General features: G+C 30.4%; 603 protein-coding genes, 9 tRNA genes, 7 pseudogenes, 2 riboswitches and 2 other annotated features. Of the genes and pseudogenes, 460 read left to right on the top strand and 159 right to left on the bottom strand.

Features of this window, described 5'->3' with window-relative positions:
* Positions 1–731 precede the first annotated feature (731 nt).
* The 7 genes from gyrA to dnaA all read right to left on the bottom strand — a co-directional run bounded on the left by gyrA (position 732) and on the right by dnaA (position 9,734).
* Positions 732–3,242, bottom strand: coding sequence for a DNA gyrase subunit A (gene gyrA, locus CUEA01_RS03850; RefSeq protein ID WP_234118463.1), 2,511 nt, complete (start codon positions 3,240–3,242; stop codon positions 732–734).
* 98 nt (positions 3,243–3,340) lie between these two features.
* On the bottom strand, positions 3,341–5,254 hold the full coding sequence (gene gyrB, locus CUEA01_RS03845; protein ID WP_234118461.1) for a DNA topoisomerase (ATP-hydrolyzing) subunit B: 1,914 nt from the start codon (positions 5,252–5,254) through the stop codon (positions 3,341–3,343).
* Between the two features lie 25 nt (positions 5,255–5,279).
* On the bottom strand, positions 5,280–5,543 hold the full coding sequence (gene remB / locus CUEA01_RS03840) for an extracellular matrix regulator RemB (RefSeq protein ID WP_234118459.1): 264 nt from the start codon (positions 5,541–5,543) through the stop codon (positions 5,280–5,282).
* Positions 5,544–5,555: 12 nt separating this feature from the next.
* Positions 5,556–6,656 (bottom strand): DNA replication/repair protein RecF, encoded by a 1,101-nt coding sequence (recF, locus tag CUEA01_RS03835; protein WP_234118457.1) that lies wholly within the window; start codon positions 6,654–6,656, stop codon positions 5,556–5,558.
* 46 nt (positions 6,657–6,702) lie between these two features.
* Positions 6,703–6,909 (bottom strand): S4 domain-containing protein YaaA, encoded by a 207-nt coding sequence (yaaA, locus tag CUEA01_RS03830; protein WP_234118449.1) that lies wholly within the window; start codon positions 6,907–6,909, stop codon positions 6,703–6,705.
* Between the two features lie 53 nt (positions 6,910–6,962).
* A complete protein-coding gene (gene dnaN / locus CUEA01_RS03825; RefSeq protein WP_234118447.1) occupies positions 6,963–8,063 on the bottom strand; it encodes a DNA polymerase III subunit beta in 1,101 nt (366 codons plus the stop codon).
* 315 nt (positions 8,064–8,378) lie between these two features.
* Positions 8,379–9,734: a chromosomal replication initiator protein DnaA gene (gene dnaA, locus CUEA01_RS03820; protein ID WP_234118433.1), complete on the bottom strand. Its 1,356-nt coding sequence runs from the start codon at positions 9,732–9,734 to the stop codon at positions 8,379–8,381.
* Positions 9,735–10,280: 546 nt separating this feature from the next.
* On the opposite strand from dnaA, the gene rpmH reads away from it, so the two are divergent.
* The 12 genes from rpmH to CUEA01_RS03760 all read left to right on the top strand — a co-directional run bounded on the left by rpmH (position 10,281) and on the right by CUEA01_RS03760 (position 19,880).
* Positions 10,281–10,415, top strand: coding sequence for a 50S ribosomal protein L34 (gene rpmH / locus CUEA01_RS03815; RefSeq protein WP_234118424.1), 135 nt, complete (start codon positions 10,281–10,283; stop codon positions 10,413–10,415).
* A 50-nt stretch (positions 10,416–10,465) separates the two neighbouring features.
* The gene (gene rnpA, locus CUEA01_RS03810) at positions 10,466–10,825 is read left to right on the top strand and encodes a ribonuclease P protein component (RefSeq protein WP_234118422.1); all 360 of its coding nucleotides are present in this window, start codon (positions 10,466–10,468) and stop codon (positions 10,823–10,825) included.
* Entirely contained in the window at positions 10,803–11,051 is a 249-nt protein-coding gene (yidD, locus tag CUEA01_RS03805) for a membrane protein insertion efficiency factor YidD (RefSeq protein WP_234118420.1), read from the top strand. The genes rnpA and yidD overlap by 23 nt, the downstream gene beginning before the upstream one ends.
* 22 nt (positions 11,052–11,073) lie before the next feature.
* A complete protein-coding gene (gene yidC, locus CUEA01_RS03800; RefSeq protein WP_234118418.1) occupies positions 11,074–11,835 on the top strand; it encodes a membrane protein insertase YidC in 762 nt (253 codons plus the stop codon).
* Positions 11,836–11,871: 36 nt separating this feature from the next.
* A complete protein-coding gene (gene jag, locus CUEA01_RS03795; RefSeq protein ID WP_234118413.1) occupies positions 11,872–12,498 on the top strand; it encodes an RNA-binding cell elongation regulator Jag/EloR in 627 nt (208 codons plus the stop codon).
* 98 nt (positions 12,499–12,596) lie between these two features.
* Positions 12,597–13,976, top strand: coding sequence for a tRNA uridine-5-carboxymethylaminomethyl(34) synthesis GTPase MnmE (mnmE, locus tag CUEA01_RS03790; RefSeq protein ID WP_234122117.1), 1,380 nt, complete (start codon positions 12,597–12,599; stop codon positions 13,974–13,976).
* A gap of 8 nt (positions 13,977–13,984) precedes the next feature.
* Positions 13,985–15,862 (top strand): tRNA uridine-5-carboxymethylaminomethyl(34) synthesis enzyme MnmG, encoded by a 1,878-nt coding sequence (mnmG, locus tag CUEA01_RS03785; RefSeq protein WP_234118412.1) that lies wholly within the window; start codon positions 13,985–13,987, stop codon positions 15,860–15,862.
* 30 nt (positions 15,863–15,892) lie between these two features.
* A complete protein-coding gene (rsmG, locus tag CUEA01_RS03780; protein WP_234118411.1) occupies positions 15,893–16,612 on the top strand; it encodes a 16S rRNA (guanine(527)-N(7))-methyltransferase RsmG in 720 nt (239 codons plus the stop codon).
* Positions 16,613–16,650: 38 nt separating this feature from the next.
* Complete coding sequence (gene noc / locus CUEA01_RS03775; protein WP_234122116.1) at positions 16,651–17,436, top strand: nucleoid occlusion protein; 786 nt, start codon at positions 16,651–16,653, stop codon at positions 17,434–17,436.
* Between the two features lie 256 nt (positions 17,437–17,692).
* Positions 17,693–18,475, top strand: a complete 783-nt coding sequence (locus CUEA01_RS03770; RefSeq protein ID WP_234118405.1) for a ParA family protein — start codon at positions 17,693–17,695, stop codon at positions 18,473–18,475.
* Positions 18,468–19,328 (top strand): ParB/RepB/Spo0J family partition protein, encoded by an 861-nt coding sequence (locus tag CUEA01_RS03765; RefSeq protein ID WP_234118403.1) that lies wholly within the window; start codon positions 18,468–18,470, stop codon positions 19,326–19,328. Before CUEA01_RS03770 ends, CUEA01_RS03765 begins: the two co-directional genes overlap by 8 nt.
* 54 nt (positions 19,329–19,382) lie before the next feature.
* Entirely contained in the window at positions 19,383–19,880 is a 498-nt protein-coding gene (locus CUEA01_RS03760) for a DUF4446 family protein (protein WP_234122115.1), read from the top strand.
* Positions 19,881–20,180: 300 nt separating this feature from the next.
* Here the strand turns inward: CUEA01_RS03760 and yyaC are convergent, their stop codons facing one another.
* Positions 20,181–20,783: a spore protease YyaC gene (yyaC, locus tag CUEA01_RS03755; RefSeq protein ID WP_234118400.1), complete on the bottom strand. Its 603-nt coding sequence runs from the start codon at positions 20,781–20,783 to the stop codon at positions 20,181–20,183.
* A gap of 417 nt (positions 20,784–21,200) precedes the next feature.
* Here yyaC and CUEA01_RS03750 point away from each other — a divergent pair, with 417 nt between their 5' ends.
* From CUEA01_RS03750 to CUEA01_RS03690, 13 genes and pseudogenes are all read left to right on the top strand, one after another.
* Positions 21,201–22,082: a mechanosensitive ion channel family protein gene (locus CUEA01_RS03750; RefSeq protein WP_407929241.1), complete on the top strand. Its 882-nt coding sequence runs from the start codon at positions 21,201–21,203 to the stop codon at positions 22,080–22,082.
* A 1-nt stretch (position 22,083) separates the two neighbouring features.
* Complete coding sequence (locus tag CUEA01_RS03745) at positions 22,084–22,284, top strand: DUF951 domain-containing protein (RefSeq protein ID WP_234118390.1); 201 nt, start codon at positions 22,084–22,086, stop codon at positions 22,282–22,284.
* A gap of 102 nt (positions 22,285–22,386) precedes the next feature.
* The gene (gene rpsF / locus CUEA01_RS03740; RefSeq protein ID WP_234118388.1) at positions 22,387–22,674 is read left to right on the top strand and encodes a 30S ribosomal protein S6; all 288 of its coding nucleotides are present in this window, start codon (positions 22,387–22,389) and stop codon (positions 22,672–22,674) included.
* A 21-nt stretch (positions 22,675–22,695) separates the two neighbouring features.
* Positions 22,696–23,026 (top strand): annotated as a pseudogene (locus CUEA01_RS03735) (single-stranded DNA-binding protein); the annotation flags it as partial.
* Positions 23,027–23,164: 138 nt separating this feature from the next.
* Positions 23,165–23,446, top strand: coding sequence for a 30S ribosomal protein S18 (gene rpsR / locus CUEA01_RS03730; RefSeq protein WP_234118383.1), 282 nt, complete (start codon positions 23,165–23,167; stop codon positions 23,444–23,446).
* 219 nt (positions 23,447–23,665) lie between these two features.
* The gene (locus CUEA01_RS03725; protein ID WP_234118374.1) at positions 23,666–24,520 is read left to right on the top strand and encodes a hypothetical protein; all 855 of its coding nucleotides are present in this window, start codon (positions 23,666–23,668) and stop codon (positions 24,518–24,520) included.
* Positions 24,521–24,830: 310 nt separating this feature from the next.
* Positions 24,831–25,124, top strand: coding sequence for a MazG-like family protein (locus CUEA01_RS03720; protein WP_235699860.1), 294 nt, complete (start codon positions 24,831–24,833; stop codon positions 25,122–25,124).
* A gap of 17 nt (positions 25,125–25,141) precedes the next feature.
* Positions 25,142–26,143 carry a YybS family protein gene (locus CUEA01_RS03715; RefSeq protein WP_234118369.1) on the top strand — a complete coding sequence of 334 codons (1,002 nt, stop codon included), beginning with the start codon at positions 25,142–25,144 and terminating at the stop codon, positions 26,141–26,143.
* A 1-nt stretch (position 26,144) separates the two neighbouring features.
* Positions 26,145–28,130, top strand: a complete 1,986-nt coding sequence (locus CUEA01_RS03710) for a DHH family phosphoesterase (protein ID WP_234118367.1) — start codon at positions 26,145–26,147, stop codon at positions 28,128–28,130.
* A 1-nt stretch (position 28,131) separates the two neighbouring features.
* A complete protein-coding gene (rplI, locus tag CUEA01_RS03705) occupies positions 28,132–28,575 on the top strand; it encodes a 50S ribosomal protein L9 (protein ID WP_234118357.1) in 444 nt (147 codons plus the stop codon).
* A 16-nt stretch (positions 28,576–28,591) separates the two neighbouring features.
* Positions 28,592–30,496: a Lon family ATP-dependent protease gene (gene lonC, locus CUEA01_RS03700; RefSeq protein WP_234118348.1), complete on the top strand. Its 1,905-nt coding sequence runs from the start codon at positions 28,592–28,594 to the stop codon at positions 30,494–30,496.
* 12 nt (positions 30,497–30,508) lie between these two features.
* Positions 30,509–31,837: a replicative DNA helicase gene (locus CUEA01_RS03695; RefSeq protein WP_234118346.1), complete on the top strand. Its 1,329-nt coding sequence runs from the start codon at positions 30,509–30,511 to the stop codon at positions 31,835–31,837.
* 268 nt (positions 31,838–32,105) lie between these two features.
* The gene (locus CUEA01_RS03690; protein ID WP_234118343.1) at positions 32,106–35,135 is read left to right on the top strand and encodes a glycoside hydrolase family 2 TIM barrel-domain containing protein; all 3,030 of its coding nucleotides are present in this window, start codon (positions 32,106–32,108) and stop codon (positions 35,133–35,135) included.
* Between the two features lie 344 nt (positions 35,136–35,479).
* On the opposite strand, the gene hsp18 (CUEA01_RS03685) is transcribed toward CUEA01_RS03690, so the two are convergent.
* Positions 35,480–35,926, bottom strand: coding sequence for a heat shock protein Hsp18 (gene hsp18 / locus CUEA01_RS03685; RefSeq protein WP_234118341.1), 447 nt, complete (start codon positions 35,924–35,926; stop codon positions 35,480–35,482).
* Positions 35,927–36,138: 212 nt separating this feature from the next.
* Between hsp18 (CUEA01_RS03685) and CUEA01_RS03680 the strand changes: the two genes are divergently transcribed.
* From CUEA01_RS03680 to CUEA01_RS25095, 12 genes are all read left to right on the top strand, one after another.
* Positions 36,139–36,214: transfer RNA gene (locus CUEA01_RS03680), tRNA-Thr, on the top strand.
* Between the two features lie 297 nt (positions 36,215–36,511).
* Positions 36,512–59,422: a non-ribosomal peptide synthetase gene (locus CUEA01_RS03675; RefSeq protein WP_234118338.1), complete on the top strand. Its 22,911-nt coding sequence runs from the start codon at positions 36,512–36,514 to the stop codon at positions 59,420–59,422.
* A gap of 112 nt (positions 59,423–59,534) precedes the next feature.
* Complete coding sequence (locus CUEA01_RS03670) at positions 59,535–70,385, top strand: non-ribosomal peptide synthetase (protein ID WP_234118328.1); 10,851 nt, start codon at positions 59,535–59,537, stop codon at positions 70,383–70,385.
* A 515-nt stretch (positions 70,386–70,900) separates the two neighbouring features.
* On the top strand, positions 70,901–71,878 hold the full coding sequence (locus tag CUEA01_RS03665; protein ID WP_234118326.1) for a mannose/fructose/sorbose PTS transporter subunit IIA: 978 nt from the start codon (positions 70,901–70,903) through the stop codon (positions 71,876–71,878).
* A gap of 34 nt (positions 71,879–71,912) precedes the next feature.
* Complete coding sequence (locus tag CUEA01_RS03660; RefSeq protein WP_234118323.1) at positions 71,913–72,719, top strand: PTS mannose/fructose/sorbose transporter subunit IIC; 807 nt, start codon at positions 71,913–71,915, stop codon at positions 72,717–72,719.
* Between the two features lie 19 nt (positions 72,720–72,738).
* Complete coding sequence (locus tag CUEA01_RS03655; RefSeq protein ID WP_234118320.1) at positions 72,739–73,650, top strand: PTS system mannose/fructose/sorbose family transporter subunit IID; 912 nt, start codon at positions 72,739–72,741, stop codon at positions 73,648–73,650.
* Between the two features lie 154 nt (positions 73,651–73,804).
* Positions 73,805–74,179: a DUF956 family protein gene (locus CUEA01_RS03650; RefSeq protein ID WP_234122114.1), complete on the top strand. Its 375-nt coding sequence runs from the start codon at positions 73,805–73,807 to the stop codon at positions 74,177–74,179.
* A gap of 157 nt (positions 74,180–74,336) precedes the next feature.
* Complete coding sequence (locus CUEA01_RS03645; protein WP_234118317.1) at positions 74,337–75,266, top strand: DMT family transporter; 930 nt, start codon at positions 74,337–74,339, stop codon at positions 75,264–75,266.
* A gap of 245 nt (positions 75,267–75,511) precedes the next feature.
* The gene (locus CUEA01_RS03640; RefSeq protein WP_234118315.1) at positions 75,512–75,859 is read left to right on the top strand and encodes a CidA/LrgA family protein; all 348 of its coding nucleotides are present in this window, start codon (positions 75,512–75,514) and stop codon (positions 75,857–75,859) included.
* Positions 75,859–76,560, top strand: coding sequence for an LrgB family protein (locus CUEA01_RS03635; RefSeq protein WP_234118313.1), 702 nt, complete (start codon positions 75,859–75,861; stop codon positions 76,558–76,560). Before CUEA01_RS03640 ends, CUEA01_RS03635 begins: the two co-directional genes overlap by 1 nt.
* Before the next feature lie 335 nt (positions 76,561–76,895).
* The gene (locus tag CUEA01_RS03630; RefSeq protein ID WP_234118311.1) at positions 76,896–77,639 is read left to right on the top strand and encodes a LytR/AlgR family response regulator transcription factor; all 744 of its coding nucleotides are present in this window, start codon (positions 76,896–76,898) and stop codon (positions 77,637–77,639) included.
* 5 nt (positions 77,640–77,644) lie between these two features.
* Complete coding sequence (locus CUEA01_RS25095; RefSeq protein ID WP_234118302.1) at positions 77,645–78,934, top strand: sensor histidine kinase; 1,290 nt, start codon at positions 77,645–77,647, stop codon at positions 78,932–78,934.
* Between the two features lie 7 nt (positions 78,935–78,941).
* Here the strand turns inward: CUEA01_RS25095 and CUEA01_RS03620 are convergent, their stop codons facing one another.
* The 4 genes from CUEA01_RS03620 to CUEA01_RS03605 form a co-directional block, all read right to left on the bottom strand.
* A complete protein-coding gene (locus tag CUEA01_RS03620) occupies positions 78,942–79,145 on the bottom strand; it encodes a hypothetical protein (protein ID WP_234118300.1) in 204 nt (67 codons plus the stop codon).
* 78 nt (positions 79,146–79,223) lie between these two features.
* Positions 79,224–79,421, bottom strand: a complete 198-nt coding sequence (locus CUEA01_RS03615) for a hypothetical protein (protein ID WP_234118298.1) — start codon at positions 79,419–79,421, stop codon at positions 79,224–79,226.
* Between the two features lie 109 nt (positions 79,422–79,530).
* Positions 79,531–80,226 carry a hypothetical protein gene (locus CUEA01_RS03610; protein ID WP_234118296.1) on the bottom strand — a complete coding sequence of 232 codons (696 nt, stop codon included), beginning with the start codon at positions 80,224–80,226 and terminating at the stop codon, positions 79,531–79,533.
* A gap of 788 nt (positions 80,227–81,014) precedes the next feature.
* Positions 81,015–81,227 (bottom strand): hypothetical protein, encoded by a 213-nt coding sequence (locus tag CUEA01_RS03605; protein WP_234118293.1) that lies wholly within the window; start codon positions 81,225–81,227, stop codon positions 81,015–81,017.
* Positions 81,228–81,517: 290 nt separating this feature from the next.
* On the opposite strand from CUEA01_RS03605, the gene CUEA01_RS03600 reads away from it, so the two are divergent.
* A complete protein-coding gene (locus tag CUEA01_RS03600; RefSeq protein ID WP_234118286.1) occupies positions 81,518–81,961 on the top strand; it encodes a DUF6773 family protein in 444 nt (147 codons plus the stop codon).
* Between the two features lie 420 nt (positions 81,962–82,381).
* Here the strand turns inward: CUEA01_RS03600 and CUEA01_RS03595 are convergent, their stop codons facing one another.
* Genes CUEA01_RS03595 through CUEA01_RS03585 form a run of 3 tightly spaced genes read right to left on the bottom strand, consistent with a single transcriptional unit; the run spans position 82,382 to position 83,418 of the window.
* Positions 82,382–82,651 carry a hypothetical protein gene (locus tag CUEA01_RS03595; RefSeq protein WP_234118284.1) on the bottom strand — a complete coding sequence of 90 codons (270 nt, stop codon included), beginning with the start codon at positions 82,649–82,651 and terminating at the stop codon, positions 82,382–82,384.
* A gap of 11 nt (positions 82,652–82,662) precedes the next feature.
* Positions 82,663–82,962: a hypothetical protein gene (locus CUEA01_RS03590; protein ID WP_234118282.1), complete on the bottom strand. Its 300-nt coding sequence runs from the start codon at positions 82,960–82,962 to the stop codon at positions 82,663–82,665.
* A gap of 42 nt (positions 82,963–83,004) precedes the next feature.
* On the bottom strand, positions 83,005–83,418 hold the full coding sequence (locus tag CUEA01_RS03585) for a hypothetical protein (protein ID WP_234118280.1): 414 nt from the start codon (positions 83,416–83,418) through the stop codon (positions 83,005–83,007).
* A gap of 208 nt (positions 83,419–83,626) precedes the next feature.
* Here CUEA01_RS03585 and CUEA01_RS03580 point away from each other — a divergent pair, with 208 nt between their 5' ends.
* The 4 genes from CUEA01_RS03580 to CUEA01_RS03565 all read left to right on the top strand — a co-directional run bounded on the left by CUEA01_RS03580 (position 83,627) and on the right by CUEA01_RS03565 (position 85,720).
* Positions 83,627–84,040 carry a ferritin family protein gene (locus CUEA01_RS03580; RefSeq protein ID WP_234118278.1) on the top strand — a complete coding sequence of 138 codons (414 nt, stop codon included), beginning with the start codon at positions 83,627–83,629 and terminating at the stop codon, positions 84,038–84,040.
* A 298-nt stretch (positions 84,041–84,338) separates the two neighbouring features.
* On the top strand, positions 84,339–84,563 hold the full coding sequence (locus CUEA01_RS03575) for a hypothetical protein (protein ID WP_234118276.1): 225 nt from the start codon (positions 84,339–84,341) through the stop codon (positions 84,561–84,563).
* Between the two features lie 18 nt (positions 84,564–84,581).
* Complete coding sequence (locus tag CUEA01_RS03570) at positions 84,582–84,719, top strand: hypothetical protein (RefSeq protein WP_234118274.1); 138 nt, start codon at positions 84,582–84,584, stop codon at positions 84,717–84,719.
* An 89-nt stretch (positions 84,720–84,808) separates the two neighbouring features.
* Positions 84,809–85,720 (top strand): amidohydrolase family protein, encoded by a 912-nt coding sequence (locus tag CUEA01_RS03565; RefSeq protein WP_234118272.1) that lies wholly within the window; start codon positions 84,809–84,811, stop codon positions 85,718–85,720.
* A 96-nt stretch (positions 85,721–85,816) separates the two neighbouring features.
* On the opposite strand, the gene CUEA01_RS03560 is transcribed toward CUEA01_RS03565, so the two are convergent.
* Complete coding sequence (locus CUEA01_RS03560) at positions 85,817–87,409, bottom strand: AAA-like domain-containing protein (protein WP_234118270.1); 1,593 nt, start codon at positions 87,407–87,409, stop codon at positions 85,817–85,819.
* Between the two features lie 129 nt (positions 87,410–87,538).
* Here CUEA01_RS03560 and CUEA01_RS03555 point away from each other — a divergent pair, with 129 nt between their 5' ends.
* The 10 genes from CUEA01_RS03555 to CUEA01_RS03510 all read left to right on the top strand — a co-directional run bounded on the left by CUEA01_RS03555 (position 87,539) and on the right by CUEA01_RS03510 (position 100,894).
* Positions 87,539–88,471 (top strand): ABC transporter ATP-binding protein, encoded by a 933-nt coding sequence (locus CUEA01_RS03555; RefSeq protein ID WP_234118268.1) that lies wholly within the window; start codon positions 87,539–87,541, stop codon positions 88,469–88,471.
* 15 nt (positions 88,472–88,486) lie between these two features.
* Entirely contained in the window at positions 88,487–89,533 is a 1,047-nt protein-coding gene (locus tag CUEA01_RS03550) for an ABC transporter permease (protein WP_234118262.1), read from the top strand.
* Positions 89,530–90,621, top strand: a complete 1,092-nt coding sequence (locus CUEA01_RS03545; protein ID WP_234118260.1) for an ABC transporter permease — start codon at positions 89,530–89,532, stop codon at positions 90,619–90,621. The genes CUEA01_RS03550 and CUEA01_RS03545 overlap by 4 nt, the downstream gene beginning before the upstream one ends.
* Before the next feature lie 13 nt (positions 90,622–90,634).
* Positions 90,635–91,795: a sensor histidine kinase gene (locus CUEA01_RS03540; RefSeq protein ID WP_234118258.1), complete on the top strand. Its 1,161-nt coding sequence runs from the start codon at positions 90,635–90,637 to the stop codon at positions 91,793–91,795.
* Positions 91,776–92,411 carry a response regulator gene (locus CUEA01_RS03535; protein WP_234118256.1) on the top strand — a complete coding sequence of 212 codons (636 nt, stop codon included), beginning with the start codon at positions 91,776–91,778 and terminating at the stop codon, positions 92,409–92,411. The genes CUEA01_RS03540 and CUEA01_RS03535 overlap by 20 nt, the downstream gene beginning before the upstream one ends.
* A gap of 200 nt (positions 92,412–92,611) precedes the next feature.
* Positions 92,612–94,402 (top strand): sensor domain-containing diguanylate cyclase, encoded by a 1,791-nt coding sequence (locus CUEA01_RS03530; RefSeq protein WP_234118254.1) that lies wholly within the window; start codon positions 92,612–92,614, stop codon positions 94,400–94,402.
* Between the two features lie 426 nt (positions 94,403–94,828).
* Positions 94,829–95,761: an ABC transporter ATP-binding protein gene (locus CUEA01_RS03525; RefSeq protein WP_234118246.1), complete on the top strand. Its 933-nt coding sequence runs from the start codon at positions 94,829–94,831 to the stop codon at positions 95,759–95,761.
* A gap of 12 nt (positions 95,762–95,773) precedes the next feature.
* Positions 95,774–96,907, top strand: a complete 1,134-nt coding sequence (locus CUEA01_RS03520; RefSeq protein WP_234118244.1) for an ABC transporter permease — start codon at positions 95,774–95,776, stop codon at positions 96,905–96,907.
* The gene (locus CUEA01_RS03515; protein WP_234118242.1) at positions 96,904–98,025 is read left to right on the top strand and encodes an ABC transporter permease; all 1,122 of its coding nucleotides are present in this window, start codon (positions 96,904–96,906) and stop codon (positions 98,023–98,025) included. The genes CUEA01_RS03520 and CUEA01_RS03515 overlap by 4 nt, the downstream gene beginning before the upstream one ends.
* A gap of 1,183 nt (positions 98,026–99,208) precedes the next feature.
* Positions 99,209–100,894 (top strand): acetolactate synthase large subunit, encoded by a 1,686-nt coding sequence (locus CUEA01_RS03510; RefSeq protein WP_407929219.1) that lies wholly within the window; start codon positions 99,209–99,211, stop codon positions 100,892–100,894.
* A gap of 510 nt (positions 100,895–101,404) precedes the next feature.
* Here the strand turns inward: CUEA01_RS03510 and CUEA01_RS03505 are convergent.
* From CUEA01_RS03505 to CUEA01_RS03500, 4 genes are all read right to left on the bottom strand, one after another.
* Positions 101,405–102,610 (bottom strand): radical SAM/SPASM domain-containing protein, encoded by a 1,206-nt coding sequence (locus CUEA01_RS03505; protein ID WP_234118240.1) that lies wholly within the window; start codon positions 102,608–102,610, stop codon positions 101,405–101,407.
* A gap of 121 nt (positions 102,611–102,731) precedes the next feature.
* Positions 102,732–102,866, bottom strand: coding sequence for a hypothetical protein (locus CUEA01_RS24855; protein WP_268906140.1), 135 nt, complete (start codon positions 102,864–102,866; stop codon positions 102,732–102,734).
* Positions 102,867–102,907: 41 nt separating this feature from the next.
* Complete coding sequence (locus tag CUEA01_RS24850) at positions 102,908–103,030, bottom strand: hypothetical protein (protein ID WP_268906139.1); 123 nt, start codon at positions 103,028–103,030, stop codon at positions 102,908–102,910.
* Positions 103,031–103,835: 805 nt separating this feature from the next.
* On the bottom strand, positions 103,836–104,288 hold the full coding sequence (locus tag CUEA01_RS03500) for a PilZ domain-containing protein (protein ID WP_234118238.1): 453 nt from the start codon (positions 104,286–104,288) through the stop codon (positions 103,836–103,838).
* A 624-nt stretch (positions 104,289–104,912) separates the two neighbouring features.
* On the opposite strand from CUEA01_RS03500, the gene ureA reads away from it, so the two are divergent.
* From ureA to CUEA01_RS03410, 18 genes are all read left to right on the top strand, one after another.
* On the top strand, positions 104,913–105,215 hold the full coding sequence (gene ureA / locus CUEA01_RS03495; RefSeq protein ID WP_234122112.1) for an urease subunit gamma: 303 nt from the start codon (positions 104,913–104,915) through the stop codon (positions 105,213–105,215).
* A gap of 15 nt (positions 105,216–105,230) precedes the next feature.
* Positions 105,231–105,602 carry an urease subunit beta gene (gene ureB, locus CUEA01_RS03490; RefSeq protein WP_234118232.1) on the top strand — a complete coding sequence of 124 codons (372 nt, stop codon included), beginning with the start codon at positions 105,231–105,233 and terminating at the stop codon, positions 105,600–105,602.
* Positions 105,603–107,321: an urease subunit alpha gene (gene ureC, locus CUEA01_RS03485; protein ID WP_234118219.1), complete on the top strand. Its 1,719-nt coding sequence runs from the start codon at positions 105,603–105,605 to the stop codon at positions 107,319–107,321.
* A 231-nt stretch (positions 107,322–107,552) separates the two neighbouring features.
* A complete protein-coding gene (ureE, locus tag CUEA01_RS03480; protein WP_234118217.1) occupies positions 107,553–108,017 on the top strand; it encodes an urease accessory protein UreE in 465 nt (154 codons plus the stop codon).
* Positions 108,010–108,696, top strand: a complete 687-nt coding sequence (locus tag CUEA01_RS03475; RefSeq protein ID WP_234118214.1) for an urease accessory protein UreF — start codon at positions 108,010–108,012, stop codon at positions 108,694–108,696. Before ureE ends, CUEA01_RS03475 begins: the two co-directional genes overlap by 8 nt.
* A 219-nt stretch (positions 108,697–108,915) precedes the next feature.
* A complete protein-coding gene (gene ureG, locus CUEA01_RS03470; protein ID WP_234118212.1) occupies positions 108,916–109,524 on the top strand; it encodes an urease accessory protein UreG in 609 nt (202 codons plus the stop codon).
* Positions 109,524–110,330: an urease accessory protein UreD gene (locus CUEA01_RS03465; protein ID WP_234118201.1), complete on the top strand. Its 807-nt coding sequence runs from the start codon at positions 109,524–109,526 to the stop codon at positions 110,328–110,330. Before ureG ends, CUEA01_RS03465 begins: the two co-directional genes overlap by 1 nt.
* A gap of 172 nt (positions 110,331–110,502) precedes the next feature.
* Positions 110,503–110,925 (top strand): CBS domain-containing protein, encoded by a 423-nt coding sequence (locus tag CUEA01_RS03460; protein ID WP_234118193.1) that lies wholly within the window; start codon positions 110,503–110,505, stop codon positions 110,923–110,925.
* An 867-nt stretch (positions 110,926–111,792) separates the two neighbouring features.
* A complete protein-coding gene (glmS, locus tag CUEA01_RS03455) occupies positions 111,793–113,619 on the top strand; it encodes a glutamine--fructose-6-phosphate transaminase (isomerizing) (RefSeq protein ID WP_234118191.1) in 1,827 nt (608 codons plus the stop codon).
* Between the two features lie 156 nt (positions 113,620–113,775).
* On the top strand, positions 113,776–114,777 hold the full coding sequence (locus tag CUEA01_RS03450) for a virulence RhuM family protein (protein WP_234118189.1): 1,002 nt from the start codon (positions 113,776–113,778) through the stop codon (positions 114,775–114,777).
* A 106-nt stretch (positions 114,778–114,883) separates the two neighbouring features.
* Entirely contained in the window at positions 114,884–115,942 is a 1,059-nt protein-coding gene (locus tag CUEA01_RS03445) for a Tn7-like element transposition protein TnsE (protein WP_234118187.1), read from the top strand.
* Positions 115,943–116,226: 284 nt separating this feature from the next.
* Positions 116,227–117,393: an AAA family ATPase gene (locus CUEA01_RS03440; RefSeq protein ID WP_234118179.1), complete on the top strand. Its 1,167-nt coding sequence runs from the start codon at positions 116,227–116,229 to the stop codon at positions 117,391–117,393.
* A complete protein-coding gene (locus CUEA01_RS03435) occupies positions 117,386–119,773 on the top strand; it encodes a S8 family peptidase (RefSeq protein ID WP_234118177.1) in 2,388 nt (795 codons plus the stop codon). Before CUEA01_RS03440 ends, CUEA01_RS03435 begins: the two co-directional genes overlap by 8 nt.
* 754 nt (positions 119,774–120,527) lie before the next feature.
* A complete protein-coding gene (locus CUEA01_RS03430; protein WP_234118175.1) occupies positions 120,528–122,861 on the top strand; it encodes an HsdM family class I SAM-dependent methyltransferase in 2,334 nt (777 codons plus the stop codon).
* The gene (locus CUEA01_RS03425; RefSeq protein ID WP_234118173.1) at positions 122,862–124,007 is read left to right on the top strand and encodes a restriction endonuclease subunit S; all 1,146 of its coding nucleotides are present in this window, start codon (positions 122,862–122,864) and stop codon (positions 124,005–124,007) included.
* Positions 124,008–124,147: 140 nt separating this feature from the next.
* On the top strand, positions 124,148–124,414 hold the full coding sequence (locus tag CUEA01_RS03420) for a hypothetical protein (protein ID WP_234118171.1): 267 nt from the start codon (positions 124,148–124,150) through the stop codon (positions 124,412–124,414).
* A 333-nt stretch (positions 124,415–124,747) separates the two neighbouring features.
* The gene (locus CUEA01_RS03415) at positions 124,748–125,377 is read left to right on the top strand and encodes a TetR/AcrR family transcriptional regulator (protein WP_234118169.1); all 630 of its coding nucleotides are present in this window, start codon (positions 124,748–124,750) and stop codon (positions 125,375–125,377) included.
* On the top strand, positions 125,364–126,203 hold the full coding sequence (locus CUEA01_RS03410) for an alpha/beta fold hydrolase (protein ID WP_234118167.1): 840 nt from the start codon (positions 125,364–125,366) through the stop codon (positions 126,201–126,203). The genes CUEA01_RS03415 and CUEA01_RS03410 overlap by 14 nt, the downstream gene beginning before the upstream one ends.
* A gap of 22 nt (positions 126,204–126,225) precedes the next feature.
* On the opposite strand, the gene CUEA01_RS03405 is transcribed toward CUEA01_RS03410, so the two are convergent.
* The 3 genes from CUEA01_RS03405 to CUEA01_RS03395 form a co-directional block, all read right to left on the bottom strand.
* The gene (locus CUEA01_RS03405) at positions 126,226–126,606 is read right to left on the bottom strand and encodes a RidA family protein (protein WP_234118165.1); all 381 of its coding nucleotides are present in this window, start codon (positions 126,604–126,606) and stop codon (positions 126,226–126,228) included.
* A 24-nt stretch (positions 126,607–126,630) separates the two neighbouring features.
* Positions 126,631–127,842, bottom strand: a complete 1,212-nt coding sequence (ilvA, locus tag CUEA01_RS03400) for a threonine ammonia-lyase (RefSeq protein ID WP_234118163.1) — start codon at positions 127,840–127,842, stop codon at positions 126,631–126,633.
* A 403-nt stretch (positions 127,843–128,245) separates the two neighbouring features.
* On the bottom strand, positions 128,246–130,615 hold the full coding sequence (locus CUEA01_RS03395; protein WP_234118161.1) for an ABC transporter ATP-binding protein/permease: 2,370 nt from the start codon (positions 130,613–130,615) through the stop codon (positions 128,246–128,248).
* Positions 130,616–130,796: 181 nt separating this feature from the next.
* On the opposite strand from CUEA01_RS03395, the gene CUEA01_RS03390 reads away from it, so the two are divergent.
* The 5 genes from CUEA01_RS03390 (at position 130,797) to CUEA01_RS03370 (ending at position 135,467) form a co-directional block, all read left to right on the top strand.
* The gene (locus CUEA01_RS03390; protein ID WP_234118151.1) at positions 130,797–131,468 is read left to right on the top strand and encodes a response regulator transcription factor; all 672 of its coding nucleotides are present in this window, start codon (positions 130,797–130,799) and stop codon (positions 131,466–131,468) included.
* Positions 131,465–132,529, top strand: coding sequence for a HAMP domain-containing sensor histidine kinase (locus CUEA01_RS03385; RefSeq protein ID WP_234118149.1), 1,065 nt, complete (start codon positions 131,465–131,467; stop codon positions 132,527–132,529). Before CUEA01_RS03390 ends, CUEA01_RS03385 begins: the two co-directional genes overlap by 4 nt.
* On the top strand, positions 132,526–133,137 hold the full coding sequence (locus tag CUEA01_RS03380) for a CDP-alcohol phosphatidyltransferase family protein (RefSeq protein WP_234118147.1): 612 nt from the start codon (positions 132,526–132,528) through the stop codon (positions 133,135–133,137). Before CUEA01_RS03385 ends, CUEA01_RS03380 begins: the two co-directional genes overlap by 4 nt.
* A gap of 233 nt (positions 133,138–133,370) precedes the next feature.
* Positions 133,371–134,096: a hypothetical protein gene (locus CUEA01_RS03375; RefSeq protein ID WP_234118145.1), complete on the top strand. Its 726-nt coding sequence runs from the start codon at positions 133,371–133,373 to the stop codon at positions 134,094–134,096.
* Between the two features lie 204 nt (positions 134,097–134,300).
* The gene (locus CUEA01_RS03370; protein ID WP_234118143.1) at positions 134,301–135,467 is read left to right on the top strand and encodes an endo-1,4-beta-xylanase; all 1,167 of its coding nucleotides are present in this window, start codon (positions 134,301–134,303) and stop codon (positions 135,465–135,467) included.
* Between the two features lie 513 nt (positions 135,468–135,980).
* On the opposite strand, the gene CUEA01_RS03365 is transcribed toward CUEA01_RS03370, so the two are convergent.
* Together CUEA01_RS03365 and CUEA01_RS03360 are read right to left on the bottom strand one after the other, a co-directional pair.
* Positions 135,981–137,396 carry a glycoside hydrolase family 1 protein gene (locus tag CUEA01_RS03365; protein ID WP_234118134.1) on the bottom strand — a complete coding sequence of 472 codons (1,416 nt, stop codon included), beginning with the start codon at positions 137,394–137,396 and terminating at the stop codon, positions 135,981–135,983.
* Between the two features lie 94 nt (positions 137,397–137,490).
* Entirely contained in the window at positions 137,491–138,834 is a 1,344-nt protein-coding gene (locus CUEA01_RS03360) for an aminotransferase-like domain-containing protein (RefSeq protein WP_234118132.1), read from the bottom strand.
* 213 nt (positions 138,835–139,047) lie between these two features.
* On the opposite strand from CUEA01_RS03360, the gene CUEA01_RS03355 reads away from it, so the two are divergent.
* The 14 genes from CUEA01_RS03355 (at position 139,048) to CUEA01_RS03290 (ending at position 156,208) form a co-directional block, all read left to right on the top strand.
* Positions 139,048–139,566 carry an AAA family ATPase gene (locus CUEA01_RS03355; protein WP_234118123.1) on the top strand — a complete coding sequence of 173 codons (519 nt, stop codon included), beginning with the start codon at positions 139,048–139,050 and terminating at the stop codon, positions 139,564–139,566.
* Between the two features lie 194 nt (positions 139,567–139,760).
* Positions 139,761–140,645 carry a glycerophosphodiester phosphodiesterase gene (locus CUEA01_RS03350; protein ID WP_234118121.1) on the top strand — a complete coding sequence of 295 codons (885 nt, stop codon included), beginning with the start codon at positions 139,761–139,763 and terminating at the stop codon, positions 140,643–140,645.
* Between the two features lie 403 nt (positions 140,646–141,048).
* A complete protein-coding gene (locus tag CUEA01_RS03345; RefSeq protein WP_234118119.1) occupies positions 141,049–142,794 on the top strand; it encodes a sensor histidine kinase in 1,746 nt (581 codons plus the stop codon).
* The gene (locus CUEA01_RS03340; RefSeq protein ID WP_234118111.1) at positions 142,775–144,361 is read left to right on the top strand and encodes a response regulator transcription factor; all 1,587 of its coding nucleotides are present in this window, start codon (positions 142,775–142,777) and stop codon (positions 144,359–144,361) included. The genes CUEA01_RS03345 and CUEA01_RS03340 overlap by 20 nt, the downstream gene beginning before the upstream one ends.
* A gap of 360 nt (positions 144,362–144,721) precedes the next feature.
* Positions 144,722–146,239: an ABC transporter substrate-binding protein gene (locus CUEA01_RS03335; protein ID WP_234118102.1), complete on the top strand. Its 1,518-nt coding sequence runs from the start codon at positions 144,722–144,724 to the stop codon at positions 146,237–146,239.
* A gap of 69 nt (positions 146,240–146,308) precedes the next feature.
* Positions 146,309–147,244 carry an ABC transporter permease gene (locus CUEA01_RS03330; protein ID WP_234118094.1) on the top strand — a complete coding sequence of 312 codons (936 nt, stop codon included), beginning with the start codon at positions 146,309–146,311 and terminating at the stop codon, positions 147,242–147,244.
* 14 nt (positions 147,245–147,258) lie between these two features.
* Complete coding sequence (locus CUEA01_RS03325; protein WP_234118086.1) at positions 147,259–148,155, top strand: carbohydrate ABC transporter permease; 897 nt, start codon at positions 147,259–147,261, stop codon at positions 148,153–148,155.
* Between the two features lie 30 nt (positions 148,156–148,185).
* Positions 148,186–148,992, top strand: a complete 807-nt coding sequence (locus CUEA01_RS03320; protein ID WP_234118082.1) for a Nif3-like dinuclear metal center hexameric protein — start codon at positions 148,186–148,188, stop codon at positions 148,990–148,992.
* 27 nt (positions 148,993–149,019) lie between these two features.
* Positions 149,020–149,958 carry an alpha/beta hydrolase gene (locus CUEA01_RS03315; RefSeq protein ID WP_234118080.1) on the top strand — a complete coding sequence of 313 codons (939 nt, stop codon included), beginning with the start codon at positions 149,020–149,022 and terminating at the stop codon, positions 149,956–149,958.
* Between the two features lie 11 nt (positions 149,959–149,969).
* The gene (locus CUEA01_RS03310; RefSeq protein WP_234118078.1) at positions 149,970–150,761 is read left to right on the top strand and encodes an alpha/beta hydrolase; all 792 of its coding nucleotides are present in this window, start codon (positions 149,970–149,972) and stop codon (positions 150,759–150,761) included.
* 12 nt (positions 150,762–150,773) lie between these two features.
* Positions 150,774–151,604 carry a polysaccharide deacetylase family protein gene (locus CUEA01_RS03305; protein ID WP_234118077.1) on the top strand — a complete coding sequence of 277 codons (831 nt, stop codon included), beginning with the start codon at positions 150,774–150,776 and terminating at the stop codon, positions 151,602–151,604.
* A gap of 17 nt (positions 151,605–151,621) precedes the next feature.
* On the top strand, positions 151,622–152,578 hold the full coding sequence (locus CUEA01_RS03300; RefSeq protein WP_234118075.1) for a carbohydrate kinase family protein: 957 nt from the start codon (positions 151,622–151,624) through the stop codon (positions 152,576–152,578).
* 17 nt (positions 152,579–152,595) lie between these two features.
* The gene (gene gtfA, locus CUEA01_RS03295; RefSeq protein WP_234118073.1) at positions 152,596–154,065 is read left to right on the top strand and encodes a sucrose phosphorylase; all 1,470 of its coding nucleotides are present in this window, start codon (positions 152,596–152,598) and stop codon (positions 154,063–154,065) included.
* 412 nt (positions 154,066–154,477) lie between these two features.
* Positions 154,478–156,208, top strand: coding sequence for a methyl-accepting chemotaxis protein (locus tag CUEA01_RS03290; protein WP_234118071.1), 1,731 nt, complete (start codon positions 154,478–154,480; stop codon positions 156,206–156,208).
* A gap of 133 nt (positions 156,209–156,341) precedes the next feature.
* Here CUEA01_RS03290 and CUEA01_RS03285 read toward each other — a convergent pair whose 3' ends face one another.
* The gene (locus tag CUEA01_RS03285) at positions 156,342–156,614 is read right to left on the bottom strand and encodes a hypothetical protein (protein ID WP_234118069.1); all 273 of its coding nucleotides are present in this window, start codon (positions 156,612–156,614) and stop codon (positions 156,342–156,344) included.
* Between the two features lie 207 nt (positions 156,615–156,821).
* On the opposite strand from CUEA01_RS03285, the gene CUEA01_RS03280 reads away from it, so the two are divergent.
* Both CUEA01_RS03280 and CUEA01_RS03275 read left to right on the top strand, forming a co-directional pair.
* Positions 156,822–157,268, top strand: a complete 447-nt coding sequence (locus CUEA01_RS03280; RefSeq protein WP_234118061.1) for a MarR family winged helix-turn-helix transcriptional regulator — start codon at positions 156,822–156,824, stop codon at positions 157,266–157,268.
* A gap of 47 nt (positions 157,269–157,315) precedes the next feature.
* Positions 157,316–158,773 (top strand): MFS transporter, encoded by a 1,458-nt coding sequence (locus CUEA01_RS03275; protein ID WP_234118053.1) that lies wholly within the window; start codon positions 157,316–157,318, stop codon positions 158,771–158,773.
* 65 nt (positions 158,774–158,838) lie between these two features.
* Here CUEA01_RS03275 and CUEA01_RS03270 read toward each other — a convergent pair whose 3' ends face one another.
* Positions 158,839–159,144: a TIGR04104 family putative zinc finger protein gene (locus CUEA01_RS03270; protein ID WP_234118051.1), complete on the bottom strand. Its 306-nt coding sequence runs from the start codon at positions 159,142–159,144 to the stop codon at positions 158,839–158,841.
* Between the two features lie 136 nt (positions 159,145–159,280).
* On the opposite strand from CUEA01_RS03270, the gene CUEA01_RS03265 reads away from it, so the two are divergent.
* The 15 genes from CUEA01_RS03265 (at position 159,281) to CUEA01_RS03195 (ending at position 176,733) form a co-directional block, all read left to right on the top strand.
* Positions 159,281–159,853 (top strand): hypothetical protein, encoded by a 573-nt coding sequence (locus CUEA01_RS03265; protein WP_234118042.1) that lies wholly within the window; start codon positions 159,281–159,283, stop codon positions 159,851–159,853.
* A gap of 43 nt (positions 159,854–159,896) precedes the next feature.
* Positions 159,897–160,955 (top strand): C39 family peptidase, encoded by a 1,059-nt coding sequence (locus tag CUEA01_RS03260; protein ID WP_234118034.1) that lies wholly within the window; start codon positions 159,897–159,899, stop codon positions 160,953–160,955.
* Positions 160,956–160,981: 26 nt separating this feature from the next.
* Positions 160,982–161,890 (top strand): hypothetical protein, encoded by a 909-nt coding sequence (locus CUEA01_RS03255; RefSeq protein ID WP_234118032.1) that lies wholly within the window; start codon positions 160,982–160,984, stop codon positions 161,888–161,890.
* Positions 161,891–162,410: 520 nt separating this feature from the next.
* Positions 162,411–163,655: a S41 family peptidase gene (locus CUEA01_RS03250; RefSeq protein ID WP_234118023.1), complete on the top strand. Its 1,245-nt coding sequence runs from the start codon at positions 162,411–162,413 to the stop codon at positions 163,653–163,655.
* Between the two features lie 210 nt (positions 163,656–163,865).
* Positions 163,866–164,444 carry a TetR/AcrR family transcriptional regulator gene (locus CUEA01_RS03245; RefSeq protein ID WP_234118020.1) on the top strand — a complete coding sequence of 193 codons (579 nt, stop codon included), beginning with the start codon at positions 163,866–163,868 and terminating at the stop codon, positions 164,442–164,444.
* A gap of 22 nt (positions 164,445–164,466) precedes the next feature.
* The gene (locus tag CUEA01_RS03240; protein WP_234118018.1) at positions 164,467–164,823 is read left to right on the top strand and encodes a response regulator; all 357 of its coding nucleotides are present in this window, start codon (positions 164,467–164,469) and stop codon (positions 164,821–164,823) included.
* Positions 164,824–164,876: 53 nt separating this feature from the next.
* Positions 164,877–166,955, top strand: coding sequence for a chemotaxis protein CheA (locus CUEA01_RS03235; RefSeq protein ID WP_234118016.1), 2,079 nt, complete (start codon positions 164,877–164,879; stop codon positions 166,953–166,955).
* A gap of 56 nt (positions 166,956–167,011) precedes the next feature.
* Positions 167,012–167,506: a chemotaxis protein CheW gene (locus CUEA01_RS03230; RefSeq protein ID WP_234118014.1), complete on the top strand. Its 495-nt coding sequence runs from the start codon at positions 167,012–167,014 to the stop codon at positions 167,504–167,506.
* 39 nt (positions 167,507–167,545) lie between these two features.
* Positions 167,546–169,240, top strand: a complete 1,695-nt coding sequence (locus CUEA01_RS03225) for a methyl-accepting chemotaxis protein (RefSeq protein WP_234117998.1) — start codon at positions 167,546–167,548, stop codon at positions 169,238–169,240.
* Between the two features lie 227 nt (positions 169,241–169,467).
* Positions 169,468–170,283 carry a CheR family methyltransferase gene (locus CUEA01_RS03220; RefSeq protein WP_234117996.1) on the top strand — a complete coding sequence of 272 codons (816 nt, stop codon included), beginning with the start codon at positions 169,468–169,470 and terminating at the stop codon, positions 170,281–170,283.
* 5 nt (positions 170,284–170,288) lie between these two features.
* On the top strand, positions 170,289–171,314 hold the full coding sequence (locus tag CUEA01_RS03215) for a protein-glutamate methylesterase/protein-glutamine glutaminase (protein WP_234117994.1): 1,026 nt from the start codon (positions 170,289–170,291) through the stop codon (positions 171,312–171,314).
* Between the two features lie 13 nt (positions 171,315–171,327).
* Positions 171,328–174,039, top strand: coding sequence for a PAS domain-containing hybrid sensor histidine kinase/response regulator (locus tag CUEA01_RS03210; RefSeq protein ID WP_234117991.1), 2,712 nt, complete (start codon positions 171,328–171,330; stop codon positions 174,037–174,039).
* A 2-nt stretch (positions 174,040–174,041) separates the two neighbouring features.
* Positions 174,042–174,437: a response regulator gene (locus CUEA01_RS03205; protein ID WP_234117988.1), complete on the top strand. Its 396-nt coding sequence runs from the start codon at positions 174,042–174,044 to the stop codon at positions 174,435–174,437.
* A 483-nt stretch (positions 174,438–174,920) separates the two neighbouring features.
* Complete coding sequence (locus tag CUEA01_RS03200; RefSeq protein ID WP_234117986.1) at positions 174,921–176,093, top strand: sensor histidine kinase; 1,173 nt, start codon at positions 174,921–174,923, stop codon at positions 176,091–176,093.
* 4 nt (positions 176,094–176,097) lie between these two features.
* Positions 176,098–176,733: a response regulator gene (locus CUEA01_RS03195; RefSeq protein WP_234117984.1), complete on the top strand. Its 636-nt coding sequence runs from the start codon at positions 176,098–176,100 to the stop codon at positions 176,731–176,733.
* Positions 176,734–177,356: 623 nt separating this feature from the next.
* Here the strand turns inward: CUEA01_RS03195 and CUEA01_RS03190 are convergent.
* The gene (locus CUEA01_RS03190; protein WP_234117982.1) at positions 177,357–178,703 is read right to left on the bottom strand and encodes an MATE family efflux transporter; all 1,347 of its coding nucleotides are present in this window, start codon (positions 178,701–178,703) and stop codon (positions 177,357–177,359) included.
* 123 nt (positions 178,704–178,826) lie between these two features.
* Between CUEA01_RS03190 and CUEA01_RS03185 the strand changes: the two genes are divergently transcribed.
* The 7 genes from CUEA01_RS03185 (at position 178,827) to CUEA01_RS03155 (ending at position 185,719) form a co-directional block, all read left to right on the top strand.
* Entirely contained in the window at positions 178,827–180,185 is a 1,359-nt protein-coding gene (locus tag CUEA01_RS03185; protein WP_234117980.1) for an aminotransferase-like domain-containing protein, read from the top strand.
* Positions 180,186–180,280: 95 nt separating this feature from the next.
* Positions 180,281–181,399, top strand: coding sequence for an ABC transporter permease (locus CUEA01_RS03180; RefSeq protein WP_234117978.1), 1,119 nt, complete (start codon positions 180,281–180,283; stop codon positions 181,397–181,399).
* A gap of 1 nt (position 181,400) precedes the next feature.
* Entirely contained in the window at positions 181,401–182,084 is a 684-nt protein-coding gene (locus CUEA01_RS03175; RefSeq protein WP_234117976.1) for an ABC transporter ATP-binding protein, read from the top strand.
* Positions 182,081–183,208: an ABC transporter permease gene (locus tag CUEA01_RS03170; protein WP_234117974.1), complete on the top strand. Its 1,128-nt coding sequence runs from the start codon at positions 182,081–182,083 to the stop codon at positions 183,206–183,208. The genes CUEA01_RS03175 and CUEA01_RS03170 overlap by 4 nt, the downstream gene beginning before the upstream one ends.
* 73 nt (positions 183,209–183,281) lie before the next feature.
* A complete protein-coding gene (locus CUEA01_RS03165; protein ID WP_234117972.1) occupies positions 183,282–184,283 on the top strand; it encodes a DUF4352 domain-containing protein in 1,002 nt (333 codons plus the stop codon).
* Positions 184,284–184,472: 189 nt separating this feature from the next.
* Complete coding sequence (locus CUEA01_RS03160; protein ID WP_234117970.1) at positions 184,473–184,766, top strand: transposase; 294 nt, start codon at positions 184,473–184,475, stop codon at positions 184,764–184,766.
* Positions 184,763–185,719, top strand: a complete 957-nt coding sequence (locus CUEA01_RS03155; RefSeq protein WP_234117968.1) for an IS3 family transposase — start codon at positions 184,763–184,765, stop codon at positions 185,717–185,719. The genes CUEA01_RS03160 and CUEA01_RS03155 overlap by 4 nt, the downstream gene beginning before the upstream one ends.
* A gap of 271 nt (positions 185,720–185,990) precedes the next feature.
* On the opposite strand, the gene CUEA01_RS03150 is transcribed toward CUEA01_RS03155, so the two are convergent.
* Positions 185,991–186,815: a class I SAM-dependent methyltransferase gene (locus CUEA01_RS03150; protein WP_234117965.1), complete on the bottom strand. Its 825-nt coding sequence runs from the start codon at positions 186,813–186,815 to the stop codon at positions 185,991–185,993.
* Positions 186,816–187,076: 261 nt separating this feature from the next.
* Here CUEA01_RS03150 and CUEA01_RS03145 point away from each other — a divergent pair, with 261 nt between their 5' ends.
* Entirely contained in the window at positions 187,077–188,483 is a 1,407-nt protein-coding gene (locus CUEA01_RS03145; protein WP_235699809.1) for an amino acid permease, read from the top strand.
* Between the two features lie 15 nt (positions 188,484–188,498).
* Here the strand turns inward: CUEA01_RS03145 and CUEA01_RS03140 are convergent, their stop codons facing one another.
* Complete coding sequence (locus CUEA01_RS03140) at positions 188,499–188,912, bottom strand: DUF3842 family protein (protein WP_234117960.1); 414 nt, start codon at positions 188,910–188,912, stop codon at positions 188,499–188,501.
* Between the two features lie 652 nt (positions 188,913–189,564).
* On the opposite strand from CUEA01_RS03140, the gene cbiM reads away from it, so the two are divergent.
* The 3 genes from cbiM to CUEA01_RS03125 all read left to right on the top strand — a co-directional run bounded on the left by cbiM (position 189,565) and on the right by CUEA01_RS03125 (position 192,346).
* Complete coding sequence (gene cbiM / locus CUEA01_RS03135) at positions 189,565–190,551, top strand: cobalt transporter CbiM (protein ID WP_234117958.1); 987 nt, start codon at positions 189,565–189,567, stop codon at positions 190,549–190,551.
* Positions 190,552–190,818: 267 nt separating this feature from the next.
* Positions 190,819–191,613 (top strand): energy-coupling factor transporter transmembrane component T family protein, encoded by a 795-nt coding sequence (locus tag CUEA01_RS03130; RefSeq protein ID WP_234117956.1) that lies wholly within the window; start codon positions 190,819–190,821, stop codon positions 191,611–191,613.
* 4 nt (positions 191,614–191,617) lie between these two features.
* Positions 191,618–192,346, top strand: coding sequence for an energy-coupling factor ABC transporter ATP-binding protein (locus CUEA01_RS03125; protein ID WP_234117954.1), 729 nt, complete (start codon positions 191,618–191,620; stop codon positions 192,344–192,346).
* 257 nt (positions 192,347–192,603) lie between these two features.
* On the opposite strand, the gene CUEA01_RS03120 is transcribed toward CUEA01_RS03125, so the two are convergent.
* Positions 192,604–193,296 (bottom strand): MgtC/SapB family protein, encoded by a 693-nt coding sequence (locus CUEA01_RS03120; protein WP_234117952.1) that lies wholly within the window; start codon positions 193,294–193,296, stop codon positions 192,604–192,606.
* Positions 193,297–193,861: 565 nt separating this feature from the next.
* Between CUEA01_RS03120 and CUEA01_RS03115 the strand changes: the two genes are divergently transcribed.
* The 7 genes from CUEA01_RS03115 (at position 193,862) to CUEA01_RS03085 (ending at position 203,181) form a co-directional block, all read left to right on the top strand.
* Positions 193,862–195,061: a response regulator transcription factor gene (locus tag CUEA01_RS03115; RefSeq protein ID WP_234117949.1), complete on the top strand. Its 1,200-nt coding sequence runs from the start codon at positions 193,862–193,864 to the stop codon at positions 195,059–195,061.
* 6 nt (positions 195,062–195,067) lie between these two features.
* A complete protein-coding gene (locus CUEA01_RS03110; protein ID WP_234117947.1) occupies positions 195,068–196,021 on the top strand; it encodes a substrate-binding domain-containing protein in 954 nt (317 codons plus the stop codon).
* 414 nt (positions 196,022–196,435) lie between these two features.
* Positions 196,436–197,419: an ABC transporter substrate-binding protein gene (locus tag CUEA01_RS03105; RefSeq protein ID WP_234117945.1), complete on the top strand. Its 984-nt coding sequence runs from the start codon at positions 196,436–196,438 to the stop codon at positions 197,417–197,419.
* Between the two features lie 233 nt (positions 197,420–197,652).
* The gene (locus CUEA01_RS03100; protein ID WP_234117943.1) at positions 197,653–199,170 is read left to right on the top strand and encodes a sugar ABC transporter ATP-binding protein; all 1,518 of its coding nucleotides are present in this window, start codon (positions 197,653–197,655) and stop codon (positions 199,168–199,170) included.
* A gap of 1 nt (position 199,171) precedes the next feature.
* Positions 199,172–200,215: an ABC transporter permease gene (locus CUEA01_RS03095; protein ID WP_234117933.1), complete on the top strand. Its 1,044-nt coding sequence runs from the start codon at positions 199,172–199,174 to the stop codon at positions 200,213–200,215.
* Positions 200,212–201,213 (top strand): galactofuranose ABC transporter, permease protein YjfF, encoded by a 1,002-nt coding sequence (yjfF, locus tag CUEA01_RS03090; protein ID WP_234117932.1) that lies wholly within the window; start codon positions 200,212–200,214, stop codon positions 201,211–201,213. The genes CUEA01_RS03095 and yjfF overlap by 4 nt, the downstream gene beginning before the upstream one ends.
* A 195-nt stretch (positions 201,214–201,408) precedes the next feature.
* Positions 201,409–203,181 carry a sensor histidine kinase gene (locus CUEA01_RS03085; RefSeq protein WP_329603963.1) on the top strand — a complete coding sequence of 591 codons (1,773 nt, stop codon included), beginning with the start codon at positions 201,409–201,411 and terminating at the stop codon, positions 203,179–203,181.
* 635 nt (positions 203,182–203,816) lie between these two features.
* On the opposite strand, the gene CUEA01_RS03080 is transcribed toward CUEA01_RS03085, so the two are convergent.
* From CUEA01_RS03080 to CUEA01_RS03070, 3 genes are all read right to left on the bottom strand, one after another.
* Positions 203,817–205,271 carry an NADP-dependent glyceraldehyde-3-phosphate dehydrogenase gene (locus CUEA01_RS03080; protein WP_234117930.1) on the bottom strand — a complete coding sequence of 485 codons (1,455 nt, stop codon included), beginning with the start codon at positions 205,269–205,271 and terminating at the stop codon, positions 203,817–203,819.
* 658 nt (positions 205,272–205,929) lie between these two features.
* Complete coding sequence (hsp18, locus tag CUEA01_RS03075) at positions 205,930–206,376, bottom strand: heat shock protein Hsp18 (RefSeq protein WP_234117928.1); 447 nt, start codon at positions 206,374–206,376, stop codon at positions 205,930–205,932.
* A 269-nt stretch (positions 206,377–206,645) separates the two neighbouring features.
* Positions 206,646–206,948 carry a hypothetical protein gene (locus CUEA01_RS03070; protein ID WP_234117926.1) on the bottom strand — a complete coding sequence of 101 codons (303 nt, stop codon included), beginning with the start codon at positions 206,946–206,948 and terminating at the stop codon, positions 206,646–206,648.
* A gap of 742 nt (positions 206,949–207,690) precedes the next feature.
* Here CUEA01_RS03070 and CUEA01_RS03065 point away from each other — a divergent pair.
* Both CUEA01_RS03065 and CUEA01_RS03060 read left to right on the top strand, forming a co-directional pair.
* A complete protein-coding gene (locus tag CUEA01_RS03065; RefSeq protein ID WP_234117924.1) occupies positions 207,691–208,005 on the top strand; it encodes a hypothetical protein in 315 nt (104 codons plus the stop codon).
* 246 nt (positions 208,006–208,251) lie between these two features.
* A complete protein-coding gene (locus CUEA01_RS03060; protein ID WP_234117922.1) occupies positions 208,252–208,935 on the top strand; it encodes an HD domain-containing protein in 684 nt (227 codons plus the stop codon).
* Positions 208,936–209,012: 77 nt separating this feature from the next.
* Here the strand turns inward: CUEA01_RS03060 and CUEA01_RS03055 are convergent.
* Positions 209,013–209,120, bottom strand: a pseudogene (locus CUEA01_RS03055) (Cof-type HAD-IIB family hydrolase); the annotation flags it as partial.
* Positions 209,121–209,157: 37 nt separating this feature from the next.
* A complete protein-coding gene (locus CUEA01_RS03050; protein ID WP_234117919.1) occupies positions 209,158–209,961 on the bottom strand; it encodes an SDR family NAD(P)-dependent oxidoreductase in 804 nt (267 codons plus the stop codon).
* Between the two features lie 86 nt (positions 209,962–210,047).
* Here CUEA01_RS03050 and CUEA01_RS03045 point away from each other — a divergent pair, with 86 nt between their 5' ends.
* Positions 210,048–210,422 (top strand): MerR family transcriptional regulator, encoded by a 375-nt coding sequence (locus tag CUEA01_RS03045; RefSeq protein ID WP_234117910.1) that lies wholly within the window; start codon positions 210,048–210,050, stop codon positions 210,420–210,422.
* Positions 210,423–210,694: 272 nt separating this feature from the next.
* On the opposite strand, the gene CUEA01_RS03040 is transcribed toward CUEA01_RS03045, so the two are convergent.
* Entirely contained in the window at positions 210,695–210,856 is a 162-nt protein-coding gene (locus tag CUEA01_RS03040) for a hypothetical protein (RefSeq protein WP_234122171.1), read from the bottom strand.
* Positions 210,857–211,040: 184 nt separating this feature from the next.
* On the opposite strand from CUEA01_RS03040, the gene CUEA01_RS03035 reads away from it, so the two are divergent.
* Complete coding sequence (locus CUEA01_RS03035) at positions 211,041–211,721, top strand: HD domain-containing protein (protein WP_234117895.1); 681 nt, start codon at positions 211,041–211,043, stop codon at positions 211,719–211,721.
* 337 nt (positions 211,722–212,058) lie between these two features.
* Here the strand turns inward: CUEA01_RS03035 and CUEA01_RS03030 are convergent, their stop codons facing one another.
* Positions 212,059–212,922, bottom strand: coding sequence for a Cof-type HAD-IIB family hydrolase (locus CUEA01_RS03030; RefSeq protein ID WP_234117893.1), 864 nt, complete (start codon positions 212,920–212,922; stop codon positions 212,059–212,061).
* 146 nt (positions 212,923–213,068) lie between these two features.
* Complete coding sequence (locus CUEA01_RS03025) at positions 213,069–213,527, bottom strand: MarR family winged helix-turn-helix transcriptional regulator (RefSeq protein WP_234117891.1); 459 nt, start codon at positions 213,525–213,527, stop codon at positions 213,069–213,071.
* Positions 213,528–213,689: 162 nt separating this feature from the next.
* Here CUEA01_RS03025 and CUEA01_RS03020 point away from each other — a divergent pair, with 162 nt between their 5' ends.
* The 5 genes from CUEA01_RS03020 to CUEA01_RS03000 all read left to right on the top strand — a co-directional run bounded on the left by CUEA01_RS03020 (position 213,690) and on the right by CUEA01_RS03000 (position 218,694).
* Complete coding sequence (locus CUEA01_RS03020; RefSeq protein WP_234117889.1) at positions 213,690–213,956, top strand: metal-sensing transcriptional repressor; 267 nt, start codon at positions 213,690–213,692, stop codon at positions 213,954–213,956.
* Positions 213,957–213,970: 14 nt separating this feature from the next.
* On the top strand, positions 213,971–216,418 hold the full coding sequence (locus CUEA01_RS03015) for a heavy metal translocating P-type ATPase (protein ID WP_234117869.1): 2,448 nt from the start codon (positions 213,971–213,973) through the stop codon (positions 216,416–216,418).
* 95 nt (positions 216,419–216,513) lie between these two features.
* Positions 216,514–216,771 (top strand): heavy-metal-associated domain-containing protein, encoded by a 258-nt coding sequence (locus CUEA01_RS03010; RefSeq protein WP_234117867.1) that lies wholly within the window; start codon positions 216,514–216,516, stop codon positions 216,769–216,771.
* Between the two features lie 175 nt (positions 216,772–216,946).
* Positions 216,947–217,750, top strand: coding sequence for an MBL fold metallo-hydrolase (locus tag CUEA01_RS03005; protein ID WP_234117865.1), 804 nt, complete (start codon positions 216,947–216,949; stop codon positions 217,748–217,750).
* Between the two features lie 35 nt (positions 217,751–217,785).
* Complete coding sequence (locus CUEA01_RS03000; RefSeq protein ID WP_234117863.1) at positions 217,786–218,694, top strand: DUF4163 domain-containing protein; 909 nt, start codon at positions 217,786–217,788, stop codon at positions 218,692–218,694.
* A gap of 67 nt (positions 218,695–218,761) precedes the next feature.
* Here the strand turns inward: CUEA01_RS03000 and CUEA01_RS02995 are convergent, their stop codons facing one another.
* The gene (locus tag CUEA01_RS02995; RefSeq protein WP_234117861.1) at positions 218,762–219,826 is read right to left on the bottom strand and encodes a D-glucuronyl C5-epimerase family protein; all 1,065 of its coding nucleotides are present in this window, start codon (positions 219,824–219,826) and stop codon (positions 218,762–218,764) included.
* Positions 219,827–220,186: 360 nt separating this feature from the next.
* Between CUEA01_RS02995 and CUEA01_RS02990 the strand changes: the two genes are divergently transcribed.
* Positions 220,187–220,546, top strand: a complete 360-nt coding sequence (locus CUEA01_RS02990; protein ID WP_234117859.1) for a VOC family protein — start codon at positions 220,187–220,189, stop codon at positions 220,544–220,546.
* A gap of 116 nt (positions 220,547–220,662) precedes the next feature.
* Here CUEA01_RS02990 and CUEA01_RS02985 read toward each other — a convergent pair whose 3' ends face one another.
* Genes CUEA01_RS02985 through CUEA01_RS02970 form a run of 4 tightly spaced genes read right to left on the bottom strand, consistent with a single transcriptional unit; the run spans position 220,663 to position 224,038 of the window.
* Positions 220,663–221,910 (bottom strand): ABC transporter permease, encoded by a 1,248-nt coding sequence (locus tag CUEA01_RS02985; protein WP_234117857.1) that lies wholly within the window; start codon positions 221,908–221,910, stop codon positions 220,663–220,665.
* Entirely contained in the window at positions 221,891–222,778 is an 888-nt protein-coding gene (locus CUEA01_RS02980; RefSeq protein WP_234117842.1) for an ABC transporter ATP-binding protein, read from the bottom strand. The genes CUEA01_RS02985 and CUEA01_RS02980 overlap by 20 nt, the downstream gene beginning before the upstream one ends.
* Positions 222,775–223,515 (bottom strand): hypothetical protein, encoded by a 741-nt coding sequence (locus CUEA01_RS02975; protein WP_234117835.1) that lies wholly within the window; start codon positions 223,513–223,515, stop codon positions 222,775–222,777. The genes CUEA01_RS02980 and CUEA01_RS02975 overlap by 4 nt, the downstream gene beginning before the upstream one ends.
* Positions 223,496–224,038 (bottom strand): RNA polymerase sigma factor, encoded by a 543-nt coding sequence (locus CUEA01_RS02970; protein ID WP_234117833.1) that lies wholly within the window; start codon positions 224,036–224,038, stop codon positions 223,496–223,498. Before CUEA01_RS02970 ends, CUEA01_RS02975 begins: the two co-directional genes overlap by 20 nt.
* 247 nt (positions 224,039–224,285) lie before the next feature.
* Between CUEA01_RS02970 and CUEA01_RS02965 the strand changes: the two genes are divergently transcribed.
* The 3 genes from CUEA01_RS02965 to CUEA01_RS02955 all read left to right on the top strand — a co-directional run bounded on the left by CUEA01_RS02965 (position 224,286) and on the right by CUEA01_RS02955 (position 225,854).
* Complete coding sequence (locus CUEA01_RS02965) at positions 224,286–224,747, top strand: NUDIX hydrolase (protein WP_234117831.1); 462 nt, start codon at positions 224,286–224,288, stop codon at positions 224,745–224,747.
* Positions 224,748–224,814: 67 nt separating this feature from the next.
* Positions 224,815–225,186 (top strand): MmcQ/YjbR family DNA-binding protein, encoded by a 372-nt coding sequence (locus tag CUEA01_RS02960; protein WP_234117829.1) that lies wholly within the window; start codon positions 224,815–224,817, stop codon positions 225,184–225,186.
* 92 nt (positions 225,187–225,278) lie between these two features.
* The gene (locus tag CUEA01_RS02955) at positions 225,279–225,854 is read left to right on the top strand and encodes a GNAT family N-acetyltransferase (RefSeq protein WP_234117827.1); all 576 of its coding nucleotides are present in this window, start codon (positions 225,279–225,281) and stop codon (positions 225,852–225,854) included.
* Positions 225,855–226,054: 200 nt separating this feature from the next.
* On the opposite strand, the gene CUEA01_RS02950 is transcribed toward CUEA01_RS02955, so the two are convergent.
* Together CUEA01_RS02950 and CUEA01_RS02945 are read right to left on the bottom strand one after the other, a co-directional pair.
* Entirely contained in the window at positions 226,055–226,312 is a 258-nt protein-coding gene (locus tag CUEA01_RS02950; protein ID WP_234117825.1) for a hypothetical protein, read from the bottom strand.
* Entirely contained in the window at positions 226,309–226,503 is a 195-nt protein-coding gene (locus tag CUEA01_RS02945; protein ID WP_234117823.1) for a hypothetical protein, read from the bottom strand. The genes CUEA01_RS02950 and CUEA01_RS02945 overlap by 4 nt, the downstream gene beginning before the upstream one ends.
* Positions 226,504–226,882: 379 nt before the next feature.
* Between CUEA01_RS02945 and CUEA01_RS02940 the strand changes: the two genes are divergently transcribed.
* The 3 genes from CUEA01_RS02940 (at position 226,883) to CUEA01_RS02930 (ending at position 228,725) form a co-directional block, all read left to right on the top strand.
* Positions 226,883–227,026, top strand: a complete 144-nt coding sequence (locus CUEA01_RS02940; protein WP_234117821.1) for a hypothetical protein — start codon at positions 226,883–226,885, stop codon at positions 227,024–227,026.
* Positions 227,027–227,098: 72 nt separating this feature from the next.
* Positions 227,099–227,275, top strand: coding sequence for a hypothetical protein (locus tag CUEA01_RS02935; RefSeq protein WP_234117819.1), 177 nt, complete (start codon positions 227,099–227,101; stop codon positions 227,273–227,275).
* 217 nt (positions 227,276–227,492) lie between these two features.
* Positions 227,493–228,725, top strand: coding sequence for a hypothetical protein (locus tag CUEA01_RS02930; RefSeq protein ID WP_234117817.1), 1,233 nt, complete (start codon positions 227,493–227,495; stop codon positions 228,723–228,725).
* A 55-nt stretch (positions 228,726–228,780) separates the two neighbouring features.
* Here the strand turns inward: CUEA01_RS02930 and CUEA01_RS02925 are convergent, their stop codons facing one another.
* Together CUEA01_RS02925 and CUEA01_RS02920 are read right to left on the bottom strand one after the other, a co-directional pair.
* Positions 228,781–229,146: a MazG nucleotide pyrophosphohydrolase domain-containing protein gene (locus CUEA01_RS02925; protein ID WP_234117815.1), complete on the bottom strand. Its 366-nt coding sequence runs from the start codon at positions 229,144–229,146 to the stop codon at positions 228,781–228,783.
* Positions 229,147–229,521: 375 nt separating this feature from the next.
* Positions 229,522–229,701 (bottom strand): transcriptional regulator, encoded by a 180-nt coding sequence (locus CUEA01_RS02920; protein ID WP_234117813.1) that lies wholly within the window; start codon positions 229,699–229,701, stop codon positions 229,522–229,524.
* Between the two features lie 569 nt (positions 229,702–230,270).
* On the opposite strand from CUEA01_RS02920, the gene CUEA01_RS02915 reads away from it, so the two are divergent.
* The 3 genes from CUEA01_RS02915 (at position 230,271) to CUEA01_RS02905 (ending at position 232,952) form a co-directional block, all read left to right on the top strand.
* Positions 230,271–230,618 carry an MmcQ/YjbR family DNA-binding protein gene (locus CUEA01_RS02915; protein ID WP_234117810.1) on the top strand — a complete coding sequence of 116 codons (348 nt, stop codon included), beginning with the start codon at positions 230,271–230,273 and terminating at the stop codon, positions 230,616–230,618.
* Between the two features lie 115 nt (positions 230,619–230,733).
* Complete coding sequence (locus tag CUEA01_RS02910; protein WP_234117808.1) at positions 230,734–232,020, top strand: ATP-binding protein; 1,287 nt, start codon at positions 230,734–230,736, stop codon at positions 232,018–232,020.
* Positions 231,996–232,952: an AAA family ATPase gene (locus CUEA01_RS02905; RefSeq protein ID WP_234117806.1), complete on the top strand. Its 957-nt coding sequence runs from the start codon at positions 231,996–231,998 to the stop codon at positions 232,950–232,952. The genes CUEA01_RS02910 and CUEA01_RS02905 overlap by 25 nt, the downstream gene beginning before the upstream one ends.
* A 46-nt stretch (positions 232,953–232,998) precedes the next feature.
* On the opposite strand, the gene CUEA01_RS02900 is transcribed toward CUEA01_RS02905, so the two are convergent.
* Positions 232,999–233,286, bottom strand: a complete 288-nt coding sequence (locus CUEA01_RS02900; protein WP_234117804.1) for a ribosomal protein L7/L12 — start codon at positions 233,284–233,286, stop codon at positions 232,999–233,001.
* 47 nt (positions 233,287–233,333) lie between these two features.
* Positions 233,334–234,617: a hypothetical protein gene (locus tag CUEA01_RS02895; RefSeq protein ID WP_234117801.1), complete on the bottom strand. Its 1,284-nt coding sequence runs from the start codon at positions 234,615–234,617 to the stop codon at positions 233,334–233,336.
* 347 nt (positions 234,618–234,964) lie between these two features.
* Between CUEA01_RS02895 and CUEA01_RS02890 the strand changes: the two genes are divergently transcribed.
* The 5 genes from CUEA01_RS02890 (at position 234,965) to CUEA01_RS02870 (ending at position 239,012) form a co-directional block, all read left to right on the top strand.
* On the top strand, positions 234,965–235,696 hold the full coding sequence (locus tag CUEA01_RS02890; RefSeq protein WP_234117799.1) for a GntR family transcriptional regulator: 732 nt from the start codon (positions 234,965–234,967) through the stop codon (positions 235,694–235,696).
* Between the two features lie 38 nt (positions 235,697–235,734).
* Positions 235,735–236,610: an N-acetylmuramic acid 6-phosphate etherase gene (gene murQ / locus CUEA01_RS02885; protein WP_234117788.1), complete on the top strand. Its 876-nt coding sequence runs from the start codon at positions 235,735–235,737 to the stop codon at positions 236,608–236,610.
* Positions 236,611–236,626: 16 nt separating this feature from the next.
* Positions 236,627–237,766, top strand: a complete 1,140-nt coding sequence (nagA, locus tag CUEA01_RS02880) for an N-acetylglucosamine-6-phosphate deacetylase (RefSeq protein ID WP_234117787.1) — start codon at positions 236,627–236,629, stop codon at positions 237,764–237,766.
* A gap of 16 nt (positions 237,767–237,782) precedes the next feature.
* A complete protein-coding gene (gene nagB, locus CUEA01_RS02875; RefSeq protein WP_234117783.1) occupies positions 237,783–238,517 on the top strand; it encodes a glucosamine-6-phosphate deaminase in 735 nt (244 codons plus the stop codon).
* A 99-nt stretch (positions 238,518–238,616) separates the two neighbouring features.
* On the top strand, positions 238,617–239,012 hold the full coding sequence (locus tag CUEA01_RS02870; RefSeq protein WP_234117781.1) for a hypothetical protein: 396 nt from the start codon (positions 238,617–238,619) through the stop codon (positions 239,010–239,012).
* 238 nt (positions 239,013–239,250) lie between these two features.
* Here CUEA01_RS02870 and CUEA01_RS02865 read toward each other — a convergent pair whose 3' ends face one another.
* Complete coding sequence (locus tag CUEA01_RS02865; protein ID WP_234122110.1) at positions 239,251–239,361, bottom strand: MerR family DNA-binding transcriptional regulator; 111 nt, start codon at positions 239,359–239,361, stop codon at positions 239,251–239,253.
* Positions 239,362–239,463: 102 nt separating this feature from the next.
* On the opposite strand from CUEA01_RS02865, the gene CUEA01_RS02860 reads away from it, so the two are divergent.
* The 10 genes from CUEA01_RS02860 to CUEA01_RS02815 all read left to right on the top strand — a co-directional run bounded on the left by CUEA01_RS02860 (position 239,464) and on the right by CUEA01_RS02815 (position 251,547).
* Positions 239,464–239,772, top strand: coding sequence for a hypothetical protein (locus CUEA01_RS02860; protein WP_234117779.1), 309 nt, complete (start codon positions 239,464–239,466; stop codon positions 239,770–239,772).
* A 184-nt stretch (positions 239,773–239,956) separates the two neighbouring features.
* Positions 239,957–240,526 (top strand): flavodoxin family protein, encoded by a 570-nt coding sequence (locus CUEA01_RS02855; RefSeq protein WP_234117777.1) that lies wholly within the window; start codon positions 239,957–239,959, stop codon positions 240,524–240,526.
* 166 nt (positions 240,527–240,692) lie between these two features.
* Positions 240,693–241,562 carry a MurR/RpiR family transcriptional regulator gene (locus CUEA01_RS02850; protein ID WP_234117775.1) on the top strand — a complete coding sequence of 290 codons (870 nt, stop codon included), beginning with the start codon at positions 240,693–240,695 and terminating at the stop codon, positions 241,560–241,562.
* A 4-nt stretch (positions 241,563–241,566) separates the two neighbouring features.
* A complete protein-coding gene (locus CUEA01_RS02845) occupies positions 241,567–242,895 on the top strand; it encodes an amidohydrolase family protein (RefSeq protein WP_234117767.1) in 1,329 nt (442 codons plus the stop codon).
* A 340-nt stretch (positions 242,896–243,235) separates the two neighbouring features.
* A complete protein-coding gene (locus CUEA01_RS02840) occupies positions 243,236–244,483 on the top strand; it encodes a Zn-dependent hydrolase (RefSeq protein ID WP_234117765.1) in 1,248 nt (415 codons plus the stop codon).
* A gap of 15 nt (positions 244,484–244,498) precedes the next feature.
* Positions 244,499–246,508, top strand: coding sequence for a urocanate hydratase (locus CUEA01_RS02835; protein ID WP_234117763.1), 2,010 nt, complete (start codon positions 244,499–244,501; stop codon positions 246,506–246,508).
* A 1-nt stretch (position 246,509) separates the two neighbouring features.
* Positions 246,510–247,766 carry an imidazolonepropionase gene (gene hutI / locus CUEA01_RS02830; RefSeq protein WP_234117761.1) on the top strand — a complete coding sequence of 419 codons (1,257 nt, stop codon included), beginning with the start codon at positions 246,510–246,512 and terminating at the stop codon, positions 247,764–247,766.
* 596 nt (positions 247,767–248,362) lie between these two features.
* Positions 248,363–249,595, top strand: a complete 1,233-nt coding sequence (locus CUEA01_RS02825; protein WP_234117759.1) for a glycosyltransferase family 39 protein — start codon at positions 248,363–248,365, stop codon at positions 249,593–249,595.
* Between the two features lie 64 nt (positions 249,596–249,659).
* Positions 249,660–250,355 carry a response regulator transcription factor gene (locus CUEA01_RS02820; RefSeq protein ID WP_234117757.1) on the top strand — a complete coding sequence of 232 codons (696 nt, stop codon included), beginning with the start codon at positions 249,660–249,662 and terminating at the stop codon, positions 250,353–250,355.
* Complete coding sequence (locus CUEA01_RS02815) at positions 250,345–251,547, top strand: sensor histidine kinase (protein ID WP_234117755.1); 1,203 nt, start codon at positions 250,345–250,347, stop codon at positions 251,545–251,547. Before CUEA01_RS02820 ends, CUEA01_RS02815 begins: the two co-directional genes overlap by 11 nt.
* A gap of 93 nt (positions 251,548–251,640) precedes the next feature.
* On the opposite strand, the gene CUEA01_RS02810 is transcribed toward CUEA01_RS02815, so the two are convergent.
* Complete coding sequence (locus CUEA01_RS02810; RefSeq protein ID WP_234117753.1) at positions 251,641–252,180, bottom strand: DUF4865 family protein; 540 nt, start codon at positions 252,178–252,180, stop codon at positions 251,641–251,643.
* A gap of 250 nt (positions 252,181–252,430) precedes the next feature.
* Between CUEA01_RS02810 and CUEA01_RS02805 the strand changes: the two genes are divergently transcribed.
* From CUEA01_RS02805 to CUEA01_RS02790, 4 genes are all read left to right on the top strand, one after another.
* Positions 252,431–253,276: a LysR family transcriptional regulator gene (locus tag CUEA01_RS02805; RefSeq protein ID WP_234117745.1), complete on the top strand. Its 846-nt coding sequence runs from the start codon at positions 252,431–252,433 to the stop codon at positions 253,274–253,276.
* A gap of 170 nt (positions 253,277–253,446) precedes the next feature.
* Entirely contained in the window at positions 253,447–253,860 is a 414-nt protein-coding gene (locus CUEA01_RS02800; RefSeq protein ID WP_234117743.1) for an SRPBCC family protein, read from the top strand.
* Between the two features lies 1 nt (position 253,861).
* Positions 253,862–254,308 (top strand): MarR family winged helix-turn-helix transcriptional regulator, encoded by a 447-nt coding sequence (locus tag CUEA01_RS02795; RefSeq protein ID WP_234117741.1) that lies wholly within the window; start codon positions 253,862–253,864, stop codon positions 254,306–254,308.
* 155 nt (positions 254,309–254,463) lie between these two features.
* Positions 254,464–254,922, top strand: a complete 459-nt coding sequence (locus CUEA01_RS02790) for a GNAT family N-acetyltransferase (RefSeq protein ID WP_234117732.1) — start codon at positions 254,464–254,466, stop codon at positions 254,920–254,922.
* Between the two features lie 198 nt (positions 254,923–255,120).
* On the opposite strand, the gene CUEA01_RS25090 is transcribed toward CUEA01_RS02790, so the two are convergent.
* The 6 genes from CUEA01_RS25090 to CUEA01_RS02760 all read right to left on the bottom strand — a co-directional run bounded on the left by CUEA01_RS25090 (position 255,121) and on the right by CUEA01_RS02760 (position 259,813).
* Positions 255,121–255,738, bottom strand: a complete 618-nt coding sequence (locus CUEA01_RS25090) for a DUF4362 domain-containing protein (protein ID WP_234117730.1) — start codon at positions 255,736–255,738, stop codon at positions 255,121–255,123.
* Positions 255,739–255,828: 90 nt separating this feature from the next.
* Complete coding sequence (locus tag CUEA01_RS02780; protein ID WP_234117722.1) at positions 255,829–256,458, bottom strand: class I SAM-dependent methyltransferase; 630 nt, start codon at positions 256,456–256,458, stop codon at positions 255,829–255,831.
* A 54-nt stretch (positions 256,459–256,512) separates the two neighbouring features.
* Entirely contained in the window at positions 256,513–257,448 is a 936-nt protein-coding gene (locus CUEA01_RS02775; RefSeq protein ID WP_234117720.1) for a bifunctional helix-turn-helix transcriptional regulator/GNAT family N-acetyltransferase, read from the bottom strand.
* Between the two features lie 100 nt (positions 257,449–257,548).
* Complete coding sequence (locus tag CUEA01_RS02770) at positions 257,549–257,758, bottom strand: hypothetical protein (protein WP_234117718.1); 210 nt, start codon at positions 257,756–257,758, stop codon at positions 257,549–257,551.
* A 25-nt stretch (positions 257,759–257,783) separates the two neighbouring features.
* Complete coding sequence (locus CUEA01_RS02765) at positions 257,784–259,034, bottom strand: aminotransferase class III-fold pyridoxal phosphate-dependent enzyme (protein WP_234117716.1); 1,251 nt, start codon at positions 259,032–259,034, stop codon at positions 257,784–257,786.
* An 11-nt stretch (positions 259,035–259,045) separates the two neighbouring features.
* Positions 259,046–259,813 carry a hypothetical protein gene (locus CUEA01_RS02760; protein ID WP_234117715.1) on the bottom strand — a complete coding sequence of 256 codons (768 nt, stop codon included), beginning with the start codon at positions 259,811–259,813 and terminating at the stop codon, positions 259,046–259,048.
* Between the two features lie 257 nt (positions 259,814–260,070).
* On the opposite strand from CUEA01_RS02760, the gene CUEA01_RS02755 reads away from it, so the two are divergent.
* The 3 genes from CUEA01_RS02755 to CUEA01_RS02745 all read left to right on the top strand — a co-directional run bounded on the left by CUEA01_RS02755 (position 260,071) and on the right by CUEA01_RS02745 (position 263,050).
* Complete coding sequence (locus CUEA01_RS02755) at positions 260,071–260,925, top strand: helix-turn-helix domain-containing protein (RefSeq protein WP_234117713.1); 855 nt, start codon at positions 260,071–260,073, stop codon at positions 260,923–260,925.
* A gap of 30 nt (positions 260,926–260,955) precedes the next feature.
* Positions 260,956–261,717: an SDR family NAD(P)-dependent oxidoreductase gene (locus CUEA01_RS02750; RefSeq protein ID WP_234117711.1), complete on the top strand. Its 762-nt coding sequence runs from the start codon at positions 260,956–260,958 to the stop codon at positions 261,715–261,717.
* A gap of 91 nt (positions 261,718–261,808) precedes the next feature.
* A complete protein-coding gene (locus CUEA01_RS02745; RefSeq protein WP_234117701.1) occupies positions 261,809–263,050 on the top strand; it encodes an MFS transporter in 1,242 nt (413 codons plus the stop codon).
* Positions 263,051–263,459: 409 nt separating this feature from the next.
* Here CUEA01_RS02745 and CUEA01_RS02740 read toward each other — a convergent pair whose 3' ends face one another.
* Positions 263,460–264,332 (bottom strand): helix-turn-helix domain-containing protein, encoded by an 873-nt coding sequence (locus tag CUEA01_RS02740; RefSeq protein WP_234117699.1) that lies wholly within the window; start codon positions 264,330–264,332, stop codon positions 263,460–263,462.
* A gap of 542 nt (positions 264,333–264,874) precedes the next feature.
* On the opposite strand from CUEA01_RS02740, the gene CUEA01_RS02735 reads away from it, so the two are divergent.
* The 3 genes from CUEA01_RS02735 to CUEA01_RS02725 all read left to right on the top strand — a co-directional run bounded on the left by CUEA01_RS02735 (position 264,875) and on the right by CUEA01_RS02725 (position 268,780).
* A complete protein-coding gene (locus CUEA01_RS02735; RefSeq protein ID WP_234122109.1) occupies positions 264,875–266,281 on the top strand; it encodes an amino acid permease in 1,407 nt (468 codons plus the stop codon).
* A 42-nt stretch (positions 266,282–266,323) separates the two neighbouring features.
* A complete protein-coding gene (locus CUEA01_RS02730; RefSeq protein WP_234117691.1) occupies positions 266,324–266,914 on the top strand; it encodes a HutD/Ves family protein in 591 nt (196 codons plus the stop codon).
* Positions 266,915–267,166: 252 nt separating this feature from the next.
* On the top strand, positions 267,167–268,780 hold the full coding sequence (locus CUEA01_RS02725) for a glycosyl hydrolase family 28 protein (RefSeq protein WP_234117681.1): 1,614 nt from the start codon (positions 267,167–267,169) through the stop codon (positions 268,778–268,780).
* Positions 268,781–269,344: 564 nt separating this feature from the next.
* On the opposite strand, the gene CUEA01_RS02720 is transcribed toward CUEA01_RS02725, so the two are convergent.
* The 5 genes from CUEA01_RS02720 to pdxR form a co-directional block, all read right to left on the bottom strand.
* Entirely contained in the window at positions 269,345–270,229 is an 885-nt protein-coding gene (locus tag CUEA01_RS02720; RefSeq protein ID WP_234117679.1) for a cysteine peptidase family C39 domain-containing protein, read from the bottom strand.
* A gap of 254 nt (positions 270,230–270,483) precedes the next feature.
* Positions 270,484–277,503 (bottom strand): SpaA isopeptide-forming pilin-related protein, encoded by a 7,020-nt coding sequence (locus tag CUEA01_RS02715; RefSeq protein WP_234117677.1) that lies wholly within the window; start codon positions 277,501–277,503, stop codon positions 270,484–270,486.
* A 46-nt stretch (positions 277,504–277,549) separates the two neighbouring features.
* Positions 277,550–277,632, bottom strand: a riboswitch (cyclic di-GMP riboswitch).
* 60 nt (positions 277,633–277,692) lie between these two features.
* Positions 277,693–278,811 (bottom strand): response regulator, encoded by a 1,119-nt coding sequence (locus tag CUEA01_RS02710; RefSeq protein WP_234117660.1) that lies wholly within the window; start codon positions 278,809–278,811, stop codon positions 277,693–277,695.
* A 411-nt stretch (positions 278,812–279,222) separates the two neighbouring features.
* Positions 279,223–280,449, bottom strand: coding sequence for a pyridoxal phosphate-dependent aminotransferase (locus tag CUEA01_RS02705; RefSeq protein WP_234117644.1), 1,227 nt, complete (start codon positions 280,447–280,449; stop codon positions 279,223–279,225).
* Position 280,450: 1 nt separating this feature from the next.
* Entirely contained in the window at positions 280,451–281,905 is a 1,455-nt protein-coding gene (gene pdxR, locus CUEA01_RS02700; RefSeq protein WP_234117636.1) for a MocR-like pyridoxine biosynthesis transcription factor PdxR, read from the bottom strand.
* Between the two features lie 357 nt (positions 281,906–282,262).
* Between pdxR and CUEA01_RS24665 the strand changes: the two genes are divergently transcribed.
* Positions 282,263–283,297, top strand: coding sequence for an HD-GYP domain-containing protein (locus tag CUEA01_RS24665; protein ID WP_234117634.1), 1,035 nt, complete (start codon positions 282,263–282,265; stop codon positions 283,295–283,297).
* Between the two features lie 328 nt (positions 283,298–283,625).
* On the opposite strand, the gene CUEA01_RS02690 is transcribed toward CUEA01_RS24665, so the two are convergent.
* Entirely contained in the window at positions 283,626–283,880 is a 255-nt protein-coding gene (locus CUEA01_RS02690; RefSeq protein ID WP_234117632.1) for an AbrB/MazE/SpoVT family DNA-binding domain-containing protein, read from the bottom strand.
* A 216-nt stretch (positions 283,881–284,096) separates the two neighbouring features.
* On the opposite strand from CUEA01_RS02690, the gene CUEA01_RS02685 reads away from it, so the two are divergent.
* The 14 genes from CUEA01_RS02685 (at position 284,097) to CUEA01_RS02620 (ending at position 296,394) form a co-directional block, all read left to right on the top strand.
* The gene (locus CUEA01_RS02685; RefSeq protein ID WP_234117625.1) at positions 284,097–285,302 is read left to right on the top strand and encodes a cytochrome c biogenesis protein/redoxin; all 1,206 of its coding nucleotides are present in this window, start codon (positions 284,097–284,099) and stop codon (positions 285,300–285,302) included.
* A gap of 18 nt (positions 285,303–285,320) precedes the next feature.
* Positions 285,321–285,773, top strand: coding sequence for a winged helix-turn-helix transcriptional regulator (locus tag CUEA01_RS02680; protein WP_234117616.1), 453 nt, complete (start codon positions 285,321–285,323; stop codon positions 285,771–285,773).
* On the top strand, positions 285,760–286,110 hold the full coding sequence (locus CUEA01_RS02675) for a DsrE family protein (protein WP_234117607.1): 351 nt from the start codon (positions 285,760–285,762) through the stop codon (positions 286,108–286,110). Before CUEA01_RS02680 ends, CUEA01_RS02675 begins: the two co-directional genes overlap by 14 nt.
* A gap of 616 nt (positions 286,111–286,726) precedes the next feature.
* The gene (locus tag CUEA01_RS02670) at positions 286,727–288,520 is read left to right on the top strand and encodes an ABC transporter ATP-binding protein (RefSeq protein ID WP_234117598.1); all 1,794 of its coding nucleotides are present in this window, start codon (positions 286,727–286,729) and stop codon (positions 288,518–288,520) included.
* A 22-nt stretch (positions 288,521–288,542) separates the two neighbouring features.
* Entirely contained in the window at positions 288,543–290,372 is a 1,830-nt protein-coding gene (locus CUEA01_RS02665) for an ABC transporter ATP-binding protein (RefSeq protein WP_234117596.1), read from the top strand.
* Positions 290,373–290,580: 208 nt separating this feature from the next.
* Positions 290,581–290,841, top strand: a complete 261-nt coding sequence (locus tag CUEA01_RS02660) for a hypothetical protein (protein ID WP_234117594.1) — start codon at positions 290,581–290,583, stop codon at positions 290,839–290,841.
* A gap of 188 nt (positions 290,842–291,029) precedes the next feature.
* On the top strand, positions 291,030–291,629 hold the full coding sequence (locus CUEA01_RS02655; RefSeq protein ID WP_234117592.1) for a GNAT family N-acetyltransferase: 600 nt from the start codon (positions 291,030–291,032) through the stop codon (positions 291,627–291,629).
* Between the two features lie 7 nt (positions 291,630–291,636).
* Positions 291,637–292,410, top strand: coding sequence for a GNAT family N-acetyltransferase (locus CUEA01_RS02650; RefSeq protein ID WP_234117590.1), 774 nt, complete (start codon positions 291,637–291,639; stop codon positions 292,408–292,410).
* Between the two features lie 9 nt (positions 292,411–292,419).
* Entirely contained in the window at positions 292,420–292,902 is a 483-nt protein-coding gene (locus CUEA01_RS02645) for an ASCH domain-containing protein (protein WP_234117588.1), read from the top strand.
* Positions 292,903–293,238: 336 nt separating this feature from the next.
* A complete protein-coding gene (locus CUEA01_RS02640) occupies positions 293,239–294,213 on the top strand; it encodes a GNAT family N-acetyltransferase (protein ID WP_234117586.1) in 975 nt (324 codons plus the stop codon).
* An 11-nt stretch (positions 294,214–294,224) separates the two neighbouring features.
* Positions 294,225–294,455, top strand: a complete 231-nt coding sequence (locus CUEA01_RS02635) for a hypothetical protein (protein WP_234117583.1) — start codon at positions 294,225–294,227, stop codon at positions 294,453–294,455.
* Positions 294,456–294,831: 376 nt separating this feature from the next.
* Positions 294,832–295,227 carry a nucleotidyltransferase domain-containing protein gene (locus CUEA01_RS02630; protein WP_234117581.1) on the top strand — a complete coding sequence of 132 codons (396 nt, stop codon included), beginning with the start codon at positions 294,832–294,834 and terminating at the stop codon, positions 295,225–295,227.
* A 135-nt stretch (positions 295,228–295,362) separates the two neighbouring features.
* Positions 295,363–295,935 (top strand): DJ-1/PfpI family protein, encoded by a 573-nt coding sequence (locus CUEA01_RS02625; RefSeq protein WP_234117578.1) that lies wholly within the window; start codon positions 295,363–295,365, stop codon positions 295,933–295,935.
* Between the two features lie 6 nt (positions 295,936–295,941).
* On the top strand, positions 295,942–296,394 hold the full coding sequence (locus tag CUEA01_RS02620; protein ID WP_234117577.1) for a dUTP diphosphatase: 453 nt from the start codon (positions 295,942–295,944) through the stop codon (positions 296,392–296,394).
* A 268-nt stretch (positions 296,395–296,662) separates the two neighbouring features.
* On the opposite strand, the gene CUEA01_RS02615 is transcribed toward CUEA01_RS02620, so the two are convergent.
* Together CUEA01_RS02615 and CUEA01_RS02610 are read right to left on the bottom strand one after the other, a co-directional pair.
* Entirely contained in the window at positions 296,663–297,172 is a 510-nt protein-coding gene (locus CUEA01_RS02615; RefSeq protein ID WP_234117576.1) for a chromate transporter, read from the bottom strand.
* The gene (locus tag CUEA01_RS02610; protein ID WP_234117575.1) at positions 297,169–297,783 is read right to left on the bottom strand and encodes a chromate transporter; all 615 of its coding nucleotides are present in this window, start codon (positions 297,781–297,783) and stop codon (positions 297,169–297,171) included. The genes CUEA01_RS02615 and CUEA01_RS02610 overlap by 4 nt, the downstream gene beginning before the upstream one ends.
* 269 nt (positions 297,784–298,052) lie before the next feature.
* On the opposite strand from CUEA01_RS02610, the gene CUEA01_RS02605 reads away from it, so the two are divergent.
* The 27 genes from CUEA01_RS02605 (at position 298,053) to CUEA01_RS02495 (ending at position 325,284) form a co-directional block, all read left to right on the top strand.
* The gene (locus CUEA01_RS02605; RefSeq protein WP_329603962.1) at positions 298,053–298,925 is read left to right on the top strand and encodes a LysR family transcriptional regulator; all 873 of its coding nucleotides are present in this window, start codon (positions 298,053–298,055) and stop codon (positions 298,923–298,925) included.
* A gap of 218 nt (positions 298,926–299,143) precedes the next feature.
* Complete coding sequence (locus CUEA01_RS02600; protein WP_234117573.1) at positions 299,144–301,234, top strand: methyl-accepting chemotaxis protein; 2,091 nt, start codon at positions 299,144–299,146, stop codon at positions 301,232–301,234.
* Between the two features lie 492 nt (positions 301,235–301,726).
* On the top strand, positions 301,727–302,398 hold the full coding sequence (locus tag CUEA01_RS02595; RefSeq protein WP_234117572.1) for a glycerophosphodiester phosphodiesterase: 672 nt from the start codon (positions 301,727–301,729) through the stop codon (positions 302,396–302,398).
* The gene (locus CUEA01_RS02590; protein ID WP_234117571.1) at positions 302,395–303,195 is read left to right on the top strand and encodes an ABC transporter permease; all 801 of its coding nucleotides are present in this window, start codon (positions 302,395–302,397) and stop codon (positions 303,193–303,195) included. The genes CUEA01_RS02595 and CUEA01_RS02590 overlap by 4 nt, the downstream gene beginning before the upstream one ends.
* A gap of 13 nt (positions 303,196–303,208) precedes the next feature.
* Positions 303,209–304,180 carry an ABC transporter ATP-binding protein gene (locus tag CUEA01_RS02585; RefSeq protein WP_234117570.1) on the top strand — a complete coding sequence of 324 codons (972 nt, stop codon included), beginning with the start codon at positions 303,209–303,211 and terminating at the stop codon, positions 304,178–304,180.
* Between the two features lie 148 nt (positions 304,181–304,328).
* Positions 304,329–305,486 carry an extracellular solute-binding protein gene (locus CUEA01_RS02580; RefSeq protein WP_234117569.1) on the top strand — a complete coding sequence of 386 codons (1,158 nt, stop codon included), beginning with the start codon at positions 304,329–304,331 and terminating at the stop codon, positions 305,484–305,486.
* A gap of 415 nt (positions 305,487–305,901) precedes the next feature.
* Positions 305,902–306,747 (top strand): ABC transporter permease, encoded by an 846-nt coding sequence (locus CUEA01_RS02575; protein ID WP_234117568.1) that lies wholly within the window; start codon positions 305,902–305,904, stop codon positions 306,745–306,747.
* Positions 306,748–306,784: 37 nt separating this feature from the next.
* Positions 306,785–307,222, top strand: a complete 438-nt coding sequence (locus CUEA01_RS02570) for a hypothetical protein (RefSeq protein ID WP_234117567.1) — start codon at positions 306,785–306,787, stop codon at positions 307,220–307,222.
* Positions 307,223–307,237: 15 nt separating this feature from the next.
* Positions 307,238–308,212, top strand: coding sequence for a CehA/McbA family metallohydrolase (locus CUEA01_RS02565; RefSeq protein WP_234117566.1), 975 nt, complete (start codon positions 307,238–307,240; stop codon positions 308,210–308,212).
* 1 nt (position 308,213) lies between these two features.
* Positions 308,214–308,918 carry a GntR family transcriptional regulator gene (locus tag CUEA01_RS02560; RefSeq protein WP_234117565.1) on the top strand — a complete coding sequence of 235 codons (705 nt, stop codon included), beginning with the start codon at positions 308,214–308,216 and terminating at the stop codon, positions 308,916–308,918.
* Positions 308,919–308,981: 63 nt separating this feature from the next.
* A riboswitch (Lysine riboswitch) is annotated at positions 308,982–309,158 on the top strand.
* Between the two features lie 105 nt (positions 309,159–309,263).
* Positions 309,264–310,124: a 4-hydroxy-tetrahydrodipicolinate synthase gene (gene dapA / locus CUEA01_RS02555; protein WP_234117564.1), complete on the top strand. Its 861-nt coding sequence runs from the start codon at positions 309,264–309,266 to the stop codon at positions 310,122–310,124.
* A gap of 153 nt (positions 310,125–310,277) precedes the next feature.
* The gene (locus CUEA01_RS02550; RefSeq protein WP_234117563.1) at positions 310,278–311,024 is read left to right on the top strand and encodes a hypothetical protein; all 747 of its coding nucleotides are present in this window, start codon (positions 310,278–310,280) and stop codon (positions 311,022–311,024) included.
* A gap of 87 nt (positions 311,025–311,111) precedes the next feature.
* Positions 311,112–311,768 (top strand): response regulator transcription factor, encoded by a 657-nt coding sequence (locus tag CUEA01_RS02545; protein ID WP_234117562.1) that lies wholly within the window; start codon positions 311,112–311,114, stop codon positions 311,766–311,768.
* Positions 311,769–313,199, top strand: coding sequence for a sensor histidine kinase (locus tag CUEA01_RS02540; RefSeq protein ID WP_234117561.1), 1,431 nt, complete (start codon positions 311,769–311,771; stop codon positions 313,197–313,199). It begins immediately after the preceding gene.
* A gap of 83 nt (positions 313,200–313,282) precedes the next feature.
* Positions 313,283–313,891 carry an NUDIX hydrolase gene (locus tag CUEA01_RS02535; RefSeq protein ID WP_234117560.1) on the top strand — a complete coding sequence of 203 codons (609 nt, stop codon included), beginning with the start codon at positions 313,283–313,285 and terminating at the stop codon, positions 313,889–313,891.
* Positions 313,892–314,268: 377 nt separating this feature from the next.
* On the top strand, positions 314,269–314,526 hold the full coding sequence (locus CUEA01_RS02530) for an acyl carrier protein (protein ID WP_234117559.1): 258 nt from the start codon (positions 314,269–314,271) through the stop codon (positions 314,524–314,526).
* Positions 314,527–314,543: 17 nt separating this feature from the next.
* Positions 314,544–316,883, top strand: a complete 2,340-nt coding sequence (locus CUEA01_RS02525; protein ID WP_234117558.1) for a beta-ketoacyl-[acyl-carrier-protein] synthase family protein — start codon at positions 314,544–314,546, stop codon at positions 316,881–316,883.
* Between the two features lie 47 nt (positions 316,884–316,930).
* Positions 316,931–318,019 (top strand): hypothetical protein, encoded by a 1,089-nt coding sequence (locus tag CUEA01_RS02520; protein ID WP_234117557.1) that lies wholly within the window; start codon positions 316,931–316,933, stop codon positions 318,017–318,019.
* Between the two features lie 79 nt (positions 318,020–318,098).
* Entirely contained in the window at positions 318,099–318,233 is a 135-nt protein-coding gene (locus CUEA01_RS24845) for a hypothetical protein (protein ID WP_268906138.1), read from the top strand.
* 84 nt (positions 318,234–318,317) lie between these two features.
* Positions 318,318–318,452 (top strand): hypothetical protein, encoded by a 135-nt coding sequence (locus CUEA01_RS24840; RefSeq protein ID WP_268906137.1) that lies wholly within the window; start codon positions 318,318–318,320, stop codon positions 318,450–318,452.
* Positions 318,453–318,501: 49 nt separating this feature from the next.
* Positions 318,502–318,636, top strand: a complete 135-nt coding sequence (locus CUEA01_RS24835; protein ID WP_268906136.1) for a hypothetical protein — start codon at positions 318,502–318,504, stop codon at positions 318,634–318,636.
* Positions 318,637–318,776: 140 nt separating this feature from the next.
* Entirely contained in the window at positions 318,777–318,911 is a 135-nt protein-coding gene (locus CUEA01_RS24830) for a hypothetical protein (RefSeq protein WP_268906135.1), read from the top strand.
* A gap of 102 nt (positions 318,912–319,013) precedes the next feature.
* Entirely contained in the window at positions 319,014–320,420 is a 1,407-nt protein-coding gene (locus tag CUEA01_RS02515; protein ID WP_234117556.1) for a radical SAM/SPASM domain-containing protein, read from the top strand.
* Entirely contained in the window at positions 320,420–321,616 is a 1,197-nt protein-coding gene (locus tag CUEA01_RS02510; RefSeq protein ID WP_234117555.1) for a zinc metalloprotease, read from the top strand. Before CUEA01_RS02515 ends, CUEA01_RS02510 begins: the two co-directional genes overlap by 1 nt.
* 11 nt (positions 321,617–321,627) lie before the next feature.
* Positions 321,628–324,144: an ABC transporter permease gene (locus CUEA01_RS02505; RefSeq protein WP_234117554.1), complete on the top strand. Its 2,517-nt coding sequence runs from the start codon at positions 321,628–321,630 to the stop codon at positions 324,142–324,144.
* 10 nt (positions 324,145–324,154) lie between these two features.
* Positions 324,155–324,826, top strand: coding sequence for an ABC transporter ATP-binding protein (locus CUEA01_RS02500; RefSeq protein WP_234117553.1), 672 nt, complete (start codon positions 324,155–324,157; stop codon positions 324,824–324,826).
* A gap of 53 nt (positions 324,827–324,879) precedes the next feature.
* Complete coding sequence (locus CUEA01_RS02495; RefSeq protein ID WP_234117552.1) at positions 324,880–325,284, top strand: acetyl-CoA carboxylase biotin carboxyl carrier protein; 405 nt, start codon at positions 324,880–324,882, stop codon at positions 325,282–325,284.
* Positions 325,285–325,383: 99 nt separating this feature from the next.
* Here CUEA01_RS02495 and CUEA01_RS02490 read toward each other — a convergent pair whose 3' ends face one another.
* Positions 325,384–326,142 (bottom strand): carbohydrate-binding protein, encoded by a 759-nt coding sequence (locus CUEA01_RS02490; RefSeq protein ID WP_234117551.1) that lies wholly within the window; start codon positions 326,140–326,142, stop codon positions 325,384–325,386.
* A 416-nt stretch (positions 326,143–326,558) separates the two neighbouring features.
* Between CUEA01_RS02490 and CUEA01_RS02485 the strand changes: the two genes are divergently transcribed.
* Complete coding sequence (locus CUEA01_RS02485; protein ID WP_234117550.1) at positions 326,559–326,957, top strand: sigma-70 family RNA polymerase sigma factor; 399 nt, start codon at positions 326,559–326,561, stop codon at positions 326,955–326,957.
* A complete protein-coding gene (locus CUEA01_RS02480) occupies positions 326,923–327,363 on the top strand; it encodes a hypothetical protein (RefSeq protein ID WP_234117549.1) in 441 nt (146 codons plus the stop codon). Before CUEA01_RS02485 ends, CUEA01_RS02480 begins: the two co-directional genes overlap by 35 nt.
* 63 nt (positions 327,364–327,426) lie before the next feature.
* Here the strand turns inward: CUEA01_RS02480 and CUEA01_RS02475 are convergent, their stop codons facing one another.
* Positions 327,427–329,544: an SPFH domain-containing protein gene (locus tag CUEA01_RS02475; RefSeq protein WP_234117548.1), complete on the bottom strand. Its 2,118-nt coding sequence runs from the start codon at positions 329,542–329,544 to the stop codon at positions 327,427–327,429.
* 223 nt (positions 329,545–329,767) lie between these two features.
* Positions 329,768–330,898, bottom strand: coding sequence for a right-handed parallel beta-helix repeat-containing protein (locus CUEA01_RS02470; protein ID WP_234117547.1), 1,131 nt, complete (start codon positions 330,896–330,898; stop codon positions 329,768–329,770).
* A 604-nt stretch (positions 330,899–331,502) separates the two neighbouring features.
* Between CUEA01_RS02470 and CUEA01_RS02465 the strand changes: the two genes are divergently transcribed.
* The 5 genes from CUEA01_RS02465 to CUEA01_RS02445 all read left to right on the top strand — a co-directional run bounded on the left by CUEA01_RS02465 (position 331,503) and on the right by CUEA01_RS02445 (position 339,889).
* Positions 331,503–332,441, top strand: a complete 939-nt coding sequence (locus CUEA01_RS02465) for an ABC transporter ATP-binding protein (protein ID WP_234117546.1) — start codon at positions 331,503–331,505, stop codon at positions 332,439–332,441.
* Positions 332,442–332,525: 84 nt separating this feature from the next.
* Positions 332,526–333,266, top strand: coding sequence for an ABC transporter permease (locus CUEA01_RS02460; RefSeq protein WP_234117545.1), 741 nt, complete (start codon positions 332,526–332,528; stop codon positions 333,264–333,266).
* Positions 333,266–334,255 (top strand): ABC transporter permease, encoded by a 990-nt coding sequence (locus CUEA01_RS02455; RefSeq protein WP_234117544.1) that lies wholly within the window; start codon positions 333,266–333,268, stop codon positions 334,253–334,255. The genes CUEA01_RS02460 and CUEA01_RS02455 overlap by 1 nt, the downstream gene beginning before the upstream one ends.
* Positions 334,256–334,675: 420 nt before the next feature.
* Complete coding sequence (locus CUEA01_RS02450) at positions 334,676–337,261, top strand: LuxR C-terminal-related transcriptional regulator (protein WP_234117543.1); 2,586 nt, start codon at positions 334,676–334,678, stop codon at positions 337,259–337,261.
* A gap of 33 nt (positions 337,262–337,294) precedes the next feature.
* Positions 337,295–339,889, top strand: a complete 2,595-nt coding sequence (locus tag CUEA01_RS02445; protein WP_234117542.1) for a LuxR C-terminal-related transcriptional regulator — start codon at positions 337,295–337,297, stop codon at positions 339,887–339,889.
* 9 nt (positions 339,890–339,898) lie between these two features.
* On the opposite strand, the gene CUEA01_RS02440 is transcribed toward CUEA01_RS02445, so the two are convergent.
* Positions 339,899–341,203: an acyl-CoA thioesterase/bile acid-CoA:amino acid N-acyltransferase family protein gene (locus tag CUEA01_RS02440; RefSeq protein ID WP_234117541.1), complete on the bottom strand. Its 1,305-nt coding sequence runs from the start codon at positions 341,201–341,203 to the stop codon at positions 339,899–339,901.
* Positions 341,204–341,414: 211 nt separating this feature from the next.
* Between CUEA01_RS02440 and CUEA01_RS02435 the strand changes: the two genes are divergently transcribed.
* From CUEA01_RS02435 to CUEA01_RS02410, 6 genes are all read left to right on the top strand, one after another.
* Positions 341,415–342,026: a TetR/AcrR family transcriptional regulator gene (locus tag CUEA01_RS02435; RefSeq protein ID WP_234117540.1), complete on the top strand. Its 612-nt coding sequence runs from the start codon at positions 341,415–341,417 to the stop codon at positions 342,024–342,026.
* Between the two features lie 77 nt (positions 342,027–342,103).
* Entirely contained in the window at positions 342,104–342,976 is an 873-nt protein-coding gene (locus tag CUEA01_RS02430; RefSeq protein ID WP_234117539.1) for a DUF4351 domain-containing protein, read from the top strand.
* Between the two features lie 441 nt (positions 342,977–343,417).
* Positions 343,418–343,765 (top strand): hypothetical protein, encoded by a 348-nt coding sequence (locus tag CUEA01_RS02425; protein WP_234117538.1) that lies wholly within the window; start codon positions 343,418–343,420, stop codon positions 343,763–343,765.
* 87 nt (positions 343,766–343,852) lie between these two features.
* The gene (locus tag CUEA01_RS02420) at positions 343,853–344,608 is read left to right on the top strand and encodes an exonuclease/endonuclease/phosphatase family protein (RefSeq protein ID WP_234117537.1); all 756 of its coding nucleotides are present in this window, start codon (positions 343,853–343,855) and stop codon (positions 344,606–344,608) included.
* A gap of 293 nt (positions 344,609–344,901) precedes the next feature.
* Positions 344,902–345,219 carry a topoisomerase DNA-binding C4 zinc finger domain-containing protein gene (locus tag CUEA01_RS02415; RefSeq protein ID WP_234117536.1) on the top strand — a complete coding sequence of 106 codons (318 nt, stop codon included), beginning with the start codon at positions 344,902–344,904 and terminating at the stop codon, positions 345,217–345,219.
* A gap of 294 nt (positions 345,220–345,513) precedes the next feature.
* Complete coding sequence (locus tag CUEA01_RS02410; protein ID WP_234117535.1) at positions 345,514–345,774, top strand: hypothetical protein; 261 nt, start codon at positions 345,514–345,516, stop codon at positions 345,772–345,774.
* A gap of 149 nt (positions 345,775–345,923) precedes the next feature.
* On the opposite strand, the gene CUEA01_RS02405 is transcribed toward CUEA01_RS02410, so the two are convergent.
* Both CUEA01_RS02405 and CUEA01_RS02400 read right to left on the bottom strand, forming a co-directional pair.
* Positions 345,924–346,361: a MarR family winged helix-turn-helix transcriptional regulator gene (locus CUEA01_RS02405; protein WP_234117534.1), complete on the bottom strand. Its 438-nt coding sequence runs from the start codon at positions 346,359–346,361 to the stop codon at positions 345,924–345,926.
* A gap of 15 nt (positions 346,362–346,376) precedes the next feature.
* On the bottom strand, positions 346,377–347,582 hold the full coding sequence (locus tag CUEA01_RS02400; protein ID WP_234117533.1) for an MFS transporter: 1,206 nt from the start codon (positions 347,580–347,582) through the stop codon (positions 346,377–346,379).
* 581 nt (positions 347,583–348,163) lie between these two features.
* On the opposite strand from CUEA01_RS02400, the gene CUEA01_RS02395 reads away from it, so the two are divergent.
* From CUEA01_RS02395 to CUEA01_RS02375, 5 genes and pseudogenes are all read left to right on the top strand, one after another.
* Positions 348,164–349,372 (top strand): MFS transporter, encoded by a 1,209-nt coding sequence (locus tag CUEA01_RS02395; protein ID WP_234117532.1) that lies wholly within the window; start codon positions 348,164–348,166, stop codon positions 349,370–349,372.
* Between the two features lie 216 nt (positions 349,373–349,588).
* Positions 349,589–351,916 carry an ABC transporter permease gene (locus tag CUEA01_RS02390; protein WP_234117531.1) on the top strand — a complete coding sequence of 776 codons (2,328 nt, stop codon included), beginning with the start codon at positions 349,589–349,591 and terminating at the stop codon, positions 351,914–351,916.
* A 12-nt stretch (positions 351,917–351,928) separates the two neighbouring features.
* Positions 351,929–352,687, top strand: a pseudogene (locus CUEA01_RS02385) (ABC transporter ATP-binding protein).
* 38 nt (positions 352,688–352,725) lie between these two features.
* A complete protein-coding gene (locus CUEA01_RS02380; RefSeq protein WP_234117530.1) occupies positions 352,726–353,418 on the top strand; it encodes a response regulator transcription factor in 693 nt (230 codons plus the stop codon).
* Positions 353,408–354,799: a HAMP domain-containing sensor histidine kinase gene (locus tag CUEA01_RS02375; RefSeq protein WP_234117529.1), complete on the top strand. Its 1,392-nt coding sequence runs from the start codon at positions 353,408–353,410 to the stop codon at positions 354,797–354,799. The genes CUEA01_RS02380 and CUEA01_RS02375 overlap by 11 nt, the downstream gene beginning before the upstream one ends.
* A gap of 45 nt (positions 354,800–354,844) precedes the next feature.
* On the opposite strand, the gene CUEA01_RS02370 is transcribed toward CUEA01_RS02375, so the two are convergent.
* Positions 354,845–356,173: a helix-turn-helix domain-containing protein gene (locus CUEA01_RS02370; RefSeq protein ID WP_234117528.1), complete on the bottom strand. Its 1,329-nt coding sequence runs from the start codon at positions 356,171–356,173 to the stop codon at positions 354,845–354,847.
* A 192-nt stretch (positions 356,174–356,365) separates the two neighbouring features.
* On the opposite strand from CUEA01_RS02370, the gene CUEA01_RS02365 reads away from it, so the two are divergent.
* From CUEA01_RS02365 to CUEA01_RS02325, 9 genes are all read left to right on the top strand, one after another.
* Entirely contained in the window at positions 356,366–356,527 is a 162-nt protein-coding gene (locus CUEA01_RS02365) for a hypothetical protein (protein ID WP_234117527.1), read from the top strand.
* An 85-nt stretch (positions 356,528–356,612) separates the two neighbouring features.
* The gene (locus tag CUEA01_RS02360; RefSeq protein ID WP_234117526.1) at positions 356,613–357,884 is read left to right on the top strand and encodes a M16 family metallopeptidase; all 1,272 of its coding nucleotides are present in this window, start codon (positions 356,613–356,615) and stop codon (positions 357,882–357,884) included.
* A 17-nt stretch (positions 357,885–357,901) separates the two neighbouring features.
* Entirely contained in the window at positions 357,902–358,471 is a 570-nt protein-coding gene (locus CUEA01_RS02355) for a hypothetical protein (RefSeq protein ID WP_234117525.1), read from the top strand.
* Between the two features lie 70 nt (positions 358,472–358,541).
* Positions 358,542–358,700 carry a hypothetical protein gene (locus tag CUEA01_RS02350; RefSeq protein WP_234117524.1) on the top strand — a complete coding sequence of 53 codons (159 nt, stop codon included), beginning with the start codon at positions 358,542–358,544 and terminating at the stop codon, positions 358,698–358,700.
* A gap of 56 nt (positions 358,701–358,756) precedes the next feature.
* Positions 358,757–358,921: a hypothetical protein gene (locus CUEA01_RS02345; RefSeq protein WP_234117523.1), complete on the top strand. Its 165-nt coding sequence runs from the start codon at positions 358,757–358,759 to the stop codon at positions 358,919–358,921.
* Positions 358,922–359,008: 87 nt separating this feature from the next.
* Positions 359,009–360,286 carry a radical SAM/SPASM domain-containing protein gene (locus tag CUEA01_RS02340; RefSeq protein WP_234117522.1) on the top strand — a complete coding sequence of 426 codons (1,278 nt, stop codon included), beginning with the start codon at positions 359,009–359,011 and terminating at the stop codon, positions 360,284–360,286.
* Entirely contained in the window at positions 360,283–361,560 is a 1,278-nt protein-coding gene (locus CUEA01_RS02335; RefSeq protein ID WP_234117521.1) for an MFS transporter, read from the top strand. Before CUEA01_RS02340 ends, CUEA01_RS02335 begins: the two co-directional genes overlap by 4 nt.
* Positions 361,561–361,605: 45 nt before the next feature.
* Positions 361,606–361,743 carry a hypothetical protein gene (locus CUEA01_RS02330; protein WP_234117520.1) on the top strand — a complete coding sequence of 46 codons (138 nt, stop codon included), beginning with the start codon at positions 361,606–361,608 and terminating at the stop codon, positions 361,741–361,743.
* Positions 361,744–361,807: 64 nt separating this feature from the next.
* Positions 361,808–363,523 (top strand): B12-binding domain-containing radical SAM protein, encoded by a 1,716-nt coding sequence (locus CUEA01_RS02325; protein WP_234117519.1) that lies wholly within the window; start codon positions 361,808–361,810, stop codon positions 363,521–363,523.
* 125 nt (positions 363,524–363,648) lie between these two features.
* Here CUEA01_RS02325 and CUEA01_RS02320 read toward each other — a convergent pair whose 3' ends face one another.
* Complete coding sequence (locus CUEA01_RS02320; RefSeq protein WP_234117518.1) at positions 363,649–364,446, bottom strand: ABC transporter substrate-binding protein; 798 nt, start codon at positions 364,444–364,446, stop codon at positions 363,649–363,651.
* Positions 364,447–364,783: 337 nt separating this feature from the next.
* Here CUEA01_RS02320 and CUEA01_RS02315 point away from each other — a divergent pair, with 337 nt between their 5' ends.
* A complete protein-coding gene (locus tag CUEA01_RS02315; RefSeq protein ID WP_234117517.1) occupies positions 364,784–364,972 on the top strand; it encodes a ferredoxin in 189 nt (62 codons plus the stop codon).
* Between the two features lie 161 nt (positions 364,973–365,133).
* Here CUEA01_RS02315 and CUEA01_RS02310 read toward each other — a convergent pair whose 3' ends face one another.
* Entirely contained in the window at positions 365,134–366,327 is a 1,194-nt protein-coding gene (locus CUEA01_RS02310) for a PucR family transcriptional regulator (protein WP_234117516.1), read from the bottom strand.
* Between the two features lie 265 nt (positions 366,328–366,592).
* On the opposite strand from CUEA01_RS02310, the gene kal reads away from it, so the two are divergent.
* The 9 genes from kal (at position 366,593) to CUEA01_RS02265 (ending at position 376,351) form a co-directional block, all read left to right on the top strand.
* On the top strand, positions 366,593–366,976 hold the full coding sequence (gene kal / locus CUEA01_RS02305) for a 3-aminobutyryl-CoA ammonia lyase (RefSeq protein ID WP_234117515.1): 384 nt from the start codon (positions 366,593–366,595) through the stop codon (positions 366,974–366,976).
* A gap of 12 nt (positions 366,977–366,988) precedes the next feature.
* Positions 366,989–367,819, top strand: coding sequence for a 3-keto-5-aminohexanoate cleavage enzyme (gene kce / locus CUEA01_RS02300; RefSeq protein WP_234117514.1), 831 nt, complete (start codon positions 366,989–366,991; stop codon positions 367,817–367,819).
* Positions 367,819–368,856, top strand: a complete 1,038-nt coding sequence (kdd, locus tag CUEA01_RS02295) for an L-erythro-3,5-diaminohexanoate dehydrogenase (protein ID WP_234122108.1) — start codon at positions 367,819–367,821, stop codon at positions 368,854–368,856. Before kce ends, kdd begins: the two co-directional genes overlap by 1 nt.
* Positions 368,857–369,065: 209 nt before the next feature.
* Positions 369,066–370,334, top strand: a complete 1,269-nt coding sequence (gene kamA, locus CUEA01_RS02290) for a lysine 2,3-aminomutase (protein WP_234117513.1) — start codon at positions 369,066–369,068, stop codon at positions 370,332–370,334.
* The gene (gene kamB, locus CUEA01_RS02285; RefSeq protein ID WP_234117512.1) at positions 370,327–371,370 is read left to right on the top strand and encodes a lysine 5,6-aminomutase reactivase subunit KamB; all 1,044 of its coding nucleotides are present in this window, start codon (positions 370,327–370,329) and stop codon (positions 371,368–371,370) included. Before kamA ends, kamB begins: the two co-directional genes overlap by 8 nt.
* The gene (kamC, locus tag CUEA01_RS02280) at positions 371,367–372,806 is read left to right on the top strand and encodes a lysine 5,6-aminomutase reactivase ATPase KamC (protein ID WP_234117511.1); all 1,440 of its coding nucleotides are present in this window, start codon (positions 371,367–371,369) and stop codon (positions 372,804–372,806) included. The genes kamB and kamC overlap by 4 nt, the downstream gene beginning before the upstream one ends.
* Positions 372,796–374,346, top strand: a complete 1,551-nt coding sequence (gene kamD, locus CUEA01_RS02275) for a lysine 5,6-aminomutase subunit alpha (RefSeq protein ID WP_234117510.1) — start codon at positions 372,796–372,798, stop codon at positions 374,344–374,346. Before kamC ends, kamD begins: the two co-directional genes overlap by 11 nt.
* A 2-nt stretch (positions 374,347–374,348) precedes the next feature.
* Positions 374,349–375,137: a lysine 5,6-aminomutase subunit beta gene (gene kamE / locus CUEA01_RS02270; protein WP_234117509.1), complete on the top strand. Its 789-nt coding sequence runs from the start codon at positions 374,349–374,351 to the stop codon at positions 375,135–375,137.
* A 331-nt stretch (positions 375,138–375,468) separates the two neighbouring features.
* Positions 375,469–375,710 (top strand) — a binding site (T-box leader).
* A gap of 125 nt (positions 375,711–375,835) precedes the next feature.
* The gene (locus CUEA01_RS02265; RefSeq protein WP_234117508.1) at positions 375,836–376,351 is read left to right on the top strand and encodes a tryptophan transporter; all 516 of its coding nucleotides are present in this window, start codon (positions 375,836–375,838) and stop codon (positions 376,349–376,351) included.
* Between the two features lie 237 nt (positions 376,352–376,588).
* Here CUEA01_RS02265 and CUEA01_RS02260 read toward each other — a convergent pair whose 3' ends face one another.
* The 10 genes from CUEA01_RS02260 to CUEA01_RS02215 form a co-directional block, all read right to left on the bottom strand.
* On the bottom strand, positions 376,589–378,151 hold the full coding sequence (locus CUEA01_RS02260) for an AAA family ATPase (RefSeq protein ID WP_234117507.1): 1,563 nt from the start codon (positions 378,149–378,151) through the stop codon (positions 376,589–376,591).
* Positions 378,152–378,389: 238 nt separating this feature from the next.
* Entirely contained in the window at positions 378,390–379,097 is a 708-nt protein-coding gene (locus CUEA01_RS02255; protein ID WP_234117506.1) for a GNAT family N-acetyltransferase, read from the bottom strand.
* Between the two features lie 35 nt (positions 379,098–379,132).
* The gene (locus CUEA01_RS02250) at positions 379,133–380,482 is read right to left on the bottom strand and encodes a lanthionine synthetase C family protein (RefSeq protein WP_234117505.1); all 1,350 of its coding nucleotides are present in this window, start codon (positions 380,480–380,482) and stop codon (positions 379,133–379,135) included.
* A gap of 11 nt (positions 380,483–380,493) precedes the next feature.
* Positions 380,494–382,323 carry an ABC transporter ATP-binding protein gene (locus CUEA01_RS02245; RefSeq protein WP_234117504.1) on the bottom strand — a complete coding sequence of 610 codons (1,830 nt, stop codon included), beginning with the start codon at positions 382,321–382,323 and terminating at the stop codon, positions 380,494–380,496.
* 2 nt (positions 382,324–382,325) lie between these two features.
* Positions 382,326–385,523, bottom strand: a complete 3,198-nt coding sequence (locus tag CUEA01_RS02240; RefSeq protein WP_234117503.1) for a lantibiotic dehydratase — start codon at positions 385,521–385,523, stop codon at positions 382,326–382,328.
* Positions 385,524–385,694: 171 nt separating this feature from the next.
* A complete protein-coding gene (locus CUEA01_RS02235; protein WP_234117502.1) occupies positions 385,695–385,871 on the bottom strand; it encodes a gallidermin/nisin family lantibiotic in 177 nt (58 codons plus the stop codon).
* A gap of 232 nt (positions 385,872–386,103) precedes the next feature.
* Positions 386,104–386,880, bottom strand: coding sequence for a hypothetical protein (locus CUEA01_RS02230; RefSeq protein WP_234117501.1), 777 nt, complete (start codon positions 386,878–386,880; stop codon positions 386,104–386,106).
* An 11-nt stretch (positions 386,881–386,891) separates the two neighbouring features.
* Positions 386,892–387,719 carry an ABC transporter permease gene (locus tag CUEA01_RS02225; RefSeq protein WP_234117500.1) on the bottom strand — a complete coding sequence of 276 codons (828 nt, stop codon included), beginning with the start codon at positions 387,717–387,719 and terminating at the stop codon, positions 386,892–386,894.
* A gap of 20 nt (positions 387,720–387,739) precedes the next feature.
* Positions 387,740–388,477 carry an ABC transporter ATP-binding protein gene (locus CUEA01_RS02220; protein WP_234122107.1) on the bottom strand — a complete coding sequence of 246 codons (738 nt, stop codon included), beginning with the start codon at positions 388,475–388,477 and terminating at the stop codon, positions 387,740–387,742.
* A 428-nt stretch (positions 388,478–388,905) separates the two neighbouring features.
* The gene (locus CUEA01_RS02215) at positions 388,906–389,268 is read right to left on the bottom strand and encodes a CD3324 family protein (protein ID WP_329603960.1); all 363 of its coding nucleotides are present in this window, start codon (positions 389,266–389,268) and stop codon (positions 388,906–388,908) included.
* A gap of 160 nt (positions 389,269–389,428) precedes the next feature.
* Between CUEA01_RS02215 and CUEA01_RS02210 the strand changes: the two genes are divergently transcribed.
* The 6 genes from CUEA01_RS02210 (at position 389,429) to abc-f (ending at position 397,696) form a co-directional block, all read left to right on the top strand.
* Positions 389,429–391,210, top strand: coding sequence for an aminopeptidase P family protein (locus tag CUEA01_RS02210; protein ID WP_234117498.1), 1,782 nt, complete (start codon positions 389,429–389,431; stop codon positions 391,208–391,210).
* Between the two features lie 189 nt (positions 391,211–391,399).
* Positions 391,400–392,668, top strand: a complete 1,269-nt coding sequence (locus CUEA01_RS02205) for a hypothetical protein (RefSeq protein ID WP_234117497.1) — start codon at positions 391,400–391,402, stop codon at positions 392,666–392,668.
* Positions 392,665–393,543, top strand: a complete 879-nt coding sequence (locus CUEA01_RS02200) for an SPL family radical SAM protein (protein WP_234117496.1) — start codon at positions 392,665–392,667, stop codon at positions 393,541–393,543. Before CUEA01_RS02205 ends, CUEA01_RS02200 begins: the two co-directional genes overlap by 4 nt.
* A gap of 260 nt (positions 393,544–393,803) precedes the next feature.
* Positions 393,804–394,187 carry a MerR family transcriptional regulator gene (locus tag CUEA01_RS02195; protein ID WP_234117495.1) on the top strand — a complete coding sequence of 128 codons (384 nt, stop codon included), beginning with the start codon at positions 393,804–393,806 and terminating at the stop codon, positions 394,185–394,187.
* The gene (locus CUEA01_RS02190; RefSeq protein WP_234117494.1) at positions 394,171–394,971 is read left to right on the top strand and encodes a carboxymuconolactone decarboxylase family protein; all 801 of its coding nucleotides are present in this window, start codon (positions 394,171–394,173) and stop codon (positions 394,969–394,971) included. The genes CUEA01_RS02195 and CUEA01_RS02190 overlap by 17 nt, the downstream gene beginning before the upstream one ends.
* A 796-nt stretch (positions 394,972–395,767) precedes the next feature.
* Complete coding sequence (abc-f, locus tag CUEA01_RS02185) at positions 395,768–397,696, top strand: ribosomal protection-like ABC-F family protein (RefSeq protein ID WP_234117493.1); 1,929 nt, start codon at positions 395,768–395,770, stop codon at positions 397,694–397,696.
* Positions 397,697–397,776: 80 nt separating this feature from the next.
* Here abc-f and CUEA01_RS02180 read toward each other — a convergent pair whose 3' ends face one another.
* The gene (locus tag CUEA01_RS02180; protein WP_234117492.1) at positions 397,777–398,172 is read right to left on the bottom strand and encodes a pyridoxamine 5'-phosphate oxidase family protein; all 396 of its coding nucleotides are present in this window, start codon (positions 398,170–398,172) and stop codon (positions 397,777–397,779) included.
* A 128-nt stretch (positions 398,173–398,300) separates the two neighbouring features.
* Between CUEA01_RS02180 and CUEA01_RS02175 the strand changes: the two genes are divergently transcribed.
* From CUEA01_RS02175 to CUEA01_RS02160, 4 genes are all read left to right on the top strand, one after another.
* Positions 398,301–398,648, top strand: coding sequence for a winged helix-turn-helix transcriptional regulator (locus tag CUEA01_RS02175; protein ID WP_234117491.1), 348 nt, complete (start codon positions 398,301–398,303; stop codon positions 398,646–398,648).
* Between the two features lie 184 nt (positions 398,649–398,832).
* Positions 398,833–399,228, top strand: a complete 396-nt coding sequence (locus CUEA01_RS02170; RefSeq protein ID WP_234117490.1) for a helix-turn-helix domain-containing protein — start codon at positions 398,833–398,835, stop codon at positions 399,226–399,228.
* 86 nt (positions 399,229–399,314) lie between these two features.
* Complete coding sequence (locus tag CUEA01_RS02165; protein WP_234117489.1) at positions 399,315–400,508, top strand: MFS transporter; 1,194 nt, start codon at positions 399,315–399,317, stop codon at positions 400,506–400,508.
* A gap of 105 nt (positions 400,509–400,613) precedes the next feature.
* Positions 400,614–401,168, top strand: coding sequence for an NUDIX hydrolase (locus tag CUEA01_RS02160; protein ID WP_234117488.1), 555 nt, complete (start codon positions 400,614–400,616; stop codon positions 401,166–401,168).
* A 126-nt stretch (positions 401,169–401,294) separates the two neighbouring features.
* Here CUEA01_RS02160 and CUEA01_RS02155 read toward each other — a convergent pair whose 3' ends face one another.
* The 5 genes from CUEA01_RS02155 to queD form a co-directional block, all read right to left on the bottom strand.
* Positions 401,295–401,873 (bottom strand): chloramphenicol phosphotransferase CPT family protein, encoded by a 579-nt coding sequence (locus CUEA01_RS02155; RefSeq protein WP_234117487.1) that lies wholly within the window; start codon positions 401,871–401,873, stop codon positions 401,295–401,297.
* Positions 401,874–402,511: 638 nt separating this feature from the next.
* Entirely contained in the window at positions 402,512–403,195 is a 684-nt protein-coding gene (gene queC, locus CUEA01_RS02150) for a 7-cyano-7-deazaguanine synthase QueC (protein WP_234117486.1), read from the bottom strand.
* A 308-nt stretch (positions 403,196–403,503) separates the two neighbouring features.
* Positions 403,504–404,091 carry a GTP cyclohydrolase I FolE gene (gene folE, locus CUEA01_RS02145; protein ID WP_234117485.1) on the bottom strand — a complete coding sequence of 196 codons (588 nt, stop codon included), beginning with the start codon at positions 404,089–404,091 and terminating at the stop codon, positions 403,504–403,506.
* Positions 404,092–404,096: 5 nt separating this feature from the next.
* The gene (queE, locus tag CUEA01_RS02140; RefSeq protein ID WP_234117484.1) at positions 404,097–404,762 is read right to left on the bottom strand and encodes a putative 7-carboxy-7-deazaguanine synthase QueE; all 666 of its coding nucleotides are present in this window, start codon (positions 404,760–404,762) and stop codon (positions 404,097–404,099) included.
* 4 nt (positions 404,763–404,766) lie between these two features.
* Positions 404,767–405,189 carry a 6-carboxytetrahydropterin synthase QueD gene (gene queD, locus CUEA01_RS02135; RefSeq protein ID WP_234117483.1) on the bottom strand — a complete coding sequence of 141 codons (423 nt, stop codon included), beginning with the start codon at positions 405,187–405,189 and terminating at the stop codon, positions 404,767–404,769.
* A 493-nt stretch (positions 405,190–405,682) separates the two neighbouring features.
* On the opposite strand from queD, the gene CUEA01_RS02130 reads away from it, so the two are divergent.
* Both CUEA01_RS02130 and CUEA01_RS02125 read left to right on the top strand, forming a co-directional pair.
* Complete coding sequence (locus tag CUEA01_RS02130) at positions 405,683–406,633, top strand: MraY family glycosyltransferase (protein WP_234117482.1); 951 nt, start codon at positions 405,683–405,685, stop codon at positions 406,631–406,633.
* A 24-nt stretch (positions 406,634–406,657) separates the two neighbouring features.
* Entirely contained in the window at positions 406,658–407,584 is a 927-nt protein-coding gene (locus CUEA01_RS02125; RefSeq protein ID WP_234117481.1) for a ribonuclease Z, read from the top strand.
* A gap of 112 nt (positions 407,585–407,696) precedes the next feature.
* Here the strand turns inward: CUEA01_RS02125 and CUEA01_RS02120 are convergent, their stop codons facing one another.
* Complete coding sequence (locus CUEA01_RS02120; RefSeq protein WP_234117480.1) at positions 407,697–407,942, bottom strand: AbrB/MazE/SpoVT family DNA-binding domain-containing protein; 246 nt, start codon at positions 407,940–407,942, stop codon at positions 407,697–407,699.
* Positions 407,943–408,747: 805 nt separating this feature from the next.
* Between CUEA01_RS02120 and CUEA01_RS02115 the strand changes: the two genes are divergently transcribed.
* Both CUEA01_RS02115 and CUEA01_RS02110 read left to right on the top strand, forming a co-directional pair.
* Positions 408,748–409,293 (top strand): NADH peroxidase, encoded by a 546-nt coding sequence (locus tag CUEA01_RS02115; RefSeq protein WP_234117479.1) that lies wholly within the window; start codon positions 408,748–408,750, stop codon positions 409,291–409,293.
* A gap of 515 nt (positions 409,294–409,808) precedes the next feature.
* Positions 409,809–411,704, top strand: coding sequence for an N-acetylmuramoyl-L-alanine amidase (locus tag CUEA01_RS02110; protein WP_234117478.1), 1,896 nt, complete (start codon positions 409,809–409,811; stop codon positions 411,702–411,704).
* A gap of 269 nt (positions 411,705–411,973) precedes the next feature.
* Here CUEA01_RS02110 and pgsA read toward each other — a convergent pair whose 3' ends face one another.
* On the bottom strand, positions 411,974–412,486 hold the full coding sequence (gene pgsA / locus CUEA01_RS02105; RefSeq protein WP_234117477.1) for a CDP-diacylglycerol--glycerol-3-phosphate 3-phosphatidyltransferase: 513 nt from the start codon (positions 412,484–412,486) through the stop codon (positions 411,974–411,976).
* A 184-nt stretch (positions 412,487–412,670) separates the two neighbouring features.
* Here pgsA and CUEA01_RS02100 point away from each other — a divergent pair, with 184 nt between their 5' ends.
* From CUEA01_RS02100 to CUEA01_RS02075, 6 genes are all read left to right on the top strand, one after another.
* Positions 412,671–414,044, top strand: a complete 1,374-nt coding sequence (locus tag CUEA01_RS02100; protein WP_234117476.1) for an NAD(P)/FAD-dependent oxidoreductase — start codon at positions 412,671–412,673, stop codon at positions 414,042–414,044.
* A gap of 124 nt (positions 414,045–414,168) precedes the next feature.
* A complete protein-coding gene (locus tag CUEA01_RS02095) occupies positions 414,169–415,365 on the top strand; it encodes a glycosyltransferase family 4 protein (protein ID WP_234117475.1) in 1,197 nt (398 codons plus the stop codon).
* 119 nt (positions 415,366–415,484) lie between these two features.
* The gene (locus CUEA01_RS02090; RefSeq protein ID WP_234117474.1) at positions 415,485–416,771 is read left to right on the top strand and encodes an adenylosuccinate synthase; all 1,287 of its coding nucleotides are present in this window, start codon (positions 415,485–415,487) and stop codon (positions 416,769–416,771) included.
* A gap of 171 nt (positions 416,772–416,942) precedes the next feature.
* Positions 416,943–417,128 carry a DUF1858 domain-containing protein gene (locus tag CUEA01_RS02085; RefSeq protein ID WP_234117473.1) on the top strand — a complete coding sequence of 62 codons (186 nt, stop codon included), beginning with the start codon at positions 416,943–416,945 and terminating at the stop codon, positions 417,126–417,128.
* A 157-nt stretch (positions 417,129–417,285) separates the two neighbouring features.
* Complete coding sequence (locus CUEA01_RS02080; protein WP_234117472.1) at positions 417,286–418,032, top strand: acyl-[acyl-carrier-protein] thioesterase; 747 nt, start codon at positions 417,286–417,288, stop codon at positions 418,030–418,032.
* 545 nt (positions 418,033–418,577) lie between these two features.
* On the top strand, positions 418,578–419,189 hold the full coding sequence (locus CUEA01_RS02075) for a sugar O-acetyltransferase (protein ID WP_234117471.1): 612 nt from the start codon (positions 418,578–418,580) through the stop codon (positions 419,187–419,189).
* Between the two features lie 284 nt (positions 419,190–419,473).
* Here CUEA01_RS02075 and CUEA01_RS02070 read toward each other — a convergent pair whose 3' ends face one another.
* The 3 genes from CUEA01_RS02070 to CUEA01_RS02060 form a co-directional block, all read right to left on the bottom strand.
* A complete protein-coding gene (locus tag CUEA01_RS02070) occupies positions 419,474–420,709 on the bottom strand; it encodes a BaiN/RdsA family NAD(P)/FAD-dependent oxidoreductase (protein ID WP_234117470.1) in 1,236 nt (411 codons plus the stop codon).
* Between the two features lie 453 nt (positions 420,710–421,162).
* On the bottom strand, positions 421,163–423,352 hold the full coding sequence (locus CUEA01_RS02065; RefSeq protein ID WP_234117469.1) for a YhgE/Pip domain-containing protein: 2,190 nt from the start codon (positions 423,350–423,352) through the stop codon (positions 421,163–421,165).
* Positions 423,353–423,524: 172 nt separating this feature from the next.
* A complete protein-coding gene (locus tag CUEA01_RS02060) occupies positions 423,525–425,852 on the bottom strand; it encodes a putative bifunctional diguanylate cyclase/phosphodiesterase (RefSeq protein WP_234117468.1) in 2,328 nt (775 codons plus the stop codon).
* 351 nt (positions 425,853–426,203) lie between these two features.
* Between CUEA01_RS02060 and CUEA01_RS02055 the strand changes: the two genes are divergently transcribed.
* The 8 genes from CUEA01_RS02055 (at position 426,204) to CUEA01_RS02020 (ending at position 426,880) form a co-directional block, all read left to right on the top strand.
* Positions 426,204–426,278, top strand: a tRNA-Glu gene (locus CUEA01_RS02055).
* A 12-nt stretch (positions 426,279–426,290) separates the two neighbouring features.
* Positions 426,291–426,366, top strand: a tRNA-Val gene (locus CUEA01_RS02050).
* 6 nt (positions 426,367–426,372) lie between these two features.
* Positions 426,373–426,449, top strand: a tRNA-Asp gene (locus tag CUEA01_RS02045).
* Positions 426,450–426,463: 14 nt separating this feature from the next.
* Positions 426,464–426,539: transfer RNA gene (locus CUEA01_RS02040), tRNA-Thr, on the top strand.
* A gap of 5 nt (positions 426,540–426,544) precedes the next feature.
* Positions 426,545–426,619, top strand: a tRNA-Glu gene (locus CUEA01_RS02035).
* A gap of 11 nt (positions 426,620–426,630) precedes the next feature.
* Positions 426,631–426,706: transfer RNA gene (locus CUEA01_RS02030), tRNA-Val, on the top strand.
* A 7-nt stretch (positions 426,707–426,713) separates the two neighbouring features.
* A tRNA-Asp gene (locus CUEA01_RS02025) sits at positions 426,714–426,790 on the top strand.
* A 14-nt stretch (positions 426,791–426,804) separates the two neighbouring features.
* Positions 426,805–426,880 (top strand) — tRNA-Thr (locus CUEA01_RS02020).
* Between the two features lie 493 nt (positions 426,881–427,373).
* On the opposite strand, the gene CUEA01_RS02015 is transcribed toward CUEA01_RS02020, so the two are convergent.
* The gene (locus CUEA01_RS02015; RefSeq protein ID WP_234117467.1) at positions 427,374–428,360 is read right to left on the bottom strand and encodes an ATP-binding protein; all 987 of its coding nucleotides are present in this window, start codon (positions 428,358–428,360) and stop codon (positions 427,374–427,376) included.
* On the bottom strand, positions 428,353–429,330 hold the full coding sequence (locus tag CUEA01_RS02010) for a DnaD domain protein (protein WP_234122106.1): 978 nt from the start codon (positions 429,328–429,330) through the stop codon (positions 428,353–428,355). Before CUEA01_RS02010 ends, CUEA01_RS02015 begins: the two co-directional genes overlap by 8 nt.
* A gap of 223 nt (positions 429,331–429,553) precedes the next feature.
* Here CUEA01_RS02010 and CUEA01_RS02005 point away from each other — a divergent pair, with 223 nt between their 5' ends.
* From CUEA01_RS02005 to CUEA01_RS01995, 3 genes are all read left to right on the top strand, one after another.
* On the top strand, positions 429,554–431,578 hold the full coding sequence (locus tag CUEA01_RS02005; RefSeq protein WP_456237146.1) for a methyl-accepting chemotaxis protein: 2,025 nt from the start codon (positions 429,554–429,556) through the stop codon (positions 431,576–431,578).
* Between the two features lie 387 nt (positions 431,579–431,965).
* On the top strand, positions 431,966–433,201 hold the full coding sequence (locus CUEA01_RS02000; protein ID WP_234117466.1) for a competence/damage-inducible protein A: 1,236 nt from the start codon (positions 431,966–431,968) through the stop codon (positions 433,199–433,201).
* Positions 433,202–433,246: 45 nt separating this feature from the next.
* A complete protein-coding gene (locus CUEA01_RS01995) occupies positions 433,247–435,073 on the top strand; it encodes an APC family permease (RefSeq protein ID WP_234117465.1) in 1,827 nt (608 codons plus the stop codon).
* A 401-nt stretch (positions 435,074–435,474) separates the two neighbouring features.
* On the opposite strand, the gene CUEA01_RS01990 is transcribed toward CUEA01_RS01995, so the two are convergent.
* Both CUEA01_RS01990 and CUEA01_RS01985 read right to left on the bottom strand, forming a co-directional pair.
* Entirely contained in the window at positions 435,475–436,782 is a 1,308-nt protein-coding gene (locus CUEA01_RS01990) for a DUF4179 domain-containing protein (protein WP_234117464.1), read from the bottom strand.
* A complete protein-coding gene (locus CUEA01_RS01985; protein WP_234117463.1) occupies positions 436,783–437,346 on the bottom strand; it encodes a sigma-70 family RNA polymerase sigma factor in 564 nt (187 codons plus the stop codon).
* A gap of 337 nt (positions 437,347–437,683) precedes the next feature.
* On the opposite strand from CUEA01_RS01985, the gene CUEA01_RS01980 reads away from it, so the two are divergent.
* The 27 genes from CUEA01_RS01980 to CUEA01_RS01850 all read left to right on the top strand — a co-directional run bounded on the left by CUEA01_RS01980 (position 437,684) and on the right by CUEA01_RS01850 (position 465,579).
* Positions 437,684–439,102, top strand: coding sequence for an ethanolamine ammonia-lyase reactivating factor EutA (locus CUEA01_RS01980; protein ID WP_234117462.1), 1,419 nt, complete (start codon positions 437,684–437,686; stop codon positions 439,100–439,102).
* 95 nt (positions 439,103–439,197) lie between these two features.
* Entirely contained in the window at positions 439,198–440,517 is a 1,320-nt protein-coding gene (eat, locus tag CUEA01_RS01975; RefSeq protein ID WP_234117461.1) for an ethanolamine permease, read from the top strand.
* 770 nt (positions 440,518–441,287) lie between these two features.
* The gene (locus tag CUEA01_RS01970) at positions 441,288–442,646 is read left to right on the top strand and encodes an ethanolamine ammonia-lyase subunit EutB (protein WP_234117460.1); all 1,359 of its coding nucleotides are present in this window, start codon (positions 441,288–441,290) and stop codon (positions 442,644–442,646) included.
* A 248-nt stretch (positions 442,647–442,894) separates the two neighbouring features.
* Positions 442,895–443,617, top strand: a complete 723-nt coding sequence (eutC, locus tag CUEA01_RS01965) for an ethanolamine ammonia-lyase subunit EutC (RefSeq protein WP_234122104.1) — start codon at positions 442,895–442,897, stop codon at positions 443,615–443,617.
* A 383-nt stretch (positions 443,618–444,000) separates the two neighbouring features.
* Positions 444,001–444,210: a DUF1648 domain-containing protein gene (locus tag CUEA01_RS01960; protein WP_234117459.1), complete on the top strand. Its 210-nt coding sequence runs from the start codon at positions 444,001–444,003 to the stop codon at positions 444,208–444,210.
* A gap of 216 nt (positions 444,211–444,426) precedes the next feature.
* Positions 444,427–444,792 (top strand): GntR family transcriptional regulator, encoded by a 366-nt coding sequence (locus CUEA01_RS01955; RefSeq protein ID WP_234117458.1) that lies wholly within the window; start codon positions 444,427–444,429, stop codon positions 444,790–444,792.
* Between the two features lie 160 nt (positions 444,793–444,952).
* Positions 444,953–445,633 (top strand): ABC transporter ATP-binding protein, encoded by a 681-nt coding sequence (locus CUEA01_RS01950; RefSeq protein ID WP_234117457.1) that lies wholly within the window; start codon positions 444,953–444,955, stop codon positions 445,631–445,633.
* Entirely contained in the window at positions 445,623–446,945 is a 1,323-nt protein-coding gene (locus tag CUEA01_RS01945; RefSeq protein ID WP_234117456.1) for an ABC transporter permease, read from the top strand. Before CUEA01_RS01950 ends, CUEA01_RS01945 begins: the two co-directional genes overlap by 11 nt.
* 14 nt (positions 446,946–446,959) lie before the next feature.
* Positions 446,960–448,270, top strand: coding sequence for an ABC transporter permease (locus tag CUEA01_RS01940; RefSeq protein ID WP_234117455.1), 1,311 nt, complete (start codon positions 446,960–446,962; stop codon positions 448,268–448,270).
* A gap of 592 nt (positions 448,271–448,862) precedes the next feature.
* Positions 448,863–449,345, top strand: coding sequence for a hypothetical protein (locus tag CUEA01_RS01935; RefSeq protein WP_234117454.1), 483 nt, complete (start codon positions 448,863–448,865; stop codon positions 449,343–449,345).
* A 199-nt stretch (positions 449,346–449,544) separates the two neighbouring features.
* The gene (locus CUEA01_RS01930; RefSeq protein ID WP_234117453.1) at positions 449,545–450,573 is read left to right on the top strand and encodes a 3-deoxy-7-phosphoheptulonate synthase; all 1,029 of its coding nucleotides are present in this window, start codon (positions 449,545–449,547) and stop codon (positions 450,571–450,573) included.
* Between the two features lie 219 nt (positions 450,574–450,792).
* Positions 450,793–451,398 (top strand): HAD family hydrolase, encoded by a 606-nt coding sequence (locus CUEA01_RS01925; RefSeq protein ID WP_234117452.1) that lies wholly within the window; start codon positions 450,793–450,795, stop codon positions 451,396–451,398.
* A gap of 321 nt (positions 451,399–451,719) precedes the next feature.
* A complete protein-coding gene (locus CUEA01_RS01920) occupies positions 451,720–452,793 on the top strand; it encodes an NAD(P)H-dependent flavin oxidoreductase (RefSeq protein WP_234117451.1) in 1,074 nt (357 codons plus the stop codon).
* 106 nt (positions 452,794–452,899) lie between these two features.
* Positions 452,900–453,364 carry a MarR family winged helix-turn-helix transcriptional regulator gene (locus tag CUEA01_RS01915; protein WP_234117450.1) on the top strand — a complete coding sequence of 155 codons (465 nt, stop codon included), beginning with the start codon at positions 452,900–452,902 and terminating at the stop codon, positions 453,362–453,364.
* A gap of 4 nt (positions 453,365–453,368) precedes the next feature.
* The gene (locus CUEA01_RS01910) at positions 453,369–454,343 is read left to right on the top strand and encodes a beta-ketoacyl-ACP synthase III (protein ID WP_234122103.1); all 975 of its coding nucleotides are present in this window, start codon (positions 453,369–453,371) and stop codon (positions 454,341–454,343) included.
* A 31-nt stretch (positions 454,344–454,374) separates the two neighbouring features.
* Complete coding sequence (acpP, locus tag CUEA01_RS01905) at positions 454,375–454,605, top strand: acyl carrier protein (protein WP_234117449.1); 231 nt, start codon at positions 454,375–454,377, stop codon at positions 454,603–454,605.
* A 113-nt stretch (positions 454,606–454,718) separates the two neighbouring features.
* Entirely contained in the window at positions 454,719–455,651 is a 933-nt protein-coding gene (gene fabK / locus CUEA01_RS01900; RefSeq protein WP_234117448.1) for an enoyl-[acyl-carrier-protein] reductase FabK, read from the top strand.
* Positions 455,652–455,665: 14 nt separating this feature from the next.
* Positions 455,666–456,589, top strand: coding sequence for an ACP S-malonyltransferase (gene fabD / locus CUEA01_RS01895; protein ID WP_234117447.1), 924 nt, complete (start codon positions 455,666–455,668; stop codon positions 456,587–456,589).
* An 18-nt stretch (positions 456,590–456,607) separates the two neighbouring features.
* Positions 456,608–457,348 (top strand): 3-oxoacyl-[acyl-carrier-protein] reductase, encoded by a 741-nt coding sequence (gene fabG / locus CUEA01_RS01890; RefSeq protein ID WP_329603984.1) that lies wholly within the window; start codon positions 456,608–456,610, stop codon positions 457,346–457,348.
* Positions 457,349–457,499: 151 nt separating this feature from the next.
* Positions 457,500–458,738 carry a beta-ketoacyl-ACP synthase II gene (fabF, locus tag CUEA01_RS01885; RefSeq protein ID WP_234117445.1) on the top strand — a complete coding sequence of 413 codons (1,239 nt, stop codon included), beginning with the start codon at positions 457,500–457,502 and terminating at the stop codon, positions 458,736–458,738.
* 21 nt (positions 458,739–458,759) lie between these two features.
* A complete protein-coding gene (gene accB, locus CUEA01_RS01880) occupies positions 458,760–459,224 on the top strand; it encodes an acetyl-CoA carboxylase biotin carboxyl carrier protein (protein ID WP_234117444.1) in 465 nt (154 codons plus the stop codon).
* A gap of 20 nt (positions 459,225–459,244) precedes the next feature.
* The gene (fabZ, locus tag CUEA01_RS01875) at positions 459,245–459,670 is read left to right on the top strand and encodes a 3-hydroxyacyl-ACP dehydratase FabZ (RefSeq protein ID WP_234117443.1); all 426 of its coding nucleotides are present in this window, start codon (positions 459,245–459,247) and stop codon (positions 459,668–459,670) included.
* A gap of 11 nt (positions 459,671–459,681) precedes the next feature.
* Positions 459,682–461,025, top strand: a complete 1,344-nt coding sequence (locus tag CUEA01_RS01870) for an acetyl-CoA carboxylase biotin carboxylase subunit (RefSeq protein ID WP_234117442.1) — start codon at positions 459,682–459,684, stop codon at positions 461,023–461,025.
* A 61-nt stretch (positions 461,026–461,086) separates the two neighbouring features.
* Positions 461,087–461,953: an acetyl-CoA carboxylase, carboxyltransferase subunit beta gene (gene accD / locus CUEA01_RS01865; protein ID WP_234117441.1), complete on the top strand. Its 867-nt coding sequence runs from the start codon at positions 461,087–461,089 to the stop codon at positions 461,951–461,953.
* Positions 461,954–461,957: 4 nt separating this feature from the next.
* On the top strand, positions 461,958–462,770 hold the full coding sequence (locus tag CUEA01_RS01860; RefSeq protein ID WP_234117440.1) for an acetyl-CoA carboxylase carboxyltransferase subunit alpha: 813 nt from the start codon (positions 461,958–461,960) through the stop codon (positions 462,768–462,770).
* Positions 462,771–463,060: 290 nt separating this feature from the next.
* Entirely contained in the window at positions 463,061–463,315 is a 255-nt protein-coding gene (locus CUEA01_RS01855) for an HPr family phosphocarrier protein (protein WP_234117439.1), read from the top strand.
* Between the two features lie 125 nt (positions 463,316–463,440).
* Positions 463,441–465,579, top strand: coding sequence for a DNA topoisomerase III (locus CUEA01_RS01850; RefSeq protein ID WP_234117438.1), 2,139 nt, complete (start codon positions 463,441–463,443; stop codon positions 465,577–465,579).
* 261 nt (positions 465,580–465,840) lie between these two features.
* Here the strand turns inward: CUEA01_RS01850 and CUEA01_RS01845 are convergent, their stop codons facing one another.
* Positions 465,841–467,190 carry a 2-hydroxycarboxylate transporter family protein gene (locus tag CUEA01_RS01845; RefSeq protein WP_234117437.1) on the bottom strand — a complete coding sequence of 450 codons (1,350 nt, stop codon included), beginning with the start codon at positions 467,188–467,190 and terminating at the stop codon, positions 465,841–465,843.
* 388 nt (positions 467,191–467,578) lie between these two features.
* Between CUEA01_RS01845 and citG the strand changes: the two genes are divergently transcribed.
* Positions 467,579–468,442: a triphosphoribosyl-dephospho-CoA synthase CitG gene (citG, locus tag CUEA01_RS01840; RefSeq protein ID WP_234117436.1), complete on the top strand. Its 864-nt coding sequence runs from the start codon at positions 467,579–467,581 to the stop codon at positions 468,440–468,442.
* Positions 468,443–469,223: 781 nt separating this feature from the next.
* On the opposite strand, the gene CUEA01_RS01835 is transcribed toward citG, so the two are convergent.
* Positions 469,224–470,201 (bottom strand): sugar-binding transcriptional regulator, encoded by a 978-nt coding sequence (locus tag CUEA01_RS01835; protein WP_234117435.1) that lies wholly within the window; start codon positions 470,199–470,201, stop codon positions 469,224–469,226.
* Positions 470,202–470,647: 446 nt separating this feature from the next.
* Between CUEA01_RS01835 and CUEA01_RS01830 the strand changes: the two genes are divergently transcribed.
* The 31 genes from CUEA01_RS01830 (at position 470,648) to CUEA01_RS01680 (ending at position 503,720) form a co-directional block, all read left to right on the top strand.
* The gene (locus CUEA01_RS01830; RefSeq protein ID WP_234117434.1) at positions 470,648–471,829 is read left to right on the top strand and encodes an NAD(P)-dependent malic enzyme; all 1,182 of its coding nucleotides are present in this window, start codon (positions 470,648–470,650) and stop codon (positions 471,827–471,829) included.
* Between the two features lie 2 nt (positions 471,830–471,831).
* A complete protein-coding gene (gene citC / locus CUEA01_RS01825) occupies positions 471,832–472,896 on the top strand; it encodes a [citrate (pro-3S)-lyase] ligase (protein ID WP_234117433.1) in 1,065 nt (354 codons plus the stop codon).
* Positions 472,887–473,183 carry a citrate lyase acyl carrier protein gene (gene citD, locus CUEA01_RS01820; RefSeq protein WP_234117432.1) on the top strand — a complete coding sequence of 99 codons (297 nt, stop codon included), beginning with the start codon at positions 472,887–472,889 and terminating at the stop codon, positions 473,181–473,183. Before citC ends, citD begins: the two co-directional genes overlap by 10 nt.
* Entirely contained in the window at positions 473,183–474,085 is a 903-nt protein-coding gene (gene citE / locus CUEA01_RS01815; protein WP_234117431.1) for a citrate (pro-3S)-lyase subunit beta, read from the top strand. The genes citD and citE overlap by 1 nt, the downstream gene beginning before the upstream one ends.
* Positions 474,072–475,613 carry a citrate lyase subunit alpha gene (gene citF, locus CUEA01_RS01810; RefSeq protein WP_234122102.1) on the top strand — a complete coding sequence of 514 codons (1,542 nt, stop codon included), beginning with the start codon at positions 474,072–474,074 and terminating at the stop codon, positions 475,611–475,613. The genes citE and citF overlap by 14 nt, the downstream gene beginning before the upstream one ends.
* An 11-nt stretch (positions 475,614–475,624) precedes the next feature.
* Positions 475,625–476,140, top strand: a complete 516-nt coding sequence (gene citX / locus CUEA01_RS01805) for a citrate lyase holo-[acyl-carrier protein] synthase (RefSeq protein ID WP_234117430.1) — start codon at positions 475,625–475,627, stop codon at positions 476,138–476,140.
* Between the two features lie 48 nt (positions 476,141–476,188).
* On the top strand, positions 476,189–477,781 hold the full coding sequence (gene pckA, locus CUEA01_RS01800; RefSeq protein WP_234117429.1) for a phosphoenolpyruvate carboxykinase (ATP): 1,593 nt from the start codon (positions 476,189–476,191) through the stop codon (positions 477,779–477,781).
* 278 nt (positions 477,782–478,059) lie between these two features.
* A complete protein-coding gene (locus tag CUEA01_RS01795) occupies positions 478,060–478,902 on the top strand; it encodes an ABC transporter ATP-binding protein (protein ID WP_234117428.1) in 843 nt (280 codons plus the stop codon).
* Complete coding sequence (locus tag CUEA01_RS01790; protein ID WP_234117427.1) at positions 478,895–479,617, top strand: hypothetical protein; 723 nt, start codon at positions 478,895–478,897, stop codon at positions 479,615–479,617. The genes CUEA01_RS01795 and CUEA01_RS01790 overlap by 8 nt, the downstream gene beginning before the upstream one ends.
* A 312-nt stretch (positions 479,618–479,929) precedes the next feature.
* Positions 479,930–480,940 carry a phosphodiester glycosidase family protein gene (locus CUEA01_RS01785; protein ID WP_234117426.1) on the top strand — a complete coding sequence of 337 codons (1,011 nt, stop codon included), beginning with the start codon at positions 479,930–479,932 and terminating at the stop codon, positions 480,938–480,940.
* Positions 480,941–480,954: 14 nt separating this feature from the next.
* Positions 480,955–482,058, top strand: coding sequence for a hypothetical protein (locus CUEA01_RS01780; RefSeq protein WP_234117425.1), 1,104 nt, complete (start codon positions 480,955–480,957; stop codon positions 482,056–482,058).
* A gap of 37 nt (positions 482,059–482,095) precedes the next feature.
* Positions 482,096–482,309: a binding site (T-box leader), on the top strand.
* Between the two features lie 195 nt (positions 482,310–482,504).
* Positions 482,505–483,785, top strand: a complete 1,281-nt coding sequence (gene aspS / locus CUEA01_RS01775) for an aspartate--tRNA(Asn) ligase (RefSeq protein WP_234117424.1) — start codon at positions 482,505–482,507, stop codon at positions 483,783–483,785.
* A gap of 121 nt (positions 483,786–483,906) precedes the next feature.
* Positions 483,907–485,643, top strand: a complete 1,737-nt coding sequence (locus CUEA01_RS01770) for a MutS-related protein (RefSeq protein WP_234117423.1) — start codon at positions 483,907–483,909, stop codon at positions 485,641–485,643.
* Positions 485,644–485,715: 72 nt separating this feature from the next.
* Positions 485,716–486,333, top strand: a complete 618-nt coding sequence (locus CUEA01_RS01765; protein ID WP_234117422.1) for an HD domain-containing protein — start codon at positions 485,716–485,718, stop codon at positions 486,331–486,333.
* 6 nt (positions 486,334–486,339) lie between these two features.
* Entirely contained in the window at positions 486,340–488,862 is a 2,523-nt protein-coding gene (locus tag CUEA01_RS01760; protein ID WP_234117421.1) for an ABC transporter permease, read from the top strand.
* 618 nt (positions 488,863–489,480) lie between these two features.
* The gene (locus CUEA01_RS01755; RefSeq protein WP_234117420.1) at positions 489,481–490,554 is read left to right on the top strand and encodes a methyltransferase domain-containing protein; all 1,074 of its coding nucleotides are present in this window, start codon (positions 489,481–489,483) and stop codon (positions 490,552–490,554) included.
* A 566-nt stretch (positions 490,555–491,120) separates the two neighbouring features.
* Positions 491,121–491,942, top strand: coding sequence for a methyl-accepting chemotaxis protein (locus tag CUEA01_RS01750; RefSeq protein ID WP_234117419.1), 822 nt, complete (start codon positions 491,121–491,123; stop codon positions 491,940–491,942).
* Positions 491,943–492,230: 288 nt separating this feature from the next.
* The gene (locus CUEA01_RS01745; protein ID WP_234117418.1) at positions 492,231–492,419 is read left to right on the top strand and encodes a hypothetical protein; all 189 of its coding nucleotides are present in this window, start codon (positions 492,231–492,233) and stop codon (positions 492,417–492,419) included.
* A 366-nt stretch (positions 492,420–492,785) separates the two neighbouring features.
* A complete protein-coding gene (locus CUEA01_RS01740) occupies positions 492,786–493,736 on the top strand; it encodes a GNAT family N-acetyltransferase (protein ID WP_234117417.1) in 951 nt (316 codons plus the stop codon).
* Positions 493,737–494,405: 669 nt separating this feature from the next.
* Positions 494,406–494,966 carry a hypothetical protein gene (locus CUEA01_RS01735; protein ID WP_234117416.1) on the top strand — a complete coding sequence of 187 codons (561 nt, stop codon included), beginning with the start codon at positions 494,406–494,408 and terminating at the stop codon, positions 494,964–494,966.
* Positions 494,967–494,994: 28 nt separating this feature from the next.
* Positions 494,995–495,663, top strand: a complete 669-nt coding sequence (locus CUEA01_RS01730) for an HAD family hydrolase (RefSeq protein ID WP_234117415.1) — start codon at positions 494,995–494,997, stop codon at positions 495,661–495,663.
* 51 nt (positions 495,664–495,714) lie between these two features.
* Positions 495,715–496,140: a bis(5'-nucleosyl)-tetraphosphatase gene (locus tag CUEA01_RS01725; RefSeq protein WP_234117414.1), complete on the top strand. Its 426-nt coding sequence runs from the start codon at positions 495,715–495,717 to the stop codon at positions 496,138–496,140.
* 79 nt (positions 496,141–496,219) lie between these two features.
* Positions 496,220–497,173, top strand: coding sequence for a GNAT family N-acetyltransferase (locus tag CUEA01_RS01720; protein WP_234117413.1), 954 nt, complete (start codon positions 496,220–496,222; stop codon positions 497,171–497,173).
* 290 nt (positions 497,174–497,463) lie between these two features.
* Entirely contained in the window at positions 497,464–498,765 is a 1,302-nt protein-coding gene (locus CUEA01_RS01715; protein ID WP_234117412.1) for a helix-turn-helix transcriptional regulator, read from the top strand.
* A gap of 13 nt (positions 498,766–498,778) precedes the next feature.
* Entirely contained in the window at positions 498,779–498,958 is a 180-nt protein-coding gene (locus CUEA01_RS01710; RefSeq protein ID WP_234117411.1) for a hypothetical protein, read from the top strand.
* Positions 498,959–499,063: 105 nt separating this feature from the next.
* Positions 499,064–499,381: a hypothetical protein gene (locus CUEA01_RS01705; RefSeq protein ID WP_234117410.1), complete on the top strand. Its 318-nt coding sequence runs from the start codon at positions 499,064–499,066 to the stop codon at positions 499,379–499,381.
* Positions 499,382–499,537: 156 nt separating this feature from the next.
* On the top strand, positions 499,538–500,023 hold the full coding sequence (locus tag CUEA01_RS01700; RefSeq protein ID WP_234117409.1) for a GNAT family N-acetyltransferase: 486 nt from the start codon (positions 499,538–499,540) through the stop codon (positions 500,021–500,023).
* Between the two features lie 188 nt (positions 500,024–500,211).
* The gene (locus CUEA01_RS01695; protein WP_329603983.1) at positions 500,212–500,382 is read left to right on the top strand and encodes a lecithin retinol acyltransferase family protein; all 171 of its coding nucleotides are present in this window, start codon (positions 500,212–500,214) and stop codon (positions 500,380–500,382) included.
* Between the two features lie 99 nt (positions 500,383–500,481).
* The gene (locus CUEA01_RS01690; protein WP_234117408.1) at positions 500,482–501,042 is read left to right on the top strand and encodes a histidine phosphatase family protein; all 561 of its coding nucleotides are present in this window, start codon (positions 500,482–500,484) and stop codon (positions 501,040–501,042) included.
* A 328-nt stretch (positions 501,043–501,370) separates the two neighbouring features.
* Positions 501,371–501,781: a peptide deformylase gene (locus CUEA01_RS01685; protein WP_234117407.1), complete on the top strand. Its 411-nt coding sequence runs from the start codon at positions 501,371–501,373 to the stop codon at positions 501,779–501,781.
* Positions 501,782–502,262: 481 nt separating this feature from the next.
* A complete protein-coding gene (locus tag CUEA01_RS01680) occupies positions 502,263–503,720 on the top strand; it encodes an IS1182 family transposase (RefSeq protein WP_234122100.1) in 1,458 nt (485 codons plus the stop codon).
* Between the two features lie 359 nt (positions 503,721–504,079).
* Here CUEA01_RS01680 and CUEA01_RS01675 read toward each other — a convergent pair whose 3' ends face one another.
* Positions 504,080–505,429: a hypothetical protein gene (locus CUEA01_RS01675; RefSeq protein WP_234117406.1), complete on the bottom strand. Its 1,350-nt coding sequence runs from the start codon at positions 505,427–505,429 to the stop codon at positions 504,080–504,082.
* Between the two features lie 183 nt (positions 505,430–505,612).
* Between CUEA01_RS01675 and CUEA01_RS01670 the strand changes: the two genes are divergently transcribed.
* Positions 505,613–507,094: a hypothetical protein gene (locus CUEA01_RS01670; protein WP_234117405.1), complete on the top strand. Its 1,482-nt coding sequence runs from the start codon at positions 505,613–505,615 to the stop codon at positions 507,092–507,094.
* Between the two features lie 139 nt (positions 507,095–507,233).
* On the opposite strand, the gene CUEA01_RS01665 is transcribed toward CUEA01_RS01670, so the two are convergent.
* Positions 507,234–507,563: a winged helix-turn-helix transcriptional regulator gene (locus CUEA01_RS01665; protein ID WP_234117404.1), complete on the bottom strand. Its 330-nt coding sequence runs from the start codon at positions 507,561–507,563 to the stop codon at positions 507,234–507,236.
* Positions 507,564–507,698: 135 nt separating this feature from the next.
* Between CUEA01_RS01665 and CUEA01_RS01660 the strand changes: the two genes are divergently transcribed.
* Positions 507,699–508,211 (top strand): flavin reductase, encoded by a 513-nt coding sequence (locus CUEA01_RS01660; RefSeq protein WP_234117403.1) that lies wholly within the window; start codon positions 507,699–507,701, stop codon positions 508,209–508,211.
* Positions 508,212–508,344: 133 nt separating this feature from the next.
* Here CUEA01_RS01660 and CUEA01_RS01655 read toward each other — a convergent pair whose 3' ends face one another.
* On the bottom strand, positions 508,345–508,788 hold the full coding sequence (locus CUEA01_RS01655) for a tautomerase family protein (RefSeq protein WP_234117402.1): 444 nt from the start codon (positions 508,786–508,788) through the stop codon (positions 508,345–508,347).
* Between the two features lie 62 nt (positions 508,789–508,850).
* On the opposite strand from CUEA01_RS01655, the gene CUEA01_RS01650 reads away from it, so the two are divergent.
* Both CUEA01_RS01650 and CUEA01_RS01645 read left to right on the top strand, forming a co-directional pair.
* Positions 508,851–509,729 (top strand): LysR family transcriptional regulator, encoded by an 879-nt coding sequence (locus CUEA01_RS01650; RefSeq protein WP_234117401.1) that lies wholly within the window; start codon positions 508,851–508,853, stop codon positions 509,727–509,729.
* Positions 509,730–509,775: 46 nt separating this feature from the next.
* Positions 509,776–510,084, top strand: coding sequence for an MGMT family protein (locus CUEA01_RS01645; protein ID WP_234117400.1), 309 nt, complete (start codon positions 509,776–509,778; stop codon positions 510,082–510,084).
* 619 nt (positions 510,085–510,703) lie between these two features.
* Here CUEA01_RS01645 and CUEA01_RS01640 read toward each other — a convergent pair.
* A complete protein-coding gene (locus CUEA01_RS01640; RefSeq protein WP_234117399.1) occupies positions 510,704–511,378 on the bottom strand; it encodes a haloacid dehalogenase type II in 675 nt (224 codons plus the stop codon).
* Positions 511,379–511,502: 124 nt separating this feature from the next.
* On the opposite strand from CUEA01_RS01640, the gene CUEA01_RS01635 reads away from it, so the two are divergent.
* From CUEA01_RS01635 to mscL, 5 genes are all read left to right on the top strand, one after another.
* Positions 511,503–512,186, top strand: coding sequence for an ArsR/SmtB family transcription factor (locus CUEA01_RS01635; protein WP_234117398.1), 684 nt, complete (start codon positions 511,503–511,505; stop codon positions 512,184–512,186).
* Between the two features lie 735 nt (positions 512,187–512,921).
* Positions 512,922–514,694 (top strand): radical SAM/SPASM domain-containing protein, encoded by a 1,773-nt coding sequence (locus CUEA01_RS01630; RefSeq protein WP_234117397.1) that lies wholly within the window; start codon positions 512,922–512,924, stop codon positions 514,692–514,694.
* A gap of 36 nt (positions 514,695–514,730) precedes the next feature.
* Positions 514,731–516,356, top strand: coding sequence for an ABC transporter ATP-binding protein (locus tag CUEA01_RS01625; protein WP_234117396.1), 1,626 nt, complete (start codon positions 514,731–514,733; stop codon positions 516,354–516,356).
* Positions 516,343–517,995 (top strand): ATP-binding cassette domain-containing protein, encoded by a 1,653-nt coding sequence (locus CUEA01_RS01620; RefSeq protein WP_234117395.1) that lies wholly within the window; start codon positions 516,343–516,345, stop codon positions 517,993–517,995. Before CUEA01_RS01625 ends, CUEA01_RS01620 begins: the two co-directional genes overlap by 14 nt.
* Before the next feature lie 191 nt (positions 517,996–518,186).
* Entirely contained in the window at positions 518,187–518,585 is a 399-nt protein-coding gene (gene mscL / locus CUEA01_RS01615) for a large-conductance mechanosensitive channel protein MscL (RefSeq protein ID WP_234117394.1), read from the top strand.
* A 68-nt stretch (positions 518,586–518,653) separates the two neighbouring features.
* Here mscL and CUEA01_RS01610 read toward each other — a convergent pair whose 3' ends face one another.
* On the bottom strand, positions 518,654–519,271 hold the full coding sequence (locus tag CUEA01_RS01610; RefSeq protein WP_234117393.1) for a HutD family protein: 618 nt from the start codon (positions 519,269–519,271) through the stop codon (positions 518,654–518,656).
* A 403-nt stretch (positions 519,272–519,674) separates the two neighbouring features.
* Positions 519,675–520,325 (bottom strand): flavodoxin family protein, encoded by a 651-nt coding sequence (locus CUEA01_RS01605; RefSeq protein WP_234117392.1) that lies wholly within the window; start codon positions 520,323–520,325, stop codon positions 519,675–519,677.
* A gap of 106 nt (positions 520,326–520,431) precedes the next feature.
* Between CUEA01_RS01605 and CUEA01_RS01600 the strand changes: the two are divergent.
* Together CUEA01_RS01600 and CUEA01_RS01595 are read left to right on the top strand one after the other, a co-directional pair.
* Positions 520,432–520,623 (top strand): annotated as a pseudogene (locus CUEA01_RS01600) (winged helix-turn-helix transcriptional regulator); the annotation flags it as partial.
* A gap of 204 nt (positions 520,624–520,827) precedes the next feature.
* On the top strand, positions 520,828–521,853 hold the full coding sequence (locus tag CUEA01_RS01595) for a HoxN/HupN/NixA family nickel/cobalt transporter (RefSeq protein ID WP_234117391.1): 1,026 nt from the start codon (positions 520,828–520,830) through the stop codon (positions 521,851–521,853).
* 93 nt (positions 521,854–521,946) lie between these two features.
* On the opposite strand, the gene CUEA01_RS01590 is transcribed toward CUEA01_RS01595, so the two are convergent.
* Complete coding sequence (locus tag CUEA01_RS01590; RefSeq protein ID WP_234117390.1) at positions 521,947–522,354, bottom strand: MBL fold metallo-hydrolase; 408 nt, start codon at positions 522,352–522,354, stop codon at positions 521,947–521,949.
* 140 nt (positions 522,355–522,494) lie between these two features.
* Between CUEA01_RS01590 and CUEA01_RS01585 the strand changes: the two genes are divergently transcribed.
* Positions 522,495–524,273: a M3 family oligoendopeptidase gene (locus CUEA01_RS01585; protein ID WP_234117389.1), complete on the top strand. Its 1,779-nt coding sequence runs from the start codon at positions 522,495–522,497 to the stop codon at positions 524,271–524,273.
* Between the two features lie 27 nt (positions 524,274–524,300).
* On the top strand, positions 524,301–524,552 hold the full coding sequence (locus CUEA01_RS01580) for a kinase to dihydroxyacetone kinase (RefSeq protein ID WP_234117388.1): 252 nt from the start codon (positions 524,301–524,303) through the stop codon (positions 524,550–524,552).
* 743 nt (positions 524,553–525,295) lie between these two features.
* Here the strand turns inward: CUEA01_RS01580 and CUEA01_RS01575 are convergent.
* Positions 525,296–525,559 carry a DUF2178 domain-containing protein gene (locus CUEA01_RS01575; protein ID WP_234117387.1) on the bottom strand — a complete coding sequence of 88 codons (264 nt, stop codon included), beginning with the start codon at positions 525,557–525,559 and terminating at the stop codon, positions 525,296–525,298.
* Positions 525,560–525,951: 392 nt separating this feature from the next.
* Positions 525,952–526,320, bottom strand: coding sequence for a hypothetical protein (locus CUEA01_RS01570; RefSeq protein ID WP_234117386.1), 369 nt, complete (start codon positions 526,318–526,320; stop codon positions 525,952–525,954).
* 907 nt (positions 526,321–527,227) lie between these two features.
* Between CUEA01_RS01570 and CUEA01_RS01565 the strand changes: the two genes are divergently transcribed.
* From CUEA01_RS01565 to CUEA01_RS01555, 3 genes are read left to right on the top strand one after another with little or no spacing between them, the layout of a single operon-like run.
* Positions 527,228–529,732: an ABC transporter permease gene (locus tag CUEA01_RS01565; protein ID WP_234117385.1), complete on the top strand. Its 2,505-nt coding sequence runs from the start codon at positions 527,228–527,230 to the stop codon at positions 529,730–529,732.
* 18 nt (positions 529,733–529,750) lie between these two features.
* Complete coding sequence (locus CUEA01_RS01560; protein ID WP_234117384.1) at positions 529,751–530,464, top strand: ABC transporter ATP-binding protein; 714 nt, start codon at positions 529,751–529,753, stop codon at positions 530,462–530,464.
* Complete coding sequence (locus CUEA01_RS01555; RefSeq protein ID WP_234117383.1) at positions 530,464–531,264, top strand: efflux RND transporter periplasmic adaptor subunit; 801 nt, start codon at positions 530,464–530,466, stop codon at positions 531,262–531,264. Before CUEA01_RS01560 ends, CUEA01_RS01555 begins: the two co-directional genes overlap by 1 nt.
* 310 nt (positions 531,265–531,574) lie before the next feature.
* Here the strand turns inward: CUEA01_RS01555 and CUEA01_RS01550 are convergent, their stop codons facing one another.
* Complete coding sequence (locus CUEA01_RS01550; RefSeq protein WP_234117382.1) at positions 531,575–532,948, bottom strand: sugar porter family MFS transporter; 1,374 nt, start codon at positions 532,946–532,948, stop codon at positions 531,575–531,577.
* A gap of 401 nt (positions 532,949–533,349) precedes the next feature.
* Here CUEA01_RS01550 and CUEA01_RS01545 point away from each other — a divergent pair, with 401 nt between their 5' ends.
* The gene (locus CUEA01_RS01545; protein WP_234117381.1) at positions 533,350–533,532 is read left to right on the top strand and encodes a (2Fe-2S)-binding protein; all 183 of its coding nucleotides are present in this window, start codon (positions 533,350–533,352) and stop codon (positions 533,530–533,532) included.
* Positions 533,533–534,176: 644 nt separating this feature from the next.
* Here the strand turns inward: CUEA01_RS01545 and CUEA01_RS01540 are convergent.
* Together CUEA01_RS01540 and CUEA01_RS01535 are read right to left on the bottom strand one after the other, a co-directional pair.
* Entirely contained in the window at positions 534,177–535,427 is a 1,251-nt protein-coding gene (locus CUEA01_RS01540; RefSeq protein ID WP_234117380.1) for a siderophore synthetase, read from the bottom strand.
* Positions 535,428–535,429: 2 nt separating this feature from the next.
* Positions 535,430–536,251, bottom strand: coding sequence for an aminoglycoside phosphotransferase family protein (locus CUEA01_RS01535; RefSeq protein WP_234117379.1), 822 nt, complete (start codon positions 536,249–536,251; stop codon positions 535,430–535,432).
* A gap of 156 nt (positions 536,252–536,407) precedes the next feature.
* On the opposite strand from CUEA01_RS01535, the gene CUEA01_RS01530 reads away from it, so the two are divergent.
* The 3 genes from CUEA01_RS01530 (at position 536,408) to CUEA01_RS01520 (ending at position 540,113) form a co-directional block, all read left to right on the top strand.
* Complete coding sequence (locus CUEA01_RS01530) at positions 536,408–537,694, top strand: helix-turn-helix domain-containing protein (RefSeq protein ID WP_234117378.1); 1,287 nt, start codon at positions 536,408–536,410, stop codon at positions 537,692–537,694.
* A gap of 118 nt (positions 537,695–537,812) precedes the next feature.
* Positions 537,813–539,195, top strand: coding sequence for an MATE family efflux transporter (locus CUEA01_RS01525; protein ID WP_234117377.1), 1,383 nt, complete (start codon positions 537,813–537,815; stop codon positions 539,193–539,195).
* A gap of 249 nt (positions 539,196–539,444) precedes the next feature.
* A complete protein-coding gene (locus CUEA01_RS01520; protein WP_234117376.1) occupies positions 539,445–540,113 on the top strand; it encodes a TetR/AcrR family transcriptional regulator in 669 nt (222 codons plus the stop codon).
* Positions 540,114–540,200: 87 nt separating this feature from the next.
* Here the strand turns inward: CUEA01_RS01520 and mntA are convergent, their stop codons facing one another.
* Positions 540,201–540,581: a type VII toxin-antitoxin system MntA family adenylyltransferase antitoxin gene (gene mntA / locus CUEA01_RS01515; RefSeq protein ID WP_234117375.1), complete on the bottom strand. Its 381-nt coding sequence runs from the start codon at positions 540,579–540,581 to the stop codon at positions 540,201–540,203.
* 358 nt (positions 540,582–540,939) lie between these two features.
* Between mntA and CUEA01_RS01510 the strand changes: the two genes are divergently transcribed.
* Positions 540,940–541,902 carry an L-lactate dehydrogenase gene (locus CUEA01_RS01510; RefSeq protein WP_234117374.1) on the top strand — a complete coding sequence of 321 codons (963 nt, stop codon included), beginning with the start codon at positions 540,940–540,942 and terminating at the stop codon, positions 541,900–541,902.
* A gap of 517 nt (positions 541,903–542,419) precedes the next feature.
* Positions 542,420–542,992 carry a cupin domain-containing protein gene (locus tag CUEA01_RS01505; protein WP_407929211.1) on the top strand — a complete coding sequence of 191 codons (573 nt, stop codon included), beginning with the start codon at positions 542,420–542,422 and terminating at the stop codon, positions 542,990–542,992.
* Between the two features lie 79 nt (positions 542,993–543,071).
* On the opposite strand, the gene CUEA01_RS01500 is transcribed toward CUEA01_RS01505, so the two are convergent.
* Together CUEA01_RS01500 and CUEA01_RS01495 are read right to left on the bottom strand one after the other, a co-directional pair.
* Positions 543,072–543,563, bottom strand: a complete 492-nt coding sequence (locus CUEA01_RS01500) for a methyltransferase family protein (RefSeq protein ID WP_234117373.1) — start codon at positions 543,561–543,563, stop codon at positions 543,072–543,074.
* Between the two features lie 15 nt (positions 543,564–543,578).
* A complete protein-coding gene (locus tag CUEA01_RS01495) occupies positions 543,579–543,959 on the bottom strand; it encodes a class I SAM-dependent methyltransferase (protein WP_234117372.1) in 381 nt (126 codons plus the stop codon).
* A 196-nt stretch (positions 543,960–544,155) separates the two neighbouring features.
* On the opposite strand from CUEA01_RS01495, the gene CUEA01_RS01490 reads away from it, so the two are divergent.
* The 7 genes from CUEA01_RS01490 to CUEA01_RS01460 all read left to right on the top strand — a co-directional run bounded on the left by CUEA01_RS01490 (position 544,156) and on the right by CUEA01_RS01460 (position 549,992).
* A complete protein-coding gene (locus CUEA01_RS01490) occupies positions 544,156–544,515 on the top strand; it encodes a GntR family transcriptional regulator (protein ID WP_234117371.1) in 360 nt (119 codons plus the stop codon).
* Positions 544,516–544,526: 11 nt separating this feature from the next.
* The gene (locus CUEA01_RS01485) at positions 544,527–545,393 is read left to right on the top strand and encodes an ABC transporter ATP-binding protein (RefSeq protein WP_234117370.1); all 867 of its coding nucleotides are present in this window, start codon (positions 544,527–544,529) and stop codon (positions 545,391–545,393) included.
* A 23-nt stretch (positions 545,394–545,416) separates the two neighbouring features.
* Complete coding sequence (locus CUEA01_RS01480; RefSeq protein WP_234117369.1) at positions 545,417–546,124, top strand: hypothetical protein; 708 nt, start codon at positions 545,417–545,419, stop codon at positions 546,122–546,124.
* Between the two features lie 15 nt (positions 546,125–546,139).
* Complete coding sequence (locus CUEA01_RS01475; RefSeq protein ID WP_234117368.1) at positions 546,140–546,805, top strand: hypothetical protein; 666 nt, start codon at positions 546,140–546,142, stop codon at positions 546,803–546,805.
* A 29-nt stretch (positions 546,806–546,834) separates the two neighbouring features.
* Positions 546,835–547,770: a CPBP family intramembrane glutamic endopeptidase gene (locus CUEA01_RS01470; RefSeq protein WP_234117367.1), complete on the top strand. Its 936-nt coding sequence runs from the start codon at positions 546,835–546,837 to the stop codon at positions 547,768–547,770.
* Positions 547,771–548,082: 312 nt separating this feature from the next.
* On the top strand, positions 548,083–548,805 hold the full coding sequence (locus CUEA01_RS01465; protein ID WP_234117366.1) for an ABC transporter ATP-binding protein: 723 nt from the start codon (positions 548,083–548,085) through the stop codon (positions 548,803–548,805).
* 5 nt (positions 548,806–548,810) lie between these two features.
* Positions 548,811–549,992, top strand: a complete 1,182-nt coding sequence (locus CUEA01_RS01460) for an ABC transporter permease (RefSeq protein ID WP_234117365.1) — start codon at positions 548,811–548,813, stop codon at positions 549,990–549,992.
* A 180-nt stretch (positions 549,993–550,172) separates the two neighbouring features.
* On the opposite strand, the gene CUEA01_RS01455 is transcribed toward CUEA01_RS01460, so the two are convergent.
* Positions 550,173–551,360, bottom strand: a complete 1,188-nt coding sequence (locus CUEA01_RS01455) for a S8 family serine peptidase (RefSeq protein WP_234122098.1) — start codon at positions 551,358–551,360, stop codon at positions 550,173–550,175.
* Between the two features lie 137 nt (positions 551,361–551,497).
* Here CUEA01_RS01455 and CUEA01_RS01450 point away from each other — a divergent pair, with 137 nt between their 5' ends.
* On the top strand, positions 551,498–551,689 hold the full coding sequence (locus CUEA01_RS01450) for an FmdB family zinc ribbon protein (protein WP_234117364.1): 192 nt from the start codon (positions 551,498–551,500) through the stop codon (positions 551,687–551,689).
* A 454-nt stretch (positions 551,690–552,143) separates the two neighbouring features.
* On the opposite strand, the gene CUEA01_RS01445 is transcribed toward CUEA01_RS01450, so the two are convergent.
* From CUEA01_RS01445 to CUEA01_RS01435, 3 genes are all read right to left on the bottom strand, one after another.
* On the bottom strand, positions 552,144–552,575 hold the full coding sequence (locus CUEA01_RS01445; protein ID WP_234117363.1) for a DMT family transporter: 432 nt from the start codon (positions 552,573–552,575) through the stop codon (positions 552,144–552,146).
* A 103-nt stretch (positions 552,576–552,678) separates the two neighbouring features.
* Positions 552,679–553,164, bottom strand: coding sequence for a dUTP diphosphatase (locus CUEA01_RS01440; RefSeq protein ID WP_234117362.1), 486 nt, complete (start codon positions 553,162–553,164; stop codon positions 552,679–552,681).
* Between the two features lie 364 nt (positions 553,165–553,528).
* Positions 553,529–554,083 (bottom strand): 2'-5' RNA ligase, encoded by a 555-nt coding sequence (locus CUEA01_RS01435; protein WP_234117361.1) that lies wholly within the window; start codon positions 554,081–554,083, stop codon positions 553,529–553,531.
* Positions 554,084–554,319: 236 nt separating this feature from the next.
* On the opposite strand from CUEA01_RS01435, the gene CUEA01_RS01430 reads away from it, so the two are divergent.
* The 5 genes from CUEA01_RS01430 (at position 554,320) to rlmH (ending at position 558,005) form a co-directional block, all read left to right on the top strand.
* A complete protein-coding gene (locus CUEA01_RS01430; RefSeq protein ID WP_234117360.1) occupies positions 554,320–554,478 on the top strand; it encodes a DUF1540 domain-containing protein in 159 nt (52 codons plus the stop codon).
* A 217-nt stretch (positions 554,479–554,695) separates the two neighbouring features.
* Positions 554,696–555,952, top strand: coding sequence for a UDP-N-acetylglucosamine 1-carboxyvinyltransferase (locus CUEA01_RS01425; protein WP_234117359.1), 1,257 nt, complete (start codon positions 554,696–554,698; stop codon positions 555,950–555,952).
* Positions 555,953–555,982: 30 nt separating this feature from the next.
* On the top strand, positions 555,983–556,768 hold the full coding sequence (locus CUEA01_RS01420; protein WP_234117358.1) for an MBL fold metallo-hydrolase: 786 nt from the start codon (positions 555,983–555,985) through the stop codon (positions 556,766–556,768).
* A 144-nt stretch (positions 556,769–556,912) separates the two neighbouring features.
* A complete protein-coding gene (locus tag CUEA01_RS01415; protein WP_234117357.1) occupies positions 556,913–557,413 on the top strand; it encodes an SEC-C metal-binding domain-containing protein in 501 nt (166 codons plus the stop codon).
* Positions 557,414–557,525: 112 nt separating this feature from the next.
* Positions 557,526–558,005 carry a 23S rRNA (pseudouridine(1915)-N(3))-methyltransferase RlmH gene (rlmH, locus tag CUEA01_RS01410; protein WP_234117356.1) on the top strand — a complete coding sequence of 160 codons (480 nt, stop codon included), beginning with the start codon at positions 557,526–557,528 and terminating at the stop codon, positions 558,003–558,005.
* A gap of 186 nt (positions 558,006–558,191) precedes the next feature.
* Here rlmH and CUEA01_RS01405 read toward each other — a convergent pair whose 3' ends face one another.
* On the bottom strand, positions 558,192–558,836 hold the full coding sequence (locus tag CUEA01_RS01405) for an MBL fold metallo-hydrolase (RefSeq protein WP_234117355.1): 645 nt from the start codon (positions 558,834–558,836) through the stop codon (positions 558,192–558,194).
* A 134-nt stretch (positions 558,837–558,970) separates the two neighbouring features.
* Positions 558,971–559,801 carry an AraC family transcriptional regulator gene (locus CUEA01_RS01400; RefSeq protein ID WP_234117354.1) on the bottom strand — a complete coding sequence of 277 codons (831 nt, stop codon included), beginning with the start codon at positions 559,799–559,801 and terminating at the stop codon, positions 558,971–558,973.
* A 160-nt stretch (positions 559,802–559,961) separates the two neighbouring features.
* Here CUEA01_RS01400 and CUEA01_RS01395 point away from each other — a divergent pair, with 160 nt between their 5' ends.
* Entirely contained in the window at positions 559,962–560,972 is a 1,011-nt protein-coding gene (locus tag CUEA01_RS01395; RefSeq protein WP_234117353.1) for an MBL fold metallo-hydrolase, read from the top strand.
* Between the two features lie 168 nt (positions 560,973–561,140).
* Here the strand turns inward: CUEA01_RS01395 and CUEA01_RS01390 are convergent, their stop codons facing one another.
* Together CUEA01_RS01390 and CUEA01_RS01385 are read right to left on the bottom strand one after the other, a co-directional pair.
* Entirely contained in the window at positions 561,141–561,887 is a 747-nt protein-coding gene (locus CUEA01_RS01390) for a DeoR/GlpR family DNA-binding transcription regulator (protein WP_234117352.1), read from the bottom strand.
* Positions 561,888–562,012: 125 nt separating this feature from the next.
* Positions 562,013–562,921, bottom strand: a complete 909-nt coding sequence (locus CUEA01_RS01385; RefSeq protein ID WP_234117351.1) for a glycyl-radical enzyme activating protein — start codon at positions 562,919–562,921, stop codon at positions 562,013–562,015.
* A gap of 207 nt (positions 562,922–563,128) precedes the next feature.
* Between CUEA01_RS01385 and CUEA01_RS01380 the strand changes: the two genes are divergently transcribed.
* From CUEA01_RS01380 to CUEA01_RS01360, 5 genes are all read left to right on the top strand, one after another.
* The gene (locus CUEA01_RS01380) at positions 563,129–565,534 is read left to right on the top strand and encodes a glycyl radical protein (RefSeq protein ID WP_234117350.1); all 2,406 of its coding nucleotides are present in this window, start codon (positions 563,129–563,131) and stop codon (positions 565,532–565,534) included.
* A gap of 21 nt (positions 565,535–565,555) precedes the next feature.
* On the top strand, positions 565,556–566,236 hold the full coding sequence (locus tag CUEA01_RS01375) for a transaldolase family protein (protein WP_234117349.1): 681 nt from the start codon (positions 565,556–565,558) through the stop codon (positions 566,234–566,236).
* Between the two features lie 159 nt (positions 566,237–566,395).
* Complete coding sequence (locus tag CUEA01_RS01370) at positions 566,396–566,656, top strand: hypothetical protein (RefSeq protein ID WP_234117348.1); 261 nt, start codon at positions 566,396–566,398, stop codon at positions 566,654–566,656.
* A gap of 363 nt (positions 566,657–567,019) precedes the next feature.
* A complete protein-coding gene (locus CUEA01_RS01365) occupies positions 567,020–567,304 on the top strand; it encodes an ArsR/SmtB family transcription factor (RefSeq protein WP_268906134.1) in 285 nt (94 codons plus the stop codon).
* Positions 567,305–567,327: 23 nt separating this feature from the next.
* Positions 567,328–568,074 carry an EFR1 family ferrodoxin gene (locus CUEA01_RS01360; protein WP_234117346.1) on the top strand — a complete coding sequence of 249 codons (747 nt, stop codon included), beginning with the start codon at positions 567,328–567,330 and terminating at the stop codon, positions 568,072–568,074.
* 210 nt (positions 568,075–568,284) lie between these two features.
* On the opposite strand, the gene CUEA01_RS01355 is transcribed toward CUEA01_RS01360, so the two are convergent.
* Both CUEA01_RS01355 and CUEA01_RS01350 read right to left on the bottom strand, forming a co-directional pair.
* A complete protein-coding gene (locus CUEA01_RS01355; protein WP_234117345.1) occupies positions 568,285–569,079 on the bottom strand; it encodes a nitroreductase family protein in 795 nt (264 codons plus the stop codon).
* A gap of 103 nt (positions 569,080–569,182) precedes the next feature.
* Positions 569,183–570,424 carry an MFS transporter gene (locus CUEA01_RS01350; protein ID WP_234117344.1) on the bottom strand — a complete coding sequence of 414 codons (1,242 nt, stop codon included), beginning with the start codon at positions 570,422–570,424 and terminating at the stop codon, positions 569,183–569,185.
* Between the two features lie 171 nt (positions 570,425–570,595).
* Here CUEA01_RS01350 and CUEA01_RS01345 point away from each other — a divergent pair, with 171 nt between their 5' ends.
* Complete coding sequence (locus CUEA01_RS01345; RefSeq protein ID WP_234117343.1) at positions 570,596–571,414, top strand: helix-turn-helix domain-containing protein; 819 nt, start codon at positions 570,596–570,598, stop codon at positions 571,412–571,414.
* 514 nt (positions 571,415–571,928) lie between these two features.
* Here CUEA01_RS01345 and CUEA01_RS01340 read toward each other — a convergent pair.
* Together CUEA01_RS01340 and CUEA01_RS01335 are read right to left on the bottom strand one after the other, a co-directional pair.
* Positions 571,929–572,237, bottom strand: coding sequence for a DUF6506 family protein (locus CUEA01_RS01340; protein WP_234117342.1), 309 nt, complete (start codon positions 572,235–572,237; stop codon positions 571,929–571,931).
* 109 nt (positions 572,238–572,346) lie between these two features.
* Complete coding sequence (locus CUEA01_RS01335; RefSeq protein ID WP_234117341.1) at positions 572,347–573,108, bottom strand: AraC family transcriptional regulator; 762 nt, start codon at positions 573,106–573,108, stop codon at positions 572,347–572,349.
* Between the two features lie 222 nt (positions 573,109–573,330).
* Here CUEA01_RS01335 and CUEA01_RS01330 point away from each other — a divergent pair, with 222 nt between their 5' ends.
* A complete protein-coding gene (locus CUEA01_RS01330; RefSeq protein ID WP_329603982.1) occupies positions 573,331–573,645 on the top strand; it encodes a DUF4180 domain-containing protein in 315 nt (104 codons plus the stop codon).
* Positions 573,646–573,713: 68 nt separating this feature from the next.
* On the opposite strand, the gene CUEA01_RS01325 is transcribed toward CUEA01_RS01330, so the two are convergent.
* Positions 573,714–574,448 (bottom strand): sugar phosphate isomerase/epimerase family protein, encoded by a 735-nt coding sequence (locus CUEA01_RS01325; protein ID WP_234117339.1) that lies wholly within the window; start codon positions 574,446–574,448, stop codon positions 573,714–573,716.
* A 249-nt stretch (positions 574,449–574,697) separates the two neighbouring features.
* Between CUEA01_RS01325 and CUEA01_RS01320 the strand changes: the two genes are divergently transcribed.
* The 10 genes and pseudogenes from CUEA01_RS01320 (at position 574,698) to CUEA01_RS01280 (ending at position 581,927) form a co-directional block, all read left to right on the top strand.
* A complete protein-coding gene (locus CUEA01_RS01320; RefSeq protein ID WP_234117338.1) occupies positions 574,698–575,420 on the top strand; it encodes a flavodoxin family protein in 723 nt (240 codons plus the stop codon).
* A gap of 18 nt (positions 575,421–575,438) precedes the next feature.
* On the top strand, positions 575,439–575,561 hold the full coding sequence (locus CUEA01_RS24825) for a hypothetical protein (protein WP_268906133.1): 123 nt from the start codon (positions 575,439–575,441) through the stop codon (positions 575,559–575,561).
* Complete coding sequence (locus CUEA01_RS01315) at positions 575,524–575,820, top strand: YbhB/YbcL family Raf kinase inhibitor-like protein (protein ID WP_234117337.1); 297 nt, start codon at positions 575,524–575,526, stop codon at positions 575,818–575,820. The genes CUEA01_RS24825 and CUEA01_RS01315 overlap by 38 nt, the downstream gene beginning before the upstream one ends.
* Before the next feature lie 185 nt (positions 575,821–576,005).
* A complete protein-coding gene (locus CUEA01_RS01310; RefSeq protein WP_234117336.1) occupies positions 576,006–576,737 on the top strand; it encodes an MBL fold metallo-hydrolase in 732 nt (243 codons plus the stop codon).
* Positions 576,738–577,355 (top strand): TetR/AcrR family transcriptional regulator, encoded by a 618-nt coding sequence (locus CUEA01_RS01305; protein ID WP_234117335.1) that lies wholly within the window; start codon positions 576,738–576,740, stop codon positions 577,353–577,355.
* 231 nt (positions 577,356–577,586) lie between these two features.
* Positions 577,587–579,215 (top strand): IS1182 family transposase, encoded by a 1,629-nt coding sequence (locus CUEA01_RS01300; protein ID WP_234117334.1) that lies wholly within the window; start codon positions 577,587–577,589, stop codon positions 579,213–579,215.
* A gap of 182 nt (positions 579,216–579,397) precedes the next feature.
* A pseudogene (locus tag CUEA01_RS01295) lies at positions 579,398–579,553 on the top strand (Fic family protein); the annotation flags it as partial.
* 105 nt (positions 579,554–579,658) lie between these two features.
* On the top strand, positions 579,659–580,531 hold the full coding sequence (locus CUEA01_RS01290; protein ID WP_234117333.1) for an AraC family transcriptional regulator: 873 nt from the start codon (positions 579,659–579,661) through the stop codon (positions 580,529–580,531).
* 16 nt (positions 580,532–580,547) lie between these two features.
* On the top strand, positions 580,548–581,375 hold the full coding sequence (locus tag CUEA01_RS01285; protein ID WP_234117332.1) for a GNAT family N-acetyltransferase: 828 nt from the start codon (positions 580,548–580,550) through the stop codon (positions 581,373–581,375).
* Positions 581,376–581,645: 270 nt separating this feature from the next.
* A complete protein-coding gene (locus CUEA01_RS01280; RefSeq protein ID WP_234117331.1) occupies positions 581,646–581,927 on the top strand; it encodes a bacteriocin immunity protein in 282 nt (93 codons plus the stop codon).
* Positions 581,928–582,061: 134 nt separating this feature from the next.
* Here CUEA01_RS01280 and CUEA01_RS01275 read toward each other — a convergent pair whose 3' ends face one another.
* From CUEA01_RS01275 to CUEA01_RS01265, 3 genes are all read right to left on the bottom strand, one after another.
* On the bottom strand, positions 582,062–582,514 hold the full coding sequence (locus tag CUEA01_RS01275) for an NUDIX hydrolase (RefSeq protein WP_234117330.1): 453 nt from the start codon (positions 582,512–582,514) through the stop codon (positions 582,062–582,064).
* Between the two features lie 15 nt (positions 582,515–582,529).
* Positions 582,530–583,195: a hypothetical protein gene (locus CUEA01_RS01270; RefSeq protein WP_234122097.1), complete on the bottom strand. Its 666-nt coding sequence runs from the start codon at positions 583,193–583,195 to the stop codon at positions 582,530–582,532.
* A gap of 115 nt (positions 583,196–583,310) precedes the next feature.
* Positions 583,311–583,703, bottom strand: coding sequence for a pentapeptide repeat-containing protein (locus tag CUEA01_RS01265; protein ID WP_234117329.1), 393 nt, complete (start codon positions 583,701–583,703; stop codon positions 583,311–583,313).
* 203 nt (positions 583,704–583,906) lie between these two features.
* Between CUEA01_RS01265 and CUEA01_RS01260 the strand changes: the two genes are divergently transcribed.
* The 13 genes from CUEA01_RS01260 to CUEA01_RS01200 all read left to right on the top strand — a co-directional run bounded on the left by CUEA01_RS01260 (position 583,907) and on the right by CUEA01_RS01200 (position 604,994).
* The gene (locus tag CUEA01_RS01260) at positions 583,907–584,818 is read left to right on the top strand and encodes an AEC family transporter (RefSeq protein WP_234117328.1); all 912 of its coding nucleotides are present in this window, start codon (positions 583,907–583,909) and stop codon (positions 584,816–584,818) included.
* A 168-nt stretch (positions 584,819–584,986) separates the two neighbouring features.
* Positions 584,987–585,607 (top strand): TetR/AcrR family transcriptional regulator, encoded by a 621-nt coding sequence (locus CUEA01_RS01255; RefSeq protein ID WP_234117327.1) that lies wholly within the window; start codon positions 584,987–584,989, stop codon positions 585,605–585,607.
* Positions 585,608–585,672: 65 nt separating this feature from the next.
* Positions 585,673–586,305 (top strand): DUF998 domain-containing protein, encoded by a 633-nt coding sequence (locus CUEA01_RS01250; protein ID WP_234117326.1) that lies wholly within the window; start codon positions 585,673–585,675, stop codon positions 586,303–586,305.
* Between the two features lie 15 nt (positions 586,306–586,320).
* Positions 586,321–588,204, top strand: a complete 1,884-nt coding sequence (locus CUEA01_RS01245; protein ID WP_234117325.1) for a tetratricopeptide repeat protein — start codon at positions 586,321–586,323, stop codon at positions 588,202–588,204.
* Positions 588,205–588,603: 399 nt separating this feature from the next.
* Complete coding sequence (locus CUEA01_RS01240; RefSeq protein WP_234117324.1) at positions 588,604–589,878, top strand: aminotransferase class I/II-fold pyridoxal phosphate-dependent enzyme; 1,275 nt, start codon at positions 588,604–588,606, stop codon at positions 589,876–589,878.
* 390 nt (positions 589,879–590,268) lie between these two features.
* Positions 590,269–594,612 (top strand): DNA polymerase III subunit alpha, encoded by a 4,344-nt coding sequence (gene polC / locus CUEA01_RS01235; RefSeq protein WP_234117323.1) that lies wholly within the window; start codon positions 590,269–590,271, stop codon positions 594,610–594,612.
* Between the two features lie 387 nt (positions 594,613–594,999).
* Positions 595,000–595,755: a class I SAM-dependent methyltransferase gene (locus CUEA01_RS01230; RefSeq protein ID WP_234117322.1), complete on the top strand. Its 756-nt coding sequence runs from the start codon at positions 595,000–595,002 to the stop codon at positions 595,753–595,755.
* Positions 595,756–595,855: 100 nt separating this feature from the next.
* Positions 595,856–596,278 (top strand): MarR family winged helix-turn-helix transcriptional regulator, encoded by a 423-nt coding sequence (locus CUEA01_RS01225; RefSeq protein ID WP_234117321.1) that lies wholly within the window; start codon positions 595,856–595,858, stop codon positions 596,276–596,278.
* A gap of 435 nt (positions 596,279–596,713) precedes the next feature.
* Positions 596,714–597,385: an alpha/beta hydrolase gene (locus tag CUEA01_RS01220; RefSeq protein WP_234117320.1), complete on the top strand. Its 672-nt coding sequence runs from the start codon at positions 596,714–596,716 to the stop codon at positions 597,383–597,385.
* A gap of 99 nt (positions 597,386–597,484) precedes the next feature.
* On the top strand, positions 597,485–599,044 hold the full coding sequence (locus tag CUEA01_RS01215; RefSeq protein ID WP_234117319.1) for an AAA family ATPase: 1,560 nt from the start codon (positions 597,485–597,487) through the stop codon (positions 599,042–599,044).
* 448 nt (positions 599,045–599,492) lie between these two features.
* The gene (locus CUEA01_RS01210; protein WP_234117318.1) at positions 599,493–601,718 is read left to right on the top strand and encodes a heavy metal translocating P-type ATPase; all 2,226 of its coding nucleotides are present in this window, start codon (positions 599,493–599,495) and stop codon (positions 601,716–601,718) included.
* A gap of 861 nt (positions 601,719–602,579) precedes the next feature.
* Positions 602,580–603,332, top strand: a complete 753-nt coding sequence (locus CUEA01_RS01205) for a GNAT family N-acetyltransferase (RefSeq protein ID WP_234117317.1) — start codon at positions 602,580–602,582, stop codon at positions 603,330–603,332.
* 309 nt (positions 603,333–603,641) lie between these two features.
* Complete coding sequence (locus CUEA01_RS01200) at positions 603,642–604,994, top strand: MATE family efflux transporter (RefSeq protein ID WP_234117316.1); 1,353 nt, start codon at positions 603,642–603,644, stop codon at positions 604,992–604,994.
* 549 nt (positions 604,995–605,543) lie between these two features.
* On the opposite strand, the gene CUEA01_RS01195 is transcribed toward CUEA01_RS01200, so the two are convergent.
* Positions 605,544–606,272, bottom strand: coding sequence for a YoaK family protein (locus tag CUEA01_RS01195; protein ID WP_234117315.1), 729 nt, complete (start codon positions 606,270–606,272; stop codon positions 605,544–605,546).
* Between the two features lie 428 nt (positions 606,273–606,700).
* On the opposite strand from CUEA01_RS01195, the gene CUEA01_RS01190 reads away from it, so the two are divergent.
* From CUEA01_RS01190 to CUEA01_RS01085, 24 genes and pseudogenes are all read left to right on the top strand, one after another.
* Complete coding sequence (locus CUEA01_RS01190) at positions 606,701–607,588, top strand: LysR family transcriptional regulator (protein ID WP_234117314.1); 888 nt, start codon at positions 606,701–606,703, stop codon at positions 607,586–607,588.
* A gap of 91 nt (positions 607,589–607,679) precedes the next feature.
* Positions 607,680–608,591: a helix-turn-helix domain-containing protein gene (locus CUEA01_RS01185; protein WP_234117313.1), complete on the top strand. Its 912-nt coding sequence runs from the start codon at positions 607,680–607,682 to the stop codon at positions 608,589–608,591.
* Positions 608,592–608,669: 78 nt separating this feature from the next.
* Positions 608,670–609,212 carry a DUF6143 family protein gene (locus CUEA01_RS01180; RefSeq protein ID WP_234117312.1) on the top strand — a complete coding sequence of 181 codons (543 nt, stop codon included), beginning with the start codon at positions 608,670–608,672 and terminating at the stop codon, positions 609,210–609,212.
* Positions 609,213–609,597: 385 nt separating this feature from the next.
* The gene (locus CUEA01_RS25085) at positions 609,598–610,578 is read left to right on the top strand and encodes an effector binding domain-containing protein (protein WP_234117311.1); all 981 of its coding nucleotides are present in this window, start codon (positions 609,598–609,600) and stop codon (positions 610,576–610,578) included.
* A gap of 329 nt (positions 610,579–610,907) precedes the next feature.
* Positions 610,908–611,384 carry a glutathione peroxidase gene (locus CUEA01_RS01170; protein ID WP_234117310.1) on the top strand — a complete coding sequence of 159 codons (477 nt, stop codon included), beginning with the start codon at positions 610,908–610,910 and terminating at the stop codon, positions 611,382–611,384.
* Positions 611,385–611,871: 487 nt separating this feature from the next.
* Positions 611,872–612,198 (top strand): hypothetical protein, encoded by a 327-nt coding sequence (locus CUEA01_RS01165; RefSeq protein ID WP_234117309.1) that lies wholly within the window; start codon positions 611,872–611,874, stop codon positions 612,196–612,198.
* Entirely contained in the window at positions 612,188–612,379 is a 192-nt protein-coding gene (locus CUEA01_RS01160) for a hypothetical protein (RefSeq protein WP_234117308.1), read from the top strand. Before CUEA01_RS01165 ends, CUEA01_RS01160 begins: the two co-directional genes overlap by 11 nt.
* On the top strand, positions 612,376–612,573 hold the full coding sequence (locus tag CUEA01_RS01155; RefSeq protein WP_234117307.1) for a hypothetical protein: 198 nt from the start codon (positions 612,376–612,378) through the stop codon (positions 612,571–612,573). Before CUEA01_RS01160 ends, CUEA01_RS01155 begins: the two co-directional genes overlap by 4 nt.
* Positions 612,574–612,627: 54 nt before the next feature.
* Positions 612,628–613,281 (top strand): CatB-related O-acetyltransferase, encoded by a 654-nt coding sequence (locus tag CUEA01_RS01150; protein WP_234117306.1) that lies wholly within the window; start codon positions 612,628–612,630, stop codon positions 613,279–613,281.
* 34 nt (positions 613,282–613,315) lie between these two features.
* Entirely contained in the window at positions 613,316–613,420 is a 105-nt protein-coding gene (locus CUEA01_RS25080; protein WP_329603938.1) for a hypothetical protein, read from the top strand.
* A gap of 79 nt (positions 613,421–613,499) precedes the next feature.
* A complete protein-coding gene (locus CUEA01_RS01145; protein WP_234117305.1) occupies positions 613,500–614,315 on the top strand; it encodes a hypothetical protein in 816 nt (271 codons plus the stop codon).
* 142 nt (positions 614,316–614,457) lie between these two features.
* Entirely contained in the window at positions 614,458–615,159 is a 702-nt protein-coding gene (locus tag CUEA01_RS01140; RefSeq protein ID WP_234117304.1) for a LytR/AlgR family response regulator transcription factor, read from the top strand.
* Positions 615,160–615,173: 14 nt separating this feature from the next.
* Positions 615,174–616,481, top strand: coding sequence for a sensor histidine kinase (locus CUEA01_RS01135; RefSeq protein ID WP_234117303.1), 1,308 nt, complete (start codon positions 615,174–615,176; stop codon positions 616,479–616,481).
* Between the two features lie 10 nt (positions 616,482–616,491).
* Positions 616,492–617,283, top strand: coding sequence for a YhfC family glutamic-type intramembrane protease (locus CUEA01_RS01130; protein ID WP_234117302.1), 792 nt, complete (start codon positions 616,492–616,494; stop codon positions 617,281–617,283).
* A gap of 49 nt (positions 617,284–617,332) precedes the next feature.
* Positions 617,333–617,722, top strand: coding sequence for a DUF3887 domain-containing protein (locus tag CUEA01_RS01125; protein WP_234117301.1), 390 nt, complete (start codon positions 617,333–617,335; stop codon positions 617,720–617,722).
* A 22-nt stretch (positions 617,723–617,744) separates the two neighbouring features.
* The gene (locus tag CUEA01_RS01120; protein WP_234117300.1) at positions 617,745–618,074 is read left to right on the top strand and encodes an SdpI family protein; all 330 of its coding nucleotides are present in this window, start codon (positions 617,745–617,747) and stop codon (positions 618,072–618,074) included.
* Between the two features lie 469 nt (positions 618,075–618,543).
* Positions 618,544–619,134 carry a DJ-1/PfpI family protein gene (locus CUEA01_RS01115; RefSeq protein ID WP_234117299.1) on the top strand — a complete coding sequence of 197 codons (591 nt, stop codon included), beginning with the start codon at positions 618,544–618,546 and terminating at the stop codon, positions 619,132–619,134.
* A gap of 389 nt (positions 619,135–619,523) precedes the next feature.
* Positions 619,524–619,814 carry a CD3324 family protein gene (locus CUEA01_RS01110; RefSeq protein WP_234117298.1) on the top strand — a complete coding sequence of 97 codons (291 nt, stop codon included), beginning with the start codon at positions 619,524–619,526 and terminating at the stop codon, positions 619,812–619,814.
* A 198-nt stretch (positions 619,815–620,012) separates the two neighbouring features.
* Positions 620,013–620,135, top strand: coding sequence for a hypothetical protein (locus CUEA01_RS24815; RefSeq protein WP_268906132.1), 123 nt, complete (start codon positions 620,013–620,015; stop codon positions 620,133–620,135).
* A 205-nt stretch (positions 620,136–620,340) separates the two neighbouring features.
* Entirely contained in the window at positions 620,341–621,651 is a 1,311-nt protein-coding gene (locus CUEA01_RS01105) for a radical SAM protein (RefSeq protein ID WP_234117297.1), read from the top strand.
* Positions 621,652–621,704: 53 nt separating this feature from the next.
* Positions 621,705–622,790 (top strand): radical SAM/SPASM domain-containing protein, encoded by a 1,086-nt coding sequence (locus CUEA01_RS01100; protein ID WP_234117296.1) that lies wholly within the window; start codon positions 621,705–621,707, stop codon positions 622,788–622,790.
* Between the two features lie 142 nt (positions 622,791–622,932).
* Positions 622,933–623,262, top strand: a pseudogene (locus tag CUEA01_RS01095) (DUF5680 domain-containing protein); the annotation flags it as partial.
* A gap of 158 nt (positions 623,263–623,420) precedes the next feature.
* Entirely contained in the window at positions 623,421–624,287 is an 867-nt protein-coding gene (locus CUEA01_RS01090; RefSeq protein ID WP_234117294.1) for a methionyl aminopeptidase, read from the top strand.
* 117 nt (positions 624,288–624,404) lie between these two features.
* Positions 624,405–626,123, top strand: a complete 1,719-nt coding sequence (locus tag CUEA01_RS01085; protein WP_234117293.1) for a sensor domain-containing diguanylate cyclase — start codon at positions 624,405–624,407, stop codon at positions 626,121–626,123.
* 37 nt (positions 626,124–626,160) lie between these two features.
* Here CUEA01_RS01085 and CUEA01_RS01080 read toward each other — a convergent pair whose 3' ends face one another.
* Positions 626,161–627,528 carry a DHA2 family efflux MFS transporter permease subunit gene (locus tag CUEA01_RS01080; RefSeq protein WP_268906167.1) on the bottom strand — a complete coding sequence of 456 codons (1,368 nt, stop codon included), beginning with the start codon at positions 627,526–627,528 and terminating at the stop codon, positions 626,161–626,163.
* Positions 627,529–627,694: 166 nt separating this feature from the next.
* A complete protein-coding gene (locus CUEA01_RS01075; protein ID WP_234117291.1) occupies positions 627,695–628,279 on the bottom strand; it encodes a TetR/AcrR family transcriptional regulator in 585 nt (194 codons plus the stop codon).
* A 229-nt stretch (positions 628,280–628,508) separates the two neighbouring features.
* Here CUEA01_RS01075 and CUEA01_RS01070 point away from each other — a divergent pair, with 229 nt between their 5' ends.
* The 4 genes from CUEA01_RS01070 to CUEA01_RS01055 all read left to right on the top strand — a co-directional run bounded on the left by CUEA01_RS01070 (position 628,509) and on the right by CUEA01_RS01055 (position 632,014).
* Entirely contained in the window at positions 628,509–628,988 is a 480-nt protein-coding gene (locus CUEA01_RS01070) for a PTS sugar transporter subunit IIA (protein ID WP_234117290.1), read from the top strand.
* Between the two features lie 372 nt (positions 628,989–629,360).
* Positions 629,361–630,647, top strand: coding sequence for a histidine--tRNA ligase (hisS, locus tag CUEA01_RS01065; RefSeq protein ID WP_234117289.1), 1,287 nt, complete (start codon positions 629,361–629,363; stop codon positions 630,645–630,647).
* Positions 630,648–630,754: 107 nt separating this feature from the next.
* Entirely contained in the window at positions 630,755–631,270 is a 516-nt protein-coding gene (locus CUEA01_RS01060; protein ID WP_234117288.1) for a GNAT family N-acetyltransferase, read from the top strand.
* Between the two features lie 141 nt (positions 631,271–631,411).
* On the top strand, positions 631,412–632,014 hold the full coding sequence (locus tag CUEA01_RS01055) for a chorismate mutase (RefSeq protein WP_234117287.1): 603 nt from the start codon (positions 631,412–631,414) through the stop codon (positions 632,012–632,014).
* A 296-nt stretch (positions 632,015–632,310) separates the two neighbouring features.
* Here CUEA01_RS01055 and CUEA01_RS01050 read toward each other — a convergent pair whose 3' ends face one another.
* Complete coding sequence (locus CUEA01_RS01050) at positions 632,311–632,667, bottom strand: winged helix-turn-helix transcriptional regulator (RefSeq protein ID WP_407929202.1); 357 nt, start codon at positions 632,665–632,667, stop codon at positions 632,311–632,313.
* A 117-nt stretch (positions 632,668–632,784) separates the two neighbouring features.
* Between CUEA01_RS01050 and CUEA01_RS01045 the strand changes: the two genes are divergently transcribed.
* Positions 632,785–633,180 carry a pyridoxamine 5'-phosphate oxidase family protein gene (locus tag CUEA01_RS01045; RefSeq protein WP_234117286.1) on the top strand — a complete coding sequence of 132 codons (396 nt, stop codon included), beginning with the start codon at positions 632,785–632,787 and terminating at the stop codon, positions 633,178–633,180.
* Positions 633,181–633,637: 457 nt separating this feature from the next.
* Positions 633,638–633,883: a hypothetical protein gene (locus CUEA01_RS01040; RefSeq protein WP_234117285.1), complete on the top strand. Its 246-nt coding sequence runs from the start codon at positions 633,638–633,640 to the stop codon at positions 633,881–633,883.
* 292 nt (positions 633,884–634,175) lie between these two features.
* Here CUEA01_RS01040 and CUEA01_RS01035 read toward each other — a convergent pair whose 3' ends face one another.
* Positions 634,176–636,176: a methyl-accepting chemotaxis protein gene (locus CUEA01_RS01035; protein ID WP_234117284.1), complete on the bottom strand. Its 2,001-nt coding sequence runs from the start codon at positions 636,174–636,176 to the stop codon at positions 634,176–634,178.
* 746 nt (positions 636,177–636,922) lie between these two features.
* Here CUEA01_RS01035 and CUEA01_RS01030 point away from each other — a divergent pair.
* Together CUEA01_RS01030 and CUEA01_RS01025 are read left to right on the top strand one after the other, a co-directional pair.
* Positions 636,923–638,872, top strand: coding sequence for an endonuclease MutS2 (locus CUEA01_RS01030; protein ID WP_234117283.1), 1,950 nt, complete (start codon positions 636,923–636,925; stop codon positions 638,870–638,872).
* Positions 638,872–640,101 carry a GNAT family N-acetyltransferase gene (locus tag CUEA01_RS01025; RefSeq protein WP_234117282.1) on the top strand — a complete coding sequence of 410 codons (1,230 nt, stop codon included), beginning with the start codon at positions 638,872–638,874 and terminating at the stop codon, positions 640,099–640,101. Before CUEA01_RS01030 ends, CUEA01_RS01025 begins: the two co-directional genes overlap by 1 nt.
* A gap of 62 nt (positions 640,102–640,163) precedes the next feature.
* On the opposite strand, the gene CUEA01_RS24810 is transcribed toward CUEA01_RS01025, so the two are convergent.
* On the bottom strand, positions 640,164–640,292 hold the full coding sequence (locus tag CUEA01_RS24810) for a hypothetical protein (RefSeq protein WP_268906131.1): 129 nt from the start codon (positions 640,290–640,292) through the stop codon (positions 640,164–640,166).
* A 68-nt stretch (positions 640,293–640,360) separates the two neighbouring features.
* A complete protein-coding gene (locus CUEA01_RS01020; RefSeq protein WP_234117281.1) occupies positions 640,361–642,337 on the bottom strand; it encodes a tetratricopeptide repeat protein in 1,977 nt (658 codons plus the stop codon).
* 162 nt (positions 642,338–642,499) lie between these two features.
* Between CUEA01_RS01020 and CUEA01_RS01015 the strand changes: the two genes are divergently transcribed.
* The 6 genes from CUEA01_RS01015 (at position 642,500) to CUEA01_RS00990 (ending at position 646,661) form a co-directional block, all read left to right on the top strand.
* Entirely contained in the window at positions 642,500–643,357 is an 858-nt protein-coding gene (locus tag CUEA01_RS01015; RefSeq protein ID WP_234117280.1) for a DUF4438 domain-containing protein, read from the top strand.
* A 242-nt stretch (positions 643,358–643,599) separates the two neighbouring features.
* On the top strand, positions 643,600–643,827 hold the full coding sequence (locus CUEA01_RS01010; protein WP_234117279.1) for a ribbon-helix-helix domain-containing protein: 228 nt from the start codon (positions 643,600–643,602) through the stop codon (positions 643,825–643,827).
* A gap of 429 nt (positions 643,828–644,256) precedes the next feature.
* Entirely contained in the window at positions 644,257–644,658 is a 402-nt protein-coding gene (locus CUEA01_RS01005) for a hypothetical protein (RefSeq protein ID WP_234117278.1), read from the top strand.
* 95 nt (positions 644,659–644,753) lie between these two features.
* The gene (locus CUEA01_RS01000) at positions 644,754–645,449 is read left to right on the top strand and encodes an aspartate/glutamate racemase family protein (RefSeq protein ID WP_234117277.1); all 696 of its coding nucleotides are present in this window, start codon (positions 644,754–644,756) and stop codon (positions 645,447–645,449) included.
* A gap of 178 nt (positions 645,450–645,627) precedes the next feature.
* Entirely contained in the window at positions 645,628–646,092 is a 465-nt protein-coding gene (locus CUEA01_RS00995) for a DUF5643 domain-containing protein (protein ID WP_234117276.1), read from the top strand.
* Positions 646,089–646,661, top strand: coding sequence for a hypothetical protein (locus CUEA01_RS00990; RefSeq protein WP_234117275.1), 573 nt, complete (start codon positions 646,089–646,091; stop codon positions 646,659–646,661). The genes CUEA01_RS00995 and CUEA01_RS00990 overlap by 4 nt, the downstream gene beginning before the upstream one ends.
* A 290-nt stretch (positions 646,662–646,951) precedes the next feature.
* Here CUEA01_RS00990 and CUEA01_RS00985 read toward each other — a convergent pair whose 3' ends face one another.
* The 4 genes from CUEA01_RS00985 to CUEA01_RS00970 form a co-directional block, all read right to left on the bottom strand.
* Positions 646,952–647,131: a hypothetical protein gene (locus tag CUEA01_RS00985; protein WP_234117274.1), complete on the bottom strand. Its 180-nt coding sequence runs from the start codon at positions 647,129–647,131 to the stop codon at positions 646,952–646,954.
* 13 nt (positions 647,132–647,144) lie between these two features.
* The gene (locus CUEA01_RS00980; RefSeq protein ID WP_234117273.1) at positions 647,145–648,296 is read right to left on the bottom strand and encodes an ABC transporter permease; all 1,152 of its coding nucleotides are present in this window, start codon (positions 648,294–648,296) and stop codon (positions 647,145–647,147) included.
* A gap of 83 nt (positions 648,297–648,379) precedes the next feature.
* A complete protein-coding gene (locus CUEA01_RS00975; RefSeq protein ID WP_234117272.1) occupies positions 648,380–649,636 on the bottom strand; it encodes an ABC transporter permease in 1,257 nt (418 codons plus the stop codon).
* A gap of 15 nt (positions 649,637–649,651) precedes the next feature.
* Complete coding sequence (locus tag CUEA01_RS00970; protein WP_234117271.1) at positions 649,652–650,584, bottom strand: ABC transporter ATP-binding protein; 933 nt, start codon at positions 650,582–650,584, stop codon at positions 649,652–649,654.
* 276 nt (positions 650,585–650,860) lie between these two features.
* Between CUEA01_RS00970 and CUEA01_RS00965 the strand changes: the two genes are divergently transcribed.
* From CUEA01_RS00965 to CUEA01_RS00955, 3 genes are read left to right on the top strand one after another with little or no spacing between them, the layout of a single operon-like run.
* A complete protein-coding gene (locus CUEA01_RS00965; protein WP_234117270.1) occupies positions 650,861–652,024 on the top strand; it encodes a sensor histidine kinase in 1,164 nt (387 codons plus the stop codon).
* Complete coding sequence (locus CUEA01_RS00960) at positions 652,021–652,677, top strand: response regulator (protein WP_234117269.1); 657 nt, start codon at positions 652,021–652,023, stop codon at positions 652,675–652,677. The genes CUEA01_RS00965 and CUEA01_RS00960 overlap by 4 nt, the downstream gene beginning before the upstream one ends.
* A 12-nt stretch (positions 652,678–652,689) precedes the next feature.
* Positions 652,690–653,007 carry a DUF3795 domain-containing protein gene (locus CUEA01_RS00955; protein ID WP_234117268.1) on the top strand — a complete coding sequence of 106 codons (318 nt, stop codon included), beginning with the start codon at positions 652,690–652,692 and terminating at the stop codon, positions 653,005–653,007.
* 17 nt (positions 653,008–653,024) lie between these two features.
* Here the strand turns inward: CUEA01_RS00955 and CUEA01_RS00950 are convergent, their stop codons facing one another.
* The gene (locus CUEA01_RS00950; RefSeq protein ID WP_234117267.1) at positions 653,025–654,374 is read right to left on the bottom strand and encodes a hemolysin family protein; all 1,350 of its coding nucleotides are present in this window, start codon (positions 654,372–654,374) and stop codon (positions 653,025–653,027) included.
* Positions 654,375–654,574: 200 nt separating this feature from the next.
* Here CUEA01_RS00950 and CUEA01_RS00945 point away from each other — a divergent pair, with 200 nt between their 5' ends.
* The 3 genes from CUEA01_RS00945 (at position 654,575) to CUEA01_RS00935 (ending at position 656,590) form a co-directional block, all read left to right on the top strand.
* On the top strand, positions 654,575–654,916 hold the full coding sequence (locus CUEA01_RS00945; RefSeq protein WP_234117266.1) for a winged helix-turn-helix transcriptional regulator: 342 nt from the start codon (positions 654,575–654,577) through the stop codon (positions 654,914–654,916).
* Positions 654,910–655,626 carry an MBL fold metallo-hydrolase gene (locus tag CUEA01_RS00940; RefSeq protein ID WP_234117265.1) on the top strand — a complete coding sequence of 239 codons (717 nt, stop codon included), beginning with the start codon at positions 654,910–654,912 and terminating at the stop codon, positions 655,624–655,626. The genes CUEA01_RS00945 and CUEA01_RS00940 overlap by 7 nt, the downstream gene beginning before the upstream one ends.
* 148 nt (positions 655,627–655,774) lie before the next feature.
* Entirely contained in the window at positions 655,775–656,590 is an 816-nt protein-coding gene (locus tag CUEA01_RS00935) for an undecaprenyl-diphosphate phosphatase (protein ID WP_234117264.1), read from the top strand.
* Positions 656,591–656,906: 316 nt separating this feature from the next.
* Here CUEA01_RS00935 and CUEA01_RS00930 read toward each other — a convergent pair whose 3' ends face one another.
* From CUEA01_RS00930 to CUEA01_RS00920, 3 genes are all read right to left on the bottom strand, one after another.
* Entirely contained in the window at positions 656,907–657,902 is a 996-nt protein-coding gene (locus tag CUEA01_RS00930) for a sodium:calcium antiporter (protein ID WP_234117263.1), read from the bottom strand.
* 218 nt (positions 657,903–658,120) lie between these two features.
* Complete coding sequence (locus tag CUEA01_RS00925; RefSeq protein WP_234117262.1) at positions 658,121–659,635, bottom strand: sensor histidine kinase; 1,515 nt, start codon at positions 659,633–659,635, stop codon at positions 658,121–658,123.
* A 5-nt stretch (positions 659,636–659,640) separates the two neighbouring features.
* Entirely contained in the window at positions 659,641–660,342 is a 702-nt protein-coding gene (locus tag CUEA01_RS00920; protein ID WP_234122095.1) for a response regulator transcription factor, read from the bottom strand.
* Positions 660,343–660,881: 539 nt separating this feature from the next.
* Here CUEA01_RS00920 and CUEA01_RS00915 point away from each other — a divergent pair.
* The 5 genes from CUEA01_RS00915 to CUEA01_RS00895 all read left to right on the top strand — a co-directional run bounded on the left by CUEA01_RS00915 (position 660,882) and on the right by CUEA01_RS00895 (position 668,325).
* A complete protein-coding gene (locus CUEA01_RS00915) occupies positions 660,882–661,853 on the top strand; it encodes a glycosyltransferase family 2 protein (protein ID WP_234117261.1) in 972 nt (323 codons plus the stop codon).
* Positions 661,822–662,265: a GtrA family protein gene (locus CUEA01_RS00910; RefSeq protein WP_234117260.1), complete on the top strand. Its 444-nt coding sequence runs from the start codon at positions 661,822–661,824 to the stop codon at positions 662,263–662,265. Before CUEA01_RS00915 ends, CUEA01_RS00910 begins: the two co-directional genes overlap by 32 nt.
* Before the next feature lie 22 nt (positions 662,266–662,287).
* A complete protein-coding gene (locus CUEA01_RS00905; protein ID WP_234117259.1) occupies positions 662,288–663,952 on the top strand; it encodes a hypothetical protein in 1,665 nt (554 codons plus the stop codon).
* Entirely contained in the window at positions 663,945–666,134 is a 2,190-nt protein-coding gene (locus tag CUEA01_RS00900; RefSeq protein ID WP_456237145.1) for a glycosyltransferase family 39 protein, read from the top strand. Before CUEA01_RS00905 ends, CUEA01_RS00900 begins: the two co-directional genes overlap by 8 nt.
* 853 nt (positions 666,135–666,987) lie before the next feature.
* Positions 666,988–668,325 carry an enhanced serine sensitivity protein SseB gene (locus CUEA01_RS00895; RefSeq protein ID WP_234117258.1) on the top strand — a complete coding sequence of 446 codons (1,338 nt, stop codon included), beginning with the start codon at positions 666,988–666,990 and terminating at the stop codon, positions 668,323–668,325.
* A 355-nt stretch (positions 668,326–668,680) separates the two neighbouring features.
* Here CUEA01_RS00895 and add read toward each other — a convergent pair.
* Both add and CUEA01_RS00885 read right to left on the bottom strand, forming a co-directional pair.
* Positions 668,681–669,685 (bottom strand): annotated as a pseudogene (gene add, locus CUEA01_RS00890) (adenosine deaminase); the annotation flags it as partial.
* Between the two features lie 63 nt (positions 669,686–669,748).
* Positions 669,749–670,735 (bottom strand): asparaginase, encoded by a 987-nt coding sequence (locus CUEA01_RS00885; RefSeq protein WP_234117257.1) that lies wholly within the window; start codon positions 670,733–670,735, stop codon positions 669,749–669,751.
* A 676-nt stretch (positions 670,736–671,411) separates the two neighbouring features.
* Here CUEA01_RS00885 and CUEA01_RS00880 point away from each other — a divergent pair.
* The 3 genes from CUEA01_RS00880 (at position 671,412) to CUEA01_RS00870 (ending at position 674,615) form a co-directional block, all read left to right on the top strand.
* Positions 671,412–672,275: a CsxC family protein gene (locus tag CUEA01_RS00880; RefSeq protein ID WP_234117256.1), complete on the top strand. Its 864-nt coding sequence runs from the start codon at positions 671,412–671,414 to the stop codon at positions 672,273–672,275.
* A gap of 90 nt (positions 672,276–672,365) precedes the next feature.
* Positions 672,366–673,163, top strand: a complete 798-nt coding sequence (locus CUEA01_RS00875; protein ID WP_234117255.1) for a DUF7852 domain-containing protein — start codon at positions 672,366–672,368, stop codon at positions 673,161–673,163.
* A 51-nt stretch (positions 673,164–673,214) separates the two neighbouring features.
* Complete coding sequence (locus CUEA01_RS00870; RefSeq protein ID WP_234117254.1) at positions 673,215–674,615, top strand: MATE family efflux transporter; 1,401 nt, start codon at positions 673,215–673,217, stop codon at positions 674,613–674,615.
* A 554-nt stretch (positions 674,616–675,169) separates the two neighbouring features.
* Here CUEA01_RS00870 and CUEA01_RS00865 read toward each other — a convergent pair.
* From CUEA01_RS00865 to CUEA01_RS00840, 6 genes are all read right to left on the bottom strand, one after another.
* Positions 675,170–676,330, bottom strand: a complete 1,161-nt coding sequence (locus CUEA01_RS00865) for a Ger(x)C family spore germination protein (RefSeq protein WP_234117253.1) — start codon at positions 676,328–676,330, stop codon at positions 675,170–675,172.
* Positions 676,327–677,439 carry a GerAB/ArcD/ProY family transporter gene (locus CUEA01_RS00860; protein ID WP_234117252.1) on the bottom strand — a complete coding sequence of 371 codons (1,113 nt, stop codon included), beginning with the start codon at positions 677,437–677,439 and terminating at the stop codon, positions 676,327–676,329. The genes CUEA01_RS00865 and CUEA01_RS00860 overlap by 4 nt, the downstream gene beginning before the upstream one ends.
* A gap of 66 nt (positions 677,440–677,505) precedes the next feature.
* Positions 677,506–677,805 (bottom strand): Ger(x)C family spore germination protein, encoded by a 300-nt coding sequence (locus CUEA01_RS00855; RefSeq protein WP_234117251.1) that lies wholly within the window; start codon positions 677,803–677,805, stop codon positions 677,506–677,508.
* Positions 677,802–678,908: a GerAB/ArcD/ProY family transporter gene (locus tag CUEA01_RS00850; RefSeq protein WP_234117250.1), complete on the bottom strand. Its 1,107-nt coding sequence runs from the start codon at positions 678,906–678,908 to the stop codon at positions 677,802–677,804. Before CUEA01_RS00850 ends, CUEA01_RS00855 begins: the two co-directional genes overlap by 4 nt.
* 19 nt (positions 678,909–678,927) lie before the next feature.
* A complete protein-coding gene (locus CUEA01_RS00845; RefSeq protein ID WP_234117249.1) occupies positions 678,928–680,079 on the bottom strand; it encodes a Ger(x)C family spore germination protein in 1,152 nt (383 codons plus the stop codon).
* A 2-nt stretch (positions 680,080–680,081) separates the two neighbouring features.
* Positions 680,082–681,686 (bottom strand): spore germination protein, encoded by a 1,605-nt coding sequence (locus tag CUEA01_RS00840; protein ID WP_234117248.1) that lies wholly within the window; start codon positions 681,684–681,686, stop codon positions 680,082–680,084.
* A 159-nt stretch (positions 681,687–681,845) separates the two neighbouring features.
* Here CUEA01_RS00840 and CUEA01_RS00835 point away from each other — a divergent pair, with 159 nt between their 5' ends.
* The 4 genes from CUEA01_RS00835 (at position 681,846) to CUEA01_RS00820 (ending at position 687,341) form a co-directional block, all read left to right on the top strand.
* Complete coding sequence (locus tag CUEA01_RS00835) at positions 681,846–683,321, top strand: spore germination protein (protein WP_234117247.1); 1,476 nt, start codon at positions 681,846–681,848, stop codon at positions 683,319–683,321.
* Entirely contained in the window at positions 683,314–684,444 is a 1,131-nt protein-coding gene (locus tag CUEA01_RS00830; RefSeq protein WP_234117246.1) for a GerAB/ArcD/ProY family transporter, read from the top strand. The genes CUEA01_RS00835 and CUEA01_RS00830 overlap by 8 nt, the downstream gene beginning before the upstream one ends.
* Positions 684,428–685,543, top strand: a complete 1,116-nt coding sequence (locus tag CUEA01_RS00825; protein WP_234117245.1) for a Ger(x)C family spore germination protein — start codon at positions 684,428–684,430, stop codon at positions 685,541–685,543. The genes CUEA01_RS00830 and CUEA01_RS00825 overlap by 17 nt, the downstream gene beginning before the upstream one ends.
* A 634-nt stretch (positions 685,544–686,177) precedes the next feature.
* A complete protein-coding gene (locus CUEA01_RS00820; RefSeq protein ID WP_234117244.1) occupies positions 686,178–687,341 on the top strand; it encodes an iron-containing alcohol dehydrogenase in 1,164 nt (387 codons plus the stop codon).
* A gap of 236 nt (positions 687,342–687,577) precedes the next feature.
* On the opposite strand, the gene CUEA01_RS00815 is transcribed toward CUEA01_RS00820, so the two are convergent.
* Positions 687,578–688,321, bottom strand: a complete 744-nt coding sequence (locus CUEA01_RS00815; RefSeq protein WP_234117243.1) for a M15 family metallopeptidase — start codon at positions 688,319–688,321, stop codon at positions 687,578–687,580.
* A gap of 325 nt (positions 688,322–688,646) precedes the next feature.
* Between CUEA01_RS00815 and CUEA01_RS00810 the strand changes: the two genes are divergently transcribed.
* Entirely contained in the window at positions 688,647–689,426 is a 780-nt protein-coding gene (locus tag CUEA01_RS00810; protein ID WP_234117242.1) for a GNAT family N-acetyltransferase, read from the top strand.
* Positions 689,427–689,487: the final 61 nt, after the last annotated feature.

Here is a 689,487-nt window from a genome sequence, read left to right as displayed (position 1 = left end):
ATAAATTCTATTCAAAAGAATTGCTGGTTTACTTAATTCTATCTCTGTTTAATTTTCAAAGTTCAATGTGCTGTCATCTGACAGCTTTTATATCTTATCACTTTCATTTCATCTTGTCAACTACTTTTTTTAATTTGTTTTAAAATTTCGTTTTTCAAGATTTGATTGTGATTTGTTGTCGCTCACTTGCGACGTTTAATATAATAACATATTTATTATTCTATAATATTACGTTAATTACATTCTAAATAAATTAAATCATTTTTACTTATTATTTTATCATATTACTATGTTTTTCTCATATAGATACTCTAGGCATAGTTTACATGCTTCAACTTATTAATCTCTAATATATACAACCTTAAACATGGAAATTGTAAATACCAAATGCATCCCTATGCTAATATTTTCAATTCACAATTCACAGTTCACAATGCTCAATGAAGGTTGATTTGCCTTCCTTTTGTCAGGTAAATCTTAAATTTAAATGTTATAAGCTTCGCTTAGCACCATTTATGGTGCTATTGCGAAAGCAATAAAAAAATTAAATTTAAGATTTTCCGTAGCTTTGCTACAGAAAATCATCCTTCATTGTGAATTGTGCATCGTGAACTGTGAATTTAAAAACTTTGCTGCCAAGATAAACTTAGTATTTCTAATTTTCAAGCGGTTTATACATAAAAAAAATGCAAGTAAAAACTATACGCCTTTACTTGCATTTCTTTTTTATCTTATTCTTCTGTATTGTTTTGATCTACATTATCTTCTTCTACTTCTGGTATACTAATTTCTTCTGAAATTTCTTCTATAGTTTCTTGTGTATCATCTGCATTAATTTTAGCCATAGCTAGAACTTTCTCATCTTCAGAGTTTCTCATAAGAGTAACTCCCATGGCATTTCTACCTGTAACAGATATATCAGATACATTTATTCTTATTGCTATGTCCTTATTGTTAATAAGCATAATTTCATCGGTTTCTTTAACCATCCTAGCACCAACAAGCGGTCCTGTCTTTTCAGTTACCTTGTAAGTTATAAGACCTTTTCCACCTCTATGTTGGCACTTGTATTCTGATATAGGTGTCTTTTTACCAAAACCATTTTCACTTACAACTAATACAGTTTGTGTTTCATCAACTACTTCCATTCCAACAACAAAATCATCATTATTTAGAGATATACCTTTTACTCCAAATGCACTTCTTCCAAGTGGCCTTGCATCTCCCTCATCGAATCTTATTGCAATTCCATTTCTTGTTGCAATTATGATATGATTACTTCCATCAGTTCTTCTAACAGAAACTAATTCATCATCTTCGTTAAGGTTTATAGCAATTAAACCACTTTTTCTTATATTTCCATATAAATTTAAGGCTGTTTTCTTTATTATTCCGTTCTTTGTGCACATTACTAGGAACTTATCTTCCTCAAATTCCTTTAACGCAATAACTGCCTGTATTTTTTCTCCAGGATTAAGCTCAAGTAAGTTTATTAAGTTAGTTCCCTTTGCAGTTCTTCCTGACTCTGGAATCTCATATCCCTTAATTCTATAAACTCTTCCTTGATTGCTAAAGAATAAAATATGATTATGGGTAGATGTTACAAATATCTGCTCAGCAAAGTCATCTTCCTTCGTTGACATTGCTTGAATACCCTTTCCACCTCTTCTTTGAGCTGTATAAGTATCAGCATTTATTCTCTTTATATATCCTGCATGAGTAAGGGTTATAACAACATCCTTTTCTTCTATAAGATCCTCATAATCTATTTCATTTTCTGCCTTTTCTATACTTGTTCTTCTTTCATCACCGTACTTTGTTTTTATATCTATAAGTTCTTCTTTTATTATATTTAAAACTTTAGCATCATCTGCTAAAATTGCTTGCAATCTTTCAATAGTAGCCATTATTTCACTGTATTCTTGATCTATTTTTTCTCTTTCTAAACCTGTTAATCTTTGAAGTCTCATATCAAGAATAGCTTGAGCTTGCTTATCAGATAGACCAAATCTGCTCATAAGACCATCTTTAGCTTCTTGACCAGTTTTAGATGATCTTATTAATTTTATAACCTCATCTATATGATCAAGTGCAATTATTAATCCTTCTAAAATATGAGCTCTAGCTAAAGCTTTATCAAGGTCAAATTTAGTTCTTCTTCTTATGACTTCTTTTTGGAAATCTATATAATATTCAAGAATTTGCTTTAAGTTAAGTGTTTGTGGCTTATTATCAACCAAAGCTAACATATTTACTCCACATGTATCTTGAAGTCTTGTATGTTTATATAGTTGATTTAAAACGATATTAGCATTTGCATCTCTTTTAATTTCAATTACAATTCTCATACCATCTCTATCAGATTCATCTCTAAGATCACTTATTCCTGTTATCCTTTTATCCTTAACAAGATCTGCAATATTTTCGATTAATCTTGCCTTGTTTACTTGGTATGGTATCTCATTTACTATAATTCTTTGTTTTCCATTTTTGTCTTCTTCAATTTCAGATTTAGCTCTTACAGTAATTTTTCCTCTACCAGTTTCATAAGCTTCTCTTATTCCTGACTTTCCAATAATTGTACCACCTGTTGGAAAATCCGGTCCTTTTATTTTAGTTATTAAATCTAAAATATTAACATCTGGTTTATCAATGAGCTCAACAATTCCATCAATAACTTCACCTAAATTATGTGGTGGTATATTTGTTGCCATACCTACTGCTATACCAACAGAACCACTTACAAGAAGGTTAGGGAATCTAGATGGGAGTACTGAAGGCTCTTGTTCCTCACCATCAAAGTTAGGTACAAAATCAACAGTATTTTTATGAATATCTCTTACCATTTCTAGTGCAATTTTTTGAAGCCTTGCTTCAGTATATCTCATTGCAGCCGCAGAATCTCCATCAACAGATCCAAAGTTTCCATGACCATCTACAAGAGTATATCTAAGGTTAAAATTTTGCGCCATTCTTACTAAGGCATCATAAACAGATGAATCTCCATGTGGATGGTACTTACCTAAAACATCTCCTACAATTCTTGCGCACTTTCTATATCCTTTATCAGGTGTTATCCCTAAGTCATACATGGAATATAAAATTCTTCTATGTACCGGCTTTAGTCCATCCCTTACATCAGGAAGAGCACGACTAGCAATAACACTCATTGCATAATCTATATAGCAACTTTTCATTTCTTTACTTATCTCTACGGGTAAAACCTTGCCTTCGTTTTGCATTCTTACACCTCTTTTTAATGTATCAAATTAATAAAATCTTAGTGGGCATTGGTTCATCTAAAATTTCGATGACTTCTAATAAATTCACTTTAAAAAAATTAAATATCCCAGTTTTCAACTTTTGAAGCATTTTCTTGTATAAACTGCCTTCTTGGTGCTACTTTATCTCCCATGAGAATTGTAAATACTTCATCAGCTTCCATTGCATCTTCAACATTTACTTTTCTTAAAATTCTCTTTTCTGGATTCATTGTTGTATCCCATAATTGCTCAGCATCCATTTCTCCAAGACCTTTGTATCTTTGAATGTTTGTATTTGTATCTTTTCCTCCAACAGTATTCAAGACTTCTTGAAGTTCATCATCATCATACGCATAGTATTCTTTTTTGCCTTTAGCAACTTTATATAGAGGAGGTTGTGCTATATATACATGACCTTCTTCAACTAACTTTTTCATGTATCTATAGAAGAACGTTAAAATAAGTGTTCTAATATGAGCACCATCTACATCGGCATCGGTCATTATTATAATTCTATGATATCTAAGTTTAGATGTATCAAAATCCTTACCTATTCCGCCACCAAATGCAGTTATCATAGCTTTTATTTCCTCTGAACTAAGTATTTTATCAATTCTTTGTTTTTCAACATTCATGATTTTACCCTTCAATGGAAGTATTGCTTGGAAGTTTCTATTTCTGCCTTGCTTTGCAGAACCACCGGCAGAGTCCCCCTCTACTAAGTACACTTCACATTCTTCTGGATTTCTAGAAGCACAATCTGCTAATTTTCCTGGAAGTGATGTACTTTCAAGTACTGACTTTCTTCTCGTAAGTTCCCTTGCTTTTTTAGCGGCATCTCTTGCTCTTGCTGCTACCATTGATTTATCTATTATAAGCTTACCTACTTGTGGATTTTCTTCAAGGAAAGTACTTACTTTTTCAGATACTATACTGTCAACAATTCCACGAACCTCACTATTTCCAAGTTTGGTTTTAGTTTGACCTTCAAATTGAGGATCAGTAAGTTTTACAGATATTACAGCTGTAAGTCCCTCTCTAACATCGTCTCCTGATAAGTTTTTGTCACTGTCCTTTATAAATCCAAATTTTTTTGCATAATCATTAAACACCCTTGTGAGTGCTGACTTAAATCCTGCTAAATGTGTTCCGCCTTCAATAGTATCTATATTGTTTGCAAACGCAAATATATTTTCTGTGTATCCATCATTATATTGAAGTGCGACTTCAACTGAACATTCATCATCCTTTCTACCTTCTACGTAGATAGGTTCAGGAAATATAGGTTCCTTATTTCTATTCAAATAAGTTACAAATGATTTTATTCCACCTTCATAATGCAAGGTCTCGGACTTATCCGTTCTTTCATCTGTTATATTTATTTTTATGCCTTTATTTAAAAATGCTAATTCCCTAAGTCTTTGAACTAATGTATCGTAATCATATACTGTATCCTCGAATATTTCAGGATCTGGCTTAAAATAAGTTTTTGTTCCATGCTCATCGCTATCCCCTATCTTTTCAAAAGGTGATGCAACTTTTCCTCTGTGATAAGTTTGTTTCCATATGTGTCCTTCAGATTTAACCTCAACTTCACATACCTCCGAGAGTGCGTTAACAACAGATGCTCCAACACCATGAAGTCCTCCAGATACTTTATATGCTCCGCCACCAAATTTTCCACCTGCATGAAGTACTGTCATTATTACTTCAACTGTAGGTTTATTCATTTTATGGTGAATACCAACTGGCATACCTCTTCCATCGTCCCATACAGTTATTGAATTATCTTTATGTATCATAACATTTATATTTTTACAGAAACCAGCTAATGCCTCATCAATACTGTTATCAACAATTTCATATACTAGATGATGTAATCCTCTGCTACTAGTACTACCTATATACATACCAGGTCTTTTTCTAACAGCTTCAAGGCCCTCAAGTACCTGTATTTGACTTTCATCATATACTTCATTATTCTTGGACATGTATTTCCTCCTAGATTATAAATTTTTATGGCTCTAAATAAACTGTTTGCGATCTTTTACTTAGAGTTGATGATGAGATTGGAGATAAAAATATTTTACTTTTCTTATCTACCTCAGCAATAACAAATGATTTTGGTGGTTCCTTTGTTATCCTTTGCACAAATCCATCCTCTTCCGCCATTCTTAAAAATTGACTTGTATCCGCACTATACATAGTCGTTTCAATATCGAAAATACCTATTATATCTTTTATAGGCACAACCACATTCTCCCCCAAATGCAAAAACATAAAAAGGCCTCCTTAAAACTCATTAGACTCGATTATACTACCATTTGATATCTTAAAAATCTTGAAATCTTTATTTATATAACTTTTTATATCTTCTATACCAGTACATGTAATTAACGTTTGTATTCCATTTAGAGAATTTAATATATACTTTTGCCTATTAATGTCTAACTCTGATAGAACATCATCAAGTAAAAGTACTGGCGAATCCCCAGTAAGGCTTTTTATTATTTCCATTGATGCAAACTTTATAGTTAAAATAGCTGTCCTTTGCTGTCCTTGAGATCCAAAGCTTCTTGTATCAATTTTATTTATCTTTATACTAAAATCATCTCTATGCGGACCAATAGAAGTATTTCCCTTTTCGCTATCTTTTTGCCTATTTTTCACTAGCCTATTATATAATTCTTCTGAAACATTTTGAATATTTTCCACACTGGTAATGTACTCAAATTCTATTTCTTCTTTTTTATCAGTTATATCAAAATGAATTATTTTTCCCTTTGAATTTAACTCTTTTAAATAACTTTCTCTTTGTTTTATTATGTATGCTCCTAGATTACTCAATTGCCTATCATACACATCGATAATACCACTTTCAAATAATTTTTTATTTTTAAGTGAAATATTTCTTTGATCTAAAACCTTGTGATATTGAACAAGCTGATAATAATACTTAGGATTTAATCTCGATAGTTCTATATCTAAAAAACGTCTTCTATAGCTAGGTGAATCTTTAACTATTTTTAAATCCTCTGGTGCAAACATAACAACATTAAAAATTCCAAAAAGCTCCGAGACTTTTTTTAATTTTATAGAATTAACATTTACACCTTTTTTTCCGCTCTTGAAAATTTTTATTTCTATTTTTTTATCGATACGTTCCTTGCATACATAAAGACTAATATATGAATCTTCCTTATCCCATTTTATAAGTTCTTTATCTTTACTAGTTCGATGAGATTTTGCAAGACTGCAGTAATAAATGCTTTCAAGAATATTCGTCTTTCCCTGAGCATTATTCCCAGTTAAAATATTAACCTTGCTATTAAACTCAACATTCAGCATATCATAATTTCTAAAATTAACCAACTTCAAGTTTTTTATATACATAATAACACCTATATTATATCATAAAGTATTAAATTTAGGTTTACCGCTATATAATTTTATATATCTCGCCTTCAAACTCAACGGTGTCTCCCTTATATAGCTTTTTGCCTCTTCTAGTTTCTATTTCATCATTAACCTTTACGTTTCCTTCTAAAATATAAATTTTAGCTTCCGAGCCAAGTGTAGCTGCACCACACCATTTTAGAAAAGAATCCAATTTTATAAACTCACTATTTATACTTATTTCTTTCATAGCAAATAACACAATCATTACTTAATTGTGCATTCCTCCTAATTATTTAAATTTTAGCTGTTTGCTAATCTTACTGGCAATACTAAATAAATGCTATTGTTGTTTTCTTTATTTTTCAATATACATGGACTTATGCTACTTGAAAAATCCATTACAATTTCTTCTCCATCCATTATTTTAAGTACATCAATTAAATATTTTGAGTTAAATGCAATTTGTATTGGCTGTCCTTGCAAAATTATATTTATTTCTTCTCTTACGTTTCCCAATTGAGAATTAGATGTTATAAGCATTATATCATCTTCAATGTTCAATTTTATAAGATTTGTATTTCCGTCCTTAGCTACCAAGGATGCTCTTTCTATTGCTTCTAGTAATTCTTCTTTTTTAGTTACGACTTTTAAATTAAATTCTTCTGGAATTATAGAACTATATTTTATAAATTCACCTTCAAGTAACCTTGATATTATTTTAGTAAAACCTAAATTAAATAAAATATGATTAGGTGTAAAGGTAATGTTAACATCTCCTTCATCTTCTAATATCTTTACTACTTCATTTAGTGTTTTTCCAGGTATTACTGCACTAATAGTTTCTTCATTATCCACAAGTTCACTTCTCATAGCTAATCTGTATCCATCTATTGCGACTAAGTTAAGCTTTTTTTCTTTGGCTTCAAATAAAACTCCTGTAAGTATTGGTCTTGTTTCATCTTGAGCTATAGCAAATATTGTTCCCTTTATCATATTTTTTAATTTTTTTTGATCTATAACAAAAATCTTATCCTCATTTATTTCAGGTAAACTCGGAAAGTCTTCAGAATCAAGGTGAACTAATGTAAATTTACTTTTGTTGCATGTTATTTCTATACAATTATTATCAACAGTTTTAATTTCTACTATGGAGTTAGGTAGTTTTCTTATAATTTCTCCAAATAATTTTGCATCAACTACTACTTTACCGCTTTCTTCTATATTAACATTAACCTTTGTTTCTATACTTAAATCTATATCTGATCCGATTAATGTTAACATATCCTTTTCAGCATTTAAAAGAATTCCTTGTAATATAGGCATTGTCGATTTTCCTGTAACAGCTTTTTGTGCTATTGATATAGCTTCTTGTAATTTGTTTTTTTCACATGTAAATTTCATTTTATAACCTCCTTTATTAACAAACACAAAATATATATAAATAGATTAGATAATATTTTAATATAATAGTAATAGTAGTAGGGGCTGTGGATTTGTTGATAACTTATGAAGCTGTTGAAAATAAAGAATTTCAGTAAAAAAATAACTGTGGATAAGTTATTAATAAGTACTCAACGTTATCAACATAATTAACACGCAAAGTAAAATATAAAAATATCCACAAGTTATTCATAATAAATAATAAACAACTGTTATTAAAGTGGTTTCCTTAAAAGTACATTTAAATTAAACAGCAATAATAAGCCAGCTTTAATTTTATTTTTGAGAAAATCTTTTTGTTATTTCATTTATTGTATATTTTAATTCATCATCTTGTTTTAAGGCTCCTGAAATTTTTTCATATGCGTGGATAACTGTGGTGTGATCTCTTCCACCAAATTCTTCGCCTATTCGAGGTAAAGACATATCTGTTAATTTTCTGCATAGATACATTGCAATTTGCCTTGGATAAGTTATATTTCTAGTACGTCTTGCAGATTTAAAATCATCTATTTTTATATTAAAATAACTTGCAACTACGTCTTGAATTAGGTTTATTGTTATTTGTTTATTTTGTTTGTTTGAAATTATATCTTTTAAGGCTTCAGATGCTAGATCAATACTTATTTCTTTATTTGTTAAAGACGAGAATGCTACTATTCTTATAAGTGCACCTTCCAGTTCTCGTATATTTGATTTTATATTAGTAGCTATGTACACCATTACTTCATTTGGAATATCTAAATTTTCTACATCAGCCTTCTTTTTAAGTATAGCTATTCTTGTTTCAAAATCTGGTGGTTGTATATCGGCAATTAAACCCCATTCAAATCTGGAACGTAACCTATCTTCAAGAGTAGGGATTTCTTTAGGTGGTCTATCACTGGAGAGAATTATTTGTTTATTGTTTTCATGAAGCTCATTAAAAGTATGAAAAAATTCTTCTTGAGTACGTTCTTTACCAGCAATAAATTGTACATCATCGATTAAAAGAACATCTACATTTCTATATTTTGTCCTAAATTCCACATTTTTATCATCTTTTATTGAATTTACTAGTTCATTTGTAAATTTTTCTGATGAAACATAAACTACTTTGGCTTTTGGATTATTTTCAAGTATATAGTGTCCAATAGCATGCATTAAGTGAGTTTTTCCAAGTCCCACGCCTCCATATATGAATAAAGGATTGTATGCTTTTGCTGGAGATTCTGCAACTGCAAGACAAGCAGCATGGGCAAAGCGGTTACTGTTGCCTATGACAAATGAATCAAATTTGTATTTTGGATTCAACATATTTGAAGTATCGTCGCCATTATTTAAATTATTTTGATTGTTAACTTCATTAATGTTATGTTGTTCTTCTAATTCAATAGTTTCTTCTGACAGAATAGAAAATGTTAACTCATATTTTTTAGTAGTAATGATTTTTAATGAATTAATTATGAGATCTTTATATCTATTTTCAAGAATTTCTTTAGTAAATTGATTAGGTACACCAAAGCGTATACTATCTTTATTTATAGATATAGGAGTAATACTTTTTATCCATGTGTTGAAGCTAACTTCTGTCAATTCTCCTTTTATTATATTTAGAGCTTTTTCCCATAATGTTTTCAGTTGGGTCTCCATAGTATATCCTCCAGTCTAATTTTTTTAAACTTTTTTTTAATGATTTTTTTTAATAACTTGTTATCAACAAAGATATAAACAAAAATATATTACAGTAAAAGTTGTTGACAATAATAATATAAAATATTCACATGTGCATAATTTTGTTAAGATTATTTTTTATAATAAAGATATAAACAAAGTCAAAAAAAAACTTATCAACATAAAAAACATTGAATAAAATAGCTTATTATGTACAAAAATATTAATGTCTATGTAAAAAATAAGAAAAAAAAACAAGTTATCAACAGAGTTATACACAGTCTGTGCATAACTTTAAATTTTAAAAGTTATTAACAACTCATTCATAATAATAACAGAACGAGATAAGCTATTCAAGAAGTTATCCACAAAAAAATTTATTATGTGTGAAAAATTATTAACAAAATCCTTTTTCTTGACATTGAATAGAGGTGAATATATAATTATAAGGTAAAACTCTAATATCAGAATATTGTATTTCTATATAATAGGTTAGAATTATACTTTCAAAGGGGGTGTAGTAAAATGTTTATGACATATCAACCTAAAAAGAAACAAAGAAAAAGAGAACATGGTTTCAGAAAGAGAATGAGTACTTTATCTGGAAGAAAAGTTCTTAAGAGCAGAAGAAATAAAGGAAGAAAAAGATTGACAGCATAAAGGGCCGCTTTTGTGGCCTTTTTCTGCAATTTAAGGAGCTATTAATTTTAATGAAGAAAAATGGAATAAAGAAAAATGCTGAATTCAGAAAAGTTTATAGAAGAGGAAAATCTTTTTCAAATAGATTATTGGTATTATATTTGTATAGAAATAATTTAAATAAAGAAATAAGTAGAATTGGAATATCTGTTAGTAAAAAAGTAGGAAAAAGTGTAATTAGAAGTAGAGTTAAAAGATTAATCAGTGAAAGCTACCGTTTAAATAATCATAAGTTTAAAATTGGTTATGATTTTGTTATTATAGCAAGAACTGCTTGTAATAATAGAGAATATAAAGAAGTTGACAGCTCACTTCTGGATTTATTTAATAAGGCAGGCTTAATTATTAATGATGAAAAAAATTCTAATTAATCTTATAAAAGCTTATAGAAAAATTTCAAATTCTCCAATAGCTAGAGGTATGTTTTCCTTTTTATATGTTAGAGGAAATCATGTTTGTAAGTATTATCCTACATGTTCACAGTATGCTATTGACGCTATAGAAAAATATGGGGCTATAAGAGGCATTATTATGGCTTTATGGAGAATACTAAGATGTAATCCTTTTTCTAAGGGAGGATATGACCCCGTTAAATAAACATTAGGAGGTTTTCGTTTTAATGAAAATAGAATTTTTGAACAAAATTTTTGTTCAATTTTTTAATAGTATAAACAATGGTGTTTTTAGCGTTATTCCAAACAAGAATTATTCATATGGAATAGCAATCATAATAGTTACAATATTAATAAAGATAGTATTAATTCCGCTTAATGTTAAAGCAATAAAATCCAATGTTGGTATGACTAAAATGCAGCCACTTGTTAAAGAATTGCAAAAAAAATACAAAAATGATCCTCAAAAGTTACAACAAGAAACTATGAAGTTATATAAAGAAAATAATGTAAGTATGTTCGGTGGATGCCTTCCAATGCTTATTCAATGGCCTGTACTTGCAGCCTTATATTATGTATTTTTCACTTTGCATTTAGAGAATGTAAGTTTTTTATGGATTAAAAATTTAAATGGGCATGCAAGTTTTAATGATATATCAACTGTTATTTTACCTATCCTTTCAGCAGCTACTACATATCTTTCAGGTATAGTTTTAATGCCTAAGAACGCTGATCCGGCTCAGGTTAAGCAGACCACTACAATGAATATAGGAATGTCAATTTTCTTATTATTTATGAGTTGGAATCTTAGTGCAGCATTAGTTTTATATTGGGTTGTAAGTAACTTATTCCAGATGATTCAAACAAAGACTATTATGGTTTTAGTTGAATCAAAGGAACAAAAAAATAACATTATAACTGAAAATGCTGTAGATAAAGTAATAAAGAGTGATGAAGTAGTAAACAAAAAATCTAGAAGAAAAAAATAATATAGTATAATTATTTTATGGGGGGTATGTTAAAGTATGAAAAGCATTGAATCTACAGGAAAAAATGTAGATGAAGCTATTAATAATGCCTTAAATAATTTAAATACAACTAAGGAAAAGGTTAATATAGAAATTATAGACGAGGGAAGCAAAGGCATATTAAGTATAATTGGAAAAAGGGAAGCTAAAGTTAAAGTTACTTTAAAGAAGGATTATATTTCAGAGGCTAGAGACTTTTTGAAAAGTATATTTACTAATATGGGTTTAATAGTTGAAATAAGGATTAAGGAAGTAAATAATTGTTTAAATATAAATTTATCAGGTGCTAATATGGGAATATTAATAGGATATAGAGGCGAAACTTTAGATTCTATTCAATATCTTGTCGGCTTAGCTATAAATAAAGGAAATGATGGTCAATATAAAAGAGTTCTAATTGATACCGAAAATTATAGGGGTAGAAGAGAGGAAACTCTAAGGAGATTGGCAAACAGGATTGCACATAAGGTTAAAATTGATAGGAAATCAGTAGCATTAGAACCTATGAATCCTTATGAAAGAAGAATAATTCATTCTGAATTACAAAATGATGAAAAGATTACGACTTATAGTCAAGGTGACGAACCTTATAGAAGAGTTATAGTTGATTTAAAAAAGTCCTAAAATCGTGAAAAAGAAAGCCTTTTTAGGCTTTCTTTTTAATTAAGTGACTGGTTTTTATTTTATGGAGTTTTTAAATATGGAAGGAGGTAATAATGTTGTTGAAAGAGTTTGATACCATAGCAGCTATATCTACAGCACTTGGAAATAGTGGAATTTCTATAATAAGAGTATCTGGAGATAAAGCATTAAAATTAGTAGATAAAATATTTGTAGGTAAAGACAAAAAAGGTATAATGGATATGAAAACTTATACTATGAGATATGGAACCATAGTAGGATTAAGTGATAGAAAAGCAATTGATGAAGTAATTGTAAGTTATATGAAAGGACCAAAAAGTTTTACGGCAGAAGATGTAGTTGAAATAAATTGTCATGGTGGAATATATCCAACAAAGGCTGTTTTAGAGGAAGTACTAAAAGCTGGTGCGAGAATTGCAGAACCAGGTGAGTTTTCAAAAAGAGCATTTTTAAATGGCAGAATAGATTTAACTCAAGCTGAAGCAGTAATGGATATTATAAATTCAAAAACTGAATTAAGCATGAAATCCGCAGTTGAGCAGTCAAAAGGAAGAATTTCTAGGGAAATAATGAGACTTAGAGATAAACTGTTGGAGATGATAGCACATATAGAGGCAACTGTAGATTATCCAGAAGATGATTTAGAAGAGGCTACTAGTGATAAAGTTTGTAATGATATAGAAAGTATGCTTAAAGAAATTAAAGGCTTATTAGAAACAGCTGATGAAGGTAAAATTTTGCGAGAAGGATTAAATACAGTTATCATAGGTAAGCCGAATGTTGGAAAATCATCACTATTAAATACATTATTAAGTGAAAATAGAGCAATAGTTACTGATATACCAGGAACTACAAGAGATATAATTGAAGAATATATAAATATATCTGGTATACCAATAAAGATAATTGATACAGCAGGAATAAGGGAAACTGAAGATGTTGTTGAAAAAATGGGTGTTATGCGTTCAAAAGAAAAAATAAATGAGGCCGATTTAATTATTTTTATGATAGATTCAAGTCACGAACTTGAAAATGAGGATATCGAAATAATTAATGAAATTAAAAACAAAAAAGCTATTTTATTATTAAATAAATGCGATTTAAATAGTAAAATAGATGAAGAGCAATTAAAAAAGCTGGAATTAGATAATATAATAAAATTTTCAACAAAAACCGGAATGGGATTAGATAAACTTAAAGAATCAATTAAGGAATTATTCTTTAAAGGAGAAATAAACCCTAATGAATTTATAATTACTAATTCTAGACATAAGGAAGCTTTAATTAAAGCTAAAAATTCATGTGTTTCTGCGGAAAATGCATTAAGAAATACATCAGCTATAGATTTAGCGTCTATTGATTTAAGAGATGCATGGATGAGTCTTGGAGAAATTACTGGAGAAACGTTAAAAGAAGATTTAATAGATAAGATATTTGAAAACTTTTGTTTAGGAAAATAGGTGAGAATATGATAAAATATTTTTCAGATAATTATGATGTTGTAGTAATAGGAGCAGGTCATGCTGGATGTGAAGCTGGGCTTGCTGCAGCAAGGATGGGATGTAAAACTCTTATTTGCACAATGAATTTAGAAAGCGTTGCAAAGATGCCATGCAATCCTAATGTAGGGGGAACTGCTAAGGGGCATTTAGTAAAAGAAATAGATGCTCTTGGTGGCGAAATGGGAGTAAATATAGATAAGACATTTATTCAGTCAAGAATGCTAAATTTATCAAAGGGACCTGCAGTTCATTCATTAAGAGCACAAGCTGATAAAACAAGATATTCTGAAGTCATGAGAAAAGTAATTGAAAGACAGGATAATTTATACCTAAGACAAATAGAAGTAGTTGAAATAGATATAGAAGACGGAAAAGTAAAAGGTGTGCTTACTAAAAATGGTGCATATTTTGAAGCTAAAACAGTAGTGCTTGCAACAGGAACATATTTGAAAGCAAGAATAATTATTGGTGAAGTAAATTATAGTGGTGGACCAGATGGATTATTTCCTGCTAATGAATTGAGCGAATCGTTAATAAAATATGGTATAAAACTTAGAAGATTTAAAACTGGTACTCCAGCAAGAATAAATAAAAGAAGTGTTGATTTCTCAAAAATGATTGAGCAACCTGGAGATAAAAAGATAGTTCCATTTTCATTTATGAATGATAAACTTGAAAAAAACCAAATATCATGTTATTTAACATATACAAATAATGAAACACATGATGTTATTAGAGCTAATATTGGTAGATCACCTCTTTATAATGGAACTATAAAAAGTGTTGGACCTAGATATTGCCCATCTATAGAAGACAAAGTAATGAGATTTCCAGATAAAACTCAGCACCAAATTTTTATAGAACCAGAAGGTGAAGATACAAGTGAGCTTTATGTTGGAGGTATGTCAAGTTCTCTTCCAGAAGAAATACAGTTAAAAATGTTAAAAACAGTACCAGGACTTGAAAACGTGGAAATTCTTAAAACTGCATATGCAATTGAATATGATTCAGTTGATCCAACTCAATTAAAACTTTCATTGGAGTTTAAGGAGATTAGTGGCTTATTTGGTGCTGGACAATTTAATGGAAGTTCAGGATATGAGGAAGCAGCATCTCAAGGAATTATGGCAGGTATTAATGCGGCATTAAAGGTTAAAAATGAAGAACCATTAATTTTAAGTAGAGCTGATGCATATATTGGTGTACTTATAGATGATTTAGTTACTAAGGGAACAAATGAGCCATACAGAATGATGACATCTAGAGCTGAATATAGGTTGATTTTAAGACAAGATAATGCAGACCTTAGACTTACGGAGATAGGACATAAAATAGGACTTGTTAATGAAGAGAGATATAGCAAGTTTATTTCTAGAAAGAATAACATATTAAATGAAATAGAAAGATTAAAAAATGTTCAAATTACAAATAAAAAGGAAGTTAATGATTTTCTTGAAGATTTAGGATCCACAACTTTAAAAAAACCTATTACTTTATATGAATTGATTAAAAGACCAGAAATTGATTATAATATAGTAGGGAGTTTAGACAATGGAAGGTTAGAGCTTTCGGATGATGTAATAGAAGAAGTAAATATAATGGTTAAATATGAAGGATATATAGAAAAACAGCTTGAACAAATAGAGCAATTTAAAAAATTTGAAAAGAGAATTATACCTGAGGATATAGATTATAGTAAAATTAAAAATTTAAGAACAGAGGCTATACAAAAGTTAACTAAAGCTAGACCAGTTAACTTGGGGCAGGCATCAAGGATATCCGGTGTTTCACCATCTGATATATCGGTTCTTATGATATATATGGAACAGTATTCAAGAAAATAATTATTTATCTCTAAAAAGTGGAGGAAAAACATGCAGTATTTTGATATGATAGAAAAAGAATGTGAGAGTATTGGTTTACAGCTAGAAGAGAATAAGTATGATAAATTTATTAAGTACAAGGACTTAATGAAAGAATGGAACAATAAATTAAACCTTACTGCTATTACAGAAGATAGGGAAATAGTTATTAAACATTTTATTGACTCAATAAAAGTATTCAATTTCGAACCTTTAAAAAAAGATATTAAAGTAATTGATGTTGGGACTGGTGCAGGGCTTCCGGGAATTCCAATAAAAATAATGAATGATAATAGTGAGGTCGTTCTTTTTGATTCACTTCAAAAAAGAATTAATTTTTTAAATGAAGTTATAAAGGAACTTCATCTAGAAAATATAAAAGCAGTTCATGGTAGGGCAGAGGACTTTGGAAGTGATTTAAGCTATAGAGAAACTTTTGATGTTGCTGTATCTAGGGCTGTTGCTAATATGTCCGTTTTAAGCGAATTTTGTCTACCTTTTGTAAAGGTAAATGGATATTTTGTTGCACTAAAAGGACCTTCTGTTGACGACGAATTAAAAGAGGCAAAAAAAGCAATAGGAATGTTAGGTGGAAAACTTGAAAAAGTTATAAAAGTGAAATTTGAAGATGATAATTTAAATCATAATTTAGTAATAGTAAAAAAGGTAAAAAAAACACCTAAGCAATATCCAAGGCGTGCTGGTGTTGTATCAAAGAAACCAATAAGATAAACATGAAATAATAATTAGTATTAAAGGGATGGATTTTTATTATGAATGATATTTCATATATTTCAACTGACAATATATATTCAAATGCATATCAACCTAGGAAATATTTTAATGAAGAGGCTTTAAAAGAATTAGCACAATCAATAAAAACATATGGTATAATTCAGCCTATATCAGTTAGAAAAGTTTCGGAAGAAAAATATGAACTTGTTGCTGGTGAGAGAAGGCTTAAGGCTGCAAAAATTGCTGGATTAAAAGAAGTTCCTGCAATAGTTGTACATATTAGTGATAATGAATCTGCTGCAATTGCGTTATTGGAAAATTTACAAAGAGAAGATTTAAATTATATAGAAGAAGCAGAAGCATATTATAATTTGATAAAGGAACATGGATATACTCAAGAACAGCTTGCAGAAAATGTAGGGAAAAAGCAATCAACAATTGCAAACAAGTTAAGATTACTAAAGTTGAGCGATGATGTAAGAAAAACTCTATTAAAAAATAAGTTAACAGAGAGACATGCTAGGGCTATGCTAAAGTTGCCAGATGAAAAAAGTCAAATTAGTGTAATTAAGACTGTTATAAATAAAAATTTAAACGTAAAAAAGACAGAAGAACTTATACAGAATAAATTAGAAAAAGCTAATAATGATAAAAACAATATAGGCAAGGATGGTAAAAAGAGAATAAAGGGTATTTTTAGTCCTAAAATATATGTTAATACAATAAAACAAGTGTTTGATAAATACGGCATTGATGCTAAATATAGATCGAAAGAACTTGATGATACTATTGAAGTAACAGTAGTAATTGCTAAAAAATAATATGTTTTTTAAAAGTTAAAATGTTTCACGTGAAACATTTTAACTTTTTTATATTATCCAAAAAACTATTAAAAAGTGTAATTGGCATAAAAAAGTAGTGATGTTAAAAAATATTCATAAAAATCGAAGAATAATATATTTATAAAATACTAATATAATATTATAATATAAGTAGATAAACAATCCGAAATATGTAAAGCATAATTCATTGTGAATTAAAAAAAATTAGTCAAATACGGATATGGCGGTGATTAGTATGAAGGTAATAAGTATTTTCAACCAAAAGGGTGGTGTAGGTAAGACAACAACGAATATAAACTTATGTACATATTTAGCAATTAAGGGGTACAAGGTTCTAACTATAGATATTGATCCCCAAGGAAACACTACAAGTGGATTGGGAATCGATAAGAATATCCTAAAAAGCTCAATGTATGATGTATTAACAAATGATGAAAGCATAGAAAATGTGGTACAAGAGTGTCAACTTATAAAAAATTTATATATAGCACCGTCAACAATAGAACTTGCTGGTGCCGAAGTTGAATTAATAAAAATTGAAAATAGAGAAGTAATATTAAAAAACAAAATCAATAACATAAAAGAAAAGTATGATTTTATATTTATTGATTGTCCACCATCACTTGGTTTGATAACTGTTAATGCGTTAGTTGCATCTGCAAGTGTTTTAATCCCAATTCAAACAGAATTTTATGCACTTGAGGGAGTTGGACAACTTGTAAATACAATACAACTTGTTAAAAAATCTTTAAATCGAAAGCTAGAAATTGAGGGTGTAGTACTTACAATGTATGATAATAGAATGAAACTTTCAAATGAAGTTGCCGAAGAAGTTAAAAAGTATTTTAAGGACAATTTATATAACGCAACAATACCAAGAAATATTAGATTAGCAGAATCGCCTAGCTATGGATTACCAATAGCACTTTATGATAATAAATGCAAGGGTGCAGAGTGCTATTCTAGCTTAACAGATGAATTCTTAATTAGGCAAAAAAGGAGTGTAACTAGTGAATAAAAAAGGTGGATTAGGAAGAGGGTTAAGTGCATTAATTCAAGATAACAATATAGACGAAGAGGAAAGAAAAGACTCAGTAGAAAAAATAGCATTAAATTTAATTAAGCCTAATAAGAAGCAACCACGTGAATATTTTGATGAAAAGAAGATTGCTCAATTAGCTGAATCAATAAGGGAACACGGAGTTATACAACCGCTAATTTTAAAAAAGGAAAATGACGTGTATGTAATTGTAGCTGGAGAAAGAAGATGGAGAGCTGCAAAAAGCATAGGATTGACTGAAGTACCAGCGGTTATTATAGATGCCACAGAAAAGGACTTATTGGAGATATCTTTGATTGAGAATATCCAAAGGGAAGATTTAAATCCTATAGAAGAAGCTAAAGCATATAGAAGACTTTTGGATGATTTTAATCTTACACAGGAACAATTAAGTAAAAGGATTGGTAAATCTAGAGTTGTAATTACAAATTGCATGAGATTATTAAACTTAGATGAAAGAGTACAAGAATATTTAATTGATGGAGTTATATCTGAAGGTCATGGAAGAGTATTACTTTCTGTACAAGACAAAAATTCTCAATATAAATTATCACAAACGATAATAGATGAAGACTTGAGTGTAAGAGATACGGAAAAGTTAATTAAGAGCCTTTCAAAGCAAAAGTCTATCACTAATGTAGATGAAACTAAGGAAAATAATAACCAATACGTAAATGAAATAAAGGATAGGCTAGAAAATTACTTTGGTACTAAAGTTGCATTGAAAACTGGTAAGAATAAAGGTAAAATAGAAATTGAATATTATTCTAATGAAGATTTACAGAGAATAATTGATATATTAAAGCTTTAAATAAATGTTTCACGTGAAACATTTATTTAAAAAATGGAAAGGACGAATAAGAACATGCAAGATTTTTTACAAATATTCAACAGTATAAGTACATATGTAATTATGGCTTTAGTAGTTATAGTAATTATATTATTTATACTTGTAATTTCAAATATGCACTCACTTAGCAAGGTAGAAGCAAGATATAGAAAACTTATGCGTGGCGTTGAAAATGAAAATTTAGAAAAACTAATAATGAGTTATTTGGATAAGATAGATGAGGCAAGGGAAGAATCAAAAGAAGTTAAGAAAATATATAATGATATTGATGAAAGGGTAAGTAAGTGTATTCAAAATGTTTCTATAGTTAGATATAAAGCATTCGATGATGTTGGAAGTGATTTGAGCTTTTCAGTAGCACTTTTGGATGATAATTATGATGGTGTTATTATAACTAGCATATATGGAAGAAATGAAAGCCTTACTTATGCGAAACCAATAAATAAAGGTTTATCAAGATATGATTTATCTGATGAGGAAAATCAGGTTTTGAAAGAAGCAACTCAAAAATAAATAAGGCACCTTAAATAAAATAACAAGTCCAACTTTAGGATATTTTTGCGTAATACTTCGTCACTATAACACGCTAAGACAAACAGTATTAACGAGTTACAGTTTCTTGTATTACACAAGACTATCTCTCAACTTGGACTTATTAATTTTTTTAAGCTACCTAAGAGCAGATAATAGAATGAAGATTAATTTTCTGATAGAGCAGAAAATTTTATACCTCAAGGTTAATGACACAAGAGTACAAGCTTCAGACTATTTTCTGCTCTTAATTTTTATTCTATTGTAAATTAAGTTACTATATCAACCTTCAAATAAATCTTCTAAGGTTGCATTTTTAGATAAGGTTAAATTGTTACTCCCAATGGTTTTTATAATTGAATGGTATAAGCCGCTTGAAATTATATCAGCAAGATGCATAACGGTGCATAATCGAGTGTTTTGAAGAACCATAAATTCTAGAGCACCAGATACATTAACTATTCCAGTTATACTTAAATCACCAACTGGAGGTAAATCTTTATTCATAGCCGAACCAGGGAAAATAGGTTTGCTTTCAATTATGACATTTCCTACATTTTGCACGTTTCCTAAAGAAGCATCAATGGCTATTATATAAGGATTTGAATATGTGGATTTAATTTTTTTCATAGTTTTGCATATGTTTTTAGCATGAATTGGGTTTTCAAGATTACCAAGAATATTAATTTTATTTCTTAAAAAAAATTTTAGTTTATCGCCTACCAATGGTCCAAGACTATCTCCAGTGGAACGATCAGTTCCTATACATAAAATAATTAAATCTCTATTTTGCTTCATTACTTCCAGTATTTCACTGCTTAAGCAATCTCGTATCTTAAATATAGAATTTTTATCCTCACAATCAAATATTGTTTTACTTAACATATAAACCACTCCCTAGTATAAGTTTTAACAAAAAAATGGCTTTTTATACTTAAATAGTTATTGCAATATAAAAGAAAAACATATTATAATCTTTACATGTGGGAAAACAATTTATGGAGCAGATGACAGATGACAGAGTACAGTGAAGGATGATTTACCTTTCGCTTTGCTTAGGTAAATCTTAAACTTAATGCTGTCAGCTTCGCTGAGCACCATACATGGCATAATTGCGTAGCAATAAAAAAATAAGTTTTAAGATTTTCTGCAGCAAAGCGGAGGAAAATCATCCTTCATTGTGAATTGTGCATCGTGAACTGTGAATTGAAAAATATTGCTTTCAGGATAAACTTGGCATTTGCAATTTCAATGTATCAAGTTGCACATCTATATATGTAAGTAAGGAGGAGTGTTGTGAATATATTTAATATTATATATAGTTTTAAATTTGATTTTGAAACTGGAGTTTTAAAAATAGGAAATGCAAGTCTTAATATATATAATGGTATTTTTATATTTATTAAAATTATATCAATTATTATAGTAATGTATGTTGCTGTAAGAATTATAGATAAGTTTATAGATAAAACTATAAAAAAACAAGAACAATTTAGATTTTCATTAGACAAGAAAAGGTCTAAAACTATAGGTGCAATTTTAAAAAGTGTTTCAAAATACTCAATTTATTTTTTTGGAATTATAGGTATACTTACTCAGTTTTTTGGAGATAAATTTTTAAGTACCATTAGTGTTGGTGTAGCAAGTATAGGCGGTGTTGCAATTGGATTTGGAGGACAGAACCTAGTAAAGGATGTAATAAACGGATTTTTTATATTGCTTGAAGACCAATATTCTGTTGGAGATTATATTACAGTAGACAAAGATTCGGGTATAGTTGAAAGTATTGAACTTAGAATAACAAAATTAAGAGATTTTAATGGTGATTTACACATAATTCCTAATAGCAAGATAACTAATGTTACTAACCATTCAAAGGGCCCAAAATCAATAACTGTAGATGTAAGTATAGCATATGAGGAAAGTATAGATAAAGCTATAGGTGTAATTAATAGCACTTGTGATAAATTTTCAGATAAAAATGAGGATGTAGTTGAGAAACCCAAGGTTGTAGGAGTAACTGAATTAACTGCAAGTGGTGTAACTATAAGAGTGAAGGGTACTGTTAAGAATATGAAGCAGTTTGATAATGAAACAAGGCTTAGAAAGTTAATAAAAGAAGGATTAGATAAGGCAAAAATAGAAATACCTTATAACAAGGTTCAATTTATAAGGAGTGAGTAAAATGAATAAAGAATTTGATTTAGGTGATATTGTAGAAATGAAGAAAGCGCATCCCTGTGGAACTAATAAGTGGGAAATTATTAGAACAGGTGCTGATATAAAAATAAAATGTATAAACTGTGGAAGAATAATTATGATTCCAAGGACAAAATTTGAAAAAGGGCTAAAAAATATATTAGAAAAAAAAGAAAAAAATATTTGATTTTATTCTGAAAATTAGGTATAATTATTAGATGTGAGTCCCTGCTGTGTTGTTTTATTATTGTAGACACAGCCGTTAGACCATAGGGAGGAGGTGAATAGAATGAACAAGTATGAAACTTTATTTATACTTAACCCATCATTAGATGAAGAGAACATTAATGCTAATGTAGAAAAATTCAAAGATGTAATTCAAAATGGTGGCGGTGAAATCGAAAACGTAGATTTATGGGGCAAGAGAAAGCTTGCTTATGAAATAAAGAAATTAAACGAAGGTTTTTACGTTTTAATAAATTTCAAAGCTGATGCACAATTACCAAAGGAATTAGACAGAGTGTTCAGAATAAGTGATAACATTATAAGACACTTGATAGTTAGCTTAGAAAAATAATCTTAAAAGGTGTGTAATATTATGAACAAGGTTGTTTTAATAGGTAGGTTAACAAAAGATCCTGAATTAAAGTTTACTCCTGGTAATGGAACAGCTGTTACATCACTAACTTTGGCAGTAGATAGAAGATTCAAGAGAGACGGACAACAAGAAGCTGATTTTATTCCTGTAGTTGTATGGGGTAAACAAGCAGAATCCACTGCTAATTACATGAGCAAAGGTAAGCTTATGGGAGTGAGCGGAAGAATACAAACTAGAACTTATGATGCCAAAGATGGTACCAAGAGATATGTGACGGAAATAGTTGCAGAAGAAGTTCAATTCCTTGAATGGGGAAGTTCTGCAAATTCAAATGCAACAAATTCGTCATCTCAATTTAATGAAATGGGTAGCAGTGCTCCTCAATTTCCTGATGAGAATATAACACCAATAGATGATGGAGATATCCCATTTTAATTGTAAATCTTAATGTAAAGGAGGAAAGAAAATAATGGGTAGAGATAACGGAAATAGAGATAGAGATAGAGATAGAGATGGTAAAAGACCAGGTGGAAAGAACAGAAGAATGAAGAAAAAAATATGCTCTTTCTGCATGGAAAAATCTGAATCTATAGACTATAAAGATATAAACAAGTTAAGAAAGTATGTTACTGAGCGTGGAAAGATTCTTCCTAGAAGAATTTCTGGAAACTGCGCAAAACATCAAAGAGAATTAACTGTTGCTATTAAAAGAGCAAGAAACATAGCTTTATTGCCTTTTACAACTGAGTAGTACGATAGTGTAAATTAAGCTGTCCTAAATGAATGTTTAGGGCAGCTTAATTTGTTTATAAAGCTAATCTTGGAAAGGTTGCTAATATAGTAGTGTTGATTTATAAGGTGACAATGTGCTAAAATAAAAAGAAGTGGTCAAAAGATAAATAAGGTGTCTTAGAAAAATAATAATTATTTTTTATAGATATCTAATATTAAATTTTAGGTGGGATATTCAATGAAAAAGATTTTTTCATTTATTATAGTAGTTTCTTTGAGTATTTCTGCAGTAGGGTGCAGTAGCATTTCTAGTAGCAGTAAATCAAGCAAGAGCGTAAATCAAGGTAGCAAGCTAGCAACTCAAGATGCAGAGATAACAAATGTTATAAAAGATAAAGTAAAGGCAATGAATGATAGGAAACTTGCTGATTATATGGAATTATTTGATTCAAAATCAGCAATATATAATGAAGTAAAGAGTGATAAAGCATTATATTTTGATAAATATCAAGTTAAGAGTAGTATTTTAAATTCAACAGTTTTAAATAAATCAGCAAATAAGGCACAAATTCAAGTTGAAGAAAATGACGAGAAGGTAAAAGGACCAGGATTTTTAACTAATAAAACACTTTATATTGATTATTTAAATAAGATTGATGGTAAATGGAAAATAACAAATGAAGTTGTATCAAAAACAGAATATCAAGATCCAATTTATGATGTTCTATATAAAAATATTAAAGCAGCAAATGATAAAAAAATAGATGATTATATGGATACATTTGATCCAACTGATGATGATTTTTATAGTAATGTAAAAAATTCTATGCTAGATACATTTAATAAATATAGTGTAGAATATACTTTAGAATCAGCGGATATAAATCAAAGCAAAAAGTCAGGCAATGATACTCAAGTTAATTTTACTGAAACTTATATGGATACTAAAGATTCAGGTTATACTAATACTAGAGTTACTGGAGTATATCATTTTAGAGTTGTAAATGGTGATTGGAAAATATATAAAGTAGACACAAAGAAAAGTATAAAGATAGATCAAAACGGAAATGAAATTAAATCTAAATCTAAATAAAGGATCCCTCTTACAATAATTTGTGAGAGGGATATTTTAGGCATCTTAAAGAAAATAACAAGTCTAACTTCCGGATATTTTGCGTAATACTTCGTCACCATAGCACGCTAAGATAACCAGTATTAACGTGGTACAGTTCCTTGAATTACATAAAGATATCTCTCAATTTGGGCTTATTATTTTTTAATATGCCTTATTGAATTACCTTCAATCTCATAAAAAATATATAGGTTGCATTAATATTTAAAAATAACTAAAATATATAGTGTGACTTGGGGGTGTGAAAGTGAGAAAAGAAGAATTTAAAATTATGTCAGATATAAAAATAATAGAAAGTTTAAAGGCAGATTTATTATGCGTTATAGCAGATTTATTTAAAATTTTAACAAGAGGTGCCAATGCTGCTCAAAATGCAATTTTAGATTGTATTTCTGGGGCAATAATAATATTATATATATTAGGCAATAGATTAGGATATTCGCACATAGAAATTGATGAAAATATGAAAAAAAAATTGAAATTGGGTATAATTGAAGAAGACACCATAGAAAAGGATGGTAGGGATTTAACAAAATTATATAATCATTTAAAAGAAAGAAATTAACATGCGTTGGAGGAAAAATGCAAAATAAAAATTTTGATGCAAAGTCACTAGTACAAATGTCACTTATGGTGGCCATGTCTATAGTGTTAATAGTTATAAATGCTAATTTACCACTTTTTAATTCTGTAATTAATTTTATTTTACCTATACCTATGGCATATATTTATATAAAGTACGATTTAAAAAAAATGATATTTGCAAATGTAGCAGTTTTAGTACTTAGCTGTATGTTTGTAACTCCGATTGTAGCCGTTTCATTTTCTATAATGATATTTATATCAAGTTTTGTACTTGGATTTTGTTTTCGAAGGAAAATTAGTTCATTTAAAATAATATTATTCATGGCTGTGGGTTTTATAATAATTACTATTTTGCAATTTATAATAACAGTTAATATTGTAGGTGGAAGTAATTTTTCAACATATATTAATGAGATGGTTAAAATGTTTCAAAGCTCACTTGAAGAAGCTAAAAAAATTTATATAAATAATGGTGTTAGTAAGAGCCAAGTTGATGCAATTGTTGCACCATTAGAAGGCATATTTACTGAAAAAACATTATTAACGCTTATTCCAGCATTACTTATATTATCAGCACTTATAAATGCGTATATAACAGAGATAATAACGGTAGGTGTTTTAAAAAGATTAAGAATAGAAGTACCTAAAACAATTAAATTTTCTGAACTTCACATGCATAATTTAGTATTGGCCTTTGGAATAATTGTTGTGTGTATTGGAGCACTTCTAGATAAAGTAGGAATTGCAATAGGGGTATACATATATACTACAGCATATATGGTTGGCCAGATTTTACTATTAATATGTGGAATTTCTTTAGTAGTATATTACTTAAAGCATAAATCAAAAATGAAAAATGGAGCTATAGTTTTAATTATAATTTTAACTTTACTTATTTCAGTGATTATGTATATGTATGTATTTTTAGGTTTGATGGATACATTTGCTGACTTTAGGAAAATTGAGCAAAATAGGATTAATAAAAAAACAGGTGAATAGTATGGATAGTAAATATAAGGACTTTTATACTAGTAACAAGACATATATGGTTATAACTGCTGTGCTTATAGCTGCTATGATTATGTATGGGCATTATGTGGTTGGATTTATAGCGATGGTTATATTCTTTATACTTCTTGCTTATAACATAAAAAATTCTAGGCTGAAAAAGGATGAATGGATGAAGTTCGTAGAGAGCTTTTCATCAAACCTTGATAGTGCTACAAGAAGTACTCTTGTGAATTTGCCGTTCCCATTAATTATTGTTAGCCAAACTGGTGATATTTTATGGTATAATCAAAGTATTTCAGATATTGTTGGTGAAAACATACTAGGAAATGATATATCTGCAATTATAGGTGATAATATATTAATGGGGTTATTAAAGGGTGAAATTAGAAACTATGAATATATAGAGGTAAATAACAGATATTATGATATACATAGTAGTCTAATAAATACTTATGAAAATAAGAATGAAGAAATAATGCTATTGTACTTTTATGATGTAACTGATAAATATAATTTGGAACAAGAAATTGCAAATTTAGAATGGTCAGTATTTTTAGTAGAAGTTGATAACTTAGATGAAGTAGTAAAAAGTACACCTGAAGATAAAAAACCGCTTCTTATAGCTGAAGTTGAAAGAAGAATTAATAGTTACGCTCAAAACTTAAATGCAATGTTTAGAAAGTATGCTACAGGAAAGTATGTTTTGGTTGTTCAAAATAAAAAGTTAAACAGCGAAATTGAAAAAAAATTTGAGATACTTGATCAAATAAGAGAAATAGATACAGACAATAAATTAACGGTTACATTAAGTATTGGTATTGGCGGCGGTGGGAAAAATCCTATAGATAATTATAATCAAGCAGTTGTAGCAAAGGAATTAGCCCTCGGCAGAGGCGGCGATCAAGTTGTCATTAAGAATAAAGAAAAACTGCTATTCTACGGAGGAAAGACAAAAGAAGTAGAAAAAAGGACTAAGGTACGTGCAAGGGTTATAGGTCAGTCGCTTGTAGAATTAGTACGTGAGAGCAGCAATATTTTTATAATGGGGCATGTAAATCCTGATATAGACTGTATAGGAGCAGGAATAGGCTTATACAGCGTTCTAAATGATATAAACGATAATTGTCACATTGTACTTGATTCTGCAAATAACAGCGTAACTTACATCGTTAACAAAATAAAAAGTTCATATGAAAAATATAAAAATGCGTTTATAGAAAGTAAAGAATGCCTTCAATTTATAAATGAAAATACTTTGCTAATACTAGATGATGTAAATAGCAGAAGTTATGTATTAAGTGAAGAAGTTCTCGATAAGGTAAAAAGAGTTGTTATTATAGATCATCATAGGCGTTCGGTAAATTACATCGAAAACACTATATTAAGTTATGTTGAACCATATGCATCATCAACTTCGGAACTTGTAACTGAAATGATTCAATATATGGATGAAGATTATAATATTAAGCCCCTTGAGGCAGAGGCACTTTTGGCGGGAATTTGTGTAGATACTAAAAATTTTTATTTTAAAACAGGTGTTAGAACTTTTGAGGCAGCAGCTTTCTTGAGGAAAAATGGTGCAGATACTATAGATGTTAAAAAGCTATTTTCAAGTGACTTAGAAAGTTATATAAAAAAATCACAAATAATAGAATCTGCCAAAATAATTTATGATAAAGTTGCAATTGCTATATGTCCAAAGGATATTGAGGATAATATAGTAGCCGCTCAAGCAGCAGATGAATTATTAAATATAAGTGGAATTCAGGCATCTTTTGTGCTTGTTAAAATCAAAGATAATGTTTTAATAAGTGGAAGATCTTTTGGAGATATAAATGTGCAAATTATATTGGAGAGGCTTGGAGGTGGAGGCCATATTACTATGGCAGGAGCAAAGGTTGAAGGAGCTTCCGTTGATGAAGTGCTTGCACATTTAAATGAAGCAATAGATAAATATTTAAAGGAAGGTGAATAATATGAAAGTAATATTATTAAAAGATATAAAGGGAACAGGAAAAAAAGGCGATGTAATTGAAGCATCAGATGGATTTGCTAGAAACTTTTTACTTCCTAAGAATTTAGCAGAGGAAGCAAATGCATCTAATGTACACACACTTAATTTAAAGAAGGAAGCAGAAAGAAGAAAGAAAATTGAAGAAACAGAGCAGGCTCAAAGGCTAGCTGATGAACTTAAGGGAAAAGTTATAAAAATATCAGCTAAAGCAGGTAATAATGGTAGATTATTTGGAGCAATAACTAGTAAGGATATAGCTGTTCAGATAAAAAATCAGCTTAAAGTAGAGGTTGATAAAAAGAAGGTAGTTACAGACACTATAAGACAGCTTGGAGATTATGATATAGAGCTTAAATTATATCCTGAAATTTCTACAAAGATAAAAGTCTCAATTTCAGATATTTAATGGAAGGAGTTAACAAGTGAAATTACAAAACGATTTAGATGGAATTAAGGAAGATGATGTTAAGTCTATCCCATTAGAAGTTCAAATTGATGTGATATATGACACTATAAAAAATATCATTGATGAAAATACAATTAAAGCGAGAATTGTTAAATATAAATTGAATAAGCATATACACAGCAAGGATATAAAGAAAAAAATATATGCTTTAAATAAAATAATAAGTGATAACAAGGGAATACAGCTTGTACCAGATACAGATGAAGAAGTCTATTCAGCTCTAGAAAACACCACTAAGTGGGTAGTTGAAAGTGTAGCTAAGAGATATGTTCAAAATGGAATAGAAGGTCAAGTAGAAAAAGCGTTAATGGAAAGACAAGATAAATATCTTGATGAAGTTAGGCTTGGTATTATAAGAAAGAAAAAGGGTCCTGAAAATAAAAAAACTTTAAAGAAGTATGATGATATAAAGAAGCTTGAAGATGTTAAGTTATCAAAAAGTATTCAAAGCTTATTGAGGCCACAGGCTTTTTCAGAGATAATAGGACAAGAGAGAGCAATAAAGTCACTTTTATCTAAACTTGCATCACCATATCCACAGCACATTATTCTTTATGGACCTCCTGGAGTTGGTAAAACAACGGCAGCAAGAATTGCGCTAGAGGAGGCAAAGAAACTTAAATTTACGCCCTTCAATGAAGGAGCAAAATTTGTTGAAGTTGATGGTGCAACACTTAGATGGGATCCAAGAGAAATAACAAACCCTCTTTTAGGTTCAGTTCATGATCCTATATATCAGGGAAGTAAAAGAGATTTAGCTGAAACAGGTATTCCAGAACCTAAGCTTGGTCTTGTTACAGAAGCTCATGGAGGAATTTTATTTATAGATGAAATTGGTGAGCTTGATGTAATGCTTCAAAATAAGCTTTTAAAAGTTCTTGAAGATAAAAAAGTTGAATTTTCATCTTCTTATTATGATCCAGATGATGAAAATGTACCTAAATATATAAAATACTTATTTGAAAAGGGAGCACCAGCAGATTTTGTTTTAATAGGAGCTACTACAAGAGAACCTTCTGAAATTAATCCTGCTTTAAGATCAAGATGCACTGAGGTTTATTTTGAACCACTTTCAACTGCTGATATACAAAATATAGTAATAGAAGCAGCTAAAAAGTTAAAGGTAACTCTTGAAAAAGGTGTACCAGAAGTAATAAGCAAATATACTATACAAGGAAGAAGAGCAATAAATATACTTGCGGATGCTTATGGCTATGTGCTTTACACTAAAGAACTTATGCCAACTGATAAAGTTGAAATTAAGTTGGAAGATGTGGAAACAATAATAGGTATAAGCAGATTGACTCCTTTTGAAGAACAAAATTTAGATGGAAGCTATGAAGTTGGTCACGTTTATGGGCTTGGAGTAAGTGGTTTTCTTGGTTCTACAATAGAAATAGAAGCGGCTGTATTCCCTGCAAAGGAAAAGGGAAAGGGAACCGTTAGGTTTAATGAAACAGCTGGGAGCATGGCTAAGGACTCTGTATTTAATGCTGCATCAGTTATAAGAAAGATAACTGATAAAGATGTAAAAGATTATGATATACATGTAAATGTAATTGGTGGAGGAAAGATAGATGGTCCTTCTGCTGGTTCTGCAATAACAATATGTGTAATAAGTGCACTTTTAAATAAACCTGTAAGACAGGACGTTGCTATGACTGGTGAAATTTCTCTTAGAGGTAAGGTTAAACCGGTTGGTGGTGTGTTTGAAAAAATATATGGTGCAAGAAGAAAAGGAATTAAGTTGGTTACAGTTCCTAAGGATAACGCTAAAGATGTGCCAAATGGACTTACAGATATAGAAGTGAAGAGTGTAGAAACAATAGAGGAACTTATGGATATAGTCATTAAAAAATAGGAGAGATGAAAAATGGAAGCACCTCTTAGAATTATGCCTCAAAATATAGAAGCAGAGCAATCTGTTTTAGGTTCCATGATAATCGATAAAAATTCTATAGCACAGGCTGGTGAAACTTTAAGGGGAGAGGATTTCTATAGAGAAAATCATAGGATAATATTTGATGCTGTACTTAAATTATTTCAACAAGATATTCCTGTAGATTTAATAACTTTACTTGAAAACCTTAAATCTACAGAAAAGCTTGAAGCAGCTGGTGGAATAACGTATATAACTGAACTTAGGGATTCTGTTGCATCTACAGCAAACTTACAATCCTATATTAACATTGTAAAAGATAAATCTATGCTTCGTAAGCTTATTAGATCTTCTAGTGAAATAATAGAGGAAAGTTATAATAAGCAGGATGATGTTCCAAGTGTACTTGATAGTGCTGAAAAGAAAATATTTGATATAGCTCAAAACAGGGTTACAAGTGATTTTGAGGCAATGAGCACGGTACTTGAAAGAGGTTTTGCTGAGATAGAAAGGCTTTATAACAATAAAGGAGAAATAACTGGAGTACCTTCTGGTTTTCCAGAACTTGATGCAAAAACTTCGGGTTTTCAAAAGGGTGATATGGTACTTATAGCTGCCAGACCTTCTATGGGAAAAACTACTTTTGCATTAAATATAGGTGAATATGCTGCACTTAGAGCTGGGAAAAGTGTAGTTATATTCTCCCTGGAAATGTCTAAGGAACAGCTTGCATATAAGCTTTTATGTTCCGAAGCAAATGTAGATATGTTAAAGCTTAGAACTGGTAACCTTGAAGATCAGGATTGGGATAATATAGCTAAAGCATCAGGTCCTCTTGCGGGAGCTAAAATTTATATTGATGATACTGCTGGTATAAGCGTAATGGAAATGAGATCTAAGTGCAGGAGAATGAAGATAGAATATGGAATAGATTTAATAATTATAGACTATCTTCAGCTCATGACAGGAAGCGGTGAAAGTAGACAGCAGGAGGTTGCCGAAATATCTAGATCACTAAAAGCTATTGCAAAGGAAATGCAGTGTCCAGTTATTGCACTTTCTCAGCTTTCTCGTGCACCTGAGCAGAGAAACGATCACAGACCTATGCTCTCAGACCTTAGAGAATCTGGATCTATAGAGCAGGATGCCGATCTTGTTATGTTTCTTTATAGAGATGAATATTATAATAAGGAAACTGAGCAGAAAAACATAGCTGAATGTATTATAGCTAAGCAAAGAAACGGTCCTACTGGAACTGTTAATCTTGCATGGATTGGTCAATATAGTAAATTTGGAAGACTTGATATTATTCATCAGGAGTAACATCAAGCTGTGCAAAACTTTTATGATTAAAAAGTAACTGTGGATAAAGCAAAAATAACTTTATCCACAGTTACTTTTTTATTTTTTTGTCCACAAAATCACAGAAAAAAATAATCCACTGTGGATAAGTAATAAATTTTTTGTGATTTTGTGGACAAAAAATCTCACTAATTTGTTAATAAGTTTTCTGTAATATTGAATTAATAGTAAAAAGGGGTTATAATGGAAAAGGTTTTCATAATAATATAATTTGGTAGGAGGGGGAACTATGAAATCTAATACACCAAGTATAGATTGGCTTTCTGACACATCAGTTTTTGCAGTAAATAGGGTGAAAGCTCATTCAGATCACAAATACTATTTAGATGAAAGTGAAATAAAATCTGGAGAAATGATATTAAGGCAGAGCTTGAATGGAAATTGGAAGTTTAGCTTTGCAATAAATCCAAAATCTAGGGTTAAAGATTTTTATAAAACAGAAATTGATTGTTATTGCTGGAAGGACATAAATGTACCAGGACATATCCAGCTTCAAGGTTATGATAAACCTCAATATATAAACACTATGTATCCTTGGGATGGACATAGTTTTCTTAGACCGCCTAAAATATCTGAAGAATATAATCCAGTAGGCAGCTATGTAAAATATTTTTGTGTTAATGATAATTTAAGAGATAAGCCCGTTTACATTTCTTTTCAAGGAGTGGAAAACGCTTTCTATGTTTGGCTAAATGGCAAATTTGTGGGATATAGCGAAGATAGTTTTACACCAGCAGAATTTGATTTAACGCCATATATCGAAGCTGGCGAAAATAAATTGGCAGTAGAAGTATATAAAAGATCCACAGGAGCCTGGCTTGAAGATCAAGATTTTTGGCGATTTTCTGGAATATTTAGAGATGTGTATTTATACTCAATTCCAAAGACACATATTGAAGATATATTTGTAAAGACAGAGTTAGATAAAGAATACAAAGATGCAGTGTTAAATTTGGATTTAAATATAAATGGAGAAATTAATGGAATTATAGATTTGGAATTAAGGGATAAAGCTGAAAGAATAGTAGGAAAATCTACTAATAATAGGATAAGTGATAGTATGTCTTTAAAACTAGATATAAAAGATGTAGAGCTTTGGAGCGCTGAAAGACCATATCTTTATACTATTTTTGTTACTATTAGAGATGAAAAAAATGATGTAGTTGAAATAGTTCCAGAGAGAGTTGGCTTTAGAAAGTTTGAAATGATTAATAAGGTTATGCACTTAAATGGAAAGAGGATAGTTTTTAAAGGTATAAACCGTCATGAGTTTGATTGCCAGAGAGGCAGAGCTATAACTAAAGAGGATATGCTTTGGGATATAAAATTTTTAAAGCAAAACAATATAAATGCGGTAAGAACCTGTCATTATCCTAATCAAAGTTATTGGTACGAGCTTTGTGATGAATATGGTATATATCTTATAGATGAAACTAACTTAGAAACCCACGGTTCATGGCAGAAGATGGGTAGTGTAAAGCCAGAGTGGGTTATTCCCGGAAATAAAAAAGAATGGTTAGATATAGTTTTAGATAGGGCAGTTTCTATGGTAGAAAGAGATAAAAATCATCCTTCTATATTAATATGGTCTTGTGGAAATGAATCCTATGGCGGAGAAGTTATATATAAAATGTCAGAGTATTTTAGAGAAAAAGATTCTTCAAGATTGGTACATTATGAGGGGATTTTTCATGATAGAAGTTTTAATGAAACTAGTGATGTAGAAAGCAGAATGTATGCTAAGGTTTATGAAATTGAAGAATATTTAAATAGCAATCCAAAGAAGCCATATATAAGCTGTGAGTATATGCATGCAATGGGGAATTCATGTGGTGCAATGCATAAATACGCAGAACTTGAGGATAAGTACGAGCTTTATCAAGGCGGATTTATTTGGGATTATATAGATCAGTTTATAGTTAAAAAAGATAGATTTGGAAGAGAGTTTTTTGCTTATGGAGGGGATTTTGACGATAGAGCAACCGATTATAATTTTTGTGGAAATGGAATAGTTTATGCTGATAGAACTGTTTCTCCTAAAGCACAGGAAGTAAAGAAAGTTTATCAAAATGTAAAATTAATATCAAATAAAAACGGTGTTAATATAAAAAATCAAAATTTATTTATAGATACTTCAGAATATATATTAGAATATTCATTGGATTTTAATGGTAATGAAATTTATAAGGATTTTCTAGAAATTGTAGTTAGAGCAGGAGAGGAAAAATACGTTGAATTTAAGCTGCCAGAAGTAGATAAATCAGGGGAATATGCTGTCAATGCAAGCTTTAAACTTAAAAATGATACACTTTGGGCGAAAGCTGGACATGTAGTGGCTTTTGATCAATATGTTTATTCTATAAAGGGTGAAAAGGTTAACAAGGAACAGTATAAGCTTATAGTTGTTCATGGAGATGTAAATATAGGAGTTAAGAATAAAGAATTTAGTGCTTTATTTTCAAGACAAGAGGGCGGATTAGTTTCTCTTAGATATGATGGAAAAGAGATGATAACTCGAGCACCAATGCCCATATATTGGAGGGCTATGACAGATAACGATAAGGGAAATGGCTGTGGTTTTAGGTGCGGTCAGTGGCTTCAGGCAAGCATGTTTCAGAAATGCAGCAATGTAGAAGTAATTGAAAAAGAAAATTATATAGATATTGAATACACATATACAGTACCGACTATTCCCGAGACTCAGGTTAAGGTTGTTTATTCTGTCTATGAAAATGCAGAAATTAAGGTAAGCTGTGATTATAAGGGAACAACGGGGCTTCCGGAGCTTCCTATCTTTGGATGGGCTATGAAGCTTTCAGCAGATTACGATAGCTTTAAGTGGTATGGAATGGGACCAGATGAAAATTATGTTGACAGATGTCACGGGGCTAAACTTGGCATTTATGAAAAAGCCGTAGTAGAAAATGTGTCCAAGTACATTGTGCCACAAGAGAGTGGAAATCATATCGGAGTTAGATGGGCTAAAATAAAAAATAAAGATGGCTTTGGTATTGAATTTGCATGCATAGATAGTCCTTTTGAACTAGGATTATCTCCGTACACAGCTTTTGAACTTCAAAATGCGCTTCATCACTTTGAACTTCCAGAAATAAATTATACTGTAGTAACTATTGCAGGAAGGCAGATGGGTGTAGGTGGTGACGATAGCTGGGGAGCACCAGTACATGAGGAATATCGAATAGATTCAGCTAAGGATATTCACTTTGAATTTATTATTAGAAAATGCAGTGAATCTTAAGAACATTAATTAATCAAAAATTTTATTATGCCTATGGAATTTTGGTTTAGTGCAAGAAAATATTTTTTTAACTGTTATAATCATTGACTTAAATTAGAAAACAATTATATATTGTTAAATAAAGATGTAGTTGGATTAATCAAAGAACCTTTGGTAGGTGTAGAGAAAAAATGATGTTAGGGAATAGTGGCGAAAAAATTTCTAAAATAAAATTGTATAAAATTTGCCGCTTAGTTTTATTAATTTTATTTAGGATTTTGAACTACTATTCACTAACATCATTTTTCTACACCTACCAAAGGTTCTTTGATTTTGCACTACACTTTAATTTGCAATGTTTAAATTTAATGAATATCTATTCTTTTTCTTGGATTGTTGTCCTGTTCAGTTTTAGGTAATTTAATTTTTAAAACACCATTTTTAAAGGAAGCATCAATGGAATCATCTTTAACATTATCAATATAAAAACTTCTTTTAAATTCACCATAATTTCTTTCACGTGTAACATAACCAGAACTATTGTCTTCTACTACATTATCGCGTTTTGCAGATACAGTTAAATAATTGTTGTTATAATCAATAGATATGTCGTCTCTTTTAATACCTGGTAAGTCAGCTTCTAGTAAGTACTCATCATCCTTTTCCTTTACGTCTACTCTAAAATTATTGCTTTTAGCCATTCCTGGTAAAAGTGGAGCATCAGTAAAGAATCTATCAAACAGAGCATTAAAGTAGTTGTTATTACCTTGAATGTGATTGCTATTTCCTCTATTAGGAATCATTTCAAACATAGTAAGACCTCCTTTAGTATAGATATACTACTTCAAAAATCTAAATTGCTAATTCCAAATTGTTTAACTATATTTTTAATCCTAACTATATTTTTTACGATTAGAGTAAAAATATATATGTAGATTGGAGGGAGTTACAATAAATAAGCGCATATTTGAAAATAGTTGTATAAAATAGATTATTGTAGTAAAATTAAAATATAATTTAATATGCTCCTGTAGCGCAGTTGGTAGCGCAGCTGATTCGTAATCAGTTGGCCGTAGGTTCAAATCCTATCTGGAGCACCAGTGTAAATTTAGTAATGCCAAGGCTTTTAGAGCCTTGGTATTTTTTATATTATTTTTAATATGATTAATTTTGAATAAGTATATGTAAAAATATTTACACTATTTTATTTCAAATAAATTCAATAAAATCAAGTAACTTTACTATATAGACATTATATACTATAATAGTAAACATGTAATAACTAATTAAAAAATAGAATAATAGGTCAAAATTAGGAGAAAGTGAAAACGTTTAGGAGCTGTTTTGTCATAATCAAATTATTATCGTGTAAATTAGACAATGGGGGTATGCAAAAAATGTTAAAAGAGCAATTATACAATCAAGAAGTGGAAAAGTATCCTTTAACATCATATCAAAAGGATGTATGGACTGAACAATGTTTATATAAAAATAAGCCAATATACAATATTGGTGGTTATGTTGATATTAAGGGTAACATTAATTATTTAAGTTTCCAAAAGGCTGTACAAAAACTCATTGGAGATAATGATAGTTTAAGAATTAGAATAGAGGAACATGATGGTAATCCAATTCAGAGAGTATTGAAAAAGGTAGAATATAAGGTTCCATATTATGATTTTTCATCAAAAGAGTATTCTGAAAAGTTTTCATTAGAATGGATGCAAGAAGAATTTTTAAAACCATTTGATTTCAATAGTAATGATAATTTATTTGAAATTGTACTTATTAAAGTAGATGAAAATAGATATTTTTATTTTTCTAGGGTACATCACATAATATCAGATGGATGGGGACACTCAATTATAGTTAGAGAATTAGTTAGTAATTACAATGAAATAGATAATTCTAAAAATGAGATAGAAAAACATTCTTACTTGGAATTTATAAGAGATAATAAATCATATAGAGAATCGGATAAGTATTTGAAGGATAGAGAATTTTGGAAAGATAAATTTGAATGCATTCCTGAAAATATATTTGTTAGAAATATTAAAAATAATAAACTGGTATTTAGTAATAGAGAAAGTGTAACAATAAAGAGAAATACATATAATCAAATAATGCAATACTGCACCAAGGAAAAATGTTCTGTATTTCATTTTTTCCTTGGTGTATTAGGTACATATTTTTCAAGAGTTTCTAATTCAAAAGAGGTAGTAATTGGAGTTCCTATATTAAATAGAACAAAAGCTAGTCATAAGCAAATAGTAGGTCATTTTGCCAATGTTATACCTTTAAAGATAGAAGTATCAAAGGAAAAGAGTTTTTTAGAATTAATGAATGAAATAAAGATGGAGTTAAAGGCATGCTATAGACACCAAAAGCTCTCCTTTGGAGAAATTTATACAAGTATTTCTAAAGATAGAGATCAGAAATTGTTTGATATAACCTTATCTTATGAAAATCATAATTATGCAGCAGCTTTTAATGGAACAAAAACAGATATAAAAACATTAAGTCATAGGCATGAAAGAAATGCTTTAGCTGTGTTTATTCGAGAATTTGATGAGGATAAGGATGTTGAAATTAATTTTGATTATGCCATTGATGCATTTGAAAAATTCATACCAATAGAAAATGTTGTTACTAATATAAAACATTTAGTTGAAAATATTATAAAAGATAGTGACAAAAATATTAATGATATAGATGTAGTTACAGACAGAGAAAAGCACAGATTATTAGTAGAGTTTAATGATACAAAGGCAGATTATCCAAGGAATAAAACGATAAATGAATTATTTGAGAAGCATGCAGAAAAGACACCGGATGATATTGCAGTTGTATATGAAGATAAAAAGATGAGCTATAAAGAGCTAAATGAAAGGGCGAACTCTTTAGCAAGGGCTTTAAGAGAAAAGGGAGTAGGTAAAGATGTCATCGTAGGAATGCTTGTAGAGAGATCTGTCAACATGATAGTAGGAATAATGGGTATTTTGAAGGCAGGAGGAGCATATATGCCAATAGACCCAGAATATCCAGAGGACAGAATAGAATATACCCTTGAAAATAGTAAAGCAACAATAGTGTTAACTCAAGATAAATTTAAAGATAAAATAAAAAATAAAAAAATAAAAATATGTGACATAAATAATGAAGAGTTTTATAAGTACAGCAATACTAATCTAGGTAAAACCGCAGATTCAAATAGCTTAGCATATATAATATACACATCAGGAACAACGGGAAAACCTAAGGGTGTTATGATAGAGCATAACAATGTAGTTAGACTTATGTTTAATGATAAAATGCCATTTAATTTTAGTAACAAAGATATATGGACAATGTTCCATTCATACTGCTTTGATTTTTCAGTATGGGAAATGTATGGAGCTTTACTTTACGGTGGAAGACTAATAGTAGTGCCTAAGATAGTAGCTAAAGACCCTGAGAAATATTTAGAGCTACTGAAAAAAGAAAAGGTAACAGTATTAAATCAAACACCATCAGCATTTTATAATTTAATGAACATAGAAGCAAACAGTGACGAGAGAAAGTTAAATTTAAGATATATTGTATTTGGAGGAGAAGCTTTAAATCCTCAAAAGTTAAGTAAATGGAAACAAAAATATGAAGAAACAAAGATTATCAATATGTACGGAATAACGGAGACAACAGTTCACGTAACCTTTAAAGAAATAACAAGTGAAGATATGGAAAAGGGAGTAAGCAATATAGGAAAGCCGATTCCAACGCTAACTACATATGTAATGAATGAAGATTTAAAAATTCAGCCAATAGGCATTGCAGGGGAGTTATGTGTTGGAGGAGAGGGTGTAGCGAGAGGATATTTAAATAACGAAAAGCTAACGGAAGAAAGATTTGTGAAGAATCCATACAACCCAAAAGAGAAAATATATAGATCAGGAGATTTAGTTAGAGTATTGCCTGATGGTAATATGGAATATCTAGGGAGAATAGATCATCAGGTTAAAATAAGAGGCTTTAGGATAGAGCTTGGAGAAATCGAAAATAGATTATTAAAAATAGAAGGAATAAAGGAAACAGTAGTTTTAGCAAAAGGGGAAGTAGGAAGTAAGTACTTATGTGCGTACTATGTAGGAGAAAAAGAATACACCGTAGGTGAATTAAGAGAAGAACTAAAAAAATCTCTACCAGATTATATGGTACCAGCATACTTTATAAAACTAGAAAGCATGCCATTAACACCAAATGGTAAAGTGGATAGAAGAGTACTACCAGAGCCACAGGGAAAAATCAACACAGGATCAGAGTACGAAGCACCAAGAAATGAGTTAGAAGAGAAGTTAGTAGAGATATGGCAGGACGTATTAGGCGTAACTAATATAGGAATAAATGATAACTTCTTTGAATTGGGAGGACATTCTTTAAGTGCAACAACTTTAATAGGCAGAATTTATAAAAAATTGAATGTAGAAATACCAATAAGAGAAATATTTACAAAAGGGAATATTAAAGGATTAAGTGAGTATATAGAAGCTATTAGTAAAAAAGAATATGAAGAAATAGAAAGAGTAAATGAAAAACAGTATTATGAAGCTTCATCAGCCCAAAAGAGAACATATATGCTTCAAGAGATTGATAAGGACAATACTGTATACAATATGCCTGGAGCTTTAGAGATAGAGGGTATGTTTGAAATAGATAGGATGCAGGAAGCCTTTATAAAGTTAATAAATAGGCATGAGACATTAAGGACAAGCTTTTGCCCTAAAGATGGCAAGATAGTGCAAAGAATTAATAAAGCTAATGAAATACAATTTGAAATAGAGAAAATAGAAATAAAAAATGAAGAAGAAGTTAAAGAAAAGTTTGAAGAATTTATAAGACCGTTTGATTTAGAAAAAGCACCATTATTAAGGGTAGGAATTATAAAATTAGAAAAAGAAAGACATATTATGTTTTTTGATATGCACCATATAGTATCAGACGGAGTCTCAATAGCTATACTAACAAGGGAAATTAGCGGCTTATATGCAGAAAAGGATTTAGGAGAATTAAAGATACAATATAAGGATTATTCTGCATGGCAGTTAAAGAAGAATGAAAGTGAAGAATTAAAAAAACAGGGGCAATATTGGTTAAAGGAATTTAGTGACGAAGTACCAGTATTAAGCTTACCTACAGATTATAAAAGACCAAAAGTTAAAGACTTCAAGGGTAGAAGTATAAATTTTGTTTTATATAAGGAAACAACTGAAAAGTTAAGAAAGATAGCTAAAGAAACTGGAAGCACTATGTACATGGTACTATTAGCAAATATAAATATACTATTATCAAAATATAGCGGACAAGAAGATATAGTAGTTGGAAGTCCAATAGCTGGTAGAAATCACGCAGACCTAGAAAACTTAATAGGTATGTTCGTAAATACTTTGGCAATAAGAAGTATTGTAAATAATGATTTAAGCTTTAGTGATTATTTAAAAATAGTAAGAAATAAGGCTTTAAAAGCATACGAAAATCAAGATTATCAATTTGAAGAAATTGTAGACAAAATAGATATAGATAGAGATTTGGGAAGAAATCCATTATTTGATGTTATGTTTATTTTGGAGAATATGGAAGAATACAAAATAGAAATAGAAAATAGTATTTTCAAGCCATATAAATTAACTGGAAGCATAGAAAAATTTGATATTACAATTGATGCAAGAGAAGTCAAAGAGGAAATTCGTTTTAATTTGAGTTATGCAACTAGCTTGTATAAATATGAAACTATCAAAAGAATGATAAGTCATTTTTTAAATATAGTAAAAGAAACGACAAGCAATGAAAAAATTAAGATTAAGGATATAGAAATACTAAGCGAAGAAGAACGCAGTATACTAGAAAAGTTCAATGATACGGAAGGAGAATATCCAGAAGGTAAGGTAGTAAGTGAACTCTTTGAAATGCAGGTGGAAAAGACTCCAGACAACATTGCAGTAGTATATGAAAATCAAAGTCTAACTTACAAAGAGCTAAATGAAAGAGCTAATTCATTAGGAAGAACCTTAAGGAAAAAAGGCGTAGGCGCGGAAGCTGTAGTAGGGATAATGGTGAAGCGTTCCTTAGAAATGATAGTAGGAATAATGGGTATTTTAAAGGCAGGGGGAGCATATATGCCAATAGACCCAGAATATCCAGATGACAGAATAGAATATATGCTAGAAAACAGTGAAACAAAGCTAGTATTAGTACAAAACAAGTTTAAAGACAGAATAAATAAAAATAACATAGAAGTATGCAGTTTAAATGATGAAGAAATATACAAAGAAAGTAATGCTAACTTAGGAAAAACTTCTAGTGCAAATAATTTAGCATATGTAATATATACATCAGGAACCACAGGAAAACCTAAGGGAGTTATGATAGAGCATAAAGGTATAGTAAATAGAATTAATTGGATGCAGAAAAAATATAACATAAGCAGCAAAGATGTAATATTACAAAAGACAACATATACATTTGATGTATCAGTATGGGAAATATTGTGGTGGTCATTTGTTGGAGCTCAGGTTAGGATGCTAGTGCCAGGAGGAGAAAAAGATCCAAGAGAAATAACAAAGAGTATAAAAGAAGGAAAGGTTACAGTTCTTCACTTTGTTCCATCAATGCTGAATGTTTTTATGGACTATGTAATATCAGAAGATAAAGTGGAAGATATAGAAAGCCTAGAGAAGGTATTTACGAGTGGAGAAGCGTTAAAAGTAGAACAAGCCAACATATTTAATGAAGAAATAGGAAGAGTAAATAACACAAGGCTAATAAATTTATACGGACCAACAGAAGCTTCAGTAGATGTAACCTACTACGAATGTATGGAAAAAGAAGAAATGATACCAATAGGAAAACCTATTGATAATACAAAAATATATATAGTTGATAAGAATAATAAAATGCTCCCAATAGGAGTAGCAGGAGAGTTGTGTATAAGTGGCTGCGGAGTAGCTAGAGGATACTTAAATAACGAAAAGTTAACTAATAAAAAATTTGCACAGAATCCATATGAGCCGGGAGAAAAAATGTATAGGACAGGAGATTTAGCAAGGTGGCTTCCAGATGGGAACATAGAGTATTTAGGAAGAATAGACCATCAAGTTAAGATACGTGGTTTTAGAATAGAGCTTGGAGAAATAGAGAGTAATATATTAAAACTAGAAGGAATAAAAGAAACAATAGTTTTAGCAAGAGACGGGGCAGTAAATAAATATCTATGTGCATATTATGTTGGAGAAAAAGAGTACAGTGTAGGAGAGTTTAGGGAAGAATTAAAAAAATCTATGCCAGACTACATGGTGCCAGCATACTTTATAAAACTAGAAAGTATGCCATTAACATTAAACGGAAAAATAAATAGAAAGGCACTACCAGAGCCACAAGGTAAAATTGATACAGGAGCAAAATATGAGGCTCCAAGAAATGAAATAGAAAAAAAACTTGTACAAATATGGGAAAGGGTATTGGGTATACATAATATAGGAATAAACGATGACTTTTTCAGTTTAGGTGGAGATTCCATAAAATCAATACAGGTAATATCAAGAGCTAAAGCAGAAGGATATTATTTTGAGGTTAAGGATGTATTCAACAATTCAAATATAAAAGCTTTAAGTAAGTGCGTAAAGAAAAATGCTGTAACAATAAGCCAAGATGAAGTGGTTGGAGAAGTAGGATTAACGCCTATACAAAAATGGTTCTTTGAAATGAATTTTGAAGAAGAACATCATTGGAATCAATCAGTAATGCTGTTTAGTAAAGATGGGTTTGAAAAAGAAGCATTAGAAAAAGCATTTGAAGCTATAGTTATTCACCACGATGCATTGAGAATGGTTTATAAGAACGAAAATGGTGAAGTACATCAAATTAATAGAGGGACAAGTGAAAAGTTATACGACTTAAATGTATATGAGGGTTTAAATGAAGAAGAAATAACGGAAAAGTGTAACCAAATTCAAGATAGTATTAATTTAGAGGAGGGACCTCTTGTTAAATTAGGCTTATTTAAAACCCATAAAGGAGATCATTTACTAATAGCAATACACCATTTAGTTATAGATGGAGTTTCATGGAGAATATTATTTGAAGATTTATCAAAGGCATATGAAATGGCTAAAAATGGAGAAGATATACTACTTCAAGAGAAAACTACATCCTTTAAAGAGTGGGCAAATGAACAGAGTAAACAGGCTGCAAGTTGCAATATGAAAAAACAGCTAGAGTACTGGAGCTATATAGATAAGTGTGACGTAAGGAAACTTCCAAAGGACAAAGAGGTAGTTGTAGCTAGGATTAAAGATTTAAGAAGTGTAGGATTTAACCTTACAAAAGATGAAACGGAGAAATTATTAAAACATGTAAATAAGGCATATAACACAGAAATAGAGGATTTGCTATTAACAGCTTTGGCATTAACAATAAGTAAATGGACAGCAAGTGAAAATATATTAGTCAACTTGGAATCTCATGGTAGAGAAGAGATTGTAAAAAATGTGGATATAACAAGAACAATAGGATGGTTTACTTCGCAATATCCAATAGTTTTAAGCAGTAGTAATGAAGAATTAGGAATGATGATAAAGAATACAAAAGATTCTTTAAGAAGGATACCTAATAAAGGAATTGAATATGGCATAATTAAATATCTTTCTAATAACCCAATTAATGATAAGTTGAAACCAGAAATATGCTTTAACTATTTGGGACAATTTGATGAAGATATAAATAATAATATTTTTAAGGTATCATCGTTAAGTAGCGGAAATTCAATTGGTTTAAATAATAAAAGCTTATATTTATTAGACTTTTCAGCAATACTTATAGATAAAAATATGAATTTAAACTTAAGGTATAACGCTGAGGAGTATAATGATGAAACAATTAAAGCATTAATTAATGATTATAAAGATAATCTTACGAAAATTATTAAACATTGCATGGGTAAGGATAAACCGGAAAAAACAGCAGCAGATATAACAAAAGAAAATATAAGCTTGCAGGAGTTGAGTCCATATTTAAAAGATATAGACAACATCAAAAATATATATCCTTTGACACCAATGCAAGAAGGAATGCTATATCATACACTTGCTGACGATAAGCCGGAACTATATAATGAACAATTAGCAATAAAAATAAAGGGACACTTAGATATAGAGTTATTAAAGCAGAGTTTCAATAGGTTAGTACAAAGGCATGATGTATTAAGAACCACTTTTGACTACGAAAATTTTAATAAGAATATGCAAATTGTATTTAGAGAGAGAACAAGTTATGTTGAGTATAAGGATGTAAGCAAAGAAAAATTTGATAAAGAGCTTTATATTAAAAACATAATGAGCGAGAATAGAAAAAAGGGTTTTAACTTAAGTAAAGATGCGCTTATAAAATTAATAATAGTTAAAATTGAAAGAAACACATATAGCTTAATACTTAACAATCATCATATTATAATGGATGGTTGGTGTTTAAATATAATAATGATGGAATTATTTAAGGTATATAATGAGTTAAAATACGGCTATAAAGCAGCTCTCAAAGATGTAGTGCCATATTCAGAGTATATAGAATGGCTTAATAATAGAGATGAGAAAGCAGCAAAAGAATATTGGAAAAACTATCTTTTAGATTATAATGAAGCAACACTATTACCATTTAAAAATAATAAAGTTAAAGGTGAATATAAGGATAATCAAGTTGATTTTATAATAGAAGAAGATCTAACGAAAAAGCTTCAAACAATAGCTAGAAATAATAAGGTTACAATTAATACAATATTGCAGAGTATATGGTCGCTATTGCTTCAAAAATATAATAACAGCAGTGATTCTGTATTTGGATATGTAGTATCGGGGAGAAATCCTGAAGTTAAAGGTATAGAAAATATGCTTGGTCTATTTATAAATACTGTGCCTTTAAGAGTTAAAACAAAGGAAGATATGAATTTTAAGGAACTGTTAGCTAATGTAAACAAATCATTTATAGAGAGTAGCAAATACGACTTCTATCCTTTAGCAGATATACAAGCGCTAAGTGAAATCGGCGAAAAATTGATAAACAATATAATGATATTTGAAAATTATCCGGTTGATAGTGAAGGTATAAATAATGAAATTTTAACTAAGAATGATTTACAAATAATTGGTTTCAAATCGGAAGAACAAACTAATTATAATTTTAACGTGATAGTATCTTATCAAGATAATATTTCAATAAAATTTAATTTTAATGAATCGTTATATTCAGAGAATAATGTAATAAAAATCAAAGAGCATTTTGAAAATTTAGTAAAACAAATTATAGAAAATGAAGAAGTGCTAGTTAAAGATATAGAAATAATAAATGAAGAAGAAAAGCACAGATTATTAGTAGAGCTTAATGATACAAAGGCAGATTATCCAAGGAATAAAACGATAAATGAATTATTTGAGAAGCATGCAGAAAAGACACCGGATGATATTGCAGTTGTATATGAAAATAAAAAGATGAGCTATAAAGAGCTAAATGAAAGGGCGAACTCTTTAGCAAGGGCCTTAAGAGAAAAGGGAGTAGGTAAAGATGTCATCGTAGGAATGCTTGTAGAGAAATCTCTCAACATGATAGTAGGAATAATGGGTATTTTGAAGGCAGGAGGAGCATATATGCCAATAGACCCAGACTATCCAGAGGACAGAATAGAATATACCCTTGAAAATAGTAAAGCAACAATAGTGTTAACTCAAGATAAATTTAAAGATAAAATAAAAAATAAAAATATAAAAATATGTGACATAAATAATGAAGAGTTTTATAAGTACAGCAGTACTAATCTAGGTAAAACCGCAGATTCAAATAGCTTAGCATATATAATATACACATCAGGAACAACGGGAAAACCTAAAGGTGTTATGATAGAGCATAACAATGTGGTTAGACTTATGTTTAATGATAAAATGCCATTTAATTTTAGTAACAAAGATATATGGACAATGTTCCATTCATACTGCTTTGATTTTTCAGTATGGGAGATGTATGGAGCTTTACTTTACGGTGGAAGACTAATAGTAGTGCCTAAGATAGTAGCTAAAGACCCTGAGAAATATTTAGAGCTACTGAAAAAAGAAAATGTAACAGTATTAAATCAAACACCATCAGCATTTTATAATTTAATGAACATAGAAGCAAATAGTGACGAGAGAAAGTTAAATTTAAGATATATTGTATTTGGAGGAGAAGCTTTAAATCCTCAAAAGCTAAGTAAATGGAAACAAAAATATGAAGAAACAAAAATTATCAATATGTACGGAATAACGGAGACAACAGTTCACGTAACCTTTAAAGAAATAACAAGTGAAGATATAGAAAAGGGAGTAAGCAATATAGGAAAGCCGATTCCAACGCTAACTACATATGTAATGAATGAAGATTTAAAAATTCAGCCAATAGGCATTGCAGGAGAGTTATGTGTTGGAGGAGATGGTGTAGCGAGAGGATATTTAAATAACGAAAAGCTAACAGCAGAAAGATTTGTGAAGAATCCATATAACCTAAAAGAGAAAATATATAGATCAGGAGATTTAGTTAGAGTATTGCCTGATGGGAATATGGAATATATAGGGAGAATAGATCATCAGGTTAAAATAAGAGGTTTTAGGATAGAGCTTGGAGAAATCGAAAATAGATTATTAAAAATAGAAGGAATAAAGGAAACAGTAGTTTTAGCAAAAGGGGAAGTAGGAAGTAAGTACTTATGTGCGTACTATGTAGGAGAAAAAGAATACACCGTAGGTGAATTAAGAGAAGAACTAAAAAAATCTCTACCAGATTATATGGTACCAGCATACTTTATAAAACTAGAAAGCATGCCATTAACACCAAATGGTAAAGTGGATAGAAGAGTACTACCAGAGCCACAGGGAAAAATCAACACAGGAGCAGAGTACGAGGCACCAAGAAATGAGTTAGAAGAGAAGCTAGTAGAGATATGGCAGAACGTATTAGGGGTAACTAATATAGGAATAAATGATAACTTCTTTGAATTGGGCGGACATTCTTTAAGTGCAACAACTTTAACAGGGAGGATTTTCAAGGTATTAAATGTAGAAGTGCCGCTAAAGGAAATCTTCAGTAACGGAAACATAAAGGGACTCAGCGAATATATAGAAACTATTAGCAGCAAGCAATATGAAGCAATAGAAAAAGTAGAAGAAAAGGAATACTATGAAGCATCATCAGCACAAAAGAGAATGTATATGCTTCAGGAGATTGATAAGGACAGTACAGCATACAATATGCCAAGAGCTTTAGAGATATTAGGTGAAATTGAAATAGAAAAAATAAGGAATGTTTTTATAAACCTAATAGAAAGACATGAAACATTAAGGACAAGCTTTTATACTAAAGCTGATAAGATAGTGCAAAGAATTAATAAAACTAATGAAATACAATTTGAAATAGAGAAAATAGAAATAAAAAATGAAGAAGAAGTTAAAGAAAAATTCGAAGAATTTATAAGACCATTTGACTTAAAAAAAGCACCATTATTAAGGGTGGGGATTATAAAATTAGAAAAAGAAAGACATATTATGTTCTTTGACATGCATCATATAGCATCAGACGGAGTTTCAATGTCCATATTAACAAGAGAATTTAGCAAGTTATATAGCGGAAAAGGCTTAGGAGAATTAAAAGTACAATATAAGGATTATTCTGCATGGCAGTTAAAGAAGAGAGAAAGTGAAGAATTTAAAAAACAGGAACAATATTGGTTAAAAGAATTTAGTGATGAAGTACCAGTACTAAGCTTACCTACAGATTATAAAAGACCGAGGGTAAAAGACTTTAGGGGCAGAAGTATAAATTTTGTTTTAGATAAGGAAACAACTGAAAAGTTAAGAAAGATAGCTAAAGAAACTGGAAGCACTATGTACATGGTACTATTAGCAAATATAAATATACTATTATCAAAATATAGTGGACAGAAAGATATAGTAGTTGGAAGTCCAATAGCTGGTAGAAATCACGGAGACCTAGAAAACTTAATAGGTATGTTCGTAAATACTTTAGCAATAAGAAGTAAGTTAAAGGATGAGTTGAGTTTTAGAGATTATTTAAAAACTGTAAGAAACAAAGCAATAAAGGCATATGAAAATCAAGATTATCAGTTTGAAGAAATTGTGGACAAAATAGATATAGATAGGGATTTAGGAAGAAATCCATTATTTGATGTTATGTTTGTACTTCAGAATATGGAAGAGGCCAAGGTAGAAATAAATGACTTAAGCTTTAGGACGTATGATACAAATGACAATGTAGAAAAGTTTGATATAACAATAACAGCAGAGGAAAAAGAAGAAGAGGTCTACTTTAATTTAAGTTATGCAACTAGCCTTTATAAACATGAAACCATTGAAAGAATGAAAAAGCATCTATTAAACATAATAGAAGAAATAGGACAGAATGCGGAAACTAAGATTAAAGACATAGAATTAATAGATGAAGAAGAAAAGCATAAATTACTTATAGAATTTAATGACACAAAGGCAGCTTATCCAATAGAGAAAACAATAAATGAATTATTTGAAGAAGGAGTAGAGAAGACTCCAGACAACATTGCAGTGGTATATGAAAACCAGAGTCTAACTTATAAAGAGCTTAATGAAAGAGCTAATTCTTTGGCAAGAGTATTAAAGAAAAAAGGTATAGGAGCAGAAAGCATAGTAGGAATAATGGTGCAGCGTTCCTTTGAAATGATAGTGGGAATAATGGGTATTTTAAAGGCAGGGGGAGCATATATGCCAATAGACCCAGAATATCCAGATGACAGAATAGAATATATGCTAGAAAATAGTGAAACAAAGCTAGTATTAGTACAAAACAAGTTTAAAGACAGAATAAATAAAAATAACGTAGAAGTATGCAGGTTAAATTATGAAGAATTATACAAAGAAAGTAATGCTAACCTAGGTAAAACTGCTGGTGCGGAAAATTTAGCATATGTAATATATACATCAGGAACAACTGGAAAGCCTAAGGGGGTTATGATAAATCACAGCAGTGTAATAAATACATTAATGTTCTTGCAGAAAAATTATCCTATGGATAAAGAAGGCGCATACTTACAAAAAACAAATTATGTATTCGATGTTTCTGCAAGTGAGATATTTGGCTGGTTTATAGGTGGAGGGAAATTAATAGTACTTAATAATGGATATGAAAAAGATGCTAAATATATATTAAAATCCATAATAGATAACTCTATAAGTCATATTAATTTTACTTCAAGTATGTTTAATTTGTTTTTAAACGAACTGGATAATAATACAGGAAATATAGAAAGCCTAAAATATATTTTAACAGCTGGAGAAGCATTAAGAATTGAAAATACTAAAGTTTTTGAAGATTTAATTAAGAGTACAAGGATAGAAAATCTATATGGTCCAACAGAAGCTACTGTATATTCAACTAAATATTCATTGAAGGATATATCTGATAATATACCTATAGGAAAACCTATTGATAACGCCAAAATGTATATAGTTGATAAAAATGCTAAGTTAGTCCCAATGGGAGTAGTAGGAGAACTATGTATAGGTGGAGATGGACTTGCAAGGGGATATCTAAACAATAAAGAATTGACAGAAGAAAAGTTTGCGGCAAATCCGTATGACCAAGGGCAAAAGATGTATAGGACAGGGGATTTAGCAAGATGGCTTTCAGATGGGAATATAGAGTATTTAGGAAGAATAGACCATCAGGTTAAAATACGTGGTTTCAGAATAGAACTTGGTGAAATAGAAAGTAATTTATTAAAAATAGAAGGAATAAAAGAGGTTGTAGTTTTAGCAAGAGAAAAAGCAGGAAACAATTATCTATGTGCATATTACATAGGTGAAAAAGAATATAGTGTAGGAGAATTAAGAGAAGAACTTAAGAAATCCATACCAGACTATATGCTCCCATCATATTTTATAAAACTAGAAAGTATGCCGTTAACACCAAACGGAAAAGTAGACAGAGAGGCATTGCCAGAGCCACAGGGGAAAATTAATACAGGAGCAAAATATGAAGCACCAAGAAATGAAGTAGAAAAACAATTAGTAGAAATATGGCAGGATGTATTAGATATCGATGAAATAGGAATAAATGATGATTTCTTTAGTTTAGGTGGAGATTCTATAAAATCAATACAAGTAATATCAAGGGCTAAAGCAAAGGGATATTACTTTGAAGTTAAGGATATATTCAGCAATTCAAATATAAAGGTGTTAAGTAAGTTAGTTAAGAAGAATGCTTTAACAATAAGCCAAGATGAAGTAGTTGGAGAAGTAGAATTAACACCGATACAAAAACGATTCTTTGAAAGGAATTTTGAGGAAAAGCAGCATTGGAATCAAGCAGTAATGCTATTTAGTAAAGATGGATTTGAAAAAGAAATATTAGAAAAGGTATTTAAAGCCATAATAATTCACCACGATGCCTTAAGAATGGTGTATAAAAATGAAAATGGTGAAATACATCAAATTAATAGAGGGACAAGTGAAAAGTTATACGATTTAAATGTATATGAAGGTTTAAATGAAGAAGAAATAACAGAAAAGTGTAACCAAATTCAAGATAGTATTAATTTAGAGGAAGGGCCTCTTGTTAAATTAGGTTTATTTAAAACCCATAAAGGAGATCATTTACTAATAGCAATACACCATTTAGTTATAGACGGAGTTTCATGGAGAATATTGTTTGAAGATTTATCAAAGGCATATGAAATGGCTAAAAACGGAGAAGATATAATACTTCAAGATAAAACAACATCCTTTAAAGAGTGGGCAGTAGAGCAGAAGAAATATGCTGACAGCTACAGTATAAGAAAACAATTAGAATATTGGAATGGCATAGATAAATGTGACATAAAGAAACTTCCTAAAGATAAAGAAGCAGCTGTAACCAAAATGGCATATTTAAGAAGTATAGGATTTAAGCTTACACAGCAGCAAACAGAAAGTTTATTAAAGAATGTAAACAAGGCTTATAATACAGAAATTAATGACATACTTTTAACAGCTCTAGGATTAACAATAAGTAAATGGACAGGAAGTGAAAATACTCTAGTTAATTTGGAGGGACATGGTAGAGAAGAAATTATAAAAAATGTGGATATAACAAGAACAGTGGGTTGGTTTACTTCGCAGTATCCAGTAGTATTGAATAGTAATAACGATGATTTAGGAACTACAATAAAGAATATAAAGGATTCTTTAAGAAGAGTACCTAGTAAGGGAATTGGCTATGGCATAATCAAATATCTTTCTAAGGATAAGATGGAATTTAGGTTAAAACCAGAAATAAGCTTTAATTATCTTGGACAGTTTGATGAAGATATAAATAATGATATCTTTAATATGTCGCCTTTAAGCAGTGGAAATTCAATAGGTTTGAATAATAAGGGATTATACTCATTAGATTTTTCAGGAATACTCATAGATAAAAAGTTAAATATAGATATAAGGTACAGTGATAAGGAATATAAAGATGAAACAATAAAGAAATTAATTCAGGAATATAGAAATAACCTTATAACAATTATTGAGCATTGTATGAATAAGGATAAATCAGAAAAAACAGCAGCAGATGTAACAAAGGAAAATATAACTTTACAGCAATTAAAACCGTATTTAAAAGATATAGATAATATCAAAAATATATACCTATTAACGCCAATGCAAGAAGGAATGTTATATCATGCTCTAGCTGATAATAAGTCAGAAGCTTATAATGAAGAATTAGTAATAAAGATAAAAGGACAATTAGATATTAGTTTATTAAATGAAAGTTTTAATAGATTGTTAGAGAGACATGATATTTTAAGGACTGTTTTTGATTATGAAAACTTTAATAGGGATATGCAAATTGTATTTTATAAAAGAAAAGCAGATATCAGATATTTAGATATAAGTGGTAAAGAATTTAATAAGAAAGACTATATCAGTAGAACAGTAGGCAATGATAAAGAAAGAGGTTTTGATTTAAACAAAGATGTTCTTATAAAATTGACAATAATTAAAACAGAAGAGGAGGTATATAATCTAATACTTAATAATCATCATATTATAATGGATGGCTGGTGCCTTAATATAATAATGCTTGAATTATTTAAGATATATAACGAATTAAAGTTTGGATATAAAGCAAAATTAGAAGAAGCAGTACCATACTCAGAGTATATAGAATGGCTTAATAATAAAGATAGGGAAGCAGCGAAAGATTATTGGACAAATTATTTAGCAGATTATGATGAAGCGGCAATAGTACCATTTGAAAATAAAGAAAATAGTAAAGAATATAAAAAGAGTGAAGTTGCTTTTGAAATAAAAAGATATATGACAAAGAAACTAGAAGTAATAGCTAGAGAAAATAAAGTTACAATTAATACAATAATGCAAAGTGTATGGGCACTACTGCTCCAAAAATATAACAATAGTAATGATTCTGTATTTGGATATGTTGTATCAGGAAGAAATCCAGAGGTTAAAGGTATAGAAAGTATGCTAGGACTATTTATAAATACTGTGCCTTTAAGAGTTAAAACAGAAAATAATATGACCTTTAAGGAGCTTTTAACTAATATAAATAAGTCATTTGCAGAAAGCAGCCAATGGGATTTTTATCCTCTAGCAGATATACAAGGGTTAAGTGACGTCAAAGAGAAGCTAGTAAATAATATAATGGTATTTGAAAATTATCCAGTTGATAGCGATGGCATCAATAATGAAATATTAGCTAAAAATGATTTGAAAATAGTCGATGTTGAGGCACAAGAACAGACTAATTACAATTTTAATTTATTAGTGATATATCAGGATACTATTTCAATTAAATTTAATTTTAATGAGGCAGTATATTCAAAGGATAATGTATTAAAAATTAAAGATCATTTTGAAAATTTAGTAAGTCAGATTATAAAAGACGAAGAAATTAAGATTAAGGATATAGAAATATTAAGCGAAGAAGAACGCAGTATACTAGAAAAGTTCAATGATACGGAAGGAGAATATCCAGAAGGTAAGGTAGTAAGTGAACTCTTTGAAATGCAGGTGGAAAAGACTCCAGACAACATTGCAGTAGTATATGAAAATCAAAGTCTAACTTACAAAGAGCTAAATGAAAGAGCTAATTCATTAGGAAGAACCTTAAGGAAAAAAGGCGTAGGCGCGGAAGCTGTAGTAGGGATAATGGTGAAGCGTTCCTTAGAAATGATAGTAGGAATAATGGGTATTTTAAAGGCAGGGGGAGCATATATGCCAATAGACCCAGAATATCCAGATGACAGAATAGAATATATGCTAGAAAACAGTGAAACAAAGCTAGTATTAGTACAAAACAAGTTTAAAGACAGAATAAATAAAAATAACATAGAAGTATGCAGTTTAAATGATGAAGAAATATACAAAGAAAGTAATGCTAACTTAGGAAAAACTTCTAGTGCAAATAATTTAGCATATGTAATATATACATCAGGAACCACAGGAAAACCTAAGGGAGTTATGATAGAGCATAAAGGTATAGTAAATAGAATTAATTGGATGCAGAAAAAATATAACATAAGCAGCAAAGATGTAATATTACAAAAGACAACATATACATTTGATGTATCAGTATGGGAAATATTGTGGTGGTCATTTGTTGGAGCTCAGGTTAGGATGCTAGTACCAGGAGGAGAAAAAGATCCAAGAGAAATAACAAAGAGTATAAAAGAAGGAAAGGTTACAGTTCTTCACTTTGTTCCATCAATGCTGAATGTTTTTATGGACTATGTAATATCAGAAGATAAAGTGAAAGATATAGAAAGCCTAGAGAAGGTATTTACAAGTGGAGAAGCGTTAAAAGTAGAACAAGCCAACATATTTAACGAAGAAATAGGAAGAGTAAATAACACAAGGCTAATAAATTTATACGGACCAACAGAAGCTTCAGTAGATGTAACCTACTACGAATGCAGGGAAAAAGAAGAAATGATACCAATAGGAAAACCTATTGATAATACAAAAATATATATAGTTGATAAGAATAATAAAATGCTCCCAATAGGAGTAGCAGGAGAGTTATGTATAAGTGGCTGCGGAGTAGCTAGAGGATACTTAAATAACGAAAAGTTAACTAATGAAAAATTTGCACAGAATCCATATGAGCCAGGAGAAAAAATGTATAGAACAGGAGATTTAGCAAGGTGGCTTCCAGATGGGAACATAGAGTATCTAGGAAGAATAGACCATCAAGTTAAGATACGTGGTTTTAGAATAGAGCTTGGAGAAATAGAGAGTAATATATTAAAACTAGAAGGAATAAAAGAAACAATAGTTTTAGCAAGTGACGGGGCAGTAAATAAATATCTATGTGCATATTATGTTGGAGAAAAAGAGTACAGTGTAGGAGAGTTTAGGGAAGAATTAAAAAAATCTATGCCAGACTACATGGTGCCAGCATACTTTATAAAACTAGAAAGTATGCCATTAACATTAAACGGAAAAATAAATAGAAAAGCACTACCAGAGCCACAAGGTAAAATTGATACAGGAGCAGAATATGAGGCCCCAAGAAATGAGATAGAACAAAAACTTGTACAAATATGGGAAGACGTATTAGGAGTACAAGATATAGGAATAAATGATGACTTCTTTGAATTAGGAGGACATTCCCTAAAGGCAACAACACTAATAGGAAGAATTTACAAAGTATTGAATGTAGAAGTACCACTAAAGGAGATATTTAGTAAGGGAAATATAAAAGTTCTTAGTGAATATATAGATTCTGTTAGTAGAAAAGAATATGAGGCAATAGAAAAAGTAGAAGAAAAGGAATACTATGAAGCATCAGCAGCACAAAAAAGGATGTATATGCTCCAAGAGCTTGATCAGAACAGTACAGCATATAATATGCCTGGAACTTTAGAGATATTAGGTGATTTTGATATAAAAAGAATGCAGGAAGCGTTTATAAAATTAATAGAAAGACATGAAACATTAAGGACAAGCTTTTACTCTAAAGGTGATAAGATAGTACAAAAAATTAATAAAATTGATGAAACGAATTTTGAAATTGAGCAAATAGAAGTAAAAAGTGAAGAAGAAGTAGAGAAAAAGTTCCAAAAGTTCATAAGGCCTTTTGAATTAGATAAGGTACCGCTATTAAGGGCAGGAATTATAAAATTAGAAGAAAAAAGGCATGTTATGTTCTTTGATATGCATCATATAGTATCGGATGGAGTTTCAATGTCCATACTAACAAGAGAATTTAGCGATTTATATGCAGGAAAGGATTTAGGAGAATTAAAGGTACAGTATAAGGATTATTCTGCATGGCAGTTAAAGAAAAGAGAAAGTGAGGACTTTAAAAAGCAGGAAGAATATTGGTTGGGAGAATTTAGTGGAGAGATACCAGTATTGAATTTACCTGCGGATTATAAAAGACCAAAGGTTAAAGAATTTAACGGCAGCAGCATAAATTTTGTGTTGGATAAAGAAACCACTGAAAGATTAAGAGAGATAGCCAAAGAAACGGGAAGTACTATGTACATGGTGCTAATGGCCAATATAAATATACTATTATCAAAATACAGTGGACAGGAAGACATAATAATTGGAAGTCCAATAGCTGGAAGAAACCATGTGGATTTAGAAAATGTAATAGGTATGTTTGTAAATACGTTAGCAATAAGAATTAGTGTAAATGCAGAAGCAAGCTTTAAGCAATACTTAAAAACAGTAAAAAGTAAAGCGTTAAAGGCTTTTGAAAATCAAGATTATCAGTTTGAAGAATTAGTGGACAAAATAGATGTAGATAGGGATTTAAGTAGAAATCCATTGTTTGATATCGTATTTGTACTTCAAAATATGGAAGAAGCTAAAATAAAAATAAAAGATTTAACCTTTAAGCCTTATGATATAAATGACGATATAGAAAAATTTGATATGACAATGATGGCAGTTGAGGGAAAAGAGGAAATCTATTTTAGGCTAAGTTATGCAACTAGTATATACAAGGAAGAGACTATTGAAAGAATGATTAATCATTTCTTAAATATAGTAAAAGTAACGGTAAGGAATATAGAGGTTAAGCTTAAAGATATAGAAATAGTGAGTGAAGAAGAAAAACGTAAATTATTAGTAGAATTTAATGATACCAGTGTAGAATATTCAAAAGACAAAACAATAACTGAGTTATTTGAAGAGCAGGTAGAAAGGACTCCAAAGAATACAGCAGTTGTATTTAAAGATGAAAAATTAACTTATAAAGAGTTAAATGAAAAAGCAAATTCTTTAGCAAGAGTTATAGCACAAAAAGGTATATGTCAAGATGATACAGTAGGAATAATGGTACAAAATTCTATTGATATGATAGTAGGAATAATTGCAATCTTGAAAGCAGGAGGAGCATATCTGCCAATAGATCCAGAATACCCAGAAGATAGAATAGAATATATGCTGGAAAATAGCAAAACAAATATAGTATTAACAAAGGGTAAACTTAAAGAGAAAATAACTGGGCATAAAAGAGAAATATATGATTTAGATAATGAAGAGTTATATAAGGAAAGTAAGTCCAACTTAGGTAAAACCTCTAAAGCAAATAATTTAGCATATGTAATATATACATCAGGGACAACTGGAAAGCCTAAGGGAGTTATGATGGAACATAAAGGACTTGTAAATTTATCCTTGTGGCACAATAGATATTACGAAGTTACTGAAGAAGATAGAGTTACAAAATATGCAGGAGTAGGATTTGATGCATCAGTATGGGAGATATTCCCGTACATTATAGCTGGAGCAGCAATACATGTAATATATGATTCAATAAGGCTAAATATAGAACTTTTAAATGACTATTATGAAAAGAATAAAATAACCATAAGCTTTTTACCTACACAAATTTTTGAACAATTTATACAGCAAAAAAACCACTCACTTAGAAAATTGTTAACGGGAGCAGATAGACTTAAAGTATATAAGGAACAGACATATGATTTAATAAATAACTATGGACCTACAGAAAATGCAGTAGTTACAACAAGTTTTAGAATAGATAAAGAATATAGAAATATACCAATAGGAAGACCAATAGATAACGTAAGAATATATATAGTTGATGAAAATAATAAATTATTGCCTATAGGGGTAGCAGGAGAATTATGTGTAAGTGGAGATGGACTAGCAAGGGGATATATAAATAATGAAGAATTGACCAAAGAAAAATTTGCAGCGAATCCATATGAATCAGGACAAAGAATGTACAGAACAGGAGATTTGGCAAGATGGCTTCCTAATGGCAATATAGAATACTTAGGAAGAATAGACCATCAAGTTAAAATAAGAGGCTTTAGAATAGAGCTTGGAGAAATAGAAAATAATTTATTGAAACTAGAGCAGATAAAAGAGGCAGTAGTTTTAGCAAGAGAAAAGGAAGAAAACAAATACCTATGTGCGTACTATGTAGGTGAAAAAGAATACAATATAAGTGAGGTAAGAGAGGAACTTAAAAAATCCTTACCAGACTATATGATTCCAGCATACTTTATAAAATTAGAGAGCATGCCGTTAACACCAAATGGAAAAGTGGACAGAAAGGCATTACCAGAGCCAGATGGAAAAATTAATACTGGAGTAAAATATGAAGCTCCAAGAAACGAATTGGAAAAACAATTGGTGGAAATATGGGAAGATGTATTAGGTGTGTGCGATATAGGTATAAATGATAACTTCTTTGAAATAGGAGGACATTCCTTAAAAGCAACAACACTAATAGGAAGAATTTATAAGAATTTAAATATAGAAGTACCGCTAAAAGAAATATTCACAAGGGGAAGCATAAAGGGATTAAGTGAATATATAGAAGCTAGTAACAAAAAAGAATATGAAGCAATAGAAAGGGTAGAAGAACAAGAATGCTATGAAGCTTCATCGGCTCAAAAGAGAATGTATATGCTTCAAGAACTTGATAAGGATAGCACTGCATATAATGTGCCTGGAAGTTTGGAAGTATTGGGTAAATTTGAAATAGAAAGAATGCAGGAAACATTTATAAAGTTAATAGAAAGACATGAAACATTAAGGACAAGCTTCTATACTGTGGATAATAAGATAGTACAAATGGTAAATAAGGCCAGTGAAATACAATTTGAAATAGAAAAAATAGAGGTAAGCACTGAAGAAGAAATACAAGAAAAAATAAAGGAATTTATAAGACCATTTGACTTAGGTACTGCACCATTATTACGAGCAGCAGTTATAAAGTTAGAAGAAGAAAGATATATTATGCTTTTTGATATGCATCACATAGTATCAGATGGAGTTTCAATGTCCATATTAACAGAAGAAATTAGTCAGTTATATAGCGGAAAAGACTTAGGAGAATTAAAAGTACAATATAAGGATTATTCTGCATGGCAGTTAAATAAAAAGGCAAGCGAGGAGTATAAAAGGCAGGAGGAATATTGGTTGCAAGAGTTTAGCCGAGAAATACCAGTATTGAAGCTGCCTACAGACTATGCAAGGCCAAAGACTAAGGATTTTAAAGGTGACAGTATAAGCTTTGTTTTAGATAAAGAAACAACTGAAAGCTTAAGAAATATAGCCAAAAAAACTGAAACTACTATGTACATGGTGTTATTAGCAAATATAAATATATTATTATCAAAATACAGTGAGCAGGAAGATATAGTGGTTGGAAGCCCAATAGCAGGAAGAAACCATGTGGATTTAGAAAACTTAATAGGTGTATTTGTAAACACATTAGCAATAAGAAGCCATGTAAATAGTGAACTAAGTTTTAAGGAATATTTAAAGACAGTAAAGAACAAAGCATTAAAAGCATATGAAAATCAAGATTATCAATTTGAAGAGCTGGCATCTAAAGTAGAGAAATATAAAAATTTAAGCAGAAACCCATTATTTGATGTTATGTTTGTTCTAGAAAATGTGGGAGAAGCTAAGATGGAAGTAGAAGGTTTAACCTTTAAGCCATACATCCTAAGTAATAAGATGGAAAAGCTTGATATTACAATAGCTGCGTCTGAAGGAACAGAAGAAATTAAATTTAATTTTAGTTATGCAACTAGCCTATATAAACGTGAGACTATGGAAGATATGATTAAGTGCTTTAAACATATCATTAAAGCATCAAGTAGTGATTTTGATATAGCTATAAAAGATATAAGTGTAATGACTAATAATGAAGCCTACGATTTTCTATCAAAAACAAAGAGTAGTAATTTTAACAAAGATGACTTTGATTTTGATTTTGAAGATTAGTAAGGAGTAATATGCCAGATGGTAATGTAATTAGATTGAAAAATTAAATCACATTACTATCTGGAATTAATAAATGCGGATTAGTACTAAGAAATTAGGGGGTGTAGTACAAATGATTAGAGAAGAAGAGTCAGATATTAATTTAATTAATTCATCTAAAGAATATTGGAATAAGATTGCACATGGGGAATATGAAAGAATAAATTTTAGTAAGAGAGTTTCAGAATATGTACCGAGTAAAAATGAAATCAATTTAGACATAGATGGTGAAGTATTTAATAAAATAGTTAAAACATCTCGAAATAATGATCTAATTATTTATGTAATTATGTTGGCTACATTTAAAATCACTATAGCTAAGTACTTTCAAAATAATAAATTTTTAATTGGAATTCCCCAATATATTGGATCAGAAGATATGGAAAGTAATAATGAATTTATAATATTAGATAATAATATTATTGAAGATAATACATTCAAACAAGCATTAGTTCATCAGAAAAATCAAACTTTTGAAGCATATAAACATCAATTTTATCCAGTCAAAAAGATATATAAAATCAATGATATATATGACAGTGTTAATGCGTATTGTTGTATGAAGAACATTCATAATAAAAAGCAGATAGAAGATATTTTGGCGTTAGATAATAATGATTTTACTTTAAATATAGAAAAATATAATAATTCCATAAAGCTTATATTTAATTATTGTAACGAATTATTAATGGACGAAGTTAATGGAGTTAAAAATGCGTTTATTAATATATTAAGCTCAGTAAGTCTTAATATGAATTCAGTTATTAAAGATATACAAATAGTAAGTGAAGAAGAAAAATATAAATTGTTACAAGAATTCAATAATACAAGCACAGAATATCCAAGGAATGAGACAATAATTGAATTATTTGAGAAGCAGGTAGAAAAAACTCCAGATAATATTGCGGTTGTTTTTGAGGATAAAAAGTTAACTTACAAAGAGCTTAATGAGAGAGCTAATTCTCTAGCTAGAAATTTAAGAAAAAAGGGAGTAGGAGCAGATGCCATAGTGGCAATAATGGCAGAACGTTCTCTTGAAATGATAGTGGGAATGTTAGGTGTATTAAAAGCAGGAGGAGCATATCTGCCAATAGATCCAGAATACCCAGAAGACAGAATAAAATATATGTTTGAGAATAGTAAAACTAAGATATTATTAACACAAGATAAGTTTAAGAAAAAGTTAAGTAATGAAGACATAGATACATGTGATTTGAATAGTGAAGAGTTGTACAAAGAAGATACAGCTAATTTAAGTAAAACTACAAAAGGAAATAATTTAGTATATATAATATATACATCTGGAACTACAGGAAACCCCAAGGGTGTAATGGTAACGCATGGTGGATTAGTGAATTATGTATATTGGGCTAGAAAAGTATATGTTAAAGAGGAAAAAACAGATTTCCCGCTATATTCTTCAGTATCCTTTGATTTAACAGTAACATCAATATATACGCCACTTATTTCAGGAAATGCGGTAGTAATATATGAAGGAGAAAGTAAAGTTTCACTTATAAAAAAGGTAGTGGAAGAAAACAAAGTCGACATTATAAAATTAACACCTACACATTTGAAGTTAATAGAGAACATGGATTTATCAAAAACAAGAGTGAAAAAACTTATATTAGGTGGAGAAGATTTAAAGGAGAAGTTAGCGAGAAGTATATATAATGCATTTGATGGAAATGTGAAGATATATAATGAGTATGGTCCAACAGAAACAACAGTAGGCTGCATGATACATGAATATAAGGCTGAAAAGAATGCTAAAAGTTCAGTTTCAATAGGAGTGCCTTCGGACAACGTGAAGATATATGTTTTAGGAAAAAATTTAGAGATTATGCCAATAGGAGCATGTGGTGAATTATGTATAAGTGGAGAAGGGCTAGCGAGGGGATATTTAAATAATGAAAAAATGACGCAAGAAAGATTTGTGAAGAATCCATATGCTCCTGGTGAAAAGATGTATAGAACAGGTGATTTAGCAAGATGGATGATAGATGGAACCATAGAATATTTAGGAAGAATAGATCATCAAGTTAAGATACGTGGTTTCAGAATAGAAATAGGAGAAATAGAAAACACCTTATTAAAGATAGAGGGAATAACGGAAGCAACGGTTTTGGCAGGAGAAAAAGAGGGAAATGAATACATATGTGCATATTATGTAGGGCAAAAAGAATACAGCGTAAGAAGGTTTAGAGAAGAACTAAAAAAATCCTTACCAGATTACATGATACCAGCATATTTTATAAAGCTACAGAATATGCCTCTAACAATAAACGGGAAAGTAAACAGAAAGGCACTACCTAAGCCAGAGGACAAAATCAACACAGGAGCAGAGTACGAGGCACCAAGAAATGAGTTAGAAGAGAAGCTAGTAGAGATATGGCAGAACGTATTAGGGGTAACTAATATAGGAATAAATGATAACTTCTTTGAATTGGGCGGACATTCTTTAAGTGCAACAACTTTAACAGGGAGGATTTTCAAGGTATTAAATGTAGAAGTGCCGCTAAAGGAAATCTTCAGTAACGGAAACATAAAGGGACTCAGCGAATATATAGAAACTATTAGCAGCAAGCAATATGAAGCAATAGAAAAAGTAGAAGAAAAGGAATACTATGAAGCATCATCAGCACAAAAGAGAATGTATATGCTTCAGGAGATTGATAAGGACAGTACAGCATACAATATGCCAAGAGCTTTAGAGATATTAGGTGAAATTGAAATAGAAAAAATAAGGAATGTTTTTATAAACCTAATAGAAAGACATGAAACATTAAGGACAAGCTTTTATACTAAAGCTGATAAGATAGTGCAAAGAATTAATAAAACTAATGAAATACAATTTGAAATAGAGAAAATAGAAATAAAAAATGAAGAAGAAGTTAAAGAAAAGTTTGAAGAATTTATAAGACCATTTGACTTAAAAAAGGCACCATTATTAAGGGTAGGGATTATAAAATTAGAAAAAGAAAGACATATTATGTTCTTTGACATGCATCATATAGCATCAGACGGAGTTTCAATGTCCATATTAACAAGAGAATTTAGCAAGTTATATAGCGGAAAAGACTTAGGAGAATTAAAAGTACAATATAAGGATTATTCTGCATGGCAGTTAAAGAAGAGAGAAAGTGAAGAATTTAAAAAACAGGAACAATATTGGTTAAAAGAATTTAGTGACGAAGTACCAGTACTAAGCTTACCTACAGATTATAAAAGACCGAGGGTAAAAGACTTTAGGGGCAGAAGTATAAATTTTGTTTTAGATAAGGAAACAACTGAAAAGTTAAGAAAGATAGCTAAAGAAACTGGAAGTACTATGTACATGGTACTATTAGCAAATATAAATATACTATTATCAAAATATAGTGGACAGGAAGATATAGTAGTTGGAAGTCCAATAGCTGGTAGAAATCACGGAGATCTAGAAAACTTAATAGGTATGTTCGTAAATACTTTGGCAATAAGAAGTAAGTTAAAGGATGAGTTGAGTTTTAGAGATTATTTAAAAACTGTAAGAAACAAAGCAATAAAGGCATATGAAAATCAAGATTATCAGTTTGAAGAAATTGTGGACAAAATAGATATAGATAGGGATTTAGGAAGAAATCCATTATTTGATGTTATGTTTGTACTTCAGAATATGGAAGAGGCCAAGGTAGAAATAAATGACTTAAGCTTTAGGACATATAATACAAATGACAATGTAGAAAAGTTTGATATAACAATAACAGCAGAGGAAAGAGAAGAAGAAATCTACTTTAATTTGAGTTATGCAACTAGCCTTTATAAACATGAAACCATTGAAAGAATGAAAAAGCATCTATTAAATATAATAGAAGAAATAGGACAGAATGCGGAAACTAAGATTAAAGACATAGAATTAATAGATGAAGAAGAAAAGCATAAATTACTTATAGAATTTAATGACACAAAGGCAGTTTATCCAAGAGAGAAAACAATAAATGAATTATTTGAAGAAGGAGTAGAGAAGACTCCATATAATATTGCTGTTGTATGCGAAGATAAAAAAATAACTTATAAAGAGCTTAATGAAAGAGCTAATTCTTTAGCAAGAGTATTAAAGAAAAAAGGTATAGGAGCAGAAAGTATAGTAGGGATAATGGTGCAGCGTTCCTTTGAAATGATAGTTGGAATAATGGGTATTTTGAAGGCAGGAGGAGCATATATGCCAATAGACCCAGGATATCCAGAGGATAGAATAGAATACATGCTGGAGAATAGTAAAACAGAAATAGTATTAACTCAAAATAAGTTTAAAGAAAAAATAAAGAATGAGGAAATAAACGTATGTGATTTGAAAGATGAAGAGTTGTATAAAGAGGATTGTGCTAACTTAGGTAAAACTGCTAGTGCGGAAAATTTGGCATATGTAATATACACATCAGGAACAACTGGAAAGCCTAAGGGAGTTATGATAAATCACAGCAGTGTAATAAATACATTAATGTTTTTGCAGAAAAATTATCCTATGGATAAAGAAGGAGCATACTTACAAAAAACAAATTATGTATTTGATGTTTCTGTAAGTGAGATATTTGGCTGGTTTGTAGGTGGAGGAAAATTAATTGTACTTAATAATGGATATGAAAAAGATGCTAAATATATATTAAAATCCATAATAGATAACTCTATAAGTCATATTAATTTTACTTCAAGTATGTTTAATTTGTTTTTAAATGAACTGGATAATAATATAAGAAATATAAAAAGCCTAAAATATATTTTAACAGCTGGAGAAGCATTAAGAATTGAAAATACTAAAGTTTTTAAAGATTTAATTAAGAGTACAAGGATAGAAAATCTATATGGTCCAACAGAAGCTACTATATATTCAACTAAATATTCATTGAAAGATATATTTGATAATATACCAATAGGAAAACCTATTGATAATACAAAAATATATATAGTTGATAAGAATGATAAAATGCTCCCAATAGGAGTAGCAGGAGAGTTGTGTATAAGTGGCTGCGGAGTAGCTAGAGGATACTTAAATAACGAAAAGTTAACTAATGAAAAATTTGCAGAGAATCCATATGAGTCGGGAGAAAAAATGTATAGAACAGGAGATCTAGCAAGATGGCTTCCAGATGGGAACATAGAGTATTTAGGAAGAATAGACCATCAAGTTAAGATACGAGGTTTCAGAATAGAACTTGGGGAAATAGAAAGTAATTTATTAAAAATAGAAGGAATAAAAGAGGTAGTAGTTTTAGCAAGAGAAAAAGCAGGAAACAAGTATCTATGTGCATATTACATAGGTGAAAAAGAATATAGTGTAGGAGAATTAAGGGAAGAACTTAAGCAATCCATACCAGACTATATGCTCCCATCATATTTTATAAAACTAGAAGGTATGCCGTTAACACCAAATGGAAAAGTAGATAGAGAGGCATTGCCAGAGCCACGTGGGAAAATTAATACAGGAGCAGAATATGAGGCTCCACGAAATGAAATAGAACAAAAGCTTGTACAAATATGGGAAAAAGTATTGGGCATAGATAATATAGGAATAAACGATGACTTTTTCAGTTTAGGTGGAGATTCCATAAAATCAATACAGGTAATATCAAGAGCTAAAGCAGAAGGATATTATTTTGAGGTTAAGGATGTATTCAACAATTCAAATATAAAAGCTTTAAGTAAGTGCGTAAAGAAAAATGCTGTAACAATAAGCCAAGATGAAGTGGTTGGAGAAGTAGGATTAACGCCTATACAAAAATGGTTCTTTGAAATGAATTTTGAAGAAGAACATCATTGGAATCAATCAGTAATGCTGTTTAGTAAAGATGGGTTTGAAAAAGAAGCATTAGAAAAAGCATTTGAAGCTATAGTTATTCACCACGATGCATTGAGAATGGTTTATAAGAACGAAAATGGTGAAGTACATCAAATTAATAGAGGGACAAGTGAAAAGTTATACGACTTAAATGTATATGAGGGTTTAAATGAAGAAGAAATAACAGAAAAGTGTAACCAAATTCAAGATAGTATTAATTTAGAGGAGGGACCTCTTGTTAAATTAGGCTTATTTAAAACACATAAAGGAGATCATTTACTAATAGCAATACACCATTTAGTTATAGATGGAGTTTCATGGAGAATATTATTTGAAGATTTATCGAAGGCATATGAAATGGCTAAAAACGGAGAGGACATAATACTTCAAGAGAAAACTACATCCTTTAAAGAGTGGGCAAGTGAACAGAGTAAACAGGCTGCAAGTTACAATATGAGAAAACAGCTAGAATACTGGAGATATATAGATAAGTGTGACGTAAGGAAACTTCCAAAGGACAAAGAGATAGCTGTAGCTAGGATTAAAGATTTAAGAAGTGTAGAATTTAACCTTACAAAAGATGAAACGGAGAAATTATTAAAACATGTAAATAAGGCATATAACACAGAAATAGAGGATTTGCTATTAACAGCTTTGGCATTAACAATAAGTAAATGGACAGGCGAGGAAAATATATTAGTCAACTTGGAATCTCATGGTAGAGAAGAGATTGTAAAAAATGTGGATATAACGAGAACAGTAGGCTGGTTTACTTCGCAGTATCCAGTAGTTTTAAGCAGTAGTAATGAAGAATTAGGAATGATGATAAAGAATACAAAAGATTCTTTAAGAAGAGTACCTAATAAGGGAATTGGCTATGGCATAATCAAATATCTTTCTAAGGATAAGATGGAATTTAGGTTAAAACCAGAAATAAGCTTTAATTATCTTGGACAGTTTGATGAAGATATAAATAATGACATCTTTAATATGTCGCCTTTAAGCAGTGGAAATTCAATAGGTTTAAATAATAAGAGATTATACTCATTAGATTTTTCAGGAATACTCATAGATAAAAAGTTAAATATAGGTATAAGGTACAATGATGAGGAATATAAAGATGAAACAATAAAGAAATTAATTCAGGAATATAGAAATAACCTTATAGCAATTATTGAGCATTGTATGAATAAGGATAAATCAGAAAAAACAGCAGCAGATGTAACAAAGGAAAATATAACCTTACAACAATTAAAACCGTATTTAAAAGATATAGATAATATCAAAAATATATACTCATTAACACCAATGCAAGAAGGAATGTTATACCATACGTTATATGATAATAAATCAGAAGCTTATAATGAAGAATTAGTAATAAAGGTAAAAGGACAATTAGATATAGAATTATTGAAACAAAGTTTTAATAGGTTAGTAGAGAGGCATGATATTTTAAGAACTGCTTTTGATTATGAAAACTTTAATAGGAATATGCAAATTGTATTTTATAAAAGAAAAGCAGATGTCAGATATGTAGATATAAGTGATGAGGAATTTGATAAAGAAGACTATATAGATAAAGCAGTAAAGAATGATAAAAAGAAAGGCTTTGATTTAAACAAAGATGTCCTTATAAAATTGACAATAATTAAAACAGAAGAGGATGTATATAATCTAATACTTAATAATCATCATATTATAATGGATGGCTGGTGTCTCAATATAATAATGCTTGAATTATTTAAGATATATAATGAACTCAAGTATGGATACAAAGCAAATTTAAAAGAAGTAGTACCGTATTCCGAGTATATAGAGTGGCTTAATAATAAGGATAGAGATGCAGCAAAGGAATATTGGAGAAAATACCTTCTAGATTATAATGAGGTAACAGCAGTACCGTTTGAAAATAAAGAGAGCAGTAAGGAATATAAAAAAGAAGAAATTAACCTTAATATAGGAAAAGATATAACGAGAAAGCTTGAAGCAATAGCTAGAAATAGTAAGGTTACAATTAATACAATAATACAAAGCCTATGGTCAGTACTGCTTAATAAGTATAATAACAGCAGCGATTCTGTATTTGGATATGTTGTATCAGGAAGAAATCCAGAGGTTAAGGGTATAGAAAATATGTTGGGATTATTTATAAATACTGTACCTTTAAGAGTTAAAGCAGAAGGAAATATGACGTTTAAGGAATTACTGACTACTGTTAATAAGTCTTTCTTAGAAAGTAGCGAGTATGATTTTTATCCTTTAGCAGAGATACAAGGGTTAAGTGAAGTTAAAGAAAAGTTAGTAAACAACATAATGATATTTGAAAACTATCCAGTTGACAGCGATGGTATTAATAATGAAGTATTGACTAAGAATAATCTAAAAATAATTGGCGGTAAATCACAAGAGCAAACAAACTACAACTTTAACTTAACTGTCATATATCAGGATACTATTTTAATAAAGTTTAAATTTAATGAATTAATGTATTCAAAGGATAATGTACTAAAAATTAAAAATCATTTTGAAAGCTTAATAAATCAAGTTATAGATAATGAAGAAGTACTAATTAAAGATATAGAAGTAGTAAGGAAAGAAGAAAAGCATAAGTTACTTATGGAGTTTAATGACACAAAAGTAGATTATCCAAGAGAGAAAACAATAAATGAATTATTTGAGGAAAACGTGAAGAAGGCTCCAGATAATATTGCTGTTGTATATGAAGATAAAAAGTTAACTTATAAAGAGCTTAATGAAAGAGCTAATTCATTAGGAATAACCTTAATGAAAAAAGGCGTAGGAGCGGATACTGTAGTAGGAATAATGGTGCAGCGTTCTCTTGAAATGATAGTGGGTATAATGGGCATTTTAAAAGCAGGGGGAGCATATATGCCAATAGACCCAGAATATCCAGAGAATAGAATAGAATATATGATAGAGAATAGTAAAGCTGAAATAGTATTAACTCAAAGTAAGTTTAGGGAAAAAATAAAGAATGAAAAAGTAGACGTATGTGACTTGGAAGATGAAGAGTTCTATAAAGAAGATCGTGCTAACCTAGGTAAGACTGCCAGTTCAAAAAATTTAGCCTATGTAATATATACATCAGGAACAACGGGGAAGCCTAAGGGTGTTATGATAGAACATTCAAATGTAACTAATTTAGTACATGGATTAAATGAAAGTATATACAGTAAATATAATGATAATTTAAAAATAGCTTTAGTAGCTCCATATGTTTTTGATGCATCAGTTAAACAAATCTTTTGTTCTTTATTATTAGGAAATACATTATATGTAGTTTCAGAAGCTGCTAGAAAAGAAGGCGACAAGTTAGTTGAGTTCTACTTAAATAATAAAATAGAGATAACAGATGGAACACCAATGCATTTAGCAATGATGGCTAATTCAGAGCTTCTAACAAATAGAAACTTAAAGCTTAAAAATTTGATAATTGGTGGAGATAAACTTACACGAAAAGTAATAGAAAAGCTATATAAGAAAGTTAATAATAAGGAGCTTATCATTAGTAACGTATATGGACCGACGGAATGCTGTGTTGATGCTGCATGTAATAATATAACTATAAATAATTTGAAAGATTATTTAAATATGCCAATAGGAAAACCAATAGATAATGTAAGCATATATATAGTTGATAAGAACAATAAATTGATGCCAATAGGTGCAGCAGGAGAACTATGTATAAGTGGATATGGACTCTCAAGGGGATATTTAAACAATAAAGAATTAACCGAAGAGAAATTTGTAATAAATCCATATGAACCAGGGCAAAGGATGTATAAAACAGGAGATCTAGCAAGATGGCTGCCAGATGGAACCATAGAATGTCTAGGAAGAATAGATTATCAAGTTAAGATAAGAGGTTTTAGAATAGAAACAGGAGAAATAGAAAATACATTACTAAAAATAGAGGGGATAAAAGAAACTGTAGTAGATGCAAAAGGAAAAGAAGAAAGTAAGCACCTATGTGCGTATTATGTTGGTGACAAAGAATACAGAGTAGGTGAATTAAGGGAAGAACTTAAAAAGTCTTTACCAGACTATATGCTTCCGTCATACTTCATAAAAATAGATAAAATTCCATTAACGATAAACGGAAAGGTAGACAGAAAGGCATTATCAGAGCCACAAGGAAAAATTAATACAGGGGCAGAGTATGAAGCAGCAAGAAATGAAATGGAAGAGAAGTTAGTTAAGATATGGGAAGATGTACTGGAAATAAGGAATGTAGGAATAAATGATAACTTCTTTGAACTAGGTGGAAATTCTATTAAATTAGTTGATTTGTTGGTAAAAATGAAAAAACAATTAGTCCTAAATCTTACAATGGATCAGTTATTTACAAACCCAACTATAAAAGATATTTGTAATTTATTATATTCTGGTTTAGGTGAAGGCGGAAAATTAGTTACAAGGCTAAGTTATAGTGGAGATAAAAATATATTTGCATTTCCACCGGCTATAGGATATGGGTATTCCTATTTAAATTTAGTAAATAGAATAGATAATTATTCAATTTATGCATTTAGTTTTATTAATAATTCTAATATTATCGATGAGTATGTAAAAAGCATACTAGATACTCAAAATGAAGGACCGTTTATATTATTAGGATATTCTGGTGGAGGTAATTTAGCTTTTGAAGTCGCTAAAGTACTAGAAAAGAAGGGTTATGAAGTTTCTGATATTATAATGTTAGATTCGGCGGTAAAAAAATCAGTAAAAGACAATTTAACGTACCCTTCAAAGCATGAGGTTATTAGTATTATGAAAAACTTTTTTAATATAGACAATTTCCATGAATTTGAGGAAAATATAGCGGAAAGGGCTATGGTAAATCATAAAAAATATATACAGTACAATAATAAAAATATAACAAAAGAAAAAGTAAAAGCTAATATCCATGTTATATCAAGCGCTAGTACTAGAGAAGTAAGAGAACACTATGAATATTTATTAAATTGGGAGAACCATACAATGGGTAAGTTCGTTATATATGATGGGTATGGTCTTCATTTAGATATGTTATCAGGAGAACATTGCGATAAAAATGCAGATATATTAAAAAATATATTAGCTGAATAAAAAATTGGGTACTATAGATGAAAAATAGTACCCAATTTTAACAAAGGATACAGCAAAATAGCAGAGCGTAAATGCCGCGTTCATAGGGCTTAGTGATAATGCAGTGTATTTTTTTAGTTGCAAAATAAACTTAAAAAAGTTTAAAAAAGTTCAAAAAAATTTAAAAAAGTTTAAAAAATATGTTGCATAATAAAAAAAAATATGTTATCATGAAAACGTAATCAAGAGAGGGGCTGTTAATTAAAGTTCCTAGGTAGATTACAATAAATTAATAGAATAATAATATCTAGCGTGTTACTGATTCGATCAGGCATGAGCATAGGTAAATAAAATAATTTAATATTTGTTTGTTATATCACATGTTTTGTACATCTTATAAGGTATTATCACGATTTTTTATGATTCAATTTAATGTACAAACATAGTGACGAAATCCGAGCATATGTTATTGAGTTTTATTTTCCAATGTTCATGCCTTTTGTTTTTGTAACGAATAAATAATAGGAGGTATAAAGATGGTAGGAATTATTCTTGCTAGTCACGGGGAATTTGCTAAAGGTATTTTGCAATCTGGTAATATGATTTTCGGAGAACAAGAAAACGTAAAAGCTGTTACATTAATGCCCAGTGAAGGTCCTAATGATATTAAAGCAAAAATGGAAGAAGCAGTTTCATCATTTGATAACCAAGATCAGGTTTTAATCTTAGTTGATCTTTGGGGTGGTACACCATTTAACCAAGCTAATGGTCTATTTGAAGAGCATAAGGATAAATGGGCAATCGTAGCTGGTTTGAATCTACCAATGCTGCTTGAAGCTTATGGTGCACGTTTTTCAATGGAATCTGCACATGAAATTGCAGCTAATATTTTAAAGTCAGCCAAAGAAGGAGTTAAGGTTAAACCAGAAGAATTAGAACCAGCAGATACTGGTAAAGCTTCTAGCGCTTCTGTAGCACAATCTAACGCAGGTGCACCTGGATCATTTGAATACGTTTTAGCACGTATAGATTCACGTTTACTTCATGGACAAGTAGCAACTGCTTGGTCAAAGGCTATGACTCCTACACGAATTATTGTAGTGTCAGATGGAGTAGCTAAAGATGAGCTTCGTAAGAATTTAATTCAGCAAGCTGCGCCTCCAGGTGTTAAAGCTCATGTTGTTCCAATTGATCACATGATTAAACTTGCAAAGGATGACAAGCATTTTGGTGGAGAACGTGCATTACTTCTTTTTGAAACTCCACAAGATGTACTTAGAGCAGTAGAAGGTGGTGTGCCTTTGAAGACAATCAATGTTGGTTCTATGGCTCACTCGGCAGGTAAAGTTCAACCAAACAAAGTGCTTGCTTTTAATCAAGACGATATTGATACTTTCAATAAGCTTAAGAAAGCTGGACTTGATTTTGATGTTCGTAAGGTTCCAGGTGATTCAAAAGGAAATATGAACGAAATTTTAAAGAGGGCACAAGAGGAATTAAACAAATTAAAATAATCTAAATATTGTAAGAAATGGAGGATTAATAATCATGAATTTAAATATTATTCAAATGATATTAGTCATTTTCGTAGCATTTTTAGCTGGTATGGAAGGTGTTTTGGATGAATTCGAATTCCATCAACCAGTAGTTGCATGTACGTTAATTGGCTTAGTTACAGGTAATTTAGTACCATGCCTAATCCTAGGTGGTATGCTTCAAATGATTGCTTTAGGATGGGCAAATATCGGTGCTGCCGTAGCACCCGATGCAGCGTTAGCATCTGTTGCATCCGCAATCATTTTAGTTCTTGGTGGACAAGGTAAAGCAGGGGTTTCTTCAGCTATAGCTATTGCAGTTCCACTAGCAGTTGCAGGACTATTATTAGCAATTATTACTCGTACAATCGCTACAGGTATTATACATTTGATGGATGCTGCTGCTGAAGAAGGAAATATGGCAAAAATTGAGATGTGGCATGTCATTGCTATTATTATGCAGGGCTTACGTATTGCAATCCCAGCAGCTTTGATTTTAGCAATTGGTGCTACACATATCCGTTCATTACTTTTAGCTATGCCTACTTGGTTAACAGATGGTTTAGCAATAGGTGGTGGAATGGTTGTAGCTGTTGGTTATGCAATGGTAATAAACATGATGGCTACAAAAGAAGTATGGCCATTCTTCGCAATTGGTTTTGTATTAGCAACTGTTTCACAAATTACACTTATTGGATTAGGTGCAATCGGCGTATGCTTAGCTATTATTTACTTATCGCTTAGTAAACAAGGCGGCTCAGGTAAGGGTGGCGGCTCAAATACCGGCGATCCATTAGGCGATATTATTGATAATTACTAGGAAAGGAGAGAAAACGAAAATGGAAAAAGAATTGAAATTAACAAAAAAAGATCGTATGTCTGTTTGTTGGCGTTCAACATTCATCCAAGGTTCTTGGAACTATGAAAGAACACAAAGTGGTGGTTGGGCTTTCGCATTAATCCCAGCAATTAAAAAATTATATAAGACTAAGGAAGATCGTGTAGCTGCATTGAAACGTCACTTAGAGTTCTTTAACACTCATCCATATCTAGCTTCGCCAATCATTGGTGTAACATTAGCGCTAGAAGAAGAGCGTGCAAACGGAGCACCAATTGATGATGTAACTATTCAAGGTGTTAAAGTTGGTATGATGGGACCTTTAGCAGGTATCGGAGACCCAGTTTTCTGGTTTACTGTTAGACCAATTTTAGGTGCATTAGCTGCTTCTCTTGCTATGACTGGTAATATCCTTGGACCAATTATATATTTCATTGTTTGGAATGCAATTCGTGTGGCATTTATGTGGTATACACAAGAATTTGGATACAAAGCAGGTTCTCACATTACTGATGATTTAACAGGTGGATTACTACAAGATATTACAAAAGGAGCATCTATCCTTGGTATGTTCATTTTGGGATCATTAGTTAACAGATGGGTATCTGTTAAATTTACACCTATAGTATCATCTGTTCCGTATGCTAAGGGTGCCTACATTGATTGGAGTAAACTTCCTGCTGGAACGAACGGTATTAAACAAGCATTGTTACAACAAGCAGGTGGTATGTCATTAACAGATCATAAAGTTACAACACTTCAAGGTAACTTAGATTCATTAATTCCTGGACTTGCAGGATTAGTAATAACATTTATTTGTATGTGGTTACTTAAGAAGAAGGTATCACCAATTGTTATAATCCTTGGATTATTCGCAATAGGTATCGTATTCCACTTAATCGGCATAATGTAATATTTTTAACTTAGCCTAGGCTTTTTAGTCTAGGCTTTTGTTAAAATATGAGTTATTGGCAATCAATTTTAAACACTTGATAGAAGCATATAAAAAATATATAATAAAAATAAATGTGTTTAGGCATCTTAAAACTAGAAAAGGGGTATATTTTATGGTTCAATCACTCAATACAAAAGTAGATTTAGTAATAGATGCGACGGTTTTCACAGGTTTTTCGGAGTATGGCAAAATAATGATCGGAGACAAAGGCTTTGAATTCTATAATTCTCGTGATTCTCGAAAATTCATTCAAATTCCTTGGGAAGAGGTTGACTATGTAATTGCGTCTGTATTGCTTAAGGGGAAGTGGATTCCACGATATGCCATCCGAACTAAGAAAAATGGTACTTATACTTTTTCTTCTAAAGAACCAAAGAAAGTACTTCGCGCTGTTCGAGAATATGTTGATCCAAGTCATATGGTTTCTTCGTTAAGTTTTTTTGATGTGGTGAAGCAATCATTAAAATCAATATTTAAGAAGAAGTGATAAACTTATCATGTATATAAATTAGGTAAAAGGTGAAAAGAAAACTTGTAAGTTTCATTCTTACAGGTTTTTTATTTTTTATAATGGTGCTATACTAAAATATATATACATAGTGAAAGGTGGCGAATTTTAGCAAGAACTTATTTATTAGTATTTCTTGTTAAGAAAGATAGTGACAAATAAAAAAATAGCATATTTATACTTAATAATAACTTTTTGTGCCTGGGGCAGTTTATATGTAGTAAGTAAATTTGTACTTGGTAAGGTGCCTACATTTACAGTTTCATTTTTAAGATATTTAATTTCAGGCTGCATTCTATTACTTGTACTTAGAACAAAAAAATTAAAAAAGATAGAAAAACAGGATTATAAGTATATCTTTTTAATAGGATTTGTTGGATATTTCATGTCAATGACTATACAGTTCATGGGGACAAAATTATCTAATGCTTCTCTTTCTTCCTTAGTTAATTCCTTAAATCCAATTACTATAATGATTTTTGCCGCAATTATTTTAAAAGAAAAGCTAACGCTAAAGAAAGTATTTTGTATTGTTTTAGCGATTATTGGTGTGTACATTATTATTGGTGGTGTAAGTGGAAATGGACAAGTCGTATGGGGAATTTTGATGTCAGTAACATCTGTAATCACATGGTCTTTTGTTTCTGTTATGATTAAAAGAGTTACTCAAAAGTATGATGTTTTACAGATTACAACATATGGAATAGTAATAGCGGCAATATGTACGTTACCATGTTCTGGCTATGAACTAGCAACAACGGCTAATGTTCAATTTGATTGGAAGGTTATTCTTGCATTGCTTTATATGGGACTTGTTTGTACTGCTATAGCCCATGTGCTTTGGAATAAAAGCCTATCCATAATAGAAGCGGGAACTTGCTCATTATTTTATCCGTTGCAGCCCATGGTTTCAGTTTTACTTGGTGTAATATTTTTAGGAGAGGCTATTACTGCAAAATTTATTTTAGGTGCAGTATTGATTATAGGTGGTGTAGTCTTTAGTCTTGTTGGAAATAAAAGTAACAATGAAGAAGCGGTTCAATGTAAAGTGAAAAAAGAGGCATAGCGAAAATTTGGAGAGCAAGTATGTCTTTAGTTCTTAATGTGTAACTTTTAAAAAAGTTAAATAATAAATAATTTTTTGTAAAAAATATTTGAATACGATGTCATATGCAATACGCCTAAAATGCATAAGAAATAAGGAAAGAATACAAGCTAATATTATAATGAAATTTAATTAAAATTGAGTTAAAATATAAATTATGGATTGACGTGTCGAAAATAATAATTTTATACAAAGGGGCGTAAGCAATGAAATACATAAGACAACTTGCAATCATTCTTTTATTTTGTTTTTTAGGTCAAGTTATAAGTACCTTATTTAAACTTCCAATACCAGGAAATGTTCTTGGAATGCTGCTAATGGTAATAGCATTATGTTTGGGGATTATCAAATTGGAGGCTGTGGAGGAAGTTAGCAATTCTTTGCTGGAGTATTTACCTTTTTTCTTTGTTCCAGCTGGGGTAGGACTTATTACAAGTTTTAAATTAATAAAGGATACTTGGATATTATTGATTATTGTTGTAGTTATTACTACAATTATAACAATGGCTATCACAGGCTTAACGGTTCAAGCAATAAAGGGGAGGAAAAAATAATGAAGGATATAATATCTTCACCAATGTTCTCAATAATGATATCTTTAATAGCTTTTGAAGTAGCATGTATTATTAAAAGAAAGACTAGACTGGAAGTTCTCAATCCTCTTTTGATAAGTATAATATTTCTTATAATATTTTTAAAGGTATTTAATATTAGTGTTTCTGATTATAATAATGGAGGTCAATTTATATCTTTTCTTTTGTCACCAGCGACAGTTGTTTTAGCCGTTCCACTTTATAAGAAAATAAAATTACTTAAAGCAAATGCCGTTCCAATTTTAGCAGGAATAACAGTTGGAACCTTGTGTGGTATAACAAGTGTTGTACTTTTATGTAAGCTATTTAGAATACCAAAGCGAATAAATTTATCAATGATGCCAAAATCAATTACTACACCTATAGGTATGGCAGTTTCTAAGCAAATAGGTGGTATAACTGCTATAACTGTTGCTGCCATAATAATAACAGGTGTTTTTGGAGCTATAATTGGACCAACAGTATTTAAGATATTTAAAATAAATGATAAAGTAGCAAGGGGAGTTGCACTAGGAAATTCCTGCCATGCTATTGGAACTACAAAAGCAATTGAGCTAGGAGAAGTTGAAGGGGCTATGAGCAGCCTTACAATAGGCGTAAATGGTCTTATAACTGTAATATTGGCACCTATACTAGCGAAAATATTTCAAAGCATTTTTTAGTTTTTAAATTATATAAAAAGCAAGTAATAAAGTGGAATATGTTAAAAAGTAATACTTTTCATATTCCACCTTATTACTTGCTTTTATTTTATTGATAGGCTGTGTTTTCAATAAGGGTGAAAATGAATACTTATTTAAAACATAGTCTATGAATAATATGGATAAAAGTAAATTTATTAAAATGAGTTATAATAATAATCTGATATAAATGCAGTTAAACTAATAGATTTTCTTAAGTTGAAAAGTAAAAAAATATATATTAAAATATATGTAGGGGAATGTAATATTTTATACAATAAGTAATAAAAAAGAATAAACATGGGGGAGTTCAGCTTATGATTAATATATTGGTGGTTGAAGATGAAGAAATTCAGCGAAAAAATTTTATAAAAATGATAAAAGAGATTGATAAAAATATAAGTGCCTATGAAGCAGAGGATGAAGAAGCCGCATTGCAAATAGCCAAGGATTGCAATATAGACTTTTTTTATTTTGATATTTCACTGAAGGCTTCTTCGGGTTTAGATTTAGCGTTAAAGATAAGAAAAATTCATAAATATGAATTAAGTTGGATTATATTTATAACTACATACGAACAGCACGCTTTATATGCTTTTAAAAAGATTCACTGCTATGATTATATTTTAAAACCATATAATAAAGAAGATGTTAAGAATATGACAAAATGTATTATATCTCATATTGGCAGTAAAAATAATTCTTATGGTGAGAAAAGTGAAAAATATGTTTTATTTGAAAAAAACAAAATTAAAATAAAGGTATTTTTAAAGGATATTTATTTTATCGAGGTTGTGCTTAGAAACACAATAGTGCATACTGTACAAGGAAAGTATGAATTGGATAGGATGTCACTTAAGAATGTTTTGAGTTTGGTTAAAAATGATTTTATAATTCAATCGCATAGGTCGTACATAATAAATACTAAGTACATAAGACAAATTGAAAAAATAGCACCTACCTCATGGAGGGTTTCTTTTTATAATTATCATGAACCTGCTTTTATAGGAGCACAATATAAGGATAATGTAGATGAAATATTAAGAAGCAGGCAGGTATAGGAGCTGTGAATGATATTTTGTGGTTTATTAGTACAAGCATTGAAAATACGGCATTTATGCTTTTGTATAAAAAAATAAGTAATAAAAATGAAGATAAAAAAATAATAAGAGATTTAATTTTTGTTTTATTAACTGTAATTGAAGCTAGTACTTATAACATATTAAATGTATATTTCAATACTTTAGTGGATGACTTTGTTAAGACTTTGCTTTTCTTTATATTTGCAATAATTTTTATTAGATTAATTTATAAAGATTCTATTATAAATGCATTTGTATATTATGTTTTAAGTGAAACTACATTACTTTTTATTGAGCTAGCAACACATATACTTATGAATTTATCAAAATTAATAATGAACTTTACTAATATGTATGTATTTAACTTAATGGGAGCTTTAGCAACTGTAATTTTAGTATGTGGGTTTTGTAAGTTATTTCCTATGGACATTTTTAGCAGGTACAAAGGTATATTAAATCAAGTAAAATTTATTTTTGTTAACTTAATTATATATTCTGTTGTAGTTAAGTTTTTACTTGTATATAAGCCTAAGTTGATTAATAAACATTATTTTATTATTATTTTTGCTTCAATTTTATATTCAATTATAAATGTTATGTCTATAATTTATAACTGTAGAATAATAGATCAAAAAGCTAAACTTGAAACTTATGATAAATACATACCAATTACTATTCAGCTTATGGAAGATGTTAAAAGGCGCCAGCATGATTTTAAAAACCACATTAACACTATTTATGGCATTGCACAAACTTGTGATAAGGAAAGTTTAAAGGATGAACTGGAAAACTATATGATTTCTTTAAATAATTCTTTTAAAAGCATGGATGAAATTATAAGAATAGATAATGGGGTTGTGGCCGCTATTATATATTTAAAAAGTTCTTTTGCAAAACAAAATAAAATAAAATTTATATATAATATCGAAGGTAGTCTTAAGGGCTTTCCATTAGAAAATTACGAAATATCAGAAGTCTTAAATAATCTAATAGATAATGCTTTAGAAGCAGTAGCTAATGAAGAGAAGCAATATAGAAAGGTAGAATTAAATATAGGCTGTGAAGAGGGAATTTATTTTATACAAACGAAAAATGCAGGTTTAAAAGTTAATTCAAATGAAATAAATAAAATATTTAATAGGGGCTTTTCTACGAAAGAAACTTGTGACCATGGTTATGGATTATATAATGTAAAAAATATAATTGAAAAGTATAGTGGCTATTTTGAAGTATCAATGGAAGATGAATATTTGATAATAAAGTTGTTCATATAATATATAGTTAAAGTTTGTTAGGACTTATGCTAACATAAATATGAATTTCAAACAAATCAATTTCAGTTAAGTTATTTGCATCATGTAGCTTATTTTTACTTGTATGTGGTATGTACATGTAAATGTCTATTCCATTGCTACATAGACACAAAAGCAGCCATATCATGGAAATGGCATCCATCATGTGGCTGCTTAATATTTTAATTATCATAAAAAAGTGAGATTTGTTCCATTACTACATAGACCACTAAAATGTATTTTTTTCATTATTAAATGCTCATCCTAATTCTTAGGTGTTTTTTTTAGATTTTTTATATTTAACTGTCGACCGTATGCTATTAAATATAAATATTAAAAATAATAATGCTTGACAAGTCAGCATTAAAGCATCTTTTCTATGAATGTAATTTAATATAAAGTATATAAGCATTATAATTGCACAAATATAGTTAATTATTACCTCAAATATATTATTGATTTTAATCATAATTAACCTCCTTTAACTTGAATTTAATATTAAAAAAAGCAGCTTGAAGCTGAGCTGTTTTTCTGCAACTCAACTTCAAAATCAAAATAATCATAAGCAAAATTTTACATTAAAATTCCAGATAATATGTATCTGTGTCAGAATCAATATATCCAGTATAATCTGAATTTCTGTAATAATAGCTATAGTCTGTTATTGATTCATCACCTTCATTATAATATTGATCAATTTCAATATATTCATTAGGTAAAGCTGGAGAAACAAGAGCCATTCCTACTCCAATTATCCCCATAGCAACTCCAAATGGTCCGCCCATAAGTGACATTAATCCTATTGCTGCAGAAGACTCGTCTTCATAATATGATAATTGGGTATAAAACGTTGTTACATATTGCAAATCGTCAGGTGTAATTTCTTTATTTTGTTTTGATTTAACTGCTTTAACAACAAGATTTCCATTCAAATATACGTTATCATTATTATCTTTTGTTAATACATTTATGGTTCCATTTTCATATATTGTTGATTTGTTTTCGTTTTCATCATATACAATCTTAACTAACTTACCTGTTTTGCTATCAGTATATGTAATAGTATCATTACTGATAACTAGATTTTTAACAAGTGATTTAAGTTTTTTGTTTTGGTTAATACCTGTAATTATACGATTTTTAAGAGTATTTTTTTGATTTACAACAGACTGAGTTGACTGAGGTGTCAATTCAGCAGCCTTAACATTCATTATAGGTGCCATTAATGATGCTGAAAGTGAAGATGCTAAAATAATAGATAAAATTTTTTTCATAAATATCTCTCCTTTTAATCATTTAATTTTAGAATATTATAAATATATTTATAATAAACATCTTAGTGCACTAAGATATTATTAACTAAAGTTTTTAGGGTTTATTGCAACATAATCAATTCCACGCATATCTTTTGCATCCTGTATGGTATATTTATAGTGTAAATGCAAAAAATTAGTATGTAAATATATTTGGCACCAAACCGCAAAAAAGCAACATTAAAAACTTTTCATGTCATTTTGTCTAATTCTCATACCAAACATATTTTATTTTCGAAAATAATCACATATCATAAAAAAATAGGCATCATTATACTATAAATAATTGTTACAAAAAGCCTATTAGGTCAATGCAAAAAAAGGTATTCTATGGGTTTTACTTATTAGATAAATGTTGAGGAGTATCAAAACAAGCTTGATGAAGCACAAAAGGTAAGTGATGAATAAAAAAAGACAAATGGGATTATTCAAAATTAGATTGATGAAGCTGATGCAAATGTAAGCATCAGTGCAGATTCAAGGGTAAACCAAAACAATGGATCAAGCTATTATACTGATGAGGCAGTAGTAGCAAATAGTCCATTAAGCAATTAAATGTTATGAGTAAGGTTTCCCAAACAATAACTAGTCCAAGCAACTTAATGGATATAATTATTTTCATTACGTTTTTTTCTTGCTCCAATTGAATTACCTATATTGTAACCACAAAGGAGCACACCTAGTGAATTTATTCATAAGCAACAATCCTTTTTTGTAATATAAAAGTTCTTTTTATATAAAATTTAAAATTATTTGTTAGCATAATAATCCATAAAAGAAAATATCATAAAAGGCATAAGAAGTGCAGACAAACAAGCATGTGCCCCTTTACCTGAAGATAATAATAAGCTTAAAATAAATATTGCTATAAAAAAAATATAATATATACTTGCAATTATCATATTCATTTTTTCTCCGGATCTAAATCCAGGTACATAATTAAAAAAATGTTTAAAATTCATGATATCTCCCCAATTCTCATTCCTTTAATTTTATTTAAATTTTACTTTTTCATAAAATACCCCATTAATTTTAAATTATTTATAGCTAATTATATTACATATAATTTGGAGAATAAATATATTTGACACCAAAATATTAAAAATTAGCATAAAAAAAGTTTTATGATATTTTTTACATTTTTAATCACGTTTTTTCTTGCTTTAATGCGAAATTTGTATCATTATAAAGATAAACTTTGTAAAGCGTTAGGAAAAGCATTAAATGACTTATTTCGGGAGGATGGTATTAAATGAAAATCTTTAAAGGCAAATTTAATGATGAAAGAGTAAACTATGAAATATATAAAGCTAGTTTTATAGCATTGATTTTAATAAACAGTGCTTTACTGATTGATTTTGTTATAAAATCATTAATTTTAAATAGACCTTTAAATGAATGGTTAGATGTTTTGATTATATTTATTATAGGGTCAATATGTTTAACTATATGCCTAATAAAAAGTGGAGTTTTAAAAACTATGTTGAGTGAAAGTAAATCCAATGTAAGGGGAAAAAGGGTATTTGTAAGTTTAATAAGTGCAATTTTTGTATCTGTAATGATTAATTTAACTGATGGTTACAATTTTTATTCTAAAAAGGGTTTATTGAATTTTTGTTTTGACTTTGTTGCATTTTTTATAATCATGTATATTCCATTTGGAGCAATGAGAAGATTATTTCATCCAGAAAAATAGTAACTATAATTTAAAGTGGAAAATAAGATTTAGAAATTAAATTATGAGTAAGTTTTCTTATTCTTTGAAGAATTAAGGTCTATAACACATAGAGTGATTGGAATAACTGAAAGTAATAAAGCTTTTAATATGATATGACAGTATCCCGTAATGATAAACTTGTCAATGAGTAGATTCCCAAATGAACATAGTATAATGCACATTATTAATGCAATGATTTGCCTCTTGATATTTTTAACAAAATATTTTTTTAGGTTTAATTTTGAAGTAATAAAATATAAGATATAACATGAAACAATATATGATAATAAAAAAATTATTAAATTAAATAAAAACATATAAAATCCCCCATGTTGTTGTCTTAAGAATTTTTTAAATACAGAATATATCTTACAATTGCATATAAATTAAATGGCAATACTATTTTTCGCTTTTTAATATTACAAAATAAATACAATAAAAAAGCCAAATAATATATATAGGAATTATAATTAGCATTGATAATGCTTGCTTTATTATATAGGAAATATTAATAAATGCCCCTAAAAATACAATACTTCCTCCTAAAATTAATAGAAATATTTTAAAATAGTTTTTTTTATTAAATTTTTTAAGTTTAAATGTTACATCAATAACTATGAATAATCCTATAAATGTCATTAGTAAATCTCTAAAATTATTTGAATTCATAATTTACTCCTTTAAAGTTTTTTTCCAATTTGATAATCACATAACCTATTAATAATTCCAACAAAAACACATAGGTACATTACAATATTAATTTCTAAAAAATTTAGTAGTAATAAAATCCCTAAGCAAATATAAAATATGCCAAAGAGCATATAAAGACATCTCTGAACGGTTATATATAAATCTTTTTTTTCAATAATTTTATTTTTTGTAGTTATTTTAAGAATTTTTTTAGAATTTAGGAAAATTCCTAAGATTACAGGAATAAAACCTATTACTATTAATGCTATGCTTAAGATTAACTTAATCATGGGCTTGCCTCCAGACTAACTTAAATGTAATAGTATTTTTTTTTACTTAACATCGTGCTTCTCTTTTAAAGTACTTTTTAAATATTTTATAGCCTCAGCATTTGATATTTGAGATAATTTAATTTTATATTTTGTTTTTCCAGAGGAGATATTTATTACTTTATTATCTATGGTTACAAAATCAATTTCATTTAAATTAAAAGAGCATGTCCCTAAAACGTAATTTATAAAAACGTTATTGCCATTCAATTTAACATATAAATTTTTATATTTAAAGACATTTAATAAACATTTTATAAGAAAGAATAGAAACAATATGATGAATAATGTTATAGGAGGAAATATAGTTTTGTTTTTATAGAGTTGAAAAATGTATAGTAAAATTAAAAAGGCTAAATCAAATATAAAAATTCCTATAATGAGCAATAAAGCTTTTTTCTTATATAAGACATTCATATGTAGCACTCCATTCTTAAATTTTAACCAATATTGTAAAACTTTGATTAATAATAGCATATGGGGAGAATTAAGTAAATAATTTTGGCATGAAAATCTAAAAAATAATAAAGCTATTGACATAGACATCGGATAGAGGTATTATTAAAGCATAATCAATTGTACACAATTTAATTTTGATAAATTAATTATAAAGGGGATAATAAATATGGAAAAAGTAAATTTTATAGGCCAAACTAAAGGAACAGAAATAGAAGAACTTATAGGAAGAGGCTTTAAAGGGGAATCTGGTGCTGTAGGTATATATTATGGACTTGCACTTGTTTGCAGAGAAAAGGGACTTTACGATATAGCAGAAGGATTAGAGAAAATTGCAAAAGATGAAGCAAGACATGCTGGAATGTATGCAGCATTAAATGGAATGGTAGTAGATGATGTAATAGCTCAATTGAATAGATTTTTTAATGTTGAAGCAAATGAACTTAAAAGTGTAACTGCATTAGCTGAAAAGGCTGGTGAACTTGGACTAAAGGAAGCAAAAGAAATGATAGCAGCATCTTATTTTGATGAAGAAAATCACGTAAAAATATTAAAGGAATTGTTTGAAAAGCACAGTAAATAATGTGTAATGCAAAACAAAATAATGAGTAGGAGCTCTGCATAAAATGATGTGATTAATAGCATCATTTTTTTATGCAGAGCTCCTACTTATAGATAAGGAATTTGAAAAGTTAAAATTGATTTTACCAGGTTCATCATGTTAAATTGTAATTTGTAAGGATAAACTTGGATTTGTAATTTCAATGTTCTAAGTTGTCTATCTATAAATATATTCCATTTAAGAAATTAAAGGTGTATTATATAGAAAAGTATTTTACATAGAAATAAGGATTTTTAAATTAAGTGGGGAGATTTAATAAATGAAAATATGTAAGAACAAATTTAATTTAAAAAAAGGAAAATTATATATAAGTTTAATTGAAGCAGCATTTGTAGCTGCAATGATTAATATATCTGATGGCAATAAATTTTATTCTGAAAAAGGAATATTAAAATTTTGCTTTGATTTTGTTGCTTTTTTTATTATTATGTATTTTTTATTTGGAGGATTAAAAAGGTTAATTAATGAGATAAATAAGAATTGAAAATAGGGAGTGATTTTTATGAGCTTTTTTAAAGGAGAGAAACTTTATAGAGTTGAAGTTATAAAAGAATATCCCATAATGAATATTATGCAGTGTGCATCTAGTAATGGATTTGTTTATGCCGGCAATGCAGGAAAATGCACTGATTTCATATAATAAGTTGAAATAGTATTGTAATAAATTATAATTAAAAGTTTGTAGCTAACATAGTTTCACAATATATATTTTTAGAAAGGAAGATGGACGTGAAAATTATTGATGGACATGTACATTTAGTAGAGAAAATTGCAGGATTTTGCAGAAGAGGCGAACTCAGAGCAATTGGAGATGGAAAAGCAAGATGGGCAAATGGAGATATAATGAAGCTTATTCCAAGGGGATATGGAGATAAAGATTTTACTGGTGAAGCACTCATAAGACTTATGGATGATAATGATATTGAAAAAGCAGTGTTAATGCAGGGAAGTTTATATGGTTTTCAAAATGAATATACATATGAAATGTGCTCCAAATATCCTAATAGATTTGTAGGAGCATGCACAATAGATCCATTTGCAGAAAATTATAATGAGGTATTAGATAGATTTATTAATAAGTTGGGATTTAAGATTTTAAAGCTTGAAGTTAGTTCTGGTGGCGGACTGATGGGATATCACTATAAATTTTTTTTAGACGGTGAAGAAATGAAAAATATTTGGCATAAGGTTTCAGAAAATGATATGGTCATGGTGCTTGATATAGGTGATTTTACAATGGAAAGCTACCAACCTGAAGCAATAAGAAACATGGCACTTAAATATCCAAATTTAAAAATAGTAGTTTGCCATTTGACTGCACCAAGAGTTGGTATGGAAGATAGGCTAAAGAAAACTTTGGAGCTTTTAAAACTGCCTAATATTTGGTTTGATTTAGCTGCATTGCCAAGTATTAATGCACCAGATAAATATCCATACCCAAACGCACTAAATGCAATTAAAATAGCAAAAAATATTGTAGGAACGGACAAGCTAATTTGGGGAACTGATGCACCTATGACAGCAGCATTAGATGAATATAGTAATCTTGTTAGTTATTTAAAAGATGCAAAACTATTTAATGAAAGGGAGTTGGAAGATATATTTTATAATAATGCTTTAAGGGTATATTTTAACTATTAATCAATGCACAATGAAGGAGGATTTACCTTTCCTTACGTTAGGTAAATCTTAAACTTATATGTTGTCAGCTTCGCTGAACGACAATAGTGTTTTCTCCTAGCAATAAACTTCAATAATATTCTTTTCACTATTTTCTACAGTAACCGTAATTTCCTCGACGCTTCCATTTTTAAATTTTTGCTTTCTTAAATCAAATATTAAAAGATAACCTTTGTCCAGTCCATATTGATTAAGGTAATTTGCAAGCTGCAAGATACCTCGTTTGTGATAATCTTCACCACGCCAAATTTTAAGTTCTAATGTGTTCATTTTGCCCTCATAGGTTATAACGATATCGAATCTTTTTTCCTCGCCACCCTGAACTTCTTTAAATGCAAAACCAGTACCATTTATTATTGGACTTAAAAAAGCTAAAAATATTAACCGGCCATCATCCTCCATAAAAGAGTTCCTTTTCTCGGAATATTCATGTTTCATAAACGCTTGAAATTTTATAAGAACCTTTTTTATATCTAGGCTTCCATCTTCTTTAATAAAGTTTTCTTTATAATTATATGTTGACATTAATGAGGCTTTATCTTTTCTTAAAACTTTCATCATCATATGATTATATATAAGCTGTTCATAAATTCTATTATTTACTCGGCAGCTTCCATTTTCCTCTTTTAAAATTCCATACATAGTGCCTAAACTTACTATAGCGTCAGTTTTTACATAGCTTATGTTTTCATTTTCTAAAACTATTCTTTTTATAAAAGCATATAGTTCTGAATTGTTTTCTAAATTTTTAATTAGGCTTTCAAAATTTGTATTGTTTTCTTTTAATAATTCTTTTACAGCTTCAACTATAAATTCTTCCTTCCATTCAAGTTCATTTTCATTCATAATCTTTTCATCAATTATTTTACAAAGCTTACTTACTAGGAAAGGGTAACCAGAAGTATAGAAATAAAGTTTATCTGAAAAAAATTTTTTATTTAAGCTTACCTTTTTATCTTTAATATAACTTTCAAGCATAGTAGCTATTTCACCACTTGAAAAACTCATATCAATATCAAAATCAGAGGCGATATTCCAGGGACTATTGAATTTGCGGTCATCATCGGGTCTGAGTTTTAATTTCAAACTTTTAACATCATGAACTCCTGCTAAAATTACACTATGGAAAGTAAAGTCTTCACCTTCATTTCTAAGTAAATATTTGTTCCTAAGCATTCCTAAAAAATCTAAAAACAGTTGATTATTACTACTCTTATCAACTTCATCAATCATAAGGACAAGCTGCTTTGAGGCTTTTTTGCATAATTTAGTTATGAATTTTGATAACTGGTTCATAGAGGTTATGCTACTTAACTCAGTGTTTACAAAAGCACTTAAAGTTTTTTCATTTAGTTCAAGATTATCTGCAATCATTTGTAAAAAGGTGTTTATAAAAGAAATTGCATTTTCATAAGAAGTGTAATCAATTCCTTCAAAGCTTATTTTTATTGGAAGATAATCAGCGGAATTTTTTAACCTCTTATTTAATAAAAATAGTGTTGTAGTTTTTCCGTACTGTCTTGGTCTATTTATAATAAAATATTTTTCTTTTTCAATAAGTTTAAAAATTTTATCCAGTTTATTTGAGGTATCAACCATATAGTGTTTTTCTGGTATGCAGGTTCCTGTGATATTAAATTCCCTATTCAAAATTTTCACCTCCAGATACTTTATATATTATATTTTATCATACAAAAGTTTTTTTAAACACAAGGCTTTAATATGCCTTATATTAATTTTGAGTGTTATTTGGTAAAATAGGATGTAAGGGGTGGTATTGTGTTATTAGAGATAAAAAATCTAGTAAAGCGTTATGATGAATTTTTGGCAGTTGATAATGTCAGTTTTAATATAAAAGAAGGAGAAATACTTGGCTTACTAGGACCAAATGGAGCAGGAAAAACTACTATTATAAATTGTATAATTGGTCTTAATAAGATAGATTCAGGCAGTATTAAAGTATTTGGAAAGAATTTAAAGACTAATGAACTTAGTATAAAGAAATATATTGGAATAGTTACTCAAAATATAACGGTCTATAATGATTTAAATGCATATGATAATGTAATGTATTTTGGCGGTATATATGGACTTAGAGGAAAAAAGCTTAAAGAATATGTAGAGGAAGCATTAAATTTTTGCGGGCTTTGGGAAGATAGAAAAAAGTCGCCAGAAGCTTTTTCAGGTGGAATGCTTAGAAGGCTTAACATTGCGTGCGGAATTGTGCATAAGCCTAAACTTATTATTATGGATGAACCAACAGCTGGAATAGATCCTAAGTCTAGAAGTCATATTTTGGAGGGGATTGAAAAACTAAATAAAGAAGGTGTTTCAGTAATATATACTTCTCATTACATGGAGGAAGTTGAAAGGTTATGTAAAAATATAATAATAATTGACCAAGGGAGAATAATTGCAAAAGGAACTAAGGACGAGCTAAAAAGCATGATATCAACAGAGGAAAAGGTAAGAATAAAAACAGAAAGCTTAAATTACACAATAATTGACAAAATAAAACAAGTGTATGGTGTAAAAGAATGCAATATAAATGAAGATTATATAGATATAGTTTCGGCAAAAGGTAGTAAAAACTTAGGGAAGATAATAGATATGCTTGTAAACCAAGGAATTGAAATTATGGATATATTAATAGACAAGCCTAATATCGAGACTGTATTTCTAACGCTTACAGGAAGATCACTTGGAAATTAAGGGGAGGTATAAAGCGTGCGAATATTACATATAGCCTATTATACTTTTAAAAGAAAGTTTAAAGACTGCGTTCCACCGTTGATACTGCTTCCTTTAATTTTAATACCAATTTTGGGAAATTCATTAAAGATGCTTTATGAACCAAGTAGAAGCTTTACGGATACTGTAGCAGTATATTCCAGCGATTTTAAAGAATATCAGTCAGTAAGTGATTTTCTAAAGAAGAATGAAAAGTCTAATAAGCACATAAAGGTTACTTGGGTAAAACAAAAAGAAAAAGCTTTGTCAGCTTTAAAGGATGGAAAGTATTATGGCGTTTTTGATGTTAAGGGTAAGAAATTGTACGTTGATGAGGAAGACGTCAAAGATACATCCTTAATTCAATTATTTATTAGTTCATATAATTTCTCGGGAAATAAAGTTATTATAGATAGAGGTGTAAAAAATATAAATTCTAATTCCAATAATAGAAAACCTTCAGCAATGGATTATTACGCTGTTACAATGCTTGTAATGATCATGTGGTATGGGGGAGAGTATGGAATAGATATTATAAGTGATGACAAGGACATTATAAATAGAACAGTAAGCCTTCCTATGGAAAAAGAAAAAATTGTTATTGGAAAGATGCTTGGAATAGTTGTAATGATGTTTTTGGTATCGATTGTTATAATTGTATTTTCTAAATTTGTTTATAAAGCGTATTGGGGGAATAACTATATTTTATTGACACTTGTAATGCTTTTATTCTCATTTTTAACTGTAAACGCAGGAATGGCTATTTGTTTAATAACTAAAGATAGAGGGACTGCAGGATATATTACAGAAACATTAATAGTAGTTTTCACATTTTTAAGTGGAGGATATCTAACGACAAGAATGTTTAGCGCGGATCTTGAAAGATTGAGCATTTTATCACCTAGCTATGCAGAACAAAATATAATATTTAAAATTATTTATGGATATGGAGAAAACTTAAAAATATTTTATGTAGAAATTATAGCTTTAGCCTTATTAATGTTTTGCATTACAATGCTTTTAGCAAGGAGGCGGGTTAAATGACAGTATTTTTGTTTAATATGAAAAGAATATTAAATAGAAAAAGGGCAATTTTAACTATGTTTATTGTACCTGTTATAATCTCAATTTTAGTAGTTAAAGTAAATTTTAATGAGCCCAGGCTAAAGGTTGCAATTTTGGATAAGGATAATACACATTTTACTGATATTTTTATAAATAATTTAAATAATAGCTATAAAACTGAAAAATTGGATGAGGATAAAATTAGTGGGGGAATTGCAAGTGGCGAAATAGATTATGGCATTATTATTGATAAGGGATTTACCAAAAAAGTAATTGACAATGAAATGCCAAATATAAAGGTTATCTATGATAATAAAAACGATTTTTACGAAGCGATAAATAGTAATATATCAGTATTTATGAATAAAGCTAATGAGATAGCGTTAAAATCAAATGAAAATTATGGTGCGTTTTATAGTAAATTAGATAAGCTTATAGCAGAAAATAAATTTAAAACTTTAGTAGTAGAATCAAGTGATAGAAAGAATATAGTGATATCACTTAATTTTCTTGTAATGCTGATGCTTTATAATGCTCTCAATATGACAAATAGAGTTATGAATGATAAAAAGGAAAAAATTAGAACTTTTGCAGCACCAATAACCATAAGAAGTTACATGCTTCAGATTATATTTACATTATTTTTATTAGAATTATCACAAGTGGCTGTGGTTTTTATAGCATTAACTATTGAATACAAATTAGTCATGATGAAATATATTTTTAAATTACTTTTACTGTATAGTACTTTTTCAATTACAGCAGTTTCATTTGCAGTTCTTTTAAATTACATGAATGAAACTTATGTTAAAAAGGATGTTGTCCCAAGTATATTAGTTATTCCTCTTTCTATGCTTGGAGGATGCTTTTGGAATATAAAATTGATGCCAAGAGCGCTTCAGTTTATTTCACAGTTTATTCCTCTAACCTGGATTACAAATGGAACTTATGAGGCTTTAGAAGGAACGAATTATACGTATTTAGTAACAGACATTGGTATATTAGTATTGTTTTCTATAGTGTTTTTGCTGCTTGGTGTGTTTACTAAAAAGGATATAGTAAGTTAATGAAGGAGATATTATGGATAAGGTATTTTCTTATATTATAAAGATAGCATTTTTTATATATGTTGTAGTGCTTCTTGGGATTAGTAAAATACAAAATTATAATGTTGTAGTGCTTCCTGGGATTAGTAAAATACAAAATTATAATGTTGTAGCTTTAATTTTGATTATTGCGGGAATTTGCACTTTAAAAGAGAGATTTTATACATCTAAATATATGAGCATATTGGAATTTATAATTGTTTCAGCAGCCGCAGTAGTAAATGTAAAATTCATGTTCTTATATGCCATAGTTTTATTTGATTTTATATATGATGAAGCATATCTTGGAATTATTTTAATTTTTGCGGGTACTGTATATTTTTGTGATTTTAAAGATCTTAATATAGTTATGTATTATATAATACTAGGGATATTAGCATATGTATCTAGAAAGATAAAGCTTAAAGAAGAAAATTATAAAAAGCTTCTTGATAGTGAAAGACGACTTAGATATGAACTTGAAGGTGCCAAGGTGAGACTTTTAAACTCTGCCAAAGAAACTGCACATATAGCTGAAGTTAATGAGAGAAATAGGATTGCGAGAAATATCCATGACAATATAGGTCATAGTATTGCTGGAATATACATGCAGCTTCAAGTTGTAGATAAACTTTATGACAAGGATGAAGATAAGGCTAAAGAAGTGCTAAAAAGAAGTATAGAAGGACTAGCAAATTCTTTAAATGTACTTAGGGATACTGTACATAATATAAAACCAAAAGAAGAACTTGGAATACAATATATAGTGAATATAATTGATGAATTTAAATTTTGCGAGGTTGAATTTAATTATAGTGGAAATCTTAATTTGCTGTTGCCAGAGCATATGGAGCTTATAGCAGTAAATATAAAGGAAGCTTTAACAAATTCCTCAAAGTATTCAAATGCAACAAAAATAGATATAGATATAGATATAACTGATAATTACACAAGAGTATATATTAAAGACAATGGTGTTGGTGTTAGTGCTAGTACCGGAAAGTTTAAGGAAGGTCTCGGTATAAGCGGGATGAGAGAAAGAGTAAGAAATTTTGGAGGAAATTTAAGTGTAAGCAGTGAAGATGGATTCATAGTAGTTTTCATAATTCCACATGATATTAGAGGGGGTAAGATTTTTGAGAATACTAATAGTTGATGATGATGCACTTATAAGAGAAAGCTTAAGTATATTACTAGGACTTGATGATGAAATAGAAGTTGTAGGAACGGCTTCAAATGGGCAAGATGCCTTTGATAAGTGTACAGAGTTTAAGCCGGACATAGTGCTTATGGATGTAAGAATGCCTATTATGGATGGCGTTTTAGGTACAAAACTTATAAAAGAAAGCTTTAAGGATATAAAAGTAGTTATATTAACAACCTTTAAGGATGATGAGTATATAAAAGAGGCAATCAAAAATGGTGCAGAAGGATATATACTTAAAAATCAATCTTCAGATAGTATTGTGGACAGCCTTAAGGCAGTTATAAAAGGAAATATGGTTTTTGAAAAAAATGTTGCAGAGACTATATCCTCTTTAATTAAAGAAGATAGTAAAAAGGATGTAAATGTAGATAAATATAAATTAACAGGGAGAGAAATGGACGTGCTAAAGCTTATAGGCGAAGGTCTTTCAAATAAAGAAATAGCAGCAGAAATTCATTTGGGAGAGGGAACTATAAGGAATTATGTTACTAGCTTGCTTGAAAAATTGGAGCTTAGAGATAGAACTCAGCTTGCTATATTTTATTTAAAAAACTTAAGTAACTGAAGATAAACCACTTGAATTTTAAAAATTAAATTTATGAATAAATAATTTTAATGTCGAAAAAAAACATAATTTGGTTTTTAAATTTCATCTTAAAATGATATAATAGGCTATAAATTAAATTAATTTTAATTTATAGCCTATTATACTGTAAAATAAAGCTATTTTTGTTAAAATACATGCTACAATTTTGGGGTGAACTAATGATAAAAAGAATGAAAGATAGTTCCATAAATATAATTAATATTGCTATGATTTTTATTGTAGTAATAACAATATTTATAATGGGTGTATTAAGAATAGTTGTAGAATATAAGTTATTTGATAGTCAAATACAAGGTATTAGAAATCAATATATAAGCAATGAGAAAAAAACAATAAAAAGACAGGTAAATAATGCAGTTGAGTATATAAAACATACGGAGCAAGAATCAGAACAACGGCTAAGGGATGATATAAAAGAAAGAACTTATGAAGAGTACGACCTTGCTATGAGTATATATAATAACAACAAAAATACAAAAAGCAGCAGTGAAATAAAAAAAATGATAACAGATGCGTTAAGGAATGTAAGATATAACAATGGGAGAGGCTATTACTTTATTTCTTCATTAAATGGAGAGGCTGTGTTGTATAGTACTAAGCCTGAGTTGGAAGGAAAAAGTATTTTAAACTTGCAAGATGCAAGCGGAAATTTTTCAGTAAAAAATGAAATAGCTTTAGTTAATAAACAAAATGAGGGTTTTATAACAGGCAATTGGGAAAATCCAGAATATAAGGATGGTAAACTATACCCGAAAATTACATTTGTTAAAAAGTTTGAACCCTACAACTGGTATATGGGTACAGGTGAATATACGGAAGATGTAAAAAAGAATATACAAGAGGAATGTTTGAATATAATAAGTCAAATTAAATTTGGTTCAAATAGTCAGAATTATATTTTTGTTGATACTTATGATGGAATTGAAATTTGTAATGGTGTTTATAAGGATTATGTTGGCAAAAATGTTTGGAATATTAAAGATAAAAAAGGTACAAAGATAGTGCAGGAAATAATAAAGATTGCAAAGGAAAAGGATAATGAAGGCTTTTTAACATATATTTGGAGCAATCCTAAGAGTAGTTCAACGTTTACCAAGGTATCATTTGTAGAAGGTGTTCCAGAATGGGGATGGGTAGTAGGTGCAGGTTTCAGTATTGATCAAATAGATAATGTTATGAAAGCGGATGAAATTGAAACAAAAAAGGCAGCAAAGAGGGAGCTGGCTAATGTTTCCATGGCAGTAGTTTTTGCAGCGTTAATAGTCTTTTTCATAACAAAGTATATTACTGATGCCATAAAAAGTAACTTCTGTCTTTTTAAAAAATTTTTAGATGAGGCATCGGAAGGTTATCCTAAGCTTGATATAGAAAGGTTAAATTATAAGGAATTCAAAAGTTTAGCTGTAATAGCAAATAAAATGATTGAAGAGAGATATAGATTTGAAGAAAAATTGAAAATAAAAACCAAACAGCTGCATGTATTATCAGTTACAGATGGTTTAACGCAAATGTATAATCATAAGTATATTTGTGACAACTTGGAAATAAGAGTACAGAAGAATAAGGGAAATTTTTGCATTGCTATGATTGATGTGGATTATTTCAAAAAAATCAATGATACGTACGGCCATCAATGTGGAGATGAGGTTTTAGAAAAAGTTGCAAGTGTAATAAAATCTAATATAACATCAAATGATATGGCTGGGCGTTATGGTGGAGAAGAATTTTTAATAATATTTTTGAACAAGGATATTGAAGAAGCTTCCAATATAGTTGAAACTATGAGAAAAGAATTATTTAGCACTACAATTAGTAAAAGGGAAGTTAAAGTTACAATTAGTGTCGGGATAGTTAGGCATAATTATGAAAATGCAGAAGAGCTTATACAAAAGGCAGATGAAAAACTATATAAGGCAAAGAAAAATGGACGAAATCGGGTAGAAAAATAATGCAAAGTAAGAGCATTCTGGAACATTAAATAATATCAATAAATCTAAGAGGAATATTCTGAAAATCCTAAGATCTTTCAATAACTCACTAAGGTTCAGACAAATTGAAAGTTCTAAGGATTTTCAGAATATTCCTCTAAGATTTATAAGATATTATTTAAATTGTTCCAAAACGCTCTTACTTTGCATTTACAGTGGTTTAAGGAAAAAATTCCTCCGTGCCTACGGAATTTTAAAATTTATTGGTAAAACATTTTGACTAATATACTGTGATAAACTTACTTCATATTAATTTCGTGACAAATGTCATATAACAAAGTGTTAAATCTCACTATTCCATAGGACGTAAAATTAGTATTATGGAAACATAGAAATAAACCACTTGTTTAAATGGAGAGTGTAAATAATATATTGGAGGAAAAATATATGTTATTAGAAATTAAGAATCTTAAAAAGAAATATAAGGATTTTACAGCGGTAGATAATTTAAACTTAAGTATAGAAGAAGGAGAAATATACGGACTGTTAGGACCAAATGGTGCAGGAAAATCTACAACCATAAATGCAATAACGGGTTTAACTAAAGTGGATGGCGGTCAAATAACTATATTTGGTAAGGATTTTAAAACTAATGAAATAGAAATAAAGAAAAATATAGGAGTTGTTCCACAGGACATTGCAGTTTTTGAAGATCTTTCAGCTTATGAAAATGTTGAATTTTTCGGAAAGTTAAGTGGACTTAGAGGAGCACTTCTTAAGGAAAGAATTAAAGAAGCACTTGATTTTACAGAACTTTGGGATAGAAGAAAAGATAAGCCAGGACAGTATTCAGGGGGAATGCAAAGAAGGCTTAATATTGCATGTGCTATAGTTCATCATCCAAAGCTTATAATAATGGATGAACCAACTGTTGGAATAGATCCTCAGTCAAGGAATCATATACTTGAATCAGTTAAAAAACTTAATGAAATGGGATCAACTATAATATATACTTCGCACTATATGGAAGAAATAGAGACGCTTTGCAACAAGATAACAATAGTGGATCATGGAAAAGAAATAGCAACTGGTACAAAGGACGAATTAAAAGAGTTAATTTCACATGAAGAAAAAGTGCAAATTGAAGTATCACATGTTAATAATGAATTGCTAAAGGCTATTAAAGAAGTAAAAGGTGTTAAAAAATATGAGGTTACAGATAATATGCTGGAAGTTATTTCAGAAAAGAACAGTGAAAATATAAGTGCAATCACAGCTAGAATAGCAGAATTCAAAAGTAAGATAGTGTCAATAAATGTTGAGAAACCTACACTTGAAGGTGTGTTTTTAACCTTAACTGGAAGAAAGCTTAGAGATTAAGGAGGAAAAATAATGAATGCAATTTATATAGCTTTAAATGTAATCAAAATAAATCTTAGAGATAAAAAAACTCTTTTATCCATGGTACTTTTCCCAATGATCTTAATAATCATCTTGGGAAGTGCACTTAAAAGCGCATTTTCAGTTGAAGATTTAGGCAAGACTACAGTGTATTATTTAAACAGTGACAATAAGCAGGCGTCTAAAAGCTTTGATGAGTTTTTAAAAAATAAACAAATAAAAAATATATTAGATGTTAAAAGTGTAAAGACCTATAGTGAAGGCAAAAAGCTTGTAAGTGATGGCAAGGCAACTGCAATGATATATATTGATGATAACTACACAGAGAATTATCAAAACGATAAAAAAAGCAAAATTCAAGTTTATGAAAATCAAAAAAGTGCTGTAAGAAATGGAATTGTAAAGAGTGTAATAGATAGTTATAATGACGCTGCTAACACCATTATGACCACAGCAAAGCTAACTAAGGGAAGAACAAATTATGTAGAAAGCGATAATGTAAAAGAAAATTATATAAGTGTAGATGGAAAAAGTCCAAGAGCTATAGATTATTATTCTGTTACTATGCTTATACTCATATTAATGTATGGAGCTAATTATGGGGCAGCAGAAATTCAAAATTTATACTATGATCATATTGGAAAAAGGATTAAAAGCACAGGTACAAGAACCTTCGAGCATTTAGTTGGAGTTGTTTTTGGAGTTATCTTTACATTGTTAATTCAGTCATTGGTTCTCGTAGTATTCACCAAATATGCATATGGTGCGAACTGGGGAGATAATCCACTTATCATAGTAGGTGTAATGGCGGCAATGTCCATATTCTCAACTTCTATGGGAATTTTATTTATGTCCTTTACAGGTGATGATAAAAAAGCTAGTGGACTTATAGGTGTCATAACTCCTATACTTACAGTTATATCTGGTGGATATTTCAAAATACCTGGACTTTCAGATGGTGTGCTTGCAAAATGTATTCCAAATGGAATGGCACAATCTGCTTTATTCAATTCAGTTTATGGAGGTTCAATCTCATCTGCTTGGCAATCAGTAGGAATAATTATTATAATGGCAGCTGTGATGCTCAGTGTATCTTCATTAATTGCAAGGAGGAGATTAGCATGACGATATTTTTTAATAATATAAAAAGAATATTTAGGAAAAAGTCTAATTTAATAGTTATGTTTGTTTTGCCTATAGCTCTTATTGCAGTTATAGGAAGCGTTTATAGTAGTTCATCAAATGCTGGCATTACCATAGGCTTAGTTGATAATGATAATTCAAAGCTAACTTCAATTATAAAAGATAAATTTAAAGCTGATAAAGATGAAATTAAAGTTATTTCTAAAAATGAAATTAAAGATGATATTATAAATAAAAAAATTGATACAGCAGTAGTTATTCCAAAAGATTTTGCAAAGAATGTAATGAATAATTCCGGGGATACAAATATTCAAATGTATGGAATAAGTGGAGTGACAAATGATTCTTCTGTAAAATACTATATTAATAGTTTTGTAAATGCTGCAAAAAATATAGGAAAAGCAATTGACGGTGATAGTGATAAATTTTATGCTGGAATTAAAGAATATCAAAAAGGTAATTTTTCATCACAACTTAAGTATACAAATGGTCAAGAGAATGAGGAAAAAATATCGTCTAGTTTAGTTGGCTTTTTAATAATGGGAGTTGTGTATTTAAGTACAATGGTAACTACACTTATCCTTCAAGATAAAAAATTTGGTGTTTATAAAAGAATGTTTGCTTCCGGAGTAAAGTCTTTTAATTATATGGGTGAGTGTATATTAAGTTTTATTGTAGTAGCCTTTATACAAATAATAGCAATATTATTAATAATGAAATATGCATTAAATATTTATTTAGGACCATCAATCTTTAATCTGTTTATTGTCCTGGCTATATTTGCAATTTGCACAGTTGCATTGGGCGTTGCAATTTGTAACAGATCAAAAAATTTAAAACAGTCAAGTGCATTAATAATGCTTGTAACAACTCCTATGTTAATGCTTGGAGGATGTTATTGGCCTAGAGAAATCACTCCAGATATAATTCAGAAAATAGGAGATTTTGTACCAACAACCTGGGCATTAGAAGCTTCAAGTAAAATTATAAGTGGAAGCTCAATTATGGAGGTTGGTAAGGAAATTGGTATTATAGTTGTGTTTATTATTGTATTTTCATTGATAGCAATGACTAAGAAAGTAGATTCGGCAAATAGTTAAAGTAAAGATAAACCACTTGAAACATTGAAATTGCTTTTACCAAGTGCATTCTGTTAAATTACAATTTGTCGAGGAGAAACCAAAGTACAAAGTACAATGAAGGACGATTTTTCTCCGTTAGCACTACGAAAAATCTGAAAACTTATTTTTTTATTGCTGCGCAATCGCGCCATACATGATATTCAGCGAAGCTGATACCATTTAAGTTTAAGATTTACCTGAGTAAAACGAAAGGTAAATCATCATTCACTGTACTCCGTACTCTGTCATCTGTACTCTGCTCTAAAAATTGTAATTTAACAGGATGAATTTCGTATTATCAATTTCAATCTTACAGATTGTATATCCATATAGATAAACCAGTTCAACTATTTAAATTTATTTGTACCATAATGCCCAGAATACGGCATTTTGGTACAAATAAATTTAAAGTTTCAATGTGGTTTATTTTTATTTATATATATAAAAAGGTATACACATATGGTATGACGTTAAATTTTAAATACTTGCAGAAAAGTAGAGTTTAAATCTTAATATTAAGGTTAAATTCTACTTTGTTATTTTTTTGTTGCAAGATTTGATTAAAACAATTCAAAAAAATTATTATGTGAAACTTTTCATTTTACAAAAATGCATATATAATCAGTAAAAACGAATATATATACTAAAATTTTGAAAGAAAATAAAGCGTATTATATTAGTGAAATGACTGATTTTATTTGATTTATTTAATATTTTGATTGAAATTTATTCATTTCTATATTGTAATTTATTGCATAAGATACTATTATAAATTTAGAGGAAAAGTTTAATGAGGATGTCGTACTAATAATTGATTAATACGTAAATTTTAAACATTGCGAACCAAAAGACAGAGTACGGAGTACAGAGTACAAAGTACAGTGAAGGATGATTTTCTGTAGCAAAGCTACAGAAAATCTTAAAACTTAGTTTTTTTGATTGCTTACGCAATTGCGGAATTAATGTTGTTCGGCGGAGCTGAACAACATATAAGTTTAAGATTTACCTGACGTAAGGAAAGGTAAATCAACATTAACTGTACTCTGTACTCTGTCATCTGTACTCTGTACTCTGAATAAAGGTTCGCAATAATTTTAAATTGCAGTTTAATAATTTTTTAGTGAGGTAGCCATGTAAATAGTATTTATAGGAGGAGAACTAAATGAAAAATGACATGACAGTTAAGGCTAACAATAACACTGAAGATGAAAATTCTAAAGTTATGACTACAGCAGAGCTTGTGGTTAAGTGCCTTGAAAATGAAGATGTAAAGTACATATTTGGAATACCAGGAGAGGAGAACTTGGCTCTAATAAATGCACTAAAGGAATCTTCAATTAAGTTTATAACTACACGTCATGAGCAGGGAGCTGCATTTATGGCTGATGTATATGGAAGACTTACGGGGAAACCTGGAGTGTGTTTATCTACATTAGGACCAGGAGCAACAAACTTAATGACAGGTGTTGCAGATGCAAATCTCGATGGAGCACCACTAGTTGCAATAACTGGACAAGTAGGAACTGACAGAATGCATATAGAATCACATCAAAATTTAGATTTGGTTGCCATGTTTGCTCCAGTTACAAAATGGAATAAACAAATTGTAAGACCAGATACAGCAGCCGAAATTGTTAGAAAGGCATTTAAAACGGCAGTAACAGAAAAGCCTGGAGCATGCCATATAGATTTGCCTCAAAATATTGCAAGCATGCAAGCAGACGCTAAGCCTTTAAGACATGTACCGTGTGAAAAGAGCTTTGCATCATATAGCAGTATAGAAAGAGCATCAGTTGCTATATCAAGGGCAAAAAATCCTTTAATACTTGCAGGAAATGGAGCAATACGTTCTAAAGCAAGCAGAGCAGTACTTGAAATGGCAGAAAGATTAAATATTCCAGTGGCAAATACTTTTATGGGAAAAGGAATAATACCATATACAAATCCATTATCAATATGGAGTATAGGACTAGCTCAAAAGGATTATGTTAACCGTATATTTGAAAAAACTGATTTAGTAATAACTATAGGTTATGATATTATAGAATACTCGCCTAAAAAGTGGAATTCAAAAGGTGATATAAAGATAATTCACATAAGTGAAGAAAAATCTGAAATTAATAGATGCTATATTCCAGAAGTTGAGGTTGTTGGAGATATTTCAGATTCAGTATATGAAATAATAAGACGTTCATCTAGGCAAGAAGCGCCAAAGCAAGTGCTTAAAATTAGAGAGGACATGCAAAAAGATTACGAGGAGCATGCTAATGATGATGCTTTCCCAATGAAACCTCAAAAGATTTTATTTGATTTGAGAAAAGTAATGGGTGCAGATGATATTGTTATATCGGATGTTGGAGCACACAAGATGTGGATAGCAAGACACTATCATTGCTTAAAGCCTAATACCTGCATAATATCAAATGGATTTGCATCTATGGGTATAGCAATACCAGGAGCATTGGCAGCAAAGCTTATAAATCCAGATAAAAAGGTTATTGCGGTTACTGGAGATGGTGGTTTTATGATGAACAGCCAAGAGCTTGAAACTGCAAGAAGAGTTGGAACTCCGTTTGTAACTTTAATATTTAATGATAGTAATTATGGACTTATAAAATGGAAGCAAGAAGAAAGATATGGAGAAAGTGCATGTGTAAGCTTTACTAACCCAGACTTTAAGATGATGGCAGAGAGCATGGGACTTAAAGGTTACAGAATCACTAAAGCTGAAGAATTACTTCCAACTTTAGAAGATGCGTTTAAACAGAAGGTACCAAGTGTAATTGATTGTGCTGTTGATTATAGTGAAAACTTGAAGTTAACTCATAAACTTGAGGGACTTAAGTAGTATTAAGACAAGGGACTGTTGAATAAAAATTAGTTTATACACAAATCTTAAACATTACGAACCAAAAGACAGAGTACGGAGTACAGAGTACAAAGTACAGTGAATGATGATTTTCTTTCGCCTTGCTACAGAAAATCTTATAACTTATTTTTTGATTGCTTACGCAATTTTAATATTTCTTGTTTTATCTTAAAATTCCGTAGGCACGGAGGAATTTTTTCCTTAAACCACTGTAATTGCGAAGTAAGAGCGTTTTGGAACGATTTAAATAACAGCTTATAAATCTTAGAGGAATATTCTCAAAAGACTTAGAACTTTCAATTTGTCTGAACGATAGTGAGTTATTGAAAGTTCTTAGGATTTTGAGAATATTCCTCTTAGATTTATTGCTGCTATTTAATGTTCCAGAATGCTCTTACTTCGCAATAATTTTAAGATACGTATTAAATGACCTTAGTACAATAGTGCGTTCTAATGTTTTAGATTGCTTATCTATATGCTATTAAGTATTTATTCCTTAAAATATTTTTTTAAAACTGATTTCCAATAATTTTCTATATTTGTTTTACTAAATATGCACATAGGACTAGCACACTTAATTACTGAATGGTGTAAATTGTAAGATATTGCAGGGCAGCCACCGCCACATAAGTATTTGTATTCACAAGAAGGACAATTTTCAATATTATCGACTGAACGATTCATGAAGGTGCTCGTTATTTTTGAGTTTTCCAAATCTTTTAGCCAATCGTGATTAAAAATATTAGTTACTTTTAGTTCTGGTTTTATAAGAGCTTGGCAAGGGTATATATCTCCATTAAAATCAATAGCTATTTCATTATAGCACGCACCACAAACAGAGCCATTTAAGGAACAATCAGTTTCACAAGTTTCTACGTTATCAATATTTGGTATCAAATCAAGTTCAGAAGAATTATTAGGTACAAATACAGAAGAGATAAAATTAAATCCATTTGATATAGCAAAGTCTTTAACTTCTTTCCAGCTTTCCTCATCATTACGTGTTATTACTGAACGCAGAGTAATCTTAGATCTTTGAGCATTACTTATTTTAAGCAAAGTTTCTTTTAATTTTAGTACATTAAGTCCAGTCCTCATGTTTTTAGTCTGATCAAAGGTATCTATACTAATAATAGCTTTATCAATTAAATCTAATACACTTTGTTTTTCTGAAAGAAGAGTCCCATTTGTTAATAGTCCTAAATTAAAATTTAAATCCTTGAATATTTTGCAAATTTCAAGAATATCTTTTCTTAATAATGCTTCACCACCTGTAAGTATAATATTTTCAACTCCAATATTTTTTAAAGTGTTAGCCATGGAAAGTATGTCATTTAGGCTAAGCTTGTCTGGCTGATTTAAATTTTGATGATTGTAGCAGTAACTGCAAGATAGGTTACAACGCTGAGTTATGTGTAAGTATACTGAAGTTAATTTTATAACTTTTTTCCTTTTAGCTAATTTATTTGAATAAGCTAATTTATCATATTCTAATTTATCATCAATTAAGACACCGTTTTTTAAGAGTAGTTGTTTTTCTTCATCTGTTAAGCTTTTATTTAAATTAATAATATCGTTATTTTTTAAAAAATTGTATACTGAATTATTAATTACACAAGCTTTATTTAATTTATAATTATATGACAGTATTTTATTAGTAGATTCTATAAATGTAAGTTCACGAGATATTTCCAAATTAAACACTTCCTTTATAACTGATATGTATTACAAAATAAGGTACTACATGCTTATAAAAGCATGCAATACCTTATTGATGGTTTTAAGTAACTTTATTAAAAGCCTAGTATTAAGATAATTAATGATTTTTTTGAAATGGTCCTGCACCAGGACGATTACGTGCACATTTACATGAAGTTGAAAGTTCTTCGGCATTCATTTGTTCTAATAATTCTGTAGGAAGTTCTTGTACTTGATTTTTAGAAGTATTCATAACTTATCCCTCTTTCCTTTAATTATTATAGGGTAAATTTTTTACCATGGTCCCTCACCAACGCTGAAACGCTTGCATATACATGGGCTTATAAGTTCTTCAGCGTTCATTTGTTCTAATAATTCTGTAGGAAGTTCTTGTACTTGATTTTCAGAAGTATTCATAACTTATCCCTCCTTTCTTTTAATTATCATAAATTTTTATAATTAACGGCTTTATATTTTCTATAAAATAATAAGTCATTAATAGACTGTTTTAATATTTTAAAATATAGCAATTTACTTTATAACATATAAAGGTAAAATAACTATATAATTATATATTCTTTATATTTTTGTAAAATCCTCCTTATTAATAATAAATTTTATAAAAAATAAATAATATAATAAAAATATGGGACTAATATTAATAAAAGTGTATTTTTCAATAACAATCAATTTAAGTTGGGTACAGAGTAATAAATTAGTTTAAGATTAAAAATAGACTAACATAATAAAGAAAGCTATGTTTTAAATAAGTGTGAAAATCAATACTTATTTAAAACATAGCCAAAAAAATTAAATTATTTAATAATATCTATTGACTTTTATCAAAATAATGTTAAAATCAAAATATAATATTAAATTGATAAAAATACAGAAATGATTTTATTAATTTGATAACAATATTCAAAAATATAAATAAATATGCAATAATGGGCTATCTAAAAAAAAAATGCTAATGCTAATGATTTATAAACTCTTATTTTAACTCTTAAAAAATTTTATTCATGTTTCTTTAACTACCTAAACCCCTAACTAGGTGCAATCAATGTTAAACTTAATATGTTTATGGATTATAAGTATTATGGTGCATAAATAGATTTAGTTGAACTGATTTCACTAGGAATGGATAGCCCTTATTTTTTATGAATTATAGTTTATATTTTAGATAAATATGCAACCGAGATTGATAGGATATAATGTCCTATCAATTTTTATTTGATTTTATAGGACATTTTTGGGGTTCACAAAATTCACAACCATGATCAGAAATGTTTCGTTTAATAACTAATGCCAAATCATTTAATGCTTTGAAGTAGTTTGAGGTATAATCTTCCATAATTATAAAAGCTGCGCCATAAAAGATTTCGCCAGTATCATTTTCAATATTACGAACTATGGTACCATCAAAAGAGTAGTTTGTATGTAGGAACTTCATTTTAAACTCATAAAGTACATTATTTCCTATTGGTAGTTTTAATTTAGAACGAAATTTTACTCCACCAATACCAATATCGAGAATGCAAATATTACTTGGTTTTGTTTTAACTGATTTGCCGTTTACACTTATAATTGATATTTCCGCACAGAGTGGGGTGCGAAGGTATACCCTAAAAAAATTTCTTTTATTTACATATTCGTTGTTTTCATTTGTTGGCATTAAGTTAACTCCTCTCTATACTTAAATTTTGCATGGAGCTTCCTTTAGTAGATTCTTTTAAAGCATAATCTATTTATTAATATATGATATTATAGCCAAATGAATATTAAGACTATGTAAATTATTGTTAAAATAAAGTAAAATATACTAATTTATTTATTATATAAATATTAATTGTGTTATGTGAAATGGTTGTACAAGGTAAGTCTATTGACTTTTAATAAAATAATGATAAAATTAAATTGAAATGTTACATTAATAAAAAACAGTGGTTGATTTTAATAAAATGTATAAATATTCGATACATTTTTGCGCTATTTTTAATTTTGGATTTGAAGTTAAGATGGTTTTATAGATAGAAGGTCTGAAACTTAAAATTTAATTGTATCAAAATGTTATGCATTAAAGCACTTTTGTAAAATTGAATTTTATTAGTTGAAGAGTTTTATTTATATGCTAGCTTAACTTTTATTTATATTCATAAAGGGTTACCGTACCGAAACTTAAATTATACATGTTTCAAAATACTATGTTCTAAGAATTATGAGGCATGTATAACTTAATAGTTGAGTCGGTAACTCTACAACTTGAATAAATATGTAAAAGAAAGGAATGTTTTTATATATGCATCTAACACCTAAGGAAATGGAAAAATTAATGCTTCATTACGCCGGTGAACTTGCTAAACAAAGAAAGGAAAGAGGTCTTAAGTTAAATTATCCAGAGGCCATAGCACTTATAAGCTCAGAGTTAATGGAAGCAGCGAGAGATGGCAAAAGTGTAAGTGAACTTATGCAATATGGCACTAAAATTTTAACAGAAGAAGAGGTTATGGAAGGTGTAGCTAGTATGGTTACAGAAGTTCAGATAGAAGCAACCTTTAAGGATGGTACTAAACTTGTAACAGTACATAATCCAATCAGATAGGAGGTTTAATAGTATATGATACCTGGTGAAATTATAATAAAAAATAAAGAGATAGTTTGTAACGAAGGAAAAAGAACTGAAAAGATTACAGTTTCAAATACAGGAGATAGACCAATTCAAGTTGGTTCGCATTTTCACTTTTTTGAAGTTAATAAGGCACTTGAATTCGATAGAAAAGCTGCTTTTGGAATGAGACTGGATATAGCCTCTGGAACGGCAGTAAGATTTGAACCGGGAGAAGAAAAGGATGTTACGCTTGTCGAAGTAAGTGGAAATAAGGAAATACATGGTTTTAGCGGACTTACTGAAGGTTGTATAAGTGATGAAAAGGTAAGGGAAAAAAGCTTTAAAAGTGCTAAAGAATTAGACTTTAAGGGGGCGGAATAAATGAGTTTTAAGATTTCGGGCCACGATTATGTAAATATGTATGGACCAACTACAGGAGATAAGGTAAGACTTGCAGATACAGATCTTATAGTTGAAGTTGAAAAGGATTATACTGTATACGGAGAAGAGTGTAAGTTTGGCGGCGGAAAAACTTTAAGAGATGGTATGGGACAGTCAGCAGTTGCAGCAAGAAATCAAGGTGTTCTCGATTTAGTGATAACAAATGCACTTATAATAGATTACTGGGGAATTGTAAAGGCTGATATAGGAATAAAGGACGGAAAAATTGTTTCTATAGGTAAGGCAGGAAACCCTTCTATAATGGATGGAGTAACTCCTAATATGATAGTTGGAGCAGCAACAGAGGCTTTAGCCGGAGAGGGACTTATAGTTACAGCTGGAGGAATAGATTCACATATACATTTTATATCTCCACAGCAAATAGAGACTGCTTTATATAGTGGAATAACAACAATGATAGGAGGGGGAACTGGACCTGCGGATGGAACCAATGCGACAACATGTACAACAGGATCATGGTACATTGAAAAAATGCTTGAAGCAGCAGAAGCTTTTCCTATGAACTTAGGATTTTTAGGAAAGGGAAATTGTTCATCAGAAAAAGCACTTGAGGAACAAATAGAAGCTGGGGCTATGGGACTTAAGCTTCATGAAGATTGGGGAAGTACACCAAAGGCAATAGATACATGTCTTACTGTAGCTGATAAATATGATGTTCAAGTTGCAATACATACAGATACGCTTAACGAAGGTGGGTTTGTAGAAGATACTATGAATGCAATAAAGGGAAGGACTATTCATACTTACCATACAGAAGGTGCTGGTGGAGGTCATGCCCCTGATATAATGAAGGCAGCAGCTTTCCCAAATGTGTTGCCATCTTCAACTAATCCAACAAGACCATATACTGTGAATACTATAGATGAGCATTTAGATATGCTTATGGTATGTCATCACTTAGACAGTAAAGTTCCAGAAGACGTGGCTTTTGCAGATTCAAGAATTAGACCAGAAACAATAGCTGCAGAAGACATTCTTCACGATATGGGGGTTTTTAGTATGCTTAGTTCAGATTCTCAAGCTATGGGAAGAGTTGGAGAGGTTATAATAAGAACTTGGCAGACTGCTGATAAGATGAAGAAGCAAAGGGGTGCTTTAAAAGAAGAAACAGGAGATAATGATAATTTTAGAGTTAGAAGATACATTGCAAAATACACTATAAACCCAGCTATAACTCATGGAATATCAAAATACGTTGGATCAATTGAAGCAGGAAAGTTTGCAGATTTAGTTTTATGGAAACCAGCAATGTTTGGGGTTAAGCCAGAGATGGTAATAAAAGGCGGCTTTATAACTGCAGCAAAAATGGGTGATCCTAATGCGTCGATTCCAACACCACAACCTGTATTTTATAGAAATATGTTCGGTGCTTTTGGAAAGGCAAAGGGAAAGACATCCATAACTTTTGTTTCAAAGGAATCAATTAAAAATGGTAACATAAAAAAATTACATCTTGATAAGCTTGTATATCCTGTACAGGATTGCAGAAATATAGGTAAAAAAGATATGATATTAAATGACAAATGCCCTAAAATAGATGTTGACCCAGAAACTTATGAAGTAAAAGTGGATGGGGAAAGAATAACCTGTAAGCCAATTGAAGAAGTAGCTTTAGGACAGAGATACTTTTTATTTTAAGATATTAAATCAGAGTACAAAGTACAGAGTACAGAGTACAGTGAAGGATGATTTATCTTCCTTGCGTCAGATAAATCTTTAAATATATAGCTTCAGCTCCGCTGAAGAAAATATGGAATAGGTTTGGGCGATAGCCCATTAAATTTTTAAATTTTCGGCTTTAGCGGAAAATTAACCATCACTGTACTTTGTACTCTGTAATCTGTACTCTGCCTAAGAGGGGTTGAAGTTTTGATAATAGAAAAAATACTTGGCAATTTGCACGATATAGATGTAAAAGGTAGAAAGCTCGATACTATTGATATTGAGTGGTATGAAGTAAATAAGAAAATACTAAAAAAGGATAGTTCGCTTGGAAAGGAAATAGGAATAAGGCTTTCTGAGCATAGAAAAATAAATGATGGAGATATATTATATATGGATGACAGTGAAATTATAGCTGTAAATATTCCTGAAAGTGAAGTTATATTAATTGAGCCTAAGAGTATGGTTGATATGGGAACCATGTGTTATGAAATAGGAAATCAACATGTACCATTATTTTTAACAGAAGGTAGTATAATGATTCCATATGAAAAACCGCTAATGGAGCTTTTAGACAAAAAAGGCTTTAATCCTAAAAAGGAAATGAGAAAGCTTGTTAATGGAGTTGAGTGTCACAAGCATTCTCATCATCACCAGCATGAACATGAATAATACTTTTTTTACGCTGCTTCAAGTAGCTGATTCGATATTTCCAATAGGAGCATACACTCAATCAAATGGTCTTGAAACCTATGTTCAAAATGGAATAGTTAAAGATAAGGAAACAGCTAAGGAGTATCTTCATAATATGCTTTCATATGGAATAAAGTATACTGATGTTCTTGCACTTAAGCTGGCTTATGAATATACGCTGGAAAAGGATATTAATAAGCTAGTAGAACTTGATGAAATGCTTTATGCACTTAAGGCACCGCGGGAAATTAAAGAAGGAAGCGCCAAAATGTGTGCAAGGTTTTTAAGAATTTCAGAAACCTTCGATAAAAAAGATATGCTTTTAAAATATGCTGAACTTATAAAAGAAGGTAAGTGTAGAGGTCAACACAGTATTGTATTTGGTGTTTTTTGCGCTGAATATGGAATTGATAAAATGGAAAGTATAAGTGCATATTTGTATAATTCTGCATCTTGCATAGTGAATAATTGTGCAAAGCTTATTCCACTTGGACAAATGGAAGGACAGCTTATACTCTTTGAGTGTAGTGAATTATTAAAAAATATAGCCGAGGAAATAAATGAGTTAGATATAGATGATCTTGGAAGATGTACTATTGGTTTTGATATAAAGGCAATGCAGCATGAAAACTTATATTCGAGACTGTACATGTCATGATAGGAGACAGAGTACAAAGTACAAAGTACAGAGTACAGAGAAGGTGGGTTTCTCTTCCTTGCGTCGGAGAAACCTTTAAATTTATAATTTCAGCTTCGCTGAAGAAATATTGCAGGTTTGGGCGGAGCACATTAAGTTTTTAAATTTTCTGTGGAAACAGAAAATTAACCTTCATTGTGAATTGTGCATTGTGAACTGTGAATTGATTAAGGAGGAAACATGAGTTACGTTAGAATTGGAATAGCAGGGCCTGTTGGTTCAGGTAAAACTGCGTTAATTGAAAAACTTACAAGAGAAATGAGTAAGGATTACAGCATAGGTGTTGTAACTAATGATATATATACAAAGGAGGATGCAGAGTTTTTAACTAAAAATAGTGTACTTCCTGCTGAAAGAATAATAGGTGTAGAAACAGGTGGGTGCCCACATACAGCTATAAGAGAGGATGCATCAATGAATCTTGAGGCAGTAGATGAACTTGTAAAAAAATTTACTGACATAGAGATTGTATTTATAGAAAGTGGTGGAGACAATCTTTCAGCAACCTTCAGTCCAGAACTTGCAGATGCAACTATATATGTAATAGATGTTTCAGAGGGTGATAAGATTCCAAGAAAAGGTGGCCCTGGAGTTACGCGTTCAGATTTACTTGTAATTAATAAAATTGACCTTGCACCATATGTTGGAGCGAGTCTTGAAGTTATGGAAAGGGATTCTAAGAAAATGAGAGGAAATAAACCTTTTATATTTACAAATTTAAATGAAAAAAAAGGGCTTCAGGAAGTTATAAATTGGATTAAGAAAAATGTTTTATTAGAGGATTTATGATGAATTATTATAGCAAAGAAAGTGTACTTAAACTTGAAACAAAAGTAAAAAATGAAAAGACGGTAGTTAGTGATAGTTATTTTACACCTCCTTTTAAGCTTTTAAAACCTTTTTATGGTGAAAATAACATTATGAGATTATGTCTTGTAAATGTATCACCTGGTGTTCTTGAAGGTGATGACTATAGTATAACTGTAAATATGGGAAAGGGGTCTAACTTAGAACTTTATTCCCAAGCTTACAGCAAAATTTTTAAAATGAATACAGGGTTTGCAGCTCAAAAAGTAAATATTACTATGGAGGAAAACTGTACTTTAGCATATATGTTAAAGCCAACTATGCCTTATGAGCATTCCGATTTTAGAGGTGAAACAGATATAAGGCTGTCTAAAAATTGTAATCTCATATTTAGAGAAATAATTTCTTGTGGACGATACAAGAGAAATGAAGTTTTTAGTTTTAAAAGTTTTAAATCAAGGACAAAAATATTTTTTGATAGTAAGTTAATTTTTATGGACAATACTGTTTTAAAGCCAAATGAACAGAAGTTAAATAGTATGGGGCTTTATGGACAATTTACTCATCAGGCGAATATGATAATAGTGAATAAAAATATAAATGAAAAATTTAAAACGTCACTTGAGGAAGTGCTTTCTGAATATGCTGATATAGACTTTGGTGTAAGTATTAGCTTTAAATTTGGTATAATAGTGAGAATACTTGGAAATGGCTCGGAAAAATTAACAGATATTACAGATAAATTGTACTATAAAGCATTTGACAGCTTACAGCAGCACAATGTATAATTATACTTGTGTATACGTTTAAATGACTAAAAATTCACTGTGTATGTATACTGTTTCAATTAGTATATCTTTAGTTAACATAAAATTAAATTATAGTTTATTTTATTGAAAAAAAAGGTTGGTATAATATTAAAGTAAGGGTTAGTATTTATTATGAAAAGAGGTTAAGTGTATGAATATTGCATTTTTTTTAACTCCCAAAAGTGAAGTGATTTGTGAAAAGGTAACAGCAACAATGAGACAAGCACTTGAAAGAATGGAGTATCATGGATATTCAGCAATTCCTATACTTGATGAAAAGGGAGTTTATATTGGAACATTGACAGAGGGTGACCTTCTATGGAAGATGAAGAATACACCTGAACTTGATTTTAAGGATACAAATAAAGTATCCATAGGCGATATTCCAAGACATAGAGAAAATAAACCTGTTCATATTGATTCAGATATAGAGGATTTAGTTACTATTGCGATGAACCAAAATTTTGTCCCTGTAGTAGATGATAATAATGTATTTATAGGAATAATTAAAAGAAGTGATATAATAAATTACATGTATAAAAAATTGTTTCAAAAAGTGAAATTACAAGCATAAGGGCGTGTGTAAGGGCTGTTGTGATAAAAAATTATTTTATATACAAATTTTAAATATTGCCAATTAAAACAATTCACAATTCACGATGCACAATTCACAATGAATGATGATTTTCTTCCGCTTTGCTACAGAAAATCTTAAATTTAATTTTTTTTATTGCTTTCGCAATAGCACCATTTATGGTGCTAAGCGAAGCTTGTAACATTTAAATTTAAGATTTGACTGACGAAAGGAAGTCAAATCAACCTTCATTGTGCATTGTGAACTGTGAATTGTGAATTGATTTAGTTAGTTAGCAATAATTTTAAGTTATGTATTAAAATATTTTTTAGTGCAACAGCCTTGTTTTATACATTTATTAAAAAATTGTGTACATTACTGTAATTATTTTTTTTAAAGTTGACTATTTGATTAATAATGCAATATAATAGTACGGTAATAGCAATATAAAAAAATTGTTATCAAAATAATGAGCATGTAAATATAATGAATTATAGGAGTAAATGCTCATAGGTCTTAGGAGGTGAGGGAGAAAAGAAGAAGGTTATTTGTATTATATGAATTAAAGCGCCAGAACTTAGGCTTAAATGATAAGTTGGCTTAAGTTGACGAGGATGGGGAGAATCGAATTCTTCGGCGGGTGCCCCACGGTAATCGCACTACCGTTAGCGATTGATAAAACTGGAAAGTGATTTCTAGCACAATATCAATCTGGTGTTAAAACCTTAGGCAGTTTCAAAAAATAATAAGTGGAGTTAGTGTCTAATTTTTTAATAGTAGTTTATTATTTTTTTTTAACGCCTTAAAAAAATCAGGGTATAACTACCTTTATTTAGTGTACCCAAAATATGAAAGGAAGAATTTAATATGTGCGGAATAGTAGGATTTTCAGGAAAGAGAGAGGCAACACCTCTACTTGTTGAAGGATTAAAGAAATTAGAGTATAGAGGATACGACTCAGCAGGAGTAGCTGTCCTTGATAATGGAAAAATAGATTTAACAAAAGTTAAAGGTAGACTTGCAAACCTTGAGGAAGAGTTAAAAAAGACTCAAAGTAAAGGTCAAGTAGGAATTGGACACACAAGATGGGCAACTCATGGTGAACCATCAATTGTAAATGCTCATCCACATTTAAATGAAAAGAAAACAATAGCTGTTGTTCACAACGGTATAATCGAAAACTATATGGAGCTTAGAAAATGGCTTGGTGAAAAGGGATATAAATTTGTATCAGAAACAGATACAGAAGTAGTTCCACATTTAGTAGACTACTACTATGAAGGAAACCTTTTAGAAGCTGTAATGAAGGCTGCAAAGAGATTAAGAGGAAGTTATGCTCTTGGTGTAATTTGCACAGAAGAACCAGACAAGGTTGTTGCAGTAAGAAAAGATAGCCCACTTATAGTTGGATTAAAAGAAGACGGAAACTTTGTCGCTTCAGATATACCAGCAGTATTAAGTGAAACAAGAGAAGTTTATCTTTTAGAAGATAATGAATTTGTTGTTTTAACTGCTGATGGAGTTGAAATAATATCAGAAGATGGCAAGAAAATAGAGAAGGAAATATATCATGTAACTTGGAATGCAGATGCTGCTGAAAAGAATGGATATGACCACTTTATGTTAAAAGAAATCTTCGAACAACCAAAGGTTACAAAGGATACAATGACTTCAAGAATAATGCTTGGAGAAGATATAAAGCTTGATAAAATAAATTTAACTAAAGAACAAATTGAAAATATACAAAAAGTTTATATAGTTGCATGCGGAACAGCTTATCATGCCGGACTTGTTGGAAAATATGCTATAGAAAAGCTTGCAAGAATACCAGTAGAGGTTGATATAGCATCAGAATTTAGATATAGAAATCCAATAATAAATGATAAGACACTTGTAATTATAGTTAGCCAATCTGGAGAAACAGCAGATACACTAGCTGCATTAAGACTTGCAAAAAGCCGCGGAGCAAGAGTAATTGCAGTAACTAACGTAGTTGGAAGTACTATTTCAAGAGAGGCTCATGATATATTATATACTTGGGCAGGGCCTGAAATTGCCGTTGCTTCGACAAAAGCATATACAACTCAGCTTATAGCAATGTATATAATAGCTCTTCATTTTGCAAAGAATATGGGGACTCTATCAGCTGAAGAAATAGAAGCTTTAAAGAAAGATTTACTTGCAATTCCAGAAAAAGAAACAGAAGTATTAGAGAAAAAAGAAGAAATGGAAGCATTGGCTAAGAAAATCTACAAGGAAGATGACATGTTCTATTTAGGAAGAGGTTTTGATCAAGCAGTTGCTATGGAAGGATCACTTAAGCTTAAAGAAATATCATATATCCATTCAGAAGCATATGCAGCTGGAGAGTTAAAACATGGTCCAATAGCTCTTATAGAAAAAGGAACAGTTGTAATAGCCCTTGCAACTCAAGAAGAATTATTTGAGAAGATGGTAAGTAATATAAAAGAAGTTAAGACAAGGGGTGCGCGTGTTATATCATTTGCTTTTGAAGGCAATACTGATATAGAAAACACATCAGATGAGGTTGTATATCTTCCAAAGGTAAATCCTCTATTTGCACCATTAGTATCAATATTACCACTTCAACTTTTATCATATTATATTTCAATAGCAAAAGGCTGTGACGTTGATAAGCCAAGAAATTTAGCTAAGTCAGTTACAGTAGAATAGGAAATAGAATAGTAAAAAATTATAATATTAAGCTGCACTTTATTTAATTTAAGGTGCAGTTTTATTTATTATTATGCCACATAAATAATATTTTATGATGAAGTTTATATTTACAAGTTTAAAATAAAATCTAAGTAGTTTATGAGGTGATAAGTAATGGAAAATAATACAGATATACTAATATATCAGACAGAAGATGGAACTACAAAAGTAGATGTTAGGCTAGAGAATGAAACAGTCTGGATGACTCAAAAAGCAATAGCAGAATTATATCAAAAAGGTATAAATACTATAAATGAGCATATTAAAAATATTTATATGGAAGGAGAACTTGATGAGAGTTCAACTATTCGGAAAAACCGAATAGTTCAAAATGAAGGAAATAGAACAATTCAGCGTGAAGTGTCTTTTTATAATCTAGAAATGATAATAGCAATAGGCTATAGAGTTCGTTCACATAGGGGTACACAATTTAGACGTTGGGCAACAGAAAGACTTAATGAATATCTAGTAAAAGGTTTCACAATAAACGATGAACGATTAAAAGAAATGAAGAACTTAGGGCAAGATTATTTTGATGAATTATTAGAACGTATTAGAGATATACGAGCTTCAGAAAAGAGATTTTACAAGAAAATTACTGATATATATGCTTTATCGGTAGATTATGATCCTAAGACTGAGATGGCAAAGGAGTTTTTTGCTACTGTACAAAATAAATTACATTTTGCAATACATGGACATACAGCAGCAGAGCTTATTGCAGAAAGAGCTGATTCAAGTAAAGATAATATGGGACTTACAACTTGGAAAGGTGCTAAAGTTAGGAAGGTTGACGTAAAGATAGCAAAAAATTATTTGACTGAAAAAGAAATAAAATCTTTAAATAGGATTGTTACTATGTATTTAGATTATGCTGAAGACCAGGCAGAAAGAAGAAAACCTATGTATATGAAAGACTGGGAAGAAAAACTAAATGCTTTTTTAGAATTCAATGATAGAGATATACTAAATAATGCAGGTAAGGTATCAAAAAAAGTTGCAGAGCAATTGGCACTTGATGAATATGAAAAGTTTAATCAAAAAAGATTAAGTAATAATGAGGAAGATGATTTTGATATTTTTATAAAAGAAAACAATCTTAAAGGGAAAAGATAAAATAAAGAACTTAAACGCAAATGTACATTTAATTTATTATAAATAATTAGAAAAGAATCAAGCTTCATTTCAAACAAATACGTGTATCCTTAATATTTTTGAGGATATGCGTATTTTATTATATGTAAGGTGTAAAGTTTCTTATGAATATGAGCAAAAGCTTTTAAAGTCCGATAAGATAAATCACTTAGCATGGCTATTAACAAATACTAATGCCTTAAAGATGTTCAATAAGATAGGGCAAAATATGTGGCAGCTTAGAGAACTAAAATTTGATTTTTTATTGGAGAATTTTAATATAAAAGCAAGGGTAGAAAAGAAGCCTAATTATACTAAGATATTAGAAATACTAGCTTTGAAGAAAAAGAAAATTAATGTTGAGGAAATAAACATATATCATCCAAGCTTGGAGGAAACTCAGGGTAGCAATCAAGCAAAGATAAGAAAATATGTTAACAAGAATTCTAATCCAAATAGAGAAATAACCTCAGAGGGCGATGGAGCGACGAAGTCTTCTGAGGAAATTGAAACCTCGTTGATAGAGCATGAATATGAAAGGTTGCCGCAGATAAATAAAAAGAAAAAGGGGCTTAGAATAACAAGAAAAGCTGAGGATGAAAATACTAAAAAATATGTTTTAGAAGATGATAGTTTAAGAACAACGGCAGATGTTGGTGGAGAAGAATTAGTAAGAGGGTTAGAGTTCACAAGTATAGATAAGGTTGAGGAGAAGGGTGAATTAGCAGAGTTTGTTGAGGTGCTGAAGCTTTTAGAAAAAAGAGATAATATAAAAAAAGTTAATATAATTATTGGTAAGCTACCAGAGGGTAAAAGAGGTAAAAAGTTTGCTAGGCTTAGTGATGGAGTTACTAGAAGAAAATATGCTATTGGACAAGTTACTATGATGGATGGAGGAGAGTGTAGTTTGATTGATGTTGAGAGAGAAAATAGGGCTTTGTCGATGTTGATATTGAAGGCGGATGGTAAGGTTAATTGGAATAATATATATAGTAAATTATTGATTGGATTAGTTGATGTAAGTGGGAAGTGGAGTAATGAAATTATTAAAAGTATTGAGATGAAGGAGATAATGGTGTATAGAAAAAAACATATAAATAAAAGTATTGATGGAATAGAAAAACAACTTTATAAAAGTTTAATATAAGGGCTTTAAATAAGAATGCATTGTTTTAATATATGTATTGACTTTAATTGTTATTGAAAAAAGAAAAAATATTGTGCATACTAATATAGAATAAGTTGCAGTTATATATAATTGATATGCAAATTTATTAATGAACTGTAAAATGATAAAAATTTTTAATGGATAAAACAGATACACATAATGGACAAAAAATGATTCTTTGGATAAAAAGAACATAACTATGGATAAAAATATTGAATTTTGGATACATAAGTGTTAAAATTCAATATGAAAGGATGAAAAACATGAAGTACTTTTCTGAAATAACAAAGATTATAGAAAATGGAATTAAGGGTGATACTGAGAAGGTTTATAATTATTCGGTAATGTTATCCAAAAAGCTTGAAAAGGATAATGATAAATTAAGGTATGATAGATTACAAAAAATACTTTTAAAATATAATTCTCAAAGCAATGAAAATGATTCTATAAAAAAAATAGAATCAAGCAATATGAAGCAAATACCGTTTGATCAAGAATCAAAATTGGAAATTGCAGATTTTATGTTACCTTCTCAAATAGATGATAAGAATATTTTTTTATCAGATATTCAGGAGAAACAAGTTAATGATTTTATATTAGGTTATGAAAATATTGATAAACTTGCGATTCATAATATTGAGATTTCATATTCTATGTTACTATATGGTCCACCAGGATGTGGGAAAACAGAAACGGCTCTAAAAATAGCTAAAAGATTACAATTACCAATAGTTATAGCAAGATTAGATACTCTTATTTCATCATATTTAGGTAGTACTTCTAAAAATATAAGGTTATTGTTCAAATATATAGAAAATACTCCAAGTATTTTATTTTTAGATGAATTTGATGCTATTGCAAAGCAAAGGGATGATATTCATGAACTTGGAGAACTAAAAAGAGTAGTAAATTCACTACTACAAAATATTGATAGTTTAAATAGTAACAATATAATAATAGCGGCTACTAATCATGAAAAATTATTAGATGAAGCTATTTGGAGAAGATTTAGTACACGAATAAATATAAAAAAACCTAATGAAGAATTAATATATAAATATTTAATGCATAAATTTGAAGAGTTTCATATAAATTTGGATATAAAACTGATTGAATTTTTATCAGTGTTATTTGAAGGTGAATCATTTGCTGATATTGATAATATAATTAAGGCAGTAATAAGAAATAGCATTATTAATAGTATCAAAATCCAATTGTCAGATTTTGTGAATGAATATTTCAATTATACAAATTTCGTATCTAAACTAACTGGAGAATTAGATAAAGATAGAGAAATTAAAGTAAGACTTTTATTAAGCAAAAAAACAGATATAAGCGATAGACTGTTAGGTCAAATTTTAAAATGTCATCATAATACAATAAAAAAATATAGAAATAAGATAGAAAAGGAGAATGAATTAAATGAGTAATGAAAATTATTTTGCCAAAAAGGTTCTTTTCCGTTCTAAGGATAAAATGAGTGGTAGGGTACCATCACAAATTCCAGGACCATCGAGATGGAGATTAACCGAAAAAAAGGCTATAGTTAGACACTTAAATTTATTACTAAAAAGCGCAGTGGATTTACTTAATAATGAAATTTCGGTTAAATCAAAAATCATTACTAACAGTAAAAACTTTCCAATACCAATGACGATTAAAATGCATGATAAAATGATTGCAAAGTCACATAGGCCAGTAACAATTTTGAGTGAAATTGACAGTAATATAATTTCCGTCCAGGAACTTGGAAAGTTAGTTGCAGGAATTAGTGAGTATGGTTTAGAATCATTAATAGAGATAATAGAAGAAGTAATACCATTAGTTCCAAACAACATAGATGAGTGGACATATTACAAAACGGGACGAGATGGACAACTTCATTTAGCAATTAAATCAAAGTTTGAACGAGAATATAACTTAATTCATGAGCTTACATCCATAAAAAACTTTTATGCCTATTCAGATGAAGATATATTAAAATCTGTTGGAGAAAGACAACTTAGTATAGCTAAAAATGATGGGAAAATAAAAGTAAGATTTTTTAATTACGATGATTCTGATATTGATAATAAGATAATGGCTAGTTTTATTAAAAAATTTAGTGAAGCAGGTATTAAGAGAAGTACCATATCTAAATTAAATTTATCTGGTCATTTAAATACATATCTAATTCCATATAATGCAAATACTCCTTTGCAAGAAATTGCCCATTTCCCAGGTGTTGAGCAAATTTCGGTATTAAATAGGTTAACAAGTACATCAAATAAAAATTTTAATGTTCAATCTGGGGTGGATATAATTGAGCCTAAAGATAATGTTAAATACCCCAAAATAGCATTGGTTGATTCTGGAATATCAAAAGACAACAAGTATTTAGAAAAATGGGTAACGGAGAGAGTTGAATTTGTAGATAGCGATGATCAGGATAATTATCATGGGGATTTTATTGGAGGATCATTAGTGTATGGTGGAATACTAAATCCAAATTTACAGAAATGTATAGAAAGTGGTGTAAAAGTTTTAGATGTAGTAGTGATTCCTAATGAAAAAAAATCTATACTAAGAGAAGATGAGTTGATAAATAGTTTAATTGATGCACTTGAAGATTACTCAGACAAATATAAGATTTGGAATTTGTCTTTAAATGTTGATGAACCTATATGCGGTATAATATCAGATTTTACTGCAGCAATAGATGAATTACAAAGTATGTATGATGTTATTTTTGTGATTTCATCAGGAAATTATAGTGATATGAGATCAGAGTGGCCTATTCAGGATATTTTTGAAGATGAATCAGATAGAATCACTTCACCAGCGGATTCAGTACGAGGTATAACAGTAGGAGCTGTAGCAATTGATTCAAATGAATTTACACTAGTTGATAAAAATGTAGTTACACCATATTCAAGAAAAGGACCTGGAATTGGATTAACAATAAAACCAGATGTAGTACATTATAGTGGTAATCCAGATGAATTTCCAATAAGATCAATAGATAAGAATGGTAATATGATAAAAGAATACGGTACAAGCTTTTCTACACCATTTGTATCTGCAATATTAGCAGAATATTTCAACGATTATCCTAATAATTTAAGCAACTGTCTTGCCAAAGCATTGTTAATTCATGGTGCTAGAAATCCAATAAATAACAAAACAATAAATTCTATTAGAGATCATTATTATTATGGATTTGGTATACCAACTAAATTAGATGATTTTCTATACGGTAATGAAAATGAAATTACGTTAATATTTGAAGGTAATGTTAATGCTTCAGAAGGAGCAAACTGGATTAAGGTAACTGACTTTCCTTATCCTGATTCATTGTGTAGTGGTAATAAAATTAGGGGTGAAGTATTAGTTACTTTAGCCTATGATCCGCATCTTAACCCTAATTTAGGTAGTGAGTATTGCAGAAGCAATTTAGATTTAAGATTGAGATCTGAGATAGAAGGAACATATCAGACTATATCTAAAGCAAGTAGTACAAAAGATACTTTAGCAGAAGAAAAGTGGGAAAAAACACGTATGACTAAAGAATTAAAGTGGTCGCCTATAAAGCAAGTTAAATTTAGTAGTCCCCAAGGAAGAATGGGAAGTAAAAATATTGACTTGGAGATATTTCCTACTTGGAGAAATTTAAGTGAAAAGCAAAAAATTAATTTTGCTATTGTAGTTACCATAAAAGACCCTAAAGGAGAAGCACCAGTATATAATGAAGTTAGTAAGTTATTGTTATCTTCCTTTCAGTGTGAGGATATTGTATTAAATAATGTACCTAATAGGATTATTAATAGATGATGAAAGAAAAAATTAAGTATCAATTAAATTAGATAAATGAGCAGAATAATTTATGAAATAGAAAACCGGTGTTTTTTATTTCATTTTCTGTGTAGAATAGAAAAACATAATGAAAATCGTAAAATATTTATATTTTATGATTTTAGTACATGCATCAAAAAGAATAGTAAAATGTTTCTATTTTTTTTAGAAGATTAATATTTTTGAAAAAGTTAATTTAAAATTAAAAATATAGTAATAGAATATATAAAGCTAGGCATTTTAATTAAATTAGAAACGCTTAGTCTTTTTATTTAAGGAAATACTAATGGCTAAAAGAATATTAAGATGGTTAAAAAAATTGTCTTATGAAGCAGAAGGAAGATATATAAAGAATATTTATATTTCATTAGGGTTCAAGGTGTGCTTTAAAATGTAGAATAATAAGAATAAAAGGAATTTTAAAATAATAATAGATGATTATGTAAAGAAAGTTGTGGTATCATGTATATGAGAATATATTACGATTTAGCACTTATTCTAAGAAATGATTTGATCATTTAATTTATGTTGCAAACAAATATTAGGGATTGTTTATTAATAGTAGATATTTTTTATAAACAATAAATTTACTATTGGTGAAAAATGACATTAAAAAGTATTAATTTTACATATTACATAATAATAAAAAGTAGTTGATTTAGATTAGCGCTCAAAATTAATAATAAACCATATATTAAATGATATAAAAACTATAATTTCAGGGAGATTAAATATGGAAAGTAAAAACGAAACACGGTTTGAAGAGTTGTTAAAACAAAAAGAATATCCAGATTTGGATGTATTAAAAAATGATTTGATAGTCTTTAAAAAGGGTACATATAGGGATCTTAGTGACGATTATGCAAATTATCTTACAAATTCTTTTTCAACTGCAAGTAAATGCTTTGATAGTAGGAAAGATAGTTTGACTGGAGGAATGGGTACACCTGATTATGTAATTAGAAAACTTAATAGTGATATTATCTTAGTTGTCGAATGTAAAGATAAGATTTCAGATCATAGCAAAAAGGATAAAGATATTGAAGATTATAAAAATGGGTATGATGATAAGGATGTTAATAAATTTGCAATTGATGGAGCATTACATTATGCATCTTTTATAAAAGATGATTACAATGTAATTGTAATCGCTACTTCTGGCAGAACAAAGAAAAATTTTAAGTTGACCTCATTTTTATGGCCACAAGGTAAGGAAATTGAAGATATTAAAGTTATAGAGAATGGAGGTTATACAAATTCATTTTCAACTTTTGATGAATATAAAGAAAGAGTAGATTATATTCTTGGGAGGAATAACAAAGACAACGAGTCAGTTATTAAAGAACTCAAAAAGTATGCTAAGGCATGTAATGATTTTTTAAGAGCAAATGAAATTACGGCTGTTGACAGAGCAGGATTTATTTCTATAATTGTCTTATCGTTAACGAATAAGGAGTCAATGCTATTTAAGTATTGTAAGTTATCGTATAAGTTTAACAAGAATGATAAACCAATAAATGGTGAGGATAGTATAGGAGCAAATGCCATAATTGACATCGAAAAATCATTGGATACTTTAATGGATGAATTGCATGATAATATACCTTTAGCTAAAAGAAAAACAATAAAAGAATTTTTTAATAGAATTTTTCCAAATTCATTAATTGGAAGAAATCAAGAAAATATAGTAAAGTATTTTCCAGAAGGCTTTGGGCAAAACATGGTATCTACATGTGTTTTATCGGTATATAAAAATATTATTTTAATAGATGAAGTGTATTCAAATAATGTAGATATTATGGGGATTTTTTATACTGAATTTTTGAAGTACTCAAAAGGTGATGCAAGGGATAAAGGTATTGTTTTAACACCTCACCACATTACTGAGTTATTTTGTGATATTGCTGAACATTTTTTAGGACATCCTCTTAATCCAAACAAAGATAAGATTTTAGATATTTGTACAGGAACAGGTGGATTTTTAATTGCTGGACTTAATAGAATGAAGAAAAATATTGATAATGGTTTAATAACTGATAAGGTTTTAACTAAAGATGAATTAAAGAAAAAAGCTAGAGAACAATGTTTATATGGTATTGAAAAAGAAGCAAGTATGTTCACTTTGGCTTACGCAAATATGAAATTTCATGGCGATGGAAAATCAAATTTATATTCATGTTCTTCATTAACAAAAGATAATGAAGAAATTGCAGTTATTGATGGAAAAACCACGTATACCTTATCTTTATCAGAAGCGATGAAACAAATAAAACCTATAGTTGGAATGATTAATCCTCCATATTCTATAAAAGAGGGAACTACAACTAAAAGTAAAAAGAAGCAAAATAATGGGGAAGATTCTGAAAATGAACAAGAAGATGCAAGTGGAAAAAAAGAACTTGATTTTGTATATTCTATGTTGAGTTACTTAGATGATGATGGTATTGGAATTGCTATTATTCCATTTAAATGTGCGCATTCCAAAGGTTGTAAAGAAGCAAGAAAAAAAATCACAGATGAGCATACTTTATTAGCTGTTATGTCTATGCCTACAAACTTATTTAAGGATTCTGATGTTCAGTATCCTACATGTATTATGGTTTTTAGAGCAGGGACAAAGCATAAAAATGCAAAAAATAATGAAGTTTTTTTTGCAAGATGGATTGATGATGGATTTAAGGTTGTGCCACATAACGGAAGAATTGATATTAATAGAAATTGGTCTGGAAAAGTATATAGTGATAATGAAATAAAAAGAATCAAAGATAATATTAATAATGATGTATTAATTTCAGAGAAAGAAAAACCGTATAGGATTGCTAACATTGGAAAAGGCATTCATCAAATTTGGATTGAACAATTGGAAGGTAAACAATATCCAGATGATACAAAATATTTAATAAAGAAAAACTTTGATGTTACAGGTGAGTGGTGTACAGAAGCATATATAGAAACGGATTATACAAATTTATTGAAAGATTCGGATATATTTGTACAACAATTAAAAAAGTTTGCTTTATTTCAATATCAGCAGGATCAAAAAGTAAACGGAAAGTTTGGTGACTAAATGGGAAAATCAATAAAAACAGTGCCAATCACCGAAATATTTGAAGTTATAAATGGAAAAGATCTAGTTTTTTCAAGGCAGGAGAAAGATGTTAATGGTATAAATTTTGTTTCAAGAACAAATAAAAATAATGGTATAAATAATGAGAAAATAAAAAGAATTGAAGGGAATGCCCCACATCCACCTAATACTATTTCTGTAGCATTAAGCGGTAGTAGTATACTTGAGGCTTTTTTACAAAAAAATGAATATTATACATCGTTTCATATGAGAGTTTTAAAACCAAAAATATTAATGAGTGATGAAACTATGTTATTTTATTGTATGTGTATAAAAAAAAATAAGTTTAAATATGGATTTGGTAGGCAGGCTAATTCTACACTTGAAGATATGAAGATTCCATCATTAGACATGATTCCTGACTATGTAAAGAAAAGTAAGATTCCGAAACCTGAAACTGTAATTGCAGATATACCAGACTATTTTATCAGTGAAGAGTTTGAACAAACTTGTTGGTATTTAGATAATATTAATGCTAAAGAATTTGAATCAAATTATGGAGGAATCTATGAATTTCAAAAGGAGAAACTAAACATTAATTTAGATAATTGGAAGGAATATCGTATTGATGATTTATTTGAAATTTATACAGGTGATGATCTAACAATGTCTGCTTTAGAACAAGGTGAATATAATGTAGTAAGTCATAGTAAAAGTAATAATGGAGTTTGTATAACAACAAAGGAAATTAAAAGAAGAAATTTGTTTTCGTGTGAAAGAACTCTAAGTTTAGCAGATAGAGGAAATTTTTTCGCAACAATTCAACCATCAGATTTTTATATTGCAACAAGAGTAAAAGCACTTAAAGCATTATTTGATGATTGTGATAAGTTTGTTTTGGAGTTTATTGCAGTAATTATAAATATGGAAGCGTTTAGGTTTGGTTATGGAAGAAATTGTTGTGATAAATTAAATTTTATGAAAATTAAGTTGCCAACAATAAAAGAGAAAGGAGATTTTAAGAAAAGAATTATTCAAATAGATAAAAAGGAAAAAGAAGTTTTTGTATTAGATACGAAATTTATGAGAAAGTATGTCAAAGCGTTACCTTTTACTAAGCATTTAATTGAAGAAGATAATAGATGAGGTATATGGAAATAATTCATTTATTTAAAATTAAAAAAATAAAGCTTCTCAGATGAAAAAGGTATTACTATTTTCAGCAAATTTTATATTTTTTTATATATACATGAACAACTATTAAAAGTATGGAGAGTGATGTAAATATGAATAAAGAATTAGAATTATTTTTAAAATCTAAAGCTAAAGAGACGCCTTATGGTGGATATACTTTTATATTAGAAGGTATAAATTTTAGCGTTATTGAAATGCCATTAGGATTAAGTTTGCAATATTATTATATTGGTATAAGAGAAACTGTAGAACCTAAGGAAATAATGTTAGACAAGAATGTATCATTACAAGATTTTAGTAAAAAAACAATTGAAATAGTTGAAGGAATTAAAAATGCTCAAACTTTATTCCAAAAATAAAATACAAATAAAATGGTAGCAGCAATCTTTTACTCAAACTTTATTACAAAATCAACTTCAATTCTCAACGAATTTAAGCCACTTCAACGCCATATTTTGTTCAAACTTTATTTCAAACCAACATGAGAAGAATATGGAGTAAATATTAATAGCATAAAAGAGACTATTGCATCAACAAAAATTTGAATAATGCAGTAGTCTTTTTATAGTAATATCAATACTTTCATTTTCATATCCGTATAAATCTTCATCTTATATGGCCTTGTAAATTCTGGTCAATTAACTACAATATAAATTATAGTTGACCAAATTGGTCAGAATGGAGGCAAAATAATGTATGATAGTTTTTATGCCATAGATAAAGAAAAACAAATAAGAATCATAAATGCAGCTATGAAAGTATTTTCTCAAAGTGTATATAAAAAAGCTTCGACAGCAGATATAGCGGCTGCTTCTGGTATATCAAAAGGGGCTTTGTTTTATTATTTTAAGAATAAAAAAGATTTATATTACTATTTGTATCAGTACAGCTGTAAAAAAATATACGAAAAGATAGATGAACTAGAAGCACTTAAAGAAAATGATTTTTTTGAGCGGAATGCCAAAATAGTAGAGGCAAGAGTAAGAACAATGATGGAGTGTCCACACATTTTTGATTTTTCTCTCAGAGTGTATTATGAAACAGATATTGCAGTTTCAGAGCAAATAAAAGAAATTAATAAAAAAATCTTAAAGGATGCTTATGTCAAAATAAATGAAAACCTTGATATAACCAAATTTAAAAATAAAGAAGATATCAATAGAGCGATTAAAATGTTAGTTTGGGTTGGTGAAGGCTTTATAAAGGAAAGAATGGCAGAAGGTAACATGGAACTTAAGGAAATTCAAGAGGAAATTTATGATTATATGAGAATATTGAAAAATGGGTTTTATAAAGGGGATGTTTTAAATGGAGAAGATTAAATTAACCTATAAAGCTTATGGAATAACAGTTTATCATAAAAAGGGAGATACAAATGAAAAAATAGTATTTGTCCATGGTGGAGCACTAGATAATGCAATGATGTCCTGGAAAGAAGTAATAGAATTAATGGGGAATAAGTATGATATTTACGCTGTAGATATGCTTGGTTTTGGTGGAAGTGATAAACCAGATATTCAGTATTCTATTCCTATGTATGTGGAGTTTTTATACGATGTGCTAAGGCAGTTAGATATAGACAAGACTAATTTGGTTGGACTATCTATGGGAGGAGGAATTAGTATAGCATTTTCTTTAAAATATCCTCAGATTGTAGATAAGCTTACCATAATAGGATCATTAGGTTTGTATTCCAGAATGCCATTTCATAGGTTTAATAGATGGTTTGTAAATTCAAGACTTAATGCTAAATCATATGAATGGATTGGAAAGAGTAAAGCTATGGTAAAATGGACAATAAGTTCTTCTTTGTTTGGAGATAAAAATAAAATTTCTGATAAGTTAGTTGATGATTTATATAAGCTTGTTCACGAACCTGATTGTAATAAAGCCTGGGAGTCTTTCCAATGTTACGAGCTAGGTAAGGGAGGAATGACTACAGATTTGGCAGTGCATTTAAGAGAACTATCGATGCCAGTTTTAATAGTTAATGGTGAAAAAGATTCTGGAGTTCCTGTAAAATATGCAATAGCAGCAAGCAAGGTTATTAAAAATAGTAAGTTGCATGTGATGAAAGGATGTAAGCATTGGGCTCAAAAGGAGAGGCCAGAAGAATTTGTTCAAGCATTGAAGGATTTTCTGCATTGAGAAAATCCTTCAATGTTGCAATCTACTCTGCTAATGCGATTACTTCTATTTCAACTAAAGCATCTTTAGGAAGTTTTACTTCTACGCATGATCTTGCAGGCATATCCTTATCAAAGTATTTTGCATAAACTTCATTAACAGCAGCAAAATCACTCATGTTTTTTACAAATACAGTTGTTTTAACAACCTTGTCAAGGGAAGTTCCCGCTGCTTCAAGAATAGCTTTTACATTTTCTAGTGATCTTTCAGTTGCTTTTTTTACATCTCCACCAACAAGTTCTCCATTTGATGGCTCTAATGGGATTTGCCCTGATGCAAATACGAAATTTCCAGCCTTAACAGCTTGTGAATATGGTCCTACTGCTCCTGGAGCATTTTTTGTGCTTATTATTTTCTTTTCCATAAAATTAGCCTCCAATATATTAATTTATATTAATTTTACCACATAACCTTTTTCTTCTAAATCCTTTAGTATGCTTTCGCCGTGTTCTTTAGATTGAACTGTGATTTCAAAGGATACATTGGCATACTCAAGTCCTTTTTCATTCCAGTTACTATTTTGCCTTATTGTAACGACGTTTCCTCCAATGTTTCCTATGTTAGATACTAAAGCGCCCAAGGCTCCTGTTTTATCTTGCAGTTCTACTTCAAATCTTATTGTTCTTTTTTGTAAAACTAATTCTCTTTCTATTATTTTAGCTGTAGTTGCTATATCTACATTTCCGCCGCTAACTAAAAGGACAACTTTTTTGCCTTCCACGTCTTTAATTTTTTGTGATAATAAAGCGGCTAGGGGTGCTGCACCTGAACCTTCTGTTACAAGTTTGCTTATTTCTAGCAGTTGAAACATGGCATGGGCTATTTCATCTTCACTTATTGTAACTATTTCATCTACATATTCTTCGATATATTTGAAGCATTTATCTCCTATTGTGCTAACAGATATACCGTCAGCTAAGGATTTTGCACATGGAACAGTAGTGATTTTTCCGTTTTTCATAGAAGTTTTAGCAGAAGGCACTATTTCTGGTTCAACACCTATTATTCTTATGGAAGGTTTTATTGATTTTGCTGCCACAGCAATGCCAGATATTAAACCGCCTCCACCAATTGGAACTACTATAACGGCAGTATCAGGTAAATCCTCTAATATTTCAAGAGCTATTGTCCCTTGACCTGCCATTACATCTATATCGTTAAAAGGTTCTAAAAAGGTTGCTCCAGTTTCTTTTTGTATTTCTACGGCTTTACAATGACATTCATCATATACTTGACCAGCTTGAATGACTTCCGCTCCATAGCCTCTTGTTGCATTTACCTTTGACTGAGGTGCAGTTAATGGCATAACTATAGTTGATTTAACATTAAAAGCAGTTGCAGCATAGGCAACTCCTTGAGCGTGATTTCCTGCAGAAGAAGCTATAACGCCCTTTTGTTTTTCTTCTTCACTTAAATTAACTAATTTGTTATACGCTCCCCTTAATTTAAAAGCGCCAGTTTTCTGTTTGTTTTCACATTTTAAGTATACAGTGCAATTGCATTTTTTTGAGAAAGTGCTTGTGTAAAACATAGGTGTTTTTCTTACTGCTTTTTTAATATTTTCTTGAGCCTTTTTGATTTTTTCTAGGTCTAATTCCATAATATATTTCCTCACTTAGCAAAAATAATTTGTTTATATTAAAATGTTTTCTTTTTAAAATTAAAATTGAAAGCTAAAAATTATTGCTAATTTGACAATTGCAAAAAATATTGCGAATTGTACGCTAAATACGCACATGCGTACGCGTACTATTTTAAGTAGACCTTTAAAATAGCCATACATAACATTTAACATTTGAAAAATTTAACTATATTTTATCATATTTGTACGTGTACTACAATCAAATTATGCAAAAAATAATATTTTTTTATAGTTAAACTTTATCAATTTATAAAATTCGGTCTTTTAAATATAATTATGTATTAATAATTATTATAAAATGAAAATGTCCATAGAGTAATTAGTAAACTCCATGGACATTATAAAAAATGTAAATTTTCTATTATTCAGAGCGTAAAGCTTCAACAGGATCTTTCTTTGCTGCCATTTTTGCAGGAATAGCCCCTCCAAGAACGGTTAGTATTAAGCTAATTAATATCAATATAATCGCATGAACAGGATTAAGCTGTGCGACGTTTGACAAATTTGTTACGTTATATAGCACGCTGTTTATAGGAAAAGTGAGTAAAAATGCAATTGTTATCCCAAGAACACCTGAACATAGACCTATAATAAAGGTTTCGGCATTGAAAACTCGGGTGATGTCTTTCTTTCTAGCTCCCATAGCACGGAGGACGCCTATCTCTCTTGTACGCTCCAATACAGAAATGTACGTTATTATAGCAACCATTATTAGAGAAACTACAAGTGAAATTGCGGCAAAAGCTATTAGTACAAGTGTAATTGAATTCATTATGCCTTTGGATAAACTTGTAACCGTTGCTGACATGTCAGTATATTTAATTTTGTCTGTTTCTTTTAAGCCTTTGTTCCAGTTGTCAAGGTACTTAGTAATTTTTTCTTTTGAGTCAAAGTTTGCAGGATACAAGGAAACAGAGGTTGGAATAGATGTTGCTCCAAGAGTTTTTAAAACATCATCTTTTGTCTGTGTACTTTTAGCATTCATGTTAGAGTTCATTGCACCTGAGTTCATTTGATTTGTTGCTGAAAATGTTTGAGTTTCACTAGGGAAAACTTGGCCTGTAAGTACATTATAGTTTACAGCCTGCTGGGTTTTAACAATTTCAGATTTTGCAGCATTATCAATAAAGAATTGTGAAAGTTCGTCTGAATAAGCAATTCCTGAAGATAAAGAAGACATATTAGAATCTTTCTTTATTCTAATAATACCGCTTATTTTTAAAGTTATTGCATTTGAATTATTATATAGGCTACTTAAATCAGAAGGATCACCATTAGGTATAAAAATATTTCCGGATTTTTTGTAGTAATCGTCATTTAATATTAACTTATATTCTTTGCCAACAATATTGCTAAAATCAATACTTTTTTTAGTATAGTCTAGACCTAGGGCCTCTAAAGTGGCATTAGAGACATTATTGTTTTTATCTACAACAAGAACTATTTGATTTTTATCTGATGGAAAGTTACCAGAAAGTAGATCATAATACTGTTTTAAATAAGCAGAAGAACCATCACCCTGCTTGGTTGGATATGATGAGAAATTGGTATTTTGCAGATTTACAGTAGTAGCTTTACCATCTTGTTTTTTTAGTATATTCATATTAATACTTCTAGAATAGGAAATTCCGTCAAGTAAGGTTTTATCCATTTTTGAGATATAATCCATATACTTTTGTGTTAAAATATTTGTATGTGTAGCTGAATTTTTGCTTGGGTTATATGGATATATCTCTTTATTTTTAGGAAATTCAGACGATGTATCCTTGCTTGAAGATGACGTGCCTTGTATCTTGGACATATCAGTAGTCGTTTGATCAACGGTTATTGGAAAGTTCGAAAGTGTACCTTTTTCATAAGAATCAATTTGTTTATTGAATCCATTTGAAAGTGATAGTATAAGAGCAATTCCAATAATACCAATACTAGAAGCAAAAGCAGTAAGTCCAGTTCTCCACTTTTTAGTCATTATGTTTTTACCAGATAGTTTTAATGCAGTGAAAAAACTCATGCTTGTTTTCTTAAGCTTGTAATCATAATTAACATCCTTTTCTTTAACAGGATTATTATCATTTATAACATGTCCATCTTGAAAATGAATAATACGGCTTGCATATTTTTCGGCAAGTTCTGGATTATGTGTTACCATTATAACTAGTTTATCATTAGAAATTTCTTTAATTAACTCCATAATCTGTTCGCTTGTATGTGTATCTAAAGCACCAGTAGGTTCATCAGCAAGAATTATGTCTGGATCATTTGCAAGGGCTCTAGCTATAGCAACTCTTTGCATTTGACCGCCTGAAAGTTGGTTTGGTTTTTTATTTACATGGTTTTCAAGACCTACTTTTTTTAGTGCATCTAAAGCTTTTTTTCTTCTCTCAGCTGAAGAAATACCACTTAAGGTCATGCCCATTTCTACATTATCAAGAATTCCTAAATGTCCAATGAGGTTATAACTTTGAAAAATAAATCCTACGCTATTGTTGCGGTATGCATCCCAGTCTCTATCTTTAAATTGCTTTGTTGAAGCTCCATTTATCACTAAATCACCGCTGTCATACTTATCAAGCCCTCCAATAACATTCAAAAGAGTTGTCTTTCCAGAGCCACTTGGGCCAAGAATAGCTGTAAATTCGCTGTTTCTAAATTGTAAATTTACTTTATCTAGAGCTACTTGCGTGAAATCACCAGTTGTATAACTTTTGGTTACTTCTTTTAACTGTAACATTTGTTTTTCTCCTTTCTGACTTTTGTTATGATGAGTCTAGCTTAAACTTCAAAGATAAACTCAAGCTTAAGTGAACATGAACTGAAGATGAAATAAAAAAATTTTTAAATTTCATCCTCAGTTTAACTTTTAATAGTATAATAAAATAAACTTTTATATTTTGTGCAAAGGAGGCACATTAATGTTTAATATTTTAGTTGTAGAAGACGACGTAAAGCTGCGTAAGTTATTTAGCACTGTTCTTGTTAAGAATGGTTATAATGCATACCAGGCAGGAGACGGTGTTGAAGCATGGAATGTTATTGAAGCAAATCACATAGATTTAATTATTTCAGACATTATGATGCCTAATATGGATGGTTATGAATTTACTAAGTCTGTTAGAGATGTAAATAGTGAAATTCCAATTTTGATGATTACAGCTAAGGAAGATTTTTTTGCGAAAGAGCGAGGATTTCTTCTTGGAACTGACGATTATATGGTTAAGCCTATTGATGTCAATGAAATGATACTTAGGGTTGGTGCACTATTACGTCGTGTTAAGACTGTTCATGATAGAAAACAAACTATTGGAGAAACAACCCTTGAATATGATTGTCTTAGGGTTTCAAGGAAGGGCGAGGAAGTTGTGCTGTCACAGAAAGAATTTTATCTTTTATACATATTAGTATCCTTTCCTAATAAAATATTTACAAGGCAGCAGCTTATGGATGAGATATGGGGAGTTAACAGTGAATCTGATTCACAGACAATTGATGTACATATTAATAGACTTAGAAGACATATTAAAGATAATCCGGATTTTGAAATTGTAACTGTAAGGGGGCTTGGGTATAAGGTGATTAGAAAATGAAAAGAAGATCGAGACTTAGTTTATTTCCAAGACTCATAATAAGTGTTTTTTTCATTATACTTATATCACTTTTTGTAACAATTTCAATAGCATTTGGTATATTTAAACTTGGTCATTTACCATTTATTTTAGGCAAGAGGCTAGTACCTTTTATTGGACTTCTTATTTTGAGTATAACAATTTCAGCATTTTTTACGTTAATTGTAGGAAATAGAATATTCATGCCAATTGAAGCTTTAATTCAAGCCACGAAAAAGGTAGCTAAGGGAGATCTAAGTGTTAATCTTGATGAAAATTACGGAGAAAATACTGTAAGGGATATGAATATTCATTTTAATAAAATGGTACGTGAATTACGAGGAATTGAAACCTTTAAAAACGATTTTATAGTTAATGTTTCTCATGAATTCAAAACGCCAATAGCTGCAATTGAAGGATATGCAACTTTGCTACAGGATAAAGATTTATCTGAAGCGGAACATGATGAGTATACAAAAATGATAATTGAAAGTTCTAGGCAATTGTCTATATTAAGCAGTAATATACTTAAGCTATCAAAGCTTGAAAATCAAGAAATTGTTACTGAGCCAACGATTTATAAGTTAGATGAACAGATACGACAAGCTTTATTATTATTGGAAGTAAATTGGAGTAAAAAGAATCTAGAATTGGACATTGACCTTCCTACGATAAACTTTTTGGGGAATGAGGAACTTCTTATTCAAGTATGGGTTAATTTATTAAGTAATGCAATCAAATTCACTCCTGAAGATGGCTCAATTCATATAATATTGAGACAGCTTGGTATATGGGCAATTGTAGAAATTTCGGATACAGGTATAGGTATGACAGAAAACACCCAAAAGCATATTTTTGATAAATTTTATCAAGAAGATAAAAATCGTAATGTTGACGGCAATGGACTAGGACTTACACTTGTGAAAAGAATTATAGATTTATGCGGTGGGGAAATTGAAGTAAAAAGCCAGTATGGCAAGGGATCAACCTTCATAGTTAAGTTGAAAAATAATTATATAAAAGAAAAAGGTGGCATAAAATGAATTTAAGAAATAAGATGAATTTTATTAGAATTCTACTAATTCCAGTATTTTTGATATTTATTATAATACGTAAGATTCCATTTGGAAGAAGCATAGCTGCATTTATTTTTATAATTACTGCAATAATAGGTGAGTTAAGTAAACATGTGGTACAGGGTAAAAATGAAATAAGTAACCTCAGTGAAATTATAAGTTATCTCGCAGATAAACTTTTAATAGCGGCAGCACTTATTGCCTTAGTTGAATTACACTTCATACCTTCTTGGATTGCAATTACAATAGTGGCAATGGAGTTTGCAGTAACAGGACTAACGAGTATAGTTGTTACGGAAGGTAGTGTAATTGCTACAAGTCCATTGGATAAAATTAAAAACATATTTCAGATAATTTCTATAATATTTGCTTTGCTAAGTATGAATTTTGAAAAAAATTATGAGTTTAGAAAGCTAATAGAGAAAATAGGATTTTTTCATGCCCATGCAGAAGGTATCGAAAGATTTTTAGGCTACGGTACATATGTTGCCTTAGGTATAGCAGTCATTATAACTATAATTTCGTGTATAAATTATTTTGTAAGTAATAAAGGCTTATTTATGAATGATAAGTAAATTTTTAAAAAGCAAAAGCTGGGACTAGCCATATAAAGAGTTCCAGTTTTTTTATTGGCTATGGTTTAAATAAGTGTAGATTTTTACACTTATTTAAACTATAGCATTTTTTCTAGATGATTTGGATTAGTAATTAAATAAGATGTATTAGCGTAGAATAGAGTTATATGGAAGATTTCCAAGGTAATTATCTGTTTTATAATAAATAATTTTATCATAGGAGTGATTTATATATGATTTATGAGGAAAAATGGGGATATGATAAATCGCCTATTTTAATAGTAGGGGATTCACCAACGGAAACCGTTGATAATGTTGAAAAAGCTATAGATCCTAATCACTATATATATAACAGTATTATCGTGCCTATAAAATATTATACCAATGAGTATTTAATTAAAAATTATAAATGTAAGCTTCCTTATGATTTTAATAATCGTACAGATATTTTTAAGTTTATAAATGCTGTTGATAATGGTGGCAAAAAGAAAGGGCTAGATACAAAAGAATCATATGATTTAAGAAAGCTAGATAAGCTAAAAGATGAAATAGTTGATAAAGATAAAAAACAATTTAGATACAAAGTAGTAATTTGTATGGGTGACTTTGCCTATTTTGCAGTTAAAGCAGTACTAGGGAAGTTTCATGAAGGAGAGAAAAGAGAATATCCTCAAAATGAAGATGCATTATATAGTATTAAGGAGTTAGGTGAGATTTTTTATAAAAATAGTGCTATAAAAAAATGTAACAAGGATATTTATATATTGCCAGTGCTTCATAATATATCAAATAGATGTGATGATGTTTTGAAGATATACAACTTCATTCCTGAAGAGGTTAGAAAAAATAAAAAATATACCAATTATTTTAACTTTATTGGAGAGAGGTTAGGGGAAGTTTTAATTGCAGTAACTGATAAGGAAGAAAAGTATGCTGATTATTTAGCTCCGATAATGTAAACAAATTTATTTAAAATTATTAAGAGGTAAGAGTATTTTGGAATATTAAGTGTTATTAATTGATGACTCCAAAATACTCTTATTTTATACGTTATTACACAAAATTACAATTAAACTTTATTACATCTATATATTTACAAAATATATAAAATGTTATAGAATGTAAATATGTAAATTTACAAATATACTTAGGAGGTATTAATAATGAAAAAAATATTTAAGCGTTTACTTACGGTTGCGTTATCTACAACTATTGCTATTTCGTTAGTTGGAATTTCAAAGGTTTATGCAGCCACTAATGATCAAACTTTATTAAATACGTATGGAAGTAAGTTTGGAAAGGATGGTACTTGTATAAACCTTTCACAATTACAAAACCAAGCTACTTTAAATGTTGTTAAACAAAGATATAACAGTATCACACTTGAAAACGAAATGAAACCAGATGCATTACTTGGGTTTTCGCCTAACTTAATTAGTGTTTCAGCAGCAAAGGCATTAGGATATTATATTCCAAGCAATTATACAGAAGCTACAGTGCCAAGAATCAACTTTAATACTATTGATCAAGTATTGCAAATTTGTTATAACAATGGATTAAGTTTGCGCGGACACACTTTAGTATGGCATTCACAAACTCCAGATTGGTTATTTAGGACAGGCTATAATGCTAATGGAAGCTATGTAACTCCAGCTGTTATGGATGCACGTATGCAATTTTATATAAAGACAGTTATTAATCATGTTTATTCAAGCAAATATGGAAGTGTAGTTTATGCATGGGATGTTGTAAATGAATATTTTCATTCACCAGCTACCTCAGGTTGGAATAAGATTTATGGAAGTGTTACAGATTACCCTCAATTTGTAAAGAATGCTTTCCGTTATGCTTATGAAGCAATAAGCAGTTTTGGTCTACAAAATAAAGTAAGTCTTTTCTATAATGATTATAATGAGTATATGGAAGCTTCTGATATCGTAAAAATGATTAACTTTATTAATAATTCTGGTGTTAAATATTGCAGTGGTATTGGTTGCCAATCACACCTTAGTTCAACATTTCCAAGTGCTGATTATTACAAAGCAGCTTTACAGACCTTTATGAATGCAGGTTTACAAATTCAGATTACAGAGCTAGATGCTGGTTCTGACAATGACACTGATCAAGCTGCATATTTATATAATATTATGAGTTCAATCTGTCAGCTTAAAAAAGCTGGAGCAAATATTACAGGTATAACATGGTGGGGGCTTTCTGATGATGTATCCTGGAGGCATTCAGATCATCCATTACTTTTTTCAAGCTTATATTCTCCAAAGGCCTCTTACTATAGAACATTAGATGCCTATACAAATGTATTTGGAAGATAGTAACGGTGTGCTTTGAATGTGGATACCGCACCAATAGTATTTAATACGTAATTCGCAATGCACAGGGTTTTAAATGTAAAAATTTTAGTGCCTACGGAATTTTGGGGTAGTATAGAAACAATATTTATTACTTGAATAATTAAAATTATTGTATTAAGTTGTTATAAAATGATTATATATTGGAAAGCAAAGATGTAATGGATTAATCAAAGAACCTTTGGTAGGCGTAGGAAAAAAATGATGTTAGGGAATAGTGGTGAAAAAATTTCTAAATAAAATTGTATAAAACTTAGTGGGAAATTTTCTAAAGCTTTAGAGCTTTAGATTGTCTGAGCGTCTTTTTTGCGAGTTATCGAAAGATCTTAAGCTTTAAAAAATTTGCCTCTTAGTTTTATTAATTTTATTTAGGATTTTGAGCCGCTGTTCACTAACATCATTTTTCTACACCTGCCAAAGGTTCTTTGATTTTGCACTACACTTTGCTTCACAATATTTAAGGATTATATACACCTTTTATTCTGCTAAATCTTCACCATTGCTTGAAATAACTTTCTTGTACCAATAGAAACTCTTCTTTTTAATACGACGTAAATCTTTTAAATCAGATTCATCTCTATTTACATAAATAAAGCCATAACGTTTTTTGCAGCCTTCATGAGTACTTACAAGGTCAATTGCAGACCATGGACAATATCCGAAAAGTTTTACTCCATCTGTAATTCCAAGCTGAGCTTGTTCTACATGCTTACGAAGATAATCTATACGGTAATCGTCATTAATTGTGTCATTTTCTTCAACTGTATCATAAGCACCAAGACCATTTTCTGTAACTATTAATGGTAGGTTATATCTTTCATTTATTTCACGTAAAGTATTTCTAAAGCCAATAGGATCTATTTCCCAACCAAATTGGGTTTTTTCTAGATTTGTGTTTGCAGCTCCTTCAAATACGCCTGCTTCTTTAAAGGCACGCTGCTGGTCTGCTTTAGACTTATCATTTGCACCAGTTTCGTTGTTTGCGGCAACTGTCATTGTTGAATAATAATTAAAAGCTATAAAATCTGGGTTTGTACCTTTTAATATATCCATATCTCCAGCTTCAATGATTGGTGCACAACCTCTTTTCTCCATGTAACTCCAGGCAACACTATTATATCTTCCAAATACAGCAGCATCTAAGTACAACCAATTTCTTATTGATGAAAAGTTTGAAGCTGCAAGTATATCTTCTGGTTTTGAAGTTGCTGGATAAATAGAAGAAATATTAGGTGCAGGACCTATTTTGCAATTAGGACACATAGCATGGCATAATTTCATTGCCTTTGCCTGTGCAAGTAACATATGGTGATTTTGCTGATATAATTTTTTAGCTGGGTCTTGACCGTCTTCACCAACTGTTCCTAGTACTGCTCCAAATAAAATCATCATGTTTTGCTCATTAATTGTAAGCCAGTATTTAACTCTGTCACCAAAGCTTTCAAATAGTACTTTTGAGTAGTTTTCAAAGGCATCAATAGTTTCTCTATTTGACCAGCCACCTTTTTTTTCAAGCTCGTATGGTAAATCAAAATGATACATTGTAACAATTGGTTCTATATTATAGGATAATAATTCGTTGATTAAATTATTATAGAAGTCTATTCCCTTTTGATTAATTTCACCTGTTCCATTTGGCAATATTCTTGTCCAAGCTATAGAAAATCTAAAAGCCTTGAAACCCATTTCTGCAAATAGTTTAACATCTTCTTTATAATGATGATAGAAGTCACTAGTAACGTTAAAGTCAGAAGTACCTTCAGGATGCTTTGCTACATCTTGAACGGATAAGCCTTTTCCATCTTCATTATAAGCACCCTCAACTTGGTATGCAGAAGTAGAAGCCCCCCATAAGAAATCCTTTGGAAATGGTTTTAACTTTTCATGATACATTGCAATCACTCCTAAATATATTAATTTAATTTTATTATATAATTACAAAATAGGAGTTTCAATTTAGAAAAATTTGAACTGTAGCAATACAGTTTTATCTATAATTCTTTAGTTCTGAAAATAATATTTTAAACCCTAAGTTTATGGCATTTTTGTCTGTACATGCAATGCTTAGGCGTATGCCATTTCTATTGGCATTATCATTGATGAAGAAGTTTTTGCCGGAAGATACAAGAACCTTACGCTTTCTTAAATTAATTGCAAGCTTATCTGCATTTATGGTGTTTGGTAGAGATATATAAGAATATACTCCTGATTTCCCTCCCATATAAGATAAGTTATAATCCTTTAATTTAGATAGGTTTTTTCTAAGGCATTTTTGTTTTTCTGATAAATCTTTAGCTATAGAAGTAGTATGCTTTTTTAATATATTACTTCGTAAATAAATTTCAAGCGTTGCCTGGGAAATAAGGGAAGCAGAAAAATATGAGTTAAAAAAGGATACACGTATTTGGTCTTTAAATATGTCTAAAAGTTCTGTAGGAATAACAGTAATTCCAATTCTCATCCAGGGTAGTATCTTCGAAAAACTTTTTAAATATATAATATGTTTGTAATCACCATAGGAATAAATAGGATCAAATTTACTATCGAAGGATATGTCGCCAAAATAATCATCTTCAACGATATACACATCATATTTAGCAGCAAGCTTTGCTATTGTAAGTCTTTGAGTCTTGTTGTAAGAGGTTCCTAAAGGGTTATGATTTCTAGGAATAGTATAGAAAAATTTAATTTTCTCAGTTTTAAAAATGTGTTCAAGTTCATTTAAATCAATGCCGTTTTCGTTTCTTTCAATACCAATTGTTTTTACGTTATAAAGTTTTAAAAATTCAACATAGAACCTATAACAAGGTTGCTCGATCAATATGGTATCCTTGCAATTGGGAAAGTTCATATACGTTAAAATGCTTAAAGCTTGTTGTATGCCGAGATTCACAAAAATGTTATCTAAATGTGTGAAAACTTGAAAACTAGAAAGATATTTCGGCAAAATTTCTTTTAAAGACTTAACACCAGAGTAAGTATTACTTAAAGAATTATTTTTATATATGTCAACGGCCCTATCAAGACAGTGCTTTAAATCAGGAGTATTCATATTACCTATAATTGGATTCCCAGAGGAGAAGTTAATATATTCATTATTAGTTTCAGTATTTTTTATAGAATTTTCTACAAGGTAATAACCGCTTTGAGGAATTGAATATATTAAGTGACTATTTTTTAAATGTTCATATGCACGAGCAGCTGTGTTTGTAGAACAATTATATTTTTTACTAAGTTCCCTTACCGAGGGAAGTTTTTTGCCTGGTTTATATAGTCTTGTTTCTATATCACTTTTAATAGCTTCGATTATTTGAGTATAGGCATAATTCATAGTAGAACACCCCTTGGATTTGTACTTTGAATAATCTTTAATTATTCTGCTTTAATAATATCACATCCATGATATAATTTACTATAAACCATATATGGATAAACCATTTCAACTACCAAAATCAATTTGCACCATAATGCTCAGAAGATATCATTTTGGTACAAATTAATTTTGAAGTTTCAAGCGGTTTATATCTAGAACGGGGTTGATATTATGAAAACTGTATTTTTAATTGTTGGAGAATCTGGATGTGGGAAAACAACTATATGTAATATTCTTCAGAAAAAGTATGAATATAAATTAGCAAAATCATCTACAACTAGAGCACAAAGGTATGAGGGTGAAAGTAGCTATAATTTTGTAACTCTAGAGGAATATCATAAGGCATGTGATGAAGGTAGAGCTCTTGCACCAACTATTTTTGATAATAATTATTATTTTATTACGAGAGATATGCTTTACAATAGTGACTTATATGTTGTAGATAAAGCAGGGGTAGAGTATTTAAAAAATAAGATTAAAGATATAAAATTTACTGCAATATACATTTCTGTGGATGAAGCCACTCGCAGACAACGCATGCTTGAACGTGGTGATAGTTTAGTCAAAATTGAAAATAGGATAAATAATGATAGGGAAGCCTTTAAGGGGGTTAAATATGACTATATTGTTGAAAACATTCATTTAGAGCAGTGCATTGCTGAGGTTTTAAAGATTATGGAGAGTATCTAAAAGGGCTAATCTATAAATAGTTTGTTACCATAATGTAACCCAAATGTAACTCAAACTTATATTTTGATAGTGATCTTCACGATATAATATTTATTATTAAAGGTAATAATTATAATATGCAATTGTTGAAGATATATTAATTATTAGTTAAGGTTGTTTTAACTGAATTACTTTATGGAGAGGGCGATGGTAACATGATAAGTAAAAATATAAAAAAATATAAAATGCTATTTACAATTATTGCAGTTTTCATATGTGTTACATTTGCCTATATTGTAAATCAAGCTGTAACAGCTGAGGCAAAACAAGCTAATGCTAATGAAAATAATAATTCTAAATATTTAGAAGATAATATTATGCTAAAGAGGATAAAGGTTATAGCACATAGAGCCGTGTATTTTAATGAACCTGAAAATTCTATTCATGCACTTGAGGATTCAATAAATCAAAAAGTAGATTATGCAGAAATTGATGTCCAAGAGACTAAAGATGGAATGGTAGTTCTAATGCATGATAAAAATCTAAGAAGGCTAACAGGAGTAAATGATACAGTTGATGATTTAAGTTTTAATCAAATTGAGAAATTAAATATAGCTATGCATAGTCCATCTAAACACAGCGTAGAAAGAATACCAACTTTAGATAAAGTAATAAAAAAGTCAAAGGGTAAGCTTAAGTTAATTATAGAAATTAAGCCTTATGGTAACACTGATGATTTAACTAAAAAAGTTGTTGGTATTATAGAAAAAAATAATTTTGTAAATCAATGTATGGTTCATTCTATGAGTTATAAAATTTTATTAAATGTTAAGAGTTTAAACCCACATATTAAAACGGGATATATAGTTTGTAGGCCAGTTAGGAATTTAGCAGCCTTGAACGTGGATTTTTATAGTGTGGAACAGAAGTTTATAACAAAAAGAATGATATTGCAAATTCATAAAGCAAATAAAAAAATATATGCATGGACAATTGATAAATCAAATGGAATGGACAATATGATAAAGCTAAATGTAGATGGTATTATAACGGATAAGCCTAGCATACTAAAGGAAATAAAAAAAGGTGAATATATATAATGGGTGGTAACACTAAAATTATTTAATTGGTAAATTTAAAAAGATGCGAACTAAATCAATTCACAATTCACGATGCACAATTCACAATGAAGGATGATTTTCCTACACTTTGTTACAGAAAATCTTATAACTTATTTTTTTATTGTTTACGCAATCGCAGCATTAATGGTGTTCAGCGAAGCTGACAGCATTTAAGTTTAAGATTTCCCTGACGCAAGGAAAGGTAAATCATCCTTCATTGTGCATTGTGAACTGTGCATTGAGAATTGATTTAGTTGACAGCTTTGTGTAAACGTTATAAAATCAACTTACGTATCTTAAAAAAAATGGCTATGGTTTAAATAAGTGTGAAAATCAACACTTATTTAAACCATAGCCCCAAAAATATGGATGGTTGAAACTTATGAAAAAATATATAAATGATTATAGACGTTCCTTGGTATTTAAAGTTACTTTAGCAGCAACTATTGTAATGTCAATATTATTTGCAACCTTAATTGTTAGTAATGTTTATTCATTTTATGTTGTTAAAACGAATGCTATGAATTCAGCTGAAAGTGAACTTAGAATATATGTGAACGATATGAATAATTGTTTTAATAGTACATTAAATGATTTGAATGAGATTGCATCAAATGTTGATGATATATTGGAAATTAACAGTGATAATGAATCCTTAAGATATTTTTCACAAAAAGAATTACAAGATATTTTGACGGAAAGGATGAGTAATAATAAATACGCAGATGCCTTTATAGTTTATAATATTCAAGATAAAATTATATTATCAAGTTACAATTCAGATCTAAGCTTTTATGATAAGTCAGGCTTAGATAATGTTGTTGAGAAGGATTTATATGATAAAACATATAATTTAATGGATTTATGGACACCAATAAAGATTAATAATAAAGAGGTTTTTTTTAAGGCCTATAATTTTTCTGGTAATATTATAGTTGCATTTATTAATTCAAGTACTTTAATGAATTTGGTTAGAAATTCGAATCCGAATATACAACAGCAAATAGTTTTGTGTGATAAAAAAGGAAATTTTATAAAAAAGTCAGAAAATACAAATTTTTCAAAAATGTCTTATCCTTTGCCAAAGCATAAACATAGCATTAGTAATGATGGAAGGCAGTATATTATAAATTCGTTGAATATAGGAACAAGTAATGCTGACTTATTTTCAATTATAGAAGAAAAAAATATAATTCTTGGACTTAATTATGTTCAATTGATTATTGCCGTTTTAGGAGTTATTTCGTTATTGTTATTATCATATGTAGTTTATTATTTAAATAAACAAATCATAAAGCCTATAGAAGCTTTGATTGTTGGAACCAAAGAGGTTGAACAGGGTAATTTAGACTATAGTGTTAAAAATCAGGGAAGTTTGCTAGAATTTCAAACTTTAAACAAGTCTTTCAATTTAATGATTAAAGAGATTAAAACTTTAAAAATAAAAGAATATGAAAAGCAAATTGAGCTGCAGAAGGCTGAATTAAAATACCTGCATATGCAGATTAGACCGCACTTTTTTTTGAATGCATTAACTACTATACATAGTTTAACCTATAAAAATAAAGATGAGGAAATAAGAAAATTTATAGATGCTTTATCAAGTCATCTTAGATACATGTTTAAAGGTGAAACAATAATAGTACCTATAAGGGAGGAAATAGAATATGTAAAAAGCTATTTCTATATGCAAGAAATTAAATTTCCTAACAGTGTTTTTTATGTTATTGATGTAGATGCTTCTATTGAGGAAGAAAAGATACCACAATTTCTTATTCATACTTTTGTAGAAAATTCTTTTAAGCATGCAATGACGCTTGAGGAAACGCTTTCTATTTTTGTTAACATAAAGAGATGTACATTTGATGGAAAAGCTGCTATAAAAATAATTATAGAAGATAGTGGAGAGGGTTTTCCAAATGAAATTTTAAGTGAGGTAAATGAAAACTATAATATGGATGCTTCGGATGGATATAAAATTGGAATTTCTAATATAAAAAGAACCTTACGTATATTTTATGGAAAGGATAATCTTTTAAAGATTTCTAATGAAGAAGGAATTGGGGGAAGAGTGGAAATTATAATCCCTATAAATGGAGGTGATATAATTGAAGGCAATAATAGTTGATGATGATTTGTTAACTGTAGAGGTAATTCGTGATTCTATTAATTGGAAGGTACTAGGTATTGATGAAGTTGACACAGCGTATAATATAACTGGTGCCAAGAAGCTATTTGAAAAAAATGTTCCTGATATTGTTGTTTGTGATATAGAAATGCCTAAGGGTTCAGGAATTGATCTTTTAAAATGGATAAGAAAAAATCAGTATAAGAGTGAGTTTATTTTTTTAACATGCCATGAAAGCTTTGAATTTGCATCAACTGCATTGGAATATAACGCCATAGGCTATATAACTAAGCCTTTTAATATTGATAAAACTGAAATGGCTATTGATAAAGCAGTTGAAAAGATTAAGAAGGAAAGGCACCTTAATGAATACAGTGAATATGGTGAGTATTGGTTAAATAATAAAAAGATAATGCTTCAAAACTTTTGGAGGGAACTTTTATTTTTTGGGATTTCAAATGATTTTAATTCAATAAAAGAGGAAATAGAAATTAGAAATCTTAAATTAGATATAAGTGAGCAATATTATTTAGTATTAATTAGTGTGATAAAATCAGAAAATAAAGGAATATTAATAAATAATCAAACTTTTGAATATGCACTTAAAAAGCTTTCGGCGGAAACCATAATATGTGAACTAGATTTTGATAATATTATATACTATGTTAATGATAGAACTCATAATGTTTTGATAATTTTGCCTAGTAGCAAGTTTAATAAGGAAATAAAAGCTGGGTGTCTTAATTTTATAGACAGTTGCGATATGTATTTAAAGTGCAGAGCTGCTTGTTATATAAGTGACGGGGTTGAAATGAGTTCATTAGCTGATAGACGTGTAAATTTAGAAGAGATGGATCAAAATAATATTGTGTTTAGAAACAAGGTGTTTTTGTACGGTGATAAGGATGTTTTTAATACCAAAGGACAATATTCTATTGATATAAGTGTTGTAAGTGAGTTATTAGAAAATAGAGAAAAGATTAAGATTGTTAATTATATGAAAGAGGAGCTTGAACTTTTAAGGGCAAGAAAAAATCTAGATGCATCAGCAATGTACTCTATGCATCAAGATTTTATGCAGGTTATATATGCGTTCTTATATAAAAATGAAATACAGGCACATAATTTATTTTCTGATAAAGTGTCACAAAAACTTAGTATTAATGCTAATAATTCTATATTTGATATGTTAAAGTGGATTCATTTTATTACAACAAAAACTATTGATTATTTGGATGAAGTTAAAAAGTCATACACAATTATAGATAAAGCAAAAAACTACATACATGAAAATTATAGAGAAGATATTACAAGAAAAGACGTTGCTGCAAGTGTTTTTTTAACCCCAGATTATTTGGCTAAAATGTTTAAGACAAAAACAGGTGTTGCTGTTAAGGATTACATTAATAGTTACCGTATTGAGAAAGCAAAAGATTTGCTTAGAAATAGTGACATTAGTATTAGTATGGCAGCTTCTGAAGTTGGATTTGATAATTTCTCATATTTTTCAACTGTTTTTAAAAAAATAACTGGTGTAAGCCCAGTTTCATTTCGAAAGGAAAACTAAGGTTAGTAGATTTTTCGTAGTGCTAACGGAGAAAAATCATCCTTGTATTACTGTTGGAGCGAAGTAACAATACTGAAGGAACGATTTAAAAAAATTCTAATAAATCTTGGTTCAAAAATTATAAAATACTTAGATATTTCAATTTGTTTGAGCAATAGCGAGTTATTGAAATATCTTAGGATTTTATAATTTTTGAATCTTAGATTTATAGAATTTTTTTAACGCGACGAAGAATTGTTGCTTCGCTCCATTTGTACTTAAAATTAAAAGTTTAGTGCGTATTTTTGAAAGCGTTTACTTAAGGAAATGATTATAATTTAGGTATAGTAAAAAAACAAATGCAAATAGGGGGAAGATAATATGATTAAGAGGTCAAAGAAACTTTTAGGGATTTTTCTTGCAACGGTACTTAGTGTAACAACATTAACTGCTTGTGGTAGTACTTCTGAAAGTTCTAATTCAAGTAATAAAAGTAATGCAGATGAGATTGTATATTCATATGTAACTTTTAATAAGCTTCCAGATCAAAGTCAACTAAAAACTGTAGAGGATGCTATTGATAAAATTACAGTACCTAAAATTAATGTTAAAGTAAAATTAAAACCGTTATCTGTTTCAAACTATAGTCAGCAGATATCTTTAGCAATACAAAGTGGAGAACAATTAGATTTATTCCATACACTTGGAGATTTAAATCAATATATTTCTAAAAATGAAGTTGCTCCATTAGATGATTTGATTAATAAGTATGGAAAAGAAACTAAGGATATTGTGGGAAGTTCTTTTTTAAAGACAACTCAATCAAATGGAAAAACATATGCCATTCCATCATATAAAGGTGTGGCAATTGCTCCAAACTTAGTATATAGAACAGATATAATGAAAGCTTTGGGTGTTGATCCAAGTAGCATTAAAAGTATAGATGATTTAAATGCACTTTTTGCAAAGGTAAAAGAGAAATATCCTAATATGATTCCAGTTGCACCTACAAACCAAGGATATTCAGGTGTTTTGGCTACATTAACTGGTGTAGATTATCTTACTGATGATTTATTTAAGCCAACAGCTGTTTTAGTTGGTGATAATACTAAAGTACAAGATTATTATGAAACTGATGCATTTAAAGAAAAGGTTAAAGTAGCTAGAGATTGGTACAATAAGGGGTATATTTCCAAAGATGCAGCAACTACTACTACATTAGCTACGGAGCTTATATCAGCCGATAAATGTTTCTCTTATATCGCAAGTTATGCAGGAAAAGAAGGCGGTGCTCAAATTTCAGCACTTACAGGAAAACAAATTGGAATGATAAGATTAGGAGAGCCTTACTTGTCAACTACAAGTGTTAACGCTGTTAGCTGGGCAATTCCTGCAACAAGTAAAAAACAAGAAGCAGCTATGAAGTTTTTAAATTTAACTTATTCTAATAAAGATGTAGTAAATTTACTTGTTTATGGTGTACAAGGACAGGATTATGTAAAAACAGATAGTGATCATGTAAAATATCCAAATGGAAAAGATCCTAATTCAGTTCCATATACTGCTCAACTTAGCTGTGGAATTATAGGAAATCAATTTAACCAATATTCAGTACAAGGTCAAAGTACAAATGATTTGAAACTTATGGAAAATGAAAATAAAAACTCAGCTATGTCTAAGGCATTTGGTTTTACTTTTGATAGTTCAAATGTAAAAACAGAATATTCTGCGGTTATGAATGTAATTAATCAATATTTACCAGGATTAAATTGTGGTAGTTTAGATCCAAATACTGAACTTCCAAACTTCATTAAGAAATTAAAAGAAGCAGGAATGGACACAATTGTTCAAGAAAAGCAAAAACAACTTAATGAATGGCTTTCTAAAAATAAAAAATAGTAATTATGAATGAAGTAAAAAGTTTGTAAAAGCTTTTTACTTCATTCATAAAAAGAAAGGAAAATGGATATGGAAGGACAAGTTAAGATAAAAAAGAAGAAGAAAAGTTTTAAAAGTTCATTGCCGTTATTCATGCTTACAGTTCCAGGATTACTTTATTTACTTGTCAATAACTATATTCCAATGGCAGGAGTGGTTATTGCTTTTAAAAATCAAGACTTATCAAAAGGAATCTTTGGTGGAAGCTGGGTTGGATTTAAGAATTTTGCTTTCTTATTTAAAACTAAAGATGCATGGATTATGACAAGAAATACGATCTTATATAACCTAGTATTTATTGTTCTAGGTACAGTATGCGCTATAATAGTTGCAATATTAATGACTGAATTAACTAAAAAGGCATTGGGGAAATTTTATCAGAACGCTTTAATTTTACCTAGTGTTATTTCAATGGTAGTTGTATCATATATCGGATTTGCATTTTTAAATTCAGACACAGGACTTATAAATAAAACAATTTTAAGTGCTTTCGGTTCTAAAGGAGTTTCTTGGTACTCAGAACCAAAATATTGGCCAGTAATTTTAGTAATAGTTTATTTATGGAAAAATGTTGGCTATGCATCAATTGTTTATATGGCAAGTATCGCTGGTATGGACAAGAGCATTTATGAAGCAGCCAAGATTGATGGAGCAGGAAAGCTTAGTCAGATAAAGAATATTACACTTCCTTTATTAAAACCTACAATAATTATTATGACACTTATGGCTGTAGGAAGAATTATGAATTCAGATTTCGGACTATTTTATCAAGTACCAATGAATTCCGGAGCGCTTTATAGCACTACACAGACAATAGATACTTATGTATACCGTGCTATGATGCAATTAAATGATACAGGTATGGCAGCAGCCTCTGGATTATATCAATCCATTATAGGATTAGTTTTAGTAATGTTTGCTAATGGTGTTGTAAGAAAATCAGATAAATCAAATTCATTATTTTAGGGAGGAGATATAAAATGAATGATATAAAAAGTCGTGGAGAAAAGTCATTTAGTACTTTTGCAGAAGTAGCTATAATTATACTTGTTATAATAAGTTTAGCTCCACTTGTTTTAATTACTATGGCATCTTTTACAAAAGAAAGTGCTTTGGTGAAGTATGGCTATAGTTTCTTCCCTAAAGTATTTAGTTTAGATGCATATACGTACCTTATGAAGGAAGTTGGAACTATTGTAAAAGCTTATGGTATATCATTATTTGTTACAGTATTTGGAACAGGAATAAGTATTATCATAACTTCTATGCTAGCATATCCACTATCAAGAATAGATTTTAAATATGGAAAAGTAATTTCTTTTATTGTTATTTTTACTATGTTATTCAGTGGAGGTATAGCACCATCCTACATAATGTGGACAAGAGTATTTCATGTAAAAGACACCATATTTGCACTGATACTTCCAAACTATTTAATGAGTGCATTTAATGTTTTTTTAATGAGGAATTATTATAGCAATAACATTCCAACCTCACTTATAGAATCTGCGCAAATAGATGGGGCTGGGGAACTTAAAATATTTTTTAAGATAATATTACCTTTATCAATACCGGCTATAGCGACAATTGGAATATTTACAGGTTTGGCATATTGGAATGATTGGATTAATGCTTTATATTACATTACAAACCCAAATCTTTATAGTATACAGAATTTACTTGTTACAACTATGAATAATATTCAATTCTTGCAGTCTGGAAGTGCCAGTGCAGTAGGAAATGTAGCAGTCCAATTCCCAAGTAACGGAATAAGAATGGCACTTGCTGTAATAGGCGTATTACCTATAGTTGTAATTTTCCCATTTATGCAAAAATACTTTATAAAAGGCGTTGTTGTAGGGGCAGTTAAAGGCTAATATGAATGCAGAGTAGAGGAGGTTATATTAATGAAGGTAAAAGAAATTGTTGATGAGATTTTAAACAAATTTGGAGGAGTTAAGTTTGAAAAAACTTGCGATGAGCTTGTAAGTGGTAGTTATGATACAGAAGTCACAGGAGTAGTAACTACATTTATGGCTACTGTAGATGTGATTAGGCAGGCAATTGATAAAGGTGCTAATTTCATTATTACTCATGAGCCAACTTATTATACTGGAATTGATAATATAGAATGGGTAAAGGATGATCCAGTATATATAGAAAAGAAAAAGCTTCTTTGCGAGCACGGTATTGCTATTTGGCGTTTTCATGATCATATGCATGCAGCACCCTTTGATTTGATTTATGCTGGTTTATTAAAGGAAATTGGATGGGAAAAGTATTTGATTAAAGGGTTAAAATTTCCACATTGCTATGAGATACCAGAAATGAGTTTAAAAGAGTTATCAGAGTTTTTTAAAGAAAAATTAGATATGAAGGTAATTCAAATAGTTGGTTCTCCTAATACAAAATGCAAAAGAGTTGGAATACTTGTTGGAGGCGGAAGCTTAGGCTTAGGTGTAGAAGAAATGCCAATGAAATTAATGAAGGAACAAAATTTAGATGTTGTGGTATGTGGTGATATTACAGAATGGACCTTATGCCCATATATAAGAGATGCAGCAGCACTTGGAATGAATAAGGCAATGCTTGTTTTAGGTCATGAGCGTAGTGAAGAGGCTGGTATGAAGTATATGGCAGAGTGGTTACCTCCAATGCTTAATGATATTCCTGTACATTTTATAGATGCAAAAGAACCTTTTGATTATTTATAAGCTTAATTTATAACTGGAGGGAGATTTATGTCATACGAAGAAAAGGTTTTACCAGAGCTACTGCCGATGCTTAAAAGCAACATAAGCTTTGATTTAAATAAGGATTTAGAAATGATAAGGAACCTCGCACTGCCGCCCATGGAAAAATCTCCAGAGGTACTAGCAACTACACGTATGATTGATGGTCCAGAATCAGAATTGCTAGTTAAAGTTTATGAACCTAAGTGTAGGCAGAAGATAAAATTACCTGTAGTATTTTGGATTCATGGTGGCGGATATGTAATGGGTCATCCAGATGGAGATGATAGTTTATGTGAGTGCTTTGTTACAGAGGTCAATTGTGTGGTAGTTTCAATTGACTATAGATTGGCACCAGAACATAAGTATCCAGCTGCAATAGAAGATTGTTATGCTGGACTTAAGTGGACATTTAATAATGCTGAGGAATTAAAAATAGATACTTCAAAAATTGCAATTGCAGGTGCTAGTGCTGGGGGTGGACTCACAGCGGCACTTGCCTTGATGGCTCGTGATAGAGGTGAAATAGAAGTTGCATTTCAGGCACCTTTGTATCCAATGTTGGATGATCGAAATGTAACACCTTCAAGCTATGAAATAAACGAAAAAAATTTGCCTAAGGCATGGAATAGGGAAGCTAATGAGATAGCATGGAAAATGTATTTAGGAAGCATTTCTTCAGATGAGGTTTCTTATTATGCTGCACCAGCTAGAGCTAAGGATTTATCTCTGCTTCCACCTGCATATATATTTATAGGACAACTTGATCCTTTTAGAGATGAGACTATAGAGTATGTTGCACGTTTAGCTGAGGCTGGTGTCCCAGTTGAATTTCACTTATACCCGGGATGTTTTCACGGTTTTGATTCAATTTTTAATAATGCAGAAGTTAGTAAGCGAGCTAGGAGTGGATTTATAAATGCACTGTCGCAAGCATTAAATAGGTAGGAGGAGAGAATATGGCTTTTTTACAAGTGAATTTTTATTCAAAGTGTTTAAAAAGATTAGTTAACTTTAATGCTGTTTTACCAATAGATACTATTGAGATACCTGGAACAATGGAGGCAGCACCAAAGGGACCTATGAGAGCTATGTATCTTTTGCACGGCTACTCTGGTGCTCAGCATGACTGGATTTGTGGAAGTAAAATTCAGGAGCTATCATTAAAGCATAATATAGCTGTATTTATGCCATCAGGAGACAATAGTTTTTACTTAGATGATACTGATATGGGGGCATTATATGGAGAGTTTATAGGACGTGAATTTGTAGAAGTTACAAGAAAGATGTTTAATTTATCAGATAAAAGAGAAGATACCTTCATAGGTGGATTATCTATGGGTGGATATGGGGCAATTAGAAATGGATTAAAATATGCAGATACCTTTGGACGTATTATTGCATTGTCTTCTGCTCTTATAACTTATAATATTGCGGGAATTCCAGAGGATTATAAAGATCCAGTTGCAGATTATAAATATTATACTAGAGTTTTTGGAGATTTAAATAAACTTATTGGAAGTGATAAAGATCCAGAAGCAATTGCTCATAGTTTAAAGGAAAGTGGTGCCGATATTCCCCAAATATATATGGCATGTGGAACAGAAGATTTCTTGTTAAACGAAAACAGAAAGTTTCATAGTTTCTTAACCTCAGAAAACATAGAACATACTTATGAGGAAGGTCCTGGTATTCATGATTGGACATTTTGGAATGAATATATTGAGAAAGCAATTGAATGGACAATTTAGGAGCTGATAGTTGTGATTAAAATAAATAAAATTTTTCCAAAAGGCAGAAGAAAAGTATTTACCTTAAGTTATGATGATGGAATTACTCAAGATAGAAGGCTTGTTGAACTTTTTAATAAATATAATTTAAAAGCAACTTTTAATCTAAATTCAGGGTTGCAAAATGAAGCAGGTAGCTTTATCTTAAATGATTTACTTATAAAAAGAATGAATAAAGATGAAATACGTAACTTATATAAGGGACATGAAATTGCTATCCATGGCTTAACTCATCTTTCACTTACAGATATTCCAAAAGAGCTTGTGTTTGAGGAGATTCTTCAGGATAAAAAGAATCATGAAGCTTTATTTAACTATCCAGTAAGGGGAATGGCATATCCTTATGGCACATATAATAAAGAAGTTTTAGAAGTAATGAAGTGTGTAGGAGTTGAATATTCAAGAACCGTTAATAATCATGAAAATTTTTGGCTACCATCAAAGCCTTTAGAATGGGATCCAACATGTCATCACAGCAATCCTAATTTAATGAAAATTGCAAAAAGATTTATTGATGGTGACTTTTTTGGATTAGGACTTTTTTATCTATGGGGCCACAGCTATGAATTTGATTTAGATAATAATTGGAAGGTAATAGAGGAACTTTGTGAGTATATAAGCGGGAAAGATGATATTTGGTATGCTACAAATATTGAAATTATAGATTATCTTGAAGCTTGGGATAGATTAAAATTTTCTTCGAATTTTACATTTGCTTATAATCCTTCTGCGATTTCGCTGTGGGTAGAGCTTAATGAAATGCCAATTGAAATAAAACCCGGAGAAATTAAAAATTTTGAGTGAAAGGGATTGGGGATATAATGATTAAATTTGATGATAGTATAAGGTTTAAGGATAAAGAAAATGACATTGTAACTATAGGTGAATTGCTTATAGATATGATCTCAGCTGACTATGGAGATGATTTTCAAGGTAACGCATATAATAAATTTTTTGGGGGTTCACCTGCCAATATTGCTATGAACGTAAAAAAGTTAGGTATAAATTCAAGTATAGCTTCTGCTGTTGGTAAAGATGGCTTGGGTCAATTTCTATTGAACTACTTAAAGAATTATGATATGGATACAAGCTATATACAGCAAGTAGATTATTCTACAAGTATGGTATTGCTTAATAAAAGTAAGGGCAGCCCAATCCCAATATTTTATAGAGCTGCAGATTATCATTTGACTTATAATTCAAAGCTTAAAGAAACTTTAGACAAATCAAAGATAGTCCATTTTTCTTGTTGGCCTATATCTAAACATCCAGTACGTGAGACAATAGAAAAGGTTATTGAAGAAGCAATAAAAAATGAAATGTTAATATGTTTTGATCCTAATTATCATCATATGATATGGGAGAATGGTGAAGAAGGAGTAGAATATGTTAAGTATATAATTAGTAAAGTGGACATAGTTAAGCCTTCAGAAGATGATGCAGAAAGATTATTTGGAAAGGATACCCATGAAAATCAAATACAGAAGTTTTTAAAGCTTGGAGCGAAGCTTGTGGTAATGACGTTAGGTAAAGATGGGGCCATAGCATCTAATGGAATAGAAACTATTAAATTTAAAACTATGGCATCAGAGGTTGTGGATACTACAGGAGCAGGAGATGCATTTTGGTCTGGATTTTATGCAGCTATTGTTAAAGGTTATACTATAAGGGAGGCATTAAGTTTTGGTTTTGCAGTTAGTGCTTACAAGTTGAAATATACAGGAGCTGTAGTAGATTTGCCTAAACTTGAAGAAATTAAAGCAATATATAATTTATAAAAGGGAGGAGTCATTATATGTCAGTAAAAAATAAAGTACAGCTTATTACATATGCTGATTCTTTAGGTGGAGATTTAAAAACTCTTAATAATGTCCTAATAAAGTATTTTTCTGATATTTGCAGCGGAGGAGTTCATATTTTACCACCATTTCCGTCATCTGGTGATAGAGGATTTGCACCAATTACTTATCTTGAGATAGAGCCTAAATTTGGTACATGGAAGGATATAAGTTCTATAGGTAAGAACTTTGATGTATTAGTGGATTTAATGGTTAATCATATTTCCAAACAATCAGAATACTTTCAGGATTTTTTAAAGAAGGGTAGAAAATCTAAATATGCTGATTTCTTTATTACATTAGATAAGTTGTGGGAAAATGGCGAGCCTGTTAAAGAGGATGTAGAAAAGATATTTCTTAGAAGGGAACATCCATACTCTACTTTTAAAATAGAGGAAAATGGTGAAGAAGAAAAAGTATGGACAACTTTTGGAAAGACAGATCCATCAGAGCAGATAGATTTAGATATAAGCTCCGAAAAGGTTAAAAAGCTACTTGAAGCGTTCTTTGTTAATTTTAGCAAGCATGGTATTAAAATAGTAAGATTAGATGCTGTAGGATATGTTATAAAAAAGCTTGGAACGAGCTGCTTTTTTGTAGAACCAGAGGTATACGAGTTTTTAGATTGGATTATGGAACTAGCAAATTCTTTAGGAATTGAATTACTCCCTGAGGTTCATTCACAGTATGAAACGCAATATAAGCTTGCAGAGCATGGTTTTTGGATTTATGATTTTATTTTGCCATATACTGTTCTTGATACATTAATAAATAAGTCAAGTGGTAGACTTTGTGAGTATTTAAAAAATCGCCCTAAAAATCAATTTACAACTCTTGATTGTCATGATGGTATTCCAGTAAAACCTGATATGGATGACCTTATTGATAGTGAAGCTGCAAGAAAAGTAGTTGATGTATGTGTAGAGAGGGGGGCAACTTTAAGTCGTATTTTAACAGAGGAATATAAGGATAAGGATGGTTTTGATGTTCATCAAATTCAATGTTCCTATTATTCTGCTTTAAATTGTGATAATGATGCGTATTTGGCTGCAAGAGCTATTCAATTTTTTACACCTGGAATACCTCAAGTATACTACGTTGGTTTACTAGCAGGAGAAAATGATATAGAGCGTGCAAAAATTACTGGTGAAAGGCGAGAAATTAATCGTCACAACTTTAGTGTTTTAGAAATAGAGCAAGCTCTTCAAAGAGAAGTAGTTCAAAGGCTATTAAAGCTTATCAGATTTAGAAATGAATATGATGCATTTAATGGAGATTTTAAGGTTATAGATTCCAAGGATGATGAGATTAACCTTGTATGGACTAAGGGCGAAAAGCGATGTGAATTATTTGTAGATTTAAAAACAAATAAATCTATAATAAACTACATTAATGATAGTGGTAATGATATTCAATATATAGTTTGATAAAAAATTACTAGGTGAATGTTAATTTGCAGTATGGTCTAAAACTTTTTATAGATGTACAACTTGAAACATTGAAATTACAAGTACCAAGTTTATCCTGATAAATTGTAATTTAACAGGATGAATTTGATATTATTAATTTCAATCTTGCAGAGTGTTTAGCTATAAAAAGTTTTAGACCATACTGCATTTTTATGCAGCTTTTAAGTTACATTCTAAAAGAAGGAATAGGTACCATAGAAAAAGGCAGTGATAACAATAGAACTTAGTATAATGTTATGATATAATTTGTTTACATATACAAAGTCCATAGACGAAAATTTTAGAATATAACTATATTTTCTAAAATTAAAGTATAATTTTCACTACTACTGGAAAGGTTTACAATTATATCAAACAGGGGGAGAAATTTATGAGTTTAAGAAAGATGAAATTATCTACAAGATTAGTATTGGGTTTTTCTTTAATTATCCTTTTAGCAGTTGCAATAGGTGTTCTAGCCATATTTAAACTAAATCAAATTAATGGTACTGTTAGAGATTTGACGCTTAAGGATAGCGAAAAATTAAATTTAACTTATAGCATGAAGGAAAGCTTAAATGAAATGGCTATATCGGTGAGAAACATATGCATATCAAATGATGAAGCTTATATGAAATCTGAAAAAAGTCAATATGATAGTGCAAAAAAACAGTATACTGCTAGTAAAAATCAATTAAAAAAATTAGTTTACACTCCAACAGGTATTAAATTAAGTAAGGAAATAGAACAGAAGGATGATCCTTTGATTGATGCATTTGATGAATCAATAAAAGAAGGAATGAGGACTGATGTATCTAATGAGGAACTAAATAAAATAGTTTCGAGTTTAAAAAAGCCTCAAGACAATCTTTTTTCAATAATAAATCAAATGATAAAAGCTCAAGAAGATCTTACACATACAAAGGGAATGGCATCTAGGGAAGTAACAGCAAATACAACAAATTTAATTATAATTATGATTATAATAAGTATCATAGCTGGTATTTTAACTACGTTTTTTATAAGGAAAAGTATCATTGGACAAATAAAGGAAGTTGTTAAAGGAGCGGCAAAATTAGCACAGGGAGACTTAAGCTTTGAAATGAAAGTTACTTCTGAAGATGAGATAGGTAAAACAACAAATGCCTTAAATATGGCTATTGAGAATCTTGACAGCAGTATGGTCTTAGTAAAAAGAGAAAGTGAAGAAATAATAAAAAGCGTAAGAAATGTAGATAAAATATTCCATATAGTAAGTGGAGAAATTCAGCAAGTATCAGCTTCTACGGAAGAAATATCAGCTGGGATGGAGCAATCTTCTGCAGCTGTTCAGGAAATTACATCAATGACAGCTACAGTAAAAGAGGAAGTAAACGTTAGTGCAGAAAATGCAAAAGATGGTCTAGACATAGCTTTAGGAATAGAAAATAAAGCACAAGCTATTAATGAAGAATCCTTAGTATCAAAGCAAAATGCAGAAAATATATACAAGGAGACTAAAGTAAACCTGGAAGAATCATTAGAAGAAGTTAAAGTTGTAAACAAGATATCTGAAATGGCAGCCAGCATAAGTGAGATTTCAGAGCAAACAAATTTATTAGCATTAAATGCCGCAATAGAGGCAGCTAGAGCTGGTGAGCATGGAAAAGGCTTTGCAGTTGTAGCAGAAGAGGTTAGAAAACTTGCAGAGCAATCATCTGATGCTGTTTTAGAAATTCAAGGTGAGGTTCAAACCGTACTTGGTGCTGTTGAAAAGTTATCTAATTCATCTAGGGATATACTAGTATTTATAGAAAAGGAAGTTCTTAAAGATTATGCTAACTTGACCACAATCAGTGAAGAATATAGAAGAGATGGAGTTAGAGTAAAAGATATAATACAAAAGTTTGCTGATGTTTCTGAAGGAATTTCTGCTTCTGTTGATCAAATATCAAGAAGCATGGAGGAGGTTGCAATTTCAGTATCTGAAGTTGCTAAGTCATCTGCTGATATTGCTGGAAGTATTAATGAGGTTAATGACAAGAATGATTCAATAATGGAAGAATCTAAAAACAATCTTGTTGGAGCGGAAAAACTTGTAAAATTAATAGAACAATTTAATCTAAAGCAAAGGACAGAGTAGAGAGTACAGAGTACAGTGAAGTGGGATTTTCTTTCTGCAACTGTACTCTGTCATCTGTACTCTGAATTAATTGGTTCGCAATAATTTTAAGTTACGTATTAAATAATCTTAGTATGACAGCCCCTCATTCTGATTAATATCCTATTTTGTTTACAATCCTATTAAGAGCTTTGCAACTATTTTCATCATTTGGGTTCATAGATATATAATGTAATAGTATGCTTATTTCTTTTTCTTGCTGAGTAAAAGCTATTAATCTATTTTTAGAATTAGGAGTACGATGCATTGTAATTGATAAATATAGTTTAGATAGTACATTTGTTAAATTTTCATTGTTTTTGCTACAGAAATTGTAAGATAATAAAATAAAAATAAAAAATATTAATAATATTAAACATTTTCGCATATATAAACCATCCCATAATTTAATTTTTAATTTTAAAAATATAATAACATATATTATCAGGTTATGAAAATGCTACTTAAGGGCATTGTATTATAATTTATACTTTTACTACAAAGACACTTTATATCACAATATAGTTGACTAATCAACGGTATTGTGATATTTTAGTGTAGGATGAGTTTATTTGGATAAAGAAGGTAGTTAAATATGATCGATAAAGTAGCAAATCTAACTAAATTAACAGCAAACATATACAGGTGTACTCAGTGTTATTTAGATAAAAAGTTTGAAAAATTTGAGCTTACGATAGGTACATATCCATATTTACTTGTATTAAATAGGCTTGAAGGAATTAGTCAAAATGATATAAGTAAAGAACTTGATGTAGATAAGGCAGCATCAGCAAGAGCTATTAAAAAGTTAATTGAGCTTGGATATGTAATAAAAGAAGAAAATAAAGAGGATATTAGAGCATATAAACTATATATTACAGATAAAGCAAAAGCTATATTACCAGAAATTCTCGAGACAATTCATGGATGGATTGATATTTTAGTTGAGGGGAATAATGAAGAAAGGATAGAAACATCTATGAACTTTTTAGAAGATGTTTTACAAAATGCAAAAAAACATAAACCAGGATGCTATAGATAACGTCTATTTTTTAAGTAGTTTATTTTTAGAAAGGATGAAAAAGGTTGATGAGTAAAGCGGAAAATGAAATTTATAAAAAAAGATGGATTATATTATTTACAGTGTTATCAGCTACATTTATGTCAACTTTAGATGGAAGTATTGTAAATGTTGCACTTCCGGATATGTCAGCGAAGCTTCATGTTACTATGGCAAGTGTAGAATGGGTTGTTACGAGCTTTCTGATAACTGTTGCAGCAACTATTTTAATATTTGGAAGACTTGGAGATATAAAAGGTAAAACGAAAATATTTAAGTTTGGAGTTGTGCTTTTTACCATTGGATCACTTTTTTGTGGATTTACAAATTCACTTTTAGTACTTGTAATAGCAAGAGTTATACAAGCAATAGGTGCAGCTGCTACAATGGCAACTAATCAAGGTATTATAACAGAAGTATTTCCAGCAAACGAAAGGGGAAGAGCGCTTGGTGTTTTAGGAACCTTTGTTGCACTAGGTGCAATGGCAGGACCACCCCTTGGAGGAATGATTGTATCAGCAGCAAGCTGGAAGTATATATTTTTAATAAACGTGCCTATAGGAATAATTGTATTTGTACTTACAATAAAGATATTCCCTAAATCTAGCAAAGTAATTGATGAAAAGCTTGATGGAAAGGGTGCTGCATTATTTACATTATCGATTGTCTTATTATTTGGAGCTGTAGTAGAAGGTCAGACAGTGGGATATAGTAATTCGTATATAATTGCTGCACTTATTGTTTCGGTTATAGCATTTATAGCTTTTATACTGGTTGAAAAGAAGACTGATGAACCTTTGCTTTATTTAAAAATATTTTCAAACAGTTTATTTTCTATAAGTATAATATGTGCATTTACGTCATTTACTGCAATTAGTGCATCAAATATAATATTACCATTTTATTTTCAGGATACATTAAAGTTTTCTGCGGCTGTAACTGGATTTTTAATGATGGTATCGCCAATTGTATTATCGATAGTAGCACCGTTTAGTGGTTATATGTCGGATAAAATAGGCTCAGAAGTATTGACGCTTATAGGACTTTCACTTACAAGTGTTGGACTATTTTTAATAAGTAGCTTAACTGAGAAATCTTCGGTAGCTATGCTGCTTATGTATATAGTAATTATGACTATAGGAAATGGAATGTTTCAATCGCCAAACAATTCCTTAGTAATGTCTACAGTTTCTAAGGACAAACTTGGAATTGCAGGAAGCGTAAATGCCCTTGTGAGAAATTTAGGCTTCGTAGTAGGTACATCTTTTGCAACACTTATTTTATATAATAGAATGAGCCACAAGGTAGGATATAGAGTAATTGATTATATAAAAGGAAGAGACGATGTTTTTATTTATGGAATGAAAGCTGTATATATTTGTGCTGGAGTTTTATGCTTGATAGGAGCTGTAATAACAGCAATAAGGTTTTATAATAGTAAAAAAAACTCTAAAACTGAAGCGGGACAAAAAAAGAAAATCATATAAATTATTGCGAAGTAAATAAGTCACATTATGGATAATAATACCATAGTGTGGCTTGTTTTTAGTTTCTATTCATCCAATTTTTCATATTTCATAGTAAATGGAAGAAGTGAATTAAATATCAATATTAAAAATAGGAATAAGTAAAGAGAAATGGGACGACGGTTAGTATTAAACATTACATATGATGATGTTATAGTTAGGGGAATAATAAAACTAAATAAACAACCTATAATGTATGATTTATGTGTTAATTTAAAATTAATATTACATTTTTTGCATTGAATACTATGCGACTTGCTAAATACAACACTTCCTATAATTTGATACCATTTAAATTTATTATTACAATTACTGCATTTTACAATAGACATAATACAATCACTCCTATATAGACTTATATTAATTTATTTATACCATAAAATCCCCATTAAAGTCAAAAAAATGTATAAAAAAAATTTTACTTTTTGGTAATAAGATGGTATTATTTATAAAAAAGGAGTGATTTCATTGAAATGTATAAAAAGTAAATTAATTGTAGTTGTGACCACCATTTTTATGTTAGATATTATATTATGCAATAATATCTTTGCAAAAGGTATCCCAATTGGGCATAGGCCAAGCTTTGTAGGGGCAAACGGTTGTGTTGTTCAATATAAACCTTTAGATAAAGCAAATGCAGGGGTTTTAATAATATATTCCCAAGATTATTATATGTCTCCTCAAGCAGCACATAATTTTGCTGATGATTTAACACCTTCAAGAACAGAATCTCTTTTGGAGTTTATTGCTAGCTTAATAACAATACCTATAACTAGTGGTGTTTCAATAGGTACAGCTCTCGGAGCATATTTTTATTTGGATTCTGATGGAGAAACATCTCTTTCAAACAAAATAAAAAATCAAATTCAAAAAAGTTATGATGATGGTAATAATGGATATATTAGAATTACTGTACAATATTATCATAATAATGCAAGTAGTGTTAGTGGCATGACAACTTATGATACTTCTGATTGGAATGGTACAGATATATATTATCTAAATGGTTTTAATGTTCAAAAGATATATCGCTTAGATTAGAAAATCTTTGATTAAATAAAAACTTACAAGGAGAATTTACATTATGAAAAAAAAATTAAATATCGTTTTCATTATTTTATTTAGTTTTATTTTTTTATTACCCAATGCATTTAAAGTAAATGCACAAACTGTCTATAAATCATATGAAAATATTAATGACATAAATACTATAGCTAAGAACTTTGCAATTAGTACAATTAAATGGACCGATGTAAAAGTTTATAATATTAAAAGTTTGTATAATTTTAACAATAAGTTAATTGCATATAGTGTAGATATTAGAAACAATAAAAATGGTTTAATTGGATACGAGATTATAAGTACAAGCCCTAAAGATGATTTAATACTAGAATTTTCAAAAAATAAAAAATCACCTTATAGCACAATCGGAAATAAATTCAATTGTATATATGATGGATTTTTAAACTACTATTATCAAAATAAAACCTCATTAAAAACCTTTTATAATATAACAACAAAACGTAAGTTGAATAAAAACCAACTAAATTCATTAAGGGACAAAGAATATATATCATCTAAGACTAATAAAACATTAAAAAAAAATAACACAGTATCTTCAGCTATTAACAAAACACAAAAAATTTTAGATGATGTACCTGATGAACTATGGTATAAAGGATGTACGCCTACAGCTATTGCAATGATATTAGAATATGATTATTATAATTATACTCCTGTATATCAAGAACTAGTGGAACAATTGGCAACCGCAATGGGAACAGATGCTAATGGGATAACTTATACTAATAAGGTAGTTCCGGGAATTAAAAGTGTAATGAAAAATTTAGGAGTAGACGTTTTTGTACAGCAGGATGGAATGGGAAAAGATCAATCAACATATGATAAATATGTAAATGAAATAAATAATAATCACCCAGTTTTAGTTACCTTAGTTAACAGTAAAGAAACTTCTTATGGATATCCCCAAGGATTTGATAATCATTGCTGTGCCGGAATTGGCTACCAATACAGTGATACTGAAAAATTTATTATAGTTCATGATGATGCTGAGGATGGAGATGTTTATTGTGATTTTAATAATTCAGCACTAGGTACTAATTGTTGGATATATATACACTAATTTAAAGTTTGGAAAGGATGCTAAAAATGAAATTAAAGAATTTAATGTTATCACTTTGTATTTCTACTACTATACTTGTCTTAGGCTCATCAAACGTTTTTGCTAAAAACATCTTAAACAAAACTAATCATGTTTCTATAAATGAATATGATATGTATAAAAAAATCGACACACAAAATAATGTTACTCCTACTCAAACCAATTCTATGGTAAAAAAGTATATTCAATCAGCTGAAAACTTAGGAAAAAAAGATTATGAAGAATTAAAGAATTTAGGATATTCAGATTCAAAAATTAATCTTTTAAAAAAAGCTTCTAATTCAAATTTAAATGAAGCTGAATTAAAATCAATTGGGAGCGAACTTTCCTTCTATGCAACACTTGATACTTTCGATTATGATAAATCGTTTAATCTTAATCCATTACAACCTCAAGGTCAAGGACCTCAAAGTCCGGTTTTTAAAACAGCTATTGAGTTAAATTACGACTGGAGTTGGTCACAGATTCCTATTGTAACAAATACAGATGGTATAGCGTTTAATTGGTATACCACTTGTAATGATAAATTACAATTATATAATACTACAGATTCTGTTGATTACTATGATAAGCCAGGTATTGATGGATTCAAATCCGCATACCCTTGCTCAGATGCAGCAAAAAACAATTTAAATTCGGCTCAAAATGGATTATATATAACTTTTCCAATGTATAATAAAGCTAAAAATTTGTATGCTTTAAGTGGAAGTTCTTACAATATTCTTGTAAACCCTAGTGCAAAAATAAGTGATTTTTACACTAATGGTGTTTATGCACAATCAACTAGCGCATCAACCCCTGAATTTGTAGTTAACTCCAATAGTATACAAGTTAATTCGGCCGCCAACTTAATGCCTCTTAATTACCATTTCACACCTAATGATGCGTGGTATTAAGAAATAAATTTAACAAAAAGCTTTTAGTTATATATTAGTTAATTTTACGGAATATTTATTTTGTGCAACTTATTAAAAAGAGGGATATAAGTCTTATGCATAAGGCTTATGTCCTTTAATTAAGCGTAAAAAAGTATATTTGAAAAAGTGTTATGGAAAGAGTATAACCAATAATACATAAAGAAAAGATAAAAATTAAAAAATTATCCATTATATAGGAAAATATTAAAATTATAAACTTATTGTTTTAGACTTAATGCAGTTCTTTTTATATAGATGTCGTATTAAGATTATTTAATGTGTAACTTATAATTAGTAGAAAAGTGATGAATATACATGGTGTTCAACGAAGTTGACAACATTTGAGTTTAAGATTTACTTGAGCAGTGCGAAAGGTAAATCATCCATTACTCTGCGCTCTACTCTTTACTCTATCTTTTGGTTTGTTTTGCACTATTGTGGAAAATAGTTTAGTGATTGCTTATAATGTAAATAACAATAAATTACTGGGGGTTACATTATGAATTTACTAAAGATTTTTGATGAAATAGTTAACATAATGCAGAATGATTATTCTGGTTGTGTTGTAAAGAAGGACTGGAGCAATCCAGAGGTGTATAGGGAAAAATTAACTGAACTAGAGCATAAAAATATGCTTACACGAGAAAAATTCAAGGAGATAGTAGATGACTATTTATTAGATTATAAGGATCATCATGTTGGACTTTTGGATAAAAATAGTAAGGCTAATAATTTTAGTTTGGGGTTTGATGTAAGGAGATTTGGAAATAAGCTATATGTAAAAGAGGTATGGGAAGAAGATACAGGATTAAAAATAGGTGATGCCATAATAGAAATAGATGGACAACCAGTTGATAAGGTAGCAGAAAAAAACCAGAAGGCTTTATTTAATCAAAGTAATGAAAGACAATTGTGGAAGAATGTTTTAGCTAAGTTTCATAGCTGTTTAGTAGAAGCTGAAAATGGAGAGAAATTTGAAATTAAATTAAAAAAATACAAATCACACAACGAAAAGTCAAAGTATACATGTGAATTAATTAACCAAAATACTGCGTTAATGGTACTTAATGATTTCATGGATCCAAAGCAAATGGAAGAACTAATGGATAAAAGTGAAGAATTACTTACAAATACTAAGAATTTAATTATAGATATAAGAAATAATGGTGGTGGATATGATTCGTTGTTTTATCCATTACTTGAATACATATTCCCCTGTAATTTCATATTAAAGGAAGATTTTGATATGTATTTTTTGCATACAGAGAGAAATTATAAAAATAGGATGAGAATGCTTAGTGAATATTTAAAAGATAATAATGGTGATGAAATGATTGAGAATTTTGTCGAAGCCTTAGACAAAAATAGGGGAAAGGGATTTATTTTGGATGATCAAGGCAGTAAAGAGTATATGATTAAAGGCAGAAAAGGGCCGGATAAGGTAATCGTAATGATTGATAGATACTGCGGCAGTTCTGGCGATAGCTTTGCTTCTATATGCAAGAAATCTCCCAAGATAACACTTGTAGGAAGAGCAACTTATGGCGTGATAGATTATTCAAATGTAGCAGAAGAAATATTTGAAGATGGACTTTCATTAATATATCCGACGAGCATAATGGATTCTGTCAACTTTGGAAAGGGAATTGATAATATAGGAGTGCAGCCTGATGTTTATATACCGTGGACACCAGAACATATGCAAAGAGATGTAGATTTGGAAAAATCTAAAGATTTATTATAAATATAGCTAAATTTTTAATGTGAGCTGGTAATAATTACATTTACTGGCTCTTTTTTTTGTTTAAAGTTTTAATGATATGTATAGCAAAATTAAACAAAAGTCGCAAAAAAACAACTTAAATGGACAAAACATATAAAGTATTGACAAAATAATTTTGGCTTTATATAATTTGGATAAGGGTTAAACAACTGTTTAATTTGGAGGGAGTATATGGAAATTACTTCGGAGCAAAAACGAGAAAATATTATACATAAAACAATACAGGCTATAGATGAATGCGGAATAGATAATGTTTCAACAAGAGAAATAGCTAAAAGAGCAGGTATTTCTGTAGGAACCATATTTCACTATTTTTCAAAGAAAGAAGATTTGATAATATCTGTTCTCAATCGTTTTTCAATGTATGATAAAGATATTTTTAATACTGTAAGACTAAAGAATATGGATTTTAAACAATCAATGGAGTTTTTTATACAATCGTATTGTATATACTACGAAAATTACCCTGAAATAGTATCAATATATCAAGCATATTACGTTAAATGGAAAGAGATAAGAATAAAGAATAAAATAAGTAGTATTCATTTCGATCGTATTAAATTTATAAAAGAAATTATTGAGAAGGCAAAGGAAGAAAGGGTGATAGGGGAGGTTAATGATACCGATTTAATTGTAGATATGGTTGATTTCATTTTTAAAGGGATATGCCTAAAATGGCGTATGTGCAATTATAGTTTTTCTTTGAGACAGAGACTAGAAGAGACAATTAATATTTTATTAAAAATTTAATTTTGAGTGGAGGATGGTTAATATGTCAAAAGTACTTATTATTGATGATGCTGCATTTATTCGTGTATCACTTAAGACTATGCTTGAAAAAAACAATTTTGAGGTTGTAGGTGAAGCTGAGAATGGTGAAATTGGAGTAATGAAGTATAAACAGCTTAAACCGGATATTGTTACTATGGATGTTACAATGCCAGGGATGGATGGAATTGAAGCTTTAAAGGCAATTAAGGCGTATGATCCTAATGCTAAAATAGTTATGGTAACAGCTATGGGACAGGAAGCTATGGTTAAAAAAGCAGTAATAGGTGGTGCAAAATCATTTATTGTAAAACCATTCAATGAAAAAAAGTTAGTTGAAACTTTAAATAAGGTATTATAGAGAAGTTTAATTATAGGAAATTATTGCGTAATAATTTAATGGGTGGTGGGATAATGTCAGAAGAAACGTCTAATGAACCTATGTTAGATATGTATATTTTTGAAACATCACAATTTATAAATCAACTTGAAACAATAATATTAGATAATGAGGAAGCAAATAGCTACTCTGAAGAAATTATAAATGAAATTTTCAGAATTATGCATACAATTAAAGGATCTTCCGCGATGATGCTGTTTAATGATATTTCGACACTTGCGCATTCAATGGAAGATATATTTTATTTTTTTAGAGAACAAAAACCGCAGGGAATTGATTATTCATCTTTATCAGATTTATTACTAAATAGTATAGATTTCATAAAGGTAGAATTGCAGAAGATAAAAAATGGTGATGAAGTTGATGGTAAAAGTAGTGAACTTATAAATGAAAATAAAGAATTTTTAAAGTTACTTAAAGAATGTAATGGTGAAATTACTGATAAGGAAGTAGTAGAAGGTGGTTTTAAGCAACAGTATTATATAGAAGCAAATAAAGAGGTAACTTATTCAGGGTCAAATTCATATAAAGCAGTGGTATTTTTTGAAGATGACTGTGAAATGGAGAACATAAGAGCATATACAGTTGTAAGCAATATTAATGAGTTTACTCAAGAAGTATATTATTTACCATCAGATATTATCGAAAATGATGATACAGCAAAAGTGATACGTGAAGAAGGTTTTAAAGTATTCTTAAAAACGGATAAAACCTATGAAGAAGTTGAGAAGGTCTTAAATCAAACGGTGCTTTTAAAAAAGTTTGATTTGACATCACTTGAGGATGATGAAGAATTTAAAAAGTTTGCTAAGCCTAATGAAAAAATCATTGAAAAGAGCACTATTAAAAAGCCAGAGGTAGTTACACAAAAAGTTGAAAAGGAAAGTCATACGCCTGCAGCTGTTCAAGAAATAATAAGTGTAAATGTAAAAAAGTTAGATAAACTTTTGAATCTTGTAGGAGAAATGGTTATAGCTGAAGCTATGGTTGTGCAAAATCCCGATTTAAATGGTTTACAATTAGATAATTTTCAAAAATCAGCAAGGCAGCTTCACAAGATAACAAGCGAAATGCAAGATATAGTTATGGAAATAAGAATGGTTCCATTAGCTACAACTTTTCATAAGATGAATCGTATTGTAAGAGATATGAAAAAAAGTTTGAATAAAGAAGTTAAATTAAAGTTAATTGGTGAAAATACAGAAGTAGATAAAAATATAATTGAGCATATTGGTGACCCTTTAATGCATTTAGTACGTAATTGTATTGATCATGGAATAGAATCAAAGGAACAAAGAGAAAAAGCAGGAAAAAGTACAGAAGGAACAGTTACTATTGAAGCTAAGAATTCTGGAAGCTATGTTATTGTAACAATTAGTGATGATGGAGCTGGTTTAAATAAAGATAAATTATTAGAAAAAGCTCAGGAAAATGGTATTCTAACAAAGCCTAAGGAAGAGATGACGGATAGAGAAATTTATAATCTTATATTTTTGCCTGGATTTTCAACTAAAGAGAAAGTAACAGAGTTTAGTGGTAGGGGTGTTGGAATGGATGTTGTTTCACAAAACCTATCAGAAATAGGTGGACAAGTCTATGTTGATAGTAACGAAGGCAAAGGTTCCACATTTACATTAAAAATACCACTTACTTTAGCAATTATAGATGGAATGAATGTAAGAGTAGGCAATTCATATTACACTATACCAATAGCTAATATTAAACAATCATTAAGACCAAGAGAAAGTGACATCATAAAAGATATAGAGGGCAATGAAATGATTATGATGCGTGGTGAGTGTCACACTATTATTCGTATTCATGAGATGTATGATATTAAAACCGAGGTAAAGAAGTTAAGTGAAGGCATACTTATAATGGTAAATCAGGATGGTAAGACCGCATGTATATTTGCAGATGAACTTGTAGGGCAACAACAAGTGGTTATAAAAGCTTTACCTGAATATATAAGAAAATTCAAAAAAGTGTCCGGTTTATCGGGGTGTACCTTGCTTGGTGATGGAAATATAAGTTTAATAATTGATGTTGGTGGACTTATAAGTTTTGCAAGTGCAGTTTGTATGGATAGGTAATGAATTTACCGCAGATGCTCTACTTTTAGATATAAAAAGATAAAGGGGTTGTGAATATGTCTGAAGTTTCTGAAGATATATTATTGTATAAAGAAGAGGATACTCAAAAAGATAAGTTTTTAACTTTTGAGTTAGGTAGTGAAGTTTATGGAATAGAAATAAAATATGTTATAGAGATAATAGTTATACAAGCAATAAGCGAAGTGCCAGAACTTCCACCATATATAAAGGGCATAATAAACCTTAGAGGTAGAATTATACCTGTTATGGATGTTAGAACACGATTTAAAAAAGAAAAAGTACCTTACAATGATAGAACTTGCATAATTATTGTAGAAATTGAGGATATATTTATGGGGCTTATTGTGGATGTTGTATCTGAAGTGCTTAATATACCTGATTCTCAAATTATAGCACCGCCAGAAATAACAAGGCGCAGCAATAAGTATATAAAGGCTATTGGAAAGGTAAATGACAGCGTGAAGTTAATTTTAGATTGTAATAAACTCTTAGAAAATGATGAAATCGAAAGTTTAAAAAACGCAAACTAGGATAAATATGGTATAAGGCCAATAATGAGGAGGACCTTTATGAGTGTTTTTAATAAATTTAAAATAAGGACAAGACTAATGCTTAGCTTTATAGTTGTTACACTAATATCTTTTGTAATTGGTATTTTGGGATATATATATATTAACAAAATAAATAACGCTAATACACTTATGTATGAAAAGAATGTGGTGGCACTAGATGAATTAGTTACTGTAACACAAGATTATGGAACTATACGTTCAGCTTTAAAGGATGTTGTTTTGTCAAATACACAAGCAGATATTGAGCAATATGAGACTAAAGTTAATACTTATAGCAATAATTTTGATAAAACTTTAGAAGAATTTAGGAGTCGTCTTGTAACAGAAAGTGGCAAAGAAGCTACAGATGAATTTCAAAAAAATAAAAATAATTATGTAGCAATTGCAAAAAAAGTTATTCAGTTGAGCAAAGAAAATAAAAAACAAGAAGCTATTAATATGTTACATTCTGATCTTAAAACGGCTCAAAATGATACGGAGGCATCACTTCAAAAGCTATCTAATGTGAAAGTTAGTAATGCTAAGGTTATATCTGACAATAACGATAAAAGTGCAGATGTAAGTGGAAAAATAACATTAGGTTTTGCAATACTTGGAGCTTTAATTGCAATTATTCTTGGGATATGCATTTCTAAATCTATAAACTCACCATTAAAAAAGCTTATAGAGGATGCAAATAAAATTGCAGATGGTGATTTAGATGTAAATGTTGAGGTGGCATCCAAAGATGAAATTGCAGAGCTTGCAATTGCGTTTCAGAAAATGTCTGATAATTTAAATGATGTATTAGGTAATATAAATACTTCTTCTAAGCAGGTTGCTATAGGTTCAAAGCAAGTATCAGATTCTAGTATGGTACTTTCTCAAGGGGCGGCTGAACAAGCTAGCTCAATTGAAGAGTTAACGGCATCGATTGAAGAAATATCAGCTCAAACTAGTCTTAATGCAGAACATGCAAATGAAGCAGATAGATTGTCAATAAAGGTTAAAGAAAATGCTGAAATTGGCGACACACAGATGAAAGAAATGCTTGTTAGCATGGAAGAAATAAATGCAGCTTCCTCAAGTATATATAAAATTATTAAAGTTATAGATGATATTGCTTTTCAAACCAATATACTTGCTTTAAATGCTGCTGTTGAAGCTGCAAGAGCTGGACAGCACGGTAAGGGTTTTGCAGTAGTCGCAGAAGAGGTTAGAAATTTGGCAGCTAGATCTTCAAGGGCAGCAGAAGAAACGACAGAAATGATAGAAGGTTCTATTAAAAAGGTTGAAAGTGGTACTAAGATTGCAAATGATACTGCTAAAGCTTTAGATGATATTGTTAATGGTGTTGGAAAAGTAACAGAACTTATTAAGCAAATATCACAGGCATCTTCAGAACAATCTTCAGCACTTCAACAAATAAATCAAGGGATAATGCAGGTTTCACAAGTTGTACAAGAAAATTCCGCAACAGCGGAGGAAAGTGCATCAGCTAGTGAAGAACTTGCAGGACAAGCACGACTTTTACAGGAGGAAGTTTCAAAATTTAAGTTAAATAAGCAAGGAAATACGAAGGCTTATAACAAGGAAAATGAAAAAATGAATCCTGAGGTTTTAAATATGCTTAAAAATATGAATAAAAGTAGTAACACAACTTCAAATTTTGAAAGTATAGACTTAAGTGATAAGGAATTTGGAAAATACTAAAAAACAGAGTACAAAGTACAGAGTACAGAGTACAATGAATGGTGATTTACCTTCCTCTCGTCAGGTAAATCTTAAAACTTAGATATTGTCATCTACTCTCTGCGCCATAAATGGCACAATTGCGTAAGTAATAAAAAATAAGTTATAAGATTTTCTGTAGTGAAACGGAAGAAAATCATCCTTCACTGTACTTTGTACTCTGTACTCTAAAAAAGGGTGGTTGAGATATGATGAGGATAACTGAAGGTGAATTTAGAAAATTAACTAAGTTTATTGAAGATAATTTTGGGATACACGTTAAGCAAGAAAAGAAAAATATATTAATAAGTAAATTAGAAAACACATTATATGAAAACGGATGCAGTAATTTCACAGAATATTATGAACAAATCAGTAGAGATAAAAGTGGAGACAAGGTAATAGAGTTCGTTAATAAAATCACTACTAATCATACATTTTTTATGAGAGAACCTGAGCATTTTTATTACTTTAGGGATATGGTTCTTCCGTATTTAAAAGGAAAAATAAAGGATAGGGATTTACGTGTATGGTGTGCAGCTTGTTCCTCTGGAGAAGAGGCATATACTTTGGCAATGATAATAGACGAATTTTTTGGTGATGAAAAAAGTTTGTGGGATAAAAAAATACTTGCTACAGATTTATCAACTAAAGTTTTGAATATTGCAAAGGCTGGAATATATAGTGAGGAAGGCATAAATGCATTACCAAGTCTATGGAAAATGAATTACTTAAAGAAAATTGATGAAAAAAATTATACTTTTACGGATAAAATTAAAAATGAAGTGATATATAGGAGGTTAAATCTCGTAGACTCTAGTTTTCCATTTAAAAAGAAATTCCATGTTATATTTTGCAGAAATGTGATGATTTATTTTGATAACAAAACGAAAGTGGATTTAATAAAAAAATTTTATGATTTAACAGAACCAGGAGGATACCTTTTTATAGGACATTCGGAGTCAATTAATAGAGAAGATACTCAGTATAAATATATTAGGCCATCTGTCTATAGAAAGGAATAGATATTATGAATAATAAAAAGATAAGAGTTTTGATTGTTGATGATAGTCTATTATCTAGGGAAATAATATCAATGGGAATTTCGTCTGCACCAAATATAGAGGTTGTTGCTAAGGCAGAAGATGCGTATGATGCTGCAGATAAAATTGTAAAATTTAAACCAGATATAATGACTTGTGATGTAGAAATGCCAAAAATGAATGGAATTGAGTTTATAAAAAGGCTGCTTCCGCAGTATTCAATTCCAATAATAGTAGTAAGTTCAGTAAGTGAAGTTGTATTTGATGCTATGGAGGCTGGGGCAGTTGATTTTGTAACAAAGCCAGATACAGAATCACCTAATAGTGTGGAAAGATTTATTAATGAGTTAATCAGAAAAATTAATATTGCAGCTAATGCAAATGTTATAAGTAAGCAAAAAGCAAAACAAAGTGTTATGGAAGGTAATAGGAAATTTAATACTGATGGTATCATTGCAATTGGGGCATCTACTGGTGGTACTGAGGCCATAGATAAAGTTTTAAGAGCATTGCCACAGAATATCCCTGGAATAGTAATTACGCAGCATATTCCACCACTATTTTCAACGATGTTTGCCAATAGACTTAATACTCAAACTAAGTTTAGAGTTAAGGAAGCAGAATCTGGCGACATAATAGAGTCTGGAACAGTCTTGATAGCACCTGGAAATAAGCATATGATTATTAAAAAAAGAGAAGACAAATATGTAGCACATGTATATGACGGAGACAAGGTTAATGGTCATTGCCCTTCTGTAGATATTTTGTTTCAGTCAGTTGCAAAGGAGGCTAATAATAAAGCTGTAGGTATTATACTTACAGGGATGGGGTATGATGGAGCGAAGGGTCTGCTTGCAATGAGGAGAAAAGGGGCTAGAACTATAGGTCAAGATGAAGAATCTTCTGTGGTATACGGTATGCCAAAGGTAGCATATGAAATTGGTGCAGTTGAAAGGCAAGCACCACTTATGAATATTCCACTGCTGTTATTATCTATGCTTAAGGCATATTAAGGAGTGTGATTGCATGGAAGAAGAAAATAAAAATATTAATAATACTAGTTTTATTAAGGAAACTTTATCAAGTATCGGTGATGGTGTAATTATCACTGATATAAATGGAAATATTAAATTTTCAAATCCAGCATCGGAAAAATTAACAGAATGGAGCTCAAAGGAGTTAGTGGGTAAAAATTTTAATAATGTATTTAAGTTTACAAATGAACATACAGATGAAATTGCTAAGAGCCCAATTAATTTAGCACTTGAAATAAAAAATTCTGTTGGACTACAAAAGAATACAATTTTAATAACCAAGAGTGGAGAAAAAAAGTATTTATCGGCAAATACTTCGCCTGTTAGAGATGAAAATGGTAATATAGATGGTGTCGTGATAGTTTTTAGGGATATATCCAGAATAATGAAATTAGAAAAGGAAATGGAAGACGAAAGGAATAATTTAAAACTTATATTTTATTCTACTTTTGTAGGTATGGTTTTACTTGATCCAGGCAAAAAAATAACAATGATTAATGATGCTGCTTTAGCTTTATTTCGAGTAGGAAGAGAAAAAGTTATAAATCAAAAAATCGGAAAAGCTTTTTGTTGTAAGGGAATATTAGGTGACAGTGAAGAATGCGGTTTTGGATACAATTGCAGTATGTGTAAGTTAAATAACGCAATTGATCTTGCACTTAATGGCAAACAAACTTTAAATAGTGAATGCAGAAAGATATTTATTTTTAACAATAGAGAAGTTGAAATGTACCTTAGCATAAGTGTAACGAATATTATGATTAATGGTTTAAATCATGTTGTTATGTCAATTGTTGATGTAACTGCAAGAAAGAAAAATGAAATGTTCTTAGAAAAGCTTAAGGACTTTTATGAAAGAATATTTGAACACTTGCCAACAATTGTTTGTAAGACAGATGCTAATGGCAATATTATGTATGTAAATAGAGCATGGGAGGAATTTATAGGTAAGTCAAAAGAAGAATGCATAGGACTTAGTTTTATAAATTTTTTACATAAAGATGATGAGTATAAAGTGAGTAAGCTTAATTTGGGCAATGAAGAAAACAGTTCTGGTTTAGAGTTTGAAGTTCGTTGTTTGCATGAGGGTAGGGAATATCACTGGATGCAGGTTGAATATAAGCCATTTTATGATATAGAAGGTAACTTTGATGGATACATAATAGCAAGTATTGATATAAATGAAAGAAAAAAGGCCAAAGAGGCAGCGGAAAATGCAAATAAGGCTAAGAGTGAGTTTTTAGCAAATATGAGTCATGAAATAAGGACACCACTAAATGGAATCATTGGTATGATAGATTTAACACTACTTACAAAATTAAGTAGTGAACAAGAGGACAATCTAAAAACAGCTAAAATTTGTGCTGACTCCTTATTAAATGTTATAAATGATGTTTTAGATTTCTCAAAGATAGAGGCAGGAAAGCTTATAATTGAAAATATTACATTTAGTATAAAAAAATTAATGGAGGACACTACAAAGGCGCACAAGCTCCAAGCTAAAAACAAGGGCCTTAATTTTATATGTGAATGTTCTAATGAAATACCAGAATACATTATTGGTGATCCTATGAGATTACGACAAGTTCTTAATAACTTAATTAACAATGCAATCAAGTTTACTGAAAATGGTAAAGTAGAAATAAAAGTTGATCTACTTAAATTGAAAAATAAAAATATAAAGTTAAAGTTTTCTGTTTCAGATACTGGGATAGGAATAAGTTCAGGGGATAGAGACAAGCTATTTAAAAGTTTTAGTCAAGTAGATGGCTCTATTACAAGGAAATTTGGAGGAAGTGGGCTAGGATTAGCCTTGTGCAAGAAATTAGTTAACAAAATGAATGGAGAAATATATGTTGAAAGTGCAGTAGAAAGTGGAAGTGTATTTTATTTTATAATTGAATTTGAAATTGGTGATAAGCCTATTGAAAATAATAATCGAGAATATAAAATAGTAAAAACTGAAGAAGTAGTAAGCATACTTATTGCTGAGGATGATAATGTAAATAGAACAGTGCTTTCACGTATAATTAAAGAAAAAGGTTATTTTGTTGATACGGCTAGAGATGGTTTGGAAGCATTAGAGTTATTTAACAAAAATCAATATGATTTAATTCTTATGGATATTCAAATGCCATTAATTGATGGAGTTGAGGCTACTAAAAGAATAAGGAGGCTTGAAGGAAAAGGAACGCATATCCCAATTGTTGCTATAACCGCATTTGCACTTCGTGGAGACAGGGAGCGATTTATTTCAATGGGCATGGATGATTATATTGCCAAGCCAGTTAAAATTGAAAATTTGTTAGATACCATAGAAAGAAATTTATCTAAAAGTAAGAATAGTAATATGTTTAATGAAAAGGCTGTGGTTACTGAAAATGGTGATATTGTTTTTACACATAAGAGGCGAAGATTGTCAGATAAAGAGTTAGAGAATATTTTAGAAAAGATATCTGAAAAAATAAAAAAGCTTACTAAGGTAATAGAAAGCAATGACTTGGAGCAAGTAGAATTAATTGCGCATGATATAAAGGGGATTTTTAATGAAATTGATGCTATTGAAATGAAGGATAGAGCCTTTAAAATAGAATTAGCTGCAAGACGGGAAAATTTAAAAGAAGCAACCGTATATGTCATGAAAGCGGCCTATGAATTTGAGGTTTATAAAAAATTGTTAAATTTAGAGTTAAGGAAGGGATGAAAATGTTGAAAATTTTAATTGCTGAAGATGATTTTGCGAGTCGTAAATTTTTAAGTAAGTTTCTTTCAACCTATGGAGAATGTGACTTAGTTGTGGATGGGCTTGAAGCTATAGACGCGTATATGCTTGCTATGAGAGAAAAGAAACCATATGATTTAATTTGTTTAGATATAATGATGCCTAAGATTGATGGAGTTAAGGTATTGAAGGTTATTCGTGATTTAGAAACTCAAAACGGAGTAATTCCAGAAAGTCGAGCAAAGATAATAATGGTTACAGCATTAGGGGAAACGGATTTGGTTAAGAGTGCTTTTGAGTTTGGCTGTGAAGCTTATGCTTCTAAACCGATAGATACGGAAAAGTTTATTGAAGTAATGAAGAAGTTAGAGATTATTTAAATATTGCGAATGAAGGTGTAGTGCAAAATCAAATAACATGGGACAGGTACATTAAAAATAATGTGGTCTACGAGTATCTCGAAATCTTAAATAAAATTAATAAAACTAAGTGGCAAATTTTTTGAAAACTTAAGAACTTACAATAACTCGCTGAGAAGCTGCTCAGACAATTGAAAGTTCTAAAGTTTTCAAAAAATTCCCCACTAAGTTTTATACAATTTTATTTAAAATATTTCTTCGACACTCGTATACCACATCATTTTTTTAATGCACCTGTCCCATGTTATTTTGATAGCTTGACTACATCCTTATTTCTGTGAAATGTTTAAATAAATTGATTAGTTAATATACTAATTAGCACTTTTTAGCATATTCGCAATAAAAATTTTTTTAGTGCTACAGTTCTATTAATTTTATGATATTATGAGTTTGATACAAATTAATTTTCGTAGTTGAAATGGTTTATGTATAGAGGGGTAGCTTATGAATGCTAAAATAGAAAATTATTTAATTATAATTGCATATGTTATATTGACGATTGCTCTTTTTACTTGTGCTGTTGAAAATATTGAGAGCCCGTGGATAGTCATTTTTATAAGCCTTGGGATAATTGCAATATTTACTTTAAGACAAATTGTAATAGCAAAAAATATGTATAATAAAATTTACTATGTATATATATGTGTACAGGTAGTTTTGATTTTTATATTAAGTTTAGTAAGCAGTGGTACCTGGTTTATACTTTTTTATTTTGTAATAATATATGATTTTATCTTTGAAAAAGAAGGCTTTAGCTTTATATTCTTTGCAATTTTATGTTATTGTTTAAGCTTGGTAGGTAGCTATTGTAATGTTAATGAAAGTGAAGTATTAAATTTTTATAGTTTAGCATTTTATAATTTAGTTTTATTTTCATTTACTACTACAATTGTGTATTTACTAAAGTACATATGTAGGACAAATGATAAGCTTCAAATCGCTAAAAATCAGCTTAGTATAAAAAATATAGAATTAAGGCAATATATTGAGAATATGAGACAAGCTTATGAAAAAAATGAAGATTATTTAGTTCTTAATGAAAGAAATAAGTTTGCAAGAGAGATTCATGATACGGTTGGACACACACTTACTACAGCACTTGTTGAAATGGAAGCAAGTAAGGTGCTTATGGAGAAAAGTGAACAGGAGGCGGAGATAAAATTAGATTCTGCCTTGGAACAAGTGAGAAGGGGACTTAAGGAAGTTAGAACTTCTGTTAGGGCGCTAGGTGAGGCTAAAATAGATTATTACAATGAAGTCATTGAATTAATAAAAAATTCTATTCTTCATGCAGATGTTGCAATACGTTACGATATAGATGATTTTAGCAATGAAAATGAAATAACTAAAAGATGTATTTTTAGGGCTCTTCAGGAAGGGATAACAAATGGCATAAGGCATGGAGCTGCAACAGCTTTTTTATTTAAGCTTAAATATGATAAAAACTTTTTAAGGTTTTCTCTTGAGAATAATGGAAAAGGTATGACACAAATTCAAAAAGGTTTTGGACTTAAGGCAATGGAAGAAAGAGTTAGAGAAGCAAATGGAGTGTTAAATATTATTACAGATATTGATGAGGGCTTTAATATATATATAAATTTTAAGTTAAGGGGATAAGGGTATGATTAAGGTTATTGTAGTTGATGATCAAAGTTTAATGTGTGATGGACTTGAAGTTATTATAAATTCATTTTCAGGTATTGAAGTACTAGCCTGCGCTGAAAATGGAGAAGAGGCATTGAAATTAGTAGAAAAGCTTAAGCCAGATCTTGTGATTATGGATATAAGGATGCCTGTTATGGATGGAGTTACTGCATCAAAAATAATTAAAGACAAATATCCAGAAGTAAAAATCCTCCTTTTAACTACCTTTGATGATGAGGATTATATAATAAATGCAATGAGTTACGGTGTATCTGGTTATATATTTAAAGATATTGAAAAGGAAAAGTTAAATAAGGCAATAGTTGATTGTGTAAACGGAACTTTTATTATGCCAAGCAAAGTTGCGGAGGTTCTTGCTAGGAAGGCAGTAAGTGGAAGTAGTCATGCTAAAAAGGAAAATAGTCTTCCTCTTACTGAAAGAGAAATGGAAATTGCCCTCATGATAGCCGATGGCTTTACAAATAGGCAGATAGCTTCTGCGTTATACATAAGTGATGGCACAGTAAAAAATTATGTTAGCAATATATACAGTAAACTTGGAATAAAGGATAGAACCAAGCTTGCCATATATATTAAAAGTGTTGTGAAATAAGTGTATTGCAGGATATTAAATAAAATTAATAAATCTAAGGCAAAAAACTTTAAAAGCCTAAGAAGTTTCAATAACTCGCTGAAAGCATGCTCAGACAATTGAAACATATAAGGTTTTTAAAGTTTTTTACCTAAGATTTATAAAATTTTATTTAAATCATCCTACAACACACTTATTTCGCAATGCACATGGCTTTAAAGGTAAAAATTCCTCCGTGCCTACGGAATTTTAGGCTAGTGCAGAAGTTTAAATTTTTTACTAGAGAATATGTTAAAAGAGGATAATTGGTATATTAACTAATCAAATTATTTAAACATTGCACAGAAATAAAGATGTAGTAAAATTATCAAAATAACATGGTACAGGTACATTAAAAAAATGATGTGGTATACGAGTGTCGAGGAAATATTTAAATAAAATTGTATAAAACTTAGTGGGAAATTTTTTGAAAACTTTAGAACTTTCAATTGTTTGAGCATCCTTTCAGCGAGTTATTGAAAGTTCTTAAGTTTTCGGGAAATTTGCTACTTAGTTTTATTAATTTTATTTAAGATTTCGAGATACTCGTAGACCACATCATTTTTAATGTACCTGTACCATGTTATTTGATTTTGCACTACACTTTAATTCGCAATGTTTATAGTTTTCCACTTGCCTTTAACAAATCTTATAGACACAAGTGTTAGCATGAAGAAGGTGAAAATTAACAAGTCTATCCAAACCCAGTATAGCTTTAGACTTAATATTACACACAATATATATGGCAGTGCAATATAAAATATAAATGGAACAGTCATAAAAATAATCATCATAAAAACAGTATCTCCAGTAGACTTTAAGATGTTGCTTATTATAATTTGAGTAGTATCAAATATAAGCCATATAGATGTTATTTTTATAAGAGGAATAGTATAGGTTAGTATTTCTTTACTGTTACCACTATTAAAAATTGAAATTAATGTATCAGGGAAAATATTAAACAATAGAATCAGAAATACATTGAATAAAAAGCCTAAGATAAGTCCGTTCTTTAGAATTTTTTGTACATTGTGAATTCTTCCTGCGCCAATTTCATTTCCAACTATAATACTTATCGCAATTCCAATTCCTTGAACAGGTAATACTGAGATGCTTTCTATGGTGAAGGCTATATTTGCGCAGGATAAATTAAGTTCTCCTGTTTTTCCGATTATAAGAAGTAAGAGTGTAAAATAGCCTGTGCCAACAAAAGTTTGTATTCCCGAGGGAAGTCCAAAATGTAAAAGTTTCAAGATTAAAGTTTTATCTAGCTTAAGGTTTGAGAAGAGCTTATATTTATATTTTAGAGCTTTTTCATTTATTAAGACCAAGTATATAAGCACACCAATAAAACAGCTTAAAAGTGTTGATAAACCTGAACCTAATATACCACCAAGTTTAGGACAGCCAAATTTGCCAAAGATAAAAACATAATCAAGAACTATATTAATTATGTTAGAGGTAACACCAACAAATAGGGGGACTTTAGTATTATTTATTCCTTTAAAAAAGTTGGATAAACCAGTAGATAAGATCTGAAAGCAACTTGAAAATATAATTAAATAGAAGAACTGTTTTTCATACTTTAAAAGTAATCCATGATGTCCCATTAGTTCAAAGATACTTGAAGCAGCAGGTGAGATTATTATTAATATTAGGGAAAATACAATACTTAGGTATATAGAGTTCCACAAGGTTTTGGCACAATTATCATAATTTTCGGCACCATAATATTGTGCAACAAGAGCAGCACCAAAACCAACAATCCCTATAAATATGCTTGAAATAGTTGTAGCTAAGTTACTTGCTGGTACAACTGCAGCAAATTCAGCAAGACTAGATTTTGAAACAAAAGCCCTATCGATAAAAGTCATTATATTAAGTGAAAACATTGATAATATTATTGGGTAAGTAGTTTTTACAATATTTTTTAGTGAAATTTTATTTTGCAAGTTAATACACCTCCGAAAATTATATACATTGAAAAATGAGTACAGTTATAGTATATTTTGTATAAATAAAGTACACAATTAGCATAATGCAAAAGTGTATCGGTACAGAATGGTGGGTTTCAAATGAGATATATTGATATAGTGGAGTATATTAAAAACCAAGTTTCTTTAGGAAATATAAAAACTGGTGAAAAGATGCCCTCAATAAGGGATTTATGCGAAAAATTTAAGTGCACAAAATCAACAGCAGTTAGGGCTTACTATGAATTGAAAAATCAAAATATAGTTTATGCCGTACCTAATAGTGGGTACTATTTATTAGATAAGCTTCAGGAAGAAGTTAAAAATGACACCATAATAGATTTTGCAGGGACAGCTCTTGAAATTAGTTCATTACCTTATGGTGAATTTCAAACTTTTATAAGTAAAGCTATTGATAAATATAAAGATAAGCTTTTTTATTACACAAACCCGCAAGGGTTACAATCTTTAATTAAAGTTATGCAAAAGCAATTACAAAATAATCAAGTGTTTTCAGAATGCGAAAATATATTTATCACGACAGGTTCACAGCAAACGCTAAATATATTAAGTAGGATGCCATTCCCAAATGGTAAAAACAATGTAGTAATTGAACAGCCAACTTATGATGGCATGATGAAGTGTTTAGAACAAAATAATGTAACTACAATTGGGGTAAATAGAAATTTTAATGGATTAGATTTTGAAAGGTTAGAAAATATTTTTAGAAATAATAATGTAAAGTTTTTTTATACGGTATCTAGGTTTAGTAACCCCTTAGGACTTAGTTATACTAAGGAAGAAAAGAAGAAATTAGTTTCACTTGCAGAGAAATATGATGTTTATATTGTTGAAGATGATTATCTTGGAGATATTGAAAGTGATATAAAATCAGATCCGATATTTTCTTTCGATACAAGTTCTAAGGTAGTATACGTAAAAACTTTCTCTAAGGTAATGTTACCAGGCTTAAGAGTAGCAGTTACGGTATTACCAAGTATTTTATGTAATACTTTTTTAGCTTATAAAACTTGGATGGACATAAATACACCAGTGCTTTCACAAGGTGCACTTGAATTATATATTGAAAGCGGGATGTTTAACATACATGTAAAAAAGATAAGAGATATGTATTTAAGCAGAATGAATTATTTAAAAGATATTGTAGGAAATAATAATTCTTCAGCAGTGAAATGGCATATTCCAAGTAATGGTGGATTTTATGCTGGTTTAGAAATTTTAAATGAAAATAAGAGCAGAGCAGTGGTAAATAATTTATTAAAGAAAAATATATTAGTATCTAATTTTGAAAGATTTTACTTAAATGAGTTCTTAGAAAGCAAACTGCTTAGAGTCAGTGTTGCTAATGCTGATTATAAAAAGCTTGAAATTGGTGTTGACGAGCTTATAGGTGAGATAGAGAAGGTTAGTATTTTCAATGAATATGTTTTTAGGGGGTAGCTTAAATATTACCGCAGTCATATATGATTTATGACTGCGGCTACTTTTTTATATGCTATATTTTTAGTATTATTTATCCATAGGGGGTGATAATTATGAGAAAGCCTTTAAGTTATTTTATGTACTGCAAAAGTCATAAAAAGAGTTCAATAGCAATAATAATTTCAATTGGACTTGCAATCCTTCTTATTGGGGCTATTCAACTTTATACAATCAATATGAATGATTCCGAAATTAGGAGTGATGCAAAATATAAGTATGCAACACTGGTATACAAAAATAAGGATATTTTAGATAAAAATATTACAACTAAAATAGAAAATGATGATACAGTTGAAAAAGTAATAAAGGTAAATAATTTTCAATATATGATTAGGACTGTATTTGGTACGGATATGGATTATGAGGGGTTTTATGCTGATGAAAGAGATGTTAAATATATTATAAATAAAATGGGCATTAAATTTGATAAAGGAAATTATGTGAAAAATGATGATAATAAAATTTTAATCAATGAAAATACAGCAAGATTTAAGCAGGTAGGTATAGGAGATTTTGTTGGAGGCGATGTGAGAAAGGATGATTATTTTAAGGGAAAGTATAAAATAAAAGGAATATTAAGTGGGGATAATGTTGTGTCCTTTATAGCAGTTGGCCCTAAGGAACTGGAACAAAACTACATGTATTTAGTGTTTCCTAGAAAGGGAAAATTGCAAGAAATGAATAAGTTTATACGCTCTATTTCAAAAAATGGTATTAAAAATTATAGTTATGATGATGCACAAGAGAGCAGTAAGGAAAACTTAAAAAATTTCAATGCAATATTCAATTTAGTGATAATCATAATTATTATAGTTATGTCAACGGTTTTAGGAAATTATTCGTATATAAATTACATGAAAAGAAGATCAGAAGTAGGTATTTTAAAAGCTATGGGTTATACAAAAGCCAAAATTATAATGAGAATGATTAAAGAAATAGGAATTTCATCTTTTTTGGGTTTTGGCTTTGGATATTTGGTATTATTTATTTTTGCAAAAACTTATAATGTATTTTATTTATACCCTAGAGGAATATCTTTATTTCACATTACATGGGACTTATTTCCCAAGTTTTTGTCTATACCTCTTTTTATAACTATTTTTTCTGTTATACCTGTTTCAAGGCTATTAGAAAAAATTGAGCCAATATCAATAATAGAAAGGTTGGGATAACATGCTTTTAGAGATGAAGGATGTAAATTTGATTTATGATGTTGGGCATGATGAGGAGACATATGCACTTAAAAATATAAATCTTAATATAAAAGAAAATTGCTTTTATGGTATACTCGGACCTTCTGGAAGTGGAAAAAGCTCCCTTCTATATACTTTAAGTGGACTTAGAAAGGTAAGCTCGGGGGAAGTGCGCTATAAAGGAAAGTCATATAAGGATATAAAAAACAGAGAGATGTCTTTAATAAGAAATAAAGAGTTTGGTTTTATTTTTCAAAGACATTTTTTAATGGATTATCTTACAGCCCTTGAAAACGTGCTTGTACCATTAAATTCAAATAAAAAAGAAGATATAGATAAGGCGAAAGATTTGTTAGTGAGACTTGGACTTGAAAAGGAGATTAATAAAAGGCCAGCTAAAATGTCAGGTGGACAAAGACAAAGAGTTGCTGTTGCAAGAGCGCTTATAAATGATCCTAAAGTAATTTTTGCAGATGAAATAACAGCATCTTTAGATCATAAAAATGCCTTTGCGGTAATGAAGGTATTAGAAGAGTTTAAGGGGAAAGCTGCAATTTTAGTAGTAACTCATGATGAATCCATATTATCTGGAGCTGAAGAAATAATAAAGGTATGGGATGGAACTATAGAGGATACCGAAGAAAGGGTGGTGAATACGCTATGAGTGTAAAATCCTTAAGCGTATTCTTATATTTAAAGTGCAATTTAAAAAAGTTCATTCCACAAATTCTTGTAGTATCGCTAGGTGTTTTTTTAATGTATTTTATATGTATAATTGGAGGCGGAATTGAAAGCCAAATGCAGGATAATGTTTTAAAGCCATATGAAAAATTATCATATATAACGATAAATCCTGCTAAAGAAAATGAGCAAAGCTATATTGATAAACTTAAAACTAATAAAGACATAGATAGAATTATTTATTCTAAAAGGGCAATGAACATAACAGCAGATGTCCTTATAGCAGCATGTGGTTCACCAGCTTTTTTCACAAGCGAAAGGGATACAGAGTATCTTATGAAAAAAATGAACTTTAAGCTAGCCAGTGGAAGAATCCCGCGTGAGGATAATGAAATTTTAATAAGTAATAACTATGCTAAAAGTAAAAAGCTTAAATTAGGCAGTTACTTAGGAGAAAAAGTAGACAAGAACCTTACGGAAAGTTACAAAGTTGTAGGCATATATAATGGCAAAAACATTATTGCCTTTGGTCATATTAAAAGTTATGAGAGTGTAATGAAGGATGTAAATTCAATAATAATTATACCTAAGGAAGGAAGAATGAGCAGAGTTAATGATTATATTAATTCACATAAAGACAAGCAAATAACATTAGTAGATTATACAATGATGAACTATGATATAGGTGGTTTTTTCCCTATGTTTACTGTATTTGCTGTCGTAATTCTTATTATTACGACTTTTGTTTTAACTTTTACCATAGGAAATATGAATTATATCCATTTCTTTGATAGAGTTGGCGAATTTTCTATACTTGATGCGCTTGGATATACTAAGTTAGATATATTTTTTAAGTTGTTTAAGGAGATGTGTATAGTAATAGTAGTTGGGTTTGTTTTCGGGATTGCTTTGAGCATTATAGGGGGAAACATGTTTAACGGTATATATTGTATTCCTAAAGGAGTTCCTGTAGAGGTTTATAATAAGTGGTATGTTATATTAAGCATTATTGTACCTATTGCAGTTGGAGGATTTTCTTCTATACCTACAATTAGATTTCTTAAAAATATGAATACTGTGGATGTTCTAGAAGGAAGAAACTTTTAATAAAACTATTTCATAATTTGCAAATAAAAGGAGTAAGGTGATATACTTTAAAAGAAATAAAGGGGGACACATGATGAAATTATTTTTAAAAAAATCTATAGGTTTAATTACTTCTTTTTGTTTGCTTATTTCTATAACTGCATGCGGAGCTCAAAAGCCTGATGAAGCTGTGAAAGGTTTTTTTAATGCATTAAGCAAAAACGATATTAAGACTGCAGCTACATTTTTGAAGGGCAGTAATAAAAAGCTTACATATAGTAATGAAAATCAAAAGAAGATTGTTGACAAGCTTTTACCTAAAATACAATATAAGATTATATCTTCCACTGTTTCAGGAGATACGGCAAAAGTTAAAGTTAATATTACAGCACCAGACTTAGTAAAAATAACAAGTAAAATGGCAACTGATTTACTTCCCACTATTATGGCAACAGCTATGAGTGGAAATGTAGACGAAAAGAAAGAAGAACAATTAATAGATGATTATTATATTAAGAGTATTTCAGCAAAAAATGTAACTATGACATCAAATGAGGTTAATTTAAATCTAGTAAAAGATGCAAATAAAAAAACATGGCTAATTAAATCAAATGATGATTTAATAAACGCAATAACCGGTAATTTATCAAAAGCGATTAATACTCTTTCACAAGAAACTTCTGGCAGTTCTCAAAAAGAAAAAACTGATCCTAAATTATATCAGATAGGACAACAAGCCACATATGGAAGAGCATCAATAACAGTAGAAAAGGTTACAAAATCTAATGGAAATGATATTGAAAAACCTAAAGATGGAATGGAATATGTAATAGTTTCTATCAAAGAAAAAAATAGTGGCACTGACAAGAATATTAGTTATGGACAAGAGGACTTTAAAATGCAAAACAGTAAAGGACAGATTAGTGACGCCACAATTGTTAGCGTTGATAAGGATACCGAATTACAGGATGGCGAACTTGTTCCAGGCGGTGAAGTTAGTGGCAGCTTAGTTTTTGAAGAGCCCAAAAATGATACTGGATTAGTGTTTATGTTTGTTGACGATAATACAGCATTGCTAAAGTTTCAAATAAAATAATATTTATATATAGTGAAGCAGTTTAACTATTGAAATTGCACATATCAAATGGATTATGTAAATTACAATTTTTAGAGCAGAGTACAAAGTACAAAGTACAGAGTACAATGCTCATAGGCCCCCTCATAAAGCTGGAATAATTCACTCAGATAATTTAGAATTAATTTAGAGCTTTAAGAGGAGGTCTTTATGAATTTTACAAGAAAATATACAGAAGAAGAAAGATTGAACATGGTAGAAGAGGCTCTCCAATATGGTAGCAATTCGTTGGTGGCAGCTAAATATAATATTAATCCTGGACTACTTTCTAGGTGGAAGTCTTGCTATCGCAAGTATGGGCAAACATTAATGCAAAAAAAGCCTAAAAAACTTGATGGTCCAATACCTGATTACAAAAAGCAATGTGCATTGCTTACGAAAGAAAAAAGGGAACTAGAACTAGAAATTGCTGTATTAAAAGATATGTTAAAAAAAAAGATTTGAATCTTTTTGATCCATTTATCTTTGCAAATGACTGGATTTCTACAGGAGCTCCAACTTTAATGTTGCTTAATATTATTGGATTAAAATCATCAACATATTATCGTTGGCGAAGCCTGATAGACCAACCATTCAAACCAATTAAAAGGAATGACGGAGTCATACCTGGATTTAGTTATATCAATAACGAACTTTGTAAAAAAGTCTATGACATTCATATTCAAAAATACATTAAGGACATTCTGAATGATCAATATGGAAAGTTTTATGGATATAAGAAAGTCACAGCAGTATTAAGGGAAACATATAATCTAAAAATAAACAAAAAGAAAGTGTATAGACTGATGGCTCTAATGGGTGTTTTAAGGGCACAAAGAAAGCATATACAACATTATAAGCGTATATGTAAAAACCATGAAATTAAAACTTCAAATACTTTGTGGGAAATGGATACGAAGTACATTTATATAGCCGAGACACGACAAGTAGCCTACTTGGCATCTATAATAGACATCTTTGACAGAAGTATTATTTCATGTGTATTATCTTTATCACCTAACTCAGAAAGTGCTAAAGAAGCAGTGTTAAAAGCCTTATATTCGCGCAAAATCAAAGGAAAATCAGAAAGCTTAATAATCCGCACTGACAACGGATCTCAATTTATTGCACATGATTTTGAAAAACTGTGCATTAGTGAAAAAATAACACATGAGCGAATACCAGCTAAAAGTCCTAATTACAACGCTCACATAGAATCATATCATAGATATCTTCAAGATGAGTGTCTTGCAGGAAAACTATTTAAAAACTTTAAAGAGGCTGAGGAAACCATTATGAACTATGTTAATGGGTATAATACTAAACGCATACATTCAGCAATAGGTTATAAAACACCTGATGGTTTTTACAATCTAAAAAATTCTAATTTTAAAGAGAATTTAGTTGTAAGATTATAATATTGATATGGTACTGAAAATCAGTACCATATCAAAAAAATGAAATTCTAAGAATTAGCGAGTATTTGAATAAATTATTCCCATTCTGGGGGGCCAATCCGAATGAAGGATGATTTTTCTACGCCAGCGTAGAAAAATCTAAAAACTTATTTTTTTATTGCTTACGCAATCGAGCCATGTATGGTGCTCGGCGAAGCTGACAACATTTAAGTTTAAGATTTACCTGAGGGAAGCGAAAGGTAAATCAACCTTCACTGTACTTTGTACTCTGTCATCTGTACTCTGCTTGAGTTTTTGCTGCTACTAGTGTAAATGTTTTTGGAATTCCCTTATCAAAGCTTTCACACGATAAATTAGGTTCCTCATCTAAACTTTTTATTATAAGTCCGCTTTCTGCGGCAGCTGTAACTATCTCACCAAGATTCCATTTCCTAAGCAAAACCTTTGGAGCTTCACCTGAGTTTAAATATTTTGAATAAGCAGCATCTTTTTCTTCTAAGGTTGTGTCAAAATAGTCACCCGTTACTTTATGCTTTCTTACCTTTGCAGTTGATCCTCTTGAAGATATAAGCTTTGTGGAAACAGGGTGGAAATCTCTTAAAACAAATGCTCCATTTGGTGCTAAGAGACTGTAAACTAAACTCATAAAAGGCTTTAAATCTAAGAAATAATGGAGTATTCCCATTTCTGCAAAAACTATATCAAAAGAATTGCTTAATTTATATTGATTTAATTCAAGCACATCACTTAGTATAAATTCTATTTCCACATTAGCTTCTTTTGCTAAATCTAAAGCATACTGCCTATTCCCTTCAGAAAAGTCAACTACAGTTGCATCAGCTCCAAGCAGGGCAAGTGCTACAGCTCTATTTCCGTTAGAGCCCATGAGATTCATTATCTTTTTGCCTTTCACATCTCCAAATTTACTGTAAAGTACAGATAAAATTTTTGATGGGTCCTTTTTAATTTTGGCTGCGGCTTCCTTTGGAGTTCCAAATCGTTCAATCCAGGCGTTGTAAGTTTCTTTATTCCAGGCTTCTTCATTTATATCAATGCATATTTTATTATTATCATCTTTTTTACATTTTTCTTGCAATAGAATAACCTCCAAAATAGCTAAATTAAATATAAAGTAATTATTTATATTATATAATTATGCAAAATTAAAAGCTAGAAATAATTTTGAATGGCTTATAATTATATGTTGTTAAAATGGCAAAATTTTTATGTGCTTAAATATGCATAATGTTGCATTATTAAAAAATAATGATATAATTAATTACAAATACTAAAAAAAGTAAACATTTTGTCAAAAAAATACTCAATACTTTAATAAATTTATAATGGGGTGAAAGGTATGAAAAATGTTTTTAAAACTAAATCTATTAGTGATTTAGTTAAAGAAACAAAGGGAGATAAATCTTTAAGTAAGGTTTTGGGAACTTTTGAACTTACTATGCTTGGAGTTGGAGCAATAGTAGGTGCAGGAATATTTGTTATAACAGGCGTTGCGGCTGCTAATTTTTCCGGGCCTGCACTTATATTATCATTTATAGTATCTGGTCTTGCATGTGCATTTGCTGCCCTTTGTTATGCTGAATTTTCTTCAATTGTGCCAGTGGCAGGAAGTGCGTATACATATGGGTATGCCGCACTTGGAGAGATATGGGCATGGATTATAGGTTGGGATTTAGTTTTGGAGTATACAGTGTCAATTGGTACTGTAGCTATTGGTTGGTCAGGCTATGCAGATAATATTTTAAAGGGTATAGGGATTAGTTTACCTACTAGTCTTTTAGCATCACCATTTGAAGGTGGGGTTGTTAATTTGCCTGCAGTTATTATAGTTTTAGCAATAGGTATGCTTTTAATTGGAGGAGTAAGTCAAAGTGCAAAGCTAAATAATATAGTTGTTGCTATAAAACTTACGGTTATTGTTTTGTTTATAATTTTAGCAGTTGGACATGTAAAAACATCAAATTGGCATCCATTTATGCCTTATGGTTGGAATGGAGTATTTCAGGGAGCTGCATATGTGTTTTTTGCATATATAGGTTTTGATGCTGTTTCTACAGCGGCTGAGGAAGTTAAAGATGCAAAAAAGGACCTTCCAAGGGGAATAATTTTTTCATTACTTATATGTACAGTTATATATATTATAGTATCCTTGATTTTAACAGGTGTTGTACCATACTACAAGTACAAGGGTGTTTCTGCACCAGTAGCTTATGCACTTCAACAAATAGGAATTAATTGGGGTTCAGCACTAGTTTCTGTAGGGGCATTGTTTGGATTAACATCAGTTTTACTTGTTATGATGTTTGGGCAGACAAGAATATTTTTTGCAATGTCAAGGGATGGTCTTTTACCAAAGTTTTTGGGTCAAGTTAATGAAAAAACTAAGACACCAATTAAGAGTACAGTAATAGTTTCTGTAGCGGCTGCTATTATATCAGGATTTTTACCTATTGGAATAGTTTCAGAACTTACTAATATAGGAACTCTTGCTGCATTTATTATAGTTTCCATAGGTGTAATAGTTTTAAGGAAAAATAGACCAGATATAGAGAGACCATTTAAATGTCCACTTGTTCCTATCATTCCCATTGCAGCAGTTGTATTTTGCGGATATTTAATATTTAAACTTAATATAGAAACACAACTTAGATTTATAATTTGGTTTTTAATAGGAATGGTTGTCTATTTTGGATATGGTGTGAGACATAGCACTATGAAGGATAAGGAAGAAGAAAGAGCATCTTAGATTGAAGAAATAGTACTAGATATTTTTTTTAATATCTAGTACTATTTCTTCAATCATATCTTTTATTTTAAGGTTTCTTGTACCAGGTATATAAATTCCATGCATTTGAAGTGGTAATATGTATTTGGCACAGTTCATATTAAAGATTGCTTTAGAAATTGAGGGAGTTACTTCTCCGTTTATACCTCCACTACATATAATTCCGATAGGACCTATTAAACAATCAATTTTATTTGCCTTAAAAAAAGCGCATATTGGTTTTTCACCACTTATGGAGTGAGTTGCGCCTGCTTTAAGCATATTAGAAGCGGCAAGTGAGTTTATTCCAAGAGCAGTTATATCTATATTATCAGGTATCTCTTTAATAAGCTCTTTTATTATTGTTTGACCAAGACCGGCACCTTGAGCATCTATTACAGCTATTTTCATTATACCCCCCCTTAGTTAAATGTAGTTTTTAAACATTGCGAAGCAACTCAAGTGAAAGTTTTTAACGATGCTTTGCACTTTAAAAGGTTAACTTTTTCACTATGTGAAAAGTGAAGGGTTTGACATAGCTGCGCTTGTCAAAGGTGAAGGGTTTTACCTTCGGTAAAAAGTAAATGTTGATTTTCCTCCGCTTTGCTATGGAAAATCTTTAATTTAAATTTATAATTTTTCCGTAGCAAGGCGGAGGAAAAATAACCTTAACTTTCGGCATTAGCCGAAAAGTTCACCTTTAACGTGCGTAGCATCGTTAAACCCTTCACTTTTCATGTAAGTGAAAAAGTTAGTCTTTTAATGAGCAGGGCGAAGTTAAAACCCTTCACTTGATTTGGTTCGCAATAATTTTAAATTAAGTATTAAATAATTATCAGTACGGTGAATCCTTCTTATATTAAATTATAATATAAAAATTCTTAAATTGGAATTTACAAGGTTTCTATTGTGCGGTAATATATAATATATGTGCCACGATGGCATATAAAATACACTATATAGAATATAATATATTATTGATTAAAAATAAACCACGAAGGTTGATTTCTAAAAAAGTTATCAATTTTTGTGGTTTTATATTTTGGGGGAGGAAGATAATTTAATGCATATTCCGGATAATTATTTAAGCCCAGCAACTTGTGCCGTAATGGGAGCTGTTATGGTTCCAATATGGGCAAGATCAATAAAAAAGGTGAGGGAAGAGGTGTCTTCTAAACGAATGCCTTTAATGGGTGTTGGAGCATCACTGTCATTTTTGACTATGATGTTTAATGTGCCGCTTCCTGGCGGAACTACAGGTCATGCTGTAGGAGGAACTTTAATAGCTATACTTTTAGGTCCTGAGGCAGCAACAATTTCTATTACTATTGCTCTTTTAGTTCAAGCCCTGTTGTTTGGCGATGGAGGAATTTTAGCTTTTGGGGCAAATTGTTTTAATATGGCATTTGTTATTCCATTTGTGGGATACAATATTTATAAATTTTTGAAGCAGATGATTAAGGGTGATAAGGGAGAGTACCTTTCTTCAATAATAGGATCATATTTAGGTATAAATGTTGCAGCATTTTGTGCAGCAGTGGAGTTTGGTGTACAGCCACTTTTATTTAAGGATGCAGCAGGTATGCCATTATACTGTCCATATCCGTTGCACGTTACAATACCAGCAATGCTTATTCCACATCTTGCAGTGGCAGGGGTATTAGAGGCAATTATAACAGCAGGGGTACTTGCTTTTGTTAGAAAGGTATCACCAGATATTATTTATGAAAGTTCAAAGAAAACTAAAAAGCCAATTTATATTCTTATAGCTATTTTAATTTGTCTCACTCCTTTAGGTCTTATAGCATCAGGAACAGCTTGGGGAGAATGGGGAGCAAATGAAATAAAAACAGTGACTGCAAATGGAAAAGCCCTTGGATATGTACCTAAGGGTATGACAAATGGATTTCATTATAAAGCCTTAATGAGAGATTATTCGGTTTCTGGACTTCCAGAAGTAGCGGGATATATTTTATCTGCAGTTGCAGGAGTAGCAATTTTTCTGATAATATTTAGATTGATAGCAAGCGGGAAAAAAGAAAATATTTAGAGTACAAAGTACAAATTATAGAGTACAGAGTACAGAGTACAGAGTACAGAGTACAGAGTACAGAGTACAGTTAAGGATGATTTACCTTCCTTTCGTCAGGTAAATCTTAAACTTAAATGTTGTCAGCTTCACTGAACAACATAATATAGCGGTTGCGCAAGCAATCAAAAAATAAGTTATAAGATTTTCTGTAGCAAAGCGGAGGAAAATCCCCATTAACTGTACTCTGTACTCTGTCATCTGTACTCTGGTTTAGGGGTGTTTTACTTGCCAGAGTGGATGCTAAAAAAGGATAATTATTTACCTCCAAAGGATAAAGATGGTTTTATACAAAAAAATATAATATCAATATTAGAGATTATTTCTAGAATTAAAATGGATAAAAATAATAGAATAAATAAATTCAATATAAATGCTGTTACTAAGCTTATCGCAATATTTGTTATGATTGTTTTTGTGGCATTAACCAAGAAATTCACTTTTGTCATAATTTCAAATGTAGTTTTGCTTGTTTTGATAAATTTACTTTCTACAGACAATCTTAAATATGTTTTAAAGACGGTTTTAGGAATTGGAATTTTTACAACTATTATATTATTGCCGTCGCTTTTATTTGGTTATGGAAATAATATTTTAATGATACTTTTAAAAGTTGTATTTTCAGCAGCTATGGCTAATATATTAGCGTGTACAACTAAGTGGCAAGAGCTTGTAAGAGCAGTTAAAGCATTTCATATTCCAGATATGTTTATCTTTGTTTTGGATATTACAATAAAGTACATAGTTATTTTAAGCGATTTAAGTTTAAATATGGTTTATGCGCTTAAAATTAAATCTGTTGGTAGAAATAAAAGCAAAAACACAGCTTTAACAGGTATTTTGGGGACTATGTTTATAAAGTCTAAGGAATTTTCAGAAGACATGTATTCAGCTATGGAGTGCAGAGGCTTTGATGGAAGTTATAATATATGTGAAAAGTTTAAATTTCGCTTGATGGATTATATGTGTCTTTTTTTTGTTATAATATTTATACTAATATATTTTTACTTTGATAGGTTGTGATTTTGTGATAGATATTAAAAATGTTACATATTTTTATGATAAAGACATAGCTGCACTTGAAAATATAAATTTATATATAAAAGAAGGAGAAGCTGTTGCTTTAATAGGTGTAAATGGAAGTGGAAAGTCTACAATAATGAAGCTTATAAATGGTTTGATTTTTCCACAAAAAGGACACTACTTTTTTCAAGGCGATGAGATAACAGAAAAGAAGCTTAAAAATCAAAGCTTTGCAAAGAGCTTTCATAAAAAAATAGGCTTTGTATTTCAAAATTCTGATGTTCAGCTTTTTTGTTCTAATGTTTATGATGAAGTTGCTTTTGGACCAAGGCAAATGGGCATGTTGGAAAGTGATGTAGAAAAAAGGGTAATGGATACCTTAAAATTTCTAAATATAGAAGATTTAAAAGACAGACCACCATATCATTTAAGTGGTGGTGAAAAGAAAAAAGTTGCCATTGCAGCAGTTACGGCTTTAAATCCCGAAGTTTATGTATTTGATGAACCAATGAATGGGCTTGATCCCAAAACAAAGAGATTTATTAGAGAGTTTATGCTTAATTTAAATAAGGCAGGAAAAACAATTTTGTGCTCAACACATGACTTTGAATATGTACAGGGAGTATTTCAAAGGGCTGTAGTATTTTCAGATAATCATACTATTATAAGAGATGGAGACTACGAAGAGATACTTAAGGACAAAGAATTTTTGCAAGAGAATAACATTATATAAAATTATTGCGAACCAACTAAATCAATTCACAATTCACAGTTCACAATGCACAATGAAGGATGATTTGCCTTCCTTTCGTCAGGTAAATCTTAAATTTAAATATTATAAGTTTCGCTTAGCACCATAAATGGTGCTATTGCGAAAGCAATAAAAAAATTAAGTTTAAGATTTTCTGTAGCAAAGCGGAAGAAAATCATCCTTCATTGTGAATTGTGAATTGATTTAATTCGCAATCTTTATTAATTATGATTGTCCAATCACAATTCAAGATACTTTATATTTGGATTGTTCTGTATTAGGGTTAGTAATTTAGTAATTTCATATGAATCTGGAACCTTTAGAATAAATTCAAGTTCCAAGGTTTGAGATTCATTTGCAGTATGAATTTTCCCCTTTTTTGCTTTAAAGTTTAATATCTCTATATTTGCTTTTTTAAAGGATTGTTCTAAAAATTCCATGACTTCAGGCTCATTTGATATCTTTAAGGTTAATTCCTCCGTTCTAGGAGTAGAAAGCCATGAAAAGTCTCTGTGGAGTATAGTTTGAGCTATTACAATTACAACGGATGAAAATAATCCTATAAGATAGAGTCCAGAACCAATAGCAATACCAACACCAGCAGTTGCCCAAACTCCAGCGGCAGTAGTGAGACCTTTTACTGATTGCCTTCTCATAAATATCATTCCAGCACCAAGAAAACCAACTCCACTTACTACTTGGGCTGCAATACGTGAAGGATCTAAAGAAATATTGTTTGTACCTATTTGATCTTGAAAGCCATATTTAGATACAATCATCATAAGAGCAGCACTTAGACATACTATAAAGTGAGTCCTTATACCAGCCTCTTTCATCCTATTTTTCCTTTCATAGCCTATAAGTCCTCCGCAAAGACCAGCAAGAAGTATTCTTATTAAATACTCAAATTGATTAGAATAAATAAATGACATTAAATCACCTCATATATATAATACCAAATATTATAAATTTATTTCAAATATAGATGCACAAATTGGAAAATTGAAATTGCAAGTACCAAGTTTATCCTTACAAATTACAATTTTTGAAGCAGAGTACACAGTACAAAGTACAGAGTACAAAGAATGATGATTTGCCTTTCGATTCTCTCAGGTAAATCTTAAACTTAAATGTCCTCAGCTTCGCTGAGCGCCATAAATGGCGCGATTGCGCAGCAATAGGAAAATAAGTTTTTAGATTTTTCGTAGTGCTAACGGAGAAAAATCGTCCTTCATTGTACTTTGTACTCTGTACTTTGTACTTTGGCTTCTCATCGATAAATTGTAATTTGACAGGATGAACTTGGTAAAAGCAATTTTAACTTTTCAAATTGCTTATCCATAATGAAGCCAACAAAACTTAATGTTGAAAAAATGTAAAAAAATGAATATAATATAAAGTGAAAATAAGGTTTAATAGTAAAAAAATGTATTTATAGAGTGATGTTGATTTTTCAAGTAATATATCTATATTAATTTGTATGTGAGGTAAATTGAAATGCATAAACTTTTAATTGCCGATGATGAAGCAATAATAAGAAAAGGATTAAAAAGTGTGCTTGATTGGGGAAGCTTGGATATAGAAGTGGTTGGAGAAGCTGAGGACGGAGAAATAGCTTTAACTTTAATAGAAAAATTACGGCCAGATATAGTATTGCTTGATATATGTATGCCATTTTTAAACGGGTTAGAGCTTGTAAAAAAGATAAAGGATATAGATGAAAATTTTATCATCATAATAATAACCGGGTTTGATGAATTTGAGTATATGCATGAAGCATTAAAGCTTAAAGTTTTTGATTACCTTTTGAAACCTATTAATAAAAAAAATTTAATGGATATAATTTTAAAAGCGTTGCAGGAACTCACTAAGGATAAGGAAAAGAAGAGTTATATTACATGGGCAAACAGGCAACTTACTGAAAATATTGATTCAATTAGGGAAAATTTTTTTAATAATCTTGTTAATGCAAATAGTAATGAGACAAATATTAAAAAAGAGATGAATTTTTTAAGGATAAATTTATCTAGCAATATAGGAATTGTAATAATAAAGGTTATTGAAAAACTTAATTCGGAGGTTATTTCAAAAAAGTGGGATATAACTCTTTTAAGTTTTGCTATAAAGAATATGGTATATGAGCTTCTTCAAAATTTACAACCAGTGTTTGCATTTACGGATACTGAAAATAATGTAGTGGCAATTGTTAATTTATCTAATAAGAATGAATGGGTTAAGGTAGGAACACTAATTGAAGAAAAGGTTTTCAAATATCTTCATTATACTGTTGTGACAGAACAAAGAAGTATAACGGATGGGGTCATTAAAATTAAGAGGGTATATGATTATATGATTAAAGAAATAAATAAAAAGACAGAATTTAAACCTGTAGTTCTTTTAGCCATAAAATTTATTAATAATAACTACTATAAAAACGAATTAAGCTTGGAAATGGTAGCAAAAAATTTTTGTTTGAGTTCTTCTTATCTAAGTAAGTTGATTAAAACTGGAACAGGACTTTCTTTTATTGATTATGTGACAAGCATAAGAATAAAAAAGGCTATAAGCATAATGGACGACCCTACAGTTAAAATTTATGAGGTGGCGGAGCTTGTTGGATATAGTAATCAGCATTATTTTTGCAAGGCATTTAAAAAGGTTACAGGTCTTTCCCCAACGGAATATAGGAGTGGGTGATTTGAGATGTTGAATAAATTTTATAATAAAAAATATATACTTATACTACTTGTGATTATAGCATTTATTGTTGCAGCAGTGTTTTCAGTAGTTAATGCGAGAAAAAAATCTGAAGGTGTTAAATTTGTTATAGGAATGTCTCAAGCAAATTTAACCGAGCCTTGGAGAATAGCTATGGATAAGGAAATAGAAGGTGAAGCAAAGAAATATAAAGATTTAAAAGTAATATATAAAGATGGTGGTGGCAGTGCAGAAAAACAAAAAGGTGATATAAATGAGCTTTTAAATAGTGGTGTTGATTTATTAATAGTATCTATAAATGATTCTAAGGAGCTACAAGCTGTAGTTAGTAAGGCATATAAAGAAATTCCAGTTATTGTTCTTGATAGGGCTATTGAAGGATGTAACTATACATTATACATAGGACCTGATAATAAACTTATAGGAAAAAAAGCTGGTGAGGTTGTAGCTAAATTAGTAGGTAATAAAAAGGCAAATGTAATAGAAGTTCAAGGGGTTTTAGATTCAGCACCTTCCCTGGAAAGAAGCCAAGGCTTTAGAGCGGTTATAAAAACTCATCCCAATATTAAAATTGAAGATACGGTTATAGGGGAATGGCAGAGAGATGAAGTTGAAGATGATATGAAAGTTTTGCTTAAGGATAATAAGGACGTTGACGTTATTTTTGCACAAAATGATTATATGGCTTTGGGAGCTTATAAGGCTGTGCAAAGTGACCAATTAGATAATGTAAAAATAGTAGGCGTTGATGGCTTAAGTGGTGAAAATGGAGGCTTAGACTTAGTATCCAAGGGTACACTTCAAGCTACCTTTACATGTTCAACGGGTGGGAAGGAAGCAGTAATATATGCTATGAAGATTTTGAATAAAAGTGGATATGTACCTAAAAAGGTGATATTAAAAAGTGAGGAAATTACAAAAGGCAATGTATATAGATGAAATTATAAACACCAAATGTATCCTTATGCTAATATTTTCAATTCACAATTCACAGTTCACAATGCACAATGAAGGTTGATTTGCCTTCCTTTCGTCAGGTAAATCTTAAATTTAAATGTTATAAGCTTCGCTTAGCACCATTTATGGCGCTATTGCGAAAGCAATAAAAAAATTAAATTTAAGATTTTCTGTAGCTTTGCTACAGAAAATCATCCTTCATTGTGAATTGTGCATTGAAAAATATTGCCCTTAGGATAAACTTGGAATTCGCAATTTTAATATTCCAAGTTGTACATCTATATTTAAGCGAAAAGTATAAATAAGTGCGGGATATTGCAAATACAAAAAATGGAAAGCGGCTATAATAGATAATGTAAACGTTACAAATAAAATTTTAAATTAGGGGGAATTTCAATGAAAGCAAAAAAAATTATCGCATTTTTTGCCGCTTCACTCATGGTAACTTCACTATTTACAGGATGTCAAGGTGCAAGTACTGGAGCCTCTTCTGGTGGAGGGAAAAAAATAGTTCTTGGATTTGCTCAAGTAGGTGCAGAAAGTGGTTGGAGAACTGCTGAAACAAATTCTATAAAGGACATACCTAATAAGAATTCAGACATTCAATTAAAATTTTCTGATGGTCAGCAAAAACAGGAAAACCAGATAAAAGCTATAAGATCTTTTATAGCACAAAAAGTGGATGTAATAGCTTTAGATCCTGTGGTAGAAACTGGATGGGATACTGTTTTAAAAGAAGCTCAAGATGCAAAAATACCAGTAATAATTGTTGATAGAAGTGTAGATGCACCTAAGTCACTTTATACTGCATTTTTAGGATCAGATATGGAGGAAGAAGGAAAGAAAGCAGCAAAGATAGTTATAGATCATTTTGGAAAAGACAAAAAATGCAATATAGCAGAACTTCAAGGTACTGTTGGTTCTAGTGCGATGGTAGGTCGTCAAAAAGGATTTAATGAAAGCATTAAAGATTATCCTAATATTAAGATTATAAAATCAGAATCCGGAGATTTTACAAGAGCTAAAGGAAAAGAAGTTATGGAAGCTTTCTTAAAATCTGATGGAAATAAAATAAATTGTTTATGGTCTCATAATGATGATATGGGTGTTGGAGCTATTCAGGCAATAGAAGAGTATGGTAAAAAGCCAGGAAAAGATATTTTCATAGTATCTGTTGATGGTATTAAAGATATGTTTGGAATGATGAAGGATGGAAAGACAAATGGTATAGTTGAATGTAATCCTCTTCTTGGACCTCAGCTTGCTGAAACTGCTAGGAATATAGTAAAAGGTAAACATGTAGATAAGTTTGTAAAATCAAAGGAAAGCGTATACTTACCTGATCAAGCAGCAAAAGAATATCCAAATAGAAAATACTAAATCAGAGTACAAAGTACAGTGAAGGAGGATTTACCTTTCCTTGCGTCAGGTAAATCTTAGAACTTAATGGTGTCAGCTTCGCTGAGCATTATAAATGCCGCGATTGCGTAAGCAATAAAAAAAATAAGTTATAAGATTTTATGTAGCGAAGCGGAAGAAAATCATCATTTACTGTACTCTGTCATCTGTACTCCGTACTCTGAATTAAAGTTTTGAGGGGAGGATTAAGTTTTATGGACGACAGTGAAGTTTTGAGAATGAAGGGAATTTGCAAGTCATTTCCTGGAGTTAGAGCTCTATCTTCCGTAGATTTTAGTTTAAAAAAAGGCGAAGTACATTCGCTGATGGGGGAAAATGGAGCTGGGAAGTCAACACTTATAAAGGTTCTTACGGGAGTTTATAAAATAGATCAAGGAGATATAGAACTAAATGGGAGCAAAATTGAAATAAACTCAACAGAAGATGCACAAAAAAATGGTATAAGTACAGTTTATCAAGAGGTTAATTTGTGCACTAATTTAAGCGTTGCAGAAAATATTTATATAGGAAGAGAACCGAGAAAAAAGTTTGGAATTGATTGGAACACAATGAATAGCAATGCCGAGAAGCTTTTGCTTGAAAGATTAAATCTTAAACTTGATGTGAAAAAGTTGTTGTCATCATATTCTGTTGCAATCCAACAGATGGTTGCCATTGCACGTGCGGTGGATATTTCCAAGGGAATATTAATACTTGACGAGCCAACTTCAAGTCTTGATGCTGAAGAGGTAAAGCAGCTTTTTAATGTAATGAGAAAGTTAAAGGCTGAGGGAATGTCTATTATATTTGTAACTCACTTTCTTGATCAAGTTTATGAAATTTCAGATAGAATTACTGTACTTAGAAATGGAAGTTTGGTTGGAACCTATGAGGCTTCAAAATTAACACGTATTGATTTGGTTTCTAAAATGATAGGTAAGGATATTAAAGAGTTAGAGAAACTTAATGATATATCAAAAAAGTTAAATAGAAAGTTTGAGAGTAACAATTTGGTGTCCAGCAATGAATTTGGAAAAAAGGGAACAATAGAGCCATTTAATGTTGAAATTAAAAAGGGAGAAATACTTGGACTTGCAGGACTGCTTGGTTCAGGTAGAAGTGAACTGGTTAGACTTTTATTTGGAATAGATAAAGCGGATCATGGGTATGTAACAATAGGAGGAAAGAAATATTCATATATATATCCTAAAAAAGCCATAGAAGAGGGATTTGGATTTTGCCCAGAGGACAGGAAGGTAGAAGGTGTCATTGGCGATTTAACTATACGTGAAAATATAATAGTAGCACTTCAAGCAAGTAGGGGAATATTTAAATATATGTCTATGAAAAAGCAGCAGGAGATTGCTAAAAAATATATAGATATGCTGGCAATTAAAACTCCAAGTATGGAGCAAAGAATAAAAAATCTAAGTGGAGGTAACCAACAAAAAGTAATTTTAGCTAGATGGCTTGCTACAGAACCACAAATTTTAATTTTAGATGAGCCAACAAGAGGAATAGATATAGGATCAAAAAGTGAAATTCAAAACATTATTTTAAAGCTGGCTGAGGGAGGAATGACAATCATATTTATATCTTCAGAACTTCAAGAGATGATAAGGTGCTGCGATAGAATACTTGTCTTAAGGGATAGAAAAATTATTGGTGAATTAAAGGATGACGATTTAGAAGAGAGCAGAATAATGGAGACTATTGCAGAGGGAGGTAAGTAAGGTGGAAGAGAACGAGCAGAAGAGTATTCTAAAAAAGTTCTATAAGTCAGCTGTTTTTTGGCCATTAGTATGTTTGGTTTTACTCCTTATATTTAATCTTATAATAAATCCTGGATTTTTAAATATAAAAATTAAAAATGGTCATTTGTTTGGTGATCTTGTTGATATATTAAATCATTCCGTACCTTTAATGCTCATATCTTTAGGTATGACAATAGTTATTGCAACACAAGGAATAGATATTTCCGTTGGTTCAATAATAGCAATTAGTGCATGTATTTCTGCAAGTGTACTTTTAAGTACCTCAAGTGTACCTTTAGCTATTATAGCAGGAATTGTTGTTGGAATAATATGCGGTATGTGGAATGGAATGTTGGTATCCTTTATAGGAGTACAGCCAATGGTAGGTACTTTAATTTTGTATATTGTAGGAAGAGGCATTGCACAGCTTATAACTGGAGGACAAATACTTACCTTCACTAATAAGTCCTATATATTTATAGGAACTGGATATATCGTAGTTCCATTTGCAGTATATATAGCCATTGCTTGTGTATTTTTAATTTATTATCTTATGAGAAAAACTGCATTAGGTCTATTTGTAGAGTCCATAGGTGTAAACAATACTGCTAGCAGATATTCTGGTATTAATTCAAGAAGAATCATTTTTTCGTTATATGTTATATGCGGTATGCTTGCAGGAATCGCTGGAATAATAATATGTTCAAATATTAAGAGTGCTGATGCAAATAATGCAGGTTTATGGATGGAGCTTGATGCAATTTTAGCTACAGTAATAGGTGGAACGTCAATGAATGGTGGAAGGTTTTACCTTGGAGGAACGGTAGTAGGTGCTTTATTTATTCAAACTTTAACGACTACGGTTTATAGTATGGGAGTAGCACCAGAGGTTATTCTTGTGGTTAAGGCACTTGTTGTAATTGTAGTATGTCTTTTGCAGTCACCTGATTTTAGAAAGATGTTCATTAAAAAGTCAAAAACCACAAATAATGATTATAAAGTTAAGAAGGTGGCGAAAGTATGAGCGAGGGGTCAATTAAGAAAAAGAAGTTTAAATTAAATACAGCTTATATATCAATTTATGCTACAGTTGGTTTGTTTTTGGTTTTGTTTATTTGTGGTTCTGTACTATACTCTGGATTTTTCTCAGTACAGGTATTTTCTAATTTATTTATAGATAATGCTTATCTTATAGTAATAGCCATAGGAGAAACCTTTACAATCCTTACAGCAGGAATAGATTTGTCTGTAGGTGCAATGATTGCCTTTGTGAGCATGATTACAGCGGATTTGTTACACAAGGGAGTCAATCCTTTTATAGTAATAGTATTTGTTTTAATAGTAGGAGTTGTTTTTGGAACAGTGCAAGGTGTTTTGATACAAAAGTTTAAGCTTCATCCGTGGATAGTAACTTTGGCAGGAATGTTTTTTGCAAGAGGAGCAAGCTATTTAATAAGTATTAACACTATAACTATAGATAATTATACTTTTTCAAGTATTTCAAGGTTTAGAATTCCAATTGCCCCAGGTGCTTTTATTTCAATAAATGTAGTTGTAAGTTTACTTGTAGTTGCTGCAGCTATATATATTCTTAAATACACTAGGTTTGGAAGAACAATATATGCCATTGGAGGCAGTGAAAGTTCTGCTATGCTAATGGGACTTCCAGTTGAAAAGACAAAGATACTTGTATATACATTTTCAGGATTTTGTTCCGCGTTAGGTGGACTTTTATTCACTATATATACTCTATCCGGATATGGGCTTCACTGTAATGGTACTGAAATGGATGCAATAGCTGCGTGTGTTATAGGGGGCATTTTACTTACTGGAGGGTTTGGATATGCTATAGGACCACTTTTTGGAGTGCTAACTACAGGAATAATCCAAAGTTTAATAATGTTTAATGGAACACTTAATTCATGGTGGACAAAAATAGCTGTAGGAATGCTTTTGTTTATATTTATTGTATTGCAGAGATTTATAGTAATTAGGAATGAAAAGAAATTTGTGAAGCAATAATGTTGCAGAACATTAAATAAATATCATAAATCTAAGAAGCTAATTGTTAAAAGGCTAAGAAGTTTCAATAACTCGCTGGACGCTCAGACAATTTAAACTTCTAAGCCTTTTAACAATTACCTCCTAAGATTTATTGATATTTATTTAAATAGTACTGCAACATTATTGCTTCACATAAACGGGGGTTAAGGGAAGGTGGATGCATTGGATACTATTAAGAAATTATTTTTAAACGGTAAAATAGGAAATAAGCTTGCGGTATATTTTTTAATGGTAATACTAATACCTACCGTTACTATAACGACCCTTGGAAATTTAATGTATAAGAAATCAATGAGTAGTGAGCAAAATGCAAATACAAGGCAGATGATACAGCAGATAAGTAATAATGTTGATTTTTACATAAAGGGTAATGAGAATATAATGACATATTTATCAGATGACCCTAGAATATTGAAATTTATAGGTTTGGAAACTACCAATGAAGCTGTTGAAGATGAGGCAAGTAGAACTATATTAAAGTTTTCAAGCTTGCATCCAGAGATAGAAGGTATAATGGTTGTATCTAGCAAGGATACTTACGTTAGTGATATAATGTACAGAATATCAAGAGATCCGCTAACAAACGAGGAATGGTACATAAAGGCAGCAAGAAATCCTGAGACGCTGCAAATATTTAATAGGCCCATCGGAAGAAATATTAACAATGTTTTTCAATATCCCGAAGATGATGTAGTATCTATATCTAAAGCCATAATAGACAAGGAAACTAATAAGTGTATTGGTGTAATACTAGCAGATATAAAAGTTAATGTCATAAAGGGCGTTATTGAAAATGCAAAGCCTGGACAAAATGGATTTGTATATATTGTGGACAATAATGGTAAGATAATATATTCCCCTGTAAATAAAGTGGTTTATAGAATAGAGGATAATTGGATAGAAGACTTAAAGGATAAAATTTTAATTAAAAATATAAAAGGAAATGAATATGAAATTATGAGTGTAAATTCATCATATACGAAATGGAGAACAGTAGGAGTTTTTCCTATAGAAGGGGTACAAAGGATAATTAAAAATATAAAATATGCCTCCTTTGCTATTGCAGTAATTACACTTATAACGGCTGAACTGCTTGCTATATTTTTTACAAAGTCTATAGTAAATCCAATAACTGAATTAAAGGGACTCATGAAAAAAACGGAACAAGGAGAATTTGATATATATTTTACTCAAAAGTATGATGATGAAGTGGGCGAGCTTGGAAGAGCATTTAACCATATGGTAAAAGAAATTAAAAAGTTAATAGGGCTTGTTCAAATACAAGAAAAGAAAAAAAGAAAGGCAGAAATAGAGATATTGCATGCTCAAATAAAACCTCATTTTTTATATAATACGCTTGATACAATACAATGGATGGCGCAGGAACATAACGCATCAGATGTTGTATTTATGGTTAATAATTTAAGTAACATCTTAAGAATTGGCTTAAATAGCGGTGCTGAAATTATTAAGGTTAAACAAGAAATAGAGCATGTAAAAAGCTATCTTGCAATTCAAAAAATTAGATATGAAGATAAACTTAATTATGAGATAGATATACCGGAAGAAATAATGAATTTAAAAGTATTAAAAATAACATTGCAGCCATTGGTGGAAAATGCCATATATCACGGTATAAAAGAAAAAAGGGGAAAGGGCAGGATTCATATTAAAGGGCAAATTAAAGATAATAAATTGAACTTTATAGTTGAAGATAATGGAGTAGGAATCAGAGAGGATAAGTTAAAAGAAATAAATGCCATGATTCAAAATACTAACAACGTAGATAAGGACTTTTTAGGATATGGGATATTTAATGTTAATGCAAGGATAAAATTAACCTATGGTAATGAATATGGAGTTGAATATTCTAGTGAATATGGAATTGGAACAGTAGTAAATGTATGGTATCCAATAGTAGAATGATAAATTCAGAGTACGGTTAAATATTGTGAAGCAAAGTGTAGTGCAAAATCAAATAACATGGGACAGGTACATTAAAAATAATGTGGTCTACGAGTATCTCAAAATCTTAAATAAAATTAATAAAACTAAGTGGCAAATTTTTCGAAAACTTAAGAACTTTCAATAACTCGCTGAGGGGAAGCTCAAACAATTGAAAGTTCTAAAGTTTTCAAAAAATTCCCCACTAAGTTTTATACAATTTTATTTAAAATATTTTTTCGACACTCGTATACCACATCATTTTTTTAATGCACCTGTCCCATGTTATTTTGATAATTTCACTGCATCTTTATTTCCGTACAATGTTTAAATAAGTTGATCAGTTAATGTACCAATTAGATCCTTTTAATATACTATTTGTTAAAATATCTCAAAATTCCGTAGGCACGGAGGAATTTTTACCTTAAACCACTGTAATTGCGAAGTAAGAGCGTTTTGGAACGATTTAAATAGCATCTTATAAATCTTAGAGGAAAATTCTTAAAAGACTTAGAACTTTCAATCTGTTTGAACGTTAGTGAGTTATTGAAAGTTCTTAGGATTTTGAGAATTTTCCTCTTAGATTTATTAATGCTATTTAATGTTCCAGAATGCTCTTACTTCGCAAGATTTAATACGACTGCTTTAAGTCTTGTCATGGCTTCGATGCTGTAACGTATTCCCTGACTGCCTATACCAGAAGATTTTACACCTTGGAATGGGAAATGATCTGGTCCTCTTTCAGGTTTGTTGTTAATTTGAACAGTTCCAACTTCAAGCTTTCCAGCAATGTAAAAAGCATCATCCATATTTTTAGTGAAAATTGAAGCTTGAAGTCCATATTCGGATTCATTAGATATTTTAATTGCTTCGTCAATATTTTTTACACGTATTATAGGAAGTACAGGACCAAAAGGTTCCTCCCAAGCAAGTCTCATATCTGTTGTAACATGGTCAAATAATGTAGGATAAACTAAGTTTTTTTCGCGCTTATTTCCTGCAATTAATTTTGCACCTTTATTTATTGCATCATCAATTAATTCTTGAACATAATCAGCTGACTTGTTATTTATAAGTGGAGTTATTTTTCCTCCATCTTCTGGTTTGCCAACTTTCAATTTATTAACTTTTTCTGCAATAAGATTTGTTAGTTTATCTGCTACTTCATCTAAAACAAGTACTCTTTTTACGGCAGTGCATCTTTGACCAGAATAGCCATATGCTCCTGAAACTATATTACTAGCGGCTTCTTCAAGATCAGCATCAGGAAGAACAATTGCAGCATCTTTTCCTCCAAGCTCCATAAGCATAGGAACCATTTCGGAGATTTTTGCTATATGTTTTCCTACTTCTGTACTTCCTGTAAAGTTTATGAAGTTAACAAGCTTATGAGTTACTAAATAATCACCTATTTCAGAGCCTTTTCCTGTTACCGTATTTAAAACTCCAGCAGGAAGTCCAGCGGCATTGAAAATTTCAGCTAAATGGAGTGCACTAATCGCACCATTAGTAGGAGGTTTTAATACAACACTATTACCACCAATTAAGGCAGGAGCAATTTTTGAAGCGGATAAATTAACTGGATAATTAAATGGTGATATGGCAAGAACAACACCTAAAGGAACTCTAGTTACTAAAGATACCTTGTTTTTCTTGAAGCCAGGAAAATTATCAGAACCTATAGTTTCACCTTCAAGATGCATTCCTTCATCAGCTGTAAATCTTATAAAATCAGCAGTTCTTATAACTTCTGATAAGGATGAATCCAAATCCTTTGATATTTCAGCTGATAAGATTTTTGAAAGTTCATCTGCATTTTCTTCTAGTAAATCAGCTGCTTTGTGAAGTATTTTAGCACGTTCATTTACAGGAGTTTCAGCCCAAGTTTTTTGAGCAATATTAGCATTTTTAAAAACTTCATCTACTTCTTCCTTAGAAAGAGCTTGAAGTTTACCTATAAGAGTATCATTAGAAGGAGAATAAATTTCTATTACATTTTTATTTTTTGCATCAATCCATTTACCGTTAAATAAGTTCTTATATATTTTATCCTTAGATATATTTTCAAACATAAATTACATCACCTCTATAAATAATAATTATTTCCTAATACGTATTATTGTATAATTACATATTACTACTATTAAAAAAAATTGCAAGAGTATTTTTTAATAATAAGAGCGATAAGTAAAAAATAAAAATGATAAAGTACAATTTGTCGAGGAGAAGCCAAAGTACAGAGTACAAAGTACAAAGTACAATGAAGGAGGATTTTTCTCCACTATCGCTGCGAAAAAATCTGAAAACTTATTTTCTTTATTGCTGCGCAATCGCGCCATTGATGGCGCTCAGCGAAGCTGACACCATTTAAGTTTAAGATTTACCTGAGTAAAACGAAAGGTAAATCATCCTTCATTGTACTCTGTACTTTGTACTTTGTACTCTGCTCTAAAAATTGTAATTTGCCAGAATAAACTTGATATTTGCAATTTCAAGTTTCAAGGTGGTTTATCTATAAGATAGTTTATGCTATTATAAAAAAATAAATACAGCACTTTGATGTTATAGGGGGAATCAAAGTGCTGTATTTAAAATGTTTATGAATTTATATGGGCTAAAGCCCAAACCCCTAGGCTAAGTTTAGTAATGGGAATATATTTTTGCTTGGTTCATTTGAAATTAGTAGTAAAGAGTTCATGAACTTAGATGGGCTAAAGCCCAAGCCCCTTGTTAGTGTATATCTATTTTTCTTCTATCTTCTTTGCCTTTTTGTTTTTTGGGGAGAGTTATTCTTAATACTCCATCTGTAAATGAAGCATCAACTTTATTTTCATCAACATTATCTACATAAAAGCTTCTTTTGAATTCGCCATAGTTTCTTTCACGTCTTACGTAGTTTTCTTGTTTATCTTCTAATACATCTTCTTTTTTTGCGGATATAGTTAAGTAATTATTTTCATAATCAAGAGAAATATTATCTTTTTTCATTCCTGGAAGATCAGCCTCAACTAAATATTGGTTGTCATCTTCTTTAACGTCTACTTTAAAACTGTTGTTATTGAATATTGTTGGTGCAAAGAAATCGTCTGAGAAAAAGTTATTAAAGAAATCTTCGAAATAATCACCTCTTTTTGATACACTATTGTTATTTCTTTTAAAAGGAACCATTCCAAACATGTTAACAACCTCCTAATAATTTGATTTATATTTAAATTTAGTATTTATTTTATTATGGATAAAGTACTTTGTCTTTGTTAAGTGCTTTATCTTTACTACACTTAAATAATAAATCGAAAGTCAAAGAAAGTCAAAGTTTAAAATAGAAACTGAAAATTTGATTTGGATAGAAAAGATAAGCTTTATGAATGTAAATTTATTTTTTAAGTAAATTTGGCTAATTTTCATAAAAAATTAGCCAAATTATGTATTATAAAATTGTATGGTATTTAAAAACGCATATTAAATAAAGTTCCAAAATTCAACCAACCATTTGACCTTGAAAGCTTATCCATTTTTTCTAATACTTCACCTGCACTATTTCCAACAGTGATTTTTTCGATAAAAACTGCCTGGTAAACGCCACCAACTACATGTTTTAAAACAACTTGGGGGATTTGACCTTTGCTCAATTGATTTTGTCCATTCAATATAATTCTATCAATAATTTGGTTTTTAGGCTCATACTTTTCTTTAAACTCGTTTAATAAAAGTTCTGCTTGCTCTTCTATCTTTATCTTTTCTTTTTTCATTAAATATAATCACCTTACCTTCCTTAAAATCATATTTTAAAGTATTCTTGTTATGTAATATGGGTTACTAAAGATAGACAACCTAAAATATTGAAATTGTAAATACCGAATGTATCCTTATGCTAATATTTTCAATTCACAATTCACAGTTCACAATGCACAATGAAGGATACACATACTAGGGGTTTGGGCTTTAGCCCATGTAAATTCATGAACCTATGCATATTAATTTCAAATTTAGCAAACAAAAATGTATGCGTATTATCAAGCCTTGCCTAGGGGTTTTGGCGTAAAGCCCATGTAGGCTATTTAACTTAGTATACGTACTTTCAATAGTAGTGAAATAAAACTTTGTATATTAATAAACTTTCGTGAGAAAAATCTTAAATTATAAGCTCCGCCTAGTACCATAAATGGTGCTATTGCGTAAGCAATAAAAAAATAAGTTTTAAGATTTTCTGCAGCAAAGCGGAGGAAAATCCTCCTTCATTGTGAATTGTGCATCGTGAACTGTGAATTGAAAAATATTGCTGTCAGGATAAACTTGGAATTTGAGATTTTAATGTTCTAAATTGTATATATATGTTTATTGGGGTATAGTTTTTTAATAATGGTTATTATAACATAATTTTAAAAATATGACACTTGTTTCACTTAAAATAGTGACGAAAGTAACTTGAATATGTACATATAAAATTGCTACAGTATAATAAAAATACTGGATTAGGGGTGTGATGTATATATGTCTGTAAATTCATCGACTGGTTTTGCCACTGTTATTAAGCAAAATAAATATATGAAATTATTTAGTGATCTAGGTGCGATTGATGCGGAACATGCAATTTCTATGAACAACCGTGGAATTATGGGACATCATGTATTTGACAGGATGGTTAATAGAGGGGTTTTTATTGAATGTGAACGTGGAAAATTTTATATGGATGTTAATGCGGCTATAAGATTTAGAGAGCTAAGGCACAAAAGAGCTATAATTGCAGCAGTAGTTGGTTTAGCAATTATATTTGTTATGGTGGGATTTGGACATATGCAAATATAATATTAATCAGCATAATCATGATTAAAGAAAGGAGCGAAGTAACAATGCTTCGCTCCCGCGGTAGTTCAAGAAAAAAATCCTCCGTGCCTACGGAATTTTAGGCATGAAGATTTTTATAACAGTGAAGTTAATAAGAAATGAGGTAAAAAATGGTATAATAATTATTGATTTTAAGTTTTATATGATATATAATAAAGTATATTGCGAACAAATGTTCGAAAATAAATATAAAAAGAAGTGTTACATATGGAAAAAGGAATGTATTTAAAAATTGAAAAGCATATGCTTACTTACATGATGAATGATGGTGCACATGATTGTCAGCATATTTATCGTGTATTGTATTATGCTTTGGATATAGCCAAGGATTACAAGGTTGATATGGACGTGTTAATTGCTGCATGCCTTTTACATGATATTGGTCGAGAAACTCAGTTTAAGAATCAAAAGTGTAGCCATGCTGTTGTTGGGGCTGATATGGCATATAAGTATTTATGTGAAGAGGGATGGAGTGAGGGTAAAGCAAATCATGTTAAAGAATGTATATTCACCCATACATATAGAAGTGACAATTTGCCTAAGACAATAGAAGCCAAAATTTTATTTGATGCAGATAAATTAGATGTTACGGGAGCTGTGGGTATAGCTAGAACTATGGCTTACGGAGGAATTGTTTCAGAACCCTTGTATTCTGTCGATGATAATGGAAATGTTCTTGATGGGAATGGTGATGAACAGCCATCATTTTTCAAAGGATATAATTGGGAGTTAAAGAATATATATGATAAGTTTTTTACTAGCCGTGCAAAGGAAATTGCAGAAAAACGTAGAAAAATTAGCATTGATTTTTACGAAAGCATGTACAAAGAAGCTAGCTCGGTTCATAAAATAGGTTTGGATGTATTAGACAATTTATTTATAACGGAATAGATCATATCTTAATTTTATTAATTTAGTTAAAAGACAATTAAAGCTGATTTGTATGTTGCAAAAAATCAGCTTGATTGTTACTTTTGCTTGTCTAAAACTTTATAAATTGCTTTCGCTACACCTAAGTTATCATTAGTGTTAGTAATACATTTTGCAACTCCCTTTATTTTTGGAATGACATTCCCATGGCAACAGATTATGCGAATTCAGCAACTAGTTTTGTTATAGTTCTTTAATGCTGATTTTTTGGTTGTGGCCAGAGTTTCCCGCATAAGGAAATAGCGGCGAGCTAAGTTTAAATTCAAAAGTTTCTCTGTCTACAAAGCCTACGCTTTCATTACTATCATATAATTTAAGTAAAAAATCAGCCATTTGTTCACTTGTATGATAAGTGCCAAAAGTTTTATTATAATCATATTGAGAAGTATTATTAGCGACTTTTCCAAACTCTGTTTTTGTGGCAGCAGGTGCTAAAACTTTTGCTTGCAGTTTAGCATTACATTCTTTTAGTTCTTGTGCTAAGCCTTCAGTAAAAGTGCTTACAAAGAATTTAGTCGCACAATAAGTGATTGCATTTGGAACAATAGTATAACCGCCTGCGGAAGAAATATTAATGAGCTGTGTGTCAGAAATATCTTTGTAATCATGGACATAAAGGGAAGATAAAATCGCTAAAGCTTCTATATTGAGGTGAAGCATGGTTTCAATTTTATTTAAATCTTGATTTGCAACACTATCATAATTACCAAAGCCTGCATTGTTAATCCAAGTTTCAATTGTGTAGTTTCTTAAATCCTCATAGAGCTTATAGACGTTTTGTGTAATAGATAAATCTGTTGATTTTATTATTATGTCAAGAGTGGGATACTCTTTGAAAATTTCCTCTTTTAATTTTTCTAAATTACTTTTGCGGCGGGCAACAACAATTAAATTTTTACCTCGTTTAGCAAAAGCCTTTGCTGTTTCATATCCAATACCAGAACTGGCACCTGTAATAACTATATAAGTTTTATCATTATTTTTCATTTGAAATGCCTCCTTAAATTTAATATACTTATACTGTACAATTTAGAGTAAACTCTAAGTCAAGCATTTATTAAGGAGAAATTTATATGAATTATTCAATTGGAGAATTTTCAAAAGTTACGGGTATAAGTGCTTTTACACTTCGTTATTATGAAAAAGAGGAATTAATTATTCCAAGTCGCAGGGAAAATGGCAGACGATTCTATACTGATGTAGATATAAAATGGGTGGAATTTATAAAAAGGTTAAAGGATACAGGAATGCCTATTAAGGAAATTAAGAAATATGCAAAACTAAGAGCCATTGGGAAAACTACTATGAACGAACGAATGGACATGCTAACAAACCATAGAGTTATACTTAAAGGAGAAATTGAAAAGTTGCAAGAACACTTAATAAAATTAGATGAAAAAATTGATTTTTATAAAAATGAAATCACTAAAGAAGAAGACGGGAAATGATGCAAATTAGGTATAGAAATTATTGATTTTAAATTCATGGCAAGTTTTTAGTACAACAACAAGGATGATTCTCAGAAACTAACATTTAAAGAGAAATTTTATCGGCTACACTACAAAAATTTAAAATTAGATGTTTATTTTTATGAAAAATTTGATATAATATAAATAAGAAATGCTTAGTGGTGGAACACTAAGCATTACCTAGAACGTTTATTTTGTTTTAGGGCTATCGGATAAGAATTTAATTTAATATTTAATTCAAGAGAAAAGCACTAATCATTGGTGGATGGGTGCTTTTTTTCTTTGCTGTTTATTTCTATGTGAACTCCAAGAAATTTTATTTCTATAATTAAATTAGAAACAAATAGATTATGTTTTAAAACAAGTCTAACAATGTAAATAACAGCTATACTTTTTATAATCAATTCTAGCATATCCAATACCACCCCCTAGCTACAGTGAAATAAATTCACCAATAGCCCAAGGAAGATAAAACGAGCAAAACCACCGCAGCCATCCTTCTGCGGATAACAAATTTATACTTAAATATTGTAGCATAATTATGAATGAGGATATATATGAATTTAATGGAAAAATAATTGAAAAGAAGTGTTGTATGTGGAAAAGGAAATGTATTTAAAAATTGAAAAGCATATGCTTACTTGCATGAAGGATGGTGCGCATGATTGTCAGCATATTTATCGTGTCTTGTATTCTGCTTTGGATATAGCTTCGGATTACAAGGTTGATATGGATGTGCTAATTGCTGCCTGCCTTCTACACGATATTGGTCGAGAAGCACAGTTTAAGAATCAAAAGTGTGATCATGCTGTTGTTGGAGCTGATATGGCATATAAGTATTTATGTAAAGAGGCATGGAGTGAAAGCAAAGCAAATCATGTGAAAGAATGTATATTCACTCATAGGTACAGAAGTGACAATTTGCCTAAGACAATAGAGGCGAAAATTTTATTTGATGCAGATAAATTAGATGTTACGGGAGCTGTGGGTATAGCTAGAACTATGGCTTACAAAGGAATTGTTTCAGAACCATTTTATTCTGTCGATGATAATGGAAATGTTCTTGATGGAAATGGTGATGAACCGCCGTCATTTTTTAAAGAATATAATTGGAAGTTAAAGAATGTATATGATAAGTTTTTCACTAGCCATGCAAAGGAAATTGCAGAGAAGCGTAGAAAAACTAGCATTGATTTTTATGAAAGCATGTACAAAGAGGTTAACTCAGTTCATAAAACGGGTTTGCATGTATTAGACAATTTATTTGTAACTAAATAAAGTATATTTTAATTTAAAGGACAACTAAGAGGTTGTGCAGTAAGATTATTTAATATGTAACTTAAAATTATTGCGAACAAAGATAATCAATTCACAGTTCACAATGCACAATGAAGGAGGATTTGTCTTCCTTTCGTCAGGCAAATCTTAAATTTAAATATTATAAGCTTCGCTTAGCACCATAAATGGTGCTATTGCGAAAGCAATAGAAAAAAATTAAATTTAAGATTTTCTGTAGCTTTGCTACAGAAAATCATCCTTCATTGTGAATTGATTTAATTCGTAATATTTAAGATTTGTATATAAAATAACTTTATTCTACAGTCCCTAATTGCTATTATTGTTTTTCTAAAACCTTGTAAATTGCTTTTGCTACACCAAGATTATCGTTAGTATCAGTAATGTATTTTGCAATTTTCTTTATTTCTGGAATGGCATTTCCCATGGCAACGGATTCTGTGAATTCTGTGAACATGGAGTAGTCATTAAAACTATCTCCTAAAACTAAAACTTCATCTCTTTTAAGTCCCATTTTTTCAGATACTTTTGCAAGAATGATTCCTTTTTGTGCAGTAATATGTGTTATTTCCATATTATCTTTAAAGGAAGATGAAACAGCAATTCCATTTAGTTCACCTATAATCTTTTTTAGCTTATTTATAAGTTCAATATTTTTATGAAAAGCTACAAATTTTCTTATTTCTATTCCGCTATTTAAAAATTCTTTTAAGTCTTTAATATAATTAAGTTGTGTGAAAAATGGCTGAGTTTTAGCGAATTCTAAGGCCTCGTCCTCTGTAAACTCTGGATTAAAAGATAAAGTTCTATATAGCATTTCTTTTAAGGCTTCTTCTCTAGTGTCTGTAGTGTATATGCCTTTGCTTGTAAAAATTCTTGCAGATACCTTTTCTTTTTGAAGTATCTTTATGATTTCAGTTGCGGTTTCTAATTCTATATTAATTTCTTCTAAAATATTTCCGCTCTCATCCCTGTATTCTGCTCCATTCATAAGTATGCATTGACAGTTTAAATCATTTCCTAATAAATGGTCTTTAACGGAGTCATATTCTCTTCCAGTAGTGATTGCAAATGTAATTCCTGTTTTTTCAGCAGCTTTTATAGCTTCAACTGTAGCCTTATCAATAGCATGTTTTGCATTTAATAGAGTGCCATCCATATCTGATGCAATAAGTTTTATCAAAGTGAATCATCCCCCTTTAGTAATTAAGTTCAATTTATATTTTAAGCTATTTATAATCAAATAGATAGAGTTTGGCTTTTTCATATGCATTAAACAAGTTAATTATAGGTTAAGATTTTTATTTAAGCATGGTTTTATTACATGTGTTAAAGTTTGAAATCTTGTAAAAGCTTTAAAAGTTCCTTGTTTGTTTCAATTAGAGTTTTAACGTCTTCCTTAGGCAGTTTTTCTAATGCAAAAGCCATAGCTTTGTAGGAAAAGGCATTTTCAGAAGATTTTTTTGACAATTCTTTACCCTTTGCAGTTGAAGTTAAATGAATTTCTCTTCGATTTTCTTTAATAATATTTCTGCTAATAAGTTCTAAGTTGACCAAGTTATCAATATTAATGCTAACTGTGCTTTTGGGGAGCTTTAGAGTATCCGTTATTTCTTTAAGTGTAATTTCAGGTTTTGCACTGATTAGATTTAAAATTCCCATTTGCATTAACGTAAGTCCCAAGCTTTCAGCATTTTGCGATGTTAATTTTGTTAAGATTCTACTAATAGAAATAAAAGATTGAACAATTTCGCCTGCTTGTTTTGTATTAGAAAATTCATATTCCATAATTTATATCTCCTCAATACAGTTCAATTATGAACAGTTCTTATATGAACTATATTAAATTATTTATAAGTTAAAGTCAATACAGATAATCATTATCTATTGACTTTTAAAATAATAAGTGCTATTTTAAAAATATAGACACCATACGGGAGGGGGGTAACAATGAATAAAGAAAAAGAAGAAGCCGTAAGAGCATTAAAAACATCGAAAGGTCAAATAGAGGGCATAATAAGAATGTTAGAAGAAGGAAGATATTGTATCGATGTTTCAAATCAAATAGTTGCAGCTGGATCTTTATTAAAAAAGGCAAATATGCTTATATTAAAGCAGCATCTTAATCACTGTGTTAAGGAGGCGTTTTTGCACAATAATGGTGAGGAAAAGGTTGATGAGATAATAGCATTACTTTCTAAGATTAGCGACAAATGAAAAGGTGGTGAAGCATGGTGAACAAGACTTTTGATATACAGGGTATGACCTGTGCCGCATGTGCAAGAGCTGTTGAAAGGGCATCAAAAAAGTTAGATGGAGTCGAGGAGGCAAATGTAAATTTAGCTACAGAGAAACTTAACATAAATTTTGATGAAGCAAAGGTAAGTGTTAATGATATTCAAAATGCTATAGAAAAGGCAGGATATAAGGCACTTACGGAGTCTACAAAAAAGGTACTTAATATAAAAGGTATGACCTGCGCAGCTTGTTCAAGAACAGTAGAAAGGGTTACGGGAAAGTTAGATGGAGTATATGAAGCAAACGTAAATTTAGCTACAGAAAAATTAAATGTAAGTTTTGATGCAGCAAAGGTAAGTGTTTTAGATATAGAAAAGGCAATAGAAAAAGCAGGATATAAGGCTTCTACGGAAATGGTTTCTACTGATGAAGATAAAAAGGAAAAAGAAAAAGGTATAAACTCTCTTTGGAGAAGATTTACTATATCAGCTGTATTTGCGGTGCCACTTTTAGTTATAGCCATGGGGCCTATGATACTTCAGGCGCTAGGTATTATGCTTCCAAAAGCAATTGATCCAATGGAACATGAAAAAGCATATGCAATTATAGAACTTATATTAGTTTTGCCAATAATATATGAGGGAAGAAAATTCTTTCAGGTTGGGTTTAAAACTTTAATTAAAAGAAGTCCAAATATGGATTCACTTGTTGCAATTGGTTCATCGGCAGCATTTTTATACAGTGTGTTTGGGGTATATCAAATGTTTTCTAAAAATACTTCAGCACAGCTTTATTTTGAATCTGCAGGTGTCATACTTACGCTTATAACTTTAGGAAAATATATGGAGGCAGTTTCAAAGGGCAAAACCTCAGAGGCTATAAAAAAGTTAATGGGGCTTGCACCTAAAACGGCTAAAATTATACGTGAGGATAAGGAAATTGAAATTCCCATAGATGAGGTTAAGGTTGGAGATATTATAGTAGTTAGGCCTGGAGAAAAAATGCCTGTTGATGGTAAAGTTGTAGAAGGTAATACATCAGTAGATGAATCAATGCTTACAGGAGAGAGCATTCCTGTAGAAAAGAATATAGGGAGCAGCATTATAGGCGCTAGCATAAATAAAAATGGTTCAATCAAATATGAAGCTACCAAGGTTGGCAGGGATACTGCTTTAGCACAGATAATAAAACTTGTTGAAGATGCTCAAGGTTCAAAAGCTCCAATAGCAAAGCTTGCAGATATAATATCTGGTTACTTTGTTCCAGTAGTAATTACTTTAGCTGTTATTTCTTCAGCTGCGTGGTATTTATCAGGTAAAGATATTACATTTACACTTAATATATTTATATCCGTACTTGTAATAGCCTGCCCATGTGCACTTGGACTCGCTACGCCAACAGCAATTATGGTTGGAACGGGAAAGGGCGCTGAATATGGAGTACTTATAAAGAATGGAACTGCTCTTGAAAATACACATAAAGTTGAAACTGTAGTTTTTGATAAGACAGGTACTATAACAGAAGGAAAGCCTAAGGTTACAGATATTGTTGCTGCTGGAGGTACTCATGATAATTATTTACTTCAAATAGCCGCATCGGCTGAAAAAAGCTCAGAACATCCACTTGGAGAGGCAATAGTTAAAGAAGCAGAAGAAAAAAATATTGAGTTTTTGCAGGTCACAAACTTTAAGGCTGTGCCAGGTATGGGTATTGAGGTTAATATGGCTGGTAAAAAAGTTTTACTTGGAAATAAAAAGTTGATGAATGAAAGAAACATATTTTTAGCTAGTTTAGACGAAGTTTCAGATAAACTTGCAAGAGAAGGTAAAACGCCAATGTATGTTGCCGAGGATGATAAAATTTTAGGTATAGTAGTTGTTGCAGATACGGTTAAGCCTAGTAGTAAAAAGGCTGTAGAAAGACTGCATAAAATGGGAATAGAAGTGGCAATGATAACAGGTGATAATAAAAGAACAGCTGAGGCAATAGCAAAGCAGGTTGGCATAGATAGAGTACTTGCAGAGGTTTTACCAGAGGATAAAGCAAGTGAGGTTAAAAAGATTCAAGCTGAAGGCAGAAGAGTTGCTATGGTTGGAGATGGAATAAACGATGCACCAGCACTGGCTGAGGCAGATATAGGAATGGCAATAGGTTCAGGAACTGATGTTGCAATTGAATCTGCAGATATAGTTCTAATGAGAAGTGATTTAATTGACGTTGCCACAGCTATTGATCTTAGCAAAAAGACCATAAAGAATATAAAAGAAAATTTGTTTTGGGCATTTGGATATAATACACTTGGAATACCAGTAGCTATGGGAGTTTTGTATTTATTTCACGGTCCGCTTTTAAATCCAATGATAGCAGCACTTGCTATGAGTTTTAGCTCAGTATCTGTTCTTACAAACGCCCTTAGACTTAAAGGGTTTAAACCTTATTAAGTTGGTTCCCAATAATTTAAAATTATGCATTAAATAATTATTAGTATATAACCATTAAATATATCTAAAATAAAAATTACAGGAGGAATTTAAAGATGGGAAAGAAAATATCAATAGAAGGAATGAGTTGTCAGCATTGCGTAATGCATGCTAAGGAGGCACTAGAAAGTATAGGTGCAGCAGATGTAAAGGTAGATTTAAAAAAGAAATCTGCATTCATAAGTAATGAGATAGAAGATGAAAAAATAAAAGCTGCAATCGATGATGCTGGTTATGAAGTTACAAAAATAGAGGAAGCATCAGAAGAAGGCGGTTTAAAGCTTAAGGGCCTTTTTAAGAAAATAAAGGGATAAAAGTAGGTAAGGCTTTAGAACATAGAAGAAATTATTTAAGTATAGTTTCTTCTATGTTTTTTTGTTGGCTATAATTTAAGCAACTTTATTAGAAATGCATATAAATTTGACACGATAATCGGTATTTTGTAACATGTAATTATACACATGATTTTATATGAGGGAGGGCAAAATTATGTTAGAAGGTAAAAGTTTGAGCAATCTTCCTGAGGAATTATTTGATAATACACCATTAAAGCCTACAAAAGTTTTTGATGATTTATATTGTATTGGTAGCAGAAGTGTTGTAGCATGGGTATTAGACACAACAGAAGGAATTATATTAATTGATTCTATGTGGGATAATCATGATGCACAATTAATTATTGATGGAATGAAAAGGTTAGGTTTAGATCCCAAAAGGATTAAGTATATAATTGTAACACATGGTCATGGCGATCATTATGGTGGTGCTCAATTTATTAAAGATAAATATAAAGCTAAAATTGCTATGAGTGAAACGGATTATAATTTTATGAATACAATGAATAGTGGTGCAAATGGACCGCGTTCGCCAAAATGTAGTGTTGATATTATGATTAGCGATGGTCAAAAACTGCAGCTAGGAGATAAAGAAGTAATTATTGTGGAAACACCTGGTCATACGCCAGGATGCGTATCCTTGATTTTTCCTGTAAATGATGGTGATAAAACATATAATGTGGCGCAGTGGGGTGGATCTGGTGCCCCAGTGGACTTAGATGGAAAAATGGCATATCAAAAGTCTATTGAGCACTTTGCTAAATATGCTAAAGAAAAGCATGTAAGTGTGGAAATTACAGCGCATTTATTTTCCGAAAATGGATATGCTAATTTGGAAACTGTTTCGAAAATGGAAAATGGTGAAGCTAATCCTTTTGTTATAGGTGAATTGGGAATTGAGAACTATTTTAATGATTTACGCAAATATATACAAAATATAATTAAAGAGCAGAAATGATTGAAGTCATATTATTTGGAGGAGATTAGAGTTTTATGAATAAAAAAATTATAGCTATTTCTTTATTATCTTTAAGCTTTTTTATGGCAGGATGCACAAGTAATAAGGATGTTAAATCTACTTCCGCCAATGTTAGTATTCAAGGTAATAAGACACCTCAAGCGCAACAATCAAATACTGACAATACAACAAAAAATGTAACTACTAATGATACTAGCAGTCAAGAAAAAGTTACCAATAATCAAAACGCAGAAACTGCACAACAATCAAATAAGCCAGTGGCAACTTATGGGGTAGTTTCAAATGTATATAAGAAGCAAAATATAATAATAAATTATCCAGAGATTATAAATTTAGGCGACAATAATAAGCAAAGTACAATAAATCAACTAATTAAAAATGACGTATTGTCATATGTAAATAATAATATTACTCAAGATGCAGCCTTGGAATTAAAATACAGTATAAAATTGCAAACTTCAGATTTGTTAAGTATTAACTATTATGGTGTGGCAATGGGGAAAGGAGCTGCTCATCCTAATAATATATTTTATACTACAAATATTAATATAAAAAATGGAACAAAAATTAGATTATCTGATGTTGTTAAAATAGATCAAAATCTTATAAACGCCTTTAAAAAAGGTCAATATATTGATTTGGAAGCTAAATATACAAAGGCTGAAGAAGCAGAAATTGTTAAATATGTTAATAGTGTCAGTAACAATGATTTGATTAAATATTTCAGTGGAGCTGATAGTGCAGATATTGAAAATATAAATCAATGGAGTACCTTTAGCTATTTAACAAAGGATTCTATTGTTATTAGTGTAATTGTTCCACATGCACTGGGTGATCATGCAGAGTTTAGTATAGAGTATGAGAACATACAAAGTAATATAAGTGATAAAGATAGTGTTTTGAAGACTTTAATAAATAATTAATTAGAGTTTCATTGCAAGGAATTAAAAACATAGAAAGAATTATATGAAAATAATTCTTTCTATGTTTTTAATTTATATATGAAATCCATTTTTTTTCATATTCCTTAAGTTCAGCATCTCCAGTTACCTTACTTAATGCATTTAGTAATTGTATATGAACGGCATGATAATTGGAAGCACTTTTAGGAGGTAGTTTATATGTAATGTAGCTTAAATCATATAGACTAAAACCACCTATATCATAATATGGGAGTATGATTTTTAGTGTTTTTATACCTTTTTCAAAATAGGTTTGTGCTACTTCCTTTGATTTATCAGGGCTATTTACTTGAGTCCAATCATATAATCCCAATAAAGTAAACATAAATCCATTGAGAGTATAAGAGGATGGTTTACTAATGTATTCTTCAAAAATGATATTATTTCTAAGAGATGGAGCTAAGGGTTTTAAGTCATTAAGAGTGTCCATGCATCCACCCTGTGAAATTGGTTTTATTAAAAAATCTAAAGCTTTGCTTCCAGCTTCTATGTATTTATCATTTTTTGTTAGATAATAAGCCCTTGACAAGACACTTAGAGCTTGGCCTTGAGCCATTCCACAAACCCAACCTGGCTTATAGGGTTTTTCTTGTAAGTAGTATTTCCAAGTAAAATTATATCTAAGTGAACCATCGGGACTTTGCATCTTAACTAATTTATCGGCGAGGGATATAAATTTTTGCTTTAAACTCTCATTTTTAGTATTCAGCCATTTATCATGGATATTTAATGCATATTGATCAAATGTAACAGGGTCAAAATAAAGTTTATTTCCAACCTTAAGCTTAGGAATGCCATCATTATCTATTCCGATTAGTGGATAATCTTTATAATTTATTGTTGAACCATAGTGAAAATAGCTTCCAAATGGATTGTAATCAACCATTCTATCCTTATAATTAATCCCAAGCTTTTTATAAGCTTTTTTAAACTCGAGAACAAGTTCTTTATTGCTTTTTTGCGAGTCATTAGATGTAATTTTATTCATATAGTTTAACTTTTTATTTCTGGATGACAAAAGACAACTAAAAGTAACAATAATTCCAATAACCAAAGTTACTTTTAGTATAATTGGTAATTTTTTATTGAGCATTTTATAATAATAACCTCCTAAAAACAAATCTTGTTTTAGTATACCACTTCCTTTAGGTAAAATCTACAAAATAGGTAATTGGGTTCAATTAATGGTTAAGTATATATATAAATTCATTATCCTTACATTTCTCCATGATTATATTAAACACATATAGTATTTTACACTTATATATAAAGTGTAAAGGTGAGTTATTTGTTTAATTATTGTAAGCAAAAATGATATAATTAAAGATAAACCGCTTGAAACTTCAAAATTAATTTGTATCAAAACGCCATCTTCTAGGCATTATGATGCAAATTGATTTTGGTAGTTGAAATGGTTTATCTATATATAAAATGTAGAATGGAGTGTGATTTTATGGAAAAGTTAAAGAAACCAGTATTTACCCTTGCACATGTCGGCATAAATACAGAAAATGAATCAAAGGCTAAGGAAGTAGCAGCACTATTATGTAGTATATTTGATTTTGATAATAAGGAAACTGAAATTTCCGTATTTGCTGGTAATGGCGTTGAAGTAATGAAATACAAAGGCTTTGGAACATTGGGACACATTGGCTTTGGCACAGATAATATAGAAGAGGCAATAAAATATTTGGAAGCAAAGGGCATAAAATTTAATTATGAGTCGGCAAAATATAATGAAGATAAGAAAATGAAACTTATTTATTTGGAACAAGAAATTGGTGGTTTTGCAATTCATATAGTAGCAAATTAATATATTGCTATAAAAACATAGTACAGCATATTTTTGTAGACAGGCATGGGAAAATTTTAATCTTAGTGAAGTAGCAGCTAAAGGTGCTGCTGCTTCACAATTTTTTATAGAAAATATTATGCTACTTGATGTTTTTTAAATGATCTATAAGTAAAAGGCAATAATATAATTGCAAGTACAACATATAAAATAGGAAGTAGCTTAAAGGGAGTTATGACTTTACCTGCAATATCATAAAGTGTATATGAAGTTATTAATGGCCATCCGAGTAGCAGTTGATGTGGGAATAAGTTTAAAAGTTTATCAAACAAACCTCCTTTAAACATCTGTTTTCCCAATGTTGAAGGTATAAAAATAAATAAAATTAAAAAAACAATAGTTGAAAAGGATGATTTCACTTTAGATGAAAGAAACATAGCTAAAGCGCTTATAAATAAACAGCCTAGGTAACCAAGCAGTAATACCATACAAAAGGCTTGAAGGTTTGTTATATGATAAAAACTTTTCCACCCTTCCATAGATGCCTGAATAGGACAATTCCAGCCATCAAATCCAAATATCATAAAAATAAAGCCATATACTAAAGCTGAAGTAATTAAGTAGACCAGAGAGGTAGATAAAAATCCAGCAATAAGTTTATATATAATTCCTTTTTTCTTTCCATGTTCAGTGGAGAGCAAAATTGAATCACTACCTGTTTGATATTCTATGGAAAATACTGGCGCTATTAAAATGCATATTACAAAAGCTAAAGCGAAATTTATTGATATACTTTCTTCAAATAACTTACGAAAGCCGTCAGCATAGGAATATTTAAGTGGTGTAGTTAAAGTTTTGGCGGAAGTTAATAAATATTCTTTTTCATTTTTCGTGAGGTTATCTCCATCCTTACCAGATAAGGAATTTTTTAATTGGCTAATTCGGTTTAAATAAAATGTATTTGCGACCTTAGGGTTTAATTTATCAATAAGATTATAATCATAAAAATTAGGTTTCTCATAAGAATAATTAATTAAATCACGGATATCTTCAAAACCCTGTTTTCTAGAATATTGCATATTTGAAAGCTTAATATCATCTTCTTTCATATGAGAATATTTACTGTCCGAATTTATGCGTTCATTTTCTTCTAATACGTTTCTAACCTTTCCAATTGTTAAATATCCATTCCATTTCATTTTTGCGATTTTTACTAACTTTATTGCTTTTATTCCTTTAATGTTGTTTCCATTTTTATCGGTATAGAATATACTTGACATAGAAAAGAACAACATTAATCCTAGACAAGCAGCTAATAGTATTAAACTAATTATTGAACTTTTTTTATAAAATATTTTTTTTAGTTCATATTTCAAAATCTGCAAATTCGTTCACCTCTCCAAAATAATATATAAACAAGTCTTCTAGCGAAGGACTAACATTAATAGCTGAAGCTAATGGCTTTTCTTCAGAAATAATTCTAAGTTCAATTTTGCCATTACAGTTTTTTTCATTGCTTAATATATAGGTAGAACGTAATTCATCCGCTTTTTTTAAATCTATGAGGCAAGTCCAAACTTTATTATTTATTTGGCATAGTAATTTTTCTATATCACCTTGTGCAATAATATTTCCTTCTTTCATAATTAAAATCTCTTTTGCTATGGACTCTAGATCTGACACAATATGTGTGGATAGTAGGACAATTCGTTCTTCAGCTATATGACTTATAAGGCTGCGAAATCTTATTCTTTCCTTAGGGTCTAAGCCTGCTGTAGGCTCATCTAATATTAATACTTTTGGATCATTTAAAACTGCTTGAGCAATTCCAAGCCTTCTCTTCATTCCACCTGAAAAAGTTTTGATTTTCTTTTTTCTGACCTTTGTTAATGAAACAACTTCTAATAATTCATTTACACGTTTTTTTGCAATTAATGGTCTTAAACCTTTTAATGCAGCTATATATAATAGATAATCCTCAGCTGAAAACTCTGGGTAATATCCAAATTCCTGCGGCAAATAGCCGATAATTCTTCTGTATCTTTCATTCATTTTTTGTATATCTTCATCATCATACTTTATAGTTCCATTGTTAGGGATAATTAATGAACATAGCATTCGCATAAGTGTTGTCTTTCCTGCACCATTAGCGCCTAAGAGTCCATATACTCCTTTTTCTAAGGTAAAGCTTATATGATTAACAGCTGTATTTTTTTTGAAATTTTTACATAAATCTTTTACTTCTAGTTTCATCTGCACACCTCTAAATAATTTCTGCTGGATTTCACAATTTTTCTTCCCGTAAAAACAAGATACACGAAAGAAAGAATCAAAAGTAGATACCAAGTTTTCATTTCAAGTAATTCATATACATGATAGTCTCTTACAAGTAGATACCAAAAAAATGCCCCAATTAAACAGCTACTTACTGCTACAAGTTCCGAGCGTATTTTTGTACTACACAACACGAAAAAGCATATGCAGCAGTTAAAATTAAACGGTACAAAGAAATAGATTATTGCTGCGTAAGCTGAAAACCCATTTGAATGTATAATTATTCCAGTTAATAGGGTTGCTATTATTAAGTCAAACATTCCTGCTAGTATTAATCTTGATAGATATACTTTTGGCAAATCGTAATAAGTAGTACTTTCCACTTCGCAGGCATTAGCGGAGATATTTTTCCACAGTTCAGGTATTGAAAATATAATTAGTAGTGGTGCAAAAACTGCACAATATATCATTTTGTTTTCACCTATTCCACTGTTTAGGTTCATGAAGCCCAAACTAAAAGCTGATACAAAAAAAACAATAAGTTGTGTAAGCCAATATCTTTTGCTTAAGAATAACATTTGCTGAAATAGAAATTCAAAGCTGCTCATTGGTTTTAAAAGCATTTGTTTTTGATATTCCTTTTTAGCGGCATTAATTGTTTGTAGCATTCTTTCTTCATCATAAGCTGGAATTTTTTTATTCAAATGAGTATTCATAAAAATCCTCCTTATTCATTCTGCTTTTAAGCATCTTTTTACTTTCTGAAAGACGATATTTTACGAGAGAAATGCTGATGCCTAGTATTTCAGCAATTTCCCTAAGCTTAAGTTCTTGAAAATAGTGCAAGATGACTACTTCTTTGAATTCATTTGGAAGCTTGGATATTTCTTGTTCAATTGATAGCTTAAGATTAATTTCCTTTTGAACTTCCTTTGCAGCTATTGTTGATTCTTTTGCTTCCAAGGCTGGTATTTCTTTATGTTTTTTATATTCATTTTTGCACAGGTTTCCCGCAATTACATAAAGATAATTCCTTGCTTTACTTTTATGAATATAGTTGCTAAAATTCCTAAAGAAATTAGTAAAGGTTTCTTGCGTTATATCTTCAGCCTGCCATTTATCGGATAATTTATAATAACAATAGCTATATATATCTTTGTAATATCGTTTTACGAAATCATCAACAGCAGCCTCATCGCCCTGCTTCATTCTCCGTATTAGAAAATAGTCCTTGTCCACTAATTTTCCTCCTTATGCATAAGTTGAAAAGTACTTTCCATTATGTATAACAATCTATTGAAACAAAAAGTCAGTATAATTTATAATTTTATTTTTGTATTTCTTAAGTATATTATATAAAAATATATTACGTATAAACTATTTACTTGAAAATTTGCATATAGTTTGTTGACATGAGAACTAATGTTCAGTAATATGTAGCTATTAAGGTAAGTTATATAAATAAGTTAGATAGGGAGGAAGCTAGATGGGGATTGACAGACATTTTACCGTTTCCACATATATAGTAAATGGAGATAAGGTTCTGTTGCATTTGCACAAAAAATATAAAATCATTCTTCCAATTGGTGGACATATTGAGTCTAATGAATTACCAGAAGATGCTTGCATTCGAGAGGCTAAAGAAGAGGCTGGACTTGATATAAAGTTATATAATTTCCAATCAGAAAGTAAACTTAAAAATTCAAATGATTTGACTTGTGAAAAAATTTTAATAAATCCAGTGCATACACTTCTATGTGAAGTAAATTCAGAACATTATCATATTGATCTCGTTTTCTTTGCTGTATCAGAATCTTCAGAGGTAAAGCCAGATGAGGGAGAATCTGAAGAAATTAAATGGTACTCTAAAGAGGAATTAGAAGAGCTAAAAAATGTTCCGCAAAATGTTAAGATTATGGCAAATGAAGCATTAGAAATATTTAAATAAGAGTACAAGGTACAAAGAGCATTGAAGGTTGATTTTTCTATGTACTCTGACTAAAGGAGAAATTTGTATGAATTTACAAGATATAAAGAGTTACTGCAAAACTAAAAAAGGTGTTACAGAAACCTTTCCTTTTGATGATATGACTCTTGTTATGAAGGTTGGCTCTAAGATGTTTTTAATTACAGATATAACTAGTTCTGTTTTAAAAGTAAGCTTAAAATGTGATCCATTTATGTCTATAGATTTAAGAAGAGATTATAAAGCCGTTGAAGCTGGATATCATTTAAATAAAAAGCACTGGAATACTGTAACTGTAGGGGAAGATCTTGATGATGAGAAAGTTAAATTTTTAATAGATATTTCTTATGATCTTGTATTTAAAGGACTTACGAGGAAGGAAAAGGAAGCTATTACGTTAAATTTAAAGAATGTGAAGTAACTAGAAACAGTGACAAATGACAAGTTTAGGATGATTTTCTTCCGTAACTTGTCACTTTATATTATTATGGTTTTAAAAGGAGGAAGCTTATAATGAAAAATAATGGAACAGCATTGCTAGAGACAGACAGATTAAGATTACGTAGATTTACTACTACTGATATAGAGCAAAGTTTTATTAACTGGGCATCTGATTCTAATTCTTCTAAATATATTGCTTATTATCCACATAAAAACAAAAGTGATACAGAAAACATGATTAATCAGTGGATACAATCATATGAAAACAAATGCACATATATATGGGCTATAGAAGTGAAAGAAACTGGAGAGGTAATTGGTAATATCTCCGCAAGTGTTCCGTTTGCGGCTTTAGAAATATGTGAAATTGCTTATATGCTTGGTTCTTCTTGGTGGCATAAGGGCTATGCTTTAGAGGCTTTGAAAAAAGTATTAGATTACTTATTTTCTCATGAGGATTTTTATATGGTTGAGGCTAAATATAATATTACAAATAAGGCATCTGGAAAGTTGTTACATAAAGTAGGGATGAAACAGGATGGAATTTTAAGGCATAGGAGAATAGACAAAGAGTCTGGTGAAAGAAATGATTTAGCTATTTGCTCACTATTAAAAAGCGAATATGCAAACGAATCTAAATTATCCTAATATTTTATAACTTTAAAGTCATATACTTTAAAATTATTATGTTTTTTGCAAAAGAAAAACCATGCCTGTTTATCAGAAATAGCTATAACAGAATCTTCAACTAATCTACAATTATTATTTATTTTGCTGGGTTGCTGCTATACTCATCATTGTCTTAAGTAATTCATTAGATGTTTTAATTTTAACTTTAAAACTTTTATCTATAAGCTTTTTTGATCTGTAAAAGATTTAATTTTTCTTCTAACAAAAGATTTAGCAAACCCATTAAAGTCTCTTAAATATGGAAGATTATTTTTTTCAAGTAACTCTTCTATAGTATCCATGTCAACAGATTTACATCTTTTAATAACATTCAATGCTGATACAGCTGAATAATGTGTAGTTCCAGCTAAAAACTCTCTACTGTCTACTACTTTATCGTCTATAACTTTTTCTATTAAGAAACAATAAATTTTCATATAAAAATCAGATAAAAATCAGATAATTGTCCATATATTAATAGTTCTCCATTACTATATGCTTCTGCATATAATAACATAGTTTTATATCTGCTAATACTATAGCATCTATAGGTGAATTCTCCATTAACGTCAACTTCTCCGATGATTCTTTTTTTAAATTCAGTAAATTCTTTATTATTGATTATCATAATTAATAATCCCCTTTCCTTTTGTAGATATAACTAATAATATCTTAAAAAGTTTTTTCGTATTGTTTTTCATTGCACTACCGTGGGATCGAAGCATTGTTACTTCGCAATATTTTTTTATTACGTAAATGCCATGATGAACTTTATTGAGGCCTTATGTACAAACTTTAAATATACAAGATATAGTAGTGCAGACATGATTTTAAAGATGGTGAAATAGTTTATTGTGTTCCCTTGTAGTATTATATGTGATGAATAATGTACCAAGTAATATAATAAATGACTTGAATTTTAATGGAAAAAAGTCTATACTAAAATTAACGAACTTACTAGGTAGCTCTAGTAGGAATGTAAAATAAAACGTAAAGGAGATTTTGTTATGCAACTAGTTAACTTAAACAAATTATATCCCCAAAAATATGGTGTATTAGATTCATCACTACTTAAGGATAAATATAAATTTATAATTGTTTTTTGTACAATTATAAATACTGCAATTAATATATATAGTTTATTTAAGTAAAAATCAGCACTAAATAAAAAAACAAGATGTTTAATTATAATTCGTCTTGTTTTTTATTACGTAAATGCCATGATGAATTTTATTGAGATCTTATGTACAAACTTTAAATATACAAGATATAGTAGTGCAGTTGCAAGCCATGATTTTAAAGATGGTGAAATAAGTTTATTATGTTCCTTTGTAGTATTATATGTGATGAATAATGTACCAAGTAATATAATAAAAAAGAACCTAGATTTACATCTATAGTCCTTTATGATTTTTCTATGGAAGATTTTCTAATACTACATAATCTTCCATAGAAATTACAGCACTCTATGGCTTTATATAGATGCTGTAATTTAAAAATTTTAAATAGCATAAAAAATCCCTTGCATTTTAATGGAAATAGGTCTATACTAAAATTAACAAACTTACTAGGTGGCTCTAGTAGGAATGTAAAATAAAACGTAAAGGAGATTTTGTTATGCAACTAGTTAACTTAAACAAATTATATCCCAAAAAATATGGTGTATTAGATCCATCACTACTTAAAAGTGATGAAACAGTGATTTATGATTCAGATACACTCGTAGAGACTATGGAATACGCTGGTCCCATCAATACTATTATACATCATGCATCGGGATTATCAAGTTATATGAAGCAAGAACTTGTAGGGATACGCTTTGGCTATTGCAGCCTTGGTGGTCAGTGGAATAATGCTAATTTTTATGGCCCGAATACACGCTCTCTTTCTGGAGTAGATCGTATTTGTTATGTACGAGGCATCAATCCTGATAAAGAGGATAAGATGAAGGTTATGGAATACTATGGTAGTAGGGGAAGCAAGTTCTCAGCATATTACCTTATATTATTAAAGAAGATACGTCAAAGCAGTAAATTTAAAGTTGATAAGGATGGATCTTTCATCGTAGATAAAAGTAACGTAGTAGCATTTGTAGATGTAGTGAATAACCTTATGGATGATATTCTTAATTCAAGGTTGGTAATGCTTAAAGTTCCAAACCAGTATGATAAGATAAAGATAGAAGGAAGTTATTATTACTATAATGTAGTAATTTGGGATTATGCAGATCAGAACAGACCACTTGAAAAAGAACTTGAAGAGTCTATGGATTTGAAGCATAATCTTGAAATGGTAGTAAAATATATTATGACCAGAGATAGCATAAATGTAGATGGAGTGGAGATTAATGTAAGAGCCATAGGAGAGAATAATTTAAGACTACAGGGAATAAGTATGAAAGATAAAATTGTTGAGTTGTCAGAATATATTAAAGAGCTTTCGGAGGAAACAGGAAAATTTGAAGACTTAATGGACAGTCCTGTAAGTGATATCTATGAAGGACTTACAGAAAAAATATTGGATAATATTTTAACACAATGTGATGGTATAAAAGAGAATATTGATATCTTGGAGTCATATGCAGAAGCAAAAATATCAACTGCTATAGATAGGATTGAAGATATAATTAATAGTGAAGAGTTAAGAGATCTAGCAGAATTTAATTATCAAAGTTATGCAGAAAGAATTTTTAGAAAAATTGAGGAAGAACACGGATTCGATGAAGATAAATCCGATGATAGAATGGATTCTGCAAGTAGTTCAGCAACATATAAGGGCGAAGAACTTTATTATAGCGCAGAGAAACTGTTGCAGGAATTAAAGGATAAACTTAATGAAATTTGTATGTAGATGAATATAAAAAAGAAGCAGTCTAAAATAATAGATTGCTTCTTTGGCTAAATTTTTAATTTGGCATTTTCTTGTATTGCTTTTCGTAGTCTCTTTTCATATTATACTCAAATTTTTTAATATAGGCTTTTGAAAATTCTTCTGGAGAAACTTTAAAGCGATTAAGGGTGTCCATATAATACATCATAACATCACAGAGTTCTTCAACGAAATGATCTCTTACAGCGGGATTGTCCATAATTTCAGCCTCGCCTTTTTTCTTTATTATGGCTATGACTTCGCCTATTTCTTCAATCATGTATAAAATAAAGTTTTTGCCTCTTTCAGGTTCCATAGGGGCCCATTCATCCTTATGTTTTTCCCATAAGTCCATTGATAAATTTAGCATTTCACTTATATTTAAGTTGTTATTTTGAGCCATTAGGTACACTTCCTTTCAACTGTTTGTTTGATCCATAAATGTAAATTATTAAATTAATAATATCATTATATAGAGTAGAGAGTAAAGAGAAGAGAGGTTTTTATAGAGATAAACCGGTTGAAACTTCAAAATTAATTTGTATCAAAATGCCGTCTCCTGGGCATTTTGATGCAAATTGATTTTGCTAGTTGAAACGGTATATCTATAGTAGCATGTGAAAAAAGGTCAATAAATCTTGCATGCTAATTATTAAAAGCCTTAGATGTTTCAATCTGTCTGAGCGTCTTTTCAGCGAGTTATTGAAACTTCTTAGGCTTTTAATAATTAGCATTTTAGATTTAAGACCTTTATTTAATGAACTGCAATAGTATTTTCCTACAAACTTGGTTCCCATTTGCAGCGAACAGGTGATACAATAGCATTTTCTTTCTTTAATTCTTTAAAGGCATTATCAACCTCTTTACGATCTAAACCAGATAGTTTTTGAACTTCACCAGCACTTAATGGTTTGCCTGCTTCCTTCATTGTTTCTAATACCTTTTCTTTAACACTCATTTTATTATCTCCCTCCATAATTAATCATTTTCTTATCTTGATTATAGTTCATTATTACAATTTAATCAATAATTATTTTCTTATAATATTAATTATTGGTTAATTAGCGATCTTAATATGTCTATTATTTTTTATTGCACAAGCATCTATATTTTGTTGACAGGGGAACTAATGCTAAGTAATATGTAGCTATTAGGACAATTTTACGATAGATATATAACTTGGAACATTAATATTGCAAATACCAAGTTTATCCTGACAAATTACAATTTAACACAGAGTACGGAGTACAGAGTACAGAGTACAACGAAGGATGATTTTTCTCCGTTAACACTACGAAAAATCTGAAAACTTATTTTTTATTGTTGCGCAATTGATGGCGCTCAGCGAAGCTGACACCATTTAAGTTTAAGATTTACCTAAGCAAAGCGAAAGGTAAATCATCATTCACTGTACTCTGTACTCCGTCATCTGTACTCTGCTTTTCAAATTTTAATTTAACATGATGAATTTAGTATTAGCAGTTTTAACTTTTTATATTACGTATCTATAGACAGGGAGGACTTTGTATGAATTTAGAAGATATAAAGAAATATTGTAAGACTAAAAAAGGAGTCGCGGAAACCTTTCCTTTTGATGATACAACTCTTGTTATGAAGGTTGGTTCTAAGATGTTTTTGATTACAGATATAACTAGTTCTGTTTTAAAAGTAAGCTTAAAATGTGATCCATTTATGTCTATAGATTTAAGAAGAGATTATAAAGCGGTTGAAGCAGGATATCATTTGAATAAAAAGCATTGGAATACTGTAACTGTAGGGGAAGACATTGATGATGAAAAAATTAAGCTTTTAATAGATATTTCTTATGATCTTGTATTTAAGGGGCTTACTAAGAAGGAAAAAGCAGAAATCTAGATAAACTAACAATAGTGAATGCTGACATTTTTGTTAGCTATAAATATTGATAAGTAATTACAATCGTAGTATAATACTGTTTAAATCTGTAAATAATATGTGGAGGTGTAAGGTTGTGGCTTTTGTATATGGACCGCCTGTAAGGGGCGAGGATTTTGTAAATAGAACAAAAGATATATTTAAACTTATATCAGAAATCGAAACGAGAACATATAATGTAGGAGATAAACCACATATTGAAGTAAGTGCACCAAGGAGAATTGGAAAGAGCAGTCTTTTATTAAAGGTTCAAGCGGAACTTAAGGATAAGGGATATACGCCAATTTATGTACAGCTTTTAGATATAGCAACAGTAGATGAATTTTTTATGAGACTTAGAAATGAAATATTAGAACATCTGCCACTTACATCAAATACCAGAGAAAAACTAAGCGGTATGTTTAGGAACATAGGATTTAATCCAACAAAGATGAAGGGTTCAGTTGATGATAAGGGGAAAATTACTGTAGATATTCAAGATGTATTTAATTTATGTAAAGGTAGCTGGAAGGAATGCGGAACAAATGTATTTAAGCTTCTTAGAAAATATAGAGAATTAAAATTTGTTTTATTTCTTGATGAAATGGGATTTGTAAGAAAATTAAAAGATACTAATGATGTAAGGCTTGAATTCCTTAATTTTTTAAATGTAGAGCTGAGCAATCCAAATACACCTGTTTTTGTACTATGTGGTTCTCAAAATTTTTTCTTGATTTTGAGAAATATTAAATCTGAAGTATTCCAATTATGGAGGCGGAATTTTATGAGAATGCCCATAAAAGGATTCGATAAAGAGGCAACTAAAAATAAACTTTTAATACCAAACTTTAAAAGAGAAACAATATATGAAAATGAATTTTTTACAGATGAAATATTAGATGGATTAGCTGAAATTATTTATTTTATATCGAAAGGTTATCCAAGTATAATTCAAATACTAGGTGGGGATTTGACCTTTGAACTAAAATACTATATATTCTATGGTAATCCAATAAATATGGAAGTTCTAGAGCAAAAATTTATGGATATATTTAAAGAAAACATACTTCAAGATAAACAGTCCATATGCAGGGAGTTATTATCTGAAGAGGCACTTGGAGATGACTTTGAAAAGTATAAATCACTAATATTTAAATTATATAATAACGAAACTTTAAATATAGAATCAATAGAAAGTGAATTGCCAAAGGAAGAGCTTGATGAAGCACTTAGGGATTTGGAAGAACAGCAGTATATAGAGCTTAATGGCAGCAATTATTCTTTAACCTATCCTTTTTTAAAGTATTTTATATGGCATCCTAGAAAAGATGCACAAAGTGTAAAGGAGCTTGCGGTTCAATGGAAACAAATATTTCACTTATAAGTAGTTCACATAGTAAAGAATTAAAGCTAGTTGAAGCTCTACTTGAAGATTTTAAAAATGGACATAAAACATCTTTAGCAATTGTTGGGCAAAAGGGTATTGGGAAGACAGCATTATTAAAGCTTATCTGCAATAAATTTGGAGATGAGTTCTCTTTTATTAATATTAAAGCTAATAGCATAGCAAATTCATATCATTTTTTTAAGAATATAGCAAAGGAACTTGACTATTATCCTCTTGAAACAAAGGAATGGAAGGCTTATTCCGATAGTCTCTTTGCTTATATGGAAATGTCCAATAAAAAATATGTTTTAGCCATAGATGATTGTCATTACTTAGCATCAAGTAAGAGTGAAGTATTGTCTTACATAAGAAATAAATATCAAGAATTGGACAACCTATTTATAATATTAACTCTTGATGAGGAGCATAAAAGAAAGTTATTTGCATATGATAAGGCATTTTTTGGACAACTAAAGATAATAGAATTAAGAGAATTGTCTTATGAAGAAACAGAAAAAGTGGTAAAAGCTTTGGTGACTAATGTAAATAAGGAAACTATAGATACTATATATTACTATAGCGAGGGAAATCCGCGTTTTATAGAAATGTTAAGTTTATTAGCTTTAGGAAATAAAAGCAGGGATAATTTATTGCATGCCTTTAAAAAGTATTTTGAAACTGCATTTAATAATGAATTAAGCCCGCAAGTTAGGTCAATACTGACGGTTATGGTTCAAAATGAAAATGTAAATGTAGCTGAAATAACTAAATTGCTTTATTCAGATTCTGGGGTTATTTCTACTCAGTTAAAGCGATTAAATGCTAAGGGTCTTATAATAAAGGATGAGAAAACAAATAGATATAGGGTAAGAAACTATTTTAGATTATTACTGGATAATAAAACATATTTTAAGGAAAGCCACTTTTAACTTTCCTTAAAATACTGATTAAGTTGCATAAGTAAATTCATTTATTCTATTTTTGTGTACTCAATTGGTCAATATATTCTTTCGCTTCCTTTAAACCAAGCCCAGTAAGCGTTCTATATTTTTTTATCGCTTTAATCTTATTGCCTTCTGAAATAAGAGTTATCAACTCATCTTTTACATCTTTTGTTACAACGTCAGGTATACCAACTTGTTTAGCAATCTTATCTAAAGTTGATTTCATACGCATAATATCATTTCTCAATTGACTGATAATGCTCAATAAAATTATTAGTGTAAATATCTCTATCATTATCCACATGGCATTATTATCCATATATTATTATTCCTCCTAATGCTTAACAATTTATAGTTTTACTATTTTTATTCTGAGCTTAAAGCATACATAATAATTTTGCTCGTCTCAACTCCATTATAACTTTCCTTTATATTTGAATATTTTCTCCTTAATCTTTTATATAAGGTTGTCATATACCTTGGTGTGTAAGGAAAATAAGCTTGTATTTCTTTAAAGTATTTTTTACTGTAAAGATGCTTATTTTTTGCAATGGCAAAAAGTATTAGCTGTAAACAATTTTTTCTTATAAGTTCTTTAAGCAAGTCGATATTATGGCAAGTAAATGGAGGGGCATTGTCTAAAAGGTTAAAAGTAAAATTAATAAGTGCATTAGTTATATGATCCAAAGGCCACTTTGTCGCTAATTGAGATATAATTGTCATATGTCCATTTTTTAAATCTTCCATTGCATCTTGAAGGTCATCACATATTTGAAGCAATATTCCATAGCCAAAGAAAAACTTAGCTTCTTCTTCTGTTAAGTTGCCATTTACAATATAAGCATCTGCAAGTACAGAACTTCCGCCCTTTTCTATGCTAATTCCTAATATGTCACATTCATATGGACCTGTTAATTTTTCCTGCTGCAATAAGCTTTTTATTTGTGCGTTTTGTATGCAAAGCAAACTCTCAAAAACTTCAGTATACTTAGAACGGTCAAACTCACTTTCTATTCTATCAATTAAATCAAAAAGATGTTCTTCGTATTCTGAAGTTGGCTTGATTTTTTCTCCAACTAATCTTTTTTCAAAAGTAGCACTTATTTTTAATTTCTCTTCTTTTGATATATCTTCAGAATCTAAAAAATTATCTGTATAGGGGTATAGCATACTATAGCTAAATATGGATGGAGTAAGCTTAGGTGATTTCCCAAGAAGCATTTGCATTATATTCATAATCCAAAGATTTCGCATTGCTTGACCTATATCTTCAATTTTCATATTTGAGTCAAAAGCTTGTGCCTCATTAACGAAATCCTCAGTATTTTTAAGCAAGTCTTTACTAAATAAAATACCCTTATCTTCTATAGTTATTAAATCTGAATTAGCTATAAAATCATTAATTAAAGAGTCTATATTGTTTTTCCATGTTTTTTGATTCTGCCCTCCAGAAGGAAAGTTTTTTATTGATTCCACGAAGCTATCTATAAATTTATTTGTGCATTTCTCCTGCTTTTTTTTATACAAGTAGGTCGTATTATTTTTAAGGTTGGGGAAATTTTTACTGGTATTCCACCATGTTTCGGTAAATAAACTACTGAAAGTAGATACTTGATTAAAAACCTTTAATTTATTCAGTATTTGTTGCATAGTAAATCTCCCTAATTATAAATTATATATATAATAGTAACAAAAATTGGAGATTAAGGGAAGGGGGAATTTAAACCAGAGTACAAAGTACAAAGAAGGATGATGTACCTTTCCTTACGTCAGGTAAATCTTTAACTTAAATGTTGTTAGCTTCGCTGACAACATTAATGATACGATTGCGTAAGCAATTAAAAATAAGTTTTAGGATTTTCTGTAGCAAAGCGGAAGAAAATCATCATTCATTGTACTCTGTACTCTGTCATCTGTACTCTGATTTAAATTGGTATATACAACATATCAATATAATGATATAATAATATTACATGATAAGGTTAGGAGGTAATGGCTTGAGAAAAATATCAAAGTTAGATCCAATTCCACTTCATTATCAGCTTAAAACAATACTTCTAGAAATGATTGAAAATGAAGAGCTTAAGCCTGGTGACATGATACCAGCAGAAAGAGAATTATGTGATATTCAGGGCGTAAGTAGAATGACTATAAATAAGGCGATAATGTCTCTTGTAAATGAGGGAGTATTATATAGGGAACAAGGTAAGGGGACATTTGTTGCGAAACCTAAGGAAAAGCAGGAAATATATAAACTTAAAAGTTTTACAGAAGAAATGAGAGAAAAAGGATTAGCCACGGAAACTAAAATTATATCCTTTGAAATAAAAGAAGCTACTAAAAAAAATAGAAACATACTTAAGATTCCAAAAGAATTTAATAAAGTTATAGAAATACGAAGGCTCAGAATGACGGAGAAGGATCCAGTAGCCATTGAAACTGTATGGATTCCAGAACATTTATTTAAGGGAATGACAGAGGAGATGATTGATGGAAAATCACTTTATTCTATATTTGAGCAGAAATTTAATTATAAGCCTAAAAGGGCAAAGCAGACTATTGAACCCGTAGCTTTGAGTGAATTTGAGTCAAAACTTTTAGATCAAAAGGAAAATGCATTAGCCCTTATGTTTAAAAGAATTACATATGTAGAAAATGATATACCTATTGAATATACAAATACAATTAACAGAAGTGATAAATACGAATATGAAATACTCTTAACTTAAAAGATAGGCAAATAACAATAAAGTATTGAGGTGAGTGCATGGAGGAAAGAAATGTAAATACCATTAATTTAGATAATTTAAGTACATTTGAAGTATTAAAAAAAATAAATGAAGAAGACAAAAAAGTTGCTGTTGCTGTTGATAAAGAACTTCCTAGTATAGAAAAAGCTGTTGATATAATTGTGGAAAGTTTTAAAAATGGAGGAAGGCTATTTTATGTAGGAAGCGGAAGCAGTGGAAAGATTGGTGTCGTGGATGCATCAGAATGTCCACCTACTTTTGGTGTTGATGATTCAATGGTTCAAGGAATTATATCTGGTGGAAATAATGCTTTGAGTGGATGGCTTGAAGAAACAGAAGATGATGGAGATTTGGCATTAAAAGACCTCAAAGAAAAAGGTGTAAATAGAAAAGATGTTGTTGTTGGAATTACTGCAAGCGGGAATACGCCTTATGTAAATAGTGCTGTAGAATATTCAAATAAAATTGGATGTAAAACAATTGGTGTTGTTTGTTCAAAGGGAAAGCTAAATGAAAAATGCGATATAACTATTTGTGTCAATGTTGGGCCAGAAGTAATAATGGGTTCCACAAGAATGAAAGCTGGTACGGCACAAAAGATGGTCCTTAATATGCTTTCAACAACTTCAATGATTAAGATTGGAAATACATATTCAAATTTAATGGTAAATGTAAGGCCAATTAATAAAAAGTTGAAAGATAGAGTGAGACAAATAGTTAAGCTTGCTACAAATGCTGATGATTTAGTTGTAAGTAAGGTAGTAGAAGAGTGTAATTATGATGCTAAGGCAGCTATTGTTGAAATAATCATGGGAGATGGATCTAAAAAGGCTCAAGAACTTTTAGAAGAATTTGATGGAAATGTTTCAAAGGCTATAGATAGTCTAAAATAATTAAGAAGGTGTAAAAATGAAGGCTATAATTAACGGTAAAATAATAACAAAGGATGAAATATTAGAGAATAAGGTGCTATTATTTGATAAAAAAATCAATAAAATAGTAGAAAATATAAATTTCAATAAAGATAATCTAGAAATTATAGATGCCAAGAGAAGTTATGTTTCACCGGGTTTTATAGATGTACATATACATGGTTCAAACGGAAAGGATGTTATGGATGGGGAAATAGAATCTCTTGAAATTATGAGCAAGTTTGTTTCCAGCAAAGGCGTCACTGCATTTTTGCCAACTACTATGACAATGAGCAAGGAAAGAATATACAAGGCACTTGATACTATAAAAGAAGCCTCAGATAGAAAGCTTTCAGGAGCATCGATTATAGGAGCACATTTAGAAGGTCCATTTATAAATGAAAAATATAAGGGTGCACAAAAAAGTGATTATATATTAAAGCCAAATTATGATTTCATTAAAAAGTATAAGGATATTATAAAATTAATAACAATGGCACCAGAGGAAGATGAAAACTTTAATTTTATAAAAGAAGTAAAGAAAAATTCGGATATAGTGTTATCTATAGGTCATTCTGATGCAACTTACGAACAGGCTATGGAAGCAATTAAATTAGGAGCAAATCATATAACCCATACCTTTAACGTTATGTCACCTTTGAATCATAGGAAACCTGGAGTTGTTGGTGCTGCATTTGACAGTGATGCATTTTGTGAAATTATAGCTGATACAATTCACACACATCCTAGTATTTTTAGTATACTTTTAAAAATTAAAGGTAAGGAAAAAGTAGTCCTTATAACAGACTGCATGAGAGCAGGTGGACTTAAGGATGGGGTTTCGGAACTTGGAGGTCAAAAGGTTTTTGTAAAGGATAATTCAGCAAGGCTTGAAAGCGGAGCACTTGCAGGAAGTATACTTACACTGAATAAGGCTATTAAAAATGTATATGAAAATACAGATTTAACTATTAATGAGGCTGTTAATTTGGCAACAATAAATCCAGCAAAAAGTATAAATATTTATGATAAAAAGGGAAGCCTTGAAGAAGGCAAGGATGCAGATATAACAATATTTAATGATAAATTTGAAGTTATTCAAACCATTGTTGGAGGAGAAACAGTATATGAAAATTAATTTGGGGGTGATTTAATTGAGAATAATACGAGTAAATGATTATGATGAAATGAGCAAAAAGGCAGCAAGTATGGTTGCAAGTCAGATGATATTAAAAAGTGATAGTGTGTTAGGACTTGCTACTGGAGATACTCCAATTGGTATGTATAAAGAACTTGTAAAATTATATAATAATAAGGAAATAGATTTTTCTGATGTAAAGAGCTTTAATTTAGATGAATATTATGGTCTTTCTGATGATAATACTCAAAGTTATCATTATTATATGATGAACAATTTATTTAATAAGGTTAACATAAAGCGTGAAAATATAAATATACTTAGTGGAATTGCAAAAGATATTGAAAAAGAATGCTTAAGCTATGATGAGAAAATTAAAAATGCTGGGGGAATTGATATTCAAATTCTTGGAATAGGTGTAAATGGACATATTGGATTTAATGAGCCAAGTGTAAATTTTGAAGCGGGAACACATCTTGTAAATTTAGATAAAAAAACTATAGAGTCAAATTCAAGATTCTTTGAATCAATGGAGGAAGTGCCTAAATCAGCTTTAAGCATGGGAATAAAGACAATAATGCAGTCAAAAGTTATAGTACTTCTTGCAAATGGAGAAGCTAAGGCTGAGGCAATTTATAAAAGTATTAATGGCAAAATTTGTCCAGAGGTTCCAGCTTCAATTTTGCAGCTTCATAATAATGTCAATGTCATAGTTGATGAGGCAGCTGCAAAACTACTCAAAAATTATTAATTTTATTTAATGCTTCTGAATGTTGTTACTTAGCTTTATATTATGTATAATTTCGAGTAAGAGATAAATAATATTTAGGCATCTTAAAGAGGAGATAAAATGGATAATGAAGTTGTGTTTATAGAAGTGTTTGGAGTAAATAGAGAAAGAGAATGCGTACATGACAACGGAGGCTCTTGCAGTGGCGGATGCAGTGGGTGCAGTAGTTCAGCTTCTTGCAGTGGACATTCTACGTGCGAGGGAAATAAAAACATGTTTTTAATGTATAAGGAACTTGTAGATTATATTAAAAACACAGATGTAGCAAAGCAGGTTGAAATGGAGTTTGTAGATACAGATAAAATTGATATAGATAAATACGATTATTTACAGGAAGCCTTTAAAAAGAAATTTATGTTGCCTATAGTTGCTATAAATGAGACTGTAAGATTTTATGGTGGAATATCGAATAAGCTTGTTTACAAAGAAGTTGAAAAAGAATTAGCTATGTTTTAAAAGAAAGTTTATATGAGCTTATGACATTAATGGACTCTAAGAATTGCTCGTTTATAATTTGCTACCCATTTAGATGCATCGTCCTGATGCCTAAATGGCTTTGACCGTCCTGGTCAAAATTACGCAAATTATAAACGAGCAATCCTAAGAGTCCATAAAAGTGAGCGTATCACATCAACATTCTTTTAAAAATAGCTAAACATACTAAAGGAAGCTATGGTTTAAATAAGTGTGAAAATCAACACTTATTTAAACCATAGCCATTTTTATCACGTGAAATATTTTTTATTAATTTTTGTTTTTCATAAAAGCGGAGAGTGTATTCACTTAAACCAGTTAGTTTGGAAATTTCTTTAATATTAGGCTGTGTTAGATATTATTGTTATTATGGTACACAAAAATATCTATCTATGTTACAATAGCCATAATTATACATTTTGGAGTGATTAAGGTGAAAAATAAAGGTTATCCTATCTTTGGTATTTTATTAAGTTTAATATCATTAATACTACTATTTATTGGGGCAATATCAAGTATTACATTACTTATAATTAGTTTGGTTGGCTTATTAATAGGAATTTATACTTTAATGTGTTGGAGTACAGTTAGTTACAAATGGATATGTGATGAATGTGGAGAAGTTTTTGAAATCACCTTAAAACAAAATATTTTTGGTGTTAATAGTGGCTTAAACTATAAAAGTTTGTATTGTCCTAAATGTCACAAAAAAACTATGTGCAAAGGAATTCAAAAACAATAGATTTTACAACCATTTATTAAAGAATAGTTTTAATACTATTTTAAAATATAGCCAAAGATTAGAATACATATAAAATGGCTTGCAATAATCAGACAAGCCATCTTATATATTCATGGCAAGCTGTATTCGAGATACAAGCGTTAATATACGTTGTAATTAATAATTTTATGTGAGGTGAGTTTATATGAAGGTTATAGGAATAAGTGGAAGTGCTCGTAAAGATGGAAATACAGCAATATTGATAGAAACTGTATTTAAGGAACTAAAAAATCAAGGTATAGAAACAGAGTTAATACAACTATTTGATAAGGAAATTAAAAATTGTAAGGGATGCTTTGCTTGTAAGGGCAATAGAAAATGTATAATTGAAGATGATGCTTTTAACGCAATATTTAATAAGATAGTTGATGCTGATGGAATTATTCTTGGTTCACCAGTTTATTCGGCTGATATATCATCAAAAATGAAAGCTTTTATTGAGCGTGCAGGTGTTATTGTTGCAACGAATTCTGGTATGCTTAAGTATAAAGTTGGTGCTTCTGTTGCTGCGGTTCGCCGAGGTGGTGGTATGACAGCCATAGATACATTAAATCACTTTTTATTAAATAAAGAGGTACTTGTAGTAGGTTCTACTTATTGGAATATGGTTTACGGAAAAAATATTGGAGATGCGTTAAAGGATGATGAGGGAATTAGTAACATGAAAAATTTAGGACAGAATATGGCATATATAATTAAGAAACTTCAGCACTAAAATCTTATATTTTTAATAGTGTTTTATTTAACGTATAATAATATTGATAAATTAATAAATCGTATTGACATTTATTAAATAAAATCATATATTTAAATAAAGCTATTCATAAGAAATAAGTTGTGAATAATATCATCATTCATTATGCGGGGAAGGAAGTTTAAGCATGGAGTTCAAATCCAATATTAAAGAATTTGATAAATTAAAACAAGAGATGTTTGTAATATCACAGGGGTCAGCGGCATACGAAAAACTTGCTTATTATATTGAAAAAAATTATAAACATATTATTTTTATGACAGCATCAGAAGTAGCAGGGGAAGCGGAAGTAAGTCAAGGTAGCGTTTCAAGGTTTTGTAGTGCACTTGGATATAGAGGTTACAATGATTTTTTACATAATTTACAGCAGTTTATTAGAGAGGAAATAACAGCGCCTCAAAGACTTCAATATACAGCTCATAATAATAATTTAGCAAGTGTAATTAATATGGAACACAATAACTTAGATGAGCTTGAGGAAATTTTAAGTCAGGAAGCATATCAAAAGCTTGTACAAAAAATTATAGCAGCAGAGGAATTAGTGATTTTATCATCTAGAATGTCAGCAACAATACTTCCATATACAAGCTATATTTTAAATAAAATAAGAAATAATGTGGTTCAAGTTACACCAGATAGTCCACTATGGAATACGCTAGAGCTTAGAAATCCAGAAAAAACTTTAATACTTACAATAGTATTTCCAAGGTACCCTAATGATTTAATAAAAAAATTGGAGATACTAAAAAGAGAAGGCTTTTCAATTGCAGGTATAACAGATAGCATTATATCGCCTGTTACTAGTTTAGCAGAGCCAGTCATAAGTATTCCAATAACAACATCCTCAATATTTGATATTTATAGTACGCCAATGCTATTTATAAATCTGCTATTAAGAGATGTAGCAAATGGAATTGAAGGACTTGATAAAAGAATAAATAAGCTAGAAGAAATAGAAAAAGAAAATAATATATATTATAAAAATGCAAGGAGCTAATAAAATGAAAAAAATATATAAACCAGCTATTGTTTACTATGAAGGCAAATTTCAAAAGGGTAAAGGTGTTGTAGAAGAAAATGGAGCAATATTAGAGGTTGATTCTTTTGAAACACTTTCAGCAAAATACAAGGATGCAGAAATTGTAGATTGGGCAGAAAATATAATGGTTCCGGGTACAACAAATATACATAATCATTCTTTTCAAAGTTTACTTAGAGGAATTGCCGCAGATAAGCCATTTTTAGAGTGGAGAGATAAATCACTTTATGCGTTTTCACCTAAATTATCGGCAGAGGATATATATACTGGGGCAGTATTTGCCTTTGGAGAAATGCTTAAATATGGAGTTACAGCAGTAAGTGATTTCTTTTATGTCCATAATGACGGACTTGAAAGCGATGAAGCAGTTATTAAAGCAGCAAAGGATGTTGGAATTCGTTTAGTACTTGCTAGAACAATGTATGATTGGGATGGAGCACCAAAAGGATATGTTGAAACTATAGATGAAGCTGTAAAAAATGTAAGAAGCTTAGCTGTGAAATATCAAGGAAATGACATGGTTAAAATTGTTCCAGCACCACACAGCTTACATGCAGCATCAATAGATATGGTTAAAGCAGGTCATAAATTAGCTAAGGAGCTTGGTACAAATTATCACATACATGTAGCAGAAGAACCTTTTGAAGTTGAGCAGGTGCAAAAGGAATTTGGCTTAAGACCAGTTGAGCTTTTAAATAAAATAGGGGTTCTTGATGATAGCATGGTTGCAATTCATTGTGTATGGCTTAATGACAATGAAATAAAGCTAATGGGAGCTGCAAAAGCTAAACTTGCTTATTGCCCTTCAAGTAATATGTTCTTAGCAGATGGAGTAACTAATATTCCAGCAATGATGAAGGCTGGTGTTGAAATAGGTTTTGGATCAGATGGAGCTTGTAGTAATAACAGAATAAGCGTATTTGAAGAGATGAGAATGTGTGCGCTACTTCAAAAGGTTACAAGGCTTGACTCTCTATGCGTTAACTATGAAGATGTTTTTGCAATGGGAACAGAAATTGGAGGAAAAATACTTCAGCTTCCTGTAGGAAAAATTGAAAAAGGCTATAAAGCAGACTTTGTTGGAATCAATAAAAATGATATGTCTATGCAGCCAATATTTAATTCTGGTGAGCAAATTATGCCTAACATAGTTTATGCAATGCAGCCATGTGCAATTGACCATGTTGTGGTTGACGGAAAAGAAAGAGTTAGAAATGGAGAAATCTTAACTGTACCAGAAAGCAAAATTGTGAAAAACGTTCAAAAACTTATGAATAAACTTGAAAAATAGAAGCAGGGTGAAGGTTGAAGTGCGATAGTTTGGTAGTTAAGCATGAGTATTTAAGAGTACAAAGTACAGAGTACAGAGTACAGTGAAGGATGATTTATCTTTCCTTGCGTCAGATAAATCTTTGAAAATATATAGTTCAGCTTCGCTGAAGAAGACTTAGTAAGAAATTTTTACTATCTTAAGATTAGTGAGTCTAGAAGATTATTTTTAAAAGTAAGGGACATTTATAATAGGTTTGGGCGATAGCCAATTAGTTTAAGAATTTTTTGCGAGAGCAAAAAATTGACCTTCATTGTACTCTGTACTCTGTACTCCGTACTCTGCTTAAAGGGGTGTCAAAATGGATAATATGCAGCCTAACATAGGCAGACTGAAAAATGATATTGAAAAAATATCTACGTTTATAGATAGAAGCAAGCTTGGACATACTAGAAGAGGTTTTACAAAAGAGTATAAAGAAGCAAGAGTGTGGCTAAGAGGAAAAATGGAAGAGACAGGACTTGAAACTTCTATAGATGCGGCGGCTAATATTATAGGTAAGCTTAAGGGAAGTGACAAGAATTTAAAGCCAATAATAATTGGTTCGCATACAGATACTGTTGAAAATGGCGGTATGTATGATGGAACTATAGGAGTTTTAGGTGGCATAGAAGTTGTTAGAACTTTAAAAGAAAAGGGAATAACTCTTAGGCATCCTTTAGAAATAGTTGATTTTACTTCTGAGGAGCCAAGCGAATTTGGCTTATCAACCATAGGAAGTAAAGGAATGATAGGAGAACTGTCTGAAGAAATGCTTCAAAGGAAGGATAGTCTTGGAAGAGTGCTTTCTGATGCAATAGATGATTTGGGTGGAAATTGTAGTGAGCTTAAGAAACGAGCTAGAAAAAAGGGTGATGCGGCTTTATATCTTGAACTGCACAATGAATTAGGACCTGTTTTAGATAATAAAAAAATTCCACTAGGAGTTGTCACAGGTATTGTTGGGATTCATAGATATAAGGTTTTAGTTGAAGGTGAGTCTAATCATGCAGGAACAACACCAATGAATATGAGATATGATGCGTTAGCTTTTACAAGTGAACTTATATTAAAGCTTCAAGGCTTGTGCAGGGGAAAAAATAGTGATGATGTAGTTGGAACCGTAGGTAAGCTAAGTGTAGAGCCTAATGCATCAAATGTAATTCCTGGGAAATGTGAATTTGAGTTTGAAATAAGGGCACTTCAAAATGAAGTTATAGATGAGCTTGCAAACAAATTTATTCAAGAAGCTGAAGAATTATCAAGAAAAAGAAATATAAAGATTAAATTTGATAATATATCAAAATCAAGTTCTGTAATTATAGATGAAAATATTAAAAAAGTCCTAAAAGAAAACTGTGACAAAGTAGCAAAGACTGTGCACTTACCAAGTGGAGCCGGTCATGATGCTAATCATATATATGAAATTGCACCAGTGGGAATGATTTTTGTTCCAAGTAAAGATGGAAGAAGTCATTGTCCAGAAGAATATACTTCATATGAAGAAATAGAATTAGGGGTGGAAGCTCTTATAAACTCGTTGTTAGCTTTTGATAAAAATTTAGATTAATTGGAGGTAGAAGGAATGAATTATAATGAAAAAGCAAAAATATCAATGGACATAAAATTAGATGACGAATTACCTGAAATGCCTAAGTTTGTAGAGGGAATTAGAAGAGCACCAGACAGAGGTTATACATTAAATGAAGCTCAAACAGAAATTGCATTAAAAAATGCACTTAGATATATTAACCCAAAATACCATGAAAAATTGATACCAGAATTCTTAGAAGAACTAAAAACAAGAGGAAGAATTTATGGTTATAGATTTAGACCAGAAGGAAGAATTTACGGAAAACCAATAGATGAATACAAAGGTAACTGCATTGAAGGTAAGGCTTTTCAGGTTATGATAGAAAACAACCTTGATTTTGAAGTTGCTTTATATCCATACGAATTAGTTACTTACGGTGAGACAGGAAGCGTATGCCAAAACTGGATGCAGTACAGACTTATAAAAAAATACCTTGAAGTTATGGAAAAGGATCAAACTTTAGTAGTTGAATCAGGTCATCCATTAGGCTTATTTAGAACAAGAGAAAATGCGCCTAGAGTTATAATAACTAATGCACTTATGGTTGGAATGTTTGATAACTTAGACGATTGGGAAGTTGCAGAACAAATGGGAGTTGCAAACTATGGACAAATGACAGCTGGTGGCTGGATGTATATAGGACCTCAAGGAATTGTTCATGGAACTTACAATACACTTTTAAATGCAGGAAGAATGAAGCTTGGAATTCCAAACGATGGAGATTTAAGAGGACACATATTCATAACTTCTGGACTTGGAGGAATGAGTGGTGCTCAGCCAAAAGCTGTTGAAATAGCAAATGGAGTTGGAATAATTGCAGAAGTAGATGAATCAAGAATAAAAACAAGACTAGATCAAGGTTGGGTAGGAATGCAATCATCTGATTTAGATGAAATATTTAAAGTTGCACATGAACATGTAGAAAATAAGACAGCAATATCAATTGCATACCACGGAAACATAGTTGATTTACTTGAATATGTAGTTAAAAATGATATAAAGGTGGAATTAATGTCTGACCAGACTTCTTGTCATGCTGTTTACGATGGTGGATACTGTCCACAAGGTCTTACTTTTGAAGAGAGAACAGAACTTTTAAGTAAGGACAGGGAAAAATTCAAGGAACTTGTAGATAAGAGCTTAAGACATCATTATGAACTTATAAAAGCTTGCACAGAAAAAGGCACTTATTTCTTCGATTATGGTAATTCCTTCTTAAAAGCAGTATATGATGCAGGGGTAAAGGAAATATCTAAAAATGGAGTAGATGATAAAGACGGATTTGTACTTCCATCTTATGTAGAGGACATCATGGGACCACAGTTATTTGACTATGGGTACGGACCATTTAGATGGGTATGCTTAAGCGGAACAGATGAAGACTTAATAAAAACAGATCATGCGGCAATGGAATGCATAGATCCAAATAGAAGATATCAAGATAGAGATAACTATAACTGGATTAGGGACGCTGAGGAAAACAAATTGGTAGTTGGAACTAAGGCTAGAATACTTTATCAGGATGCTGAAGGAAGAAAGGATATAGCTCTTAAATTCAACGAAATGGTTAGAAATGGCGAAGTAGGACCAGTTATGATAGGAAGAGATCACCACGATGTAAGTGGAACTGATTCACCATTTAGAGAAACTGCAAACATAAAAGATGGAAGTAACGTAATGGCTGACATGGCAATCCAATGTTACGCAGGAAATGCAGCAAGAGGAATGAGCCTAGTTGCGCTTCACAACGGTGGTGGAGTTGGTATAGGAAAATCTATAAACGGTGGCTTTGGTCTTGTGCTTGATGGAAGCGAAAGAATAGATGAAATAATAAAGAGCGCAATCCTTTGGGATGTTATGGGCGGAGTTGCAAGAAGAAGCTGGGCTAGAAATGAACATTCTATAGAAACAGCTATTGAATTCAACGAAAGATACAAAGGTGAAAACCAAGTAACTATACCATATGTAGTTGATGAAACACTTATAAAAGGAATCAAATAATATGAGAAATATATTGATTTTAAATTCTAGTCAAATAGCAACGCCTATCGGGAAAAGTGCTAAATGCGGGGAAGAAATGAACGGCATTAGAGTTATTGAAAATGGTGCAGTTGTTATAAAAAATGGAATAATTGAAGAGGTAGACACAACAGAAAATATTTTAAAAAAGTACAATTTAGATGAATTTGAAGTCATTAATGCTCATAATAAATGTATTCTTCCTGGTTTTGTAGACTCCCATACACATTTTATTTTTGGGGGCTACAGGCCAGAAGAATTCTTTATGAGATTAAATGGCGCAAGTTACATGGATATAATGAGAGCAAAGGGTGGCATTCAAAATACAGTAAATGCAACTAGAAGCAGCTCTTTTGAAGAATTGTATGAGCTAGGTTTTGATAGGCTTAATTCAATGCTTGAGTTTGGAATAACAACTGTAGAAGGAAAAAGTGGATATGGCTTGGATTTAGCTACAGAAATAAGACAGCTGGAAGTAATGAAAAAGCTGAATGAAGACCATAAAGTTGATGTAGTAAGTACTTTCTTAGGTGCACATGCTGTCCCTTTGGAGTATGAAGGAAAAAATGAAGAATATATAGATTTCATAATAGACAAGGTTTTGCCAGTAGTTAAGGAAAAAGAACTTGCTGACTTCTGTGATGTATTTTGCGAAGATGATGTAATATCAATAGAATTGTCAGATAGGCTTTTAAGCACGGCAAAGGAAATGGGTTTTAAAGCAAAAATTCATGCTGATGAAATTGTAAGCCTTGGTGGTGCTGAGCTTGCAGGAAAACTTAAGGCAGTATCAGCTGATCATTTACTATGTGCTTCTGAAGAAGGTATAAAAAGCCTTGCAGAAAATAAAGTTGTGGCAACGCTTCTGCCATCAACGGCTTTTTGCTTAAACAAACCTTATGCTAACGCTAGAAAGATGATTGATAGTGGTTGTAGTGTGGCCTTAGCCAGTGATTTTAACCCAGGCAGCTGTTTTACAAATTCCATACCATTAATGTTTGCCTTAGCTTGCATACACATGCGTATGACAGCAGAAGAAGCAATAACCGCCTTTACTTTAAATGGTGCAGCAGCCCTTGGAAGAGCAGATAAAATAGGAACCCTTGAAAAAGGAAAAGCAGCAGATTTAGTAATACTTAAATATCCAACTTATAAATATCTTGTTTATAACACAGGGGTAAATATAGTGGATAGTGTTATAAAAAATGGAGAAGTTGTTAAAAATAACACAATATATTAATTAGATGATTAGAATTATACATTATGGGGTGATTATCAACACCCTATTTTTATTTTTTGCATTTTTAATTATTTTATTCTTTAGAGAAGTTAGCTTCTTGTACACCATAACTTCATAAAATGCTACCTGATTTTTTATTTTAATAATATATACTTTATATATTACATATCTTAGCTCTCTATTCTTCATTAAATCTTCATAATTTTAATAAATGTTTCTTTAATATTAATTTTTATAATAATTAGCATAGATGATAACTAGTTATTTATTTTCTAAGTAAGACTTAAATATTAAAAAATAGATTTCATTTATAAATTCTTTAGTTGCATAAATGGAATAAAGGAGGAAATATGAATCATATTAAAAACAGATTTGTAAATTTTATGAACATACCTTTGAAAATTCTTTTTTTGTTAATCATATTAGGAAGCATAGGTATATCATTTTTATGTTTTATAAATTTATCATTCAAAAATACCATATACTCAATAATAAGTAGTCTAATTATATTTTTAATTTGTTTATTAATAGGATATTTTATTTATAAGCTTTTGAAAAAAGGGTATTCTTATAAAGTGATTTTATTAATAATTTTATTGTTATCATTCGCATTAAGACTATTATATATTTTATTAATAGATGCTGAGCCTTTTTCAGATTTTCAAATAATTTATAATTGCGGTCAAAAATTTGCATTAGGAGATTATTCTGTTTTTAAGGGTACAAGCTACATAGGTAGATTTAGTCACTTAACAATATTAACAATATATTTCGGCATGATAATCAAAGTATTTCCAAATCCTATATTGGTAATTAAATTAATAAATATAATTTTATCTACGATAAATGTGTATATTATTTATTGGATAAGTATAGAATTATACGAAGATAAAAAGAGAGCAATTATGATTTCTTTTATAGCATGTACATTTCCACCGTTTATATTTTATAATTCTGTGCTTTGTTCAGAAAATTTAGCTATGACATTTTTTATAGGAAGCATTTACTTATTTCTTTTAGTAATAAAAGGCAAAAAAGGATTGCGATGGATTATTGCTTCAGGATTGTTATTAAGTATAGGCAATCTTTTTAGAATGGTAGGTATTGTTATATTAATAGCATATATTTTTTATTTAATAATTTGTCATGAAAATAAAAAATGTATTAAGATGAGTATATTATTAATTGTTTCGTTTTTAAGTCCATGGATTACTGTTAACAGCATATTGTTAAAGTTAAATATAACAGAATATCCACTTTGGCATGGAAGAGAACCTGCTATAACATCTGTTTTAAAAGGTACAAATATTCAATCGCTAGGTATGTGGAATAAGGAAGATAGTCAAATATCAGAAAAGTATAAGTTTAATTATGATAAGGTTCAATCAGTTTGTGAGTTAATTATAAAGAAAAGGCTAATAAGCACACCATTATATAAATTAATAGGATTTTATATAATTAAATTTATAGCACAATGGTCAAGTGGTGACTTTTCAGGAGCATATTGGTCTACTGGAAATTTAAGCATATTAAATTCAAGATTTAATTTGAGTACGGTATTATTTTTTTATTCTCAACTAGTATACCTTATTTTAATGATATATGTATATATACAATTATTTAATATAAAACAATATTTAGATAATAAGTTAATAAGTTTACTGTATATAATTTTTTGTGGTTTTGGTTTATTTTATTTAATTATTGAGCAGCAACCAAGATATGGGTATATAATATCATGGGTATTTGTATTATTAGGAAATTATTATCCAGATATGAAAATGTTAATTCCTAATATTGGAGTATGCAAACAAAAGTCAAAAAAATAACATTGCGTAATGAGATGTAATATAATAGTTATAGTTATTAATAATAGAGAAGGTGCTATAGTTTATGAAAAAAAATGCAGTGTTAGTAGTTGATGATGAAAAGGATATACAGGAGTTGATTGGAATTTATTTGACAAATGAAGGATTGAATGTTGTTACAGCCTGTGATGGCATTGATGCCCTAGAAAAACTTAAAAATAATGATATTGATTTAATAATTTTAGATATAATGATGCCTAAACTTGATGGAATAAGGACATGCCTAAAAATTAGAGAGGAAAAAAAGCTTCCTATTATTATGCTTTCTGCTAAGAATGAAGATTGCGATAAAATATTGGGGTTAAATGTTGGAGCTGATGATTATGTTACTAAGCCGTTTAATCCATTAGAACTTACTGCAAGAGTAAAATCTCAACTTAGGAGATGTTTTAATTTTAATGAAGCAAAGAAAGAAAATGAGGATGAGATAATTATTGATGGACTTACTATAAATAGAGCTTCAAGAGAAATTTTTGTTGAAGGTAACTTTGTAAGGCTTACTCCATTAGAATTCTCTATATTAGAAGTCTTAGCGCTTAATAGAGGTAGAGTTATGAGTACAGAACAGATTTATAGTAATGTATGGAAGGAAAGCTTTAATAATGCAGATAATACTGTAGCTGTGCACATAAGAAATATAAGGGAAAAAATTGAGATTAATCCCAAGGAACCTAAATACATAAAAGTGGTATGGGGAGTGGGATATAAAATTGAAAAATAGAATTAATAAATTATTATTTGGAAGTGTAACAAGGGAACTACTATTTGTTATGTTATTTTTTATTTCTATATCGGCATTTTCAGATGTAGTACATGATATTATGCTATATGGTATACATTGGTTTATATCAAGTGTAATACGTAGTTTTATATCGGGTATAATACCAGGCATAGCAATAGTATTAGTAGTCTATTTAAAATTTAAAAATAAGATTAAGGAGCTATTATTAGGAACTAGAATAAGAGAACTGTTATCATTCTTTTTTTTATTTCTTATTTCTTTGAGAGTATTGAGCAATATCATAACTATTCTAATATTGATTTATTTATTAGTTAGAAGAAAAGCCGAATATATTAAAAGTATATGCCATGGTATAAAAATAATTTCTGAAGGAAATTTAGATTTTAAAATTAAAGTAAGTGGACATGATGAATTAGCGATTTTAGCAGAAGAAATAAATAATATGTCACTTAAGCTGAAGAACAAAATTCAAGAAGAAAAAAATGCTGAAAGACTAAAAAGTGAACTTATAACAAATGTGTCTCATGACTTAAGAACACCACTCACTTCATTAATTGGGTATATCCAGCTTGCGGTAAATGATAATATGAGTACTGAAGAAAAAGACAAATATGCAAAGGTGTCCCTGGAAAAATCACAAAAGTTAAAAATATTAATAGATGATTTGTTTGAGTATTCCAAGCTTGAGAGTGGAGGTGTTAAGCTTGAAAAAGTAAAAGTTGATATAATAGAAATAATGGAACAAAGTATTGGGGAACTTTCAATTCAGGCAAGTGAAAAAGGCGTAAGATTTAATAAAAATTTTAAAAATGGCAAATTAGAATTATTAATAGATCCTAGTAAAATAGCAAGAGTTTTTACAAACATTATAGAAAATGCTGTTAAATACAGTGTTGAAGGAAGTAATATAAATATAAATTTATATGAAACTGGCAAAAATATAATTATTAATTTTGAAAATGTAGTTGATAGTGTTTTAGAAGAAAATCTAGAAAAAGTATTTAATAGATTTTATAGAACAGATGAATCAAGAAACTCAGAAACTGCTGGATCAGGATTGGGCCTAGCCATAGCAAAAAATATAGTTGAATTGCATGGAGGAAGAATATGGGCTCAAAGCGAAAACAATAGGTTCATAATTAATGTAGAATTAATGATGCCAATCGTCTGAACAACTGGAATTATAAACTATGGTGGCAAGTATATTCTACACCATAGTTTGAACTGCTTTATCTCTATTTGAAGCAAAATTATTTATATTTTTTTAGAGAGATACATGAAGTATACTATAAATTATTGCTTTTTCTAATTTTACTTTGCTTAGTTCATTTACAAAATAAAATACGTGATATTTCCATTTATCAGGATTATAAATAATTAAATATTCTTTACTTTCCATATTAATGATATCTTTTTCTATCTTATCTTTTAAATTTTTGAGGCTTTCTTGAGGCTCTATTTCCTTTATTATTTCAAATGCATATTTACTATCTTTAATTTTATCTGTTGTTTTATCAATTAAAGGTATTCCTATACTTACTTTTTGCCAACCAAAAGAAGTTATTATATTATCATAAAATCCATCAAATAAAAAATTATTTAATCCATTACTGTCTTTCCAAATGTATAAAGGACAATAACTATTCTGTAAATTTTTATTTACTCCTTTTTCTGTTATAAGGTACATTTTAAATTTCAAATCTTGAAATCCATCTGTTTTATATCCATTATTATCTACCCTTCTTCTTATTATTTTCATATCATAATCCATTGGTAATACGATTTTATATTGCATTGCTATCATTGACTTACGACCTCCTTTTGACTATAAGTGTTTTACAATTACAGTTTAAATCCTTATATAAAAATTGTATAATACTTATAAATAATACTTAATATCATTATTAGTGATAAAGATAAACCACTGTGAAACTTAAAATTTATTTGTACCAAAATGCCGTCTTCTGGGCATTATGGTGCACATGAATTTTAATAGTTGAAATGGTTTATTTATATATAAATAAAAATTAGTATTGATGAAAGGCGTTTATACTATGGAAATTAATGATTTAAGAATATTTCAAACAGTTGCTTATGAGAAGTCTATATCTAAAGCGGCTTTAAAGCTTGGTTATGCACAATCTAATATAACTATGAGAATTAAGTTTCTTGAAAATAATTTGAATACTACTTTATTTATAAGAAGCAATAAGGGATCTACAATTACACCTAATGGTGAAAAGTTACTTGAATATGCAGATAAAATTCTTGAACTTATAGATAGAGTTAATGAAGAGTTTCTTGTGTCTAATAGCACTTCTTCTATTAAAATTGGAGCAACTCAAACTATATCTGCCTCTATTTTACCCAAAGTATTTTCCTTATTTCATGAACGAAATCCGGGAGTATCTATGATATTGAAAACACAAGAGCATAAAGTTCTTCTTGATATGATTATAAAGGGTGAATTGGATGGTGCTTTCGTAGCTAGTGAGATTGTATCTGCTAAAGTTAAAAAACTCTTTACTTTCAAAGAAGAAGTTGCACTAACATCCTCCGTAGAAATTAACAATCTTAATGAGTTATCTAGTCCAATAATAGTAAATTCAGATCATGAATGTCCTTATCGTAAACTCTTACAAAAGTGGCTAATTCGCAATAGTTTTAAGGTTAATACAATTGAATTTGATTCATTGGAAGCTATTCTTAAGGGAATTACAGAAGGTTTAGGAGTGTCCCTTTTGCCTAAGAGTATTTTGCAAGAAAACAGCAGGTTATTTATATATGATTTAAAAGACGAATTTAATGAATTAGAAATTAAGTTTATAGTTAATAAAGCGTTACGTATGAATCCTTTAGTTAAAAATTTTGTTAATATAGCAAAGGAGTATATTAAATAAATAACAAGTAAAACTATATCTTGATTTGCACTTATTATTTTCTTATATGCCTTAATTAACTTTCATACCTCCTTGACAAAAAATAAAATCTATATTATAAATATGCTTATAATAAGTACATTTATAATATAAACATTTACTATAATTATTTATGTAAAGGAGAATGAAAAATGAAATTACAGTTTAAAGTAAAGGTGGATGCACCTAAAGAAGTTATTTGGTCATATTATGCTGATCCTACGAAGAGAAAAGTTTGGGAGGAGGATTTAGAAAGTATCAAATTTAATGGAGAGGTGGAAACAGGAACTACTGGAACAATGAAATTAAAAGGTATGCCAGAGATGGATTTTACACTAATTAATATTGTTAATAACGCTGCCTATTGGGATAGAACGGATGTGCCTGGAATGGGGAGCCTAATATTTGGACATGATATTTTACAAGAAGGTGGGGAAACATTTATTCAACATTCTGTAACACTAGATAAAGAAAATCCTTCAGAGGAAGATTTGAATTTCCTTAGTGGTGTATTTTCTGATGTTCCAAGTTCAGTTATGAAAATTAAAAAGGAGGTTGAGATATAAATTGGAATTTCCATCAGATCGCTTTAAAGATGATGCAGAATCATCCACTGGTCTTCTTTTTATACGTGTATATAATAAGTGGCACTCAATTATTAATCAAGAACTTCGTAAATTAGGAATTACGCACCCTCAATTTGTTGTGCTTACTACATTAAATTTTCTTAGCCAATCCAATGAGAATATAACACAGGTAAGTATAGCTAAGATGGCAGATATGGATGTTATGTCAGTATCACAAATTATTAAAGGGTTAGAAAAAAAAGAATTTATAAAGCGAGCTGTCAATCCTGAAGATAGCAGGGCAAATTCTGTTATACTTTTATCGAAGGGGCAAGAAATAGTAAGACTTTCCCTTCCTATTATTGAAAAAATTGATGAAGATTTTTTTGGTGTTCTAAAAGAAAATGAGGCCACTTTGCGTAAATATCTTAAAATTATTACGAATTAAGTGTATTGCAGGATATTAATTTGGGCTTTGTTAATGAATAGTGTTGAAAATAAGATACATCCTAATTGTTAATGACACCCATATAATGTATAATTAGGCTTGTTTACAATGGCAATTTATTGTGAATTAGCTATATATTTGGGGGGAGGTAAAAGATGGCTGAAGTTATTGTACATGAAATGAAATACTATGGTGGAGAAGTTAATTCGGATATAGATGTGGTTAATTATTGCGATGATTATTACAATGATTATCGAAGCATTTGTTGCGATTGTTTTCGTGAATTGAGTATAGCAACAAGCCAAGACCCACATGCATTTTACACACGTGAGGAAATGATAAAAAAGAAATACAATGTTTTTATCATATTTATTGGAGAGGAAATGATAGGCTCTGTTGAAATATATGATAATATAATAGACCATTTGTTTGTAAATAAAAAATATCAGAATAAGGGATATGGAAAGAGACTTTTATCTTTTGCTATTAGTTGTTTGCAAGAGAAAGGAATCAATGATATTACTTTATATGTTGCAGATTTAAATAAAGAAGCTATAAATCTATATATAAACAATGGATTTAAACGTACCAATACAATAATAGATAATTGGTAAGAATGAGAGTAATTTGTATTAGATTTACCTAACAATATTCATTTTTAACGAACTAAAGGCAATCTTAATTGGTTGCCTTTGTAATTTCAACATTGTTGTTAAACATAGCCCAAATTTTATTTAAATCATCCTACAGCACACTTAATTCACAATTACAGTGGGCTGAGTTATATTAAGCGATACAGTTATTTGAGCTTATCAATTTTTTATACTACTTTTAAGAAAGCTAATTACAGTTCCATCCATATCTTTTGGAGTGTCTTTGCTTTGAAGAGTGCTATATCTAATGGAATTACCTGAGCACATTTTTAGCATTTTATATAGATAAATTGGTTTTGCTGGTATAAATTTATCTTTATTAGAGTAGGTATCATAAGCGGTATCTTTAATTACTTTACCATCAGTTTCATATTCTTCAAGTTTATTGACTAAAAGCGAACCATTGTTGTCTGATATTCCCTTGATTACTCTAACATAACTTTGCTTACCGCTATTGAAGCAGTTAATGAAGTTATCAAGTGATGCAGTATTATACACTTCAAAATCGCCATTAGATTTTTTAGAAATCATTATTACACTGCCGTTTCTAATGGATTTTTGAAGGTCTCTAGCATCTTCTAGGTATGGTTTTATTAAGTTATTGCCTTCTTTATATGATACGTCTAAGGCTTTAGTATCTTTGGTAGCAGCAACTTTGTAATTGGAAGTTTTTCTAACTACATTTGTTTTAGTAGAAATATTAGAACTATTATTTGTACATCCATTGATAATTAGAGCTATTCCACAAATGCCTGCCAATAATATATGCTTTTTCACTAAATTCACCCCTAATGTATATGCTTAATGTTTAGGTGAATGATACCATAAATTACAAATAAATACTAGGAGGTTTTTGTTAAATATTAGTTATTGATTTACTTTATTTACAAAATCTAATCTTATGAACCTTTTCATATTTGGTAATAAATCTTCATCTGAAAAGGTCAAACTATACCCAATTTTACTCATAGCTTTTACGAGTGAATCTTTTTCTATATCTTCATGTAATAATGAAACTTCATCAAAAACTTTGATATAAGGTGAATCTGACACAAAATTATTATTATCATTTTTTTGGATTACACAAGATACATATTGCGGAAGGTTTTTTGATATTTGTTTTATAAACATATCAATACCAATATATTCAATGAATAAATTTGCAATTACAATATCTGCTACAGGTAAATCATTTGATATATTAGATAAATCTAATTTTTTAAGCACAAGACAATCTGTTAAATTTCTGTACTTTTCTTTACATGTATCTAAATAATCTTTATTTATATCAATGCCATATACTGTCTTAATTCGTGATTTATCTATATGCTCTAAACCATTTCCACCTGCTATTCCTAAAATGGCAATCGTTGAAATTCTATATTTATATATTTGTGATTTCATAATTTCACTTAATTTCTGCAACTGATATACTGATGGTAATTTCATATGATTCTCATAATCTTGAATTGAAACTTTTTCCCAAGGATTACTCACTTTATCACCTTCCTATTTATATATAATCTCATCTTGTCGTATTCAGCTTTAATATTATTCTTTATCATGATCTAAATATAAATCCCAACGCTCTTCCTTAACTAACTTATCAGCCCAGCTAGTGTTATCAATTGATTCAGTCAACTTAAAACCATAACTACTATATATGTGACGTGCTGTTTTTAGTACATCTGCTGTCCAAAGAAAAACATGGTTATATTTTTTTTCTTTACAAAAATCCATTGCCGTTTTAATAAGCTTATGCCCTAACCCTTTTCCTCTCACTTTTGGTTCAATAAGAAACCATCTTAACTGTGCAGTAGCATTGTCTACTTTAGCTATAGCTATTACCCCAACAGGAGAAGAATTCATTTCTGCAATCCATATATTTTCTTTAGCCTTATCATAATATTTATTAAATTGGTATAAATATTTTTCAACATAATCTCCAAAAATTGATGAAAATCCATACTCATGCTCATATAGTTCTCTATGTTTTTTAATAATATAATCCATGTCCTCAGGCTTATACGTTCTAATTTTAAAAGTCTCTTCAGGAAAAGATAGTGATCCTTTTATATACTCCATAGACTCAACTAACTTTTGTTTTTGTTCGTCTGTTAAACTACTTACTAATTTCCACACCTGATTGTTAGATCTTTCTTCAAGCTCTGATAATACTTGCTTTCCTTTTTGTGTAAGTTTAAGAAAATTTAAGCGTCCATCTTTCGGACTAGCTTGTTTAGTAATCAGCTCATTACATTTAAATCGATTAATAATTCTACTCAAATATCCCCTATCAATATCTAGTTTATCAATCAAAACATTTGCAGTGCAATCTTTTGTTATACTAATTTCAAGAAGTACACGAACTTCAGTTAATGAATAATTTGTATTAAGTATGCTTTGATTTAATAGTCCCAAAATATTTGTATAGAAGCGACTAAAACTCCTTACTTCTGAAATTATTTTATCTTTTTTAACATCCATGAAATCTCTCCTATCTATAATAATATTTAGATTAATATCATTATAACGCAAATTAGTTGACTGAGGCAATTAATTTTGAATTTTATATATTTTGTCTCCATTATATACACATTCTAATATTATCAACAGGACTTTTAATCATAACCTTTCTTGAAACAAAATAAGAAGGAGAACTGTGGCCTTTTTTGTGCTCTAGTTTTGTTGGGTACATTATTAAGTTTTTATTTATATTACAATATTTATCATTTGCCTTTAAGTAAGAAAAAAAGAAACAACCTTCTTCTATCTGATTAAGATTGTTTCTTTTCACACTTATTTAAAACATAGCCTTTAAATTAATTTAATTTACGTAAAGCATTAAAAGCATCTTCTGCTATATCTATTGATTTTTTGATATCCTCTTCTGTTAAAGCAGCATTTATAAAATGGTTGTGATGAGATGTTATAAAAATACCTCTTTTTACACATTCTGCAACCCATTTTTGATGAAGCATCAAAGAGTCATCATCTGCAATTCTCAGATAGAATAAAGAAGGATGCCCAGAAACCACTAAGTTAAAGCCGTTATTTTTAGCAGCTGCTTTAAAACCCTCTGTAAGTTTAGTTCCGAGTGACTCAAAAAGTTTAGGAGTGTTTAAAGCCTTCATTTTATTAATGCAAGCAATACCAGCTGCAAATGGTACCGCACTCATCCAATAGCTTCCTGTATATGATAGACTGCTTACTGTATCTTTTAAAGAAGCAGTTCCACAAAGAGCAGAAACATTGTATCCGTTGGCAAGCGCCTTGCAAAAACAAATCAAATCTGCTTTAAAGCCAAAATAATGGTCTGAACCAGCAAGGTCCATTCTAAAACCTGCACGAACATCATCAACAATTAGAACCACATTGTTTTCATCACATAGTCTGCGGACTTTTTGCCAGTAGCCTTCGTCAGGATAGAAATTATCTGCAAAATTGCCGTGCATATATGGCTGTCCAATTATTCCCGCAATTTCCCCTTTGTATTCAGAAAAAAGCTTTTCCAAAGCTGGATAATCGTTAAAATCTACATATAAGTTATTACAAACTTCTTCCTCCAAAATACCAGGATAATCAAGCTTTTGAGCCCAAGGAGAAACACCATGATAATAACCTTTAAAGAATACTATCTTTTTTCTATGAGTTGCAGCCCTTGCCGTCATAATAGCTAGGGAAGTAACATCATTGCCGTTTTTAGCAAAAAAGGCCCAATCAGCACAAGCGACAGTGTCAACTAAAAGTTCAGCAAAATCAACCATTATATTTGAGGGAATAGTAACACAATTTTCTTTTTTTAATTGCTCAAGTGCTGCAGCATCAACATCTGGGTCACAATAACCAAGAACATTTGGGCCATAGCCACACATATAATCAATATAATCATTGCCATCTAAATCCCAAAAGTGAGATCCTTTGGCCTTAGATGAGAATAGCGGAAAAGCATCATGAGGTACATAACAGCCTTCTGATGGACCTTGATGTCCATATATTCCAGATGGAATCACCTGAAAAGCACGTTTAAACATTTCTTGGCTTTTTGTATATTTATTAATAGGAAAACTCATAACCTTACCTCCTAACTTAAATACTGGCCAACACGATCCAGTATTCTGTTCATATTATCAATCATATTAATCATTCCACACATACTAATGCTGCCGTTGCATATACAAGCCATAGCACTTACTTCGCCATTTAGCAGCTTCCCTGCAAGTTCAAGACTTGCAAATTCCATAATAGCCCTTGGATTTTCACATTTTTCTTTTATTGTAGTTAAATGATGGTCTTTTACCCTTACAGTAATCCCCATAACATCTTTAACATTTATTGCAATGTCCCCATCTGGAATAAGATTAGCACTAAATTTTCCACTCTTATCTTGATTTCCTATCTGCGCAATGGAAGCAGCTGCTGTATATAATGTAAGCTTAGTGCTAATTTCACTGAAAACTAAATCCTTTAAATTTTCTTTAGATGGCTTAAGATATTTTGTTAAAGTATCCGTTAGTGGAACCAAGGTTTTTAAAAGAAATGATAATTTTGTAAATCCTTTCGTTGGAATAGGCGTTCCCTTCCCATCAATAAAGTTATTAAACTTTTCACAAGATGAAAACGGAAGTTTAATAGTACATGCACTGCAGCCTTCTTTAATACTGCAGGAACCATCAACAAATGTTAATGTGGCACTTGGCCCATTTTTCACTTCAAACCCAATTGATATAGGAGGCTTTCCCTTTAACAAGTCCTTTGCCTCTTTTGCCAATTCACATAGGTTTTCTAAAGTACCAAGTATAGCGAATAAATTTACGTAGGCTAAAGCTTTACTATCCTTTTGTGTTAACAAAATACATTCCTCCCTACTAGGCGATTTCTAAATTAATAATAATATTGCTTTATTAGTATTAATATGATAAATAATCAACTAATTATATATATATTTTATAACACAAGTTTTATTAGGTATAGTAAAAAAGGGCACACCTTAATCTGTTGACAATTATTAATTATCATGTATATAATGAAAATATGTATTATATTTTTAAAATTTCTTTTGTTTTATTGCAGAACTGTTAACAGAAACATTAAAACGTATATTCTATTATGGAAGGTAATGATCCTATGGAAAAAAGTTATTTTAAATCTAATTTTTATGCACCATATCAACCTGGGTTTGAAAAAAAAGTAAACTATCAAAATTATGTGATACCGATTAACCACCCATTATTTGAAATAGTCTCTGATTTTTATCAATTTGAATCAAATACTATAACAAACAATGAAGTATGTGTGATACCAGATGGATGTATAGACCTTTTATTTACATACACTGAAGATGGAGTAGCAAAAACGGTAGATGGGTTTTATAGAGAAAAAGTTATTATTCCCATATCTGTAAGAGGGTGTGCCTTTGGTGTACGATTTTTTCCTGGGGCAATTACAAGTATTTTAAAAATAAACACTTCAGAATTAATTGGAAAACAAATACCTCTTATGGATTTGATAAACTCTGATTATGATTTAGATAAAATGAATGAAACATCAAACTTTAATGGTAGGATTACACTTATGACAAATTACATTTTAAAAAAAATAAATAAAGTTTATGATTCTTCTAAAATTGTTCATTACTCTACTAAAAAAATAATTAGTTTTGGTGGTAATATTTCCATATCTGAATTAGCCAGTGAAACCAGCTATACCATTAGATATTTGAGAGAAATTTTTCACAAACATGTAGGCGTTTCACCTAAAGAACTATGTGATATTATAAAATTTCAAAACTCATTTGCTACACTTTCAAAATTTCGAAATAATAATATTACATTATCTCTCAGCAATTTTGCCATACAAGCTGGATACTATGATCAATCTCACATGAATAAAAGCTACAAAAAAATAGCTGGAAGTTTACCACAAAAATTATATATGGATATGTTTTCTCAAAAGGATTATTAATATATCTGAATTTATACAAGGAGGGCAATTATGAAAATAGCAATCATAACAGGTGCTTCTTCAGGAATTGGAAAAGAATTTGTAAAACAAATAGCTTCTTTTGAGGTATTGGATCAAATATGGATTATTGCTAGAAGAGCAGAACGCTTAGAAAAAATAAAACAAGAAATATCACCTAAAGTACGTCCAGTAGCTTTAGATTTATTAAAAAAGGATAGCATACAAACTATTAAACAATTGCTTGAAGAAGAAAAACCAGAAGTAAAAATATTAGTTAACTCTGCTGGTTTTGGAAAATACGGAACATATAGAGATTTAACTGACAATGAAATTGACGATATGATTGATTTAAACTGTAAAACATTGATTCACATGACATATGCATGTCTTCCATATATGAAGGAAAAGGATAGAATAATTATGTTAGGTTCTTCATCTGCTTTTCAGCCACTTCCAGAATTCAATATGTATGCTTCTACTAAAGCTTTTGTTGTTCACTTCAGTCGTGCACTTAATTTTGAATTAAAAAGCCGTGGAATTTCAGTAACATCAGTATGCCCAGGTTATGTACGAACAGAATTTTTTGATGTAGCTAAAGATACAAAAAATCCTGATACGTGTAGAAACTTTAAGCCACTGTATGAACCAGAGGATGTTATTAAAAAGGCATTAAAAGATAGCGCAAGGGGCAAAGATATGTCTGTACTAGGTCTACATGTAAAACTACTTCGTTTAATGTCAAAATTATTACCTCATAGTTTCATTATGAGAAGTTGGATGAAAATAAAATAGCCAAACGTACTAAAGGAAGCTATGTTTTAAATAAGTGTGAAAATCAACACTTATTTAAAACATAGCCAATAAAAAAAGGGAGGTGTTCTTTATGAGCGGTACTGAGAGGATGACGTATAAATACAGATGGGTAATACTCGCTATTTTTTCCGTTATTAATGCAGTTATACAAATGCAGTGGTTAACCTTTGCATCGGTGGCAAGTATTGCACAAAAGGTATATAAAGTATCATCATTTCAAATTGATAGTCTTTCCATGATATTTATGCTTGTTTTTATTGTTGTTTGTATACCTGCTTCATATATAATTGACAAATTTGGAATTAGAACTGGAGTTGGAATTGGTGCAATCCTTACAGGTATATTCGGCCTTTTAAAAGGAATTTATGCTGGAAATTATAATGTTATCTTATTCGCCCAATTTGGACTCGCGGTAGCGCAACCTTTTATATTAAATGCTACAACGAAAATTGGCGTCAACTGGTTCCCTATCGATGAAAGAGGTGCTCAAGCGGGAATATCCTCTTTATTTCAATACTTAGGTATCATCTTTGCAATGGTAGTAACCCCTATGCTTGTAACTTATACTTACATTAATGGGCAAAAAATTTATAATTTAAAATTTATGCTTATGTTCTATGGTATCATTTCCATTGCAAGTGCCATATTAGTTATATTGTTTTTAAAGGAAAAACCTCCAATACCTCCTGCAAAAGAAAGTTCAGAGAAAAGATTAAAAACTGTTGAAGGTATTTTGTATATTATTAAACAAAAGGATATGATATTTTTATTAGTTATATTTTTCTTTGGACTTGGAATGTTTAATGCCATCAGTACATGTATTGATAAAATATGTAAGCTTAAAGCTTTAGATGCTGCTAAAACAGGTATTGTAGGCGGAGTAATGTTAATTGGAGGTGTTGCAGGAGCTTGCATACTGCCTGCTTTATCTGATAAATTAAAAAAGAGAAAATTGTTTTTAATTTTACCCCTTTTACTCTCTTTACCAGGACTTTTAGGACTTACTTTTGCTAATACTTATACTGGAACTTTAATATCTTCATTCATTTTTGGATTTTTTCTTATGAGTGCAGCACCAATAGGCTTTCAGTATAGTGCAGAAATAAGCTTCCCAGCTTCGGAGTCTTTATCTCAGGGATTAATCATACTTTCAGGACAAATTTCCGGGATTTTCTTTATTGTGGGTATGAATATGTTCTCAACTCAGCTATGTATGTATATATTTATTTTACTTACAGCAATTAGTTTATTATTAAGCTTCATTATTAAAGAATCTCCTATGATTTTGGAAGAAGATAGGAGAGTAAGCTGAATTTAATACCATACTGCAAGCCAAGCACAAACTACTATTTTAAGAATGAAAAAAATTTTTTAAAGATACAAAAATAAAAAATACGCACTTTTAAATACAATTAAAAGCTTGGGAGCCATTGAGCTTAATAGGATTGCCAAGCTTTTTATCTTCTTCAACTAGAAGTATTCTTAAGCAAACTACCATAAGGTACTAAGAATTCACTTTTAGGGTTTTTCTAAGATGGTATTTTATGTTCAACTGTAGAATATATTAGCAAAATCTACTAAAAAGTCTTTTTTTCATCATAATTCATAATACTTTCTGTTCTAATAATTATTAAAACATATGTTGTGTAATAGCCACATTAATTACAAGTAATATTACCCTGCTTTTAACTACAATAGCAAGGTAATACACCTAGGTGATATTAATTCAGTGGGAAATAGAGGTCCAAATACATAAAACCATTCTCTTCAAGTTTTTCCTCAAGCCAGTACATCTCCTTATTGACTTTACTTTTACTGCAATCGTGCATATATCCATTTAATCTTACCCACTCAGTCAATCTCCTCCATCCGGCTGGTATAACTTCAAATGGATTTGAAAACGGGTTTGTTATTCTTAATATAGCATATTCACATTCATCTATTTTTTTCAGTTTTATTCGTTCAGATACATTGGTATTATCTTTTACTTTTATCCAATATTCATATCCTCGGAGACCCTTCTGGCTTTGTTCTTCTGAAACAGGAACGTCAAATCCGAATTGTCTTGACTTAATGTCAATATTATTATTATCCATCCATTCTGTCATAAAATTTATTACTTCTGCCTCAGGATTATCGCTGATTACATATGAACTTGCCACATACATGGTATTAAGTTTTTCAATCCTTACATCACTAAAATTATATTCCATATTTATTCCTCCCCAAATTATAGATTTATTTTCTTTAAGCATTAGTTTCTCCGGTATAGCATAATTCTTGTTCCTAAATTTAACTGGTGATTCGCCATACTCGTTTTGAAATGCTCTTCGAAATGCCCGCTCTGAGCCATATTGAAAATCAAGGGCAATATCAATAATGCGTATTCCTCTGTTTACATCCTGCATTGCATAAGCTAATCGTCTCTTTCTTACATATTCCATTAATGGCACTCCAACGAGTAAGGTGAATAGCCTATAAAAGTAATATTTTGAGAATCCTGCAACCTCCGCACAAGCTTCAATTGTGATAGGCTGCTTAATATTCTCTTCAATATAATCTATGGATTTCTGTAGATATTCAATATAACTCATAAACTCACTCCCCGTTGCAACGTAATTTAATTATACTGCATAGTATTAATACATTAAGGACATCTTTTGCTTTTTTAAGCTAGAGATTGAAAAAAGTGCTCAATCCCTTAAGGATTAGCACTTTTTAATGCACTTTAATAATCTTAGCTGTATTAATACTAGTAAAATAATAGATTCATAGGAAGCCAACGTCATTTATGATACACTTATCCGTTCTTAATCCTAAACTTTTATTGGTATTTTTATACACTCATGTGTGACGGTGATAACGTATAACATAAAAAAGCACGGTGTAAATTAATAAAATATCAAACAAAAAGCTAATAATATAACGATTTATCAAAACATGTATTGACATTTATTCGTTTTTTATGTATATTTGAATGAAGATATTAATAATATGATATTCGTGAATGAACTTATTATTCATAAGGATAAATTGTAAATAATGCGTGAAAACAAAAGAGGAGGTAACTTTATTGGATGTGAATTTAAAAGAAAAGCAACCTGAAGAATTACAAAGAAATTTAAAAAGAAGACATATGAATATGATTGCTATAGGAGGCTCAATAGGAACAGGTCTATTTTTTACTAGTGGTAACACAATTAGTAGTGCTGGTCCAGGTGGAGCCATTGCAGCATATACAATTATGGGAGTTCTAGTATATTTCTTAATGACCTCTCTTGGTGAAATGGCAACAATGATACCAAACTCTGGGTCCTTTGAAACTTATGCATCTAAATTTGTTGATCCAGCACTTGGTTTTGCACTAGGTTGGAATTATTGGTTTAACTGGGCAATTACTGTTGCAGCAGAATTAGTTGCAGCTGGACTTGTTATTAAATTTTGGTTGCCTAATACAGGTACAACTATTTGGAGCGTAGCCTTTTTAGCTATTTTATTTGGCTTAAATTTGTTATCTGCCAAGGCATATGGCGAAGGAGAGTATTGGTTCGCAAGCATAAAGGTTGTGACAATTATTGTATTTCTTATTGTTGGTGTGCTCATAATATTTGGAATCATGGGGGGGCATGCCGTAGGCTTTAGCAATTGGGTACTTAAGGATGGAAAAGGTAATTCAGCACCTTTTGTAGGTGGGGGAATGGCTATACTTATGAGCTTTTTAACGGCAGGTTTTTCTTTTGCAGGTACAGAGGTTGTTGGATTGGCTGCTGGTGAATCTGAAAATCCAGAAAAAGATGTACCGAAAGCAATAAACTCGGTGTTTTGGAGAATACTTATTTTTTACATTGGGTCAATTATTGTTATTGGCTTCATAATTCCTTTTACTGATCCTAATTTATTAAAAAATGGTGTGTCTGATATAGCATACAGTCCATTTACCATAGTATTTAAAAGATCTGGAATTGCTATAGCAGCATCAATAATGAATGCAGTTATATTAACCTCTGTTCTTTCGTGTGGTAACTCAGGAATTTATGCAGGATCTCGTATGGTATACGCCATGGCTAAACAGGGAAAAGCACCAAAGATGTTTGGTAAGGTAAATAAAAGAGGTGTTCCAATAAATTCACTGATTTTTACATGTATTATTGCGTCAACAGCATTTTTTGCATCACTTATAGGTGATGGTAAGATATACACTATTCTATACAACCTATCAGGAATAACTACCTTCATAACATGGCTTGGAATAGCAGTTTGTCATTACAGGTTTAGGAAAGCTTATGTTGCTCAAGGAAAGAAAATTGAAGATTTAAAATATAAGGCTTTGTTATATCCCTTTGGACCTATATTTGCAATGATACTTTGCACTGTTGTCTTATTTGGTGCTAATATATGGGTGTTTCAAGTTAAAACCTTCAGTTGGTTTGATTTTATAACTAACTATGGTAGTATTCCTTTATTTCTATGCTTTTACTTTGTATATAAAAAGATGCATAATACAAAGGTAGTTCCATTGATGGAATGTGATTTTGAAAAGTAGAAAAAATGTTATATCTTTAGTGGGAAGAAGGAAAGCGTGTAAATGAATATTGAAGTAATTAAAAAAGAAAGTTATAGTGTTTCGGAGTGGTCAGGCGGAAAAACAACTGAACTTTGTATTTATCCTAAAACTTCAAAATACAGCGATAGAAACTTTATGTGGAGAATAAGTGCAGCAACTGTAGATATTGAAGAATCAACTTTTACTAATCTGCCCGGTTTTTCAAGACAGCTTATGGTTACGGATGGGGAAACTGTTTTGGAACATGAAGGAAAGTATAAAGTAACTTTAAAGCCATTTGAAAAAGACAGTTTTATGGGTGCTTGGGTAACTAAAAGTTATGGGAAGGCTTCTGATTTTAACTTAATGACCTCTGAAGCTTGCAGTGGAAATATAGAAGTGTTAACTGTTAATGATAAAATAGAAGTAGGAATCAAAGGCGAAATTAATGAATATTTTTATTCTATCGGTGGAGATATTGAATTTACAGTGGGAAATGAAAAGTTCTATGTTAGTGAAAAAGATTTATTTTGCGTAAAACATGAGTTGAAGGATGATGAAGCTACAATAGTTATTACAAATAAGACTTGCAAGGAAGTTAAAATTATAGTAACTACTGTTAAGCAGAGCTAGAAGTTTTACAAATAAGGATAAGAAGTATAGTGAGTGATTATTAGATTCATTTAAATCAGATAATGCATTCTTTGCTTCTTATTTTTATTTGTAATAATTTATTTTAAGAGTAAATATTTATATGAAAGTAAGTATTTAATCTATAAAAATAAGGTGTATATATTTAAAGATAAAAAAATATATTTACATATTGATTTTTCAAAGTAATGGATTATAATGAAATTAAAGTATATTCATTTGGGGGTAATTTTTATGAAGAAAAAAATTTTGGGAATCAGTATTTTATCAACAATGTTTTTCGCGTTAAGTTCTCTTTCTAGCTTTAATTTAGTCAAAGCTGTTAACGTTAACAATTTAGTCGCTGCACCGCAAAACCTTATGGTTCCAAACTTAGCTTATTCAAGTTCAAGCATTACACTTGTATGGGACAAGCCAACCGTATATTCAAATGTTAAAGAATATGATATTTATGAAAACGGTAAACTTGTAGGTAACACTACGAATTTAAATTATACTGTACAAAATTTAACACCTAGCACAGCGTATTCATTTACAGTTCGTGCAAAAGATGGTAATAATGTTGAAAGCGATGATAGTAATGCTATTTCTGAGACTACTACACCTACGGCAGCGGTTTTTGATGTAACTAAATATGGAGCTGTTGGTGATGGAAAGACAATAGATACGAAGTCTATACAAGCTGCAATTGATGCTTGTACTTCAGGAGGAGTAGTTGTAATTCCAAGTGGTACGTTTGTGTCTGGAGCAATATATTTGAAGAGCAATATGTCATTAGAAGTTGATGGAACACTTCTTGGAAGTGACAATCCAAGTGATTATGCTTATTCAAGTATGAGATTTCCATATTATTATCAACCTAATTATATGGGATTAATAAATGCATATACAACTAATTATGGAAGCCTTACGAATATAAAGGTTTATGGAAAAGGGACTGTAAGTGGAGGTACTTATACAAGTGGAAATTTAACTGCATTAGGAAGTGCTGAAACAAAGTTAAAAGGGGATAAAGGAAGAGGAGACTTAATAACAGTAAAGGGCGTAACAAACTTTTATCTTTCTGGTTTAACATTAATAAATCCAGCCGAGCACACTATATTTATTAGTTATAGTAAAAATATAACTGTAGATGGTATTTCAGCAAAGACTTATGGTATTCACAATGCAGATGGAATTGATGTAGCTACTAGTGATACTACAAAAATTTTTAACAGTTATTTTGACAACGGAGATGATTGTATAAATTTTAATGCTGGCTATGGTGAAGATGCCGTTAAGGAAAATATACCTTGCAGTAATATAAGAGTATTTGATGATAACACATATAGGGGACATGGTGGTGTAGTGTTTGGAAGTTATACTGGTGCATGGATTAAAAATGTTATGGTTGAAGATTGCAATTTTAATGGGACGAATATAGGCCTTCGTTTTAAAACAAGTAAGTATATAGGTGGAGGAGCTACTAATGTAACTGCTAGAGATATCACAATGAGTAACATTGTAAATGATGCTATATCTCTTGATAGTAACTATTCTTTAACACCTGTTTCAAATCCAGCTGTGCCAGGAGTATTTCAGAATGTAACAATCCAGAATGTTACTTGTCAAACTGCAGGAGGATATGGAATATGGATTAATGCTCTTCCAACAGCCTATAACTCTGGAATAAACCTAACAAATGTGACCTTAACTTCTTGTAAAAAGGGAGCAAGTATTTCCTATCTAAAGGACAGTACATTTACAGGTGTGTCACTTGTGAATTGTGGAAAGGCACCATGGAATGTTTCTAATACTTCTAATGTAAATTTTGTAAGTTGTACACCAACTTTTAGCACATCAAAATAAATATAAAATTAATGCGAATTAAGTGTATTGCAGGATATTAAATAAAATTAATAAATCTAAGGTAAAAAACTTTAAAATCCTAAGAAGTTTCAATAACTCGATGAAAAGAAGCTCAGACAATTGAAACATCTAAGGATTTTAAAGTTTTTTACCTAAGATTTATAAAATTTTATTTAAATCATCCTACAACACACTTAATTCGCAATGTACATGGTTTTAAATGTAAAAATTCCTCCGTGCCTACGGAATTTTGGTTTATTGCAAGAAAATAGTTTTTAAATTGTTATAATTACTGTTTTGAGTTAGAAAATAAATATATATCGTGAAACAAAGATGTAGTGGATTAATCAAAGAACCTTTGGTAGGGGTAGGAAAAAAATGATGTTAGGGAATAGTGGTGAAAAAATTTGCTGCTTAGTTTTATTAATTTTATTTAGGATTTTGAGCCGCTATTCACTAACATCATTTTTCTACGCCTACCAAAGGTTCTTTGATTTTGCACTACACCTTGGTTCGCAATGTTTATTTATCGTACATCAAATAAATTTCAGCGATAGTTAAATATTATTTACCGTATGCTATTTTTATTTTATTAGGATTTAATTTTGTACTAATTTTATTTTGTGTTAAATCATTGCTCATAATATTGCTGATATTTAACATTGATCCAGAATTACTGTCAACTACAATTGCATAGTTCCACCAATTACTCATGGCATTCATTAATTGTTGAGATGCATAATATCTGTCTTTTCCTTTTGGCTGACCATCACTATAGGTTTCATCCCAATTGTTAGGGTCATAAGTTTCAAAGTATGTTTTACCATCTACAACTATATAACCTTTTACAACAATAAAATGTCCTCCTTCATAATCATAAAATCTTCCTACTCTTTGTTTTTGATTAGAATTATAATTTAAATAGCTTGTATCTACACATAATATAAGTATATTTCCTTGTTGCAGGTTATATTTTAAAAGAGATTCTCCAGTATTGTTTACTACAGAATAGTTGGCATTATTTAAGCTAAGATAATTTGTTACATCAGATGTTTTCCACCATCCGCCATTTTCTAGATAAGTATTTCTTGCATCTTCAGCAGTTTTAGAAAAGTTTGGGTAATACCATTTTAAAGCCATTGTAGTACTTGAAGGACCACAGTTATTATTTGAATAAGTACCAGTGTTTCCTTGATCAATATACCAAGAGTAAGGTTTATTATTAGATACATATTCACTTTCCAAAGTTCCTAATCCCCAACTTTTAAGGGTGGATGATGGAATGCTTGTACCATTATTAGCTAGGTTAATTGGTGAAGTGATATTAATGGATTTGTTTAAAGATGTAGATTTTGCATATGCCGAATTTGATGTTAAAGAAAAAGGATTTACTAATGTTGCAGTCAACGCAGTTAATGCAAACAGTGATTTAAAAAGCTTTCTTTTCATTTTTGAAATTCCTCCTTTGAATAATTAAAGTTTATACTTTACATTTAACCACAAAATGAGGATTATTTCAACATATATATTAATTTATATATTTTGGTAATTTATCAGATTATATTTGAATTTATGGAAGGAATGAGAACATATAAAATATCGTGGTAAAAAATGGTTAAAGCTATAAGTATAAATTAAATACCCTGTAAGATTGATAAACACTATTGCTTTCTATCTTACAGGGTATAATTATTTTTATTTAATTATTTGTTTCTTAGACTCTTTTTGCTTATTATTAAAATTAAGATACCTCCTAGAATAATTAGTAATCCTATAATTATTATCAATTTAGTATCTAACAATCCGCCTGTTTGAGGCAAGGTTGTAATTTTCGTAGTGGAACTTTTATCTATTGATGGAGCAGTATTTGTTCTGGGCACATTTGACATATTGCTTTTGGAGGATAAAATAGTATCCTTAAGAACAACTCCATTAGCAGTAATGCTAAAAGGATGTTTATCAGTATTTGCTGGGTATCCTTCAGGCGCATTACTTTCTACAAAATAGTAATCGCCATATGGTAAATTGTCAAATTCAACTGATCCATCAGGTCCGGTTACTTTTGCATTTCCAACCTGCTTACCATCACTTGAGAAAATTGTAATAGTAGCACCAGGTATAGGAGCTGAAGTAGCAGCATCTGTTTTTGATATTTTAATTCCACCAGTTATTTTTGGCGTTGGTTTTGGTGTGGGAATTGGAACTATTTTTGTATCGGAAATAGTGTCCCTAAGAATAACGCCATTATCAGTAATACTAAAAGGATGTTTATCAGGATTTATTAAGTATCCTGTAGGTGCCTTGGTTTCTAAGAAATAATAATCTCCAGCTGGTAAATTATCAAATTCAACAGTTCCATCAGTACCAGTAATTCCTTCAGTTCCATTTGCAACTTGGTTACCGTTACTTGAGAAAATTGTAATAGTAGCACCAGGTATAGGAGCCGAAGTAGCAGCGTCTGTTTTAGTTATCTTAATTCCACCAGTTATTTTTGGTGTTGGAACAGGTGCTGGTGTAGGCGTTGGAGCTATTTTTGTATCAGAAATAGTGTCTCTAAGAATGACGCCATTATCAGTAATACTAAAAGGATGTTTATCAGGATTTATTAAGTATCCTGTAGGTGCCTTGGTTTCCAAGAAATAATAATCTCCAGCTGGTAAATTATCAAATTCAACAGTTCCATCAGCACCAGTAATTCCTTCAGTTCCATTTGCAACTTGGTTACCGTTACTTGTGAAAATCGTAATAGTAGCACCAGGTATAGGAGCTGAAGTAGCAGCGTCTGTTTTAGTTATCTTAATTCCACCAGTTATTTTTGGTGTTGGAACAGGCGTTGGTGTAGGAGTTGGAGCTATTTTTGTATCAGAAATAGTGTCTCTAAGAATGACGCCATTATCAGTAATACTAAAAGGATGTTTATCAGGATTTATTAAGTATCCTGTAGGTGCCTTGGTTTCCAAGAAATAATAATCTCCAGCTGGTAAATTATCAAATTCAACAGTTCCATCAGCACCAGTAATTCCTTCAGTTCCATTTGCAACTTGGTTACCGTTACTTGTGAAAATCGTAATAGTAGCACCAGGTATAGGAGCTGAAGTAGCAGCGTCTGTTTTAGTTATCTTAATTCCACCAGTTATTTTTGGTGTTGGAACAGGCGTTGGTGTAGGAGTTGGAGCTATTTTTGTATCAGAAATAGTGTCTCTAAGAATGACGCCATTATCAGTAATACTAAAAGGATGTTTATCAGGATTTATTAAGTATCCTGTAGGTGCCTTGGTTTCCAAGAAATAATAATCTCCAGCTGGTAAATTATCAAATTCAACAGTTCCATCAGCACCAGTAATTCCTTCAGTTCCATTTGCAACTTGGTTACCGTTACTTGTGAAAATCGTAATAGTAGCACCAGGTACAGGAGCCGAAGTAGCAGCGTCTGTTTTAGTTATCTTAATTCCACCAGTTATTTTTGTTATATCTGTTCCTGGGTTTAATTTTGCATCAGAAATGGTGGCATTAAGAATGACGCCATTATCAGTAATACTAAAAGGATGTTTATCAGTATTTATGGAATATCCTGTAGGTGCCTTGGTTTCCAAGAAATAATAATCTCCAGCTGGTAAATTATCAAATTCAACAGTTCCATCAGCGCCAGTAATTCCTTCAGTTCCGTTTGCAACCTGTCTGCCATCACTTGTGAAAACTGTAATAGTAGCACCAGGTACAGGGGCTGAAGTAGACGTGTCTGTTTCAGCAACACTAAATGGATGTTTAGCAGTATTTAATGGATATCCTATAGGTCCGCCTGTTTCTACAAAATAGTAACTACCATAGGCTAAGTTATCAAATTTAGCATTTACATCAAAGCCAGTAGTTTCTTTTGTAACAGTTCCAATCTCAGTGCCATTACTTGAGTAAATTGTAATAGTTAAGCCTGGTACAAGTAGTGGAATAAAATTATCTTCTCTATTAATGCTAAAAGGATGTTTATTAGTATTTAATAAATATCCGTTAGGTACATTAGTTTCTGAGAAGTAGTAATTACCATAAGATAACTTATTTAATTGAATATTTCCATCAAATCCATCAGCTTCTTTTGTAGCACTTCCAAATTGTGTACCATCACTGGTGAAAAATCCAATAGTTGTTCCTGGTATAAAGGATGGAATAGAACTGTCGACTTTAGTTATCTTAATTCCACCAGTTATTTTTGGTGTTGGTGTTGGAACAGGTGCTGGTGTAGGAGTTGGAACAGGTGTTGGTGGAGGAGTTGGAACTATTTTTGTATCAGAAATAGTATCCTTAAGAATAACACCATTATCAGTAATACTAAAAGGATGTTTATCAGTATTTATTAAATATCCTTCAGGTGCTTTAGTTTCTAGGAAGTAGTAACTACCGTAGGGTAAATTATCAAATTCAACAGTTCCATCAGCTCCGGTAATTCCTTCTATCCCATTTGCAACTTGGTTACCATCACCTGTAAAAACCTCAATAGTAGCACCAGGTACAGGAACCGAAGTAGCAGCATCTGTTTTAGTTATCTTAATTCCGCCAGTTATTTTTGTTATATCTGTTCCTGGGTTTAATTTTGCATCAGAAATGGTGGCATTAACAATAACTCCATTATCAGTAATGCTGAAAGGATGTTCATCAGTATTTATGGAATATCCTTCAGGTGCATTGGTTTCTATAAAATAGTAATTTCCATATGGTAAGTTATCAAATTCAACAGTTCCATCAGCGCCAGTAATTCCTTCAGTTCCGTTTGCAACCTGTCTGCCGTCACTTGTGAAAACTGCAATAGTAGCACCAGGTACAGGGGCTGAAGTAGATGTGTCTGTTTCAGTAACACTAAATGGATGTTTAGCAGTATTTAATGGATATCCTATAGGTCCGCCTGTTTCTACAAAATAGTAACTACCATAGGCTAAGCTATCAAATTTAGCATTTACATCAAAGCCAGTAGTTTCTTTTGTAACAGTTCCAATCTCAGTACCATTACTTGAGTAAATTGTAATAGTTAAGCCTGATACAAGTAGTGGAATAAAATTATCTTCTCTATTAATGCTAAAAGGATGTTTATTAGTATTTAATAAATATCCGTTAGGTACATTAGTTTCTGAGAAGTAGTAATTACCATAAGATAATTTATTTAATTGAATATTTCCATCAAATCCATCAGCTTCTTTTGTAGCACTTCCAAATTGTGTACCATCACTGGTGAAAAATCCAATAGTTGTTCCTGGTATAAAGGATGGAATAGAATTGTCAACTTTAGTTATTTTAATTCCACCGGTTATTTTTGTATCAGAAATAGTGGCATTAACAATAACTCCATTATCAGTAATGCTGAAAGGATGTTTATCAGTATTTATGGAATATCCTTCAGGTGCATTTGTTTCCATAAAATAGTAATTTCCATATGGTAAGTTATCAAATTCAACAGTTCCATCGGTGCCAGTAATTCCTTCTATCCCATTTCCAACTTGGTTACCATCACTTGTGAAGACTTCAATAGTAGCACCAGGTAAAGGTGCAGAAGTAGAAGCATCTGTTTTAGTTATCTTAATTCCACCGGTTATTAATTGATTAGAAATGGAATTAGGTGTAACTGTAACAACCGTATTTGAATAATCTCCACTAAAGGATGCCGCTATTACATCGGAGGAAAGTAGGTATCCAGCAGGAGCTGTACTTTCCTTTATTTTATAGTCTCCATAGTCTATAGAGGGAAATGTCACAATTCCATTCACATCACTTGTAGCCGTCACATTTTTGCCTTCAGCATCCAAAATTGGAGTGATACCATCAGATTTATAAAGCGTAAACTCTGCACCTTGAAGTGCCTTACCGTCTTGCCCTAATTTAGTAAAACTGATGTCCTTTTTTATCTTTGTATCTTGATAGTCATAGACAATATTTTGTTGACCAGTAGCATTATGCACTTGAAAATTGTATATTTCACTGCTTAAATTGTAGCCTTTAGGCGGAGTTATTTCTTTTATAGAATAATTTGTATCATATTTAAGCGTTGAGAATAAAGCTTTTCCATCACTTCCTGTAGCAGAAGAAGTTGCTTTAACATTTCCATATTGGTCAATAAGTTCAAATATTGCACCAGATAGTGTTTTGGTATTGTCATTACCATCTACTTTTTCTACAGTAATACTGCCAGTTGTGCCAACACCCCAGCCGCTTCCGTTAGAAATCCATGAAATATTTTGTGTAGCTGGAGCACTTTGAATTAAGCTGCTTCCATTAAACTTAACTGAATTTGTATAGCTTCCTGTTTTAGCAACGTTAGTAATAAACTTAAGGATGTAGGCAGATGTTCCTGCATCTTGTGGAAACGTAAAATTGAATTCTCCAGTAGTAGAATCATATTTTACATTTTGTGCTGTTAGTGCAATATTATTACCAGCTGAAAGAGTTCCATTTGCATTTACTACAGCGTTATATAATTGAACAGTATCTGTATTTAATGATAATCCACTTTGTAGATCATCAGTTATAGTTGTTCCACCCATAGAAAGGTTGTAATTAGGGTTTACATTTACAGTCCAGCTAATATATGAATTACCACTTGTGTAAGATGCAGTTTTGTTAACTATAGTGTTATTTATAGTTTGAGTTGCTGTACTTTGCCTGTTGCCATTAGTAGGTATTTCATCCCCATTAATAGTTGCACAATTACTTAAGGATTTAATTCCAGTACTATTGAATATACTAAGATCACTAACCCTTGTTTTAAAGGTTATTGTATACATATTGCTAATAGCATTGGAGAAAGTATACGTAAGTACACCTGTTTTTGAAGCATCATTTGATATATCCGTATAGTTAAATCCACTTGTGTTTGCACCATTAGTTATAGCAGCAGAATCAGCAACATATTCTTGACCAGCAGGAATGTTATCTGTAATAACTGCATTGTGTATAGGCATTTTATTTTTGTCGACTACAATACTCCAAGATATTTCTCTTGTAGCGTAGTTATAACCTGTTGATGTTTTATTAATTATTTGGCTGTTTACAGGTTGAGTCCCAGAAGCAGTTTGATTTATTCCATTAGCTGTAAGAGTAACACTGTTATTATAATTTCCACTAAAGTTTGCAAGATAAACCTTTGAATCTGTTATCTGAGTTTTAAAAGTAATAGTATGGGTATCAGAAAATGCATCTGGAAAGGTATAAGTAAATGTACCTGTTTTCGATGTGTCTCCAGAAGCTGCTGCAGTATATGAAGTACTGTCAGATATTCCTGTAGTATTATCTAATACGGCTGAATTTGGCACATAAGTTTGACCTACTGGAATGTTATCTGTAACTAGTGCACCAGCTGAAACAGAAGTATTATTACTATTTACTATTACTTTCCAGGTAATAATACCAGTGGAGGCATCATAGCCTATTCCTTGCTTCTGAATGATATTGCTACTAACACCAACACTGCTAGTTGCAGAAGTATTATTTGGAACTTCATCTCCTGAAAGAATAGCAGTATTATTATAATTTGTATAACCATTTGAGTTATAAATACTAGTATCTACAGGTGTTGAATAAGTAATGGTTTGTGAACTTGTGATATCACCTAAGTCAAAAGTTACAGTTTGCCCTGAAGTTGAGAAAGGTGCACCGCTGACACTGGAATAGTCTAATGTAAGACCAGAAGGAATATTGTCGGTAACGGTAGTGTTGTGTATTGTTCTTCCACTTCCATTTACAGTGATAGTCCAATCAATACTTTTGGTTGAAGCATTATAGTTTCCACTTTTACTAATGTAGTTTACATTTACCGGAACTGAGGCAGTATTTGAAGTTATGCTTTTGGCACTAATTTCATCTGAATAATTTAAAATTGCATTGTTACTATAATTGTAAGTACCCTGTGCTTTTGTTGACAAATCTGAATGTATACTGGTTTTATAGGTTATAACCTGCTGAGTAGTTATAGTACCTAAAGCTAAAGCAAGTTCTTTTGATGAGGAATCATAAGTATAGCTTGCCCCAATATCACTAGGATTACTACCATTAACTAGTACAGAACCATCTACAAAATCCTGTCCACTTCCTATAAGATCGTCCAATGTTGCATCATTTAATTTTACACCTTCTTGGTTTAATGTTACTGTCCAAGTAATCTCATCTGTTGTAGGATTGTAGTTTCCACTCTTGGATATAGATGGATTTGGTTGAATAAAATTAAAAGGTCCTTCCTGAATAGTGCCTTTTGCAGGAATTTCAAAGTTAATGTAAACAGGATTGATATTTCCAATATTGTCTTTATCAAAGTGGCAGTCAACAGAAATTCCACCGTGTACATCAGAATGCGTAGATGCATAACTTGTAAAGGTAATCGTGACTTTACCATTTGTATCAATATGCATATTTGCGACTACACTGCTGTTATCATTAACATCTAGCAAAGGCTGATCTATAGGTGCCACTATGCTAATCTGATCTGGTAACTGCATGGTGTAAAAATCACCCTGATTAATGTTTGCTTCATTAGGAATAGACCAAGTGTAATTAATATGAATTTCAGAGCTTTTGTCTATACTATTTCCTAAAGCATTGCCATTTTGATCTGTTATGTTCAGATCTGTAATAAGTGGGAAAGCATTTGAGATATCAGTTCCGGCTGCTTTTACATTTGGTGAGGGCACAAGAAATTGAAATATAAAAGCAATTATAAATGTAAATATCAAAAGTTTTTTTCCTTTCATTATTTCACCCCTTTTTTTAAAAAATAAACCAAAAAAACCGATCAATTAAAAAATTGGTCGGTTGCACTATTAGCTTACTATATATAAAGTGCCCAGTTAAATATATAGGTCAAAGCTCCCAGTATTATTTTGGATAAGTTAATATTAATCGTTTTTTATCACAAAATTATCACATATATACAAAAATGTTTATATTTTTCTTAATAAGTTTTTGTAAAGTTTTGTAGTGGAAACCTTGGGGTTTATATCTAATTCTTCTTTAAGTATTTTAGTTAAGTATTTATAATGGTTAACTAGAGCAGTTTTATCCCTCATATGAAAGTATATCAGTAGCAACATTTCATGAGTTTCTTCGTCAAAATTGTCAATTTTAATAGCAATCTTAAGATATTCTTTTGCTTTGCTAAAAATATTATTCTTAATATAATATTTGGAAATAGCCTTCAAAGAGGATATGTAGGATTTCGTTAGATTCTCACTAGATTCCATACACCAGTCAAAGGCTTTATTTCCAAATAAATTTCCTTTATATTGTGCTATAATTTTTTCGTAATTGTATATATTTTTATCAGTAACTAGGGGGCTGTTTTTAATAAAAGTATTAAAATCCCACAAATCACAAGAGAAATCTTTGAAATTAATGCTATAACTTCCCTTATTGTAATTTATAATATTCTCTATTTGAGAATTTTTTAGTGCGGTTTTTATTCTATAAATTGTGTTGTGTAGATTATGTTCGGCTTTTTTTGGTGCATAGTTTTGCCAAAGAATATCACAAAGATGCCATTTATCTACTTCTTTTCCTTGCATATAAACAAAATATGCAAATAATTCTTCACATTTAGCAGTAGGCCATTTAATTTCTTCTTTGCCAAAGTTTCCGTAAACCTTGAAATATCCTAAAGAAGTTATTTTGTTTTTTTTAGGACAAGTTATACTTTTTTGGGGGTTGTAATTTTTTAAAAGTCTATTAATAGTTATATTAATGTCTTCATCAGTAATTGGTTTTAGAATATAATTTGTAGCATTAACCTTAAAAGCTTCTAAAGCATATTTCTCATATGTACTTACAAACACTATTTGTATATTATCATCAAAGTCCATTACTTTTTTTCCTAATTCAATTCCGTTCATTTTGGGCATTTCTACATTAAGAAAAACTACATCTGGGGAAAGTTTAATTATATTTTTTAGCGCGTCATCTGAGTTGGTATAAGTTCCTATAATATCCATACATTCATTTTTACTCAGTATTATTTTCATTGAGTTTAAAATTGATACTTCGTTTTCTACAATTATTACTTTCATGAATTTAGGTTTCCTTCTCTCTACTAAAAATTTTATACGTACAGTTGCAAATGTATATATGTTATAAATTAAAAAGCTAATTATGGGGTGGAATTTGGAGTAAATCATTTTAGTGTATGACAAGAATTATATCTAAATTAAAAAAAATTTTTTACTAACATCGTTGAATTATAATGGAGGGTAGACATGGTTGTTCGGTAAAAGTGGATTCTAGATAATCTTTAATATTTGCTTCAATTTTACTCACAATATGTCACCACCTTGTAATTTTGTATAGTTAGATTTTAAATTAATAAACTCAACAAAAAATAAACAAAACCATTATTTTTTATGGTTTTGCTTATTTTTTATACTATATCAAGTTTGTCGAGTAAATGTATGCTTTAAATATTATAGTTAATGTTCTAAATGCTATTCTGCTTCGATTGCTAATTTACCAGATTTATTTATTTTATTGCAGTATTCATCCAAAGCCTTTTCCAAGATTACCATTGAATTTTCTATGTCTTCTATACTAGTGCAATATGAAAATCTAGCTTCGTTTTTACCAAGACCTTCTGTTGCATAAAAGCCTGAACCTGGAGCAAACATTAGAGTTGCACCTTCATAAGAAAAATCAGTTAAAAGCCACTTGGCAAATTTATCAGTGTCATCAACTGGAAGTTTTGCAAGCATATAAAATGCGCCCTTTGGCTTGCTGCAAATAACTCCTGGTATATTTGAAAGTTTGTTGTACATTATATCACGTCTTTTTTTGTACTGCATTTTTACGTCTGTAATGTAGCTGTTCATTGTGTTAATTAAGTTTGAAGCTGCAAATTGCTCTATTGTAGAAACACATAATCTTGCCTGACATAATTTTAGTATCTGATGCATAAGTTCTCCGTTTTTTGAAGCAACAAGACCTATTCTAGCACCACAAGCACTGTAATGCTTAGATATACTGTCTACAAGAATAACCCTGTCTAGTATATCAGTTAAGTGCATACATGAATTATAAGGTATATTATCAAAAATAAATTGTCTGTATACCTCATCTGCAATTAAGAATAAATCGTGTTCTTTTGCTAGTTCACCAAGCATTTTAAGTTCTTCATAACTATAAACAGTTCCAGTTGGATTGCATGGGTTAGATATAAGTATGCATTTTGTTCTATCTGTAATTTTTGATTTTATCTCTTCTTTAGATGGAAGATGAAAATCATTTTCTATTTTTGTTTCAACGGGAACAAGCTTTGCACCTGCAACCTTTGCAAAACTACTGTAGTTTGAATAAAAAGGCTCAGGTGATAAAACTTCGTCTCCAGGGTCACAAGTTGCCATAAGTGCAAACTGAATTGCTTCACTTCCACCGTGAGTTATCATTATTTCATCTTTTTCAAAATATATGTTTGAATCTGCAAGTGACTGCATAAAACTTTCTATTAGCAAATCTATTCCTTGGGAATCTGAGTATTTTACTATTTCTTCATTATAATTTGTGATTCCCTGAAAAAAAGTATCTGGGGTTTTAACATCAGGCTGACCTATGTTTAAGTGATAAACCTTTAACCCCTTTTTTTCTGCTTCTTTTGCAAAGGGAGCAAGTTTTCTTATTGGTGAAAAGTCCATATTAGAAATTCTATTTGAAAAATTCATATTAAACACTCCTCATTAAAAAATCTTTTATTGTATCTCCAATTATTTTAAAGCCATCCTTAATGTCCTTTTTACTTACTCTTGAAAGTCCTAGTCTAAAGGTATTTGAACCTTTTTCATCAGTATAAAAAATATCGCCAGGTGTAAATATTACGCCTTTTTTATAACATTCTTTTAATATGTCTCTTGAGTTTATTCCATTTACCTGTATAAATATATGAAGTCCACCTTCGCCATATATTTTGGTGTAGGGTATATACATATTAGCATATTTTATTGCAAGTTCATATTTTTCTTTGTAATATTTTTTTGCCCTTTTTACGTACTTATTAAAATTACCAGCTTTTAAATATTCATAGAATACTGCTTGGTCGAGAAAAGAAGTATGTATATTTCTACTTCTTTTTACACTTTCAAGATAGTAAATAAGCTCCTTATCTGCCACAACCCAACCTATCCTAAGACCAGGAAATAATATTTTTGAAAAGCTTCCTATATAAATTACGCCATTCCCACTGTGATTTAATGCGGCAATAGGTGTTATATTTGAATTTGAATATCTAAGTTCTTCATTAAAGCCATCTTCAATTATTGGAATTTTATAAGTATTAAAAAGTTTAAGGACATCTAAACGTTTTTGTGGTGACATTACTATACCAGTTGGATTATGATATGAAGGTATAAAATATGCAAGTTTAGCCTGCTCGCTATTCTTTAGTTCTTCTTCAAGCTTAGAAATATCAATTCCATCGTTCTCCATAGGGATACCTAAAATTTTTAAATCATGAAGCTTCATAAGTTTTATTGCGGTGTTGTGAGTTGGATTTTCACAAATTATCTTATCACCGGATTTTGTAATAGAAGAAAGAACAATATCAAAACCTTCTGTAAAACCATTTGTTATGAGTATGTCTTTGTTGTTTAAATCAATTCCTTTGTCGCCTATATACTTTTTTAAATAATCTATTAATGGTTTATAGCCTTTTGCATAACCATAATTTAATATGTTGTTTCCTTCAAGTGAAAGTATATTTAGAAAGTCTCTTTTAAATTCATCTAAGTCAAATAAGTTCTTATTTGGAGAAATGCTGTCAAAAGAAATCATTCCTCTTTTACTTCGTGCTTCATGTTTTACTATATCTAAGGCTTCAGCTTTCTTAGCATAAGAATTTATTAGACTAGTCCATGCAAGCGAGTTACCTAAGTAGGGTAAACTCTCATTTCCTGAAACAAAAGTACCAGTTCCTTGCATAGTAGAAGTAAAGCCACTTTCAGAAAGTGAATCATATACGTTTATTATGGTGTTTCGGCTAACTTTAAGCATTAAGCTCATTTCTCTTGTGGAAGGAAGTTTTTCTCCATTTTGAAGTATTCCATCCTCAATTAATTTTTTTATATAATTTTCAATTTGTATTTTCTTTGGACTATCATTATTTAATTTTAAATCAAAAATCATATCTTCACCTCAATAGTTGAGTCAGTAACTCTATATATATTGTGGCATAAAATTTACAATAAAAAAAGAGCCACTTTATATGTATTTTAGGGGAATATTGGTTGGCATTGATATGATGAAATGCAAGTGTTTAAATGAAATTGCAAGGAAGGAACACATTTCATTTGATATTGTTAAAAAATAATCTTAATATATGATTAAATTGAGTTAAAATAAAAAAATGTTACCATAATATTATTGTAGCATTTTTTTATTTTGTGCTACAATAATGTTATATAAAAGGTATGAGAAAAATTGGAGCAAATTGTATATTTATGATGGAATTTGATTTAGGGATTATTGTGAGGGGGAATAAGCGTGGAAAACAGGATTAATGTAGAAGTTAGAACATGTAAGACGGGAGATATATTAGCTGAAGATGTATATAATTGTAATAATCTGAAAATAATCGGTAAGAACACTGTAATTAATCCATTTATAAAAAATAAACTTGTTCAATTTGGTGTTTATAATATAAAAATATATCATGCTAATGATGAAGACGAAAAATACAATGAGTTTAAAAATGAGTATAAAGATACTATTTTAAAGATTAAGAAGCTTATCTTGGGAATATTTTCTGAAGGAAATGTGGATGCTGAAGAACTAATAAATTCAGCTGAGGTTATTTATAGTAAAATATTTGAAGCTGATTACATAATAAAATATATAAATGAACTAAGAAATGGCGATGAATATACTTTTACACATAGTGTTAATGTTGCTTTTTATTCTATGCTTACAGGTAAATGGATGAAGTTACCTGAAGAAAATATAAAGGAACTAATTCAAGCGGGGATATTACATGATATAGGCAAGCTTAAAATAGAGGATAAAATTTTAAATAAACCAGGAAAACTTACAGATGAAGAATTTACAGAAATGAAAAACCATGCAGCTTATGGGTACGATATGCTAAAAAATAATGAGGATATTAATGATGAGATTAAAAAGGGTATACTAATGCATCATGAAAGAGTAGATGGTACAGGATATCCTACTGGAGCAAAGGGAAATGAAATTAATTTATATGCTAAAATTATAGCTATTGCGGATACTTATGATGCTATGACATCGAATAGAGTGTATAAAGGAAAGGTAACTCCATTTGATTCTTTTAAGATGTTTTTAACCTCAGGAATTAGAATTTATGATATATCTATAATTAATGTTTTTTTAAATAATATTGTACCATTTTATATTGGAGCAAATGTTAAGCTTAATGATGATAGAAGAGGAAAAATTGTTTATATTCCGCCTTATGATATTTTAAGTCCAGTAATAAATATAAATAATGAGTACTTAGATTTTTCAAAGAAAAAAGATTTAAGCATAATAGACGTTGTAATGTAAGCGATGCTGAATTTGTAATTGTTTCATAACCTAATACAGTGATTGTAGTAAACTGTGGAAATAATCATTACTTTATTAGTACACCTAAAATTCCGTAGGCACGGAGGAATTGTTACCTTAAGTCATCGTAAATGGGAAGTAAGTGTATTGCAGGATGATTTAAATAAATTTTATAAATCTTAGATGAAAAACTTTAAAGACCTTAGATGTTTCAATTGTTTGAGCATTTTTTCAGCGAGTTATTGAAACTTCTTAGGTTTTTAAAGTTTTTCGTCTTAGAGTTATTAAATTTATTTAGTATCCTGTGATACACTTACTTCCCAATACTTTATTTATCTTCAGCAACTAATTTATCTATACAATCTTTGCAAACACGTACACCTTTGAAATATGTAAGATTGCTTAGTGAACTGCAAAATGTACAACCAGGTGAATATTTTCTTAAAATTATATGTTTTTCATCTTCAGCCACAAAAATTTCTAAAGAATCACCTTCTCTAATAGCAAGTTGGGATCTTGTTTCTTTTGGTATTACAATTCTTCCAAGTTCGTCTACTTTTCTTACGATACCTATTGAATTCATTTAATTCACTCCTAACAATTATTATATATAAGATTTTATAGTAAAATTAGAAAAAAGCAAGGTGTATATTTTCATTATATGGTAAGAATTATAATATAAAATATACTAAATAATGTGATTGACCAATTTATTTAGTATATTTATAATATATAGTAACTTTAAAAAATAAAGTTACTACTTCAAGTATTGAAGTTGTAAAAATGGAGGTTATATAGAATGGGAAATGTAAATTTATTCTTGGTATTTGCAGAAGGCGTTTTATCACTATTTTCACCATGTATAATTCCTGTGCTTCCAATTTATTTGAGCATTTTATCAAATAGCAGTGTGGGAAGTTTAAAGGCGGGAGAGGTTAAATTTATAAAAAGTCCATTATTAAAAAACACAATTTTATTTGTATTAGGAATATCTACAACGTTTTTTATATTAGGCTCCTCAATAAACGTTTTAAGCTATTTTTTTAAAACTAATAAAAATGTAATTGTTATTATAGGGGGAATTTTAATTATCCTTATGGGGATTTTTTATATGGGATATATAAATATTCCATTTTTACAAAGAGAAAAAAGAATACGTGTTAATATGAATGAAATGAAACCACTAACAGCATATATACTTGGATTTGCCTTTAGTTTTGGATGGACTCCATGTGTTGGACCTATGCTTTCTTCTGTTTTGATTATGGCTTCAACTTCAAGTGAAACTTTAACAGGCAATTTACTGATTTTAGTATATACTATTGGATTTATATTGCCGTTTATAATAATCTCAATTTTTTATAGTAAATTGTTTATGCTATTAGATAAAATAAAGCTTCATATGAAAATAATACAAAAAATTGGTGGCTTACTTCTTATAGCTTCTGGTTTAATAATGATTTTGGGAGTGATGAATATAAGCTTTAGTTTTAAAAATAAAACAGCAGTTCAGCAAAAACCAAAGGTTCAAAGTCAAAGTACACAGAATAATAAAGCAGATTCCAAGAAAAATGATAAAGTCAAGGCACCAAATTTTAGTTTAGTTGATCAATATGGTAAAACACATAAACTGAGTGATTATAGGGGAAAAGTAGTGTTCCTAAATTTTTGGGCTACCTGGTGCCCACCGTGTAGGGGGGAATTGCCGCATATACAAGAAATTTATAAGGAATATAAAAATAACAGTAAAGATGTTATAATTTTAGGAGTAACAGCACCTAATTTGGGGCAAGAAGGTTCAAAAGAATATATAAGTAAATTCCTTAATAGTAACGGTTATAACTTCCCAGTAATGTTTGATAATAGTGGTGATGTTATGGATGAATATAGTATCCAAGCTTTTCCAACCACATTTATAATTGATAAAGAGGGAAATATAAAAGAATACGTTCCAGGTGCTATGGATAAAAACACAATGGAATTACTAATAAACGGCAAAAAATAAGGCTTAGGAGATGATTATTTGAAAGGAACTTATGATTTTAAATGCAATTTAGCAGAAACTTTAAATATAGTAGGAGATAAATGGACATTGCTTGTTTTGCACAGAATTTTAAATAATAAAAATACCTTTAAAGAACTGCAGGAAGCATTAAATCCCATTCCAACTAACATCTTGTCAGATAGAATAAAAATTTTGGAGAAGAATGAATTTATAGTTCCAGAAATATATAATGAGCATCCACCAAGATATAGATATATAATAACAGAAAAAGGAAGAGAGTTTAGACATGTATTTAATTCCATGATTATATGGGCAAATAAGTATTTAGAAAATTGCAGTAGAACCTTATACCATAAAAAGTGCAATGAAGAGCTAGAGATAAGATATTATTGTAAGAAGTGCAATGAATATGTTCCTGAAAATGAAATCGAGATTAAAGAGAGTGAAGTGATCGGAGATGGAAGAGATTAAAGTAATATTTCATATAGATGAGTTAAATAAATGGGGGTTACTTCTTAAAAATGTAGAAAATTTAATTCGTGCAGTAGATGATAAAGATTTAAATATTGAAGTCTTGGCTAATTCAGAAGCTGTTAAGGCTTATGCTTTAAACAATGAATTGAACTCTAAAATTATTTTTATAAAAGAACTAAAAAATAGAAATGTTAAATTTGTTGCATGCAATAATGCCTTAAATTCTTTCAATATAAAAAAAGAAAATTTAATAAATTTTGTAGATATAGTTCCTGTTGGTGTTTTGGAACTTATTAATAAGCAAAAGTGTGGGTATTCTTATATAAAGCCTTAATAGCATCATTAAAATAATCTTCTAGAATACTTATCAATATGCTAAGTGGAAAAAAATAATAAAAATTAACATTTTTTATTGCAATATTGTAAATGTAGGAGTATAATCATTATTATAATGAAAAATTAAACTAAAAAAAGGAGGTCGTAAACTATGAGAAATTTTATAGCGTTTGTTGGAATTAATAGGACTGTATTGGCAGTAACTGGTTTTAAAAATATATGCGACCTTGGTGAATTAGTTTAAGTTACTTTTGTGATTTGTTTGGAAAAGTAAGCCATAGGTTGTGTGCCTATGGCTTTTTTATGTGTGTTTTTAGGAAATATTTTCACTAAATTCAAATATATATAAAAAGTCGTAGGAAATTCAAGACCTGCGACTTTTTATTTTTAATTGTTAATAGAGATTATAGATAAGCAATTTCAATGTTCCAAGTTGTATATCTATATTCTATTATATAAATTTATCGCCATAAGGTTGATGAGTGGAAAACTATAAAAAGGAGTGTTTAAAAATGAGTAAAAAACAAATTTTTAGAAAAATAAGGAGCTTTGATTCTAAATTTTATGCGTAGCGAAGCTCAATATTATTAAGTATAAGGGGGAATCTATTTAGTATGAAAAAACTTTTAGAAATTACAAAGGGAAACAGACTTTTATATATTTTAGCAATACTTGCAACTGGGGTAGCAACTTTTATATCAATGCTTGAACCTCTAGTAATTAAAATCACAATAGATTCAATTATAGGAAACAAACCTATAAATGAAGCTGCTGTAATAGTAAATTTTGTAGAATCACTTGGTGGTAGAACTGTTTTAGCAAAAAATTTATGGGTATGTGCAATATGCCTTGTAGCACTCACAAGCTTGAGAGGAGTTTTTCTATATATACAAGGAAAGCTTTCTGCTGAAGCTACTGAGAGCATGGCGAAAAATATCAGAGTAAAGTTATATAATCATATTCAACGTTTGCCTTATAAATATCATGTAAATGCTGAATCTGGGGATTTAATTCAAAGATGTACTTCTGATGTTGACACTATAAGAAGATTTTTTGCAAATCAAATGGTCCAAATAGGAAAATGCATTTTTATGGTAGTTTTTGCTTTTGTTATGATGCTTTCAATGAATGTAAAGATGACATTTATATCAATAATAACAGTGCCAATTGTATTTGTATTTTCATATGTGTTTTTTTATAAGGTTAAGAGTACCTTTCAGATTGCAGATGAGCAGGAAGGCGCGCTTACTTCAGTAATTGAACAGAATCTAACTGGTGTAAGGGTTGTTAAGGCTTTTGGAAGAGAAGAATTTGAGATTGAAAAGTTTGAAAAGGAGAATAAAAAGTTTAGGGACCTTAACTATAATGTTGCAAAGTTGATGTCAACGTTCTGGGCAAGTTCGGACTTTTTATGTACTTTCCAAATAGGACTTTCCCTTGTTTTTGGAATCTATTTTACTGTTCATGGACAAATAACTCTTGGAATGCTTGTTGCTTTTAACACGTATGTTGGAAGACTTATATGGCCTATAAGACAGCTTGGAAGAATACTTTCTGATATGGGAAAAATGACGGTTTCACTTAAAAGAGTAAATGCTATATTTGCTGAAGAGGAAGAGAAGGAGTATGGAAAGGTACTTGAACCTGAAATTAAAGGGAAGCTTTCTTTTGAAAATGTTAGCTTTGAATATGAAGAGAACATGCCTGTTTTAGAAGATATAAGCTTTAATGTAAACAAAGGAGAGACTGTAGCAATAGTTGGACCTACTGGTTCTGGAAAATCATCACTTATTCACTTATTACTAAGGCTTTATGATTATAAAAGTGGTTCAATAAAGGTAGATGGCGTTGAACTTAAGGATATATCAAGAGAATGGATAAGAAGCAATGTTGGAATTGTACTTCAAGAACCATTTCTTTATTCAAGAACTATTAAGGATAATATAAAAATGGCAAAGCTTGATGCTGATGATAATGAAATTGTTAGAGCAACCTCAATGGCAGCAGTGCACGAGGTTATAACTTCTTTTGAAGAAGGCTATGACACTATTGTTGGTGAAAAGGGAGTTACACTTTCCGGAGGACAAAGGCAGAGAGTTGCAATTGCGAGAACTTTAATAAAAAATCTTCCTATATTGATTTTTGATGATTCACTAAGTGCAGTTGATGCTGAGACAGATAAAATTATAAGAGGTGAACTTGAAAAGAGAAGTAAAGGAGTTACTACTTTTATAATATCTCATAGAATTTCAACAGTTATGGATGCAGATAAAATAGTAGTTTTAAATCATGGAAAAATAGAAGCCATAGGGAAGCATAGTGAACTCATAAAGAAGGACGGAGTTTATAAGAGAATATGGCAGATACAAAATTCAAAAGAAGAAGAAAAAGAAGAGAAACTTGCTTAATTAAAATCAGGAGGTGACGCGAATGGCAAGAATAGAAGAAGATCAAGTTACGCAAAAGTTAAACCTAGGTATATGGAAAAAGTTATTTAGATACCTTACAGATTTTAAAAAGGATTTACTGGTATTGATAGGACTTATGATATTAGTTGCAGGAATGGATGCTGTAATGCCTCTTTTAACTGGCTATGCTATAGATAACTTGGTAGTAAAAGATTCAACAAATAAGCTCGCAATTTTTGCATTAATGTATTTTGCGGTTGTAAGTTTTCAGGCTATAAACGTAAAATTTTTCATAAAACATTCTGGTAAACTAGAAAATTATTTAGCTTATCACATAAGAAAATTAGGATTTAAGAGACTTCAAGAATTATCTTTTTCATATTATGATACTTCATCCTCAGGTTGGCTTATGGCAAGAATGACTTCCGATGTAGCGAGGTTAAGCGAACTTATATCCTGGGGTATGACAGATATGGTTTGGTCAATTGGTGTTATGATTTTCTATATAGCTATAATGGCTTTTTATAACATTAAGCTTACACTTATAAGTATGAGTGTTGTTCCACCATTATTTATAATAGGAATATTCTTTCAAAAGAAGATATTAAAATCCTATAGACATGTTAGAAAGCTTAATTCACAGCTTACAACAGATTTTAGTGAAGAAGTAGCAGGTGCAAAAACTACTAAAACTTTAGTACGTGAGCATGAAAATTTAAATGAGTTTGAATATGATGCAGAAAAAATGAGATTTTCATCAGTAAGAGCAGCTATATTCTCATCCTTGTTCCTTCCAATTGTTATATCACTTGGAAGCATAGGAACAGGTTTTGCAATATGGTTTGGTGGAAATAAGGTTATGGTTAATGGACTTTCTTATGGTACTTTTGTAATGTTTATATCTTATACAATACAATTTTTCGATCCAGTAAGTCAGCTTGCAGGAACTATAGCAGAAATTCAGCAGGCACAGGCATCAGCAGAGAGAATAATATCACTTGTTGAGACTGAACCTGATATATGGGATAAAAAAGAAGTAATAGACAAGTACGGAGATTTATTTAATGCTAAGAAGGAAAATTGGGAGACAATTAACGGTGATATAGAATTTAAGAATTTATGTTTCTCTTATAAAAATGGTCAAAAGGTGTTTGAAAACTTTAACTTAAAGGTTAAGAAGGGTCAAACAATAGCCTTAGTTGGAGAAACTGGTTCTGGTAAAAGTACTATCGTAAATTTATTATGCAGATTTTATGAGCCAACTAGCGGTGAAATACTAATTGACGGTTTAGATTACAGAGAACGTTCACTTTTATGGCTTCAATCTAATATAGGCTATGTTCTTCAAAGTCCACATCTTTTCAGCGGAACTATAAAAGAGAATATAAGATATGGAAAACTTGATGCTACAGATGAAGAGATAATAAGAGCGGCAAAGCTTGTAGATGCTCATGAGTTTATAATGGAAACAGAAAATGGCTACAATACAGATGTTGGTGAAAGTGGAGGAAACCTTTCAACAGGTCAAAAGCAGCTTATTTCTTTTGCAAGAGCTATCGTTGGAAATCCAGCAATATTTGTTCTTGATGAAGCAACTTCCTCTATAGATACTGAAACTGAAAAAGTAATCCAAGATGCTATAAATAAGGTCTTGTCAGATAGAACTAGCTTTGTAGTTGCACACAGACTTTCAACTATAGTTTCAGCAGATAAAATTTTGGTTATACGAAAAGGTAAGATAAGAGAAAGTGGAACTCACGAAGAACTTCTTAGAAATAAGGGATATTACTACAGATTGTATACTAATCAACTTTTACAGGAAAAAGAAGCTGAAAGTGCTAATGTAGTATAAAGCAATGCACAATTAATCTGCATTGAGAAGTGTGAATTGAAAACGAAAGGATGATTAAAAATGAGTATAAGATTACGAGCAGTTACTAAAATTCATATAGGAGAGTTTCAAAATAAAAAGACTGAATCTATGATTCATAAGCGGAAAAATTAATTACATGGGAGCCAGTATAAGGCTGGCTTTCATAGTTTAAAGTGAGGTTTTAATAATGACAATTGAATATGATGGAATAGTTATAAAGTTAGATAGTGAAAAGGAACTAGATAAACTTGATAGCGTTTTAAAAACGATAAAATCAAATAGAAAAGTTACTCTTAAAAGCGAAGTTTATATGGAATTGTATAATTTAACAAGGTTTTTCACTGGAATAAGGGAAAGAAAACATAATAGGTGCTTGGAGGGCAATTCATGTAGACTTTTAAATCTAGATAGTTACTTCTTAATGCAGCAGAGAAAAACTATAAATTAAAAAGTACAGGATAGGGCGGATAAAAGTATCTATAAATGAAATATGGGAAAAATTTAATATTGAAGAAGCATATTTAGTACACAAGGGTGTCATGGAGAGCCGTTAATATCATTATAGTGAATTTAGCGGGACACTTCAGTGGGCTAGATATGTTTTTTATTTAGTACGAAATGGTAGGGGGGGAATTAATGAATAATATTAATGTAAGACTTGAAGAAGAAAAAGATTATCGAACAGTAGAAGAATTAACAAGAGAAGCTTTTTGGAGAGAAGAGCGAATTGAGGAAATAGGTATTGGCGCTACAGAACACTATATGGTTCATTCGCTTCGTAAGAAGGATGGAATAAAGGAACTTGATTTTGTGGCAGAAATAGATGACAGAGTTGTTGGTCATGTAATATATAGCAAAGCACATATCTTGCAGCCTAATGGTGAAAAGATATGTGTACTTAATTTCGGACCGCTAAGTGTATTGCCCAAATATCAAAAACAAGGTGTAGGTAGTGCTCTTATGAAATATTCTATAGAGAGTGCAAAAATACTTGGACATGGTGCCATATTATTTTTTGGGCATGCTACTTACTATCCTCGCTTTGGCTTTGTTGATGCTAGGGAGTTTGGAGTTACAACGGAGTGGGGCGGAAATAATCCTTCGTTTATGGCAATGGAATTAAAAGAAGGATATTTAAAAGATGTGACTGGAAAATATATTGAGGCTCCAATTTATAATGAAAAATTGACTAAAGGACCGGCAAAAGAATATGATAAAAATTTTAAAGTAAGGTGAAGTATAAGTGATTTATGAAGCAAATATTGATGTGAAAAACAAGTTATTCCCCATTTTTGAAGATATGGAGGATACTATGATTCTTTCATGTCTTCAGGGACATATGGGAAAAGCCTATGTTGATAATATTAAAAATCCTACAGCGGCAGAGATTATAGTTGGTGAACTTGTATTTTTTGCTGGAGATCCAAATGCAGAAGCTGCTGCTGAATTGCTTAATAATCTTCCGGCAAATTGTTTTGTAGTTGTAAGTACAGATGGGTGGAAAGATTGTATAGAAAAGATTCATGAAGGTTACGCAAATAAATTTCAGCGATATGCCTTTAAAAAAGATAAAAAGTATTTAAATTATAATCACATAAAGAGTCTTATTTCTATGCTGCCTGAAGGATATGAGTTAAAGAAAGTAGATAAAGATATAGCATATGATAAGTCTTTTCATGAGCTTTCTGAAGATTTTACAGCACAATTTGATTCTATAGAGGATTACCTAAATAGAGGTGTAGGGTTTTGTATTTTACATGAAGGCAAAGTTGTATGCGGCGCATCATCATATAGTGTTTATGATAGTGGAATTGAAATTCAGATTGACACAGATCCAAAGTATAGAAGGAAGGGACTAGCAACAGTTGCAGCAGCAGCACTGATTTTGCATTGTCTTGACAGAGGAATTTATCCTAGTTGGGATGCAGCCAATCTTACCTCTGTTCATTTAGCAGAAAAGCTTGGATATGTAATGGATGGACCGTATGATACGTATCACATTAAAGATAAAAAGTAGGTAGAAATAATGGAAAATGAAAAATATTCACAAGAAAAAATTGATATGTTTTGGAAAGCATTTTTAAAGAAAACAAATAGAGACGAAACAACAAAGTATTTAGAGGCATTTCATTTTGAATTAACTGAGAAATTGGCTAATGAGCTATTGCATTTGGTGTTAGATGGACAAAAGAAGGCTACAGCAAGTAGTTTATGCATGTATGAAATTGAAAATGAGAGTATACCTGAGGTTGGCGATTTAAGTATTGTTACTGATTGGGAAGGTGTACCACGATGTATTATTGAAACTACCAATATAACGATTATTCCGTTTTCAGATATTACTTATGATATTTGTAAGCGTGAGGGTGAGGATGATACATTGGAATCTTGGATTCAGGGACATACTAATTTCTTCAGGGAAGAAGGAAAACAGTTAGGATATGAGTTTAGTGATGATATGCCAGTGGTTTTTGAAGATTTTGAAGTAGTATATCAGGGGGAGATTTAGTACTTGAAAAATCGAAACTGCAAATACAAAGTGTATACTGATAAACTACAATTTGTAGAGCAGAGTACAAAGTACAAAGTACAGAGTACAGTGAGTGATGATTTACCTTTCGCTTCTCTCAGGTAAATCTTAAACTTAAATGTTGTCAGCGTTGCTGAGAACCATCAATGGTGCGATTGCGCAGCAATAAAAAAATAAGTTTTCAGATTTTTCGTAGTGCTAGCGGAGAAAAATCATCCTTCGTTGTACTCTGTGCTCTGTAATCTGTACTCTGCTCTAAAAATACTAAACAAAGTATACTGTATAGAACTAATTATTAAAATTGAGGGTGAATAAATGAAATTAAAAAATATAGATACAAAAAGATTAACTTTAATTCCAATAACCTTACAAGTATCGGAAACTCTTATAAATGGAGAAAATGCTGAGGTTGAAAAACTTGGTCTTAAAGTGAATAAAGCTTGGCCAACAGATGACACTAGGGATATTCTACCCATCATAGTTAAAGTTTTAAAGGAAAACGAACCAAGTGGTTTTGAAACTTGGATGATTGTAAAAAAGGATAATAGTGAAGTAATTGGGGATATAGGTTTTCATGGCGGACCAGATGAAGCTGGCGAAGTAGAAATTGGGTATGGCATAGTTGAGGAAGAAAGAAAAAATGGTTTTGGATTTGAAGCCGCAAGAGCAATTTTCAATTGGGCAATCGAAAGAGAAAATGTTAATGTAATAAAAGCTGATTGTCTTATCAATAATATACCATCTGCTAAAATATTGAAAAGGCTTGGAATGAAGGAAACAAATAGGGATGATGAATTAATTTATTGGAAATATGATAAAATGGCTGTTAATATACTTAAAATATTAGTCAATGAAGAAAAAGCAAAAATAACAGATAATATATTAAGGAATTTGCCAGAGTGGTTTGGTATTGAGGAAGCTATAGTTGAATATGTGGAAGGAGTAAAAAATACTGATTTTTATGCGGCATATGTTTCAAATAAACCTGTTGGCTTTATAAGTATAAAAACGAATAATATATATACTTCAGAGATTTATGTTGTTGGAATACTTAGAGAATATCATGGAAATGGACTAGGAAGAGAATTGTTAAACACATCAGAAAAAATATTAATTGAAAGCGAAGTAAAGTTCCTTATGGTAAAAACTTTGGGAGAATCACATCCTGATAAAAATTATAAAGAGACAAGAAAGTTTTATAAAAAGGTTGGTTTTTATCCATTAGAAGAGATAGAAGAAATATGGGGTAAAGCCAATCCATGTCTCATAATGGTTAAAAATTTAGTATAGAGGTAAGAAATATGGTAAATGTGGATAAGCGAAATAAATTAGAACAAGAATTTTTTTCTTACAGGGTATCAAAGGATAATAAAGTATTTATATATTGGCATGAAAAAATGGTAAAAATTTTAGTGGGAAAAGAAAGTGAAAAATTCTTAAAAAGGATTGAAAGCACTAGTAGCTCTAAAGAAATTCAGTTAATTATGGCAAAGGCCACAGGAAATTTTAAGAGAGGAAATGAAAAAAGATAACAAGCGAAGCTACGGAGGAGGTCCTATAGGTTCATTTGTTATCATAACTTAAGTGTGCAACTAAGCTGGGCATAAGCTTAGTTGCACTTGATGTATATAGATATACCAGTTCGACTATTAAGATTCATTTGTACCATAATGCCCCGAAGACGACATTTTGGTACAAATGAATTTTAAGTTTCGCAATAGTATATCTTTAGTTAAGGCATCGATAAATCTATATAGTATATAATGTACTATTACATTATAAAAAAAAGATGTCTCTAAAATTACTCTTTATTGTATCAATTTTGTAAACTATTATTTAGTTGAAACAGTTTATTTATAGTATTAAAATATATGTAGTAATTATAAAGGTATTGGAGATGTGTTATTTATGGATATTTTAAATTTTTTGGATAAAGTACAAAAATGGGCAGAAGAAGAAGTTATGATAAATTCAATAATATTAGTTGGGTCACATGCACGAGGACAAGCGAGGGAAGATTCTGATGTTGATTTTACTATAATTAGTACTACACCTAAGCTATTAATTGCAGATGAAAAATTCATAAATAACTTTGGAAAAGTAGAAAAAATAAAAAAAGAGAAATACGGTATGGTAACATCCATAAGGGTATGGTATGAGGGTGGAATAGAAGCTGAATTTGGAATAACATCTCCGCTTTGGATTTCTAAACCATTAGATGAAGGAACACTTAAGGTTTTAAATGATGGCTATAGGGTTATTGTAGATAAGAAAAATTATTTTACAAACATAATATTAAGATAAGATACTGTTGTACATTTATAGATAAACCACTTGAAATTTAAATGTTTCAGGTTGTCTATCTATAGAATATATTTTTTCACATCCGCCTATAATAAAACGAATAAGTTAATAAAAACGTAATAGGAGAATATAAATATGGGAAAAGTACTATGCTTTATATATGATGGTATGACTGATTTTGAAATGACATTTGCTTGCCATTTGATAAAGATGTTTGGGGAAAAGGAATTGCTTACAATAGGATATAATAAAGAAAAAGTTTTGGGGACCTCGGGAATTAGTTATATTCCCGATTTAACTGTAAAAGAAACCTTGTTTATCAGTGATGTTGAAGCATTAATTATTCCAGGAGGATGGAATACTGATGACAGGGAAGAAATTTTTTCATTGATAAGAAAACTGCATAATGAGAAAAAACTTTTGTGTGCAATATGTGCAGGACCCATTTATTTAGCAAAGGCGGGTATTCTTAAAGGATATTTGTACACAACAACATTAGATAAAGAATATTTAAAAAATCTTGGAGCTACATATGATCCATTTCCTCGTGAAACCTACGTAGATGAAGGAATTGTACGTGATAGAAATATAATTACAGCAAAGGGAAATTCATTTGTGGATTTTGGTGTGGAAGTATTTGATGCAATGAATTTGTTTGCGGATAACGATGAAAAAAAGCAATGTGCTAAACATTATAAGGGGGAGTAGTTACATATGAAAATTAGAATTAAATATTTTGAAGAGGCAACTAAATTAAAGAAAATAGAAAAGGGAAACTGGATTGATGTATACGCAAATAAAGATGTATTTGTTAAAACTAATGAAAGAGCAATGATTCCACTTGGATTTGCATTAGAATTGCCACAAGGGTGGGAAGCTCATTTGGCACCAAGAAGTTCAACCTTTAAGACTTGGGGAATAATTCAAACTAATTCAATTGGTGTTGTTGATGATACGTATATAGGAGATGATGATCAATGGCACATGCCAGTATACTGCCTACAAGGCAAGCATACGGAGGATGGCATTGAAGGCACTTGGGTAAGAAAAGGAGATAAAATAGGACAGTTTAGAATAATGGAAGTTATGCCAGAAATAGAATTTGATGAAGTTGAAACCTTTGGTAACGCTAATCGCGGCGGATTTGGAAGTACAGGCACAAAGTAAAATTATTGTGAACTATTAAACCAAAGTATAAAGTATAAAGTACAGAGTACAAAGAAGGATGATTTTCTGTAGCAAAGCTACAGAAAATCTTTAACTTATTTTTGATTGCTTACGCAATCGCGTCATTACTGTTGTCAGCTTCGCTGACAACAGTTAAGTTTAAGATTTACCTGACGTAAGGGAAGGTAAATCATCCTTCATTGTACTTTGTACTCTGTACTTTGATTTAGCTGCTTCGCAATATTTATTAATCATGATTTAGCAACCTTTAATGCGACAACCCTATGCCTATCAGGGCTGAAACTAATAATATAATATTTGTAGATACACGTCTTGACATTGCTAATGCAAAACTTATAGCTGCAATTGCAATTGTTTCTATATCTATGCCATTACCTACGAATATTTTAAATACAACTATTATACTAAAGGTAGATATAACAATTACTACACCATCAAGTAGCCCTTGTGTTGCGGGATAGCTGGCAATACGATTATAGCAAGGTTGAACAATTAAGATTAAAAGCGGTGGCAAAAGCAATGCAATGCATGACAATAAAGCACCACGCAATCCAGCAACTAAATAGCATAGACTTACAACCCAAAGTCCATTAGGGCCAGGAGTAATTTGTCCAATTGATAAGGCTTCAGTAAATTGTTTTTGACCTGATAGCCTATAATGTATAAAGTCAGAATGTAAACTAGGTAAAGGTCCATAACCTCCTGAAGAGAATAAAACTGATTTAAGTAAGATCCAAAAAAATACAATCCAGCTCATTTGTTAACCTTCACCTCTTTCTTTGAAATATACCAATAGGCAACAGCAAAGCATAAGCCACCTAAGACATATAATAAAATTACAGGTGGGTTTAAAAGTATATAAATAATTCCACTGCCAATCATTATAACAAGTGTTGTTGCAAAAATAATGTGTTCCCGCTTATAATTTTTTATAATAATAGGTTGTACATTTCTCCAATTGGTAGCTAAAGCTATACCAAAAATAGCAGCAAATACTGTGTGAAGTGCAGAATGTACTTTTGGTGATTTACTAATAGAAGTATAAATTGTAGTTAATGCAATTGTAACTGCTGCACTAGGTAAAATAAGGCCAACCAAAGATACAAGAATTCCTATAGCACCAGCTAACTTTTTACCTATAAGTATGGTGTATGCAATTATATTCATACCTGGGGTTATCTGACACATTCCGATGATATTAGCATATTCTTCATCAGTTATCCATTTATGTTTGTAAATAAATTGCTCTTGGATAAGATATTGAGTTGTAGCACCACCACCGAAGGATGTAAAACCAATTTGTAGCCATGTAAGAAGCAGTTTGGTAATTGTGCAAGTATTTGATTTTGTTTTATTTTGATTAATCATTTTATCTCCTTTTAAGGCATCTTAAAAAAAATAATAAGTCCAAATTGAGAGATAGTTTTGTGCAATACAAGGAACTATAATTCCTTAATACTGGTTGTCTTAGCGTGTTATGGTGACGAAGTAGTACACAAAACTAGCTGAAAGTTGCACTTGTTATTTTCTTTAATATGCCTAAATTAAGAATTTCTTAAATAACGCAATTCTATTATATATCTTATATGTTATAATGTATAATAATACTATTTTATAAATAATCATAACCAAAAGTAATGAATAAAGGATTAATAATTATGGATGAGAAGGATTATAAGTTAATTTTAACACTGTATAAATTGAAAAATATTACAAAGGCATCTGAAAAATTATTTATCACTCAACCTGCCCTCACAAAGAGGATTAAAAAAATAGAAAAAGAGTTGGGTGCTGAATTGCTTATCCGTTCTAAGAAAGGAGTTTTATTTACTCCCTTAGGTGAAAGTATTATCCCGTATATTAGAAATGTAGTAAATACTTTAAATGAGATGCGTCAACATGTATCAGCTAACCATGATTTTATGGGAGGAAGTTTATCTGCAGGAGTTTCATTAAATTATGCTCGATATCGCCTTCCTAAGATTTTAAAAAGTTATACAGAGGCATTTCCAAATGTTGATGTTAATATAATTACTGATCATAGCAAAAATTTATATAATAGACTTAAAAGGGATGAATTTTCCATGGCAATTATACGGGGAGAATATAACTGGGATGAACAAATTATACTATTAGATACCGAACCGATGTGTCTTGTGTGCAGTAATGAAAACGCAAATCTTCCGCTTAATTCTTACTCGTATATTGGAAGAACTACCGATCCCATTTCACAAGGGAAAATTGAGACTTGGATTTTGGAAAATGGCATATCTGTTGACAATACAAAACTTTGGATGGACAATATTGATACTTGCTTAGAAATGGCTAAATACGGATTAGGATGGGGTATTTTCCCCAAAATATGCTTGGATAACTTTGATGGATATATTAAAGAGTTATATTTTTCAGATGGGACTCCATTTTGTCGTAATACTTATATTTTATGTAAAAATTCTTATTACATGTTGCCACAAATTAAACTACTTATAAAATATTTAAAAAATAGTTAATAAGGCATATTAAATTGAGAAACAACAAGTGTTATGTATTAAATTAATGATTTTAGTATTGTATATCAGGTTAATTTTACTAAGCGTTAGGAAATGTACTAATTAGCTAAACTTTGACTAATTAGTACATTTTTTTATTTACTATTGTGTATATACAGTGTATTATGAAATAAATGAAAGGCATGTTTAACAAAAGAATAATTAGGGGGATGAAAATTATGAGAAGCATAAGAACTAAAATATTTTTAGCGATAATATTAAGTTCAATACTAATTGCATTATTTGTTGGGGCAGCAGGTATTATAAATTCAACTACTATGTCAAAGGAAAATTCAAAAGAAAAGATACAACTTAGTTGTGAAAATGAAGCTAATGAACTGAATTTAAAGATTTCAAAAATACAGGCATCAGTAGATACATTAGCAAAGATATCAGTTGATAACTTAGGTGATGTAAATAAATTTTTTACCGACAGTAATTATTTGAACGATTACCAAAATAAAATAGAAGCTATAGCTAAGGAGTTTGGAGAAAATACAGATGGGGCAATGACCTTTTACATAAGATTTAATCCTAAATATACCCCACCAACATCTGGAGTATTTTATTCAAAGGAAAGTGCAAAAGGTGATTTTAAAAAATTAGTTCCAACGGATTTTAGCAAATATGATCCAAGCGATACAGCACATGTTGGATGGTATTACACTCCTATAAAAAATGGAAAAGCAACATGGCTCGATCCGTATTTGAATTCTAATATTAATGTTTATATGATATCCTATGTGGTTCCAATTTTTAAAGATGGACAGACTATTGGTATAGTAGGAATGGATATTGATTTCAATCAGATTAAGGACATTGTAAAAAGCACTAAAGTATATGCTGGTGGGTATTCATTTTTAATTAATGATAACTATAACTTTATGATTCATCCTAAATATACAATAAAGGATAATTTAAATACTGTAGATAAAGGTTCGCTGAAGTTTTTGGCAAATGAGATAAGTAAAAATAAAACTTCAAATAAGATATATGACTATGATTTTAATGGTATCAAAAAAGATTTAGCTTATAAAAAACTTTCTAATGGGTGGACAATTGTACTTGCAGCACCAGAAAGTGAAATTTTTAGGCAGTCTAATAATCTAATTAGAATAATAAGTATATTTATTGTAATTGGCATAATTATAGTTGCAGTAATTTCTCTATATTTTGGAAGCATAATTTCAAAGCCCTTGATTAAAATTACTGGGATAATTAAAAAATCTTCGGAATTTGATTTGACTGAGGATGAAGATTATAAATACTTGATAAAGCGTAAGGATGAAATAGGACAGCTTGCAGAAGCCTTCATGATTATGAAAAAGCAATTTGTAATGATAATCAAAGAAATGCTTAAGAATTCTCAAAATATGAACTCCATGAGTGAAGAACTAGGTTATGCTACCAATGAATTATTATTAAAAGCTGAAGAAATTGATAAAGCAATAGTAAAAATATCAAATGAAATGGAGGAAGCAGGGGCGGCTTCTGAAGAGATAAGTACATCTGTTGAGGAAGTAGATTCTAGTATAAATGTACTTTCGGATAAGGCAATGGATAGCAGCAATAATGCAAATACTTCAAAGAAAACAGCTACTGACATTAAGGATAAAGGAAGAGCTGCAGTTGAAGAAACTAAAAAAATATATGAAGAAAAGAAGAATAAAGCTTTAAAAGCAATAGAAGATGGTAAGGTTGTAGAGAACATAAAGGTTATGGCAGATACTATTTCAGAAATATCTGAGCAAACAAATTTGCTTGCACTTAATGCATCGATAGAAGCGGCAAGAGCAGGAGAACAGGGAAAAGGTTTTGCAGTGGTTGCAGAAGAAGTTAGAAAACTCGCAGAGCAGTCATCTGAAGCCGTGTCCAATATACAGGATACCATTAAAAAAGTTCAAGATGCATTTAAAAGCCTTTCTGATAATGAAAAGGATGTTCTCAATTTTATATATGAAAATGTATATCCTCAATTAAAGTACATGGAGGATATAGGAGATGTATATTACAAGGATTCAGAGTTTGTAAGCAAGATGTCAGAGGAAATAGCTTCTATGACAGAGGAGCTTACTGCAACAATAAATGAGGTAAGTGAATCAGTACAAGGAACTGCAAGAAATGCTCAAAAATCATCTGAAAATACTGAAACAATAAAAATTAGCGTTAATGAAACTACAGATGTTGTAAAAAAGGTAGCAGCAGCATCAGAGAAGCAAGAACAACTGGCTAAGGACTTAGAAAATATGGTAAGAAAGTTTAAAATATAACTGGAACATTGAAATTGCAAATACCAAGTTTATCCTGACAAATTACAATTTAACATAGAGTACGGAGTACAGAGTACAGAGTACAACGAAGGATGATTTTTCTCCGTTAGCACTGTGAAAAATTTGAAAACTTATTTTTATTGCTGCGCAATCGCCCCATAAATGGTGCTCAGCGAAGCTGACAACATTAAGTTTAAGATTTACCTAAGCAAAGCGAAAGGCAAATTATCATTCACTGTACTCTGTACTCTGTCATCTGTACTCTGCTCTAAAAATTGTAATTTAACAGGATGAACTTGGTAAAAGCAATTTTAACTTTTCAAATTGCTTATCTATATATAAATTCTCTTTGTTTGCATTAAAGATGCTTTCGAGGGGATTTTTTTTGCTTTAACAGGGAATTAACTTAAAAGTACATTTTACTTAACAATAGCAGTATAAAATAATAACTGTCAGACAGCTTAAAATTATTATAAGTGTAGGTGAGATACTATGGAAAAAAACAAAATAAATATAACAGCACATGCTGGTTGTATGGGTACCGAGATGGATAGTCTTGAGTCAATAACAGAAGGAATAAAGCATCAGGCTGATATCATAGAAATTGACCTTAATGAAAATGAAAATGAAGAGGGAGAACTTATTTTAAGTCATAACGTACCTGAAGGAGATGTCCAGTATAAAAAATTTGGAGAGGTTTTAGAATTAATAAAAGAACAAAATGTATTATTGAATATTGATGTAAAGAAAATGGAAGTGATAGAAAAGGCTAATAAGATTATTTCAGATTATGATATTGAGAGCAAAACCTTTTTTACAGGGATAAATTTTAAAAGTCTAATTGAAAACATAGACAAGCTAATTGGAAAGAGTTACTTTATAAATCTTGAACCACCTAAACTTGATATATCAAAAATACATACAAAATCATATTTGAATGAACTAATGATGGAAATAAAAAGTTTAAAGGCAATTGGGGTAAATATATTTTATGAATTAGCATCAGTTGAACTTGTAGAAGCTTGTAGGGAGAATGGATTATTATGTTCGGTTTGGACAGTTGACGAAGTAAGTCAAATGGAGAGAATGATAAGTTTAAGGGTAAATTCTATAACAACCAAAAAAGTAGATGTTTTAAAAAATTTATTAGGAGGGAAAAGATGAATAAACGTTTTTTTAGTTATATTATGTTTGCAATATTCATAATATTCTTTTTTATTCCAATTATAAATTTGGCAGTTTTAGCTTTTGCAAATAACTATGATTATCCTACATTTTTACCAACTGCATTTTCTTTTCAGTGGTGGAAATTTGTATTTAGCCAAGAAAATTTATTTGGTGCAATAATCATGTCTTTTGTAATAGCAAGTATAGCCACATTGCTATCAATTGTAATTTGTATACCTGCTGCATATGCATTTGCAAGGTATGAGTTCCCATTTAAGAGGATGTTCTTATTTTCTTTTCTTTTATCAAATGCTTTCCCTAAAATAGGCTTGTATGTAATGATTGGAGTTATGTTTTTTAAGCTAAATTTAATGGGAACAATGAGAGGCGTAGTATTAATCCATATAGTAAATACCTTGATGTTTATGACTTGGATACCAGCGGGGGCATTCAAAAGTATACATAAGGAACAGGAAGAAGCAGCACTGGATGCAGGAGCAACCCCTTGGCAGACTTTTATGCATATTACATTGCCACTTGCTATGCCTGGAATTATCACAGCTTCAATATTTACTTTTTTAGCATCGCTTGAAGAAGCTCAAGGAACACTTTTAATTGGAATGCCAAATATAAAAACTTTATCTGTATTGATGTATTCAGTAATAACGGATTATCCAGCTACTGGAGGCGCAGTGTTTGCAATAATACTTGTTATACCGACAATAATTTTACTAATGGTGCTTAGGAAATTTGCAGGAACTAAGGCTCTGTCTCAGGGCTTCACTATGAAATAAATAGGAGGCAATTATGAAGGAAAACAAAATTAAAGTTTCGCTTAAGGGACTTACAAGAAAATATGAAAATGGAGATGGTATTGAAAACATTAATCTTGACATATATGAAGGTGAGCTTTTAACATTACTTGGCCCCTCTGGGTGTGGAAAAACCACTTTATTAAGAACTATTGGAGGCTTTTTAAAGCTGGCTTCAGGGAAAATTATGCTTGATAACGAAGATATATCTAAGCTGCCTCCAGAAAAAAGGCCTACAGCAATGGTATTTCAAAGTTACAATCTATGGCCTCATATGACAATATTTGATAATTTGGCTTTTGGATTAAAGATTAGAAAGATAAGTAAGAATCTAATTGAAGCTGAAATTAAAAAAGTGTTAGAACTTGTGAAAATGGAAGGCGTGGAGAAAAAGTATCCATCTCAATTATCAGGTGGTCAGCAACAAAGAGTTGCTATAGCAAGAGCATTACTTTTAAAACCATCCTTACTACTTTTAGATGAACCATTTTCTGCACTTGACGCAAGAATCCGTGCTCAAATGAGAGAAGAACTAAAAAAAATACAAACAAAACTTGGCATAACAGTTGTCTTTGTAACTCACGATCAAGAGGAAGCAATGACGCTTTCAGATAGAATAGTTGTTATGAATAAAGGAAAATTTGAACAAATAGGAACTCCAAGTGAGATATATGATAAACCTAAATCCAAATTTGTCGCAGGGTTTATAGGAAACATGAATTTCTTTGAAAAAGGCAAGGAAGTTATAGCAGTAAGACCAGAAAATATACTATTAAGAAAAGAAGCAAAAAGTAGATATATAGGAGCCATAGAAAATGTGATGATTTTAGGACATTATGCAGAAGTAAATGTTAAAACTGAAGCAGGTACAGTAAAATCTTATATTTCAAGGGAAGAAGCAAGCAATTATAAAGTAGCTGAGACAGTTTCAATTCTTTTTGAAAAATATCATTCATATTCAAACTAACCCATAATCAAAGATAAACTACTCTGAAACTTGAAATTTATTTGTAGCAAAATACCGTTTTCTGGGAATTATGGTGCATATAAATTCAATAGTTGAAGTAGTTTATCTAAAAGTTAAAATATAAATAAATTTAAAAGGAGAGAAACCCATGATAAGAAAAAAAATTTTATCAACAGTGTTAGTAACATTAACTACAGTATCTCTATTATTAACAGGATGTGGGCAAGCTAGTAAGACTAATGGAGCAGCTAAATCAGCAACTATTAATATTTATGCAGGTGGTTCTGATAATGTAAGGACAACTTGGGAATCAGTAATAAGTGCCTTCGATGCTAAAAACCCTAATATTAAAGTTAAACTTCAGTTTATACCATCTGGTACAGGTGCTCAATCAGCAATAGACAAAGAAATTGCAGCAGAAAAAGCAGGACAAAAGCAAACAGATATGGATATTATAGAAGCTTCTGATGATGATATATCAAGATTATTTAAAGAAGCAGGAAAAAATACACTTACAACTTTGACTTCAAAAGATATTCCTAATATAAGCAATATTAAATTTAAGTCATCATCCGGTGGAGATAAAGCAATGGTATTTAGAGGAACAACTGTAGTTTTAGCGTATAACTCAGATAAGGTAAAAAATGTTCCTAAAACAGATAAAGAATTATATTCTTGGATAAAAGCTCATCCGGGAAGATTCGCATATAATGACCCAACAACAGGAGGAGCTGGAGAATCCTTCTTAGTAACAGCAGTTTACAATAGTTTACCAAAGGAAGCTATTATGTCAGATGATACTAAGTGGGAAGCTCAGTGGACGGAAGGATTTAATTTGCTCAAAGAACTTCATCCATATATGTATAAGGCTTCAGGCAAAGTGCAATATCCAGTAAAGAATCAAGGAACTTTAGATTTGCTTGCCAACGGACAAGTTGACATTATACCAGCATGGGCAGATATGACACTTGATGCTTTAGATAAAGGTACACTTCCAAAGTCGGTAAAAATAGCGCAAATACAACCAGAGCTTAATGGCGGTGGTGAGGATTTGGTTATACCAAGTAAATCAAAGAATAAAGAAGCAGCAGAAAAATTTCTAGATTTTGTAGCGTCTGCTGATGGTCAAGGAATATTTGTAAGTAAAATGAAGGCTATACCGGTAATAGACGAGGCTAAGCTTCCAAAAGCATCAATAAAAGTATTGCAAGGATTACAGATAAGTAAATTTAGAGCATATAGTATTGGAGATTTAAGCAAAGATCTTAATAAAAAATGGCAGGATGAAATTGCTACGTTAAACTAAAAACTATTGAAAAGTAAGTATATTGCAGGATATTAAATAAAATTTATAAATCTAAGGTAAAAAACTTTAAAAGCCTAAGACGTTCCAATAACTCGCTGAAAAAACGCTCAGACAAATGAAACCTCTAAGCCTTTTAAAGTTTTTTACCTAAGATTTATAAAATTTTATTTAAATCATCCTACAACACACTTACTTCTCAATGTACATGGTTTTAAAGGAAAAAATTCCTTCGTGCCTACGGAATTTTGGAATAAAAACAGGAACTGTTGCAATTGTATAAACAATAAAAATAAGTTGTAAGATTTTTCGTAGTGAAATGGAGGAAAATCATCATTCTTTGTACTCTGTACTTTATACTTTGTACTTTGGAAAAAGTTCAAAGCTTGTTTTTAAAATAAATATTATGGAGGATGTTATGGAAAGAAATTCTAAGTTAAAGCCACTTTTATTGGTACTTCCATCTTTTATTATAATGGTAGTAGTAATAATGATCCCCATTTTAAATTCATTAATATTGAGTTTTCATGATGAAAAGAAAAATACTTATGATTTATCAAATTATCAAAGCATTTTTAGTGACAAAGGACAAGTTAGTAATATAAAATATACTTTGTATATAGTGGTAATTACTGTAATACTTTGCATGATAATATCATTTGCTTTTGCACTTTATTTAAGATTTAGTACAAGTAGAGTAGCACATATATTAGAAAAAATATACATAATACCTAAATTTGTACCATCAATAGTAGCAGTATATGCTATTATGTTAATAATTAAAGACACAGGCGTTATAAATAGATTTTTGCTTGTATTTGGCATTAATTATAAGCCTGGTATTATGTTTACTGCAAAAGGCATAATTTTAGCTAATTTATGGTTTAACATACCTTTTTCAACTATGCTTATACACTCAAGTTTAACTGGGATATCAGATTCTATAATTGAGAGTGCAAGAGATATAGGGGCAAATAAGCTTACAATTGCAGCTAAAGTAATATTCCCATTATCTTTAAGGACAATTATGATAGCAGCTATATTTGTGTTTATGGGAAACATAGGAGAATTTACGACTCCATATTTAATGGGAACAAATTCACCGAGAATGCTGGGGGTTGCGCTTCAGCAAGAGTTTGGAACTTTTTATAATTTACCAAGAGCGGCGGCTATGTCTGTTATGATGTTTATAATTTCGGCAGTGGTGGGTTCCTTTTATATAGCATCAATGATGAAAGAAGATAAATGGGCATCTAGGTCTTAATTTTTAATTAATTAAATGTTTGAAGGGTATCGATAATATGGAAGAAATATTAAACTGGAATTTAAAAATAAATAAAGGTGACAACAAAACACAAATAAAGAAATCCTTTAGGGTAAATAGTGGGATTCAGAAGCTAAAAATAGAATTTAGTTATAGTAATGAATTTGTAGAAAAAAAGGAAGATATTAAACAGGCCTTTGATTTAAAGGAGACAAGAATTTTAGAAGATGAATTTTTAAAAGGGTATAATAAAATAAATAATTTAATTACTATGTCCATTTATTGCAAAGAAACATATGTAGGATGTGCGCATAGGCATGATAGTAAACAGAATATAGTGATATCAGAGTTTGAAAGTACACCTGGTTTCATAAAGATGCCAATTGAAGATGGAGAGTGGCAAATAATACTTTCTGTACATGCAGCATATTCTGATAATATTTGTGTAAAAGTTTTGGTAAAGGAAATTATATAGGAAAGGGTTATAATTATGGGCTTAAAGTGGATAAAAATACTTACGCATATACATACTTTAAATTCGGATGGAAAAGATACTTTGGAAGCTATGGCAGAGGCGGCGAAAAAACATAATATTGATGCGATATGCCTTACGGATCACAATACTATGGCGGGTTATGAGAATTTTGATAAGGTATATGAGGTGAACGGTGTAAAAATAATAAAGGGTATTGAATATACAACTTTTTATGGACACATAATTGCAATAGATGCACCGTATTATAGGTGGGAAAATATAAATAAAAAATCTTTAAATGAACTTGTAGATTATGTGCATAAAAATGATGGAATAATAGGAATAGCACACCCAAGGCAGCTTGGTGATCCAGTATCTACCGGGGCAACCTTTGAGTTTGAAAATGTTGATTTTAAAAATATAGATTTCATTGAAACCTGGCATCGTGTAATTAATGAGTCAAATGAATGGGAGAGAAATGAAAAATTTTGGCTTGATAAGATAAATGCTGTGGGCAAAATAACATGTTTATACGGTGGAGATTTTCATGCAAAGGAGAATTTTGATAAAAGCAGTGCTGTAAATTGGCTTTTAATAGATGAAAATAAAGAGTTCCTTGAAGCGGTAAAAGAAGGAATTAGGTGTGGGAGATTAATAATGTCAAAGGGAGTATGCTTTGATATGACGCTTGAAAATAACAATGAAATTTATAATATAGGAGATACTGCTTTATTAAGTGAAAAAGAACAATATAGGGTCACAATAAAACCATGTGAATTGGTAAAGGATATTTCTATGAAAGTATGTATAGTAAGCAATGATGGCATATTAGCTGAAGCTAAGTACGATGAAAAATGCAATATTCAGTTTAAGCTTTATGGGGATAAGAGAGTTAAATGGATAAGGGCTAAAATAATAGATTATAGAAGTAATGATACAATAGCTATAACTAACCCCATTTATTTTAAGACAAGGAAAGAAGTGGACTAGTATGCTTTATTTAAGTGTAAAACAAAAAATAGAGAATATGATTGAGGATGGAATATTAAAGGAGGGAGATAAGCTCCCATCAGAACCAATCCTTGCAAAAGAGTTAAATGTATCAAGATCTACATTGAGAGAAGCTATTAAACTTTTACAAATACAGGGTTTGTTAATTTCCAAAAATGGCATTGGAACTTATGTGCAAAAGAACAGAGCACTTATGAGCAATTCACTTAATTTACTTCAGGGTACTAATTCGATGATAGAGCATTCTGGAATAAAACCAGCTGAAGCAGAGGTAAATATATATGAACTTGATATGATAGAGGAATGGAAGGAAAAACTTAATTGCGATGGAAAGGCAATTATTATTGAAAGAATAAGAAAAAGCAATGAAATAAAGGCAGCGTATACTTTTAATATATTTCCTCATAATATTGCTAAGGATTTTTTTAAGGACGGAATTTCGGGTTCATTATTATCGTTTTTAAAAGAGAAAATGAATATAAATATAAGTTATGCTTTTAGTGAAATTTGTATACCAAATGACAGTGAAGTTTTTTATAAGAAAGCTGTAAGTCAATTAGGAGAAAAGACTATTTTGCTTAAGCAGCTTCATTTTGATATTAATGATTTGCCTATTTTTTATTCCTATGATTATATGGATAATAATTATGTTAAGTTTTATGTAAAAAGAGACAATAATTATTAATTTTGCATGGCTTGAAATTTATACAGGTATGTGATAAACTAACTGTAAAATTAAATGAATTTTACCTAGGGTAGAGGTGCTGCAATTATAAGTACTTGTCTTTAGCCAGCGGGCAGTGATGGACAAGAAAAGGAATTACAGCCGAAGAAAGCATTCTGGCAAGGGTGCCTTCTGGTTTTGTATAGAATATATGCAGGACTGTCACTTGAAATATTTATATAGTGGAGAGCTACAAGGTACACGCGTATTGTTAATATTGAATATAATAGTAACAGCAAGGGTGTTCCTTTGCTGTTACTTTTCATGTGAATATTTTTAGCCCAGGTAGAAGAAAGGTGGATATATATGAAAATTGAAGGCGTTTTATTACCAATTATTACTCCTTTTGAAAATGGGGAAGTAGATTTTGCTTCCTATAAAAAATTGATACAGAACTATACAAGTAAGGGTGTTTCAGGACTTATGCCGCTTGCAACTACAGGAGAAACCCCAACATTATCAGAGTATGAATATGAAAGTATACTTGAAAAAACAGTAGAATATACTGAAAATAAAGTGCCATTGTATATTGGCTTTGGGGGAAACAATACAGAAAAAATGGCAAAGAGTATTAAAATGTTTGAAAAATATAAAATTCAAGGAATATTATCGGTATGTCCATATTACAATAGACCTAGCCAGAAGGGTATATATGAACACTTTAAGAGGATATCTGAGTCTACAGCTTTGGATATAGTCCTTTATAACATACCTTATAGAACTGGCAGAAATATTGAAAATGATACTGTAAGAAAGCTTGCAGAACTCAAAAATATAGTTGGTATAAAGGATGCTTGCGGAGATTTTAATCAAACAACAGACCTTTTACTTAATAGACCAAAGGATTTTTCAATATTAACAGGAGAAGATGCATTTTTCTACAGCACATTAATGCTTGGTGGAGATGGTGGAATAATGGCTTCAGCACATCTCAATGCAGAGAAGTATGTAGAAATATTTAATAAAGCTAAGCAAAACGACCACGAAGGTGCATTTGAAATTTGGAAGAAAGTAGCGCCTATAATACCATTGTTGTTTGAAGAACCTAATCCAGCTCCAATTAAGTACTGCTTAAGTAAGCTTGGTTTAATAAAATCGCCAGAAGTTAGATTGCCTTTAGTTGAAATATCAGACGAATTAGCTAAAAAAATAAATAACATTCTATAAATAGTTATCCACATTTGTGCTAAAATAAATAGTATGAATGTGGATATTTTACATTTTAAACACATTTTAAGCAAAGATTTTATACATCATGAACTGATAATTATGTTTATAGAAGATAATTCTATAAAAAATTAGTTTATGGAGGGATTAATTATGAATAAGAAAAAGATATTTGGAACGTTAACTGCAGCATTTGTAATTACGATTAGTACATCCGTAATTGCTTTTGCAAGTCAAAATGCAACACAGTCAACTAAGGATGTTGTTAAGGTAGAAACTCAAACTGTAAAAAATCAAAGTCAGAATCAGAGTACGATAGCAGCAGCAACTAATACTAGTGCTAGTAAGGGTTTTAATATGACTAGTGACAAGGCCATAGCAATTGCCAAACAGACTATAAAAAATATATATGGCGTAGATCTTGATAAGGAAGGAATTACTCAAGTAACGTTTTATTGGCCAAAGGATTTTAATAATGGAGTAGATAATACTGATGAATTGATAAAAAAAGGATTTAATACGCCTGTTACTTTAGAATTTTGTAAGCCTAATGATTCTTCACTACCAGATTATATTGATGCTAGTGCTAAAGTTGCTATTTCTTTAAGAGATGGTAAAGTTAGAGATGCGGAAGTTTACAATAATATAGATAGAAGGTTAAAGGGCAAATATGATGATAATAGGGTTAAAAGTGTAATTGCACAATTTTTAAAAGATAAAGGCTTTGATACAAATTACACAGGCATAAGAACTGGTGGACCAGATACTTGTGCAGTAGTTCCATATAGTGCTGCATATGTTGATTATCCTGATGGTGTAACTAAGTGGGTACAGGTTAATATATTAAATTATACGGTAAATGGCTACGGAGAATCTTTAAATAAAAAGTTTTTAAACTAAAATTAATTTATACCAAAATGTTTGAAAGACAGCATTTTGGTATAAATTAATTTCAAGTTTTACATTTATTTATTTTAGGAAGAAGGATTGATAATGAAAATATTAATAGTTGAAGATGATGTCCCAATTTCTGATTTAATAAAGCTAAATTTAAGTATGTCAAACTATGATAGTAGACAAGCATATAATGGCAAAGAGGCTTTGGATATGATCGAAGAAGAAACCTTTGATTTGGCGATTATAGATGTAATGCTGCCAAAGGTAGATGGATTTACTTTGTTTAAAAAAATTAAGGGGTATAACATTCCTAGTATTTTTTTAACAGCAAAGGATTCAATCGCAGATAAGGTATATGGGTTAAAAATGGGTGCCGATGATTACATGACAAAGCCTTTTGAAGGTGTTGAACTGCTTGCAAGAATTGAAAATGTACTTAGGCATTATAATAAAGTGGAAAATATACTTAGGTATAAGTATATAGAAATTAATTTGCAAGAAAGAACTGTGAAACAAAATGGAGACTTTGTAAAACTTACACTTAAGGAGTTTGAGCTTATTTTAATTTTAGTGCAAAATAAGAATATTGTACTTACAAGAGAAAGATTGCTAGAAAAGATATGGGGGTATGACTATATAGGTGAAACAAGAACCATAGATAGCCATATCCAACGTATTAGAAAAAAATTGAATTTAAAGGATGATATAAAAACAGTGTTTGGATTAGGATATAAGCTGGAGGAATAAATGAAACTTTGGGAGAAGATATTTTTATGTACTTTAATAGTTTTTGAAGTATTTTTTGTATCATCAAGCATGTATTTAATACATAGAAGCTTTGAACGTAATTTACAAAACGAAATAAATATAGGTATGATTGAAGAAAATAAATTTTGTGATTCTATAAAACTTTCAATTAAGTTTTTTGAAGATAAAAAAAATCCACCTAGTGATGATTTGAAGGTGGATAAGAAAAGTATAGATTCTATGGTATGTGCTTATGCAAGTTACTTTAATGATAGAAATGTATATTTGTACATAAGTGATAAAAATAACAAAACTATATTCACCAATTTTAAAGAGAAAATTATAAGTAATAAAAGTATATGGAATATTTCATTTAATAGTTATAGTTACTTTATACATGATATAAATAAACATACATATTTGTTTGTAAATAAAAAAATTAATTTAAATAAAAATATTTATAAAATTACATATGTAAAGGAAATTTCGCAAGCATATGAAGATGGAAAGTACTTATATAATGTTTTAATAAAGGCCAATATAGCAATATGTTTGATTTTAGCTGTAGTTATGATATTGCTTAGTAAAATTATAATTAGGCCTATAGATGAGCTTGTTAAATCTACAAAAAAAATATCCAGTGGGGATTTTTCTGAAAGGGTCAAAATTAAATCACATGATGAAATTAGTAATTTATCAATAAATTTTAATTGTATGGCACAGGTAATAGAAGATAAGATAAATGAGCTTGAGAGAATTTCAGAGGATAAGCAAAGATTTATAGATGATTTATCACATGAGCTTAAAACACCGCTTACTTCAATAATTGGATATGCTGATTTTTTAAGAACAACTGATAAATATGATGAAGAAACACATATAAAATGTTTAACGTACATATATAAAGAAGGAAAAAGGTTACAAAAACTTTCTTTAAAGCTTAGAGATTTGATTGTATTAAGAGAAGAAAAGCCTATAATGAAAATGGAAAGAGTACAAGAGCTTCTTCGAGAGGTACAGGCTTTAATTACACCTAAATTAAAAAGTAAAAATATTAAGCTAATAATTAAGGCACAAGATTTATGTATAAACATGGATAGGGAGCTTATAATAATTTTAATAACAAATCTTGTGGATAATGCAATAAAGGCGTCTCAAGATGATGGTGAAATATATATAAGAGCATATGTTAAGGAATCTCCTGTTATTGAAATAGCAGATAACGGAATTGGAATTCCAAAGGAAGATATAAATAAGATTTTTGAGCCCTTTTATATGGTTGATAAATCAAGAGATAGAAGTAATAATGGCTCAGGACTTGGACTTTCAATATGTGCACAAATTTCTAAGATTCACAATGCTAAACTTGAAGTTGAAAGTGAAGTTAATAAAGGGACAAGGATTGCTATAAGATTCTTAAACGAAAATTAAATATAAAAGCATACTTATCCACATTTATGCTAAAATATATAGTATGAATGTGGATGATTTTTTTGAAAATGAGGGTGATACATATGAAAGAAAATAAAATAAAGAAGTTAACAACCATGGCAGGATCAAAATTTTTGAGTCTTTATGATGCAGAATATGAAAATAAAATGGGAAGTTTAAAGCATTGGACAATTGCTTCAAGAAAAGATTATGAAACACTTAAAAAACAATATTTTGAAGGGGCAGAGGAGAGAGTCGATGCTGCAATAATTGCTGCACTTCATGTTGAAAGTAAAAAAATAGTATGTGTAAGACAATTTAGGGTTCCTTTAAATGATTATGTATATGAGCTTCCAGCAGGACTTGTTGATGGAAATGAGAGTTTTGATGTTGCAGCTGCAAGAGAATTGAAAGAAGAAACAGGACTTGAACTTATTGAAATAAATCATGAAAAAACTAAAAAGAAGGTTTATGCCTCAGCAGGTATGACAGATGAATCAGCAGCAATAGTTTTCTGCACTTGCAAGGGAACTGTATCTAATGAGTTTCTTGAGGAAGATGAGGACATTGAAGTAATGCTACTTTCGCAAGATGAAGTTAAAAAGTTATTAAAAGAAGATGTGAAAATGGATATGAGGGCGTTTATAATGTTCCAAGCCTTTGTAGAGATTGGGGAAAAACTTTTTAGGTAACTCAACATTTGTAGCAAATAATTTAAAATATATAATTAAAAATGTATTTACACTTTTTGTGTTATACCTAAATTTAATAAAAACACCTTAATTTATACTTAAAAAGTATGAATTAAGGTGTTTTTGCTTTATATTTACAGAAACTTGATAGTTAGAAAAATATATTTGGCAAAATAATACAAAAAAGTATTGAATATAAAGTTAATTGGAAGTATAATACAAATAAGGAATTGTAAAATAATAATTTTAATATATTACATATTGGTTGTTAAAATCAAAAAATATGCTAATTGTACGATTCTAAACGTAAATTAGTATTTTAACAAAAGTTAAATATTATTGTGGGAATATAATAAAAATGAAAGTGGGGATAAATGATGAAATATAGTCAAGAGGATATTTGTGCAAAGCTAAAGAAAGAAATAATTGAAAAGTTAAAACTAGATATTGATGCCGAAAGATTAACATATGATCAAGAATTTTTTGATGGAGGATTAGAATTAGATTCGCTAGACATAATTGAAATAACATCAACTGCTGAAGATATGTTTGGAATTACAATTACAAGTGATGATGAGAAATCTATTAAATGTATACGAGACTTGGCTAATTTAATTATTACTAAAATCAATTAAGCTGAGTGGTGATGGAAATGATTAGATGTGTTGTAACTGGTATGGGGTGTACATGCTGTAATGGAGAAAATGTAAATGATACTTTTTTAAATACAGTAAATGGAAAAGTTGGTTTTAAAAAATTAAGCAAGGTTAATACTGATGGATGTTATACAATGGTAGGAGCTGAAATTGATAATTTCGAATTTCATTCTAAAATCAGAGAAGAATTAAATAATACAACAATGATGGCCTTAAAAGCATGTATAGAGGCAATTGAGGATTCACAGTTAAACATATGTGAATTGGATAAAAGCAGAATAGGAATAGCTATAGGAAGTTGCATGGGCGGAATGAACTCACGTGAAACCGTCCTAAGAAAAATTGATAAGGGCAAGGAAATTTTTAAAAGTGATATTGATAAAATCAGCATAAGAAATATTGCTGAAAAAATATCGGAATATTTTGAAATATGTGGTCCTGTAGAAAGTATTGCAGATGCGTGTGCATCTTCCAATATAAGTATTGCATATGGATGTGATTTGATTAAAAGAGGAAATGTCGATGTAATGATTGTAGGTGGAGCTGATGCACTTAGTAATACTCAGTTTTCAGGATTCCATGCTTTAAAAGCATTATCTAGTAATGAATGTTCACCATTTTCAAAAAGTGATGGGTTAACATTAGGAGAAGGGGCAGGAATAATTATAGTAGAATCTTTGGAGCATGCAAATAAAAGAAATGCAAAGATGTATTGTGAAGTATTAGGATATGGAACTACAAGCGATGCATATCATGTAACATCACCTGAACCATCAGGAGAAACTCAATTAAAAGCAATGGAGTCTGCTTTAAACATGTCAAAATTAAATGCTAGTGATATAGATTATGTAAATGCACATGGAACTGGAACGTATTTAAATGACACAACTGAAAAAAGATGTTATGAAAAACTGTTTGCAAAAAAATTAAATTCCATAAAGATAAGCTCAACTAAATCGATGATAGGGCATTGCCTTGGTGCAGCAGGCATATTAGAAGCGATAATATCAATAAAATCTATGGAGAATAATGTATTACCGCCAACTATGAATTTTGATAAAAATAATCAAAATTATAATATGGATTTTATTCCTAATAAGTTTATTAAGTATAATACAAATAATATAATGTCTAATTCGTTAGCTTTTGGTGGAGTTAATTCGTCTGTTATATTTTCTAGGAAAGTAAATTCATATAAAGCGGAGGAATTAAATCAACCGAGAGTATTTATAACTGGAATTGGTATGGTAAATTGCCTTGGAATAGGTAAGGATAGCTACATAGATTTTTTTACAAAAAGAAACGGTGATAAGCATATAAATGAAATGGAAAATTTTGAGCAGAATTTAAAAAAATTTGATTGTATTAAGAGTAAGTATTTAAGAAGAATGGATAGATTTTCAAAGATGTTAACTGTTTCAGGGATAAATGCAATAAGTGATGCGAAAATTGATTTTAATCAATTAGAAGATGTAGGTATAATAGTCGGTACAAGCGATGGACCCATAAATACAATTGAAAGTTATATAAAGCAAATTATACAAAAGGGAACTAAAGGCACAAGTGCAATTTTATTTCCAAGTATATCATATAATACCGCAGCAGGGTATTTATCAATGATAACAAAAGCAAAAGGATATACAGCGACATTAGTAAATGGTATAGAAAGTGGAATTCATAGTTTCTGTTATTCCTATGACTTAATAAAGCTAAATAGAAGCCAATGCATAATAGCTTCTGGGGTAGATGAAATAAATGATACCATAAAAAAAGCATATGATATGGCAAACTATGATAAAAATTCAGTAACAGATAGCTTTAGAAATAATGGTTTTGAAATCACTGAAGGTGCTGGGAGTATAGTTTTAGAATCAGAAGAAAGCGTCAATAAGAGAAATGGAAGGAAGTACGCTGAAGTTTTGGGATATGGCATGTATAATGATTCTTCAAAAATTAATTATGATGGCGAAGGATTAAAGTACGCAATAAGTATGGCATTACAACGGTGTAAATTAAATCCTTGTGATATAGGGGCTATTGTGGGGCTTGCAAATGGGCATAAGAATATAGATGAGATGGAGCTAAAAATTTATAAGAATATTTTTAACGATATTTCTATCATTTCAATTAAGGATATTTTAGGAGAAGGACGAGCGGCAACAAGTTCAATGCAAATAGCACATGCTGCATTGGTATTGCGTGGGGAAAATAAGTTGTATGAAAATAGTATTTACTATTGTAGAGGTTTAAAAACAGATATAAATAATATTTTGATTACTAGTTACTCATATCCTCACTCATATAGTGCGGTTATATTAAAAAAATGCAAATTATAGATTTTTAATAAAAAAATACTTTCGTGCAAAAAATTGGAGGGAGTATAGTGGAAGATTCATTACTTTATAAGTATAAAGGCATACATGAAAGAAATAGGCATTGTAGAATTAAATGTATCTACGATTTACTAAGGTTAAAAAATGAAGAAGTAAGCTTTGAATATATATTGTTATTAAGTCTAAATAATATTATAAATTTCTTTTTAATAAAGAATTATAACAAACTAAACTTGTGCCAGATATTTCCTGGTGATGAGGAGGTTGAAATATATGTTTTGAAATCATTAGGTTTTAATGTTTTTGAATTAGATAAGGAAAATACAGATTCACTTGAGAAAATTAAAGAATATGTTTCTAATAAACAAACTGTAGTTTATTATTTCGATACTAGTGAGATGTTAGATAGATATAAAAAAAATAGTGCAAGAATTAGCAATATATCTTCTGGAATAGTAATAGGGGTTTTAGAAGAAAAGCTAATATTGAGTTCACTTGCAAGTACTGAGGAATATATAAGTGTAGATTATGAGGATTTTAAAAGAAGTAGGCAAAGTAAAATATATCCAATGTCGCCAAGTGGACGAGCATTTATAATTGAAAAAAACAGTAAAATGTCATTGGATAAGGATAAATTAAGAACACTGATATTAAGGCAAATAGCTATATTTTCTGATAACTATTCAAAGGAAAGCAAGTTAACACAATATTGTGATAATGTTTATTTCACAAGTGGTAAAAATGCATATAAGTATATAATAGAATATCTTAATGAATTTATAGATATGATTAAAAGATATACCAATAAGGAGGATATAACAAGTAAAATTTTTACATTACAATCAAAAATCCTTAGAAAAGGATTAATAATAGGGACAAGCACTTTTGAAAGAGAAGAGATAGCAAAGGCATTAATAATGTTTGGAAAGGATATTAAAAGTGATGAGTTAGTTATTGAAGCACAAAAAATGATGGATTTAAGTATCAAATGGAGATATATAATTAGAAAACTATATAATAATAAAAATTACATTGGATGCAAAATTTCATTTCTAAAAGATTTGATTATTAGACTAGAGGAAGTTTCCAAAATAGAGGCTGAAATTATGAAAAAAGTTAATTCCATAGTCACAAATTAAGATATAAATTCAATCAATAAATAAATGTAAAACTAAATAGTTAATTGAAATTATAAAATTTGAAGGGGGGGGATTTGCAATGATGATGAATAATGAAGAAAATGAAAACAAGGTATTAAGTGAAGAAAATTTAGAAATGGTTACATTTGATGATCTTAGCGAAATGGAAGAAGTTGTAAGCGGATTTTCTGCAGGAAGTCAATATTGTTGTTAGTTAACAATAGATAATATAACAAAGTTTTAATAATTTTTGATTGAGTTTATTATATATTAAAAAAATTAAAAGGGGTGTTTTATTATGATGAAAAATGAAAAAGAAAATGAAAACAAGGTATTAAGTGAAGAAAATTTAGAAATGGTTACATTTGATGATCTCAGTGAAATGGAAGAGGTTGTAAGTGGATTTTCTGCAGGAACTCAATATTGTTGCTAATTTAGAATAGTTAATATGGTAAATTAAAAGATTAAAGGAGCGTTTTATTATGACAAAAAATGAAGAGAAAAATGAAAACAAAATATTAAATGAAGAAAATTTAGAAATGGTTACATTTGATGATCTTAGTGAGATTGAAGAGGTTGTAAGTGGATTTTCTTTTGGTGGCTATCACTGTTGCTAATTAAGATTAGTTAGGAAAATAATAAAAAAATTTTAACCTTGTATGACATATATTTGAATAATATGAATAAATAAACATATGGTTCTTTACAAGGTAATAAGATTATAAACAAATAATCAGATAAGAGGGGAGGGTTTATTATGATAAAGAATGAAAGAGAAAATGAAAACAAAATATTAGATGAAGAAAATTTAGAAATGGTCTCATTTGATGATCTTAGTGAGATTGAAGAAGTTGTAAGTGGATTTTCTTTTGGTGGCTATCACTGCTGCTAGTTAATATATAACCTTTAGCACTTGCTAGCAATTAATTTTGTTGGCAGTGCTTCTCGATATTAAAAAGGATATAAAAAATAAATATCATAGGGGGAAAAGTTAATGAACAAGATGTATGATAATGTATACGTAATTGATAGGGATGAAAATACAAAAATATTATATAATGCAGAAACGTCAAGTATCGCTTTATATAGTAGTAAACCAGATGAAATAAATTTAAAAATTAAAGAAGTTTTTAAGAATGATAAAATAAAAGATATGGTTACTCCCAATAATGTTATTGATAGAACTTGGTTAAAACATCTTATAATATGTTCATCAGAAACTTGTAATTTGGCTTGTAAGTACTGTTTTGCAAATGCTGGTACTTATGATAGAAAAGGCAACAAAGTAATGGTATTTGATGATTATAAGAAGATTTTTGAATTTATTCTAAATAATTATCCTGATGGTGTAAAGGTAATTAATTTTTTTGGCGGAGAACCATTAATTGGATTTAGTGAGATAGAAAAATTTATATGTTATGCAGAAGATGTTTGTAGACAAAAGAACATTACTCAGCCACTATTTAGTGTAATTACAAATGGTACATTACTTACAAATGAAATTGTTGAGTTTATAATTGAACATAGTGTTCTTGTGACTATTAGCATGGATGCAAATAAGGAATGTCATGATTCTATGAGAGTATTTAAGGATGGTAGAGGATCTTATGATACAGTTTTAAATAACTTAAAATTGCTAAGAGATAGAGGATATACTTTTGAGGTAGAGTCTACGGTGGGAGAGGCATTTTTAAGAACATATAATGCCGGAAGTATAAATGAATATTTTAATAATTTTTATGAACTAGGGGCTCAGAATGTATCTACATATATAGCTGATTACAATAATGTGAATGAGTTACCTACAGAATTTGAAAGAAATATAAGAACATTTTATTATGATATGGTTGATTATTGTTTTGAAATGTTACAGGATGAAGAAAAATGTATGACAGTTCCGATTACAATTTTGAATATAATTATAAATATAGTAACAAAAAGAAAAGCTAAATACTGTACAGCAGGTAAGGAGTCATTATTTTATACTATAGATGGAGTGTTTTATCCATGCCAAATGTATTATGAAGCTAAAAAAGACAAAATATCATCAATTTTTGATAATGAATCAAATATAAAAGATAAAATGAACGAATTTAAAAAGGTAGATCGTTCGGAGATAGAAAAATGTAAAAAATGTTTCTGCAATAGAGTATGTACATTATGGTGTGAAGGAAGTTCACTTTTGTTTAATGGAAATAAAAAAAGTGTAATAGAATCAAGATGTGCTGTTCAAAGGGTTATAACTGAAAGGGTAATATTAAACCTTGTTAAACTTGTTACAAATAAAGAGGAGTATAAAAACTTTAGTAAGAATGTAAAAAAGTTATCAATTAATTTTTCAGAGGCAAATTTCAATAGTTACGAGTATTATAAAAAAAGTTTAGAGAGAGTTGATAATTAATGGAGGCTAGTAGTTTAGAGGCTAAACCTAAATTTGTAAGTGACTATAAGATAATCGAGGATAAGTCCATATTTGGAAAACAAGAGTATTATGTATTAGCTTGCGAGGACAAGGAGAAATATATAAAGATACCAAAAAATAAATTGAAATATGTACAAAGAATAATAAAGTTATTTGATGGAAGTAGTACATTAAGCAATGTGCAATCAAAAGTTGAAGATGAATTAAAATGCAAAGTAGATATTGGCGCCTTTTATAAGATATTAGTGAATAATGGGTTTATTGAAAATGAACAGCGTGGAATTATAAGTAATGAAATTGATATTATGTCAAAGGAGATAGTTAAAGTTATACTGAAACCTCAAAGCAAAAAAATAAAGGAAATAGCTAAAGCTATAAAGAAATTATTTATAGCTTTATATAGTATATTGATTTTTTTTAGTATTATAGTTGCTATAAATAATTTCAATGTTTTAGATTTGGGAAATACAAAACAATTGTATAAGTATAATAATTCTGCTTCAGCTGGATTTATTTATCTAACAATTATGTCAGGATTTTCATTAATAGCCCATGAATTATCACATATTATTGTTGCATTGTCATTAGGAAAGGACGTTTACAAAGTTTCATTTAATTTATATAGTGGATGTATGCCTATTGTTTATATTAAAGTAAAGGGAATTAATACACTTAAAAATGTTGAGAAAATACAGATAGTTATGGCTGGTTTAGTTACAAATTTAGCTATTGCATTTGTAAGTTTAGGGATTGCATCGCTTGGAGGGATTGACTCTAATTTTAGAGATATGTGTAAGATAGTAGCTATAAGTAATTTTATTGCTATTGTAACTAATTTAAGTCCATTTTCATTAACTGATGGGTATTTTTTATTTTCCATTCTTTTAAATAAATTCAACGTAAGAACATATATAATTAAATATATGTTCTTTAAGAATAAAGCTTATAAGATAAGCAAAAAGGAGAGAAGAGTATATTTTATATATTTTATAGCTAGTTTAATAGCTATAGCTTATATGTTTTTATTTATGGCTAGATGGATATTTTTAGCTTGGTATGATGCACACTCAATTTTTACAAAAATTTTTGTTGCAATAGTAACTGTGCTGCCTTGTATAGGCATAGTAGATATACTTAAGAAATTAAAGGGTGTTAAAAATAAACAACAAGCATAAAAGGAGAATATATGGAAAAAGAAATTATATTAATAAAAGATAGGGTGAGCAATTCAAAAGAGCGTAGGAGGAATATACCTATTTCCTTTGCTGTAATGCTAATAGTGGCAATAATAATTATGTCTGAAATATTGTTCTCAAATAATATGAACGGACTGAAGATAAGAGAAGTCAATAAAAGTGGAAGTTCAGATGTAAGGCTGATATTTAATTCTGAGGTTAATAGAAAAAAAATTGATAATATTATAAGCAATAGTGATGTAAAGAAGAAAGTCAATTTTAATATTATACAAGGAGGTAATATAACATTTAATGATAATCCAGTAAGTATAGATATTTATGAAACAGAATTTAATGATTATAATTACATGGAAAAAATGAATATAGTACAAGGAAGTATAAGTAAATTACCTAATGATATTGTGGTTAATAAGCAGTTAATGAAAAAACTGGGGGCTAAATTAAATGATTATGTAGAGGTTGAGGTTGATGGGATTAAAACTGAATGTAGGATTGCTGCAGTAACTGAAAATTATGCAAGTACCTCTGATAATGATACAATATTTATTTCTAGTGGTATTTTAAATGGTAGTAATACTTTAAGTGGAATATTTCTAGATCTAAATCACAATACAAACAATGCAAAATTGTTAATACAAAAGATAAATAATAGCTATGGAGATGAGGTAAAGGTTTTTGACGATTATCAAAAGTATGTTAAAGTTGAAAAAGATATGGGATTTTTACAAAATAGTTTACTTTTTTTAGTTGCTATTATTGTATTTCTAGGGTGTAGTTTAATTATAAATACGTATACGGTTATAATTAATGAACGTATTAAGTTTTGGGCAGTTTTAAGAACTATAGGACTTAAGTATAGAGAGATGGTATATTGTATAGTGCTTGAGAATTTGTTTTATTCATGTATTGGTATAGTTCTTGGAATTACTTTAGGAATAGCATTAGGGTGTGGAGTTTGTACTCTAACAGCTACACCAATTTTGAGTTTTGTGCCGAGTTTTGAATTCATTTTAATATCTATTGTTGTTGGTGGTGTACTGCCAATAGTATCAGTTTTAGTTGTAACAACAAGGTTTAATAAGAAAACCCCATATGAGCTTATTAAAGCTAAAGATGAAGTAATAGATAGCAGTAAAAATAATCCTATCAAAATTACTCTGGGTATCATAGCTATAGCTATCCCAATTACTATCCATTTAGTTTGTAATAGTAATAACTTAACATTGTTATCATGTGGAATTTTATTTGCACTATTTATTGTTGGAATTATTAGCTTGGTTCCGTATATAGTAGTGATCATCGGAAAATTAGTGAAATTAAAGGTAAATAGAACTACACTTCTTGTATCTCATAATATGAGTAATAATTTTAGTAAAAACAAGGGGCTGGCATGTTCTTTTTTATTAATAATTCTTATACAGCTTTCCTTATCAAATACAATTAAGTCATACCACAATTGGGCAAGGGATCAAGTTGATAAACAATTAAGGTATGATATTGAGATTAATTATAAATATACAGATTCCGAAGAAAGTAAAGTGCAAAAGATCATTAAAAAGATTGGAAATATAGAACCAATTGGTAGCATATATGAAGGACAAGCAAAAAGTAATTTAGGAGACCAATTTAACTATTGTGTAACTAGTGAATCGGTCATAAAGGAAATGTATAATCAAAATTTATTTGAAAATGGATTACAGTATATTAAAGATAACAATAACGATGTTGTAATTTCACAGGAATTAGCTGATAATTTACACAAGAAAATAAATTCTGAGTTGGAAGTAATTGTAGGAGAAAAAAAGAAAAATGTTAGGATTGCTGATATAATTAATACTATGGATTATTCAGGAAGGGTTGTATTTTCTTTTGGCGATAAGGATCAATTTAAGCCTGAAACATGTAGAATACCAATTAAATATATAAATGAGAAAAATGGATTTGACACAGAAGATAAAATTGATCAAGCGTTGTTTGGTGATACTACACAAAAAAGCAAAGAAGAGATTAAAGAAGAAAGAAAGCAAAAAAGCAAGGAAGTAGATTATAATGACCGTAATGGTATGAAATATATGTGGCAGGAAAATGTGATGGAAGGAATGCTACCAATTGAAGTTCTTTTCTTTACCATAGAACTTGCTTTAATGACATTATTGGTAAATACATGTGTAATGACAATAAGTGAAAATAAAAAGCAATTAGCGTTACTAATGTCTATTGGTCTAAGCAAGATTAGCACTACTAGAATAGCGTTTTTAGAGATAGCGTTATTATTTCTTGTGGTGATTGTAGTTGGCATTTGTGGAAGTAGTATATCAACTGAATATTTGGTGGGGATTTTTAATAAAGCATCTAATGGAGGTGGCGTAAATGTGCCAAGTAGTTTTTCAGTAGTACAGTCTTGTATAATTGGTATATTAGTTCTTAGTGTATCACTGACGTTCATGTTTTTTTCCGTTAGAAAATCAGTTAAATGCGATGTTGTTAAAAATATAAAGGATGAATAGGGGATTGTAAATGATTAGAGCAGTAAATGTTTGTAAGTCGTACGATAATAATAATACAAATGTACCAGTATTACAGGATATATCACTTAATGTTGAAAATGGCAAATTTGTTGCAATAACAGGAAATTCGGGATCTGGTAAAAGTACTCTTTTGTATACATTGAGTGGGCTATTAACTGCTGATAAAGGAGAAGTATATATCGATAATACTGATATAATGAAATTAAATGATAGTAAAATGTCAGAGTTTAGATGTAATAATATAGGTTTTGTATTTCAATCTTATAATATTATACCTACGATGACTATTGAAGAGAATATTAGATTACCAATAATAATAGCGAATAGGGAACTTGGTAAAAAGAAAGATATTATTGATAAATTAATGAAAGATGTAGGATTGTATGATAAGAGAAATAAAAAAGCAGGATATTTATCAGGAGGAGAACAACAGCGTGTGTCAATAGCAAGGTCATTAGTTAATAACCCTAAGATTGTTTTTGCCGATGAACCAACGGGTAATTTAGATTCCCAAAATGCTGATATGATTTTAAAATTATTAAGAAAACTTTGTGATGATTTTAAGACCACTATATTAATGGTTACACATAACTTAGAATCTACTTCAATATGTGATGATGTTATTAAAATAAAAGATGGTAGGATATGCAGTAGTAAGTAAATAAGCTATTAAATTTGAGGTACTTATAAAAACTCGTAAGCTAGGTGAAGAATATGGAGGAATCTCAACTTGTTAACCTAATTCAACAAATAATAAATTCCAATATGACATATGTTGAAATAAAAACAAATAATTTATATATAAAGGCGACACAAGAAGTTTTCAATACCGCTAGAAATGAAATCTGTTGCACTACTCACAATAGAAGTGAGATTATAGAAGTTAAGTCGCAATATGTTGGCATAGTAAATATTTTTAATCATGAAATTAACAATTTATATGTAAAACGTGGTGAAAGGGTTAAGATAAAGCAATTACTATGCACAATTAATTTTTTAAAGGTTACTATTGAAATACTTTCTCCAGTTAATGGAACTATATTAGAAATATTAGTTAAAGATAAAGATATGGTCCAATATGGTCAAGTTATATTTAAAATTGAAAGTTACCAATCTTAAATTTAAGTTATACATGTTTTAAATAATGAGTTTTATGACTATTATTTTGTAACATGTATAACTTTAGTTTTATCATGGTAACTCTTTATAATTTATAATTTAAAAGTTTGCGGTATAGTTGGCTCCGAAGTTATTGTCCCAATAGTCTACTCCATCTACTTCATAAAGTACAGCAAATTTAACCTGCTTTGAAGAACTTGATACTGTAACATTTGTAGCCCATTCAGTAGTATCAGCAGTACTAATTGAACCTACTTGATAAGCTGTATCTACATCTTTGTATGTGTTCCAATTATCTTCAGTATAACGTACTTTAACTACTCTAGAGTTTGAACCAGCGATATTTCTTGTAGCTGTATAAAAAGAAATATAGTTGTTTCCATTAAATGTTTGAGTAAAGATAGAGTGTGCGTACACGTATGATTTGCCAAAAGCACCATCTGTGTAATTTTTACCATTATTATTATCCCAGTAAGTTTGTCCGTTAACTTCATATTTTATGCAATATGTTATGGGTTGTAAGTAATATACTGACATTGTTTGGAATTTCCATACCTCACTATTGTCATTTGAATCTGTTTTTAAGTAACTTGCAGGGGCATCATACCATGTTTTACCGCCATCATAAGTATAATGAACAGTTACATTCTTTTCAAATGCTAAGTTTTGTATAGCAATATATCCTTCAAGATGGCTTGTCCCACCTCTAGAATCTAGGACACGTTGAGAATAATATAATTGAGCAGGAAGGGTATCGGCTTTTGCTTGATTTGGTAAACCAGCAATACCAAAGATAGAAAAAGCAGCAACAAATGCTGAAGTAACAAGAACTTTCTTTAAAAATTTACTTAATTTCATATTATTGCCTCCTGTGATATATATTTGTGATCACGAGTAAAGTTATAGCATTGCGAAACTTTCTTTTCAATTTCTGTAATTAGATTACATATCAAATGTAAAAGTATACACCTAATGAATGCTATAAAACAATATATAATTACATACAATTATATATTTGGTAAATAATACAATGTAATAGTGAAAATTTACAAATGCATATTGACAATAAAGTTTATAATTTTATTATTTTAAGCTAACACATAACAATTTTAAATAGTATTTGTATAAAATGTAATATTTTTATGTAGATTTATATAAAGAGAAATTGATAAAAAACATACTACTATTGAAAAATTTGTTAGAACCAAAAGTAGTTTTAACTTATCTAATATGTGAATATAAAATGTAATCATATTTTAGCTTTGGAGGATAATATGGGAAATTTGGACTCGATAAGGTTAGTAGAAGTGGCTAGGAAAGGAAATAAAGAAGCATTTACGCAAATTATAAAACTTTACGAAAAAGATTTATATAGAATAGCTATTGCAATGCTTAAAAATGATGACGATGCTTTAGATGCTATACAAGATTCTATACTTAAAGCTTTTGAAGGTATAAGAAAGTTGAAAAAGCCTGAGTATTTTAAAACATGGCTTATAAAAATTCTTATCAATAGTTGTAATGCAATTATTAATAAGAAAAGAAAAATTGTTTCTTATGAAAATTACGTTGAAGGTACATTTGAAGAAAATGGTTTTAGAAAAATAGACATAAGAAGCACGGTAGATAAAATTGATTATGAACTTAGAATACTTATTTTACAAGCAAATTGAAGGTAGCAAGCTTTCTAGGATTATGATACTTAAACCAAAAGGTGATAGTGTTTTTTCTAATGATTTTAAGGTAAAAAACCCAAAGTATTTACCATTAAACTCCAAGTTGCCGATTGATGTCTCAGTAGGTGATAATAAAAAAATTACTATTAATTCGGTAAGTGAAAAGAATGATGAAATTGAAATTTTATTTAATGCAAAAGGATTCCCTACATATACCTTTGCAGTTGGTGGCGGAATACGAATTTACGATACAAGTATGAATAAAGACAGCAATACTGCGTATGATTTTGTGGTACTACATGTTTTGGGAAATAATGAATATAAAATAACATTACCTAAACAAAGAACGGTGATTAAGAATAATGAAATTGTTGCAAACCTTTATTCAGAGTACTCTGAATAAAGGTTCGCAATAATTTTAAATTTCTATTAAATATTTTTTAGTGCAACAGCACACTAATTTATATTATTTTAGTGATTCTATAATTTTACTTTTTATTTTTTCAACTTCAGGAGAAAGTTCTCTTTCTGTGCTTGTTCCATTACCCATGTCTGCGAGAAGTAAATTAAGGATACCTTCTAAAGCATTTGGAGTTTTGCCATCGCTGTTGCCACCAATGTAAGTTCTAGGAACGATATCAATTTTTGATTCTTTTAATGCTTCTGCAAGTTTAGTCATTACATCTTGAATTACTTGATATTGAGGACCACCATAAGCATTAACTTGTTCTCTAGCAGCTATTGCCTTGGAAATACCGATTTTAGCTTCCTTGTCAGCTTCGGCTTCACCAATAGATTTTATCTTTGAAGCTTCGGCAGAACCAAGAAGACTAATTTGCTTAGAGTTTGCGGTAGCTTCTTTTTCAATAGCATAAGCTTTTGCTTCGGCATCTTGTTTTGTTGTATATGCCTTGGCTTCGGCATCCTTCTGCTGTTTGTACAAATTAGCTTCAGCTTCAGTTTTTGTTTTTTCTGCAATTTGTTTAGCAACAAGAAGCTGAGCTTTACCTTCATTTTCCTTAATTTGAATTTCTACAGCAGAAGCAGTTAAATCAGCTTGTTTTGATGAAGCAGCTTTTGCTTTGTTTAATTCTATTTCTTTTTCAGCAGCTTTTTGTTCGGCATCAAAAGTTGCTATTTGCTCCATTGCAAGTTGTCTGTCTCTAAGCTGTGCAAGTATTGTATCAATTCTATTGTCATTTTTAGAGGCAATAGGAGTACCAATTAAGACTTCTTCTAATTCTAAGTCGTATTTCTCAAACTTCTCTTTCATTTCAGCGGAAGCCCTATTTTGGATTTCATTTCTATTTTGTATCAATTCTACTAAAGTCATTGTTTGTCCGACATTTTTGAAGTATCCAGCTATCATAGGATCCAGTGACTGTTCTATAAGGAGCTTTACATCACCAAATCTTTGTATTACTCTAGAAGCTTTTTTATAATCTATATGCATTACTACAGTTAAAGGAAGACTTGGCTCAAAAGCATCCTTCGTAATAAGACTTATTTCTTTTAAGTTTTCATCAAGTCTATGATTTCCGCTTTGTCCACTAATCCATTTTAAAATTACATTTGTTGTTGGAACTTTAACTACTTTCCCAGCATAAATATTAAATCCATATTTGCCAGGAGCTAAAGCAGCCTCCCATATACCTTTAGAACCCTCAGAAACTAATTCGCCGTGTTTATAAGTGTCACCAGTAACATCCTTACCCTTGTCTCCATAATAAGATACAACAACACCAACTTCACCAATGTTTATTATGGTTTTAGGTAAATATTCAACAGTTGCAAATAATCTATTTATGAAGTAAGTTCCATCTGCTAAAATCTGCATCTGTCTTCCTTTAAAACCGCCAGCTTTAAGGAACTTCTCAGGATCTTGGAAGTTGTTGTGGTAATTTTCAAGTCCAGCCTTGTCACCTATAATTGGTGCTATTAAAACTTCATTTGGAAGAGCAGGACCATCATTTACAGTAACTATACCTATGCTGTCATCTTTACCATTAATTATAACTGGATTAAAACCATCGAGTCTTCTTATCTTATCTGCCATGTTCTGAACTTGTTGATTTTCCTCTTTAGTGGTAGTTAGAGAATAAACGCCATTTTCAGTTATGATTATGAATTGTGCAAGGTTAAAGGCATAGGTACCTTCTCTTAGTATTGCTCTTTGAGGCCCTTTTTGACCTTCACTTTTCAAAAATCCTTTAACGTCCTGGAAGTTATCTGCTTCAGGTATTACACGACCAAGAGTTTGAGAAACATCAAGAGCTTTTCCATCTTTTGCAAAAACGTAGCCTATTTTACCTTGAGGAATAGTTATAAGTGGAGCACGATGAATTTTGTACATAAGAGGAGTTTTTAAGTGAATACCAGCTCTTAGTACATCTGGCTCGAAACCAGCTTCCCCATTTAAAGCTATAATTTGTTTGTTTAGTGATCCTTTTGGTGACCACCATTTTTCTACGATTCCAACTTCACTGCTTTTTATTACGACTATTCCTATAAATTTTAGTACTAGAAATAATACTGCTATAATTGCTATAACAGCGATGATTAAGTAGATGTAACTTTGATTCATAAAGAACCCTCACCTTCATAAATATTTCTGATATGAGTTATATAATACCACATTTGCATTGGAAGTCAATTTGAGAAAAAGAACGATTTTAACATAAAATGTAATCTTTTTTACTAGGTAAACGAAAAAAGTGGAGAGAAACTATTGTTCTCTTCACTTAGCTTTAATTATCTAGGAACTTTGTTGGGCATTTTAAAGAAAATAACAAGGCTAACTTTAGGTATTAATCATTAATACCTGGAAGTGGAGTGTTAGGAGCATTTGCGCTTATATTGCCACCTATAACTTTGGCACCACCATATATTATATACTTTCCTGTTGTTGTACAATCTGTAAAGGTAAATACATTTCCGTTATTAGGGTTATAAGGGAAGTTAAAATTACCTTTAGTGGTTTTTTGATTAGCGTTAAGTTGATTATCAGCACCATTTCTGTCAGCATCACAATCTGTAAGTTTTAAAGCTCCAGCACTGTTATTTTGAGAGAAACCTGCTGCTTTATTGTCATATGATTTGCAGCCAGTTACTATATGTGAGCCTAAAGATCTGTGCGTCCCCTTTGGAGGTTTTTGATTTCCACCAAGCTTAATACCATCGCCATTCATGCCTGAGTTGTTTAGAGAACTTTGAGGATCACCATGATAAAAGCCATTTTTAGTAGCTGTGCATCCGATTATTTTAACGGTTTCATCAGTACCTAGTAAATCCCATCCATCGTCTGCATTGCCGTAAGAGTCACAGTTTAAGAATTCATTTCCGGCTCCAGCTCCAAGTTTACATGCAAAACCATCTGCATTTGAACCTTTTGTAGCTACATCGTAATTATTATATGAATTGCAATACTCAACTAAATTGTCGTGAGCACCGCCTGTAATTTGTAATCCTGCATCATCATTATTGTCTGTGTCGCAGTGATTAATTACATTATTGCCAGCTGCAGCACCTTTCATTATTATTCCGTTGTCGCCAGCACTGTATACATTTAAATAATCTAGTTCCCAATAAGAGCCTTTGATATTGATTCCGTAATCACTATCCCCATCGGGTTCACTGGAAAAATCAAGTGTTACCTTTTGTGTAGTGGAGGATTTTATTGTTATAAGATTTGACGAAGTTCCACTTTTGCTTAATACAATTGGTGATTTTAATTTATAGGATGGACTAGTAAGCACTATTGTGTCGCCTGGCATGGCTTTATTTACAGCAGCTTGTATAACAGCTGAATCGTTCCCAGAACCTGTGCTTGCCACGGATATTGCAGTGGCGTTATGAATTGTATTTGCTTTTAATTGCGACACTGAAGATAAAGAAAGAGAAACGGCAACAGAGGTAACAAAACATAATAATTTTTTCATTAACAATCAACTCCTTTTAAATATAAACCACTTGAAACTTCAAAATTAGAAGTACCAAATATATACTTATAAATTTGATGTTTCAACTGGTTCATTAATACAGGGGGAATTTGTTAACGCCAACAAAAAGTTTGAAATTAATAACAATTGTTATGTCTTGATTATAACTTAATATGCGAAAAATGTAAATATATTTTTTTATTTTTATTATTTGAACTTTAAAATAGTAGAAAAATGTATAATTGTGATGTTGAATATATTGCGATTGTATATGTTTTAAAGTAATTGCAAATAAAACATACAACATGTCATAAAGTAAAATAATAGTTTTATAGAGTAATTACTATTTCGATTTATAATATAATAAAATAATGTCCAGTTTTATATTATGTACTTTTTTTGTTGCCTAAAAATCAACCCTTAGAATCAATCTTTCGGTTGATTTGTTTTTTTGTTATTTTTGTTAATATATAGATACACTAGTTCAGCTATTAAAATTCATGTGCACAATAATGCCCAGAAGACGGCATTTTTGTACAAATAAATTTTAAGTTTCACAATGGTTTATCTTTACATCAAGGAAACATTGAAGGGAGAAATGAAATTGGAAAATATAGTAGAAGTTAAAAATTTAGAAAAGGGATATAAGGACAAAAAAGCAGTAAAGGAAATAAGTTTTAATGTAAGACAAGGAGAAATATTAGGTTTTTTAGGACCTAACGGTGCAGGGAAAAGTACAACTATAAATATATTATCTACAGCCTTAAAAGCCGATGGTGGAGAAATTAAATTTGATGGACAAAATGTTAAAGAAAATTCACTTAGAGTTAAAAAGAATATAGGAATAGTTCCTCAGGATTTAGCCATATACGAGGACATAACAGCAGAAAAAAATGTTAGGTTCTTTGCAAGCTTGTATGGACTTAAAGGTGAGATTTTAAATGAAAAGGTAAAAGAAGCTCTTGAGTTTGTAGGTTTATATGATAGAAAAGCTGATAAGGCAAAGACATTTTCAGGCGGTATGAAAAGGAGACTTAATATAGCTTGTGCTATAGCACATAATCCAAAGTTAATAATAATGGATGAGCCTACTGTTGGAATAGATCCTCAGTCAAGAAATCACATTTTAGATTCAATAAAGAAGCTTCAAAAAAGAGGCGCAACAATAATATATACAACTCATTACATGGAAGAAGTAGAGGAAATATCAGATAGAATAATAATAATGGACCATGGGACTATTATTGCAGAAGGGACAAAAGAAAAGCTAAAGGAAAATATTCAAGACGAAAAAGTATATACCATAGAAGCTGATAATGTAGAAAAATTAAGCGATGATGATTTCTTTGAGGTTGAAGGCGTTAAAAAAGTAGATATATTGAAAAACAAGGTTGAAATAATATGCCTAAATACAGTAGAAAATTTAGATAAGCTAATTATGGTTATGATGAATAAGCACTGCAAAATAAACAATATAACAACTAATTCAGCTTCGCTTGAAAGAGTATTTTTAAATCTTACAGGAAGAAGCTTGAGAGACTAAAAAATAGAGTAGAGAGTACAGTGAAGGATGATTTTCCTTCATTTCATTCTGGAAAATCTTTAATTATAGATGGAGGTAATACAATTGAATTTGTTTAAAATATGTAAAATGGATTTTATGAATACGGTAAAGAACCCAACATTGTTTCTTTGTAATACGGTGTTTCCGTTGATTTTTATACTTATAATGGGGTTTATAACAAAGGGGAGTTATGGAACAAAGGTAACTTCGTATGATTATTACGGAGTGACGATGACACTTTTCTTTGTTTTAAATATAGCACTTACTGAATCAAATACTTTTATGGAGAAGAGAATTAAGCCGGGAAATGTTAGACTTATTTATTCGCCAACAAAAACTTCAAATATATTTTTGTCTAAAATATTTGCTTGTTCTGCTTTTGCAGCAATATGCTATACGATTTTAATGGTAATAGAGGATAAGGTTTTTAATATAAAGCTTGGCGGGGAAGATTTTATATATGTATTAATATTGGTATTAGTCTTGATATTGTTTATGTGCTCATTTGGAGCTTTTATGTGCTGCATTTTTAAAAGTGAAGAAGCAACAAATAAAGTTATGTCCCCTTTTATTATGTTGTTTGGTATATTTGGAGGAGTATTTTTTCATGTGGATAGCCTTGGAAGTGCAGTACAAAAGTTATCTTGTATATCTCCCTTAAAATGGATAAACGAATGTGCCTTAAAAATAATTTATGATAAGGATCTTTCTATGTTTGTACCGGTAGTAGCAATATTATTAGTTGGATCAGTAATGCTAATGTTTTTGTGCAAATTAACCTTTAAACCGGAGGCGTATGTGTAATGAATATATTTAATATATTAAAAAATAATTTGTATAGATTGCTGGGTAAGAAAATAATAATTATAAATGCTGTTATATTTATTCCACTTATGATAGTTGGAGGAGTGTATTTTAATGCAAAAATGGAGACAAAGGCAAATATAGCAGTGGTTTCAAATAATCAAAAGCTAAATCTAAGTAACAAATATGTTAATCTCAAGGTAGTAAAGGAAAAGCCTAAGATGTCTGAACTTGTGCTTAATAAGTATGATGCTATAGTTGAAGATAAAGGAATGGGAAATTTTAAAATAACGACTATTAAAGATGATAAATTAAAAAGCCAAATTGCAAGTCTATTTAAAAAATCAAATTCAGTTACTGTGGGTTCAAACTCGTATAATAAAAGAGGCGTTGGAACTAGTATAATTGGATTTTTGATAATGATAGTTTTAATATTACAAATTAATTTTATGCTTTTTTATCCGGAGGACAGGGATTTTGGAACTTTTAAGAGGATACTAATAGCACCAGTAAGCTCGAGTAAGTATCTAATTTCACAGGGCATTTTTGATTTCTTAGTAGCATTTATACCAACTTATATAGCTGTAATAGGTGCCAAGGTTATATTTAATATTGATATTGGATTTTCATATTTACAACTTGCTGGAGTTTTAGCTTTGCTTTTGATTATGGGAACAGCTTTTGCACTTTTTATTACGTCGATTATGGATGATGTAGACAATGCTGCCATGCTTGCAAATGCAATAATTATGATAACGTCAATTTTGGCAGGAAGCTTCTATTCCTTTACAGATGACAACAAGATTTTGGATACCATAGTTACAGCAATTCCTTTTAAGGGATATTTAACTTTAGTACAAGGAATTGAAGATGGAAAAGGACTATCAAATTATTATGGGCAGTTAACTTATATTTTAGGTTTGAGTTTAGCGTTATTTATTCTTGGAACCTTTATTACAAAAAGAAATTTAAAAACTGGAAAATATTAATTGTCATCTTATAGCTTAGTATTATAAAATAAAGATATGGATATACTTGTTTAAATATGAAAATTATAAATTCTAGATGCATCCTGTTAAATTACGATTTATCGAGGAGAAGCCAAAGTACAAAGTACAGAGTACAAAGTACAATGAAGGACGATTTTTCTCCGTTAGCACTACGAAAAAATCTGAAAACTTATTTTTTTATTGCTGCGCAATCGCGCCATACATGGTACTCAGCGAAGCTGATACCATTTAAGTTTAAGATTTGCCTGAGTAAAACGAAAGGTAAATCATCCTTCTTTGTACTCTGTACTTTGTACTTTGTACTTTGCTTTTCAAATTGTAATTTAGGAGGATAAACTTTGTATTTTCAATTTGAAGTTTTCGAGTATTATATCCACATAAAGTATATAAGGTGATTAAATGCAAAATGAATTTAATTTTATAAGAACAAAGCTTATAGCGCCAATGCCGAGAAGAAATTGTATTAAAAGGGAAAGGCTCATAAGTGAACTGAATAATATATTTGAATATAAAGTAACAATAATAAAGGGAGCAGCAGGAAGCGGCAAGTCTACACTGCTCTCTTCTTTTATAAAGGATAAAAAGTTTAAACATGTAAAATGGATAAATTTAGATCAGGATAATAATGAAATGTATTCGTTTTGGTACTATTTTATAGAAGCAGTTCAAGAATATTTATTTGGGGAAAGCGAAAAACTTATTAACAATTTAAATGGAATGACAAAAAATGAGGAAATACTAGAAATAATATCTTATATAATAAACAAAATGTGTGTGGAAGAAGATATTTTAATAGTGTTTGATGATTATCATTACATTAAGGAAAAGAACTTGAATTTAGCAGTAGAGTATCTTATAAAATATTCATCTAAAAATGTTCACTATGTATTTTTAACGCGAGAGGAATTCCAAATTTATTTAGGTGAATTTAGAGTTAGGGATGAACTTTTAGAAATTGATGAAAATGAACTTAAGTTTTCAAAGGCAGAATGCTTAGATTTTATGCACAATACGCTAAAATTTAATATATCGGAAGAAGCCATGAATAAGATTTTTATTGTTTCTGAAGGTTGGATAGGTGGACTTCAATTTACAGCTCTAGCATTAAAAAATAAGGGGCATATTGAAAGCATTAATGTTTTAAACAAGTATGTTATTGAATATTTGACAGAGGAAATATTAAATGGATTGAAGCTGCGGGAAAGAGAGTTCCTTATAAAAACTTCTATACTTAAATATTTCAATGCTGACTTAACAGATTATGTTTTGGAAATAGAAGATTCGGCAAATATAATAAATTCTCTTGTAGACAAAAACTTGTTTATAATAACTCTTAATGAGGAAGAAACTGTATTTAGGTATCATCATCTTTTTAGTGAGTTTTTAAATATGAGTTTTGATAAGCTAGATGAGGAAGAAAAAAAGGTGCTTCATTTAAGAGCGTGTAATTTTTTAAAGGAAAACGGGGATGTAAGTGAAAGCATAAGGCATCTTCTTGTAATAAAAGCTTATGAAAAAGCTATACCGCTTATAGAAGAAAATATTTCAGATCCAAAATCATGGATATATATAAAAAGAATACCGCTTAAAAATTTAATAGCCAGTAATGAACTTATTATACAGCGAATTTTTTATGATTTTTCGAATATGCAGGTAGATGAGTGTAAGGACATAATAAATTATATTGAAAAACATGGTTCAAGGGAGGCTAAGTCTCTTGCCAATATATCAAAAATGTATGTTTACAATTATTGCAGTGAAATAAAAGAAGAAGATTTAAAATTGATAGAAGAACTTAAAGTAAGTCAAATTACAAAGGCTGTTATATATCTTAATATTCAACCTATATTTTTGAGTAAAAATGAGTATGAAAAGGTAATGAAATATGCAGTAGAAGCTAATAAAATAGCTGAAAAATATAATATGTTTTTTTTAAGCGTTTTTGCAAAATGTCAAATAGCAAGTATACTTGAGGATATGGGTGAATATGATAAAGTTCTCACAGAATATAATGAGATAAAAGTGTTGGCTGAAAAAAGTGGCTTTAAGGGAGCATATAAAAGTTTATACTATCTTGGGGTTGCAGGTATATATATGAAAAGATATGATATAGCTAAAGCTGAAGAGTGTTTAAATATATCTAAAAAAGTAATAGGCATGAAGTATTCTATTACAAAGCTTGGTATTCTTTATAATGAAATGGAGATTAAATTTATAAAGAATGAAATCGAAGATGGCAAAGAAATTGCAGATGGACTTGCAAAAGTATATATAGATTCTTTTATACCTCTTCAAATTTTTACTGCTAAGCTTCGATATATGCTTCCAATGAAGCTTTATAAAAAAGAAGATTTGCAGCAATTTAAAGATATGTTTGAAAGAGAGAAAAACGATGGGAAATATATAAGGCCAGAGGATAGAATAGTTTATTCAAGAGTGTTATATTTACTTTCAAATAAACAGGAGGCGCTAAAAGTCATAGATGAAGTTTTGGAATATTCGAGAAAATATTCTATAAAAACTAATCTTGTAGATGGACTTGTAGTGAAAATAATGCTTATTAAAGAGAATTTTGAGCTTAGAAAAAGGGAAATATATAATCTGCTTAGAGAAGCACTTCATTATAGCATAAAAAATGGATATTTAAGAGTATATATAATTGAGGGCAAGCCATTGCTTGAGCTTATTAAAAAGCTTAAAAATGATAAAGATATAAAATTAAATGATAAAGAAAAAGAAGTTATTCAAAAGATATTTTATATAGAAGAGCCAGATAAAACTAAAAAGGATGAGCTTTTGAGCGAGCGAGAAAAAGAGGTCTTAAAGGTTCTTTGTGAAGGTCATTCAAATAAGGAAATAGGAGAAATTCTTAATATATCTTTAGCTACTGTAAAGACTCATATTATAAACATTTATGGCAAGCTTCAAGTTTCAAACAGAGTGCAGGCCGTTGATAAAGCAAAACAATTTAATTTAATTGAATAAGTGGGTTTAATATGTTTTAAAAAGGATGATTAAATGAAAAATGAATTTAATTTGATAAGAACAAAGCTTATAGCGCCAATACCGAGAAAAAATTGCATTAAAAGAGAAAGGCTAATAAGTGAACTAAGTAATATATTTGAATACAAAGTAACAATAATAAAGGGAGCAGCAGGAAGCGGTAAGTCTACACTGCTCTCTTCTTTTATAGAAGATAAGAAACCTAAAAATATTCAGTGGGTAAACTTGGATGAGAGTAATAATAATATATATTCTTTTTGGTATTACTTTATTGAAGCTATTAAAGATTATATTCCAGAACATGGTGAAAAGCTTATTGATTTTTTGAATGGTATGGTAAATAAAGATGATGTGTTAAATATTGCAGCCTATATAGTAAATAAAATTTCAACAGAGGAAGATATTATAGTGGTGTTTGATGATTATCACTACATTAAAGAAAAGGCATTAAATGCTACAGTAGAATATCTTATAAAATATTCTCCCACAAATATGCATTATGTGTTCCTTACCAGAGAGGAGTTCCCTATTTATCTTGGGGAGCTTAGGGTAAGGGATGAAATTTTGGAGTTTGATGAAAGTCAACTTAAATTTTCAAAGGAGGAATGTTTAAACTTTATAAAAAATACGTTAAAGTTTGATTTATCAGAAGAGTTTGTGAGTAAGGTTTTTAGCATCTCAGAAGGCTGGATAGGCGGAATACAACTTACAGCTTTGGCATTTAAAAATAAAAAGGATATTGAAAAAATAGATGTCATTAATAAATATGTTATTGAATATTTAACAGAGGAAATACTTAAAGGACTTAGTGAAGAAGAAAGAAATTTTATTATAAGAACTTCAATTTTAAATTGGTTTGATGCAGAGTTTTGCAATTATATACTTAAAATGGACAATTCTAGAGATATAATAAATTGCTTAGTAGATAAAAACTTATTTATAATAACGCTTAATGAGAGAGAAAATGTATTTAGATATCATCATCTTTTTAAGGAGTTTTTGAATATCAATTTTGAAAAGCTAGAGGAAAGTGAAAAGAAAGAACTTCACTTAAGGGCATATAATTATTTAAAGGAAAATGACGATCTTAACGAAGGCATAAAGCACTTGTTAGAAATAAAAGCTTACGATAAGGCGATTAAGGATATAGAAGAAAATATAACCAACATGAAGTTATTGCCATATATTAAAGAAATACCCTTAGAAAAACTTATGGATAGTAGTGAGCTCATGGTTCAAAGAATTTTTTATCATTTATCGAATATGGATGTAGGTGCGTGCAAGCAAATAGTGGAAAAGATAAATAACAGTGATAAAACAGAACTAAAAGCCATTGCAAATATATTTAAATTGTATATATATAATTACCATACAACTATTACAGATGAAGATTTAAAGCTTATTGAAAAAGTTAAGCTCAGTGAGATTACTAGGGCAATAATCTATTCTAACATTTGGATGTTTCTTTATAAATACGATGAATATGATAAGGCTATGTACTATATTTTAGAAACTGATAGAATTGCTAAAAAGTATAATATGGTTTCTCTTAGTATTTTTGCAAAATTTCAGATGGCTTCAAAGTTTGAAGAGATGGGCGAATTTTCTAAAGTGATTGAAACTTATAGAGAGATTAAAAACATTGTTGATAAAAACAGTTTTTTAAGCTACTTTAAATTTGTATATGATTTAGGGGTTGCAGGTATATACATAAAAAGGTATGAAATTGATAAAGCTGAAAAAAGCCTTAGTATAGTATCTGGAGATTTAGAAATGCACGCGCCCATTATAAAAAATACCATAGTTTATCACAATATGGAGTTTTGCTTTGTTAAGGGCGAGATTAAGAAGGGAATTGAAATAGCAGATAAACTCATAGGGGAATATAGTGCATCAAAAACCTACCTTCCTTGCCGCTTTTTTTCTGCAAAATTAAAATTTACACTGCCACTTAAAGCATATGAAGAATCAGAGCTTATTGAATATAAAGAATTAATTGAGAAATATAGAAACAATAAAGAAATGTATGTAACTATTGAAGATAAAATAGTTTATTGCAGAGTTTTATATTTGCTTTCACAAAAGGAAGAAGCTTTAAAGGGTATTAATGAAGTTTTGGAAGGTTGTAGAAAATATTCAATGGGAAGCTTTCTAATTGAAGGAATAGTAATAAAGATTTTAATACTTGAAAAAGATTTTAACACAAAAAAAAGAGAAATATATAATTTGCTTAGAGAAGCTATTCATTATAGCATACAAAATAGATATTTAAGAGTTTATATAATTGAAGGTAAATGGCTGCTTCAGCTTATTAAAAAGCTTAAAAATGATAATGAAATAGAATTGAATAATAATGAAAAAGAATTTATTCAAAGGATAATTGATATAGAAGAGCCAAATAAAACCCAGAAAAATGACCTCTTAAGTGAGAGAGAAAAGGAAGTACTAAAGGTTCTTTGCGCAGGACACTCAAATAAGGAAATCGCAGGAATCCTGCACATATCTTTGGCTACGGTAAAAACTCATATGATAAATATTTATTCTAAGCTTGAAGTTTCAAATAGAGTGCAAGCGGTAGAAAAGGCTAAGAAGGTAGGATTAATAACATAAATTTTAATCCTACCTTGTCCAATTATTTAAGAATTCAATTGTTTCTTCCCAAGAATCAATACAAGCTTTTGCCCAAGCTTCTAAGTTATTATTGCACTTATTTAAAGAGGATATGGATTGAAATGGCAACGTAAGCATATGACCTGATTTTTCATATGTACAATGCTTATAGTTGTATTTAAAATTTTTTTCTGTCAATCTTTTTGACGCTATTTCACAATGTAATAGTGATGGCCATATATTATCTGATGCTGAAGATAACATTAAAATTGGACCATTTATTTTTTCCAATGCAATTGCAGCTGTAGTTGTATTACCTTTTTTTATTAAATTTTTATACATCCAGGACATGATGTTTTCTTGACCAAGAAGCTTTTTAATAGCCATTTTTATAAGTAAGAACATAGAAAATTTTAAAAAAGGAAGTTCTTTGTTTTGGTATGTCCATGATGACTGATGAGAAGGAAGAGCGTTTTTCAAGCCTTCATATATATAGCAGCTTGGTACGTTTGCAATAACACAATTTAATTCTTTAAAAAGAGAAGCTGCAAGAAGAACTAATTCCCCACCCTTTGATCGTCCATAAATGGCAATGCGATTTTTATCAACAGTATCTTGCATACTTAGCCAGTCAATAGCATTTTTAATTATTTCAAGAGGTATTTTATTTAGACAAGGTGAAGTCCCTTCCATTCCGAAATAGCATACTGCAAGTGCAGAGTAACCTTTTGCTGCAAAGATTTCTGAAATTGCTTGAGCTTTTTCAATTCTTCCATCACTTCCGCTTACTACAATAATTGCAGGCCTTTTTTCAATTTTATTGCTTGTAAAATAACGTGCTACAAGATTTTTATTTATAATGGTTTCACTTTTTATTGTTTCATCACAAAACACTCTTGTATGCTTTTGAGATGTTAAAACTTCATTATTAACTTCAACTGTAAAAAGAACATTGTAATTTCTATTTTCACTAACTTCATGGAGTTTTTGAGGAGGAGTGCATTTATTCAGCCTTTTTATCCTCATAGAGTAAAACAGTCCCATGGGATTGCAAGTTTTATAGGTTCCTTCAATTGGAGCAGTATTTTTTAGATCGATGTTTCCATTGTTATCTGTTATAAAAATTCCATAGGCTTCCCATATTGAATTTCTTCCTTGCTCCGTCATGCCGGCATTTATGCAATAGTAATCTTTACTTACTGCTCGAATAAGTACTTTCTCATTTTTAGGTAGTCCACTTATTTTTATGTCCACTTTCTCATCTATAAAAGATTTTTCTGGAATGATTTTTATGACACAATTGTTTTTAGGCATATTTATTCCCCCGTTTCGCTAGTTTTTAAATGGAAATTTTTTAAGAATCCATAAATAATTTATTTGATATTAAAATGAACTTTATTTCATTTTAAGTCCGGGAAATACAAAAGTCAATATTAAAATGAACTTTATTTCACTTTAGCATTGACTATAGATTTAAGTAATCATAAAATTGAATTATAGAAAAACAAAATGAGGATGATGCAAAATGGAGAAAAAACGAAAAAGGGCTGTGCAAAAAAGAACATTAGAAAATAAGGAAAAACTTATAATTTCTGCTGATAAATTATTTAAGAATAAAGGTTTTTACAATACTAATTCCAAAGAAATAGCTAGTAATGCAGAAGTATCAACAGGAGTGTTTTATAATTATTTTAAAGATAAAATAGATATATTTTTAGAAATTTTTCAGGGGGATTGTGATTATTCTTATAACCTATTAGAAGAGCTTGTTCATAAGACTTTAATAAATACTGAAGCTTCAAGTGAAATTTTTAAAGAATATTTACAGATTGGAATAAAAAGTCTTTATAAAAGTGGACACATATATGAAGAAATAGATAGCTTAAAGAAGGAATACTCTCAATTAGAAACAATATTTCAAAATCACAACGAAAGAGTAAAAAAGCTGCTTAAACCATTTCTTGAAAGTGCTAATAATGATAAAACTTTAGTAGATTTTGAATTAAAGTATGACATATTAATTAATACAATTAAGGGTAATGCTAGTGCTATCACTAGGATTGAGGATGAAAAGTATAGAAATGAGTATGTAGATGGCTTAATAGATATGATTTATAAATTTATAGTTGAAAAATAGTAAACATATGTTCGCATATTATTATGATTTATGTAAATAATAACAATATAAAATTTCTCTTTTAAGTAGGTGATTGCATGGATTATAATAAGATTGAGGATACAGTTTTAAAGAAGGCAATGGATATATTTAAGCAAAGTGCTGTTGACTTTTTCGGTATAGATACGAAGATACTTGGATCAGCAGAAACAGAAATAAAGGATATTCAAATCAATACAAATTTTGTAGATTATCTTTTTTATACTGAAGATGGAAACTACTTGCATTTCGAGTTTCAAACCACGGATAAAAAAGATGATATAAAAAGGTTTTTGTTTTATGATGCTTCGTTGTATTATAAAGAAAAAAGAAAAGTGAAAACAGTAGTTGTATATTCAGCAGACATAGATAATACAGAAACGTTTATAGATGCTGGAACAATAAAATATAGTATTGAAGCAGTTTACATGAAAAAATTAAATGGTGATGAGAAGTTAAAATATATAAGTGAAAAGGTATCAAAAGGAGAAAAGTTAAATCCTAATGATATATTAACGCTAACATTTTTGCCTTTGATGAGTGGGAAAGAGAGTAGGCTTAAAAGAGCATTAGAAAGTATTGAGATTGCAGAAAATATAAAGGATAATGAAAATAAACTTCAGTGCATAAGTATGCTTTATGCGTTAACGGATAAATTTGGAGATGAAATTAGTAAGAAAAAGTTAAAGGAGGTGTTTTCAATGACGGATATAGGTAGAATGATCAGAGAAGAGGGTATTGAAGAAGGAATAGAAAAGGGAAAGGCAGAAGGAAAATCAGAGCTGTTAATTAAATTGCTAGTAAAAAAGTTTAAAAAATTGCCAAAAGAATATATTGATAAAATAAGATCGCTTCCAGAAGAAAATATAGAGATAATAGGAACAGAAATATTTGATTTTGAAAAGGTTTCGGACTTGGAAAAGTACTTTTAAAGAAAAATGCTTTATCGCGTTAAAATTTTGTGTAATTAACGGATTTGTGATTGAACTATTCCTGAAAATCTAGCTTTTTCAGGAATAGTTTTTAGGTGTCAAAATATATAATAGCTAAATATTAATAAAATTTATGAGTTAAGTACATGTAAGAGATGTTGTATGAAATTTAATAGCAATATATTATAGTACAGTTTTAAAAATATAAATGTAAAAATAATTTCTAAAATACCTCTAAAGGAATATATTCATTAATATAGATAGCAGTCTTGAGGAACTTAAATTCCTACAAGACTGCTTTTTAACTTGATTAAGTAAATGATATTCCATAAATTCAAAAATAATGAAATTTTATGATATAATTAATGTTAAAATAAAATCGTTTGTCGGTATGAAACTATATTAAATTTAGTTTTACATTATATGGAGGATATATTACATATGAAAAAGCGTATTGCAAACTTAATTTTTGAAACTAATAGCATTAAAGCATTTATTGTACTAGCTTTAATATTATTTTCTCTTGAATCTAAAATTAAATTCAATATGTTAGGTACTTATATTTATAAAGCAATTATTTATATTTTTATATTTTTATTTATTGTAAGAATGATTAAAAGAGGTATAAATCTGTATAAACTTACTTACTTTAATAATGGATATGATAATGATTCTTTAAAAAGAGCAGATCAATTAGGTGATTTATCAATCATAATTACTCTTATAATATCCCTTTTACAATTAAAGTTCTTCAGTCAATATATGCAAAAAAGTAAGCTAAAAGAATAAAACTATAAATAAAAAACATTACAACAAATGTGGAATTAAATTCAAAATGTAAATAAAACAAGCATTAATTTATTTAGGAGAAATGTAATGAAATATTTATTCTGGAATACTAATAAGCAAAAAGTAAATGAATATTTAAAAGAATTAATTATTAAAGATAGATATGGAATAGTAATTTTAGCAGAATATAATGATAATTTAAAAGAATTGCTAGAAGAATTAGATGATCATAATATTTTAATGTACGAAATTTCTGATATTAATATATGTGAGAGAATAAGAATTATTTCGTGTATAGATAAATTTCAAACTGGTGATTCGGAGGAATACTATACAATAAAAATAATAAAAATATCAGAGGTTGAAAAACAAATAATTTCGGCAGTTCATCTTCCTAGTAAGATGCATGCTGAGGATGCTGATAGAAGGGTTATAATTGAACGAATGAAAAATCATATAGAGTCTATAGAGGAAAAATACGGTACAAAAAATACAATAATTGTAGGAGATTTTAATGCAAACCCTTTTGAAGATTGTATATTAAATGCCGATGGACTTCATGCAGTGTCATCAATTGAAGTAGCAAGTAAAGAAAGTAGAATTGTGAAAAAATTCAAATATAGTTTCTTTTATAATCCTATGTGGAGCAAGTTTGGAGATTTTGATAAAATACCAGGTACATTTTATTATAAAGGGGAATCTAGAATGAGAGAAGAGTTTTGGAACATATGCGATGAAAAACAATTTATTAGAATACTAAAATTTATTTTATCAAGTACTAGAGTAAAGAATTTAATTAAAGGTATATTGGGGTTATCATATAAACAAAAATTTACATTCTAGAAAAAGGTTCCAGATTTCATAGAATAATTATTTAATAAATATTACTATTGTGATGAAATTAAAATAATCACTCATTAGAATGAAAAAATTATGCAAGTAGCTCAAATATACAAGAATGATTTTCAACACAGGTCAAATGGTGTTAGTAAATTAGTATACTTTATATATTGCACTTATTTATAATATCTAAAATATTTCTCGTATAATGTATAAATTTTAGGAAATATAACTAATTATGTTACAATATAAAAAATACAAGGAAAATTAAATTTAATGAAAGGAAGGATATTATTATGGATGAGGAATGGAGTAAATGTCCAAAGTGTGGAACTAAGTACTATTTAAAAAAGGTAAAATATCCTATTAAGGATATTGCTCATGAAATTCAATGTCCAATATGTAATACTACGATTTGTCGAGTTAATAAGGGAACAGATGATTATAATGTTATAACTGAAGAACAATATAAAAGAAATATGGATTATGAAAAGTCTAGACCTGTTTGCCCTCAGTGTGGTTCTAAAATGAAACTAAGAAGTGGACAATATGGAACGTTTTGGGGATGCTCAAACTATCCAAAATGTAGATATACAAAAGATTATGAAAAGTAGGGTTAATATGCATTATATTTAGTATAACATTGATAAAACCTTACTTGCAGTAATATTATAAAACCGTATATTTTAGTCAAAAATAATCAATCTAAAAAGTCATACTCTCACGATGAAATATATGATAAAGATTAATTATACCTTTACATAATATACTCATTTTAAGCACTAACTAAATATTTATATATACTCAATGTTAATAGTATCAATAAAACTATATTTGTATTTTATAATTAAGCATATATAATAATTTGGTAGTATATAAAAATTATTCGGTATGGAGGGTTAATAATTATGAATGTTAAATTGTATTTAAATGGACAACTTGTTGGTGAGGGTAGAATAATAAATTTAGTGGAAGAACAGAGAATGCCAAGTAAACTTAAATTCCCTGGAAAAGTTATAATTAAAATGACAACACAATTAAATAGCAAAATAGCAAATAGTATAATTATTGATAATGACATATCATATAATATTGATTTAGATGATATTTTTGACTATAGCATAGGTAGTGAAATTTCAGGTGATATTTATAGCAAAAGAAAATTATAAATAGTAATAATATATATAATTTTTTTGCAAATCTAAGTTTATAAAGTATAGTTTTAACGAATGCCAACTAATATACAAAGTTGGCATTGGATGAAATGTTAAACAATATGCATTAGTGTATAATTTTTTAAATTATAGTTTGACAATTTTTAGTGTGCCAGCTCCTCTTTTCCGTTCCCCAAGGCTTTCCATAAAAAATCTATAGAGTTTTCTATTTTTTCATCATCACTGTCTTGTGACAAAATATCAATCCACTTATTTCTGATTTCTAGTATTTCAGGGATTATATTCTTTGCTTTAGCGGTTAAGTAAAGTTTATATGCTCGTGCATCTTCTTTATCTTCTTTTTTATTTACATATCCAAGATTTATTAACTTCTTAATAGATTTTGCAGACATAGACTTATCTACGTAAAGTATTCTACTTATCTCGTTTTGATTTATCCCTTCGCATTTACTTAATGAAAGTAAATACGGGTAGGTTGCCATGGATAGGTCAAATTTTTTTAATTCCCTATCAAAATAAGTTTGAGCGCATCTATATAGGCAGCCAGTTAATCCAATTAAATCTAGTGCTTTGTTATCCATAAATTCTCCTTATAATCATCTGTAAATAGTATTTTTATTGCTTTTTAAAATTTTACGCTTTTCTCTTGATGAGTACAAATAGTATATAACTATGCCAGCAAATAATATAATGCTGCAGCTATAAAAAAGAGAAGCTAAGCCAAATTTACCTGCTATTGTTCCACCTATAATTGGGCCTAATCCTTGCCCTGCATCATAGCCAATGAAATAGGTGCTTGTTGCGACGCCTACTCTGCTAGGTCCAAGTTTTTTTACACAGGTAGCTTGCAGTGCTGGTGAAAGTGAGCTTTGTCCGATTCCATAAAAAATTGCCGCCAAAAGTATCATCCAAAGAGATTTAGAACTTCCTAGCAATATTGATGCTATTATTGCCATAATAAAAGCTGGAAATGCTATAATTCCTAGACCTTTTTTATCAAGCACTTTACCTGAAATTGGTCTAATAATGAGAATTACAATAGCATTTACTGTGAAGTAATAACCAATATTTGAAATATGCCTTTCATCACCTATTAAAGCTAAGAAGCTGCCTATAGCTCCGTTCATAAAGGTGAATAAACAAGCAAGAACAGCAAAGATAATTAATCTTTTATCAAAAAAGTCATCAACTTTAATTTGAAGTTTATTTGTAGTTGAAGTTTCATTATTTGGCTTAATGTATGGAATCGTGGTAATAAGAATAACTGCAAGCATGATAATAACACAGGATGCGTAAAATACATATTTAAATCCAAATTTTGATGAGATTTGGAGCCCAAGATTTGGACTTATTGCAGTTGCAAAAATGCAGCCTAATCCCAGAAATCCTATTCCCTCACCTATTCTTTCTTTTGGTATATATGCTGTAGCAAGGGCATTATTTACTGTAACACTCATAGAAAAGGATATACCTTGAACAATTCTAAAGAAAAAAAGTGAGTACATATTAGTTGATAGTCTAAGACCTAATGCAGAAAGGGATAGAAAAATAGTTGAAATAATTAGCAAATTTTTCTTATTAAATTTATCAGTTGCAAATCCAGCAAATGGACGAATAGCAAGGGAGGTAATAGCAAAAACACCTGCAATTAACCCAGCAAGAGACATAGTTGCACCTAAACTAATCGCATATTTAGGCAGTACTGGTGTCATCATAGTAAAACCAATAAAGATAAGTGTATTTATTATTAGCATTAAAATATATGAAGAATTCCACAGTGTTTCTATTTTCGATTCCTTCATTAAAACGTCATCCTTTCTTAATACACATTAATAATGGGCTGTCGCACTAAGATTATTTAATATGTAACTTAAAATTAATACGAACCATTAAATTAGAGTACAGAGTACAGATGACAGAGTACAGAGTACAGTTAAGGATACACATACTAGGGGTTTGGGCGTAAAGCCCATGTAGGTTCTTTAACTTAGTAGAAGTACCTTCAATAGTAGTACAATAAAACTTTGTATATTAATAAATTTACGTTAGGCAAATCTTAAACTTAAATGTTGTCAGCTTCGCTGAAAAACATTGATAATATAGCGATTGCATAAGCAATCAAAAAATAAGTTATAGGATTTTCTGTAGCAAGGCGGAATAAAATCATCCTTCACTGTACACTGTACTCTGTCAGTTGTACTCTGAATTAAATTTCCAAGTTGTATGTCTATAATGGTTCATGAAGCAGCACCTATATTTAACATATGTTCCTATATATACAATATCACAATATAGTTGACCGTTCAACTAAAGTGTGATAGTCTATAGGTGTTAAAAGTTGTTAGATTTCTAACATATTTATAAGAGATGGGAGAAATTATAAATGAAGGAGACAGAAGTAAACCTAGAAACAAAAAAAGGTGAAAAATTATGGAATATTAAGTTTATTAGTTTATTAGCAATTAGTACACTTACATTTTTAGCATTTTATCTTGTTTATCCACTATTATCAAAGTATTCTATAGGATTAGGAGCTTCTTTAAGTATGGCAGGCGTAATTGTAGGCTTGTTTTCACTTACAGCTCTTTTTATAGGACCCTTTGGGGGAATACTTACAGATAGAACAAGTAAAAAGTATGTAATGATAATTGGTACTTTTATAAATGGCATAGCAACCTTAGGGTATAGTTTGTCGCCTAATATTGGATTTTTAATTTTCTTTAGAATACTGCATGGAGCTAGTTTTAGTATTACCAGTGCTACTAGTGTTGCTTGGGCAACGGAGTTTATACCAAAGGAGAGAATGGGAGAAGGCATAGGCTATCTTGGTATTAGTCAAATTATTGCAACTGCCTTTGGTCCTGAAATAGGAATAGAAGCTTCAAGCAGATTTGGGATTTCTAAAACCTTTATGGTATCAGCAGTACTTATAATAGTGGCGGCTTTGTTTATGAATTTTTTGCCTAACAAAAGTAAGTCAATTAAAGAAAATACTGTGACTAAAAAACGTTCTATTCATTTAAAAGATATTATCGCATTTGAAGTATTGCCATTATCTTTCTTTGGTGGCTTATTTTTTATGGGAAATGGTCTTGTTACCTCATTTTTAGTTTTAATGGGAGAACAGCGTAAGATAGCTGGAGTAGGAATGTATTTTGTAGTAAATGCATTGTTTCTTATTTTTACAAGACCTGTGGCTGGAAAGCTGTATGATAAAAAAGGTCTTGCAACTGTTTTATATCCTGCCTTATTGTGTGCTATTATGGAAGCTTTACTTCTCGGTCATGGAAGTGTTCTTTGGATGATAATATTGGCTGCAATTTTTAAAGCATTCGGACAAGGATTTGCTCAACCTGCGCTGCAAGCAGAATGTTTTCATAAAATGGGTAGTGAAAAAAGAGGATTAGCTTCAAGTACATTTTTTATTGGTGCCAATGTCGGACAAGGATTAGGACCTTTAGTAGGGGGAGTTGTTGCTTCTAACCTCGGATATGACTGGGTATTTAATTTTAGTGCTTTAATTCTAGTATTTGGAATTGTATGTTATACAATATACAATAGAACAGAGCAGAGAGTAAAGAGTAGAGAGTAGAGTGAAGGATGATTTTTCTCCGCTGTTGCTGCGGAAAATCTAAAACTTAATACTTGTGCATGATATAAAAATATATAGAATTTGTTTGGATAAAGTAATGATTAAAATTGCTTTATCTATTTTTTTTAATGAAATTTTAATATTCCATATAAGTTCCTTTTATCTTATACTGTTATTATTTAAGCATAGATGAATTACGCAAAGTGGGTGAAAAAAATGTGGTTAAACAAAATCAAAAATAAAAAGCTTCAGATGTTTTTGATTGGACTTGTTGTTCTTGTGAGTTCTTTGATGCTAACGGCAGCTTTGGGAATAATTATAAGTGTAGATAAACCTATGAGTGAACTTATTAAGGATACGAACGCACCAACGCTATATGCAATTGTACCAGGAGTTAATGATCTAGACAGACAAGCTTTAAATGCAAAAAAAGTTTTTGAGAAAAATGCAGAGGTTAAAAAGGTTGCCATTGCAGAAAGGGTAAAAGTTATTAGGTCTAAAATTATGGACAATAATAAGGAAATTAAATTGTCTACAAAATTTTTTATGACATATAAAGATGGAGAATTTGGAAGCTTAAAGTTTTTAAAGGGTGGCAGCAGTCTTCAAGATGGTCAGTGTTTTATAACTTCAATAATTGCACAAACTTATAAATTATCACTTGGAGATTACATTACAATTGAAAATCCAGATAGTAAAACAAAACTTAAAATAACAGGAATATATTCCGATGCGTATAGTGTTTCAAGCTTTATGGATGTTGATAGATTTTATGTAAGTAAAAATCAGCTTCAAAGTATATATGGAATCCCTGTGAAGCTAGTTACGGTGTACGCAAGAGATGGTGGAAGCTGTGACAACATAGTTAAATATTATAGAAAAAATACTAATATTCAAATACCTATTTCTTTAGTTGATATAAACAGGGCAAAGATAAGTGCTGAAATTATGAATGAAATAATAGGAGCTTTTGTATGTGCTTTTGCAATTATAATACTTTTAGTGTCGGCAGTTGTTATACGAGCATCTATATTGGATAGTATAGCAAAAGAATATAAAACTATTGGAGTTTATAAGGCTATAGGTTATTCTGCTAATACAATAATGAATATTTATATGAAAGCTTATAGTTTTATAGTTATAATCTTTGCTGTTATTGGTTCATTTTTAGCAAGTTTTTTTATAAATGCTATGCTTAGTAGTAATTTTAAGGTTTATGGAGAAAAGTTTAATACATTTGAAGTTGTGCCAATAATAGTTACTTTAGCATTTGTAATAATTTTAATGTTAAGCAGTATTTATGGTGTGATAAAAAGAACAAAAAATATATCACCAGTAGAAGTATTTAGGATAGGAATGCCAGTTAATAATAAAAAGGGGACTACCTTAAAAATAATAGAAACGAAATTTACTCCAATAAGTCAGGCGCTTAGAAAAATATTTTATTATAAAAAATTATCTATAATATTATTTTTAGTATTATTTGTTTGCTCTTATGTAGTAGCTTTCTCTGTTATAAACTATAGCGATCTTTCTAAGTTATCTGAAAAAACCAGCTTTTGGTTTGGTCTTGATAACGCACAGTATAGAATAAGGATAAAGAACACGAAAAAGACACCAGATATTTTAGAGTGGATTAAAAAGAATGATAAAATAAAAAATTACGTGGATGGGACCTTCCAATATGCAAAAATTGTAATATCAAAAGATGAACTAGATGGTGAGGGCAGTCTTATAAGTGAGGTCTATGACACCTATGATAATGCTATAAAAGAAGAGGTTGTAGAAGGAAGAAATCCCAAAAATGAAAATGAGATAGCAGTTAGTAAAAAAGTGATGGAAAAGACCCATAAAAAACTAGGTGATTATATTAAAGTTTATATTAGTGGTGAAGAGAAAAATCTTTTGATAGTTGGAGATTACCAATCTATGATGTATATGGGTATGAATGTGAGAGTTCTTAAAAGTACAGTAAAGTCTGCAGATAAAAGTTATGTTAGTGATGCAATAAGCTTTAATCTCAAGAATTCTAAAGACTATGACAGCTTTAAAAAAATATTGAAAAATAGGTTTGGAAGCGCTATAGATGTGGAAAAAAGTATAGAAAGCTTTAGCTCCATGTTAAGCGGTTCTTTGGTTCCAATGAAGGCGGCGCTTACTCCTTTTATGATAATGATAGTTGTGGTTGGAGCAATAAATGTGTTTTCGATTATTTTACTAATGAATATAAATAGCAGAAGAGAGTTTTGTGTGTATAAAGCGATAGGTTACAGTACACCTGATCTTATAAAGGGAAACCTATTTTATGTTTTAATATTGGCAGTAATAGCTTCAATTATATGTATTCCGGTATTTTCTATTACTTTCTGCAAAATTATGAATTTAATTATGAGTACCTTTGGAATATATAATTATCCTGCAGATATAAAGCCAGAGTTATTGGCAGTAGGGTTAATAGCATCTATTTTTGTTTATGTACTTTGTACCTTAATATCGTCACTATCCATTGGAAAGGTAAGGGTTCAGGAGCTTAATGAGGAATAGGAGGAATTTTGAATGAAAGAAGTAATAATAGAAACAAAAGGTCTTTGCAAAAGCTTTGATACGGACGGCGAAAATTATAATGTGATTAAGAATATGGATCTAAAAATATATAAAGGTGATTTTACTGTAATAATGGGAAGCTCGGGCTCAGGTAAATCAACTTTAATGTACCTCTTAAGTGGTATGGATAATGCTACCATAGGTGAAGTTAAAATGCTAGACAAGGATTAAAAAAAAATAGATAAAAAGGAAATGGACAAAATAAGAAGAGAGAAGCTTTCTTTTGTATTTCAGGGAATAAACTTGATTAATGATTTAAATATATATGAAAATATAGCGGCTCCAACTTATAAGATGAAAAGGGACAAAAATGAGTTAAGACAAACTATAGATAAATTATTAAATGCATTTGAATTGAAAGAGCATGAAAGCAAGTATCCATCACAGCTTTCTGGCGGCCAAAAGCAAAGAGTTGCTATATGTAGAGCGCTTATAAATAAGCCAGAGGTGATTTTTGCAGATGAACCTACGGGAGCATTAAATTCCTCCAGTGGACAGGAAGTACTTGATATACTTTCAAAGATTAATAATGAAGGACAATCAATTGTAATGGTAACTCATGATGCTAAAGCAGCTTGCAGAGCAAATAGGCTACTCTACATTAAAGATGGAAGAATTGATGGAGAACTTAATATGCCCAAATATACTAGCATGGGACAAGAAGAAAGAAAAGAAGAAGTGTTTAGCTTTCTTGAGAGTAAAGGCTGGTAACCTATGTTATAATTAAGGGAAAAAGTGGGGGTTGTATTATGTCCAATGAGAGAATTTTAATTGTTGATGATGAGGTTGATTTAGCAAGGATAGAAGAAAAGTATCTAACTAAAGAGGGCTTTCAGGTTAGTACGGCAAATGACGGTAAGGAAGCTTTGGATATATTTAAAAGTTTTAAGCCCCATTTGGTGATTTTGGATATAATGCTTCCAAAGCTAGATGGCATGGAAGTGTGCAGGATAATAAGAAGTGAGTCAAAAGTACCTGTAATTATGTTATCGGCTAAAGACGGTGATTTGGACAAAGTTTTAAGCCTTGGCTTGGGTGCAGATGATTATATTACAAAACCTTTTAGTCCATTTGAACTAGTAGCTAGAGTTAAGGCGCATATAAGAAGATACCAAGATTTTAATACAGGAGTTTCAGAAGAGGCACAAAACATTATTAAAATAAAAGCTTTAGAAATAAACACAGCATCCTATGATGTTTCTATAAATGGAGAGTTTTTATCTTTAACCTCTAAAGAATTTGAAATGCTCACACTTTTATGCAGAAATCCGAACCAAGTGTTGTCAAAGGAACAAATATATGAAAAGGTTTGGGGTTTTAATGAGTACGGGGAAATCAGCGCTGTTGCAGTATATATTAATAGGTTAAGGGACAAAATGGGTAAGTTTGGAGCTAATTATATAAAAACTGTTAGAGGGGTTGGGTATAAGCTTGAGGCATAGTGATAATAAGAGTATTGCTAAGTTAATAAACATTTTTATTATAGCCATAATTACTTTAGAAGTCTTAGCTATTGCTTTGACTTTTACTTTTTATCCAAATGAAGATGAAAGCCTTTATTATAATAAAACTAGGCTTATTTGTGCGCAAAAAATTCAAAAAGTTGAAGAAAGCTTTGCTAGTGGGCAGAGCAATTTTACAACTTGGAAATATCCTTATGTGGTGCTTAACAATAAAGGCGAAGTGTTATATGCTTCAGGAAGCTTAAATATAGGCAAAAGTCAAAGCTTGGAAAGTTTTCTTCAGTTTGATAATAGTTCAGCGATCAAATATAAGGGCTATATTAAAAGTAGTTTTCCAATTGTTATTAATGGTGAAAATAAAGGTTTTTTTGTGGCTTTCATAAAACATACGGATCTTGAAGAAAATTCATTATTTAAGCGAAAATTAATCACTTTAACTCCAGAGGTGATAATGCTTGTAATATTATCTTTGCTTTTATTATGCTTTAAAATTTTTGTAAGCAAAAAAGTACTAAAACCAATAAAAAAAATAACACAAAGTTCAAATGACATTATAGAAGGAAAGTTTGATAATTATGTTACTTATAATAGCGAAGATGAAGTTGGAGACTTGTCCTATGCCTTTGAACTTATGCGTGATGAATTAGGTGATCATATTAAAAAAGAGGAGAACATTAAAAAGTCCGAAAAAGAAGTAATAGCAGCAATTTCTCATGATATAAAAACACCGCTGTCATCAATTAAGGCATATGTAGAGGCGATTAGAGATGGTATGGCAGAAACGCTGGAAGAAAAAGAGGAATATACCTCTATAATTTTAAAAAAAATAGATACTTTAAATAGTCTGGTTAGCGATTTACTTGAACAATCAAAAGCAGATTTGGAAGTGCTAACAATTAGAAAGAAAGAAGTATCTATAAAGCCATTTTTACAAAAGTTAATAGAAGAAATAGATTTAGAACTTAAGAGTAAAAATATAGAGTTTATATGGGACAAAGGTATTCCAGAGGGAATTATAAATGTAGATAATATAAGAATATATCAGGCAGTTTTTAATCTTATAAGCAATTCAATGAAATATGGCAAGGGTAATTTAACAATAAGTTTTAAATCGTATATAGAAAATAGATATCTATTTATTTGCATTGAAGATAATGGAATAGGCATATCACCAGAAGATATGCCTTATATATTCAATAAATTTTACAGAGGAGACAAGTCCAGAAATTCACGTATACAAGGTTCAGGGTTAGGACTTTCAACCTGCAAGTATATTGTAGAAAAACATGGAGGAGAAATTTATTGCAAAAGCTTAAAAGATAATGGAAGTACCTTTTATTTTACTATTCCGTTAGAGTAGAGAGAAACAATATAAAACATTAAAATTGTAATTTAATTAAAAATATTAACGTTTAGATAGCATAGAAGTTACAAAGTTAACTATATCATTAATGGTTTCTCTATCACCTAAGTCATTGTAATATTTGATAAATTGAAATATCACAACATTGTTTATAGGCAATAGTTCAAGAGAAATTATTTCAATCAATTGATTTTTTAAATCATTCACTTCATCTGTACAATTAGTAGTTATAGCTATACTTAAAAGCTTTTCAAAAGCTGAGATTATAACGTCTACATCTTTATATTTTTTGGCTTTACTTAAAGCCTTGTTAAAGTATATTTTGCTCATTTCAAATTTATTTATAGTGTAATATCCCAATCCAATAAGATTATATATCTCAGAAGAATAAATTTTGTTTTCTAATTTGTCATATTCTTTTAAATAAAAGATAGATTTATCAATATATTCTTTGAGCTTTTGGCTATCCTTTATTTTTATATATACTTCAATTATATTGCATAATGTGACAAGATGAAGTTCCACATTATCCTCAGTCAATTCTAATATTTTTCTGTGTATTTGTAGGGCATCTATAAAAAATTTTTTTTCGCTAAGACAATTGGCTTTAAAAATCAAGATGCTTATTTTTTCTGCAGAATCTGAATTTAAATTTTCTTTAAAAGTATTTTCTATTTCATCAATTGTTCTTAAGGCGGAATTATAATCCTTTAAATTTTTATAAGCTTTTATGGTGTTGAATTTTAATTTGTATTCTTTATCTTTTGGAAGATTAGGCATATAGATATATGCTAATTTAACAAAATCTAGCATTTCTTTGTATTTTTTTAAATGATTGCAGTAATAAGTGATTTTAATAATCAAGTCTATTAATTCGGGGTTGTTGAACAAATCATTATAATTTTCAAAAGCTCTTAAAGAATAGAGGTATGCCTTATAAAAATCACGACAATCATCAAATATATCACTTAGTTTTAAATATATTGTTAATTTTTTATCCCTCAATTTATATGCATCTAGCAACTTTTGTATTTCAATGAGACTTGTTTCAAATTCATCTTCAAGTATTTTCGTAGGATTTGAATTCAATAATTTAATAAAATCATCACATATTTTTTTTGCTTGAATTTCATCTGATTCAAGCAAATATTCTAAAGTAACATCACAATCTATAGATTTTTTTTCGCATAATATATGAATATTTTTAAGTAGTATTTCAGCTGTGTTTTTCGTTAGCCCAGCTTTGTTAGTTTCAATCATGCTTATCATGTTTCGTGTAAGCTCATTCCCACTTAATTCATATTGCTTTATCTTATATTTTTTTCTTATATCTTTAAGCTTTTCGCCAGCTGTAATAACTTTAGTATTCATGATACTTTCTCCTTTAATTGAAATTTCTTATCTAATTATATCATAGTTAATAAAAATAAAAAACATAAAAGTAAATAATATATATTTACTTTAAAAAAGTTAAGTGATATAATAAGGTAAAACAAATCAAAGTTTACTTTATTAAACAAATTTACCTAAAAGGCTACAATTAATAAAAGAGGGGGCAATGTGATGAAAAAATCAGCAAAAATAATAATTATAGGGTTAAGTGCATTGTTGGTATTAAATATTGGGGCAAAAAATATTAGTAATGCAAATAAAAACAATCAACAAAAGTATGCATTAACTAATATATATATTAGTGACTCTATTGATCCAGAAATTAAAAAATAAAAAAGTAAATAAAAATTATTTACTTTTTAAAAAAAACATGATATTATTACATACAAGCAAAACAACTAAGCAAGTGGGTGAGAAAGTGTATGATATATTAACCGTATATTTAGAAAATGGATTACGAGTGGTTATGCATAAAATACCAGCTGTTAAGACGATGGCATGTGGTGTTTGGGTAAAGCAAGGAAGTAAGCATGAAGATGATGAGACTAATGGATTATCACATTTGTTAGAACATCTTATGATTAATATAAACAACTATGATAACAAAAGATTTAAAAATTTAATTGACGAAACTTCATATGAAGGTGTTGTTTATAATGCAGGTACCACAAAAGAAACTACCAGCTACTATTTTACAGGATTAACTAGAACTTTAGGAAAATGCATAGAAACTTTGTCAAGTATAGTTATGGACAATAAGACTTTTTCAAAAGAATTATTTGAGAATGAAAAAAAAGTTGTAACACAGGAAACTGTATCTTTTTATTCTTCGTTTAATCAAATAAAAGAAAGAACTAGTCAAGCACTTTGGGGAAATACAGGTATAGGTAGAATAATAGTTGGAAATATCGAAAATATAAAAAAAGCTAAGCTAGAGGATATAGAAAAAATAATAGATGAAACATACACACCAGAAAATACAACATTAGTTGTTATAGGTGGAATTGATTATGAAGAAACATTAGAAATGATTGAAGAAAGTTTTTCACCATGGAGTGATAAGAGTACTAGAAAATATAAAGAAATTGTAGATAGTGATCCTGGCATATATTTTAATTCAGTGAATAACGGGAAAAGTTCAGCTTTATCAATAGGATTTAGACTTCCATCATACAACCATGAAGACAGGCTTAGCATAGAGGTTTTATCAACTATATTGGGTAATCCTACTATGGAATCAAGGTTATGCCAGGAGATTCGTCAGAAGAGAGGACTAGCATACAACTTGGGAGCTTTTACTAATTTTTATGAAGATAGAGGAACGCTTGGGTTTATGGCTGTATGTGCTCATGAATCAGTAGAAGAGATAGTAAAAATTATGACAAATGAATTTTTAAGAATAAAAGAAAAAGGTTTTGATGATATAGAAGTTGATAGAGCGAAACGAATTCTTGAAACAAGAACTTTATTAGATATAGATAACATAGTGGCGCATTTAAAGTTTTTGGGTAAATGCTCATCTTACGGAAAGTCGTTTTCATTAGAGCAAGAAGTTCGAAATATTAAGCATGTTTCAAAAGAAAATGTGTACAGAGTTGCAACAGAAATATTTAATGAAAACAATATTGGACTAGCGGCTATTGGAAAATTCGATATAGATGCACTAGTTCCGTTACTTAAAATGAATTAGGGAAAGGAGATGATTCTATGGCTGATATGCCTTGCATAAATGAAGTAGCACTTATTAATGAGGATGATAAATTTAAAAAGGATATTGTTAACGGAAAGGCTTTAGACATATTATTGATTCTTTTGTCAGGCGCTAAAACAATAAAAGAAATTTCTAGAGATTTGAATACTCCTAGTTTTTCTACTCAATTATATGTTAAGCGATTGGTTGATGCAAAGCTTATTAAAGTAACAGATGTAAGAATAATTGATGGTAAGGTAGAAAAAACATATAAATTGGCATCGACGGATATTGAAATATTGAATTATGTAAAAAATAATTGTGAATCAAGTAATGATAAAGAAAATATTGAATTATCTGCGCAGCATTTTGCATCTTTGACAAGGGATATTATAAGGAATATACCTGACTATGAGCAAAAGCCTCATAAAATAAAAGCATATTTTATAAAAGCTGATGAAGAAACAATGGTGAATTTTAAAAAAGATTTAGAAGAATTATTTGAAAAATATCAAGCCTTAGAAAATTTAGAGGCTGATGAAACTTATGGATTTATAAGTGCATTAGCACCATATAAATTAGGATAATATTTTCACTAAAATTTAAAAGTTAGTAATGATATATTAAAAAGATGGCACTTTAAGGAGGTGATTGGATGTGGGACAGGATAAAAAGAACAAAAATCGTAAAGTTAAACAGGATGAGAATTTAAATGATTTAGATATTCAAGATACTTCATTAGATACTGAAGTTGATGAGGAAAGCAATGGAATAGGATATGAGATTTTAACAATAAAAGTAACAGGAAAATCTTAGCTTGTTAATTATTATTAATTAAAAATAAATAAATATTATTTTAGGAGGAATTTATTATGGCAAAGGAAATTAAAGTTACAAAGGAACAAGTTAAAGTTGAAGAAGGAAAGGTGTATATCAATTCAGCAGAATTAGCCAATGCTATACAAAATGAAGAATTGGATCTTTCAGCTGAAGAGGAAGCAGGACTTAATTTTTGTGTAGTAATATCTACTAAATAAAGTTTGAGTTTTGTATAGTAATAAAGTAAACAGCTTGATATATATGCGGATTTTCGCATATATATCAAGCTGTGTAAGGAGAAAACTATGAAGGAGTCTAAATATAATATAATTTTAGATGTAAATGATAAGAAATCATTACTTTATAATATTTTAACGCGAAAATATTTAGTATTTAATAATTTGGAAAAAGAACAGATTAAAGGGATATTAAAAAAATTAAAACATGATAAATTTGAATTAAAAGAAGCTGAATACATAAAAAAAATGATTAAAATAGGAGCAGCAGTTTCAGATGAGCTTGATGAAATAAGCAGGCTTAGTTTTTTATATAATAAACAAAAATTTCAACAAGATACCGCAACGTTAGTTATTCAAACGACGCTTAATTGTAATTTTAGATGTGTATATTGCTATGAAGAACATAAAAATGAAAATTTGACAGATGAGGTTTCAAATAAAATTACTAATTTAGTAAAAGATAAGTGTAAAAAAATAAGTAAACTGAAGATTGCATGGTTTGGTGGAGAACCTATGTTACAATTTAATAAAATTGTTGAATTAACAAAAATATTTAAGGAAATATGTGATGAAAACAATTGTGAGTATGAAGCTAGAATGACTAGCAACGGTTATTTGTTTAATGATAAAAATATAAGTATGTTAAATGATTTATCAATTAAAAATATTCAGATTACATTAGATGGTACAAAATATTATCACGATAAAAAAAGGCCTCTTGCTAATGGAGAGGGAACTTTTGAAAAAGTAGTAAAGAATTTTGTGAAATTGTTACAAGAAAATATTAATTTAAATTTGAGAATAAATCTTGATGAAAATAATTATATAAGTATAGTTGAGTTATTTGATATAATTCCTGAAAAGTATAGAAGGAATGTTAACATTCAGATTGTAAATGTATTTCAAAACAAAGAAAATTTAAATTGTTATAATTTGTATAAATTGGCTATAGAAAAAGGATATATGTATTCGGATAAGGTGAATAGATTAGTAAAGTGTGAAGCAAGTACACCAAATGCTATTACTATTGATCCAAAAGGAAATTTGACTTTTTGCTCTATGGCAGGTGAACAAGGATTGTATTTTGGAAGCATAGGAGATAAGAAAAATATAAATTTTACTGATCAGTCTTTATATTATAAATTTCATAGTATGTCACCATTTGATAATAAAGCATGCAGAGAGTGCATAGAGTTACCTATGTGTATGGACGGTTGTAAATTGAGTAGATTTAAAAATTCTAATATATGCATTGCTAAAGCTAAAGGAGGCATGACATTAGAAGATAGAATTAAGCTTCATTATTATAGTGATATTATAAATAATAAAGGAGAAATAGTATGAATGTAAAACTGTTAAAACAAAAGGATTTTTCCTTGTTAATGTTAGGATCAATTATATCTAATATAGGAACGTTAATGCAGGATTTTGCTTTGTCATTATATGTACTTAAAATTACAGGTTCAGGAACGAAGTTTGCTTCGGTATTAGCTGTAACTTTAATACCTCAATTATTGCTTGGACCATTTATGGGCGTATTTGCAGATAGGTTTGATAGAAAAAAGATAATAATTGTTTTGAATTTTATAAGTGGTATAACTGTTGGCATAACTGCAATTATGTTTAAATTATATGGAACTTTAAGTTTACCATATATTTATGGATTAGTTATTATATTATCTTTAATATCACTTTTATATTCTCCTGCTATAGGAGCAATACTTCCTTCAATTGTAAAAAAAGAAGAATTACTTGATGCTAACTCTTTAAAAACGGCTATTTATAGCGTAAGCTCAATAATTGCACCTTTACTTGCAGGTCTTATATTTGGATTATACGGTTTGTCTATAATATTAATTTTAAACTCTATAAGTTTTATATTTTCAGCTTTTTGTCAAATGCTTATAGATATACCAAAAAACGAAACTAATTATTCAAGTTTTTCTGGCAAGGAATTTTTAAATGAATTTACTACTGGATTAAAGTTTACTACTAGTAAAAAATCTATTCTTGCTATAATATTTGTTGGACTAATTATAAACTTTGCTATGTCTCCTTTATGTGAAATAGGTTTTCCTTATATTGTGAAGAATCTATTTAAATGCAATGATTTTCAATATGGAATATTTCAAGCAATACTCTTAGGTGGTATGGTTATAGCACCTTTTATATGCACATCGCTTTTTAAAAATCTATCATTTGAAAAAGTTATTTCTAGAAATACGATAATTGTTGGAGGGGTTATTGCTATAGTAGCAGTTATAGTATCTCCTTTATATACAAGTTTATTTAAATCTAGTTTTGTACCTTATATTACATTAGCATTATTATCATTGGTAATAGTAGTTTTAATGACAGCTATTAATATTTTTGTTGGTACTATGTTTCAAAACGAGGTGCCAATTGATATGATGGGTAGAGTTGGTTCAGTGATGAATACAGTATGTATGGCTGCAATGCCAGTAGGGCAAATGTTATTTGGAGTTCTGCTTGATACTGTACCTGTATATTTAGTTGTTTTTGCGGCTAGTTTAGTACTTGCTTTTTCATCTTTTGTATATAGAAGACTAACTTATGTTAAAGAAGATAAGGTGAATGCTGCAGTAGAAGAAAATTAATTATGAAATAAAATTAGCTTTAAAAGTAAAATGGAGGTGAAAGATATGAATGAGGAGAAAAAAGACAAAACTAAAGAAAGCGTAATTGAAAATAATGATGTTAACGAACAAGTGGATTGTAATAATTCTGAGCCTACAGCTGATGCTATTGGGCCTGGAGTTTTAGGAATTACAACAGCATAAAATATATAAACCAGTTCAAATGAGCTGGTTTATATATTTTATTTTGATTTTGGGAGTGATTATTTTGAATATAACATATTTTATACCACCAGGTGTTTTTCCTACCGCAGTAAAGGATCCGGGAGATTGGATTGATGATGTTTCTAATGTTGAAATATTTAATTGCAACTATTTTTTTTGGAAGGTGGTATTTGGAAGTGAGTTGTTTGAAATTATTAATAAATCTTATTCATCAGTAGAAATGAAAGATAATGAAGGTTTTAAACAAAGTACAGAAAAATCTATAGAAGCATTGAATAAGTTAACTAACCTTATGACATATGATAGCAGTGAAGAATATATAAAATGCATTACATATTTAACAACACAATTAAAAATGATAAATAACTTTCAAAAGGAATGCTCATTTACTTTTATGCCTGGAGTAAAAGTAAATAACTTAAATTATAATAAAAGTGGTGAATTACTGGATTACTCTAATAGAGCTACATTACTTTCAAATATAATAGAGAAAGCATTAGAATCAATAAAAAATAAAATTGATGTTTTATTAGTGGAGATTACCTCTCAGCAAGATTTACTAACTTCAATGATAAGTGTTAATTTGCTCAGAAAAGTAAATCCTGATATGTATGTAAGTTTAGTTAATCATGGATATGAAAATTTTTCACTGAATTCATTTATGGATAATTTGAAAAAAACAAATAATATAACTAAGGTATTTGATAGTGTTGTTGAAAATGAGTTTGAAAAAGATTTGGTTATAAAGGCATTAATAAATGAGGTGGCTTTTGGTACTTTTAGAAAAGGTTTTGTTAAAATAAGTGATTTTGATTATAAAGTCAGTTTAGAAAAACAAAATAATATTTTCCCATTAGTACCCACATATTCTGGTGAACCTATTTTATGGACAAGGTTAAGTGCAAATAGATGTTATTGGAATAAGTGTACATTTTGTACTCATAACACAAAGCACAGGCAAGAAACAAATTTGGATATAAATTATAATGAATCACTTAAACGAATTAATAGATTCATTGAAGCGGGATATAAAAATTTTATTTTTTCTGATGAAGCATTAAATATGGGAGTTATAATAAATTTTTGTAATGCTATTATTAAAAATAAGATGGAATTTAAATGGTTATGCCGGTTAAGGATAGAAGAAAATTATACAGAAGATTTGTTCAAGCTTATGAAGCAAGCAGGGTGCTATGAAATAATGTTTGGCTTAGAATCTGTATCAAAGAAAGTACTAGATGCAATGAATAAATATACTAAGATACCTGATAAAAAAACAATTACTAAAGTCTTAAATAGTGTAATTAAATCGGATATATCAGTTCATTTAAATTTAATTGCTGGATTTCCGGGGGAAACTTCATCAGATGTAGAAGATACAATAAATTTTGTTATTAAAACTTTTGGTGGCAAAAATGGAGTTACTTTTACCATTAATAAATTTAGTTTGTTTTCTAATACAGCTATAATGAGTAATCCCAATAAATTTAATATTACGCCTATAGTAGAAAAAGGGGATATGCATTATTGTTATAAATTCAAATATAATTTAGGAGAATATGTTGATGAAAAATTATTAAATACTCTAATAACTAAATCTTATAATAAACTTATGAAAGGATTGGGATGGACAAAATTTGGCTTTAGTGAAGGAGTTAATGTTGCACTTTTTTTATATTTTAACTCATGTCATAATGGAGTATTTAAAAGCAAAAGAATTAATCCTTTTGAAGATAAACTTGACATCTGCAATTTCTAGTTTGGAAATAGTTTCACTATATAAACGATATGTGCATAGATAAAAAAATAATAGATTTCAAGATACATGGGTTAATTATCTTGAAATCTATTATTTTTTACAAGCAATAAAATTATTTGATTTTTTTATTCAGCGTATATATCTATTCCAAACCATTTCTTAGATAACTTAGATAAAGTACCATCTGCTTTTAAATCTTTTAAAGCTTTATTATAAGCATCTCTTAAAGTTGTATCTCCTTTTCTGAAAGCAACACCAATTGGCTCTTTTGTTAAAGAAGATTTTAATTTTTTAAATTTACCTGGTTCTGTGATATTATAATAATCTCCAACCATAGGATCTGTTACTACTGCTGCTGTTCTTCCGTTTTCAAGGTCCAAAAATGCATCTGTCATTGCTTCATATTTTTTTACGTCTTTAAGTCCAGATAATTTTCCAAGTACTTCTTCTGCTGTTGTACCAGCTTGGCAGCCAATAACTTTTCCAGGGAAGTCTTTATCACTTTTTAAGGTAGTATTATCAGCTTTTACAAATATAGCGTTACCACCATAGATGTATGGATCTGTGAAAATTAAAGTTTTCTTTCTATCGTCAGTTATGCTAACACTTGATTGTATTAAATCAAATTTTTTGGCTTTAAGTGCAAGGAAAATTCCATCCCAAGCATTAGGAACAAACTTTACTTTTACACCAAGTTTTTTACCAACTGCATTTGCTATATCAATATCAAAACCTTCATTATTACCAGTTGATTTGTTTTTAAATTCCATTGGGGGATAAGTGTTATCAATACCAATAACCATAACGCCTGCTTTTTTTACTCTCTCAAGTGAGTCACTAGAAGTACTGCTTTTTCCGCAACCAGTTAGAGATAAAATGCTTATACATAAAATTAATATTATTGTGGTAATTTTTTTCATCATTATAATGCACTCCTTTATTTTGAATATTGTAGAGAAATCATTGCAAATTGCAATTAAATTAATTTTAAAACATAGGTATATTATTTTGTATTTTTGTGAAAAATATGTAAGTAATAATGAGCTTATTTTTAAATTTATATTTTTCAATTAAAAAGGTGAAAAACTAATAAAAATACATTAGTATTCAATTGACGTTAACAATATGTTAACATATAACTTAACAAATTGCAATATTAATAGTTACATAAAAATGTGTTAAACAATTGATAATTTAAATGAATATTTTTGAATAAAAAAAGGTAATTGGGTTATTATAGAATTTATGGAGGCGGTTAACTTGAAAGCTTATGTAGATAAGGATACTTGTATAGGATGTGGACTATGTCCAACAATTTGTTCGGAAATATTTGAAATGGAGGATGACGGTAAAGCAGTAGCTAAGGATACAGTAATACCTGATGAATCTGAGGATGAGGCAAAGGATGCGGAAGCTTCATGTCCGGTAAATGCGATTAAAGTAGATTAGAAGATACAATTATTTAAATATTGTGAAGTAATAGTTAAATTTTTTCGCCTAAAAAGAAGGCGAAAAAGCTAATAGTGAAGGGTTTTACCTTGCTTTGCTCGTTAAAAGCCTTCACTTGATTTGGTTGCAATAATTTTATACTACAAGATTTAATTATGAGTTTAAGAAAAAAGATCATGTAAATAAATCCCCAGCGATAAACTTAACTTTAAAAAACAATCATTAAAATCAATATTACATAACTCGCCTATTTTACACAGTCGATTTCGTAAGGTATGCCTGTGTATATAAAGCTTTTCGGAAGTTACATTTATATTACAGTCATTATTTAAGTAACACTTTAACGTATAAAAATAATTAGTTTTATGAAGTTTATCATGGTCTATAAGTATATTAACCTTTTGTTGTAGAAAATTAACTGTATATTTGTCTGAACTAATCAAGCCAAGGGATTTAAAAAGTCCTAAGTAGTTGTAGAAACAAATGCCTGTTTTAGCCTTAATTTTTTCAAGAGTTATTAAGCTAGAATAGGCTTCTTTAAACGAAGGTACTAATGTATCTATGCTTGCAAATATAGAGCTGCCACCAATTAGAAGTATTAAATTATGTTCGGATTCACAATGCTTTTTTAAAATATCTGTTATATTAATGCTTAAATTTTTAGTCTCTAATTTGTTGTCAGAAGCAACTAAAAAGAGAATTTTATCATTAGATATTTCAACTATAGTTAGAATTTCTTGAGAGTGCAAATAATTTCTTAATTTATTTGTTAGATTGAGCATAGTGCTTTCTGGAATTAAATTATCATAAGCATTAGTAACCGATAAAATCAATAAACATAATTTCGAATTTGAAGTTAACTTTAAGCTATCCGATATTTGAGATTTTTCCTTGAGACTAAGTTCTTTACCAAGACTTAAATTTTCAAAGATAAACCTATTTTTTTGTAGTTCGGATTTAAACTTAATATTTATATTGTAGGCATTTTTTAAAACCACATGAGAAATTATTGAAAAACTCAAATCCTTTGGAATTTTAAATATAGGGAAATTATATTTGTTTCCAGCATCTATTATATACTGAGGTATTTCATCTAAGTAATACCCGGTTTGTATTCCCATACCAGCAAGGCCTTTTGAACTAAGTTTGTATATCAAATCTTTGTTAAGTTCTTCGTTATCAAGCTTATAACCAGTTGTAAGAAGTAGCTCTCCTTTTTGTAAATAGCTGATTTCGTCTAAAATTTCCATTATATTAAACCACGAAATCTCATTATTTGCACTATCTTCATTGGTCATAAGGGTAATTCCTTTAAGAGAGTCAAATTCAAATAAGTTTTTTATTAGTAAAGACAAAAATTTCATCTCCCATATTGTACATAATGTACAGTATTTTTATATAAATAGGTACATGACGTTGATTGTTAGATCAGTAAAAATAAATTATAATTAAGTTGTTGATAAATTAATAATAATACCATATAAAAAGCTTTAAATTATCAACAAAATAACTTGAAATTAATATTATATTAATAAAAAGTAATTTATATTTACTATAAAGTTTATCAGTAAGTTTACAAATATACAATATGAAAGTTTAGTATTGCGGGAGGTACTTTAAATGGAAGAGGTAGTTATAAGACTTAGAATGGGAAGTTCAGATGCACATTATGGCGGAAATTTAGTAGATGGAGCAAAAATGTTAGCTTTATTTGGCGATGTAGCAACAGAACTTTTAATAAGAAATGATGGTGATGAGGGATTATTTAGAGCCTATGAAAGTGTTGATTTTTTAGCTCCTGTTCATGCAGGGGATTATATAGAAGCTGTAGGAAAAATAGTTCACGCAGGAAATACATCTAGAAAAATGGAGTTTGAAGCAAGAAAAGTAGTTAGCCAAAGAGCTGATATAAATGATTCAGCAGCAGATTTTCTTGAAGAACCAATAGTTGTTTGCAAAGCTGTTGGAACTTGTATTGTTCCAAAGGATAAACAGAGAAAGTAAGGGTGCTAATGTATGGATAAATTAATAATTACGGCTTCAATTTGTGGTGCGGAAGTTACTAAAGAGCATAATCCTAATGTTCCGTATACTATTGAAGAAATTGCAAATGAAGCAAAACGTTCCTATGATGCTGGAGCTAGTATAATTCATCTACATGTAAGAGAAGATGATGGAACACCAACTCAAAGCTATGAAAGATTTAGGGCTTGCATTATGGCAATAAAAGAAAAGTGTCCGGATGTCATAATAGAACCATCAACAGGTGGAGCTGTTGGTATGAGCAATGATGAAAGATTAGGACCTGTATTTTTAAAACCCGAAATTGCCAGTTTAGATTGTGGAACTTGTAACTTTGGAAAGGACGACATTTTTGTAAATACAGAAAGTACAATAAGGTATTTTGCAAAGAAAATGGTGGAATTCAATGTAAAACCTGAAATTGAAGTATTTGATAAGGGAATGATTGATACAGCAATAAGGCTATACAAGGAAAAAGTTTTAAAGGTACCTCTTCAGTTTAATTTTGTTATGGGAGTTAGGGGCGCCATAGATGCAAGCTTAATGAATTTAGCATTTATGGAAGCGAGTATTCCTGAGGGCTCAGTTTATACTGTAACAGGAATAGGAAGACACCAGTTTACAATGGCAGCAATGGCAGCTGCAGCAGGTGGTCATGTAAGAGTTGGTTTTGAAGATAATATATATCTTGCAAAGGGTGTTATTGCAAAATCAAATGGAGAACTAGTTGAAAAAGCAGTTAGGATTTCGAGAGAAATAGGGAGAGAAATAGCTTCGCCAAAAGAAGCAAGAGAAATTTTACATTTAAAACATAAGGGGGAATAATTTTGAAGGGATCAAAGTATGGAACACACAGGGTTATAGAGCCAAAGGGAGTGCTTCCACAGGCAGCAAAAAAAATTTCAAATGATATGAATATAATGGATAATGAGATATTAATAGATGTGCAGGCACTTAATATAGATTCAGCAAGCTTTACACAGATAGAAAAAGAGCAAAATGGCGATGTAGAAAAAATTAAAAATAGAATACTCACGATTGTTGAAGAAAAAGGTAAGATGCAAAATCCAGTTACAGGTTCAGGCGGAATGCTAATTGGAACCGTAGAAAAAATAGGAAGCGACCTTACTTTAAGCAGTGGACTTAAGGTTGGAGATAAAATTGCAACCTTAGTATCACTTTCTTTAACACCTCTTAAAATAGATAAAATTACAAAGATTCACAAGGAAATAGATAGAGTTGAAATCGAAGGAAAGGCAGTATTATTTGAAAGCGGGATATATGTGAAACTTCCAGAGGATTTAACTGAAAATCTTGCACTTGCAGTCTTAGATGTTGCTGGAGCACCAGCCCAAACATCAAAAATAGTAAAACCAGGAGACAGTGTTTTAATATTGGGGGCTTTCGGAAAATCAGGTACACTTTGTTCCTATGAAGCAAGAAAAAGAGTTGGACCAACTGGAAAAGTTGTTGGGCTCGTAGCTTTTGAAAAAGATAAAGAAGAACTTATAAAAACAGGCTTCTGTAATGAAGTTATTATGGCAAATGCAGTTAATCCAACAGAAGTTTTAGAAAAAGCTCTTGAAGCTAATGATGGAAGGGAATATGACATAGCAATTAATTGTGTAAATGTTGAAAACACGGAAATGTCTACAATACTTCCAGTAAAAGATGAAGGAATTGCATACTTCTTTTCAATGGCAACAAGCTTTACAAAGGCTGCACTTGGAGCAGAGGGAGTTGGAAAAGACGTGTCTCTCTATATAGGAAACGGCTATACAAAAGGACATGCCGAAATTGCAATTAATGAACTTAGAGAATCAAAAGTAGTTAGAGAAATATTTGAAAGTAGATACGCTTAGACAGAGTACAGAGAACAGAGTACAAAGTACAGAGAAGGATGATTTTCCTCCGCTTTGCTGCGGAAGATCTTAGAATAAAATTATTATTTCGTTCAGCGTAGCTGAACATCAATAAGTTTGTAGATTTATCTGACGATAGGAAGATAAATCATCATTCATTGTACTCTGTACTTTGTACTTTGTACTCTGGAAAAGAGGGGGAGTTAAAAATGAATAAGAGCAGAAGATTTGAACTTTTTAAAGGTGTTTCCGATAGTGATTGGAACGATTGGAAATGGCAGTTTAGAAATAGAATTGAAACTGTAGATGAACTTAAAAAATATATAGAGCTTACTCCAGAAGAAGAAGAGGGAGCTAAGAAGTGTTTGGAAAAACTTAAGATGGCTATAACACCATATTATCTTTCCTTGATAGATCCGAAGGATAAATTTGATCCAGTAAGAAAGCAAGCAATTCCAACTATAGATGAACTTTATGTAGCTGATGGTGATCTTACTGACCCACTTCATGAAGATGGTGATTCACCAGTGCTAGGACTTACTCATAGATATCCAGATAGAGTCCTTATGCTTATAACAAATCAATGTTCAATGTATTGCAGGCATTGTACTAGAAGAAGGTTTGCAGGACACACTGACAAATGCTTATCTATGACTCAAATTGATAAATGCATTGAATATGTAGCAAAAACTCCAGCTGTAAGAGACGTACTTTTATCTGGTGGAGATGCACTTTTAGTAGATGATGACGTGCTTGAATATATTATAAAAAAATTAAGAGCAATTCCTCATGTAGAAATAATAAGAATAGGCTCAAGAGTTCCGGTTGTTATGCCTCAAAGAATAACAGAAGATCTCTTGAAAATGCTTAGAAAGTATCATCCAATATGGATTAACACACATTTTAATCATCCAAATGAAATTACTGAAGAGTCTAAGAAAGTATGTGAAATGATAGCTGATGCAGGAATACCACTTGGAAATCAATCAGTGCTTTTAAGAGGAGTAAATGATTGTGTTCATGTCATGAGAAAATTAGTAAATGAACTTGTTAGAATAAGGGTAAGACCATATTATATATACCAATGTGATCTTTCAATGGGATTAAGTCACTTTAGAACACCTGTATCCAAGGGCGTTGAAATAATAGAAGGTTTAAGGGGACATACTTCTGGTTACTGTGTACCGACCTTTGTTGTTGATGCACCAGGTGGAGGTGGAAAGATACCAGTAATGCCTAACTATGTTATAAGCCAAAGTAATGACAAGGTTATACTCAGAAACTTTGAAGGTGTTATAACTACGTACAAGGAGCCTGAAAGCTACACTCCAGATTGCCACTGTGAATATTGCAGAGGAAAGAAAAAGGCTCATGAAATAGGTATATCTGGACTTTTAAGTGGAGAAAAAATGACCATAGAAGCTGGCGGAATAGAAAGAAAGCTTAGAGCAAAGAAGTTTAACGATTTAGATGCATAATGACTTTGGGGAATTTATAAAAGAAATTTTAAAATATAAAACTATATCAATTATAGGCATGGAGAAAAACACCGGTAAGACAACAACACTTAATTTTATCATAAATGTAGTTAAGGATAGAAAGCTTGCACTTACTTCTGTAGGACGTGATGGTGAGGAAGAGGATATTGTAACTTTTACCCATAAGCCAAGGATATACGTGCAAGAGGGAACCTTGGTGGCTACTGCAAAAAATGTACTTTTAAAGAGTGACGCAGGTTTTGAAATACTTGAGGTTTTGAATATAGGGACACCTATGGGAGATATAGTAATTGCAAAGAGTATTACAGCTGGTTTTGTAGAAATTGCAGGACCAGCTACAAAAAATCAAATTAAAGAGGTTATTTATAGGCTTAAATTTTATGGTGCTGATTTTATTCTTGTAGATGGAGCACTTTCTAGAAAAAGTTTTGCAGCCCCAACAATTACAGAAGCAGCAGTTATGTGTACAGGAGCAGCTTTTTCAGAAAAGGTGAAGTTACTTTGCGAGGAAACCTTAAATTTTATGAGCTTTTTAAGATTGCCAAAGGCTTCAGAGGAAGTTTCAAAGTTATATGAAAAGGTAATGGAGCATTCTAGACTTGCTTTTATTTATGAAAATTGCATTAAAAAAAGTAAGGTAGAAACAGCTATAAGTTCATATGAAGAGGTTATTTCCAATTATTCAAAGGAATTAAATTATGTTTTTATAAAAGGTATTTTAACAGATAATTTTATTTTAAAACTTTTAGCTTCTAATTTTGTTTTTAAAAAGGTTATTTTTGTAGTAGAGGATGGTACAAAAATCTTTGTTAAGAAAAGTACCTACGATAGATTTATATTAAAAGGCGGCAGCATAAAAGCAGCTCAAAGTATAAATGTAGTTGGGATAAGTGTAAACCCATGGTCACCCTCTGGATATGTTTTGAATTATGAGGAAATATACAATATGTTTAAAAGCAAAATTGATGTACCTATTTTTAATGTTAGGGAATATGAAGTGGACGTGATAGAATGATTTTTTTAGATGAAAAAACACGTGGCAAAATAGGATTTAATTTTGTAATGGAAGGTCTTTCAATATCAAGTGTTTTTGGAAGAATTGAGTTTTCAAAGTTAGGTATAATAAAAGAAGAAAATGAGCTTTTTAGGCAATATGACAATATAGATAAATGCAGTTTGATTATGAAAAATGGTAAATGTTTTAATGAACTTGAAAGTTTATTTATGAGATTTAAAGATATAAAAAACACCTTTAAAAGAAGTAAAAATGGAGAAGTACTAGATGAAGTTGAGCTTTTCGAAGTTAAAAATTATGTAATGCTTCTTTCAGAATTAAAGCAGTGCTGCATGGAAAATAAATTAGAGCTTGATGGTATAAGACTTCAGGATTTTTATGAAATTTGTGACTGCTTAAACCAAGGGAAAACTAAAACTTCAAGTTTTGCAATATATGATGATTATTCAGATAAGCTTTTAAAAATAAGAACTGCTAAGAGGGAGATAGAAAAGCTTATTTATAAGGAAAGAGACAGCGAAAAGAGAAGAGAACTTTTAAAAAAGAGAGCGGAAATAACAAATGAGGAAAAAGACGAAGAATTTGTAATAAGAAAAAATTTTAGCTCAGAAATATCAAAATATGCAGATGAACTGTTACAAAGCACTTCTTCAGTAGGAAGCTTAGATATCACAGTAGCAAAGGCAAGGTGTGCCATAGTGTACGGACTTTCAAGACCGGTACTAGGCAATAAAATTAAGCTTGTTAATGGTGTTAATCCAATGGTAAAGCAGAAGGTTCAAGAAAAAGGCGGGAGATTTCAGCCAATTAATTTAGAAATTTCAATGGGGACTACAGTTATTACAGGAGCTAACATGGGTGGAAAAACCGTTGCTTTAAGTATAGCGGCTTTAAACTATATATTAGCTTACATGGGTTTTTATGTTTTTGCAGAAGAATTCGAATTTATTCCATTGGAATTTATGTATTTTTTGAGTGAGGATGCGGAATCTCTTCAAAATGGCTTGAGCACCTTTGGCGGAGAAGTAATTAAATTAAAGCAAATTTTAAAGGATATAAAGCAAAAAAGAGGATTTATAATTTTAGATGAATTTGCTAGAGGCACAAATCCAGAGGAAGGCAGCAGTATTACAAAAGCACTTGTAAAATATTTAAATAGCTTTCATTCCATAAGCTTAATATCTACTCATTATGATGGTGTTTGTAGTGTTGCAAGTAACCATTATCAAGTAAAGGGTCTTTCAAAGGTTGATTTTTCATCAATAAGTGGAATTGAAAAAGAAGAAGATTTCTTAAAGCTTATAAATAGATATATGGACTATTCTTTAGAAAAAGTAGAGAAGGATACGCCTATTCCAAGAGATGCTATGAATATATGCAGGCTCATGGGAATAGATAAGGAGATTATTAGTATGGAGGAAGATTATGAAAAGTAAACTTAATCTTGATTTTGAAACGGTAAAAAAAGCAAGAGAAGCTGCTCATAATATAGCAGTAGATGTGCAAAATTTTATAGATAAACACACAACTGTTTCTGTAGAAAGAACTGTATGCAGGTTAATGGGCATAGATGGTGTCAATGAAGAAGGAGTTCCGCTTCCTAATGTTGTAGTTGAAAATATAAAAGAGGGTAATGGTTTAGGCAAAGGAGCCGCTTACTATTTGAGTAATGCCATGCTTGAAACTGGACTTTCCGTTCAGGAGATAGCAGAAGAAGTTTCAAAGGGAACAATGAAGCTTACGGATTATAATTCAAAAGATAACTTCTTAACTATGGATAATGCAATAAATATAGCCACAAAAACTATAGAAAAGATAAAGAAAAATAGGAAAAAAAGAGATGAATTTTTAAATTCTTATGGAGACAAAAAAGGACCACTGCTTTATGTAATAGTGGCAACAGGAAATATATATGAAGATATAACTCAAGCAGTAGCAGCTGCAAAACAAGGGGCAGATGTAATTGCGGTTATAAGAACTACAGGACAAAGTTTACTTGATTATGTACCATATGGAGCAACTACTGAAGGCTTTGGAGGAACTTTTGCAACTCAAGAAAACTTTAAGCTTATGAGGAAAGCACTTGATGATGTTGGAGCTGAACTTCATAGATATATAAGGCTTTGTAATTACTGTTCTGGTTTATGTATGCCAGAAATTGCAGCAATGGGAGCCTTGGAGAGATTAGATGTAATGCTTAATGACGCATTGTATGGAATACTTTTTAGGGATATAAATATGAAAAGAACTCTTGTAGACCAATATTTTTCAAGAGTAATTAATGGTTATGCAGGAGTTATTATAAATACTGGTGAGGACAACTATTTGACTACAGCAGATGCTTATGAAGAGGCACATACAGTGTTGTCATCGCAATTCATAAATGAGCAGTTTGCACTTATGGCAGGTTTAAAGGAAGAACAAATGGGTCTTGGACATGCTTTTGAAATGAATCCAGAATTAGAAAATGGTTTCGTATATGAGCTTGCACAGGCACAAATGGCAAGAGAAATTTTTGATAAAGCACCGCTTAAATATATGCCGCCAACAAAATATATGACGGGAAATATATTTAAAGGACATGTTCAAGATACTTTATTTAATATAGTAACTGTTTTAACAAATCAAAGGATTCACCTTCTTGGAATGCTTACAGAAGCTATTCATACTCCATTTATGTCTGATAGAGCGCTTTCTATTGAAAATGCCTCATATATAGCAAATACAATGAAGTCTTTAGGTGATGAAATAGAGTTTAAGGAAAACGGAATAATTCAACAAAGAGCTGATTTTGTATTAAAGAAAGCCTATGAACTTTTAAAGGATATAGAAAGAGACGGAATGTTCAATACCCTTGAAAAAGGTGCTTTTGCAGGTATTAAAAGAGAAAGAAATATGGGAAAAGGTCTTGATGGCGTAGTAGAAAAGCATGAAGAATACTTTAATCCATTCTTAGACTTGATGAAAGGAGAATAGCTATGAGCGGAGGATTGTACTCTCTTGAGAAAAAAGAGTTTAATAAAACCTTAGATTTAAAAAATGTTAGACCATATGGCGATACAATGAATGATGGAAAAGTCCAAGTTAGCTTTACGCTTCCTCTTGATGACTGTGAGAAATCTACTGAAGCGGCTAGAATTATGGCGAGGAAAATGGGACTTGAAGAGCCTGATGTTGTATGCCATAAAAAGCTTGATAAAGGATTTACCTTCTATGTTGTTTATGGAAACATTACGCATTCAGTTGATTATACTTCTATAGTTGTTCAAACGGTTGATGTAAATACCATGTCTATGCCAGAAGTTGATGAATATATTAGAAATAATATAAAGAGAAAAATTGTTGTGGTTGGTGCAAGTACAGGTACAGATGCACATACAGTTGGTATAGATGCAATAATGAATATGAAGGGTTACGCAGGTCATTACGGTCTTGAAAGATATGACATGATTGAAGCTTACAATCTTGGAAGTCAGGTAGAAAATGAGGATTTTGTAAAAAAAGCAATAGAACTTAAGGCAGATGTGCTTTTAGTTTCACAAACAGTAACTCAAAAGAATATCCATATTCAAAACCTAACAAATTTAGTTGAAATACTTGAAGCAGAAGGTATAAGGGATAAATTTGTATTAGCTTGTGGTGGAGCAAGAATTACTCATGAGCTTGCAAAAGAACTTGGCTATGATGCTGGCTTTGGACCAGGAAAGTTTGCTGAAGATGTAGCAACCTTTGCAGTTACAGAAATTGTTAAGAGAAAAAACTTGTGAATCAATAATATTGCGGGACATTAAATAAGGGTCATAAATCTAATAAGCTAATTGTTAAAATACTAAGAAGTTTCAATAACTCGCTAGATGCTCAGACAAATTGAAACATCTAAGTCTTTTAACAATTAGCTTCCAAGATTTATTGACCTTTATTTAAATTGTCCTGCAACATTATTGATTCACAAAACCGTGGGTTTAAGGTAAAAATTCCTTCGTGCCTACGGAATTTTGGAATTTATCAGGATAAAACTAGTGTTTTTAATTTTCAGAATTATATATAAAAGATATTGACAAGCTAAAAAAATCCTGTTACAATAAATGTAATTTAAGAGTAAATCCTTTGACGAGGAAGAGTAGCCATAGAATTTAGTTAAAGAGAGCTGAGGGTGGTGTGATCTCAGTACGATAATTGGTGGTGAATGGACCTTTGAGGAGTAAATCGAAATCCAAATGGAGAGTAGTGGTTAACGTTTTCCATACGTTACAATGGATAGAGTATGTTAGTACTTGAAGAGAGCGATGCTTTTTTAAGCATAATTTAGGTGGTACCGCGGAAGTATCTCCGTCCTAATTATAATAAGATTAGGGCGGAGTTTTTTATTTGCAATTTTATAATTCTAGGTAAAGCAAAGTGGATACTTTACAAAAAAATATTAACAGAAAATTTTGAAAATTAAAAATATGAGGAGAGATTTATTATGAAAATGAATTTAAGAAAATTAATTATTAATTCTTTATTTATAGCTATAGGAGTTGTGTTAAATCAACTTACACCACCAATATTATTTGGAATGAAGCCTGATTTTTCGCTAGCAATGTTGTTTATAATTATACTACTAAATGATGATTATAAAACTTGCATAAGTGCGGGTATTGTAGCAGGTTTATTAGGAGCTGCAGTTACTACCTTCCCTGGTGGACAATTACCTAATATAATAGATAGAATTGTAACTACAAGTGTAGTATTTGTAGCATTGAAACCTTTTAGAGGTAAGTTAAACGACAAGCTAGAAATAATAATAACAACTTTAGTTGGAACAATAATAAGCGGTACAGTATTTTTAGGCTCTGCATTATTAATTGTAGGTTTACCTGCTAGTTTTAAAGCATTATTTTTAACTGTAGTACTTCCAGCAACAGCAATAAATGCCATAGTTGGAGCAATAATATTTGTAGCAGTAAAAGCATCTATGAAAGTTGCAGTGAAACAATAGAAACCACGTTAAAACAGAGTACAAAGTACAGAGTACAATGAAGGATGATTTACCTTTCCTTACGTCAGGTAAATCTTAAACTTAAATGTTGTCAGCTCCGCTGAGCACCATAATTAGTGCCACTGTGTGAGTAATCAAAAAATAAGTTTTAAGATTTTCTGTAGCTTTGCTACAGAAAATCTACCTTCATTGTGAATTGATTCAATTCGCATTTTTTAAATATGGTTTACCCTCATTTCACACAAAAACCGAAAAGATTTCTTTTTGATTTTTACAAATAAGTTCTTCTTTATATTCTTTGTTCTTGTTAAAATTAAATACAACTAAGTAACCTTTATTTAAGTTATGTATATCGAGGTAATTACATAATTGGTTTATGCCATTTTCGTGATATTTTTCGCCTCGCCAAATTTTGAGTTCAATAATGTATTTAAAATTGTTGTAGGTTATTATTAAATCCAATCTTTTTTCTTCAGAAACTTGAACCTCTTTGAAATCAAAGCCTACACCGTTTATTATGGGTTTAATAAAAGCTATGAAAAGTAATCTTCCGTGTTGTTCTAAAAAAGGGATATCCTTTGAAGAATACTGCTCTTTCATAAACAATTGGAATTTTCTAAGGATATTTTCAAAGTTTAATCCACCAGCCTTGGTTATAAAGCTTTGTTTTATATTATAGCCGCTAAAACTAACGCTTTCTCTTGCGGTTCTTGAGGCTAAATGATTATAAATGTATTGCTCAAAAATTCTATTAGCCACAACACACTTTCCGTTATTGTTTTTTAGAAAACCGTAGGTAACACCTAGGTTTATTAAATTGTCGCTAGCTACAAAGCTGAACTCTTCGCCGTCAAGAACAATTCTATTTATGAATTTAAGTAAAGCATCGTTGTTTTCTAGATTCTTAATGAGACTATCAAATAAGGTGTTTCTCTCATCTAAGATAATCTTTACTGCTTTATCTATATCATTTAAAGTCCAAGGCTGTTTATTTTCTTCATAAAAATCTTCATCTATTACTTGGCAAATCCTACTAACCAAGAATGGATAACCGCTTGTGAAGTAATAAATTTTTTCGGAGAGTTTTTTTATATCCATTGAAAGATTATTAAAATTATCATAATCTACTAACATTGTTGCAATTTCTTCAGGGTTAAAACTTAAATCGACATTAAAGTTTACTGCTATGTTCCAAGGCGAGTTATACTTTTTATCTTCTCCCGTTCTTAGTTTTAGTTTTAAGGTTTTAATATCATGGACACCAGCTAAAATTACAGATTTAAAAGTATGATCTTCGTCAGTTTCCCTAAGTAAATATTTGTTCCTAAGCATACCTAAAAAACTTAAAAATAATTGATTATTAGAGGATTTGTCAACTTCATCTATTAACAGAATAACTTCCTTATCGCATTGTTCTATAAATTTAGTTATAACTTTAGACAAATCTTTAAGATTATAAATATTAATAGAAAGCTTTTTTAATAAATTTGATTTGTTTGCATTTGTTAGTGCTAAATTATCTACCATAATATCTAATACTGCATTACAAAATAAGTTTTCTTCACTAAAAACTAAATCGCCAATGCCTTCAAAACTAATTGATATAATTAAAAATTCAGTATATAAATGCTTCTTTAATTGATTTAAAGTAGTAGTTTTCCCATACTGTCTAGGTCTGTTTATTACAAAGTAATTTTCTTTATCAATAAGCTTTTTTATTTCCTTAAGCTTGTTATCTATATTAACCATATAATGTTTTCGTGGAACACATACACCAGTAGTGTTAAAATACTTTTTCAATAATATCACCTCTTTTTAGATTAGAGAGTAAATCAGTATAGATATACCATTTCAACTACCAAAATTAATTTGCATCATAATGCCCAAAAAACGGCATTTTGATACAAATTAATTTTGAAGTTTCAAGCGGTTTATCTCTACTTAAATTATATCAGAAATAAAAGTATTTTATACAAAAAAACTACCATTGCTTTTTATAACGGTAGATTTAAATTTATTTTTATTTTAAGGCTATGTTTTATATATCTTCTGCAAAATATTCAACCCAAATTGGAAGAAATCCTGTATTAAGAGCAACTGTTGTTGAAGCTATGTTAGGACTCCAGGTGGTGTAGTAAGGCAACATGCCACGACTTTCAATTTCATAAGCTAATGTATTAACGAGATAAGAGGCAAGCCCGTTATTTCGGTGCTCCGGTAAAGTATCTATTCCAATTTGCCAGAGGTTCCCCATGTAATCATCAGCACCTGCCAAAGCTACAAGTTCAGTTCCATTATACGCCCCAAGAGCAATAACATCTCTTTCGTAATTTAGTGCATTTTCAAAAGCTTTATTTATGTATAAGTCTTTTATATTGTCTTCGTTAAATAGTTTATATTCATAATTGTGAGGTTTATTGATGGTGTTAATATTGTTTAAATGTAAATAACGGACATGTTCTCCTGCAAGCTTTTTTCCAAACTCTCGTAGTTTTGTTTCAATGGCAAATAAATTTTCGCCATCCATAATATCACAGGCTGGAACTTCTTTAAAATGTTCTATGCACCAGTTATAAATAAGAGGATTTGCTTTTATAACTACATTTTTCCCAAAGGTAATCATTTTAAAAAAGCAATGGTTGGATTCAATAAACACATTGTTATCCTCACTAAACACATTAGAATCACATTTCCATTCAATAGCTAGTTGGTTTTTTACTAATTTTATTTTCTCTAGTTTGTTCATCTAAAATCACCTTCTTTTAGTATTTTAATATAATTTTAGTTTATCATAAAAATACTGTCCCATTGAACTGTACTTGGTTTTATAGCTCCAAGAATAGATAAAACTACTCCGGAAGAGCCACTTAATAGACCGCAGTTATCAAAATTTTTTATATCTGACATAGTTATATAATTTGAAATGTCAATGTTATGGAAGCCAAAGGCAGTAGTTTCATGATAAAAATCTAGAATTTTATTTAAAATTTTATTTTTGTACTCTTTAAGATTTTCTAGACCAGTATCGTTATACATACAGTTTAATATTTGAAGCAAACCAGCATATCCATGACAAAATGTAGGAGATGTAAGTTCTAGCTCCTCTTCTTTTAGAGAACATAGCGTATTGAAAGCTTCTATGGCTATGTTTTTATAAGTGTCATCTTTTAAAGCTTTTCCAGCTAAGTATATAGCTCTTGCTATCCCTGGAACTCCATAACACCAGCTAGCTCTTCTATTATTAACCTGAATTTTTTTGTGTACGAAATTATCAAAATTAACCCTTCCTGGCCAATATATAATTTTATTATTAGTATATTTAAAAGTATTTAGAATAGATACAATTTTTCTAATAGCAGTTTTTTGACCTTTTATTTCAATTCCATTAAGTAATGCTATAGACATAAAGGCCAAAGGACCTGTTATTCCATGTGATATGCCAAAATTAAAATTACCTTTGGTATACATGTCTCTTTCACTTTTAAGAAATTGATTTTTTCTAGATATATAAAATTTAGGGACAGAATAACCAAATACATTAATATCTTCAGTTAGAGAAACCAAGTATTTTAAGATATCTTTTATAATATTATTTACTATGGGTTCCTGCTTAAAAAACAATAGATATCTTCCTAAACCACATACCCCACTTATTACATCATAATCCCACATAAATACATCGTTATGCTGCAAGGTTATTACTTTTAAAATGGATGGACATTGTTCAAGTATAAATTCATTAATTGTATTCAAAAAATTATTGTATCTTTTACCGTTACAAGATAGAGCATAGGCTGCCATGCCAACACTGCATGCTCCACTAAAAAAAGTTAGTGATTCTATGCCGTTTTTTTCTACGGATTCTTGTATTTTTATCATATACCTATGACCTATTAAATCCCATTCTTCCTTTGGAAATACTTGATTTAATTCTCCGAATAAAACACCTAGTGCTGGATAACCATTAATTAGTGATAATTCACTCCACTGATTAGCACTACCTTTATCTACAAAAATGTAGTTATGCTTTTTGTTACATATTTCTTTAACGTATTCGGGCTTTTTCATTTTATTAGCTACTTTGTGAATAACATCTGTAGCTTTTTTATATGGAACTTCAGTATTTTTCATAACAAAACCTCCTACATGTCAGTTTCTTTATTTTCATATATAGTATTCTGAATATCATATAAACTTTTGTAATGTCCTTCCTTTTTCATTAATTCTTGATGATTTCCTTCTTCGACTATTTCTCCTTTATCAAGAACAACAATTCTTGTGGCATACTTCGTATTTATAAATCGATGAGTTATGAATAGACCAATTTTTGTATTTGTAAGTTCATGGAATTTGTTGAACAGTTTCTTTTCAGCTAAAGGGTCTAAGGCTGAACTTGGTTCATCTAATATTATTAAATCTGCATTCCTTATAAAAGCTCTTGCTAAAGCTATTTCTTGCCACTGCCCTCCTGAGAGTTGAGTTCCTTCTTTAAACCACATTCCAAGTTGAGAATCTAGTTTTTTCGGAAATGCATTAATTACATCATATATACCTGCATTTTTAGCTGCACTTATAAGTTTTTCATCATCATTTATTAACTTTAAATTTCCCAATCCTATATTTTCTCTAATGGTCATTTCATATCTAAGAAAATCCTGAAAAACAACAGCTATTTTTTCTCTTAGTTTTAAGCTATTTATTTTTTTTATAGATATACCGTTTATAAAAATATCTCCTGAAGATATTTCGTATAAACCGCATAATAGTTTTATTAAGGTTGTTTTTCCTGAGCCATTCTTTCCAACTAAAGCTATAGTTTCTCCAGCATTTATCTTAAGATTTATATTTTTTAAAGTATATTCATTTCTACTGGGATATTTAAAGTAAATATCTTTGAATTCTATAGTTTTTATGGAAGATATGCTTATATGGTTATCTTCTAACTTATCAATTTTAGAAGAAGGAACATTTAAGAATTCAAATAACTGTTCTATAAAAAGATTGTTTTCATACATATCAAAAAAAGTACCAACAAAAGTTTTTACGTTGGTTTGTACCAAAGATACGGCTCGTATGAGACCAACGGTACTTCCTATTAAAATTTTACCAATAAAGGCCGACCAAATTATAAATAGTAAAGCTATGTCACCTGATAATTGTTCCATAAAATCTGAAAAAAATAACATTAAGGTTTTTTTCTTTGATACATATTTATCTTGATTGTAGAACTCTTTATTTATATCTTTATATTGTTTTAGTATATGATGACCTATACCATATAATTTTATTTCCTTAAAAGAATGGTCGTTTGTAAGCAAGTAGGATAGATACCATGATTGTCTTTCTTTTGCGGCTCTTTTCCATTGGATTATAAATTCTAACTGTCCTATTTTTAAGCTATACATTGAGGATATTAGTGGGAATACTATTAATACAAGTATTATCCAGGGCTTCCATACGAGGACTACTATCATTGAGGATATAAGGCTAACTATAGAACTTATAACTGTTAAAATGGATGTAAAAACTTGATAAGGTCTATAAGATACTTGATTTTTTGCCCTAGAAAGTTTATCATAAATTTTTGAGTCTTCAAAATCCCTTAAGCTTAGACTATTTGCTTTTTCCATAAGCATTAAGTTTAACTTATATATAAGCACCTTTTGATATACTGTTTGATAGTAAGACAGTATGGAACTTGTAAAATCAGATATTAATGAGACTAATACCAATAGGATAAAAGCCTCAAATACATTTAAAAAATGTATATTCATGTGAATTTGAATTTCATTAATAAGATGCTGTGATGTTAATAAAGAAATTGTAGGCATAGAACCAGTTAATAAGGTTAGAAGCAGTATTATTACTAAATATTTTTTATTGACCTCCAATAATAAATTTAGTAATCTTGGCCAATATTTAAATGAATCTATAATTTCTCTTAGTGTGATTTTTTTTCTTTCGATTTCCATATTTATTTATCCTTTTTAGTTTTTAAATACTTTAGAGCGTATAGTGTATGCCTTGCATATGAAAGAACTTCTTTTTCTTTTTCTCTATCTGTTCCGAATAGCCTATTGCAGTGAAGGTGTAAAATGCTAAGATAGATTCCAAAAGTGGCAGTAGTCAAATCATCGCTTTTAGCTGCTTCCTCAATTTTTAAGGCGTATTCTTTAATCGTTGAAGATCTTTGTTGTAATATATTATAAAGAATATTGCCTTCATTTGTCGTCCTTAAGTTCTGAAAATTGTTATTTGAATTCCCTATAAACATATATTTGTCCCTATTTTTTCTAAAACCTTCCCTGTATTTTGATTGAGTAGTTATAAGATTTAAAAGTTCTATTTGATTCATATAGGAAATATTGAAGTCTTCTAAATAACTTATAATGCTACAAATTGCTATTTCTTCAAGATCCATAGTTAATTTATGTATTCCTTTTAAATATAATATAGTTGAAACAGCTTTACTATCATAAAAGAAAACTTTTTCAGCATAATTTATTAATTTAAGACCTCCATATCGCTCTATTTCTCTTTCATATGTGGATATTTCAACTTTGGATAACAAACCATTTTCTTTTAAGGTATCAAACCATCTGTTTAATCTTTTTAAAACCTTAGTATATAATATTTCTGGCTTCCCCTTAAATCTTAGTCTAATGTGATTATCAGTATCCCTATATCTCATAAAGAAAAATTCATCAATTAAATTTTCTTCCATAAGTTTTTTTGTAAATTCATTAAATTCAAAACCTATTAGCTCATCTTCACGAGAATAGTTACCGTATAATTTTAAAAATAGCCACTCAGAACCTGGGAAAAATATCCTTCTATTATCTAGTGCCGATAGATTTGAAGCTTTGCCCCTAAAATTAAATTCTTTATTATTTGTTTTTATATTATTCTTTACTATAGGCACTACTATTTCAGAAACATATTTTCCGCTTTTGCTATAAACAAAACAGTCATTAAAATTACATTCAACAGCTTTTAATATAATGTTTTTCTTTTTCTTTAATATATTTAATAATTCTTTTATATGAATTTTATTTTCTAAATTAAGCATAAGCCTATTATCAGCTTCTACCTGATAAACAAGTTTAGGCACATTCCATTCTTTTCTCCATAGTGGTAAGGCAGTTAAAAAGTCTTCTTCTTTAATATTTTTTAATTTTACACCTAATATTGATTCATTTAATTGCCAGCTTTGAGGTGAAATAACTATTTTATCAAGCTTGATTTCAGGAACATATGGAAATTTTTCTGTAAAGTTAAACAGTAAATCTGATGGAAACCAAGGTGTTTTTTTATCGTCAGAAATATCTAATAAAAACCTGCATATATTAGGCATCATTTTTCTATTAAACATATTATTGGTAGTAACTATTATTTCTTGATTTAATAAGCGTGATTTTAGATATAATTTATTATTGTTAATTCCTACAACTAAATCATTAATGGATATTAAGCTGTTTTCATTAACAGAATGGGAGGTGGATATTACTATTTCATAATCTCTTGTATTAGGTGATAAACAAATGTTTCCAACTGACCCGGTATTGGGAGCAAAGATTAGTTGAGCAAAAATTTTATTTGACGACATCTGTTCTTTTTCGATACTATTTATGTTATCAAACTTTTTATAAATCTGATTATCTAAAATATCTGTAAATCTTCCAAAAGTTTTTCCGGCTGAATCAGATCCAATGCAGGGAGCTATAAAAAGTTCATAATTTCCGTTATCAATATCATCTTTAGATTTACTTTTTATTAGTGCGTAAACTTCAAAGGATATAGGCATATTTTTAAATATAGATTCTTTAATTTCAATACTATCTACATCTTCATAAGCTATTGACACAGAAGTTTGCTTAGTATTTATTGCTTTAATAATTTTATATAATAATTTCTGTTTGATTTTTTTATAGTTATTGCTGTCTTCTTTTTCATGCAGTGATTTGGTATTAGTTGGCATGGTATATCCTGCTGGAAATCCAATTCCCCTATCAATATTCAATAATTCTAATAAAGGTATTTCTCTTTCTTCTCCATATCTTGATATAAAATCGTTTTTATACTCTAGTATATTTTGAGATTCTTTACTACTAGAAGATATTTTACATATAATTTCTGAAGCTTTTGATAATTCATTTGCTATTTTTTTATTTAATAATATGTTTTGTGTGTTTAGACTTAAGTCTACTTGTAAATAGTTTTTGCTTTTTGCAACAGCTTTCATTTCGTTAATTATAGCTATATATTTCAGTTCACCTTTGCCTATAGGTAATATATTATATTCCTTTATCATTTCATCTATTTTTCTTAATCTGCAAAATTCTTTTTCTGCAAATTTTATATTTTTAATTTTGTCCATTATATACTCATAGGGAGAGACTATATCAAGCGGTGGCCTAAGATTTGTTATGAGAATTTCTTTCTCGAATAATTGTTTTAATAAGTTGGTTATTTTTTCTTCACTAATTCCATCGTATTCTTTTTTTAGTAAGGATACTAGATCTATATACTTAATTTCATGTAGTGTATTTTTAGCTATGTATTTTACAACAATTGAAGCTCTTATGGATGCTGTGTCACCTTCGTTGATAGTATCGTTACATTCTTGAGTGTAAACACTTAAATATGGTATTTCGACTCTAGAGCCGACAAATGAGGCTATAGGGTTCCAATAAATGGTTAAGCTATTTAATATATTTTTGTTTTTTTCTAAACTATTTATTAATTTATATATCCACTCCATATCCGGACGTGCTCTTTTAGTATACTTATATATGTCTTTTAAACTTACTTCAGTTTTGTCAGCAAATTTTCCTAAAGTTACTCCAGAAAACTCCCCAAATGGAGTTGTTCTCGTAGTCATTCTTATAAAATACTTTAGTATGGAACTAATTATTTGATCCTTTATTTTTTTATCGGTACATACTTCTAGTTTATCTAAGGAGGATAATAAATCTAAGCTTGCCACAGCAATACTTTCTCTAATAATTGGGTTTTTTGAAAGTTTTATGAGTTCATTTATAATATTTTTCTCATTTAAATTACCGTCAAAAATATTATTGTATAAGTTTATGGGTAGTAAAGGTGTCCTTAGCATAAAAAAATCTAATGGTTTATATAATTTTTTTGTTATTATTCTATCATCTGTATTCATAAAAAACCGCTCCTTTTATTCGATAACTAAAAATAATACATTAGATACATTGAGATGTATCTAATTGGAAATGTACTCACTATTACTAGCAAGTACATTTTGCAGTTAAAGTGACTTCTTCAGCCATAAGGCTTTAAGAAAGCTATGTTTTTTGGAGCTTTAATATTGCTCTTAGTCACCACAATTGTCTGAAACATTGCAACAAGCTGATGCAAAGGTTGAAGTTTCTGGACAACCCCAACAGCTTCCTGGTGTGCAAGCAAAAGCGCTGGTAGCTATGTTAGGTTTAATCCCATTTTTATTTTTGTTTACCTTTACATCTAAATCAAAATCATCTAGTTTTGACATAATAACGCCTCCTTTTTATAATAAGCATTTTAGTAACACATGTGATGTGCACTTTATAAATACAAATATATGTTAACGTTAACAAAAATAAATATAAGCATGCTTGTCCAAATTAAAAATATAAAATTAAAGCTTTAATATATACATTATATAACATATACACAAAAAAACAATGTATTTTACAAAAAAATAATATTTTGTAAAAAATTTATTGGTGACATTTGCACAATATCTAGTAAAGATAATCTTTCTTTTTAAATATTGAAGATGATAAAGCAAAAAGTCCTATCGTCATGAATAAAGCAATTATCCAAAATGCGGCATTTTTGCCGTCCAACACATCAAAAGCTGTCTTAGTATCAAATATATCTAAATTAAAAGATGATAGAAATAAATTAGAAAGTGGTGATAGCATAACCCAGATTAAACAAACTATAATATAGGATATAATGACTTGAGGTGATAGAACACTAATAAGTGAACATATACCAAGCAGCATTAAAATAAGCAAATAATTTATTAGGTAAAATTTAAAATCATAAATTAAAGCCTGCAAACTATTGAAATGTTGGCCACTAAAAAAAGTAGTGGTTTTTATAGGCGATTCATATGCAAAACCTAATGCAGCCCCTAAGAAAAACATAAAAATTGTTAATATAAAGAATAATATGGCACAACTTATAATTTTACTTAATATATACTTGGATTTATGATATCCACGCATCATAACTAACCTATAAGCGCCACAAGTATTTTCATAATTTAAGCTATCACAAAACATTATAGGACAAGAAATAATAAACATAAAATAATCGGTATCTCTTAGTATAAAGGGCGAAAAATTTAAGGCATTTAATGCAATGCTATGTTTGGGATCATAGAATCCAAAATGATAAGTCTGAATAAACATACTATCAGCTGCAAAAATTAACATAGTAATAATAAATAAAGCTATAGTCTTTGTACTATGAAGCATTCTATATAATTCACTTCCAATTAAATTTTTCATATCAATACCTCCTAAATTAAAATATCACTTTTGCTGTAAATTAAATAGTTTAAAGCTGTAAATAAAATAGCATAAATAAATAAAACACCTAAACCATATAAAAGTAAATGTGAAGTTTGAGCAAGCATAAGTTGTATCCCATCCGTTTGTATCTTAGGAATTGAAATAAGCCATTGTAACTTAATTAAATTTGCATTATGCTTGTGTGTAAATATAACCATAATTGGTGAAAATATGAGGCCAACTACAATTATTCCTAGGTTGGCTCCAAAAGCTATAGTTATTGTTTTACTAATAGTACTTATAAAAAATATTAGGGAGCACATAGATGTTAACGTGAACAATTCTATCAAATAAGTTTTTATTGCATATATAATTACTTGATTTTGAGGTAAACTATGCTTAAAATAATTAAGTGATATATTTGACGTTCTTGGAAATGCAATAAATCCAATTAAATATGCTAGTAAAAAGTAAGTTGTTAAAAGTAAAAATAAAGTTGCAAGTAATACCAAAAATTTAGCGTAGAATAAGTGCAATTTTTTTATAGGCCTAAGAAGTACCATTCGTATAGAGCCATTTCTAAACTCGTCCGTTACGCATAATACAATTAGCATAATGAACAGTAAATCAAATAATAACATAGAATAATTTTGAAGAGCCACTATAGGAAATTTATAACTTTCCATAAATTCCGGGCTACTGGCATTTAAAACAGAATTAACTTTTAAGTAATGCTTTACAAGAGCTATTAGTATAATGGGAATTGATATAAAACAAATCCATGTAGTTTTCTTTATATATAATCTTTGCCATTCGCTTTTGAATAAATTAATCATGTTAAAAACCTCCATGCTTTTTAATTAGCAGTCATTAACTGCACAAAAACATCCTCTAAACTGCCCGTATCATCGAGTTTACTAAGCAGCTCCTTGGTTGCACCACTCCAAACTAATTTTCCTTCTTTTATTATTACTAGATTATTGCAAACCTTTTCTAACTCGCCTAAAAAGTGACTTGAAATAAAAAAGGTTATATTTTTTTCTTTGTTAAGCTTTAGAATTAAATTTCTTAATTCAATTATTCCTAGTGGATCCAATCCGTTAAGAGGCTCGTCTAAAAATATTATTTTGGGATTATTAAGTAAAGCTTGTGCTATACCAAGTCTCTGCTTCATTCCTAATGAGTACGTATTTATTTTATCTTTTTCTCTTCCAGAAAGTCCTACAATTTTGATTACTTCTTTAACTCTTTCCTTTCTTTGAGCATTATCCATTTCATTATTTAACATTGCTAAATTGAAAAGTGCTTTTTCCCCAGTTAAATATTCAAAAAATATTGGATTTTCAACTATTGCCCCCAAATGTTTTAAAGCTGTTTCCCTATCTTTTGTTACATCAGCATCATTTAATATAATGCTTCCTGAGGTTGGAGAAATAAGTCCAGTTAGAAGACGCAACGTAGTGGTTTTTCCAGCACCATTGGGTCCTATGAAGCCACAAATATCGCCAACGTTTACATGGAAGGTTATATTATCTATAACTGTTCTTTTACCTAAGCGTTTAGTTAAATTTTTTACTGATAAAATTTCACTTATCATACTTATACCTTCTTCCTTTTTAAATAGAATAGAGTTTTAAAATATTAATTAACAATTAATGAATATAATTGGTTATATTAATTATTATACCATAGAATACATAAAATTACATTGAATCCTATACATTTTGCAAAGCTCCAGAAAAGGGGCTGTCGCACAAAAATTATTTTATAAACAAATATTAAAAAATGCGAATCATTATCCAGAGTACAACTGACAGAGTACAGTGAATGATGATTTTCTTCCGCCTTGCTACAGAAAATCTTATAACTTATTTTTTGATTGCTTACGCAATCGCTATATTATCAATGTTGTTCAGCAAAGCTGACAACATATAAGTTTAAGATTTACCTGATGTAAGGAAAGGTAAATCATCCTTAACAGTCATCTCTACTCTGGTTTAATGGTTTGATAAACTATTTATATTACTTGCATCTAACGTATACAATTTTCTTAATACTTTCAACGGAAAGAAAAAATTCACTGGCTAGGTTTTCAATGCTATTGCCATCTTTATATTTATTACGTATAGTTTTATTTCTGTTTAAAATATATGCTCTGTTTCCGGAATTTTCTCCCCACTTTTTTCGTTTTTGTGGTTCAGATGGAATATATACGTACCCACCTTGAATATATTTTTGAATTTCTTTAACCAGTTCGGCTGGTAAAATAGTTTCGGCTTTTACATATCTCACAAGACTCAGCTCCTTAAGAATATTTCTAATTAAGGAAACAAAGCCTGTACATATATGCGGCGACGAATTTTTACTCTGTGCAAATGTCGCCATAAGTCATATCTACAGACTTTGCACAGAGTGTTTTTAGCTTCATTTTCATAATAAATACCTCCCAAGTAATATTTTATAAAATACTTATTTAATTATAGCATAAATAGCGAAATATTATGACAAAAGATGTATAATGGAAGGTAGAATGGAGGCGTTTTACATGACTATAAAAGAAAGAGTTGAAAAATTAAGAACTTTAATGAGAAAAAATAAAATAGATGCATATATAGTTCCAAGTTCTGATGCTCATTTAAGTGAGTATGTGGCAGATCACTATAAATGTAGACAATGGATATCAGGTTTTACAGGGTCAGCCGGTACAGCGGTTATTACTTTAGAAGATGCTGGGCTTTGGACAGATGGTAGATATTTTATACAGGCAGCAAAACAGCTTGAGGGTTCTGGAATTAAGTTGTTTAAAATGGGGGAACCAGAGGTCCCTACGTATACTGCATGGATAACTGAAATTTTAAAGGAAGAAAGCATTGTTGGTTTTGATGGAAGTGTTTTCTCAGCAGAAGCGGTTAAAAATATGAAAAAAGAGTTTAGCAATAAAAAACTAAGCTTAAATATAGAACACGATTTAATTGGTGAGCTTTGGGAAGACAGACCTAGCATACCTTCAGCTTCAATTTTTGTTCATGAAGTAAAATATGCTGGAAAATCTAGAACAGAAAAATTAAATGAAGTTAGAGAAGAAATGAAGGCTAAGGGTGCAAACTACTATTTATTAAGTTCATTAGATGATATTGCATGGCTTTTAAATATAAGAGGAAATGATGTTGCAAACAATCCAGTTGTAGTAGCAAATGTTATTGTTACAGAAGCTAAGACGGAGTTATTTATTGATTTAAATAAGGTTACACCAGAAATTAAAGCTGAGTTAAATGCTGAAAGTGTAGAAGTTAGAGAATACGGTGAAGTTAAAGAAGCATTAAGTGAAATTTCAAAGGATAAAGTTATTTTACTTGATGCTAATACTACTAATGCAGCTTTATATAATGCTATTGGTGCAGAGGTAAAAAAAGTAGAAGAACCTAATATAACTACTATTCTTAAAGGGATAAAAAATAAAGTTGAAATAGAAAATTTAAGGAACTGTCAAATTACTGATGGTGTAGCAATGGTTAAATTCTTAAAATGGTTAAAAACTTCTGTTGGAAAAGAAGATATAACAGAAATTTCAGCATCAGATAAATTAGAAGAACTAAGAAGACAAGGGAAACTTTGTGTAGGACTTAGTTTTGGTACAATTGCAGGATATAAGGAACATGCAGCAATGATGCATTATAGTGCAACTGAAAAAACTCAGTATACCTTAAAAAATGAAGGCTTTTTACTTGTAGATTCTGGTGGACAATATTATAATGGAACAACAGATATCACTAGAACTATAGTCTTGGGAAAACTTACTGAAGAAGAAAAAAGAGATTTTACTTTAGTTTTAAAAAGTAACATAGCACTAGATTCAGCAAAATTTCTTTATGGGATATCAGGTTATAGTATAGATGTGCTAGCAAGACAACCTATTTGGAAATATGGTTTAGATTATAAATGTGGAACAGGTCATGGTGTTGGATTTTTCTTAAATGTTCATGAAGGACCTCAAAGAATAAGTTGCAGCCATCGTAATGATGTAACTTTGGAAGAAGGTATGATTGTAACAGATGAGCCTGGAATTTATAAAGAAGGAAAACACGGAATTAGAACTGAAAATATGCTCATTGTTACAAAAGCGGAAAAAACAGAATTTGGTCAATTTATGGAGTTTGAAACATTAACATTTTGTCCTATAGACTTAGAAGGTATTGTTGTAGAAATGTTAACTGAAGATGAAAAACAGTGGTTAAATAATTATCATAAAATGGTTTATGAGAAACTTGCACCTCATTTGACTGAAGATGAAAAGACATGGCTAAAGGAGCAAACTAAAGAAATATAAAGTTTAGATATACTACCTAAAACATTGAAACTGCAAATATCAAGTTTATACTGATAAATTACAATTTATCCACTATCAACTATCAACTGCATTAAATTGTAATTTATCAGAGTACATTTGTTTGATATTTATGATTTTTATATTTAGATGGTATATTTTTAAATACCGCGTTAAGGAAGTATGATAGATATGAATATAGTGAATAAAAGCGATAAGAAAGAAATCATATTAAAACTTAAGAATAAGCTTAGCAATAATAACTTTAATTACTATTGGGAAGGTTTTAATAGTTTGCCAATAGCCATATATAATAAATTTGAAGTGTATTTGACTAATTTTGATGAATTGCCTAAGGATTATTATATTGAAGATGGTATTGCTATTGGAAAACGCACAAAGGATTTTAATGCAAACACTGTTATTAAGTTAAATGGTCAGTATGTGGGCATATGGGATCTTGATACTTTAAATGAAATGATAGATATAGATGAGTTGTATGCTGGAATGGTTCATGAAATGTTTCATGGGTATCAAATGGAAATGGATGATAAGAGATTTGCAAATGAAGCCATAAAGTTTATGTATAATTTTAATAATGAGTCTTTAGCTTTAAGAATAAAAGAAAGAGAGTACTTGCTTAAAGCGGCATTTGAAGAAGATGAAAATAAGAAACTAGAATATATAAATGAGTTTATTAATATAAGAGAACATAGGGAGACCATTACAGGTAAGAATATAAAGTATGAATATGGAATTGAATCTATAGAAGGTACTGCAACTTATGTTGAATATAAAGCACTGCAAAATGAAACTAAGCTACCTTGTAAATATCTAATTGCAAAATATGGTAAGGAGCTTATTGAAAATAATGAAATAGCAAAGTTTAGAGATTCTTGTTACCTTTCAGGAGTATTTATAGCTTTCATATTGGATGATATTTGTGAAAATTGGCAGGCAGATTATACTAGGTCAGGATTGTATTTGTATGATTATCTAAAAAAGCATGTGAAATGGACTCCTAAGGAAGTTAAACCAGAGATAAATGCATATGTAAATTGTATTATTACAAATTACAATGATTTGAGGGAAAAGGATTTAAAGGCGTTTTATATCAATGGTGGATTTCATATAGTTTTAGAAGGACAATTTGATATAAGCTGTTTTGATCCAATGAATATTACTAGTTTAGATGGCAAATTACTTCACAAGCATTTTGTTGGTTTAAATAATAAGTACTTTATAGAAAACAAAGTTGTTACAACGTATGAGGAGAATCCGTTTAATGCTACAAGTGTTGAGTTTTTTGTTCAAAATATGCCAAAAATAATCGAGGATGGTATATCTATTCAGGGGATTGGTGAACTAAAAGGTAAGGTGGCAAACAATAACAGAGACTATATTATAAGACTTAAGCAGCCATTTGTGAATATTTCGGTGAAAGGAAATACCTCTATATGATAAAAGAGCTAGAAGCAAAATCAATGCTATCAACTTGTAAAAAGCCATCAAGTTGGTTTGGTGTTAATTATTTGTTTAATATATATAGAGGCTGTCAGCATCAATGTATATATTGTGATTCAAGAAGTGAATGCTATAGAATTGAAGATTTTAATGATTTAATTGTTAAAACTAATGCACCAGATATTTTAAGAAAGCAGCTTAAAGCTAAAAGAAAAAAAGGTTTAGTTGGGACGGGAGCCATGGGTGATCCTTATACTATGGCAGAAAAGAAATATAATTTAACGCAAAAATGCCTTGAAGTAATTGCAGATTTAAATTACCCAGTACACATAGTTACTAAAAGTAATTTAATTTTACGAGATATAGAAATTCTTGAAGAGATAAATAAAATTTATGCCTCTGTAGCAATGACCATAACAACAACAGACGATGAGTTATCAAAAAAAGTTGAACCTTATGCACCAGTTTCAACAGATAGATTTAAGGCATTAGGGGTGCTTTCAACCATTGGAATTTGCACAAGTATAACTATGATGCCAATTTTGCCATTTATAGAAGACAGCAAGGAAAATATAATCGATATAGTTAATAAAGCAAGCTATTATGGGGTTAAGCATATTGTCCCTTGGATTGGAATGTCGCTTAGGGATAGGCAGCGAGCGTATTACTATAATAAATTAGATAGCTTATTTCCAGGCACTCGTGAAAAATATGAAAAGAAATACGGTGAAAGATACAGCTGTGATGCTAATAATTCGAGGAAGCTTTACAGCATTTTAAGTGAAGCTTGTGATAGATATGGTATTTCGCTTAAGATGCCTACATATGAAAATAAAATAAGTTCGTATCAGTTAAGTTTGTTTGATAAGTAAATATTTTAGAATATTCAATATAAACCATAATGCTATTTTATTAGTATTATGGTTTATATAATTTTTAAGGGTTTTTATATATTTACTATTGACTTAAAGTGCACTTTAAGTGATAAGATGACCTTGTTGGGTAATTAGGTATTAAGCTACTAAAAGTTTTAAAATTGTTTGACAGGGCAATTTAAATTTTTTAGTTAACACTGGTTCATCCATAAAAGCAAATTTGCAAATAATGGCTAGCCTTTTAGGGGGATTATTTAATGATTGAATTGGAAATAAGTGAAGTTTCAAAGATAGTAAAATTAAAGCCTCATACACTTAGATATTATGAAAGTATAGGTTTAATTAAAGATATAAAAAGAAATGCTTCAGGAAAAAGAGTATATACGGAAGAGGATTTAAAATGGCTTCAAGTAATAAATAGACTTAGGACAACTGGAATGAATATAAATATGATGAAGGAATATGCTAGGTTACGACACATTGGAGATTCAACTGTATCTGAAAGAAAAAAGATAATGGAGGAACATTTAAAATCTATAGAAAATGAAATAGAGAGATTGATAGAAGCTAAGAATTATGTTGAAAGAAAAGTTGAAATTTATAGTGAAATGGAGGAAAAGTTAAATGGAAAAGGAAAGTAGATTAGAAAGAGGATATAAAAAAATGCTTGAAATTGATGGTGAAGCAGGCAAAAAAGTTGGGAGCAGTTTGAATGATATATCACCAGAGCTTGTTAAGTATATGATTGAATATTCTTTTGGAGATATATATTCTAGAGATGTGCTAGACTTAAAATCAAAGGAAATAGGTGTTGTTGCTGCTTTAACAGCATTAGGAAATGCGGAGCCACAATTAAAAGTTCATATTAATGGTGCTTTGAATGTTGGATGTACAATTAATGATGTAAAAGAAATAATACTTCAAATGACAGCTTATTCAGGATTCCCAACAGCTATAAATGCTATGAATGCCTTGAAAGAAGTAATTAAAGAACGTGAAGACATGGGAATAAAAGATATAGCTGGAGAAGATTCTACAAGAGAAGTGCTGCCGAATGAAAGATATGAGGTTGGTGTGCGTGAGCTTGCAGAATTAGATAGTAATCAGTTAGAAAACTTAAAAAGTGCCTATGATGAGTTCTCGCCAGACTTGGTTAAGTTTATAGTGAATGGGCAGGCAGATATTTATGCAAGAAATAATCTAAATAAAAGATATAGAGAAATTGCTACAATTTCAGCTTTAGCTGCATTAGGAAATGCAGAGCCACAACTAAGGTTCCATATTAATGCAGGACTTAATGTTGGTTTAACAGCTGATGAAGTTAAAGAAATAATGCTTCTAATAACTATTTATGCTGGATTCCCATGTGCAATCAATGGAACTAATGTGCTTAAGGAAGTACTAGCATCTCGAGTTTGTTTATAAATTAAATAGGAGGTTGCGCTAGTAGAGGGAATAATGTTATTCTTAAATTATAATAAAGATTGAAAGGGGAAGTAGGTATGATACCAACTAATTGTTAATATTAATTAATTTAAAATTAATATGGATTTTCATATTGAGTGTTAAAAGCCTAATTTTATATAGGTTTATTTTAGTATACTCTTTATGAGATAAAGCATTTAGAAGGTAGCTTGCTTTCGGAAAATTATATTTGCGTACATTCAGTTTAGCAAATTATAATAGCTATAGAGTGAAATATGTACTAAAATACCAATTATAGTTGGATTAGTTTCACTGTATATAGTATTTTTCAGGCTGTAAGAAGAACTTGTCTTCTTACAGTTTTTTTTATTTAGGCTATGTTTTAAATAAGTGTTGATTTTCACACTTATTTAAAATATAGCTTCGTTTAGTAAGTTTAGCTATTTTTAAAAGAATGTTGATGTGATGTGTTGGCTTTTACGGACTCTTAGGATTGCTCGTTTATAATTTGCGTAATTTTGACTAGGACGGTCAAAGCCATTTATGCATCAGGACGATGCATATAAATGGGTAGCAAATTATAAACGAGCAATTCTTAGTGTCCATTAATGTTATAAGCTCATATCAACATTCTTTTAAAACATAGCCTTTATTTATATAGGTTTTGAGATGATAATTCGTATTGAGATGTAAAAATACATGATTTTCACTATTTTCACGAATTAGGTCTTGAATAAAACTATATAAAATGGGCCTTCTTGCTTGTTCATAAAGTGTAAAGAAAGAAGGAGTTTTTATGTTTGAATTAACAGTAAATAGTATAAAAAAATATATGGAAGGCAGCCTTATTCTAAAAAATATAAGCTTTGAGGTTTATTCAGGAGAAAAGGTTGGTATAGTAGGTGCCAATGGAAGCGGAAAGAGTACAATTCTTAAATTAATAGCTGGAGTATTACCTTTTAATTATTGGCCAGGATACCCAGAGGCTTCAAGTCCAGGTTACGACGAAGGGTGGATTGTGAAACCTAAAGAGGCTACTTGTGCTTACCTTGAGCAAATACCAGAGTATAAAGATGGCCTAAAGGTTATTGATATTTTAAAATTAGCTTTTGAGGACATTTACTATATAGAAAATGAAATGCATAAATTAGAAGAAAAAATGAAGCTTTTAGAAGAGGGTGCTTTAGAAAAGGCGTTGAAACAGTACAGTGACTTAGTTCAAATATATGAGGCTAAGGGTGGATACGAGGCAGAAGAAAAATTGAGTAAGATCTGCACAGGACTAAAACTTTCTTCTGATTTTTTAAATAAAGATTTTAGTTTATTAAGTGGTGGGGAAAAAACTACAGTTCTTCTAGGTAGGCTGCTAATTGATGATCCGGATATACTTTTACTTGATGAGCCTACAAATCATTTGGATATGGATTCCATTGAATGGCTTGAAGGGTATCTTAAAAGCTATAAAGGAATTGTTATTGTTGTATCCCATGATAGATATTTTTTAGATAATGTAGTGTCAAAAATTATTGAGATAGAAGATAAGAAGTGCATAAGTTACAAAGGAAACTACTCTGCATATATTTATCAAAAAGAAGAAAATTTAAGAATACAATATGAGAACTTCATGGAGCAGCAAAAGAAAATTAATACCATGAAAAATACTATAAAGAATCTTCGAGATTGGGCAATGAGAGCTGACAATAGCAAATTTTTCAAAAGGGCCGCAAGTATACAGATAAAGCTTGATAAGATGGAGAAAATAACGAAGCCTACTTTTGAAAAAAGCAATATGAAACTAGATTTAAAAGCAGCACAAAGATCAGGTAATGATACAATTAAGGTAATAGGGCTTTCCAAACGTTTTGAAGATAAGGTTATTTTTAAAGACTCAGATTTGCTAGTGAAATTTGGAGAAAGAGTTGCATTAATTGGTCCAAACGGCAGTGGGAAGACCACGTTTTTAAAACTTCTTTTAGGAGAAGAAAAACCAGATGCTGGTCTAGTAGAACTTGGAGCCAGTGTAATTGCAGCGTATTTACCACAAAAAATTACCTTTAAAAATGAGGAACTTACGGTTATTGAATGTTTTAGAGAGGATATTTCTATAGTTGAGGGAAAAGCAAGGGAATACCTGTCAAAGTTTATGTTTTACGGAGGAAGTGTATTTAAAAAGGTTAGGCAGTTATCAGGAGGAGAAAAAATTAGGCTTAAGCTTAGTAAATTACTATATGAAAATGTTAATTTATTGATATTAGATGAACCTACTAATCACCTTGATATAGAATCTATTGAAACCTTTGAAGAAGCTTTAAAAGAGTTTGATGGCACTATATTTTTTATCTCACATGACAGATATTTTATAAACAAAATTGGTGAAAGGATTATTGCTCTCGAGGATAGGAAGTTTAAAAGTTATGATGGTAACTATGATTATTATAAAAAAATAAAGGAAGATTTAAAGCTCCAGCCTGCTAAAAAACCTGCGGTAAAGCAGAAAAAAATCAAAGAGCAGAAAAATACTGATAAAATTCAAAATAATGAGTTAAAAACAGCTAAGGCTATAAAGAGTATTGAGAATCTTGAAAATGAGATAAAAGAGCTGGATTCAGCTATGACAGAAGATGGGTTAAGCTATGAAAAGCTAAATGAGTTGTATAATAGGAAATGTGAATTGAATAAAGAACTAGATTTAGCTATGGAGTTATGGCTTAGTTTAAATAGTTAAAAGTTTGATTGTTGCACTTATCTAAAATATAGCCAACTAAGAGTATTCTAACATCTTGGTTGGCTTATTTTAATTAGGAACTAAAGATTAATAGTCTTGTTATCACCATTCATAGAGCAAATTGTTGCTACGGCATTCTCAAGATAGAAAATTTCAAAGATATTATCATCGACAGAGTACATATTTTTAAGCATAGGCATTGTATCTAATGCTTTAGATTTAGCATCTTTTGTAGTACAGAACACAGCTTTTCCGCTTAGGCGTATCCATCTAAAATCTTTAGTTGTTGCACAAATTTCAATATTTGGATTTGCAGTTAGCTGTGCATAAACTGGTTTTTTATTGCTTGTACCAAAACAAAGCTTTCCATTATAGTCCATTACAAAGCTAAATGGACGTACCCTTGGCTGATTTTCATCAATTGTGGAAACAAAGAATACCCCACACTCATTAAGAAAATTTAATACTTCATTCATAGCGAACCTCCGTAAATAATTGAATTTTTAATTGACTATAGTATAATTATAAGTGGAAATAACAAAATAACAAGTATGCAGTTTTTTATTACTTAGTAAGTTTTTTATGAGTATTGGAGAGTTAATTTATGAAAGATTTGATAATTTTTTCGAAGGAAGATGTTTTTTGCCCTGTTGCTTATTCTTTAAAGGCTATGGAAGGAAAATGGAAGATGCCTATACTTTGGGTACTTTCTCAAAATGGTACACTTAGGTTTAACGAATTAAAAAAAAGCATAGAAGGAATAACAAATATGATGTTAACAAGCTCACTTAAAGAGCTTGAAAGTGATGGAATTATTAATAGAGTGCAGTACAATGAAATACCACCACATGTTGATTATTCATTATCAGAAATTGGGAAAAAGCTTTTGCCAGTTCTTGATGAATTGGCAAAATGGGGAACAGAATTGATGCAGAGAAAATTGGATTTATAATAATGTATTTTAATAATGAAGGATGAAGTTCTCCTTCTTATTTTGTTTCAACAAGAGTTAAGATAATAAAGCCCATGGATATAATGATACGCATTTAGGAATAATTAAATTAAAATAGTTGACAAACTCAAAAATAGATGATAACATACAGTTGACGTTAACGTTAAATAGAGGTGTAAATCATATGAGTTATAAAATAGGTGAAATTGCTAAACTTACAAATTTAACAACAAGAACAATCAGATACTATGAAGAAATTGGATTATTAGGAGATAGAAATAATAGGCCTACAGGGCAACTTCGAGTGTTTGAAAATGGAGATATTAAGCGTTTAAAAAAGATTCAGCTACTAAAAGATTTAGGACTTACTTTGGATGAGATTAGTCAAGTTATAGATTTGTATTTTACAGATGGGAGACTTTTAGATGGAAAACGTCAGGTAATACAAATTCTAAAAGCTCATATTGCAAGGGCTGAAGAGAAAATAGATGAGTTAAATACGTTTAAAATAGATTGCGAAAAAAGTATTTGTAAGATAGAAGCAATTATTAAAAATAATGAAAGTAAACTTGAAAAATAAGTAACAGGTATAAACCTGTACTTTTTTACCCCAAACTTAACGTTTACGTTAAAGTTCAAAAATTAACAATTGGAGGCTTGTAATTTATGTACCAAAATGCAGATATAGATATAACGAAAAAATTTGAATTAAGTCATTTTTTAATAGTATTAATGTCAATTGCTTGTGCTGCTAGTGCAGCTAACTTATATTACTCTCAACCTTTACTAGAACAGATTTCTAGATTCTTCAATGTATCATCGTCTATAATTGGAATTTCAGCTATGCTCATTCAAATTGGTTATGCAATAGGATTGGTTTTCTTAGTTCCGCTTGGAGATATTAAAGAACGTAGACGCTTAATAATGATAATGTTATTTTGTTCTGCGATAGCTTTATTTTCTATATCACTTTCTTTTAATATATGGTGGTTCATATTGGGTTCCCTACTAGTTGGATTAACTTCGATTACTCCAATGTTGATTGTACCGTTAGCTGCACATTTAGCAAAGCCAGCAGAAAGGGGTAAGGTAATAGGAAGTGTAATGAGTGGACTATTAATTGGGATATTATTATCACGTGTCTTTAGCGGAATTATAGGATCGATTTTAGGATGGCAAATAGTTTATCGTATAGCTGCTGTAATGATGATTTTGCTAATTTTCGTATTCAAATTATGTCTTCCAGAATCTGTTCCAGATTCCTCAATGAGTTATAAAAAGTTACTTAAATCATTAGTGGAATTGTTTAAAAATCAACCAGTTTTAATAGAAGCCTCATTAATTGGTGCAATGATGTTTGGAACATTCAGTATATTTTGGACAGCATTATCATTCTTACTTAAATCCCCAGTTTACAATTTGGGAGCCCAAGCTGCTGGAATGTTTGGGTTAGTTGGTATTGTGGGAGCTTTGGCAGCTTCTGCAGTAGGACGAATTGCAGACAAAAGAAGCCCTAGATTCACTTTAACAATAGCCATTACATTTTCATTCTTGTCATATATTTGTTTCTTAATTTTTGGATATAAAATGTGGGGACTTATAGTTGGAGTAATACTATTAGATTTAGGTATTCAATCTGGACAAGTTTCAAATCAAACTAGTATAAACACTTTAGATGCTGTAGCTCGTAGTCGTAATAATGCGGTATATATGACATTTTACTTCTTGGGTGGGGCGTTAGGTTCATGGTTAGGAACATTTTTTTGGGGGTTGTTTGGGTGGATCGGAGTATGTAGTATCGGAATAACTTTTCAGATAGTTGCAGCAACAATACATATTTGTGGTATAAAACGTAGATAAAAGGGGTTGTTGCACTAACAAATTATATTGTAGAATAAAAAGATATATTAAATTGGCTATGTTTTAAATAAGTGTGAAAATCAAATATACAGTTGAGGTGATATTATGTTTTTTAATTACATAGCAGGTATTCAGGAAGTAGATAAAGAAAAAGTTAAAATTAATCATAGAGATGCTGTAAGAGCAGTAATTTTGAGTGGCAATGACATTCTTATGGTTCATAATAATAAGGGGGATTATAAATTTCCTGGTGGTGGAGCAAATAATGGAGAGAGCCATAATCAAACATTAATAAGAGAAGTTAGAGAAGAAGCAGGGTATATAGTTAGTGACGTAAAGGATAAAATAGGTGTTTTTACTGAAAGAAAGTTTGATGACAAGGATGAAAATTCTATCTTTGAAATGACTTCTTATTATTATGAGTGTGAAATATCAAAGGATAAGACCATACAACAATTAGATGATTATGAGGAGCAACTAGATTTTAAACCTGTCTGGATTTCATTAGATGAAGCAATCCGTTTAAATGAAGAAATTCTTAGAAATAAAAATGACATAAATAGCTGGGTATATAGGGAAACTAGTGCGTTAATTGCAATAAGAGTGGCATTTAAGGAGAAGGTGGCATTCCACCACCCACTTACTCTACAAACAGATTGAAAGTTCTAAGGATTTTTTTTAATTAGAATCAAGATTTATAAAAGCTTATTTAAACTTGTTCCTTCAATAGCATCATTTCCATGAAGTCGAAAAGCAACATAGGGACATGTATTACTTGGGTAATGCTTAAATTTTTTGAAGGCGAAATTTTTCAGTTTTTTCTTTGAATAACTTTAATGCACCCCAAGTTGAATTGTCATTTAGTTTAGAAATAATTTGGTCAGCACATACTTCTGTTGAGTTTATAGAAGTATCAACTTCTAAGTCATATATAACAGAATTATCCATATTACCTAATTGCCATTCCGATTGGCCTATACTTCTATCGCCTCTTTTTATTTCTCGTCGTCTCAGTTCATCTAAGCCGCAATTTACCTTGACAAAAAGAACATTTGAGTTTTGCAGAATAACTGAATATTCATATAGCCAATCATTTTTATCTGGCAAATCTAAAACAACATCATCTACTATAACGTTATGACCTTTTTCACTAAACAACAATATTGTTTCATGCATAATTCCTTGGGTTATCAATAACTGATTATCAAAATCCCTAGTTAGTATATGCTTTGGTGTCATATTCATAAAGTCATCACAACATATATGATAATAAGGTGTATCTAACTTTCTTTGTATGGCTTTAGTAAGTGTTGATTTTCCAGCACTTGAGACTCCGTTTAGTAATATAATAGTTCCTTTTTTCATTTTTTATATCTCCTCTCAATTATGGAGATATAGTAAATTTTCTATACCTCCGTGTTATTTTCTAGCGAAGGTATTAATCCAATTATTCATCCCAATGATCTCCTTTTATTGCTTTGCAGATTTTTCAAAAATTATAACGTAGATGTTATAGGTTAGTTATTTACTATTTTGTACATCTATTTACAATTATGAATTGTGAATATTATACCATATATTTGTATTATACATAATTACTAAAAGGATATTATCTTGAGATTATCTCATGAGGTACAGTAAAACTACTATTTGTTAAGTATACTTCACGTATTTTATTAAAATTTGCATCTACGTTAGTTGTGAGTTCTGCTATTTTATCTAAGAGTGTCAATTCATCATTGGTTAATTAGCTATCTTTTGCTCTTGATAATACTTTATTTGGCGGAAAAAATATATCCTGTTTTGCACAAATTATTAATAGAGATGATTTGAGCCTACTCATTTCACTTTTCTTAAATTCTCTTGGACTTCGTAATTCCATTCTATATGCAGTTAATATAAGGTTAAAAAATTCATACCAAATTTCATCTTCTTATAATCAATTTGTAATCATTCTAAAGCCTTATCATAAAAATCAAATATTTTTTTCTCACTTGTCTGATTTATTGTTTATCAGAGTTCTTGTACATTTTCTTAAATTCTACATACCCATGTTTTCTAAGTTTGCAGGCAGGGCATTCTCCGCAGCCATTCCCCTTAATTCCATTGTAACAAGTCAAGGTCTCATTTTTAACGATATCAAGAACCCCTAAATCATCTGCTAGCTTCCAAGTTTCAGCTTTATTAATCCACATAAGAGGAGTTTCTATAACAAATTGATAATTCATAGCTAAATTTAAAGTTACATTTAAAGATTTTATGAAAACATCTCTACAATCAGGATATCCACTAAAGTCGCTTTGAGAAACTCCTGTGATTATAGTGCTTATGCCTCTTTGTTTTGCAAAAATAGCAACAAAAGTTAGAAAAAGAAGGTTTCTTCCATCTACAAAAGTATTAGGTGTTCCTTCTGCTGGAGCATTTTTGTCAACGACTATATCTGTTCTAGTAAGAGAATTTGGCGCTAATTGGTTTAAAAGATTTAAGTCTAAAATATGATGCTCTACTCCGTGTTTTTTACAGATTTCAGCTGCACATTCAAGTTCTAATTTATGTTTTTGATTATAGTTAAAGGATACAGCAATAACTTCTTTGTACCTTTTTTTTGCCCAAAATAAACATGTTGTACTATCTTGTCCGCCGCTGAATACTACTACTGCCTTGTCTTTGTTGATTGTTAATTCCATTTATATACTTCCTTCCTTTTTTCAGAGTACGGAGTACAGAGTACAAAGTACAGTGAAGGATGATTTTCTTCCGCTTTGCTACGGAAAATCTTAAAACTTATTTTTGAGTGCCTATGTAATGCTATCATATATGGTGTTCAGCAAAGCTGACAACATTTAAGTTTAAGATTTACCTGACGTAAGAAAAGGTAAATCCACCTTCATTGTACTCTGTCATCTGTACTCTGTACTCTGATTTATTTGGCTTGCAATAAATTTAAATTGTGGTTAAATATTTTTAGTGCAACAGCCACAATTTTTATTGCGAATTAGTGTAATAATGCCATAAGTTTATTTACAAGAGAATCATCTGTTTTAAATTTTCCTCTAAGTGTCATGGTTGTAGTTTTTGTTCCTGCTTTTCTTATTCCTCTTGAGGTCATGCAGCCGTGTTCGCCTTCTATGATTACAGCAATGTCTTTTGACGAAGTTACCTTTTGCATTATTTCAGCTATATCTTTTCCTATTCTTTCTTGGAGTTGAAGGCGCCTTGAAACCATGTCTGCAATTCTAGCAATTTTACTGAGACCAATAAGTTTTTTATTTGGAATATAAGCTACAGCAACCTTCATATTATACATAAGTGTCATATGATGTTCACAGTGACTAAATATTTCAATATCTTTAACAAGAACTATATCACTTTCGTTTTCAGAATCACTAAGATCTTCTTCAAAAGTCTTATTGAACATGTCTGCAATTTCATCGTTAGAGTATTCCATGCCTTTAAATACTTCTTCGTACATTTTAGCAACTCTCTTTGGGGTATCCTTAAGACCTTCGCGGTCAGGGTTGTCACCAAGAGCTATGAGAATTCCTTTGATATGTTCTTCAATTGCTTTTGTATCAATAGCCATAATTATTAAACTCCTCTCTTATTTGGATTCCATATGACTTTATGAATTTGTATTTGAAAAGTAATATCATTTAGCCTGTTAGTTTTCATAAATTCAACAATTATTTCCGGAGAAATTTTTCCAAAAACGGGACTTAAATATACATTTGTTTTTTCAATAAGTTTATATTTGTAAATAATTTCTTTTGCTCTTTCAAGATCGTTTAAGGAACTTACAACAAATTTTACAACATCGTTTTTACCAAGATAGTTGAAATTTGAAGTTAACATGAAATTTTCCATACCGCTCCCTTGAAGTTTATAGTCCATTGTGAAGCTTGGTGGGTTTTTATCTATTAAAAATTTACTTAAGTCTATGCTTCCGTTAGTTTCTATTTCTACATATATATTATTATCCGTAGATAAGATTTTTAGCAGATCAAATATTCCCTTTTGAAGTAAAGGTTCTCCACCAGTTAAAGTTACATTTTTAATTCCAGTTTCTTTTATATAAGAATATATATTATATTCAGTCATTAATTCATATTTAACTTCTTGCTTATTTGCCCATTTTGTATCACAATAATCGCAATTTAAATTGCAACCGGCAAATCGTATAAATGTAGCTAGTTTTCCAGAAAGACGTCCTTCTCCATTTATACTTATAAATTTTTCTACAACTTTAAAATTCATTATTTTAATCCTCCATATAAGTTGCACTATTATTAGGCGTTTCATAAACCGTAACTTTTCTTGGGCAGTAACCAAGCTCTTTTACTTTACTAAAAAAGAATTTAGAGAAGTTTTCTGCGGTAGGTCTAAAATTAAGAGTTATAATTTTAAAACCATCTTCCATAAGACATTTAAGCGTTAGAGCTCTTAAACTATCTTTTTCAATTATAAGTGAATGATCATAAAAATCTATCATTTTTTTTAAGTCCTTTTTTAACACACCAAAGTCTTCAACCATACCATCAAGTTGTCCACCATTAATTAGGTTAGCAGCCTGTACTTCTACTTCTATTTTCCACCGGTGACCATGAATGTTGCTGCATTTTCCATCATAACCTTTTAGAAAATGTGAGCTATCAAAACTATGTTCAATTTTTAAAATATACATTATTTAACCTCCTGATTTTAGCAATAAAAAAAAGGGCATCTGCCCTAAAACTAAAACCATCTAATTAAATAAAGATAAACCACATTGAAACTTCAAATTTATTTGTACCAAAATGCCGTATTCTTGGCATTATGGTGCACATGAATTTTGGTTTATCTATATAGCGAAACCACTTAAAAGCTTTAGATTGAAAAAAATATTTTTGGAAAAACTTATTTATGAATAGAAAGTTTAAGCTTAGTGGTAGTTTTACTATATATTTAGTTAGCCCTGGTTTTGTTTATAGACAGGATGGATTTCGAACTGTCTCAGGCAAATATATGAATTAAATTACATTAATACTTAATTGCCTTGTTATATATTCAAGAAGTATTTTAAACTTAATTGATAACTCAGTCAAGCATGTAAGTGAAAATGGAAAAATTTTTATGGAAGTTTAAAAAAATACTGTTATAATGTATTTAAGCATCTTAAATTATGAGGAGAGATAAACATGATGTATTTCTTTATATTTTTAGTAGGATTTTTAAGTGTATTTACTATTACGCCTCTTATGAAAAAAATGGCCTTTAAAATAAATTTTGTCGATTTGCCTACAAAGAGAAAGAAACATGTGAAGCCAATGCCGCTCCTTGGTGGAATAGGGATATTCATAGGATTTGTTATAGGATATATTGCGTTTATAAGGCCGTTTAATAAAAAGTTTTTTTATGTTTTAATTGCAGCCATAATGGTAATTGTAATAGGTTTAGTAGATGATTGGTATAAAACAAAAAGCCGTGAATTTGGTATAGTACCACGACTTGTAGTGCAGATAGCAGCGGCGACTCTAGTTTATAAGGCTGGAATTGTATTTTCTGGATATAACAATCCATTTACTCATACATATGTAGTACTTCCTCAAGTTTTTAGATATTTACTTAGTGTAATTTGGATTGTAGGGGTAACTACAGTTATTAATTGGTGCGATGGAATGGATGGGCTTGCAGGTAGTTTGTCAGTTATTTCTGGTATTACTCTTTTTATTGTGGCAATGGTAAAAGGGCAGTCAGGTTCGGCAGCAATGTCTATACTGCTTGTAGGAGTTGTCCTTGGCTTTTTAAGATATAATAAGCATCCAGCACAAATTTTTATCGGTGATTCTGGAGCAAACTTTTTAGGATTTATGCTCTCAATAATTGCATTGGATGGTGCATTCAAACAAACAACAGTAATATCAATATTTATTCCAATTTTGGCACTTGGCGTTCCTATATTTGACAGTATATTTGTTATACTTAAAAGATTTATAGAGGGTAAACCTATTTATAAAGCAGATAGAAGCCAAATGCATTATAGACTTGAATCAAAGGGAATGAATGAAGTTCAAGTTGTAAGTTTCATATGTCTTATAAGTACATGTTTGTGTTTATTTTCTATAATACTGCTATTACTTAGAATATAGGTGTTATGAAAGGAAGCTTTAGATATGGTTGATGTGTGTCTTCTTGGATGTGGAGGAAGTCTTCCAACGCCAGAAAGAGGCTTAACTTCACTTTTAGTATCATATAATGGCAGAAAAATATTGATTGATTGCGGAGAAGGAAACCAAGTTTCAATGAAGATGGTTGGCTGGGGTTTCAAAAATATAGATGTAATATGTTTTACTCATTATCATGCTGACCACGTAATGGGTCTTACTGGTTTGTTGCTTACAATTGCAAATTCAGGAAGAGAGCTGCCACTTACAATAATAGGTCCTAATGGGTTAAAAGAAGTTTTTTCTGGACTTACAGTAATTGCACCAATTCTTCCTTATGAAGTTAAACTTGTAGAATTTGACTGCATTGATAATGATAATTTTGAAGATAAAGTTTTTACAATAAATGATGTAATAATAAATGCACTTCCAGTTAATCATAGTACATATTGCTTGGCTTATTCATTAAATTTCAATAGAAAAAAGCGGTTTAATCCGGAGAAAGCTATAGAGAATAATGTTCCTAAGAAGCTATGGAGTGTACTTCAAAATGGAAATATTGTTAGTTTAGAAGGTAAAACGTATACACCTGAAATGGTACTTGGTCAAGACAGAAGAGGAATTAAAGTTTCGTATTGTACAGATACAAGACCTACAGGGAAACTTCCTATTTTTGTATCGGAGTCTGATTTATTTATATGTGAAGGAATGTATGGGGAAGATGATAAATATAATAAGGCGGTTGAAAATAGGCATATGCTTTTTTCGGAAGCAGCTCAAATAGCAAAAGCGGCTAATGTAGATGAACTTTGGCTTACACATTTAAGTCCATCATTAAGTGATCCTGAGAGGTATTTGGAAAATGCAGTTAACATTTTTAAAAATACACATTTAGGTATAGATAGAAAATTTAAAAGTATAAATTTTAAAACATAGTCTAAATAAATTAATCTATAAAAAAAAGGCTGATAAAACTCAGCCTTTTAGATATTTAGATGATTTTGTTAAAAATCACCACAGTTTAAGAAAACTTGATATCTTCTTAAATTTATTTGCTTAATTTCAATTCTTCCATGCAGCTCTTACATATGTTTTTGCCTTTGTAATTAACTACATCCTTTGCGTCTCCGCAAAATATGCAAGCAGGTTCATATTTTTTCAATATGATTTGTTCACCATCAACATAGATTTCTAAAGGATCTTTTTCTGCTATTTCGAATGTTCTTCTAAGCTCCATAGGAATTACGATTCTGCCAAGTTCATCTACTTTTCTAACTACACCTGTTGATTTCATTTTTTTACCCCTTTCATACTACAAAATTCGACTCTTTGCACTTAATCATAGCAAACTTTACATTATAAGTCAATAATATTTTTCAACATAGTTTAATAAAAATAGATATTTATTAATAATATAGTACACATATGTATATATGTTATTATAATCAATGTTTATAATTGTATATAGATGAATTTAATGGTATAATATAGACAAAATGATTGATAATTCTTAAGATTTTGAATTAGTGAAATAATGTCTGCTTGTTGAAATCGTTTAAAGATAAACCACTGTGAAACTTGAAATTCATTTGTACCAAAATGCCGTTTTCTAGGCATTATGGTGCACATCAATTTCAATAGTTGGTATATCTATATAATGTAGACAAGCTGGGAAATTGAAATTGCTAATGATAAACTCATTCTATTAAATTACAATTTGTCGAGGAGAAGCCAAAGTACAAAGTACAGAGTACAAAGTACAATAAAGGATGATTTTTCTCCGTTAGCACTACGAAAAATCTGAAAACTTATTTTTTTATTGCTGCGCAATCGTGCCATCGATGGCACTCAGCGAAGCTGATACCATTTAAGTTTAAGATTTGCCTGAGTAAAACGAAAGGTAAATCATCCTTCTTTGTACTCTGTACTTTGTACTTTGTACTCTGTTCGATAAATTGTAATTTATCTTTATATTTATAAAAAATAAAAAAAATTTTAAAATAACTATTGCAAATGGATAATTACTATTGTATAATAATAATTGTCAAAGGCAAATAAATTTAAAATTAATATAGAAGATTAAAGGGAGGAAATTAAAAATGAAAAAATTTAAATGTGTTGTTTGTGGTTATATCTATACAGGGGATGAAGCACCAGAAAAGTGTCCAGTATGTGGTGCAGGAAAAGATAAATTTGTAGAAGTTACAGAAGAAAAAGAAGGCTGGGCAGACGAACACAAAATAGGTGTTGCTGCAGGCGTTGATAAAGAAGTATTAGAAGGATTAAGAGCTAATTTTACTGGAGAGTGTACAGAAGTTGGTATGTATTTAGCAATGTCAAGACAGGCTGATAGAGAAGGCTTCCCAGAAATTGCAGAAGCTTATAAGAGAATTGCATTTGAAGAAGCAGAACATGCTGCTAAGTTTGCAGAACTTCTAGGAGAAGTTGTTTTCCCAGATACTAAGAAGAATCTTCAATTAAGAGTAGATGCAGAAAAAGGTGCTTGTGAAGGAAAGAAAGAATTAGCTACACTTGCAAAGAAACTTAATTATGATGCAATCCATGATACAGTACATGAAATGTGCAAAGATGAAGCAAGACACGGTTCGGCATTTACAGGATTATTAAACAGATATTTCAAATAAAGGCAACTTTATTTAAAAGCGAGCATATTAGGGTGGTTTTATATCGCCTTGATATGCTCGCTTTTTTGTGGTGATGAACTGGAAAATAGTTTAGGTATAATTTTTAAACATTGCGAACCTTTTTTCAAAGTACAAAGTATAAAGTACAAAGAAGGAAGATTTACCTTTCCTTACGTCAGGCAAATCTTAAACTTAAATGTTGTCAGCTTCGCTGAGCAACATCAATATTGCGATTGCGTAAGCAATCAAAATAAGTTTTAAGATTTTCTTTAGCAAAGCGGAAAGAAAATCATCCTTCTTTGTACTCTGTACTTTATACTTTGTACTTTGGTTTAGTTAGTTCGCAATAATTTAAGATTGTAAATAAGTATTTTTGTAATGCCCCAAGTAATTATAGAAAAATAAAAATAGTTACGATAATAAAAATATAAGATTTTAACTTGAGTCTTTATGAAATATAATCTAAAATTTAAATTAAGTGTTTAATTAGTAGACTTTATTATGGAGATGATGAAATGTTAAGAAAAGGTCCCACAGTAGTAAGCAGCAAAATATTAATGGTATTTTTCACGGCATTAATTGTTATTGTATTCATGTTTATTCCGACAAATTTTGTACAAGCAGCTACACAAACTCAATATAAGGGGGTAGATATAAGTAATTGGGCTGGAGTTGTAGATATTAATAAGGTAAAAAATGCTGGATACAGCTTTGTAATTTCTAAAATAACAGAAGGTACCACTTATGTTGATCCATATGGTAAACAAAATATAGCAAATACAAAGAGTAATGGACTTATTGCTGGGGCGTACCATTTTGCGAGATTCACGGATAAGGCAGGAGCAATTCAAGAAGCTAACTTTTTTAAACAAAATTGCCCAGCAAATGTGGATTTTGTAGTACTGGATTTTGAACAGCAGTGCAGTGGAGATATGACGGATGCATGTTTGGCATTTTTAGATAGTGTATCGTCAATAGCACCAGCTATTATATATTGTAATCCTAGCTACATAAATAGTTATTTAAATTCTAAAATAACAAAATATCCCTTGTGGATAGCTAATTATGGAGTGCAAAGTCCTAAAACTCCTCTATGGGGAACTTATGCTATATGGCAGTATGATGAAAATGGGCAAGTACCTGGTATAAATGGAGCAGTTGATATGGATATAAGCGGTCCAGCATTTGCTACAATATTAGGTAAAAAAGTTGATTGTGAGCCTGAGATTAATTTGGGAATAAGCGATGGACAGACGTATTCAAGTAATTCATTGGATTTAAAAGGCTGGGCGCTTAATACCTCAGGAGTGAAAAATGTAGATATATATGTTGATGGAAAATTTGTTAAATCGGTTGACAGCAATTTACCAACACCAGATTTAGCAAATCAATACTCTCAATATTCAAATGCTGCAAATAGTGGATTTGATTATATAGCCAATTTAAGTGAGGGAGCGCATAAAATAAAAGTATTTGCTGCGGGAAATGACGGCAGTAATTGCTATAAGGAAGTAAATGTGAACGTAAATACGGGTATAAGCTCACAAGCTAATATTATAGCTTCAAAAACAGATGTGGACACTACAAAAACTTGGAGTATAAAATTTAATTCAAAAGTAGATGCATCAACTGTAAATTCTAAGACTATATTGGTTTATGATAACAATAATAATATAGTCAATGTTGGTATATCATATGATGAAAATACTAATGAAGTTATAGTTAGTCCGCCTAGTTCAGGGTATGAAAATGGCGAAAAATACACTATAGAAGTAACAAATGGAGTTAAATCAGATAGTGGCAAAGCGTTAAAGGCTTTAACTATTATGAATTTTACAACCAAGGCTTCCAATATTCCAAGTCCTCAAACAAATTATACTATAACTATAGATGCGGCACACGGTGGAGATGATTCGGGGGCTACTGGTCAAAGCGGTACTGTTGCAAAAAATATAAACTTAGATATTGCACTTGAAGTTGGAAATATATTAAAGCAACATAATGTAAATGTGATTTATACAAGAACTACAGATCAAACAGAGGATTCTCAAACAAGATGCAATGTAGCAAATACCGCGAATTCAAATTTATTTGTATCAATTGACGTAAATAGTTATACAGCAAACAATGCATATGGAACTGAAACTTATTATTATCCAGGCAGCTCAAATGGACAGGCACTCGCAAATTCTATTCAAAATGAGCTAGTTAATGATTTAGGTACATATAACAGGGGCGTAAAAACTGGAACTTATACAGTACTTCAAAATACAAATGCACCAGCTGTAGTTACGGATGTTGCATTTATAACTAATGATAAAGAAGAACAGGAGCTGAATGATGCATCATTTAGAGATAAAGCAGCTGAGGCCATTGCTGATGGAATATTAAAATATTTAGGGTCGAATTAAAACATGCGAAAAATTTTATAACTTATTATTTTTAAGATTTTCTGCTGAAGCAGAAAATCATCCTTAAACCACTGTAAATGAGAAGTAAGAGTGTTTTGAAACAATTTAAATAAAAGCTTATAAATCTTAGAGAAATATTCTTAAAAGACTTAGAACTTTCAATTTGTTTGAACGTTAGTGAGTTATTGAAAGTTCTTAGGATTTTAAGAATATTTCTCTTAGATTTATTGCTTTTATTTAATGTTTCAGAACACTTTTACTTCTCATCCTTACATTTGTCGCTTTTTCATAAATATAAAAAAATAATTTACATAAGCTATTAAGGTAGTTAGTGTGGCGGAGTATAATAAAATTATGCCCAAAACTTTACTAAAAACAATAAATAATATAGAAATATAAAATAGAAATGTAGAGGCTTTACCAAATATATTAGCAGGTATAATTATATTTTGTTGATAAAGAAGTATTCCAGTTAGTATCATTGATAACTCTTTAATTAATAATATTATTATGATAAACATGGGTATATAATTTTTTAAAGTAAAACAACTTAATACAGTAATTAGCATAAGTTTATCTGCTAATGGATCAAGAACAGTTCCAATTTTAGTTACCATATTAAAATTTCTAGCTATATATCCATCAAGTATATCTGTAAAACCAGCAGCGAAGAAAATAATTACAGAAAGATATAGGCTGTTTGAAGAATTGGAAAAAAACACAAATATAAAATATGGAATTAAGATGAATCTAAAAATAGTAAGAACATTAGCTATATTCATAATCGACACCTCTAGTTTATCTGTATGTCTATATTATTTACATTTATTAAATAAAATATTAAGGATTAGATTCATTAACAATTGGTAAATTATGTTGACTACATTATTTTGCTTTGCTAAGATGGTTAAAGATAAACCACCTGAAACTTAGTATTTATATAACAAATATTTAGGAGGTTTTTTTATGAATTATGATATAATTATTGTTGGGGCAGGAGCCAGTGGGATTTTTGCTGCATATGAACTTGTAAAGATTAATTCAAATTTAAAGATATTGATGATAGAAAAAGGTCACAGTTTAGATAAGAGAATTTGCCCTATAGATGGTAAAAAAATAAAAACATGTATTCAATGCCCAATTTGTAATATAATGAATGGATATGGTGGAGCAGGAAGTTTGTCAGATGGTAAATACAATATAACAAATAACTTTGGCGGAGAACTATATAAATATCTAGGATATAATGAGGCATTAGAATTAATGAATTATGTTGATAAAGTTTTATGTAGCATGGGAGGAGAAGATGCTAAACTTTATTCAACAAATAATTCTAATCTTAAGAGTAAGGCTTTACAGCATGATTTACATTTACTTGATGCAAAGGTAAGGCATTTAGGAACAGATAGAAATGTAGTTATAATGGGTAACATTTTTAAATATTTAAATGAAAGAATAGAAATAATTTTTGATACAGAGGTAAAGGATGTAATTAATAAAAACGATGGATTTGAGGTGGCAACTGATAAAGAAACATATAATTCAAAAAAATTAATATTAGCAACGGGGCGTTCTGGATCAAAATGGATTTCCAAAGTGTGTTCTAAACTTAAAATAAGAACAGAAAGCAATAGAGTTGATATTGGTGTACGTGTAGAATTGCCAGCAGAGGTATTTGAGCACATAACTGATAAGGTATATGAAAGTAAAATAATATATAAGACAAAAAAATATGGAGATATGGTTAGAACCTTTTGTATGAATCCTCACGGAGAAGTGGTAACTGAAAATACAAATGGGATAATAACCGTAAACGGGCATAGTTATTCAAATCCAGAACTTCTTACTAGTAATACTAACTTTGCACTTCTTGTATCCAACCGGTTTACGGAACCTTTTAAAAATAGTAATGAATATGGAGAGTCCATAGCTAGACTTAGTAATATGCTTGGTGGAGGAGTTATTGTTCAAAGATTTGGTGACTTAGTTAATGGAAGAAGAAGCAATGAAAGAAGAATGGAGAAAAGTTTTACTATACCAACTTTAAAAGCGACTCCAGGCGATTTAGCTCTTGTAATACCTAAGAGGCAACTCGATGATATTATAGAAATGATTTATGCATTAAACAATATAGCGCCTGGTACAGCTAATGAGGATACACTTCTTTATGGTGTTGAAGTTAAGTTTTATAATTCAAAAGTAGAGGTAGATTCCAATCTTGAAACAGTTATTAAAGGCTTGTATATACTTGGAGACGGTTCTGGAGTTACACATTCTCTATCACAAGCAGCTGCAAGTGGAGTTTATGTTGGAAGGCTACTTGCAAAGATTAAAGAATAATTTTAAGAAAATTTTAAGAATTGTATTAACTGAATATAAGAATTATGATATATACTATATTGTGCATTGATTATAATAAGTTTGGTTAAAATATAAGTTAGGCAAGAAGGGCAGGTGAAGCAAAATGAAAATTTTAATTACGACAGATACGTATTATCCTATGATAAATGGAGTTGTTATTTCTATTAATAACTTATACAAACAGTTAAAAGCGGCGGGGAATGATGTTAAAATACTTGCTTTATCTTATGATGGTAAACAGCATGTAGAGGGAGATGTATATTATTTAAATTCTAGATTTGTAAGAGTATATCCTCAAGCTAAAATTATAAGGCCCTTTGGAAATAAAATAATAAGGCAATTAATAGAGTGGGGTCCAGATATTATACATTCTCAAACAGAGTTTTCTACTATGATTGTGGCAAAATACATAAAGAGAAAGCTAAATATACCACAAATACACACCTATCACACTATGTATGAAGACTATCTGCAGTATTTTTTAAAGGGAAAAGTTATAGGAAAGGGCACTATGTCTAGATTAATAAAGCTACTGTTTAATACCTTTGATGAAATAATAGCACCAACTGAAAAAGTTAAGGAGTCCTTGAGCAGTTATGGGATACGAACAGGTATAAAAATAGCACCAACGGGAATTGATATAAACAAATTTAGTAAGAATTTAACTTTGGAAGAAAAGGAATCAATTCTAAATAAATATGGGTTAACCCTTGCTGATGATATAATTATTTATGTTGGAAGAATAGCAGAGGAAAAAAATATAGATGAAGTAATTAAATTGTTTAAAGAAGTATTAAAACCCATGCCTAAGCTTAAGCTGTTAATTGTAGGTGGGGGGCCATATATTTCTAATCTTAAAGAACTTGTTGCAGAACTTCAAATACAAGATAGTGTTAAATTCACAGGAATGATTGATGTTGAAGAAGTTCAAAAATACTATAAACTTGGAATTGCTTTTGTTACAGCATCTAAAAGTGAATCTCAAGGACTTACGTATATTGAATCTCTTGCAAGTGGTTGTCCAGTTATATGCAAATGGGATTTGTGTATAAAGGATTTAGTCATTAACGGTGAAACTGGGTACACATATGATAATAAGGAACAGTTCGTTTTTGAAATACAAAAAATAGTATCTGATAAAGGGGTAAGAGAGACTATAAGTGCTAATGCAATTGAAAAGTCTAAATTGTATTCAACAGAAAACTTTGGAAAAAGGGTTCTTGAAATTTATAATGAAGTCCTTAATGAAAAAAAAGATGATGATCACAGTTCTCACTTGTTACGAACAATATTTGGATAAATATAATAAATATTCGATTTTTTGTTGAAAACTAAAGACAAAACGACTTTTTTATGGTATATTTATTTGTGGTAAACTTTGAGTAAAATAATCTTTTGTTATGAAAGTGAGGAATTGTTATGTCAGCATTTATAGTTTTAGGTGCCCAATGGGGAGACGAAGGAAAAGGTAAGATGACAGATTATCTTGCAGAAGGAGCTGACGTGGTTGTTAGGTTTCAAGGTGGAAATAATGCAGGTCATACTGTTGAAGTAGGTGATAAACAATATAAATTGCACCTTATACCATCTGGAATATTATATAAAAATAAATTAAATGTTATAGGAAATGGAGTAGTTTTAGATCCTAAAGCTCTATTTGAAGAAATTGAATATTTAAAGGGTGTAGGAGTTGAAGTTGCTCCTGACCAATTAGTTATAAGTGATAGAACTCACCTTATAATGCCTTATCATAGAGCATTAGATGGTGCAAATGAAAAATTAAGAGGTAAAAAAGATATTGGAACTACAGGAAAGGGAATAGGCCCTTGCTATACAGATAAAGCAGAAAGATCAGGAATAAGAGTTTGTGATCTTATGCATCCTGAAGTGTTTAAGGAAAAATTAAAATCAAATTTAGAAATAAAGAATGCTATATTAACAAAAGTGTATGGTATTGAAGAATTTGATTATGATAAAATGTGTGAAGAGTACCTTGCATATGGGGAAAAAATGAAAGCATATGTTAAAGATACTTCTGTTATTGTGTATAATGAAATTAAAAGTGGTAAGAATGTGCTTTTTGAAGGAGCGCAAGGTAACCTTTTAGATATAGATTATGGAACTTATCCATATGTTACATCATCAAATACTATAGGCGGTGGTGTATGTCCAGGAACAGGAATAGGACCAAACATGATTAATAGTGCAGTTGGAATTGCAAAAGCATATACAACTAGAGTAGGAAAAGGCCCTTTCCCAACTGAATTATTTGATGAAATGGGAGATCATATAAGAGAAGTAGGACATGAATACGGTGTTACAACTGGAAGAGCTAGAAGATGTGGATGGCTAGATGTAGTTATATTAAAGCAAGCTGCAAGAGTTTCAGGACTTACAAGCTTTGCAATGACTAAAATAGATACATTAGCTGGAATTGATAAAGTTAAAATGTGCGTAGGTTATGATTTTAACGGTAAAATAATAGATTACATTCCTGCAAGCCTTGAAGATTTAGCTTTATGTAAACCAGTGTATGAAGAATTTGACGGATGGGGCGAGGAAGTAGCAGAGGCTAGAAGTTACGACAAGCTTCCTGAAAACGCTAAAAAATATTTAAAAAGAATTGAGGAACTTACTGATACCAAGATATCTATTGTTTCAGTAGGACCTAAGAGAGACCAGACAATGAACGTAACAGATATTTAAATCAATTCACAATTCACAATGAAGGAAGATTTTTTATAGCTTTAGCGGAGAAAAGTAAGAAATCATTGTGAATTGTGAACTATGCATTGTGAATTGAACCAAATAGGTTTTGACATATTGAAAAACTTAGGTATAATATAATCATCAATAAAAGAAAAGAGGTTGTGTATTATGAGTATAACTAAGGATATGACTATAGGTGAAACTATAAGACAATACCCAGATGCTGCTCAAGTTTTAATGAGTTTTGGAATGGGCTGCGTTGCTTGTCCTTCAGCTCAAGGTGAAACTATAGAAGAAGCTGCAATGGTTCATGGAATAAACGTAGACGAATTAATGAACGCATTAAATAAATAATCAGTAAAATATTTTGATTATATGTAAAATAAGGTTATAGATGGCATTTGCTCATTTATAATTTGGTGACTTGTAATAAAGTTACTTTAAAATAAGCATTATTAATGTTATAATTAAACATTAATGGTGCTTATTTTTATATTTGAGGTGATTGAAGTTGGAAAGAGTTATAACTGATAAAGAGTATAATATTCATTTTTATGAGGTGAATTATAAGAAAAGGGCTAATATTACATCTATAATGAATTATTTAGGGGATATAGCTACTTATCAAAGTGAAAAACTTGGTGTAGGTATGAATTACTTAATGGACAATAAAATTGCTTGGGTTGTTTATAAATGGGATGTTCACATGGACAAGTATCCTGAGTATAATGATACGATAACAGTGAGAACTTGTCCTTATTCTATAAGAAAATTTTATGCATATAGAAAATTTGAAATATTTAACAAAGGTGAAAAAATAGGAGAAGCAAATTCTCTTTGGTTTTTAATCAACACAGAAAAAAGAAAACCCTGCAGAGTTAATGAAGAAATTTATACAGCATACGGACTTACAAAAGATGATGATACTCAGCTTGAGTTTGAGAAATTATCTGTACCTGAAAAAATAGATTTTGAGAAGAAATTTAATGTTAGATATAGTGACATAGATACAAATATGCATGTAAATAATGTTAAATATGTATCTTGGGCTCTTGAGAATGTTCCATTAGAAGTAGTGACAAACTGTAGTATTTCAGACATAAAAGTAATTTATGAAAAAGAAGTTTCATACGGTGAAAAAATAACTGTTGAAACGGAAATGGACGAAACGGAAGACGGATATACTTTTAAGAATGTAATAAAAAATGCAGAAGGTGAAAAACTTACTCTTATAAAGGTAATACTTACAAAGGCTTAAGGTGATTCAGAGTAAGGAGTACAGAAGATAAGAAGGACTTGCCTTAAGCGGCTGCTTAGGTAAGTCTTAAGCTTTGAGTTTTTTGTATAGTTTTTCAATAAAGCTAAAAATTAACAATAGTACTGCTTCTAAAAAAATAAATATAAAAGAAAATCCGCCGCATCCATCGTAATTTGATAAGTAGATAAAGGCATAGGCTATAACTGAGATGATTATGAATAATAAGATCATATATTTCATTATAGTTTTTTTTAGGCGGATTCTAAAATTTTTATAACGTAGTACAAAACAAGAGATAGTAATATTGATATTATAAATAGCATTTCAGTGATATTCATAGGCATACACCTCAACATATTTGTTGTAAAAAATATACTTATATAAAATATTATATTTAATTTGTATAGTGTTGTAAATAAAAGTTTTTGGTTTTAATATTACATAAACAGTTAATGATTTAGAAATGTGACAAGATTGCATTAAACTATAATGATAAATGCTTATACATAGCAAATATGATTTTTATAGAAAGGGAGAATATAATCATGAATCAGAAGGATAGAATGTTAGCAGGTTTGCCATATAAAGCTTGGTTAGACGGATTAGAGGAAGAACGAATAGAGAATAAAAAGAAAATATATGAGTATAATTGCTGTAGACCAGAAGAAAGCCAGAAAATTGACAATTTAATAAGAGATATTCTTGGTAAAGCGGGGGCAAAAGTTCATATTGAAGCGCCTTTTCATTGTGATTATGGAAAAAATATTGAGATTGGAGATTATTTCTTCGCTAATTATAACTGTACAATTTTAGATGTTGGAAAGGTAGTTATAGGAGACAATGTGCAATTTGCACCAAATGTTTCTTTATATACGGCTGGACATCCAATACATCCGGATTCGAGAAACTCTGGATATGAGTATGGGATTGGTATAACAATAGGCGATAATGTTTGGCTTGGTGGAAATGTTGTTGTAAATCCTGGAGTTCATATTGGAAATAATGCTGTTATAGGTTCAGGAAGTGTTGTTACTAAAGATATTCCTGATAATGTAATAGCAGTAGGAAACCCTTGCAAAGTTGTTCGAGAAATTACCGAAGAAGACCGTAAATACTATTATAAAAACTATGAATTTGATGTAGATGATTATAAGTAATCTTTATTTAGAGTACAGATGACAGAGTACAGAGTACAGTGAAGGATACACTTGCTAGGGGTTTGGGCGTAAGCCCATGTAGGTTCTTTAACTTAGTAGATGCACTGTCAATAGTAGTACAATAAAACTTTGTATATTAATAATCCTTGCTACAGAAAATCTTAAAACTTATTTTTTGATTGCTTACGCAATCTCGGTCCTAATGCTGTTCAGCGAAGCTGACAACATTTAAGTTTGAGATTTGCCTGACGTAAGGAAGGTAAATCATCCTTAACTGTACTCTGTCATCTGTAATCTGTACTCTGCTTTAATTGTCCCGCTATATAGCCAGAGCTCCATGCCCATTGAAGATTAAATCCGCCGCAGTCTCCATCAACATCTAGAATCTCACCGCAAAAATATAAACCTGGAACTAATTTAGATTCAAATGTTTTTTCGTTGATTTCCTTTGTATTTACGCCACCTGCTGTGACCTGTGAGTTGTCAAAGGAATTTGTACCAATTACTTCAAAATTCCATTCCTTTAGTAATTTAAACAAATTATTTTTTTCATTCCAAGCTAGTTCGTAACATGGTTTATGAATATCTAGTATTCCTGCTTCTTTTAAAATTACTGGTATGATTTTTTTATGTATTATACCAATAAGTGAATCAAATACACTCCTATAGCTAAATGCTCCAAAGTGATTTTCAAAAAATTCAATTACGTCACAATCCTTGATATTTGGAAGTATATCTATTTCAAGGTTAACATTTTTCTTTGATGCAGTATTTAAAGAAGCTATTCTGCTTAGTTGTAGTATAGGAGGACCTGATATACCGTAATCTGTAAATAAAATTTCGCCAAATTCAGTTCTCTTTACTTTGTTATCAACTAAAATTTTAGTATTTGCATCAAATCTTATACCGGATAATGCTTTAAGGCTTTTATGGTTTAATTTAAGCTGAACAAGAGCAGGAAATGGATTTATTATGCTGTGACCTAAATCAGAGGCTATGGATAGACCTAGACCATCAGAACCACTTTTAGGGGCTGACTTTCCTCCAGAAGCTAAAATAACCTTATCACATTCATATATATCATCATTTGAGCATATAAGCTTAAAGACATTTTTTTCTTTTTTAATTTTAATTACTTTTGAATCTGTATATATAGGTATTCCTCTGTCTTCAAGTGCAAGTCTGAGAATATCAAGTACAGAAGATGCTTGAAGTGACATAGGATACATTTTGCCACCATCAAGTGTTTCTAGAGGAAGCCCTAGCATATTAAAAAAATTTATAGTATCATCTTTGCTAAAGGTATTTAAAGCAAAATCAAAAAAGTTCTTATTATCACTGTGATATCTAGTTTCATTTACATTGTTGTTTGTTATATTACATCTGCCATTACCAGTCATTAAAATTTTTTTGCCTATTCTGTCATTTCTTTCAAGTATACTGACATCATGGCCGGAATCTTTAGCCGATATAGCTGCCATTATTCCAGCTGCACCACCACCAATTATTATGACTTTCATTTATATCGCTCCCTACTATAATTATATAAAGCCAGTTTAATGTTATTATATTTTACAGCAAAACTGAGAATAAAGCTATAGGCAGAGATAAACTGCTTGAAACTTGAAAATTGCAAGTTCCAAGTTTATCCTGACAAATTACAATTTAACTCAGAGTACAAAGTACAAAGTACAGAGTACAAAGAATGATAATTTACCTTTCGATTTTCTCAGGTAAATCTTAAACTAAAATGGTGTCAGCTTCGCTGAGCGCCATTGATGGCGCGATTGCGCAGCAATAAAAAAATAAGTTTTCAGATTTTTCGTAGTGCTAACGGAGAAAAATCCTCCTTCGTTGTACTCTGTGCTCTGTACTCCGTACTCTGTGTTAAATTGTAATAATCTCAAGTATTAAAAGACGTGAAAATAAAAAAGACTGGAGAGCAGTGCTATCTCTCCAGTCTTTTTTATAAATTATGCTACGCTTTCTTCAGATTCCTTAGAAGCAAGTTGACCTTTAATTTTATTTCTAAAGGCTTGTATTAAGAAACCGCCTATAAGGAAGACAAACATAAATGTTAATAGTATTGAGATGTTGTGCATCAAATCAGAGTGGTTTATTCCACTAAGTATCATTCTCACTACTCTAACAGTGTAAGTCATAGGTATAAATTCTCCAACTACTCTATAGAAGGTTGGTGCTGTTTCTATAGGGAATGTACCACCGCATGCGGATAATTGTAATATCAATAGAACAAAGGAAATAGGTGTTGCCATAACTCCAAAGCCTGATGATAAGCCGTACATTACACTAAAGAAAACTATAGAAGTAAATATATTATTTAGATACAAGTAAGGTAATTTTACAGCATCTAAGCCTAAACCAGCGCTTAATGAAAATGCTAATATTGTAGCTTGTACTGTTACTAAAATTACTCCAGTTATAAATTTTCCAATGAAGCTGTTAAAGAATTTGCTTTCAGTTAACTTTAATTTATCGATTAAAGTTAAAACAAGGTTTATAAACATTGCGCCTAACCATAATGAAAGTGAAATAAAGTAAGGAGCAAGTCCTTCACCGTATTTTTTAACATTATTTATAGATTGATCACTTAATTTAACTGGATCAGAAACAAAGTTTGACATTGCTGTTGAAGTAAATTTTAAGTTGTCATTAAGCTTTGTATATCCATCATTTAGTCCAGTTTTTAATTTTGTAGTTCCATCATTTAAAGTTCCAAGGCTAGTGTTTAAAGTTTTAGCTCCATCGTTTAATTGCCCAAGGCCATTTGCTAGTGTTCCTGTGCTTGAAGCTGCTGTTCCTAAACCACTTGTAAGTGAAGTGCTTCCAGTATATGCTGAAGTTAATCCGTTGTAAACTTTAGAACTTCCAGCTTGAAGAGTAGTTGCACCTGCAAGTAACTTATCAACACCACTTGCTGCAGCAGCTTGAGTTTGGCTAACTGTGTTTGCTGCTTGCTTAACGCCAGCTGCAACTGGTGCAGTTCCCTTAGCTCTTAAGGCTGATGCTTTTTGAGCATATTGGTCGAGAGCAGTATCGCTTTCGCTTAATGGCTTAGCTATATTTGTTTTTATATCCTGTTCTTGTATCACACTAAGGTAATGCTGTGCTGTAGCCATATCATCAGAAGCTTTTCCTGTATCGCCTGCTTTTAAATCTGCTGTTGCTTGAGTCATGTAAGTATTAGCAGCAGTAACTAAATCTGCAACTTGAGTAATTCCATTAGCGGCTTTATCCATGTTGTCTTTAAAAGGTTTTGCATTATTGGTAAGTGAAGCTGCAAGAGTGTTCATACTATCATCTGTAGACTGCGCACCAGAAACCAATTGGTTCATGCTACTTCCACCTGATGAAAGACTTACTTTAAAGGTGTTTAACCCACCTATTAAAGTTCCAGTACCATCAACTATTTGCTTTTGTCCATCAACAAGTTGGCTTAAACCATTTTGAAGTTGAGATGAACCTGTTGCAGCAGTGTCTAATCCGGTTTTAAGCTTTCCAGCACCATCATAAGCAGCGCCTATACCTGTAGAGAGTGTTCCACTTCCGTCTAATAACTTTTGAGTTCCATCTTGAATTTTATTTTGTGCATCACTAGCATCTTTTAAGGAATCCTTCACATCATATAATTTATCAACTAAAACCTTTGAAGTTTCTTTTGAGATGTTATTTGTTAGTTGGTTTTGAATGCTTTCAGCACCCTTTAGTGAAAGTTGAGAGAATATGAAGTTTCTTCCCTTGTTAGCTCTATATATTATTTGTGGTTTTTGAAAATCACCACTTGTTGAATTGGCTAGCTTTTTAGAAAAATCTTTAGGGACTACTATCATAGCATAATAAGATGTACTATCTACACCGTCTTTAGCTTTATTGTAACTTACAAATTCCCATTTAAATGAATCATTATCTTTGAGTTTGTTCTCTAAATCTTTTCCGTACGTATAACTTTTGCCATCCTTATTATAAGATTCATCAAGATTAACAAATGCTACAGGTACCTTTTTTAAACTTCCATATGGATCCCAAAAGGCTCCTAAATAGAAAAGTGAATACATCATAGGAATAAACATGATTGCGAAAGTAACTATGGCGATAATCTTCCATAAGAAACTTTTATTGAATTTTGGATTATTTAACTCCATAAAATTCCTCCTCTCTTTCTTTTTTTATTTTTGTACTTACTGGTCAGTATAAAAATAACACAATTCAACTAATTTTGCACTAGGAGATAATTGTAAAGAAAACGTTAGCAGAAGCTAAAACATAGTATTTAAGCCAACTTAATAAAATTTTTAATTTTTTTTTACATTTTAATCATAGTGAATTAGCTTTTAGTAAATTTTCAAATTCATTAGCTGGAAGTGGGGGACTAAATATGTAACCTTGTATTTTGGGGCAATTTTGGGACTTTAAAAATTCCCACTGCTCTCTAGTTTCTACGCCTTCAGCAATAACATCTATATTTAAGTTAGTACTTACTGCGAGTATACTTGAAACAATAGTTTTACTATTGGAGTCTTTACCTATATTTTCGACAAAACTTTTATCAATCTTTAAAGTATCAATGGGGAATTTTGTTAGGTAACTTAAGGAAGAATAACCAGTTCCAAAATCATCAATAGAAATCTTAATATTTAACTTTTTTAAAGCTTCTAATTTTTTTATTGCATCAAATTCATTTTCTATTGCTATTGTTTCTGTAATTTCTAAGTCAAGATATTCTGGCAATAAATCTGCACTCTGTAAAGTTTTGTATACAGTTTCTACAAAATTTTCTTGTTTAAATTGATGAGGAGAAACATTTACTCCAATTTTAAAAGGCATAAGTCCTTTATTTTGCCAGTCTTTAACTTGTTTGCATGCAGTTTCAAGTACCCAAGCCCCCAAGATATCTATTAAACCTGTTTCTTCTGCTACTGGAATAAAATCAACGGGTGATATTATTCCATGTTTAGGGTGAATCCACCTTATTAATGCTTCAGCACCTATGAGTTGCTCGGATTCCATAGAAATCTGTGGCTGATAGTATAATTTAAATTCATTATTAGTTATTGCATGGCGAAGTTCTTGTTCCACAAGTAATTTCTTGGAATTTAATTTGTCTATATTGAAATTGTAAAATTCATAAGTGTTTTTACCGAGAGCTTTTGAAGAATACATAGCTAAATCAGCATGTTTCATTAAAGTTTCAAGGGTATCGCCATGCACAGGGTAGAGTGCAATACCTATACTGCAAGTTATGTAGGTAAAATGATTGTTAAGTGATATTGGTTTAGATAAATAGCTTAGTATTTTTTTCGAAATTGTATTGACTTCATCTATTGATTCAATATCTTTAATTACAATAGCAAATTCATCGCCACCTTGCCTTGAAATGAAACAATTTGGATTTAAACATTTGTTTAAGCGTATCGAAATTTCTTTAAGTAAGGTGTCACCTACATCATGACCTAGAGTATCATTTATAATTTTAAATCTGTCCAAATCTAAGAATAATAGAGCGAATTGCTTGTTATTTCTTTTTGAAAAATAAATTATTCTTTTTAAAGTGTTCTCAAATAATCTTCTATTAGCAAGTCCTGTGAGTTGGTCATGAAAAGCCATATTTGAAAGAGCTTTAGTTCGTTCAAATACTTTTGACTCTAAATTACTATTAAGTTCTTGAAGGCTTAATATTAGTTTTTTATTTTGAAAAATTATGATAATATGTCTGACTATAACCAAAAGTGTACTTATTTCAAAAAAGGCTTGTATAATTTTGTCTTCAGTTAATAAATTTAATATAAATAGTATTATTAGACTCACTAAAGGGATAATATTTACTGAACGTATGGAATAGTTACTTTGATGCTTGCTTATTTTAGCAAAATTTTTTGTTGTATCAATTAACTGCATGTACTCAATACCAGATAATCCAATTATAAGAAAGCATGCAGCCCACAAGGGGTCAATTAAATTTCCAGTAAAATATTTATTATTTATGGACAAAAAAGAATAAACTAAATTTGCTATAGATAATATAAAAAAGGCTAAAGAAATAAGTGCAATAGGTTTTTTTTCAATATCGTCTTTTTTTAAAGATAGAAGAAGGCTTGCTAGCACAATCAAAGCAATTAAATCGCCTATTGGATAAACGGTATATTCTAAAAGTAAAAATAAACTGTAATTTCGGAATAGTGGAATGATGGCATAAACTAGTATAATAGCTGTAAATAAGCACAGAACAGTCAGTATGTCTATAATCAGAGTAATAAGCCAATATATATCCCTTTTTTTATAAGTTATAAGAATGGCTGCACATATGTAGAAGATTCCATGCAAAAAGCCTCCAAATAAGCTATATTGAAAAATAGGATTAGTATGTTTTTCTATTATCTCTTGGTAATCCCAAACTATTTGTGAAATAAAATATAAGCTGCAGCCAATTGATAAAAGTATCCAGAAATATTTTCTTGAATCTGATACCTTTTGAGAAGTTTTTATTAGTATGAATACAGTTATTGCTAAAGCTATAGTTTGAAAAATATCTGGGATAGCTATGACATATGTATGAGTTAATTTTTCAAAAAATAAAAATAAGTAAAAAAGTACTATGTATATTGATGAAAGAATCACATATAATAATTTTATTGATTTATTCATATATAAGATATCCCCCCTAAATATGTACTATATTTATATAATATTCTAAAAGGTCAAAATATAAAATAGTAAAAATAAAAAAGTGTAATAAAAAGATGCTATTTGTAAAATAATAAAATAAAATAGATGAGTAAGTGATTTGATTTGCAAATAAATTTCTAGAAAGACAGGTGTTATGTAACTACTGAAATTAAGCGGTTTTGGAGGTGATAAAGGTTAATAAAATTGACGCCTAAAACAAAATTAATAAATTAAAATAAAAAAAAATTAAAAAATGTGTTGACAGATGATAATTTTTTTTGTATTATATTACTTGTCGGTGCGCGAGACACGCAAGCGACAAAAGAATATGGCCCGTTGGTCAAGCGGTTAAGACACCACCCTTTCACGGTGGTATCATGGGTTCGAGTCCCGTACGGGTCACCAATATTTCATTGTGGGCGTTTAGCTCAGCTGGGAGAGCATCTGCCTTACAAGCAGAGGGTCACAGGTTCGAGCCCTGTAATGCCCACCACAATGCGGCTTGGTAGCTCAGCTGGTTAGAGTGCTGGCCTGTCACGCCAGAGGTCGAGGGTTCGATCCCCTTCCAAGTCGCCAAAATTAAATATTATGCTGGCATAGCTCAATTGGTAGAGCAACTGACTTGTAATCAGTAGGTTGAGGGTTCAATTCCTTCTGCCAGCACCAAATATGGCCCGTTGGTCAAGCGGTTAAGACACCACCCTTTCACGGTGGTATCATGGGTTCGAGTCCCGTACGGGTCACCATATTTTATTGTGGGCGTTTAGCTCAGCTGGGAGAGCATCTGCCTTACAAGCAGAGGGTCACAGGTTCGAGCCCTGTAATGCCCACCACAATTATGGCTTGGTAGCTCAGCTGGTTAGAGTGCTGGCCTGTCACGCCAGAGGTCGAGGGTTCGATCCCCTTCCAAGTCGCCATAATTAAATATCAAGCTGGCATAGCTCAATTGGTAGAGCAACTGACTTGTAATCAGTAGGTTGAGGGTTCAATTCCTTCTGCCAGCACCAAAGTTCCTTAGATTTTTCTAAGGAATTTTTGTTTTTTGTAAAAAGAATGTTAAGAAGCCAAAGGCAAATTATACTTCCTTGTACTCTGCTATAAAAATTGTAATTTAACAGGAGGGATTTGGTATTAGTAATTTCAATCTTCCATGGTGTTTATCGATATACAATTTGCATTAGAGCAGTGGAATGAACTTAATTTTTGTAGTATTATTTAAAAAAATATATAGGCTATATTGTGAATATCTGAAGTGTTTTTTATTACAAAATTCCGTAGGCACGGAGGAATTTTTTCCTTAATACCAGTTTAGGTGAAGCAATAGTATTGAAGAGACGATTTAAATAAAATTTTATAAATCTTAGGGGTTAATTGTTAAAAGACTTAGAGTTTTCAATTGTTTGAACGAATAGCGAGTTATTGAAAACTCTTAGGATTTTAATAATTAACCCCTTAGATTTATTAATTTTATTTAATGGCTCTTCAATATTATTGCTTCACCTAGTCTTTCATCCTGTTTAAGTTTTTCTTTACCCTTATGTCGTCTCCATAAAATTTACATAAGGTAAAGTCGCCAAATAGTCGTGAAGTCATTCTTTCTGAATATATCCTAGAAAGCTCTTCCAAGGTTAAATTTGATGAAATAATCATTTTTTTATTTAGAAGAATTTTTTTGTTTAATAAATTAAAAATCTCTGTTTTAGAAAAATCATTTATTTGTTCTGTGCCAAGATCATCAATAATAAGCAAATCACAATTTACAATTAAATCTTCTAATGTTGAATCGCCATCAAAGCGTATTTTTTTTAAAGAATGAATTAAATCGTCAGAGGTTTTATACATAACAAGATGACCTTTATCTAATAAATCTTTTGCAATACACTGGCATAAAAAAGTTTTACCTGTTCCGGAGCTGCCATAAAAAAGGAAGTTTTCTGAAGAAGCATCAAAATTACTTACAAAATTAATGGCTTTAGCGAAAATTTTTTCAATATTTTTTCGTGGACTTTCTGGTTCAGTTGGATTTTTTCTTGTTGAATAAAAATTTATATCAAAGTTATCAAAGTTATTAAGTTTTAACAAAGATTTTAACTCTGAATCATCATAGTAAAATTTAATTAAATACTTTTTATAGCAGGAACATTTTTGAGTTCCTATGTAACCAGTGTCTTTACATTTAGGACATCTATATTTTAAAGTTAAATAGTCAATTGGGTAACCGTTAGCGGATAACATTTCAGATCGTTCTATTCTAAGTTCTGTAATTTGATTTTTTAAGGTTTTAATGTATGTATCTCTATCTTGTTTAATATCTTTAAACATGCTTAAAGACAATTCTATTGAAAGCTTACCTATTTTATTATCCAAGGATATTACTGCTGGTAGTTTAGTGTTTATTTCTTCTTTTCTTGTTTTTAAATCGGCTTCTTCCTTTTCACGTATTCGAGAATACATTTTTTCGATTTCTTCAGCATATTTTTTAATCATTATTATCCCATCCTAATAATTTTTTTTCTAAATCATCAAAATCGTAATTTCTTTGCTCATAATTATTAAAGTTTCCTTTTGCAATATTTGGTTTATTTGGTTTGAAAGTTGATTTCCTTAAATCCTTAGTATCTATATCAGTTACAGTTTTAATGCCTGCTTTAAACCAATTTGTTAAAATGGCATCTATATATTTGAAGTCGGCTTTATTTATCCTTTCAAAGCATATGTCACAAGCTTTAAATATTACATCAACAGTAAAGTTGTATGAATTTATCCATTTTTCAAGGAGTTGTTCTTGAGGTTTCATTATTTCTGCATCCTTGATTCCAAGGTAATTTAAGATTTTCCTAATTTTAATCCATTTATCTTCATGCTTTTTAATATAAGTTTGAGCATCATCTATAGATTTAATGTTTGAATCATGCCAAGCAAATGCTATTTTTTCAATATACCTGTAATCAGTTTTACCCTTAGATACACAATATTGAATTAGAAGAAGAATGATTTCTGGTGAAAAATTAAAGTCGTTTTGCCAACCTATATATAATGTCATTTCTTTAGGTGAAAGAGTTCTTCCAAGAAGTTTTTCAATATCTTGAAGCATGCCCTTTATAGCATTTTTATCTAGTTCATTTAATAAATCAATATTTTCGGCTTTTTCTTCTGAATCTTCGGTTATATCTAAAAATTGTATACTGAAATTACCCATATTATCTAAAGGAATTAGTTTAACCACATTTTCATCATTCCAATAATTCCAAGCATTTATTACATCAGTTTCAAGTAGATGAAGGATTGAAGCCATCATGGATGAATTTATACCGGGCTCATCGGACATGCAATACTTAAGACCTAAAAGATATACTTTCACATATTCTCCTCTTGCGTTTGGCATATATTTTTCAATAAATATATTGTTAACTGGTGTAACGTTATTTTTTTTAGTTTTAAACATGAAAGTACTAATAGTATCGCAACCTTTCATAAAAGATATTATATACCTATATTATAATATAAACTGCAAATATAACAATACAGTTATAAAATCAAAAAATTTAATGTATAGCGAAAATAATAAAAAGTAGCAGTAGTTTATAAGATTAAAGGTTAAATCTAAGTAATATTTGTCGAAATAAAGGACACATTTGTTGCAATTTGTAATATATACATATAAAGTATTAAGTAGGGAGGTGGGCAAATTGATAAAAAAATTGTCTTTTAAAACAAAATTATTATTTAGCATATTACCAACGGCTATAGCCGGAATGCTTGTGTTGAGCTATGTTGCTTTTGCTAAATTTAATACCACTATTGAAGATCAGCTTATAGAAAGTAAAACAGAAAGTACAAGCAAAATGTCAGATAATATAGACACATGGCTTAATGGTAAGTTGCTTGAAGTAAGAGAAGCATCAGTGACGCCTACGGCAAAGAATATAACATCAGATTTAGGAGCATTTAATCAATTTAATTTACAACGTATGAAATATTATAATGAAAAGTACCCTAATGAATATGATGATGCAGGTGGAGGCTTGTTTGATAATAGCGGTGTTATGAGTGTTGCATATGGTGATCAGTTAAAAGTAGTAAATAATAAAGTAAAACCGTGGTATCAAGCACTTATGGCTGGAAATGAATATGTCATATCCAATCCAGTAATTTCAAAAGGTAGTGGAAGAACACTTGTTGTAATAGGTGTACCAATAAAAGATGACAATTCGAAATCTGTTGGTTTTACAGTTTCGGCAGTCAATTTAGCTTATATCCAAAATAAGGTGCAGGCTTTTAAGTATGGCAACAAAGGATATAGTCTTCTAATAAGTAGTGATGGCACTATTTTAGTTGACCCTGATAAGAGTTTAGTAATGAAAAAGAAAATCTCTGAAGTTAAAGATGAAACACAAAAAGCACTTGGCACTGAAATGTTAAAGGGAAAATCAGGTGTTTATAGATTTACAAAAGGTAATGAAAAATACATAGCTTTTTACAATAAAATTGATTCATCTGGTTGGAGAGTAGCAAGTGTAGTTAATGAAAATGAATTATTTGCTCCAGCTAGAGAGTTGATGCATACATTAATTCTTATAACAATTCTTATTGCGGTTATTTTTTCATTAATAATTTTATTTGTAGCTAAAAAACTTACAAATCCGCTTTCTGAATTATCAACTTTTTCAGCTCAAATTGCAGCTGGAAATCTTACTGGAAAAATTCAAGTGAAAAATCATGATGAAGTTGGAAAAGTCGCTCATAGTTTGAATGATACTGTAGACAAATTAAAAGAAATGATTGGCAATATAGATGGTTATACAAAGGAAGTTAAAAGTTTATCTAAAGATTTAACTTTGACAACTTCAGATAGTATACATCTAACAAATGAAGTTGCTAGGTGCATGCAGGAGACATCTGATGCGTCGATAAAACAAGCTGAAAATGCTACAGAAGCATCTAAAGCAACGGAAGAACTTTCATTAGAAATAAATGATGTGCTTAAGCAATGTGAAAACATGATGAAATTGGTTGAGGTATGCAAGGAAGCTAATAATCGTGGCGCAGTGGGAATTAAAGAAACTATTGAAAGTATCAGAAGTATAGAGAAAACAAATGATATAAATGTTCAAGAGGTGAAAAATCTGCATGAGCATTCTAAAAAAATAGGTCAGATTGTTGATGTGATAGGTAGTATAGCTAGTCAAACTGATTTACTAGCACTTAATGCGTCGATTGAGGCTGCGAGAGCTGGTGAACATGGTAAGGGTTTTGCTGTAGTTGCAAATGAAGTTAAAAATCTAGCTGAACAATCAGGTGAAGCTGTAAAGGAAATAATAGAACTTATAAAAGGAATTGAAGATCAAGTTGAAACAATAGTTAATTCTATGAAGGATAGTACAAGTAATGTAAATAATGGCGTTAATGTTGCTGGGAAAGTCGAAAAAAACTTTGCTGAAATAGAAAACTCATTTTCCGAGGTTATTTCAAGTGTAAATATGGTTCTTTCTTCATCAAACAATATGGATAAAAAGTCAAAAGCAACACTTGATAATGTAACTAGTGTTGCGGCAATAACAGAAGAAAATTCAGCAGCATCAGAAGAAGTTTTAGCATCTATGGAACAAAATACAGCTAGTATGCATGAAATTAATGGAGCAGCAGAAAAATTAGATGGATTTGTTGTAAAGCTAAAAGAAGCAGTAGATAAATTTAAGTATTAAAATAAATTTTATAAAGAGATATAATATAGGTATACAACTTGGAATATTGAAATTGCAAATACCAAGCTTATCCTGGAAAACTGGGATTTAAAAGCCAGAGTACAAAGTACAGAGTACAGAGTACAGTGAAGGATGATTTTTCTACGCGGGCGTAGAAAAATCTTAAAACTTATTTTTTATTGCTTACGCAATGCCACTGGTATTCAGCGAAGCTGATACAGTTAAGTTTAAGATTTACCTGAGCATCGTGAAAGGTAAATCATCCTTCACTGTACTCTGTACTCCGTCATCTGTACTCTGCTCTACAAATTCTAGTTTAACAGAATACATTTGGCATTAGCAATTTTAATTTTTTAAATTGTCTATCTACGTAGGAGGTGGGTAAAAGTGAAAGCTGAAATATTATGTGTAGGAACAGAAATTTTACTTGGAGATATTTTAAACACAAATACTCAATTTTTATCGAGGGAATTAGCGAATATGGGTTTTTCGGTTTATCATCAAGCAGTAGTAGGTGATAATGTCGATAGACTTAAGGATGAATTTAAGCTTGCTATTGAGAGAGCGGATATTGTCATAACGACAGGAGGACTTGGACCAACTGATGATGACTTAACTAAGGAAACTGCCGCAGAGTACTTTAATAAAAAGCTTGTTTTTGATGAGGAATCTTATGATTTTATAGTAAAATACTTTGAAAAACTAGGTGTACCATTAAGTAATAATAATAAGAAGCAAGCGTATTTTCCAGAAAGCTGCACAATACTTAAAAATGATCATGGTACAGCACCAGGTTGTGTTATTGATGAAAAGGGCAAGTGTGTAATTATGCTTCCTGGACCACCAAGAGAAGTTGTACCGATGTTTAAAAATTATGTTGTACCTTACTTAAAGAAATATCAAGAAGGTGTGCTTGTTTCAAAAGTCCTTAGAGTTTCTGGAATAGGGGAAGGGAGTGCAGCTGAAAAAATCAAGGATATAATGGATAAGCAAATAAATCCAACTATTGCGCCATATGCAAAAGAAAATGAAGTAACCTTCAGAATAACAGCAAAGGCAGATAGTGAAGAAGAAGCATTAAAACTAATTGAACCTATGGAAAGGGAAGTTCGTGATAGATTAGGGGACAATGTTTATGGGGTAGGTGATACATCTCTTGAGGAAGTTTTAGGCAAGCTTCTTATTGATAAAAAACTTACCATAGCAACGGCAGAATCATGTACAGGAGGGCTTCTTGCAGGTAGACTTGTAAATTATCCTGGTATCTCTGAAGTTTTTATGCAGGGAGCTGTAACCTATAGCAATGAAGCAAAGATGCAAAGACTAGGAGTGAAAAAAGAAACTTTAGATAAGTTTGGAGCGGTTAGCAGCGAAACAGCAGCAGAAATGGCTGAGGGAATTGCTAAAACATCCAATACAAACATAGGGATTTCAACAACTGGCATAGCTGGACCAGGCGGTGGAACAGAAGAAAAACCTGTTGGACTTGTATATGTTGGCTTATATGTAAATGGAGTTGTAAAAACAAGAAAGCTTAATATACCGGGGGATAGGCAGAAAGTTAGAAATAGAGTTGTAAATAAAGCACTTGACTGGATCAGAAGAGAAATAATGATTTTATGATTAATAATCGCATGTATTGGATAAAATACTTGCGAGGTGAAATTCATGTTTAACAGACTAAAAGGATTTTTAATAGGAAAACCGTTAAAATCGGAAGAGATTCATGGTCAAAAATTTGGCGTAATTAGTGGATTACCCACATTAGCAAGTGATGCTATATCGTCTGTGGCTTATGCAGGTGAGGAAATACTGTGGGTACTTGTACCTATAATTGGACTTTTATCTTATAAATATATGTTCTACGTATCAGTGGCAATAATTATACTTTTAGCTTTGTTGGTCTTTTCATATAGGCAAACCATAGATAGTTATCCAAATGGTGGTGGAGCATATATTGTTGCAAAAGATAATCTTGGGACAATACCCGGACTTGCAGCAGGTGGGGCACTTATAATAGATTACATATTGACGGTAGCAGTTAGTGCTAGTGCTGGAACAGCAGCAATAACTTCTGCTATTAGTTCGTTACTGCCGCATAAGGTAACAATAACTATAATATTAATTTTAATTATGGCAGTGGGTAACTTAAGAGGTATAAGTGAATCAGCTAAAATATTTAGTATACCAACATATTTATTTATTTTTTCAGTATTGTTTTTAATAATATATGGTATTATTAAAGTTAAGATTTTTGGGTATACTCCTCAAAACTTTCAAACTACACTTAAAGCCAGTGGTGATATTACTGCAATGCTCATGCTTAGAGCTTTTGCAGGTGGATGTACGGCACTTACGGGTGTAGAAGCTGTAAGTAATGGGATACCTAATTTTGCAAAGCCTGCGCAGAAAAATGCTAAAACTGTGCTTTTCCTTTTATCAGCTCTTGTTGCAATAATATTTGGAGGTATGGCTTATTTAATAACATTATATAATGCGGTACCTAATCTTCAAAAGACAGTAATATCTCAAGTTGCGTTTCAAGTGTTTGGGAATGGTTTTATGTTTTATTTGATTCAATTTGCAACAACTTTAATACTTATTATGGCTGTTAATACTTCATTTTCGGATATGCCTCTTTTACTTTCTGTAATTGCAAAAGATGGCTATGCGCCAAGACAGTTTACAAAACGTGGAGATAGGCTAAGTTATTCAAATGGGATAATTTTATTAAGTGCAAGTGCATCACTTTTAACTATAATATTTCAAGGAGAAACTCATTATTTACTTCCATTATATGCGGTTGGTGTTTTCATCTCATTTACGCTATCTCAAGTGGGAATGGTAGTAAGGTGGGTAAAAATACGTGAAAGTGGATGGTTCCATAAAGCTTGCATAAATGGGCTTGGAGCAGTAATGACCTTTATAACAGTTATTATAATTGGATATACTAAGTTTATTCACGGCGCATGGATTGTGTGTTTAATTATACCAATAACTGTTGCAGGTATGCTTAAGATAAAAAAGCATTATAATGAAACAGCGAACCAGCTTAGTATGGAGAATGTTGATTTCCCTAAGTGCGATGCAGAAAAAGCAAGGCATTTTATTGTTCCTATAGCTGGATTAAATAAGTCGGTTATAAAGACTATTAATTATGCAAGGTGTTTATCAAATGATATAGTTGCTTTTCATGTGTCTTTTGATGAAGGTGAAACTGAGAAGCTTAAAGAGAAGTGGGAAGCTTATAAAATTGATGTGCCACTTGTAATAAGAGAGTCACCATATAGAAATATAGAAGAGCCTTTGATGGAATATATACATTCTGTAGAGCATCCTTCAGATAAAGATGATGTAGTTACGGTAGTTATGCCTCAATTTGTTGTGAAAAAGTGGTGGGGAAATATACTACATAATCAAACTGCATTGTTTTTAAAAAATGTTTTGCTTCAGGATGATAAGGTTACAATAATAACTGTGCCGTATGGAATCTAAAATTATTGTGAAGTAAGAGCATTCTGGAACATTAAATGGCATCAATAAATCTAAGAGGAATATTTTTAAAAGCCTAAGAACTTTCAATAACTCACTATCGTTCAGACAATTGAAAGTTCTAAGGCTTTTGAAAATATTTCTCTAAGATTTATAAGATGCCATTTAAATCGTTCCAAAACGCTCTTACTTCACAATTACAGTGTTTTAAGGAAAAAATTCCTCCGTGCCTACGGAATTTTGGTGCAATGCAAAAATAGTTTTTAAATTGTTATAATTACCGTTTTAAATTAAAAAATAATTATATATTGTGAAATAAAGATGTATTTGATTTTGCACTACACTTTAATTCGCAATATTTATTATTTGCGTATAAAATAATTTTACTGAGACAGCTACTTTCTCTATTTTAAAGGTATTGTAAATTTTGAATTGTAATTTATAAAATCTAAATTTTCAACTCTAATTTGATAAATTTTGTTTTTAGTTAAATTACTATATTCCAGTGTGAATTTATATTTATTGGCAGATATTTTTTCTATGTGAGGTTGAAATTTAGCCTCTGGATTTAGCCCTATAAGGTACGTGTGAGTTATTTGCATTTGAGGAAAAGTTCCTTCAGCAATACCTTGGATAGTAATTTTATCGGCCGAATTAGTGATTCCTGTTATGGTTATACTTCCGTTGTTACCCTGACTAGCTTTAAAAGGAAGTTTTGAGTTTAGTGGAATTAATGTGTCCTTTGATGTATTGCCGGAATTTCCTCCTGCGGGGTAAGACACAACTGTTAGGTATTTTGGAATCCCATTTGCTTTTGTAAGATATTTTGTATATTCATAATTAGTAAAAGGACTTTTTGATGATTCCCCGCATTTTTCTAATATTTCGTTCCCTTTGTCATCTAGAATTATCCAGCTTGATGGACCTAAATCTTTATTACTATCAAATATGATTGTTGTGTTTATTGGTGTTAGAGAAACCTTCTTTATTTTTATGGAGGCGTTCTTTAATTTTACATTAAGATTTGGTGTAAATGAATGAGTCTCTTTATTTAAAGCTTCTCTAGAAACTATAAATTTAAAATCCCAATTGCCTTTTACACCTAAAAGTGAATCGAAAGACATATCAAATTTAAATTTATTTGGAAAGTATGATTTTCCTGCCATATCTATGCTAAATGTACCAATGTAAGTGTTAGCATTTGTAACGTTATCTGCGCCGCCCCCGCCAGAATTTATAGGAATGCCGTTTATTTTAAACGAAGGCATAAATCCTGGGAGTTTTTCAGTATCTATTGTTTTGTCGCTTTTTATTGTATATCCTATTATAATAGAGTTTTCATCGCAAACAACACTGTTTATTGTGAAAGAGTTACCATTAAAGGTTACGGTTTTATCTACTACCTCTGAATACTTTTCATATTCACCTTGGTCCCCATAGTAATTTAAGGTTTGGACTATTGGGTTTAAACCTGGAATTTGTGATGCAAAAGATGGATTCATGTAGCCAATTCCAGTAATACATATTAAGGCTGCAGCAGCACTGGCAGCAAAGATTTTTAATTTCTTAAACTTATTTGTTTTTATCTTATCTTTTAAGTTATTTTTAAGTTTTTTCTTTTGAATATCATTCATATTTATTTCAACATTATCAAATTCATGCTCATCTATATTAACATTATTAAAAGCTCTAAATATATCTTTTTCACCCATTTAAATAACCTCCTCATTAACTTTAATAAGTTTACTCTTCAATAACTTTCTCCCTCTAGAAAGTCTATTATCTACTGCAGCCCTTGTTAAACTTAAACTTTCAGCTATTGAATCAATATCTTCATTAAGAAAATATCTTTTTATGAATATATATTTATCAGGTTTTTTCATTTCATTTATTGCAGATAATATCTCGTTTCTTTTTTCTTTTAATATAAAAGCATTTTCAATATTCTCACCAGAAGCAAGATTTAAATCATCTATGTCTGTGTAATCACAATGCTTCATAAGCTTTCTTTTATAATCAATGGCTTTAAATTTTGCAATTGTCATAATCCATGTTTTAAAAGAACCTTTTTCTGTATCAAAACAATCTATGTTGTCCCAGATAGCCATAAAAACATCGCTTGTACATTCTTCTACAGAATTTACGCCATGGTTTTCAAATATAATACTGTATACAACTTTGTATAGAAGATTGCTATAGATATCAACTATATAATCCATAGCTTTAGGGTTTTTGTTTTTAAGTTGCTTTATAAAATTTTTATCATCAATTTTCAATTTACAATCTCCTTTCCGGGATCCCTCTATATATTAATTCGTCCTAATTGATTAATTTCTATCATAGTAAATAGAAAAATTTTAATTGTGTATGTATAAATGCTATTTTGGAAATTGTTTATATAAAAACACACAATGTTTTAATGAATTGATAAAAAATATTTGACTTCATTGATAAATTGATATATATTATATACATGGATATGTTAATCCAATAAAAATTCCCCCGAGTTTTTAATTAATATATCAAAATTATTAAGAGAAACATACTACTAATTAATAAAATGGGGCTTTGTTAATTAGTAATTGTTTCAAGAATAAAGGGTTGTGAGATCTTATGGGAAATGAAATGGTTAGCTTGGGAATTGATATTGGTACTACGACAACTCAAGTTATTTTTAGTAAATTTATAGTGAATAATATCAATGCATCCTTTTTCATTCCTAAGGTGGAAATAACTGATAAAGTGATATTACATAAGAGTCAGATATATTTTACTCCATTAACCTTAGAAGATACCATTGACTTTAAAGGTGTTATTAAAATAGTTAAAGATGAATTTAATAGGGCAGGAATTAATAAAGACAGTATATCTACAGGGGCAGTAATAATTACTGGAGAAACTGCAAGAAAAGATAATGCAGAAATTATAGCTCATGAATTATCGGATATTTTAGGGGATTTTGTGGTTGCACTAGCAGGACCGGATTTGGAATCAATTCTCGCTGGCTTTGGGGCAGGAGCTTATGAAATATCCAAGAACTTAAAAAAAAGAGTTGTTAATTTCGATGTAGGAGGGGGCACTACAAATGCATGTTTATTTAATTGTGGTGAAAGAGAAGACTGTTTTGCATTAGATTTAGGGGGACGTCTTATTAAATTTAATGGGTTAAAAAAGGTTGTATACATATCTGAAAAAATAAAATTTATTATTAATAACTTGAGTTTAAATATTAAAATTGGATATACGCCAGAGTTTAATGAGATAAAAAAGCTTACAGATGAGATGGCAAAAATGTTTGTTAGGCTAGCTGGCTTTGATGAAATATCTAATTATAATAATAAACTTTTTATTGGACATATGAATAAAGGAATTAAAGCAGACTATATTACATTTTCAGGGGGAGTTTCAGAGTACGTTTATGATGATAAGGAAGTAGGAAATATAGAAGAAGTAATAAAGTTTGGGGACATAGGTCCACTTTTGGGGTATTCAATAAGAAAAGCATTTGAGGGATATACGGGCAAAGTTATCGCACCAAAGGAAAAAATAAGAGCTACTGTAATTGGGGCAGGTAATCACTCTATAAGTGTAAGTGGAAGTACAGTGATTTTTGACGAGGAAATACTTCCTATAAAAAATGTACCTATAGTAGAGATATCAAGTAGCTATTTTGAAAGCGATAATATTCAAAATATGGGGGCATCCATTTTATCGGGTATAAGTGTATATGAAGGAAGACCTGTAGCGGTGGCGTTTACAGGACCTAAAAATCCTTCATATTCTCAAATAAAAATCATGGCAGATGAAATTATTAAGGGCTTTGGAAGTTTAGATAATGAGCCAATAATAGTGGTAGTTGAAAATGATTTTTCAAAGGCATTGGGGCAGACAATAAAAAACAAACTTGGAGCAAAAAAGAAAGTAATTTGTATAGATGGAATTTCAACTAGCAATGGAGACTATATAGATATAGGAAAGCCAGTAGCTGGAGTTATTCCTGTAGTAGTGAAAACATTAATTTTTAAATTTTAAAATACAAGACGGCAATAAGGTTTATTACAAATTAAAACTTTGAAATTAAACAAAAGCCGCTTGTATTTATTTTTTATATATGAGGAGGAGTTCTTATGGAAAATCAATTGAAAAAAGCATTAACACCATTTAAACTTTGGGCTATTATAGTTGGTATGGTTATATCGGGTATGTACTTTGGATGGAATAATGCAATGGCATTTACAAGTCCAGTAGGATTTATAATAGCAACTTTAATAGTAACTGTTTTTTATACTGCATTTATGTTTTGTTATGCAGAACTGGCTACAGCAATGCCTAAAGCAGATGGAGCTGGTGAATATGCACTAAAAGCAGTAGGAAGATTTGGAGGATTTTTTGCTGGGTTTTCAGCATTGGTAGAATTTTTGTTTGCAACACCAGCCATAGCTATTTCAATTGGAGCTTATGTTAACTTTATAGTTCCAGCTATACCTGTTACTGCTGCAGCACTTGTATTTTATGCTATCTTTGTAATTATAAATTGTGTTGGTGTGGAAACGGCAGCAATGATTGAAACTATAGTTACTATTGTTGCTATTGCGGGACTTGTGATATTTGCTGGTGCTACATTTACTCATGTTGATATGACAAAAATATTTGGTGGAAATGTTACAAGAGGTGGTACAATAGGAGTGTTTAATGCAATTCCATTTGCAATATGGTTTTATTTGGCTGCTGAGGGTGGAGCAATGTCAGCAGAGGAATGCAAAAATCCTAAGAAAGATATACCAAAAGGATTTATACTTGCGATACTTACACTTGTAGTTTTAGCTTTGGTTACATTTTTCTGCACAGCTGGAATACTTAATCTTAAAGCATTAGGTGCAACAAATTCACCACTTCCTGATACACTAGATGTTATATTTGGAAAAGGAAATGTTTTATCAAAATTGATGAGTTTTATTGGTATATTTGGACTTGTTGCAAGTCTTCATGGAATAATAATTGGATATTCAAGACAAGTATTTGCAATGTCTAGATCTAATTATTTACCTAAATTCTTATCTAGGGTAAATTCAAAGGGAGCACCTGTAGCTGCTATAGTTGTACCAAGCCTTATAGGAATGTTATTTGTGCTTTTAAACAGTACTGCAACAATTATAGTAATTTCAAGTTTTGGAGCTATAGCTCTTCATGCTATAAGTATGATTTCTTTCTTTATATTGAGAAAGAAGGAGCCTAACATGGAAAGACCATATAAAGCACCATCATATTTAGCAGTAATAGCTATCGCTATAGATGCAGTATTTTTAGTAACTGTTACGTATTCTAATTTATCAACAGTAGGATGGGTAATTGGAGCTTTTGCACTTGCAATTGTTTATTACGCTATTTATTCAAAGGTTACTGGCTCACAAGCTGGAGCAAAGGTTCAAGAAGAAAAAGCAGTTTAAAATAAAGGGCTATATTTTAAAAGAATGTTGATATGAGTTTATGACAGTAGGCATCTTAAAGAAAATAACAAGTCCAACTTTCGGCTATTTTCGCGTAATACTTCGTCACTATACCACGCTAAGACAACCAGTATTAACGAGTTACAGTTTCTTGTATTACACAAAACTATCTCTCAATTTGGACTTATTATTTTTTTTAATATGCCTTAATGGACTCTAAGAATTGCTCGTTTAAAATTTGCTACCAATTTAGATGCATCGTCCTGATGCCTAAATGGCTTTGACCGTCCTAGTCAAAATTACGCAAATTATAAACGAGCAATCCTAAGAGTCCATAAAAGTGAGCACATCACATCAACATTCTTTTAAAAATAGCCAAACATACTAAAGGAAGCTATGTCTTAAATAAGTGTGAAAATCAACACTTATTTAAGATATAGCCTAAAATAAAAATATTGATAAGTAACTTGAAAAATTGAAATTACAATTTATCGAGGAGAAGCCAAAGTACAATGAAGGACGATTTTTCTCCGTTAGCACTACGAAAAATCTGAAAATTTATTTTTTTATTGCTGCGCAATTGCGCCATTGATGGCGCTCAGCGAAGCTGAGGACATTTAAGTTTAAGATTTACCTAAGCAACGCGAAAGGTAAATCATCCTTCTTTGTACTCTGTACTTTGTACTTTGTACTCTGCTCCCAAAATTGTAATTTGGTATTAGAAAGTTCAATTTTTCAGGGGTTTATCTTCAATAAGACGGGTGATGTTGATGGTTTTAAAGACTAAATTGTTTGATAAGGTTTATGATTTTAAGGATATAAAAGAAGTTCTTGCAAAGGCAAACGAGGAAAAATCAGGTGATATGCTTGCAGGAATTGCGGCAGAAAATACTTCTGAGAGAGTTGCTGCTAAACTTGTACTTGCAGATGCTACTTTGGCCGAGCTTAGAAATAATCCAGTTGTTCCTTATGAAAAAGATGAAGTAACAAGGGTTATACAAGATTCGGTAAATGAGGACACTTATAACAAAATAAAGAATATGACAGTTTCTGACCTTAGGGAATTTATCTTGAGTTCCACAGAAACGGAAATAAAGGGAATAAGAGATGGACTTACAGCAGAGATGATATCAGCAGTAACAAAATTAATGGGGAATATGGATCTTGTTTATGCTGCCAGAAAGATATGCAATACCGCAACTTGCAATACTACCATTGGGGAAAGAGGCACGTTATCTGCAAGGCTTCAACCAAACCATCCTACGGATGATGTTGAAGGAATTATGGCGTCACTTATGGAAGGAATAAGCTATGGTGTTGGTGATGCTGTAATTGGTTTAAATCCGGTAAATGATACTATAGAAAATACATCTAGAATTTTAAAAAAATTTGATGAATTTATGCGTGAGTGGAGGATACCAACTCAAAGCTGTGTTTTGGCTCATGTTACGACTCAAATGGAGGCTTTAAAAAAGGGAACTCCAATGGATTTGATGTTTCAGAGTATAGCTGGTTCAGAAATTTCAAATAGAGGTTTTGGGATAACAGTCCCTCTGTTAGATGAAGCTTATGCATTGATGAAGGAAAGAAAAAATTCTAGTGGAAATAATTTTATGTATTTTGAAACTGGCCAAGGTTCTGAATTATCATCAGAAGGACATAATGGTGCAGATCAGTTAACCATGGAAGCAAGATGTTATGGACTAGCTAAAAAGTACAATCCTTTTTTAGTTAATACAGTGGTTGGATTTATAGGACCAGAGTATTTATATGATGGAAGCCAAGTTACAAGGGCAGGGCTTGAAGATCATTTTATGGGGAAATTAACTGGTTTATCTATGGGCGTTGATGTATGCTATACAAATCATATGAAAGCAGACCAAAATGATTTAGAAAATTTAGCAATGTTACTAACTTCAGCTAACTGCAATTATTTTATGGGTGTTCCATGTGGTGATGATGTAATGCTTATGTATCAATCTACAGGATATCATGATGTTGCAGCATTGAGAGAGATAAGTGGTAAAAGGGCAATTAGAGAATTTGAAAAGCGAATGGAGGAACTTGGAATACTTAAAGATGGAGTTTTGGGTGAAAATGCAGGAGACCCTTCCATATTCATAAAATAGAGCAGAGAGTAGAGAGTAAAGAGTAGAGTGAAGGATGATTTTCTTCCGCTTTGCTTCAGAAAATCTTAAGATTTAAGGATTATAATGAATTTGATTAGTTCGCGAAGCGTCATATAGTTTAAAGATTTTCCGTAATAAAATGGAGAAAAATCGACCTTCACTCTACTCTCTGCTCTCTACTCTTTACTCTTGTTTTCTATATTAAATAAGAGGGTGATTAAGTGAATTATGAAGATATAAGGCAAAGTATGACATTAGATAATCCTAAAAATTATGAAGCTTGCTTAAAAATGAGAGAAGCTACTAATGCAAGAATTTGTGTTGGCAGAGCGGGTGCAAGATATAAAACTAGTACATTTTTAAAATTCAGAGCTGACCATGCAGTAGCTCAGGATGCAGTTTGGTCGTATGTTAACGAAGGTATAATCGATAAGCTAGAGTTTTTAAAAGTTCAGACACTTGTACGTGATAAAGAAGAGTATATTACAAGGCCGGATTTGGGAAGAAGATTTTCTGAGGGAACTATGGAATATATTAAAAGCAATTGCATTAAGAATCCTGAGGTTCAGATAATAGCAGGTGATGGATTAAGTTCTCCTGCAATTACGGCAAATTTAGAGGACATATATTCTATAATGGTTGATGGCTTAAAAGCTAAAGGATATAAAGTTGGTACTCCTATATTTGTAAGGTACAGCAGAGTTGCAACTATGGATAGAATAAGCGAAGCGTTGAATGCAAAAGTAACAATAATTTTGATTGGCGAAAGACCTGGACTTGCAACAGGTGAAAGCATGAGTAGCTATATGGCTTATGAAGCAAGTACATTAAAACCAGAATCTCAAAGAACTGTAATTTCGAATATACACAAAAACGGCACTCCTCCAGTAGAAGCTGGTGCTCAAATAGTTCATCTTGTGGATGTAATGATGAGAGAGAAAAAGAGTGGAGTAGAATTAAAAATAATGTGAAGTAAGTGTATTGCAGGATATTAAATAAAATTAATAAATCTAAGACAAAAAACTTTAAAAGCCTAAGAAGTTTCAATAACTCACTGAAAAGAAGCTCAGACAATTGAAACATCTAAGGCTTTTAAAGTTTTTTACCTAAGATTTATAAAATTTTATTTAAATCATCCTACAACACACTTACTTCACATTTACAGTTACTTAAGGTAAAAATTTTAGTGCATACGAAATTTTGGGATAGTCCAGAAATAACAATTGGAAATACTATATCACTCTAGTTATAAAAAAGATTTGATTTATATAAATTTGTATTTTAATATTAAAGCAGTTGAACAAGAAGATATTCAATTAATTAAATAAGAATATTAAAAAGGAGTTGGTATAAAATGAAATTAAAAAAGAAGGATATTTTAATACTAGTAATTCCCATAATTATAATGATTGCTATTATGCCATTATTACCAAGCAAAATTCCTATGCAGTGGGATGTTAATGGAAAGGTAAATTGGTATTTAGATAGAAAATTTTCATTTATAATTGGTATAATACCATTTGCAGTTTATGAACTCCATAAATTAAAACATGGATATGCTTAGTTTACAATAAGTTAAAGATAGTAAATAAAGGCTATGCTTTAAATAAGTGTGAAAATCAACACTTATTTAAAGCATAGCCTAAATAAAAAGTGGCTCTTGTACTAATAGTTTTTAAAATGGCTAGTACAAGAGTCACTTTTTATTTTAAAATATATTGACATTAATATTGTATTAGTGTACTATTTATATAATACAATATTGAATTGGGGTGATAATGTGGATATAGATTTCAATAATAAAATGCCAATATATATTCAAATAATGGATTACTTAAAACAGATGGTAATTTCAGGTGAGATAGATAAAGGGTCGAAGCTTCCTTCAATAAGAGAACTTTCAAGTAAATTGGGGGTTAATTGCAGTACTGTACAAAAAGCTTATGTGGAGATGGAAAGACAGGGAATAATACAAGTGGAAAGAGGAATGGGTACATTTGTTAAGAATGATGCTGAAGTTATAATGAAGTTAAAAAAGGAAACTGCTGAAAGATTAATAGATGAATTTATAAATAAGATGAAAAATATAGGTTTTAACAATGAAGATATAGTTACAAGTATTAAAAAAAGAGAAAAAATGAGTTGAAGTTAATTTCCTAAATATGATAAAAATAATATTATATGAAAAAATATAGTATTTCAGTATTGACAAGCCCAACGTTCTAGTGTACTATAGGTATAGTACACTAGAACGTTGGGCTTGAGTAATTAATAATTTAGAAAATATAATTTAGGAGGATTCAATTATGATAGAAGTAAAGAATGTTTCAAAGATTTATAAAATGGGCAAGGAAAGAGTTACAGCATTAAATAATGTAAGCTTAAAAATAAATGATGGTGAATTTGTAGCCATAGTTGGTCCATCAGGTTCAGGAAAATCAACCTTAATGCATCTTGTAGGTGGACTAGATACACCAACAGCAGGAAATGTTTATGTTGACGATAAAGATATAAGTAGGTTAAAGGATAAGGAAATGTCTAAATATAGAAATCAAACTATAGGTTTTGTATTTCAGTCTTTTAATCTTGAGAATACTCAAACAGCACTTGAAAATGTAATGATGCCGCTTATATTTGCAGGAACTAGCGGCAAGGAAAGAAAAGAAAAAGCAAAAAAGGCACTTGAAATGGTTGGACTTGGTGATAAGATGAAGCATAAGCCAACGGAGATGTCAGGTGGACAGAGGCAAAGAGTTAGTATTGCAAGGGCTCTTGTAAATGAACCTAGAATAATATTTGCAGATGAACCTACAGGAAATCTTGATTCTAAAAATGGTGAACTTATAATGAAACTTTTAAATGATTTAAATTCAAGAGGATATACAATTATAATGGTAACACATAACATGGAAGAAGCTAAAAAGTCAAAGAGAGTAATAAAAATAAAGGATGGACAGGTAGAGGAGGTATCAAAGGATGAAATTTAGTGATGGATTAAGACTAGCATCAAGGGATCTTGGCAGGAGAAAAGGAAGAACATTTTTGACCTCCTTAGCAGTTGCTGTTGGTACAATGCTTATAGTTACATTGGTTAGTCTTGGAACTTCTGGAGAAGGGCTTATTTTAAAGCAAGTTCAAGATAGTCCAGCTTTGAAGGAAATAAGTGTTATGAATATGAAATGGTTTGATACCATGAATACAAGTTCAGATGATATAGATTTTAGTGATATGTATAAAAAGATAGATGACAACACTGTTAAAAAACTTTCAAAAATAAATGGTGTAAATGATATTCGAGCAAGTATTTCGGTTAATGTAAGTGATATAAAAATAGATAATAAAGAAAATAAGAACGACACACAAGTAGTTGGATTAAGTGGTAATGCTAGTGAATTTAGTAAAGATAAAATTGCTTCAGTTAGAAAAGACAAAAAGGATAACAAGCTTGAACCAATAGCTTTTGGAAGAGCTTTAAAGGCTTCAGATAAAGATGGTGTTTTGGTAGCAGAAAACTATCTTAAAGCTATGGGAATAACAGATTATAAAAGTGTAATTGGAAAAGATATAACTATTACTGTAACTAAAACAGAAAATCCTAATATCACATTGCAACCATATGCCGTAAAAGGAAAGATAGTAGGAGTAATAGATGATAAATTTGTTGATGATAGCTCTGTAATAGCAGCCATCGATATGACAGGCAAGTTAAAAAGCTATTATGATCTTCAAGATAACTATTTACAAACTCACGGTTACGAGAGCGTAATGATTAATGCTAAAAGTATTGATGATGTTTCAAGCATAAGTGCTTCTATAAAGAAAATGAATTATGCTAATGAAAGTTACTATGAAATTGTACAGTATATAAAGAATGCTTTTAAAATTATAAAAGTTATACTTGCAGTACTTGGAATAGTAGTATTGTTTGTTGCAGCTGTTGGTACAGTAAATACTATGACAATGGTTATATATGAAAGAACTAAATCAATAGGAATAATGAAATCAATAGGAGCAAATAGAGCAAATATTCATAGTGTGTTTTTAGCACAAGCTGGAATAATAGGTCTTATGGGTGGAGTAATGGGAATGATATTTAGCAGTATAAATATAGGTATAATTAGTTTTGTACTTAAAGCATATCTTAAAAGTAAAAAAGTTACTCAAACCGTTAATATTACAATGCCCTTGTGGTTAATACTTGGAACTCTGGCATTTTCAATTGTAATTTGCATAATTGCAGGAATATATCCATCAAGAAAAGCATCAAAAATGGATCCTGTAGAAGCATTGAATTCGTAGGGGGGGCAAATTAAATGAAGTTAAATGATAGTGTAAAAATGGCTTTTAGTGATCTTAGTAGAAGAAAACTGCGTACAGCATTAACCTCTTTTGGTATAGCAATAGGAGCTATACTTGTAATAGCAATGTCAGGACTTGGACAGGGAATTCAAACTATAACTAATGATGAAATAAAACAAATGGATACCTTCAGAGATATAACTGTTAAGCCTCAGCAGGATTTGGGAAGTGGCAAAACAAAAGATAAAAAAATTGACCAAGATGCTCTTAATAAGTTTAAAGACATAAAAGATGTGTCTGGTGTTACAGCATCAATTAATACAACAGTAACAGATACAAAGTTAGATGGCAAGGCGGGTAAAACTGTAAATATAAAAGGTGATAATTTAAATTTTAATATGTTTATGGAGGGAGAAAAAAATCAGCTTAAAACAAATAAGAAAAAATTTAAAAAGTATGGAGACAGCTATATAGTTGCTGGAAGTGAAATAAAACAAGGAGATAATACTTCTGTTCTTGTAGGACAGGGATATTTAAATAAAATCGGAATAAAAAATTATAAAAGTGTAATAGGAAAAACTATAGAAATAAAAGTTCAACTTCCTAAAATGCAGGGATTAGTGCAAAAACAACCTCTTGTAATAAATGCAAAAGTAGTTGGAGTTGTAAATAAAGGTTTTAATGATGGTGAGAATATGATTATTACAGCTGATGAAATGGCTGCAAAAATTCAGGAATATTATATGAATTCAAAGGATTATATAAACACAAAAGGTTATGATAGTGTAACTGTTGAAGCAAAATCAATGGATAGTGTTTCTAAAGTAAATAAAGAAATAAAAAAAATGGGATATGTGACAGTATCACAGGAAGGTTATGCAGATAGAATGAATGCCGTGCTTATAATATTTAAAGTACTTTTGATGGCGGCAGGTGTTGTAGTACTTTTAGTTGCATCAATAGGAGTTATTAATACTATGTCCATGGCGGTATATGAAAAGACAAAATCAATAGGAATAATGAAGGCTCAAGGCGCTTCAAGAGGAAATATAAGAACCATGTTTGTAGTTCAATCTGGCAGTCTTGGATTTGTAGGAGCAGCCTCAGGAGCTGTAATTGCAATAGTCGGAGGGGCAATTGCAAATAAGATTATAGTTGCAAACAATATAGGTGGAATTGAAAAGGGTATGAACTTAATTGATATTAGAATTTCAACTGTAGTGTTTACTATAGTATTTACAGTTGCTGTAGCTATGATAGCCGGACTTGTACCAGCTGGAAAGGCTGCAAAACTTAATCCAGTAGACTCTTTAAGATGTGAGTAAATGTACTAAAACAATTTTTAGTGCAGGCAGCTCCAGCTTTTGGGAGGAGGTGAAAATGAAGTTATATTAATTTTTAATTTACAATAAAATATCCTAAAATATAAGCAAATTATAGCTGTTTACTGAGGTTTTTTAAAATTTCAGTGAATAGCTATTTTTGGTGGGCAATAAATGAATTACCTTTTTTTCTCCATTGCATTATGTTAACTAATAATATATATTAAGATTGTATTTATAACGTTAATATAGATATACAATCTGGAACATTAAAATTGCAAATTCCAAGTTTATCCTGGCAGCAATATTTTTCAATTCACAGTTCACGATGCACAATTCACAATTAAGGATGATTTACCTTTCGCTTCTCTCAGGTAAATCTTAAATTTAAATATTATCAGCTTCGCAAGCACCATATATGGTGCTGCTCAGTAAGCAATGAAAAATAAGTTTTCAGATTTTTCTACGCTTGCGTAGAAAAATCATCCTTCATTGTGAACTGTGAATTGTGAATTGAAAATATTAGCATAAGGATACATTTGGTATTTGCAATTTTCAATTTTCAAGTAGTATATCTAAGTAAGGTGGTATTATCATGGGATACAATGTAGTGGATATAATAGATAAAGCTATTGGAATTTTGAGGAAAAGAATTGAAGCATATAAAAAAGTAGAAAAGGAAAATGAAGATATACCTTATATAAAGATAATATCTAAAGTTATATTAAAACAAGCATATGGAACTCTTGAACATTATGAAAAATTCAAGAGTATGGTTGATAATGATGAAGCTGAGGAAATTGATTTTAGAACTTATGACAGAATATCTTTTTTAGTAAATCAATTTAATCAAAGAATTTATTCATTAGAATTTACTAGTGCTAGGGAATATTTTGTGAATTTAATAGATTTTCAAAAGGATGTATGTTCATTATATATCGATATTCAAGGAAGACTTGTAAAAGATGAAGGAAATATGCACAAAGTAACGTATGAATTAATGGGTAAAATGATTGAATATAAAACTAGTCAAATTAAGGCTTTAGAGGAAGTTTTAAAGAAGAAGCTAAAAAATTAATTCGTGCAAATTTTCTAAAAATAATGTACTATAAAAAGAAGGGGAAAAATTATTTAGTGTATAGATAAACTATTTCAACTAACAAAATCAATTTGCACTATAATGCTAAGAAGACAGCATTTTATTACAAATTAATTTTCAAGTTTCAAGTGTTTATCTTTAAAGAAACTTAAAATTTGAAGCAATGGAGGCTATTCACATGAATTTAAAATTTGAGAAGAAGTTACCGATACCGCAAGAGATAAGAGAAAGTATTCCTGTATCAAAGGAAGCAGCAGAGGTCAGAAAAGTTAAAACTCAGGAGCTTAAAGAGGTTTTTGAGGGGAAAAACGATAAATTTGTATTAATTATAGGACCTTGCTCCGCAGATAATGAAGATTCAGTTTGTGAGTATATAGAGAGACTTGCAAAAGTTCAAGAAAAAGTTCAAGATAAAATTATAATAGTTCCAAGAATTTATACAAACAAACCAAGAACTACAGGAGAAGGATATAAGGGGATGATGTCACAACCTGATCCAAGCAAGGCACCAGATTTATCAGAAGGGATTAGGGCTATAAGAAATTTGCATATAAAAGCACTTACAAACTTTCATATGCCGGCAGCAGATGAAATGCTGTATCCTGAAAACCATGCATACTTATCTGATGTATTAGGATATGTTGCTGTAGGAGCACGTTCTGTAGAGAATCAGCAGCACAGACTTACAGCAAGTGGTATAGATATACCAGTTGGCATGAAAAACCCTACTTGTGGAGATATTTCAGTAATGCTTAACTCAATTAAAGCCGCACAGTTAAGCCATGAATTTATATATAATAACTGGGAAGTTAAAAGTGAAGGAAATCCATTAGCTCATGCTATATTAAGAGGAGCAGTTGACTCTGATGGAAGAAGTATTCCTAATTATCACTATGAAAATTTAGTAGAACTTGCTAAGGCTTATAAAGAAATGCAACTTGTTAATCCGTCAATAATTGTAGACTGTAATCATGCAAATTCTATGAAAAAGCATAATGAGCAGCCAAGAATTGCGAGAGAAATACTTATGAGCAGAAATTATAATTCAGATTTAAAAGATATGGTTAAGGGCTTAATGATTGAAAGCTATATTGTTGGTGGAAGACAAGAAATAGGAGAAAATGTTTTTGGAAAATCAATTACAGATCCTTGCATTGGTTGGGAAGACAGCGAAAAGTTGATTTATTTTATAGCAGAAAACTTGTAGAAGCAGAGTACAAAGTACAAAGTACAGAGTACAGAGAAGGTTAATTTTCTGTTGTCACAGAAAATTTTAGAACTTATGAGGTGAAAATTAATTCGTTCAGCGAAGCTGAACATCATTGTTTTTTATAAGTTTAAAGATTTATCTGACGTGAGTAAGATAAATCATCCTTCATTGTATTTTATACTTTGTACTTTGTACTTTGAAATAAGGGGTGTTATTTTGATTAAAAATGTAATTTTTGATATTGGAAATGTTCTTTTAAAGTTTACGCCAGTAGAATTCTTAAAAAGTAAGTTTGATGATGAGGAATTAGTGGATTCTTTATATAAAAATATCTTTTTAAGTAAAGAGTGGATTGAACTTGATAGAGGAACAATCACAGATGAAGAAGCTATTGATATATATTGCAGTAGAGATCCTAAACATGAAAAGCAAATAAAAGAGGTTATGGAAACTTGGTGTGAAATGCATATACCGGTGGAGGGAACTTCTGAATTTTTGAGAAAGCTTAAGGAAAAAGGGTACAAGATATATTTGCTTTCAAATTATCATTTAAAGGCTTTTGAACTTATAAGTAGTAAGTACGATTTTATAAAAAATGTAGATGGAGAAATTATATCATATAGAGTTAAACTTATAAAACCAGATGCGGCAATATATAAGTCTTTAATAGACAAGTATAATTTGAAAGTAGAGGAGAGTGTATTTATAGACGATACACCCCAAAATATTGAGGCGGCAAAAAAAATTGGACTTCATGGTGTTGTGTTTAATGGTGCGAAAAATATGGAAAAAGAACTTGGGGAAATTGGAGTGGCAATTTAATCAAAGTACAGAGTACAGAGTACAAAGTACAGAGAAGGTTAATTTTCTGTTGCCACAGAAAATTTTGGAATTTATCAGATGAAAATTAATTCATTCAGCGAAGCTGAACATTATTATTTTTTATAAGTTTAAAGATTTACACGACGTGAGGAGGGTGAATCATCCTTCACTGTACTCTGTCATCTGTACTCCGTACTCTGCATTAACATATTTTTAATATATTTTGTGAAGAATATTAGTTGACACTAATATTCTTTTTGTATATACTTTGATTATCAAAATATTTGATAATCAATATATTGTAAAAGAGGAGAGGTTAAAATGAAGTTACCCCCTTTAGTAATTGGAGAGTTAAAAGCTGAAGTGCCTATAATTCAAGGAGGAATGGGAGTTGGAATTTCACGTTCTAACTTAGCTGCTGCAGTAGCAAACGCTGGAGGAATAGGAACTATATCAGGGGTTCAAATTGGTTTTGATGAGCCTGATTTTGAGACGAATACATTAAATGCGAATATAAGAGCATTAAAAAAACATATACGAAAGGCAAGAGAACTTAGTCCTAATGGAGTTATTGCGGTAAATCTTATGGTTGCTTTAAATCATTATGATGAACTTGTACATGCAGCCGTAGAAGAGAAAATAGATATTATAGTATCTGGTGCAGGTCTTCCAACTGTATTGCCAAAACTTGTTGAGGGTAGTAATACAAAAATTGCACCTATAGCATCATCAGGTAAAGCAGCATCTGTAATATGTAAACTTTGGGATAAGCATCATGGAAGAATACCAGACTTAGTAGTTGTTGAAGGACCAGAAGCTGGAGGCCATTTAGGCTTTAAACCAGAAGAATTAGAAACAGAAAAGAAAAGAGAACTTAGTGACATACTTGTTGAGGTTATTAAGGCTGTAAAACCATTTGAAGAAAAGTACGGAAAGAAAATTCCGGTTGTATGTGGTGGAGGAATTTCTAATGGAGTGGAAATTGCAAAATATATAAAGCTTGGAGCCGCAGGTGTTCAAATTGCAACTAGATTTATAGCAACAGAAGAATGTGATGCTGATATTAAATATAAAATGGCGATTGTTAATTGCACGGAAGAGGATATAAAAATAGTTAAGAGTCCAGTTGGAATGCCAGGAAGAGCTTTAAACAATGCTTTCATAAAAAGTGTTCATGATGGTGGCGTTGAAATTAAGAAGTGCTACAATTGCTTAAAGCCATGTAATCCTAAGAGTACCCCATATTGCATATCAAAAGCACTTATAAATGCAGTAAAAGGGGATATTGATGAAGCACTTGTATTTACAGGAGCTAAATCTTATAAAATAAACAAAATTGTTAAGGTTTCAGAACTTATGGATGAACTTGTAAATGAGGCTGAGAAATCACTTTAATATACAGAGACTTGGATATTTATAAATTTATTGACAAAAATTAATAACTAATATATACTTTGATTATCAAATTATTTGACAATCAAAATAAAAAATGGTGGTAAATATGAATAGAACAATTAATGTTATTAATGAGCTATTAGTGGAAAGTTTTAATGATATTTTAGTCATTGAACAAACAGCACTTAAAGAAGGCGTTTTTAAAGACATGTCTATCACCGAAATGCATACCATAGAAGCTATAGGCATGTATGTTCCGAGAACTATGTCTGAAGTGGCAAATGATTTATCAATAACAGTTGGTACACTTACAATTGCCATAAGTAATCTTGTTAAAAAGGGATATGTTCAAAGGCAAAGATCAGAACAGGATAGGCGGGTTGTTAAAATTGCATTAACTAAAAAGGGAAAATTAGCTTTTAGAGTTCATAAAAAGTTTCATTCTGATATGGTTAAAGCTACGGTAGAAGGACTTAATCCAGAAGAGGAAGGAATTCTTACTTCTGCGCTAGAAAAGCTAAATGAATTTTTTAAGTCAAGGTACAATATTAAGAATTGTAAAAAGGGCTGATAAAGTGAAAAATGTTGAAATTATAGGAACAGGAAGCTATGTTCCAGATAGAATTGTTACAAACGATGAACTTTCAAAAATAGTTGAAACGAGTGATGAATGGATATCATCAAGATCGGGAATAAAAGAAAGAAGAATATCTTTAAAAGAAAATACATCAGAACTTGCAGCCAAGGCTGGATTAAGAGCTATTGAAAATGCAAAGCTTGAGGCTAAAGATATCGATCTTGTAATAGTGGCAACTACAAGTCCAGATGCATTTACACCATCTACAGCATGCCTTGTGCAGGCAATCATTGGTGCAGAAAATGCAGTTTGCTTTGATGTAAGTGCAGCATGCACAGGATTTATATTTGCGCTTAATACAGCAACTCAATTTATTAAAACAGGAGAATATAAAACAGCTCTTGTAATAGGGTCAGAAGTATTGTCAAAGATAATGAATTGGGAAGATAGAACTACCTGCGTGCTATTTGGAGATGGCGCGGGTGCAGTTGTGCTTAGAGAAGGTTCAAATGGAATAATAAAAGCTTATATGGGTTCAGATGGTGTGAATTCAAAGTTTTTGTACTGTCCTGCAGTAGAAGTTGGAAATCCTTTTGCTGCTGAAATCGCCAAAATTGAAAGTAAAATATCAATGAATGGTAGAGAGGTTTTTAAGTTTGCTGTAAAGGCAATGGATAATTCCATTAAAAATGTTTTGGAAGCTTCAAAAATTGATATAGATGATATTGATTATATTGTGCCTCATCAGGCAAATATAAGAATAATAGAGTTTGTAGCTAAAAAATTAGAAATTAGTATGGATAAATTCTTTGTGAATTTACATAACTATGGAAATACTTCAGGTGCAACAATACCACTTGCATTAGATGAAATGAATAAAAAAGGTATGCTTAAAAAAGGAAATAAAATTATCCTTGTTGGCTTCGGTGGAGGACTTACCTGGGGAGCAGCTATTATTGAATGGACAATGTAAAATTAATATATATTTTTAGGAGGAACTAGATATGGTATTTGAAAAAATTAAAACTATAACATCAGAACAATTAGGTATTGATGCAGAGACTTTGACAATGGAGACATCTTTTGAAGGAGATTTAAATGCAGATTCACTTGATTTATTCCAAATAATCATGGAGCTTGAAGATGAATTCAATATTCAAATAGAAGAAACAGATGATATAAAGACTATTGGAGATGCAGTAAAATACATTACAGAAAAAACTGGAGAAGAATAAAATAAAGAATATATCAGATGGTAATTATGCATTATAAATCATAACTCTAAGTGTATTTTGAGTGTAATATGTGTACTTAACATCTGATTTCTTAATATTTGGGAGGTTAAAGCATGTTTAAATCTAAGTTTTGTGATATGGTTGGAATTGAATATCCTATAATTCAAGGTGGAATGGCATGGGTTGCGGATAGTTCCCTAGCGGCAGCAGTGTCAAATGCGGGAGGACTTGGAATTATAGCAGCAGCAAATGCTCCAGTTGAATATGTTAGAGAGCAAATTAGAAAAGCTAAAGAGTTAACAGATAAGCCTTTTGGCGTTAATATAATGCTTTTAAGTGATAACGCTGAAGAAGTTGCAAAAATGGTTTGCGAAGAAGGCGTAAAGGTTGTTACAACAGGAGCAGGTAATCCAGGAAAATATATAGACATGTGGAAAGAAAACGGAATAAAGGTAATTCCAGTTGTAGCATCAGTAGCATTAGCGAGAAGAATGGAAAGGTGCGGAGTAGATGCTGTTGTTGCTGAAGGTTGCGAATCTGGAGGTCATGTAGGTGAGTTAACTACTATGGCATTAGTCCCACAGGTTGTAGATGCTATAAATATACCTGTAATAGCTGCAGGTGGAATAGGTGACGGAAGAGGAGTTGTTGCAGCCTTTGCTTTAGGAGCTATTGGAGTTCAAGTTGGAACTAGATTTTTAGTTGCAAAGGAATGTACAGTTCATCAAAATTATAAGGATAAAGTTTTAAAAGCTAAGGATATTGATACACATGTTACAGGAAGACCAACAGGACATCCAGTACGAGTTTTAAGAAATAAGCTAGTAAGACAGTTTCAACTTTTAGAGAAAAGTGGCGGAACACCAGAACAATTTGAAGAACTAGGAAGAGGAGCACTTCCAAAGGCAGTAAGAGATGGAGATGTCGATAATGGTTCTGTAATGGCAGGACAAATTGCAGGACTTGTTAATAAAGAGCAAACTTGCAGTGAAATAATAAAAGAAATGTTTAGCCAGGCTGAAAAAGTTGAGCTTGAAATTCGCTAAAGGATGTGAATATTGTGGGAAAAATAGCATTTGTCTTTGCAGGTCAAGGTGCCCAATATGTTGGTATGGGAAAAAAGCTTTATGATGAATTTCAATGCTGCAGAGACGTTTTTAATAAAGCAGATGAAGCAATAGGATTTAAAATAAGCGATTTGTGTTTTAATGGAAGCAAAGAAGAACTTGATAAAACAGAAAATACTCAACCAGCAATTTTAACTGTAAGTGTTGCGGCATTAAAAGCATTAGAAGAAAAGGGTATAAAACCAGATGTTGTGGCTGGTTTAAGCCTTGGAGAGTATTCTGCTCATGTATGTAGTGGAACCTTTGATTTTGAAACAGCAGTTAGACTTGTAAAAAAAAGAGGTAAGTATATGCAGGAAGCTGTTCCAGAAGGTGTTGGAGCTATGGCAGCAGTTATAGGGCTTGATAAAGAAATAATTAAAGAAGCAATAGAACCTTTAAATGAAATAGGAACAATTGAAATTGCAAACTATAATTGTCCTGGTCAAATAGTAATAGCGGGTGAAGTTAAAGCAGTGGAAAAAGCTGCAGAGGCTTTAAGGGAAAAGGGCGCAAGAAAAGTTATTATGCTTGCAGTAAGTGGTCCCTTCCACACATCAATGTTAAAGCCAGCCGCAGAAAAATTAGAACAAGAATTAAAGAATATAGAAATAAATGATATGAGTATACCACTGGTAACAAATATAAGTGGAAGCTATGTTAAAAGTAAAACGGATGTAAAAGATATATTAAAAAGACAAGTGATGAGTTCTGTTTTGTGGGAAGATTCTATAAGAACAATGATAAAAGATGGAGTAGATACTTTTATAGAGGTTGGACCAGGTAAAACTCTTACAACTTTTATAAGGAAAATAGACAGAAGCGTAAAAGTCTTTAACGTAGAAGACGTAGATAGTTTAAATAAATGTGAATTTTAGGAGGCTATTATGGAAAAGATGCTTATGGGAAAAACAGCAGTAGTAACTGGAGCTGGAAGAGGTATTGGAAAAGCAATTGCTTTAAAACTTGCAGATATGGGAGCTAACCTAGTTTTAAATTACAGAAGTAGTGAAAAAGAAACAGAGGAGCTTATAAAGGAAATAGAAGCTAAAGGCGTAAAAGCTGTTTCAGTAAAAGCTGATGTAAGCAAATTTGATGAAGCTGAATTAATTATAAAAAAGGCTAAGGAAGAGTTTGGCAAAATAGATGTCCTTGTTAATAATGCAGGAATTACAAGAGATGGTCTTGTTATGAGAATGAAAGAACAGGATTTTGACGATGTTATAAATGTAAATTTAAAAGGTGCTTTCAACTGCATAAGACATGTAAGCCCACTTATGGTTAAAAATAAAGGCGGTAGAATAATAAACATTTCTTCAGTTGTTGGTATAACAGGAAATCCAGGACAGATTAACTATTGTGCAGCCAAAGCAGGTATTTTAGGAATGACAAAATCAGTTGCAAAAGAGCTTGGAAGTAGAGGAATAACTGTTAATGCTGTAGCACCAGGATTTATAAAAAGTGATATGACAGATGCACTTTCAGATAAGCAAAAAGAGGGTATTTTAAGTGCTATACCATTAAAGAAAATAGGTGAAGCTGAAGATGTTGCAAATTTAGTTGCATTCTTAGCTTCAGATATGGCTTCATACATAACTGGCCAGGTTATGCAGGTCGACGGCGGAATGTTGATGTAATTAGGACAATTCACAATGAAGGATGATTTTCTGCGAAAGCAGAAAATCTTAAAATTAATAGATTTTTCGTAGAGTAGCGAAGAAAAATCATCCTTAATTGTGCATTGTGAACTGTGAATTGTCAATTGATTAAAAATAGGTAGGTGTAAATATGAATAGAAGAGTTGTAATAACAGGTCTTGGAGCTATAACACCTGTTGGAAATAATGTGGAAAAATTTTGGGATTCAATAAAAAACGGAAAATGCGGAATTGATGTTATAAAAGCTTTTGATATTACTGATTTTAAAGCTACATTAGCAGCAGAAGTTAAAGACTTCAAGCCAGAAGATTATATGGAAAAGAAAGAAACAAAAAGAATGGATCGTTTTTGTCAATTTGCTATGGCAGCAGCAAGCGAGGCAGTTGAAGATTCAAAATTAGATTGGGAAACCATAGATAAGGAAAGACTTGGAGTTATTTTAGGTTCTGGAATCGGAGGAATAGGCACTATAGAAGAGCAGCATTCAAAGCTTATTGAAAAAGGACCAAATAGAGTTTCACCAATGGTAATTCCTATGATTATATCAAATATGGCAGCAGGAAATGTTGCTATAAAATATGGAGCTAAGGGGATTTGCACAACAATAGTTACAGCATGCGCTTCAAGTAATAATGCTATAGGTGAGGCTTATAGAAATATAAAATTTGGTTATTCAGATGTAATGATATCAGGAGGAAGTGAAGCATCAATAACGCCGCTTTCTGTATCAGGTTTTGCTTCTCTTACAGCTTTAAGTAAAAGTACAGATCCATTGAGAGCATCTATCCCATTTGATAAAGATAGAAATGGATTTATAATGGGAGAAGGGTCAGCCATAGTAATTTTGGAAGAACTTGAGCATGCACTAAAAAGGGGAGCTAAAATCTATGCTGAAGTAGCAGGATATGGATCAACTTGTGATGCTTATCATATAACCTCACCAGCACCAAATGGAGAGGGAGCAGCTAGAGCTATAAAGCTTGCAATGGAAGAAGATGGAGTAAAAGCAGAAGATATATCATATATAAATGCACATGGAACAAGTACTCCATACAATGATAAATTTGAAACAGAAGCAATAAAATCTGTTTTTGGAGAATATGCATATAAAGTACCAGTAAGTTCAACAAAATCAATGACAGGACATTTACTTGGAGCCGCTGGAGCTATCGAAACTGTTATATCTGTAAAAGCAATAGAGGATGGATTTATACCACCAACAATAGGCTATAAAGAAAGTGATCCTGAGTGTGATCTTGATTATGTACCTAATATAGGAAGAGAAGCAGAAGTTAATTATGTATTGTCCAACTCACTTGGATTTGGCGGTCATAATGCTACTTTGCTTTTCAAGAAGTATAATGCTTAATGATAGATAGGAAGTGTTAAAGTGGATTATAAAGCTATAGAGCAGCTTATTAAAACAGCAGGTGAATCGGGACTTACGTTTCTTGAAATAGAAACAGAAGGAATTAAAATAACTATGAAAAAAGGCGGAGAAGAAACCACTCAAAATGTAGAGGCTATAAAACCTGAAGAGGTTTCTGAGGTGACAGCTGAAAAGGAAGAAGCTAGAGAAGTTAAAGAAGCTCAAAAAACCGTTGAAGATAAAAATATAGTTTCAGTGGTTTCACCAATAGTTGGTACCTTCTACAGTTCATCTAGCCCAGAGACCGAAGACTTCGTAAGTGTTGGATCAAAAGTTAAGAAGGGTCAAACGCTTTGCATAATTGAAGCTATGAAGCTAATGAATGAAATTGAAGCAGAAGTTGATGGAGAAATAGTAGAAATACTTGTAGAAAATGAACAAATGGTTGAATATGGTCAGGAAATCTTCAAAATAGCTATAAAATAAAGTGAAAGAAGGAGTTCTAAGTGAGCTTAAATATACAGGAAATAATGGAAATTATCCCGCATAGGTATCCAATGCTTCTTATAGATAGAGTTGAAGAAATTGAACCAGGGCAAAGAGCAGTAGGATATAAAAATGTCACAATGAATGAACAGATTTTTCAGGGCCACTATCCAGGAATGCCAGTAATGCCAGGGGTTCTTATGATTGAGGCATTAGCACAATTGGGAGCCGTTGCAATTTTAAGTTTAGATAAGTATAAGGGAAAAAAGCCTATACTTGGAGCAATAAAAAATGCAAAGTTTAGAAGAATGGTAGTTCCAGGCGATGTTTTAAAGCTAGAAGTTGAAATAATTAAAGTTAAAGGACCAGCTGGAATTGGAAAGGCATTGGCAACAGTAAATGGAGAAAAAGCGGTTGAAGCTGAAATTACATTTATGATAGTTTAGGGGAGAGATATATGATTAAGAAGGTTTTAATTGCTAATAGAGGAGAGATAGCAGTTAGAATAATAAGAGCATGCAGAGAAATGGGAATAGAAACTGTAGCAGTATATTCTGAAGCTGACAAAGAAGCGATGCATGTTTATCTTGCTGATCAAGCGGTGTGTATAGGACCTGCTAAATCAAAGGATAGCTATCTCAATATGGAAAATATAATAAGTGCTACAGTTCTTACCGGTGCACAGGCTATTCATCCTGGCTTTGGATTTTTATCTGAAAATGGAAAGTTTGCAAGGATGTGCAGTGAGTGCAATATAATTTTTATAGGCCCAGATGTTGAGACAATTGAAAATTTGGGTAACAAGTCTAAGGCAAGAGAAATTATGATAAATGCAGGAGTTCCAGTAGTACCAGGTTCTAATGGAACTGTTGATAATGAAGATGAATTAGTACACCAAGCAAGTGAAATAGGATATCCTGTTATGCTTAAGGCTTCCGCTGGCGGTGGAGGAAAGGGCATAAGAATAGTACAAAATGAAGATGAAATTGTAAAAGCATATAGAACAGCAAAGGCTGAAGCAAAAGCTGCTTTTGGTGACGATACTATGTATATGGAAAAATTTATAGTAGAGCCAAGGCATGTTGAGTTCCAAGTAATTGGTGATTTCTTTGGAAATGTTGTACATTTGGGAGAGAGAGATTGCTCAATTCAAAGAAGAAATCAAAAGGTATTGGAAGAAGCACCATCTCCAGTTATGACAAGTGAACTTAGACAGGAAATGGGAGAAGTAGCAGTAAGGGCGGCTAAAGCTGTTGGATATAAAAATGCAGGTACTATAGAATTTTTAGTTGATAAGTATGGAAAGTATTATTTCATGGAAATGAACACAAGAATACAAGTTGAGCATGGAATTACAGAACTTGTAACTGGTGTCGATTTAGTTAAAGAGCAAATTAAAGTTGCAGCTGGAGAAAAATTACCTTTCACACAGGATGATATAAAAATAAGTGGTCACGCTATAGAATGTCGTATTAATGCTGAAAATCCAGAGAAAGGTTTTAGACCATCTCCTGGAAAAATTAAATACTTTAATGTACCCGGTGGACCTGGTGTTAGATTAGATACTGCTGTTTATCAAGGCTATAATATACCTCCAAACTATGATTCCATGATTGGAAAACTAATGGTTTATGGTAGAGATAGAAATGAAGCTATAAACAAAATGGAGAGAGCTCTTGGAGAATTTATAATTGATGGTGTTGACACAAATCTTGATTTCCAGTATGATTTGATAAACAATGAAAAATTTATTTCTGGGAAATATGATACATCATTTATTGAAAAAGAAATGAAGTTATAGTTTAACTGGTATAGCTATAGTGTAACAGTCCCGTAGAAGTTTCCCAAAGGAGGGTTAAGGTATGGCACTATTTAAAAAGAGAAAGTATCTTACTATTAGTAGTACGAAACTTGATGATATAAATAACGACGATGCAAATTCACCTATTATACCTGATGGCATGTGGCTTAAGTGTTCTAAGTGTGGAAGAATTTTATATAAAAATGATGTGGAAGATAATTTAAAAGTGTGCCCAAATTGTAATGGACATTTTAGGATGAATGCTTTTGAAAGAATAAAGTTAATTATAGATGAGGGAACTTTTGAAGAATTTGATAAGGGTATGGAAGCTGATAACCCACTTGATTTTGATGAGTATAATGATAAAATAAAAAAAATGCAGGAAAAAAGTAATTTAAAAGATGCTGTTGTTACTGGTGTTGGAAATATAAATGGTAACAAAACGGCTGTTGCTGTAATGGATAGTAACTTTATGATGGGAAGCATGGGATGTGTAGTTGGAGAAAAAATAACAAGAGCAGTGGAATATGCAACTGATAATAAACTTCCAATAATAATATTTACAACTTCAGGTGGAGCAAGAATGCAAGAAGGCATGTTTTCCTTAATGCAGATGGCAAAAACTAGTGCTGCACTTGCAAAGCATGATGAAAAAGGTCTTTTATATATTTCTGTTTTAACAGATCCTACAACAGGTGGAGTGACTGCAAGCTTTGCAATGCTTGGAGATATTATACTTGCGGAGCCTAAAACTTTAATTGGTTTTGCGGGTAGAAGAGTAATTGAACAAACTATAAATCAGAAACTTCCAGATGATTTTCAAACTTCGGAATTTCTTTTTGAACATGGTTTTATTGATAAAATTGTTGAAAGAAAGAATCTCAAGGGAGTTTTAGAAAACATTTTAAGAATGCATGCTTGGAGGTAAAAATATGAATGATAAAGAGAAACTAACTCCATGGGATAGGCTTACGTTGGCTAGACTGGTAGAAAGACCAACAGCTTTGGATTATATAGAACAAATATTTGATTCTTTTATTGAACTACATGGTGATAGAGGCTTTAGAGATGACCCTTCCATTGTTGGCGGAATAGCAGAATTAGATGGCACAGCAGTAACAGTTATAGGACAGCAAAAAGGCAGAAATATCAAGGAAAATGTTGAAAGAAACTTTGGAATGCCTCATCCAGAAGGTTATAGAAAAGCTCTTAGATTAATGAAACAGGCAGAAAAGTTCAATAGGCCTGTAATTTGCTTTGTAGATACATCAGGTGCATATTGTGGTGTAGATGCAGAAAAGAGAGGTCAGGGTGAAGCTATAGCTAAAAATTTAATAACTATGGCAAATCTAAATGTTCCCATAGTATCTATTGTTATAGGTGAAGGTGGAAGCGGTGGAGCACTTGCAATGGCAGTAGCAGACGAAGTTTGGATGTTAGAAAATTCCGTATACTCTGTGCTGTCACCAGAAGGGTTTGCAAGTATACTTTGGAAGGATGCAACTAGGGCAAAAGAAGCTGCTGAAGTTATGAAAATAACAGCTGAAGACTTACTAAATTATAAAATAATAGATAAAGTTATAAATGAACCTGAAGGTGGCGCTCATATTGACCCTGAAGCTATGGCGAAGGATATAAAGAACAACCTTTTGGAAGTTATACCTAAACTATTAAGTAAGGATAAAGAAGAATTGCTTAGATTAAGATATAATAAATATAGGACTATAGGTAAATATAAAGATTAGCCAATGTCAGGCATATTAAAGAAAACAACAAGTTCAACTTTCGGCTATTTTTGCGTAATACTTCGTCACTATAACACGTTAAGACAACCAGTATTAACGAGTTACATTTCCTTGTATTACACAAAAATATCTCTCAATTTGGACTTATTATTTTTTTAAGATGCCTTAAATGGCTAATTTTTTTTGTGGATTTATACAAAAATTGGATAGGACATTGACTGATTACAATTTATGGGATATGCTTATAATATGTAAGGCAAACGTTTTCAAATATTATGGGGGGTATAATTATGGTTTCTAAAGAGTTAATAGTAAAAAGTAGGTTGGGCCTTCATGCTAGAGTTGCAACTTTGCTTGTTAAAAAGGCCTCAGGTTTTAAATCTGACATATTTATAGAATGTAAAGGAAAGAAAGCAAATGGAAAAAGCATAATTAATGTACTTGCTTTAGGGGCAAATTTTGGGACAAAAGTAAAGGTTATCATATCGGGTGCAGATGAGCAGTTGGCACTTGAGCAAATTGCAGCTGTAATAGAAAAAGATTAGGACACTAAAGTTGAATATCTGTGCTTAAAAATATATAATTAAATATGATTTAATTTTTAAATTGTGCCGATAATTAAGTATAGGCACAATTTTATTTAGTAGAATATTTAGAAATGAGTGATTCCATGGGAAAAATTTTGGTGGTTTCAGAGAAACCGTCAGTTGGAAGAGATATAGCACGGGTACTAAAAGCTAATACTAAAGGTGAAGGCTGTCTTATCGGACAAAAGTACATTGTAACTTGGGCGGTAGGTCACCTAGTAACACTTTGGGAGCCAGAGGAATACAATCCTATATACAAGAAATGGAGATTTGATACACTTCCTATAATACCTGAAGTAATGAAAATAAAACCGATAGATGGTACTATAAAACAATTTAATATATTAAAGAAATTAATGAGTAGAGATGATATAGAATCTCTTATTTGTGCTACCGATGCTGGGCGTGAAGGTGAACTGATTTTTAGATATACATACGAGGCAGCAGGCTGTAGCAAGCCTTTTAACAGATTGTGGATTTCAAGTATGACGGATGAAGCAATAAAAGAAGGTTTTGATGCTATAAAACCAAGTGCAGAGTATGACAACCTATATTACTCCGCAAAATGTAGGTCGGAAGCTGATTGGCTTGTTGGAATGAATGCAAGTCGTGCATATACATTAAAGTATAACTTGCTTTTAAGTGTGGGAAGAGTCCAAACTCCAACCCTTGCAATAATAACAGAGAGACAAAAAGAAATTAATAACTTTGTACCAAAGGATTACTTTGAGGTTAATGCAGTTTACGATGGTTTTAAGGGTACTTGGTTTGATAAGGAAACAAAAGAAACTAAAATAATGGATATGAAAAAAGCTGAGGAAATTTCCAATAAAATTAAAGGTCAGCTTGGAAAAGTAATAAGCGTAGAAAACAATAAAAAGAAGCAGATTCCACCACTTTTATATGATTTAACAGAGCTTCAAAGGGATTGTAATAAAAAGTTTGGCTTTTCAGCGCAAAAAACCTTGGACACTATTCAAGATTTATATGAAAAAAGAAAAATGGTTACATATCCTAGAACGGATAGCAGATATTTGAGCCATGACATGGTTAATAAAATAAAAAATACAATAGCGAGACTTAATATTGAACCATATAAAGAATTTGTGGGCAATATTTTAGCTATGCCTAAATTACCACTTGGAAAAAGAATTATAGATGATTCTAAGGTAAGTGATCACCATGCTATAATTCCAACGGATGTAAAACCAAACTTAAATAGTTTAACTTCAGATGAAAGAAAAGCATATGATCTCATTGTAAAAAGATTTTTATGTGTATTTTACCCTAATTATGAATATACAATAACTAAAATAACTACAGAAGTTTGTGAAGAACAATTTCTAACTAGAGGAAAAACTATATTAAAGCTAGGCTGGATGGAGTTCTACAGAAATGATAGTAAAAATAAAAAAGATGATAATGAGGAAGAAGAAGATGAGGCAGAACTTCCTAAGTTAAAGAAAAATGACAGTGTAAATGTAATAGACACGGAATTTCTTCAAAAGAAAACGAAGCCGCCAAGCACATACAATGAAGCATCTCTGCTTTCTGCCATGGAAAATGCAGGCCGTTTTGTAGAAGATGAAGAACTTAGGGAACAGCTTAAAGAAGGCGGAATTGGAACACCAGCTACAAGAGCTGCTATAATTGAAAGACTCATAAGTGTTGGATATATAAAAAGAAAAGGAAAAACCCTTCAGCCAACAGAAAAAGGAATGAAGTTAATAGAAATTGTTCCTCCAGAATTAAAATCACCAGAGACTACGGGAAGATGGGAAAAAGGATTAACTTCAATTGCAAAAGGGAAGCTTCAGAAAGAAAGATTTATGCAAAGCATTCAGAGGTATGTAAGGTATATAATACAGGAATCAAATAAAGTGAATAGAAGTATAGTGTTTGAAGACAGTAACAATAGCAAGAATTTAAAAAACAGCAAGCCTATAGAAAGTTTAGGTAAGTGTCCGCTGTGCCAAAATGGAGATATTCTTGAAAATTCAAAAGCATTTTATTGTACCAGTTGGAAGGGTGGATGTAAGTTTACATCTTGGAAAAATACACTTGCAGCCTATGGCATAGAAATTAATAAGGAACTTATGAAAGCTCTGCTTAAAGAAAAAACTTTAAATAATGTATTTGGTGTGAAACCTAATACTAATGAAAAAACAGTGTATACCATAAGAATGAATAATTATGGTGCGGTAAGCATTAAAGAACAATAGTTATACAGGGTGGCTAAAAGATTATATAGCGATTAATTTTACGAACTATATAAAACTTATTTCAACAAAGTTAACAGATATAAAAAAGCAAGTTCCCCAAATAGTACGCAAAATTAGCATACAATTTGGAAACTTGTTTTTTTTTATTAAAGATAAGCCACTTGATACAAATTGATTTTGGTAGTTGAAATGGTTTATCTATAGTTTGACTTTAGTATGAATAAATATGACTTGGTTATATACAAAGGTTTTAATAAATTATTAGTGTAACAATCTTAATAATGCAATTCCTACTACAACTGTTAAAGCGCCACCAATTCTTGTGGCAAGTTGTCCGAAAGGCATTAATTCTAATCTATCTGAAGCTGTAAGTATTGATACAACACCAGTTCCACCTTGTCCACTATTACAAGCAGTTACGATTGCAGCCTCTACTGGATACATTCCAACTAAGTTCCCAACAAACCAGCCTACAAGAACAATGGTTACAACTGTCAAGGTAATTACTATTAGGTATCTTGGACTTGAAAAAACTGCGACCAAGTTTTTCCATGGCGTCATTGAAACACCTATACCAAATAGCAAGGGAGTAGTAACAGCAGTAGCAATAAATCTGAATAAGGAATATCCACCCTTTTCTATGTTTTTAGGGATAAGTCCAAGCACTTTTGCCATAACCACAGCAATTAGCATAACTATAGGTGCAGGTAATCCAATTAAAGAATTTATATATACCCCAGCTAAGTATAAAGCAAAGGACAATATTCCCGCTACGGTAAGTTGAGATAAGTCATGATTTGCTGAAGCTTTAGCTTTATCGCCCTCTTGAGCAATTCTTAATATTTCATCATCTTTTCCTGCTTTTAGTAGGGATCCATTACCAGAGTATTTTGGATATTTTTGACCTATATACTTTAAAACTCCGGAAAGAATTATAGCTACTAAACTTCCGAGCATTACACAAGGGAGTACTTGAGCAAATATCCCAGCTTGTCCTTGCTTCAATATGGAGGAATAACCCATAGAAAGAGGAAGTGCTCCTTCTCCAACGCCACCTGCCATGATTGGTACAACAATAAAGAAATAAGTCTTGAAGGCACCCAGACCAAGCACTGTACCTACAAGTGTACCGACGATTGAACCCATAACTAAAGCAGCTGCCATTGGAATAAAAATACGAACTAATGCTTTGATAAGTACGGTTCTATTCATACTAAGAATGCTTCCCACAATTAAGCAAGCAATAAAAACATATAAAAAATTAGTTTGTTTCATAAAAAAGTCTACAGAAGTTACGGCTTGTTTTGGTAGTAAATTAGCATAAACCAAATAGGAAGGCAAAAAAGTTGCCATTATAGCTTTGCCTCCAACATTTTTGAGGATAGGAATTCTTTTACCGATTTCTTCGCAGGCAAATCCAAATAACACCATTATAGAGCCTGCGCCTATCATATCAGTAGGCAATATTTTTTTCTGTATTAAGAGAGAATCCACAATAAGTAATAATAAAAATACACCTAATGGCATGACTCCAATTTTTATGCTGAAGAAGTTTTTTATAGGAGAAACTTGTTTACTTTCAGTTTCTTCTTTTATTTCCGAATTATCCATTTTAAAGCCTCCATACAAATATTAAAATTTTTATAATTGTAAAAAAGTAAATTTTATGTATAAATGTTTAGACAACATCATCTCCTTTTATAAAAAATAATATATTACTCATCAAGAAAGTTATTATTGTATTATATAATAGCAATAACGTTTTCAAATGTCAACAAAAGTTATAAAAAAATAACAAAAGTAATAAATGACACATAAAAATCAAAAATATATGCTAAAAATTGTTGAAATAAGGTCGAAATAACAGTATAATTTCATATGTCCTTAACAAATGTGATATAATACAACTTTTGATAAAACGCTTGAAAATATTTGATAAATTAGCTTTGAGTTTTAAATATTAAAGAGATAAAATAAATTGAATGTATGGGGGTATACGATGAAATACACTGATGAACATAAAGAAAAGATAGCGTTTAATATTGCTAGCTTTGCAATACAAGCTATGATGTATGAAGTTTCATGTTTTCCGTCTCCTGGATTGGTATCGCCAGTATCAAATGGTGCTCATAAGGATATGGACTTTTATACTTTTATTGACAGTACCTGCGCTTTGAGTAGCTATTTTGTTAAATTTGTGAGAGAAGGCTTTAAAGAAGTTTCATGCAAGCAATTGTTTAGAAATATAAGGGAAATTGGCATTGAAGCGGAGAAGGATATGTTTTTAAAAACCAAGGGTGTTAATACACATAAGGGAATGATATTTTTAATGGGTATAGCATGTGCTGCGGCAGGAAAAGCTGTTAGTGATGGGAGATCCTTTGAAGCTATAAGAAAAATAATAGTGGAAATGACAGCTGGAATAGTAAAAAGTGAACTTGAAAATATTGATTTGAATAAAGAACTGTCTTATGGTGAAAAAATATATGTGGATTACAAGATAAAAGGTATTAAGGGTGAAGTTGAGGAAGGGATGCCAATTGTATTTGATTTCTCTTTAAAGTTTTTTGATGAAAGCGCCGAATTGAGTATAAACGATAGGCTTGTACATACGCTTATAGGAATAATGCAAGTATGTGAAGATACAAATATAATTCATAGACATTCGGTTGAAATCCTGAGGGAAGTTCAAGAAAAGGCGAAAAGCATAATCAAAGCTGGTGGTATGAAATCCTGTGAAGGAAGAGAAATGATACAAAATCTTAACGAGGAATTTATAGAGAAAAATATAAGTCCTGGTGGAAGTGCAGATATATTGGGAGTAACTGTTTTTATGGATTTAATTCGAAAGTATATAAATTAAAAGTAGAGTTACAGTAATTTTTTAGGTATTGTCACACAAAGTTTAAACATTGCGAAGCAAAGTGTAGTGCAAAATCAAAGAACCTTTGGCAGGTGTAGAAAAATGATGTTAGTGAATAGCAGCTCAAAATCCTAAATAAAATTAATAAAACTAAGCAGCAAATTTTTTAAAGCTTAAGAGCTTTCGATAACTCGCAAAAAGATGCTCAGACAATCTAAAGCTCTAAAGCTTTAAAAAATTTCCAACTAAGTTTTATACAATTTTATTTAGAAATTTTTTCGCCACTATTCCCTAACATCATTTTTTCTCTACACCTACCAAAGGTTCTTTGATTAATCCACTACATCTTTATTTCACGATGTTTAAATAAGTTTATCAAATAATATACTAATTAGCATCTTCTAGCATATTATTTGGTAAAAAATTAAATTTTCTGCACTAGCCCAAAATTCCGTAGGCACACTAATATTTTTTGGTAATTCATTTTTTCGAAATGCAGCACTAGAAATTAGTTATAACTAGTTAAGAATCTTAATGGACTTACGTCCAAACCTCATGGATGGGTTCTTTCCTTAAACCACTGTAATTGCGAAGTAAGAGCGTTTTGGAACGATTTAAATAACAGCTTATAAATCTTAGAGGAATATTCTCAAAAGACTTAGAGCTTTCAATTTGTCTGAACGATAGTGAGTTATTGAAAGTTCTTAGGATTTTGATAATATTCCTCTTAGATTTATTGCTGCTATTTAATGTTCCAGAATGCTCTTACTTCGCAATATATTTAAAATTTTTCGTCAGAATAAAGAACTTTTTCGGCAGTAGAACTATCTGTAATAAGAACGTTTATATGATTTCCTCTAAGAGCACCTAAAATAGCATTTGCTTTGAATTTTCCGGCTGCTATTGCTACGGTGTATTTTGTGTGATGCAATGTGGCTAAATCTACACCTATAAGCTTTTTGTTTAAATCTAGATTTAATTCGTTACCATTTACATCAAAAATGTGACCGCATATGCAACCAGCAGCGCCCAAGTCTTTAGCAATTTTTTCTTCGTTTTTGACAAGATAATTTGACCATAAAGAAGAAGAAAATATGGAATCAACTGTTCCTATACCGGTTATTATTATATCTGCTTTGCTAGCTAAAAACAAAGTATCGTTAATAACTGGTTCATGAATAAGAGCTTTTCTGGCGTAATCATTATCAATATACATAGGTGCGTAAAGAAATTTATATTTTCCGTCATAACTATTCGCTAATTTTCTTATTAGTTCAGGTGTGTCATTTAAAGGATTATTTTTGGCGGCAGATCCTAAAATTTGAACTACAGTTATAGGAAATTTCTTGCGAGGATGCATATTTTTTATAACGTTAGATAAAGTTTTACCCCAAGCTATTCCTATAATTAAGTTTTCTTTGATTATTGAGTTTATATAATTTGCGCCAAGCTCACCTAAACATGCTAGACTATCTTCACTTGGAGAAGAAGAATTATCAAATACTATTGCATCTTTTAAATTAAAACGTTCTTTTAAGGCAAGCTCTAAATTTGAATTGTGATCGTATGTACGATGAATCGTAATTTCAACTATTTTCTTTTCTTTTGCTTCTGATAAAAATTTTGATATTTTAAAACGGGTTGTAGAAAACTTTTGAGCAATTTCTGATTGAGTCATATTGGCTTCATAATACAAATTGCAAATTTCAGAAAGAAAATTATTCTTTTCAACCTCACTCATTTTTTCATAGTCATTCATAATTTATACCTCTGATTACTTAATTTTAGTATGGTTTAGTTAAATTATTATTATGGATAAATTGAATTACTTCATTATTATTATAATAGAAAAATGAAGTTTTGTGGAGAAAAAATTGCATAATTTTTAAAATTGTTCTTTACTGCATGATTATAAATACCATTTTTAAATGAAATACTTTTAACTTTTGTTTGATAAATTAACATAAGTTAAAAAACTACTGGCTTTTAAAAGCAAATAATAGAAATATAGTAAGTGAGCTAAAAACCTAGAAATTCAAAGTAAAAGCTAGAAAAACAAATGAACAATAGTATAAACGACTCAAAACATTTGTTATAAATATTAACAAATGTTTGACTATAATAGAATTAACTTATATTATTGTATTATGAATTAAAAGATTGAAATACATAAATTTTTATAATTAAAAGAAAGGGGCGATTAGTATGGAAAAGCTAAGTGTAATTGGAGAATCTTTAAAATTGCATAAGAGTGCAAGGGGGATGCTTAAGATAAGTGGTACAGTACCATTAAAAAACAAAGAGGATTTAGCCGTTGTGTATACTCCTGGAGTGTCTGGAATTTGTAAGGAAATACGTAAGGATAGTAACAAAGCTTATGATTATACTATAAAAGGTACAACTATAGCTATTATCACAAATGGTACAGCAGTTTTAGGACTAGGAGATACAGGGTCTGTGGCAGGGCTTCCGGTAATTGAAGGAAAAGCATTATTGCTTAGAAAGTTTGGAAATGTAAATGCCTTCCCAATTTGTATAAATAGTAATGATAAAAAGGAAATAGTTAATACCATAAAGATGATATCACCTGGATTTGGAGGAATACATTTAGAAGATATAAAAGCCCCAGAATGTTTTTATATAGAAGACGAACTAAAAAAGAGTTTGGATATTCCAGTATATCATGATGATCAGCATGGAACAGCAGTTGCAGTATTGGCAGGATTATACAATGCAGTTAAAGTAGTTAATAAAAAACTTGAAGATTTAAATGTACTAATAAATGGTGCAGGAGCGTCTGGAATTGCTACAGCTAAATTGCTTATTAAAGCAGGTGTTAAAAATGTTGTTTTAAATGATATTAATGGTGCAATAGTAGAAGATGCTCCAGAGCTTAATGAAGCACAAGTTGAAATTGCAAAAGTAACTAATAGAAACCTGGAACATGGAAGACTTGAAAACTTAATAAAGGGAAAAGATGTATTTATAGGGTTATCTGTAGAAAATGTTTTGACAAAAGATATGGTTAAACAAATGAATAAGGATAGTATAGTTTTTGCTTTAGCTAATCCTATTCCAGAGATAATGCCAGAAGAAGCTAAAAGCGCGGGTGCAAGGATTACGGCAACAGGAAGATCAGATTTTCCTAATCAAATTAATAATTTATTGGTGTTTCCAGGAATATTTAAAGGCGCTTTAGAACTTAGGGTTTCAGAAATAACTGATAAGATGAAGCTTGAAGCTGCTAAATCTATTGCAAAGCTTGTAAGTGAAAATGAACTTAGTGAAGAATATATAATACCTGATGCTTTTGATGAGAGGGTAAGTACGGCTGTAGCAGATGCAGTAAAAGATGTAGCAATAAAGGATGGATTAGCAAGAATATAGTTATGGAAAATTTAGATTTAAAACAGTTAGTAATAGGAAAATATGATTACGCAAATTTAAAGGGTGTTGAGAGTTTTTTAAGCAAACAGGAATTAAATTTAGATAGCAGTGTTGAATATATAACAGCTTTAAAAGATGAAAAAGGAATAGCAGCGGTGGGTGCCTTTGATGGCAAAGTTTTAAAATGTATAGCTGTAGATGACAAGTATAAAGGAATGGGGCTTTCAAATAAAATAGTTTCTAATCTTGTTAATGAAGAGTATGCAAGAGGAAACACAGATTTATTTATATTTACTAAGCCAAAGAATTATAAAATGTTTAATAGTATGGGATTTTATAAAATTGAAGAGGTAAAAGACAGTGTTATTTTACTTGAAAATAATCCTAATGGTATAAAAAAACACATGGAAAAGTTAAAAACAACAAAGAAAGAGGGAAAAGTAATTTCATCTATTGTAGTTAATTGTAATCCATTTACATTAGGACACAAATATTTAATAGAAAAAGCTTCAGCAGAAAGCGATATACTTCACATATTTGTAGTTTCTGAGGATAAATCAATTTTTCCCTTTGATGTTAGATATTATTTGGTTAAGGAAGGTACCAAACATTTAAAAAACGTAGTACTTCATGAAGCCGGTAATTACATAATTTCTAATGCTACTTTTCCAACGTATTTTATAAAAAAGAAAAGTGAAAGAGTTAAGAGTCAAACAATATTGGACTTGAATATATTTGGAAAATACATATCTGGTGCTCTTGGAATAAATAGAAGATTTGTTGGTGAAGAATTAACAGATGAAGTTACACAAGTTTATAATTCAACAATGAAGAAGCTATTACCTGAATTTCATATTGAGGTAATTGAAGTTCCAAGGTTATGTATTGATAATGAAGTTATTACTGCTTCAAAAGTAAGAAAGTTACTCATCAATGGAAGTATATTAGATATAAAAAAATTAGTGCCAGATGTTACATATAAATTTTTGAATTCCAAGCAAGGAAAAAAAATAATAAAAGAAATGCAAGATAAAAGCATAAATCAAGGAGGAGAAAAATGGATATAAAAAATAGTGCAGTGGCTGGAACTTTAGAGTCAAGTGATGTATCTATAAGCATAAGCCCAAATGATAATAATGAGATAGAATTAATATTAAAAAGTTCTGTTGAAAAACAATATGGTAAACAAATAAGAAAGGTCATTCTTAATACGCTAGAAAATTTAGAAGTGAAAAGTGCCGTTGTAATTGCAAACGATAAAGGTGCAATTGATTGTGTAATAAAGGCAAGAGTTGAAACAGCAGTTTTGAGAGCAAGTGGAGAAAAGAGTTTCTGTTGGGAGGGTGACAGATAATGTATAAATTAAGAAGAACTATGATGTATGTGCCTGGAAATAATGCAGGTATGATTAAGGATGCTCACATATATGGTGCAGATTCTTTAATGTTTGATTTAGAAGATTCTGTATCTCTAAATGAAAAGGATTCTGCAAGATTTTTAGTGTATAATGCTTTAAAAAATGTAGATTATGAAGGTGTTGAGACTGTAGTTAGAATAAATGGATTAGATACACCTTTTGGTAAAGAAGATTTAGAGGCCATAGTAAGAGCACAGCCAGATGTTATTCGTCTTCCAAAAACAGAAACAGCACAAGATATTATAGATGTAGAAAATATAGTGGCTGAAGTTGAAGAAAAAGCTGGAATACCAGTTGGAAAAACTAAATTAATGGCAGCAGTTGAAACCGCTTTAGGAGTTTTAAATTCAGTAGAGATAGCTAAGGCAAGTAAAAGACTTATAGGAATAGCCTTAGGAGCAGAAGATTTTGTAACTGATATGAGAACTACACGTTCACCAGAAGGAATAGAACTTTTGGCAGCTAGAAGTCAGGTACTTCTTGCAGCAAGAGCAGCGGGAATATATGCTTTAGATACAGTTTATTCTGATGTAAACAATGAAGAGGGTTTTGCAAATGAAGTAAAACTTATTAAACAATTAGGCTTTGATGGTAAGTCTGTAATAAATCCAAGACAAATACAACCAGTTCATGATATATATGCACCAAGCGAAAAGGAAATCAAGAAAGCACTTCGTGTAATAGCAGCCAGCGAAGAAGCAGCAAAAAAAGGATCGGGAGTTGTTTCCTTAGATGGCAAGATGGTAGACAAGCCTATTATAGAACGTGCTAGAAGGGCTTTAACTTTAGCAGAAGCAGCAGGAATTGATATTGAAGGAGGGGAAAATCTTGAAAAATAAGATTGGAAGAGAAATACCAGAACATATAGAAGGAATTGGTGAATTAAAACCTTATAATGGAGTGTTTAGCTATAAACCTTCAACTAGGATACGTGGAAGAAAAATATCAGCTGTATTACCAGGAGAAAACAAAATTGTCCCAAGTGTTGAAGAAGCAATTAAGAAGACTGGGCTTAAGGACGGCATGACAATATCTTTTCACCATCATTTAAGAGAAGGAGATTATGTCTTAAATATGGTAATGGAAGCAATAGATAAGCTTGGAATAAAAAATCTTACTATAGCAGCAAGTTCACTTAATAAGGTTCATGCACCATTAGTAGATTATATAAAAAAAGGTGTAGTTACAAAGCTAGAAACAAGCGGAATTAGAGGACCACTTGCAGAGGAAATTTCAAAGGGCTTAATGGATACACCAATAGTAATTCGCTCACATGGTGGAAGAGCTAGAGCAATTGAAGCTGGAGAAGTTAAAATAGATGTGGCATTTTTAGGAGTTCCAAGTACAGATGAGTATGGAAATGCAAATGGGCATGATGGACAATCTTTTTGTGGTTCTTTAGGCTATGCTAAGATTGATGCTAAGTATGCGGATAAAGTAGTGCTTATAACTGATAACTTAGTAAGCTATCCTAATGTGCCTGCAAGCATAGAACAAACAGATGTAGATTATATTGTAAAAGTAGATGCTATTGGAGATTCTAATGGAATTGTATCCGGTGCAACACGTTATACTAAAAATCCAAGAGAACTTCTAATTGCTAAATATGCAGCAGCTGCTATAGAAGCATCAGGTTATTTTAAGCCAGGCTTTTCAATGCAATGTGGTACTGGTGGAGCATCTCTTGCAGTTGCAAGATTTATAAAACAGAAAATGATAGATAAAAATATAAAGGCTAGCTTTGCGTTAGGTGGAGTTACAGGACAATTTGTTGAAATGCTTAATGAAGGTCTAGTAGGTAAAATTTTTGATACTCAAAGTTTTGATTTAACAGCGGCTAAATCAGTTGGAGAAAATCCAAACCATTATGAAATAGACGCATCTTTTTATGCAAATCCACATAATAAAGGCTCTGTTGTAAATAAACTAGATATAGTTATATTAAGTGCTTTAGAAATAGATACAGATTTTAATGTTAATGTTATAACTGGATCAGATGGAGTTATAAGAGGAGCATCAGGCGGACACTGCGATACAGCAGCAGGAGCAAAAATGGCAATTATAGTAGCACCACTTATAAGAGGAAGAATACCAACAATAATAGATAAAGTAAATACAGTAATAACTCCCGGAGAAACAATAGATGTAGTTGTTACAGATAGAGGAATTGCAGTAAATCCTAAGAGAAAAGACCTTGAAGAAAAATTTAAAGCAGCAAAATTACCTGTATTTTCAATAGAAGAACTTAAGGAAAAAGCAGAAAAAGTTTCAGGTAAGCCAGAACCAATTGAATATGGTGATAAGGTTGTTGGAATTGTTGAATATAGAGATGGAACAGTAATAGATGTAATAAGAGAAGTTAAGTAGGAGAAAAAATTATGAATACAGAAGAAATGCTTTATAAAATTTTAGAAGGAAAAGAGAAACGTGCACAGTTTCAAAAGAAGTTGATAACTGAATATAAAAGTACATTAATATCTTTTACACTAAATATTCCTGGAATGGATAAGCTAAGCGAAAATTTTAAAAAGGTTCATAAAACAGGAGTAGAAGAGCTTGAAAGGGAACTTTTGAAGAAAAATATAGCAGTCCAATTTAAGAAATTAGATAGCAGCAGTGCAGGTTATGAAGCATTCTTCTGTATATCAGAAAATCCTGTAATTATAAAAAAGATAACTACAAATATTGAGGAAAGAACTAAGCTAGGGCGTTTATTTGATTTTGATGTATTTGATAAGAACTATAGGCTATTAAGCAGAACAGAACTTGGCCTTCCAAAAAGAAAATGTCTATTGTGCGATGGAGTAGCAGCAGAGTGCAGTAGAAGTAGGAAGCATCCAATTGAAGAAGTATTAAATAAAGTCAATCATATTATCGATGAAAATTATAATTAGAATTTGCATCAACCTATAATTTTAAGATTTAAAGGAGAAAAGTTTTTTATGGAAATAAACATTGATTACTTAAATATAAAAAATTACAAAAAACTATATAGAAATATCTCTACGGCTGAGCTTATAGAATTTGCTGTAAAAAGAGGCGAAGGAACATTATCTGATACAGGTGCACTTGTTATTAATACAGGAAAGTACACAGGAAGATCACCTAAAGATAGATTTATAGTAAAAGATAATATAACAGAAGATAAAATAAATTGGGGAGAAGTTAATTTACCAATTGAAGAAAAAGTATTTGATAAAATATATAATGATGTAATCGAATACTTGGAAGGAAAGGATTTATTTGTATTTGATGGCTGTGTAGGAGCACTTAAGACTTATACTCTTCCAATAAGAGTTGTTTGTGAATGTGCATACCAAGCTATGTTTGCCAATCAAATGTTTGTAAGAGTAGAGGATATTTCAAAGCATGTGCCTGAATTCAATGTTATTTCTGCACCAGGGTTTAAAGCAAAGGGAATGGAAGATGGCTTAAATTCTGAAGCTTTTGTTTTAATAAATTTCTCTAAGAAGATAGTTCTTATAGGAGGAACTGCTTATTCTGGTGAAATAAAAAAATCTATGTTTTCTATAATGAATTTCTTGTTACCACAAAGAGGGGTATTGCCTATGCATTGCTCAGCTAATAAGGGTAAGAATGGCGATACTGTAATATTTTTTGGATTATCTGGAACAGGAAAAACTACATTATCAACAGATTCCTTAAGAAAACTTATAGGCGATGATGAGCATGGTTGGTGCAAGGATGGCGTATTTAATTTTGAAGGCGGCTGTTATGCAAAGGTAATAAAGCTTGATAAAAATAAAGAAAAAGAGATATATAAGGCAATAAGATTTGGAACAGTTTTAGAAAATGTTGTGTTAGATAAAAATAGAGTTCCAAATTATGATGATAATAGATTTACAGAAAATACTAGAGCAGCATATCCACTAAACCACATAGACAATGTTGATTTAAATGGAACAGGAGATAGTCCTAAAAAGATAATATTCTTAACAGCAGATGCGTTTGGAATAATGCCTCCTATAAGCAAACTTACAAAAGAGCAGGCAATGTATTATTTTATGTCTGGATACACAAGTAAAGTTGCTGGAACTGAAAGGGGAATAACAGAGCCTAAAGCTACATTTTCAGCTTGCTTTGGAGAGCCATTTATGCTTTTAAATCCAGAAGTTTATGCGAAACTACTTGGAGAAAAAATTGATGAGCACAGTGCTGAAGTGTATTTAGTCAATACTGGCTGGATAGGCGGAGATTATAATAAAGGAAAAAGAATTAATCTTACCTATACCAGAGCTATGGTTAATGCTGTTATATCAAATGGATTCGAAAAGGTTAAATTTTATGAGCATCCAATACTTAAAGTTCTTGTACCAGAGACTTGTGAAGGAGTTCCTAAGGGGGTTCTTAATCCTAGAGATATGTGGGAAAATGAAGATGAATATGATGAGGAAGCAATGAAGTTGTGTGATAAATTTAAGGACAACTTTAAGAAGTTTAAAAGTATTTCTAGTGATATAGCTTTAGCAGGACCTGGTGAAGCTGTAGAACTTAAAAAAATGGCCATTTTATAAAAATTTATATAGAAACTAATAACTACCTCTAAATAATAAAAATCCAGCTTTTTAATAATTGCTGGATTTTTATTAATGATTTATATTTATTATTGTAATATAGTTGTCACAATTATAAGTTATTATATAACCATAGCAATTGAATAAGAATCCCCATAAAGTATTAATATAAATAAAAAGCAGTTGGTGAGTCCCCCTCTCCAATTGCTTTCTTTTTTGTGTTTAGAAGTATATTATGGTAAAATTTTTTTGTATTTAGGTGCAAGAGAGGTGTTATTATGAAAAAGCTAATTGAGCTTGAAAAAATTGCAAAAAATTATAATGGAAAAGTTGTTTTAAACAATATTAATTTAGATATATTTGAAAATCAATTACTAGCTATTATAGGACCTAATGGGACAGGAAAGAGTACTTTGCTTAGAATAATAAGTGGTCTTAGTACTGCATCAAGTGGAAAAAGAATTGTTTATAATAAACAAAAACAAATCAAGATAGGTTATGTACCAGATAGATTTCCTAAATTAAATTTTACTCCAAAAGAATACTTATATTATATGGGAAGCCTCCAAGGTTTATCAAAGGAATTTATTAGAGAACGTTCAGAAGAATTATTTAGAATATTTAATATGCAGAATATGAAGGATACTCGTATAAAATATTTATCAAAGGGCACAATTCAAAAGGTCTCAGTTATGCAAGCAATCATGGATAAACCGGACATGTTACTATTGGACGAGCCTATTTCAGGACAGGATTCTGAAGCAGAAAAGGTTTTTGTAGATATAATAGAACAACTTAAAGAAAAAGGAATTTCAATTGTTTTAGCATGCCATGAGATGTATTTGGTAGAAAGATTAGCGGATAGAGTTATAAATATTATAAATGGTGAAATTGAAAGCGATGAGTGCAAAAATCAGGATAAAACTTATATGAAAATATGTTTTAAAATAGATGTGACTGCTGAAATTAAATTAGAAAATATAATAGATTTATACGAAGAAGATGGACATACAGTTGTATTAATTGATAAGAACTTTAGTGATAAGGCTATATTGAAATTACTTAAGATGGGTGCAAGTATTATTTCTGTAAATTCGTATGGAGGTAAAGAAAATGATTAGGAGTTTTAAGATATTAATGTCATATTTTTTTAAGCAATATTTAAGATCGAACAAGTATGTTGCACCTTTTGTAGTTTATGCCATATGCCTTGTTGCCGCATATGGGCAAAGACCTGTTTATGTTATGAGCTCTTACCTGTTTACAAGTATTTTTATATATTTTTTCGCAGCATGGCTTACCTTCAATTTCAATGGTAGTGAAGAACCAGTACAGCAGCAACTAAATATATTACATATAAAAAAAGAAAATTACTATTACATATGCAAAGTATTGTTTATTTTAATGATTATTATAGTGGTGAGTATAGTAACTGTATTTTTTCCTATAGTTGGGCGTTTTTTTATAAGAAGAGTTTATGCATTAGAAGTTGTAGCTGCCATATTAAGTCATGTAGTTATTGGGCTTCTTGGAATTTCAACTGCTGTTTTATTTGACGAGAGGCTAATAAAAAGTGGAAGATCAAGATTTTTATATTTGGCAAGTATACTTATAGTCTCAATTATAGTGATTCCTATTTCGGTGCATTATTCTTTTATAAAGTGGATTATGATTGTATTTCCACCTTCATATTTAATAATAAATAGACTTGGTTCAATTGATGTTATGGGCTTTTCAAGCTTCTATAAATTAATAGTGGATTTAGCTATTGTAATAGTGTATTCTACAGCACTGATTTTTATATATTTAAAGCTTATGAAGAGAAAAAGATTTTAAATTACATAAATAGTATTAATATATTGTATTCATTATTGTAATATACTTGTCACAATCATAAGTTATTATATAAACATAGCAGTTGAATAAAAAATTTTCCCCATAAAATATTAATATAAATAAAAAAGCAGTTGGTTAGTCCCCCTTTCCAAGTGCTTTTATTTTTTTTGTAATATAATTTCAAATTTTGTGTAAAATATATGAATACTGTATATAATATGTAAAGTATGGAATAAAAAACTTGACTTAAAATTATGTTAAAACTAATATTGTATATATGTGGAAGTTTACTATGTATAGAGAGGAATAATTATGGATAGTGGTGGTAAATTACAAAATAAAAAAAGAAAAAGCAAAGTTAAAGAGATAATTGCAATCATTTTGTTTGAAGTTGTATTTACGGCAGTAACTGTTATACCATTTACACTTTATGGACCATTTAAAGGTGTAAGGAATATGATAATTAGTACACTTATGGGAACAGGAGCGCATCAATACATGGCTAAATGGTTTTTTAGTGATGCACAAATAGCAGAAATAATAAAGGAAGAAAGTAAAGCTGAAGATACAAGTGATAATACAAAAATTGAAAAAGTAAAAGTACAGTACAATGATGATGGCATTGGATATACTACGACTAAAACTGATAAGTATGATGAACATGTTCTTGTAATTAGAAATCCAAGAAGAGTTAAGATAGGATATGCAGCTCAAATAGGATATGTTGGAGATACTACACATGGTATAGCAAAGAAATATAAAGCTATAGCAGCAGTCAATGGTGGTTATTACGAAGATACTCTTGGGAATGGAACAGGGGCAATTCCAACAGGCTTTGTAATTTGTAATGGGAAAATAGTTTATCCAAAGAAGGAAGACAATTGGGATGAAAAGATGGGTCATGTAATGAGTATTGATGCTAATGGTAATTTTTCTGTTGGAGGAAGCTACTCTGCAAATGAACTTGTTAAAAATAATGTAAATGAAGCTTTAGTAACAGGACCTTATATTATAAAAGATGGTATAAATAAAGTAGAAGAAGGTGTGGGAATGGCAGCAAGTGGCTTTAATCCTAGAACGGTTATAGGGCAAGCTGCTGATAAGAGTATAGTATTGCTAACTATAGATGGGAGACAGGGAATTAAAATAGGTGCAAGCCTTCATGACGTTCAAAGAATAATGAGAAGCTTTAATGTAGTTAATGCAGTGTGTCTTGATGGTGGTGGGTCTACAGCAATGTATTATAATGGTGAAATTGTAAATAATCCATCTAATGCTACTGGTGAAAGAGCAGTGCCGGATATAGTATATGTGGAACAATAGTAAGGAGAGATACTATGAAAAGAGTAACAAAAGTAATTATCTTAATAATTATATCTTTTGCACTTCAATCTATTGTATTAATTTGCATTAATAATTTTTATAGAAGTAATAAAAAGGTAACATATAAATGGGCCGATACGTCAAGCAAAAAAAAGAGTAGCGTTCAGGTTGATATTTCAATGGATGCACGTAATATTGAAGTATCCTCTACAGGTAAATTTGTATCATACTATCTTGGAGACTCAATACATGTTAAGGATATTAATAAAAATAAGGATAATATTATCAAGCTAGATGTTCCTATTTCAAATGCTAGTATAAGTTGGCGGATTGATGATGATAAGCTTATGGTTATAACCAAAAAGTATTCTGGACTTAGGGTTTATACCTATGATCCTAAAGAAAACCAGCTATATAAAAATCGAGATGCAAATAATGAGTGGAAATTATATCCCATTGAAAGTGGTTACAAAGTTACAGGTATTGAGCAAAACAATAAGAATACATTAATATATTTGAAGCTTACTAAAAATGACTCTAAAAATTATAGCTTTTTAAAAACGTTTGATATAACAAATGAAATTAACGGAATAAACTTGCCCATACATAATATAGGAAATTATTATATTTTTAAAGCTGAAAATAAAGTAGTGTTTGAAGATGAGGTTGATAAGAAAATTTATATGGCATCAAATAAAATAGGTACTCATGAATGGCATATGAAGCCACTTAAAATACAAGGAGTAACTGGATTAAAGTTATTAGCAGTAGATGACAATGGAATTGTTTATGTAGGTAAGCTTATAAATAATAAAATTAGCACAGTTTACACTTGCAATATTTCAACAAGAACTTCAGAAGGGAATTCTAATAAGGTAGAACAACTTAATGGAAGTTGGAATAGAGTATTATTAGAAGAAAATGTAGATGCCAAGCACATATATATTTCTGATATTGGAGATATGTACATTATAGACAATGTAAATAAAAAGGTAATAAATGTGAAGACAGGAAAGGAAATTGCTTTTAAAGGTGAATATAAATGCATGTTTGGAGATAGCATGGGCGGTGGAATAATAAGTTTAGATGGAAATAAGCTTATTGAAATTGAAATTTAGCAATTGACAGTAATATTATAAAGGAATATAATACAATTTAAATACGAAGAAGAGAAGATTAGTTTTAATGAAGCTTTAAGCGAATCGGAGTTGGTGAGAGCCGAGAGGATAAATTAAAATGAAGGACATCTCAGAGTAGATTATCTGAAATTTGGTAGGATAATCCGGCTTCCACCGTTAAAAGGCTAAAGTGAATCAACTTATGTGATTAAGTAAGGATGGTACCGTGGGAATATGCTCTCACTCCTAATTGGAGTGGGAGCTTTTTTATTTACAGTACAAAGTGCAGTTAAGGATATACTTACTAGGAGTACTATCAATAGTAGTGCAATGGAAGAAAATTATCCTTGTTTTAAGTTGATTAATTAGGGTGGCACCACGTCAAATTCGTCCCTTTTGGGGGGCGTTTTTTTTATACAATTTTTTAGTTTAGAGGAGGTTTTATTATGGAAAGATGTTTAGTTAAAGAAATTAAAAATAATGAAGAAAAAGAGGTGAACCTTAAAGGGTGGGTGCACAGAATAAGAAAGCTTGGAAAGATTGCATTTATACTTTTAAGAGACAGAACAGGTGTTATACAATGTGTAATAAATACTAAGGAAACAGATATTAAAGAATTAAAACTTGAAAGTGTAATTGAAGTTAATGGAATTGTTAAAAAGAATAATGATAATTTCGAAATTCAAGTGAAAGAACTAAAAATAATATCGCTAGTAAAAGAAGAATTGCCAATTGAAATAAATAAGGAGAACATTGAAGCTAATATTGATACTATTTTAAATCACAGGGTTTTGAGCATGAGGAATGAAAAGGTAAATGCAATATTTAAAATAGAGGCTGAAATTGCTCACGGTTTCTCAGAATATTTGCAGAGTCAAGATTTTACAGAGATTTTTACACCAAAGATAACAGCAGAAGGTGCGGAAGGTGGCACAGAACTTTTTGAAGTAAAGTACTTTGATAGAAAAGCATACCTTGCACAAAGTCCACAATTTTATAAACAGATGATGGTTGCAGCTGGCTATGAAAGAGTATTTGAAATAGGCCATGTTTATAGGGCAGAAAGTCATGATACCAAAAGGCATTTAAATGAATATGTGAGTATGGACCTTGAAATGGGCTTTATTAATGACGAAATGGACTTGATAAAGCTTGAGGTTGAACTTTTAAAATATATATTTAAGCATTTAATAGGAAAGTGCCAGAAGGAAATTGAACTTCTTAAAGTTGAAATCCCAGAAATACAAGATGAACTTCCGATTATGACACTTCAAGAAGCGATAAAAGTACTAAGGGAAAAATTCAATAAAACGGAATTAAAGGCAGACATTGACCATGAAGGTGAAGAAATTATAGGAAGCTTTGTAAAGGAGAAATATAATTCTGATTTTGTATTTTTAACACATTACTCTAAGGAAAAAAGACCAATGTACACAATGCCATGTGGAGAAAAGCTTACGCACAGCTTTGATCTTATCTTTAGAGGAATGGAAATTACAACAGGAGGCCAAAGAATACACAATTATGAAATGCTAAAGAACAGCATGCTTGAAAAAGGACTAAATCCAGAGGCTTTTAAGAATTATTTAGACACCTTTAAATTTGGAATGCCTCCTCATGGGGGACTTGCAATAGGACTTGAAAGAATAACAATGAAACTTTTAGGACTTGAAAATATTAGAGAAACAACTGCTTTTGTAAGAGATAAGACTAGAATACTACCATAAGAAGGTAATTAAATCAGAGTACAGATGGCAGAGTACTCTGTTATTTATTCCAATTGACAGTATAAAGCTGCTAGTGTATGATTTAACCAATAATACACATATATAAATACGGAGGTAAATTATGAATAATGAGGATCAAGTAAGCTTAATCAGCAACCTTGCCATATTTGCTGCAATTATAGCTGCATTTATATCTGGTGGAGTTGCTCTAAATGATAAGAAATATTATCTGCTAGTTTTTACAGTTTTATGCTTAGCAGCTTGTATTTTAATATCACGTGTAAGTAAAGGAATATTGGATAATATAAATTATGAAAGATTTAAAAAGCATTGGGGAAATTTTGAAAAGAGAAAGAGAAACTTTAAAACTACTCAAAACTTTTTTCAAATAGATAAGCAGGATGAGGAGAAGTTTAGTGTAGATGAACAAACTTGGTCCGATTTAAATATGGATAAGTTGTTTGAATTAATAGATAGAACAATAACTTCACCTGGAGAAGAGATGCTTTATAAAATACTTAAACAACCGGAATTAAGTGAAGAGAGATTAAGTGATAGAAATAAAGTAATTAACTTATTAAAGGACAATGCAAATGTAAGAAATAAAATAGGACTAGAACTAACACGACTTGGAAGGGCAAAAGATAATGGTGCTTTTGGAATAATATCTAAGGATTTTGATTTAAATTATAAATACAAATATTTATTTAACTTTTTAGTTGCAGCATTTTTACTTTCTATAGTGTCAATACCTATACTTGGCATACAAAGTGTAATTGTAACCTTGGCATTATTTGTTGCAAATTCAATTATGCATAACAAATTTAAAAGTAACGTAGAAAGTTATGTTAATTCCTTAGGATATTTAAATGGAATAATAAATACTGCAAATAGATTATCAAAAATTAATGATGAGGAATTAAAGCATTATACTGAAATTTTAAATAAAACCTACAAAGCTTGCAAGGTAGTTGGTAAAGAAACTTCAGGAATGCATAGAGTGGAAGGTTTAGATCCAATTGGTGATTTATTTTATATGTTGTTTCTAGTTGAAGAAAGAAAGTTTTTTTCATCTATAAATGACATAAAAAAATACAGAAAGGAATTAAAAGAACTTTACAAAACTTTAGGCGAACTTGATGCTTTGATGTCTGTAGCTTCTTTTAGAGAATGGCTAGGTGAAGATTATACAGAACCTGAATTTGTAACTGAAGGAAAGGTAATAGAGGCAGTAGAAGTTTTTCATCCACTTATTGATGAAGCCGTTGGCAATACTATAACATTAAATGACGAGGGAATAATATTAACCGGAACAAATATGTCAGGAAAATCTACCTTCCTTAGAACTATAGGTGCTAATGCACTGTTAGCGCAGACAATATATACTTGTGCTGCTGATTCATATAGAACTTCATTTTTCAAAATAATGACATCCATAAGCCCAGAGGACAATATTTCTTCTGGAAAGAGTTACTACTTTAGAGAGGCTGAAGCACTTAAAAGAATAATAAATGAGTGTAACAGTGAAGTACCAGTTTTATGTATAATAGATGAAATATTTAGAGGAACTAATCCAGTTGAAAGAGTTAATGCTTCCGCTGAAATATTAAATTATATAAGCAAGCACAATACTTTGACACTTGTAGCAACACATGATCTTGAACTTACAGAAATACTTAAGGACAAATATCTCTGCTATTATTTTACTGAGGATATAAACGAAGAAGGGCTTAATTTTGATTATAAGATAAAAAATGGTGTATGTAGAAATAGAAATGCAGTTAAACTTTTAAAATATCTTGAATATCCAGAGGAAATAATACAAAAAACTAATGAGAGACTTTCAAAACTAATATAGTTAAACTAAAATTTTGGATTATGGATAAATTAAGTTTTTAAGAACTTTCACTAAAAGCAAAGGAGGAGTTTTATGGAGGATATAAATAAAATTTTTGAAGAAATTGATTTTCATTTGTTAAATGATTCAAAACCATCTTTGTATTTTAATACTGCACTTAAAGAAGGCAGATTAGATGAATATCCATTTACAATGCTTAGTTCTTTAAAGGATATTGAACAAAACCCCGAGCATCACCCAGAAGGTTCAGTTTGGAATCACACAATGCTTGTGTTAGACAATGCAGCGGCAGTTAAGGAGAAAAGTAGAGATAAAAGGGTATTCATGTGGGCAGCTATTCTTCATGATATAGGAAAGGCAAAAACTACTAAGCTTAGAAAAGGAAAGATAACCGCCTATGATCATGATAAAGTTGGAGAAGAGCTTGCAGAAGAATTCTTTAAAAACTTTAATGAAGCAGAAACCTTTGTAAGAAAAGTGGTAAAGCTTGTCAGATGGCACATGCAGACACTTTTTGTAGTAAAAGATATGCCATTTGCAGATGTTAAAACTATGAAAAGTGAAACCTCTGTAGATGAAATAGCCCTTTTATCTTTTTGTGATAGGCTTGGAAGAGAACCTATATCCAGTGAAAAGAAGAAGGAAGAAAGAAAAAATATAAATAAGTTTCTTAGTAAAGTTGGAAGGTAAGCAGTAATGAGGATTATTATTAAGTTTATACTGAAAAATATAAAAGAGAAGAAGCTAAGAGCTTTTCTTGTAATATTTTCAATAATGGCATCAACGGCGCTGTTCTTTGCTTCAAGTGGAACAGCGTCAACCATAAAGAAAACTTTTACTGATGTTACAAAGCAATATCTTGGAGATGCAGATGTGCAGATATATTCAAATAGTAAATCTCCATCTCCATATATGAGCCTTGATATGGCAAGTATTCTTAAAAGTAATACGAATTACATAATTGGTGAAATGGATGCAAATGGAACGTATACTAAAGATAATAAAGTAAATCAAGTAATGCTTAGGGGATTTAATTACAATGATGTTAAGCTTATGAATCCTATTAACTTTTATAAAAAGGGAACTTTAATGCCCTTCATTGGAAACAAGATAATAATAAGTAAAAAACTATCCGATGCAAATGGGCTTGAGATTGGTGACAAAATAAATTTAAGATCTGGCAATGGAACAGTAAAATTCACTGTAGTAGGAATAGCACAAAATGAAGGCTTTTTTGCATTAGAAAGTGATAAGACCAAAATAGGAATAGTACCAATGGATACGGCAGGAGCCTTAAATATGGCAAAAGGTCTGGTTTCAAGTATTTACTTAAAAGTTAACAGTAAAAGCAATATTGATACAGTAATGAAAAAAGCTACTTCTGCATATAAAAATTATACTGTAGAGAAGGCAATTGATGAAAAGGCGATTCAAGAACAAACAGGTCAAATTACTATGGCTTTTAGAGCTATGATGATGATAGTTCTTTTAATGAGTATGTTTATTATATATACCGTATTTAAAGTCATAGTTACAGAAAGATTGCCAGTAATAGGCACCTTTAGAAGCATAGGAGCTACTAAATTTTCAACAAGTATTGTTTTAATTACAGAAAGTTTAGTATATGGTGTTGTAGGCGGGATTATAGGTGATGCAGTTGGAATAGAAATACTGAAAATTTTAGGTCGGGTAATGGGAAAACAGTTGTCTGATGATTTTACCGTAAATGTGGCAATTGATTTTACATCAAATCAGCTTATTTCGGCCTTTATTTTTGCAATATTTGTTTCCTTTGTAAGTTCAATCATACCAATAATTAAGACTGCAAGGTTATCTGTGAAAGAGGTTGTTTTAAATACTGTAGAGCTTGTAGAAAATGAGAAACTGTGGCATTTAGCAGTTGGATTAATTTTTGTTGTGACTTCAATTGTAATACCAAAAGTACTTGCTGTAGACACGCTAGAAGTAACAAAAGCTATGGTAATTCTTATTATATGCATGGTTGCGGCAATAGTGGGAGTTGTAATTTGTGTTCCGTATATTACAGAGATATTTGTAAGGTTATTTGAAAATGTATATGGCTGCATATTTGGAAATGAGGGAGTGCTTGCAGCTAAAAATTTGAGAAAAAATAAAAGCTTAATGAACAATATTGCACTTCTTACAATTGGAATTTCAACAATATTTATGCTTAATGTAGTAAGTTATAGTATGGGCAAGGAGATAGTTAAGGCATATGGGATATTTAAATACGATGTTTGGATAGAAAATGATGATGGAAATTCTATTGATAGACCGGTTATTAACATAATAAAAAATATTGATGGTGTAAAGGAAGCCGTTCCTGTGTATTTTACCTACGATATAGAAATAAAAAATACTACTAATAAAATTTCAGGAATATATTTCTTATCAAATTATGATATTAAAAATTATCTAGATGTAAAATTATTTCAAAATGAAAATGAAATTCTTAAAAATTTTGAAAATGGCAGAAATATAATAATGACAGTTACAGATTTAAAAAAGAATAATAAGAAGGTTGGAGACTATATAAACATTAATACTGCAAGGGGTTATAGAAGTTATAAAATAGTAGCGTCTTTTAATACCTTGATGAATAATGGAAGTAGTGCAATTATTCCAGAAAAGTATGCAAGAGGAGATTTTAAATTATTTCAGCATAGCTTTGTTTACATAAAAACCTATAAAAGTCCTGATTACGTAAAAGCTAAGCTTACGCATAGATTGAAAAACAGACAAGTTGTTATAAAAACTATGGCTCAAAGGCAGGCAGAAAGTGAACAGCAAATAAATAAAACATTATTTTTAATGAAAGCATTCCCAATATTGGCGCTTATAATTGGAGCAGTTGGAGTTTTAAATAACTTTTTCATAAGTTTTATTGAAAGAAAAAGGTATCTTGCAATTTATGCATCTGTTGGCATGAGTAAAGCTCAAACTAGAAAAATGCTTTTTATAGAATCTTTATCCATTGGCATTATAGGAAGTATATGTGGAATTGTTGGTGGAGTTTTAATGACAGAGGTAATGCCTATAATTCTTAGACTGGCGGATTTCCCTATGAGTATGCATTATTCAATGGACGTGTTTATTATGAGCATAGTACTTGGAGTTCTTATGACTGTACTTGCGGCAGTGATTCCTTCGTTTAAATCTAGTAGGATGAATATAATAGAGGCAGTAAAATATGAATAAGGTGAAATAAGTATATCGCAGGATATTAAATGAAATTAATAAATCTAAGGGCGAAATCTTTAAAATCCCAAGAACTTTCAATAACTCGCAAGGGGCAGCTCAGACAATTGAAAGTTCTAGGTCTTTTAAAGATTTCGCCCTAAGATTTATAAAATTTCATTTAAATCATCCTGCAATATACTTATTTCACCTTTCACATGAATAAAGGAAAAAATTCCTCCGTGCCTACGGAATTTTGGGGTGGTGCAGGGATATGATATGAATTAATTTATATAGGGTTTAGGATTAGAAATGGTGAACCGTATCACAAATGACATAGGCTTTTATTTAAGCCGTTGGTATCACTAGATTTAAGGCAGGTAATATGGTATCTATCATATCCTAAATGATTTATAAAAATAAATGTTTATTTTTGGTATAATATAACTAAGTCAGTTCCAAGAAATTTAATCTTGATAATTAATTTAGAATGCAGGTATAAAAATAATTGAAAAGCAATGATTTAGCAAGCTGTCAATTATTTGTATATTTAACAATAACCTTGCATGAGTGAAACCAAAAGTGCAAGGAATTTTATTTATTCATCTACTATACTGTTTTTAGAGAGGAGTGATACATTTGAACTGGTATGAACGAATTAACGAAGCATTTGACTATATTGAAGATCACTTAGATAGCAATATTGATTTAGATAAAATTGCTAATATAATGTGTCAGTCTACAGTTGGTTTCCAGCGTACATTTTCTATATTTATGAATATATCAATATTTGAATATATTCGCAAAAGACGCATGACATTGGCTGCGATTGAATTGCAAACAAAATCTATAAAGGTCATCGATGTAGCCTTAAAATATGGTTATGAATCTCCAGAGTCATTTACGCGCGCTTTCAAAGAAATTCACGGAATAACGCCATCGGCAGCACGTAAGAAAGGCGCTCAGCTTAATCTATTTCCACGTATCACTTTTCTACTCACAGTAAAAGGAGATATTAAAATGGATTACCAAATGTATAACAAGAGTGAGGAAATTGTTAACCTTAAAGGATTTAATTGGGCTATTTACCCATCTCCAAATCTTAAGCCTGTAGATAATTGTATTTACTTGGCAAATAAATGGAAGGAATCAGGTTATGTTGATCTTTTAGATTTAGGAACAGGACTTGGTCGCCATGCCATTTATTTTTCAAAACAAGGGTTTAATGTAACCGCAACGGATATTTCTGATTATGCTGTTCAATACTTAAAAACATGGGCTGCAAAGGAAAATCTTCCTATAGATGCGGAGGTTGGTGATATGCTATCTCTAAATTACCCCAATCAATCGTTTGACTGTATCTTTGCTTACCATGTTATTTCTCATACCGATTCAATTGGCATGAAAAAAACAATTGAAGAAATTGAAAGGGTGCTCAAACCAAATGGTGAGGTATATTTATCGTTTTGTTCAAAAGAAAGTACAGATTTTATTGAAAATAGAGGTAACAAATTAGACAAAAATACTCTTATATGCCGGGATGAACTTGAAAAAGGTATACCTCATTTCTACGCCGACTTATATGATATCAAAGAGCTTTTAGCAAATTTCAAGATAGAACTCATAAAACATACAGAATATTTCTATGGTGACTTCAATCCGAATAACCATTGCAGGGAAAAATTTTATTATGTTAACGCAATCTTAAAGTGAAGAAAATAAGCTTAATCTATGGAAAACTTAATACACAATATGTTTATTTGACGTTGTAAATTTCTTGAGTGATAAATTTATAAATATAAGCTTACATCAAATGGTGTAAGTTTATATTTATTCCACAAATAGGGTAAAAGTCTACGTTAAAATTGTTACGATGAACCGTACAACAAGTAACGTAGGCTTTTTTTGAAATAATAGAACTTGTAAATATATATTATAATATTGTAAAGCAGCTAAGATTAAATAGGAAGTATATAAGTATGTATTAGTTATATGTAGTGTAATTAGAATCATTGATTATTGTATCAATACTTTAACCTAAATCATGATGAGTTTTTTGATTAAATTAAATAGAGAAAACGGACTAAAGTGGAAGCTTGCAAAATAGACTAAAATACCTTGAAACTTGAAATTGTTACAAAGGCTATTAAAGTACGACACGACGTCAAAGTCAATAGCTGAGTAATAAATTAGAATCTATATATTTTATATGGGGAATATAGTATAATCATCTTAAATTACATTAGTTCAAATTTTATTAGGATGTAGGGGTGAGGAATATGAACAATAATATAATTAAATCTTTAATTGATGTATTACCTATCTTGGGTGAAATGATTCATGAGGATGTATCTACATGTGTAACTGACAGAGAAAAGTGTATAGAAGCATTTATTAATCCTAGAGTTCCTGTCATTTTTAAGGCGGGAGATGTAATACCTAAAAGTAATCCTTTAATGTTATGCATGGAAAAAAGGAAATCTATGCATGCTATAGTACCTAAAGAAGAGCTAGGAATTGATTTTATGGCAATAGCATATCCCCTAATTAATGATAACAATGAGGTTATTGGAGCTGTTGGAATTGGTAAAAGCATAGAAAGTTCAATGAAAATTGATGGGGTTGCCAAGGATATATTTTCTTCTATTGAGCAAACAGGTCTAGCGGTTAATAATATTACGCAGGGTTCTCAAGAAATATCTAATTCTGTAAACGACATGGTGTCTTTTATTAATAATGTAAAAAATAAAATTGATGAAACTGATAAAATAATAAGTTTTATTCAGCATATATCAACTCAATCAAACTTATTAGCTTTAAATGCAGCTATTGAAGCAGCTAGAGCTGGGGAAAGTGGAAAAGGTTTTTCTGTTGTTTCATCGGAAATGAGAAAATTAGCACAAAATAGTAAGGATTCGTCTGACAATGTATCAAAATTTCTTAGAGAAATTAAAGAATCTATAAATGATATACTTGTAGGTGTAAGTAAAACTAATTCAGTTATTGCAAATCATGCAGCTTCAACTGAAGAAATAAATGCAACTATAGAAGAAATAAATATAACATTTAAAAAGCTTATTGATTTAACAAAGGTGAGTTAAACAGACAACTTGTTGATTAAGCTTTAATATTTTTTATTCTAGTATCAGCTGCGCTGAACATTATGTTTTAAGGCATGTGAGAACATTAAGTTTAAGATTTTTCGAAGTGATAGCGGAGAAAAATCATCCTTCACTGTACTATGTACTCTAAGTGAAATCCTAGTTTTCTAGGATAAATCTGGTGTTAGCCATTTCAACCTTTCAAGTGGTTTATCTTTAGTAGTATGGAATTAAGAAAAAATAAAAAGGACATAATAAAAGTGAAACTAATTTATAGGAGATGACATAATGGAAAAAACTGATGAAGCAATTGATAGAATTAGGACACTTGAATGTGCTACTGGAAGTTTAGAAGATAGAATTACAGAAATATTGGAAGATTGCAGAGTTGCACATGAAAATCAGATAAAGATTGATAGAGATGAGTACCTTGACAAGGAGGATGCACAGGCATATAAAGTTGAAATAGCAAGCTAAATACAACCGATTATAGTACTTGCAAAATCCGGATATGATGATTGTGTTTAAACCATAAAAGGTGATACTATATAAGTTTATGCAGATGAATTAAAAGAATCTTTAGCAGTAAGATATGGTTGATCAAATTATGAAATTATATCGAAAAGGATATAAGAAATGCTTATTCTTTGAAACTGACGCCGATAAGCTATTTACGGAGAACCGTACCACAAATAACGTAGGCTTCATATTAAGCTATGGATATGACTGGTTTTTATGTAAAGATTAATATAGAAACATTCTTTACCTTTTAATTCGAGTATTCAAAGTATTATAATCGCATTAGAGTATTATAATACCTTGATCTTAAGGAGAAAATAAAATATGAAAAAGATTGATAAATGGAAAAAAGGCAAAGAAGAATATATATTAAATGATGGATTTATGTTAAAAAGAGCGGATAAGCTAGAGTTTGGAATTCATGAAACAATATACTCAAATGTGGATTTAGAACTAAGTTATAGTTGGAAAAAACAAACAGTGGACAAGATAGATTATGATGATCATTTTTGGATATTTAAAGATGATAAAAGAGTTGGAGGAGTACATATTGGTGCCGATTTTATTGGAGCCTTTTTCATTGAAGCCCCATATGCTGTAGATAGATTTTTAGTTATTAGTTCACTTCATAATGCGATTCTACAGTGGTCAGGTAAAGATAATATAATTAAGATATATGGTGTTACGCCTAAGGATATAGAGAATTTTAATAAACTTGGGTATAGAATAGAGTGTGAAAGAAGAGTAATGATTCGCCCAACAGAAATATTTGAAGATATTAATTGGAGTGATGATTTTATAGTAAAAACACCGACTATATCTGATGCTCAAAATATAGGAAAGTTGTTCTTTGAAAGTTATAGTGGTGGAATAGATTATGAACTTTTTGGACATCGAAACTTAGAAGAGGCTGTAATGGATGCTGAAAGAATTCTAAAGATATATAAAACAAACAATACGCTTGATGGTTCAACTATTATTTTTGATAAAAATAATAATGAATTAATAGCAGCTTGCATAGCTGGAATTAGTGGATTTTGTGATAATGACTTCTCTGAAATTGGCGAAGTTGTAGTAAGACCAGATTACAGAAGATTAGGAATTGCTTCTAATATGATAAAGTTAGCACTAACTAATTTAAAGAAAATATCGCCAGCAACAATCTTATGTGTTACTATAGGTAATCCGTCAGAAGGGTTATATCATAACATGGGATTTTTCTCAGGGGTTAAATTTACAAACATGTATCTAAAGATAAACCACCTTGAAACTTAAAATTTATTTGTATCGAAATGCCGGCTTCTTGGCATTATGATGCACATGAATTTTAATAGTTGAAATGGTTTATCTATAAATAATTAAGATTACAAAGGTGAACATTTTATCATTAGCAAATTCTTATGAACAGCTTTTTAGCAGTGCCCATATAAGGAGAACCAAGTCCAGATAATGATGGTGGAGGTTCTCCTTTTTATTTTGTTTTAAGAAGAGTTATTATGATAAATTCGTTGAATATAATCATGTGTATTTATATTGAAATCGAGGATAAGTATAGAAAAGTATGCATTTATAAATTATGTTATAATAACTTGACAATAGTAAAATAAGGAAAATTAAAAGGAGGGTATTATGGTAGAAAAGTATAAAGTAATAACTTTGTGCGGGAGTACGAGGTTTAAAGATGAGTTCTTGAAACTACAAAAGGTGAAATAGAATATGCTATAAAGATTGGAAAAAGGATTAATTATCTAGAATGCCATAATGATTAGTCTGTTTGGCAATATTGTTAAAAAGTGAACTAAATATGTTTAAGTACTATTCTAAGGAATTATGATAGGACTAATAAGTAATTGCTTTTCGTATGTAATTGAAAATAGTAAATTTTCATAAATAAAAATAATATACTGTATACTTAAAATATAACGAGAGGAAGTCGATGTTTTAATGAAGCAATATATTTCTCAACCCAAAGGTAGTATGAGTTGTGGTGCGTATTCAATTGCTTACTATTTATGGGAAACTAATAAAGCTCAACATATAAATGATAGAACTTTTGTTGATAATATTTACAAGAAAATACAAGTAGGCCCCAATAATATGGGTATCCATGAAGCTTGTTCAAATCCAGAAAAGGTGTCTATTGAATTAAGCGATACATGGTATTCAAATTCCTATATGTGTATATTACCTAATAGTCCACTTATGCAACTTGCAAACGGGTTTAACATATCTGCTATAAATATAAATGTTATTGATAAAGTTAAAGCAGGTGATAATAAATATGCAATTATTTTGTGCAGTTCGGAAAAATCTGCTAGAGCATTACATTATATACTTATCAAATATGAAGATAATACATTAAAAATGTTAAATTCATCAGCTATTTATGGTAATGGTATTGATAATGTTACTTGGGAGAATTTTATTGTCGAATCTAACGGTAAGCTTAAATTAGAGAAGTATACTCCATACCTGTATACAGGAGCAGGAATTCTTATAAAATAATCTTATCAAAAGGATGGTGGATGTATTTATGATAAAAGCAGTAATTTTTGATATGTATGAAACCTTAATAACTCATTTTAAAAGTCCTGTATATTTTGGAACACAAATGGCTATAGATGCAGGAATATCAGAAGATAAATTTCAGGAACTGTGGAAGCCTACAGAAATCGACCGAACAATAGGTAAAATGACACTTGAGGAAGCCCTCGAAATGATTCTTATAAAGAACAAGTGCTATTCTAAGGAATTGCGGGATTCAATTGTTGAAAAACGTATAGCGACAAAGGAAGAGTGTTTTAATCATTTGCACCCAGAAATAATAGCTCTGCTTTGTAGCTTGAAAGAAAAAGGAATTATGATAGGACTAATAAGTAATTGTTTTTCGGAAGAAGCATATGTAATTCAAAAAAGTATACTGTTTCCATATTTTCATGTGGTTTGCTTATCATATGAACAGGGAATACAAAAACCAGATGCTGAAATATATAAAAGATGCATGAATAAATTGATGGTAAAAGCTGATGAATGTTTATATGTGGGAGACGGAGGTAGCTTTGAATTAGAAGCTGCTAGGGAACTAGGGATGAATGCAGTCCAAGCAGTTTGGTATTTACAAGATGGGACTATTCAACCATCAGGCAGAAAGGAGAATTTTAAACAAATTGAAAAACCATTAGATGTGCTGGATTATATATAGATACTGATTTTAGCATTTATACAAATTCTAATAGGATGGAGGATTTAGAAGATGAAATATGAAAATTCTTGTGGAGCAGTGGTTTTTACTCGTCATAATGGTGAAATTCAATATGTAATTATTCAATCATTAGAAGGATATTATGGCTTTCCTAAAGGTCATATGGAGGGAATAGAACAAGAGAAGGAAACAGCACTTCGTGAAATATACGAAGAAACTGGTTTAAGAGTACACATTTTAGATGGATTTAAGACAAGTGATGAGCATCCAATTCCAAATAAAAAGGGAATAATAAAACGTATTATATATTTTCTGGCAGAATACGAGGATCAAGAAATACAATTTCAGAAGGAAGAGTTATTAGGGGCTAGCTTGATGAACTACGAGAAAGCTATAAGCGCCTTTCAATTTGATAGTTCCAAGAGAATATTGACAGAAGCAAGCAGCTATTTATGTAAATTATATAATGAGTTCTAGCTTACAAAAAAGATTTTTGTATTATATTTAAATAGAATGGAGATTAAATATTATAGTTTTAGGAAATTGGAGGAATAGGATGGAATTTAGAAAACCAGAACTAAAGTATATAGACGAAGCGGTTGGATTGGCAATAATAGAATATAAAAATGAATGTACTAATAACAAACAATTGTTAGTGAAAAATTATATGAATAAGTTGAAGGCACTAATATCTGATATTTTTAACAGTAAGTATGGATTGTTAGCAATTGAAGACGAAAAACTTGTAGGATACCTAATGTTTTGGGGTGGATTTGAAGGGCAGTTTGGAAATGTAAAAGGTTCATTTTCACCGTTGTTCGGAAGTGCATTTGCAGGCAGAAATAGGCAGAAAACAGCCTCTTTATTATTTGAGAATTTATCTAAAATAATGATTCAAGATGGAATATTTAGTTTTGCAATCTGTAAATATGCACATGATAAAGAGATAGCAGAATCTTTGATATTCAATGGTTTTGGTATTCGTTGCAGTGATGCAATAAGAGATTTGTCTAATGTAGATGAATTGAAGATGGATAGTGGATGTAGATATAAAGAAGTTAGCTACCAAAAAGCAAATATATTATTAAATTTAAAAAATGGGCTTGTTAAGCATATGAATGACAGTCCTATATATTTTCTATCTGAACAATTTACAGATGAGAAGTTTGCAGAATTGTGTGAGAAAAGAAAAAGTCGATTCTTTGTTGCATATGCTGATGATAGACCTATTGGATATATTGAAGTTGAGGAAGCTGCAGAAACATTCATTTCAGAAGATTCTGAAGTACTCAACATCTGTGGCATGTATGTTGAACGTAAATATAGAAATAGTTCTGTAGCTAAAGAACTCTTAATGTATACTATGAAAAGACTTGCAAATGAAGGTGTGAGATATTTAGGTGTTGATTGTGAAACATTGAATCCAACGGCACTTCGATTTTGGTCAAAATACTTTGAATGCTATACTTATAGTTTTGTTAGACGAGTTGATGAAAGAGTTTTAGGTTAAATATAATGGGCATAATCTGTATTTACATTTATGCTGTTATTTTTGTTAATTACGTTAATTATATTCTTGACTGCTATTTTTATAGGTAAAAAACTGTATAATAAATAGTATATTTATAAAAAAGGGTAAAATAGAGAAATAATATATTTTACCCTTTCGTATTTATGGGTGATTCTTTAAATTGTATTCTATATTAAGCTTAGATTGTAAGTGAGCCTATTTACATGAAATCATATATTTGATATAATTGTTAATAATGATAAAAGATGTATAAGTTAGGAGCGTTTTGAATGGGCAAATGTATAGTGATATCGGACGGTGATAAGATAAAGGCAATTAGAGAAAAGTACAATTTAAAACAAGATGAGATTTCAGGAAATGATATAACTAGGAATCTAATAAGTGAAATTGAGACAAACAAAGCCAATATAACTAAGAAAACAGCAGAAGTAATTATAAAAAACTTGACTGAACTAGGGAAGAAAAAAGGCTTTAAAGTTACTGAAACGGTTGAATATTTAATGGAAAATCAAATTGTACAGGCTACTAAAGTTCTTGATTCTTACATAGAAGAATTAAAAACTTTGGTAATATCTAAAGATAATAGCTTTATAGAAACATTAAAAAAAGCAGAAAGTTTTTTAATTGATTGGGATATTAAAGATAAAAAATTAAAGATATATGAATATGCAGGAGATTATTTTTGTAATAATAACGAAATGTATAAAAGTGCTGTATACTATGAAAAAGCTTCGGCATTACTTAGCAGAATGTTTTTGGATAAGAAATTAATACCACTTTCAAGAAAGTTATCTATGGTTTATGGATATATGGGGAACTATGAGAAAAGTATTGAATGTTGTGAATTTGCATTAAGTCAATTTGATGATATGCCACTTAAAGATAAAGTTATTTTTAGACAAAATAATGCGCTAGCTTATAAAGGTATTAATAACCTTGAACGTGCATTGTATAATATTAAAATAGCAGAAAACATAGTTAATAAAGAAGATACTTCAAGATATATCAAAATCTTAAATAGTAAAGCAGTTTGTTTCTACAAAATGAAACTTTATAAAGAAGCTCTTCAGGTATTTACTGAAATTTTAAATTTAACAAGTAGAAGCGATGTAGAAAAATACTTAGTTATCCTAACAAATATTGTTGATGTATATATGGATATAAACATGAAAGATAAGGCGATTGAAAATCTTAATATTATAACTAATCAGTTATCCAATTTAGATAATAATAGTTTGTGCACATCCAATATTTATTTTGATATAGGTGAAATATATAATAAACTTAATAATCTAAATTTAGCTGAGAATTATTATTTAAAAGCTTTAAATTTTTGTGAGATACAAAAAAATTATGTTTTGGCAAATAATATATTGAGTGTTTTAATAGATATGTATGTAGTTCAAAACAATATTCAAAAAATGGACTATATAAAGGAAAAAGTATACTATATAGTAAATAAGCAAGATAAAGTTGATGATAGACTTATATATAAACTAATGGTTTTTTATAATAAAATCAGTAGTGAAATAAGTACAGAAATCGGCGAATTTGCTTTAAAATTTAAATAAGGAGGTATGTTGTGTGTTAAAGAGAAAAATTATAATACCAATAATGTTATTAATGTGTTCAATGCTTTTATTCTCAGGGTTAATTGTAAATCATGGAAGTATAAAAAATTTAAGTATAATAGATTTCCCTTTTGAAGCAGCTTATAAATCTTTTCAGGTGGATAATATAAAAGGCTTTAGCATGTTTTATTAGAAGTACAAAATTTACTGAAAAAAGTATCAACTTATGATTTAAGTATATAGTATAATAATGAAAACTCTTACCTTATAAAAAGGATAAGAGCTTTTTTATTTGGCTATGTCTAAAATAAGTGTTGATTTTCACGCTTATTTAGAAATTAGAAATTTAATCTTTCCCATTGCACTACACTTTTCGTGGAATTTTTTTCAAGGACCTATATTTGGGTTTCCTGTAAGTGGACTTAAATTTCCAGGTATGATTTCTCAAAGTATTACTTCAAATAATAATACTTTAATGGGAGGAATGTATGGACCTGAGGGTGGAATTATTGGAATAGGATTTAGAATTTTAGTAATAGTACTTACGTTTGCATATGTTTATCCTGTAGTTAGAAAATCAAAATATAACAGATGCAAATATGATTGTGAATCCTAATACTAAATAGCAGTGCGTATCATTAGATACTATTTTTACGAGGCATGTTATAATAAATCAGGAACAAATTAACATAATAGGTAAATGGTAATTTGCAAGAATAAAGAAACTTAAGATTATTTATATAATCTATCAAAAATAATTTGGAGGTTTTTTATGATAGAATTAAGAAAAGTAGATTCAAATAATATCTGGGAAATAATTAAGTTATCAGTGAATAACAATCAATTGGATTTTGTAGCAACAAATACAGAAAGCATTTTAGAAGCATATACTACTATCACTTCGGGAGGTGTTGCATTACCGTTTGGAATTTACAATGGAAACGCCCTAGTTGGTTTTGTTATGTTTGGTTATGGTGCAAATGGTGATGATGATGAACCTGATATTGCTGATGGGAACTATTGTATCTGGCGTTTTATGATTGATAAAACATATCAAGGACAGGGATTAGGTAAAAAGGCTTTACAGGCATCAATTGAATATTTACGAGGTGAGCCATGTGGACGAGCTACATATTGTTGGCTTTCTTATGAACCTGAAAATGTGGTGGCAAAAGCACTTTATAATTCAATGGGCTTCGTTGAAAATGGAGAAATGTGTGATGAAGAAATTGTAGCTGTTCTGCAACTTTTAGATTAATCAATATACATTATTTTACCTTTTCTCATTTAGGTGTGATACGGTGAAACGTATCATAAATAACAGCGTCAGATTGGAATTAAATGCATTGTAAATAATAAAATATATTATTGAACATGAAGGATTACCAGATTATGGAGGTGACCCTCCTTTTTTAAGGTCAAAAATAAATTTAATGAAAAGTATATATTGATAGTTACCCAAAGCCTAAATATACACCAAAAGAAATAATTAAAAGAGCTGAAAGTAAATTGGGTTCAGATTTTGGAGGGTATAATCTTATATCCAATAATTGTGAACACTTTAAACTTGGTAAGCTTATTGATAAGGTTGATTCAAAGAAAAATTTACTTATATAATAGTAGTGAAATAAATTTTATAAACAAAGCTTATCTATTTGTTGTATAATAAATTAATTAAGAATTTTAATTAAATGCGAATTAAATGGAGGTTGTTATATGGCACAATTTTATTTAGTTAGACATGGACAACCAGATTATAGCCCATGTGATGAAAGAGGATATATAGGACATGGCAGAGATTTGGCGCCTTTATCAAAAGAAGGTATATCACAAGCATTGACAACAGCATTAGACCCAAGATTAAAAAGTGCAGATATTATTGTATCTTCCCCATATACAAGGGCTTTACAGACTGCTGCAATTATCTCTCAAAAGACAAATATTGATTTGACAGTAGAGATGGACTTACATGAATGGATGCCTGATTTAACCTTTCAATATCGTGTGTTTGAAGAATGTTTAGACTTAACAAAAGATTTTAATAACTGCAAAGGTATCTATCCTAACGGAGAGAAAAGACGATGGGAAGATTTAAATTCATTAAGAAGTAGAGTTAAAAAGGTTGCAGATAAGTATGCTAATTATAATAAAGTGATTATGGTATGCCATGGAATGGTTATAAGAACATTGACATATGCAGAAAAAATTGCACCTGGTGAAATAATTGAGTGTCATTATGAAATAGGAAAAAGTGATGAACTTTACTCTTTCGCATAATAAAAAGAACTAATTTACAATATTCTTATAATGTGTGATAAAGGCAACTTTGGTGTTGCCTTTTAATTTCTTCAATTATTTTTATCAATAATATTTATGAAAAGAATATAAGAAAGTACTTATTCTTTGAAACCGATGCCGATAAGATAGTTACGGAGAAACGTATCATAAATAGCGTAGACTTTTTTGAAATGATATATTTAGTACTATAAGAGTATGATAGGCTTGATCAAAAATCCATATGAACAATTTCCACATATTGTAGCAGATAAAATAACATTAAGAAAAATTGTAGCGTCTGATATTACAGAATAAAGAGGTGAAAATTATGATAAAACCAATTGTAAAAGATGTGTTGTTTTTAAGACAAAAATCAGAAGAGGCAACTAAAAATGATATAGCAGTAGTTGATGATTTAATAGATACGTTGAGAGCAAATTTAGAGTATTGCGTTGGATTGGCGGGAAACATGATTGGAGTAAAAAAGCGTATATTGGTATTTACTGTAGGCGGCCTCATTGTACCTATGATAAATCCAGTTATATTAAAGAAAGAAAAGCCCTATAAAACAGAAGAGAGCTGTTTATCCTTAATTGGGTTTAGAAAAACAAAGAGATATGAAATGATAGATGTTGAGTATCTTGATAGAAATTTTAAGAAGCAAAAGCAAGTGTTTACTGGATTTGCAGCACAGATAATTCAACATGAAATGGATCATTTTGAGGGGATAATAATCTAAGGAAAAAATTAGAATAGCACTAATACAAGAAAACTATGTGTTTTATTTACGGTATGGTTGAACCATATTACAAGTGAAGGCGTACGTCTTTTAAAAGCCCGTAATAAAGCTCAATAAAAATTGGCTGTCGCACAAAATTATTTAATATACAAATAATAAACATTGCGAACCTTTATTCAGAGTACAACTGACAGAGTACAGAGTACAGTGAAGGATGATTTTCTTCCGCCTTGCTACAGAAAATCTTAAAACTTATTTTGATTGCTTATGCAATTGTAGCAGTTCCTGTTTTTACCCTAAAATTCCGTAGGCACGGAGGAATTTTCGAGGCCACTGAAAAAGTCCTAATTGAATAAAAGATTAATGTATTTTTCAAAAACTGCTGACAGCTAACTTCGTTAGCTGTTTTTTGTATTCAAAAAGGATTTTATGGATTTATATAGAATTATATATGTGTAGAAGACCGTTTAGGAGGAAATCAATAATGATAAAGCAACAAAAGTTAGTTATGAGTCCATATACTGATTTATATGATCTTATTATTCCAAAGGATAACATTTTAAGAAAAATAAAAAATTTAGTTGATTTTTCATTTGTTTATGATGAAATTATTGATACATATTGTTTTAACAATGGCCGCGGAGCCATTGATCCTATAATGATGTTTAAGTATTTAATGCTAAAAATAACATTTGATTTATCAGATGTTGATGTTGTTGAACGTTCAAAATATGATATGTCTTTTAAATATTTTTTGGATATAGCTCCGGAGGCTTCTGTTATAGATCCAAGTTCATTAACTAAATTTAGAAAGTTACGATTAAAGGATTCAAATATGTTGGATCTTCTTATAAACAAAACAGTTAGTATCGCAATAAAAAAAGGGATTTTGAAAAGTAAATCTATTATAGTTGATTCTACACATACTAAAGCAAGATATAACCAGTTATCGCCAAGAGCTATTTTAGTTGAACAATCAAAACTATTAAGAAAATCTGTTTACGAAATAGATGAAGAAATGAAAAGCAAGTTTCCTAAAAAAGTTAGTAACGGTATATTGGAGGATCAAATTGAGTATTGCAAAAAATTAATTGCGGTAATTGAAGAAGATGATAATCTAAGTCAGTATCCTAAGGTTAAAGAAAAATTAAACCTTTTAAATGAATCTATTGACGATGATATAGAACAATTAACACTTTCAAAAGATGAAGATGCTAAGGTTGGACATAAAACAGCAGATACATCATTTTTTGGTTACAAAACTCACATAGCAATGAGCGAAGAAAGAATAATAACTTCAGCCACAATAACTTCTGGAGAAAAGCATGATGGAAAAGAATTAGAAACTTTAATTGTAAAAAGCAAAAAAGCAGGTGTAAAAGTTGAAACTGTTATTGGAGATGCGGCATACTCAGAAAAAGAGAACATTGTTTATGCAAAAGGAAATGACATAAAATTAGTTGCAAGATTAAGTGAATGTGTAACCCATGGAAACAGAAAGAATTCAAATAAGTTTGAATTTAACAAAGATGCTGGGATGTATGTATGCCAAGAAGGTCATATGGCTTTCAAGAAAACACTTCAGAAAAAAAATAATACCCAAAAAAATCAGATGGAACAATATTTTTTTGATGTAAACAAATGTAAATGTTGTCCATCACAAAAAGGATGCTATAAAGAAGGTAATAAAACAAAAACCTATTCTGTAACAATACTTTCTAATCCACATAAAGAACAAATAAAATTTCAAGAAAGTGAGTATTTTCAAGAAAAATCAAAAGAACGCTATAAGATTGAAGCTAAAAATAGTGAATTAAAGCATAGACATGGGTATGATGTTGCATCTGCCACAGGTCTAAAAGGTATGCACTTGCAAAGTGCAGTGACAATATTTGTGGTTAATCTAAAAAGAATTCTTACCATCTTAGATGGTAAATAAGGAGGCTTTGATCCTTATATATGAATATAAAAGTAAATTTAAGGAAAATGCTAAGGATTATACCCTAGCATTTTTGTGAATATTTTTTGAAACATTTTTTCTTAAAAAACAGCCGGTTTTTCAGTGGCCTCGAATTTTCACCTTAACCCACTGTAATTGCGAAGTAAGAGCGTTTTGGAACGATTTAAATAACAGCTTATAAATCTTAGAGGAATATTCTCAAAAGACTTAGAACTTTCAATTTGTCTGAACGATAGTGAGTTATTGAAAGTTCTTAGGATTTTGAGAATATTCCTCTTAGATTTATTGCTGCTATTTAATGTTCCAGAATGCTCTTACTTCGCAATAATTTTAAATTATTAGCCAGTATATATCCAATATGCAAAGCCATATACAGGAGTAGTATACAAATTTGTATTATTTGATACTAAAGCTAGTACACAATCATCATAATAATCATCACTTTCATAGTTTACTTGCAATTGTTGACCAATTGATACAGGAAGATTATTCATGGTATATTTAAAGGTACCATCTGCACCAGTATAAAAGGTTGGAGAAGTTGTGCTATTAGGGCTAATAGTCGAATCGCCATCAGTAACTTGCATGTTTAATGATACATAAGGTAAGATATAGCCAGAGGAATCTACTAATGTTCCAGACATTGATAGGTTGCTTTTATATGATGGGTATGATCCCATATTCCACCTTACGGTACCTTCATCGCCACTTACAACCGGATTTACAACTTGGACGGATGAATCTTCAATTTCAACTTGAGAAGCCTTCCAATCTGACCAATAGCCATTGGAATCTTCTACACTCGTAAGAACGTAGTATATACCTGTATCTGGTATTGAAACATTTTGGGACCAATTTGAGAAATCTGTAGTAGAGTTTGCAGGTTTATCATATACTAGGTCGTCATTTAAAGAAGCAGTATTTAATATTAATGTTTCGGAATTCTTTAAAGTGGAGGAGCTATTTTGAGCTTGAGAACTTGTCCAACTTACATTAAAAGCTAAGTTTTTAGGAACTAAACCTGGTAAAGCATGATCCAAGTTGGCAGTTGGACGACTTCCACTAGCTGGTTCAATATTAAAATCTGGATAAACAGGGCTTGACCAAACATTAGAAGAGTTTTCAACTTGTATCATTGGGACATATTGTGCAGGTGTATTAAACTGGAATTGAGCCCCAATTAGATTATTATTATTGTCAACTAATTTAGTAATACTATAATTAGTTATAGACAATGGAAGAATAGGAATTGATATGTCTTTAGCAAAGTTTTGAGCTTCATATGAATTTGAGCCATCTGAGTTAGCAGATGCAATAATATCTATTTTACTTTGAATGGTTAGATTACCATTTACCTCGCTACTTGGGTTGTCAACTAAGATGTCATAACCAACAGTGGGCTGAGAACTGCTAGAGGAACTATCATTTGCATGTATAAGTTTAGGTGTAAGTGATAGTTTGTTTGATTTTTGGATTGATGAACTTTTATTGGCATGGGAACCAATGAGAGAAGCTAACTTTTGCTGAGATATTTTCTCGGATTTAGTTATAGAACTAATACTTAGTTTGGCTTTAGAATGTGCTTTCGAAATTGAATTAGCATGGGCTGTAACAGAAAATGTAGACATAGAAAATAGTGGTATAGCTATAAGTGATATAGATCTTAAAAAATTTTTTAGGCCTTTCATACTAAACATCCTTCCTTTTATTTGAAAAATATACTTATTTTTATTCTATATTAGATGGAAATAAGAGTCAATAAAATAAAAAAAATAATTTACATGTTATGCAAATTTTTTGTAATAAACCTATAAAGTTGAATTTTATATACGATAATATATATTAATGAAAATAATATTGGAGGTAATAGTATGTCAATTAATTCTATCAGGCCGTCAGCTTTATATTCAAATAATAATATAACTATTAAACAACCACCTGATAATTCTTGTGAGTATTCTAAAGGACCTATCGGATGTTTACATATTGATTCAGCAACAGGAAAACTCACAGAGGTTGTAGCAGGGGAAGACACAATACCAGCAGCTAATTTTGATAAAAGCAAAATTTATGTGGAAGATGCTCTAGTGAGATATGATTATAATACTGGAGAAAATGAATTTGTTACATATAATAGCAGAGGAGAAATTAATGGTCCTAGTTCTTCAAAAGATACCTATTCTGGTGTTTTTTCTTTAAGTAATAGGGGTGAGACTTCTCAGCAAAAAATTTTAGATGACATCGACACTTCTTTTTCTGCGTATAAACCAGTGAGCAATAATATTCCTCAAAACAGAGAAACATTAGCTGAGTATGATGAGGAATCTGATAAGGTACAAGCTGAAAATCAAAAAATACAAAGCCAATATGAGGAAGCATTACATCAATATGATAGCTACTCAACACCAATTGCAGATTCAATGAACCTCTATCTTTCGACACTTCAAAATCAGAATCTTCATAGTGCAGCTAACAATTTAACAGATGTACCTACAGGTGATGGAAATTATCTTGCAGAATCTGTAGTAGCCTATGATAAGGCAAAAACAGAAATTCAAGCTACCTATTCTAGTGATAATATAGCAAAACGAGCAAAAGAACAAGGAATTAGCGATGTAGATGCTTATACTAAGCAGCAGCAAACTCAAGAAAAAGCAGAATTGCAAAAGCTTAATCAATACTATTCTAAAGATACAGGCGAAAACATAGATGCACAAGCTAACAATCTAAATACATTTTTTAATAGGGCTAAATTCATTAATGATCCTAGTGAAACGTCTATTAGTAATTCACTTGTAGATATGGAGAAGCAACTTTTTTCCGCATATAGTCAGTTCAAACAAGATAATAATATTGACTATTCTAACGAAAGTGTAGAGGATATTGCAAAGAAGTTTGAGGACTATAGCTCAAATAAGGTAACTGTAACAGCAAATATTTCTGGAACAAACTTTACCTATAAAGATATAGTTTCTGCTGGACAGGTACTTAATGACGCATTTGCAGTTTCAAATACAAGCAATACAGTTGATGCGTATAAGGCTGCACTAGGGAATTCAGAAGTCTCTTATGTTGCTGTGCATGATATGACAAGTTCTGCTGGAAAACTTCTATTACAGGAGTATAACAAGCATATTTATAATCAAGAAAGCAGTTCAAATAAAGATATAGACACAGCGTATTCTAATGAAGCATATGCACAGCTTAAAAAATTAGATGTTTCTAGTGCTAGTGCATTTCAAAATAGCTTTAATAATGCTCTACAGACATATTTTGAGAATGGCTATGATAATAGTTATGCAAAGGAACTTCAAGGTTTGTTTACCACCTTTGCAAAACAATTTTTAGGATAAACCCTGCATAGGCATGTAAAAATAGTAGCTAACCATTGCGAAAGGGGCTACTATTTTTTCTGATATATATATATTGTACAAATGCAATATTATAGGTAATGTATCGTATAGGAGTGTTAAGAGATACAACAAATAATGTTTATGATAAATTCTTAAAATTTGAATGTCCCCAGATACACATTTCTTTTAAAATGGGCATAAGAGATATTCCTTTTTTAGATAAAGAATATTCCACTCTTGGTGGCACTTGCCCGTATTCCGTGCGTACTATAATATTATCAGCTTCAAGTTCCTTTAGTTGACTGCTTAGCATCTTATGAGTAATGCCGTTAACGGATTTCTTTAATTCTCCATAACGCATAACTTCACAACGCCATAGCCAAAACATTATAATCATTTTCCATTTACCACTAATTATAGACAATGTATATTCAAATGGTTCGGGGTTTATATCGGTACATTTATCCATCTTATTACTTTCCTTTCAGTGAGTATCTTACAATAAAGTGCATACTAGTATTGCATTGTATTAAGTATATAATAATACATGTTAATAAGAATTTGCAAAGTAATTTGTATTAATAGAAGGAGCTAGAATGATATTATGAATAAATTTAAAGAAATTAAACCAGAAGAATTAAATAAAAGCACATTTCAACTTATAGGTAAGGATTGGATGTTAATTACAGCAGAGAAGGATAATAAGGTAAATACTATGACTGCAAGCTGGGGTGGCTTTGGTATAATGTTTGCTAAAAATGTAGTTTATATTGGTATAAGACCTCAGCGTTATACTAAAGAATTCGTAGATAATTCTGATACTTTTTCTTTAACATTCTTTGATGAAACTTTTAGAAAAAAATTAAGTTATCTTGGAACTGTATCTGGTAGGGATGAAGATAAGATTTCCAAAGTCAATTTAACAATTCAACATGAAAATAATACACCTTATTTTGAAGAAGGAAATATTGCGATTATATGTAAAAAGTTATATGCACAAGATTTTGATCCTAAATGTTTTACAGTAGGTGAATTAGATGAAAAATGGTATCCTAAAAAAGATTACCATACATTTTATATTGCAGAAATAGAAAAAGTTCTTATAAAAAATAGTTAAAGTATACAATAGTTTGCATATCTTTTTATAAAAAATGTTCAGCTAAAATAGAAAAAGGAATACTTAAAGATTAATATTATTGCTTTATTCTTCATTAATATTCCTTCCTTTTACATTTTGCTAAATGTTAATTTCATTTAATCATTTGGGCTATACCTTCGCCAAATGACCAGTCTTCTAATTCAGTTTCTATAAGCATTATGAACACATTCTCTTTAGGAACTTTACAATTTATAAATAGCTTGTCTGCAATATTCATATATAACGCCTTTTTTTGTTCCATAGTTCTGCCTGATCCACATGTAATTTGAATATATAGAACACCATCAGTCCTAGTTTTATTAATAAGATAATTATTATCATAGAAAATTTCTTCTTTTTTGTGAGAGGCAAAAACTTGAAAATAATCTTTTGGAGGAACATTAAATTCCTCAATGAGTGAGTTTAATATATTTTCACTAATTAAAGGTAAATCTTTCTTGGTATATTTTTCTTCACAATAACTTACTCTAACGAATGGCATTTTGCAATCGCCTCCTTTTATTTGATGTCTTAATTTTACAACAGATGTTTTCATTTGTATAATTGAATTAATTAATAAAAATTATCAATTTTATAGATGAAGATGGAGTGTTAAAAATGGATTTAAAAGAACTTATTACTTTTCGTACTATTATTCAAGAAAGAACTTTTTCAAATGCAGCGATTAAACTGCATTATGCTCAATCTACTATAACCAATCAGGTTCAACGCTTAGAAAAAGAAATAGGTATTAAACTTTTTCAGAGAGGGTGGGATGCAGAATTGACTCCTGCTGGGAAAATATTTGCAGAAGAAATTGATGAGCTTATTAAGCATTGGAATTTTGTATTGGAGCAAGCAAAGTTTTTACAAAAGGAAGAAATAGGCGTTTTAAATATAGGAATAATAGAGACACTTGCAGTCAGTATTCTACCAAAGGTGCTTAAAAAGTTTGCTGAATATAAACCTAATATTACCTGTAATTTTATTGTTGGAAATACGGATTCACTATCAACGGCTTTATCTAATAATTCTATAGATTTTGCTATTTGCTCAAGCAGTAGCGAATACAACTTGGATTTTGAGAATATTTACAATGAAAAAATATCTTTTATTGTTACTAATAATCACCCATTTGCTAAAAAAAAATCAATTTCTATAGATAAATTGATAGAATACCCTCTAATTATTGGTGGGAAAAATTGCTTGTATAGCATTAGGTTGGAGGAGGAGTTTTTGAAGCTTCATAATAGGCCGTTTTGTTATTCTATTAGTCAAATATCTTCAATTCCTTCATTTGTAGAAAAACTTTCTGGTGTAGGAGTAATAATTTCATCTTTACAATTATCTGAAAACTTTGTGAAAATTCCAGTTAATATTGTTAATCCATATATTGAAATTGGCATCTTGCAACAAGTTAAGAAACAATATATATCTTCTACAAAAAAGTTATTTATAGAAATTTTGAAGGAAGAAATTTTATTGAATCAAAATTAAGAATGTAACAATATATATAAGGAGGATTCATGTAACAGGTGAATATATGAAAAAAATTATGGATGAAAGATTAATTTATGAAATACTCTCCGTTGTGGAAGAAATCCCAGAAGGAAAAGTGGCTACGTATGGACAAATTGCCAGACTTATTGGTAGAGACAAAAACGCACGACTTGTAGGGAAGGTTCTTAGCCAAGCAGAATTTTATGGAAGATACCCATGTCATCGTGTGGTAAATCATGCTGGAAGGTTGGCACCTGGGTGGCAAGAACAACGATTTCTTCTATTAGAAGAAGGTGTATCCTTTAAAGATTCGGATCATGTTGATATGAAGAAAAATCAGTGGAATTGTTAAGTTGGAGATTAAATTCATTGGTAAGGTTGATTTAAATGGCTATGTTTTAAAAGAATGTTGATATGAGCTTATGACAGTAGGCATCTTAAAGAAAATAACAAGTTCAACTTTCGGCTAGTTTTGTGTAATATTTCGTCACTATAGCACACTAAGACAACCAGTATTAGCGTGTTACAATTCCTTGTATTACACAAAACTATCTCTCAATTTGGACTTATTATTTTTTTTAAAATGCCTTAATGGACTCTAAGAATTGCTCGTTTATAATTTGCTACCCATTTAGATGCATCGTCCTGATGCCTAAATGGCTTTGACCGTTCTAGTCAAAATTACGCAAATTATAAACGAGCAATCCTAAGAGTCCATAAAAGCCAACGCATCATAGAAACATTCTTTTAAAAATAGCTAAACTTACTAAAGGAAGCTATGTTTTAAATAAGTGTGAAAATCAACACTTATTTAAAACATAGCCATTAAAAAAAATCTACTTATGATATGATGCATTTTTAAAATGGAGGATTTAGAATATGAAAATTCTTATGGAGCAATGGATAATTTTGAACCCAATTTGAAAAGTCTGTAGCAGAGTTTATAGGTTTATCATATACTTGGTCGTCATTTAGAGAAGCAGAACTAAGTCAAGTAGAGATTTTAATTCAATGTCTGATTCAAATGGTAAGACTTCTTTTTTATTATTAAAGCGATTTATCCAAGCTACATTGAAGCCAAAACTTTTAGCACCAGCCACATCCCAACTATTAGAAGAGATAAATAAAATTTCATTTTTGTTAAGGTCATATTTTTCTAAAATTAAATTATAGGCAGTAGGATGAGGTTTATATATATTAAGACTGTCAACAGAAATACAGGAATCTATAAGGAAATCTATCTTAGAATTTTTAATAGCCATATGTAACATGTTAGGTGAAGCATTGGATAATATAGCAGTTGATATTACCATTTCTTTTAATTTAAATAAAGTAGTAGGAACTTCTCCGTAGCAATTAATATGCTCATATGATTTTAAAAGATTAATTTTTAAAAACTCATTTTTAATATTAAAATAATCTAAAGCGTAATCTAGCGATTCTTCAGTTATATGCCAAAAGTCATCATATCTATTCATAAGACTACGTAACCAAGAATATTCTAATTGTTTAGACCTCCAAAGCTTTGAAAATGGTTCAGATATATCTCCCAATTCGTTACAATAGTGTTTAGTGACTGAATTAACATCGAATAATGTACCATATGCATCAAAGACGCATAGTTTAATATCTTTTAAATTTTTCATAAGAAATGCCTCCGTATATAAAATTAAAATTTTAAGTTAACTTATGATATAATTATAAAGCAATATTATTTCGATGGAGATAGAAACGATATTGTTAAATTATAAAAGTCTGGAGGGACTTATTTTGAAACCAGATCCTATGGTAAATGATATTGCATCATTAATAGCCGATTCATCTAGAAGCATAATGCTTATGAACTTATTAGGAGGTCAACGTACCGCAGGCGAATTAGCCAAAATAGCTGGTATTAAACCACAAACAGCAACATTTCATTTATCTAAAATGGTTAACGCAGGAATTATTGAAAAAACTATATATGGTAGGTATAGTTATTTTAAATTAGCTAATGAAGATGTTGCAAAATTACTTGAATTACTTATGAAACTTTCAAAATCACCTAAAACCAAGTCATTAAATCAATATATACATTCAGAAGCTCTAAGAAATGCGAGGCTTTGTTATGACCATATTGCTGGAAAATTAGGAATAAGGATTACAGAGGCTTTTTTAAGATTTAGCTATATTCAATTAGAAAATGATATATTCTATGTTACAGAATTTGGAATAAGTAAATTGATTGAATTAGAAATAATAAATTATAGGTTGAAAGATATAGAAAACTTACGAGGAATTAAATGCTATGATTGGAGTGAGAAGAATTATCATATAGCTGGAGAATTAGGAAAAGTTATTACAAGCGGGTTAATTGGATTAGGCTGGGTTAAAAAATCGCTTGTAAACAGAGAAATTGGAATTACGGAATATGGTAAAAAGAATTTATATAAGTATTTTGAAATAGAACTTTAAATAAATTTTTTCATAGAAAATAACTATATCAATTGCATAGGCATGTCTAAAGGCTGCCTAACATTTTGGTATGGTTTTTTTTGTGTGATATAGAAATAAACAAATAATATTTTAATAAATTAATATTTTTAATGGCTTAATATTACTAAAAAAGCAATAAAAAACAAACAAGATTGACAAATTAATACAAAACAAGCTCCTAAAAATTAAAAATAATATATAAATATGTTAATTTATGATGAACGATTTTAGTATACAATATGGAAAAAAGTAGCTATAATGGGGATAATAAAACAATGGAGTAAAGATGTATAATTACATAGATAAAGAACAATAACTTAATTGGTATATAAATAAACTTAATTATATGATTTATAAAAGTTTTAAAGTAAAATTTATTGATTGCTTATTCATAAAGGAGATTTTCATATACTCAAGGTTGAAGGAAAAAATCCTTTTTGATATAAATTTTTACTAATAATTAAATTTAGATTGGTGAGAGGGGGGAGTAATATGAATGAAAACTGGGAAGCAATTGAAGTAGAAGAGTATGGACTTGATACTGACATGATTGAATTTGCCTGCTGTGGAAATGCCTGTGGCGGTGGAGGAGAAATGGAAAGTATGGAATAGCCATTTGCTTTCTTACTTAAAAAGTTGGTATATTCAAAAATGGAGAGGAAATGTTGTTTTGAACGTTTCCTCTTTATTATATAGAAATTGAGGTGAAAGGTTATGGATAAGGAAAATTTGTTTGTATATCATAATATGGTAAATGAGAAATCTTTATTATATGACAAATATTCATCAAAAAAATATATTATACCATCAACAGTTGCAAAGAGAATAGAGGAGGGTAATATAAGTAAATATGATGAAGAGAATATAAATAAAATATTATCAAGAGAACCAGTTAAGGATAAAGAAGGCAAGAAATTAAAGCAATTAAGATTGTTATTGACTAATAAATGTAATTTTAAATGCATTTATTGCTATGCTAATGGAGGAAATTATAATTTAGGACAAACTGCTGATATGAGTATTGAAACAGCAAAAAAAATTATCGAGTATTTTTATGGGAAATATCAAGAAATTAAGCAAATTAGTTTTTTTGGTGGAGAGCCATTGTTAGGGAAAAAAACAATAGAGTTTGTGTGTGAATATGTAACAAAGCTCTTTAAGGAAAATAAAATAGCTAAAATGCCAATGTTTTCAATGGTGAGCAATGGCTATTGCATTGATGAAGAGGTATTAAAAATAATAGAAAAATATAATATTAAAATGATAGTTAGTATTGATGGTCCAAGAAAAATTCAAAATTTGCAAAGACCATTAATAAATGGAGAAGAGACATATGATAAGGTGTGTAATAATTTGTTTAGATTGCGTAAACTGGACTCTTTTTCCATTGAGGCAACATATACAAAATTAGGTGAGGAGAATGGTTTAACAAGATATGATATTAGAGATTATTTGTCAAAAAAATTTAATGTCAGTAGGGTTATTGTAAATTCAGCTGCATCATATCATATTAATACTAAGGAAGATACTGATGAAAATAAATATTCGCCTAAGGAAAAACTAAATTATGTACAATATTTTAATAAGTTTTTTTCCAATTATCCTTATATTTTTGATGATTTTATTATAAGATTGATAAACGTTTATAGAACATCTCATTATATCGAAAATTTTTGTGATGCGGGTGTTTCACAGTTCACAGTTTTGATGACAGGAGATATATATCCTTGTCAGATTTTTCTAGGAGAAGAATCAAAAAGATTGGGAAATGTATTTCAGGACGATGAAGTAAAATCAATGGATGGACTTTGTAAATCAAAGAATGAAATTAAGTGTAAAAAATGTGGTGATAAGCGATTTTGCCAAATGTGTTTAAAAAATAATGTTGAAAAATTGCATTGTGATAATTTCAAGCAAGGCTTAGAGGTGTTTTATTCCAATATGAGTGACTTATACTTAAATAACAGGGAACGATATGATGAATTAATGCATGCATATAATATTTATGGCAAGTCTCTTAGAAAGGATTATGATGACGATAAGGTATTGGAGCTTGATTATAACAAATTATTGGAGTTACAAGCTTTATATCGTGGAAAGTCTACCGAGATTATTTCTTTATATGAGACAGAAGATGTGTCGGGAAAACAAGTTTTGAGCTCAAAAATAGAGATTCCTGATGGTGCATACATAACTACACCTGATAATGTGAGCATTGATTCAAGATTTTTAATTTCATCAGTGCTTGGTTGTAAGGAGAAAAATAAAGGAATAGCTATAGTTCACAATCATGGCAGAGGGCACCTTCCATCACCTAAAGATAGTAGTTCTGAAAGTAAAATAGTTATGCTTGGCAAAAAAGTAGGCATTAAATATATGCATTTTATTATTTATGACATGAAAGCTAAGACGGCAGGAATAAGGACACATTACATTGATAACGAAGAAGCTAGTGTTTATGAAACAGAGTCAAGATTAAACGGTTAAAAGGTGATTTAATTGAAGAAGTTACTTAATAAAAAAATGTATAAAGTATCATATATTAAGCTTACTATACTTATTATTGCATTATTATTTGATAGTTGTTTTTCGGTTATAGAAGCTTCTGTTTTAGAAAAGGCTGTCAATATTGCAGTTGGCAGCGTAGCTGGGGAATTACTACCATACATTGTGCTTTATATAAGCATTAGTGCTGTATATGCAATTAATATTTATTTAAAAGGTGTTTATACTTCTAAGCTCTCTCAAGGTGTTGTATATGATTTACAAAATAAGATATATGAAAAAATAATGAGAGTTTCAATTAAAGAATCTGATAGATATAGTGAAGGTGATTATTTAACCTTAATTACAGAGGACTCAGAGAATGCTTCTGATTATGTTTTTCAAGGTATTATTCCCATAGTTGGTGAAATTATACGAATTATAGTTGGATTTATTTATTTGATTAGGGCTTCTTTTTTAATAACTGTTATATTTTCTTTTTTCACAAGTATTTTATTTTTTGTCGTACAATATTATTCTAAAAAGATAAAGCAAACAAGTCTTTTTATACAAAAAATTGAAGGACAAAATAAAAATTTTTTACTTGAGAATAAGAGAAACCAAGAAATTATTAGAATATTTAATGCATTTGAAATAAGAAACATATTTTTTAAAAAATTGTTTGATAGCAAGAGCGAAAAAAAGATGAAAAATGCAATTAATAATGGAAAGTCCAGTTTTTTTTCAACATCAATTATTAATCTTTCAAATATACTAGTAATTTTTGTTGGCTTTTATCTTGTAACAATTAATTTGATGAATATAGGAAAGTTGACAGGTTTATATACTGTAATAGGAGAGTCCATACTATATCCACTTCTTAGACTGCCTAATAAAGTAGTAGAAAATTCTCAGAGGAAAGCATCTGTTACCCGTATTAATACAATTTTGAATTTAAAATCTGAAACAGAAGAGGTTTTGGATAGGGATACGAATAAAAAGAAAAAAAGCTTAAAGCTGATTGGAAAGAATATTAGCTTCTCGTATGATAAGGATAACGCAGTTCTTACTAATTGTGATTTTAAACTTGCTACAGGGGAAATTATATCATTGGTTGGAGAAAGTGGTTGCGGTAAAACTACATTAATTAGTATTATTCTTTTGCTAAGAAAATATGATTACGGTGAACTGTATTTAAAAGAAGATGAGCAGATTGTAAAAATAGCTAGAGATTACTTTGCGTATGTTCCGCAAGAAAATGCATTGTTTCCAGGGCTTACGGTAATGGAAAATTTAAAATTTGGGAATGACCTTGAGGTTCCTATTTACGAAATCCAAAAAATATGTAAAGAACTCAATTTGCATGACAGAATTCAAGCTTTAGAATTGAAATATGATACAGTTGTAGATACAAATCTTCAGTTTTCTGTTGGAGAACTTCAGAGATTTTCTATTGCAAGAGCAATCTTGAGATATAAACCTTTTTTAATATTGGATGAACCGTTTTCCGCCTTGGATGAAAATAATATTAAGTTAGTACAGAAGGTTCTTACCCAATTATCTAAAAATACTGGAATTATTATAGTATCACACAAGGAAGCTTCTATGGAAATTTCTAACCGCACTTATTTTATGGATGGAGGCTGTCTATATGAAAAAGAGTAACTCGATTTTTAAAATTTATGATGCTGTGAAACCTAATAGATTCCATAGATTATTAATTTATATATCTTCTATAATTATTTCGCTTTATAATTATATCATTGCAAACTGCATACAGATGCTTTTTCAAGGAAAGAATGAAATGAATAGTCATAAGATTTATCTATTTGTTATTAGTATAATTACAGTATTTCTTAATGCAGCTTCATATTATATTATAAAAAAAGTATCTGTTCAAAATACTTTAAGGGTTGAAAAAAAATTCAAAGATAGATTGTTGTTAAAGATGAATACTAATTATTATTTAAAGGTTGAGGCTTTGAGTGATGGAGAGTGGATGACAATTGTAGATTCGGATGTTAATAGAGTTTCTTGTTTTTATCAAAGATGTGTCATAAATGCCGTTACTGGTATAGCTGGATTTTGCTTGGCGATTTTGTTTGGTATACAGGTCTCTTGCAAGCTTACAATTATAATTATGGTTTTTTCAACGATTTCCTTTTTTCTTCCTAAAATAATTGAAAAGCAACTTATGAAAAATGCAAGTGAAATTCAAAAATTGCAGGAGCAAATAAGGCAAGGTATTCTTTTAACTTTTAATAAGCTTCCACTTATAAAATTATCCAAAGCATATGATATACTTCAAAAAAAGTTTAGCAAGCAGGCGTGTATTTACAGCCACGAAAAATTTAAACAAGCAAAAATGACGGCCTTTTTATCATCCCTTTTTTCTTTAATTACATATGTTTGCATGGCTGCTTGGATATTTATAGGGGTGTATTTTATATCAATTGGTTCTATGAAGATTGGAGGATTGCTTGGATTTATAACGCTTTCAAGTTCTTTTAATTGGCCATTGTATATTGCACCAATAATTCAAAAAGAATCTGTTCAAGCACAAACAAGCTATAATAGAATTACTAAGTTCCTTTTGGAAGAGGATAATTGCAATAAGTGTATATTTCAAAAATTTAAAGCGGACGAAAATAGTGATACTATAATAAAAGGCTATGATTTATCATTTTCTTATAAATTAAATTATGATAGTAAGGAAGAAAATTTGAAAGCTGTGTTAAAATATTTAGATTTCGATATTCATAAGAATGATAAAGTTCTTTTGGAAGGGGATAGTGGAGTAGGAAAGACAACGCTTATGAAAATAATATTGGGACTTTATCATCCATTGTCGGGTAGTATTTTTTTTAATATGAATTCAAATAGTGAACAATCATTTTCATATGTTCCTCAATGTAATAATGTATTTACTGGAACAATTCGGGAGAATTTGATTATTGCTAATTCAAAGGCTAGTGATGAGGATATGAAAAAAGCACTTAAAAAGGCTGCTGTACTTGATTTTGTTGAAAGTTTAGACAAAGGGCTTGATACAAAGGTTGGAAGTGGATATCGTGGATTATCAGGGGGACAAGCCCAGAGAATTTGCTTGGCAAGGGCATTCTTAAGTGATTCAAAAATTATTATGATTGATGAAGGAACTTCTGCTATTGATCCTAATAACAAGCGGGTTATTCTTGAAAGTTTAAAGGAAATAGATAAAACAGTTATTTTGATTAGCCATGATTATGCTACTCAATCAATAGCAAATAAATCAATTTTAGTTGGAAGCAAAGATATTGAATAGAAATATAAATTTAAAGGGTGCTCACTTAGTGCATAATTTATGCATTTTATGCTAGCACCTATTTTGTTTTAGTATAATAATTTATCTATATGTATATCATATTTTATAATAAGGGAAGGAAATGAAGGTGATTGCTTTCAATGAGTCACTTTTAAATAGGTATTTAAATCAATTGAAAGAAGAAGGATGCTATGCTTAAAGAGTTCAAGGAGTTTGCAATAAAGGGAAATGTAGTGGATTTAGCTGTTGGTGTTGTTATAGGTGGTGCTTTTGGAAAAATAGTCACATCTATGGTAAATGACATCATTATGCCAATATTAGGCGCTTTAACAGGTGGGGTTAATTTTACATATTTAAAGTTTGTAATTAAGGGACCACATGGGAACGTACCGGCAGTTACTCTTAATTATGGGAGCTTTATTCAAAATATTATTGATTTTTTAATTATTTCATTTTCTATTTTTTTGTTTATAAAGTTAATAAATAAGTTTAAGAAAGAAAAGAAAGCTGAAGCTGTTACAGAAGAAGTTAAACCATCTGAAGAGGTTTTACTGCTTCAAGAAATCAGGGATTTATTAAAGAATAAGTGAGTTTAATAAAAAATAGTATTTGGGGATTAAGGATATATAATAAGCTGATTTCTTATGCAAAAGTAATTTTAAGTTAGATAAATTATACTTACTACTATATTAGTAATTTCTGAAGTATTGTTAGAAAGCATAAATTCATGAGTATATCCTGAATTTACACAGTTAATTAAAATCAAATCATTTTTAACAGTTTCAAAAGCTTTACCATCAATATTAGAATTAAATCCACCATTTACAGTGTAAAAACAAATTGCAACTAAATTTTTATTTGATGGAGTTTTATATTCGAATTTTAATTGGTTATAAGGACTAATATTAAGATGAAGTAATTCACCATCATAATTTCCCATAGTCATTAAATTAAAAACAGAAGCTTTGCCATAAGTTTTAGTTTTCCAATCACCCATAAATTTGTCTTGCTCAAAGGGATTAAGTAGTTTTTTGTATTTACCTTCATGGTCGAGAGTTATCATTCCTTCTATAACCATGAATTTGCGTGAAACCTTTGGCAGGCTGCTAAAGGTAGATTCTGCTATGTCAATTTTAGCAACTCCTAACCTCCATAAAAAATTTCTACTGGCAAAATCAGAATTTAGAGGATATGTTGTCAGTTCTGTAGCCATGCCTCCAGACCAAAAGGTTGGCTTGTAATTTTCTTGCCTTAATAATTTTACATTATACTTCATATGCTAATCAGCCTCTTCTTCTATATTATTTATGTTCATTATATAGAAAGATATGTATAGAATCAATACTGCTTATGGAGGAACTACTTGAAATGTTGAAATTACTAATATCAAATGTATACTATTAAATTACAATTTTTGGAGCAGAGTACAAAGTACAAAGTACAGAGTACAAAGAAGGATGATTTGCCTTTCGCGTTGCTTAGGTAAATCTTAAACTTAAATGGTGTCAGCTTCGCTGAACGCCATGTATGGCGCGATTGCGCAGCAATAAAAAAAATAAGTTTTGAGATTTTTCGTAGCGATAGTGGAGAAAAATCAACCATCACTCTACTCTCTACTCTTTACTCTCTACTCTGATTCAAATTGTAATTTGCGAGGAGAAGCTTGGTATTTGCAATTTTTATATGTTGGATTGTTCAACTAATCGTATTCCCATATCAAATGCATTTTGACAGTCCTTGGGGAATTGTTCTTTTTTAACTTTTCTCTTTTTCTTTTCATCAAATAATGGTGCAACATATTTTGAATAATCATCAAATTGATACGTATCATTAGCAATTAAAGCCTCAAAAGAACCAAATGTTTTCTTTATATATGTTTCAATAGATTTAAGTTCGGCTTCATATCCAGCTTTAAATTGATCGCTGGTTACATTCATTGTATAAATGAATCCAACAGGTATTTTCCTTTGAAAAAGACTTGAATGATCGTGGTCATAAACTAGGTATTGAAAAACAAGTCTCTCTAGGAAAGATTTCATAGCTCCAGTAATTGAGTGCAAGTATATTGGAGAACCAAGAATAATTGCATCGGCGGTTGAGATTTTTTCAAGAATGGGTGCCAAGTCATCTTTTAAGGCACATTTACCGTAACTTTTACCATTTTTTAATTTACAAGCAAAACAACTTATACAACCCTTATAATTTAAATCATAAAGATGAATAAGCTCTGTTTCAGCACCATGTGAAGCTGCTCCCTCCAGTACATTATTAAGGAGAGTAGCTGTATTTTTATTTTTCCTAGGACTACCGTTAATTGCTATTACCTTCATTAATTTTACCTCCATTTGCATGTTTAATAACTTTATGTTATGAATTATATATCATTATAAAAAAGTAAGTAAGTATGCACTTATTTGTTATATGCTAACAAGGAAGAACTTAGAGCCTATTTCACATAAGACATTAAGTTCACAGTTAAAAGAATTAGAAATTAGCAATTTAATTCATAGAGAACAGTATAATGAAGTCCCACCTAAAGTTGAATATTCCTTAACAGAAGAAGGAATGACATTAATACCGATTCTTGAGTTTATGAGTAAATGGGGTGATAAACATATTAAAAAATAAATTACTATTTACAAGTTAAGGTTATTATAGTATTATTAACTACATGCTGCGAGAGCATATATTTTGTATAATAAAATTAAATACATGTATTACTTTTAATAGATACCACGAAGGTTGATTAGTATATGCTTATCAACTTTTGTGGTATTATTTTTGATTTTTAATATTTTATATGTTAGAAGATAATAGAGGAAGGATGGTTTTATGAATACTAATAATTTTCGTTGGAAAGCAGATGCAATAAAGTATGGATCATTTGTAATGTTTATATTTGTTTGCGGATTGATATTTCTTTCAACTGGAGTTTTTAAATTTCCAACACTTCTTGGAATGGCAGTTGTATCTTTGACTTTTGGACTTGCACATGCATTTGATTGTGATCATATAGCATGCATTGATAATATGACTAGAAAACTTGTTCAACAGGGTGGAAAAACTAGAGGAGCTGGATTTTTCTTTTCATTAGGTCATTCTACGGTAGTTATCATTATGGGAATAGTAACAATTTTTGCAGTTAACTGGGCAAAGAAGGCAATGCCACAATTTCAAGCGGTTGGAGGTGTGATAGGTACTATTATTTCAGCAATATTTCTTCTGCTTCTTGCCATTGTTAATTTCATTATGTTAAGGGATATAATAAAAACTTTTAAAGAAATGAGAAATGGTACATATACAGATGAAAGTCTTGAGAGATCAGATAAAGGTCGTGTAAATCGTGCAATAAATCATTTGCTTGGTATTGCTAATAAAAATTGGCATATTTATATTATAGGTTTTTTATTTGGGCTTGGATTTGATACAGCCACACAAATAGCGGTTTTGGCTACATCAGCATCTGCAACAGCTCAAGGGATACCATGGACTGCCGTTATAGCTTTTCCTATTCTATTTACTTCGGGTATGTGCCTTATGGATACATTAGATGGTTTCTTTATGTCTACAGCATACCAATGGGTGCTTACTTCACCATTGAAAAAAGTATACTATAATATAACTATCACTAGTCTTTCTATACTAGCAGCGGGAGTTATAAGTATTATAGAAGTTGGACAGGTGTTTGCGCAAGAAGAAGGTTTAAATAGAGGCTTTTGGGCTTGGCTACAAAACTTAGATTTTGGTGTAATGGGATATATTCTTGTTGGAATGTTTGCACTAGTTTGGATTGTATCCTTAATTGCTTGGAAAGTATTTAATCTAGATAAAAAAGAGGATTCTATGATAGATTCTTAACCATAATGACAAATTCCAATTATAAGTTGGTTCGCAATAATTTTAAGTTACGTATTAAATAATCCTAGTGCGACAGCCCCATTCGTGTCCCATCTATACTTTTACCTCAGGATTATTTTTAAGAAACTGCATAATTCTTTCAAATGATCTTTGTACAAGTGTCACATCTGAACCTGAAGGACCAACGCCTTTCTCCATACTTAAACTGATACAGCATGCATCACCAGCTATAAGAATTGGATGTTCTTTTGCATTGACCAAATAAGAAGTATGCCCTTTTGTATGCCCTGGAACAGATACTTCCTTGTCTTTCAATCCTGAACAAGCCGGATGTTTTAGATTTATTGCAGTTGAAAGATGGGTTTTTAACTCACCTGAATATATTAACTTTGCGGTTATTGCAGAAGAGCTTTTAAGAAATCCATTCTTGTTTAATGTTTCTTCAACATTAGGGTCATAGCTGTAACTAGAAAAATTATATACTTGACGCGTATGTATCAACAGGTATATTATACAAGCAGTTAATTATAAATCCATTAATAACATACTAAGTAAAAACACTGGGAGTGGTTTAAATATGTAGATAAAAATTAGATGAAGCCTTAAAGTTAATAATGTTTTTATAGAGGAGATGTTTATTAATGGATTTAACGTGGAATTTAAATAATATCTATACCTCATTTGATTCTGAGAATTTTAAAAATGATATGAAACAGCTTGATAATTATATAGAGCATATAAAAAAAGCAAATGAGAATAACTTTGAAAATTATGCAAATGCGGCATATAAAATTGAAGAATTTTTAAGACTTATTAATGAATATAAAAAAATATATTTTAAGATATCTACTTACGCATATTTAATTATGAATGCTGATTTTCAGAATATTGAAGCGGCAAATATTTTTGATGAGGTTGAGGATAAAAACTCTGAACTAACTGAAGTTTTTATAGGCTTTAGCAGATGGCTTATAGAACTTAAAGCTTTAGATGAAATAATGGATAAAACGGAATATATATTAGAACACAAATTTTATCTTAAAGAACTTTTGCTAAAATCAAAATATTTATTAAGTGAAAAAGAAGAATTAATTATTTCCAAGATGCAAAATTCAGGCTCTAGAGCTTGGGAAAAATACTATATGGAATTAATATCAACTACCACGGAGGATATTACCATTAGAGGCAAAGTACAAAGATTAACGATTTCTGAACTGAAAAATATGATGTATGATGAAGATAATTCTTTAAGAAAGGCTGCTTATTTTAAAGAAGCTGATTTATGTAAAAGTATATCAAAAGCCTGTGCTAAATGTATAAATGGAATTAGCGGTGAAGCAATAACTGTCTATGAAATGAGAGGATACAAATCACCATTAGAAAAAGTACTCATTAATTCAAGAATGGATGTTGAAACTTTAAATGTTATGATGTCGGCAATAAAAGAAAGTTTGCCGATGCTTCGTGAGTTTTATAGAAAAAAAGCTGAAGTATTAGGATATAAAGAGGCGCTTCCTTTTTATGATATATATGCCCCTATTGGAGGTAACAACACTAAAGTATCATATATAGAAGCTAAGGATTTAATAGTATCTAGTTTTGAAAATTTCAGTGAAAAACTTTCTAACTTTTCAAGAAAGGTTTTTGAAAATAAGTGGATTGATGCTGAAGTAAGAAAGGGCAAGGGTGATTTTGGATTAGAAGTAGATGTTTTCCCAATACAAGAAGCTCGCATAATGACTAATTTTAATGAAAAATTTATTGATGTTAGCGTATTAGCTCATGAGATAGGACATGCATATCATGGTTCTAAATTTTATACACAAACAATGCTGAATACTGAATGTCCTACACCTATTGCAGAAACTGCGTCGGTTTTTTGTGAAACTATATTAAATAATCGATTGATTGAAAAGTTGCCGGTTGATGAAGCATTAACAATTTTACAAAGTAGTATTTCTGACACTTTGTATTACTTAGTAGATTTTTATGGTCGTTATTTATTTGAAAATAAGCTATTCGAAAAAAGAAAATCTGGTGCTTTATCTGTTGACGAATTAAATGAGTTAATGGCTAATTGCATGAAGGAAGCCTATGGAGACAGTATTGAAATAGAAACTATTCATCCTTATATGTGGATGAATAAGGCTGGATATTTTATGGCTGGTAATGAATTTTTAAACTTTCCTTATTCCTTTGGGGTATTGTTTTCAAAAGGTTTATATGCTGAATTTATAAAGAACGGACAAAGTTTTGTTAAACAATATGATATATTTTTAAGTGAAACAAGTACGAAGAATATTGCTGATGCTGCAAAAATAATGAATATAGATGTTCACTCAATAGACTTTTGGAGAAATTCATTAAAGCTTATTGAAAGTGATATTGAAAAATTTATAAGTTATACTTGTAAACTATGATGTGGAAATGATAAAGGAGAAAAAAATATGCTTGAATACAAATTTGATACACAATTATTAATTGAAGGACATGATCTTTCCGAGGACAATATCAATGAATATATCACAAAAAATATTGAAGGTGACTGTTTACTTGCTGTTGGTGATGAAGAAATGATCAAAATTCATTTTCATACCAACATACCATGGAAGGTACTTGAATATTGTGCTTCTTTGGGCGAAATTTATGATGTTGTTATAGAGAATATGGAACGTCAAGCCAATGGACTTAGGGGATAATAGTTAAATATTGCGAAGCAAAGTGTAGTGCAAAATCAAAGAACCTTTGGCAGGTGTAGAAAAATGATGTTAGTGAATAGCGGCTCAAAATCCTAAATAAAATTAATAAAATTAAGCGGCAAATTTTTCAAAGCTTAAGAGCTTTCGATAACTCGCAAAAAGATGCTCAGACAATCTAAAGCTCTAAAGCTTTGAAAAATTTCCCACTAAGTTGTATACAATTTTATTTTAGAAATTTTTTCGCCACTATTCCCTAACATCATTTTTTCTCTACACCTACCAAAGGTTCTTTGATTAATCCACTACATCTTTATTTCACAATGTTTAAATAAGTTCATCAATTAATATACTAATTAGCAGCTTCTAACATATTATTTGGTAAAAGATCAAATTTTCTGCACTAGCCTAAAATTCCGTAGGCACGCTAATATTTCTGATTAATATATCTTTTTTAAATGTAGCACTAGAAATTAGTATTATAGGTTTAATAATCTTAATGGGCTGACGCCCAAACCCCTGGTATGTGTTCTTCACTTAAACCACTGTAATTGCGAAGTAAGAGCGTTTTGGAACGATTTAAATAACATCTTATAAATCTTAGAGGAATATTCTTAAAAGCCTTAGAGCTTTCAATTTGTTTGAACGTTAGTGAGTTATTGAAAGTTCTTAGGATTTTGAGAATATTCCTCTTAGATTTATTGATGTTATTTAATGTTCCAGAATGCTCTTACTTCGCAATAAGTTTATATTCTCTTTGAGTAGTAACTTGCAAAGAGAATAGATGATAAGAATTGTACTATTACTAGTGAAACACATATAAATAAAGCTGCCATGCTTGCTCTTGTAAAGAATAGGATAATTACAGCAATATAAAGTATGTAGTTTGTAAGTTTCAGTGTCATGTATCCTGATTTTTCTCTAATTTTTAAAATACGTTCATCTTTAGCCCCAATTGATTTTGAGGGTTTTGCCTTTTCAGCATTTATTGATGAAGCTTTTTTACTCATTAAAAATTTCCCCCTTATAAGGCATATTAAAGAAAATAACAAGTCTAACTTTCGGCTAGTTTTGTGTACTCTTCGTCACCATATAGATATACCAGTTCAACTATCGAAATTCATGTGCACCATAATGTTCAGAAACCAACATTTTGGTACAAATGAATTTCGAGTTTCACGGTGGTATATATTTAACACGCTAAGACAACCAGTATTAAAGAATTATAGTTCCTTGTATTACACAAAACTATCTCTCAATTTGAACTTATTATTTTTTTAATATGCCTAAATGAAAAGTCCCAAGATTAATAACCAATAAATTCAATATGTTCAATTATAAACCTACTTTTTATTAATAGTAGCATTGTATACGTTTTATGTCAAATAACTTTCAGTCATCTTTACTTGCATTTGATGCTGAACTTACCAATAAAATTAGCATAAGTTGCAGAAATTTCATATTCATTATCTTTACTTAAACATATATGTTCATGATAATTTGTATTGGTTCTAAAGCTTTTTATCGTTTTTCCGTTTAAATCAGATAATGTTAATTTTAAAGTACCATGTTTAATAGAAGAATCACAGATAAAATTAAGCGCCTCACCTTTTTTAACATAAAAAGTTACTTGAGATGAATTGTTCTTCATCAATGTAGTGTGACCTTTCATAGTTGCTAAGTAGGAAAAATCTGAAAAAAATTCATAATAGCAAAACCCGCAAATAACTAGTGCGGCAAAAATTATAAATCCGATTACAGCCTTTTTCATTAAAAAAACTCCCTCCATTTTATCTATATAAATATACAACTTGAAACATTGAAATCACAAATCCCCAATGTATCCTAATATTTTCAATTCACAATTCACAGTTCACAATGCACAATGAAGGATACACATACTAGGGGTTTGGGCTTTAGCCCATGTAAATTCATGAACCTATGCATATTAATTTCAAATTTAGCAAACAAAAATGTATGCGTATTATCAAACCTTGCCTAGGGATTTGGGCGTAAAGCCCATGTAGGTTCTTTAACTTAGTAGAAGTACTTTCAATAGTAGTGCAATAAAACTTTGTATATTAATAAGCTTTCGTCAGGAAAATCTTAAATTATAAGCTCCACCTAGTACTATAAATGGTGCTATTTCGTAAGCAATAAAAAAATAAGTTTTAAGATTTTCTGCAGCAAAGCTGAGGAAAATCCTCCTTCATTGTGAATTGTGAATTGAAAAACATCGCTGCTAGGGTAAATTTGGAATTTGCGATTTTGATTTCCAAGCTATGTATCTTTAATTATAAACTAAAATATATAAAAATCAAATATACTTTGACAGGCGATGTATATGCAAGTATAATATAGTTAAAATCTAAAAGGTAAAAGGAAGGTGTATTTATAGTTAAAAGCTTCTTTAAGTAACGCATATTAAAGTTATGACTTTTTTATGACTATAGTCATTAGTTTTATAGGTATTCATTTGTTATAATTTACATATAAGATTATCCAGGAAAATATAGGTATTAATTTTGCGAGCCAATTATGGTGCTTAACATGCTCTTATAGGTATATTATTTCAAAATCATACTTGACAGAACTAGTGTTGCAGTGTACTATGTAAATAATACAAAAATATGGAATATCAAGGAAGTGATAATTAAATGGGAATAATCCTCAAATTTATGTTAAGAAATATAAAAGAAAAGAAATTAAGAACTTTTCTTGTAGTCTTTTCGATAATGGCGTCTACTGCTTTGTTCTTCGCATCAAGTGGTATGAATACTAGTATAAAACAGACTTATGTGGATATTGTAAGGCAATTTTATGGAAATGCAGATATAAGGATAAATCCAAATAGTAAATCTCCAACTCCATATATTAATATACAAAAAGCAAACATGGTAAGAAGCAAAACTGATTATATAGCTGGAGAAATGGATGTTAATGGGGTATATACACATAATGATAAGGACAGAGCTGTACAAATGAGAGGCCTTAATTATGATGATATTAAAGCTATGAACTTATTTAAGTTTTATAGTAAAGGTGTTATTACATCCTTTACTGGAAACAAAATAATAATAAGTAAAAAGTCTGCTGATGAATACAAACTTTCCATAGGAGATAAGATTGATATAAAAGTTGGTAAGAATGCTGAAAGTCAGAAGTTTACTGTAGTTGGCATAGCTGATAGTGGTATGTTTGCAATGGAAAATGACCAAAATATGATGACAATAATTCCTTTAGAACAAGCTCAAGTTATAAACAACTTAAGGGGAGAAGTATCAACAATATATATAAAAGCTTCAAAATCTGATGATATGGAACAAATTATAAATGATTTATCATTAGCATATAAGCACTATACAGTGAATAAGGTGGTTGATGATAAAGAAATAGATCAAATACTTGGTTCAATAATTACGGGATTTAGGCTTATGATGATAGTAGTTTTAATGATGAGTGCATTTATAATATACACAGTATTTAAAGTAATAGTTGCAGAAAGGCTTCCGGTTATAGGAACTTTTAGAAGTATTGGAGCCACAAAAGTGTCTACCAGTATGGTCCTTGTAGGAGAGAGTATAATATACGGCATAATAGGTGGAATAATAGGTGACTTTGCAGGTATAGGAATATTAAATGTGATTATGAATCTTATGGCATCTAATATGGTAAATGGAGCAACTGCAACAGCTTCAATTAGTTATAACTTTGGACAGTTGTTAAGTGCATTTATATTTTCAATGATTATTTCATTTTTAAGTTCTATTATCCCTATAGTAAAATCATCAAGGTTATCAGTAAAAGATGTTGTACTTAACACTGTAGATAATGTTGAAAAGGAAAAAGTATGGAAGTTGATTTTGGGATTAATTTTTGTGGCTTGTACATTTATTATTCCAAATGTCATAAAGCAAAGTTCCATAGATGGTACTGCGGCCTTAATGTTGCTTGTATTATGCATGGTACTTTCGGTTATAGGAATTATAATTATTATTCCACATGTTACTGAATTACTGGTAGTAGTACTTAGCAAATTATATAATATTATATTTGGAAATGAAGGAAGTCTCGCTGCGAAGAATTTAAGGAAGAATAGAAGCTTAATAAACAACATTTCACTTTTAGCTATAGGAATATCAACCTTGTTTATGATTAATGTTGTTAGCATTAGTGCAGGAAAAGCACTTGTTAAAGCTTATGATTCTTTTAATTATGATATATACGTATATAATGAAGATAGCAATTCGCTCGATAATTCAACAATTAGTAATGTGAAAAATATACCTGGAATTAAGGAAATTAATGAGGCGTACTCATCTGGTAATGTTGAGGTGGTTGGAAGTAAAGAAACCATTAACGAAATTGATTTTATGAATGTTTATGATATAGAAAATTTTTCAAAGTTTAAATTAAATCAAGATAAGAATGAAGTATTTAAAAATTATAATGAAGGTAGAACAGTTATCCTTACTAGCGCTAATTTAAAAAGGTATAACAAGAAAGTTGGAGATTATATTACTTTAAAAACTACTATGGGAAATAAAGATTACAAAATAGTTGGCTCTTTTGATTCCATGGTAGAGACTGGTAGCCTAGCGTTGATACCGAAGAAATATGCTAAGAGTGATTTTAAGAAATATCAGCCTACTAGTTTAAATATTAAAACTTACAAGGATCCTGAGTATATGAAAAAAATTTTATCTAAGAAGTTTAAAACAAGACAGCTGTATATTAATACTATGGCTGACCAGCAAGCGCAGGAAACAAAACAGGATGATGGAATGTTATTTTTAATTAGAGCCTTTCCAATGATGGCACTTGTAATAGGAGCTTTTGGTGTTATAAATAATTTTGTGATAAGTTTTATAGAAAGAAAAAGGTCACTTGCGGTATATGCTTCTGTTGGAATGAGTAGATCACAAACTAGAAAAATGCTCTTTGTAGAATCTATTTCAATAGGGCTTATAGGAAGTCTAGCTGGAATTGCAGGTGGAATGCTTATGATTTATATAATTCCATTTATGTTCGACCTTGCAAATTTCCCTATGGATTTATATTATAACAGCAGTGTATTTATAACAAGTGTATTACTTGGAGTTTTAATAACCGTTATAGCAGCAATAGTTCCATCTTTGAAGTCATCTAAATTGAATATTATTGAAGCTATAAAATATGAATAAAAATTTGGGAGGTATATCATGGAAGCTTTAGATGAAAAAATTGAACCTAAACTTGGTAAGCCAGTAATAGAAGCTGTTAATTTAAATAAGTCTTTTAAACTTGGTAATTCAAGTGTAGATATTTTAAAAGATATTAACCTTATAATAAAAGAAGGTGAATTTGTATCTATAATGGGGCCTTCCGGTTCTGGTAAAAGTACTCTTTTGTATCTTCTTGGAGGACTTGATAAACCAACTTCGGGAAGTGTTAAGATAGCTGGAAAGGAACTTTCTACTATGAATGATAAGAAGCAAAGCATAATGAGAAGGAGAGATGTTGGGTTTGTATTTCAATTTTATAATCTGATACCTAATCTTAATGTTGAAGAAAACATTATGCTTCCAATATTACTAGATGGTAAAAAACTTAAAAATTACAGAGATAAGCTTGAGGATATATTAAATGTAGTTGGATTAGAGGACAGAAGAAAACATACTCCAAGAGAATTATCAGGAGGACAACAACAGAGAGTCGCTATTGCAAGGGCACTCATAAATGACCCAGATGTAATACTTGCGGATGAGCCTATTGGAAATCTTGATAGTAAAACTGGAACAGGAGTAATGGAGCTTTTAAGAGAGATAAACCTTGAAAAGGGAAAAACCATAGTTCAAGTTACTCACTCAGAACAATCTGCTAAATATGGTCAAAGAATAATATATGTAAGAGATGGAAGGGTGGTAGAGCAATAATGAAAAAATCAAAAATTATACTAGCAATATTGCTAGCAGGAGCACTTGTAGTATCAGTTGGATGTGGAAGTTCAAAATCAAGTACAGATACGCCTTCAAAGAAAACTATAACTAAAGCTGTAAGCGACGATGTAGAGGCATCAGGTGTTGTTAAATCTCATAATGTTGAAGATATTGTCATGGATGGGGGACAATCAATAATAAAGATAAATGGAATAGACGTAAAGAATGGGCAGAAGGTTAAAAAGGGCGATAAGCTTGTAGAACTTGATTTGGCTCAGATAAATTCAGAGATAACAGCTAAGCAGAAAACTGTTGATGCAGACAAGGATTTAAAAAATGATATGCAAACAGATAATCAGAAAAATGCACAAGATGCAAAGATAGCAGCGGAACAAGCTGACGTAGATTCATTAAATAATTTATTAAACAAAAGCTATTTAAGTAATGGAAATATAGTTTCAGATATGGATAATGCGGTTGTTACAGATATTAATTACAGAAAAGGTGATATAGTTTCAGCACAACAAAAGATATTAACGCTTAATGATTTAAACAGTCTTTACATTGATGCAAGTGTTGGGGAAGAGTTTATTAAAGATGTTAAGGTTGGCAATGCAGTTAAGATAATACCAACATCGGATTCTTCTGCAAAGCTTACAGGAAAAGTTGTAAGTGTATCTAATGCTGCAGTTACAGAGCAAAATGGAGAAACGAATATCCATGTAGAAATCTCTATAGACAACAATAATAGTGAACTCTTACCGAATTATAATGTAGATGTTCAAATACAAAAATAGCCTTGATTTTTGTGCCTTTGGCCTGCTTTTTACGCGTGCTTATTTATAGAAAAAAATATTAAAAAAATATTAATAAAATATATTGACTAAACAAAAACAACAGTGTACTATATAGATATAACAGTAGAGCACGTGAAAAAACTGAACTTATATTTTTATATTATATAGTGTGAAGCTGTGATATAAAATTTAATAACTGGTAGGAATATTGCCCGTATTCCTAATCCCCCAGAATAAATCCCGATGTCCCAAATCGGGATTTATTATTTTTTTAGGGGCTGTCGCATTAGTGCGACAGCCCCTTTTAACTTTATTGGCAAATATTTTGCTTAGTATTTTTAGTAGTGTGTGATCTAAGAGTGGCTTCAATTTCTTCAAGTGAACGATTACGTGTTTCAAATACTTTTGTGTGGACAAACCATATTGATAAGAAGCAAATAACACCATAACCTATAAATAAGCTGCCAGTACCAAAGAAGCTTAATAGTGGAGGAAAGGTTAATGATACAATCATATTAGCACCCCAGTTCACTACACTGCTGAAGGAATTACCTAAACCACGAATGTTTAGTGGGAATACTTCACCAATCATTACCCACATTACAGGACCCCAAGTAGCTGAGAAGAAAGCAATGTAAACGGTTAAGGCAATGACGCAAACAATTGAAGCAGCAAATGAACCATTAGAGAATTTCATTGAGAGACTCATTATGAGTAGAGAAACGCCCATTCCAATAGCACCATAAACAAGCATCTTTTTACGATCAATTTTATCCATAATTATGACTGCTACAGCAGTAACAATAACATTAAAAATTCCAATTCCAATATGAGCAAGCAAAGCAGCTTGAACACCAAAGCCAACAGCCGTAAAAATAGTTGGTGCATAGTAAAGAACTGTATTACAGCCCATGACTTGTTGGAAAATAGCGAGACCAACACCGATAATTAATGCTGGACGAACAAAGCCGCCAAATAATTCGTTAATTCCACCACTTTTAATTGCAGCTTGTTCCTTGATTTGAGCAAGTTCATTATTAACAGCCATTTCATTATGTTTATTCATCTGATCTAAGATATCTCTTGCTTCATCAGGTCTGCCAGCTTTAACTAAGAAACGAGGGCTTTCTGGTAGTACAAGACCACCTAAGAAAAGGATTGCAGCGGGTATAGCAGCAAAACCAAGCATCCAACGCCAACCACTATATAAATTAGAGAAACTATAGTTAGTGATGTAGGCAAGTAAGATTCCACTCATTACCATTAACTGAAATAAACTTGACATAGAACCACGTTTTTCAGCAGGTGATAACTCGGCTAAGTAAGTTGGAATTAAAGCAGATGAAGCTCCGACTGCCATGCCAAGAACTATACGTGATAGAATTAATGTCCAGAATTCAGGAGAAAATGATGATCCAATTGCTCCAATAAAGAAAATAATTGATGAGAGTAGTATCAATTTCCTACGTCCGTATTTATCAGACATTGGTCCAATAATTGCAGCACCAAGAACAGCTCCAAGTAACACAGCACTAACAACAAAACCTTGTTGCCAGGAATCTAGATGCATTTGTTTTTGAATAAATAGAATTGCGCCTGAAATAACTCCAGTGTCATAACCAAATAAAAGTCCGCTAAGTGCACCAAAAGCGTATACTAAAGAATTATTAAGTTTTATTTTCATTAAAACCATCTCCCACTTTTTATTTAATTAAAGTAAAGTTGTAAAAAACAATAGAATTTATTATGGTACAATACCATGTAGAAATAAGATTATGAAGGCTAAGTTAATCGATTACATAGGCGACAAAAAATATATCAATATAGCGCTAAAAGTTATATTTTTTGTATATAAATGGGCTGTAAGTTATTTTAAACAACTTAAGTATACCACTTGAATAAAACTTTTTCAATATACTTTATAAAGTTATCTTAAGATGATGCGTAATAATTTATATAACTTGCATATTAGAAAAATAAATGGTGAAACTAAATCTTGTGATGTAGTTTTAAAATTATCATTATATAATCAAATCAGCTGAACTATAGGAGTATGTAAAAAATATAGAAAGGTAGGTAATGAAAATGGATAATGACGAAATAATATGCGGCTGCTTTAATCTTACAAGGCAGGATATAATTGATGCTGTAAATAATGGTGCAAAGTCTTTTGAAGAAGTTCAAGAAGCAACTGAAGTTGGCAATGCGTGTGGTCAATGTGTAGATGAAGTTAAAGAATTAGTAGATGAATTGTTAGCCAATAAATAAGCGTGAAACTATCTTTGAACTAAAAATTTTAAACACTAAATTTATCCTGATAGAGCATTATTAAAATTCACAATTCACGATGCACAATTCACAATGAAGGATGATTTTCTGCGGAAGCAGAAAACCTTAAAAATAATAAATTGTAAGATTTTTCGTAGTGTTAACGGAGAAAAATCATCAATCATTGTGCATTGTGAACTGTGAATTGTGAATTAAAAATATTGTTAGGAAGATACATTTGAAATTTGGAATTTTGATTTTTTAAGTGGTTTATCTTTAATATTACTTTATTCCAAACATCAATTTAAATACTTTAAAATGATTTAATAGCTTATAAGTTATCAAACTAAAAATAAGAGCAAGAAACACTATGGTGATATACTGAAATGCAAATATCTTTATTAATTTTAAAATAAAATATGCAATTATAGCAACGTAAGTTTGATGAACAATATAAACACTAAAGGATGCATGTGAAAAATATGATAGAAAGTTTGTTTGAAAATTTAAGTATCTCTTACCAAAGCCTATAAATGTGAGAAGTGAAACCCATATAGTAAAGTAATATATCAATGAAAAGATTATTCCAAGCAGATTAAATCCTATTTTCCATCCTATCATATTTATTTCAATAAGAATTATTTTTATTTTGGAAGTTCTTCATCCAGTAAAATAAAGAAACTTTCTATGTTTTCCTTGTCTTTTAAGTTTCCATATAAGTTTACGGTAAAGGTCATAATATTATTATAACTTGTCAAGGCTAATTGAAAATATGGTTTGTATTTCATTGAACCGAACATAAAAGCATTACTTATTTGTGTGCCTTCAAAATAAAGCTTTTTAGAATCTAGAATTCCAATATTGGTCATGCCTATTAGTGGATTTTTAAAACCATTTTTAAGTAACTTTTTAGCATGCTTGTAGCTAAATAGTTTAAATAGCATTGAAATTTTAACGAAGGCATTTAGTCCAATAAAATTTTTCTTTTTTAAATTCATGTCATTGTTAACCTTTAGTGCAGTATCATCAAAGGTATCATTAGGTTCAATAGTTAGATTACTAATAACTGTAGCACTAAGATTGGTAAGTGCATTGATATTTTTATCTTTTAAATACTTACGCATATCTACGGCTACCGATATGCTGAGTTGGTTTTTATTTAGGAGTTTATAAATAGCCCTATATAAGGCAGCAAGAGTAACATCATTAATTGTAACCTCGTGATTTTTGCAGTACTTTTTTATAGATAAAAATCTGTTTTCAGGAATTTCATGAGTTAATATAAATGGCTTCACTTCTTTTTCTGTGCTCATTGGAAAGTTCAGATTAATAAAACCATTGCTTTCTTTGCCTTGAAACATAAGAGTTTTAAATTTAGTTTTAAAGTTAAATTTATTATTTATAATATTTATACTTCTATCTCCATTAAGAAGGTAATTTGCTGTGTAGTCTGGATTTTTTAGTATATTAGAATATAAGTTGCAAAGTAAATAAAGATATTCTTTGAAACCAGCTGCATCACATATCATGTGGTTCATAAGTATGCACAAGGAATCTTTACTCGAATCAAGAAGACAAGCCTGTACCTGAGGTCCAGTGGCTTCATTGATTCTTGATGTTATAAATGAGTTAAATTCATTTTTAGTGCTTACCAAAGTTAGTATATCTTTAAAAGTTGAACTAGCTACTTTTTCCCAATACGGTTCTTTAACATTTTCTACGTATTTACTGCTTAGTATTGGGGAAACATTTAAGGTCATAGTTAGAGCTTTTTTTAAAGCTGTTTTATTAATGTTGCCATTAAAGTGCATAATACAGTGAAGATTATGATCATTAAATTTATAGGTTTCAAAAAGAAATTGAAGTTTATCAAAAATTTCGGATTTAAATATCATATTTATTCACCTCCATATAATTTGGTTAGTTCAGTAGTTACGAAACTTAATAAATTTCTTTTTTCACTTTCTGGTAGCCATTCGATAAGCCTAGCTGCTGCAATTGGAAGTTCCCATTTCTTAATTTGATTTATATTAACTTTTGAGATATTTATATATTCTTTTATGTATTCTAAAAAAAGCTTTTTTCTAAAAAGATCTATAAGCTTTTTTTTCATGCGAGATTTTCCAGGAACATCACCGAATTTAAGCATTATTGATGTTCTTGCCACATCTGCCAGTGGGTTTCCTTTTGTTGCAGTCATCCAGTCAATTATTATTGCGTTATTTTTTGTTATTAATATGTTATCTGGGTGGAAATCTCCATGGCATAATATATTATCATCTGGAAGTGTATCAATATATTTATATAACTTTTCTTTTAAATCATCAGATAATAAAGCTACTTCAGATATACTTGACTTTAGTCTATCTGTATACTTAGGCAATTCAAAATCAATTTTTTGCTGAATTGACTTATGTAGCCTTGCTAATCTGTGAGCTTCTTTTGATAGTTTCCAAGGTTTTGTTGATATTACTTTCAGCATTGTAGTTCCATTAATTCGCTCATAGATGATACCACTCCTGCCATCCATTTCAATAAAATCGTAAACTTTAGGAATTGAATTTATCTTCTTATTAATTTCTAAACTTGCTTTATATTCAGCTTCACTTAGTGTTTTAGAAATGCCAGGTCTAAAAAGTTTTAAAATTTTATCTTCTCCCCATTCAAAAATTTCAGCTGTTCTGCCCTGACCAATTAGTTTTCCAGGTTTCAATTGCATTACCCCCCAATTTTATAGATAAATAGGTTAAAGGTTGAAATTACTAATAGTAAGTCTATTATTTGTATGCGTATAGACTTATTATATATGCAAATGCTATCATTAAACATGAGTGGGACAATTTTGGACTGGACAAATTGTTTTGGAGGTATATATATGGAAAATAAAATGTTATTTGGGGATTTGCTTTCAGAATTACTTGCACTTAGAGGATGGACGGCTTCTAAATTAGCAAGAGAAATAAATGTTGACGGATCTTATGTTAGAAAGTGGATTAGGGGCGAGAGAATACCAGCCTTAAAATCAAATCATGTTGAAAAAATATCAGCTTGCCTTTCAAAGGGTATAAATAAAGAAGTATATGAAGATTATATAGAAACTTTAGGCTATAAAATAGAAACAAGCATTTTAGATATATTAAGAGAAGCTCAAATAAATTCTTTGACAGTAGATAAAAATTATAAGGTGACATTAAAAAAAGACAATATGTTAAGTAAGCTGCCTTCTTTTGTAAAAGGCAAAGAAGAAGTATTTAAATATGTTAGCATGATTTTGGATACTGCATATAAAAGTAATTGTAGAAACAAAGAAATATTAATGACCTTTCAAGGTGATAAGGATATTCTTGATGGTTATGAAAAGATGCATGATTATTTTATAAAGATGATTTCAAAATTAGTTAGCAGTGGTTGGACGGTAAGACATCTTTGGAGGCTAAAAAGTAATGATACTAGGACAGTGACGCTTGTAAGAAATATTACAGAACTTCTTAAATTAAAAAAAGCATATGAACCAAGATATTTTATAAAGTATGGTACAATAACTCCACCTTTTGAATTTATCATAATTGATGATTTAGCAGCAGTGCTTTTTATATCAGATGAAACTAACGAATATATAAGTTCAGCATTTTTTCATACAAATAAGGATGAGATAGAAACGTTAAGGAAACATGTTTTACTTATGTCACTTCAAACACGACCTATTCTAAATTATGATTATGGCAAAAACTTAGATGACATTATGAATAGAAATGGTGATATATTTTCATTTGATATGGAGAAAAGATTTATATTACATCAGATAAATAATGAAGAAATATTAAAAAATTTTCATATAAAAGAGATAATAGTTATTCAGGATGTTGATGACGAGAGTACTTTGAATTGCTTTAAAAATATGCTTTACTTACTTGAAAATTGCCCTAATTATAAGCTAGCTATATTGGACAAGATACCTTTAATAAATAATATTCCTAAATTTATGTTTTTAAAAGAAAATGCAAAGTTACTAATAAAGGTGGGAGAGGAAGAAGGCAGCATAGAAGAGCCAATCACAATTAGTGGATTTAAGGACTTTTTTATGAGCATTTGGGATGAAATTTCTCCTATAAATAAGGATAGAGAGTATAGTATAAAATGGATTAAAGATAAACTAGGTTAGGCAAAAAAATTTCTGCTGAAAATATAAATTAATAAAAGCATTTATTGACTTAAGTCAGTCAATGGTATAAAATAGTAATTGACTTAAGTCAGTCAATAAATTTTATGGAGGTAGTATTATGTCAAATATAAATGAAATGGAAAATGGAAATGTTAAAAAACTTTTACTGAAATTTTCTGTACCATCTATAATATCTATGCTTGCAAATGCATTGTATAATGTTTGTGATAAATTGTTTGTAGGTATTGGAGTCGGGGTGCTTGGAATTTCAGCGGTAACTATATCGTATACTGTAACTTTAGTAATACTGGGTTTTTCGCTGCTAGTTGGATTAGGGGCGACTTCACTTGTTTCAATAAACCTTGGACAAAACGATATTAAAAAATGTGAAACTATTGTTGGAAATACATTTATTTTGTCCTTTATAGTATCTATTATTTTAATGATCTTTGGCTATACCTTTTTAACACCTATGCTTATAGCTTTAGGAGCAAAAGGAAAGGTTTTAAGCTATGCAGAAACTTATACAGGCATAATACTTTTAGGAACTCCTTTTCAAGTTTTAAGCTGTTCCATGAATAACATTTTAAAGGGTCAGGGAAAAGCTAAGAGGGCAATGGTCAACTTTTTAATATCAATTATTCTCAATACAATTTTTAATCCACTGTTTATATTTGTATTTCACATGGGTATTGTAGGTTCTGCCGCTGCTACAGTGATTTCAACAGCAATCGGAGCAATATTTTCTACATCACCTTACTTTTCAAAAAAATCTAATGTAAGAATTCATTTGGAAAATTTAAAATTAAAAAAGGATATTATTATTTCATCGCTTTCAATAGGAGCTTCGGGATTTGTAATGCAGGTTGCTCTAGCACTCATAAACATTATTATAAGTAAGCAGTGTTTAATATATGGAGGAAATACGGCTGTAGCAGCTTTTGGTATTATATATAATGTTAATATGCTGGTTTTGATGCCTATAAATGGTATCAATCAAGGAGTTCAACCTATAATAGGATATAACTATGGAGCAAAAAGATATGATAAGATACTTAAAGCATTTAAATTGTCTGTTTTATTTGGGACCATTATTTCTTTAATTGGATTTATTTTATTTGAAGTATTTAGCAAAAATATTTTTTATGCTTTTGGACGAGGAGCTAAAGGACTTATAGTAATAGGCGTACCAGCTATGAGACTATATTCGATGAGCCTTCCTATACTTGGATTTATGCTTTTAGGAGCAAGTTATTTTCAGTATGTTGAAAAAGCAAAATATTCAATAATTTTGATTATGCTTAGACAGGTCATTGTAGTTATACCTATGCTTATTATATTGCCTAAATTTATGGGAATTGCGGGATTATGGATAGCAACCCCTATTACAGACTTGATTTTAGTAGTAATTCTTTTGTATTTCATATGTCCAGAAATAAGAAAGCTGAAGTCATTAGAAAATGCAGAAGTAAAGATAAACCCTGTGAAACTTCAAAATTAATTTGTATCAAAATGCTGTCTTCTGGGCATTATGATGCAAGTTAACTTTGGTAGCTGAACTGGTTTATCTATGGTGAAACTTCAAAATTAGTTTGTATCAAAATGCTGTCTTCTGGGCATTATGATGCAAGTTAACTTTGGTAGTTGAACTGGTTTATCTATAATAGGAATGTAATGATTAATTGACTTATGTCAATCAGTTAATTATAATTAAGATAAAAATAAAAAACGTTCAATTGGGGGAAATAACGTGAGAATTTCAAAAGATCCAGAAGAAAGAAAGAACGAATTAGTTGATGCGGCAGAAGAGCTTTTTTCAACTGTTGGATATGATAAAACTTCAGTAAGCGATATAGTAAAGAAAGTTTCGGTAGCTCAGGGGACTTTTTACTATTATTTTAAATCAAAAGAAGATATATTTATGGCTATTTTCACAAGGAACTCTGAAAAATTGCTTTTAGAAATGAAAGAAGAAGTAAAAAGCAAGAATATTGATGCTATTGAAAAGCTAATAATAGTAATAAAGTTATATGTTGAATCAAAGAAGAACAGTGTAGGTAACAAACATAAACTTGTTGATGCACTTCATAATGACGAAAATACAAGCTTGCATTACAAGGTAATTGTAGTTGAAATAGCAACTAAAAGAGTTATGCTTACTGACATTATAAGACAGGGAATAGCTGAAGGTATATTCCATACAGAGCATCCAGAGGAAGTAGCAGAATTCATACTTACTGAATTATATTTTATATTTGATCCTAAAGTTTTTGGATTTAATAATGAAGAAGTTTTAAAAAAGTCAGAAGCTTTAGCAGATATGCTTGAGAAGCTTTTGAGTATCCCTAAAGGAGCCTTGATGGAGAAAGTTATACAGTTAAAGGAATTGTATAGTAACAGGAATATAACAGATTTATAAGGCTTGATACTATAACTAATCCAAGCCTTTTTTCTGAAACGATGTGCATGGCTAAATCTATGCAGGATTCACAAGCACGTTGAATGTTTAATATTCACGTATATCTTCATTTAGCAAGGCATAATGCTTAAAAGCGTACATCTCAAAATACATTCTTTTAGTGTCATCAATGCAATAAATAACTTTCCCATTTCCAACAATTTGGACTTTAAATACAGTTGAGGCTTTATTTAAATCAATTAAGTCAATATCTCTTTTTACAACGTCAGCAATATCATTTGCAAGCATAAATATTTCATAGTTTGATAAGGATACATCACTTAAATAAGCAATATCAATATCGCTATCCTCCATGAGTTCATTTCGAGCAGCCGAACCAAATACATATATTAGTGTTGGCCTTGCATTTTTTGTTAGAATATCAATAATATGATTAATAATATCTTTATCTAAATTTGATAATGACATGGTTAAAATCACCTCTTATATATATATATTATATCATTATTTAGAAGTAATATTTTAATTTTTGCAGTAATCTTTAAAGCTTGTGATTATTTAATTTTATTATGATTGGATAAGTGTAGGGAGATTGTCAAGCTTATTTTAAAAAAATTTCAGTTGATAAATTAAATATATAATATTTTTTCATTCTATTAATATATTGACTAAAATATGCGATTATAATAAAATTAGTTATGGAGTTGCACATATGTTTGCTAAATTAAGGAGCTGTCGCAATAAAATTTACTTTATACTCAAATAATATTAGTATGACAGCCCATTTTTAGGTTGCTTATAAAAAATAGTAGAGGTGATATTTATCATGAATTTTGTTAAAAATAAACTTGTAGTAGTAGGTGCTGGTATGGTTGGATCAGCCGTATTAAATACTGTTCTTTCACTTAACCTTTTATCAGAGGTTGTTATAGTTGATATAAATGAAAAGAAGGCACGTGGAGAAGCATTAGATGCAAGCCACACAACATCTTTTGCATACAGTCCTAATGTAAATGTTAAATCAGGAACTTATGAAGATTGCAAAGATGCTCAAATAATTGTCATAACAGCAGGACCAAGTTTAAAAATTGGAGAAGAGTTAGATAGATTAAATCTTGCAGGTACAAACGTGAAGGTTATGAAATCTATTATGGATAATATAACAAAATACACTAAAGAAGCACTTATAATTGTTGTTACAAATCCTGTAGATATTGCTACTTATTACTGTCAAAACTGCTTTGATTATCCTAAAAATAAAATAATCGGTACAGGTACTTTGCTTGATACTGCACGTATGAGAAAGATTATAGGTAAAAAGTTTAATGTTGATAGCAAAAATGTTCATGGATATGTACTTGGAGAACATGGTGGATCTTCATTTACAGCTTGGAGTGGTGTAAATATTGCTGGCATACCATTTGGCGAGCTTGATAAAACTTTTGGAGAGAGCAACAATATTGATAAAGATCAAGTTAACCAAGAAGTAAGAGATGCTGGTCTTGAGGTTTTAAAGCTTAAAGGCTACACAAGTTCTGGTATTGCAATGAGTGTTAGTAGACTTGTAAAAGCAATACTTTTAAACGAAGAAAGTATTCTTCCAGTTTCATCAACACTTGAAGGTGAATATGGAATTAATGATGTTGCTTTAAGTATACCTTGCGTTATTACAAACAATGGTATAGAGAAAAAACTTGAGATTCCACTTACTGATGATGAAGTTAAGCAATTAAAGGATAGTGCTAGTAATTTATCTACAATTATCGACGGACTTAAAATAAGGGAATAATGCGAAATAAGTGTATCGCACGATATTAAATAAAATTAATAAATCTAAGGCAAAAAACTTTAAAAGCCTAAGATTTATTAATTTTATTTAAAACATCCTGCAATACACTTATTTCGCATTTACAGTGGTTTAAGGGAAGAACACATACCAGGGGTTTGGGCGTCAGTCCATTAAGATTATTAACCCCATAATACTAATTTCTAGTGATACATTTAAAAAAGATATATTAATCAGAAATATTAGTGTGCCTACGGAATTTTAAAACATAACTTCTTTTAGTATGTTAGGCTATTTTTAAAAGAACGTTGATGTGATGTGTTGACTTTTATGGATTCTTAAGATTGTTCATCTATAATTTGCGTAATTTTGACTAGGACGGTCAAAGCCATTTAGGCATCAGGACGATGCATCTAAATGGGTAGTAAATTATAAACGAGCAATTTTTAAATAAATACATGCACACATGAAAATTTACAGCATATTATAATTTTGTAGTATTATAAAGGGAAGGAAGAATATGAGTAATATTCGTAGGACATATGTATGCCCTTATTGTGATGATACATTAAGATATAATATGTATAGAACTTATCAGTGCCCATACTTCAATAATTATTATGTTCCTTTTGAGGATGAGATGGAGGAGTATGATGATGAAAGAAGTGAATGTCAGCAATGTGCTGCTAATAGTCCACTTGTATTAAGAGATTATGGACCTCAACCATATGTCGTAAATATTGATGCAGCTACTAAACAAAATAAAAATTTTCGTACTGCTTTATGGACAGGAGAGCATATGCAAGTTACTCTAATGAGCATTAAAGTTGGCGATGATATAGGCTTAGAGATGCATCCAAATGTTGATCAATTTATACGTGTTGAACAAGGTCAAGCAATTGCGAAGATGGGAAAAAGTAAAAACAAATTAGATTTTCAAGCTAAAGTAGATGATAATTTTGCAATTATGATACCTGCTGGCACTTGGCACAATATTATTAATACGGGTAATATGCCGCTCAAAGTATATTCTATCTATGCACCACCTCAACATCCACGTGGTACAGTTCATGTAAATAAACCCATGGAGTAACAATACTTTGTCACGTTAAAAAAATCCTATGAATCTAAGGCTGAAAAATCGTAAAATACTAAGATATTTCAGCCGAGATTTATAGGATTTTTTTAGGAAACCAGGGAATGCAGCGATTTACTTTTGACTTATATATCAAGTATTCTTGTCCGAAAATTTTTTCTAAAATAATCTCTTCTTTTTTTATAATTATGGTTAAAATTAGCCAATAAATTAAGGGCAATATTAAGAGAAATAAGTTATTTTGTACGCATAATATTCCTGTAAATGCAATTGCAAAGGCCGAATATATAGGGTTGCGAACCCAAGCATAAGCACCTGTAGTTACTAATTTATTTTCTGTGATATTTTTATCTATTTTTGATATGATAACTGCTTGTATCCACAAGATAATTCCTAAGATAATTAATGTTATGCCGATAACAGTTAATGGGAATTTTGTTAAAGATATTATTCCCATTGAAAAGTATTTTAGTTTTCCTATACATGATCCAATAACAGTTAATAGAAATATTGCTATTACATAAAAAGGGCCAACTCCAATGTATGACATGTGATTTGAATCTTTCATTGAATAACCTCCTTGCTATTTAGAAAATCTCAAATTCGGCAAAAAAAGTTTTCTTATCCTAATTGGTTCAGGTAAATCTAGGTCATACCACTTAATTTTATTATTATCCAATCTAAAAAATCTAGTGTCTAAACCGCAGCCAATATTTATGATTGTAGCATTAGGGTGCTTATGCATAAAGGCTTTGGTGCCATTATCTAAAAGTTCAGTCCGTACAGCAACACCTGTTTGTGATAACCAGGTATTATCAAATTTTGAGAAATCATAATCAATATTTTCCATCATTTCTATTGCTTTGGAGTCTTTTATGATAGGTTCCGAACGCGTAGTTTCTGTTGCTCTTGCCCAGAGTGGAATGAGTAATGTTTCTGGGATACCTTTTAATTTTTGTTGCATGTTAAATACTCCTTTCTAAAACATGATATTGATATTCATTATCAATTAACCAACATTTATGTTACCATATTAAAATTAATATGTCAAATAAAGTTAATAATACAATTTTTACTTTAGTATTGCAAAATTATATTATGTGTTATATAGTTAGTTATATAAGTAACTAACTAATTAACTTAAGGAGGCATAATAGGTCTTGAAAATAAATTTAGATGATGGAAAACCTATATATCTTCAGGTAGCGGAAGGCATTGAAGATGATATATTGGATGGATATATAGAAGAAGGAGCGCAGGTAATGTCAACAAATCAGTTTGCTTCTGTGTATGGAATAAATCCTGCAACTGCTGGTAAGGGAATAAATATGCTTGTTGATGAAGAGATTTTATTTAAAAAAAGGGGGATAGGAATGTTTGTTAGAGATGGAGCAAAGGAGCAAATAAAACAAAAGAGAAGAAAGTTGTTTTTTAATGAGTATGTTATTTCAATGTTAAAAGAAGCAGAAAAGTTAGACATAACTAAAGAAGAAATAATAGAAATGCTTAAAGAAAAGTAGGGGGGATTATTATGGCATATGCACTTGAAATTAAAGATTTAAATAAAAAGTTTGGTAAAATACAAGCAGTAGATAATTTTAATATAAAACTTGAAGAGGGTAAGATATATGGGCTTTTGGGTAGGAATGGAGCAGGTAAAACATCACTTCTAAAATTGATAACAGCTCAATATGTTAAAAATTCTGGAAGCATAAAAGTTTTTGGTGAAGAAGTGTTTGAAAATGAAAAGGCACTCTCTAGGATTTGTTTCGTAAATGATCAAGGGGCTTTTATACCAAGTCTTACAGCAGATGAAATATTTAAAGTAGCTAAAATATTTTATGATAATTGGGATGAAAATTTTAAGGAGGAATTAGTCTATAAGTTTAATCTTCAGGTAAATAGGAAATATGGTGAATTGTCAAAAGGAATGAAAGCAGCTGTGGCGATAATTGTAGGTCTTTCAAGTAGAGCTGAACTTACAATATATGATGAAGCATATTCTGGACTTGATGCTGCTGCAAGAGAAATATTTTATGATGAGCTTTTAAAAGATTATGCTGAAAATTCTAGAACTATAATTTTTTCAACTCATTTAATTGATGAAGTAAGCAAGTTATTTGAGTCAGTAATAATGATTGATAGGGGAAATTTAAAGCTTTTTGAAGACTGTGATGAACTTAGAAATAAGGCTTTTTATGTTATGGGAAATAAGAAAAAGTTACAGCAATACCTAAAGAATATAAATATCATTCATAAAGAAGAAATTGGTGAAACAATAAAGCTGGCAGTATTTGAAGATAAAAATTGTGATTTTAAGCAGCAATTAAGAAATGAAGGCTTTGAAATAAGTTCGCTGTCCCTTCAAAAGTTATTTGTATATTTGACTCAAAAGTGATTTTAGATAGAGGGTGATTAAAATTGGAAAAGTTAGATAAAAGAAAATTAAAAATAAAAATGGATATGTACTATAGAGATTATTCAATTCAATTAATACTTTTAGGCGGACTACTGTTAATTTCATCACTCATGGCAGCGATTCAACATGGTGTGAGGTATGAAAATCAATATACTTATGCTTATGTAGCAGGAATAATTTTATTTACGGCTTTTTCTCACATATCCATATTGTATGGAAGGATTTTAAATTATTCTGTAAAGTGGAGTTTTAATAGAAAACAATATTATCATGAAAATATACTAATAATATTGATAGTTTCTATAATAACAGGAACTACTTTCTTTGTTGGTGTTATGATAAATCAAGTTATACATAGTAGAAAATCGGTGATATGTTTTTGGTATAAATTTAATGAGGTTAAATTTCTTTCAATTGGTGAAATGTTGATTTTAGTGTTAGCTGTGTTTAGCATGATTTATATGCTTGCAAATTTAATAGTAGTATTTTCTGTAGTTAAAAAAAGTGTTAGATTGATTGCTACAATAATAGCTTGTATAATCGTAGTTGCCTCTGTATTTTTGGGTGATAGTAATAAAAATTTTTATCCTTTTATATGGTTTATAAGGCACAATGCATACTATATTTTATATTTAGGGCTTATTGTGATTTTTACAATAATAGAGTATTGGCTCGGAAAAAAGATATTTATGAAAGTTGATATAAATTAGGGAGGGAGTATTTTAATGGGACTTGAGAAAAGTGTTAAGGCCTTACTTGTTATAAAGAAAAAGGCAATAGCCTTAATTGCGGCAATGCTTTTAATTATGCTGGTAATATCTATGGCTCTTGGTAGCTTAAATATAAATTACTCGGACATAACTTTTAATATTGAAATGTTTATTTTGCTTTTATTTTCAGTATACCCAACATATAAGTATATGATAAATCATTTAATGTCAATTGGTGCTATGCGTAAAACTATTTATGTAGCAAATATAATCGTGGATATAGGCATAGCAATAATAGTATCAATTATTCAAAGCATAATATTTATAATTAATAATAAAGGAACTAAGATATTTTCCTTTGATGCCTATGGATTTATAGGAAAAGGTATTATAAATTACATTTCATTAGGAGAATTATGGATATATCAACTACTAATATTTATTGGTATAATATTTATAAGTATGATTATCAATGTTCTATTTTTAAATGAGAAGAATAAAAATTTGGCAATATTATTTTTAGCAACAATTTATTTTGCAATTACGGTTATATATATATTATTTTTGTCTATGATAAAGGTTGATGTTCTAAAGGATGGAATTCTTCAAATTATTTTAGGAGTATTAAGTATTTTAGCATTAATATGGGGGTGGCGTATACTAAAAAAAGCTGATATTTAGAAAGTTTATTATGATTAGGAGGAAAGAATTTGAAAAAGGTTTTAAAAGTAAATATATTTTTTCTTATACTTATTTTACTTCAAATTAAAGGAGGATATTTATTAATTCCAATAAGGAATTTAATTAAAAATAATACTGGTTTGCTGCTTTTAACTACACAAATAGCGTTTTTAATTATACCAATAGTTATATATATGTTAATAACCAAACAATCAATTAGAAGAACCTTTAGATTTAATAAAATTAATTTCACAAGTGTTGTTTTATTAGTTGTTATGGGATTGTTTTTTATTCCTTTAGCTGGATTTTTATCGTATTTAACAAGCTTTTTTTATTACAACAATGTACAAGACGTTTTTAATAAGCTTCAAAGTCTCCCAATTGTTGTAATGGTTGCAATAGTGGCACTTACACCAGCCTGCTGTGAAGAATTGACAATGAGAGGTGTTGTATTATCTGGATATGATGATGTTAAACTGTGGAAAGCGGCACTTATTAATGGATTTTTATTTGCAGTACTTCATCTTAATCCACCACAGTTTCTATATGCCTTTGCGTTAGGTATAATTCTTGCTTGCGTAGTTAGGATAACAAATTCTATTTTTGCCTCTATGATAATTCATTTTACATTTAATGGTGTGAATACGCTAATGAGTTGGGCTATATTAAAGGGAGCATCATCTGCAACCATTAAAAAGAGTCAGCAAAGTATGAATAATACGAGTATGAAACTTGTAGGATTAGCATCTCTTTTTATTGTTGCCTTAATAGCCGTTGCAGTTATAATTGGTTTAATGAAGGAATTAATAAAGGAAAGCAAAAGGGGAGCATACAATAATATACCAGTAAGCTCAAGTGGAAGCCATGAGGTTATGACCTTTACTAATAAAGCAGTTGCAGCTATTCCCATTGTAATTTCCGTAGTAATATATGTGCTAGTTGTGACGAGTAGAGGAGTAAGCTAAAATCAGAGTACAACTGACAGAGTACAGAGTACAGTGAAGGAGGATTTACCTTTCCTTACGGTCATGTAAATCTTAAACTTAACTGTTGTCAGCTTTGCTGATAACAGTAATTATGCGATTGCGCGAGCAATCAAAAATAAGTTTTAAGATTTTTCGCAGCGATAGCGGAGAAAAAGCATCCATCACTCTACTCTTTACTCTCTACTCTATCTAAAAGTGACTTAAGTAATTTTATCAGTTACTTACAGTACTATGAATAATGATGATTTTTTTATAAAATATGTACATAAAGGTAGTCAGGAGGGAACATTAATGATAGAAGTTAAAGGGATTACAAAAAAGTTTAAAAAAACAACGGCAGTAGATAATATAAGCTTCAATGTTAATAATGGAGAAATTGTAGGACTTTTAGGTGAAAATGGAGCAGGAAAAACAACTACTTTAAGAATGCTTGCTACAATGCTTAAAATTTCAGATGGAAAAGCCATTGTAAATGGACATGACGTTTCAAAGGACCCAAATAAGGCTAGAGGAGAGATAGGAATATTATTTGGTGGAGATGTTGGTCTTTATGATAGGCTTACTGCAAAAGAAAATATAATGTATTTTGCAAAGCTTAATGGAATGTCAGATGAAGAAGCTAAAAAAAGTATACAAGACCTTTCAAATAGATTGGAAATGAATGAGTATATAGATAAAAGGGTTGGAAAGTTTTCAAGAGGAATGAAACAGAAGGTTTCTATAGCAAGATCAATTGTTCATAATCCATCGGCAGTATTATTTGATGAACCAACTACAGGACTTGATGTTAGTGCAGCAAGAATTGTACAAGACTTTATTTTAGAATGTAAAAGGGAAAACAAGGCTGTAGTTTTTTCAAGTCACAGCATGACGGAGGTAGAAAAACTTTGTGACAGAGTAGTTATAATTCATAAGGGCAAATTAATAGAAGAGGGGACTATTGAAAGTCTTAAGGAAAAATATAACAATAGTGATCTTGAAGAAGTTTTCGTAAAGTTAATAGATAGGGAGTGATATACATGAAAAATAATACAACCATGATAGTATTAAAAAAAGAACTTACGGACATGTTTAGAGATAGAAAAACTATAATAATGAATATACTAATACCGATTCTTATTTTACCAATAATCTCATTTTTTATAGGAACGGTAATGAATAAAAGTGAAGATAAAGTAAAAAACAATCTTAAAATTTCTATAGTTGATAAGGGAAATTCACAGCTTGAAACTTATATAAAGGCTCAAAAAAATATAAAGATAGTTAACTCTAAGAATATTAAAAGTGATGTTAAATCTGGTAATATACTTGCGGCAATTACAATACCAGAAAACTTTGATGAAAATCTTAGCAAGGGTTCAGATGAACAGGTTACTTTAACCTATGATAACACAAGCACAGATGCACAAACTGCAGTAGAAATAGTAAAATCATATATTGATGTCTATTCTAAACAAATAGTATCAGCGAGACTTTCTGAGAAGCATATAAATCCGGCAATACTAACACCTATTAAAGTTGTAGATGATACCGCTAAAAAGGATAGTGCAGTTTCAACACTTATGGCAACTATGTTAGTTCCACTTTTATTAATGCTTTATAGTGTAACTAGTACAATTGCACCATCAGTTGATTTGGGTGCAGGAGAAAAGGAAAGGGGAACTCTAGAACCACTTCTTACAACTAAAGCTGGAAGGATGTCCATTTTGTGGGGAAAACTTTTAGCTATAAGTATTATGGGAATAATAATGTCTCTTTCATCATTGGCTGGACTGTTTATAACCATGAAGCAGAAGAATGGTATGTTTGGTAATGGCGCAGGTTTTAATTTAGGCGCAGGCACTATGCTTCTTGTAATGATACTTCCTATTTTAGCTACAGTAGTGTTTGGAGCTGTAGAACTTGCACTTAGCATTTATGCAAGATCCTTTAAAGAAGCTCAAACTTACTTAAGCCCTATAACTATAATAGCTATGGTTTTAGTTTATGCTGTTATGATGAAAGATCCTAAGAGTATAGAAGGTTTTTATTTCAATATACCAATTACAAATGCAACTTGTCTCATGAAGGAATTCTTAGTTGGAATTCATAATTATACACACATTGCAATAACTTTTGGATGGATGATAATATATATAGTAGGATCACTTTTGTTCGCTAGGTATATGTTTAGTAGAGAAGAGGTTATATTTAGATCATAAGTATATTGATAGTCCCTGAGGGGTTAAGCTCAGGGACAGTATTTAGACAAGTAAATAACCATGGTCATTTACCTGATTGCGAAATTGTTACAAATGCAATTTCGTTTACTAAACAGCAGCAACAAATTTTAAGTTGCTACTTATAATATGTGTTATTTTATTTTTTTTTATTCATAAATTTTATTGAAATAAATTTTCTAAATCTATATAACCTAAACCTTGCTGCCATTTAGGAATTTTTAATAATTTGCAGGAGGTTTTAATTAATGAAATTGCATCTTTTGGAGATAGTTCAGGATTCTTTTCAAATAATAGTGCAAACACACCAGCCACAAATGCAGCGGCACAGGAAGTGCCTTCATAACTTGTATATGGAGTTTTCAATTCATGAGGATATAATTTCACACCATTTCTTTCAGATATATAAGAAGTATCGCAATTAAGAGAACCTAAATCAGTACATGCAGCACATAAATTCGGCTTTTCTAATTTTCCCAAGGGTCCAGCAGAAGAATAAGTATAAGGATTCATTTGAGATCCTGATGTAATACCAGATACGGTTATGCAATTGTTTAAGGAAGCTATTCCAACCATTGAATTTTTATCATTCTTGTTACTTCCAGAAGGAACTACAATTACTATATTATTATCATTGGCGAGCTTAAAGAGCTTTGAAAATGTAGAAAGAATAAATGAATTTTGTGAAAAAGTTTCAAAAGGTAGACAAATAACTCGTATGTTATTTCCCTTGCTTTCATTAATAAGCAGTATGAGAGCTTTTAAAATTGAGGAAATATAAGCTCTTCCAGATGCTTCAAAAGCTTTAACCATGTATATTACAGAGCTTCTTGCTATACCACTATATTTTGAACCACCACTAGCGATAAGACCGCTAATAAAAGTTCCATGACCATTGTCATCATAAGGATAATTTAATTCATTTATAAGGTCCACAAACTTGCATATCTTTTGAGATGGAGATTTAAGATCTTTATGAGGATAAACACCAGTATCAATTATTCCAATACATATTCCTTTGCCACTTAATTTTATTTCTTTCATAAAACCTGCTCTTATGTTATTTCCCGAAAGCACATTATGGGCACAAATGCTACCGATACTATCAAAGGTTATATATTTAATTTCCGGATATTCAACCAGTCTAGTTATTGTTAACGAAGAAACATCAGCGCATATGCAATTTACAATTTCTAAACTGCAATGTATTGTGCATTTATAAGATTTTAATCTTGATTCGATTCTATCTATAAATTTATTACAGTAAATCAATACTCTAAAACACCTGTTATTGTTACTAGATAATAAAACATGTAAATTTGGATCTATCTTATTTTTTAAAGAAAACATTAAATTTATCATCCTTTTATAAAAAGCTTACAATATTATTATATTTACAATGAGCCTAAATGTTGAATTTAGAAATAAAAGTGGTATATAATTTTATGAGAACAGTATAAGATAAAATATTTATGGGAGTGATTTTAATGCCTTTAATTGATTATAAATGTAAGAACTGTAATGAGGAGTTTTTTGAAATAGTAAATAGCAATTCAGAAAAGATAGTTTGCCCTAAATGTAAAAGCGAAGAGGTAGAAAGAGTGTACAAAGGAAAGTTTTATGGTAAAAATGGAGGAAACTGCAGTGGAAATTGTTCTAGCTGCGGAGGCTGCCATTAAAAGCAGAGTACAGATGACAGAGTACAAAGTACAGAGAAGGATACACTTGCTAGGGGTTTGGGTGTAAGCCCATGTAGGTTCTTTAACTTAGTAGAAGTACTCTCAATAGTAGTGCAATAAAATTTTGTATATTAATAAACTTGCGTCAGGAAAATCTTATAACTTAGTTTTTTATTGCTTACGCAATTGTAGTAGTTCTTGTTTTTATATTAAAATTCCGTAGGTAGGGAGGAATTTTTTCCTTAAAACCATGTCCGCTGCGAAGTAAGTGTGTTGTAGGATGATTTAAATAAAATTTTATAAATCTTAGGTAAAAAACTTTAAAGGCCTTAGATGTTTCAATTGTCTGAGCGTTCTTTCAGCGAGTTATTGAAACATCTTAGGGTTTTAAAGTTTTTTGCCTTAGATTTATTAATTTTATTTAATATCCTGCAATACATTTATTTCGCCATATTTAAAATTTGAGTTTAAAGACTACAATTCCTACCAGCATAAGTGCTACTCCAATATATTCGTTTGTGCCAAAGGGTATTTTTTTAGATGAAAAAAGTCCAAGAGCATCTATAAGTGCAGCAGAAGTTAATTGAGCTATAAGTATTGCACTGATAGAGTGAGTTGGGCCAAGAATGGATATTCCCTTCATTACTGTAAATGTAATTATGGCGCCGAATACTCCACCCAAAAGATAGAGTTTATTAACATCTTTTATTCCTCGTATATTTCCATTTCCTAATATAATACAAATAATTAAAGTTATTATAAATGCTGAACCTTGAACCCAAGCATTTGTTTCCCATAAACCTATTTTTTCACTTAGACGTGTATTAAATACTCCTTGGATAGTCATAGATATTCCAGCAATTAATGAAAAAATTATTCCAAGCATCTGATTCACCTCAAAAATAGTTTAACCACGTAGCAAAAAAATATTAGGATAAAATAAAAAGACGTAAGGAATAGATTTTCTATCCTTACGTTAAAGTTTAAAACTAATATCCTGCAGTTTGTCTTTCGAGATTGATTTCATTTTTTTTCAAATATGCATTTTCAATTTCATCTGGAGTAAATCCAAGATTTTTTCCCAAACTTAAAAAATCCTCAAAAAGAGTTACATAATTATCTTTTGATGAGCAAGTTACGAAGTCATTTATGTCGACAAATAAATCTAAGAATTGTTCTGTTATATTATAGTTAAATTTTGTACAACTTGGTTCTATGTCATCAAAATCTTTGTCAATTCCTATACTTAAAATAAAGTGTAAGCAATCAACATATTCCTCAATAATTATTTCCTTTTGAGAAGGAGACTTATTGCTCCAATATTTAAAGCATCTAGTTTGATTTGCTAGTTCTCCCACTTCAACCTGTAGTGCTAAAGCCTTTTGAGAGAATAAAACTTCACCCAATAAATTATGTTCTTCTATGATTCGTGCATCTAAATCTTTTTGTAAACTAAAAAGTTTTTTAAAATCCATAGAAATGAGCCGCCTTTCTTTAACTTTGGTATATATCTATTTTATATTAAAATTTCAAATAATGAAAGTTTCACTAAACGATTACATTAAAAAAATATTAAAAAAATTAAAAAAAATTAACTTTGTTCTATAACAGAATTAAAGACAAGCTGCCTCTAAACCAAAAATTGTCAATGTTAAAATTATCCTAATAGCGTTATTAGAATTCACAATTTACGGTGTACAGATGACAATGAATGATGATTTTTCTACGCTGGCATAAAAAAATCATCATTCATTGTCATCTGTACTCTGAAAAAATGTTCGCATTTTTATCTTTATATATAAAATAATTTTTAGTCTAATATAACCTTTTATAAATTTATTAAAAATCTCTTAGTGGGTAGTTTTTTATAACAGATAGCTTTTTATATCCATTTAACTTACATAATTCAAAACTTTTAATTTTAAAAAAGGAAGTCCCAGAAAATTTATTTAGTACGTTTAAAGCATCTGAGGATTTTTGATCAAAAATATTTTTAATTTGATGATTACCATTTGCTAAAGGTATGTATAAGTTATAGCCTTCATCAGATTGAATTGATGAAGTTTTAAAACCATTATAAAATAGTTTTTCACTGAGATTTCTTGCAATTGTTGCAATGTAACCCTTATTTTCAACTTTTAAAGCTACAGTCTTTTGATTGGTATCATATGCTAAAGATGAATTTAGTTGAATCTTGAATTTTTTATAGGGTTTAATTTCTTCAGCCATTATTTTATTGAATAATTCAAGGTTTGGTTCTTCTATAGTATCTAATATTATGTGAAGGTTTTGCATTTTTTTGTATAGTTTATATTTTTTACAAGTAAAACGCTGTATGTTTTCTATACCTAAATAAGATTCTTTTGTAAATTCAGCAACTAAATAATATTTCATTCTTAGCTTCTACGCCTCCACTAGAGATAAATCGCTTGGAACTTCAAAATTAATTTGTACCAAAAATCTGTTTTCTGAGGGTTACGGTGCAAATTGACTTCGTTAGTTGAAACGGTATATCTATAAATTAAATTTTTAAATCTATTATACCATATAAGTTAATAATTTTGTTAGAATAAAATTTTATATATTTAGCAATAATAAATTTGTAAATTTGTATTTGAGGAGGTGTTACGATGAATCATAATGAAAGCATAGGATGTCAGGTTACAGAATGTAAATATCACTGCAAGGATGATAATTACTGTACACTAGAGAATATTATGGTAGTAAAACATGAATCTCAAGCAAAAACAGTTGAATGTACCGATTGTGGAAGTTTTAAGAAACAATAAGAAAGGCAGGCTAAGAACCAATAAATTGTAAGGTTTTTAGCCTGTTTTTTTTATTTTATTTTTGTCTGTTTTTATAAATATAAAATTTAGTATATATATTTTAAATTTAGTGTTAAATTACAATGTAATTATGTTATAATATAGATTGTGATTATAAAAATTGAATTTAACAAAAAGTTTACATATATTAAATTGATTGGTAAGGATGGATATTATAATGGACAAGTTGATTATAAATGGGGGAAAACCTCTTAATGGAAATATAGAAATTGGTGGGGCTAAAAATGCGGCTGTGGCTATATTGCCAGCTGCTGTAATGGCTAGCGTAGGAATAAGCGTTATTGATAATATACCTGAGATAGAGGACATACAATGTTTGGAAAGAATAATATCAAGTTTAGGATGCAAGGTTAAAAGAAATGGTAATTCTGTTGAGATAGATAGTACAAATATAACAAGCACAAATGCTAATACGGAAGACGTTAGAAAAATGAGAGCTTCTTATTATCTTTATGGTGCTCTTTTGGGCAGGTTTGGAAGGGTGAAAGCTGAACTCCCTGGGGGATGCCCTATAGGAGTTAGACCTATAGATCAGCATATAAAAGGATTTGAGGCACTTGGAGCAAGCGTTAAAATAGAACATGGAGCAATAGAGATTACAGCAGACAGACTTGTTGGAACTAACATTTATTTTGATGTTGTAAGTGTTGGAGCTACAATAAATGTTATGCTTGCAGCTGTACTTGCAGAAGGTACAACTGTGCTTGAAAATGCAGCGAAGGAGCCTCATGTAGTCGATGTAGCAAATTTTCTAAATACAATGGGAGCAAATGTAAAGGGTGCAGGTACAGATGTTATACGAATAGTTGGAGTTGAAAGCTTAACTGGTTGTAATTATAGTGTTATTCCAGACCAAATGGAAGCGGCTACATATATGATAGCGGCTGCTGCTTGTGGTGGAAAAGTGATTGTAAAGAATATAATACCTAAGCACTTGGAGTCTGTTTCAGCTAAGCTTGTGGAAATGGGAGTTAAAATAGAAGAAGGCGATGACTATATTGTAGTTCAATCTGATAGGAACATAAAGGGTGTAAATATTAAGACACTGCCTTATCCAGGATTCCCAACAGATGCTCAGCAGCCAATGAGTACACTTTTATGCATAGCTAATGGTAGAAGTATAATTAATGAAAGCATATGGGAAAGCAGGCTTAAGCACGTTGATGAATTAAAGAAAATGGGCGCAAGTATAAAAGTTGAGGGAAGAATTGCAATAATTGATGGTGTTGGTAAACTTACTGGTGCTGCAGTAAAGGCTACGGATTTAAGAGCAGGTGCAGCAATGGTAATAGCAGGACTTTTGGCAGAGGGCAGAAGTGAAATTTCAAGCATAGAACATATTGATAGAGGATACCCTCATATTGAAGATAAATTTAGAAGCTTAGGTGCAGATATACGAAGAGAAGTAGGCTAACTATGTCTAATTTTATGTAAAGGAGTTATTATGAGATTTTGTTCGCTTTATAGTGGAAGTAGTGGAAATAGCACTTTTATTGCTTCGGATAATTCGAGAATATTAATTGATGCGGGACTTTCAGGTAAAAGTATAGAGAAGGCATTGGTGGATATAAATGAAAATCCGTCTGAAGTTGATGGTATTTTTGTAACTCATGAGCATTTAGATCATATTAAGGGTGTAGGTATTTTATCTAGAAAATACAATATACCTATATATGCAAATGAGCTTACTTGGAATGCTATGAAAAATACACTTGGAAAAATTAAAGATGAAAATATAAAGATTATGGATAGCGAAAGTGTAAGCATAAAGGATTTAGATATAATAGCTTATAGAATACCACATGATGCGGCAAGTCCTTCCGGCTATAAAGTTATAAGCGGAAATAAAGTTGCTTGTGTGGCTACAGATTTGGGATATTTTTCTGATGAGGTAAAGTGTTCAATTAAGGATGCAGATGTAATACTTTTGGAAAGTAATCATGATGTTGAAATGTTAAAGTTTGGACCATATCCATATGTGCTTAAAAGAAGAATATTAAGTGATGTTGGCCATTTGTCAAATGATGATTGCGGAAAAGCTATAATTGATATAGTTAGTGGAAAAAAGAAGAAAATAGTATTGGGACATTTGAGTAAAACAAATAATTATCCAGATTTGGCATATAAAACAGTTATAAACATATTAACAGAGAGCGGAATAGAAGTTGGCGGAGATGTGGCTATATCTATGGCTGAAAGATCAATACCAAGTAATTATATGGAACTTTAGATAGAACAATAATATAATAAAAAGGAACAATAAGTGTAAATAAAATGAAAAATATTCTTTTTTAATTTATAAATATGTTGAAAAATTGTAAGAAAATTATTATAATATTTAATGATAAATATTAACTTAAAGGAGACTAAGGTTATGAGTCTATATAAAGATTGGACAGATATGGTTGTTGACTATGTAAAAACTAAAGGCGAAGCAGCATTTTGGAAAGATTATGGTGAAATAGAAACTCAAATATACACTAAACTTTTAGCTAATCATGTTAAACAGTTAAATGGAAAGATAGAGGATTTAGCTGAAGAATATAAGACATCAAGTGTGTTTTACATGGGATTTTTAGACGGAATAAATGACAGCTTAAAAGAACCTTTAGATCTTGAATCACTTGAAAAAGATTCTGAAGTTGACTTGAAAATAGATTTTGAAAAATTGTATTTTAACATGCTTGAAGCAAAGGCTGATTATTTGTATAATCTTCCTCAGTGGGAAGGCATTTTCTCAAAAGAAAAGAGAAAAGAGATAAAGAAGTCTTGGGCAGATTCAAGAACTGTTGTAAATAAAACAAAAATAGGAAGAAATGAACCATGTCCTTGTGGAAGCGGAAAGAAATACAAAAATTGCTGTGGAAAGAAATAATTACATATGTCATAGAACTCCCTGTCATTTGGATGGGGAGTTTTTGTGTAAGAAAAACAGAGTACAAAGTACAGAAATTGTACTCTATACTCTATGTTTATATGGAGGTATTATGAATATAACGCTTGTAACAGTTGGAAAGCTTAAGGAAAAGTATTTAAAGGATGCAATCTCAGAATATTCAAAGAGACTTAGTAGATATTGTAAGTTGGATATAATTGAGCTTCAAGATGAAAAAACACCTGAGAATGCTTCAGATAAGGAAGAAAGCTTAATTAAGGAAAAGGAAGGGCAAAAGATACTTGGCTGTATAAAAGATAATATGTATGTTATAGCCTTGGATTTGAAAGGAAGTATGATTTCTTCGGAAGAGTTTTCGGAACTTATAGGTGACCTTGGAATTAGAGGAAATAGTAATATTGTTTTTGTAATTGGGGGATCACTTGGATTATCTAAAGATGTTTTAAGTAGAGCGGATTATAAGCTATGCTTTTCTAAGATGACATTTCCCCATCAACTTTTTAGGGTTATGCTTTTGGAGCAAATTTATAGGGGGTTTAGGATTATGAAGGGGGAACCATACCACAAGTAATGCAGACTTTCGTCACAGACATTGGTATGAATGGTCTCAATTGGGTTCATAGATATAAAACTGTATTGGAAACTAATTGCTTTGAAAAAATATGGATCGCTTAGTGTTGACTAGCTAAGCAATCCTTTGAACGTTTATTTTGTTTTAGGGCTATTTCATCCATCACTGAATATTATTCAGTAAATATTAATCATATTTAAGAACAACAATCCCAGAATAATCATTAATATTCCCTGAGTTTATTTCAAGTAGATCCTGCTCCCTTACTTTCAACCCTGAAGCTGATATAAATTTGTCAACCTTGGCAAACAAGAAACCAAATATCCCAAATGCTTTGGTTCTGTAGTGCATAGGTATAACTACTTTAGGGTTTAACTGCTTCATTACATTAACTGCATCGTTGGCATCTATTGTAGCTCTCCCGCCAACTGGAATAATCAGTATGTCTACATTACCTATTTCCTTCACGAGATTAGAATCAAGAGTATGTCCAAGATCCCCACAATGGCAAACATTTATTCCATCAATTTTAAAGTTATATATGGTATTTTTGCCTCTCTTAGCTCCTGAAACTTTATCATGAAATGTTTGTACGCCCTTTATCTCAATTCCGTCTTTTGAAAAGCTACCTGATTTATTTATATGTGTAAATTCACCTTTGACAGCATTTATATTATTATGGTCACCGTGATTATGACTTGTAGACACTATATTTGCTTCAATTTCAGGTAATTTATACCCCAACATATTATGAAATGGATCTGTTAATACTTTAGTACCATTTTTAGAGGTTATCATAAAACATGACTGCCCAAACCATTTAATTTTCATTTAAATCTTCCTCCTTTAATCTAGCGAAGTATTCATTTTTTTATAAACTTTAAAATAAACTAGTATTTTACCTCCATGATATATAATTATGTGCTAATTATAATCATGAAAATGTCTTTATTCCATGCAAAATTTTAATATCCATGGACATTTTTATGATAAAACTCTAGGGGACTTATACCCTCAATTTTTTTAAATATCCTGCTAAAGTAAAATTCATCAGTGAAGCCAAGTATTTTAGCTACTTCTTTTATTTTTTTATCGCCATCTATAATTAGCTCTTTGGCTTTATCAACTTTTATCTTATTAAAAAACTCTATCACAGAATATCCAGTAGTTTCTTTAAAAACTCTAGATAAATATGCAGGAGACAAGCACACCAATTCAGATAATTCAGTCAAAGTAATTTTTTTATCTATATTATTGATCATATACTCTATTACTTTATCAACCTTTAATGAGGACGAATAGTCATTGTTATTATTTTTTATATTTTGAAAAATCTCAAATAGTAATTTCTGAAATAAAGTTTTTGATATGAATTCATAATTTGGGAGTTTGGACATCCAGTTTTCCGCTAACTTCTTAAATACATCATTAACTAGATAATAGTCCTTTAAATTTTGAACGAAATCTAATGGCAAGGTATCAACTTTACCAGTAATATTCCATTTATCATTATCAAATCCTACAATTGCACAACTGAAATGTACCGAAAAAAAGCAAATAGGCTCTACAGAATCAGCATAAATAGAGTGCTGAACATTTGGACAAAGATATAACAAAGTGCCTTCCTTAAGCTTATAGCTTTTATGTTTATCTCTAATATGTCCCTTACCACTGGTAATTAAAATAAGTTCATGATGCTGAATTGTTCTATTAATTTTACTTGAATATTTCACTTCTGCACCAGGTTGCCTACAATTACAGTAGTGAAGATGAAAAAATAAGTTGTTTATATACATACTTACCTCCACGATAGTGTAAGATCAAATTTAAAATAGATATCTTGATCTATTTTAACATATCTAACAAAAGTATAAGTGAAAGCGATATAATTAATAAATAAAAATAATTATGAATAGAATGATAATTTATGTAAAGTAAGTTAAGGAGGATTATTGTATGAAAAATGAAATTAACTCGTCCAACAAGATAATTAATAAAAATCAAAAAGTTACGGCTTCTGCAATTCTTGAAAAAGATATGGGTACATCAAGTTGGGACGAAAATTCAATGCCTTCAGTACGTATTAAATGGAATGGGTATGCTTTCAATGAGATTAAACTTCCAAATGGTAAAAATATTGTTATAGATCCTTACTATCATAATGTAGACAATAAATATATACTTGACAAAACGAAGACTGCTGCTGATATTGTTGATGGTTGTGATTATGTACTATTTACACATACTCACTTTGATCATAGCAGGGACTTTCCATATGTACTAAAGAAATATCCATTGGTGCCAGTTGTCATGCCTGAATCAGCTATAAGTTCTTTTAATTATGCCTATGGGATAATGAGTATAAATTATAATGTTCAAGGTGTTTCAAACAATGATAAACTTGAATTTCCTGATTTCACGCTTGAAACTTTCTTAGGTAAGCACACAAGTAGAAAGAATATGTTTAAAGATCCTAAAACTATTCCAATTTATTTCAACAAAGAGGGGCAATTTGATCCTTTTATATTTGAATTTTTCGAGACAGGTACTATTATATTGAACTATAAAATAACCACAAAAGAAGGCTTTACTATACTTATTTGGGGTGGACAAATACCATCAGAATATAGAAAATATAACTATTTAGGAACTAATCCTGATTTAATGTTCTATCAAATGGCTGCTAATAATTTAGGTGATGGAACAGCATTGAATATTGGCAACAGAGAAAATCCAGTAGCTACTATGCTTGGAGATTTCATAGCTTCTGTTAACCCTAAAGCAGCTGTGCCTTATCATCAAGAAAAATTTAGCATGAGCGATCTTAACTCTATTGCTGAGCAATGTGCTGAACGAGGAAACTTGAAAGGAACGACAACTAGTTTTGTTTCACCAGAAACTCATAAGTGGTATCGCTTCACTAAAGATTCATCTAATAATGTAACTGTCACTTCTGTAAGACAATAGATTAGCTCTATGGTCATGAATAGATTTAATATATAATTTAAAAGCTTTAACTGACTCAATAACATGTAGTTAAAGCTTTTTTTATTTATTGAAAGAGGTATTGAAAAATTTATAAATATAGCATAATTACAAAAGAGTTGTTTGAATTGAGTAGTCATTTTATTGATACTAAACAGTTATTACACGAATATTATGATTGCTAAGTTCTAAGATAGTTTGCTCCTGAATTTGTTCATCCGTTATAACCATTTTAACATGATCTTTTAAATTTAAGGGAATAATGCCATGTTTACAGAATTTCTCGCTTTCTGTTAAAACTACAACCTGCTCGGTTTGGAGAGACATATCACGGACGGCTTGAGCACGCAGTTGATCACGGTTTGTAAAACCAACTATGGGAGAATAACCATCTGTTCCGATGAAGAATAAGTCAACATAGAAATTTTCAGCGCACTGGCGGATCATCGGACCGACCATAACCTGAGAATCCTGTTGGTAAATTCCACCCAATAATATAACTTGAAAATTTGATTTTCCACGAATATAATCAGCAATAAAAGCACTGTTTGTAATGATGGTCAAATCTTTTTTTAAAACCGTCAAAGCATCTGCGAAAAGGGCACAGCAGCTTCCGTTTTCTATCATGATAGTATCACCATCAGATATAAGTTCTGTTGCTCTTATTGCAATCTTTCGTTTGTTTTCATAATGATAAGCTATTCTGCCATTAATATCATCCATGCTGCAGAGAAGGGCAATACCATGTTCACGTTTAATAATCCCCTTACTTTCCAGCTTATCAAGATCTTTTCTTACAGTTACCTGACTTACTCCTAATTTTTCTGCGAGCAAAGACACTTCCATTTTATTTTCTTTTGTAAGTAATTCCAATATTTTATGTGACCTGTTTTTCATCTTTATGACTCCAATCTTATTTATATGCCTAAACTATAACAGAAAATAATTGCTTTTTCAATAAATATTAGTTCCGAATGAAAGCTAATATTTATAGTTATATATAAATATTTCAGCAAATTTAATCAAAAGAAAGCATCTATTTCATTGTCAATAAAAATTTGGCGGAATTTCACTAAGTCTTCTTCATGCAAGGGCGGAGTATTAGAAAAGAAATACTCTTTTCCCAGCATATCATATTTTTTTTCGCCAAATTGGTGAAAGGGAAGTAGCTGCACTTTGCTAGAATTTACTTCATGTAATCGCTGAACAAACCCCAGAGCATCTTCCAAGGTGTTGTTGAATCCAGGTATAACAGGAAATCTTGGAAGAACTTTTTTACCAGAAGCAATAGCACGTTTCATGTTTTCTAGAATCAGTTTATTTGATACGCCAGTTCCTTCTATATGTTTTTTTTCATTCCAATGCTTCATATCAAAAAGCAATAAATCAATATAATCAGTTACTTTGTCAAAAGTTTCTGGAGATGCAAAACCTGTTGTTTCTATGGCTGTGTGAATGTTATAGCTTTTTAATGATTTCAAAATTGCTATGGCGAAATCTGGATGCATGAGGGCTTCGCCTCCGGAAAGAGTGATTCCTCCGCCGCTTTCTTCATAAAAAACTTTGTCCTGCAGGCAGGTATTTAGAATTTCAGCGACAGTTTTATTTTCACCCTCTGATTTTAATGCATGTCCTGGACAGCTTATCACACAGTTTCCACATCCTGAGCAAAGGCCGTTTTCAATAAAGATTTCATTATTTTTATTAGAAATTGCATTTGATGGACAAATTGCTATACATTTTTTACAACCTATGCATTTTTCTTTATCATGTAAAATTTGAATTTTTGGACTTTGGCTTTCTGGATTTGCACACCATTTACATTTTAAAGGGCAGCCTTTGAAAAAAATAACAGTACGTATTCCTGGTCCATCATTTAGGCTGAATTTTTGAATGTTAAAAATAATACCGGATTCAGAAGTTTGATTCATATATTTCCATTCCCTTCTTTTTTATATGACTTCTTATTTGATATGTTTATCTTAACATACTGCCATTTAAATGTAAACGACGAATTATTTCGAATGAAACTAAATATAATTATATTCAAAATTATATTGACAAATAATACAGAAAATATTATTATAAAATTACAAACGAAATATTAATAAGTTACGAATGTAATGGGAGGGAAAAACATGGACAGCTATTTTGGAGAATTAACACCGAGAATGAAAAATTTCCGTGAAGAATTATTGAATGCAAAACCACAGGTATGTGTAGAACGTGCAATATTTACAACAGAGACCTATAAGGAGAATCAAGATCAGCCGCTCGCATTAAAAAGAGCATTGATGCTAAAAAATGTGCTTGAGAAAATGACGATTTTTATTGAGCCACAGACAATGATAGCAGGAAATCAGGCATCTACAAACCGCAGCGCACCGATTTTTCCGGAATATGCTATGAAATGGGTTATTGATGAACTTGATGAATTTGAACATCGTGATGGAGATGTATTTTATATTACAGAGGAAAATAAGCAGAAACTTCGAGATATTGCTCCTTTTTGGGAACATAATACTTTGCTTGATAGAGGTCTAGCTGCTTTTCCACCACATTCAAAACTATACTATGATCTTGGAATTATTAAATCTGAAGGGAATATTACATCTGGTGATGCTCACTGTGCAGTTGATTATGGAAAAATGCTGCAGGTCGGATTAAAGGATTATGGAAAAAGAGCAAAAGAAAAGCTGGATGCTTTAGATTTGACAGATTATAAAAATATTCATAAGAGCTATTTCTATAGGGCGATACTTATTGTAGTTGCGGCAGTGAAAAAGTTTGCTTACCGCTACTCTGAGGTTGCAAAGAAGATGGCTGCAGAAGAGACGGATGAAAAGCGAAAGTTGGAACTTCTTGAAATGAGCAATATTTTAACAAGAGTTCCTTATGAACCTGCAAGCAACTTTAGGGAGGCAGTACAGAGTTTATGGATGATGCACTTGATTTTGCAGATTGAATCCAATGGACACAGCTTATCCTACGGCAGAATGGATCAATACTTAAATCCGTATTATGAGGCGGACCTCAAAGCAGGGATTATTAGAGAAGAGGATGCATGTGAACTTATGTGTAATCTTTGGCTAAAAACTTATACAATAAATAAAATTCGTTCCTGGAGCCATACACAGTTTTCAGCTGGTTCTCCTTTGTATCAGAATGTAACAGTAGCAGGTCAGACTACGGATGGAAAAGATGCAACAAATAAAATGTCTTGGCTTATTTTAAAAAGCGTTGCAAAATGCCATATTACGCAGCCAAATCTTACAGTTAGATATCATCATGGACTTAGCAATGAATTTATGAAGGAATGTATAGAAGTTGTCAGATGTGGTTTTGGTATGCCAGCATTTAATAATGATGAAATAATTATACCAAGTTTTATTAAAAAAGGTGTAAAGATAGAAGATGCCTACAATTATAGTGCTATCGGATGTGTAGAGACAGCTGTACCTGGAAAATGGGGATACCGCTGTACTGGTATGAGTTTTATAAACTTCCCAAAGTCACTTTTGATAGCTATGAATGATGGTGTAGATCCAAGTTCTGGGGAAAAATTATGTGAAGGCATTGGGCATTTTAAAGATTTTATTAGTTTCAATCAGGTTCTTGAATGTTGGGATAAAGTGATTCGTGAGATGTGCCGTCAGTGTACAATTATTGATGCTACTTGCGATATGGTATTGGAGCAGGATACAGCAGATATTCTTTGCTCAGCTCTTACAGATGACTGCATTGAGCGCGGTCTTAATATAAAAGAGGGTGGTGCCGTATACGATTTTATAAGTGACCTTCAGGTAGGTATTGCAAATTTGGCTGATAGTTTAGCAGCAATGAAAAAAGTGGTGTTTGAAGATAAGAAGGTAACACCAGCAGAGCTTTGGGACGCATTGCAATCTAATTTTGCTGGAGAAAGAAATGAGCGAATCCGTACATTGCTTCAGGATGCCCCTAAATATGGAAATGATGATGATTATGTAGATCAACTGGTAGTAAACGCTTATAACGTTTATATTGATGAAATGAAAAAATACCATAATACACGTTATGGAAGAGGACCAATCGGTGGCGTTTATTATGCTGGAACTTCATCTATTTCGGCAAATGTTCCACAGGGGGCTGGTACTTTGGCAACACCCGATGGAAGAAAGTCAGGTGAACCTCTTGCAGAAGGATGTTCTCCAAGCCATGCAGCAGATAAGAATGGTCCAACTGCAGTATTTAAGAGCGTAGCTAAGCTTCCAACGGAAGAAATTACAGGCGGTGTGCTTTTAAATCAGAAGGTGACACCACAAATGCTTTCTAAAGAAGAAAATAAAGAAAAGCTTACTATGCTCATAAGGACGTTTTTTAATAGGCTACATGGGTATCATGTTCAATTTAATGTAGTTAGCAGAGAGACATTAATAGATGCACAGAAACATCCTTATAATCACAGAGATTTAATTGTACGTGTTGCCGGTTATAGTGCATTTTTCAATATTCTATCTAAAAAAACACAGGATGATATTATTGAACGTACCGAGCAGACTTTATAAAAAATGAAAAGGAGAAAAACTATGAAATTAATTATTGATGATGCTCACATTGATCTGATTAAACATATTTATGAGTTTTACCCAGTGGATGGGATAACAACGAATCCGTCCATTTTAGCGAAGGTTGGAAAAAGCCCATACGATGTACTGACGGAGATTCGTTCCTTTATTGGGGAGAAAGCAGAGCTTCATGTACAGGTTATAGCAAAAGATGCAAAAGGAATGATAGAAGATGCACATTGTATTGTTGAAAAGCTTGGAAAAGCCACTTATGTAAAAATTCCATCTGTTCCGGAAGGCTTTAAAGCTATGAAAGCGCTGACAAAAGAAGGTATTTTGGTAACAGCAACAGCTATTTATACACCAATGCAGGGATTTTTAGCTGCAAAATGTGGTGCTTCATATTCAGCACCTTATGTTAATCGTATTGATAATATGGGCTATAATGGTGTTCAGGTAGCTAAAAGCCTTCATGATATTTTCAAAAGCAATGGATTAAAGACAGAAGTATTAGCTGCAAGTTTTAAAAATTCTCAGCAGATATTAGAATTATGCCAATATGGCATCGGAGCAGCTACAGTTGCACCAGATGTCATTGAGGGATTAGTGAAAAATCAAGCAATTACATCAGCCGTTGATGATTTTGTTAAAGACTTCGAGGGATTGGTTGGTAAGGGAAAAACAATGAGCAATTTGCAGTAATACAAAGCGAAATAAAAAAGGAAATCCATTATAACTGATACGGTGAACCATATCATAAGCAAATGCGGTTTTAGCCCTAATCATTAACTAATAATGCTTAGCACTACTTTTATTTAGAAACATGATATACTTATATAAAAAAAGAAAGAGAGAAAAAATATGAAGCAGTTTTTTAAAGCAATAGAAGAAAAGATAAGAAAATCAGGATATTCTGGAGAAGTTAGTGGCGAAAAAATATACGATGAAATAAGCAATGAGGCCGAGGAACAAGAAGAAGGAAGTTACTTATTCCTAAAGAAGCAAAATGACGACATCATGTTTGAATACAGAGTGGATATCTTAGAGGACAATATCAATTTGGCGACACTTACGATACATACACCAGAGAAAAAGTACTTTATTGATTTTGATGTAGAATAGATAGTCAAGTAATACTATTTAGAATGATAGAAAAATATAGTGCAATATAAATAGAGGCATTTGACGCCTCCGGAGAAGATATACCTATTTGGTGTATCTTTGTTTTATTTTTAAGCGAAAAGCCGCCATTTTTATGAGTTTAGAGAAGTTTAAAAGGAATGATGCTTTAGAAGGGGCGTTTAACAGAGTAGCAGAAAATGGACAAATGCATCACGTGGATTATTCGAACGTATAGAAAGTACTGGTGGCATAGTTAAATTTAAGGAAGCAGCATTTATTGAACTTAAAGAATATAAAGATGTCCATGGGATACGTTTTGATTCAGAAGTCATATTTAGTTTAGGACAGAAATAAGGTATTAAGATGGGAGATGAAGTAAGACAATATATTTTATGCATTATGCTAAAATGGAAGTGCAGCGGAAGTAGAGCAATTGATATAGCTGCGAATACCAATCTATCTAGATCAGCGGTATCCCACCATATACAAATATTAAAAGATGCTGGTATTGTAAAGTGTAGAAAAGAAGGTACATGTATTTATTATTATCTTGATCCAGTAGATAATGAAATTGACAAAATTATTAATTTGTTTAAACATATAAAAGAGATTATGAGAACTGTACCAGATAGAAGTGGCGAAAAATAAAAGGATAAGAAAGGAAAATTTCAATGATTTTATATTTTACAGGAACAGGAAATAGTAGGTATATTGCTAAACAAATAGCTAATTTAACAGGAGATAAACTTGTTTCAATTAACAAGCGAATTAAGGAAAATAATATATCAGAAATAAATGCAACTGGAAGATTAATTTTTGTTGTACCAACTTATTGCTGGAGAATTCCAAGATTAGTAGAGGAATGGATTGCCAAAACAAGGTTTACAGGTACTAAGAATGTCTATTTTATAATGAATTGCGGCACAAGTATAGGAAATGCTAAGAAGTATATAAAAAGACTCTGTAAAAGAAAAAACTTTAAATATATGGGGGTAGTTAGCATTGTGATGCCAGAAAATTATATTGCTATGTATGATGCACCAGATGAATCTGTTGCAATACAAATAATTGAAAATGCAAATCTTGTAATTGGTAAGATTGGAGAAATAGTTCGGCAAGGAAAGGTATTTACTGATAGGCAGAGCAACCTTATTGATTGTCTCAAAAGTTCTGTTATAAATACAATTTTTTATTCATTTTTAGTAAAAGCAGACAAGTTTACAGTAGATGATAAATGTGTAGGATGTGGCATATGTGTAAAGGAATGTTCACTTAACAATATCAATTTAAAAGGAAACAAACCTGTTTGGGGCAAAGAATGTACTCACTGCATGGCATGTATTTGCAAATGTCCAAAAGAAGCTATTGAGTATGGAGAAAAAAGTGTAGGCAAGATCCGTTATAAATGTCCGATGTAAAAAAAAGAATATGGATAAGGTAAATATATCCATATTCTTTTTGGCAGATAATTATATCAGAAAAATATAAGAAAATAAATTTTTGGCTGAAGGCTCTTGATAGAGAACATAAAAAAACAAAACGGAAATTATGCATTATTTAAAAACTTTTTTATCAATTTCAAAAGCGATGCACTCTTGACCATTGTTTTGATTTTTATAGAGTAGATATTAATGAGTTATAAAATTAAACTCTAATGGATTTCTGTCAACTAACCTTGAATAAGTATATTTAGGATATCCCACCATAACTGCACCAGTGATTTTCTTATTTTTAGAAATGTTAAATAATTTAAGTAATGGGGAATTATCCTTCATAGCAACTCTTTCAAACATTCCAGCCCAACATGAGCCTAATCCTAGTGTTGGTGTATATAACTCCAAATATGCTAATGAAAAAATAGAATTTTCTCTTCCTCTTGGAAAGTTTGAATCAGCAGTTGCTAGGATAAGGCTGGGTGCTCCTCGTAAAATTGTATCAATTCCTTTTTCACGATATGGCTTTGTAAAGTTACTTGATACATTATCCTTTTCAAATTCTTCAATGACAAGTTTAACAGCTTCATTAAGTATTTTTCTATCATCTATGATAGCGTAGGATATACCTTGCAGATTATGTCCACTAGGAGCAAAATGTGCAATATTCACAAGATTTATTAACTTTTCCCGTGGAACAGGAGTTTCTTTATATGAACGAACAGAACGCCTTGAACGAAGAAAGTTTTCTGCCTCTTCAGGGCTTAGTTTTTGAAATTTTTTTGAGCTGATTTGATTGGATAATGGTGTTTTTATATTATCAATTGCTTTCCTTGGACAGATAGCTACACAATGTCCGCAGTAAATACACTCTTCACTGCAAAGTACTTTAGGTCCATTTTCACTAAGTTCTAATATACGTTCTGGGCACTCATTTACGCATAAACCACATTTAATACATTTCTCGTTATTTACAGTTATTAAATTCATTTTATTTTCTCCTTTACTTTAAACATACCTTCATCACCATTAAATAATTATTTTAGGTAGATGGGTTTGCTATTTTTGATTATGCCTTAGATAATTTCATAAATTATTGATGTGTTGATTGATTTTTAGAGGTAAATACACTTGAAGATTTAGTAGGAGTTATTCGGTTTAAAAGATTATTAGTAATTAAATAATAAATATACGCTAGTAAAAGTACAGTGCAGCTGGCAATTGTAATTCCAATAACACCAAATGAATGATATACAGAGGTACTTATCCATGAACCAAGAGATCCACCTAAGTAATATCCAACCATGTAAAGGGAATTTAATCTACTATGATTTTGGAGACTAAGCTTATAAATCCTTCCTTGATTTAGGGACATATTCATTCTTGAACCAACATCTAAAGAAAAGGTTATAAAAATTATAATTATAAGTTTAGACCAGCCTATACCTAAGACCAAAAATGAGACAAACATTATAGCTAAAGCAAGAAGGTTCCATAAGCTTACGTTTTTGCTGTTTGTAAGTTTTCCTGAAAATCCAGCGGCCAATGCTCCTGCTATACCTAAGAAACCAAAGAGTCCAACGATTGCACTTCCATAATTATAAGGAGATCTTTCTAAAATGAAGGACAAGGAAACCCAGAAAATATTGAATGCACAAAATGCAGCAGCACCAAAAACTATTGTTTCTCTTAATACCTTCTCTTTTTTTAATAATGGAGGTAAGGATAATATGATATTTTTATATGAACTTTCTTTTTTTACATTATCATTAGGAAGAGAATAATATAAGTACGCTGCAAAAATTAATAAAACTATTGTTGCAAGTTCATGAACGCCTCTCCATCCCAATAATTGTCCAATAACGCCTCCTAATACTCTGCCGAGTAGAACTCCAAGAAATACTCCTGTTAATAAGTGGCCAACTATTGCACCTCGTTTTTCTGATAAAGTATTTGATGAAACAAATGGGATTATAAGCTGCGCTGAAACACTGGAGATTCCCATGAAAAATCCTATGATTACTACTAAATTAAATGTAGAGACTAAAGTCATTAAATATAATAATACAGCTGAACTAATAATACTTAAAATAATTAACAGCTTTCTATTATATCTATCTCCCAATGGAACAATAAACAATAATCCAATTGTATAGCCTAGCTGTATAGCTGTTACAAGCTTACCTGATGATGAAGCAGCTACAAAAAAATCGTTTGAAATATTGGTTAGCAAAACTTGATCGTAGTACAAATTAGCTACTATAATTGCACAAATAACTGATAAGATTAGTAATAGCTTGTTTGAAAAACTTTTGTTTTCTAAATTCCTATTCATTTTCAAATCTTCCTCTCTATATGCCATGAGAATAGTGTATAATGAAAATATTATCTTAAATAGAAGCTAAGTTATCATATGATTAATAATACTATGTTCAGCAGATATGAAATAGTTGATAAAATTACGCTTATTATCATTAATAAGTAAAGATAAATGGGGGGGATGGTAGTGGTATCTCAAAATAAGGAACTTGGATTATTTCTAAAAAAGAAAAGATCCACATTAAGACCAGAACAATTTGCACTTAAATTTGATAAGAGAAGAAGAGTGAAAGGGCTAAAAAGGGAAGAAGTTGCTGATTTGGCTGGAGTAAGTATTGATTGGTACGTGCGTATTGAACAAGGACAAAATGTTAATCCATCAGTAGATGTTTTACTTTCATTGAGTAGAGTTTTGCAACTAAATAATGAAGAAAAAAGATATTTATTTAATTTGTCAGATAAAAAACTACCTATGGAAGACTTTACTATACCCACTATTTCTAACACATTACAAAAATTTTTGGATAATCAAAATCCGAGCATAGCTTATGTTACTGATAGCAAATTAACAATGATTGGATGGAATGAGACAGCTTTAAAAGTTTATGGTAATTATGAAGAAATGAATGAAAAAGAAAAAAACTCAGTTTGGAGGGCTTTTAATGATAATTATCTAAAGAAACTATTAGATAATTGGGAAGGACATTCTAAATTACGTGTTGAACAATTGAGAGCAAATTACAGCTATTATAAGAATGATAATACAATAAATGAGATTATAAATGAATTAAATGAAAAAAATTCTCTATTTAATAAATGGTGGAATAATCAAGGTATTATGGGAACGCCAGAGGGGCAAAAACTTTTACATCATCCTTTAGTAGGAGACTTATACTTAAGCTATATTTCATTTAAGTCTACGGAAATAGAGGGAGCGAATATAACCATTCAAATGCCCATAGATGATTATACAAAAAATAAATTAGAGCAACTTGAATTAGCATAAATTAATACATAGGATGGCAAAATTTTTTAAATCTGAGAATTGAGGATTTTCACGAATTGTATCAAACATAGCCCCAATTTTCGGCTGGCAATATTCATACAAAATCTGCTCAAGTCCTTTAAAGTTGCGGTAAAAAGCCATACGACTTACGCCTGTCCGTTTACAAACTTGAAAAACTGTTAGCGCCTGCAATTTCTCTTTTATAAACATTTTACAGAGATCTTTAGGCAGTGTAGCGAAAAAAGTCTCCATAAAAGAAATGCCAAATTTTATTGTGAAGTTTTTGGCATTTTTTATGAAAGATTTGCGTATGCCAGCTACATTTCTAAACCAAAATACAGCCTGTAACAATGCAAAAGCAAAAAAATTGCATATGCTAATGGTACGGAGAACCGTATCGCAAGTAAGTGAGGCTTTTAGCCTTAGGCATTAATATGACTTGCTTAAGGCTAATTCTATTAGGTGAGATACCTTATCATAAGTAAATATAAATTTTTGGATTATGTAAGGAACTTTAATTGTTGAATAGATCATCACCGCTTTTAAAATCAAATCCAGGATGATGATCAAATTTAACTGCACCAACTGATGCTTTCCCTTTTACTGCTTTACTAACAAGTGCTATTCCTTCATTTCCAAATCCAGCACAAAGCTCTATAGCTTTAACACCTTGATTTACTAATTCCTTTGCAACGTGTACAGCTTCAGTGTAGTTTTTTACACCAATTACAGTTAAATGTACAACAGGAGTATCAACAACAGTTTTATGAATCTTGTAATCAACCTCTGGTGCTACAAAAATAAATGCTGCCTTAACTTTCATATTTATAACCACCTTTCTAATACGTACTTTAAATAAATGCATTTTATTTTTTATTTAAGTACAATTATATGGTAACATATTGTAAAAAAAAATAATTGTAAGATATTGCTCACTTTCTTATTAGGTTTTTTTTATAATCTTGAATGGATATGCCCATCTGTTTTTTGAATATTTTACATAAGTGGCTTGAATCTGATAAATTCAAATTAATAGCTAAATCAGTTTCAGATTTACCATTAAAAATTTGCCTTCGTATAATTCTCATTTTTACTTGAATATAATATTGGTAAGGGGTTACACCCATTTCTTTTTTGAACATTCGGATTAAGTAATATTTTGATAAGTAAAATGATTCCGCTAGTTTATCTAAACTAAAATTTTTAGTTGCAGTTTGCTTTATATACTCACAAATTAATAATACAGTGTCATTTGGCGAAGTTTCTCTGACTAGAGGATCAGTAGCTATAGCACTATTAATTAATGTAAGAATGGAATTTAAAAGTTGTTTTTCATTATTGTTCTCTTTAAAAATATCACATAAAGTGAATATTTCATCATTAGACTTTATCTTAAGAAAAAATTTATTGAAAAGAATATGCTCTACTTGCTTTTTTAATTTATTTTTAAAACATACTGTTATGTAATCATATTGGGAGTTTGGGGTTATAGAAATTCCAGTATTCGGTGGAATAATAAAAGCCATAGATTCTTTTAATAAACACTTGCTATTATTTATTGTAAATAGTGCAGAACCTTTAGTAATAGCACCAACACAAAAACATTCATGACTATGAAGTGGAAAGCAATGAGTGCTTTTGCCATATAATATTTCTATTGAACCTTTTTCATAAAATTTAATAACATTTTTCATAAAGTATAGTTCTCCTATTTAAGCATTAATTAAGAATATTCTATATTTCAATAATAAGTATATAGACAGCAAAATACAATATGATTAAGTACATATTAATAAAGAGTTTTTATTAATGTTAAAATGTAATACACAACAACCTAATTGCTAAAAAGATTAATGAAGAATCAAATATTGATTCTGTTACTATTGGAGAAGTGAGAGAAATCGTAAAGCAAATTTATTTCTGAATCATGGAAACTTTCTTCAGAGCAAGATGTGGTGGATTGTATATCCATTTGTATGGAAAATGACGTTTATACAATTATGCTTCCTTCAAACGTATTATCTGAAGATTTTTTTAGGCTTAAGACTAGACTTGCAGGTATGGCATTACAAAAATTTATAAACTATCATGTAAAAGTTGCGGTTATTATAGAAGGTGAAGAAAGATATAATGATAGATTTAAAGAAATGATTATGGAGGCTAACAAAGGTAACGATTTCAGAACCTTTAAGAATATTGCAGATGCTGAAATTTGGATTTCGAAAGTATGACACTATAGGATCAAAAAAATATGAATGGTTAAAGTGTTTAAAACGAATGAAGGAAAAAGTGATGAAAATCATCCTTCATTATCTAATAACGACTCGATTATTTCTTTGGATTTTATTATATCTCCATTCTGTTTAGTTATTTCAAAAATAATTGTTCCATCGAAATTGCATAGAATCTTATCAAATATATACTTAAAATCAATTTCTCCATATCCTAGTGGCAGATGTTCATGTATAACATTAAAGTGCTTGTCCGTAATATGAAGTATTTTTGGGGTTTTTACAGAAACTATTTCTTTTAAGTGCTCATAACTATAGATGTGAGCAATATCTACTAAAAACTCCAAATCTGGATTATGAGTAAACATTATTTGTACTTCTTTCGATGTTGAAAATATAGGGTCTAATTTGCTATTGTTTTCAAGGTAAAGAGTTATTCCATAAGGTTTGAGTAATTTTAATGTTCTGCTGATTATATCTGAAAGTTTATATATTGTATTTTTATCAATAGCCTCACTGTGACATATTGGATGAATTATTAAATCCTTATGATTAAGTTTATTTAGTATTTTTATTAATTTTATTGTATGTTCTTCTATTTCATTAATATCTAGCACAGCGTGTATAATTGTAGGAAATCCGAAACGAATAATTTTATCTAGCCTATTTTCTTCTGATTCGTGATTTCTAATGCCATCTTTATCGTACCAGACTTGCATTAATTTAAAATTATTTTTTTCTGCAAATTCTACTTCTTCCTCATATGGATTATTGAATCTAGCTAAGCATCCCATTTTAACCATGTTATCATCTCCTTGAATCAATTATATAACTTTTCAATATTATAACATATAGGCTTACTTATGTTAAAAATGTTATGGTCTATAGAAATTTAGTATATAAAAAATCATTCTATTGACAAAATGAATAAGCATAACGTATACTAAGGTTACAATATGTAACTTTGAATTACAATGCGTATATTTAAATCATATTATATTATTTATAATTCTGTAAGGGAAATTGAAATATTAATGGAGGATGAAGAAAATATGAAAAAAGATATTAAGATAGTTGGAGTCATAAGTAGCCCGAATCGTAACGGTAATACTGCCTCACTAGTGAGAGAAGCACTTAATGGAGCAAGGCAGGAAGGGGCAATTGTAACGGAAATATTTCTTGCAGATTACAAACTTGAATTTTGCAAAGGATGCTTAATGTGTAATGTAAAAGGAGAATGTCCTATTACTGATGGCTTTGAAGAAATTAGAAAGCTTATTTATGAGGCAGATGGAATTATATTAGGCTCTCCAACCTATGCGTTAGAGTACAATGCAGCAATGAAATGCTTTTTAGAACGTTTAGGTACTTACACTTTATATGCTTCTTTACTTGGGGGAAAGTATGGTGTTGGAATATCTACATCGTATAACAGGAATGGAGCAAAAAATGTAGCGAAGAAACTTACAGGCGTATTTAAATTTGGCATATTTGAGAGAAGCTATATTTCAGGAACTTTAGGTATTCACACTATGGTTAATGGAGTTGAAAAGAAGGTTTGTGAAAGCACTGATGATTTAAATAAAGCTAATAAGCTTGGGAGAAAAATTACAAAAGATATAGAAGGCGATAAAAAGTATCATTTTCAAAATATAATTATGAGATTAGTGGTTGCAGTGTATATTAAACCTATTTTTAAAAAATTTATTTTAAAAAATAAAGAGAAAAAAGAACGTGCATCATATAATAGTCTTCATCAAAGAGGATTAATTTAATGGTGGGAGGTGGATAGTATGAAAATGTTTATTAAAGGGTTTTGTGCTGTAGCAGTACTAATAGTTGCTTTTGTTTTATATAAGAGAATGAATCCTTGTGATTATGTTGAGGCTCAGGTTAATTTGGAATATACCTGCTAGTTTTAGCGATATTCCAGAAGGTGTACCAAAGCAAGAGATTGTAAAATCATTAGGAAATGCAGTTCAAGGAAAGAGTGATTACGGTGGTAAGCATTATTATAGGGGACCAAAGCCTCCTTTTGGTACGCATAAATACGTATTTAAAATATATGTTTTAGACATAACCTTTAACTTGAACAAAAATTCCGGCAAAAAAAAGTTACAGAAGGCAATGGCGGGACATATTTTGCAGTATGGAACATTGAATGGGTATTTTTGATATTATAGATTTATAATCGTGACCCAAAAACATAATTGGAGGATAGTAGAAAAAACTAAATAATTAATTTGGAAAAATTTTTGATAAAAATAGAAATTATTCTTGCATTAACTAATGATATTAGTTAATATATTAATATAATTAGTTATTGAAGTAAGTATTAATGAAAAGGGGGAGATATTTATATGAAAGTTGTTCATAAAAAAACGATATATCAACTAGCATTTTTACCAAGACTTTTTCCTGTTAATTGTTATATAATTGAAGAAAAAGATAGTTTAACTTTGATTGATTCAGCATTGCCATATAGTAGTAAAGGAATTCTAAGTATGTCTAAAAAAATTGGTAAACCTATTACTAGGATTCTTCTAACCCATATCCACGAAGACCATATAGGAGCATTAGATGATTTAAAAGAAGAACTTAAAGATGTTACTGTATATGCTTCAAGAAGAGATTCAAGATTAATGAGCGGAGATTGTACGTTAGATGAAGATGAACCTAATACCCCAATAAGAGGAGGTGTCCCTAAGAAACTGAAGACAAGGGCCGACATACTTCTTGAAGATGGAGATAGAATAGGATCATTGCTTGCGGTATCTACACCAGGGCACACTCCAGGATCAATGTCATATTTTGATACACGTAGCAAAGTTTTGATTGTAGGGGATGCATTTCAAACAAGGGGTGGAATTGCAGTTGGAGGTCAAGTTCGACCTTTATTTCCATTTCCGGCTATGGCTACATGGAATAAAGAGCTGGCGATTAATAGCGCTATAAGGATGAATCAGTATCAGCCTTCTTTGCTTGCAACTGGTCATGGGAAGATGATAGAACAGCCAGAAAGAGCTATTGGATATGCTATTTCAGTGGCAGAAAAAAACTTGAACAATACAATAAGAAAAGGGGTAAGATAATTGTCTCCAAGAATAGGAAAAGTCACATTAGAAGGAATTTTAAAAGCAGCGGCAGAAATTGCGGATACTAATGGTATAAATGAAGTTACTTTAGCATCGGTGGCTAATAAACTTCAGATTAAGACACCATCTTTGTATAATCATATAAATGGATTGAGTGAATTGCGGAAAAAACTCTCAATATATGGAATGGAGCAGTTATACGATACTTTAATACAAGCAACCATAGGGGTAGCAGGTGATGATGCCATTCGTGCTTTAGGTAAAGCATATATAACGTTTGCTCGTAATCATTCTGGATTATATGAAGCAACATTTATTAATAATGGTATAAATGATATAGAACTACAGAAGGCGAGTGATAAAATAGTAGAACTGTCTATTAAAGTTCTTTGTGCATATGGTTTAGATGATGAAACTGCACTTCACGCAACAAGAGGGCTGCGTAGTATTTTTCATGGATTTGCTTCTTTGGAACAGAAAGGTGGATTTGGACTTCCGCTCGATATAGATGTAAGCTTCAAATTGCTCATAGACACTTATCTTGTGGGACTGAACTGTACAAAGCGTTCATTAAATGGCAAGCATGAAGTAAAGGAAAGCAGGAAAAATATTTAAAACTTAAAAAATAAATTCAAACTTATAATCTGATAAATTGAAAGTTTCCCAATGATTATATATTAAGAATAAACCTTATCATTTAAAGTGAAATGATAAGGTTTATTTTATTTTAATATGATATTTTAATAAAGGGGCTGTCGCACTAAAAAATTAGTGCGATAGTCTTTTTTAATACAAAAAATAAATCTCTCACTCAAAAGAGTGAAAGATTTATGGTAAAATTAACATATGACTAAACACATTAATTTACATAAAAATTATACTTCAATTCAGGGAGATTATCAATTAAAACTTCCACTAAATATTGAGTACATAATTCCGGCTGATGATTCGGTGCGTTTGCTAAGTCAATTTATTGAGGAGATGGATTTAACATATTTGTATTCGACTTACTCTCGTATAAGGGAGAATCAAGCAACGCCACGTCAGATGCTTAAAATTGTACTTTATTCTTATATGAATCATAATTACTCATCAAGAGAAATGGAACAGTCCTGTAAAAGGGATGTTAATTTTATGTACCTTTTAGGAGATTCTAAAGCACCTGATCATTCTACATTTGCAAGGTTTCGCAGTATACACTTTGCGCTATGCGCAAAGGAAATCATGGCTGAAATGTCTAATTTCCTTTATGAAATTGGAGAAGTTATGGGAAATGATATATTTATTGATGGTACTAAAATAGAAGCTTGTGCTAATAAATATACTTTTGTTTGGAAGAAATCAGTATGCAAAAATTTAGAAAGATTGCTTTCTAAATTGGCTGATTTTGTAGCTGAGTGTGAAGAACTATATGGTATAAAAATTGTATATGAAAACAAGGTTAAAATAAAGCATATAAAAAAACTTAGAAAGAAACTTTATACTTTAAAACAGAAGGAAAATATAGAATTTGTACATGGATGTGGAAAACGAAAAAATCCAATTCAACGTTCTATTGAAACACTTGAAGAATACCTTGAAAAGCTAAAAGAATATACAAAAAAAATCTATACTTGTGGTGAACGTAACAGCTATTCAAAAACTGACAACGATGCAACATTTATGAGAATGAAAGAAGATGCAATGAAAAATGGTCAGTTAAAACCTGCTTACAATGTTCAACATGGAGTAGATTCTCAATACATAGTATGGCTTACTGTAGGCCCTCAGCCTACAGATACCACAACATTAATTCCATTTATAAAAAGTATGGAAAATCTTCTGCATTTTAAGTACTCAAACATAACTGCGGACGCAGGTTATGAGAGCGAAGAAAATTATGTTTACATTAAAGAAAATATGCAGCTATCATTTATTAAACCAACAAATTATGAAATATCTAAAACGAAGAAATATAAAAGTGATATAAGTAGGATAGAGAATATGGAATATAATGAATTTGGTGATTACTATACCTGTAAAAATAATAAGAAGTTAACTGTGAATAAAATAGTAAACAGGAAGAGCAAGACAGGCTATATAAGTGAAAAAACAATTTATACATGCGAAGATTGCAGTAATTGTAAATATAAGAGCAAATGCATAAAAGGACATAATTGTAAAACTCCATTAGAAGAAAGAACTAAAAATCTTGAAACTTCTAAACTATTCAATGAACTTCGTAAAGATAATCTTAAAAGAATTGTAAGCGAGGAAGGTTGTAAATTAAGGATGAATCGAAGCATTCAAGTAGAAGGTTCTTTTGGAGAGATAAAACAAGATATGGGATTTCGCAGATATTTAAGCAAAGGTAAAAATAATGTTTTGGCGGAAAGTATTTTGCTCGCAATGGCACATAATGTAAATAAGTTACATAATAAAATTCAATTGGATAAAACCGAAACACATCTTTTTCCAATCAAAAAAAGTGCTTGATTTTAAAATCTTAAAATCATTTTAATTCGAAAAAAGCCTCAATAGCAAAGGCTTATTAAAGTGAACAGTTTTTTTGATGTTGAACTTGCTATCAATCAGAATATTGCTAAAAAATAGCATAAACAGCTAAAAACAAGGGTGTCGCATTAGCATATTTTTTTATGCTAATGCGACACCCTCATGATAAACTGGTTTTAATAGCTGCATTTATATTGGATTTTCTTTGCATCCATCCGTTTAATTGTGGAAATGGAAGAATGTCTAGATTATTAACACTTTTACTTTTGCATCAAAGCGGTTTCGAGGTTGGAAGATTTATTAGTTTAGAAAAAATTATAAGGAAAAACATGTACATTGCAAGTAAATCATAATGGACAAACCAAAGCACAAAAAGTCGAGAATAAAGCTATTCGTTTCTATATACTTTAATGGAGGTCTGAGATTTGGAAATAAATAAATGGCTTAACAACGTAATTGAATATATTGAGATTAATTTGGATTCAACTATAGATATTGATGAAATAGCAAAGATTGCATTTACATCACGTTACCATTTTCAAAGAATGTTTCATTCATTATCTGGATTTACTGTAGGGGAATATATCAGAAATAGAAGGTTAACTCTTGCTGCAGAAGAATTAACTTCTAAGGATGTAAGGGTTATTGATGTAGCCATAAAGTATGGGTATGAAAGTATAGATGCTTTTACTAAGGCTTTCCAAAGGCTACATGGGGTATCACCTTCAAAAATAAAAAAGGGAAATATAAGACTAAAAGCTTTTCCAAAGATCTCATTTCAGATATCAATTCAGGGAGAGTGTGAATTGAATTATAGGATAGTTAAAAAGGAAAAATTTAAGGTTTTCGGTGTGGATTTTGAAACAACCATAGTTGATAATGCACTATATGAAGAAATACCACAATTTTGTAATGGAATTTGGGATGATGGAACACATCATAGAATTAATGAATTTTTAGGATTTTCTAAAATGAATATGTTACATGGGATTCATTACGATTTTAAGAAAGATGGAAGTAGAAAATATATGATGGGATGGGAAATCCCTAACAAAGACATACCTAATGAATATAAAGTAGTAGAGATACCTTCATGTACTTTTGCTGTTTTTGATGTAAAGGCCAATAATTTAAATAGATTTGCCATAGGAGATTTGTGGAAGAGAATATACTCACAATGGTTTCCAACATCAGGATTTGAAGAGGTAGAGGGAGTATACATAGAAAAGTATTTTTGGGATGACAATGAATATGACGATTATACTTGTGAGGTATGGATTCCTGTAGGAAGAAGATAAAAAAGGGGGTAAAAATATGGGGATTGAAATAAAGAATCCAGTTGAAGACCAGTATGGTAACAATAAGAATAATATTTTTTTAGCATTTAATGATGATGGAAGTTATTTGGGAAGTTCTTATGTATATCCTAATATGAACCATTGTCAGATAGAAGAAATACCTTATCTTATTTTTATAGATATTAATATAGAAGAAAATATGGACAAATTTTTAAAGGATAAGGTAAAGCAAGCGTTGTTTGATAAAGTTTTTTTTAGAGCCAATGAGATTCGTAGGAAAGGCCCCGATTTAAGTGCAAGAATATACTCTGGATTTGAATATAACAAGGATAAAATGGATTTTTACACCAAAAATGGATTTGAGGAAGATTATAGCGTTATCATGAAAGCAAGTATTGAAGAAGATTTTAAATATATACTTCCTAAAGGAGTAGAAGTAAGTGAAATAGATTTAAATGTAGAGAAAGAATTTGCGGAATATAGGGAACTATATGATGGAATTTTTATATCACCATTAGATAAAGATATACTTATGGAACAAAGTACACAAAATTATTTTAAAAATTTATACTTTTTTATTGAAGGAAAGAAATGTGGTGGATGTACGATTTTTGAAAAAGATGGTTTGGGATATATTGAAACTTTATATGTTCTTCCAGAAGTACGTGGAAAGGGAATATCAAAAATTATAATTAATTATATTTTCAATTATTTCTTAATGAATAGATTAATTGAAACAAAACTGGAGGTATGGGAGCTAAATAAAACTGCAATGAGTCTTTATAAGTCTTTTGGCTATAAAGAAGTAGAAAAGAACTTAATGTTTCCGGGGATAAATATTTAGAATAAAACTAAAAACTTTATTTTTTCACATCCTCCTATACAATAACAAGCGAAGAGCTTTTATGGGCATTATGAGCACATTACTTATGCTGACAAGGTCCAATTTATATTATTGGCTATGTTTTAAATAAGTGTTGATTTTGACACTTATTTAAAACATAGCCATTTTATTAAGATTAAAATTTTTAAATAGAGAAAATTATACAAGCTTGTTTTTTGTAAAAACTCGATGTAATATAAGATATAATATAATTTGGGAGGTGTTTCATAAATGGACAAAAGTTCCCTGTTACTAAATGAATTAAATGATGTTTTGAATGATCCTGAAGTTAAAAGTAATCAAGAGTTAACTAATACCCTTATTCCATTTAAAATAAAGATTGAAAATGACGAAGAGTATAACTTTATTTGCGAAAAACTAAGTAAGGCTATAACAGCATACCTACTCACGAATAAGTTTAAAGCCCCTAAATCAGTTTTAAATTTACATAGTAATATAGCTAATGGCGCAGATAAACATAGGGGGTTACGTTCTTTCACTACTTGGTTTTAATCCGTTTATAAAATTTTATTTAAGATTTCGAGATACTCGTAGACCACATTATTTTTAATGTACCTGTCCCTTGTTCTTTGATTTTGTACTACACCTTGGTTCGCAATATTTATTATTTGTTTATAAAAATTCTTCTATATGACTTTATCAATACCCTTCAATATAGCTTTATCTACAGGTGTATTAATATTGTCGGGGAGATTATCCACATCAAACCATTTGAGTTCAACTACTTCATCATCATCCTGTTTTAACTCACCCTCATATTCATCGCATAGAAAAATAACGTTAATATAATAAACTTCATCTCCATTGGGATATGTACAATGCATGCCCTCACCAGAAAAAATCTTATAAAATTTTAAATTTATTGGTGTTATACCTATTTCTTCGTTTAACTCACGCCTAACTGTTTCTTCAACGGTTTCTCCTAATTCAAGACATCCGCCGTGTATAGCCCAGGTTCCATTATCTCCACGTTTTTGCAATAATATCTTCCTATCCTTGTGGATTATGGCTCCTGCCGCAACTAATAATAAAGGATCATGACCTATATAGGTTCTAAGGTTTTTCATATATTCGTGCATTATTTTTCACTCCTTTTATTTATCAAGGATATTCACTATCTCCATATTGTTTCTTTTACAATCCAATGGATTAAGATTAATATGGTGGACAATTTCGCTATCACCAGGATTCATAAGCATTTTATCTAAATAAATTCTGCCATTTGGAGTATTAGCTACAACGTGAATATTACCATGAGTTTTATACTCTACCCAACTAAACTCATCAGTAAGAACAGTATTGAAATCTTCTTTAGATATTAGAGCTTTAGAAAAGGCCTTACCATTCCTATCTTTTAAAATTATAGCAATAGTACTTTCATCTATAATTTCATAATCATTCTTAGTATTTCTTTCAACTATTTCTATGTTACATTTTCTATTATCTAGAGTGTCCCCATTTATGTGTTTAATAGGGGCCTTAGGATTGGTATTTAAAATTACACTTTGTAGATTTTGCTTTAGTGGAGTAGAATTTTTATTAGTTTTAGTTAAGCTTATATTTTGAACCAAATAACTATTAAAATCCTTATGCCATTCGGCAAACCAAGTTCCCATGCTTTTAACCTTTTCTATATCGTCAACGTCTATTTTAGCTATAAGCTTGGAACCTTTCTTATTAAGCAATGAAATTAAAGCTACATTTCCTTGAATTTCATATTTGTTTTCTACGTTTTTATAATTCGTATTTATAAAAAACACCTCTTTCACTAGAGTGAAACTACTGTGAAACTTAAACTATTTATGTTCCAAAATGCCAATATTTAAGGGATTATGGTGCATGGATAGTTTGTAGTTGAGCTAGTTTCAATATATATTAGTATAACAGAGAGAAAGGTAAATTGATACATCTTGGATTAAAGAGTTCCTCAATATCAGTGGATAAAAATATAGTATTGCTAAATTTGGTATCTTTAAAATTAACTCCATCTAAATTTACAGAGTCGAATATAGTATTTTCAAATACAGCATCGCTCATATTGCTCCCTTTTAAATTTGTTCCAATGAATTCTGCCCATCTAAAAGTACACTGGAAAAACTTACATGATTTAAAATGCGCTCCTTTAAAACTTACATAATCAAAATTTGAATTTGAAAAATTGCTATTATAGCAATTGCTTCTCTGAAGATTTTGATACATAAAGTTCTTATCTTTCTTCTCTATATTATTGTAATGAAAACTTCCATTAACGTTTTGATTCTTAGCCATTTATACAGTTACCTCCATGACAAAAATTATTTTTGCCTTTTATTATAATTGGTAAAGTCAGCATGTTTCGAAATCTAGATATTATTATATACTATGTTTATAGATAAACAAAATTATGGACACTTTAACAATGAAAAGTATTATAATAAAAAGGTAAAAAAGATGAAGAAAAATAGGGCATAATCAAATGAGGAGTTGATTTAATGGAAGGCGTATTAATAAAGGCTTTTAGCTTTGTATTTATTATTGTACTTGGCTATATTTTTAAAAGAGCGGGCATATTTGGAAGTAAAGATCATAAAATTGTTACTAAAATTATTATGAATATAACTTTACCTTGTGCTCTTATTACCGCATTTGCAAATTTTAATATGGATAAATCCATGCTTTTTATTGTTTTAATTGGGTTTTTAGCTAATATAATCATGTCATTAACTGGTTACATTATAGCAAGAAATAAGGATAACAAGGAAAAGGCATTTAATATTCTTAATCTTGCAGGGTACAATATAGGATGTTTTACACTTCCTTATGTACAAAGCTTTTTAGGATCATATGCAGTTGGAATAACAAGTCTTTTTGATATAGGTAATTCCATAATGTGTACAGGCGGTACCTATGCTGTTGCATCAGGAGTTGCAGGAGAGGGCGGCCCTAAGAGCATCAAAGGCTTTCTTAGAAAAGTTTTTTCATCTGTACCTTTTGATACATATTTATTGATGCTTATATTGGCTATAACAGGAATTAAATTGCCAAAAGCAATATATAATGTTACTGCAAATTTAAGTGCTGGAAATGCTTTCTTATCAATGCTTATGATAGGAATGATATTTGAATGTAATTTTCATAAGAATCAATTGTTTAAAGTTGCTTCAATGGTAGGTATTCGCTATTTAAGTGCACTTATTTTTGCTTTGATAATATACTTTTTTATACCATTTTCTTCAGAAATAAAAAAAGTTCTAATTATATTAGTATTTGCACCAGTTTCAGTTCTTTCACCAGTGTTTACGGGATTATGCAAATGTGATGAAGGTCTTGCGGGAGTGATAAATTCCATATGTATTCCAATAAGCATATGTATTATAACTTTTCTAATTTTCTTTTTGAAATAGCATAAAAATTTATTAGTCATAATAATTAAGGAGAACCAAGTCCGGATAATGCTGGAGGAGGTTCTTCTTATTTTGCTTTTTATCTCTGTTGACATAACTAACAATTGATAGTAATATTTAAATATAAAACTATCAGTTGTTAGTTAAGGATAAAAGTGAGGTACGTATATGCATAGTAGTGAAATTAAAAAAAGCACAAAACAAAAAATATTTGAGACTTCAGTAAAGCTGTTTTCTAAAGAAGGGTATAATGGAGTATCAATGAGACAAATAGCTAAAGAGGTAGGCATAAAGGAGAGTTCTATATACAATCATTATAAAAACAAAGAAGAAATTCTTATTAGTTTGTTTGATTATTTTGCTGAAAATTTGACAGCACACAGGCCTAGTGAAGAAGAAATTGAAAAGATGCTTAGTTATATGTCTGTTGAAGATGTATTTAAGCAGTTGATTATTAGCTTTGGAAGATCCTTGAATGGTACGCTTGATGATATTGCAAGAATAATATATACAGAGCAATTTAGAAATGAGAAAGCAAAAAAATTGATGCTGGAGAATATGATTTCTGAACCATCAAGATTTATTATAAAAGTTTTAAAAATTATGTATAGCAAAAAAATGATAAAAAAAATTGATATGGAGCTTATAGCAGATGAGTATAATTACGGTCTTTTGGCATTAACATTTGAGTATGCTCATGCTGTAAATAATGGAGAAGATACAGCGCTAGTTATAAAAAAGATGTTTAAACATGTAAGCTTTATATGTGAGTACATAAAATTAGATTAAGGCATCTTAAAAAAGTAATAAGTTTGACTCGTTATTTTCTTTAAGATGCCTATAGGAGGTATACTATGAAAAAGATTTATAGAGGATTTATGCCATTAGGAATGGTAGGGGCATTGTTTTATATTGCACACACAATAATTGGGCAAATTTTATGGAAAGCGTACAATCCAATTACAACAGATATTAGTTCACTTACAGCTGATGGGGCGCCTAATAGAAACATTTTGAGTATATTTTGCAATGTATATAGTGTATGTATGATTTTATTTTTAGTAGCACTTATCAAAAAAGCTTTTGACGAGTATAACCTCATGTGTAAGATTGGATATATAGTATTAATGATAATGCAATTGACTTCAACCTTTGGATATAGTTTATTTCCATTGAGCGGAGATAAGACGGTAATGAATTTTCAAAATGTTATGCATATTACTGTCACAATTATTGTTGTATTTACTACAATTACCTCCTCGTTTTTAATTGCAGTTGGTTACTTAAAACAGAAAAATACAGAATGCTTAGGTAGGATTTGTTTGATAATGGCGATACTAATAACAATATTTGGTGCAACTGTTCCCATTTCTATGAATTTGAGAATGAACATATTAGGATTAACAGAGAGACTAGAAATATATACTATACAGATATTTATGATTGTTTTATCATATAATTATACGTTTATAAAAAAGGTAAATTGAAAGGTTTAGATAAGTATGAACTTTTGGAGTATTTTAGATATTAATCCAACAGACAATATTTCTGAGGTGAAAAAAGCCTATGCAAAAAAATTAAAATTGCATCGTCCAGAAGATGATCCGGAAGGTTATCAAGAATTAAGGGAGGCATATGATGGTGCTTTAAAATATATAAAAAGTAAGATGGTAGAAAAAACAATAGAGAACAGCATACCGGAAAAGGTTAATGAAGCCTCTTCTAAAGAGGAAGAGTTAGAAAGTGAAGTTCAGCCACTACCTCACGTTGATTTTTCAGCACATTATAATGAGGTGCCTAGTTTTCGAAAAAGTGTTGAGGAGTTTATTGATAAAGTTAAAATACTATACAATGACTTTTTTTCACGAATAAATACTGAGAAGTGGATAGAAATTTTAAATTCAGAAGTTATGTGGTATATGGGCGATAAGAAATTGTTGAGTGATAATATGATAGAGTTTTTAATGGAAAATCACTATCTACCACAAAATGTATGGAAGCTTCTTTATGATAATTTTAATTGGAAGGAACAAAAGGATTATCTTTACGACAATTATCCCAAGGAGTTTGTAGAATATCTCTTTAAGCAGATTGAAGATAACAATGGGCTTAGGTATTGCTATTTCAGGAAAATTGAAGGAGCTAACTATGAGACTTTTTTGGATTATAGAGAGAAGGCTTTTGAGGCACTTTCTAATGGGAAATTTGAATATGCAGAGGAATGTATATGTAATGCAAATAATATTTATGCAGAGGATCCAGATGTATTTATCCTGCAAGCAAGATGTTATGTCAATAGAGGCGATGTGGACAAGGCACTAGATATATATGAAAAACTAATACAAAATGATAATAATGATGTATGTGCTAGATTTTATAAGGCAAAATTGTTACATGACATGGGCGAAATGGAAAAGGTGTTAAATGAGTGTAAAGTTATTGAAAGTATCGGTTTTGATAATCTAGATTTTAAACTTTTTGCGGCTAATTGTCACCTGTATTTTAAAGAAGCTAAAAAAGCCAAAGAATTGCTTGTGCAGCTTAAGGGTGTAGTACGTCTTCAAGCTGAAGTTGAGGTTTTGCTTAAACAAGTTAACTTAGAACTTGTGCGTGAGCTTAAAAAAAGTCATAAAAAGAATAAGGAAATAAGGGCTGAAATAGATGAATTATATAAAGAAATTGGAAGATTAACTGATGGTCAGTTAAAAAGAAAACTTAAGTGGATTTTTATAAGAAGGCTCATTATTTTTTTAGTGATTTTATTAATTCAAGTTGTAAATATACAGTCATCTATGAAGGAGATTGGGATTAAAGATTATCATTCCTTAAATAATACTTTGAAGTTTGCTATGTTTTTTAGCAAGGGCGATCTGGTAAATAGTTCAGAGGATATTAATAAGCTTCCAATAGATATAAGTAATGTTAAGGGTAAGCTTACAGATGCAGCATTTTTGAGTTTGTATCGTATACCAGTAAAAAACGAAAAGGGACAAGTAAAAGACGTCTATCTTTCTTACGATACAGCAAAGAAAAGAAATTTATATGGAGATATGAATGGATACTTATGTGTAGGCACGCTTGGAGATAAAAAAATTGTGGCAGTAGTTAATTATAAAGAGGCTACGCAGGCATACAAAAGTAAGACCATTGATTTTGATAGTGCAGTTCTTCATAAAATCACAGATACTAAATTGCTAAATAAAATAGAAAAATTGTATGGGACAAAGGCATTTGTTGAAGATAGATTTATTGATACTAAAGTAACTGTATCAGGGAGTAGAAAACATACGTTGAATATTGATACTTGGCTACTATTTATCCAATTAGCATTTATTCTTCTTGGAGTAACATCGGCAATTAAGTTAATAAGAGTGAATAGAAGGTAAAAATATTTATCCTAAATTTATAAATGAGGAGAACACAGCGGTGAAAAATGAAACTATTAAAAATATACAAAGTGAAATAGAAAGAAAGTATCTTTTCTGAGTATGGGTTTGGAGATTTACAGTATAAGTGGATGATTGAAGAAATGAAGATTAAGAATAATATAGACGTTTGAATAAATCAAAACTTAAAACTTGCATTGCATATCTCGTTTAAGATATATAGAAAGCTGTAAGGAAGAAAATTGAATTTTTTAATATCAATAACTTGCAAATATGCCTAATATGTATTAAAATTTTTATGGATATAGTTTTTTGTAAAAGATTAAATATGTGAAAATACAATATCGATAGTGAGATTGGTTTTAAGATATGTTTCACTTTAAAAGGGAGAGGTATTTAATGGCACAATTTGCAAAGATGGATAAAAAAGCTTTACAGCAAACAAGAGTAGAACTTTTTAAAAGGTATGAAGAATATAAAAGTCAAAAACTTAAATATGACATGTCACGTGGAAAGCCCTGCAAGGAGCAGTTGGATTTATCCTTAGATATGATGAATATAAAAGATTATAAGAGCTCAAGTGGTACGGATTGCAGAAATTATGGAGGTATTGATGGTATTCCTGAGGCAAAAGAACTTTTTTCTCAAATAATTGAAGCGAGCGTAGATGAAGTCATAGTTGGTGGAAATTCTTCACTTACAATGATATATGATACAATAGCACGTGCAATGTCTTTTGGTGTAGTTGGCAGTGAAATTCCATGGGGAAAGCTTCCTAAGGTTAAATTTTTATGTCCTAGTCCTGGTTACGACCGTCATTTTGCTATATGTGAAGCTTTTGGCATAGAGATGATAGTTGTTGATATGAAAGCTGATGGACCTGATATGGAGGTTGTTGAAAAGCTTGTCCTTGAAGATGAAGCAGTAAAGGGAATTTTCTGTGTGCCAAAGTACAGCAATCCAGATGGAATAACTTATTCAGATGAAGTTGTAGATAGACTTGGGACTATGAAAACTAAGGCGAAGGATTTTAGAATCTTTTGGGATAATGCATATACTGTACATCACCTTTTTGGTGAGGGAGATAAGTTAAAAGATATATTGGAGGTATGCAAAAAATCAGGAAATGAAGATAGAGTGTTTATGTATACTTCAACTTCAAAGGTAACTTTTCCTGGAGCAGGTGTAGCAGTAATGGCTGCAAGTAAAGCAAATATAAGTTTAATTAAGAAACAGCTTTCAATTCAAGGAATAGGACCTGATAAGTTAAATCAGCTTAGACATGTAAAATTCCTTAAAAATATGGATAATATTGCACAGCATATGAAAAAACATGCTGAAATTATTAGACCCAAATTCTTGACTGTTTTAGATATACTCCATAAAGAGCTTGGTGACAAGGAAATTGCATGGTGGAATAAGCCTAACGGTGGCTATTTTATAAGTTTTAATACCCTTGATGGATGTGCAAAAAAAGTAGTTGATATGACAGCTGAGGCAGGGGTAGTAATGACACCTGCTGGGGCAACCTTCCCATACGGTAAAGATCCAAGGGATAGAAATATTCGTATTGCACCTACATTGCCAGCTATGGATGAATTAAAAAAGGCAATGGAAATATTCTGCATATGCGTGCAAATAGCTAGTATTGATAAGCTTTTATTAGATAAATAATAAATTTAAATTATTGCGAACCAACTTAATCAATTCACAATTCACAGTTAACAATGCACAATGAAGGATGATTTGCCTTCCTTTCGTCAGGTAAATCTTAAATTTAAATATTATAAGCTCCGCTTAGCACCAATAAATGGTGCTATTGCGCAAGCAATAAAAAAATTAAGTTTAAGATTTTCTGTAGCAAAGAGGAAGAAAATCATCCTTCATTGTGCATTGATTTAGTTTGAAATATTTAAAATTTGAGTATAAAATAATGCTAATTTATAAAAGCATTATAGTACTCAATTTTCGCTCCAATTAGAATAAATTCCTACATGACAAAGTATATTTGTTTCTATATAATAGAATGGTACTAAAAGTTTTGAAGTGAGGTTAAGGAATTCTATGAAAAGAATAAATGAAATTTTTAGTGATTATGAAGTAAATGGAAATATAAATACTGCTCTTGTGGAATCGGTAGTATTGAAGAAAAAAAGTAAACGACTTGAGATGCAAATTAGTTCGGATAAGTATATTGAAGTAAAAGAATTTCAGAAGCTCAATAGTTTTATAAAAAATAGATTTGCATTAGAAGATTCTATAATTGCAGTAAAATATGCTGATGGAATTGATAAAAAACCTATAGAGCAAGAACTACAAAATATTGTACTTTTAATATCAGATAAGCATCCTGTTTTAAAAACTGTGATAAATAACAGTGAGTGTAAGGTAGAGGAAAATACCATAAACTTTAAGTTTAAAATAGCGGTATCTGGGTTTTTGAAAGCTATGAATTTTGATAAGCAACTTTATAAGGCAATAAAAACCGTATATGGAACTACATATAAAATAAATTTTATTGATAATGTAAGTAGTCATGAATTGATGCTTCAAGAGGAAGAACGCGAGCAGGAGATGCTTGAAATATCAAGAAAAATTCAAGAAGGTATGGGCAATAGTGCTCCAAAGCAACCTGTAGAAGCACCAGTTAAGAGGGAAGAAACAAAAGAAGAGACTGGTGGTAAAAAAGCTGCTGATCCATCTTTAATATTAGGAAGAAATTCTAGAATTAAAGAAAATGTAATAAAAATTACAGACATTACGCCTGATGAGGGAAGAATATCCTTAGAAGGTGAAATATCAAACATGGAAGCAAAAGAATTGAAGAGCGGAAAAACTTTGGTTTCCTTCGATTTATATGATGGCTCAAGTTCTATGACCTGCAAATGTTTCTTAAAGCCAGGTGAAGAAGGCGATGTAATATCTAGACTAAAAAAGGCTAAAGGCGTTAGACTTGCTGGGTCTGCCGGCTTTAGTAAATTTTCCGGTGAAGTTGAAACGATTGCCAATACCATAGTAGAAACAGAAGGAATTAAAAGGGCTAAAAGAATGGATAATGCAGAAGTTAAGAGAGTAGAGCTTCACATGCATACGCAGATGAGTCAAATGGATGCGATGACTAGTGCCACGGATTTAATTAAGAGGGCTATGAGCTGGGGCATGAAGTCAATTGCCATAACAGACCATGGAGTGGTGCAGGCTTTTCCAGAAGCACATAAGTTACTTGGAAGAGATAATCCTGATATGAAAATCATATATGGAGTGGAAGCTTATTTAGCTCCAGATAAAAAACCAGCTGTAACAGATGCTAAGGGACAGAGTATTGATACAACGTATTGTGTACTGGATTTGGAGACTACAGGTTTTTCACCAATAACTGAAAAAATAACTGAAATAGGAATCATGAAATATCAAGATGGAAAAGTAATAGATAGTTTTAGCTGCTTTGTAAATCCACAAAAATCCATTCCGGCTAGAGTTGTTGAAGTTACAAATATAACTGATGATATGGTAAGGGATGCAGAAACTATAGATCAGGTTTTCCCTAAAATGCTTGAGTTTATTAAGGACAGCGTTTTAGTTGCTCATAATGCAAGCTTTGATGTTGGTTTTTTAAAGCATAATGCAAAGGTGCTAGGCTATGATTTTGATTTTACTTATGTTGATACTTTAGCTTTAGCACAGGCGGTATTCCCTACATATAAAAGCTACAAGTTAGGAAGAATTGCAAAAAACCTTGGTATAAAAGTTGAAGTTGCCCATAGAGCCTTAGATGATGTTGATACAACGGTTAAGGTATTTAAGATAATGCTTGAAGAATTAAAGAAAAGAGGCACTGAAACTGTAGAAGATATAGATAAATATGCCGTTGATGAAGAAGCTAAGAAGGAAGAGTATAAAAAGGTTAAAACGTATCATGCTATTATACTTGCAAAGGATTATGTTGGTTTAAAGAATTTATATAAGCTAGTATCTTATTCTCATTTAAATTATTTTTACAAGAAACCACGTATATTAAAAAGCCTTTTTAAGAAATATTCTGAAGGCTTAATTCTTGGCAGCGCTTGCAGCGAGGGTGAGCTTTTTCAAGCAATATTACTTGGAAAATCTGACGAAGAAATTGAGGCTATTGCTGAAGATTATGATTACTTGGAAATTCAGCCTTTAGGAAATGATGACTACTTAATAAGAAATGGGCAAGTACAAGATAAAGAAGCTATAAAGGATATTAATAGAAAGATTGTAGCTCTTGGAGAAAAGCTAAATAAACCTGTGGTTGCTACTGGAGACGTTCATTTTATGGACCCACAGGATGAAATATATAGACGTATATTAGAAGCTGGTCAGGGCTTTAAGGATGCAGATAATCAAGCACCTTTATATTTAAGAACAACTGAGGAAATGCTTCGTGAGTTTACTTATTTAGGAAGAGAAAAGGCTTATGAAGTTGTAGTTACAAATACTAATCTTGTATCAGATATGTGTCAGCAAATAAGTCCTATTTCACCAGAGAAGTGTCCTCCACATATAGATGGCTGTGAGCAGACTATTAAAGAAATTGCGTATGGAAAGGCACATGAATTATATGGTGATCCTTTGCCAGAAATTGTTCAGCAAAGACTGGATAAAGAGCTTGAATCAATTATAAAAAATGGTTTCTCCGTAATGTATATTATAGCTCAAAAGCTTGTTTGGAAGTCAAATGAAGATGGATATTTAGTTGGCTCCAGAGGATCTGTTGGTTCTTCTTTTGTGGCAAATATGACTGGTATAACAGAGGTAAATTCGCTTCCACCACATTATAGATGTTCTAAATGCAAGTATTCAGATTTTGCTGATTACGGTGTTAAAAATGGTTTTGACCTTCCAGATAAGGTATGCCCTGTTTGCGGAGAAAAGCTAGATAAGGATGGTATGGATATACCTTTTGAGACTTTCTTAGGGTTCAATGGAGATAAAGAACCTGATATTGACTTAAACTTCTCTGGAGAATATCAAGCAAAAGCACATAGATATACAGAGGTTATTTTTGGAAAAGGCACAACCTTTAAAGCGGGAACTATAGGAACTATAGCAGAAAAAACTGCTTTTGGTTATGTAAAAAAGTATTATGATGAAAAAAATGTTCCAATAAATAAGGCTGAAACAATTAGAATTTCAAAGGGCTGTACAGGTATAAAAAGAACTACCGGTCAGCATCCAGGAGGAATTATAGTTGTGCCAAAGGGAAGAGAAATATTTGAATTTTGTCCTGTACAGCACCCTGCAGATGATCCGACTTCAGATATTATAACAACACATTTTGATTATCACTCAATAGATCAGAACTTACTTAAGCTCGATATACTAGGTCACGATGATCCGACGGTTATAAGAATGCTTCAAGATATAACTGGAATAAACCCTCATAAGATACCGCTCGATGATAAGGATACTATGTCTTTATTTTCATCAACCAGAGCCTTAGGGGTAACAGAAGATCAGATAAATTCTAAAGTGGGAACTTTTGGTATTCCTGAATTTGGAACTAAGTTCGTACGTGGAATGCTTGTGGATACAATGCCAACGACCTTTTCGGATTTGTTGTGTATATCAGGACTTTCACATGGTACCGATGTGTGGCTTGGAAACGCCAAGGACTTAATCGATCAAGGAATAGTTACCTTAAGTGAAGCTGTATGTACCAGAGATGATATAATGATTTATCTTATCAAAAAAGGTTTGCCTCCTAATACTGCCTTTAAGATAATGGAGCTTGTACGTAAAGGAAAAGCATTAAAAGATCCTAAGAAATGGGCAGAGTATGAGACTTTGATGAGAGAGCATGACGTTCCAGAATGGTATATAGATTCTTGTAGAAAGATAAAATACATGTTCCCTAAAGCCCATGCGGCAGCTTATGTAATGATGGCTTTTAGAATAGCCTGGTTTAAGGTGCATATACCTAAAGCATATTATGCGGCATACTTTAGTATTAGAGCAAAGGCCTTTGATGCAGAGTTTATGATTTTCGGAAAAGAAAAGGTTAAAGAAAAGATGAAGGAAATTCAAGCGATGGGAATGCAGGCTGGACCTAAGGATAAGGATATGTACGATGACTTAGAAATAGTTTTGGAAATGTATGAAAGAGGGTTTAAATTCCTTCCAATTGATTTATACAAATCTAATTCAACTAAATTCTTGGTAGAGGATGAGGGCATAAGACCACCTATAAACAGTATATCTGGTATGGGAAATGTGGCAGCAGAGGGTATATACAATGCAGCCCATGAAAAGATTGCAAATTCTATAGAGGATTTAAAGAAGCGTGCTAAGATAGGTAATGCTGCAGTAGAAGCACTTAAGAAATTTGGATGCTTGAAGGGGCTTCCGGAAAGTGACCAACTAAGCTTCTTTGACGGATTCTAATGCGAAGTAAGTGTATTGCAGGATATTAAATAAAATTAATAAATCTAAGATAAAAAACTTTAAAAGCCTAAGAAGTTTCAATAACTCGCTGAAAGGATGCTCAGACAATTGAAACATCTAAGGCTTTTAAAGTTTTTTACCTAAGATTTATAAAATTTTATTTAAATCATCCTACAACACACGTACTTCGCATATACAGTGGGTTATAGTTCAACTGATATATCTATAGGAGCATGTGAAAAATATAGGTATTCTTTTTTACGAGCCGCTCATAAGGCTTTATGTGCGGTATAGTAAAACCTATAGAATACCTTTTTTCACATCCTCCTATATAAAGTATTGTGTACTAAATGGAGTTAATTTAAAAAATTATGAGGAGGAGTATTCATGAAAAATGATATACTTGAAATTAATAAGAATTGTTGGGATAATATTGCTCAACAATTTTTTGGAATAACTGCATTACCTGAATATGGACCATTTATTAAAAGCGAAACTGAATTAAATTTATTTGGCGACGTTAATGATAAAAAAGTACTAGAGATTGGTTGTGGAAGTGGTCATTCATTAGAGTATATGGCTAAGAGAGGTGCACAGGAACTTTGGGGGATGGATATTTCATCAACTCAGATTGAGATTGCAAAGGATTATTTAAGCAAGAAAGGCTATAATGCTAATTTATATTGTTCACCTATGGAGTTAGAAGCAGATATACCTAAAAACTACTTTGATATAATTTATTCTATATATGCACTTGGATGGACTACAGACTTAAAACAAACTTTTAAAAATATATCTTTATATTTAAAAAAAGATGGAATACTGATATTTAGTTGGGATCATCCGGTTTATCAATGTTTAGGAAATAACGATAGGAATATAGTTGTAGAAAGGTCGTATTTTGAGGATGGGATTCAGCCAAATAAAACTTTTAAGGGACAGCCAGTTACTTTAAATAGAATTAGATTAAGCACATTTATTAATGAGTTAATATCTTCAGGCTTAAATATTGAAAAACTTATTGAGGGAGATATTGCAGAAAAGTACACAAATATAGAAGCGGAACCTTCCAAAGAATATTATTCTCTTTACAGAGCTAAGTATATACCTACCTCATTTATAATTAAAGCAAAAAAGATTTAAATTAAGTAATTCGTATACTTCGTATATTGAGCATTATAGGTGGACAATCCCGCCTATAATTTTTATTGACAATACTTCGACGTCGAAGTATACTAAAAATATGAATATAGATAATACTATAAATTTAATTGGTAGAATAAAAGACAAGAGTGATAAATATTTATTGAAAGAAATGGAGAAGTTGGGATTAGAGAATATTGCATTATCACATGCAGATATATTAGCAGCTTTATTTAAATATGAAAAAGCCACCATGACTGAAATAGCAGATACTATTCATAGAGAAAGGTCTACTGTAACAACTTTGGTAAGCAAATTAATTAGGCTGGGGTATATTTCGAGTGAGAAAGATCCTAAAGATAGCAGATCAAGTATTATATATTTAACAGAGAAAGGATATGAATTAAAAGACGGTTTTCAGGAGATTTCAAAGAAGCTTTATGAACGTCAATACCAAGGTGTTTCCGATGAAGAAAAGATGGTATTTAGGCGTGTTTTAAAAAAGATGTATGATAATTTTTAGTAGCATATATTTATGGATATACAACTTGAAACATTAAAATTGCAAATTCCAAGTTTATCCTGACAGCAATATTTTTTAATTCACAGTTCACGATGCACAATTCACAATGAAGGATAATTTACCTTTCGCTTTGCTTAGGTAAATCTTAAATTTAAATATTATCAGCTTCTCTCTGCACCATATATGGCGCGATTGCGTAAGCAATAAAAAAATAAGTTTTAAGATTTTTCTACGCTCGCGTAGAAAAATCATCCTTCATTGTGCATTGTGAACTGTGAATTGTGAATTTAAAACATTAGCATAAGGATACATTTGGTATTTATAATTTCAATAGTTGAGGTAGTATGCCCATATGTAAATATTTCGATATCGAAGTTTTCTATTTTTGCAAAATTACTTCGATATCGAATCAAATTTTGATTGGGAGTGGTAAATTTGGATATTAAAAGAGAAAATATTAAAGGTAATGGATTTGAAATTCCAAGTATAGTTTTAACACCAAGTGAATTTAAAGGAGCAGCTATAATAATTCATGGTTATGGCGGTTCAAAGGAAGAGGAATTAGGATTAGCATATAGAGTTGCTGAAATAGGTTTTAAAACCTTTGCCATTGATTTCCGAGGGCATGGAGAAAATACTTTAGTTTTTGATAAAAATGTTGCAATGGATTTAAAAACCTCCATAGAATATTGCAAGAAGTTTGGAAAAGTAGTTGCCATCGGGCATTCATTAGGTGGAAGAATTGCGTTAACAAGTAATGCGGATTATGCAGTAGGTATTTCTCCAGCATTAAATACAGTATTTAGTGAGGCTACCATGAAATTATTAACTACCATGAGAAATTATAGGGTTAATTTGGCGTCAGAGGATAGCATTAAAAAGGTTATGAAAGAATTATCAGTTTTTGATTTTAAGGATGATTTTAATAGGGCAATTATATATGGTTCGAGGGATATAACTGAGATAGTAAGTGTATGCAGTAGTTACAAAGGTAAAGCAAAAAAAGCATTGATTAATGAGATTGATAATGCATTGCATAGTGATATATGTACACTGGAAGTTACATTTAATACTGTAGTTTATATATTGAATAAATACTTTCAATGAAAAGAATATGATTGAAGTTTACGCTATAAGGCAAAGATATAAAAAGATACATTAATTTATGTTATAATTGAGGCGAAGCAAAAGAAGGGAGGATGTAATATGCCATTATATTTAAATACAAATAAATCTTTTGAAAATTATAGAGAACTTGTAAATGAAGAGTATTTTGTTGATAAATCTTCAATGATAGAAATACTCAATAAGATGATATGCACAAAAAGTAAATATATATGTGTAACTAGACCTAGAAGATTTGGAAAATCAACCGCTATTGATATGATAGGAGCATATTACTCCAAGGCAGTAAATTCAACAGAGATTTTTAATACGCTTAATATAAGTAAAACTGCTAATTATGAAAAACATTTAAATAAGTATAATGTTATAAGTATAAATTTTAATAAGCTGCCAGATAATATTGAAAGTTATGATGAATATATAGGATTGATACAGAAAACATTAATAGATGATATAAAAAGTATGTATCCTAAATTAGAATTTAAAAGCTACTTTACCATAAGTGACATGCTTTTTACAACGAATGATAGGTTTATTTTTATTTTTGATGAATGGGATTATATTTTTTCTAATAACCTTTTTACGGAGAATCAAAATAATTTCTTAGAGTTTCTAAGGAATATTTTAAAGGATCAGCCTTATGTGGCTTTAGCATATATGACTGGTGTTTTACCGATTAAAAAGTATTCAAGTGGTAGTGCACTTAATATGTTTGATGAATACACGTTTTTAAAAGATAGAAGATTTGGTAGGTATTTTGGGTTTACAGAAGAAGAGGTTAAAAAACTTTGTAATAAAAATGGAAAGATGAATTTTAGAGAACTTCAAAGTTGGTATAATGGATATTTTACTGCAAATGGGATTAAAGTGTATAATCCAAGATCTGTAGTGAAAGCCTTGCAAAATAATTATTGTGAAAGTTACTGGACAAATACTGGGGCTATGGAGGAAGTAACTGAGTATCTTAAATATGATATGTTAGAAGTTAGAGATGATGTTATAGAGATGGTTTCTGGGGAGGAAATTGATATAACTATAGATGAAGAATTTAGAGCTGGTCAGGGGACGCCAAAAAATAAGGAACAAGTATACTCTGCTATGATTGTGCTTGGATTTTTAGCTTATCATGATGGATACTTAAAAATTCCTAATATGGAACTCATGAAGGAGTTTGAAAAGGCTTTAAGGGATAAATCTTTTGGATATGTTTCTGAGATAATAGAAAATTCTAAGAGAATGTTAAAAGCAACAGTTGAAGGAGATGCAGAAACTGTAGAATTAATACTTCATGATATTCATAATTCAGAAATACCAATACTTCAGTATAATGATGAAAATAGTCTTTCATGTGTGTTAACTTTGGCATATCTTTCAGCTAGAGATACATATAGAGTAGAGCGTGAAGAAAAAACAGGAAAAGGATATGCAGATTTTACTTTTCATCCTAGGAGAAAAAATGATATTCCTTTTATAGTTGAACTTAAAAAGGATGAATTACCAGAAGTGGCTATAAAGCAAATTAGAGAAAAAGAATATGTAGAAAAGTTTAATAGAGAAAATGAAGGAAAAAAGATACTGGCAGTGGCTATATGTTATGATTCAAAGGAAAAAGAGCATAGCTGCAAAATTGAAAAAATTTAAGAGTAGTCATCTTGAAAAATATGCTGTCCAATTTATACTGGGCAGCATATTTTATTATTAGGCATCTTAAAGAAAATAACAAGCCCAACTTTCGGATATTTTTGCGTAATACTTCGTCATTATAACACGCTAAGACAACCAGTATTAACGAGTTACACTTCCTTGTATTACACAAAACTACCTCTCAATTTGGACTTGTTATTTTTTTAAGATGCCTTATGAAAAATTTCCTTATTTTGTTGACAAGTTTAGTATACCAGCATATAATGAACATATGAACAACAATTCATATGTTCATATGTTACTGCATAAATATATATTGAAATTCATGTGCACCAAGATGCCAAGGAGACGGCATTTTGGTACAAATGAATTTCAAGTTTCACAATGGTTTATCTTTATCTCCATTTAAACACAACTAGAAAAGTAGCTATGGGGGGAAAATAATATGGAAAAAGAAATTAAGAACCTTAGTAAAAGTAATTTAAGATTAGTAAGTAGCAATATTGGAATTAAATCGCAGCAAGCTAATAGTAAAAATATAATTAAAAAGTTTATTCTTCAGGGGTTAGATTGTGCAAACTGCGCAGCTAAAATAGAGAGACAAGTTAGTGAAGCTAAGGGGATAAGTTCGGCAAACGTAAATTTTTTAACTAAAACTTTAACTTTAGAAATTGAAAAAGCAAATAATGTACAAGAATTAGTCTCTAAAATATCTGAGAATATTGAAAAAATAGAACCAGATGTTAAAGTAATTGAAATTGGAAATAAAAATAAGATATCAGAAGATAAAGCTAGTGAACATGGTGACGAGCACGAAGAAAGCAGTAAAGGTGAAATAATCAGACTAGTTGTTGCTGCGGGATTGTTTGGAATAGCGACTATTGCAAAATTTTCAAGTACTGTAGAATTAGTAATTTATATAATAAGTTATTTACTTGCTGGTGGTGAGGTACTTCTTACAGCATTAAAAAATATAGCAAGAGGGGAAGTATTTGATGAGAATTTTCTTATGAGTATAGCAACTGTTGGTGCTTTTGCTATTGGACAGTATCCAGAAGGAGTAGCAGTTATGCTTTTCTATCAACTAGGAGAGCTGTTTCAAGGAATTGCAGTCAATCGTTCAAGAAAATCTATCACTGCACTTATGGATATAAGACCTGATTTTGCTAACTTAAAGGTTGAAGATGATATAAAAAAGGTATCACCAGAAGAGGTTACTATAGGAAGTATTATAGTAGTAAAGCCAGGAGAAAAGGTTCCTTTAGATGGTAAGGTAATTGAAGGTAGCTCAATGATAGACACTTCAGCTTTAACTGGTGAGTCAGTTCCTAGAAAGGTAAATGAGGGAGATAATATTTTAGGTGGAGTTATTAATAAGAACGGACTTTTAACAATCAGGGTAGAAAAGGAATTTGGAGATTCTACTATTTCAAAAATACTAGATTTAGTTCAAAATGCAAGCAGTAAAAAGGCTCCTACAGAAAAATTTATTACAAAGTTTGCTAGATATTATACGCCAGCAGTTGTTTTCTCGGCTTTGGCATTAGCAATACTGCCACCACTTTTTATTGAAGGAGCTACTTTTTCAGAATGGATTTATAGAGCATTGTCTTTCTTAGTAGTATCTTGTCCATGCGCATTAGTAGTATCTATACCACTTGGTTTCTTTGGAGGAATAGGTGGGGCCTCAAAGAATGGAATACTTGTTAAAGGTGGCAATTATTTAGAAGCACTAAACAATGTTGAAGTTGTGGTATTTGATAAAACAGGTACTCTTACAAAAGGTGTATTTAAAGTAACGGAAGTAAAAAATCAAAAGGATATTTCAAAAGACGAACTTATAGCTTATGCTGCTTATGTAGAAAGTTATTCTAATCACCCAATAGCAACTTCTATATTAAATGCTTATGGAATGGAAGTAGATAAAAATTCATTACAAAACTATGAAGAGATATCTGGACATGGTGTAAAAGCTGTAGTTAAAGGCAAAGAAGTATTAGCTGGTAACTATAAATTGATGAATGAGGAAAATATAAAATATGACGAAGTGGACACTATAGGAACAGTAGTTCATGTTGCTGTAGACAAAAAATATGCAGGATATATAATCATATCTGATGAAGTAAAAGATGATTCGGAAAGGGCAATTAAAGCTTTAAAGAATATTGGTGTTAAGAAGACAGTAATGTTAACAGGAGATAATAAGGCAGTTGGAACTAAAGTTGCTAAACAATTAGGCTTAGATGAAGTTCACGCTGAATTGCTTCCAGACCAAAAGGTTGAAAAATTAGAAATGCTTGATAAAGAAAAGACATCAAAGGGTAAGCTAGTGTTTGTAGGTGATGGAATAAATGATGCACCAGTTTTAGCTAGGGCTGATATTGGTATAGCCATGGGCGGAGTGGGTTCAGATGCGGCAATTGAAGCTGCGGATGTAGTTATAATGACAGATGAACCTTCAAAGATTGCTTCAGCTATAAAAATAGCAAAAAGGACAAGAAGCATAGTAATGCAGAATATAATATTTGCTTTAGGTGTTAAACTTGTTTTGTTAGTTGCAATAGCGTTAGGAGTAGGTACTATGTGGGAAGCCGTATTTGGAGATGTTGGAGTAACATTAATTGCGGTATTAAATTCTATGAGGGCAATGCAAACACAAATTGCGAAATAAGAGTATTACAGTATATTAAATAAAATTAATAAATCTAAGACAAAAAACTTTAAAAACCTAAGAAGTTTCAATAACTCGCTGAAAAGAAGCTCAGACAATTGAAACATCTAAGGTTTTTAAAGTTTTTTGCCTAAGATTTATAAAATTTTATTTAAATCATCCTGCAATACTCTTATTTCGCCTTATACGGTGGTTTAAGGAAAAAATTCCTCCGTGCCTACGGAATTTTGGGGTAGTGCGGAAACAGAGAGGCTATAAGTTTCAAAAATATTTTATTTAATGGCTATGTTTTAAATTTGGATGTAGTAACTATACATATAGAAGCATGTGAAAAATATAGGTATTCTTTTTTACGAGCCGCTCATAAGGCTTTATGTGCGGTATAGTAAAACCTATAGAATACCTTTTTTCACATCCTCCTATAGATAGACAACTTGAAACATTGAAATTATAAATACCAAATGTATCCTTATGATAATGTTTTTAATTCACAATTCACAGTTCACAATGCACAATGAAGGAGGATTTGCTTTCCTTTCGTCAGGCAAATCTTAAATTATAAGCTCCGCCTAGAACCATAAATGGTACTATTGCGTAAGCAATAAAAAAATAAGTTTTAAGATTTTCTGCAGCAAAGCGGAGGAAAATCCTCCTTCATTGTGAATTGTGCATCGTGAACTGTGAATTGAAAAATATTGCTGTCAGGATAAACTTGGTACTTGAGATTTTTGATTTTCAAGCTGTATATCTCTAGTTAAGTATAAAACAATTATGTATCATTTTATACCTAGTAAGTTATAGAAAGTAGCAGTAAAATTTAAGATATTCTAAAATTGAGTTGTTAAATACTAGGAGGTAAATATGTATACAAAAACTGAAATAATTAATATAGCAAAAAAACAATTGGCACTTGATTTTAATTGTAAGCCTTCAGATTTTGAAAAAGAAGGAAATACAATTACTGAAAATAAGCTATTAGAGGGCAGGCGTATTTATGAAAGCGATGGTTGTTTTCTAAAAATAATTTGTATGTGGGGAAGGGCAATAATCTCTTCTGATGAAAAAATGATACCTTGGCTTGAAGAGAACCTTTTAAAAAGGCAGGCTGATTGGTTATTTGATTGTTATAAGTTTAGAATGATAGACAAGAAATTGGGAGAATTTGGTCACGAAATTGATGATACACATCATTATTTCTTACCTAGTCCAGCAGCTGTAGAAGTAAAGCCTAAAACTACAATAAAGTGGTTTGAAAAGGAAGATATATTGCAATTTAAGGGTGACGCTAGATTTGATGAAGCGTTTGTATTTGATGACAATTATTCAGATATTCTTGGAGTTGCAGCTTTTGATGGTGATAATATAATGGGTATGGCAGGTGCTAGTGAAGATAGTAAAACATTATATCAAATAGGCATTAATGTGATACCTGAATATAGAGGAAAAGGGATAGGTACAAACTTAGTTGCATTATTAAAGCAGGAACTCTTAAAACGTGGGAAGGTACCTTTTTATGGAACCTCAGAGTCTAATATAGCTTCTAACGGTATTGCTGTAAGTGCTGGTTTCTTCCCTGCATGGGCAGAATTACATTCAAGAAAGTTGGGTGATTAGAGATAAACCGCTTGAAACTTCAAGATTAATTTGTATCAAAATGCCGTCTTCTGGACATTATGATGCAAATTGATTTTGGTAGTTGAAACGGTATATCTATAAGCGTATAAAAACAGCAGCAAAAAGGGTTTCGTACTTGCCTTACTTTAAACTGGTTATACTTATGGAGATTTATTACATGTACTTACAGATACATATGCTTACTTTAATAAAATAGATTTGTTCTATTTTAAAACGATAGTATTATAGTAGATACGAAAGGATATGATATAGTATTTATTATAAAACTGAAGAGGAAGGAAGTAATATATGTCAGCAAAATATGTACATGATATGACAGAAGGAAATGAAGTTTCACTTTTAGTAAAGTTTTCGGTGCCGATGCTTATTGGTAATATATTTCAACAATTTTATAATTTAATTGACTCTATTGTCGTTGGAAAGTTTGTAGGTGCAAATGCATTAGCTGCAGTAGGTGCCACAGGATCTATAAGTTACTTCTTCTTTTCACTATGCTTGGGACTTTCTATTGGAATAGGTATTATTATTTCACAGTACTTTGGAGCCAAGCAGGAAGCACGTGTAAAGAGGGCTATCGCTAATGCAATTTATATTATCGCAGTATCAGGAGCGGTTATGAGTATAGTATCAGCTGTCTTTGCACATCCAATTTTACAACTTATGGGTACGCCTTCTGAAATTTTAGATGATGCTACTAGATTTTTGAAAATTACATCTGGAGGAATGATAGCAGTGGCAGCTTATAATGCAATATCTGCTATACTTAGAGCCTTAGGGGATTCAAAGACGCCTCTTATTTTTTTGATTTTATCTTGTATAGTTAATGTTGTTTTGGATTTGATTTTTGTTCTTAAATTTGGGCTTGGCGTGTCAGGAGCAGCATATGCTACTGTAATTTCGCAAGCAATGGCGGCTATCTGTTGTACGACTTTTGCTGTTATAAAGAACCCATATTTTAAATTGAAAGCTGAGCACAGAAGAGTGAGCCGAGCGATTATCATGAAATGTATAAGAATTGGTGTGCCTATAGCAGCACAGAACTCAATGATTGCCTTATCATTAGTAGCACTTCAAGGGGTAGTTAATAGCTTTGGTGAGGTAGCAGTTGCCGCATATACTGCAACGTCTAGAATAGAACAACTTATACAACAACCCTTTGACTCTTTAGGTGCGGCTTTATCTACTTTTGCGGGGCAAAATACGGGAGCCAATAAATTAGATAGAGTTAAAAAAGGTTATCATAAAAGTATTATAATGATAGCTGTGCTTAGCGTTATAGCCTTGATTGCAGCACAAATTGGAGGACGTGCCATTATGGAGGTCTTTGTTAAAGACGAAGCTGTAATAAGCCTTGGTGCAAAGGCAATTAGAATCACTAGTTTAATGTATTTTCCACTTGGAATGATTCATATAACAAGAGGACTTTTAAATGGTACAGGAGATGCATTTTATGCCATGGTTAATGGACTTGTAGAGGTTATGGGAAGAGTTGGCTTTTCAAGTATTTTAGCCTTAATGCCTGTATTTGGAGTTTGGAGTGTATGGATTACTACTGGACTCACATGGGTTATTACAGCTATTGCAAGTGTAGTTAGGTATAGGCAGGGAAAGTGGAAAGAGAAATCCTTAGTTGCAAATTAAAATTATTGCGAACAAAAGTGTAGTGCAAAACAAAATAATAAGTGGGAGCTCTGCATAAAAATGATGCGATTAATAGCGTCTTGAAACCTTAAATAAAATTAATAAATCTAAGAGACTAAATCGGAAAATTCTAAGAACTTTCAATAACTCGCAAGAGGCAGCTCAAACAATTGAAATTTCTAAGACTTTTACGATTTATTCCCTAAGATTTATAAAATTTTATTTAAATGTTTCTTCAACGCTATTCCTCACATCATTTTTTTATGCAGAGCTCCCACTTATTATTTAAGTTTTTGCACTACACCATTGTTTTTTGTAAGTTTTTAATATCTATTGAAACTAGCTCAACTACCAAAAGTTCCTACATCTAAATTTTGTAATACGAGCTTATTTAAAGATTGGAAATAAAGGTGTGGTACAAGTATCAAAATAACAAGGGACATGTGCATTATTTTTAATGTACATGTCCCTTGTTATTTGATTTTGCACTACACTTTGCTTCGCAATATTTAAATTCTACTTATAAAATACATTTTTATTTATGAAAGTTTAAACTGCAGTTTCTTCAAGTTCTTGCTGTTTTAAATGCTCCTTTTTTAACATGTGTTTGTTTAAAACATATGAACCTACTAATGCCGATAAGAGAACAATGTCTACACTCCAAATTGACATTTGATGAAGTGTTTTTGATTCTAAAGTACATACAATTGCTCCTATGAAAAATGAAATAAGGATGTAAGTAAAATGTATCGCTTTTTTCATACACTGCTTGTCCTTTCTTGCAATTCCCTTGTAAAAATTTTCGGCACAAGAGCGCATATTACCAGTACAGAAGATACAAGCATAAGCCTCACCAGAACCTAATTTACGAAATGCACAAAATTGCAATGATGCTGAGAAAGATACAAGTGTATTAGCTATTATGTCTGGATAAGAGCGGGGAATAAATCCAGCAATAAATAAAGCGATCAGCTCAATTGCTATCATGCTGTGTTTCCAAAGATGTCTGTTTTCTTTAAAATAAGAGTAAAATATATGCCAGGATATAAGAATTCCTAACCAAAATGATAAAATTGGCACAAGACTGTGAAATGCTCCTGCATAATCTCCGTCTATCAAATGTGCAGCAACAAGTACAAAATTACCTGTTTGTCCTGTAGCAAATACTTTTCCATGAACGGTATAAGAATATGCATCCATGAACCCACCGGATAATGCAAGTACCATTCCAAATCCAAGTTTTTCTGTTATTTCTGTATAATAATTTTTATCTTTCAATGTATAACACCTTTTTTTAAATATATTTTTCTTTTGAATAAAGATAAACCACTTGGTATTTTTAATTTCAAGTTTATCCTGGCAAATTGCAATTCGTCGAGGAGAAACCAAAGTACAAAGTACAGAGTACAAAGTACAATGAAGGACGATTTTTCTCCGTTAGCACTACGAAAAAATCTGAAAACTTATTTTTTTATTGCTGCGCAATCGCGCTATACATGGTACTCAGCGAAGCTGATACCATTTAAGTTTAAGATTTGCCTGAGTAAAACGAAAGGTAAATCATCCTTCTCTGTACTTTGTACTTTGTACTCTGCTTTTCAAATTGTTTATCTATATTCTTATTATAACGTTGTTTTTTAATAAATGAAAATATATAATATTTATTAAATTGATAAGTATTTACTTATGATATTTTGGAGGGAATTATGGACATTCTTCAATTAAAGTATTTTCTTGTTGCAGCTGAGTATGAACACATGACAAAAGCTGCTAACTCATTACATATTGCTCAGCCTGCTTTATCACAATCTATAAAACATCTTGAAGAGGAGCTTGGCGTAAAACTTTTTGAACGAAAAAATAGAAGTATTCGGCTGAATCCTTGTGGAAAACTATTGCAAAAGGAGTTGCTGCCAATTATAAGTGTTTTAGATTTATTACCTGTTCGATTAAAAGAAATTGATAAAGAAGTCTCACAAACTATACAATTGAACATTTTATCAGCATCAACACTGGTTACTCAATCTATAATTTCATTTAAAAAATTATATCCTGATGTAAAGTTTCGCTTATTGCAGAATGTGGATGAAGCAGATTTTGATATATGTATTTCGTGTGTTATTTCTGATAAGATTCCTAAAGGAAGTATACTTTTACTTAAAGAAAAAATATTATTAGCAGTCCCAAGTAACAGTAAGTATGCCCCTTTAAAAACTATTTCCTTAAAACAGGTAGAAAAGGAAGGCTTTATTAGCTTTTCAGGTGCAAGACCATTTAGAATTATCTGTGATGAGTATTGTAAGCAGGAAGGATTTAAGCCTCAAATTATTTTTGAAAGTGATAATCATGAATGTGTGAAAAATTTAATTTATTCAAATCTAGGAATTGCGTTTTGGCCAGAATATTCATGGGGAAGACTAACCGATCAAAATGCAGTATTGATTCCAATTAATGAACCGGAATGCAGCCGCAGCATTTATGCAATTTTAAATGAGTCTTCTATAAATAGTGAATACGTAGTTGCTTTTTTGAAACACTTAATAAAGCTTATGATTAATATGCAAAAGAATAATTTTGATCATGAACAAAAATAAAAAACTTATATAAGATGGCAAGAATGGAAAAGAAATTTTAGAAAGAAAAATATATATTATAATTACCACGTGGGAGGAAGAAGGTGAAAATTTGAATTTAAAAACAGTTATATTTGATAGCTTAAAATATATTGAAGAAAATATCAATGAAACTATAACAGCAGAAGATATTGCAAAGAATTCAGGATATTCATTATATTATTTTTCACGGAAGTTTAAAGAAAAAATGGGATTGTCAATTATGGAATATGTAAAAGATCGTAGGCTTACTAAAGCTTCAGAAGAAATATTAAATGGAAGAAAAATAATTGATGCTGCATTGGATTATGGCTATCAATCACATAGCGGTTTTACAAAGGCATTTAAAAACAAGTTTGGTTTTTCACCTGAGCTTTTAAAAGCTTTTAATTTTCAAATTAACTGTTTAGGAGGTAATTTTAATATGTTGTTTTTGAAGAATACAGATATTCATGCCACAAAAGAAGAATTATATGAGGTTTTATGGACAATTATAAATGATAACAAATTAGAATATGATAAAGAAAAGCTAAAGAAAGCATATGAATTTGCTTGCAGGGCGCACTCTGGTCAAAAGAGATATTCAGGTGATGATTACGTAATCCATCCAATTAATGTAGCTATTTTATTATCCCAAATGGAAGCAAGTGAGGAAGCTGTTATAGCAGGATTACTTCATGATATTATTTTGGAAAAAACCAGTTTATCTATTGAAAAAGTCAAAAGTGAATTTGGGCAGAGAATTGCAGAAGTTATTAATGGCGTAACAAATTTTGATGGACATAAAGCTTTAATAGATGGAGATGTAATAATGATTAAATTAGCTGATAGGCTTCATAACATGAGAACAATAGAGTTTATAGATAAAACACGTTTTAAGGAAAAGGCAAGGGAGACCATAGATATATTTTCACCTATAGCAGCAAGATTAAACAATGAAAAGCTACTATCAGAATTAAATGCTTTGTCAGTAAAATATATTTAAGAGGCTATGTTTTAAATTAATATATAATCATTTTCTTGAATATTATATAGAGATGAAAATTTTTTGGAGATGTATTTTATGGCACATCAGCACAATGAGGATATTAGATCAAGGCAGGTAGTGAGTGTTCCTGTTTCTTTAGCTAAATCAACAGAAGGAAAATATTTTGTAGGTCAAACAGAAGCTTTAAAAGTGGGAAGTGGATCCGTTGGATGGGCAGGTTTAATAAATCCATGTGATTCCGGCATTAATCAATATGTAAATGTGTTTACTGTTACTAATTTTTCAGATGAATATTTAACTGCACAAATATGGTTAAATACTGATTTCCCTGAAAAAAGCCGCATATCAGATAAGGTTTCACCAACCAATACTGCGATAAGACCTTTTCCACAAAATAAAGCTCAGATTAGATTTATAGAAGCAACCAATACACTTCCCAAAGCGGGGGTTAATGTTTATGAAAGGATAGTACCGCCACATACAACATTGGTTGGCGAAGAAGATGGAAAATTTATAGAAGCTGAAGAGGGCAATTATGTTCTTGTTATAAAATCTCAAGGTATAACAGTAAGTAAAGTAATAGTAGCACTTGGATGGTGGGAAAAAGAGCAATACTAAATTTATTTTATGGCAAACTTAAATATTACGAATAAAATCAATTCACAATTCACAGTTCACAATGCACAATGAAGGATGATTTTTCTACGCGAGCGTATAAAAATCTTAAAACTTATTTTTTTATTGCTTACGCAATGGCGCAATATATGATGCTCAGCAAAGCTGACAATCTTTAAATTTAAGATTTACATAAGCAGAGCGAAAGGTAAATTATCCTTCATTGTGAATTGTGCATCGTGAACTGTGAATTGAAAAGTATTGCAGTTAGGATAAACTTGGAATTTGCAATTTTCAGGCTCCAAGGTGTTCATCTATAATAAAATAATAGTTGACTTTGACGTCGTGTCGTAATTTATAATCGTCATTGAAAGGGGGGAGCTAACTCGTGAAATTAGAAACCATAAGTGAAGTATCAAAAAAATTTAGCGTATCCACAAGAACTCTTAGGTACTATGAGAAGATAGGACTTATGGAGAGTGTTAAGAAGGATGGATATGCATATAGGACCTATGATGAAAGTGCAATAATAAGGCTGCAGCAAATTATTGTTTTGAGAAAGCTTCGAATACCATTAAAAGAAATAAGCTTAATCTTGGAAAGTGAAAGGGCTTCTACGGCTGTAGAAATTTTTCAAAATAAACTTAATGAAATTTCTAATGAAGTCTCTTCACTATCAACAATAAAATTAGTTTTGGAAGAGTTAAGTGCCCACCTTAGGGAAAATTCTGGGGTTGAGGTTAGTAAGAGAATAATGAATAATGAAGAGATATTAAAAATCGTTGATTCGCTAACCGTGACCAAGATTAATTTTAAGGAGGATGTATCAATGAACGATTTAAATCATGCAGACGAAAAATTATCAAAGTTAAAGGATGCAAGAATAGTGTATTTACCACCAGCTACTGTTGCAGCGGTAGGAAATGTAGGTGGATGCCCTTCATCTGAGGATATAACAGCAGAGGAAGTAAATAAGTTTATAAAGAATACTGGGTTAGCAAAATTAAAGCCAGATTTTAGGCATTATGGTTTTAATCATCCGAGCGGCGGTCAACATGGTTATGAAAGATGGATTACAATTCCAGATGACATGGAGGTTAAAGAACCTTTCATAAAGAAAAAATTTGAAGGTGGACTTTATGCAGCTCATACAATAAGAATGGGCAATTTTGATGAATGGCAACTTATAAATGATTGGGTAGAAAATAATGATGAATATGAAAAAAACTTCGTGGCAAATTCTAAAGATGGAGATGAATGCTTAGAAGAGCATTTAAATTATATAAATCTTTATGATAAGACTTCAGAGGAGCTTACTAAAATGCAACTTGATTTGCTTATCCCTATTAAACCAAAGTACAAAGTATAAAGTACAGAGTACAAAGAAGGATGATTTACCTTTCCTTACGTCAGGCAAATCTTAAACTTAAATGTTGTCGGCTTTGCTGAGCAACACTAACACTGCGATTGCTTAAGCAATCAAAAATAAGTTTTAAGGTTTTCTGTAGCAAAGCGAAAAGAAAATCATCCTTCTTTATACTTTGTACTCTGTACTTTGGAAAGGGTTCTCAATATTTAAGTATTGACAATTAAGTTTAAAGAATATAAAATAAAATTATCAAATATATTTTGCACAATTAAATTTTGAACAATATAATAAAATATAAATAAATTTTATTAATATGGAGGTAAATCGATATGAATTTTTATGATTTTTCAGCAAAAAAAATGGACGGACAAGAAACTAAAATGGAGGAATACAAGGGAAAGGTAGTTTTAGTTGTAAATACTGCAAGTAAGTGTGGTTTAACACCTCAATTTAAGGAACTAGAAGAATTATATAAGGAATATAAAGATAGAGGTTTTGAAATATTAGGATTTCCTTGCAATCAGTTTGCTCATCAAGATCCAGGAACAAATGAAGAAATAAGTAAGTTTTGTTTAATAAACTATGGAGTCAGCTTTACAATGTTTGAAAAGATAGATGTAAATGGGGCAGAAGCACATCCATTATATAAATATTTGAAAAATGAAACTAAGGGTGTTTTAGGAAATGAAATAAAATGGAATTTTACTAAGTTCTTAATAGATTCAGAAGGAAATGTAGTAAATAGATATGCACCAATAACAGTTCCATCAAAAATAAAAGAAGATATTAATAAATTGCTGAAATAGTAGGAGTTACTTTGGAGCTAGGGAGGCTACACTAAATTATTTTATACGCAAATCTTAAATATTACGAATTAAATCAATTCACAATTCACGATGCACAATTCACAATGAAGGATGATTTTCTGTAGCAAAGCTACAGAAAACCTTAAATTTAATTTTTTTATTGTTTTCGCAATAGCATCATTTATGGTGCTAAGCGAAGGTTATAATATTTAAGTTTAAGATTTACCTGACGAAGGGAAGGCAAATCATCATTCATTGTGCATTGTGAACTGTGAATTGTGCATTGATTAAATTACTTCGCAATAATTATAAGTTACGTATTAAATAATCTTAGTGTGACAATCCCTAGTTTTTTATTGTTGATTAATAAAATGACTTAAGTAACTTTATCAATTACCTGTGATACTAGGATAAGTATATAATGAGTTATAAAATAGGCTTAATAATAGGAATAACTTAGGATATATTTACATGGGGGTATTTGAAGATGAAACAATTATTAGCCTTAGTAAAAACTAATTTAAAAGTTAGACATAATTTAGCCTTTGGAGAAAAAGGCGAAGAAAGTATGAAAAAAAGTACTGGTATGGTTCTTTTAGTAGTTTTTCTCATAGCTTCTATTGAGTTTTCTGTAATAAATGGATTTGATATTTTAAAGGCTCAAAATAAGCAAGAGCTAATTTTTAAAGTAATTATAAATTTGGAATTAGTTTTTATATCAATTTATTCTTTTAAAAATATATTAAATACGTGTTATCTGGCTAGTGATTGGCGATATTATAGTAATTGGATTGAGCCTTGGAATGCTAAATAGTAATGTATGGATTAAAGCTATTGCTTTTATGGGTACTACTATTTTTAGCTTACTAGGGTCTTATTTAATTGGTGGAAATGTATATTTCACAATTATGAAAAGTGACACTAAAATAATAGAGCAAGATATTAGTAAATATAAATTTAATGAAAAAAATATTGTTATCTCCAATATTATATGAAGATTTATATTCCAATTACAATAATAACTATATTAGATTATGCATATTTATTTACTACAATTGCAATTAAATTTAAGAATGAAGAATGGCTGACATTTGTATTTTTTATGCTTATAAGTGTTGTGTGGTGCGTTATCGATATAGGCATATTAAAGAAAATAACAAGTTCAACTTTTTTGCAGAAGCGTTTGTGAACTAGGTAAAGATATGGTGTTAAACTATAATATTCATAAAGGGAGTTGAAAATTATGAATAAAAAACCTAACACTGAAAAGATTTATCCTAGAACAAAGGATTTTACTACAGTTTACTTAAAAAATGTAATCACTAAGCCCAATATAACTGTTGGCGATTTTACAATGTATAATGATTTTTATAATGATCCAAAAGATTTCGAAAAAAATAATGTCTTATATCACTATCCCTATGTTAATAATGATAAGCTTATAATTGGAAAGTTTTGTTCTATTGCTTGCAATGCTAAATTTATTTTTAATTCTGCAAATCATACCTTAAAGTCATTGTCCACATATCCATTTCCAATTTTTGATGAAGAATGGGATAGTTCAATGAAGATTACCGAAGCTTGGGACAATAAAGGTGACATTGTAATTGGAAATGATGTTTGGATTGGATTTGATGCAGTTATTATGTCTGGAGTCCATATTGGAGATGGAGCTATCATTGGAACTAGAGCATTGGTAACTAAGGATGTACCTCCATATTCTATAGTTGGTGGGGTGCCGGCAAAAATTATAAGAAAGAGATTTAACGATTCAATTATAAATGATTTAATTAAAATTAATTGGTGGGATTGGGATATTAAAAAAATATCTGGAAAATTAAATGATATTAGAAGTGGAAATATAGAGGCTTTGAAGGGAAGAGGAGCGAAAAAATAGATGCGTAGGTTCTGCCGAAGCATCTTATGAATATTTGTTTCCAAAAGAAGGTTATGATTTAACAGTTGATACTTTTGCATCATCAGCAAAAGAATGTTCGTTACAGATTTTAGGTGCTATGGATTATTTTGACATTTGATATTGATATTGATATAATTTTATTGAACAGTGTTTAATAAGATATTGATGTTTAATTAAAGCGGGTTGATGGAGGTTATATGAGAAAAAAACAATTTTTTAAAATATTAATTGTTAGTTTTTTGGCTATAATGATTCGCGGAATGTTTCAGCTAATAATACCACAAGAAAAGTCATATTTTAAGCCGAGTATATTTGTAGCGAGTGGAGTGGCATTACTTGTGCTTATTATTTATGGTACAGTTTTATATATGGCTCTTTCATATGTATTTTTATTAGTTGAAAAAGAAATTAGTGGGAGTCCAATAGTTAGAGGACTTAAATATGGTGGAATGTTTGCGCTTATGTGGATTGCATATCTTTATGAACCCTTGCCCAATAATTCGATTATTGACATGATTTATTATCCAATTATTGATGGTTCAGTTATAGTGATATTAGGTTTTCTTTTAGGTAAGTTTATAGCGAAGAAAGAAGTTTATATTAAAGAGAGCTCAAGAAGAATATCTGTATTAAATATTATAATTATAACACTTATTTTTTTGGTTGGAAGGTTAGCTGAATATAAAGTATTTAATGTATTTTCTCAATTAGATAAAAGATTAGGTGCTACATTAATTTGGGTTATTGCAGTTGGGATAGTTATTGGTTTTATCTTTGAAGGCTTAGGAAAAACTGCAAGAAGTAAGAGTAAAATAATGAATTGTATAATGTTTGGTGGTGTTATTTTTGGTGTTAATCTATTTTTCTTTAACTTTTTTATTGTAGTTATTGCTAAAGTAGATATTGTTGATTTGCTTTTGAGGACAATTTTAGATATTGTATGGGTAATCATAGGTGCTTATGTGAGCTCATGCCTATCAGAATATTTAGATAAGGTATATTTTAAAGAGTGAAGCTAAACTTTACTCTTTTTTTTATGTATTTTATGTATCAAAAACTGTATATCATGCAGTAAGTATTGAGATGGAAGTTTTAGGGATATATAATTAAGATACCTAGGAAAGTAAAAATTAAATTTACTGGTGGAGAGAAAATATGATTAATATTGCAATATGTGATGATGATAAGAAAGTTTTAGATCAAATAAAAAAATATATTGAAGAATATGAAAAAGACAAATGTGAGGTGAAAACTTATAGTTCAGGAGAAGAACTTTTAAAAGGAAAGCTTAAATTTGAAATTATATTCTTGGATATTGATATGACTGGTATTGACGGAATTGAAACGGCAAAGCGAATAAGAAATTATGATAAAGGAGTAAAAATAATTTATGTTACAAGTTTTACTGATTACACAAATATGGCTTTTGAAGTTCATGCTTTTGGGTATTTAAATAAGCCAATAAAAAAAGAACAGATATATAAGCAGTTATGTGAAGCTACTGCATATTCAAAGGAAGAAAAGAAAGATGAAGGTATTGAATTTATAACTTTAGATGGAGTTGTAAGATTAAATCCAAAGCAAATATATTATTTTGAGTATGTAAATAGAAGTGTAAAAATAAAAACTTTGGACAGAACTTATATGATAAAAGAAAAAATAGCTTCGGTTGCAAGTAGAATAGAGAAATTCGGATTTTTAATGCCGCATAAGAGTTTTACAGTAAATTTATTCCATATAAGAAATATAAAGGGCTATGACATTTTTATGATGGATGGAAGTATAATACCTCTTTCACAGAAAAAATCCGCAGAGTTTAGAGAACAATTTAATATATTTTTAGAAAAGCATATTTAGGGGTGAAGACACTTATGTTAAATGATTCAATAACTATATTAGGACAGACAATATCCATTATATTAGGATTGTTTTCAATTTATATAATTTTCTATTTTATGGGCAGCTTAGAAAGAAATCTTTATCATAAAAAGTATGTTTATGTGCTTGGATATATATTTTTTACATTAGCAGTTTTTGCAGCAGGGGTTTTTCACAGTCAGTTTATTGCATTTCTCATAAATGTAATTGCAACAGTTATAGCTGGACATTTTCTTTACAACGATAAAAAGATATATTTATTTTATTACAGTATCTTTATTGTTATTTTAGGATGTTTTCAGATAGTAGTAGGTTTTTTATTTGGGCAGGTTTGTCAGCTATTTAATATTAATTTCTACAGTTTGGATATATTCGTTATAACAGATTCTATAATTATACAGCTTTCAAATCTTAGTGCCGCAAGGCTAGGTATAGTTTTTTATAAAAGGAAAAAGATAGAAAGGATAACAACGGTTCAATTTTTTAACTTTTTGATACTGCCTATATTTAGTATTTTTTATATTACTACTTTGCTTATGTATGCACAAACTTATATATCCTTGGAAGATACAATTTTAATTGTTGTAAATATAGCATCAATCATTGCTTTAAATGTATATATAACAAATATTTTTGAGGCAATATCCAATAATAATAAATTAAAAAATGAATTGATGCTTTATAATGAACAAGCTAAAATGCAATACGAATATTATAACAATTTGGATACAAAGTATAAGAATTCTAGAAAAATTATTCATGATATAAAAAATCATATGAATGCAATAGAAGAATTATATGAGCAAAGAGAAACTGAAAAGGCTAAAAATTACGCTGAAGATATGTATAAAATGTTTGATAAATTTGTTCAAAAATATTATACAAGCAATAAGGTTCTAAATATAATCATAAATGATAAGCTTTCAAAAGCTGAACAATTGGGCGTAGGCATAAATTGTAAAATAGGAGACGTAAATTTAGAATTTATAAAGGATATAGATTTGACTACAATATTTTCTAATCTTTTGGACAATGCTATTGAAGGAACTAAAACTGCGGCAGAAAATAAAAATATATCTTTAAAGGTAGATAAATTTAATGAATTTATAGTGATAAACTTGATTAATCCAACAGATAAAGAGCCTATACAGGAAAAGAAAGGTTTTAAGTCTACAAAAAAGCATCACAAGGGGCTTGGCTTGGAGAATGTAAGAATGGCTTTAAATAAATATGAAGGGAATATGAGGATAGAATATAAAGATAAAATCTTTAAAGTTAATATAGTTATTCCTGTAAGTTAGGAGTGATAATGTGAACAATTGTCTCATAATTATATGTCTTATTATAGACATCTTAATTTGTTTTGGAATTCCATTAGGCTATCTTATTTATATTATAGTTAACAAAAGGCAAAATATAAAATTCTATTTTGTTGGTGTTTGTGCTTTTACTATATCTCAAGTGTTTTTAAGGCTGCCAATATTAAATAAAGTGCTACCGAATATGACTTGGTTTATTACCATGGAGAATTTTTACCCAATAATTTATTGTATATTTTGTGGAATTACTGCTGGATTATTTGAGGAAACTGCCAGATTTATAGGGTTTAAAGCAATTATTAAAGGTAAAGGCAAGGTGGATTGGAGTAGTGGAATTGCTTTTGGAATTGGACATGGTGGAATAGAAGCTATACTTATAACTGGCTTTAGCTGCATAACTGAATTAATTAAGGTTATTAATTCTAATGTAGACTTAGGTAGTTCAGTTACAGTTATAAATGCATTAATGCCAGGAATTGAAAGATTACTTGCTATGACTGTTCATGTTGGTTTAACCTTATTAGTTTTGTATGGAATAAAGGTGAAGGCTAAGATATATTTATTGTTAGCAATATTTATTCATGCAGTAATAGATTCTTTTTCAGGAATTATACCAGCATTAGGTTTTAACATTTATTTAGTTGAAGTTTGGTGTGCAATTTGGGCTATTGGACTTTTAATTTTTGCGGTGAAAGCTAAAAAATTATATAAAGATAAACCGTGTGAAACTTCAAAATTAATTTGTATCAAAATGCCATCTTCTGGGCATTATGATGCAAAGTGATTTTGGTAGTTGAAATGGTTTATCTATATGAGGGAGATGGAGTTTTACAATGAAAAAACTATTTAAATTTTTAGCAATATCTTTCTGCATAATGATGTTAGGGGGATGTGGAGCTGCTAAACTAAGCAGTAATTATAGTGAAACTAAGTTAAAGGCTGCAACACAAAAGGTTGTGGATAATTTTAATAATGGAAAATACGATGATATTATTGCTGGAATGAGCCAAAAGCTTAAAGGAGGAATAACAGGAGATAAGTTAAAAGAAGCATGGACAGGACTTGGGGAGCTTGGCAAGTACAATTCTATATCAAAAATGATATTTCAAGAGGTCAAGGGAGATGCTGTAGTTGTGGCAGTTGTTAAGTATGATAATAAAAAGGTTCAGCTTACATTATCGTATAATAAAAGTATGGAGTTAGAAGGAATTTATATTAAATAGCTAAATTTGAGGAGGTGTTTTCATGTTATACGAACTTGGAATGCTATTTGCAATTGGCGGATTGATATTTAAAATATTTCCTCCTAAAAAGATAAATGGTGTATACGGATATCGAACAAATACTTCAATGAAAAATCAAGATACCTGGAAGGTGGCTCAAAAGTATTCGGCTAATAGCATGATAATACTGGGCATAGTTTGTATTGTATTAGGATTTATATTGAATCAACTGATTAAAAATGTTAATATTGGATACCAAGGTATAATAGTTTTGATAGGTGTGATTGCAATGCTTATTTTGGATGAAGTGCATTTGAAAAAAGTTTTTAATAAGGATGGAAGCAGGAAATAAGGAAAGTTCTATTATAAAAATTCTTTCCATTGATACAATTATCCATTACGTGCGATAATTAGTTACAGATAAGGATGCTTCAAAAAAATTATCAGGTAGACGTCACTTGGTATAAATAATTTTAAATTGAAGCTATTTATCTCATTGATAAACCTCTTCAACTATTAAAACTTAAGTGTACCATAATGCCTTAATACGTGGCGTTTTAGTACAATTAAATTTTAAGTTTCAGAGGGTTTATCTCAGAACCGGTTACTTTAGTGAAAGGGGATGATTCTATTGAAAATTACTAGGAGGTGGCTTTTAGTCTAGTAAATAGACTAATTGACCATCGGTAAGGAGGAGGCACTGTTATCAGTGCCTCCTTTAATTAATGTGATTTCTTTAGAAAATGCAGCGAAGTTTCAGAGGGTTCGATGCTCGCTGAAATATTATTATATAGATATAGTATATTTAGAGGTGAAGTATAGTGAAAAAAGCAGCTGTAATGATTTATCCTGAGTTTTGTATGCAAGAAATTAGTTGTTTAACAGAATTGTTTAAATTCTATGACAAGGAAATAACTGTTTTTGCTTCATCCATTAATCCAATAAATAGCGAAGATGGGTTTACAATTTTACCACATAAGACATTTCTGGAGTTTAAGAGAGAAGAATATGATTGCATTATTATGCCTGGAATTTGGGATTTCCATGAGGCACTTGGTGATGATAAAAATATTGAATTTTTAAGATCTTTTCAAAATGATAAAGACATTATAATTGCTAGTATATCAAGTTCACCAATTTTGCTTGCTAAAGCAGGAATTTTAAATAATCATAAATATTGTAGTGGTTTATTCGAAGAGATAATAGATGAATTTGATTTTATACCTAGGGAAAATATCGTAAGGAAACCAGTTTGTGTAGATGGAAATTTAGTTACGGCAATTGGTTTCGCATTTAGAGAATTTGCTGTAGAGGTTGCAAAAAAAGTTGGTATAGAATGCGGCGATAAGATATTTCAAGGGGTAACAAAGGAATACACAGAGAAAGAATTAACCTTTCATGTGCTAAATTGACATAAAATACAATTTATTATAAAATTAACTTGTAAAAAAATTCAGATGAAGGAGGATTTTAAAAGTGATTATTTTAAATGTTTATTTAGAGGTACTTGTTAAATAACTGAATAATTTCGAAGGCAGTGTGCGTTTTTATTTGAAAAAATGAGGGTTTAATACCTTTTATTTATCGTGCTTTCGAAAAGCAAATTAATAACCGTCATCTGAAAAAAATAAAAGAATTTAAAGTTATCAGAATGCACGAAGTTATCGTGTTTTTTTTATACTTAAAATTCCGCGGATGGGTTGTGTGTCCGCGGAATTTTTATATTTATAGGAGGTGTTTATGATGGAAAATTCCAAAGCTTTATTAATGAATATCGAGAGTAAACAGGAGGAATTTGATATTGTGTTACAAAAATGGAAAGGATCTTTTGCCAGAGACTCTTTTAAAGGAGCTTCAAAAGTATGTTCAAGGAGAACTTATATATATTCCTAAAAACGAAGGCAGAAAAGCGTGGGGAGAAAGTAATGGCACTCGCAGAGCGATTAGAGAAAGAAATTTAGAAATATATAATAAATATAAGGAAGGAATAAAACCTACAAAGCTTTCAAATGAATATAGTCTTTCAGAAGATAGCATCAGAAAAATTATTTTTAAAATGAATAAGGAAAACTTAAATAAGGTATTTAAATAATCAATTTTGTTTATAGAGGTAAGTAATGTTATATTTTTAACAAGTAAACCAAATAACATATGATCTGATAATATATAGATGTGTATTGTTAAAAATATGTAAAAAAAAGCTTGTACATCTGTAAAAAAAAGAGTATACTTACAGTAAAATAAATACATAAATGTATTTATTTTATCAAAAGGGAAAGGGAGGTGAGTAATGATGAATGAATTAGATTTTGAATTTGAAGAAATAGAAGAATCTTTTCTTATGAATGTTGATGCTGCTGCTCGTGACAATGAAGGTTCTGAAGGAAGGTCAACAGTTAATATATTTTGCTAAATAAAAATTTAACAGTTGCATCATCTACAAATACAAGATAGAGTACACAGGTGTTGACTGAATACTCATAATCTGAAACGCCCTTTGTTTAAACAAAGATTAACACCTGTATACTTGTCTATAATTACTAACAATACTTTAAAAGCTAACTACTTTAATTAAATTTTGTGCCTTGAGCACAGTGAAAGGAGTTAAAGTTATTATTATGAAAAAAATAATAGCCTGGGATATTACAGCTAAATGTAACTTAAGATGTAAGCATTGTTATAATTGGAGTCTAGTTGAAGATAAAAAATATACTACCGAAATGAATTTACAAGATTGCTTTAAATTTATTGATAAACTGCCTTATCAAGCTCATTTACATTTATTGGGTGGGGAACCTTTAATGAAAGATGGCTTTTTAGATATAGTAGATTATTTGACTAAGAAAGAAATTACATATTCTATGGTTACTAATGGATTGCTGTTAGATGATACTATATCTGATAGTATAATCAAAAGTAATGTTACTAGTATTACTTTTAGCTTGGACGGACCAGATGCAATTACACATGAAAAAATTAGAGGAAAAAATACATTCTTTAGATCATTAAATAATTTAATAAATTTTAAAGAAAAAGTGAAAAAATTAAATAGTAAAATAACCATTAGTGTAAATTTTACAATAAACAAATTTAATTATATGATTATAGATAAATTTTTTAAATTAGACATAAAAAATTTAATATTTAATAGGGTATCAGAGGAAGGAAATGCTATAAATAATAACCTGTCAATTTTAGATGATGAATGGGTTCAAGCCTGTGAACAAATTGCTTTAAATACTGTTAAATATAATAGTAATACTGAGATTTTTGCAAAACCGCTTTTATTGTCATATTTAAATACCAAATATAATTTAAATTTTGCAATAGATACAGCAGAATGTGGAATAAAAAACGGCAATATATCTATGTATATCAAGAACGACGGAACCGTTTACCCGTGTAATAAATGGTATAAAATTGATGAAGTGTGCAAGAATTATAAAAAGGAACATATATCAAGTATGTGCAGAGATGAAATTGAACTATATTCAAATAATAATTCAATTTATAAAGATGTACTAAACTTTAGTGAAAAAGTTGAACAATATAGAGATGAATTTTGTATATCTTGCAAATTAAAAAAATATTGTCATGGTTGCATATTAGATTTTTATAAGAATGGAAAATTTATAAGTAATGTAGGTGAGTGTGAAGTTGCAGCACAAAAAATTGAAAATTATAAAAATACTCTGCATCCAATAGAAGCATATAAAATTAGAGAAGCCTTACTCATAGAGTTAAATGATAATACTGTGGTTGTTAAAGATATTGCGTTAAATAAAAAAGTAATACTAAAAAATAGAATGAAAGATTTATTTTTGGATATGTACAATAATAATACTAATAATTTTTATAAATATAGAAATTTAAAAAATGATTATATATATGAGTTAAAAAAATTACATATTATCGAGAGTAATTTGTAAAAAATTAAGTTTCCAACGATGAGACATATCAGAAGAGGGGGGAAGGATTTTTTATGAAAAATATGCTAAAAAAATTCATAAAAAATAGTATTAATTCATACTATAGCTATTTCTATGTTCAATGGCATTTAACAAGCTTGTGCACAGAAAATTGTAATCACTGCTATTTGGATAAAAATAAAGCTATCAATAACGTATTTGATTTAAAAAAAAGTATTGATATTATAGATCAGATATATGAGATAAGTTCTAGACTCAAGTTACAACCATATATAGCTTTTACAGGGGGAGATCCATTATTATATACTGATTTGTTTAAATTAATAAATTATGCTCATGATAAAAATATAATTATAACAATTAAAGGTAATCCTAGACTTTTAAATAATGATATTATAGTTAAGCTTAAAAATTTAGGAGTCCATCAATATAATTTGAGTATTGATGGACTAAAACAGACTCATGATTATATTCGTAGCAAAGGGAGTTTTGATATAACGATACAAAAATTAAAAGATTTAAAACGTTCTGGAATTATAACATTAGTAAAATATACCGTGAGTAAGATTAATTCTAGTGAAATGAATAGTGTTATGAACTACTTGGCTGAATGTGGAGTTGATTATTTTGATTTTGCTAGATTTTGCCCAAATTCAAGTAGTGATTACAAATATATGTTCACGCCTGAAGAGTATCATAAATTTTTATTAAGTACATTGAAAAATTATCAAAATTTAAAAGTTAAAGGTTATAAAATGACACTTCTGTTTAGAGACCATCTTTGGATTCCACTATTAGATGAACTAGGAATACTAAATGGTTATGAAATCAATAATTCCAGAATAAATTATGGTTGTAGTATTGGAAATAATAATTGTTTTGTTATCAACTATAATGGTGATATACTTCCTTGTGCAAAGTTAGATGATTATTTTATAGGTAATATTCTTAAGGATAATATTTTTAATATTCTTCAGTCAGAAAATTATAAGAAATTATCTGAATTATCGTCATATAAAGGATGTTATGGATGTCATTTAGTTTCATTATGCAGGGGATGCCCAGCTATAAGTAAGGCTATATCAAATGATTTGTTTTCAAAAGATGCACAATGTTGGATAAAGAAGGTCCAAGCATGAACTTATTATTTAAAAATTATAGGTTAATTTTTATTGCAACTCTTAGTTGACAATTCTGTTATACTTAGTTGGTAGAAGTAATGTAATATTAATAGTATACTGGTCTTAGAGGTGAAAAAAGTGAGTTTTCAAAAGCAGTTACAAACACATTGATACATATTTGGGCGGAGAAAGGTTTGTAGGGGAAGAAGCTTTATGGAAAAATGACGTTCCTTTTTGGTCAATGAATTATTCAGGAAGAATTTTAAACGATGAATTTTCAGGAAACTTTTTAAAGGAAGCATTAAGGTTAGTGGAAAAAGAAAATCCTTACCGTGGGCCGATTATTTATCAAAAAGGCCAGTACAAATACCACTGTATTATCAATGGGGATTTTAAATGGTTCCAAGGATATGAAGAAATTTATTTCAATAATAATAAAACGAAAGAGGGTGAAAATAGAGAACAGAGAACAGAGTACAGAGTACAGTGAAGGTTAATTTTCTGCTAAATCGGAAAATTTTAAAACTTAATGGGCTATCGCCCAAACCTAATAGTATTAGGACTTATGTTTTAAAATTTATCCGACGTAAGGAGGATAATTATCCTTCGTTGTACTCTGTACTCTGTACTTTGTACTCTGAATAGGTTATGACTTCAAGAAATGAATTATGTTGGTGTAAAAGTGGACTAAAATATAAAAAGTGTCATTTAGAATTTGATGAGAAATTAAAAAAATTAAAAAGGGAGGGGCATATTGTACCTCCAAGAAATATCATAAAAAACAAGGAACAAATTGAAGGAATAAGAAAAAGTGCAAAGATTAATAATGGACTCTTAGATTTAGTTAGTAAAAATATTAGACAGGGAATGAATACAGAGGAGATAGATAAATTAGCTTATGATTATACTGTTTCCAATGGTGGAATTCCAGCTACGCTTAATTATGAAGGGTTTCCAAAGAGCCTTTGTACATCAGTAAATGATGAGGTGTGCCATGGAATACCAAGTGAAGATGTGATACTTAAAAATGGTGATATTGTAAATGTAGATGTGACAACTATATTAAATGGATATTATTCAGATGCATCTAGAATGTTTATGATTGGTGAGGTAAGTGAAGAAGCTAGAAAGCTAGTTGAAGTAACCAGGGAATGTTTAAGAAGGGGTGTAGAAGCTGTTAAGCCATGGGGGTTTTTAGGAGATATAGGAGCGGCAGTTCAGGAATATGCTGAGAGTAATGGATATTCGGTTGTTAGAGAATTTGGAGGCCATGGTGTTGGATTAGATATCCATGAGGAGCCTTTTGTTTGTCATGCAGGGGAAAGAGGAACGGGCATGGTTTTAGTACCAGGTATGGTGATTACAGTTGAACCTATGATAAATGCTGGAAGTGATGAAATATTTATAGATGATAGAGATGGATGGACTGTACGTACTGCAGATGGCTCTCTTTCAGCTCAGTGGGAGCATACAATTCTTGTAACAGAAGAAGGAGTGGAAATAATTTCAGCATAAGTTATTTTCGCATGCTATTTGTAAATAGAATAATAGGAATATAAAATGAGAAACTTGCTAATTTAACATGAATATAATAATATTTTATTATGATGCATTGTTAATTGGAGGTAGCACATGAAAAAATTTGTTTTGCCTATTATTCTTATAATTTTATTAGTAGGAGTGTATCCTGCTTTTAGTGAAATGAATACCTGTGAAAGTGCAAATGCAGTTAAAGGTACTTTGAATTTAAAAAATTATAATTTTGAAAGAAATGGAAGCTTAAATATTCAAGGACAATGGGAAATATATATAAATAAACTTCTTAATCCTGAGCAAGTAAAGCTCCAAAAAGCTAATCGATATTTAAACATACCCAGTAAATTAACAAATCAATTAAATGGAAAAAATACTGGTTATATGACAATGCACTTAAAGATATTTCTTCCGAAGGGAATTGTTTATGGTATTAGACTTGAAAGTACGTTATCCGCATCAAAAATTTGGGTTAATGGAATTTTACAAGCACAAGTAGGACAAGTCGGTAAAAGTTATGAAGAAGAAAAGTCTATATATTTACCAAGCTATTTATATTTTACGGCACCAAATGGAGTAGCCGATATAGTGATTCAGACATCTAATTACAGAATAATATATCCTGTGTTAAAGTCTATGAAGCTTGGGCTTAAAGATAAAATTATGAATATGTTTATAATAAGTGCAAGCATAGATTTAATAATAGTAGGAGGATTATTCATTATTGAACTAATATCTTTATGCTTGTATTCAAAATTTAAGGATAATAAATCTTTTTTATATTTTTCCGTATTATGTGTTTTTACACAGTTAAGATGTCTGTTTCTAAATGAAAGAATAATCGAGCATCTTTTCCCTAATATGCCTTTTGAGTTGCTTAGTAAAACAGCAGCTATAACATATTATTTATACATACCCATATATGTTTTATTTTTAAAAGAGTTATTTCCGGATTTGCCTAAAAAAATACTTAAGGCTGCTTTATATTTTTCAATAATATTTACTATTATATGTACAATAACTAATAATACATTTTATGATAGATTGGGTTTTTTAGGCGAGGCTGCTTTATTTATTATATTACTAAGCCTACTAATCTTTTTAATAAAAAAAGTAAAGTGTAAGGAGGAAAACAGTCTTATTTCACTTACAGCTTTTATAGTATTGGTGCTGGCATCATTAAACGATATACTTGTAAGCAATGGAATGATATTTGGAAGATACGGTTTTCAAGTAGGTATGTTTATATTTGTATTTTTAGAAACATACATTATTATAAGGAAATATTCTAATGAAATAATTAATATAGAAAAGTTAAAAATAGAAAAGCAAATCATATATGAAAGGTCAATCAGAGATGATCTTACAGGCTTGTACAAAAGAAATTATATTGACAAGGTATTAGACAGGGCTATGGTAGGATACATGGAAAAAGATGAAAAATTTAGTGTTATAATGTTTGATATTGATTATTTTAAAAAGATTAATGATAATTACGGACATTTAATCGGAGATGATGTTTTGGTTGTAGTTAGCAATATAATAAAGAAGAATATAAGGAAGACGGATTATGCTGGTAGGTATGGTGGAGAGGAATTTATTATTATCATGCCAAATACAGATGAGCAAGTGGCAAAAGAAATAGCAGAAAAAATTAGAATTAATATTGATACATATACTTGGGAAAATGGAATGAAGGTTACTATAAGCGGTGGAATATATGAGAATAAAGTAAGTATGAATAGCGAATGTATAAAAAATGCTGATAACTTGTTATATGAAGCTAAGGAGAATGGAAGAAATAGAATTGTAGGATAAACATAGCCAAATGCATTTTGTATGCATTTGGCTATGTTTATTTCACTGAATTTTTAATATTGCTTTTTGAAGCAAGTTTTAAGGACAATATAAAGCCAACTGCCATGAGTACAGCTGCGACTTCAACAGAATGATTAAAACCATTGAATATAGCTTTTGTAGCATTATGTGAAGTTTGTAAATAACTATTTTGAAAAGCTGTCATAATGCCAACAAATAAAGCTGAACCTAAAGCGCCAGCAAGCTGCATTGCAGTGTTTACTATTGCAACGCCATCTGGATTATTTTTGGCTGGCAATTGACTAAGAGCAGTTGTTTGAGTAGGTGACATAGTCATGGATTGCCCTACCATTATTAAGCAGTACATAATAGTAATTTGTAATATAGGTGTTGAAGGGGTAGAACGAGATAATAAAAAAGTAAAAACTAAAATTATTGCGAAACCAACTGGAATTAATATTTTGCCGCCTTTTTTATCAAAAATAATACCATTAAGTGGAGTTAAAATAACGCCAATGAGAATTCCAGGTAATAAAACAAGTGCAGAGGTAAATGATGATGTTTTTAAGCCGTTTTGCATAAGCAAGGGTATTATCATATTCATTGAAAATTGAAACATTTGTATTATCATAATTATAAATACGCCCATTGTAAATATAGCATGCTTAAAGGATCTTATTTCTAAGATTGGTTGTTTTAAAGATAATTGACGTTTGCCATAAATGGTTAGAGATATTAGTCCAATTGCTAAAATTACAATAGTAGAAGATAAAGCTGAAGTACTTGCTGAACTTATTGCATATATAATTCCTGCAAAACCTATAGAGGATAAGACTATAGATAAAAAATCAATTTTAGGTTTTGTTATTTCAGAGGTATTTTCTAAAAACATAAAACCGCCAACTATGCAAATAACTATAAATGGAATTAGCAACATAAATAGTACATGCCATGAAAAAGATTGTAGTAAAAATCCAGAAACAGTTGGACCGAGTGCGGGACCTAATGTGAGTACAGAAATACATAAACCCATTACTGAACCATGCTTTTCTTTTGGAGTTACAACTAAAGCAGAATTCATCATAATAGGGACAAGCATACCAGCACCTAAAGCTTGAATTAATCTTGAGAGTAATAGCAGCGCAAATGAATTAGAAAATACGGCACATATAGTTCCGAGTAAAAATAATACCATTGCACTTATATATAGTTGTTTTGTTGTAAAAGTGTGCATGAGAAAAGCTGTAATTGGTACAAGAACGCCAACAACCAATACATATCCTGTTGCAAGCCATTGAGCTGTTATAGCTGATATATGCATTTCAGACATAAGTTTTGAAAGCGCTACATTCAATATAGTTTCATTAAACATTCCTATGAAACACCCGAAAAGTAGTACAAACATTATAGGCTTTGTATTATATTGCACTGTCTTCTTTTCCTGGGGTTGAAAATTTTGGTTAAGCATAAATAAGTCTCCTTTTTAGTGAAATTCAATTAACTCCGAATTACTTGAATTTTAAATTATATAGACCAGTTGTTATAATAGTTTCAGAATAACTTTAGGCAAGCTATTCTTTGCGTAGATAACTCTTTAATAAAATTTCTATTTGATTGCTAACTGTTAAAAGTGCATCAGGGCTTTTTTCAGTAACGGACACTGTTATAGCTCCTTCAATCAAAATTTGAATAAATTTACCCAATTCATTTGCAGTATCTTTAGGCAATCCGCTTTCAAGTAATTTTTCAGTATATATATTTTGTAGGCTTAAGAAAGCTTCACAGCAGGCAATTCTAAGTATTTCACTAGAAGAGTAAGTTTCTAAAGCTATTAAGCTTAAGGACATATCTTGAAGCTCATTAGTTTCTTTTAAATCTCTCGTTATATTTTTAATAAGAGCTTGTATAGCTTGGATAGGATTGCTGTGACTATTTAATGTGATTTTTAATCTACTGGATATAGCTTGTTTTGCTAATTTAATAGCTTCTAAAGCTAATTCTTCTTTTCCATTAGGAAAATAGTAATATAAAGAGCCTTTTGGTGCACCGCTCTCTTTTAAAATTTCATTTAGCCCTGTGGCAGCATAGCCTTTTGTTTGAAAAAGATTTGAAGCTGCTAGAAGTATTTTTTCTTTTGAATTAGTTTTACTATTCATAGAGTATAAATCCTTTCATGAAAAATATATAGTGACTGGTCTATATGTAATTATACAAGTGTTTTTTTTAGAATGTCAAGGAAAAGGTGTATTTAAATCAGAATATGGGTATAAAATTACATATATACCAAAAGGCATTTTGGTTGTTAATTTAAAAATAACTGTAAAAAATATAGTATATGGTGTAAAATATAATATAAATGAGGAGTTTTGTTGGGAGGGTATGGCTATGAATAATTATGTAGAAGATAAGTATGAGTTAGTTTCTCCAATAGAGGGTAAAATCATAAGTTTATCAGAGGTTCCGGATAAAGTATTTACTGACATATTATCAAAGTCTGGAGCTGCTGTAGACTCAACTGGAGATGTTGTAGTTTCACCAGCGGATGGAGAATTAACATTGGTATTTAAGGAACAACATGCATTTGGAATAACTTTAGACAATGGTGCTGAAGTTATAGTACACATAGGAATTAATACTGTGGAGCTTAATGGTGAAGGCTTTCAGTTACTTAAAGAAGAGGGAAAAAGGGTTAAAAAGGGTGAACCAATAATTAAATTTGATAGGAAGGCTATAGAGAACAAAGGATATTCACTTATTGTTCCAGTTATAATAGCTAATTTAGATAAGGTACATGATATAAAATTTGTGCGTGGAGCCAGTGTGAAAGCTGGAAAGGATACTATTTATACATATAAAATAGATTAATATTATTTTTAATTTATAGTGGTATTGAAAATAAAGCATCAATAATGTATAATAAACCTAATATTAGGTCTAGGAGGATTATTATGATTTCATTTAAAATTAAAGTAACAACTTTAATACATCATCACTAGGGAGGGCTTGTGTCTCGATAAAGTAATCGTAGGTACAGGTCTAATGAACGTTAGAGGCTTGTATCTACCTGGTGATTATGGAAATGAGTCATAATTTAGATAACCATGCAGGTACGTATAAGCTTGCATGGTTTTTGTATTTTAAAAATAGCTAAACTTACTAAAGGAAGCTATGTTTTAAATAAGTGTGAAAATCAACATTTATTTAAAACATAGCCCCAAAATATAAGGAGTGTTAAAAATGAGTAATAAAATAAAACCTTCAATTTTACCAGGCTTTATGGAGCTTTTACCAAATGAACAATTAATATTTAATGATATAGTTTCAAAAATTACAGGTGTATACGAGGAAAATGGTTTTTTACCTATGGATACTCCAATAATTGAAAAAGAAGAGGTTTTACTTGCAAAATCAGCAGGTGAAACTGAAAAACAAGTATACAGGCTTACAAAGGGAGATAAAAATTTAGCTTTAAGATTTGACCTTACTGTTCCTTTTGCTAGGTTTGCAGCTCAGTATATGAATGATTTGACTTTTCCTTTTAAGAGATATCAGCTTGGAAAGGTATATAGAGGGGAAAGAAATCAAAAAGGACGCTATAGGGAATTTTATCAGTGCGATGTTGACATAGTTGGAAATGGCAAGCTAAGTATAAAAAATGATGCACTTGTAGTAGCCATGGCATCAAGAGCTCTCAAGAAAATAGGTTTAGATACTTACAAACTTCAAATAAGCAATAGAAAAATATTAAGTGGCTTTTTAACTTCACTTGGCATAGAAAATATGCAGGAAGTAATGACACTTATAGATAAATATGAAAAAATCACTAGAGAAGAATTCCTAGAAGGTTTAGAAAAACTTGTTGGAAAAGAAAACAGTGAAGCTATAAACAATATAATGGGAATACAGGGCTCTAATGATGAGATTATAGAACAACTTAAAGCAATTAGTGTAGAAAATGAAGTCTTTAAGATGGGGATAGAAGAAATAGAAGAAGTTAAGAATTATTTAAATATATTTGGAGTAGAGGACAAAGAATTTTCAATAGATCTCAAGATTATAAGAGGTCTTGATTATTATACTGGAACTGTATTTGAAACAATATTGAAGGGAAATGAATCTTATGGTTCGGTTTGTTCCGGTGGTAGATATGATAACTTAGCACAAAACTATACAGACAGCGTGCTTCCAGGTGTAGGTATGTCTATTGGAATAACAAGATTATTCTTTGTATTAAAAGAAATTGGCTTTATAGATAAATATGAACACAATACTTCGACAGAATATTTGATTATTCCTGTTGGAGATACAATTCCTTACTGCGCTAAAGTGTGCAAAAAACTTCAAGAAAAAGGCTCTAAGGCAGAAATATATTTAGAAGATGACAAGCTTAAAAAGAAAATGTCTTATGCAAATAAGCTTAACATAAAGAAAGTTGTAATTATCGGCGAAGATGAAGTTAATAGCGGAGAGATTGTTGTAAAAGACATGGCAACAGGAGAACAAGAAAAAATAAAAATGGAATAATTGAGTTCACGAAACGTAATAAAAGAGGCTGTCACACTAGGATTATTTATAATTTGTTTATAAAATAATTTTGTGCGACAGCCCCTGTATTTTAAGGGGGTATTATGATGATATTATTAGTAAAACCATCTATGGAATATAAGAATCAGGTTTTACAATACAAAAGTGAATTCATACAAAATGGTGATGATTTAGCTGGCACATCATATTTGGAAGAGTATGATGTCTATGAAGAATGGATGAAATTTGTACTTGATAATGAAAATGAGAGTACAAAGCATACTGAAGTAACTGCAAGTGTGTTTTTGGCGATTAGGGAAGAAGATAATAAATTAGTCGGTATTATAAATATTAGGCATGAGTTAAATGAGTATTTATATAATTACGGAGGACATATTGGATATAGTGTGAGAAAAGATGAGCGCAGGAAAGGTTATGCTAAGGAAATGTTAAAAGTTTCCTTGAAGGAATGTAGTAAGCTTGGCATGAGCAAAGTTTTACTTACATGCGATGTTAATAATATTGCTTCTGCTAAAACTATAAAAGCTTGTGGTGGAATATTAGAAAATGAAGTTTTTAAGGATGGGGAAGTAATCCAGAGATATTGGATTTTCATAAAATAAGAGGGAAAATGAAAATAGTATATTAATACAGAACTTAGAAAAACCTTGGGGAATTTAAAATCATTAGGAGGATAGTTGAAGTGACATGAATTTGTGATATATAATGGAATATATATAAAAAGTATTTTAAGGAGGTATATTATGGAACGATTGCCATTTAAGAGACCGACTGAATATTATGATGAAAAAATTAAACAAGTAGATGAAAAAATTTGTGAACTAATAAGCAAGCGCAAAGAAATTTCAAAGGATAATCCAGGTTATCCACCTTTTGAGTACATAGCTAATTGGGCAGAAAAATTTGATTTATACGAGGATTTCTTAAAATCACTATTTGGCGCACTTATGAATGAAAAAAGGTATAAGCCATTAGTTAAGCCAGAAGGTTTTCAAAAGAATTTATTAGCACTAAAATATGTAGAAGTAGAAAATCGTCTTTTTTCAGTCCATTATATTCACCAGTATTCTAATGCGAGTGTTGTAAGCTTTAATGCAGATTGGGATAGTACAGGCGAAGCTTTAGAACATTCTACTAGAAGGCACATTAGTTATGAAATGTTTATTGATGAGCAGCATGATTGTCGAATGTTAAATGGATCAGGTGGAAGCGGGTATTTTCATTATAATTTTATTGTGTCACCGGCACTTCCAGACGATATCTCTGGCATTGAACTTGTTTTTAAAGAATTAGAGCATCCACTTAGGGATGAAGGCGTAGGCAAGAGTATTGTAATACGGCTATAATACTTTTACAAAAAATAAAGATTGCGAATTAAATCAATTCACAATTCACGATGCACAATTCACAATTAAGGTGGATTTTCTGTAGCAAAGCTACAGAAAATCTTATAACTTATTTTTTTATTGCTTACGCAATAGCACCATTTATGGTGCTAAGCGAAGCTTATAATTTAAGATTTGCCTGACAAAAGGAAGGCAAATCAACCTTCATTGTGCATTGTGAACTGTGAATTGTGAATTGATTAAATTAGTTCGCAATAATTTTAAATTATGAATGAAAGTTAAGTAATATACTGGATTTATCCTTTGTCCTTTGTAATTGTCTTTATATATTTTTCTCCCCATACTTTAAGACTATCTAAAACTATAGAAAAGTCTTCCCCCATTTCGCTGAGTTTATATTCTACTTTTGGGGGAACTTCAGGGTAGACAGTTCTAATAATCATTTTATATTGTTCTAATGTACGCAGTTGTTTTGTAAGTGTTGCTTGTGTAATATCTGGCATTAATTTTTGAAGTTCATTAAATCTACGAGTGCCTCCATTTAAGTGATGCAAAATTATAAGAGCCCATTTCCCAGATAGTATTTTTTGAGCTGTTGCATAAGGGCATTTACCAAATAATTCTTCTTGTGTTAGCATAAGTTCTCCTTTCATAGTATCTTTTAAGATACTAACTATTATAAAAAATCGTACTTTAAAAAAATTATGTAAGGAAATATAATATATGTGTAATCTATTATATCACGTATGCGGTGAAAGGAAGTTATGAACATGGAAGAAGTATTAAATTATTTAAAAGAAAATCCAACATTTTATATTGCAACAGTGGAGGGAGATCAGCCAAGAGTACGTCCATTTGGAGCAGTAGCTGAGTTTGAAGGGAAATTATACATTTGTACTAATAATACTAAAAAAGTTTTCAAACAAATAGAAAAAAATTCCAAGGTTGAAATTTCTGCAGTGGGTAAGGATGGAAGCTGGCTTCGTTTAGAAGCGAAATGTATTGCTGATGAAAGAAAAGAAGCAAAGGAAAAAATGCTTGCTGATAATCCAGGATTAAAGAATATGTATTCGGTAGATGATGGCATATTTGAAGTCCTTTATTTAAAGGATGCTACTGCAACTTTTGCAAGTATGAAAGGTGAACCCAAGGTAGTTAAATTCTAATAAGATTGACTAGGGGCTATCGCACAAAATTAGTTTATACACAAATCTTAAATATTACGAACCTTTTGCCAAAGTACAAAGCACAAAGTACAGAGTACAAAGAAGGATGATTTGCCTTTCCTTACGTCAGGTAAATCTTAAACTTAGCTGTTGTTAGCTTCGCCAACAACAGTAATAACGCAATTGCGTAAGCAATCAAAAATAAGTTATAAGATTTTCTGTAGCAAAGTGGAAGAAAATCATCCTTCTTTGTACTTTATACTTTGTACTCTGTACTCTGTACTTTGGTTTAATGCTTCGCAATAATTTTAAGTTATCTATTAAACAATTTAATGCGACAACCTCTTTATTTGTATATTTTTTACATATTATTTGTTTAAATATTATATAAATGGTTAAATTAATTACTGATGATACAAATTTATTGTGAATATACCTCTTTTCCATGTATCTAAATATGAGTGGATTGCAAGGAAATATCGGCAGGAAAAGAGGTGGTAGAATGAATTACCCCTTTTTTGCGTTAATAGTTCTATGTATAACTGCTCTGTCAATTGTAGCGATGCTTCTTGCTTTTTGCTATAAGCAGGAGAAAAGTGTTGCTATGATTAGTAAAGCAAGAGCTAGTGAGAACGGGATTTCAACTGAGTTAGAATTAAATATAGATGAGAAAGAAAAAACCAAAAAAGAAAATAACAAGTAGCTCTGCAAAGCTACTTGTTAAGTAAATAATCTACAATTTGCAATTATTAAGCTGATTACAAACTTTGCAATCTACTCACCTTATATTATGACATATTTTAATAATAAATATACAAAATACAACTATTTTAGTTTACGATAGGTAACAGTGCTTTATCACTTATACCAAAACTCCGTAGGCACGGAGGAGTTTTTACCTTAATTCTAGTTTAGTTTAAGTAATAATATTAAAGAGACGATTTAAAACATCCCCCTTAGATTTATTTGTTTTATTTAATGGCTCTTTAGTATTATTACTTAAACTTTTTGATTTCTATTTCTAATTGTTCAGCTATTTCACTTAATTTTTCAGCTGAGCTACTAAATTCATTCATAGTTGCTGCTAATTCTTCTGTAGTAGCAGAAACCTCCTCAGTGCTTGCGGAAGATTCCTCTGAAATTGCAGATATGTTTTGTAAATTTACTAAAATCTCATCTTTATTTTTAGTTGTATCAGATATTGCTGTTTCAATTTGAGAAATTTGTGTCATTAAATCATTTATGGATAGAGAAATTTCTTTAAATATAATTTTTGTTTGATCAATTGCTTCAGCTTGTTCACCAACAACTTTTAAAGAAGTAGTCACTGAGTCTGAAACTGTACTTGTTTTTGTGTTGATTTTTTCAATTAACTGTTGAATTTGATTAGTAGCAGTTGTACATTCTTCAGCTAATTTTCTTATCTCTTCAGCAACAACAGAGAAACCTTTTCCAGCCTCACCAGCACGTGCAGCTTCGATAGCGGCATTAAGAGCTAATAAATTTGTTTGTTCTGCTATGTTGTTTATAGTATCTGTAATTACTATTATATCTTTAGAAGATTGATCCATATCCATAATACCAGTAGATACTTCAGTTGAGGTTGAATTAACTAAATTTGTTTTTTCAATTAGGTTTGCAATAATATTTAGTCCTTCCTCATTAAGAATGCTGGTAACCTCTGATATCTCAGTTATTTCATGTGTTTTATGACTAATATCGGTTATTCTTTTGGCTAGATTGCCAAATTCATCAACACTTTCTGTGATGTCGTGAGATTGAGAAGAAGCACCTTGCGCAACTTGATCAATAGTAACAGATACTTCATTTATTGCGTTATTTGTTTCTTTGGACATATCGCTTATGCTTTTTGATGCATCGTAAATAGTGTTAGCTGAAGTTTTAATACCTTCAACTAAGTCGTGAATATGCTCAATCATTTTATTGAAAGTTTTACCTAAGTCGCCAAATTCATCTTTTGAAGTAATGTTTACATTTGCAGATAAATCTCCATTGGATGCTATTTTAAAGGCACTTTTTAGTTTAAATATATTTTTATAAATCCAGTTACTTATGAAAAATGCTAGTAGTACTGATGCTGCAAGTGTAATAAATGCAAAAATGACAATTAAACTTGCTATGGTATTTGTATCTTTTGAAAGTTCAGTTTCATCCATTGATGCAACTAGCTTCCATCCTGTAATTGTATTTGTTGTGAATGCAGCAAATTTGCTTTTACCTTTATAAGTATATTTTACAAAACCTGAATTTAATGATTTAATTGAATTCCAGCAATTAAGTTTTGTTGCTGCGTTTGTATTTAGTATGGATTTATCTGGATGAGAAATCATTGTACCATCAGGAGAAGTCATGTACACATATCCAGAGTTACCAACTGTAATAGATGATGTATTCTTGCTTAAAACAGATATATCAACATCTATTGAAACTACACCAATAAGAGTATTGTTTTTGTATATTGCTTTTGATGTAGAAATTACAACCTTTCCAGTTAAAGCATCCTTATATGGAGGGGTAAAAGCAATTTCACCTTTTTTTGCTACAGCATTTTTATACCAATCCCTTGATGTAGGGTCAAAGCTTGGATCAATTTTCTGCTCTGGTTGTATAGTAAAATTTTTGTTTGTATCAGCAAAATATACAGCCATTATATTAGGATTGCTGATTTTTACTTGGTTTAGAATATCTAATACATAAGGTAAATTCTTTGAATCATAAGGTAAATTAGCAATATAAGGGTCGGTAGCGACAAGGTTTACATTGCTGTCAATAGAATGAAAAAAGTTGTCAATGCCCCTATTTACTTCTTTTAAGGTTTGTGCCGTATTGGTTGTAACATTTCGATAGAGTATATTGTAACTTTTGAAGTAAGATATAGTGCCCAATAAAATAACAGGAATCGTAGTCATTACAATGAAAATTGCTAGAAGTTTTATTTTGATGCTTTTTAGATTGATTTTTGTGAATTTAGTCATTAATTTGTATCCTCCTTACGGTTCTTATAATTATATATCGAAAAATATTGATGCAATATGTCTATGATTTTCATGGGCTATTTTCTATATTATTTAACAGTTAACTTCTTATATAAGTATTGGGTTAAATATTGATTAAATAGATAAATTAACCATAAAGGGGATGAAATAATTATATGTTAATATCACAAAATTCTGTGATTTAAAGCATATGTAAAATAAAATATTGAAGTTAATGGAAAAATAGTGTAAAATATAATTATCTTAAAAAAAGGAAGTGCATTTTTGTGAGTGTGATTTTTAACTAAGTAAATTAAAATTGAATTCTTAAAAAATTTTTAAAACGCCTATTTATTTAGGTTTATTTGTTGTTGGGTTTTTTAAGATGGACTTAGTTAAAAGAAATTCACAAGTAAATGTGCATATGAATTTATAGTTAGAAGATAGAGTTATTTATTATTTTGATTATAAATTTATAGGTTTATTTTGTTATAGTAAATTTAGGCTATAAGTGAAGAATTCTTTGCTTATAGCCTTTTTTTTGTATTCAATTCACAATTCACGATGCACAATTCACAATGAAGGAGGATTTTCTGTTGGAACAGAAAATCTTACAACTTATTATTTTTAAGATTTTTCTCCGCTAGCGGAGAAAAATCAACATTCATTGTGCATTGTGAACTGTGAATTGACTTTAACTGTTCATTCTTAAAAGTCCTTCAACCATGAAATTGGAGGAGAGAAAGTTGAATAATAAGTCAAAGGAAATATTAGAATTTTATAAGATAATAGATGAATTAAAAGGATTTGCTTTATCGGATATTGCAAAAGAAAGAATTGAAAAGCTTGAACCTGTAGTACAGGAAGGAATGATAAGACTTGCCTTAAAGGAAACAACTGAAGCTAGAAAAATAGTAGATATATCCTCAAGCATACCAATTAACAGTTTAAAGAATATGTCTGGTGTTGTGACTAAAATTGAAAAAGGCATTGTACTCGCACCAGAGGAACTAGAAAATATAGCAGATTTATTAAAGGATACAACAAAAATTAAAAGATTCATGAAGGATAAAGAATATGCTGCTCCTACAATATCTAGTTATGCCTATTCAATTTGTGAATTAGATGAGGTTAGAGGAGAAATTGAAAGATGCATAGTTCATGGTATGGTGGATGATAAAGCCTCTAATAAATTACAAAAAACTAGAAAGAGAATTTATATATTAGAAGATAGAATAAAAAGTAAATTAGACAGCATTTTAAGAAGCGATAAATATAAGTCATATATACAAGAAGCGGTCGTAAGTCAAAGAGATGGAAGATATGCAATACCTGTGAAAAGCCAATATAAAAATTATATGGAGGGAGAAATTCATGATAAATCTCAAAGTGGTTCTACAGTATTTATAGAGCCCGCAGAGGTTAAGAAACTGCAAAATGAACTTAATGAGAATAAGTTTGAAGAAGAAAAAGAGGTATACAGGATACTTTCAGAGCTCACTGCTGCCATCTTTGAAAATATAAAAGAACTTAAAATTAACATTGAAACTATGGCTAATTATGATTTCATATTTGCAAAGGGCAAGTACAGTAAAGCCATATCAGGTAGAAGTGTAGAATTTAACACTAGAAATTATATAAATTTAAAACAGGGCAAACATCCTCTTTTAGGAGATAATGCGGTCCCTTTAGATTTTGTTATTGGAGAGGACTATAGTGGACTTGTTATAACTGGACCTAATACTGGTGGAAAAACTGTTGCCTTGAAAACTATAGGTCTTCTTACAATGATGGCTCAAGCAGGACTTCATGTACCAGCAGCAGAAGGAAGTGAGCTTGCCATATTTCAAGATGTTCTTGTTGATATTGGGGACGGTCAAAGTATAGCGCAGAGTTTAAGTACCTTTTCTTCTCATATAAATAACATTATTTCTATTTTAGCTTGTGCAGGTAGAAATGACTTGGTTATTGTAGATGAGCTTGGCTCAGGAACAGATCCAGGAGAAGGAATGGGAATAGCCGTTGCGGTGCTTGAAGAGTTATATAGGAAAGGGGCAACCATATGCGCTACAACTCACTATAGTGAAATAAAAGATTTTGCAGAAAAACACGAAGGCTTTGTTAATGGTTCAATGGGTTTTGATATTAATACTTTAAGACCACTTTATAAATTAAATATAGGAAAGGCTGGAGAAAGTAATGCTTTCCTTATAGCTTTAAGGCTTGGAATGAATAAAAAATTAATTGAAAGAGCTCACTTTGTAACTTACAAGGAAGAAAAAAATTATGCTGATGTAAAATATGAAAAACCAGTAGAAAATACAGTGGAAAAGGAAGCTCATAAAAAACAGATTCGAGAATTTAAAGCTGGTGTAAAGATAGAAAAAGAAAAGCAGAAAATAAAGAAAGCGCCTGATTTTAAAATAGGAGATGCTGTTTATATTTCCTTTATGAAAAGAACGGGAATAATTTGTGAAGAAGAGAATGGTAAGGGCGAATACGGTGTTATGGTTATGAACAGAAAAATAAAGATAAACAGAAAAAGGTTATCTATGTATATTGATAAAAAAGACTTGTATCCTGAGAATTATGATTTTGACATTATATTCAAAAGCAAGGAATATAGAAAAAAGAATAAAATTATGAGTAAGAAGCATGTTGAGGGAATGTCTATAAATGAAGGGGAGTGCAAGTAGTGGAAATTAAGTTTGCTAAAAAGCAAGATAGAAATAGAATAACTGATTTTTATAAAATTGTTTTTGGAGATGAAATAGAGAGTTCTTTAAACAATAGAATATTTAATAGTCCGTTTAACAATATAAATGATTTCTCTTATATCGAAGAAGGTGGAAAAATAATTTCTATGATGGGAATAATAGAACATGTCCAAAGATTTGGAGAAAGAGAAATTAAAGTAGGAGAGATAAACTTTGTAGGCACACATCCTTATTATAGAAAAAAAGGACTTATAAAAAAGCTTATGAACTATTGGATTGAAGAAATGAAGAAAAGAAATATTCCTCTTAGTTTTTTATTTGGAATAGCAGATTTTTATCAGCAATTTGGCTTTGAATATGCCTGTCCTGTGCATTTCTATAATTATATAACCTTAGAAAAAATAATGTTAAAGAATATAAAAAGCGAATACAAAATTGAACTTCTTGATATTAAAGATGAGAGAGCAATAAGTGAAATTAATAACATTTATGCTGAGGAAAGTGTGGATAACTTTTGCTCTAAGATAAGAGGCTGTGGATACTTTAGTTATAGAATAAAAATGACTTCAAAGAATGATTTTAAATGGTATGTTGTGAAAAATAACAATGCTATTAAAGGATATATGTGGCTTCAACTTAAGAAGAATAAAATTGTAGTTAGGGAAGCTAATGTTTTAGATGAAAAAGCAGCAGCGTCTTTATGTGAAAAGCTAAATGAGCTTGCGGAAAATAAAAATTTTAAAATTGGAGTAAAGGCACCACTCAATAGTAAATTCAGCAGATATGTTTATAAAAAAGGAGCAAGATTTGCTTGTAATAACGAGATATACTATGGGTCTTGGGCTGGAATGTATAAGATTGTTAACTTAAAGAGTGTATTAGAAATTTTAATACCGTCTTTTGAAAAGAGATTAAGTAATTCAAGATTTTATGATTACACTAAGGCATATAAAATTTCTACAGATATTGGAGATGCCATTATTAAATTAGAACACGGGAAGGTTAATATTTTAAATGTTGGACAAAGTGATTCAACTATTATAATTTCATCAAATGTATTAACACAATTGTTAACAGGATATAAAGATTTAAGCTATTTTGAGGATAAAATAAGTTTTAATTCTGATGAGGATAAGGCTGTATTTAAGGTTTTGTTTCCGTTAGAGTTTCCGTATATTTATGATTTAGAATACAGCGATGAATTATAAAAAATATTTTAGCTGATTTAACTAGCAAGCAATTTGGCGAAATCGCTTGCTAGTTATGCTAACTATTTATTTTCTGATGTGTCAACTGAAGCAACTATTTCGGCACGTACTTTATCAAAGGTTTTAACAAATTCAGCTATTGGCATTGATTTAATGTCATAATGCTTATCCATATAAAACATTGCTAGCATGTCAATGCGCTCTTGAAGATAGGTATGATTATGCATATTAAACACGACCTTTTAATAATATATTTATGTTATTTCTTTTTTAATTTTTCCCGTAATTCTCTAGCTACTGTATAGCATTCCTCAGCTTCACTATCTCGTCCAAGAATAGCGAGAGCATTTCCCTTATTTTTATACGCAAGTGCCAAATCAGGTTTAAGTTTTATAACTAAATCGTAACATTCAATAGCTTCTTCTTTTCTACCAAGTGCAGAAAGTGCAGCTCCTTTGTTGTTATAGGCATTTACATAATCAGGTTTAAGTTTTATAGCAGCATCATAGCATTTTATGGCCTCTTCCTTTTTACCAATGGAGGAAAGTGCATTTCCTTTATTGTAATATGCAAGCAAGGAATCTGGCTTAAATTTTATAGCTAAATCATAATACTTTAAAGCCTCTTCTTTTCTTCCAAGTGCAGATAGTATTACGCCTTTTTTGCAGTATGCTTTTTCTGACGAAGTATCCAATTTTAAAATTTGATCTAGTATATTTAATACACCTTCATAATTTCTTTCGCCATACAATTTATTAGACTCATTGTATAATTCATTTATTTGCTTAATGAGATTATTATATTTATCACCCTTATAAATTATATCTACCATTCCATCTTCAGAAATAACAATAATTATACACTTGTTGCTTACTTCCCTTTTTAGCGAATATTTAATAGCAGAATTGTACCTTGAACCTCTAGAAGAATCACCATGTCTTTCATCTACAGTTCCATCCAATATTACACCAATAGCATAGCAATAAGAATTTATATCAATGTATATGGCACCATCTATGCTTGTTATTTTTGATACAAGGTTTTCTAAAGAATCACAATCACAGAGGCTTTTACCCCTTATTTTTATAGACTGATTTATAAGCTTTTTAGTTTCTGTTTTCGCAATTTTTGGTGTGGTTATTACAACTGTAGTTCCATGCTTTTGATTTTTAGCGTAAGAAATAACCTTTTTTAAAAAGTCTATTTTTTCATCAAGCTCATTTTCTTTAAAATCACCTTTAAAAACTTTTTTAATTGCATTTTCTAGTGTGTTTTCAGAGTATTTATCTTCTATTAAATTTGGCTGACCGTTGTTTATATTTACTAAAAAATGTTCATTTAAAAGATATTCAGTAAATTGTATTTCATCTTGTTCCTCTACTATGGCATTTGTGATAAAGAGATCGCTTATTTTATATTCAAATCTACTTGTAAAATTAAATATAAAAATATTATCAATATCATTATCTAACTCTAAATGGCTTCTATTTAAATCCTTGAATTCACCAAGACCATAAATTTTCTCATTATCTCCAATTAAATAAGTATTTTCATCTGAGGTTTGTAGAAGTTTTCTTACTTTTCTATATTCGTTAAATAGAATTGGATTGTCTAATTCTATATAATAGTTTATAAGTTTATCAGCTAAAGCTTTATTCATAATAGCAAGCTTGGCACATATATCTACTCCTTCATAAGGAAGCGTAGATATATAGTTTATTTCTTCAAATATGCTGCTTTTATTGCAGTCGGAGTTCCTTTCCATTTCTTCGGTACATGCTGTTGAAAAAATATTTTTTATGTAATCCCTTGTTTTAATAGTTAAATAGCTATTTATATTGAAATACTTATCATTCATAGAGCTTTCACTATCTTTAAAAAATTCATCAAGTAAGAAACGTAAAAAGGAAGATGTATTGTCTTTTTTAAAGGAAGCTGTAAAGTTATCGCTGAAACCTGAAAAAGAATAAATATATATTTTATCATCTTTAATATTGAAATACATTAAAGGGTTTATTCTTGAGGATTCATCTTCATTGAGTATTATTTTTTTTAGAGTATCTTTTATAGTTTTTATATCTTTATTTTTTAAAGCATTTTTGTTGATTCGTGATATATAGTTTTTAATTGCCTCATCACATTTATTGACATTATTATTTAAGTTGTAAGTATATTCTTTACAGTCGATATCGGGATTGAGCTTTTTTATAATTTCTTTTACAGTAAAATTGTTCATAAATACCTTCCTCCTTTACAGTGAAGTTTGGACCATTATAATTATATGTAGTTTTAATTGATATATTGACAAACTTAGTATAACATAAAGTGTTTATGTTGTATTAAATTTTCTGCTAGACTATACTAAATATATTAATAAAATTTTTGAGGTGATTTCAATATGATAAAGACAAATAAAGAAAAAGTGGTAAAATGGTCTGTTCAAGGAAAGGTACATCATCCAACAGGCGGAAATTACAGAATATCTTATGATGGAGAGCCATGTGTACTTCCTGCTACAGGTGGTATTTCTTACAATGTAAAAGTTGGAGATTCGGCTTTTGGTTGGTCGGGAGATCATGTTGAGCCGGGAGTATCAATTAAAAATGAAAATGCAACTGAAAATGCAGCAGTGATGACTTTTGCTTGTATTGGAAATGAGGCTAAAGTAGTTTCTGGAGATGCTAAAGGAGCTAAGGGATATGTAACTGGAATGCATGGTGGAATAGATCACGTATTAATATATTTTAAAAGTGAAGACTTAGAAAACTTGGCGATAGATGACAAGATAATGATCAAGGCATATGGACAAGGCTTGAAGCTTGAAGACCATAAAGATATTCATGTTATGAGTATTGATCCAGATTTATTTGAGAAGCTAGGAATTGAAGAAGCTGGTGAAAAAATTAAAGTCCCTGTAGTTGGAATAGTTCCTCCATATTTGATGGGTTCAGGTATTGGATCTAACAATGCACATTCAGGTGATTATGACATAATGACTGAAGACATGGCTGAAATTAAAAGGTTGGGCTTGGATAAATTGAGATTTGGAGATTTAGTATTACTTCAAGATTGTGATAACACTTATGGAAGAGGATACTTAAAGGGTGCTGTTTCTATTGGAGTTGTAGTTCACAGCGATTGTATAAAAGCTGGACATGGCCCTGGAATAACAACTATTCTTTCAAGTAAAAAACCTATTATTGAAGCGGTTATAAAGGACAAGGCTAATATAGCAGACTACATGGGGGTGGAGTAGAGGAAAAGATATATTAAAGCAGAGTACAAAGTACAGAGTACAGTGAAGGAGGATTTACCTTTCCTTACGTCAGGTAAATCTTGAACTTAAATGTTGTCAGCTTTACTGAGCAGCATTCACTGTACTCTGATTTTTTATTGAATTTATTTACACAATTTATAAAAAAATAAATATAACCATCTCCATGTAAGTTGACAATACTCTGTGTGGAGTATATAATTATGTAAAATGATGTATTAGGAGTGATTAATTTGTATATGATGGAGGAGATAATTGTAAATATCAATATTGATGATTTGAAAAGTATTGATTCATGTGTAAGTAATGGGAGATATTTAAGTAGAACTCATTTTGTAAAGGAAGCTATTAAAGAATATTTAAATAAGCAAAATGCTACAAAAAGGCCCGCTACAAATCATTTGGATAACCATGATTCTGTGGTAAATGAAATAATTATAAAAATAGGGTAGTTTTTTTATTAAATTTTTTATATACGCTGTATGGAGTATACACAGATGTACAACTTGGAACATTGAAATTGAAAATGCCAAGTTTCTCCTGACAAATTACAATTTAACACAGAGTACGGAGTACAGAGTACAGAGTACAGAGTACAGTGAATGATGATTTGCCTTTCGCTTCTCTCAGGTAAATCTTAAACTTAAATGGTGTCAGCTTCGCTGAGAACCATATATGGTGCCATTGCGCAGCAATAAAAAAATAAGTTTTTAGATTTTTCGCAGCGATAGCGGAGAAAAATCAACCATCACTCTACACTCTACTCTTTACTCTCTACTCTGATTCAAATTGTAATTTAACAGGATGAATTTGGTATTAGCAATTTCAATAGTTGAACTGGTATAACTATATTTATAATAAATAATATTGGAGTGATTAATTTGGCTAATTTAGAAAAGGTAACAGTGAATGTTAACGCTGTTGATTTAGGAAATATTGATTTATTAATAAGTGAGGGTTTTTATTCAAATCGAACTGATTTTATAAAGACAGCTATTAGAAATCAGTTAGGTAAACATGATGTTGTAGTAAAGGATATAATAATAAGAAAACAATTCAATGTAGGAATAGGATATTTTGATAAGGGTGACTTAGAGAGACATGTTAACAATAATGAGAAAATGAATATTAAATTTTTGGGGGTATTAGTACTTAAAGATGATATTTCAGAAGAACTAGCATTAAAGGCTATAAATTCAATAGAAGTTTTTGGAGTACTTAAGTGTAATGAAAAATTAAAAAAAGTTTTGATATCAAATAAAATTATGAAATCAGAACATTAGATAAAAACAACTTAAAAAGTTATCCTAATTTGAGTTATAGTTTATTTTTAAAAAAGCACTTTCCAGAGATCTGGAATTAAAAGGAGATGTTTTAATTGAAGACAATTGGTTTAATTGGAGGAATGAGCTGGGAATCATCACTTGAATATTATAAAATCATAAATGAAACTGTTAAATTAAAATTAGGTGAGCTTCACTCTGCAAAGTGCATAATGTATTCTGTGGATTTTGAAGAAATAGAACTTTTGCAGCATCAAGGTAAGTGGAAGGAACTAACAGATATTATGGTTGATGCAGCTAAAGCACTTAAAAGCGCGGGGGCTGATTTTATTGTAATATGCACTAATACTATGCATAAAATGGCAGAGGATATAGAAAGAGAAGCGGGAATAAAGGTTCTACACATAGCAGAAGTGACTGGAGAAAAAATAATTGAAAAAGGAATTAAAAAGGTTGGACTTCTTGGAACTAAATTTACTATGGAGCAGGACTTTTATAAGAAAGTGTTAAAGAACAAGTTTAATATTGATGTAATTATTCCAGAGGTAGCTGATAGAGAAGTTGTCCATAAAATTATTTACGAAGAACTTTGTAAGGGTATTTTAAAGGATACTTCAAGAGAGAAATATAAAGAAATAATAAGCAAATTGCAAGCCAAAGGTGCTGAAGGAGTAGTGCTTGGATGCACGGAAATACCATTATTAATAAAGCAAAAGGATGTTTCTGTTACTGTTTTTGATACAACAACAATACATGGAGTTTCAGCTGTGGAATTTGCACTTGCCGAGTAATTTTCTTTAATGTGCCTTAAATAAAAGGCATAAATCTAAGGGCGAAAATCTTAAAAATTAAGAAATTTCAAGATTTTCGCCCTATATTTATTGGTTTTAGTAGAATAACTTTACTATGGTATAGTATAATTGGGATAAGTGTGTTTTATTGGTAAAATATTAAGATAGGGGGGATAAAGTGAAAAAATTTAGGCGTACAATTATTATCATTTGCAGTATTTTATTAATACCTATAATACTAACTAGCATACCATCAGGAAAATATTTAAATAGTTATTGGAAAAAAATAATGATTGGAGAGAATGCAAAAGTTATAGAGGTAAATAAAAAGTGGAAAATAGACAACGCGTCTATAATAATTCAAAGGGTGATAATTACTGATAAACATGTATATATAAGAGCAAGATATGTTTCACTTGAGATAGGGTGGAGTTTCGACTTTGGGTCAATAGAAATGTATGATGACAAAGGCAAGAGATATTTTAATAGTACTGGTGAAGGCAGAGGAAAGCTGTGGGGAGGAGAAGAAATAACTCAATATGAAAAAGTCCCCAAAGATTGCAAGGAAATAACGTTAAGACTTCAATGTTATGATAGAAAAGCAGAACTAAAAATACCCTGCAAAGGTGGGAAAAATATATGAACTTAAGAAAGAGAGTATTTGCTGTGATTGAGTGGATAGTGGCAATTATTTTATTATCTATATGTGTATATTATTATATATTTTCATTTGGAAGTTTTTCTGCTATTGGGGCTTATAGGTCATCTGAAAGGACAATGCACTATGGACCATCGGAAATAAAAAAGGTCATTGATGTAAAGAACGGTAAAGTATTTTTTGGAAAGTATAAAAATTGGATTTCAGCAGCACCTATAGAAAAGAAATTTATAAAGTGGTATCCGGGTAGTGGAGGTGCAGGATGTCCAATAAAATATTCTGATAAAATTTCGCATTTTGAGCAATGCAGTTCAATGGGGACTGATTCGTACATATATACGGTTTTTGGATGTGTGAATGATTCAAGTATTGCTACAGTAAATTTGCAATTTAAAAAGGATGGAAAAATTAATTCTATGAATTATAAAATTGCTTCGGATAAGCTGTTTGTATTTTGTTTTGATAAGTACAAGTCTAAAGATAAGTTGATTTCATTAAGAGGGTTAGATAATAAAGGTAAGATTGTTTATGAGTATAAGTATATAAATGAATAGATTTTAACTCAGAGTACAGAGTACAAAGTACAACGAAGGATGATTTTTCTACGCGAGCGTAGAAAAATCTTAAAATTTATTTTTTTATTGCTTACGCAATTGCGCCATGTATGGTGATCAGAGACGCTGACAACATTTAAGTTTAAGATTTACCTCAGCATCGCGAAAGGTAAATTATCATTCATTGTGAATTGTGCATCGTGAATTGTGAATTTTAACAATGCTAGAAGGATAAAATTGGCATATGCAATTTCTAGTTTTGAAATAGCTTCACGGGGGTATATCTTTATTTAGATATGGAACAGATGTGAAATTGAATTTAAAACCAGTACGATGCCTATAAATCTGATTGGAAATCTTGAAGCAGTACCATCTTTTTTGAAAATAAATACAGCAAGCTTTCCAATAAATATATTAAGTAAAATACCTAAAATTAGTGCAATTGCCCACAAAATAGTTGAGTTATCCATATTAAAATCCTCCCTATACCTTTTCGGCTTTTAGTTTAATATTTAGTAATGTATAAGAAATTACAAGGGATACAAGTCCCATGGCAGCAAGAACAATTATTGAAGTCATCTGAGAATTTAGTGTTGAATTATTAAATGTAATATTTGAAACGGAGCTTATTACCCAAGATTCTGGAGTAAACTTTGAAAGTGTTAGAATAACCTTGGAAGAAACTTCATCTAGTGGAAAGAAGGAACCGCCAAGCATTCCTGTTAATGCCATTAGTACTGAACCTAGTATTGTTAGTGTCTGCTGCCTTTTTATAAAAGGGACAAATAGCATTACAATTCCAGTTATAGCAAATAGATAAATTGCAAATATAGTAGCTTCTGCGGCTAGGTTTTGCGCAAAGGTTATATTAAAAGCATATTTTCCTATTGCTAAGGTTACTACGAGTAAAATAAGACTAAATATATAAGTTGAAGCTATTTTAGATATAAGGTATTTAGAATAACTAATTGGTGCACTTAGTATTCTTTCCAAGGTATCATTTTCTTTTTCCTCAATTAAGGTTCTAAAGCCCTGAATTATAACGAACCAAAGAAACATTGCAAGAAAACCTATTAAGCTTGTAGTGACTTTATCTTGGGTTACAGAAGCCCCTTTGTCATCTACGGAAATATTTGTTTTGACTTTTAACTGTTTAAGTAAATCACTTGATATGCTAGCTTTAGAAGTATTTAAACCATCAGAAATACTTTGAGAGTCCATAGCTATTTTTTTTAAAGTGCTTGCTTCACCGAGTACAGCTTCCTTGACTATAGAACTTTCTGCACTTGGGTAGTTTTCAATTATTTTTATAGCTAGTTTTTTATCATTAAAAAGATTAGTTTCAAAATTTTTATCTATTATCAAGCCTTCTGTAATATCATTGTCATTAATTTTTTTTTGTATTTCAGTTTCTGAGGTTGATATAAGATTTATATCTTTATTGCTTTTAAGCATGTTTACAAGTTCTGTAGAATAAGCACTTTTATCTAAATCACTAAAGTATAAGTCTATTTTGTTATTGGAGCCAACACTTGAAAAAACATAAGTTAAGGCAATGGGTAGTAAAATAACAAAGAAGATGGCAATTCTATTATTAAACAGCAGTTTTAACTGATTTTTTATCATTCTTAACATTTTTGTTATCTCCTTTTTCAATTAATTTTGTTGCAGTTTTTGAACTAAAGATATACCATGCGAAACTTCAAAATTAATTTATATCAAAATGCCGTTTTCTGGGCATTATGATGCAAATTGATTTTGGTAGTTGAGCCGGTATATCTATAAAAATGCATTGAAATTACAAGAAATACTATGCCTAAACCAAGAAGCTCTAAAAGATCTACAGAGGTAGCCATAAAATTACTGCCTTCACATACTTTTAAATAGCAGTTTATTGCTTTACCGTTAGGAACTATTTGCTGAATTTTTTGAAGAGCAGCTGGGAGAGCATTCTTTTGAATAATACTTCCACCTAAAATGCTTAAGCCCCAAAGAACAGCGGAAGCATAGCTTGATATAGAGCTTTGATCCTTAGCCACTGTGCCAACACAAAATACTATGGAACCTACAGTAAAACCATAACAAATAGTTACTATAAGAAGATACAGAGGATTTCCTAAATCTGCACCAAATATTAAATGACATGCTGTTAATACTATGGACATTTGCACAGTAATAGCCAGGATAATACCAAGTATTTTGCCAAGAGCATATTGAATATCGAGAGCAGGAGTTGTTTTTATTCTAAATTGAGTATTGTTTAATTTATCCTCAACTATACTGTGAGAAAGTTCAAGAGCGGTTAATATTGAAAACATCACGCATATAGCAATTGTACAATATGTCATTACACTAACAGATTTAATATTTTTATTTGTTGATACAGTAGAAAGTTCAGAAGAATAGTCTGTAGTTTGAATTTTACTAATAAGAAACTGTAAATTAGGAGTAGAAAGTGTAGCTTTTGAAAGAACTTCATTTTCTTCAATTCTTATAGTTCGTATATTTTCATTGAATCTATCTAAAATGTTTTTTACAATCATTTTATCTAAGATGCTGCTATTATCAGCAATTAATGAAATATTGGTTTTTGTATCATCCAAATAAGCTTTTGTAAAGTTTTTTGGTACATATACGAAGGCTGCTATTTTTTTATCTTTAACCATTTTTTGCCCTTCGCTGTAACTGCTTATTTTTTTTATGGTAAAATACGATTTTGCATCTTTAGATTCTAAAACTTCACTTTTAAGAGTTTCTCCAAGAGAGAAGTTTTGATTATTTTCTGTAACAGTAGAATCTTCGCTATAAAAACCAAGTTGGAATTTTGAAGCAGGCTTACTGGAATCAGAATTTCCAAAGGCAGTTCCTAAAATTAAGACTATAGCAATTGGAAAAAGTATTAATTTTAAATAAAATACTTTAGTTTTTGAAAGCAATTTTAAATCTAGCAAAATTAGTTTTAATAATCTAATCAAAATAATTCCTCCTCTTTATTCTCTTAAGGATTTGCCGGTTACTTGAAGGAATATACTTTCTAAGTTTACTTCTTCGTATTTGAAGCTCTTAAGTTTTATTCCAAGTCCTCTAACCTTATCAATAACATCCATTGCATTTGTTTTATTAGGAGATACAAGCATATAAATTTCATTTTTATCAATAGTTACTTTTTCTATGCCGTCTATAATTTTTATGGCTTCAAGTGCTTTTTTGTTTGCCGAGCTGTAGTTTAAAGTTAAAGTGTCACAAGCATCTATTTTTTCTTTAAGTTCCTCTTTCGTTCCAAGAACTATTAGCTTTCCATGATCAACTATGGCAACTCTTTTGCAGAGAAACTCAACTTCTTCCATGTAATGACTTGTGTAAATTACAGTCATGCCTCTTTCTTCGTTTAATCTTTTGACTGTTTCGAGTATATGGTTTCTAGATTGCGGGTCTATGCCAACAGTAGGTTCATCAAGTATTAATAGTTTAGGATTGTTCATTAGTGCAACACCTATATTTACTCTTCTTTTCATACCGCCAGAAAATTCACCAACAGCTTGATTTTTCTTATCCTTTAATTCAATTATCTCAAGAACCTCATCGCATCTTTTTTTTATTTCTTTACTTGAAAGTCCGTAAAGGCTGCCAAAGAATTCTAAGTTGTCTTTTGCACTTAAGGCTCCATATAAGGCTATATCTTGCGGAACTATTCCCATTATCTTTTTAGCTTCAATAGGGCTCTTACTAAGTGACATACCATTGATTTTTATTTCCCCACTAGTAGGTGCTTTAACTGTACTTATCATAGATACTGTTGTAGATTTACCAGCTCCATTTGGCCCAAGTAGTCCAAAAACTTCACCATCTTCTACCTTTAAACTTATATTATCAACAGCGGTGTAATCACCGAATTTTTTTGTGAGATTTATTAATTCAAGCATCTTAAACGCCTCCCTGTTTTCTATGGTTTAATTGTACTTTGAATGATGTACTTTTCATATTTACCAAAGTACTCAATTTGCATAGTACTTTGGATAGCAATTTTTGTATTACTTTAGTCATATAGAGAAGACATGTATATGGTGATATAATTAGAGATAAACCACTTTGAAACTTGAAATTTATTTGTACCAAAATGCCGTCTTTTGGGCATTATGGGGCACATGAATTTCAATAGTTGAACTGGTTTATCTAGAAATAGAATGGGGGAAATGCTTATGATAGATTATTTATCTCCTAAAGGTAGAGTATTAATAAAAAACACTATGAGATTTGGGGCATTGTTATTCATATTTTATAATGCATTTACTGAGTTCCATAAGAGTTTATATTCAGTAGCAATTATGGCTGGTTTAATTATAATAGTTGGATGTAATGATTTTATAAGAGAAAAGTTTTTTAGGAGTTACATGTCAGTTTGGTATTGCTTGTCATTTATTTTTAGCAGTGCTATGAATGCTTATTTTACTTATAAATTTATGGGTCAAGGAACATCAATATATAGTATTACTTTGATAGTTGACATACTTATGTTTGATGATAAAATTCCTAAGTTTCTTTTGATTATTAATTTTATAGCTTATGCTATTCCGTATAAAATTAGGTATAATCTCAGTTTAGAACAAATATTTTTAAATTATTTTGGCATATTTATAGTGGTTTCTATAATGAGAAGCATATTTTTTGAAAAAATGAAGGCAGAAAAATTGAATGATGAACTCAACAATGCAAATTTAAAGTTAAAGGAGTATTCAGACAAAATAGAGGAACTTACAGTTTCAAAGGAAAGAACAAGGATAGCACAAGAGCTTCATGATTCAATAGGACATTCTCTTATAGCTTTAAGTATGAATTTGGAGTATGCTGAAAATGTGGTAGATATAAAGCCTGAGAAAGCAAAAGAAGTTATAAATAAAGCGCATGCTATGTCAAAGAATTGTATAGTAAAACTTAGAGAGGTAGTAAGTGTAATGAAGGAGGATTCATCAGTAAATAACTTGCATGAAGCAATTAATAAGCTTTTTCTAAATTTTAAGAGTAATGAAAAATATAAGTTTAATTTAAAGATGTATGATGGTATTGAAGAGGAAACAAATAATATAAAAAGCTGTATTTATAAGACAGTGATGGAAGGCATAACAAATGGAATTAAACATGGAAAAGCTGAAGAATTTAATGTGGAAATAGAGAAGGCTTGTGATAATATATTATTTAAAGTTACTAATAATGGTTTAGGCTGCAGCAATATTAAAAAATCTAATGGAACTCTTGGCATAGAGAAGAGAATAACTGAACTTGGGGGTTCAGTTAAGTTTTATTCTGAAAATGGAACTGGATTTATAATTGATGCAATTATACCTGTGGGGGGGAAGGAATTATGATAAAGGTTGTAATAGTTGATGATCAGGAAATTGTAAGGGAAGGGCTTAAGATGATACTTAGCCTTCATGAAGAAATTCAGCTTATAGGGGAGGCTTCAAATGGGCAGGAACTTTTAAAGATTGTAGAAAGTGAAATGCCTGAGGTTGTACTAATGGATATAAGAATGCCTGTTATGAATGGTATTGAAACTACGAAAATTATGAAAGAGAAATATCCTGATGTAAAGATTATAATATTAACTACTTTTAATGAAGATGAATATATATTTGAAGGACTTAAAAATGGTGCAGACAGCTATATTCTTAAGGATTCTGGTTCTAAGGAAATATTAACGGCAATTAAAAGTGTCACTCAAGGTGAAATGCTTTTGAATCCTAAGGTTACTGCTAAAGTTGTAAATGCATTAAATTCTTTGAAACCTGTCTCTGAGCCTAAAAATGATGATAGTGAAAAAGGAAAACTTCTAGAAACACTTACACCAAGAGAGCTTGAAGTTGCAAAGCATGTCTTAGAAGGCAAAAGCAATAAGGAAATTGCACAGGAGCTTTTTGTTACAGAAGGCACTGTTAAGAATTATGTTTCAAAAGTACTTGAAAAGCTTGAGCTAAAAAGCAGAACGGAACTTATTGTATGGGGAAAAAATAATAAATAAAGAGGTGTTTTTATGGAAAAAGAGTTAAAAATGATATCGCCATGTGGAATTAATTGCGGAGAATGTCCTGCTTACAAGGTATCAATATCTGGAGATATTAAAGAAAAGAAAAAATTAGCAAAGGAGTGGTCAACTCCAAATTGTAAACTTAATGCTAAAGAAATTTATTGCACAGGCTGTTTAGAATCAGAATGGAAGATGACTAGCGCTTGCAAGATAAGAAAGTGTTGCAAGGCGAGAAAACTAGCGAGCTGCGCTCAATGCAAGTTTTATCCTTGTGAAAAATGCCCAAAGAATGATAATTTGGATTTTCTTAAGCAGACGGTTTAGGTGAGAGCAATAATGTCCTACGACATTATTGCTTCACCATTGCATTCTGAAGTTTCATTTTTAATATATAACTTCAATTTTTCAATTCTCTTTTCTTTTATTTCTGCTATTTTAAATATTATGTTTTTATATTCTATATTTTTTTCTTCAGGGCCCTTAGGAATGTGACCAAGTAAGTCTATTACAAAACCACTTATTGTATCATAATCAACACTTTCAATATCGGTATTAAAGTAGTCATTAAAATCATCAAGTGCAAGCCTGCCATTAATTATAAAAGTAGAGTCATCAAGTTTTTTTATTTCTGGTTCATCAGTGTCGTATTCATCAGAGATATTTCCCATTACTTCTTCTATAAGATCTTTTATAGATACTAAACCTGAGAAGCCTCCATATTCATCGATTAAAATTGCTATGCGCTTTTTAGATGTTTGAAGTTCTTTAAATAATTTATTGATATTTTTAGTTTCTGGAACAAAATATGCTGGTCGTAAAATGTTTTTTATATTTACATTTTCAAAGCCATGTTTTTTAGCTTCCACTAAGAAATCTTTCATATAAAGAATTCCAATGATGTTGTCTATGTCATCTTCATAAACCGGAATTCTGGAGTATTTTTCTTCTATTAATTCATCTAAGTAGTCACCTAAGGGATTATCTATGTTAATTGCATATACTTCAGTTCTTGGAGTCATAACTTCACTTGCCAGTTTATCGTCAAACTCAAATATGCTATTTATCATTTCTCTTTCGGTTTCGTTAATTACACCGTGTTCTTGTCCAACTTCCACCATTGACTTGATTTCATCTTTTGATACCTTTTCATCCAAACCTTCTTTTTTTAGTCCAACTAATTTAATCAAAATATTAGTTGACATTGAAAGTAGTTTTATAAAAGGATTTGCTACTTTTGATACATATAATATAGGTCTTGCTGAAAAAAGTGCTATTGCTTCGGATTTTTGAAGAGCTATTCTTTTGGGGAATAATTCACCGAATACTAGGGTTATATAAGATAATATTAGTGTTACTGATATTAATGATATTTCTTCACTATATGGAATATTAATTTGAGTTAGATAAGCAGATAATTCCTTAGATATTCCAGTAGCAGCAGCTGCACTAGAAAGAAAACTAGCAAGGGTTATACCTACTTGTATGGTTGATAAGAATTTGGTTGGATCTTCTATAAGTTTTAATAGAAGTACTGCTTTTTTATTGCCTTCAGCTACAAGCTTTTTTATTCTATTTTTGTTCAAGGAAACTATAGCCATTTCTGCTGAAGAAAAAAAGGCGTTAATTAAGGTTAAAATGACGATTATTATTAATTGTCCAGCGATATTAGACGGGTCAGGGTCTGGTTTCATTATTAATCCTCCTAAATTTAAAATGTTTTTTACCATAATGATAACATAAGTTTTTGAGTTTTTCAAATATGCTTTATATTGTGAAACCAGTTCAACTAAAGTCTATACATGCAATAAAATAATAATTATTATACCTACAAAAAAGTGGGTTATGGATATTTAAAAAAATAATTGTTATAGTATTTATGAGGTGATAAGGGATGAAAATCAGAGATAAGTATACTTGTCCACTTGAATTAATTTTTGATATGATAGCGGGAAAATGGAAATGTATAATAATATGGAGACTTAGACTTGGAAAACAAAGCTTAGCAGCTTTAAATAAAGATATAGAGGGAATAAATCAAAAGATGCTTTTACAGCATTTAAATGAGCTTATGGATTGTAAAATTGTAGATAAAAATACTTATGAGGGGTATCCACTAAGGGTTGAATATTTTCTCACGGAGTTTGGAAAAGAAATTTTAAGTGGCTTAGAAGTTTTTCAGAGTATAGGTAAAAAATATTTAAAAGCTGAAGGGAACGTGATTGAACTATGTTAGTTAGTAGTGAAAATTTATTAAATTCAATTAAGCAAATAAGACATGCATGTATAAAATTTGATATTGACAATAAAATAGTGTACTTTGATCCTTTTGATATAACTGAGAATTATTTTGATGCAGATATTATCTTTGTAACACATCCACATGATGATCATTTTTCTATAGAAAATATTAAAAAGGTTATCAAGAGTTGTACAACAATAATAGTCCCACGATATATAAAAACAGATGATCCAAATAATAAAAGCATAAAGAGTGAAATTGAGAAGTTAATTGATAGATATATGTACAATGAAGTTATTGAAGTTGAAATAAATGAAAAGTATGCTTTTAAAGGTATAAGTTTTGAGACTGTTCCTGCATACAATAAAAATCATCCTAAGGAAAATGAATGGCTTGGATATACAATTGATGTTCAAGGAAGTAAAGTCTATGTAGCTGGAGATACTGAGGCTACACAAGAATTAAAAAATTTAAATGTGGATTTGGTAATTTTGCCTATAGATGGTGCATTTAACATGTCTCCGATTGAGGCCGTAGATGCAATTAAAAATATTAAGAAAAAGCCAAGGCTAGTAGTACCATATCATTTTGGAAATGAAAAATTTGATAAGATGTTTAATGTTAGTACTAAGGGTAAAGATGATATTTTTAAAACTACTTTTGAAAAGGTCGATTCTCATAAGTGGGCTTATAAGATTAAGTGATAATGTTATAAATTGAATTATTTGTATATAATACTAGCATTTAATGTGATAATAAATTAATTTAATGTAATTTTAATGTTGATGAATTATATTAATTAAAGCAAAATTATTTGCTTAATTTAATATCGCATAGGATGGTGAAAAATTAATGACGATTATACAAACTTTAGTATTAGCAATTGTCCAAGGGATAACGGAATTATTTCCTATAAGCAGTGCTGGACACTCAGTGCTTGCTCCATATGTTTTTGGGTGGAATATTAGTTCTACATTTTTAAAGGAAAAATTCCTTCCATTTGTTGTCATGATGCATTTAGGTACATCAGTAGCGCTTTTTATTTTCTTTTGGAAGGATTGGAAAGCTGTAATAAAATCTATTTTTAATAGTAAAGATTCAAAAAAGCTATTATTTTTAATTATAGTTGGAACAATTCCAGCAGCAATTATAGGTTTTGTATTTGAAAAGAAACTTACAGTATTATTTGGAAGTGCCTTGGCAGCATCAGCATTTTTAATTGTAAATGGTATTCTTCTATTTGTAGGTGAAAAAGCAGCTTCAAAGGGAAATAAAAATGTAGAAGATTTAACTTATAAACAGGCTGCTGTAATAGGATTATTTCAATCTCTAGCTCTTATTCCTGGATTTTCAAGATCAGGAGCTAGTATTACGGCTGGTTTTTGGATGGGATTGGAGCATGAAGAGTCAGCACGTTTCTCAATGCTTTTAGCTACTCCTATTATAGCAGGTGCATCCGTGCTTGAAATTCCTAAGTTATTTAAACCATCTAATCGTCCAGTATTACAAATAGGAATTATAGGTGGAATTGCAGCAGGTATATGTGCACTTATAAGTGTTAATATATTAATGCGTTGGTTTAACAAAAAAGAAGTTAATGCTATGCGTCCGTTTTCTTATTATTGCTGGATAGTTGGAGGACTAATTTTGATTTCACACTTTATTTAATGGAGAAACCACTTGAAAAGCAGAGTACAAAGTACAAAGTACAGAGTACAAAGAAGGAGGATTTGCCTTTCGTTTTACTCAGGTAAATCTTAAACTTAAATGGTGTCAGCTTCGCTGAGCGCCATCAATGGCGCAATTGCGCAGCAATAAAAAAATAAGTTTTGAGATTTTTTGTAGCGATAGCGGAAAAAAATCGTCCTTCATTGTACTTTGTACTCTGTACTTTGTACTTTGTACTTTGGCTTCTCCTCGACAAATTGTAATTTAACAGGATACACTTGGTATTTGTAATTTCTCTGCTTCAACTTGTATGTATTTAGCCTCTTATGTAGATAATACCAACAATAAAAACAATATATAACACTGCATTAAGCGATAATCTTTTAGCTGATAAATGACTTTTCCTTAAGGTTATCCATAATGAAAAAATAGCTACAAAGGTTATAATAGCTGAAAGCATAAGGGATTTATCAAGTAGCCAAGGAGTAAAAATAATTCCGAGAGCACTTGGCACCGTAGCTTGAATCATCATAGAACCACTGATGTTTGAAAGAGCTAAATTTTCTTTGCCTTGCCTTACCCATATAACTGCATTTAAGGTTTCTGGAAGCTCTGTTGCAACGGGGCTTAATAGCAAGGAAACCATATGTGGTGGCATTCCTAATGCTGTACTTAAAGTACCTAAATTATGTACAAACATTTGTGAGCCAATAAAAATAAGTATAAGTGCTAATAGAGTTTGAAGTAAAATTAAGGATTTCTTAGGATTCGTGCTTTTGGGACTAAATTTTAATGGGTCTAAATTTTCAGCAACTTCCACCGTATCTGTACTCATTTCTTTATAAAAGTAAATTCCGTAGGCTAATAAAAATAGAAACCCCAGCCAAGGCTTTATTGCAAAAGCTACAAGGCCTAGCCCAATTTTAAATATAAAAATGCACATAAACCAAGCTTGATCTCTTGCTAATTTTGAATTATTGTTGTTAATGGAGGTACCGGCTTTTCTCTTACTACTAAAAATAAGTATGCTAATGCCAACAACGGCATAGGCAATTGTGCTTAAAACCAGTGGTCCACCTAAAGCTGAGCCAATGCCAATGTCTTTTTGACTTGAATTTTTTCCGAATACAACAGCTATAAAGGTTACAATACTTTCAGGTAAGGCCGTCCCAAATGCTGCTAGCACTGAACCAACTGCACTCTCAGAAATATTAAAGGCTTTACCTACCCATTCAACCCCATTAACGAAGAATTCGCAGCTAAAGTAAATTAAAAGTGCTGCAGCAAGCATAATTAAAAGTGTTATTATCATTTCTTTTCCTCCTAGACAAAAAAATAAAAGACCTTTAGTGTATAAGAGATAAACAATCTAGAAGATTGAAATATATCTTTAAGTACACCAAAAGTCTCGTTTCACATTTTGTGGATATTGCCAGGTTTATGTTTAAACCACTATGTTGACAATATCTATTAAACTACTCCCTTTTGCGAGTATGCAATTATGTTCCTAAGTATACTAAAAATGTTTTATCATGTCAATGAGTTTTTTATTGGTATTTGTATTGAAAATAAAGCACCTTTTTTCCCATTTCCAGCAGTAATAGTGCCATGAAGTTTTTCAACTATGTTTTTACTTATAGATAGTCCAAGACCAAATTTGCCTTTTTTGCCTTTGTAAAATCTATCAAATATATGTGGAATGTCTTTCTCATCAAAACCAGGACCATCATCGAAAATTGTTATATCAAGCATATTATCTAGGGTAAGGTTAGAAACTATAGTAACAGTTGATTCTGCATATCTTATGCAATTGCTTATTATGTTTGTAATTGCCCTTGATAGCTTTTCTTCATCGGAGTATATAATAATATTCTTACTTAAATTCTTGACTGAAATTTTTACATTGTTTTTAGCTGCAATAGCGCTTAAACGTTCTGCTGAGCTTACGATAAGTTCTATGAAGTCTATTTCCACATAGTCATAGTTTTCTTCTATAGCATCAAGCCTAGAAAGATATAGTAAGTCTTCAACAAGGTGAGTTAAGCGTTTAGATTCATCCATTATGATATCAGCAGCAGGATTAGCATCGACTACATCGTATTTTATTCCTTCAGCATAACTTTGAATAGACATAAGAGGTGTCCTAAATTCATGTGATACATTTTGAAGGAATGTTTTTTGTGCTTTATCATAGGCTTCTAATTTCAGAGACATGATATTTATGCTGTTAACAAGACCTTGAAGTTCGGCATCTACAGGCATGTCAATTTTTTCACCAAAATTTCGCCCTGCAATGTAACCTATATGTTCACTTAAAGAAGAAACAGGCTCTGATATTTTTTTTGCTATACGCGAAGAAAATAAAACTGTAATTAAAGCAGAGATAATTAAAATACTAAAAAGTATAACATTTATATAAAACTGAAGTTGATTTATCTTTTGAATACTGCTTGAATAAATAATTATCCAGCCAAGTCCAAAGGTATTTTTATCTGACACTGGTTTTACAACAGCAGCATATTGTGTTCCAGATACAGAAAACCTTATTGTTTTATTTGTATTCTTTGAAGAAGTATCTATTTCACTCTTTAGCTTGGAAATTAAGTTACTAGATGTTTTGTTAGTTCCATCTGAATATGGATTTATTACATTTTTATTTTTATCAATAAGTATGAAGTCAGCGTTTAAAAGAGAAAGAGGTTGCCTTAAGGACCTATCTAGCATAAAATAATATCTAAAAAGATCAGAAGCCTTGTTAGAAGTAGAAGAAATTATTGTTTTGGCAGTGGTTGGAGGTTTCATATAGTCTCCAGATAAAGGTTTTGGTGGTGGAGTGTTAGTGCCATCTGGTTTAAAAAAATCAGGACCATGTTCAAGAGCTGTTCCTTCTACACTACTTGACAATTTATTCAACTGACCGATAATTTCCTTTTCAATGTATAAACGAATAGCAAAATTAAAAATTATGGTTGTAAGAATAATTAAAAGTAGTGTTATTGCTAGATTGTATCTGAAAATTCTACCCTTAATTGTACTGCTTTTCATTTGTATCACTCCCTATCTTCGATTTTAAAACCAAATCCCCATACTGTATCAATTTTTAAATTTGATCCTACATCTGAAAGCTTTTTTCTTATTCTTTTTATAGCATCATCGGTTGCTCTAGTTTCAACTTCATTTTCAAAGCCCCATATTTTATCTAAAAGTTCACTTCGGCTTACGGCTCTATTTTTGTTAACCGTTAAATAATATACAACCTCAAATTCCATTTTTGTAAGACCAATGTCTATTCCTTTAAATTCAACTTGTTTTAGGTCTGAGTTGATTTTAACATCTCCAATAGATAAACATTGAGAAGGTGCACAACTATTAGAACTGTCTAATTCTATTCTTCTAAAAATGCTTCGTATTCTAGCGATGAGTTCCATGGGGCTAAATGGTTTTGTAAGATAATCATCGCTGCCAAGAGTAAGACCAGCTATTTTGTCTGGCTCAGTGTCTTTTGCGGATACTATTATTATTGGCACGGAACTCTTCTGACGCACAAGGGAGCATAGGGAATATCCGTCCATATTAGGCATCATTATATCTATTACAAGCATATCTGCTTTCTTTTTGTTAAAAGCCTCAAATAGCTTGCTTCCATCATCAAAAGTTTCAACGTCAAAGCCTTCTTTTAAAAGAAAGGACTTTATAATATTTCTAATATTAGTTTCGTCATCGGCAATGTAAATTAATTTTTTCTCCACGATTATTCACCTCATACTGTAATGGGGCTGTTGCACTAAGATTATTTAATGCGTAACTTAAAATTATTGCGAAGCATTAGACCAAAGTACAAAGTATAAAGTACAAAGTACAGTGAAGGATGATTTTCTTCCGCTTTGCTACCGAAAATCTTATAACTTATTTTTGATTGCTTACGCAATCGCATCATTACTGTTGTCAGCAAAGCTGACAACAGTTAAGTTTAAGATTTACCTGACGTAAGGAAAGGTAAATCATCCTTCTTTGTACTCTGTACTTTGTACTTTGTACTTTGAAAAAAGGTTCGTAATATTTAAAATTTGTGTATTAAATAATTTTGTCCGACATCCCCTGGTTTGATTTATATTTATAGTTTACCATGAACAAAGAAAACTATCATTGAAAAAAATATTATACCGCAAATTTGCCACAATTCTGCGGAGATTTATACTAGGTATTTATTGTAAGATTAAAACATCAGATAGATACGAAGACAAATACATGACAAACTCAGTTTAAATATAGATATTAGGAGGTTTTAAAAATGAGGAAGTCAGGAATTCAATATTCAATAGTAGTTCCAGTGTATAACGAGGAACTTGTAATAGGAGAAACTTACAAAAGATTAAAAAAAGTTATGGATTCAACAGAGGAAACTTATGAAATAATTTTTGTAAATGACGGAAGTAAGGATGGAACAGTAGAAATAGCAAAAACCATTTGTGATATGGATTCAAATATAAAATTGCTAAGTTTTTCAAGAAATTTCGGACATCAACTTGCAATTTCAGCAGGAATGGATAATTCAAGCGGAAATGCAGTAGTAGTTATAGATGCTGACCTTCAAGATCCACCAGAGGTTATATTAAAAATGATAGAAAAGTGGAAGGAAGGCTATGACGTAGTTTATGGAAAACGAGCTAAGAGAAATGGGGAAACTTTTTTTAAAAAGTTTACTGCTAAGGCTTTTTACAGAATTTTAAAGAGTATGACAGATATTGATATACCAGTTGATACCGGTGATTTTAGATTAATAGATAGAAAAGTATGTGACAAATTAAAATCACTTCCGGAACACAACAGATATGTAAGAGGTCTTGTTAGTTGGGTTGGATATAAGCAAATTGGAGTTGAATTTATAAGAAAAGAAAGATTTGCAGGTGAAACAAAGTATCCTCTTAAAAAGATGATTAAATTTGCTTCTGATGGTATAGCATCATTTTCTTATAAGCCTCTAAAATTCGCCAATTATGTGGGAGGAACAATAAGTGCTTTTAGTGTTTTATTTGCTATCATTGAAATCTTTAAAGGTATTTTTACAAAAAGCGGTATTTCAGGTATGAGTTTAGTTATAGATTTAATTTTCTTCTTGATTGGAGGATTATTTATAACACTTGGAATAATGGGAGAATACTTAAGTCGTATGGCTGATGAAGCAAAAGGAAGACCTCTTTATATCATTGGTGAAAAGGCAGGTTTTGAAGATGAAAATAAAATGCTTATACGAAAAATATAAATCAATTATAAAGTTTGGAATTGTTGGGTGCATCAATACTGGTGTAGATTTTGCTGTTTTTTCAGTGTTATTAGGTTTTTTAGGAGTTGATAAGCTTTTGGCCCAAGTTGGTGGTTACAGCATGGGTGTAATAAATAGCTTTGTGCTAAATAAGTTGTGGACCTTTAATGAGAAAACAGAGGAGGCAGATAAAAACAAAGACAACACAGTAGCTCAATTAGTAAAATTTGTTTTTACCAACTTAGTTTCACTTGGAATTTCACTTGAGGGACTTAACATTTTAAGCAACAAATTTCACATGAATGCATATGCAGCCAAAATTATTGTAACTTTGTTTTTACAAGTATTTAATTACGTGGTTTATAACTTGTTTATATTTAAAGGTAAGAGGCATAGAAAGTTGGCAGCATAAATTTATTTAAGGGGAGGGTAAGATGAATAACATTAAAAGAAGTGTAGCAATTAAAGTTAGTTTGATTTTTGTACTTTTAGCATTGATGTTTTCAAGTGGTTATGAAATATATAAATTAAATGGAAATAAATTATCTAGTCAAAATCAAGTTGGTTTTCAAGGAATGGCGCCAAGTGGAGCGGCATCAAATAAAAGTTCTAATAATAATATGCAACAAGGTAAGCCGCCCAATAGTTCTTCGAAAACTAACAAGAGTTTTAATAACAATATGGGTCAGCAGCCTCCTAATATGCAGCAAGGTAAAAGTGGTTCACAAGTGAACAATGCTAAGAATCACGGCTTTCAGGGGAATGGACAGGGAAGACCGAGCGGTAGTAATTTTCAAAATAGAAATGGAAGTTCGAGCAATTATTCTATAGAGGTTATTATATATTCAATTATATTTGTAATTTCTTCAATTTGTTTATTTATTATGGCAGCTCATAAAAAAATTAAGGAATTTGAAATTAGTGAGAAGTTTTTAATACCAGTTTTAATTGGTATAGCATTATTTTTAAGATTATTTATAGCAGTAATATTGCCATCATTTTCATCGGATTTAAACTTATTTAAAGATTGGGCGGTATCTGCCGGTAAAAGTTTAACAACGGTATATTCAAATTCAAGAAATGCTGATTATCCACCTTTGTATATGTATGTATTAGCTGTAGTTGGCAAAATGGGAAATACATCGGCTTTTAGCTCATATTTTAATTTGCTACTAAAATTACCTTCAATATTTGCAGATATTATAACAGCGTTTCTTATATATAAATTAGCAAACAAGCGTTTATCACGCAGTTTAAGCATCATATTATCAAGCTTTTATTTGTTTAACCCAGCTATACTAGTTAATGCAAGTGTTTGGGGACAGGTAGATTCCTTCTTTACTATGATTCTTGTTTTAGGAATTTACATGTTATCAGAAGGAAAAGTAGGAATTTCAGCAATATTTTTTTCAGCCGCAGTACTTATGAAACCACAGGGAATAATTTTTCTTCCAATATTATTCTTTGAACTTGTTAGATTAAAGAGTATAAAGGAATTTATAAAGGCAGCTTTGATAGGATTAAGTGTAGCAGTTATAATAGCAATTCCATTCGTAATAACTAATGGAATTCCATGGCTTTTCAAGTTGTATTCAGGCACAGTTGGAGAATATCCATATGCGTCAGTTAATGCTTTCAATTTCTTTAGCTTAATAGGAAAAAATTATGCAAGTGACAGTGGTACAATTTTAGGAATAACTTATCACAATTTAGGTATGATTTTTATTATATTAGTAACAATAATATCATTTATTATTTACATTAAGGGAAATAACAAAATTATGGCTCCAGCAGTTGCGCTTCTTGAGATTTCGGGTGTATTTACCTTTGCAAGCAGCATGCATGAGAGATATTTATTTCCAGCTGTTGCATTATCAATTTTAGCTTATATTTATCTTAAGGATAGGAGAATATTAATGGCTGCAATTGGTCTTAGCATTACAGTCTTTGCAAATACGTACTATGTTTTAATTGGAGGTTCAACAGGATATACACCAGTATTAATAGTTACATCCGCACTAAATGTTTTAATATTTGGATATTTATTAAAGATTATAATTGATATTTCAAAAGATAGAGGAGGAGTTAAAATTGATTAAGAATATAAAGCTTACAAAAGAGCGAATTGTAATAACCTTAATTTTAATTATGTCGGCGATACTGAATTTTGTAAACATAGGAATAGAGGGATATGGAAATAGTTATTATGCAGCAGGTGTAAAGAGTATGACTATGAGTCTTAAAAATTTCTTCTTTGTAGCCTATGATCCATCAGGTTACGTTACTATAGATAAACCTCCACTAGGCTTTTGGCTTCAGGCTATTTCAGCAAAGATTTTTGGTTTCCATGGCTGGAGTATATTATTACCACAAGCCATCGCAGGAGTAATTGCGGTTTGGGTTTTATATAGAATTGTTAGAAGATCTTTTGGAAGTGCAGCTGCTTTAATTTCAGCATTATGCCTTTCTATAACACCCGTTTTTGTTGCAGTAAGTAGAAACAATACAATAGATAATACTTTAGTTATGACATTACTATTTGCATGTTGGGCACTTACTATAGCAGCAGAAAAAGGAAAATTTAAGTTCTTATTAATAAGTTTAGTTTTGGTTGGTGTTGGTTTTAATATAAAAATGCTTGAAGCTTATATGGTAGCTCCAGCAATATATATAGTATATCTTTTATGTAACACAGTTTCTTTAAAGAAAAAAATAGTGCATTTAGTACTTGGAACATTAGTTTTAGTTATGGTTTCATTTTCTTGGGCAGTTATAGTTGATATGGTTCCAGCTTCAAGCAGACCATTTGTAGGAAGTAGTACGAACAATAGTGAAATTGAACTTATAGTAGGTCACAATGGAATAGAAAGATTAAGCAGCAGTTCATCTGGAATGGGCGGCGGTGGAACTCCTCCAAGTGGTGGAATGAAAGGTGAAAGGCCAAGTGGAATGCAGGGAGGACCTGGAGGACAGTCACAAAGCGGTAGTCAAGGACAGATGCCTAGTGGAAATCAAAGCAATTCGTTCAATGGAACTCAAGGACAGCCACCAAGTGGTCAAAATAGTTCAAGTTCCTCAGGAAGCAGCAATCAAGGAATGCAAGGAGGACCTAAAGGTCAAATGCCGAGCGGTGGGAAAATGGAAAGACCAAGTGGCATGGGCGGTGGATTTGGTGGAGCTAATGGTTCTACACAACTCACAGGTACATTTGGAGGCCAAACAACAGCTGGATTCCAAAGGTTATTCTCCAAAAATATATTGTCGGACCAAATAATGTGGTTTTTACCTATAGCATTTTTAGGATTTATAGCAGCAGCACTTAAGGAAAAATTGAGATTTGTACTTGATACTGAGAAAAAGAGAGCAATAGTATTGTGGTTTTTATGGTTATTCCCAGAATTTATATATTTCAGCTTTACAAAGGGTTTATTTCACAATTATTATTTAACAATGATGGCAGCACCAGCAGCAGCGTTAACAGGTATAGGTGTTACCTCAATGTGGAAACTTTATAAAGAAGGCGGCTGGAAGGGTTTTATTTTACCAGTAGCGCTTATGATAAATGGTGCAGCACAAGCACTTGAATTATCATATTTTATAAGCAGTCTTTCAAGTTTGGTAAAGGGTATTTCAATAGCAGCAGTTATTATGACATTTGTATTTTCAATAGCACTTTGTGCAGCGAAATTTATTAAAAATGAAAATTTAAAATTAAAGACAGCATTTGCGGCTTTAGCTTTTACAGGAATTTTAATTATGCCATTTGTTGGTTCGGCAGCAACTTTAAAATATGCGGTATCAAATAATATGCCAGCTGCAGGCTTAGAATTATTAATGAATAGCGGTAAGGGTGGCTCACAAGCAGGTGGCATGGGTCAAGAAAATACTCAAAGTAATTCAAAATTAGTAACTTTTCTTAAAAATAATATTACTACTGAAAAATATGCACTTGTAGTTTCTTCATCTCAAAGTGCCGATAGCTTAATATTAAACGATAACTTGTCAGTAATGACACTTGGAGGTTTTTCAGGAAGTGACAATACAATAACCTTAGCTAAGTTTAAGGAAATGATTAAAAATGGAGAAATAAGATATGTACTAACTGGCGGCATGGGCGGTGGCAGCAGTAACAACTCAATACTTCAATGGGTTCAGAAAAATGGTAAGGCTGTTGCTTCAAGTGAGTGGAGTAATTCAAGTTCAACATCAAATTCAAAAAGTAACGGCTTTGGAGGCCAAAGAAATGAACAATTGTATGATTTAAAAGGTGTAATTAAGTAAAATTAATGCGAAGTAAGTGTATTGCAGGATATTAAATAAAATTAATAAATCTAAGGCAAAAAACTTTAAAACCCTAAGAAGTTTCAATAACTCGCTAAAAAGAAGCTCAGACAATTGAAACGTCTAAGGCTTTTAAAGTTTTTTACCTAAGATTTATAAAATTTTATTTAAATCATCCTACAACACACTTATTTCGCAATGTACATGGTTTTAAAGGAAAAAATTCCTCCGTGCCTACGGAATTTTGGCTAGTGCAGAAACTTTGATTTTTTACCAGATAATATGCTAAAGGATGTTAATTGGTATATTAATTGATCAACTTATTTAAACATTGGAGAACAAGGATGTAGTGGATTAATCAAAGAACCTTTGGCAGGTGTAGGAAAAAAATGATGTTAGGGAATAGTGGCGAAAAAATTTCTAAAATAAAATTGTATAAAACTTAGTGGAAAATTTTTTAAAGCTTTAGAGCTTTAGATTGTCTGAGCGTATTTTTGCGAGTTATCGAAAGCTCTTAAGCTTTAAAAAATTTGCCGCTTAGTTTTATTAATTTTATTTAGGATTTTGAGCCGCTATTCACTAACATCATTTTTCTGCACCTGCCAAAGGTTCTTTGATTTTGCACTACACTTTTGTTCGCAATGTTTAATTTTTTGATAAATGCAGTTATATTATATCAAATTTTGAATTAAATTCGTGTAAGATTTGGTATAATGTATAATGAAAGATTAATTAAAGATAAACCATTGTGAAACTTAAAATTTATTTGTACCAAAATGCCGTCTTATAGGCATTATTGTTCACATGAATTTTAATAGTTGAGCTGGTATATCGATATATTGGAGATGAGGGCATGAATGAAGAAAGAAAAAATGAAATAGGAAAAGTATTTTTATTAAGCAATGAAATGTCCATAGAGCAATTAAAAAATATAGATATTCAAGAGATTATATTTTTAATTTATTCGGCGCAGCATTTTAAAAGCAAGGGTAAATTCCCTAATATAAATTTTGATAAAAAAATTCAGGTATTTTATAGAATATTGAAAGACAAAATAAAAAATATAGGAGAGTTTTATATTGCCTATGATAAAAATACTAATTATCCGTATGTAGATAGTGAAGGTAGGGCGTGGATATTTTCTAAAAAGGAATATGCTGATAAAGCAGAAGATTATTTTAGGCAGCAGCTAATTATGCTTAAAATGAAAACGATAAGTAAGATGGAAGCAATTGGCGAATTTGTTGATTTGCATAGGATAGGTATAAAAAAGATATTAGTGGATAATGGAGAATATACCGCTGAGGTTAATAGAGATGAGATATTCTCAACATGGGATTTGAGCGGCGTTTCAGGTATAAATATGTCTTTAATAAATCCAGAATTACAGTATGCAGCGATTAACTTTTTTCAAAAATTTTATTCAAAGAGTAATTATGACGGTAAAAATCAGGAGCTTAATAGATTAGAAGGGAATATGTTTAAACAAGTTATTACTGCAAGGTACTTAGTTCCAACTCAGTTAAAAGAAAAAGAACAATCGTATACCGATGAGGATGGTGTTACGAGTGTAAAGGTGGATTCCGTGGCGGAATTTGCACGTTTAATGGACAAGAATAATAAAATTTGGATTCCAGTTTTTACGGATAGGACAGAATTTGAACAAGCATATGATAAAAATGAATGGAATACAAATACTGTAACTTATGATGATTTACTTGCTTTATCTAAAGAGATGGAAGGTATAGTTGTTAATTGCGATGGAATTTGCTTACGTATTGATGAAAAAGCTAAAGCAACTATTGAAAAGTATAGGGATAAAGAGAATACCTTGATGTCTACATCTTTAGGTAAGGGTTCTACAAAAAAAGATACTAAGATTACGCTTGAGGAGCCAGAAGAATACCCAGATGAAATGATAAAAGCTATTAAAAAGTATATGAAAAAAGAGAAAGATATCTATGAAGCTTATTTAAGAATTATGTTAAGCAATGATAAGAAAAGTTATTTGATAATAGTAGATTTTGATGATGATGATAATAAAAATGAGATATTTAAGGAAATTGAGGAAGCAGCTCTTCCGCATTTGGAGGAAATATGCCTTGATGTAATGGAAATGGATGATTGGACTGAAGGAGCAGTAAAAGAAGTTGAACCTTTTTATAGGAGGAAGAGGCTGGGAATATTCTAATACAGAGTACAAAGTACAGAGTACAGAGTACAGTGAAGGAGGATTTTCTTCCGCTTTGCTACAGAAAATCTAATAACTTATTTTTTGATTGCTTACGCAATCGCTATATTATCAATGTTGTCAGCCTCGCTGAACAACATTTAAGTTTAAAATTTACCTGACGTAAGGAAAGGTAAATCATCCTTAACTGTACTCTGTACTCTGAATAAAGGTTCCCAATAATTATAAGTTATCTATTAAACAATCTTAGTGCGACAGCCCCAGAGGGTTTGGGCGTAAGCCCATTAAGTTTTAAATTTTCTGTGTTAACAGAAAATTGTCCTTCACTGTACTTTGTACTCTGTACTCTGAATTTTTCCAGTTCTTTCAATAAATTCTCCTTAATCTCTTTTGGTGCAAAGGAAGCTTCTATTCCGTTTTTTGCCAATTGAAAAGTTTCTTCCAAAGAAAAATCAAGGATGTTTATAAGGTTCATGTATTCATCAACTAAATTTATATTGGAAACAGTTCTATCATCAGTGTTAAGAGTAACATTGATGCCCATTTTTAAATAGTCTTTAATAGGATGCTTTTTGTATTCAGTAACAGCCTTTGTATCAACATTGCTTTTTGGGCACATTTCTAATGGAATTTTAGTTTTTATTAAATAATCTAAAGTATTTTGATCTTTGTAAGCGAAAACTCCATGTCCAATTCTGCTAGCGTGAAGTATATTAATTGATTTTAATATATTTTCTGAGATTCCAGTTTCACCAGCATGTATTGTTATATTAAGGCCATATTTGTGGGCTAAATCAAAGGCTTCTTTATGCAGTTCTGGTGGAAAATCACTTTCATTTCCAGCTAAATCAACTGCTACGACTCCTTTATTCATGTAATTTTTTGCAAGGTTAACTACTTCAATTGATTTTGAAACAGATTCATGTCTCATTGCACATAAAATAAGACCAGAATAAATATTATATTTACTTTCAGCAGCTTTCATAGCAGAAAGAACAGATTCAACAACTTCCTCTACTTTTAGTCCACCGGCTGTATGAAAGTATGGAGCAAACCGAAGCTCAATATATCGTATTCCGTCCTTACTTGCATCTTCTAAAAGTTCTAGAGTTACTCTATAAATATCTTCTTTTTTTTGCATTACCATTATAGGGTAATCAAATTTTTCTAGGTACTCTTTAAGTGAGTCACATTCACCTATAATTTCAAAATGCTTTTTTAATTCTTCTAAATTTGAGGTTGGTATATCAATTTTATTTTTTAAGCATATTTCAAGTATTGTTTTTGGTCTTAAGCTTCCATCTATATGACAGTGAAGCTCAGCTTTAGGAATACTTTTTATTATTTCACGTAAATCCACAGCTTTTACCTCCTTTAATTTTGGATAAATTACCTTCATTGTGTTTGTTAGACGCAAGGTTGTCTATTTATAGTGACCTGCTTCAAACAAGTCTTTTATATAGCTTAAATCATTTGTCTTTCCAAGGGCAAGCATAAGCTTAATTCTAGCTTTTTGACCAGATAAGGTATCACCAAAAATAACGCCCATATTTTTAAGTTCTTTTCCGCCACCGTGGTATCCGTAAGTGTCTAGTGCCCTGCCCTCAAAGCACCTTGATACAAGTACAACAGGAATGTTTTTATCAATTGCCCTTTTAACACCATCTACCATAAGAGGAGGGATGTTTCCTCTGCCCATAGCTTCAATAACTAATCCCTTAGAACCTCTATCTATGCTGAAATCCAAAAAGCTTGAATCCATACCCGATGCACATTTTATAAGATCAACTTTTGATTCTATTTTATCAGTGTCTATATATTGTTTTTCAACCCTGTTTCGGTAAAAAAGAATTTCATTGTTATCAACTACACCAATTGGACCAAATCCAGGTGTTCTAAAAGCATTTAAACTCATGGAATTTGCTTTTACAACTTCATTTGCGCAATTTAATTCTCCATTTAGGCAAACTAGTACTCCAAAGTTTTTTGCTTCTTCTGAAATTGTGGTACATATAGAAGCAGATAAATTAGCAGGTCCATCATAACCAAGTTCTGAACTGGATTTCATGGCACCAGTAACGACAACTGGCTTATCATAATTTATAGTTAAGTCTAAAAGATAAGCGGTTTCTTCAAGTGAATCTGTACCGTGAGTTACGACAACTCCACAGATATCTTCCCTTTTTAATAATTTTTTAATATAGAAGGATAAACTCATCATGTCATTTGGAGACATATGCGGACTTGGAACATTTGAAAAGTTATAAGACTCAATTTCTGCAAAGTCCTCTATACCTGTAACCATAGACATAATTTCCTCACCAGATAAGCTTGGTACGGCTGCGTGGATTTTAGGATCTATTTTCATAGAAATCGTACCACCATTAAATACTACTGCTACTTTTTTCATTAAAGAACCACTCCTATACGTAGGGATGTTGCAGAAAATTATTTTATACATAAATATTAAATATTGCGAAGCAACTCAAGTGAAGGTTTTTAACGATGCTTTGCACGTTAAAAGGTTAACTTTTTCACTATGTGAAAAGTGAAGGGTTTGACATAGCTACGCTTGTCAAAGGTGAAGGGTTTTACCTTTGGTAAAAAGTAAATGTTGATTTTCCTCCGCTTTGCTATGGAAAATCTTTAATTTAAATTTATAATTTTTCCATAGCAAGGCGGAGGAAAAATAACCTTAACTTTCGGCTTTAGCCGAAAAGTTAACCTTTAACGTGCACAGCATCGTTAAACCCTTCACTTTTCACGTAAGTGAAAAAGTTAGTCTTTTAATGAGCATGGCGAATTTAAAACCCTTCACTTGATTTTGTCCGCAATAATTTTAAGTTACCTATTAAATAATTTTAGTGCGACATCTCCTTTATAAAATAAACAGTTTAATTATAGTATTAGATTAAAATAAAAACAATATAAAGTTTTAGGATGCCTTATTGTACAAATTATAAATTTCTTTAAATAAAATAGGTTCATTTCAGATATTTCAGAATAATATATTATCAGAGGTTGAAATTACAATTAATTAATAATTGTAGTTTTATACCAACTTACCAAAAAGGAGAAGATAATATATGGAAGGATGTAAAAGTGGTTTTTGTGAAAAAGGCGGTTACTTTAATCAGGGTGTAGGCTCAGACAAAGGTAGCATTGCAGAAGGTAAAGTAGTTGATGGTGGAAATTCATGTGAAGGCAATGTTGTTAAATATGAAACATTAACAGAAGCAGGAAATAAACCAATATGTCCAGGTATGTTTAAAGTTCCTGTAGTCCTTTCAGAATTTGTTATTCAGATAGATGTAGAATCTAAAATTAGATTAAATTGTCCATCTTATGAAATAAAAAGAATAGAAAAGCAAGTATTCCTTACTCAAGCTAGATATATTGCTGGAACAGATAAAGTATTTATTGGAGGATATATTAGAAAGAATATTGAATATGCTTCAAAACATTGCACATCAAGACATGGAATTTCAGGAGTAATAAATGATCAAACAGTTCAAGTACCTTTCCAAGTTGCTACTAGAATTAAATTTAATGGTAAAAAGCCAATTATATTCCCAAATAGACAGCCAAATGAAGTAAGGTATTTTGATCAATGCAGATTAGGAAAAGATATAAGAGAAGCTGATAGAGCAAGCTATGAAGTATTTAATGAACCAGTATATGCTGAACTTTTATGGTCTGAAGTTTATGATGCAGATATCGATGATAAAGGAAAGCCAATAGATTGTTTACCAAATGAAGAAGAGTTTCAGGAATTTATTGATAAATCTGTTGTATATATTGGAATTAAGTTACTTCAAAAACAACAAATATACAAACCATGTTATGGAAAAGACGATAAAGGCTTTGAAGGCCCTGAGGATAATGAACATTTTTATTCTAACCCTGGATTCAATGGAATCATGTCTCAAACTATAGGTGAAGATAAGTAATATAAATATAGAAGGATCGGTGTAAAAGCCGGTCTTTTTTGTTTATTAAAACATAAGTATAAATAATAAGTAATAATTCGGAGTGGGTTTATGAGTCATAGAAAACATCATAAAAAAGATGATAACAGTGCAGAATTTGAAATATCTAAAGAAGGCAGAAAGAAAATGACACACAGCCATGATGAAAGAAGAGCATTTGAGGTTTATGTAAATGAGAAAAATGAAAATAATTGTAGGCTTCAATTAATTAGCTCAAAAATGGTTATGGAATGTACATCTAAAGTTGTAAGGGAGAGAAAGAAAGAAGGGTTCATTGCTGTTAGGATGCCTGTGGTTATAACAGAGGTAATGGTTAATATAAATATTCAAAATACTATACAATTTACAAGAAATGTTATTAATTTAATTAGTATTAAAAGAAAAGTCCTGCTTAAACAGTGTAAACTCATTCCGGAGGCTAATAAGCTTTTTTTAAATGGCATAGTAATTAAAAGCATAGAATATAATGAAGAAGTTGTTCACAGTGATAGCAATTCAAGGGGAAGAGTAAAAAATATAACTGTAAATATTCCATTTCAATGTGTTACACGAGTTGAATATATTAATGAACCTAAAATGGAGCAGGATAAAAAGGAAGAAACTAAAGTATTTAAAATGATAAATGGAGAACAAACTTTTGTTGATAGTTATAGTGAAACCGATGAAATATATTGTGAACTTGTAAAAGTAACTTTTAATGAGCTCAACATAAATGGGGGTAATAATGCTATTGTAGGAGGGCAGTCTATTCATACTTTTAAAAAATTCAAGCAAAAAATGGCTATGAAGCTTACGGTTAGATTAGTTCAAAAACAGGATCTATTTATTAGAGTAGAGGGTAAAGAGTAATCTTAATAAGTCTCTTTACTGTTACTATTTAATACTGTATTATATATACGTGTGATAAAATTATGTCGAGAAGTGGATGAAGTTATGAAGAGAAATGTATTTAAGTTGGATAAAAAGTCAGATAAAGAAATAATTGGGCTCGCATGGCCTTCTATATTGGAACAATTACTAGAGATGATGGTTGGAATGGTGTCTACAATACTAATGGGACGAATAGGAACAGATGCAGTGGCGGCAGTTGGTATGGTAAATATGCTTGTTGGCTTCTTGCAAACTGTTTTTTCTGGACTTTCAATAGGTACAACTGTTATTATTGCAAGGGTAATAGGTGAAGGCAATAAAACAGAAGCCAAAAGGGCATTAGTACAATCTATGTATATGGCATTATTTGTTGGAGTTTTTTTAGCAGCGTTTGGGAGGATATTTTCAGTTAATATACTTAAGATATTCTTTGGTGGATCTGACATAAAGGTATTTAATATAGGAATAAGTTATTTTAATATAATTGCATTTAATTTACCATTCTTTGTTTTAGATATAATAATATCTGGAGCAATGAGAGGTGCAGGAGATACAAAAACACCAATGGTAATAACAGGAATAGTTAATGTTATTAATGTTATTTTAAATTGTGCGCTTATTTTTGGAGTGAAGCCCCTTCATATACCAGCACTTGGAGTTGTTGGCTCAGCTATAGCAGTTACAATATCAAGAATAATAGCAGTTACAATTAGAACTATAGTTTTATATGCCCATAAAGGACTTAAACTTAATTTGAGTTTTAAGGATGATTATAGTTTAAGACCTCAGCTTATGAAGAGAATTACCAAAATAGGAGTACCTGGTTTTATTGAACAAGCTGTTATGCAGGGTGGATTTTTAGTACTTGAAGTTATTATTGTAACAATGGGAACAGTTGCAATGGCATCTTATCAAGTAGGCATAAATGTAAACTCGCTAGCCTTCTTCCCTATATTTGGTTTTGCAATTGCAAATACTACACTTGTTGGTCAAAGTTTAGGTGAAAGAGATTATAAAAAATCAGAAACCTATGCTCATGAAAGTTTAAAGATAGCAATGATAGCTGCATTTATTATAGGAATGCTAATGATAATATTTTCAAGACCACTTGCAATGCTATATTCAAGTGATCCTAAAGTAATAAATGAATCTTTAGGACTTATAAGAACTTTTGCTATTTTAGAACCAATGCTTGCAATTTTGAATTTATGTTCAGCAACACTTAAGGCTGCTGGAGATATAATGTACGTTATGATAACCTCCTTTATTGGATTGTGGACATGTAGAGTATTTGTGTCCTTTGCCTTAAACAAATGGCTTGGAATAGGAATGACTGCTGTAATGATAGGAATATTCTTTGATTTCAGCTCAAGATCTGTTATGTATTTGAGGAGAATGAAAAAAGGCAAGTGGAAGTACTTGAAGGTATAGTATTACAGAACATTAAATAGAATCTATAAATCTAAGAGCGTAAATTTTAAAATCCTAAGAAATTTCAATAACTCACTGTCGTTCAAACAATTGAAATTTCTAAGTATTTTAAGATTTACGCTCTAATATTTATTAGATTCTATTTAAATTGTTCTGAAACACTATACCTTCAAGTACCAATGGCTAAAGGAGAATACACATACTAGGGGTTTGGGCTTTAGCCCATGTAGATTCATGAACCCAAGAATATTGCTTTCCTTTGCAACAGATAAACACTATTTATAAAAGCTAATTTATGACTAGGGGTTTGGGCTTTAGCCCATGTAGATTCATGAACCCAAGAATATTGCTTTCCTTTGCAACAGATAAACACTATTTATAAAAGCTAATTTATGACTAGGGGTTTGGGCTTTAGCCCATGTAGATTCATGAACCCATGCTTACTATTTTCCAATGCAACAAAACAAAATCATAAATGAATTCATAATATTGACGTGCCTACGGAAAATTATGAATTAATCCAAAGTGTATGTGCTTTCAATTTTATCACCTCATCATTTTATTGGTTTAGAAATAAGTCCTGGTCGTTTTACACTTGAAGTTACAGTTACATCGACTTTAATATTGGGGAAAATTGATTGCCACTCAGGTTTAATTTTATCCCATAAGTCTGGATAGGTTTGGCTTATAATATTTCCAAACCCAAATACATCCGATTTGTATTTCTTTTGTGCTGAATTTAAAGCTAGAAGTACTTCACTTTTAATCGAATTAGATAGTGCTGTGCTAAATTTATCCATAACCTTATAGTCTTTCATAGGATTTAAAGTGCTTGTCATTTCAACTATATTTGCTTCAGCATTTATATTGATTTGTATTGACAAAGAATCTTTTTTTATTAGTGGTTTTATTTTACTTTTGGAATGCAATATTGAAAAATCAACTATACTGTTATCGGGCATGTGGGCTGACACAATTCCGCTTTGAACTTTTCCTTCAATCCACTCCATGCCGCGAGTTTCATTCATATCCATAAAACCTATAAGCTTATCATTTTTAAATATAGCAGTTCCAGAAAGATCAAAAGTATTATCTGTATTAAACTTATTTTTTAGTGTAATAACGCCTAGAATTGGTGTACTAGTTTTATTTAATAAGGCATTAGCAAAATCAAGTCTTGAAATCATGGGGAAATATCCCATTGATGATTGAAATTTTACAAGATTTTCAATTGAATCAGCAGGAATTTTTTCACCAGCAGCATTAGCTTTAACAATATCAGAAGCGCGCCCCTTTGCTATAAGAAGTATTGTATCTGGTCTGGTGGTTCGTATTCTAAATACTGCATCCATAAATAAATTTAAACCTTGTTTCGATAAATTTTCACCTAATACAACATATTTACTGTGTGCAAAGAATAATGGCTTTCCATAGCTTTCTGCAAGATTAGTAGTTGCAGTATAGGGGGTATCACCTAAACTTGTAAAAATCACTACATCAGAGCTACTTTCTGTAGTATTTTTTTTAGAAGTAGAGGAACTGCTACTTTCTGGATTTAAAAGTTCGGCAGTGAAAATATATTTGCCATCTGGAGTTAAGTCAAAACCTGTGGTTAAAACAATGCCCATTTGATTTATTTCTTGTTTTGATTGTTTACAGCCAGTGGATGCAATCATAAGTACAATTATTATAAAAATTGAAATTAGTCTTTTCATAATCTACCCCTCTGATTATTTGAAGATACGAACTTTTTTATATTTACAATTATTAATGCTAGTATTGGTAGTATTATTAGCATTGGTAAGTGTATGTATTTTATTGTAAAGTCTAGCCCTATATTTACGTGCTGTGGATAGTTTGAAGCAATTAACCCTGAAGAAATTAACACTATTATGCTAATTGGTATAGAAAGATATTTAGGATTATTTATTTTTACAAGTGAAGCAGTGCCAAGCATTGCACCATATATAAAGAAGCCTATCTTGAAAAAACCACCTAAAAGCAACATCAGTATTATAAATATATCTAATCTATCAAAAGCACTGCCAGCATGTATTGTTCTAAAGGTTTGTAAAAGCGGGAATAAGGAAGTTGAGGCTAATTTTACACCAAGTGTAGATAGAAACATTATGCAGTTAAAAGATAAAATAAAGCCTTCGAATATAGTTGCCATAATTGTGTATTTCCTTACCTTTTTTGGTTCGGTTACAGAAGTATAAAACATAGAAAATAGTAAGCTTTCTCCAAAGGGAAAGGTTATAAGGGGCCAACCTTTTATAATTAAAAAAAGTAGACTATTATGCATTATGGGTTTTAAATTAGTGAGGTGAAGTGCATTGGGAGTTGTAGATAAAAAAATAAATGATAAAGTGAAAAAAGATAAAAAAATACATAAAAATACAACGGCTATTCTGCATAAAACTTCAATGCCAGTAAAAGTAGCATAGCAAATAACTGTAATCAAAATAAAAGAAACTAGAGTTAATGGTAACTTTGGTAGTGTGGAAATTAACATTAGCTCAGAAAAATCACGAAGTACTCTAGCAGCGCCATAAATAAAATATAAAATGTATACTATGCTAAGAAAAAAGCCTATATATTTCCCAAAGATTTTAGGACTGTATGTTATTATATTATCATTTGGGTAGTTATACCATAAGCTAGTATATATAAGTTGCAATATAATTGCTGGTATTATATAGATAAGTATTGTTATCCATGCATCTTGTTTTGTATCTGAAGCTAAGTAAAAAAGTATGGCAGTACCATTTTCAAAAACCATAATACTTGCAAGTAGCTCTAAAGTGCTTATTTTGGTTTTCAATTTTATCACCTCATCATTTTATTGGTTTATATTATGGAAAAATCAACTACGGAATTATTTGCAAATTCAAGCCTTGAAGCCATAGCTTTCTGCTAAGTTTATTGGGGTAGATGAAGGAGTTTCTCCTAAACTGCTAAAAGTAACCACATCGGAAGTTAGTTCGGTACTATCCTTTTTAGAAGTAGATGAACTTTGAATTTCTGGATTTAAAATTTCTGCAGTAAATAAGTATTTGCCATCTGGAGTTAAATCAAAACCTGTAGTTAAAACAATGCCCATTTGATTTAATTCTTGTTTTGATTGTCTGCAACCAGTAAGTGTAATTGTAAACATAATTATTATGAAAATTGAAATGAGCCTTTTCATAATCTGGTCCTCTTTTTTTGTATTATATATTTGATTTTATATACTAATAATGTAATAATTGGCACAAAAACAGTCAAAGGCAAGTGAATATATGTTAAAGTTATTGTTTGACCAATATATATATGCTGAGGATAATTTTTTGCTATTATTAGCGAAACTATAGTGACAAGTATACAAAATAACACCGAAATGTATTTTGTATCTTTAACTTTTAACAATTGAGAAGTGCCGAGTGCTGCCCCATAGGTAAAAAAACCTATTTTTAAAAAGCCTACTAATGTCATAATTAATATTATGAATATATCCAGTCTATCTAAAACACTTCCAATGTGCATGGTACGTAAGGTTTGTAAAAGTGGAAATAAAGAATCAGAAGCAAAGTCAACCCCTAATACTGCAAGAAACATAATAGTATTTAACGACAGAAGTATACCCTCAAGTATAATTGCAAATACTGCAGTTTTTTTTACTTTTGATTTTTCAACAACAAGTGGAAAAATCATTGTAAAAAGCACACTTTCACCAAAAGGAAAGGTTATTAGTTTCCAGCTGTCTTTTATAATTGGAATAATACCGTTCTCTAAAATTGGCTCTAGATTAGAGAATTTTAGGTCTTCAGGTGTTGTGTATAAAAATATCCACTCACTTATAAAGAAAAATATCCATAAATATAAACAAACATGCATTATACGAGAAAAGGTTTCTATACCATTAAAAAGCCCATATGAAATTGCAAACATAAGTATCAATGAAGTTAAATAAGGAGGTATTTTTGGCATAGAGGCAATTGATATAAGCTCTGCGAAATCGCGTAGAACCCTAGCAGCTTCATATGCAAAAAAGATAGTATATATTATACTTAGGGTATAGCCTATTGGTTTGCCCCAAATCTTTGGCATATAAGTAACTAAGGTATCCTCTGGATATTTACTCCATAAACTTGTATATATAAGTTGTAATATTACTGCTGGAATTATATAAATTAATATAGCTAGCCAAGCATCTTGTTTTGCTTTAGGGTTTATGTAAAAAAGTACAGCACTACCAAAGGGTACTAATACAATAGCAGAAAATAGCTGACTAGCAGATATTCTTGTTTTCATAATATTTCTCCTCGTACTTTCATTTTATCGGCTTTGAAATAATACCTGGTCTTTTTACAGATGAATCAACATTTACTTCAACATTAAGATTAGGAAAAATGTTCTCCCAATCACTTTCAGCCGTTTTCCAAAATTTTGGGTATTGCCTGTGTACCTTGCTTCCAAAATGAAATATATCGGCTTTCAATTTTTTTTGAGCTGCATTTAAGACCGAAAGTACCTCGCTTTTTATTGCCTGGTTTTGAAGTTCGTTTAATTTTTTTATTTTATCTGGAGTTTTCATGACATCTATGTCTTCTGTCATTTCCACTACATTTGCTTCTTCTTTTATATTTATTTTAATTGTTATATTGTCGTTTTTAAGTATTGGTTTTACAGTAGCTTTAGATTTTAAGATATCAAAGGTTATCATTCCACTGTCTGGAGTTTGAACTATTAAATTACCACTTTGAACTTTGCCATTTATCCACTGCATTCCTCGGGTTTCATTTTTATTCAGGTAACCTATTAGTTTATCTTTTTTAAATACACCAGTACCAGCTGCTACAAAGGTATTGTCGGCATTATTTGTTTTTTCAAGATTAATTAATCCAAGAATTGGTGCGGAGGTTTTGCTAGCTAGAGAGTTTGCAAAATCTAATCTTGAAGTTTTGGGTATATAGCCTTTGCTTACTTGAAATTTCAATATGTTATCAATTGCGCTGGCAGGAATTTTTTCATCAGCGGTTGTGGCTTTTATTATATCTAAAGCATTTCCTTTTGTTAAAAGTAGAGGCCTATCAGGTCTAGTATCACTATTTCTTAAAGTGGCATCAAGTATAAGTGACAATCCATTTTCAGCTAAGCGATTTCCTACAATTATATAAGCAGAATGACCAAAAAATAAGTTTTTTCCAAGAGTTGTAGAAATATGATTTATGGCATCATAAGGTGTATTCCCAGAGCTTGTAAAAACTACTACGTTTGAAGGTGATTTTTTAGGTACAGAGGTTGAAGGCTTACTTTCTGTACTTAATATTTGTACAGAAAGAACATATTTGCCTTCAGCAGTTAAATCAAAACCGATGGCTAAAGCTACAGAAAGTTTGTCTATTTCCTGCTTGGTTCTGCTACATCCTGTAGAGGAAAGTGCAAAAATTATTATTAGGACAATTGATATAAATTTTTTCATAATTATTCTCCATTTTTTATCTTTTTCAATAATTTCTTTATATCCTCTGTAACTGTATTGATATAAGATCTTCCTTTTCTATGGGTAGATTTTTTGCCTGTTATAAACCAAGAACGTTTAAGCTTACTCCAAATTGGACGTCGCATTATTACATCAGGTAATTCACTTTTAATAATTGGAGCAAGTGGTTCCATATAAGGTACACCAAAAGAACGAATAGATATAAGTTTTATTATAAAAATTAGTATTCCACATATTAATCCGAGCAAACCTAAGGTGCCGCCAAGAAATAGAAGTATGAATCTAGGTAGCAGCATTGCTTCATACATGTCTGTAGAAGGTACTGAGTAAGCAGCTATTGCTGTTGTTGCAACTACTATTACCATCGGCGTGCTTACAAGACCTGCATCTACAGCTGCTTGCCCTAGCACTAGTGCTCCAACTATGCTTATTGCCTGACCTACCGCTTTAGGCATTCTAAGACCTGCTTCCCTTAACATTTCATAAACTACTAACAGTAAAAAACACTCTAGCAAAGCTGGATAAGGTACGCTAGAACGAGCCTTTATGAAGCTTACAAGTAGGGGAGTTGGTATTAATTCTTGATGAAAGGTTGTGATTGCCAAAAAAAAGCCAGGTAGTGTAAGTGACATGATAAATGATAAATATCTAAGCCAGCGAATAATAGTCGCGGTAATAAAGTTTAAATAAAAATCTTCATTGTTTATTAGAAATTCCATAAAAATTGCAGGAACGGTTAAAACCAAAGGAGTTCCATCAGTTACAATTGCAATTCTGCCTGAAAGTATTTTAGTGGTTACGACGTCAGGTCTCTCTGTTGCATAAATGCTAGGAATTCCCCATAAAGGTTCATCTTCTATATATTCTTTTATGTAGTTATTTACAATGATTGCATCAACGTCTATTTTTTTTAGTCTTTCCTTAAGTTCATCAACTGTTTTTTCCTTTGCTATGTTTGAAAGATATACAATAGTTACATTTGTTTTTGTTTCTCTTCCTAAAATAAAAGATTCAGTTTTTAAATGTGTACTTTTTATTCTTTTTCTTAACAATACTAAATTAGTAGCTAGCGATTCTGTAAAACCGTCTCTAGGACCACGCACAACAGTTTCTACATTAGGTTCTTCAACATTTCTGCCGGGCGGATTTTTTATATCTAGTGACATCGAAAGATTTAAGCCGTCTATAAATATAGCAATATTGCCAGCTAATATGGCTTCTATAGCTGTATCAATATCGGAGTATACAGAGTTATCTTGTATTCCAAGCAAATATTTACAATACTCTAAGCTTTTGGGGTCATATGTATTAGCATAATATTTTAAAGTAAGCTTTCGTATTATGGTGTTTTCAATTATAGAAGATGTAGTTATATTACCGATATATACAATCATTGCGGTAAAATCAGGGTTATTACCTATTTTAACCTCTCGTATGGCTATATCAGAGCAGTTTTTGAATTTATTTTGTATATATTCTTTATTCTTTTTTAGTGAAGCAGAAACTTTTTTTTTACGGGGTTGGGGTGATTGCTTATTGTTATTAGCATGGTGCAATTTAAATGCTTTTTTTATGAAATTAAACAACTAAGCCACCTCCTATGGTAAAACTAATATTTGTAATATTATGTGGAATATTAAAATATTTATTCCTTAATATGAATTAGGGATTAGCAAAGAATTATTTTTCTTTTAAAGGGAATACTAAAAAGAATATTTTTATGTTGAATTGGTGGTGAAATACAAATGAAGAATGAAAAGTCTAAAGCAGTTAAGGTATCAGACGTATTGAGTGAAAATATGAAGCTTATAGATGAAAAATTTAAAGATTGTCCTGATCTCATAAAAAAACAGGCATTTTTAAAGGATAATACAGAAGTGTATTTTATATATATCGATGGAACCATAAATACAGACGTTGTAGAAAGAGATTTAATAAGGCCAATACTAAATATGAATTATGAAGCTGTAAGTGATAAAAAAAAGCTTAATAGCATACCTGCTACTGGTATTAAGTTTTATACGGATATGGACTCCATAATAAGTGATATTTTAACTGGGTGTACTGCTTTTCTAGCAGATGGCATTGAATATGGCTTTACTTCTGCCATTAGAAATTTTGAAAAAAGAAGTATTACAGAACCAGAGATAGAAAAGGATGTAAGAGGCTCCCATGAAGGGTTTATTGAGTTAATGAATGTTAACATGGCAATACTTAGAAGAAAGGTTAAAAATACAAACTTAAAATTTAAGCCTATAGTTGTAGGAGATACAACTAACCAAATTGTTAATATAGTTTATATAGAGGGAATAGCTGACCCAGCGCTTGTTCAAAAATTATATGATAAAATATCAGGAATAAAATTTGATGGTATTTTAGCAGCAGGATATATTGAACAACTGATTGTTGATTTCCCTAATTCTCTTTTCCCCCAATATCAATTAACTGAAAGACCAGATAGGGCAACAGGGGCATTGCTTGAGGGAAGGCTTTTGATACTGACAGAGGGGACACCTGGAGTATTAATTTTACCTGTCACTTTATTTTCTTTTTTTAAGGCTCCGGATGATTATAATACTCATTGGATATTTGGGTCTTTAATTGGAACATTAAGAATATTAAGTGCACTTGTTGCAATATATTTTCCTAGCATTTATATAGCATTAACTACCTTTCACTACTATATGGTACCGCTTAATTTATTAATTCCATTAGCCGAATCAAGAGCTAGAGTGCCTTTCTCACCGGTAGTAGAAGCCTTTGTAATGGAAATTGTAATTGAAATGCTGAGAGAAGCTGCAATAAGGCTTCCAACTTATATTGGCGCATCAATTGGTGTCGTTGGAGGTATAATCATAGGTCAGGCAGCAGTTCAAGCAGGAATCGTAAGTGAACTTTTAATTATAGTTGTGGCAGTAACTGCAATAGCATCCTTTATTACTCCGGTATATGATATGGGTTTAACTTTAAGAACTATTAGATTTGTAATGATGTTGTCAACGGCAGTGTTTGGCATATTGGGTATGTCATGCATAACTGTGCTTATACTTGCAAATCTTGTTATTTTAGAGTCGCTTGATCAGCCGTACTTTCAGCCTATAATCCCATTTAGAATTAAAGATTTAAAGGATACGATAATAAGGGTACCATTGAAATTTATGAAAAGAAGACCAACTATAACTCATCCTTTAGATAAGAAAAGGGGTAAGGGAAATGATTAAAGTAAAAAATGATATAACCTCAAAGCAATTTTTTATTTTTATAGTTAACTGTCAAGTTGGAACTGGGATTATTACACTATCAAATCAATTAGCAGATGAGGTTGGTCATGATGGATGGATTTCAACGATATTAGGTGGAATAGTATGCGCTTTAATTATGCTAATAGAAATGCTTTTGCTAAATCGGTATTCAAATAAATCTATAATTGATATAGATAAAGTTTTATATGGTAAGTGGATTGGTGGAATATTTAATATACTGTTAATAGCTTACACATTTTTGGGCGGGTGTATAATAATAAGAAGGTTTTCTGATATTGTGGCTTCTCAAGTGCTTAAGGAAACGCCAGCGCTTGTATCAGGCTTTTTCATAATACTACCATCTTTATATCTACTATGTTATGGTTTAACTCCAATATGTAGAGTTGGTTGTGAAGCCTTTGCTATAATAACATTAACAATAATAATGTATATGATAGCAGCTAAAGATCTAAGTTTTACTAACTTGATGCCTATTGGTGAAGCCGGGGTAATTCCAATTTTGAAATCAGTAAAAACAACAATATATACTTATTTGGGCTTTGAAATTGTTACATACATGTATCCATGTATTAAAGATAAAGAGAATGCTTTAAAATATGCAGAACTTGCAATATTAGCAGTAACAATTTTTTTTTCAATATCGGTGGTAGTGGTTACAGGTGTTTTTGGTGAAAACTTGCTCAAAAAATTACCTACTTCGCTTATGTTCCTTTCTGGAATTATTGAAATTCCAGTAGTTGAAAGAATAGATTTATTTTTTATAATACTTTGGATGCCGCTAGTTGCATGTGTAGCTAGAAATTTTCTATTTTGTACATATTATAGTTTGGAAAAGATGTTTCCAATGAAGAAAAGAATCCTGTCAATTTTAATAATGGTTATATTAACTATATTAATAAGTAGAATACCAAGAAATTTTGCTCAAACAGAGATGATTGTAAATGTATTCTCTATGTATTCAGTTTGTATTAATGCCTTTTTTATTATAACTTTTATTGTATCAATTATTAAGGATAAATTTACGAAGAAAAGTAACTCAGCTGCGGTGAGGGAGGAAGACAAGAATGAAAAGGTGCTTTAAAATTACAGCAACTATATTATGCCTATTTATTCTAACAGGCTGCTGGGATCAAAAGATTTATGAAAAAATTGGTTTTATATTGGAGGTTGGGATTGAAAAGGGGAATGAAAGAGATTTATTAGTAACCTCCATAATACCGGTTATTGGTGGCGATAGTAAAAGTGCTACAGATCTTTTAATGGTTGAAGCAAATTCTATGATGCAGGCTATTGATACAAATAATAGGTTGTCATCAAAGCTGTTACTTGGTGGTAAAATACAGCAAATACTTTTTTCAGAAGAGACAGCGGAAAAAGGAATAAACAATATAATGAATGTAATTAATAGAGATACTCAAAATCCACTGCTTGCTTATGTTGCTGTCGTTGAGGGAAGTCCAAGAGATCTTATGAAAAGTGAATTACAGTTTAAAAATAAACCAAGGCCTGGAATATATGTTAATCAACTTATAAAAGCAGATATTCAGCATTCATATATACCAAATACAAAAATATATAATTTTGATATAGATTCCTTTAAAAAGGGAAAAGATCCTATAGCCCCTCTTTTAAAACTAAGAAGAGATGGTATTGAAGCAATAGGAAGCGCACTTTTTTCTGGAGATAAGATGGTCGGAAAAATTGGTGTTAGAGAAACTAAACTTTTAACTGCTATGCAAAATAAGACAATGGAAGAATTAAGAATTCATTTTGATGAAATGCAGGAAGTAGGAAAGCCGGGGCTAGGAGAACATAATATGTCAGCAGGACTTAATGTAAGTAAAAGAAAGATAACAGTTGAACTTAAAAATAACAAACCGGTGATTAATGTACTTGTAAATTTTGATGCCTCTGTAAATGAATTTAGATGGAATAACCTTGACGATAAAAGTGTGAAGAAAAAGGCTGAGGAAGTTATGAGTAAAGAAATAAAAGCCAGTGGATATCAAACCTTAAAGTATGCACAAAAGGTTGGCAGTGATCCACTTGGAATAGGAGAAATAGTTAGAACAAAATATAATTCTTACTGGAAAAGTGTAAATTGGAAGGAAGCTTATAAGAATGCAGAAATACACTTTGATACTTATGTATCAATTAAGGATATAGGGGATATTAAATAAATAGAGTACAGATGACAGAGTACAGAGTACAGTTAAGGATGATTTTCTGCTGAAGCATAAAATCTTAAAACTTAATGATTATGAGAAAACAATATATAAATTCTAAGATGCCTTATTTGATGGAAGAAAGGTAAATCAACATTTACTGTACCCTGATTTAAGTAATTACTTGAAATAAAAAGTTGTAATGGTAAAATAATCTTAAGGACACTATATTGCAAGTAAAATATTTTATACGCAAGCTTTAAATATTACGAATTAAATCAATTCACAATTCACAATGAAGGATACACATACTAGGGGTTTGGGCTTAAGCCCATATAGGTTCTTTAACTTAGTAGAATTAATTTCAATAGCAGTGCAATAAAACTTTGTATATTAATAATATTTGCTACAGAAAATCTTAAAACTTATTTTTTTATTGCTTACGCAATAGCACCATTTATGGTGCTAAGCGAAGCTTATAATTTAAGATTTGCCTGACGAAAGGATGGCAAATCAACCTTCATTGTGCATTGTGAACTGTGAATTGTGAATTGATTAAGTTACTTCGCAATAATTTTAGATTACGTTTAAATATTTTTAGCATTAAAACAATTAATTTTTATTGAGAAGAAAAAAGGAGTGTGGTAAAATGTTAAATTTTAATTATTCAATACCTTCGAAAATTTTCTTTGGCAAGGATCAAATAAATGTACTTGGCGATGAAGTTAAGAAATATGCCTCAAAGGTACTTCTTGTTTATGGTGGAGGAAGTATTAAGAGAACTGGATTATATGACAAAGTTATAGAAATATTAAATAGTAACAATATTGAATTTTGCGAGCTTTCAGGAGTAGAGCCTAATCCTAGAATAACTAGTGTAAAAAAAGGTGTAGAGCTTTGCAAAGAAAATAATGTTGGACTTGTACTTGCAGTTGGAGGTGGAAGTTCTATAGATTGTGCGAAGGTTATAGCTGCTGCATATTATTATGATGGGGATGCATGGGATATAGTTAAGAATCCAAGAAAAATTAATAAGGTATTACCAGTTGCAACAATACTAACACTAGCGGCAACTGGTTCGGAAATGGATACTTTTGCAGTTATAACAAATATGGATGCAAATGAAAAATTGGGTACAGGGCATCCAGATATGGCACCTAAGTTTTCAATATTGGATCCAACCTATACAATGACAGTGCCTAAAAATCAAACAGCCGCAGGAACTGCAGATATAATGAGTCATATTTTTGAGGAATATTTTAGCAATGTGAAATCAGCATATGTTCAAGATAGAATGGCAGAAGCACTTTTAAAAACATGTGTAAAATACGGTACAATAGCTTTTGAAGAACCAGATAATTATGAAGCAAGAGCAAATTTAATGTGGGCATCAAGCTTGGCTTTAAATGGATTACTTGGCTATGGAAAGAACAGCAGCTGGTGTGTTCACCCTATGGAGCATGAACTTAGTGCTTATTATGACATAACTCATGGAGTTGGTCTTGCAATATTAACTCCAAATTGGATGAAATATATATTGGATGATAATACTGTGGATAAGTTTGTGGAATATGGAATAAATGTTTGGGGAATAGATAAGAACGAAGATAAATATGAAATAGCTAATTTAGCAATAGAAAAGACTAGGGAATATTTTAGCTCATTAGAAATACCATCAAGATTAAGTGAAGTTGGAATTGATGAAGAAAAGCTTGAATTAATGGCTAAAAAGGCTACTAGACACGGGAAAATTGGAAGCATAAGGACACTTGATACAGAAGACGTACTAAACATATTAAAAGCTTCGTTATAAATAAATATTGCGAATTAAATCAATTCACAATTCACGATGCACAATTCACAATGAAGGATGATTTTCTTCCGCTTTGCTACAGAAAATCTTAAATTTAATTTTTATTGCTTACGCGATAGCACCATTTATGGTGCTAAGCGGAGCTTATAGTATTTAAATTTAAGATTTACCTGACTAAAGGAAGGCAAATCATCCTTCATTGTGCATTGTGAACTGTGAATTGTGAATTGATTAAGTTAGTTTGTTTTTCCCAAGTATTCTTCAAGCGTTATTCCTTTTTCCATTATAGTTTCCGCAGCAGTAACTCCTACATATCGTACATGCCATGGTTCAAAGTTGTATTTAGTTATATTTTCTTTTCCTTTTAGATATCTAATTATAAAGCCGTATTTAGCACAATTGGCTTCAAGCCACCCATAAGACTTTGTTTTTGCAAAACCATCATCAAGTTCAGTATATTCTGTTGAAAGTAAATCCATTGCAAGACCAGTTTGATGCTCACTTTCTCCGGGAATAGCAACATATTCACTGGCTGAGGCTTTGCCATCTTTTCTCACTTTTGCATTATAAACTTGAGTTTGATATTTATAGGATCTGTATCCTGATACTGCTAGTAGTGTAAAACCATCTTGTTTTGCAGCAGCAAACATATTTTCAAGTGCTGCAGCTGCTGTGGAATTCATTTCCCTTACGTTTGGATCACCAGTAGATATAAATTTTACTTTAGGCACTACTAAATTTTGAGGAATATAATTTGCCCCAAGTGGATGATCCTTATTTACAAGAAGTATATTTGTATCTACAGCAGGTGTTGTTTCTTTGTTAGTGGTAACCTTCTTTTTTGTAGGTACACTGTTCGCTTTTTTGATTGATTTATGAGTTGTTGAAGTAGCGCTTGGATTTATAAAAAATACGTATAATACTCCAATGCCTATAGCTAGCAAAGCAATGGTGAAAAAAGTATAAATTAATTTCTTCATTATGTAGAATATTCTCCTCTCAAATTATGAAAGCTTCATCATATATTAGTTTTTTTATATACTCAAGTGAAATATTATAATAAAATTTTGCTTCTAGTGGTTCTGACAGAGTTTACTAAGGTAAAAGTATAATAGACTATATTTAAATTATACCCAAATTCATAATTTATATTTCTGCATATTTCCATGTTTTTGAAAATAAGCTTAATAGTTTTATCTATATTATAACAGATATTTTAAGATAAGAACATTTACAATATTATTAAACTTTTATTGACAAAAGTTTAATAATAATATACTTTAAAAAAAGGGGGATGCTTAAAAGATGGGTATTTTGGAGAAATATAGTATAAAAAAAGTAAAAAACAAGCAAATAGCTGGAGCTTTAATTTTGGAACCAATATATAATGCACATGCCTTACATGTGTGCAGGAAAAAGCCGGAAGATGAATCAATGGTTGTGATTTCAAGGAAAAGTGGAAAAATTGAGGCGTCACTTATTACTGGAATCCCAGAAGTATATGTAGTTCCTGGATATTGGCTATCCGCATCTAATTATGAAAGTGCAGAAATTTTAATAAAAACTCTTGATTGTAATGCAGAAATTTCTATAAATTATCCTATATGGGCTGAAGAAATTATAAAAGGCCATTTTGGAGATATTGAAACTAGCTATGATAATATATATGTTTATGCAAAGAAGTATATGGAAGGCGACTCTTCAAATTTGGCTATGAGATTAACAGAGGATATATATAATTCTTGTAAAATACCGAAGGAACTAAAGGGATTAGTTTGTGCAAATGATTTAAAGCTTGAATCTAAATTTTTTTGTATATTAGAAAATAATACTGTTTGCTCAATAGGGGAGCATTATGTTGATTCTGGCAGCGTATCAGCAATATCACAGATTTTTACAGTGCCTCAGTTTAGGGGAAAAGGCTATGCAGCGGAAGTAATCAAGGAACTTGCAAGAGAAATATTAAGTGAAAATAAAATGCCTATATATCTTTTGAGTGAAAGTAATATTGCATCTAAAAGAGCTTGTGAGAAGGCTGGATTTGTTTTGTGTGCTAGGATTGGATTTGCAGAGAGAGAAAACTAGAAACTTATGTTATAATTAACATTATATACTTAATGTAGATATACAAGTTGAAACAGAGAAA

Source organism: Clostridium hydrogenum (genome assembly GCF_021432385.1).
GTDB lineage: Bacteria > Bacillota > Clostridia > Clostridiales > Clostridiaceae > Clostridium_S > Clostridium_S hydrogenum.
The sequence above is the reverse complement of the archived record's forward strand: the minus strand, read 5'-3'. Positions and strand labels throughout refer to the sequence as shown.

Bases quoted from the DNA above. Each gene is read 5' to 3' on its own strand.
- gyrA (WP_234118463.1), bottom strand. From the start codon at position 3,242: ATGCAAAACGAAGGCAAGGTTTTACCCGTAGAGATAAGTAAAGAAATG.
- gyrB (WP_234118461.1), bottom strand. From the start codon at position 5,254: ATGTCCAAGAATAATGAAGTATATGATGAAAGTCAAATACAGGTACTT.
- remB (WP_234118459.1), bottom strand. From the start codon at position 5,543: ATGTTTTTGCATTTGGGGGAGAATGTGGTTGTGCCTATAAAAGATATA.
- recF (WP_234118457.1), bottom strand. From the start codon at position 6,656: ATGTATATAAAAAACTTGAAGTTGGTTAATTTTAGAAATTATGATATG.
- yaaA (WP_234118449.1), bottom strand. From the start codon at position 6,909: ATGAAAGAAATAAGTATAAATAGTGAGTTTATAAAATTGGATTCTTTT.
- dnaN (WP_234118447.1), bottom strand. From the start codon at position 8,063: ATGAAATTTACATGTGAAAAAAACAAATTACAAGAAGCTATATCAATA.
- dnaA (WP_234118433.1), bottom strand. From the start codon at position 9,734: ATGGAGACCCAACTGAAAACATTATGGGAAAAAGCTCTAAATATAATA.
- rpmH (WP_234118424.1), top strand. From the start codon at position 10,281: ATGTTTATGACATATCAACCTAAAAAGAAACAAAGAAAAAGAGAACAT.
- rnpA (WP_234118422.1), top strand. From the start codon at position 10,466: ATGAAGAAAAATGGAATAAAGAAAAATGCTGAATTCAGAAAAGTTTAT.
- yidD (WP_234118420.1), top strand. From the start codon at position 10,803: ATGATGAAAAAAATTCTAATTAATCTTATAAAAGCTTATAGAAAAATT.
- yidC (WP_234118418.1), top strand. From the start codon at position 11,074: ATGAAAATAGAATTTTTGAACAAAATTTTTGTTCAATTTTTTAATAGT.
- jag (WP_234118413.1), top strand. From the start codon at position 11,872: ATGAAAAGCATTGAATCTACAGGAAAAAATGTAGATGAAGCTATTAAT.
- mnmG (WP_234118412.1), top strand. From the start codon at position 13,985: ATGATAAAATATTTTTCAGATAATTATGATGTTGTAGTAATAGGAGCA.
- rsmG (WP_234118411.1), top strand. From the start codon at position 15,893: ATGCAGTATTTTGATATGATAGAAAAAGAATGTGAGAGTATTGGTTTA.
- CUEA01_RS03770 (WP_234118405.1), top strand. From the start codon at position 17,693: ATGAAGGTAATAAGTATTTTCAACCAAAAGGGTGGTGTAGGTAAGACA.
- CUEA01_RS03760 (WP_234122115.1), top strand. From the start codon at position 19,383: ATGCAAGATTTTTTACAAATATTCAACAGTATAAGTACATATGTAATT.
- yyaC (WP_234118400.1), bottom strand. From the start codon at position 20,783: ATGTTAAGTAAAACAATATTTGATTGTGAGGATAAAAATTCTATATTT.
- CUEA01_RS03745 (WP_234118390.1), top strand. From the start codon at position 22,084: ATGAATAAAGAATTTGATTTAGGTGATATTGTAGAAATGAAGAAAGCG.
- rpsF (WP_234118388.1), top strand. From the start codon at position 22,387: ATGAACAAGTATGAAACTTTATTTATACTTAACCCATCATTAGATGAA.
- rpsR (WP_234118383.1), top strand. From the start codon at position 23,165: ATGGGTAGAGATAACGGAAATAGAGATAGAGATAGAGATAGAGATGGT.
- CUEA01_RS03725 (WP_234118374.1), top strand. From the start codon at position 23,666: ATGAAAAAGATTTTTTCATTTATTATAGTAGTTTCTTTGAGTATTTCT.
- CUEA01_RS03720 (WP_235699860.1), top strand. From the start codon at position 24,831: ATGTCAGATATAAAAATAATAGAAAGTTTAAAGGCAGATTTATTATGC.
- CUEA01_RS03715 (WP_234118369.1), top strand. From the start codon at position 25,142: ATGCAAAATAAAAATTTTGATGCAAAGTCACTAGTACAAATGTCACTT.
- CUEA01_RS03710 (WP_234118367.1), top strand. From the start codon at position 26,145: ATGGATAGTAAATATAAGGACTTTTATACTAGTAACAAGACATATATG.
- rplI (WP_234118357.1), top strand. From the start codon at position 28,132: ATGAAAGTAATATTATTAAAAGATATAAAGGGAACAGGAAAAAAAGGC.
- CUEA01_RS03695 (WP_234118346.1), top strand. From the start codon at position 30,509: ATGGAAGCACCTCTTAGAATTATGCCTCAAAATATAGAAGCAGAGCAA.
- CUEA01_RS03690 (WP_234118343.1), top strand. From the start codon at position 32,106: ATGAAATCTAATACACCAAGTATAGATTGGCTTTCTGACACATCAGTT.
- hsp18 (WP_234118341.1), bottom strand. From the start codon at position 35,926: ATGTTTGAAATGATTCCTAATAGAGGAAATAGCAATCACATTCAAGGT.
- CUEA01_RS03675 (WP_234118338.1), top strand. From the start codon at position 36,512: ATGTTAAAAGAGCAATTATACAATCAAGAAGTGGAAAAGTATCCTTTA.
- CUEA01_RS03670 (WP_234118328.1), top strand. From the start codon at position 59,535: ATGATTAGAGAAGAAGAGTCAGATATTAATTTAATTAATTCATCTAAA.
- CUEA01_RS03665 (WP_234118326.1), top strand. From the start codon at position 70,901: ATGGTAGGAATTATTCTTGCTAGTCACGGGGAATTTGCTAAAGGTATT.
- CUEA01_RS03660 (WP_234118323.1), top strand. From the start codon at position 71,913: ATGAATTTAAATATTATTCAAATGATATTAGTCATTTTCGTAGCATTT.
- CUEA01_RS03655 (WP_234118320.1), top strand. From the start codon at position 72,739: ATGGAAAAAGAATTGAAATTAACAAAAAAAGATCGTATGTCTGTTTGT.
- CUEA01_RS03650 (WP_234122114.1), top strand. From the start codon at position 73,805: ATGGTTCAATCACTCAATACAAAAGTAGATTTAGTAATAGATGCGACG.
- CUEA01_RS03640 (WP_234118315.1), top strand. From the start codon at position 75,512: ATGAAATACATAAGACAACTTGCAATCATTCTTTTATTTTGTTTTTTA.
- CUEA01_RS03635 (WP_234118313.1), top strand. From the start codon at position 75,859: ATGAAGGATATAATATCTTCACCAATGTTCTCAATAATGATATCTTTA.
- CUEA01_RS03630 (WP_234118311.1), top strand. From the start codon at position 76,896: ATGATTAATATATTGGTGGTTGAAGATGAAGAAATTCAGCGAAAAAAT.
- CUEA01_RS03620 (WP_234118300.1), bottom strand. From the start codon at position 79,145: ATGATAATTAAAATATTAAGCAGCCACATGATGGATGCCATTTCCATG.
- CUEA01_RS03615 (WP_234118298.1), bottom strand. From the start codon at position 79,421: ATGATTAAAATCAATAATATATTTGAGGTAATAATTAACTATATTTGT.
- CUEA01_RS03610 (WP_234118296.1), bottom strand. From the start codon at position 80,226: ATGAAAAAAATTTTATCTATTATTTTAGCATCTTCACTTTCAGCATCA.
- CUEA01_RS03605 (WP_234118293.1), bottom strand. From the start codon at position 81,227: ATGAATTTTAAACATTTTTTTAATTATGTACCTGGATTTAGATCCGGA.
- CUEA01_RS03600 (WP_234118286.1), top strand. From the start codon at position 81,518: ATGAAAATCTTTAAAGGCAAATTTAATGATGAAAGAGTAAACTATGAA.
- CUEA01_RS03595 (WP_234118284.1), bottom strand. From the start codon at position 82,651: ATGAATTCAAATAATTTTAGAGATTTACTAATGACATTTATAGGATTA.
- CUEA01_RS03590 (WP_234118282.1), bottom strand. From the start codon at position 82,962: ATGATTAAGTTAATCTTAAGCATAGCATTAATAGTAATAGGTTTTATT.
- CUEA01_RS03585 (WP_234118280.1), bottom strand. From the start codon at position 83,418: ATGAATGTCTTATATAAGAAAAAAGCTTTATTGCTCATTATAGGAATT.
- CUEA01_RS03580 (WP_234118278.1), top strand. From the start codon at position 83,627: ATGGAAAAAGTAAATTTTATAGGCCAAACTAAAGGAACAGAAATAGAA.
- CUEA01_RS03575 (WP_234118276.1), top strand. From the start codon at position 84,339: ATGAAAATATGTAAGAACAAATTTAATTTAAAAAAAGGAAAATTATAT.
- CUEA01_RS03570 (WP_234118274.1), top strand. From the start codon at position 84,582: ATGAGCTTTTTTAAAGGAGAGAAACTTTATAGAGTTGAAGTTATAAAA.
- CUEA01_RS03545 (WP_234118260.1), top strand. From the start codon at position 89,530: ATGACAGTATTTTTGTTTAATATGAAAAGAATATTAAATAGAAAAAGG.
- CUEA01_RS03540 (WP_234118258.1), top strand. From the start codon at position 90,635: ATGGATAAGGTATTTTCTTATATTATAAAGATAGCATTTTTTATATAT.
- CUEA01_RS03530 (WP_234118254.1), top strand. From the start codon at position 92,612: ATGATAAAAAGAATGAAAGATAGTTCCATAAATATAATTAATATTGCT.
- CUEA01_RS03525 (WP_234118246.1), top strand. From the start codon at position 94,829: ATGTTATTAGAAATTAAGAATCTTAAAAAGAAATATAAGGATTTTACA.
- CUEA01_RS03520 (WP_234118244.1), top strand. From the start codon at position 95,774: ATGAATGCAATTTATATAGCTTTAAATGTAATCAAAATAAATCTTAGA.
- CUEA01_RS03515 (WP_234118242.1), top strand. From the start codon at position 96,904: ATGACGATATTTTTTAATAATATAAAAAGAATATTTAGGAAAAAGTCT.
- CUEA01_RS03510 (WP_407929219.1), top strand. From the start codon at position 99,209: ATGAAAAATGACATGACAGTTAAGGCTAACAATAACACTGAAGATGAA.
- CUEA01_RS24855 (WP_268906140.1), bottom strand. From the start codon at position 102,866: ATGAATACTTCTAAAAATCAAGTACAAGAACTTCCTACAGAATTATTA.
- CUEA01_RS24850 (WP_268906139.1), bottom strand. From the start codon at position 103,030: ATGAATACTTCTGAAAATCAAGTACAAGAACTTCCTACAGAATTATTA.
- CUEA01_RS03500 (WP_234118238.1), bottom strand. From the start codon at position 104,288: ATGCCAACAAATGAAAACAACGAATATGTAAATAAAAGAAATTTTTTT.
- ureA (WP_234122112.1), top strand. From the start codon at position 104,913: ATGCATCTAACACCTAAGGAAATGGAAAAATTAATGCTTCATTACGCC.
- ureB (WP_234118232.1), top strand. From the start codon at position 105,231: ATGATACCTGGTGAAATTATAATAAAAAATAAAGAGATAGTTTGTAAC.
- ureC (WP_234118219.1), top strand. From the start codon at position 105,603: ATGAGTTTTAAGATTTCGGGCCACGATTATGTAAATATGTATGGACCA.
- CUEA01_RS03475 (WP_234118214.1), top strand. From the start codon at position 108,010: ATGAATAATACTTTTTTTACGCTGCTTCAAGTAGCTGATTCGATATTT.
- ureG (WP_234118212.1), top strand. From the start codon at position 108,916: ATGAGTTACGTTAGAATTGGAATAGCAGGGCCTGTTGGTTCAGGTAAA.
- CUEA01_RS03465 (WP_234118201.1), top strand. From the start codon at position 109,524: ATGAATTATTATAGCAAAGAAAGTGTACTTAAACTTGAAACAAAAGTA.
- CUEA01_RS03460 (WP_234118193.1), top strand. From the start codon at position 110,503: ATGAATATTGCATTTTTTTTAACTCCCAAAAGTGAAGTGATTTGTGAA.
- glmS (WP_234118191.1), top strand. From the start codon at position 111,793: ATGTGCGGAATAGTAGGATTTTCAGGAAAGAGAGAGGCAACACCTCTA.
- CUEA01_RS03450 (WP_234118189.1), top strand. From the start codon at position 113,776: ATGGAAAATAATACAGATATACTAATATATCAGACAGAAGATGGAACT.
- CUEA01_RS03445 (WP_234118187.1), top strand. From the start codon at position 114,884: ATGCGTATTTTATTATATGTAAGGTGTAAAGTTTCTTATGAATATGAG.
- CUEA01_RS03440 (WP_234118179.1), top strand. From the start codon at position 116,227: ATGAAGTACTTTTCTGAAATAACAAAGATTATAGAAAATGGAATTAAG.
- CUEA01_RS03435 (WP_234118177.1), top strand. From the start codon at position 117,386: ATGAGTAATGAAAATTATTTTGCCAAAAAGGTTCTTTTCCGTTCTAAG.
- CUEA01_RS03430 (WP_234118175.1), top strand. From the start codon at position 120,528: ATGGAAAGTAAAAACGAAACACGGTTTGAAGAGTTGTTAAAACAAAAA.
- CUEA01_RS03425 (WP_234118173.1), top strand. From the start codon at position 122,862: ATGGGAAAATCAATAAAAACAGTGCCAATCACCGAAATATTTGAAGTT.
- CUEA01_RS03420 (WP_234118171.1), top strand. From the start codon at position 124,148: ATGAATAAAGAATTAGAATTATTTTTAAAATCTAAAGCTAAAGAGACG.
- CUEA01_RS03415 (WP_234118169.1), top strand. From the start codon at position 124,748: ATGTATGATAGTTTTTATGCCATAGATAAAGAAAAACAAATAAGAATC.
- CUEA01_RS03410 (WP_234118167.1), top strand. From the start codon at position 125,364: ATGGAGAAGATTAAATTAACCTATAAAGCTTATGGAATAACAGTTTAT.
- CUEA01_RS03405 (WP_234118165.1), bottom strand. From the start codon at position 126,606: ATGGAAAAGAAAATAATAAGCACAAAAAATGCTCCAGGAGCAGTAGGA.
- ilvA (WP_234118163.1), bottom strand. From the start codon at position 127,842: ATGGAATTAGACCTAGAAAAAATCAAAAAGGCTCAAGAAAATATTAAA.
- CUEA01_RS03395 (WP_234118161.1), bottom strand. From the start codon at position 130,615: ATGTTACAGTTAAAAGAAGTAACCAAAAGTTATACAACTGGTGATTTC.
- CUEA01_RS03390 (WP_234118151.1), top strand. From the start codon at position 130,797: ATGTTTAATATTTTAGTTGTAGAAGACGACGTAAAGCTGCGTAAGTTA.
- CUEA01_RS03385 (WP_234118149.1), top strand. From the start codon at position 131,465: ATGAAAAGAAGATCGAGACTTAGTTTATTTCCAAGACTCATAATAAGT.
- CUEA01_RS03380 (WP_234118147.1), top strand. From the start codon at position 132,526: ATGAATTTAAGAAATAAGATGAATTTTATTAGAATTCTACTAATTCCA.
- CUEA01_RS03375 (WP_234118145.1), top strand. From the start codon at position 133,371: ATGATTTATGAGGAAAAATGGGGATATGATAAATCGCCTATTTTAATA.
- CUEA01_RS03370 (WP_234118143.1), top strand. From the start codon at position 134,301: ATGAAAAAAATATTTAAGCGTTTACTTACGGTTGCGTTATCTACAACT.
- CUEA01_RS03365 (WP_234118134.1), bottom strand. From the start codon at position 137,396: ATGTATCATGAAAAGTTAAAACCATTTCCAAAGGATTTCTTATGGGGG.
- CUEA01_RS03360 (WP_234118132.1), bottom strand. From the start codon at position 138,834: ATGAATTATGCCTATACTCAAATAATCGAAGCTATTAAAAGTGATATA.
- CUEA01_RS03355 (WP_234118123.1), top strand. From the start codon at position 139,048: ATGAAAACTGTATTTTTAATTGTTGGAGAATCTGGATGTGGGAAAACA.
- CUEA01_RS03350 (WP_234118121.1), top strand. From the start codon at position 139,761: ATGATAAGTAAAAATATAAAAAAATATAAAATGCTATTTACAATTATT.
- CUEA01_RS03345 (WP_234118119.1), top strand. From the start codon at position 141,049: ATGAAAAAATATATAAATGATTATAGACGTTCCTTGGTATTTAAAGTT.
- CUEA01_RS03335 (WP_234118102.1), top strand. From the start codon at position 144,722: ATGATTAAGAGGTCAAAGAAACTTTTAGGGATTTTTCTTGCAACGGTA.
- CUEA01_RS03330 (WP_234118094.1), top strand. From the start codon at position 146,309: ATGGAAGGACAAGTTAAGATAAAAAAGAAGAAGAAAAGTTTTAAAAGT.
- CUEA01_RS03325 (WP_234118086.1), top strand. From the start codon at position 147,259: ATGAATGATATAAAAAGTCGTGGAGAAAAGTCATTTAGTACTTTTGCA.
- CUEA01_RS03320 (WP_234118082.1), top strand. From the start codon at position 148,186: ATGAAGGTAAAAGAAATTGTTGATGAGATTTTAAACAAATTTGGAGGA.
- CUEA01_RS03315 (WP_234118080.1), top strand. From the start codon at position 149,020: ATGTCATACGAAGAAAAGGTTTTACCAGAGCTACTGCCGATGCTTAAA.
- CUEA01_RS03310 (WP_234118078.1), top strand. From the start codon at position 149,970: ATGGCTTTTTTACAAGTGAATTTTTATTCAAAGTGTTTAAAAAGATTA.
- CUEA01_RS03300 (WP_234118075.1), top strand. From the start codon at position 151,622: ATGATTAAATTTGATGATAGTATAAGGTTTAAGGATAAAGAAAATGAC.
- gtfA (WP_234118073.1), top strand. From the start codon at position 152,596: ATGTCAGTAAAAAATAAAGTACAGCTTATTACATATGCTGATTCTTTA.
- CUEA01_RS03290 (WP_234118071.1), top strand. From the start codon at position 154,478: ATGAGTTTAAGAAAGATGAAATTATCTACAAGATTAGTATTGGGTTTT.
- CUEA01_RS03285 (WP_234118069.1), bottom strand. From the start codon at position 156,614: ATGCGAAAATGTTTAATATTATTAATATTTTTTATTTTTATTTTATTA.
- CUEA01_RS03280 (WP_234118061.1), top strand. From the start codon at position 156,822: ATGATCGATAAAGTAGCAAATCTAACTAAATTAACAGCAAACATATAC.
- CUEA01_RS03275 (WP_234118053.1), top strand. From the start codon at position 157,316: ATGAGTAAAGCGGAAAATGAAATTTATAAAAAAAGATGGATTATATTA.
- CUEA01_RS03270 (WP_234118051.1), bottom strand. From the start codon at position 159,144: ATGTCTATTGTAAAATGCAGTAATTGTAATAATAAATTTAAATGGTAT.
- CUEA01_RS03260 (WP_234118034.1), top strand. From the start codon at position 159,897: ATGAAAAAAAAATTAAATATCGTTTTCATTATTTTATTTAGTTTTATT.
- CUEA01_RS03255 (WP_234118032.1), top strand. From the start codon at position 160,982: ATGAAATTAAAGAATTTAATGTTATCACTTTGTATTTCTACTACTATA.
- CUEA01_RS03250 (WP_234118023.1), top strand. From the start codon at position 162,411: ATGAATTTACTAAAGATTTTTGATGAAATAGTTAACATAATGCAGAAT.
- CUEA01_RS03245 (WP_234118020.1), top strand. From the start codon at position 163,866: ATGGAAATTACTTCGGAGCAAAAACGAGAAAATATTATACATAAAACA.
- CUEA01_RS03240 (WP_234118018.1), top strand. From the start codon at position 164,467: ATGTCAAAAGTACTTATTATTGATGATGCTGCATTTATTCGTGTATCA.
- CUEA01_RS03235 (WP_234118016.1), top strand. From the start codon at position 164,877: ATGTCAGAAGAAACGTCTAATGAACCTATGTTAGATATGTATATTTTT.
- CUEA01_RS03230 (WP_234118014.1), top strand. From the start codon at position 167,012: ATGTCTGAAGTTTCTGAAGATATATTATTGTATAAAGAAGAGGATACT.
- CUEA01_RS03225 (WP_234117998.1), top strand. From the start codon at position 167,546: ATGAGTGTTTTTAATAAATTTAAAATAAGGACAAGACTAATGCTTAGC.
- CUEA01_RS03220 (WP_234117996.1), top strand. From the start codon at position 169,468: ATGATGAGGATAACTGAAGGTGAATTTAGAAAATTAACTAAGTTTATT.
- CUEA01_RS03215 (WP_234117994.1), top strand. From the start codon at position 170,289: ATGAATAATAAAAAGATAAGAGTTTTGATTGTTGATGATAGTCTATTA.
- CUEA01_RS03210 (WP_234117991.1), top strand. From the start codon at position 171,328: ATGGAAGAAGAAAATAAAAATATTAATAATACTAGTTTTATTAAGGAA.
- CUEA01_RS03205 (WP_234117988.1), top strand. From the start codon at position 174,042: ATGTTGAAAATTTTAATTGCTGAAGATGATTTTGCGAGTCGTAAATTT.
- CUEA01_RS03200 (WP_234117986.1), top strand. From the start codon at position 174,921: ATGAATGCTAAAATAGAAAATTATTTAATTATAATTGCATATGTTATA.
- CUEA01_RS03195 (WP_234117984.1), top strand. From the start codon at position 176,098: ATGATTAAGGTTATTGTAGTTGATGATCAAAGTTTAATGTGTGATGGA.
- CUEA01_RS03185 (WP_234117980.1), top strand. From the start codon at position 178,827: ATGAGATATATTGATATAGTGGAGTATATTAAAAACCAAGTTTCTTTA.
- CUEA01_RS03180 (WP_234117978.1), top strand. From the start codon at position 180,281: ATGAGAAAGCCTTTAAGTTATTTTATGTACTGCAAAAGTCATAAAAAG.
- CUEA01_RS03175 (WP_234117976.1), top strand. From the start codon at position 181,401: ATGCTTTTAGAGATGAAGGATGTAAATTTGATTTATGATGTTGGGCAT.
- CUEA01_RS03170 (WP_234117974.1), top strand. From the start codon at position 182,081: ATGAGTGTAAAATCCTTAAGCGTATTCTTATATTTAAAGTGCAATTTA.
- CUEA01_RS03165 (WP_234117972.1), top strand. From the start codon at position 183,282: ATGAAATTATTTTTAAAAAAATCTATAGGTTTAATTACTTCTTTTTGT.
- CUEA01_RS03160 (WP_234117970.1), top strand. From the start codon at position 184,473: ATGAATTTTACAAGAAAATATACAGAAGAAGAAAGATTGAACATGGTA.
- CUEA01_RS03145 (WP_235699809.1), top strand. From the start codon at position 187,077: ATGAAAAATGTTTTTAAAACTAAATCTATTAGTGATTTAGTTAAAGAA.
- CUEA01_RS03140 (WP_234117960.1), bottom strand. From the start codon at position 188,912: ATGAAAATAGCTGTAATAGATGCTCAAGGTGCCGGTCTTGGTCAAACA.
- cbiM (WP_234117958.1), top strand. From the start codon at position 189,565: ATGCATATTCCGGATAATTATTTAAGCCCAGCAACTTGTGCCGTAATG.
- CUEA01_RS03120 (WP_234117952.1), bottom strand. From the start codon at position 193,296: ATGTCATTTATTTATTCTAATCAATTTGAGTATTTAATAAGAATACTT.
- CUEA01_RS03115 (WP_234117949.1), top strand. From the start codon at position 193,862: ATGCATAAACTTTTAATTGCCGATGATGAAGCAATAATAAGAAAAGGA.
- CUEA01_RS03110 (WP_234117947.1), top strand. From the start codon at position 195,068: ATGTTGAATAAATTTTATAATAAAAAATATATACTTATACTACTTGTG.
- CUEA01_RS03105 (WP_234117945.1), top strand. From the start codon at position 196,436: ATGAAAGCAAAAAAAATTATCGCATTTTTTGCCGCTTCACTCATGGTA.
- CUEA01_RS03100 (WP_234117943.1), top strand. From the start codon at position 197,653: ATGGACGACAGTGAAGTTTTGAGAATGAAGGGAATTTGCAAGTCATTT.
- yjfF (WP_234117932.1), top strand. From the start codon at position 200,212: ATGAGCGAGGGGTCAATTAAGAAAAAGAAGTTTAAATTAAATACAGCT.
- CUEA01_RS03080 (WP_234117930.1), bottom strand. From the start codon at position 205,271: ATGTTTGAAAATATATCTAAGGATAAAATATATAAGAACTTATTTAAC.
- hsp18 (WP_234117928.1), bottom strand. From the start codon at position 206,376: ATGTTTGGAATGGTTCCTTTTAAAAGAAATAACAATAGTGTATCAAAA.
- CUEA01_RS03070 (WP_234117926.1), bottom strand. From the start codon at position 206,948: ATGAAAAAAGAAAAGATAAAGATAGAAGAGCAAGCAGAACTTTTATTA.
- CUEA01_RS03065 (WP_234117924.1), top strand. From the start codon at position 207,691: ATGTCTGTAAATTCATCGACTGGTTTTGCCACTGTTATTAAGCAAAAT.
- CUEA01_RS03060 (WP_234117922.1), top strand. From the start codon at position 208,252: ATGGAAAAAGGAATGTATTTAAAAATTGAAAAGCATATGCTTACTTAC.
- CUEA01_RS03050 (WP_234117919.1), bottom strand. From the start codon at position 209,961: ATGAAAAATAATGATAAAACTTATATAGTTATTACAGGTGCCAGTTCT.
- CUEA01_RS03045 (WP_234117910.1), top strand. From the start codon at position 210,048: ATGAATTATTCAATTGGAGAATTTTCAAAAGTTACGGGTATAAGTGCT.
- CUEA01_RS03040 (WP_234122171.1), bottom strand. From the start codon at position 210,856: ATGCTAGAATTGATTATAAAAAGTATAGCTGTTATTTACATTGTTAGA.
- CUEA01_RS03025 (WP_234117891.1), bottom strand. From the start codon at position 213,527: ATGGAATATGAATTTTCTAATACAAAACAAGCAGGCGAAATTGTTCAA.
- CUEA01_RS03020 (WP_234117889.1), top strand. From the start codon at position 213,690: ATGAATAAAGAAAAAGAAGAAGCCGTAAGAGCATTAAAAACATCGAAA.
- CUEA01_RS03015 (WP_234117869.1), top strand. From the start codon at position 213,971: ATGGTGAACAAGACTTTTGATATACAGGGTATGACCTGTGCCGCATGT.
- CUEA01_RS03010 (WP_234117867.1), top strand. From the start codon at position 216,514: ATGGGAAAGAAAATATCAATAGAAGGAATGAGTTGTCAGCATTGCGTA.
- CUEA01_RS03005 (WP_234117865.1), top strand. From the start codon at position 216,947: ATGTTAGAAGGTAAAAGTTTGAGCAATCTTCCTGAGGAATTATTTGAT.
- CUEA01_RS03000 (WP_234117863.1), top strand. From the start codon at position 217,786: ATGAATAAAAAAATTATAGCTATTTCTTTATTATCTTTAAGCTTTTTT.
- CUEA01_RS02995 (WP_234117861.1), bottom strand. From the start codon at position 219,826: ATGCTCAATAAAAAATTACCAATTATACTAAAAGTAACTTTGGTTATT.
- CUEA01_RS02990 (WP_234117859.1), top strand. From the start codon at position 220,187: ATGGAAAAGTTAAAGAAACCAGTATTTACCCTTGCACATGTCGGCATA.
- CUEA01_RS02980 (WP_234117842.1), bottom strand. From the start codon at position 222,778: ATGAAACTAGAAGTAAAAGATTTATGTAAAAATTTCAAAAAAAATACA.
- CUEA01_RS02975 (WP_234117835.1), bottom strand. From the start codon at position 223,515: ATGAATACTCATTTGAATAAAAAAATTCCAGCTTATGATGAAGAAAGA.
- CUEA01_RS02965 (WP_234117831.1), top strand. From the start codon at position 224,286: ATGGGGATTGACAGACATTTTACCGTTTCCACATATATAGTAAATGGA.
- CUEA01_RS02960 (WP_234117829.1), top strand. From the start codon at position 224,815: ATGAATTTACAAGATATAAAGAGTTACTGCAAAACTAAAAAAGGTGTT.
- CUEA01_RS02955 (WP_234117827.1), top strand. From the start codon at position 225,279: ATGAAAAATAATGGAACAGCATTGCTAGAGACAGACAGATTAAGATTA.
- CUEA01_RS02950 (WP_234117825.1), bottom strand. From the start codon at position 226,312: ATGAAAATTTATTGTTTCTTAATAGAAAAAGTTATAGACGATAAAGTA.
- CUEA01_RS02945 (WP_234117823.1), bottom strand. From the start codon at position 226,503: ATGATAATCAATAATAAAGAATTTACTGAATTTAAAAAAAGAATCATC.
- CUEA01_RS02940 (WP_234117821.1), top strand. From the start codon at position 226,883: ATGCAACTAGTTAACTTAAACAAATTATATCCCCAAAAATATGGTGTA.
- CUEA01_RS02935 (WP_234117819.1), top strand. From the start codon at position 227,099: ATGAATTTTATTGAGATCTTATGTACAAACTTTAAATATACAAGATAT.
- CUEA01_RS02930 (WP_234117817.1), top strand. From the start codon at position 227,493: ATGCAACTAGTTAACTTAAACAAATTATATCCCAAAAAATATGGTGTA.
- CUEA01_RS02925 (WP_234117815.1), bottom strand. From the start codon at position 229,146: ATGGCTCAAAATAACAACTTAAATATAAGTGAAATGCTAAATTTATCA.
- CUEA01_RS02920 (WP_234117813.1), bottom strand. From the start codon at position 229,701: ATGAGTGTTAAAGAAAAGGTATTAGAAACAATGAAGGAAGCAGGCAAA.
- CUEA01_RS02915 (WP_234117810.1), top strand. From the start codon at position 230,271: ATGAATTTAGAAGATATAAAGAAATATTGTAAGACTAAAAAAGGAGTC.
- CUEA01_RS02905 (WP_234117806.1), top strand. From the start codon at position 231,996: ATGGAAACAAATATTTCACTTATAAGTAGTTCACATAGTAAAGAATTA.
- CUEA01_RS02900 (WP_234117804.1), bottom strand. From the start codon at position 233,286: ATGGATAATAATGCCATGTGGATAATGATAGAGATATTTACACTAATA.
- CUEA01_RS02895 (WP_234117801.1), bottom strand. From the start codon at position 234,617: ATGCAACAAATACTGAATAAATTAAAGGTTTTTAATCAAGTATCTACT.
- murQ (WP_234117788.1), top strand. From the start codon at position 235,735: ATGGAGGAAAGAAATGTAAATACCATTAATTTAGATAATTTAAGTACA.
- nagA (WP_234117787.1), top strand. From the start codon at position 236,627: ATGAAGGCTATAATTAACGGTAAAATAATAACAAAGGATGAAATATTA.
- CUEA01_RS02870 (WP_234117781.1), top strand. From the start codon at position 238,617: ATGGATAATGAAGTTGTGTTTATAGAAGTGTTTGGAGTAAATAGAGAA.
- CUEA01_RS02855 (WP_234117777.1), top strand. From the start codon at position 239,957: ATGAAGGTTATAGGAATAAGTGGAAGTGCTCGTAAAGATGGAAATACA.
- CUEA01_RS02850 (WP_234117775.1), top strand. From the start codon at position 240,693: ATGGAGTTCAAATCCAATATTAAAGAATTTGATAAATTAAAACAAGAG.
- CUEA01_RS02845 (WP_234117767.1), top strand. From the start codon at position 241,567: ATGAAAAAAATATATAAACCAGCTATTGTTTACTATGAAGGCAAATTT.
- CUEA01_RS02840 (WP_234117765.1), top strand. From the start codon at position 243,236: ATGGATAATATGCAGCCTAACATAGGCAGACTGAAAAATGATATTGAA.
- CUEA01_RS02835 (WP_234117763.1), top strand. From the start codon at position 244,499: ATGAATTATAATGAAAAAGCAAAAATATCAATGGACATAAAATTAGAT.
- hutI (WP_234117761.1), top strand. From the start codon at position 246,510: ATGAGAAATATATTGATTTTAAATTCTAGTCAAATAGCAACGCCTATC.
- CUEA01_RS02820 (WP_234117757.1), top strand. From the start codon at position 249,660: ATGAAAAAAAATGCAGTGTTAGTAGTTGATGATGAAAAGGATATACAG.
- CUEA01_RS02810 (WP_234117753.1), bottom strand. From the start codon at position 252,180: ATGATAGCAATGCAATATAAAATCGTATTACCAATGGATTATGATATG.
- CUEA01_RS02805 (WP_234117745.1), top strand. From the start codon at position 252,431: ATGGAAATTAATGATTTAAGAATATTTCAAACAGTTGCTTATGAGAAG.
- CUEA01_RS02800 (WP_234117743.1), top strand. From the start codon at position 253,447: ATGAAATTACAGTTTAAAGTAAAGGTGGATGCACCTAAAGAAGTTATT.
- CUEA01_RS02790 (WP_234117732.1), top strand. From the start codon at position 254,464: ATGGCTGAAGTTATTGTACATGAAATGAAATACTATGGTGGAGAAGTT.
- CUEA01_RS02775 (WP_234117720.1), bottom strand. From the start codon at position 257,448: ATGGATGTTAAAAAAGATAAAATAATTTCAGAAGTAAGGAGTTTTAGT.
- CUEA01_RS02765 (WP_234117716.1), bottom strand. From the start codon at position 259,034: ATGAGTTTTCCTATTAATAAATATACAAAAAGCCAAGAAATGTTTAAA.
- CUEA01_RS02755 (WP_234117713.1), top strand. From the start codon at position 260,071: ATGGAAGGTAATGATCCTATGGAAAAAAGTTATTTTAAATCTAATTTT.
- CUEA01_RS02750 (WP_234117711.1), top strand. From the start codon at position 260,956: ATGAAAATAGCAATCATAACAGGTGCTTCTTCAGGAATTGGAAAAGAA.
- CUEA01_RS02745 (WP_234117701.1), top strand. From the start codon at position 261,809: ATGAGCGGTACTGAGAGGATGACGTATAAATACAGATGGGTAATACTC.
- CUEA01_RS02740 (WP_234117699.1), bottom strand. From the start codon at position 264,332: ATGAGTTATATTGAATATCTACAGAAATCCATAGATTATATTGAAGAG.
- CUEA01_RS02735 (WP_234122109.1), top strand. From the start codon at position 264,875: ATGAATATGATTGCTATAGGAGGCTCAATAGGAACAGGTCTATTTTTT.
- CUEA01_RS02730 (WP_234117691.1), top strand. From the start codon at position 266,324: ATGAATATTGAAGTAATTAAAAAAGAAAGTTATAGTGTTTCGGAGTGG.
- CUEA01_RS02725 (WP_234117681.1), top strand. From the start codon at position 267,167: ATGAAGAAAAAAATTTTGGGAATCAGTATTTTATCAACAATGTTTTTC.
- CUEA01_RS02720 (WP_234117679.1), bottom strand. From the start codon at position 270,229: ATGAAAAGAAAGCTTTTTAAATCACTGTTTGCATTAACTGCGTTGACT.
- CUEA01_RS02715 (WP_234117677.1), bottom strand. From the start codon at position 277,503: ATGAAAGGAAAAAAACTTTTGATATTTACATTTATAATTGCTTTTATA.
- CUEA01_RS02710 (WP_234117660.1), bottom strand. From the start codon at position 278,811: ATGAAAGTAATAATTGTAGAAAACGAAGTATCAATTTTAAACTCAATG.
- CUEA01_RS02705 (WP_234117644.1), bottom strand. From the start codon at position 280,449: ATGAATTTTTCAAATAGAATTTCTAATATGGACTTTTCACCAATAAGA.
- pdxR (WP_234117636.1), bottom strand. From the start codon at position 281,905: ATGATTTTTGATTTAAAATTAAATAATGATAGTCCAAAGAAAATACAA.
- CUEA01_RS02690 (WP_234117632.1), bottom strand. From the start codon at position 283,880: ATGAATTCAATAGGTATCGTAAGAAAAGTAGACGAACTTGGAAGAATT.
- CUEA01_RS02685 (WP_234117625.1), top strand. From the start codon at position 284,097: ATGGGAAATGTAAATTTATTCTTGGTATTTGCAGAAGGCGTTTTATCA.
- CUEA01_RS02675 (WP_234117607.1), top strand. From the start codon at position 285,760: ATGGAAGAGATTAAAGTAATATTTCATATAGATGAGTTAAATAAATGG.
- CUEA01_RS02670 (WP_234117598.1), top strand. From the start codon at position 286,727: ATGAAAAAACTTTTAGAAATTACAAAGGGAAACAGACTTTTATATATT.
- CUEA01_RS02665 (WP_234117596.1), top strand. From the start codon at position 288,543: ATGGCAAGAATAGAAGAAGATCAAGTTACGCAAAAGTTAAACCTAGGT.
- CUEA01_RS02660 (WP_234117594.1), top strand. From the start codon at position 290,581: ATGACAATTGAATATGATGGAATAGTTATAAAGTTAGATAGTGAAAAG.
- CUEA01_RS02655 (WP_234117592.1), top strand. From the start codon at position 291,030: ATGAATAATATTAATGTAAGACTTGAAGAAGAAAAAGATTATCGAACA.
- CUEA01_RS02645 (WP_234117588.1), top strand. From the start codon at position 292,420: ATGGAAAATGAAAAATATTCACAAGAAAAAATTGATATGTTTTGGAAA.
- CUEA01_RS02640 (WP_234117586.1), top strand. From the start codon at position 293,239: ATGAAATTAAAAAATATAGATACAAAAAGATTAACTTTAATTCCAATA.
- CUEA01_RS02635 (WP_234117583.1), top strand. From the start codon at position 294,225: ATGGTAAATGTGGATAAGCGAAATAAATTAGAACAAGAATTTTTTTCT.
- CUEA01_RS02630 (WP_234117581.1), top strand. From the start codon at position 294,832: ATGGATATTTTAAATTTTTTGGATAAAGTACAAAAATGGGCAGAAGAA.
- CUEA01_RS02625 (WP_234117578.1), top strand. From the start codon at position 295,363: ATGGGAAAAGTACTATGCTTTATATATGATGGTATGACTGATTTTGAA.
- CUEA01_RS02620 (WP_234117577.1), top strand. From the start codon at position 295,942: ATGAAAATTAGAATTAAATATTTTGAAGAGGCAACTAAATTAAAGAAA.
- CUEA01_RS02615 (WP_234117576.1), bottom strand. From the start codon at position 297,172: ATGAGCTGGATTGTATTTTTTTGGATCTTACTTAAATCAGTTTTATTC.
- CUEA01_RS02610 (WP_234117575.1), bottom strand. From the start codon at position 297,783: ATGATTAATCAAAATAAAACAAAATCAAATACTTGCACAATTACCAAA.
- CUEA01_RS02605 (WP_329603962.1), top strand. From the start codon at position 298,053: ATGAATAAAGGATTAATAATTATGGATGAGAAGGATTATAAGTTAATT.
- CUEA01_RS02600 (WP_234117573.1), top strand. From the start codon at position 299,144: ATGAGAAGCATAAGAACTAAAATATTTTTAGCGATAATATTAAGTTCA.
- CUEA01_RS02595 (WP_234117572.1), top strand. From the start codon at position 301,727: ATGGAAAAAAACAAAATAAATATAACAGCACATGCTGGTTGTATGGGT.
- CUEA01_RS02590 (WP_234117571.1), top strand. From the start codon at position 302,395: ATGAATAAACGTTTTTTTAGTTATATTATGTTTGCAATATTCATAATA.
- CUEA01_RS02585 (WP_234117570.1), top strand. From the start codon at position 303,209: ATGAAGGAAAACAAAATTAAAGTTTCGCTTAAGGGACTTACAAGAAAA.
- CUEA01_RS02580 (WP_234117569.1), top strand. From the start codon at position 304,329: ATGATAAGAAAAAAAATTTTATCAACAGTGTTAGTAACATTAACTACA.
- CUEA01_RS02575 (WP_234117568.1), top strand. From the start codon at position 305,902: ATGGAAAGAAATTCTAAGTTAAAGCCACTTTTATTGGTACTTCCATCT.
- CUEA01_RS02570 (WP_234117567.1), top strand. From the start codon at position 306,785: ATGGAAGAAATATTAAACTGGAATTTAAAAATAAATAAAGGTGACAAC.
- CUEA01_RS02565 (WP_234117566.1), top strand. From the start codon at position 307,238: ATGGGCTTAAAGTGGATAAAAATACTTACGCATATACATACTTTAAAT.
- CUEA01_RS02560 (WP_234117565.1), top strand. From the start codon at position 308,214: ATGCTTTATTTAAGTGTAAAACAAAAAATAGAGAATATGATTGAGGAT.
- dapA (WP_234117564.1), top strand. From the start codon at position 309,264: ATGAAAATTGAAGGCGTTTTATTACCAATTATTACTCCTTTTGAAAAT.
- CUEA01_RS02550 (WP_234117563.1), top strand. From the start codon at position 310,278: ATGAATAAGAAAAAGATATTTGGAACGTTAACTGCAGCATTTGTAATT.
- CUEA01_RS02540 (WP_234117561.1), top strand. From the start codon at position 311,769: ATGAAACTTTGGGAGAAGATATTTTTATGTACTTTAATAGTTTTTGAA.
- CUEA01_RS02535 (WP_234117560.1), top strand. From the start codon at position 313,283: ATGAAAGAAAATAAAATAAAGAAGTTAACAACCATGGCAGGATCAAAA.
- CUEA01_RS02530 (WP_234117559.1), top strand. From the start codon at position 314,269: ATGAAATATAGTCAAGAGGATATTTGTGCAAAGCTAAAGAAAGAAATA.
- CUEA01_RS02525 (WP_234117558.1), top strand. From the start codon at position 314,544: ATGATTAGATGTGTTGTAACTGGTATGGGGTGTACATGCTGTAATGGA.
- CUEA01_RS24845 (WP_268906138.1), top strand. From the start codon at position 318,099: ATGATGATGAATAATGAAGAAAATGAAAACAAGGTATTAAGTGAAGAA.
- CUEA01_RS24840 (WP_268906137.1), top strand. From the start codon at position 318,318: ATGATGAAAAATGAAAAAGAAAATGAAAACAAGGTATTAAGTGAAGAA.
- CUEA01_RS24835 (WP_268906136.1), top strand. From the start codon at position 318,502: ATGACAAAAAATGAAGAGAAAAATGAAAACAAAATATTAAATGAAGAA.
- CUEA01_RS24830 (WP_268906135.1), top strand. From the start codon at position 318,777: ATGATAAAGAATGAAAGAGAAAATGAAAACAAAATATTAGATGAAGAA.
- CUEA01_RS02515 (WP_234117556.1), top strand. From the start codon at position 319,014: ATGAACAAGATGTATGATAATGTATACGTAATTGATAGGGATGAAAAT.
- CUEA01_RS02510 (WP_234117555.1), top strand. From the start codon at position 320,420: ATGGAGGCTAGTAGTTTAGAGGCTAAACCTAAATTTGTAAGTGACTAT.
- CUEA01_RS02505 (WP_234117554.1), top strand. From the start codon at position 321,628: ATGGAAAAAGAAATTATATTAATAAAAGATAGGGTGAGCAATTCAAAA.
- CUEA01_RS02500 (WP_234117553.1), top strand. From the start codon at position 324,155: ATGATTAGAGCAGTAAATGTTTGTAAGTCGTACGATAATAATAATACA.
- CUEA01_RS02495 (WP_234117552.1), top strand. From the start codon at position 324,880: ATGGAGGAATCTCAACTTGTTAACCTAATTCAACAAATAATAAATTCC.
- CUEA01_RS02490 (WP_234117551.1), bottom strand. From the start codon at position 326,142: ATGAAATTAAGTAAATTTTTAAAGAAAGTTCTTGTTACTTCAGCATTT.
- CUEA01_RS02485 (WP_234117550.1), top strand. From the start codon at position 326,559: ATGGGAAATTTGGACTCGATAAGGTTAGTAGAAGTGGCTAGGAAAGGA.
- CUEA01_RS02480 (WP_234117549.1), top strand. From the start codon at position 326,923: ATGAACTTAGAATACTTATTTTACAAGCAAATTGAAGGTAGCAAGCTT.
- CUEA01_RS02475 (WP_234117548.1), bottom strand. From the start codon at position 329,544: ATGAATCAAAGTTACATCTACTTAATCATCGCTGTTATAGCAATTATA.
- CUEA01_RS02470 (WP_234117547.1), bottom strand. From the start codon at position 330,898: ATGAAAAAATTATTATGTTTTGTTACCTCTGTTGCCGTTTCTCTTTCT.
- CUEA01_RS02455 (WP_234117544.1), top strand. From the start codon at position 333,266: ATGAATATATTTAATATATTAAAAAATAATTTGTATAGATTGCTGGGT.
- CUEA01_RS02450 (WP_234117543.1), top strand. From the start codon at position 334,676: ATGCAAAATGAATTTAATTTTATAAGAACAAAGCTTATAGCGCCAATG.
- CUEA01_RS02445 (WP_234117542.1), top strand. From the start codon at position 337,295: ATGAAAAATGAATTTAATTTGATAAGAACAAAGCTTATAGCGCCAATA.
- CUEA01_RS02440 (WP_234117541.1), bottom strand. From the start codon at position 341,203: ATGCCTAAAAACAATTGTGTCATAAAAATCATTCCAGAAAAATCTTTT.
- CUEA01_RS02435 (WP_234117540.1), top strand. From the start codon at position 341,415: ATGGAGAAAAAACGAAAAAGGGCTGTGCAAAAAAGAACATTAGAAAAT.
- CUEA01_RS02430 (WP_234117539.1), top strand. From the start codon at position 342,104: ATGGATTATAATAAGATTGAGGATACAGTTTTAAAGAAGGCAATGGAT.
- CUEA01_RS02425 (WP_234117538.1), top strand. From the start codon at position 343,418: ATGAAAAAGCGTATTGCAAACTTAATTTTTGAAACTAATAGCATTAAA.
- CUEA01_RS02420 (WP_234117537.1), top strand. From the start codon at position 343,853: ATGAAATATTTATTCTGGAATACTAATAAGCAAAAAGTAAATGAATAT.
- CUEA01_RS02415 (WP_234117536.1), top strand. From the start codon at position 344,902: ATGGATGAGGAATGGAGTAAATGTCCAAAGTGTGGAACTAAGTACTAT.
- CUEA01_RS02410 (WP_234117535.1), top strand. From the start codon at position 345,514: ATGAATGTTAAATTGTATTTAAATGGACAACTTGTTGGTGAGGGTAGA.
- CUEA01_RS02405 (WP_234117534.1), bottom strand. From the start codon at position 346,361: ATGGATAACAAAGCACTAGATTTAATTGGATTAACTGGCTGCCTATAT.
- CUEA01_RS02400 (WP_234117533.1), bottom strand. From the start codon at position 347,582: ATGAAGGAATCGAAAATAGAAACACTGTGGAATTCTTCATATATTTTA.
- CUEA01_RS02395 (WP_234117532.1), top strand. From the start codon at position 348,164: ATGAAGGAGACAGAAGTAAACCTAGAAACAAAAAAAGGTGAAAAATTA.
- CUEA01_RS02390 (WP_234117531.1), top strand. From the start codon at position 349,589: ATGTGGTTAAACAAAATCAAAAATAAAAAGCTTCAGATGTTTTTGATT.
- CUEA01_RS02380 (WP_234117530.1), top strand. From the start codon at position 352,726: ATGTCCAATGAGAGAATTTTAATTGTTGATGATGAGGTTGATTTAGCA.
- CUEA01_RS02370 (WP_234117528.1), bottom strand. From the start codon at position 356,173: ATGAATACTAAAGTTATTACAGCTGGCGAAAAGCTTAAAGATATAAGA.
- CUEA01_RS02365 (WP_234117527.1), top strand. From the start codon at position 356,366: ATGAAAAAATCAGCAAAAATAATAATTATAGGGTTAAGTGCATTGTTG.
- CUEA01_RS02355 (WP_234117525.1), top strand. From the start codon at position 357,902: ATGGCTGATATGCCTTGCATAAATGAAGTAGCACTTATTAATGAGGAT.
- CUEA01_RS02345 (WP_234117523.1), top strand. From the start codon at position 358,757: ATGGCAAAGGAAATTAAAGTTACAAAGGAACAAGTTAAAGTTGAAGAA.
- CUEA01_RS02340 (WP_234117522.1), top strand. From the start codon at position 359,009: ATGAAGGAGTCTAAATATAATATAATTTTAGATGTAAATGATAAGAAA.
- CUEA01_RS02335 (WP_234117521.1), top strand. From the start codon at position 360,283: ATGAATGTAAAACTGTTAAAACAAAAGGATTTTTCCTTGTTAATGTTA.
- CUEA01_RS02330 (WP_234117520.1), top strand. From the start codon at position 361,606: ATGAATGAGGAGAAAAAAGACAAAACTAAAGAAAGCGTAATTGAAAAT.
- CUEA01_RS02320 (WP_234117518.1), bottom strand. From the start codon at position 364,446: ATGATGAAAAAAATTACCACAATAATATTAATTTTATGTATAAGCATT.
- kal (WP_234117515.1), top strand. From the start codon at position 366,593: ATGGAAGAGGTAGTTATAAGACTTAGAATGGGAAGTTCAGATGCACAT.
- kce (WP_234117514.1), top strand. From the start codon at position 366,989: ATGGATAAATTAATAATTACGGCTTCAATTTGTGGTGCGGAAGTTACT.
- kamA (WP_234117513.1), top strand. From the start codon at position 369,066: ATGAATAAGAGCAGAAGATTTGAACTTTTTAAAGGTGTTTCCGATAGT.
- kamB (WP_234117512.1), top strand. From the start codon at position 370,327: ATGCATAATGACTTTGGGGAATTTATAAAAGAAATTTTAAAATATAAA.
- kamC (WP_234117511.1), top strand. From the start codon at position 371,367: ATGATTTTTTTAGATGAAAAAACACGTGGCAAAATAGGATTTAATTTT.
- kamD (WP_234117510.1), top strand. From the start codon at position 372,796: ATGAAAAGTAAACTTAATCTTGATTTTGAAACGGTAAAAAAAGCAAGA.
- kamE (WP_234117509.1), top strand. From the start codon at position 374,349: ATGAGCGGAGGATTGTACTCTCTTGAGAAAAAAGAGTTTAATAAAACC.
- CUEA01_RS02265 (WP_234117508.1), top strand. From the start codon at position 375,836: ATGAAAATGAATTTAAGAAAATTAATTATTAATTCTTTATTTATAGCT.
- CUEA01_RS02255 (WP_234117506.1), bottom strand. From the start codon at position 379,097: ATGAACAAACTAGAGAAAATAAAATTAGTAAAAAACCAACTAGCTATT.
- CUEA01_RS02250 (WP_234117505.1), bottom strand. From the start codon at position 380,482: ATGAAAAATACTGAAGTTCCATATAAAAAAGCTACAGATGTTATTCAC.
- CUEA01_RS02245 (WP_234117504.1), bottom strand. From the start codon at position 382,323: ATGGAAATCGAAAGAAAAAAAATCACACTAAGAGAAATTATAGATTCA.
- CUEA01_RS02240 (WP_234117503.1), bottom strand. From the start codon at position 385,523: ATGAATACAGATGATAGAATAATAACAAAAAAATTATATAAACCATTA.
- CUEA01_RS02235 (WP_234117502.1), bottom strand. From the start codon at position 385,871: ATGTCAAAACTAGATGATTTTGATTTAGATGTAAAGGTAAACAAAAAT.
- CUEA01_RS02230 (WP_234117501.1), bottom strand. From the start codon at position 386,880: ATGAAAAATTTAATTGGAAGTGAATTATATAGAATGCTTCATAGTACA.
- CUEA01_RS02225 (WP_234117500.1), bottom strand. From the start codon at position 387,719: ATGATTAATTTATTCAAAAGCGAATGGCAAAGATTATATATAAAGAAA.
- CUEA01_RS02215 (WP_329603960.1), bottom strand. From the start codon at position 389,268: ATGGCGACATTTGCACAGAGTAAAAATTCGTCGCCGCATATATGTACA.
- CUEA01_RS02210 (WP_234117498.1), top strand. From the start codon at position 389,429: ATGACTATAAAAGAAAGAGTTGAAAAATTAAGAACTTTAATGAGAAAA.
- CUEA01_RS02205 (WP_234117497.1), top strand. From the start codon at position 391,400: ATGAATATAGTGAATAAAAGCGATAAGAAAGAAATCATATTAAAACTT.
- CUEA01_RS02200 (WP_234117496.1), top strand. From the start codon at position 392,665: ATGATAAAAGAGCTAGAAGCAAAATCAATGCTATCAACTTGTAAAAAG.
- CUEA01_RS02195 (WP_234117495.1), top strand. From the start codon at position 393,804: ATGATTGAATTGGAAATAAGTGAAGTTTCAAAGATAGTAAAATTAAAG.
- CUEA01_RS02190 (WP_234117494.1), top strand. From the start codon at position 394,171: ATGGAAAAGGAAAGTAGATTAGAAAGAGGATATAAAAAAATGCTTGAA.
- abc-f (WP_234117493.1), top strand. From the start codon at position 395,768: ATGTTTGAATTAACAGTAAATAGTATAAAAAAATATATGGAAGGCAGC.
- CUEA01_RS02180 (WP_234117492.1), bottom strand. From the start codon at position 398,172: ATGAATGAAGTATTAAATTTTCTTAATGAGTGTGGGGTATTCTTTGTT.
- CUEA01_RS02175 (WP_234117491.1), top strand. From the start codon at position 398,301: ATGAAAGATTTGATAATTTTTTCGAAGGAAGATGTTTTTTGCCCTGTT.
- CUEA01_RS02170 (WP_234117490.1), top strand. From the start codon at position 398,833: ATGAGTTATAAAATAGGTGAAATTGCTAAACTTACAAATTTAACAACA.
- CUEA01_RS02165 (WP_234117489.1), top strand. From the start codon at position 399,315: ATGTACCAAAATGCAGATATAGATATAACGAAAAAATTTGAATTAAGT.
- CUEA01_RS02160 (WP_234117488.1), top strand. From the start codon at position 400,614: ATGTTTTTTAATTACATAGCAGGTATTCAGGAAGTAGATAAAGAAAAA.
- CUEA01_RS02155 (WP_234117487.1), bottom strand. From the start codon at position 401,873: ATGAAAAAAGGAACTATTATATTACTAAACGGAGTCTCAAGTGCTGGA.
- queC (WP_234117486.1), bottom strand. From the start codon at position 403,195: ATGGAATTAACAATCAACAAAGACAAGGCAGTAGTAGTATTCAGCGGC.
- folE (WP_234117485.1), bottom strand. From the start codon at position 404,091: ATGGCTATTGATACAAAAGCAATTGAAGAACATATCAAAGGAATTCTC.
- queE (WP_234117484.1), bottom strand. From the start codon at position 404,762: ATGAATTTTAAAGTTGTAGAAAAATTTATAAGTATAAATGGAGAAGGA.
- queD (WP_234117483.1), bottom strand. From the start codon at position 405,189: ATGTATATTTTAAAAATTGAACATAGTTTTGATAGCTCACATTTTCTA.
- CUEA01_RS02130 (WP_234117482.1), top strand. From the start codon at position 405,683: ATGATGTATTTCTTTATATTTTTAGTAGGATTTTTAAGTGTATTTACT.
- CUEA01_RS02125 (WP_234117481.1), top strand. From the start codon at position 406,658: ATGGTTGATGTGTGTCTTCTTGGATGTGGAGGAAGTCTTCCAACGCCA.
- CUEA01_RS02120 (WP_234117480.1), bottom strand. From the start codon at position 407,942: ATGAAATCAACAGGTGTAGTTAGAAAAGTAGATGAACTTGGCAGAATC.
- CUEA01_RS02115 (WP_234117479.1), top strand. From the start codon at position 408,748: ATGAAAAAATTTAAATGTGTTGTTTGTGGTTATATCTATACAGGGGAT.
- CUEA01_RS02110 (WP_234117478.1), top strand. From the start codon at position 409,809: ATGTTAAGAAAAGGTCCCACAGTAGTAAGCAGCAAAATATTAATGGTA.
- pgsA (WP_234117477.1), bottom strand. From the start codon at position 412,486: ATGAATATAGCTAATGTTCTTACTATTTTTAGATTCATCTTAATTCCA.
- CUEA01_RS02100 (WP_234117476.1), top strand. From the start codon at position 412,671: ATGAATTATGATATAATTATTGTTGGGGCAGGAGCCAGTGGGATTTTT.
- CUEA01_RS02095 (WP_234117475.1), top strand. From the start codon at position 414,169: ATGAAAATTTTAATTACGACAGATACGTATTATCCTATGATAAATGGA.
- CUEA01_RS02090 (WP_234117474.1), top strand. From the start codon at position 415,485: ATGTCAGCATTTATAGTTTTAGGTGCCCAATGGGGAGACGAAGGAAAA.
- CUEA01_RS02085 (WP_234117473.1), top strand. From the start codon at position 416,943: ATGAGTATAACTAAGGATATGACTATAGGTGAAACTATAAGACAATAC.
- CUEA01_RS02075 (WP_234117471.1), top strand. From the start codon at position 418,578: ATGAATCAGAAGGATAGAATGTTAGCAGGTTTGCCATATAAAGCTTGG.
- CUEA01_RS02070 (WP_234117470.1), bottom strand. From the start codon at position 420,709: ATGAAAGTCATAATAATTGGTGGTGGTGCAGCTGGAATAATGGCAGCT.
- CUEA01_RS02065 (WP_234117469.1), bottom strand. From the start codon at position 423,352: ATGGAGTTAAATAATCCAAAATTCAATAAAAGTTTCTTATGGAAGATT.
- CUEA01_RS02060 (WP_234117468.1), bottom strand. From the start codon at position 425,852: ATGAATAAATCAATAAAATTATTATATGTGATTCTTTCATCAATATAC.
- CUEA01_RS02015 (WP_234117467.1), bottom strand. From the start codon at position 428,360: ATGATTAAAAAATATGCTGAAGAAATCGAAAAAATGTATTCTCGAATA.
- CUEA01_RS01995 (WP_234117465.1), top strand. From the start codon at position 433,247: ATGTTTAACAGACTAAAAGGATTTTTAATAGGAAAACCGTTAAAATCG.
- CUEA01_RS01990 (WP_234117464.1), bottom strand. From the start codon at position 436,782: ATGGGTGAAAAAGATATATTTAGAGCTTTTAATAATGTTAATATAGAT.
- CUEA01_RS01980 (WP_234117462.1), top strand. From the start codon at position 437,684: ATGGGAAATGAAATGGTTAGCTTGGGAATTGATATTGGTACTACGACA.
- eat (WP_234117461.1), top strand. From the start codon at position 439,198: ATGGAAAATCAATTGAAAAAAGCATTAACACCATTTAAACTTTGGGCT.
- CUEA01_RS01970 (WP_234117460.1), top strand. From the start codon at position 441,288: ATGGTTTTAAAGACTAAATTGTTTGATAAGGTTTATGATTTTAAGGAT.
- eutC (WP_234122104.1), top strand. From the start codon at position 442,895: ATGACATTAGATAATCCTAAAAATTATGAAGCTTGCTTAAAAATGAGA.
- CUEA01_RS01960 (WP_234117459.1), top strand. From the start codon at position 444,001: ATGAAATTAAAAAAGAAGGATATTTTAATACTAGTAATTCCCATAATT.
- CUEA01_RS01950 (WP_234117457.1), top strand. From the start codon at position 444,953: ATGATAGAAGTAAAGAATGTTTCAAAGATTTATAAAATGGGCAAGGAA.
- CUEA01_RS01945 (WP_234117456.1), top strand. From the start codon at position 445,623: ATGAAATTTAGTGATGGATTAAGACTAGCATCAAGGGATCTTGGCAGG.
- CUEA01_RS01940 (WP_234117455.1), top strand. From the start codon at position 446,960: ATGAAGTTAAATGATAGTGTAAAAATGGCTTTTAGTGATCTTAGTAGA.
- CUEA01_RS01935 (WP_234117454.1), top strand. From the start codon at position 448,863: ATGGGATACAATGTAGTGGATATAATAGATAAAGCTATTGGAATTTTG.
- CUEA01_RS01930 (WP_234117453.1), top strand. From the start codon at position 449,545: ATGAATTTAAAATTTGAGAAGAAGTTACCGATACCGCAAGAGATAAGA.
- CUEA01_RS01920 (WP_234117451.1), top strand. From the start codon at position 451,720: ATGAAGTTACCCCCTTTAGTAATTGGAGAGTTAAAAGCTGAAGTGCCT.
- CUEA01_RS01915 (WP_234117450.1), top strand. From the start codon at position 452,900: ATGAATAGAACAATTAATGTTATTAATGAGCTATTAGTGGAAAGTTTT.
- acpP (WP_234117449.1), top strand. From the start codon at position 454,375: ATGGTATTTGAAAAAATTAAAACTATAACATCAGAACAATTAGGTATT.
- fabK (WP_234117448.1), top strand. From the start codon at position 454,719: ATGTTTAAATCTAAGTTTTGTGATATGGTTGGAATTGAATATCCTATA.
- fabG (WP_329603984.1), top strand. From the start codon at position 456,608: ATGCTTATGGGAAAAACAGCAGTAGTAACTGGAGCTGGAAGAGGTATT.
- fabF (WP_234117445.1), top strand. From the start codon at position 457,500: ATGAATAGAAGAGTTGTAATAACAGGTCTTGGAGCTATAACACCTGTT.
- CUEA01_RS01870 (WP_234117442.1), top strand. From the start codon at position 459,682: ATGATTAAGAAGGTTTTAATTGCTAATAGAGGAGAGATAGCAGTTAGA.
- accD (WP_234117441.1), top strand. From the start codon at position 461,087: ATGGCACTATTTAAAAAGAGAAAGTATCTTACTATTAGTAGTACGAAA.
- CUEA01_RS01860 (WP_234117440.1), top strand. From the start codon at position 461,958: ATGAATGATAAAGAGAAACTAACTCCATGGGATAGGCTTACGTTGGCT.
- CUEA01_RS01855 (WP_234117439.1), top strand. From the start codon at position 463,061: ATGGTTTCTAAAGAGTTAATAGTAAAAAGTAGGTTGGGCCTTCATGCT.
- CUEA01_RS01850 (WP_234117438.1), top strand. From the start codon at position 463,441: ATGGGAAAAATTTTGGTGGTTTCAGAGAAACCGTCAGTTGGAAGAGAT.
- CUEA01_RS01845 (WP_234117437.1), bottom strand. From the start codon at position 467,190: ATGGATAATTCGGAAATAAAAGAAGAAACTGAAAGTAAACAAGTTTCT.
- citG (WP_234117436.1), top strand. From the start codon at position 467,579: ATGAAATACACTGATGAACATAAAGAAAAGATAGCGTTTAATATTGCT.
- CUEA01_RS01835 (WP_234117435.1), bottom strand. From the start codon at position 470,201: ATGAATGACTATGAAAAAATGAGTGAGGTTGAAAAGAATAATTTTCTT.
- CUEA01_RS01830 (WP_234117434.1), top strand. From the start codon at position 470,648: ATGGAAAAGCTAAGTGTAATTGGAGAATCTTTAAAATTGCATAAGAGT.
- citC (WP_234117433.1), top strand. From the start codon at position 471,832: ATGGAAAATTTAGATTTAAAACAGTTAGTAATAGGAAAATATGATTAC.
- citD (WP_234117432.1), top strand. From the start codon at position 472,887: ATGGATATAAAAAATAGTGCAGTGGCTGGAACTTTAGAGTCAAGTGAT.
- citE (WP_234117431.1), top strand. From the start codon at position 473,183: ATGTATAAATTAAGAAGAACTATGATGTATGTGCCTGGAAATAATGCA.
- citX (WP_234117430.1), top strand. From the start codon at position 475,625: ATGAATACAGAAGAAATGCTTTATAAAATTTTAGAAGGAAAAGAGAAA.
- pckA (WP_234117429.1), top strand. From the start codon at position 476,189: ATGGAAATAAACATTGATTACTTAAATATAAAAAATTACAAAAAACTA.
- CUEA01_RS01795 (WP_234117428.1), top strand. From the start codon at position 478,060: ATGAAAAAGCTAATTGAGCTTGAAAAAATTGCAAAAAATTATAATGGA.
- CUEA01_RS01790 (WP_234117427.1), top strand. From the start codon at position 478,895: ATGATTAGGAGTTTTAAGATATTAATGTCATATTTTTTTAAGCAATAT.
- CUEA01_RS01785 (WP_234117426.1), top strand. From the start codon at position 479,930: ATGGATAGTGGTGGTAAATTACAAAATAAAAAAAGAAAAAGCAAAGTT.
- CUEA01_RS01780 (WP_234117425.1), top strand. From the start codon at position 480,955: ATGAAAAGAGTAACAAAAGTAATTATCTTAATAATTATATCTTTTGCA.
- aspS (WP_234117424.1), top strand. From the start codon at position 482,505: ATGGAAAGATGTTTAGTTAAAGAAATTAAAAATAATGAAGAAAAAGAG.
- CUEA01_RS01770 (WP_234117423.1), top strand. From the start codon at position 483,907: ATGAATAATGAGGATCAAGTAAGCTTAATCAGCAACCTTGCCATATTT.
- CUEA01_RS01765 (WP_234117422.1), top strand. From the start codon at position 485,716: ATGGAGGATATAAATAAAATTTTTGAAGAAATTGATTTTCATTTGTTA.
- CUEA01_RS01760 (WP_234117421.1), top strand. From the start codon at position 486,340: ATGAGGATTATTATTAAGTTTATACTGAAAAATATAAAAGAGAAGAAG.
- CUEA01_RS01750 (WP_234117419.1), top strand. From the start codon at position 491,121: ATGAACAATAATATAATTAAATCTTTAATTGATGTATTACCTATCTTG.
- CUEA01_RS01745 (WP_234117418.1), top strand. From the start codon at position 492,231: ATGGAAAAAACTGATGAAGCAATTGATAGAATTAGGACACTTGAATGT.
- CUEA01_RS01740 (WP_234117417.1), top strand. From the start codon at position 492,786: ATGAAAAAGATTGATAAATGGAAAAAAGGCAAAGAAGAATATATATTA.
- CUEA01_RS01735 (WP_234117416.1), top strand. From the start codon at position 494,406: ATGAAGCAATATATTTCTCAACCCAAAGGTAGTATGAGTTGTGGTGCG.
- CUEA01_RS01730 (WP_234117415.1), top strand. From the start codon at position 494,995: ATGATAAAAGCAGTAATTTTTGATATGTATGAAACCTTAATAACTCAT.
- CUEA01_RS01725 (WP_234117414.1), top strand. From the start codon at position 495,715: ATGAAATATGAAAATTCTTGTGGAGCAGTGGTTTTTACTCGTCATAAT.
- CUEA01_RS01720 (WP_234117413.1), top strand. From the start codon at position 496,220: ATGGAATTTAGAAAACCAGAACTAAAGTATATAGACGAAGCGGTTGGA.
- CUEA01_RS01715 (WP_234117412.1), top strand. From the start codon at position 497,464: ATGGGCAAATGTATAGTGATATCGGACGGTGATAAGATAAAGGCAATT.
- CUEA01_RS01705 (WP_234117410.1), top strand. From the start codon at position 499,064: ATGTCTAAAATAAGTGTTGATTTTCACGCTTATTTAGAAATTAGAAAT.
- CUEA01_RS01700 (WP_234117409.1), top strand. From the start codon at position 499,538: ATGATAGAATTAAGAAAAGTAGATTCAAATAATATCTGGGAAATAATT.
- CUEA01_RS01690 (WP_234117408.1), top strand. From the start codon at position 500,482: ATGGCACAATTTTATTTAGTTAGACATGGACAACCAGATTATAGCCCA.
- CUEA01_RS01685 (WP_234117407.1), top strand. From the start codon at position 501,371: ATGATAAAACCAATTGTAAAAGATGTGTTGTTTTTAAGACAAAAATCA.
- CUEA01_RS01675 (WP_234117406.1), bottom strand. From the start codon at position 505,429: ATGAAAGGCCTAAAAAATTTTTTAAGATCTATATCACTTATAGCTATA.
- CUEA01_RS01670 (WP_234117405.1), top strand. From the start codon at position 505,613: ATGTCAATTAATTCTATCAGGCCGTCAGCTTTATATTCAAATAATAAT.
- CUEA01_RS01665 (WP_234117404.1), bottom strand. From the start codon at position 507,563: ATGGATAAATGTACCGATATAAACCCCGAACCATTTGAATATACATTG.
- CUEA01_RS01660 (WP_234117403.1), top strand. From the start codon at position 507,699: ATGAATAAATTTAAAGAAATTAAACCAGAAGAATTAAATAAAAGCACA.
- CUEA01_RS01655 (WP_234117402.1), bottom strand. From the start codon at position 508,788: ATGAAAACATCTGTTGTAAAATTAAGACATCAAATAAAAGGAGGCGAT.
- CUEA01_RS01650 (WP_234117401.1), top strand. From the start codon at position 508,851: ATGGATTTAAAAGAACTTATTACTTTTCGTACTATTATTCAAGAAAGA.
- CUEA01_RS01645 (WP_234117400.1), top strand. From the start codon at position 509,776: ATGAAAAAAATTATGGATGAAAGATTAATTTATGAAATACTCTCCGTT.
- CUEA01_RS01640 (WP_234117399.1), bottom strand. From the start codon at position 511,378: ATGAAAAATTTAAAAGATATTAAACTATGCGTCTTTGATGCATATGGT.
- CUEA01_RS01630 (WP_234117397.1), top strand. From the start codon at position 512,922: ATGGATAAGGAAAATTTGTTTGTATATCATAATATGGTAAATGAGAAA.
- CUEA01_RS01625 (WP_234117396.1), top strand. From the start codon at position 514,731: ATGTATAAAGTATCATATATTAAGCTTACTATACTTATTATTGCATTA.
- CUEA01_RS01620 (WP_234117395.1), top strand. From the start codon at position 516,343: ATGAAAAAGAGTAACTCGATTTTTAAAATTTATGATGCTGTGAAACCT.
- mscL (WP_234117394.1), top strand. From the start codon at position 518,187: ATGCTTAAAGAGTTCAAGGAGTTTGCAATAAAGGGAAATGTAGTGGAT.
- CUEA01_RS01610 (WP_234117393.1), bottom strand. From the start codon at position 519,271: ATGAAGTATAATGTAAAATTATTAAGGCAAGAAAATTACAAGCCAACC.
- CUEA01_RS01605 (WP_234117392.1), bottom strand. From the start codon at position 520,325: ATGAAGGTAATAGCAATTAACGGTAGTCCTAGGAAAAATAAAAATACA.
- CUEA01_RS01595 (WP_234117391.1), top strand. From the start codon at position 520,828: ATGAATACTAATAATTTTCGTTGGAAAGCAGATGCAATAAAGTATGGA.
- CUEA01_RS01585 (WP_234117389.1), top strand. From the start codon at position 522,495: ATGGATTTAACGTGGAATTTAAATAATATCTATACCTCATTTGATTCT.
- CUEA01_RS01580 (WP_234117388.1), top strand. From the start codon at position 524,301: ATGCTTGAATACAAATTTGATACACAATTATTAATTGAAGGACATGAT.
- CUEA01_RS01575 (WP_234117387.1), bottom strand. From the start codon at position 525,559: ATGAGTAAAAAAGCTTCATCAATAAATGCTGAAAAGGCAAAACCCTCA.
- CUEA01_RS01570 (WP_234117386.1), bottom strand. From the start codon at position 526,320: ATGAAAAAGGCTGTAATCGGATTTATAATTTTTGCCGCACTAGTTATT.
- CUEA01_RS01565 (WP_234117385.1), top strand. From the start codon at position 527,228: ATGTTAAGAAATATAAAAGAAAAGAAATTAAGAACTTTTCTTGTAGTC.
- CUEA01_RS01560 (WP_234117384.1), top strand. From the start codon at position 529,751: ATGGAAGCTTTAGATGAAAAAATTGAACCTAAACTTGGTAAGCCAGTA.
- CUEA01_RS01555 (WP_234117383.1), top strand. From the start codon at position 530,464: ATGAAAAAATCAAAAATTATACTAGCAATATTGCTAGCAGGAGCACTT.
- CUEA01_RS01550 (WP_234117382.1), bottom strand. From the start codon at position 532,948: ATGAAAATAAAACTTAATAATTCTTTAGTATACGCTTTTGGTGCACTT.
- CUEA01_RS01545 (WP_234117381.1), top strand. From the start codon at position 533,350: ATGGATAATGACGAAATAATATGCGGCTGCTTTAATCTTACAAGGCAG.
- CUEA01_RS01540 (WP_234117380.1), bottom strand. From the start codon at position 535,427: ATGATATTTAAATCCGAAATTTTTGATAAACTTCAATTTCTTTTTGAA.
- CUEA01_RS01535 (WP_234117379.1), bottom strand. From the start codon at position 536,251: ATGCAATTGAAACCTGGAAAACTAATTGGTCAGGGCAGAACAGCTGAA.
- CUEA01_RS01530 (WP_234117378.1), top strand. From the start codon at position 536,408: ATGGAAAATAAAATGTTATTTGGGGATTTGCTTTCAGAATTACTTGCA.
- CUEA01_RS01525 (WP_234117377.1), top strand. From the start codon at position 537,813: ATGTCAAATATAAATGAAATGGAAAATGGAAATGTTAAAAAACTTTTA.
- mntA (WP_234117375.1), bottom strand. From the start codon at position 540,581: ATGTCATTATCAAATTTAGATAAAGATATTATTAATCATATTATTGAT.
- CUEA01_RS01510 (WP_234117374.1), top strand. From the start codon at position 540,940: ATGAATTTTGTTAAAAATAAACTTGTAGTAGTAGGTGCTGGTATGGTT.
- CUEA01_RS01505 (WP_407929211.1), top strand. From the start codon at position 542,420: ATGAGTAATATTCGTAGGACATATGTATGCCCTTATTGTGATGATACA.
- CUEA01_RS01500 (WP_234117373.1), bottom strand. From the start codon at position 543,563: ATGAAAGATTCAAATCACATGTCATACATTGGAGTTGGCCCTTTTTAT.
- CUEA01_RS01495 (WP_234117372.1), bottom strand. From the start codon at position 543,959: ATGCAACAAAAATTAAAAGGTATCCCAGAAACATTACTCATTCCACTC.
- CUEA01_RS01485 (WP_234117370.1), top strand. From the start codon at position 544,527: ATGGCATATGCACTTGAAATTAAAGATTTAAATAAAAAGTTTGGTAAA.
- CUEA01_RS01475 (WP_234117368.1), top strand. From the start codon at position 546,140: ATGGGACTTGAGAAAAGTGTTAAGGCCTTACTTGTTATAAAGAAAAAG.
- CUEA01_RS01465 (WP_234117366.1), top strand. From the start codon at position 548,083: ATGATAGAAGTTAAAGGGATTACAAAAAAGTTTAAAAAAACAACGGCA.
- CUEA01_RS01460 (WP_234117365.1), top strand. From the start codon at position 548,811: ATGAAAAATAATACAACCATGATAGTATTAAAAAAAGAACTTACGGAC.
- CUEA01_RS01455 (WP_234122098.1), bottom strand. From the start codon at position 551,360: ATGTTTTCTTTAAAAAATAAGATAGATCCAAATTTACATGTTTTATTA.
- CUEA01_RS01450 (WP_234117364.1), top strand. From the start codon at position 551,498: ATGCCTTTAATTGATTATAAATGTAAGAACTGTAATGAGGAGTTTTTT.
- CUEA01_RS01445 (WP_234117363.1), bottom strand. From the start codon at position 552,575: ATGCTTGGAATAATTTTTTCATTAATTGCTGGAATATCTATGACTATC.
- CUEA01_RS01440 (WP_234117362.1), bottom strand. From the start codon at position 553,164: ATGGATTTTAAAAAACTTTTTAGTTTACAAAAAGATTTAGATGCACGA.
- CUEA01_RS01435 (WP_234117361.1), bottom strand. From the start codon at position 554,083: ATGAAATATTATTTAGTTGCTGAATTTACAAAAGAATCTTATTTAGGT.
- CUEA01_RS01430 (WP_234117360.1), top strand. From the start codon at position 554,320: ATGAATCATAATGAAAGCATAGGATGTCAGGTTACAGAATGTAAATAT.
- CUEA01_RS01425 (WP_234117359.1), top strand. From the start codon at position 554,696: ATGGACAAGTTGATTATAAATGGGGGAAAACCTCTTAATGGAAATATA.
- CUEA01_RS01420 (WP_234117358.1), top strand. From the start codon at position 555,983: ATGAGATTTTGTTCGCTTTATAGTGGAAGTAGTGGAAATAGCACTTTT.
- CUEA01_RS01415 (WP_234117357.1), top strand. From the start codon at position 556,913: ATGAGTCTATATAAAGATTGGACAGATATGGTTGTTGACTATGTAAAA.
- rlmH (WP_234117356.1), top strand. From the start codon at position 557,526: ATGAATATAACGCTTGTAACAGTTGGAAAGCTTAAGGAAAAGTATTTA.
- CUEA01_RS01405 (WP_234117355.1), bottom strand. From the start codon at position 558,836: ATGAAAATTAAATGGTTTGGGCAGTCATGTTTTATGATAACCTCTAAA.
- CUEA01_RS01400 (WP_234117354.1), bottom strand. From the start codon at position 559,801: ATGTATATAAACAACTTATTTTTTCATCTTCACTACTGTAATTGTAGG.
- CUEA01_RS01395 (WP_234117353.1), top strand. From the start codon at position 559,962: ATGAAAAATGAAATTAACTCGTCCAACAAGATAATTAATAAAAATCAA.
- CUEA01_RS01390 (WP_234117352.1), bottom strand. From the start codon at position 561,887: ATGAAAAACAGGTCACATAAAATATTGGAATTACTTACAAAAGAAAAT.
- CUEA01_RS01385 (WP_234117351.1), bottom strand. From the start codon at position 562,921: ATGAATCAAACTTCTGAATCCGGTATTATTTTTAACATTCAAAAATTC.
- CUEA01_RS01380 (WP_234117350.1), top strand. From the start codon at position 563,129: ATGGACAGCTATTTTGGAGAATTAACACCGAGAATGAAAAATTTCCGT.
- CUEA01_RS01375 (WP_234117349.1), top strand. From the start codon at position 565,556: ATGAAATTAATTATTGATGATGCTCACATTGATCTGATTAAACATATT.
- CUEA01_RS01370 (WP_234117348.1), top strand. From the start codon at position 566,396: ATGAAGCAGTTTTTTAAAGCAATAGAAGAAAAGATAAGAAAATCAGGA.
- CUEA01_RS01365 (WP_268906134.1), top strand. From the start codon at position 567,020: ATGGGAGATGAAGTAAGACAATATATTTTATGCATTATGCTAAAATGG.
- CUEA01_RS01360 (WP_234117346.1), top strand. From the start codon at position 567,328: ATGATTTTATATTTTACAGGAACAGGAAATAGTAGGTATATTGCTAAA.
- CUEA01_RS01355 (WP_234117345.1), bottom strand. From the start codon at position 569,079: ATGAATTTAATAACTGTAAATAACGAGAAATGTATTAAATGTGGTTTA.
- CUEA01_RS01350 (WP_234117344.1), bottom strand. From the start codon at position 570,424: ATGAATAGGAATTTAGAAAACAAAAGTTTTTCAAACAAGCTATTACTA.
- CUEA01_RS01340 (WP_234117342.1), bottom strand. From the start codon at position 572,237: ATGAAAGTTAAGGCAGCATTTATTTTTGTAGCACCAGAGGTTGATTAC.
- CUEA01_RS01335 (WP_234117341.1), bottom strand. From the start codon at position 573,108: ATGAAAAATGTTATTAAATTTTATGAAAAAGGTTCAATAGAAATATTA.
- CUEA01_RS01325 (WP_234117339.1), bottom strand. From the start codon at position 574,448: ATGGTTAAAATGGGATGCTTAGCTAGATTCAATAATCCATATGAGGAA.
- CUEA01_RS01320 (WP_234117338.1), top strand. From the start codon at position 574,698: ATGAAAAAAGATATTAAGATAGTTGGAGTCATAAGTAGCCCGAATCGT.
- CUEA01_RS24825 (WP_268906133.1), top strand. From the start codon at position 575,439: ATGAAAATGTTTATTAAAGGGTTTTGTGCTGTAGCAGTACTAATAGTT.
- CUEA01_RS01315 (WP_234117337.1), top strand. From the start codon at position 575,524: ATGTTGAGGCTCAGGTTAATTTGGAATATACCTGCTAGTTTTAGCGAT.
- CUEA01_RS01310 (WP_234117336.1), top strand. From the start codon at position 576,006: ATGAAAGTTGTTCATAAAAAAACGATATATCAACTAGCATTTTTACCA.
- CUEA01_RS01300 (WP_234117334.1), top strand. From the start codon at position 577,587: ATGACTAAACACATTAATTTACATAAAAATTATACTTCAATTCAGGGA.
- CUEA01_RS01285 (WP_234117332.1), top strand. From the start codon at position 580,548: ATGGGGATTGAAATAAAGAATCCAGTTGAAGACCAGTATGGTAACAAT.
- CUEA01_RS01280 (WP_234117331.1), top strand. From the start codon at position 581,646: ATGGACAAAAGTTCCCTGTTACTAAATGAATTAAATGATGTTTTGAAT.
- CUEA01_RS01275 (WP_234117330.1), bottom strand. From the start codon at position 582,514: ATGCACGAATATATGAAAAACCTTAGAACCTATATAGGTCATGATCCT.
- CUEA01_RS01265 (WP_234117329.1), bottom strand. From the start codon at position 583,703: ATGGCTAAGAATCAAAACGTTAATGGAAGTTTTCATTACAATAATATA.
- CUEA01_RS01260 (WP_234117328.1), top strand. From the start codon at position 583,907: ATGGAAGGCGTATTAATAAAGGCTTTTAGCTTTGTATTTATTATTGTA.
- CUEA01_RS01255 (WP_234117327.1), top strand. From the start codon at position 584,987: ATGCATAGTAGTGAAATTAAAAAAAGCACAAAACAAAAAATATTTGAG.
- CUEA01_RS01250 (WP_234117326.1), top strand. From the start codon at position 585,673: ATGAAAAAGATTTATAGAGGATTTATGCCATTAGGAATGGTAGGGGCA.
- CUEA01_RS01245 (WP_234117325.1), top strand. From the start codon at position 586,321: ATGAACTTTTGGAGTATTTTAGATATTAATCCAACAGACAATATTTCT.
- CUEA01_RS01240 (WP_234117324.1), top strand. From the start codon at position 588,604: ATGGCACAATTTGCAAAGATGGATAAAAAAGCTTTACAGCAAACAAGA.
- polC (WP_234117323.1), top strand. From the start codon at position 590,269: ATGAAAAGAATAAATGAAATTTTTAGTGATTATGAAGTAAATGGAAAT.
- CUEA01_RS01230 (WP_234117322.1), top strand. From the start codon at position 595,000: ATGAAAAATGATATACTTGAAATTAATAAGAATTGTTGGGATAATATT.
- CUEA01_RS01225 (WP_234117321.1), top strand. From the start codon at position 595,856: ATGAATATAGATAATACTATAAATTTAATTGGTAGAATAAAAGACAAG.
- CUEA01_RS01215 (WP_234117319.1), top strand. From the start codon at position 597,485: ATGCCATTATATTTAAATACAAATAAATCTTTTGAAAATTATAGAGAA.
- CUEA01_RS01210 (WP_234117318.1), top strand. From the start codon at position 599,493: ATGGAAAAAGAAATTAAGAACCTTAGTAAAAGTAATTTAAGATTAGTA.
- CUEA01_RS01205 (WP_234117317.1), top strand. From the start codon at position 602,580: ATGTATACAAAAACTGAAATAATTAATATAGCAAAAAAACAATTGGCA.
- CUEA01_RS01200 (WP_234117316.1), top strand. From the start codon at position 603,642: ATGTCAGCAAAATATGTACATGATATGACAGAAGGAAATGAAGTTTCA.
- CUEA01_RS01190 (WP_234117314.1), top strand. From the start codon at position 606,701: ATGGACATTCTTCAATTAAAGTATTTTCTTGTTGCAGCTGAGTATGAA.
- CUEA01_RS01180 (WP_234117312.1), top strand. From the start codon at position 608,670: ATGGCACATCAGCACAATGAGGATATTAGATCAAGGCAGGTAGTGAGT.
- CUEA01_RS01170 (WP_234117310.1), top strand. From the start codon at position 610,908: ATGAATTTTTATGATTTTTCAGCAAAAAAAATGGACGGACAAGAAACT.
- CUEA01_RS01165 (WP_234117309.1), top strand. From the start codon at position 611,872: ATGAAACAATTATTAGCCTTAGTAAAAACTAATTTAAAAGTTAGACAT.
- CUEA01_RS01160 (WP_234117308.1), top strand. From the start codon at position 612,188: ATGCTAAATAGTAATGTATGGATTAAAGCTATTGCTTTTATGGGTACT.
- CUEA01_RS01155 (WP_234117307.1), top strand. From the start codon at position 612,376: ATGAAGATTTATATTCCAATTACAATAATAACTATATTAGATTATGCA.
- CUEA01_RS01150 (WP_234117306.1), top strand. From the start codon at position 612,628: ATGAATAAAAAACCTAACACTGAAAAGATTTATCCTAGAACAAAGGAT.
- CUEA01_RS01145 (WP_234117305.1), top strand. From the start codon at position 613,500: ATGAGAAAAAAACAATTTTTTAAAATATTAATTGTTAGTTTTTTGGCT.
- CUEA01_RS01140 (WP_234117304.1), top strand. From the start codon at position 614,458: ATGATTAATATTGCAATATGTGATGATGATAAGAAAGTTTTAGATCAA.
- CUEA01_RS01135 (WP_234117303.1), top strand. From the start codon at position 615,174: ATGTTAAATGATTCAATAACTATATTAGGACAGACAATATCCATTATA.
- CUEA01_RS01125 (WP_234117301.1), top strand. From the start codon at position 617,333: ATGAAAAAACTATTTAAATTTTTAGCAATATCTTTCTGCATAATGATG.
- CUEA01_RS01120 (WP_234117300.1), top strand. From the start codon at position 617,745: ATGTTATACGAACTTGGAATGCTATTTGCAATTGGCGGATTGATATTT.
- CUEA01_RS24815 (WP_268906132.1), top strand. From the start codon at position 620,013: ATGATGAATGAATTAGATTTTGAATTTGAAGAAATAGAAGAATCTTTT.
- CUEA01_RS01105 (WP_234117297.1), top strand. From the start codon at position 620,341: ATGAAAAAAATAATAGCCTGGGATATTACAGCTAAATGTAACTTAAGA.
- CUEA01_RS01100 (WP_234117296.1), top strand. From the start codon at position 621,705: ATGAAAAATATGCTAAAAAAATTCATAAAAAATAGTATTAATTCATAC.
- CUEA01_RS01090 (WP_234117294.1), top strand. From the start codon at position 623,421: ATGACTTCAAGAAATGAATTATGTTGGTGTAAAAGTGGACTAAAATAT.
- CUEA01_RS01085 (WP_234117293.1), top strand. From the start codon at position 624,405: ATGAAAAAATTTGTTTTGCCTATTATTCTTATAATTTTATTAGTAGGA.
- CUEA01_RS01080 (WP_268906167.1), bottom strand. From the start codon at position 627,528: ATGTTTGTACTACTTTTCGGGTGTTTCATAGGAATGTTTAATGAAACT.
- CUEA01_RS01075 (WP_234117291.1), bottom strand. From the start codon at position 628,279: ATGAATAGTAAAACTAATTCAAAAGAAAAAATACTTCTAGCAGCTTCA.
- CUEA01_RS01070 (WP_234117290.1), top strand. From the start codon at position 628,509: ATGAATAATTATGTAGAAGATAAGTATGAGTTAGTTTCTCCAATAGAG.
- hisS (WP_234117289.1), top strand. From the start codon at position 629,361: ATGAGTAATAAAATAAAACCTTCAATTTTACCAGGCTTTATGGAGCTT.
- CUEA01_RS01060 (WP_234117288.1), top strand. From the start codon at position 630,755: ATGATATTATTAGTAAAACCATCTATGGAATATAAGAATCAGGTTTTA.
- CUEA01_RS01055 (WP_234117287.1), top strand. From the start codon at position 631,412: ATGGAACGATTGCCATTTAAGAGACCGACTGAATATTATGATGAAAAA.
- CUEA01_RS01050 (WP_407929202.1), bottom strand. From the start codon at position 632,667: ATGAAAGGAGAACTTATGCTAACACAAGAAGAATTATTTGGTAAATGC.
- CUEA01_RS01045 (WP_234117286.1), top strand. From the start codon at position 632,785: ATGGAAGAAGTATTAAATTATTTAAAAGAAAATCCAACATTTTATATT.
- CUEA01_RS01040 (WP_234117285.1), top strand. From the start codon at position 633,638: ATGAGTGGATTGCAAGGAAATATCGGCAGGAAAAGAGGTGGTAGAATG.
- CUEA01_RS01035 (WP_234117284.1), bottom strand. From the start codon at position 636,176: ATGACTAAATTCACAAAAATCAATCTAAAAAGCATCAAAATAAAACTT.
- CUEA01_RS24810 (WP_268906131.1), bottom strand. From the start codon at position 640,292: ATGCTAGCAATGTTTTATATGGATAAGCATTATGACATTAAATCAATG.
- CUEA01_RS01020 (WP_234117281.1), bottom strand. From the start codon at position 642,337: ATGAACAATTTTACTGTAAAAGAAATTATAAAAAAGCTCAATCCCGAT.
- CUEA01_RS01015 (WP_234117280.1), top strand. From the start codon at position 642,500: ATGATAAAGACAAATAAAGAAAAAGTGGTAAAATGGTCTGTTCAAGGA.
- CUEA01_RS00990 (WP_234117275.1), top strand. From the start codon at position 646,089: ATGAACTTAAGAAAGAGAGTATTTGCTGTGATTGAGTGGATAGTGGCA.
- CUEA01_RS00985 (WP_234117274.1), bottom strand. From the start codon at position 647,131: ATGGATAACTCAACTATTTTGTGGGCAATTGCACTAATTTTAGGTATT.
- CUEA01_RS00980 (WP_234117273.1), bottom strand. From the start codon at position 648,296: ATGTTAAGAATGATAAAAAATCAGTTAAAACTGCTGTTTAATAATAGA.
- CUEA01_RS00970 (WP_234117271.1), bottom strand. From the start codon at position 650,584: ATGCTTGAATTAATAAATCTCACAAAAAAATTCGGTGATTACACCGCT.
- CUEA01_RS00965 (WP_234117270.1), top strand. From the start codon at position 650,861: ATGATAGATTATTTATCTCCTAAAGGTAGAGTATTAATAAAAAACACT.
- CUEA01_RS00960 (WP_234117269.1), top strand. From the start codon at position 652,021: ATGATAAAGGTTGTAATAGTTGATGATCAGGAAATTGTAAGGGAAGGG.
- CUEA01_RS00955 (WP_234117268.1), top strand. From the start codon at position 652,690: ATGGAAAAAGAGTTAAAAATGATATCGCCATGTGGAATTAATTGCGGA.
- CUEA01_RS00950 (WP_234117267.1), bottom strand. From the start codon at position 654,374: ATGAAACCAGACCCTGACCCGTCTAATATCGCTGGACAATTAATAATA.
- CUEA01_RS00945 (WP_234117266.1), top strand. From the start codon at position 654,575: ATGAAAATCAGAGATAAGTATACTTGTCCACTTGAATTAATTTTTGAT.
- CUEA01_RS00940 (WP_234117265.1), top strand. From the start codon at position 654,910: ATGTTAGTTAGTAGTGAAAATTTATTAAATTCAATTAAGCAAATAAGA.
- CUEA01_RS00935 (WP_234117264.1), top strand. From the start codon at position 655,775: ATGACGATTATACAAACTTTAGTATTAGCAATTGTCCAAGGGATAACG.
- CUEA01_RS00930 (WP_234117263.1), bottom strand. From the start codon at position 657,902: ATGATAATAACACTTTTAATTATGCTTGCTGCAGCACTTTTAATTTAC.
- CUEA01_RS00925 (WP_234117262.1), bottom strand. From the start codon at position 659,635: ATGAAAAGCAGTACAATTAAGGGTAGAATTTTCAGATACAATCTAGCA.
- CUEA01_RS00915 (WP_234117261.1), top strand. From the start codon at position 660,882: ATGAGGAAGTCAGGAATTCAATATTCAATAGTAGTTCCAGTGTATAAC.
- CUEA01_RS00910 (WP_234117260.1), top strand. From the start codon at position 661,822: ATGAAAATAAAATGCTTATACGAAAAATATAAATCAATTATAAAGTTT.
- CUEA01_RS00905 (WP_234117259.1), top strand. From the start codon at position 662,288: ATGAATAACATTAAAAGAAGTGTAGCAATTAAAGTTAGTTTGATTTTT.
- CUEA01_RS00895 (WP_234117258.1), top strand. From the start codon at position 666,988: ATGAATGAAGAAAGAAAAAATGAAATAGGAAAAGTATTTTTATTAAGC.
- CUEA01_RS00885 (WP_234117257.1), bottom strand. From the start codon at position 670,735: ATGAAAAAAGTAGCAGTAGTATTTAATGGTGGTACGATTTCTATGAAA.
- CUEA01_RS00880 (WP_234117256.1), top strand. From the start codon at position 671,412: ATGGAAGGATGTAAAAGTGGTTTTTGTGAAAAAGGCGGTTACTTTAAT.
- CUEA01_RS00875 (WP_234117255.1), top strand. From the start codon at position 672,366: ATGAGTCATAGAAAACATCATAAAAAAGATGATAACAGTGCAGAATTT.
- CUEA01_RS00865 (WP_234117253.1), bottom strand. From the start codon at position 676,330: ATGAAAAGACTAATTTCAATTTTTATAATAATTGTACTTATGATTGCA.
- CUEA01_RS00855 (WP_234117251.1), bottom strand. From the start codon at position 677,805: ATGAAAAGGCTCATTTCAATTTTCATAATAATTATGTTTACAATTACA.
- CUEA01_RS00850 (WP_234117250.1), bottom strand. From the start codon at position 678,908: ATGAAAACAAGAATATCTGCTAGTCAGCTATTTTCTGCTATTGTATTA.
- CUEA01_RS00845 (WP_234117249.1), bottom strand. From the start codon at position 680,079: ATGAAAAAATTTATATCAATTGTCCTAATAATAATTTTTGCACTTTCC.
- CUEA01_RS00835 (WP_234117247.1), top strand. From the start codon at position 681,846: ATGAAGAATGAAAAGTCTAAAGCAGTTAAGGTATCAGACGTATTGAGT.
- CUEA01_RS00830 (WP_234117246.1), top strand. From the start codon at position 683,314: ATGATTAAAGTAAAAAATGATATAACCTCAAAGCAATTTTTTATTTTT.
- CUEA01_RS00825 (WP_234117245.1), top strand. From the start codon at position 684,428: ATGAAAAGGTGCTTTAAAATTACAGCAACTATATTATGCCTATTTATT.
- CUEA01_RS00820 (WP_234117244.1), top strand. From the start codon at position 686,178: ATGTTAAATTTTAATTATTCAATACCTTCGAAAATTTTCTTTGGCAAG.
- CUEA01_RS00815 (WP_234117243.1), bottom strand. From the start codon at position 688,321: ATGAAGAAATTAATTTATACTTTTTTCACCATTGCTTTGCTAGCTATA.
- CUEA01_RS00810 (WP_234117242.1), top strand. From the start codon at position 688,647: ATGGGTATTTTGGAGAAATATAGTATAAAAAAAGTAAAAAACAAGCAA.